Origin of the sequence: Bacteroides zoogleoformans (genome assembly GCF_002998435.1) — a bacterium.
Lineage (GTDB): Bacteria > Bacteroidota > Bacteroidia > Bacteroidales > Bacteroidaceae > Bacteroides > Bacteroides zoogleoformans.
On record NZ_CP027231.1, the window covers coordinates 2,399,804 to 3,322,549 of the forward strand.

735 protein-coding genes, 19 tRNA genes, 9 rRNA genes, 3 other RNA genes, 25 pseudogenes, 1 CRISPR repeat array and 3 riboswitches (1 of these 795 running past the window's edge) are annotated in these 922,746 nt (G+C 46.5%); of the genes and pseudogenes, 466 read left to right on the plus strand and 325 right to left on the minus strand.

Annotated features, from left to right (window positions below; genetic code table 11):
• Positions 1 to 20 precede the first annotated feature (20 nt).
• From hflX to C4H11_RS09910, 3 genes are all read left to right on the plus strand, one after another.
• Positions 21 to 1,277 (plus strand): GTPase HflX, encoded by a 1,257-nt coding sequence (gene hflX / locus C4H11_RS09900; protein ID WP_106041634.1) that lies wholly within the window; start codon positions 21 to 23, stop codon positions 1,275 to 1,277.
• A 45-nt stretch (positions 1,278 to 1,322) separates the two neighbouring features.
• The gene (locus C4H11_RS09905; protein ID WP_164996528.1) at positions 1,323 to 3,308 is read left to right on the plus strand and encodes a DUF4954 family protein; all 1,986 of its coding nucleotides are present in this window, start codon (positions 1,323 to 1,325) and stop codon (positions 3,306 to 3,308) included.
• A gap of 190 nt (positions 3,309 to 3,498) precedes the next feature.
• Positions 3,499 to 5,136, plus strand: a complete 1,638-nt coding sequence (locus C4H11_RS09910) for a fumarate hydratase (RefSeq protein WP_106041638.1) — start codon at positions 3,499 to 3,501, stop codon at positions 5,134 to 5,136.
• Positions 5,137 to 5,269: 133 nt separating this feature from the next.
• Here C4H11_RS09910 and pelA read toward each other — a convergent pair whose 3' ends face one another.
• The 5 genes from pelA to C4H11_RS09935 form a co-directional block, all read right to left on the minus strand.
• On the minus strand, positions 5,270 to 6,385 hold the full coding sequence (gene pelA / locus C4H11_RS09915; RefSeq protein WP_106041640.1) for a pectate lyase: 1,116 nt from the start codon (positions 6,383 to 6,385) through the stop codon (positions 5,270 to 5,272).
• A gap of 225 nt (positions 6,386 to 6,610) precedes the next feature.
• Entirely contained in the window at positions 6,611 to 7,543 is a 933-nt protein-coding gene (gene rsgA, locus C4H11_RS09920; protein WP_106041642.1) for a ribosome small subunit-dependent GTPase A, read from the minus strand.
• Positions 7,544 to 7,614: 71 nt separating this feature from the next.
• Positions 7,615 to 8,175 carry a ribosome recycling factor gene (gene frr / locus C4H11_RS09925; RefSeq protein ID WP_106041644.1) on the minus strand — a complete coding sequence of 187 codons (561 nt, stop codon included), beginning with the start codon at positions 8,173 to 8,175 and terminating at the stop codon, positions 7,615 to 7,617.
• A 60-nt stretch (positions 8,176 to 8,235) separates the two neighbouring features.
• Positions 8,236 to 8,946: a UMP kinase gene (gene pyrH / locus C4H11_RS09930; RefSeq protein WP_106041646.1), complete on the minus strand. Its 711-nt coding sequence runs from the start codon at positions 8,944 to 8,946 to the stop codon at positions 8,236 to 8,238.
• Positions 8,947 to 9,040: 94 nt separating this feature from the next.
• Positions 9,041 to 11,344 (minus strand): heavy metal translocating P-type ATPase, encoded by a 2,304-nt coding sequence (locus tag C4H11_RS09935; protein ID WP_106041648.1) that lies wholly within the window; start codon positions 11,342 to 11,344, stop codon positions 9,041 to 9,043.
• A 145-nt stretch (positions 11,345 to 11,489) separates the two neighbouring features.
• Between C4H11_RS09935 and C4H11_RS09940 the strand changes: the two genes are divergently transcribed.
• From C4H11_RS09940 to C4H11_RS09950, 3 genes are all read left to right on the plus strand, one after another.
• Positions 11,490 to 12,101 (plus strand): TetR/AcrR family transcriptional regulator, encoded by a 612-nt coding sequence (locus C4H11_RS09940; protein ID WP_106041650.1) that lies wholly within the window; start codon positions 11,490 to 11,492, stop codon positions 12,099 to 12,101.
• A gap of 70 nt (positions 12,102 to 12,171) precedes the next feature.
• Positions 12,172 to 13,944, plus strand: a complete 1,773-nt coding sequence (locus tag C4H11_RS09945) for an ABC transporter ATP-binding protein (protein WP_106041652.1) — start codon at positions 12,172 to 12,174, stop codon at positions 13,942 to 13,944.
• Entirely contained in the window at positions 13,937 to 15,685 is a 1,749-nt protein-coding gene (locus C4H11_RS09950; protein ID WP_106041654.1) for an ABC transporter ATP-binding protein, read from the plus strand. The genes C4H11_RS09945 and C4H11_RS09950 overlap by 8 nt, the downstream gene beginning before the upstream one ends.
• On the opposite strand, the gene C4H11_RS09955 is transcribed toward C4H11_RS09950, so the two are convergent.
• Complete coding sequence (locus C4H11_RS09955) at positions 15,674 to 17,032, minus strand: MATE family efflux transporter (protein ID WP_106041656.1); 1,359 nt, start codon at positions 17,030 to 17,032, stop codon at positions 15,674 to 15,676. The two genes, C4H11_RS09950 and C4H11_RS09955, sit on opposite strands and share 12 nt — an antisense overlap.
• Before the next feature lie 166 nt (positions 17,033 to 17,198).
• On the opposite strand from C4H11_RS09955, the gene C4H11_RS09960 reads away from it, so the two are divergent.
• The gene (locus tag C4H11_RS09960; protein ID WP_106041658.1) at positions 17,199 to 17,882 is read left to right on the plus strand and encodes a tetratricopeptide repeat protein; all 684 of its coding nucleotides are present in this window, start codon (positions 17,199 to 17,201) and stop codon (positions 17,880 to 17,882) included.
• Between the two features lie 237 nt (positions 17,883 to 18,119).
• Positions 18,120 to 18,245: a restriction endonuclease subunit S domain-containing protein gene (locus C4H11_RS14475; protein ID WP_234819816.1), complete on the plus strand. Its 126-nt coding sequence runs from the start codon at positions 18,120 to 18,122 to the stop codon at positions 18,243 to 18,245.
• Here the strand turns inward: C4H11_RS14475 and C4H11_RS09970 are convergent.
• From C4H11_RS09970 to C4H11_RS09995, 6 genes are all read right to left on the minus strand, one after another.
• The gene (locus tag C4H11_RS09970; protein ID WP_106041663.1) at positions 18,238 to 18,693 is read right to left on the minus strand and encodes a hypothetical protein; all 456 of its coding nucleotides are present in this window, start codon (positions 18,691 to 18,693) and stop codon (positions 18,238 to 18,240) included. The two genes, C4H11_RS14475 and C4H11_RS09970, sit on opposite strands and share 8 nt — an antisense overlap.
• Positions 18,690 to 19,238 (minus strand): Panacea domain-containing protein, encoded by a 549-nt coding sequence (locus tag C4H11_RS09975; protein WP_106041665.1) that lies wholly within the window; start codon positions 19,236 to 19,238, stop codon positions 18,690 to 18,692. The genes C4H11_RS09970 and C4H11_RS09975 overlap by 4 nt, the downstream gene beginning before the upstream one ends.
• A gap of 124 nt (positions 19,239 to 19,362) precedes the next feature.
• Positions 19,363 to 20,136 (minus strand): biotin--[acetyl-CoA-carboxylase] ligase, encoded by a 774-nt coding sequence (locus C4H11_RS09980; protein ID WP_106041667.1) that lies wholly within the window; start codon positions 20,134 to 20,136, stop codon positions 19,363 to 19,365.
• Positions 20,120 to 20,476, minus strand: coding sequence for an MmcQ/YjbR family DNA-binding protein (locus tag C4H11_RS09985; RefSeq protein WP_106041669.1), 357 nt, complete (start codon positions 20,474 to 20,476; stop codon positions 20,120 to 20,122). The genes C4H11_RS09980 and C4H11_RS09985 overlap by 17 nt, the downstream gene beginning before the upstream one ends.
• Before the next feature lie 39 nt (positions 20,477 to 20,515).
• Positions 20,516 to 20,884, minus strand: coding sequence for a YraN family protein (locus C4H11_RS09990; RefSeq protein ID WP_106041671.1), 369 nt, complete (start codon positions 20,882 to 20,884; stop codon positions 20,516 to 20,518).
• Positions 20,884 to 22,644, minus strand: coding sequence for a S41 family peptidase (locus C4H11_RS09995; protein WP_106041673.1), 1,761 nt, complete (start codon positions 22,642 to 22,644; stop codon positions 20,884 to 20,886). The genes C4H11_RS09990 and C4H11_RS09995 overlap by 1 nt, the downstream gene beginning before the upstream one ends.
• Positions 22,645 to 22,899: 255 nt before the next feature.
• Between C4H11_RS09995 and C4H11_RS10000 the strand changes: the two genes are divergently transcribed.
• From C4H11_RS10000 to C4H11_RS10045, 10 genes are all read left to right on the plus strand, one after another.
• Positions 22,900 to 23,133, plus strand: coding sequence for a hypothetical protein (locus tag C4H11_RS10000; RefSeq protein ID WP_106041675.1), 234 nt, complete (start codon positions 22,900 to 22,902; stop codon positions 23,131 to 23,133).
• Positions 23,134 to 23,348: 215 nt separating this feature from the next.
• The gene (locus tag C4H11_RS10005; RefSeq protein ID WP_106041677.1) at positions 23,349 to 23,765 is read left to right on the plus strand and encodes a nucleoside deaminase; all 417 of its coding nucleotides are present in this window, start codon (positions 23,349 to 23,351) and stop codon (positions 23,763 to 23,765) included.
• An 82-nt stretch (positions 23,766 to 23,847) separates the two neighbouring features.
• Positions 23,848 to 24,037, plus strand: a riboswitch (cobalamin riboswitch).
• 105 nt (positions 24,038 to 24,142) lie between these two features.
• Entirely contained in the window at positions 24,143 to 26,122 is a 1,980-nt protein-coding gene (locus tag C4H11_RS10010; protein ID WP_106041679.1) for a TonB-dependent receptor plug domain-containing protein, read from the plus strand.
• 13 nt (positions 26,123 to 26,135) lie between these two features.
• Positions 26,136 to 27,299, plus strand: coding sequence for a YncE family protein (locus C4H11_RS10015; RefSeq protein ID WP_106041681.1), 1,164 nt, complete (start codon positions 26,136 to 26,138; stop codon positions 27,297 to 27,299).
• 37 nt (positions 27,300 to 27,336) lie between these two features.
• The gene (locus tag C4H11_RS10020; protein WP_129588298.1) at positions 27,337 to 28,461 is read left to right on the plus strand and encodes a PKD-like domain-containing protein; all 1,125 of its coding nucleotides are present in this window, start codon (positions 27,337 to 27,339) and stop codon (positions 28,459 to 28,461) included.
• A gap of 41 nt (positions 28,462 to 28,502) precedes the next feature.
• Complete coding sequence (locus tag C4H11_RS10025) at positions 28,503 to 29,615, plus strand: PKD-like domain-containing protein (protein ID WP_129588299.1); 1,113 nt, start codon at positions 28,503 to 28,505, stop codon at positions 29,613 to 29,615.
• A gap of 42 nt (positions 29,616 to 29,657) precedes the next feature.
• Positions 29,658 to 30,746, plus strand: a complete 1,089-nt coding sequence (locus C4H11_RS10030; RefSeq protein ID WP_164996529.1) for a DUF4465 domain-containing protein — start codon at positions 29,658 to 29,660, stop codon at positions 30,744 to 30,746.
• 19 nt (positions 30,747 to 30,765) lie between these two features.
• Positions 30,766 to 32,049 (plus strand): cell surface protein, encoded by a 1,284-nt coding sequence (locus C4H11_RS10035; protein ID WP_106043330.1) that lies wholly within the window; start codon positions 30,766 to 30,768, stop codon positions 32,047 to 32,049.
• Positions 32,050 to 32,361: 312 nt separating this feature from the next.
• Entirely contained in the window at positions 32,362 to 33,525 is a 1,164-nt protein-coding gene (locus tag C4H11_RS10040) for an AraC family transcriptional regulator (protein WP_106041689.1), read from the plus strand.
• A 142-nt stretch (positions 33,526 to 33,667) separates the two neighbouring features.
• Positions 33,668 to 35,083, plus strand: a complete 1,416-nt coding sequence (locus C4H11_RS10045) for an MFS transporter (RefSeq protein WP_106041691.1) — start codon at positions 33,668 to 33,670, stop codon at positions 35,081 to 35,083.
• Here the strand turns inward: C4H11_RS10045 and C4H11_RS14190 are convergent.
• The 9 genes from C4H11_RS14190 to C4H11_RS10085 all read right to left on the minus strand — a co-directional run bounded on the left by C4H11_RS14190 (position 35,080) and on the right by C4H11_RS10085 (position 47,248).
• Complete coding sequence (locus tag C4H11_RS14190) at positions 35,080 to 35,256, minus strand: hypothetical protein (protein ID WP_164996530.1); 177 nt, start codon at positions 35,254 to 35,256, stop codon at positions 35,080 to 35,082. The genes C4H11_RS10045 and C4H11_RS14190 overlap by 4 nt on opposite strands.
• A 147-nt stretch (positions 35,257 to 35,403) precedes the next feature.
• A complete protein-coding gene (locus C4H11_RS10050; RefSeq protein WP_106041693.1) occupies positions 35,404 to 36,567 on the minus strand; it encodes an acyltransferase family protein in 1,164 nt (387 codons plus the stop codon).
• 27 nt (positions 36,568 to 36,594) lie between these two features.
• On the minus strand, positions 36,595 to 38,133 hold the full coding sequence (locus C4H11_RS10055) for a DUF4838 domain-containing protein (RefSeq protein WP_106043332.1): 1,539 nt from the start codon (positions 38,131 to 38,133) through the stop codon (positions 36,595 to 36,597).
• A gap of 107 nt (positions 38,134 to 38,240) precedes the next feature.
• Complete coding sequence (locus C4H11_RS10060) at positions 38,241 to 39,008, minus strand: glucosamine-6-phosphate deaminase (RefSeq protein WP_106041695.1); 768 nt, start codon at positions 39,006 to 39,008, stop codon at positions 38,241 to 38,243.
• 7 nt (positions 39,009 to 39,015) lie between these two features.
• On the minus strand, positions 39,016 to 40,197 hold the full coding sequence (gene nagA / locus C4H11_RS10065) for an N-acetylglucosamine-6-phosphate deacetylase (RefSeq protein ID WP_106043334.1): 1,182 nt from the start codon (positions 40,195 to 40,197) through the stop codon (positions 39,016 to 39,018).
• 124 nt (positions 40,198 to 40,321) lie between these two features.
• Entirely contained in the window at positions 40,322 to 40,846 is a 525-nt protein-coding gene (locus C4H11_RS10070) for a hypothetical protein (RefSeq protein ID WP_106041697.1), read from the minus strand.
• A 28-nt stretch (positions 40,847 to 40,874) separates the two neighbouring features.
• Positions 40,875 to 41,942, minus strand: a complete 1,068-nt coding sequence (locus tag C4H11_RS10075) for a glycosyl hydrolase family 18 protein (protein ID WP_106041699.1) — start codon at positions 41,940 to 41,942, stop codon at positions 40,875 to 40,877.
• A gap of 403 nt (positions 41,943 to 42,345) precedes the next feature.
• Positions 42,346 to 43,959 carry a SusD/RagB family nutrient-binding outer membrane lipoprotein gene (locus tag C4H11_RS10080; RefSeq protein ID WP_106041701.1) on the minus strand — a complete coding sequence of 538 codons (1,614 nt, stop codon included), beginning with the start codon at positions 43,957 to 43,959 and terminating at the stop codon, positions 42,346 to 42,348.
• A gap of 103 nt (positions 43,960 to 44,062) precedes the next feature.
• Positions 44,063 to 47,248 carry a SusC/RagA family TonB-linked outer membrane protein gene (locus C4H11_RS10085; protein ID WP_106041703.1) on the minus strand — a complete coding sequence of 1,062 codons (3,186 nt, stop codon included), beginning with the start codon at positions 47,246 to 47,248 and terminating at the stop codon, positions 44,063 to 44,065.
• 357 nt (positions 47,249 to 47,605) lie between these two features.
• Here C4H11_RS10085 and C4H11_RS14715 point away from each other — a divergent pair.
• Together C4H11_RS14715 and C4H11_RS10095 are read left to right on the plus strand one after the other, a co-directional pair.
• Positions 47,606 to 47,946 (plus strand): annotated as a pseudogene (locus C4H11_RS14715) (transposase); the annotation flags it as partial.
• Between the two features lie 65 nt (positions 47,947 to 48,011).
• A complete protein-coding gene (locus C4H11_RS10095) occupies positions 48,012 to 48,995 on the plus strand; it encodes an IS982 family transposase (protein ID WP_106040391.1) in 984 nt (327 codons plus the stop codon).
• Between the two features lie 93 nt (positions 48,996 to 49,088).
• Here the strand turns inward: C4H11_RS10095 and C4H11_RS10100 are convergent, their stop codons facing one another.
• The 3 genes from C4H11_RS10100 to C4H11_RS10110 are packed head-to-tail and all read right to left on the minus strand — an operon-like array spanning position 49,089 to position 50,830.
• Positions 49,089 to 49,394: a DUF4834 family protein gene (locus C4H11_RS10100; RefSeq protein ID WP_106041707.1), complete on the minus strand. Its 306-nt coding sequence runs from the start codon at positions 49,392 to 49,394 to the stop codon at positions 49,089 to 49,091.
• A 31-nt stretch (positions 49,395 to 49,425) separates the two neighbouring features.
• Positions 49,426 to 50,133 carry a CDP-diacylglycerol--serine O-phosphatidyltransferase gene (pssA, locus tag C4H11_RS10105; protein ID WP_106041709.1) on the minus strand — a complete coding sequence of 236 codons (708 nt, stop codon included), beginning with the start codon at positions 50,131 to 50,133 and terminating at the stop codon, positions 49,426 to 49,428.
• Between the two features lie 10 nt (positions 50,134 to 50,143).
• Complete coding sequence (locus C4H11_RS10110) at positions 50,144 to 50,830, minus strand: phosphatidylserine decarboxylase family protein (RefSeq protein WP_106041711.1); 687 nt, start codon at positions 50,828 to 50,830, stop codon at positions 50,144 to 50,146.
• 169 nt (positions 50,831 to 50,999) lie between these two features.
• Between C4H11_RS10110 and dnaE the strand changes: the two genes are divergently transcribed.
• From dnaE to C4H11_RS10125, 3 genes are all read left to right on the plus strand, one after another.
• On the plus strand, positions 51,000 to 54,797 hold the full coding sequence (dnaE, locus tag C4H11_RS10115) for a DNA polymerase III subunit alpha (RefSeq protein ID WP_106041713.1): 3,798 nt from the start codon (positions 51,000 to 51,002) through the stop codon (positions 54,795 to 54,797).
• 177 nt (positions 54,798 to 54,974) lie between these two features.
• On the plus strand, positions 54,975 to 55,289 hold the full coding sequence (trxA, locus tag C4H11_RS10120) for a thioredoxin (protein WP_106041715.1): 315 nt from the start codon (positions 54,975 to 54,977) through the stop codon (positions 55,287 to 55,289).
• A gap of 41 nt (positions 55,290 to 55,330) precedes the next feature.
• Positions 55,331 to 55,663 carry a hypothetical protein gene (locus C4H11_RS10125; protein ID WP_106041717.1) on the plus strand — a complete coding sequence of 111 codons (333 nt, stop codon included), beginning with the start codon at positions 55,331 to 55,333 and terminating at the stop codon, positions 55,661 to 55,663.
• A 114-nt stretch (positions 55,664 to 55,777) separates the two neighbouring features.
• On the opposite strand, the gene C4H11_RS10130 is transcribed toward C4H11_RS10125, so the two are convergent.
• From C4H11_RS10130 to C4H11_RS10145, 4 genes are read right to left on the minus strand one after another with little or no spacing between them, the layout of a single operon-like run.
• Entirely contained in the window at positions 55,778 to 55,996 is a 219-nt protein-coding gene (locus tag C4H11_RS10130; protein WP_106043336.1) for an immunity 17 family protein, read from the minus strand.
• Entirely contained in the window at positions 55,996 to 56,421 is a 426-nt protein-coding gene (gene tsaE / locus C4H11_RS10135) for a tRNA (adenosine(37)-N6)-threonylcarbamoyltransferase complex ATPase subunit type 1 TsaE (RefSeq protein ID WP_106043338.1), read from the minus strand. The genes C4H11_RS10130 and tsaE overlap by 1 nt, the downstream gene beginning before the upstream one ends.
• 9 nt (positions 56,422 to 56,430) lie before the next feature.
• Positions 56,431 to 57,294: a metal ABC transporter permease gene (locus C4H11_RS10140; RefSeq protein ID WP_106041719.1), complete on the minus strand. Its 864-nt coding sequence runs from the start codon at positions 57,292 to 57,294 to the stop codon at positions 56,431 to 56,433.
• Positions 57,295 to 57,330: 36 nt separating this feature from the next.
• On the minus strand, positions 57,331 to 57,759 hold the full coding sequence (locus C4H11_RS10145; protein WP_106041721.1) for a phospholipase: 429 nt from the start codon (positions 57,757 to 57,759) through the stop codon (positions 57,331 to 57,333).
• A 229-nt stretch (positions 57,760 to 57,988) separates the two neighbouring features.
• On the opposite strand from C4H11_RS10145, the gene rpe reads away from it, so the two are divergent.
• The 5 genes from rpe to glmM all read left to right on the plus strand — a co-directional run bounded on the left by rpe (position 57,989) and on the right by glmM (position 63,970).
• Positions 57,989 to 58,639 carry a ribulose-phosphate 3-epimerase gene (gene rpe / locus C4H11_RS10150; RefSeq protein ID WP_106041723.1) on the plus strand — a complete coding sequence of 217 codons (651 nt, stop codon included), beginning with the start codon at positions 57,989 to 57,991 and terminating at the stop codon, positions 58,637 to 58,639.
• A 16-nt stretch (positions 58,640 to 58,655) separates the two neighbouring features.
• A complete protein-coding gene (locus C4H11_RS10155; protein ID WP_234819817.1) occupies positions 58,656 to 60,734 on the plus strand; it encodes a ComEC/Rec2 family competence protein in 2,079 nt (692 codons plus the stop codon).
• Between the two features lie 76 nt (positions 60,735 to 60,810).
• Complete coding sequence (locus C4H11_RS10160; RefSeq protein ID WP_106041725.1) at positions 60,811 to 61,848, plus strand: DHH family phosphoesterase; 1,038 nt, start codon at positions 60,811 to 60,813, stop codon at positions 61,846 to 61,848.
• A 103-nt stretch (positions 61,849 to 61,951) separates the two neighbouring features.
• The gene (locus C4H11_RS10165; RefSeq protein ID WP_106041727.1) at positions 61,952 to 62,563 is read left to right on the plus strand and encodes a DUF4827 domain-containing protein; all 612 of its coding nucleotides are present in this window, start codon (positions 61,952 to 61,954) and stop codon (positions 62,561 to 62,563) included.
• A gap of 18 nt (positions 62,564 to 62,581) precedes the next feature.
• Positions 62,582 to 63,970 carry a phosphoglucosamine mutase gene (glmM, locus tag C4H11_RS10170; protein ID WP_106041729.1) on the plus strand — a complete coding sequence of 463 codons (1,389 nt, stop codon included), beginning with the start codon at positions 62,582 to 62,584 and terminating at the stop codon, positions 63,968 to 63,970.
• 15 nt (positions 63,971 to 63,985) lie between these two features.
• On the opposite strand, the gene C4H11_RS10175 is transcribed toward glmM, so the two are convergent.
• On the minus strand, positions 63,986 to 65,215 hold the full coding sequence (locus tag C4H11_RS10175) for an S-adenosylmethionine:tRNA ribosyltransferase-isomerase (protein WP_106041731.1): 1,230 nt from the start codon (positions 65,213 to 65,215) through the stop codon (positions 63,986 to 63,988).
• A 148-nt stretch (positions 65,216 to 65,363) separates the two neighbouring features.
• Here C4H11_RS10175 and C4H11_RS10180 point away from each other — a divergent pair, with 148 nt between their 5' ends.
• The gene (locus C4H11_RS10180) at positions 65,364 to 66,497 is read left to right on the plus strand and encodes a DUF2027 domain-containing protein (RefSeq protein WP_106041733.1); all 1,134 of its coding nucleotides are present in this window, start codon (positions 65,364 to 65,366) and stop codon (positions 66,495 to 66,497) included.
• Positions 66,498 to 66,532: 35 nt separating this feature from the next.
• Here the strand turns inward: C4H11_RS10180 and C4H11_RS10185 are convergent, their stop codons facing one another.
• A complete protein-coding gene (locus C4H11_RS10185; RefSeq protein WP_106041735.1) occupies positions 66,533 to 68,362 on the minus strand; it encodes a MutS family DNA mismatch repair protein in 1,830 nt (609 codons plus the stop codon).
• 291 nt (positions 68,363 to 68,653) lie between these two features.
• Between C4H11_RS10185 and C4H11_RS10190 the strand changes: the two genes are divergently transcribed.
• Positions 68,654 to 69,310 (plus strand): DUF6563 family protein, encoded by a 657-nt coding sequence (locus C4H11_RS10190; protein WP_106041737.1) that lies wholly within the window; start codon positions 68,654 to 68,656, stop codon positions 69,308 to 69,310.
• A 23-nt stretch (positions 69,311 to 69,333) separates the two neighbouring features.
• Positions 69,334 to 69,744 (plus strand): DUF6078 family protein, encoded by a 411-nt coding sequence (locus C4H11_RS10195; RefSeq protein WP_234819818.1) that lies wholly within the window; start codon positions 69,334 to 69,336, stop codon positions 69,742 to 69,744.
• Positions 69,745 to 69,760: 16 nt separating this feature from the next.
• Here the strand turns inward: C4H11_RS10195 and C4H11_RS14195 are convergent, their stop codons facing one another.
• The gene (locus tag C4H11_RS14195; protein ID WP_164996531.1) at positions 69,761 to 69,922 is read right to left on the minus strand and encodes a hypothetical protein; all 162 of its coding nucleotides are present in this window, start codon (positions 69,920 to 69,922) and stop codon (positions 69,761 to 69,763) included.
• Between the two features lie 154 nt (positions 69,923 to 70,076).
• Between C4H11_RS14195 and C4H11_RS10200 the strand changes: the two genes are divergently transcribed.
• From C4H11_RS10200 to C4H11_RS10275, 16 genes are all read left to right on the plus strand, one after another.
• Complete coding sequence (locus C4H11_RS10200; RefSeq protein WP_106041739.1) at positions 70,077 to 71,384, plus strand: C10 family peptidase; 1,308 nt, start codon at positions 70,077 to 70,079, stop codon at positions 71,382 to 71,384.
• Between the two features lie 32 nt (positions 71,385 to 71,416).
• Positions 71,417 to 72,649 (plus strand): serpin family protein, encoded by a 1,233-nt coding sequence (locus tag C4H11_RS10205; RefSeq protein WP_106041741.1) that lies wholly within the window; start codon positions 71,417 to 71,419, stop codon positions 72,647 to 72,649.
• 172 nt (positions 72,650 to 72,821) lie between these two features.
• Positions 72,822 to 74,834 (plus strand): urocanate hydratase, encoded by a 2,013-nt coding sequence (locus C4H11_RS10210; protein ID WP_106041743.1) that lies wholly within the window; start codon positions 72,822 to 72,824, stop codon positions 74,832 to 74,834.
• Between the two features lie 200 nt (positions 74,835 to 75,034).
• Complete coding sequence (gene ftcD, locus C4H11_RS10215; RefSeq protein ID WP_106041745.1) at positions 75,035 to 75,913, plus strand: glutamate formimidoyltransferase; 879 nt, start codon at positions 75,035 to 75,037, stop codon at positions 75,911 to 75,913.
• Positions 75,913 to 77,163: an imidazolonepropionase gene (gene hutI, locus C4H11_RS10220; RefSeq protein ID WP_106041749.1), complete on the plus strand. Its 1,251-nt coding sequence runs from the start codon at positions 75,913 to 75,915 to the stop codon at positions 77,161 to 77,163. Before ftcD ends, hutI begins: the two co-directional genes overlap by 1 nt.
• 33 nt (positions 77,164 to 77,196) lie before the next feature.
• Complete coding sequence (locus C4H11_RS10225) at positions 77,197 to 77,826, plus strand: cyclodeaminase/cyclohydrolase family protein (RefSeq protein ID WP_106043342.1); 630 nt, start codon at positions 77,197 to 77,199, stop codon at positions 77,824 to 77,826.
• Entirely contained in the window at positions 77,823 to 79,319 is a 1,497-nt protein-coding gene (gene hutH, locus C4H11_RS10230; protein ID WP_106041750.1) for a histidine ammonia-lyase, read from the plus strand. Before C4H11_RS10225 ends, hutH begins: the two co-directional genes overlap by 4 nt.
• Positions 79,320 to 79,488: 169 nt before the next feature.
• On the plus strand, positions 79,489 to 80,151 hold the full coding sequence (locus C4H11_RS10235) for a TetR/AcrR family transcriptional regulator (RefSeq protein ID WP_106041752.1): 663 nt from the start codon (positions 79,489 to 79,491) through the stop codon (positions 80,149 to 80,151).
• On the plus strand, positions 80,148 to 81,500 hold the full coding sequence (locus tag C4H11_RS10240) for a TolC family protein (RefSeq protein WP_106041754.1): 1,353 nt from the start codon (positions 80,148 to 80,150) through the stop codon (positions 81,498 to 81,500). The genes C4H11_RS10235 and C4H11_RS10240 overlap by 4 nt, the downstream gene beginning before the upstream one ends.
• Before the next feature lie 12 nt (positions 81,501 to 81,512).
• A complete protein-coding gene (locus C4H11_RS10245; protein ID WP_106041756.1) occupies positions 81,513 to 82,529 on the plus strand; it encodes an efflux RND transporter periplasmic adaptor subunit in 1,017 nt (338 codons plus the stop codon).
• A 31-nt stretch (positions 82,530 to 82,560) separates the two neighbouring features.
• Entirely contained in the window at positions 82,561 to 85,707 is a 3,147-nt protein-coding gene (locus tag C4H11_RS10250) for an efflux RND transporter permease subunit (RefSeq protein ID WP_106041758.1), read from the plus strand.
• Between the two features lie 28 nt (positions 85,708 to 85,735).
• The gene (locus tag C4H11_RS10255) at positions 85,736 to 86,029 is read left to right on the plus strand and encodes a PG0541 family transporter-associated protein (RefSeq protein WP_106041760.1); all 294 of its coding nucleotides are present in this window, start codon (positions 85,736 to 85,738) and stop codon (positions 86,027 to 86,029) included.
• 102 nt (positions 86,030 to 86,131) lie between these two features.
• A complete protein-coding gene (locus tag C4H11_RS10260; RefSeq protein WP_106041762.1) occupies positions 86,132 to 87,505 on the plus strand; it encodes an SGNH/GDSL hydrolase family protein in 1,374 nt (457 codons plus the stop codon).
• The gene (locus C4H11_RS10265; protein WP_106041764.1) at positions 87,441 to 88,415 is read left to right on the plus strand and encodes an SGNH/GDSL hydrolase family protein; all 975 of its coding nucleotides are present in this window, start codon (positions 87,441 to 87,443) and stop codon (positions 88,413 to 88,415) included. Before C4H11_RS10260 ends, C4H11_RS10265 begins: the two co-directional genes overlap by 65 nt.
• On the plus strand, positions 88,402 to 89,910 hold the full coding sequence (locus C4H11_RS10270) for an MBOAT family O-acyltransferase (RefSeq protein ID WP_106041766.1): 1,509 nt from the start codon (positions 88,402 to 88,404) through the stop codon (positions 89,908 to 89,910). Before C4H11_RS10265 ends, C4H11_RS10270 begins: the two co-directional genes overlap by 14 nt.
• Positions 89,911 to 90,059: 149 nt before the next feature.
• Positions 90,060 to 90,755: an SGNH/GDSL hydrolase family protein gene (locus tag C4H11_RS10275; protein ID WP_106041768.1), complete on the plus strand. Its 696-nt coding sequence runs from the start codon at positions 90,060 to 90,062 to the stop codon at positions 90,753 to 90,755.
• 294 nt (positions 90,756 to 91,049) lie between these two features.
• Here C4H11_RS10275 and C4H11_RS14200 read toward each other — a convergent pair whose 3' ends face one another.
• A complete protein-coding gene (locus C4H11_RS14200; protein ID WP_164996532.1) occupies positions 91,050 to 91,190 on the minus strand; it encodes a hypothetical protein in 141 nt (46 codons plus the stop codon).
• Between the two features lie 468 nt (positions 91,191 to 91,658).
• On the opposite strand from C4H11_RS14200, the gene C4H11_RS10285 reads away from it, so the two are divergent.
• The 10 genes from C4H11_RS10285 (at position 91,659) to der (ending at position 101,185) form a co-directional block, all read left to right on the plus strand.
• Positions 91,659 to 93,186, plus strand: a 16S ribosomal RNA gene (locus tag C4H11_RS10285).
• Between the two features lie 120 nt (positions 93,187 to 93,306).
• Positions 93,307 to 93,380, plus strand: a tRNA-Ile gene (locus C4H11_RS10290).
• A gap of 11 nt (positions 93,381 to 93,391) precedes the next feature.
• Positions 93,392 to 93,465 (plus strand) — tRNA-Ala (locus C4H11_RS10295).
• 110 nt (positions 93,466 to 93,575) lie between these two features.
• Positions 93,576 to 96,465 (plus strand): 23S ribosomal RNA (locus C4H11_RS10300).
• A gap of 93 nt (positions 96,466 to 96,558) precedes the next feature.
• A 5S ribosomal RNA gene (gene rrf / locus C4H11_RS10305) occupies positions 96,559 to 96,669 on the plus strand.
• The 16S, 23S and 5S rRNA genes sit together here with 2 tRNA genes alongside, the layout of an rRNA operon.
• Before the next feature lie 193 nt (positions 96,670 to 96,862).
• Positions 96,863 to 97,441, plus strand: a complete 579-nt coding sequence (locus C4H11_RS10310; protein ID WP_106041772.1) for a YceD family protein — start codon at positions 96,863 to 96,865, stop codon at positions 97,439 to 97,441.
• 12 nt (positions 97,442 to 97,453) lie between these two features.
• Positions 97,454 to 97,639, plus strand: coding sequence for a 50S ribosomal protein L32 (gene rpmF / locus C4H11_RS10315; RefSeq protein ID WP_002562387.1), 186 nt, complete (start codon positions 97,454 to 97,456; stop codon positions 97,637 to 97,639).
• A 208-nt stretch (positions 97,640 to 97,847) separates the two neighbouring features.
• Complete coding sequence (locus C4H11_RS10320; protein ID WP_106041774.1) at positions 97,848 to 98,849, plus strand: beta-ketoacyl-ACP synthase III; 1,002 nt, start codon at positions 97,848 to 97,850, stop codon at positions 98,847 to 98,849.
• A 96-nt stretch (positions 98,850 to 98,945) separates the two neighbouring features.
• On the plus strand, positions 98,946 to 99,827 hold the full coding sequence (gene era, locus C4H11_RS10325; protein WP_106041776.1) for a GTPase Era: 882 nt from the start codon (positions 98,946 to 98,948) through the stop codon (positions 99,825 to 99,827).
• A gap of 44 nt (positions 99,828 to 99,871) precedes the next feature.
• The gene (gene der, locus C4H11_RS10330; RefSeq protein ID WP_106041778.1) at positions 99,872 to 101,185 is read left to right on the plus strand and encodes a ribosome biogenesis GTPase Der; all 1,314 of its coding nucleotides are present in this window, start codon (positions 99,872 to 99,874) and stop codon (positions 101,183 to 101,185) included.
• Positions 101,186 to 101,329: 144 nt separating this feature from the next.
• Here the strand turns inward: der and C4H11_RS10335 are convergent, their stop codons facing one another.
• Positions 101,330 to 102,100, minus strand: coding sequence for an ABC transporter ATP-binding protein (locus tag C4H11_RS10335; protein WP_106041780.1), 771 nt, complete (start codon positions 102,098 to 102,100; stop codon positions 101,330 to 101,332).
• Positions 102,097 to 102,840 carry an MlaE family ABC transporter permease gene (locus C4H11_RS10340; protein ID WP_106041782.1) on the minus strand — a complete coding sequence of 248 codons (744 nt, stop codon included), beginning with the start codon at positions 102,838 to 102,840 and terminating at the stop codon, positions 102,097 to 102,099. The genes C4H11_RS10335 and C4H11_RS10340 overlap by 4 nt, the downstream gene beginning before the upstream one ends.
• A gap of 77 nt (positions 102,841 to 102,917) precedes the next feature.
• Between C4H11_RS10340 and lptB the strand changes: the two genes are divergently transcribed.
• Positions 102,918 to 103,712 (plus strand): LPS export ABC transporter ATP-binding protein, encoded by a 795-nt coding sequence (gene lptB, locus C4H11_RS10345; protein WP_106041784.1) that lies wholly within the window; start codon positions 102,918 to 102,920, stop codon positions 103,710 to 103,712.
• Positions 103,713 to 103,787: 75 nt separating this feature from the next.
• On the opposite strand, the gene C4H11_RS10350 is transcribed toward lptB, so the two are convergent.
• Positions 103,788 to 104,036, minus strand: coding sequence for an RNA recognition motif domain-containing protein (locus C4H11_RS10350; RefSeq protein WP_106041786.1), 249 nt, complete (start codon positions 104,034 to 104,036; stop codon positions 103,788 to 103,790).
• 343 nt (positions 104,037 to 104,379) lie between these two features.
• On the opposite strand from C4H11_RS10350, the gene tig reads away from it, so the two are divergent.
• The 50 genes from tig (at position 104,380) to C4H11_RS10610 (ending at position 149,810) form a co-directional block, all read left to right on the plus strand.
• Positions 104,380 to 105,735 (plus strand): trigger factor, encoded by a 1,356-nt coding sequence (gene tig, locus C4H11_RS10360; RefSeq protein WP_106041790.1) that lies wholly within the window; start codon positions 104,380 to 104,382, stop codon positions 105,733 to 105,735.
• A gap of 133 nt (positions 105,736 to 105,868) precedes the next feature.
• A complete protein-coding gene (gene clpP / locus C4H11_RS10365; RefSeq protein ID WP_106041792.1) occupies positions 105,869 to 106,531 on the plus strand; it encodes an ATP-dependent Clp endopeptidase proteolytic subunit ClpP in 663 nt (220 codons plus the stop codon).
• Between the two features lie 2 nt (positions 106,532 to 106,533).
• Positions 106,534 to 107,778 carry an ATP-dependent Clp protease ATP-binding subunit ClpX gene (clpX, locus tag C4H11_RS10370; protein ID WP_106041794.1) on the plus strand — a complete coding sequence of 415 codons (1,245 nt, stop codon included), beginning with the start codon at positions 106,534 to 106,536 and terminating at the stop codon, positions 107,776 to 107,778.
• 169 nt (positions 107,779 to 107,947) lie between these two features.
• A complete protein-coding gene (gene recQ / locus C4H11_RS10375; RefSeq protein ID WP_106041796.1) occupies positions 107,948 to 110,131 on the plus strand; it encodes a DNA helicase RecQ in 2,184 nt (727 codons plus the stop codon).
• 104 nt (positions 110,132 to 110,235) lie between these two features.
• A complete protein-coding gene (gene guaB, locus C4H11_RS10380) occupies positions 110,236 to 111,711 on the plus strand; it encodes an IMP dehydrogenase (protein ID WP_106041798.1) in 1,476 nt (491 codons plus the stop codon).
• 21 nt (positions 111,712 to 111,732) lie between these two features.
• Entirely contained in the window at positions 111,733 to 112,302 is a 570-nt protein-coding gene (locus C4H11_RS10385) for a sugar O-acetyltransferase (RefSeq protein WP_106041800.1), read from the plus strand.
• Positions 112,303 to 112,422: 120 nt separating this feature from the next.
• Positions 112,423 to 112,497: transfer RNA gene (locus tag C4H11_RS10390), tRNA-Val, on the plus strand.
• 28 nt (positions 112,498 to 112,525) lie between these two features.
• Positions 112,526 to 112,600 (plus strand) — tRNA-Val (locus C4H11_RS10395).
• A gap of 200 nt (positions 112,601 to 112,800) precedes the next feature.
• On the plus strand, positions 112,801 to 114,051 hold the full coding sequence (locus tag C4H11_RS10400) for a phage integrase SAM-like domain-containing protein (RefSeq protein ID WP_106041802.1): 1,251 nt from the start codon (positions 112,801 to 112,803) through the stop codon (positions 114,049 to 114,051).
• A gap of 153 nt (positions 114,052 to 114,204) precedes the next feature.
• Entirely contained in the window at positions 114,205 to 115,338 is a 1,134-nt protein-coding gene (dnaN, locus tag C4H11_RS10405; RefSeq protein ID WP_106041804.1) for a DNA polymerase III subunit beta, read from the plus strand.
• Positions 115,339 to 115,352: 14 nt separating this feature from the next.
• Positions 115,353 to 115,946, plus strand: coding sequence for a PRTRC system protein E (locus tag C4H11_RS10410; RefSeq protein ID WP_106041806.1), 594 nt, complete (start codon positions 115,353 to 115,355; stop codon positions 115,944 to 115,946).
• Positions 115,947 to 115,948: 2 nt separating this feature from the next.
• Positions 115,949 to 116,158: a PRTRC system protein C gene (locus C4H11_RS10415; protein ID WP_106041809.1), complete on the plus strand. Its 210-nt coding sequence runs from the start codon at positions 115,949 to 115,951 to the stop codon at positions 116,156 to 116,158.
• Positions 116,159 to 116,168: 10 nt separating this feature from the next.
• Positions 116,169 to 117,302, plus strand: coding sequence for a hypothetical protein (locus C4H11_RS10420; RefSeq protein ID WP_106041811.1), 1,134 nt, complete (start codon positions 116,169 to 116,171; stop codon positions 117,300 to 117,302).
• Entirely contained in the window at positions 117,286 to 117,966 is a 681-nt protein-coding gene (locus C4H11_RS10425; RefSeq protein ID WP_106041813.1) for a PRTRC system protein B, read from the plus strand. Before C4H11_RS10420 ends, C4H11_RS10425 begins: the two co-directional genes overlap by 17 nt.
• Positions 117,963 to 118,223 (plus strand): hypothetical protein, encoded by a 261-nt coding sequence (locus C4H11_RS10430; RefSeq protein ID WP_106041815.1) that lies wholly within the window; start codon positions 117,963 to 117,965, stop codon positions 118,221 to 118,223. The genes C4H11_RS10425 and C4H11_RS10430 overlap by 4 nt, the downstream gene beginning before the upstream one ends.
• Before the next feature lie 2 nt (positions 118,224 to 118,225).
• Positions 118,226 to 118,987, plus strand: coding sequence for a PRTRC system ThiF family protein (locus C4H11_RS10435; RefSeq protein WP_106041817.1), 762 nt, complete (start codon positions 118,226 to 118,228; stop codon positions 118,985 to 118,987).
• 4 nt (positions 118,988 to 118,991) lie between these two features.
• A complete protein-coding gene (locus C4H11_RS10440) occupies positions 118,992 to 119,258 on the plus strand; it encodes a hypothetical protein (protein WP_106041819.1) in 267 nt (88 codons plus the stop codon).
• A gap of 8 nt (positions 119,259 to 119,266) precedes the next feature.
• Positions 119,267 to 120,076, plus strand: a complete 810-nt coding sequence (locus tag C4H11_RS14480; protein WP_234819819.1) for a helix-turn-helix domain-containing protein — start codon at positions 119,267 to 119,269, stop codon at positions 120,074 to 120,076.
• Positions 120,054 to 120,605: a DUF6633 family protein gene (locus C4H11_RS10450; protein WP_129588300.1), complete on the plus strand. Its 552-nt coding sequence runs from the start codon at positions 120,054 to 120,056 to the stop codon at positions 120,603 to 120,605. The genes C4H11_RS14480 and C4H11_RS10450 overlap by 23 nt, the downstream gene beginning before the upstream one ends.
• Complete coding sequence (locus C4H11_RS10455; RefSeq protein ID WP_106041823.1) at positions 120,595 to 121,158, plus strand: hypothetical protein; 564 nt, start codon at positions 120,595 to 120,597, stop codon at positions 121,156 to 121,158. Before C4H11_RS10450 ends, C4H11_RS10455 begins: the two co-directional genes overlap by 11 nt.
• A 12-nt stretch (positions 121,159 to 121,170) precedes the next feature.
• Entirely contained in the window at positions 121,171 to 121,359 is a 189-nt protein-coding gene (locus C4H11_RS10460) for a hypothetical protein (RefSeq protein WP_106041825.1), read from the plus strand.
• Positions 121,356 to 121,880, plus strand: coding sequence for a ParB N-terminal domain-containing protein (locus tag C4H11_RS10465; protein WP_205729965.1), 525 nt, complete (start codon positions 121,356 to 121,358; stop codon positions 121,878 to 121,880). Before C4H11_RS10460 ends, C4H11_RS10465 begins: the two co-directional genes overlap by 4 nt.
• Entirely contained in the window at positions 121,816 to 122,766 is a 951-nt protein-coding gene (locus C4H11_RS10470; protein ID WP_205729966.1) for a hypothetical protein, read from the plus strand. Before C4H11_RS10465 ends, C4H11_RS10470 begins: the two co-directional genes overlap by 65 nt.
• Positions 122,767 to 122,910: 144 nt before the next feature.
• Positions 122,911 to 123,117 carry a hypothetical protein gene (locus C4H11_RS10475; protein WP_129588302.1) on the plus strand — a complete coding sequence of 69 codons (207 nt, stop codon included), beginning with the start codon at positions 122,911 to 122,913 and terminating at the stop codon, positions 123,115 to 123,117.
• A gap of 85 nt (positions 123,118 to 123,202) precedes the next feature.
• The gene (locus C4H11_RS10480; RefSeq protein ID WP_106041832.1) at positions 123,203 to 123,736 is read left to right on the plus strand and encodes a helix-turn-helix domain-containing protein; all 534 of its coding nucleotides are present in this window, start codon (positions 123,203 to 123,205) and stop codon (positions 123,734 to 123,736) included.
• Positions 123,737 to 123,776: 40 nt separating this feature from the next.
• Complete coding sequence (gene terL / locus C4H11_RS10485) at positions 123,777 to 125,114, plus strand: phage terminase large subunit (RefSeq protein ID WP_106041833.1); 1,338 nt, start codon at positions 123,777 to 123,779, stop codon at positions 125,112 to 125,114.
• 56 nt (positions 125,115 to 125,170) lie between these two features.
• Positions 125,171 to 126,637 (plus strand): phage portal protein, encoded by a 1,467-nt coding sequence (locus C4H11_RS10490; protein ID WP_106041835.1) that lies wholly within the window; start codon positions 125,171 to 125,173, stop codon positions 126,635 to 126,637.
• Complete coding sequence (locus C4H11_RS10495) at positions 126,637 to 128,370, plus strand: toxin glutamine deamidase domain-containing protein (RefSeq protein WP_106041837.1); 1,734 nt, start codon at positions 126,637 to 126,639, stop codon at positions 128,368 to 128,370. The genes C4H11_RS10490 and C4H11_RS10495 overlap by 1 nt, the downstream gene beginning before the upstream one ends.
• Positions 128,371 to 128,669: 299 nt before the next feature.
• Positions 128,670 to 129,350 (plus strand): hypothetical protein, encoded by a 681-nt coding sequence (locus C4H11_RS10500; RefSeq protein ID WP_106041839.1) that lies wholly within the window; start codon positions 128,670 to 128,672, stop codon positions 129,348 to 129,350.
• A gap of 25 nt (positions 129,351 to 129,375) precedes the next feature.
• Complete coding sequence (locus C4H11_RS10505; RefSeq protein ID WP_106041841.1) at positions 129,376 to 129,963, plus strand: hypothetical protein; 588 nt, start codon at positions 129,376 to 129,378, stop codon at positions 129,961 to 129,963.
• A 13-nt stretch (positions 129,964 to 129,976) separates the two neighbouring features.
• Positions 129,977 to 131,107 (plus strand): major capsid protein, encoded by a 1,131-nt coding sequence (locus C4H11_RS10510; protein WP_106041843.1) that lies wholly within the window; start codon positions 129,977 to 129,979, stop codon positions 131,105 to 131,107.
• Positions 131,107 to 131,439, plus strand: a complete 333-nt coding sequence (locus C4H11_RS10515; protein WP_106041845.1) for a hypothetical protein — start codon at positions 131,107 to 131,109, stop codon at positions 131,437 to 131,439. Before C4H11_RS10510 ends, C4H11_RS10515 begins: the two co-directional genes overlap by 1 nt.
• Positions 131,433 to 131,744 carry a hypothetical protein gene (locus tag C4H11_RS10520; RefSeq protein ID WP_106041847.1) on the plus strand — a complete coding sequence of 104 codons (312 nt, stop codon included), beginning with the start codon at positions 131,433 to 131,435 and terminating at the stop codon, positions 131,742 to 131,744. The genes C4H11_RS10515 and C4H11_RS10520 overlap by 7 nt, the downstream gene beginning before the upstream one ends.
• Positions 131,741 to 132,214, plus strand: a complete 474-nt coding sequence (locus C4H11_RS10525) for a hypothetical protein (RefSeq protein WP_106041849.1) — start codon at positions 131,741 to 131,743, stop codon at positions 132,212 to 132,214. The genes C4H11_RS10520 and C4H11_RS10525 overlap by 4 nt, the downstream gene beginning before the upstream one ends.
• Before the next feature lie 3 nt (positions 132,215 to 132,217).
• Positions 132,218 to 132,598 (plus strand): hypothetical protein, encoded by a 381-nt coding sequence (locus C4H11_RS10530; protein WP_106041851.1) that lies wholly within the window; start codon positions 132,218 to 132,220, stop codon positions 132,596 to 132,598.
• 8 nt (positions 132,599 to 132,606) lie between these two features.
• Complete coding sequence (locus tag C4H11_RS10535; RefSeq protein ID WP_106041853.1) at positions 132,607 to 133,152, plus strand: hypothetical protein; 546 nt, start codon at positions 132,607 to 132,609, stop codon at positions 133,150 to 133,152.
• A gap of 59 nt (positions 133,153 to 133,211) precedes the next feature.
• A complete protein-coding gene (locus C4H11_RS10540; protein WP_106041855.1) occupies positions 133,212 to 133,739 on the plus strand; it encodes a hypothetical protein in 528 nt (175 codons plus the stop codon).
• 59 nt (positions 133,740 to 133,798) lie between these two features.
• Positions 133,799 to 133,978 carry a hypothetical protein gene (locus C4H11_RS14205; RefSeq protein WP_205729994.1) on the plus strand — a complete coding sequence of 60 codons (180 nt, stop codon included), beginning with the start codon at positions 133,799 to 133,801 and terminating at the stop codon, positions 133,976 to 133,978.
• 130 nt (positions 133,979 to 134,108) lie between these two features.
• Positions 134,109 to 138,713, plus strand: a complete 4,605-nt coding sequence (locus C4H11_RS10550) for a phage tail tape measure protein (RefSeq protein ID WP_106041859.1) — start codon at positions 134,109 to 134,111, stop codon at positions 138,711 to 138,713.
• Positions 138,714 to 138,715: 2 nt separating this feature from the next.
• Positions 138,716 to 139,480 carry a hypothetical protein gene (locus tag C4H11_RS10555; RefSeq protein ID WP_205729967.1) on the plus strand — a complete coding sequence of 255 codons (765 nt, stop codon included), beginning with the start codon at positions 138,716 to 138,718 and terminating at the stop codon, positions 139,478 to 139,480.
• 565 nt (positions 139,481 to 140,045) lie between these two features.
• On the plus strand, positions 140,046 to 142,391 hold the full coding sequence (locus C4H11_RS10560) for a hypothetical protein (protein ID WP_129588303.1): 2,346 nt from the start codon (positions 140,046 to 140,048) through the stop codon (positions 142,389 to 142,391).
• A gap of 5 nt (positions 142,392 to 142,396) precedes the next feature.
• Entirely contained in the window at positions 142,397 to 143,584 is a 1,188-nt protein-coding gene (locus C4H11_RS10565) for a hypothetical protein (protein ID WP_106041863.1), read from the plus strand.
• A 2-nt stretch (positions 143,585 to 143,586) separates the two neighbouring features.
• On the plus strand, positions 143,587 to 143,898 hold the full coding sequence (locus C4H11_RS10570) for a hypothetical protein (protein ID WP_106041865.1): 312 nt from the start codon (positions 143,587 to 143,589) through the stop codon (positions 143,896 to 143,898).
• Positions 143,895 to 144,965, plus strand: a complete 1,071-nt coding sequence (locus C4H11_RS10575; RefSeq protein ID WP_106041867.1) for a hypothetical protein — start codon at positions 143,895 to 143,897, stop codon at positions 144,963 to 144,965. Before C4H11_RS10570 ends, C4H11_RS10575 begins: the two co-directional genes overlap by 4 nt.
• 10 nt (positions 144,966 to 144,975) lie before the next feature.
• A complete protein-coding gene (locus tag C4H11_RS10580; protein ID WP_106041869.1) occupies positions 144,976 to 146,430 on the plus strand; it encodes a hypothetical protein in 1,455 nt (484 codons plus the stop codon).
• 99 nt (positions 146,431 to 146,529) lie between these two features.
• The gene (locus C4H11_RS10585) at positions 146,530 to 147,225 is read left to right on the plus strand and encodes an Lcl domain-containing protein (protein ID WP_106041871.1); all 696 of its coding nucleotides are present in this window, start codon (positions 146,530 to 146,532) and stop codon (positions 147,223 to 147,225) included.
• 66 nt (positions 147,226 to 147,291) lie between these two features.
• Entirely contained in the window at positions 147,292 to 147,987 is a 696-nt protein-coding gene (locus C4H11_RS10590; protein ID WP_106041873.1) for a DUF1566 domain-containing protein, read from the plus strand.
• A 416-nt stretch (positions 147,988 to 148,403) separates the two neighbouring features.
• The gene (locus C4H11_RS10600; RefSeq protein WP_106041875.1) at positions 148,404 to 148,886 is read left to right on the plus strand and encodes a phage holin family protein; all 483 of its coding nucleotides are present in this window, start codon (positions 148,404 to 148,406) and stop codon (positions 148,884 to 148,886) included.
• Positions 148,873 to 149,388 carry a glycoside hydrolase family 73 protein gene (locus tag C4H11_RS10605; RefSeq protein WP_106041877.1) on the plus strand — a complete coding sequence of 172 codons (516 nt, stop codon included), beginning with the start codon at positions 148,873 to 148,875 and terminating at the stop codon, positions 149,386 to 149,388. The genes C4H11_RS10600 and C4H11_RS10605 overlap by 14 nt, the downstream gene beginning before the upstream one ends.
• The gene (locus C4H11_RS10610; protein ID WP_106041878.1) at positions 149,385 to 149,810 is read left to right on the plus strand and encodes a hypothetical protein; all 426 of its coding nucleotides are present in this window, start codon (positions 149,385 to 149,387) and stop codon (positions 149,808 to 149,810) included. Before C4H11_RS10605 ends, C4H11_RS10610 begins: the two co-directional genes overlap by 4 nt.
• Positions 149,811 to 149,935: 125 nt before the next feature.
• On the opposite strand, the gene C4H11_RS10615 is transcribed toward C4H11_RS10610, so the two are convergent.
• The 8 genes from C4H11_RS10615 to C4H11_RS10650 all read right to left on the minus strand — a co-directional run bounded on the left by C4H11_RS10615 (position 149,936) and on the right by C4H11_RS10650 (position 155,351).
• A complete protein-coding gene (locus tag C4H11_RS10615; RefSeq protein WP_394336037.1) occupies positions 149,936 to 150,475 on the minus strand; it encodes an IbrB-like domain-containing protein in 540 nt (179 codons plus the stop codon).
• Complete coding sequence (locus C4H11_RS10620; RefSeq protein ID WP_106041880.1) at positions 150,472 to 151,746, minus strand: DUF3440 domain-containing protein; 1,275 nt, start codon at positions 151,744 to 151,746, stop codon at positions 150,472 to 150,474. The genes C4H11_RS10615 and C4H11_RS10620 overlap by 4 nt, the downstream gene beginning before the upstream one ends.
• Positions 151,743 to 152,138, minus strand: coding sequence for a hypothetical protein (locus C4H11_RS10625; protein WP_129588304.1), 396 nt, complete (start codon positions 152,136 to 152,138; stop codon positions 151,743 to 151,745). The genes C4H11_RS10620 and C4H11_RS10625 overlap by 4 nt, the downstream gene beginning before the upstream one ends.
• A gap of 36 nt (positions 152,139 to 152,174) precedes the next feature.
• Complete coding sequence (locus C4H11_RS10630; RefSeq protein ID WP_164996534.1) at positions 152,175 to 153,650, minus strand: SNF2-related protein; 1,476 nt, start codon at positions 153,648 to 153,650, stop codon at positions 152,175 to 152,177.
• Between the two features lie 157 nt (positions 153,651 to 153,807).
• Positions 153,808 to 154,392, minus strand: coding sequence for a hypothetical protein (locus tag C4H11_RS10635; protein ID WP_106041886.1), 585 nt, complete (start codon positions 154,390 to 154,392; stop codon positions 153,808 to 153,810).
• Positions 154,393 to 154,401: 9 nt separating this feature from the next.
• On the minus strand, positions 154,402 to 154,641 hold the full coding sequence (locus tag C4H11_RS10640) for a hypothetical protein (protein WP_106041888.1): 240 nt from the start codon (positions 154,639 to 154,641) through the stop codon (positions 154,402 to 154,404).
• 43 nt (positions 154,642 to 154,684) lie between these two features.
• Complete coding sequence (locus C4H11_RS10645) at positions 154,685 to 155,083, minus strand: hypothetical protein (RefSeq protein ID WP_129588305.1); 399 nt, start codon at positions 155,081 to 155,083, stop codon at positions 154,685 to 154,687.
• A gap of 43 nt (positions 155,084 to 155,126) precedes the next feature.
• On the minus strand, positions 155,127 to 155,351 hold the full coding sequence (locus C4H11_RS10650) for a hypothetical protein (protein WP_106041892.1): 225 nt from the start codon (positions 155,349 to 155,351) through the stop codon (positions 155,127 to 155,129).
• Between the two features lie 215 nt (positions 155,352 to 155,566).
• On the opposite strand from C4H11_RS10650, the gene C4H11_RS10655 reads away from it, so the two are divergent.
• Together C4H11_RS10655 and C4H11_RS10660 are read left to right on the plus strand one after the other, a co-directional pair.
• A complete protein-coding gene (locus C4H11_RS10655; protein ID WP_106041894.1) occupies positions 155,567 to 155,827 on the plus strand; it encodes a helix-turn-helix domain-containing protein in 261 nt (86 codons plus the stop codon).
• Positions 155,820 to 156,233 carry a GIY-YIG nuclease family protein gene (locus tag C4H11_RS10660; protein ID WP_106041896.1) on the plus strand — a complete coding sequence of 138 codons (414 nt, stop codon included), beginning with the start codon at positions 155,820 to 155,822 and terminating at the stop codon, positions 156,231 to 156,233. Before C4H11_RS10655 ends, C4H11_RS10660 begins: the two co-directional genes overlap by 8 nt.
• A 114-nt stretch (positions 156,234 to 156,347) precedes the next feature.
• On the opposite strand, the gene C4H11_RS10665 is transcribed toward C4H11_RS10660, so the two are convergent.
• On the minus strand, positions 156,348 to 156,827 hold the full coding sequence (locus C4H11_RS10665) for a VRR-NUC domain-containing protein (RefSeq protein ID WP_234819820.1): 480 nt from the start codon (positions 156,825 to 156,827) through the stop codon (positions 156,348 to 156,350).
• Between the two features lie 172 nt (positions 156,828 to 156,999).
• On the opposite strand from C4H11_RS10665, the gene C4H11_RS10670 reads away from it, so the two are divergent.
• Positions 157,000 to 157,116 carry a hypothetical protein gene (locus tag C4H11_RS10670; protein WP_234819929.1) on the plus strand — a complete coding sequence of 39 codons (117 nt, stop codon included), beginning with the start codon at positions 157,000 to 157,002 and terminating at the stop codon, positions 157,114 to 157,116.
• Between the two features lie 88 nt (positions 157,117 to 157,204).
• Here C4H11_RS10670 and C4H11_RS10675 read toward each other — a convergent pair whose 3' ends face one another.
• From C4H11_RS10675 to C4H11_RS10745, 16 genes are all read right to left on the minus strand, one after another.
• The gene (locus C4H11_RS10675) at positions 157,205 to 157,402 is read right to left on the minus strand and encodes a hypothetical protein (protein ID WP_106041902.1); all 198 of its coding nucleotides are present in this window, start codon (positions 157,400 to 157,402) and stop codon (positions 157,205 to 157,207) included.
• Positions 157,403 to 157,412: 10 nt separating this feature from the next.
• Positions 157,413 to 157,844, minus strand: a complete 432-nt coding sequence (locus tag C4H11_RS10680; protein ID WP_106041904.1) for a hypothetical protein — start codon at positions 157,842 to 157,844, stop codon at positions 157,413 to 157,415.
• A 334-nt stretch (positions 157,845 to 158,178) separates the two neighbouring features.
• Complete coding sequence (locus C4H11_RS10685) at positions 158,179 to 158,439, minus strand: hypothetical protein (protein WP_106041906.1); 261 nt, start codon at positions 158,437 to 158,439, stop codon at positions 158,179 to 158,181.
• Positions 158,440 to 158,442: 3 nt separating this feature from the next.
• Positions 158,443 to 158,676 (minus strand): hypothetical protein, encoded by a 234-nt coding sequence (locus tag C4H11_RS10690; protein ID WP_106041908.1) that lies wholly within the window; start codon positions 158,674 to 158,676, stop codon positions 158,443 to 158,445.
• Positions 158,677 to 158,692: 16 nt separating this feature from the next.
• Positions 158,693 to 159,589 carry a phosphoadenosine phosphosulfate reductase family protein gene (locus tag C4H11_RS10695; RefSeq protein ID WP_106041910.1) on the minus strand — a complete coding sequence of 299 codons (897 nt, stop codon included), beginning with the start codon at positions 159,587 to 159,589 and terminating at the stop codon, positions 158,693 to 158,695.
• A gap of 103 nt (positions 159,590 to 159,692) precedes the next feature.
• On the minus strand, positions 159,693 to 162,293 hold the full coding sequence (locus C4H11_RS10700; protein WP_205729968.1) for a DNA methyltransferase: 2,601 nt from the start codon (positions 162,291 to 162,293) through the stop codon (positions 159,693 to 159,695).
• A 2-nt stretch (positions 162,294 to 162,295) separates the two neighbouring features.
• A complete protein-coding gene (locus C4H11_RS10705) occupies positions 162,296 to 163,960 on the minus strand; it encodes a DEAD/DEAH box helicase (protein WP_106041912.1) in 1,665 nt (554 codons plus the stop codon).
• Between the two features lie 51 nt (positions 163,961 to 164,011).
• Positions 164,012 to 164,602 carry a hypothetical protein gene (locus C4H11_RS10710; protein ID WP_106041914.1) on the minus strand — a complete coding sequence of 197 codons (591 nt, stop codon included), beginning with the start codon at positions 164,600 to 164,602 and terminating at the stop codon, positions 164,012 to 164,014.
• An 8-nt stretch (positions 164,603 to 164,610) separates the two neighbouring features.
• Positions 164,611 to 164,790, minus strand: coding sequence for a hypothetical protein (locus C4H11_RS10715; RefSeq protein ID WP_106041916.1), 180 nt, complete (start codon positions 164,788 to 164,790; stop codon positions 164,611 to 164,613).
• A gap of 1 nt (position 164,791) precedes the next feature.
• Complete coding sequence (locus tag C4H11_RS10720; protein ID WP_106041918.1) at positions 164,792 to 165,208, minus strand: hypothetical protein; 417 nt, start codon at positions 165,206 to 165,208, stop codon at positions 164,792 to 164,794.
• 21 nt (positions 165,209 to 165,229) lie between these two features.
• The gene (locus tag C4H11_RS10725) at positions 165,230 to 165,889 is read right to left on the minus strand and encodes a PD-(D/E)XK nuclease-like domain-containing protein (RefSeq protein ID WP_106041920.1); all 660 of its coding nucleotides are present in this window, start codon (positions 165,887 to 165,889) and stop codon (positions 165,230 to 165,232) included.
• Between the two features lies 1 nt (position 165,890).
• Positions 165,891 to 167,090 (minus strand): hypothetical protein, encoded by a 1,200-nt coding sequence (locus tag C4H11_RS10730; protein ID WP_106041922.1) that lies wholly within the window; start codon positions 167,088 to 167,090, stop codon positions 165,891 to 165,893.
• A gap of 21 nt (positions 167,091 to 167,111) precedes the next feature.
• Entirely contained in the window at positions 167,112 to 168,089 is a 978-nt protein-coding gene (locus tag C4H11_RS10735) for a recombinase RecT (RefSeq protein WP_106041924.1), read from the minus strand.
• Entirely contained in the window at positions 168,082 to 168,258 is a 177-nt protein-coding gene (locus C4H11_RS14210) for a hypothetical protein (protein WP_164996535.1), read from the minus strand. Before C4H11_RS14210 ends, C4H11_RS10735 begins: the two co-directional genes overlap by 8 nt.
• 1 nt (position 168,259) lies before the next feature.
• A complete protein-coding gene (locus C4H11_RS10740; RefSeq protein ID WP_106041926.1) occupies positions 168,260 to 168,553 on the minus strand; it encodes a hypothetical protein in 294 nt (97 codons plus the stop codon).
• Positions 168,554 to 168,652: 99 nt separating this feature from the next.
• The gene (locus C4H11_RS10745) at positions 168,653 to 169,099 is read right to left on the minus strand and encodes a helix-turn-helix domain-containing protein (RefSeq protein WP_234819821.1); all 447 of its coding nucleotides are present in this window, start codon (positions 169,097 to 169,099) and stop codon (positions 168,653 to 168,655) included.
• Between the two features lie 99 nt (positions 169,100 to 169,198).
• On the opposite strand from C4H11_RS10745, the gene C4H11_RS14090 reads away from it, so the two are divergent.
• From C4H11_RS14090 to tsf, 13 genes are all read left to right on the plus strand, one after another.
• Complete coding sequence (locus tag C4H11_RS14090) at positions 169,199 to 169,378, plus strand: hypothetical protein (protein WP_129588306.1); 180 nt, start codon at positions 169,199 to 169,201, stop codon at positions 169,376 to 169,378.
• A 308-nt stretch (positions 169,379 to 169,686) separates the two neighbouring features.
• The gene (locus tag C4H11_RS10755; RefSeq protein ID WP_106041932.1) at positions 169,687 to 170,682 is read left to right on the plus strand and encodes a helix-turn-helix domain-containing protein; all 996 of its coding nucleotides are present in this window, start codon (positions 169,687 to 169,689) and stop codon (positions 170,680 to 170,682) included.
• Between the two features lie 25 nt (positions 170,683 to 170,707).
• Entirely contained in the window at positions 170,708 to 171,313 is a 606-nt protein-coding gene (locus tag C4H11_RS10760; protein ID WP_129588307.1) for a hypothetical protein, read from the plus strand.
• Positions 171,314 to 171,316: 3 nt separating this feature from the next.
• On the plus strand, positions 171,317 to 171,637 hold the full coding sequence (locus tag C4H11_RS10765; RefSeq protein ID WP_106041935.1) for a membrane lipoprotein lipid attachment site-containing protein: 321 nt from the start codon (positions 171,317 to 171,319) through the stop codon (positions 171,635 to 171,637).
• A complete protein-coding gene (locus C4H11_RS14215; protein ID WP_164996536.1) occupies positions 171,634 to 171,780 on the plus strand; it encodes a hypothetical protein in 147 nt (48 codons plus the stop codon). Before C4H11_RS10765 ends, C4H11_RS14215 begins: the two co-directional genes overlap by 4 nt.
• Positions 171,781 to 172,077: 297 nt before the next feature.
• A complete protein-coding gene (purB, locus tag C4H11_RS10770) occupies positions 172,078 to 173,424 on the plus strand; it encodes an adenylosuccinate lyase (protein WP_106043348.1) in 1,347 nt (448 codons plus the stop codon).
• A 127-nt stretch (positions 173,425 to 173,551) separates the two neighbouring features.
• The gene (locus C4H11_RS10775) at positions 173,552 to 175,012 is read left to right on the plus strand and encodes a pseudouridine synthase (protein WP_106041937.1); all 1,461 of its coding nucleotides are present in this window, start codon (positions 173,552 to 173,554) and stop codon (positions 175,010 to 175,012) included.
• A gap of 27 nt (positions 175,013 to 175,039) precedes the next feature.
• A complete protein-coding gene (gene asnS / locus C4H11_RS10780; RefSeq protein WP_106041939.1) occupies positions 175,040 to 176,443 on the plus strand; it encodes an asparagine--tRNA ligase in 1,404 nt (467 codons plus the stop codon).
• A 176-nt stretch (positions 176,444 to 176,619) separates the two neighbouring features.
• Positions 176,620 to 177,108 carry a DUF4488 domain-containing protein gene (locus C4H11_RS10785; protein WP_106041941.1) on the plus strand — a complete coding sequence of 163 codons (489 nt, stop codon included), beginning with the start codon at positions 176,620 to 176,622 and terminating at the stop codon, positions 177,106 to 177,108.
• 317 nt (positions 177,109 to 177,425) lie between these two features.
• Entirely contained in the window at positions 177,426 to 177,887 is a 462-nt protein-coding gene (rplM, locus tag C4H11_RS10790; RefSeq protein WP_106041943.1) for a 50S ribosomal protein L13, read from the plus strand.
• A gap of 6 nt (positions 177,888 to 177,893) precedes the next feature.
• A complete protein-coding gene (gene rpsI, locus C4H11_RS10795) occupies positions 177,894 to 178,280 on the plus strand; it encodes a 30S ribosomal protein S9 (protein WP_106041945.1) in 387 nt (128 codons plus the stop codon).
• A gap of 172 nt (positions 178,281 to 178,452) precedes the next feature.
• Positions 178,453 to 179,289 carry a 30S ribosomal protein S2 gene (gene rpsB / locus C4H11_RS10800; protein WP_106041947.1) on the plus strand — a complete coding sequence of 279 codons (837 nt, stop codon included), beginning with the start codon at positions 178,453 to 178,455 and terminating at the stop codon, positions 179,287 to 179,289.
• A gap of 123 nt (positions 179,290 to 179,412) precedes the next feature.
• Entirely contained in the window at positions 179,413 to 180,405 is a 993-nt protein-coding gene (gene tsf / locus C4H11_RS10805) for a translation elongation factor Ts (protein WP_106041949.1), read from the plus strand.
• Between the two features lie 183 nt (positions 180,406 to 180,588).
• Here the strand turns inward: tsf and C4H11_RS10810 are convergent, their stop codons facing one another.
• Positions 180,589 to 180,936, minus strand: a complete 348-nt coding sequence (locus tag C4H11_RS10810; RefSeq protein ID WP_106043350.1) for a translation initiation factor — start codon at positions 180,934 to 180,936, stop codon at positions 180,589 to 180,591.
• Between the two features lie 287 nt (positions 180,937 to 181,223).
• Between C4H11_RS10810 and C4H11_RS10815 the strand changes: the two genes are divergently transcribed.
• The 5 genes and pseudogenes from C4H11_RS10815 to C4H11_RS14485 form a co-directional block, all read left to right on the plus strand.
• The gene (locus C4H11_RS10815) at positions 181,224 to 181,880 is read left to right on the plus strand and encodes a redox-sensing transcriptional repressor Rex (protein WP_106041951.1); all 657 of its coding nucleotides are present in this window, start codon (positions 181,224 to 181,226) and stop codon (positions 181,878 to 181,880) included.
• Positions 181,880 to 182,497 (plus strand): fumarylacetoacetate hydrolase family protein, encoded by a 618-nt coding sequence (locus C4H11_RS10820; protein WP_106041953.1) that lies wholly within the window; start codon positions 181,880 to 181,882, stop codon positions 182,495 to 182,497. Before C4H11_RS10815 ends, C4H11_RS10820 begins: the two co-directional genes overlap by 1 nt.
• A 76-nt stretch (positions 182,498 to 182,573) precedes the next feature.
• Positions 182,574 to 183,053 carry a 2-C-methyl-D-erythritol 2,4-cyclodiphosphate synthase gene (ispF, locus tag C4H11_RS10825; protein ID WP_106041955.1) on the plus strand — a complete coding sequence of 160 codons (480 nt, stop codon included), beginning with the start codon at positions 182,574 to 182,576 and terminating at the stop codon, positions 183,051 to 183,053.
• A 10-nt stretch (positions 183,054 to 183,063) separates the two neighbouring features.
• The gene (locus C4H11_RS10830) at positions 183,064 to 184,020 is read left to right on the plus strand and encodes a transporter (protein ID WP_106041957.1); all 957 of its coding nucleotides are present in this window, start codon (positions 183,064 to 183,066) and stop codon (positions 184,018 to 184,020) included.
• Between the two features lie 178 nt (positions 184,021 to 184,198).
• Positions 184,199 to 184,357, plus strand: a pseudogene (locus C4H11_RS14485) (site-specific integrase); the annotation flags it as partial.
• Here the strand turns inward: C4H11_RS14485 and C4H11_RS10840 are convergent.
• The 5 genes and pseudogenes from C4H11_RS10840 to C4H11_RS10860 all read right to left on the minus strand — a co-directional run bounded on the left by C4H11_RS10840 (position 184,341) and on the right by C4H11_RS10860 (position 188,603).
• On the minus strand, positions 184,341 to 184,961 hold the full coding sequence (locus C4H11_RS10840) for an HAD family hydrolase (RefSeq protein WP_106041959.1): 621 nt from the start codon (positions 184,959 to 184,961) through the stop codon (positions 184,341 to 184,343). The pseudogene C4H11_RS14485 and the gene C4H11_RS10840 overlap by 17 nt on opposite strands.
• Positions 184,962 to 184,972: 11 nt before the next feature.
• Positions 184,973 to 185,600 (minus strand): annotated as a pseudogene (locus C4H11_RS10845) (NUDIX hydrolase N-terminal domain-containing protein).
• Between the two features lie 38 nt (positions 185,601 to 185,638).
• The gene (locus C4H11_RS10850; RefSeq protein WP_106041961.1) at positions 185,639 to 186,229 is read right to left on the minus strand and encodes a sugar O-acetyltransferase; all 591 of its coding nucleotides are present in this window, start codon (positions 186,227 to 186,229) and stop codon (positions 185,639 to 185,641) included.
• A 177-nt stretch (positions 186,230 to 186,406) separates the two neighbouring features.
• On the minus strand, positions 186,407 to 186,970 hold the full coding sequence (locus C4H11_RS10855; RefSeq protein ID WP_106041964.1) for a Crp/Fnr family transcriptional regulator: 564 nt from the start codon (positions 186,968 to 186,970) through the stop codon (positions 186,407 to 186,409).
• A 430-nt stretch (positions 186,971 to 187,400) separates the two neighbouring features.
• A complete protein-coding gene (locus tag C4H11_RS10860; RefSeq protein WP_106043352.1) occupies positions 187,401 to 188,603 on the minus strand; it encodes an IS110 family RNA-guided transposase in 1,203 nt (400 codons plus the stop codon).
• 767 nt (positions 188,604 to 189,370) lie between these two features.
• Here C4H11_RS10860 and C4H11_RS10870 point away from each other — a divergent pair.
• Positions 189,371 to 191,146, plus strand: coding sequence for an ArnT family glycosyltransferase (locus C4H11_RS10870; RefSeq protein WP_106041966.1), 1,776 nt, complete (start codon positions 189,371 to 189,373; stop codon positions 191,144 to 191,146).
• Here the strand turns inward: C4H11_RS10870 and C4H11_RS10875 are convergent.
• The 3 genes from C4H11_RS10875 to C4H11_RS10885 are packed head-to-tail and all read right to left on the minus strand — an operon-like array spanning position 191,088 to position 193,270.
• On the minus strand, positions 191,088 to 191,522 hold the full coding sequence (locus C4H11_RS10875) for a GtrA family protein (protein ID WP_106041968.1): 435 nt from the start codon (positions 191,520 to 191,522) through the stop codon (positions 191,088 to 191,090). The genes C4H11_RS10870 and C4H11_RS10875 overlap by 59 nt on opposite strands.
• Positions 191,515 to 192,474, minus strand: coding sequence for a glycosyltransferase family 2 protein (locus C4H11_RS10880; RefSeq protein WP_106041970.1), 960 nt, complete (start codon positions 192,472 to 192,474; stop codon positions 191,515 to 191,517). The genes C4H11_RS10875 and C4H11_RS10880 overlap by 8 nt, the downstream gene beginning before the upstream one ends.
• Complete coding sequence (locus tag C4H11_RS10885) at positions 192,467 to 193,270, minus strand: polysaccharide deacetylase family protein (RefSeq protein WP_106041972.1); 804 nt, start codon at positions 193,268 to 193,270, stop codon at positions 192,467 to 192,469. Before C4H11_RS10885 ends, C4H11_RS10880 begins: the two co-directional genes overlap by 8 nt.
• A gap of 117 nt (positions 193,271 to 193,387) precedes the next feature.
• Between C4H11_RS10885 and C4H11_RS10890 the strand changes: the two genes are divergently transcribed.
• Both C4H11_RS10890 and C4H11_RS10895 read left to right on the plus strand, forming a co-directional pair.
• A complete protein-coding gene (locus C4H11_RS10890; protein WP_106041974.1) occupies positions 193,388 to 193,924 on the plus strand; it encodes an HD domain-containing protein in 537 nt (178 codons plus the stop codon).
• A gap of 80 nt (positions 193,925 to 194,004) precedes the next feature.
• Positions 194,005 to 196,713 carry a putative LPS assembly protein LptD gene (locus C4H11_RS10895; protein WP_106041976.1) on the plus strand — a complete coding sequence of 903 codons (2,709 nt, stop codon included), beginning with the start codon at positions 194,005 to 194,007 and terminating at the stop codon, positions 196,711 to 196,713.
• Between the two features lie 39 nt (positions 196,714 to 196,752).
• On the opposite strand, the gene ung is transcribed toward C4H11_RS10895, so the two are convergent.
• Both ung and asnA read right to left on the minus strand, forming a co-directional pair.
• Positions 196,753 to 197,415 carry a uracil-DNA glycosylase gene (gene ung, locus C4H11_RS10900; RefSeq protein ID WP_106041978.1) on the minus strand — a complete coding sequence of 221 codons (663 nt, stop codon included), beginning with the start codon at positions 197,413 to 197,415 and terminating at the stop codon, positions 196,753 to 196,755.
• A 158-nt stretch (positions 197,416 to 197,573) separates the two neighbouring features.
• Positions 197,574 to 198,617, minus strand: coding sequence for an aspartate--ammonia ligase (asnA, locus tag C4H11_RS10905; protein WP_106041980.1), 1,044 nt, complete (start codon positions 198,615 to 198,617; stop codon positions 197,574 to 197,576).
• A 229-nt stretch (positions 198,618 to 198,846) separates the two neighbouring features.
• Between asnA and C4H11_RS10910 the strand changes: the two genes are divergently transcribed.
• The 5 genes from C4H11_RS10910 (at position 198,847) to C4H11_RS10930 (ending at position 204,174) form a co-directional block, all read left to right on the plus strand.
• Positions 198,847 to 198,919: transfer RNA gene (locus tag C4H11_RS10910), tRNA-Arg, on the plus strand.
• Between the two features lie 275 nt (positions 198,920 to 199,194).
• Positions 199,195 to 200,313: a glycoside hydrolase family 26 protein gene (locus tag C4H11_RS10915; RefSeq protein WP_106043354.1), complete on the plus strand. Its 1,119-nt coding sequence runs from the start codon at positions 199,195 to 199,197 to the stop codon at positions 200,311 to 200,313.
• Positions 200,314 to 200,339: 26 nt separating this feature from the next.
• Positions 200,340 to 201,524, plus strand: a complete 1,185-nt coding sequence (locus tag C4H11_RS10920) for a glycoside hydrolase family 130 protein (RefSeq protein WP_106043356.1) — start codon at positions 200,340 to 200,342, stop codon at positions 201,522 to 201,524.
• A 77-nt stretch (positions 201,525 to 201,601) separates the two neighbouring features.
• Positions 201,602 to 202,975, plus strand: a complete 1,374-nt coding sequence (locus C4H11_RS10925; RefSeq protein WP_106041982.1) for an MFS transporter — start codon at positions 201,602 to 201,604, stop codon at positions 202,973 to 202,975.
• A gap of 14 nt (positions 202,976 to 202,989) precedes the next feature.
• Positions 202,990 to 204,174: an AGE family epimerase/isomerase gene (locus C4H11_RS10930; RefSeq protein WP_106041984.1), complete on the plus strand. Its 1,185-nt coding sequence runs from the start codon at positions 202,990 to 202,992 to the stop codon at positions 204,172 to 204,174.
• Between the two features lie 39 nt (positions 204,175 to 204,213).
• On the opposite strand, the gene C4H11_RS10935 is transcribed toward C4H11_RS10930, so the two are convergent.
• The 4 genes from C4H11_RS10935 to C4H11_RS10950 form a co-directional block, all read right to left on the minus strand.
• Positions 204,214 to 205,128: a LysR family transcriptional regulator gene (locus C4H11_RS10935; RefSeq protein WP_106043359.1), complete on the minus strand. Its 915-nt coding sequence runs from the start codon at positions 205,126 to 205,128 to the stop codon at positions 204,214 to 204,216.
• A 93-nt stretch (positions 205,129 to 205,221) separates the two neighbouring features.
• Positions 205,222 to 205,695, minus strand: coding sequence for a threonine/serine exporter family protein (locus C4H11_RS10940; protein WP_106041986.1), 474 nt, complete (start codon positions 205,693 to 205,695; stop codon positions 205,222 to 205,224).
• Between the two features lie 13 nt (positions 205,696 to 205,708).
• Positions 205,709 to 206,479: a threonine/serine exporter family protein gene (locus tag C4H11_RS10945; RefSeq protein WP_106041988.1), complete on the minus strand. Its 771-nt coding sequence runs from the start codon at positions 206,477 to 206,479 to the stop codon at positions 205,709 to 205,711.
• On the minus strand, positions 206,476 to 206,667 hold the full coding sequence (locus tag C4H11_RS10950) for a hypothetical protein (protein WP_129588308.1): 192 nt from the start codon (positions 206,665 to 206,667) through the stop codon (positions 206,476 to 206,478). The genes C4H11_RS10945 and C4H11_RS10950 overlap by 4 nt, the downstream gene beginning before the upstream one ends.
• A gap of 247 nt (positions 206,668 to 206,914) precedes the next feature.
• On the opposite strand from C4H11_RS10950, the gene C4H11_RS10955 reads away from it, so the two are divergent.
• The 5 genes from C4H11_RS10955 (at position 206,915) to C4H11_RS10975 (ending at position 220,701) form a co-directional block, all read left to right on the plus strand.
• Positions 206,915 to 208,003, plus strand: a complete 1,089-nt coding sequence (locus C4H11_RS10955) for an MBL fold metallo-hydrolase (RefSeq protein WP_234819822.1) — start codon at positions 206,915 to 206,917, stop codon at positions 208,001 to 208,003.
• A gap of 310 nt (positions 208,004 to 208,313) precedes the next feature.
• Entirely contained in the window at positions 208,314 to 211,361 is a 3,048-nt protein-coding gene (locus C4H11_RS10960) for a SusC/RagA family TonB-linked outer membrane protein (protein WP_106041993.1), read from the plus strand.
• A gap of 27 nt (positions 211,362 to 211,388) precedes the next feature.
• A complete protein-coding gene (locus C4H11_RS10965; RefSeq protein ID WP_106041995.1) occupies positions 211,389 to 213,008 on the plus strand; it encodes a RagB/SusD family nutrient uptake outer membrane protein in 1,620 nt (539 codons plus the stop codon).
• Between the two features lie 97 nt (positions 213,009 to 213,105).
• Positions 213,106 to 216,444 (plus strand): beta-L-arabinofuranosidase domain-containing protein, encoded by a 3,339-nt coding sequence (locus C4H11_RS10970; protein ID WP_106041997.1) that lies wholly within the window; start codon positions 213,106 to 213,108, stop codon positions 216,442 to 216,444.
• Positions 216,445 to 216,705: 261 nt separating this feature from the next.
• Positions 216,706 to 220,701 carry a hybrid sensor histidine kinase/response regulator transcription factor gene (locus tag C4H11_RS10975; RefSeq protein ID WP_106041999.1) on the plus strand — a complete coding sequence of 1,332 codons (3,996 nt, stop codon included), beginning with the start codon at positions 216,706 to 216,708 and terminating at the stop codon, positions 220,699 to 220,701.
• Positions 220,702 to 220,774: 73 nt separating this feature from the next.
• Here C4H11_RS10975 and C4H11_RS10980 read toward each other — a convergent pair.
• Positions 220,775 to 220,848 (minus strand) — tRNA-Met (locus C4H11_RS10980).
• Positions 220,849 to 221,068: 220 nt separating this feature from the next.
• Here C4H11_RS10980 and C4H11_RS10985 point away from each other — a divergent pair.
• From C4H11_RS10985 to C4H11_RS11000, 4 genes are all read left to right on the plus strand, one after another.
• A complete protein-coding gene (locus C4H11_RS10985; protein ID WP_106043364.1) occupies positions 221,069 to 221,455 on the plus strand; it encodes an START-like domain-containing protein in 387 nt (128 codons plus the stop codon).
• 76 nt (positions 221,456 to 221,531) lie between these two features.
• Positions 221,532 to 223,433 (plus strand): LptF/LptG family permease, encoded by a 1,902-nt coding sequence (locus C4H11_RS10990; protein ID WP_106042001.1) that lies wholly within the window; start codon positions 221,532 to 221,534, stop codon positions 223,431 to 223,433.
• 15 nt (positions 223,434 to 223,448) lie between these two features.
• Complete coding sequence (locus C4H11_RS10995; RefSeq protein WP_106042003.1) at positions 223,449 to 224,663, plus strand: bifunctional 3,4-dihydroxy-2-butanone-4-phosphate synthase/GTP cyclohydrolase II; 1,215 nt, start codon at positions 223,449 to 223,451, stop codon at positions 224,661 to 224,663.
• A 74-nt stretch (positions 224,664 to 224,737) separates the two neighbouring features.
• Complete coding sequence (locus tag C4H11_RS11000) at positions 224,738 to 225,931, plus strand: pyridoxal phosphate-dependent aminotransferase (RefSeq protein ID WP_106042005.1); 1,194 nt, start codon at positions 224,738 to 224,740, stop codon at positions 225,929 to 225,931.
• 69 nt (positions 225,932 to 226,000) lie between these two features.
• On the opposite strand, the gene C4H11_RS11005 is transcribed toward C4H11_RS11000, so the two are convergent.
• Together C4H11_RS11005 and C4H11_RS11010 are read right to left on the minus strand one after the other, a co-directional pair.
• Complete coding sequence (locus C4H11_RS11005) at positions 226,001 to 226,171, minus strand: DUF362 domain-containing protein (RefSeq protein ID WP_106042007.1); 171 nt, start codon at positions 226,169 to 226,171, stop codon at positions 226,001 to 226,003.
• Between the two features lie 171 nt (positions 226,172 to 226,342).
• A complete protein-coding gene (locus C4H11_RS11010) occupies positions 226,343 to 228,175 on the minus strand; it encodes a DNA polymerase III subunit gamma/tau (RefSeq protein WP_106043366.1) in 1,833 nt (610 codons plus the stop codon).
• 134 nt (positions 228,176 to 228,309) lie between these two features.
• Between C4H11_RS11010 and C4H11_RS11015 the strand changes: the two genes are divergently transcribed.
• Together C4H11_RS11015 and C4H11_RS11020 are read left to right on the plus strand one after the other, a co-directional pair.
• Positions 228,310 to 228,618: an FtsB family cell division protein gene (locus C4H11_RS11015; RefSeq protein WP_106042009.1), complete on the plus strand. Its 309-nt coding sequence runs from the start codon at positions 228,310 to 228,312 to the stop codon at positions 228,616 to 228,618.
• Positions 228,615 to 228,962 (plus strand): hypothetical protein, encoded by a 348-nt coding sequence (locus tag C4H11_RS11020; protein WP_106042011.1) that lies wholly within the window; start codon positions 228,615 to 228,617, stop codon positions 228,960 to 228,962. Before C4H11_RS11015 ends, C4H11_RS11020 begins: the two co-directional genes overlap by 4 nt.
• Before the next feature lie 373 nt (positions 228,963 to 229,335).
• Here the strand turns inward: C4H11_RS11020 and C4H11_RS11025 are convergent, their stop codons facing one another.
• The 6 genes from C4H11_RS11025 to C4H11_RS11050 all read right to left on the minus strand — a co-directional run bounded on the left by C4H11_RS11025 (position 229,336) and on the right by C4H11_RS11050 (position 241,224).
• The gene (locus C4H11_RS11025) at positions 229,336 to 231,327 is read right to left on the minus strand and encodes a glucosamine-6-phosphate deaminase (protein WP_106042014.1); all 1,992 of its coding nucleotides are present in this window, start codon (positions 231,325 to 231,327) and stop codon (positions 229,336 to 229,338) included.
• Positions 231,328 to 231,609: 282 nt separating this feature from the next.
• A complete protein-coding gene (pbpC, locus tag C4H11_RS11030) occupies positions 231,610 to 233,961 on the minus strand; it encodes a penicillin-binding protein 1C (protein WP_106042016.1) in 2,352 nt (783 codons plus the stop codon).
• A gap of 13 nt (positions 233,962 to 233,974) precedes the next feature.
• Complete coding sequence (locus tag C4H11_RS11035) at positions 233,975 to 239,545, minus strand: alpha-2-macroglobulin family protein (protein ID WP_449374859.1); 5,571 nt, start codon at positions 239,543 to 239,545, stop codon at positions 233,975 to 233,977.
• 38 nt (positions 239,546 to 239,583) lie between these two features.
• Complete coding sequence (locus C4H11_RS11040; protein ID WP_106042020.1) at positions 239,584 to 240,378, minus strand: amidohydrolase; 795 nt, start codon at positions 240,376 to 240,378, stop codon at positions 239,584 to 239,586.
• A gap of 19 nt (positions 240,379 to 240,397) precedes the next feature.
• A complete protein-coding gene (locus tag C4H11_RS11045) occupies positions 240,398 to 240,952 on the minus strand; it encodes a lysophospholipid acyltransferase family protein (protein WP_106042022.1) in 555 nt (184 codons plus the stop codon).
• A gap of 2 nt (positions 240,953 to 240,954) precedes the next feature.
• Positions 240,955 to 241,224 carry a hypothetical protein gene (locus C4H11_RS11050; protein ID WP_106042024.1) on the minus strand — a complete coding sequence of 90 codons (270 nt, stop codon included), beginning with the start codon at positions 241,222 to 241,224 and terminating at the stop codon, positions 240,955 to 240,957.
• Between the two features lie 436 nt (positions 241,225 to 241,660).
• Between C4H11_RS11050 and C4H11_RS11055 the strand changes: the two genes are divergently transcribed.
• Positions 241,661 to 243,307 carry a diphosphate--fructose-6-phosphate 1-phosphotransferase gene (locus C4H11_RS11055; RefSeq protein WP_106042026.1) on the plus strand — a complete coding sequence of 549 codons (1,647 nt, stop codon included), beginning with the start codon at positions 241,661 to 241,663 and terminating at the stop codon, positions 243,305 to 243,307.
• A gap of 146 nt (positions 243,308 to 243,453) precedes the next feature.
• On the plus strand, positions 243,454 to 244,314 hold the full coding sequence (locus C4H11_RS11060) for a glycoside hydrolase family 25 protein (protein WP_106042028.1): 861 nt from the start codon (positions 243,454 to 243,456) through the stop codon (positions 244,312 to 244,314).
• A 5-nt stretch (positions 244,315 to 244,319) separates the two neighbouring features.
• Here the strand turns inward: C4H11_RS11060 and prmA are convergent, their stop codons facing one another.
• A complete protein-coding gene (gene prmA, locus C4H11_RS11065; protein WP_106043368.1) occupies positions 244,320 to 245,165 on the minus strand; it encodes a 50S ribosomal protein L11 methyltransferase in 846 nt (281 codons plus the stop codon).
• Between the two features lie 345 nt (positions 245,166 to 245,510).
• On the opposite strand from prmA, the gene C4H11_RS11070 reads away from it, so the two are divergent.
• Together C4H11_RS11070 and C4H11_RS11075 are read left to right on the plus strand one after the other, a co-directional pair.
• On the plus strand, positions 245,511 to 246,905 hold the full coding sequence (locus tag C4H11_RS11070) for a hypothetical protein (RefSeq protein WP_106042030.1): 1,395 nt from the start codon (positions 245,511 to 245,513) through the stop codon (positions 246,903 to 246,905).
• Positions 246,906 to 246,929: 24 nt separating this feature from the next.
• Positions 246,930 to 248,510, plus strand: coding sequence for a hemin receptor (locus tag C4H11_RS11075; protein ID WP_106042032.1), 1,581 nt, complete (start codon positions 246,930 to 246,932; stop codon positions 248,508 to 248,510).
• A gap of 131 nt (positions 248,511 to 248,641) precedes the next feature.
• Here the strand turns inward: C4H11_RS11075 and C4H11_RS11080 are convergent, their stop codons facing one another.
• The 6 genes from C4H11_RS11080 to C4H11_RS11105 all read right to left on the minus strand — a co-directional run bounded on the left by C4H11_RS11080 (position 248,642) and on the right by C4H11_RS11105 (position 252,156).
• Positions 248,642 to 249,547 (minus strand): outer membrane beta-barrel protein, encoded by a 906-nt coding sequence (locus C4H11_RS11080; protein ID WP_106042034.1) that lies wholly within the window; start codon positions 249,545 to 249,547, stop codon positions 248,642 to 248,644.
• Between the two features lie 24 nt (positions 249,548 to 249,571).
• The gene (locus C4H11_RS11085; RefSeq protein ID WP_106042036.1) at positions 249,572 to 250,042 is read right to left on the minus strand and encodes a hypothetical protein; all 471 of its coding nucleotides are present in this window, start codon (positions 250,040 to 250,042) and stop codon (positions 249,572 to 249,574) included.
• A gap of 13 nt (positions 250,043 to 250,055) precedes the next feature.
• A complete protein-coding gene (locus tag C4H11_RS11090; RefSeq protein WP_106042038.1) occupies positions 250,056 to 250,508 on the minus strand; it encodes a hypothetical protein in 453 nt (150 codons plus the stop codon).
• Complete coding sequence (locus C4H11_RS11095) at positions 250,505 to 251,026, minus strand: RNA polymerase sigma factor (protein WP_106042040.1); 522 nt, start codon at positions 251,024 to 251,026, stop codon at positions 250,505 to 250,507. Before C4H11_RS11095 ends, C4H11_RS11090 begins: the two co-directional genes overlap by 4 nt.
• A gap of 112 nt (positions 251,027 to 251,138) precedes the next feature.
• Positions 251,139 to 251,696, minus strand: a complete 558-nt coding sequence (locus tag C4H11_RS11100) for an NADH peroxidase (protein WP_106042042.1) — start codon at positions 251,694 to 251,696, stop codon at positions 251,139 to 251,141.
• 25 nt (positions 251,697 to 251,721) lie between these two features.
• Positions 251,722 to 252,156 (minus strand): Fur family transcriptional regulator, encoded by a 435-nt coding sequence (locus C4H11_RS11105; protein ID WP_106042044.1) that lies wholly within the window; start codon positions 252,154 to 252,156, stop codon positions 251,722 to 251,724.
• Between the two features lie 286 nt (positions 252,157 to 252,442).
• Between C4H11_RS11105 and C4H11_RS11110 the strand changes: the two genes are divergently transcribed.
• Positions 252,443 to 254,422 (plus strand): NAD(+) synthase, encoded by a 1,980-nt coding sequence (locus tag C4H11_RS11110; RefSeq protein ID WP_106042046.1) that lies wholly within the window; start codon positions 252,443 to 252,445, stop codon positions 254,420 to 254,422.
• Here the strand turns inward: C4H11_RS11110 and C4H11_RS14490 are convergent.
• The 8 genes and pseudogenes from C4H11_RS14490 to C4H11_RS11150 form a co-directional block, all read right to left on the minus strand.
• Positions 254,352 to 255,116: pseudogene (locus tag C4H11_RS14490) on the minus strand (transporter substrate-binding domain-containing protein); the annotation flags it as partial. The gene C4H11_RS11110 and the pseudogene C4H11_RS14490 overlap by 71 nt on opposite strands.
• A gap of 12 nt (positions 255,117 to 255,128) precedes the next feature.
• Positions 255,129 to 257,258: a putative porin gene (locus tag C4H11_RS11120; RefSeq protein ID WP_106042050.1), complete on the minus strand. Its 2,130-nt coding sequence runs from the start codon at positions 257,256 to 257,258 to the stop codon at positions 255,129 to 255,131.
• A 216-nt stretch (positions 257,259 to 257,474) separates the two neighbouring features.
• Positions 257,475 to 258,020, minus strand: a complete 546-nt coding sequence (locus C4H11_RS11125) for a 2-oxoacid:acceptor oxidoreductase family protein (RefSeq protein ID WP_106042053.1) — start codon at positions 258,018 to 258,020, stop codon at positions 257,475 to 257,477.
• Between the two features lie 22 nt (positions 258,021 to 258,042).
• Complete coding sequence (locus C4H11_RS11130) at positions 258,043 to 258,804, minus strand: thiamine pyrophosphate-dependent enzyme (RefSeq protein ID WP_106042055.1); 762 nt, start codon at positions 258,802 to 258,804, stop codon at positions 258,043 to 258,045.
• A gap of 12 nt (positions 258,805 to 258,816) precedes the next feature.
• Positions 258,817 to 258,990, minus strand: coding sequence for a hypothetical protein (locus C4H11_RS11135; protein WP_004289818.1), 174 nt, complete (start codon positions 258,988 to 258,990; stop codon positions 258,817 to 258,819).
• Positions 258,987 to 260,072, minus strand: coding sequence for a 3-methyl-2-oxobutanoate dehydrogenase subunit VorB (locus C4H11_RS11140; protein WP_106042057.1), 1,086 nt, complete (start codon positions 260,070 to 260,072; stop codon positions 258,987 to 258,989). Before C4H11_RS11140 ends, C4H11_RS11135 begins: the two co-directional genes overlap by 4 nt.
• 19 nt (positions 260,073 to 260,091) lie before the next feature.
• Positions 260,092 to 260,319 (minus strand): 4Fe-4S dicluster domain-containing protein, encoded by a 228-nt coding sequence (locus C4H11_RS11145; protein ID WP_106042059.1) that lies wholly within the window; start codon positions 260,317 to 260,319, stop codon positions 260,092 to 260,094.
• 21 nt (positions 260,320 to 260,340) lie between these two features.
• Positions 260,341 to 260,616: a tetratricopeptide repeat protein gene (locus C4H11_RS11150; RefSeq protein WP_106042061.1), complete on the minus strand. Its 276-nt coding sequence runs from the start codon at positions 260,614 to 260,616 to the stop codon at positions 260,341 to 260,343.
• A gap of 68 nt (positions 260,617 to 260,684) precedes the next feature.
• Between C4H11_RS11150 and C4H11_RS11155 the strand changes: the two genes are divergently transcribed.
• From C4H11_RS11155 to C4H11_RS11190, 8 genes and pseudogenes are all read left to right on the plus strand, one after another.
• Positions 260,685 to 260,894, plus strand: coding sequence for a hypothetical protein (locus C4H11_RS11155; RefSeq protein ID WP_106042063.1), 210 nt, complete (start codon positions 260,685 to 260,687; stop codon positions 260,892 to 260,894).
• A 519-nt stretch (positions 260,895 to 261,413) separates the two neighbouring features.
• Positions 261,414 to 262,067: pseudogene (locus C4H11_RS11160) on the plus strand (DUF3575 domain-containing protein); the annotation flags it as partial.
• Positions 262,068 to 262,158: 91 nt separating this feature from the next.
• Positions 262,159 to 263,232: a DUF5119 domain-containing protein gene (locus C4H11_RS11165; RefSeq protein WP_164996537.1), complete on the plus strand. Its 1,074-nt coding sequence runs from the start codon at positions 262,159 to 262,161 to the stop codon at positions 263,230 to 263,232.
• A 142-nt stretch (positions 263,233 to 263,374) separates the two neighbouring features.
• Positions 263,375 to 264,526 (plus strand): fimbrillin family protein, encoded by a 1,152-nt coding sequence (locus tag C4H11_RS11170; RefSeq protein WP_106042067.1) that lies wholly within the window; start codon positions 263,375 to 263,377, stop codon positions 264,524 to 264,526.
• Between the two features lie 297 nt (positions 264,527 to 264,823).
• Positions 264,824 to 267,649: a fimbrillin family protein gene (locus C4H11_RS11175; RefSeq protein ID WP_106042069.1), complete on the plus strand. Its 2,826-nt coding sequence runs from the start codon at positions 264,824 to 264,826 to the stop codon at positions 267,647 to 267,649.
• A 223-nt stretch (positions 267,650 to 267,872) separates the two neighbouring features.
• Positions 267,873 to 270,665, plus strand: a complete 2,793-nt coding sequence (locus C4H11_RS11180) for a hypothetical protein (protein WP_106042071.1) — start codon at positions 267,873 to 267,875, stop codon at positions 270,663 to 270,665.
• A gap of 355 nt (positions 270,666 to 271,020) precedes the next feature.
• Positions 271,021 to 273,792 carry a fimbrillin family protein gene (locus C4H11_RS11185; RefSeq protein ID WP_106042073.1) on the plus strand — a complete coding sequence of 924 codons (2,772 nt, stop codon included), beginning with the start codon at positions 271,021 to 271,023 and terminating at the stop codon, positions 273,790 to 273,792.
• 992 nt (positions 273,793 to 274,784) lie between these two features.
• Positions 274,785 to 276,158 (plus strand): ATP-binding protein, encoded by a 1,374-nt coding sequence (locus C4H11_RS11190; protein ID WP_106042074.1) that lies wholly within the window; start codon positions 274,785 to 274,787, stop codon positions 276,156 to 276,158.
• A gap of 13 nt (positions 276,159 to 276,171) precedes the next feature.
• Here C4H11_RS11190 and C4H11_RS11195 read toward each other — a convergent pair whose 3' ends face one another.
• From C4H11_RS11195 to C4H11_RS11210, 4 genes are all read right to left on the minus strand, one after another.
• Entirely contained in the window at positions 276,172 to 277,677 is a 1,506-nt protein-coding gene (locus C4H11_RS11195) for a PepSY domain-containing protein (RefSeq protein WP_106042076.1), read from the minus strand.
• Between the two features lie 70 nt (positions 277,678 to 277,747).
• A complete protein-coding gene (locus C4H11_RS11200) occupies positions 277,748 to 278,701 on the minus strand; it encodes a sirohydrochlorin cobaltochelatase (protein WP_106042078.1) in 954 nt (317 codons plus the stop codon).
• Positions 278,702 to 278,742: 41 nt separating this feature from the next.
• On the minus strand, positions 278,743 to 280,026 hold the full coding sequence (locus C4H11_RS11205; RefSeq protein ID WP_106042080.1) for a hypothetical protein: 1,284 nt from the start codon (positions 280,024 to 280,026) through the stop codon (positions 278,743 to 278,745).
• Positions 280,027 to 280,093: 67 nt separating this feature from the next.
• The gene (locus C4H11_RS11210; RefSeq protein WP_234819931.1) at positions 280,094 to 282,454 is read right to left on the minus strand and encodes a TonB-dependent receptor; all 2,361 of its coding nucleotides are present in this window, start codon (positions 282,452 to 282,454) and stop codon (positions 280,094 to 280,096) included.
• A gap of 134 nt (positions 282,455 to 282,588) precedes the next feature.
• A riboswitch (cobalamin riboswitch) is annotated at positions 282,589 to 282,795 on the minus strand.
• A gap of 45 nt (positions 282,796 to 282,840) precedes the next feature.
• Positions 282,841 to 283,049: riboswitch (cobalamin riboswitch) on the plus strand.
• A 308-nt stretch (positions 283,050 to 283,357) separates the two neighbouring features.
• On the opposite strand from C4H11_RS11210, the gene C4H11_RS11215 reads away from it, so the two are divergent.
• The gene (locus tag C4H11_RS11215) at positions 283,358 to 285,046 is read left to right on the plus strand and encodes a putative transporter (protein ID WP_106042084.1); all 1,689 of its coding nucleotides are present in this window, start codon (positions 283,358 to 283,360) and stop codon (positions 285,044 to 285,046) included.
• A 28-nt stretch (positions 285,047 to 285,074) separates the two neighbouring features.
• Here the strand turns inward: C4H11_RS11215 and cbiB are convergent, their stop codons facing one another.
• The 8 genes from cbiB to C4H11_RS11255 all read right to left on the minus strand — a co-directional run bounded on the left by cbiB (position 285,075) and on the right by C4H11_RS11255 (position 292,718).
• Complete coding sequence (gene cbiB, locus C4H11_RS11220) at positions 285,075 to 286,037, minus strand: adenosylcobinamide-phosphate synthase CbiB (RefSeq protein WP_106042086.1); 963 nt, start codon at positions 286,035 to 286,037, stop codon at positions 285,075 to 285,077.
• A 94-nt stretch (positions 286,038 to 286,131) separates the two neighbouring features.
• Positions 286,132 to 287,193: a threonine-phosphate decarboxylase gene (locus tag C4H11_RS11225; protein WP_106042088.1), complete on the minus strand. Its 1,062-nt coding sequence runs from the start codon at positions 287,191 to 287,193 to the stop codon at positions 286,132 to 286,134.
• On the minus strand, positions 287,186 to 288,715 hold the full coding sequence (locus C4H11_RS11230) for a cobyric acid synthase (RefSeq protein WP_106042090.1): 1,530 nt from the start codon (positions 288,713 to 288,715) through the stop codon (positions 287,186 to 287,188). The genes C4H11_RS11225 and C4H11_RS11230 overlap by 8 nt, the downstream gene beginning before the upstream one ends.
• A 90-nt stretch (positions 288,716 to 288,805) precedes the next feature.
• Entirely contained in the window at positions 288,806 to 289,987 is a 1,182-nt protein-coding gene (locus C4H11_RS11235; RefSeq protein WP_106042092.1) for a class I SAM-dependent rRNA methyltransferase, read from the minus strand.
• A 48-nt stretch (positions 289,988 to 290,035) separates the two neighbouring features.
• A complete protein-coding gene (locus C4H11_RS11240; RefSeq protein ID WP_106042094.1) occupies positions 290,036 to 290,653 on the minus strand; it encodes a 3'-5' exonuclease in 618 nt (205 codons plus the stop codon).
• A gap of 13 nt (positions 290,654 to 290,666) precedes the next feature.
• Entirely contained in the window at positions 290,667 to 291,218 is a 552-nt protein-coding gene (locus tag C4H11_RS11245; RefSeq protein WP_106042096.1) for a DUF5063 domain-containing protein, read from the minus strand.
• A 194-nt stretch (positions 291,219 to 291,412) separates the two neighbouring features.
• The gene (locus C4H11_RS11250; protein ID WP_106042098.1) at positions 291,413 to 292,024 is read right to left on the minus strand and encodes a response regulator transcription factor; all 612 of its coding nucleotides are present in this window, start codon (positions 292,022 to 292,024) and stop codon (positions 291,413 to 291,415) included.
• On the minus strand, positions 292,014 to 292,718 hold the full coding sequence (locus C4H11_RS11255) for a hemerythrin domain-containing protein (RefSeq protein WP_106042100.1): 705 nt from the start codon (positions 292,716 to 292,718) through the stop codon (positions 292,014 to 292,016). Before C4H11_RS11255 ends, C4H11_RS11250 begins: the two co-directional genes overlap by 11 nt.
• A gap of 203 nt (positions 292,719 to 292,921) precedes the next feature.
• On the opposite strand from C4H11_RS11255, the gene C4H11_RS11260 reads away from it, so the two are divergent.
• Together C4H11_RS11260 and C4H11_RS11265 are read left to right on the plus strand one after the other, a co-directional pair.
• Positions 292,922 to 293,278, plus strand: a complete 357-nt coding sequence (locus C4H11_RS11260) for a BlaI/MecI/CopY family transcriptional regulator (protein ID WP_106042102.1) — start codon at positions 292,922 to 292,924, stop codon at positions 293,276 to 293,278.
• Positions 293,279 to 293,321: 43 nt separating this feature from the next.
• The gene (locus C4H11_RS11265; protein ID WP_106042105.1) at positions 293,322 to 295,190 is read left to right on the plus strand and encodes a M56 family metallopeptidase; all 1,869 of its coding nucleotides are present in this window, start codon (positions 293,322 to 293,324) and stop codon (positions 295,188 to 295,190) included.
• A gap of 217 nt (positions 295,191 to 295,407) precedes the next feature.
• Here the strand turns inward: C4H11_RS11265 and C4H11_RS11270 are convergent, their stop codons facing one another.
• Positions 295,408 to 296,574 carry an iron-containing alcohol dehydrogenase gene (locus C4H11_RS11270; protein ID WP_106042107.1) on the minus strand — a complete coding sequence of 389 codons (1,167 nt, stop codon included), beginning with the start codon at positions 296,572 to 296,574 and terminating at the stop codon, positions 295,408 to 295,410.
• 325 nt (positions 296,575 to 296,899) lie between these two features.
• On the opposite strand from C4H11_RS11270, the gene C4H11_RS11275 reads away from it, so the two are divergent.
• A complete protein-coding gene (locus tag C4H11_RS11275) occupies positions 296,900 to 298,141 on the plus strand; it encodes a carcinine hydrolase/isopenicillin-N N-acyltransferase family protein (protein ID WP_106042109.1) in 1,242 nt (413 codons plus the stop codon).
• Between the two features lie 86 nt (positions 298,142 to 298,227).
• Here the strand turns inward: C4H11_RS11275 and C4H11_RS11280 are convergent, their stop codons facing one another.
• Positions 298,228 to 300,354: a dipeptidyl-peptidase 5 gene (locus C4H11_RS11280; protein ID WP_106042111.1), complete on the minus strand. Its 2,127-nt coding sequence runs from the start codon at positions 300,352 to 300,354 to the stop codon at positions 298,228 to 298,230.
• Positions 300,355 to 300,415: 61 nt separating this feature from the next.
• Entirely contained in the window at positions 300,416 to 300,724 is a 309-nt protein-coding gene (locus C4H11_RS11285) for a hypothetical protein (protein WP_106042113.1), read from the minus strand.
• A 273-nt stretch (positions 300,725 to 300,997) separates the two neighbouring features.
• Between C4H11_RS11285 and C4H11_RS11290 the strand changes: the two genes are divergently transcribed.
• The 9 genes from C4H11_RS11290 (at position 300,998) to C4H11_RS11330 (ending at position 312,520) form a co-directional block, all read left to right on the plus strand.
• Positions 300,998 to 301,729 (plus strand): NUDIX hydrolase, encoded by a 732-nt coding sequence (locus tag C4H11_RS11290; RefSeq protein ID WP_106042115.1) that lies wholly within the window; start codon positions 300,998 to 301,000, stop codon positions 301,727 to 301,729.
• 55 nt (positions 301,730 to 301,784) lie between these two features.
• Positions 301,785 to 303,272: a xylulokinase gene (locus tag C4H11_RS11295; RefSeq protein WP_106042117.1), complete on the plus strand. Its 1,488-nt coding sequence runs from the start codon at positions 301,785 to 301,787 to the stop codon at positions 303,270 to 303,272.
• Positions 303,273 to 303,317: 45 nt separating this feature from the next.
• Positions 303,318 to 304,634 carry a xylose isomerase gene (gene xylA / locus C4H11_RS11300; protein WP_106042119.1) on the plus strand — a complete coding sequence of 439 codons (1,317 nt, stop codon included), beginning with the start codon at positions 303,318 to 303,320 and terminating at the stop codon, positions 304,632 to 304,634.
• A 230-nt stretch (positions 304,635 to 304,864) separates the two neighbouring features.
• Positions 304,865 to 306,343, plus strand: coding sequence for a D-xylose transporter XylE (gene xylE / locus C4H11_RS11305; RefSeq protein ID WP_106042121.1), 1,479 nt, complete (start codon positions 304,865 to 304,867; stop codon positions 306,341 to 306,343).
• Positions 306,344 to 306,698: 355 nt separating this feature from the next.
• Positions 306,699 to 310,184, plus strand: a complete 3,486-nt coding sequence (gene ileS, locus C4H11_RS11310) for an isoleucine--tRNA ligase (protein WP_106042123.1) — start codon at positions 306,699 to 306,701, stop codon at positions 310,182 to 310,184.
• A gap of 71 nt (positions 310,185 to 310,255) precedes the next feature.
• Positions 310,256 to 310,636: a TraR/DksA family transcriptional regulator gene (locus C4H11_RS11315; RefSeq protein ID WP_106042125.1), complete on the plus strand. Its 381-nt coding sequence runs from the start codon at positions 310,256 to 310,258 to the stop codon at positions 310,634 to 310,636.
• A gap of 2 nt (positions 310,637 to 310,638) precedes the next feature.
• The gene (locus tag C4H11_RS11320; protein WP_106042127.1) at positions 310,639 to 311,271 is read left to right on the plus strand and encodes a lipoprotein signal peptidase; all 633 of its coding nucleotides are present in this window, start codon (positions 310,639 to 310,641) and stop codon (positions 311,269 to 311,271) included.
• The gene (locus C4H11_RS11325) at positions 311,268 to 312,239 is read left to right on the plus strand and encodes a DUF4296 domain-containing protein (protein ID WP_106042129.1); all 972 of its coding nucleotides are present in this window, start codon (positions 311,268 to 311,270) and stop codon (positions 312,237 to 312,239) included. The genes C4H11_RS11320 and C4H11_RS11325 overlap by 4 nt, the downstream gene beginning before the upstream one ends.
• A gap of 32 nt (positions 312,240 to 312,271) precedes the next feature.
• A complete protein-coding gene (locus C4H11_RS11330) occupies positions 312,272 to 312,520 on the plus strand; it encodes a hypothetical protein (protein ID WP_234819823.1) in 249 nt (82 codons plus the stop codon).
• Positions 312,521 to 312,547: 27 nt separating this feature from the next.
• Here C4H11_RS11330 and C4H11_RS11335 read toward each other — a convergent pair whose 3' ends face one another.
• Positions 312,548 to 313,309, minus strand: a complete 762-nt coding sequence (locus C4H11_RS11335) for an RNA methyltransferase (protein WP_106042131.1) — start codon at positions 313,307 to 313,309, stop codon at positions 312,548 to 312,550.
• A gap of 165 nt (positions 313,310 to 313,474) precedes the next feature.
• Between C4H11_RS11335 and tamL the strand changes: the two genes are divergently transcribed.
• Positions 313,475 to 315,787, plus strand: a complete 2,313-nt coding sequence (gene tamL / locus C4H11_RS11340; protein WP_106043372.1) for a translocation and assembly module lipoprotein TamL — start codon at positions 313,475 to 313,477, stop codon at positions 315,785 to 315,787.
• Between the two features lie 75 nt (positions 315,788 to 315,862).
• Here tamL and C4H11_RS11345 read toward each other — a convergent pair.
• From C4H11_RS11345 to C4H11_RS14330, 13 genes are all read right to left on the minus strand, one after another.
• A tRNA-His gene (locus C4H11_RS11345) sits at positions 315,863 to 315,936 on the minus strand.
• A gap of 89 nt (positions 315,937 to 316,025) precedes the next feature.
• Positions 316,026 to 317,171 carry a CapA family protein gene (locus C4H11_RS11350; RefSeq protein ID WP_106042133.1) on the minus strand — a complete coding sequence of 382 codons (1,146 nt, stop codon included), beginning with the start codon at positions 317,169 to 317,171 and terminating at the stop codon, positions 316,026 to 316,028.
• A gap of 10 nt (positions 317,172 to 317,181) precedes the next feature.
• On the minus strand, positions 317,182 to 318,063 hold the full coding sequence (gene folD, locus C4H11_RS11355) for a bifunctional methylenetetrahydrofolate dehydrogenase/methenyltetrahydrofolate cyclohydrolase FolD (RefSeq protein WP_106042135.1): 882 nt from the start codon (positions 318,061 to 318,063) through the stop codon (positions 317,182 to 317,184).
• Between the two features lie 134 nt (positions 318,064 to 318,197).
• A complete protein-coding gene (ffh, locus tag C4H11_RS11360) occupies positions 318,198 to 319,520 on the minus strand; it encodes a signal recognition particle protein (protein ID WP_106042137.1) in 1,323 nt (440 codons plus the stop codon).
• Between the two features lie 52 nt (positions 319,521 to 319,572).
• Positions 319,573 to 321,618 (minus strand): transcription termination factor Rho, encoded by a 2,046-nt coding sequence (rho, locus tag C4H11_RS11365; protein ID WP_106042139.1) that lies wholly within the window; start codon positions 321,616 to 321,618, stop codon positions 319,573 to 319,575.
• A gap of 258 nt (positions 321,619 to 321,876) precedes the next feature.
• Positions 321,877 to 323,154: a tRNA lysidine(34) synthetase TilS gene (gene tilS, locus C4H11_RS11370; protein WP_106042141.1), complete on the minus strand. Its 1,278-nt coding sequence runs from the start codon at positions 323,152 to 323,154 to the stop codon at positions 321,877 to 321,879.
• Between the two features lie 340 nt (positions 323,155 to 323,494).
• Positions 323,495 to 324,148: a dethiobiotin synthase gene (bioD, locus tag C4H11_RS11375; RefSeq protein ID WP_106042143.1), complete on the minus strand. Its 654-nt coding sequence runs from the start codon at positions 324,146 to 324,148 to the stop codon at positions 323,495 to 323,497.
• A 20-nt stretch (positions 324,149 to 324,168) separates the two neighbouring features.
• On the minus strand, positions 324,169 to 324,966 hold the full coding sequence (gene bioC / locus C4H11_RS11380) for a malonyl-ACP O-methyltransferase BioC (RefSeq protein ID WP_106042145.1): 798 nt from the start codon (positions 324,964 to 324,966) through the stop codon (positions 324,169 to 324,171).
• Positions 324,951 to 325,616 (minus strand): DUF452 family protein, encoded by a 666-nt coding sequence (locus tag C4H11_RS11385; protein ID WP_106042147.1) that lies wholly within the window; start codon positions 325,614 to 325,616, stop codon positions 324,951 to 324,953. The genes bioC and C4H11_RS11385 overlap by 16 nt, the downstream gene beginning before the upstream one ends.
• A 22-nt stretch (positions 325,617 to 325,638) precedes the next feature.
• Complete coding sequence (locus C4H11_RS11390; RefSeq protein WP_106042149.1) at positions 325,639 to 326,811, minus strand: 8-amino-7-oxononanoate synthase; 1,173 nt, start codon at positions 326,809 to 326,811, stop codon at positions 325,639 to 325,641.
• Between the two features lie 31 nt (positions 326,812 to 326,842).
• Positions 326,843 to 329,077 carry an adenosylmethionine--8-amino-7-oxononanoate transaminase gene (gene bioA, locus C4H11_RS11395; RefSeq protein ID WP_106043374.1) on the minus strand — a complete coding sequence of 745 codons (2,235 nt, stop codon included), beginning with the start codon at positions 329,075 to 329,077 and terminating at the stop codon, positions 326,843 to 326,845.
• Positions 329,078 to 329,107: 30 nt separating this feature from the next.
• Positions 329,108 to 329,548, minus strand: coding sequence for a hypothetical protein (locus C4H11_RS11400; protein ID WP_106042151.1), 441 nt, complete (start codon positions 329,546 to 329,548; stop codon positions 329,108 to 329,110).
• A gap of 576 nt (positions 329,549 to 330,124) precedes the next feature.
• A complete protein-coding gene (locus C4H11_RS14330; RefSeq protein ID WP_205729969.1) occupies positions 330,125 to 330,265 on the minus strand; it encodes a hypothetical protein in 141 nt (46 codons plus the stop codon).
• A gap of 468 nt (positions 330,266 to 330,733) precedes the next feature.
• Here C4H11_RS14330 and C4H11_RS11410 point away from each other — a divergent pair.
• The 5 genes from C4H11_RS11410 to rrf (C4H11_RS11430) all read left to right on the plus strand — a co-directional run bounded on the left by C4H11_RS11410 (position 330,734) and on the right by rrf (C4H11_RS11430) (position 335,744).
• A 16S ribosomal RNA gene (locus tag C4H11_RS11410) occupies positions 330,734 to 332,261 on the plus strand.
• A 120-nt stretch (positions 332,262 to 332,381) separates the two neighbouring features.
• Positions 332,382 to 332,455: transfer RNA gene (locus C4H11_RS11415), tRNA-Ile, on the plus strand.
• 11 nt (positions 332,456 to 332,466) lie between these two features.
• Positions 332,467 to 332,540: transfer RNA gene (locus C4H11_RS11420), tRNA-Ala, on the plus strand.
• A 110-nt stretch (positions 332,541 to 332,650) separates the two neighbouring features.
• Positions 332,651 to 335,540, plus strand: a 23S ribosomal RNA gene (locus tag C4H11_RS11425).
• A gap of 93 nt (positions 335,541 to 335,633) precedes the next feature.
• A 5S ribosomal RNA gene (rrf, locus tag C4H11_RS11430) occupies positions 335,634 to 335,744 on the plus strand.
• A gap of 172 nt (positions 335,745 to 335,916) precedes the next feature.
• On the opposite strand, the gene C4H11_RS11435 is transcribed toward rrf (C4H11_RS11430), so the two are convergent.
• The 11 genes from C4H11_RS11435 to lysS form a co-directional block, all read right to left on the minus strand.
• A complete protein-coding gene (locus C4H11_RS11435) occupies positions 335,917 to 336,654 on the minus strand; it encodes an HAD-IA family hydrolase (protein WP_106042153.1) in 738 nt (245 codons plus the stop codon).
• Between the two features lie 193 nt (positions 336,655 to 336,847).
• On the minus strand, positions 336,848 to 337,015 hold the full coding sequence (locus C4H11_RS14220) for a hypothetical protein (RefSeq protein ID WP_164996195.1): 168 nt from the start codon (positions 337,013 to 337,015) through the stop codon (positions 336,848 to 336,850).
• Positions 337,016 to 337,338: 323 nt separating this feature from the next.
• Complete coding sequence (locus C4H11_RS11440; protein ID WP_106042155.1) at positions 337,339 to 338,703, minus strand: hypothetical protein; 1,365 nt, start codon at positions 338,701 to 338,703, stop codon at positions 337,339 to 337,341.
• Between the two features lie 144 nt (positions 338,704 to 338,847).
• Positions 338,848 to 339,603, minus strand: coding sequence for a PorT family protein (locus tag C4H11_RS14225; protein WP_164996538.1), 756 nt, complete (start codon positions 339,601 to 339,603; stop codon positions 338,848 to 338,850).
• A gap of 28 nt (positions 339,604 to 339,631) precedes the next feature.
• Entirely contained in the window at positions 339,632 to 340,477 is an 846-nt protein-coding gene (locus C4H11_RS11455) for a Cbp1 family collagen-binding glycoprotein adhesin (RefSeq protein ID WP_106042161.1), read from the minus strand.
• 48 nt (positions 340,478 to 340,525) lie between these two features.
• A complete protein-coding gene (locus C4H11_RS11460; RefSeq protein ID WP_106042163.1) occupies positions 340,526 to 341,050 on the minus strand; it encodes a hypothetical protein in 525 nt (174 codons plus the stop codon).
• A gap of 291 nt (positions 341,051 to 341,341) precedes the next feature.
• Positions 341,342 to 342,562: a helix-turn-helix domain-containing protein gene (locus C4H11_RS11465; RefSeq protein ID WP_164996539.1), complete on the minus strand. Its 1,221-nt coding sequence runs from the start codon at positions 342,560 to 342,562 to the stop codon at positions 341,342 to 341,344.
• 184 nt (positions 342,563 to 342,746) lie between these two features.
• Positions 342,747 to 343,955: a helix-turn-helix domain-containing protein gene (locus tag C4H11_RS11470; protein ID WP_106042167.1), complete on the minus strand. Its 1,209-nt coding sequence runs from the start codon at positions 343,953 to 343,955 to the stop codon at positions 342,747 to 342,749.
• Positions 343,956 to 344,080: 125 nt separating this feature from the next.
• A complete protein-coding gene (locus tag C4H11_RS11475) occupies positions 344,081 to 345,418 on the minus strand; it encodes a glucose-6-phosphate isomerase (protein WP_106042168.1) in 1,338 nt (445 codons plus the stop codon).
• 53 nt (positions 345,419 to 345,471) lie between these two features.
• On the minus strand, positions 345,472 to 346,467 hold the full coding sequence (locus C4H11_RS11480) for an NAD(P)H-dependent glycerol-3-phosphate dehydrogenase (RefSeq protein ID WP_106043376.1): 996 nt from the start codon (positions 346,465 to 346,467) through the stop codon (positions 345,472 to 345,474).
• Positions 346,468 to 346,552: 85 nt separating this feature from the next.
• A complete protein-coding gene (lysS, locus tag C4H11_RS11485; protein ID WP_106043378.1) occupies positions 346,553 to 348,283 on the minus strand; it encodes a lysine--tRNA ligase in 1,731 nt (576 codons plus the stop codon).
• 373 nt (positions 348,284 to 348,656) lie between these two features.
• On the opposite strand from lysS, the gene C4H11_RS11490 reads away from it, so the two are divergent.
• From C4H11_RS11490 to dnaA, 3 genes are all read left to right on the plus strand, one after another.
• Positions 348,657 to 349,907, plus strand: coding sequence for an N-acetylmuramoyl-L-alanine amidase family protein (locus tag C4H11_RS11490; RefSeq protein ID WP_106042170.1), 1,251 nt, complete (start codon positions 348,657 to 348,659; stop codon positions 349,905 to 349,907).
• Between the two features lie 12 nt (positions 349,908 to 349,919).
• Complete coding sequence (locus C4H11_RS11495) at positions 349,920 to 350,813, plus strand: MlaD family protein (protein WP_106042172.1); 894 nt, start codon at positions 349,920 to 349,922, stop codon at positions 350,811 to 350,813.
• Between the two features lie 348 nt (positions 350,814 to 351,161).
• Positions 351,162 to 352,550 carry a chromosomal replication initiator protein DnaA gene (gene dnaA, locus C4H11_RS11500; protein ID WP_106042174.1) on the plus strand — a complete coding sequence of 463 codons (1,389 nt, stop codon included), beginning with the start codon at positions 351,162 to 351,164 and terminating at the stop codon, positions 352,548 to 352,550.
• A gap of 44 nt (positions 352,551 to 352,594) precedes the next feature.
• On the opposite strand, the gene C4H11_RS11505 is transcribed toward dnaA, so the two are convergent.
• On the minus strand, positions 352,595 to 353,329 hold the full coding sequence (locus C4H11_RS11505) for an NADPH-dependent oxidoreductase (RefSeq protein ID WP_164996540.1): 735 nt from the start codon (positions 353,327 to 353,329) through the stop codon (positions 352,595 to 352,597).
• Between the two features lie 341 nt (positions 353,330 to 353,670).
• On the opposite strand from C4H11_RS11505, the gene C4H11_RS11510 reads away from it, so the two are divergent.
• From C4H11_RS11510 to C4H11_RS11540, 7 genes are all read left to right on the plus strand, one after another.
• A complete protein-coding gene (locus C4H11_RS11510; RefSeq protein WP_106042178.1) occupies positions 353,671 to 356,208 on the plus strand; it encodes an adenosylcobalamin-dependent ribonucleoside-diphosphate reductase in 2,538 nt (845 codons plus the stop codon).
• 173 nt (positions 356,209 to 356,381) lie between these two features.
• On the plus strand, positions 356,382 to 359,081 hold the full coding sequence (locus C4H11_RS11515) for a 4-alpha-glucanotransferase (RefSeq protein ID WP_106042180.1): 2,700 nt from the start codon (positions 356,382 to 356,384) through the stop codon (positions 359,079 to 359,081).
• A 61-nt stretch (positions 359,082 to 359,142) separates the two neighbouring features.
• Positions 359,143 to 359,508 carry a dihydroneopterin aldolase gene (gene folB, locus C4H11_RS11520; protein WP_106042182.1) on the plus strand — a complete coding sequence of 122 codons (366 nt, stop codon included), beginning with the start codon at positions 359,143 to 359,145 and terminating at the stop codon, positions 359,506 to 359,508.
• A 111-nt stretch (positions 359,509 to 359,619) separates the two neighbouring features.
• The gene (locus tag C4H11_RS11525; RefSeq protein WP_234819824.1) at positions 359,620 to 361,230 is read left to right on the plus strand and encodes a tetratricopeptide repeat protein; all 1,611 of its coding nucleotides are present in this window, start codon (positions 359,620 to 359,622) and stop codon (positions 361,228 to 361,230) included.
• A gap of 139 nt (positions 361,231 to 361,369) precedes the next feature.
• Entirely contained in the window at positions 361,370 to 361,744 is a 375-nt protein-coding gene (locus C4H11_RS11530) for a DUF3244 domain-containing protein (RefSeq protein ID WP_106042184.1), read from the plus strand.
• A 58-nt stretch (positions 361,745 to 361,802) separates the two neighbouring features.
• Positions 361,803 to 363,404 carry a hypothetical protein gene (locus C4H11_RS11535; RefSeq protein ID WP_234819825.1) on the plus strand — a complete coding sequence of 534 codons (1,602 nt, stop codon included), beginning with the start codon at positions 361,803 to 361,805 and terminating at the stop codon, positions 363,402 to 363,404.
• A gap of 73 nt (positions 363,405 to 363,477) precedes the next feature.
• A complete protein-coding gene (locus C4H11_RS11540; RefSeq protein ID WP_164996541.1) occupies positions 363,478 to 364,041 on the plus strand; it encodes a DUF5025 domain-containing protein in 564 nt (187 codons plus the stop codon).
• A gap of 180 nt (positions 364,042 to 364,221) precedes the next feature.
• Here the strand turns inward: C4H11_RS11540 and C4H11_RS11545 are convergent, their stop codons facing one another.
• From C4H11_RS11545 to mtaB, 3 genes are read right to left on the minus strand one after another with little or no spacing between them, the layout of a single operon-like run.
• Positions 364,222 to 365,238 (minus strand): glycosyltransferase family 2 protein, encoded by a 1,017-nt coding sequence (locus tag C4H11_RS11545; RefSeq protein ID WP_106042190.1) that lies wholly within the window; start codon positions 365,236 to 365,238, stop codon positions 364,222 to 364,224.
• A complete protein-coding gene (locus C4H11_RS11550) occupies positions 365,231 to 366,130 on the minus strand; it encodes a lysophospholipid acyltransferase family protein (protein WP_106042192.1) in 900 nt (299 codons plus the stop codon). The genes C4H11_RS11545 and C4H11_RS11550 overlap by 8 nt, the downstream gene beginning before the upstream one ends.
• On the minus strand, positions 366,127 to 367,458 hold the full coding sequence (gene mtaB, locus C4H11_RS11555; protein ID WP_106043382.1) for a tRNA (N(6)-L-threonylcarbamoyladenosine(37)-C(2))-methylthiotransferase MtaB: 1,332 nt from the start codon (positions 367,456 to 367,458) through the stop codon (positions 366,127 to 366,129). The genes C4H11_RS11550 and mtaB overlap by 4 nt, the downstream gene beginning before the upstream one ends.
• An 84-nt stretch (positions 367,459 to 367,542) precedes the next feature.
• Here mtaB and C4H11_RS11560 point away from each other — a divergent pair, with 84 nt between their 5' ends.
• Together C4H11_RS11560 and C4H11_RS11565 are read left to right on the plus strand one after the other, a co-directional pair.
• Positions 367,543 to 369,216 (plus strand): long-chain fatty acid--CoA ligase, encoded by a 1,674-nt coding sequence (locus C4H11_RS11560; RefSeq protein WP_106042194.1) that lies wholly within the window; start codon positions 367,543 to 367,545, stop codon positions 369,214 to 369,216.
• A 159-nt stretch (positions 369,217 to 369,375) separates the two neighbouring features.
• A complete protein-coding gene (locus C4H11_RS11565) occupies positions 369,376 to 369,582 on the plus strand; it encodes a hypothetical protein (protein WP_106042196.1) in 207 nt (68 codons plus the stop codon).
• A gap of 385 nt (positions 369,583 to 369,967) precedes the next feature.
• Here C4H11_RS11565 and rplI read toward each other — a convergent pair whose 3' ends face one another.
• The 3 genes from rplI to rpsF are packed head-to-tail and all read right to left on the minus strand — an operon-like array spanning position 369,968 to position 371,053.
• Positions 369,968 to 370,417 carry a 50S ribosomal protein L9 gene (gene rplI, locus C4H11_RS11570; protein WP_106042198.1) on the minus strand — a complete coding sequence of 150 codons (450 nt, stop codon included), beginning with the start codon at positions 370,415 to 370,417 and terminating at the stop codon, positions 369,968 to 369,970.
• 16 nt (positions 370,418 to 370,433) lie between these two features.
• Positions 370,434 to 370,706 carry a 30S ribosomal protein S18 gene (gene rpsR / locus C4H11_RS11575; RefSeq protein ID WP_004288442.1) on the minus strand — a complete coding sequence of 91 codons (273 nt, stop codon included), beginning with the start codon at positions 370,704 to 370,706 and terminating at the stop codon, positions 370,434 to 370,436.
• A 2-nt stretch (positions 370,707 to 370,708) separates the two neighbouring features.
• On the minus strand, positions 370,709 to 371,053 hold the full coding sequence (gene rpsF / locus C4H11_RS11580) for a 30S ribosomal protein S6 (protein WP_106042200.1): 345 nt from the start codon (positions 371,051 to 371,053) through the stop codon (positions 370,709 to 370,711).
• 143 nt (positions 371,054 to 371,196) lie between these two features.
• Here rpsF and C4H11_RS11585 point away from each other — a divergent pair, with 143 nt between their 5' ends.
• Together C4H11_RS11585 and C4H11_RS14230 are read left to right on the plus strand one after the other, a co-directional pair.
• Entirely contained in the window at positions 371,197 to 371,643 is a 447-nt protein-coding gene (locus C4H11_RS11585) for a MarR family winged helix-turn-helix transcriptional regulator (protein ID WP_106042202.1), read from the plus strand.
• Between the two features lie 199 nt (positions 371,644 to 371,842).
• Positions 371,843 to 372,019 (plus strand): hypothetical protein, encoded by a 177-nt coding sequence (locus C4H11_RS14230; protein ID WP_164996542.1) that lies wholly within the window; start codon positions 371,843 to 371,845, stop codon positions 372,017 to 372,019.
• Positions 372,020 to 372,108: 89 nt separating this feature from the next.
• Here the strand turns inward: C4H11_RS14230 and rprY are convergent, their stop codons facing one another.
• From rprY to C4H11_RS11605, 3 genes are all read right to left on the minus strand, one after another.
• Entirely contained in the window at positions 372,109 to 372,810 is a 702-nt protein-coding gene (rprY, locus tag C4H11_RS11595; protein WP_106042206.1) for a response regulator transcription factor RprY, read from the minus strand.
• A 5-nt stretch (positions 372,811 to 372,815) separates the two neighbouring features.
• Entirely contained in the window at positions 372,816 to 374,360 is a 1,545-nt protein-coding gene (locus tag C4H11_RS11600; RefSeq protein WP_106042208.1) for a sensor histidine kinase, read from the minus strand.
• A gap of 299 nt (positions 374,361 to 374,659) precedes the next feature.
• Entirely contained in the window at positions 374,660 to 376,816 is a 2,157-nt protein-coding gene (locus C4H11_RS11605; protein WP_106042210.1) for an elongation factor G, read from the minus strand.
• Between the two features lie 398 nt (positions 376,817 to 377,214).
• Here C4H11_RS11605 and C4H11_RS11610 point away from each other — a divergent pair, with 398 nt between their 5' ends.
• Positions 377,215 to 379,590, plus strand: a complete 2,376-nt coding sequence (locus tag C4H11_RS11610) for a beta-galactosidase (protein WP_106042212.1) — start codon at positions 377,215 to 377,217, stop codon at positions 379,588 to 379,590.
• A gap of 62 nt (positions 379,591 to 379,652) precedes the next feature.
• On the opposite strand, the gene uxuA is transcribed toward C4H11_RS11610, so the two are convergent.
• Complete coding sequence (gene uxuA / locus C4H11_RS11615; protein ID WP_106042214.1) at positions 379,653 to 380,831, minus strand: mannonate dehydratase; 1,179 nt, start codon at positions 380,829 to 380,831, stop codon at positions 379,653 to 379,655.
• Positions 380,832 to 381,408: 577 nt separating this feature from the next.
• The gene (locus tag C4H11_RS11620; protein ID WP_106042216.1) at positions 381,409 to 382,995 is read right to left on the minus strand and encodes a hypothetical protein; all 1,587 of its coding nucleotides are present in this window, start codon (positions 382,993 to 382,995) and stop codon (positions 381,409 to 381,411) included.
• Positions 382,996 to 383,242: 247 nt separating this feature from the next.
• Between C4H11_RS11620 and C4H11_RS11625 the strand changes: the two genes are divergently transcribed.
• The 13 genes from C4H11_RS11625 to C4H11_RS11685 all read left to right on the plus strand — a co-directional run bounded on the left by C4H11_RS11625 (position 383,243) and on the right by C4H11_RS11685 (position 397,576).
• A complete protein-coding gene (locus C4H11_RS11625; protein WP_106042218.1) occupies positions 383,243 to 384,166 on the plus strand; it encodes a tyrosine-type recombinase/integrase in 924 nt (307 codons plus the stop codon).
• A gap of 432 nt (positions 384,167 to 384,598) precedes the next feature.
• Positions 384,599 to 385,156: a DUF3575 domain-containing protein gene (locus C4H11_RS11630; protein WP_106042220.1), complete on the plus strand. Its 558-nt coding sequence runs from the start codon at positions 384,599 to 384,601 to the stop codon at positions 385,154 to 385,156.
• 107 nt (positions 385,157 to 385,263) lie between these two features.
• Complete coding sequence (locus C4H11_RS11635) at positions 385,264 to 386,343, plus strand: hypothetical protein (RefSeq protein WP_234819826.1); 1,080 nt, start codon at positions 385,264 to 385,266, stop codon at positions 386,341 to 386,343.
• Between the two features lie 100 nt (positions 386,344 to 386,443).
• Positions 386,444 to 387,418: a FimB/Mfa2 family fimbrial subunit gene (locus C4H11_RS11640; protein WP_106042224.1), complete on the plus strand. Its 975-nt coding sequence runs from the start codon at positions 386,444 to 386,446 to the stop codon at positions 387,416 to 387,418.
• A gap of 58 nt (positions 387,419 to 387,476) precedes the next feature.
• On the plus strand, positions 387,477 to 389,804 hold the full coding sequence (locus C4H11_RS11645) for a hypothetical protein (protein ID WP_129588311.1): 2,328 nt from the start codon (positions 387,477 to 387,479) through the stop codon (positions 389,802 to 389,804).
• A gap of 12 nt (positions 389,805 to 389,816) precedes the next feature.
• Entirely contained in the window at positions 389,817 to 392,162 is a 2,346-nt protein-coding gene (locus C4H11_RS11650) for a BACON domain-containing protein (protein ID WP_106042229.1), read from the plus strand.
• A 31-nt stretch (positions 392,163 to 392,193) separates the two neighbouring features.
• Positions 392,194 to 392,574: a hypothetical protein gene (locus tag C4H11_RS11655; RefSeq protein WP_106042232.1), complete on the plus strand. Its 381-nt coding sequence runs from the start codon at positions 392,194 to 392,196 to the stop codon at positions 392,572 to 392,574.
• Between the two features lie 126 nt (positions 392,575 to 392,700).
• Entirely contained in the window at positions 392,701 to 394,494 is a 1,794-nt protein-coding gene (rpsA, locus tag C4H11_RS11660) for a 30S ribosomal protein S1 (RefSeq protein ID WP_106042234.1), read from the plus strand.
• Positions 394,495 to 394,644: 150 nt separating this feature from the next.
• Positions 394,645 to 395,028 (plus strand): hypothetical protein, encoded by a 384-nt coding sequence (locus tag C4H11_RS11665; protein WP_144597856.1) that lies wholly within the window; start codon positions 394,645 to 394,647, stop codon positions 395,026 to 395,028.
• A 101-nt stretch (positions 395,029 to 395,129) separates the two neighbouring features.
• Complete coding sequence (locus tag C4H11_RS11670) at positions 395,130 to 396,044, plus strand: ribonuclease Z (protein WP_106043384.1); 915 nt, start codon at positions 395,130 to 395,132, stop codon at positions 396,042 to 396,044.
• 55 nt (positions 396,045 to 396,099) lie between these two features.
• Complete coding sequence (locus C4H11_RS11675) at positions 396,100 to 396,654, plus strand: RNA polymerase sigma factor (RefSeq protein WP_106042238.1); 555 nt, start codon at positions 396,100 to 396,102, stop codon at positions 396,652 to 396,654.
• A gap of 48 nt (positions 396,655 to 396,702) precedes the next feature.
• Positions 396,703 to 397,068 carry a hypothetical protein gene (locus C4H11_RS11680; protein ID WP_106042240.1) on the plus strand — a complete coding sequence of 122 codons (366 nt, stop codon included), beginning with the start codon at positions 396,703 to 396,705 and terminating at the stop codon, positions 397,066 to 397,068.
• Positions 397,069 to 397,096: 28 nt separating this feature from the next.
• Positions 397,097 to 397,576: a hypothetical protein gene (locus C4H11_RS11685; protein ID WP_106042242.1), complete on the plus strand. Its 480-nt coding sequence runs from the start codon at positions 397,097 to 397,099 to the stop codon at positions 397,574 to 397,576.
• Between the two features lie 16 nt (positions 397,577 to 397,592).
• Here C4H11_RS11685 and mazG read toward each other — a convergent pair whose 3' ends face one another.
• Together mazG and C4H11_RS11695 are read right to left on the minus strand one after the other, a co-directional pair.
• Positions 397,593 to 398,387 (minus strand): nucleoside triphosphate pyrophosphohydrolase, encoded by a 795-nt coding sequence (gene mazG, locus C4H11_RS11690; protein ID WP_106042244.1) that lies wholly within the window; start codon positions 398,385 to 398,387, stop codon positions 397,593 to 397,595.
• A gap of 17 nt (positions 398,388 to 398,404) precedes the next feature.
• The gene (locus C4H11_RS11695) at positions 398,405 to 399,553 is read right to left on the minus strand and encodes a DUF3810 domain-containing protein (protein WP_106042246.1); all 1,149 of its coding nucleotides are present in this window, start codon (positions 399,551 to 399,553) and stop codon (positions 398,405 to 398,407) included.
• A 103-nt stretch (positions 399,554 to 399,656) separates the two neighbouring features.
• Between C4H11_RS11695 and C4H11_RS11700 the strand changes: the two genes are divergently transcribed.
• A complete protein-coding gene (locus tag C4H11_RS11700) occupies positions 399,657 to 402,290 on the plus strand; it encodes a valine--tRNA ligase (protein WP_106042248.1) in 2,634 nt (877 codons plus the stop codon).
• A 155-nt stretch (positions 402,291 to 402,445) separates the two neighbouring features.
• On the opposite strand, the gene C4H11_RS11705 is transcribed toward C4H11_RS11700, so the two are convergent.
• The 6 genes from C4H11_RS11705 to C4H11_RS11730 form a co-directional block, all read right to left on the minus strand.
• Positions 402,446 to 402,892 carry a hypothetical protein gene (locus C4H11_RS11705; protein WP_106042250.1) on the minus strand — a complete coding sequence of 149 codons (447 nt, stop codon included), beginning with the start codon at positions 402,890 to 402,892 and terminating at the stop codon, positions 402,446 to 402,448.
• An 84-nt stretch (positions 402,893 to 402,976) separates the two neighbouring features.
• Complete coding sequence (locus tag C4H11_RS11710; RefSeq protein ID WP_106042252.1) at positions 402,977 to 404,074, minus strand: DUF6340 family protein; 1,098 nt, start codon at positions 404,072 to 404,074, stop codon at positions 402,977 to 402,979.
• Between the two features lie 185 nt (positions 404,075 to 404,259).
• Positions 404,260 to 407,595: a preprotein translocase subunit SecA gene (gene secA / locus C4H11_RS11715; protein WP_106042254.1), complete on the minus strand. Its 3,336-nt coding sequence runs from the start codon at positions 407,593 to 407,595 to the stop codon at positions 404,260 to 404,262.
• 269 nt (positions 407,596 to 407,864) lie between these two features.
• Entirely contained in the window at positions 407,865 to 409,433 is a 1,569-nt protein-coding gene (locus C4H11_RS11720; RefSeq protein ID WP_106042256.1) for an alkaline phosphatase family protein, read from the minus strand.
• Positions 409,430 to 410,653, minus strand: a complete 1,224-nt coding sequence (gene lnb, locus C4H11_RS11725; RefSeq protein ID WP_106042258.1) for a lipoprotein N-acyltransferase Lnb — start codon at positions 410,651 to 410,653, stop codon at positions 409,430 to 409,432. The genes C4H11_RS11720 and lnb overlap by 4 nt, the downstream gene beginning before the upstream one ends.
• 257 nt (positions 410,654 to 410,910) lie before the next feature.
• Positions 410,911 to 413,124, minus strand: coding sequence for a DUF5686 family protein (locus C4H11_RS11730; protein ID WP_106043386.1), 2,214 nt, complete (start codon positions 413,122 to 413,124; stop codon positions 410,911 to 410,913).
• A gap of 364 nt (positions 413,125 to 413,488) precedes the next feature.
• Here C4H11_RS11730 and C4H11_RS11735 point away from each other — a divergent pair, with 364 nt between their 5' ends.
• From C4H11_RS11735 to C4H11_RS11810, 16 genes are all read left to right on the plus strand, one after another.
• Positions 413,489 to 415,678 carry a glutamine synthetase III family protein gene (locus C4H11_RS11735; RefSeq protein ID WP_106042260.1) on the plus strand — a complete coding sequence of 730 codons (2,190 nt, stop codon included), beginning with the start codon at positions 413,489 to 413,491 and terminating at the stop codon, positions 415,676 to 415,678.
• 131 nt (positions 415,679 to 415,809) lie between these two features.
• On the plus strand, positions 415,810 to 416,511 hold the full coding sequence (locus C4H11_RS11740) for a Crp/Fnr family transcriptional regulator (protein WP_106042262.1): 702 nt from the start codon (positions 415,810 to 415,812) through the stop codon (positions 416,509 to 416,511).
• Between the two features lie 36 nt (positions 416,512 to 416,547).
• Positions 416,548 to 417,279: a type III pantothenate kinase gene (locus C4H11_RS11745; RefSeq protein ID WP_106042264.1), complete on the plus strand. Its 732-nt coding sequence runs from the start codon at positions 416,548 to 416,550 to the stop codon at positions 417,277 to 417,279.
• Positions 417,266 to 418,528 (plus strand): hypothetical protein, encoded by a 1,263-nt coding sequence (locus C4H11_RS11750; RefSeq protein ID WP_106042266.1) that lies wholly within the window; start codon positions 417,266 to 417,268, stop codon positions 418,526 to 418,528. Before C4H11_RS11745 ends, C4H11_RS11750 begins: the two co-directional genes overlap by 14 nt.
• Positions 418,529 to 418,572: 44 nt before the next feature.
• Complete coding sequence (locus C4H11_RS11755) at positions 418,573 to 419,895, plus strand: tetratricopeptide repeat protein (protein ID WP_106042268.1); 1,323 nt, start codon at positions 418,573 to 418,575, stop codon at positions 419,893 to 419,895.
• Positions 419,896 to 419,899: 4 nt separating this feature from the next.
• Positions 419,900 to 420,529 (plus strand): LPS export ABC transporter periplasmic protein LptC, encoded by a 630-nt coding sequence (lptC, locus tag C4H11_RS11760; RefSeq protein ID WP_106042270.1) that lies wholly within the window; start codon positions 419,900 to 419,902, stop codon positions 420,527 to 420,529.
• A gap of 11 nt (positions 420,530 to 420,540) precedes the next feature.
• Entirely contained in the window at positions 420,541 to 421,797 is a 1,257-nt protein-coding gene (locus C4H11_RS11765; RefSeq protein WP_106042272.1) for a hemolysin family protein, read from the plus strand.
• Between the two features lie 122 nt (positions 421,798 to 421,919).
• On the plus strand, positions 421,920 to 424,058 hold the full coding sequence (locus C4H11_RS11770) for a SurA N-terminal domain-containing protein (RefSeq protein ID WP_106042274.1): 2,139 nt from the start codon (positions 421,920 to 421,922) through the stop codon (positions 424,056 to 424,058).
• Between the two features lie 300 nt (positions 424,059 to 424,358).
• Positions 424,359 to 425,384: a 23S rRNA (adenine(2503)-C(2))-methyltransferase RlmN gene (rlmN, locus tag C4H11_RS11775; protein ID WP_106042276.1), complete on the plus strand. Its 1,026-nt coding sequence runs from the start codon at positions 424,359 to 424,361 to the stop codon at positions 425,382 to 425,384.
• Between the two features lie 86 nt (positions 425,385 to 425,470).
• Complete coding sequence (locus C4H11_RS11780; RefSeq protein ID WP_106043388.1) at positions 425,471 to 426,526, plus strand: DUF4837 family protein; 1,056 nt, start codon at positions 425,471 to 425,473, stop codon at positions 426,524 to 426,526.
• A gap of 4 nt (positions 426,527 to 426,530) precedes the next feature.
• A complete protein-coding gene (gene pdxA, locus C4H11_RS11785) occupies positions 426,531 to 427,628 on the plus strand; it encodes a 4-hydroxythreonine-4-phosphate dehydrogenase PdxA (protein WP_106042278.1) in 1,098 nt (365 codons plus the stop codon).
• 1 nt (position 427,629) lies between these two features.
• Positions 427,630 to 428,880 (plus strand): sigma-54 interaction domain-containing protein, encoded by a 1,251-nt coding sequence (locus C4H11_RS11790; RefSeq protein WP_106042280.1) that lies wholly within the window; start codon positions 427,630 to 427,632, stop codon positions 428,878 to 428,880.
• Entirely contained in the window at positions 428,867 to 429,391 is a 525-nt protein-coding gene (locus C4H11_RS11795; protein WP_106042282.1) for an LptE family protein, read from the plus strand. Before C4H11_RS11790 ends, C4H11_RS11795 begins: the two co-directional genes overlap by 14 nt.
• Positions 429,392 to 429,395: 4 nt before the next feature.
• Positions 429,396 to 430,229: a tetratricopeptide repeat protein gene (locus C4H11_RS11800; protein ID WP_106043390.1), complete on the plus strand. Its 834-nt coding sequence runs from the start codon at positions 429,396 to 429,398 to the stop codon at positions 430,227 to 430,229.
• 4 nt (positions 430,230 to 430,233) lie between these two features.
• On the plus strand, positions 430,234 to 430,593 hold the full coding sequence (gene secG, locus C4H11_RS11805; RefSeq protein ID WP_106042285.1) for a preprotein translocase subunit SecG: 360 nt from the start codon (positions 430,234 to 430,236) through the stop codon (positions 430,591 to 430,593).
• Between the two features lie 197 nt (positions 430,594 to 430,790).
• A complete protein-coding gene (locus C4H11_RS11810; protein ID WP_106042287.1) occupies positions 430,791 to 432,455 on the plus strand; it encodes an MFS transporter in 1,665 nt (554 codons plus the stop codon).
• A 162-nt stretch (positions 432,456 to 432,617) separates the two neighbouring features.
• Here C4H11_RS11810 and C4H11_RS11815 read toward each other — a convergent pair whose 3' ends face one another.
• The 5 genes from C4H11_RS11815 to C4H11_RS11835 form a co-directional block, all read right to left on the minus strand.
• On the minus strand, positions 432,618 to 433,667 hold the full coding sequence (locus C4H11_RS11815; RefSeq protein WP_106042289.1) for a DUF4831 family protein: 1,050 nt from the start codon (positions 433,665 to 433,667) through the stop codon (positions 432,618 to 432,620).
• Positions 433,668 to 433,741: 74 nt separating this feature from the next.
• Positions 433,742 to 434,866: a lactonase family protein gene (locus C4H11_RS11820; RefSeq protein WP_106042291.1), complete on the minus strand. Its 1,125-nt coding sequence runs from the start codon at positions 434,864 to 434,866 to the stop codon at positions 433,742 to 433,744.
• 315 nt (positions 434,867 to 435,181) lie between these two features.
• The gene (locus tag C4H11_RS11825; protein WP_106042293.1) at positions 435,182 to 437,539 is read right to left on the minus strand and encodes a family 20 glycosylhydrolase; all 2,358 of its coding nucleotides are present in this window, start codon (positions 437,537 to 437,539) and stop codon (positions 435,182 to 435,184) included.
• Positions 437,540 to 437,699: 160 nt separating this feature from the next.
• Positions 437,700 to 439,409, minus strand: a complete 1,710-nt coding sequence (locus tag C4H11_RS11830) for a RagB/SusD family nutrient uptake outer membrane protein (RefSeq protein WP_106042296.1) — start codon at positions 439,407 to 439,409, stop codon at positions 437,700 to 437,702.
• Between the two features lie 16 nt (positions 439,410 to 439,425).
• Complete coding sequence (locus C4H11_RS11835; RefSeq protein ID WP_106042298.1) at positions 439,426 to 442,428, minus strand: SusC/RagA family TonB-linked outer membrane protein; 3,003 nt, start codon at positions 442,426 to 442,428, stop codon at positions 439,426 to 439,428.
• Positions 442,429 to 442,787: 359 nt separating this feature from the next.
• On the opposite strand from C4H11_RS11835, the gene C4H11_RS11840 reads away from it, so the two are divergent.
• From C4H11_RS11840 to C4H11_RS11870, 7 genes are all read left to right on the plus strand, one after another.
• Positions 442,788 to 446,729 (plus strand): hybrid sensor histidine kinase/response regulator transcription factor, encoded by a 3,942-nt coding sequence (locus C4H11_RS11840; RefSeq protein ID WP_106042300.1) that lies wholly within the window; start codon positions 442,788 to 442,790, stop codon positions 446,727 to 446,729.
• Between the two features lie 551 nt (positions 446,730 to 447,280).
• Positions 447,281 to 447,760 carry a hypothetical protein gene (locus C4H11_RS11845; RefSeq protein ID WP_018910662.1) on the plus strand — a complete coding sequence of 160 codons (480 nt, stop codon included), beginning with the start codon at positions 447,281 to 447,283 and terminating at the stop codon, positions 447,758 to 447,760.
• Positions 447,747 to 448,139 carry a hypothetical protein gene (locus C4H11_RS11850; protein ID WP_018910663.1) on the plus strand — a complete coding sequence of 131 codons (393 nt, stop codon included), beginning with the start codon at positions 447,747 to 447,749 and terminating at the stop codon, positions 448,137 to 448,139. Before C4H11_RS11845 ends, C4H11_RS11850 begins: the two co-directional genes overlap by 14 nt.
• The gene (locus C4H11_RS11855) at positions 448,136 to 450,202 is read left to right on the plus strand and encodes a bifunctional DNA primase/helicase (protein ID WP_018910664.1); all 2,067 of its coding nucleotides are present in this window, start codon (positions 448,136 to 448,138) and stop codon (positions 450,200 to 450,202) included. The genes C4H11_RS11850 and C4H11_RS11855 overlap by 4 nt, the downstream gene beginning before the upstream one ends.
• Positions 450,190 to 450,498: a helix-turn-helix domain-containing protein gene (locus C4H11_RS11860; protein ID WP_004360030.1), complete on the plus strand. Its 309-nt coding sequence runs from the start codon at positions 450,190 to 450,192 to the stop codon at positions 450,496 to 450,498. Before C4H11_RS11855 ends, C4H11_RS11860 begins: the two co-directional genes overlap by 13 nt.
• A gap of 198 nt (positions 450,499 to 450,696) precedes the next feature.
• Entirely contained in the window at positions 450,697 to 451,461 is a 765-nt protein-coding gene (locus C4H11_RS11865) for a type IV toxin-antitoxin system AbiEi family antitoxin domain-containing protein (protein WP_004360031.1), read from the plus strand.
• Positions 451,454 to 452,365, plus strand: coding sequence for a nucleotidyl transferase AbiEii/AbiGii toxin family protein (locus tag C4H11_RS11870; RefSeq protein ID WP_004360032.1), 912 nt, complete (start codon positions 451,454 to 451,456; stop codon positions 452,363 to 452,365). Before C4H11_RS11865 ends, C4H11_RS11870 begins: the two co-directional genes overlap by 8 nt.
• Positions 452,366 to 452,586: 221 nt before the next feature.
• Here the strand turns inward: C4H11_RS11870 and ssrA (C4H11_RS11875) are convergent.
• The 4 genes from ssrA (C4H11_RS11875) to C4H11_RS11890 all read right to left on the minus strand — a co-directional run bounded on the left by ssrA (C4H11_RS11875) (position 452,587) and on the right by C4H11_RS11890 (position 462,902).
• Positions 452,587 to 452,985: a transfer-messenger RNA gene (gene ssrA, locus C4H11_RS11875) on the minus strand.
• Between the two features lie 85 nt (positions 452,986 to 453,070).
• Positions 453,071 to 459,229 (minus strand): DUF2958 domain-containing protein, encoded by a 6,159-nt coding sequence (locus C4H11_RS11880; RefSeq protein WP_106042302.1) that lies wholly within the window; start codon positions 459,227 to 459,229, stop codon positions 453,071 to 453,073.
• Positions 459,230 to 459,323: 94 nt separating this feature from the next.
• The gene (locus tag C4H11_RS11885) at positions 459,324 to 461,480 is read right to left on the minus strand and encodes a type IA DNA topoisomerase (protein WP_106042305.1); all 2,157 of its coding nucleotides are present in this window, start codon (positions 461,478 to 461,480) and stop codon (positions 459,324 to 459,326) included.
• A 21-nt stretch (positions 461,481 to 461,501) separates the two neighbouring features.
• On the minus strand, positions 461,502 to 462,902 hold the full coding sequence (locus C4H11_RS11890; RefSeq protein ID WP_106042308.1) for a DUF4099 domain-containing protein: 1,401 nt from the start codon (positions 462,900 to 462,902) through the stop codon (positions 461,502 to 461,504).
• Between the two features lie 457 nt (positions 462,903 to 463,359).
• Here C4H11_RS11890 and C4H11_RS11895 point away from each other — a divergent pair, with 457 nt between their 5' ends.
• The 10 genes from C4H11_RS11895 (at position 463,360) to C4H11_RS11940 (ending at position 476,930) form a co-directional block, all read left to right on the plus strand.
• Positions 463,360 to 465,657, plus strand: a complete 2,298-nt coding sequence (locus C4H11_RS11895) for a TonB-dependent receptor (protein ID WP_164996543.1) — start codon at positions 463,360 to 463,362, stop codon at positions 465,655 to 465,657.
• Positions 465,658 to 465,679: 22 nt separating this feature from the next.
• Entirely contained in the window at positions 465,680 to 466,918 is a 1,239-nt protein-coding gene (locus C4H11_RS11900) for a DUF4374 domain-containing protein (RefSeq protein ID WP_106042314.1), read from the plus strand.
• A gap of 182 nt (positions 466,919 to 467,100) precedes the next feature.
• Positions 467,101 to 467,490, plus strand: a complete 390-nt coding sequence (locus C4H11_RS11905; protein ID WP_106042318.1) for a hypothetical protein — start codon at positions 467,101 to 467,103, stop codon at positions 467,488 to 467,490.
• A 123-nt stretch (positions 467,491 to 467,613) separates the two neighbouring features.
• On the plus strand, positions 467,614 to 468,210 hold the full coding sequence (locus C4H11_RS11910; protein ID WP_029216625.1) for an outer membrane beta-barrel protein: 597 nt from the start codon (positions 467,614 to 467,616) through the stop codon (positions 468,208 to 468,210).
• 70 nt (positions 468,211 to 468,280) lie between these two features.
• The gene (locus C4H11_RS11915) at positions 468,281 to 468,895 is read left to right on the plus strand and encodes a TetR/AcrR family transcriptional regulator (protein ID WP_106042320.1); all 615 of its coding nucleotides are present in this window, start codon (positions 468,281 to 468,283) and stop codon (positions 468,893 to 468,895) included.
• A gap of 26 nt (positions 468,896 to 468,921) precedes the next feature.
• Positions 468,922 to 470,676, plus strand: coding sequence for an ABC transporter ATP-binding protein (locus C4H11_RS11920; protein WP_106042323.1), 1,755 nt, complete (start codon positions 468,922 to 468,924; stop codon positions 470,674 to 470,676).
• A 21-nt stretch (positions 470,677 to 470,697) separates the two neighbouring features.
• Positions 470,698 to 472,431 (plus strand): ABC transporter ATP-binding protein, encoded by a 1,734-nt coding sequence (locus tag C4H11_RS11925; RefSeq protein WP_106042325.1) that lies wholly within the window; start codon positions 470,698 to 470,700, stop codon positions 472,429 to 472,431.
• A gap of 6 nt (positions 472,432 to 472,437) precedes the next feature.
• The gene (locus C4H11_RS11930; protein ID WP_106042327.1) at positions 472,438 to 474,798 is read left to right on the plus strand and encodes an efflux RND transporter permease subunit; all 2,361 of its coding nucleotides are present in this window, start codon (positions 472,438 to 472,440) and stop codon (positions 474,796 to 474,798) included.
• 45 nt (positions 474,799 to 474,843) lie between these two features.
• The gene (locus C4H11_RS11935; protein ID WP_004360044.1) at positions 474,844 to 475,623 is read left to right on the plus strand and encodes an outer membrane lipoprotein-sorting protein; all 780 of its coding nucleotides are present in this window, start codon (positions 474,844 to 474,846) and stop codon (positions 475,621 to 475,623) included.
• Positions 475,624 to 475,625: 2 nt separating this feature from the next.
• Positions 475,626 to 476,930 (plus strand): DUF1302 family protein, encoded by a 1,305-nt coding sequence (locus C4H11_RS11940; RefSeq protein WP_106042330.1) that lies wholly within the window; start codon positions 475,626 to 475,628, stop codon positions 476,928 to 476,930.
• A 21-nt stretch (positions 476,931 to 476,951) separates the two neighbouring features.
• Here C4H11_RS11940 and mobC read toward each other — a convergent pair whose 3' ends face one another.
• From mobC to C4H11_RS11955, 3 genes are all read right to left on the minus strand, one after another.
• Positions 476,952 to 478,955, minus strand: coding sequence for a conjugal transfer protein MobC (gene mobC / locus C4H11_RS11945; RefSeq protein ID WP_106042333.1), 2,004 nt, complete (start codon positions 478,953 to 478,955; stop codon positions 476,952 to 476,954).
• Positions 478,956 to 479,021: 66 nt separating this feature from the next.
• Entirely contained in the window at positions 479,022 to 480,302 is a 1,281-nt protein-coding gene (mobB, locus tag C4H11_RS11950; RefSeq protein WP_106042336.1) for a conjugal transfer protein MobB, read from the minus strand.
• On the minus strand, positions 480,299 to 480,712 hold the full coding sequence (locus tag C4H11_RS11955; protein WP_106042337.1) for a plasmid mobilization protein: 414 nt from the start codon (positions 480,710 to 480,712) through the stop codon (positions 480,299 to 480,301). The genes mobB and C4H11_RS11955 overlap by 4 nt, the downstream gene beginning before the upstream one ends.
• Positions 480,713 to 481,304: 592 nt before the next feature.
• Between C4H11_RS11955 and C4H11_RS11960 the strand changes: the two genes are divergently transcribed.
• The 18 genes and pseudogenes from C4H11_RS11960 (at position 481,305) to C4H11_RS12045 (ending at position 496,102) form a co-directional block, all read left to right on the plus strand.
• Positions 481,305 to 482,108, plus strand: a complete 804-nt coding sequence (locus C4H11_RS11960; protein WP_106042338.1) for a ParA family protein — start codon at positions 481,305 to 481,307, stop codon at positions 482,106 to 482,108.
• Entirely contained in the window at positions 482,095 to 482,613 is a 519-nt protein-coding gene (locus C4H11_RS11965; protein WP_004374795.1) for a DUF3408 domain-containing protein, read from the plus strand. Before C4H11_RS11960 ends, C4H11_RS11965 begins: the two co-directional genes overlap by 14 nt.
• A complete protein-coding gene (locus C4H11_RS11970) occupies positions 482,610 to 483,386 on the plus strand; it encodes a hypothetical protein (RefSeq protein ID WP_106042341.1) in 777 nt (258 codons plus the stop codon). Before C4H11_RS11965 ends, C4H11_RS11970 begins: the two co-directional genes overlap by 4 nt.
• Positions 483,387 to 483,542: 156 nt before the next feature.
• The gene (locus tag C4H11_RS11975) at positions 483,543 to 483,848 is read left to right on the plus strand and encodes a DUF4134 domain-containing protein (protein ID WP_106042343.1); all 306 of its coding nucleotides are present in this window, start codon (positions 483,543 to 483,545) and stop codon (positions 483,846 to 483,848) included.
• A 3-nt stretch (positions 483,849 to 483,851) separates the two neighbouring features.
• Positions 483,852 to 484,187, plus strand: coding sequence for a DUF4133 domain-containing protein (locus C4H11_RS11980; RefSeq protein WP_106043392.1), 336 nt, complete (start codon positions 483,852 to 483,854; stop codon positions 484,185 to 484,187).
• Positions 484,184 to 486,697 (plus strand): TraG family conjugative transposon ATPase, encoded by a 2,514-nt coding sequence (locus C4H11_RS11985; RefSeq protein ID WP_106042346.1) that lies wholly within the window; start codon positions 484,184 to 484,186, stop codon positions 486,695 to 486,697. Before C4H11_RS11980 ends, C4H11_RS11985 begins: the two co-directional genes overlap by 4 nt.
• A 200-nt stretch (positions 486,698 to 486,897) precedes the next feature.
• A pseudogene (locus C4H11_RS11990) lies at positions 486,898 to 487,251 on the plus strand (DUF4141 domain-containing protein); the annotation flags it as partial.
• A gap of 175 nt (positions 487,252 to 487,426) precedes the next feature.
• Positions 487,427 to 488,998, plus strand: a complete 1,572-nt coding sequence (istA, locus tag C4H11_RS11995) for an IS21 family transposase (protein ID WP_106042995.1) — start codon at positions 487,427 to 487,429, stop codon at positions 488,996 to 488,998.
• Positions 488,999 to 489,008: 10 nt separating this feature from the next.
• The gene (gene istB, locus C4H11_RS12000; protein WP_106040164.1) at positions 489,009 to 489,788 is read left to right on the plus strand and encodes an IS21-like element helper ATPase IstB; all 780 of its coding nucleotides are present in this window, start codon (positions 489,009 to 489,011) and stop codon (positions 489,786 to 489,788) included.
• Positions 489,789 to 489,909: 121 nt separating this feature from the next.
• Positions 489,910 to 490,200: pseudogene (locus C4H11_RS12005) on the plus strand (DUF4141 domain-containing protein); the annotation flags it as partial.
• Between the two features lie 52 nt (positions 490,201 to 490,252).
• Positions 490,253 to 491,290, plus strand: coding sequence for a conjugative transposon protein TraJ (gene traJ / locus C4H11_RS12010; RefSeq protein ID WP_106042348.1), 1,038 nt, complete (start codon positions 490,253 to 490,255; stop codon positions 491,288 to 491,290).
• Between the two features lie 46 nt (positions 491,291 to 491,336).
• Complete coding sequence (gene traK / locus C4H11_RS12015) at positions 491,337 to 491,960, plus strand: conjugative transposon protein TraK (RefSeq protein ID WP_106042351.1); 624 nt, start codon at positions 491,337 to 491,339, stop codon at positions 491,958 to 491,960.
• Positions 491,961 to 491,964: 4 nt separating this feature from the next.
• Positions 491,965 to 492,267: a hypothetical protein gene (locus tag C4H11_RS12020; protein ID WP_004353772.1), complete on the plus strand. Its 303-nt coding sequence runs from the start codon at positions 491,965 to 491,967 to the stop codon at positions 492,265 to 492,267.
• Positions 492,260 to 493,528 carry a conjugative transposon protein TraM gene (traM, locus tag C4H11_RS12025; protein WP_106042353.1) on the plus strand — a complete coding sequence of 423 codons (1,269 nt, stop codon included), beginning with the start codon at positions 492,260 to 492,262 and terminating at the stop codon, positions 493,526 to 493,528. Before C4H11_RS12020 ends, traM begins: the two co-directional genes overlap by 8 nt.
• A gap of 47 nt (positions 493,529 to 493,575) precedes the next feature.
• Positions 493,576 to 494,526, plus strand: coding sequence for a conjugative transposon protein TraN (gene traN / locus C4H11_RS12030; RefSeq protein WP_106042355.1), 951 nt, complete (start codon positions 493,576 to 493,578; stop codon positions 494,524 to 494,526).
• Complete coding sequence (locus C4H11_RS12035) at positions 494,520 to 495,113, plus strand: conjugal transfer protein TraO (RefSeq protein WP_106042357.1); 594 nt, start codon at positions 494,520 to 494,522, stop codon at positions 495,111 to 495,113. The genes traN and C4H11_RS12035 overlap by 7 nt, the downstream gene beginning before the upstream one ends.
• A gap of 12 nt (positions 495,114 to 495,125) precedes the next feature.
• Complete coding sequence (locus C4H11_RS12040) at positions 495,126 to 495,584, plus strand: DUF3872 domain-containing protein (RefSeq protein WP_106042360.1); 459 nt, start codon at positions 495,126 to 495,128, stop codon at positions 495,582 to 495,584.
• Positions 495,585 to 495,595: 11 nt separating this feature from the next.
• Positions 495,596 to 496,102 carry a glycoside hydrolase family protein gene (locus C4H11_RS12045; RefSeq protein ID WP_018911116.1) on the plus strand — a complete coding sequence of 169 codons (507 nt, stop codon included), beginning with the start codon at positions 495,596 to 495,598 and terminating at the stop codon, positions 496,100 to 496,102.
• Between the two features lie 117 nt (positions 496,103 to 496,219).
• On the opposite strand, the gene C4H11_RS14235 is transcribed toward C4H11_RS12045, so the two are convergent.
• The gene (locus C4H11_RS14235; protein ID WP_004374631.1) at positions 496,220 to 496,363 is read right to left on the minus strand and encodes a hypothetical protein; all 144 of its coding nucleotides are present in this window, start codon (positions 496,361 to 496,363) and stop codon (positions 496,220 to 496,222) included.
• Positions 496,364 to 496,367: 4 nt separating this feature from the next.
• Positions 496,368 to 497,069 (minus strand): class I SAM-dependent methyltransferase, encoded by a 702-nt coding sequence (locus tag C4H11_RS12050; protein WP_018911115.1) that lies wholly within the window; start codon positions 497,067 to 497,069, stop codon positions 496,368 to 496,370.
• Positions 497,070 to 498,201: 1,132 nt separating this feature from the next.
• Here C4H11_RS12050 and C4H11_RS14495 point away from each other — a divergent pair.
• A pseudogene (locus C4H11_RS14495) lies at positions 498,202 to 498,559 on the plus strand (glycoside hydrolase family protein).
• A gap of 114 nt (positions 498,560 to 498,673) precedes the next feature.
• On the plus strand, positions 498,674 to 499,780 hold the full coding sequence (locus C4H11_RS12070) for a PIN domain-containing protein (protein WP_018911112.1): 1,107 nt from the start codon (positions 498,674 to 498,676) through the stop codon (positions 499,778 to 499,780).
• Between the two features lie 236 nt (positions 499,781 to 500,016).
• Here the strand turns inward: C4H11_RS12070 and C4H11_RS12075 are convergent, their stop codons facing one another.
• Positions 500,017 to 500,826 carry a class I SAM-dependent methyltransferase gene (locus C4H11_RS12075; protein WP_106042362.1) on the minus strand — a complete coding sequence of 270 codons (810 nt, stop codon included), beginning with the start codon at positions 500,824 to 500,826 and terminating at the stop codon, positions 500,017 to 500,019.
• Between the two features lie 448 nt (positions 500,827 to 501,274).
• Between C4H11_RS12075 and C4H11_RS12080 the strand changes: the two genes are divergently transcribed.
• Positions 501,275 to 502,264: a DUF6261 family protein gene (locus C4H11_RS12080; protein ID WP_106042364.1), complete on the plus strand. Its 990-nt coding sequence runs from the start codon at positions 501,275 to 501,277 to the stop codon at positions 502,262 to 502,264.
• An 89-nt stretch (positions 502,265 to 502,353) separates the two neighbouring features.
• On the plus strand, positions 502,354 to 503,148 hold the full coding sequence (locus C4H11_RS12085) for a class I SAM-dependent methyltransferase (RefSeq protein WP_106042366.1): 795 nt from the start codon (positions 502,354 to 502,356) through the stop codon (positions 503,146 to 503,148).
• A gap of 200 nt (positions 503,149 to 503,348) precedes the next feature.
• Here C4H11_RS12085 and C4H11_RS12090 read toward each other — a convergent pair whose 3' ends face one another.
• The 10 genes from C4H11_RS12090 to ssrA (C4H11_RS12135) all read right to left on the minus strand — a co-directional run bounded on the left by C4H11_RS12090 (position 503,349) and on the right by ssrA (C4H11_RS12135) (position 509,981).
• Complete coding sequence (locus tag C4H11_RS12090) at positions 503,349 to 503,567, minus strand: hypothetical protein (RefSeq protein WP_018911109.1); 219 nt, start codon at positions 503,565 to 503,567, stop codon at positions 503,349 to 503,351.
• A gap of 4 nt (positions 503,568 to 503,571) precedes the next feature.
• Positions 503,572 to 503,826 carry a hypothetical protein gene (locus C4H11_RS12095; RefSeq protein WP_106042368.1) on the minus strand — a complete coding sequence of 85 codons (255 nt, stop codon included), beginning with the start codon at positions 503,824 to 503,826 and terminating at the stop codon, positions 503,572 to 503,574.
• A 23-nt stretch (positions 503,827 to 503,849) separates the two neighbouring features.
• The gene (locus tag C4H11_RS12100; protein ID WP_018911107.1) at positions 503,850 to 505,121 is read right to left on the minus strand and encodes a PcfJ domain-containing protein; all 1,272 of its coding nucleotides are present in this window, start codon (positions 505,119 to 505,121) and stop codon (positions 503,850 to 503,852) included.
• Positions 505,122 to 505,165: 44 nt separating this feature from the next.
• Positions 505,166 to 505,696 carry an antirestriction protein ArdA gene (locus C4H11_RS12105; RefSeq protein ID WP_106042370.1) on the minus strand — a complete coding sequence of 177 codons (531 nt, stop codon included), beginning with the start codon at positions 505,694 to 505,696 and terminating at the stop codon, positions 505,166 to 505,168.
• Between the two features lie 12 nt (positions 505,697 to 505,708).
• Positions 505,709 to 506,125 (minus strand): PcfK-like family protein, encoded by a 417-nt coding sequence (locus C4H11_RS12110; protein WP_106042373.1) that lies wholly within the window; start codon positions 506,123 to 506,125, stop codon positions 505,709 to 505,711.
• 6 nt (positions 506,126 to 506,131) lie between these two features.
• On the minus strand, positions 506,132 to 506,563 hold the full coding sequence (locus C4H11_RS12115; protein WP_018911104.1) for a hypothetical protein: 432 nt from the start codon (positions 506,561 to 506,563) through the stop codon (positions 506,132 to 506,134).
• Positions 506,564 to 506,922: 359 nt separating this feature from the next.
• The gene (locus tag C4H11_RS12120; RefSeq protein WP_234819827.1) at positions 506,923 to 507,342 is read right to left on the minus strand and encodes a hypothetical protein; all 420 of its coding nucleotides are present in this window, start codon (positions 507,340 to 507,342) and stop codon (positions 506,923 to 506,925) included.
• 139 nt (positions 507,343 to 507,481) lie between these two features.
• On the minus strand, positions 507,482 to 507,949 hold the full coding sequence (locus C4H11_RS12125) for a DUF1896 domain-containing protein (protein ID WP_018911101.1): 468 nt from the start codon (positions 507,947 to 507,949) through the stop codon (positions 507,482 to 507,484).
• Positions 507,950 to 507,954: 5 nt separating this feature from the next.
• On the minus strand, positions 507,955 to 509,241 hold the full coding sequence (locus C4H11_RS12130; RefSeq protein WP_106042376.1) for a site-specific integrase: 1,287 nt from the start codon (positions 509,239 to 509,241) through the stop codon (positions 507,955 to 507,957).
• 343 nt (positions 509,242 to 509,584) lie between these two features.
• Positions 509,585 to 509,981: a transfer-messenger RNA gene (ssrA, locus tag C4H11_RS12135) on the minus strand.
• An 818-nt stretch (positions 509,982 to 510,799) separates the two neighbouring features.
• On the opposite strand from ssrA (C4H11_RS12135), the gene C4H11_RS12145 reads away from it, so the two are divergent.
• The 4 genes from C4H11_RS12145 to C4H11_RS12160 are packed head-to-tail and all read left to right on the plus strand — an operon-like array spanning position 510,800 to position 516,768.
• Positions 510,800 to 512,125 carry a TolC family protein gene (locus C4H11_RS12145; RefSeq protein WP_106042380.1) on the plus strand — a complete coding sequence of 442 codons (1,326 nt, stop codon included), beginning with the start codon at positions 510,800 to 510,802 and terminating at the stop codon, positions 512,123 to 512,125.
• 13 nt (positions 512,126 to 512,138) lie between these two features.
• Positions 512,139 to 513,221 (plus strand): efflux RND transporter periplasmic adaptor subunit, encoded by a 1,083-nt coding sequence (locus C4H11_RS12150; RefSeq protein ID WP_106042384.1) that lies wholly within the window; start codon positions 512,139 to 512,141, stop codon positions 513,219 to 513,221.
• Positions 513,222 to 513,232: 11 nt separating this feature from the next.
• On the plus strand, positions 513,233 to 516,451 hold the full coding sequence (locus tag C4H11_RS12155) for an efflux RND transporter permease subunit (protein WP_106042386.1): 3,219 nt from the start codon (positions 513,233 to 513,235) through the stop codon (positions 516,449 to 516,451).
• 2 nt (positions 516,452 to 516,453) lie between these two features.
• A complete protein-coding gene (locus tag C4H11_RS12160; RefSeq protein ID WP_106042389.1) occupies positions 516,454 to 516,768 on the plus strand; it encodes a hypothetical protein in 315 nt (104 codons plus the stop codon).
• Positions 516,769 to 516,968: 200 nt separating this feature from the next.
• On the opposite strand, the gene C4H11_RS12165 is transcribed toward C4H11_RS12160, so the two are convergent.
• Entirely contained in the window at positions 516,969 to 517,415 is a 447-nt protein-coding gene (locus tag C4H11_RS12165; protein WP_106043396.1) for a Fur family transcriptional regulator, read from the minus strand.
• A 20-nt stretch (positions 517,416 to 517,435) separates the two neighbouring features.
• Positions 517,436 to 519,376 (minus strand): heavy metal translocating P-type ATPase, encoded by a 1,941-nt coding sequence (locus C4H11_RS12170; RefSeq protein ID WP_106042391.1) that lies wholly within the window; start codon positions 519,374 to 519,376, stop codon positions 517,436 to 517,438.
• A gap of 267 nt (positions 519,377 to 519,643) precedes the next feature.
• Between C4H11_RS12170 and dinB the strand changes: the two genes are divergently transcribed.
• Positions 519,644 to 520,732 carry a DNA polymerase IV gene (dinB, locus tag C4H11_RS12175; RefSeq protein ID WP_106043398.1) on the plus strand — a complete coding sequence of 363 codons (1,089 nt, stop codon included), beginning with the start codon at positions 519,644 to 519,646 and terminating at the stop codon, positions 520,730 to 520,732.
• An 83-nt stretch (positions 520,733 to 520,815) separates the two neighbouring features.
• Here dinB and C4H11_RS14240 read toward each other — a convergent pair whose 3' ends face one another.
• Positions 520,816 to 520,956, minus strand: a complete 141-nt coding sequence (locus tag C4H11_RS14240; RefSeq protein WP_164996544.1) for a hypothetical protein — start codon at positions 520,954 to 520,956, stop codon at positions 520,816 to 520,818.
• 218 nt (positions 520,957 to 521,174) lie between these two features.
• Here C4H11_RS14240 and C4H11_RS12180 point away from each other — a divergent pair, with 218 nt between their 5' ends.
• The 4 genes from C4H11_RS12180 (at position 521,175) to C4H11_RS12195 (ending at position 527,792) form a co-directional block, all read left to right on the plus strand.
• Complete coding sequence (locus tag C4H11_RS12180) at positions 521,175 to 522,077, plus strand: LytTR family transcriptional regulator DNA-binding domain-containing protein (RefSeq protein ID WP_106043400.1); 903 nt, start codon at positions 521,175 to 521,177, stop codon at positions 522,075 to 522,077.
• 140 nt (positions 522,078 to 522,217) lie between these two features.
• Entirely contained in the window at positions 522,218 to 524,143 is a 1,926-nt protein-coding gene (locus tag C4H11_RS12185; RefSeq protein WP_106042393.1) for a TonB-dependent receptor plug domain-containing protein, read from the plus strand.
• Positions 524,144 to 524,245: 102 nt separating this feature from the next.
• On the plus strand, positions 524,246 to 524,659 hold the full coding sequence (locus C4H11_RS12190; protein ID WP_106043402.1) for a DUF2141 domain-containing protein: 414 nt from the start codon (positions 524,246 to 524,248) through the stop codon (positions 524,657 to 524,659).
• 460 nt (positions 524,660 to 525,119) lie between these two features.
• Complete coding sequence (locus C4H11_RS12195; RefSeq protein ID WP_106043404.1) at positions 525,120 to 527,792, plus strand: transglutaminase-like domain-containing protein; 2,673 nt, start codon at positions 525,120 to 525,122, stop codon at positions 527,790 to 527,792.
• Positions 527,793 to 527,942: 150 nt separating this feature from the next.
• Here C4H11_RS12195 and C4H11_RS12200 read toward each other — a convergent pair.
• Positions 527,943 to 528,019 (minus strand) — tRNA-Thr (locus C4H11_RS12200).
• Between the two features lie 501 nt (positions 528,020 to 528,520).
• On the opposite strand from C4H11_RS12200, the gene rimP reads away from it, so the two are divergent.
• The 9 genes from rimP to C4H11_RS12245 all read left to right on the plus strand — a co-directional run bounded on the left by rimP (position 528,521) and on the right by C4H11_RS12245 (position 539,657).
• Positions 528,521 to 528,988 (plus strand): ribosome assembly cofactor RimP, encoded by a 468-nt coding sequence (gene rimP / locus C4H11_RS12205; protein ID WP_106042395.1) that lies wholly within the window; start codon positions 528,521 to 528,523, stop codon positions 528,986 to 528,988.
• Positions 528,989 to 528,992: 4 nt separating this feature from the next.
• A complete protein-coding gene (gene nusA, locus C4H11_RS12210) occupies positions 528,993 to 530,252 on the plus strand; it encodes a transcription termination factor NusA (protein WP_106042397.1) in 1,260 nt (419 codons plus the stop codon).
• Between the two features lie 61 nt (positions 530,253 to 530,313).
• Positions 530,314 to 533,313, plus strand: a complete 3,000-nt coding sequence (gene infB, locus C4H11_RS12215) for a translation initiation factor IF-2 (protein WP_106042399.1) — start codon at positions 530,314 to 530,316, stop codon at positions 533,311 to 533,313.
• A gap of 387 nt (positions 533,314 to 533,700) precedes the next feature.
• Positions 533,701 to 534,231 (plus strand): CvpA family protein, encoded by a 531-nt coding sequence (locus C4H11_RS12220; RefSeq protein WP_106042401.1) that lies wholly within the window; start codon positions 533,701 to 533,703, stop codon positions 534,229 to 534,231.
• A 34-nt stretch (positions 534,232 to 534,265) separates the two neighbouring features.
• Positions 534,266 to 535,729: a Fe-S cluster assembly protein SufB gene (gene sufB, locus C4H11_RS12225; protein ID WP_106043406.1), complete on the plus strand. Its 1,464-nt coding sequence runs from the start codon at positions 534,266 to 534,268 to the stop codon at positions 535,727 to 535,729.
• Between the two features lie 63 nt (positions 535,730 to 535,792).
• Complete coding sequence (gene sufC / locus C4H11_RS12230; RefSeq protein WP_106042403.1) at positions 535,793 to 536,548, plus strand: Fe-S cluster assembly ATPase SufC; 756 nt, start codon at positions 535,793 to 535,795, stop codon at positions 536,546 to 536,548.
• Between the two features lie 36 nt (positions 536,549 to 536,584).
• Positions 536,585 to 536,953, plus strand: coding sequence for a GxxExxY protein (locus C4H11_RS12235; RefSeq protein ID WP_106042406.1), 369 nt, complete (start codon positions 536,585 to 536,587; stop codon positions 536,951 to 536,953).
• A gap of 47 nt (positions 536,954 to 537,000) precedes the next feature.
• Positions 537,001 to 538,344, plus strand: coding sequence for a Fe-S cluster assembly protein SufD (gene sufD, locus C4H11_RS12240; RefSeq protein ID WP_106042408.1), 1,344 nt, complete (start codon positions 537,001 to 537,003; stop codon positions 538,342 to 538,344).
• A gap of 98 nt (positions 538,345 to 538,442) precedes the next feature.
• Positions 538,443 to 539,657 carry a cysteine desulfurase gene (locus C4H11_RS12245; protein ID WP_106042411.1) on the plus strand — a complete coding sequence of 405 codons (1,215 nt, stop codon included), beginning with the start codon at positions 538,443 to 538,445 and terminating at the stop codon, positions 539,655 to 539,657.
• Positions 539,658 to 539,962: 305 nt separating this feature from the next.
• Here C4H11_RS12245 and C4H11_RS12250 read toward each other — a convergent pair whose 3' ends face one another.
• Positions 539,963 to 541,063 (minus strand): glycoside hydrolase family 10 protein, encoded by a 1,101-nt coding sequence (locus C4H11_RS12250; protein WP_106042413.1) that lies wholly within the window; start codon positions 541,061 to 541,063, stop codon positions 539,963 to 539,965.
• A 508-nt stretch (positions 541,064 to 541,571) separates the two neighbouring features.
• On the opposite strand from C4H11_RS12250, the gene C4H11_RS12255 reads away from it, so the two are divergent.
• Entirely contained in the window at positions 541,572 to 542,540 is a 969-nt protein-coding gene (locus tag C4H11_RS12255) for a UDP-glucuronic acid decarboxylase family protein (protein ID WP_106042416.1), read from the plus strand.
• A gap of 4 nt (positions 542,541 to 542,544) precedes the next feature.
• The gene (locus C4H11_RS12260; protein WP_106042420.1) at positions 542,545 to 543,675 is read left to right on the plus strand and encodes a hybrid sensor histidine kinase/response regulator; all 1,131 of its coding nucleotides are present in this window, start codon (positions 542,545 to 542,547) and stop codon (positions 543,673 to 543,675) included.
• A gap of 450 nt (positions 543,676 to 544,125) precedes the next feature.
• Here C4H11_RS12260 and C4H11_RS12265 read toward each other — a convergent pair.
• The 4 genes from C4H11_RS12265 to C4H11_RS12280 form a co-directional block, all read right to left on the minus strand.
• A tRNA-Arg gene (locus C4H11_RS12265) sits at positions 544,126 to 544,199 on the minus strand.
• Between the two features lie 208 nt (positions 544,200 to 544,407).
• Positions 544,408 to 545,448, minus strand: coding sequence for a recombinase RecA (gene recA / locus C4H11_RS12270; RefSeq protein ID WP_106042423.1), 1,041 nt, complete (start codon positions 545,446 to 545,448; stop codon positions 544,408 to 544,410).
• Between the two features lie 17 nt (positions 545,449 to 545,465).
• Positions 545,466 to 545,912, minus strand: coding sequence for a thioredoxin-dependent thiol peroxidase (gene bcp, locus C4H11_RS12275; RefSeq protein ID WP_106042425.1), 447 nt, complete (start codon positions 545,910 to 545,912; stop codon positions 545,466 to 545,468).
• A 12-nt stretch (positions 545,913 to 545,924) separates the two neighbouring features.
• Positions 545,925 to 547,118 (minus strand): saccharopine dehydrogenase family protein, encoded by a 1,194-nt coding sequence (locus C4H11_RS12280; protein ID WP_106042427.1) that lies wholly within the window; start codon positions 547,116 to 547,118, stop codon positions 545,925 to 545,927.
• Positions 547,119 to 547,520: 402 nt separating this feature from the next.
• Between C4H11_RS12280 and C4H11_RS12285 the strand changes: the two genes are divergently transcribed.
• A complete protein-coding gene (locus tag C4H11_RS12285; protein WP_106042429.1) occupies positions 547,521 to 548,411 on the plus strand; it encodes a YitT family protein in 891 nt (296 codons plus the stop codon).
• Here C4H11_RS12285 and C4H11_RS12290 read toward each other — a convergent pair.
• From C4H11_RS12290 to truA, 3 genes are all read right to left on the minus strand, one after another.
• Positions 548,398 to 548,952, minus strand: coding sequence for a DUF3256 family protein (locus C4H11_RS12290; RefSeq protein ID WP_234819828.1), 555 nt, complete (start codon positions 548,950 to 548,952; stop codon positions 548,398 to 548,400). The genes C4H11_RS12285 and C4H11_RS12290 overlap by 14 nt on opposite strands.
• 201 nt (positions 548,953 to 549,153) lie before the next feature.
• Positions 549,154 to 550,053, minus strand: coding sequence for a DMT family transporter (locus C4H11_RS12295; RefSeq protein ID WP_106042431.1), 900 nt, complete (start codon positions 550,051 to 550,053; stop codon positions 549,154 to 549,156).
• Between the two features lie 76 nt (positions 550,054 to 550,129).
• Positions 550,130 to 550,885 carry a tRNA pseudouridine(38-40) synthase TruA gene (gene truA, locus C4H11_RS12300; RefSeq protein WP_106043410.1) on the minus strand — a complete coding sequence of 252 codons (756 nt, stop codon included), beginning with the start codon at positions 550,883 to 550,885 and terminating at the stop codon, positions 550,130 to 550,132.
• Between the two features lie 150 nt (positions 550,886 to 551,035).
• Here truA and C4H11_RS12305 point away from each other — a divergent pair, with 150 nt between their 5' ends.
• The gene (locus tag C4H11_RS12305; protein WP_106042433.1) at positions 551,036 to 551,722 is read left to right on the plus strand and encodes a DUF5715 family protein; all 687 of its coding nucleotides are present in this window, start codon (positions 551,036 to 551,038) and stop codon (positions 551,720 to 551,722) included.
• A gap of 603 nt (positions 551,723 to 552,325) precedes the next feature.
• On the plus strand, positions 552,326 to 556,267 hold the full coding sequence (locus C4H11_RS12310) for a helix-turn-helix domain-containing protein (RefSeq protein ID WP_106043412.1): 3,942 nt from the start codon (positions 552,326 to 552,328) through the stop codon (positions 556,265 to 556,267).
• Positions 556,268 to 556,357: 90 nt separating this feature from the next.
• Here the strand turns inward: C4H11_RS12310 and C4H11_RS12315 are convergent, their stop codons facing one another.
• The 10 genes from C4H11_RS12315 to C4H11_RS12355 all read right to left on the minus strand — a co-directional run bounded on the left by C4H11_RS12315 (position 556,358) and on the right by C4H11_RS12355 (position 568,980).
• On the minus strand, positions 556,358 to 558,145 hold the full coding sequence (locus C4H11_RS12315; RefSeq protein ID WP_106042435.1) for a glycoside hydrolase family 2 protein: 1,788 nt from the start codon (positions 558,143 to 558,145) through the stop codon (positions 556,358 to 556,360).
• Positions 558,146 to 558,234: 89 nt separating this feature from the next.
• Positions 558,235 to 559,431 carry a glycoside hydrolase family 88 protein gene (locus C4H11_RS12320; protein ID WP_106042437.1) on the minus strand — a complete coding sequence of 399 codons (1,197 nt, stop codon included), beginning with the start codon at positions 559,429 to 559,431 and terminating at the stop codon, positions 558,235 to 558,237.
• A 12-nt stretch (positions 559,432 to 559,443) separates the two neighbouring features.
• Complete coding sequence (locus C4H11_RS12325) at positions 559,444 to 561,318, minus strand: heparinase II/III domain-containing protein (RefSeq protein WP_106042439.1); 1,875 nt, start codon at positions 561,316 to 561,318, stop codon at positions 559,444 to 559,446.
• 12 nt (positions 561,319 to 561,330) lie between these two features.
• On the minus strand, positions 561,331 to 562,593 hold the full coding sequence (locus C4H11_RS12330) for a DUF4957 domain-containing protein (protein ID WP_106042441.1): 1,263 nt from the start codon (positions 562,591 to 562,593) through the stop codon (positions 561,331 to 561,333).
• Between the two features lie 27 nt (positions 562,594 to 562,620).
• Positions 562,621 to 565,554 (minus strand): TonB-dependent receptor, encoded by a 2,934-nt coding sequence (locus tag C4H11_RS12335; RefSeq protein ID WP_106043414.1) that lies wholly within the window; start codon positions 565,552 to 565,554, stop codon positions 562,621 to 562,623.
• A 302-nt stretch (positions 565,555 to 565,856) separates the two neighbouring features.
• Complete coding sequence (locus C4H11_RS12340) at positions 565,857 to 567,362, minus strand: NAD(P)H-hydrate dehydratase (protein WP_106042443.1); 1,506 nt, start codon at positions 567,360 to 567,362, stop codon at positions 565,857 to 565,859.
• Between the two features lie 128 nt (positions 567,363 to 567,490).
• Complete coding sequence (locus C4H11_RS14610) at positions 567,491 to 567,616, minus strand: hypothetical protein (RefSeq protein ID WP_262494819.1); 126 nt, start codon at positions 567,614 to 567,616, stop codon at positions 567,491 to 567,493.
• 7 nt (positions 567,617 to 567,623) lie between these two features.
• Complete coding sequence (locus C4H11_RS12345; RefSeq protein ID WP_106042446.1) at positions 567,624 to 568,082, minus strand: hypothetical protein; 459 nt, start codon at positions 568,080 to 568,082, stop codon at positions 567,624 to 567,626.
• 151 nt (positions 568,083 to 568,233) lie between these two features.
• On the minus strand, positions 568,234 to 568,443 hold the full coding sequence (locus C4H11_RS12350) for a DUF4248 domain-containing protein (RefSeq protein ID WP_106042448.1): 210 nt from the start codon (positions 568,441 to 568,443) through the stop codon (positions 568,234 to 568,236).
• Positions 568,444 to 568,494: 51 nt separating this feature from the next.
• The gene (locus tag C4H11_RS12355; protein WP_106042451.1) at positions 568,495 to 568,980 is read right to left on the minus strand and encodes an HU family DNA-binding protein; all 486 of its coding nucleotides are present in this window, start codon (positions 568,978 to 568,980) and stop codon (positions 568,495 to 568,497) included.
• 266 nt (positions 568,981 to 569,246) lie between these two features.
• Between C4H11_RS12355 and C4H11_RS12360 the strand changes: the two genes are divergently transcribed.
• Positions 569,247 to 569,516, plus strand: a complete 270-nt coding sequence (locus C4H11_RS12360) for a transposase (RefSeq protein ID WP_106042453.1) — start codon at positions 569,247 to 569,249, stop codon at positions 569,514 to 569,516.
• Here C4H11_RS12360 and C4H11_RS12365 read toward each other — a convergent pair.
• The 7 genes and pseudogenes from C4H11_RS12365 to C4H11_RS12395 all read right to left on the minus strand — a co-directional run bounded on the left by C4H11_RS12365 (position 569,503) and on the right by C4H11_RS12395 (position 574,195).
• Entirely contained in the window at positions 569,503 to 569,952 is a 450-nt protein-coding gene (locus tag C4H11_RS12365) for a hypothetical protein (RefSeq protein WP_106042455.1), read from the minus strand. The genes C4H11_RS12360 and C4H11_RS12365 overlap by 14 nt on opposite strands.
• A gap of 53 nt (positions 569,953 to 570,005) precedes the next feature.
• A complete protein-coding gene (locus C4H11_RS12370) occupies positions 570,006 to 570,599 on the minus strand; it encodes a phage virion morphogenesis protein (protein ID WP_106042457.1) in 594 nt (197 codons plus the stop codon).
• 118 nt (positions 570,600 to 570,717) lie between these two features.
• Complete coding sequence (locus tag C4H11_RS12375; RefSeq protein WP_129588313.1) at positions 570,718 to 571,284, minus strand: hypothetical protein; 567 nt, start codon at positions 571,282 to 571,284, stop codon at positions 570,718 to 570,720.
• A complete protein-coding gene (locus C4H11_RS12380; RefSeq protein ID WP_164996545.1) occupies positions 571,214 to 571,798 on the minus strand; it encodes a structural protein in 585 nt (194 codons plus the stop codon). Before C4H11_RS12380 ends, C4H11_RS12375 begins: the two co-directional genes overlap by 71 nt.
• A pseudogene (locus C4H11_RS14720) lies at positions 571,785 to 572,111 on the minus strand (ISAon1 family transposase N-terminal region protein); the annotation flags it as partial. The pseudogene C4H11_RS14720 and the gene C4H11_RS12380, both read right to left, overlap by 14 nt.
• Before the next feature lie 120 nt (positions 572,112 to 572,231).
• Positions 572,232 to 573,117 (minus strand): annotated as a pseudogene (locus C4H11_RS12390) (IS982 family transposase).
• A gap of 637 nt (positions 573,118 to 573,754) precedes the next feature.
• Positions 573,755 to 574,195 carry an acyl-CoA thioesterase gene (locus tag C4H11_RS12395; protein ID WP_106042463.1) on the minus strand — a complete coding sequence of 147 codons (441 nt, stop codon included), beginning with the start codon at positions 574,193 to 574,195 and terminating at the stop codon, positions 573,755 to 573,757.
• Between the two features lie 80 nt (positions 574,196 to 574,275).
• Between C4H11_RS12395 and C4H11_RS12400 the strand changes: the two genes are divergently transcribed.
• Genes C4H11_RS12400 through fmt form a run of 3 tightly spaced genes read left to right on the plus strand, consistent with a single transcriptional unit; the run spans position 574,276 to position 577,636 of the window.
• Entirely contained in the window at positions 574,276 to 574,839 is a 564-nt protein-coding gene (locus tag C4H11_RS12400) for an L-threonylcarbamoyladenylate synthase (RefSeq protein ID WP_106043416.1), read from the plus strand.
• A gap of 12 nt (positions 574,840 to 574,851) precedes the next feature.
• Positions 574,852 to 576,642: a chloride channel protein gene (locus tag C4H11_RS12405; protein ID WP_106042465.1), complete on the plus strand. Its 1,791-nt coding sequence runs from the start codon at positions 574,852 to 574,854 to the stop codon at positions 576,640 to 576,642.
• Positions 576,643 to 576,664: 22 nt separating this feature from the next.
• Positions 576,665 to 577,636, plus strand: a complete 972-nt coding sequence (fmt, locus tag C4H11_RS12410; protein ID WP_106042468.1) for a methionyl-tRNA formyltransferase — start codon at positions 576,665 to 576,667, stop codon at positions 577,634 to 577,636.
• A 373-nt stretch (positions 577,637 to 578,009) separates the two neighbouring features.
• Here fmt and C4H11_RS12415 read toward each other — a convergent pair whose 3' ends face one another.
• Together C4H11_RS12415 and C4H11_RS12420 are read right to left on the minus strand one after the other, a co-directional pair.
• Complete coding sequence (locus tag C4H11_RS12415; RefSeq protein WP_106042470.1) at positions 578,010 to 579,257, minus strand: 3-phosphoshikimate 1-carboxyvinyltransferase; 1,248 nt, start codon at positions 579,255 to 579,257, stop codon at positions 578,010 to 578,012.
• Between the two features lie 18 nt (positions 579,258 to 579,275).
• On the minus strand, positions 579,276 to 579,662 hold the full coding sequence (locus C4H11_RS12420; RefSeq protein WP_106042472.1) for an A1S_2505 family phage non-structural protein: 387 nt from the start codon (positions 579,660 to 579,662) through the stop codon (positions 579,276 to 579,278).
• 140 nt (positions 579,663 to 579,802) lie between these two features.
• Here C4H11_RS12420 and C4H11_RS12425 point away from each other — a divergent pair, with 140 nt between their 5' ends.
• On the plus strand, positions 579,803 to 580,198 hold the full coding sequence (locus C4H11_RS12425) for a DUF2721 domain-containing protein (RefSeq protein ID WP_106043418.1): 396 nt from the start codon (positions 579,803 to 579,805) through the stop codon (positions 580,196 to 580,198).
• A 72-nt stretch (positions 580,199 to 580,270) separates the two neighbouring features.
• Here the strand turns inward: C4H11_RS12425 and C4H11_RS12430 are convergent, their stop codons facing one another.
• From C4H11_RS12430 to C4H11_RS12440, 3 genes are read right to left on the minus strand one after another with little or no spacing between them, the layout of a single operon-like run.
• Entirely contained in the window at positions 580,271 to 580,864 is a 594-nt protein-coding gene (locus C4H11_RS12430; protein WP_106042474.1) for an aminotransferase class IV family protein, read from the minus strand.
• Positions 580,848 to 581,834: an aminodeoxychorismate synthase component I gene (locus C4H11_RS12435; protein ID WP_106042476.1), complete on the minus strand. Its 987-nt coding sequence runs from the start codon at positions 581,832 to 581,834 to the stop codon at positions 580,848 to 580,850. The genes C4H11_RS12430 and C4H11_RS12435 overlap by 17 nt, the downstream gene beginning before the upstream one ends.
• Positions 581,831 to 585,103 (minus strand): S41 family peptidase, encoded by a 3,273-nt coding sequence (locus C4H11_RS12440; RefSeq protein ID WP_106042480.1) that lies wholly within the window; start codon positions 585,101 to 585,103, stop codon positions 581,831 to 581,833. The genes C4H11_RS12435 and C4H11_RS12440 overlap by 4 nt, the downstream gene beginning before the upstream one ends.
• 108 nt (positions 585,104 to 585,211) lie before the next feature.
• On the opposite strand from C4H11_RS12440, the pseudogene C4H11_RS12445 reads away from it, so the two are divergent.
• Positions 585,212 to 586,118, plus strand: a pseudogene (locus C4H11_RS12445) (IS982 family transposase).
• Between the two features lie 68 nt (positions 586,119 to 586,186).
• Complete coding sequence (locus tag C4H11_RS12450; protein ID WP_129588314.1) at positions 586,187 to 586,867, plus strand: ISAs1 family transposase; 681 nt, start codon at positions 586,187 to 586,189, stop codon at positions 586,865 to 586,867.
• On the opposite strand, the gene C4H11_RS12455 is transcribed toward C4H11_RS12450, so the two are convergent.
• Positions 586,825 to 588,045 (minus strand): ISL3 family transposase, encoded by a 1,221-nt coding sequence (locus C4H11_RS12455; RefSeq protein WP_106040698.1) that lies wholly within the window; start codon positions 588,043 to 588,045, stop codon positions 586,825 to 586,827. The genes C4H11_RS12450 and C4H11_RS12455 overlap by 43 nt on opposite strands.
• A 726-nt stretch (positions 588,046 to 588,771) precedes the next feature.
• On the opposite strand from C4H11_RS12455, the gene C4H11_RS12465 reads away from it, so the two are divergent.
• Positions 588,772 to 589,317 carry an IS110 family transposase gene (locus C4H11_RS12465; protein WP_106042483.1) on the plus strand — a complete coding sequence of 182 codons (546 nt, stop codon included), beginning with the start codon at positions 588,772 to 588,774 and terminating at the stop codon, positions 589,315 to 589,317.
• Here the strand turns inward: C4H11_RS12465 and C4H11_RS12470 are convergent.
• Positions 589,314 to 590,296, minus strand: a pseudogene (locus tag C4H11_RS12470) (IS982 family transposase). The gene C4H11_RS12465 and the pseudogene C4H11_RS12470 sit on opposite strands and share 4 nt — an antisense overlap.
• A 181-nt stretch (positions 590,297 to 590,477) precedes the next feature.
• Between C4H11_RS12470 and C4H11_RS14515 the strand changes: the two are divergent.
• A complete protein-coding gene (locus C4H11_RS14515) occupies positions 590,478 to 590,546 on the plus strand; it encodes a hypothetical protein (protein ID WP_234819932.1) in 69 nt (22 codons plus the stop codon).
• A gap of 691 nt (positions 590,547 to 591,237) precedes the next feature.
• Complete coding sequence (gene rplS, locus C4H11_RS12480; RefSeq protein WP_106042485.1) at positions 591,238 to 591,591, plus strand: 50S ribosomal protein L19; 354 nt, start codon at positions 591,238 to 591,240, stop codon at positions 591,589 to 591,591.
• A gap of 187 nt (positions 591,592 to 591,778) precedes the next feature.
• Here the strand turns inward: rplS and C4H11_RS14520 are convergent.
• A pseudogene (locus C4H11_RS14520) lies at positions 591,779 to 591,877 on the minus strand (transposase); the annotation flags it as partial.
• Positions 591,878 to 592,039: 162 nt separating this feature from the next.
• Here C4H11_RS14520 and C4H11_RS12490 point away from each other — a divergent pair.
• The 4 genes and pseudogenes from C4H11_RS12490 to tnpB (C4H11_RS12500) all read left to right on the plus strand — a co-directional run.
• Positions 592,040 to 592,531: pseudogene (locus tag C4H11_RS12490) on the plus strand (transposase); the annotation flags it as partial.
• A gap of 79 nt (positions 592,532 to 592,610) precedes the next feature.
• Entirely contained in the window at positions 592,611 to 592,754 is a 144-nt protein-coding gene (gene tnpA, locus C4H11_RS14525) for an IS66 family insertion sequence element accessory protein TnpA (protein ID WP_234819829.1), read from the plus strand.
• Complete coding sequence (locus tag C4H11_RS14530; protein WP_234819830.1) at positions 592,730 to 592,933, plus strand: hypothetical protein; 204 nt, start codon at positions 592,730 to 592,732, stop codon at positions 592,931 to 592,933. Before tnpA (C4H11_RS14525) ends, C4H11_RS14530 begins: the two co-directional genes overlap by 25 nt.
• Complete coding sequence (tnpB, locus tag C4H11_RS12500; protein ID WP_164996546.1) at positions 592,926 to 593,294, plus strand: IS66 family insertion sequence element accessory protein TnpB; 369 nt, start codon at positions 592,926 to 592,928, stop codon at positions 593,292 to 593,294. The genes C4H11_RS14530 and tnpB (C4H11_RS12500) overlap by 8 nt, the downstream gene beginning before the upstream one ends.
• Positions 593,295 to 593,373: 79 nt before the next feature.
• Here the strand turns inward: tnpB (C4H11_RS12500) and C4H11_RS12505 are convergent, their stop codons facing one another.
• Positions 593,374 to 594,543 carry an IS4 family transposase gene (locus C4H11_RS12505; RefSeq protein ID WP_106040595.1) on the minus strand — a complete coding sequence of 390 codons (1,170 nt, stop codon included), beginning with the start codon at positions 594,541 to 594,543 and terminating at the stop codon, positions 593,374 to 593,376.
• A 160-nt stretch (positions 594,544 to 594,703) separates the two neighbouring features.
• Here C4H11_RS12505 and tnpC (C4H11_RS14625) point away from each other — a divergent pair.
• Both tnpC (C4H11_RS14625) and mdh read left to right on the plus strand, forming a co-directional pair.
• Positions 594,704 to 595,831 (plus strand): annotated as a pseudogene (gene tnpC / locus C4H11_RS14625) (IS66 family transposase); the annotation flags it as partial.
• 250 nt (positions 595,832 to 596,081) lie between these two features.
• Positions 596,082 to 597,023, plus strand: a complete 942-nt coding sequence (gene mdh, locus C4H11_RS12515; protein WP_106042486.1) for a malate dehydrogenase — start codon at positions 596,082 to 596,084, stop codon at positions 597,021 to 597,023.
• A gap of 482 nt (positions 597,024 to 597,505) precedes the next feature.
• Here the strand turns inward: mdh and C4H11_RS14725 are convergent.
• The 4 genes and pseudogenes from C4H11_RS14725 to C4H11_RS14635 all read right to left on the minus strand — a co-directional run.
• Positions 597,506 to 597,789 (minus strand): annotated as a pseudogene (locus tag C4H11_RS14725) (transposase domain-containing protein); the annotation flags it as partial.
• A gap of 147 nt (positions 597,790 to 597,936) precedes the next feature.
• Positions 597,937 to 599,239 (minus strand): annotated as a pseudogene (locus tag C4H11_RS12535) (IS5 family transposase).
• Between the two features lie 189 nt (positions 599,240 to 599,428).
• On the minus strand, positions 599,429 to 600,709 hold the full coding sequence (eno, locus tag C4H11_RS12540; protein ID WP_106042492.1) for a phosphopyruvate hydratase: 1,281 nt from the start codon (positions 600,707 to 600,709) through the stop codon (positions 599,429 to 599,431).
• A 21-nt stretch (positions 600,710 to 600,730) separates the two neighbouring features.
• Positions 600,731 to 601,069 (minus strand): DUF6686 family protein, encoded by a 339-nt coding sequence (locus C4H11_RS14635; protein WP_106042494.1) that lies wholly within the window; start codon positions 601,067 to 601,069, stop codon positions 600,731 to 600,733.
• Positions 601,070 to 601,318: 249 nt separating this feature from the next.
• On the opposite strand from C4H11_RS14635, the pseudogene C4H11_RS12550 reads away from it, so the two are divergent.
• The 4 genes and pseudogenes from C4H11_RS12550 to C4H11_RS12565 form a co-directional block, all read left to right on the plus strand.
• Positions 601,319 to 602,301, plus strand: a pseudogene (locus C4H11_RS12550) (IS982 family transposase).
• A 215-nt stretch (positions 602,302 to 602,516) separates the two neighbouring features.
• Positions 602,517 to 602,963 carry an IS110 family transposase gene (locus C4H11_RS12555; protein WP_106042496.1) on the plus strand — a complete coding sequence of 149 codons (447 nt, stop codon included), beginning with the start codon at positions 602,517 to 602,519 and terminating at the stop codon, positions 602,961 to 602,963.
• Between the two features lie 43 nt (positions 602,964 to 603,006).
• Positions 603,007 to 603,911, plus strand: a pseudogene (locus C4H11_RS12560) (IS982 family transposase).
• Positions 603,912 to 603,929: 18 nt separating this feature from the next.
• Positions 603,930 to 604,154: pseudogene (locus C4H11_RS12565) on the plus strand (IS5/IS1182 family transposase); the annotation flags it as partial.
• Between the two features lie 32 nt (positions 604,155 to 604,186).
• Here the strand turns inward: C4H11_RS12565 and queF are convergent.
• Together queF and C4H11_RS12575 are read right to left on the minus strand one after the other, a co-directional pair.
• Positions 604,187 to 604,642, minus strand: a complete 456-nt coding sequence (gene queF, locus C4H11_RS12570) for a preQ(1) synthase (RefSeq protein WP_106042498.1) — start codon at positions 604,640 to 604,642, stop codon at positions 604,187 to 604,189.
• 64 nt (positions 604,643 to 604,706) lie between these two features.
• Positions 604,707 to 605,387, minus strand: coding sequence for a queuosine precursor transporter (locus C4H11_RS12575; RefSeq protein WP_106042500.1), 681 nt, complete (start codon positions 605,385 to 605,387; stop codon positions 604,707 to 604,709).
• Positions 605,388 to 605,755: 368 nt separating this feature from the next.
• On the opposite strand from C4H11_RS12575, the gene C4H11_RS12580 reads away from it, so the two are divergent.
• The 3 genes from C4H11_RS12580 to C4H11_RS12590 all read left to right on the plus strand — a co-directional run bounded on the left by C4H11_RS12580 (position 605,756) and on the right by C4H11_RS12590 (position 607,903).
• Positions 605,756 to 606,295, plus strand: coding sequence for an ISAs1 family transposase (locus C4H11_RS12580; protein ID WP_129588315.1), 540 nt, complete (start codon positions 605,756 to 605,758; stop codon positions 606,293 to 606,295).
• Between the two features lie 70 nt (positions 606,296 to 606,365).
• Positions 606,366 to 607,292 carry an IS982 family transposase gene (locus C4H11_RS12585; protein ID WP_106042502.1) on the plus strand — a complete coding sequence of 309 codons (927 nt, stop codon included), beginning with the start codon at positions 606,366 to 606,368 and terminating at the stop codon, positions 607,290 to 607,292.
• Positions 607,286 to 607,903 carry an ISAs1 family transposase gene (locus C4H11_RS12590; protein WP_234819832.1) on the plus strand — a complete coding sequence of 206 codons (618 nt, stop codon included), beginning with the start codon at positions 607,286 to 607,288 and terminating at the stop codon, positions 607,901 to 607,903. Before C4H11_RS12585 ends, C4H11_RS12590 begins: the two co-directional genes overlap by 7 nt.
• A gap of 212 nt (positions 607,904 to 608,115) precedes the next feature.
• Here C4H11_RS12590 and C4H11_RS12595 read toward each other — a convergent pair whose 3' ends face one another.
• On the minus strand, positions 608,116 to 608,985 hold the full coding sequence (locus C4H11_RS12595; RefSeq protein ID WP_106042504.1) for an NAD kinase: 870 nt from the start codon (positions 608,983 to 608,985) through the stop codon (positions 608,116 to 608,118).
• A gap of 103 nt (positions 608,986 to 609,088) precedes the next feature.
• Here C4H11_RS12595 and C4H11_RS12600 point away from each other — a divergent pair, with 103 nt between their 5' ends.
• The 13 genes and pseudogenes from C4H11_RS12600 (at position 609,089) to folE (ending at position 620,274) form a co-directional block, all read left to right on the plus strand.
• The gene (locus C4H11_RS12600; protein ID WP_106042506.1) at positions 609,089 to 609,802 is read left to right on the plus strand and encodes a pyridoxine 5'-phosphate synthase; all 714 of its coding nucleotides are present in this window, start codon (positions 609,089 to 609,091) and stop codon (positions 609,800 to 609,802) included.
• Positions 609,802 to 610,514, plus strand: a pseudogene (locus C4H11_RS12605) (MotA/TolQ/ExbB proton channel family protein). Before C4H11_RS12600 ends, C4H11_RS12605 begins: the two are co-directional and overlap by 1 nt.
• A 41-nt stretch (positions 610,515 to 610,555) precedes the next feature.
• Positions 610,556 to 610,969 (plus strand): ExbD/TolR family protein, encoded by a 414-nt coding sequence (locus tag C4H11_RS12610; protein WP_106042508.1) that lies wholly within the window; start codon positions 610,556 to 610,558, stop codon positions 610,967 to 610,969.
• Positions 610,970 to 611,001: 32 nt separating this feature from the next.
• Positions 611,002 to 611,820 (plus strand): TonB family protein, encoded by an 819-nt coding sequence (locus C4H11_RS12615; protein WP_106042510.1) that lies wholly within the window; start codon positions 611,002 to 611,004, stop codon positions 611,818 to 611,820.
• A gap of 14 nt (positions 611,821 to 611,834) precedes the next feature.
• Complete coding sequence (locus C4H11_RS12620) at positions 611,835 to 612,383, plus strand: DJ-1 family glyoxalase III (RefSeq protein ID WP_106042512.1); 549 nt, start codon at positions 611,835 to 611,837, stop codon at positions 612,381 to 612,383.
• A 3-nt stretch (positions 612,384 to 612,386) separates the two neighbouring features.
• On the plus strand, positions 612,387 to 613,061 hold the full coding sequence (locus C4H11_RS12625) for a 2-C-methyl-D-erythritol 4-phosphate cytidylyltransferase (RefSeq protein ID WP_106042514.1): 675 nt from the start codon (positions 612,387 to 612,389) through the stop codon (positions 613,059 to 613,061).
• A complete protein-coding gene (gene recG / locus C4H11_RS12630) occupies positions 613,049 to 615,145 on the plus strand; it encodes an ATP-dependent DNA helicase RecG (RefSeq protein ID WP_106042516.1) in 2,097 nt (698 codons plus the stop codon). Before C4H11_RS12625 ends, recG begins: the two co-directional genes overlap by 13 nt.
• 268 nt (positions 615,146 to 615,413) lie before the next feature.
• Positions 615,414 to 616,280, plus strand: a complete 867-nt coding sequence (locus tag C4H11_RS12635) for a M23 family metallopeptidase (protein WP_106042517.1) — start codon at positions 615,414 to 615,416, stop codon at positions 616,278 to 616,280.
• Positions 616,281 to 616,410: 130 nt separating this feature from the next.
• Positions 616,411 to 616,953 carry a DUF1599 domain-containing protein gene (locus C4H11_RS12640; protein WP_106042519.1) on the plus strand — a complete coding sequence of 181 codons (543 nt, stop codon included), beginning with the start codon at positions 616,411 to 616,413 and terminating at the stop codon, positions 616,951 to 616,953.
• The gene (locus C4H11_RS12645; protein ID WP_106043422.1) at positions 616,943 to 618,238 is read left to right on the plus strand and encodes a BT_3928 family protein; all 1,296 of its coding nucleotides are present in this window, start codon (positions 616,943 to 616,945) and stop codon (positions 618,236 to 618,238) included. Before C4H11_RS12640 ends, C4H11_RS12645 begins: the two co-directional genes overlap by 11 nt.
• A 67-nt stretch (positions 618,239 to 618,305) precedes the next feature.
• Positions 618,306 to 619,061 (plus strand): triose-phosphate isomerase, encoded by a 756-nt coding sequence (gene tpiA / locus C4H11_RS12650; RefSeq protein WP_106042521.1) that lies wholly within the window; start codon positions 618,306 to 618,308, stop codon positions 619,059 to 619,061.
• 152 nt (positions 619,062 to 619,213) lie between these two features.
• Positions 619,214 to 619,675, plus strand: a complete 462-nt coding sequence (locus C4H11_RS12655) for an SPOR domain-containing protein (protein WP_106042523.1) — start codon at positions 619,214 to 619,216, stop codon at positions 619,673 to 619,675.
• An 11-nt stretch (positions 619,676 to 619,686) separates the two neighbouring features.
• Positions 619,687 to 620,274, plus strand: a complete 588-nt coding sequence (gene folE, locus C4H11_RS12660) for a GTP cyclohydrolase I FolE (RefSeq protein ID WP_106042525.1) — start codon at positions 619,687 to 619,689, stop codon at positions 620,272 to 620,274.
• 52 nt (positions 620,275 to 620,326) lie between these two features.
• Here folE and dnaG read toward each other — a convergent pair whose 3' ends face one another.
• The 4 genes from dnaG to C4H11_RS12680 form a co-directional block, all read right to left on the minus strand.
• Positions 620,327 to 622,432 carry a DNA primase gene (gene dnaG / locus C4H11_RS12665; RefSeq protein WP_106042527.1) on the minus strand — a complete coding sequence of 702 codons (2,106 nt, stop codon included), beginning with the start codon at positions 622,430 to 622,432 and terminating at the stop codon, positions 620,327 to 620,329.
• A 188-nt stretch (positions 622,433 to 622,620) separates the two neighbouring features.
• Positions 622,621 to 624,300 carry a glycoside hydrolase family 43 protein gene (locus tag C4H11_RS12670; RefSeq protein WP_106042529.1) on the minus strand — a complete coding sequence of 560 codons (1,680 nt, stop codon included), beginning with the start codon at positions 624,298 to 624,300 and terminating at the stop codon, positions 622,621 to 622,623.
• 62 nt (positions 624,301 to 624,362) lie between these two features.
• Positions 624,363 to 625,613 (minus strand): DUF4861 domain-containing protein, encoded by a 1,251-nt coding sequence (locus C4H11_RS12675; RefSeq protein WP_106042531.1) that lies wholly within the window; start codon positions 625,611 to 625,613, stop codon positions 624,363 to 624,365.
• Positions 625,614 to 627,212, minus strand: a complete 1,599-nt coding sequence (locus tag C4H11_RS12680) for a glycoside hydrolase family 28 protein (RefSeq protein WP_106042533.1) — start codon at positions 627,210 to 627,212, stop codon at positions 625,614 to 625,616. It lies immediately after the preceding gene.
• Positions 627,213 to 627,558: 346 nt separating this feature from the next.
• On the opposite strand from C4H11_RS12680, the gene C4H11_RS12685 reads away from it, so the two are divergent.
• The gene (locus C4H11_RS12685) at positions 627,559 to 628,416 is read left to right on the plus strand and encodes an enoyl-ACP reductase FabI (protein ID WP_106043424.1); all 858 of its coding nucleotides are present in this window, start codon (positions 627,559 to 627,561) and stop codon (positions 628,414 to 628,416) included.
• A 95-nt stretch (positions 628,417 to 628,511) separates the two neighbouring features.
• On the plus strand, positions 628,512 to 629,216 hold the full coding sequence (locus C4H11_RS12690; RefSeq protein WP_106042535.1) for an SAM-dependent methyltransferase: 705 nt from the start codon (positions 628,512 to 628,514) through the stop codon (positions 629,214 to 629,216).
• Here C4H11_RS12690 and C4H11_RS12695 read toward each other — a convergent pair.
• The 3 genes from C4H11_RS12695 to C4H11_RS12705 are packed head-to-tail and all read right to left on the minus strand — an operon-like array spanning position 629,182 to position 633,460.
• Positions 629,182 to 630,300 (minus strand): hypothetical protein, encoded by a 1,119-nt coding sequence (locus C4H11_RS12695; protein ID WP_106042537.1) that lies wholly within the window; start codon positions 630,298 to 630,300, stop codon positions 629,182 to 629,184. The genes C4H11_RS12690 and C4H11_RS12695 overlap by 35 nt on opposite strands.
• A gap of 48 nt (positions 630,301 to 630,348) precedes the next feature.
• Positions 630,349 to 631,230, minus strand: coding sequence for a lipoyl synthase (gene lipA, locus C4H11_RS12700; protein WP_106042539.1), 882 nt, complete (start codon positions 631,228 to 631,230; stop codon positions 630,349 to 630,351).
• 19 nt (positions 631,231 to 631,249) lie between these two features.
• Positions 631,250 to 633,460, minus strand: coding sequence for a S9 family peptidase (locus C4H11_RS12705; protein WP_106043426.1), 2,211 nt, complete (start codon positions 633,458 to 633,460; stop codon positions 631,250 to 631,252).
• A gap of 935 nt (positions 633,461 to 634,395) precedes the next feature.
• Here C4H11_RS12705 and C4H11_RS12710 point away from each other — a divergent pair.
• The 6 genes and pseudogenes from C4H11_RS12710 to C4H11_RS12745 all read left to right on the plus strand — a co-directional run bounded on the left by C4H11_RS12710 (position 634,396) and on the right by C4H11_RS12745 (position 641,441).
• Entirely contained in the window at positions 634,396 to 634,704 is a 309-nt protein-coding gene (locus C4H11_RS12710; RefSeq protein WP_317046001.1) for a DUF6088 family protein, read from the plus strand.
• 799 nt (positions 634,705 to 635,503) lie between these two features.
• A pseudogene (locus tag C4H11_RS14555) lies at positions 635,504 to 635,705 on the plus strand (RNA-binding domain-containing protein); the annotation flags it as partial.
• A 327-nt stretch (positions 635,706 to 636,032) separates the two neighbouring features.
• The gene (locus C4H11_RS12730) at positions 636,033 to 638,342 is read left to right on the plus strand and encodes a sensor histidine kinase (protein ID WP_106042544.1); all 2,310 of its coding nucleotides are present in this window, start codon (positions 636,033 to 636,035) and stop codon (positions 638,340 to 638,342) included.
• The gene (locus C4H11_RS12735; RefSeq protein ID WP_106042546.1) at positions 638,339 to 638,956 is read left to right on the plus strand and encodes a hypothetical protein; all 618 of its coding nucleotides are present in this window, start codon (positions 638,339 to 638,341) and stop codon (positions 638,954 to 638,956) included. The genes C4H11_RS12730 and C4H11_RS12735 overlap by 4 nt, the downstream gene beginning before the upstream one ends.
• A gap of 7 nt (positions 638,957 to 638,963) precedes the next feature.
• Complete coding sequence (locus tag C4H11_RS12740; protein ID WP_106042548.1) at positions 638,964 to 639,545, plus strand: HNH endonuclease; 582 nt, start codon at positions 638,964 to 638,966, stop codon at positions 639,543 to 639,545.
• A gap of 102 nt (positions 639,546 to 639,647) precedes the next feature.
• Complete coding sequence (locus C4H11_RS12745; protein ID WP_234819834.1) at positions 639,648 to 641,441, plus strand: HsdM family class I SAM-dependent methyltransferase; 1,794 nt, start codon at positions 639,648 to 639,650, stop codon at positions 641,439 to 641,441.
• 69 nt (positions 641,442 to 641,510) lie between these two features.
• On the opposite strand, the gene C4H11_RS12750 is transcribed toward C4H11_RS12745, so the two are convergent.
• From C4H11_RS12750 to C4H11_RS12785, 8 genes are all read right to left on the minus strand, one after another.
• Positions 641,511 to 641,903, minus strand: coding sequence for a hypothetical protein (locus C4H11_RS12750; protein ID WP_125239082.1), 393 nt, complete (start codon positions 641,901 to 641,903; stop codon positions 641,511 to 641,513).
• Positions 641,904 to 641,968: 65 nt separating this feature from the next.
• Entirely contained in the window at positions 641,969 to 642,373 is a 405-nt protein-coding gene (locus tag C4H11_RS12755; protein WP_129588316.1) for a hypothetical protein, read from the minus strand.
• Positions 642,374 to 642,482: 109 nt separating this feature from the next.
• A complete protein-coding gene (istB, locus tag C4H11_RS12760) occupies positions 642,483 to 643,262 on the minus strand; it encodes an IS21-like element helper ATPase IstB (RefSeq protein WP_106040164.1) in 780 nt (259 codons plus the stop codon).
• Between the two features lie 10 nt (positions 643,263 to 643,272).
• Positions 643,273 to 644,844: an IS21 family transposase gene (istA, locus tag C4H11_RS12765; RefSeq protein WP_106042995.1), complete on the minus strand. Its 1,572-nt coding sequence runs from the start codon at positions 644,842 to 644,844 to the stop codon at positions 643,273 to 643,275.
• Between the two features lie 307 nt (positions 644,845 to 645,151).
• The gene (locus C4H11_RS14105; protein WP_129588317.1) at positions 645,152 to 645,679 is read right to left on the minus strand and encodes a hypothetical protein; all 528 of its coding nucleotides are present in this window, start codon (positions 645,677 to 645,679) and stop codon (positions 645,152 to 645,154) included.
• Between the two features lie 579 nt (positions 645,680 to 646,258).
• The gene (locus C4H11_RS12775) at positions 646,259 to 646,843 is read right to left on the minus strand and encodes a hypothetical protein (RefSeq protein ID WP_106042558.1); all 585 of its coding nucleotides are present in this window, start codon (positions 646,841 to 646,843) and stop codon (positions 646,259 to 646,261) included.
• Between the two features lie 49 nt (positions 646,844 to 646,892).
• Positions 646,893 to 647,372, minus strand: coding sequence for a hypothetical protein (locus tag C4H11_RS12780; RefSeq protein ID WP_106042560.1), 480 nt, complete (start codon positions 647,370 to 647,372; stop codon positions 646,893 to 646,895).
• Positions 647,373 to 647,384: 12 nt separating this feature from the next.
• A complete protein-coding gene (locus C4H11_RS12785; protein ID WP_106042562.1) occupies positions 647,385 to 648,413 on the minus strand; it encodes a hypothetical protein in 1,029 nt (342 codons plus the stop codon).
• 605 nt (positions 648,414 to 649,018) lie between these two features.
• Between C4H11_RS12785 and C4H11_RS12795 the strand changes: the two genes are divergently transcribed.
• The 24 genes from C4H11_RS12795 to C4H11_RS12910 all read left to right on the plus strand — a co-directional run bounded on the left by C4H11_RS12795 (position 649,019) and on the right by C4H11_RS12910 (position 680,220).
• Entirely contained in the window at positions 649,019 to 649,945 is a 927-nt protein-coding gene (locus C4H11_RS12795) for a TIGR01212 family radical SAM protein (RefSeq protein ID WP_106042566.1), read from the plus strand.
• A 61-nt stretch (positions 649,946 to 650,006) separates the two neighbouring features.
• The gene (locus C4H11_RS12800; protein WP_106042568.1) at positions 650,007 to 651,206 is read left to right on the plus strand and encodes an FprA family A-type flavoprotein; all 1,200 of its coding nucleotides are present in this window, start codon (positions 650,007 to 650,009) and stop codon (positions 651,204 to 651,206) included.
• An 80-nt stretch (positions 651,207 to 651,286) separates the two neighbouring features.
• A complete protein-coding gene (gene nagB, locus C4H11_RS12805) occupies positions 651,287 to 652,099 on the plus strand; it encodes a glucosamine-6-phosphate deaminase (protein ID WP_106042570.1) in 813 nt (270 codons plus the stop codon).
• Between the two features lie 206 nt (positions 652,100 to 652,305).
• Positions 652,306 to 653,409 (plus strand): helix-turn-helix domain-containing protein, encoded by a 1,104-nt coding sequence (locus C4H11_RS12810; RefSeq protein WP_106042572.1) that lies wholly within the window; start codon positions 652,306 to 652,308, stop codon positions 653,407 to 653,409.
• 391 nt (positions 653,410 to 653,800) lie between these two features.
• The gene (locus C4H11_RS12815) at positions 653,801 to 654,025 is read left to right on the plus strand and encodes an NVEALA domain-containing protein (protein WP_106042574.1); all 225 of its coding nucleotides are present in this window, start codon (positions 653,801 to 653,803) and stop codon (positions 654,023 to 654,025) included.
• The gene (locus C4H11_RS12820) at positions 654,015 to 655,091 is read left to right on the plus strand and encodes a BF3164 family lipoprotein (RefSeq protein WP_106042576.1); all 1,077 of its coding nucleotides are present in this window, start codon (positions 654,015 to 654,017) and stop codon (positions 655,089 to 655,091) included. The genes C4H11_RS12815 and C4H11_RS12820 overlap by 11 nt, the downstream gene beginning before the upstream one ends.
• 189 nt (positions 655,092 to 655,280) lie before the next feature.
• Positions 655,281 to 655,562 carry an NVEALA domain-containing protein gene (locus tag C4H11_RS12825; RefSeq protein WP_106042579.1) on the plus strand — a complete coding sequence of 94 codons (282 nt, stop codon included), beginning with the start codon at positions 655,281 to 655,283 and terminating at the stop codon, positions 655,560 to 655,562.
• A 129-nt stretch (positions 655,563 to 655,691) separates the two neighbouring features.
• Complete coding sequence (locus tag C4H11_RS12830) at positions 655,692 to 656,885, plus strand: 6-bladed beta-propeller (RefSeq protein WP_106042580.1); 1,194 nt, start codon at positions 655,692 to 655,694, stop codon at positions 656,883 to 656,885.
• A complete protein-coding gene (locus C4H11_RS12835) occupies positions 656,878 to 657,762 on the plus strand; it encodes a DUF1573 domain-containing protein (protein WP_106042581.1) in 885 nt (294 codons plus the stop codon). Before C4H11_RS12830 ends, C4H11_RS12835 begins: the two co-directional genes overlap by 8 nt.
• Positions 657,763 to 658,094: 332 nt before the next feature.
• Positions 658,095 to 659,180 carry an IS110 family RNA-guided transposase gene (locus C4H11_RS12840; RefSeq protein WP_106039978.1) on the plus strand — a complete coding sequence of 362 codons (1,086 nt, stop codon included), beginning with the start codon at positions 658,095 to 658,097 and terminating at the stop codon, positions 659,178 to 659,180.
• A 403-nt stretch (positions 659,181 to 659,583) separates the two neighbouring features.
• Positions 659,584 to 659,829 (plus strand): NVEALA domain-containing protein, encoded by a 246-nt coding sequence (locus tag C4H11_RS12845; protein WP_106043429.1) that lies wholly within the window; start codon positions 659,584 to 659,586, stop codon positions 659,827 to 659,829.
• Between the two features lie 131 nt (positions 659,830 to 659,960).
• Positions 659,961 to 661,007, plus strand: a complete 1,047-nt coding sequence (locus C4H11_RS12850; protein WP_106042583.1) for a BF3164 family lipoprotein — start codon at positions 659,961 to 659,963, stop codon at positions 661,005 to 661,007.
• 346 nt (positions 661,008 to 661,353) lie between these two features.
• Complete coding sequence (locus C4H11_RS12855) at positions 661,354 to 661,614, plus strand: NVEALA domain-containing protein (protein WP_106042585.1); 261 nt, start codon at positions 661,354 to 661,356, stop codon at positions 661,612 to 661,614.
• A gap of 104 nt (positions 661,615 to 661,718) precedes the next feature.
• Entirely contained in the window at positions 661,719 to 662,867 is a 1,149-nt protein-coding gene (locus C4H11_RS12860) for a 6-bladed beta-propeller (RefSeq protein ID WP_106042587.1), read from the plus strand.
• Between the two features lie 160 nt (positions 662,868 to 663,027).
• Entirely contained in the window at positions 663,028 to 663,717 is a 690-nt protein-coding gene (locus tag C4H11_RS12865) for a DUF1573 domain-containing protein (RefSeq protein ID WP_234819835.1), read from the plus strand.
• An 86-nt stretch (positions 663,718 to 663,803) separates the two neighbouring features.
• Positions 663,804 to 665,687 (plus strand): transglutaminase-like domain-containing protein, encoded by a 1,884-nt coding sequence (locus C4H11_RS12870; RefSeq protein ID WP_106042591.1) that lies wholly within the window; start codon positions 663,804 to 663,806, stop codon positions 665,685 to 665,687.
• A 60-nt stretch (positions 665,688 to 665,747) separates the two neighbouring features.
• On the plus strand, positions 665,748 to 666,635 hold the full coding sequence (gene lepB, locus C4H11_RS12875; protein ID WP_106042592.1) for a signal peptidase I: 888 nt from the start codon (positions 665,748 to 665,750) through the stop codon (positions 666,633 to 666,635).
• The gene (locus C4H11_RS12880) at positions 666,632 to 668,248 is read left to right on the plus strand and encodes an O-antigen ligase family protein (RefSeq protein ID WP_106042594.1); all 1,617 of its coding nucleotides are present in this window, start codon (positions 666,632 to 666,634) and stop codon (positions 668,246 to 668,248) included. Before lepB ends, C4H11_RS12880 begins: the two co-directional genes overlap by 4 nt.
• Positions 668,249 to 668,384: 136 nt before the next feature.
• A complete protein-coding gene (locus C4H11_RS12885) occupies positions 668,385 to 669,464 on the plus strand; it encodes an efflux RND transporter periplasmic adaptor subunit (protein ID WP_106042596.1) in 1,080 nt (359 codons plus the stop codon).
• 13 nt (positions 669,465 to 669,477) lie between these two features.
• Positions 669,478 to 672,564, plus strand: a complete 3,087-nt coding sequence (locus tag C4H11_RS12890) for an efflux RND transporter permease subunit (protein ID WP_106042599.1) — start codon at positions 669,478 to 669,480, stop codon at positions 672,562 to 672,564.
• 11 nt (positions 672,565 to 672,575) lie between these two features.
• Positions 672,576 to 674,066 carry a TolC family protein gene (locus C4H11_RS12895; protein WP_106043431.1) on the plus strand — a complete coding sequence of 497 codons (1,491 nt, stop codon included), beginning with the start codon at positions 672,576 to 672,578 and terminating at the stop codon, positions 674,064 to 674,066.
• Positions 674,067 to 674,079: 13 nt separating this feature from the next.
• Positions 674,080 to 677,271: an efflux RND transporter permease subunit gene (locus C4H11_RS12900; protein WP_106042600.1), complete on the plus strand. Its 3,192-nt coding sequence runs from the start codon at positions 674,080 to 674,082 to the stop codon at positions 677,269 to 677,271.
• A 66-nt stretch (positions 677,272 to 677,337) separates the two neighbouring features.
• Positions 677,338 to 678,246 (plus strand): Gfo/Idh/MocA family oxidoreductase, encoded by a 909-nt coding sequence (locus tag C4H11_RS12905; protein WP_170231638.1) that lies wholly within the window; start codon positions 677,338 to 677,340, stop codon positions 678,244 to 678,246.
• A 516-nt stretch (positions 678,247 to 678,762) separates the two neighbouring features.
• Entirely contained in the window at positions 678,763 to 680,220 is a 1,458-nt protein-coding gene (locus tag C4H11_RS12910) for an aminoacyl-histidine dipeptidase (protein WP_106043435.1), read from the plus strand.
• 193 nt (positions 680,221 to 680,413) lie between these two features.
• Here C4H11_RS12910 and C4H11_RS12915 read toward each other — a convergent pair whose 3' ends face one another.
• Genes C4H11_RS12915 through C4H11_RS12925 form a run of 3 tightly spaced genes read right to left on the minus strand, consistent with a single transcriptional unit; the run spans position 680,414 to position 687,053 of the window.
• Positions 680,414 to 682,393: an alpha/beta hydrolase family protein gene (locus C4H11_RS12915; RefSeq protein WP_106042602.1), complete on the minus strand. Its 1,980-nt coding sequence runs from the start codon at positions 682,391 to 682,393 to the stop codon at positions 680,414 to 680,416.
• A gap of 11 nt (positions 682,394 to 682,404) precedes the next feature.
• Entirely contained in the window at positions 682,405 to 683,913 is a 1,509-nt protein-coding gene (locus C4H11_RS12920; protein ID WP_106042604.1) for a RagB/SusD family nutrient uptake outer membrane protein, read from the minus strand.
• A 20-nt stretch (positions 683,914 to 683,933) separates the two neighbouring features.
• Entirely contained in the window at positions 683,934 to 687,053 is a 3,120-nt protein-coding gene (locus C4H11_RS12925) for a SusC/RagA family TonB-linked outer membrane protein (protein ID WP_234819836.1), read from the minus strand.
• Between the two features lie 1,712 nt (positions 687,054 to 688,765).
• Here C4H11_RS12925 and C4H11_RS12940 point away from each other — a divergent pair.
• From C4H11_RS12940 to meaB, 3 genes are all read left to right on the plus strand, one after another.
• Positions 688,766 to 694,576, plus strand: coding sequence for an alpha-2-macroglobulin family protein (locus C4H11_RS12940; RefSeq protein WP_394336040.1), 5,811 nt, complete (start codon positions 688,766 to 688,768; stop codon positions 694,574 to 694,576).
• 67 nt (positions 694,577 to 694,643) lie between these two features.
• Entirely contained in the window at positions 694,644 to 695,711 is a 1,068-nt protein-coding gene (locus C4H11_RS12945; protein WP_106042610.1) for a DUF1573 domain-containing protein, read from the plus strand.
• A gap of 34 nt (positions 695,712 to 695,745) precedes the next feature.
• Positions 695,746 to 696,849 carry a methylmalonyl Co-A mutase-associated GTPase MeaB gene (meaB, locus tag C4H11_RS12950; protein WP_106042612.1) on the plus strand — a complete coding sequence of 368 codons (1,104 nt, stop codon included), beginning with the start codon at positions 695,746 to 695,748 and terminating at the stop codon, positions 696,847 to 696,849.
• 129 nt (positions 696,850 to 696,978) lie between these two features.
• Here meaB and C4H11_RS12955 read toward each other — a convergent pair whose 3' ends face one another.
• The gene (locus tag C4H11_RS12955; RefSeq protein ID WP_164996547.1) at positions 696,979 to 698,787 is read right to left on the minus strand and encodes a DUF4091 domain-containing protein; all 1,809 of its coding nucleotides are present in this window, start codon (positions 698,785 to 698,787) and stop codon (positions 696,979 to 696,981) included.
• 76 nt (positions 698,788 to 698,863) lie between these two features.
• On the opposite strand from C4H11_RS12955, the gene C4H11_RS14265 reads away from it, so the two are divergent.
• The 4 genes and pseudogenes from C4H11_RS14265 to C4H11_RS12970 all read left to right on the plus strand — a co-directional run bounded on the left by C4H11_RS14265 (position 698,864) and on the right by C4H11_RS12970 (position 701,966).
• Complete coding sequence (locus tag C4H11_RS14265; RefSeq protein WP_164996494.1) at positions 698,864 to 699,184, plus strand: hypothetical protein; 321 nt, start codon at positions 698,864 to 698,866, stop codon at positions 699,182 to 699,184.
• Positions 699,073 to 699,860, plus strand: a pseudogene (locus C4H11_RS12960) (class I SAM-dependent methyltransferase). Before C4H11_RS14265 ends, C4H11_RS12960 begins: the two are co-directional and overlap by 112 nt.
• 227 nt (positions 699,861 to 700,087) lie before the next feature.
• Positions 700,088 to 700,915, plus strand: coding sequence for an AAA family ATPase (locus tag C4H11_RS12965; protein WP_106042617.1), 828 nt, complete (start codon positions 700,088 to 700,090; stop codon positions 700,913 to 700,915).
• A gap of 31 nt (positions 700,916 to 700,946) precedes the next feature.
• On the plus strand, positions 700,947 to 701,966 hold the full coding sequence (locus tag C4H11_RS12970; protein ID WP_106042619.1) for a DUF4435 domain-containing protein: 1,020 nt from the start codon (positions 700,947 to 700,949) through the stop codon (positions 701,964 to 701,966).
• 38 nt (positions 701,967 to 702,004) lie between these two features.
• On the opposite strand, the gene C4H11_RS12975 is transcribed toward C4H11_RS12970, so the two are convergent.
• The 4 genes from C4H11_RS12975 to C4H11_RS12990 form a co-directional block, all read right to left on the minus strand.
• A complete protein-coding gene (locus tag C4H11_RS12975) occupies positions 702,005 to 703,456 on the minus strand; it encodes a TrkH family potassium uptake protein (protein WP_106042621.1) in 1,452 nt (483 codons plus the stop codon).
• Positions 703,457 to 703,498: 42 nt separating this feature from the next.
• Positions 703,499 to 704,839: a Trk system potassium transporter TrkA gene (gene trkA / locus C4H11_RS12980; RefSeq protein WP_106042623.1), complete on the minus strand. Its 1,341-nt coding sequence runs from the start codon at positions 704,837 to 704,839 to the stop codon at positions 703,499 to 703,501.
• 4 nt (positions 704,840 to 704,843) lie between these two features.
• Complete coding sequence (gene dxs / locus C4H11_RS12985) at positions 704,844 to 706,745, minus strand: 1-deoxy-D-xylulose-5-phosphate synthase (protein WP_106042625.1); 1,902 nt, start codon at positions 706,743 to 706,745, stop codon at positions 704,844 to 704,846.
• A 179-nt stretch (positions 706,746 to 706,924) separates the two neighbouring features.
• Entirely contained in the window at positions 706,925 to 709,099 is a 2,175-nt protein-coding gene (locus C4H11_RS12990; protein WP_106042627.1) for a DUF4842 domain-containing protein, read from the minus strand.
• 360 nt (positions 709,100 to 709,459) lie between these two features.
• Between C4H11_RS12990 and C4H11_RS12995 the strand changes: the two genes are divergently transcribed.
• The 5 genes from C4H11_RS12995 (at position 709,460) to C4H11_RS14560 (ending at position 717,812) form a co-directional block, all read left to right on the plus strand.
• Positions 709,460 to 710,479 (plus strand): GSCFA domain-containing protein, encoded by a 1,020-nt coding sequence (locus C4H11_RS12995; protein WP_106043439.1) that lies wholly within the window; start codon positions 709,460 to 709,462, stop codon positions 710,477 to 710,479.
• The gene (locus C4H11_RS13000; protein ID WP_106042629.1) at positions 710,455 to 712,935 is read left to right on the plus strand and encodes a bifunctional UDP-N-acetylmuramoyl-tripeptide:D-alanyl-D-alanine ligase/alanine racemase; all 2,481 of its coding nucleotides are present in this window, start codon (positions 710,455 to 710,457) and stop codon (positions 712,933 to 712,935) included. Before C4H11_RS12995 ends, C4H11_RS13000 begins: the two co-directional genes overlap by 25 nt.
• 90 nt (positions 712,936 to 713,025) lie before the next feature.
• Positions 713,026 to 713,244: a Sec-independent protein translocase subunit TatA/TatB gene (locus C4H11_RS13005; RefSeq protein ID WP_106042631.1), complete on the plus strand. Its 219-nt coding sequence runs from the start codon at positions 713,026 to 713,028 to the stop codon at positions 713,242 to 713,244.
• A 13-nt stretch (positions 713,245 to 713,257) separates the two neighbouring features.
• The gene (gene tatC, locus C4H11_RS13010) at positions 713,258 to 714,064 is read left to right on the plus strand and encodes a twin-arginine translocase subunit TatC (RefSeq protein WP_106042633.1); all 807 of its coding nucleotides are present in this window, start codon (positions 713,258 to 713,260) and stop codon (positions 714,062 to 714,064) included.
• Entirely contained in the window at positions 714,054 to 717,812 is a 3,759-nt protein-coding gene (locus C4H11_RS14560; RefSeq protein WP_234819837.1) for a DEAD/DEAH box helicase, read from the plus strand. Before tatC ends, C4H11_RS14560 begins: the two co-directional genes overlap by 11 nt.
• Before the next feature lie 871 nt (positions 717,813 to 718,683).
• On the opposite strand, the gene trxB is transcribed toward C4H11_RS14560, so the two are convergent.
• The 14 genes from trxB to C4H11_RS13090 all read right to left on the minus strand — a co-directional run bounded on the left by trxB (position 718,684) and on the right by C4H11_RS13090 (position 735,889).
• Positions 718,684 to 719,634 carry a thioredoxin-disulfide reductase gene (gene trxB / locus C4H11_RS13025; protein ID WP_106042635.1) on the minus strand — a complete coding sequence of 317 codons (951 nt, stop codon included), beginning with the start codon at positions 719,632 to 719,634 and terminating at the stop codon, positions 718,684 to 718,686.
• 132 nt (positions 719,635 to 719,766) lie between these two features.
• A complete protein-coding gene (locus C4H11_RS13030) occupies positions 719,767 to 720,399 on the minus strand; it encodes a LolA-like putative outer membrane lipoprotein chaperone (protein ID WP_106043441.1) in 633 nt (210 codons plus the stop codon).
• Positions 720,400 to 720,460: 61 nt separating this feature from the next.
• On the minus strand, positions 720,461 to 722,938 hold the full coding sequence (locus C4H11_RS13035) for an FtsK/SpoIIIE family DNA translocase (RefSeq protein ID WP_106042637.1): 2,478 nt from the start codon (positions 722,936 to 722,938) through the stop codon (positions 720,461 to 720,463).
• Positions 722,939 to 723,350: 412 nt separating this feature from the next.
• Positions 723,351 to 725,390, minus strand: coding sequence for a cytochrome c biogenesis protein CcsA (gene ccsA, locus C4H11_RS13040; RefSeq protein WP_164996548.1), 2,040 nt, complete (start codon positions 725,388 to 725,390; stop codon positions 723,351 to 723,353).
• 17 nt (positions 725,391 to 725,407) lie between these two features.
• Complete coding sequence (locus C4H11_RS13045; protein ID WP_106042639.1) at positions 725,408 to 726,565, minus strand: Rid family hydrolase; 1,158 nt, start codon at positions 726,563 to 726,565, stop codon at positions 725,408 to 725,410.
• Between the two features lie 27 nt (positions 726,566 to 726,592).
• The gene (locus C4H11_RS13050; RefSeq protein ID WP_106043445.1) at positions 726,593 to 727,312 is read right to left on the minus strand and encodes a hypothetical protein; all 720 of its coding nucleotides are present in this window, start codon (positions 727,310 to 727,312) and stop codon (positions 726,593 to 726,595) included.
• A gap of 26 nt (positions 727,313 to 727,338) precedes the next feature.
• On the minus strand, positions 727,339 to 728,553 hold the full coding sequence (locus C4H11_RS13055) for a porin (protein ID WP_106042641.1): 1,215 nt from the start codon (positions 728,551 to 728,553) through the stop codon (positions 727,339 to 727,341).
• 29 nt (positions 728,554 to 728,582) lie between these two features.
• Positions 728,583 to 730,013: a di-heme oxidoredictase family protein gene (locus tag C4H11_RS13060; protein WP_106043447.1), complete on the minus strand. Its 1,431-nt coding sequence runs from the start codon at positions 730,011 to 730,013 to the stop codon at positions 728,583 to 728,585.
• A gap of 105 nt (positions 730,014 to 730,118) precedes the next feature.
• On the minus strand, positions 730,119 to 731,261 hold the full coding sequence (locus C4H11_RS13065; protein WP_106042643.1) for an imelysin family protein: 1,143 nt from the start codon (positions 731,259 to 731,261) through the stop codon (positions 730,119 to 730,121).
• Between the two features lie 33 nt (positions 731,262 to 731,294).
• On the minus strand, positions 731,295 to 732,677 hold the full coding sequence (locus C4H11_RS13070; protein ID WP_106042645.1) for a hypothetical protein: 1,383 nt from the start codon (positions 732,675 to 732,677) through the stop codon (positions 731,295 to 731,297).
• Positions 732,678 to 732,923: 246 nt separating this feature from the next.
• On the minus strand, positions 732,924 to 733,397 hold the full coding sequence (locus C4H11_RS13075) for a hypothetical protein (RefSeq protein WP_106042647.1): 474 nt from the start codon (positions 733,395 to 733,397) through the stop codon (positions 732,924 to 732,926).
• A 2-nt stretch (positions 733,398 to 733,399) separates the two neighbouring features.
• A complete protein-coding gene (locus tag C4H11_RS13080; protein WP_106042649.1) occupies positions 733,400 to 733,573 on the minus strand; it encodes a DNA-binding protein in 174 nt (57 codons plus the stop codon).
• Positions 733,574 to 733,616: 43 nt separating this feature from the next.
• The gene (locus tag C4H11_RS13085) at positions 733,617 to 734,909 is read right to left on the minus strand and encodes an alpha/beta hydrolase (RefSeq protein ID WP_106042651.1); all 1,293 of its coding nucleotides are present in this window, start codon (positions 734,907 to 734,909) and stop codon (positions 733,617 to 733,619) included.
• An 11-nt stretch (positions 734,910 to 734,920) separates the two neighbouring features.
• A complete protein-coding gene (locus C4H11_RS13090; RefSeq protein WP_106042653.1) occupies positions 734,921 to 735,889 on the minus strand; it encodes an SPFH domain-containing protein in 969 nt (322 codons plus the stop codon).
• A 486-nt stretch (positions 735,890 to 736,375) separates the two neighbouring features.
• Between C4H11_RS13090 and C4H11_RS13095 the strand changes: the two genes are divergently transcribed.
• The 3 genes from C4H11_RS13095 to C4H11_RS13105 all read left to right on the plus strand — a co-directional run bounded on the left by C4H11_RS13095 (position 736,376) and on the right by C4H11_RS13105 (position 739,638).
• The gene (locus C4H11_RS13095) at positions 736,376 to 737,164 is read left to right on the plus strand and encodes a Cof-type HAD-IIB family hydrolase (RefSeq protein ID WP_106042655.1); all 789 of its coding nucleotides are present in this window, start codon (positions 736,376 to 736,378) and stop codon (positions 737,162 to 737,164) included.
• A gap of 51 nt (positions 737,165 to 737,215) precedes the next feature.
• Entirely contained in the window at positions 737,216 to 738,958 is a 1,743-nt protein-coding gene (locus tag C4H11_RS13100) for an ATP-dependent DNA helicase (protein WP_106042657.1), read from the plus strand.
• Positions 738,959 to 739,026: 68 nt separating this feature from the next.
• A complete protein-coding gene (locus C4H11_RS13105; RefSeq protein ID WP_106042659.1) occupies positions 739,027 to 739,638 on the plus strand; it encodes an L-threonylcarbamoyladenylate synthase in 612 nt (203 codons plus the stop codon).
• Between the two features lie 4 nt (positions 739,639 to 739,642).
• Here C4H11_RS13105 and C4H11_RS13110 read toward each other — a convergent pair whose 3' ends face one another.
• The 3 genes from C4H11_RS13110 to rsmA all read right to left on the minus strand — a co-directional run bounded on the left by C4H11_RS13110 (position 739,643) and on the right by rsmA (position 743,764).
• Positions 739,643 to 741,496 carry a DUF349 domain-containing protein gene (locus C4H11_RS13110; RefSeq protein WP_106042661.1) on the minus strand — a complete coding sequence of 618 codons (1,854 nt, stop codon included), beginning with the start codon at positions 741,494 to 741,496 and terminating at the stop codon, positions 739,643 to 739,645.
• A 117-nt stretch (positions 741,497 to 741,613) separates the two neighbouring features.
• The gene (gene mgtE / locus C4H11_RS13115; RefSeq protein ID WP_164996549.1) at positions 741,614 to 742,960 is read right to left on the minus strand and encodes a magnesium transporter; all 1,347 of its coding nucleotides are present in this window, start codon (positions 742,958 to 742,960) and stop codon (positions 741,614 to 741,616) included.
• A 12-nt stretch (positions 742,961 to 742,972) separates the two neighbouring features.
• A complete protein-coding gene (rsmA, locus tag C4H11_RS13120; RefSeq protein WP_106042663.1) occupies positions 742,973 to 743,764 on the minus strand; it encodes a 16S rRNA (adenine(1518)-N(6)/adenine(1519)-N(6))-dimethyltransferase RsmA in 792 nt (263 codons plus the stop codon).
• Positions 743,765 to 743,925: 161 nt separating this feature from the next.
• Here rsmA and C4H11_RS13125 point away from each other — a divergent pair, with 161 nt between their 5' ends.
• Positions 743,926 to 744,924 (plus strand): lysylphosphatidylglycerol synthase transmembrane domain-containing protein, encoded by a 999-nt coding sequence (locus C4H11_RS13125; protein WP_106042665.1) that lies wholly within the window; start codon positions 743,926 to 743,928, stop codon positions 744,922 to 744,924.
• Between the two features lie 74 nt (positions 744,925 to 744,998).
• Here the strand turns inward: C4H11_RS13125 and C4H11_RS13130 are convergent, their stop codons facing one another.
• The 5 genes from C4H11_RS13130 to C4H11_RS13150 form a co-directional block, all read right to left on the minus strand.
• Complete coding sequence (locus C4H11_RS13130) at positions 744,999 to 745,772, minus strand: prephenate dehydrogenase/arogenate dehydrogenase family protein (RefSeq protein ID WP_106042667.1); 774 nt, start codon at positions 745,770 to 745,772, stop codon at positions 744,999 to 745,001.
• 52 nt (positions 745,773 to 745,824) lie between these two features.
• Positions 745,825 to 746,892 (minus strand): bifunctional 3-deoxy-7-phosphoheptulonate synthase/chorismate mutase type II, encoded by a 1,068-nt coding sequence (locus C4H11_RS13135; RefSeq protein ID WP_106042669.1) that lies wholly within the window; start codon positions 746,890 to 746,892, stop codon positions 745,825 to 745,827.
• A 155-nt stretch (positions 746,893 to 747,047) separates the two neighbouring features.
• Positions 747,048 to 748,232, minus strand: a complete 1,185-nt coding sequence (locus tag C4H11_RS13140) for a pyridoxal phosphate-dependent aminotransferase (RefSeq protein ID WP_106042671.1) — start codon at positions 748,230 to 748,232, stop codon at positions 747,048 to 747,050.
• Positions 748,207 to 749,055: a prephenate dehydratase gene (locus C4H11_RS13145; protein WP_106042673.1), complete on the minus strand. Its 849-nt coding sequence runs from the start codon at positions 749,053 to 749,055 to the stop codon at positions 748,207 to 748,209. Before C4H11_RS13145 ends, C4H11_RS13140 begins: the two co-directional genes overlap by 26 nt.
• Positions 749,056 to 749,362: 307 nt before the next feature.
• The gene (locus tag C4H11_RS13150) at positions 749,363 to 750,322 is read right to left on the minus strand and encodes a tetratricopeptide repeat protein (protein ID WP_106042675.1); all 960 of its coding nucleotides are present in this window, start codon (positions 750,320 to 750,322) and stop codon (positions 749,363 to 749,365) included.
• 259 nt (positions 750,323 to 750,581) lie between these two features.
• On the opposite strand from C4H11_RS13150, the gene C4H11_RS13155 reads away from it, so the two are divergent.
• From C4H11_RS13155 to C4H11_RS13175, 5 genes are all read left to right on the plus strand, one after another.
• Positions 750,582 to 751,304 (plus strand): FadR/GntR family transcriptional regulator, encoded by a 723-nt coding sequence (locus C4H11_RS13155; RefSeq protein ID WP_106042677.1) that lies wholly within the window; start codon positions 750,582 to 750,584, stop codon positions 751,302 to 751,304.
• Positions 751,305 to 751,338: 34 nt separating this feature from the next.
• The gene (locus C4H11_RS13160; protein ID WP_106042679.1) at positions 751,339 to 752,247 is read left to right on the plus strand and encodes a dihydrodipicolinate synthase family protein; all 909 of its coding nucleotides are present in this window, start codon (positions 751,339 to 751,341) and stop codon (positions 752,245 to 752,247) included.
• A gap of 88 nt (positions 752,248 to 752,335) precedes the next feature.
• Positions 752,336 to 755,632, plus strand: coding sequence for a SusC/RagA family TonB-linked outer membrane protein (locus tag C4H11_RS13165; RefSeq protein ID WP_106042681.1), 3,297 nt, complete (start codon positions 752,336 to 752,338; stop codon positions 755,630 to 755,632).
• Positions 755,633 to 755,645: 13 nt separating this feature from the next.
• Positions 755,646 to 757,103, plus strand: coding sequence for a RagB/SusD family nutrient uptake outer membrane protein (locus tag C4H11_RS13170; RefSeq protein WP_106042683.1), 1,458 nt, complete (start codon positions 755,646 to 755,648; stop codon positions 757,101 to 757,103).
• Between the two features lie 385 nt (positions 757,104 to 757,488).
• Complete coding sequence (locus C4H11_RS13175; RefSeq protein ID WP_164996550.1) at positions 757,489 to 759,138, plus strand: sialidase family protein; 1,650 nt, start codon at positions 757,489 to 757,491, stop codon at positions 759,136 to 759,138.
• A gap of 369 nt (positions 759,139 to 759,507) precedes the next feature.
• On the opposite strand, the gene C4H11_RS13180 is transcribed toward C4H11_RS13175, so the two are convergent.
• A complete protein-coding gene (locus C4H11_RS13180) occupies positions 759,508 to 761,511 on the minus strand; it encodes a RecQ family ATP-dependent DNA helicase (protein ID WP_106042685.1) in 2,004 nt (667 codons plus the stop codon).
• A 54-nt stretch (positions 761,512 to 761,565) separates the two neighbouring features.
• Entirely contained in the window at positions 761,566 to 763,293 is a 1,728-nt protein-coding gene (gene recJ, locus C4H11_RS13185) for a single-stranded-DNA-specific exonuclease RecJ (RefSeq protein ID WP_106042687.1), read from the minus strand.
• A 223-nt stretch (positions 763,294 to 763,516) separates the two neighbouring features.
• On the opposite strand from recJ, the gene C4H11_RS13190 reads away from it, so the two are divergent.
• Positions 763,517 to 764,281, plus strand: coding sequence for a YaaA family protein (locus C4H11_RS13190; RefSeq protein ID WP_106042689.1), 765 nt, complete (start codon positions 763,517 to 763,519; stop codon positions 764,279 to 764,281).
• A gap of 238 nt (positions 764,282 to 764,519) precedes the next feature.
• Here the strand turns inward: C4H11_RS13190 and C4H11_RS13195 are convergent.
• Positions 764,520 to 764,593: transfer RNA gene (locus tag C4H11_RS13195), tRNA-Asp, on the minus strand.
• Positions 764,594 to 765,057: 464 nt separating this feature from the next.
• Between C4H11_RS13195 and hisH the strand changes: the two genes are divergently transcribed.
• From hisH to C4H11_RS13250, 11 genes are all read left to right on the plus strand, one after another.
• Positions 765,058 to 765,648 carry an imidazole glycerol phosphate synthase subunit HisH gene (gene hisH, locus C4H11_RS13200; protein WP_106042691.1) on the plus strand — a complete coding sequence of 197 codons (591 nt, stop codon included), beginning with the start codon at positions 765,058 to 765,060 and terminating at the stop codon, positions 765,646 to 765,648.
• Positions 765,645 to 766,364, plus strand: a complete 720-nt coding sequence (gene hisA, locus C4H11_RS13205) for a 1-(5-phosphoribosyl)-5-[(5-phosphoribosylamino)methylideneamino]imidazole-4-carboxamide isomerase (protein ID WP_106042693.1) — start codon at positions 765,645 to 765,647, stop codon at positions 766,362 to 766,364. The genes hisH and hisA overlap by 4 nt, the downstream gene beginning before the upstream one ends.
• 45 nt (positions 766,365 to 766,409) lie before the next feature.
• A complete protein-coding gene (gene hisF / locus C4H11_RS13210; protein WP_106042695.1) occupies positions 766,410 to 767,168 on the plus strand; it encodes an imidazole glycerol phosphate synthase subunit HisF in 759 nt (252 codons plus the stop codon).
• Between the two features lie 31 nt (positions 767,169 to 767,199).
• Entirely contained in the window at positions 767,200 to 767,808 is a 609-nt protein-coding gene (gene hisIE / locus C4H11_RS13215; RefSeq protein WP_106042697.1) for a bifunctional phosphoribosyl-AMP cyclohydrolase/phosphoribosyl-ATP diphosphatase HisIE, read from the plus strand.
• A gap of 28 nt (positions 767,809 to 767,836) precedes the next feature.
• Positions 767,837 to 768,544, plus strand: coding sequence for a cell division ATP-binding protein FtsE (locus C4H11_RS13220; protein WP_106042699.1), 708 nt, complete (start codon positions 767,837 to 767,839; stop codon positions 768,542 to 768,544).
• A gap of 45 nt (positions 768,545 to 768,589) precedes the next feature.
• A complete protein-coding gene (locus C4H11_RS13225) occupies positions 768,590 to 769,912 on the plus strand; it encodes an aspartate kinase (RefSeq protein ID WP_106042701.1) in 1,323 nt (440 codons plus the stop codon).
• Between the two features lie 79 nt (positions 769,913 to 769,991).
• Complete coding sequence (gene lysA, locus C4H11_RS13230) at positions 769,992 to 771,152, plus strand: diaminopimelate decarboxylase (protein ID WP_106042702.1); 1,161 nt, start codon at positions 769,992 to 769,994, stop codon at positions 771,150 to 771,152.
• 113 nt (positions 771,153 to 771,265) lie between these two features.
• A complete protein-coding gene (locus C4H11_RS13235) occupies positions 771,266 to 771,748 on the plus strand; it encodes a ferritin (protein ID WP_106042704.1) in 483 nt (160 codons plus the stop codon).
• Between the two features lie 151 nt (positions 771,749 to 771,899).
• Positions 771,900 to 773,321 (plus strand): MATE family efflux transporter, encoded by a 1,422-nt coding sequence (locus tag C4H11_RS13240; protein WP_106042706.1) that lies wholly within the window; start codon positions 771,900 to 771,902, stop codon positions 773,319 to 773,321.
• Between the two features lie 102 nt (positions 773,322 to 773,423).
• Complete coding sequence (locus tag C4H11_RS13245; protein ID WP_106042708.1) at positions 773,424 to 774,290, plus strand: DUF3737 family protein; 867 nt, start codon at positions 773,424 to 773,426, stop codon at positions 774,288 to 774,290.
• A 12-nt stretch (positions 774,291 to 774,302) separates the two neighbouring features.
• Positions 774,303 to 775,469: a MalY/PatB family protein gene (locus C4H11_RS13250; protein WP_106042710.1), complete on the plus strand. Its 1,167-nt coding sequence runs from the start codon at positions 774,303 to 774,305 to the stop codon at positions 775,467 to 775,469.
• A gap of 213 nt (positions 775,470 to 775,682) precedes the next feature.
• On the opposite strand, the gene kbl is transcribed toward C4H11_RS13250, so the two are convergent.
• Positions 775,683 to 776,870 (minus strand): glycine C-acetyltransferase, encoded by a 1,188-nt coding sequence (gene kbl, locus C4H11_RS13255; RefSeq protein WP_106042712.1) that lies wholly within the window; start codon positions 776,868 to 776,870, stop codon positions 775,683 to 775,685.
• Between the two features lie 156 nt (positions 776,871 to 777,026).
• Here kbl and C4H11_RS13260 point away from each other — a divergent pair, with 156 nt between their 5' ends.
• The 5 genes from C4H11_RS13260 (at position 777,027) to C4H11_RS13280 (ending at position 782,363) form a co-directional block, all read left to right on the plus strand.
• The gene (locus C4H11_RS13260; protein WP_106042714.1) at positions 777,027 to 777,983 is read left to right on the plus strand and encodes an NAD-dependent epimerase/dehydratase family protein; all 957 of its coding nucleotides are present in this window, start codon (positions 777,027 to 777,029) and stop codon (positions 777,981 to 777,983) included.
• Between the two features lie 20 nt (positions 777,984 to 778,003).
• Complete coding sequence (locus C4H11_RS13265) at positions 778,004 to 778,852, plus strand: DUF4348 domain-containing protein (protein ID WP_106043453.1); 849 nt, start codon at positions 778,004 to 778,006, stop codon at positions 778,850 to 778,852.
• Between the two features lie 19 nt (positions 778,853 to 778,871).
• Entirely contained in the window at positions 778,872 to 779,873 is a 1,002-nt protein-coding gene (murB, locus tag C4H11_RS13270) for a UDP-N-acetylmuramate dehydrogenase (RefSeq protein WP_106042716.1), read from the plus strand.
• A gap of 16 nt (positions 779,874 to 779,889) precedes the next feature.
• Entirely contained in the window at positions 779,890 to 780,657 is a 768-nt protein-coding gene (locus tag C4H11_RS13275; RefSeq protein WP_106042718.1) for an MBL fold metallo-hydrolase, read from the plus strand.
• A 71-nt stretch (positions 780,658 to 780,728) separates the two neighbouring features.
• Positions 780,729 to 782,363 carry a DUF3352 domain-containing protein gene (locus tag C4H11_RS13280; protein WP_106042720.1) on the plus strand — a complete coding sequence of 545 codons (1,635 nt, stop codon included), beginning with the start codon at positions 780,729 to 780,731 and terminating at the stop codon, positions 782,361 to 782,363.
• A gap of 117 nt (positions 782,364 to 782,480) precedes the next feature.
• Here C4H11_RS13280 and C4H11_RS13285 read toward each other — a convergent pair whose 3' ends face one another.
• Positions 782,481 to 782,867 carry a DUF3127 domain-containing protein gene (locus C4H11_RS13285; protein WP_106042722.1) on the minus strand — a complete coding sequence of 129 codons (387 nt, stop codon included), beginning with the start codon at positions 782,865 to 782,867 and terminating at the stop codon, positions 782,481 to 782,483.
• Between the two features lie 163 nt (positions 782,868 to 783,030).
• On the opposite strand from C4H11_RS13285, the gene dnaN (C4H11_RS13290) reads away from it, so the two are divergent.
• From dnaN (C4H11_RS13290) to C4H11_RS13320, 7 genes are all read left to right on the plus strand, one after another.
• Positions 783,031 to 784,155 carry a DNA polymerase III subunit beta gene (gene dnaN / locus C4H11_RS13290; protein WP_106042724.1) on the plus strand — a complete coding sequence of 375 codons (1,125 nt, stop codon included), beginning with the start codon at positions 783,031 to 783,033 and terminating at the stop codon, positions 784,153 to 784,155.
• A gap of 109 nt (positions 784,156 to 784,264) precedes the next feature.
• On the plus strand, positions 784,265 to 785,035 hold the full coding sequence (locus C4H11_RS13295; protein ID WP_106042726.1) for a 3'-5' exonuclease: 771 nt from the start codon (positions 784,265 to 784,267) through the stop codon (positions 785,033 to 785,035).
• Between the two features lie 234 nt (positions 785,036 to 785,269).
• On the plus strand, positions 785,270 to 786,505 hold the full coding sequence (gene coaBC, locus C4H11_RS13300; protein ID WP_106043455.1) for a bifunctional phosphopantothenoylcysteine decarboxylase/phosphopantothenate--cysteine ligase CoaBC: 1,236 nt from the start codon (positions 785,270 to 785,272) through the stop codon (positions 786,503 to 786,505).
• 67 nt (positions 786,506 to 786,572) lie between these two features.
• Complete coding sequence (gene recN / locus C4H11_RS13305) at positions 786,573 to 788,231, plus strand: DNA repair protein RecN (protein ID WP_106042727.1); 1,659 nt, start codon at positions 786,573 to 786,575, stop codon at positions 788,229 to 788,231.
• 51 nt (positions 788,232 to 788,282) lie between these two features.
• Positions 788,283 to 789,020, plus strand: coding sequence for a 23S rRNA (guanosine(2251)-2'-O)-methyltransferase RlmB (gene rlmB, locus C4H11_RS13310; protein WP_106042729.1), 738 nt, complete (start codon positions 788,283 to 788,285; stop codon positions 789,018 to 789,020).
• Positions 789,021 to 789,023: 3 nt separating this feature from the next.
• Complete coding sequence (locus C4H11_RS13315; protein WP_106042730.1) at positions 789,024 to 790,727, plus strand: trypsin-like peptidase domain-containing protein; 1,704 nt, start codon at positions 789,024 to 789,026, stop codon at positions 790,725 to 790,727.
• A 115-nt stretch (positions 790,728 to 790,842) separates the two neighbouring features.
• The gene (locus tag C4H11_RS13320; RefSeq protein WP_106043458.1) at positions 790,843 to 791,217 is read left to right on the plus strand and encodes a RidA family protein; all 375 of its coding nucleotides are present in this window, start codon (positions 790,843 to 790,845) and stop codon (positions 791,215 to 791,217) included.
• Here the strand turns inward: C4H11_RS13320 and C4H11_RS13325 are convergent.
• Entirely contained in the window at positions 791,185 to 792,438 is a 1,254-nt protein-coding gene (locus C4H11_RS13325; RefSeq protein WP_106042732.1) for a bifunctional folylpolyglutamate synthase/dihydrofolate synthase, read from the minus strand. The genes C4H11_RS13320 and C4H11_RS13325 overlap by 33 nt on opposite strands.
• Positions 792,439 to 792,612: 174 nt before the next feature.
• On the opposite strand from C4H11_RS13325, the gene C4H11_RS13330 reads away from it, so the two are divergent.
• Together C4H11_RS13330 and C4H11_RS13335 are read left to right on the plus strand one after the other, a co-directional pair.
• A complete protein-coding gene (locus tag C4H11_RS13330) occupies positions 792,613 to 793,938 on the plus strand; it encodes a PhoH family protein (protein WP_106042734.1) in 1,326 nt (441 codons plus the stop codon).
• 277 nt (positions 793,939 to 794,215) lie between these two features.
• Entirely contained in the window at positions 794,216 to 796,126 is a 1,911-nt protein-coding gene (locus tag C4H11_RS13335) for a polysaccharide biosynthesis protein (protein WP_106042736.1), read from the plus strand.
• Between the two features lie 191 nt (positions 796,127 to 796,317).
• Here C4H11_RS13335 and C4H11_RS13340 read toward each other — a convergent pair whose 3' ends face one another.
• Genes C4H11_RS13340 through C4H11_RS13350 form a run of 3 tightly spaced genes read right to left on the minus strand, consistent with a single transcriptional unit; the run spans position 796,318 to position 798,449 of the window.
• Complete coding sequence (locus tag C4H11_RS13340; RefSeq protein WP_106042738.1) at positions 796,318 to 797,295, minus strand: dihydroorotate dehydrogenase-like protein; 978 nt, start codon at positions 797,293 to 797,295, stop codon at positions 796,318 to 796,320.
• A 19-nt stretch (positions 797,296 to 797,314) separates the two neighbouring features.
• Positions 797,315 to 797,983, minus strand: coding sequence for a YggS family pyridoxal phosphate-dependent enzyme (locus C4H11_RS13345; protein ID WP_106042740.1), 669 nt, complete (start codon positions 797,981 to 797,983; stop codon positions 797,315 to 797,317).
• Position 797,984: 1 nt separating this feature from the next.
• Positions 797,985 to 798,449 (minus strand): DUF4494 domain-containing protein, encoded by a 465-nt coding sequence (locus C4H11_RS13350; RefSeq protein WP_106042742.1) that lies wholly within the window; start codon positions 798,447 to 798,449, stop codon positions 797,985 to 797,987.
• 484 nt (positions 798,450 to 798,933) lie between these two features.
• Here C4H11_RS13350 and tpx point away from each other — a divergent pair, with 484 nt between their 5' ends.
• Positions 798,934 to 799,434 (plus strand): thiol peroxidase, encoded by a 501-nt coding sequence (gene tpx, locus C4H11_RS13355; RefSeq protein WP_106042744.1) that lies wholly within the window; start codon positions 798,934 to 798,936, stop codon positions 799,432 to 799,434.
• Positions 799,435 to 799,796: 362 nt separating this feature from the next.
• Here tpx and C4H11_RS13360 read toward each other — a convergent pair whose 3' ends face one another.
• The 3 genes from C4H11_RS13360 to C4H11_RS13370 are packed head-to-tail and all read right to left on the minus strand — an operon-like array spanning position 799,797 to position 803,628.
• Entirely contained in the window at positions 799,797 to 800,438 is a 642-nt protein-coding gene (locus C4H11_RS13360) for a DedA family protein (RefSeq protein ID WP_106042746.1), read from the minus strand.
• Between the two features lie 27 nt (positions 800,439 to 800,465).
• Complete coding sequence (locus C4H11_RS13365; RefSeq protein WP_106042748.1) at positions 800,466 to 801,887, minus strand: tetratricopeptide repeat protein; 1,422 nt, start codon at positions 801,885 to 801,887, stop codon at positions 800,466 to 800,468.
• A gap of 1 nt (position 801,888) precedes the next feature.
• Positions 801,889 to 803,628 (minus strand): glutamine--tRNA ligase/YqeY domain fusion protein, encoded by a 1,740-nt coding sequence (locus C4H11_RS13370; RefSeq protein WP_106042750.1) that lies wholly within the window; start codon positions 803,626 to 803,628, stop codon positions 801,889 to 801,891.
• Positions 803,629 to 804,319: 691 nt separating this feature from the next.
• Here C4H11_RS13370 and C4H11_RS13375 point away from each other — a divergent pair.
• Positions 804,320 to 804,922, plus strand: coding sequence for a riboflavin synthase (locus C4H11_RS13375; protein ID WP_106042752.1), 603 nt, complete (start codon positions 804,320 to 804,322; stop codon positions 804,920 to 804,922).
• Between the two features lie 151 nt (positions 804,923 to 805,073).
• Here C4H11_RS13375 and C4H11_RS13380 read toward each other — a convergent pair whose 3' ends face one another.
• A complete protein-coding gene (locus tag C4H11_RS13380) occupies positions 805,074 to 806,141 on the minus strand; it encodes an alpha/beta hydrolase (protein ID WP_394336041.1) in 1,068 nt (355 codons plus the stop codon).
• A gap of 198 nt (positions 806,142 to 806,339) precedes the next feature.
• On the opposite strand from C4H11_RS13380, the gene C4H11_RS13385 reads away from it, so the two are divergent.
• From C4H11_RS13385 to C4H11_RS13395, 3 genes are all read left to right on the plus strand, one after another.
• A complete protein-coding gene (locus C4H11_RS13385) occupies positions 806,340 to 807,242 on the plus strand; it encodes a helix-turn-helix domain-containing protein (protein WP_106042754.1) in 903 nt (300 codons plus the stop codon).
• Between the two features lie 245 nt (positions 807,243 to 807,487).
• Complete coding sequence (locus C4H11_RS13390) at positions 807,488 to 808,567, plus strand: DUF4468 domain-containing protein (protein ID WP_106043462.1); 1,080 nt, start codon at positions 807,488 to 807,490, stop codon at positions 808,565 to 808,567.
• A gap of 29 nt (positions 808,568 to 808,596) precedes the next feature.
• Positions 808,597 to 808,782: a hypothetical protein gene (locus C4H11_RS13395; protein WP_106042756.1), complete on the plus strand. Its 186-nt coding sequence runs from the start codon at positions 808,597 to 808,599 to the stop codon at positions 808,780 to 808,782.
• Between the two features lie 23 nt (positions 808,783 to 808,805).
• Here the strand turns inward: C4H11_RS13395 and C4H11_RS13400 are convergent, their stop codons facing one another.
• The 3 genes from C4H11_RS13400 to C4H11_RS13410 all read right to left on the minus strand — a co-directional run bounded on the left by C4H11_RS13400 (position 808,806) and on the right by C4H11_RS13410 (position 813,724).
• Positions 808,806 to 811,118, minus strand: coding sequence for a family 65 glycosyl hydrolase domain-containing protein (locus C4H11_RS13400; protein WP_106042758.1), 2,313 nt, complete (start codon positions 811,116 to 811,118; stop codon positions 808,806 to 808,808).
• Between the two features lie 204 nt (positions 811,119 to 811,322).
• Positions 811,323 to 812,696, minus strand: coding sequence for an MFS transporter (locus tag C4H11_RS13405; RefSeq protein ID WP_106042760.1), 1,374 nt, complete (start codon positions 812,694 to 812,696; stop codon positions 811,323 to 811,325).
• 20 nt (positions 812,697 to 812,716) lie between these two features.
• Entirely contained in the window at positions 812,717 to 813,724 is a 1,008-nt protein-coding gene (locus tag C4H11_RS13410; protein ID WP_106042762.1) for a LacI family DNA-binding transcriptional regulator, read from the minus strand.
• Between the two features lie 679 nt (positions 813,725 to 814,403).
• Between C4H11_RS13410 and C4H11_RS14340 the strand changes: the two are divergent.
• From C4H11_RS14340 to C4H11_RS13440, 6 genes and pseudogenes are all read left to right on the plus strand, one after another.
• A pseudogene (locus C4H11_RS14340) lies at positions 814,404 to 814,754 on the plus strand (two-component regulator propeller domain-containing protein); the annotation flags it as partial.
• Positions 814,755 to 814,806: 52 nt separating this feature from the next.
• Positions 814,807 to 815,991, plus strand: a complete 1,185-nt coding sequence (locus C4H11_RS13420) for a glycoside hydrolase family 53 protein (protein WP_106042764.1) — start codon at positions 814,807 to 814,809, stop codon at positions 815,989 to 815,991.
• 440 nt (positions 815,992 to 816,431) lie between these two features.
• On the plus strand, positions 816,432 to 819,530 hold the full coding sequence (locus C4H11_RS13425) for a SusC/RagA family TonB-linked outer membrane protein (RefSeq protein WP_106042766.1): 3,099 nt from the start codon (positions 816,432 to 816,434) through the stop codon (positions 819,528 to 819,530).
• A gap of 18 nt (positions 819,531 to 819,548) precedes the next feature.
• On the plus strand, positions 819,549 to 821,174 hold the full coding sequence (locus C4H11_RS13430) for a RagB/SusD family nutrient uptake outer membrane protein (RefSeq protein WP_106042769.1): 1,626 nt from the start codon (positions 819,549 to 819,551) through the stop codon (positions 821,172 to 821,174).
• Between the two features lie 23 nt (positions 821,175 to 821,197).
• Positions 821,198 to 822,382, plus strand: coding sequence for a SusE domain-containing protein (locus tag C4H11_RS13435; RefSeq protein ID WP_106042770.1), 1,185 nt, complete (start codon positions 821,198 to 821,200; stop codon positions 822,380 to 822,382).
• 26 nt (positions 822,383 to 822,408) lie between these two features.
• Positions 822,409 to 823,821 carry an Outer membrane protein SusF domain-containing protein gene (locus tag C4H11_RS13440; RefSeq protein WP_106042771.1) on the plus strand — a complete coding sequence of 471 codons (1,413 nt, stop codon included), beginning with the start codon at positions 822,409 to 822,411 and terminating at the stop codon, positions 823,819 to 823,821.
• Positions 823,822 to 823,932: 111 nt separating this feature from the next.
• Here C4H11_RS13440 and C4H11_RS13445 read toward each other — a convergent pair whose 3' ends face one another.
• Together C4H11_RS13445 and C4H11_RS13450 are read right to left on the minus strand one after the other, a co-directional pair.
• Positions 823,933 to 824,517 carry a Crp/Fnr family transcriptional regulator gene (locus C4H11_RS13445; RefSeq protein ID WP_106042773.1) on the minus strand — a complete coding sequence of 195 codons (585 nt, stop codon included), beginning with the start codon at positions 824,515 to 824,517 and terminating at the stop codon, positions 823,933 to 823,935.
• Between the two features lie 79 nt (positions 824,518 to 824,596).
• Positions 824,597 to 825,934 carry an MATE family efflux transporter gene (locus tag C4H11_RS13450; RefSeq protein WP_106042776.1) on the minus strand — a complete coding sequence of 446 codons (1,338 nt, stop codon included), beginning with the start codon at positions 825,932 to 825,934 and terminating at the stop codon, positions 824,597 to 824,599.
• 221 nt (positions 825,935 to 826,155) lie between these two features.
• Here C4H11_RS13450 and C4H11_RS13455 point away from each other — a divergent pair.
• From C4H11_RS13455 to C4H11_RS13465, 3 genes are all read left to right on the plus strand, one after another.
• Positions 826,156 to 826,242 (plus strand) — tRNA-Ser (locus tag C4H11_RS13455).
• A gap of 8 nt (positions 826,243 to 826,250) precedes the next feature.
• Positions 826,251 to 826,322: transfer RNA gene (locus tag C4H11_RS13460), tRNA-Glu, on the plus strand.
• A 14-nt stretch (positions 826,323 to 826,336) separates the two neighbouring features.
• Positions 826,337 to 826,409: transfer RNA gene (locus C4H11_RS13465), tRNA-Lys, on the plus strand.
• 145 nt (positions 826,410 to 826,554) lie between these two features.
• Here the strand turns inward: C4H11_RS13465 and C4H11_RS13470 are convergent.
• Together C4H11_RS13470 and rnpB are read right to left on the minus strand one after the other, a co-directional pair.
• Positions 826,555 to 827,874, minus strand: coding sequence for a YihY/virulence factor BrkB family protein (locus tag C4H11_RS13470; protein ID WP_106042778.1), 1,320 nt, complete (start codon positions 827,872 to 827,874; stop codon positions 826,555 to 826,557).
• A 24-nt stretch (positions 827,875 to 827,898) separates the two neighbouring features.
• Positions 827,899 to 828,315, minus strand: an RNA gene (gene rnpB / locus C4H11_RS13475) — RNase P RNA component class A.
• A gap of 442 nt (positions 828,316 to 828,757) precedes the next feature.
• On the opposite strand from rnpB, the gene C4H11_RS13480 reads away from it, so the two are divergent.
• From C4H11_RS13480 to C4H11_RS13520, 9 genes are all read left to right on the plus strand, one after another.
• Entirely contained in the window at positions 828,758 to 829,984 is a 1,227-nt protein-coding gene (locus C4H11_RS13480) for a C40 family peptidase (protein ID WP_106042780.1), read from the plus strand.
• A gap of 139 nt (positions 829,985 to 830,123) precedes the next feature.
• The gene (locus tag C4H11_RS13485; RefSeq protein WP_106042782.1) at positions 830,124 to 831,296 is read left to right on the plus strand and encodes a dipeptide epimerase; all 1,173 of its coding nucleotides are present in this window, start codon (positions 830,124 to 830,126) and stop codon (positions 831,294 to 831,296) included.
• Between the two features lie 9 nt (positions 831,297 to 831,305).
• Positions 831,306 to 832,640 carry a transglutaminase-like domain-containing protein gene (locus C4H11_RS13490; RefSeq protein ID WP_164996551.1) on the plus strand — a complete coding sequence of 445 codons (1,335 nt, stop codon included), beginning with the start codon at positions 831,306 to 831,308 and terminating at the stop codon, positions 832,638 to 832,640.
• A 234-nt stretch (positions 832,641 to 832,874) separates the two neighbouring features.
• Positions 832,875 to 834,443, plus strand: coding sequence for a trypsin-like peptidase domain-containing protein (locus C4H11_RS13495; RefSeq protein ID WP_106042786.1), 1,569 nt, complete (start codon positions 832,875 to 832,877; stop codon positions 834,441 to 834,443).
• Between the two features lie 229 nt (positions 834,444 to 834,672).
• The gene (locus C4H11_RS13500; protein ID WP_106042788.1) at positions 834,673 to 835,533 is read left to right on the plus strand and encodes a sigma-70 family RNA polymerase sigma factor; all 861 of its coding nucleotides are present in this window, start codon (positions 834,673 to 834,675) and stop codon (positions 835,531 to 835,533) included.
• 146 nt (positions 835,534 to 835,679) lie between these two features.
• Positions 835,680 to 836,078 (plus strand): hypothetical protein, encoded by a 399-nt coding sequence (locus C4H11_RS13505; RefSeq protein WP_106042790.1) that lies wholly within the window; start codon positions 835,680 to 835,682, stop codon positions 836,076 to 836,078.
• A gap of 30 nt (positions 836,079 to 836,108) precedes the next feature.
• Complete coding sequence (locus C4H11_RS13510) at positions 836,109 to 837,356, plus strand: clostripain-related cysteine peptidase (protein ID WP_106043464.1); 1,248 nt, start codon at positions 836,109 to 836,111, stop codon at positions 837,354 to 837,356.
• 496 nt (positions 837,357 to 837,852) lie between these two features.
• On the plus strand, positions 837,853 to 840,321 hold the full coding sequence (locus C4H11_RS13515; protein WP_106042792.1) for an FAD-dependent oxidoreductase: 2,469 nt from the start codon (positions 837,853 to 837,855) through the stop codon (positions 840,319 to 840,321).
• An 11-nt stretch (positions 840,322 to 840,332) separates the two neighbouring features.
• Positions 840,333 to 840,698, plus strand: coding sequence for a MarR family winged helix-turn-helix transcriptional regulator (locus C4H11_RS13520; protein ID WP_106042794.1), 366 nt, complete (start codon positions 840,333 to 840,335; stop codon positions 840,696 to 840,698).
• Positions 840,699 to 840,747: 49 nt separating this feature from the next.
• Here C4H11_RS13520 and rlmH read toward each other — a convergent pair whose 3' ends face one another.
• On the minus strand, positions 840,748 to 841,221 hold the full coding sequence (gene rlmH / locus C4H11_RS13525) for a 23S rRNA (pseudouridine(1915)-N(3))-methyltransferase RlmH (RefSeq protein ID WP_106042796.1): 474 nt from the start codon (positions 841,219 to 841,221) through the stop codon (positions 840,748 to 840,750).
• Between the two features lie 185 nt (positions 841,222 to 841,406).
• Here rlmH and C4H11_RS13530 point away from each other — a divergent pair, with 185 nt between their 5' ends.
• The 7 genes from C4H11_RS13530 (at position 841,407) to C4H11_RS13560 (ending at position 846,822) form a co-directional block, all read left to right on the plus strand.
• Entirely contained in the window at positions 841,407 to 841,799 is a 393-nt protein-coding gene (locus C4H11_RS13530) for a DUF4783 domain-containing protein (protein ID WP_106042798.1), read from the plus strand.
• Positions 841,792 to 842,640, plus strand: coding sequence for a carboxylating nicotinate-nucleotide diphosphorylase (gene nadC, locus C4H11_RS13535; RefSeq protein ID WP_106042800.1), 849 nt, complete (start codon positions 841,792 to 841,794; stop codon positions 842,638 to 842,640). The genes C4H11_RS13530 and nadC overlap by 8 nt, the downstream gene beginning before the upstream one ends.
• A 240-nt stretch (positions 842,641 to 842,880) precedes the next feature.
• Positions 842,881 to 843,432, plus strand: coding sequence for an RNA polymerase sigma factor (locus tag C4H11_RS13540; RefSeq protein ID WP_106042802.1), 552 nt, complete (start codon positions 842,881 to 842,883; stop codon positions 843,430 to 843,432).
• A complete protein-coding gene (locus C4H11_RS13545; RefSeq protein ID WP_106042804.1) occupies positions 843,419 to 844,510 on the plus strand; it encodes a porin family protein in 1,092 nt (363 codons plus the stop codon). The genes C4H11_RS13540 and C4H11_RS13545 overlap by 14 nt, the downstream gene beginning before the upstream one ends.
• Positions 844,511 to 844,530: 20 nt before the next feature.
• Positions 844,531 to 845,088 carry a DUF4943 family protein gene (locus C4H11_RS13550; RefSeq protein ID WP_106042806.1) on the plus strand — a complete coding sequence of 186 codons (558 nt, stop codon included), beginning with the start codon at positions 844,531 to 844,533 and terminating at the stop codon, positions 845,086 to 845,088.
• Between the two features lie 56 nt (positions 845,089 to 845,144).
• Positions 845,145 to 845,810, plus strand: a complete 666-nt coding sequence (locus tag C4H11_RS13555) for a DUF4858 domain-containing protein (RefSeq protein WP_106042808.1) — start codon at positions 845,145 to 845,147, stop codon at positions 845,808 to 845,810.
• A gap of 64 nt (positions 845,811 to 845,874) precedes the next feature.
• Complete coding sequence (locus C4H11_RS13560) at positions 845,875 to 846,822, plus strand: NAD(P)H-dependent flavin oxidoreductase (protein WP_106042810.1); 948 nt, start codon at positions 845,875 to 845,877, stop codon at positions 846,820 to 846,822.
• Between the two features lie 94 nt (positions 846,823 to 846,916).
• Here C4H11_RS13560 and ald read toward each other — a convergent pair whose 3' ends face one another.
• Positions 846,917 to 848,023: an alanine dehydrogenase gene (gene ald, locus C4H11_RS13565; RefSeq protein WP_106042812.1), complete on the minus strand. Its 1,107-nt coding sequence runs from the start codon at positions 848,021 to 848,023 to the stop codon at positions 846,917 to 846,919.
• A 202-nt stretch (positions 848,024 to 848,225) separates the two neighbouring features.
• Here ald and C4H11_RS13570 point away from each other — a divergent pair, with 202 nt between their 5' ends.
• The 3 genes from C4H11_RS13570 to C4H11_RS13580 all read left to right on the plus strand — a co-directional run bounded on the left by C4H11_RS13570 (position 848,226) and on the right by C4H11_RS13580 (position 853,412).
• The gene (locus tag C4H11_RS13570; RefSeq protein ID WP_106042814.1) at positions 848,226 to 849,896 is read left to right on the plus strand and encodes a M23 family metallopeptidase; all 1,671 of its coding nucleotides are present in this window, start codon (positions 848,226 to 848,228) and stop codon (positions 849,894 to 849,896) included.
• A gap of 50 nt (positions 849,897 to 849,946) precedes the next feature.
• Positions 849,947 to 851,584: a C69 family dipeptidase gene (locus C4H11_RS13575; RefSeq protein ID WP_106042816.1), complete on the plus strand. Its 1,638-nt coding sequence runs from the start codon at positions 849,947 to 849,949 to the stop codon at positions 851,582 to 851,584.
• 85 nt (positions 851,585 to 851,669) lie between these two features.
• Positions 851,670 to 853,412: a phospho-sugar mutase gene (locus C4H11_RS13580; protein WP_106042818.1), complete on the plus strand. Its 1,743-nt coding sequence runs from the start codon at positions 851,670 to 851,672 to the stop codon at positions 853,410 to 853,412.
• Between the two features lie 255 nt (positions 853,413 to 853,667).
• Here C4H11_RS13580 and C4H11_RS13585 read toward each other — a convergent pair whose 3' ends face one another.
• Positions 853,668 to 854,444 carry an EFR1 family ferrodoxin gene (locus C4H11_RS13585; protein WP_106042820.1) on the minus strand — a complete coding sequence of 259 codons (777 nt, stop codon included), beginning with the start codon at positions 854,442 to 854,444 and terminating at the stop codon, positions 853,668 to 853,670.
• A gap of 143 nt (positions 854,445 to 854,587) precedes the next feature.
• Between C4H11_RS13585 and C4H11_RS13590 the strand changes: the two genes are divergently transcribed.
• Complete coding sequence (locus C4H11_RS13590) at positions 854,588 to 856,255, plus strand: putative transporter (protein WP_106042822.1); 1,668 nt, start codon at positions 854,588 to 854,590, stop codon at positions 856,253 to 856,255.
• Here C4H11_RS13590 and C4H11_RS13595 read toward each other — a convergent pair.
• Genes C4H11_RS13595 through C4H11_RS13605 form a run of 3 tightly spaced genes read right to left on the minus strand, consistent with a single transcriptional unit; the run spans position 856,218 to position 860,669 of the window.
• Positions 856,218 to 857,441: an LA_2272 family surface repeat-containing protein gene (locus C4H11_RS13595; RefSeq protein WP_106042824.1), complete on the minus strand. Its 1,224-nt coding sequence runs from the start codon at positions 857,439 to 857,441 to the stop codon at positions 856,218 to 856,220. The two genes, C4H11_RS13590 and C4H11_RS13595, sit on opposite strands and share 38 nt — an antisense overlap.
• Positions 857,442 to 857,449: 8 nt before the next feature.
• On the minus strand, positions 857,450 to 859,000 hold the full coding sequence (locus C4H11_RS13600) for a sulfatase (protein WP_106042826.1): 1,551 nt from the start codon (positions 858,998 to 859,000) through the stop codon (positions 857,450 to 857,452).
• 10 nt (positions 859,001 to 859,010) lie between these two features.
• On the minus strand, positions 859,011 to 860,669 hold the full coding sequence (locus tag C4H11_RS13605) for a long-chain fatty acid--CoA ligase (RefSeq protein WP_106042828.1): 1,659 nt from the start codon (positions 860,667 to 860,669) through the stop codon (positions 859,011 to 859,013).
• A gap of 1,084 nt (positions 860,670 to 861,753) precedes the next feature.
• On the opposite strand from C4H11_RS13605, the gene cas9 reads away from it, so the two are divergent.
• From cas9 to cas2, 3 genes are read left to right on the plus strand one after another with little or no spacing between them, the layout of a single operon-like run.
• Positions 861,754 to 865,428: a type II CRISPR RNA-guided endonuclease Cas9 gene (gene cas9, locus C4H11_RS13615; RefSeq protein ID WP_106042830.1), complete on the plus strand. Its 3,675-nt coding sequence runs from the start codon at positions 861,754 to 861,756 to the stop codon at positions 865,426 to 865,428.
• A 3-nt stretch (positions 865,429 to 865,431) separates the two neighbouring features.
• Positions 865,432 to 866,319, plus strand: a complete 888-nt coding sequence (cas1, locus tag C4H11_RS13620; protein ID WP_106042832.1) for a type II CRISPR-associated endonuclease Cas1 — start codon at positions 865,432 to 865,434, stop codon at positions 866,317 to 866,319.
• Complete coding sequence (gene cas2, locus C4H11_RS13625; RefSeq protein WP_106042834.1) at positions 866,316 to 866,654, plus strand: CRISPR-associated endonuclease Cas2; 339 nt, start codon at positions 866,316 to 866,318, stop codon at positions 866,652 to 866,654. The genes cas1 and cas2 overlap by 4 nt, the downstream gene beginning before the upstream one ends.
• A 90-nt stretch (positions 866,655 to 866,744) precedes the next feature.
• Positions 866,745 to 867,762: a CRISPR direct-repeat array (repeat unit 36 nt; unit sequence GTTGTGGTTTGATGTAGAAAAATGATATAAACCAAC).
• Between the two features lie 115 nt (positions 867,763 to 867,877).
• Here the strand turns inward: cas2 and tnpC (C4H11_RS13630) are convergent.
• The 3 genes from tnpC (C4H11_RS13630) to tnpA (C4H11_RS13640) form a co-directional block, all read right to left on the minus strand.
• Positions 867,878 to 869,503 carry an IS66 family transposase gene (tnpC, locus tag C4H11_RS13630; protein ID WP_106040332.1) on the minus strand — a complete coding sequence of 542 codons (1,626 nt, stop codon included), beginning with the start codon at positions 869,501 to 869,503 and terminating at the stop codon, positions 867,878 to 867,880.
• 85 nt (positions 869,504 to 869,588) lie between these two features.
• Positions 869,589 to 869,957 carry an IS66 family insertion sequence element accessory protein TnpB gene (gene tnpB, locus C4H11_RS13635; protein WP_164996546.1) on the minus strand — a complete coding sequence of 123 codons (369 nt, stop codon included), beginning with the start codon at positions 869,955 to 869,957 and terminating at the stop codon, positions 869,589 to 869,591.
• Positions 869,950 to 870,273, minus strand: a complete 324-nt coding sequence (gene tnpA, locus C4H11_RS13640; RefSeq protein ID WP_106042836.1) for an IS66 family insertion sequence element accessory protein TnpA — start codon at positions 870,271 to 870,273, stop codon at positions 869,950 to 869,952. The genes tnpB (C4H11_RS13635) and tnpA (C4H11_RS13640) overlap by 8 nt, the downstream gene beginning before the upstream one ends.
• Positions 870,274 to 870,419: 146 nt before the next feature.
• On the opposite strand from tnpA (C4H11_RS13640), the gene C4H11_RS13645 reads away from it, so the two are divergent.
• The gene (locus tag C4H11_RS13645) at positions 870,420 to 870,701 is read left to right on the plus strand and encodes a helix-turn-helix domain-containing protein (RefSeq protein WP_106042838.1); all 282 of its coding nucleotides are present in this window, start codon (positions 870,420 to 870,422) and stop codon (positions 870,699 to 870,701) included.
• A 136-nt stretch (positions 870,702 to 870,837) separates the two neighbouring features.
• Here the strand turns inward: C4H11_RS13645 and C4H11_RS13650 are convergent, their stop codons facing one another.
• From C4H11_RS13650 to C4H11_RS13665, 4 genes are all read right to left on the minus strand, one after another.
• Positions 870,838 to 871,110 (minus strand): hypothetical protein, encoded by a 273-nt coding sequence (locus tag C4H11_RS13650; RefSeq protein ID WP_232430221.1) that lies wholly within the window; start codon positions 871,108 to 871,110, stop codon positions 870,838 to 870,840.
• A 67-nt stretch (positions 871,111 to 871,177) separates the two neighbouring features.
• Positions 871,178 to 871,687 (minus strand): hypothetical protein, encoded by a 510-nt coding sequence (locus C4H11_RS13655; RefSeq protein WP_106042840.1) that lies wholly within the window; start codon positions 871,685 to 871,687, stop codon positions 871,178 to 871,180.
• Positions 871,688 to 871,689: 2 nt separating this feature from the next.
• Positions 871,690 to 872,886 (minus strand): ImmA/IrrE family metallo-endopeptidase, encoded by a 1,197-nt coding sequence (locus C4H11_RS13660; RefSeq protein WP_016277458.1) that lies wholly within the window; start codon positions 872,884 to 872,886, stop codon positions 871,690 to 871,692.
• A gap of 123 nt (positions 872,887 to 873,009) precedes the next feature.
• Positions 873,010 to 874,227 carry a site-specific integrase gene (locus C4H11_RS13665; RefSeq protein WP_106042845.1) on the minus strand — a complete coding sequence of 406 codons (1,218 nt, stop codon included), beginning with the start codon at positions 874,225 to 874,227 and terminating at the stop codon, positions 873,010 to 873,012.
• A 476-nt stretch (positions 874,228 to 874,703) separates the two neighbouring features.
• Between C4H11_RS13665 and C4H11_RS13670 the strand changes: the two genes are divergently transcribed.
• Positions 874,704 to 875,036 (plus strand): Arm DNA-binding domain-containing protein, encoded by a 333-nt coding sequence (locus C4H11_RS13670; RefSeq protein ID WP_234819838.1) that lies wholly within the window; start codon positions 874,704 to 874,706, stop codon positions 875,034 to 875,036.
• A 61-nt stretch (positions 875,037 to 875,097) separates the two neighbouring features.
• On the opposite strand, the gene istB (C4H11_RS13675) is transcribed toward C4H11_RS13670, so the two are convergent.
• A complete protein-coding gene (istB, locus tag C4H11_RS13675; protein ID WP_106040164.1) occupies positions 875,098 to 875,877 on the minus strand; it encodes an IS21-like element helper ATPase IstB in 780 nt (259 codons plus the stop codon).
• 10 nt (positions 875,878 to 875,887) lie between these two features.
• Positions 875,888 to 877,459 carry an IS21 family transposase gene (gene istA / locus C4H11_RS13680; RefSeq protein ID WP_106042995.1) on the minus strand — a complete coding sequence of 524 codons (1,572 nt, stop codon included), beginning with the start codon at positions 877,457 to 877,459 and terminating at the stop codon, positions 875,888 to 875,890.
• A gap of 904 nt (positions 877,460 to 878,363) precedes the next feature.
• Here istA (C4H11_RS13680) and C4H11_RS13685 point away from each other — a divergent pair.
• Genes C4H11_RS13685 through C4H11_RS13695 form a run of 3 tightly spaced genes read left to right on the plus strand, consistent with a single transcriptional unit; the run spans position 878,364 to position 880,591 of the window.
• Positions 878,364 to 879,089, plus strand: coding sequence for a hypothetical protein (locus tag C4H11_RS13685; protein ID WP_106042847.1), 726 nt, complete (start codon positions 878,364 to 878,366; stop codon positions 879,087 to 879,089).
• 53 nt (positions 879,090 to 879,142) lie between these two features.
• On the plus strand, positions 879,143 to 879,631 hold the full coding sequence (locus C4H11_RS13690; protein ID WP_106042849.1) for a hypothetical protein: 489 nt from the start codon (positions 879,143 to 879,145) through the stop codon (positions 879,629 to 879,631).
• A 54-nt stretch (positions 879,632 to 879,685) separates the two neighbouring features.
• Entirely contained in the window at positions 879,686 to 880,591 is a 906-nt protein-coding gene (locus C4H11_RS13695; protein ID WP_106042851.1) for a hypothetical protein, read from the plus strand.
• Positions 880,592 to 880,646: 55 nt separating this feature from the next.
• Here C4H11_RS13695 and C4H11_RS13700 read toward each other — a convergent pair whose 3' ends face one another.
• The 7 genes from C4H11_RS13700 to C4H11_RS14345 all read right to left on the minus strand — a co-directional run bounded on the left by C4H11_RS13700 (position 880,647) and on the right by C4H11_RS14345 (position 887,204).
• On the minus strand, positions 880,647 to 881,210 hold the full coding sequence (locus C4H11_RS13700; protein ID WP_106042853.1) for a DUF6642 family protein: 564 nt from the start codon (positions 881,208 to 881,210) through the stop codon (positions 880,647 to 880,649).
• 280 nt (positions 881,211 to 881,490) lie between these two features.
• Positions 881,491 to 881,563: transfer RNA gene (locus tag C4H11_RS13705), tRNA-Phe, on the minus strand.
• A gap of 129 nt (positions 881,564 to 881,692) precedes the next feature.
• Positions 881,693 to 882,760, minus strand: coding sequence for a thiamine-phosphate kinase (gene thiL, locus C4H11_RS13710; RefSeq protein WP_106042855.1), 1,068 nt, complete (start codon positions 882,758 to 882,760; stop codon positions 881,693 to 881,695).
• A 5-nt stretch (positions 882,761 to 882,765) separates the two neighbouring features.
• On the minus strand, positions 882,766 to 883,575 hold the full coding sequence (locus C4H11_RS13715; RefSeq protein ID WP_106042857.1) for a purine-nucleoside phosphorylase: 810 nt from the start codon (positions 883,573 to 883,575) through the stop codon (positions 882,766 to 882,768).
• A complete protein-coding gene (gene lpxK, locus C4H11_RS13720) occupies positions 883,514 to 884,644 on the minus strand; it encodes a tetraacyldisaccharide 4'-kinase (RefSeq protein ID WP_106042859.1) in 1,131 nt (376 codons plus the stop codon). Before lpxK ends, C4H11_RS13715 begins: the two co-directional genes overlap by 62 nt.
• On the minus strand, positions 884,641 to 886,413 hold the full coding sequence (sppA, locus tag C4H11_RS13725; RefSeq protein ID WP_106042861.1) for a signal peptide peptidase SppA: 1,773 nt from the start codon (positions 886,411 to 886,413) through the stop codon (positions 884,641 to 884,643). Before sppA ends, lpxK begins: the two co-directional genes overlap by 4 nt.
• Before the next feature lie 650 nt (positions 886,414 to 887,063).
• Positions 887,064 to 887,204: a hypothetical protein gene (locus C4H11_RS14345; protein WP_205729969.1), complete on the minus strand. Its 141-nt coding sequence runs from the start codon at positions 887,202 to 887,204 to the stop codon at positions 887,064 to 887,066.
• Positions 887,205 to 887,672: 468 nt separating this feature from the next.
• Here C4H11_RS14345 and C4H11_RS13735 point away from each other — a divergent pair.
• The 13 genes from C4H11_RS13735 to C4H11_RS13795 all read left to right on the plus strand — a co-directional run bounded on the left by C4H11_RS13735 (position 887,673) and on the right by C4H11_RS13795 (position 902,804).
• Positions 887,673 to 889,200 (plus strand): 16S ribosomal RNA (locus C4H11_RS13735).
• Between the two features lie 120 nt (positions 889,201 to 889,320).
• Positions 889,321 to 889,394, plus strand: a tRNA-Ile gene (locus tag C4H11_RS13740).
• Between the two features lie 11 nt (positions 889,395 to 889,405).
• Positions 889,406 to 889,479, plus strand: a tRNA-Ala gene (locus tag C4H11_RS13745).
• 110 nt (positions 889,480 to 889,589) lie between these two features.
• Positions 889,590 to 892,479 (plus strand): 23S ribosomal RNA (locus C4H11_RS13750).
• A gap of 93 nt (positions 892,480 to 892,572) precedes the next feature.
• A 5S ribosomal RNA gene (gene rrf / locus C4H11_RS13755) occupies positions 892,573 to 892,683 on the plus strand.
• A 129-nt stretch (positions 892,684 to 892,812) separates the two neighbouring features.
• Positions 892,813 to 893,058, plus strand: coding sequence for a hypothetical protein (locus C4H11_RS13760; RefSeq protein WP_106043466.1), 246 nt, complete (start codon positions 892,813 to 892,815; stop codon positions 893,056 to 893,058).
• Between the two features lie 319 nt (positions 893,059 to 893,377).
• Complete coding sequence (locus C4H11_RS13765; protein ID WP_106043468.1) at positions 893,378 to 894,874, plus strand: 2-isopropylmalate synthase; 1,497 nt, start codon at positions 893,378 to 893,380, stop codon at positions 894,872 to 894,874.
• Positions 894,875 to 894,936: 62 nt separating this feature from the next.
• The gene (leuC, locus tag C4H11_RS13770) at positions 894,937 to 896,331 is read left to right on the plus strand and encodes a 3-isopropylmalate dehydratase large subunit (protein ID WP_106042864.1); all 1,395 of its coding nucleotides are present in this window, start codon (positions 894,937 to 894,939) and stop codon (positions 896,329 to 896,331) included.
• A 110-nt stretch (positions 896,332 to 896,441) separates the two neighbouring features.
• Positions 896,442 to 897,041 (plus strand): 3-isopropylmalate dehydratase small subunit, encoded by a 600-nt coding sequence (gene leuD, locus C4H11_RS13775; RefSeq protein ID WP_106043470.1) that lies wholly within the window; start codon positions 896,442 to 896,444, stop codon positions 897,039 to 897,041.
• Complete coding sequence (locus C4H11_RS13780) at positions 897,031 to 898,578, plus strand: alpha-isopropylmalate synthase regulatory domain-containing protein (protein ID WP_106042866.1); 1,548 nt, start codon at positions 897,031 to 897,033, stop codon at positions 898,576 to 898,578. The genes leuD and C4H11_RS13780 overlap by 11 nt, the downstream gene beginning before the upstream one ends.
• A 74-nt stretch (positions 898,579 to 898,652) precedes the next feature.
• Entirely contained in the window at positions 898,653 to 899,714 is a 1,062-nt protein-coding gene (gene leuB, locus C4H11_RS13785) for a 3-isopropylmalate dehydrogenase (protein ID WP_106042868.1), read from the plus strand.
• 90 nt (positions 899,715 to 899,804) lie between these two features.
• On the plus strand, positions 899,805 to 900,512 hold the full coding sequence (locus tag C4H11_RS13790) for a TIGR02757 family protein (protein WP_106042870.1): 708 nt from the start codon (positions 899,805 to 899,807) through the stop codon (positions 900,510 to 900,512).
• A gap of 432 nt (positions 900,513 to 900,944) precedes the next feature.
• A complete protein-coding gene (locus C4H11_RS13795) occupies positions 900,945 to 902,804 on the plus strand; it encodes an SLC13 family permease (protein WP_106043472.1) in 1,860 nt (619 codons plus the stop codon).
• A gap of 138 nt (positions 902,805 to 902,942) precedes the next feature.
• On the opposite strand, the gene C4H11_RS13800 is transcribed toward C4H11_RS13795, so the two are convergent.
• The 5 genes from C4H11_RS13800 to C4H11_RS13820 all read right to left on the minus strand — a co-directional run bounded on the left by C4H11_RS13800 (position 902,943) and on the right by C4H11_RS13820 (position 908,858).
• A complete protein-coding gene (locus tag C4H11_RS13800; RefSeq protein ID WP_106042872.1) occupies positions 902,943 to 904,274 on the minus strand; it encodes a TolC family protein in 1,332 nt (443 codons plus the stop codon).
• A 28-nt stretch (positions 904,275 to 904,302) separates the two neighbouring features.
• A complete protein-coding gene (locus tag C4H11_RS13805; protein ID WP_106042874.1) occupies positions 904,303 to 905,409 on the minus strand; it encodes an efflux RND transporter periplasmic adaptor subunit in 1,107 nt (368 codons plus the stop codon).
• 101 nt (positions 905,410 to 905,510) lie between these two features.
• A complete protein-coding gene (locus C4H11_RS13810) occupies positions 905,511 to 906,755 on the minus strand; it encodes an ABC transporter permease (RefSeq protein ID WP_106042876.1) in 1,245 nt (414 codons plus the stop codon).
• A 40-nt stretch (positions 906,756 to 906,795) separates the two neighbouring features.
• Positions 906,796 to 908,049 carry an ABC transporter permease gene (locus tag C4H11_RS13815; RefSeq protein WP_106042878.1) on the minus strand — a complete coding sequence of 418 codons (1,254 nt, stop codon included), beginning with the start codon at positions 908,047 to 908,049 and terminating at the stop codon, positions 906,796 to 906,798.
• 92 nt (positions 908,050 to 908,141) lie between these two features.
• Complete coding sequence (locus tag C4H11_RS13820) at positions 908,142 to 908,858, minus strand: ABC transporter ATP-binding protein (RefSeq protein WP_106042880.1); 717 nt, start codon at positions 908,856 to 908,858, stop codon at positions 908,142 to 908,144.
• Positions 908,859 to 909,037: 179 nt separating this feature from the next.
• On the opposite strand from C4H11_RS13820, the gene C4H11_RS13825 reads away from it, so the two are divergent.
• Entirely contained in the window at positions 909,038 to 910,018 is a 981-nt protein-coding gene (locus tag C4H11_RS13825; protein ID WP_106042882.1) for an ROK family protein, read from the plus strand.
• A 262-nt stretch (positions 910,019 to 910,280) separates the two neighbouring features.
• On the opposite strand, the gene C4H11_RS13830 is transcribed toward C4H11_RS13825, so the two are convergent.
• A complete protein-coding gene (locus C4H11_RS13830) occupies positions 910,281 to 911,942 on the minus strand; it encodes a putative transporter (RefSeq protein ID WP_106042884.1) in 1,662 nt (553 codons plus the stop codon).
• A gap of 141 nt (positions 911,943 to 912,083) precedes the next feature.
• Between C4H11_RS13830 and mutY the strand changes: the two genes are divergently transcribed.
• The 5 genes from mutY to C4H11_RS13855 all read left to right on the plus strand — a co-directional run bounded on the left by mutY (position 912,084) and on the right by C4H11_RS13855 (position 916,426).
• Positions 912,084 to 913,124 carry an A/G-specific adenine glycosylase gene (gene mutY, locus C4H11_RS13835; RefSeq protein ID WP_234819839.1) on the plus strand — a complete coding sequence of 347 codons (1,041 nt, stop codon included), beginning with the start codon at positions 912,084 to 912,086 and terminating at the stop codon, positions 913,122 to 913,124.
• A gap of 75 nt (positions 913,125 to 913,199) precedes the next feature.
• Positions 913,200 to 913,655, plus strand: coding sequence for a single-stranded DNA-binding protein (locus C4H11_RS13840; RefSeq protein WP_106042888.1), 456 nt, complete (start codon positions 913,200 to 913,202; stop codon positions 913,653 to 913,655).
• A gap of 25 nt (positions 913,656 to 913,680) precedes the next feature.
• Positions 913,681 to 915,030, plus strand: a complete 1,350-nt coding sequence (gldE, locus tag C4H11_RS13845) for a gliding motility-associated protein GldE (RefSeq protein WP_106042890.1) — start codon at positions 913,681 to 913,683, stop codon at positions 915,028 to 915,030.
• 42 nt (positions 915,031 to 915,072) lie between these two features.
• On the plus strand, positions 915,073 to 915,702 hold the full coding sequence (locus C4H11_RS13850; protein ID WP_106042892.1) for a 4'-phosphopantetheinyl transferase family protein: 630 nt from the start codon (positions 915,073 to 915,075) through the stop codon (positions 915,700 to 915,702).
• Positions 915,703 to 915,742: 40 nt separating this feature from the next.
• Positions 915,743 to 916,426, plus strand: coding sequence for an IS66 family transposase (locus C4H11_RS13855; protein ID WP_234819840.1), 684 nt, complete (start codon positions 915,743 to 915,745; stop codon positions 916,424 to 916,426).
• 315 nt (positions 916,427 to 916,741) lie between these two features.
• On the opposite strand, the gene C4H11_RS13860 is transcribed toward C4H11_RS13855, so the two are convergent.
• Positions 916,742 to 916,816: transfer RNA gene (locus C4H11_RS13860), tRNA-Pro, on the minus strand.
• Between the two features lie 690 nt (positions 916,817 to 917,506).
• Positions 917,507 to 918,709, minus strand: a complete 1,203-nt coding sequence (locus tag C4H11_RS13865) for an IS110 family RNA-guided transposase (protein WP_106042894.1) — start codon at positions 918,707 to 918,709, stop codon at positions 917,507 to 917,509.
• 226 nt (positions 918,710 to 918,935) lie between these two features.
• On the opposite strand from C4H11_RS13865, the pseudogene C4H11_RS13870 reads away from it, so the two are divergent.
• Positions 918,936 to 920,056: pseudogene (locus C4H11_RS13870) on the plus strand (site-specific integrase); the annotation flags it as partial.
• Positions 920,057 to 920,062: 6 nt separating this feature from the next.
• On the opposite strand, the gene C4H11_RS13875 reads toward C4H11_RS13870, so the two are convergent.
• Positions 920,063 to 921,046 carry an IS982 family transposase gene (locus C4H11_RS13875; protein ID WP_106040391.1) on the minus strand — a complete coding sequence of 328 codons (984 nt, stop codon included), beginning with the start codon at positions 921,044 to 921,046 and terminating at the stop codon, positions 920,063 to 920,065.
• A gap of 172 nt (positions 921,047 to 921,218) precedes the next feature.
• Here C4H11_RS13875 and C4H11_RS13885 point away from each other — a divergent pair, with 172 nt between their 5' ends.
• Both C4H11_RS13885 and C4H11_RS13890 read left to right on the plus strand, forming a co-directional pair.
• Positions 921,219 to 922,010 carry a helix-turn-helix domain-containing protein gene (locus C4H11_RS13885; RefSeq protein WP_106042896.1) on the plus strand — a complete coding sequence of 264 codons (792 nt, stop codon included), beginning with the start codon at positions 921,219 to 921,221 and terminating at the stop codon, positions 922,008 to 922,010.
• Between the two features lie 52 nt (positions 922,011 to 922,062).
• Positions 922,063 to 922,746: the 5' portion of a phage/plasmid replication domain-containing protein gene (locus tag C4H11_RS13890; protein ID WP_106042898.1), read on the plus strand. Its footprint extends 312 nt past the window's final position; 684 of the gene's 996 nt are visible here — the first part of the coding sequence; its start codon is at positions 922,063 to 922,065; the stop codon falls past the right edge of the window.

Sequence of the window (922,746 nt, forward strand, 5' to 3'; positions counted from 1 at the left end):
TATAATATAAGGTATAGTAAATGAAAGAATTTGTAATTTCCGAGGTGCAGGCCGAAACAGCGGTATTGGTGGGTCTTATCACAAAGACGCAAGACGAGCGCAAGACCAACGAATATCTTGACGAGCTGGCATTCTTGGCTGAGACAGCCGGGGCGGAAGTGGTGAAAAGATTTACCCAAAAGCTGGAGCAGGCTCATTCGGTGACCTATGTGGGCACGGGCAAGCTGGCCGAGATAAAAGAATATATCAAGAACGAAGAAGAGGCCGAACGTGAGGTTGGAATGGTAATCTTCGATGATGAACTTTCTGCCAAACAGATACGAAATATTGAAGCGGAACTGAAGATTAAGATATTGGATAGAACTTCCCTTATTCTCGACATTTTTGCCATGCGCGCACAGACAGCCAATGCTAAAACACAGGTGGAACTGGCGCAGTACAAATACATGCTTCCCCGCCTGCAACGCTTGTGGACACACCTGGAACGTCAGGGAGGCGGCTCTGGTGCCGGAGGCGGCAAGGGGTCTGTGGGGCTTCGCGGACCGGGTGAGACGCAGTTGGAAATGGACCGCCGCATCATCCTTAACCGTATGTCTTTGCTGAAAGAACGTTTGGCCGAGATTGACAAACAAAAATCTACGCAGCGCAAAAACCGCGGACGGCTGATTCGTGTGGCGTTGGTGGGATACACCAACGTAGGCAAGTCGACGCTGATGACGTTGCTCTCGAAAAGCGAGGTGTTTGCTGAGAATAAGCTGTTTGCCACGCTGGACACTACGGTGCGCAAGGTGATTATCGAAAACCTGCCGTTCCTGCTTTCCGATACGGTGGGTTTTATCCGCAAGTTGCCCACTGATTTGGTGGATTCCTTCAAGTCCACCCTCGACGAGGTGCGCGAAGCCGATTTGCTGCTGCATATCGTTGATATTTCCCATCCCGATTTTGAAGAACAGATAGAAGTTGTGAACAAGACATTGGCCGACATCGGTGCTGCCGGCAAGCCCATGATGCTTGTATTCAATAAAATAGACGCTTACACCTACGTGGAGAAAGCGGCTGACGACCTTACCCCCAAAACAAAAGAAAACTTAACACTCGAAGAACTGATGAAGACGTGGATGGCGAAGATGGAGGATAGTTGCCTCTTTATCTCCGCCCGTGAAAAAATCAACATGGAGGAACTGAAAAGTGTGGTTTACGGACGTGTGAAGGAACTGCATGTGCAGAAGTACCCCTACAACGATTTTCTTTATCAGTTCTACGGAGACGAAGAATAATCTCTGGAGAGTTGAAAAGAAGCTTTCCTCTTTCATTAAATCCGTATGAGTTATAGAAAATTGACCGAGGCCGAAGTGCTTCGTTTGAAAAGCCAATCGTGCCTGGCTGACGATTGGGAAAAAGTGACCGTTGCCGAAGAGTTTGTAACGGAGTTCGTGCACCATACTCGTTTCTCGGGAGAGGTGCGTTTAGGAGTGTTTCGTTCGGAATTTACTTTGCCGGGAGGAATAAAGAAGCATTCCGGCCTGCGGCATGTGACGTTGCATAACGTTACCGTGGGAGATAATTGTTGCATTGAGAATATCCAGAACTACATTGCCAATTACGAGATAGGCCACGATACTTTTATCGAGAATGTGGATATTATCCTTGTGGACGGAGTATCGAAGTTCGGCAACGGGGTGGAAGTCTCCGTCCTGAACGAGACGGGAGGGCGCGAGGTGCTTATCAGCGACAAGCTGTCGGCGCATCAGGCTTACATCATGGCCCTTTACCGCCATCGTCCGGAACTGATAGCCCGGATGAAAGAAATCACAGACTTCTATTCCAATAAGCACGCTTCTGCCGTGGGGAGCATAGGCAGCCATGTGATGATATTGAACACCGGCTCCATCAAGAATGTCCGTGTGGGCGACTATTGCCGCATTTGCGGGACGTGCCGCCTATACAACGGGAGCATCAACAGCAATGAAGTGGCGCCGGTGCACATCGGGCACGGGGTGATTTGCGACGACTTCATCATATCTTCCGGTTCGCACGTGGACGACGGGGCCATGCTGAGCCGCTGTTTCATTGGGCAGGCCTGCCGGTTGGGGCATAACTATTCGGCTTCCGACTCGTTGTTCTTCAGCAATTGTCAGGGAGAGAACGGTGAGGCATGTTCCATCTTTGCCGGGCCGTTCACGGTGACGCATCACAAATCTACTCTGCTGATAGCCGGCATGTTCTCGTTCATGAATGCCGGTTCGGGATCTAATCAAAGCAATCACATGTATAAGCTGGGGCCTATTCATCAAGGAACGTTGGAGCGTGGTGCGAAGACCACATCGGACTCGTACATCCTGTGGCCGGCAAGGGTAGGGGCATTTTCCTTAGTCATGGGACGCCACGTCAACCATTCCGATACATCGAATCTGCCTTTCTCCTATCTGATAGAACAGAACAATACGACTTATCTGGTGCCGGGTGTCAACCTGCGCAGTGTGGGCACCATCCGTGATGCCCAAAAATGGCCGAAGCGTGACGGACGCACCGACACCAACAAGCTGGACTACATTAACTACAATCTCCTCAGTCCCTACACCGTGCAGAAGATGTTCAAGGGACGGGAAACGTTGCTCAACCTGCGCCATGCCGGTGGCGAACTGTCTGATATCTACTCTTTCCATAGTGCGAAAATCCGCAATTCTGCACTGCATAAGGGACTTAAGTTTTACGAGATTGCCATTCATAAGTTCCTTGGCAATTCAGTCATCAAGCGTCTGGAAAGAATCGACTTCAGAAGCAACGAAGAGATACGTGCCCGCCTGAAGCCCGATACGCTTGTGGGCAGTGGTGAGTGGGTGGATATCTCCGGGCTGATTGCTCCGAAAAGCGAGATCGATGCTTTGATAGGCGGCATTGAGTCGGGAACGGTGAATAGGCTGAAGTATATCAACGCCGAGTTTGAAAAGATGCATACTAACTATTATACGTATGAGTGGACGTGGGCATACGAGAAGCTGGAAGAATTTTACGGCATCAGTCCGGCGAATATGACGGCGGAAGACGTTATTCGTATTGTGGAAAAGTGGAAAGAGGCTGTGGTCGGTCTGGACCGTATGGTTTACGAAGACGCCAAGAAAGAATTCTCGCTGGCTTCGATGACCGGATTTGGCGCTGACGGTTCGCGCCTTGAAAAGGAACTCGACTTTGAACAGGTGCGCGGCGACTTTGAAAGCAATCCTTTCGTTACGGCTGTGCTGAAGCATATCGAAGTGAAAACGGCGCTGGGTGATGAACTGATAGGGCGGATGAAAAAGGTGTTGTAGATGAAATCATCTTCTCTCTGCATGCAGGGCATCATTTTTACTCTGATTAAAGAAATATTTCAATAATAGTTCTTACCTTTGCTTTGTGAAAGCAGGCGACATTCGGGACGTGACACACATAAGATTGCTCCTGTTTGGTTCGCACTGCTTTTGTGCAGCGATTAACTAACTTAAAAATAAACGAGTAATTATGGCAACACCTCCGTTCAAGTATCAGCCTATGTTCGAGAAAGGGAAAGATACTACCGAGTATTATCTGCTCACGAAAGATTATGTTTCAGTAAGCGAGTTTGAAGGAAAGCCCATCCTGAAGATTGAGAAAGAAGGTCTGACGGCTATGGCAAATGCGGCTTTCCGTGATGTGTCGTTCATGTTGCGCCGTTCGCACAACGAGCAAGTGGCCAAAATATTAAGTGACCCCGAAGCGAGCGACAATGATAAATATGTGGCATTGACCTTCTTGCGCAATGCGGAAGTGGCGTCTAAAGGTGTGCTTCCTTTCTGCCAGGATACGGGTACTGCCATCATTCATGGTGAAAAAGGACAGCAGGTGTGGACGGGATATTGCGATGAGGAAGCTCTTTCTTTGGGCGTTTACAAGACCTATACGGAAGAGAACCTTCGTTATTCTCAGAATGCTCCGCTCACCATGTATGACGAAGTGAACACGAAGTGCAACCTTCCGGCGCAGATTGATATCGAAGCTACGGAAGGCATGGAGTATGAGTTCCTTTGCGTGACCAAAGGCGGTGGTTCTGCCAACAAGACTTACCTCTATCAAGAGACAAAGGCTATCTTGAATCCTTCGACGCTCGTACCCTTCCTCATCTCGAAGATAAAGACGCTGGGTACGGCGGCCTGTCCTCCTTATCACATCGCATTTGTCATCGGCGGAACTTCTGCCGAGAAGAATCTGCTGACAGTGAAATTGGCTTCTACCCGCTTCTACGACAACCTGCCTACTACGGGCAATGAGTACGGACGTGCTTTCCGCGATGTGGAGTTAGAAAAAGAAGTTTTGGCGGAGGCTCATAAGATAGGGCTTGGCGCACAGTTCGGCGGCAAATACATGGCTCACGATGTTCGCATCATCCGCCTGCCTCGTCACGGTGCTTCTTGCCCTGTGGGCTTGGGAGTTTCCTGTTCTGCCGACCGTAACATCAAGTGTAAAATCAATAAAGAAGGTATCTGGATTGAGAAGTTAGACAGCAATCCGGGGGAATTGATTCCGGCGGAACTCCGTCAGGCAGGCGAGGGTGATGTTGTGAAGATTGACCTGAACCGTCCGATGGCCGATATCCTGAAAGAATTGACCAAGTATCCGGTATCTACCCGTCTGTCGTTGAACGGAACCATCATCGTGGGTCGTGACATTGCGCACGCCAAGCTGAAAGAGCGTTTGGATAAGGGTGAAGACCTTCCGCAATACATCAAAGACCATCCCATCTACTATGCCGGCCCTGCCAAGACTCCTCAAGGCATGGCTTGCGGTTCGATGGGACCGACCACGGCCGGACGTATGGACTCTTACGTAGAGTTGTTCCAAAGTCATGGCGGCAGCATGATTATGCTTGCCAAAGGTAATCGCAGCCAGCAGGTGACGGATGCTTGCCAGAAGTATGGCGGCTTCTATCTCGGCTCTATCGGTGGCCCTGCCGCTATCTTGGCGCAGAACAACATCAAGAGCATCGAGTGTGTGGAATATCCCGAACTGGGCATGGAGGCTATCTGGAAGATTGAAGTAGAGAATTTTCCGGCATTTATTCTGGTAGATGATAAGGGAAATGACTTCTTCAAACAGTTGAAGCCTTGGAATTGCAGTAAGTAAACCTATTATGCCGGCAGGCTTTGTCCTGTGTCATTAAGGGTGTGTCATAATGCCCGGATTGAAAGATTTGCCCCTGCTACAGCTATCTGTGGCAGGGGCGTTTTCGTGAAAAGAGTTTTGGCATACTCTTTTTTTATTTCTTGTTCAGCGTCTTTTTCCACTTCTCATACTTCTTCAGCACTTTCAGACCACCGTCGTTATACCAGCTGTAGCCGTTGCGCCGTTCGTAGCCTATCTCGGAGATGTCGAAGCGTTTCACACCGTCGCGGTCGCAGAAGAAAGGACGATTATCTTCCAGCGTATAGAAGCGTGCCCAAAGCGCGGGGCAATCGGCATCATCCTGTGAACAGGGAACCATGCGATAATCTTTCTTACCTTGGCTGTTGATGAAGCTCTCTTGCTTCATGCCGACGATTTTGCTCTCTTTGAGCCAGTCTACGGCAGCTTCTACGGCGGTGATGATTTCCTTGGAGGGTTGGGGGATGGACATCAGCAGCAGGATGATATCGTCCGATTCGGCACCGCTCAGTGAAGGTAATTCATAGGCACGGGCTTTGGCCGGAGCCAGCGTATGCTCATCGTGCTGAGCACACCAAACGGTGAGTTTCCCGTTGCGGCGGACTTGTGTCTTCAGGATGCATTCCACTCCCTTGTCGAAGGCTGTGCGGGCTTGTCGGCAGAGGCTGTCCGTGGCGAAAGTATAAGGCGGTTGCTTTTCGTAGACTTGGCGCAGCAGCTTCATCACGTTTATCATTGCATTGTCGTTATAGGTGATGTGGGTATAATAACCCGTGGGGCGGGGCCAGAACTGCGGGAAACCTCCATTGGCATACTGCGACTTCAGAAGGTAGCGTATGCCCTCGATGGCCGCATCTCTGTATTTCTCTATTCGTGTGGCCAGATAAGTGCGTGAAAGATAGCGTATCTCCGTGCTGGTGGCACTGTTGTCTATCGTGCTTTCGCCCACGTTGTCTTTGGCATGGAGTACGTCCTCCAGTTCCTGCGGTGATAATTCGGCAGGCATGTAGACGTTCTTCGGCCATCCGCCGGTGATATGCTGATATAGCAATACATTGTCGGCAATGCGTATGGCCTCGGCAGTCTTGAAGAAGTCATCGTCCAGTTTCGCTGCCATTCTTACCCAACTCTTGTAAGGCTGTTTTTCTTTGTAGTTTGTCGCCGTTTCTTGCGCTTTCGCTCCGACCATGACGGCGAGAAAAGCGCAATACAGAATAATGATTCGTTTCATGATATTTCCTTTCTTGATAAAAGATTCTTAGCGTCTGTATGGAAACAGAAAAATATCCTCAAAAATAACTTTCAAAACAGTGCAGAGCAAAATTAAAAAAAGATCTTAGTCGGATACAAAAATAAAAAGAAACAAGCAACGGGAGGGAGAATAATTGGTTTTATAGGGAGAAAATTAGGTAACTCTCGACTTTCTCGGCTGAATAAGGAGTAGGTAGGCAGGTACTCAATAGGCTGCTCTGTACTTTCCCTCTTCTTTGTCTTCCAGCATGTTCAGGTAAGAGGCGTAGCGCGATTCGCTGATCAAGTGCTCTTCCACGGCCTTGCGCACGGCGCATCCCGGTTCGTGGCGATGGGTGCAGTTGCCATAGCGGCAATCGGCTGAAGCTTTGAATATCTCCGGGAAATAGTGCCCTATCTCTTCTTCTTCCATGTCGAAAGTGCCGAATCCTTTGATGCCCGGAGTGTCGATGAGGTATCCGTCGCCCGGCACTGGGAACATCTCAGAGAAAGTAGTGGTGTGCATCCCCTTGTTGTGATAGGAGGAAATCTCGCCGGTCTTGATGTCCTGGTCGGGCAGCAGAGCATTGATGAGTGTGGACTTGCCCACACCGGAGTGTCCGGAGAAGAGCGTCACCCGTCCTTTGAGCTCCTCTTTGAGGAGTTCGATGCCTGTACCCTCACGGGCCGACACCTTGAAGCAACGATAGCCGATGGTGGTGTAGAGGTGGGCAAGTGCGTCTAAATAGCGGAGCTCTTCTTCATTATAGGCATCCGTCTTGTTGAAGATGATTCGCACCGGCACGCGGTAGGCTTCGGCCGAGGCCAGAAAACGGTCGATGAAGGTGGTGGAGGTCTCCGGATAGTTCACGGTCACTATCAGCATGCACTGGTCGAGATTGGCAGCGAGGATATGCGATTGCTTGGAGAGGTTGGATGCCCGGCGGATGATGTAGTTCTTACGGTCTTCTATTTCACTGATGAAGGCTGTGCCTTCTTGATTCAGGATGATTCGTACCCGGTCGCCCACAGCCACGGGATTGGTGCTGCGTATGCCTTTCAGGCGGAAGTTGCCTTTGATTTTACACTCCACATCCTTACCGTCGTCGGTGTGTACCAAGTACCAGCTTCCGGTGTTTCTGATTACGAGTCCCTTCAAATCAGCTCAGAGTTGAAAAGTGGAAAGGGAAAAGGGAAATTGTTTTCCGTTTTTACCTTTCCACCTGTTTTTTATACTGTCATTATTTCCTTGTCTTTGGCTGCCAGCATGTCGTCCATCTGCTTGATGTACTTATCATGAATCTTTTGCAGCTTTTCTTCGCCACCTTTTTGGGCATCTTCCGCCAGACCTTCTTTCACGGACTTCTTCAGGGCGTCGATGGCATCGCGACGGGCGTTGCGCACGCTCACTTTGGCTGTTTCGCCTTCGCCTTTGCATTGCTTGGCCAGTTGTTTACGGCGTTCCTCGGTCAGTGGCGGAATGCCGATGCGGATAATCTCGCCGTTATTTTCGGGCATGATGCCGAGGCTGGAGTCGATGATGGCTTTTTCGATGGGGCGGAACATGCTCTTATCCCAAGGTTTGATGGCGATGCTTCGTGCATCGGGAGTGGTCACGGCCGCCACATTGTTGATGGGCACCATACTGCCGTAAGAATCTACACGGATGCCGTCCAGCAAACGGGTATCAGCTTTGCCTGCGCGGATGTGTACCAGTGCTTCTTCCAGATACATCACTGCCATATCCATTTTCTCTTGTGCTTCGTCTAAGATTTCTTTTACGTCTCTCATATTGTTTCTGTTTTGAGGTTGCTTTGGTTTGAAACTGTGCAAATATAATTAATTTCGGGTTTAATTATGTACCAGTGTGCCTATTTCTTCGCCTTGCATCACTTTCTTCAGGTTGCCCACAGTGTCCATGTCGAATACGATGATGGGGAGATTGTTCTCCTTGCACATGCAGGTGGCGGTGAGATCCATCACTTTGAGTCCGCGCTTCAGCACTTCATCGTAGGTAATGTCGTGGAATTTGGTGGCGGTGGGGTCTTTCTCCGGGTCAGCGGTATAGATGCCGTCCACGCGTGTTCCTTTCAGCATCACGTCGGCTTCTATCTCGATGCCTCGCAAGCTGGAGCCTGTGTCGGTGGTGAAGAACGGGTTGCCTGTTCCGGCCGACATGATGACCACTTCTCCGGCTTCCATACATTCAATGGCTTTCCATTTGTTGTAGAATTCGCCGATAGGCTCCATGCGCACGGCGGTGAGTACGCGGGCCTTCACGCCGGCGGCCACTAGTGCGGAACTTAGCGCAAGACTGTTGATGACGGTTGCCAGCATTCCCATCTGGTCTCCTTTCACACGGTCAAAGCCCTTGTTGGCGCCACTCAGCCCTCGGAAGATGTTTCCGCCGCCGATTACGATACCTGTCTGTATGCCCATCTCATGTATTTCCTTGATTTGCGCTGCATATTCGGCAAGGCGTTTCTCGTCGATGCCGTACTGCTTTTCTCCCATCAGACTTTCGCCGCTGAGTTTCAGCAAGATTCTTTTGTATGTTGCCATAATTCTTTAAGTTTGTTTTCTCTGTTTCGGCAAAGATAGTGCAAAGGGAGTGTATAAAAAACATACAGGTTCATTTTTTTATCTCCCCCTGCAATTAATTCCGGCCTGTAAGGTTGCCCTCGGACGGATGTGGAAAGCTGTTTTGCTCCTTGTTCGGCATTGGTTTGTGGCTATGCTCCGTCCGGATTTTCTTTCTTTTCAGCCGCAAGCTGTTGCTCACCACGCTGACGCTGCTGAAGGCCATGGCCGCACCGGCTATCATCGGGTTTAGCAGGAAGCCGTTGATGGGATAGAGCAGGCCTGCCGCAATGGGTACGCTTATTATATTATAGATGAATGCCCAAAACAGGTTCTGGCGGATGGTGCGCACGGTGAGCTTCGACAGTTTGAATGCTTCGGGTATCTTGGTCAGGTCGGACGAGATGATGGTCATACCGGCCACATCCATGGCGATGTCGCTTCCACCTCCCATGGCAATGCTCAAGTCGGCTTGGGCAAGGGCGGCGCTGTCGTTGATGCCGTCGCCTGCCATGGCCACTTTCCGGCCCTCTTTTTGCAGCCGGGCGATGAAGGCGGCTTTATCCTGCGGCAGCACGTCAGCCTTGTAGTGGGCTATTCCGGCTTTACGGGCTATTTCGCGGGCGGTGGCTTCGTTGTCTCCCGTCAGCATGTACACTTCGATGCCGGCGGAGCGCAGTTCGTTGACGGCCCGGACGGATGTCTCTTTTATCCGGTCGGTTATGCCGGCCACGGCCAATGCTTCTTTTTCGTCGGCCAGCCAAATGACGGTTTGACCGTCTGCCGTCAGGCGGGCAGCTTCGTCGGATAAGTTTCGACTGATGGCGATGCGGTTCTCTTCCAGCAGTTTCAGGTTGCCGGCATAGTAGGTGCGGCCTTGCACTTCTCCTCTGACGCCTTTGCCAGTGACGCTCTCAAAGTGTTCGATGGCGGTGGGAGTTGTCTCTTTGAGGTGTTGCACCACGGCTTCGGCAAGCGGATGTTCGGACAGCCTCTCCAAGCCATGTAAGATGCCTGCCGCTTCGGTTGCGTGCCCGCCTAATGTGAAGGAGCTGACCGTCGGTCGGCCTTCGGTTACGGTTCCGGTCTTGTCCAGAACGACGGTGTCTATCTGTCGGGCTGTTTCCAAGCTTTCTGCGTCTTTTATCAGTATGCCGCTTTCTGCCCCTTTGCCTATTCCTACCATGATTGCGGTAGGCGTGGCCAGTCCCAGGGCACAGGGGCAGGCAATGATGAGCACGGTGACGAGTGCCAGCAGCCCGTGCGTAAAGCCGTTCTCGATGTCGAATATCAGCCATACGCCGAATGCGAATACGGCAATGGCGATGATGGCGGGTACGAATATCCCGGCAACTTTATCTACCAATTGCTGCACCGGTGCTTTGCTTCCTTGGGCATCTTGCACCATGTGGATGATTTTGGCGAGCAAAGTATCTGTCCCCACCTTCTCGGCCCGAAACAGGAAACTGCCTGTCCGGTTGATTGTGCCGGCGAAAACCTTGGCATCCTTCTGCTTGGCCACGGCTATAGGTTCGCCGCTCAGCATGCTTTCGTCCACGTAAGAAGTTCCCTCCGTCACGATGCCGTCTACGGCAATGCGCTCACCCGGCCTCACCCGGACGATGTCGCCGGGCTGTATCTGTTCGATGGGCACCTCCTTCTGTTCGCCCGATGGAGAGACGGTGACTACCGTCTTTGGTTGCAGCCCCATCAGCTTTTTGATGGCGGACGACGTGTTCCCTTTGGCTTTCTCTTCCAGCAGCCTCCCCAGCAGGATGAAGGCTATGATGACGCTTGCCGCTTCGAAGTAAACGTGCGGATGAATGCCTCTGACCAGCCAGAAGTCGGGAAAGAGCATGTTGAAGAGGCTGAACAGATAGGCTATGCCGGTGCTGTATGCAACCAGCGTGTCCATATTGGTACCGCCATGCCTCATATGCTTCCATGCATTCACGAAGAAGCCGCTGCCCAACCAAAAGACGACGGGAGTGGAGAGTGCCCACATCACGAGGTTGGCGTATGGCATGTTCATGAAGAACATGCCTATCACCACAACGGGGAGAGACAGCACAATGGCCCATGTGGTGCGGAACTTCAGGGTGGCGTATCTTTTGTCGTGGGCTTGTTCGGCCTCTTCGAGCGTATGCTTGTCTTGAGCAATAAGCAGGTCATATCCGGCATCCTGCACGGCCTTCTGCAAGGTTTCGGGCGAACATTGCGTGCTGTCGTATTCCACGGTTGCCATTCCCGAAACGTAGTTCACGGCAGCCTTGCTGACACCGGGTTGATGATTCAGTGTCTTGTCTATCCGTGCGGCGCATGAAGCGCAACTCATGCCCTGCACGGGAAAATTCTTTTGTACAATCTTGTTTTTCTTCATAGTGCGTTTCCTTTTTGAGGTGTAACAAAGATAACGCTTTTCTGCGAATAATGTTCTCTTGTTAAAATCACAACAAGTGGGTATTGTTGAGTAATGAAAACTTTTCTTTCTTTGCAATAATAATATTCTGTTTTGCGGCGTAATCATGCAAATACCTAAGGACGATATTAGGAAAGACATTCTGCTGGCGGCGGAGAAGATGTTTCAAGAAAAAGGTTTCCTGAAAACATCCATGCGCGATATTGCCGAGGAAGCACAGGTAGGACTGAGTAATATCTATAATTATTTCAAAGGGAAAGATGAAATATTCTGTATGGTGGTTCGTCCTGTGACTCGAGCCTTGGAAAGTATGTTGCATAAACATCACGGTCGGCAGGGAATAGACATATTCGATATGAGATCCGAAGCCTATTTGTGCCATGTGGTAGGAGAATATGTGGATTTGATTCGCAGATACCGCCTTTTGTTGGTATTGCTGCTTTTCCGTTCACAAGGTTCTTCTCTTGCAAGATTCAAGGAAGAGTTTACTGATAAATCCACATCGTTGGTGAAAGATTATTTTCGGGAAATGAAACGGAAACACACAGAACTGAATATAGACATAACAGATTTTTCTATTCATCTGCATACTGTCTGGATGTTTACAATGCTTGAAGAACTGATTATGCATAAGGTTGGTTCGGAAGAAACGGAAAAGATAGTGGCGGAATATATCACATTTGAATTGACGGGTTGGAGAGAGCTTATGAGAATATAGGTTCTCTCTTTTTTTGAACATTTTGAAACGTTGTTCGCTTTTGAAGGCGTTGATTTAAAATATTATTAAAATGAGTACACTAAGAAAACTGCAACATTACATGGGTAAGCGTAAAATCCTTCTACCCCTGTCTATGCTCTTGTCTGCACTCAGTGCGTTGGCAGGACTTTTACCTTTTATTCTTGTTTGGCTTATTGTCAAGGATTTGTTGGCTGCGGGCGGTATGTTTGTCACCGGGCGTACCATTGTCTATGCTTGGTGGGTAGCCGGAGTGGCTGTTGCCGGTGTTGTTCTCTACTTTGCGGCACTGATGACTTCGCACCTTGCCGCCTTCCGTGTAGAGTCCAATCTGCGGCGCGAGGCCATGCAACGTATATCCGCCATGCCTTTGGGATTCTTCGATTGCAATACGAGCGGACGTATTCGCAAGATAATAGATGACAACGCAAGTGTCACTCATAGCTTCTTGGCGCATCAATTACCCGATTTGTCAGCCACCTTTCTGGTTCCGCCGGTAGCAACCGTACTGATTTTCCGCTTCAACTGGCAACTCGGACTGGCTTGCATCATTCCGGTTATCATCGCCTTCTCGACGATGGGATACATGATGGGAACCAAAGGACGTCGGTTCATGCAGTCCTACATGAATTCGCTTGAAGAGATGAATACCGAGGCGGTGGAGTATGTGCGTGGCATCCCGGTGGTGAAAGTTTTTCAGCAGACCATCTATTCTTTCAAGAATTTCCATCGGAGCATTGAGAATTACAATAAGATGGTCTTTGGTTATACCATGATGTGGGAGAAACCTATGTCGTTCTATACAGTTGTCATCAACGGATTCGTATTCTTTCTTGCCCCGTTGGCCGTCCTCCTCATGGGACGTTCGGGTGGCTATGCGGAAGTGCTGCTCGATTTTTTTCTGTTTGTATTGATTACCCCCGTCTTTTCCCAAAACATCATGAAAAGCATGTACCTCAATCAGGCACTGGGACAAGCAAGCGAGGCCATCGACCGGTTGGATAAGTTACTTTCTTATGAGAACTTGCCGGTTTCGGCTTCGCCCGAACAGATGAAAGGATATGATATCTGTTTCAAGGAAGTGTCGTTCTCTTATCCCGGTGTCGCACAAAAGGCTGTCGACAAAGTGAGTTTCACTATTCCTCAAGGTAAGACGGTTGCTTTGGTCGGTGCTTCGGGAGGGGGTAAGACCACTATTGCCCGTTTGGTTCCCCGTTTTTGGGATGCCGATGAGGGAGAGGTGTCAATAGGTGGTGTGAATGTCAGAGACATTGAGCCGGAAGTGCTGATGAAACATATTTCTTTCGTCTTCCAGAACACAAAACTGTTCAAGACTACACTTCTGGATAATATCAGGTATGCCAATCCGGAAGCTTCGCTTGACGAGGTACAACAAGCTGTCGATATGGCACAATGTCGTGAAATCATCGACAAGCAACCGCTCGGACTGAACACTAAAATCGGTGTGGAAGGAACCTATCTTTCAGGTGGGGAACAACAACGCATCGTCTTGGCACGAGCTATTCTCAAAAATGCTCCCATTGTTGTGCTGGATGAGGCTACTGCTTTTGCCGACCCGGAAAATGAACACCTGATACAGCAGGCTCTCAAGAAGCTGATGTGCGGCAAGACGGTGCTGATGATTGCCCATCGTCTGACGAGCATCATCAATGCCGATAATATTATTGTGATAGACAAGGGACGGATAGCCGAGCAAGGCACACATGCCGAACTGATAAGAAAACAAGGAATATACAACCGCATGTGGAATGAATACCGGCAATCGGTTTGCTGGACAATAGGAAAGGAGGCCGCTCATGCTTGATATGATTCAAAAGCGCTTTGCTCTTTCAAGGAAAGGAGCGAAGGATTTCTGTAAAGGAACATTCTTTACTGTTTTGTTGGATATTGCTTTGATGCTGCCGGCAATGTTTGTTTTCTTCTTCCTGGATGATTATTTGCGTCCGATACTTGGCACGGAAGCGTCGGCGGTGCATGGATTCCTTTATTATAGTTTGCTTGGCGTCGCATTTATGATATTGATGTACGGCTTTGCCGTTATGCAATATCGCAGCACCTATACTACGGTCTATGAGGAGAGCGCCAATCGTCGTATTTCTCTCGCCGAGAAGTTGCGCATACTGCCGCTTGCTTTCTTTGGGGAGAAAAATCTTTCCGATCTTACCGCTACCATCATGGACGATTGCACCGACTTGGAACATACTTTCTCGCATGCCGTACCTCAGTTGTTTGCTTCTGTCATCAGTATCATCCTGATTGCCGTCGGTATGGCATTCTACAATTGGCAACTGACTTTGGCATTGTTTTGGGTGGTACCGATTGCACTTGCCGTTATTTTGTTGGCAAAGAGAGAAATGCGTAAACGTAACGAAAGCAATTATCTGAATAAACGTCTTGTCAGCGAACATATACAGGAGGGATTGGACACCATTCAGGAAATCAAATCCTACAATCGGGAGGAAGATTATCTGGAAAAACTGGATGACAGAATCTCTGTTTATGAGAAAACGCTCATCCGTAACGAACTGTTGATCGGCGTTTTTGTCAATGGTGCGCAAAGCATCCTGAAGTTGGGGCCGGCCAGTGTTATCATCGTAGGAGCGCATCTTCTGAGTGTCGGTATGTTGGATCTCTTTACCTATCTCATATTCATGGTTATAGGCTCGCGCATTTATGCGCCGGTCAATGAGGTGATGAATAACTTGGCGGCTTTGTTCTATCTGGATGTCCGCATCAACCGTATGAACGAAATGGAGGCACTGCCTGTGCAGAAAGGGACAACGGATTTTCATCCCAGCAACTATGATATAGAATTCAATCAAGTGGCATTTGCCTATGAAACGGGGAAAGAGGTTTTGAAAAATGTCTCTTTTACAGCGCGTCAAGGAGAGATTACAGCTCTGGTAGGCTCTTCGGGCAGTGGGAAGAGTACAGCCGCCAAATTGGCTGCACGTTTTTGGGATATACAGTCCGGACATATCATGTTGGGCGGGCAAGATATCTCTTTGGTAGACCCGGAAGTCTTATTGAAGAACTACTCTGTTGTTTTTCAAGATGTGGTGTTGTTCAATGCTTCTGTCAAAGAAAATATCCGTATAGGGCGGCGTGACGCTACGGATGAGGAAGTGATGCGCGTTGCTCGCCTGGCATGTTGTGACGAGTTTGTCGATAGAATGCCGCAGGGATATGAAACGGTTATCGGTGAGAATGGCGAAACACTTTCCGGTGGAGAGCGTCAGCGCATCTCCATTGCTCGTGCTCTGCTGAAGGATGCTCCGATTGTATTATTGGATGAGGCCACCGCTTCGCTCGACGTAGAGAATGAAACCCGTATTCAGTCCGGAATATCCGAGTTGGTGCGCAACAAAACGGTACTTATCATAGCTCATCGTATGCGTACCATTGCCAATGCCGACAAGATTGTTGTGCTGGAAAAAGGAAAGGTTGCCGAAACAGGTACTCCCGATGATTTGCAGAAACGTGGCGGGCTGTTTGCCAAGATGCTGGGCGATGCACATATTGACAGTACCTTTTTAGGACGGTGAGGAAGCGAAGGAATCTCTGATGACCTTCCCGCTTAACCTCGTTTGTATCGCCCCTCTCATGAAAAGATAGACGAGGAAAGCCAGCCATAGCGCATGGTTTCCTAACATGGCATGGAAACCATAGTATAAAGCGAAGAAACTGATGGTGGCTGCTGTCATGGACAACAGCATGCCGCGTGTTGCCGTGGCACCGATAAAGACACCGTCCCAGATGAAGGCGGCGGTACCCGCAACGGGAATGGCAAGCGCCCAATAGAAATAGGCATCGGCAGCCGCTATCACTTCCTTGTCATCTGTCAGCAGGGCGAGAAAAGCGTTTCCGCCCAGCATATAGAACAAAGTGAAGAGTGTGGTCATCATGGCCCCCCAACCGAACAACAGTCGGATGGTGTCTGTGAGGGCTTCCCGGTTGCGGGCGCCTATATATCGGCCGCTCAATGCTTCTCCGGCATAGGCGAAGCCATCCATCACATACGAGAACAGTGTGAAGAGTTGCATCAGCAGCGTGTTTACAGCCAGAATGATTTCTCCTTGCGAAGCTCCTGCCGAAGTAAAGAACAGGGTGACCGCAACCACACAGAGTGTGCGTAGAAAGATATCACGGTTCACTTGGAAGAAACGATACATTGCTTCTTTCTCCCAAATCTTTTCTTTTTTGCCGCATTCTGTCATTCGTAATTTTCCGTTCTGCACTTTCAGGAATTTCTTCAGCCTGCCATAATGCAGCATCCACAGCATAATCCCCATCAGGAAGCCGGCATATTGGGCGATGAGTGTTCCCAAAGCCACCCCTTCTACCTTCATTCCGCATAGATAGACCAGACAAAGACTGGCGACGATATTGATTATGTTTTGTGTGATGGCAATGTACATGGGAATGCGTGAGTTCTGCATACCGATGAACCAGCCGGTAAGGCCGTATAGTCCCAGCATGGCCGGTGCGCCCCAGATGCAGATATGGAAATAAAGGGTTGCCAGTTCCTTGATTTCATTCGTAGGGTGAATCAGTAAGAAGGCGCCTTGCCTGATGGGAACTTGCAGCGCGATGAGACAGAAAGCCACTGTCAGCCCTATGCCTACGGAGCGCAGCAATAAACGTACGGTTTCCGGTAAGTCTCGTTTCCCATACGCTTGCGAGGTCAAGCCGCCCGTACCCATGCGTAAGAAGCCGAAAATCCAGTAGATGATGTTGAAAAGCATTCCGCCTACGGCAATGGCACCGATGTAGGCAGGCGAACCTAAATGTCCGACGATGCCGACATCGATTAGCCCGAGCAGAGGAACGGTGATGTTCGATACGATGGAGGGCAATGCTATTTGCAAGATTTGTCTGTTTCTGTAGTCCATTAAAATGCTTTCCTGTGAGGCGTGTACAAATGTACGCAGAAAAAGGAGATATAAAACAATAAAATTCCCCATTTTTCTATTCTCTCCTCTTGAAAAATCGTGTGATAATGCGTATTTTTGTCGTTGAAATTCAATAAGATATATCGGACTTTTAAACTGCTTAAGAATGAAAACCTTGACTTTACTATTCTCTTTGTTTATTCTTTCTTCTCCGTTGTCTCTCTCCGCGCAGTCGGCAAGTGGCTTGTTGCGGAAAGTTTCCGAAGCCCTTTCCGCCGGTAGAGACGACTATGCCGTGAGTTTATTCCGCCAAGCGGCAGATGCCGATGCGGGTCAGACAGAAATGTTCTATTGGACAGGTGTGGACAAGAACAGTGCGGTCGTTTCCCGTTTGGCCAATGAGTTGGCCACGCATTACAAAGAAGAACGTAACTACGATAAGGCCTACCTTTTCTATAAGGAATTATTGCAGCGTCATCCGGAAGATGTGTCCGCATTGGTATCTTGTGCCGAGATGGAATTGATGCGCGGCAAGGAGAAGGAGGCCTTGCGTCTCTATGAGAAAGTGTTGCTGTTGGATGGTGATAATCTGCAAGCCAATATCTATTTAGGCAATTATTATTACCTGCAAGCCGAGAAAGACAGAAAGAAACTGGACGACGATTACAGAAAGCTGTCTTCTCCTACACGGATGCAATATGCTCGTTACCGTAACGGTCTGTCCGATTTGGTCATTAATAATTATGCCAAGGCAAAGGCCTATCTGCAACGTGTACTCCAACTCTTTCCTTCCACGGAGGCCGGCAATACATTGAAGAAGATAAGAAAGATAGAGGCGGAGGCGAGATGAAGTTCCGACTCAAAATGAGAATCTTATTTTTCGCTAAGAAATTTTGCGGTCGTAAAGTGTAATTGCTATATTGTTCTGTCAGACTGCCGACGTATACATTATGGATGTCCGTATGATTGAAAAGATTGTACCTAACCATTTAAATCTCTAATAGACTGTGAGTGAAAGATATGGAGGTATCAGCAAAACAACCTTTGCAAGGCTGACTTTGAAAAAGATAATATCATACTACCTTCGTTGGATAATCAAAAGCGTATCTATGCAGTATTGAGTAGCATGACGAAGAAGATAGAGATAGAAAAAATGATGCTTGAACACTATATTGCTGAAAAACGGTATCTGCTCCGCCAAATGTTTATTTGATTCCAAAAGTTTCCAATTGTTTTCTGCTTATAGTTGGACTCTCTTTTACCGTATTGACGATAACTCCCATCAATTCAGAGTCTGAGATTTCACCACGATAAGATTCCTTAGTGAATTTTGTTTTGTTGGCTACAATTATCTTTGAACAGTTAACAAATGAATTATGTTTTAAAAACGGACATTGATCAACTGTTATAGGTAATTGATAGTCTGTAACAGTTGAAGGCAGATTGTAGTTAATATTCGAATTTATTACCAATCCGCCAATGACATTTCCATCATTGTCAAAACCAAGGACGATAAAGAATTTATTGCGTGTAGAGTCTCTGTCTTTAGGAGTTATGCCATTAACTTCATCAAGGTTAAGCAAGTATACATTACCGATTTTAACACTATCTTGGGTAAGCCTGTCGCCTATATCTCCAAGTAGGTTACCAAGTTTTATCATGATAACGCTGCTTCTATGGTTATAGTTTCCTTGATATACTCTATCATATCATCAGAAGCCATACCGTCTTTTGCCATGCCTACAACGTCCATTACTTTGCGACCTTGCTGTGCATAAGCACGTTCCCATTCTTTGCCATGTGATTTTGAACGTAAATCACCATAAGGCAGGTTCGCATTTTCAGAGATGGATCTATCTAATACTTCAATATCAGCTTTTGATAGATATGTCTCATCGAACTTACGTTTTGCTTCAAGCATATAATAGGCATCGTCTCTCCCTTTTAAAATACTATCATCCAGCATGGACTGTAATTCTTTGTCGCAGTATTGGTCTCCTTTTACACAATTGTACAGAATAGAAGGAACTGGCCCATCTGGTAAAGCGCAGAAAACATCAGACACCATAGGACATCCATACTTCGCCAAATGAACTATATTGGCAAAATATATGACCTTGAAGATGTGGTAATAATCCAACCCTTTCGTCTTGTTCAAGATATATAATACAATTTCAGTTAGTCTCTGTTTGTCGAAATGTGTCATTTCTAAATGTCCTTTCTGTTTGCAAAGATAATAAATAATCTTTTATTAAAAATATTTATGAGCTTTTTGACGTTATCTTTTCCTTCATTTTATAGATGGCTTGTCCATGCCTGCCCGGCAATGTCTATATCACATATTGCACTTCTTTAAACAGGTATTTCCGTTCCCGACCGCTTTCGTCTTCCAGGACGAGGCGCCCGTCTTGCTCCACGCGGAGCAGGCGGGCAAGGAATTTGCCATTGGCGTCTTCGTAGGGATGAAGTCCGCGACGGCGGTAGAGGGAACGGGCATAGCGGGTGGCAATCTCGGCCGGATGGGTGTCGGGATTTTCCATTCGCAGGCTGTTGTAGTAGATTTCTGTTCGTTGGAGGATATGAGCCAGGATGGCATGCCGGTCGTGCTCTTTGCCGGTGATTTGTTTCAATGATACGGGGTTGGGGGCATCGCTGCGGAAGAGCTCCTGATTGATATTGATTCCGATGCCGGCAATGGTGCGTGCGATGCCGTGCCCTGCAAGGTTGTTCTCTATCAATATGCCGCAGATTTTCCGGTCTTTCCAATAGATGTCGTTCGGCCATTTGATGGTAATCTCGTCCGTCCATCGGCTGAGCTCTTCCTTGATGGCGAGAGAAACGATTTGCGAGAGGATGAATTGCCGGCGGGCTTCCAAAAAAGTGGGATACAGTACGAAGCTGAAAAGCAGATTCTTGCCGTCTTCGGCTTCCCAGGTGTTGCCGCGCTGGCCTTTCCCGGCTGTTTGATACTCGGCGACAACGGTCGTGAATTCCGCAATCGCCTCCTGTCGCTCATTGCAGAGCGTATTGAGATATTGGTTGGTAGAGTTCGTTTCATCCAAAGCGACCAATGGGAACGGGAAGGTGTCAGGGCAGGGCCTCATATTCGGTACGCATTTTCTTGGTGAAATTCTTCAGAACTTCTTCGTAGGAGTGGTCTATCAGGTGCTTCACCAGCTTATCGTCGGCATCTCCGTCCAGAAACACCTGATTCCAATATTTCTTGTTGAAGTGCCAAGCCCCTTCAATGGCGGAATAACGCTCGCGCAGTTCGAGCGCATATTCGGGGTCGCACTTCATCGTAATTCTGTCCGGAGTGTTGAGGTTGATGCAAAGAAACATCTTCCCCATCACCCTGATGACGAGGAAGTCATCGCCGAACGGTAAATCCTCCGTTGCCGCTTTTTTTCTCAGGCAATATTCGCGCGCACTTTCTATATCCATGCTATATACATTAATGATTCTTCGTGTCTCATTCTCTTTCTATCCGAACATCGGCGGATAGAAAGCATCCTTGATGTGCTCTATCCTGAATGCTCCGGGTTGGCCAACGGCCGTAATGATGTCGAAGCGAACGGCGGCATCTATGCCGAAGTGTTTGATATAGGCGTCGGCGGCTATGACAATGCGACGCTTCTTCTGCCAGTTCACGGCATCCTGCGGCTCGATATAGTCCGTATTTCTGCGGGTCTTCACCTCTACGATGATCAGCTCATCGTCTTTGGCGGCAACAATGTCCAGTTCCAGATGATTCTTCCGCCAGTTGCGATGAAGGATGCCGTAGCCGTGTTCCTTTAGATATTCGGCTACGGCATCCTCTCCGGCTGTGCCAAGCTGATTGTGCCCGGCCATCAGTCTTCCTCGTATCTTTTCAGCATGCCGTTATAGCCCGGGCGGTATATGGCGGGAGCTTTGATTTTCTGAACTTTCAGAGTCTTGCCTGTGCCGCGTGTGGTGCTACCCGTCATCACAATCTTTCCGGTAATCAATTCGATGGCCTTGGCATACAGAGGCTCATCGTCTGTGCCGTAATCCGGATATACTTTGATTGGAACCACCTCGTCCATGTTCCAGTCAGGCTTGAAGCCATTCCCGTAGTCTCCGAATCCTTTGGCGTTGTAGCTTTGGAATGTGATGGGCACTACTTCATAGACGTGTCCTTCAACAGCAAAGTTTTCCACTTCCATACCTACATTTTTGCCTGTGGTGGTTTTGCCTATCAATATCACTTCCAAATCGATTCCTCGCAGGCTGTTGATTACCAATTCACTCGATGAAGCTGTACCTCCTCCCACGAGGCAGTATACTTTGTTCAGCCTGAGGCCGCCCTCTGTCAGCTTTTCATCCAGATTGGAATAGAGGTCGGGGTATGCGAACTTCCATTCCTCGCGTTTGTTGCCGCGTTTTTTCATTCTTTCTTCATTGTAGCGAAAGCTCGAAAAAACTTTTCTTTCAGCGGCTTCGGCGGCGATACAGCTTGCTATCAGGTTGGCGGACATGATGTCTCCACCTCCGTTGTAGCGTAAGTCCAGAATCAGATCGGTGACGTTTTGAGCCTTGAACTTCTTGAAAGCGTCGAACAGTTCTTGGTCGAAAGACGCTTCGAACTCCGAATAGACTAAATAGCCTATCTTGTGCCCGTCTATCTCTGCCACTTTGCTTGTGATTACGGGGTTCAGGTATATGGCGTCCGAAGTCAGACTGATGTTTTTGATTTCTTTCAACTTTCCTTTTATAATCTCCATTTCCGTTAAGGTGAGAGATGAAATGGCATCCGGCATCTGCAATGCGTAATATTTACCTATCCAATTGCTTTCGTTTAGCCTTTCATTGTTTACCTTGCCGATTATGGAGCCTCGCTTCAGGTCTGCGGCCGTAGCGGGTGAGTCGGGATATACACCTTGTATGACGAAGCAAACAGAGTCTTTGCCTATACCGAAAGGAGTGATGCCCGTGATGCCGAAGCTATAGCTGAGTTCTTTTTCCACCAGCTTGGCACGGGTCTTGGTGACGGGGTTTTTCTTTCGAATATAAGAGAAGAGCCTGTAGTAGGTGTTCCCATCATCTCCTTTGTATGGCTTCTTATCCAAGGTGTTGGTTTTCATGGACTTCAGAGACTCATAGAAGAAGTCTTCATAATTCTTCGTATAGTCAAGGGTCAATGTCTTGTATTCATCGTTCCACAGATAGTTTGCTTTTAGATACTCGGCCACCTTGATATTGACCTTCATGTCTTCTGTGGCGGGGGCTTCACCGATGTTTTGCTTTACATCAAAGTTTATGGTGGAATATCCGTCCACTTTGATGCTGATGGTCGAAGTACGCACCTCGGAGGTGCCGGTGGTTGTTGAAAGCTTCAACGTGCTTGGCCCTTTTTCGCCCGACGGAGTAAGTATGGTGCACCAATCAGAGTTCGTGGTAGCCGTCCATTTGGCCGCAGCATTGAATGTGACGGACAATATTTCGCCCGGAGTAATTTCTACCGCCTTTCCTTCTTGCCAGCTTTGGCCGGTTATGCCGGGCTGAATGGCGTCGTCATCATCGTGGCACGAACCAAGACCTATTGTTGTCAATGTGAACAGGATGAAAATAAAATAATGTTTCAGTTTCATTTTTCTAAGTTTTTTAATGGCTCCCAAAAATACATATTTAATCGTTAAGTAGAAATGATTCTAAGAAAAACTTATGATTTGGCGAGCGGTTGATTTCAATTTGCTGTCAAAATACCGGCCGGCAGAAACACTATAGCCTTTCTCTTGTCCCGACGCCTTATTTGTTCGATAAACATTCCTGTAGGTTGTCCGGGGCGTAAAAAACATGCCGGTTCGTTTTGTTTTTGCGGAAGTAAAAGTAATTTTGCAAAAGAAATGAGAAAGAGAGACAAAGCGTGTGTGAAAGCAACGCCCGAAGAACCGAAACGCGAGCAGCGCATGGTCTGCCTGATGAGCGAAGAAGAACAGCGGATTGTGGACCGTTATCTGGAAAAGTATAAGATAACGAACAAGTCGCGTTGGCTGCGCGAGACTATCCTCATGTTCATCCATAAAAACATGGAAGAGGATTATCCGACCTTGTTCGGCGAACATGATATGAGGAGGTGAAGGAACCTTTGCCGTATCAAAACCCTGTCGGAGCCGTACCTGCTCCGTATCTATAGGAGCGGAGGTTATGCGGAGGTTATACGGAGTTGATACGGAGTTGATACGGAGGATATACGGAGGTTATACGGAGCTGATACGGAGGATATGCGGAGCAAGAATGAATGAGGACAAACCGATAGAATAAATCAGATATTTTCGTGGACGATACATTTTATATGAAGCAGGCGCTTCTTGAAGCGCAAAAGGCCGGTGAGCGGGGAGAGGTTCCCGTGGGGGCTGTAGTGGTATGCAAGGATCGCATCGTGGCCCGTGCACATAACTTGACGGAAACATTGACCGACGTCACGGCTCATGCCGAGATGCAGGCCATCACTGCCGCTGCCGCGACTCTTGGAGGGAAATACCTGAACGAATGTACGCTTTATGTCACGGTGGAACCTTGTGTGATGTGTGCCGGCGCCATCGCTTGGGCGCAAGTGGGACGCTTGGTGTTTGGCGCCGAAGACGCGAAGCGGGGATATCTGCATTATGCGCCGCAAGCATTGCATCCCAAAACGGCAGTGCTGAAAGGAATACTTGCAGAAGAGTGTGCCGGATTGATGAAAGAGTTCTTTATTGCGAAGCGTCGCTGACTTATGATTTTTTCTTAAAAAAACTTTGCTGTTTTTAAGAAAAAATCATACCTTTATACCGCATTTGGTTCATCGCGTTTGTTGGATTTTGTCCTGCTTGGGACTTTCAATTTCACACAACCGGATGATTAAAAGGGAATCGGGCGTAAATCCCGAACTGTCCTGCAGCTGTAAGTCGCGTTTCCGGGCAAGCACAATGTCACTGAGATTCTTGGGAAGACGTTTGCCACCGGGCGACAAGTCAGAAGACCTGCCTTTGCGTTGTCATTCAAAGCACCCTCGGGATGGGCTAAGATTGAAAAATGTCAAGAAGAATATTCATACGTAGCAAGCGCCTGCTATCGGCGCTTGCATTGTGTACACTCGCAGAGTGTGCCATGGCACAGCGTGTCGGGGGGACGGACAGACCGAGCCGCCTCGACAGTATCCAACATCTATCGGAAGTAGTCATCACCGCCCGGCAGACCGGGCATGCCGTTATCCCCGTACAACAACTCTCGGGCAAGGAGCTTCAACGACTGAGCGTTCACAGCGTGGCCGACGCCATGCGTTACTTCGCAGGTGTACAAATCAAGGACTATGGCGGTATCGGCGGACTGAAAACCGTCAACGTGCGTTCTTTAGGCACCAACCATACGGGAGTTTTCTATGATGGCGTACAACTGGGCAATGCGCAGAACGGTCAGATAGATTTAGGCCGCTTTTCACTCGATAATATGGAGGCTCTGCAACTCTACAACGGGCAAAAGTCCACCATTCTGCAACCCGCCAGAGATTTCGCATCGGCATCGGCCGTCTATCTGCAGACACGCAAGCCCGAATTTGCCGGGAAAGACAAGAAAGATAACCTCAATATTGCACTCAAAGCCGGGTCGTTTGACACCTATAACCCTTCTGTCCTGTGGGAACATAAGCTTTCCGACAACCTCAGCTCCCAGCTCAGCACCGAGTATATGACTACTTCGGGACGCTACCGTTTCCGCTATGCCAAAAAGAACGGATACGATACCACCGAGGTACGCCATAACGGCGATGTGCGTGCTTTTCGTATGGAGACAGCTTTGTTCGGCCGGATTCCCCGCGGCGAGTGGCGTGCCAAGGTTTATTTCTACAACAGCGAACGCGGCTTCCCCGGTGCCGCCGTGCGCGAAGAACCCGGCAAGTTCCGCCATCAAGACCGTCAATGGGACACCTCGGTGTTCGGACAAGGTTCGCTGCGCCGCCAATTCACCGACCGTTATACACTGCTTGCAAATGTCAAAGCGGCTTACGATTACCTGCACTATCTCAGCGACCCGCGGCTGGATGTGACCACGATGTACACCGACAACCATTATCGCCAGACCGAAGCCTACTTCTCGGCCTCGCACCTCTATGATGTATGCGAATGGTGGTCGGTCTCCCTCTCCAACGACATACAGTACAACCATCTTAATGCAGACCTCGTGAACTTTGTCTATCCTACACGGTGGACGTTTCTATCCGCCCTGTCTGCAAGTCTGCATTGGGACAGGCTCTCCGCACAATTCTCGCTGCTCCATACTTATGCCGCCGACCATACCCGCAAGAGCGGCGGGGCGGCCGGCGATAAAAGCAAGCTGACTCCCACCGTGGCATTCAGCTACAAGCCATTCGTCACCTCGACCGACCAACTTGCACTTCGCGCTTTCTACAAACGCATATTCCGCATGCCCACGTTCAACGACCTCTATTATACCTTCATCGGCAACAAGGAATTGAAGCCCGAATACACCACGCAGTACGACGTCGGGCTTACATACGGCAAGTCCCGGCCCGGCCGCATCCTCAAAAGGATAGAGTTGCAAGCCGACGGCTACTACAACGAAGTGGAGGATAAAATCGTGGCTATGCCCACCAGCAACCAGTTCCGCTGGACAATGATGAACTTCGGCTTGTGCCATATTTGGGGACTTGATGCCTCGGTAAAGGCAGACTGGCGCTTGGGAAAGGCCGATGTGTCTTCTCACGTCACATACACTTACAACAAGGCGATGGACCATACGGACAAGAAAAGCCGCTTCTACGGCGGACAATTGCCCTACGTCCCGTGGCATGCCTTTTCGGCCATCATCACCGCCGCCTATCGCCAATGGACGGCCAATTACAGCTTCATCTACACCGGCGAGCGCTACGAGGCGAGCGCCAACATTCCGGAGAATTACACCAAGCCGTGGTATACCAGCGACCTGTCGCTGTCGTGCAGTTTCCCTTTCCGCAGGTGGGTGTTACGAGTTACGGCCGAAGTCAATAATATCTTCAATCAGCAATACGAAGTGGTGCAGTGCTATCCCATGCCGGGTACTAACTTCAAGATAAAACTGAACGTCATCATATAAAAAAGGAGGAAATATGGAGAAACTCTTAAGGTATTTTCTGTTTTGCTTTGCACTCAGCCTGTCAGTATCTGCCTGCCGCAGCGACGACGAGAACATCATCCCTCATCAGGAGGAGCAGGTGGAGCCCTCGCCGGAGGATCTAAGCACCGACATTAAAGGGTTCTTCCTGCTCAACGAGGGGAACATGGGATCGAACAAGTGCACCCTCGACTACTACGACGCCTTGACGGGCAAGTACATCCGCAATATTTATGCGCAAGCCAATCCGGGTGTGGTGCAAGAGTTGGGCGACGTGGGCAACGACATACAGATTTACGACGGCAAGATATGGGCGGTCATCAACTGCTCTCACTTCGTGGAGGTGATGAACCAGACCGATGCGCGGCACATCACTCAAATCTCCATTCCCAACTGCCGCTACATCACCTTTTCCGGCCGTTATGCTTATGTCAGTTCTTACGCCGGCCCCGTGCAGTTAGACCCCAATGCCCGCTTGGGATACGTGGCCAAGATAGACATCGACCGCCTGGCTGTTGTAGATACTTGCAACGTGGGGTATCAACCCGATGAACTGGTGGTTTACGACGGCCGGCTCTACGTGGCCAACTCGGGCGGTTACCGCTTCCCCAACTACGACCGCACCGTGTCTGTCATCGACTTGCAGACTTTCCGCGTCGTCAACACCATCGATGTGGCCATCAACCTTCATCGGTTAGAGGTAGACCGGCAGGGCTACATCTGGGTTTCATCGCGAGGCGACTACTATGGTGTACATTCCAAGACCTACGTCATCGACCCGCGTACCGATACCGTTTGCGATGCTCTCGACGTGGCGAACACCGAAATGACCCTGTCGGGCGACTCCCTCTATATCTACGGAACGGAATGGAGCTACGTCACCAATTCGTGGACTTTCAGCTATGCCATTATCGATACCCGAAGCCGGGATATCGTCACCCGTCGCTTTATCACGGACAATACGGAACGAAGAATCAAGATGCCCTACGGCATAGCTGTCAACCCCGATACGCACGAGTTCTATATCACCGATGCCGGCAATTACGTATCTCCGGGAGACCTTTATTGCTTTACTCCCGACGGGTGTAAGAAATGGAGTGTCCGCACGGGCGACATACCTGCACACTTCGCCTTTACAAAGAAGAAACTTCATTATTAATCACAATTATATTACTCATTTAAACATTTTAGCACGTATGAAGAAGTTAATGAATTTAGGCTGTGCAATGTGCATTATTGCTTTCGCATTCACAGCGTGTAGCAAGGATGATCCGGAGCCTTTAAGCATCGGTTTGGCGGCACAGTATGAAACGCTCAACTGCAAGGTGCTGGATATTAAGCCGACCATTGCCAACGGCACGGCCGCCAAGTACAAATGGAGCTGTGGAGACTCTATCTACAGCACGGATGACGTCTTTACCTTTATCACAGCGGAAGTGGGAAAGAAAGACTTCGTGCTCACCGTGACCGATGCCGAAGAGAAGGTTTACACCGCCAATTTCGCCATTAATGTGACGGACGGAGGATATAAGAATATACAGACCTCCGTTATAGAATATGACCCGGCACCGTATGAGTTTATCAATACTTACGTGATTAAGAACAGGAACAAAGCTGCAGTAATAAAGGAGTTGAACGATATGCTGAAAGCCGGTAAGATGTTTAAGGAGATCGATATGGAAAGGGCATCCCGCAGAGGGCTTCCGATAGGGAGCATGGGCGGTTCTGCCGTACTGGGCTTCGACCACACGATTGTCAATGTGCCTGGCGAGGACGATTTCAAGATGGAAGCATTGCCGGATACCGGTCTGTCAGGTGTGGTATATGTGGCTTACGATAAGAATAAAAATAGCCTGCCCGATGAGGATGAGTGGTATGAGCTGAAAGGCGACAACTATGGTAAAGAAAAGGTGGAAAACCCGAATGCCTTCGTCACCTATTCATCCGTGGTTTATGATCAGGACTGGAACGAGTTTGAGATCCATTATAAGGATGATTTGGAAAAACAGCCCTTAATGGTAGGGGAGGCTTGTTTTCCCGGTTACGACGATCAGGGTAATTTCATGAAAGATTCCGGATGGAGAGAACTTCCATTCACGATTAATTATAAAAGAGTTTTTGCCAATGAGGATAGAAAAGGGTATGTGTGCAATTTTAAGAACGCATTCAATATAGAAAACGCGGTGGATCAAAAGGGAAATAGCGTGAATCTGCCGGGTATCGACTTTATCAAGATTGTTGCCGGAGGCTTTGTTTTTAATGAAGGTACTCTTCCCGGTATAGCTGTTAGGGATATATATGACTGTCATTTAACCAAATGACTTTTTGTTTAACCAATGTTTTACTTTAAACTTTTTTTATCATGAGAATAAAATTGTTTGTATTGAGTGTAATGGCTTTGGCCTTTGCAGGTTGCAGCAAGGATGATCCGGAGCCTCTGACTATCGGTTTGCAGGCACAGTATGAAACGCCCAACTGCAAGGTGCTGGATATTAAGCCGACGATTGCCAACGGCACGGCCGCCAAGTACAAATGGAGCTGTGGAGACTCTATCTACAGCACGGATGAAGTCTTTACCTTTATCACAGCGGAAGTGGGAAAGAAAGACTTCGTGCTCACCGTGACCGATGCCGAAGAGAAGGTTTACACCGCCAATTTCGCCATTAATGTGACGGACGGTGGATATAAGAATATACAGACATCCGTTATAGAATACGACCCGGCACCATATAGGCATATCAATACTTATGTGATTAAGAACAGAGATAAGGCCACGGTGATGAAGGAACTGAACGATATGCTGAAAGCCGGTAAGAAGTTGGAAGAAATCAATATCCACAACGGCTACCGCAGAGGTCTTCCGATAGGCTATATGGGCGGTTCTGCCGTATTGGGGTTCGACCATACGGTTGTCAATGTACCGGGTAAAAACGATTTCAAAATAGGAGCATCACCGGATACCGATATAACAGGCGTGGTGTATGTAGCTTACGACAAAAACAAAAACGGGATGCCCGATGAAGATGAGTGGTATGAACTGAAAGGGGATAGTTATGGTCAAGAAAAATATGAGTATCCGAATTCATACACCAAATATTCTGCCCCTTATGATTTTAGTGAGTATGGATATATGAAACTCGATATTGAAGACAGTTTTGGAATAAGCGGTACTACTCGCATTTTACGAGGTTTCCCCGGATATGATGATCAGGGTAAGTATATGGAAGGTTCAGGGTGGAGAAAACCACCATTCACCCTTTATTACAAGGCAGTAGATGTCAATGATGACCATTTGGGGTATATATGTGATGCTATTAATTTCTTTAATATAGAAAACGCAATAGACAAAAATGGGAAGAGCGTGATTTTGCCGGGTATCGACTTTGTCAAAGTTGTTGCCGGAGGTTATCATATCAAAGCTTCTATTATCGGTCTAACTTTAAGGGATATTTATGATTGTCATTTAACCAAATGACTTTTTGTATAACCAATGTTTCACTTTAAACTTTTTTTAATTATGAGAACAAAATTGTTTGCATTGAGTGTAATGGTATTAGCCTTTGCAGGTTGCCAAAACACAGAGTGGGAAAACGATTCAGCAATCGTTAACCAAAGTACAAAAGAAGTAAAGGCCTTGATAAACAGGCCTGTGGTAATGGAAGCCCCTGTCAAGGGTGCCGATTCGTATGCGTGGTTCCGGAACGGAAAGTTGGTTTCTACGGATTCCGAATACACTTTCCAAGAAGAGAAGTCCGGAATGTACGATGTGGTGTTGGAAACCTCTAAGCGTGGCGTGCAGAGCAGGGTTACTTATACAGTGACCAACTCTATCAGCCTTAGTTCGGAACTGAATCAGTTCGTGCTGAATTCCGACAACGGCATTCAGCCTCCCGGGCAGACGGGCTACTATTGGAATCAGACTTATACCAATACGAAGTTCCACGAGACTCCTCATTTTACTTTCTCGCACACGGGTACTAATTCCGGTTATGGATATTGGGACGGGTTCACCGTTTCCAATGTGTACGACAGTTCTAATTTCGGCACCTATACGACGGATACCATCCATTCGGGTTCCGTCAATTGGATTGCCCATCAGTGGGGGTGCATGGACAGGGATAACAGCAATACCAACTTTATGTTGGGCTATTGGGGATATTACGGTAAGGATATTCAGAGTTTCCCTATCGACCCAGAAAACATTCCTTATCCTACCGCTTTCACTGAAACCGGCTTCTCGAATTGGATCAAGTTAGGAGACGGTAATACCAACTATACTGTGACGTCTATCAGCTACACTAATAGCCCCTGGGCTTACTACGGCTGCAAGGAGGGCGACGGATTCGCCACGCCGTTCAACAGTCCTTCCGACTATCTCCGTTTGTTGGTTTTCCCCGTTTATGCGTCGGGCAACATCGGAAGTCCTGTGGTTATTGAGCTTGCTTGGTTTACTAATGTATTTAAAGGTATAAATGAATGGACAACAGAAGAATTAGGTTTCAGTAATGTCAGATACCTGCTCTTCCAGATGCGTTCGTCCGATTCGGGGCAGTACGGCATGAATACCGCAGCGTATTTCTGTCTGAACAATATTGTGATGCAATAGAATGTTAGGCATAAAAAATATGCTGAATAGAGGTTATAAACAGACTAAGTTCCTAATGCCGCTTGTTGCGGCATTAGGCTTGTCCGTCTTTTCTTCGTGCAGCCCGGACGAGGATATGAGCCCGATTGTCATAGAGAAGTCGGAGTCGGCGAAATTCTATGCAAAGAGTGAATTCACGACAAAAGAAGCGGTGGACGGCAAACGCGTGTGGAGAGTGGAGAGCGCGCCCGAGGCGGCCAACTATATCTTGCAGGATACGACGGAAAGCACGGTGTGCTTCATCCCCATCACCGCAGGAGACTATAAGCTGTCTTTGAATGCGATGAAAGACGGACGGGAGTATAAGGAACTGTACACCGTAAGTGTGGAGGCTCCTGAAAAAGAACCGTCGCCTTACATCGCAAAGATTTTCGACATTCTCCCCGCTCCGGGGCAGTTCACCAACCAACTGCCGTTGTATCGGCCCGATGGCGAGGAATGGGCGAGATGGACCGACTACATGAAATGGACGGAGCGCAGCTTGGTGGGAAAGGCGAAGGGCGAGCTTATCAGCTTGGGCGGATTCGGCGGCTACATCATCTTCGGATTCGACCATACCATCTTGAATGTGGCCGGGTTGCGCGATTTCCGTGTGGATGGCAACGCCTTCTTCGCCGCCGCCAACCCTAACCCAAACGCACCGAAGAAAGGTGGCAGTTGCGAACCCGGCATCATCGAGGTGGCCTATGACAAGAACAAGAACGGCAAACCCGATGACGAGTGGTACGAGATTGCGGGCAGCGAATACAATAACCCCAAGGCCATCCGCAACTACGAAATCACTTATTACCGTCCCGAAACGGAAGAAAAAGACGCTGACTACGACCCTGAAAAGACGTTTATCACCATCAAGAAGTACATCCGCTGGGAAGACAATCAGGGCCATAGCGGCTATTTGGAAAAGAACACGTGGCACAACCAGTCCTACTATCCCGGCTGGGTGAAAGAGGACAAGCTGACCTTCCGCGGCACGCGCCTGCCCGATAACGCCGTGGAAGAGAGCGGCGAGGGAAAGTATTGGGTGCAGTATTGCTTCGACTATGGATATGTGGACAACCTGCCCAACGGCATGGCCGACAATGCTGTGGACATCGACTGGGCGGTGGACAAGGACGGCAAGAAGGTGCATCTGCCGGGCATCGACTTCGTGCGCGTTTATTGCGCCATGCGGCAAGAGTGCGGATGGCTGGGCGAGACTTCCACCGAGATACAGGGAGCCACCGACCTTCATCTGAGCGGCAAACGGATTGCCACCCGCCCCTGAGCAAACTGCAACTTTTGAGAGTTTGTTTGCATGTTGTTCGGTATTGTAGAAGAGACCGGGCAAGTCAACTGTTTGCCAGCTCCGAACCAGTTCGAAGTCGGCAAACAGTTTAGAAACCACCTTAAAATGTGCATGACATACAGTATATTAATGGCTCTGCATTCTTGATTTCTCTTGGGTGCGAGAGAGAAGAAAAATGAAAAATTACGCAATATTTCTTTTCCAATTTTCTCCAAAACAGACGCAACATCTGATATATTTACATTATTTTTGTCTCAAATAACGTAAGCCTTCAAAAAATATCCAATAGCTGTGATAAAAATACTTTTATTGATAGATTATTCCAGTGAGTTTAGTAGAAAATTGCTAAGAGGACTAGTGCAGTATTCACAAGACCATGGTCCGTGGATTTTTTATCGTCTTCCATCCTACTATAAAGTCCTTCATGGTAAACAAGGTGTAATAGAATGGGTAAAGGAGAAAAAACCGGACGCTATAATAGCGCAATGGGACCACGAAGGAAGTAATTTGCTAAAAGATTTGGATATTCCTATCATTCTTCAAAATTTTAAAAGTCGCAGTGACTATTTTTCAAATCTTACCGGAGATTATATCGGTACAGGTAGAATGGCAGCAAAGTTCTTTATTGAAAGAAAATTTAGAAATTTTGCATTTTATGGTAATAAGGGCGTAGTTTGGTCAAGAGAAAGAGCTGAGGGATTTACGCAAGAAGTGATAAAGGCAGGAGGTAACTATTTTTATTTTGAATCTGAGAGGTTGAATGAAAATGAGTGGAACAACAATCATATTAAGCTTGATGAGTGGTTAACCTCACTACCTAAGCCGGTTGCCCTTTTTGCTTGTGATGATAGATTTGCCCTTGAAGTTTCAGAGATTTGCAAAATAAACAATATTAATATCCCTGATGAAATTTCCCTATTGGGCGTGGATAATGATGAACTAATTTGCAACCTATCCGATCCTCCTATTTCCTCCATTATGCTGCAAGTGGAAAAAGGAGGGTATGATGCAGGGAACTTAATTCACCGACAAATTAGAGAAAAAAAGAATACTCCTTTTAATATCATCATTAATCCCGTGAAGATTATAGAAAGAAAATCCACGGATAAATACAATATTGAGAATAAGTATATTTTAGCCGTGTTACGTTATATTGAGGAAAATTATAATGCAGACCTGTCTATAGATAGTTTAATAAAAATAGTTCCACTTTCTAGAAGAAATCTCGAAGTGAAATTCAAAAATGAACTTGGTTGTTCCATTTATCAGTTTATTTTAAAATTTAGAATCGAGCATTTTGAAAAGCTCTTAATCAATACAGAACGCTCACTGTTTGACATTGCATTGGAGTGCGGGTTTACCGACAGCAAAAATATTTCACGTGTGTTTAAGAAAATGAAAGGTCTCTCACCAACAGAATACAAAAAGCGATATTTGAAAAAACAGGTGAAGTAAAAGCTTTATATATTTGCGCTTTTTGAAGACAAAATTGCGTTATTGACGCAATAAATCGTCGTTATAAAAAGTATTTTTGTATATGTAAACCTAAAAGGAGGTAGGTCTTAATCATCTGTGTTTCTCTTTAAAAATAGAAAGAATGAGCCAAATAAGCATATCACCCACTGACAAACGAACCACTATAAAGTCCATGATAATATTAGCGTTACTGTTTTTTATTTTTGGCTTGGTTTCTTGGGTCAATACTATTTTAGTACCTTATTTTCAGTTTACACTTCAACTTTCAAATCTGCAATCCTCGTTTGTCACATTTGCTTTTTACATAGCTTACTTGGTGGTGGCTATACCCTCTTCGTATGTATTGAATAAAATAGGATATAAAAAGGGGATGATGTATGGGCTATGGTGTATGTCTATTGGTGCACTTCTTTTTGTTCCGGCAGCTTATTGGCGTACGTATCAGTTGTTTCTTTTAGGACTTTTTTCATTGGGGGTGGGATTAGCTATTTTACAGTCGGCTACTAATCCATACGTAACGATTGTGGGTCCTATCGAAAGTGCTGCCAAGCGTATGAGTATTGTGGGTACAGGCAATAAATTAGCCGGAGTAATTGCTAATTTTATCTTTGCCAGTGTAGTCATTCGTGAATCGGACAAGGTATTGATGCAAGAGATAGAATCGGGTGTGTACACAGGAGCAGCACTTGATGCTACTTTAGATGATTTGATAAGAGGTGTGATAATACCTTACCTAATATTGGCTGTAGCACTTTTTGTATTTGGTATAATTATTCGTTATTCTGTGCTCCCTGAAATTGACCCTTCTGTAGTTAATAAACATTCCATAGAAGAAGAGAGTGATAAAAAATCTATTCTATTATATCCGGCTCTTATGTTGGGCATTATAGCGATGTTTTTACATATCGGCACACAAATGATTGCTCTTGCTACCTGTATTCAATATGCAGGAACGATGGGGGAAAGACTTACTGGTTTAGCTAAAAATATTCCATCTTATACTATGCTGCTAACCTTTCTTGGATACTTTATAGGTATACTGCTCATACCCAAATATTTGAAGCAACGACAAGCCTTATTGATTTGTAGTTCTATGAATTTGGTACTTTCGATACTAATTATTACCACATCAGGGACTGTGCATTTATTTGGTATGCAGACTGATATATCACTTTGGTTTTTGGTAATGATGGGGCTTCCGAACGCCTTACTGTATGCCGGAATTTGGCCACTTGCCATTAGTGGATTAGGCAAGTATACCAACTTAGGTTCAGCGTTTTTAGTGATGGCACTATGCGGCAGTGCATTTATGCCTATGATTTATCAATGGCTTGTAGAAATGAATGCGAACTATACATCTCATTTTTTAGCAATGAAAAAAGCCTATTGGATTCTTATTCCTGCATTTACTTACATTCTATGGTATGCAGCTTACGGGTTTAAAAAAAGAAGTTGGAAAAGAAGTTTGGCAGAGAATATGTTGTTATTCGCAGTAATTATGGGATTATCGCCACTAAATTATCTTAGTTATTTTTAGGAGTATTCGGTAAAAGCCTTAATTTTTATCAAACCAAGGAGTGATGTCGCAGAAGGTTGAAGCTCACTCTTTGTTTTTTCTTTCCCTGCCTTTTTTGATGCTAATTTTGTCCCATTTGGGCATAAGCATCCGGAAAATGTTAAGAAAACCTCTTTTAATAGCTCGTTTTTCATTGGGATATCCTTATATCAATATCCTTTTTAGTTATAGTGAGAAAGGATCTATTATGTTCGTTTCCGTAAATAGAACAGCTCATCACTGTGTCACTTATAAATTGACTTCTTCAGAAAGATAATCCATCATTTCACATTCTCCCCAATTTACAATTTAATATAAATCTTACGCTTATATAATCTGTAACCTAAGCTCCAAATAAGCAAAGTAAATAAGATGGCATACATCAATGAACCGCCATAATTCCCAAATACTGGTTGTAAGAGATTGGCATAAATGTATCTTACTACATTGATGCTTTTATCTCCAACATAGAATCGAATACCGCCCAAAATAGTAGCCAACGTCATGCTCATCAGGTACATCAACAACGGATTTACGCCGAATGTTTCAAAGAAGACTGTCCATTTTCTATACCCTTTAATATCAATAATCCATATTAGTAAAGCTGTCAGACTGGTTCCAAATCCGCAAGATACAATGGTAAAGGACGATGACCATACTTTCTTACATATTGGAGATGCGTAACTAATTAAAAAACCTGCGAATGTAAGTATAACACCCATGATGAATAGTCTTTGTACTTTATCACAGAGCTCTTTAGCCTCAAACATCTTTCTACCAGCAACAAAGCCTATTAACACATGCGCAACGGATGACAAAATGCTAATGATACTTTCGGGTTCTATCCCATTGTCGTTGTACATGTGATTAATGCCCATGATTTTTCGGTCTATGATGGATGTGATATTTGTTTCGTTATGCGTAAACCCATTTCCAAAAAATAAAATCAATGCGTAAGTAAGCAAAAGGGATATTATTAAATAAGGGATGTGCTTGTGTTTTACGGTTAACACAAATAGAGCTGTTATTCCGTAGTTGACAGCCAGGTATGGTATTACTCCTGAAATACGTATGTGTTCAAAGTTAGTAATTGATTGAAAAAAATGGGTTAAAAAAGATAGATTTTGATCGTATAAGCTATGCCATGTTTTAAATGACAGCGTAATCCAGTTAAGCCCAAAACCGACTAAATATAGAAGTAGTGTACGTTTGATAACTTTTTTAGCAACCTCACCACTCCATTTGAAATCATATTTCTTTAATGAAATGAAGATAGAAATCCCCATGATAAACATGAAAAAAGGAAAAACCAAATCTGTAGGTGTAAGTCCAATCCATTCGGCATGCCTTAACGGAACATAGATATAGGACCATGATCCGGGATCGTTGACCAAAATCATTCCTGCAATAGTAACACCTCTGAAGACGTCTAAGGCTAAGATACGTCGAGATGCGGGAGTGTTCATACCGATTTTAGTTTTAGTGTGTGTCACTTACTTTTGCGCAGTCATACGGTTGACTACATCATAGAGATTCATCATTTTTTTATTTCTCAACACATTCATTTCTTTCAACTCTTCATCATAAAGGTAACCTGCATTCAATTTCAAAAAGCGTTGGTTTAATTTTTCAGCATATACTATCAAGTAATACAATTCCTTTTTGATATCAGCTGCTTGACTTCTGTTAAACGATGTTGATTGAAATTTGGCTTCAACTTCTTTGAACCTGAGGTATTGCACTCTCATATCCGTCATGAGCTGTAGGTGCTGAAATTCTTTTATGTTTCGTATCGGCTTTAATGCATTGATGGTTTTACTCGCTTCAATAAATTTCGCTTTCTCAGTTGATAGTTGTTCAGATTGTATTTCTCTCACGGGAGGTTGAGACATATATAATATATCCATTATTACTTTACTTTGTGCGGCAGTAAACCCAAATCTTTCTTGTGCATATTTTATAATGAAAGCTCCGTAATCCAGTGGCTCTTGGGTTTGCAGTGAAGCAGCAAAAGCGGCTACAAGAATCCTAAATCCGGATAGCGGATATACATAACGAATGGGATACATATCTACAACTTCCCAATTCGTATCGTAAAGAAATCCATAAGTGCCGGATGTAGACCAAGAGGTATTGATTATGCCTTTATAGTTTGCTTTACGCATATACGGGATAAAGGTTTTTAAGTTTTCGAAATGTTTTTGCCACTCGGTCAAATAGATATTATCGGGGTAAGAACGCAAAGCCGGTGACCCCCAGAAAGTAAAGCCTTTATTGAGGATTGTATCTACATTACCAAATCGGTTGATATCCCAACCATAGTTCCAGTTAACAATGATTACATCTTTATTAAGCTTGGTAGCCGCCTCGGGATGGTGCAACAAAATATCTGCCCATATTATAGGTTTTTTACCCATTTCTTTTACCAATTGACACATTTCATTTACGTAGTCAACAAACAACTTTGATTTATTGCCGTCTTGTTTTACTTTAGCTGCACATTTTTTACAACTACCCAGAAGATAGGTCTCATCGCAACCGATGTGAAAATATTCAGAGGGATGTAATTCTGCTATTTCAGCAAATATCTCTTTGAAAATAACTTTACTTTTTTCTATTTCGGAAGGACATACTTGCGACACTTCTTTTGCATCTTCTCTTATTTCTTTGTAACGCTCGTGCCGGAGTATGTATTCAGAATGCCCAAAACAGTTTTGTAGAGGAATTACTTTGATACCTATACTTTCGCAATAGCTTACAAATGATTTTATCTCATCTTTGGAGTAGGCATATTTATTGCTTAATGTAGCGTGTTTAGTATAAGGATACGTACCTTCCCATTCCATGAGCAACGCATTGATGCCCATTCCGGAAAGGTCTTTGGCAAAAGTCTTGAGGGCAGGCATTGTCATTACTTCGCATCTCAAATCAATATGAAATCCTTTTATCTTAAAATCTTCTTTCAGCGCTCCATTGGAAAACTGAGCCAATAGCAAAAAAATGAAAGATAAAATGCCTAATCTTGTTTTCATTTGTATGTTTGTTATTTTAAAAATTGAGTAAAACAATACCCAATACATTGTTATTTCGGAGAAACTTTTTATGAAAAATAATCGAAAGATGTTTTAATAGTGCTCAATTAATGAATTAATTGGGCGCTTTCTTTATCGCAATAAAGCGTTGCTGATTCGTGTGTTCTAATAATAGAAGCCGGACAATCTTCTGTAATATCGCCTAACACCGCATTTTTAAGAGCATTAGCCTTGAGACTAGTAGGTACAATGCAGAACAACCTTTTTGCTGACATTAAAGCCGGAATAGTAAGTGTAATGGCATGTGTAGGCACATCATCTAAAGACTTAAAGCATCCATCGTTGACTTGCTGTATCCTACATACTTGGTCGAGGTCTACAATTTTGACCAAATATTTATCGTTAAAGAATGCAACATGCGGGTCATTAAATGCAATATGCCCATTTTCCCCTATTCCCAAAAAAGCAACATCAATAGGATGTTTTTCTAATAATGCTGTATAGTATGCACAGGCTTTATCTGCACCATGTTCCATACACTCTCTCAAATAATAGACTTTATTAAATGGTACTTTACCGAAAATAGCTTCTTTTAGAAAGTTGCCGAATTCCTGTGGCGCATCTTTGTGCAGTCCAATGTATTCATCCATGTGAAATGCATTAATGCGTGACCAATCAATTTGTTTCTCTTCTGCTAAGTATTTTAAGAAATCGTTTTGAGAGGGTGCGGCAGCAAATACAATGTTTAAAAATTGTTTGTGATTCAATTCTTTTACAATATATGCTGTCGCTTCTTTCGCAGCAGCTTTTCCCATTTGGTCACGTGTGTCATACACGTTTACTAATAAATTGTTGTATTTCTTTTGAAAAATCATTTTATAATTATTTTGTTGTAACTATTCTACCTTTTATTATTGTCATTTTCACATCCACGTCTTTGTCAAAAATTAAAATATCGGCATCATATCCTTTTTCAAGTTTTCCTTTGTAGTGCTGGATATTCATTAACTTTGCCGGTGTTACGGTCATCATGTACACACATTCTTCAATTGGTAGTTCTGCTAATTGATGTACGGTTCTTATCAACCTATCGGCAGTAGCCACGCTTCCTGCAAAAGATGATTTATCAAGAAGTTTTGCCACACCGTCTTCCACAATTATTTCTTGTCCATCGGATAAACTACCGAGAATACTTTTGCCTTCTCCCATACCTGCAGCACGCATGGCATCTGTAACCAATATGATCTTATCTGTTCCTTTAATTTTAAAAATTAGTTTTAATAAACTTTGAGGTACATGGATACCATCGGCTATAATTTCGAGGTATAAATCGTCAAGATAATATCCGCACTCTACCACACCTGCATAGCGATAAGCTTTTCTTCTTGTAATGGTACTCATACAAGAATAAAAATGTGTGATACTGGAAAAACCGCTATTACATGCTCTTACAGCTTCTTCAAATGTCGCATTAGTGTGCGCCATTGACACCTGTATGCCTCTATTATCCAACTCTTTGGCAAATACGTAAGCACCAGGGAGTTCAGGAGCCAAACTCCAACGTGCAATATCTTGCGATTTACTGAGGATTTCTAGATATTCTTTAGGCTCTGGGTTGCGTAGGTAGCGAGGGTCTTGTGCTCCGCGCTGTTCGTAAGCAAAGTAAGGACCTTCAATGTGCAATCCACCCAAGGTTGCTCCGTTAGTGATTGCTTTTTGAGCATCTTTGAATACCTCGAAAGTATCGTACAGCGATTCATTGGTGCTGGTAAGCGTGGTAGGATACATTAAAGTTGTGCCGTGCTTAGCATGCATTTCTGCGGCTTTGATGTAGGCTTGCTGGTTGCCGTCCATAAAGTCCGCATCTCCACCACCGTGAAGGTGTATGTCTATAAATCCGGGAGAAATGTAGTTACCCTCAGCATTGATCACTTCTGCTTCAGAGACTTCTATATCTCCTTTTCCTACCTCTATTATTTGTTCCTTTTCCAACAAAACATATCCTAAAAAAGATTTTTTGTCAGCGGTAATAACGACCCCGTTTTTAATTAATTTTTTACTCATCATATCTGTTGTTTTTTTACCGTTATCACTTATCACTCCTGAATTACATTATTACTTTACCATTTTGTTGTAGTAGGTTTGATTTTTGTCTCACTTAATTTATAATTGTAAATAGGCACTTTACCTATAGTCCCTTTAATATATGAGTTTTTTGTGAACGTAGCACTCTCTTTGGAGCAGATGTGTTAGCTGGAATGATATTGTATCCGCTTAAGGCGCCTTGCCTCCTTAAAGTTCTATTTTTATAACTTTTTTTTATTCCTTTATCCATCCAATGTACATATCCGTTCTCAAATACAGGAAAATCATGTGCGGCGGTTCTTATCCAAGTTTCGATGGTGAGTATATCAGTGCTGATAACCTCAAGTTCCTTATTATCCGAAATTTCAAAGTAAGCATCTGTACCGTTAAATATACTTCTAATCTCACTATTAGGCAATTTCACTTCACCTCTTCCATCACCGTAATACTTGCCTGAGAGTGGCGTAACTGATGGTGTGGGTGCGGATATCTGTGCATCAGGAATATCCTTTTTTGTGTAACCAATAAGTAATACACTATCTATAATTGGCACAAACAGCAATTTCTTGGTACGTATAGTATGTATATACCAACGAGGAGAAAGTTCCTTTGGAGTTAAAAAAAACATTTGTTTGAATGTTGCTTAATGTTAGTGTTTATTTGTTATTAAAAATAGATTTATAAAGCGATACAAAATCACCCCTATTACCGCATGTAGTTGCCTCATCCCAATTTATACTCCAAGTAGATATCTTAGTTATCTCCGGATAACCATTTCTATTTTGTAATTGATAAAAAGCCGGCGGTGCTTGTCCACTTATGAGATATTTTATTGCACGTTTTACTTGATCATTTTGGAGAAAACCATTACCTTCCTTAGAGGAGTAGTCACAAGCTTTGAGTAGAATAGAAATCTTATTTGAAGGAATTCCCTTAAATTTTCCTCCCGGTCCTATAAATCCTTTAATTAGCATTTCTGTCATTGACACTAAGAAGTCCGGTGTACCGGCTGTATATATATTACCATCTAACGCTTTTCGTGGAAGTGAATTATAGAGTTGAACATGAAGTAAATCTATATCATCCCTAAGGGCTTCGATAATAGGGAGGTAGCTCCCTTTATACCCTCCATAGTGAGTATATCCGCATAGAGTATTTTCGACCATGGGAGCCATTGAGAGCAGTAATTTCCTACCTCGCTTACTTTTGTAGTTATTCAATATATCTCTAATACCTGCTATTAAATATAAAAGAGGCTTGTCTTTTGGTTTTCTAATGCTGGTGTTTTCAGTGACTTTTAAAGATTCCCCCTTTTCAATGTCAATATCAATTCCATCAAAATTATACTCTTCTATTATAGTAGATATTGATGCCGAAAACTTATCTTTATCTTCGGGAGACATCAGACTAATAAAAGCATTGCCCCCCCCAATGCTTAAAAATATTTTCTTATTTGCGTTTTGAAGTCTTTTGATTTGTAGTTTTATAGTTTCCTCATTTTCCACAAGAGGCTTGAATGCCATAGTCATATCAGTAACAGAGGCTGGGATAGCGAAAGAAACCATGATTACGTTGTAGGCAGGGTTTATACTATCAAGAGATACATAAGGTGCTATTTTGCTATCCCAGTTTTGCCAGTATCCAATTAATACATTAGTAGGGAATTGAGCAAAAGAACTTATTGCTGGCGAAAGGAAAAAGAGATTAATGACTATTCGTTTCATATATTTATTATTCCTTATTTTGATTTACCGACTTACTCAAACATAGTTCACATAGGTTTTCTATTTTGCTGACCAGTATAATTCACCAACCTTTTGTAATATAGGAAAAATGTTTAATCTATACCATGGGGATATATACGGTTCCTCTTTATACTATTCATGAAATTATAAACATATCCTTCTTATAAAGATTCTATAGGATAATTATTTTTGTAGTTCCAGCACCTACTCGTAAAATGTAAACTCCTTTTTGAGGGGAGTGGGAGAGGTACTCCCACTGCAATTCAATTTTGCTCTTTTTTTAGAAGATTTAACCTCTTCCCCGGGAAATCAAAGCTTTTCCGAGGATTCCCCTCTCCCTTAATCGTATTGAAGGGCTTGAGATAATGTGTAGTTGTATGAACTATTCTTTATCCCACCACACTCTACTGGTCCAGGTGTCTCCTCCTTTTATTCTGGCAGCTGCTGCACGATAATTCTCCTCATTCTTACTTTGTTCATCTATGGGGTATGGCAATCTGCGTGGTGCTACGCCGTTTGAAGCATTTTTAGTTGGATATCTATTATAGAATTTTATATCGGGATAGCCACTACGCCTATAGTTTGCCCATGCTTCCAATGGGTCGATGATATGTAGTATCCAAAGTTGTGTGTTTATGCCGTTTAATTCTTGTCCAGAAGTAAGAGGATTTGAAGCAACAAAATCTGTTACTTCTTGTGTTGTAACGGGTGCCCCAAACAAATTCATTTGGTTGATAGCAGCTGCCAGTCCTTTTGCATAGTGTTCTGAAGCAGTACCAGGCACATCCCAATTCCGAAATGCTGCTTCAGCTAAAAGAAATTCAACTTCTGCATAACCCATATAAATATAAGGTGCATCAAATGCCATTAGATATTTAGAGGGCCTTAGGCGAGTATATGCAAGACTAACGGTTTGCTCTTTACCGTTTATAGGCAATTTGAGGGAGCCTGATACATTATATTTTACATTCTCGTCATGCGAGAACTTCTGAGCTTCTACGGTCATCGCTGCATATGATTTTCTTATAGCAAATACAGTATTTGTAATGTCCGTTCTATTAGGGTCGGTGTAGGCAACGTATGCATAATACCTTTTTAATAACCTTGGGTCTTGCATCTCCTCCATAACTTCTGCTATATCTGTCGTCAGCCATGATTGGCTTCCATTTGCTGAGTTAATGCCATACAAATAATTTGAAACACCATTTCCTTGTCCTGTTCCATTTCCTGCATTTTGAACGTTGTCGTACTTAATAAATGCTATGTCATCATTAGAAGTAAATACACCATCCCTTACCGCACTTTCAAATTCAGCTTTGGCCTTTTCAGGATTTACTTTTATTAATCTCATGGCTACACGCAAGCGGAGTGAGTTTGCGAATTTCTTCCATTTTTCAATATTTCCATTATAAAACAAATCACTTGATGGAACTTTTTGGGTTTCATCCAAATTATTAACAGCTTCTTTTAACTCTTTAAAGAAATCTTCGTAAATAAACTCTTGTGTATCGTACTTTGGAGTAAGGATATTATCTGTATATCCTTTTCCTGCTTCTGAATAGGGAATGTCTCCGTAAACATCGGTTAGCCGTTGGAAGTTATATACTTTAAGAACTTTTGCAATAGAGTTTACATTGACCTTTTCTGGATTATCTTTTGTGTTTTCTATTAAATCTATCACATTTTTGATTACTTCAGGATAGCTAGAAAACCACAGTCTCTCACTATATGATTGATTATACTGCCCAACTCCGCCATACTCAGTTACCGCCCAACTGCCGGTCCATTGATTCAACCATCCTCCTGGATAAATAAAATTTCTATATTGCGTGTTGGAATTTGTACCAGGCAAAAACTCTACTGAAGTAAGCATTAAATCTGCATCAAGCGTAGTTACCAAATTGGGGTCATTATTTATGTCATCCAAATTTGTGCAGGAAGTGTAGCATAAAGTAACTAATCCTGCAATTGCCAAGAATAATTTATTTGTATTCATTACATGAGAACTTTTTAATTTTTACTAAATCGCATATATAACAATCTATTCATCTTCATACTTATAAAGTATATATTGATTGCCAAAGCTGTTTTATTATTAGCTATAATTTAACATTTATCCCTACTCCAAAAGTTTTTCGAGAAGGAAGTGAACCATATTCTAAACCCTGTCCATTACCATTGTTATAGTTGGACTCTGGGTCAATATTTTTCAATTTATTATATAATATCCACAAGTTACGTCCATACAGTGAGATACTTACAGAAACAAAAGGCGTGTTCTTTAATATTGACTGTGGAAGAGAATAAGAAAGATTCATTTCTCGTAATTTGATAAAAGATGCATCCATGATAAATGGCTCCGGAGTATTTGTTGATACATTGCTCCAATAGATTTGAGGGTCAACATACACATCATTCTTTACATATTCAGGATTAGCTTCTGTTCCTATGTTTTTGACTCCTTCTCCTAAATACCCTCCCGTAGGGGTCCAATTTTCTGCGGTAGCTCCAGCAGCGATTCTCGCTTGTTCTGACGCATACCACTCTTCTCTACCTTCAAGTGTTGCCATTGATGTACCATTTTGATGTGACATCATTGAACTCATGGAAAATAATTTCGCACCCCATTTCATGTCAAATAGGGCACTTAACGAAATTCCTTTGTAAGTAAATGTTTGCCCAAATCCTATTTTGAAATCGTAAACACCATTTCCTAACACTTTTACATTAGCATCATAAAGAGGTAATCCATTTTTGTAAATTACATTTCCATTGGGGTCACGTTGAAAACCTTTCCCCACAATCACTCCATAAGGCTGCCCTTCACTGGCATAGATATAACCTCCTGCCCACCGAGCTTGAGCTAATTCATAGTTTTTTATTTGCGGATGTAATTTAACGACTTCATTTCTATTGATGGAAAAATTGAAATTAGTATTCCATGTAAAGTCTTTTGTGTTAACTATGTCACCTGTCAATGAGAACTCAAATCCTTTGTTCCTGATTTCACCCGCATTGATTAATGCATAGTTATATCCGGAGCTCACGGGTGTGGACATTCTTAATATTTGGTCGATTGTAGATTGATAATAATAGGTCATATCCAAATTTATCCTGCCATCAATAAAGCGTAGTTCAGTACCCACTTCAAATGAACGGGTCTTTGTTGGTCTTAGATTTTTATTAGGCGTTGCTGCTGATTGTATAGAGAGCATGGGCAAACCATTTATCGTGTATTGAGAAATGCCATAAAGCAAGTCGAGTTGTCCAGGGTCTGTATCTCCGCCGACTATAGCAAAAGAACCTCTAATCTTACCAAATGAAAGAATTTTCTTGTTGATATTGATTAAAGAAGTAAATATTAAGCTGGAAGAAATAGATGGATATAAGTAGGATCTATTATTGGGAGAGAGTGTAGAGGATATGTCGTTCCTCAGTGTCAAATCCAAATAAAGAAAATCTTTATAACCCAAATTCACGGCGCCATAAATAGAGTTGACTTGTTTCCTTTTTTCAATTGGAAGTACCCTTTTGATACGATAATTGGAAATGGACACTATTTTATCAACTACTTGGCCTTCACCTGAATTATACAGATAGGAATCTTTATAATATCTTAAGTTACCAGCGACAAAAGTATTTAGGGATATATTACCAAAACGCTGGTCGTATCGAATCATACCTTCTACATTTGTTTCTGATACATTTCTGTTGGTAACTCCTATTTTTCCCGTTGGAGAAGTAGGAGTGTAAATTGGCTCAAATTCTAATGCTTTAAAATTGAAAAAGTCTGTACTGGGTTTAATTTGTAATGTTATATTTTTGGTAGGCTTATAATTAAAAAGCAAATACCCCATTACCCTGTTTTTTTCTGAATTATTTTTCATTTCATTAATGACCCAATACGGATTAATTCTATATATACTTCTATTCCAATCAGTATATCGTCCGTATTCATCTTTGTAGGATTCATTTAACCACTTTTGGTCAAAGTTTGGGGCGAGACCATTTAGAGCGTTACCTATGTTGCTTGGAGCATCTGAAAGTCCGGGTCTATTATTTACTTTTTCTATAGAATAGTTTACTCTCCCTTCAATAGATATCTTGTTGCCAAGTTTAGAAGCGCCTCGAATCATAAATGTGGTTCGGCTCATATCTGAATTTGGAACAACATCTTTATGTCTTACATCCGAAACAGAAATCCTAAAATTATTACCGCCTGAACCGCCTGAAAGAGCTAAAGAATTTGAAAAGCTACCTCCCGATCTAAAAAAAGACATTATATTGTTCTCTTTATTGCCATAATCTTTTAATGTGTTATTATAAATTAAAGACTGTTGATTTTCATCCATCTTTGCTCCCCAAGCGACTTGTGAAGTTCCCTGAGCATCTAGTATATTGGCTGGAATGGAGCCATTTTTCCCTTGGCCATAAACTCTTTGGTAATCATCCAATTTAGTCAAAAGGCTTACCGAGTTATACTCTGTAGAGAAGTCAATACCAAGAGAAGATTTTCTTTTTGATGCCAGTTTTGTCGTTATCAATACCACTCCGTGTGTAGCGCGAGAACCGTATAATGCGGAAGCAGAAGGCCCTTTCAAAACAGTAACAGATTCAATATCTGAAGGAGAAATAGAGCTAAGTCCATCTCCCAAATCATATCCACCCCATTTTCCTGCACTACCTAACTGCGTGTTATCTATTTGTACACCGTCAACAACGTATAATGGAGAATTATCTCCCGATAATTCGGAGTTTCCTCTTATCAGTACACGAGTAGAACCTGATGCCCCTGCTGTGGTTTGTGATATATCAACTCCGGCAACCTTTCCTGAAAGTGCTGCTATGGGATTGCCTTCTCTTCCGGCTGTCAAATTATTCGCTCCAATCTCAGATATTGCATAACCCAATGCTTTTCTTTCTCTCTTCATGCCCAAGGCTGTAACAACGACCTCGCCCAAATTTTTCTCCATATCTTCCATCACAATATCAATGCGACTATTACCATTGACGCTTACCGTTATACTTTTCATTCCAACATATGATATGTTAAGAATAGCATCTTTACTTACCTTTAGGGTAAAATTACCATTAACGTCGGTAATTGTTCCATTGCTTGTACCGGACTCTACGACGGAAGCACCAATCAACGGTTCGCCTTCTGTCGATTTCACATTACCCAGCAGGGTAATGATATTGTTTTGCGCATTCAACAAAGCGATATTACAAAGAAATAATACACCAATGCTCAAAGACTTTAAAAACAGATTAGCTTTTTCTTTCATAAGCGTTTTTGATTAATTAAATTATAAATTTTTATTTATCAGAAACTATGTTACAAAGAAAAGAAATCAGAAACGTATTAATGTGTAAAATTTCGCAAACTTATACTCAAAAAGCGCAAATTGCATACTATAAGAAACCTGTATTGGTTTGTAATGAAATCGCTGTTAACCGACTAGAATTTTAATCAATCGGTTTCTATTCTCATTAGTGTCCCGTTAGAATCAGGACGGTTTATTAATTAAATCCAACAATTCTATAATAATAGGGGAATTAAATTGTTCTTTGACATCATTTGAATTAGCCTTGTAGGAAAATTCTTATAAAGGAGCGATAATAAGGATATAGATAAAAGTGTAATCTATGGTAAGCTCTTTGCTGACGGAGGATATTGTATCACAGAAGTTCTTCGACAGATTCTTTAAGGATGGAATACTACTTATAACACAACTTGGGGCCGATATGAAAAATAAGCTTATTCCCTTTTATGATAAGATGATGCTTAAAAAAACTTAACATAGAGACGAACAACGAAATATTGAAGAACGCTGTAAAGATTGTACACTCAAGACATAGCTTGTCAACGACTTTATCATGAATCTTGTATCGGCTTAGCTGCATACTGTTTCTTTGACAATAAAATCCTGAACTTGTTGGTGGATGTACCATCGAAGATACTATGCTGTTGATTTTATTTTAAGGATGCTTATCCTTAATTGAAACATATCTCTATAAACCCGTTGGCGGAATTAAATAGTTGGCAAAATGTATAAGAAAAAGTTGCATATATCGCAGATTTTTAGTAACTTAGAGTATTCAATATTTAAGTTATATAATCTCGTTATGTGCAACTTGTATACAAAGTTCGTCAAAATTCTGGAGATATGCAAGGAATTCTCCGAAGATTTAGTTACTGAGGCTGGAAATGTTCGTCGTCCAGGCCCTGTGCCTCGTTTCTCCGATTTGGAAGTCATCGCATTGAGCATGGCTGCCGAGGCTGAGGAGATAGACAGCGAGAACTGGCTGTTTGAAGCGAAGTTGAAGGAGTGCCGTTCTTCCATCCCCAACCTTATCTCCCGCCGTCAGTTCAACGACCGCCGCAAGTTGGTTAGTGGTCTTTGTGAGCAGATACGCAGCCGCATGGCCAATCATATAGATGGTGGCGAGGATTACTTCTGCATAGACTCAAAGCCAATAGAAGTGTGCCGTGTGGCTCGTGGTAAGAGATGTAAGATGGGACGTATTGGTGATTTCCACAAAGCCCCTGACTTCGGTTATTGTGCATCCCAAGGCAGTTACTTCTTCGGATATAAACTTCACGCACTCTGTGGCTTAAGCGGTGTCATACATTCATACGACCTGTCCAAGGCGAGTGTTCACGACATCAACTATCTGAATGACATCAAGCCGCTTTACCACGATTGTAGCATATTCGGTGACAAGGGATATATCGGAGCGGAAATCCAGCTTGACCTCTTCGAGACGGCCAACATCAGGCTTGAGTGTCCCTACAGGCTCAACCAAAAGAACTGGAAGCCGGCCTTCATTCCTTTTGCAAAGGCAAGAAAGAGGATTGAAACTCTGTTCTCACAACTTACAGACCAGTTCCTCGTCATCAGGAACTACGCAAAAGAAACATGCGGCCTTTTTGCCCGAATAGTGGGCAAAGTCAGTGCCCTGACTGCATTACAATACATCAATTACATTAACAACAAACCCATAGGTAGGATTAAGTACGCACTGATTTAATTCCGCCAACGGGTCTCTATAAATATAATGAGGTGGGTGATGCATCTATGGATAAGCCAGTGGTGCTGCTATAGTGGAATGAGTTTCCCCTCGCTATTCTTCGATTTCCTCGAAATCAACATATTCACCTTCCTCTTTAGAAAAGAGTTTTTTGCGTCCCGGGCGTAGGTTGTCTTCTTCGGCCCGGGGGCTTGTGCGGTGAGCATCGCCGGCTTGTTTGTTGTCGTAACCGGAATGACTGCCGGTGTGGAAATCTCTGTCTTGATAAGTACCGGAAGCGGAAAAAGGAGGGCGTCTGCCCAAGCCCAATATGCTTCGTATCACGCTTCCGATAATACTAAGCCCGACAAGTACGATGGCTATAACGATGATGAAGAGAAAAACTAAAAAGTGGAGCATGGATTCATTCTTTTTGCCGTACGAAAGAGGTTTATTTGCCTTTCTTTGTAACGAGTGACAGCAATATATACCAAACGATGATGGCTGCAAAGCCGCAAACTGCCAGAAAGAGGAGAAGTGGGATGCAGACAATGAGGAAGATGAAGCTGATTTTGTTGTCTTTCCATGACAAATTCTTGAACTTCAAAGAGAACATCGGGATTTCCGAAACCAGTAGCCAAGAGAATATGCCGACCAGCAACAATAAACAGATGGGATACAAGCTGTCGCTTGTCAGCCAACTATGGCCGCCTGCTGCCAGCGATGCCCAGAATAAAGCATTGGCGGGTACGGGAAGCCCGACAAAGGAGCTTGTCTGACGGGTGTCATTATTGAATTTGGCCAGTCGCAATGCCGAGAATACGGCCAGCAGGAATGCAAGGTAAGGAAAGTAGCTTGCTATGCTTGCCATTGCTTCGGGATAGTTCATTTCTTTGAATAAAGAAAACACAATCAGGGAAGGGGCAACTCCGAAACTTATGTCGTCTGCCAGAGAGTCCAAGTCTTTTCCGATGGCGGAGGGCGCATTCAGCAGGCGTGCCATCATGCCGTCGAAGAAGTCGAAGACTGCACTAAGGACTATAAAACCGAGTGCGGCTTCGTAACGGGCTTCGAATGCCATGACGCATGCAATGCACCCGGAGAATAAGTTCAGACAGGTCAGGGTGTTGGGTATATGGCGGGTGATGCGGTTTGCCATTACAGTCTTGTTATTTGAGTTTGGCTATCACGGTTTGATTGCCGGTAGTCAGTTGTCCCAGTTTTACGAATACTTCGGTTCCCAATGGCAGAAACACATCCACCCGCGAGCCGAATTTAATGAAGCCCATGTGTTCGTCGATGTAGCACTCTTCGCCCGGTTCGGCATAAGTCACGATGCGGCGCGCCATGGCTCCTGCTATTTGGCGCGCCATGATTTCCTCGCCTTCGGGAGTCTCTATCACCACAGTGGAGCGCTCGTTGTCGGTGCTGGCTTTGGGCAGCCATGCTTTCATGAACTTGCCGTTTTGGTGCCACACTTTTTTAACGGTCCCGTCTACCGGATACCAGTTGGCATGTACATTGACAAGGCTCATAAATATGGATACCATGATGCGGCGATCATGAAAATACTCGTTTTCTTCCACCTCTTCCACTACTACGATTTTACCATCGGCAGGTGCCACCACCACTTTCTCCGTTTCTTTTCCGAACAAGCGGATGGGGCAACGGAAGAAGTTTACCAATATTCCATATACGATGAGGCTGATAACCGCTGCTGCGTAAAAAGGAATCTTGCATTCCAATCCGTAATAAAGAATGGCATTGACAGCCAATATGACGGCCAGGCCACCTGCCAATGTCTGTGTCCCTTCACGGTGTATGCGTATTTTTTTAAGTCTTTTTAGTCGGCTCATGTATATCGTTTTTGCTGTTTTTATTTAATTTGCTTGCAAAAATAGGGTTATTTTGAAAATCTTACAAGGATTTAAACGGAGAAATGCAGATGTTGATAACTTTTTGGGAAATATTTTTGTCAGGTGTGGCAGAGGTTGTAATTTTAGGCTCTCAATAGAAAGGATAGATATGCAAGATTTTGTTCATTTACATGTGCACACCCAATATTCGCTGCTGGATGGTCAGGCCAGCGTCAGTCGCTTGGTAGACAAAGCCATGAAAGATGGTATGAAGGGAATTGCCGTGACCGACCATGGTAACATGTTCGGCATTAAGGAATTTACCAACTATGTCAACAAGAAGAATAGTGGTCCCAAAGGCGAAATAAAAGACCTCAAGAAGCAGATTGCCGGCATTGAGAGCGGAGACGTCGCGTGTGAAGACAAGGAAGCGGAAATAGCTCGTTGTCGGGCCGCGCTTGCCGAGGCCGAGAGCAAGCTTTTCAAGCCGATTGTAGGCTGCGAGATGTATGTGGCTCGCCGCACCATGGACCAAAAGGAAGGGAAGCAAGACCAAAGCGGTTATCACTTGGTGGTATTGGCTAAGAACGAAAAAGGTTATCATAACCTCATCAAACTCGTGTCGCATGCTTGGACGAGGGGGTATTACATGCGTCCGCGTACCGACCGCAGCGAGTTGGAAAAATATCACGAAGGACTGATTATCAGCTCTGCCTGCCTTGGCGGAGAGGTGCCTAAAAGGATAACCAATGACCAGATAGAGGAAGCCGAAGAGGCTATACGGTGGTATAAAAAGATATTCGGCGAAGACTACTATCTGGAACTCCAGCGCCATAAGGCCACTGCTCCGCGCGCCAATTATGAAGCTTATCCGTTGCAACAGAAGGTCAATGCCAAAATTCTGGAGCTTGCCAGGAAATATGATGTGAAAGTGATCTGCACCAACGACGTACACTTTGTTGACGAAGAGAATGCGGAGGCGCACGACCGCTTGATTTGCCTGAGTACGGGCAAGGATCTGGACGACCCCACTCGCATGCTTTATACCAAGCAAGAGTGGATGAAGACAAAGGCCGAGATGAATGCTCTGTTTGCCGATGTGCCTGAGGCCTTGTCCAACACGTTGGAGATTTTGGATAAGGTGGAGTATTACTCCATCGACCATGCGCCTATCATGCCCACTTTTGCCATTCCGACGGAGTTCGGGACAGAGGAAGAGTATCGGCGGAAATATACGGAGAAAGATTTATTCGATGAGTTTACCCGGGATGAAAACGGGAAGACGGTATTGAATGAGGAAAAAGCCAATGCCAAGATTAAGCAGTTGGGCGGTTACGATAAATTGTATCGCATCAAGTTGGAAGCCGACTATCTGGCGAAGTTGGCATTCGACGGTGCGAAGAATTTGTATGGTGACCCTTTGTCGGATGAGGTGAAAGAGCGTTTGGTTTTTGAGTTGCATATCATGAAGACGATGGGTTTTCCGGGATACTTCTTGATTGTCCAGGATTTTATCAATGCCGCCCGTACGCAATTGGGCGTTTCTGTGGGGCCGGGGCGCGGTTCGGCGGCCGGTTCGGCTGTGGCTTATTGTCTGGGTATTACGAAAATAGACCCCATTCAGTATGACTTGCTGTTCGAGCGTTTCCTCAATCCCGACCGTATTTCTCTACCGGATATCGATGTGGACTTCGATGATGACGGACGCGGCGAGGTGCTTCGGTGGGTGACGGAGAAATATGGGCAAGAGAAAGTGGCTCATATCATTACGTATGGCACGATGGCTACCAAAATGGCTATCAAAGATGTGGCTCGCGTACAGAAACTGCCTTTGAGCGAATCGGATAGATTGTGCAAGCTTGTGCCGGATAAAATTCCCGATAAGAAGCTTAATCTGCCGAATGCCATTGCGTATGTGCCCGAATTGCAGGCTGCCGAGGCATCGCCCGACCCGTTGGTGCGCGATACGATGAAGTATGCCAAGATGCTGGAAGGCAACGTGCGTGGCACGGGTGTACACGCTTGCGGTACCATTATTTGCCGGGATGATATCACGGATTGGGTACCTGTGAGCACGGCAGACGATAAGGAGACGGGCGAGAAGATGCTTGTTACTCAATACGAGGGTTCGGTAATCGAAGATACGGGGTTGATCAAGATGGACTTTTTGGGATTGAAAACTCTGTCCATCATTAAAGAGGCTGTCGCCAATGTGCGGTTGCACCGCGGACAGGAGATAGATATAGATAAGATTTCCATCGACGATCCTGCCACTTATAAACTCTATTGCGACGGGCGGACCGTCGGCACGTTCCAGTTTGAGTCGGCCGGTATGCAGAAGTATTTGCGCGAGCTACAGCCCGGTACGTTTGAAGACTTGATTGCCATGAATGCCCTTTATCGTCCGGGGCCTATGGATTATATTCCGGATTTCATTGACCGTAAATGGGGCCGCAAGCCCATCGAGTACGATATTCCGATTATGGAAAAGTACTTGAAGGATACGTATGGCATTACGGTTTATCAGGAGCAGGTCATGCTATTGTCTCGTTTGTTGGCCGATTTTACCCGTGGCGAATCCGATGCTTTGCGTAAGGCGATGGGTAAGAAGTTGCGCGACAAGTTGGATCATATGAAGCCTAAATTCATTTCAGGCGGACAGAAGAACGGGCACGACCCGAAAGTGCTTGAGAAAATCTGGGGGGACTGGGAGAAATTTGCTTCCTATGCTTTCAACAAGTCGCATGCCACGTGTTATTCATGGGTGGCTTATCAGACTGCTTATCTGAAAGCGAACTATCCGGCCGAGTATATGGCTGCCGTCATGAGTCGAAGCTTGTCGAACATAACCGATATCACGAAGCTGATGGATGAATGTAAAGCCATGGGCATTAATACGCTGGGGCCGGATGTCAACGAGAGTAACCTGAAGTTTACGGTGAACAACGAAGGGAATATCCGTTTCGGGCTTGGTGCCGTGAAGGGGGTAGGCGAGGCTGCGGTGCAGAGTATCATGGAAGAGCGTGAGAAAAACGGGCCTTATAAAGGAATCTTTGATTTTGTACAACGTGTCAACCTGAATGCCTGCAATAAGAAAAACATCGAATGCTTGGCACTGGCCGGAGGCTTTGACAGCTTCCCCGAGCTGAAACGCGAACAGTATTTTGCTGCAAACTCCAAGAATGAGGTGTTCATTGAAACATTGATGCGCTATGGCAACCGCTATCAGATGGATAAGGCTGCCGCGGCCAATTCGTTGTTCGGTGGCGAGAATGTGGTAGATATCGCTACTCCGGAAATCCCCTCGGCCGAGCGTTGGAGCGATCTGGAACGATTGAACAAGGAACGTGACTTGGTAGGAATCTATCTTTCCGCGCATCCGTTGGATGAATATTCGGTCGTGCTGGAACATGTTTGCAACACCCGAATGGCGGAACTGGAAGACAAGACGGCGCTTGCCGGACGTGAAATAACGATGGGAGGAATTGTCACTTCGGTTCGCCGCGGCATCAGCAAGAACGGCAATCCTTATGGCATTGCACGAATTGAGGATTATTCCGGTTCGGCCGAACTTCCATTCTTCGGTAATGACTGGGTGACCTATCAAGGGTATCTTGGTGAGCGCACATTCCTTTTCATCAAGGCTCGCTGCCAACCCAAACAATGGCGGCAGGATGAGTTGGATTTGAAAATCACTTCGATGGAACTTCTGCCGGATGTAAAGGAAAAATTGATTGAAAAGATAACCATACTCATTCCGCTTGGTATGTTGAATAAAGCTTTGATTGCGGAGCTGGGCGAACTTACCAAGGAGCGTCCGGGCAACACGGAACTTTATTTCAAGGTAGTTGACGCAGAAAGCAAGATGGGGGTGGACTTTATTTCTCGTCCTATAAAGCTTTCTGTGGGGCATGAACTGATCTCTTATTTGAAAGAAGCACCCGGCCTTGACTTCCGGATTAATTAGAAGCGGTTTGTGTAAAAGGTGAGGGTAATTGGTGCATGGGCAAAAAAAGAATGCGTTCATTTCGTTCTGCTCTCGGTTTATATTATCTTTGCTTCATCAATGGAGGAGAGGATGTGCCAACAATTGATAGTGATTTTTATAATTAATAATTAATGGTTGATTTTAATATTTAAAGAAATGGCATTAGCAATTACAGACAACAATTATCAGGAAATCCTGGCAGAAGGTAAGCCGGTAGTGATTGATTTTTGGGCACCTTGGTGTGGCCCTTGTAAAATGGTAGGTCCCATCATTGACGAATTGGCGGCTGAATATGACGGTAAAGTGCTCATCGGTAAATGCGACGTAGATGAAAGCGGAGATGTAGCTGCCAAATACAGCATACGCAATATCCCTACGGTTTTATTCTTCAAGGACGGGAAGTTGGTGGACAAGCAGGTGGGCTCTGCTCAGAAGTCGGTTTACATGGATAAGATAAATGCGTTGTTATAATCGTAAAAAATAAAAGCAATAACCCTTTAAAGTATATCAGTATGGGAATGGAAGACGATTTTTTACAGAATGATCTTGATGATGAAAAGACCATCGAATACATCAAGAACTATTTGCCGCAAGAGTTGAAGGAAAAGTTTTCCGACGACGAATTTTATTATTTTCTCGATTTAATTGACGAGTATTATTCCGAAAGCGGCATTCTTGATGCGCAGCCTGATGCGGATGGATACGTCGAGATTGATTTAGGAAAAGTCGTGGACTATATTGTCAAGGAGGCTCATAAAGACGAAGTAGGCGATTATGATCCGGAAGAGATTCTTTTCATCGTGCAGGGTGAAATGGAATATACCGAATCTTTGGGGGCAGAATGAAAGGTATTGCGGACAGAAAAAAGGAGAGGCGTCAAAGTCTCTCCTTTGTGTTGTTAGAAGTATGATATCCGGGGATTCATCAATTTAGAGTGCGCTTCTTTGGCATTGGCACGTCTATTTTGCAGATGGCGTATTCAAGAAAAAGAAGGCAGATATGCCGATAAGCATGATGCCCAATGCTCCGTAGAACCAGCGGGCTTGCCGGCGGCCTACATTTTGTACGATGAATTGGGCGTTCCGGGTTGTAAAGAACCAGTCCCAATTCAGTATGGCAGCCAGTAGGGAAATGATGCCTGCTGCTGCGAAGATTCCCTGGACAATGTATTGGCTTATCATTCCATTTCTTCCATTGTGAGCTTACGCTCACCGTTTTCCGCTTCTTCAATGGTTACTTTCACGGTATTTCCTGGAAGGAGTTCCTCTACCAATTCCGGCCATTCGATGAAGCAAAGGGCGCCACTGTAGAAATAGTCCTCATATCCCATATCGTACACCTCTTCCAATTTTTTGATGCGATAGAAATCGAAGTGATAAATCAGTTCGCCCGCAGTGTCGGAACGATATTCATTGACGATGGCAAAAGTGGGGGAGGTGATGACGTCGGAAACGCCCAACTCTTCACATACAGCTTTGATGAAGGTCGTTTTACCGGCTCCCATTTTCCCGTAGAGAGCAAAAACGGTGTTGTCGCCCATTGCGGTAATGAACCGGCGGGCAGCCTCATGAATTTGGTCTAATGACTGGATTTTGATTTCCAACATGGTTTCCTATTTTGACGATTTATTGTTTATTGATGTAAGTCGGAACGGCTTCTTATCTTTACGCTGTAAAGATAGACAAAAACTTTTTCCGGTTTTGCAAATGGCGTAAATAATGATGGAGAAGAATATGATGGATGCCCCCGAAGGTACATTCAGGTAGAATGAAATCATCAGTCCGCCCAGGCAGCTGATATAACCTATACCGATGGAAAGCCAAAGGATGCGGTGGAACCGGTGCGAAAAAAGATTGGCTGTCATCTGCGGGATGGTGAGCAGTGAGATGACGAGCACGATGCCTACCATGCGCAGGCATGCCACAATGGTGAGCGCAATGAACATCATCAGCAGGTATTCAAAGCGTTGCACCGGAATGCCTTGCGAGCGGGCGAACTCACGGTCGAAAGCCACGTATATGATAGGATGGATATAGAGTGTGAAAAAAACAGTCAGAACGGCGGCCAATCCGCCGAGCAGAGCAATGTCTTCTAATGTAATGGTGAGAATATTGCCAAAGAGATAGGCCGATAGATCGGGGGCAAATCCGGGGGAAAGAAAAGTGAATATGATGCCCAAGGCCATGCCCAGTGTCCAGAATACGGCAATGGCAGAGTCTTCCCGCATGTCCTTTCGTTTACTGAGCCACTCTACTCCGAAAGCCGATAATACGGCAAATAATGCAGCCGACAGAATGGGAGGGATGCCTATGTAAAGTCCCAGCCCTATGCCTCCGAAAGACGCATGGGTCAACCCGCCACTGATGAACACTAATCTGCGGGTGACGATATAAGTACCGACCAGTCCGCAGGCAATGCTTGCCAGCAGGCTGCCGATGAGGGCATGTTGGAAAAAGGTGTATTGCAGAAGTTCCATTGTTGCATTCTTCAAGGTTATGAGAAAGGAAGAGCCTCAAGCATGAGGGTTGATGCGACGTTCTCCGATGATGAGAAATACTTCGTCCTTTAAATTGTCGGGTAGCGCAATGCCGCGCAGTTGAAGACTACGCACCCAGCCTGCCACATCGGTGTCTTGCATGGTGTAGAACACTTCGCGGAAGTCGTCCTCTTGCCCCGGGGTGTATTTATCGGGGCTGATGCCAATATATTTGTCCAGCTCCTCATCGTCGTAATACTCTATCTTTGTGCTGACGGCAGCCAACAGGCTGTCGCGCTCGCAGATTTCATGCTGCCCGCAGCATTCCACATCTGCTTCGCGCACTTCGGGCATTGCGCTCAGTTCGCCTCTGTCTATTTTCTTTTGCAGCCTCCGGTTGCGTATCACTCCGGCCATTGCAGCGAGAAGGATGAGGGCAAACAAGCTAATAATCAGTAGCCACATGGGTTTCCTTTCTCTTAAAATCTTCTTTATAATAAGCGGACAAAGATACGTATTGTTTTGCATACGGCAAAATTCAGAGAACAGATGGGAGGCTTTACGAGCCTTTGTGTTTAAGGTGCGTTGCCATATTCCCGAATTCTAAAAGTTACGGAGACTTCGTTGTTGGCTGATTGAAATCTTTTCTCTACATTTGTACGTCAATAAAATGGTAACTTTAGATTGTAGCATTATGAAACCAATCATATCCCCTTCTATCTTGTCGGCCGACTTTGGCAATCTGGCAAGAGACATTGAAATGATAAACCGGAGTGAGGCAGATTGGGTGCACATCGATATAATGGATGGTGTGTTCGTGCCCAATATCTCTTTTGGATTTCCGGTGTTGAAGTATGTCGCGAAGCTGTCGCAAAAACCGTTGGATGTACACCTGATGATTGTGCAACCTGAAAAATTTATTCCGGAAGTAAAGGCACTGGGCGCACACGTAATGAATGTGCACTATGAGGCTTGCGCGCATCTGCATCGGGTGATACAACAAATTCGCGAAGCAGGTATGCAGCCGGCTGTGACCATTAACCCCGCTACTCCCGTATCTTTGTTGAAAGATATAATAAATGATGTGTACATGGTTCTTATAATGAGCGTCAACCCCGGCTTCGGCGGACAAAAATTTATAGAGCATTCGTTGGAAAAAGTGCGTGAACTTCGCGAATTGATAACGCTCACCGGTTCGAAAGCCTTGATAGAAGTGGATGGAGGTGTTAATCCGGACACCGGAAAGCGATTGATTGCAGCAGGAGTCGATGTCTTAGTGGCGGGTAATGCCGTCTTTTCGGCTTCCGACCCTATGGAGGCCATTCGCGCATTGAGAAATTTATGATCTACTTTTTTGATTGATGACCGACAGCTTGCTGCAACACCCTTTCCTGCGCCTTTTGATTCCATTGGCAATTGGAATTTTGTGCGGAGATATGTTTCCCCATGCATGGCCTGCATGGGGCTATTTGTTGCTTTCTCTGCTATTTGTCTTCATGGTGTGTCGATACAAGCGTTCCGATTGTTTGTATGGGGTTGCACTCTTTCTTTTTCTTGTGGGTACGGGCTGTTGTTTGATGGGTCGGCAATTGGAGAAAACGGAATTCTTTTTTCCGGAGAAGAAGGAGGCATATAAAATCCGCATTCAGGAGATGCCGGAAATAAAGGAACGTAGTGTGCTGTGCCGTACTGTTCTGCTGGAAAATATGGCCGGGGATACGGTGACGGATTGCAAGCGGGACAACCTCTTCCTGGTTTATTTTATGAAAGATTCCGCCGCGACAGCTCTGCGGCGGGGAGATGAATTGTTGATATATACCCGTCTTTCCCCTCCACTCAATAATGGTAATCCGGATGAGTTTGACTATGCCCGTTACCTGAAGCGGAAAGGATATAGCGGTACGGCTTATGTGCCTATCGGACATTGGGCGAAAACGGGGCACGATGCGTCTCGCTCTTGGCGCCAAACGGCATCGGATTACAGAGCAAAAATAGTCTCTTTATATCGGCGGTTGGGAATTGAAGGCGACGAACTGGCTGTACTGTCGGCTTTGACAGTGGGAGATAGAGAGGAGTTGAGTGACGATATTGTAGAAACCTATTCGGTGGCAGGTGCTGCCCATGTTTTGGCACTTTCCGGATTACATATCGGCTTTCTCTATGTGCTGTTCCGGCTGCTTTTAGGAGTCTTGTGGAAGCGTTGGAAATGCTTGAAGCTTTTTCTGCATCTTCTCATGGTCTTGCTTTTGGCAAGTTTCGCTTTTTTCACCGGATTGTCTTCTTCGGTAGTCAGGGCGGCCATTATGTTTTCGTTCGGGGCCTTGGCGGATTTGCGGCAGCAAAAGCCTTTGACAATGAATTCTCTGTCGACGGCTGCTTTCTTGATGTTGCTGTGTAAGCCCGCATGGCTTTTTGATGTAGGTTTCCAGTTATCCTTCTCGGCCATGGTATCCATCCTTCTCGTTCAACCTAAACTTTATGCTCTGTGGAAGGTTGAACATCGTTTTCTGCGTAATGCATGGAGGTTGTTGACCGTTTCTGTTGCCGCTCAATTAGGAACAGCTCCATTGACTCTGCTTTATTTTTCTCGTTTCTCTACTCATTTTCTGTTCACGAATCTTTGGATCATTCCTTGGGTGTCGCTCATCCTCTATTCGGCGGTACTTCTTTGGGTGCTTACCCCATTTCCTTTTGTGCAGCATCTGTTTGCAGAGGTGATAGAGGCATTGGTGCGTATGCAGAATGCCGCACTTCGGTGGATAGAGCATCTTCCTTTCGCCTCGATAGACGGCATTTGGATGGATAACCGGGATGTGCTGCTTTGCTTTTTCTTTTTAGCGGCGGTATATTACAGTAGTGCGCATCGTACAGCCCGTAACATTCGTTTTTCTTTCTTTGTTTTGCTGTTTGCTGTTTCCTATCACGCTCTTTCCGCAATGTTCAATGTTCCCCGGCAGAGCATTGCTTTCTATAATGTACGAGGATGTCCGGCTGTTCATTGCATGACAGACAGCCGTCACTCCTGGCTGGTGACCGCTGATAGCTTATCTGATGTCTCGCGTCTCTGTCGCAGTCTTTCTTCCCATTGGAACAGGCTGCACTTGGAGCCTCCTTCTCTTATTACCGGAGATTATGCGGCTTCTGAATTGCAGGTACGGAATGGGGTGGTGCTTTATGCCGGTAAACGGATTTGTTTTCTCCAAGATACCGGCTGGCAGAATAAGATATCGGCGCATCCCATTTTTGTAGATTACCTATATCTTTCACGAGGCTATAAAGGAAGAATAGAAGAATTAACCTCTTTGTTCTCTATTGGGACGGTGGTGATTGATTCCTCCCTTTCGAACTATTATAGAGACAGAATAATACACGACTGCATTCGTTTTGGAATCTCTTATCTTTCTCTTTCCGAAAAAGGTTCTTATCGTATTTTATTATAAACCACAAACTTTTCGTACTTTTGCCTTCCCAATTTATGGACAATGAATAGAAAATCGTAATATCGTAAATAAATATATGCTGACCAAAGTAATAGAACAAGCTAAGATAGACCATTTCATCAAATGGCTCGATCGTGCAGATAAGATAGTAATCGTTTCCCATGTGGGACCTGATGGAGATGCTATTGGCTCTTCCTTGGGGCTGTGGCATTTTCTTGATTCACTGGGAAAAACAGCAAATATCATAGTGCCGAATGCTTTCCCTGATTTCCTGAAATGGATGCCCGGAAGTAAAGAGGTTTTGTTTTACGACCGTTATAAAGAGTTTGCCGACAAGTTGATAGCCGAAGCGGATGTCATCTGTTGCCTTGATTTCAATGCCATTCATCGGATTGACGCAATGGGGAGCGCCATTCTTGCCGCTCAAGCAAGGAAAATATTGATAGACCATCATCCTCATCCTGAGGACTTCTGCAAGATTATCATTTCTCATCCGGAGATATCTTCGACCTCGGAACTCGTCTTTCGTCTGATTTGCCGCATGGGCTATTTCAGTGATATCTCAAAAGAAGGGGCGGAATGCATCTATACGGGGATGATGACCGATACCGGCGGATTCACCTATAACTCCAACAATCGTGAAATTTATTTCATTATCAGTGAGTTGCTATCAAAAGGCATAGACAAGGATGATATCTATCGTAAAGTCTATAATACTTATTCCGAAAGCCGTCTGCGTTTGATGGGATATGTCTTGTCGCAGATGAAAGTGTATCCCGCCCATCATGCGGCCCTTATTTCTTTGACCAAAGAGGAACAAGGGCGGTTCGATTATATCCGGGGAGATAGTGAAGGCTTTGTGAATATACCGCTAAGCATCAGAGGAGTTGTTTTTTCCTGCTTCCTGCGTGAAGATACGGAAAAGCCGATGATAAAGATTTCTTTACGTTCGGTGGGCACATTCCCATGCAATAAGCTGGCAGCCGAGTTCTTCAATGGAGGCGGACATCTGAATGCCTCCGGCGGTGAATTTTATGGGACAATGGAAGAGGCGAGAGAAGTTCTTGAACAGGCTTTGGAGAAGTACAAGCCACTGCTTTGTGCCAAAGGATAAAAAAAGTCCGGTTGTAAAGGTTAAAAGTTACGAACTTTCCACTTGTCGTTTTCTGTTTTCAAGGAAATCAGATATTTTTGTAGAAATTTACTAAATCACAGAAATGAAGAAACTTACTTTATTCTTTTTTGCCTTGTTTGCTTTGGGACTTGCTTTTCAGGCATGTGATAATACCAAAACGTACGCTGAAATGCTGGAGGATGAGAAGAATGCCATCAAAGCGTTTATCAAAGACAGTAATATTGTCGTTATTTCCCAAAGCGAGTTTTATGCGCAGGATTCGACGACGGATGTGAGCAAGAATGAATATGTGCAATTGGCCAGTGGGGTATATATGCAGATTGTGGACAAAGGTTCGGCCAATCCTGCCGATTCGATAAAACCCAATGACTTGATTTTGGTGCGCTTTGAAGAGCATGGTTTGATGGCTGTTAATGGATCGAAATCTTATCTCTCTAATTTGAGTGAACCGACGATTGTGGACGAATTCAGATATACGGTCACCTCTTCATCCATTGCCGGGCTTTTTATTCAAGGATATATGCGGGCGTCTTATGGCACGTCTGTACCTGCCGGCTGGTTGGTGGCTTTAAGCTATGTCCGCGATGGAGCTCACGTAAAATTGATTGTTCCTTCCAAAATGGGGCAAAGAAAGGCTATGCAGCAGGTTTATCCTTATTTTTATGACATACATAAATTCCAAGTTTGGAACTAATATTTTAATTATTGACCTATGACTCTAATCAAATCTATCTCAGGGATTCGTGGAACCATTGGCGGAGGTGCCGGCGAGGGGTTGAATCCGCTTGACATCGTAAAGTTCACTTCGGCCTATGCAACACTGATTCGTAAAACGTGTACTGTAAAGAACAACAAAATCGTAGTGGGACGCGATGCCCGTATTTCGGGCGAAATGGTCAAGAACGTGGTGGTAGGCACGCTGATGGGCATGGGCTGGGATGTGGTAGACATTGATTTGGCTTCCACCCCCACGACCGAACTGGCCGTTACGATGGAAGGCGCCAGCGGAGGCATCATCCTGACCGCCTCGCACAATCCCAAACAGTGGAATGCCCTGAAACTGCTGAACGAGAAAGGAGAGTTCCTGAATGCCGCTGAAGGACAGGAAGTACTCCGCATCGCTGCCGAAGAGGCATTCTGCTATGCCGAGGTGGACCGCCTCGGTTCCTATCGCAAGGACTTGACGTATAACCAAAAGCATATAGACAGCGTGCTGGCGCTCGACTTGGTGGACGTGGAGGCCATCCGGAAGGCCGACTTCCGCGTAGCCATCGACTGCGTGAACTCTGTGGGCGGCATCATCCTGCCACAGTTGCTGGAGCAGCTTGGCGTTCGGCATGTAGAGAAGCTCTACTGCGAGCCTACCGGAGACTTCCAACACAACCCCGAACCTCTGGAAAAGAACTTGGGCGACATCATGAACCTGATGAAAGGCGGCAAGGCAGACGTCGCTTTCGTTGTAGACCCCGACGTAGATCGTCTGGCCATGATTTGCGAAGACGGCAGGATGTACGGCGAAGAATACACGCTGGTCACCGTGGCCGACTATGTCTTGAAGCATACTCCCGGCAACACGGTCTCCAACTTGAGTTCGACCCGTGCTTTGCGCGACGTCACCCGCAAGTACGGACAGCAATATTACGCCTCTGCCGTGGGCGAAGTGAATGTGACCACCAAGATGAAAGAAGTAGGCGCCGTCATCGGCGGTGAAGGCAATGGCGGAGTCATCTATCCGGCCAGTCATTACGGCCGTGATGCGTTGGTGGGTATCGCTTTGTTCCTGAGTCATCTGGCGCACGAGGGCAAGAAGGTCAGCGAGTTGCGTGCCTCCTATCCCGCCTACTTCATGGCAAAGAACCGGGTAGACCTGACTCCCGATACGGATGTAGACGCCATTCTTGCCAAAGTAAAAGCACTCTATAAAAACGAAGAGATCAATGATATAGACGGTGTGAAGATTGACTTCCCCGACAAATGGGTGCACCTGCGCAAGAGCAACACGGAACCGATTATCCGTGTGTATAGCGAAGCCTCCACACCGGAAGCCGCCGAGGAAATCGGACGACAGATCATGAAGGTGATTGAGGACTTGGCGAAATAAGACGATTAAGCCGTATCAGGGTATCAATAACGACGAGTCTCCATAGCTCAGGAACCTGAAATCATGGCTGAGCGCATAGTCATAAATCCTTCGCCAGTCGCCTTGCACGAAAGCCGAGACGAGTAGCAGCAGGGTGCTTTGCGGCTGGTGGAAGTTGGTGATCATGGCTTTTACTATCTGATATTCATACCCCGGAGCAAGAATGATTTGCGTGCTGGTGTGCAAGGCATCCATGCTGTGCCGTTCGAGGTAGGAGAGCACGGCTTGCAGTGCCTCTATGGCGGGGACGGCGGAGGCTGCATCCTGCATTTCGTAGGGTTGCCATTGCCTGACGTGCAGCTCTTCTTCCGTCGCTTCGGGGTTGTTCAGCAGCGTAATCCCGATGTGGTAGAGGCTCTCCAGTGTGCGTACCGAGGTAGTGCCTACGGCAATGGCTTTTCCCCCGTGCATGATCAGTTTTTCCAATGTGCTGCGTGAAACGGAGATATACTCCGTGTGCATTTCGTGGCCTGCTATCTCCTCGCTCTTCACGGGTTTGAAAGTACCTGCTCCTACATGCAGTGTCAGCTCTTCCGTGTCTATGCCTTTGGTGCGAAGGGCCTCCAGCACATGCGGGGTGAAATGAAGTCCCGCGGTAGGGGCGGCCACGGAACCTTTTATTTTGGAATACACCGTCTGATAAGTTTCTTTGTCGCTCTCCTGCGTCTCCCGGTTCAGATAGGGTGGAATGGGCAGTTCACCGAATACCTCCAGGATGTCGGCGAATGTCACTTCCGAATTGTTCCAGCGGAAGTCCACCCAATGACTCGTGCCTCGGCATTCGCCGCGTTCGGCGGTCAGGACGATTGCCCGGCTTTTCACCGTCATTTCCCGTTTCAGTGTTCCTTCTTTCCATTTCTTCAGATTGCCCACCATGCAAAGCCAGGCAGTGTGTTCGGTCTGCTGGAAGTTGAGCGCATAATCGTTAGGCTGTACCGGTTCCAGACAAAATACTTCAATCAGGGCGCCTGTCTCTTTGCGGAAGTGCAGGCGGGCCTGAATCACTTTGGTATTGTTGAATATCATCAGGCTGCCTGTCGGAAGATAGTCGGGAAGCGAGGTGAATGTGTCTTCCGAAATCTTGCCATGATGGTAAATCAATAATTTCGACCGGTCGCGTACCGGTAGCGGAAACTTGGCGATGCGGTCGTCCGGTAACACGTAGTTAAATTCACTGATATGGATGTGTTTAGGATTCTGTTCCATGAGTATATGCTTTTTCGGAGGGCAAAGGTACGGATATTTATCGTTTTTTTCTATCTTTTTCTATTCTGTTGCCTTATCTTTGCACTGTCGGTGGCGGCTTTGGCAGCTTCTGCCGTAAATCATAATTTGAAGAACAATAAACAAGAAGATGAAAATAGGAGATAAAGTACGTTTCCTGAGCGAGGTAGGGGGCGGTGTAGTGACAGGCTTTCAAGGAAAGAACATTGTGTTGGTGGAAGATGCCGACGGTTTCGACATACCGATGCCGGTAAATGAGTGTGTAGTGATAGAGACGGACGATTATAACATTCCCACGCCGGCAGCCAAGGCGGCCGCCCAAAAGAAGAAAGCGGAAGAGCTGCCTGCTCGTCCGGCTTCGTCTGCTGTCAAAAATGCATCTTTTGGAGGGAGTGTCGTGCCCGACGAACTTTTGCACCGTATGGAGAAACCGCAGATTTCAGTCTATCGCCAACCGGAGATAAAGGGGGGCGACACGCTGAATGTCTATCTTGCCTTTGTGCCCGAAGACATCAAGGCTGTGAGCACCACCTCTTTTGAGGCCTACTTGGTGAACGACAGTAATTATTATATGTACTATACCTATCTCTTTGCCGAAGGAAAGGCTTGGACTGCCTGTTCGCACGGTCTGATAGAGCCGAATACCAAATTGCTGCTCGAAGAGTTCGAGAAATCGGCATTGAACGACCGTGAGCGTGTGGCCGTACAGTTGGTGGCTTTCAAGGACAACCGTTCGTTTGTGATGAAACCTGCGGTAGGTGTGGAGATTCGTATCGATACGGTGAAGTTCTATAAACTGCATACATTCCGCGATTCCGATTTCTTTGAAACTCCCGCATTGATTTATGATGTTGTGAAGGACGATCGTCCTGTTAAGCAGGTATATGTCTCTGCCGAAGAGCTTCAGGATGCTTTGATACAGAAGAAAGCTTCGGACGCTCCTGCCAAACCGCAGACCATCGTTAAGCACGGAGGCAAAAACGAAATCATCGAGATAGACCTGCACATCGGCGAATTGCTGGATGATACCCGTGGCATGAGCAACAGCGAGATGCTGAACTACCAGTTGGACAAATTCCGTGAAGTGATGGAACGCTACAAGAACAAGCGCGAACAACGCATCGTCTTCATTCATGGTAAGGGCGACGGCGTGCTTCGCAAGGCTGTGCTCGATGAACTGAAGCGTAAATATGCCACCTGCAAGGCGCAGGATGCCTCGTTCCAAGAGTATGGTTTCGGGGCGACGATGGTAACAATCAGATGATATTCTTCAATAGTCCGATTCTGTTCCCGGCAGATTCAGTCGGCAACGGCAATGCCCATTTTCTTCATGAGGAAGCAAGCGTTCATGTTTTGGGCTATGCCGGGACGCATACGGTATGAGAAGGTCAAACCGTCGTCTGTGATATCGGCTTCAAAGCAACAGTTGCGGATGTTGTCGGGGAAAAGCTCGATGAGAGTACCCAGCAACAGGTCGTGGGTGGCAATGATGCCATTGGCTTGCAAAGACATGAATTGCTTGATGAGGGCGAAAGAGCCTTTTTGTTTGTCCATGGAGTTAGTTCCTTTCAGAATTTCGTCGAGGATGATGAACAGTTCTTCGCCGGCGTGTAGCTTGTCGATGATAAGTTTCAACCGTTTGAGTTCGGCGAAGAAGTAAGACTCGTTGTTGTTCAGCGAGTCCGATGTGCGCAGGCCGGTGATGAGCCGTGCCGGGCGTACTTCCATTTGGCGGGCGCATACCGGAGTGCCGATGCAGGCCAGCAGGTAGTTGACGCCCACGGTGCGCAGATAAGTGCTTTTTCCTGCCATGTTGGCGCCGGTAATGATGATGAAGAACGGGCGCTTTTCCATGTCGACGTCGTTGTGTACGCAGGTGTTACGGTTCATCAACGGATGCCCCATGGAGGTGGCACGGAAGCGGAAAGAGCCGGTGCTTGTGTCCGTTCTCTCGATGATGGCGGGGTAGGTGTAATCCGGATGGTTGTAGGCAAACGTGGCCAAAGAATTGAGGGCATCCATGTGGCCGAGGGCGGTGAGCCAACGGGGCAGGTCGGAGGCATGCTGCTCTTTCCATGCTTCTATGCGCATAATCTGGCGCAATTCCCAAAAGAACAGCCCATTGAGGATGATGTACATGAATACGTTGTTGCGCTGGTCGAGTTCGTCCATCAGTTTGCTTAGCCGATGGATGGCGTGGGATGCTTTCCGCTTTTCTCCGCCGATTTCCTCTTTTATCTCTTTGAGCAGGGCAGATTGCACAGGGTGTTTCTCCATGAGGCGGAGCAGGCCGGCATACGTGGAAAGAATTTGCAGCTTCTTCCCGTAGATGGCTTGTATCTTGGTGATTCTGCCGGTGAAGCTGAAACCTGCGGCAACGAAACCAATCCAGACGATGCCATAGAAGGTTGCGGGCAGGATGCCTGCCACCACAAGACCGATGCATAGGACGTTGATGCCCGTCACCGCTATGGGCAAGGCACGCAATAACTTTTTAGTCCGAAACACGGCGGGACTTTCCGCCCAAGCCTTCAGCTCCGTTTCATCGGCGCTTTTCCCTTTGTGCAGCAGACCGAGGATGCGGAAGCGTTGTCGGAATTTCAGTTCGGGAGCAAGCTCCTTGACGGCTTCCTGCCGCTTTTCGATTTCCTGCTTATCTTCCAAATGCCGCCCCATCCAGTCGGCCAGCCGGGTTTTCCCCAAGCGGGTGCATGTGCGGTTGATGTATTGGAACAAAGAGTGCGGACCGAATACATCCAAATCGAAAGAGTAGAGATGGGCGGGGTTGATAAACTCTTCTCCGTCATCGAAAGCGGAAGTGTCGTAGTCGAGGGCTGCCAGTTCCTGTTCGTTGATTTCCACTTTCTTTTCCAGATAATCTTTCCGGTAGAACAGGCGGTTGTGGTATTTGATGAGCAACAGGAAGGGCAAGAGGATGATGAGGACGATGCCGGCCGGTATCTCCCAGCTTTCGGCCCGAAAATAAATCACTCCCGCTATTCCGCCGACGAATAACAACAGCCGCAAAGTGCCGATGCGATAAATCTGCTGCTGTACTTTGTTCAGTTCCGATTTCGAATTTTCCGCAATGCGGCGGTAGGTGGCGCTTATCTCTTCTATGTTGTTCATTTCCTTGATATTTACGTGGTGATATGATGGCGCAAAGGTAATAAATGAGGACGGTTCTCACAATAGAAGTCATCGGGAACTGCCTTATCGGTCGCTGCCATTGGTGGAGGGGACGTGTTTATTGAAGATGCGATGCTTATCGGAGGTGTCCTGAGGAGAGGATGGAGAAATAGTAGAAATTCCCGGATGTTGATAAATTTTTGTCTTTTTCGCCCAAATGTTTGTCTGCTTTCTATAAAAAGTGTATCTTTCGGTCAAGAAAACAAAGAATCAACAAGGAGGAGATAGGATATGAAAAAGCGGTGGATGTTAGGCATTTTGACATTGCTGTGGGTGTTGCCAAGTGCGGCACAGCAGGTAATGTATTCTAATTTAAAGGAATTGGTTGAAAACAGTGGCGATACGGTGACCACTTTGAGAATAGAAAAGCGGACAAAGAATCAGATTTATTTGACGGGAGGTGCCGATTATCGTATCATGGCAGACGATAATCCCGGACTTTGCAAATACCTGAAATCGCGCTGTTACGCTGTGCGGATAGATACTTCGTTGTATGTCAATTGCAGGAAGATGCGCTACAAGAACTATCGTTTCGGCAATTGGTATGCACCTGCCATATGGGTGTGTGGAAAAATCTATTTCACTGCCCAACCTTTGGGGCAAGCGGCTGCCAGTACCATGACTCCCGATGATGCCACGAAACTGGGAGGTGAAGTGGGAGATGCTATTAATGCCAGCAATTTGGTAAATGCGCGTGTATATTATGAGTTGAATCCTGAAACGGGAAAGTCGGACTTTGTGGGAAGAGAGCAGATGATGCGCCTGTTGGACGGATATCCCGAACAACAAGCCTTGCTTGAGAACGAGGTAAGCGATGCGGCAGGGGTCATCGGCAAATACCTGCACTTTCTTCGTGAGCAATCTCCCTCTCCTGACCATCAATACTAATCACTAATCACTAAACACTGAACATGATATTATTGCAAAACGTGCCTCAAGGGTACGAGTATTGCTTTGCGGGTGCTGGCAAGTGCTCCAAGGCGTCTACTTGTCTGCGCGCCATAGCGGCGCGACTGCTTTCCGAGAGTGAAGAACCCCAGCCGCAGACGGTTCATGCGGTCAACCCGCTTTATGTCGGTCGTTTGTCTGACTTTTCTGCCTGCGCCTGCTATCGTTCCAACGAACTGTTGCATTATGCCCGGGGCATGACCCGCCTTTTTGACGAAGTGCCCTTGAAGCGGGCTTCCGAGATACGCCTTCGTGTGATGGGATGTTTCTCGTGCGAGCGTTACTATTATCATAGCCGCAAGGGCGAACGGCTGATTACGCCCGAAGCAACAGCGGATAAGCCCATGTATTCAAAGCCGCCGGACTGGATATAACGACACGGTTCGACGGCTATGAATATGGCGTGGCCTGGTAATAGCCTGTTGTTTTCACATTGCCTGCACGGGGCAGGTCTGTCGCCATCGGTTTGCTGTTTTGCTGCAAGCCGATGGCGTTTTTCTTGTCTGCGGGTGGCTGAATTACTGCAACGCTGTTGCAGTGATTTTGCGGCATGGCTGCAAGGTGTCAGACAAATGCCTCCATTACCGCGTTTAATAAATATTCCGGATGAATTTTAAGTAGATCCGTAGGAAAACCTATAGAAAATTTTGGAAATATATATTTTTTTTCTTATTTTGCGACATTAATCTAAAAACTGATTAACCTTATGAAGAGAGGAAGATATTTTGTGTTGTTCCTTCTTTTAGCTTGTTCTTGCTCCAATAACGAGGGCTGGGAATGGGAAAGAGAGGCCTCTGTTGTTAATTCCGGTAGCCGGAACAGAAGTTTGGAAGAGGTGCTAAGTATAGCCCGTAATGCGAGTGCTATATTTGCCGGTAATAAAACCCGGTCGGTGGAGCGGGAGATTGATTTGGCGAATATAGAATATGTCATAGCATCGCCGGTTACAAGAGGTGCAGAGCAGAGTAGAGCGGACACTTTGCTGTATGTAGTGAATTATACCGATGGAAAAGGTTTTGCGGTAGTGTCTGGAAATAAAGATACGGAAGGTTTGTTGGCGATAACCGAGAAAGGCACATACCGTGCCGAGCAAGACATACAGGAAGAGAACGGTGGCTTTTCCCTATTCATGGAATTGGCCAAAAACTATGTAGCCTCTAAAAAAAACTCGTTAAGGTCTGGCGATGACCTGCTGCAACTTATGGAAATGAAGAGGGAGATAGATACGACTGATGTGCTCCGCATTGACCCTAAGGTGGTTGTGCAGTGGGGACAAGACGAATATGAAGGTATGTATGCGCCTAACGGAAAGTCAGGATGTACAAACACGGCAATGGGGCAAATAATGTCCTACTTTGAGCATCCTATCTCAATCAACCTTACTTATGCCGATGCTGGCATACCGGTACAAATGCTGGATTGGCAGGCAATAAAGTTGCACAAAATAGACCATTTTCATCAAAATTGCTCTGCAAGCACAGAAGCCCATCAGGCTATAGGAAGACTGATGCGACAATTGGGCGAACTGAATCAAAGTACCTATCACCCAAAAGGAAGAACAAATACTAGTCCTCTGAATGCCAGAAACACTTTCCAACATATGGGGTATTCGACTTCCGCTTTAACGAGATATACAAATGGTAATTTCAGTTCTGCTCTTGCCAATAATCGATTAATATATATGAGAGGGAATTGTGATTGTCATATTGGCGGCAATCTAGTAACCATAGGACATGCATGGGTGGTAGATGGCTGTTACGAATATAAAGTATATTACACAGAATGGGCAAGGCCCATTGGAGAAAGTGCTTGGGAGTTAATCTGGGAATCTAATACGGAACACGAATACATGCACATTAATTGGGGATTTGATGGACGGTGCAACGGATTCTTCTCTGCCGGAGTGTTCAATACCGACCAAGCTTACCAGTACGACAATACCAGCTTTTGGTTTACCAATAGTGAGGGAGTAAATTTTCAATACCAGCTATTCTACATGACAGTATCCCATTAAACGGTAGTTATAACATTTAAAAACGAAGAAACATGAAAAAGTATCTATTTCTTAATTTATGTCTGTGTCTGTGCTTGTTCGGCTGCCAAAAAGACGAGCAGCAGGATGAAGAGGGAAATGGGCGGAAGACAATTCCGCTGACAAGGACCGAAAAGGAGATATCCTCCCAACATGTGGGGTTTGCATTCGAATATTTCAAGGCGGTGAATGCTCTAAAAGGCAGCGAAGACAAAATTGTGGTTTCACCCCTAAGTGCATCGTTCGCCATGACTATGATGGCCAATGGAGCAGAGAACGAGACGCTGGAAGAGATGAAAAAAGCTCTGCGCATATCAAACTTCACACTGGAGGAGGTGAACACTTATAACAAGAAATTGATGGAACAGCTCGCCACATTGGACAAGAAAGCCACATTGCTGACGGCCAATTCGTTTTGGATGAACTCGTGGTTCGAGGCTTTGCCGCAATTCAAAAACACTCTGGAGGCCAACTACGATGCAGAGATGAAACAAGTGGATTTTGCCACTGCACTGCCGGCAATCAACCAATGGTGTGCAGAAAAGACCAACGGACATGTCAAAGAAATACTGACGGAACTGGACAAGAAGTCACGTTTCGTGTTGCTTAATGCTCTTTACTTCAAAAGTGAATGGGCTGAAAAGTTCCGCGAAGAAGACACCACCACAGAAAACTTCACCAATAGCGATGGTGAAATTACTCCTAATGTAAAGTATATGAATAACAGATGGGAAAATTGGTACTACAAGAACGACCTTTTCGCATTGGCCTCTTTGCCTTTCGGGAACGGAGCATTCAGAATGCAGTTCCTGCTTCCCAACGAAGGCAAAGAGCTTGAACAGTGCATCAATGCGCTGGATGAAAAGTTCTGGGAAGAATACCTACTTGAACGGAGTTATGCCGAATTGGTATTGAAAATACCCAAATATAAGGTGTACACACGCATGGAGCAGAAAGAAGCACTTAAAACTATGGGTGTGAAGCGTGTATTCGAAGCTAATGCCGAATTGGGAAAGTTAGCTTCCAAGAGATCACTTGATGAGGAACTGACCACATGGCAGGCCTGCTCGTTCGGGGTGGACGAGGAAGGCGCTGTGGCGGCCGCCGTGACATCATGGAACGGTATGGATATGCTCTCTTTACCCGGCCCTGTCGTTGAATTCTTCGTGACCCGTCCTTTCTTGTTCATGGTAACGGAGCAAAGCACCGGCGCTTTTCTCTTCATCGGCAAGGTGAATAAGCCGTAAGATCTTCCTCCTGTTGCTCCAATGAGGGCAAAAGGAGTAGAGTCGCTGACTAAATGATAAATAATTCCCGGTATTCTGTTGTGGATGCCGGGAATTATTTTTATCTTGCGGCGGATATAAGGAAGTATCTGTTGACAAAATGTAACAAACCATTTGATATATCTGAAATACTATGGAGATAACCTTAAGTAAAACATTGCCTCCGTATCCCTCGTTTGTGGAGGGCATCAGGCGGGCGCCCGACCGTGGTTATACCCTTACGCCCGCGCAGACGGCCACGGCATTGAAGAACGCTTTGCGTTACATCCCCAAGGAACTGCACGAAACGCTTGCCCCGGAGTTCATGGAAGAACTTCGCACCCGCGGCCGCATCTACGGCTACCGCTACCGTCCGCAGGGCGACCTGAAGGCCAAGCCCGTCGACGAATACAAAGGCAACTGCTTGGAAGGCAAGGCCTTTCAGGTGATGATTGACAACAACCTCTGCTTCGACATTGCGCTCTATCCCTACGAACTGGTGACTTACGGCGAGACGGGGCAGGTGTGCCAGAACTGGATGCAATACCGCCTCATCAAGCAATACCTCGAAGCGCTGACGCGCGAGCAGACGCTGGTCATCGAGAGCGGCCACCCGCTGGGCCTGTTCAAGTCGAAGCCCGAAGCGCCACGCGTCATCATCACCAACGCCTTGATGGTGGGACTGTATGATACCCCCAAAGACTGGCATACGGCCATGCAGATGGGCGTTGCCAACTACGGCCAGATGACGGCCGGAGGCTGGATGTACATCGGGCCGCAAGGCATCGTGCACGGCACGTTCAACACCCTGCTGAACGCCGGGCGACTGAAACTCGGCATTCCCCAGAACGGCGACCTGCGGGGACGGCTCTTTGTCTCTTCCGGCTTGGGAGGCATGAGCGGCGCACAGCCCAAAGCCGCCGAGATGGCCGGGGCGGCGGCCATCATCGCCGAGGTAGATGCGTCGCGCATCGAAACCCGCCACACGCAAGGGTGGGTGGGACACGTCACCGATTCGCTGTCCGAGGCTTTCACGCTGGCACGGCGGGCCATGGAGAGCCACCGTCCCGTTTCCGTGGCCTATCATGGAAATGTGGTCGACTTGCTGGAACATGCCGTCCGCGAGGGATTTCCGGTAGATTTGCTTTCCGACCAGACGTCCTGTCATGCGGCTTACGAGGGCGGCTATTGTCCTGCCGGGCTGACGTTTGAACAGCGCACCCGCCTGCTGCACGAGCACGCGGAGCGATTCCGCACGTTGGTCGATGCTTCTCTGCAACGCCATTTCAACGCGATAGAGGCGCTGGTGAAGCGGGGCACGTACTTCTTCGATTACGGCAACTCCTTCCTGAAAGCCGTCTATGACGCCGGTGTGCGACGGATTGCACGCGACGGCGACGACAAAAACGGCTTCATCTTCCCCAGCTACGTGGAAGACATCATGGGCCCCGAACTCTTCGATTACGGCTACGGCCCCTTCCGGTGGGTGTGCCTCAGCGGAAAGCACGAGGACTTGGTGAAGACCGACCGTGCCGCCATGGAGTGCATCGACCCCAACCGGCGTGGGCAGGATTTGGACAACTACAACTGGATTCGCGACGCCGAGAAGAACAACCTCGTGGTCGGCACGCAGGCCCGCATCCTCTATCAGGATGCCGAAGGCCGCATGAAGATTGCCTTGCGTTTCAACGAGATGGTGCGTCGCGGCGAAGTGGGCCCCATCATGCTGGGACGCGACCATCACGACGTCAGCGGCACGGATTCCCCGTTCCGCGAAACGTCCAACATAAAGGACGGCAGCAACGTCATGGCTGATATGGCCGTGCAGTGCTTTGCCGGCAACTGTGCCCGCGGCATGAGTCTCGTGGCGTTGCACAACGGTGGCGGCGTAGGCATCGGGAAGGCCATCAACGGAGGATTCGGAATGGTGTGCGACGGTTCGGAACGAGTGGACGAGATCTTGCGTTCGGCCATGCTGTGGGACGTAATGGGCGGTGTGGCACGTCGCTCGTGGGCACGCAATCCGCATGCCATGGAGACGAGCCAAGCGTTTAACCGCACGCATGCCGACGGATATCACATCACCATGCCCTACGTGGCCGACGAGGAGTGGATACAAAGTCTTGTCGCCGCCCTTCCTCCGGAAGAGAGGCGCGAAAGAAAGTAGATGGACGGAAGCGCCGAAAGCGTAGCCGCTTCCTTCATCAGGCCCACAACAGCCGCTTGTCGCTATAAGAAAAAGAAACCGACGAACCGATAAACTGATAACTGATAACCGATTAATTAACCCCGCCTTGTCTCCACCCCTCTTTCTCCTTTCTCTGTGGGGAAGAGGGGCAGGAGAGAGGCCCCTTATTCAATGACAGTATGGACAAAGTAATGGAGTGCGTCCCCAATTTCAGCGAAGGACGCGATTTGGAGAAGATAGACAAGATTGTGGCCCCTTTCCGTGCCCGTCAAGGTGTGAAACTGCTGGACTACAGCAACGATGAAGACCACAACCGGATGGTGGTCACCGTAGTGGGCGAACCCGAACCGTTGCGCGACGCCGTGTTGGAAGCCATCGGAGTGGCTGTCCGCCTCATCGACCTCAACAAGCATCAAGGTCAGCATCCCCGCATGGGAGCGGTCGACGTGGTGCCTTTCATTCCGCTCAAGAACGTGACGATGGAAGACGCCATCGCACTCTCCAAAGAGGTGGGTGAAGAAGTAGCCAAGCGTTACGACCTGCCCGTCTTCCTGTACGAGAAATCCGCTTCTGCCCCGCATCGCGAGAACCTCGCCGCCGTCCGTAAGGGAGAGTTCGAGGGCATGGAAGAAAAGATAAAACAACCCGAATGGCAGCCCGACTTCGGCCCGGCGCACCGGCATCCCACCGCGGGAGCAGTGGCCGTGGGAGCGCGTATGCCCTTGATTGCCTATAACATCAACCTCAGCACTCCCAGTCTGGAGATAGCCCACGACATCGCCAAGAAGATACGCTTCATCGGCGGCGGCCTGCGCTATTGCAAAGCGATGGGGGTGGAGCTGAAAGACCGCGGCATCACCCAAGTCTCCATCAACATGACGGATTATACCCGCACAGCCCTTTACCGCGCCTTCGAACTGGTTCGCATCGAAGCCCGCCGCTATGGTGTCAGCATCGTAGGCAGTGAAATCATCGGCCTGGTGCCTGTCGAAGCCTTGGTGGACACGGCCGCCTATTACCTGGGACTGGAGAACTTCACGATGAAGCAGGTGCTGTAATGAAAGACCTGATCATCTTTAACGCCCGCGTGGTAACTCCCGTCGGTTTCTCCGCCCGCTGCGGCGGAGAGATGGGAGAACTGCGCATCATCGACAACGCCACGGTGGAGGTGACCGACGGCATCATAACCTACGTTGGCGAGAACCGGGGCGAGGACCGTGACGGCCATTACCGTCACTACTGGCATTACAATGCCCGGGGCAGATGTCTGCTTCCCGGCTTTGTGGATTCACATACCCATTTCGTGTTCGGCGGAGAGCGTGCCGAGGAATTTTCCTGGCGCTTGAAGGGAGAGAGCTACATGGCCATCATGGAGCGTGGCGGCGGTATTGTGAGTACGGTGAAAGCCACCCGCGCCTCCAACTTTGTCCGCTTGCGCAGTAAGGCCGAGGGATTTCTGAAGCAGATGAGCGCCATGGGCGTGACCACTGTAGAAGGGAAAAGCGGTTACGGACTGGACAAGGAAACCGAACTGCTGCAACTCCGCGTGATGCGCAGCCTCCATCAGGATGAACAAAAGCGGGTGGACGTCGTTTCCACCTTCCTTGGCGCACATGCCGTTCCGCCTGAGTACAGCGGGCACACCGACGAATATGTGGATTACCTCATCCAAGAAGTGATGCCTTGTGTCGTACGGAACAATCTGGCCGAGTTTTGCGATGTCTTCTGCGAGCGAGGCGTCTTCTCCATCGAGCAGTCCCGCCGCTTGCTGCTTGCCGCCAAAGAGATGGGGCTTGCCTTGAAGCTCCATGCCGACGAAATCGTTCCTTTGGGCGGTGCCGGACTGGCTGCCGAACTTTCCGCCGTCTCTGCCGACCATCTGCTGCATGCTTCCGATGGCGATATCCGGGCCATGGCCGATAAAGGCGTGGTAGCTACCTTGCTTCCGTTGACCGCTTTCGCCTTGAAAGAGCCTTATGCCCGCGGACGGGAGATGATCGATGCCGGTTGCGCCGTGGCGCTTGCCACCGACCTGAATCCGGGCAGTTGTTTTTCCGGTTCCATCCCGCTCACTTTCGCTTTGGCCTGCATCTATATGAAGATGAGCATCGAAGAGGCCATCACTGCCCTGACTTTGAACGGGGCGGCCGCCTTGAACCGTGCAGACAGCATCGGCAGCATCGAGGTGGGCAAGAAGGGAGATTTGGTTGTACTGAACACGGACAACTATCATTTCCTACCTTATTATATAGGGATGAATTGCGTGGATACCACGATTAAAGAGGGAGTTCTCTATCCGGCTCCCTGATTGCTGTTACAAACCGATTAAATGCTGAATACCATGTTAGTAGAATTAACACTGAAAGATTTTTTGAATAAGGTGGCGGGCAGTGAACCCGTTCCTGGCGGAGGCAGCATTGCCGCACTGAACGGAGCCGTAGCTTCTGCTTTGTCCGCCATGGTTGCCAATCTTACCATCGGTAAGAAAGGATATGAACCTCACGAAGAACTGATGAGGCATATTTCCCAAGTAGCCTTGCAACGCAAGGATGCGTTTGTCGAAGACATCGACCGCGACTCGGCGGCTTACGACAGGGTGTTTGCCTGCTTCAAGATGCCGAAAGCCACGGACGAAGAGAAAGCCGCACGCAGTGCCGCCATTCAGGAAGCCACCAAGTTTGCGGCCCTTGTTCCGATGCAGGTGGCACGCGACGCTTTCGAGCTGATGTCACTCATCACGGATGTGGCCCGTCTGGGCAACCGTAACGCCGTCACCGATGCCTGTGTAGCCATGATGTCCGCCCGTTCTGCCGTACTCGGTGCGCTGATGAATGTACGCATCAACCTCGGCTCACTGAAGGACAAGGAGTTTGTAGACAAACTCCGCGACGAGGCCGATGAGCTGGAACGTCTTGCCTGTGCCAAGGAGAGAGAATTGCTGGATGAAATCAATCAAGAGCTGAAAGTATGAACAACGTCTATTATGTAGGTTCCGGTGAGCTGACTTTCGGCCTCATCGAGCGCATCATCAATGAGAACCTGAAGTTGGAATTGGCTCCCGAAGCTAAGCTGAGGATACAGAAGTGCCGCGATTATTTGGATAAGAAGATTGCGGAGTCCGAAGAACCTTTGTATGGCATCACCACGGGTTTCGGCTCTTTGTGCAGCAAGAATATCTCACCGGATGAATTAGGCGCTTTGCAGGAAAACCTGATCAAGAGCCACGCTTGCAGTGTGGGCGAGGAGATACGTCCGGTCATCATCAAGCTGATGATGTTGCTCAAAGCGCACGCACTCTCTTTGGGACATAGCGGTGTGCAAGTCATCACCGTGCAGCGCATTCTCGATTTCTTCAACAACGACGTGATGCCCATTGTCTATGACCGGGGCTCGCTGGGCGCTTCCGGCGATCTTGCTCCGCTTGCCAACCTTTTTCTTCCCCTCATCGGCGTGGGCGATGTCTATTACAAAGGCAAGAAGCGTGAGGCCATCAGCGTGCTCGATGAATTCGGTTGGGAGCCGGTGAAGCTGATGAGTAAAGAAGGACTGGCCTTGCTCAACGGGACTCAGTTCATGAGTGCCAACGGTGTCTTTGCCATCCTGCGGGCTTTCCGTCTTTCAAGGAAAGCCGATTTGATTGCGGCACTCTCGCTCGAAGCTTTTGACGGGCGCATCGACCCGTTCATGGATTGCATCCAGCAGATTCGACCTCACAAGGGGCAGATAGAAACGGGCGAGAACTTCCGTAAGCTGTTGGACGGGAGCGAACTGATAGCCCGCCACAAGCAGCATGTGCAGGACCCGTACTCTTTCCGTTGCATCCCTCAGGTGCACGGAGCCACGAAAGATGCCATCCGTTACGTGTCGTCTGTGTTGCTGACAGAGATTAATTCCGTGACGGACAATCCAACCATCTTCCCCGATGAAGACCGTATCATCTCGGGTGGAAACTTCCACGGTCAGCCGCTTGCCATCTCGTATGACTTCCTCGGAATAGCCCTCGCCGAACTGGGAAACATCTCCGAACGTCGCATTGCCCAGCTCATCATGGGGCTGCGCGGACTGCCCGAGTTCTTGGTAGCCAATCCAGGTTTGAACTCCGGCTTCATGATACCTCAATATGCCGCTGCTTCCATGGTGAGCCAGAACAAGATGTACTGCTATGCTGCCAGCAGCGACTCCATTGTCTCCAGCAACGGTCAGGAAGACCATGTCAGTATGGGGGCCAACGCCGCAACAAAGCTTTACCGCATCATGGACAATCTGGAACACGTCCTTGCCATCGAGTTGATGAATGCCGCTCAAGGCATCGACTTCCGCAGGCCGGCCAAGACTTCACCGCTGCTGGAACGCTTCTTGCACGAATATCGCAAGGAGGTGCCCTTTGTCAAAGACGATATCGTGATGTATAAGGAAATTCATAAAACGGTGGCTTTCTTGAACAGAACAAAGTTCGATTATTGATTTCTTACCAATAATCCTGCAACAACCATAATTTTTATTAATTCTTTATGACATGAAAGGAAACTAAATCGTGTGGTTTTAGTTTCCTTTCTGTTTTCTTTCTATCTTTGTCCCGTATTTATTTTGATATAGAATAGAAATTAGTTTTTAAAGGATAAACGAAGCGAAAATGAGCAAGCAAGCTAAAAATGGTGTATTGCGGGCAGAGCTGAAAGATCGTATCACCGGTGTGACCATGAATTCTTTCATGGCGCATGGCATTAAAAGTGTTACAATGGACAACATTGCTGCGTCCTTAGGTATTTCCAAGCGTACTCTCTATGAAGTGTTTCCTGATAAGGAGACACTGTTGGAAGAGTGTATCCGTAAAAGGCTGAAGGAGGACGACGAGTTTGTGAACAGTATTCTCTCCACTACCGACAATGTGATGGAAGTGATATTGCGTCTATTCCTTTGGAATATAGAGAAGTATCATGCTATGAACAAAAACTTCTTTGAGGACATTAAGAAATACCCCAAAGCTTGTCAACTGATAGAAAGTTGTCGACATGACGATTCGGAAGAGACAATCAAGTTTTTTAAAGAGGGCGTCCGCCAAGGTTTTTTTCGAAGTGATATTAATTTTTCCATTGCCGAGCTGTTGGTGCGCAATCAGCTCGATCTGCTGATGAACTCGGATATCTGCTACGAATATTCCTTTATAGCTGTTTACGAATCCATTATGTTTACTTTTTTGCGTGGCATCTCTACGGAGAAGGGCAGCAAAGTACTGGAAGATTTTATCTGTGAATATAGAAAGAACTTAATAAATAATTTAAATAGCGATTTATGAAGATGCAGAAAATGAAAGCGTTGCTGCTGATCGCAATACTCATGTGCGTAGGTGGTTATGTAAGGGCACAAGAGGCAACGGAAGTCCTGACTCTGAATCTCGACAAGGCACTGGAAATTGCGTTGAGTGATAATCCCACCATCAAAGTGGCTGAAGAAGATATAGCTTTGAAGAAAGTGGCTTATAAAGAGGCCTGGCAGAGTCTTTTGCCGGAGGCGGGGATTACGGGTACGTTGAACCATACCATCACGGCAGCCGAAATCAACTTTGGCGGTCAATCTTTTAAAATGGGACAAGATAACTCGAACACGGCGACGGGAGCATTGAGTATTAGTCTTCCTCTGTTTGTTCCCGGTGTCTATCGGGCCATGTCGTTGACAAAGGCCGACATTGCATTGGCGGTGGAGAAATCGCGGGCTTCCAAACTCGATTTGGTGAATCAGGTTACAAAAGCCTACTATCAGCTGATGCTGGCGCAAGACTCTTACAACGTGTTGCAGCAAAGTTATAAGGTAGCTGAAGAGAACTACGAGGTGGTTAATGCAAAGTTCCGGCAAGGCAGGGTTAGTGAGTTCGATAAGATCAGTGCCGAGGTGCAAATGCGCAGTGTGAAGCCCAATCTGATTTCAGCTGCTAATGCTGTTACGCTTGCCGGATTACAACTGAAAGTGCTGATGGGTGTCACGGCCGATGTAACACTCCGGATTGCCGATAGCCTGACCCGGTATGAAACAGATTTATTCGTAACTCAGTTGGAGCCGTTGGATGGCGGGTTGGAAGCCAATTCTGCCATGAAACAATTGGAACTGAACCGGAAGATGCTGGATTTGAACACTAAAGCTTTGTATACCAATTTCCTGCCTAAACTGAGTATGAGCTATTCATATCAATATCAGGCATTGAACAAAAATCATTGGAACCTCTTCGGTTACGGGCGTTGGCCGCATAGCTCTTCAATCATGTTCAATTTGAGCATGCCTCTCTATAAGGCCGGCAACTTCACAAAGCTGAAGACTAACCGTATACAGAAGAAACAATTGGAACAGAGTCGTATTGACACTGAACGAAAGCTAAGCATGCAAGTGACGAGCTATCGCAACAATATGGTTGCCAGTTCCGAACAAGTGTCCAGCAATAAGGAGAATGTGCTTCAGGCCAAAAAAACGGTCGAAATAGCCGGCAAGCGTTACGAAGTGGGTAAGGGCACCGTGCTTGAACTGAACACGTCGCAAGTGCAGCTTACGCAGGCCGAACTGACCTATAACCAATCTATTTATGACTATCTGGTGGCTAAGGCCGACCTCGATCAAGTTTTAGGAAAAGACTATATTATTAATGTACAAAAGTAAAAAAACAACGATATGAAGAAAGGTTTTCAATGGATGGCCCTGCTTGCTGTTGCATTGCTGGGGGCTTGCAGCAGTGGAAAGAATAAGGTTGCTGCGGATCAGGCGGTAGAAAAGCCGAAAGTGAAACTGGCAGCAGTGGAAGCTCGCCCTGTGGAGCAGATACAAGAATATACGGCTACGGTAGAGGCGGAGGTGAAGAATAACATTGCCCCGGCATCTCCTGTGCGCATTGACAAAATTTGGGTGGAAGTGGGAGACCGTGTGACCAAAGGTCAGAAATTAGTGAGCATGGATGCCGCCAATCTGAAGCAACTTAAGTTTCAATTGGACAATCAGGAAGTTGAGTTCAAGCGTATCGATGAACTCTATAAGATAGGCGGAGCTTCCCGTTCCGAGTGGGATGCCGCCAAGATGAATTTGGATATTCGTAAAACTTCCTACAACAATCTGTTGGAGAATACTTCGCTGGTAAGCCCGATAAATGGAGTGGTAACGGCTCGCAATTATGACAGTGGCGACATGTATGGTGGCGGTACCCCCGTACTTGTAGTGGAACAGATTACTCCGGTGAAATTGTTTGTCAACGTATCCGAGAACTACTTTACACAGGTCAAGAAAGGAGAGAAAGTGAATGTACGACTGGATGTTTACGGCGATGAGGCTTTCGAAGGTACAATCAGTCTGATTTATCCCACCATCGACTCCAAGACTCGCACGTTCCCGGTAGAGATAAAACTGGCGAATCGTGAGCAGAGGGTACGTCCCGGAATGTTTGCACGTGTCACTCTTAATTTCGGGACAAAAGACAATGTGGTGGTACCCGATTTGGCCGTGGTGAAGCAGGCCGGTACCGGCGACCGTTATATTTATGTGTATAAAGACGGAAAAGTCTTTTATAACAAGGTGGAACTTGGACGCCGCATGGGGCAGGAGTACGAACTTATTTCGGGCATACCCAACCATTCGCAGGTGGTGGTGGCCGGACAGGCAAAGCTGGCCAATGGCGTGGAAGTGCAAGTGGATAAATAAATCATCATTTTAAAAATCATCATTTAAGAACATGAGTTTATACGAAGGTGCGGTTAAAAAGCCGATTATGACCTCACTCTGCTTTTTGGCGGTAGTGATATTTGGTCTGTTCTCTTTATCCAGGCTACCTATCGATTTGTATCCGGATATTGATACGAACACGATTATGGTGATGACTGCCTATCCCGGTGCCAGTGCATCGGATATAGAGAACAATGTGACCCGTCCGTTGGAGAATGTGCTGAATTCTGTCAGCAACCTTAAGCATATAACTTCCCGTTCCTCGGAGAATATGTCTCTGATTACGTTGGAGTTTGAGTTTGGCAAAGAAGATATCGACGTGCTGACGAATGATGTGCGCGACAAGCTGGACATGGTGAGCTCTGTACTACCCGATGCTGCGGAGACCCCTATCATTTTCAAATTCAGTACGGACATGATTCCCATCGTGTTGCTGTCTGTGCAGGCTAATGAGAGCCAGTCTGCACTTTACAAGATTCTGGACGACCGCGTGGTAAATCCTTTGGCACGTATACCCGGAGTGGGTACGGTCTCTATCAGTGGTGCTCCGAAACGCGAAGTACAGGTATATTGCGACCCTTATAAGCTTGAAGCTTACAATCTAAGCATTGAAACCATCAGCTCCATTATCGGAGCGGAAAACAGAAACGTGCCCGGCGGTAATTTCGATATAGGAAACGAGACCTATTCTCTGCGTGTGGAAGGAGAGTTCTCTGATACCCGGCAGTTGGGAGATGTTGTGGTGGGAACTTACAACGGAGCAACCGTCTATCTGAAAGATGTGGCTAAGGTGGTGGATACCGTTGAGGAGCGTGCGCAAGAAACCTACAATAATGGAGTGAAAGGAGCCATGATTGTGGTGCAGAAGCAGTCGGGGGCCAATTCGGTAGATATTGCCAAGAAAGTGCAGGAGGTGCTTCCCCGCTTGCAGAAGAATATGCCGAGTGATGTAAAGTTAGGTGTTATTGTCAATACATCCGAGAACATTCTGAACACGATTGACAGTCTGACGGAAACGGTGATGTATGCCTTGCTGTTCGTGGTCTTGGTGGTATTCTTCTTTTTGGGGCGCTGGCGGGCTACACTGATTATCTGTATCACGATTCCGCTTTCGCTGATAGCATCATTCATTTATCTTGCCATTTCCGGCAATACCATCAATATTATTTCGTTGTCATCTCTGTCCATAGCCATCGGTATGGTGGTAGACGATGCCATTGTGGTACTCGAAAACGTCACTACGCACATCGAGCGTGGTTCAGATCCCAAGCAGGCGGCGGTGCATGGCACCAATGAGGTGGCCATTTCTGTGGTGGCCTCTACGTTGACCATGATTGCGGTGTTCTTCCCGCTCACCATGATTTCCGGCATGTCCGGCGTATTGTTCAAGCAGTTGGGCTGGATGATGTGTGCCATCATGTTCATCTCTACCGTTTCGGCCTTATCTCTCACTCCGATGCTTTGTTCGCAGTTGCTCCGTTTGCAACGGAAGCAGTCTAAGACATTCCAGATGTTCTTTGCACCGATAGAACGCACACTCGATGGATTGGATAATGCCTATGCCCGGATGCTGAACTGGGCTGTGCGTCATCGTGCCTTGGTGCTGGTGGGCTGTGTGGCATTCTTTGTTCTTAGTTTGTTGTGTGCCAAAGCAGTGGGCACCGAGTTCTTCCCGGCGCAAGACAATGCCCGTATTGCAGTGAAGCTCGAGTTACCTGTCGGTGCACGCAAGGAAGTGGCGCAGGAGATTGCGCAGCGGCTGGCCGAACAATGGATGACGAAATATAAAGGCGTGATGAAGGTGTGCAACTATACCGTAGGTCAAGCCGACTCTGACAATACATGGGCATCCATGCAGACCAACGGTTCGCATATTATTTCTTTCAATATCAGCTTGGTAGATCCTGCCGACCGTAATATCTCACTGGCTACGGTCTGCGATGAGATGCGCCAAGATCTGAAGAGTTATCCCGAGTTCAGCAAGGCGCAGGTTATTTTCGGAGGTAACAATACAGGTATGGCTGCGCAATCATCTGCCGATTTCGAGGTGTATGGTTACAGCATGACCGAAACGGACAGCGTGGCTGCCCATCTCAAGCGTGCGCTGCTTGAAGTGGAAGGAGTGTCCGAAGTCAACATCAGCCGGAGTGATTATCAGCCGGAATATCAAGTAGACTTCGACCGCGAGAAACTGGCCTTGCATGGTTTGAATTTGGCCACTGCCGCCACTTATCTGCGCAATCGCATCAATGGTTCCATCGCTTCGAGGTATCGTGAGGATGGCGAAGAGTACGACATCAAAGTGCGCTATGCGCCCGAATTCCGCACCAGTCTCGATGCGATAGAGAATATTCTGGTGTATAATGCCAAGGGCGAAGGCATTCGTATCAAGGATTTGGGAACGGTGGTAGAGCGTTTTGCTCCGCCTACCATCGAGCGTAAAGATCGCGAACGCATCGTGACGGTATCTGCCGTTATCTCAGGGGTACCATTGAGTGATGTGGTTGCTGCCGGTAATGCCATCATCGGCAAGATGGATATTCCTTCGGAAGTCACCATCCAGGTATCCGGTTCGTTCGAAGACCAACAAGAGTCTTTCTCTGACTTGGGTACGTTGGGAGTCCTCATCATCCTGTTGGTATTTATTGTGATGGCAGCTCAGTTTGAGTCGCTGACCTATCCGTTTATTCTGATTCTCTCCGTACCGTTTGCCATGAGTGGGGTGCTGATGGCTTTGTTCATAACCGATACCACACTGAGCGTAATGAGTTTGCTGGGAAGCATCATGCTGATCGGTATCGTGGTGAAAAACGGTATTGTGCTTATCGACTACACCATCCTTTGCCGTGAACGCGGTCAGTCGGTATTGAGAGCAGTGGTCACAGCCGGCAAGAGCCGTCTTCGTCCGGTATTGATGACTACACTGACCACAGTCCTGGGTATGATTCCGATGGCTGTCGGAACAGGTCAGGGCTCGGAGATGTGGAGTCCGATGGCTATTGCCGTGATCGGTGGCCTGACGGTTTCCACCATTCTGACATTGATTTACGTTCCTACGATGTATTGCATCTTTGGCGGTGTGGGCATCAAGCGCCAACGCAGCAAGTTGCGCAAACAGAGAGAAATGGCTGCTTACTTTGAAGCACAGAAAAAATAACTGATTCTAAACATATTATGTATAAGGTATGAAATCTGTATTGATAACCTTCGACCAAGCGTATTACGAACGCATCATCGCCACTTTAGATCGTCTGAACTGCCGTGGCTTCACCTATTGGGAGCAGGTGCGTGGCCGTGGAAGTAAGACGGGTGACCCGCATTACGGCAGCCACGCATGGCCCTCCATGTGCTCGGCCATCCTGACGATGGTAGAGGATGAGAGGGTGGAGCCGTTGCTGGAAGTGCTGCACGATATGGACAAGCAAACCGAGCAGTTGGGACTCCGGGCCTTTGTCTGGAATATAGAAAAGTCCATATAGCTGTAAAAGAGACCTGCCAAAAGTGAAACTTGCTTACGGCAGGTCTTTTACTTTTTGTGAATTTATCATTTTTCCTTACTATTCTTTATCTTTGTGCCCACGATGGAAAAAAACTCTTTGAGACATACGGGGCTGCTGGTATTCCTTGTAGTAGGAATACTGTTGTTGTTGCGTTTCCTGCCCGTTATTACGGTGGACGGTCATACGTTGCGGCATGTAGATATACTTGGCGATTTGCGTCCTTCCTCTCCTCGGGCGGAGGTGTCGGACAGTCTGCCGCCACCACCCGTAGTGAAGCCGGCCTTCGTTGATACCTGCCGCATCGGGATGACCTGCATCGAAGATTATAGCGACTCCACGTTGCGTGGCATGACGGGTTTCTATCGTGCACTCAATGAACTTCGGGAAACGCCCCGCCCGGTACGCATCGCCTACTTTGGCGATTCTTTTATCGAAGCCGATATCCTGACGGCCGATTTGCGGGAGATGCTCCAGAAAAACTATGGAGGTTGCGGGGTGGGATTTGTCACTATCACGTCCATGACCAGTGGCTTTCGTCCCACGGTGCACCATTCTTTCGGAGGATGGCAGAGCCACTCCATTATGGATTCCGCTTTCTTCGATCGTAGCCGGCAGGGCGTTTCGGGACATTACTTCGTGCCTCGCGCCGGGGCTTATGTGGAGCTGAAAGGGCAGAACCGCTATGCCTCGTTGCTCGATACCTGCCGGCGTGCCTCCATCTTCTTTTACTCCAAAGATACGCTTACCATTTCGGCCAGCATCAACCGGGGCGAAACGCTGACACGCACGTTCAATCCGGCGGAAGACTTGCAAGTCATGACAGTGGAAGGCCGCATCGGGGCTGTGCGCTGGACGGTGCACCGAGCAGACTCCACACTGTTTTATGGCCTGGCAATGGACGGGCAGGCGGGCGTTGCGGTAGATAACTTCTCTTTGCGTGGCAGTTCCGGCCTTTCATTGCGCTCGGTGCCCATACGTATGATGCGCGAGTTCAATGAACAGCGTCCTTACGACCTGATTGTCCTGCAATTCGGCTTGAATGTGGCCACTGAGCGCGGGCGGAATTATGATAAATACATTACAGGCATGCAGACCACGGTGCAGCATCTGAAAGAGGCTTTTCCGCAGGCCGGCATTCTCATCGTCAGTGTGGGCGACCGTGACTATAAGACACCGGACGGTGAGTTGCGCACCATGCCCGGCATCAAGAATTTGGTTCGTTATCAGCAGAGTCTGGCGGCGGATGAGGCTGTTGCTTTCTGGAATATGTTCGAGGCGATGGGAGGTGATGGCAGTATGGCAGGGTTAGTGCATGCCAAGCCATCTATGGCCAATTATGATTATACACACATCAACTTTCGTGGTGGCAAGCGTTTGGCCGGACTGTTATATGAGGCACTTATTTACGGAAAAGAACAATATGACAGGAGGCGTGCCTATGAATTGGAGCCGTGAGGATAAACTTCGGAATATCAACCGGTTGGCCGTTTGCAGCCTGGCGCTTCTTTGCCTGACTCTTTCTTGTCGGCTTCATGCACAAGATGGGCTTCCCTCCCGTCCGCTTCCTGATAGAGTAACAGCCGGTGCGGTTTTTGTCGACAACAAGCGGCCGGCTGATACGGTATCTATCCCGGAAGAGGTGATTCCGGAAGCGTTCCGGCAACTGAAGGAGAATGATTTGAACGATAGCCTTGGCATCCTTCATCCTTTTTGGGAGAAACTTCGTCTGACACGGCTTGGCATTTCCACGGATACGTTGCGCATCCTGCATGTGGGCGACAGCCATGTGCGCGGACATGTCTTTCCTCAAACCGCCGGCCAACTGATGCGGCAAACGTTCAGGCAGATCTCTTATGTAGATATGGGCATCAACGGCGCCACTTGTGTCACGTTTGCCCGAGCAGACCGTATTGCAGAGATTGCATCCCTGAATCCCGATTTGCTAATTCTTTCTTTCGGTACCAACGAGAGCCATAGCCGGGGATATGTCTCATTGTCTCATTACCGGCAGATGGACGACCTTGTACGTATGCTTCGCGACAGCTTGCCCGAAGTACCTATGCTGATGACCACCCCTCCGGGTTCTTACGAGAGTTTTGGCCGGCGTAGGCGGCGTACGTATAAAGTTAATCCGCGCACGGCCGTTGCCGTGCGTACCATCCGACGCTATGCCGATGAAAACGGGCTGGCCGTGTGGGATATGTACGGCATTCTGGGCGGTGTCCGCCGTGCTTGCCTCAACTGGCAGGAAGCCGGACTGATGCGTCCCGACCACGTGCACTATATGCCCGAAGGCTATCAGCTGCAAGGAAGATTGTTTTACCAAGCTCTTTTAAAAGCCTATAACGATTATGTGGAATATTGACGAATTCTTTTCCGGACTTGATATAGACTTAACCAAGCTGTGTGATCTCCTGACTTACGATTCGAAAGCACCGATGATATTCAGCAGCGGTATCTTCCTTTGGCTGTTCACCGCTTTCGTTTTGGTGTATCTGCTGTTGCAGTGCCGCACCACGGCCCGGTTGCTCTTTGTTACCGCATTCTCTTATTACTTCTATTATAAGAGTAGCGGAACTTATTTCTTCCTGCTGGGGCTTGTCACGGTGAGCGATTTCTTCATAGCCCGTCTCATGGCCCGTGAGGCGAAGCCTTGGCTGCGGAAGGCGTGGGTCACATTGAGCCTTACCATCAATCTGGGATTGCTGTGCTATTTCAAATATACTAATTTCCTCGGTGAGTTCTTTGCCTCCCTCACCGGAGGCACTTTCACTGCAATGGACATATTCCTGCCCGTGGGCATTTCGTTCTTCACCTTCCAATCGTTGAGTTATACCATTGATGTGTATCGTAGGGAAATCGCACCGCTCGCTAATCTGTTGGATTATGCTTTTTATGTGTCTTTCTTCCCGCAATTGGTAGCAGGTCCTATCGTGCGTGCGCGCGACTTCATTCCGCAAATCCGTCGCCCGTTGTTCGTTTCAAGCGAGATGTTCGGGCGTGGGGTCTTTCTTATAGCCGGCGGTCTGTTCAAGAAGGCGGTCATATCAGACTACATCAGTGTAAATTTCGTGGAACGTATCTTCGATAACCCCATTCTCTATTCGGGCGTGGAGAACCTGATGGGCATTTACGGCTATGCCTTACAGATTTATTGCGATTTTTCCGGCTATAGCGATATGGCCATCGGCATTGCCTTGTTGCTGGGCTTCCATTTCAATATAAACTTCAACTCACCTTATAAGTCTGCTTCCGTAACGGAGTTTTGGCGCAGGTGGCACATTTCGTTGTCCGGCTGGTTGCGCGATTATCTCTACATCTCTTTGGGCGGCAACCGGAAAGGGAAGATACGCCAGTACCTCAACCTTATCATCACGATGTTTCTGGGCGGACTGTGGCATGGCGCTTCTTGGAACTTTGTTCTTTGGGGCATGATGCACGGTGTTGCCTTGGCGCTTCATAAAGCTTGGATGGCACTCACCGGATGCCGGAAAGGGGAACGGAGTAGTGCTATTCGCCGTTTCTTTGGCATGCTCATCACGTTTCATTTCGTCTGCCTGTGCTGGGTCTTCTTCCGCAATGCGGAGTTCTCCACGTCGATAGACATGCTGAAACAGGTATTCACGACTTTCCGCCCTCAGCTCTTCCCGCAGTTGATAGAAGGCTATTGGGAGGTATTTGTGTTGATGGGGCTGGGATATTTCTTGCATTTCGTACCCGATAGTTGGGAGCGCGTTTGTACGAAGTCCGTCATCCGTCTCCCCTTGTTGGGGAAGGCGGTGCTGATGGTACTGGTTGTTTACCTTGTCATTCAGATGAAAAGCGCGGAGATTCAGCCGTTCATTTATTTCCAATTTTAACTTATCTGCAAATTGGTTAAAGGAAATTTATAGTGATAATTTTTATTTATCTTTCCTCTAAAGAAAAAAATGATTTCTTTATTATGCCGGTGTAAAAAGCTCATGCTTTTTATGTACTTTTGTTTTGTGAACCGTAAAAGAAATTTTGTATGAATCATAAATCTTCAGTGCTGTTTGTTGCACTCTTTCTATCTTTCGCGTCGGGGCTTTGGGCGCAAAAAAAAGTCTCCATTCTGGGCGATTCTTATTCTACATACGGAGGTTACGTCACTCCTGCCACCAATCTCTGCTGGTACAACGGAGCAGACGGCGGCAAGGAAAAGCAGAATGATGTGAAAAAGGTTGAACAAATGTGGTGGTATCATTTCATTCGTGAACATGGCTATCAGTTGGAATGCAATAACTCTTATTCCGGTTCTACCATCTGTCTCACAGGTTATAGAAAAGAAGATTATTCTGACCGTGCTTTTATCACTCGCCTTTTGAACATCGGACATCCTGATATAATCTTCGTCTTTGGTGGTACCAACGATAGTTGGGCCGGTGTGCCTATTGGTGAATATAAATATTCCGGCTGGACTAAAAGTGAACTTTATAGCTTCCGCCCGGCTTTCTGCTATCTGCTTTCTTCTTTGAAGGAGCTATATCCCGATGCTTGCATTTATAATATTACCAATTCAGATTTGTCTGATGTTATTACCTCTTCTATAGAGGATATCTGCCGTCATTATGGCGTTATGAATATCCATCTAAAGAATATTGACAAACAGTTGGGGCATCCTTCGGTTGAAGGAATGAAAAGCATCAGCGAGCAACTGAGACAAATCATTGTGGCAAAGGATTGATACCGTTGAAATCAGAAAAAGTTTCCTCCGTATCCGCTCCGTATCTCCTCCGTATCCGCTCCGCATCTCCTCCGTATCTCCTCCGTATCACCTCCGTATCACCTCCGTATCTCCTCCGTATCACCTCCGTATCATCTCCGTATCTCCTCCGTATAATCTCCGCTTATATGGATACGGAGCGGAGGTGGTGCGGACACGGCGGAGACACGCCGCCGGCACGCCTCATATGTTTTTCTCTCCTTTCCCCTCCCTTACCCCCGTGTCCTTTCCCCCTTTTTTCTTCCTTTTCCATTATTATAATGTGTCCCTTCCGCTCCCCACCTTTCCTCCCTTCCTTTTCTTCTCCCTCCTACCTTGCTGTTTTTCAGCCGTTTGATTATTTTTTTTCATTTTTCTCGGAAAAAAGTTCCCCGTATATTTTGCCGTATTTCCCATAAGCTCTACTTTTGCATCCGCTTTCGGCAACGGGGGCATGTGCGCTTTGACATGATGGTTTGCGAGATGCTGCAAGCGGCTTTCGTTTCCCTTTATTCTCCTCCCCTTTCGCAGAGAGAGCGTGTGGCGGTAAATAAAAAAGGGAAAAAAACTTCTCCGATAATTTGGAGTATATTGCTAAAAGTGCTTACCTTTGCATCCGCTTTCCCTTAGAGGTCAGCGCCGTCGATCTTTGAACAGATTTACATAAACAATACAAGTAGTACAAGATCAAGATTCGTTTTCCGTTCATTCGGAAGGCGTTCTTGGGTAAAACAGAAGAACCGTCAATGCCCCCTTGCTTATTCGCTCGGGGGATTGAACATTGAGACTTCTTTAGAATTTCGGATGTCCTGAACAGAGCAACATGCCCTCCTTTTTCCCATTTTCTTCGGGATTTGGGTTTAAGTGAGAGCACACGATACTTTTACAATGAAGAGTTTGATCCTGGCTCAGGATGAACGCTAGCTACAGGCTTAACACATGCAAGTCGAGGGGCAGCATGGACTTAGCTTGCTAAGTCCGATGGCGACCGGCGCACGGGTGAGTAACACGTATCCAACCTTCCGGTTACTCCGGTATAGCCTTTCGAAAGAAAGATTAATCCCGGATAGTATGGTGATTCCGCATGGTTTCTCCATTAAAGGATTCCGGTAACCGATGGGGATGCGTTCCATTAGGCGGTTGGCGGGGTAACGGCCCACCAAACCTACGATGGATAGGGGTTCTGAGAGGAAGGTCCCCCACATTGGAACTGAGACACGGTCCAAACTCCTACGGGAGGCAGCAGTGAGGAATATTGGTCAATGGGCGTAAGCCTGAACCAGCCAAGTAGCGTGAAGGATGACTGCCCTATGGGTTGTAAACTTCTTTTATAAGGGAATAAATTGAGGCACGCGTGCCTTTTTGCATGTACCTTATGAATAAGGATCGGCTAACTCCGTGCCAGCAGCCGCGGTAATACGGAGGATCCGAGCGTTATCCGGATTTATTGGGTTTAAAGGGAGCGTAGGCGGGCGCTTAAGTCAGCTGTGAAAGTTTGGGGCTCAACCTTAAAATTGCAGTTGATACTGGGCGTCTTGAGTGCGGCACAGGCAGGCGGAATTCGTGGTGTAGCGGTGAAATGCTTAGATATCACGAGGAACTCCGTTCGCGAAGGCGGCTTGCCGGACCGTAACTGACGCTGATGCTCGAAAGTGTGGGTATCAAACAGGATTAGATACCCTGGTAGTCCACACGGTAAACGATGAATACTCGCTGTTTGCGATATACAGTAAGCGGCCAAGCGAAAGCGTTAAGTATTCCACCTGGGGAGTACGCCGGCAACGGTGAAACTCAAAGGAATTGACGGGGGCCCGCACAAGCGGAGGAACATGTGGTTTAATTCGATGATACGCGAGGAACCTTACCCGGGCTTGAATTGCAACCGAATTACCTTGAAAGGGGTAAGCCGCAAGGCGGTTGTGAAGGTGCTGCATGGTTGTCGTCAGCTCGTGCCGTGAGGTGTCGGCTTAAGTGCCATAACGAGCGCAACCCTTATCGACAGTTACCATCGGGTCATGCCGGGGACTCTGTCGAGACTGCCGTCGTAAGATGCGAGGAAGGGGGGGATGACGTCAAATCAGCACGGCCCTTACGTCCGGGGCTACACACGTGTTACAATGGGGGGTACAGCAAGCCGCCCGGCGGCGACGCCCGGCCAATCCTAAAAACCCCTCTCAGTTCGGACTGGAGTCTGCAACCCGACTCCACGAAGCTGGATTCGCTAGTAATCGCGCATCAGCCACGGCGCGGTGAATACGTTCCCGGGCCTTGTACACACCGCCCGTCAAGCCATGAAAGCCGGGGGTACCTGAAGTGCGTAACCGTAAAGGAGCGCCCTAGGGTAAAACCGGTGATTGGGGCTAAGTCGTAACAAGGTAGCCGTACCGGAAGGTGCGGCTGGAACACCTCCTTTCTGGAGTGACTTCGTATATTTTTAGGAAGTCCGGTTCTCCTGTCTTGTACCGCCTGTTTGTTTATCCGAATACGAGAAAAGTAGAAGCCGGGCCTTTTCCACGGCCGGGGTTTGACTGACAGTCCTATAGCTCAGTTGGTTAGAGCGCTACACTGATAATGTAGAGGTCGGCAGTTCAACTCTGCCTGGGACTACCCTTTTTTGGGGGGGATTAGCTCAGCTGGCTAGAGCACCTGCTTTGCAAGCAGGGGGTCAACGGTTCGAATCCGTTATTCTCCACATATTCCCGTGTTTTCGGGTATTACGATCTTTGACATGATGCGAACAATAAAAAAGTAAAGTTAAAGCTGAAAGTATATATCGACCCACACAATGTGAGCCGGTACGATAAAAAAGCAAGTAAGGGCGCACGGCGGATGCCTTGGCTCTCGGAGGCGATGAAGGACGCGATAAGCTGCGATAAGCCGCGGGTAGGTGCAAATAACCTTTGATCCGCGGATTTCCGAATGGGACAACCCGTCACTTTGAAGGAGTGACATCTGTCACAGACAGAGGCTAACGCGGGGAACTGAAACATCTTAGTACCCGCAGGAAAAGAAAATAAACAATGATTCCCCCAGTAGTGGCGAGCGAACGGGGATGAGCCCAAACCACCGGCGTTACGGCGCCGGCGGGGTTGTAGGACCACGTTCCGGCATGTGTTACGGTGAGTGGAACCGCCTGGAAAGGCGGGTCATAGAGGGTGATAACCCCGTACACGAAACCGTATCCAGCCCAGTGGTATCCTGAGTAGCGCGGAGCACGAGAAATTCTGCGTGAATCTGCCGGGACCATCCGGTAAGGCTAAATACTCCCGAGAGACCGATAGTGAACCAGTACCGTGAGGGAAAGGTGAAAAGCACTTCGAGCAGAAGAGTGAAACAGTTCCTGAAACCGTGCGCCTACAAGCGGTCGGAGCCGCCTATTGGCGGTGACGGCGTGCCTTTTGCATAATGAACCTACGAGTTACTTTTTCCGGCGAGGTTAAGGGTCTTGAGACCTGGAGCCGAAGCGAAAGCGAGTCTTAATAGGGCGTTTTAGTCGGAAGGAGTAGACGCGAAACCAAGTGATCTACCCTTGGGCAGGTTGAAGGATGGGTAACACCATCTGGAGGACCGAACCGATAAGCGTTGAAAAGCTTCCGGATGACCTGAGGGTGGGGGTGAAAGGCTAATCAAACTTGGAGATAGCTCGTACTCCCCGAAATGCATTTAGGTGCAGCCTTGACTTATACCGGCATGAGGTAGAGCGACTGATAAGATGCGAGGGCTTCGCCGCCTATCAAGTCTTGACAAACTCCGAATGCTTGCCGGTTCTATGTCAGGAGTGAGGGCACGGGTGCTAAGGTCCGTGTCCTAAAGGAGAACAATCCGGACCAGCGGCTAAGGCCCCCAAATGAATACTAAGTTGAACTAACGAAGTCAGATTGCTAAGACAGCTAGGATGTTGGCTTGGAAGCAGCCATTCATTTAAAGAGTGCGTAACAGCTCACTAGTCGAGGAGTTTGGCGTGGATAATAATCGGGCATAAGTATTCTGCCGAAGCCCTGGGATGATATCATCATCGGTAGGGGAGCATTCCACTCTGCGTCGAAGGCGAAGCGCGAGCTTCTCTGGAGCGTGTGGAAAAGCAAATGTAGGTATAAGTAACGATAAAGGGGGTGTGAACCCCCCTCGCCGTAAGACTAAGGTTTCCTGATCAACGCTAATCGGATCAGGGTAAGTCGGGTCCTAAGGCTCAGCCGAATGGCGATGCCGATGGCAGAACCGGTTAATATTCCGGTACTACCTTCAGGAGTGACGCGGTGACGGAGCAGTGACAGTGCCGCCGGCTGACGGAATAGCCGGTTGAATGGTGTAGGTGTCGAGGAGGGCAGGCAAATCCGTCCTCCGAGCCGAACCTGATAGTATGGGGCGTCCTTTGGACAACCCAATAGCGCATGTAATCATACTCCCCAGAAAATCCGCTAAACATAATCCTGTAGGTACCCGTACCGCAAACGGACACACGTAGTCGGGTTGAATATACTAAGGCGCTTGAGTGATTCACGGTTAAGGAACTAGGCAAACTGACCCTGTAACTTCGGGATAAAGGGTCCTCCGTAAAACGGAGGCGCAGAGAATCGGTCCAGGCAACTGTTTAACAAAAACACAGGGCTGTGCTAAATTGAAAGATGAAGTATACAGCCTGACACCTGCCCGGTGCCGGAAGGTTAAGAGGAGACGTCATCGATAAGAGAAGCGTTGAATTGAAGCCCCGGTAAACGGCGGCCGTAACTATAACGGTCCTAAGGTAGCGAAATTCCTTGTCGGGTAAGTTCCGACCTGCACGAATGGTGTAATGATCTGGACGCTGTCTCAACCGTGAGCTCAGTGAAATTGTAGTATCGGTGAAGATGCCGATTACCCGCGATGGGACGAAAAGACCCCGTGAACCTTTACTATAGCTTAACATTGAATTTGGGTAATTGATGTGTAGGATAGGCCGGAGGCATTGAAGTCGGGACGCCAGTCCCGGTGGAGCCGCCGTTGAAATACGGCCCTTTGGTTATTTGAGTTCTAACCCGTTGATTTTCGGGGACATTGTTTGGTGGGTAGTTTGACTGGGGTGGTCGCCTCCAAAAGCGTAACGGAGGCTTCTAAAGGTGCCCTCACGGCGATTGGTAACCGCCGGCAGAGTGTAATGGCATAAGGGCGCTTGACTGGGAGACATACACGTCGATCAGGTAGGAAACTAGAGCATAGTGATCCGGTGTTTCTGTATGGAAAGGACATCGCTCAAAGGATAAAAGGTACTCCGGGGATAACAGGCTGATCCCTCCCAAGAGCTCATATCGACGGAGGGGTTTGGCACCTCGATGTCGGCTCGTCACATCCTGGGGCTGGAGAAGGTCCCAAGGGTTGGGCTGTTCGCCCATTAAAGTGGCACGCGAGCTGGGTTCAGAACGTCGTGAGACAGTTCGGTCTCTATCTATCGTGGGCGCATGAAATTTGCGCGGCTCTGACACTAGTACGAGAGGACCGTGTTGGACCGACCTCTGGTTTACCGGTTGTGCCGCCAGGCGCATCGCCGGGTATCTACGTCGGGATCGGATAAGTGCTGAAAGCATCTAAGTACGAAGCCGGCCGCAAGATTAGATTTCTTTTCAGGGTCGTCACAGACTATGACGTTGATAGGACGCAGGTGTACAGGCAGCGATGTCACAGCCGAGCGTTACTAATTGCCCGTCCGCTTTTTTGTCTTCCGCTTTCGTGGTTGGTATATACGTTCAGCTTGCGGTCATCCGTGTGATACGGTGACCGTGCTTTGCTTTTCGCCTCATGTCTTTCTTATTCAGGTGGCTATAGCGCCGGGGCTCCACCTCTTCCCATTCCGAACAGAGAAGTTAAGCCCGGCCGCGCCGATGGTACTGCGTAACAGTGGGAGAGTAGGTAGCCGCCACTTTCAGGAATCCCCTTCATCAGAATACAGGATGGAGGGGATTTACTGTTTATGTGGACTTGGAAAGTTCGGGAACATGAAGACCGGAGGACTGTGCCTGAGATAAAAATGACATTAAAAAGAAGATTTTATTCTAAACGCTACATAATCAGGATTATTATTTGTATCTTTGTCGCCCGAATAAATAGAAGGAGCTTTGGGAAAGTTTGATAAATACAAAATAGACCTGAAAGGTATGCGGGCGGATACTTGCAAGTATGAGTTCGTGTTGGATAACCTTTTCTTTGCCAATATCGATGGACCAGAGGTTCAGAAAGGTAAGGTGAATGTGGCGTTGCTTGTAAAGAGAACCTCTCGCGCCTTTGAATTGAACTTTCAGACGGAAGGGGTGGTTTGGGTACCATGTGACCGCTGTTTGGAAGATATGGAGCAACTCGTTAACTCTACAGATAAGTTACTCGTTAAGTTTGGCCATGAATATGCCGAAGAAGGTGATAACCTTATTGTAATACCTGAGGAGGAGGGTGAAATTAATGTGGCATGGTTCATGTACGAGTTTGTTGCTTTGGCCATCCCGATGAAGCATGTACATGCTCCCGGCAAATGCAATAAAACAATGACTAATAAGTTGAGTAAACATTTGCGTACTACTCCGGATGACGAGAGTGAGGAAGCTCTTATCCCAGAGGAGGAAACAGACCGGATGAGTGATGAGGAGGAAGCGCAGGTTGATCCGCGTTGGGAAGAATTAAAGAAAATATTAGATAACAATTAAATATTAACGAAAATGGCACATCCTAAGAGAAGACAGTCAAAAACAAGAACTGCAAAGAGAAGAACTCATGATAAAGCAGTAGCTCCTACATTGGCTATTTGCCCGAACTGTGGCGAATGGCATGTGTATCACACTGTATGTGGTGCATGCGGTTATTATAGAGGTAAGCTTGCTATTGAAAAAGAAGCTGCCGTATAATTGCGGTTTGTTTGACTAAAAATTATACTTGAATACCGAATGCCTGAAAGGATTTGTACATGAAATGAACAAATCCTTTTGGACTACCGTTATTTCTACAGTTTTAGAGTCTATGTGAGTTCAGCCTGTGGGCTTTTGAATAAAAGAGAGAAAGCCAATAAAGAAACAGGTTGATGTTGCCTGGCTCTTATAAGTAAACAAGAATTTAATGGAAAAAATAAATGCAGTAATTACAGGAGTCGGTGGCTACGTACCGGATTACGTTTTGACGAATGACGAAATCTCAAGGATGGTAGATACCAACGATGAATGGATTATGACTCGTATCGGAGTAAAGGAAAGACGTATTCTGAACGAAGAAGGATTAGGTAGCTCGTATATGGCGCGTAAGGCTGTAAAACAATTGATGCAACATACCGGTGCCAATCCTGATGATATTGATTTAGTTGTCGTTGCCACTTCCACTCCGGATTATCATTTCCCCTCTACCGCTTCCATTTTATGTGATAAACTCAGACTCAAAAATGCTTTTGCTTATGATTTGCAGGCAGCTTGTTGTGGGTTTCTCTATCTGATGGAGACGGGAGCCAATTTTATCCGTTCGGGCAGATATAAGAAGGTTATTATTGTGGGAGCTGATAAAATGTCGTCGGTAGTTGATTATACCGACCGTGCCACTTGCCCTATTTTTGGTGATGGAGCGGCGGCCTTTATGTTGGAGCCTACAACAGAAGAAGTGGGTATTATGGATGCGATTCTGAGGACAGATGGTAAGGGACTTCCATTTCTGCATATGAAAGCGGGTGGCTCTGTTTGTCCTCCCTCTTATTTTACAGTGGATAACCACATGCATTATGTCTATCAGGAAGGACGTACAGTATTCAAGTATGCTGTCTCCAACATGTCGGACGTCAGTGCAGCTGTTGCAGAAAGGAATGGTTTGACTAAGGAAACCATAAATTGGGTGATTCCGCATCAAGCTAATCTTCGTATCATCGATGCTGTGGCACATCGCTTGGAAGTTCCTCATGAGAAAGTGCTGATCAATATAGAACGGTATGGTAATACCAGCGCCGCGACGTTGCCGCTTTGTATTTGGGACTTCGAAGAGAAACTGAAAAAGGGAGATAACCTGATCTTTACAGCATTCGGCGCCGGATTTACATGGGGAGCCGTGTACGTGAAGTGGGGGTATGACAGTAAGGGATGAAGTCCCGGCGGGTACTCAATCAGAATAATATAATAAAAAAACGCATCCTATCTCGATTCGATGCGTTTTTTTGTCTCAATCTAAAAACAGACAGTCATGCATAAGGCAGGTTTTGTTAATATCGTGGGAAATCCCAATGTAGGTAAATCTACATTGATGAATGCTTTGGTTGGTGAGCGCATCTCTATCGCTACTTTCAAAGCGCAAACTACGCGTCATCGGATTATGGGTATCTATAATACGGATGACATGCAGATTGTGTTTTCGGATACGCCGGGCGTATTGAAACCAAACTATAAATTGCAGGAGTCTATGCTGAACTTCTCTACGTCGGCATTGACGGATGCGGACGTGTTGCTATATGTGACGGATGTAGTTGAGACACTTGATAAGCACAACGACTTTGTAGAGAAAGTGGCTTGTATGGAAGTGCCGGTGTTGCTATTAATCAATAAAATAGATTTGAGCAATCAGGAAAAGCTTGTGCAACTGGTGGAAGCATGGAAGGAGTTGCTGCCAAAGGCGGAGATTATTCCTCTCTCGGCAGTTACGAAATTCAATGTGGATTATGTGATGAAGCGGGTAAAGGAACTGTTGCCCGATTCGCCCCCTTATTTTGATAAGGATCAATGGACGGATAAGCCGGCAAGATTTTTCGTGACTGAAATCATTCGCGAAAAGATTTTGTTATACTATGATAAGGAAATTCCTTATTCGGTAGAAGTGGTGGTGGAACAGTTTAAGGAGGAGGCAAGGAAGATACACATCAATGCCGTAATCTATGTGGAGCGTGATTCGCAAAAAGGTATTATTATCGGCAAGCAGGGGAGGGCTCTGAAGAAGGTGGCTACCGAGGCGCGCCGTGACTTGGAGAGATTCTTTGGAAAAACGATTTTTCTGGAGACTTTTGTAAAGGTTGATAAAGATTGGAGAAGTTCGGATAAGGAACTGCGCAATTTTGGTTATCAACCGGATTAAAAATTTATGCGACTGCGACTGTCGTAAAACAAGAGTGTTGAACTATGGGAAATTTAGTTGCAATTGTAGGACGTCCCAATGTGGGAAAATCTACATTATTTAATCGTCTGACCAAAACACGTCAGGCAATTGTGAACGAGGAAGCGGGGACGACTCGTGACCGCCAATATGGAAAGACCGAGTGGGTGGGACGTGAGTTCTCGATAGTAGATACGGGTGGCTGGGTAGTGAATTCCGACGATATTTTTGAAGAGGAGATTCGCAAGCAAGTGTTGATGGCTGTGGATGAAGCAGACGTTATTCTGTTTGTGGTAGATGTGGTGAACGGAGTGACCGACCTTGACCAACAGGTGGCCGCCATACTGCGCCGTGCCAAGAAGCCTGTGTTGCTGGTAGCCAATAAAACAGACAACAACGAGTTGCAATACAATGCTCCCGAATTTTACAGCTTGGGCTTGGGTGATCCTTATTGCATTTCGGCTATAACGGGTAGCGGGACAGGCGATTTGATGGACCTCATTGTCGGCGAGTTCAAGAAAGAATCTGATGAAATATTGGACGAAGATATTCCCCGTTTTGCCGTGGTGGGACGTCCCAATGCCGGCAAATCGTCTATTGTCAACGCTTTTATCGGAGAAGAACGCAATATCGTGACGGAAATAGCGGGAACTACCCGCGACTCCATTTATACGCGTTACAATAAGTTCGGTTTCGACTTTTATCTGGTAGATACGGCAGGAATCCGCAAGAAAAGCAAGGTAAATGAGGATTTGGAGTACTACTCTGTGATACGTTCCATCCGTTCCATTGAAAATGCCGACGTTTGTATATTGATGATAGATGCTACACGTGGTATCGAGAGTCAGGACCTGAATATCTTTTCTTTGATTCAGAGAAATGCCAAAGGGCTGGTGGTTGTGGTGAATAAGTGGGATCTGGTGCAAGACAAGACCGTGAAAGTGATGAAGACTTTTGAGAATGCCATCCGCGAGCGCCTTGCCCCATTCGTTGACTTCCCCATCATATTTGCTTCGGCACTGACGAAACAACGCATTTTGAAAGTGCTGGAAGAGGCACGCAATGTGTACGAAAACCGTATGACGCGTATTCCGACCGCCCACCTGAATGAGGAGATGTTGCCACTTATCGAGGCTTATCCGCCTCCTTCCATCAAGGGGAAATACATCAAGATAAAATACGTCACGCAGTTGCCCAATACACAAGTTCCTTCGTTTGTCTATTTCGCCAATCTTCCGCAATATGTGAAGGAGCCGTACAGGCGATTCTTGGAAAACAAGATGCGTGAAAAGTGGAGCCTGACCGGGACGCCGATTAATATTTATATCAGGCAGAAATAAAGCACCGTCAAGCAAGTGCGGTGTGTAAAATGTGACACACAGCCCCAAAAAGACATGAAAAGGCTGTGTGTCACATTTTTTTGTTTACACTTTCCTCCGCCCCGACTTTCTGTTTATAAAGAACACTTAGCCTTTTGTTCTTTTCTATCTTTCGATATTTTGTCTTTCAACTTCTCTTACTTTGCGGAATAAGTCGGAAGCAAAGATGAAATTGTTCAGTCGTTTATTGCTGGAGGTGAAGATGACATCTTTGTTGCCCTCCCACTCTTTATGTCCTTCGTAGATATAAATGATTTTCTCTCCGATTCCCATTACGGAATTCATGTCGTGGGTATTGATGAGTGTGGTCATGTTATATTCCTTGGTGATATCTTGTATCAATTCATCAATCACGATGGAAGTTTTGGGATCCAGACCGGAGTTAGGCTCGTCGCAAAAGAGGTATTGAGGATTGAGGGCGATGGCGCGCGCAATGGCTACACGCTTTTGCATACCTCCACTAATCTCTCCGGGAAATTTATCTTTAGCTTCGAGCAGATTGACGCGTTCCAGGCAGAACATTGCACGGCGGGTACGGTCACGCAGTGTGTCGTTGCTGAACATGTTGAGTGGGAACATCACGTTGTCCAATACTGTTATGGAGTCGAACAGAGCAGCGCTCTGAAAAATCATTCCCATTTCCCGGCGAAGCACTTTCTTTTCTTTTTTGCCCATGGCCAAAAAGTTGCGGTTGTCGTATAGCAGCTCTCCTTTTTCCGGGGTCAGCAGACCTACGATGCACTTCATCAATACCGTCTTTCCCGAGCCGCTTTGCCCGATGATCAGGTTGGTCTTCCCATTCTCAAAAGTGGCATTGATATCTTTCAACACCTCTTTTTCTTCAAATGACTTGCATAATCCTTTAAGTTCAATCATCCCATTAAAAGTTGAGTTAATATTAAGTCGGCAAACAGGATGAGTACACTACTGCATACGACGGAGTCGGTAGAAGCCTTTCCTACTTCGATGGATCCTCCTTCGACTGTGTAGCCGAAGAAAGCCGATACACTGGCTATGATGAAAGCAAAAAACAGAGACTTGATGATGCTGCACCAGATGAACCATTCGACGAACATGTATTGCAGACCATATTCCAAGTCTACGGCCGACATGATGCCGCCAAACCAGCAGGTGCAGAAAGCACCGATGATGCCGGAGAAGATGCTGAACGTCACCATCAGCGGGATGGTTGTCACCATGGCGATGATCTTGGGCAGAATAAGGTAGTTGGCGGAGTTCACTCCCATGATTTCAAGGGCATCTATCTGTTGTGTCACTCGCATGGTGCCCAATTCCGAGGCGATGTTCGAGCCTACTTTACCGGCCAGAATCAAACACATGATGGAGGAAGAAAACTCCAGCAGCATGATTTCGCGGGTGACATACCCCACTGTCCACCGGGGCATGAAAGGACTTTCTATATTCAGTTTTATTTGTATGGTGATAACCGCACCGATAAAGAAGGATATCAGCAATACGATGCCGATGGAGTTGACACCGAGCTGTTCCAGTTCGTTGACGTATTGGCGGAAAAACATGCGCATGCGTTCGGGACGGGCAAACACGCGCCCCATCAGCATGATATATCTTCCTACAGTCTTGAGTGCTTTGAACATAACATATAAGTATTTGAATGCAAATGTACACTATTTCAGCTTATTTTTGCTACATTTGCGGCGAAAACCTTTAGAGTATGGAAGAAGAAAAAGGCATAAGGGACAATGTAGAAGAAAGAGAGGAAGAGAGGATGGTGCTACGCACGGAAAACCTGGTGAAAAAATACGGGAAGCGTACGGTAGTGAGCCATGTGTCTATTGACGTGAAGCAAGGTGAGATTGTGGGATTGTTGGGGCCGAATGGTGCCGGAAAAACTACTTCTTTCTATATGACTGTGGGGCTGATTACTCCGAACGAAGGGCGTATCTTCTTGAATGATTTGGAAATTACGAACTATCCGGTGTACAAGCGCGCGCAGACGGGTATCGGTTATCTGGCGCAGGAAGCCTCGGTTTTCCGTCAGATGAGTGTGGAGGATAATATTACGTCTGTGCTGGAGATGACGGACAGGCCTCTGGAATATCAAAAAGATAAATTGGAGAGCCTGATTGCAGAATTTCGCCTTCAGAAAGTCAGAAAAAATAAAGGAAACCAGTTGTCGGGTGGTGAACGGCGGCGTACGGAGATTGCCCGTTGTCTGGCCATCGACCCAAAGTTTATTATGCTTGACGAGCCTTTTGCCGGTGTGGATCCTATTGCGGTAGAAGACATTCAACAGATTGTTTGGAGGCTGAAAGATAAAAATATAGGAATACTGATTACAGACCATAACGTGCAGGAAACGTTGAGCATCACAGACCGCGCCTATCTGCTATTCGAAGGGAAGATTCTGTTTCAAGGTACTCCCGAAGAGTTGGCGGAGAATAAGATTGTGCGTGAGAAATATTTGAGTAACAGCTTCGTGCTCCGTCGCAAAGACTTTATGAAATGATCTCCGGGCATTGCCGGCTGCTAATAAAAAAGACCGCCTAAGCGGTCTTTTTTGTTTCTCCTAAATGCGTTATAATTAATATTTGGGAGGTCTTGCTTCTTTAACTACCATCTGACGTCCGAAGAATTCGGCTCCGTCAAGTTCGGCAATAGCTTTGGCAGCCGCGGCGCTGTCTTCCATTTCTACAAAAGCAATGCCTCTGAAGCGTCCGGTTGTACGGTCATTGATAAATTTTACAGAAGTTACTGTTCCGTAGTCTTCCATAGCTTTCTGCAGGTCACTCTCCTTAATGCGGTAGTTAAGGTTTCCAACATAAATGTTCATAATGAAAATGATAAAAATAAATTAATTGAATAAAACTCTCTTGGGCAGAAGGCTAAATAATCAAAAAGATGACAACAACAGAGAGTTTACAAAAGCGTTTAAAAAAACGGAGTAAAAACTATGCAATAGAAATCGAGAAAACTAAAATGCCTTCATTCCGCGACAAAGAAACGCATAATATTCCGATTTACAACTCTTTTTGACATTTATTTTGCTTTTTCTTTTTTCAGGATGGATGCGAAATAATTCGGCAATGTTTTTGGGTATTTGAAAGAATAACACTAATTTTGCATCTTCATTTGAGATATGGAACAAAGTATAAATCAAATAAATAATTGTCAGAATGAACGTTTCATTGCAAAACATTGACAAAGTAAGCGCACTGCTTACTGTAAAGCTTGAGAAAGCGGATTATCAGGAAAAAGTAGACAAATCATTGAAGAACTTCCGTCAGAAAGCACAAATTCCCGGCTTCCGCAAAGGAATGGTGCCCATGAGTCTGGTTAAGAAGATGTACGGCAAGTCTGTATTGGCCGAAGAAGTGAATAAAATGCTGTCGGAAACAGTATATAAGTATATACAAGACAATAAAGTTGACATATTGGGCGAACCTCTGCCTAACGAAGACAAACAAAAAGAGATTGATTTCGATACAATGGAAGAATTTGAATTCTTGTTCGATATTGCTCTGGTACCTGAGTTCAAGGCCGAAGTCAGCACTAAAGACGTAGTGGACTATTACGAGGTTGAAGTGACTGACGAAATGGTGGACAACCAAGTGAAAGCTTACACGCAACGTAATGGCAAGTATGAACAAGTGAGTGCCTATGAAGACAATGACATGCTGAAGGGCTTGCTCGCAGAGTTGGATGAGGACGGCAACACCAAGGAGGGAGGCATTCAGATAGAAGGTTCTGTGATGATACCTTCATACATGAAGAATGACGAGCAGAAAGCCATCTTTGCCGGTGCAAAGGTAAATGATGTACTTGTGTTCAATCCCCATAGGGCTTGGGATGGCAATGCTGCTGAACTTGCTTCTTTGCTGGAGGTTGAGAAAAAGGATGCATCCGAAATGAAATCGAACTTCAGTTTCCAGATTGAAGAGATCACTCGTTTCGTCCCGGGCGATCTGACACAGGAAATCTTCGACCAAGTGTTTGGTAAAGATACCGTGAAGAGCGAAGAGGAGTTTCGTGCTAAAGTAAAAGAAATGGTTGCCAATCAGTTTGCGGCCGACAGCGATTATAAATTCCTGATCGATGCACGCAAGATGCTGATGGAGAAAGTGGGCAAATTGGAATTCCCCGATGCACTGCTGAAACGCATTATGCGTCAGAACAACCCGGATAAGGATGAGAAGTTCGTAGAAGGCAACTATGACAAGAGCATCGAGGAGCTGGTTTGGCACTTGATTAAAGAACAGTTGGTAAAAGCCAATGATATCAAGGTTGAGCAAGACGATATTGCCAACATGGCAAAAGAAGCTACTCGCGCACAGTTTGCTCAATACGGCATGATGAATGTGCCCGAAGATTTGATAGAAAGCTATTCCAAAGAAATGCTGAAGAAGCAAGAGAGAGTGGAAGGTCTGGTGAACCGTGTTGTTGATACCAAACTGGCCGCCGCCTTGAAAACGCAGGTTAAATTGAATAATAAAGCCATCTCTGCGGAAGAATTCAACAAAATGTTCGAATAATATTCGATAGCCTTCACGGCTGTATTTTATAAAGAAACACAGAGTTTGACAAACTATAACTCTGTGTTTTTTTTGTCGCTGTGTTCTTTTTTGTTTCTTTGCACTTCATATCAAATTAAAAAAATAGAAAGAAATGGATGATTTTAAGAAATACGCAACCAGGCATTTGGGAATGAACAGCTTGGTGCTGGACGATGTGATAAAGTCGCAAGCGGGATATTTGAATCCTTATATTCTTGAAGAACGTCAACTCAATGTAACCCAGTTGGATGTATTCTCCCGTTTGATGATGGACCGTATTATTTTTCTCGGTACGCAAATAGACGACTATACTGCCAATACTTTGCAGGCTCAGTTGCTTTACTTGGATTCCGTGGAACCGGGTAAAGACATCTCCATTTATATAAATTCACCGGGTGGTTCGGTGTATGCCGGTTTGGGTATTTATGACACCATGCAGTTTATCAGTAGCGATGTTGCTACCATTTGCACAGGAATGGCGGCAAGCATGGCAGCTGTATTGCTGGTAGCGGGCGCAGAGAAAAAGCGCTCTGCTCTGACGCATTCGCGTGTGATGATACACCAGCCTATGGGCGGTGCGCAAGGACAAGCTTCGGATATTGAAATCACGGCGCGTGAAATTCAGAAACTGAAGAAGGAACTTTATACTATTATCGCCGACCATTCTCATACCCCTTTTGATAAGGTTTGGGCAGATTCTGATCGTGACTATTGGATGACCGCTCAGGAAGCCAAGGAATATGGTATGGTGGATGAGGTATTGATAAAGAAATAAATATGGCAGATTCAAAAAGAAATAAGAATAGATGTAGTTTTTGTGGACGTTCGGAGGATGAAGTCGGTATCCTTATTACGGGATTGAACGGTTATATTTGTGACAGTTGTGCCACTCAAGCTTATGAGATAACGCAGGAAGCCTTGGAGGGAGCTCAAAAAAAAGGAACCTCGAAGTTGAACCTGAAGGAACTTCCTAAGCCTTTGGAAATTAAGAAATTCCTCGATCAGTATGTGATAGGGCAGGATGACGCGAAACGCTTCTTGTCAGTATCTGTATACAATCATTATAAACGCTTGTTGCAGAAAATCGATGGAGATGATGTGGAAATTGAAAAGTCCAACATTATCATGGTGGGGAGCACCGGTACCGGAAAGACGTTGTTGGCACGTACGATTGCCAAGCTGCTGCATGTGCCCTTCACCATCGTAGATGCAACGGTGTTGACTGAAGCCGGTTATGTGGGTGAGGATATCGAAAGCATACTGACACGTTTGCTGCAAGTGGCGGATTATAACGTGGCAGAAGCCGAACGGGGGATTGTTTTTATCGATGAGATAGACAAGATAGCTCGCAAAGGTGATAATCCTTCCATAACCCGTGATGTGAGTGGTGAAGGAGTACAACAAGGACTGTTGAAACTGTTGGAAGGCTCTGTTGTAAACGTCCCTCCCCAAGGTGGTCGTAAACATCCTGAACAAAAGATGATTGCGGTCAACACCAAGAATATCCTGTTTATTTGTGGCGGAGCCTTTGACGGTATTGAGAAAAAAATAGCACAAAGATTGAATACCCATGTGGTGGGATATAGCGCTATACGCAATACTGCTATCATAGACAAAAGCAATATGATGCAGTACATTGCTCCGCAGGACTTGAAGGCATTTGGATTGATACCCGAGATTATCGGTCGTCTTCCGGTATTGACTTATCTTAATCCCTTGGATCGTACTGCATTGCGCGCTATCCTTACGGAGCCCAAAAATTCAATCGTCAAGCAGTATATCAAACTGTTTGAGATGGACAGCGTGAAGCTTACTTTTGAAGATGCTGTTTTTGAATATGTTGTAGATAAAGCTGTAGAATACAAATTAGGTGCCCGTGGCTTGCGCTCTATCGTGGAGACTATCATGATGGATGCTATGTTCGAGATTCCATCAGAACACCAAGAAAACTTTGTTGTGACGCTGGATTATGCCAAGCATCAGTTAGAAAAAACGAATATTGCGAAACTTCAAAGTATTTAAAATCAAGAAGGTAATGCAAAGTACGACAGGTTTTTATCTTTTGATGGAAAAATATTCGGTGGATTATGCTTGAAATTTAAGAAGTTGTTTTTAACTTTGTTAGGATTCTTTGTGTAGAAGTACACGAAGTTTTCTTAGAAGTAACTCAATAACAACAACCTAATGAATCATGGCAGGGAAGAAGACTAATTTGACAGACCAGCTGAAGAAATACTTCGGATTCGATGCGTTTAAAGGAAATCAGGAAGCGATAATGGAGAATCTATTGGCAGGCAACGATACTTTTGTGCTGATGCCTACCGGTGGAGGAAAATCCTTGTGTTACCAGTTGCCCTCTTTGTTAATGGAGGGGACGGCTATCGTGATATCTCCTTTAATAGCTCTGATGAAAAATCAGGTTGATGCGATGCGTAATTTCAGTGAAGAAGACGGAATTGCCCATTTTATCAATTCTTCCCTTAATAAAAGTGCGATAGATCAAGTCAAGGCTGACATCCTCAGCGGTAAGACAAAACTGTTGTATGTGGCTCCTGAGTCTTTGACTAAAGAAGAGAATGTGGAGTTCTTAAAGACGGTAAAGATATCGTTTTATGCCGTAGACGAGGCTCATTGCATTTCCGAGTGGGGACATGATTTTCGTCCTGAATATCGTCGCATCCGCCCTATCATCAATGAGATAGGAAAAGCCCCGCTGATTGCATTAACTGCGACGGCCACTCCTAAAGTGCAGCACGATATTCAGAAAAACCTGGGTATGGTAGAAGCGCAGGTATTCAAATCGTCGTTCAATCGTCCGAACCTCTATTATGAGGTGCGTTCTAAGACAGTAAACGTAGATAAAGATATCATCAAGTTCATTAAAAACAATCCCGAGAAATCCGGTATTATCTATTGTCTGAGCCGGAAGAAGGTGGAAGAGCTTGCTGAAATTTTACAGGCGAACGGAATCAATGCCCGTGCCTATCATGCCGGAATGGATTCTGCCACACGGACACAGAATCAAGATGACTTCTTGATGGAGAAGATTGATGTGATCGTGACTACCATTGCCTTTGGTATGGGAATCGATAAGCCTGATGTGCGTTATGTCATCCATTACGATATCCCCAAAAGTCTGGAAGGATATTATCAGGAGACGGGACGTGCCGGAAGAGATGGAGGGGAAGGGCAGTGTATTACTTTCTATACCAATAAAGATTTGCAGAAACTTGAGAAGTTTATGCAAGGGAAGCCTGTCGCAGAGCAGGAAATAGGCAAGCAGCTTCTGCTGGAAACAGCTGCGTATGCTGAATCTTCTGTATGTCGCCGGAAGTCATTGCTTCATTATTTCGGTGAAGAATATACGGAGGAAAATTGTGGTAATTGTGACAACTGTTTAAACCCGAAAAAGCAAGTGGAAGCTCAAGAATTATTATGTACTGTGATTGAAACGATTCTCTCGGTAAAAGAAAATTTTAAAGCGGACTATATTATAGATGTAATACAAGGCAGAGAAACATCGGAGGTGCAAGCTCATCGGCACGAGGAGCTTGATGTGTTCGGCTCCGGTATGGACGAAGAGGATAAAACGTGGAATGCTGTCATTCGCCAAGCTCTCATTGCCGGTTATTTGAGTAAAGAAGTAGAAAACTACGGTTTGCTGAAAGTGACAGAGGATGGTAAAAAATTCCTCAAGCATCCTAAGTCGTTCAAGATAGTAGAAGACAATGATTTTGAGGATACGGAGGAAGAGGCACCTGCACGCGGAGGAGCTACATGTGCCGTAGATCCTACGTTGTACTCCATACTGAAAGATCTGCGCAAAAAACTGTCCAAGAAGTTGGAAGTGCCGCCTTATGTCATCTTTCAAGATCCTTCTTTGGAAGCAATGGCCACTATTTATCCGGTGACGCTGGATGAACTGCAAAACATTCCCGGCGTGGGAGCCGGTAAGGCCAAACGTTACGGCGAAGAGTTTTGCAAACTGATAAAACGCCATTGCGAGGAGAACGAGATAGAACGTCCGGAAGACTTGCGCGTGCGTACCGTAGCCAATAAATCAAAAATGAAAGTGGCCATTATTCAGGCCATTGACCGCAAGGTGGCATTGGATGATATTGCCATGTCAAAAGGTATTGAGTTTGAGGAATTGTTGGATGAAATAGAGGCGATTGTTTATTCGGGAACCAAGCTGAATATCGACTATTTTCTGGAAGACATCATGGATGAAGACCACATGCTTGATATCTATGATTACTTCAAGGAGTCTACGACCGACAAGATAGACGATGCTTTGGATGAACTGGGAGATGACTTTACGGAAGAAGAAGTTCGTTTGGTGCGTATCAAATTTATCTCAGAGATGGCAAATTGATTGTTTTTGTTGGTCAGTAAGTGAAAATTTATTGGGTGCAGATATATACGGAATGGAATAAAAAACGTATATTTGCACGCAATAAATTTTAAACGCATAACCCTATGTCATTTATTGCTGATAAGATTGTTATGGATGGGTTGACGTACGATGATGTATTGTTAATTCCTGCTTATTCTGAGGTACTTCCCAAAACAGTCGAGCTCTCGACTAAGTTTTCACGCAACATTGAGTTGAAAGTTCCATTTGTGACTGCTGCCATGGACACGGTTACCGAAGCGAAGATGGCCATTGCCATTGCCCGCGAAGGTGGTATCGGAGTTATTCATAAAAATATGTCTATTGAGGAACAGGCACGTCAAGTCGCTATTGTGAAGCGTGCTGAAAATGGTATGATTTACGACCCGGTGACTATTAAGAGAGGTTCTACCGTGTCTGATGCTTTGGCTCTGATGAGTGAATACAAAATCGGTGGTATCCCGGTTGTGGATGATGAAGGCTATTTGGTGGGAATTGTAACTAACCGCGACCTCCGCTTTGAGAGGGAGCTTCACAAGCATATCGATGAGGTAATGACAAAGGAGAATATTGTTACTACCAATCAGACTACGGACTTGGAGGCTGCCGCTCAAATCTTGCAAGAGCATAAGATTGAAAAACTTCCGGTGGTTGATAAGGATAACAAGCTGGTGGGGCTGATCACCTATAAAGACATTACCAAAGCCAAAGACAAACCGATGGCTTGCAAGGATGCCAAAGGCCGTCTTAGGGTTGCAGCCGGAGTGGGTGTTACGGATGATACGTTGGAACGTATGCGGGCTCTTGTGGATGCAGGGGCGGATGCCATTGTTATCGATACGGCCCACGGGCATTCCAAGTTTGTGATTGAAAAATTGAAAGAGGCCAAAAAGCATTTCCCGAATATTGATGTCGTGGTAGGCAATATCGCTACCGGTGAGGCGGCAAAGGCATTGGCTGAGGCCGGTGCCGACGGAGTGAAAGTGGGCATTGGCCCGGGTTCTATCTGTACGACTCGCGTGGTTGCCGGTGTAGGCGTGCCGCAGTTGTCGGCTGTATATGATGTGGCAAAGGCTTTGAAAGGTACAGGTGTTCCTTTGATTGCCGATGGCGGTTTGCGCTATTCCGGTGATGTGGTGAAAGCCTTGGCTGCCGGCGGTTACAGTGTGATGATAGGTTCGCTGGTTGCCGGGACGGAGGAATCACCGGGTGAAACGATTATCTTTAATGGTCGTAAATTCAAATCCTACCGTGGCATGGGATCTTTGGAAGCGATGGAGCATGGATCTAAAGACCGTTATTTCCAAAGTAGTACAAGCGATGTGAAGAAATTGGTTCCGGAGGGCATTGCCGCTCGTGTGCCTTATAAGGGAACTCTTTATGAAGTGATTTATCAGCTGACCGGCGGTCTGCGTGCCGGTATGGGTTATTGTGGCGCTGCCAATATTGAGCGGCTGCATGATGCGAAATTTACTCGCATCACCAACGCCGGTGTGTTGGAAAGCCATCCGCATGATGTGTCTATCACTAGCGAGGCACCGAATTACAGCCGTCCTGAGTAAGATGGGGTGACGAGGGGCTTTATGAATGAAGTAGAAAAAATGCGCAGTTCCCAGTTGGCGGACATGTCTGCTCCGGAGATTCAGGCGAAGTTTGAACATGCCAAAAGATTATTGGCCAAGATGCGTATGATGAGTATTTATGATGAGGCGTATCGCGGCGCATTAGAAGAACTGGTGCCGGGCATCCCTGCTACTTCCATTATCTGCCCTCCGTTCCATTGCGATCATGGAGATGGAATCAGGCTGGGGGAGCATGTCTTTGTAAATGCCAATTGTACTTTCTTGGACGGGGGATATATCACTATAGGGACTCATACATTGGTAGGTCCTTGTGTGCAAATATATACCCCTCATCATCCAATGGATTATATAGAGCGTCGCGGGGAAAAAGAGTATGCTTATCCGGTGACAATAGGCGAAGACTGCTGGATTGGTGGTGGTGTCATTCTGTGCCCGGGCGTGACGATTGGCGATCGTTGTATTATCGGTGCCGGTAGTGTGGTGACAAAAGATATACCGTCGGACAGTGTTGCTGTTGGCAATCCTGCCAAAGTTATTCGGAAGAATGAAGTTTTAAAGAGAGACAACTAACTGCTTGGTAGACAGTAGATATAAGCAAGTATGAGAAAAAAGTTTTAAAATAGAGTGCAAAAGTTTTGGTAGTGTCAAAATAAGCTGTACCTTTGCATCGCTTTTGAAACGAAAGTGTACGGGCGTTTAGCTCAGCTGGTTCAGAGCATCTGCCTTACAAGCAGAGGGTCGGCGGTTCGAATCCGTCAACGCCCACAAAAAGACCACACTTTCGTTTTTAGAAGGGCGTTTAGCTCAGCTGGTTCAGAGCATCTGCCTTACAAGCAGAGGGTCGGCGGTTCGAATCCGTCAACGCCCACAAAACCTAAAGGGTTGAAAATCTACAGTTTATATTAGTTGCGAGCTGGTGCGATTGCGTACCGGCTCGTTCGTGTTTATAGGATAACGGCTTATTTGACCCAATTTTACATCAAATAAGAGGCTTTTTTCTTATAACTATCTTATAACTTTTGCCACTTAACGCATCGCATACATTTTTTACTATTAAATAATTAATGTATGGCAACATTTAAAGCGGTAGTCTTCACCGGAGGAAAACACCTAAAGCAAGACGGAACAACCAATATAAAGATACGTATATATCATAACGGAGTATCACAATATATTCCTACTGAATACTACGTAAAGCCTGAATTAATGGGCAATGACGGTAATATAGTATCTTCCTCAGAAGAGGGCGAGGCATTGAATTATGAGTTGACAGAACTTATACAGAAATACAGAGGTGCTTATATCAAGCTCGGAATGTCGAGAACTTCTAAGATGAGCTGTGCAGAGTTAAAAGAAGAGATTGTAAAATTGGCTAATCCAGAATCGGAAATCATTGACTTTGTGGCATTTTCAAGGGAGATAATATCAAAAACGGTTAAAAGAAAAACCGCCGTTTGGTATGAATCGTCCCTCAATGCTTTTATCCGGTTTTATGGTTCTGACAGAATAGACGTAAAAGATGTGCGTGCCAAGAAATTGGAGGACTGGATGACATATTTAGCAAACAGTAAAGTGAATGGTTCAGAAAGATTAATGGAGCCTGGCACAATCAATAACTATATGCGTGGCATCAGGGCCTTGTATAATAGGGCAAGGATGTTTTATAACAATGAAGACTTTGATATAATAAAGATACCTGGTAATCCGTTTGTAAAGATTCGTATTCCTGAATACCGGAGGAAGAGAAAGAATCTGAAGGTGGAAGATATAGTCCGTATAAGCAGATCTAACTTTGATAGAGAGCGAACGAATATAGCAAGAGATATATTTATGGTGCAATTCTATCTAATGGGAATCAACCTGAATGACTTATTCAATATAAGAAGAGAGGTATATGGACGAATTGAATACGAGCGTTCAAAGGTTAACACGGTTAAAGATACGGCTAAGGTCATGTTGTCTGTACGGATAGAGCCGGAATGCAGAGAAATATTGAGAAAATATAGCAACGGATCCTTTCTTTCTTTCATTCGTGATCGGTATACGAATTACGATAATTTTCTGAAAGCCGTGAACAAGGAGCTGAAGGTTATATCATCGGAACTTAATCTTGGCGTTCCACTATCAACGAATTGGGCACGCCATAGCTGGGCGAGCATTGCGCGAAATAAAGCGGGAATAAGCAAGGCGGATGTAGACTTCTGTCTCGGGCACGTTAGTAACGAGTATAAGATGGCAGATATATACATAGAAACCGACTACTCTATTTGCGACCGTGCGAATAGGGCTGTTTTAGATTTAATGAAAAAAATATCATGAAAAATTTGCAGATATAAAAAGTAGCTGTATATTTGCATCGTATTAGTTGCGAGCCTGATAGGGATTTTATCCTTGTCAGGCTTTTTGTGTATATGTCCGTTATCTGAAACCCTTCTGTAAATCAATGCCTTGCGCCTTAAAAAAGACGCAAGTATGAAAATTACAGTAACCAAATCGGAGCTTCAAAACAAGCTCAAACTTGTAGGGAGGTTTATCGCCCCCAATAAAGTAAACCAACAATATGATAGTTTCCTTTTTGAGCGAAGGGGGGGGATTCTTCAGGTTACCGCCGCTGACGAAGGGGGCTGGATAAAGACCATCATTGAACATACCTCCGATACAGAGGAATTTCTTTTTTCAGTAAACGCAAAAACCTTTCTTGATGGTATCAATCAAATACCGGAACAGCCATTGATTATTTCATTGACAGATAAGAATACCTATTATGACTTATTGGTAGAGTATGCAGGAGGCCGATTCTCTATGTGTGCGGGCATTCACCGCATATTTGAAACGAAGGAGGAGCGGAAACCGGGAGATATCGTAACTTCTATATCATCAATAAACCTTCTGTACGGATTGAGGCGCACATATTTCCGTGCGGCATCCGATGATCTTCGCCCGGTTATGAACGGCGTATATTTAGAACTGGCCGGCGCATCATTTACTTTCGCGGCAAGTGACGGGCATACCCTTGCTGTAATGGAATATTTTGGAGGTGGCGAACAGTCGGAAATCCGCAGTGGAGTTATCCTCGCAAAGAAACTATGTAAGGTTCTGATAGATGCTCTTCCATCGGAAGATGAGCCGGTGGAATATTTCACATCTGGAACGAATATTGTATTTAGTCATCCATTATTTACTGTATCCTATCGAATGGTTGAAGGGAAGTATCCGAATTTCCGGGCTGTCATACCCAAAAACAACTCGAATATAGCATCTGTCGATAGGAATTCGTTTATATCTCTTCTAAAGAGGGTGCTTGTTTTCAGTAACAAGAATACGAATTTAATTAAATTGTCATTTCAAGACGGCAAGTTACAAGGCAATGCCGTTGATATGGACTACTCCATGTCGGCAAGCGAGGAAATGCCTATAGAATATTCGGGTAATTATATGAGCATAGGGTTCAACGGAGTTTTTCTCCTTGACCTAATATCTAATATGCAGACAAGTGACCATATTAAGATTCTATTATCCGACCCGACAAGAGCTGCTATTATTACAGAAGACGCTCCTACGGATGCTGAGCAACTTACCTACATTATTATGCCAATGTCTATTTAAAAAAACGAATCATCATGTTTACAAAATTTGCATCAATGCTTGGGGATGGAGACTCTCTAAGCATCACCATAACAAAAAAGGGTGATAATCTAATCACAAGTATATTACCTAAGAAAGCAGACCTTTCTGATACCGGGAAAGACCATTTATCACCTCTTGTGGTATCTGGTACTCCCGAAGAGTTGGAAGATGGATTTATCGACGCTGTAATAACTCCCATACAACAAGCTACCGGCATATTGACAAATATGCGCGAGTTTGAAAAAGGGGTTGAGGATGCTGAAGCAAATAGTAAAGCCGCCAAGAAAGAAAAAGAACGTAAAGAAAAAGAAAAAAAAGAGCGTAAGGATAAGTATAAAGAATTTACCGAAAAGGCCAATGCTGCAGAGAAAGCCGGGAATATTGCCGAAGCCATCAAGGCTCTGCAAGAGGCAGACAAATATGCTTCCGGTAATCATTCTGCGATTTCCGGCCGTATCCAACGCTTGCAGTCAAGACTTAACACAGGTACTCTGTTTGGTGGGGAAGCCCTTCCACCTGAAGAAGAGGCACACTACGGCGAAGATGAATCAGATGATAACGAATATTCAGAAGAAAAGGAGGAATAACTATGGCTATTACAGTAAAAGGATTAGACCGGATTTTTAAGTATGGTGATAGAGAGTTGTCGGACCCCGACAGAAGCATGTCTCCCGATGAAGTGATGAACTTTTATGCAAACACTTATCCGGAACTTACAACAAGTAATGTTCACGGGCCCGAGATAGAGGACGATAAGGCAGTATATACATTCAAGACAACCGTAGGTACTAAAGGATGAAAAAGAAATCATGCGAGAAGTTCGAGAATATACAGGAGTTTCACAAGGCGATAGGGCGAGTACTTATTCAATCGTCAACAGGGAGAATCAGATACGGAGTAAGGGAGCGCGTGAAAAGGCGTGCCCCGGATCCGAATGCCCAGCCAATGATTTTCTGAAAGAACGGTTTATTGATATCCCTTTAGAGTTTGATTTGGACGTTGACATTGATGGGAAGATTGATAAAGAGGGAAGTATAGACAATGTATTCTCTTCCATTCGTCAATACCTAAGCTTGCTTGGAGTTGATATGAAGACTAAACCTACCGGAAAGTTTGCATACGACATCAATCTTGCATTGATTGAACTTGATGAAAATATAACAGAAAAAGGAGTATATTCTAACCTTGAACTGAATGGCGATATATTGAGCGTTCATATAGTAAGGTCTTATAAGGTTTTCGATTTATCATTCGTCTTTCTTCCTATTTCATCGGTTAAGAGAATGCCGTCGCCTTTGGCTGATGTATTTGTTGATTTCGTAGGGTTCTATGCCCGCACTCAGGGGATATGTCTTCCTATAGAGCATAATGACTTTTACGTTCATATATGCGAAGAGAATGAAGGATTCTTTGATGATTACGAAGACTCTGAATATTCAGAGTCCGCAAAGGAAGTTCGAAAAAGCTATCGAGATGGTGAATATAGCCAATGGTTTTCCCGCATAGCATCCTCTATGAAAAGTGATAAGGAAATTCTTGAATCATTGCGAGCGTTAAAGAGTTCATGTAATGGGAAGGACCTTGAGTTGATTTCCTGCATGGAGGACGGAGTTTCCATTCTATCATCCGGCTGTATTACTTCATTCAACTACAATCCGGATATGAACGATTGTGACGTGTTAAACGGATGCTATGATTACGAACCTTTCGATATTAGCCGAAACTATGCGATATGCTGGGATTTAAACGACCCTGTTACGCAAATGATCGGGGAGTATATTAATTGCCTTATTAGAGAAGTTTGCTGTTATGGGGCGACTGAAAGTGTGGTCTTGTCCCCGGCGACATCTTCCGTGTTTGTAAAGAATCCATTTCCCGAAATGTTTGAGAAGTGGTTTATGAAATTTCTAAATCTATTAGAAGAATATGGGACAGATAAATGATTCATTTACACAGCGATTGACGCCTAAAATGGCAATAATCGTGTACAATAGTAATGATAATCACTATTATCTCGAAGAAAGGGAAATACGCAAAGGTCGCATGTGTGCCGGCATTCCGCTTACGGAAAAGAAGATTGCGGATATTATGGATACACTGGCCAAGTCTGATGGCGTGGAGCTTGTTCACGGGCGTGTACCTGAATGTCTTTTATATGCCGATTCAAGAGCCGGGTATGAGAAGTACGTTTGGTACAGAAAGCCGGAAAAACATAGATTGTATTTCTCTAAAAACCTTGGCATAGAGGATGGCGAAATGTGGGTTCCCGGATTGGTGTGGATTCTTGAAAACGGTAGGCTGTCAATGTATGCCTACAAAGTAAGAAAGCCCGGCAAACTATATCGTGCTCCGTTTTTCAACGTATATCCTGACTATGTATGTCTGGGAAGCGCTAAGGCTGAGGCTCCTAAAGAAATGACTTATGAGGCTATCATTGCCTATTATGAGGAGTTGTTTTGGAACTCGGCTTTCTCTCATCTCGGAGGGGATAATCCGGTAAAAGGAAACCTTTCCGTGATAACGAAGAATTGTATTAAGACCGGATGCAGATTCCCGGAAGAAGAGCTTGTGCCGGTCAATGTTAAACTTGAAGATTTGTTGAAATGAGTCATAAATTAAAATTTAAAGAATGGGCAAAGAATACTTTTGTCCAAGTGTATAATAACTTATCCGACGTGGCAGCAACCGATAAAATGTTAGAAGTTGGTGACCGTGTTATTTATACGAATAAATATGGAGTAAAGTTTGGCCCTTTGGAAATATTGGGATTCTGTAAACCTGATGGTGAGAGGTGCATATTCTTGGATAAGAGTAGTTATTGGTTTCCTGTTAGAATCGATGAAGTTGAATTAATAAAGATATAGTAATGAAACGAGTACACTTCACCCATAAATACCTGTTATCCCCGACCCACCCTATTACGGTCAATCTGATAGGGTGCGGCGGCACCGGCTCGATGGTGCTATCATGTCTTGGGCGGATAGATTGCTCTTTGCGTGCTCTGGGACATCCGGGTTTGCATGTTACGGCATTCGACCCAGACGAAGTAAGCGGAGCCAATATCGGTAGACAGCTATTCAGTGTGTCGGATGAGGGGCTTAATAAAGCGGATGTTTTAATCACTCGCATGAATAGATTCTTTGCCACTGATTGGGAGGCTGTACCTGAACGGTTCTCCGACCTTTATTCCTATGCCAATATAACAATATCATGTGTGGACAATATAAAGTCTCGTATTGAGATTGGAGAGATATTGCGTTCGGATTCGGAAATGTATGACGATAAGGATAAACTGTATTGGCTTGACTTCGGCAACTCGACAGATAGAGGACAGGTTGTTCTTGGAACAGTACAAGAGATGAAACAGCCGAAGTCTGAGAAGTACGAAACGGTTAGCCGATTAAGATGCGTTGATGAGATGTTTGACCTCTCGCAACTGAATGATGAAGATTCGGGCCCGAGCTGCTCACTTGCTGAGGCTCTGGAAAAGCAGGATTTATTCATCAACTCAACGCTTGCGCAGCATGGTTCACATTTGCTTTGGAGACTACTTACCGGCGCATATATAGAGTATCAAGGGCTGTACTTAAACCTTGACACAATGAATGTAAAACCTATAAAAGTATAATGTTGTGAAATATGAACAATTAGTTGATAGATATTGGAGGGCTTATTCAGATGAAATGATTAAAGTGCCTGAAACCGCCTTATATTTTGCATTAGTAGAACAATGGCATCGACAAGGGGAGAATGATGTCACAAATTGTTCGTTCAGAACTATCTGCCTTATGATTCGCCTACCAATGAAGAAAATCTCCCCGGCCGTATTTGCGTTGGTAAGTAAAGGGTTAATAGAGTGTACCATCGGCAAAGACGGTATCAGTTATAAATTTACATAATCGTAAACATGAATGGATATTCTTTATTAAGCAAGCTTCATAAGGCACGAAGAAATTTCAGGCTAACCGCTACCGAACAAGCTCTATTCAGGGAATTAGTAGATGTTTGCAATAGCGATGGCTGGAGGGATTTTTTCTGCTGCCCAAACAAAGACCTATGCTGCCTTTTGAATATTGATGAAAAGACACTCATAAGAGCAAGATTAACGTTAATCAATGCAGGATTAATATACTACGAAGCAGGTAAAAGCAAGCGGCATGCAAGCAGATATTCTTTTGAAAAACCATCAAAGAAAGTAAGTAAAACTGCTGGAAATGTGCCAGCAGATGTGCCAGCAGATGTGCCAGCAGATGTGCCAGCAGATGTGCCAGCAGATGTGCCAGCAGATAATATATATAAAACTAAACTAAACAAAAAGGGAAAAAGAACTACTAACGTAGTTCCAAAAAGTTCTGCCGCGGCTAAAGCCGCTACACTCGAACAACGTACAAAAGTCTTTTACGATTCTTTGGTTCCCTTTGTTGAGGTTTACGGTAAGGAAATGATACGGGCCTTTTATAACTACTGGACCGAGCCGAATAAGTCTAAAACGAAAATGCGGTTTGAACTCGAGAAGACGTGGGATGTTTCCCGTCGCCTTGTAACGTGGTCTAACCGAGAATCTATAAAAGTGAGAAACAATGGATACCAAGATAGATACGAACAAAAGCGGATTGATTCTGAGCAAAGAAAGGCTGAATCATTGGCTAACCTCGACAACATCCGTGCAGCAGCGGAGAGACGTAGAAAGGAGCTTGAAGCAGAGGGAATTATTTAGCAGCTATCCTGACCCCGCCTTGCTGCTTGCGGATTATAACCCCTCCATACAGGCTAAGATTATCAAAACAGGATTTTCTTTCGCTGCTCTTGCAAAGAATGAAGCTATACCTACTCTTGGCCTGTTAAGCGGCACATACGGCGAGGAAACGCCCTTGGAGTGGCTGAAAATACAGATTGGAAGCCTGAATGATTACGCCGAGCAGGGTAGAGGTATAACCGAAAGCCAGCTGACGGAATTTACGTCGCTTATCCTGAATGAGTATTACTATCTCAACCTTGCAGAGGTGGCTAATTTCATTGCACGTTTCAAGCTTGGTTACTATGGTGAGTTTTACGGCGTTATTGGTCCGATGAAGATTGCCAGTGCCATCAGGGAGTATTTACGTGAGAGAAGAATCGATATTGAGCGGTACGAAAGGGAACAGGAGCGTATTCAGGACGAGAAGAACCGTGAGGAATGGGCTAAGACATCTATCACTCATGAAGAATATTTACGCAGAAAGGAATCACGCAAAAATGGCAAGTAGTGATATAAACAATTACATCTCGAAACGTTACGCCCGATGGCTTGACTATGCGGAGTTTCATTGCGCACATGCCGGCATCATGGGTGAAGCGTCTGATGTCCTAGACGAAGTTCTTTGCTCGCTGCTGGAGAAAGATTCACGTTTCCTCTCCCGGCTTCTCAATTCAAAGAAGAACGGATATACGGAACTTGACTTCTTCGTATTGAGGATGATAAAATTGAATGCTACTTCTCCCACTTCTCCATACCGAAGCAAATATAGGCCGATACCCACGGATGAGAATGCGGACTATTCGCGTCTTGATGTTGAGGATATGGAAGATGATTCGGAAGATGTGGCCGGAGAAACTTTGCGGCGCATGAGGCTCGTTCGTGAAATCTTTGAAGATCTTGACCTTTCCCCGTTCGCCCGCAGCGTATTCCAATATCGTTTTTTTGATGGCGGGGTGTTCAGTGAGTGGCCGGGCGATGAAAGTTTGAATGAGTTGTACGATACTTATAACGGCGTGCAAGAGCTCATCACAAAGAAAATAAACGGAAATATTCTATTTTAAATTAAAAACATTATGAAAGCATTGATTACAAAAAAAGTGACGGTAGTACGCAATGAGAACTTGTTAGATCCTGATACGGGATTGATTAAAGACGTATGCTGGGTGGGAATGAATAGCCGGATAACGGTGTATTATCTACTATTTATTCCAATTTATAGAAAAGAGGAAAAATTTAATGATGTGGATACTGCGGAATTATGAAAGATGAAATAAAATTTGACCCTAAAAACTTCCGTATTCATAACGACCGGAACAAGAAGGTTATCCGCAAGAGCCTTGAAGATTGCGGCGCCGGACGTTCCGTCTTGATGGATAAGGATAATTACTTGATAGCAGGCAATGGAGTATATGAACAGGCGCAAGAGCTTGGAATTCCGGTCCGAATCATTGAGACGGATGGCAAAGAGCTTGTTGTGGTAAAGCGAAAGGATTTAGCTCTTGGCGACAATCGACGTAAGTTGCTTGCGCTTGCTGATAATCACGCTTCCGATACGTCTGAGTTTGATATGGATCTTGTTATAGAGAACTTTTCTGCTGACGTTTTGGAGGATTGGGCGTTTTCGGTAGATGACATAGATGTTTCTGATGAATTACCATCAAGCACTGTTGTATCAAGGCGTCTTGCTGACTCGTTTATTATACCTCCTTTTTCAATCCTTGACACAAGGCAAGGAAGGTGGCAGGAACGGAAAAAGAGAATGGTTGTCTATTGGTATAAATAGCGAAATTGGGCGTGAAGGCGAGCTGACGTATGCCCGCTCCTCACAATCTCCGCATATATACGAGTTACGGAACAGATTACGCGAAAAGATGGGCTATGATCCTTCTTGGGATGAGATAGCGGAATATTGCCAAAAAAATAATATTCCGATGATGGGAGGGACATCTATTTTCGATCCTGTTCTTTGTGAATTGTCATACAGGTGGTTCAATATATCAGGCGGAGATATTATAGACCCGTTTGCGGGAGGTTCAGTGCGAGGGATAGTAGCAGCAAAATTAGGAATGGGATATAAAGGAATTGATTTACGATCGGAGCAGATTAAGGCTAATTATGAGAATGTAGCGCAAATACAGCCTCCTATAACAGAGAGAGAATGTCCTACTTGGATATGCGGTGATAGTATCGATATAGATATGCACTGCGCAGGAGTAGAGGCCGATATGATATTTAGTTGCCCTCCTTATGCAGACTTAGAGGTTTATTCGGATGATCCGCGCGATTTGTCCAATATGGAGTATGAGTCGTTCCTGAATGCTTATAAAGTAATAATTAGGAAGAGCTGCTCCTTGTTGAAGGAAAATCGCTTTGCAGTTTTTGTTGTTGGTGAAGTGAGAGCTAAAAGCGGGGAATATTATGATTTCGTAGGTGATACGGTGAAGGCTTTTAAAGAAGCAGGACTACACTACTACAACGAGATGATTATTGTTAATCAAATAGGGTCATTGGCAATGCGTGCAGGTAATCAGTTTAATCATTCCCGTAAAATAGGTAAATGTCATCAAAACGTATTAGTCTTTTACAAGGGTGATTTAAAGAAAATTCCAAGTATATATCCAGAACTCGACCTTGGTAATGTTGAAAAAGATTACGAAGAAAACATTTAAAGAAAAACATGTGATGATGGAACCCTGAAAGGATATGAAAAGCAATCGCGATGCTTGGCATGTCTTTCTCCGAAGTACAAGGAGATAGGGGTTTCTTGGATTTAATTATTAACTTTGCCGCATGAACTTTAAATGATTGCCGGCATGAAAACAATAACAGAGATGTATAAAGAATTGCTGAAAAAAAGACTGGAGCGAAAAAAACAAGAGTTATCCACTATTGAAGAATCAATCAACATGGGGGGGGTAGTTGCAGTTGAGAAGAAAAAGTATATTGAACTGAAAGCCGTAATTAACGAGCTTGAAAACATAATCGATATGGCGGAGACGATGTTTGAGAAAGACGAGTAGTGTATTTGTTATTGCCTATCTGTTGGGGGAGTTGCTGAAAAGCGGCTTCCCTTTTATATTTTAAAGAAAATACCTTTACAAATATATGACTGCGCCGAAAAAAGAATATGAGAAAAGGAAAGTAGGTAGAAAGAGCTCGTTTAAGGATGAGTATATAGAACAGTCTCTTAAGTTGTCATTGCTTGGAGCAACAGATAAGGAAATGGCTGATTTCTTCGGAGTTAGCGAACAGACATTGAATACTTGGAAGAAGAAGTATCCAGAGTTTCTTGAGTCCTTAAAAAGAGGCAAGGCTATGGCTGATGCTAATGTTGCATCCAGATTGTACAATCGTGCTATCGGATACAGTTGCCGTGCGACAAAGTTTGCAACAAACGAAGGGAAGATAACAGATAAGGTTGATTATGTAGAGCATTATCCTCCTGATACGACAGCTGCTATCTTTTGGCTGAAAAACAGGCAGCCGGAGAAATGGAGAGACCGTAAGGAGATAGACGCTAACGTTAATCTTAGCGATGAATTGGAAAGCATGTCGGATGAACAGTTAGAAAATATTATACGTGGCGAACAACAGGGAGATATTGATAAGAAAAGCGAAAGCGGCAACGATACTGCGTAAGCGAGAAGCCCGGAAAACATTCTGGGCTTTCTGCTTGTATATGGACCCGAAGTTTTTCGCAAAACGGTTGTTTCTTAAAAAGGTGGCCGATGCTTATCAGCGCGTACATGAAAAGTACTCCGATGGCCTTTCTTGGAGCCTTGCAGTCAGCATGCCACCTCGTGCCGGTAAGTCTTATATCTCTTCTCTATTTATCGCATGGATGCTCGGGCACTTTCCGGAGGAGAGTGTTATGCGTAACTGTCATTCAGATACTCTGTATAACAAATTATCATACGATGCCCGTAATATCATCCGTTCGCGTCGATTCTCGGAGATATTCCCGGATGCAAAGCTAAGCCAAGACAAACAGAACGTAAAGGGTTGGAACCTTACTGCGGCTCGGCAGGTGAGTTATTTCGGAGCAGGTGTCGGTGGTACTGTTATCGGATTCGGTGCGTCTATGCTTGCTATGACTGATGACTTGTATAAGTCTTTGGAGGATGCTCTTTCCGATACCAACAACGAAAAGGTATGGAGTTGGAAGCAGGGTACGCACGATTCACGTTTGGAAAAAAATTGTTGCCGTATCGATATTGGTACTCGTTGGTCCGCTTCGGATGTTCTTGGACGTATGGAAGAGGCCGGGAAATACGATGAGATTATACGTATAGCCGCCCTTGATGAAAACGATGAGTCGTTCTGTGAGGATGTGCACACGACTGAGTATTACCGCGAGTTGAGGCTTGAAACGGATGATAGTATATGGTGCGCGGAGTACATGCAGGAGCCTATTGAGGCTATCGGGTTACTGTTCCCTAAATCGGAGCTCATGTACTTTACGTTCGATGAACTTAAGGGCAAGACGCCGGACGGGAATATTGGTGCTTGTGACGTTGCCGACAAAGGAAACGATGACCTATGCGCCCCGTTCGCCGATGTGTACGGCGATCGCCTGTTCATCACAGATGTTGTATTTACAAAAGATGCAGTAGAGGTTACAGAACCACGCGTTGCGCAGGCAGTCATTGACAATAAGTGCGACCAAATGCGCATTGAAGCGAACAACGGTGGGCGTATCTTCGCTATTAATGTGCGAAAGACTGTAAAATGGCGTAACAGTAAGTGCGAGATACAGGCACGTCACACAACACAGAATAAAGAGACGCGTATACTGATGCGTGCAGGATGGATAAAGAAGCATTGTTTGTTCCTTGCTCCAACGGAATATAAGAAAGGATCTGACTATGACCGTTTCATGAAAGCTCTTACCAAGTATAAGAAGGAGGGAGGGAATGAACATGATGATGCACCTGACGGTATGACCATTCTTGCAGAGTTCGCAGAATCAATCGGAATGAAGACTAAGACTGCAAAGCGAAAGGTTGGGCGCGGATAGTAATTTGCTGCATCGTTATAAAACGCACGCTTGGGTATATTTTAAGAGAAAAGTATATGCCGAGTATTCAGGAGATTTTAGCAAAAGACGATTTTAGCGCTATCGTCAGCGACCTATGTAAAGATACGAGAGAGAATCGCTATCCTCGTGAGTATATGGAAGAGTATAACGGTGACCGAACACGCCGCCCGGATTCAGTAGGATTCAGGCAGCCGAAGACTATTGCCGTATATTCCGATACACTAACCGATAAGGAGGGTAACCCTGTCCGATTAGAGGATAAAACCATTCAAGTTGCAAAGGTTGTTACTAATATCCCAAAGCGTATTGTACGTACCGCTGTAGCGTTCATGTTCGGCGGGGAGATGACTCTGTCTGCGGAAGATCCTAACGAGGGGTTCGATGAGTTCAAGAAAGTCTTTGTTCGCAAGCTTAAGATGCAATCCGTATTTCGCAAGTTTGCCCGTAAAGTACTGTCAGAGACGAAAGCGGCTATCGTTTTCTATCCGGTAATAAAGCATGAAAGGGATATTGCAGGTAATGTCAAAAAGGTTTCGGTTCTTAAATGCAAGATACTATCTACTCCTAAAAGCTTGAATGAAACGTGTGAGTTCTATCCGCATTTCGATGAAGACGATGATATGGACGGATTCATTCATAAGTACAATGCGGATGTCGACGGTTCTAATTGCGAATGTATCACTATCTATACCGCCGAAACAATCTATACTGCCGTGAAGTATAACGGAGTATGGAATATCATTAAAAAACCTAACCTGTTTAAGAAGATTCCGGTTGTATATGCTGAAGTAGATGAACCCGAATGGGATTGTATCGCTAATCCTATGGATAAATACGAGATGCGTCTCTCTCGTGTGTCCGATACGAACGATTATTTCTCGGAACCGATACTGAAAACATATGGGCTTGCCAATCTGCCAAGCAAAGAAACGGTAGGTAAAGAATTGAATTTCTCAATGGAGATAGACCCAGATACGGGTACGGCGTATCATGGTGATGCGGATTATCTCGCATGGCAACAGTCTATAGACTCTGTTAAAGAAGAGCTTGACCGCCTAAAGAGCGAGATAGATTCCGGTTCGTCCACTCCAGACCTATCATTCAATAATCTTCAGGGTATCGGCAATCTTAGCGGTGTGGCCCGTAAGTTTATGACTATTGAGGCTACCATTAAGGCAAGCGAGAATATGGAGGTATTCGGTCCCGTCGTGCAACGTGCAGTTGCTATCATACAGGCCGGCATGATTAATATTTCGCACACTAAATATGCCTCACAGCTCGAAGATAACTATATCGATGTAGAGTTTGGTACTGTTCTTCCCGAGGACGTTGCCGAAGAGTTAAAGAATCTTGAAACAGCCTCACAGTTTAACTCAATGGAAACAATCATCAAAAACTCACCATATACGGATAACGTGCAGGAAGAGCTTGCGAGAAAGAAACAGGATGACAAAGATGAGGCATCCAACAGGGCTATGCCGGGATTTACATTTGCTGAATAATGAAGAAGATTCGTTCACTTGCTTTTCATGACCGGCAGCATATACAGCGGATATTAATGCAGCAGAATGCTGTCGGTTTGGCTTTCAATCAATTTATCGCCACTGTCTCACCTCATCTTCGTAAATGGACCGACCGTGGAGGAGATAGTGTGTGGGTGCGCAATTCCTCTGTAGAGAAAGCTATTGACAAGGCTTTATTGGTATTGCAGGCTTCCCTACAACAGAATATTACCGAATTTCAGGCTGATGCTTGGAAGGGGGCTAATATAAAGAATGATGATATGGTTTCCCGTTTCATAGACGGTATGGCTATTTCTTCGCTACGCAGGGATGGAATGTTCCGTCAAAACATGGAAGCGTTCAGAGGACTGCAAAAGGAGGTTGACGCAAACGGGTTGAATGTATCACAGAAGGTCTGGAAAATTACCGATCAGGCGAAAACCAACCTCGAGTTCTATCTTGATAGCGGTATATCCTCTGGGAGAAGCGCATCAGGGATAAGCAGTGACATTCGTCAAATCTTGGATAAACCGGATAAGAGGTTTCGCCGTGTACGTGACGAGAACGGGAAGTTGCAATTATCTAAGCCCATGGAAGAGTATCACCCTGGTGCAGGCGTATATCGTTCTTCCCGCATGAACGCTTTGCGTCTTGCCGCCACAACTACGAACGTGGCGTATAGGAAAGCAGACTATGAACGTTGGCAGAGTCTTGATTTTGTCCTTGGTATAGAGATAAGCCGTTCCCCGTCTAATCATGGTCCGTGCAAGATATGCGACGCTATGGTGGGTAAATACCCTAAGGGGTTTCAGTTCTTGGGTTTCCATCCGTTTTGTATCTGTATAGCTACTCCCATACTCCAGAAACCGGAAGATTTCGCTGACTTTTTACTTGATGATGAAATACCGAAAGAGCAACTTATTACCGATATACCTGCTGATGCCCGTAAGTTCATGCTTGATAATGAGTATATGCAGAAGTCGTATGCTTTCAGGGATAATGCGGAATGGTTCTCAGATAAACCTGTTAATAATACACAAGGCGATAAAATTATTGTAGGTAGTAATGTGCCTTCTGGGTTAAATACATTAGAGCAACAAATGTGGATTAATAATGTCCACGACACAGAAGATCGATTAAATATAACTCAAGGCAATCCGATGTCATTTGAAGAGGCTGATGGTAAGTCTCCTAATCCTAACTTTGAATCAGAATGGGGGTATAAACATAACTGTCAATCGTGTGTAGTTGCTTATGAATTACGGAGAAGAGGGTATAATGTGGAGGCTTTAATGAAGACTTTGGAAGATGATAACATCCCTCGTCAGTTGTCTTATAAAACAGAGTGGGCATGGATAGATCCTAAAACCGGACAAATGCCTAAAAAATTTAAGGCGGGAGGCGAGTATATAGACCCACTAACCAAAAAGATTAAGGTGAAAACAGAAAAAGTTATGATTAAAGAACTTATAGATAACACGAAAGTTCCGGGACGTTACCATATTGCATTTAATTGGAAAGGAAAATCAATAGAGGGTCATATAATAACGCTTGAAAGGTTGGATAATAACCAAGTAGTTTTATATGACCCACAAACGGGAGATAAAGTAAATTGGGCAGATTTAAAAAAGAGAATAAGGTTATCAGGAGGTATACGAGGATATAGGGTTGACAATATGCTGATAAACGAAAAGATTATAAATGGCGTAGTTCGGCCATCAAAGAGAAGATAGTATTTGATGTATTTCATGTAGCGTCGCTAATCTGGCAAAGTCTTGTTCGGATATTAGAATATATGTAGGATACCCGGTGCACATATTCGCAGAGGATGTGTCGTATGTAGCAAAAAAGACCATACATGAATTCCATTCCGTTTCATATAACGCTTTATCAAAGCCTATGCTCTTGACAAAAGATTCCGCTATTCTTTGTTTTTTCGAAATAATATCCGCTTTCATTCACATAGATGTCTAATAATTCAACAAATATAATAAAAAAATAATCATTCACTTATATTTTAAAGGAAAAAGTTATGAAGATTTTAGCAACAATCAAAGCCGCTCTGAAAAAGGCGGGGATACCCGAAAAATATGCGGGTAAAGTTCAAAAGTTATTCAATATTGAAAGTGAAGAAAACCTTGAGACATACATTGCGCTGTTCAAGGAGAATATTCTTCCTGATATTGAAGAGGTTGAAGGTAGTGTAAAGACTGCTGCTGAAGCTGCTGCAAAAAAAGCTATCGAAGATTACGAGAAACAGCATAATCTGAAAGATGGCAAAGCCATTAAACCGGAAAAGCCGGAAGAAACAAAGACGGATGATTTGCCGCCGGCGGTAAAAGTTCTTATTGAAGCCCAAGGCAAGCAGATTTCAGAGCTTACCGGAGTGGTGAACAAGCTTGCAAACTCTGTTACTACATCACAGAAACAGTCATCTGCTGCCGCCCTTTTCAAGGAAGCCAAGCTGCCGGAAAAGTGGCTTTCTCGTATCGATGTCAACTCTGAAAAGTCTGTAGAAGATCAAATTAAGGAATTGCAGGAAGAATGGACTGAACTCCGTCAAAGTGTTATTGATGACCAGGTGGAGACCGGCGACTACCGCCCTAATCAGTATAAACCGAAAGAAAGAACAGAGAAAGAGTGGGCCGATTTCATGAATGGGGACAAAGAAACAAGCAAGGATGCGAGCGTTGCAAGCCTCGGCTTGGATTAGTGTTTAATAAATTAATAATTGTGTCATGTTTAGAAAAAAAGAAAAAGAGTTTCAGTACCATCCCGGTATAGAGAAGATTATCGAGGATGTACAGGGTGGCGGAACCATTGCCCGAAAAGAGCTGAAGGGCGTCATCAAGGAATTGCCGCCTATCGTTGTTGTGGGGCGCGATGAAAACGGATTGTATCATGTTGTGAAAACCGCCCTTATCCAGAAAGTGAGCGGAACGACTATTGAGGTTGGCAAGAAGCATCTTTTTGTGGTCGGTGAAGCTGTTATGATTGGTGGTGATTTGAAGGGTGCATCCGATTTGATTGCGTCTATCGACAAGAGTAATCCTGAAAAGGATGTTATTACTCTTGCTGGCGCCATTGGAGAGGGCAGTGCCGGCCAAGTGCTTGTTCTTGCAAAAGACAAACAGGACGCTAATTCAGCCAAGTTCAAGTACATCCCTGAGGTTGTTACAATGAACAAGGTAGACGTTACGGTTGCCAACCAGCAATCAGGCTTGCTTGTCCGTGGAACAGTTAATGAGAGTGTAATGCCTTATCCTGTTGATGACGCTATTAAGGCACAGTTAAAGGATATTCGTTTTGTATACAAACAAGTGTAAATAGTTGTTTATTATGGAAAGAAGTTTAATTAAGCAAGTCAACCGAAAAAATATGTCGGCTCGCCTGAATTCCCGTAAGGTGAAGCCGGTGTTCTATCCGAACTTTTTCGATGTGAAACAAAAAATGTCCCTTAAATGGGAGACCTTGACGGGAGAAAAAGGTGCACCGGTTATCGCTGACGTAATCAGCTACGATGCTTCGGCACCACAGAAGACGCGAGAAGTAGTCGGCAAGATGTCCGGGGATATCCCCAAGACTGCTGTAAAGCGTGGTATGAATGAGAGTGACTGGAACGAATACCGGCAGTTGAGTCGTGATTGCAACGGCGATGCTGATTTGCAGGCTCTTCTTGACCTTTCTTTCAAAGATCAGGACTTTGTATATAATGCAGTGCGTGCTCGTTTTGAGTGGTGGTGCATGCAGTTAATGTCTAAGGGTGGATTCGCTCTGAATAAATCCAATAATAACGGTATTGTTACGGAAGAGTTTGTCGGATGCGGTATGCCGAAAGCCAATCGTAAGGTCGCGGCTAAAGATTGGGCTAACGCGTCTACTGCTGACGGGTTGCAGGACATCGAAGATGTTATTGTTGCTGCAGCAGCCGATGGAGTTTCTCTTCGCTACGTTATTATGCGTTCTGATGAGTTTTCTTTGTTGAAAAAGCAAAAATCAACAATGGAGAAGGTGAAAGGATGGATTAACCAAAAGGATAAACTTACCATCACGAAAAAGGTCATCAACGAGTATCTTGCTGCTCAAGAAAAACCTGTTACTATTGTTGTAATAGACCCTTCTGTGCGTATTGAAGACGAGTCCCACAAACGTACTACTGTGAACCCATGGGAGAGCAGAAGAGTTTGTTTCTTGGAAGATCTTAATGTTGGCGATATACAACATGGTCCTATCGCCGCAGAGAGTTCTGTCGAATACGCCAAAAAAGCTACCACCTTGAAGAAAGATTTTATCTTTATCTCCAAGTGGTCGGAGCTGGAGCCGTTCAAGGAATGGACAAAGGCAGAAGCGAATGCTATTCCCGTAATCAACGACCCTGATGCCATGTATATCCTTAAAGCGGATGCGTTGGCTTGGGAAGAGAGTGAGAATACGGAATATACGGACACTGACGACGAAAACGGTTACTAATGGATACTATTCGCGATACTATTCTTGCATTTCCCGGCCTTGAGGATACGGAGGATGCGTTTCTAAATCGAGTACTTACACTTCGGGGGCTTGACGGCACGAAGCCATACTCGAAAGAGATAGACGGCTCTGTATGCCTCGCGGCGGCTGACTTGTATAAACAGATGGCAAACCTTCCGGATTTCTCGGAAGGTGAGCTATCTAAAACATATCCGCGTAGTTATTATGTCAATACGGCGAAAAGCTTGTATATCGAGAACGGTGAACCTGAAAAGGCGTTGACGGTAGGCAAACGAATAGTCGTAAAAGGAAAGGCAGGCAACAGATGGTAAAGCGAAAAGCATACGAAGCGACCGTAACGCTGGAGATAGCCGGAGGGGTTGTTAACGGTGAATGGCAGGAAGGGCGTACAGATACATTGTCCATCAAAGGGCATTACAACTCTGCTACGGGAGCCCGGATAATCATTCGCCGTAACGCCAACGGCGACGAGAAGCAAGTTAGCGGCTATTTCTTTCCCGGCAAGAAACCAAAGTTTGAGGGTAATCCTATCAGGCTCACTGTACCGGGCCTGGAAATAGATGTCCCGATAATATGTTGGGATTCGTACCAATCACATTCCGTTATCAATGTATGAGTAAAAACGGGCTTATCCCCTTGTGGACGGATAGCGATGCAGACAGATTCTACAGCTACTTTGTCGATAGAGCAAATGATAAGATATTTCAGATGCTTTCGGCTGCCGGTGAAAAGTATATCGGAGTTGCACGTAAATCCGGTTCTTATAAAGACCATACGGGGAACCTGCGTAGCTCTGTCGGTTATATGGTCTTCAAGGATGGAGAATGTGTAGCCGAGAACTTTGAGAAAAGCTCGAATGGTACGGATAAGCAAACGGGAGTCACAAAAGCTCGCAGGCTTGCTAAAAAGATTGCTCTTGAATTGGATACGGGATGGGTGCTCGTCTTAACCGCCGGCATGGAGTACGCTGCACGGGTTGAAGCTCTCGGACGTGATGTAGCCACATCTGGGACTATTAAGGCGGAAGAGTATTTGCGAAAGACGAGCAAAAACCTATTTGACAAATTGGCAAAAAGAGGATATTAGAATATGGACGAATACGATGTAATAGATTTTGTTTACGATGCTGTAGCTGCATCTATTCCAAATGTACTTGTGGTAAAAGACAAGTCCGAATCAGGAATGAGGGTTGAGCATGTTGTAATCAACAATATAACACATGTAGAGTCTGATTTTACCGGAAAAACACCCGTAAACATAAACATCTTCGTTCCGCTTAATCCAAACGGCATGATAAAGCGTCAGCGTATGAAAGAACTACGTCGAACTGTAAGGCGGTCTATCGACGCTATAAGCAGCAACGACGGTAATTGTAGGCAAGTCGAGGTTCTCTGGGCAGAAAAGATGTCAGAATTGAAAGAGGGGTTCGACTGTGTGAATATAAGAATTAATGTATTAACTGATAAATAAATTAAATTATGGCAGCAAAAAAAAGACCTATTGCGATGGGTGTGGCAGCAATCAGACTGGCCACGTATGGAGATGGTGTTCCTGGAAATGATTTCAAGGATTTACCTTTACCGTTCAAGGGAACTGTAGCGTTTAACTTCGCAGACCCCAAAGAAGTGAAAATCGAAACGGAAGGAACAGATGAGCCGTTGTATGTGACGTTCGTTAAAGACGCAACGGACTACATTGAATTCTCGATTCCTACTCCCGACAATGAGACTATAAAAATTCTTTGTGGGGGGACTATTAACAAAGGTGGGGCAAATAAGGACATTTGGGAACAAGGAACAACCTTCCCGAGTATCGTTAAAACTTTTCAGGCGGAAACTGTACCCCACAATGGATCTAAGGTTGTCTATACTATTGTACATGGAAAGATTATGGCTAAACTTAATCAGGCGCCCGGTGCAGAACAGCCTGAATTGCTGCTTGTACGTGTTTACAAGCAGGCGGCAATCGCAGAGAATGGAGATGTAAAAACAGCCTTTACTCGTGAAGTCGTTTCTATTCCCTAAGAATAATTTGTAGTCATTGATGGGCGGGGGATATTCTTCCGCCCTAATTTTAGAACGCTATGGATATACGATTATTGCAGCAGCTTGAAGCCGAAACAATATCAGAAAAGCCTCTGAAAATCCCCTTTAGCTTCGATAATATTGAACGGTTGCCCAAGGGAAAGAGTCCCGGTGATTGTATTGTTATTCGTCCGATAACCGTGCGCACATGGTTCTGTATTCGCCCGCTATTGCTTAAAATTGACAAGGAAGATCTTAGCCGGCTTATCAATAAACCGGGAGAAGTGGGCCCGGAGGTAGCGGAGGTGATGGATAAGTATGGCGAACTAATACTTGATATTGTTTGCCTGGGAATACACAATAAACCGAGCGACCCTCCCGCATGGTTCCGTGATGTATTGACGGATAATTGTACGTGGCAGGATATTCATGTATTATTAAACGCTATTCTATTCCGTATAGGGTTCTACCCTTTTTGCAAATCTATCATAACTCTTCGGAGTGTGAGCCCAATGGACGAGGCGGAGATGATAGCCGCCCGAAAGAATTTAGAAAGCTGGCATCTCTCTCGCAAGGAAGATTCTTAGTGTTGGTCCATGAGGCATTGGGGCTAACATATAAAGAAACACTTGAGTCGAGTTTTGTTTTGATTGAGGTAATGATGCAGGAATATGCATATATCACAAAAGAACGAAACAAGGCTTGCGAGAAAGGGTCGGACGAGGATGGGGATTATGAATGGGTGGAATTACCGTCCTTTGATAATCCGAACGAGATGATTCGGTATAAGAAATACCGGGATGTAGGTGATAAAATCAGAGGATGATTATATTTTAAATTGTGCGATAAGCGCCATGAGTTTGAATTTGGTTATTTGTGGGGAGGTTGCCTGTGATAGGTAGCCTCCCTGTTTGTTTATAAATCTCTCTGCCTTATTATATTTTAATGAAAAAGGTATGGGAATAGTAAATAGGGAAGGTGCATTATACATGGCCACCGGTATAGATAATTCCGGGTTATACAAAGGAAGACAAGAGGCCTTAGGCATTATTAAGGCTATGGCTGGGGAAATTACCAGCTTTGATGTGTTTGGAGGTATCGGTATTAGTGCCGGAATTGCTTTCGCTTCTGCGGCTAAGGATGCTTATGCTTTCGAGAAGCAGTTTGAATCATCCATGAAGGAGGTGGCTACAATCTCGGGTCTTGTAAAAGATAGCATGGATGCCACCAAGCAGAAAATAATCAGTTTGACTACTGATGAACAAATACCAATTGGTGCCAATGAGATGGCAAAAGCACTGTATGGTATCGTTTCCGCCGGGCATGATGGTGAACAGGGTATGCGGGTACTTGAAGTTTCGGCTAAGGCCGCTGTCGGAGGTATCACCGAAACAGCTACTGCTGCCGATGCTATTACCACTCTACTCAATGCTTATAAAAAAGATGCTTCCGAAGCCGAGAAGGTTTCAGATATGCTCTTCACGACGGCCAAGCTTGGTAAGACAACTTTTGGCGAGATGGGGAAAAGTATTGCGCAAGCTGCTCCTGTTGCCGCCGCCTATGGCGTAGAAATGGATCAGGTGCTTGCTGCGGTGGCGACATTGACGAAACAAGGTACGCCAACAGCACAGGCGATGACACAAATACGGGCTGCAATCGTAGGCGTATCTAAATATCTGGGAGATGGCGCATACGAAGCCATGACATTTCAAGAGGCATTGGAAAAGGTTCGACAGGAGGCTGGAGGAAGCGAAGCCAAGCTGCGTTCAATGATTCCGGAAATGGAGGCAGTGAATGGTTTGCTTGGTTTAACTGGAAAAAATGCACAAGAGGCTGCCGGTCATCTTGATGAGATGAAAAGATCTGTTGGTGCCACCGAAGAAGCGTTTAAGGAAATGGCAGATGGTGCAGAAAATCAACTTAAGCTTCTTGGGAATAATATAACCGCAATGTTCCGGCCAATGGGGCAAAAGATTCTTGAAGAAGTCTCCCGGGTGTCAACTGCCATCAATAAGGCGTTCAATGGTGGGGAGGTAGAAGATTCTTTACGGAAACTTGGCGATTTGGTAGTGATTGTTACAGGGGCATTGATAAGTTATAAGGGTTCCATCGCTGCCGTATCAGCAGCTAAGAAGGTTAACCTCGCAATTACAAGAGTTCTGACATCTGAAAGATCTGCAGAACAAACACGCTTAATTGTGTCGAAGGGGTTGCATTACACGGAAGCTGGGGCTATTGCGAAAAATACCAGTGCCCGTATATTGTTAACACGTGCTTTGAAAGCGCAAACCGTCGCCTATTTGAAGAATACAGCAGCTATGCTTACAAATCCATATATCCTGGCCGCTGCGGCACTTACTACACTTGGATATGGACTTTATAAATTAGCTACAATGGAGAGTGCTGCCGAGAAATCCACTCGGAGGCATCGGGAAGAGCAAGATAAATTCCGTAAATCAATCAATGAACGTAAACATCAATCGGAGGAGTTGCTGCGTATCATCCAGGACGAGTCGGAGACCGAGGAAAAGAAAATAGATGCATACTCTAAATTGCAAATACTATCTCCAGCCTTAACGACTGCATATAGTAAAGAAGCCCTTGCTGTACTTGAACTTGCTGAAGCCAACAAAGTACTGAACGCCGAGAGGGATAAACTTACACGGCAAAATATACAAAGTAATATTAAACGTTTGCAAGATGAACTGAAAGAGTTGAATAAACAAAAGAATGATGGAAGGAATAGTGGTGCAGTATCTCAATGGATGTTAGGGTCAAAAGTAGAAACTAAACAAGGGGAATTAAATAAGTATATTAAAGACCTGAGAAAAATAAAAGAGATTGAAAAAGAGGCTCGACCTGTTGAAGTGAAACTGGTTGAGGCAAAGGCTGATTTACAACAGATTCAAGAAGAATTTGAGAGAGCAAAAAAGAAATTGCAGGAAGAGCAAGAAAAACTCAAAAACAATCCTTTTTATACCATTCCCTTTAATGTAGAAATTGACGTATCCAATGCGGAGAAGAAACTGAAAGAAACGAAAGATAAAATAGCTTCTTTGACGAGTACTGAAACCGGTAGTAGCAATAGTAAAGATATTATCAAAAACAAGGTATACTGGGAAGGGGAAAAGAAAAAAACAGAGGATAATTTAGCCAAAATGGATGTATCCAAGAAAGGCTCCAAAGATTGGAATAAGCTTGTTTCTGATATTGCGAAGTATCAAAAAGAAATAGACAAGTATGAGGTTTTAAAGTCTGTTAAGCCGGGAATAGAAACAAAGAAAGCGGAAGAAAAGTTAACTGCTACCCTCACAGAACAGATGATTGAGCGCAAGCGTCGTTTGGAAGATTTACAAACGCAGATTGATGAATCCCGTATTAAGACAATGGCTGATGGCTCTGCTAAGACTATCGAAGAAATGGAAATTAACTTTGAGAAGGAAATGCAGACCATTGATCGCCAAAAAGAAGATGCCTTACGTAAGAATATAGATAATGCACGTACTGCTTTTGAGGCTGACCCTAAAAACAAAGACAGGTTTTTTGATGGATCTGGAATTAAACTTTCAGACGATGAAATAAGGTTGTTTGACGAGAAATATAAAGCAGCTATCGCCGTATGGGAGAAAAACCTTGCGGATTATAATCAAAACAGTAAAAAGTCATGGAATGAATACTTAAAAGAGTTTGGAGATTATCAGCAGAAGAGGCAAGCTATTCTTGATTTAGCGCAAGAGGAGTCTGAAAAGGCGGGAACAGAGGGGGAACGTAAATCCATCCTAAAACGTGCGCAAAATGAAATGGATGAACTCGATAATTCTATGCGCAATAGCTCTACTCTCATGGGGCAATTATTTGCTGATGCTTCGCAAAAAAGCGTAAATGAGATTCAAAAGATTGTTGATAAGGCTGAATTATTAATGCGATACCTTGAGTCTGTAAAAGACGAGAAGGGAAATGCTGTTATTGGAGGGAAGAAGGTATCAAAGAAGGAAATTCTTGATATAGGGATTAGCGATAACACTCTTCAAAACTTATCGAAATCACCTGAAAAGGTCGAAGCATTGCGTAATGGCATCAATAAGATGAAAGATGACCTTAAGGGAAAAAGTCCTTTTAAGATGTTTGAGACACAGATTGGAGATGCTATAAAGAAAATAAAGAAGGGGGGGAAAGGAAGTCTTGCACAAGGGATATCTGAAATAGGAAGTTCTATTGCTCAATTCTCTCCTGCGGTAAGTCAGTTTGGCAAAGATTTAGGAAATATTATAGGAAACGATGATTTAGGTAACAAGATATCCGGAGTGTCTGATGCTATTGGCGGACTGGGGCAAACGGCTATGGGGGTCGGACAAATCATGTCCGGAGATATTGTCGGAGGTGCCATGGCGGCGGTTTCTGGAATTTCACAAGTCGTTGATGCCCTAGATGGATTATTTGGTGCCGACTATGCCAAATACGAAGCTATGAAAGCACAATACGAAACACTAAATGCAATCTGGGATGAATTAATAGAGAAGAAACGTAAGTACATTGAGACGTCCTATGGAATAGAAGCGGTCAAAGTGAGTGAAGAGGCCAAACTGTTACAGAAAAAAACTATTGAGAGCCAACGCATTTTAGGGCGTGAGTTACTTAATTCTGGAGCATCTGCCGGTTCACACTCAATCGGTATTCGCATTTGGAAAAAAATGAATGATGAAGCGTGGAGACAAGCAAGAAGGGCATTAGGCTCAGATTGGAAAAACAAGTATAATGACAAAAGTCGAATGGAATGGCTGTTTGACCTTTCCGCCAAACAGTTGAGTAAATTAAAGGAGGCCGGTGTTTTTTGGGCGAAATTAGACGATGATGTACGAAGGTATCTTGACAATATTATAGAGGGACAAGAAAAATTGGACGAAATCAATGAACAGATGAAAAACCAGTTAACCAATACCTCGTTTGACTCCATGTATGAAAACTTCATCGATAAGCTAATGGATATGAAAAGTAGTACAGAAGATTTTGTCGATGATATAAATAGTTCGTTTATGCGAGCTTTCCTTGCGAATGAGATAGGAGCTAAGTATCGTGAAAAATTAAAGAAGTGGTATGATGGTTTCGCCGATGATTTGAAAGATGGAAAGTTGTCTGACGAAGAAGTGCAGAGGAGAAGAGAAGAGTATAAGAAATATGTAAATGACGCTATTAGGGATAGGGATAATATTGCAAAGGTAACAGGCTATACGGGAGACTCTGATGATAAAGGGGTTACCGGAAAACTTCAGGAAGCCCTTACAGAGGGAACCGCCAACCAACTGGTTGGACTATGGAATATGTCTGCTCTTGATATTCGTTACATTAAAGAACATCTTCAATCGATTCCACCGGAACACTTCAAATGTTGTGATGACATTCGTATGGATGTTGGGCAAATCATGCTTCTTGCGGCCGAAATTAAAAATAACACCGAGCGTACAGCTGATAATACGTATGGCTTGAAAGAAGAACTTCGAGAAATAAAGAATGAGATTACAGAGGTCAAGAAAAATACTAAAGGATATACTGGGAGGGGGTAGTTATGTATAAGTTTGATGATATAGATATTACATCTTTAGGGGCGATGCCTGGCAAAGTTCCGGGCGAATGTCTTGCTATAAGTGGGGTATTTGACCTGCCAAAGCGCGTTGGGGAGACAGAATATAATTGGGGGACATCGATAGAGCCTTTTGTTGAGGAAGCAGATATTAAATTAGACGGCCGAACTATCACGCTCGTTTGCGTGGTTGGTCATGATATGGTAGAAGATTTCAAACAGCACGCTATCGCATGTAGGAAGCTGACTACGAACTTTGGGGTGTTTGACGTGATACAGCGTGATGCTATATCCGTGGAAAGGCATGCAAATATTTGCATTGTTACGGTCAAATTATGGCAGCCAGAATATATCCCTGTGGAACTAACTGTAATTCCTTCCGGCGGCGCATATATGCTTATCGGCTTGTTTAATCTTGCTGATGATTTTGGGATATATATGAAATATAAAAGTGGAGTGAGAGATACTTCTAAAAGGATAGAGGTTCAAACCACCTCCTTGTATTCCTGCTCTATGTATAGAGAACCTCAGGATCTTTCTTTCTCCTGCTTTCTGAAGGCAGGAACCATGCAAGAAGCATATAGTAAGATGATGCAGTTTCATGCCCTTTGTGTGTCTCCCGGCATCAAGATGTTTACTGATGCGGAAAATAAACAGCACAAAATATATTTTAAAGATGAAATAAAATGTAAGACGATAGCGGACGGACTGCTGTCATTTGATTTGAAAATGCGTAAACTCAATGATTGATAAGATAGATATATACGGTTTGAGGGATGGGATTATTGCAAAAGTAGCCTCTATCCCTTGTGAAAATACGTTTCATAATTCTTCTTTGATGGCTAAAGATGAGTTGTCTGTATCTGTTGTCACCGATAGTCCTCTTCCTGTAAAGGCTGGGGACTATTGCACAATGGACGGAGTTGTATATCGTATGAATCGCGATGCTGAATTTACGCAAAAAACGGAAGTACAACATGAGTACTCAATTATTTTAGAGGCACCTATTTATACTCTTTTAGATAAGGTTTTTTGCAATCGTGTTACAGGCAGTACTAAGGTGGTATTGACCGGAAAACTCCGAGACTTCTTGGAGCTTCTTATGTGGAATGTAAACAAGTCGGAAGATAATCCTCTCGGAGTTGATACAGGGTGGAAAATAGGTTTATGTCCTGACACGGAATATAGAAATATAGTACTTGACGGGATATCATGTCGGGCTTCATTGGATGAATTCCGGAAAGCTTTTGATTTAGAGTACTACGTTACAAATAAGACAATAAACTTTGTTTCTCATATTGAGAATGAAACAGGGTTGACATTCATTCAAGGTCGTGGTGGTGGCTTGTATTCCCTTGAACAAAAAAATGTTGATTCGGGAGATGTCGTTACGCGCTTATTCCCAAAAGGCGGAAAGGAGAATGTAATACCCGGAGAAGGAGACGAAGATGGACGATTGGTTTTGCCGGAGAAATATATTGAGGATTTTACCGAAACAACAAAAGTAGTAGAGCGTGTTGTTGTATTTGATGATATACATCCTACCTTTCAGGGTAAGGTGGGCGTTTTGAGCGATGCAAATAACAAGTCGTTTATTTGCGCAGAAATAGATTTTGATATCAAAGAACTTGCGGTAGGGTCTGATGCACGCGTTAACTTCCTAACAGGAGACCTGATGGGTAAGGCTTTTGAGTTTAAGTGGAACAATGAGGCTAAAAAGATAACGCTTATAGGTCAGATTGATGAGTTAGCAGTAATTGATCCCAAGACGAAATCAAAACCCGTTATTCCTGATGCAAATAAATATCTCCGCGGGGGTGAACTATTCACCCTCATCGGACTTCGCATGTCCGGTACATACAAGGCGAATGCTGTTGATAAATTGCGCCAGAAGGGGGTGGAATGGCTTGGATATAACTGCCGGAAGCGTGTTAAGTATAGCCTCGAAGTAGATTACAGAATTTTGAGAGGCAAGCGCTCTTTATCTGTAGGTGATCTTGTAACAGTCAAAGATGAAAAACGAGGCATTAACTCCACCATTCGTATAACCTCTACCGAGAAGAATTTGCTTACTGGAAAAATCTCTTGTATTGTATCGAACTATCTTGATGAGAAATGGGAGAAGAAGATAGAAGGGCAAATAGCGTCTACTCAAGCAGCTATATCCGGTGGGGTATCTTCCGGTAATGTTGATATTATAGAGGAAAACGATGCTCGAGAATGTACTGACCGAAGAGTGTTCTCTTCATTAAGGACAATCAAGGAACTCCTTAACCGCTCTCTTTCCAAGACCCACTCCGACCGTACCCCTTATTCGTTGGTGGTAGGTCAGGACTTGGAAGTGGAACATTTAATTAAGGCGCTCACAAGACTTGAAGTCGGCGAAGCCGTGGATTCTCTCCTGGCTGGCAAGGGCATAATTGCAGAGAACGGGAGGATTCAGGCAGACCGCATGGAGTTGCGGTCGTCGCTGACTGTCTTGCGCCTTATCATCAACGAGATTCAGGCGATGGCCGGAGACTACTCTTTCTCCGACTGCGGATACATCGAGCGTGTGGACAAGATAGACGGCACCACGTACAAGCTATGGATGGAGAAGCGCACGGATACCGACTGGACTAACTTGGATGAGCACGATGTGCTGTTGTCCATCGTCAACAGCCTGCTGACAGGCGGCACCGACTATTACTCCTCCTGGTTCCGCTGCGTGTCCAAGAACCGCAACGAGAACTCGCTGACTGTCGTGCTTTATCCCGACAGCGAAGTACCGGGTGGCAAGAACTATCCTCCCGTTTCGGGGTATAACGTGACACGCAAGGGCAACGCTACCATGCCCGAAGCCGGAGAGACGAACGAGCGTGCGCAGAGCTGGCTCATCTCATCAAGGGAGGGGCGTATCATGTTTTTGCAAAACGTATTCAAGCCGATACTGGAGGATTACAACTACGCAATAAGCATCGGCCGCTTCCCGTCCGTGAAGATGATACGCAAGCTGCCCATCTCCCCTACGGACGTGGGCATCATGGCAAAAACCATCGTTGCCGAGAATTTCTATCAAGCCGACTGGAACGGTGACATCATCCCCAAGAAAGTAGACCGTGGCGAATGGTCGCTTGCCGTTGCGCAAGGCGAATCGCCCTACCGCAACGTGTCGCATGAGGTGACGCTGGAGAATCAGTCGGTAGTCACCCAATTGGAGCAACATACCGTCTACCATTACGGCTGCAAATGGGGCTGTGTCATCGACAAGACTGCGGATGAGCCGAAGTGGAACGCCCCAGGATGGATATTGCTCGAAGGGGATAAGAACTACCACCTTGATTTCACCTCCACCAACGGATGGCAGTTCTTCCACCGCTCGGTCGATACCGTCGTTTCGGCGGTAGTCAGCTACGGCAACCGTGACATCACCGAGGTACTGATGGCTTCCGACGGCGTGCAGGTGGAGTGGCTGCGTGATACGGGCAACGTGCCCGCCGATAATGCTTGGCAACCTACCTACGTGGACGGAAAGAAATATGCCATCCACCTTACAAGGGCTGACATGGGCAGCGAGTGGGGCGTATCGGTGCGCAAGGTGCGTTTCGTGTGCCGGGTATTCATCCCGATAGGTGGAGGCAAATTTGAAAAGACAGAAAATTATATAGGTTTTAAAATATAAAAGCGATGATAAACAGTACACCTAAAGACATCCCCGTATATATCGACCCCTATTCGTTCATGGCCGATATACAGGTTCTCGCCGGCAACCCGGTGCAGAACTACAACAAGGACAGCAACACCTACGAGCCCGACCGTGCGTTGATACCCTGCTTGCTCATGCCCTACGTTTCTGTATCAGACCCCGAGGGCGTCATGGGCGGCATACGGGAGATAACCGGTGCGGAGTGGTACGAGGGAGCGCCAAAGGCGGACGGCAGCAACCGTATCGTAAACGGTACGGACTATCAGATATCCGCCGCCGGCAAGCCGCAATACTCCTTGACCGTCAAGAAGAACATCGACTACAATTCGCCTGTCGAGATACACTGTATCCTCTCGTTTACCGACACGAGGCGAAACAAGCAGGTGGATGTGGAGAGAAGCATCGTCCTTCGGACTACCATCTTCGACGGCAAGAACTACTCTTTGAAGACGGACAGGCCAGCAAGCTACACCGTCAACCCGCTGGCCGTAACCCCCGATGCGGGGGGCAGGTGGATAGAGGAGATTACGGCGCGGCTCTATTCGGGAGCCACCCCCGTGCCGGACGCCAACGCCGCCTATTGGTGGGAGGTACTCGACAAGGGCGCCTGGCGCGAGTTCAACGAGGCGGAGCTTGCGTTCTGCGTGGACGGCAAGACCGGCGGGATATGGGGCAAGAAGCTCACCATAGACACCCGTTTCATGCGGCATGAATCGTTCCGTTGCCGTGCGGCCTACTACAATGGAGTACGCCCCACCGCCCCGAGTGACGATTCCCTGCAGTGCGTCACCTCCATCAAGGTGGAGATGCCCAAGACGCTGGGCGTTGACATCGTCCAGACCAAGGGATTCAAGGTGTCGGCCACGCTTGCCACCCCGGTAAGCTTCACTTGCTACATACCCTACAACAAGGGATATATAGGCGTGGAGCAAGACCATCTGTTTGCCATCACATGGTTTGTCCGCTCCCTTAAACCGGGCAATTCGCCTGTCATGGCCGGCAGCGGACGCAACTGTGATTTCGTCCCTTCCTCGTTCGGCTTCGACCCCAACTATCCCATGCAGGTGTATGCGGAGGTAAAGCTGTATGCGGAGACGGCGGCGGTGATGAGCGGTGACAGCTATGTATATAGTGGTGATAACCTGATTGTACAACCTTTATACGAATAGATATGAATTACTTATTGGTCAAAGAAGAACAGTTAACAGGCAAGGATTACGACTACCGCTATGCGGAGCGAATCCCCGACGGGAGGATAATCCTGCCATTGAGTGCCTTGAAAGTGCTTTCCGGCTTTGCCCCGGAAGTCCTGTCGGACGAAGACCTGAAAGCCTTGATAAAGGAGCAGCAAGAGAGTGGCGTGTATGACACCCAAGCGGGCGGCAATCCCGAAGGACAGCCCGCATCGGATGGTGAAGAAGAGACCGGTTCCGGCACGGAGGAGGAAGTGGATAACGAAGCAGAGGAAGGAGGTGCGGTATGAACTTAGATGGTGGATTTGAATTAATAGGGTTGCTTGATGGTACGACCGTCAACGGCATATTACGGGTGGAGGGCACTCCGCTCGTCCAAAGGTACAACAAAGGCACGAATGTCTTTATACCCGACTTCGAGGCGATGGCGGAGAATGTCCGCCCTACGGTAGTATTGATATTGGTCGATACGGCATCGGGTGCGGTTCTCACTCCCCAATCGATAGAGTTCCGGTACAACGGGATGCAGCTTACGTTCGGAGCTAACGGGTTGAGCGACAATCCAGGTCTTGTGGGCTTCTTTAAGAAGATAGACGCCTACAGCGCCAACATCGGCGGCCAGACCTATAACCTGCCTGCCTTGCGTGTGATGAAGAACCTTGTGCCCATCTCCGGATATGACAATGACCGTATCACTGTATCAGGAACAATAGAAATAGGCGGTGCGTCCATCGCCTTTCAGGAGCTGTCAAAGGAGGTAGTCATCCAAGAGAGTACCGGCAACCAGTATGATGTGCTTATCAGCAACAACAAGGGGTCTCGGCTGGTGACTGCCGGTGAATCGCTTACGGAGAATGTGAGGGTATTCAAGGACGGTGTGGAGATGACGGACTACTCCGGGTTTACGTTTGAATGGTACAAGATGCTTGGTTCGGGCGATGAAGCGTGGGGTACTGGGAGAACCAAGAATGTGGCCACCGGCGATGTCAACAACGTGTTGAAGCTCCGTTGCGACGTGAAGAGGAGCGGTACGCTGCTGGCTTCCGGCTACGATGAGATAACCGACTTCTCCGACCCCTACTTGATGCGGGTGAAGATAAGCGGCATTCTCGGCAATACCGTTCGCCGTGGAGAAACGGCTGTACTTACACCTGTTGCGGTGAAGCGCAGCACGGGAGAAGAAGTACCGTCTCTCATTACCAATTGGAATTTTTCTATAAAAGACAATGCCGGTGCGCCTTTTGTCCTGACAGGAAAGAGTGCGGCGAACTTCACGGCGGATAAGGCATCAGTGACCTATGAAGACATGGTACGGGCGAAGATGGGGCTTTCGGGCGTTATTACGGGCGTTTATTAATAGACTGCGTATGTTACTTAGTGAGACCATATATTTGAAGGCGGAAGCAGAAAGGGTGTGGATTGAAGCCAATCCGGGCGCCGTGTCGGTGGATGCCAACAACATCCAATCGACCCCCCTTGTCATCCGCCTGTGGATGGGCGAAGGCAGTACCAAGGTGGCGGTACAGGCCTACCTCACCCTTAAGGTGGAGAGCGTTGCAGGTACAAACGTAACCACGCTGTACACGTACAAATCCCCGTCCAAGGTGAGTGAGTTCAGCTACACCATCCCTGCCGACAAGTATGCCACGGCCAACCGCATCAGCGTGTATGCCTATGAGGACGGTGCCCGTACAAAGGAGATAGACGCCAGGCTGGTAAACGTCATTGCGGACAACCCGATACCGTTTCCCCGCCCGGAGGCGTGGGCGCCGGGGCTTACCTACAAGAACGGCGAGATACTGATGCTCGACGGGCAGGTGTACATGTGGATGAGCCGCATACCGGGCAATACGGCGGTGAACCCGAAGATAGACGTGTCAAGCGCAAGCCCGTCGGGCAAGTGGAAGGCGTATCAGCATTGGCCGTTGCTCTCCACAAGCATCCTGATGGCGCAGTTTGGGCTTATAGGCAGTGCCGTTTTTAAGGATGAGTATATGTACTCGCAATACGGCGTTGACGCTAACGGTGGGCATACGGAGGACTACCGCAACTTCGGGACGCCTGCCTTTACCCCTAGCCTGATGATTGACCTGATGCGGGGGATACTGCGATGCGCGAATGCCAACATAAAGGGCACAATAGACGCTACCGCAGGGAAGATAGGAGGGTTCGACATCGGTGCTGGGCGCATAGGCTCGATAGCGTCCGCTACGGGCGAAGCAGGAGGATTGAGCATATATGATGATTTTATCAGAGTCGGTGGGCCTGATTGCTACGTCATGAGTGGCGACAATGTCTTTCCGGCAAGTCTCGGCGGGGCGTTCAACGCCGCCATGCGGGTTACCAACAAGATAGCAAATACGGACGCCGGCTACGGATTCGACGTGGCCAATTACGGGATTTATGCGGATGTGCGTAACGGGACGAAGAACTATGCTTTGTTCAGCCCGAATGCCCCTGTAAGGGCGACATCCGTATATGGCACTACCGCGCAACTGTTGACAATAAGCGGCAATTCTTATGAAATTGACCTCTCCAAGGGGAATGTGTACTTCATCAGATGCCCTGACAACACATATAATATCAATCTTCCGAATGAGAATTCTGTACGCCGCATGTTCGGCTACAGTTCTTTACCTTCGGATTTCGCCTTTATGTTCACGGTCGTAGCCTATCCGGGGACGCGGTGGTTTGTGCTGAATGCTATCCGCAACCAAGATAACAACAACGAGAATATAGAAATGCACGAGGGTGATACCGTCATGTTGTTGCTGACTAAGGTCGGGGGATTCCGTTACCAGATGATTAGCCATAAATCTTAGTGTCAATAAGATAATATTTTACAAAACGAGAATAAAAACAAAATGTTAAACCCGTCCCGATTTTATAGCAAAAATGACGGACGATAAAAGTAACAATGTATGATTAAGACAGTGAATCTTGACAGTGTGATAAGCCGAGAACTCCTGGAGCAGAAGTTAGCCATACCTGCCGGTATGGACTTACCAAAGGTGTCAACGGATGGTGTATTTATCATGTTCCATCGCAAAAGCGACGATTCCCAGCTAATGGTTAAACCTAACAAATGGACGAGTTATCAAAACGGCGGTGAGATAGCTGAGGGCGTGGTAGTCGTTGATGGCGGCAAAATCTTAGTGGTCGCACCTACCGAAGCGTCGCTGTACTGGAGTGGTGCATCCGTTAGTGCAGGCGGAAAAACGACAACCGACAGATTAACGGCGTTAGACGATTGGGCGGGCAAAGCAAATACAGCAGCACAGATTACACATGCCGAATGTCAGGGAGTAGGTTATGCACCGGGCTACTGTGCGCAGTACAGCCGCATAAATGCCAACGGGCAAGGACTGACCGCCGGGCATTGGTGGTTGCCATCATTAGGGGAGTTGATGATGATTTACGCCAATATGCGTAAAATCAATTATGCGTTATCTTTAATTAATGGGGCAACCCCATTAGCCGAAACGTGGTACTGGAGCAGTACAGAGCACAGTAAGATCTACGCGTGGTATCTGCACTTCAATTACGGCTACTTATTCGGCAATCTTAAGGCTACGACCCAGGGCGGAGTTAGGCCTGTGTCCACATTTATCGCATAATTACGGGGTACATATTGGCATCATATAGTCTTAATCATATACTTTGGACGATAAAAGTAACAATGTATGATTAAGACAGTGAATCTTGACAGTGTGATAAGCCGGGAGATGTTGGAGCAGAAGTTAGCCATTCCTGCCGGGATGGACTTACCAAAGGTGTCAACGGATGGGGTATTCATTATGTTCCACCGCAAAAGCGACGATTACCCGTTAATGGTTAACCCGGACAAATGGACGAGTTATCAAAACGGCGGTGAGATAGCTGAGGGCGTGGTAGTCGTTGATGGCGGCAAAATCTTAGTGGTCGCACCTACAGAAACTACGCTGCGATGGAGCAGTGCAGCCGTTAGTGCAGGCGGAAAAACGACAACCGACAGATTAACGGCGTTAGACGATTGGGCGGGTAAGGCAAGCACCGCTGCGCAAGTTACCCACGCCGAATGTAGCAGCACAAGTTACGCACCTGGATTTTGTGCGAAGTACAGCCGCGTAAACGCCAACGGCAAAGGTCTGACCGCCGGGCGTTGGTGGTTGCCATCATTAGGGGAGTTGATGATGATTTGCGCAAATATGCGTAAAATCAATTATGCGCTATCGCTTATTAACGGCGCAACGCAGTTAGCCGAAATGCAGCACTGGAGTAGCACCGAGCATAGTGAGACCTACGCGTGGTATTTGAATCCTAACTACGGTACCGTGGACGGCGATGTTAAGAGTGCGTGCCAGTACAGAGTTCGTCCCGTTTCAGCATTTTTATATTAGTAGTAGGCGGGAAACCGCCTACTAACTATAATTCTTTCCATCCAGACCAGCCGGTAGGCACTTTGTAACAAAGAGGCGCTTGCCATGCGCAAGGCTACCGGTAAAAAGCTTGGCAGGGAAGTCGGAAGCAAGAACAGTCACTACAAGCTGACAGAAAAGGAAGCTCTTATCCGGACAATGCTTGCATATAGGTATTCCAAATCGGCAATATGTCGCAAGCTGAAATGCAATCCAAAGACGTTGAATGACCACTTAAAAAGAATGGATAGAACCATTGACGTTTAGGAATATAATATTATCTTTGCGTTGTAATTATGCCCTTGACAGCCATTTTCAGGTTGTCGGGGCTTTTTTATGCCCGCCGTACAGCAAAGTATTGAAGTTTTTAATTTTAAATAATGTTAAACGATTAAATTATGAAAGGATTGAATGAGCTGTTTGTCGTGGCGTGGATGCTATTCGGCATCTACATCGAGGTGTTTATTATGATAATGGCAGACCTATGGAGCGGTGTGCGCAAGGCCAAGGCGCGGGGCGAGGTAAGGTCAAGTTTTGGATACAAGAAAACTATCGACAAGATAGCCAGATACTATAACGCACTGATTGCGCTTAGCGTTATTGACGTTATGCAGATGGGCGGAGTATGGTATCTGCATTGTTATTATGGATGGTCGGTGCCCATCTTCCCTGTAGTGACACTGTTCGGGGCGTTGGGTATCTCACTCGTGGAGCTTAAGTCTATCTATGAGAAAGCCAACGAAAAGGTGCGCAATGAATATAAAGAGGTTGCTGCACTCGCTGCCGAGATAGCCAAGAACCGCACCGAGCCCGCCGAGATAGCACAGGCGATAATCGAGTATATGAATAAGGGTAAGGAGGTACGCAATGAAGCCGAATGAATTTGTAAGGTGGATATATCCGCAAGCCAAGAAGATGGGAGAAATCGACCCCGTGTTTGTCACCGCACAGGCTGCACTGGAAAGCGGCTGGGGAAAGTCTGCAATAGGCAATAACCTCTTCGGCATCACCAAGGGCAGCACGTGGCCCGGTGCCGTACAACTGGTAACGACTACCGAGTACTTCTCACGCCCGGATGTAGCGTTCAAAGCCCCCGAAAAGGTGATTCAGGTGGTTAAACTGTCGGAGTACCGGTACAAGTACACCGTTAAGCGACTGTTCCGTGATTACGACAGCGTGGCCGATTGTCTTGCCGACCACTTCATGCTGCTTCAGCGTCCGCAGTTTGCCGACGCTTGGCCGTACCGGAAGAATCCCGAACTTTTTGTCTGCAAGTTAGTGGATAACGTAGGAGGCAAGTATGCCACTGCACCGGATTATGCGGACATCATGGGTAAGGTGTTTAATATGGTCAGACGAATCGTAAAGGAGGAAGGATTATGACGGGAAAAGAATACCAAGAAGCCAAACGCCTTTTGCATATAGGTTGCATAGCTGTTATCCTTATGATGCTTATGTTACTGTTGCATGGGTGCTCATCCGTCAGGTACGTGCCCGTAGAGACAACTAAAATAGAGTATCGTACCCGCGACAGCATCCGGTATGACAGTATATACAAGCATGACAGTATATACGTCCTTGATAAAGGAGACACCGTATATAAGTATATCAAGCTGATGGAGTATCGATACCTCTTTATCAATAAGACGGACACCGTCCTACAAACAGATAGTGTGCAAGTGCCCTACCCCGTCGAAAAGAAACTAACCAAATGGGAAAGTGTTAAGCTTGATATGGGCGGTTGGATGTTCGGGGCGTTGATTGTGCTTTTGCTGTACATCTTGTACAGGCGACATATTAAGTAGATGGTACTTTTTGTTCACAGTAAAGGCGGCCACCCGTGATGGGTAGTCGCCTTTATTGTTGATTGAGCAAAAATGTTAGAATATTATGCGCACAAAATGAAGTTATTTATGCGTAAGAGTCTGATTTATTCATTTTTAAATCCTTCTGAAAAATCTTTGTTCATGAATAATTCAGCAAGCCCCGTTATCTGCTTCAAGCGAAGCAATTCATCTGCATCCATTCCGATATTCTTCATTATCCAAGCATCCGACATGCCGGATTTGGTTAATTCCGCAACAATATTACTCATCAGCTCTACATCATGAGAGCCGCGGGCACGGTTATGACGAATGGTAGATGCCATACGATTTGATACATCTTTTTCAATAACGACTACCGGCATCATCCCGTTTTCGCGTTCGTAGATATCCCGATGCTTCAGCATGACCGTATAGCGGTGAAAGCCATCTACAATTTCGTATTTGTCTATATCCGCAAGGTAATAGCACACTATCGGCATCGTATATCCGTCCTCCTTGATCGATTGATAAAGCAGCTTCATTTCCGGAGGAGCAACACTGTTAGGATTATAACTGTTTGCCTGTATTTTTTCTACCGGTATGGCTTTTACATTATATACCGGGCTTTTATATTCTGATTTCTCTTCAAATAAATCTTTCATCATAATATATTCTTATATTTTTCCATTATTGCTTTTCGTCTTTCCATCTCATGCTTAGTCTGGGAGAATCCCATATACTTACACAAATGGTCGTTCTTCATAATGCATATACACATCCGCTTGTATGTAGGTATCTCTTTGAACTCGGCAATATCGATGTCATCTATATACTTCATCCGGACCGGTTTTTTGTCTGTCTTGTAATTAGTGCTATCCTCTACAGTTATATCAATGCCAGCATCACGTAGCTTATTGATCGTATCATCAGATAATACACCACCTCTCTCTTGCCAGAATTTCATAGAGGTTGCAAGTTTAGTTCTATATCCCTCTGCTGTTTCTGGCGGAAGTGTATCAAGCAGGAAATACATATAACTTTCCCACGTATGGCCTTTAGGAAGAGTTATCGAGTTCCATCCCATCGCAGTAGTTCCACCGTATATGCCGGTGAAGTTAACGCCATTAACCCTGCTGACGAGTTTTCCCCATGTATGTGGCTCAATGACGCGATATAGTTTTAAACTCCCTTGGGCGGCAGATAAGAAGGGACTTGCAACGCGCATCTTTTCGAGTGGAACTCCAGCTTTGTAATATAGGTCATACAGTTTATTATACGACCAGCAGAAACGTGCATTTGCCGTCCAAACATCTGTTGTGAGCCAATCGAATATCGGGTATGCGTTGTAAACATTATCAGACATTTCTTTTGTCCACTCCAAACCTTCATAATTCCGATAGTTCCTATCGCTATGGATAGCCCGCCACCGGTTTAAACTTTCTTGTGTGCGTATACCTACAAGGCAGCAGGTTCTTTTTGCTCCTGTACGCTGATGAAGCCATTGCCCGAACTTTTCTTGGAATTCATAGTCCCACATATCTTCCCGGAAGAAATCGAAATCATCCTTTGTGTAACATCCATCCGGCATACCGCTTACCCATATATCCCGCTTGGATTCCTCCCACGGCCTCCAATGGTCTTGATACATTGACGTACATGTAGGCACTTTGAAGGGAACACAAACGCGATACACGTCTAATATATCAGAGTTGGAGGCGAGGGTATCGTTAACGTATTGCGTAGTGAATTCGTATTGCGCCTCATAGTCCATGTGAAACACTCCAAGACGACGGCCAGGGTAATACTTCCGTATGTAATCAATGCAAAGGTTTAGAAGTACTCCGCTATCTTTACCACCCGAGAAAGATACATACACGTTGTCGAACTCAGAGAATACTCTGTTAAGACGTTCTATTGTTAATTCATGCACATTCATTTGTTTGTATTGAAGTATCTAACGTAGTTAACCCATTCGAATACAGGCTTAAATCCGCATTCTTTTAATGCTGATTCATCAACCCTTTGCGTAATAACCTCTATAGGACTTCCTTTGAAGTTCTTTAATGCCGCGCTAAGCATGGTTTTAAATACCTCCTTGTCACGGTTGTTTACATGATAATTATTTATCTCCACAACGCCCTTTTTAGGTAAGCAAGGCAGAAATCCGATGCATTCCCCTTTTTCTTCGACAGCAACAACCCATGTGTGTTTTGGTGATGTTTTGAAAGCTGCTCCGCGGTTTTGGCGGAGAACGGAGGGGGACATGACGAGAGGAGCGACAATAGTATATAGCCTTTCTTCTACTCCATTGAGAATTATTATTATCATGACGGCAATCATTGGTTGCCACAAATATAGCCATAATCATAAGTTTTCGATATATTTTTTCAATTTTGTTTTGTCATTGATAAGCTTTTTTATTCGATCGGCAATATTTTCCTTTCTTTCAAGACATCTCATTATTCGATGGTCTATCTTGGCGGTTGTTAATATATCCCACACATGTACTTGATTCTTTTGTCCCTTACGATCCAACCTTCCGATACTCTGCTTCCTCTGGAAGTAAGAGAAAGAATTTGAAAAAAATACGACATTATTAGAAGCATATTGTAGCCCATTTAAACCTGTTCCTCCTGACTGCATCGTTGCAATGAAATACTTCTTATCTCCTCGCACGAAAGAGTCTTTTTCGGCATCTCGGGTTTTCGGGTTTCTTCCTGAGAACTCTGCGCAATTTTCTTTGCCGAAGAAGTTGATCAGGGTGTCAACCTCAAAAATGAATTTACAAAAGAACACGGTTTTCTCTTTAAAATTAAGATCTTTCAGTACATCCGTCTTTTCGGTGTGCATCTCAATCTTTTTACCATATGGGCTTATGTAAAATCCCGAAGTAATTTGCTGCATTCTCGTAAATGTTTGGAATATATCAGTGGCTCGTACTGTATCGTTGACAATAAGTTCCAGCAACCGCTCTTTCTCATACTCATATAATGTTTCCTGTTCTAAACTCAATCCGCAATATTGAGTGTGTTCAATCTTAGCACTAAGCTTTAATACGGAGGAATCTATTTGATATGTGTAAGGTTCTATTAGTCCCAGTAAGTGGTCAAGATTCTTATAACCAATAACCTCTGTTCCGCTATACCCACCTATTACCAAATACTTTTCTTCAAACTTCAGCCAGTTAGACACATTAATTATTAAATCGGATAACATTGCATATTGCATGTATAAGTTATGTACATTCTCAGTTACCGGAGTACCTGTCATAACCACTTTATAGCTTGCTCTATCACAAATTATTTTGATACGCTTAGAGCGTTTTGCAAGCGGATTTTTTATCAAATGTGACTCATCGATGATAATCTGGGTTTCGTTGTCTACATATTTCAAGGCTTCAAATATAGCCTTCTTGCTACTTCCCATTGTCTCATGCCCAATAAGTTTCCAATCAAGTCCAGGACAAGTATTCCATAAGTCTATTTGTTCCTTAAAGTTCCCCTTTGTTGCAACAGGGAGAAACACGAGCACCTTTTTAATTTGCCCAGCATAATATCTGCTGGCGCATAGATCGATGACAATTTTCGACTTCATAGTTCCAATGTCGCCGTTTAATGCTGACACCTTCATAGAACACAGGAACCGGAGGGCATCTACCTGATGCTTCTCACTACGTTCGTCATAAAACGGAGCAATATCATCTTTTAGGCGTTCAAGCAATGGTACTTTCTTTCGCTTAAGTTCGCAATAGTTAATTATTTCATGGAATTGTTTATAAATTCCCTTTTTAATTAATTCTGCTTTTTGAACATCGTACAGGTCTCTGCTCCGATAATTCATAACTTGGACGCAAGGGGTTATACGGTCGTTTACAATCTCAAACCATGTTGAGACCTTGATGTCCTTGGTGTTTGGGTAAAAAGGAAAGTAGAGCCTTTCTACTCCACTTTTCCCTGCTTTATATAACCTCGAATAACGTATTCGAGAATTAATATATTCAAGAGCGCTGTGCATCTTCTAACTCTTTTTTGAGTTCTGCCAATACCGTGTTATGTTTATCAATATCAGCTTGAATCTCTTCGGGTTTCCTTTTTTTATTGGGGTATTTAACTTCACACCACCCAGCCTCAATAGCTGCTTTTACATCGCTCATTGTAATCGAAGGACAAGGAACCCCTTTTATAATAAAGGTTGCATTACGTACCTCTGTACGCCAATTCTTTGTAGATCCTCCTGAACCGTATTCTCCTGATATAAAAACAATATCTTCTCCTAATTTAGCGCCAGAATTACGACCATGGGCATAAGCAATGGTGCGCCCGAAAAGTTTGACGGGAGCACATGCCCCATATCCGGTAAAATCCTTCACGATCAAATCGCATTCTTCGTATGGGGATTCCCCGGTAGTTCCAAAGCAAGACAACATCAATTCACGCACGTAGTCTATGATTGTATCATCAAACCACCATGCGCCATCCTCCCATTTCCCCCTAAGATTACGGGAGCGTGTTACAAACTCTTCATTGTATGGTGTTTCAACCTTAATTTTGTCTTCTATAATAGAAAGTCTGATTTTATTCATAATTTAATATTATTTTTTATTGAACCATTTTACTTTTTTATGAGAGTACTGCAACTTACAATCCTCTTTTTCAAGAATAAATGCCGCAATCCAGTATGCAGAGGTTTTCTGCACTTCGTCGTCTCTTCCAAACACCATCGATTTGGGTATGATGGCGCTCGAACCGTCAAAGGCTGTGGCCTTATAAGCTTTCGGCGAAATGCTTTTCAAATCCGCCAATCTTACGGAGTAGGCTTTTATTTTTTTCATGTTATTTGCCCGTTATGCCGGTAGTACAGCGTTATATGTTTTTCTATTCGACAATTCTATACAAAACCACCCTGTCAACATCTGAACAAGTAAACATTTTATTGCCTAATTCTTGATGCAGATTGATGTATGTACACCTGCCTTCATTTGCTAAAATAGTCAAGCAGTTTTCTTTGTCTGATATCTGTTTATCAGACATATAGCTTTCCCAGTATTCTTGCTGGGTTTTAAATCCATCAAACCCTGTTCTTCCGGCTAAATCCCACAAGGAAACCAGTTCGCCTACGGTGAAATCATCCACAACGTCTTGGCCGGCATAGCCAAAGTATATCGTTTGTATTCTCTTCCCGATAATATCTGGGAAATCGGATATTGACAACTCTCTAAGTTCGCCATTTCTTGCGGCAAGTCTCATATCGTTCAAAAAGTTTTCTGTTTCCATAATCATATTTTTTGTGGGCGACGGTTAGTCGCCCGTTACCTTGTCACTCACCCATACACTCTTTAACGGCATACTGCTCTTTGAGTAAGCACTGAACAGAATGCCCACCTATGCTAATGAAGTAGTCGACTATCATGTGCCACCTTTTTCTGAAGCATCCGCTTCCTTTCACGTTAGCGATGAAGCTGTCAACTGTTGCGTAGCAAGTATTTGCGCCGCTGTACTTGCAAATCTCTTCACCCGTGTACTTATTGATGATTGTAATCATAATTTATAGTATTTATTATTGTTTTTCTTTTGTTTGATGCAAATATATAGATTTATCTAAACATCGACTAATAAAAGTATAGCTTTAACAAAACATTAACATTTTATGAGGATTTAGGTAAAACAATATAAATTCTAAATAATGTTTAGATATGATGTAAATTAACTACAAAATTGTTGTAACTTTGCATATAGTTATAACTAAACATACTATATATGGATATAAAAACGGTAATAAAAGCACGTGGTTATACTATTGAGCGTATAGCCAATGAATGGGAGAGTAAGAACGGGAAACCCATAACTAAGGGGGCATTGTCGCAATCCATCAATAAAAACCCAACAGTCGAAACACTCCAAAGGATAGCGAATGTTATTGGATGCAATGTTGGTGATTTTTTCGCTGATGAGTTAGAGAATACCATAATTTGCCCTAATTGCGGTACAAAACTAAAAATCACAAAAGAAGATGATTAACTACGATAAATTAGAGAAGGTCGGTGAATACCGAAATGGTGAACTTAATATTTGGTTTAAGCCTGTATATGGTAAAGATGAAGGCATTGTGTATCTCCTTCGTTTTGGGAATGACTACTATATTGGCTCTTCATCAAATTTAAAGAAAAGGATATACTCACATATACAGTCTTTGCGAAGCGGCAAACACAGTTCACCTTTAGTTCAAAGTACATTCAATAATACTACATCGTTTGAAGTATATTTATTAATGAGAACCTATAATCGGATACAGAACATGCAAATGGCGGAACAAGGCTTCATTTTATTACTTAACCCTTCACTGAATGGAACTTTACCAAAAGGTTCAAAAAATCCATTTATAGAATTTATATGGAAATCGAAAGGACAAGACTACGCCCCATAAGCCGATGCTCTCGAAGTAGAAATACCGGACTTGTTTCAGGTTCCCGACTCGATTGTTTGCCCCAACTGTGGCAAAAGGTTTAAGATGGTGGATTAAACTAAAGGAGTATATAGGCTATTCTATATACTCCTTTACTTCTCTCAACGCTTGCTCAACACTTCGCACTACAACATACTTACTACCGCATTTCTCCGCTTGAAATTGGAACTCTTTCTGTTCGTCGGATTGTTTGCCTGTCTTTGTCTTGAATTCGATGCATAGCGAAGCAAACCCTTTCTTCGGCACAAGCAGAATAATATCTGCAACTCCTGCCGTCACTCCTTGACGTTTCATATTCGCGGCCTCTATTTTATTCCGGCTGCCACCATTAGGTACCGCAAAAAGTAGTTTTCTGGGGAGTTTCGGGAATATGGTAAACACTTTATTGAAGAACTCGCTTTGCATATCGGCTTCTTCATGCTTCACAGCTTTCTTCTTCCTTGATGGGTTGCGCATTTCGGCATAACAGTTATAACACATGAATCCTGAATTAGAATTGATAACGGAAACTGTTTCACGGCCGCATACAATGCAAATCTCTTTGGAATGTCTCATTATTTAGATATTTAATTAAAAACTACATTCATACAAGACAAAATGTCATATTCAATTTATTAGTACCGTTTTTGTAATTTCAATATTGATATTCTTAGTATTAATATTAATTTTTATTGTTATGGATTTAAAGGCAGGAGATGTAGTGATCTTAAAATCAGGAGGACCCAAAATGACAATTCAAAACATCGGCGAGTACACATCTGGAGTTAAAGCTTATTGTACTTGGTTTGTATCAGGGGAATTAAAAGAGGGCTATTTTTCATTAGAATCATTAGTGAAGATTTAGTGATGTGTTTAAGGGGGGCTCTCCTTTGTGGAAGTGCCTCCTTTTCATATTATTCCAAATCTTTAACATATTCTTCCCGCATATCTCCCTATTCAAGCATAGCTTCGATGCACCGCCCCATCAGCCGGGAGTATGGTTCTTCGCTGTTTGGGTTTATCTCGAAAGGCGTTATCACTTCGTTGCCTTGAAATGTTAGGCGCTCTTTCATTTTCGAGGCGTACTCTTTCGCATCTTCCAAAGGCCTGCCAGTGATGGGCAGGCTTAGGTATAGTTTCTTTTTACTCATTTCTGTATTGTTATACTCCAATTATCTCATCATTGATGCGAAATATGCTATCACTCACAAAATCGTATATCTTATACATAAGTTCCGGTTCTTCCTTTTTCGGAGAATAAACCATCACCCTCTTACCTGCACCTTTCATCCAGCCAGCTTCTGTGTTAGCAGAGCGACCACAAGGAAGAACCATAACGCAGACATCAGCCCACTGCATACCGTTGAAATCTGAATCAAAACCTTTCTGTGCAGTTGGGTGATTAAGTGCTTCTATATATTGCTCCGTTGTCCAATTCTGCCAATCAGGATCTATATCAGACCATTGGAATCCACCATTACCATGAGGAGGATTCTTAAAATCGTAAACCTCATGTCCTAAATCACGGAGAATAGCTACAACGTCCTGTTGAAATACATTTCTCCAACTACTTGCTACATAAATCTTTGCCATAATATTCTTTTTATAATTTTACTTTTGTATTTTTGTCACAGCATTTGGACTATGGAAGGGAGCGCCTAACAAACGCTCTGTGGGTTCAAATCCCTGCCAAGTGTTAGGTGATTTTGCCGGCATAACCATTAAAAACTTAAAGAGTCATGATTACATTTATATTATCATATATAATCTTACCGATTATAATAAATGTTATATCCGACTGGATATATGACTCTATCAAAGAGAAAATGCGTTATCAAAATGCAGTGTCGCCGACACAAGAAGCTGCCTCCGGGCGGCTTCTTCCGTTTTAGTATTTTCATTTGATTCATACTTTTTCTGTTCTGAATTAAATACAATTAGTTCTATATGTGTATTCATCAATCATATCTTCACCGATAAGCTCAGGAAGCTCAAAGAATCTTGCAGCCGGGCAAACATGGGCTTCAATTTCTATACAAAGACCGTCACTCGGCATGTAGGAACAATATACGTTATCGTTCCAATTTATATGTTTTTGCGCTTCTTTAGCTACTATATCGCAAGCTGATAAGTATTCAGCGTATTTACAGTTTGCTCTTTTTATTTTCTTAAATAAGGTATTGTTCATTCTTTACAGCTCTTTTAATTCATCTTCTTTTTCCGTGATGGCCGCATCTACGGCTTCAACGAATTTTTGCCGCAGAATGTCCGGCATTACCAAACCGTCACTATCCCATCTCTTAGTGTCAGGCGAAAGAAAGCTCCACCAATGAGAGGATTCTTTTTCAGTTGCATTTTTGATGTTGTGTAACCATTCTATTTCGGCCAGTATCTGTCTGGCTCTTTCTGCTTTTTTCTTTTCCATATATTCGTTCTTTAAGTTATTCACACAATCCATGATACAAGCTCATACAACTATACCCTCCCTCCGGCTCAAACATATCGTCCATTCCGGCATCGTTACGATTAACATAGGCGAATACTTCTTGAACAGTCGGGTAAACCCTGTTCGCGCAGAAGCGTTTCGGGATATAAGTTGGCGGGAAGAAGGAACTGCCTTTCGGTGTTTCATCCCGCATGCGCTTCTCGGCGGCAATCAGTCGGTTTCTCCCGTAATCATCTTGCGAGATTAGCTTAACCTCCTGCTTTCGACACATGATACATGGGTAGCACCCTACCCGTGAAAATCCACGCTCATAAAGAGGATTAGGGCGCTGCCCGGCTGCAAGGATGTAATCTATAACCTCTTGTGCCGTCCATCGGAATATGGGGCGCAATACGCTTGCATCGTGCTTGTTGCACCAGTCTATCACATCCTTTCGGCGATAAGACTGTTTCCATTTCTGCTTACCCTTTTTGTCCGTAATCCACTCGAAGTACTCCCCAAAGTAATTACACTCATACGGCATCTCTGCTCTTGATGCGCTCTCTTTCGCCCTGATTCCTTGTATTATCAGGCAACTGTCATCAAGAGAGAGTATATAATCTATCATCGGGATAATCTTTAATTCGGACGTGCAGAATCGTCTTGTTGACGAGGGAAAACGGGAACGCTTCACCGCCATGTCAACGAAATCGGAATACCTGCCGCTTCTAAGCACCCGAAGCGGAACACCGAGATGGTTGCATACGTCATGTATATGTGTATAGGTATCCGGATGTTCCCACCCGGTATCACAGAATACGGCTTCTATCTTATCGGTTCCGTATTGCTTGGCGGCTTGGATTAGGCAGGCTTGTGAATCTTTTCCACCAGAAAAACTTACTATTATTTTCATTTTTACTTATTTATCATCCAATTCGCCACCTCATAGATTACACTACACATAATGATGTAGAACAACACGATGTAGAGGGTTGTGAGGAATAGTTTTAATGTTTTCATACGGTTTCATCTATTAGGTCGAACAAGGATGGTAGGTCTACTTTTTCATCAGCAGCCTTGCAGTATGTGGCACCGTCCAAGAAATAAGCAGGGTTGAGTTCCACAGCCAATCCCTTGCGTCCTTTCTGTATCGCACGATAGGGAACCGTCATAAGTCCTCCGAATGGGTCAAGAACAGTATCTCCGGGATTACTCATCTGCTCAATAACACGGTCGACGATATCGAATTGCAACGGGCAAAGATGCATCTCTTTCCCTTTGCTCCATTGTGAGCCATTTAGCGTCCGCATACGAGTTACATCCGTCCATACTTCATCGTTCCAGCTTTGCGGTTGCAGAAGCATGAATCCGGAAGGGAGCTTGCCTTTAAGTTCCAGCGTTTCAGCTATCTTCACGATATACTCAAAATCCCAAACCTCGTTTAATGAATACTTCTTGAATGTCTGAAAGATTTGCTTTGCATCCATCGACGCAAGCTCTTCGGGTGTTATCCCACGATTACCGGAGCTACGTGTAAATCCGGCTGCATCAAGTTGCCAGCGTGCGCGGGAATATCCGTCTTTATTATTCCACTCTTCTCTATCAGGAAGCCACTCTTTTTTGTCTTTCACTACAGGAGTGTCGGCATAAGCGTTCATTCGGTCTGTTTGAGGCTTACGGAACAACATGAGATATTCCGGCATACCTACTCCCATCTTTGTGCCATCCTTGCATTGTTCAGTCCACCCGAGACGGTAAGTTTGGTTATTCTCTCTGACTACATCGGTAACGATTGTTTTCATACCCATGTAGGCAAACCCGTGCTTAACAAAGTGATGATGAACATCCATGTGGAAAGGATAAACTGTTTGACACCCCATACCGGACAATCCCATAGGAACGATGCGGTCTTTCACATGTATAACTGCAATGCGACCCGGTTGTAATACCCGATATAAATTCGGGGTAAGGTAATCCATCTGCTTAAAGAACTCATCGTTGCTATCCGAGTGCCCGAAATCCGCGTAATTCGGCGAATACTCATACTGCGTGGCAAATGGGATAGATGTACATATAAGCCCTACCGAATTATCCGGATAGCGTGTACTATTTGCCATCTCTGGCACATTGTCGTTATTTACTATGGTAAAGTCTTTGCCTTTAATCTCTACACGCTCAACGCCCATTTTACGGGCAAGGTGTTGTGCCATTTCTGCGTGTGATAATCCGTATTTTCTTATTATCTCTGTCATTTTTTTTATCAGCTTATTGTGATTTTCCCATTTCGTTTCAAGCGATTTGCGGACGTTGCGTTCCGATTCCGTATAGATAAGGTCGATGCGTACCGTTTTAGTTTGCAGGAATCGTTGTATGCGGTGAATGGACTGTATAAAGTCGTTGAACTTATATCCTATTCCGAGATATATCGCCCAGCTGCAATATCGTTGGAAATTACAGCCTGAACCGGCGATAACCGGCTTTGCCGCAAGCTCCTGAGTGCGTCCGTATGAGAAGTCGAGTATATTCCTTTCCCGCTTCTCGTAATCTTGTGATCCGTATATTGACTTTATAGTCGGTATTGCTTTCTCTATTGCGTGCCTCTCAGCTTCTAAGTCATGCCAGATGATACGGTGTGCTTCCGGATTCTCCGCGCGCAATTCAAGCATCTTTTCGATTCTCGCTGGCAGGCTTTCCCGTTTCTCTTTTGCCGACTGTTCAAGTCCGAGAGCTTCTGACCTGAACATGATGTATTGCCCTTTTTTATCTATCTCCGTTTTCGTGTGATCGGATGGTATCTCGTGCCAGCGCAAGTCAAGTTCAGGGAGTATGTACCCTTCATCGTCCTTAGGATTACCCGTAATGTCTGACGGCTTATTAACGAACAATGCCCAAGACGAAATCCATAGCCAAAACTCCTCTTCCTTGTGTGGATGAAGTGTAAGATGGTCCGCATGTGTTGAATCTCTTTTGAAGAATCTCGTTTTTGCCTGTGAAACGTCCATCACTCCCAAGAAATCGGCATAGGCGAGAAGCTCTATGTATTCGTTCGGTGATGGAGTGGCCGTTGCCACGAATCGATACTTTACGCGCTCCACACCTTTCCGGTCTTGCATCGGTCCGGCGTCTCCTGTGAACAGCCGCATAAACTCACGGAATGTCTTTGTTCCGCCAAGCCCACGAAGTACGGATGCTTCGTCAAGGCTGGCTACCTTGAATAGGTTAGGGTCAAGCTTGCCGTCTCTTATGCTTTCATAGTTCGTTAGGTATATACCATTACCGGACATCTCCGACGGTCTGCGGATAAAATTCGGTAGTGTTTCCCATCCGAGTATATTCTTTGCGTCCTCTACGAACTCCTGCTGTACGGAAAGCGGGCAAACGATTAGTCCGCTTCCTGAACCTACGTTTGACAGTGTACATCTTACCGCTTCTAATTGTGTCACGGTCTTGTGAAGTCCGAAAGAAGCAAAACAAGCCCGCTTTCCTCCCTCTACCAACCATTTCACCATCAGCTTGTTATGTGGCTTCAATTTCGGATTAATATCCGCAATATCGATGGGGAAGCCGCTATTCTCCGATAGTCGTATTTTTGACCTTAAGAAATCTTCGTATTCCATAATCACATCTTATCATTGAAAATGTTAGCTACCATATCGACAACATTCTCTTCAATGTCATCGCTCGTTCCGGTAACTGCATTTGCTATATTCTTTTTTGTTTGAATGATTTGATACACTTTCTCGTCGATAGTGTTACGACCGAGGAAGTACCCGCAGTTTACGCTGTCTTTCTGTCCGATACGATGCGCACGGTCTTCGCATTGCTCGCAATCTGCATACGTCCATGGGAATTCTACAAAGCCAACGTTCGATGAGGCTGTGAGCGTCAAGCCAACGCCGGCCGCTTTGATGGAGCAGATGATAATATCCGTATTCGGGTCATTCTGGAAGCTATCGACGGCTCGTTGCTTCTCATCTTGTGTGTCTCTACCCGTGACTGTGACGGCTGTAGGGAAATAACTTTTCAGCTGGTCAACTACTTCATGAAGTGAACAGAAGAGAATAATCTTTTGCCCGGATTCCCGGAAGTCTTCCACGAACTCAATAACCGACCTAACTTTCCCACGAGCCGACACATTGCGTAATATTCCAATCCGTACCATCACCTCGCCTCGTAGAGCTTTAGCAATTTTCTCGTCGTCAGCATTTTTGTACTGCTGTAGGTATCGTATCAGGTCTCTTTCCGCATCTTCATACTCTTTGCGATTCGTTATTTCGCAAGTATATACCTGTCGCACCTTATCGGGTAAATCTTGAAGTACTTTTTGCTTCTCTCTCCGGAACATACAATGCTTCCAGAGGAAAAAGTTTAGTTCTTTCAGATTCGAGGCTTCGCGTTGACCTGCGCAGTATCTTTCTACGAATCGTTTGTAACCTCCGAAATCCTCCATCCTATTAAGGATTGAAATCTGCGGTACAAGGTCTTTGGGCTTATTGACCACCGGAGTACCAGTAAGCTCTATAATATATTCCTTATCTTTACAGATACCTTTGCAAAATTTAGCCTGCTGCGTTGAGGCGGACTTACATTTATGGCTTTCATCGATAATCACCGACTTAAAAAGTTCTATTGAATTACGGAACTCTACATCGCGAAGTGTCCACTTCTCCGCTTTTTTTATTCTCAGAACAAAATACTTTTTCAGCGACTCATAGTTTACTATAAAAACCTGATACAAGCCTGTTTGATAGAAGAAAGTCCATGTGTCGCGAACCTTATCGGAAAGTACCATAGCCTTTTTATCGGTAAATTTATGCCATTCTCGCTCCCAATTGATTTTCAAGGACGATGGGCAAATAACAAGGCATGGGAATGCGTCTGCAAGGTTGATTGTAGCGATTGATTGAAGTGTTTTACCGAGACCCGGCTGGTCGGCATTAATAAATCGCTTCAATTCCAACCCACGTGCGATTCCTTGAAGTTGGTAGGGGTATGGTTGTACTTTTAATCCGTGCGGAATATTGAGTGTCGGTAACTCTGGGATATCATAGGCTATGTCTTCTTCTCGATAGGATGCACTATTAGCTCCTCCCCAATTTACCTTTTCAAACTGTTGTACCTGATAAGCTAATCTTTCGAGTGCTACGCGCTGCGATGCGGGTATTGACCAAACCTTTCGGTCTGCATGATAGCGTTTCCCTTCTATTGTTTTAATGCGGTCAACAATGGAGGGTCTATATCTGAACGATACCTCGTAATAAGAGCCATTAAAAGTTATATCCATTTCCTTTTTGAGATTTGGTTATTGGGGAGCACTAAGGCTCCCCGGTTTGTATTATGCACATTCATCTACCGGAATCAGGTCTTTTTTCTTCCGGCCCCGTTTCTTGGGTTTTTCTTCTAAATTAGCCTCCGCCGGTTCGTCTGTGTCGAAGTCAAGCATTGTTTGCTTGACGCCCCATTTCTCGGAGAATAGATATTCTGATACCTCCCAATCGCAAGCCTGAATATCAAGCGCTAAATCTTCTTTATACTGATATTCGCTATCGTATAGTGGTGTCCAAATACTGAGGTCAAGCGTTCCACCGGATTGAAGGAGTTTTGTTCCGAAGATTATCACTCCATCAATCGCATCTTGGCTGTTGTGTGAATAGCCAACAATCTGGTAGTTGGGGAATGTCTCCGCAAATCCGGGGCTTTTGATGCTTTCTTCATTGATTCGCTCCGCTTCCGGCTGTTCGCATAGCGCTACAAGGTGTACCTTTAGCTTATCAAATGCTTGCCGCAAGTCGTAATGGATAATCTGGTCACAAGATTTGCTTACTCCATTCGTGTAGTTTGATTCTGTAAAACTCTCGTTGAAGTTTACATTCAAGCGGTCTTTCTTAATAATCGCTTTCTTAATGTCATTTCTAACTTTTTCCATACTCTTTTTTATTTTGGTGAATACTCTTTCAGGAAGTGGGAAGTCAGCAGCATAGCCACTGACATGCCAAATATTACGGCTGATGAAATGAGTTCTTTTGTCGTAGGATATAAGCTATCGGCAAGTGATACTGTTACCAATAATCCAAAGCCGGCAACCACGTTTAGGATTAATCTTATTTTCTTCATGTTATCTGTTGTTTTGCGGGACGAATCGTCCCAGTTTCATTTCTTCTTTTGCTTTTGAAATTACGGTAACACACCATGATAGCTGATGCGTTGCCGTCCTGTTTGCACGTTCACACCAATCAACCATATATTGTTCGTCGCGGCATAACGAGTCGACGAGAGCATTTACTGCTTTTGCTGTCGCTTTTGCGTTCTTTGCAGTTTCCCGAAGTGTTTCCATTACCTCATTATTCTTAGCCTCGTTGAGGTGATATTTTGCATCCGCGAGCAGCTTTCCTGTACGTGCCACGTATGCGGCAAGGTCGTTCCCACGTACAACAGCTTCTTCCGGGTTCTCGCTCATGGTTATATTCAGAAAACCGTCTATCTCGTTCAGTTCTGCGAGTATCTGATTTTTCGGTGTGACGTTGAGGTTCATTGCTTTTTCATTTAAAATATATTACACCATTAATTGCCACCACTTAAAAGCAAGGTCTTCGTACTTTTCACGTCCGTTTTTATAAGTGGGATGATTCCGGCCTGTGATGAAGTGTTTGAAAATCTTGCAATTCTTTTTGCTGATAGCATAGATGAAGTCTTGATTGCTACCCGCAATGTCCATATACCAAGCTCGGCTTCTGTCCCAGTCAAAGAAGTCTATCGCTTCATCAAACTCTGCCTGCGAGGATGCAAACGTAGTTTTCAAGTCTCCGCCGAAGCCTAAAGGAGGTAGCCACCAGTCCCACTTGCAGCGAGTGTCGAGATAAAATGAAAAACTTCCGTAATGAAATTCCTGCTGTTTGTTTACCATGAATTTCTGGCAATCAGAATCCTTTAACACCGTTGCGAGGAATTGATCCTTTTCAGCTTCTTTGCGAAGCGCTTTTCTCATCTCTACGCCAAGTTCAAACTCTGCTCGCGTGTACACATAATCATCCACCATCATCTTATCATAGCGTACACGGTCATTCTCCGTTATAAGCGCATCGACAAGTGTACCAAACTTGAAAGCCGCTTCCTTATCCCCGTACTGTTGACGGGGATATAGGAAGTTTTTTAGCTCTGTAAGGTCAGAGTTGCTAACCTCTTTACGCAGATAGTATGAATCAGGATTGCTCATATTACTTTGCTTTTACATCCGCTTCATAACGGATATATTGTGAGTGGATATGGGTCTGGTCTTTACTGTTCGCCTGCTTTTCGCAGTATGTTATCATCTTCTTAAAAACCTTTTCAAGGTCTTCAATAGATAGTGTTTGCCCTTCGTTGAGCCACCACATCTGAAAGACTTCAAGGAATCCTTGTGGGTGAAGTACCACTATCTTTTCTTTTACCTTCGCATTAGTGGGAGGAGCTGATACGGATGCGGCAGCCGCGTCGAACAGGCTTCCCATTGCATCTTGTTGCGTCTTCATTGCGTTGGCTTGCTTTGCGGCTTCCTCCTGCTTTCTTATTTCTTCCATTCGCCGAGCCGCTTCTTCGGCTTCACGTTGTTTGCGTTTAGCTTCCGCCTTTGCCGCTTCTTCCGCATTGCGCTGTCTTAGTTCTTCCAGTTCGGCAAGCTCCTTGCGTTTAGATGGGAGTCTATCTATCATATCTTGTCTAAGAAGTGATAATTCGGATTTCATTTTAGCGGCAAACATTTCGTATTTACCTTGAGATGCCGATTTTCTTATTTCCGTTTTTTCTTCAGTGGAAATATAGAATGTTGAGGTATCAAAAGAGAATTTATCAAAATGTGCTTTGGGGTAATCCGTTTGAAAGACTGTGATACCTATTACGTCTCTGTCGAAGTTGGCAAAGGTCAATCGTGAGAATATACTCTGTAGCTCTTCTACTTTAGATTGTAGATACCTGTTGAAGTAAGATAGAAGTGCATTTTCCACTTCCTGTCGATAGGTTGCTTTTTCGCGCTCCACGGCAGCTCTACGCTCTGCTTCCTTTCGTCTCTTCTGCTCTTCCTCGTACTTCCATTGCGCATACTGATTACGCTTTTCTACTACCTTACCGGGTATCGTGTTTGGATCTTTCGGGTCGATTGCTTTCTCTTGTGATGTAAAGAAAGAGCGGATTTTATCGAATATCTGCGTAAGCGGTGCCCGGCGGTCATTCATATTTTTAACCGTTACGCCAACTTTTTTCAGGTATTCGGATGCCTTTGCATCAAGTTCTTCATTCATGCCTTCTCCCTCGATTGTGTCGAGAATCGCTTGGCCGGCTGCATTACACTTACTCACTGAAGTGCCATTCTTTCCTACTATTTCAGGAAATGAAGAGAATAGTACTTTTACTTCATCTATTTTGATTAAATCTGTTGACATAATATTTTTATTTATAGGTTATTAGAATCCTTCTTCTTCGTCAGCCTTTGACACATTCACAGTTACAGGAGTAGGGGCTTCTAGTTGCTTATCCTCACCGAATGGCGCATTAGGGTCTTCATTCCCAGATGTCACGGACGGTTCATTGACTGTTCTTTCATCCACAACTCCATAGTCAATTACAGGTGGCTCTTCTGTCTCTGTCTCCATAACAGTATAGTTGCCTGTGCGAACTTTGGGGTATGCGTCAAAGGCATGCTTAATCATTTTGTTTTCGAGAAAGCCGGGATCTACCCCTCCTTCTTGGGAAGAATAGAGAGCGTTCGGTTTTCCTTGTACGTATTGTCCGTTCTTGTCGTAATAGGAATTATTTTTTGCCGAGAACTTCATAAGGCGTTCTATGTCACCTTGGAGTAACCATTGGTAATCTTCTGACCCGTCAACGCGTACAATGCGAATGAATGCACCGATAACTTTCGAGGATTTACGTGGTATGGCTGCTTGGTATGTGATTTGTTTAACTCCATTGTTTAGAGAGACGGAGAATATATCTCCTTCGTAAACAACGACTGGATTATCTGCATAACGTATCTGGCCTGCACGCATGCGCATGGTTAATTCTCCGTAGCCGGTTACTGATACGCTGGCGCGATTCTCATACATGTCATATCCTCTGGAATCTTTTTGCCCAGTCTTAACCTTGCGCGGAATAAGATAACAGTGGGGATGGCTGGTATTATCAAGAGACAGCCCATTTACTGCCATATCAAGAAAGCAGCCGTACAGAGACATCTTGCTACACTCTGCGAGTTTAGGATTCTCTCGTAAAACTTTTTGGAAGTTAAATACTTCCTTGTAATAAACTTGTTCTCCCATTTGGGAACCCCAGATAGCATTATACATTTGTATAAACTTCTGCTCTACGTTTTGATTTTCGACAATCTTTGTTGCCGGAAGTGCGTTCAGCTCTTCCACTTTGATTTGAATTTGATTACTCATCTTTTTTGTTCTTTTTAGGTTTATATTCCCAGCCGTTTAGCCGGTACACTTCTTTTCTTGCATCTTCTTCGTCCATGAAGTGGCATTTTTTGATTCCTCTACCGTTACCATCGTCTTGGTATACGTTATAATGTCCCATGAACCTTCTGTAATAGTATTTCCCATTCATATTACATCAGTTGTTTAATAATGTTGTCTGGGATCTTGTTGTGAATATCAAGCATCGCACTTGCAGTTTCGAGCTCCGACCGTTTCACATAGTATTTTCCTCTTTCCTTATTCCTTGCCGGATAGAACTTTATCCAGCCTTTTTCGCGCCACTCTTTGATGAGGCGTTTTCCATATATATGCTCCGCTTGCGAGGTTGTTACCACCTCTTGGAGTAGTCCAAGGCTATTCAATGTCTGAATAGTCCCAATTTTAATTCCTGCACTTACGATGCGCTCTAAGTATCTTTCCATCATATTATTTTAGGCAGTTTCGTTGATTTATATTAGTTGCGAGCTTAATCCATCACTGAAACCTAATCTGCATCTCTATGCCTTGGCGCCTATCGTTAATAATTATTGATTGAAAAGATTGTTATCGCGTGCGTAAACGAAGAACTCTTGCAGTGAGTGGGTGTCTGTCCGCTGTAAGGCGTTCCGTTTGTGCGTAAGAACTGTCTCGGGAGATATACATAGCTGGTCTGCTATATATTCCACATGCATACCTTTATAATAGAAGTGCATGACTTCTATCTCCCTGTCCGACAGTTTACTATTGAATTTGGGTCGGCAGACAATGCCTTCCAGTTTGCATTCTCCCCGAAGAGGGCATTCTACCTCTTCGAAGTGGAAGTTGCCTAACTGATCAATATCAAGCGTGCTATCGAATCTCCCGAAGTTACACTTCAGGAAACGGCAGACAATTCTATATTCAAACTCCGGAATATTAGGACGGCACTTTGCATATTCTTTGGAAAGAGACGCCAATGCGTCAGGCCAGAACTCCCACATTTTTTTAAGCATCTCTGATATGAATGCTCTGTCGTTTTTCGTAAGAATACGACTTCCGCATTCATCGGAGATCATTATTTCTCCGTTCGGAGTGCGATAAAACTCTTTATTATGAAGAGCGTCCATGGCTACATCTTTGGGAAAAGTACTGAAACGTCGGATTTGAGCAGTTTTGCTACCGCTTCTTTCTCCATAGGAGAGGGGTTAGTAATACCGAGTGCCCACCTGCGAACGCTTGATAAAGACTTGCCGGTTATGGCAGCTACTTCTTTGAATAATATTGAACGTTGATTGGCATGCCCCCTGCAGCTTATAAGGGTGGCACAATACTCTGTGAAAGGTAAATTCTCGGAATTTTGTAGAATTCCTTTGGATGAATCTGTTTTTTTAGTCATCTTTGTGTGCGATTAAGTTATCAAATAATGGTTATTTAATCAATCAAGAGGGTGGCAATACCTTGATTGCCGTCGTGGTGCCACCCTCTATCATATTTGCTGTAAAACTCCGGTTGCGAGTCTCGCTCTCGTTATTTCACAGTGCAAATATAGAAGTAAATAGAATTAAATGCAAGTATTTTGAAGTATTTTTTGTGGTAAAATATGAATATTTTTAATAGAATACAGGAATTAGCTGATATTAAAGGGGTTACAATGTATGTGATTTCACAAGATACGGGCATTTCAGAATCTGTTTTTAGTAGATTGAAGAAAAAGAGCAATGCTTCGATAGGGAAAAAGAACTTGTTGATACTTGCAAATTACTTCTGCGTAAACGAACACTGGCTTGCAACAGGAGAGGGTGAGAGGGAAGCTCCTGGTGTTACAAAAGATGTAGTGATACATGATGATGGAGTGTGGGAGAGAATCGAACACTTGTCAATGCGGTTGTTTAGCGAAGATAACACTTTGTCTTCCGTAGATTTTGAAAAGATGAGTCGAGCCGTTAATATACATCCGAAAAGATTGCGAGATATTATTGATGATAAGAAATATCCTACATATACAGAACTGAAAAGCATACTTCAGTCGAAGGATTTGAATATAAACTCCGGTTGGATCATGACTGGCGATGGCAAGGTGTTTAACGATAAGCAAGATTGTCCTATTATAATCGAGACCGAGGAAGAATACAAAAGGGCAATAGAGATGGGGCTGAGAATACTTCCTGAAGTTAGTTTTGAGTTTGCGGGAGGTTCTACTGAACTTATCAATTTAACAGAGAATACCAAAAGATTTTGGTATTTGCCGGATAGCACAGACTGCGACGGAGTAGCAACGATATCGGGCAACTCTATGGCGCCGGCCTATCCGTCGGGATGTCAGGTGGCATTGAAAAAAGTTGGTTTTAATCCGCAATTTCCGCTTGATATACCATTTGGCCAAGTTTTCGGCGTGGTAGTTGAGAACGAGGCTACCGGGTTGTATCATGGACACATCAAAATATTGCGAAAGTATCCTGAACCGGAGAAAGAAAAAGAATACTGGATCGCCCGTTCAATAGATAGAGATAATTATGATGACTTTTATATAAAGATCAGTTCTGTACGGGGATTATGGATTGTGAAGCAACATATTGTTCAAGATGTAATATTATGAGATTATGCTAACCGCTTTTATCGTTATGATTGTAGCCTCTATTGTAATAGGTGTTATTTTTGCAGTTTTGGGGGTGGAGCCTCCTCAAAAAGGTTTATCTAAACAGATGAAATCAACTCGTATACCTTATTATAATGATTCAGGTGTTGATTATAAAGTTGATAACAACAAATATGTATTGTTGTCGGCAAAAGAATTGGAAAAATATAAATATCTACTTAGCCCGGAATTATTTGCAGATATGCTTCTTGCTAAAGATGGGGAAAAAGTGCGGGTGTTAAAATCTGAAATAGATAGGATGGAAAAAGAGCTAAAGAACGATGTAAGTTTTGGTCAGTCATTTCAATCCTCATTAGATGGTAGAAACAAAGCTACCGCTTTAGAAAAGTCTGGAGACTTATACGCCGCTATATCAGCATACGAGGAATGTGTTCAGGAGGGTAAGAGCAATTCCAGCCTAACCATCTACAACTATGCACATGATGTTGACAGGCTGGCTATATTGTACAGAAAGACAAAGCAAAAGGATAAAGAAATCACACTTTTAACCGATATGATAAAACTAAATCCAAAATTCAATGGAATAGATAAATGGAAAGAACGATTAAATAGACTAATCAATAAAAAGTAAAACATGAAAAAGATTTTATTCCTTATTTTGGCGATTCTTCCGCTTGTGTTAACATCTTGCAGCAAAGATGATGACAGTTCTAATGAAACGCTTAATGGCACTACATGGATCTCTCCAGATGATGGAGATGGTGAACGTACTATCATTTTCGGTGATGGAACATTCCGTTTTACACTAATATATAAAAGTAAAACGGAAATAAACAAAAAGGGTACTTATGTATATTCCAAACCGAATGTCACACTCTCAGACGGAACGAAAGGTATAGTGGTGGGTAGCACTATGACACTTGGCGAGGATGCGATTGAATATAAGAAGCAATGACCGACAAAGACAAACTAATCGAATCTCTCCGCCGTCAACTTCAGAAAGAGATGAAGAAGGTAAGCGCATTAGAGCAAGAAAATGCTCTTTTGTGTCATGAGATTGAGCGAATGAAGGCTGCTAAAAGCGCAAGAAAATTATAACTATCTTATAACTCGACCAGCTCGCAGCTATATCTCACTGTAAGACAATGTAATATAAATCTTTGGGAAGTGCCTTACAAGCAGAGGGTCGGCGGTTCGAATCCGTCAACGCCCACAAAGCCTAAAAGGTTGAAAATCTACAGTTTATATTAGTTGCGAGCTGGTGCGATTGCGTACCGGCTCGTTCTTTTTTTGTTTATGCGGGAATGATTTCTAAATTCTTCTTTCTTTATGGCTTATTACTCAGAAAAAAGCAGTAATTTTGCATCCCGATAATTATCATCATAAATGCGACGTATGAAACTTGATTTACTTACCGCAATCTCCCCGATTGACGGTCGATACAGGGGTAAAACAGATGTTTTGGCCACTTATTTCTCTGAATTTGCTTTGATAAAATACCGTGTACAAGTTGAAGTGGAATATTTCATTGCACTGTGTGAACTCCCTTTGCCACAATTGAAAGATGTGAATAAAGGCATATTCGAGACTTTGAGAAATATTTATCGCGATTTTTCCGAAGCAGATGCCAAACGCATTAAGTCTATTGAGGAAGTGACCAATCACGATGTGAAAGCTGTGGAGTACTTCTTGAAAGAAGAGTTTGACAAGCTGGGAGGAATGGATGGCTACAAGGAGTTTATTCATTTTGGTCTCACGTCACAAGATATTAACAATACATCCATTCCTTTGTCGATAAAGGAGGCTTTGGAGCAGGCTTACTATCCTTTGATTGAAGAATTGATAGCGCAGCTTCGCACTTATGCAGAAGAGTGGGCGTCTATCCCGATGCTTGCCAAAACGCATGGTCAACCGGCTTCTCCCACTCGCTTGGGAAAGGAAGTAATGGTTTTTGTCTATCGTTTGGAACGTCAGTTGGCTATGTTGAAAGCTTGCCCGATGACGGCAAAGTTTGGCGGAGCTACAGGCAATTACAATGCTCACCATGTGGCTTATCCCGAATATGATTGGAAGGCTTTCGGCAACAAGTTTGTTTCCGAGAGTCTTGGCTTGGAGCGTGAGGAATATACCACTCAGATATCCAACTATGATAATCTGTCTTCCATTTTTGATGCTATGAAGCGCATTAATACAGTGATGATTGACATGAACCGCGACTTTTGGCAGTATATTTCCATGGAGTATTTTAAGCAGAAGATCAAAGCAGGTGAAGTGGGCTCCAGTGCAATGCCGCATAAAGTGAATCCTATTGATTTTGAAAATGCAGAAGGGAACCTGGGCATGGCCAATGCTATTTTCGAGCATTTGGCAGTGAAGTTGCCGGTGTCTCGTTTACAGCGCGATTTGACGGACTCTACCGTGCTTCGTAACGTGGGTACGCCTTTCGGACATGTGCTCATTGCTATACAAAGCTCGTTGAAAGGCTTGCGTAAGCTGTTGTTGAACGAACCGGCTATTCATCGTGATTTGGAAAGTTGCTGGAGTGTGGTGGCCGAAGCCATTCAGACAATTCTGCGTCGCGAAGCTTATCCGCATCCTTATGAAGCCTTAAAGGCTTTGACGCGTACCAATCAAGCTATTACAGAAGCTTCGATAAAGGAATTTATAGAAGGACTGAATGTTAGTGAAGAAGTAAAGAAAGAGTTGCGCGTTATCACTCCCCATACGTATACGGGAATTTAAAACAAGTAATACTGAAGAATATTCTTGCTCCTGTGTATATTGGTAAATACAATTTATTTTTGATATATATCATAGAGAGAATGAATGGCCGTGAGGCCAAGGTTTAATTTTATTCGAATAGAAAACAATGAGTACAGAAAATGAAATCTGGCGTGATGCTTCTTCCTCAGAGGAGAACTCAGGGGCCGGCCGTGATGGTAATCAATTTAACAGAGAAGGGAATTATAGTCGTCCGTCTTATAACCGTGAAGGTGGTGAGCGTCCTTATCGTCCTAAGTTTACAAGTGAGAACGGCGATCGCCCGCAACGCTCTTACGGTGGCGAGCGTTCTTTCCGTCCCCGCTTCAACCCGAATGTTGAAGGTGGTGACCGTTCTCAACGTTCTTATAACAACGACCGTCCTTATCGTCCGCGCTATAACGCTGAAGGCGGAGAGCGTATGCAGCGCTCTTATGGAAACTCCCCAGGTGATCGCCCATACCGTCCGCATTATAACAACGAGAATGGCGACCGTCCTTATCGTCCGCGCTACAACGTTGAGGGTGGTGACCGTCCGCAGCGCTCTTATAGCAACGACCGCGCTTATGGTAACGATCGTTCGTATATCGGTGAGCGTTCCTATAACAATGATCGTCCTTATCGTCCGCGCTATAACGCTGAAGGTGTAGATCGCATGCAACGTCTTTATGGCAATCCTGCGGGCGACCGTCCTTATCGTCCGCGTTTTAATTCCGGTGCCGGCAGAACGGGCGGATATGACAACAGGGATAGTTATAGCCGTCCTATCCGTCGCTCGGCCGACTATGATCCAAATGCTAAATATAGCAAGAAGAAGCAGATAGAATATAAAGAACAGTTTGTTGATCCTAACGAACCCATTCGCCTGAATAAGTTTTTGGCAAATGCCGGTGTTTGCTCGCGTCGTGAGGCTGATGAGTTTATTGCGGCCGGAGTGGTTTCGGTGAATGGGGAAATTGTGACCGAATTGGGTACCAAGATAAAACGTGGAGATGAAGTGAAGTTCCATGAACAACCTGTCAGCCTTGAACGTAAGGTATATGTTTTGCTAAATAAGCCGAAAGATACCGTGACCACTTCGGACGATCCGCAAGCGCGTCGTACGGTGATGGATTTGGTGAAAGGTGCCTGTGATGAGCGTATCTACCCGGTGGGGCGTCTTGACCGTAATACTACAGGAGTATTGCTGCTGACGAATGATGGTGATTTGGCTTCCAAATTGACGCATCCCAAGTTCTTAAAGAAGAAGATTTATCACGTACACTTGGATAAGAACTTGACTAAAGCGGATATGGATCAGATTGCAGCCGGCATTCAGTTGGATGATGGAGAAATTCATGCAGACGCCATTAGTTATACGGATGAACAAAAGAAAAATGATGTCGGAATAGAGATTCACTCCGGAAAGAACCGTGTTGTGCGTCGTATTTTCGAATCTTTGGGATATAAAGTGGTGAAACTTGATCGTGTGTTCTTTGCCGGTTTAACCAAGAAGGGGTTGCGCCGCGGTGAATGGCGTTACCTTTCAGAGCCGGAAGTGAATTTTCTGCGTATGGGTTCTTTTGAGTAATATATAATAAGGTATAAAAACTGTTTTATGGAAAAGATTAGTAGAACGAAAGTGGTTGACTTGCTGAAACGTGAGGATTTTGGCGCTATGGTCAACGTGAAAGGTTGGGTTCGCACCCGCAGAGGTAGTAAACAAGTAAACTTTATTGCACTGAATGATGGTTCTACAATAAATAATGTGCAGATTGTAGTGGATCTGGCAGGTTTTGATGAGGAGGTGCTGAAAGAAATAACGACTGGTGCTTGCTTGAGCGTGAACGGGGTGCTGACCGAATCGGTAGGCTCCGGTCAGAAAGCTGAGTTGCAAGCTCGTGAAATCAAGGTGTTGGGCGCTTGTGATAATACTTATCCGTTGCAGAAGAAGGGGCACTCCATGGAGTTCCTTCGCGAGATAGCCCACTTGCGTCCGCGTACCAATACGTTTGGCGCGGTGTTCCGTATTCGTCATAACATGGCGATTGCCATTCACCGTTTCTTCCATGAAAGAGGTTTCTTCTATTTTCATACTCCGATAATCACGGCGTCTGATTGTGAAGGAGCCGGACAGATGTTTCAGGTGACTACCAAGAATCTTTATGATTTGAAGAAAGATGAAAACGGCTCTATTATTTACGATGATGACTTTTTCGGAAAACAAGCCAGCCTGACAGTTTCCGGTCAGTTGGAAGGTGAACTTGCCGCCACTTCATTGGGGGCAATTTATACATTTGGCCCTACGTTCCGTGCCGAGAATTCCAATACACCTCGCCATTTAGCAGAATTCTGGATGATTGAACCGGAGGTTGCATTCAATGATATTGCTGATAATATGGATTTGGCTGAAGATTTCATTAAATATTGTGTGCAATGGGCTTTAGACAATTGCACCGATGATGTGAAATTTCTCAATGATATGTTTGATAAGGGCTTGATTGAACGTCTTCAAGGAGTGCTGAAAGAAAACTTTGTGCGTTTGCCTTATACGGAAGGTATTCGTATTTTGGAAGAAGCCGTAGCTAAGGGGCATAAGTTTGAGTTTCCCGTTTACTGGGGAGTTGATCTGGCTTCCGAGCATGAACGCTATTTGGTGGAAGAGCACTTTAAGCGTCCGGTCATTTTAACTGACTATCCAAAGGAAATCAAAGCATTCTATATGAAGCAGAACGAAGACGGAAAAACCGTGCGTGCGATGGATGTGCTGTTCCCGAAGATTGGCGAGATTATCGGAGGTTCCGAACGTGAATCGGATTATGCTAAGCTGATGAATCGTATCAAGGAACTGAACATTCCGATGAAAGATATGTGGTGGTATCTTGATACCCGTAAATTCGGTACTTGTCCTCATTCCGGTTTCGGTTTGGGATTTGAGCGATTACTGTTGTTCGTTACGGGTATGACGAATATTCGTGATGTGATACCTTTCCCCCGCACGCCTCGTAATGCGGAGTTTTAATTGAAGGATATCAATAAGCTTGAGGGCCTGTACAGACATGCGTTTGTGCGGGCTTTTTTGTGTACAGAATCTTGGAAGTTCGTTTGAAAATAACTCAAAGATGTTCTTATGTTTTCAAAATAAGTCATTATATTTGTGTCAAACGGAAAAGATAACGTTAACCAATATATACAAATATGAAACGTAACTATTTTTTTGCCATGCTGGCAGCGGTGCTGCTTGCGGTAGGAGCCAATGCGCAGGAAAAAGCAGAATTTAAGCCTGCAAATTTAGCGGGGATTTGGCAGTTGTGTCATTATGTCTCCGAGATTCCGGATGTTCCCGGAGTACTGAAGCCAAGCAACACCTTTAAGGTGCTGAGCGAGGATGGACATATTGTGAACTTTACGATGATTCCGGGTTCTGATGCTATTATTACGGGGTATGGAACCTATCAGCAATTAACGGATAATTCTTATAGAGAAAGTATCGAAAAGAACATTCACTTGCCTATGCTCGATCAGAAGGATAATATTCTGGAGTTTGAAATGGGGGATGAAGGAATTATGTTTCTGAAGTTTTTTATAGCTCAAGACCTGAATGGAAATGAACTGAATACGTGGTTTCATGAAACTTGGAAGCGGCTGAGTATGCCTGCGAAGTTTCCTGAAGCTATTGTGCGTTAACTGAGTAACTGCTTTGTCTTGACATTTGTCAGGTGGCTTTCGCATAGTGGCCGGTAAACTGAAGATGCTGGCTGAAAGTTGTTCTTCAAAGGCGTTTACGTCCTTGAAGAATAACTTTTTTATTGTATATCAGCTAAGTGTCTCCCTAAAAAAAGAGGAAAAGGTTTGTCAGTTCTAAGAAAATCTGTACCTTTGCAAGCCGATTATTATCTCAAAAGGATAAGCAATTAATTCATAGCAAGTTAATCACTCATTGTCCGGAGTGAATGGCTTGTGGTGAAGAATATTTTAGTAGTAACAATTAAAAACAATTAAGAGTGGATACTTTAAGTTACAAGACCATTTCTGCAAACAAGGCTACGGTGACCAAAGAATGGGTTATTGTGGATGCTACAGACCAAGTATTGGGTCGTCTGGGCGCAAAAGTTGCGAAACTGTTGAGAGGAAAGTATAAACCAAACTTTACTCCTCACGTAGATTGTGGCGATAATGTAATCATTATCAATGCCGACAAAGTAAAATTAACCGGTAACAAGTGGAATGACAAAGTCTATCTGTCATATACAGGTTATCCCGGCGGTCAGAGAGAAATCACTCCTGCTCGTTTGCAGGCTAAACCGAACGGCGATGACAGGTTGCTGAGAAAAGTAGTAAAGGGTATGTTGCCTAAAAACAAGTTGGGCGCAAAATTGCTGGGTAATATGTATGTGTATGCCGGCAGTGAGCACAAGCACGAAGCTCAGAACCCGAAAATGATTGATATTAATGTACTTAAATAAGAAATAATGGAAGTAGTAAATGCATTAGGCAGACGTAAAAGTGCAGTTGCACGTATTTTCGTAAGCGAAGGTACCGGAAAGATTACTATTAATAAGAGAGACCTCGCGGAGTACTTTCCATCAAGCATTCTTCAGTATGTTGTTAAACAGCCGTTGAACAAACTGGGTGTTGCTGAAAAGTATGATATCAAAGTGAATCTTTGCGGTGGTGGTTTCACTGGTCAGTCTCAAGCTTTGCGTTTGGCAATTGCCCGTGCGCTGGTGAAGATCAATGCCGAAGATAAGGCTGCTCTCCGTGCTGAAGGCTTCATGACTCGTGACCCGCGCACTGTTGAGCGTAAAAAACCGGGACGTCCGAAAGCACGTCGCAGATTCCAGTTCAGTAAACGTTAAGAGTTGCAGAACGGTTGGGGCGGACAAGTTGCATAATTCTCAACTTTCATCTCTCAACTCTCAACTGATAGAGCGTTTAGTATCTAAACTACCGGGACTCTTCAGATTCAGACTACCCGGCGGTTGGTTTAGAAGAAACAAAAAAGAAAGTAAACGATTAATTTAAAAGAAAATGTCTAGAACAAATTTTGATACATTATTAGAAGCCGGTTGCCACTTCGGTCACTTGAAAAGAAAGTGGAACCCTTCAATGGCTCCTTATATCTTCATGGAGCGCAATGGCATTCATATCATTGACCTTAACAAAACAGTTGCTAAGATAGACGAAGCTGCCGAAGCTTTGAAACAAATCGCTAAATCAGGAAAGAAAGTCCTGTTTGTTGCTACTAAAAAACAAGCAAAACAGGTGGTGGCTGACAAGGCTGCCTCTGTAAATATGCCTTATGTAATCGAGCGTTGGCCGGGTGGAATGTTGACTAACTTCCCGACTATCCGTAAGGCTGTCAAGAAGATGGCTACTATCGATAAACTGACTAACGATGGTACTTATGCCAATCTTTCGAAGAGAGAGATTCTTCAGATCTCTCGTCAACGTGCCAAGTTGGACAAGACGTTGGGCTCTATTGCTGACCTGACTCGCTTGCCGTCTGCATTGTTTGTTATCGACGTAATGAAGGAGAACATCGCTGTTCGCGAAGCTAACCGCTTGGGTATTCCCGTATTCGGAATCGTTGATACGAACTCCGATCCAACGAACGTTGATTTCGTCATTCCGGCAAATGATGATGCTACTAAGTCGGTAGAAGTAATTCTTGATGCTTGCTGCGCTGCTATGCAGGAAGGATTGGAGGAACGTAAGGCTGAAAAGGTAGATATGGAAGCTGCCGGTGAAGCTCCTGCCAACAAGGGGAAGAAGAAAACTGCAAAAGCAAGACTCGACAAGTCTGACGAGGAAGCAATCAATGCTGCTAAGGCTGCTGCTTTCATGAAGGAAGACGAAGAGGCTTAATCATACCGTTGAGAGTTGAGAATTGAAAGTTGAGAGTTACTTTACGGCAATTCTCGATTCTCTATTCTTGGCTCTCATTTTCTTTATAAGATATATTACTAACAATTAAAATACAAAGATATTATGGCTGTAACAATGGCTGATATAACCAAGCTCCGCAAAATGACCGGTGCTGGTATGATGGATTGTAAGAACGCATTAACAGAGGCTGAAGGCGATTTTGACAAGGCAATGGAGATTATCCGTAAGAAAGGACAGGCTGTTGCCGCTAAGCGTTCAGACCGCGAAGCTTCCGAGGGTTGTGTTTTGGCTAAGACAACCGGCGACTTCGCTGTTATTCTTGCCTTGAAGTGTGAGACAGACTTCGTGGCTCAGAATGCCGATTTCGTGAAGTTGACTCAGGATATTCTTGACTTGGCTATAGCTAACAAGTGCAAGACTTTGGACGAAGTAAAAGCGTTACCGATGGGTAATGGTACTGTACAGGATGCAGTGGTTGACCGTAGCGGCATCACTGGTGAGAAGATGGAACTTGATGGTTACATGGTGGTAGAGGGGGCGAGTACTGTTGTTTACAACCACATGAACAGAAATGGTCTTTGTACCATTGCTGCCTTCAACAAGAATGTTGACGAGCAGTTGGCCAAGCAGGTAGCCATGCAGATTGCCGCCATGAATCCGCTTGCAATTGACGAAGACGGTGTTTCTGAAGCTGTGAAGCAGCAAGAAATCGAAGTAGCTATCGAAAAGACTAAAGCAGAACAAGTGCAGAAAGCTGTAGAGGCTGCTTTGAAGAAAGCGGGCATCAACCCTGCTCATGTAGACAGCGAAGACCATATGGAAAGCAACATGGCCAAAGGCTGGATCACAGCTGCGGATGTGGCAAAGGCAAAAGAGATCATTGCTGCCGTTTCTACAGAGAAAGCTGCCAATCTGCCTGAGCAAATGATTCAGAACATTGCAAAAGGTCGCTTGGGCAAGTTCTTGAAAGAGGTATGCTTGCTGAACCAAGAAGACATCATGGATGCTAAGAAGACGGTAAGAGAAGTGCTGAAAGAAGCTGATCCTGAATTGAAGATCATTGATTTCAAACGCTTTACTTTGCGTGCTGAATAATTAAAGTGATTCCATAAACATTGGAGTGACCGTTTGGGGATTTTCTCAACGGTCACTTTTTTTATGTCTTCCGGTTGGCGTCGTAGGGAAGTTGCCGATCGGTTTTATTCTTCCAAGCTCCAGCTATGGACACAAATCGGGGAGGAGCAAGCGTATCGTTTGCGTATCAGTCAGGCTGCTCTGTTATCCTACCGGCTTGACCTGGGTATACCCCTCTTTCCGGAGGAGCTCTATTATTTTCAGTTTGAAGTCTCCTTGCACGATAATCTCACCGTCCTTCGCACTGCCGCCTACGCCGCATTTACTTTTCAGTAATTTAGCTAATTCCTTGAGGTCGTTATCGGTACCCACAAAGCCGGTGACAAGCGTAACGACTTTACCGCCACGGTTCTTGCGATCCAACTGTACGCGCAGGCGCTGCTGCGAGGGTGGGAGAGTGGTTGGCTCTTCGTCATTGGTCATCTCGTAATTATAGTCGGGGTTGGTAGAATAAACGATATTCAGCCGTTCTTTCCAGTCGTTCTGTTTCATCTCTTGTTTCTTTTTTAAGAAATCAAAAGTAATTATTTTGCGTGGAATATTGCAGCTTTTTGCCATTTTTGTCGCTTAATGGGAAATAAAAACTGCATTTCATTCTGAAAATATATATGAAAAGACTTTCCGGACTGTTACTATTCCTTCAGCCTCCTTCTGTTGCGTTCTGCTCTAAAATAATCCTTTTGTAGAAATTATGTTAAGCTTTTGTGTCTTGCTTATGACTGATTAGAAAAAAACTGTATTTTTGTCAACACCAATAATGTGAACTTAGATAAGAGAATATGGGCAATTCATTACAGCAAAAAGAGGCCATAAGGGTGCCGGAACCTACCTTGCGCCGGCTTCCGTGGTACCTTTCCAATGTAAAGTTGCTGAAACAAAAAGGAGAGCGTTTCGTATCGTCCACTCAAATTTCAAAAGAAATCAATATAGACGCTTCGCAGATAGCCAAAGACCTGTCCTATGTAAATATATCGGGACGTACACGTGTGGGCTATGAAGTAGATACGCTGATAGCCGTATTGGAGGACTTTCTTGGATTTACCCATATCCATAAAGCGTTTCTTTTCGGTGTGGGAAGCCTGGGAGCAGCTCTGTTGCGCGACTCGGGCTTGAATCACTTCGGACTGGAGATAGTTGCTGCATTCGATGTGAACCCTGAATTGGTAGGTACTACCCTGAGTGGTATTCCCATCTTCCATTCGGATGAATTCAAACAGAAGATGCTTGAATATGACATCAATATCGGTGTGCTGACGGTTCCTATTGAGATTGCTCAAAAAATAACGGATTATATGGTGGCTGGCGGCATCAGGGCTGTTTGGAATTTTACCCCTTTCCGCATCCGCGTTCCGGAAGATATCGTTGTTCAAAATACTTCCCTTTATGCCCATCTGGCACTGATGTTTAACAGACTGAACTTTAACGAAATCAAGTAATGAAAATTATTGCTGTAGGAATGAACTATGCCCTGCATAACAAAGAGTTGGGACATACGTTGGTGAATAAAGAGCCGGTGATTTTCATGAAACCGGATTCGGCTATCTTGAAAGACGGCAAGCCTTTCTTTATTCCCGACTTTTCCAATGAAGTGCATTATGAGACGGAAGTTGTGGTGCGTATCTGCCGATTGGGAAAAAATATCGCTCCCCGTTTTGCAAACCGGTATTATGATGCGGTGACGGTGGGCATTGATTTCACAGCTCGCGATTTGCAACGCAAGTTTCGTGAGGCCGGTAATCCATGGGAACTCTGCAAAGGGTTCGACAACTCTGCCGCTATCGGTACATTTATTCCTTTGGAACAAGCGGGCGGTGACGTGCAACGTTTGGATTTCCTTTTGACAATCGACGGTCAAGAGGTGCAACATGGGAATACTTCAGACATGCTGTTCAGGATAGACGATATCATTGCTTACGTCAGTCGTTTCATGACGTTGAAGATCGGTGATTTGCTGTTCACGGGAACACCGGCAGGGGTAGGCCCGGTCAGCATAGGTCAGCATTTGCAAGGATACCTGGGCGAAGAGAAAGTGCTCGATTTCCATATCCGATAAGGGTCTTCTCTCGGCTTTTATCTTGTATTCTCGTTTATTTTCCGTACTTTCGTGTGGAATTTAAAGAAGGAACAATATGAAAATACGTGTAGGCTTCGGCTTTGATGTTCACCAATTGGTGGCAGGACGTGAATTGTGGCTGGGTGGCATTCGCTTGGAACACGAAAAAGGTTTGTTGGGGCATTCGGATGCCGATGTGCTTGTCCATGCCATTTGTGACGCACTGCTGGGGGCGGCGAACATGCGCGATATCGGTTATCACTTCCCCGATACGGCTGGTGAATTCAAAGATGTAGATAGTAAGATTTTACTGAAGAAGACGGTGGAACTATTAGCAGATAAGGGCTATTCTATCAGCAATATTGACGCTACGATTTGTGCTGAACGTCCTAAATTGAAAGTTCATATTCCCGAGATGCAACGAACACTTGCTGCCGTGATGAGGATAAGTGAAGATGATATATCCATCAAAGCCACCACTACCGAAAAACTCGGCTTCACGGGTAGGGAAGAAGGTATTTCGGCTTATGTCGCCGTGCTGATAGAAAAAGTGTAAGGTAGACTGTATGTTGATTCGTTTCATAAAAAACTGGACGTTACCGCTGGCAATGCTTGCAGGGACTCTGGGATATCTTTTCTTGGCGAGGATACCGCTCGTCAAGCCGGTCAGACCCTATGTCAACAGTCTGGTAACTATACTTACTCCGACACTGATTTTCGCCCAATTGCTTCTTACTTTCTGCAAGATAGAAATTCATGAGTTGAGGCCTAAAGCATGGCATGGGTGGCTGTTGTTGTTTCAGATGTTCTCTTGCCTGCTGCTTGTAGCACTGTTGTTGTGTTTGTCGATGGGAGAAACTTATCGGGTTGTGTTTGAAGGGACGATGGTTTGCCTGATTTGCCCTACGGCAACAGCTGCCGCCGTCATCACACATAAATTGGGCGGCAGTGCGGCAAGTCTCACTACCTATACTTTGTTATCCAATCTGTTGGCTGCTATCATTGTCCCTTTGGTGTTTCCAATGGTAGAGCCTCATGTGGATGTTGGTTTTTTTGCCGCCTTTCAGAAAATTCTCAGCAGAGTATTTCCCTTGTTATTGCTCCCTTTCTTTTTAGCTTGCGCTTTGCGTATATATGCGCCGAAGATACATCGTTTGCTGTCTGGTTCTCGGGATGTGGCTTTTTATTTATGGGCAGTGGCGCTGGCTATTGTTTCAGGCCAGACAGTACGTTCTTTAGTGAACAGTGAGGCGTCCGTTTGGGTAGAGATATTGATTGCTTTTGCCGGATTGTTGGCATGTTGTGTGCAGTTTTATTTAGGGAAAAGCATTGGAGGGCATTATAGAGAACGCATCAGCGGAGGACAAGCGTTGGGACAGAAAAATACGGTATTAGCCATTTGGATGGCATATACCTATCTTAATCCGCTGTCGTCTGTAGGCCCCGGCTCTTATGTCTTATGGCAAAATATAATCAACAGCTATCAATTGTGGAAGAAGAGAAAAGATAAGATAAAATATTAAATATAAGATGTTGATATTTAATGATTTGTGCTTGTTTTGCGATATTCCCTTTATTTTCCTTGTTTTCTTGTTTAGTCTAATAAATACATTTATTTTGTTACTATTTTGTTACTCGTGTTCGTTGGAGTAACAAAACAAATAGTTATATTTGCATCGGTAACAAAATAGGAACGTAATTATGGCGAAGAAAAAACAAGAAGTTAAATTGAAAGAACCTGTAAGGATTAGATTCAAGCAGTTTGCTAATGGTAACCAGTCTATTTATTTGGACTACTATACAAGTGATGTTATTAGAAAAGAGAATTATGTTGGTTCGTCTTTTATAGAATTTTACTTATATCATTGAGTGTCTTAAAATAATAGTCTGCACGTATAGGATTAGATACATTATTGCTCCATAAAACCAATCCGGAATCAACACCGGCATTGTTAGCACATTGAATATCATAAATACTATCACCAATGTAGAGAGCGTTTTCGGGGCTTACATGGGCTTTAGCCAAATATGCAACTAAGGGTGCTGCTTGGGGCTTATGTTCATCAGTATCATCGGCACATACAATTGTGGAAAAATAGTCCGCTAACCCTAATGGCTCAAAATCAGAATAATATTCTTGATATGTTTTGGAGGTTACAATGCCTAAAATATAGCCTCTTGATAAAAGGGATTGCAAGCATTCTTTGATACCTTGAAAAGGTTGAATAGTGTACTGGAGCAATTTCATATTCCTATCCCATCGTTTCAATGCATCTTCTATGTCGGGTATTTTGAGTAATTCCAACGCATTTCTTCCGGTAATGCCTAAAGCAAATTTCAGACTTTCATATTGAGGTGCGCTTCCTGTTATTTCTGTAATTGTTTTTATTAAAGAGTTGATGACTGCATATTCCGTATCTATCAATGTACCGTCTATGTCGAATACGATATGTTTATATTTCATGTGTTGATTTATTAGTCAAATAATACTTGCCAGTTTCTATCGTAGTAAGCTGAAAAGCACATTTTAATTTGTTCTTCGTTATTTTTCTCTTTTGCAAGAATAGGTAATTCTTCCAATCCGAAATAGGCACTCTCATCCGTTTCAATATTGGGTCGGAAATATCCGCTTTCAATCTCACAAAGAACAAAAACTTTACAAACATTGTAGGCATAGGGGGGAATATTATGCAAATTTCTATCTTGCATAGCTATTATCCGGATAGCTTTTACATTTAATCCTGTTTCTTCTTTTACTTCTTTTTCCGTATTAGTCTTGATACTCTGATTTATATCGACCCAACCACCGGGCAAAGACCAAGTTCCATTTTTCTCTTTCACAAGCAGTATTTTATCATCTTTGAATATAGCAGCTCGTGTATCTAATTTAGGAGTTTGAAATCCTGTTTCATTGCAAAACAGATTCTTTACTTTTTCTATGGGTATTTCACTTTGCAGACTAAGCATTTCTGCTGCAATTTCTCTAATGCGTTCAAAGCGTTCTATATCAAATACATCTTTGGAGTATGTCAATCCCCCCTTGGGCAATGAATTGCAGTTCTTTTGCCCATTCAAGCCATTGTGGTTGTACTGTTTTATCCATATGGTAAAATATTAGTAGATTAAAGTTTTAATCTCATTCTATTTATTATCAATGTGTTTAATCACTCTACATGGATTTCCAACAGCTACGCAATTATCTGGTATGCAATGGGTGACAACGCTGCCTGCTCCGATAACGCTATTTTTTCCAATGGTTACCCCCGGAAGTATGATTGCTCCCCCACCAATCCACGCACCGTTACCAATTTTTATAGGGAGTGCATAAGTTTTGCAAATACCTATTCCTTTGCCCCAATCTTCTACGATTCTTTCATATACCTTAGTAGAATGGGTAGCTGTATATAACTGAACATTGGAAGCGATTAAAACATTATCGCCTATTTCAATAATATTGTTATCCACAAAGGTGCAGTTCATGTTGATTATGACTTGATTTCCCACAAAGATATGTTTCCCGTATTCACAATGGAAATCTATATCCAAATGGATGTTTTTACCTACTCTTCCAAACAGTTGTTGCAGGATATTTTTCTTTGATTCCATATCCGCATAATCCGTGTTATTCAATTCTTTCAGTAGCCTTTTGGCATTTAAGGTCATTGCTGCTAAAGTTTTATCACCACCATTAAAAACTTCTCCTGCTAAACATTTTTCCAATTCTGTTTTCATATCGCATATTTGAATAAAGAATACTTCTGCTAACCCAACTGTAATAACAGCGGAAGTATTCAGAATTATAAAAAAAATATTTCTTAACTACTTCATTCTTATGATTTTATTAGGGTATTTATTGCAAAGATACGTGGTTGTGGCTGCTTAAATTTTACCCTATGTGAAAAAATAAATCTAATATGAAGCCCTAATTCTACTAAGGGACTGCTGTGTTATACCCAAAAAGGTCGAAATGTGCCCTAAATTGACTCGTGAGAAAATATCTGGATATTCTTGTGCTAATTTTTCGTAACGTTCTTGGGCTGATAAAATCAGACGAGAAATATGTGTATCCTGTAATTTGAGAAAGTTCTCTTGTTGCAGTACTCTCATCCAGTTGGCAATGTCAATGTACGACTTATACAGACTATTTAATACTTCTATGGCAATGGAATAGACTAATGTTTCTTCCAAAGTCTCGACATACTCAAATCCAGCCTTGTTATGATATAAATCCCATGAACCACAAGTGACATCACCTTCCATAGAAAACCATGTTGTTATTTCTTTCCCATTGTGCAGGATATATGAACGTGTTATGCCCTTTTCAATGAAATAAATCTGTTTATCTAAATGATTGGCTTGTATAATAATAGTTTTGGCTGGAAAAGAATGTTGTTTGAAGTGGTATTTTAGTACGTCCAATGAACCTTCTGAAATTGGATAGTATGATTTTATTTTTCTTATTATATTGTCCATTATCAATATTTTACATTTTCATGCAAAAATATAAAGAACAGCGCAAATCACATATTATAACTCTGCATTTTTAGAATATATGACTACTTTTGAATTATTAGGGCAATTAAAATGCAAGGTAGAATCCTACTCTTTGCAAAAAGTTTAGTTTGTACCTTTCCTCTAAAAAGAAAAATCTCCATCTATTATATATCCATATTTAACCGATTCGTATTCCGTTGGTTATATTATAGCTTGTAAACTTTTCCCATAAGTCTCTTTAGACGACAAGTATTTTGTCGTCTGTACTAATAAAGTTTTTTACTTTCCTCTTCAGCCTGGAAGGACTACGCCGGTGTCCAATCCCTCTATGGATGCAATAATTTTGTAAACGTGCTCATGTGGCGGCACAAAGATAATTATGTTGTCAATAGAGGTCTATCGGAATGGTCTATCCGACCAATAACGATTCTAATTCCCGGATTTTATTTTGCCATTCCGCCTCCTTTTCAAGACGCTTGAGATAAACATCCATAAAATCCTCTTCTTTTGTCAGCATGTGCCATACCGCGACTAATAACTTTCGGGCGATGGCTACTTGTATCTTCATCTTGTTCTTATGCCGTTGGGTGCATTGCACGCAGCTGAAGTTTGAGGAAAAGCAGTTTCGGGTTCTTGATGCGACCCGGGATATTTCAACCAATATCTGACGCAGAAATCGGTTCCCATGCGTCGTCCTGTTACTCTTGACTTTATTGTTGCTTATATCATTGCGTGGTTTCAATCCACACCATCCAACAAGATTTGTTGCTTTTTCAAACGATTTCATGTCAGCCCCGGTCTCCGCAATTATAGCTGAAGCTGCGCGTTCTTTAACACCGGGGATGCTCTGTAGACGTTTGAATTGTTGCGGGAAATGTTCCTGACACATGGCAATGAGAGCTTGCCTGCATTCTTCGATTTGTCGCCCGATTACGTCTATAAGCTCTGCGTATTGCTTTAATAAACAGATGTCTGCCTGGTGAAAGTCACCCGTTACGGCATCCTTTATGATGTTAAGTCCGTATTTACGTAGAGTTTTTCCATGAATGAGTTTCACCAACTCCTCAGTGGCTGTTATCCCGGTTATTATCGCACGGACGCACTTCTGATAACTTTTTCCATTGACGCGGGATACATAGTTACTTAACCGGAAACCACATCGCTGTAAAGCAGCGTCCAATTTATTGGTGTTATACGTCAGGTCTTCATTCAGGTCGAAGATGCGACGGTTATACTTGCGCATATCCTGCACGGTCTTCTCCGGCACAAAACTTCCCCGAATCAGATGCTTCAACAGACACTCCGCTATCCATTGGGCATCTTTCACATCACTCTTGCGACCGGGAAGCTGCTTTATAAAATAAGGATTTACCAATTTGAGCGACATGCTATCGCACAAGGCATTCCACACCGGAACCCAATAGGTCGAGGTGCTTTCCATTGCCGCCTCTGTCACCCCATGAGGAACCATATCCGAACACATAAGTTGCAAATCCGGAGTTAATGTGCCATAAACATTTGCAAAAATAACGGTCTCTGCAGTGTCCAACACACAGAGATAAACTGTATCTTTGTGCACATCGAGGCCGGCCACGATTCTGTCTTTGTCCATATTTGAGATTTTTTTAGTTACACTCCTTAAATATAGGACATTCGTAACAATTAAACAAAGCATGAAGCTGAGTTTGTGGCCCGGCCTCGGTTTTTATTACGCCGGTATAGAAAAACTCGATTTTTCTATATAATTTTGTCTATATATCCAAAACGAACTAAACTTATTTCTATTGCCAGCAAAATATATATGCTGGCGAAAAGAAGAATACTATATTTTCTTTTCGCCAGTTTTATTTTTATGGTTAGAGGGCTTTTGTTACCTTTGCACATGAAGCCCACCGCAAAGCGATTTCTTCGTTTTTTTTGTTACTATTTTGTTACCCGCTATTAGTAATTGGTGGGCTTTTCTTTTGATAATAAGGGATGTATGATGTTATGTGTATAATATATGGCAAAATATGATTAATAGCTGGCAATTGTGGAAGAAGAGGAAGAAAGAGATAGAAGCCGAAAGATGAGAACCGACATGTCGCAAACTAATGCATTCCTACCGTCATAGCTATACCCAGGCCGTATCAAGGTCGTATCAACACCGTGTTTCCTTCGCATCTATGGGAGCGGAGTTGATACGGAGTTGATACGGAGTTGGTACGGAGGATATACGGAGTTGATGCGGAGGGTATGCGGAGGATATGCGGAACAGACGGCTTTTTGTAAACGCTTAATAAATATCTCGGATGAATTTTAGACTGTCCCAGAGTGTTTTGTGGGGATTTTTCGTACTTTTGTCTTTGAATCGGAATAAATAAACAAAAAACATCAAAAATGAAGTCATTTTCATTGCGCAATGTAGCGTTAGGGCTCTTGTTAATTAGTATTGTAACCATCATCCCGTTTTTAGGACTGTCAGAGTACCACACGAAGGGTGAACCTCGCGAGGCGATTGTTTCTCTTTCCATGCTGGAAAGCGGAAATTGGATATCACCCCGAAACAATGGTGGTGAACTGGCTTATAAACCTCCTTTCTTTCATTGGTCGGTGGCCGCCCTCTCTCTACTGAATGGAGGCGAAGTTACCGAAATGACCTCTCGTATGCCCTCTGCCATTGCACTGATAGCCATGGCCTTCTTCGGTTTTTTGTTTTTTGCCAAAAGAACAGGCATGGGAGTAGCATTATTGGCTGCTTTTATTTCTTTGACAAACTTCGAACTTCATAGGGCGGGGATGAACTGTCGGGTGGATATGGTTCTTACAGCATTGACTGTTGGGGCCTTATATGCGTTCTACCGATGGTATGAGAAAGGAATGCATGGAATTCCTTGGCTGGCTGTCTTGTTGATGAGCTTGGGCACGCTGACCAAGGGACCGGTAGGCAGCTTGATTCCCTGTTTGGTCATGGGTGTGTTCTTGTTGCTTCGTAATGTTTCTTTTTTACGTGCTTTCTTATGGATGTTGGCTTGTGGAACCTGCTCTCTCTTATTGCCTTTAGGCTGGTATGTAGCCGCTTACCAACAAGGTGGAGAAGAGTTTCTGGCATTGGTGATGGAAGAAAACTTCGGGCGCATGACTAATACGATGAGTTATGAATCGTGTGTTAATCCTTGGTACTATAATTTTATCACCCTTGTGGCGGGTTATGTGCCCTGGACACTGTTGCTCTTATTTTCACTTTTCACGTTGTCGTGGCGTAAATGCCGTGTGCCGCTGAAACCTCTTCGGTGGTGGAAGTGGACGGTGGAGAAAATACGACAGATGGAACCGGTAGATTTGTTTGCCGCCACTTCTATTATCATCATATTCCTGTTCTATTGCTTCCCTCAGAGTAAGCGCAGTGTATATCTGATGCCTATCTATCCGTTCATCGCTTATTTTATTGCCCGTTATATATTCTTGTTGGCAGAGAAGAAAAAGTGGGTGATCAAGGCTTACGGGGGAACATTGGCTGTAGTCGCCCTTTTGTTGTTCGTTTGTTTCTTGGTCATTAAGCTGGGACTGATTCCCGATACCATATTTCATGGCAGGCATGCGGACAAGAACATTCAGATGCTTCATGCTTTGCAAGCCGTTGGCGGACTGTCCTGGCTATTGATTGCCATTCCTGCATTGTTGGCTGTTGCTTGGTGGATATATTGCAGACACTCTGTAGAAAATAAAATGTTGGTTCTCTTGGTGACATTACTTATGGGCATCTATCTTTCTTTGGATGGAGCTTATCAGCCTGCCGTGCTCAATGTGAAATCCGTTAAAGGCATTGCGGCCGAAATAAATCAAGTGGCACCCAAGGAAGAGGGAGTCCTGTATGAATTTATTTCCGAAGGAGTTTTTGCGGTAGGCGATCCTCTACATTTTTTTGAAGTGAATTTCTATCTTCATAATCGCATCGGCAACTTCTATAAGGAACGCCCTGCAGATGGCTTTCTACTGATAAGGGTGGACGATGTGGAGAAATTCTTCCCGCAATTTGAAGAAGAAGGATATCGTTTTGAAAAACTATATCAGTCTTCTAAAAAAGTAGTCGGCCAGATTGCGGAGGTCTACCGGTTTACGAAGGAATCTGCTTCTTTCCCTTCTTCCGATAGGTATATACGAAATGAAGAATAAGGAAATTGATAGGTACTACGATTATCATTACCAATATGGGGGCAAGCAGTTTTCCTGCCCCTATCCAGAGAAAGAGATTCAACAGACCGATTTCTAATAAATAGTTGACGATGTGGCTGAAGCTGAAGCCGGCAGCATTGGCCGATGAAGGATGAGAGCGGAATGTAAAGAATGTGGTGAGGAAATAGTTGCATATAAAGCCCACGATATATCCTCCGGTAAAGGCGAAGTTTGGATTGACAATTTTCAAAAGCAGACAATACACCCCGTAATGGATGGCCGATGAGATTGTGCCTACAATGCCAAACCGAATAACTTGCCAGAATTTCTCTTGCCATTCTGGGTGACTGTTACGGAATGCCTTGAGCTTATTCATCCTTTTTATCTTCATGCAGCACCTCTTCAATGTTGTAGAGCGGGCGTTGTTTCACTTCTTTGTAAATTTTGCCGATATATATGCCTATGCTGCCGATGGAGATCAGTACAGCTCCTCCCACGAACCAGATGGATAGCATGAGCGAAGCCCATCCGTGTTCGGCGGTTCCGGACATCAGGGAGTAGAGTACATAGATACCTATAAGGATACTGATAAAGATGAATATCCCTCCTGAATATACAATGCAATAAATGGGTTTCACGGAGAATGAGGTAATGCCGTCTAGCGCCAGGCTCAACATCTTGCTTAAGGTATATTTGGAGACACCGGCAGTGCGTTCTTTGATTACGTCGTCTACAGTAGTCGATGGAAGTCCCAGCAAAGGAATTATGCCCCGTAAATATAAGTTCCTTTCCTGATAACCGGCCAGCAGATTGAGGGCGCGCTTGCTTAATAGACGGAAGTCGGCATGATTATAATAACTTTCCACACCCATTTTCTTTTGGAGCTTATAGAAAGCCATAGCCGAAAACCGTTTCAGCATAGGGTCGGCATTCCGTTGCACTTTTATGCCGTATACAATGTCAAAACCCTCGGCATGTAAGTCTATCATACGTTCTATGGCATTAAGGTCGTCTTGCAAATCGACGTCCATTGTAATTACTGCGTCGCTCCATGCTTTAGCAGACATCATTCCGGCCATGATGGCGTTCTGATGCCCTACATTGCGCGCAAGATTTACCCCTTTGATATAAGGGTTTGTTCTGTACAGTTCGCGGATAATTGGCCAAGTGCGGTCTTGGCTACCGTCATTTACCAAAAGAACGAAACTGTCCGGGGTTATTTTTTGTTTTGCAATCAAGTCATTCAATAAATCAGTCAGTAATCGGGCTGACTGATGAAGTACTGCCTCTTCGTTGTAACAAGGGCAGACAATGGCCAGTCTAATCATTCTTGTTTGTTTTAAGTTCTGCTATTTTGATGGCGGCAAATTCGTTATAAGTCACGAACGGATAACCTTTGCTCTTTAAGTTGCGGATAAGGAAATCGAGCCGTCTTTCCATTTCTTCACCCGAACGGTTCTTTATGATAAAGGGCATTTTAAGCTCGGGATGTTCGTTCAAGGGAAAGAATTCCCAAGGGTGGAAATAGGTGACGAAATAACCGTCGTGACGAAGTACCCTATGTGTCATCCATAAATAGAGATTCATTGGCAGATTGTGGCATGAAAGCCAAAATAATGGAAATCGCAGCAAGGGTGTCACCGAAGCAGGGATTTGCAATACGTTATTTTTCATGAAGCAGGTACGCGGTTCGGTAAGGTGCATGTAGCGTCCGGGAATGAATGCCGGGTTTAAAGATGAATTATAGATGTAACCGCTTTTCTCGATTTCTTCATCGGATACGGGAAACATACGGGGCTGCCGGTATCCGCTGACGGTGATGGAGAAAAGCTTTTCAAGAGTTGCTTTGGAAATATGTACGTCCGATTCTTGTGGACGCCAATGATCACACCCATGTGCTGCAACTTCATGCCCTTCATTGATGATGCGTTGCATCACTCGTGGGGCATTCTCTGCGAAGTTCGTGGTGCAAAAGAATGTCGCTTTTACGCCGTTATTCTGCAAAATATCAAGAATTTTGCATGTTCCGGTCACTGAAATTCTCATGGCTTCTTCCAAGGGGATATTTACTCCATGTTCGCGGGGAACGTCAAATTCTTCTGTATCAAAACTTAATAGAATCATACTTTTGTAATGTTATATGTGGCAAAGTTAGCCATTGTTGCAGAATAATTCGTATTTTTGCCGTCAAAAATAGCATGAATAAAGAACTATTTATGCAAACTATAACGCAAAAGCATTATGTCTCCTGAGTCGTTGATTGACAAATATTATCCTGAAGAGAGTCCCCTGAAGCATATATTGCTGATTCATAGCCGTGCCGTTGCCCATAAAGCATTGCAGATTGCCGAATGCCATCCGGAATTTTCTTTGGACAAGGCATTTATATACGAGGCAGCTATGCTGCATGATATCGGTATTTTCCTTACAGATGCTGCCGGCATTCATTGTTCGGGCGATAAGCCATATATTTGTCATGGTTATTTAGGTGCCGATTTGCTGCGTAGTGAAGGCTATCCCCGGCATGCGCTGGTGTGTGAAAGGCATACCGGAGCGGGACTTTCGTTGGCGGAAATCATTTCTCAAAACCTGCCGGTACCGCATCGCGAAATGGTTCCCGTCAGCTTGGAAGAGCAGGTTATCTGTTTTGCCGATAAGTTTTATTCAAAAACTCATTTGGAGAAAGAAAAGAGCATAGATAAAGCCCGGAAAAGTTTGGAACGTTACGGCGAAGAGGGGTTAAGGCGCTTTGACCATTGGTGCGAAGAGTTCTTGTAGCAATCTAAATTTCTTTAAAAAGGGAGATTATACGTATAAAATACGTACTTTTGCCATCCTAAGCGTAAAACTATTAGTTAATGACGCCATTGAAAGCAAATTCATCTATAGCATTTATATTATTGTTTATTTTGCTTCTTCTTTCTGATGGGGCTCTTTCCCAACGTCGTAGAGAGAGAGTGGCGTCTCCGGGTAAACAGCGGACAGACTCTTTGCATACCGGTGATTCTTTGCAAAGGGATACAGTGGCGGCTCCTCCTCCCAATAAGACCGAATTGGATGCTCCGGTGACTTATGAAGCCAACGATTCCATCGTTTTTACTCAAAGAGGTTTTGCTCATCTTTACGGGCAGGGCAAGGTGACTTATCCGGGGGCGGATTTGGCTGCCGATGTTATTTCCATGGACATGGATAATAGTACGGTTTTCGCACGTGGAGTGGTCGATTCTTTAGGCGCGGCAAAAGGACGTCCGGTCTTTAAAGATGGAGACACTTCTTACGAAACAGATACCATCCGCTATAATTTTAAGAGCAAGAGGGGGATTATCAGTAACGTGGTCAGCCAGCAAGGAGAAGGATACGTGACCGGTAATAATGCGAAGAAGGGGCATAATGACGAACTTTATATGAAAAACGGACGTTATACCACTTGCGACCATCATGATCACCCTCACTTTTACATGCAGATGACTTATGCTAAGGTGCGGCCTAAGAAAAACGTAGTGACAGGACCGGCTTATTTGGTTGTGGAAGATGTTCCGCTTCCTATTGCCGTGCCATTCTTCTTTTTCCCGTTCTCCAGCAGTTATCAGTCCGGCTTTCTGATGCCTACTTACATGGATGACTCCAACCGTGGTTTCGGTTTGACGGATGGAGGTTATTATTTTGCCATCAATGAACAGATGGATCTGAAAATGAGGGCAGATATTTTTACAAAAGGCTCGTGGGCATTGAATGCGGAATCAAACTACGTGAAACGTTATAGATATTCCGGGTTGTTTCAGGCAAGTTATCAGGTTACCAAGACCGGTGATAAAGGATTACGTGACTATTCGGTAGCCAAAGACTTTAAGGTGGTATGGTCTCATCGTCAAGACCCCAAAGCCAGTCCTAACTCAAATTTCTCGGCCAGTGTGAATTTTGCCACGAGCAGTTACGAGAAGACCAATATCGGTAATCTTTATAATGTGCAGGCAATGTCTCAGAATACGAAGACTTCAAGCGTCAGCTATTCGCGAAACTTTCCGGAACAGAAACTAAATATTTCTGCTTCGGGAAATATTGCCCAAAACATGAGAGATTCTTCTATTGCCGTGACTTTGCCCGATCTCAATATTTCACTCAGCACCATTTTCCCTTTCAAGCGGAAGCGTGCAGTGGGTGCTGAAAGGTGGTATGAGAAGATCTCAATACGCTATACCGGTAGAATGAAGAACAGCATTAGGACAAAGGATGACCGTTTGTTTAAATCAAATCTGGTGAGGGATTGGGAAAACGGCATGCAGCATGATATTCCCATCAGTGCAACGTTCACCTTGTTCAAATACTTCAACTTGACTCCCACGTTTAATTATACGGAACGTTGGTATACGAGAAAGGTTAAGCAGGATTGGGATGTCTCCGGCCAAAAAGTGGTGAACGATACTATATATGGTTTCCACCGTGTATATAATTATAATACCAGCTTAGGCATCAATACCAAGATTTATGGCATGTACAAACCGTTGTTCTTTCCTAAAAAAGAGATACAAATCCGTCATGTCATTACTCCTTCGGTGAGCATCAGTGCGGCGCCTGACTTCACGACATCCCGCTATGGCTATTATGACAGTTATATTCAGGAAGGAAGAAACGGAGAACGTAAAGAAGTGCGCTATTCTTATTATTCAGGACAACCATTCGGCGTGCCTAGCGGAGGAAAGCAGGGGAGTGTCAATTTCAGTATTTCCAATAATTTGGAGATGAAATTCAAAGACAAAAACGATTCTATCAGTAAAGTGAGTCTGATAGATGAATTAGGTGCCGGCATCAGTTATAACATGGCTGCGGAGACAAGACCTTGGAGCGATTTGAATGTGAACCTTCGTATGAAGTTGGGCAACTATACTTTCAGCATGGCTTCCACTTTTGCCACTTATGCCTATGAGTTTAATGAAAAAGGCGATGTGGTGGTGGGTGACCGTACGGAGTGGTCGTATGGGCGTTTCGGGCGTTGGTCCGGTTATGGCACCTCTTTTAGCTATACGCTGAATAATGAGACTTTTAAGAAGCTTTTCGGCAAAAAGGGTGAGAGTGAAAAGAAAGGAAAGTCCGAGGATAATGGAGATGAAGGGGCTGACGCTGAAGATTCCGGCATTGGCAGCATACCGAAGAAGACGAAAGAGGCAACTGCCGATGCCGATGGTTATCAGGCTTTCAAAATGCCATGGTCGATATCTTTGAGCACGGGCTTTAATATTACCGAAGATAGAGAAAGCCCTATCAATCGAAGGAATATGCGCTATCCATATAAAATCAACTTGAATGCGCTTAATATTAATGGTAATATTAAGTTGAGCAATAAGTGGGCGGTGAACTTTAACTCAGGTTATGATTTCAATGCAAAGTTGATAACAAATACGGTCTTTAATATAACGCGTGACTTGCACTGCTTTACGATGACTGCCAGCCTCGCTCCTTTTGGAATGTACAGATATTATAATTTCACCATTCGTGCTACCGCGCAGATTCTGCAAGACTTGAAATGGGAACAAAGAAGTCAGACGCAGACAAATGTTTCGTGGTATTAGGATGGATTACTCCAGCCGGGATAAAGTCCTATCACTTCGTTACCAAAATATTTCTTTTTCTCCGTGTTCTTTTAGATATTCATTTGTCTTGCTGAAGTGCTTGCTTCCAAAGAATCCGTTATAGGCAGAGAGAGGAGAAGGATGTGCGGAGGTCAATACCAAATGCTTGCTTCGGTCAATGAATGCTCCTTTACGTTGGGCATAAGCTCCCCAAAGAATGAACACAAGATGCTCTTTTTCTTCTGCAAGAACCCGTATAGCGGCATCCGTGAAAGTTTCCCAGCCGCGATTCTGATGAGAGCCGGCCTGATGGGCACGGACGGTAAGGGTGGCGTTCAGAAGCAATACGCCTTGTTCTGCCCAGCGTGTCAGGTTGCCGGTGGCGGGAGTGTCGGTGCCGATGTCATCCTTTATCTCTTTAAAAATATTGATCAAAGACGGCGGAAAGCGGACACCGTCATTTACGGAGAAGCAAAGACCGTGCGCTTGTCCCGGACCGTGGTAGGGGTCTTGACCAATGATCACCACTTTTACTTTGTCGAAAGGACATAGGTTGAATGCATTGAATATCAATTTTCCCGGCGGATATATGGTACACACTCCGTATTCGTTGCGTACGAAATCTGTCAGGTGTTTGAAGTAGTCTTTTTCGAATTCAGGTTGTAAGCGGACTTTCCAGCTATCTTCTATTTGAACATTCATAGAGATCTTTTTTAATTAATGGATTCGAACTGCTAAGGTAAGAAATAAAAAGTAAAAGGATTGTTTTAATCCGAAAAAATGAGACAGTCTTTCTTCATGCTTCCTTTCCATGGTGATCTCCGACAGTTTTTTAAGATTGTGTTTTTCTTGAATTTCGGTTAAATCAAATGTATGTTATGTTCTTTGCATTCCTGACGCATATCTTCCGGCCAGATGCTGGCTTGTATTTCTCCGATGTGGGCTTTGCGAAGGTAGAACATGCACAGTCGTGATTGGCCTATGCCGCCACCGATGGAAAGCGGGAGTGTATTTTCCATTAGACGTTTGTGAAAGTAAAGCTCCAGACGATGCTCTTCATTCGTTTCTTTGAGTTGGCGCAGCAACGTTTCTTTGTCTACGCGAATCCCCATGGACGAAAGTTCTATGCTGCGTTGTAGAATATTGTCCCATAGCAATAGGTCTCCATTCAGGCCGGGCAGGCCGTTCAAGCCGGGAGTGGTGTAGTCATCGTAGTCAGGGGCGCGTCCATCGTGTTTCTTCCCGTCACTGAGTTTACAGCCGATGCCAATAATAAATACAGCTCCAAATTTTTTGCAAATGGCATGTTCTCGATCTTTGGGCTCCAAGTGCGGATAAAGTTGTCGGAGCTCTTCCGCATGGATGAAGTGCAGTTTCTGGGGACAAGGGAGACAGGGGTTGATTTGTGGGTATGTTTCATAAACCATATATTCCGTACGCACCATGGCGGCATAGATTCGGGTTACTATTTCTTTCAGAAACTCCACATTGCGATTTTCGGCGGTGATGACTCGTTCCCAGTCCCATTGATCCACATAAAGTGAATGGAGGTTACCCAACTCTTCATCGGCGCGAATGGCGTTCATGTCTGTATAGATGCCATACCCGGGTTCGATATGGTATTCGGCAAGCGTAAGTCGCTTCCATTTGGCAAGAGAATGTACCACTTCTGCCTTGGCGTCTTTTAAATCTTTGATAGGGAAAGAAACTGCACGTTCCACACCGTTGAGGTCGTCGTTGATTCCCATACCTTTCAATACGAAGAGAGGGGCTGTTACACGACGGAGGCATAGCTCGGAAGAAAGGTTTAATTGGAAAAAATCTTTAATCTGTTTGATTCCTAATTCCGTTTGTCTCAGGTCTAATAAGGGTTTGTACCCTTTCGGTTTTATCAAATAACTCATAGATATGTTTCTTATTCTGTTAAATTGCGCATCAAATATAGGAATAATATCTATACTTGTTTGCTTTTGGGATTATAAAATAGCATAATGTTTGGGTATATGTGTGTGTTGCTCTCAAAAGAATAATGCAATAGCACGAAATATAGATGGAAAAAGACGGTGTTGGTAGAAAAACCAACGGGAATATTAGGAATATGCCGGTATTTTTTCTACTTTTGCGTCCGCATTCGGCTCCGTAGCTTAGTGAATAGAGCGTCAGATTCCGGTTCTGAAGGTCGTGCGTTTGAATCGCACCGGGGTCACACAATAAAGCCGCAACATCTTACTTGATAGATTGTTGCGGCTTTTATTATTATGAATTTGCACAATTGACGCACAACGGAGTCGTAGTGCTTGAAATTTATTTTAAGTGTGGATAAAATCCATACCGCAAATATAAACCGCATACTAATGGTTAACTGCTATCAAAATACAGCAAAGGGATAAAATTGTATCATTTTCTCATTCCATGATCTGCTATCTTTGCACCGATAATCAGATGTTGTCTTACGATAATACCAAATTGAAAAGCATGGATATGAAAAAACAGAAATGGGCAGTGATGCTTCTGGCGGCAAGTATATTCACCGCCTGCGGGTCTTCTAAAAAAGAACAGACTGTGAATGAGGAAAACACTCTTACACGTACGCCGGAGACGGAACGACTGTTGGCCGGCTTAAAAACAATCTCTTCGAAAGGCATCATGTTCGGCCATCAGGACGATACGGCCTACGGCATCGGCTGGGAGGGCGATGAAGGGCGCTCGGACGTGAAAAGCGTATGCGGCGATTATCCGGCCGTCATTGGTTTCGACCTGGGAGAGTTGGAACTTGGAAACGTAGCCAATCTGGATAAAGTCCCCTTCGAGAAAATCAAAAAGGAAATAATCAATCAATACCGGCGGGGCGGGATGGTATCGCTCAGCTGGCATGCGCGTAATCCGAAAACGGGAGGTGACTCTTGGGATGTGTCGGACACTGCGGTGGTGGCGTCCGTCTTGCCGGGCGGGGAGCATCACGCTAAGTTTGCCGCCTGGCTGGATGGAGTGGCCGGCTTCCTGAATTCACTGCGGACGGCCGAAGGAACGAAAGTGCCTGTGCTTTTCCGTCCCTGGCACGAGCATACCGGCAGCTGGTTCTGGTGGGGAGAGAAGCTGTGCACGCCCGACCAATACAAAGCCTTGTGGCACATGACGGTGGACAGCTTGCAGGCCAAAGGGGTGGACAATGTGCTTTATGCCTACTCGCCGGGCGCGGAACCTAAGGACACGGCGCAGTACTTGAAGCGCTATCCGGGTGACGGACGGATTGATGTCATCGGTTTTGACACGTACCAGTCCGGCGACCGTGAGATGTACTTGGACGGGATGGACAGAATGCTTGCCGTAACGGACAGCATTGCACGTACGCACGGCAAGGTGATGGCTGTGACCGAGACCGGCTATGAGGGCATTCCCGATGAGAAGTGGTGGACGGGCACTTTGCTCCCGGCATTGGAGAAGTATCCGGTGGCTTATGTGCTGACATGGCGCAATGCCCGCGAGAAGGTGACGCATTATTATGCTCCCTATCCGGGACAAGCATCGGCGGCGGACTTCGTGGAGTTCTGCAACAGCTCCGGAACATTATTTGCGTCAGACGTGAACCTGTATCAATAAATAAGAACAAGAAAATTTGGATGAATATGGAAACTTATAAAGAAAAGGTAGAAAGATTGTTTCAGAAACATGAGGAATTGATTACGCGGAAGAATGTGGCGGTGGAAGGCGGAAACGGTGTCTTCACAAGATATGAATATCCGGTGGTGACGGCTGCCCACACGCCTGTGTTTTGGCGCTATGATTTGGATGAGGCTTCCAATCCGTACTTGATGGAGCGTATCGGCATGAATGCCACCATGAACTCCGGAGCCATCAAGTGGAACGGAAAGTATCTGCTGGTGGTGCGTGTGGAAGGAGCCGACCGCAAGTCTTTCTTCGCCGTGGCCGAGAGTCCCAACGGCATCGACAATTTCCGCTTCTGGGACTATCCCGTCACCATGCCCGAAGACGTGGTTCCGGCAACGAATGTGTACGACATGCGCCTCACGGCTCATGAGGACGGATGGATCTATGGCGTTTTTTGTGCCGAGCGGCATGACGGCAACGCGCCTGCCGGCGATTTGTCTTCGGCCACGGCCACGGCTGCCATTGCCCGCACCAAGGACTTGAAAAACTGGGAACGTCTGCCCGACTTGAAAACCAAGAGCCAACAGCGCAACGTGGTGTTGCATCCGGAGTTCGTACAAGGCAAATATGCTCTTTATACCCGTCCGCAGGACGGATTCATCGATGCCGGAAGCGGCGGCGGCATCGGTTGGGCGCTGGTGGATGACATCACTCATGCCGAAGTAAAGGAGGAGAAGATAATTGACCAACGCTACTATCATACCATCAAGGAGGTGAAGAATGGCGAGGGGCCGCATCCCATCAAAACCCCGAAAGGCTGGCTGCATCTGGCGCATGGAGTTCGCGGCTGCGCCGCCGGACTGCGTTATGTGCTCTACATGTATATGACTTCGCTGGATGACCCCACCCGTCTGATTGCGACTCCTGCCGGCGCTCTTATGGTGCCCGAAGGCGAAGAGCGTATCGGTGACGTGAGCAATGTGCTTTTCACTAACGGATGGATTGCCGACGAAGACGGAAAGGTGTTCATCTATTATGCCTCTTCCGACACCCGGATGCACGTGGTCACATCTACCATAGACCGGCTGGTGGATTATTGCATGAACACTCCCGCCGACGGTTTGTCTTCATCGGCATCGGTAGAGACTTTAAAGAAACTTATAGATAAAAATCTTTCAAAAGGCATCAGAGGTCAGAGCTGACATCTGGCATCTGGCATCTGACATCTGACGTCTGAATTCTAATATCTAATATCTTATATCTTACGTCTAAAAAAACTATGGCAACATTAAAAGAGAAAATCGGTTATGGCTTCGGGGACATGTCTTCCTCTATGTTTTGGAAGATATTCTCTTATTATTTACCGTTTTTCTATTCGAATATCTTTGGTTTGAGTCTGGCCGATGCGGGCTTGCTCATGTTGGTGACACGTATCTGGGATGCTGTGTCCGACCCGATGATGGGGGTCATTGCCGACCGTACTCAAACGCGCCGGGGCAAGTATCGCCCTTATCTGTTGTGGATTGCGGCACCATTTGCCGTGGCGGGCATCTTGCTCTTTACAACTCCCGATCTGGGTGCGACAGGCAAGCTGATATGGGCTTATGTCACGTACATCCTGATGATGACCGTATATACCGCTATCAACGTACCCTACGGTGCCATGCTGGGGGTGATGACCGATGACTCGAACACAAAAACGGTTTTCTCTTCATATCGCATGTTCTTTGCCTATGGAGGAAGTTTCATTGCCCTGGGAGCATGGGAACCGCTCTGCAATTGGTTCAGGACGATGGGCTACAGTAATGCTGCCAGCTGGCAATATGCCATGATTTGTATCGCGACATTCTGCTTTTTGGGCTTTCTGCTCTGTTTCAGCATGACGCGCGAGCATGTCAGGAGTGTTACGTCCAAGTCGGTGGGCAAGGACATTGGCTCTCTTCTCCGCAACTCGCCTTGGTGGATATTGAACGGTGCTGCCCTGCTCTCCAACCTCTTTAACACGGTGCGCGGTGCCACTGTCGCTTATTTCTTTAAAGACTATATCAGCGCCACCGCTTCGCTTGACTTCGGTTTCTTCAATCTGATGCTTTATGCCGGGCTCTTCCTGATGGTGGGCGAGGTGTGCAACATGATTGGTGTGGCATTGACCGTACCTCTTTCGATGAGGTTCGGCAAGAAATCTACGTATATCCTCGCGCTGATTTGTCTGGTGATATTCAGCTTTCTCTTTTTCTTTATCCCCAACAATAGCATCGGATGGTGGCTGATGATGATTTTCCAGATTCTGATTTCCATCTGTACCGGAGTCATTTCTCCGCTTATCTGGAGTATGTATGCCGATGTGGCGGACTATGCCGAGCAAAAGGACGGTACGGCATCGACGGGACTGATTTTCTCGTCGGGCTCGATGGCTCAGAAGTTCGGAGGCGCATTCGCGGGCTGGGCCGTGATGGCTTTATTGGCTTTCTTCAATTATAATACGGCGGAGAATGCGGTTCAGACAGCGCAGGCGATGGATGGCTTGAGGTATCTGATGAGCTTTATTCCGGCCGCAATTGCCGCACTCTCCATATTGGTAGTGTTTGTCTATCCTTTGGATAAGAAGCGGATAGCTGCCATTAATGCCGAATTGAAAGAAAGAAGAAAATAAATCTTGTAGGAATCATGGACATAAAGAAGATAAGACAAGAGATGGAGAAGGAGTTGGTTTCAAACATCCTTCCTTTTTGGATGAGTAAGATGACAGATACGACGAATGGCGGCTTTTATGGTCGCATCACCGGAACCGACGAGCTGAAGCCCGAAGCTGAAAAAGGAGCTGTCTTGAATGCTCGTATCCTATGGACTTTCTCGGCGGCGTACCGACTGCTGGATAAGCCTGAATATTTAGAGATGGCTACGCGGGCCAAACGTACTGTCATCGACCATTTCTATGACAAGGAATATGGTGGAATCTACTGGTCGCTCGATTATAAAAACCGTCCGCTCGACACGAAGAAACAGATTTATGCTTTAGGCTTTGCCATTTATGGATTGAGCGAATATGCCCGTGCCACGGGTGATGAAGAATCGTTGGACTATGCCATCCGCCTTTTCGAGACCATTGAGAAGTACAGCTTCGACCCCTTGAAGAACGGTTATTGCGAGGCGCTGACCCGCGAATGGGGAGAGATGGCCGATATGCGTCTGAGCAACAAGGATGAGAATGAGCGTAAGACGATGAATACCCATCTGCATATTCTGGAACCTTATACAAACCTTTTCAGGGTGTGGAAAGATGCACGTCTGGAGAAACAGCTCCGCAACCTGATTGTTGTCTTTACAGATAAAATACTGAACCTCAAAACCGGTCATCTCGAATTGTTTTTCAATGACGATTGGACAAGCAGGTACCGCATCGTCTCTTACGGACACGACATCGAAGCGTCTTGGCTGATCCATGAAGCCGCCCTTGTGTTGGCTGACAAAGAGGTGCTGGCAAAAACAGAACCTTTGGTGGAGTACATTGCGGCGGCGGCGGACGAAGGCCTGATGCCTGACGGCAGTATGATTTATGAAAGCTTTCCGAATCAAAAGAAAGATGACACAGACCGCCATTGGTGGGTACAGGCAGAGAATGTAGTGGGGCATGTAAACCTGTATCAGCATTTTGATGATGAAGTGGCTATGCAAAAAGCATTCCGCTGCTGGGAGTTCATCAAGAAGAACCTGATTGATTACGAAAACGGAGAGTGGCACTGGAGTGTGCGTGCCGATGGCAGGGTGAACACCGACGATGATAAGGCCGGTTTCTGGAAATGCCCGTATCACAGCGGACGGATGTGCATGGAGATTATGGAACGTTGTTAGCGATTAGGGTTAGTGGCACTGTTTATCAGCCGCAGTCTGTTAACAACGCTCTCTTAACCAGTCGGTGATGCGTTTCTTTACCAATGCAGTTTCACACAATATGCGGATAAATTCCTTTGTCGCCGCTTTCATATAACTTCCTTTCAGCATTTGTACGGAGCCTTCCATTCTGCCGCCCTTATGATCGATTGGAATGTAAACCAAATCCTCAACATCTTCCGTCGCGGAAGAAGACAAAATGGTGAATATGCCGGTGGCTCTTACAAGGCGCAGTAAGGGTGTGACTTCATCCATTTCTATACGTACATTTAGTTCGGAACCTGCTTCCGTCATTATATTTTCCAGAACATTACGGGCCTGTAATCCTTTGGCAGGAAGAGCAATGGGATAGTTTTTTAGTTCGGCAAGTGTTACGCTGCTTTTGGTTGCCCACGGGTGATCTTGTCTTACGATGACCGATAAAGTATCCTCGAAGAGTATGTGCGACTCTATATTGGGAAAGTTCTTTTGAGGGCGAAATGAAAGAACGAAGTCAAGCTCTCTGCTCATAAGATGCTCTATCAATTCAGTCATGGGTTTGTATACAATATTGAGATAGATGCTGGGATAGAGTCTCATGAAATCTTTTAGCGTCTCGTGCATCACCATATTGAAGGAATGCGTCACTCCGATATTCAAGGTTCCGCATTTCAGATCCCGCAGATCTTCCATCCTTCGTATGCAATCATCAGCTGTATGCAGCGTTTTTTCTGCATATGGCAACAATTCTTTTCCGGCTTCGGTTAAGGAAACCTCATGTGAGTTCCTGAAAAATAGTGCGCAACCAAGTTCATCTTCCAATTGCTTGATAGTCTGTGAAAATGTGCTTTGAGTCACGCATGTTTCCTTTGCTGCTTCAGAAAAGTTCAGAAGCCTTGCAGCAGTAACGAATGATTTTAAATATCTTATTTCCATGTGGATTGTAAAGAACATGAGTAATATCTTTGTAAAGATGCTGCTAAAATCTTGATTATGATAAAAGCGGCAACAAGATTTAACAAGAAAGCATTATCGGGTTGCAGAGTAGGCATATTTTCCTAAACAGAATATAGGTACCGTCACACCAATAAACATAAGCAGTATGACCGAAAAGCAAACAAATCCGTTGTAGTTCAATTGGTACAGGTAGTGTATGAACGTGTCTTCGGATTGATGTTGTACACACAGAAGAAAAGCCTGAACTGTGCGGTAAGCATACATGCCCGGAATCATGGGGAGCAGTGCGGGGAAAGACATGCTTTCTGCCGGAGCTTTCCAATAGGAAGCAATAGGTATTGAGAGAAAGCCTATGACAAGTGCTCCGATAAAACTTGCCGATACGATTGATATGTTAAACTGGTTCATGAGGATAGTTCGCATTCCGTGTCCGGAAGCGGCGAGTATGGCACATCCTGAAAACGCCTTATAAGGAACATTGCTGATGCTCCCGAATCCGATGGCAGCTATCGCTGCAAAGAAACAATCTTCTATTATGGCTAACATAGTCTTTTTATAATTACATTATTCGTGTGCTCATCATCATCAAACCTATATATAAACCTACGGCCAAGCATACGGTGATGACGCAAGAATATATCAAACGGCTCATTGCGCAGATATAATGCCCATTGATGAGGTCGCTTACAGAGTTAAGGTATGGGATACCGGGGATAAGATATAGTACACTCGTTGCCAATGCTACGTCGGGGGTATGGCCTAACGAGAACACATATCCGGAGCATGACATGATGGCTGATATGCATCCGGCAACAATTATGGAAAGCCGCAAGTCGATTTGCCATTTGCGGCACAGCTCGCGTTTTATGTAAAATCCGCAAGCTGTGGCAATGAACACAATGAACATCGATATGGCATCCCCGCAAAACAAACGACAGAAAGATGCGTTGGCTACTGCTGTGAGGAGTGTGACAATCGTGAATGGAATTCGCGCTGTCGCTGTAATATGTTCATATCGATTCACGGCGTCTGTTAGGCTCATTTGTTGGTCAAAACAAATCCAACTCAATCTGCTCAGTTCGGAAATCGTATTGTAGTTGATACGGATATCACGTATGGTTTTGCTTCGTACCACTGAATCTCCATTAATGTCATTTTTCAATACTACTTCAACATGAAGAGGGTAGATGTTGACTTTCGATTGACAACCATAGGCTTCTGCCATGCGCAGCACGTTTTTCTCTATCCTGGCTGTTGTGGCCCCACATTCCAAAAGTGTCGTGGCATAATTGGAAAGAAATGTGCTTACATTGTTTTCAAACTCGCTCATAATTCATCTTCATCATCCCATGCGTAAATGGAATCAATGGAATTATCATTCCATACAATGAAATGATGCTTCTTGTTCAATAGGCTTAACTTATGATATACATTATGCCCGAAAGCGACTATAATCACGAAAACGGTGCTGCCCAAAATAATCCAGGCATCGACGGAGTTTTGAATAAATGTTTGCATAACTTCTGGTAAGTTTAAATTTGTCTGCAAAATTACATTTGTACTTTTGTAGACAAAAATCATGGCTAACGGTTGTTTGAATACCTGTTAGTGAGAAAACCGAATGCTATATTGCAATATCTCACCGAGTGCTTTTGGGCTGTCACCATTATGTCTTTCTTACTGAAAAATGAAGACATGGCACTCTTTTTGCTGGTGTCCGATTTGTGACGGGAATGACCGCCGCGGAATATAGACGTAAACAAAAATGAAAAAGAAAATGATTGCTATTTTGGTTTTACTCACCTTGTTCCTGATTGGCTGGGTGGGTCGTATGTTTTGGGTGGCTTCGGGCAAACAGCCGAGCGGCGAAAGGCTTGCTCGTTGCGAGCAGTCGCCTCATTGGAAAGACGGAAAGTTTCAGAACGAACACTACACACCGCAGCTTACGGGCAATGACAGTCCGGTACAGGCTCTGTGGAAGTTCTTGTTTAAAGAGATCCCCAACCTTAAACCCACCGCCGGCATTCCATTGGTAAAGGTTGACTTGAAGACAATCTCCCGTGATGAGGAGTTGTGTCTGTGGCTCGGTCATTCTACCATCTTCATACAAACGGGCAAGGTTCGTTTTTTATTCGACCCCGTATTGACTAACGAACTGCCGGTGTGGCTTTTTATGAGACCTTTCAAGGGAACGGATACTTATACGCCCGACGATATTCCCGATATTGATTGTCTTGTCATTACGCATGACCATTGGGACCATCTCGACTACAGCACCGTTGTGGCTTTGCGTTCCCGTGTGCGCGCAGTGATATGTCCCTTAGGTGTGGGGGAGCATTTTGAATATTGGGGGTACGATGCCGAGCGTATCCACGAACTTGACTGGGACGATGATTTTGCCGTCAATCCTTCCCTCACTTTGCACTGTTTGCCTTCCCGGCACTTTTCCGGGCGCTTGTTCGGAAACGGCAAGACCCTCTGGGCAAGTTATCTTATCGATGGCCCGCGTCGTATCTTCGTATCCGGAGACGGTGGTTACGACGACCGCTTTGCCCGTTATGGAAAGGCTTATCCCGACATCGACCTCGCCATTATGGAGAACGGCCAGTATGACAAAGGCTGGCGGCACATCCATGTCTTGCCTTCCGAACTTCCGCAGGCCATCAGTGACCTTGCTCCTCGGCGTGTGCTTACCTACCACAATTCCAAGTATGCTCTTGCCAATCATTCTTGGACAGAACCGCTCGACAGCATCTATGCCAATGCGGAAGGCAAATCATGGCAACTGCTTACACCCCGAATCGGCGAGGCCATACAACTTGACCGACAACAGAGTTTTGACAAATGGTGGTGAAACAGTCGGATGAAAAATCGGGATATATAAAGAAAAATAGTCTAAACCGATGACACAATCTTCCAAAACATCTTCGTGAGGGACTTTCTTCTACTATTTTAGTATTCTTATAGATAATAATTGCATCCCGTTAAAGGGGAATAGTCTTCTTTTGCAGTACATCAATAGAAAAGATGCCGGCTTTTTGTGAACCGTGAAATACGGCAAGGCGTCAGAAAATCGCAAAGAAACCGATAAGGGTATAGGAAAAGCCTTTTACAGGTTCTTGATATACTGAAATAAACTATTAACCTTTAAACGATGATGTTATATGAAGACACATGAGAAAAGAGCTTCGTTCAGCAGAGCTGTCATCTTACGAGTTGCAACCGGTTTTTTCCTTGTGACGGGTGCCGGAATCAGTCCCGTACAACTCTTTGCGGAAGTGGTAAGAACAGTGGGCATCGAGGCTGTGCGGCAGCAATCTGTTACGGTTACAGGTATTGTGAAAGACAAGAACGGCGACCCCGTCATTGGCGCCAACGTGCTTGAAAAAGGGACGATCAATGGTGTGATAACCGATATTGACGGCCGCTATACGCTGAAAGTACAAGGAGCCAATTCTGTATTATCCTTTTCTTATATCGGCTATAAAACCCAGGAAATCACTGTCGGGAATAACCGCCAACTCGATATCACGCTTCAAGATGACACGGAGTTGCTGGATGAAGTGGTGGTCATCGGCTACGGCACTCAGAAGAAGGGAGATGTGACGAGTGCCATTTCAAGCGTGAAAGCCGAGAACTTCGTAAAAGGGGCGGTGGCTGATGCCGGACAGTTGATTCAAGGCAAAGTGGCCGGACTGAACATTTCTTTACCCTCGGGAGACCCTACCGGAAATTCCCAAATAATGCTTCGCGGTATTTCATCTTTGAAGGGAGGAACTTCTCCGTTGGTACTGGTGGATGGAGTTCCCGGTAGTCTGAATACGGTAGCGCCGGAAGACATCGAATCCATAGATGTGTTGAAAGACGGCTCTGCCACTGCTATCTACGGTACTCGCGGCACAAATGGTGTAATTATCATCACAACGAAACAAAGCCGTAAAGAAATGCCTCCTACCATCGATTACAACGGATATATGTCTGTCTCAAATATTTTAAAGAGGCCGGACTTCATGAGTGCCGACGACCTTCGACGGAAATGGAGTGAAGGATATACGTTCAACGGTGCCAATCTGAAAGATTTCGGTGCCGATACCGATTGGTTGGGGGAACTGACCCGTACGGCAATATCTCATTCGCATAACTTGTCGTTGAGAGGCGGCAGCCGAAACACGAACTATACGGCATCGGCCAATTATACCAAACGCCAAGGAACTTTTATAAAAACTGACTTCGAAGCAATGAATGCCCGAATGGATATCAGTCATTCCATGTACGAGAATAAATTGACCGCCGACGTCAGTGTGTTTGTGAGCCAGCATACAATGCCGCGCAGCTGGAATACATACGCCTACAGACAGGCTTTAATCCATAATCCGACGGAGCCGATAAAAGACGAAGGAGGAAATTGGTTTGAACGTGACTTGTATTTCTACGATAACCCTGTGGCCTACATTCGTGAGACGATTGGTGAAATGAAGCGCAAAAATATCCGTTTCAATGGAGGCTTGACTTTCCGGCCGATTGAGTCCTTGATTTTGAAGGCTATGTATGCACGTCGCAGTACAACAACTACTGACGGATATTATCAGACCAAGAAGCATGTATCTACCACCAAAAGCGGACGTAACGGTTATGCCTACCGCTATGATTCTGATTTTGATAATAATTTAGTAGAGTTGACTGCCCATTTCCAGAAAGCCTTTGGAAAACACAATGTCAGTGCGTTGGTAGGTTATAATTATGAGGACAATACGAATTCCAACATGTCAATGACCAACTATGATTTCCCGACAGATGCCTATTCGTATAATAAGATGGAAGCGGGCATGGCATTGAAACGCGGTGAAGCCTCCATGACCAGTTATAAGAGTTCCGACAAGCTGATTGGTGTATTTGCACGCGTCAGCTATAATTTCAATGATCGTTATTTATTGATGGCTTCTCTTCGTCACGAGGGTTCTTCCAAGTTTGGTAAAGATCATAAATGGGGTAATTTCCCCGGCATGTCTTTAGGCTGGAGAATTGATAAGGAAAACTTCATGAAGAGCTTGAATTGGCTGGATAACTTGAAGTTTCGTGTGGGATATGGCGTGACCGGTATTAATGTGGCAGCTCCGTACACTTCGCTTTCCGGATTGAATTACGAAGGAGCTTTTTTGTACAACGGCACATGGGTAAAAGCCTTGGAGACGGTTCGAAACAACAATGCCGATTTGCGTTGGGAAAAGAAGCATGAGTTCAACATCGGTTTGGATTGGGATATCCTGAACGGACGGGTGGGAGGCTCTGTCGACTACTACATCCGTAAGACCAAAGATGCACTTTGGGATTATCCCGTTCCTGTTCCGCCTTTTATGTTTTCGTCCATGCTGGCCAATGCTTCGGAAATGGAGAACAAGGGACTGGAGATTCTGGTACGCGCCATGCCTGTACAGACTGATCGTTTTACTTGGAATACCAGCGTTTCTTATTCTACCAATACGAATAAAATCGTTGCTTTGTCAAGCGATAAATTTTCCATGACACAAGATTATTTCTATTCCGGTTATACGGGTGAACCTATCCAGACAAGCACCCACATCGTACAGGTAGGTAAGGCCATCGGTACGTTCTATGGCTTGAAATCGGTTGATATCACGGAAGATGGATTATGGTTGGTTGAAAACAAAAAAGGGGAACATGTATTGGCAACAGAGGCTGATGCTACAGACTGGCAGGTTTTGGGTAATGGCATTCCCAAACATTATCTGAATTGGAACAATACTTTCAAGTTCTTTGATTTTGATTTAAGTGTGAACATGCGTGGGGCTTTTGGTTTCCAGATATTGAATTTTCAACGTATGTATTACGAAAATGCAAAACCGGAAATTCAATATAACCGCTTGAATTCGGCTTTCGATAAGGTCTACGGGAAAACTCAACTGAAAGATGAGCAACGATATGTTAGTTATTACATCGAAGATGGAGATTACTGGAAAATAGACAATGTAACCTTAGGATATACCGTCAAACTTCTCAAACAGAAAGTCATCAAAAATCTACGTGTGTATGCATCGGTTCTGAATTTGGCTACCATTACGGGTTACAAAGGTATGGATCCTGAAGTTCCATTGAGCAGTAGCAGCTATGGGTTGCTGGATGCCGGCACGGATAATAGAGACAAGTATCCTACCAATCGTACGTATACTTTCGGCGTTAACCTCACTTTCTAAGTCTAATCATACAAAAAGAGAACTGTCATGAAACGATTAAAATATAGCGCTTATGTACTCTGCGCATTTGCGATGCTCGGTATGAGCAGTTGTTTTAACTTGGATGAGACACCTTATTCGGAAATTGTTGAAGAAGAATATGTGCCGACCGAAGCCGATGAAGTCTCATTGTTGGCTACCACCTATTCCAAACTTCGCTATGTGATGGATTGGTATGGTTTGTTCGACCTGCAAGAAGAGCCCGGTGACGTTATCGTCACCCCTACTCGCCCCAATGGATGGGACGATGGCGGCACTTACAAACAGATGCACAAGCATACATGGGATAATCAACAGGGACAGCCTCAAAGCACCTGGTCTGTTTGCTTCGAGGGTATTGCCAATGCCAATAAGATATTGAAACGTGCCGATGAAGGTTTCTTTGCGGAAAACAGCAAACCGAAAGTCGTGGCTGAAGTAAGGGCCATCCGTGCGCTTTGGTACTCGATTCTTTGTGATACCCACGGCAACGTCCCGATTCAGACGACCTTCAGTGAGGATATTCCTATGCAATCTACCCGTAAAGAGGTCTTTGATTTCATTATCAAAGAGCTGAAAGAGGTGATGCCGGAGTTGTCTGTGGCCGTAGATAAGACTACCTATGGACGACTGACTCAATGGGGAGCGAAATGCCTGATGGCCCGTATGTATTTGAATGCCGGTGTGTATACAGGTACTCCGATGTGGAGTGAATGCCTGGAACAATGTGATGAGATTATCAACAGCAATTTATTCCGGTTGGAATCGAACTATACGGATATCTTCAAGACAGACAATGCGGCCTGTGTGGAAACGATTTTTGCCATTCCATACGATGAGGTTTATAACTCGGGTAGCAACAACGGGCCGGTGTTCGGGGCGCACATGAAGTTTCTGTCTTCAAACAGCCGCAAAGTATTCGATATGCAATCCACTCCATGGGGAGGTTCGGCGGCAAATCCTCAGTTTATCAATAGCTATGACAATAGTGATATGCGGTTGAAGTATTCTTGGTTGCAAGGCGATCAATATAGTCCCGACGGCGTCTTGATTACCACATTCCCCAATAGACTGCCGAGCATTTATAAGACAGGAACAGATGACGGCTACCGTATAGGCAAGTATGAAATAAAAATAGGAGCCAAGAGCCTGCTGAGCAATGACTTTCCGTATTTCCGTTACGCGGAAGTATTGTTGATGAAAGCCGAATGCCTGCTCCGTTTAGGAAGGGATGAAGCGGAAGCCGCTAACCTTGTGTCACAAATTCGCGAACGCGCTTTCCGCGGGTCGGCTCATCCGGAAAGAGCAACGGTTGATGTAGCTTGGCTGAAGGGGGATACGCATATACGATATGGCACACTTGATGAGAATGGGAATGTGGATGCGGCAGGCAACACCGATCCTGTAGAATTAGGCGGACTTTATGATGAATGGGGTTGGGAGTTTGCGGCCGAAGCTCGCCGCCGCATCGATATGATTCGGTTTGGAACCTTCCAAAAGAAGAGTTGGTTTAATCATACTCCGGCAGAGAACGATTTGAATGGGAATTCCATCTTATTCCCTATTCATTTGGAAGATTTGAATAAGAATCTTAATCTGCAACAGAATCCGGGCTATGCAGGCAGATAAAAAAACGGAAAATGATGATTAACGGAGGTGATTTGAAAGCCCTATTTTGCTTGTTGAAGTAGGGCTTTGCACTGACTTTCAAAAAACACAGATAAGAATGAACAGATTTTTTCCTTTTATAATGGGATTATGTTTAGGAATAATCCCGGCAGATGCATCAGCCTTGAATTTAGATGAGAGTGATGTCTATAAGATGCGGCCGAATGATGCCGGGATGCGGACCATCGCCTCGGTAGAGTCGATAGTGATTCATTGTCCAGTGGGAACGGTGCCCCGACTGCCTTATCAAGTATGGGTTACCTATTCGGATGGAAAGGCCGGATTTCGCCAAACCAGATGGAACAACGTCGCACTGGCCACCGAACAGCAACAGGCCGATGTTCGCACTCATCCTGCGGGGAGCATATATATGATAAACGGTTATATCACAGGTGACAATACTACAGATAACGGATATCCCATCTCCGCAAGAATAGAAGTGATAAACCAAGGGTATAAGATTCCTCCTGCCGCCCCCATTGCAAGCACCGTTCCGTTGACCGATGTGACTATCGACGGCAATAACCGGCTGGCGTCGAACCGCGATTTAGCCATCAAAGAGATTGCTGGTTGGGATGTTACACAGCAGTTGTATAATTATCGGGATACGTACGGACTAAGCACGGAAGGGTATACTCGTTCCGATGGATGGGACTCGCCGGATATCAAGTTGAAAGGGCATGGCTCGGGGCATTATATGTCGGCACTGGCATTGGCTTATGCTGTTGTTACGGATACTGCGCAGAAGTCTGTTTTGCGGCGCAATATCACCCGAATGGTCGACGAACTCCGTGAGTGCCAGGAACGCACCTTTGTATGGAGCAAAGAATTGGGAAGGTATCTTGAAGCACGCGACTTTGCTCCCGAGGAGGTGTTAAAGGAAATGAAAGGAACATGGGAGGATTTTGATAAATACAAGACTCAATGGGCTACTTATGGCTATGGTTACCTGAATGCCATTCCAGCTCATCATCCGGCACTCATAGAGATGTATCGCGCCTACAATAACTCCGATTGGGTGTGGGCACCTTATTATTCCATTCATAAACAGTTGGCCGGGCTGATAGATATAGCCACTTACATGGATGACAAGGACGTTGCCGACAAGGCTCTTTTGATAGCCAAGGACATGGGGTTGTGGGTATGGAACAGAATGCACTACCGCACTTATGTAAAGACGGACGGTACGCAAGATGAACGCAGAATGCGGCCGGGAAACCGCTATGAAATGTGGAACATGTACATTGCCGGAGAGGTAGGCGGCATCGGCGAATCTTTGGCGCGGCTTTCCGAGATGGTTGATAATCCGGAAGAGCGTATGCGCTTGATAGAAGCTTCCAATTGTTTTGATAGCCCGGCTTTTTATGAACCTCTGTCGAGGAACATCGATGACATACGCAATAGGCATGCCAATCAGCATATTCCGATGATTATCGGTGCGTTAAGAAGCTATCTGACCAACAACAATCCTTTCTATTACAATCTGTCTGAGAATTTTTGGAGCTTGATACAGGGTCGCTACCGCTATTCTACCGGCGGCGTGGGTAACGGAGAAATGTTTCGACAACCCTATTCGCAGATATTAAGTATGGCCATGAATGGCTTTTCTGAAGGAGAAAGCCACCCGAACCCGAATATCAACGAGACTTGTTGCGCCTATAATCTGTTGAAACTGACCAAGGAGCTGAACTGTTTTAATCCTGACGATGCGCGGTATATGGATTATTACGAACGTACCCTTTATAACCAGATTGTCGGTTCGCTGCATCCCACATGTTATCAGACCACCTACCAGTATGCGGTAGGGCTGGATGCTTCCAAGCCTTGGGGCAACAAGACACCGCAGTCTACCTGCTGCGGTGGTACCGGATCAGAGAATCACCTGAAATATCAAGAGGCCACGTATTTCGTCTCGGATCATGCATTATGGGTGACTTTATACATGCCAACCACTCTTCAATGGAAAGAGAAAGGAGTGACGTTGAGACAGGAATGCCGGTGGCCGGCAGAGAGTTCCGTCATCAAGATAGTAAGTGGAAAAGCCGACTTTTCGATGAAATTGCGTGTGCCTTATTGGGCAACCGAGGGGTTCGATATTAAAGTGAACGGAGTGCCGGTGGCCGACTACTATCAACCTTGCACTTACGCGGTAATTCCTTCTCGTCATTGGGAGGAGGGAGATGTGGTGGAAATAACCATGCCGTTCACTAAACACATCGATTATGGGCCTGATAAATTGCCTGCCGAAGTAGCCGGCCGGGGAGGGGTACCATTGGAGGCTTCTTGGGTGGGGACATTGATGTATGGCCCACTTGCCATGACGGCTACTGATATAAACGACTGGGCGGGAGCCACCCTGAATATCGATTCCCGCTTGGCTACCATCGTGACTGTGGAACCCGATGGCATGAAGACTGGCACTGACGGCAATTTATATACTTTCGTTCAGGGCGGGCACGTGTTTCAGCCGGACTATTATCGTCATGACCACTCGACCCATTATTTCCGTATCAACCACGTCAACTCTCCATCTTCGGAACTCAAGATAGCCTTATCCGCCAAGTTGAGGGATGTTACGGCTTATGATAAGAAGAATTATACAAAAACTACCTTCAACCGCTTGAAGAAGGCGGTGAAAGAAGGCGAAAAGATGATGGGTGAGCCCATGGTCACGGAAACTGAAATCTCAACGGGAATGACGGTCATCGACGAGGCTGTCAAGGGATTAGTGGCTATCGGATTGGACAAAAGTAGTCTGCAGGCGGCTATCTATGCTGCCGAAAGTCGGGACTCATCTCTTTATACCACGGTAGGGTTTGAGGCTTTGCGGACAGAGCTTGGCGCGGCGCGCGAGGTAATGAATGGCGACAACAGACAGACAATGGTCGATCGCCGGACACTAGCCTTGCAAGACGCAGTTACCGCTCTGGTGGTGGCCGACAGTGTAGACAAGGGTTCGTTGAAAGAACTCCTCAATGTGGGTATGGCGCGGGTGGCCGACCAAGAACGGTGGGAAGCCCTCGCTGTAAAAGTGCCGGAGCATGCTCCTTGGGCGCACTTTGGTTTCTCTCGTCTGAAACATGTGTTGGAAGAGGCTCAATGTGTATATGAAAATAAGGATAAAAATTACTCGCGGGAAGAAGTCAATGCGGTGGTCGCAACCCTGAATATGACCATTAACGCGATGCGTCCGGGCAATCTGCCGGAGATAGAAGATTTGCGCCCGTTATCTGCTTTGTTGAGACGCACGGGCACAGTGGACGAATTCACCGATAAGGCCCTGAAGGAAGCTGTGGACTACGCCCGAATGGTTATGAAATACGTAGCCGACGGTAGCGGTACGCAAGATATGATAGAGGTTGCCATAGCCCGTTTGAAAACGGCGTCGGGACAATGAACCGCATTCCTTTTATGCGTTATGTTTGCAAATATGAAGCTGAAAAAGGCCGGCAGAAAATCTATTTATGCAAAATGGATGGAAAATAATGAAGAAAGCATTATTTTTACAAATTCGAGAGAAAAACCTCTCGAAAGACTTCTGATTGGTTGTGATGAGAAAGGCTGCCGGACACTGGATATCCGGAAAAGGGCATAAGGAAGATGTTCGGTGGTCTTATCGCATCAGCATCTCGGGAGGCAAAACCTTATATGTGAAGACATGAGAAAACTTATTCTTGTCATAATGACTTTGACCGTGGTTTGTGTATCGGTCGTAGCTTCAGCAGACTTCAGGTTCCGTCATTTTTCTGTGGAGAATGGGTTGTCGTCCAATGCGGTACGTGCCATCATACAAGATAAACACAGCTTTATGTGGTTTGGAACCGATGACGGGTTGAACCGCTATGACGGCATCAACGTAAAAGTCTATAAATCTGATCCGCAAGGGCAGAATGACTACATTTCGGCATTGTATGATGCGGGCGACAGGATTTGGGTGGGAACGGACAAAGGACTTTTGACCTATGATTACGAGACGGAGAGCCTGAGGACTTTTAATGTGGCTACCTTGCGTGGGATAATCCCCAAGACCACTGTTAGTTGCATTGCCGAGGACAAAGACGGGAACTTGTGGTTTTCTACCGTGGGGCAGGGAGTATTCAGGTATAACGCGCACAAGTCCTGTCTGGAACAATATGAGTTTCAAGAGGCGAATAATCTCGTAGCTGCCGTTATGGTAGATGCGGATAATCAGATATGGGCTGTGACAAACTGGGGCAGTGAGGGGCTAACCAAGTTGAACAAAGCGGGAAACAGGTTTGAGCCTTTTCACCTTATCTATGAGGCGAATGGACAAAATTCCAATTCATTGGCCCTTATGGAAGATTCGGAACGCGTGCTTTGGCTGGGTACTTGGGAATGCGGCCTGCAAAAGGTGGACAAGTATACAAGAAGAGTGACTACATACCTGCATCCGTCGGCTGGGCAAGGGGTGTTGCATATTCATTCCTTGATGGAATATGCTCCTCACCGGCTTTTGATAGGCTCGGACGACGGACTCCTGCTGTTCAATACGCTTACTGGAGAACATCATTTATTTACAGAAGACGAGACAGAGCCTTATGCCATTTCCAATCGTTTTGTTTATCCTATCGTGAAGGACGTCGAGGGAGGAATATGGATAGGTACTTATTATGGAGGGGTGAACTACATATCGCCCAATACGGGGCAATTTGAAAGTTTTGCCCATTCTCGTTTCTCCAATTCGGTAAGTGGAACTGTCATCAGTCGTTTTTGTGAAGACAGATACGGACGTATATGGATTGCGTCGGATGACGGGGGATTGAATTGTTATATACCGGAGGAACGAAGGTTTATTTGTTATCAGGCAGGGGGCAAGAAGAACAGCCTATCTTACCATAATGTTCATGCGCTGTGCATGGATGGTGATAATCTGTGGATTGGCACTTACACAGGAGGAGTGAATGTGCTCGATTTGCGCACGGGCGTCTTTAGGGTCTATGGCTCTTATCGAGATAACCCGTCGACGCTTGATGGAACGAGTTCTTATGCCATCTTCAGAGACTGCGAAGAGAATATTTGGGTGACATCTATGTCAGGAGTAAATTTGTATAATCGGAAGACGGACGATTTTACAAGGGTGAAAGACTTGAGCGCATTGACCATCGATATCGATCAGGATGCGGACGGGAACCTTTGGTTCTCTACGCAAGGGAAGGGGTTGTTCAAATATAATCCGGACAGACAAACTTGGAAAAATTACGTGCACGACAGCATTCCGGGTGCTTTGCCCGGCGATCAGGTGAATTGTACCTTGATTGACGGTGACGGGAATATGTGGGTCGGAACGATGAATGGTCTTTGTCAATATGATAGGAAGCATGATGCGTTTGAGGTTGTCCCTTTGGATATCCCCGGCAAGAATATTTGTGGAATAGTGGAAGAACAGCGGGTACTATGGCTGACTACTGCCAAAGGATTGGTCCGTTATGTGCCGGGAGAGGGGGCGCAGGTCTTTTCTGTCAGTGATGGGCTGCGGAGTGAACAGTTCTTGCCGAATGCTGTATTGAAAGCCTCGGATGGGAAAATCTACATTGGTTCGGTGAATGGCTTCAATGCTTTCTATCCCTATCAGATAAAGGTCAATAAGGTGCTCCTGCCGGTAGTGATAACCGGCCTGGAGGTTTCTAATAAGAGAATCGGGATAGGGAACCGATTGCTGCCGAAGGCATTGAATGCAATGACGGAGTTGGAACTTTCTTATAAAGAAAATGTTTTTAGTCTGTTATATGCCTCGTTGAGCTATTGTACACCGGAGAAGAATCAGTACGCCTATAAATTGGAGGGGTTTGACAAAGAATGGAATTATGTGGGGGCACAGAATAAGGCGACTTATACCAACCTGCCTGCGGGAGATTATGTGTTCAGAGTGAGGGCGACTAATAATGACGGAGTCTGGAGCGACAAGGAAGCCACGCTGAAAATCATCATCTGTCCGCCTTTCTATTGGAGCATGGCTGCCAAAATCTTCTATTTCGTATGTGCATGCCTCGTATTGGCTTTCTTCATACGCTTCTTGTTGAAACGAACGGAAAAGAAGCATACAGAGGAAATCAATCGGTTGAACGCGACCAAGGAGAAAGAGGTGCACGAGTCCAAAATCAAGTTCTTTACGATGATAGCCCATGAGATACGTACGCCGGTCTCGCTCATCATAGGGCCTTTGGAGAAAATCATGAAGTCCGCTGCTTCAATCCCTTCCGGGGTGCGTGATGATTTGAGCATTATAGACCGTAACAGCCAAAGGCTGCTATTCTTGGTGAATCAGTTGCTGGACTTCCGCAAAGTGGAGCAAGAGGGAATGGCCATTCGATTTGCCTGGCAAAACATGTGTCAGTTGCTGGAAGCCGTATGCGAACGGTTCGCCCCTTTTATCTCTCATCATGGCGCCCGGTTGGATGTGGAGTATCCGGACGCGGATTTTATGGCTATGGTGGATGGCGAAGCAGTTACGAAGCTTATAAGCAATCTGTTGACCAATGCCTGTAAATATACCAAGGACAGGGTGATCTTATCCTGCACGATACAGCCCGAACAGCATACATTCGTCGTCAGAGTGACGGATAACGGCGTCGGTATCGGCAAGGAAGAACAAGAGAAGATTTTCAAGCCCTTCTATCAAGCCGTGGATAATAAACCGGGCACAGGCATCGGCCTTAGCATCGTGAAGAGTATTGTAGAAGCTCATAATGGCTGTATAGAAGTCGAATCGGACGTGAATAGGGGTTCTTCCTTTATCGTGACGCTCCCTATAGAACAATGCAATACAGAAGCGGAGAACGGAGAGGCGGATATCCTTAATCCTGCTATACCTGAGGATATCCTTTCTGAAAGGTTGCCGGTGGTGATTGCTCCCAAAGACAGGCCCGTGATGCTAATTGTGGACGATAATGAAGAGATGCGTCATTTCCTCTCGAATAGTTTGGCCGGACAATATGTTGTCTTGACTGCCGAAGACGGACTGGATGCCTTGGAGAAGATGAAACAGAACGATGTGACTTTGATTGTGAGCGACTGGATGATGCCCCGCATGGATGGGATTGAACTTTGTCGGAAGATACGGGCTGACCAAACCACGAGTCATATCCCGTTTATTCTGCTGACTGCCAAGACGGATCTGGAGTCTAAGGTGGAAGGATTGGATTGCGGGGCGGACGCTTATATAGAGAAACCTTTTTCCGTGCAATATTTGGAGGCTTGCATCAAGAATCTGCTCGAATTGCGCGATTTGTTGCGTAATAAATTCTCGAAGATGCCTATGATACCCTTGAGCAGTGTGGCAAGCAATGCGACGGATAACAGATTTCTTACTCGTATCAACGAAATCATTGAGCAGAACTTTTCTAATTCGGAGTTGTCTGTCGATTTCTTGGCAGAGCAGTTATGTATAAGTCGTTCCGGGTTGTTTGCAAAAATCAAAACATTGGCAGACGTCACCCCCAATGAACTGATTCAGATTGTCAGACTCAAGAAGGCGGCCGCATTGCTTATGGAAAATCAATACCGGATTAATGAAATATGCTACATGGTAGGCTTCAACAGCCCGTCTTATTTTGCAAAATGTTTTCAGAAACAGTTCGGCATAAAGCCGGGAGAATTTGTAAGCGGAAAAGGCCGAATGCCCGGCCCGCCATGACTGCCGCTGAGAGCTGAAAATAAAAAAAGACCGCCGAGAGTGGAAGCCTCCCAACAGTCTGTCTCTTACTTTGTAGCGGGACCCGGGATTGAACCGGGGACCTCATGATTATGAATCATGCGCTCTAACCAGCTGAGCTATCCCGCCATCGTTTCTCGATTGCGGGTGCAAAGATATGTCTTTTCTTTAAAGTACCAAAACTTTTGTGGAATTTTTCTGTGTTGTGGAACACGATAAGTTCCACTAAGAAGTGCAAATAGTCTCTGTTATTATAAGATGGGTATGAATAAAATTAACGATTTATTTTTTTTGTAATTAGAAAAAAGTATTTATCTTGGTCGGCGCAATAACAAAGAAGAATAATACAATGGAAAGAAAAAAAATACATTTGGAGTTTCTCTTGAATGCGACCTCTAAAGGTATTCTTTGGACAGCGATAAGTACTCCTACCGGTTTGGAGGGCTGGTTTGCCGACAGGGTTCAATTAGAAGACAAAACTGTTACCTTTTTTTGGGGGAAGGCGGAAAAACGTGATGCAGAGGTTGTGGCTGTGCGAGTCTACTCGTTTATCCGTTTTCGCTGGTTGGACGACCAAAATGAGCGAGAATTCTTTGAGTTGAAAATGACAAATAATGAGTTGACTAATGATTTTGTTTTGGAAATAACCGACTTTGCGGCAGCAGACGAAGTGGCTGATTTGCGTGAATTATGGGAATCACAAGTAGATACCTTGCGGAGAACTTGCGGTTTTTAGTTAACTTTCGATTAAAAATTTCCCCTACTCCCTTTTTTATGCTACTTTTGTGTTCTCATTGCATGAAACAAGTAAAATGTTGCGCATAAAAAAGTTAGATATATTTGTCCTGAAGAGTTTCTGCACCCTCTTCATAGGGACTTTCTTCATCTGCCTTTTTATCTTCATGATGCAATTTCTGTGGAGGTATGTGGATGAATTGATCGGGAAAGGCTTGGAGATGACTGTCATGGCACAGTTTTTCTTTTATTCGGCACTGACCTTGGTTCCTGTGTCATTGCCGCTGGCTGTTCTGCTGGCTGCTCTTATCACTTTCGGAAATTTTGGAGAACGCTTTGAACTGCTTGCCATGAAGGCGGCCGGCATTTCGTTGTTGAAAATCATGCGGCCTTTGATTGTCTTTATCGGGTTTATTTGTTTTCAGTCTTTTTATTTCCAGAATGTGATAGGCCCTAAAGCACAGACAGACTTAGGGACTTTGCTTATTTCCATGAAACAGAAAGCACCGGAGCTTGATATTCCGGAAGGTGTATTTTATGATGAAATAGAGGGATATAACCTATATGTGAAACGGAAGAACCGTGACACGGGAATGTTGTATGATGTCCTTATATACAATTTTGAAAAGGGCTTTGAGAATGCCCAGATTATAAAAGCTGATTCGGGGCGTCTGGAAATGACCGCCGACAAGAAGCATTTGTATCTGCATTTATATAGTGGCGAACAGTTTGAAAACTTGAGGTCTCAAAGTATGGATCAAAGAAATGTGCCTTATCGACGGGAGACTTTTCGGGAGAAACATGCAATCATTGAGTTTGACTCGGATTTCAATATGGTGGACGCCGGTATCATGAGTAATTACTCCAGTAGCAAGAACATGAAGAAACTGCAGATGGGCATTGATTCAATGCGGGTTCTGAATGACAGCCTGGCCCGTGTGTATTACGAAGAGGCGATGCGGGGAACATATAGGGTTGCAGCCGCTATGAGCAAGGAAGATACGCTGAAAATAGAAAAAGCTCATTTGGGTGAATATAATGTGGACAGCATATTCAATGCGGCTACGTTGCTACAGAAGCAGAAGGTTATCTCTGCGGCTATTGGCCGGGCCGAAGGAGCCGGAAGTGATTGGAGCTTTAAAAGCAACGATATATTGGGGACGGAAAATAACCTTCGTCGGCACATGACTTCCTGGCACGAAAAACTGACTCTTTCATTGGCATGTCTCATCTTCTTTTTTATCGGCGCTCCTCTTGGGGGAATTATTCGTAAGGGTGGGTTGGGAATGCCGGTAGTCGTTTCCGTATTGATTTTCATCGTTTATTATATCATCAATAATACGGGCTATAAGATGGCCCGTGACGGTAAGTGGATTGTATGGATGGGAATGTGGACCAGTACGGCGGTATTGGCGCCGCTGGGTGTATTCCTTACTTACAAATCGAATATCGACTCTGTAGTGTTGAATGCAGATGCTTATATAAACTGGTTCAAGAAGGTGGCGGGGATTCGTAATATGCGTCATCTGTTTCGCAAGGAAGTCATCATTCATGACCCCGATTATGCACGCATTCCCGGAGACTTGCGCAAGTTGTCGGCAGATTGCCGCGAATATGCCGAAAAGAAAGCCTTGAAGAATGCGCCCAATTATTTTAAGTTGTGGATGGCTGGTAATAGGGATGAAGTAATGGAGAATATCAATGAACGGCTGGAAAGCCTGATAGATGAAATGTCGAATACAAAATCCGTCACTTTGCTGACTGCGTTGAACAATTATCCCATTATTCCGGTTCATGCACATGTTCGCCCGTTTCGTAGCTATTGGCTGAATTTGCTCTGTGGGGCGTTTTTCCCGATGGGCTTGTTTTTTTATTTCCGCATCTGGATATTTCGTATCCGCTTGAATAAGGATATGGAGCGGATTATCAAGATTAATGAGGAGATCATTGGGATAATAGAAAATAAAGAGAATAAATAAAAGAGATTATAGATTATGGAAAATGTAAAATTGGATACGATAGAAGAAGCTGTTGAAGACTTCAAGGCCGGTAATTTTGTGGTCGTGGTAGATGATGAGGACCGTGAAAATGAGGGCGATTTGATTATTGCAGCCGAAATGATAACACCGGAGAAGGTGAACTTTATGCTGAAGCATGCTCGTGGCGTACTCTGCGCCCCCATTACTGTTTCGCGTTGCAAAGAGTTGGACTTGCCACATCAGGTGTCGGATAATACTTCGGTGCTGGGTACTCCCTTTACTGTGACAATTGATAAGCTGGAAGGTTGCACCACCGGTGTCTCTGCTGCCGATCGGGCTGCAACGATTCGGGCGTTGGCCGATCCGGCTTCTACTCCGGCTACGTTTGGCCGTCCCGGACATATTAATCCGCTGTATGCTCAGGAAAAAGGAGTGCTTCGGCGTGCCGGCCACACGGAAGCTGCAATTGATTTGGCTCGTTTGGCGGGTCTCTATCCCGCGGGTGCGCTCATGGAGGTTATGAATGAAGACGGCACTATGGCACGTTTGCCCGAATTGCGTAAGATGGCAGATGAGTTTGGCTTGAAGTTGATTTCTATACGCGATTTGATTGCTTATCGTTTGAAACAGGAATCCATCATAGAGAAAGGTGTAGAGGTTGATATGCCTACGAAGCATGGGCATTTCCGTTTGATCCCTTTTCGCCAGAAATCAAACGGTTTGGAGCATGTGGCCTTGTTTAAGGGCACATGGGACTTGAATGAACCTGTTTTGGTGCGTGTGCACTCTTCTTGTATCACAGGCGATATCTTTGGCTCTAAGCGCTGCGATTGTGGCGAGCAATTGTATAAAGCAATGGAGATGATAGAGAAAGCCGGTAAGGGTGTAATTGTGTATCTGAATCAGGAAGGACGCGGTATCGGGCTGATGGAGAAAATGAAAGCCTACAAATTGCAAGAAGATGGGATGGATACTGTAGACGCCAATCTTTGTCTGGGGCATTTGGCCGATGAGCGCGACTATGGAGTGGGAGCGCAAATACTTCGTGAGATTGGTGTGCACAAGATGCGTCTGTTGACCAATAATCCGGTGAAGCGTGTTGGTTTGGAAGCCTATGGGTTGGAAATTACGGAGAATGTTCCTGTTGAATCCATTCCGAATAAGTATAATGAACGCTACTTACGTACCAAAAAAGAACGTATGGGTCATATGCTTCATTTTAATAAGTAACAATCTTTTTGCTTTATCATGTCAAATAAAAGCGCTTTTTTTGTAGGAAATAACAACCATTAAATAGAAACAAAATGAACCAATTATCAGATCGTTTAAACAGTTTGTCGCCATCCGCGACACTGGCTATGTCTCAAAAGAGCGCAGAGCTGAAGGCTCAAGGCGTAGATGTAATCAACCTGAGTGTGGGAGAACCGGATTTCAATACTCCTGACCACATCAAAGAGGCTGCGAAAAAGGCGATAGACGATAACTTCTCTCGCTATTCTCCCGTTCCGGGCTATCCGGCTTTGCGTAATGCAATTGTAGAAAAGTTGAAAAAAGAAAATGGTCTGGAATATACTGCGGCACAAATCTCGTGTGCCAATGGTGCCAAACAGTCGGTTTGCAACGCGATTCTGGTATTGGTGAATCCGGGTGATGAAGTGATTGTTCCTGCTCCTTATTGGGTGAGCTATCCCGAGATGGTGAAATTGGCCGAAGGTAAGCCGGTCATTGTGACTGCCGGTATCGTCCAGGACTTTAAAATTACGCCTGCACAGCTGGAGGCTGCCATCACTCCGAAGACAAAAGCATTGATTCTGTGTTCTCCTTCCAATCCTACAGGATCTGTCTATAGTAAGGAGGAACTGGCTGGTCTGGCTGCCGTATTGGCCAAGCATCCGCAAGTAATAGTGATTGCAGATGAGATTTACGAACATATCAACTACATCGGTAAACATCAAAGTATTGCGCAGTTCCCCGAAATGAAAGAACGTACTGTCATTGTGAATGGTGTCTCCAAGGCGTATGCCATGACGGGATGGCGTATCGGCTTTGTCGCCGGACCGGAATGGATAGTGAAAGCTTGTAACAAATTGCAAGGGCAATATACATCCGGCCCTTGCTCTGTTTCTCAGAAGGCTGCCGAGGCTGCTTATACCGGTACGCAGAAACCGGTGGAAGAAATGCGACAGGCTTTTGAACGCCGTCGTAATCTGATTGTGAAACTGGCTAAAGAAGTGCCGGGTTTCGAGGTAAATGTGCCGGAAGGGGCTTTCTATTTATTCCCTAAGTGTGATTCATTCTTTGGGAAATCAGCCGGTGAACGCAAAATAGGCAATTCGGATGATTTGGCCATGTACTTATTGGAGGTGGCCCATGTGGCTTGTGTGGGCGGTGCTTCTTTCGGCGCTCCCGAATGCATTCGTATGAGTTATGCCACCAGTGACGAGAACATAGTTGAAGCTATTCGTAGAATGAAGGCGGCATTGGCGGAATTGAAATAATGATTGCTAATAATAGAAGGCCCGGTTTCATATGGAACCGGGCCTTCTGTTCGTTTAAGGAGGTGTGTATTATTCTCCCGGATGAATTGCTTCAGACGGACAAACATCTGCGCAAGTTCCGCATTCAGTACATGCTTCAGGGTCGATGGAATACTTGTCACCTTCAGAAATTGCGCCTACCGGACACTCGTCAATACAAGTGCCGCAAGCAATACAGTCGTCATTAATTACGTAAGCCATTTTCTTTTAGATTTAAATTGTTATTAGTACTAATTAGTTTGACAAAAATAGTGGTTTTCTTCGTTGGTTGTTGCTATTGCTTATTAAAAACTTTTAATTTGTATGCTGTCTAAATAACGGACGATGACACGTGAATATGTCCCTTTCTTGATTTGCAGGATAGACGCATCTTTAGTAGAATTCCAACCCGAATTCATCTTTCAGTTGCATCAATGCTTCGTTTTTCTGTGCCATCATTTGGAATTTCTCCACTCTGCTATAAGCGCGAACCTGTTCGGTGGAGGCGCTGACGCGTACGGTCATGGTGATTTTCTTGTTTTTCAGGCGGAGGCGCATGTGCTCTTGTAGAGCGGGTATCATGCCCGTAAACTCTTTGGCAATGATATCATTATCTACCACAACCTCGAAAGAGGTAGGAGTTGATAGAGCGACGTGCATATTCTGCATGCGTTTGGCTATGGCCACTTGCTCTTGAGGCATACGTCCGGCGTATTCTTGCCAGTAGAAATTCACATCTTTTTCGTTGAAGATATAGTCTTCTTCCGTTTGTTGGGCGGGGCGTACAAGCGGTTCACTGTTCGCTTTTTCCTGCTTTCTCTCTGTAGGCGTATGCTTTATTGAAATGCCTAAATGGGCGGTTTTCATAACCGGAATCTTCTTCTCTTCTTTGCCTTGAGCCATCAGTATGGCAGTAGGGACGGAAGGAGGGATGCTATTCCCTTCCGGATCGCGGGGAGAGGTGGTCGGACGGGAATTCCCACTCTGGGCAACGGTTTGGGGATCCGGGCTCGTGGCGGTTTGCGGATGAGTAACGGTTGTGGCGGCCTGTGTCTGCTGTGTGGCGGCAGGCTGCGTGAATATGGGTTTTATAGTTCGTTTAGGGCTACGCCCATTGGAAGAATCATCTTCCTCGGCGGTAATTTGAGCCACTTGTATCAGTGTCAGTTCGACTAACAGGCGCTTGTTCTTGCTTGTGCGGTAACTTAAATCGCAGTCATTGCACATTTTCATGGCGCGGTAGAGGAAAGGAAGCGGACATTTCTGTGCTTGTGTCCGATAGCGTTCGCGGATGCCGGCGCCTACCTGAAGTAAAGGCAGTGTTGCCGCGTCTTTGCTTACCAGCAAGTCGCGCAGGTGAGAAGAAAGGCCGGTGATGAAATGGCTGCCATCGAAGCCTTTGTTGAGAATGTCGTTCAGTAATAGCAGCGCATCGCTTACTTTATTCTCAAGAAAGAAGTCTGTCAGTCGGAAGTAATATTCATAATCCAGTACGTTGAGATTTTCAATCACACTTTCATAGGTGATGTGCCCTCCGGTGAAACTGACCACTTGGTCGAAGATGGATAAGGCATCGCGCATACCTCCATCTGCCTTAAGAGCGATGACGTTCAAGGCCTCAGGCTCGGCAGTAATGCCTTCCTTTGAAGCCACATAAGCCAAATGAGCTACGGTGTCTTCCACGCCAATGCGGTTGAAATCATAGATCTGGCAGCGTGAAAGAATGGTAGGCAATATCTTGTGCTTTTCGGTGGTGGCAAGGATGAAGATGGCATGGCGCGGAGGTTCTTCCAGTGTCTTCAGGAAAGCGTTGAAGGCCGAAGCGGAAAGCATATGAACCTCGTCGATGATATATACTTTGTATTTACCGATTTGAGGCGGGATGCGTACCTGTTCTACCAATTGTCGGATGTCATCGACAGAGTTGTTGGAAGCAGCGTCCAACTCATGGATGTTATAAGAACGTTGCTCGTTGAAAGCTGTGCACGATTCGCATTGGTTGCATGCCTCTCCGTCCAGAGTAGGGGTCATGCAGTTGATGGTTTTGGCAAAGATACGGGCACAAGTGGTTTTCCCCACGCCTCGTGGGCCGCAAAAGAGGTAGGCATGTGCCAACTTTCCGGTGGCGATGGCATTCTTTAGAGTGGTGGTCAGGGAGTGTTGCCCCACCACGGACTCAAAGGTCGAAGGACGATATTTCCGAGCAGATACGATATAGTTTTCCATATTCGGGGGATATTCTTTGCTTTTTGTGCAAATGTACATAAAAAAAAGAAATCTTTTGGTTATTCCTCTTATCTTTGTGACGTGAAGTTGCATTGCAATCAATCACATAAACCGATAAATATATAGGTGCCGCGATGGATAGACTTGCTTTTTTTTCGACTTTTGTCCGCAAACATAAGTATCTGATTACGCTTGTGTTGTTTGCTTTGATTATAGGCTTCTTGGATGAAAACAGTGTTGTGCGTCGTCTGGGATATGCGCGGGAAGAAAATCGTTTGCGCGATGAAATTGAAAAATACCGCAAGGAATACGAAGAGAATACCGAGCGTCTCAATGAACTTGCGGTCGATTCCGGTGCCATTGAACGGGTGGCTCGTGAGAAATATCTGATGAAAAAGCCTGATGAAGATATTTACGTATTTGAAGAAGACATAGCAGAATGAAACAAATAATGTCCGCTATTTTTGCAGTAGGAGCCGTTATGCTTTTGGTAGGGGCTGCCATTTATATTACAGGCTGGTTCCTTTCTCCTTACATATATACTGTCGGCGCCACGATGGTTGCTTTGGCACAAATCAACTCGCCTTCCGAATGCAAGACCTCCACCGTGAAGCGTTTGAGGCGACAGCAAATTTTCGCAGCACTTCTGTTGGTGCTTACCGGGGCGTTCATGCTCTTTACGCATGGCAATGAATGGATTGTCTCCCTGTCCATCGCTGCCGTTCTCGAACTTTATACCTCCGTGCGAATCCCTCAAGAAGAAGCCAAAAAGAGGGATAGAAAATGACCGACGTTAAGTGTGTTATACTTCGGGATATCACAAGTAAAGAGTAGTAATCAATGGCATAAAAAATAGCGGTGTACTGTGCCAATCCACAATACACCGCCGATTCGTTATTATTGTTGTCCGGTAAAAAAACTGAAAGCTCTACATTCCTTTATTTATCGATGTTGCAGCCAGCCGTCTAATTTATCTATGGGCTTGGGGTTCTGTTTCAAACAATAAGCATTACAAAATGTTCTTTTTGTGATAGAAAAAGACAAATAACAACCCATAAATACGGGAAATCATAAGTTTTAGTCTATTTTATCTAATACAGATAGAGAGCAAAAAGTTTTACCGGACAGCAATAATTCGTTATATCATTTCCGACGAATTATTACAGCGGAACGTACTCTACAAACGCTTCCATGGCTTCGTAAGATGCCAGACCGAGGCTGTCGTACAAAGCGGCCGTTCCGCGGTTGCGCTCTTCGCTGCGTTGCCAGAACAGACGCTCGTCGTTGCCGAGGAATGGGGCGCTCTCCATCTGCGACTGATGCTTGAGGATGGAGTTGCGCTTGGCACGCAGTTCTTCGGGGCTGATGGGTACGGCCATCTCGATGTTCTCGATTTCCCATTCGGCCCATGCGCCGCGGTACATCCAGATGCGGCAGTCTTTCAACCATTTTGCACCCTCTTCCTTTTCCAGGTCGATGGCGGCGAATACGGCATCCGTACAAACACGGTGCGTACCGTGCGGGTCGGCCAAGTCGCCGGCTACGAAGATTTGATGAGGCTTTATTTCGCGCAGCAGGTTGCGCACAATCTCTACATCGGCCTCGCTGATGGGGTTCTTCTGAATCTTGCCGGTTTCGTAGAACGGCAGGTCGAGGAAGTGGCAGTGGTCTAACGGGATGTTGTTGTAGGTGCAGGCGGTGCGCGCTTCGCCACGACGAATCAGACCTTTGATGGTGAGGATGTCCTGCGTATCGATATCACCGTCTTTTTTCTCTTTCAGGAACTTGCGGATTTCGGCATATTTGTCGCTGATGACCTTGTCTTCGCTGTTGTTGAAAATCTGGTTGAACCCGTTGATGAAGTGCAGGAAGCGGATTACTTCTTCATCGCCCACGGCAATGTTGCCCGAAGTCTGATAGGCTACGTGTACATCGTGTTTTTGCTCCACTAAGCGACGGAAAGTGCCACCCATGGAAATGACATCATCATCGGGGTGAGGAGAGAAGATGATGACACGCTTCGGGTATGGTTTGGCACGCTCGGGACGATACGTGTCATCGGCGTTCGGCTTGCCGCCCGGCCATCCGGTGATGGTGTGCTGCAAGTCGTTGAATATCTTGATGTTTACGTTATAGGCGGAGCCGAATAATGCCAGCAACTCACTCAGGCCGTTCTCGTTATAGTCTTTGTTGGTCAGCTTCAAGATGGGTTTGCCCGTGAGTTGGCACAACCAGACAATGGCGCTGCGGATGAGCTTGTCGTTCCACTCGCAGGAAGTCACTAACCAAGGGCGATGTATGCGGGTGAGGTTGGAAGCGGCGGAAAGGTCGATGGCGATGTGCGCATTGTTATGCGTTTGCAGATAGGAGGCGGGGATGGTGTCGGTGACCGGGCCTTCCACACACTCTTTCACCATTTTGGCTTTTTCCTCACCCCATGCCATCAGATATACCTTCTTGGCTGCGAGGATGGTGGAGACGCCCATCGTGATGGAGCTTACCGGTGTGTTCTCGATACTGCCGAAGGTCTTGGACGCTTCGTTGCGTGAGTCATTGTCCAGCAAAATCAGGCGGGTGGTGGAGTTCAGGCGCGAACCCGGTTCATTGAAGCCGATGTTGCCCACACGGCCGATGCCTATGAGGGCAGCATCCAATCCGCCGAAGCTTTCGATGCGTTGTTCGTACAGGCGGCAATATTCAAAGATGGTATCTTTGGCTATCGTTCCGTCCGGACTGAAGATGTTTTGTTTGTCTATATCCACATGATCCAGCAACATCTCTTTCAAGGCATTCAGGTTGCTGTTGATGGCATCCTGGCTTAAGGGGTAGTACTCATAAAGATTGAATACGATTACGTTGCGGAAGCTCAGCCCTTCTTCTTTATGCATGCGGACGAGGGCTACATATACATTGCGCGGAGAGTTGCCGCCGGCCAATGCCAATACACAGAAACGTCCGGCTTTTTGTTTTTCGCGGATGAGTTGTGCAATGTCGAGGGCAATCTGGTTGGCGCCTTCTTCGGCAGACTCGTAAATGTCTGTAGGGATTTTTTCCAGCCGGGTCAGTACCGACCGTTCAAAAGCGTTCTCAGGTCTGTAGTACCTGGGGGAAACTCTGTTGAGCGTGATTTGAGAACTTAGATTGGTTTTCATATAATAATGTTATTAATAAATGATTAAAGTGTTTCATTATTTTTTATTCAACAAATCTGCGGAAAAGAATGTTCGTCCGTCCGGGGGGATTCATTAAATGAGCATATTGTGTTTTTTGCTCTTGTTTTGAACTACAAAAATAGGGACTTTTTGTTGAACATGCACTCCCTTTATTTAGGTATTTTCTTTAAATACTCTAAAAAAGAGGATAGTCCTTTGAGTTCGGTAGAAAAGTGATGTGTGCAAGAGGATATTTACATATCCCGTTTGTTGACCGCCGATTTAAGGGCTTGTTATGAAGAACGTGGTGGAGATGGTATTGCCTTCGCTGTCCACTGCTGTGAGGAAATGTTTGCCGGGCAGAGGTTGCAGAGATAGCTTATGGAAGTCTTGTGTCTGCGCCAGGTAGCTTTCGTCGAGATGCCAGAAAATGGTTGTATGGGGGTTGTTGTGAGCCAGTTCGACGGTTAGGAATCCTTTGCTTCCATCCATTTGTTTGGGCAAGACGATGCGGGCATTCATGGGAGGATAAATAAACTGCATGGGTTGCAAGGCGTCTTCTCCGGAGCCGGGCTCGAAAGGCGGTAGAGGGGCGTACTCCGGATGATGCTGTTTATAATACCATTCCCATACGGGCGGAAGGGTGAACCACGATTGATGCCGGATGGCTGCCGTGTGCGTGTTGTCCTCGTAAACGCGGTGCGTGCCGTCGGCCGACAGGGCGACGAGGTGGTGGTAGGGGCAGGCTTCGGTCTTCAGTCCGGCAGGCAGAATGAGCAGGGTGTCCGTTTCTTCGCAAAACCTGCCTTTCAGGTGTCCGGACCGGCGGCATATCTCCGCTTCGGTGAATACGCCGACAGGCTGCTCGAACCATCGGGAAGAAGCGGGAAGCAGGTTGAACAGGTCGAATAAAACCGGCCCTGCCGTGCGGGCACCCACAAGGCCGGGCTTTCCTTCGCCGCTTGCGTTTCCCACCCACACCCCTACGGCATAGCGCGGAGTGACCCCTACAGCCCAGGCATCACGGAAGCCATAGCTCGTACCCGTTTTCCAGGCAACGGGATGCATGGAAGGGATGGACTTCCAGTCTATTTCTTCCGGACGGTTAACTTCAACCAAGGCGTCAAACGTCTGCCATACCGCACCTGCCTGAAATGGATTGGTTTTTTGTATATCATCGCCTGTCGAAGCACGGGCAGACGCCGTATCCGCCAACAACGTGACGCATGGGGTTTGCGGAAGTCTCAGCAGGCAGCGCCCCATTCGGGCGTATGCACTTGTCACGTCCCACAGGGTTGCCTCCGCACCGCCCAAAATCAAGGACAAGCCGTAGTGAGATGCCGGGCGGTTGATGGTTCGTAAACCTATTTGTCGCAGAAAATGGTGGAATTTGGCTACTCCATACCGTTGCAACATGGTCACCGCAGGGATGTTCAGCGAGCGCGCCAGAGCCTCGGATGCAGGCACGCCGCCTTCGAATTGCTGGTTGAAGTTCTGGGGGGTGAATCCGTTGATGTTGATGGGAATGTCCGGCAGCAGCATGTGTGGCAGCAGACTGCCTTCCTGAAGCAGGACATAATAAAGAAAAGGCTTCAAGATGCTGCCGGTACTTCTTGGAGCTTGGATGACGTCCACTTGATGACCGCCTTGTTTCCGCTCGAAATGCACATTTCCGCAGTAGGCCGCCACCTGATTGGTCTGTAGGTCAATCACTAAGATGGCCAGATTTCGAATGTCGCTCCGGCTGAACTCATTGCTCCAGCGTTCGGCCAGATTTTCTATTTGTACTTGCAGGTCTTTATCGAGTGTGGTCACGGCGTATTCGCCTTTCTTCTCCTGATAAAGCTTGCTGACCAGGTGCGGAGCTGTCTGCGGGAGCGGATGGGGCTTGTCGGGCAGCGGTTCGCTGATAGCCAGTTCGTAAGTAGACTCACCGATGATTCCTTTCTCATGAAGTTGCTTCAGCAGTCTGTTCCGTTTTCTGAGCAAGGCATCGCGCCCTTTTGAAAGATGAATCATGGAAGGCGTATTGGGCAATACAGCAAGCGTGGCCGCCTCGGCCCATGAAAGTTCTTCCGCCGGATGGCCGAAGTAACGCCAAGTTGCGGCATCCAGTCCCACGACGTTTCCGCCGAAGGGGGTATGAGAGATGTACATGGACAGTATCTCCTCTTTCGAGGCGCGGAACTCAAGGCGTGTGGCCAAAACCATCTCGATGAGTTTCTCCCGGAAAGTTCGAGGCTTGTTTCTCGCCAAGCGGATGGTTTGCATGGTCAGTGTGCTGCCTCCGCTCACAATGTGCTTGTTCTGCAGGTTTTGTCGGATAGCCCTGCCGATGGATAACGGGTTGACGCCCCAATGGCGATAGAAGTGCCTGTCCTCGAACATAATGAGGCATTGCTTCATTTTATCCGGAACGGTGGTGCGCGGAGGGAAACGCCATTGTCCGTCCGATGCGATGCGTGCCCCCAGCAAGGCCCCGTTGCGGTCGGTCACAACGGTGGAATAGGGCACTCGGAACAGTCGTCCGGGCAGACAGAATATATACCCCGTCACCAGAAAGACAATAGCGACAAGCATTGCCTTTCGGGTGAGGGATAATTGTTTAAGACGGTTTATGATGCTACCTCTCATGAAAAACCGGCTATCATCGGCTGACCGTTGTTCTGCCTGCTTTTGTGCGTGCTTGGGCGGAAACATCGTACATCGCTTCGCATTGGATGGCCGGCAGAATGAAATCGCCCGCGTACGTGGCTTGCAATCTTATCGTGAACGTCTTCGACTCACCGCGTGCCAAATCGAAATAAGTCAATACGCGGTCGTCTCTGATATCCTGATAGGTGTAATTACGGGCGGCATCGGTCTCGGCGGATGAGTTTATCCGGTCGTTATAAATCTCCCATCCCGACGGCAGAATGTGCGTCAGTGCCAGATTGCTGTAATCGGATGCGACGCCGATATGACTTACTGCAATGACAGCCATGAAGTCCGTGCCTTGCCTGATGTTCTCGACAGAGAGGGGCGAACCGTTTCTGTCGGTGTATTTCACGTCAAGGTGAAGATTGTTGCTGATGGCAGGCAGGGTGTCGTTCTGTAACCGTATACGTGTGATAAGATCTGCATTTATACCGCCTTTCCCTTGGTTTTTCAGGGTGACGCTACCCGTCCGGGGGGTAATGGACAGTTCTTTATCGAATACGGCTTTGGCTGATTTCACTGCCGGTTGCTGACGACCGTTCCAACTCCAACTGAAATCCAGTGTGCCGGACAACTTTTCGGCCAGACGGCCCATAGCCATTAAGGCAAATGCCGTGGATTGAGTGTTGAATCTGCTCTCTTGCGCCAAGTTCTGTGAAACAACCCTGGCTTGTTGCAACGCGGCCTGTTCGCGATTCATCAAGAGTAAAGTCTCCAGAATCATCGCTTCATCCCTGTCGGATGAACCGTAGATAAAGTTTTGTGAGGAGTAGGGCGACACCGTTGTATTTATATTGAATACCAACTCTCCGGCAGGCTTTGGCTTTCCGGTCAGTGCATAAGCGGCTGCCAGCCTCCATTTTGCCTGCAAGGACAGTCCGGGTTGCTCCTTCATCCGGTTCATGGCCCCATATTCCGGCGCACCGGCCAAAGCCAGTGTATAAAGCCTGAATGCTTGCTGCAATCCGCTTTGCCATTGCAGCCAATCGTTGTCTTGCTGCGGCATTCGCCAGTTCTGCGCTGCCGAACGCTGGAAACGCTTCCATTTGTTCAACACGTTTTTGTTGACGGCGTATCCTTTCTCCTGAGCCAGCACAAGGAACATGCCGGCATAGGAGGTAATCCACTCGTCGGCGACGGCATGGCCGGGCCAGTAAACCATCCCCCCGTTGAGAAGCTGACGGGCGTAAAGTTGTCTGATTGCTTCTTGAACGTTTGCCTTTATTTTCTCGTTTTCTTTCTCATCTATGGCTTTGAACCGGTCGACAAACAGTAGCGGCAGTGCTTTCGATGTCAGCTGTTCCGTACAGTTATGCTGATAGTTATAAAGAAAATCGAACCGGCGGCTTATATCTACCGAAGGTATGCGCGACACTTCCAATTGCAGACGGCTGTCTGCCGCCGCTCCTTGCAGTGCATAGGGCAGGGTGGCGCTTTGTCCTGCTTCTATCCATTGGCTGTTGCGAAGCGTTACGGCCGGATTGGGGTTGCGCACTTCTATTTCTATCGTTTCTTTTGCCTGTTGTCCTCCTCCCCGGGCTGTCAGGCTGATAGTCGTTTTTCCTGTTTGGCTGCCGGTTTTCACTTTGAAGAACACCAGTTGGTCACCCGGCTGATGGAAAGTGGCCGATTGTTGCGAACTACCGACTATCTGCACCCCTCCGCCGGAAGCCTGGATGGATACCGTTGCCTCTTTTACTTCTTTTTCCATGGCAAAGACATTGACCGGAACGTCGATTTCCTCTTGGGTACTCAACACACGGGGCAGCGTGGAGAGCAACATCAACGGTGTCCGTACAAAGGAGGTCTTTTCGGCTTTACCATAAGCTCCGTCTTGTCCGGCTATAACCATGGTGCGTACAGAACCTACATACATGGGCAGTTTCAAGGCGTGTGTCTGCTGCTTGCCCTTACCTATATGGAAAGGTCCGATGAACTTCACTACCGGTTTGAACCGGTTGGCTTTGGCTTCGGCCGGTTTAAGCGTTTCGTCTCCGCCGGTGCTGAACAAAGAGGGATATCGGCCGGCAGATGCTCCCAATACGTCGTCATACATGTCCCAAGTGCGGATTCCTAAAGCTTCCCGGGCATAGAATTCATTCCAGGGGTCGGGGGTCTTGAAATTGGTCAGGTCGAGCAAGCCGTCATCCACGATGGCCAATGTATAGGTCATGGGCTTGCCGTTTTTCTCCTTGACGGTAATCCGGAAATCCGTTTCCGGACGCAGCACTTCCGGCATGTTGATTTCAGGTTGCAAGATGGTTTCCTTGTTCGTCACCGATACCGGGGCAACCCCATACATGCGTATGGGCAAATCGTTTACGGTCTGCGCGTGGGGCTGCAACAGACTGATATGCAGATAAACGTTCGGAGCCATCTCCGGAGTTATCTTGAATGAATATTTGGCATCTTTTTGGCTGCCTATCTCAACCCATTCACGTTTTAGCAGCGTACTTCCGTTTTCCAAAGATACCAATGCCCGTCCTCCTGCGGCGGCAGGGATGATTGCCGTGGCTGTTTCTCCTATCTCGTAAGTATCTTTATCCAATGAGAAGGTCAGCATTTTAAGGCCGCTCGGATCGGTTCTGCCCGAACGTCCGCGCCATTCCGGCCAGTCGATGTAGACGGTACCTCCGGTGGCGTGGCCGCTTTCTTTGTCCTTTACGTATATCAGATAGCGTCCCCAGTCAGGATAATTAACCCTGAATTTGAAATTCGTTTTTCCACCGTAGGTTTGCAGGTTTCCACCGGCCACCGGCGTGATGGAATTGCCATTGATGTATGTTCCGAAAGATTTGTCTTTGTTCTCCCACCACCAACTCCAGTCGATGCGGTAAATCTTATACTCCAGATTGGAACGGCTCGTCGGCTGCCCTTTGGCATCTACCGTCACGATGTCGAAAGTATGTTCCTTGTCTGTCTCGATGTATTTCCCTTTCGGTTGATTCAGATTGATTCCCACATAAGATGTGAATGGGGAGAACGGAATGTTCTGGGTGAAAATGCTGGCATCCCCGCCCGGCTCGAATACACGGGTGGTTAATGTTGCGTTCAGCATGCCCGGTGCGTCGGTGGCATTCGGAAGCTTCAGCATGAAAGAAGTTCTTCCTTCGCTGTTTAGCGTGCCATTGAAGGCATCGGTCTTAATGGTTGTAAACTCTGTTGCGGGATTATTGAAGATGTATTGCCCGTAGTTCTTGAATTGGGTGTTTACTTTCGATAAAGACATTTCTACTGTGGCTTTCAACTGTGAGGCGGTAGCTCCGGTCAGCCACGCGGAAGACAGTGTGGCGGGTATTTCTTTGGCCGATGCTTGTACGATGTTCTGTGGAAGCTTCAAGTTTATTTTAAGCCGGTTCGGCTTTATGGTCTCTATTCGGATGCTTTTATGAAAAGCCGTACCACCCACTTTTACATACGCGTTCCAAAGTCCGGTCGGGTCTTCTGCTTGCGTAGGGATATGGAAAACATAGAATCCGTTTTTCCCTTCGGTAGAGATGGATTTTGTATGGAATTGTCCTCTTGGATTGTATAGCTCGAGCGCAACGGGGTGTTTGTCGGGAATCCTTTTTTCCCGGTCTTCCAGAATAAAAGCGATGTGCAGGGTATCTCCCGGTCTCCATACACCTCTCTCGCCGTATACATATCCCTTCAGGCCTTTTTGTATTTCTTTTCCGCCTACATCGAATCGGCTGACCGACTGCTCTTCACCGTCGGCTATGCGGACATAAGCTTTTTGTTCCTCCCATTCGGCCACTACAATGAACGGAGCACCTTTGGGGGTGATTTCCGCAAATCCTTCGCTGTTTGTCTCACCGGTTCCGATGGGTTGTAACTGGAAATTGTAAGCCGTCAGCTTGGCTTTATTTGCCGGATGGGTATCCAGCATATTATTCGTTGTAATCCATAATTTGTTTAACGAGTTCTTCTTTACAATCATTCCCAGATTGGAAGCCAATACATTGCAGGATGCCGCTCTGTCGGAATCCATGTAGTAGGACGGGTGGCAGGGATTATTACGCTCTTGCCAGTCGTACTGTGACCAATCCATTTCTATTCCTCCATTGTAATAGAAGTAACTTTGCGGAACATCCCAATCTGCTTCTTCGGATTCAGCAATGGTGTTGTCGCTGATTTTGGTCAGCTTTTCTGAAGGGGAGTTATCAGCAAACTTCATCTTTCTGTTTTCTGCTCCTCCACAAGGATATGCCGAATATTCCTGACGGAATGAAAGGATGACACGATAGATGGCTCCCGGTTCTTGCCTGATCAATCCGGCCAGGTCTATGGAATAATCTCCCCAGCGATGTATATCTTTCGTATTGTCTTTGCTCAGCCAGAGCGTCTTACGGTATATCAATCGTCCGGAACGGCGCAGTTCGTTGGCGGATGAAAGGGTGTTTGTCTGCATAAACATCAGGATGTTTTTCTCAAAAATGCGGACAACATTCAAATCTACCGCATAGAGATTGACAGCTCTGAATGGAATGACCTGACTTTTGGAGTCCGGCAGTATGGCGGCAGAAGCAGACATCTCCACCTGCGGCTTCAGATTGAGTTCGCTGAAAGAGATGGTCTGAGAGGTGCCGAGCGGCTTCTCATTGTAGTCTTTTACTCCCTCATCTATTTTTAAGGTTACTTTTTCCAACTGATTGGATTCGAAATAGAGGTATACTCTGTTGTCTTTTACTTGGAATATGGAGTTGGGGACTTCGGGAATTTCAATCAACCCTTTCAAGTCTTGATTGTTAGAGACAGGTTCTGAAAAAACAATCTCAATGCCGTTTTCCGGTTGTTCTATACGTTCGGCCGAAAGAAAACGAAAACTGTCTTTTGCCGGAATCTGAATCTTTTTTTCCGTTTGTTGGTCTATACCGACCGGATTTCCTTCAGCTTTCAGGCTTAATTGATAGTCTTCTGCTTCTCGCGGGATACCGTTGATTTCGAACAGGTATAGGGTGGGATTGTCTGTTGCGGTAATGGTGACAGGAAGGTTTTGAGCTTTGTCTGTATCAATAGATAGAATCTTCTCCACCTCTTCTTTCTTCATGATGTCACTGAAGCGCAGCTCTCCTTTTACAGTCACCACGTCGGGTTGTGTGGCTGTAATGATGATTGGCTCCGTATGTATTGCGAAATTGCGTTCTTGTACCCGGAATGAGAATTTGAACTCTTTGAGGTGACCGTCCACATTTACAAACTCTCCTAATTGGAAAGTACCTTCATAAAGTTCGCCTGGTTTTAATGCCCTTTCTTCAGGGACGAACTCGATGGTATTGTTATTTACCCAATAGGTTTTGCCTTTCAGCGACGGAGAAAAGCTGAACGGATTTTCCTTCAGCTCATTATTCAAATCCACCATGGGTTGGTCTTGGGTCAATTCAATGCGTATATTGGAATTTTGTGAAATGATCCCTCCCGTGTATGCATTGATATAAGGGGCATACTCGGCAGACGGGACGATGTCTTTCCGGCTTGTGGTGCAAGAAGACAACACGCAGACAAAGAGCAAGAAATACATCAGTTTGTCAGTGATGTACTGTTTCATTTTAGCTTTTTTCATAGTGATATGATTTTAAATGAATCCGCATCTTTCCATGCGGGAAATTTTGTTCTGAACTCTTTCAAGTCGGAAAGGTCGAGAGCTACGGTAGCAATCCCTTCTTCATTATCGGGGATGCTCGCCAGCAACTCGCCTTTGGGTGAGAAAAGCGCACTTCCCCCGTTGTGCGGTAATCCGTGATTGTCCGCTCCTATGCGGTTTACCCCGCAGACGTAGCTCATGTTTTCTATCGCCCGGGCTTGCAGCAGCACATCCCAGGCCTTTCGCCGGGACGCAGGCCAATTGGCCACATAAATCAACAAGTCGTATTCGTTGCCTGCATTGCGGCTCCATACCGGGAAACGGAGGTCGTAGCACACCAGCAACAGGATGTTCCAGCCGCGATAGGAGATGACGGGGCGCTTGTCTCCGGCATCGAAGTGTGCCGCTTCACCTCCCATGCGGAATAGGTGGCGTTTGTCATAAAAATAGTCGTCGGCATCGGGAGTGACGAAGAAAGCGCGGTTATGATAAGAGGCGGGTCTGCCTGGCGAGGCTTCCTCGGCGGCAATGAAGCTACCTGCGATGGCGAACCCGAACTCTTTGGCCCATTGGTGTAAGGTCGTGATGGTCTCACCTGTCATCGGTTCGGCCAAACGGGCAGTATCCATACTGAATCCGGTAGAGAAAGTCTCCGGTAAAACAACAATCTCCGTCACCCCGCGAAGAGTTTCCAGCTTTTCGCGAATACGACAGAGATTTTCTTGTTTATTTTCCCAAACGATATCTGTTTGTATAATACTGATTCGCATGGTAATTTACTTTGGTTATTTAGATTGCCCCGATATCAAAATTTTCGGGATTTCTACCTTTGAATCCCTTGAAATAGAGCTTTATTTCGAGCATATCCTTCTCAATATCTCCGGTAGGCATGATGGCCTTGGTGCACGAAATGGTTCTTGAGGGATAGTCTATCCCGATAAGTAAAATAGGCACTTGTGCTTTAAGTGCTATGTAATAGAACCCTTTTTTCCAATTAGGGTTGGCCTTGCGCGTCCCCTCGGGCGTGATGGCCAGATGAAAGCGCTTGCTGGTTGCGAACTTCTCGGTCATCTGGTCCACTAAAGACGATTTGTGCCCACGGTTTACGGGAATGCCGCCGACCGCTTTGAATATCAGTCCCAGAGGAAAGAAAAACCATTCTTTCTTCATCATGAAACTGGTCTTACGACCGATGGCTCCGTAAAATAATTTACCAATAAACAAATCCCAATTGGAAGTATGAGGTGCCGCGCAGATTACGCACTTGTCATAGTCTGCCACCGTTACATTGGTTTTCCAACCCAGAAGACGGTAATATATAAAACGATAGAGGGCTTTCTTCATCCTTACTCAAGTTTGCCCATTGCATCAATAATTTCGTTTACTTTTGCGTTGAAGTCGGTATGTAGCTTTTGGTAGAAAGCTTTAGTGTTTCCCGGTTCGGTATGACTGATTCGGCTAATGAATTCGTCTTGCATATTTAAAATTTCAGCCATTAAATCATCTGTCTTTTTTTTGTCTGCGTTGCGTGTGTGCAGTGCGTATACTAAACATTCGGCAAAAAGTTCGCCTGCGATATTATTGATGCTTTTCTTTAAATTTCTTCTACTTGCCATACTACTTTAAGTTTTAAATGAATAATAATCGTTACAGACAGCCATACTTTAGCGGGAGTGTTTTACTCTTTTCTGTTGCGCATCCCGCTTCTGTTTTGCAAATATAGTGTTTATAAATTAAAAATCCTTGAATAGCGTCAATAAAAAATAATGATTTTTGCGGGGGGATTCACTTCCGGAATGTATCAACGCCGTATCTGTGCCGTGTCAACTCCGCATCTATAGAAACGGAGGTTATACGGAGGATATGCGGAGCGGATGTGAATGCGTCTTGGCACGGAAACCATGTTGTTTCTCTATTTCCGGATAAGGAGCTATAATTGTCATTTTAAGCATTAATTTTGGCTTTCTGTTTGCATATCTACTGAAAAAGAACGAAATTTGCAACGTTTTTTTAATGGGATTCTATTTACACCTTTAAATACAATAAACAAAAATGACTAAAAGTGCATTGCAAATTGCAAGGGCTGCTTACCAGCCTAAACTTCCGAAAGCGCTGAAAGGCACTGTTAAGGCTGTCGCAGGGGCGGCTACTCAGTCGGTAGCCAATCAGGAAGAAATCAAGAAACTGTTTCCCAATACGTATGGAATGCCTTTGATTAAGTTCGAGGCTGCTGATGAAGCCGCTAACTTTCCCGCAATGAATGTGGGTGTTATACTTTCCGGTGGGCAGGCTCCGGGTGGTCATAATGTAATTTCCGGTATATTCGATGGTATCAAGAAATTGAATAAAGACAGCAAATTGTATGGATTCATCCTTGGCCCCGGAGGTTTGGTAGATCACAACTACATGGAACTTACTGCCGATATTGTTGATGAATATCGCAATACGGGCGGTTTTGATATTATCGGTTCAGGCCGTACCAAACTGGAAAAAGAAGATCAATTTGAAAAAGGTTATGAAATTCTGAAAAAACTTGATATCAAAGCCTTGGTTATCATTGGTGGTGATGACTCCAATACAAACGCTTGTGTTTTGGCTGAATATTATGCCGCCAAGAAGTATGGAGTACAAGTGATTGGCTGTCCGAAGACCATTGACGGTGACTTGAAAAATGACATGATTGAAACTTCTTTTGGCTTTGACACTGCCTGCAAAACTTATTCCGAAGTTATCGGCAACATCCAGCGTGACTGCAATTCTGCTCGTAAGTACTGGCACTTCATCAAGTTGATGGGGCGTTCCGCTTCTCACATCGCTTTGGAATGTGCTTTGCAAGTGCAGCCCAATATCTGTATTATCTCTGAAGAGGTGGAGGCTAAGAATATGTCTTTGGATGACATCGTGACCGGCATTGCTCAGGTAGTTGCCAACCGCGCTGCTCAAGGAAACAATTTCGGTACGGTTCTCATCCCCGAAGGCTTGGTTGAGTTTATCCCGGCCATGAAGAACCTCATCGCGGAGCTAAACGATTTCCTTGCCGCCAATGCTGAAGAGTTTGCTCAAATTAAGAAATCTCACCAGCGCGATTATATAATCCGCAAGCTGTCTCCCGAGAATGCCGCTATTTACGCAAGCCTTCCCGAGGGTGTGGCACGTCAGTTGTCTTTAGACCGCGACCCGCACGGAAACGTACAGGTGTCGCTGATTGAAACCGAGAAGCTGCTGTCTGAAATGGTGGGTACAAAGTTGGCTCAGTGGAAAGAGGAAGGTAAGTTTGTAGGCAAGTTTGCTGCCCAGCATCACTTCTTTGGCTATGAGGGACGTTGCGCAGCTCCGTCTAACTTTGATGCCGATTACTGTTACTCGTTGGGATATGCGGCTTCTGCACTGATTGCCAACGGAAAGACCGGCTACATGTCTTCCGTACGCAATACAACTGCTCCTGCCGATGAATGGATTGCAGGTGGGGTGCCCATTACAATGATGATGAATATGGAACGTCGTCACGGCGAGATGAAACCGGTTATCCAGAAAGCTTTGGTAAAACTGGATGACGCTCCTTTCAAGGCATTTGCCGCCAAACGTGACCGTTGGGCTGCCGAAACGGACTATGTATATCCGGGTCCTATCCAGTACTTCGGACCGACAGAAGTTTGTGACCAACCGACCAAGACGTTGCAATTGGAGCAATCAAAATGATTGGTCGGTTCAATGAAGTTACAATAGAGCATAGGGGCGTGTCAAGAACGTCTTTGTGATTATTTATAGGTGCGGATTACGCGGATTTAGTTCATCAAGAACATGCTGATTCGTGGAATCCGTACCTGATTTTTATATACTCATGCATGGTAACCAAGACTACATCTGCCAAATCCCGGCATAAGACTGCCGGAGCCCGTCGTCGTCTTTCTTCGAGGGGAAAAAAGAGAATGCAGTCTCACACAATGTCCGCATGGTTGCGTAATCTTTTGGTTGTCTGTATCATTCTGGCTTTTTCTTCCGGATTCTATTTCTTTTTTATTCGTCCTTATGCCTATCGTTGGAAGCCATGTCATGGCCGGAAAGGATATGGCGTATGTATGCCTTGCGATTATGAGGTGCATGGCCTGGATATTTCTCACTATCAGGGGAAGATAGACTGGGAAGAGTTGGTTCGCAACAAAGAGGCCGAATATCCTATTCATTTTATCTTTTTAAAGGCTACCGAAGGGGGCGATCATGGTGATGATACATTTACGCAAAACTTCGGGCAAGCACGCAAACATGGCTTTATCCGTGGAGCTTATCATTATTTTATTCCTAAGACTGATGCTCGCAAGCAAGCCGATTTTTTTATCCGTACCGTACAGTTGACAAAGGGCGATCTGCCCCCGGTGCTCGATGTGGAAACTATCGATAAGAAATCTCCCGAAGAACTTAAAGGAGCTGTAAAAATCTGGTTAGACAGGGTAGAGGCTCATTATGGCGTGAAGCCTATCCTTTATACTTCCTATAAATTCAAGGAACGCTATCTCAGTGACTCCATCTTCAATACATATCCATATTGGATAGCCCATTATTATGTGGATTCTGTGCGCTATGAAGGCAAATGGCACTTCTGGCAGCATACTGACGTGGGCACCGTTCCCGGCATCAAGGAAGAAGTGGACTTGAATGTATTTAACGGAACGTTGGAGCAGTTGCAGGCACTTACATTGCAGGAGTAGGGGCTTTATGGCAACTTGAACATTATTGCCGCCCATTGATTTTTCTCACGATGGTGCATGAGGTGCAACCCGTTGCTTTCGGCTTCGGCTTGTATGGCAGGGATATCATTCACGTAGAAACCACTCATCAAGAGGCTGCCTCCTTGGTTCAGGCGGCTGACATAATGCTTCATGTCATTCAACAGAATGTTACGGTTGATATTGGCAATGATGATGTCGAACGGTCCCTTGTCTTTCAACGAAGATGCGTCTCCTTGAAATATGTCGATGTTGTCCGCGCCATTCAACTCTATATTCTCGAGAGAATTGCGCACGCACCACTCGTCTATGTCGATGGCGGTACAAGGAGTTGCACCGCGCATACGCGCCAGTATGGCAAGGATAGAAGTGCCGCATCCCATGTCGAGCAACGACTTTTCTTTCAGGTCACTGTCCAATAACTCGCCGATGATAAGGCTGGTCGTTTCGTGATGTCCTGTGCCGAAGGCCATCTGAGGATTAATGACGATGTCATATTCCGCTTGAGGTATATCTTTGTGAAAAGTACTATGAATAACACACCGATTGTCGATAACGATAGGTTGGAAGAAGTTTTTTTCCCACTCCTCATTCCAGTTTCTGTCTTCTGCTTCCGTATAGTTGTATTCTATATTCACATCGGGTAGGGGAAACTCTGCGAGCGCTTCCTCCAAAGCCGATTCATTGTAAAGGTCTTTTTGGATATAGGCATTGATGCCATCGGTCTGTTCGACAAAACTTTCGAAGCCGGCTTCGGCCAAGACTGCGGACAGGACATCGTTTACGACTTCTGTGCATGGGGTGGTTTGGAAAGTAAATTCTAAATATTTCATAGGAATATAGCTGTTTGTTAAATGTGGGGCATGATGGTAAGAAACAAACTTATTTTTGTCTATATTTGTTTCTTGTATGCAAAAGTACATAAAAAGCATGAGCTTTTTACACCGGCATAATAAAGAAATCATTTTTTTCTTTAGAGGAAAGATAGCATAAAAATTCGGTTCTGTAAGCAAGTCGCATTGATGTTTGACAGATTGTTTCCACATTCGGTGCGGCGAACAAGTGTTTAGGGAATTCCCTATGTAACTTTGGGGAAAATCTGCTGTATGAGGAAAAATCCGGCATTATCTTTGTGATGTGGAGAGATAGATAGGTGTTAAATCAAAAAATAGATAAGTATGAAAAAGATTGTTTTTTTATCGCTTTTTGCCTTGTGCCTCCCTTGGACATTGGTGGCACAAAGTGTAGATGACGACCTTTACTACGTTCCTTCCAAGAAAAAAAAGGAGGTGAGGCAAGAGAAGAAAGCAACCGAGCCGACGGAGGAGATCGTAATAAAGTCGGATGCACCGGCCACTGTATATTCATCACGGGGTAATACTACTGTTGTCGTAAAAGGACGTAAGGGTAACGTCCGTGATGTGGACGAATACAATCGTCGTTATGATTCCCGCAAGAATGACTTTGTGATGAAGAATGACACGCTGTACATTGAAGAAAAAGAACAGCCGGAACCGGATGGAGAGTGGGTTGGCGGCCGTTTCGAAGGTTCGGAAGATGATTACGAGTATGCTACCCGTATAATCCGCTTCCGCAATCCCCGTTATGCCATCAGCATCAGTAGCCCGCTGTATTGGGATGTGGTGTATGGGCTGAATTCGTGGGAGTGGAATGTATATACCGATGGTCTGTATGCTTATGCTTTCCCAACATTTACGAACCGTTTATGGTGGGATTGGCGATACAATTCTTATGGCTGGTGGGGCGGTTATCCCTACTATGGCTGGGGATGGAACGGCTGGTATGGCCCGGACTGGCACTTTGGATTCAGCTGGGGAGGCTGGTACGGAGGTAGCTGGTGGGGATATCATCATTACTATCCTCCTTATTATGGCGGCTGGTATCATGGAGGCGACTATTGGGGAGGAGGCTATGGCCGGGACAGGAGAAGTGTTTATACCAATCGCCGTTCGTCCGGTCCGTCTCATGTATATCGGAATAACGTAGGCTCAACTCGCCGCTCTTCACAATATATCAACAGTGGAGAGACAGCACGCAGAAGCTTGCAAAACGACCGGGAGAATGCCGGATACATAAGAAGAAGTGCGAGCGACGGAACCCGTCGTGTTATCGGTACGCGTTCTTCGTCCTCATCTTCTTCAGAGGTGCGTAGGGAAGCGGCCGGTCGCATGGATGCTTCTTCCACTCGTCGTTCGGTTTATACTCGTCCGAGCAGTACCCGTAGAAACTCATACGGGGACAATGTGGAAAGCACCCGTCGTACGATGGACGTAAACCGTTCAAGCGAGTTTAGTCGTTCATACTCTACCGAGTCTTCGCCTCGCAGAAGCTCAAGCTATAGCAGAGGGTCTTCCGAAACGCGCAGTTATTCTAATGACAACAATACCACAAGACGCTCTTACAATGATACGCGCTCGTACAGTAACAGTCGTTCATCTTCCGACTTTTCTTCCGGCAGCAGCTCTCGCTCCTTTTCCGGCGGCGGTTCTTCCGGTGGTGGAGGTGAAACTCGTCGTTCCAGCAGTGGTGGCGGTTCCACCAGAAGAAGATAATTGAGTATTAAACAAGAACGAATCATGGAAAAGAAAATAGGAATGATGGCCCTAACCATGCTTGCTGCTGTAAGTGTAAGGGCGCAATCGGCATACGATGCCACGAATATTGCAAGTAGCGACCTGAATGGTACCGCCCGCTTTGTAGGCATGGGCGGCGCTATGGGGGCATTGGGAGGAGATATTTCGACTATCGGTACGAATCCGGCAGGTATCGGCCTGTATCGGAGCAACGATGCCATGTTCTCTTTGAGCTTCTCAAGTGTCGGTACGGAGAGTAAAATCGGTGGACAGACGTTTAATGTGGATAAGAATCACTGGAGCTTTGATAATATGGGTTTCGTGCTTTCTACAAAGGTGGGAAATCAAACGGCATTGCGTTATGTGAATTTTGCTTTTAATTATAAGAAGCAGAAGTCATTCTTTCGCACAACCGATATGGCCGGACAATTGAAATTTTCGCAAATAGATTTGATGACAAATCAGGCAAATAGAATGTATCAGTATAACTCGGTTGATTTGTTGGAGTTGAAGGAGAAGCAAAAAAATCCATATGATGATAATAGAGTAGGCTGGTTGGGTGCTTTGGCTTTTGATGCCGATTTGATTGCAACAGACGACAACCCCAAGGCTCCTTTTTATAACTTCGGGTATGAGCCTTATGCGAAATATCGCTCTCGCGAAACGGGAGGGGTGCAACGGTATGATTTTAATCTCGCTTTGAATGTTCAGGATCGTGTCTATCTTGGTTTTACCGTTGGGGCAAACGATGTGGACTACCGTAAATCCTATTATTATTCGGAGGAAAATAAGAAAATAGGCGATACTTATACCCTTAGTAGTGAAAATGGTATTGAAGGCATCGGATGGGATGCCACATTGGGCGTCATAGTTCGTCCTTTTGCCGAATCGCCGTTGCGTTTGGGGGTGGCAATACATACTCCCACCTACTATAGCTTGACTTATAGGACAAGGGCTGCTATAGAATCGAACCTTTGGTATAAGAATGATAAAACAGGCGAACAGTTTCAGAAAAAGAAATCGTTTAGCACCTACTATGAGTTGAATGATAAAGATATGAAACGGGAGTTCGACCTGAGCACTCCGTGGAGATATAATGTCAGTTTAGGATATACGGTAGGAAGTAGTTTAGCTTTAGGTGCCGAGTATGAGTATGAAGATCTCTCTTCAATGAAGTTCTATTATCCTGAAGGCGATGAGATGGAGTTTGAAACAGAACAGGTAAAGTTGACCGATAAAGGCGTACACACTTTTCGTGTGGGGGCGGAATATAAGGTTATTCCTCAGTTTGCACTGCGCATGGGCTATACCAATTCTTCTGCTGCTTATCGGGCCGATGCGGTCAAGGTACTGTCTCCAAACTCGATTAATACGGATACTGACTTTTCCAATGCCAAGTCTTTGAGTAATTATACATTGGGTATTGGTTATAGAGGGACGTCGTTTTATGCTGATTTGACGTATAAGTATTCTACTCAGAAAGCGGACTTATATCCTTTTGCTTTCTCAGACGACAGACCGGCTGTGACTAAAGTAACCAATACACGCAGTCAGGTGTTGTTTACTTTGGGAATGCGATTCTAAAAGCTGTTTCGATTGACAAACCGGTAGTTTTAAGCAACAAACATAAACGGTGGTGCCCAGAATCAGATGATGTATATGCTGTCATTCTGATTTTGGGCACCGCCGTTTTATGTTTATACTCAGAAATTAAACTACCAATACCATGCCACTCCCAACGAGTAAGGAGACACTTCCGGGCCTTTACCTTTTTGGAATAATCCTTGAGCGGAATAGCGCAAATAGAAGCCTATATTGGCATAACCGGCTTGCGCCAACAAGCCTATGCCTACGGGGCGTACATACATTCCTTTACCCATTGTCTGTTTTTTGCCTTCGTTGATTCGTGAGAACGATTTTACATGATGGCGAATCTCTATTTCAGGTCCGGCATTGAAGAAGAGTTTGCATTGCCCTATTCTTTGTTGCCATTCCAGCAATATGGGTATGCGGAAGAAGAAGTGGCGGAGGCGGCTTTGGCTGTAATGGGTATTTTCATTGCCGGCAGTGAGTATGCTGCTACCGTCTCCTTTCAGCAAGGCGTGGTTGCCGTCCACGCTGAAAGAACGGTAACCCCAATTTACTCCGGCATTGATGCCCCAATGCGGGTTCTTCTTGAACTTATGACTGGTGGCCAATATATTGAAACCGAACTCCCACGACTTCGACAAGTCGAGCATAATCTTATCGCTTGTATCGAAAGAAAAGAAGTCGCCTGACAACCAACTATAGCCTATAAATATACCGGAGCAATGCGGGTCATAGGAGTTATATCTCTTTTTTCTGGGGATGAAAGGCAGGGCATCCAGAAACGTACGCCTGTCTGCATCCGTTTTTTCAAGATACACACCTTCAAAAATCTGCACCTCTTTTTTTTCACCCTCCTCTAATTGTTCCTCATATACTTTGATGCGCATGTCTCCTTGCCCTTTCCGGATGATGATGGAGTCGCCTTTGGTTTCTACAACAGCTTTCTGTTCGGGGTTGTTGGGCTGTTGTGCCGCCATGCGGGCTGTCGGTGCAGCAAGCAGGCAGGTCAGAATCATAATCTTGGTTTTCATATATTTAATGTGTTTTGAGAATTGTCATTGTGGTTTATAGAGCATCTCCAGCATCTCTTTTTCGCCAAGGCTGCCTTCAATGTAGATAAGCGTTCCCATGGATGCTTTGCCTATTTTAAAAATGATGTAACGGTTCAGTATTTTTCCGTTTCGTTTCACCTCTTCCAGTTGGTAATAAGCGCTACGCAGAATTCCGTTTTCCATTACCTCCTGCGCTTTTTTTACATTGTTCTGCTTGTCGCGGGCGATGGCTTGTTGTATTACCTGCTGATAGGGAGTTATGTTTTTGAACACAAGACTTTTGTAGGTTGTCATTCGGTATGACTTCAGGATACCGCCATTCAGTTCCACTCTGGTGACGTCTGTTCGCTCGCCGTACTTGTCGAACAAGCCGGCTATTTGCAGCCCTTCTTGCGCTCGGACAATGACCGGCAGGAAAGTCAGCAGTGCAAAAAGGGAAATGCTTCGTAAATAAATCGGTATATTTGTTTTCATGACACGGTATATATTAATGCTGAAACAGCAGGCTGCTTAAATCATCATCGGTGAAACCTGCATTCTGCAAGGCCTCCAAAGCTTTCACTTCTATCAGTTTCTTGTCAGTATAGCATCGACCGTCGATGATGACATAATTCTTGGCAACCGATGGAAGCGATATTGTTTTAGCTATTCCTATGAACAGAAGTAATCCGGCGGCGATGCCGGTCAGTGTGTAGAGCGTGCGATGCAGGAGACGCGATTGGGGGGCATGCGTTGCTTCAAGGCTTCTGTTTTCCTTTTCGCTTACTTCCTTTTGGTCTTTCCGGCTTTCTGCTTCTTGGGCCAGATAGGCAAATAGGGGATGATATATTTGGAGATGTTCCGGAATGTCATCCTTCTTAAAAAAACGGCGGAGTTCACGTTCCTCTTCGCAGGAAGTTGTTCCTTCAAAGTATTTGTTCAACAGTTCGTCTATGTTCATGGCTCGTTTCTCCTTTTTCTTTCTTGTATGGTTTGTAGGTAGATGTCTCTGACTTTTTTTCTTGCTCTTGACAGATTGCTCCGGATAGCTTCCGCTCCGCATCCCGTAATTGCCGCTATCTCATCCGTTTCGTACTCCTCTATATCTTTCATTCGCATGATGGTGCGTTGCAGGTTGGGTAGCGAGTCGATGATTTTATGCATCAGTTGCATTTCATCTTTAATTTCCAATAATCGTTCCGGCGTGCCTGTTGGGGCTGTTGCCTGAACCGTGTCGAGAGATAACTTATCATCATGTCTGCTTCGCCACATGTCTATGCAGATGTTGTGCGTCAATGTCATGGCAAATGCTTCGATGCTTTGGTATTTCTCCAATTCAAGCCTTTTGTTCCAAAGCTTGAGTAAGGTTTCCTGAACGGCATCTTCTGCATCTTCCGGTCCATTGGTCAGCTTCCTTGCATAGTTCAATAGCTTGGCACGGAGTGGAAGAACGGTTATTTGAAATTGTTTAAGTTCCATTTACACTGATATGACGAATGAGAAATACAAACGTGACATCAAAAAAAGAAAAAAAAGGAGCCTCTGTTTCCCAACAGGCTCCTTTTTATCGTATTATGAGAATTGTGGCGGATTATTTTTTGAAATAACGGTTGTACAATCCTTCAAAACCTTTGCCGTGACGGGCTTCGTCTTTAGCCATTTCGTGAACCGTGTCGTGGATGGCATCCAGATTCAATGCTTTGGCACGGGTGGCAATGCGCTTCTTGTCTTCGCATGCGCCGCATTCGGCATTCATTCTCTTTTCAAGGTTGGTTTTGGTGTCCCATACACAGTCGCCCAGCAATTCGGCAAACTTGGAAGCATGCTCTGCTTCTTCCCAAGCGAAACGTTTGAAGGCTTCTGCTATTTCAGGGTAACCTTCACGGTCGGCCTGGCGGCTCATGGCCAGATACATGCCTACTTCCGTGCATTCGCCCATGAAGTGGTTGTTCAGGTCTTTAATCATTTCGTCGTCGCAACCTTTGGCCACACCTATTACGTGCTCGTCGGCAAACACCAACGGGCCGTCGGCTTTTGCTTCTTCAACTTCCACGAACTTGCTGGCAGGAGCTTTACACAAAGGACATTTCTCGGGAGCTGCGTCTCCCTCATGAACGTAACCGCAGACAGTACATCTAAATTTCTTCATTTTTCTCAGATTTTAATTAGTTGAATTAGTTATTGTTTGTTGTATCCGAACACGCCTGTTCGATACAGTGTTTACAGATTCCCTTATAATAGTAGTGCATTTCTTGTATGTCGTGTCCTTCCGTATCCGTTATTTCCGGTTGCCTGCACAATGCTTTGCTTTGCAGGTCGTATATTCTTCCGCAGCGTTTGCATAAGAAGTGGGCATGCGGTGAAGTGTCGGCGTCGTAACAGGTGTTCTTGTCATCAATCGTCAGTGTTTGGGCGGCGCCCTGTTCGCTCAACAGCTTCAATGTGTTGTACACGGTTGTTTTCGACAGGGTAGGGATGCCCGGGGCCAATGCTGTGTATATTTCATCTACCGTGGGGTGTGTGTGATGCTCCATCAGATAGTTCATGACGGCTATCCGTTGCAGGGAAGGTTTTATGCTGTGTTCTCGCAGTCGTTTGATGGCATCCATCTTGTTTCGTTCTCTAAACTTGTAATAGTTACATTTTTACTTCTCTTGCAAAGGTAGGAACTTCTTTGCAGTAACCAAAATATTTCGATATTTTTTTAGCGACCGCCTTGAATCCGGCGGGGGACTTCAGAGGTTTGTTTGCAAAAGGCTCTGCCACATGATAGACTGTTTGTAGATAATGATTTTTTATCAACGGAGATTCGGAACGTGAAACTCCCGATTGTTTTGGCTTAATTGAAGAAAATAGCGTACTTTTGCGTCGGTAATCTACATAGCAAGCATCTTTATGAATTACGGATATGTAAAAGTTGCAGCGGCTGTGCCCCGCGTTAAGGTGGCGGGCTGCCGGTTCAATGTCGAACAGATAAAGAAAGAAATCATCACGGCCCACCGGAAAGGGGTGCAAATCATGGTCTTTCCGGAGCTGTGCATCACCGGATATACATGCGGCGACCTTTTCGCGCAGCAACTTCTGCTCGAAGAGGCCGAAACAGGGCTGATGCAGATTCTCAATGACACATGCCGGCTGGATATCATCGCGATATTGGGGATGCCCGTAGCGTGCAATGGCGTGTTGCTCAATGTAGCGGTTGTCATTCAGAAAGGAAAGGTGCTGGGAGTTGTCCCCAAAACGTATCTTCCCAACTACAAGGAGTTCTATGAGAAGCGTTGGTTCACTTCGGCCGCCGAAATCTCTGACAAGAGTGTACGCCTCTGCGGGCAGATGCTTCCGATGGGGCAGAATCTGTTATTTGAAACGGCGGACGTCACGTTTGGAATTGAGATTTGCGAGGACCTGTGGGCACCCATTCCGCCCGGCTCCACATTGGCTTTGCAAGGGGCGGAACTGATATTCAATCTTTCGGCCGACACTGAAGCCATCGGTAAGCATGCCTATCTGCGTTCGCTTATCAGTCAGCAGTCTGCGCGCTGCATCTCCGGCTATGTATTCAGCTCGTGCGGTTTTGGCGAGTCTACCACGGATGTGGTGTTTGCAGGCAATGGGTTGATTTATGAGAATGGTAACTTATTAGCATCGGGCAAACGCTTCTCTTTCGAGGAGCAGATGGTGGTGAGTGAGATAGACGTGGATTATCTGCGTGCCGAGCGCAGAGTCAATACCACTTTTGCTGCCTGTCGTGCCCGTTGTGTTTCGGAACCTGCCGTCCGCATCTCTGCCGAAAAAGTGAATGGCAAGGCGCTGGACCTGACGCGTACCTACAATCCGCATCCGTTTGTTCCGCAGGGCATTGCCTTAGATGAGCGTTGCGAAGAGGTTTTCTCCATTCAGGTGTCCGGGCTGGCACGGCGTCTGGTGCATACCAATGCCAAGAGTGCTGTTGTAGGAATCTCCGGAGGATTGGACTCTACATTGGCTTTGCTGGTTTGCGTAAAGACATTTGATAAATTGGGATGGCCTCGCCAAGGCATTATCGGTGTGACCATGCCGGGATTTGGGACAACTAATCGTACGTATATCAATGCTCTCAACCTGATGAAGTCCCTCGGCGTGACAATACGTGAGGTCAGCATCAAGGAAGCCTGCATCCGGCACTTCAAAGACATCGGCCATGACATTGATGTGCACGATGTGGTATATGAAAATGCCCAGGCTCGCGAACGTACCCAGATTTTGATGGACATCGCCAATCAGACTTGGGGCATGGTGATAGGTACCGGCGACCTTTCGGAACTGGCTTTGGGGTGGGCCACCTATAACGGCGACCACATGTCCATGTACGGTGTGAATGCCGGCATTCCCAAAACATTGGTGAAACATTTGGTGAAGTGGGTGGCGGAACATGACATGGACGATGCCTCACGTGTCACGCTGCTCGATATCGTAGATACTCCCATCAGTCCGGAGCTTATTCCGGCAGATGAAAACGGCAACATCAGTCAGGTGACCGAAGATTTGGTAGGCCCCTACGAACTTCATGATTTCTTCCTATACTATTTCATGCGTTGCGGTTTCCCGCCTGCCAAGATTTTCTTCTTGGCTGCGCGTACTTTCAAGGGAGTATATGATGAGGAGACCATTCGGAAATGGTTGCAGACTTTCTACCGCCGTTTTTTCAATCAGCAATTCAAGCGTTCCTGTTTGCCCGATGGGCCGAAAGTGGGAAGTGTTTCTCTTAGTCCGCGCAGCGATTGGAGGATGCCGAGCGATGCGGAGGGGGAGATATGGGGAGAGGCAACCACGCATTCAAACTATCCAGCAGCACAGGCGACTGCTTGCTTACCCCCCATGAGTAGAACTGAGTGAAGCCGATGGCCGTATTGATATCTATCTGCGGCAGGCTGTCGGCAAGGGCGCGGGCGATATTCTCATCGCATACGGCGTAGTCGATGTCGCCATGCGCCACCAATGCCATGAGTTGCTCGGGACCATACTTCTCTATCTCTTTGATGTAAATCGTATCACCTATTTCATTTCCCAGATTCCGGATGCGGAGTATCGAAGGAGAGCCTTTCACAACGTGCAATGTCTTTTCCGCCAAGTCCAGCTGGCTCTTGATGAATCTTGATGAGTCGGCAGAATTAAGCGGTTTTCGTTGTACCAGCACCTGCCTGCTCAGCAGGATGGGCGTGGTGAGCAGCAAGGAGTCTTTTAGTTCGCCGGTCACGGGGATGCTATAGGCTATTACATCATACTCTCCGTTTGCCAGTCCTTCCAACCGTTTGTCGAAGCTCATTTCCGGAGAGACGACCACCCGTAGTCCGTGGTCGCGGGCAAAAGCTGTTATCAGTTCATAATGAAAGCCGGACAGCGTATCGCCATTTACATGGAATCCTATGGAGCTGTATTCGATAGCTACATGTATGACGCCTTGGGCGGCAATCTCGGCATAGTCGCGCGGATGTTTCCGGGGCTTTTCTTTCGGTCGGGCCAGATAATGGGCCATCAGCACCGCCGTGACTCCTAAGAATGCATATTTCAGTAGTTTGCTTTTAGTCATGCCGATGGTTTGTCAGTCATAGAAATTCCATGAGATACCAATCTTGAACAGGCGCGGATTGATGGGGTAGTGGGGCACTAAGAAGTAGTTTGAGCTTCCGGTACCGGCATTGACATGATACATCATGGCGAATAGACGTGTCCGTTTCAGTTGTAGATTGGCATAGACATTCACAATGGGATAACCGCCAATCTCTACCCGGTCATCCGTCGATTGCAGGTGAAACTGCTGTATGCCGGGAGCGTAGGCAGGCGCATGATACTTGCTGAAGTATCTGACGTCGGCGCCTAATTGAAGGGTCAGTACCTTCTTTGCCAGACGGGCCAGCAGATATAGATTGTGGTATAATGAAAGCCGGGGTAAAGGAAGTACCGTTTCATTGCTTGTCTTCTGCCAGGTCACTTCATTGTCCAAATGAAATATCCCCAGCCGGAAATTCTGTTTCAGAGTGGCGCACAGCACTTGTATGTCATCTCCATGCTGTTCGGGGATGGCGTTCTGATTGAAGTAAGTATAGTTCTTGATGTTCTCCACACCGGCCCGGAGGTTGGTTCCCCAATGGGCAATGTTCAGTTCTCCCTCTATGCGCGTGCGCAATTCTTTATTCATGTCGTCATTATCCCAATTGTAATGATTGGAATGATAATGGCGCATGTAGAAAGAGGGCAGGGTATTGCTTATATAGCCTCGGGCATATAAATTCACGGAATCTTTCCACAGGCGGAAGTTCATGTCCAGATTGGCATTGATGCGGAATTGTCCGATGGCTTTTTCCAGCATACCCACTTCACCGTTTACATTGTAGTGCAGCAAGCTGCCTTCGCGTTTGGCCAGCTCGCCTCCCAAGAAGACTTCTTGCTCCGTATGGCGGATGCGGCTCATATCCGTGAGTGTATCCGTATTCATCAAATCATATCGGCTGAATTTATGGGAGATATACGCTGTAAGTCCGGCTTTGGCATATTTGTTGAAGCCCTCCAGCAAAGCTATGCCGAATGTGTTCTTTACACTGAAGGCCGTGGTGGAGTCGTTGCTGTGATTGTTATACAATTTATATTCTTTAGGGAAGAATCCGGCAGGTTCGCTGCCCGAACGGAATCGATGTCGCGACCGTTCCACCTTCACCGTATGGATGAAGCTGGTGACGGGTACAAACTCTTCCGTCACAAGTGTATCTTGCGGGGCGTTTTTTGCTGCGGGCAGGCTGTCGTTGCCGGCGTCATGGTGCATGTGGTTGGCGGCCGCTTTCGCTCCTTGCGGTTGCTTCTCTTGTATCGTCTGCGTCTTTTTGGTGAATCCAAGGCGATACCGTTGGGCAAGGTAAACGTAAAAATCCTTGTTGCGGTTCGAGGTCTGCTCTAATTTTACGGGAATGGTGGTCGATTCGTATTGTTTCTTTCCTCCTGACATGTTCTCCGGCCGCGTGATGTATTGGTCGTCTGTGATGCCGCCGTTTTCGTTCATCTTCAGCATGAAGTTGTTATAGATACCCTGTATCTGATATTTTTCGCCCATGTAGCTGCCGAATATGCCTGCGTTGAAGTGTGCGGTTGACTGGTTCTGATAGTAGCCCCGTCCGTACAAGTAGTCTATGTGGAAGCCGAAAGCCAGCCTCTTGTTGGCGTTGACGGAGAAGTAAGATTTGAAGCGCTCTTCGCCGTTCACCTTATTCCCCGCCTTGTAATAGGTCAGATTGGTATAAGGGATGTTGCTGTTCGTAAATTTCACTTGTCCCGGGTGGACAAAGAAGCCGGAGAAAGGTTCCATGAAGATGGTCGGTTCTTGAGCGTTCCGTTCAAAGAAGATACGCGAGAGGCGCGGCGACCCCAAATTCCCCAAATAGTTATAGTGTCCTGAAAAACCTTCTACCAGATTGCTGTTCTGGAAGTTAAGGCTGACCGTATCGGCAGGCATGAGGATGCGCTCGCCCAATGTCTCGCTTATTTGCCACATATAGAGTTTTGGGGGAAGGCTTTTGATTTCCGTGTCGGTGCTGTCTTCCAGATTGTTCGGCCGGGTGCTCGGATCAACCTGGTTGCCGAAGCGGTCCCGGTTATTCATCGGGTTCAGGGTGTTTTGCGCCAGGGCTCCCCATATCCCGACGATGGATAGAAAGATGTATGTCAGTGCAATTCGTCTCATAATTAGGCGCAAAGATACAATAAAATATTATTAGCTTATGGAATTCAACCTTTTTTGCTTCTTTTAAAGGGAGCCTTGGACAGAGACGGCCGACACTATGACTCAGGCACGGAATTTGCGGACAATCTACACGGTTTATGCGAATTAAGTCCGTGCAACTCCGTGAAATCCGTGCCTGAGAAAGAGAGCGGTGCGGTTATTTCGGTGCGGGAGGTTTTATTTCATCTCCTCGATCAGTTCCATTCCGCGCTTGATGGCTTCTTCGTTCATCGGAATCAGGTGGTGGTGGCGTTCGGGCAGGGTCTTCTTCAGCCCTCTGATTACGCTGTCGAGGGTCACCATCGGCTTTATTTTCAGCAATCCGCCCAGCACAATCATGTTGAATGCCTTGGCGTTGTTCATTTCGTTGGCGGCGTCCATGGCATCGATGCGATATACGCGGATGTCTTTGCGCGTGGGCGGGTGGATGATGCCGTAACCGTCGTAGATAAGTACGCCGCCCGGCTTCAGCTTGCTCTCGAACTTCTCCAACGACGGTTGGTTCAAGATGATGGCTGCATCATATTTGCTCAAAATGGGCGAGGATATCTTCTCGTCGCTCACGATGACGGTCACGTTGGCCGTACCGCCCCGTTGCTCCGGTCCGTAAGCCGGCATCCAGGTCACCTCTTTTCCTTCCATCAGTCCGGAGTATGCCAGAATCTTTCCCATGGACAATACGCCTTGTCCGCCGAAGCCTGCTATAATGATTTCTTCTTTCATTGTTCTTCTGTCTTTAGCGTGATTATTTATCTTTCAAGTCTCCCAGCGGATAGAACGGGAACATATGTTCGGCCATCCATTCGTTGGACTTTTCGGGCGACATCTTCCAGCCGGAGTTGCATGTGGATACTATCTCCACGAGGTTGGAGCCTTTGCCCGCCATCGAGTTCTCGAATGCTTTGCGGATGGCTTTCTTCGCCTTGCGGATGGCGGGGACGGACTGCACGCTTTGGCGTGTCACGTAGGCCGTGCCTTCCAGCTGTGCGGCAATGTCGGCCATCTTCAGCGGGTAGCCGTGCAGATGCACGTCGCGTCCGTAGGGACTGGTGGAGGTCTTCATGCCCACGAGGGTGGTGGGTGCCATCTGTCCTCCCGTCATGCCGTAGATGGCGTTGTTGATGAAGATGATGGTGATATTTTCTCCACGGTTCAAGGCATGTATCGTTTCGGCGGTGCCGATGCAGGCCAGGTCTCCGTCTCCCTGATAGGTGAACACAAGGCGGTCGGGCCAGAGGCGTTTGATGGCCGTGGCAAGCGCCGGCGCGCGTCCGTGCGCGGCTTCCTGCCAGTCGATGTCTATATAGTTGTAGATGAATACGGCGCATCCCACGGGCGAGATGCCTACCGCTTTATCCTCAAGTCCCATTTCTTCTATCACCTCGGCAATCAGTTTATGAACCACGCCGTGGCTGCATCCCGGGCAGTAGTGCATGGGGTTGTCGTTCATCAGGGTCGGCTTCTTGGCGACCAGATTTTCGGGCTTTATAATCTCTTCTTTTGTCATAATCACTTCTCCTTATCTGTTGGTGAACCGTATGAAAAACTCCATCAGCTTGACGAATATGGCTGCGCCGCAGACGTAGATGAACAGTTTGAAGTCATCCCTTGCCGCAAAATAGACGATGATGGCCGCCAGCGCAAGTATCATGAACAGAATATTCAGTACGTTTCTTATTTTATCCGGGTTCATTTCTTAATCAGTTTTTCTTTCAGTGCGTTTACTATCTCATCCGGGTCGGGGACGATGCCGCCCAGTCGTCCGAAGTGTTCCACGCTTATCTTACCGTTTACGGCAAGGCGGACATCTTCCACCATCTGTCCGGCATTCAGTTCCGTCACCAGCATGCCCTTCACCTTGTCGGCGTATGCGGCGATGGCTTTAGTGGGGAACGGCCACAGGGTGATGGGGCGGAGCATGCCTACCTTGATGCCCTCCGCACGTGCCAGTTCCATCGCCTTTTGTCCGATGCGTGCCATGGAGCCGAAGGCCACAATCAGGTACTCGGCATCTTCGCAGTGTATCTCCTCGAAGCGTACTTCGTTTTCCTCGATGAGCTTGTATTTGGCTTGGAAGCGGATGTTGTTCTTCTCCATCTCTTCCGGTTTCAGTTCCAGCGAAGTGATGACGTTGGGCTTGCGGTCTTTGGTCTTGCCGGTGGTGGCCCAAGGGCATTGTTCTATCACTTCGGCATCCGTGCGTCGCGGCTTTTGTGCGGGCAGAACCACCTTCTCCATCATCTGGCCGATGACGCCGTCGGCAAGGATGATGGCCGGATTGCGGTATTTGAAGGCAAGTTCAAAACCCAATTCCACGAAGTCCGCCATTTCCTGTACCGAGGCCGGGGCAAGCGCTATCAGCCGGTAGTCGCCGTGACCGCCGCCTTTCACCGTCTGGAAGTAGTCGGCCTGGCTCGGCTGGATGGTGCCCAAGCCGGGGCCGCCGCGCATCACGTTTACTATCAGGCACGGCAGTTCGGCGCCTGCCAGATAGGAGATTCCTTCCTGCTTCAGGCTCACGCCGGGGCTCGACGAGGAGGTCATCACCTTCTTTCCGCACCCGGCGCCGCCGTACACCATGTTGATGGCCGCCACCTCGCTCTCTGCCTGCAGAACCACCATGCCGGTCGTTTCCCAAGGCTTCAGTTCGGCCAGCGTTTCCAATACCTCCGACTGCGGGGTAATGGGATATCCGAAATAACCGTCCGCGCCGCAACGGATGGCCGCATGCGCGATGGCTTCGTTTCCTTTCATTAATACAATTTCTTCTGCCATATTTTGCTCGTTTACGGGTTTATGCTAATTTCACTTTATACACGGAGATACATCCGTCCGGACACACCGTGGCGCACGAAGTGCAGCCGTTGCACGTATCCTCCAATATCTGATGGGCATAGTTATACCCTTTCACATTCACCTCTTTGGTGAGGGCCAACACATTCAGCGGACAAGCTGCCACACACAGGTTGCAGCCTTTGCAACGTTCCGTGTCCACCACGATTGCTCCTTTCATCTTTGCCATAATTTACGTTTTTAAGATTGATTACTGATTGTACATATCCTTATTATAGAAGTTCAGGATGTCCATGGCCATTTGCCGGGCGTGCCGGGCGGGACTTTGGGGATTCAGGTCGATGGCCCGGCGGTAGTCGTTCAGTGCCTGTTGCCAGTTGCCCAGTTTCCGGTAGGCGTTTCCCCTCAGGTAGTAGGCCTCGTCTTTCTGGGGGAAGTCCGTTTGTAACATTTCGTCCAGCAGTCCGATAGCTTGTTCCGCATCGCCCTTGTTGATAAGTTCTTTGATGGTCTTCAGTCGTTCCATATCTACAAAATATCCGGATTATCGAACACAAAGATAGTTTTTATTTGAAGATTATGAATAACTTCACTATGAAAAAGAGAAAAAACAATGTATCGGCCGTTCTGCTCCGCATCAACTCCGTATCCGCTCCGCACCAAGTACGTATCATCTCCGTACCACCTCCGTATCAACTCCGCATAAGGGTACCTTTATGCGGAGTTGATACGGAGGTGGTACGGACTTGGTACGGTTCGGAACGCTGCGTCCGGGATTTTTCAGACGCGGATGACGCAGATTAAAAAATAAAGAAATCCGCGTCATCCGCGTCATCCGCGTCTGAAGAATGTCTTTGGCCGGCCAAGGAGACAGGTGGGGTGAGTACAGACAGCCGCTCTTTCTCAATATTCCACCTCTCCCCCTTCTTTTACGCCTTTTTGGGGATTTGTCACCTCCTTTTCGGGAATTTGTCACTATGACACCTCCTTTTTTCTTCGGTTTAATCGCAGCATTTGCCTAATTTTGGACTTCAAAACAAATTTTCCAATACTTTTTGGGGCGGGGCATAAACCGGACTTTAAAACACAGAGTAAATACAATGGAAAATTCAGAGATTTTGGTCAAAATAAATTAGTGAACCCTAAATAATGAAACGAACCTTTATCCTCCTGCTTTTCCTGCTTTCCCTCGGGCATTCCCGGGGACAGGAATCCGACACGCGCCGGGGCACGGACTCCGTGCGCGTCTATTTCCGTCAGGGCGAATCGCGCCTCGCCCCGCTCTACATCTCGCTGCCGGCTGCGGAGCCGGAGAGACTGCTTGACACGGTATATGTGTCCGTGCCGTCCGGGGATAACACTACCGTCAACAACACGTTCTACGACACGGCGCCCGCCATGCCCTCCGCCCCCCGCGAACGCAAGCCCTTCTACATGGCGCTGAAGACCAACCTGCTCTATGACGCCCTGGTCGTGCCCAACATCGGGCTGGAGGTCTATCTGGGGCGGGGCTGGTCGGTAGCCGGCAACTGGGCATATACCTGGCTGAAAAACGACAGCCGCTACCGCTTCCACCGCATCTACGGCGGCGACCTGGAGGCACGGCGCTGGCTGGGCTACGGGCGCAAGCCCCTGACGGGCCACCACGTGGGCGTTTACGCCTTGCTGCTGACCTACGACTTAGAGTGGGGCGGCAAGGGCTATCTGGGCGACCGCTGGAGCTACGGGGGCGGTATCGCCTACGGCTACTCCGCGCCGATAGGACGCAGGCTGAACCTGGACTTCACGGTGGGCATCGGCTACTTAGGCGGTGAGTATCACGAGTACATCCCCAAGGACGGCCATTACGTATGGAGGGCCACCAAGAAGCGCCGTTGGTTCGGCCCCACCAAGGCGGAGGTGTCGCTGGTGTGGCTGCTGGGGCACGGCAACCTCAACGCCGAGGGCGGGAAACAGAAAACGGTAAATGCTAAATAAGGAAAGGAGGATGATTATGGGAATGACAACAGGAGCCGGAATGACAACAAGAAGCGGAATGACGGCAAGAAGCGGAAGAGCATCCGGATTCATGGAGACGGGAAGCGCTTCACCATCGGGAACGGAAAGGACGAAAGGTAACGGCCTGAGGGCCACGAAATATACCTCCGTCGTTCGGGCCGGCGGCCTGCGGGCCATCGGGACGTCCCTCGCGGCGGCGGCCCTGACGGTCTGCACCGCGCTGGCGGCGGCTCTCATCGCCGGCACGCTTTCCTCGTGCGAGCACAAGGAACTCTATTACCCCTCCTTGCCCTCGGCCGAGGTCCGGGTGCACTTCGACTGGAGTGCGGCCCCCGACGCCCACGCTGAGGGGATGTGTGCCTGGTTCTTCCCCGAGGAGGGCGGGAAGCCCGTTCGTTGCGACTTCACCGACCCGTCGGGCGGCACGGCCAGGATACCCTGGGGGAACTACCGGGCGGTTTACATGAACAACGACACCGAGGTGGTGCAGGTGCGCGGCGAGGAGAGCCTCGCGACGCTGGAGCTCTACACACGCCAGAGCTCGCTGCTCGAGGCGGTTAACTCCCGTGGCGACATTCGCGGGGCGAACCCCGGCGACGAGCCGGTGGTGGCGGCTCCCGATGCGGTGTGGGGCGGCAGCCTGGGGAGCATACGCATAGAGCGCGGCGACGACGAGAAGGCGGTCCGCACGGTGGTGCTGCCCGTGCAGCCCCAAACCTACGTCGTGAGCTTGGAGGTGGTGAACGTAGAGAACCTGAAATACGTCTCGGCGGTAGGGGCCTCGCTCTCGGGGCTCTCGGGCTCGCTCTTGCTCGGCGCCGGCACCCTCTCGGGCGTGCGCAGCACGGTGCCTTTCGCCGCCGACTCCGACGGAGCCTCGAAGATAACGGGCAGCATGCAGATCTTCGGCCTGTCGGCGAGCGCCGACACCGGGCACACGCTCACCATCTACATCATCCTGGCCGACGGCAGCAAGCGCTATTACCGCTACGACGTGAGCGGCCAGGTGAACGACGCTCCGGACAAGCGGCACATACGCATCGCCATAGACAAGCTTTCGCTGCCCAAGCCCATCGTGAACGGCGGAGGCTTCCACCCCAAGGTGGACGACTGGGAGACGGAGGAGCAAACGCTCACGCTCTAAGCGCGGGCACACGGGCCGCATACGGGACATCCATATACAGAAGAACATGAAGCAAACATGCAATATCGTGATAAAGATTGTGACCGTTCAATCAAAAACCAATTAATCAATTAATCAATTAACCAATTAAACATTAAAAAGTATGAGAACAAAGAAACATGTATTCTATGCAGGGCTGGCGCTCATGGCGCTGGCCGCCTGCTCGCAGGACGAGACCACAAGCGTGGACCTGAGTGACGCCATCGGCTTCCGCACATCGCTGGGCAAGACTACCCGCGCGGAGACCACGCTGGCCAATATGGGCTCGTTCAACGTGACGGCGTTCCCCACATCGGGAGGAGCGAACTACTTCACCAACCTGGCGGTGAATGACGCCAGCGGCACTTGGAACACGGCTTCCATTTACTACTGGCCGGCCGGCTCGCTGGATTTCACGGCTTATGCCCCCGTGAGCATCAACACGCTGGTAAGTATCGCCCACGGTGCCGGTAACCAGAAGATAGCCGGCTTCGAGCCCGAACAGACGGTGGCCAACCAGAAGGACGTGGTGGTCGCTTTCAACGCGGGAGATAAGGCAGCCTACGGCGCTTCGGGCGTGGCCATGAACTTCAAGCACATCCTCTCGCAGATTGAGGTGAAGGCCAAATGCTCCAACGCTAATATGCGTGTCAAGGTGATGGGCGTGAAATTGGGTGCCATCAACTCCAAGGGTGACTTCGCTTTCCCGCAGGCGGAGACAAACGCCGGATACACTGTGCCCCTTGCGAACTGGACGAACCTCTCCGCGCCGAAAGACTTCCTGGCAGAGGACGCCACCTCGACGGGAGTGGAACTGACCGCCACCGCACAGAGCATCATGTTCGGAACGAACAACTTCCTGATGATTCCGCAGCAACTCACCAAGTACGTGCCGGTTTCCGCTCCTTCCGGGGCTTACATCGGCGTGCTTTGCCGCATCGACATGAACGACAGTTCGGGCAACTATACCGCCCTCTACCCGAGTGCTGTAGAGGGGCAGTACGCTTTCACTGCCGTGGGTATTGACACCGGGTGGCTGCCGGGCAAGAAGTACATCTATACGCTTGAGTTCGGCAACGGCACAGGCGGTAACGGTGGCAGCGGTGTGGTTCCTCCCAACCAGGACAACCCGAACCCGGGCGGTGGTACCACTACTCCGACAGCCCCGACGGATCCTTTCCCGAATAAGCCGGGAGACAAGGTTCTGAATGACCCCATCAAGTTTACCGTGGATGTGGAAAGCTGGAATGGTCAGAATGAGAACCTAATCATGTAATCTCCTTTCAGGGAATCCTATCAAGACACCGGGCGGAAAGGACGGAACCGGAAGCAGATTTCTTACCCAACACCTTTAAATACCGGGGTGGGTGACGCGCGGAGGGATGCGCGGAGCCCTCTATTCCTTTCCGTCCACAAAGCCTCTTCCCCGAAACCTCTCCCCCGACCCCTTCCCCATAGGGAGGGGAGAGTGGGGAGAGGCTTGAGAAGGAAGGAATAACGCAAATCACCAGATCTCATTCCCCCTTCCCCCCTCCCTATGGGGGAGGGGCCGGGGGAGAGGCTTTTACTAATTATGAAACAGAGACAATTTATCATCGGTACGGCTGCCGCGGGCGCGGCGGCGTTGTTGCTGTCCGTTGCGGCTGCCTGCACGGACGAGCGGGAGGAAAGATACTCCTCGGAAGAGAGAATCGGGTTCGCCGTAGATCTATGGGAAGAGGGAGAGACGGGACAGGCCGCACGGACAAGGGGAGCGGAGCTTGCGACGGGCGGAGCGCCCGCCGGCACGCTGCCGGCCGACACCGTGCCGGCCGTGCAGGTCATCGCCCTGAAGGGGGACGACGCCGGAGAGCAGCTGTACCTGCATGCGCTGATAACCGACGGCATCGGGCAGGAAACGGACGGACAAGGTGCCGGGGCCGTAACCGCACAAGGCGTTGACGGTATGGCGGCACAAGATGTCAACGGCATGGCGGCACCATACGCCGGCGCCGCCACCAAGGCCGCCCCGGTGGACAACGCCAGGATGTACGACGAGATGGCGGTGACGGCGTTCATCTATCCCGCCTCCGACAGCTGGCCGTCGGCCTATACGGGAGGGAGCGCCGAGTCGTACATGCGCACCGTCCGGGTGAAGAAGAGCGAGTCGTGGAGCACTTCCTATTATTGGCCGGGAGCCGCACGCAGAATCAGCTTCTTTGCCTCGGCGCCCTACGGCAGCCCGGGGCTGACGGCGTTCAACAACGGGACTTCGGGTAACCCTCCCTACCTGTCGTACACTGTGCCGGCCGATGTGGCCGACCAGAAAGACCTCTTGGTGGCTACCTCTACCGACAGGCCGGGGAACACGAACACGGACGAGAAACTGACGATGAAGCATGCGCTGACGGGGGTGCGCTTCGTCACGGGCGACAACATGCTGCCGGGCACGGTGTCGAAGATTACGCTGAAAGGCGTGTACAGTGCGGGCAGCCTGCCGATGGCTGCTTCGCCGGCATGGCGCAACCAGGGCGGGGCGAGGAACTTCGAGCTGACGCTCTCGCCCGCCGCCACGGCGCCCGACCCGCCGGCGCCCGGCACGCCCCTGACACCCGCGGCCGCCACTTTCATGATGCTGCCGCAGACCCTGCCCGCCGGGGCGCAGATAGAGGTGAAGTACACCGACGGCCTGACCAACACGCCCCGCACCCTCACGGCGGACATTGCCGGAAAGACCTGGCCCATGGGAAAGACGATTACCTACCGCATCAGCACGAGCAGCATTGGGATTACGCCTACATTGGAGGTGACACCGCCGGCTGACTATACCTACCAAGGTGGAAACGGCAGCTACACCGTGAAGAGCTATGCCTCCGTGTCGGGAGGAGGGAGCACGGCGAACGTGCCCATAGCCTGGGAAGCGGAGTTCTCCGAAGACGGGGGAAGCATATGGAACGCGAACCCGCCCGCATGGCTCACTGCCTTCACCGCAAGCGGGACAGGGAATAGCAGCACATCAGGTGATGTTTACACCGCCACCGTGGCGGCGCAGACAAGCACCTCGGCCGACCCGCACACCGAAGCACTGAAGAATGCCAAACCGGTAAATTACTACGACCTCTCCAGGCACGACTATCAGGGCAAGATCGTGCCGAGGCGGACTGCCAACTGCTACATTGTGAACGCTCCGGGCGTATACCTCCTGCCGTTGGTGTATGGCAATGCCATAAAGAATGGAACAACCAATTCGTCCGCTTACACATCTACGGAAAGCGGAAGCAATGTGCTGACACCTTTTATCAACCACCGAGGAGCAGGTATTACCTCCCCGTATATTTACAACAATGCAGGCTGCACTCCCGATAACTGCACGCTTGTCTGGCAGGACGAGCCGAACCTTGTTACGGACGTGGGGCTATCTTGGGACAAGCACAAACTCTGGTTTGCCGTGAGGCAGGCCACCATCCGGCAGGGCAACGCCGTAGTGGCGGTGCGCGACGCCTCGAACACCGTGCTTTGGAGCTGGCACATCTGGGTGACGGACTACAAGCCCGGAATAACCACACCCGACAAGGAAATCACCAACCACCAGGACAAAAAGTATAAGCTTATGGCCTTCAACCTGGGCTGGTGCGACGGAAAGACAGAAACCTACGCCGAACGCACCGTGCAGGTACGCTTCAAGCAGAAGCCTACGGCAGGATACACGCCGGCGGCGACACAGACGTTTACAGTGAAGCAGAAAGCGCATACCATTACGGAACTTGGGAACAACACTTATTACCAGTGGGGTCGTAAAGACCCGTTCGTGGGGGCATTGGAGAATCCAAACGACGTCTATCACAGCATCAATAAGACTTGGTACGATGCCGATGGGAGCGTCATGACCAACCAGACTCCTGCAACAAGCATCTTCTCATACTATAATGCCTGCATCACTTCCGGTATTCAATCTCCCCAAACATTCAATACCGGATATGAGATGGATTATAAATATTATAACCTGTGGGACGCGAATAACAGTTATCGTTTTCCCAACGATAACTCTGTAGTAAAGACCATCTACGACCCTTGCCCCGCAGGCTACAAAATGCCTCCGGGCAATGTCTACACCGGCTTCACTACAACAGGAAACAATATAAGCACTGCCAGCCAATTCAATGTGCAACAACCTTGGAATAAAGGTTGGAACTTCTATTGCAACTCAAGCAGGACCGAGACCGTGTTTTTCCCTGCGTCGGGCTTTCGGCACTACGTCGTAGTGCCCCACTTCGTGGGGAGCCTCGCCTTCTATTGGACGGCGGGGCCGGACTACACGTGCCGCGGGTGGCACCTGTACTTCGAATCGGGCAACGTGTACCCGCTGAGCGGCAGCGATCGGAGCTACGGCTACGGGGTGAGGGCGGTTCAAGAAGAATAAAGGGAGCGAAGCGACCGCGTGTAGCGTAATCGCGCCCGGTTGCTTTTAAGCAGCCTCGCGTATGGCCGGCGCAACGCCTCTATAATGACTGCGGTCGCCTCTCTATAGAGGCGTGCATATCGTCTCTATAGAGGCAACGATGACGTCTCTATAGAGGCAGTTCTTTTGTCTGAAATCTAACGTCTAACGTCTAACATCTAATAATGTCTAAAACTGAATAACAATGGGAAAGAAACATTTTATCGGTACGGCCGCCGCGGGTGTGGCGGCATTGTTGCTATCCTTCTCGGGTGCCTGCACGGACGAGCGGGATGAGACTCCCTCCACGGGGGAGAGGATAGGTTTCGCGGTCGACCTCTGGAAAGAAGGTGGTGCCGCGCAGGCCGCACTGACAAAGAGTGCGGGGGCGGAGGCGGGCAGCCTGCCTGCCGACACCCTGCCCGCCGTGCAGGTAATCCCCCTGGAGGGTGAGGCTTCCGGAGACGGTAAACCGCTGTACCTGCATGCCGTGACTACGGACGGAATAGGAGACGGCTTGGGCACGGCCGGAGAGGGCGTCGGAGGCGACGCAACCGCACAAAACGCCGGGGCACGCACGAAGGCTGTGCCCGTAGCCACTGCCACGATGTACGACGAGATGGCGGTGACGGCGTTCGTCTACCCCGCATCGGACAGCTGGCCGTCGGCCTATACGGGAAGGAGGGCCACAAGCTACATGCGCACCGTGAAGGTGAAGAAGAGCGAGGGGTGGAATACCTCTTACTATTGGCCGGGAGCCGCACGCAAAATCAGTTTCTTTGCCTCGGCGCCCTACGGCAGCCCGGGGCTGAGGGCGTTAAACGACGGGTTTTTGGGCAACCCGCCTTACCTGTTCTACATTGTGCCGTCCGATGTGGCCGACCAGAAAGACCTCTTGGTGGCCGCCTCTACCGACAGGCCGGGGAACACGAACACGGCCGAGGCTCTGGCGATGAAGCATGCGCTGACGGCCGTGCGCTTCGTCACGGGCGACAACATGCTGCCGGGCACGGTGTCGAAGATTACGCTGAAGAATGTGTACGGCACGGGCAACCTGCGGATGACTGCTTCGCCGGCATGGTACAGCCCGGGCGGGGTGAGGAACTTCGAGCTGACCCTCTCGCCCGCCGCCACGGCGCCCGACCCGCAGGATCCCGGCACGTCTCTGACGCCCGAAGCCGTCACCTTCATGATGCTGCCCCAGACCCTGCCAACAAATGCGCAGATAGAAATAGAGTACAGGGACAACCTGACGAACACCACACGCCCCCTCACGGCGAACATTGCCGGAGCGTGGGCGATGGGAAAGACGGTGACCTACCGCATCAGCACGAACAGCATTGTGGTGACGCCCACGCTGAGGGTGACTGCTCTGGCGGAGTTTACCTACGCCGGAGGAAACAAAATGTATGGGGTGGTGAGCTATGCCTCCGTGTCGGGAGGAGGGAGCACGAAGAAGGTGCCCATAGCCTGGGAAGCGGAGTTCTCCGAAGACGGGGGAAACACATGGAACGCGAACCCGCCCGCATGGCTCACTGCCTTCACCGCAAGCGGGACAGGGAATAGCAGCGCATTAGAATTAGGTGAAGTTTACACCGCCACCGTGGCGGCGCAGGTGAGCACCCCTGACACGCACACCGAGGCGTTGCGGAATGCCTCGCAGGTAAGTAACTACGACCTCTCCACGCACGACTATCAGGGCAACACCGTGCCGATGCGCACCGCCAACTGCTACATCGTGAACGCGCCGGGAACGTACCGCCTGCCCTTGGTTTACGGCAACGCCGTGGATTATGTCAAGGTGCCCGGAGGCCCGAATCCGGGATGGAACACCTCGGCTTACACCTCTACGGCAAGCGGAAGCAATGTGCTGACACCGTTTATCAACCACCTGGGAAACGGAATTACCGACCCATACATTTACAACAATGCAAGCTGCACGCCCAACAACTGCACGCTGGTTTGGCAAGACGAGCCGAACCTTGTTACGAACGTGGCCCTCTCTTCCGACAATCATTACCTTGAATTTACGGTGAATCAGGCCACCATCCGGCAGGGCAATGCCGTGGTGGCGGTGCGCGATGCCTCGAACACCGTGCTTTGGAGCTGGCACATCTGGGTGACGGACTACAAGCCCGGAACAACGGGAACAACCACGCCCGACAAGGAAGTCACCAACCACCAGGGCGTACGATATAAGCTTATGACCGTCAACCTCGGCTGGTGCGACGAAAAGGAGGAGACCTACGCCGAACGCACCGTGCAGGTACGCTTCAAACAGCGGCCCACGGCAGGATACACTTCTGCCGCCACGAAGACCATCACCGTGAAGCAGAAAGCGCATACCATTACGGAACTTGGGAACAACACTTATTACCAGTGGGGTCGTAAAGACCCGTTCGTAGGAGTGCTTGTGGGGGATATCAATAAGACTTGGTACGATGCCGAGGGGAACGTCATGACCAACCGGATTCCTGCAAAAAGCAGCTTCTCTAACGGCAATGCCTGCATCACCTCAGGCATCACCCAGCCTAATACGTTCTGTACTAATAGTCACATGGACAATAAATACGCCAACCTTTGGAGTGCGAACAACACTGTTTACACCGCCAACGACAACCCTGTTGTGAAGACCATCTACGACCCTTGCCCCGCAGGTTACAAAATGCCGCCGAGCAATGTCTACACCGGCTTCACTACAACGGGCCGATACGCGAGGAACTCTTCTCAGTTCAATGTGCAAGGCCCTTGGAACAAAGGTTGGAACTTCTATTGCAACTCAAACAAGACCGAGACCGTGTTTTTCCTTGCGTCGGGCTATCGGGACGGCAGTTCCGCAGTGCCCTGCAACGTGGGGAACCGCGCCTACTATTGGACGGCGGGGCCGATCGACACGCACAGCGGGTGTTACCTGTACTTCCACTCGGGCTACGTGGACCCGCTGGACCACTACTACTTTCGGGGCTTCGGCTTCGAGGTGAGGGCGTCGCAAGAATAAAGGGAGCGAAGCGACTGCGTGTAGCGTAATCGCGCCCGGTTGCTTTTAAGCAGCCTCGCGTATGGCCGGCGCAACCTCTCTATAGCGGTTGTGGTCGCTTCTCTATAGAGACGAAACCGGGCGGAAAGGGCGGGACCGGAACGAACTTCTATAACCCAACGCCTTTTGCAAGTGCCGGGGAGGGCCGACAGCCCTCCATCCCTTTCCGTCCACTTTATCAGGGATATTAGAGATTAGAGGGCAGGCGTGACATCTGACGCCTAAAGTCTAACATTTATCATTATCATCTATCATCTAACGTCTAATCTCTAACGTCTAACGTCTAACATCTAATAATGTCTAAAACTGAATAACAATGGGAAAGAAACATTTTATCGGTACGGCCGCCGCGGGTGTGGCGGTATTGTTGCTATCCTTCTCGGGTGCCTGCACGGACGGGCGGGATGAAGGTTTCCCTCCGGGAGAGAGAATCGGTTTCGCGGTCGACCTCTGGAAGGAAGGTGGTGCCGCGCAGGCCGCACTGACAAAGGGTGCGGGGGCGGAGGCGGGCAGCCTGCCTGCCGACACCCTGCCCGCCGTGCAGGTAATCCCCCTGGAGGGTGAGGCTTCCGGAGACGGTAAACCGCTGTACCTGCATGCCGTGACTACGGACGGAATAGGAGATGACACGGCCGGGCAGGATATCGACGCCTACGCCACCACCAAAGCTGCGCCCGTAATCACTGCCACGATGTACGACGAGATGGCGGTGACGGCGTTCGTCTACCCCGCATCGGACAGCTGGCCGTCGGCCTATACGGGAGGGAGCACCGAGTCGTACATGCGCACCGTCCGGGTGAAGAAGAGCGAGTCGTGGAGCACTTCCTATTATTGGCCGGGAGCCGCACGCAGAATCAGCTTCTTTGCCTCGGCGCCCTACGGCAGTGCGGGGCTGACGGCGTTCAACGACGGGACTTCGGGTAACCCGCCTTACCTGTCGTACACTGTGCCGGCCGATGTGGCCGACCAGAAAGACCTCTTGGTGGCTGCCTCTACCGACAGGCCGGGGAACACGAACACGGCCGAGGCTCTGACGATGAAGCATGCGCTGACGGGGGTGCGCTTCGTCACGGGCGACAACATGCTGCCGGGAACGGTGTCGAAGATTACGCTGAAGAATGTGTACGGCACGGGCAGCCTGCCGATGACTGCTTCGCCGGCATGGCACGACCAGGGCGGGGCGAGGAACTTCGAGCTGACGCTCTCGCCCGCCGCCACGGCGCCCGACCCGCCGGCGCCCGGCACGCCTCTGACGCCCACTGCCGCCACCTTCATGATGCTGTCCCAGACCCTGCCCGCCGGGGCGCAGATAGAGGTGAAGTATAAGGACAAGCTGACGGACACGCAGCGCACGCTCACGGCGAACATTGCCGGAAAGACCTGGCCCATGGGGAAGACGGTGACCTACCGCATCAGCACGAGCAGCATCGTGATTACATCCACATTGGAGGTGACACCGCCGGCTGACTACACCTACCAAGGAGGAAACGGCAGCTACACCGTGAAGAGCTACGCCTCCGTCTCCGGCGGAGGGAGCACGGCGAACGTGCCCATAGCCTGGGAAGTGGAATACTCCGAAGACGGGGTGAGCTGGAACAGCACCAAGCCCGCATGGCTCACGGCATTCACCGAAAGCGGCGCGGGCGGAACCTCGCCCTCTACATACACCGCCACCGTGGCGGCACAGGTGAACAGCGCCCCGGCCGACCCGCACAACGAGGCGTTGAAGAATGCCGCACCGGTGAACGACGGGACGAACGCCAACATATACGACCTCTCCACGCACGACTATCAGGGCAACCTCGTGCCGATGCGTACAGCCAACTGCTACATAGTGAACGCCGCCGGGAGGTATAAATTGCCGCTGGTGTACGGCAATGCCGTGGATTATGTCAAGGTGCCCGCAACGGGGAAGAATACATCGGCATATATCGCCGGGGCAAGTGGCAGCAATATATTGAGTCCCTTTATCAACCACCTGGGAGCAGGTATTACCGACCCGTATATTTACAACAATACTAATTGTACACCGGCAAGTTGCACGCTTGTCTGGCAGGACGAGCCGAACCTTGTTACGGACGTGGCCCTCTCTTCCGACAGGCATTTCCTTGAATTTACCGTGGGGCAGGCCACCATCAAGCAGGGCAACGCCGTGGTGGCGGTGCGCGACGCCTCGAACACCATACTTTGGAGCTGGCACATCTGGGTGACGGACTACAAGCCGGGAATAACGGGAACAACCACGCCCGACAAGGAAATCACCAACCACCAGGGCGTACAATATAAGATTATGGCCTTCAACCTCGGTTGGTGCGACGGAAAGGAGGAGACCTACGCCGAACGCACCGTGCAGGTGCGCTTCAGGCAGATTGGAACAACAGCCCAACAGACCATTACCGTGAAGCAGAAAGCGCATACCATTGCGGAACTTGGCAACAATACCTATTACCAATGGGGACGTAAAGACCCGTTCGTAGGGGCATTGGAGAATCCAGACGGAAGTTTGAACAGCATCAATAAGACCTGGTACGATGCATTGGGGACATCCCACACCGACGAGCGTCCTCCGACAGGCAACTTCTCATACGAAGATGCCTGCATCACCTCCGGTATCACCCGGCCTAACACGTTCTGTACGAATTATTACATGGACAATAGATATTATAACCTTTGGAGCGCGAACAACACCGTTTACACCGGCAACGACAACCCTGTTGTAAAGACCATCTACGACCCTTGCCCCGCAGGATACACAATGCCTCCGAGTAATGTCTTTACCGGTTTTACTACAACGGGACAATACACAAGCGACCCGTCACAATTCAATGTGCAGGGGCCTTGGAACAAAGGTTGGAATTTCCATTGCGGACTGAACCACACCGGTAGTACTGTCTTTTTCCCCGCTTCGGGCTATCGGAACAGCAATTCCGCAGTGCCCTACTACGTGGGGAGCCTCGCCTTCTATTGGGCGGCGGGGCCGAACTACACGGGCTACGGGAGGTGCCTGTACTTCAACCCGGGCAACGTGTACCCGCTGGACAACAGCAATCGGAGCGTCGGCTTCGGGGTGAGGGCGGCCCAAGAATAATAAAGGGAGCGAAGCGACCGCGTCGGCTTCATTTGTTTCATTTGCTTTATTTTCCTGCGGCTTGCAGCCGCAGGAGCGGATATACCGGCGAAGCCGGTCGAAAAAGGTTGAGAGTTTCACTCTATACAATGATTAAATAATATATAATGGAATATGTAAGCAATAACTTCATGAATGCGGCATCGGCGCGCCCCTGTAACGCCCCAATAGAGATGCGGGTGACGTCTCTATAGAGCTGTTGCCCCCGTCTCTATAGAGACGCTGCTGTTCTCTCTATAGAGGCGTGACCACCCTCTCTATAGAGACACAACCACCCTCTCTATAGAGAGGTGACCACCTTCTCTATAGAGAGACAGCCACCCCTCCCGCAGGGGCAATGAAACCGGCTTCCGGCATCCTTGTCCGGACGAGAAAATGTGTTATGACCGATAAAGGAGGGTGTGTCAAAACAAAAATGATCATTCCGAAAAGTTACAGATTGTAACTACCAAACTTAAAAGAGCCGTATCGAACTCTGTTTCGAGTAATGATACGGCTCTTTTTCTTGCTTTTTAGGATGCTCAAGTTTCAGATTAAAAGTTCTTCTTTGGTTTAATTTAGTTTTGACACCCCCGCTTAGTGTAATATCTTTTTATTAACTTTTTAAGTCATAGGAGAAAAAATTACCGGTGCTGCACGCTCTCTATCCGCAACTGCCGTTCCGGCACGTGACCTGCGAAGACGGGAGAACGCACCCCGTGGCGACGACCATCCCGCAGGATATTGTCCTCGAAGCGTGCCGCAGGTATCGGTTGGCGGATGCCGCGGCGAGGCTGATGAATGGGGAATAGAGACAACAAGACAGCTCGATACTATTGCAGGAAACCTCGATTATGTGTATATTTGCACGGAAGTTAACCTCGATTATGTGTAAAAAGCGGGGTATCGTTAACCTCGATTATGTGTAAAAGCAGGGTGTCGTTAACCTCGATTATGTGTAAATACCTACTTGTATGAAGAGAAAAATATATCAGAAACTGCTTGACTGGAAGCGAAACAGAAAAGGGAATGCAGCCTTGTTGATAGAAGGAGCCAGACGTATAGGGAAAAGCTATATTGTGGAAGAATTTGCGCGAAACGAGTATGACTCATACATTCTCATCGACTTCAGCAAAGTGAATCCCCAGATAATGGACTTCTTCCATTTGTACATGGACGACTTGGATACTTTGTTCATGAATTTACAAGTCTATTTCAACAAGAAACTCACTCCGCGCCAGTCTTTCGGAGAAGAGGCCCACTCGCTTATCATATTCGACGAGATACAATTCTGCCCCAAAGCACGGGCTGCCATCAAGCACTTGGTCATAGACCGGCGCTTCGATTATATAGAGACCGGGTCACTTGTTTCCATAAAAAAGAATGTGAAGGATATCATGCTTCCATCCGAAGAACATGCTGTAGAAATGTATCCGATGGATTTTGAGGAATTCTTGTGGGCTATGGGTGATGAAACGATGATGCCCTATATCAGGAATCGGTTCGAGAAACTGGAACCTATGGGTGTGTTTCATCGGAAAGCACTGGACTATTTCCGCCAGTATCTGATTGTAGGCGGCATGCCCCAAGCCGTTGCCAACTATGTAGAAGGCAGAAACTTTGCGGATGTGGACGAGGTAAAACGCGACATTCTGGCGCTTTATCGTAAAGACATCCATAAATATGCCGATAATCAGGAAACGAAAGTTGCGGCCATCTACGAGGAGATACCCGGACAATTGCAAAAACACGAAAAGAAATTCAAACTGGCAGCCTTACAGAATGAGGCTCGCATGAGGGACTATTCCGAGGCTTTTTTCTGGTTGAGTGACTCCAAAATCATCAATTGTTGCTACAATGCTACCGAACCCAGCATCGGACTGAAACTGAACGAAGAAAGAACAACCTTGAAATGCTATATGGCTGATACGGGATTACTCATCAGTCATGCTTTTGATGAACGGGATATTGTGAGCGATGAACTCTACAAAAAACTCATGTTCGGAAAATTGGAAGTAAACGAAGGTATGCTCGTAGAAAATATGGTGGCTCAGATGCTGAAAGCATCGGGGCATAAACTGTATTTCTATAGCAAAAGTTCCGCTACTGCCGCTGCTGAAGACAGGATGGAAATAGATTTCCTGATTGCAAAGCCCACAACCACGAGCCGCCACAACATATCGCCGATTGAAGTGAAATCGGGTGGCAGATACACCATCACCTCGCTGAAAAAGTGTATCGCAAAGTTCGGAAAGCACCTGTCCACCCCTTACGTGCTACATGACAAAGATGTAAAGAAAGAGGAAGGTATTGTATACCTCCCTCTTTACATGACGCCGTTGCTGTGAAGCATAAGAAACTTCAACGCCTGAGCGCACGGCATTTTCTTCGTACATAATTCACGCTCAGTGCTATGCCTGTGACGGAAACGGCGGTGCCTCCGAGCAGCAATATCCAGAGTACGGTTTTGCGCAAGGCGGCATTGGAGTTCAGTCCCGGCAGACGCATGCGGTGCAGGGCGGTGTAACACCAGTATCGCCAGCGCGAGGAGGTGTCGACGTAGCGGATATTGCCCGTTTCGGGGTGGATGTAGTAGACACTGCGGTCGGGGTCGTCTACGCTCACTTTCCATACGGGCAGTTGGGGACGCCCGCGATACATGCCGCCCATGTCGCGATAGTAGGTCTCGAACCGATTGAGCTGCGTGACGCTCATTTGCGGAGGGCGATGCCCGAATGCGCTGTCGGCGGCGTATATGCTCTCCACGCCATTCCGGATTTCTTTTTCCGTCAGCAGCAGCGGATGCGGCAGCGTGTCGGTTGCGTCGATGTATTGTTCGGTGGCTTCGTCTCTTATGATATAATAAGGATGGTGGCGGAAATTGCTCCACTCTATCTGCTTGGTTTCGGGATAGGTGGCGATGAGCGTGCGGTAATCGAGCGGACAGGCCTCGGGCTTAGGAGCAGGGGCACGAAGCGCCTGCACGGGATTGCCTTTCAGGACGGGCTTATGAATCCATTGGGGAATGTCGGCCACGGACATCATGCCGCTAAAGGTAAAGGTGAGGACGAAGACGCCGAAAAAGATGCCGCTGACGTAATGCCAGTGATACCATCTTTTGCGGTAGGGAGCAAAGCCCCGGCGACGGTTGCGGCGCGTCTTGCGCCATACGTCTGCCGTGACCCAGATGCCGGCAACGAGCATCAGGCATCCCAACCCCGACAACCAGATAATCGTCTTGCTCCATAGCTCGGCATCCTGCCTGAGCCAGGTGAAATATACCCAATGGGGGATGGCGCCCAGCCATGCCCAGAAACGTTGGCTTTTGCCGGACAGTTGCAGCACTTCACCGCTCCGGGAACTCAGGTATAGCTGCGTGCGGTCGTCGTCGGCGAAGTGTATCTTATAGATGGGCATCTCCTTTTTCAGTTCGCCGAAGGGTATCCATTGATCCAATGACCGCAGGGTGTCGATGCGGGCAATGGGGGCACCGCACCACAAGGAGGCCGTGCGGAGGATGTGCCTGCGGTCTGCTGCCGGCAATGAGTCGGAGGGGTCCGGCAGCAGGCGGTGTACTCCTTTATCGGTGCGGATGTGGAAAACGGTTTGGCCCGAAGTGCGTTCGAGCGTGAGCTTCTTTACTTTTTCTCCGCGAGGGAGGCGCGCCATGACGGAGGCAATGTCCGGCAGCGAATCGGCGGCCGCCGAAAGCTGCTCCAGTCTGAGCAGTTTTTCTTTGGCACCGACACGGGGAAAACGGTGGTACATCATCACAAAGGCGGAGACGAACCACATGAGAAACAGGATGCAGAGCAGAGTGCCCAGCAGCCTGTGAATGGTGTACATCAGTCGGGTAATGGTATTCATTGTCGTCGTATTTTGGTGTAAAAACATAAGATGATTGTCCGTGATATGGAGTGCCTGATGACGGAGGAGATTATTCCGGCTCCTTTCCGGCGGCGTAGGCCGCTTTCTTTTCCATGATGTCGGGTATGCGGTGCTTCAGCCCGAAACGGATGTGTCCGATGAACATCTCTTGTATCTCGGGTATCTGTCCTAAGCTTTCGGGATGTACACTGACGGTGAAGCCTTCTTTTTCGAGCATCTCTTTCCACCGGCCGGCAATGTCGTTTTTGGCATGGTCGCCGGCAACGAGCATGAAGGGGACAAGCGTCACGCGAGTGGCCTTTGCCGCCTTGAGTTGCGCCAGCATGGTGCTGAAAGTGGGGTATCCTTCGATGGTGGCCACATGGAAGTTGGTCAGTCCGCCGGCCTTCAGCATATAGTCTATCTGGCTGTAGATGGCGGTAGCGGGCGTATGGGTGCCGTGGCCCACGAGCACGAAGTGCCGTTTGGCGGTTTCCTTGCCGGAAACCGTCGCCTTGAGACGGCGGGCCAATATATCCGCCACCTTTCCGGCATCTTCTACGGAATAGAGCAGGGGAGTGCCCACCCGTATCTCCTTGAAGAAAGGGCGCACAGCCTCCACATCGCGGCGCAGAGATTCCATCTCCATGCCATCGATGACGTTGGTGCTTTGTATGATGATGTGCGTATAGCCTTCGCCACGCAGCGTCAGGAGTGCGTCCAGAGGTGTTTGCTTCTCGATGCCGCGTTCTTTCAGGCGGCGGATGATGATGCGCGATGTATATGCCTCGCGGAACGCCTGCCCGGGAAAAGCCGCTTGCGCTTGGGCGTTGATGGCATCGATGGTCAGTGCGCGTGTGTCGTGGTGCGTGGTACCGAAATGAACCATGAGCAGGGCGGCCTTTTCGCCGGGTTTCAGGCTTGCCGACAAGTCGCTGTGTTCGTAATGCCCTCCCTCTTGCGCCTGGCAGAGGAGGGAGAGTACACAGAGAAAGAGAAATAGAGTGACTGCACTATTTTTCATAGGATTGAGCTGTCTGTTGTTATCCGGATGGTCGGGGGGTATCAGTCGTTCTCGATGACACGTATCATGTCGAAGAAGAAGCGTCCGTCCACTTCCGCACCCTTTTCTATCGCACCGGTCTTGATGTCGTAGATATAGATGATGGAGTTGGGGGCATCTTCGGTGTGCACGCCTATATAGGCTTTGTTGTTGAAGATGACGGAACGCTGCGAGAAGCGGCCGCCGCTGTAGGCTATCTCTTTGCCGTTGTACTTCAGGCGTTCGCTCTGTCCGGTGGAGAGGTTCACAATGGCGTAGTAGTGGCTGTAAGAGTCTATTTTGGTGCCTTTGGCATCGTTGCGGGCATATATCAGTGCCTTGTTTCCTCCCAGGTATTGGACGGTGAGCAGTTTGCCTTCCGTGTTTTTATAGCCGCTGTATGCGGGGTCGATATCGCTTTCGCCTTTCTTGATGCGCAGCAAACAGCCTTCTTCTACTTTGCTACGGTTGAACGCCGCCAGATAGAGGTTGCCGTTTTCATCATACATCACGCTGTTCTGCATCAGCTCTCCGTAGGCGCTTCCCGCCATTTCGTCCGCTTTGGCGTTTGCCTTGTCGCTTTCTACAGCCATCGTTTCGGGATTGAGAACGGCGGTATGGAATTTTGTGGTGGCTTTACTGTTGGGGCCTGTGCCTCCGCTCTTACCGAAGTAGAAGTAGTAGAGCTTGCCGGCCTTTTCGTTGTAGGTGAGAATGCCCGATGTGGTGAACTTCTTGGTTTCTTGACCCTCCAGAGTGGATGCGGGCAGAGGGAGTTGCAGCGTGCCTTCGCCTGATATGCTCATGTCATCGGCGTTCAGTTTGGTCCAGATGATTTTGTCGGCTTTTCCGTTGGCGGACATGATGACGAGTGTGCGGTCGTTCAACCATGCGTGCGTGTACGAGCGTATTTTGTAGGTATTGGTCTTGAACGGGCGCTCTTGGATGGTTCTGACGGAGTTGTTCTTGATTTGATACTTCACGAACCCTTTGTCGCTGACTTGATAATAGTATTTACCTTTGGAGATGGACTCCATGGAGAAGTTGTTCAGTTCGGATCCCTCTCTTTTGATGGTGATGACGCCCTTGTCGGCCGTCAGAGAGGCGGTACTGTTGACAATAGTCCTTTTCCCGCTGCTCATGCCGCCATGTTCGTCCACCGTGACAAAGAGGTCGAAGTGATATTTCCCCTCATCGACTGCCGGTACGTCGGGAGTGGGCTCAGAGTTATCGTCAGAGCAAGCTGTGAACGAAAATGCCGTCATGGCTGCCATGAAGGCAAGAAGCGTAAATTTAATCTTTTTCATACTGTTTTACTTTTTATGGTTTTATGGATTGAAACGATTGGTTGATTCGGGATATGAGGCATCCCCATCATTCGATGAAGAGCCTGAACTTGGCCATAAAGGCCCGTCCGGGCTTTTGCAGTTTATAGTTGTCATAGACTGTCCGGTTCAGGAAATTGCTGCACTCCAGGGCGATGTTGTAGCGCCCGTGATTCCAGGAGCAGGTGATGTCGGCGTTACAGATGTGCTGGGTGGGGATACGGGCTTTGTTTTCATAGCTTCCGTAGGCTTCCCATGTAAGGAAATACCAGTGCACCCACTGATAGGAGCAGTTCAGGCGCAATTTGCCGCCGGGCAACACCGGATTGCCGAAAGTATAAGAGGCTTCGGCACCGCCGAACAGCCACGGGCGGTTGGGCACACGGTTGTTGTAGGTGGCCGAGGGCTTTCCGTCGCTTTTAAGCTTCTGTTGGTCGCGTGCGTCCTGATAGCTGATATTGGCGGCAAGCCTGAGCTTGGACTGCCAGTCATAACGCACTTCTCCTTCCAGGCCTTTGATATGTACTGCTGGCACGTTGGTGTATTGCATGGTTCCCTCTTTTTCGGCTACGGTGGTTTGGATATAATTGTCCACGTTTCGCAGAAAGGCGGCGGCTTCGTAATAAACCGTATGTCCGGCATAGGGGTGCCATGTGCCGAACAGTGAGACGTTGAGGTTGTCGCTGCTTTCCGGTTTCAGGGCCACGTTGGCATAGATGGTGGTACCGTTGCCGAGCAGTTCGCGGGCCACCGGCAACCTTACGCTGTGCTCGTAGGATGCTTTGACGGACAAAGGTTCGGCCACGGTATATCTTGCTCCGGCGCCGTAACCTGCATAGTTGCGGGTGGTGGAGCCTTGCACATTTCGGGAACCTGTGACACCGGGCCGGTCGGTCTGTCGGATGTTCGGGTGGTTGATGTAATCTTTTAGAAAGAACACGTTGTTCATCTTCCCATCAAGCAGCAATTGGTTGTAGGAAAGGGCTATGATGTGTTTGGTCACGGCGTCGTTCGAAGGCGTGAACTCTTCGTCGATCTCATCGTACCGGTCGTTTCCGATGCGGCTCAAGTGATAGTTCAGGTTGAGGTTATGGCGGTCGTTCAGCCGATAGTCGAGGTTGGTGCGCATGATGGTCAGCGGCCTTTTGTAGTGGCGCATGGAAGGTTGTCTGCCCATAATCTCGTTGCGCTGGCTCACAATGTAGCCGCCATCCCAGTAATACTTGCGGTAGGCAGTGTCGATGGTCAGGGAATGATCCCGGGTATGAGAGAAGGAGGCGCTCAACTGCATGTCTTTCAGAATGAAATGCCGTTTGCGATAGCGTGCCGCCACGTTCCATGCGTCCGACTTCCTTTCGGCCATTCCATACACCTTACTCTGTACGGAGCCTGTCTGCAATTCCTTGTCTGTCCGGGAATAAGAAGCTGAGACGAAGAGCTCGTCCGCCCATTTTTTTCCGGTTACTCCGGCCTCTATCTGCCCCCACAGCGAGAAGTAGGCATCGTGGAAGCGTTTGGGATTGCCGATGATGAAGTTATCTCCGCTTTCGTCGCGCATCTCTACGTCTTTCATCCGATAGTCGTTCTTCGAATAGTTCACACCTGCGGTAGGCCTGATGATAAGCCCTGTCTTGGGTTCTGCGATTTGCGCGTTGAGGTCGGCGCGGTGGGTGTGGAAAGAGCCGACGCTGTAAGAAGCATCCAGAAAATGTTTCTTTTCCTGCCTCGTAATGATATGAATGGCGCCTCCCAGTGCATCGGCTCCCAGAAATGCCGGAACCACGCCTTTGTATATTTCAATCCTGTCTATGATATTGACCGGCAGATTTGCCAATGAAACGCCGCTTCCTTTGGCATCCAGCGGCATTCCGTCCAGAAAATAGCGGATGGAGTTGCCGGACATCCCGTTGATGGAGAGATCGAAGTCAGAGCCGACCCCGCCTTCCTCTCTGACCTTGATGCCGGTTGTGCGGTTCACCAGATTATTAAGGTTATTCAACGAATTTACCATCGGCTTTACGTCGAGGGCACTGACGGTGAAAGCGCCTTCCTTGATTTTCTGCGTCCGGGTTTTGCCATAGACTTCTACGGCATTCAGCGCCACGGCATTTTCCTGCAATGTGAAATTAAGCTTTTTGTCCTGCCGGATGTCAAGAGACTGCTTCACGGCGTGATAGCCCAAAAAGGAGGCCACGAAGGTGTGTCTGCCCGCAGCCACTTGCAGCGAATATCTGCCGGAGTCATCGGAATACGTCCCATACGTTGTGCCCTCTACGGCAATGGCAGCCTGAGCGATGGGACTTCCGTTCCGGTCGGTGACTTTCCCGGATAGAGTGACTTTATTCTGCGCCGTAATACAGGCAGGCAGCAGCATGATGAATATCAATGACAGATAGGCGGTTATTCTCATTCCGATTCCTTTAGGCATTATAAACTTACTTTCAAAGGAGGCGAAAAAGAACAAAGAGAAAGATTCTCTCATTATAAAATGAAACAGGAAAACCTCGACTCGATGTTTTGTTGCTTTATTCTTCCCGAAAGCGCTAAAACCGTATCGTCTTGGCAGGTCTTCTGACTTATCCCTCTTTGAATGCCTTCCCGTCCTTATCGGCGGACAGTGGCTTGCAGAATACTCAAAGATGTTGAAAGGACTTACAGCAGCGGGTCTGTTCAGGATTTGCACCTGATTCCCTTTTCATCGCGTTTCTCTCCATGGAATGGAGGATGCGAACCAAAACCGGCGGCAAAGATAAGAAAAAAATAAACGTCTTTTTTTTGTATTGCTTACTATTTCCATTATCTTTGCGTTTGAATCGGTTCCGGATGAACGTTTCCGTCATTCGGATTAAAAGGGAATCGGGTGTGAATCCCGGACAGTCCCGCTGCTGTGAAGCTCTGTTGATGTCTTGAAAAGAACCTTTGCCACTGATACTTGCACCGCATGTATCGGGAAGGCTTCAAGATTAGGAGTCAGTCAGAAGACCTGCCATTCATTAAATGCTGCCTTTACTCGTGGGATTAGGAAGACAGTGCAAGGAACAATTGTCAACATTCGGATTTTGAAAGGTATGCCTGCAACCGGGGCATGTCTGCATTTTAGTGCACCGTAGAGTGCGATATACTCAAATGAAATCGAACCCGATATTGAATCAGTCTATGGCTGATGGCAGGGAAAACACGGCAATAGGCCTATATTAATAGCTGTTTCAATGTGTAAAGTGTGTATCCCCGGAGAAGTGATTTCTGTGGGGATACTTTACATTCTTTCTCAAAGCCCGATTATCGATTGTTTTAATATAATAATTTAGAAACTATGGATTTATTAAGAAACCTTTTTGAGGGTTATCCCGATCTTTGGGGAGGTGGAGTGGCTCACTCCGTTCTTATTCTGGCACTCGTCATCGCTTTCGGCATTATGTTGGGAAAGGTGAAGGTGGCGGGCATTTCGTTGGGTGTCACTTGGATATTGTTTGTGGGTATCGTTTTCGGGCACTTCAACTTGAATCTGGACGAACATCTGCTGCACTTCCTGAAGGAGTTCGGACTGATTCTCTTTGTATATTCCATCGGCCTGCAAGTAGGCCCCGGTTTTTTCTCTGCTTTCAAAAAAGGCGGGCTTACGCTGAATATGCTGGCCATGCTGGCTGTTTTCGTCAGCGTACTGATTGCCGTCCTGCTTCATATACTTACAGATATACCCATTACCACAATGGTAGGTATCTTGTCCGGGGCAGTGACGAACACTCCGGGGCTGGGTGCCGCCCAGCAAGCCAACAGTGACTTGAGCGGAGCAGACGCGCCTGAAATAGCTTTGGGCTATGCCGTGGCCTATCCGTTGGGCGTCATCGGCTGCATTCTGTCACTGCTGGCACTGAAGTTTCTGTTCCGTGTAGATGCGGGCAGGGAAGAGAAGGAAGCCGAATGCGGATTGGGGCAGCAGCAGGAGCTGACGGTCAGCCCCGTCTCTGTGGAGATACGCAATGAAGCCATAGAAGGCAAGAAGATAAAAGAGGCGAAGCCGTTGCTGAACCGCGCGTTTGTCATCTCGCGCATACGCCATTGCGGAGGCGACGGAGAAGCGGAGCTGGCAAGTGCCGACACGGTGCTGCATGTAGGAGACGAGATTCTCTTCATTGCCGACCCCAAGGACGTGGAGGCTATCATCGCCTTTCTGGGCAGAAGAATCACGGTGGAGTGGGAGAAGGTGGACAAGAAGCTGATATCCCGCCGTTTTCTTATCACCAAACCCGAGCTGAACGGTAAGTCGCTGGCGCAACTGAAGATACGCAAGAATTTCGGAGCGAGCATCACGCGCGTGAACCGTTCGGGCGTCGATTTGGTGGCGGCCCCGCACCTGCAATTGCAGATGGGTGACCGGGTGACGGTTGTGGGCAGCGAACTTGCGATGGGGCATGCCGAGAAGGTGCTGGGCAACTCGTTGAAGCGGCTGAACCATCCCAATCTCATTCCCATCTTTCTGGGCATTGCCTTGGGCTGTATATTGGGAAGCATTTCTTTCATGTTTCCCGGCATTCCGCAACCCGTGAAGCTGGGACTGGCGGGAGGACCGCTCATCGTCTCCATTCTTATCAGCCGTTTCGGGCCGCGCTACAAGCTGATAACTTATACCACGATGAGCGCCAATCTGATGATACGCGAAATCGGGATTTCTCTCTTTCTGGCTTGTGTGGGACTCGGGGCAGGAAAAGGTTTTGTAGATACCATCATTCATGAAGGCGGTTATGTGTGGATTGCTTATGGCGCCATCATCACGGTGTTGCCTTTGCTCATTGCCGGCGTGGTGGGACGTTATTTATGGAAGCTGAATTATTTCACGCTCATCGGTGTGCTTTCCGGTGCGAACACCAATCCGCCGGCATTGGCCTATTCTTCGGAACTGACCTCTTGCGACGCTCCTGCCGTAGGCTATGCCACGGTTTATCCGTTGACCATGTTTCTGCGGGTGCTCACGGCTCAGATGCTGATACTGGTGTTGGGGTGAGGATATAAATTTTATCCGGCTCTTGACTTCACAAGTATAGCAGTGTGGCGGACAGGATGACAAGCAGAATCATCAAAGACTCGGCACGACGATTGATGCGTACGGCCAATTGCATATCTTCTGTTGTCAGCGTCCGGGGATTGGTTCCGATGTAAGGTTTCCACACCTCTTCGCCGAAATAGTCGTGAGGACCTCCGAAGCGGCAGTCCAGAATACCGGCGAGGGCGGCTTCCGGATAGCCGGAGTTGGGACTGGCATGCTGCTTGCCATATCGGGCGACGAAGAGGAGCAAAGAAGGTCGTCCGGCGACAAGCACCATCAGAAAGGCGGTCAGACGGGCGGGAATGTAGTTGGCTACATCGTCCATACGGGCGGCAAAACAGCCGAAGCGGTGGTAACGTTCATTCTGATAGCCTATCATGGAGTCCAATGTATTCACCATTTTATAAGCGAGCATGCCGGGAACGCCCAGCAACAGATACCAGAACAGAGGAGCCATTACCCCGTCGCTGAGGTTTTCGGCAAGTGTTTCGAGGGCGGCTGTGCGCACTTCTTGCGCCGAGAGCCGGGAAGTGTCGCGCCCCACAATGCGTGCCACTTGTTTCCTTCCTTCCTCCGAAGAGCTGTCTATTGCTTTGAACACCATGCGAACCTCACGAATCAGGGTAGTGCCGGCCAAAGAATAGAATATCAGGAGAATCTGCAAACTCAGGAGCAAACCCGAAGAAAAAAAGGCCGCTTGTCGCAGCAGGAAGAATGTGGTCAGATAGACACCGGCCACGAGAAAGACGCTGACGAGGGCCCCTTTCAAGCGGCGATGTGAACCTTGGTTCAGGCGATGTTCGAAGAAGGATATGGCTTTGCCGAAGCCCACTACGGGATGTGGAAGCCGGAGTGGGTCGCCAAACAAGCGGTCGAGCAACCACGCCGTGAGTAATGGCAAATTCTGGTTGAAGGCAATGGCTAAAAATATAAGTGATTCTTCCATCATAGTGCGGGATAATGTTTCTATAGTTTGCGAATCTGTTGCTGTTTGTTTTTTTTAATCAGAATATATTTGGACAGGGGTGAGGTGGCTTCGGCCGTCACGTCTTCTCAAACCAAAGTCTTATGGCCTTTACCAGCAGGTCGTTCTCCTCACGTGTTTGCGTGGCTATGCGGAAGAAGCATTCGTCCAATCCCTCAAAGTTGGAAGCGTCGCGAATCAAAATGCCGTGCTCTCCGGCAAGATAATCTTTTAAAGCGCAAGCTTTACCGGAACGGAGACGTATCAGCATGAAATGGGTTTCCGTGGGCCACACTTCCAGCCCGCCGACGTCTTCGAGAGCGGCGTGCAGGCGGGCGGTTTCCTGCAAGTAGGATGTGATATCCGGAAAGTTATCTATATCGTGTTCCGACAAATACAGTCCCGCTTCGATGGCAATCCTGTTTACCGACCAAGGCATGCGGTGGGTGCGCAGACGGTGCAGCAGATTGGAGGCTCCGGTGACATAGCCCAGACGCAAGCCGGGCACGGCGTAGCGTTTGGTCATGGAATGCAGTAGCAACACATTGGGCCAGACCATCGCCTCTGCCGGGGAGAAGAGAGACTTCAGGGTGAAGTGCTCGTAGGACTGATCGATGATGAAACATACTTGGGGATTCTGCTCGACGAGTTTCACCAAACGCTCTTTTTCAACCACACTTCCTGTGGGATTATTGGGATTGCAGAGCCATAACATACGTACTTTTTCAGGCAAGCGATATCTTTCTTTTCCGGCCGGGAGTTGATAGAGCGATACCACCCGGTGGACGTGCATGCGGCAGGCATCGGCATATTCACTGAAAGTGGGCTGCAAGACGGCGGTATGTGTCCCTCTGAAGGTTTGGGCAATGAGATAGATGGCTTCAGTGGCGCCGTTTGTGACGCATACGCTATCGGCAGGAAGGTTGTGACGGGCGGCAAGACGTGCTTCGAGGGTATAAGGTTCCGGTTCGGGATAGGAAGAAAGGCAATCGGCAGGTAGCCGCGCATCGATGCCACGGATGCAATCGCACAAATGGGCTTTCAAAGCCGACAAGTCTGCTTTGCCATATATGTTCGAACTGAAATTGACCGTTATCGGGCGGCTGTATTTGTATGAATCGTCTCCGTGTCCTTCAATCATGGTTTTCTGTCAGTATTTTATAGACAAGTGGCATATTGACGTGGCGGCGCACGTGGTCGGCCAGCTTGTCGTATTGTTCTTCTTTGAACTTCGGGTAATCGAATGTCCGGGCGGTGGCGGAGAGTTTACCGGCAAAGCGGTGGAGCAGAAAGTCGATAAATTCCGGGTTGTCGAGGATGCCGTGGACGTATGTACCCATGCAGGTGTCATCGTCAAAATATCCATCGGAAGTGCCGTCTTCCAGCAGGTTCAGAGGAGAGGCCCAGGCCCCTTCGACAGGGAGGGTTTCTCCCATGTGAATCTCATATCCCGACAGAGGGAAAACGTCCTCCGTATGCCGGTTGCCACTATCCCGCCTTTGCTTTCCATTTACTTTGAACCGTATTTGTCTCGTCACTTTCTCTCCCGTCATGCGGGTACTTACAGGCAGCAGTCCCAAACCCGGCAGGCGTTCTATTTCACCTTCCACATGCTCAGGGTCGAGCACCTCTTGGCCCATCATCTGATAACCGCCGCATATTCCCATCACAGAGGCTCCTTCGCGATGGGCGCGGATGATGGCGGCAGCCACACCGTTGCGGCGCAACTCATAGAGGTCGTCGAGCGTGCTCTTGCTGCCCGGCAGAAGAATGATATCGGCCTTGGCCAATTCATCCACATTATTGGTATAGAACAAGTGGACACGTGGGTCGCGTTCGAGCACATTGAAGTCGGTAAAGTTGCTGAGGTGCCGGAGCAGGATTACGGCCACGTTCACTTTCCCTTGTTCGGCGCGTACCGACTTGGAAGCCAACGCCACACTGTCTTCTTCTTCAATATAGATATCTTTGTAGTAGGGAACCACGCCTATGACGGGAATACCGCAAAGCTCTTCCAACATCTTTATGCCCGACTCGAACAAACGAATGTCTCCGCGGAATTTATTAATCAGAATGCCTTTGACACATCGGCGTTCGTGCGGACGGAGCAGCATCAGTGAGCCATAGACAGCGGCAAAGACGCCGCCTCGGTCGATATCGCCCACAAGAATCACATCGGCCCCGGCATGTAGGGCCATGGGAAGGTTCACAAGATCCGTGTCCCGAAGATTGATTTCGGAGATACTGCCCGCACCTTCCAGCACCACGGGATTGTGGCGGGTGGCAAGACGGTCGTAGGCGGCACATACTTCAGCACGAAGTTCTTCGCGCCCTTCTTTGCGGAAATAGTCGTAAGCATTGCGATTACCTATGGGACGGCCGTTGAGTACCACTTGCGATGTATGGTCCGACTGCGGTTTCAGCAACAATGGATTCATGTCCGTGTGACAAGGTATGCCGGCGGCTTCGGCTTGTACGGCTTGTGCCCTTCCTATTTCCAATCCCTCGGGCGTTGCATAGGAATTCAGAGCCATGTTCTGTGCCTTGAACGGTGCCGGTCGATAGCCGTCTTGCTTAAAGATGCGGCAAAAGGCGGCAGCTATGATACTTTTTCCCACATCACTACCGGTTCCGGCAAACATGATCGGATGAAGTTTCTCCATTTTTCTCTGTTTAAGGAAAGCAAAATTAGATATAAATCGCAATTTATATCTAATTTTGAGTGCTAAAAGAAAGTTTTGTAATAAAATTCTTTATTCTACATAAAGCGCCAACCCTTTCAGGTATTCTCCTTCGGGATGATAAATGCTTATCGGGTGATCGGCGGGCTGTGTCAATTGATGGAGGATGCGCACACTGCGTCCCGACATGGCGGCGGCAGTAAACACGGCCGTGCGGAAGTTTTCCTTGCTGACGGCTTGCGAACAAGAAAACGTGAAAAGAATGCCGCCCGGCTTGATTTTCTCGAAGGCCTTGACGTTCAGTTTGCGGTAGCCTTGCAAGGCGTTGCGCAGGGCGTCGCGGTGTTTGGCAAAGGCCGGCGGGTCGAGGATGATGAGGTCATATTGGTCGCCCATGCGGTCCAGATACTTGAATGCATCTTCGGCATAGGCGGCATGGCGGTTATCGCCCGGGAAGTTTAGTTCAATGTTCCTGTTTGTCAAATCAATGGCTTTGGCCGAACTATCCACTGAATGCACTAACTGGGCATTACCCCGCATGGCATAGACGGAGAATCCGCCGGTGTAGCAGAACATGTTCAATACACTGCGTCCCGGAGCATAGCGTTCCAGCAGAGCACGATTCTCGCGCTGGTCGATGAAGAAACCGGTCTTCTGTCCTTTCAGCCAGTCTATATGAAACTTCAATCCATACTCCATGGCAATGTTATCGGTACTTCCGCCCTTCAGGAAACCGTTTTCGGGGTAAAGGTCGGCTTTGAAAGGGAGGGTCGTTTCCGATTTATAATAGACGTTGTCTATTTTATCGGCCATCACTTGAGCCAATGCGTCGGCAATGACCATACGGTCGAGGTGCATTCCGGCAGAATGTGCTTGCATGACCGCTGTACGGGCATATATATCGATGACAAGACCCGGAAGGTTGTCGCCTTCTCCGTGCACAAGGCGGTAGGTGTTGTTTGTGGCGCTTTCGGCGACACCGATGCTGCGTCGCATGTCATAGGCTATGCCGAGTTTGCGTTTCCAGAAGTCGATATCGATTGCTTCGTTCTGCTGAAATGTGAGAACGCGCACAGCGATGCTGCCGATTTGGAAATGTCCTTTGGCAATGAATTCCTTTCGAGAGGTGTAAATCTCCACTGTTTCTCCTTCTTCCGGCTCTCCGTCGAGATGTGCGATGGCACCGGAAAATACCCAAGGATGAAAACGCTTCAATGATTCTTCTTTACCGGGTTTGAGATATACTTTATACATAAAAGGGTGGTTGTTTTTTATACAGGTGCTTGATTGTGGAATGCTTTATTATTCTACTTCTTCTGTAGCGATCACAAAATCTCCGCTTTGCCTTAGCTCTTGCAGTTTGTTGTAGATGTTGAGGCATGCCCAGGCGTCGGTGGCGGCATATAGCTGTTGGGGTTGCGTCAAGGTTTCGGCTTCCCAATTGGATAGACGTTGGCTCTTGGAAATCTTCTCTCCGAAAAGAATAGCGTAGATCTTTTGCAGACTTTTGTCTTGAATGCCGAAGGGGCGGACAAACTCCTGTAGTTCGATGACGGAACGCGGTTCGAACGGAGCACGTTTGTGCAGCATCATGAAATCATCTTTCAGCGAAAGTCCTATTTTGGTGATGGAGGGGTTCTCCAGCAATGTGATGACGGGCAACGTCAGTCCGGTGAGGTTCAAGCGAAAGAGGAAACAATGGTCTTCCGAAGCTATTTGCAGCAGTGCGACTTTGTAGGACTGCCCTTTGTTGAATGACGGACGAGTCTCGCTATCAATGCCCAATAGCGGGCAGGTCTTCAGATAGCTTACCGCCTTTTCGGCTTCCCAAGGAGTTTGCACTACATGTATCTGTCCCGCGAAAAGAACTTTAGGCAATTCCTTCAGCAACTCTTTATTGATTGTTCTATGTATAACCATGTGCAATTTGCTTTTATTCCATCTTTTCGTCTGCCTCTTCCTCGTTTTCGTCTAATGTATATCTCACGCTATGCAGGGCTCGCAGCGTATTGACCAGCTTTTGTCCCCAATACAAACGGAAATTTTCCTGACAGATGGCGAGAGAATCATTCATGGTCTCGTTCAGTCCCAGTTGGAAAACGAAAATGAAATCCTTGATGTCTTGATAGATATCGGCCAAGTCTTCGGATATGTATCTGGCGATGGGTTGATCGCTGTACTTCATGTCAGAAACGAATACCTCCAGATAATCGTCTTTTCCGGCGAGGAGGTTGGCTATGTTCATGCGGAGTACTTCGTAAGTTTCTTCGGTGACGAATGTCTCCGGCGTTTCATCTCCTATGGGTTTGCAGTGGGGCAACAAGGAGGCTTTGAGGTAGAGCAATGGAAGAATTTTCAGGGACGTGTCGATGAAAGCGGCGGGTTTTACCCCTTCTGCCTGTTCCAGAAATTTGCAGAACTCGGCGGCTACTGTAACAAACTCTACGACATTGCGGTCGAATATCACTTGGCTTTCTTTTTTCATATGATGATGGCACTTTGAGGTGCAAAGATAACGAAACCAAAAGTAGAAGCAAATTAATCAGGTGATTATTCGTTTTTCGCTATGCGATATGTCGTTCTTCTCCGGCTTTCTGTGGGTGCGAGGTCCGGTTTGTGTGGATGTATGTCCGAAAAGTGTCGTTCAGATGATAGGCGTACAGTTGTTTTACTCCTTGGTTATAATGTATCTTTTATGTCGCTTAGTTCTACCAGCTTGTTCACGATGGCATAAATCGTAAGTCCGGCCGGAGAGTGAATCTGTAGCTTGCGCGCTATGTTCCGGCGGTGGGTAATGACGGTGTGGATGGAAAGATACAGCTTGTCGGCAATGGCTTTATTGGTCATGCCTTTCACAACGCAAGTTATGATTTCCTTTTCACGTTGGCTGAGGGTTTCTTGTTCGTTGTCTTTCTCCTCTTCTTCTGTGTGCAGCAGTCGATTGATTTTGGAGGAGATGATGTCAATATCATCGCAGATGGCAAAATTTTCGTCATATTCTTTCAGCGTGTTGTTGTCTATGACGGAACATACCATGGCGATGTATTTGACTCTGCTTTTTCCGTGTTCTGCTTTGAAAGAAGCTAAGTCAAACCAGCCGCCGAACGTGGGGTTAATGATTACGATATCGGCCGAATGCATGTGAATGTAGTTTTGCAATGATTCCGGTGAAGATATTTCGATAGGGTGCACATTCAGGTTGGAAATCCGTTTCAGTACAGCCGTAAGACCACTTCGGATGATGATTGAGGTTTCTGCGACAACAATCTTCAAAGAGGAGTTATTGTTCATTTCTCAACCCCCTTTCTATTTGTGCCACGGCAGGGACAAACATGTAATCTTCTACCTGACAGTGGGTGGCGAGGTCTTGTTCGCAGTTGAAAATATCGAACAAAGCGGCGTTCAGCAGATTGTTGTTTTCCTTTTCCGGATAGTATTTGATAATAATATTCTTCAGTTCTTTCAGTTTGGTTTCTATCTGATTGTGTTTACTGGCAAAAGTGGCAATGTTATATTCATCAGACAGCTTACCCTGCATCAACTGTTCCACGTAAGTGAATACGGCTGTGTTCTCATATTCCATATGGCGGCGTACTTCCTTGGCATATTCGTCGAAGAATTTGAGAATGAGGGAGGCTACATCGTTTGTGCCGGAGCAATCAATGGCTTCGATGAGTTTGCCGCGGATGGCCGGCAGATTGAAATCCAAAAAGTAAGTATGGGCGCGTTTCAGATAATCCATGAGGGCAGGAATGGAGAAATCATTCCCATTTCCGCTATAGGAGTATTGCTCTTCGCTGATGAAGTTGGCCACAGCGAGGAATGTCGGGCAATCAACACCTTGTGCTTTGCAGACGTCTTTGACGCTTTTATCTCCAAATCCCAATGAAAGGCCGAAACGGCTCATCACCATCAATAGGGAGTAGTTGTCGCAGATGAGATCGCTCATTTTGTCTGTTGCACGATACTTATGTTGTTCATTCATTGTGTGATATTGTTTTTATGCTCTTAAATGGAGTGCAAAGTAACAACTTTTGTTTGAAAGGAGCAATCGCCATTGTTAGGTATTTTTTCGGCATGGGCGGGCAGCTGCCGAAAAAACAAACTATATTCTTTAGTTTTATTTAACGGGACAAATTAGTTTTTGAACTAAAAATTTTAGTTCTTTGCAGAAAACATAAGAAAACGATGAAGGGATTGACTGTAAAAGAAGAGGAGATTATGGGCTTTTTTTGGGAAAAGGGGCCTTTGTTCGTAAAGGAGATACTGAGGTTCTACGAAGCGCCGAAGCCGCATTTCAATACATTATCTACTATTGTCCGAGGTCTTGAGGATAAGGGTTTTCTGAGCCACCATGCTTATGGAAACACTTATCAGTATTATGCGGTAGTGAGCGAAGATGATTTCCGTAAACGGACATTGAAAGATGTTATCCGTAAATATTTCAATAATTCCTATCTCAGTGCAGTGTCGTCGCTGGTGAAAGAGGAGGAACTTTCGCTGGAGGAGTTGAAGCAACTGATACGGGAAGTGGAGGAGAAATAATAGATCTGCTCGGGAATTTAAAACAATAAAAAAACAGAAAAGGATGGGACTCTTCTTTGTATATATACTAAAATCGTCGGTTTGCTTGGCAGTGTTCTATTTGTTTTACCGTTTGTTGATGGCTCGCGAAACATTTCATCGTTTCAATCGGTTTGCTTTGCTGGGTATCCTGCTGTTGTCTTGTCTTTTACCGTTAATCGAAGTGAACGTAAAGCAGGAGACGGAAGTAAATCAGACTATGTCGACATTGGAGCAGTTGTTGATGATGGCAGATGCGGATGGTTCGGCTGAAACAGTCGGAGCGGTTGAAGAAACAACGGTTACATGGGTGCAGATGGCTTTGCTGGTTTATCTGTCGGGAATCCTTTTCTTTGCTTTCCGTAATGCTTGTTCGTTGATGCGGTTGCTGATGTTGTTGAAATCGGGAAGCAGACAACATGTTGATTGCTATTTGCCGGGTAGGAGAGAGGATGTTGCTTTGCTTGTGCACGATAAAGAGGTGGCTCCCTTCAGTTGGATGAAGTACATCGTTATTTCCCATAAGGATTTGGAAGAGAACGGACGTGAAATCCTTATCCACGAACTGGCCCATATCCGTAACCGGCACTCTTGGGATTTGCTGGTGGCCGATGTTTGCATTTTCTTTCAGTGGTTCAATCCGGCTTCGTGGCTGATGAAACAGGAATTGCAGAATATACACGAGTATGAAGCGGATGAAACAGTCATTGAAGAGGGCGTGGATGCGAAACAATATCAACTATTATTAATAAAAAAAGCTGTCGGCACAAGGCTCTACTCTATGGCCAACAGCTTTAATCACAGTAAACTTAAAAAACGTATCACTATGATGTTAAAAGAAAAATCAAGTCCGTGGGCACGTTTGAAGTATCTTTATGTACTTCCCGTAGCGGCTGTTGCTGTTACAGCTTTTGCCCGTCCCGAAGTCTCTGAGAAAGTTGAAGAGATTTCTGCCGTCAAAGTTAATGATTTGGCTGCAATTGTAGAAATAAAAGTGGAAGAAAGTGTGGGAGACACCACGAAACCTGCCGGAGTGACGTATGTGCCTGTCGAGGTAAATGAAAAGTTGAAAGGGACTCCGGTTTTGACAGTCGTGGAACAAATGCCCGCATATCCCGGAGGTATGTCTGCTCTGATGGAGTATTTCAATAAGAACATGCGCTATCCTGCATCTGCCAAGGAGCGAGGGCTGCAAGGACGTGTCACGGTTCAGTTTGTGGTGGATAAGGACGGAAGTGTTAAGGAGCCGAAAGTCATTCGTTCGATAGATCAGGAGCTGGATGAGGAGGCGTTGCGCTTGGTAAAGAGCATGTCGAAGTGGGAGCCGGGCAGACAGAACGGGGAACCCGTTGCGGTGAAATTTGCAGTTCCGGTGCCCTTTAAGCAGGATGTTGACGTAAGAATGAGCGAGCAGCTTGTCGGTAAAATTCAAGAGGTGCGTACGTCGATGGGCGGAGGTAGAGGAATACCGTTCTATATCGTAGATGGCAAAGAAGTATCCGCTTCTGTGATGCGTGCGCTGAAACCTGAAAGCATTGCAGGCGTGTCTGTCCTGAAGGATAAGTCGGCCACGGCAATCTATGGAGAAAGAGCGAAACATGGCGTAGTTGTGATGACCTTGAAGGAGGAAGATTCTGCGATGGATATGCAGGAGAAGAAATTAGAGGGAATCGCTGTGGGTGAGAAGGATATTGATCTATCCAAAGTGGAGGTCTTTATTGATGGTGTAAAGGTAGATTTGCAAGAAAAGAAGTTGGACGAACTTGTACCGTCCGATAAGATAGAGAACATAAAGGTTGATAAAGCTCCTGATGGGAAAGGCAAGATTTATATTACAATTAAAAAAGGAGAGAAAGAGCATAAGTTCTCTGTGACTCCGGACAAAATGAAATAAGAAAAATTCCCTTTATGGAAAAGAGATTTATACCGCATTTATAGAACTGATAAGTTCATATCAACATGTGTTCAGGAAATATGTCATAAAATCAGCCAGCTAACTCACATTTGCAGGTTAGTTGGCTGATTGTTTCTTTAAGTAGGGAGATGTTTTGAATGTCCCTGCTTATCAACTGTGATGTTTTGGTGACGTTGTCGTTTTATGACGGCATGTCTTACAGACTCTTCCTGAGAATCTCGATGATTTCTTCGCGGGTCAGTTTGTGATAACCGCTGTCGAAGATGATGGTGCTGTCTGCTATTCCTTCGAGCATCTCCTCCGTTACGCCAAGTTCTTTGATACTGAGCACTACGCCTATTTCACGCATCCAGCTTTCCAAAGCAGCCAGTCCTTCTTCCGCCACCTGCCGGTCATTCTTCCCTTCAGGACGGATGTCCCAAACGGTTGTGGCAAACCGGCGGAGCTTATCAGTGGCATAAGGCAGAATATGGCGGTAGTAAGGCAACGAAACGGCGGAGAGTGTCATGCCGTGAGTGGCATCCGTATGAGCTCCGATGGCTTGACCTATCATGTGTACCATCCAGTCTTGCCGCTTGCCGCGTCCGACAAGTGTGTTGAGTGCCCATGTGGCTGTCCACATGATGTTGGAGCGTGCCTCGTAATCTTCGGGATTTTTAACCGCAATGCGGCTGGAGTGAATCAGAGAGCGCATCAGTCCTTCATTCAGATAGTCGCTGGTGCTGTCGTCGGTATTGGAGAAGTATTGTTCCATGAGGTGCGACATGGTGTCGAAGAAGCCGGCCACCATCTGATAGCGAGGCAGTGTATAAGTGTATGTGGGGTTAAGGATGGAGAAGCGGGGCATTACACGTTCATCGAATACTTTGCCGATTTTCAGATTCTCAGAGTGGTTGGTGATGACTGAACCGCCATTCATTTCCGACCCTGTGCCTACCATCGTGAGGATGCTACCCACCGGAATGATGCGGCAATCCGGGTCTTCTTGCCGTTTGTAATACTTCTCCCACGGATCGTCATTGCACCACGCCGAAACGCTGACGCCCTTGGCATAGTCGATAACCGAACCGCCACCTACGGCAAGGATGAGGTCGGCATTTGTCTTGCGTGCCAATTCTGCTCCTTCGCGTAGTTTTTCCACGGTGGGATTAGGCATGACTCCCGATAATTCCACAATTTGCTTACCGGCCTTGTTGAGTATGTCGGTCACTTGCTCATAGATACCGTTGCGTTTGATGCTTCCACCGCCATAGGTAAGCAACACTACAGGACCGTATGCTTTTAATTCTTCAGCCAAGAACTTCAGCGATTCATCGCCGAAATAAAGCTTTGTTGGATTTGAATACTTGAAATTGCCTAACATAGTTCTACTTTTTTTGAGGGGTTATACTTTTATTCTTATCGCTTACCGGCAGGTATAGTGCTAAAGATGCTATAATTTTCCTGAAAAAGGATGTCTTACAACTCTTTTTGTCATGAATGCAAATTCTCTTATAAGATAACAAATAAATCCGTAAAAAGTTTATCTGATAAGATGCAAGCGAATTTGAAATCTGTTTTCTTTTGTTATTTCTCGGGTTATCATACTTTTCCTCTAAAGAAAAAAATGATTTCTTTATTATGCCGGTGTAAAAAGCTCATGCTTTTTATGTACTTTTGTGAATCTCATTTTTTAGAAAAGAAAAGTTATGATGAAATGTATTCCCTTCATGTTGAGCTTGCTTTCGGCATTTATGCTTGCCGAACCGCTTTTGGCTTGTACTTCTGCCGTTGTCTCCGGCAAGGTTACTCCCGATGGCCGTCCGTTGTTGTGGAAACACCGCGATACGGATTTCGTGCGAAATCACGTGGCTTATGTAAAAGGTGAGAAGTATGATTTCATTGCCGATGTGAACAGCAGCAATTTTCCGGAACTGAAGGAGGCCTGGATTGGTACAAATACCGCAGGCTTTGCCCTGATGAACACCCAGTCTTACAATCTCGTTGAAGTAAAGGATGAGGAAGAGCGCGGTGTGGCCAACGGGCGTGTCATTTATCGCGCTTTGGAGGTTTGTGCCACAGTGGAAGATTTCCGGCATTTTCTTGACACCATAGCAAAGCCCAGCATGATAGAGGCGAATTTTGGCGTGATAGATGCCAAAGGTGGTGCGGCCTTGTTTGAGGTGGACTATTATAAATATACGATGTATGACGCCAATGACCCCAAAGATGCCCCTTACGGCTACATTGCGCGTACTAACTTTTCCTTTACAGGCAAAGTGAACGAGGGGGCAGGCTATGTGCGCTATATGGAGGCCGACCAAGTATTGATGAAGGCTTCGGCTACGGGAGGAATCACTCCGCAAGGCATCTTCAACGACCTTTCGCGTTCGTTTCGCAACGGTATGCTTGGTATTGACTTGAAAAGCGGTGATTTTAATTGTCCTAAAAGATCCGGTTGGTTTGTCGATCATGACTTCATTCCGCGTAGCGGTACTTCTTGTTCGGTAGTGGTGCAAGGTGTCAAGTCGGGTGAGAAGGCGGAGCTTACTACCATGTGGACACTCTTAGGCTATCCTCCTACGGGAGTTGCCATACCTCTTTGGGTGAAAGGAGCCGACAAGCAACTTCCTCCGATGGTGTGTTTGGATGGGAAACTTGCGGCAGCTCCGCTCAGTGACTGGTCTCTTCGGCTTGCGGACAACGTTTACTGCTACAATCAAGGGATGGGAACAAATCGTTATCTGAATTGGGAGAGACTATATAGTCCGACAAGAGGGGATGGTTATATGACGCAGCTTGCTCCTGTCGAAGCGGCAGTCTTCAGGCTTACCATGCCTGTGCTGAACAATTGGCGAAAGCAAGGTGGTTTGAGTATCGATGAAATGCAAACTCTGTACAGAGAATTTGAGAATTCGGTTCGGAAGGCTTATGAATCTTTACTTGAATGATTTGTCTTATACTGATATGGGTAGACACATTTACTAACTAATAAATGTGTCTACCCATATCAGTATAAGACAACGAATGGCTTTTTTTACTTGCAGTTATCTGTCTTCAGCCATTTATCCAACCACTCAAAGAAAGTGCGTTGCCAAAGTACGCCGTTCTGAGGTTTCAGTACCCAATGATTCTCGTCCGGATAGATAAGCAATTCGGCGGGTACACCGCGCATTACGGCAGCATCGAAAGCGGCCATTGCTTGATTGGCGAGAATACGGAAATCTTTTTCTCCATGGATGCAAAGAATCGGTGTATCCCATTTGTCCACAAAGAGATGCGGTGAGTTGGCAAAAGTTCGTTGTGCCGTAGCATTGTTCTTTTCCCAATAAGCGCCGCCCATGTCCCAATTGGCAAACCATTTCTCTTCCGTTTCCAAATATTGCATTTCCATATTGAATATACCATCGTGGGCAATGAATGTCTTGAAGCGCTTGTCATGGTGTCCGGCAAGCCAATACACAGAGAAACCTCCGAAGCTGGCACCTACACAACCCAAATGGTCTTTATCTACAAATGGCTCTTTGGCTATTTCATCTATCGCAGTGAAATAGTCCCTCATACATTGCCCTCCATAGTCGCCGCTGATGGCTTCGTTCCATACCACACCGAAACCCGGTAAACCTCTACGGTTAGGAGCCACAATAATATAATCGTTTGCCGCCATGATTTGAAAATTCCAACGATAACTCCAGAACTGACTGACCGGACTTTGCGGACCGCCTTCACAGAAAAGCAGAGTAGGATATTTCTTATTAGGGTCAAATTTAGGCGGATAGATGACCCACGTCAACATTTGTTTGCCATCAGTTGTTGTCATCCAGCGAGGTTCCACTTTACCCATCTCCAATTGGTCGTAGATGTGCTTGTTTTCGAAAGTCAGCTGCCGGACATCAGCAAAATCGGTTCCGTTACGATTGGCGTTCACGGCGTAGATTTCATCGGCCATGCTCATGGAATGGCGTTTGGCTATGATCTTATCACCACAGAGAGCGAGCGAAGCATAGTCATACATGCCATCGGTCAGTTGCGTCAGTTTATCATCATCGGAAAGGAGGATGTTATAGATGTGCGTTTCTCCATGCCATACACCGATGAAGAAGATGCTTTGCGAATCCTTGTTCCACAAGAATGCGTCCACATTCGATTCGAATGCCTTGCTCACAAAACGCTTCTCGCCTGTTTCGAGGTTCATGATAAAAAGGCGGTTGAGGTCGGCTTCATAGCCATCGCGTTCCATACTTTGCCAAGCAATGTATTTGCCATCCGGCGAGTATTGTGGATTGGTATCGTATCCCTTGTTATCCTCGGTGATGTTATTGGTTTTCTTTGTGGCAAGATCATAGATATAAATATCGGAGTTGGTGGAAATGGCATATGCAAGTCCTGTTTTTTTACGACAAGTATAGGCCACTTTGTCCGAGGCCGGACTCCATGCCAGCTGTTCGATGCCTCCCCAAGGCTTCATCGGACTTTCGTAGGGCTCACCTTCAAGAATATCTGTCACATTGTCTATTTCATTTCCATCGAAGTCTGCAACAAAAGGGTGTGGGGCAGTGGTTACCCATTCATCCCAGTGCTTATACATCAAGTCGTTGACGATGATACCGGTAGCCTTAGGCAGATCGGGATGCTTATCGGCTGTGCTCTTCACTGTCTTGACCTGAGCGATGAAAAGCAGTTTCTTTCCATCGGGCGAGAAAGAGAACCCTTCTATGTCACCATCATATTGAGTCAGCTGTTTACGTTCTGTTCCATCCGGGTTCATCTCCCATACTTGGCTGCTTCCGCTTTCGCTGCTTAGAAAAGCTATTTTTTTACCGTTCTTGAACCATGCGGGTTCTCCTTCTCTCCATGCGCTGTTCGTGATTTGGACGTTTTCACTGCCATCGGCATTCATTACGAAGACTTCGCTGTTGCTTTTGTTCTCTGGCACGCTGTAGTAAGATACCGTGTAGGCTATCTGTTTCTCATCGGGTGAAACGGCCACACTGCCGACTCTTCCCATTGCCCACAAAGCTTCGGGTGTCATACGTCGGTTTTCAATCTTAATGTCGGAGCGTCGGATAATGGCCGACGTGTCTTTTTCTCCGGCATCCTTTGTTCCTCCGCAAGAGGCTAATGTCATGGCTGCTGACATAAGCAAAAGATTTACTTGTTTCATACTAAGTTTTATTATCAAGGTTATTTACCGCAAATTTATATAAAATTACGGATAAATGTGCTCAAACATCTCTCAATTCTTGTTTGGCCATGCCAAGGCGAATGACGATTGGCTTCCATTGCTTTACGCCGACTTTCACTTCATTGATGAATTGCATAGTGTCTTCCTTTCCGGTCATGTGTTCTTCAGAAGCATCAAGCGGAATCTTCAGGTCCGCATGATTGGTCGTTGAATTGATGAGGAAGGCCCGGCATTCATTTAGTATATCTTTTAGTCGGTTGGTAAAAGCAAAGAATATTCTGCCACCGGACAACTTCTTCGTGGCAGAAGACTGAGGGGCGAATGGGCTTATGTGAAAGTCCGGATGCAAGAGGCTGCTGTTTTATACAATAAGTAGTATACCCGTATATCCAAAGAAACCGATGTGCGAAAAACTTAAAATCAAGGCATTTTTACCTTATTGTCTTTTGTACAATTATATCATATTGTATATGTTACGATAACAATATGAGATGTTATTGTAGTAAATATGATATGTATTATTCTGTAAAATAGTGTTTTATAACATTCTATAAAAGATTTATTTTTTATTTGTTTTTAGAAAAAAACTTGTCTATATTTGCAACGCTAAAAATAGAAAGTTATGCAGAATGCAGTACATGTCACGCCGTTGGCAAACAATCATATCTCCGTAGACTGTGTGGTAATCGGGTTCGACGGCGAACAGCTAAAAGTGTTGCTGATAAAACGTGTAGGTGAAGAGGAAGGAGAAATCTTTCACGACATGAAACTTCCGGGAAGCTTGATTTATATGGATGAGGACTTGGACGAGGCTGCCCAAAGAGTACTGAAAGAACTTACGGGATTGAAGAATGTTAATCTGATGCAGTTCAAGGCATTTGGCTCGAAGAATCGTACGAAAGACCCCAAAGACATTCATTGGCTGGAACGGGCCATGCAATTGAAGGTGGAACGTATCGTCACCATAGCATACCTGTCGCTGGTGAAGATAGACCGGGCGCTGAATCGGGATTTGGACAATTATCAGGCTGATTGGGTGGCCATGCACGACATAAAGGCATTGGCTTTCGATCACAACCTGATCATCAAGGAGGCTTTGGTCTATATCCGTCAATATGTAGAGTTCAACCCTTCTTCTTTATTCGACTTGTTGCCGCGAAAATTTACGGCGTCACAACTGCGCACTTTGTATGAGTTGGTGTATGGGAAGCAGTTCGATGTCCGAAACTTCCATAAGAAAATAGCGATGATGGAATACGTTGTCCCGCTGGAAGAGAAGCAACAGGGAGTAGCTCACCGGGCGGCACGCTACTACCGGTTCGACAAGAAAATATATAATAAAACCAGACGATAACCGATTTTAGCGGACATTTAAAGAATGATCAATCAAAAAAGTAAAAATAGAGTATATGTATTTATTAGGTTATGACATTGGCAGCTCGTCCGTAAAAGCGAGTTTGGTAAACGCGGAAAGCGGTAAATGTGTGTCGTCTGCATTCTTTCCCAAGGCAGAGGCGGAAATCATTGCCGTGAAACCGGGATGGGCAGAACAAAATCCCGAATCTTGGTGGAAAAACCTGAAGTTGGCCACGCACGCCGTATTGACAGAGTCCGGAATAAATGCCGGAGACATCAAGGCTATCGGTATCTCTTACCAAATGCACGGCCTGGTATGTGTGGATAAGAAGGGGCAAGTGCTGCGTCCCGCCATCATCTGGTGCGACTCAAGATCGGTTCCATACGGTCAAAAAGCATTTGAAACATTGGGAGAGGAAATGTGTCTTTCTCATTTGCTGAATTCTCCGGGAAACTTCACCGCATCTAAGCTGGCGTGGATGAAGGAAAACGAACCGGCCGTTTACGAAAGGATTCATAAGATCATGCTGCCGGGTGACTACATTGCAATGAAACTTACGGGTACTATCTGCACCACCGTTTCCGGTTTGTCCGAAGGAATGTTCTGGGACTTCAAGAATAGTCGGATTGCCGATTTCCTGATGAACCATTACGGTTTCGACTCTTCACTGATAGCTGATATCAGGCCCACTTTTTCCGAACAAGGGTGCGTCAATGCCGCGGCAGCCCGCGAATTAGGCTTAAAAGAGGGCACTCCCGTCACTTACCGTGCCGGAGACCAACCCAACAACGCCCTTTCACTGAATGTATTCAATCCCGGAGAGATAGCTTCCACGGCAGGTACATCCGGTGTGGTATATGGTGTGAACGGAGAAGTAAACTACGACCCCAAATCGCGTGTCAACACGTTTGCACACGTGAACCATAGTGCCGAACAAACTCGTTTGGGAGTCTTGTTATGCATCAACGGAACAGGCATCCTCAATTCGTGGGTGAAGCGCACCGTCGCTTCCGAAGGCATTTCGTATAACGACATGAATGCATTGGCCGCACAAGCCCCCATAGGTAGTGCCGGTCTGAGCATTCTACCTTTTGGCAACGGGGCGGAACGTATGCTCGAAAACAGAGAGACCGGTTGTTCTGTAGAAGGAATCAACTTCAACCTGCATGGAAAATCACACATCGTCCGTGCGGCGCAAGAGGGCATCGTGTTCTCTTTTAAATACGGCATTGATATTATGGAACAGATGGGCATCCCCGTACAGAAAATCCATGCGGGAAAAGCCAATATGTTCCTCAGCCCGCTATTCCGCGAAACACTGGCAGGCGTAACAGGTGCAGTAATCGAGCTGTACGATACCGACGGTTCCGTAGGAGCAGCCAAAGGGGCAGGCATCGGTGCCGGCATTTACAAAGACAATAATGAGGCCTTTGCCACATTAGAGAAATTAGAGATCATTGAGTCGAAGCCGGCCGACCGTGAAGCGTATGCGGAAGCATACGGACGCTGGAGGCAATGTCTGCTCAACGTTCTTTCATAAGACTGACAGAATGCAGAAAATAATAAACCCTAAAAACAAATTAAGATGACAACAAAAGAGTATTTTCCCGGAATAGGAAAAATCAAGTTCGAAGGTAAAGAGAGTATGAACCCGATGGCATTCCGTTATTACGATGCCGAGAAAGTAGTCATGGGTAAGAAGATGAAAGATTGGCTGAAGTTTGCCATGGCATGGTGGCACACTCTCTGCGCAGAAGGTGGTGACCAGTTCGGCGGCGGCACGAAGAAATTTCCTTGGAACGGCGAGGCCGACAAGGTACAAGCTGCCAAGAACAAGATGGATGCCGGTTTTGAGTTCATGCAGAAAATGGGTATCGAATATTATTGCTTCCACGACATAGACCTCTGCGACGAAGCCGATAGTATCGAGGAATACGAAGCCAATCTGAAAGCTATTGTGGCATACGCCAAACAGAAACAAGCCGAAACAGGCATCAAACTGCTGTGGGGTACTGCCAACGTATTCAGCCATGCGCGCTACATGAACGGTGCCGCAACCAATCCGGATTTCGATGTGGTGGCACGTGCTGCCGTTCAAATCAAGAATGCCATCGATGCAACTATCGAGTTGGGCGGTACGAACTATGTATTCTGGGGCGGACGTGAAGGCTATATGTCACTGCTGAATACCGACCAGAAACGTGAAAAGGAACACCTTGCACGAATGTTGACTCTGGCACGCGACTACGCCCGCAGCAAAGGCTTCACCGGTACTTTCCTGATTGAGCCTAAACCGATGGAACCCTCCAAACATCAATATGATGTGGATACCGAAACTGTTATCGGTTTCCTGAAGGATCATAACTTAGATAAGGATTTCAAAGTGAACATTGAGGTGAATCACGCCACACTGGCGGGTCATACTTTTGAGCACGAATTGGCCGTAGCCGTTGACAATGGTATGTTGGGCTCTATTGATGCCAACCGCGGTGACTACCAGAACGGATGGGATACCGACCAATTCCCCATTGACAACTTTGAGCTGATACAGGCCATGATGCAAATTATTCGTAACGATGGTTTGGGTAACGGTGGTACGAACTTCGACGCCAAGACCCGCCGTAACTCTACCGATTTGGAAGACATCTTCATCGCACACATCGCAGGTATGGATGCCATGGCGCGCGCCCTTGAAAGTGCAGCCAAGTTGTTGGAGGAATCTCCTTACAAGAAGATGTTGGCCGACCGCTATGCTTCATTTGACTCCGGCAAAGGAAAAGAGTTTGAAGAAGGCAAGCTGACATTAGAAGAAGTGGTAGCATACGCCAAAGTCAACGGCGAACCCAAACAGACCAGCGGTAAGCAAGAGTTGTATGAAGCAATCGTAAACATGTATTGCTAAACTTCATCCATATTACGAATAGCGGATTGCATGACAGCCGAAGCGATGTCAAGAAAACAAAGCTTATGTGCCCTGTAATGTAATATTCGGGTACGGACTTCACGGGTTTACGCATTTTAGCACTAAATCCGTGATTTCCCGCATAATCCGTAGGAGCTCTTGCATTGTGCTCGCGACATCCGGCTATTCGTAGTTTGGCAGTTTATAGTTAATTCTTAATTTCTTTTATAATGAACAATACAGAAAACGGTAGCAAAGTTTATCTTTTTTCCATCGTGCTTGTTGCCGTCATCGGCGGATTGCTGTTCGGATACGATACGGCAGTCATTTCGGGGGCAGAAAAAGGACTTCAGGCCTTCTTCATGGGAGCCGAATTTGAATATACCGACACGATGCACGGCATCACTTCCTCCAGTGCACTGATAGGCTGCATTCTGGGTAGCGCAATTTCAGGTTTTCTTGCTTCCAATCTTGGTCGCAAACGTTCCCTGTTCATAGCAGGTGTCCTGTTCTTATTGTCCGCGCTCGGTTCTTATTATCCGGAGTTCCTGTTCTTCGAGCGGGGAGTGCCCTCTTATCCGCTGCTGATTGCATTTAATCTTTATCGTATTTTAGGCGGTATCGGTGTCGGTCTGGCCTCTGCCATCTGTCCCATGTATATTGCGGAAATTGCCCCGAGCAATATTCGCGGAACATTGGTTTCCTGGAATCAGTTTGCCATTATCTTCGGTCAGCTGGTAGTTTATTTCGTGAATTTTTTGATTTTGGGCAACCATGCCAATCCCGTCATAGATTTAGTAAACGGCGTGAACCAAATTATGAATCCGGATGCAGCTGCATGGACCATTGATACCGGATGGCGCCTGATGTTCGTCAGCGAGGCTGTTCCCGCAGGACTTTTTGCCTTATTGGTGCTGTTTGTACCTGAAACACCCCGCTATCTTGCCCTATGCGGTAAAGACGTAAAGGCATTGCATGTGCTGAGCCGCATCAACGGGCTTGCTCAGGCCAAAATCATCTTGTCCGAAATCAAAGCAACAGCCGAAGAAAAAACCGAAAAGCTCTTCACGTACGGATGGATGGTTATTTTCATCGGCATCATGCTCAGCGTATTCCAGCAAGCCGTCGGCATCAATGCCGTGCTTTACTTCGCTCCGCGTATCTTCCATACAATGGGTATGGGCAATCCGATGGTACAGACTGTGATTATGGGCGTCATCAATATTTTGTTCACACTGCTGGCTGTCTTCACGGTAGAAAAATGGGGACGTAAGCCGTTGCTGATATCCGGTTCCATCGGTATGGCGATAGGAGCGTGCGGTGTGGCTCTTTGCAACTTTGCCACAGGAGTTCCGTCCATCTTTCCGGTTGTCAGCATCATGGTGTACAGCGCTTCATTCATGTTCAGCTGGGGGCCCATTTGCTGGGTACTGATTGCGGAAATCTTCCCGAACACCATCCGTGGTGCGGCAGTGGCCATTGCCGTGGCATTCCAATGGATTTTCAATTTCATCGTCTCATCCACATTTGTACCTATGTATAACATGCGGTTAGGAGAGATGGGCGACAAGTTCGGACACATGTTCGCCTATGCGCTCTACGGCATCATCTGTGTGGTGGCAGCCATCTTCGTCTGGAAGTTAGTGCCCGAGACAAAAGGCAAAACGCTGGAAGATATGACCCAATTGTGGAAAAACCGGAAAAAGTAACCATTCATCCGGTGTATGATATAGAAAGGTGCAGTTGACAAAGATTGACCGCACCTTTCTTTTTCCCTCTCAAACTTCTTGCTTCTCCAAGAGTCTGCCAAGTTGATACGCCGTGTCCTTTTGAAGATTCTTTTTGGAGATAACCCCGTTTTAAGAAAAAACAGTGGCTATATTTAAGAAGCGGGAAGAGGCAAAACGGGCTGAAAAGAAGCGCAAAAGAAACTGAATAAGAAAACTTTTTGAGGAAAATTTAAGCAGGCTCTAAGTTTTTTGTAACTTTGCACCTTCAAAATAAAAAGGTTTCTTTGATGTACGGAAGATTCCTCCTTAAAATCGTAAAATCAAGTAAGGAAAAATGGCTAAAAAGTTTGCCGAATATTCGCAATTCGACCTCTCTGAGGTGAACAAGGAAGTGTTGAAAAAATGGGACGAAAACGGAGTTTTCGCCAAAAGTATGACAGAACGTGAAGGTTGTCCTTCTTTCGTTTTCTACGAAGGGCCTCCCTCGGCAAACGGTATGCCGGGAATTCATCACGTAATGGCTCGCTCCATCAAAGATATATTCTGCCGCTACAAAACTATGAAAGGATTCTTGGTGAAACGCAAAGCGGGATGGGATACGCATGGCCTGCCGGTGGAATTAGGTGTGGAAAAAGCATTGGGTATCACAAAAGAAGATATAGGTAAAAGCATCTCCGTTGCCGAATACAACAAGGCTTGCCGTAAGGATGTCATGAAATTCACCAAAGAATGGGAAGATCTGACGCACAAAATGGGGTATTGGGTGGATATGAAAGACCCTTATATCACTTATGACAACCGCTACATAGAAACTCTTTGGTGGCTGCTGAAGCAACTCTATAAGAAAGGGTTGCTCTACAAAGGATATACCATACAGCCTTACTCGCCCGCTGCCGGTACGGGACTTAGTTCGCACGAGTTGAACCAACCCGGATGCTATCGTGATGTAAAAGACACCACTGTGGTAGGACAGTTCAAGATAAAGCAGCCCAAACCGGAAATGGCAGAGTGGGGAACTCCCTACTTTTTGGCATGGACCACTACTCCGTGGACATTGCCCTCTAACACGGCTCTCTGTGTAGGTTCGAAAATAGAATATGTGTCCGTACAAACATATAATGGATATACCGGTGAGAAAATAACCGTGGTATTGGCTAAACCTTTACTCTACACTCATTTCAATAAAAAAGCAGAAGATGTTGCATTAGAGGACTATAAGCCCGGAGATAAACTTATTCCTTTCAAAGTGGTAGGCGAGTATAAGGGTACGGATTTGGTAGGCATGGAATACGAACAGCTCATTCCGTGGGTAAAACCGGTAGATGTGGACAATGACGGCAACTGGAAAGTCAGTACAAACGGTTTCCGTGTCATCCCCGGTGATTATGTTACCACTGAAGATGGTACCGGCATTGTGCATATTGCGCCTACTTTCGGTGCCGATGATGCTTTCGTGGCACGTGCCGCAGGCATTCCTTCGTTGTTTATGATCAATAAAAGAGGGGAAACCCGTCCGATGGTGGATCTTACAGGTAAATTCTACTTGCTTGACGAGTTGGATGAAAGATTTATTGCCGAATGTGTCAATATCGATTTATATAAAGAATACGAAGGCCGTTGGGTGAAAAACGCATACGACCCGCAATTCACCATTGATGGTAAATATGATGAAAAAGCTGCCGGAGCTGCCGAGTCGCTCGACATCTATATCTGCATGATGATGAAGGCTGCCAACCAAGCGTTCAAGATAGAGAAGCACGTGCACAATTACCCACATTGCTGGCGCACGGACAAACCGGTATTGTATTATCCGTTGGACAGCTGGTTCATCCGAAGCACGGCCTGCAAGGAGCGTATGATGGATCTGAATAAAACCATCAACTGGAAACCGGAAAGCACCGGTACGGGACGTTTCGGCAAATGGCTGGAAAACTTGAATGACTGGAACTTGAGCCGCTCTCGCTATTGGGGCACCCCACTGCCCATCTGGCGTACAGAAGACGGTAGCGATGAGAAATGCATCGAATCAGTGGAAGAACTCTATAACGAAATAGAAAAATCTGTGGCCGCCGGCTTGATGACATCCAATCCTTATAAGGAGATGAATTTCCAACCCGGACTCTATACGGAGGAGAATTATGATAAGATAGACTTACACCGTCCCTACGTAGACGACATCGTACTTGTATCTAAAGACGGACTGCCGATGAAGCGTGAAAGTGACTTGATTGACGTATGGTTCGATTCAGGTGCCATGCCGTACGCACAGGTACATTATCCGTTCGAAAACAAGGAGTTGTTGGACAGCCGCCAAGTATATCCCGCCGACTTCATCGCTGAAGGTGTAGACCAGACTCGCGGATGGTTCTTCACGCTACACGCCATTGCCACCATGGTGTTCGACAGTGTTTCTTACAAAGCCGTTATCTCTAACGGACTGGTGTTGGACAAGAACGGAAATAAGATGTCCAAACGTTTGGGAAATGCCATCGATCCATTCTTTACCATCGAGAAGTATGGTTCTGACCCGTTGAGATGGTACATGATTACTAATTCTTCTCCATGGGACAACTTAAAGTTCGACGTAGACGGAATAGAAGAGGTTCGTCGTAAATTTTTCGGAACGCTGTATAATACTTATTCCTTCTTCGCCCTTTATGCCAACGTGGATGGTTTTGAATACAAGGAAGCCGATGTGCAAGACGAACGTCCGGAAATAGACCGATGGATTCTGTCTGTACTGAATACTTTGGTGAAAAATGTAGATACTTGCTACAATGAATACGAACCAACCAAAGCCGGGCGTTTGATTTCAGAATTTGTGAACGACAACCTGTCAAACTGGTATGTCCGTCTGAATCGCAAACGTTTCTGGGGTGGTGGCATGACACAAGATAAATTGTCGGCATTCCAGACACTCTATACGTGCTTGGAAACTGTAGCCAAGCTGATGGCTCCCATCGCTCCGTTCTATGCAGACAATCTGTATATGGATCTGATTGCAGTAACCGGACGCGACAAGGTTGTTTCAGTTCATTTGTCGAAGTTCCCTGAATGCAAGGAAGAACAGATAGACAAGGAGCTGGAAGACCGCATGCAGATGGCGCAGGATGTGACGTCCATGGTATTGGCGCTCCGTCGTAAGGTGAACATCAAAGTGCGTCAGCCGTTGCAGTGTATCATGATACCGGTGACAGACGACAAGCAACGCGCACATGTTGAGGCGGTAAAAGCGCTTATCATGAACGAAGTCAATGTAAAAGAGATAAAGTTCGTTGGCGGCACCGCCGGCATATTGGTGAAAAAAGTGAAGTGCGACTTCAAGAAACTGGGGCCTAAATTCGGGAAGCAGATGAAGGCAGTGGCTGCTGGTGTGGCGGAATTGTCGCAAGAAGCCATTGCGGAATTGGAGAACAGGGGTTCTTATACACTGATTTTGGATGGGGGAGAGGCTGTGATTGAGACCACCGATGTGGAAATATTCAGCGAAGACATTCCCGGCTGGCTGGTGGCCAATGAAGGCAAATTGACCGTAGCTTTGGAAGTGAGCGTGACCGAGGATTTGCGCCGCGAAGGTATTGCACGCGAATTGGTGAATCGCATTCAAAACTTCCGCAAATCGAGCGGCTTTGAAATAACGGACAAAATAAATATTACGTTATCAAAAAATCCTCAAACAGATAATGCGGTAAATGAATATAAAGACTATATTTGCAATCAAGTTTTAGGAACATCATTGACGCTTGCCGACGAAGTAGAAAACGGAACGGAACTTAGTTTTGACGATTTTTCATTGTATGCAAGTATCATGAAAGAATAATTGTTGAACAAGTCGGCAGTACGGTAGTTTTCTTCCCCCTGCCGACAGCTAACTACTAAAAAACACATATTATGACAGAAAAATCGAGATACTCAGATGCTGAATTAGAAGAATTTCGTACCATTATTATGGAGAAGTTGGAATTGGCGCAGCGTGATTATGATTTGTTGCGGGCCAGCTTGAACGGCCAAGATGGCAATGATACGGATGATACGTCTCCAACGTACAAAGTGCTGGAAGAGGGAGCCAATACCTTGTCCAAGGAGGAAACCACGCGCCTGGCACAACGCCAATTGAAGTTTATCCAAGGATTACAAGCTGCTTTGGTGCGCATTGAAAACAAAACGTATGGCATTTGTCGCGAGACCGGTAGATTGATTCCGGCAGAGCGTTTACGTGCCGTGCCTCATGCCACATTAAGCATCGAAGCTAAAAACAACGGTAAGAAATAAAAATGAGCAAATTTCTCACAAAAGGCCGGATAGCTCTACTTATTATTTTTTCGGTACTGATTATAGACCAAATAATCAAGGTTTGGATTAAAACCCACATGTATTGGCATGAGAGTATCCGCATCACCGATTGGTTTTATATTTACTTTACGGAAAATAGTGGGATGGCATTCGGCATGGAAATATTTGCAAAGCTGTTTTTAACGCTATTTCGCATCGCTGCTGTGGCAGTGATAGGTTGGTTTCTGCATAGGTTTGTGAAACTGGGACTGAAAACAGGCTTCATCATCTGTGTCTCTTTAGTCTTTACCGGAGCATTAGGTAATATAATCGATAGTGTGTTTTATGGGATGCTATTCAATGAGAGCACCCATTCGCAGATTGCCTCTTTCATGCCCGAGGGTGGGGGGTATGCTCCATGCCTCTACGGCAAAGTAGTAGATATGTTCTATTTCCCTATCATTGATGCCAATTGGCCGGAATGGATGCCGTTTGTCGGTGGAGAACACTTCATTTTCTTTAGCCCGATATTTAATTTTGCGGATGCGGCAATCAGCTGTGGCATCATTGCTTTGCTGCTGTTTTATGGCAAGGATTTCAACGATGCTTATCATGCTGCTATAAAGAAATCATGAAAAGAAGAAATCGAGTTCAATGGTATGGCATACTCCTTTTGACGTGCAGCCTGGCGGCTTGTCAGGTAAAAAGGCCTGACTACGTATTGCAGGACAGCCGGATGGAGGAGGTGCTTTATGACTATCACATAGCAAAAGCTATGGGTGAGGAAGTGCCATATAATGAGAATTATAAACGGGTGCTATACATTGAATCGGTTTTCAAAAAACATGGTATTACACAAGCCGACTTTGATTCTTCCATGGTTTGGTTTGCCCGCAATCCGGAAACACTGGTGAAAATATACGAAAAGGTAAATCTGCGGCTGAAAGCCGAAAGAGACGGCATCAACCACCTGATTGCCATGCGCGACAACAAGCCCAAAGAGTCTCTGCCCGGAGACAGTATCGATGTATGGGCCTGGCAGCATATCTATCAACTGACAGGGATGTCTTTGGACAACAAGATGATTTTTATTTTACCGGCAGACACTAACTTTCACGATAGAGACACATTGCGCTGGAACGTGCGTTTTCGTTTTTGTAAAGGTATGCCGGATGAAAGGCGAGACAGTGTGCATGCTCCTTTCATGGCAATGCAGATATTGTATGAACAAAATGATAGTGTGATAGGCGCCACCCAAAAAATAATGAAAGAAGGACCCTGTACAATCAGTCTGTACGCTGATAAGTTGGGCAAAATAAAAGAAGTACGCGGATTTATCTATTATCCGGTTCAAAAAAATGGGCGCTCATTATTGGCAGACCATATCTCTTTGATGCGCTATCATGCCAAGGACAGTTTGACAATTACCCCAACAGACAGCCTCCAACAAGCTTCTGACTCTACGCTAAAGGACAGTATTGAGCAACAATCTGCAGACTCGAGAACTCCGGAAAATGAAGAAGTGGATACCGATGGAAAGGAGGAACGTAGAAACATACGTCCCCGTCCTACACTAAAAGAAATTGAGAAAGCCTCCCGTTAATGGGAAATATCTCCTCCTGAATTGAAAGAAAGATGAAACGGTATGCTTCTCATTTTCTGTATTTTCCCGACCATGGCTGTTTGAACCGGCATGTTGTCGAAATGTATGAAAGTCACGTGGTGCGTATCTTTCCATTGACTGAAGAGGTGGAAAATACCGAATGGTTGCCGGGTGTCATCGTGTTGCTTTCCGGTAACGATTCCTATATGCCGGATTTCGACAAATGTGGAAATAAGCTTACAACAGTTCCTGCCGATATAAAAAAAAGCTGTTCTCACTGACTGTATTCCTTTTTTCTCCTTTTGATTTTACAACGATGCACCCCTGCGCCGAAACTCGGCGCAGACAACTGCAGTAGCAATTGCTACATTCAGCGACTCGGAAGTCTTGCGCTCTGCAGGATAACTCGGAATATACAATCTCCGATTGATAAGTTCCTTCACTTCTTTTCCTATTCCGTTACCCTCATTGCCCATCACAATCAATCCATGGGAGGAAAGCGGAAGGGTATAGATATTCTCGCCATTCAAAAAGGTACCATAAACAGGTACATCATTCAGTGATTCAATCAGCTCGGGCAGGGGAGTGTAATGCAATTTCACCCGTGCAATTCCTCCCATCGTGGCCTGCACAGTCTTGGGATTATAAGCATCTACCGTATTAGGAGAACAGAAAATATGCTCAATCCCGAACCAGTCGGCAAGGCGAATGATAGTTCCTAAGTTACCGGGATCTTGCACATCATCCAAAGCCAGACAAAGGGAATGACTCATAATGGAACTATCCCATGTGTCATCCGGCTGCCGAAACACCGCTAAAACTTGTTGAGGAGCTTTCAATAAACTGGCACGCGACAACTCTTCTTCTGAAACTTCAGTGACATCTGCCACCGAAAGAGAACTGTTATGAGAAAACCATTCGGCTGTCGCCAAAAGAAAAAGGCAAGGGAAACGTCCCAACAAATCCTCCACAAGCTTAGGCCCTTCGGCCAGAAAAACTTTATCGGCTTTCCGGTTCTTCTTCAACTCCAGGGAGCGAATATATTTTATACGATTCTTACTCAGTGCCATGAAATCAATGTTATTATCCGGACAAAAGTACTCTTTTCGGAGAATATTACAAACTGTGCAGCAAATGAAAGAGAAAGAAATGAGAGATTTTAGGCGGGCACTTGGCTTAGGTGAGAAAAAATACAAGTATATTTGCATTTGTTTATGTGCAATCAATCAACCGATATGGATAAAGGCTTCCGCTACATAATAATCGCCACAATTTTCCTCCTTTTGGCTTCTTGTTCATCTACCAAATATGTACCGGATGGTTCATTTTTATTGGATGAGGTACACATAAATACCGACAACAAAGAAGTGAAGCCTTCCAATCTTTCCATATACCTTCGGCAAACGCCGAACTCTAAATGGTTCAGCCTGATAAAAACCCAACTATATATCTACAATTGGTCGGGGCGTGACTCTACACGAAGCATAAACCGTACACTGCGAAGGTTGGGAGATGCTCCCGTCATCTATAGTGAAGAAGAGACCAACCGCACCGGGGAGGAAATCACTAAAGCCGTGCAAAACATGGGCTATATGGGGGCTACAGTCGTTCCTATACGTCAAATCAGGAAGAAAAAGATGAAGCTTACCTATCGGGTCACTACCGGAAAACCCTACATAGTACGTAGTATCAGATATGATATTCCGGATGATAAAATAAAACAGTACGTCGGGCAAGACACCACAGCGACGCTATTAGCCGAAGGCATGCGCTTTGATGTCAATGTATTGGATGCGGAACGCCAGCGCATCACAGAGAATCTGTTGCGAAACGGGTACTATAAATTCAACAAAGAGTACATCTCTTACATCGCCGATACCGTGCGAAACAGCTATTATATAGACCTGACTTTATCCTTGATACCCTATAGGCGACATGGTGGAGACAAACCACAACCTCATCGACAATACATCATCAATAAAGTCGGCTTCATTACGGATTACAATATGTTGCAATCATCCACGCTGAATAGTATCGAAATAAATGATTCATTGCATTATAGGGGGTTCCCCATTTACTATAAAGACAAGCTGTATTTACGCCCCAAAGTATTGGTCAACAACTTGTATATTACTCCCGGAGAGCTGTATAACGAGCGCGATGTGCAACATACCTACTCCAATTTCGGGCGTTTGCAAGTGTTGAAATATACAAACATCCGCTTTTTTGAAACGCTACAGAACAACCTTCCTACGCTGGACGCATACGTAATGTTGACAAAAAGTAAACATCAGGCCGTTTCGTTCGAAGTAGAAGGAACCAATTCGGCCGGCGATTTGGGTGCCGCAGCATCCGTTTCATTCCACAACCGTAATGTTTTTAAAGGCTCCGAAGCATTGATAGTCAAATTGCGTGGAGCATACGAAGCCGTATCGAGCTTGCAAAACGGTCAAAATCAAAACTATACCGAATTGGGGGCAGAAGCTACCATCAACTTTCCACGCTTCATGTTTCCATTCATTTCCAATGATTTCAAACGCAAAATCAGAGCCACTACCGAGTTCGGCTTACAATATAACTACCAGATGCGCCCTGAATTCACACGTATCATAGCATCTGCCGGTTGGAGCTACAAATGGGGAGTGCAGCAACAGCGTTCGCAACATCGCATTGATTTACTGGATATCAACTATTTGTACATGCCTTGGATAGATTCTGACTTCAGAAAGACATATCTGGAGCAAGATGAAAACTACATCCTAAGGTATAACTATGAAGACCGCTTCATTGTACGCACCGGATATAGTTATACTTACCACAGTGCCGGAAGAGGCTTGAACAATAATTCCTTGACAGGCGATTCTTATGCCATTCGCTTGAACCTTGAATCGGCAGGAAACCTGCTTTATGCCTTGGCTAAAGTAGGGGGGATGGATCAGAACGGCGAAGGAGAATATACTTTGCTGAATATTCCTTTTGCACAATATCTTAAAGGTGATTTTGATTTTGCCAAGAACTGGACGATTGATTACCGCAACTCTTTGACGTTTCATTTTGCTGCCGGCATTGCCATTCCTTACGGGAATGCCTCCATCGTTCCTTTTGAGAAGCGCTACTTCTCCGGTGGTGCAAACAGTGTGCGCGGTTGGTCGGTACGCGATTTAGGGCCGGGTACATACAGCGGCGACGGTAAGAATTTTCTGAATAAAACCGGTGATATAAAATTGGATGCAAGTATCGAATATCGCACACGCTTATTCTGGAAATTCAGAGGAGCGATCTTTGTCGATGCCGGCAATATATGGACAATACGCAATTACAAAGATCAGCCGGGAGGCAAGTTTAAAATAGATGAATTCTACAAACAGATTGCCGTGGCCTACGGTCTGGGATTACGCCTCGATTTGGATTTTTTTGTATTGCGCTTTGATGGTGGTATGAAAGCCGTGAACCCGGCATACATACATAAAAAAGAACATTATCCTATTATCCGCCCGAAACTCAGCCGTGATTTTGCCTTTCATTTTGCAGTAGGTTATCCGTTCTGAAGCAATGTTTATAAAGAGGACTTGTACATAACAAAAAAAGAGGAATATTCACATTGAACTTCCTCTTTTCTTGCGGGTGGCAGATGGGACTCGAACCCACGACATTCAGAACCACAATCTGACGCTCTAACCAACTGAACTACAGCCACCATGTTTTTTGCATTTCTCAAATGCGGTGCAAAGATAGGGATAATCTTTAATACTGCAAAGAATAAGGCATCTTTTTGCTCTTAATGTGCTATTTTTGTGCCTCGTAGATTCCCACATTGTGCTGCCGGAGGAGGGATCGGGCGTTTTTAGTGAAGATTTCCAGATGCTTACGAATTTCAGGGGATAGACTGTTAGTTGGACAATGAGCAGGATAAAGAATATAGTTTTTCTCTCGAGACACTTTGGGACGGGCGGTCCATACAAGGTTGTACCCGCAGGAAGAAACACGGCAATCGGGAAATGGAATGGGAGTGCTATCCGGGTGGATTGTGTACCTATCGCTGAAAAAAACGGGACGGATGGGCCGGGGCAGATTCCATTTCTCTAATTGCAAGGTGAAAATTAGTCCGCCGTCGGTATTTTTCGCACTCATGTTGGAAATAAAATTTCCTAAAGAATAGACTACAACATGTTGCCTGCTTCCTTTGGTGATTAGCTCCATGGGCTGGATGACATGCGGATGTGAGCCTATAATGTGTGTGACTCCTTGCTGAATTAACCAATCTGTCAGTTCGCACTGTTCGCGGTTGGGAAGGGAATGGTACTCTTCACCCCAATGCATGCAAGCGATAATGGCGTCAGGCTGACGCGCTTTGGCACTCCTGATGTCTCTCAATATGCTTTCTTTGTCAATGTAGTTTACAATATTGGGTGGGGTGGCTTTGAGGCCATTGGTTCCATAGGTGTAGTTCAGAAAAGCTATGCGAAAACCTTTCTTGTAAATAAATAGAGGATAATGCTCTTTGCGCTGAGCAATGTCCTTATACGTTCCGGTATGAAGAATATGCAACGAGTCGAGCATGAGCAGCGTACGCTCCAAGCCTTTCTTCCCTCGATCCAGGCAATGGTTATTGGCTGTCAGCAACACATCGAATCCTGCATCCTTGATAGATTGAAGAAATTCATCGGGAGCACTGAAATTCGGAAACCCCCGATACGGCTTTCCTGCTAATGTGACTTCTAAGTTACCGATGGCGAGGTCGGCTTGGGAAATTTGTTCCCGGACGAGATGGAAACAAGGAGAATAGTCGTACTTCCCTTCAGAAGTACGTGCCGCATCTATTTGTGCTTGATGCTGCATCAAATCACCAACAAATAATAGCGTAATCCTTTCTTGGGCAGAGAGGGCTACGCTATATAATAGTAAGGTTATGCAAATGATGGTAATTCTCATTCTTTTATTTTTATTGATAGATGGCTTTTTTGCCGGCTAACAACGTATTCTTCATCAGAGAAACAATGGTCATCGGTCCCACGCCACCCGGTACGGGAGTGATGTATGAGCATTTGGGAGCTACTTCATCAAACAAGACATCACCTGTCAGTTTGAAGCCCGATTTCTTCGTAGCATCGGGGACGCGGGTCGTACCTACATCAATCACAACAGCTCCCTCTTTTACCATCTCGGCATTGACAAAGTTGGGTTGACCCAAAGCAGCAATGATGATGTCTGCTTCTTGGCATTCTTTTATCAAATCTTTGCTTCGGCTATGGCAGACTGTTACAGTAGCGTCGCCGGGATAGGCTTTTTGCATCATTAAGGCCGCCATTGGTTTCCCGACAATATTACTGCGTCCCAGCACAACGCATTTCTTGCCCGAAGTTTCTATTCGGTAGCGCTTCAGCAGCTCAAGTATGCCGTTAGGAGTGGCAGAAACGTAGCAGGGCAGTCCGATGGACATACGGCCTACGTTGATAGGGTGAAAACCGTCCACATCTTTGCGATAATCGATTGTTTCAATCACTTTCTGCTCGGAGATATGTTTGGGCAATGGAAGTTGTACGATGAATCCGTCCACATCGGCATCTTCATTTAATTCGCGGACTTTGTCAAGGAGCTCTTCTTCTGTTATATTTGCTTCATAGCGGATGAGGGTGGACTTGAATCCACAAATTTCGCAAGCTTTCACTTTGGCTGCTACATAAGTCTCGCTACCTCCGTCGTGCCCCACAAGAATGGCGGCTAAATGAGGACGTTTGCCTCCGCGGGCCACTATTTCGGCTACTTCTGCTGCAATTTCCTGTTTTACCTGTTCCGAAATTGCTTTTCCATCAATCAGTGTCATTTTCAGTTTATTGTTTGAATGATTATTTTTCTGCATGATTCGCAAATGTAGAGTAAATAACCGAATAAAACAATAATCCCGCTGACTTCATTCATGATATGAAATTAGCGGGATTGTTCCTTTCGGCAGTTATTCTATCTTTTCAGTCTCGGCATCATTTTTCCCATTTTACTGCCGGTGACCATTTTCATCATTTTACGGGTCTGCTCAAACTGTTTCAACAAGCGGTTCACCTCCTGAATATTCGTGCCGCTGCCTTTGGCAATACGTTGACGGCGCGAACCGTTCAGGATGGCAGGATTACTTCGCTCTTCCGGAGTCATGGAGTATATAATGGCTTCTATACTCTTAAAGGCGTTGTCATCAATATCGATGTCTTTGATTGCTTTGCCTACGCCAGGTATCATGGAGGCCAATTCTTTCAAGTTACCCATTTTCTTGATCTGTGCAATCTGTCCTAAGAAGTCATTGAAATCAAACTGATTTTTGGCAATCTTCTTTTGCAGACGTTTGGCTTCTTCTTCATCATATTGTTCCTGTGCGCGTTCCACTAATGATACGATATCTCCCATACCGAGTATGCGGTCGGCCATACGAGAGGGGTGGAATTGGTCGATTGCATCCGTTTTCTCGCCTGTACCTACAAATTTGATAGGTTTATTGACTATCGAACGGATGGAAAGGGCGGCACCGCCGCGGGTATCACCGTCCAACTTTGTCAGCACCACACCGTCAAAGTCAAGACGCTCGTTGAATTCTTTAGCTGTGTTTACAGCATCCTGACCGGTCATCGAGTCTACCACGAATAAAATCTCATTCGGATTGATGGCTTGTTTGATGGCTGTAATTTCATTCATCATTTCTTCGTCTACAGCCAAACGACCGGCTGTATCGACAATCACCAGGTCATAACCTTTGGCTTTAGCCTCTTGAATGGCATTCTGAGCAATGGCCACCGGATTTTTACTGTCCGGTTCCGAATACATCGGGACTTCAATCTGTTCCGCCAATACACGTAGTTGTTCAATGGCCGCGGGACGATATACGTCGCAAGCTACGAGCAAAGGTTTTTTGTTCTTTTTGCTTTTCAGCATGCGCGCCAATTTGCCGGAGAAGGTTGTCTTACCTGAACCCTGCAAACCGGACATCAGAATAATGGCAGGTTTGGAGTCAAGATTGACATCAACTGTTTCGCCCCCCATGAGTCGGGTCAGCTCGTCGTGTACAATTTTCACCATCAACTGGCTGGGCTTGACAGCTGTCAACACATTCTGCCCCAGGGCTTTCTCTTTGACCGTATCTGTGAAGTTCTTGGCTACTTTATAGTTTACGTCGGCATCTAAAAGGGCTTTGCGTACATCTTTCAGAGTTTCCGCAACATTGATTTCAGTGATTTTACCTTCACCTTTCAAGATCTTGAACGATCTCTCAAGTCTCTCGCTTAAATTATCGAACATGGTATTTAATAACAATTACTAAAATTACAAATATATCTATGATGCAGCAGCATTAGCTGTTCATGCTCATCAGAAATTCGTCGTTGTCTTTCGTCTTCTCCAAACGCTCTTTCACGAAGTCCATCGCTTCCATCGGGTTCATGTCGGCGAGATATTTGCGAAGAATCCACATGCGATCCAATGTCTGTTTGTCTTGTAGCAAATCGTCACGGCGAGTGCTGGAGGCAACAATGTTGACAGCCGGGAAAATACGCTTGTTGGACAAGTTGCGGTCAAGCTGTAACTCCATATTGCCCGTACCCTTGAACTCTTCGAAGATTACTTCGTCCATTTTGGAACCGGTATCAATCAAAGCGGTGGCCAATATCGTCAGCGATCCGCCACCTTCAATATTACGTGCCGCCCCGAAGAAGCGTTTGGGCTTGTGCAGTGCGTTGGCGTCTACACCGCCCGACAGAACTTTCCCGGAGGCCGGAGACACAGTGTTGTATGCGCGAGCCAACCGGGTGATGGAGTCGAGGAAGATCACGACATCGTGTCCGCATTCTACCATGCGTTTAGCTTTTTCAAGAACGATTCCGGCTATTTTTACGTGGCGTTCTGCCGGTTCGTCGAAAGTAGAAGCGATTACTTCCGCATTGACTGTACGTGCCATGTCGGTCACTTCTTCCGGACGTTCGTCGATGAGCAGCATAATCATATAAACTTCAGGATGATTGGCTGCTATGGCATTGGCGATGTCTTTCATCAATATGGTCTTACCGGTTTTGGGTTGTGCCACAATCAGGGCACGTTGGCCTTTACCAATCGGAGCAAAAAGGTCTACTACACGAGCAGATAAGGAATCGGAATAGCCTCCTTTGCAGAGTTTGAATTTCTCGTCCGGAAAGAGGGGAGTGAGATGTTCGAACGGAACGCGGTCGCGTACGAAGGCCGGGTCGCGCCCGTTGATTTTGGCCACTTTGACCAGCGGGAAATATTTTTCGCCTTCTTTGGGAGGACGAATCGCGCCTTCCACCACATCACCGGTCTTCAGACCGAATAATTTGATTTGCGATTGTGATACGTAGATGTCGTCCGGTGAAGAAAGATAGTTATAGTCGGAAGAACGCAGAAAACCGTATCCATCCTGCATGATTTCCAATACACCGGTTCCAGTGAGAATATCATCAAATTCGTAGGCTTTTTCGCGTTCTACCACAGGCTTGTTGTCCGATGCTGCCGGATTCTCATTGGCTACATACTGTTGCTGTGGAGCACGTTGTTGCGTCGGGCGCTGTTGGTTGTAGCTTCCGGAGCGATTATTGTTGTTATTATTGTCTCTGGGGCGAAGGTGTGGGCGTTGTTGCTGTTGCTCTGTCGGCGTGGTGGCAGAAGCTACAGGCATTTCTGTTTTGGTAGCTTCGAATTTGCCGATAAGTTCGGAGGGAAGTTCTGTCTTCTCTGTCGGAAGGTTTTCAATCGGGATAAAATCGTCTTCTGCTTCAGTCAAGATAGGACTTTCATCTACTACTATTTTCTTTACCACTTTATTCGGCTCCGTTTTTACAGTCTTTGGCTCGAAGTTCAGTTCCGGTTCTGTTACTTTTACTTTTACTTTCTCTTTGGCATTGGAGGAGGCGGCAGCTTCTTCCTGTGTTTTGCGGGGGCGTCCGGGTTTACGCTTGGATGGAGATTCCGTATTTTTAGGAGAGGTGGCGACAATGGCACTGTCCGGTTTGGACGCTTCAGCGGCAGCTGTGTTGATTGGTTTGGCCGATGGGGCTGCTTCAACTGCTTTCACTTGTTCTTTGATAACCGGAGTTTCTTCGTTTCTTGCTTTGGTGAGTTCTCCGTTTTTATTGGCAGAAAATACTTTGTCTGCGCTTTCCTTCTTTACGGTTTTTACAGTCACGCGGGAGCGCTTGTCTCCTTTGCGCTCTTCTTTCAGCTTGTCGGCTGCTACCTTTTTAGTAGCACCGGCAATGGCTTGTTCGTCAAGTATCTTGTAAACAAGTTCTTCTTTTTTTAATGATTCTGTTTTTTTTAGTCCAAGTTCTTGGGCAATAGTTTGCAATTCCGACAAGTTCTTGTCGTTGAGTTGAATGATGTTATACATACAGTATATGTGTGAATGGTTTAATGTTTTATTCTTTTTTGAAAAGGGCGTATTGCTTAATTGCAGTTGTTCTATTTAGTGCAACTTCGACTACCTGTTTGTTGTATATATTATTTGTATGGGATGTTGTTGTTGATTTGGAAATCCGATTAACAGCTTTTGTCTCGGTAAGAAGTCCCGGATATTTCAACGGGGCAAAGGTAATGTTTTTTTTTGATTCTATGAATAAATCTTTTATTTTTTATGTGATGTACACGTTTATTTCGGGAATGAGGAGGTTATGACCAATACGTTTTTGGTTTTTTCATCTATCCGGAAACGGTTGTCTGTCCGTTCTCCTACCAACCAGATTATTTCTTCGCCGCAGCAAAGCAGCCATTGTTGCTCTTTGCGCACAACGGAGAATTTACGGTCGGTTAGATAGTCGCTTACTTTTTTCCATCCTTTCATACCGAAAGGAACAAATGTGTCGCCATGTTTCCAAAGGCGTAGAGACAAAGGGTGTTGGAGTTTGTCGGCATCAAAGCAACCGGTGTTCTTATCGCGTGGAATAATAAATTCAGGCGTATAAGCATACTTTTTCATTTCCAGAACAGGCCGCTTTGTTCCGTGCAGAGGTTCTATCAGTAGCAGTTCTCTATCTTTTACAATGCGCCGGTCAGCATTGGCAAACGACTTTCCCGGCTGTCCGTCCAATGTGTGGTATATGTCTTTTACTTGGGCGGCATTGAATCCTAATGGATAGAGCACTTCAAATAAGATGGTTTCCGATGCGGGTTCTTGCTTTAGGGCATTGATACGTATGCCTTCCGGTGTCATTATTCTCTGTTTGGCTGCTTCTACACTTATATTATATATGGCGGCGGCGTCATTCAGATGTTCGGCTGTTTTGAGGATGCTCTCTTTGACCGAAGGATTTATTTCCTGCATGAGCGGAAGTAAGTTCAGCCGTATTTTATTACGAGTGTACTCATCTTGCAGGTTGGTGCTGTCTGTCACATATTCCTGTCCGATGTCTGATAAGTAGTCGAGGATTTCTTTTCTGTTCAGGCAGAGTAGAGGGCGTACTATATTCCCGTTTTTAGGGCGTATGCCGCGTAGTCCGTTGATGCCGGTTCCGCGAATCAGATTAAGAAGCAGTGTCTCTACGCTGTCGTCTTGGTGGTGGGCTACGGCAACAACTGCGGCGCCGCATGTTTTCCGTATTTCTTCAAACCATTTGTACCGTAACTCCCGAGCGGTCATTTCGATGGAAAGGTGTCTTGCCTTTGCTTCTTCTATTGTATCGAAATGAGTGATATGCAACTGAATGTCAAACTCTTTACACAGCTGCCGGACAAAATTCTCGTCACGTTCAGACTCCTTGCCTCGAAGATGAAAATTGCAGTGGGCTGCATCGCACGCATATCCCATAGCTTGCAGTAGGCGCAATAATGCTACAGAGTCTGCACCACCGCTTAGCGCTACAAGAATCTTGTCGCTCGAAGCGAAGAGCTCATGGCGGTCGATATATTGTCTTACCTTTTGTATTTCCATATTCGTGTGGTTTGCAGATGTAAGGGTCGTTTTTTTTATTATTCTTTTGTTGTTCGTTGCGCAACTTGCTGTGTATATGCTAAAAACAGAACAACATCCTTCGTGAAGAACGCTCAAAATAATATCGGTTCTATCGCAAAGGTAGTGCAATTTTTTGATTCTGAGGTTGCATCGTGTTGATTTATCGACAATGAAGTGGCACTTCATCGCCCATATGGCGGCACTTCGTCGCCCATATAGTGGCACTTCGTCGCCATCGAAGTGTGGCTTTACGGTCAATGACGTATCGCATAACGCCAAGCAACTATTTATTTCTTTGCGGCATGAGTTTGAATGTCGTTTAAAGCACGTCTTTAATCTCCGGGACCGGCTCAAACCTTGTTTCGGGAAAGTGTTTGGCCAGATAATTGCGGATATACCGCATCGTGTCGTCCTGAATGGTTTTATCTTCTACGGTAGGGTAAAGATTATATAATACGGCGTGCAGAGTGATGCCTCGGTTTTTTACCGCTTCCAGACTGAGTAAAGTGTGGTTGATACTTCCGAGCTTGCCTGAAGTGACAAAAATCAGTGGGTACTTCTTTTCGGCCACATAGTCTATGGTTAGAAAATCTTCTGTCAGAGGCACCATGAGGCCGCCTGCACCTTCAACGAGGACTACGTCGTAGCGGCGGGCAAGTTCCTTAGTGGCGCGTTCTATTTTGTCGAAGTCGATGGCGCGCTTGTCTATGCGGGCAGCAAGATGGGGGGAGCAGGGGTATGAGAATATTTCGGGCATGGTGAGTCCTTCATGGTCTTCGGGCAGGTAGCCGGTGCCCATGATGCGGCGGTGCAGGTCAATATCTTCAGAATGTCCGGTATTGCCGGTTTGGATGAATTTCTGGGTAATGACGCGTCGGTCGCCTCCATTCAGTTGGCAAGCATACCAGGCGGTACAGTAACTTTTTCCGGCGTCCGTATCGATGCCGCTGATAAAATAAATCTCTGATTCCATGATTCTTTGCAATTTGGTCTTTATTCGTTCGATTGGTTTCTTTTTTGCGCTATGATGTAAATTGGATGATAGGTCAGGGTTACCTTGTCATCTGCTTCGCGGAACAGTCGGGCATATTCCTCACAGAAATTTTGCAGGCGGCTGCGTGTCCATATTTTCTTTTCCGTACCTGTCACTCCGGTCTCTTTCAAATGTCTCAGTACGTGCCGAGGGGTGTCGAAAGAGAGCGACACAACCTCTTCTTCTGCATGAATGATGTCGAAAGCCGGATGCAACAATGCTTGTAACTTCTCAATGGGCAGATAGTTCAACCCATGCCCGGTCAGTTGGCGAATCTGATGCATGTTGCTTGAGCCGAAGGTGCTGAAGGCAAGAATCCCGTTTGTTGTCAGTGTCCGGTGGCAACGGGTAAAGAATGCGGCCGGGTCGTTGAACCACTGCAGGGTGGAGCAGGAGGTTATCAGGTCCATATTCTCCGGAAAGTCTTGTTCCTCGGCATCTCCGGGCAGAAAGCCGACTCCGGGAAAACGGCAAAGTTCTTCGATGCATTCTTCCATTTCCCGGCAGAGGTCGTTCAGCAGTAGTGTCTCAGGTTTCAGCGTTTGCAGAAGGATGCGCGAATAGCTTCCTGTGCCGCATCCAAACTCAAGGATATGGCGGAAACGTGCAGAGAGTTCTTCGGGCTGACAATCTTCGGCAAGCAGAGACTCCGCAAGCATCCTCATCATCTTCAGGGCAACCTGCTGTTGCACGCGAGCCTCGCGAGCATAGGTGTTTCTTGCCCGCGCAAAACGTTCGGCTATCAGTTGTTTGTCCATAGGTCTTGCAGATAATGGCGGAACAATTCTTCTCCGTAATGCGCGTCTTCCGTCTGTCGGATGGCAGCGTCCGTTTCTTTCCATGCTTGTAGTTGATTGCCCGGCGCAATGATACGGTCATTGCTTCCTATCACGGCTTGCTGCCAACGAAAAGTGGAGGGGGGGAGCGCTTGATGCCGCTCTTCTATTTTTGCAAGTTCTTCGCGCAGTTCTTCCAGCGGGCGGCGGGGAGTTACTTGCAGAAAGTTTTTGAATGCCGTTCCATCGGCACACATTCGTCGCAGGAACTTGTGTAAGGAAGCTCCGGTCAGTCCATCCAGTGTGCCGCGAAAAATAGCGGGTGGGATGCCTCGATGTTCGTCAATAGGATAGGGGGTGCCATTGATGGCAATGCTGTTTGCTATGGGTGATGAAAGATGTGGAAGTACTTGTGAGGCAGCCCACACTCCCATAGACCAGCCGATGACGTTGATTGCTTTGTACTCGTTCAGGGCGGATGTGTCAAAATCGAGTGTACGATAGTCGTAGCAAATCATAAAGTCACTTCCGGCAGGATGACAGGTTTTGAAAGGGGTTTCGTCTGCTCCCCAGCCGGCAAAGAACAAGAGCAGGCGGCGATGGTGCTCGTGTATGATATGGATTTGTTGCATTCTATTTCCTTTTTAGTGCTTTCTAAATAGACTGAAGAGTTGCTCCGATGAGATGGGCCAACTCTCTTATTTCTTCTTCTTTAATTTCAGCAGTCAGCGAAAAACGGATGCGTGATGTTCCTGCGGGAACTGTGGGCGGGCGGACCGGCAATGCATAAAATCCGTGGCGTTGCAGTTCTTCGGCGCACCGTATGGCATCTGCGCTTGCTCCGATAATCATGGGGGCTATGTGGCTTGCGCTTGGGCATTCATATCCGTTGGCTTGCAAAGCTTCACGCAATAGTTGGCTGATGTGGGTCAGGTGTTGTCGTTCTTCTTGCATAAAGGGGAGTTTGCGTACAATGAACAATGTCCAGGCAATGTTTATCGGAGGCAGGGCGGTTGTGAAAATCAATGTACGCATTCGGTTGACGAGGTATTCGCGCGTCACCCTGCTGCAAACGAGATAGGCGCCTGCCGATGCGGCGGCTTTGCCGAAAGTGCCCACAAGAAAATCTATATCCCGGATACATCCGGACTCTTCTGCACAACCCAATCCGTATTTACCCCGCACCCCGAAAGCGTGTGCCTCGTCTACGTAGAGCAATACATTATTGCAGGCATGCTTCAACTCTACCAGTTTTTGCAGGTCGGCCATATCGCCATCCATGCTGAAGATGCTTTCTGTTACGATAATAATCTGTCGATAGGACGTGTGATGCTCTTTCAGCAGACGTTCCAGTTGCCCGGTATCGTTGTGGCGGTAGCGTATGCATCGTGCTGCCGAAAGTCTGATGCCGTCGATGATGCTGGCATGCACCAGCTTGTCGGCCAAGATGAGCGTTTGTGTATCACTCACGGCCGGAAGGATTCCGGTATTGGCATGGTACCCACTGTTGAATACTAAGGTCGCTTCCGAGCCGAATAGCTTGGCAAGTTCGGCTTCCAGCTCTTCATAGACGTTGAAGTTTCCCGTCAGCAGGCGGGAAGAAGAGGAGGTAGGCAAAAACGTTTCTGCGGTCAGCGTCCGAAGAAACTCCTCTCTTAATCCTCGGTCTGTTGCCAATCCCAGATAGTCGTTGGACGAAAGGTTCAGCATCCGCTTGTTGTCTATCACGACATATCGCCCATCATGTACCATTTGCGGCAGGCTGCGCAGGTTGCTTTGTTCTTTCAGTTCCTGCAATTGCTTCCGCATATATTCTGTTGCGTTCATACTTAGATATAATAAATCGGTTCATGGAAGGTTATCTCATCTCTCCGATGATTTTCATCAGTCCGCTTGTCAGTCTCGTCAACTGTTCGGGAGTGATGATAAACGGCGGCATCAGATAGACTAATTTTCCGAACGGGCGTACCCAGATGCCTTCTTCCACAAACCGCTTCTGCATCCATGCCATGTCCACACCGACAGTCAGTTCGATGACTCCGATAGCTCCCAGTACGCGTACATCCTGCACCGGCGGCAAATGTCGCGCAGGCTCCAACTCTTGCTTCAGCTGGCTTTCAATGCGACTTACTTTTCCTTGCCAGTTGTATTCCGGAGAAGTCAGCAGTTTCACCGATGCGCATGCCACGGCACAGGCCAACGGATTTCCCATGAACGTAGGTCCATGCATGAATACTCCCGGCGAGTGGTTTGAGAGGGTATCGGCCACTTCGTTGGTTGTCAATACGGCGGAAAGTGTCATGTATCCTCCTGTCAGTGCTTTTCCTATGCACATGATGTCCGGCTCCACGCCGGCATGCTCCCCAGCAAAAAGCTTGCCCGTTCGTCCGAACCCCGTTGCTATTTCATCGAATATCAGCAGTAGATTGTGTTTTTTGCATATCTGTGCTGCTTCGCGCAGGTATTGCGGATGGTAAAACCACATGCCTCCTGCACCTTGGACAATAGGTTCAAGAATAAGTGCAGCCAATTCTTCATGGTGTTTTTCCACTATTTCTTGCAAATGCCCGATATCCTTGGCATCCCATTCTCCATCGTAGCGTGAATGGGGCTTGGGGGAGAAATAGCGTATAGGCAATGCTGAGCCGAATAGAGAGTGCATTCCGGTCACCGGATCGCATACCGACATGGCATTCCATGTGTCTCCGTGATAACCGGAACGTATGGTCACAAAGTTACTCTTATTCTTTTTCCCCTTTCCGTGCCAATATTGTACGGCCATCTTCATGGCAACCTCTACAGCCACCGATCCGGAATCTGCATAAAAAATCTTTTGCATGGATGGGGCAACAAGCGGTAACAGCAACTTTCCCAATTCAATGGCCGGGTCGTGGGTCAGACCTCCGAACATGACATGCGACATCTTGCCGAGTTGCTCTTCGGCTGCCCGGTTCAGCATCGGGTGATTGTAACCATGAACGGCACACCACCAGGAGGACATTCCTTCTATCAGTTTTTTCCCACTTTCCAACGTAATGGTAGCACCGTCTGCCCGTTTCACTTTATATACAGGCAGGGGATTGGTGGTAGAGGTATAGGGATGCCAAAGATGCTCCCTGTCGAATTGTGAATCGCTGAAACGGTATCCCGCATCTTCAATCAAGATTTTGTCTTCCGAGATTTTTGATCCCAAAGTAGTCAGCAAATCGCCTACAATGGCAGAGTTGATTCCGATGTAAAGTGCTTTCTTCACAGCTCTCTTACTCAGCCGGGAACGGCCTCCTGCAAAACGCAGGAATGCCGTCGGATTGATGAAGCGGAACAAGGCGATGGTGGTCAGTACCTCTTCTTCGGTCAACGGAGCCTGATGCTCCAAAGGAGTTCCCGAAATAGGACTCAGCAGGTTGATAGGAATGGATTGTACTTCCAGCTCTTTCAAAGTGTAGGCAAACTCGATACGTTGTTCCATACTTTCACCCATGCCGATGATGCCGCCGCTGCAGATGTCCATTCCTACGTTGCGGGCTACGCGCAAAGTACGCAGTTTCTCTTCTTGCGTGTGTGTACTGCAAAGTTGCGGAAAATAGGAAGGGGCTGTTTCCAGATTGCAGTGATAGCGTGTAACGCCTGCATCGTGCACTACCTTCATTTCGTCTTCGTTCAACAGACCCAGTGAGGCGCACAGCTGTATGGAGGAGTTACGGCGCATGTGCTGAACAGCCTCACGCAGTTTCTCCATTTGTTTGCCCGAAGGCTTGCGTCCACTGGTCACTAATGAGAAACGCGCCACACCTTGGCTTTCATTATACTTGGCGTGGCGCAGGCACTCTTCTTTGTCCACCAAATCGTATATCTCTGCTTGAGTCTTGTAATGTGCTGACTGTGCACACCACTTGCAGTTTTCCGGACATTTCCCCGACTTGGCGTTGATGATGGAGCACATGTCGAACTCGTCCGAAGCCAAGGCTCGGGTTATTTCATGCGCAGCATCATATAAAGCTTCTTTATCGGGTTGTACTGCCAGCCATTCGGCCTCTTCTTTCTTTATCGGGTTGCCCTGCAGCACTTGTGCTTTTAATTCTTGTACAGTCATATTCTTTAAGTTGCGCCTTTGCACGGACATTTAATAAAAGCACGGTTTATCAGAATGTGATGACTTGCATAGGTCGTACTGATTCTGATAAACCGTGCCGATGGAATTGCTTATTTGAGTAGGAAAATCTACTTCCCGTTTTTTTATAAGGCTGACACCTTGTGCGCCGGAAAAAACATTTAGGACTCTTACTTGTTGTGGCATTCCGCAGAAAAGAAAAACCTCAATCTCCGATAAGGCACTGTAATCATCTTCCTTTCTTTGGGTGAATCCTTGCCATGCGCTTCCCGTACCACATTCTGTATAGGTGGCGGCTCCTGTGGCTTTCTGCTTTGCCAATGAACTGTCTGCCACGTCTTTTCGCAGGCAGCCAATGGTCACACAACGTCCTATAGAGGCAAACGTTGCATAATTCTTTCTGCTCCAGCGACGGAAGCGGATGGTGGATATAGTAGGTATTTTACTCTTCATTATCAATTGTAGAGAATACGTCCGTTCAGTATGATTGGTTCTCTTTTTTTACGGTTGCAAATGTAGACAAAATATTCAAGAGTAGGGTGGGGGTGGGCATAAAAAAAGGCTATCTATCCCAGACAGCCAGTCTTTTTGTTAACCTTAATCTAATACTATGAAAAACATGTCACAAAGGTACACCGTTTTCCCTTATTCCCAAATTTTGTGGCAATATTTGTTTGAATTATAACGCGTTTTAGTATATTTGCTGATGTTGTTAACTATTGGTTCCTCACTTGTTAAAAAGATTTCTCCGAAAAGCCAAATTGTAGTCTCCTCCGTATCATCTCCGCATCTCCTCCGCATCTCCTCCGTATCTCCTCCGTATCACCTCCGTATCACCTCCGTATCTCCTCCGTATCACCTCCGTATCATCTCCGTATCTCCTCCGTATAATCTCCGCTTATATGGATACGGAGCGGAGGTGGTGCGGACACGGCGGAGACACGCCGCCGGCACGCCTCATATGTTTTTCTCTCCTTTCCCCTCCCTTACCCCCGTGTCCTTTCCCCCTTTTTTCTTCCTTTTCCATTATTATAATGTGTCCCTTCCGCTCCCCACCTTTCCTCCCTTCCTTTTCTTCTTCCTCCTACCTTGCTGTTTTTCAGTCGTTTGATTATTTTTTTTCATTTTTCTCGGAAAAAAGTTCCCCGTATATTTTGCCGTATTTCCCATAAGCTCTACTTTTGCATCCGCTTTCGGCAACGGGGGCATGTGCGCTTTGACATGATGGTTTGCGAGATGCTGCAAGCGGCTTTCGTTTCCCTTTATTCTCCTCCCCTTTCGCAGAGAGAGCGTGTGGCGGTAAATAAAAAAGGGAAAAAAACTTCTCCGATAATTTGGAGTATATTGCTAAAAGTGCTTACCTTTGCATCCGCTTTCCCTTAGAGGTCAGCGCCGTCGATCTTTGAACAGATTTACATAAACAATACAAGTAGTACAAGATCAAGATTCGTTTTCCGTTCATTCGGAAGGCGTTCTTGGGTAAAACAGAAGAACCGTCAATGCCCCCTTGCTTATTCGCTCGGGGGATTGAACATTGAGACTTCTTTAGAATTTCGGATGTCCTGAACAGAGCAACATGCCCTCCTTTTTCCCATTTTCTTCGGGATTTGGGTTTAAGTGAGAGCACACGATACTTTTACAATGAAGAGTTTGATCCTGGCTCAGGATGAACGCTAGCTACAGGCTTAACACATGCAAGTCGAGGGGCAGCATGGACTTAGCTTGCTAAGTCCGATGGCGACCGGCGCACGGGTGAGTAACACGTATCCAACCTTCCGGTTACTCCGGTATAGCCTTTCGAAAGAAAGATTAATCCCGGATAGTATGGTGATTCCGCATGGTTTCTCCATTAAAGGATTCCGGTAACCGATGGGGATGCGTTCCATTAGGCGGTTGGCGGGGTAACGGCCCACCAAACCTACGATGGATAGGGGTTCTGAGAGGAAGGTCCCCCACATTGGAACTGAGACACGGTCCAAACTCCTACGGGAGGCAGCAGTGAGGAATATTGGTCAATGGGCGTAAGCCTGAACCAGCCAAGTAGCGTGAAGGATGACTGCCCTATGGGTTGTAAACTTCTTTTATAAGGGAATAAATTGAGGCACGCGTGCCTTTTTGCATGTACCTTATGAATAAGGATCGGCTAACTCCGTGCCAGCAGCCGCGGTAATACGGAGGATCCGAGCGTTATCCGGATTTATTGGGTTTAAAGGGAGCGTAGGCGGGCGCTTAAGTCAGCTGTGAAAGTTTGGGGCTCAACCTTAAAATTGCAGTTGATACTGGGCGTCTTGAGTGCGGCACAGGCAGGCGGAATTCGTGGTGTAGCGGTGAAATGCTTAGATATCACGAGGAACTCCGTTCGCGAAGGCGGCTTGCCGGACCGTAACTGACGCTGATGCTCGAAAGTGTGGGTATCAAACAGGATTAGATACCCTGGTAGTCCACACGGTAAACGATGAATACTCGCTGTTTGCGATATACAGTAAGCGGCCAAGCGAAAGCGTTAAGTATTCCACCTGGGGAGTACGCCGGCAACGGTGAAACTCAAAGGAATTGACGGGGGCCCGCACAAGCGGAGGAACATGTGGTTTAATTCGATGATACGCGAGGAACCTTACCCGGGCTTGAATTGCAACCGAATTACCTTGAAAGGGGTAAGCCGCAAGGCGGTTGTGAAGGTGCTGCATGGTTGTCGTCAGCTCGTGCCGTGAGGTGTCGGCTTAAGTGCCATAACGAGCGCAACCCTTATCGACAGTTACCATCGGGTCATGCCGGGGACTCTGTCGAGACTGCCGTCGTAAGATGCGAGGAAGGGGGGGATGACGTCAAATCAGCACGGCCCTTACGTCCGGGGCTACACACGTGTTACAATGGGGGGTACAGCAAGCCGCCCGGCGGCGACGCCCGGCCAATCCTAAAAACCCCTCTCAGTTCGGACTGGAGTCTGCAACCCGACTCCACGAAGCTGGATTCGCTAGTAATCGCGCATCAGCCACGGCGCGGTGAATACGTTCCCGGGCCTTGTACACACCGCCCGTCAAGCCATGAAAGCCGGGGGTACCTGAAGTGCGTAACCGTAAAGGAGCGCCCTAGGGTAAAACCGGTGATTGGGGCTAAGTCGTAACAAGGTAGCCGTACCGGAAGGTGCGGCTGGAACACCTCCTTTCTGGAGTGACTTCGTATATTTTTAGGAAGTCCGGTTCTCCTGTCTTGTACCGCCTGTTTGTTTATCCGAATACGAGAAAAGTAGAAGCCGGGCCTTTTCCACGGCCGGGGTTTGACTGACAGTCCTATAGCTCAGTTGGTTAGAGCGCTACACTGATAATGTAGAGGTCGGCAGTTCAACTCTGCCTGGGACTACCCTTTTTTGGGGGGGATTAGCTCAGCTGGCTAGAGCACCTGCTTTGCAAGCAGGGGGTCAACGGTTCGAATCCGTTATTCTCCACATATTCCCGTGTTTTCGGGTATTACGATCTTTGACATGATGCGAACAATAAAAAAGTAAAGTTAAAGCTGAAAGTATATATCGACCCACACAATGTGAGCCGGTACGATAAAAAAGCAAGTAAGGGCGCACGGCGGATGCCTTGGCTCTCGGAGGCGATGAAGGACGCGATAAGCTGCGATAAGCCGCGGGTAGGTGCAAATAACCTTTGATCCGCGGATTTCCGAATGGGACAACCCGTCACTTTGAAGGAGTGACATCTGTCACAGACAGAGGCTAACGCGGGGAACTGAAACATCTTAGTACCCGCAGGAAAAGAAAATAAACAATGATTCCCCCAGTAGTGGCGAGCGAACGGGGATGAGCCCAAACCACCGGCGTTACGGCGCCGGCGGGGTTGTAGGACCACGTTCCGGCATGTGTTACGGTGAGTGGAACCGCCTGGAAAGGCGGGTCATAGAGGGTGATAACCCCGTACACGAAACCGTATCCAGCCCAGTGGTATCCTGAGTAGCGCGGAGCACGAGAAATTCTGCGTGAATCTGCCGGGACCATCCGGTAAGGCTAAATACTCCCGAGAGACCGATAGTGAACCAGTACCGTGAGGGAAAGGTGAAAAGCACTTCGAGCAGAAGAGTGAAACAGTTCCTGAAACCGTGCGCCTACAAGCGGTCGGAGCCGCCTATTGGCGGTGACGGCGTGCCTTTTGCATAATGAACCTACGAGTTACTTTTTCCGGCGAGGTTAAGGGTCTTGAGACCTGGAGCCGAAGCGAAAGCGAGTCTTAATAGGGCGTTTTAGTCGGAAGGAGTAGACGCGAAACCAAGTGATCTACCCTTGGGCAGGTTGAAGGATGGGTAACACCATCTGGAGGACCGAACCGATAAGCGTTGAAAAGCTTCCGGATGACCTGAGGGTGGGGGTGAAAGGCTAATCAAACTTGGAGATAGCTCGTACTCCCCGAAATGCATTTAGGTGCAGCCTTGACTTATACCGGCATGAGGTAGAGCGACTGATAAGATGCGAGGGCTTCGCCGCCTATCAAGTCTTGACAAACTCCGAATGCTTGCCGGTTCTATGTCAGGAGTGAGGGCACGGGTGCTAAGGTCCGTGTCCTAAAGGAGAACAATCCGGACCAGCGGCTAAGGCCCCCAAATGAATACTAAGTTGAACTAACGAAGTCAGATTGCTAAGACAGCTAGGATGTTGGCTTGGAAGCAGCCATTCATTTAAAGAGTGCGTAACAGCTCACTAGTCGAGGAGTTTGGCGTGGATAATAATCGGGCATAAGTATTCTGCCGAAGCCCTGGGATGATATCATCATCGGTAGGGGAGCATTCCACTCTGCGTCGAAGGCGAAGCGCGAGCTTCTCTGGAGCGTGTGGAAAAGCAAATGTAGGTATAAGTAACGATAAAGGGGGTGTGAACCCCCCTCGCCGTAAGACTAAGGTTTCCTGATCAACGCTAATCGGATCAGGGTAAGTCGGGTCCTAAGGCTCAGCCGAATGGCGATGCCGATGGCAGAACCGGTTAATATTCCGGTACTACCTTCAGGAGTGACGCGGTGACGGAGCAGTGACAGTGCCGCCGGCTGACGGAATAGCCGGTTGAATGGTGTAGGTGTCGAGGAGGGCAGGCAAATCCGTCCTCCGAGCCGAACCTGATAGTATGGGGCGTCCTTTGGACAACCCAATAGCGCATGTAATCATACTCCCCAGAAAATCCGCTAAACATAATCCTGTAGGTACCCGTACCGCAAACGGACACACGTAGTCGGGTTGAATATACTAAGGCGCTTGAGTGATTCACGGTTAAGGAACTAGGCAAACTGACCCTGTAACTTCGGGATAAAGGGTCCTCCGTAAAACGGAGGCGCAGAGAATCGGTCCAGGCAACTGTTTAACAAAAACACAGGGCTGTGCTAAATTGAAAGATGAAGTATACAGCCTGACACCTGCCCGGTGCCGGAAGGTTAAGAGGAGACGTCATCGATAAGAGAAGCGTTGAATTGAAGCCCCGGTAAACGGCGGCCGTAACTATAACGGTCCTAAGGTAGCGAAATTCCTTGTCGGGTAAGTTCCGACCTGCACGAATGGTGTAATGATCTGGACGCTGTCTCAACCGTGAGCTCAGTGAAATTGTAGTATCGGTGAAGATGCCGATTACCCGCGATGGGACGAAAAGACCCCGTGAACCTTTACTATAGCTTAACATTGAATTTGGGTAATTGATGTGTAGGATAGGCCGGAGGCATTGAAGTCGGGACGCCAGTCCCGGTGGAGCCGCCGTTGAAATACGGCCCTTTGGTTATTTGAGTTCTAACCCGTTGATTTTCGGGGACATTGTTTGGTGGGTAGTTTGACTGGGGTGGTCGCCTCCAAAAGCGTAACGGAGGCTTCTAAAGGTGCCCTCACGGCGATTGGTAACCGCCGGCAGAGTGTAATGGCATAAGGGCGCTTGACTGGGAGACATACACGTCGATCAGGTAGGAAACTAGAGCATAGTGATCCGGTGTTTCTGTATGGAAAGGACATCGCTCAAAGGATAAAAGGTACTCCGGGGATAACAGGCTGATCCCTCCCAAGAGCTCATATCGACGGAGGGGTTTGGCACCTCGATGTCGGCTCGTCACATCCTGGGGCTGGAGAAGGTCCCAAGGGTTGGGCTGTTCGCCCATTAAAGTGGCACGCGAGCTGGGTTCAGAACGTCGTGAGACAGTTCGGTCTCTATCTATCGTGGGCGCATGAAATTTGCGCGGCTCTGACACTAGTACGAGAGGACCGTGTTGGACCGACCTCTGGTTTACCGGTTGTGCCGCCAGGCGCATCGCCGGGTATCTACGTCGGGATCGGATAAGTGCTGAAAGCATCTAAGTACGAAGCCGGCCGCAAGATTAGATTTCTTTTCAGGGTCGTCACAGACTATGACGTTGATAGGACGCAGGTGTACAGGCAGCGATGTCACAGCCGAGCGTTACTAATTGCCCGTCCGCTTTTTTGTCTTCCGCTTTCGTGGTTGGTATATACGTTCAGCTTGCGGTCATCCGTGTGATACGGTGACCGTGCTTTGCTTTTCGCCTCATGTCTTTCTTATTCAGGTGGCTATAGCGCCGGGGCTCCACCTCTTCCCATTCCGAACAGAGAAGTTAAGCCCGGCCGCGCCGATGGTACTGCGTAACAGTGGGAGAGTAGGTAGCCGCCACTTTCAGGAATCCCCTTCATCAGAATACAGGATGGAGGGGATTTACTGTTTATGTGGACTTGGAAAGTTCGGGAACATGAAGACCGGAGGACTGTGCCTGAGATAAAAATGACATTAAAAAGAAGATTTTATTCTAAACGCTACATAATAAGGAAGCGTTTAGTTTGCCTATGTGTTACAGCCGCATTTTTAATGCAGTGTTCAGTGCTTCCCAATTATCGCAAAGCGCCTGCATGGAGGGAAACAACAAGTTGGCTCCGGCATTCAGCAATATTTGCGGGTCTAATGGGCCGGTATTGACTGCTATGGTGAAGATGCCTGCTGCTACTCCTGCCTCTACTCCGATGGGGGCATTCTCTATAACAATGGCTTCATCGGCTTTCACGCCGGCTTTTTGCAATCCCATCAAGTAAGGTTCCGGATGAGGTTTACCATATTTTACGTCATAGGCAGTCACCATATGTTTGCGCCGGAATATGTCGGGGAAGCTGTGATTGAGCCGGTTCAGCAGGGAATGTTGTCCGGAGCCGGTGACAAGTACCGGAATAAGGCCTGCTGCTTTTACTTTTTGCAGTATTTCCCATGCGCCGGGCATAGGTAGCGGTTCGGGATGAGTGCCGAATTCGGCGCTTTTTTCCGCATAGATGCATTCTATCAGTTCGGCAGGGGCATCTGTGCCATGTTGCCGACGGTAGACGATGTTGATTGTTCCGGCACCTGTGCGTCCTTCGTGCATATAAGCTTCTTCGCGGCTCAGGTGCAGGCCGTGGCGTTCCATCACTTTATGCCAAGCATCTGTATGGTAGGGCATGGAGTTGAATAATACGCCGTCCATGTCGAAAAGAACGGCCTTGAGTTGGATATGAGGAAGTCCGGAAGTTTCCGTAAAGCGAAAAGTGGCGTTTTCAATCATTTTCTATACCTGTTGTTTAGCGGAAGCAAAGATAGGTATAAAATTCTCTTGATTGATGATGACAAATACAGAATCTGCGGATATATGCGGTCTTTATGGTTCGAGACAGCAAATTCCCACATGATTCTGTACTCTGAAAGTCGCCATGGAGGTGTTTCGCAACACCCCCTGACGAGAAAAAAGAACAACCAAACTATTCCATTGTACGGATGGGCAAGTCCGCCACTCCGTTGTATGTGGCGTGTGTGCTTGCCAATCTTATTTTCGGCCCCGGAATCAAGGAACAGTAATTCAGTACATGACGTATTCTTGCTCTTTGTTGGGGGGTGAATTCTTGTATGTAACCAATCTCATAGTCCATGATGTTTAGTGACGTAAAGACTTTATCCCTTTCGCAGTCGTATCGTTGTGCCAACTCCTCGACGGCGCACCACTGCGGAGCTTAGGTCACAGAGCACATTCCACATTACTGCTGACGCTTATTTCTAACGTCGCCCCTTCGCAACTGATGCCGGAGAAAGAGGTGTCGGACAATTCCAACAACTCTTTCTCACCTTGTTTGCAATCAAAGAGAACAAGACATGCAATGACGGCTGAAACTAAGAACAGGGGTTTCGTGATTCTGCTCCTTTAATGATTTATATTTTCTATTTGAATCATATTTTCAAATGGAACAGGCTTTTATCAGGAAAACCCTTGCCCATTTTTATAGGGATATAACACTACAGTCTCTCCATCGCTGTTGGTCAGATGAAATGCTCCTTCTTTAATAGAAAATTTAAGGACTACGGTCTCAGTTTTCCCATCTTCATCGGTGCCAGTGATACTTAGCGTATCTCCTGATAGTTTCCATTTTATCTGAATCTCTCTTTCTTTCTTAAACCCTCCTTCATAAGAATCATCAAGGATGTATTCTGTGATCGTTCCGGTATGGTTCGCTTTAAATACCAGAATGGCAACCTCGCCCTCGTCATAGCTTATCCATTTACCTATCTGTATAAGATACTGTTCCGGCCCATTGCCGGAGGAAGCTATCTCCTTGATGCGTTCTGCAAAATCTTCCAGATCTGAATCCAACAGTTCATATTTAGAGCCTAAGCGATCCTGAATGAGTTCATTGACCGATTTGTTGAGTTCCGCAACCTGTTCTTGTGTCCAGTCGCCGAGGATGTCGAGAAAGTCTTTCTCGGCATCAAGCAGATCTGAATTGTAAGTCTCTGCAAGAGTCGATTTTAGAACTGTGGTCAACAGCTTGAAGTTTGTATTACATGCTTTTGACAGTTTTGCGCCGTCAAGATTGCCGTCGGCAAAGGAAATCAGCAGTTCTCCATTGTCATTGACGAAGTTATAGGCACTTTCTCCCCATTGAATGAGGTCGTCGGATGTGGCGATGACGAGCCCTACTCCGGCCTGAATAAGCTTCGGCGCAGCCGTAATCGCCAAGTCAATGGGGCGTATGTGGCATTGGTCGCAATAGTTTTGAAAGGCTTCGCAATAGGGCTTATGTTCACTCCCATGTCCGGAAAGTCCACCGGTGTAGTATATGTCCTTGAAGATGGCCGGCGCATAGCGGTCCAGCTTTCCGGTAGAGAAATCCGCCCAAAAATCTTTGACGTTGTAATTCTTGGGCAGATGGTCAGGGTCTATGGCGCCAAACAGTTCGCGCCTCACCTTGCTGTCTTTTATATTGATGCCCGCTTTTTTGATGACTCCCAAAGCTGCGTATCTTGGCAGGGCGGTGGACGATTCCATTGCTTTGTAGAAGTCGTAGCCTGCTTTTACTTGGGCGATTGTTCCGCGCGTCTTTGTCTGACTCTTGCCAAGTGCCGTCAGTAGTTCGTATATCTTATCCGGGTCGTTGTATGAGGCATCCGGATTGGCAAGGCCAAAAATCATGCGCATGCGCAACTCCTCGTACACCGAATAGAACGACTTGCCGTTTACGGACGTATCCATAAACTCATAATCGGCTTCCGTGTCGTTTTTCTCGCAAGAGGTGAAGACACACGCCGAGCATATCAGGATGAAAAATAATAAATACCTTTTCATAAGTGTACAGATGATAATGATTCTACGTTTCTTAATATAGCTTCTTCTAAGCAACAATCTTTTCTTCGGAAAGCCGGTTGAGGGTTCATGGCTGTTTCCTGATTCTTTGCCTTGAACCCTCTCTTGCTCTATATCCGGCAGATGTCAGAAGATGATTCCGAAAGTCAAGTCGAACGAGTTCACTTTTGTATGTGCGGTGATTTCATTCAAATCCATCGAATAACTGATACCACCTATGAACTTGTCGTTGAAACGGGCGCGTAGTCCGAAATGGAGGCCGAACTGCACACGCTTCCACGGCTCCTGTCCCGCCTTTTTCATCTCTTCCTTTGAGAAAACATCTACTTTGTCAGATTTTCCTATGATATTTCCCCGCAAATAGGCTCCCACATGGGGGTCGAGATTGATACCGTCGGCAACCGGAAAAGTATAGATGACGCTGAAGGGTATCTTGACGGACAACATGCTGAACTTGTTTTTAAAGAAATATTGGGCTGTGACTCCCGGTTCGATGTAGAAGGGCGTATTGCCCATGTTGATAGCTTTGAGATAGCCGGCGGAGAGTCCGGAGAATCCGTCGCTGGCACTCATTCCTTCGGCACTGATGTTCAAACTGGCTGCGTTGTACTGCACGATGAAACTGCTGAACCCCTCGTAATCGGACGAGCTGTAACTCTTCTGCTGCTTCTGTGGCTTCTGCTGGCTTTGCTGTTGCGTCTGCTTCTGCTGCTTCTGTGGCTTCTGCTGTTTCTGCTGCTGTGTTTTCTGCTGGCTTTGCTGTTGCGTCTGCTTATCCTGCTTCTTCGCTTTCAGTTGGTCAAGTGTAATCACTTGTTGTGCCGAGACTGATGCGCAAACTGCTGTGAATGCTGCCATCATTAAGAATTTGAATCGTTTCATAGATAAAAGGATTTAAAAGTTATTGATACTAATTAGTTTGAATAATCAGGTACTTCGTGTTGCTCCAGAAGGCCTCCGGATTTAAGATGTGGATTTCCGAAGCATTCTTGCTCGTGCGCACAATTTCGTAGGAAGATGAGGGCATGGTGGAGAGAACTTTCGGCTTACCTGCCGGGATTTCCATTCCGCCAAAGGTGCATGTGTCCACTTCCGTGAAGAGCTCGTGCGGCAGGTTGTCATAATTTATTTTCGTCCCCTTTAGGATGCCGTTTTCTTTCAGAATCTTCCTCGAACCCATCACGACAAAGCCTTTGCCTATTTGGGCGCTGCTCAGCAACTTTTCCTGTTCTTGCAGCTTTTGGTTGAGCGTTTGGTTGTCTTGGCTCAGCGAGCTGACCTTTCCGCGCAGTTGGGCGATGTTTACGTTCTTTTGGTTCAAGTCATTCTTCAATTGTGTTATCATTTGGTCTTTTTCGTCAATCTGCCGGTTCAGGTAGTCCACAAGCGTTTCCAGCTTCTTCATGTCCATGCCTTTGGCTTCCAGCAGTTCGGCCATCTTCCGTATTTTCTCTCTCTGTTCCACAAGTGTATTGGCAAAGGATTCGAGGTTTTTCTTCAACTGCTCTTTATCTACCATCGTCCCCTCCGGCCCCTTGTTCGAGAAGAAGAGCCTGCCTTCTTGTTTGGCAATGGTGTCGAGCCCTTCGGAGAGGGCGGACACAAACGAGGTCATCTGTTCCATGATGCTCTGGTTTTGGGCATTCATGGCCTCCAAAGAGTCCACTTGCTTCTTCAGCTTGTCAGTTGCTCCGCCGCAAGCCGCCATACTTGTCAAGACGATGACGGCTGCGACAAAATACAATAACTTTCTCATACGATATTCTTTTGGTTGTTTGAACTTGAAATCATTACATCCTTTCCCTTACAGTGGATTGGCTGTAATCTCCATTTTAATGATACATCGTACGGTGAAGTTAGCAGTTACCGCGCCGGATTTGGTTTCGGCTCTGCCGCGTACAACAATCTTCTTGTTGTTCAGGAAGTTTCTGCCTATCCTGTCGAGCACATCTTGCTCGGCCACATTGATGGTTGTTTCCTTCTGTTTCATATCGGGCACGTCCACACCGTTTCCTTTGTACACGGTGGAACCGTCTATTTTCAGTTCCAGGTCATACACGGCATTGCTGCCGTTGTAAGCGGGCACGCTCACAACGAGGCTTGTCACTCTGATCTTCTCCAAATAGTCTATGTACTCGCTCAGTTCTTTGGCGTCACTAAGCTTTACTTCTAATTGTTCTTCGCCCGACGTGTCGTTGTTTAGCCTGACGGGAATGTCGATTTTTACTTCGGAATTGAGATTTACATCGGCCAATTCTTTCAACTTGTCGCATCCGTTGAACATGGCGAATGCCACAAGCATGCTGAATAGTTTGATTGTTGTTTTCATAACAGTTTATTAGTTTAAAGTTGTCCTATTCTGTTTTAGCTTTTCGGTTACGCTACTCAATTACTGTTATGCAAAAAAAGGTAAAATAGGCTTTGGGGGAACTAACAAATCGTACAAATCGACTAACAAAAAGTATAAATGTTCGTTTTAAGCATCTATTTTGAGACTGTTGGAGGGGGGCGAATTGTTAAAGCATGTCCATGTTAGAGTAAGTATGAGGCTGCACATTAGCAAATCCAAGCCCGTACTTTAGGGAAGGTTGGCCCACAGCTTGGGAGGTGAAATCGTCAGCTATTTATTGCCTTGCTGCTTGGCCCATTGCTTGGGGGTGAGACCCGTGTGCTTTTTAAAGATGCGATAGAAAGACACTTCGTTTGTAAATCCTGACATCTCAAAGATTTCGGGTATGGAATATACCGGGTCTTTCGAGGCGAGCAACGATTTGGCATACTCCACCCGGTAATTGTTGATGAAGTCGGAGAAAGAGGTCTTGAGTTCTTGATTGAGATAAGTGGAGATGTACGTCCGGTTGCTGCCTGCCAGTTTGGCAACATCGGTGATGAGCAACCCCTTTTGGCGGAAGAGCTGTTGACTTTTTATAATTCTGCCGATTGTTTCCCCGAGAAGAAGAAAATCCGGATTTTCTCTGTTCCGGGTGTCTTTGGCACAAGTCCGTTCATCATCATAATCGTCTTCCTCTGTTGCGGTAAGTGTAAGTTCATCCTTTTCTCCTGCCGTCTGTTCGTCCCGGCAGAAGTCTATTGCGTTGAAGTTCTGCTTGAAGCCGATGTATGCCACGGAGAAAATCATGGTGCTGAAAATCACGGAAGGGATGGTGACCATCCATGATTCCTGAATGAAAAAATCACGTCCGATGTAGTTGGCTATGGCCGACAGAAAGGTGAAGATTAGGAATACGGTCAGCAGTGAGCGTATCGGAGCCAGTGTTTTCCCCTCGGTGTTGGCATAAAAGTTATTGATCTGCTCGTTGAATGCAGCGAGCCTCTTGAAACCGTAATAGCATACCGGAATCAGTTGGACGGTAAAGACCACCTTCATGAGAATCAACCTGATGCATTGTGCTTTGGCAACACCTGAATAAATGGCGGGCGATGTAGCGTGTTCGTAGAAATAGCTTTCTACAAAAGCTATTCGTTCGTCGCCCATGGCGATGTAGAGCAGGGCGGTAGTCAGGCTGACAAGGAGGGCAGGGAGCAGTACCCGGTAGTCGCGGATGCGCAAGGACTTGGTGTCGGTCAGTTTGCGGATGTACAGATAGTATAACGGATAAACCGCCAATGTGCAGAAAGCGTAAATGCTCTCGACGATGGAGAACAATTGGACACTTTTGTTGAAATAAACCGCATGCGAGAAATAGAGCATGGTGCAGACCAGCATGAAACGGGTCAATAACCTTTTGGCGGGCTCTGCCTTGCGATATTCCTTCAGGAAGATTGCAGACCAGAAAAGACACACTCCGAAGGGGAGGGTGGAGAATATGGCGTTTATCATTGTATTGTCTTTTAACAATGCAAAGATAGGTGAAAATGTTGAGAAAAAAATGGATGTGTAAAAATAGATGTAAACGATGTTAATGAGTGGAGAGCTCTTCATTCTGCCATGACCTTAAGCCCCTATGTTTGTAATTGAAAAAAGGTAGGCCCACAGCTTGGGAAGTGAAATTTCCCCGCATCAGCTATTTATTGCCTTGTTGCTTGACCCATTGCTTGGGGGTGAGACCCGTGTGCTTTTTAAAGATGCGGTAGAAAGACACTTCGTTTGTAAATCCTGACATCTCAAAGATTTCGGGTATGGAATATACCGGGTCTTTCGAGGCGAGCAACGATTTGGCATACTCCACCCGGTAATTGTTGATGAAGTCGGAGAAAGAGGTGTTGAGTTCCTGATTGAGATAAGTGGAGATGTACGTCCGGTTGCTGCCTGCCAGTTTGGCAACATCGGTGATGAGCAACCCCTTTTGGCGGAAGAGCTGTTGACTTTCTATAATCCTGCCGATTGTCTCCCCGAGAAGAAGATATTCCGGATTGGTGGCTTTGGCAATGGAGCCGTTCCTGCCATTGTTGATGATATTTTCGGCAACAGTTGTCGCTTCGTCTTTTTCCGCCGTCGTTTGTTCGTCGTGGCAGAAATCGATGGCGGTGAACTTCTGTTTGAAGCCCACGTATGCCACGGCGAAAATCATGGTGCTGAAAATCACGGAGGGGATGATGACCATCCATGACTCCTGAATGAAGAAATCGCGTCCGATATAGTTGGCTGTGCCCGACAGAAGGGTGAAGATTATGAATATAATCAGTAGTAAGCGTATCGGATCCAGTGTCTTTTCTTCGGTGTTGGCATAAAAGTTCTTGACTCGCTTATTGAATGCCACGATTCTTTTGGAACCGAAGTAGCATACCGGAATCAGTTGGATGGCATAAACAATCTTCATGACGAGTAGTCTGGAGTATTGCGCTTGGGCGACGGCGGAATGTGTGACCTCTGATGCATCATGTTTGTAAAAACAGCTTTCTACGAAAGGAACCCGCTCATTGCCCATCATGATGTAGAGCACGGCGGCCGTCAGGCTGATAAGCAGGGCGGGGAGCAATACCCAATAATCCCGGATGCGCAGGGGTGTGGCGTCCGTAAGTTTGCGGATGTATAGATAGTATAGCGGATAGCCTGCCAGTGTGCAGAAAGTGTAGATGCTTTCGAGGAAGGAAAACAGTTGGACACTTTTGTTGAAGTAAGCTGCATGCGAGAAGTGGAGTAGGGTGCAAATCAGCATGAAGATGGTCAGTAATCTCTTGGCGGGGTCTGCCGTCCGATATTCTTTCAGGAAGATTACCGACCAGAAAAGGCTCACTTGGAAAGTGAGGGTGGAGAATATGGCATTTATCATTGTATTGATTTTTTCATAAACAAAGATAAACGTTCGTGTATTAAAAAAGAAATAAAACGTAAAAAAAGTTACATCATGGTTTTCGCCCTTGATGTAACTTTTTTGTCTAATTCCGGATTCTCGGTTTACAGTCTTGCCCGGATGGCCTTGGATTCCTCTTCGTACCCCGGTTTGTTCAGCAAGGCGAACATGTTCTTCTTGTATGCTTCCACGCCCGGCTGGTCGAACGGGTTGACTCCCAGAATGTAGCCACTGATGCCGCAAGCTTTTTCGAAGAAGTAGAGCAGGCCGCCGATGCTTTCTTCGTTCAAGGCGGGAATGACGATGCGTATGTTGGGCACGCCGCCGTCCACGTGGGCAAGCTGTGTTCCCAGTTCCGCCATTTTGTTCACCTCGTCCACACGTTTGCCGGCAAGGAAATTCAAGCCGTCAAGGTTCTGTTCGTCGGTGGGAACCTCCAGCTTGTGATTTGTTTTTTCTACGGAAATCACCGTTTCGCAGATGGTGCGTTCGCCCTCCTGAATCCATTGTCCCATGGAATGCAGGTCGGTAGAGAAGTCTACGGCAGCCGGGAAGATACCTTTGTGCTCCTTACCCTCGGATTCGCCGTAAAGCTGTTTCCACCATTCGCTTACGTAGTGCAGTTTGGGGTTGAAGTTTACGAGGATTTCAATCTTCTTGCCGTTCTTGTAAAGTTCGTTGCGGGTGGCTGCGTAGATGGCGGCGGGGTTTTGTACAAACGGAACATCCTTTCCGCACGCTTTTTCCATGGCTGCCGCGCCTGCCACCAGTTTGTCGATGTCGAAGCCTGCCACCGCGATGGGCAACAGCCCCACCGGAGTCAATACTGAGAAGCGGCCGCCTACGTTGTCAGGGATGATAAAGGACTTATAGCCTTCGTTGTCGGCCGTCACGCGGGCAGCGCCTTTCTTGGCGTCGGTGATGGCTACGATTACCTGCTTTGCCACGTCTTTGCCGCGCTGGTCTTCACATTGTTTCTTCAGCAAGCGGAAAGCTAAAGCCGTCTCGGTGGTGGTGCCCGATTTGGAGATATTGATGACACCGAACTTCTTGTCTGCCAAGTATCGGGTAAGTTCGTACAGATAATCTTCACCGATGTTGTGTCCGGCATACAGGATTACCGGAGCCGTTTTCTTGTCGCGCAGCCAAGTGAAGCTGTCCGACAAAGCCTCTATCACCGCGCGTGCGCCGAGGTAGCTTCCGCCGATGCCGGCAACGACCACCACCTCGCAGTTCTCGCGCAAGGTTTGCGCAGTGGCTTTCAGTTCGGCCAAGTGCTCTTTGCTGATGGAAGAGGGGAGATGCAGCCAGCCCAGAAAGTCGTTTCCTTTGCCCGTACCGTTCTCTAATGCCTCCTGTGCAGCTTTTGCTTGCGCTTCATAGGCGAAGACTTTTTCTTTGGAAATGAATCCGAGTGTCTTTTCAATGTTTAAATCGATCATAATATTCCAAGTTTAAAATTCTGTAATGTTTATTGTGGTTACCATTTGTTTCCTTACCGGAACGAGTCGGTGAGCAGCTTTATTTCAATCATCGGCGAGATGCGCTCGTACAAAATGTTGTACACGGCATCCACAATGGGCATGTTGACGTGATAGTGCTTGTTGATTTCCTTGATACATTTGGTGCCATAGTATCCTTCGGCAATCATTTCCATCTCTATCTGCGCGCTTTTCACCGAATACCCTTTGCCAATCATCGTGCCGAACGTGCGGTTGCGGCTGAAGTTGGAGTAGCCCGTCACTAACAGGTCGCCCAGATAGGCGGAGTCGTTCACGTTCCGGTCCAGTGGATGCACAGTTTGCAGGAATCTGTTCATCTCCTGCACGGCGTTGGACATGAGCACCGCCTGAAAGTTGTCGCCGTACTTCAGACCGCTGCATATTCCGGCGGCAATGGCATATACATTTTTCAGCACCGAACTGTATTCGATGCCGGCCACGTCGTTGCTGACGGAAGTCTTGATGAACGAGCTGGCCAGTTTGCGGGCAACGGCACAAGCCTTGTCCGTGTCGGGGCAGGCAATGGTGAGATAGGACAGGCGTTCCAAGGCTACTTCTTCGGCATGGCAAGGACCTGCCAGTACGGCGATGTTCTCGGCCGGTACGCTGTATTCTTTGCTGAAGTATTCCGATACAATCATGTTGTCATCGGGCACGATGCCTTTGATGGCAGTTATGATGAACTTATCCTTGATTTTGGTCTTCAGTTTTTTCAGGTGGGCTTTCAGATAGGGAGAAGGCGTGACGAAGATGAGCGTGTCGGAGCCTTTCACAACATCGTTGATGTTTGAGCTGAAATTGATACGCTTGATGTCGAATTTGACGCCCGTCAGGTAGGCCGGATTATGTCCCAGCCGTTTGAAGTCGACAATACGGTCGTCGCGCCGCATATACCAGTTTATCGACTCTGCTTGCGACAGAACCATTTTGGCAATGGCCGTTGCCCAACTTCCTCCTCCCATGATGGCTATCTTACCGGGTAGTTTCATGATAATTAATAATGAAAAAAGAAAAATGAAAAGTGAAAAAGGAGCTTGAAAGCCTTCCTCCTTTCTCACTTTTCATTATTATTTTTTAATCTTTAATCGAGTTTATCCATCCGGCAACATCGCCTACGGTCGGGTTTGCCAGTTCCAATTTATACTTCTTATTCATGCCGCAGATGTCCATGTGAAGCTTCTGCGGGTTTACTTCTTTCATGTCGTTTACCAAATTGTATCCGGCTTTTTGGATAACGGCTACCCACTCTTCGGGAATGCCCAAGGCCGTGAATTTGGCAGGAGCGTCTTTCGGAGCCGTCTTTTCGGGACGCATCTGCGGGAAGAAGAGTACTTCCTGAATGAATGCTTTGCCCGTCATCAGCATGGTCAGCCGGTCTATGCCGATACCGATGCCCGACGTGGGCGGCATGCCGTATTGCAGGGCCTTGAGGAAATCCTGATCGATGAACATGGCCTCGTCGTCGCCTTTTTCGCTCAGTTGCAACTGGTCTTTGAAGCGTTCTTCCTGATCGATGGGGTCGTTCAGCTCGCTGTATGCGTTGGCCAGCTCCTTGCCGTTTACCATCAGCTCGAAGCGCTCGGTCAGCCCCGGCTTGCTGCGGTGCATCTTGGTCAGTGGACTCATTTCTACGGGATAGTCGGTGATGAAAGTAGGCTGTATGAAAGTCCCTTCGCAGAATTCGCCAAAAATCTCGTCGATGAGCTTACCCTTGCCCATGGTGTCGTCGATTTCCATTTTCAGTTCCTTGCATACCGCACGTATTTCGTCTTCGCTCTTTCCTTCGAGGTCGTAGCCCGTCTTTTCCTTGATGGCATCCAGAATGGGCAGACGGCGGTAAGGGGCTTTGAAGCTGATGGTCTTGCCGTCTATCCGGGTCTCCGTACTTCCGTTCACGGCCATGCAGATACGTTCTAAAAGTTTCTCGGTGAAGCTCATCATCCAGTTGTAGTCCTTGTATTGTACGTACAGCTCCATGCAGGTGAACTCAGGGTTATGGTTTTTGTCCATACCCTCGTTGCGAAAGTTTTTCCCTATTTCGTATACGCCCTCGAATCCGCCCACAATGAGACGTTTCAAGTAAAGCTCGGTGGCGATGCGCAGATAAAGGTCGAGGTCCAACGAGTTATGGTGCGTGATGAAAGGCCGTGCGCTGGCTCCGCCGGGGATGGATTGCAGAATCGGAGTTTCCACTTCGGTATATCCGGCTTCGTCCAATGCGGCACGCATCGTCTTGATAATGGTGGCACGTTTCCTGAAAGTCTCTTTCACGCCATCGTTCACGATGAGGTCTACGTACCGTTGGCGATAGCGCAGTTCGGGGTCGTCGAAAGAGTCGTATGCCACACCGTCTTTATACTTGACTATGGGCAGCGGCCTGATGCTTTTGGAGAGTACGGTCAGCCTTTGGGCGTGGATGCTGATTTCGCCCATTTGTGTGCGGAATACAAACCCCTCGATGCCTATGAAGTCTCCCAAATCGAGTAAACGTTTGAACACAGTGTTGTACATTTCCTTGTTTTCGTCCGGACAGATGTCATCGCGGGTGATGTACACCTGAATACGTCCTTTCGAGTCCTGCAATTCTATGAAAGAAGCTTTTCCCATCACACGGCGGCTCATCATACGGCCGGCCACGGATACTTGTCGGGGAGCTGCATCGTCTTTGAATTCGTCTTTGATATCGGTGGAGAAAGCATTGGTTACATACTCTGCAGCGGGATAAGGCTCGATGCCCATCGCGCGAAGTTCATTCATGCTGTTGCGACGAATGATTTCCTGTTCACTTAGTTCTAATACGTTCATTTCGCTATAATTCACTCTATTTGGGTACAAAAATAAGAAACATTTTTCAGATATGCGAACCTTTTTCCAAATAATACTATAGGGCAGGGAGGCTGTTTGAAATATGAAAAACAGGTTCCTCCGTGAAATTCGCTCCGCATATCCTCCGCATCAGCTCCGTACCAGCTCCGTATAACCTCCGTATCATCTCCGTATCACCTCCGTATGATCTCCGTATAACCTCCGCTCCTATAGATGCGGAGCAGATACGGGCTTGGTACGGGGCAGGTATGGAGGAGAGTCCTTAATTGCTTAAAATATATACTGATAAGCAGAACTTAAGGTGAAATGATGAGTTTTCTATAAAATTCCACTACATTTGCATCGTTTTACTATGGCATCATATAGACATTACATATTATACATAGGTATATGCTTGGGACTGCTTGTCTTTCCCGGCTGTATGGATGGCGTTGCAGCCAAGGACTTTGTTGTGGTTATCGACGCCGGTCATGGTGGACACGACCCCGGAGCTGTGGGGCAAATGTCTAAAGAAAAAAACATCAATCTGAATGTGGCATTGAAGTTGGGGCGCCAAATTAAAAACAGTTGTCACGATGTAAAAGTGGTTTATACACGCGAGAAAGATGTTTTTATACCGCTTGACCGTCGTGCGGAGATAGCCAACAATGCCAAAGCCGATTTGTTCATCTCCATACACACCAATGCCTTGTCCGGCAATCGGACTGCCCAAGGAGCTTCCACTTGGACGTTGGGCTTGGCTAAATCGGATGCCAATCTGGAAGTGGCTAAACGCGAGAACTCCGTTATCTTATACGAAAACGATTACCGGACACGCTATGCGGGCTTTAATCCGAATTCGGCCGAATCGTACATCATTTTTGAGTTCATGCAAGACAAGTATATGTCGCAAAGCGTACACTTGGCGGCTCTTGTGCAAAAAGAGTTCCGTAGTACTTGTAAACGGGTGGATCGCGGAGTGCATCAAGCGGGCTTCCTTGTATTGAAAGCCAGTGCCATGCCCAGCATTCTGGTGGAGCTTGGCTTTATATCTACTCCGGAGGAAGAACGCTATCTGAACACGGACGCTGGCATTAAATCTCTTGCCAACGGCATTTTCCGTGCGTTCATTACTTACAAGCGCGAACAGGAAATACGGTCGAAGGGAAGTAGCGATACGGTTCTGCCGGAAGATGCGGAGGCGGCGGAAGCTTCTGTGCAAGATAGCACAGCCGATACTGTTCAAGCCGGACCGGAAACAGCGGTTGCGACTTCCGCCGGCGTAACCCGGCCTGCCGGCGAAGCATCGAAAATGACAGGAAAAAGCATCTCCACTCAAACAGAACAGAGTGGTATTGTATTTAAAATACAGATACTTACCTCTTCGAGGCATTTGGCCGGAAATGACAAAAGATTCAAGGGCCTGAAAGGGGTAGAGTCTTACCAAGAAGACGGAATCTATAAATATACCTATGGCGCATCGCCCGACTACAATCTGGTGCTGCGTAATAAGCGCGGCATCGCAGATAAATTCAAGGATGCATTCATCATAGCTTTCAAGGATGGAAAGAAAATGAACGTCAATGCGGCCATCAGCGAGTTCAAGAAAAGCAGAAATAAATAAAACAGATACATAATGAAGTATATTACAAGGGAAGTTAAAATAGGAATAGCCGGTATAGCCGCACTCTGCATATTGGTATATGGCATTAATTATCTGAAGGGTGTTAACATGTTCAAGCCTTCCACTTATTTCTATGTGGAGTTTCAGAATGTAAATGGGCTGACGAAATCCAGTCCGGTTTTTGCAGATGGTTTCCGGGTAGGCATTGTGCGCGATTTGTATTACGATTATACACGGCCCGGAAAAGTGGTCGCTGAAATAGATGTCAATCCGGAACTGCGCATACCCAAAGGGAGTACGGCGGAATTGGCGGCCGAGATGCTGGGCGGCGTGAAGATGACCTTGTTGCTTGCCAATAATCCGCGCGAGAAATACAATGTAGGAGATACGATTCCCGGTCTATTGAACAGCGGTGTGATGGAAAAAGTTGCTTCTATGATGCCGCAAGTGGAGAAAATATTGCCTAAACTGGATTCTATTCTTGCCTCTTTGAATGGGATATTGGCCGACCCTTCCATAACTGAAACTCTGCACAATGTGCAAAATGTAACGGCCGATATGGCTGTTACAAGCCGGCAACTAAGGGCACTTATGCACACCGACATCCCGCAGCTGACCGGTAAGCTCAATAGCATAGGAGATAACTTTGTTCTCATATCAAACAACCTGAAAGAGATTGACTATGCCGCTGCCATGCAAAAAATAGACGGCACTTTGAAAGATGTAAAAAACATTACAGATAAGATGACAAGAAAAGATAATACCGTCGGACTCTTGCTGAACGATTCTTCTTTATACAATAATCTGAATCTCACCACCGCCAATGCGGCAAGTCTTCTTGAGGACTTGAAAGCGCACCCGAAACGCTATGTCCATTTTTCTTTGTTCGGAAGAAAAAATAAGTAGATGACAGCCTTATATAGATTTTGTCTAAATAGTATCCGGGGCTCTGACTGCAAGAAAAAATGCGCTAATTTCATGTAAGAAGCTGAAAAAGCCCTTTTTACTCCTCTTCTCGGCAGGAGGTTTTTTATTTTTGGTTTTCCGTCAATTTTCTGTGTAACAAGGTGTTGCATAATTCCAATATGGGCATTTCAGAGGGTCGGTTTCCCGAAAAGATAAGTCGCTGAAAGTAAAAGGATTATTGTTCTGTCAAAAAAAACAAGAAAAAAAAGATTTGTTTTTCTCAAATAAGATTGCCAATTTTGCGATTGTAGAAGTTTTGCTTAATCAATAAATGTAGTTGTAGCCGTTATGAGTGAAATAAATCATGTCGGGCTGTGGAACCGTTGTCTTGAGGTGATAAGAGACAACGTGCCGGAGCAGGCATATAAAACATGGTTTCTTCCTATCGCCCCATTGAAATATGAGGACAAAACACTGGTGGTGCAGGTGCCCAGCCAGTTCTTTTACGAGTATCTGGAGGATAAGTATGTAGACTTATTGCGAAAGACGCTCTATAAGGTTATTGGCCAAGGGACACGGTTGATGTATAATATTATGGTTGACAAGAGTTCGCGGAAAACCGTGGATTATGAATCAACGCAGCGTACCATTATCCCTCAAAAAACGGTGGTGGATAAGGCCATTCCGCAAATTCCGGTATCCGAACTGGACCCGCACTTAAATCCGGAGTATAACTTTGAAACATTTATCGAAGGCTATAGCAACAAGTTGTCGCGCAGTGTGGCAGAAGCGGTTGCACTCAATCCGGCCAAAACAATCTTCAACCCGTTGTTCCTGTATGGGGCTTCGGGAGTGGGAAAGACCCACCTGGCTAATGCCATCGGTACCAAGATAAAAGAGCTGTATCCGGAAAAACGCGTGTTGTATGTATCCGCTCACCTCTTTCAGGTGCAATATACTGATTCTGTGCGCAACAATACGACCAACGATTTCATAAACTTCTATCAGACCATTGACGTTTTAATCATTGACGATATACAGGAATTTGCCGGTGTGACTAAAACGCAGAACACTTTCTTTCATATCTTCAATCACCTTCATCAGAATGGCAAGCAGCTCATCCTTACTTCCGACCGTGCGCCGGTGTTGTTGCAAGGCATGGAGGAACGTTTGATTACACGTTTTAAATGGGGCATGGTGGCGGAACTTGAAAAGCCCACCATAGAGCTTCGGAAGAATATTCTGAAAAACAAGATACACCGTGACGGCCTGCGGTTTCCGCAAGAGGTTATCGACTATATTGCAGAGAATGTGGGTGACAGCGTGCGCGATTTGGAAGGTATCGTCATATCTATCATGGCGCATTCCACCATCTATAACAAGGAGGTTGACCTGGAGCTGGCGCAGCGTATCGTCCGCAAGGTGGTGAACAATGAGAATAAAGCCGTGACGGTAGATGATATTATCAATGCCGTGTGCAGGCATTTCGGCGTAGACACGGCCATTATTCACACGAAATCCAGAAAACGTGAAGTGGTGCAGGCCAGGCAGGTGGCCATGTATTTAGCTAAAAGTCATACGGATTTTTCCGCTGCTAAAATCGGGTTGCTCATCGGGCATAAGGATCATGCGACCGTGTTGCATGCTTGCAAGACCATCAAGGAGCTGAAAGAGGTGGATAAAACGTTCCGGGCGGAAATAGACGACATCCGGTCGGTCTTGAAAAAGCCAAACTGAAAAAAGTGTCTTTACGAAGAAGGATAGAAAAGGAGGCAGGGTTTTTAAAAACCCTGCTTTTTCATTGTTTCCCATAGATTCTCCGACATGGCTTCATTGGCTTTCTTTGTATAACGTATGTCGGTGAAGACTTGAGCCAGCGTCTGCTTGTTATTCTCTTGTACGAACTGCCTATTCTGCGGAAGCGATTCTTTATGAGCATACAGCCGGTTGATGTCGTCGGGGGTATAATCACGATAAACTTCGTTGTGTACGAGTGCTTCCAAAGGCAGACGGTCTGTTTGTTCCGGCAGCTCCTCGGGCCATCCCACTGTTACTGTGGTGATGGGGAAGACGAGTTCGGGCAGGTGCAATGTTTCAATAATCATTTGGGGATTGTAAGTGGTGGTGCCCAGATAGCAAATGCCCAATCCTGCTTCTTCGGCGGCTACGCAAAATGTCTGTGCCACCAGTAATGCGTCGACGGCCCCTGTCACAAACCATTCGAAATTGTCATATCCCGGTTCGGCATTTCGTTGCCGGCACCATTTGCTGAAGCGATTCAAATCGATGCAGAAAGTAAGTACCACCGGTGCGGTCTGTACCATCGGTTGGTTAAAATGAGCAGGCGCCAGCTTTGCTTTGCGATCGGCATCGCGCGTCACAATCACGCTGTAAACCTGCATGTTTCCGACTGTGGAAGCCCGGAAGGATGTTTCGAGCAAATCATTTAACAAATCGGCCGGGATGTCTTTGGGTTGGTATTTCCGGATGGTTCTCCGTTGTTTCATGCTTTCCATACTTTCTTTTTTCTGCAAATATAATGTAAATAGGAAATAAAACATATCGGAGCGCCTGAAAAAATCTTTTTTCTGGGATGAAATGGAATATGTTTAAGGCTTATGCAGGCGGTATGATTTTTTCTTTTGGCAAACTTTAAACTTTTGGCATTTTGCTTAAGTTGCAGTATTTTAGATGTTTACTATCCTGTTTTGGGAAACTTTTATTTCCGATGCAAAAAGTTTTGTTTTTGTTTTGTCGGATGGAAAATCGTTTATAAATTTGCAAATACATTTGTTAACGATAAGTATAGCTTCTACAAATTTACTTATTTACAACTGAATCTTATAGAAAAAACATCGTGGAAAAGAAACTTTATTCTTATGATGAAGCCTATAAAGAATCTTTACGATACTTTCAAGGTGACGAACTCGCTGCCAGAGTTTGGGTGAACAAATATGCGGTTAAAGATTCTTACGGAAACATTTACGAGAAATCTCCGGAAGACATGCATTGGAGAATAGCGGATGAAGTGGCTCGCATAGAAGCGAAGTACCCCAATCCGTTGAGTTCGGAAGAACTTTTCAAGTTGCTCGATCACTTTAAGTATATTGTTCCTCAAGGAAGCCCGATGACAGGAATCGGCAATAATTATCAGGTTGCTTCTCTCTCCAATTGCTTTGTAATCGGTGTGGACGGTGAGGCAGATTCCTATGGAGCCATCTTCAAGATAGACGAAGAGCAAGTGCAGCTGATGAAACGCCGCGGCGGGGTGGGGCACGACTTGTCTCATATTCGTCCCAAGGGTTCTCCGGTGAAGAATTCGGCATTGACCTCTACCGGTTTGGTGCCTTTCATGGAGCGTTATTCCAACTCCACCCGCGAAGTGGCCCAAGACGGCCGGCGCGGCGCTTTGATGTTGAGCGTATCCATTAAGCACCCTGACTCGGAAGCGTTTATCGATGCCAAGATGACCGAAGGCAAGGTGACCGGCGCCAATGTGTCGGTGAAGTTGACCGACGACTTCATGCAAGCGGCCGCTGATGGTGAGCCGTATGTTCAGCAATATCCGATTGACGCTGCCGAGCCGAAAGTGAAGAAGAATGTCGATGCGTCTGCCTTGTGGAAGAAGATTGTGCATAACGCATGGAAATCGGCGGAGCCGGGCGTGCTCTTTTGGGATACTATTCTAAGGGAGTCGGTTCCCGATTGTTATGCCGATTTGGGTTATCGTACCGTTTCTACCAATCCTTGCGGTGAAATTCCGTTATGTCCGTATGATTCGTGCCGATTGCTTGCCGTCAATCTTTACTCGTATGTAGTCAACCCGTTTAAAGCGGACGCTTATTTTGACTTTGAACTCTTCAAGAAACATGTAGAGCTGGCTCAGCGCATTATGGACGACATCATCGACCTTGAGCTGGAAAAGATTGAGCGCATCATGCAAAAAATAGATGGCGACCCCGAAGGAGACGAGGTGAAGCAAACCGAGCGTACGCTTTGGCAGAAGATATACAAGAAGAGCGGGCAAGGACGTCGTACGGGCGTAGGTATCACCGCCGAGGGCGACATGCTTGCGGCCTTGGGCTTGCGTTATGGAACGGAGGAGGCTACGGAGTTCTCGGAGAAGGTGCACAAGACCGTGGCGCTTAGCGCATACCGTTCGTCTGTTCGGATGGCCAAGGAAAGAGGTGCTTTTGAGATTTATGATACGGAGCGTGAGAAAAACAACCCGTTCATCAACCGTCTGCGCGAGGCCGATCCGGAAATGTACGAGGAGATGACGAAATACGGGCGCCGCAACATAGCCTGCCTTACCATTGCGCCGACCGGAACAACCAGTCTGATGACACAGACCACTTCGGGCATCGAACCGGTGTTCTTGCCCGTGTACAAACGTCGTCGCAAGGTGAATCCTAACGACACGAATGTGCGCGTGGATTTCATCGACGAAACCGGTGACGCTTTTGAAGAATATATCGTTTTCCATCCCAAGTTCGTGACTTGGATGGAGGCGCAAGGCTACAATCCTGCCCGGCGTTATACGCAGGAGGAGGTGGATGCTTTGGTGGAGCAATCGCCTTATTACAAGGCAACTTCCAACGATGTGGACTGGCTGATGAAGGTAAAGATGCAGGGACGTATCCAGAAATGGGTGGATCACTCCATCAGTGTAACCATCAATCTGCCTCACGATGTGGATGAGGATTTGGTAAATAGATTGTATGTAGAAGCGTGGAAGTCCGGCTGCAAGGGCTGTACGGTCTATCGCGACGGTTCGCGCTCGGGTGTGCTCATTTCTACGAAAAAGGATAAGAAAGCAGAGCTGCCTCCATGCAAGCCGCCTACGGTTGTTGAGACGCGTCCCAGAATATTGGATGCGGATGTCGTGCGTTTTCAGAACAACAAAGAAAAGTGGGTGGCATTCGTAGGATTGTTGGACAACCATCCTTACGAGATATTCACCGGTGTGCTGGATGACGATGAAGGCATCATTCTGCCGAAGAATGTGGTTTCCGGGCATATCATCAAGAATGTGGATGAAAATGGAAACAAACGTTACGACTTCCAGTTTGAAAACAAACGCGGATATAAAGTTACCATCGAAGGGTTGTCCGAGAAGTTCAACAAAGAATATTGGAACTATGCCAAGCTGATTTCCGGCGTATTGCGTTATCGCATGCCCATCGAGCAGGTCATCAAGTTGGTAGGCTCGCTGCAATTGGACAGCGAAAGCATAAATACATGGAAGAATGGTGTGGAGCGTGCTTTGAAGAAATACATTCAGGACGGAACGGAGGCCAAGGGCAAGAAGTGCCCGAACTGTGGCAACGAGACACTGGTCTATCAGGAGGGATGTCTCATCTGTAAGACGTGCGGCGCTTCCCGTTGCGGGTGATAACGCTGAATACGCTGAGGCGTTTTTGTTGCCGGCCGGTCATCGGTGCCTGAACACAAACGTTTGCATAGGATTTTGAGAGTCTTAGATAGCAGTAGTTGCATGATTATGAGTAATATTCTCTATACTTGCATAATCATTGCAGCTACTGCTGTTTCTAAATCTAATATAATATGACACTATCATTTAATATTGAGTATCGTACCAGCTGGGGAGAAGAAGTCAGAGTCCTGGGCTCTATCCCTGAATTAGGTGACAATCGGTTCGATGAGGCATTCTCTCTGCATACGGTGGACGGTATCTGTTGGACGGCGGAACTCGACATCCGGGTTCCGGAAGATAAAACAATCAGGTACGGCTACCATATCTACAAGGACGGCAAACCGGTGCGTTCCGAATGGAACAGCCTGCCGCGTATCTTGCATGTGGCGGACAATCCGAAGAAAACTTACCGTATGGAAGATGGTTGGAAAAATCTGCCGGAACAACAGTATTTCTACACTTCGGCATTCACCGAATCTTTATTGGCGCACCATGACCGCAGTGCCGCTCCTCGCGCTTATAAGAAAGGCTTGTTGATAAAGGCTTATGCTCCTTGCATAGATAGCGATCACTGTCTGGCGCTTTGCGGAAACCAAAAGACATTGGGCGATTGGAATCCTGGCAAGGCGGTTCTTATGAGCGACCTTGACTTTCCCGAATGGCAAATAGAGTTGGATGCCGATAAAATCAGCTTTCCGTTGGAGTATAAGTTCGTTTTATACAATAAGAAAGAAGGCCGTGCAGTGGCTTGGGAGGAGAATCCTAACCGCTATATGGCCAATCTGCAGCTGGCAAGCAATGAGACATTGGTCGTCGGCGATCGTTACGTATATTTCAATCTTCCCGCCTGGAAAGGTTCGGGGGTGGCTGTGCCCGTTTTCTCTCTCCGTTCGGAAAAGAGCTTTGGGGTAGGTGATTTCGGCGACTTGAGGCGCATGATAGATTGGGCGGTAGCCACTCGGCAGAAAGTCGTACAGATTCTGCCCATCAACGATACCACCATGACGCATACCTGGACGGATTCTTATCCTTATAACAGCATCTCCATCTATGCTTTCCATCCCATGTACGCCGATTTGAAACAACTGGGCAGGTTGAAGGATAAAGAGCGGATGGCCGAATTCGACAAGCGTCGGAAGGAGCTGAATGCCTTGTCCACTATAGACTACGAGGCGGTAAATAAAGTGAAATGGGACTATTTCCGTCTCATATTCAAGCAGGAGGGTGAAAAAGTACTGGTTTCGGATGCCTTCCGCAACTTTTATGAAGCCAATAAGGAATGGCTGCGTCCGTATGCTGTCTTCAGCTATCTGCGCGATGCTTATAAAACTCCCAACTTCCGCGAGTGGCCTCGTTATAGCGTCTATGATGCCGCGGAAATAGAGACCTTGTGCCGGCCTGAAGCTGCCGACTATCCGCACATCGCTATCTATTACTATATCCAGTTTAATCTGCACCTGCAACTGCTTGCCGCCACCGAACATGCGCGGGCCAATGGTGTGGTGCTGAAGGGCGATATCCCCATCGGCATCAGCCGCAACAGTGTGGAGGCGTGGACGGAACCTCATTACTTCAACCTGAACGGCCAGGCCGGTGCGCCTCCCGACGACTTCTCGGTGAACGGACAGAACTGGGGATTTCCTACCTACAACTGGGATGTCATGGAGAAAGATGGCTATGCGTGGTGGATGAAACGTTTCAGTAAAATGGCGGAATACTTCGATGCTTATCGCATAGACCATATTCTTGGCTTCTTCCGCATCTGGGAGATACCGATGCATGCCGTGCACGGTCTGTTGGGGCAGTTTGTCCCTGCCTTGGGCATGACGCGCGAGGAGATAGAAAGCTATGGGTTGAGTTTCCGTGAAGACCTCTTCCTGAAGCCCTATATCCACGAGTATTTTCTTGAACAGATGTTCGGTCCCCACACCGGCTACGTGAAACAGACATTTATCGAACCTACGGATGTTTGGGAAGTTTACCGCATGCGTCCGGAGTTCGATACCCAACGTAAAGTAGAAGCTTATTTTGTCGGGAAAACGGATGCTGACAGTATTTGGATTCGTGATGGTCTATACGCCCTTATCAGTAATGTGCTGTTTGTCCCCGACCGTACAGACCCGTATAAATACCATCCCCGCATCGCCGTGCAGCACGATTACGTCTATCGGGCCCTGAACGATTGGGAGAAAGAGGCTTTCAATCGTTTGTACGACGGGTATTATTATCATCGGCACAATGAATTCTGGGGACAGCAGGCCATGAAGAAGCTGCCGCAGTTGACACAATCTACCCGCATGCTGGTGTGTGGCGAAGACCTGGGCATGATTCCCGGCTGTGTGGCGTGGGTGATGAACGAACTGCGCATTCTCTCCTTAGAGATACAGCGTATGCCGAAAGACCCGACGCAGGAGTTCGGGCATCCCGATTGGTATCCTTACCGTTCGGTCTGCACCGTCTCCACGCACGATATGTCAACTCTGCGCGGCTGGTGGGAAGAAGATTATCCGCAGACGCAACGATACTATAACTCCATGCTCGGACACTATGGCAGTGCTCCTTCCGCGGCCACGCCTGAGCTTTGCGAAGAGGTGATACGCAAGCACCTTGAGAGCAACTCCATTTTGTGCATCCTTTCTTTGCAGGACTGGATGTCGATGGACGGGAAATGGCGCAACCCCAATGTGGACGAAGAACGCATCAACGTACCTGCCAACCCGAGGCATTACTGGCGTTGGCGCATGCATCTGACGCTGGAACAGCTGATGAAAGCCGAGAGCCTGAATGAAAAGGTCAGAGGGCTGATTGGGCAGACGGGTAGATTCAAATAATAAATATTTGTCCATCCCGTGAAATATCCGTAAGTTTGCGACAAAGCAACTATCCTTAGTTATGTCCGGTTATATCTTTCTCGATAATCTTCGTTTCTTTGCCCATCACGGAGTGGGCGAACAGGAAACCATTTCGGGCAATGAGTTCACCGTGAACTTGCGGCTGAAAGTGGACTTTACGCGTGTCATGCACACGGACGATGTGGCCGATACCGTCAGCTACGCCGACGTGTACGAAGCCGTGAAAGCGGAAATGGCAATATCTTCCCGACTGTTAGAGCACGTCTGCGGACGAATTACCGACCGCCTGTTTCGCGACTTCCCGTTGATAGAAGAAATCCACTTGAAACTTGCCAAGCGCAATCCGCCCATGGGGGCGGATATTGAAGCGGCAGGTATAGAACTGACCCTTCAACGCCCTCTATAACTTTTATACCTTACATCCTATACGCATGCACAGATGATGATAAACAGAATATATCCGGCGCTGCTTTTGTGCTTGTTTGTTTGTTGCGCCTGCTCGTCCGATAGGCAACAAGTGAAAAAAATCTTCGCACAGGCCGATTCACTACTGAATACGCAACCGGACAGTGCGCTGCGACTGCTGCAAGTACTGCCTGCATCGCAAGAACTATCCCGGAGCGAGAGTGCGTGCTATGCATTGTTGTTGGCGCAGGCCACAGACAAATGCGAGAAACCGCTTTTTCCTTGTGACTCGCTGCTGGACATTGCTTTGGGCTATTATGACAACGATGAAAAGGAATGTGCACTTGCTTTGCTCTACAAAGGAAGATTGGAAGTAGAGATGGATCAAAGTGAAAGAGCCGTCGAATTCTTCCTGAAAGGGCTGAAGGTCATTGCCAAATTTCCCGAAGAAGCAGAAACCCATAGACATCTGCTTAGTTCGTTGGGCAATGAATACTATAATGCGAATCTATATGAAAGAGCCGGCAATACCTATCGGGAGCTATATAAATATTGTACGGCATACAAAGATAAAGCGATAGCGCTGAACAGCCTTGCATCTTACTATTCTGCCATAGAGAAAGACGATTCTTCACTCGTGTTTAAGCATGAAGCCTTGAAATATGCCCGAATGGCGAAAGATTCCGCCACTATTGCCATGTCGGCACACAACCTAAGCATAGATTATTATTGGAGAGATTTACCGGATACTGCGTTGCATTATGCACAGATAGCTTTACAGTGGTATTTTGGCGGTAAAATGCAGAGTCATTATTACGCTCATGTAGGAAGAATCTTTTGGAATAAAGAAAGAACGGATTCTGCCATATACTACATCAATAAGAGTTTGGAAGAAAGTACAAACATCAGAAGAAGGGCCGCTGCATTATTAGACTTATCCAACATCAAAGAAGGGCAGGGAGACTATAAGACTGCCATAGCCTATCTGCAAGAGCATGTCTCGTTGATAGACTCTTTATATGCCTCCGACCGTTCCTCTGAAATACAAAAGCTTATTCATAAATATGACATACAAACCAAGATACATGCCGAAAAAGAAAGAAGCGGGAATCTATTGAGGAATATGATCACAGGCTTTGTTCTTGTTTGCTTGCTTATCGTACTCTTTTTTCGCGCACGCATCAATAAAAGGAAAAGGATGCAGCGTGTTTATGAGGAAAGGTTGGTACAAACCCGGAAGGAACTTTCCATCCTGCAAAACTCCATTGAAGAGAGTCAGCACATCATTACGCTGTTGCAGCATGAACAAAGTGGTTTGATGCAGGAAAAGGAACAGAACCAAAAAGAGATAGAAGAGCGCGAAGCGCGCATCATAAAGCTGCAAGGCGAAAAAATAGACTTATGCAACTGGCTGTTCAAGCAAAGTGCCATATATAAGAAGATAATGAAGCTCTCTGAACAAAAAGTCTCGGATAAGAAAGAACTGAGCGTTTTATCGAGCGATGAACTGGAAAAACTGACGGAAACCATCTTCGATATTTATGCCGATTACATAGCGGAGCAAAAGAGTCTGTATGGCAAGTTGACCAAAGAAGACTTGTTGTATCTGTGCTTGGATAAAATGGGATTTTCCTCTCAAGTCATATCCCTCTGCTTTGGGAATATAGATACACATGCACTGGCTCAAAGAAAATATCGCATAAAAGAGAAAATGCAGAACTGAAAATACGATATTGTGATTGTTGAGAAAGTGAGTCTTTTGTAAATCAGTGTGTTGCGATATTTAAGTGTGATTTGATTTTGGCTGTTATCCCAATTCCTTCTTTTAATTTTGCCTCCGAAACCAATTAATAAAAACAGCAATGAAGGCAAAGACATTTATTTTTCTTTTAGCGGTACTGATTGTGGCACCGATGAATGCGGTAGTAAACCTGCAAAAACGAAAACCACGTGTTAATAAACATTTGGAGGAAGTACGTGCTGTCACTCGTTCTCCCATCAATTATATCATAGATGTAAGTGGTGATGAAACTTGTTTGCAAATCATGTTAAGGTTTCCTTTATCTGATGCAGACATCACTATTACGGATAAAGATGGGAATACTGTAGTTTACGAACCTCAAACATCCGGTTTTGGTGGGAAAGTTTTTTATATCCATACTCCCAAAGCCTATCCTTATATGATAGAGATATCTTCACCAGCAGTGGATATAGTGGGAGAAATCGTGTTGGAATAGAGTATATAATCAATCAAAAACGTTTATCTTAATTATTATTGAAGTAAAAATGAAAAAGATGATTTTTATTTTTGCAAGCATGTTCTTTATGTTTGCATGTACGCAGGAGGAAGGTCTTCGTCCTGCCGATGAGAGTGTGGCGTCTCAAACATCGGAGTTGACTACAGCCGAAGCGCAAGTCAGATTTGCCAAATTATTGTCGCAGGCGGCTTCAGGTAGTATAGAGGTGCGCCGGTTCTTGCAAAAAGAAGCAACGAAGCAGTTCGACAACGATTATGATGTGTTTTATCCGCTTGTGAAGAACAAGATTGTTGCCGATGGTAGAAGCTTCAGGGACATTCTGCTTTCTTACACCACAGACCCGAAAGAACTGGCAGAAATCGAACAATCGCAATTATTGCTGAATATCTTGATTCCGGATTTAACACTTTTCTGGGACTTCAATGCAGAGAAGTGGGATGTGAACGATGCCGAAATAGTGGTGATGTGCCGGGATGACGAGAGTGACACCATGTATGAGAATGGAGAGAACATAGGCCAAATGGAGAAAGGGGAAATTCCCGGATTTCCTTGCTTGGTGGTCAAGAATAATGAACGTATGAGGGTGAAAAGTGTAAATACCCGATCGGGAGAAGCAACCTACGAGTTTGCAAGCGATGCGTTCGATGGCAGCAAGCGGACGGAAAGGCCGGTGACACGGCATTGGGAGAGAGATGTGCCATTGGAAAAAACGGAAGATTTGTCTAAGGGAGTCAGCCCAAGCATCTTTAGAGCGGATATTGTACAAGCATGGGAAGAATTTAAAGGTATGACTCAGGCCTATCAAAGGGATTATATTTATTATGGCATTACCAAAGAAAACAAACCCGGCAATTTGAATAGAGCCATCAGAGAAGAACTGTTTCGGTTCAGGGTTCAGCCGGAGGCGTTCAGCAGAATTGCAGACCAAGAAAATAAAGACCCTAAATTAGAGACTACTTCGGAGAGAAAAAGATTTCTGACCAACCAAGAAATAATAAAGAGGGTATGGAATGACGGAAAATTTGAGCTTTACTTTAAAACGTATGTTAGCTCTGATGTAAATGGTCAGGCTATGGAGCATATACTCCCATTCTCTGTTTCTGCCAAAGATCTGTTTTCCATAGAGAAAGTGCATGTTCATCATCGGAACAGCACAGCTTTCAGGCGTTCTAAGAACACTTACTCCGTGGATTCGAAGAATTTGAGGTCTAAATGGTATTACCCTAGGGCTAGTTCTTATGGCGATAGCTATGTGTTCACGCTACCTTGGGATTTATATAGCAAGTCATTGGCAATACATATATTTGTAGAAGAACGTGATGATGACCAAATATTAAAAGAGAAAAGAGTCGTTTTGAATGAGTTTTCCAGTAAGATGGACTTCTCCTTGGATGCAGGAACAGAGATTTCCGGGGTGAAGCTTGCAGCTAAATTAGGCTATGGCATTTCAACAACAACCACTAACACTTCGGAAGCGGAAATCAGCACCACAGTGGGTTCTGATAAGTTGGGTACGCTTTCTTTCTTCTATTATGACCCTGTCATCAGGGGTGAACGTAATGGATTATACGATCTATATAGCGTATTTAACGGTACGGTAGAAGCAACTTTATTGCCAAGAGATATTTATAGATATTGATAAATGTGTATTTTTGCATATCAGTTGGAACAATAGCTATAAATTATCTTACTTACAATAAATAATAATGGATATGAAGAATATTTCAACCATTCTTGCATGCTTATTCTTTGGTATTCTCGTTTTCTCTTCGTGTCACAAGGACGAAGAAATCAACCCAAAAGATCTTGCTACATGGGGATATTTCGAAGGAACTATCAATGGGAAAGTTGTTTCCTTTGAAAATGAAGGCTGGGAAGATCGTATAAATAAGATGAATTGCAAAGAATATATTGTGGGGAGCTACCCGCGTGTAAAGGGGAGTCGTATAGGTATCTGTAAGCTGGGTGAACCGGGGAAAGAGTACGACTTGGCGGTAGCTTTCATGCTTATGAATCCGAAAGTGGGAACGCGGTATATTGCAAATCACCCACCAGTCAATTTTGAAACATATGATTATGATTGGGTGATAGCTTATAACTCCGATCAAATGTACTGTCTCACTCCTCGTCCCGACAAACCCGTGAAAGTGGATATCACGTCTGTGGAATATGATGAAGAGGGCTGGCCTCGTATCATTGAAGGCGAAATAGACGGTGTGCTCTACTTCAGGGATCAAGACTCGATTACTATCAAAGGTAAGTTCGGGGTGAAATGATAGAAGCATACAAAAGTATTGCTGTCTGCTGAAACTTACGATTAAGCATTTTTCACCATCTGCAATGCCTATGAACGGGCGTTGCGGATGGGTGCTTTTAAAACTCCTATATCAAAGGCCCAAGATTCAAAGAGGAAACCTTTGGGTGCAAAGAAATACATTTGGCTATAATTTTTTACTTTATAATTGAGAGAAGTGCTTCTTTCCGTATACATAAAACTGTGCCAAGATGCTGATTGCTTTTCGTTCGGGTATGGCCGGAAGGATGGTTTTTGCCATGTTCTCTTCGCGGGAGGCTGTGAACGACCGGCGCAGGGAGGCATAGGAGCGACGTGCGCGGATCACAGCCAATGCGTTGGGTATCTGTCCTTTCAGGAGAAAACTTAATGCCGCCGCATAATCGAGCACTGCACGTGTGCGCATCACGGAGTGCAACTCTTCGTGGGGCAGATTTTTATATAACATGATGAGATTGTTACGGAAATTGAGAAATGTTTTGTGCGGGTTCTCTTTCTTCAAAGTGGCGCCACCCACATGGAAGACCACACTCCGAGGCACGCACACCAGCTGCCTCCCCCGTGAGCGAAGGCGCCAACATAAATCTATCTCTTCCATGTGAGCAAAGAAGCGGCCATCCAAACCTCCTGCTTGCCAATAATCTACAAGCCGGATGAATAGGGCGGCACCCGTAGCCCAAAAGATGGGCAGAACCGTGTCGTATTGAGCATTGTCGGTCTCTATCACTCCCATGATGCGCCCCCGGCAGTAAGGATAGCCGTAGCGGTCGATAAATCCTCCGGCTGCACCGGCATACTCAAATTTATCTTTCTGTCGCCAACTGCGTATTTTGGGTTGGCAAGCGGCCACTTCAGGATGAACGTCCATGTATGAAACAAGCGGGAGGAGCCACTGTTCGGTGACTTCTACATCCGAATTGAGCAGAACCACGTATTCTGCCGAGACCTGCTTCAGGGCGAGATTGTATCCATCGGCAAAGCCATGATTCTCTTTCAGCAGAATCTGGCGGACGGAGGGGAATTCACGGCGAAGCATCTCTACCGAGGCATCGGTAGAACCGTTGTCGGCTACATATACGGCGGTGTCGTCCGCTTGAGAGAAGCGCAGAACGGAAGGTAGAAAAGAACGTAGCATCTCGCATCCGTTCCAGTTTAATATGACAATTGCTGTTTTATCCATGGTGTGCTGTCGTTTCATGTTTCAGTTTCCAACGTTTGTGCGACCAAAACCAATAAGCCGGTTCGCGGCGGATGGTCTGCTCCAAGCGACGGACAAAGCATTCGGTGATTTCGCCATCGGCCATTTTTTTCGGAGTCTCGGTAATCAAGTCGAAGGAAACCTTGCAGTGTCCTCGTCCGGTCTTTTGCAACTCGGCATAAAAGACCGGGAATCCCATCATTTTGGCTATTCGTTCGGCACCATCCATGAATACGGTATTCTGATGAAGAAACGTTGTCCAGTAGTTGGCTTCATTGCGGTTGGGCGACTGGTCGGTTATCAGCCCCAGTGCCATGCGCTTGTTTTCGCGGCGGAGTTTGATGATTTCTCTTACGGTGGAATGCTTGGGGATGTTGTAACCTCCGAAGCGGGAACGGATCAGTTTGAACATCTCATCCATATGTTTGTTGCGTAACGGCTTATAGATCTGTCCGGTGATATCGCCCGGTTTCATGACAGCAGCCATGCCGGTCAGCCATTCAAAATTGGCATAGTGGGGAATCATGACGACGATGCCGCCGTGTTTTTCTATCATCTCAAGAAAGAGGTCCGTCTTTTCGTAGATCATTCTTTGCCGAAGGTCATCAAAAGACATGCGGAACATCTTTACCTCCTCTAACATGTAGTCGCAGAGGTAATGGTAGAAGCAACGCTCTATTTCACGCAACTCCCGCTGTGACTTCTCCGGAAAAGAGCGGCTGAGGTTGCGGCGAACCACCTTCTTGCGATAATGCACCACGTGGCGTATCAGAAAGTACATCCCGTCGGACAGTATATAAAGCATTCGGAAAGGAAGCAGTGCCACAAGCCACATGCCGGCGTAGGTCAGCCAATAGAGCATTTTTGATCTCATATTTCTCGGTCGCTTAAAACGGTTCCTTGCAGAGCAGTGCCATCTTCATTGAAATCTCCCAAAAGCACCGGCACTATCTGATTGTCGATCGAGACATCGTATGGCATCTCTACACGGATGTAGTTGGGTGTGAAACCATGCATGGGCAATCCCGGTTTGGGGCGTTCCGGCAATACGGGCATTCTCTGTCCGATGAAGCGCGCGTAGAAAGCCCTTGTCTTCTCGTCCGACAGGGTCAGGAGACGTTGGCTTCGGGCGTGCTTTTCTTCGGGCGTCACCACGTGGTCGATATGTAAGGCCTGCGTTCCCGGTCTTTCCGAATAGCTGAACACATGTAGTTGGGTCATATCCGTTTCTTCAATGAACCGGTAGGCTTGCTCGAAAAACGCTTCGGTTTCTCCACGGGTGCCGACTATTATATCTACCCCGATGAAAGCGTCGGGCATTCTCTCTTTTATCTTCTTTATCTTCGAGGCAAACAATGCGGTGTCGTAACGGCGGCGCATCATTTTCAGCACTTCATCACAGCCCGATTGCAGGGGGATGTGGAAATGGGGCATGAACCGTTGCGAGCGTGACACGTATTCGATGATCTCATCTGTCAGAAGGTTAGGCTCGATGGAAGAAATGCGGTAACGCTCAATGCCTTCTACTGCATCCAAGGCTTTCACAAGATCAAAGAAGTTCTCTCCGGTGCTCTTACCGAAATCTCCGATGTTGACACCCGTCAGTACGATTTCCTTTCCACCTTCGGCTGCCGCTTGTCGGGCTTGCTCCACCATAGAGGCTATGGAACCGTTGCGGCTTCGCCCGCGGGCGAAAGGAATGGTGCAATAGGAACAGTAATAGTCGCATCCATCCTGCACTTTCAGAAAAAAACGGGTACGGTCGCCGCGCGAGCACGATGGGGCAAAGGAACGGATGTCCTTCAGGGCAGAAGTGTATGCCTCGCCGGTTTCGTGCTTTTGCAGGTTGCCCAAATAATGGAGCAGGTCTTTTTTTTGTTCGGCACCAAGCACAACGTCCACTCCTTCTATATCAGCCACCGTCTCCGGTTTCAGCTGGGCATAGCAGCCGGTCACTACAACAAAGGCTCCCGGATGCTGTTTCACTAATTTGTGAATGGCCTGGCGGCATTTCTTGTCTGCCACTTCCGTCACCGAACAAGTGTTTACCACACAGATATCCGCTTTCTCCCCTTTGCGTGCCGTGCGTACGCCTGCTTCTCTCAGCATCTTGCCGATGGTGGAGGTTTCCGAGAAGTTCAGTTTGCATCCCAGCGTATAGTAAACCGCTGTCTTATCTTGGAATATATTGGTATCTATCATGAACATATAACACTTTTCGAGTGCAAAGATATGTATAATTAATCTATTTTTCCTATTTTTGCGCATTCAACAAAAGAATGTGCAATGATACAGGAAAATTTTATCAAACTATATGAGCATAGTTTTCGTGAGAATTGGGATCTTCCCTGCTATACGGATTATGGAGAGGATGAAAGCTATACTTATGGCGAGGTGGCTCAAGAGATAGCCAAGTTGCATTTGCTCTTCAAGCATTGCCGTTTGCGTCGTGGCGACAAAATTGCCGTCATCGGTAAGAACAATGCCCGCTGGTGCATTGCCTATATGGCTACCATCACTTATGGAGGCATCGTGGTTCCTATCTTGCAGGATTTCAATCCTAACGACGTACACCATATCGTGAACCATTCGGAGTCGGTGTTCCTTTTCACCAGCGACAGCATTTGGGAACATCTGGAAGAAGATTCGCTCACGGGATTGCGCGGTGTGTTCTCACTGACTGATTTTCGTTGTTTGTATCAACGTGACGGGGAAACCATCCAGCGTTTCCTAAAGCATCTGAACGATGAAATGTCAGTTGCTTACCCGGCGGGTTTCCGAAAAGAAGATGTGGTATATACGGAGCTTTCAAACGACAAGGTCATGTTGCTGAACTATACTTCGGGCACCACCGGATTCAGCAAGGGAGTAATGCTCACGGGTAATAATCTGGCAGGTAATGTTACTTTCGGCATACGTACCGGATTGCTGGCAAAAGGAGATAAGGTGCTTTCTTTCCTGCCTTTGGCGCATGCTTACGGCTGCGCTTTCGATTTTCTCACCGCCACGGCTGTCGGTACTCATGTCACCCTGTTGGGAAAAGTGCCTTCTCCCAAAATCTTGATGAAGGCATTTGAGGAGGTAAAACCTAACTTGATTATCACTGTTCCTCTTGTCATCGAAAAGATCTATAAGAATGTCATTCAGCCCATCATCAGCAAAAAGTCCATGAAGTGGGCGCTCAATATTCCTTTGCTCGACGGACAGATATACGGGCAAATACGAAAAAAACTGATTGACGCGCTGGGCGGGCGGTTCAAGGAGGTGATTATAGGAGGTGCGGCCATGAATCCGGAAGTGGAGGAGTTCTTTCACCGTATCAAGTTCCCATTCACCATCGGTTATGGTATGACCGAATGCGCTCCTCTTATCAGTTATGCCCCGTGGAATGAGTTTGTACCCACTTCTTCCGGGCGAGTGCTTGATATCATGGAGGCTCGTATCCATAAAGAGAACCCGGATGATAAGCTGGGTGAAATTCAGGTGCGCGGTGAAAATGTCATGGTGGGCTATTATAAGAATCCGGAGGCCACCAAGGAGGTCTTTACTGAGGACGGATGGTTGCGTACCGGCGACTTGGGCACGTTGGACGACAACAACAATTTGTATATTCGCGGACGCAGCAAAACGATGATTCTCTCTTCCAGCGGGCAGAATATCTTTCCCGAAGAAATAGAGGCTCGTCTTAATAATCTGCCTTTTGTACTTGAAAGTCTTGTCATTGAGCGGAATAAGAAACTGGTGGCATTGGTTTATGCCGACTATGAAGCTTTGGATTCATTGGGGCTGAATCAGCCGGAGCACCTTAAGACCATCATGGACGAGAACCTTAAGAATCTGAATAACAGCGTAGCTGCTTATGAGAAAGTCAGCCAGATTCAGCTCTATCCCACGGAATTTGAGAAAACGCCTAAGAGAAGCATCAAAAGGTATTTATATAATACTATTGCAGAAGAATAACATGTTGTATAACATGTTGGTAATCTATTTTTTAGGCTTGTCTCGAAAAAATATATAAAAAAAGTTGAGGTTTCGAGAACAACGTATTCAAAAAGTACATAACTTTGCACCGTTTTAATAAAGCAAATGATTGTATTACGTTTTTAAAAAGCAAAGAAAATGAAAAAATTAGTTTTGATGGCAGCAGCTATCGTAGCAGTATCTTTCGCATCTTGTGGTAACAAAGCAGCTAACGCAGAACAAGCAGCAGCTGATTCAATCCGTATCGCTGACTCAATCGCAGCTGTAGAAGCAGCCGCAGCCGAAGCAGCCGCAGCAGCCGCTGATACTGTAGCCGTAGATAGCGCAGCAGTTGTAGCTGAATAATCAGCGCAACCTGAGAGAATTGAAAGTCTGACGTGCATACGCACACCAGACTTTTTTTGTGCCCTTTTACGTGCATCGCAGAGAAGCTGTACCCCCAAAAGTGACCTTGTTTACGTTTGCGTACAAAGAACTTCGTACACAAAAAATGACTCCATGCAAAACGTCGATTCTGTTTTCATGAAAAACTCATCGTATTTTTACTAAAATCCAAGGGAAAATTACTAAAAATCCGGCGAGTTTTTAGTAAAACGTATCATGTTGATTTTCAGATAAGGGCAAAGAAACAGTATGTTGAATATGATTACTTCTCACTCACGCCTCAAAAAAGTAAAAGTCCGGCTTCTCAATAAGAGAAGCCGGACTTTTACACACACATCATGATTATTTATGCCTCTTCAGCGACCACCTCGAAAGGAACTTCTACGGAAACTTCCTTGTGCAGTTTGACAACAGCCTTATAGTTGCCAATTTCTTTCACGGTCTCTTTGATAATGATGATCTTGCGATCAATGTTGTGACCTAATTTAGCCAGCTCTTCAGCAATCTGAATATTGCCTACAGAGCCAAAGATGGTTCCTGTGGAGCTTACCTTGGTAGCAATCTTCAAAGAAACGCCTTCCAGCTTAGCGGCCAATTCTTCGGCATCCTTTTTGATTTTCTCCAACTTGTGGGCACGTTGCTTTAACTCTTCCGCCAACATTTTCTTTGCTGCCGGGGAAGCAATGACAGCCTTGCCGGTAGGGATGAGGTAGTTACGACCATAACCGGATTTTACGGTTACGATATCGTTCTTATAACCCAAGTTTACGATGTCTTCTTTCAATATAATTTCCATACTTTCCTCCTCCTAATTATTTCATCATGTCAGTTACATAAGGCAGCAATGCCAAGTGGCGTGCCCTTTTCACAGCTTGAGCTACACGGCGCTGGAACTTCAGTGAAGTACCGGTGATGCGGCGTGGAAGAATCTTGCCTTGCTCATTCAAGAATTTCTTCAAGAATTCAGGGTCTTTATAATCAATGTACTTGATACCGCTTTTCTTGAAACGGCAATACTTCTTCTTCTTAACGTCTACTGAGGGCGGAGTTAAATATCTTATTTCTGATTGAACTTGTTGTGCCATGATTAATCCTCCTTTTTAGTTGATTTAACACTTCTTCTTTTCGCAGCATATTCAGCGGCGTATTTGTCTTGCTTGAAAGTCAAGAAACGAATCACGCGCTCGTCACGGCGGAAGTTAACTTCCAGTTTCTCAATGACAGTAGGTTCTGCCTTGAATTCAATCAGCTGATAGAAACCGGTTGACTTCTTCTGGATGGGGTATGCCAGCTTTTTCAGTCCCCAGTTTTCTTCATTTACAATCTCGGCGCCTTCGTCTGTAAGGATGCCTTTGAATTTCTCTACCGCTTCCTTCATCTGAACATCAGACAAAACGGGAGTTAAAATGAAAACGGTTTCGTATTGATTCATACTCATTTAATTAAAAAATAAATTATTTGTTTTATGCGGGTGCAAAGGTAGGTATTTTATTTTGAACTGCAAAAATAAGCGGACTTATTTTGTTTTCTCTGCTGCTTACATTATCTTTGCAAAGTTGTTTAAACAATAATTTCATGATAGAGCAATTTAACTTCGACATCCGGCTTATTTTTGCCATTCTGAACGGCAAGGTGTCGGCAGCCATCAATCGTAAGCTGTCTCGCAACTTTCGGCAGGATGGTCTGGAAATCACTCCGGAACAATGGACCGTACTTCTCTTTTTGTGGGAAAAAGACGGGGTCACTCAGCAGGAGTTGTGCAATGCGACCTTTAAGGACAAACCCAGTATGACGCGTCTCATTGACAATATGGAGCGGCAGCATCTTGTTGTGCGTATATCGGATAAAAAAGACCGGCGTACTAATCTTATTCATTTGACCAAAGATGGCAAGGAACTTGAGGAGCGTGCTCGTGTCATTGCCAATCAGACCCTTAAAGAAGCTTTGCAAGGTATTGGAGTGGAGGATCTTAGAGTGAGTCAGGAAGTGCTGAGGAAAATTTTCTTCAATACCAAAGACTGAAGTTAAATGATTGGCGGTTACCGTTAGTGTCAAGTCGGTGGTATGAAGATGGTGGTGGATGTCGTTTTTTCAGCCGTCATTTTCCTTTCTTTATTAAAATATGGTTTTTTTGCAGAAATAATTTCGCTTGTTAAAGAATTATGCTTTTCTTTGTGACAAGAATACGAAAGAATATAATAATCAATTAAAATACATACGCATGAAAGGCTTATTAAAAAATTTGGGATTGATATTGGTCTTGATAGGGGCACTGATCTTAATGGCATGTTCCTTTACGGGAAATGTAAACAACAACGCCATCTTGGGCATTTCCGTTGTTTTAGTCGTCGTTGGCTTGGTTTCCTACATTGCCATCAACAAGAGGCTGGCCGATTGACATCGAAAAAAAAGCAAGAATAAAAAAGGCGGTTGCGCATATGCGCAAACCGCCTTTTTTATTCTTGTTATCCTGGAAAGGTGATTTTATCAGCCTTCAACTTCCGGAGTGATCAGTTTATATCCTTTGCCGTGAATGTTGATGATTTCGATGGATTCGTCTTCTTTCAAATGTTTGCGCAGTTTGGTGATGTATACGTCCATGCTGCGTGCATTGAAATAGTTGTCGTCAATCCAAATCGTCTTCAGTGCAAAGTCGCGTTGCAAAATTTCATTTGCATGCGCGCAAAGCAGTCCGAGCAGTTCCGACTCTTTGGTTGTCAGTTTGGTCTGTTTTTCAGGAGTAGCCAGAATCTGTTTCTGAGTGTCAAACGTGAATTTTCCAATCTTATAGATATTGCTCTCTTTGTTCTTCTTTCCGCGAACGCGTCTCAGGATGGCTTCTATTCTGAATGTCAGTTCTTCCATGCTGAAAGGTTTGGTGATATAATCATCCGCACCAATCTTAAAGCCTTCCAGAATATCTTCCTTCAATGTCTTTGCCGTGAGGAAGATGATGGGGATTTCGGCATTGGAGGCACGGACTTCTTGTGCCAACGTGAAACCGTCTTTCTTCGGCATCATCACATCGAATACACATAAGTCGTATTTGTTCTTCAGGAAAGCTTTGTATCCTGCTTCTCCGTCCGGATATAACTCGGCGGCATAACCCTTCGCCTGTAAATATTCTCTCAAAAGCATGCCAAGATTCTCGTCATCTTCGCACAGCAAAATGTGCAGTTTTTCGTCCATATCAATTAATTTTTTAATGAAGGTAATGCTATAATAAATTTGGTTCCTACGTTCAGTTCGCTTTCTGCCCGGATGGTGCCCTTATGGTCTAAAATAATCTTCTTCACATAAGCCAATCCCAACCCGAAACCTTTCACGTCGTGCAGATTACCTGTATGCACGCGATAGAACTTCTCGAATATCTTTTTCAGATTCTCTTTTTTGATGCCGATGCCGTTGTCTTGAATGGAAATCATCAGTTTACCCGGCTCATTCCAAGTCCGCACCACTAACCGGAGATCCGCATCCGGACGTTTATACTTCACTGCATTGTCCATAAGATTGAAAATCACATTGGTGATATGCATCTCATCGGCAAAGATTACAGGATCCGTAGCATTGAGTTCCGATTCAATCTTTCCATTGTATCGCTCCACTTTCAACGTAAATGTATTGATAACACCCGTTATCAGTTCATTGGCATCCAGTTCCTTCATTTTCAAAGTAGCCTTTTGACGATCGAACATCGACATCTGAAGCACTTTTTCCACCTGAAATCTCAAACGCTTGGTTTCATCATTGATGACACCCGATATATGCTGGAACATAGTCGGAGACTTGCCCACAGCCGGATCTTTCAACATCTGCGCCGCCAACGAAATCGTCGAAATCGGCGTTTTGAACTCATGCGTCATATTGTTGATAAAATCATTCTTCATTTCCGTCAGCTTCTTTTGGCGGAACACGATATAAATCGTGAAGATAAATGTCACCAACAGAACAAAGGTAAATATCATCGACGGTATCATAAACCTGACTGAATCGAAAATATAATCCTTCTTGCCCGGAAAATGTATCTTAACGATACTCATACGAGCAGGCGGGTCATTAAGGAACAATGGCTGTGAATAAGAGCTTTCACTCCCCACATCACTATAGTCTGCACAACGATAAACCTCCCTGCCTTCCCGATTTATTACCTTGAAGTGGTAATCCAAATCACCCAGCCCATTATCTATCAGACCTGATTTAAGATACTGGTCCAGACTTTTAAAATTAACACGCTCTTCAATCGGTTTGTCACTCGCATTATATACCATTTGCAACACCACCTCATCCACCAATGCACGTTGATAAAGATAACGGTTTTTAAGCATCTCTATCTGTGAACGTGAAGTCTGAGGAATTGTTTTTGCCCCATGTTTGCGTGAAATCATTGCCCTCGGCAATTCAGACGGCTCATTACTGAAAGTTTTCAATTCTACCGAAGAACGGACACTTCCATCCGGAGCCGTCATTACAAACCTTTGGGTACGCATCACTCCACCACTGCTTTGTGACCGTTCCCACGCTTTCTTTTCCGCCTCGGAGATATCTTCCCTTAACCAACGGTCAACCTCCGCGGACTCCACACCTTTTGAAGCCGCCATCAATGCACGCTTCACTGATTCCTCAAATTGTCCGTTACGCATCTTCACCATTTCCTCGATATAGCTTATCTGCAGATACAGCAAGCTGAGGAAAGAAAGCCCCATAACGATACCTAATATCCATATAGTTGACTTTTTCATAGTCACAAAATTAACACTCCCTAATTAACATTCCTAACCAATTAACCTGATTTAACCGGACGTTCTCGTAAATTAACCGAAGACCATTTTTTAGGTTGTATTATGAGCATTATAACAAAAACAGAGGCCTTTAGTTTGCAAATTTAATAAAAAATTAATCATTCAATTCACAATTCTTCTTGTTCTTAATCTACATTAATGAAAAAACCGTCATTACTTACCATAAAGTAACAACGGCTTTAACAATTATTATATTAGCAGCCAGTAGTTACAACAGTCAAACTACCAACCACCGAAAATCATTCTTCTGTTTGCTTGGCCTCAAATTCCTTAATCAACTTATCCTGCACATCACTCGGAACAAGTTCATAGCTGGCGAACTTCATGATGAACGAAGCCCGTCCGCCGGTCAATGAACTGAGAGCGGTAGAATAAGAAGACATTTCTTTCAGGGGCACTTTGGCGCTCAGTTTCTCGTAACCGGCCTCACTGCTCATACCCATGATCATGGCACGGCGTCCTTGCAAGTCGCCCATCACGTCGCCCATCTTGTCCGACGGGACAAACACTTCCACGTCATAAATGGGTTCCAGGATTTTCGGGCCGGCATTTTTAAACGCTTCGCTGAAAGCGTTACGTCCTGCCAGCATGAAGGAGATTTCGTTCGAATCAACCGGGTGCATCTTGCCGTCATAAACGATGACGCGTACGTCGCGGGCATAAGAACCGGTCAACGGGCCTTGTTCCATGCGCGACATGATTCCTTTCAGAATGGCCGGCATGAAACGAGCATCGATAGATCCGCCCACAATGCTGTTGACAAATACCAATTTACCGCCCCATTCCAACGGCACTTCTTCTGTTCCTTTCACGTTCATCTTGAACTCCTGTCCGCCGAATTTATAGGTATCCGGCATCGGCATTCCTTCATAGTAGGGTTCTACAATAAGATGAACTTCGCCGAACTGCCCAGCACCGCCCGACTGTTTCTTATGGCGATAGTCGGCCCGTGCAGCTTTTGTAATGGTTTCACGATACGGTATTCTGGGTTCTTCGAACTTGATTTGCAGCTTTTCGTTGTTTTCCAGTCGCCACTTCAGTGTACGCAGATGGAATTCGCCTTGTCCGTGAACGATGGTCTGGCGCAATTCTTTTGACTGGTCGATAACCCAAGTGGGGTCTTCTTCGTGCATACGGTTCAAGATGGCCATCATCTTTTCCGTATCCGCTTCGTTCACCGGTTTGATGGCACGTGAATACTTGGAGTTTGGATATTTGATGAAATTGAAACGATTTTCAGAACCTTTACCGTTCAGTGTATTCCCGGTATGCACATCTTTTAATTTTACAGTACAACCTATGTCGCCTGCCACCATCTCCTCCACTTTGATGCGGTTGGCGCCGGCGCATGCATAGATTTGTGCGATGCGTTCTTTGGAACCACGGTCAGCGTTCGTCAAGTCGTCACCTTCGTGCACCTTACCGCTCATCACCTTGAAGTACTGAACATCTCCAATGTGGGGTTCAACGGCCGTCTTAAAGAAATATAAAGAGGTCGGTCCTTCCGGAACAGGTTTCACCACCTCACCGCGAGTATTGTGCACCGGTGGCATTTCGTCAACAAAAGGTACTACATTCCCCAAGAATTCCATCAAACGGCGCACGCCCATGTCTTTTCCTGCGCACACACAGAACACGGGGAACATGCCGCGTGAGGCCAAACCTTTGCGTATGCCTTCGCGCATTTCGTCTTCCGTCAAGGATTCTTGCTCAAAGAACTTCTCCATTAAGCCTTCATCGTGCTCGGCGGCAGCCTCTACCAAAGCTTTATGCATTTCAGTGGCTTTTTCCATCTCTTCTGCCGGAATGTCTTCAATGGTAGGAGCTCCTCCTTCGGGGCCCCACGAATATTTTTTCATCAAGAGCACGTCTATCAGCGAATTGAAATTAGGACCGGTGGACAAGGGGTATTGTACGGGAACGACTTTAGAACCATAGATGCTCTTTAGCTGTTCCAGCACCATGTCATAGTCGCACTTTTCGTTATCAAGCTGGTTCACCAGGAAGATGACCGGTTTTCCCAGTTTTTCCGTATAGCGGAAATGGTTTTGAGTGCCTACTTCCGGACCATATTGCCCGTTGAGCAACAAGATGGCGGTATCTGTCACATTGAGAGCTGTCATGGCTGCCCCCACAAAATCATCACTACCCGGACAGTCGATGATGTTCAGTTTCTTACCGTTCCATTCCACATGGAAAACGGTGGAAAACACAGAATAACCGTATTCCTGTTCCACCGGGAAGTAATCGCTGACCGTATTCTTGGCAGTAATTCTGCCGCGACGTTTTATAATACCACTCTCAAAGAGCAGCGCTTCCGTGAGAGTGGTTTTACCCGAGCCATCATTGCCAAGGAGGGCAATGTTCTTAATTTCATTCGTCTGATATACTTTCATGACATATTAAGATTTTAAGTGAATAACCTGACATAAGAATATGCCGTTAATTTTTTTTGTGAGGCGCAAATTAGGCATTAATTAAAGAAAAAACAACAAACCGAAGCATGTTATAAAACACACTCGGCTTTTGCACGCGCAGCCGGAAACAAGAGGCGATTCCGTAATTCCTTACGTACTTTCTCCTTATTTATATATAGGGAGTGGATATGCTGCGTCTGAAATTCGTGGCCCGTGTGCCCCATCGGAAGGTGAGGAAAACTCTGAAAAGCGGAAGAATAGAATTATACTCTATCCTTTTTGACGTATTTACCTACCTTCCGTTATTGAGTTTTCAAGTATCTTTGCCTCCAAACATAAAAAATAATTATTAATTGTCTAATACCCCGATTTCGCAAATGAAAAGAAAATTTATTCTAACTTCTGTATGGCTGCTCTGCTTGTGTTGCCTGTCTTATGCAAAAGCACAAACAGGAAGTGGCGTAGAAAAAAAACAAAGAGATTTCACCGTCGGAGCAAAGACTTTTCTCTTGGACGGAAAACCTTTTGTGGTTAAAGCGGCCGAATTGCACTACCCTCGTATTCCAAAACCGTATTGGGATCAGCGTATCAAATTGTGCAAAGCTTTGGGCATGAATACAGTCTGCCTTTATGTCTTCTGGAATTCCCACGAATCTCGTCCCGGTGAATTCGATTTTACCGGTCAAAACGATTTGGCGGAATTTTGTCGTCTGTGCCGGCAGAATGATATGTATGTCATTCTCCGTCCCGGCCCGTATGTTTGTGCCGAATGGGAAATGGGCGGATTGCCTTGGTGGTTGCTGAAAAAGAAGGATATCCGTCTGCGTGAGTCCGACCCCTACTTCATCGAACGAGTGGAGATCTTTGAAAAAGCTGTTGCCGGACAAGTAGCGGGGTTGACCATACAGAATGGCGGTCCTATCATCATGGTGCAAGTGGAAAATGAATATGGCTCTTACGGAGAGGACAAAGGCTACGTGGCACAGATACGCGATATCGTACGTGCCAATTATCCGGGCACTACTTTGTTTCAATGCGACTGGGCGTCGAACTTCACCAAGAACGGTCTGCCCGATTTGGTTTGGACGATGAACTTCGGCACCGGGGCCAATATCGATCAACAATTCGCACCGCTGCAAAAGCTCCGCCCGGACAGTCCGTTGATGTGTTCCGAGTTCTGGAGCGGCTGGTTCGATAAGTGGGGAGCGCATCATGAAACGCGTCCGGCTGCCGACATGATTAAGGGGATTGACGAGATGCTTTCCAAGAATATCTCATTCAGCCTTTATATGACACATGGAGGAACTAATTGGGGACATTGGGCGGGAGCTAATTCTCCGGGATTTGCGCCCGACGTAACTTCTTACGATTATGACGCCCCTATCAGCGAATCGGGACAAACCACTCCCAAATATTGGGAGTTGAGGAAAGTAATGGAGAAATATATGGAGGGCAAGAAGCAAGCCGACGTGCCTGCCCTCATCAAACCCATCAGCATCCCTGCTTTCCGGTTTACGGAGATGGCACCGTTGTTTCAGAATCTTCCCGCTTCCAAGAAAGACCATGACATCCGCACCATGGAAGAATACGACCAAGGCTTCGGAAGCATCCTCTATCGCACGGTTCTGCCCGAGATGAAGTCTGCTTTCAGGCTGACGGTGAATGAAGTCCATGACTATGCCCGGATCTTTCTGGATGGTAGATACATCGGGAAACTCGACCGCAGAAATGGCGAAAAGCAACTGACGCTTCCTACTTGCAGTAAAGACGCCCGGCTCGATATCTTGGTCGAGGCCATGGGGCGTATCAACTTCGGGCGTGCCATCAAAGATTTCAAAGGCATTACGGAAAGTGTGGAGCTTACCATGGATGTAGATGGGCGACCGTTCACGTGCAACCTGAAAGATTGGGAGATTTTCAATCTTGAAGATACCTATGAATTCTATAAGAACATGAAGTTTCAGCCCATCCGTTCGTTGGAAGACGAACTTGACCGGCGCATTCCCGGCTGTTATCGAGCTACTTTCAACGTAAGGAAGCCGAGTGATACTTTCTTGAATTTCGAGACTTGGGGCAAAGGGCTGGTATATGTCAACGGTCACGCTTTGGGCCGAATCTGGGAAATCGGTCCGCAGCAGACACTCTATGTGCCGGGCTGCTGGCTGAAGAAAGGAGAGAACGAAATACTGGTATTCGATGTCGTGGGGCCTCGTGAGGCGAAGTCCGAAGGTCTTAAGCAACCCCTTCTGGATCAGTTGCTCGTAAACAAGCCGCTTATCCATCGAAACGCGGGCGAAGAATTGGATTTAACGGGAGAAAAAGCTGTGCTGACTGCCGCTTTCAAACCCGGCAACGGATGGCAGGAGTTTAGATTTCAACAACCGGTCAAGGGGCGATATATCTGCCTGGAGGCCTTGAGTGCCCATGACGGAAAGGAGCTGGCATGTGTGGCCGAAATGTATCTTTTAGATGCCGGAGGAGAACGTCTTTCGCGCGAGCCGTGGATTGTGAGATACGCCGATAGCGAAGACGTTTCTCGCGTCAACTGTTCGGCAGATAAGATTTTCGATTTGCAGGAGTCCACTTATTGGAGCACGATAAAAGGTGCGGAATATCCTCATGGCATCGTGATAGACTTGGGCGATACGCATACGCTGACCGGTATTCAATATCTTCCCAGAATGGAAAGCGAGGTTCCGGGTGGCATCAAAGATTTTAGAGTGTACGTAAAAGAACAGGCGTTTACATACTGAAATCGCAGTGACAGTCAAACGAAAAGGAGCTTGTTCCGCAACGAGGACAAGCTCCTTTTCGTTTATTTTCCGTTTTTCAACTCATCATCCACCACAGCCATCATTCCTTCTACCTGCGCCAATGCCAGCATGCGGCCGTGAAACGAATAGCCGGCGTTGTATCCCTTGTCTTCATCGCCCAGCATCATGCGTCCGTGATCCACGCGCATGGGAAGTCCGGGGTTTTCTCTCTCGAAGATGCGGATGAGGTCGATGAGATGCCCTCGGCCTTCGAGGTGGGAACTCTCGATGAAGTTTCCGCCCGGCATGGCTTTCGTGCTGCGCAGGTGCACGAAATGCGTGCGTTTGGCAAACTTCTGTGCCAGTTTGCGGGTGTCGTTCTGTTCGCCTGCGCTCAGAGAGCCGGCACAGAAGGTCAGTCCGTTGTGAGGATTATCCACCGCATTCAGGAACCAGTCGATGTCTTGTTCGTCTGTCACGATGCGCGGCAAGCCCAACACCTGAAAAGGAGGATCATCGGGATGTACGCACATGTTTATGCCATACTCCTCGCACACCGGCATCACGGCCGAAAGGAAATAGCGCATGTTCTCGCGCAAGGACGTGCGGTCAATTCCCTCGTAAAGTGCCAGCAGGCGTCTGAAGATAGCCACCGGATTCTTGTCTCCCTCTTTGATGTTGCCGTTTACGAAGCCCTGCGTTTTTACAATGATGGCATCGACCAGCTCGTCCTTCTCTGTTTCTGTTATTACCTTGTCCAGCTCTTCCACTTTCCTCAACTCTTCCGCAGAGTAATCGGCTTCAGCGCCTTTCCGCTCCAATATCTTCAAGTCGAAATAGGCAAAACGGATTTTGTCGAAATAGAGAGACGAAGCGCCATCCTCCCAAGGGTACTGCAAGTCTGTACGAATCCAATCAATCACCGGCATGAAGTTGTAACAGACTGTCTTTATTCCTGCTTTTCCCAGATTGGCAAGGCTGGCTTTGTAGTTTTCTATCAAGGCATCGCGCCCGGCTCCTGCATATTTTATCGGCTCGCTGACCGGCAGGCTTTCTACCACAGACCAGTGCAGACCGAAAGACTCGATATATGTCTTCAGGTCTTCAATTGCTTCCAATGTCCAGACCTCACCATTAGGAACCTCATGTAAGGCAGTGACAATGCCTTCTACGCCTATTTGGCGCAACATGGCAAGTGTGATTTTATCTTTCTTGCCGAACCATCTCCAAGTTTTTTCCATTTTTTATAATTCTTGTCTATACGCTGCTTTAATTATTTTGCGGTCTGCAAATATCATTCAAAAGTAATAAAAAGAATCTGTATCGGTGCGGTTTTAAAGAAGAAAAATGTGATTGTGTTGCATTTTGAAGAATATTGACAAACAGTTGGGGCATCCTTCGGTTGAAGGAATGAAAAGCATCAGCGAGCAACTGAGGCAAATCATTGTGGCAAAGGATTGATACCGTTGAAATCAGGAAAAGTTTCCTCCGCATCATCTCCGCATCTCCTCCGTATCCGCTCCGTATCTCCTCCGTATCTCCTCCGTATCATCTCCGTATCATCTCCGTATCACCTCCGTATAATCTCCGCTCACATGGCTACGGAGCGGAGGTGGAGCGGACACGGCGGAGACACGCCGCTGTCACGCCTCATATGTTTTCTTTACTTTTTATGAAAAGGCGATACCGGCACTTTGTTTTTAATGCGTTTTTTTTGAGCCGGTACAATTTTGGCTAAAACATTTCGGTATTTTCGCAGGTTTTTTTGCCCCCACTCGTGACGTTGTCGGAGATCAAATTATATAAGGTACGGAGGCGTTACCCCGCGATATGCACATATTCCTTATAGGCCTGGATGTAATGGCTGTAGTTCTTCAGCAAACTTGCGGAGCTGATGTGCGTTTTGAACACGCTCAACAAAAACAAGGCATATTTCCACTTGTCGCCGCCTTTCTGCTGGTGGTAGTAGAAGAAAACGCCGTAGATGATGCTGTTATGGTTTTTCGGCATCGTCAGTTTCTGCTTATGCCCGGGGGGCTGCTTGCCTTGCAGAAAAGCCATGAAATCTTCTTCGAGCTGCTTCACGCAGAGAGGATCCATCAAGAATCTGCCATGATTGTTCTTTTGCTCGCATAGGAAATGGAGCATGCGGTGTATCTCAATCGGGTCGGGGGCGGAGGGGGGCATGTCGTCGGCGGGCACAAGGGAGAACTCTTTCTCGGGCATCAACGGACGATAGACGGCCGGATAGTGTCGCTCGTAGATGGCCAGCATGTGGATAAGGCCGCTCTTCAGCCGGCGGGGGATGCTGCCGGTGGGCCACTCTTCGGGCAGAAGAAACGTCAGGCACTTTTCGCGCAACTTTACCTTTATCCAATGCACAGCCCCGCGTGCCTCGCTGTAGCGCAAGTGGTCGGCATACTCGCCGTCGAAGAGGGCGCACGTCTGTCCGTCGCACCAGGCGGCGGAAGAGAGTGAGGCATAGGGATGGGGCGCTTTGAGTGAAAGTTCCTTATAGAGGAAAAAAAGAAAATTCTCCAATGCGCCAATGGCGGAGCACACGCAGGTGCGGTAGGGGGAGTGGACGGGCAGCTCTTGCCAAAGCCGCGGCAGCATGCGGTACAGGCGCGACGCTTCGGGGATGACAGCCCTTGCGCCGGCGGCCGAAGGCTCTTCCTGCAGGGCGATGAAGCGTTTCACCCGGTTCACGGCACGGCAGGCCTCGTAAGTGGGGGCGGTGCAGATGCAAGGGACATCGGGCGCATCCGACGAATGGGAGAGGCGGGAGGCAAAGGGCAGATGGCGATAGTCGGGATAGTCGTCCGGCCCCAGCAAATAGCCGAAGGTGCTTATCAACTCGATATAGAGCGAAATCATGGCCCGGCAGAGTGGTTGAAGCCACCATGCCGAGGGGGCGGCACGGTAGGCGTCGTCCGTCAGCTCGCAGATGGAATAAACCTCTCCGAGCACATCGCAAAGCAGCAAGGAGGCGTCGAGGTCGCATCGGAGCGCTTCTATGCGTTTTCGCAGCAGTAGCTTCAGCCAGCAGGCCTCGCCATTCAACAAGGCGGTGTAGAGCGTGAGATGAGGAGTGGCGCAGGCGTTGTCGGAGGCGGGAGGCATGGGATTTTCCACCTCGGTGGGAGGCAGGCAGCTGAGTACGGTCGTGTCGTCCGGTGCGCGAAATCCGCAGGCCGCATTGTCGTCTGCCGAGAACGCGGGCAGGTCTGCCTGCCAGCTTGCCGCCAAGTTCCTTAACAAATGTTCCACGGCATCTGCCTCGGCCGGCAAATGCTTCAATAAGCGGAGCGCTGCCTGCCATTTTTCAGGATTGCCTATGGCTTCTTTCAGGCAAAGGGGAGAGAGCGGCCCTCTGAAAATGGCAACTGTGATGGGAGTATACATCGGTTTACGACACTGAAATGTTTTAAGGTTATCGAATCATCATCGTTTTTGCTCCTCACGGGGCTGTCACTGTGGGGAAGTGTTGACGGCGACACCTCGGGCGAGGAACAAAAAAAGGCTGGCAAAAATAAGAAAATAGCGGTGGATTATAAACCGGAATATTAGTGTTAATTATTTTTAACCATAAGTCTCGTTTCCCATGACTATTTTTGATAATCCTATTATAAACATTTATTCATCAATAAAAATGAAAGAGAGAAATTTACTGAGCTTTATGGAGGATGTCGTCCGACAACTTCAGTCCGAGGGCCGCTATGGAACAGCCCATGTGTATCATTGTACGCTGCGTCGCATCCGTCAGTTCGCAGGCAGCCGGTCTTATTTCCCGTTTCGCTGCATCACCCGCACTTGGCTGAAAGCCTTTGCAGAGCATCTGTATGCGCAGGGCATGCGCTTCAACAGCGTTTCCACCTATATGCGCATGTTGCGCGCCACCTACAACCGGGCAGCCATGCAAGGGCTTATCAAGCCCGACCCACTGCTGTTTCGCGGGATGCACACGGGTGTGGAAGCGGGAAACAGCCGTGCCTTGCCGGCCGAGGCGATACGTCGCATCCTCCTGCCGGAGCATAAACTTCCCGAACGATTGGAAAAGGCCCGTTGCTGCTTTTCCATGTTGTTTCTGCTACGCGGGCTCAGCTTTGCCGACTTGGCCTACATGCGCAAAAGCGATCTGCAAGACAATCTGCTTTGTTATCATCGTCGCAAAACGGGGCGTCGCCTTTGTGTAGAGGTGGTGCCTGAAGCTTTGGCCCTCCTTGAGAGGTATACTTCGGATGCCGGCAACGTCCCGGGGCTTTTCCCCTTTGTGCGCGAACAGGGCGAAGCGGGCTACCGGCAATACCGAAACGCCCTTCGCTGTTTCAACCGCCGGCTGGGCGAACTTGCACGCTATTTGGGCTTGGACGTTAGCTTGAGTTCCTATTGCGCCCGCCACAGCTGGGCCACAATCGCCAATTTCAGCCACTACGACAAGGAGTTGATAAGCAATGCTTTGGGACATTCTTCTGTGCGCGTGACAGAGACTTATTTCAGGCAGTTTCATGATGAAGAGATTCATCGGATGAATAGGGAAATCCTTGCCGGGTTGCTTTCTTCTTCTTCTTCTTGAGTTCCCGAGTATCGGATATAAACCGACAAGTTGATAAATGACAAAAAAAATGACTGTTACTTTGTAGGTAACAGACACCTTTTTGATTTTGCAAATGTAAGTATTATTTGTATATAAACCAAATATTTTCCTTTTTTTCTGCATTTTCATAAAAAAAAAAATAAAATCTCTCTCTATATATACTCTTTTTTCTTTGAAAAGAGGGTGTAACATAGCATTCCGTACCTTCCCATTGCCAAAGAGTTTCACTCATATTTTAAAGTACGGATAGATGTTTTTTGCATTCGGTTCACGAAAAAATGTGCTTCAAAGAAATCTCACAGGCTTTTTGTGATATTGTCTGTTACCTACAAAGTAACAGACTTGTAAGGAATTAAAGCCCGATATAAGGTTTTTTCTCAATATAAAAGGATCTAACAAAAGAGAACGAATATGAATAAATGTTCTTTATTTGGCTTCTTGTTGGGGGGATTGTTCCTTTTTCCCTCATTCGCTTCCGCTCAAAGATATTCCGTGCGCGCCAATCTTTTAGGGTTTGCCACCACTAATCTCAATGTAGAGGGCGCTATGGCGGTTTCTGCGCACTGGTCGGTTCACGTTCCGCTGCAATACAATCCGTTCAACCTCGGGGGAGATGCGAAACTGAAGAATTTTACCGTTACTCCGGGTGTCCGCTACTGGCCGGGTGCACCTTTCGGACGAGGATACTTCATCGGCATGCACGGTGTGTTCTCGTCCTTTAATGCAGGCGGCCTTTTCGGTTACCACAAGCGGAGGTATGAGGGTACTGCCTGGGGGGCGGGCTTTTCTGCCGGTTATGCCCACTCCATAGGACGCAAATGGAGTATGGAGTACGAACTTGGGGCAGGCGTTGTGCGAGCCGATTGGGAACAATACTGCCGGCGACGGTGCGGCCCTAAACTGGGCGAGGGTGGAAAGCTATACGTCGTGCCTACCCGCATTTCCGTAAGCCTCGCTTACCTCTTCTGAGGCTTTCGCTTTTTGCTTTTGAAGCGTACGGGCCCGGAACGAGAATAGAAACACTGATTACAACTCTTTTTTTTATATATATTACTCACTTTTTAAACATTTTAATTATGAAGAAGATTTTTACAAGCGTATGTATGATGGCTGCCCTGACGCTTATGGCGACGGGGTGCAGCAATGAGGAAAAAGGCGCCCAGGGCGACCAGTACGTCAAGATGACCGTAAGTATTCCTCAATTGGAAATGACCCGCGCATTGGGCGCTCCGGGTGCTACGGGCAACAAAGTGACCATAGGGGGCGACCTGACGGTGCGCGCACGCAGAGGAGCGAACGGCGCCGTGCTGACCACCGTCACCATCCCCGCTTCCGAAGTGGCGGCCTTGGTGGGCGGAACACCCAAGGTGCTGAGCGTGGCACCCACTGCCAACTACATCGAAGTGGAAGGCAATGCCGACAATGCGACCGAAACGGACGACGTGAACACACGCCAAGGCATAGCCACTTCCTCTAAAGTGCGCCTGACGGGCGGGGCACACATCACGCCGGGAACTCCCAACGCCACCTGCTCGGTGACCCTGAATCCGGAAATGGCACGTGTTGAAGTGAAAGGGAAGTTCAACGGTACGTACACGCACCTGGACGACCTGAAGATTACTGCCATCTACATCAACAACACACGCGTCAAGAGAGGCGACGCCACCCCCACGCGCGTGACTTCGAACAACTGGAACACGGCATACGCCGCTTCACCCGCCACGTTCTACGGCATGTATAACAACGGCTTGGACGGCACACCGGGCTCTAACACGGCCATAGCCGATTTGGGGGCGAATGCCGACGGCTACAACTTCTTCCCGCAAAAGTTCACTCCCGCGGCACAGACCAAGGAGGAGATGCTGAAAGGCTCCATACACATGATTTTCAAGGTGAATTATACCCCCAAAGGCGGTGTGGCAGCTACGGGAAAATACCTCAACGTGGTGGCATTCAAGGAAGACGGCGGAACGAATGCTTATATCAGCGATTTCCAGGCAGGCAAGATCTACCAGTTCGACCTGTCCAAGATACAAGACATCATGGATGATCCCTTCCCGCCCGTGACTCCCGACCCCGACCCCGAAACGATTTCCGTGGAACTCTCGGTGACGGTGGGCGCATGGACTGTGGTAGCCGTGAATCCTGAAGTATAAAAATCAATGGTGTTTCTGAGGTTGTGCGTTTTTCCTTTTTTTTGGACATAACCTCAGAAACATATTTTTTATTTTCAACCGAAAAAACATACAGAACTCAATGTCAATGGTACGAAACTCTCACCGATACCCGTTTTTACGCTTGCAAGCGGTGATCTTCCTGCTGGCGCTTGCCGGCTGCATAGGTGAAGATCGCGGCGGTTGTCCGGGCATTCTCGTCATCGAGCCACACTATCTGCTGCACGACAAAGGGGCGAACGACCGCTTCGGCGAAGAAGTGCACCGACTGGAGCTGCACTTGTTCGGCGAATCGGGCACCTACCTCAGCACGATGACCGACAACGGTCCGCACTACAGCAACGGACAGCGGTTTGAAGTGGAACTTCCCGAAGGCGTATTCCATGTGTTGGCAGTGGGCGGCGCGGCCGAAGCCTACGAAACCGGAACCTATGACAGCAAAGCGCCCGAAGGCTTCAGCAGCGGGCTGCACAGGGGCGTCAGCACCTTGGACGATTTTCGCATCCGCATGCGGAAAAGCACCGGCGGCACAGAAGCCGCTCACCATGCGGACAGCCTCTTCTTCGGCCGTTTGGACGCCGGGCATGCGAGCACGGACAACTATGACCCGCAGCCCGTCTATCTGACCAAAAACACCAAGCGCATCACGCTGCGCATCCGGGGAATTGCGGCAAACGCCGATGCCCGGCTCTATGCCGACAACGAACGCATCGGCGCACGCAACGAGCGGCCTGCCGACACCCGGCCCATCTGCTACACACCCTACGAAACGTCGACGGGAGCAGACAACCTTGCCATCAGGTGTTTCCGCACGTCGCGACTCTACACCGACGGGCAGTTGACTTTGCAGTTGCTCGAGGCCGGCACCGGAAAAGCTGCACCCGGTTTCTCGTTCGACCTGACGGAACGCCTGCGTTCCGTGCCCGGTTATGCCACGCAGGAGGGACTGGACCGTACCGACCACTTTGTCATCGACCTCACGATTTCCGGAAAAGGCACGCTGATTTCGCTTCGCGTGAACGGGTGGGAGACGGTTCCCGTGGTGCCCGAAGTGTGACGCGCAACGAACCGGGCTGTAAAAAAAAGGAGAAATGAAGGCTAAAGATATACAGGATATGAAAACGAAAAAGAGAGAAGAAAACAGCAAATCACGGTTGTACCACCTGCGGTTGGCCGCGGGCATGGCGGCTTTTGCATGGCTGCTGTGGTCGTGTGCGGACGAGGAACGGACGATACTCCCCGCGCCCCCGGCGAAGACGGCGGATGTGTGCGTGACGCTGTCGGTGACGATTCCCGGCATGCGGACCCCCACCGCCACCCGGAGCACGGACGACTCGAAACCGGGCTTTCCGCTCACGGTGCTGGGCTTCAAGGTGGAGGACGGAACGGAAAAACTGACTTTCATGAAAGTTTTTGCCACGGCTGCCGAAGCGGGTGCGCCGATCGTATATCCTGAAGAAGATAAATATGCCATGACGCTGATCGGCATGCCCGAAGGCGACTACAACCGGCTGTGCATCTGCTGCGCCACCGACGCCACAGGCTTGCTGACGCCCGGCACCTCGGTGTACGACGACGTGAAAACGATGGACTTGAACGGCTGCATGAACGCCGCTGGCATATACAACCGGCCTGCGTTGCCCATGTATGGCGAGCTGAAAGCCGCCGCGGAAAACGGCATCGCATTGCGTGCGGGCATATCGCAGGTATTCAACCGGCCGGGGCAAGAGGTGAAGTTTTTGCGGGCCATGGCACGCATAGACGTGACGAAAAAGCTGGATGCTAACCGGCAGACTTTCACCTTGGAGGAGGTCTACTTCTGCCGGGGCGTGGAAAAAGGACGCATATACGGCGACAAGGATACATACACCACGACGCAGAACCTTCCCGCCGGCACGCTTGCGCCCATGGCCGACGCCGCGTACGGCACCATATCGGGCACAGGCGCCACCCAGCAACTAGATACGCCCATCTATGCCTGGGAGAACGACTTCACCGGCGATAACCGACCCCGTGTGGTGGTGAAAGGTAACTACCGGGGCGAGACGCAATACTATCCGCTGGACTTTGTGGACAACCAAGGGAGGCCCATCCCCATCCGCCGTAACCACCGGTATAAGTTCATCATCAAAGAGGTAGGCGCACGGGGCTACGACACTGCGGCCGAGGCGCTGGCCTCCGCAAAGGTCTTCACCAACCGAAAGGAGCCTCCCTCGGTGGAACTGGTGGTGGTGCCGGAGGATTATCTGAGCGTGGTTTACAATGAAGACGACTTTCTGGCTGTGTCGCAGTCCGGCTTCATCTTTTTCAAAGAAGGCCCTCATACGGAGACAAGCACCGGAAACAAACTGAAAATAAAGACGGACTTTGCAGGCGGATGGACCCTCAAGGCATACAACGTCGACGGCACCGAGATAGCGCCGAGCGGCTGGTTGGGGGCGAGCAGTGTCTCGTCCGGCGGCGTGCCGGGCGAAACGGAAATATCCATACTGAACGATGGAGCGAAAACCCGCGCAGGATATCTGAAAGTCATAGCAGGCCGGCTTGAAGCAAGAATACAGGTGCTGCAAGTAGATAAATTGCCGTTGGAATTTGCAGCGGAATACAATCTGGCAGGCGGACGGAAATATGGTTCAAGGTCGTATTACGACTCACAGACCACCGCCGCACAAACCAACGAGGAGGTAGGATGGAGCACGAGCAACGATGACCCCCTACAGAGCGGATACTACAATGGGTACGTATTGAGGGGAGAACAGGACGACACATATAACAGTGCGGCACTCAACATCTTCGATGACGAGTTCTTCACCACGGGTGCCGGGGCAGGCTATCATCTGCCGTCTCGCGAAGAATGGGGAAGCGTTTTCGTACCGTTACATCTTTTTAAAAAGCAGGGGTCTCTTCGCGAAGCGGTGACATTCGGCGGAATAAATTTTACTTGCAGTTCTCGTTACAAGCACTTTTACGGGGTGCGATTCCTGAAAGATGACCTGTCTAGTATTTGGGGAGGAGTCGATGGCACTTCGCTCGACCAGTTTCCGCAACTTATGAACAACCGGATGGCATGCGCCTATCGGTACATCCTTCAATTTCAAGGCAGCAGAAAAGTAATCGTTCAGTGCGTATACATAGGTTATCTCTCTCCCATGCCCACCCTGTTGAATATAGCCAACGAAAACTGGTGGGACTATCAGGCGCTGATTCCCGGCAATGTGGTTACACGCGAGTTTCCTCTCTGCGGGTACTTAAGTTCTGCTGCCGCAGGCGGCACCACCCGGCGTAAGGGAATCTCAGACGTGGGGGAACTCGTTAGAAACTGGTCTGCTACACCTTATGGCAATCGTTCCCTATGGAACGTATCATGCAGCCAGGGTGGTATGATTAGGGTTGGTAGTAGCTTTGATTGCTGCCATACCGTCCGTCTTTTCTCCGATAACTAAAAAAGAACATCCATGAACAGAAAATTGATATCCGCTTTTGGTTGGCAGCTGGTGCTTGCAGGCGTCGCGCCACTGATATGCTGCCTTGCTTGCCGGAACGAAACAGACGTGCCGGCCATACTTGAAGACACCTCCGCCACACTCTACCTGGCTTTCGCGGCTCCGACGGACACACACAGCCCGCATACGCGCGCCAACAGCGAAACGGACATCGCGGAAGTGGATGTGCTCTCTTTCAAGCCCGACGCCGCAGCTCCCACGGACATGCGGAAGGGTACGTTCTACTACCGTGCCAAGGGGGTATATACGCGGTTGTCCGTCGACCCCGCCACGGGCGCCGCCCAAGGCAAGGTGGTGGTGAAACTGAAGGCCGACGAGGATGCAAACCAGACCCTTGTGCTGCTGGCCAACGCCCGTGCGCAGGTGGACGAAGCGATGACTTCCGTGGAATATGGCGACCCGAAAGAGCAGGTGCTGGAGCGGCTGCTCGTACCCGTGAAAGCGGCTACCGGAGAGATGGACTTCGACCGCTTCCCCATGTGGGGCGAACTGCCCGACCAGTCCATCCGGAGAGGGTATGCGCCACCCGCATCGCCGGTATTGTTGCTGCGGAGCACGGTAAAGTTCACGCTGGCGCTTCCCGCCACTTCACCCCTTCACTTCTTTCGGTCGGCAGATGAACTGAGGCTATACAACTACCGCATCAAAGGGCGTATGGCGCCCGACAATTACGACCCCTCGGGCATGCGCGTGCTGACGCCCACCGTGCCCGCGGGCGCCGGCGCGGCACCCACGCCTCCTTCCATCCGCCCCTACAACACCTTGCTGCGGAGCGACTGGACGGGTGACAAAGGGAAGCTGGGCGAGGGAAGCGAACGGTCATTCTACACCCTCGAAGCCGACAACCGTACGGCCGTGGCCGCATCGGGCCTGGATGCCACCTGCCTGCTGGTGCAGGTGACGTTTGCCACGGTACACGAGGGAGCCGAATTGGCCACCCGCTTCGGCCGGCAGACGGGATGGTATCGCATCGACTTCCGCAACTACGACACCGGTGAATTCATCGACCTGCTGCGCAACCACCACTACCGCATCAGGGTGAAAAGCGTGAAGACACCCCCTGCCTCCACCCCCGAAGAGGCCTTCGAAGGGAGGCATACGCTGGAATGCGACCTCGTCGCTTACAACGAGGTGGAAGAAAATGTCGCGGTAAGTCCCGACTACAAGCTGGAAGTGGAGAGACGATGGGCGGAGCTGCCGGGCACAAACGGCGACACGCTGACCGTGCAGACCGAGAACACCAAAGGATGGAAAATAACGGAGAAACCCGACTGGCTCATTGCCAGCCCCGAACGTGTGACCAACGACGCCATTACGTCCCTTGTACTCCGCGCCCGAGACAACGCCTACCGCACCGGAACCTTCAGACTGAAAGCCGGACGTACGGAAATGGTATTCACTGTGGTACAACGCAAAAAAACGCCGTTGGAGTATGTGGCGGAGCTCAATCTGGCAGGCGGGCGTAAAGGTTCGTCATGTTTGTGCTACTTAGGCGGCGGCTTATGGAGTAACACGTTGCTGCAGTGGGCAGAAAACCATCGAACAGATGGTCGATCGTCTTACTACAATTGGTACACAACCACCGGCACTTCTCATGCCGAGTGTAATCCGGCCAACCTGTCGCTCTTTGCAGAGTCTATGTTGCGCAACTATCACCTGCCTACGCGCGAAGAGTGGACAGGCGTCTTGGCTCAGGGAGCCGAGTTGTCGTTCGGCACAGCCGTGGACGCAACCGTGGACGAATGCGTGAAAATAGGCGGCGAAACGCATTCGTACCGGTCGCACTACTACTCGACCGGCAGCGGAGCGATATACGCACTGCGCTTCAAAGCGGGCGTGAACCCGGTGGACGGCCATCCCCTCGCCGCGGACAACCAAATGCTCTGTGCCTACCGCTATGTGATTCTCCATCCGTTCTTCGCCGGATTTTCACACGCGCGCTTAGTAGTGTCGTCCGTCTGGCTGGGCGAAGCAAACGAGGCCGGCAATCCGATGAGCGCCATCAGCAACCCTCAATGGTGGGATGACCGCATGTTGGAAGGGAAAGTGATTACACGCATATTCCCGGTGGCGGGAGGAATCACTAATTTCTCCTACCTCGGCACATACCCGGCAGTCGGTGCTCCTAACTCATTATCTCCTGCCGATGACATAGGGTTGCTGGGGCTCTACTGGTCGGCAGGCAGTCCGGACGCAGACAACGGAATAGCGACACGGATCGGTGCGGGAGAAGCGAAAACCGGCGTTCCCGCCGCCAAATGGCAAGGACTCAACGTGCGTCCTTTCCTGAACCAATGACCTGTCATCTTCCAAACAGACAGAATGAGCCATGAACACCTTTGAACATCCGGGCGTCACCGGCTATCTCCTAAAGACAGCTCTGCTATATTCTCAAGTTCAGCTTTATCACTTGATTAAATGGCATCTGTGGAATCATAGGCATCCTGACAGGGCAGAAGAAGCGCTGGGACGCTTGGCGGAAATACTCTTAATCGAATTGCCCGACGAAAACGCCGCCTTGCAAACAAAATTCCCCTGCCCCTACGAACGGTATCTGTATCTGAACGAGAAATACCGGCATGAGGTGGATTTCGTGGAATGTATTTTCCGGAAGTTCCCCGGCCTGATGCTGATGAACGAACGGCAAATGGCGGAAGCGGCAAAGCAAGTGGAAAAAGAACTGGGTCGGGAGTTGCCGGATCTTGCTTGAACGGAGCGATTTTCTTGGAGTTAAAATTTTTGTAATTCAAGAAAATAGTTCTATCTTTGTCACCGATTTATAATGAGCCGATATAATGTCTCACTTAATTAAACGAGTTAAACAATTTATTTATTAATGGAAAATTTAAAGAATGTATCTCCCGTTGAGGATTTCAATTGGGATGCTTACGAAAATGGCGAAACAGTGGCCGGTGCAAGTCACGAAGAACTGGAAAAGGCGTATGACAACACGCTGAACAGAGTTAACGACCGCGAGGTGGTTGACGGAACCGTAATAGCAATGAACAAGCGGGAAGTAGTTGTGAACATCGGTTACAAATCAGACGGCATCATTCCGATGAGTGAGTTCCGTTATAATCCTGACCTGAAGGTGGGCGACACGGTGGAAGTGTACATCGAAAATCAGGAAGACAAAAAAGGACAGCTTGTCCTCTCTCACCGCAAGGCTCGCGCCACTCGCTCGTGGGATCGCGTGAACGCAGCTTTGGAAAGCGAAGAAATCATCAAGGGCTACATCAAGTGCCGCACCAAGGGTGGTATGATTGTGGACGTATTCGGCATCGAGGCTTTCTTGCCGGGTTCGCAAATCGACGTGAAGCCTATCCGCGACTACGATGTGTTCGTTGGCAAAACAATGGAATTCAAGGTTGTCAAGATCAATCAGGAATTTAAGAATGTGGTTGTTTCTCACAAGGCGCTTATCGAAGCCGAACTGGAACAGCAGAAGAAAGAAATCATCAGTAAACTCGAAAAAGGACAGGTGCTTGAGGGTACCGTTAAAAATATCACTTCCTATGGCGTATTCATCGACTTGGGCGGCGTAGACGGTTTGATTCACATCACCGACCTCTCTTGGGGCCGCGTGAGCGATCCGAAAGAGGTGGTGGAACTTGACCAGAAGCTCAATGTGGTTATCCTTGACTTTGACGACGAGAAGAAGCGCATCGCTCTGGGCTTGAAACAACTCACTCCGCATCCTTGGGATGCTTTGAGCACCGAATTGAAGGTGGGCGACCACGTGAAAGGCAGAGTGGTGGTGATGGCCGATTACGGTGCATTCATCGAAATAGCTCCGGGTGTGGAAGGCTTGATTCACGTATCCGAGATGTCTTGGTCGCAACACTTGCGTTCGGCACAAGACTTCATGAAGGTGGGCGACGAAGTGGAAGCCGTTGTGCTGACTCTGGACCGCGAAGAGCGTAAGATGTCTCTCGGCATCAAGCAGCTGAAGGCCGATCCTTGGGAAACCATCGAAGAGAGATATCCCGTGGGCAGCAAGCATACGGCTAAAGTGCGCAACTTCACCAACTTCGGCGTGTTTGTGGAAATCGAAGAGGGTGTTGACGGCCTGATTCACATTTCCGACTTGTCTTGGACGAAGAAGGTAAAGCATCCGTCTGAATTCACTCAGATCGGTGCCAACATCGACGTACAAGTGCTGGAAATAGACAAGGAGAACCGTCGCTTGAGCCTCGGCCACAAGCAACTGGAAGAGAATCCTTGGGATGTATTCGAAACGGTATTCACCGTAGGTTCGGTACACGAAGGCACTATCATCGAAATGCTGGATAAGGGTGCTGTGGTGGCTCTGCCTTATGGTGTAGAAGGTTTCGCCACTCCGAAACACCTTGTTAAAGAAGACGGCTCGCAGGCACAGCTCGACGAGAAGCTGGAGTTCAAGGTTATTGAGTTCAACAAAGATGCCAAGCGCATCATCCTTTCTCACAGCCGCATCTTCGAAGATGCCGCAAAGGCTGAAGAAAGAGCCGAGAAGAAGGCTGCCAAGAAAGCAAGCGGCAAGAAAGAAGAGGCCGCTCCTGTTATCCAGAATCAGGCCGCTTCGACCACTCTGGGCGACATTGACGCTCTGGCTGCCTTGAAAGAGCAATTGGAAGCCGGCAAGAAGTAATTGAACTTCCATTTAAGTACGAAAAAGAATGGCATCCTCCATTCGGAAACGTAATAAAATGTAATAGATAATTAAAGAGCCGTATCATACTCTCATTGAGCGTGGTAGGGCTCTTTTCTTTGTTTGAAGGAAAAAAGAATGACATCTTTCATGTTTTTATGTACTTGTTTGCCCTTATGGACATTGGCTTTTATACTGTGGGCGCAGCGTTTCCCGAAAAATCAAAAGGGGTGCTTCTCGTGGGTTGCCCTATTGCTGTTTCTCTTTGTTCCAGTATTTTTCTTCCCCTTGTCCGCTTATGCCGATAAAAAGGAGGCGATACGGATGGGAGGCTATACGCTTGAAGCGAGACAAGAGTTTCGTCTTCGGATTTGGATTTGTGTTTGCAGCTACATTGCCGGATTGATAATCTGCTTTCTGCTGAAATACATAGGCGTAGAACTGTATTGGAAATTGGCTGTGAGTTGTGTCAATATATTCCTGTTCCTGCTGATTCTGACATGTTGGGATTTGTTCCGTCCTCTTCGGCATTGATGCAGGTCATATGTTTGATATAAAAAAGGGAATTGCGGATTGTTTCCGTAGTTCCTTTTTTGCTTTCGTATGTGCGGTGCTTTGATTATCTTTGCCCCGTTATGGAAAAATTTGACGTACACATCCTCGGCTGTGGCTCCGCACTGCCTACCACACGCCATTTTCCTGCTTCGCAGATAGTGGACGTGCGTGATAAACTGTTTATGATAGACTGCGGGGAAGGCGCCCAATTGCAGTTTCGCAAATCCCGATTGAAGTTCTCGCGGCTGAATCATGTCTTCATCTCCCACTTGCATGGAGATCATTGTTACGGCCTGTTGGGCCTAATCTCTACGCTGAATCTTTTGGGACGTACTGCCGAGCTGCACATGCATTCTCCCAAAGGCCTGGAAGAACTCTTGACGCCGATGCTCGACTTTTTCAATCGGCAGATGTCGTACAAGGTGCTCTTTCATGTGTTCGAGACAAAGGAACCTACGCTGATTTATGAAGACCGGTCGCTGACGGTGACAACCATTCCGTTGCGTCATCGTATGCCCTGTTGCGGTTTCCTGTTTGCGGAGAAACCTCGCTCCAACCACATCATCCGTGATATGGTAGATTTCTACCAAGTGCCTGTGTACGAGCTGAACCGTATAAAGAACGGCGAAGATTATGTGACGCCGGAAGGGAAAATCATTCCCAACCACTTGCTGACCCGCCCTGCCGAACCTCCCCGCCGGTATGCTTATTGCTCGGATACGATTTATCTGCCTTCTGTCACGGGACAGATAGAAGGTGTGGACCTGCTTTTCCATGAGGCCACCTTTGCCGAAGCAGACGCGCCGCGTGCCAAAGAGACCTTTCATAGCACTGCGGCACAGGCGGCGGAGATTGCCAAAGCTGCCGGAGTGAAACGGTTGCTGATAGGCCATTTTTCTGCCCGGTACGATGACGAGATGCAGCTCTTGCAAGAGGCGTCGGCTCTGTTTCCGGAGACCGTGCTCGCTAAAGAGACGCTCTGTGTGCCGGTGTGAATTAAACTTTTAGTGTTTTTGGCAGTCTAACAATTATAAAAGCGAATGAAATCCTATGGCTTCTTCTTACAATGAACGCGAAGTGCTGTCCCTTTTGCAAGACGAAAGTACGCAAAAACAGGGATTCGAGATGATTGTGGCCCGGTACGGCGAACAGCTGTATTGGCAGATTCGCCGCATGGTTCTTTCTCATGAGGATGCCAACGATTTGCTTCAGAACACTTTCATCAAGGCATGGGTCAATATTGATTATTTCCGGGCGGAGGCCAAACTCTCCACTTGGCTTTATCGCATTGCTTTGAACGAGTGCCTTACGTTCCTGAATAAGCAACGGGCATCGTTTACCGTCTCGCTGGATGCCCCGGAGGCCGATGCGCTGCAAAAGCTGGAGGGCGACCCTTACTTCTGTGGCGACAAAGCGGAAATGGCGCTTCAGAAAGCTTTGCTTACCTTGCCGGAAAAGCAACGCATGGTGTTCAACCTGAAGTATTACGAGGAAATGAAATATGAGGAGATGTCCGAAATATTCGGCACATCGGTAGGGGCTTTGAAGGCTTCCTATCATCATGCCGTGAAGAAGATAGAGAAGTTTTTAATCGAGGAGGATTAAACCTTTGCCCTGATACAATGTCTAATGGAATAGAAAGGAGAAAACTTTATGAAAGAAGAAGGTAAAATGCTGAAAAAGACAGGGAGGGAGAATCCTTTTCGCGTTCCCGAGGGCTACTTTGAACGTCTTTCTTCGGAGGTGATGGACAGGCTGCCCGAAAAAGAAAAGCAGGCTGTGACTCAAAGAGAGCCTACAAAGTGGGAGAGGGTGAGACCGTGGCTGTATATGGCTGCCATGTTCATAGGCGCCGCATTGATCATCCGGGTGGGGTCTTCGTACCGCACATCGCCTGTGGAGCACATGGCTGCCGACGAGACGGAAAGCGAAATGGAATATATCGATATGGCTGTGGAGAACTCCATGATGGACGATTACTCTTTGTACGTCTTCCTGGCTGATTCTGACGCGGAATGAAGAAATAACTACTTAACTGATTGAATATATGAAAAGACTGATTGTTTTATTTGCAATGATATGCGGCGTGGTGTCTCTGCTGAGAGCAGGTAACGGAATTAACCAACACTTGTCGCCCGAGGAGTTCCGAGCCAAACAAAAGGCTTTTATCATTGAGAAGGCAGGGCTGACGGATGAGGAAACCGCTAAATTCTTTCCTTTGTATTTCGAATTGCAAGACCGGAAAAAACAGTTGAACGACGAAGCCTGGGCTTTGGTAAGAAAAGGTAAGGACGAGAAAACGACCGAAGGACAGTATCAGGAGATTCTGGAAGGAATATACGATGCCCGTATTGCTTCTGATCGTTTGGATAAGACCTATTTCGATAAGTTCAAGAAAATATTATCCTATAAGAAAATCTATCTGGTGCAAAGTGCCGAAGTACGTTTCCATCGGGAATTGTTGAAGGGTATGCACAAAAGAGGGGAAAGAGCTCAAGAAAGAGGGCAGAGACACAACAGACGGTAAGAGAAAAGGGGGTGTTTTATATCCCCTTTTCCAATGCTTTTGCCTCGTTCCACAGCGCATCCATCTCTTCCAACGTCATGTCGTGCAGGTTCTTTCCTTTTTGAATGGTATGCGCCTCCAGGTAGTTGAAGCGGTTGATGAATTTCTGATTGGTTCGTTCCAGCGCATTGTCCGGATTGATTTTGTATAGGCGGGCGGCATTGATGAGGCTGAACATGACGTCGCCGAATTCCGCTTCAGCTTTGTCTTTTTCCATCCGGCCCACTTCCGCTTGAAATTCCTTGATTTCCTCTTTCACTTTCTCCCAGACCTGTTCGCGCTCTTCCCAATCGAAGCCTACGTTGCGGGCTTTATCCTGAATGCGGTAGGCCTTAATCAGTGAGGGTAGCGAAGCCGGAACTCCACTCAGTACGGTTTTGTTGCCGTTCTTCTCTTTCAGCTTCAGTTGCTCCCAGTTTTCCGAGACCTGTCCGGCTGTCTCGGCTTTTACATCGCCGAAGACGTGGGGATGGCGGAAAATAAGTTTCTCGCACAGGCGGTCGCAGACGTCTTTGATATCGAAGTGTCCGGTTTCGCTGCCTATCTTTGCATAGAAAGCCACGTGCAGCAATACATCGCCTAACTCTTTGCAGATGTCGTCCTTGTCACCGCGTATCAGGGCGTCGCAAAGCTCGTAAGTCTCTTCAATGGTGTTGGGACGCAGGCTTTCATTGGTCTGTTTGCGATCCCACGGGCATTTCTCGCGGAGTTCGTCGAGTATGTCGAGGAAGCGTCCGAAAGCCTCTAATTGTTCTTTTCTTGAATGCATCATAATCTGTATGTTCTTGTTTATCGTGCAAAGGGCATCCTCTCATCCTTTTCATCTATGATTGGAAATGGCAGCGGCCTCTCTTTTTCTTCTTCGGCATTTAAGCGGTTCGTTGCCTGTATCATTCGGTCATATTCATGATAGGAGACCAGCAATCGCACAACCTCCGAGTAATTCTTGCGGCCGCTCGGGATGTTGTTGCCTTTCAGATACCAGTCATAGATTTTGTCCTGTATCTTTCCAAGGAGCGGACTGTATTTCTCCCTCCAATACTTCCGGTTGCTTTGCACTTGTTCGATGATTTCGGGGCGTATGCGGTTGAAAAGTTGTGTGTATTCTTCTTCCGGCAGCAGCAGGGCGGCGTTGCCGAGCACATGCGGGAGCACTGACAAGTAGCCGCTGAAGCGAATGCCGCGTGCCTTGGAGCGGCTACAGACCTGGTAGGCATAGAAATTGGCTTCAGCTTCGCTCGTGATGCCCAAAAGATGGGCCAGCTCGTGGGCGTATGTGGCAGGATATTGCGAGGGCAGCAAATCGCCGTTCAAGGTGAATTCGCAAAAGAAAGGTCCCATGCTTCCGGTGACCCCAACCATCGAGATGAGAGGAGTGAAAAGCATGGTTTTGACACGCGGAGAATCATGGAAAGGAGAGTGCACTCCCAAAGAATCACTGATTTGTCGGTAGGCGTTGACACATTCTCTGCGCACCAACGGCTCGTTGATAGAGGTGATATGGGCGTAAGAGCCGTTCAGCTTGTCGATATAGTCATTTGCGAATGCCTGAAAGGTTTCTGTGCTGTATTCCGGATAATGCATGTCCGTGCGTTCATATATGTCTTCTTGAAAATAGTTCAGCCCCCATGCCAGGTAAAACCATACATAGATCCACGCCAGATATTCCGCTTCGTTCAACAGAATCTGCTTCCATTTCTTTTTCTGCGCGCGGCGTGCCCTGACGGGATAGAGGAAAAGGCCGGTGATGCTCAGGAAGATAAATAAGTCGCCTATGGCGAAAGGGATAAGTCCGGAAAAAGAAGATAAACAAAAAGCGATTGCAGGATAAACAAAGCATGCATACGTTTCTCCCCAAGATGGGATAAGTTGAGTTGCCCATGTGGCAGACAGCAGCACGATTAGTATAACATGTCTGAATTTTAGCTTGCAGCTCATTTTATCTATTGTTTTATAGAGGCAAAAATATATATTTAATTTTTAATTCATTAATTTTGCGCCCGTTATTCGATATAAATTAACTGTAGATAAGACAAGAAACATGGAATTAGCAAGTAAGTACAATCCCGCTGACGTGGAGGAAAAGTGGTACAGCTACTGGTTGGACCACAAATTATTCAGTTCGAAACCCGATAGTCGTGAGCCTTACACTGTCGTCATTCCGCCTCCTAACGTCACCGGTGTGTTGCACATGGGACACATGCTTAATAATACCATACAGGATATTCTGGTACGCCGTGCCCGCATGGAAGGCAAGAATGCCTGCTGGGTGCCGGGAACCGACCATGCTTCTATCGCCACCGAGGCCAAAGTGGTGAACAAACTTGCCGAACAAGGCATCAAGAAGGCCGACCTTACTCGCGAAGAGTTTCTGAAGCATGCTTGGGAATGGACTGACGAGCATGGCGGTATCATCTTGAAGCAACTTCGCAAGCTGGGTGCTTCGTGCGACTGGGATCGCACGGCTTTCACCATGGATGAAACGCGTAGCGAGAGTGTGCTGAAAGTCTTTGTCGATTTGTATAATAAAGGTTTGATATACCGGGGTGTCCGCATGGTGAACTGGGACCCGAAAGCATTGACTGCCCTCAGCGATGAGGAAGTAATTTATAAGGAGGAACACAGCAAGCTGTACTATCTGAAATATATGGTAGAAGGCGACACCGGAGGACGCTATGCGGTAGTGGCTACCACTCGTCCCGAAACCATCATGGGAGATACTGCTATGTGCATCAATCCGAATGATCCCAAGAATACTTGGTTGAAGGGCAAGAAGGTGATTGTTCCTTTGGTAGGTCGCTCCATCCCGGTGATAGAGGATGATTACGTGGATATAGAGTTCGGTACAGGTTGTCTGAAGGTGACTCCTGCGCATGATGTGAACGACTATATGCTGGGCGAGAAATACAATTTGCCGAGTATCGATATATTCAACGATAACGGAACACTCAGCGAAGCGGCAGGCTTGTATATCGGCATGGATCGTTTCGACGTGCGCAAGCAGATAGAGCAAGATCTGGCTGCGGCCGGATTGTTGGAGAAGGTAGAGGCGTATACCAACAAGGTAGGCTGCTCCGAACGGACCGGTGTACCCATTGAACCGAAACTCTCCATGCAATGGTTTCTGAAGATGCAGCATTTTGCCGATATGGCTTTGCCACCGGTAATGAATGATGAATTGAAGTTCTATCCTGCCAAATATAAGAATACATATAAGAACTGGCTGGAAAATATCAAAGACTGGTGCATCAGCCGCCAGCTGTGGTGGGGGCATCGCATCCCGGCTTATTTCTTGCCGGAAGGCGGCTATGTGGTAGCTGCCACTGCCGAAGAGGCGTTGAAGTTGGCTAAAGAAAAGACCGGTAATTCCGGCTTGAAAATGGAAGATCTCCGTCAGGACGAAGACTGCTTGGACACTTGGTTCTCTTCATGGTTGTGGCCTATATCTTTGTTTGATGGCATCAACAACCCCGGTAACGAGGAAATCAAATATTATTATCCTACAAGCGACTTGGTGACCGGGCCGGATATTATCTTCTTTTGGGTGGCACGTATGATTATGGCCGGCTACGAATATGAAGGCAAGATGCCGTTCAAGAATGTTTACTTTACGGGCATTGTTCGTGATAAGTTGGGACGCAAGATGTCCAAATCATTGGGTAATTCTCCCGATCCGCTGGAACTGATAGACAAATATGGTGCCGACGGCGTGCGCATGGGTATGATGCTTTCGGCTCCTGCCGGCAATGACATTTTGTTTGACGATGCGCTGTGCGAACAAGGGCGTAACTTCTGTAACAAGATATGGAACGCTTTCCGTCTGCTGAAAGGCTGGGAAGTGAGTGCCGAAGTGCCTGTACCGGAATCTGCGGAATTGGCCATGCGTTGGTTTGAGGCCAAGCAGAATGCAGTAGCTGCCGAAGTGGCTGATTTGTTCGGCAAGTATCGTTTGAGTGAAGCGCTGATGGCTGTTTACAAGCTGTTCTGGGATGAATTTTCTTCCTGGTATCTGGAAATGATTAAACCGGCATACGGTCAGCCCATCAACCGGGAGGTATATGAAGCTACTATCGTTTTCTTTGATAACTTGTTGCATCTGCTCCATCCGTTCATGCCGTTCATCACGGAAGAATTGTGGCAGCATCTTTGCGATCGTAAAGACGGTGAGAGCCTGATGGTGAGCCCGCTGTCAATGTCTGCATCGGTAGATGAGAATATCGTCCGGGATTTTGAGACAGTGAAAGAGGTTATCGGTAATATCCGTTCCATCCGTTTGCAGAAGAACATTGCCCAGAAGGAAGCGCTTGAGTTGCAGGTAATCGGTGAGAATCCGGTTGCTGCATTCAACGCGGTTATCACGAAAATGTGCAATTTATCGTCAATAAATGTCGTGGAGAACAAGGTTGACGGTGCAGCTTCTTTCATGGTAGGCACTACGGAATATACTGTACCATTGGTTAATATGATTGACGTGGAAGCCGAAATAGCCCGTATGGAGGCCGAACTGAAACACAAGGAGGGCTTTCTGCAAGGCGTACTGAAGAAGTTGGGCAATGAGAAGTTCGTGAACAATGCTCCTGCCGCAGTCCTTGAGATGGAGCGCAAGAAGCAGGCAGATGCCGAAAGCATCATCAACTCCTTGAAAGAGAGCATAGCCGCCTTGCGTAAGGCATGAGCGGCAAAGGTATGAAAAGAGGGGTGTCAAGCCCCTTCTTTTTACGAAAAAAAGACCCCTGCCACAGATAGCTGTAGCAGGGGTAAATCTTTCTATTCAGGCATCCCTCTCTTTTTTATTTGTACGACAGAGGAAAGGAAGGCCTCTAATTTCTTTTATTTCTCCAATAAATTCTTCAAGAAAGCGTCCAGTTCTTCATCCAGTCCTTTCAGCAGTTCATCATTCACCAATAAGGTTTCGTCATCTATCAGCAAGAGTTCGGCAAGGGTTTCTTTCTCATCGTCTACCAGAACAAAGGAGAAAGGTTTCAGAATGGTCAGTTTGTCAAAAGCTCCCGCATTCTTCATGTTGCAGAGCAGGGTGGTGAGGATGCGTTCCGCATTCTCGTAGAAATCATCCCCTTCGTAGGTAGTCCATTCTTCGATGGTGGTGTTGATAAGCTCTTCGTCCTCATCGTCAAAGACAGACAGCTCGCCCGAGTTCTGGTTCGGTTGCAGATGGATATCCGTGATGATGGTCTGTTCACAACCGCACGTATATTTGCCGATTGCTCTTTTGATGCTATCTTCCAAGAGAGATAATGACGATTGACTGAGCTTCATAATTGTTTTTTCTTAATGGTTGTTCAAAGGTAGGTAAAAATATTTATAATGTATGATTAAAGGTGAAAAAAAACAGATATATAACTATTCTTCCTCTTTAAACCGCATCATTTGCATGTTCAGCCGGGCCATTCCTTCCTTTCGTTTCTGCAATTTGTTTACGTATGAGGTGGTGAAGAGATAATACGAAGCCATGTTGTCAGTGAGTTCGGTACTGTTCGGGGCTGTCTTTCCTTTCCCGTCGGTGAGGGCCTGTGCTTTCAATGCCCATTCCAGTGCGACGTCTATGCTGTCTTGCATCTCATATCCCAAGGCGATGTTGCAGGCGGCGTGTATTTTCTGCCTTCCCTTTTGGGTATTGTAAGTCTGCTTCCAAAGTGCGATAGCTTCTGTCCAGTTCTCTTCTTTGGCATATATTGCTCCGTCGCGCATGTTCACTGACCCGCCGCTGAAGAGATATCGTTCATCGGTTTTCCAGTAAGGGAGCAGATGTTTGGTAGGTACGGTTCCGGCAAACTCCGATGCCTGCTTCAGCATCTCCTTTTCTTTGATGAGGTGGCTGCGCACGTAAGCCTCTCCGCTTCCTACTTCCTCCCAGAAGATGCTGTCGTTGCCGTTCACGGTCACCATGGGGCCTTTGCGGTTGGGCAGATACACTTTTACCGTGGGATATACTTTCACGTCCACAGTGCCATGAAAAACTCCCCAATCGGGTATGTAACTTATCTTGCGGGTGGAACGCATCTGTACATTCTCCAAAGCAATCAGGAAATCCACATTCAGGGTTTGGATAAGATGATTTACTTCTTCGGCTGTCAATGTGCTTTCTCGCGGGCTGATGTCTTTGCTGCGCAAGGCAGAGTCGCAGATCACTACTTCTTCAAAGTAGTTCTCGGCGGCCAGACTTTTTGCCAGCGATTCGGTGGTTGTTGCAGCATCGCCGTTATAATAATCGGTCATCCGCATCAATTCGTTTTCCCCTTTCTTCTGTTCTTCTTTTGCGATAATCAGTTGGTTGTCGGGAACAAGAGGCATGTTGTTGACAACAGCCACCCGCTTCAGTGCGGCGGGAAAGCTGATTTCTGCCGGAAGCATATAGTCAATGGACAGTTGTTCCACACTTTGGCAACCGCCCAAAAGCAGTAAAGCTGTCAGTAACAGACAATAGTGATATTTTGCCATCTTCTTCGAGGTCTTGGTTTAAAAACAAAATTACGTTTTTAAGCCGATATACCAAAGATTAGAAGTTATAAAAAGGTTAGGTGAAAATAAAAAATGCAAATGCCGGTACCATACAAAAAGAGTACTATAAAAAAGCGCAGAGCAAGATTGGTCAAGCTCTGCGCTGCGCTTCACGCTGTTCGGCATCAGATGTTTCTTCCGTGACAGTTCTTATATTTCTTACCGCTGCCACAAGGACAAGGATCATTACGTCCCACCGTCTTTTCGCTACGAATGGGTTCCCGTCTGGGTTGCTCGCGCGTGTCTCGTGCTGCTGCAGCCTGCTGATGCGGGTCGTTCAGGTCAACCTTCTGTTCGCGGTATCTGCTCATGTCCTGGCGTTGCTCCGGAGCGGCTTGTCGCACCTCTACGTGGCGGGCGGGCTGTTGAGCTTCCCGGCCTTCGTCAGGTGCCTCTTGCATCGGAATCTGTCCGCGCATCAAGATAGAAATGGTCTGGTTGTTTATCTTGTCAACCATGGCATCAAATAAGTTTACGGATTCCAGCTTGTAAATCAGCAAAGGGTCTTTCTGCTCGTAGCTCGCGTTCTGTACAGAGTGTTTCAGTTCGTCCAGTTCGCGCAGGTTCTCTTTCCATGCTTCGTCAATGACGTGCAGCAGGATTGATTTCTCGAACGACTTCACTACCTCTTTGCATTCGGTCTCGTAAGCCTTCTTCAGGCTGCACGAAATGTTGTACATCCGTTTGCCGTCGGTGACGGGTATCAAGATGTTTTCGTACATGTGTCCTTGCGTCTCGTACACCTGCTTGATAACCGGATAGGCAATCTGTGCCATACGTTCGGTCTTTCGCTTGAAGAGCGTCATGGCGGCGTCGAAAGTTCTCTCCGCAAGGCTCTCTTTCTTCTCGTTGCGGAATTCCTCTTCGCTGAAAGGCACCTCCATGGCCAGTGTCTGGAGTACATCCATCTTGCAGTTTTCATAGTCGGGAGCTTCTACGGCATTGGCACAGCGATCCCATATCATATTCACAATGTCCATGCCTATACGTTCGCCCATCAAAGCATGACGGCGTTTGGTATAGACCACCGTACGCTGTTTGTTCATCACGTCATCGTATTCCAGCAGGCGTTTACGGATGCCGAAGTTGTTCTCTTCCACCTTTTTCTGCGCCCGTTCTATGGATTTTGAAATCATGCTGTGCTCAATCATCTCACCCTCCTTGAAGCCGAGCTTATCCATCACGCTGGCAATGCGGTCGGAAGAGAAGAGGCGCATCAGGTCATCTTCCAATGAAACGAAGAAGACGGAAGAACCCGGGTCGCCCTGACGCCCTGCACGACCTCGCAACTGGCGGTCTACGCGACGGCTCTCGTGGCGTTCCGTACCGATGATGGCAAGACCTCCGGCGGCTTTTACCTCGGGACTCAGTTTGATGTCGGTACCGCGGCCTGCCATATTCGTGGCGATGGTCACTGCACATTTCAAACCCGCTTTGGCTACAATGTCCGCCTCCTTTTGGTGCAGCTTGGCGTTCAGCACGCTATGCTCTATTTTACGCATGGCCAGCATCTTGCTCAGCATCTCAGAGATTTCCACAGAGGTGGTACCCACCAGCACGGGGCGTCCTGCTGCCACCATTTTCTCTATCTCCTCGATGACGGCTCTATACTTTTCGCGTTTCGTCTTATAGACGCGGTCGTTCATGTCGTTACGGGCAATGGGGCGGTTGGTGGGGATTACCACCACATCCAGCTTGTAGATGTCCCACAGCTCGCCCGCCTCTGTTTCGGCGGTACCCGTCATACCGGACAGCTTGTGATACATGCGGAAGTAATTCTGCAACGTAATCGTGGCGAAAGTCTGCGTAGCGGCTTCCACTTTCACGCCTTCCTTGGCTTCGATGGCCTGATGCAGACCGTCGGAATAGCGGCGGCCTTCCATGATACGTCCGGTCTGCTCGTCCACAATCTTCACCTGCCCGTCGATGACCACGTATTCGTCGTCTTTCTCGAACATGGTGTAGGCCTTCAACAGCTGGTTGATGGTATGCACACGTTCACTCTTGATGGCATAGTTGGTCAGCAAGGCATCCTTCTTTTCAAGGCGTTGTTCGTCTGTCAGGTCTGTTTCATTTTCCAAGGCCGAGAGTTGGGCTGTGATGTCGGGCAATACAAAGAAGGTGGGGTCTTCGGCGTTGCCGCTTATCAAGTCCACGCCTTTGTCCGTCAGGTCCACGCTGTTCAGTTTCTCATCGATGACGAAGTACAGCGGCTCTGTCACCTCGTGCATGCGCTTGTTGTTCTGCTCCATGTAGATTTCCTCGGTCTTCAGCATGCCGGCCTTGATGCCTTGTTCGCTGAGGAACTTGATGAGGGCTTTGTTCTTGGGCAGACATTTGTGGCTGCGATACAAGGCGAGGAATCCCTCTTCCTGGTCTTTCTTGTCGTCCGAGGCGATGAGCCGTTTGGCATCAGCCAGATATTGGGTAGCGATTCTCTTTTGCGCTTCCACCAGCCGTTCCACCTGCGGACGCAGCTGTTCGAAGAGCTGGTCGTCTCCTTTGGGCACGGGGCCGGAGATAATCAGCGGAGTACGGGCATCGTCTATCAATACCGAGTCCACCTCGTCCACGATGGCATAGTTGTGCCGGCGTTGCACGAGGTCTTTCGGACTGATGGCCATGTTGTCGCGCAGGTAGTCGAAGCCGAATTCATTGTTTGTTCCGAAGGTGATGTCTGCCAGATAAGCTTTGCGGCGGGCATCGGAGTTGGGCTGATGCTTGTCGATGCAGTCCACGCTCAAGCCGTGGAACATATAGAGCGGTCCCATCCACTCGGAGTCGCGTTTGGCCAGATAGTCGTTCACGGTCACTACGTGTACACCGTTACCTGTCAGGGCATTGAGGAATACCGGCAGAGTGGCCACCAGCGTTTTACCTTCACCTGTAGCCATTTCGGCGATTTTGCCTTTGTGCAATACCACACCACCGAACAACTGCACGTCATAGTGCACCATATTCCATACCGTATCGTTGCCGCCGGCTATCCAATGGTTTTGGAAGATGGCCTTGTCGCCCTCTATGCGGATGAAGTCCTTTGTGGCAGCCAGTTGGCGGTCAAATTCGGTGGCCGTCACCGCCACCTCTTCGTTTTCGGCGAAGCGTCGGGCCGTTTCCTTTACGATGGCAAAAGCGGTGGGAAGTACTTCGTCCAATGCCTTTTCGTAGGTATCCAGTATTTCCTTCTCTATTTTGTCTATTTGATTGAAGATGTCTTCGCGTTTTTCCAGTTCGGTGTCTTCCACACTTGCTTTCAATTCTTCCACTTTGGCGCGCTGTTCGGCAGCCGATTCGCGGATGTAAGCTTTCAGTTCCTCGGTCTTGGCGCGCAAGCCATCGTTGTCGAGCTTCGCTATTTCCGGATAAGCGGCTTTGATTTTCTCCACCCACGGCTGTATTTCTTTCATGTCGCGTGTGGACTTATTGCCGAAAATCGAGCTTAAAAATTCATTGAGTCCCATTATATATCTTTTTTATTATTATAGCTGAGTTAATTAGGCGTGCAAAGTTACTGATTTCTATACAGATTACCCAGCCTTGCACCGATTATTTTAATCCTCCCGAAATCATTTTAAAAGAATTTCCGTCCGTTCCGGAAATTTTATTTTCCGAATCCTCAAGTACCGATGACGCAGACGATAGGCAACGTTCTCCTTCTTGGAAATCCAAGTCATCCGCATCTGAAGAGTTCGTCATCCGTATCTGAAAAGTTCGTTTCCGAAGCCGGCTTTTAGAAGTCGAGGGGGGAGGCAGTGCTTGCATTTGGGGCACGGATGCGCATCACACCGGCCAGAGTGGGGGCAATGCGGTCGATGCTCACGGGTATGCGGACGGTTTCCGCTTTTATGCCGCTGCCCAGTAGTATGAGAGGAGTGGGGATGTGGGCTTTGCGCACCACACGATTGTCGGCGTTGTTTTCCTGCATCACCGTCCAGCCCGGCAGCACATCGATTGTCAAGTCGCCCGAGCGCTTGCGGTGAAAGCCGTTGCGGATGCGCTCTGTCTGTGGCGACCAAGGTCCCAGCAGCAGGCGGTGAGCCGAATACACCTCGTTTACTCCGCTGAACTGCACCAGAAACTCGGCAGCCTTTTCTTGAATCTCCGCCAAGCTCAGTTGCTTGCTCTCTATCAGTTTATGATTGAGGTAGATTTGCCGGTTGTAGTATGCCTCCACATACTGTCCTTCGCCGTAGGTGGCCATGAGGAACATGTTCAGCAGCGTGGCGCATCGGTTCAGGTGGAACTCTCCGCCCGGTATGCGGTAGATGCCCGGGTCGGCGGTATCGGCATCGGCATAGCCCGTTGAGGTGATGCAGAAAAGCACGTTATGCAGTCCTACTTTGCGGTCGATAAGCTCAAGCAGAGCGGCTATGCTTCTGTCCAGCCGGACGTAGGCATCCTGCATCTCCGTGGCGCACTCCTGCACGCTTTGGCGGTTGTAGTTTCCGGCGTAGTAGGTCAGCGAAAGCAGGTCGGGCACTTCATCCTGCCCCACGGTGCTTTTGTTCAGCAGTTCTTCGGCCAGCAGGTTCACTTCCTCGTTGATGAAAGGAGTGGTGAGCAACCGTCGGAACTTATTGCTCCGTTCGCTGTCCGGCTTGTATTTAAAAGGCTCGTCTCGCCATTCGGGCAAGAAAGTATAGTAAGCGAAAGGAAGTGCCGGTGTCCACACCATATCCTTGATGCGGAAGTCGGGCGATTTTCGTTCGTTGTATAGGCTCATCCACCACGGAAACTCGCTGTAGTAGGTCGTACTGCACCATTTCCCCGTGTTCTTGTTGAGCCAGAAAGCACCGTTCCCGGCATGGCCTGCTCCCAATATGGCGGCATCGCTGAAGGGTGCTATGGCATAGACCAGCCCTTTGTTCCGGGTGGCTATTTTCAGCTCGTCGGCGATGGTAGATGTCAGTAATCGGGAGGGGGAGGTGCTTTCGTCGGTATAGTTGCCCATGAAGTCGGGGTCTTCCACGCAGTTCACGGGGCGTAGCGTGTTGGCGTCCAGCCAGTTTTCGGCAATGATGCCGTTCATCGAAGGCGTTGTTCCGGTATAGATGGCGGCAATGGCCGATGCCCGGTCGGTTCCGTTGAAAGCGAATTCCGCCTGACGGAACACTTTGCCTTCGCGCAACAGGCGTTTGAATCCTTTTTCTCCATATAAGGACGAGAACGCTTCCATATAGTCCGTGCGCAGCTGGTCGATGGTGAGTGTCACCACTAATTTGGGGGAGGCAGGCAGCGGTTGGGCTTGCATACCGCCGAATGTCAGCGCAAGTATGGAGGTTATCAGTCCTTTTTTCATTTCTTTTGTTTATATGCCAAAAAGAGGTTGCTTCCCGAACGTATCAGCAAACACAGTGCCAAAGGTAATACTGTCAGCGGAATTTCTTGAGGAATTACTACCCAAAGGGCTATAAAAAGAGTTAAAACCATGAAATTACCCCCCATATAGCGGCTCATCTTCTTCTTTCTTACCCTGAGTGCCATGCATGGAAGGCAGAGCAAGTGCAACGGATGAAACACGAACAGCAGGTAGTTGGGGCTTACTGCCGGATGTTTCGAGAAGAGTGCCAGAAAAGCCAGTATGCAACCCGCCGCGCCCGCTGTGGCGAACAGTGCAATATCCATCCCCCACAACGATTTCCGTCTCCTTACTCCCCAAAGGGTGACGCCTGCCACCACCGTCAGCAGCAGCAGGGCGGACTGCATGGGGGTGATGCCGTCGGTGCGGAAGTCGGCAGGAGTTTTTCCTGTCAGCACGATTTTCTTTTCCGACGCCACCAATGGTCGTCTCCGTCCTTGCCGATCCGTGACCTGTGCTTTGCTGAAATGCTCTTGCAGACAGAAAGGGACGAACATCATTTCTCTTCTGCTGATGGGTTCATCGGCCTTGCTGCCCATGCACAAGTCCATGCCGAAGCGTGCCCACGGATGCCCTTCGCTGTATGTATGCAGCATATCGCGGAAGCTGACCCCCGTGTTGTTGTCGGTCATGTTCTCGGCATACTGCAAAGTGCCGTCTATTACATGCTCTATTTGGTCACGTGGCCGGGTGGCGCAGTTGTCGTAGAAGAAATTGTAGAGGTACATGCGGTTTTCCGGTCGGTAGTTCTCCTGAAGCCGCCTGAAGAGATGTTCTTTTTCACCGGATGTCAGGTTCAGTGTCTGTTGCCATACGTCGCGCCCCAAGGAATCGTATTCGTTGGCAAAATACCGATATTCCGTCACTCCTAATTGATAATACGTATCTCCCAAGGCAAAACGAAAGGTGAAATTGGGAGTATTGAAATCGAACACCCCGTAATTGAACACGACATCCACGCCCCGTGTGAAGTTTTCATAGCGGATGGCGGTATGGCCGAAGAGGTAATATATCTCTCCGCCTGCGGCACACGTCAGCAAGCTGATGCGGGTGGAGTCTGCGGGGACATTGCTCTCGGCCGTTGCCGCTTGCAGGGTGGCAACGGGCAGGAGAAGAGCGACGAAGACGAAGCGGAGGAGAATGGAGGAAAAATGTTTCATACCTGTTTTCGTAAAATCTCGATAATGCTGTTCTTGGGTAATGCGGGTGCAAAGATAGTTCTTTTTTCGTAGTTTCTCCGCATCAGCTCCGTATATCCTCCGCATGAGCTCCGTATATTCTCCGTATCAACTCCGTACCAACTCCGTATCAACTCCGCATATCCTCTGTTTCTATAGATGCGGAGGAAATACGACTTTGATACGGCTTTGATGCGGCTTAGTCATGGTTCGGACGATAGGAACAAGGGCTCCGGGCATCATCTGTTGAATAGTTCGAAGGTAAACTTACAGCCAATCTCCTGATATTTCCAATTGGCAAAAGAGGCAAATACGCCAAAGTCAAAAATATGGGTACCGATGCCATATCCTGCCTCCATATAAGGTTTCAAATGGGGGACAACCAGTGAATTCAGGTAGAGACGTTCGTTCAGCACATGCTGGGTATACTTCTTCAAGTGGCTGAGCAGAAGAAAGGGAGCTTCGTAAACAAAATGCCCGCGGAGATATTTGCGCGAAGAGTTATACCAACGGCCGTCCAACAGCTGGAACACTCCTCCTATGTCATCACTCCATCCCATCGGGAGATTGGAACGTCGCAGATTGACAAAATCCACAAAAAAGAGTTCTTCCTGATTGGTAAACTCACCCCAACCCAGCCGCCAATAGATGCTGCGCATCAGCCCTAAAGAAAGCTGATGCTGTAAATCTATCTCGATACGCTCATACGAGCTGCTGCCGCTCAGCAAGCCTTTAAGTCCCCGCTCCCAATCGACAGACAAAGTGGGGTATTTGGAATGGAGATTCACCTTACGCCGGCCGTCCATATAATAATATTGCCCAGGAGTCCACGACAAGCGGATGCGAGGAGCAAAGCTGTTGTAGGTATGGCGGAATTTGGTCAGGACATCCCGATTGATACTCGGCAGGGGCGCCAAACCCACCACATCGGTCTGCCCCGTGTGGGTCGTTGAAGTCCGCGGAGAGATTTTTTCAAGATTAATCATAAACTTAGAGCGGTTCACTTCCGTACGCCGATGCACGGACACACCCATCTCCAACGACAGGCCGTTCACTATCTCCCAACTGTGCCTGAGGTTGAGGTACAAGTCGTTGAAATAGTCCAAATGTATCTGCTTGAAGTCAAAAATACTGTCGGGAATGCTTTTCAACTCATCCAGCACGCCGCTACTGTATATGCGGTTGCCGTTGCCTGCTTCCAGATGAAACGCCGCTTTTTTACGAGGGCAATAGTCAAAGTCGGAGCTTATGCTCCAATAGAAAATCTTCTCCTTAAAGCTGTAACCTATCCGTGGAACAATGCGCAACAGCCTCTCTCCCTTGAACAGGCAGTTGTACTTGAACTCCTGCCGGTACGACAGTCCCTGCTTGCGGCTATAACTCATCAGAAGCGGGTTTATCAGCGGCGAGCAACGAATGCTTCCCAACTTATCGAGTTTCACTGTGTACCGGCTTATCAACGCATCGCCTATCTGCCCCCAGAGCACCACGTTCTTATTCTTGGGTCGTTTCTTCCGGGCAAGCGTGTCTCTATGCAAAAAGAAGTCGTCATACAGCGTCTTTTCGCGGGGAGTGAGCGGAATGGGGCGCAGGGCGTTGAAGTACGTCGTATCGCGTTGATAGGCATTGGTGTCGGTAGACAAGGTATAGCAGTCCGACAAGTCGTATCTGCTTTTCGAAGAAGTTCTTCGTGCATCGCCCACTGCCTTCTGAATGATATCCCTATAATTAAGAACAGCCTCATACTTGCCTTCTATCACATTGCCGAGGAGGTGAAAACTGGCATCGATGGCATATTGCAGCGGAAGAAACTCGTCCGAAGCCCCTACATCTCCCATCTTCACCAGATTATTGAACCTGACCATTTCATTACGTCCGGAGAAACGCATCTCGCGCACGCTCCACACGTTGTCGCTCACCACCAGATAGCCGCCTACCAACTGAAAGCTCTTGTATTTCGGCATAAAGCGAATTTTATATTGCAAGTCGTGCTTTTCTCCCATCACCGTATCAAGCCGGTAAGTATAATATTTCTTGGCGTTCGACGCCAAAGGCGAAAGCAACTTGTCGTGCAAGAGCGTAGAGGCATAGACATTGATGTGGAAGTATTCCGGCAGCCGTCCGTCCAATTCCCAAAAATCGGATGCCGTGCCCATGGCAGACTTTACCTTCTGGTCATAAATGTTGGGAGCGGTGAAATGCAAATCGTTGTATGTCTCCATCATATACTCCCGCACCCCGCGTTTGGGACGAAACATAGAAGGAATATAGCGAAGGAAGTGGTTCTTCTTGCAGATGTTCACCCAACCTTTTATGTAAAGGTCGGCTCTATAACTCTCTACAATCCGTTCATACAAAGGCGCAAAGAAAATTACTTTACTCATGATGGAGTCTGCCGAACGCGTTTGCTCATCCATCGGATAGGGCGCACTCTGAGCGCTGGCTTCTTGCATGGAAGCAAGCAGGCAACAACATCCAATCCATATAAGCAATAAACGTTTCAAGTGTAATGTCTCTTCATAGATTGCGGCAAATATAAAAAGAATTTACATATTAGCCGCAAGTCTTCAGAAAATTAAGTGTCTGCTTTCGAAACTGTTTTGAAGTTTTATCGGCGTTTTCCGAGGCTGTTTTCAGTCTTTTTGTCTGTTTTTCTGTTTTTAGGAGGAAAAATCACTTTTTTTCTCTATCCTATTCTTTTGATGGGGGGTGGCCCCTTAAAACATTGTTTTTTCTATAAAATACCTCTGTTTTTTAGGGGTACATTCGGGAAAAACATATACTTTTGCGCCAAAACCCGTAAAAGAAGAGATCTGTATGTCAAAAATGAGATTCTTTGCTTTGCAGGAGCTTGCCAATCGGCAGCCTCTTGAAGTATCTACCCCTTCAAACAAATTGTCCGACTACTACGGCAGTCACGTCTTCGACAACAAGAAGATGCAGGAATATCTGCCTAAAGAGGCTTATAAGGCTGTGACCGATGCCATAGAAAAAGGCACGCTCATCAACCGCGAGATGGCCGACCTGATTGCCAACGGCATGAAAAGTTGGGCCAAGTCACTCCATGTGACACACTACACGCACTGGTTTCAGCCGCTGACCGACGGAACAGCCGAAAAGCACGACGGATTCATCGAATTCGGTGAAGACGGGGAAGTCATCGAACGCTTTTCCGGCAAATTGCTCGTCCAGCAGGAGCCGGATGCCTCGTCTTTTCCCAACGGAGGCATCAGAAACACTTTCGAGGCGCGCGGATACACGGCATGGGATGTCTCTTCACCCGCTTTCGTGGTCGAATCCACGCTTTGCATCCCCACCATCTTCATCTCCTATACAGGCGAGGCGCTCGATTACAAAACTCCGCTGCTGAAGGCGCTGGCGGCCGTAGATAAAGCCGCCACGGACGTATGCCAACTATTCGACAAGAACGTGGGGCGCGTATATACCAATTTGGGATGGGAGCAGGAGTACTTTCTCGTAGACCTCGCATTATACAATGCCCGCCCCGACCTTTGCCTCACCGGACGCACCTTGATGGGACATTCTTCGGCCAAAGACCAGCAGTTGGAAGACCATTACTTCGGTTCCATCCCTCCGAGGGTGACAGCCTTCATGAAGGAACTTGAGATAGAATGTCACAAACTGGGCATTCCGGTCAAGACCCGCCATAATGAAGTGGCTCCCAACCAATTTGAATTGGCTCCCATCTTCGAGAATGCCAATCTTGCCAACGACCACAACCTGCTTGTCATGGACCTGATGAAACACATCGCGCGCAAGCATAAGTTCGCCGTATTGCTGCACGAGAAGCCCTACAGCGGCGTCAACGGCTCGGGCAAACACAACAATTGGTCTCTTTGCACCGATACGGGTGTCAATCTCTTTGCGCCGGGCAAAAATCCCAAAGGAAACATGCTGTTCCTTACTTTTTTGGTGAACGTGCTGATGATGGTTTACAAGAATCAGGACCTGCTGCGTGCCTCCATCATGACTGCCGGAAACAGCCATCGGCTGGGAGCCAATGAGGCTCCTCCCGCCATCCTTTCCATCTTCTTGGGAAAACAGCTTTCTTCCATCCTCGATGAAATAGCCCGCCAGATAAGCGACAGCAAAATGACGTCGGAAGAGAAGACCACCTTGAAGCTGGGCATCGGGCGCATCCCCGAAATCTTGCTCGATACTACCGACCGCAACCGCACTTCGCCGTTTGCCTTCACCGGCAATCGTTTTGAGTTCCGCGCTGCAGGCGCATCGGCCAATTGCGCGGCCGCCATGATTGCCATCAACGCCGCTATGGCCAAGCAGCTGAACGAATTCAAAGTGTCCATCGACAAACTGATGGAAGACGGTGTGGGTAAGGACGAAGCCATCTTCCGCATTCTGAAGGAGACCATCATAGCCTCCGAACCTATCCGTTTCGAAGGTGACGGCTACTCCGAACAGTGGAGAAAGGAAGCCGCACGCCGCGGACTGACCAACATCTGCCATGTGACCGAAGCGCTGATGCACTATATGGATGCTCAATCACGTTCCGTCCTCATCGGCGAACATATCTTTAACGAAACGGAGCTGGCTTGCCGTCTGGAGGTGGAATTGGAGAAATACACCATGAAGGTGCAGATAGAAAGCCGTGTGCTGGGCGATCTTGCCATCAATCACATTGTGCCCACGGCCGTCGCCTATCAAACCCGGCTGCTGGAAAATCTCATCGGCCTGCGCGAAATCCTCTCTCCCGAAGAGTATGATGAGCTTTGCGCCGACCGGAGAGAGCTTGTTCGTGAAATATCCCAACGTGTGGCAGCCATCAAAACGCAGGTACGCGACATGACCGAAGCCCGGAAGGTGGCCAACCGCATGGAGAGCTGCAAAGACAAGGCTTTTGCGTACGAGAAGAGTGTAAGCCCTTATTTGGAGAGCATACGCGACCACATCGACCACCTCGAAATGGAAATCGACGACGAAATATGGCCGTTGCCCAAATATAGAGAATTGCTGTTCACAAAATAAAGGCGGACGCGCCCGGAGAAGGAAGGTGCGGAGGCTTTTTGAGGCAGCCTCTGCATCTTTTTATCATACTTGCGCAATATTTAAATTTTTATTTTTACTTTTGTGCTGTATAACACAGTTTTGCAGCAGTTATGGTAAAAGTAAACTTATCCGAAATCAATGTTCCGGAGTTGATTGCCGACATGTGGCAACCTTTGAATGAAGAACAGCGGGAATTTCTCGCGAGCCATTTTACGCTCCAGAATTATAAGAAGAACGAAACCATTCATTGCGAGGGTGAGACTCCCGCTTATTTGATGTGCTTATTAAGCGGTAAAGTGAAAATCTACAAAGAGGGTGTAGGTGGAAGAAGTCAAATCATCCGCATGATTAAGCCCGTTGAATATTTCGGTTATCGTGCCTACTTTGCCAAAGAAGATTATGTGACGGCTGCCGCCGCTTTTGAGCCTTCCGTCATCTGCCTTATTCCGATGACCGCCATCACGACTCTGGTCAGCCAGAACAATGATCTTGCGGCTTTCTTCATCAAGCAACTGTCCATCGATTTGGGCATAGCCGACGAACGGACGGTGAACCTTACACAGAAGCATATTCGCGGGCGATTGGCAGAGTCGTTGTTGTTCCTCAAAGAAAGTTACGGATTGGAAGAAGACGATTCTACTTTAAGCATCTACCTCTCGCGCGAGGATTTGGCCAATCTGTCGAACATGACAACTTCCAACGCCATCCGTACCTTATCACAATTTGCTACCGAACGATTGATCACCATCGACGGGCGCAAGATTAAAATCATTGACGAAGAGCGACTTAAGAGAATAAGTAAGATAGGATAGAGAAAGAGCGGTTGTCTTGAAGAAGAGAGTGGTGCAGTGAATCTGATTATCGACATAGGAAATACGGTGGCCAAAATGGCGGCTTTCGACGGCAGAGCGCTCGTGGAAGTGCTGTATGACTCTAATCGTACATTGGAACATCTGCCCGGCTTTTGCGAGAAATATCCGTTTGAAAAGGCCATCGTGGCTACTGTCATCGATGTGGATAGGCAAGTGCGGAACCGCTTGGACGAACTGCCCTGCCCGGTGCTGTGGCTTGATGAAAAAACCTTACTTCCGGTAGAGAACCTCTACGATACGCCCCACACCTTGGGCTACGACCGCATAGCCTCTGTGGCGGGTGCCAATGAGCAATATCCCGGCCGTGACATATTGGTGGTGGATGCCGGTACCTGCATCACCTACGAGTTCATTGACGCGGCGGCACGCTATCACGGAGGGAACATCTCGCCCGGCATGCAGATGCGCTTCAAGGCGCTTCACCGGTTCACCGCCCGACTGCCCTTGGTGTCTGCCGAGGGTCCTTTGCCTTCCATGGGCAAAGATACCGATACGGCTATCCGTGCAGGAGTGCTGAAAGGCATAGAATATGAAATAGTCGGCTACATAAGAGCTATGAAGCATAAATATCCTGAACTTTTGGTTTTTTTAACGGGCGGGGATGATTTTTCTTTTGATACAAACTTAAAAAATATCATCTTTGCAGACAGATTTTTAGTGTTGAAAGGATTAAATAGAATTTTAAACTATAATAATGGCAGGCTATAAACAGACACTTTCGGTGCTTTTGCTCATGATATTACCCGGGGCGACAATCGCTCAAAACAATACGAATTCACCCTATACGAGGTATGGATACGGACAGCTGGCAGAACCGGGTTCGGGCAACAGCAAGGCTATGGGGGGCATTGCTTATGGCTTGCGTGATAATTCACAGGTGAACTTTGCCAATCCGGCATCTTATACAGCTGTGGATTCGCTGACTTTCATTTTCGATGGAGGGGTCTCTTTGCAGAACGTGAATTTCGGTAGCGGAAGCGTGAAGCGGAATGCCAAGAATTCCAGCTTCGACTATATCACGATGCAGTTTCGCGCCGGTAAGTGGGCTGCCGTAAGTTTGGGATTATTGCCCTACTCGAACGTGGGATACAATGTGGGAGAATATCGCGAGAATAAGGAGTATCCCGATAATTCCAACTCCGTGGTCTATTCGGGTGAGGGTGGTTTGCATCAGTTGTTCTTGGGAGCAGGCTTTAAAGTGCTTAAGAACTTTTCAGTGGGTGCAAATATTTCCTATTTTTGGGGAGATATAACGAGAACCTCGGAGATGTCCTTTGTATCCGCTTCGTCCGTGTTCCCCTATAAACAGCAGGTGAATGTGTCCATAAAGAGTTATAAGATTGACTTGGGGGCGCAATATACCCATCGGTTCGGAAAGAAGCATGTCGCTACCCTGGGCGTGGTCTTCTCGCCGAAACAGAATCTGAACAACGAAGCCTACAAGATGACTCAGTTGGGTAACTCCACCACCGGAGCAAGCACTACAACGAAAGATACCCTTCTCACTTGCGGCATTCCGGCAAGCTTGGGCGCGGGTGTGACGTATGTGTATGACGGACGGCTGACGCTGGGAGTGGACTTGCTGACCCAGAAGTGGAGCGACGTGACTTTTATGAACGACCGCTCGGCGCTTTGCGACCGGGCAAGATTGTCGGTCGGTGCGGAATATCTGCCCAATCCTGTGGGAAGAAGTTATCTCTCTCATGTGAAATACCGGTTGGGGGCTTACTACTCCAAGCCATACTATAAGATAGACGGTGTACGTGCCGCCGATGAATATGGCGTGACGGCGGGTTTCGGATTGCCTATACCGCGAACGCGTTCCATGCTGAGCCTTTCGGCGCAATATGCGAGAGTGAATGGCTCGCGTGCGAATTTCTTGAATGAAAACGTGCTGCGTGTTTCCGTAGGGGTCACGTTCAATGAGCGCTGGTTCTTTAAACGGAAGGTGAACTGATGAGGATGAAAGGTTTTGATTATAATAACTAAAATTTGAATACAATGAAAATGAAGACGCTTGTAGCTGCCTTGCTCCTTTCGGGTGGAGTGACCGGCGCTTTTGCACAAACTGACAATTGCAAAGCTCAGAGCAGCATCTCGCACGAGGCTGTAAGGGCGGGGAATTTTAAAGATGCCTATGTCCCCTGTATGGAGGTGCTGAAGAATTGCCCGACGTTGAGATTTTATACCTATACGGATGCCATTAAAATCTTGAGAGCTTTTCTTGGTGACATCAAAGACCGTAATTCTGCGGACTACAAGAAGTATTTCGACGAACTGATGCAGGTCTATGATCGGGAATTGCAATATTTGCCGGATCTCAACAGAAGTCTGAAGACTCCGATGAGTGCCGCCAAGGAATTGGGTAAGAAAGCGATTGATTATATTCAGTACGCCCCGAAACCCGATAACGAGCAAGCCTACAAATGGCTGAAAGAAGCCGTTCAGGGAACAGCCAATGATCCTGATGGCGCCATTCTTCACTATTTCCTGGAAACGTCCATGAACAAGGTGAAGGCCGATGACAACCATACCGACCAGTTCTTCCAAGACTACATCGATGCTTCCAAATCGGCCGACGATGCGATTGCCGCTGAAACGAACGAGCAGAAGAAGGCTGTGCTGCAGACCATCAAGGATAATCTGGTGGCCATGTTCGTGCAGAGTGGCGTTGCCGACTGCGAATCTTTGCAATCCATCTATGGCCCGAAAGTGGAGGAAAACAAGACTGACTCTGCTTTCCTGAACAAGACCATTGCCATCTTGAGGATGATGAAGTGTAATGAAAGCGAGGTTTATTTCAAGGCTTCCGACTATCTGTATCAAATTAACCCGACAGCCGACGCTGCTGTCGGCGTGGCTTATATGTATTACAAGAAAGGCGATTACAACATGGCCGTGAAGTACTTCGACGAGGCGCTGGGCATGGAAACCGATAATGGAAGAAAGGCCGAAATGGCTTATGCTACGGCCGCTGCCCTGATGCAGGCCAAGAGATTGTCTCAATCGCGACTGTATTGCCAGAAAGCAATCAGCTTCAAGGAAAACTATGGTGAACCTTATATCCTTTTGGCACAGCTTTACGCTTCCAACCCGAATTGGAATGATGAGCCGGCTTTGAATAAGTGTACTTATTTCTTGGCGATAGATAAATTGCAGCGCGCCAAGGCTGTGGATCCTTCCGTCGCCGAAAGAGCCAATGAACTGATTGCCTCTTTCTCACGTCACACACCTCAGGCCAAAGACCTCTTCATGCTGGGTTATAAGGCCGGTGACCGTATCACTATCGGTGGGTGGATAGGCGAGTCTACAACTATCAGATAAAATCATGTTGCCTGGTTTCATACACGCGATCTATTATAGATTTTTCAGCATAACCATTGTCCTTGGGGCGATGGTTATGCTTCTTTTATTTTCGGCTTGTTCCGGCAGGGAAAAGGCATTGGGAAAAGCCATTACGGAGCGCGATTCTCTGCCTGTGCTCGATACTCGCGGTGTAGCTTCGCTCATTTCCGACTCGGGCGTGACACGCTACCGCATCCATACGGAAGAGTGGCTGGTCTTCGACCGTAAAGAGCCCCCTTACTGGGCTTTTGAAAAAGGGGTGTATCTGGAGAAATTCGACTCTGTCTTTCAAGTGGAAGCCAGCATCAAAGCCGATACGGCCTACTACTATAATAAAGACGAATTATGGAAGCTGATGGGACACGTAGACATCAAGAACCTGAAAGGCGAACGCTTTTCCACTGAATTGCTGTATTGGAATCAGCGGGAACAGAAAATTTACTCCGACAGGTTCATCCGCATAGAACAACCGGACAGAATTATCACCGGACGCGGATTTGATTCGAACCAGCAGATGACCGTCTATAAGATTCATCAACCGGAAGGTGTCTTTTATATTGACGAAGAGGCACTGGCAGGAGACAGCTTGCAAACAGATAGCTTAAACAGATAAAAAATATAAAGATGGATACCTTCCTTTTTTTATTGATCACAATGGCATTCTCGGCTTTCTTTTCGGGCATGGAGATTGCCTTTGTCTCTGTGGACAAGCTTCGCTTTGAGATGGAAAAGAAATCCGGCGTCACTTCCGGCATCATCTCCTATTTTTTGCGCAATCCCAACAACTTCATTTCAACCATGTTGGTCGGCAATAATATTGCGCTTGTCATCTACGGTATCCTGATGGCGCAAATCATAGAGGTGAACTTGCTGGCAGGAGTCATCTCCAACCATTTTGTCATGGTGCTGGTGCAGACCATCCTCTCCACGCTCATTATTCTGGTGACGGGAGAATTTCTGCCCAAGACCTTGTTCAAGATTAATCCTAACCTGATGCTGCGCTTCTGCGCGGTGCCTCTTTGGGTTTGCTACGTCGTTTTGTTTCCCATCTCGAAACTGGCTTCCGGGCTGTCGTATCTGTTTCTGCGGGCGCTTGGAGTGAAGGTAAACAAAGAAGCGTCCGACAGGGCTTTCGGCAAAGTGGATCTGGACTACTTCATACAGACGAGCATAGAGAATGCCGGCAATGAAGAGGAACTGGATACGGAGGTGAAGATTTTTCAGAATGCGCTGGATTTTTCCAATATAAAGATACGCGATTGCATTGTGCCGCGTACGGAAGTGGTGGCGGTGGACCGCACGGCAGGACTGGAGGAGCTGAAGAATCTCTTTGTAGAGTCGGGCATCTCGAAGATTGTCGTTTATGACGGAAATATTGATAATGTGGTGGGGTATATCCATTCGTCGGAAATGTTTCGGAATCCGGCGGACTGGAGAGATAATGTCAAGGAAATGCCTATCGTCCCTGAAACCATGTCGGCTCATAAACTGATGAAACTGTTCATGCAGCAGAAAAGAACCATCGCCGTGGTGGTGGATGAGTTTGGCGGTACGGCAGGTATCGTCTCGCTGGAAGATCTGGTGGAAGAAATATTCGGCGACATCGAGGATGAGCATGACAACAGCTCCTATATATGCAAGCAGATTGGCGAGCATGAGTATGTGCTCTCGGCACGGTTGGAAATAGAAAAAGTGAATGAAACTTTCGGACTGGACTTGCCCGAATCGGATGATTATCTGACGGTCGGAGGATTGATTCTGAACCGTTATCAGAGTTTTCCGAAACTGCATGAGGTGATTACCGTGGATAACTATCTGTTCAAAATAATCAAAGTCACGGCCACGAAAATAGAACTGGTGAAGTTGAAAGTCGCGGAATAATTCGGCATCAGCGTATTTTTTTACGCAATAAATAGATGTGTATTAGCATTTTTTGTATCTTCGTGCGCTAAAAAGAAATTGGATAGAGAATAATAATAAACAAATAAATCATACTAACTAAAATGGCAACATTACAAAACATTCGGTCGAAAGGACCTTTATTGGTGATTGTTATTGGTTTGGCGCTGTTTGCTTTCATTGCAGGCGATGCTTGGAAAGTACTTCAGCCACACCGGTCGCAAGATGTAGGTGAGGTGAACGGGGAAACTGTTTCCGCTCAGGATTATCAGGCGTTGGTAGAAGAATACACGGAGGTGATTAAGTTCTCCAGTGGCAACAACGCATTGAACGATGAACAGACCAATCAAATCAAGGATGAGGTGTGGAGAACATACATCAACAATAAACTGATTGAGAAAGAAGCCAAAAAACTGGGACTGACGGTGACGAAAGCAGAAATTCAGGCTATCATCGATGCCGGCGTGCACCCCATGCTGCAACGTACTCCTTTCCGCAATCCGCAAACCGGGGCGTTCGATAAAGATATGCTGAAGAAGTTTTTGGTGGATTACTCTAAGATGAACAAGGCACAGATGCCTTCTCAATATGCAGAGTACTATGAGTCTATGTACAAATTCTGGTCTTTTCTTGAAAAGTCGCTCACACAGAGCCGTTTGCAGGAGAAATATCAGGCTTTGATTACGAAGTCCTTGTTCTCTAATCCGGTGGAAGCAGAGGTTGCGTTTGACGCCAGAGTGAATCAGACGGATCTGTTGTTGGCTGCCGTGCCTTATTCCTCCATCGTTGACTCGACCATTGTGGTGAATGATGCCGACCTGAAGGCTGCTTATGACAAAAAGAAAGAACAATTCAAGCAATATGCTGAAACGCGTAACATCAAGTTTATCGATGTGCAGGTCACTGCAAGCGCCGAAGACAAGGCTGCCCTCCGGAAGGAAATGGAGGAATATACGGAACAGCTTGCCGGCAATCCGGCTGATTATGCTTCCTTTATCCGCTCCACCGGTTCGGAGACTCCCTATGCCGACTTGTTCTATACTACACGTTCTTTGCCGGCCGACGTAGTTGCCCGTCTGGATTCTGTTTCAGTGGGCGGTGTATTCGGCCCGTATTATAATGTAGAAGACAATACCATCAACTCTTTCAAGAAGCTGGCTTTCGCCTCTATGCCGGACTCTATTGAGTTCCGCCAGATTCAGGTGGTTGCCGACGACGCTGCGAAGACCAAGACATTGGCTGATAGTATTTACAATGCCATCAAAGGCGGTGCCGACTTTGCGGCGGTTGCCAAAAAGTATGGTCAGACCGGCGAACCCGCGTGGATTTCTTCGACTAACTATGAAGGTGCCCAAATAGAGGGTGACAACTTGAAATATATCACAGCTGTGACGACTTTGGCACAGAACGAACTGACCAATCTGGCTTTGGGACAAGCCAATGTCATTTTGCAGGTGACTGCCAAAAAAGCGGTGAAGGATAAATATAAAGTAGCCGTTATCAAGCGTCCGGTGGACTTCAGCAAGGAAACTTATAGCAAGGCTTACAATGAGTTCAGCCAATTCATAGCAACGAACAATACGTTGGAAAAGATGGTTGCCAATGCCGAAGATGCGGGATATAAATTGCTGGATAGGACGGAGTTGTATAGCTCGGAACATGGAATTGGCGGCGTGAGAGGAACCAAAGATGCGTTGAAGTGGGCGTTTGAAGCCAAGGCCGGTGAGGTTTCCGGACTGTATGAGTGTGGCGAGAGCGACCGCATGATGGTGGTAGGTGTGGCAAGCATCGTACCGGAAGGCTATCGTCCGTTGGCTCTGGTAAAAGAGCAGCTGAGGGCTGAAATCCTCCGCGATAAGAAAGCCGAGAAAATTATGGCCGACATGAAAGCAGCCAATGCCGCTTCGTTCGACCAATATAAGAACCTGACGAACGCTGTCAGCGACTCTGTGAAGCATGTCACTTTCGGCGCTCCTGCTTATGTTGCAGCTCTTCGCAGCAGCGAACCGCTGGTGAGCGCTTATGCATCGGTAGCCGAACTGAACAAGCTGAGTGCTCCCATCAAGGGTAATGGCGGTGTTTTCGTTCTGCAAGCTTATGCAAAAGAAAAGCAGAATGACACCTTCAACAAGGAAACCGAAGAAACGGCCTTGAAGAATATACATGCACGTATGGCAAGCCAATTCATCAACGACTTGTATTTGAAGGCGGAAGTTAAGGATAAACGCTACTTGTTCTTCTAATAACAAGTAGGGGCCTTTATAAGGAAAGAGGTGTTGCAACGCGCACCTCGAACCTCTTTAGGCATGGGTTCCACGGAATGCACGGATGGGGTTATATCACGACCGTGTGGTTTCGTGAAATCCATGCTTTTTTCCGTTTGGTTCATTGATTTTATGCAACTTTTTTGTTATCTTTGCATTCTAAGAGGAATATATGTTTCTTTGCGACAGGGCGGGTGTTGGGCGGAAGAAGTGATGTTTTCTTAGATAAAGTCCGTTGTCTCTCGACAGGACGTTCTTTTTAATGAAAAAAACTATAATATGCAGAAACGACCTCTATTGGGGCTGACCCTCGCTGAATTACAAAACGTGGTGAGGAACTTGGGGATGCCGGGTTTTTCGGCCAAGCAGATAGCCTCTTGGGTGTACGACAAGAAAGTGACTTCCATTGATGAGATGAGCAATCTTTCGTTGAAGCACCGTGAGTTGCTGAAGGAGATGTATGAAGTCGGTGCCGAAGCTCCGGTAGATGCGATGCACTCGGTGGATGGTACGGTGAAATATCTCTATCGGGCAGGAGAGGGGCGTTTTGTCGAAGCGGTTTACATTCCTGAAGACAACCGTGCCACACTTTGCGTCTCTTCGCAGGTGGGATGCAAGATGAACTGTAAGTTCTGCATGACAGGCAAGCAAGGATTCACAGCCAATTTAACCTCTCATCAGATTATCAATCAAATCAGTTCCTTGCCCGAAAGAGAGAAGCTGACCAATGTGGTGATGATGGGGATGGGCGAACCGCTTGATAATTTGGACGAAGTGCTGAAAGCGCTGGAGGTCATGACCGCCTCCTACGGATATGGATGGAGTCCCAAACGCATTACCCTCTCTTCCGTAGGACTGCGGAAAGGATTGCAGCGCTTTATAGAAGAGTCCGATTGTCATTTGGCCATCAGTCTGCATTCTCCCCTGCCTCTGCAACGCAGGGATTTGATGCCTGCCGAAAGAGCTTTCTCCATCACGGAGATTGTGGATTTGCTAAGAAACCATGACTTCGGCAAGCAACGCAGGCTTTCCTTCGAGTACATCGTTTTTAAAGGAGTGAACGACTCGATTACGTACGCCAAGGAGCTGCTGAAGTTGTTGCGCGGGATGGATTGCAGGCTCAATCTGATTCGTTTCCATGCCATACCGGGTGTGGAGCTTGAAGGAGCCGATATGGAAACGATGACGGCTTTCCGCGACTATCTGACATCGCACGGACTGTTCACCACCATACGCTCTTCGCGTGGTGAAGATATTTTTGCGGCGTGCGGCATGCTTTCTACCGCCAGGCAAGAAAAAGAATAAGAACAAATTAATATAAATTATTGACTTTGACGGAAAGGATGTTGTGCATTCTTCTTAGCTTTGTGAAAATAAAATGGATAGAGATTATGAAAAAGCGCTTGTTCTATGTAAGTTTAGCTCTTATGCTGATACTTTCTGCCGGATGCGGCAAAGGTAAAAAGGGAGTGTTTACACCTACTTCCAGTGGCCGTGCGTATGAAATTCTGGTGGTGGTTAACGCCGGATTGTGGGAACGCCCTGCCGGCAGAGCCTTGTTCGATGTGCTCGATACGGATGTTCCCGGATTGCCGCAGTCGGAACGTTCATTCCGCATCATGTATACTGATCCGAGCAATTATGACGCAACATTGAAGATGATTCGCAACATCATCATTGTGGATGTGAATAAGGACTTGTACACGCAGCCCAAATTCAAATCGGCGAAGAACGTCTATGCTGCCCCGCAATCTATCCTGACCATTCAGGCGCCTGATGAACCGTCGTTCGCCCGGTTCGTGGAGGAGAACAGTCAAGTTGTCATCGACTTCTTTACCCATGCGGAAATGAACCGGCAGATTTCGGTCTTGAAGGATAAACACAGCGATTATATTGCTACAAAGGTGAAAAGCCTGTTTGATTGCGATGTGTGGGTTTCCGGCGAACTGACCTCTACCAAGCAGGGTGAGGGTTTCTTTTGGGCAGGAACGAACACTGCTACCGGTGACCGGAATTTCGTAATCTATTCTTATCCTTATACGGATAAAGCAACATTTACTAAAGAGTATTTTGTGCAAAAGCGTGATTCTGTGATGAAAATCAATATTCCGGGTGCCAAAGAAGGCATGTATATGATGACGGACTCTTTGATGACCGATGTGCACCCCATCAGCGTGCAGGGTGAATATGCGCTGGAAGCTCGTGGGTTGTGGCGTGTGAAGGGTGATTTCATGGGTGGACCTTTTGTCTCTCATGTACGCTTGGATAAGGCCAATCAGCGCATCATCGTTTCGGAGGTCTTTATCTATTCACCCGATAAGTTGAAGCGGAATCTGGTCCGCCAGATGGAAGCCTCGCTCTATACGCTGAAGTTGCCCGGCGGCAAGCAGGAGGGAATGGAGATTCAACTCAACACTGTTTCGAAAGATACAATAAGCAATAAGTGAAAAAATGGAAGATAAGAAAATAAGAGTCGGCATTACGCAAGGAGATATCAATGGAGTGGGGTATGAGGTGATTCTGAAGACTTTTGCGGAACCCGCTATGTTGGAGTTGTGCACTCCCATCGTATATGGTTCACCCAAAGTGGCTGCTTATCATCGTAAGTCATTGGATTTGCCTACCAACTTCAGTATCATCAACTCTGCACCCGAAGCTGTTCATAACCGATTGAGCATAGTGAACTGTACCGATGATGAGGTGAAGGTGGAATTTTCCAAGCCTGCCGCCGAAGCCGGTAAAGCTGCGTTTGGCGCATTGGAAAAAGCCATTGAGGAATATAAGAAGGGATGGATAGACGTACTTGTGACTGCTCCTATCAACAAGCATACCATTCAATCGGAAGAGTTTGCTTTCCCCGGACATACGGAATATATCGAGCAGAAACTGGGAAATGGTGAGAAGGCACTTATGATTCTGCTGAAAGATGATTTAAGAATGGCATTGGTCACCGGACACGTCCCGGTGAAAGAGATTGCCACCACCATCACGAAAGAGTTGATAGAGGAGAAACTGAGGATTTTCAATCAGTCCTTGAAGCGTGATTTTGCCCTCGATGCCCCCCGTATTGCCGTCCTGTCGCTCAATCCGCATGCAGGAGACAACGGTTTGCTGGGAACGGAGGAACAGGAAGTGATAGTTCCAGCCATTCGCGAGATGGCTGCCAAAGGCGTGTTTTGTTATGGGCCTTATCCGGCAGATGGATTCATGGGTTCGGATAATTATACTCATTTCGATGGCATTCTGGCAATGTATCATGATCAGGGGCTGGCTCCCTTCAAAGCGTTGGCTATGGACGAAGGGGTGAACTATACGGCGGGGTTGCCGGTGGTGCGTACTTCGCCGGCTCATGGCACGGCATATGATATTGCCGGAAAAGGGCTTGCTTCGGAAGATTCATTCCGACAAGCCATCTATGTGGCAATAGACGTATTCCGAAACCGTGAACGTGAGAATGCGATGTGTGCCAATCCGTTGCGTAAGCAATATCATGAGAAACGCGACGACAGTGACAAGCTGAAGCTTGATAGTGTAGAAGAGGATTTATAGCATGACGAAAGCAGAGATACAACAAGTGAAATTGCGTTTTGGCATCATTGGCAACAACGAAGTGCTGATGCGCGCCATTGACATTGCCATTCAAGTGGCGCCTACCGACTTGTCTGTATTGATTACCGGAGAGAGTGGGGTGGGAAAGGAAAGCTTTCCGCAGATTATCCATCAATACAGCCGGCGCAAACATGGACAATATATTGCCGTGAACTGTGGCGCCATTCCGGAAGGGACGATTGACTCCGAGCTGTTCGGACATGAGAAGGGGGCTTTTACCGGTGCCATTGGCGAGAGGAAGGGGTATTTCGGAGAAGCCAATGGCGGAACGATATTCCTTGACGAAGTAGGTGAACTGCCTTTGCCTACTCAGGCTCGATTGTTGCGCGTGCTCGAGAGCGGAGAGTTCATTAAGGTAGGATCTTCTAAAGTGGAGAAAACGGATGTGCGGATAGTCGCCGCCACCAATGTGAATCTGGCGCAAGCCATTGCCGATGGGCGTTTCCGCGAGGATTTATATTATCGTTTGAATACGGTTCCCGTTCAAGTTCCGCCGTTGCGCGAGCGTGGTGAAGATGTGGTACTGCTATTCCGCAAGTTTGCTTCGGATTTTGCGGAGAAATATCGTATGCCGCCCATTCAGTTGACGGAAGACGGCAAACAGATGTTGTTGGCATATCCGTGGCCGGGAAATGTGCGGCAGTTAAAGAACATCACCGAGCAGATCTCGATCATTGAAACCAATCGTGAAATCGATGCGTCTATCTTGAAAGGTTATCTGCCCGAACAAAACAATGTGCAACGTCTGCCTGCCTTGTTCGGGGTGAAAGAGAACAAGAGTTTCGGCAGTGAGAGGGAAATACTTTATCAGGTGCTGTTTGATATGCGTCAGGATGTGACCGAACTGAAGAAGCTGGTGCATGAGATCATGAGCGAGCGCGGGACGATGCCTAATTCTCCCGTAGCTGCTCCTGCTTACTATACATCGGGGACTCCGGCTGTGATGCCCCCGGCAACATCTGTTGTGCCCACCATAATACATCCTTCGGTGAAACCCGTATCTTCTGTAGATGACGACATTCTGGACACGGAAGAGTATGTGGAAGAGACGCTTTCGTTGGATGAAGTGGAGAAGGAAATGATACGCAAGGCGCTTGAAAGACGCCATGGGAAGCGTAAAAGTGCGGCTTTGGATTTGAATATTTCCGAGCGGACATTATACAGAAAGATAAAAGAGTATGGATTGGATTAAGAGAATGGCGTCTGCCGTATGGTTGACAAGCCTGTTGTTTCTGGTAAATTCATGTCAAATGAAGTTCGGCCTTGCGCCCATCAGCTCGATTGACTATACAAAGGTAAAAACGATTTCCATTGCCGACTTTCAGAATCGGGCGGAATATGTGTATGCGCCTTTGGCTACGGAGTTCAACCAAAGGATGAAAGACATGTTCATACAGCAGACTCGCCTGAAACTTGTCAATTCCGGCGGAGATCTTGATATAGACGGTGAAATAGTAGGCTATAACCAATATAACGAAGCGGTGGATGCCAGCGGTTACTCTTCGAAGGTGAAGGTGACGCTGACAGTCAATGTGCGTTATGTCAATAATACGAATCATGAAGAAGACTTTGAACAGAAGTTCTCGGCTTTTCAAACATACGATTCTTCGCGATTGCTCACAGAGGTGCAGGACCAGTTGATAGCTGTGATGACGAAGGATATTGTGGAACAAATCTTCAATGCGACTGTAGCTAACTGGTAGAATGGTGACTTTTACTCATTTACAGAAGTGGATTGAGCATCCGGATACATTGAACAGGGATACTTTGTACGAACTTCGCACATTGGTGGCCCGCTATCCTTATTTCCAGTCGCTCCGTTTACTGTATCTGAAAAATCTTTATCTGCTGCACGACATAAGCTTTGGGGTAGAACTGCGCAAGTCTGTATTGTATGTGGCAGACCGGCGTGTGTTGTTCTATCTCATAGAGGGTGAACGTTTCTCTTTGAAACCCGGTAAGGCGTCTTCTGCCTTCTCTGAGGAGTTGGAGAGAGAACCGAGTGTGGACCGTACTCTTTCTTTGATTGATGCCTTTCTAGCCACTATTCCCGAAGAACACTCTCAGAATACCGAGTTGGATTATACCCTGGATTATACTGCTTACTTGATGAAAGAAGACGCACCCTCCGAAAAACATTCGGAAAAGGAGACAGAGGTGCCTCTCTTGCGCGGGCATGATCTGATAGACGGGTTTATTCGTAAAAGTGAGTCGGAAAGTATGCTTTTGTCTGAGACCCAACCCTTTTCCCGGAGCGGTGAAGAGACAACGGGTGATGTGAGAGTGCCTTCCGACGGAAGTGGGGATTTTTCTGATAAAGCGGATGAGGAGGAAAAGAGTGAGGCAACTCTTGTATCGGATGAACCGGATGACAGCTGTTTTACAGAAACCTTGGCTAAAATCTATATCAAACAGAAGAGATATGACAAAGCACTCGAAATTATTAAAAAATTAAGTTTGAATTATCCAAAAAAAAATGCTTACTTTGCAGACCAAATCAGATTTTTGGAGAAATTGATTATTAACGCTAAATCGCAATAACAAAATGTACTTATTATTAATTATCTTTATGCTGATAGCATCTGTTTTGATGTGCTTCATTGTGTTGATTCAAAATTCTAAAGGAGGTGGTCTGGCGTCAGGCTTCTCATCATCCAATCAGATTATGGGTGTGCGCAAAACTACCGACTTCCTGGAAAAGGCAACTTGGACATTGGCAGGCGCAATGGTGGTTTTCAGTATTGTATCTGCATACACGATACCTTCTTCTTCCGGTAAGGGTGGCGATGTTATCATGGAACAGGCACAGCAGGAAGAAAAGACAAATCCTTATAATATGCCCGTGGGTACGGCAGCTCCTCAAGCCGAAGCTCCTGCTGCTGAAACTGATTCTGCGGCTAACTGATAATAGGGATTTTACCATTCTTTACATAAGAGGGTGTGTCCGAACGGTACACTCTCTTTTTGCGGAGCGCGGATTGCACAGGACAGCACGGATAGAAAAATAAGTTCGTGAATGCCGTGTGATTCGCGCCCTCTTTTATAAAGAGAGGCGATCAGGATTCAGCTTTTAATTATTAACTTTATAGCAATACAAGAAAAATGACTACTACAGACAAAATTCATCAGACATTGCGCGATTCGGCAGGAATGCGCTGGATGGTATTACTGTTTTTGGCTTTTGCCATGTTTTGTTCATACATCTTTATGGACATTCTATCACCTATCAAGGATTTGATGCAATCTACTCGTGGATGGGACTCTACGGCATTCGGCACGATGCAAGGCTCTGAAACGTTTCTCAATGTATTTGTCTTTTTTCTTATTTTTGCGGGTATCATCCTCGATAAAATGGGGGTACGTTTCACCGCGTTGCTTTCGGGTGTAGTGATGCTGATCGGTGCTACTATCAACTGGTATGCGGTGACCGATACTTTTCAGGGAAGCGGGTTGGAAGCCTGGTTCAATAATCACTTGAACTACATCCCCGTTTTTGACGAGTTAGGAATCTCACCCTTTTATAGAGGTATGCCTGCATCGGCTAAGTTTGCCGCGGTAGGTTTCATGATTTTCGGTTGCGGCGTGGAAATGGCCGGAATCACGGTTTCACGAGGCATCGTAAAATGGTTTAAGGGACGCGAGATGGCACTTGCCATGGGCTCGGAGATGGCACTTGCCCGTTTGGGAGTGGCCACTTGTATGATATTCTCTCCCATGTTTGCCAAATTGGGCGGGGTGATAGATGTATCGCGCTCGGTGGCATTTGGCGTTGTCTTGCTGTTTATTGCACTCATCATGTTCATTGTCTATTTCTTTATGGATAAAAAACTTGACGAGCAGACCGGCGAGGCGGAAGAAAAAGACGACCCCTTTAAGATCAGCGATCTTGGTACGATTCTTTCCAGCGGAGGTTTCTGGGTAGTGGCTCTTTTGTGTGTACTCTATTATTCTGCCATTTTCCCTTTCCAGAAATATGCAGTGAACATGTTGCAATGTAACTTGGTGTTTACAGAAGTTTCTCCTGACTCTTTCTGGGCTACCAATACTGTGACGATTATTCAGTATGGCATCATGCTGGTGGTGGCAGCGGCGGCTTTTGCAAGCAACTTCTCAAAGAAAACCGGCATGAAGTATGGCCTGTTGGTGGTGGCAGGTGTGGCATTGGTGCTATTCTGCTACATGGGTTATATGCGTCAGAGTGCTGAAACGGTGTTTGCGGTATTTCCTTTGCTGGCCGTCGGTATCACGCCGATATTGGGTAATTACGTAGATCATAAAGGTAAGGCTGCTTCTATGCTCGTGATAGGATCTGTATTGCTGATTTTATGCCATTTGACCTTTGCGTTTGTGCTTCCGTTGTTCAAAGATAGTGCAGTGGGTGGTATATTCATAGCTTATCTCACGATTCTTGTACTCGGAGCCAGTTTCTCGTTGGTACCGGCTTCTTTATGGCCCAGTGTGCCCAAACTGGTTGACGCTAAGATTATAGGAAGTGCGTATGCCCTGATTTTCTGGATTCAGAATATAGGCTTGTGGCTTTTCCCATTGCTGATAGGCAAGGTGCTTGACAAAACCAATCCGCAGTTGGTGGAAGATTTGAGGAATGGTATCATTACGCCTGAAGAAGCAGCTGTGTCGTATGATTATACGGCTCCATTGGTGATGTTGGCATGTCTGGGTGTTGCTGCCTTGGTTCTGGGTTTTGTTCTGAAAGTGGTGGATAGAAAGAAAGGCCTCGGATTGGAAGAACCTAATATTAAAGAATAAGAGCAAGTGAATATAAAAGCGCATCAAGGAAAGAGTTGTCTGTTGATGCAGTACGCTGAGAACATATAATGACCGAGTGGGAAGGTGAGTGTGACGTGCTCACCTTCCCACTCGGCTTAAAGAGGGATGGATGCGTGGCTTCTTATTAAGTCTTGAATTGACTTATTCCCTATCTACTTTTATCAGTCTTCCTGTTGCTGTGTCGAACAGTACTTTAATCGTTGATTTTTTATTGAATAATACCGGTGCAAGATATTCTACTGTGCCGAATTGGGTGACAGAGAGTGATTCGTCCAGCAGTTTCTGGTTGTTGTATATGAGGGTTAGTTGTGCTTTGCCCGGAAGATTGTAGGCTATGCCATCCACTTTCTTTTTGCTATCCTCGGTTGCGGAGATATCCGGAGTCTTGAGGTTGGTAATGGTGAGATAATACGGCTCGCCGGCTAAATCTGTGTCGGCTACTACTCCTAATTTCTTGGAAAAGCGGAAAGCAACTACGTTTTGCATTTCCTCGGGTGTCAGGCGGATGACAATTGTTTTGGACTCTTCTTTCACTTTGCCAGAGAACATCTCTGTCATGGCACGTTCCTGCTGGTTCAGGTTATCAAGCATGAGCTTGAGTTGGGCACCGTCCTTGGGCATGTTGTCTGCTTCACCACGTAGCAGGGCATTTTTGCTCTCGCGTATGCTGTAAATTTCTTTGGCAACCAATTCGGCCATTTTGGCGCTGGAATTTGACATCAGAATTTCTTCCGTCAGGAAACTACGTGGGTCAATTCTGACTTCAGGTGTCGTTACTTCAGGTGTCTTAGTGTTTTGTCGGCCGCTGAAAGGTATATTGATGGAGCGGACAATGCCCTCTTCTGTGAGTTCCATGAGGGGAGCCACGGTCTTGTCTTTCATCTTTACAAAATAGACATTATCCTTGTCCGGAAGACCGATTACACGGCTTTCTACCTTGTCCAATGTCCAATATGTTTCCTGTTCGGCGGATACGTTGTTTAGACGCAGGTAGCGGTCTGCATATTTGCAAAACTCTCCGGGAGTATAGCTGTGTTTGGTGGTTTGTAATACAATTTCTATTTCCGTTTTGGGCAACAGATAGGTCACCCCGTAATCTTTGCCACGCATTACACCGGTCGTAACTTCTGTTTGAGCCACGGAGGTAGCAGCCGATAGCAGAGCAGAAAATATCAATACATTTTTCTTCATAAATACATACGTTCGTTTAGATAACCCTTTGTTAAGGAACAAAGTTAATCAAGATATCGTTGTCTGAGCATGGTTTAGGGATTATTAACCGAATGGATGAATTGTATACACACGGGCTTATCCAATATGATATCCTGATGAGTATTGCTCAGCAACCCGGAATGTTCGTCACGTTGAAACACCTGGATGATATTGCTGTCACGGCAGGCAACGAGCAGAAATTTTCCATTAGGAGTGATGTTGAAGTTACGTGGGTGGATGCCTGTTTGCTGATACCCGACTTTGGCTAAGTTTCCATTTTGGGGATTAACGGAGAATATGGCAATGCCGTCTCCCTTCAGGCGGTTGCTGGCATAGAGATACTTGCCGTCCGGACTGAGGTGTATGTCTGCGCTTCCGCGGGCGGCCATTGTATCGGCAGTGATGGTTTGTATCTGATTAAGACGACCGTCGTCATAGCTGAAGGCAATGACCTTACCTGACAACTCGGTGATGAGATAGGCATATTTCCCGTTGGGACTGAAAGTCAGGTGGCGCGGCCCGGAGCCGGATTCAATGTCTGTTGCTTTCATTGAAGGGTGAGGAGTGGCGGCATTGGGGTGCAGGACAAAGCGAAGAATGCGATCGGCACTGAAGTCGGTGGCAAAGACATATTTTCCGTCTGGTGAGAAGACTGCACAGTGGATGTGCGGAGTGCCTTGGCGTATGGGGTCGGAACCAGTAGCCGCACCTTCAAAGAGTGTATCTACAGGTGCCGGCCTTCCATCTTTAAGTAAGGAGAATACAGACATGTTTCCACCACTATAGTTGGCCGTCAGCACCTTGCTTCCATTTGTAGCCACATAGCAGGGATCGCCTCCCAGCGTGAGTTCTGTGCTTAGCAGGTGCATACTTCCCGTTTCTTTATCGAAAGACAAGGTGTTGAGGGCGGCTGTGTTGTCGTTCATTTCGCTTACGGCATAGACCAGTTTCCCATCTTCAGATGGAGTAAGGTAGGAGGGATTATCCAATTCTACTGAATCGAGCAGAGTGGCTCTGCCTGTTTCTTGATTGAAGCGAAAGGTGTAGATGCCTTTGCTTGTGCCATTGGTATAAGTTCCCACCAGCATGGCGAGTTCATCCTGATTGTTGTTGCTTGCCTTCTTTGGTGTGCAAGCGGTGATGCTTAATCCGAGCATACAGAAAAGAAATGTTTTCATTGAGTAGCTGTTAAATAATGACGAGAAATTCCTCCATCGGACTGTGTGAGAACCGATAGAGGTGTACAATATTAGGTATTTAAAATGATAAATGCAAATGCTTGGTGTGTAAGAGTAGGCGGGGAATTGAATTTTATTTCCGACGTATGGCCCAACGCCTTACTATAACTTAGGCATGGACTACGCTCATTGCACGAATTCTCTTAATGAATGCCGCATTGATACGTGACGACCATGCCTAAGTTATAGTAAAGTGTTTTTAAAAGTGACACACTTATAAAAACACTTTTGCAGTAAGGCTCTTTCGGATGTCTTTTAGTGCCACAACATATTTCCTGTTATCGGTTTGAATTCCGTCTCATCGCTTCGGCGAAGCTTTATGCTTCCATCGTTCCAGTTGGAAGGCCATCCGCCAATAATATGTCCCAGAAATACAGCCTTCAGTTTATGAAGCCCCTTGGCTAAAGCAATAGAGGTGTCTTTACGAGAATGACGTTTAACTTCACCGCTATTGTTTATTAACAGCTTATCGTCTAACCGGACTTCTTCTAAGTCGGACGAAAGGAAATAGACCCCATCGACAGGAATTTCCAGAAAACCGGTGGTCACGGCTGCATATTGCTTGACGCTGCGCATCGACTCATCATACTTCTCCTGGGAAGTCAATTCGTTGAGTTGCTTTATTTCTTTTATAACATCGGGAGTTTTAGCGGCAACATTCAGTTCATTTACATTGAGATAGTAACCGTAAGTCATTTCTACAGTCAATCCTTGTTTTAGATTTTCGGCTCTAATGGCAGGCATCGGTGTCTGTTTCTCAATGAGGATAGTACGCACTCTACTCAACTTGCCCGAAGGCAATAAAGTGGCGATTTTCAGTGTTCCGTTTGTACTGAAGCTGATGGGGCTTTCATAACGGGCTGATCGGGCTGTTGGTTCGGTACCATCTGTGGTATAAACCATGTCATATGAGCGAGTGTTGGTGAATTCTAATGTTGTACTTTCGTCCGTGAAAGCCACGTAGTCACACGAGCCGCCGGGCTGTTCGGGCAGGGGAATGTGATAGTTGATGTCGTGTGCGTCCAAACGAACGAGGGCATTGTTCAGTCTGCGTTCAAAGTCTTTGTAGTCCTTGCATGCTTGTTGTGTCCATGCTGTTTCACTCAAAGCTATGCATCTGGGGAAAGTCTGATATTCCCGCAGGTCGTTGGTGTACAGGTATTCGCTCCATACGTTTGCTTGCGTACCAATGATGTGATGGCCTTTACCAATAGTTGTCAGCGTATCCGGCACAGGATTGTAGTTGTATACTTTTTCCAGGGAGGAATATCCGCCTATGGCTATAGGTTCAATTTTGGGGTCTCCTTGATAAAAGTCGAGATACAATCCGTTGGAGCCGGGAGACATGATGGCATCGTGTCCTTTCAGAGCAGCTTCTATTCCCCCTTTCTCGCCTCTCCATGACATGATGGTGGCACTGGGGGCGGGAGTTCCCTCCAATATCTCATCCCATCCTATGATTCTTTTTCCATATCGGGCAAGATATTTCTCTATGCGTGTCACTACGTAGGTCTGCAACAACTCTTCGGCAGTGTGATTGGCGTTTGCTTTCAGACCCTCTTCCTTGATACGTTTTTGGCACAGCGGACATGTTTTCCAACTACTTTTGGGACATTCATCACCACCGATGTGGAAGTAGTCACTCGGAAACAGTGTGACCATTTCGTCAATCACGTCCTCCAAAAAGGTGAATACACTCTCCTTGCCCGGACACATCACGATGTCTTCTACTCCCCAAATGACGCGTGGGGTGATAGGCTCTCCTTTGCAAGATAATTCCGGATAGGCTGCAATGGCGGCCAACTCATGTCCGGGAATCTCCAGCTCGGGGATGATGGTGATGAAACGTTCCTCGGCATATTGTACGATGTCTCTTACTTCGTCTTGTGTATAAAAGAAAGGACCGTATTCCGTGCCTTCTCCTTCCATACGTTTTCCACCTATTTCCGTCAGTTTGGGGTATTTTTTGATTTCAATGCGCCAAGCTTGATCTTCTGTAAGGTGCCAATGGAGGCGGTTGATTTTGAACATGGCAGATACGTCTATCAGCTTTTTCATCTCTGCTACCGTCATAAAGTGTCGGCAGGGGTCTACGTGTATGCCTCGATAACCGAAACGCGGTGCATCGGTGATAGTTACGGAGGGAGCCGTCCAAGCTATGTCCTTTACTTTTTCCTTGCTTTCTATCTCCGCAGGAAGTAGTTGCATGAAACTTTGCATGCCGTAGAACAAACCTTGTGGAGTGTGTGCGGCCACTACCACAGAATCAGGGGTAACGTCCAAGCGATAGCCTTCGTTTCCCATTGTGGTATCTGCATTGATTTTCAACATGATTCTGCCTTTATCCTCCACGGTAATTTCGTATCCGGTTGATTGCTTCATTTTATTGGCAAAATAGTGGGCTACTGCCTGGCTTTCGGGAGTGAGGGTACCCAGAGAAGTTCGGTCGGTCAGAGTGAAGAGGCCTTTCTGCTCTGTTAGAGATTGTGGCATTGGAATGATATTAATGCCTTTGTTGTAAGTTTTTAAAGTGCCCGGATTACTCTCGCACGAGATAGCGAGTATGAATAGACCTACGGTGCACAATGATATTATATTCTTTCTTAAATTCATGATAGGAGTGTTTTAGTTGTTGGTAAAATGTTGTGAGAAAAGAAAGGCCGGACAGGGGAATTCAGGGGATTCCTTATCCGGCCGGAAGGTGTTGAGTTAATAACTATTGATCAAGGAATTTCAGTAGTTCTTCTTCTTTTCTTCTTTCTCAAAATATATGTCAACGCTTCAGGTTGGGGTTCTTCTCCACTTCCGTGGGTGGATAGTTGTGATAGATGGAAGCCTCATTTCTCCAAGGGGCGCTTACAGCCATTTCCTCTTTTACAACCACATCGGCTTTCAGCTTATAAGTGAACGGTTTACCATCTGCATCCACGCTATTGGTTAGTGTGCCGGCCGGTACAAGGACGTCACTCTGTGCTCCCGAACGGTAAGCGTGGTTCTCTTGCAGTCGGTTCATGCGGAACTCATCGGCACGTCGGGTAACCATTCCCAGCACATAGCCTGCCACTTCATAACCATGCTCTTGGTATGCGGCTTCGGCCAGTTGTTTTGCATCCATTGCATCTACTGCGGCAACTGCTGCTTGGTTGCTGTATGCGCGTTGACGTACTTGTTTCAAAGCGGCTTTGGCTGCGGCCAAATCACCTCCTGAGCGTGCGGCAGACTCGGCATACCAAAGAAGTACCTCGGAATAACGAATCAAATGATGACGTTTGTTGAGACACATGCCACCCCAGACCGGCTTGGTGTAGTCAAACGGAGCTGCGACAGGTGCGCCGGAGGCATCTTTGTTCACCGAGAAAGCTACGAACATCGGACGGAAATCGGGAGCAGCGACATTCTTTCCATTGTATGCTTCACCGTCGGTGGTAGCCCACCAGTCTACCGGCACATTGTTATTCAACAGAATCTGCTTAGAGTATGTGGCGTCTTTACGAGGGCCGTCGGGATAATTTTTCCAATAGCGACGCTCGGCTAGAAAATCTCCCCAGCCACTCCATAGCTTGCCTGACTGATGACAGGAAGAGAGTTGTGAGTCTCCTTCGCTCCAACCACCGGGAATGCTGTTATAGTCGATACCGAGCAGTGTTTCGAAATGCTGATTATTTCCGTAAGAGTATATATCGGCATAGTTTGAGAGTAATCCATGCGGATATTTTCCACTGTTCACGCCATCTATTACTTCTTTAGCTTTGGTTGCTGCGGTAGCATAAAGTTCGTTCTTGTTTAGCGGATAGCCGGCCATAGCCATATATACAGCCGCCTGCGTGGCTTTCACCGTCTGGGCTGAAACATAGATGTTCTGTCCGTTGATGGAACGGTTGGCAACCGTATATTTTGCGGGCAGATTGCATTTTTCGGCTGTGGCGAGGTCCTCTAATATCAGTGCGTACACATTCTCCACAGTGGTGAGGGGGGTGGTATTGTTGTCTGGTGTGTTGTGCAGGTTGATGGGAAGTGCTCCGAATACACGTACTAAGCTAAAATAAGAGAAAGCACGCCAATAATGGGCTTGACCCAATGCGATGTTTATTTCCTCTTGGCTCGTTTTGGCGCTGCTTGCATTGTCCACAATAAGATTGGCAGCCTGAATAATGGTATATAGGCGATTCCAACAATCTCTTAATCCTTTTACATCAGAGGGGTCTTCGAATGCGTCTGCCGAGAGATAGGCTGCTTTGTTAGAACCCGTAGTAGACGTCACATCGTCGCCCTGACACTGTACGATCATCGGATTGGAGTTACATTGAAACGCTTGTACCTTGGCATACAAAGCGTAGACGCTCATGTCCAGTTCGGCTTGGTTGGAGAAGAAATTCTCGGGGGTGAGCTTCCCTTGTGGGTTCTCGGTCAGGAAGTCGCTGCAAGAAGTTGTCACCAGTATGGATGCTGCAAGAATGCATCCTGATAATATTCTTTTTTTCATAATGTTCTGTTGTAATTTAGAAGTTCATACGTACACCAAATGTAAATGTTCTCGGAGTGGGGTATGTACCGGTGTCGATGCCGTTGGAACGGTCGCCCTCGCCACTTGAGAAAGAGAAACCTGCCGGATTTGAACCCTTATAGCCTGATAAGGTGAAGAGGTTCTGCACGCTGAAACTGAGACGTAAGTCGGCAAACTTTGTGATGTTTTTGGACAAGTCGTAAGATAGTGTCACATTTTCGCAGCGGAAGTAGTCGGCATTTTCAACCCATTTGGTAGAGTTACCCAGATACTGGTTATTGGATACAGACGGATCGGGCATGGTTTTGCCAATCTGTTCGATGTAACCGGCATCGGTGAACATGCGTGAATTACCAATCATGGAGTTCATGGCAAAACGCAGCGCATTCAAACGTTGTACTCCGAATGAGGAGTTGAAGAAAGCATTCAGTGACCAATTCTTGTAGCGAACAGAATTGTTCCATCCCAAAGTGAAGTCGGGTGTGGCTTTACCAAGTACGGTTCGGTCGTTTGCAGATGGGGTGCGAGTAACGCTTCCATCGGCAGTGTAATATGTGTCATATCCTTCTTTGTCGATACCTGCCCAACGGTAGCCGTAGAGTGTACCGATGGCTTCACCCTCTTTGATGATGCTACTTTCGGTTACGATGGACTGGAAAGAGGCTCCATAGATAATGGGCTGTTGAGCCGTCAGTTTTTCAACCTTGTTTTTAAGATAGGTACCGTTGAGGGTGGTAGACCAACTCCAGTTCTTATTTTGAACGATATTGGCAGTGATTGAAACATCAAATCCTTTGTTGGAAACCTCTCCGGCGTTAATCAGATAGCTTGTTCCACCCAGGTAACCTGCTAAGTTGGTGTATAGCAGTGCATCGGATGTCTTTTTACTGAAGAAGTCAAAGCTTAAGTCGATACGGTTATTAAACAGACCTAAATCGATACCGAAGTCGAATTGCTTGGTCTTTTCCCATTTGATGTCGGGAGTAGCTAAAGAGTTAGACCAATAGCCGGTCACCGCATTGGATGTACCGAAGTAGGTAGAAGTGCTACTCAGCAGTGCCAATGTGGAATAGGGATTGATGTCCTGATTACCGATGATACCATAGCTGGCACGTAGTTTCAGATTGCTCACTGTGTTGCGGTATTTCTCCATGAAAGCTTCATTTGATACTGTCCATGCCACTGCTAATGAAGGGAAATATCCCCATTTGTGGTTCGTGAAACGGCTGGAACCATCGGCACGGAATGTACCGGTCAGCATATAGCGGTTGTCATAGTTGTAGATGACACGGCCCACACCCGAGAGTAATGCCCAGTCCGAATAAGAATTGGAAGCATCACGGGTTTTTGCATTTCGCACGTCCCACCAGCCTACACCTTCTGCTTGTAGATTACTGCCACTGATACCCATGGCACGTGTATTGCTTTTGGTAGCTTCCCATACACCTGTTACGGTGAGGAAATGTTTATCGTTCCAATCGTGTATCCAAGTAAGGTTGTTTGATGATTGGAGCAACATGCGCTGACTGTTGTTGTTACTCATACTATTGCTTTTGCCGGTTGTGATGAGCGGTGAAAAACCATAGTTGGTACTGTTGTAGTAGTCCACGCCGTTACTGGTGGTGAAAGTCAGCCCCTTGAGCAAGTTGAAACGGAAATCCACATGGCCGCTGAATACATCACGACGACGTTCGCTTTTGTTTCCGGCAATGATACCACGTGCATTCTCCTGAATGGTGCCATAAGGATCCCATGCATAGTTTCCGTTTTCGTTGAACATATTCATTGTAGGAGATGAGTTGAAAGCAATCCACAGAGGATTGTAGCCTCCCATGGCTAATTCACCTATACCTTTCCCAATGGCATGAGAAGCATTGATGTCTACTGTGATGTCGAGCCATTTGGCCATGGAAGCCTTGAAATTTGCCTTGGCTGAATAGCGCTCGTAGTTACTTTTATCAATAGTGCCATCCTGATTCATGTAGTTGGCAGAGAAGTAGCTCTGCACGCTCTCCGAGCCTTTTGAGAGCACGAGTTTGTAGTTATGGGTGATGCCTGTGCGGAAAATTTCGTCTTTCCAGTTGATACCGGGATTTTTCCCGCTTAAGTAGTCGGTCAGGTCGCTTTCGCTGATACCGGCATATTTGACTAAGGCCTGCGCATAGCTTTTGGTGTCCATCAAGTCGGGAAGGTTTGTCGCATTGGAAATACCTACAGAAGCATCGAAAGTGATGACGCTCTCACCCTTTACGCCACTTTTGGTAGTGATGATAACTACACCGTTGGCGCCACGCGAGCCGTAGATGGCGGTAGAGGATGCGTCTTTTAATATCTGCATGCTCTGAATGTCTTCAGGATTTATTCCTTCGAGACCGGATTCTCTTACCATGCCGTCTACCACATAGAGGGGGTCGTTACTCTTATTGATGGAATTAGATCCGCGTACGCGTATCTTGGCCGAGCCACCGGGAATACCGTCGCTCACCACGTTTACACCGGCCACGCGTCCTTGAAGAGCGTCACTCACTTGCGTGATGGGCTGATCTTTGAACGCTTTGTTGTCCATTACGGCTACCGAACCGGCCAAGTCGGCTTTACGCACTACACCGTAACCGATAACCACTACTTCGTCCAATGTTTCGCTGTCTTCCTGAAGTTTGGCGTTTACTATTCGTTGCCCGTTTACTGCTACTTCCAGCGTTTTATAACCGATATAAGAGAAAACCAAAGTGGCATTTGCCGGTACATTGAGTGTAAATTTGCCGTCCACGTCAGTGATAGTACCATTGCCGGTACTGCTTTTCTGTACCACATTCACACCGATTAGCGGCTCACCGCTTGTATCTGTCACCACACCGGTGACTTGTGTGGCTTGTTGCATGATGGAATACTCTGTCGGGACAGAGGACGGAGCGGCAAACGCGTTTCCTCCGAGCATCAGCACTCCCATGGCAAACGGAATTGTCCGAAGCAATCTTCTTCTTTCTTCTTTTTTCATAATGAGAAAATTAAAGTTAAACAAATGATATGATGTTGATATTTTGTCTGTCGAAACATAAAAACATCTGTCGGTTCTGCATTACTTCCGGTTATGCGGATTTTTTTGAAGAACGCCACAAATCTATGGAAAGTAGGTAGGATATAAGGTTCGATTTTGTCTATTTTATTTTCAAAAATGGCTAAAACTACATTTTTAAAGGCTTTAAAAGGCTGTTTTGAAGAGAGGTTTAAATGTTTTTGAAAACTGATTATACGGTTCTATAATCTCTGTCCGCATAAAAATAGGCAGAGACACCATGTAGTAATTCTGAATGAAACACTATCTTTGCATTGTTGAAACGAAACTTTAATCTATATATGATAAAAACATTGGGAGCCTCTTCACGTTTGACGGCCTTTTTGTTTTTCTGTTTTCTTTGTTCTTTACTCTTTGGTACAGAACACTACTTCTATAAACAGATAACGTTGGATGCCGGTTTGCCTACCACTCTTACCTGTATATTTGCCGATACACGAGGCTTTATCTGGACCGGGACTACAGCGGGATTAGGGCGTTTCGACGGACATGACCAAAAACGGTATCTGAACCGGAGGAACGATGCCACTTCACTACCCGGTAACCATATTTACCAGATACTCGAAGACCGGCATCATAACCTATGGATATTGACGGACAAGGGAGTGGCTCTTTATAATTATCGCTACAATCATTTTACCACGTTGAAGGATGAGGAGGAAAAGCCTTGCGTGGCCTACTCTGTATGTCTGTGGAAAGACCAATTGCTGTTTGGCGGTAAGAATAAAGTCTATACTTATGATGAGAAAACACACCGGTTGAAGAAACGCTATGAACTGAATGTGGAGCATGATTTTGATATTTCACGGATTGCGGCAATTGCTTCCGGCACTTTACTTTGCTGTAGCCGTTGGCATGGTATTTGCACCATAAACATGCAGAATGGAGCAATTTTAAATTCTCCTTTTGGTCAAGAAAAGGAAATTACGGATATGCTTATCGACTCTGAACAGCGTATTTGGATAGCCCCCTATAATCAAGGATTGCGTTGCTTCTCGGCTGATGGCAAGGAAATTGCTTCCTATACCACTCGTAATTCATCCATTAAAAGTGATATCGTAATCTGTATCATTGAGCGGAAAGGACAAATATGGATAGGTACCGACGGAGGTGGCATCAATATATTGAATCCGGATAATAACCATTTTACTTATTTGGAGCATAGTATCGGTGACAAGCTTTACTCACTGCCTACGAATTCTATCAACTTTCTGCATTGTGACCACTACCACAACATTTGGGTAGGCGGGGTCTATAACGGATTGATCAGCATCCGTCCGGTTTCCATGAAAACCTATACGGATGTACAGCAAGGTAATCGGTTAGGCTTAAGCCATAGTATTGTGCTTAGTCTTCATAAGGAAAACGCCGACCGCATATGGATAGGTACGGATGGAGGCGGTATGAATAGTTTTAATCCGCATACGGGCACGTTTACCTACTATCCCACTACCGGAAAAGACAAGATTACGTCCATTTGTGAGTTTGAACCCGGCAAGCTGTTGCTTTCTATCTTTGCCGAAGGATTGTTTGTATTCGATATGCGTACAGGCAGTAAAACTCCGTTTCGTGTCATCGACGAAAAGACAACCATGACTCTGTCAAAACACGGCTATTCGGTTTATCTGTATCGCAACACCCCTCAGACTGTACTGATATTGAGTGATCATGTGTACATCTACGACCTTAAAAAGAAAATCTTTGCCATTGCTGAGGAAGAAAAGGAACAGCTTATCAATTGGGGAACCTTACAATCTGTTACGGATAATGGCAGAGAGACCTTCTTGTTCGACAATAAACGTATATATGCGTTGAATCATAAAACTCAATCGCTGAAAGTCCTGTTTGTTTGTAACAGCGAGATGCAAATCAATTCAGTAGACCGTGATTCTCAAGGATACTTCTGGATTGGCAGCAACTTGGGGTTAAGCTGCTACATGCCTGATTCCGGAAAATTGGAAACATCGCAGACCAGTCTTTTCGTTGCAGTGTCTATGGTGATGTGCGGGCCCAAAGGGGAGGTATGGATAGGTGCGGAGAACAGGCTTTTTGCTTACTTGCAGGCCGAGAACAGGTTCATCCTTTTTGGAGAATCGGATGGCGTCATTCCTAATGAGTACGTGCCTCGTCCTAAAATTATTATGGATAACAACGACATCTATATAGGAGGTGTAAAGGGGCTGCTCCACATCAGCAAAGAGTGGACTCCGGAAGTGACCGGTCTGCCTGAACTGCAACTGACTGATATCCTTCTTAACGGGCAATCTACCAACAGCCGGTTAGAGAAGATGCAAGAGGTGCTTACGGTACCTTTCAACAGCAACATTGCCATACAGATTATGAGCCGGGAGGAAGATATCTTCCGGCAGAAGTTATATCGCTTTCGTATAGAGGGATTGGATAATAACTACATGGAATCATACAATACCGAATTGGTGATGCGTGCGCTTCATCCCGGAAATTATAGAATCATGGCATCGTGTACAACCAAAGACGGAAACTGGATGCCCGACCGACAGATCTTGGAAGTGACTGTGCTGCCGCCGTGGTATCGGACATGGTGGGCGATGGGAGGAGGGATTCTCTTGGTTATGCTCTTCGTCATGGCGTCAATCAGAAGAGTGCTCAAGAATAAAGAACGTAAGTTGAAGTGGTCGATGAAGGAACACGAACAGCAAATGTATGAAGAAAAGGTGCGTTTCCTTATTAACATCAGTCATGAACTGCGCACACCGTTGACACTGATATATGCTCCGTTGAGACGCATGTTGAAGTCTCTGTCGGCCGAAGATGAACAATATTTGCCTTTACGTGCCATATACCGGCAATCACAACGCATGAAGGCCTTGATAAATATGGTGCTTGACTTGCGTAAGATGGAGGTTGGAGAAAGCAAACTGCATGTGCAGCCTTGTCTTCTGAATAAATGGATAGAGCAAGTGTCGCAAGATTTTGCCTACGAGGGTGAAGCGGAGCAGGTACATTTTGTATACAACCTCGACCCGAAAGTAGAGACAGTGTATTTCGATAAGGACAAATGTGAAATTGTTTTGAGCAATTTGCTTGTAAATGCTTTGAAGCATAGTCCACAGAACTCCACCATAACCGTTGCTTCCCAACTTCTGGCAGAAAGTAATGATGTACAAGTTTCCGTTTCCGACCAAGGTTGTGGCTTGCAGCAGGTGGACATGGAGAGGCTTTTCACTCGTTTCTATCAAGGCAGTAACGAACAATCTGGAACAGGTATCGGTCTTTCTTACTCCAAAATATTGGTAGAGCAACACGGAGGATCATTAGGAGTACGTAGTAACTACGGTGAAGGCGCCACCTTTTACTTCCGCTTGCCGATGAGGTTGGATGCGGAGGAAATAGTATGTCAACCGGGTACTTATTTAAATGAACTGATGGATGAGGAGGAAAGCGTCTTGTCTTTCAAAACGGAAGAATTTGAACTTTCGGCATACAGCGTTTTGGTGGTGGATGACCATCCGGACATGACGGCTTTTTTGAAGAAATCACTGAAAGAGTATTTCAAACAGGTCATTACGGCCGCTGATGGTGTAGAGGCCTTGCAATTAATAAAGACATATGTGCCTGACATCATTGTGAGCGATGTGATGATGCCACGCATGAATGGCTATCAACTTTGTATGGAAATAAAGAGGAATGTGGATATCAGTCATATTCCGGTCATATTGCTTACTGCCCGTCACGATGAGCAAAGCCAGAAAGACGGCTATAAGAATGGGGCTGATGCCTACTTGATGAAGCCTTTCGAGGTAGATACGCTGATAGAATTGATACACAATCGTCTGAAAGCCCGTGATGCCATTCGCAAACGCTATATGAACATAGGCTCTTTGCCTGTGCCCGAGGAGACTACATTCAGTCAGGCCGACGAGAAATTCTTGTTCCGGTTGAATAGTTTCGTCGAAGAAAACCTGGGCAATTCCGGATTGGATATTTCTTTTATCTGCAAAGAGATGGGAATGAGTAGAGCTTCTCTCTACAATAAACTGAAAGTTTTGACAGACATGAGTGCCAATGAGTATATTAATAAATTCCGAATGGAAAGGGCTATACAGCTAATTCACTCTACTGACATGACTTTTGCCGACATTGCCGAGAAAGTGGGTTTCACCACTTCTTCTTATTTCAGTACCGCTTTCAAACAATATACGGGGGAGACGCCGACACAATATAAGAAGAAGATTAGGCGGTGAAAGTGGCGTGTGTATAATACAAACACGGATTTTTCGGGAGGACACGAATGCTATCTTATCTCCGTGAATCCGTAAAATCCGTGCCTGGAAGCAGAACTTAAAGGGTTCTTTAACGAAACTTTATTGCAAAGTGTGGAGCTGAGGGTAAATGAACTTACCTATATCAGTCCTTGATATTCAGAAATTTAGCCGAACCTCAATTTTTACTGTAGCCAATCTGTAGCCATTTCAGATATTTTTGAGAGAACGCACAGAAGTTGCATAGACTTCTTGTTTTCGGGTTCAAAGTTACAAAAAGATGATACATCTTCCAAATATTTGACTAAAAATGTTTTAGAAAGCTTGTGGCTACAATTTTTCAGTGCACGGTGCAAGACCTATCTATATATAGGCTTGCACCGTGCACTGAAGAGCCTTGCCACTTGTGATATACTGCTGATAATCAATATATAAAATGGTATTATATTACCAGACAATGGTATTTTGATATTCCGTTAGAAGCTCATTTCATTAGGAACTTTGCAGCCATAATCATTATAGTCCAATGTATTATGGCAAACAAAAACAGCAACTCAGAACAAAAGGGACACCTGTACATCGGTTGTCCTACGCTTGAAACTTTAGCTCTTTCATGCGTCAATGCAAAAGATGCTGCTCATACAAGTAGCATCGAGTATTCAAATTTCCTAAAGGCTTGCAAAATGGAAAAGGACATCAGAATCAGCACATATCGGAAATGTGCAGCAGGTTTAGGAAAAGAAGTTCTAATCATACATCTGCCTTTGGGAACCATAGAGTCGATGACCAAACCCAAAGCCCATGTGAAGAATCTTTATGAAACAATTGAACTGGATGAACTGATCAAGGTTTTAATGAAGGTTATGCCAAGTGATGGAATGAAGATAGTGAACTTCATGGAAGAGTTCAAAGGGCATCTAACAAGACACGACAAGGAGAACCTGATGAAACCCTTTCTGTCAGCTATTGTAGAACTTTGCCAAAACTTACTTAATGATGATGGAAAACCATGAAACACGCTCCCTAATGAATGAGCTTCAAACTCTTCGCGAAGAGTTCAGGCAGATAGCCTGCTTTATCAGAGAGCTAAAGCGTGACTACTCTGTATTAGAAGAGAAAATAGAGTTAAGTACGGCAGATGTCTTGCATCTGCTTGGTATATCTAAGGCATCCCTTGCCAGATGGCGGGAAGCGAACTCTATTCCTTACCGCTATGTATCAAGTAATCATGTGGTCTATCCATTCAAAGGACTCTACCTTTCTGTAAAGACAGGTAGGGCTACATTCAAGGGCTTTCGCCGCTTGGAGGCTTTGCAGCGTCTGAACGCCTACAAGGATGGTGTCCTTAAAGGCTACATGGGGGATTCTCAAACCTTATTTGAAGAACTATGAACATCAAAGAAGAAATACTAAGCCGGACGAACAAAGGACTGGAGGTGTTCTGCTTCTACATGCCCATCAACTTTGTACCCAAGCGCAACTTCCGTAATCCATTGTATGACGATAGGCGTGCATCATGCAATATCTACCTCGATAATAAGTCTGGCTGCTACCGCATGAAGGACTTTGGCAATGACGCCTACTCAGGTGATTGTTTCTGGTTTGCTGCAACTATGCTCGGTTTGGACGTGAGAAAAGATTTTATGAATGTTCTTGAAACAATCATCAGAGATTTACAACTCAATATTCGTCTTGAAGAAAGAAAAGAATACGGTAATAAGCGACCTGTCTTAATAAAACCTTCAAAGCAGCCTATATTACCTCCACCCGACCTTAATACTTCCATGACAAGCGAGAAGTGGTTTACATATATCGAACAGCCCTTTGGAGAAGAGGAACGAAATTATTGGCGACGATACGGCATTGATACCAGGACTTTGCTACGCTTCCATGTTAAATCATTAGCACGCTATGAATCCGTTTCAAGTCAGGGCAAGCCATTCTCACTTGTTTCTACGCGAGAAGAGCCTATGTTTGCTTATTGCCTTGGCAGGTTTGTGAAAGTTTATCGTCCCAATAGTAAATTGCGCTTCCTCTATGGAGGCAAGGAGGTGGATGACTATGTGTTTGGTTTTGAGCAGTTGCCCTGCAAAGGCGATATGATATTCATTACGGGGGGAGAGAAGGATGTGCTTTCACTCTCGGCTCATGGATTCAATGCCATCTGTTTCAACAGCGAGACAGCACAGATACCAGAGAATATCATTGAGGGACTATTGCTCCGTTTTCGACATCTAATCATATTGTATGATACGGATGAAACAGGACTAAGAGAAACTAAACGACAAGTCGAAGCTCTATCCAAGTTTAAGGTGCTTCACTTAACATTGCCCTTACAAGGCACAAAAACAGAAAAGGATATTTCCGATTACTTTGCCTTAGGCAATGGTTCGGAAGGTTTAAAGGCACTGCTTTCTGATATGTTTACCCAAATGTATGCACAGACGATGATGATATTGCAATCTTGTGAAATAGACTATGACAATCCTCCCGATGCCTCGAAGTCGGTGGTAGCAGTAAACGGCGTACCCCTCGGTACACAGGATAATCTGTTCTGCATCACTGGCGGAGAAGGAACAGGCAAAAGCAACTACATTGCTGCCATTCTTGCCGGTACTCTTGGTGCAGAACGCTTACAACCAGAACAAACTTTGGGATTGGAGGTAACCGCCAACCCCAAAAGATTAGCTGTACTCCATTACGATACAGAGCAATCAGAAGCACAGTTGCATAAGAATTTGGGGAAGACACTTCGTCGGGCAGGAGTCACGTCTGTACCAGAGTTCTACCATTCTCTTTATTTGGCTTCACTTTCTCGTAAAGATAGATTGAAAATTATTCGTGAGAGTATGGACTTGTTTCACCATAAGCACGGAGGAATACATCTTGTGGTAATTGACGGCATTGCAGACTTGATACGATCTGCCAATGACGAAACGGAGAGTATAGCCATTGTGGATGAACTCTATCGTTTGGCAGGAATCTATAATACTTGCATCATCTGTGTGCTCCATTTTGTCCCTAACGGTATTAAGTTGCGTGGACATATTGGTTCCGAATTACAGCGCAAGGCGGCAGGTATTCTCTCCATAGAGAAAGACGATAACCCTGAATATTCGGTTGTAAAAGCTCTGAAGGTGCGTGACGGCAGTCCACTCGATGTGCCGATGATGCTTTTCGGCTGGGACAAAGATGCGGATATGCACGTCTATCGTGGAGAGAAGTCGAAAGAGGATAAAGAAAAGCGTAAGACGGATGAACTTTTGGCTGTTGTAAAATCAGCTTTCCATACCAAGCTAAGACTCTCATATCAAGAACTATGTGACGTATTGATGCGTGAAATGGAAATCAAAGACCGAACGGCAAAGAAGTACATTGCCTATATGAAAGAGCAGTGTATATTGTCGCAGGACGCAAGTGGTAACTATCAAAAGGGTGAGCTATGCCATACTTAGAACAGACAACAGAGAACGATTGGTGCAAGCGATTGTTTGACAGCTTGAGAACTATCGAGAGCAAACTCGACCAACTGCTTGTGATGAAAGAGCAATCTGTTGACACAACTATTCATCCGCCTCTTAAACCAGAGTATCTTGACATAATCGACGTGTCGAAGATTCTCAAAGTAGAGCAGAAAACCATTTACAATTGGGTATGGGCAGGAAAGATCCCATATCTCAAAGCGAATGGTAGACTGCTGTTTCTTCGTGACGAGATAGACGATATGCTTCATAAACGAGAATGTTGGTGATCAACAAGCAATTTGTTTATTGCCGAATTCTAACTTATGGCACATCTTAAAATAGACATGAATATGAAGAAGATAGTTAAATTTTAGGACGGTAAATCAACTATTAGTTTATTTGTGGGAATTATTTTCAACCAATAAGCTATTATTTGAAATGATTTGCTTATCTTTGCGGTTGAAATAAATACAAGCAAGTAAACTATGAGTGTATCTACAGGTAACAAAATCAACCAAATGCTCCAATTAGGACAAAAAAACGGATTGTTGTTTGCTCAATGGCTAACAGGACGAGGATATTCCAGTCAGCTATTGAAAAGATACCGCATATCGGGATGGTTAACACCTCTATGTAGAGGTGTAATGTACCGTACTGGGGATAACCTATCTGCCTATGGTGCATTGCAGTCGTTTAATGAACAGTTAGGAAAAAAGTTCCGTATAGCTGCTCATTCTGCATTAGAGTTATGGGGCTTCAATCATTATGTGCCAATGGGTAAGCCATTGCTAGTGATAACTGCTACCAATGAGAGAATGCCTCAATGGATGAAGCTTAACGTATTCGACCGTGATTTTCATTTTTTCAAAACAGACGCATTTATGCAAGCACAAATAACGACTTTGTCTTATTTAGATTGGAATTTACTCGCGTCTACTCCAGAACAGGCTTTTATGGAATGCTTGTTACTATCGCCGCGGCAATACAACTACATGGACTTGTACTATATAATGGAACAGCTAACAACATTGCGTTCAGAGGTTGTCCAATCGTTATTGGAAACAACCAAGAACTATAAGATGAAGCGCCTATTCTTATATATGGCAGAAAAAGCAAACCATTATTGGTTTGAAGAATTAGACTTATCTAGGATAGATTTGGGAACTACAAAATTGCAGTTGGTAAAGTCGGGGGTATATCTCAGTAAGTATAAAATGACAATCCCCAAAGAATTGAACGACTATGAATAATCATCAGTATAAAAGTCAAGTGGCACTATTGGTACGCATCATGCCCTTGGTTTATAGAATCAAAGATTTTGCCGTACATGGTGGTACGGCTATCAACTTGTTTCATCAGAACATGCCACGGTATTCTGTGGATATAGATCTTACCTATATTCCCTTGGAGGCACGTTCAACGAGCTTGGAACATATCAATCTGAATCTTCAAGACTTGAAAACGAGCATCGAACGAGCCGTACCGGGAATACATGTGGTACATAAAACTGATGTATGGAAACTGCAATGCACATACAATGGCACTACGGTGAAAATCGAAGTGAATGGCACCAAACGTGGCATACTTGGAGAAGCGGAAGTAATGAACCTCTGCCCAAAGGCGAAAGATGAGTTTCAAGCTAACTGTAAGGCACGCATCGTACCTTATCCACAACTATATGGAGGTAAGATAGCGGCTGCTCTCAGTCGCCAACACCCACGTGATTTGTTTGATTGCAAGTACATGAAAGACGAAACATTGGATGAAGTAAAAGACGGTTTGTTTCTGTGCTTACTGGGAAGCGACAAACCCATCATAGAATCACTTTGTCCTAATGACATTAATCAGGAGGAGGCTCTTGAACATCAGTTCAAAGGAATGACCGATATTCCTTTCACTTACAAGGATTATGAGTCCTCGCGTAACGACATTATCAGAAAGGTAAATGCCTGCCTTACCGATGAGGACAAAGACTTCATCATTTCTTTTGAAGAAGGCTCCCCGCAATGGGAACTATGTTGTGCTGGTGATTTGAGCAAATACCCATCCGTACAGTGGAAACTGCTCAATATCGAGAAACTAAAAAAGCAAAATCAAAAGAAGTTTCAAGAAGGAATTGATAAACTCAAAACTTTTTTTGAAAAAATGATGTAGGTATAATCCGAATATAAACACTACCTTTGCAACGTAAATAGTGCCGATAAGGACTTTTGTCGCTTTATTAGCACTCTAAAAAGGGGAAATGGGGCTGTGTACTTTGTCGATACAGTCCCTTTTCGGTGTATTAAAACTTCAAAATCTTATGGATCTCTGAATAGAGCATAATAAGAAAGAAGACTATCAGCTGCTTAAAAACAATTAATAGTCCTCTCTTTTAGTGGACTTGCGGAGAGTCGAACTCCGGTCCGCACAAGGAAACCATATGCTTTCTACATGCTTATTTCAGCCTTCTGTTTTCGAGTGTTGGCAAGACCTGAACCACCAACCAACACCTTATCCTCTAAATTTCATCTATGCATCGAGGCATACACAAACTATTTCCGATTTACCTGCACCGCTTGACCCTTAGATTCGGAACAACATCCTTGGAGCAGTGTCTCGTCGCATCACCTGGTGACGCAATAAAGCCAGTAATCTACTATGCTTCGATTAGGCAGCGAGAGCGTAATTGTTTTCGCCAATTAATTTTTTGACCACTCAGATTTAGGAGGTAGCCGTCGAGCCTCCGCATGCTTACATACCATCTCATCTTGCCGTCAAATCCATACAAGCCCTCGGTATGTTCTGCAAAGTTACATATTATTTCTGAATTTGCTGAATGAGATTCGATAATTTTGTTGCAAATTTATTCTTTTAGATTCAAAATCTTACTTTATGACGTACTATTGTCTCTTTTGCACTGTGTTCTGAAACTGTATCAGGAGGATTTTGCAAGTCTGATTTTGGGGAGAGTTCTTCATCTCCTTCTTTGTCCGCAGTAATCGTCAAAGTGATTTTTCTGTCCAACTCTGCCGACTGCCCTTTGAGCGAGCGAAGCTCGTCCTCTTTCTTCCACGTCCCATTAGCAATAGCAGTATAGATTTCCTGATTGGCTGCAACTTTCTCTTTCTCCTTTTCATGCGATTCAATTACTTTCGGGATGCGCCCAAGCGCACCTAAGAAGTTCTCACACGCAAGTTTCGGGTCCGTAGCCAACTTACCATTATTATAGGTATAGTAGATACTCTCCTGCCCTTTAACAAAGAAACGATTTACGGAGCAGTCAAACAAATCCTTTGAGGTACTTTCCGTCTTCACCATGATGGAGAAGCCATAAATCTCACCGATTTTATTATACTCACCTTTGGTGCGTGCCTTGTCGTTAATCTCCTGCAGGCGTGCGGCAATGACCTTGGTGTCCGTACTGCCCTCCACACCTTTTATGACAAGTTTATTGATAGGATTGCCGTCCTTATCACGCTCGACACGCTTCTCAAAGCATGCCAAGTCCGCCTTGGCTTCCTTAATCTTGTCCGAATGAAAAGATACGGAACTGTCAATCTCCGCCAATTTCCCCGTCGCTGCATCACGCTCACGGAGAAAGTTCTTACGCTCGGATTCCAGCGTGGCAATCTTCTTGTCGAGTTTGGCTTTCTCTAACAAGTCTGTATTACCAGATAGCACGGCAACATACTCTGAAAAGTTCATACCGCTATCCTCATCCATCGAACCCTCGTCAATGGTACGACTACCGAGCGTATTGGTCTTCAATTGATTGATAAACAATTGCTTGTTGTGTAGCAGATTGAATTTATAACTGTCCAACGACCGCTCCACGGCATAGATAATCACATCGACCTTGTTGTCAGCAAATTCTTTGGCAACCATATTGCCTTTACGGATTGCCCGACCATTGCGCTGTTCTAAATCTGAGGGTCGCCAGGGTGTGTCAAGTTGATGCACCGCCACCGCACGCTGCTGGGCATTAACTCCCGTTCCAAGCATGGATGTAGAACCGAAGATAATGCGGATGTCTCCACGATTCATCGCATCTACCATCGCTTTTTTGGCTTTCTCGTTCTTGCACTCCTGAATGAAGCGTATCTCGTAGGACGGGATATGATAATCTTCTACCAATTTACGCTTCACCTCCGAATAGATATTGAAGTCTCCACCGGATTTATACGTGCCCAAGTCAGAGAACACAAACTGCGTACCCTTCTGTGCATCATACTTCTGATAGTAGTCATTAAGTAGCTTTGCACAATGGCTTGCCTTGTTGTCAATATGATCCGAGTACCCGTTTTCGTCTATCATGCGTAGATCCAAGCTCATCTTGCGGGCGTAGTCTGTAGCAATGAGCATTTTCGCTTTTTCCTCACTCTCACTAAGCGGTGCGCGTCCTAAGATTGTGGCATCCCCTTTCTTGGCAAATTCCATCAACTTACCGATAAACTCTTCCTGTTCAGGTGTCGGCGGAATGTTATGCAGTATCTCGTTCTTCTCAGGTCTGTCAATACCAATATCCTTAGCAGTTCTGAAATCGCATATCTCCGCATAGAACGAAGCCAGCTCAGGCACTTTGATGAATGTTCTGAAGCGTTCCTTCTGAATAATCTCATTCGTAATGGAAAACTCATAGTCGGTGGACTTCTTGGCAAAGACCGCAGCCCATGCGTCAAAACTGTTGATGCCCTGCTTTTCCAAGGCTTGCGGGCGCAAGTATTTGAACAAAAGATAAAGTTCAGTCAGACTATTGGAAATAGTAGTTCCCGAAAGGAATGTTGCTCCCAAGTCCTTGCCCGACCGCTCCTGTATGGTGCGAATGGCAAAGAGCATATTAAGCGCACGCTGTGAGCCGTCAGGATTGCCCAAGCCTGATACCCTATCGTGGCGAGTGTTGAACATTAGGTTCTTGAATTGATGACTTTCATCTACAAATAGGTGGTCAATGCCCATCATCTTGAAATCTACGGCATCGTCCTTGCGCTCGGCTATGCTGTCTTGAATGCCTTGTAACTTGGCTTCCAAGGTCTGCTTTCGTTTCTCCAATCCTTTGAGCATGGCACGGGATATGTCCGCTCCCTGCATACGGAGCACTTCAAGGTTTTCTTCTACCGAGTCTTTCTCTTTCTGTAAGATTGCCTCCTGTATCTCCAAGGCTTGCGGAATCATACCGAACTGCTCATGCGTTAAGATAATACAGTCCCAATCGTTGTTCTTGATGTCATTAAAGATACGCTGGCGGTTCTGCTTGTTAAAGTCGTTCTTGCCCGGATAGAGAATCTTGGCATTGGGATAAGCCTTGCGAAAAGTATCAGCAATATCGAATACATTTGCCTTCAGTCCGATAATCATCGGCTTGTTGGCTAATCCCAACCGCTTCATCTCGTAGGCAGCCGTACACATGATAAGCGTCTTGCCCGCACCCACCTCGTGGTCGCAGATACCACCTCCATTGGTCTTCAGCATCCATACGGCATCTTTCTGACTCTTATAAAGGTCTGGTATGCCCAATCTTTTAAGGTCAAGGTCGGGAAACGACTGGTGCGTACCGTCAAAATTGGGACGCACAAAGCAGTTGAAAAGACGATTGTAACGGTCAGAGAGCTGCTCTTTGAACGTGTCGGGTGTCTGTCCGAGCCAATCTACAAAGCCTTGTCTGATCTCCTCAATCTTGGCGTTCGCCATCTGTATGGCGTGCCCGTCCCGTACTTTAATGGTCTTGGTTTCTCCTGTGATCTTATCCGTCACCTCCTTACTCTTGTTGATGTCGGGAATGGTATTGTGAAGTGCGTGCTTCATCAGGTTGATGCCGTCATAACGGCGGAACTCCCCCGGTACGGCATACTTATGCCAGATATTGGCATTCTTTCGGTCGCAGACAATGCTGTACTCGTCCATGTTGGAATGGTAGGATACGCTAATATCCGTCCCGAAAAACTCCGAGGCAAACCTACCATAGACTTTAGCAGGTATCCAGCGTTCACCGAGATTGAAGTCAAGGTCCGCAAAAGGAATGGGTGTTGGCGTGGCTGCGCGTAGGGCAGCAAGGCTCTGCTTTGCCTCTTCGTGGTCGGGATGGTCCAAGAGCCACGACTCGATACGCTCCGCCTTTTCTATTACATTGCCCGAAATGAACTTGTCGGCTACCTCATAGCTGTCCTCTTCGGGATTGTAGAAGATGCGTCCTTCCAAGGCGGAAAGCATATCGCTCTCTTCCATATCGGGAAGCAGGGAACTCATATAGTCAAGTTCCACCGTGCCGTATTTGTTGAGTGATGCGCCCAATGCCTCCATCGGGTCTGCGGCAATGGAAAGCTCGGAGGTGGAAAAAGCCGTCGGATGGTCGAAGATGTCCGCCTTGACGTACCTGCCGTTTTCGGAGCGTTCCAAGAACAGCATTTCCACGCCTGTGGCGTCCATCTTGATGACATCGGTATTTGTCTTTTGATTGAAATTCCCCCAACGACCTACATAGCCATCATAAAGCCGATTGAGTTTCTCACGCTCTTCCTTGTCCTCCGCTTGGTTGTTCGCCTCATAATCATAGAGTCTGTGATAACTCTCCCTAATCTCAATGTATGCTTTCAGCCGTGAGAGCTGGGCAAAGGGCAAGTCCATCGGATTGAAAGTGGGATGTCGTTTCAAGTCAGAGAGAAAGCCGACCTGTCCTTTTTGCATGACAATAGAGCCGTCCCTCAGATGAGAGTCGGGCGATGAGAGAAAGGGACGCGGTGAAGCGTCAAACTCTTTCTTAACCTCTGCTATGGGCTGTGGCTTGCGAGGTTCGGCTTCCTCCATAAAGTCAAAGAGCGAGGGTTCTCTGACGGGAGCTGATGTCGTTTTCTTGCTTCTGCGAGGACTGCTTGGCGTGCTTCTTGCCGGCTTAGACTGTCGGCTTGCAGAAAGTGGTTGGTTATCGCTGACCTTCTTTTGTTGAGCAGCCTCCTTGATTTCATTATTTACACGGGCTACGTCTTGTGTCCAAAGACTATACTCCTCCGGGGCAAACAAGAGTTGATCCGTTGTTTCTGTCTCGATGGTGCTATCCATAATCGGATGATGGTCTTCATCAAAGAATACCGTCTGACCGTTCATCTCTCTTGGGGCTTCCACGTCCGTGCGAATTTCACGGATTTCCTGTTCGTATTGTCTTTGAAGGGTAATTACGGGGACACCTTCGGGAGCAGGTTCGGTTTCTGGCTCTATTGTTGGAAGTACCTGTGTTGCTTGTGCTTCTTCTTTTGTCTCTGATTCGTCTCTTGCTTCATCTCCCACTATCTTATTACCTTCTCCGACCTTCTCTTGGGGCTGAGTTTCTTCTTGTACTAGCCTCAGAACTTCCTGACTTCTTTCTTCCTTGCCTTGCTCAATGATGGGTTCTTTGGTGTATTGTCCTCTGACAATCTCTTCCAGCTCCGCAATCTCGTGCAATTTTGTGGGCTTGAAGTATAAGTCCCGCTCAATTCCCAAGCCTCTGACCTTTACTTCCTCCATTTCATCAAGCGACATTGTACCCAATTCCCAGCCGTAGCCCATCGTAACAGCACCGAAGCCGATGCGCTCCTTGGGGTCGTACTCCAATAGATAAGCCGTGTAAGCCCCCATTGGGAAAAAGTAGCGAGCGTAGGCTATTCTATCGCCAATGAGTTCTTTTTCTGTCCTATAGAGTTTGGGAAGCTGTTTTTTGATGCTATCAGGCATCAGATTATAGGCATTATCTTCTTCCTTATCCTTAGTTTCCTGTTTCTGAGGTGTTTCTTCATTTTTTATGCTTTCTTGCACTTTCTGCACCATCTTGTCCACATGTACCTGCCATTCCTCCTCAGTCATGGGTATGCCTGTTTCATAGAGTTTACGATCAAAACGCTGCTCCACTTCCAAAGAGAGTTGAGTACGCAGGCTGTCAGCCATATCCTCGATACCGCCGTCAAACGTATATTCCCAGGCAGGCTTGCCGTAAGGGTCCGTACCCATCGTGCGGTCTGTGGCGATGGTTCGGTGGGCTATGTCCTTCCATTCACCGTCAAAGAGCGAATTGTGCTTGAATACGACAGAAGAGCCTTCGGCTATGGGAGCCGATACGGACGCAACAAATTGCTGTTCGATGCCCTCGCTGATAGTCTTGCCCGACTGCTTTTGCAGGACAATGAGGTCGCTACCCACATCCGTACCCGCATTCTCGGAGAACATACCCGAAGGCAGGCGGATGGCGGAGATAAGCCGGCTATTCTGCATGAGGTAACGGCGGATGGCTTCATTTTTAGGGCTGTCCAATACGCCCTGCGAGGTAATGAAAGCAAGAAGTCCGCCCTCTTTGATAGTGTCCAGCCCTTTCACAAAGAAATAATTGTGGATGGTTCGGGTGGATTCCCGTTTAAGGATATTCTCTCCCTTGCTATAACTACGGTCATAGACCATAAAGTCGCCAAAGGGGATGTTGCTGGTAATAAGGTCGTACTTGTCCTTCTCTTCCAATTCACCAATGGCTTCAAAGGGTTCTTGCCGAACAAAGATATTGTCCTTGCCGTAAGGATGAAGGGCTTGTGTGATGCGTGCCGTCAGCATGTCTTTTTCCATAGCATCGACCATACCAGCACTTTTGGCAAAGGTTTCGGTAAAGGCTCCCATACCTGCGGAAGGGTCCAAGCATTGTCTTACTTGCACGTCGGTGGCACTTAGGGCATCGGCAATGGCGGAGACGATACGGGTGTCGGTATAGAAGGAAGTCAGTACGCTTGCCTTGATGCTCTCCCAATAGCGTTTGGCTGTGTTGGTATCGACGGCATCACGGTAAATCATCTGTTTGAGCCTTTGGGTAGGCGCGAACAGATTTTGCTCCGATGCACTCCAATAGCGGAGGTCATCGGGATTATCACAACGGTTCAAGACGCATTTCAGACCACCGAAACCTTGATAACCTCTGAGCAGGACTTTCTCGGCTTCGGTGGCTTCACGGCGTTCTTTCTCCAAGCGCAGCACGACACGAATGGCTTCCGTGTTGCCCGCCAAGACTGCTTTCTTATTGTATGCCATAGTTGTTCTGTTTTAATATGGAGAGGAAAAATTAGTCGGAAGATAATTTTTTCTACCTCCCAACTAATTTATTTTAGCTCCGAGTCTGTGATAACTATCTCCCTCGTGCTTTTCCTTTCTTACCCTCAAACTCAAAGGAGGTGGTGTGGTCTTCGCCCAGAACAAGGCGTGCGTTGAACTTCTTGCCTGCCTTGCTCGTCAAGCCTTTAAGGATGGGTGTTCGCCCGGTGGTTATCAAATCACGGATATTATCTTCGGAAAGGAACGTGCCGCAGATTTCACGGAAGATGCGGAAGTCGCAGCCCTCATGCCTGCATTTGGCAATCTTGGCATAGATGCCCACACTTTCGTTGCCACATTTAGGACAGCGGTAGGTTGGATAGGATTTCTGCACCGGTGGAGCAAGGGCAAGGAGTTCCTCGCAAATTGTCTCCACGTAGGAGTTGATGCCTTGCGCGAATTTCTCGGGCGGCATCTGTCCTGCTTCGATGGCGGCAAGGGTCAGTTCCCACGAGCCTGTCATCTCTGCATTGGCAATTCGTTTGTCCTTGACAATCTCATAGACAGCCAAGCCTTTCTCTGTCGGGACTACCGTTTTCTTTTCTCTTCGGATATAGTCTCGCAGGATAAGTGTTTCGATGATATTGGCTTGGGTGGCAGGTGTACCGATACCACATTCTGCCATTGCTTTTTTGCTTTCTGCATCTGAAACCTCTTTCCCTGCGTTCTGCGTTCCGCGAAATCCGGCTGCACTCGGCATATCCGAACAAGTTCGTTTCTGCTCTCGTTGGCACGGATTTTCCATAGCAGAAAGCAAAGTCGCTTCTGTATAGAGCGGTTTGGGCTTGGTCTTGTGCTCGGTAATCTCTGAGTCAGATAACGGTAACACCTCATTTTCTGTCAGATTGGGCAATACGGACAAGGTCTGTTCTTCATCCTCCTTGCCTTTTTCATCGTTCGTTCCGGTACCTTGCTGCACGGCTTTCCAGCCCAAAGAAATGTTTCGGAACGCCTTCCAAATGAAGGTGTTTGTACCGTCGGTCAGTTCCACCTGCATACGCTCCTCCTCTGAGTCGGGAGAGAAGGCTTCGATGAAACGATGGACTACCATTTGGTAGATGGTTGTTTCATCTGCCGATAGTCCCGATGGAGTTTCACCCGTAGGGATGATGGCGTGGTGGTCGGTTACCTTGTCGTTGTCCACAGAGTGGCGGTTAAGTGGGAAAGATAATCCTTGTCCTATCTTGCCGAGCAAGGCGGGTACTTCCTCGAAAACATCTTCGCTGATGTATCGGCTGCCTGTGCGGGGATAGGTCGTGATTTTCTTCTCATAGAGGCTTTGTGCTATTGAGAGGGTCTTGTCTGCTGAAAAGCCGTGCTTTTTGTTGGCTTCTTTTTGTAAGGTGGTAAGGTCGAACAAGAGAGGTGGCGACGTATGCGTTACCTTTCTTGTGACCGATGTTACCTGAAGCCTGCTCTGTTCGCGAAGCATGGCGAGAGCGGACTGTGCATCGGCTTCACTCTCGAATGCACTACTGCTCACGGCTTTCAGAGATATGCCCTCTTTCTCCACAGCTACGGAGAGTTTCCAATAGGGGACGGAAGAAAAATCACGATTTTCTATATACCGACGGCAGACCATAGCGAGTGTCGGGGTCTGTACCCGTCCCAAAGAGTAACCGCCGTTGCGAGCGATGGACAGGGCACGGCTGGCATTGATGCCCACAAGCCAGTCGGCTTCGCTTCTTGCCTTGGCGGAGTGATAGAGATTGTCATACGCAGTTCCTGCCTTGAGATGGGCAAGCCCTTCACGGATGGCTTTATCCGTGAGGGAGGAAATCCAAAGTCTGTCAAAAGGCTTATGGCAGTTCAAGTGGTGATAGATGTATCGGAAGATGAGTTCACCTTCACGTCCTGCATCGGTGGCTACGATGATGCGGTCGGCTCTGTCGAAGCACTCACGGATAGCTTTGAGTTGTTTGAGCGCTGCGGGGTCTGACGTGTACTCCTTATCCTTGCGCACTTGACGCACGATAAGCCTGAAAGGATTGGGACGAATGGGCAGGTCTTCGGCTTTATAGGCTGCAAAGCCGTAGGCTTCGGGCATGGCAAGGGTGATGAGGTGTCCCATCGCCCATGTTACCACATAACCGTTACCTTCTAAATATCCGTCTTGTCTGGTATTAGCCCCTACGATACGGGCTATATCTCTGGCTACCGAGGGTTTCTCGGCAATAATACAAGTAATCATAGTTGGGTTTGGTTTTAAGGGTTACATCTTGCGTCCGCGACGCTGTTGTTTCTTCTCCTCCAGCTTCTGCTTTTGGACGGCAGTGGGCTGTGTCTGCCCAGACTTTAACGGCTCGTTCACGTTCTTGGTAGCTTCGTTGGTCTTGCCTTGGTTGTTCACGGCAACCTGTGTCTTGTGTTCTTCGGCTACGGCTACCACCTTTTCCTTGCTGGTCTCCTGCTTCTTGTCTGGATTCCACTTGTAGAAACGCGGGCGGTTCTGTTCCTTGTCCATCTTGACGTAAGCATTGAAGGGTTGCCCTTCCTTGTCCACCATGTTCTTCAAGTAGAGCGTGCGACCGCTGTCCAATGCCTCACGCTGCTTGTCGGAGAGTTCCAACCCGCAGAGTTTGCGTGGTGCGCCTTGTTGTCGGGTGTGCTGCTGTCGTTCTTTCAAGCCTTGCTTGTTCTCGAAGATAAACTCGATGCCTTTCTTCTCGGCATTGACCTGCAAAGTAGCATTGAAGGACTTACCACTCTTGGCGGTCATTCCTTCCACTTTCACGGCTTTGCCCTCTACAAGGTCTTTATACTGTGCATCAGAAAGTGTAACGCCCTTGATTTCCTTTGGGATGTTCACACGGTCGGCACGAAGGGCGATGAGTTCGTTGGTCTGCGGATCGATGGATACGTAGGCTGCGAACGGCTCGCCATTCTTGGGCGTAATCTCGATGGTCTTGCCAAGGTTGCCTGTTGCAAGGAGCTGTTCTTTCTCCTCTGGAGAGAACTTGTGTCCCATATAGGGAAAGTCGAGCTGTGGCTCCTTGCGGAGCGGGTGGATAGCCAATCCGATGTTACCCTCACCATCGGTACGGAATGCTAGACGTGCATCAGTATAGATGGTAGTATCACCGATAGGCACGGCAATCGTGATAAGATTGCTCTTTTGCCAGTTGAGCATCTTTGCTAACTCTCCGCTCTGCTCCAATCGCTCACGGGTAAGTCCAAGGTTGTCGAGCTGCTCCCAGTCAATCTTTGACTCGTCAATGGCAGTGGCATTCTTCTGCTTGGGTAGGAAGTCCTCAAAGCGCACCTGACTGTCTGCCAACTGCTGTTTGTTCTCAGGCTTCTCACGGTTCTGTAACATTGTTTGGAGCGATGCCACACCTTGCTCCACGTTGTTAGCCACTACTTTGTAAAGTCCAAAACGGGACGGTTCGTTAAACTGTTTGAGGAAATTAGTCATGAAGTTCTTCAGCAAGCCGTCCTTGTTGTTGAATTTCAAAAAGGCTGCCTGATGCACGTCCTTGGCTTCGGTTGTTTGGAGCTTTCCTTTGTCGTCAATACCTGAAACCACGGAGAGTTTTCCCATTTCGTTAGCATTCTTCACTTCCGTGCGGTCTTCCAATACCAGCACATAGTTGTCATTGTTGTTTGATTCCATAAATCATTGTTTTTAAGATGAATAAATCATTATCGAACAGCAAAATTAAAGCAATAATATTATAGATTTTGAATTAAAGAAAAGGAGGGAACTCGTGAGAAAAGAAAGGAAATCTCCCATTATTGAATAATGCGTTTTATAAGAAATCACTATTTTTGGGTATTGTGGAGAAATGTCATTATTTCTAACTTTGCAACATCTAAAAAAAGTTTATGACAAAGGATAAATATCATATACAAAGAGTTTCTGAATTGAAACAGCATAGAAGCGCATCATTCATCATAGAATGGTGCGCTTTTTTTTGTGAACAAAACTAACTATTGTTCATTTTTGAGAAAAAGAATAGAACAAGTACTTTTTGCAAAAGAATAATGGACTTTAAATAGTAATCATGAGTAATAAAAATATTTTTCACAACTTCCTATTGGTGCTAATTTTCTCATTCACATGGCAGAATATGTTAGCTCAAAAAATCGTTTATGGGCAAATTACGGATGAGCAAACTCACCTGCCGTTAGATGGAGCTTCTATTATTTTAGAAAACTCTAATATCGGCACAATTTCAAATCATGCAGGTGTGTTTAGAATGGAACTTCCTTCAAAAAGCAGCAAGCGGATCATAGTTCAATATGTAGGATATAAAAGCCGTAACATACTACTCAATAAAAAATCATACATCAATGACAGCATTTGCTGTAATGTGGAATTGCAGCCATTAAACAATATCTTATCTGATGTCGTAGTGTTGGGAAAAAGCAAGGCGCAAAAGCATCGTGAAGTTCCATCTGCAGTCACCATTATAGACAGTCAGTCTCTTAAATACAAGACTGCAACCTTAAACGAAATTCTTGACAATGCTGCAGGTATCAAAGTGGCTCAACAAGGCGGACTGGGTAATGCTTCACGTATCATCGTACAAGGGATGGACGGTAAGCGTGTCGGTATCTTTATCAATGGTATGCCTATGGGAAATTCCGATGAATTTCAACTCAGCAGCATACCTCTTGATATGGTAGATGAAGTGGAGATATACAAAGGCATCATCCCGGCATGGCTGGGAGGTGACGGATTAGGCGGTGCCGTGAACATCCGACTGAAAGACTTCAACAAAAATCATTTGGAAACGGCATTTGAGGTAGCATCATACAATACATATATCGGCAGTCTGCAACTGAAGCAATATATTGGCAAGACCTCGACAGCTTTCCATGCCGGTGCCACGATGAACTATGCTAAAAACAATTATAGTTTTTCTTCTCCTTTTGAATTGGGACGTATCATCCACCGTGACCATGATGCGTACACACATGGAGGTTTCAACGTGGGTGTGAGCAGCCAACAATTATGGTTCGACCGATTTGACATCACATTGAGTGCCGACTACTATCGCAAAGAGATACAAGGGGGATTGATGAACGTGCAAAATAATATTCAGCATGCCTTTACGCGGACACGTTCTGCCAATGCGGCACTGAGTCTTGAGAAAAGTTTCTTAAACGGTAAACTCACCGCACAACTACATTCCATTGTTGGTCTTAGTCTCGTCAATCAAGTAGATACTTCACATTATTGTTACGATTTCATAGGTAACAGATTCCCAAGCGGTTCAGGACGCGGAGAGATTGGCTCTGTTCCAAACGATTCACATGACAGGCATACTACCATTCGTGAATTACTCAACCTGACTTATAAGATTGATGGCAATCAACTTATCACATGGAACACCAATTACCGATATGGTCGGAAGATGCCAAAAGATGAACTTGCCGACCAATACTCGCGTCTGCCTACAAGCGGATACCCAAGTACGGTACACGCCATAGTATCCGGATTGTCTCATAAATTGAATCTAAACAGTGGTAAATTTACCAACGAAATAGGAGTAAAACTTTTTAATCACCACTCGGAAGTCCTTCCGTTTGCCGAAGCAATTATGTTGCAAGACAAACTTAGAACATCGACCAACCACAGTACGATGATTGGCTGGAGCGAGGCAATGGCATTTCATCTACTTCCGGATAATGCCTTGACACTGAAAGCCTCCGTACAATCAACCGTCAGAATGCCCATAGCCGATGAGCTGTTTGGTGACGGAGTGTTGCTCCTCCCGTCTGAGAAGCTTCGTCCTGAGCGTAGCTTTAACGTCAATGCAGGTGCGATATGGCTGAGCAATGCCAGATATTATCCGCAGGTGCGAATCGGGGTAAATGCATTCTACATGAGTGCAAAAGACATGATTAAACTGATGTATAGCTCCATGAACATGGCTTATGACAATATCGGCAAGGTTCGGGTGATGGGGCTGGACATGGAACTTGACAGCAAATTGAACCATTGGCTGGATATTCAGGGGAATATCACGTGGCAAGATGCTCGCGACATGAGAAAGGAAGCCGTAGGCGGCGGAGAGAATTTTCACTATCGCTATCGAATCCCCAATATGCCTTATCTGTTTGGCAACGTCGGATTACGCCTGCACAAAGATGGTTTGCTGGGCAAGACTTCTTCTTCAGCCTTTTCTTCTACGTTCGGATTTACCAAAGAATTCAGCTACAACTGGGAAGCAAGCAATAACAATACAATGCTTATACCGGCAAGATACAGTTGGGACGTTGCCGTTCACCATTCTTTCAACAAACATTGCCAGCTTAGCTTTGAGATACGGAACCTACTCAACCGTGAAAACTGGGCAGAATTTCGCTATCCGATGGAAAGGCGCACATTTCACTTGAAGATAAAATATATTATTAACTAAATATAAACATAAAGTAAAAAACATGAAAGCAAAAAAAATCTTTTGGGTATTGCCTTGTCTTACCCTGCTGTTTGCAGCAACAGTGTCATCTTGTTCAGAAAACAATGACGACCATCCACAGTCTGAAAAGAAGCATCATTTCCTAATGTCTGCACAATCAGACAACAGTTTCTTCATCACCAGTTTCGAGAATTTCAACGAAGGTACGTCCGTGTCATACGACAAAGCTATAACGCTTCCTTCAGGACATCTCTTCATGGAAAAACGAGGAAAGTATGTTTATCTTCAGTCCGGTTCTATGTATGGTTATGGTGGTGAGCAAACTCTCCACAAATACGAAGTGAATGCAAATGGACAACTGTCTTCTCATCCTGTGGGTTCACTTTCCTTCCCGGGTTCACCCAATGTGGTAGAAATCATATTTGCGAACGACACCAAAGCTTACGCCGTCACATGCGCAAGCCGCGGACAACTTATCGTGTTCAATCCGAGCACAATGAGCGTAACGAAGGAAATAGACCTGTCTCCCTATGCAGAGGGTGATAAAGATCCGGACGGAGGCAATGGCATTGTGCGTGACGGCAAGCTGTTCCTGCCTCTCAACCAAGCAAAGTCTATGAAGGAAATCCTTGCAACGCCTGCTCAAGTAGCTGTCATTGACGTGGCTACCGATAAGGTGGAAAAGGTTATAAAGGATGATCGTGCAACGAGTCTCGGTATGGTCGGACATACATCGCCTGTTATGGATGAAGCCGGTAACATCTATTTCCACACGGGACCTCGTGCGGCAATGATGTGTCAGTTTATGCCCGGCAAGGGGTACAAAGACGGACTGCTGCGCATCAAGAAGGGAGAAACGGATTTTGACAAGGACTTCTATATGAGCCTGCAAACAACCGAAGGCGCGGAAGTTGGCTCCTACGGTATGTACATGACCTATGGCGGCAATGGAAAAATCTACACGTTCCTCTATAAACCTTCACTCGTAAAGGATCCCAACGATCAGACTTATATCGTCAACAAATGTTATGTCCCTTACGAGATTGACGTAAACAAGAAAACAGGTCGTATACTTCCTCTTCCAGCGTCATGCGGCTGGGCTGCCAATGCCATCATCAAGGTGGAAAGCTCCATTTATTTCGGTGAACATACCGACAACGGCATAGGATTCTATCGTTACGATATGGCAACAGGGAAGGGTTCCACGCAACCAAGCGTGAAGACGCCAAGTGGTGCCTATAAAGTGATTTCACTCGACTAAACGAGTTGAGCGTGTATCAAAAAAGTTGGCACATTCTCTTAAATGAAAGAATAAGCGCTGTCCCACACCGGGACAATGCTTCTCGAAAAGAAAAAGCGCTGTCCCGCTTTGAACAGCACTTCATTAGGAAACCTGCCGGATTCGTCCGGTAATTAAACATTCAAAATTAAAAACATATAAGGATGAAAAAGAATCTTAAAATTTCAATTCTATGGGTTGCCATAGTCGCAGGCATGTCCGCGCATTCTCTGACTGACATGATACCTCTTTTCTGGAATGCCAACATTGCCGTTTATAACGATGGTGTAGCACCGATGTCAATGCTCGTATTGATGGCCGTTGTTTCACTCACGATACCAATGACAGGATTGCTCCTTTCGCTCTATGCCCGCAAGCGCTGGCATAAGACGGTACATCTCTGTCTCGCCGCCTTCACAGCCCTGTTCTGTACGGTACATAGCACGGAACTGATATTCAGCTTTGAGCTTCCGCAGCTCTTTATCCATCCTATGCTGGTCATAGTGAGCATTGCGCTCGCTTATGAAGCGTGGAAATGGAATAATAAAGAATAAATCATTCCGAACGTTCATTCTACAAATAAAAAACGCATTATATCAAAATGATAAGTGCGTTTTTTAACCTGTCAGATTGAATGGCGTTCACTTTTCTTATAGCTATCAATAAACTTTTTGATAATGAAAAAACAGCTATTTATATTTATCCTATCACTCGTTCCACTCATCGGCCGGACGCAAGAGCAACACACTTCGGCTTTTCAAGAAGACGATCATGAAGAGGGATTGTTCATAGGCGGTGCCGTTACTTATTGGAACAACACGAAAACCAAAGCCACCACTTTGCAGTTCTGCCCCGAGATAGGCTGGCACTTCAATGAAACGTGGGCCGCGGGCATCATGTTGGGTTATGCCTTCAACTCCGAGCGTGGCGATAATGAGCGCGAAAAGACACACACCCTTAAAATTTCGCCTTTCGCACGCTACTATTATCTTCACAAAGGCCCGTTCAACCTCTACTTAGACGGTGGCATCGGCTACAACTACATCTCTCCAACCGATCCGAACAAAACAGATAAGCACCACGGCTTCGAGATAGGACTGCGTCCGGGCGCATGCGTGGACCTGACAAAAGGACTGTGCCTCTGTATGCGCATGGGGTTTGCGGGCTATCGGAAAAACTATTTCACAGGTGAGGAGCGGGAAATCGGCAATGACGGCTTTGGGATCCACTTTGCTCCGGAGGAAGTGATGATCGGTCTGGAACTGGAGTTCTGAAGATACCGTATTCTCACCGATTACCCATGCGATATGAATGAATTATATTCTCTTTCCTTAAAATTTGATTATGCAGACATTGAAGACAGACATAAAGCAACGCATATTGCAAGTTGCCCATAGAGAGTTTATCAAAAATGGTGTGCAGCGTACGTGCATTAGAAACGTGGCGCGTAAGGCTGGCGTGACTGTGGGAAACCTGTATCATTATTTTGACAGTAAGGATACACTGTTTTGTGCGGTATTGCAACCATTGCTGACCGCGCTTGACCGCTATATCCTCTCGCATAATGATGAGGAATTTCTCTCGCTCGACGTGTTCGATTTGCGGCAACAGCAAATCAATCACATCATGGCGATGCTCACTCTTGTCAAGCAGTTCCGCCCCGAACTGCGGCTGTTACTCTTCAATGCCGAGGGAACTTCGTTGGAGGGATATAAGAACAAAATCATTGACCACCAGATGAAGGTCGGTATGGAATACCTCAGGCTGATGAAGGAACGATACCCACACATCAACACCAACATCTCTCCATTTCTGATTCATCTCACCAGTTCGGCTTGGACGACTCTCTTTTGCGAATTGGTGGAACACGAGGAATATAGTGAGGAGGAAGTCAAACAAGCACTCATGCAGTACTTCGCCTTTGGAACGGCAGGCTGGAAAGAGCTGATGAAACCATAGGATAACATTCAAAATACAATAACGATATGTTCAAAACACTCAAACGATTAGGAGCTTACATGGGAGGGCGCAAGTGGTTGCTGCCCTGTTCCGTCGGGCTGTCGGCAATCAACGGACTGCTCTCGCTCGTCCCGTTCGTTCTTTTGTGGCTCGTGGTGCGTGCGCTGCTCACCGCAGAGGGCAGCCTTGCCGACGCGCCCGTATGGGACTATGCCCTTGCCGCCTTCATCGTGTCGGTGGCAAACGTGCTGCTCTACTTTGCCGCGCTCATGTTCTCACATCTCGCCGCGTTCCGTGTAGAGACCAACATGCGCCGCAGGGCAATGCAACGGCTCATGCGCGTACCGCTGGGATTTTTCGATACGCAGAACACAGGACGTATGCGTAAAATCATTGACGAGGACTCAGCGCAGACCCACACCTTCGTGGCGCACATCCTGCCCGATGTGGCGGGGAGCATCGTTGCCCCCGTTGGCGTCATCGTGCTGCTGCTGACGGTCGATTGGCAATTGGGCTTGGCAGCCATGCTGCCAATCATCTGTGCCTTCGGCATCATGGGCTATATGATGAATCCGAGGAACAACAACTTCCAAAAGCAATATCTCGATGCACAGGAGAAGATGAGCAGTGAGGCTGTGGAGTATGTACGTGGCATCCCGGTGGTGAAGGTTTTCCAGCAGACCGTCTTCTCGTTCAAGCGGTTCCACGACAGCATCATCCGCTATCGTGACCTTGTCATTCTGTACACGCTGTTGTGGCGTTCGCCGATGTCGGCATATACCGTCGCCATCAATGCCTTTGCCTTCTTCCTCGTGCCGGTAGGCATCATCCTGATCGGGCACGGGGGAAGTGTGGCGGTGGTCATTGCCGACCTCTTTCTCTTTGTTGTCATTACACCGGTCATCGCAACCAATGTGATGAAGATGATGTATCTCAGTCAGAATCTTTTCTTGGCAAACGAGGCTGTCGATAGATTGGAGAAACTGACCGATGCCTCCCCGCTACCCGAAAGCGACAATATCCGGAAGCTACAAGCCTGCGACATACGCTTTGAAAATGTCTCGTTCAGATATGAAGGCACAGAAAAGGATGCCCTCTGCCACGTCAATCTCACCATTCCCGAAGGCCGGACAGTGGCGCTTGTGGGAGCTTCCGGCAGTGGAAAGACAACGATGGCACGGCTCATTCCCCGTTTCTGGGACGTGCGTGAGGGCAGCGTGAGCATCGGCGGAGTGGATGTCCGACAGATGGACAAGTCGGAGCTGATGCGCAGCGTGTCTTTCGTATTCCAGAACACCCGCCTGTTCAAAACTTCACTAATAGAGAACCTGCGTTACGGCAATCCCGAAGCAACGGCAGAACAGATAGACCGGGCGATAGACCTCTCGCAAAGCCGTGAAATCATCGACCGTCTGCCCCGAGGTTTGGAAACCGTCATCGGAGCGGAGGGCACGTATCTTTCCGGTGGCGAACAGCAGCGCATTGTCCTCGCGCGTGCCATTCTGAAAGACGCGCCCATCGTGGTGCTCGATGAGGCTACCGCCTTTGCCGACCCGGAGAACGAGCATCTCATCCGAAAGGCACTGGCACACCTCACCAACGGGAAGACCGTCCTCATGATTGCCCACCGCCTGACCACCGTGCAGGATGCCGACAGCATCGTGGTGGTGGACAATGGACAGATTGCCGAACAGGGTACGCACAAGGAACTGATGGCTAAGCGGGGACACTATTATAATATGTGGAACGAATACCAGAAAGCAGTGGCATGGAAACTATAAACATTCTAAGGAGATACCCATATGATTAAATATTTTCAAAACCGTTTCGCCCTTTCGGAAAAAGGGGCAAAAGACTTGCGGAGGGGGATAGCTTTCTCAACGCTGCTCAACCTTGCGCTGATGTTGCCGCCATCCTATCTGTTCCTGTTCCTCATGGAATACTTGGAAGCCGATTCCCGCATCGGTCAGCACACCTTGTGGTTTTACGTGTTGTTGGCAGTTGTGCTGATGTGCGTGATGTTCTTCATCAGCCGATGGCAGTATGACAGCACCTATACCACCATTTACAACGAGAGCGCGCAGCGTCGCATCGGTCTTGCGGAGAAACTGCGCCGCCTGCCGTTAGCATTTTTCGGAGAGCGGAACCTGTCAGACCTGACTTCTACCATTATGGAAGACTGCACCTCGTTGGAGCAAATCTTCTCGCATGCTGTTCCCCAATTGTTCGCGTCGGTGCTGAGCATGCTTATCATTGCCGTAAGCCTGTTCTTCTATGACTGGCGACTGGCTGCCGCCCTTTTCTGGGTGGTGCCGCTGGCGTTGGCAACTCTGCTCTTAGCAAGACGTATGATGGACAGATCTTTCAAGCAGAATTACCGCGTCAAGCGCAGCGTAACCGAACAGGTGCAGGAGGGGCTGGAGTGTATTCAAGAAATCAAGTCGTACAATGGCGAAGCGGAATATAATCGCAGCTTTGACAACCGTTTGAAAGCCTATGAGAAGGAATTGGTCAATGGTGAGTTGGTGGCAGGTTCGTTTGTCAATCTCTCTGCCATGCTTCTGAAATTAGGTATGCCCACCGTCATTGTCGCAGGCGCATGGATGCTACAGCATGGGGACGTGTCTATTTTCGTCTATCTGGCATTTCTCCTTATTTCAGCCATGGTTTATAATCCCATTCAGGATGTGTGCAACAATCTTGCCATCCTCGCTTTCCTCGACGTGCGCATCAATCGCATGAAAGAAATGGAGGCTATGCCGGAACAGAAAGGAAACAAGGATGTGGCGATGGACAATTACGACATCGAGTTCCGCAATGTGAGCTTTGCCTACGAGACCGAAAAACAGGTATTGCACAATGTTTCCTTTACAGCAAAGCAGGGAGAAGTGACGGCACTCGTCGGTCCGTCGGGAGGCGGAAAGAGCACCACCGCCAAACTCGCCGCACGCTTCTGGGACATTGACGGCGGAAAGATTCTATTAGGCGGAAACGACATCGCCCACATCGACCCGGAGACACTGCTCCGCAACTATGCCGTGGTGTTTCAGGACGTGCTGCTCTTCAACGCCTCTGTCGCCGACAACATCCGCATCGGCAAGCGTGACGCCACCGATGAGGAAGTGCGGCGTGTGGCACGGCTGGCACAATGTGATGATTTCATCAGCCGTATGCCGAATGGATACAACACCATTATCGGCGAGAACGGCGAAACCCTTTCTGGCGGTGAGCGGCAGCGTATCTCCATTGCCCGTGCGCTTCTGAAAGACGCTCCCGTCATTCTCTTGGACGAAGCTACCGCCAGCCTTGATGCCGAGAACGAGACGAAGATTCAGGCAGGAATCTCCGAACTGATACAGGGTAAGACCGTCATCATCATCGCCCACCGCATGCGCACCGTGCGCAATGCCGACCACATCGTGGTGCTCGGTGGCGGAACGGTCATCGAGCAAGGTGCGCCTGAAGACCTCATGGCTAAAGGTGGAGAATTTGCACGAATGGTAAAACTGCAACAGGAAAACAATAATGAAAAGTAAATAGCAATGAAAATCGAAAACATCAACAGAAAATTCAGGCAGTTGGCGGTGTGGATATTACGCCATCGACTGTTGGTAATGGGGCTGTTTGCCCTGCTTATCGCTTTCTCGTTCGTGGGTACAAAGCGCATCGTCATGAAAACATCGTTCGACGACTATTTCGTGAGCGATGACCCGATGCTGCTCAAGACAAACGAGTTCAAGTCCATCTTCGGCAACGACTACTACGTGGCGGTATTAGTGAAGAACAAGGACGTCTTCTCCAAGCGCAGCCTGACACTTATCCGTGAGTTGAGCGAGGAGCTGAAGGACAGCCTGTCGTATGCCGATAAGGTGACTTCGCTCACCGACCTTGAGTTCACCGTCGGCACCGAGGAGGGAATGACCATCGAGCAGATTGTGCCCGACGATATTCCCTCGGACGCAGCCTCACTGAAAGAAATCAGACGCAAGGCATACAGCAAGCCCTATCTCTCAAAGAAACTCGTGTCGAAGGACGGCACGATGACATGGATCATGGTGAAGCTGCGTCCCTTCCCGGAGGACAGCGTGTGGAAGAAGACGAGCGATATTGCCCCGGATATGCTCACGGGCAAGGAAGCCGGGCACATCATCGGCAAGGCGAAATACGCAGAACTGTCGCCTGCTGCTGCGGGAATGCCCTATCTGAGCTACGAAAAAGTGGTTTATCTGAAACATGAAATGGGGCGGCTGTTCCTCATTGCTTTCCTTGTTTCCATTGTGGTGATGATTGTCGTAACCCGTTCATTGCGGGGAGTCATCGCCCCGTTGCTCACGTCGGTGTTTGGTCTTCTGATAAGTTTTGGTGTGATAGGCTGGACCGGACTGTATATAGATATGACTACCGCCATGATAGCGGTCATACTGGCCTTTGCCTGTTCCATTGCCTACAACATCCATCTGTACAACTTCTTCAAGACGCGGTTTGTGGAAACAGGCAGGCGCAAGGCTTCCATCACCGATGCCGTAGGCGAAACCGGATGGGGTGTTTTGTTGTCAGGATTGACAACCATAGCGGCTATGATGACTTTCCTATCCATGAAGATAGTCCCCATGCAGGCTATCGGCGTGAACACCTCGCTGTGCCTGCTTTCGGTATTGATTACCTGTCTGATTGTTACCCCTGTAATACTCTCATTCGGAAAAGACCGCAAGCCAAGCATAGACGTTTCCAAGAGTCTCGAAGGATACGTCGGCGGACGGTTTGAGCAGTTTGGTAGTTTCATCCTGCGTCGCCACCGCCCGATATTCATTGTCTCGGTAGCCATCACGCTTTTTTGCGGCATCGGCATGTTCTCCATTGAGCCGGCATTCGACATTGAGAAGACTATGGGACGGAAGGTGGAATATGTAAAGAAATTCCTCGACCTCTGCGACACGGAATTAGGAAGCATGTACTCCTACGACCTGATGATTACACTGCCGCATGCCGACGACGCGAAGAAGCCCGAGAACTTGAAAAAACTCGACCAACTGGCAACCACCACGGAAAGCTACCCGCTCACCAAGCGGCACAATTCCGTCACGGACATTGTGAAAGACATGAACTGCACGCTCAACGGCAACAATCTGAAAGAATATCGCATTCCCGACAATGCCGACATGGTGGCTCAGCTCCTGCTGCTCTATGAGAATGCCGGAGGTACGGAGTCGGAATACTGGATGGACTATGACTATCAGCGGCTGCGCCTGCAAATCGAGTTGAAGAGCTACAACTCCAACGAGGCGGAAAAAGAAATGGATCTGCTCCAAACCGAAGCACGCAAGCTCTTCCCCGGCGCACATGTATCGGTAGTGGGCAATCTACCGCAGTTTACGGTGATGCAGCAGTATGTGGAGCGTGGACAGATGTGGTCGATGCTGCTCTCGGTGCTGGTCATTGGCGTGATACTCATACTCCTGTTCAGAAGTTGGAAAGTGGGACTGGTGGGAATGATACCCAACATCGCCCCCGCCATTATCGTGGGGGGAATGATGGGCTGGCTGGGCTATCCGCTCGACATAATGACGGCCTCGCTCATTCCTATGGTTTTGGGTATCGCCGTCGATGACACCATCCACTTCATCAACCATTGCCATGTGGCGCATAATCGTTATAATGACTATAACATGGCTATCCGCAAGACTTTCCGCACGGAGGGACTGGCCATCGTGATGTCAACGGTCATCATCTCGGCTACATTTGCCGGCTTCATGTCGTCGGATGCCACGCAGACGAAAAACTGGGGCTTGCTGGCTGTAGCAGGTATGGTGTCGGCATTGTTGGCAGACTTGTTCCTCACGCCGATACTTTTCAAATATTTGCGAGTGTTCGGAAAGGAAAAAGGTTCAAAAACAAATAGTTAAACAAACAAGTAAGGTTAAAATATTCAATCATAAAATATAAAGAAAATGAAAACAAGACATTTTATTTTATCCCTTATTGCCTTGATGACAATGAGTGTTGCACAAGCAGCTGGTCTCACCGGAAGAGACATTATGCAAAAGGTAAAGAACCGTGCCGATGGCGATACACGCTATGCCACCGTGGAAATGACACTTATTCAAAAAAGTGGGCATAAGCGTGTGCGAAAAATTGAATCGTGGGCAATGGACGAAGGTAAGGACACAAAGAAAATCATGTTCTTCACCTATCCCGGCGACGTGAAGGGCACGGGATTTCTCACTTGGGACTATGACAATCCCGGCAAGACAGACGACAAATGGCTCTATCTCCCTGCCATGAAAAAGACAAGGCGCATTAGTGGAAAGTCATCGAAGACCGATTACTTCATGGGCAGCGATTTTACATACGACGACATGAGTACACGCAGCGTGGACGAGGAAACACACACGCTGCTGCGTGAGGAAGTGGTAAGCGGACACAAATGCTGGGTGGTGCAGTCCGTGCCTAAGGACAAGGGAGAAATATACTCAAAGCGCATCACATGGATCAGGCAGGACTGTCTGATGGCAATCAAGGCGGATTACTACGATAAGCTCAATAAACTGCATCGCAGCCTTACCATCTCAAATATTGACAAGGTACAGGGATTCTGGACGATGCACCTCATGCAGATGGAGAATGTACAGACGGGGCATAAGACCATCATCAAGATGGACAATCAGAGGTTCAACGTCAAGATTGCGCCCAATCTCTTCACTGTCTCCAAACTGGAAAAAGGACTCTGATCATGAAAATACTGCGATTATGGACGCTGTTGCTTGTGCCGATGTTCTCGGCACAGGCATTTGCCCAGATTGATACGCTGACGGTGGAGAATGACTCTGCCGATGCGGAATATATGCAAGAGGAAGAAACGGATGACAACGCCTTGCGTGTTCAGGTAAGAGGCTTCCTCGACACATACCATGCCGTCAGGACAGGAGGCAGGAACGAGTGGATGGCTTCGAGAACCCGTGCGCGCGGAGAGGTGAAACTTGAAAAAGGAGCAGCTTCCCTTTTTGTTTCCATGAACGCCACCTACAACGGCATACTGAAAGACCGCACGGGACTGGAACTGCGTGAGGCATATCTTGCATACACCAAAGGAAACCTTGACCTTCGGGTGGGGCGGCAGATTGTGGTATGGGGAGTGGCAGACGCATTGCGCGTTACGGACTGCGTGTCGCCGTTCGACTATACCGAGTTCCTTGCGCAGGACTACGATGACATCCGTATGCCCGTCAATGCCCTGCGTGCAAGATACACGTGGCATTCGGTAACATTCGAGGCGATATGTAATCCCGTGGCGGATTTCTTCATCCTTCCCACCGACCGACGCAATCCGTGGGCACTGACTCTGCCGTTAGCCCCTCTTCCCTATACCATAGATTTGGAAAGTGGAAAACCGGAGAAAAGACTTAGGAATATGGAGTACGGCGGGCGGATAACGACCAATCTCAGCGGGATAGATTTCTCCCTGAGCGCCCTGCGGACATGGAACAAGACGCCCGCTCTTTCCCTTGCTGTGTCCAACGATGGAAAGTCGCTTTTAGCCAAAGGGGAATACCGCCGGATGACGATGCTCGGAGCCGACTGCTCTCTGCCTGTCGGACAGTTTGTCCTTCGCAGCGAGGCTGCTTGCTATTTCGATGAGGCGCAAAGCAGAGGTGTAGGAAAAGATGTGGTATGCCGAAATACGTACAATATCCTTGCCGGTGTGGACTGGTATCCGGGCAACGATTGGAACTTCAGCGCGCAATACTGCCATAAATATACGGCAGGGAACCTTGACGGTCTTTCCGTTTATCGCAATGCCGGACTTGCCACGGCAAGAATATCGAAAGAACTACTGCGGAATATGCTGAAACTTTCAACATTCGCCTATATAGATGTAGCCAATGGCGGCGTTTTCAACCGTTTCTCTGCATCCTACGCCTTGAACGACCAAATCGAACTCACTGCCGGATACGATTTCTTCCATGCCGACAAAGGCAAGTTTCAGATGTATGACCGAAACTCTGAAATATGGGCAAAGATGAAATATAGTTTTTGAATGACATAAAGACATTGCGTCTCATTCTTTTATAAGATGACAAAGAGAAGGATCTTCTTTTATCCTTTTTATTTCTTTTTCAATCAAAACAATTATTTCCCGCTTAACACATTTATAGTTGGCTTCGATAGTCTCTTTGAGATTATCGGAGCCATCTTCGTTTTGAAACGCATTGATTTCAGGAATGGACTGGTATTGCTTCATTTCGGCAGAGACTTTAGCACTATCCACCACTATTTCAGCATGGAAAATCTTTTGGTCAATGCGCTCGTCAAAGTTGTCGGATACTGCTCCTACAAACATGCCTTGTGTGAGATTGCTGATTTTCGATGCAGGGATAAGACTATCCATCTGCGTAGAGATAGATGTGGACTTATCGTTGCGATTGATGGTCATAGACTGCCGTTGTTGAAGCACCTTGCCGAAGCGTTCGGAGAGAGTCTTGGCGGTTTCACCTACAACTTGACCACTAAACACATTGCCCACTGTGTTCTGTATCACCTTGCTCTCCTTATCCCCATAATCACGGGTAAGCTGTGAGAAGTCTTGAAAGCCCAGACACACGGCAACCTTGTTACTACGGGCTGTAGCAATGAGGTTGTCAAGCCCACGGAAATAGATGGTCGGCAACTCGTCGATAATCACCGAGGATTTAAGTTGTTTCTTCTTGTTGATGAGTTTCACAATACGGCTGTTATACAGTCCCAATGCCGCCGAATAGATGTTCTGTCTATCAGGATTATTGCCTACGACAAGCACTTTCGGCTCATTAGGATTGTTGATATCGAGCGAGAAATCATCGCCCGTCATTACCCAATAGAGAGCAGGGCTTATCATACGAGACAGTGGTATTTTGGCACTGGCTATCTGTCCCTGCAACTGGTCTTGCGCTCCGCCCTCCCAAGCATCCATAAAGGGAGAAAGGTAGTTGGCAAGCTCATCGTAGGAAGTAAGTGTCGGAAATATCTGTGCGTAGGGACGGTTCAGGAATTCGATGGCATGAGGAAAGGTGCAATACTTACCGTTCTCATATATCTTCAGAAACCAGATAATGGCGGCAAGCAAGATAATCGGTGATTCGACGAAAAAATCTCCCTGCTTCTGTATCCACGAGCGGTTGAGGTTGAGCATGATGGTGTAGGCGCTCTCGTAAGCATCCGATATATCTGTCATAAAGGCAGGATTGATGGGATTACAGCGATGGCTCCTGCGTGGGTCGTCGAAGTTTATCACATAGAATTGTGGTTTGACTTTATAAGCATCTAAATGATGAAGCAGGTGATTGTAGGCAATCTCCGACAAATCAGGGAATTTATAGTCGTAGATATACATGGCAAAGCCTTTCTCAATCTGCTGTTTGATGTAGTTATTCACAATGGCGTATGACTTACCCGAACCCGGTGTGCCGAGTACCATTGAGGCCCGAAACGGATTGACCACGTTAATCCAGCCTTTGTTCCACCTTTTCTTATAATAGAAGCGTGTAGGAAGATTGACCGAGTATTCATTTTCCATCAGCCTTGTTTCCTGCATAAAGCTCTCGTTCTCCGTGTTGAATACGTCGTCCATGAGGTTGTTTTTGAGCAGTCGGCTCATCCACACACCACCCATTAGCAGGCAGATATAACCCACGGACAGTGTGAAGATGTAAAGCGTAGCCGCCCCGATTTTACCAATGGGCAATGCCAACAGCCACCAGTTGAGAAAGAAAAATACAAAGCCTGAGAAAAGTGCCGTCCAAATCTTTGGCCATGTGATTTTCTCCTCCTTCACGCCTTTTGTGCCCAAGCAGGATAAGGCGAGAAACACAACACAGAAGAGTTTCGTCCATAGGATAGATGAAAATAATCCCGTGGTGCGTTGAAAGTTCATCAGTATCTTATTGATGATGCCGAGTGTGAAATGCCACTCGTGAAATGCCTCGTAGCAAAACCAATAACAGTTAATCAGGAGGAATATCACAGATATACCTCGCATAAAGTCCATGACCTTACCTAATGCCCTTAAATCATCTTCTTGTGCCATAATAATATTATTTTGTAGCCTCCCCCAACCCCTCCGAAGGGAGGGGAGATAGAAATGCTCGTTTATTTAATGTTTTCTTCGTCTAAGTTTTACCTTACTTTGTCTGCGGAGTTTACGCTGCCATGCCGCTTCCTTCCAATCATCGTTGCCCGTAGTTCTGAATGATTCACCCACCATATCCTCGATAAGTTCATCGACAAGGTTGTCGCTTTCTTCTGTATTTTGTTGCAAAGTTTGAACGGTTGCCGATTGTTCCAAGCGGACAGACGGACTGCCATACAACGTTTCGTCCAAGAATGGGTTGTACGTTGAATTGGAGAAATACGCATTGAATATGTTGGCAGCATACCCCTTGCCCAATCGTGAGCCGTTGAGCGCAATGCCCACTTCATCATCAATGAAAGTAATGCCATAGATGCGTCCGCTTTCGTTCTTTCGGATTACCACACGCAAGCCTTGTTCCTCCAACCTTTGTCGCAGTTCTTCCTCCGTCCGGGGAGAAGTACGCATAGTCTGTAATACCTTGTCCCTTATAGCCGGCACCAACGGCTTGACGGCTAGCTTCGATTTCTGCATCCTGTTCTGCACAGCAGTATAGCCCACACCACGACCGATGTCCGATGCGTTGATGGGTGTACTTATTTTGCCTCCCTTATCATCGGTCGGAACATAGACCAGCCCATCATATTTCTTCCCACGAAACTCCGTCTTCACTTCTTCCACGGCAAGGTTATATTTACTCAGGATGGCATTCAGTTCGCCCAGGGAACAGAAACAATAATGCTTCAGCACCATGCGGACAACATTTGCCACCTGTTCCTTGATCTTCCCTTTGTTGGTGTCTATCTTGAGCGTTTCTTTCATCGCCTTGTCAGTAACCTTTGAACTTGGAATGAGATTATACTTTCTCTCCAAAGCATCTGTAATCTGTTTACTCCTTCGTTTCTCGAAGCGGTCGTTGAGCTTTCGCCCCTCACTGTCCACCCGAAGCGACACGATGTGTATATGCTCACGGGCAATGTCGTTATGCTTGAACACGATATAGGGCTGGTTGCCATAACCAAGTGCCTCCATATACTCTCTTGCAATCTGCATGAGTGTTTCATCGGAGAGCTTCTCGTCCGGGTGCGGATTGAGGGAACAATGGAACACCGTTTTCTTTGTCCGGCATTTCTTTGGTATCAGAGCCTCCATGTCGACAAGCACGTCTTCCATCGTATAACGTCCCTCCTTGTTCTGATACAACTCTGCTGCATGGAGAATGCTCGCTTCCCCTTTTTCTACCTTTTTGAAGTTATAACCGAGTGCCCCTCCAAGGTTCTCCGTACTTGAAATCTTCGCTATCATTTCTTGCGGTAATCTATGGTAAGACTGATAGCCTGCTCCTGCAAGGCAATGATTTGAGCCGACAGTTTCGCCAATTTTTCAAGCAGGATTTGTGCGGTCTTGACCGAATGATAACTGTTGATAGCACGTACAGTCTGATTATACAGCACACCAATCTTATGGATTTGTGCCGTCAATTCAGAGAGTTTCCGGTAGTATTCTACAGCGGATTTATCCACCGTGATGACCTTAAAACTCTCTCCAAGAATACGCCCACGCACAAAATCCGACTTCGTTTCTGCTCCTGAACGCTGAAACAAATCAATCGCTTTTTGCTGGTCTTTGAGATTGGGAAGACGTACATGCCAGTTATCCCAGCGTGGCTTTTCCACCCTTTTTCGTTCTGAACGATGTTCTGTGTCTTTATTCATATTCATTTGGTCTTCTAATTACGACTTTGGAGTGATTATCTCCCTCGCACCGAGGCAAGGGTCTTTGTGGTACAAACTGCGGTTTGTGTTACAAAGACACACCTTGCCAATATCAAGAAATGATACGATTGAAGTATCCACCCTCGTGGGGTGTCTGCTTCGGGATATTACCTCCATGTATTATTCTTGCCTGCAAAGTTACGACGAGTTTTCAAATAACTCATTATCAGCGATATTCACTCTTTTTCCTCGCATTTCCCTGCACTTCATCGGTGTCATATAATCAGCCAAAATATCATTTATTTTGCAGTCAGAACGAGCGAACAATGGCATGATGATACAAGCAAAAGATATATCATATTACCGTTGGCTTGCACCAAAGATGACAAGAAGGAACAATACATATTCATAACAATTTGTTGTCATGACAAACTATTGTCAGTACAACAGATAGCAAGAACTATAAATCGTCCTTTCAGACTATCGCACGAACCATGCATAGCCAGAACAAACTGTCTGCTGATACTTCTCAAAAATGAGAGCACATCCAAACATCAAATAGACAAGTAATATGAACTAAGAAATTATCATTATGGAGAACAAACAACAACGCCCCATCTTTCTGGGGTTCTCCTCGCAAAAGGGAGGAGTCGGAAAAAGCACGCTTGCCGAAATCGTAAGCAGCATATTGTACTACGAACAGGGTATCAGCCTCTTCGTGGTGGACTGCGACCTGTCTCAGGATTCCTTTTACAAGCTGAGGGAACGTGAGAAGAGTGTCATTCAGGGAAGCGAGGAGCTTTCCAAGTCTATGCAGGCATTCTTTCACCACCTCGGCAAAAAGGCATACAGAATTTACAAGTCCAGCCCCAAGGAAGCCGTCAAGACAGCACAAAGTAAGATTGACGCTATCAGCAATGAGAAGTACCAGTTGGTTGTGTTCGACTTTCCCGGTCATGCAGGAACAACGGAGCTGATGGAACTGTCCCTTCAGATGGACTATATCCTATCTCCACTTGAAGCCGACATACAGTCACTCGTCTCTTGTATGGCATACGCCAAGACCATCACGGATATTGGTGTTTCTATGTCCGACTCACGGATAAAGGACATTATCCTGTTCTGGAACAAGGTGGACAGAAGGGTAAGGAACGTCATCATCGACGAATACACAAAACTTATCCAAGAACACGAACTCACACTCCTGCCCGGCTATGTATATGCCACACACCGTTTCTCCCACGAACTTTCCACATACGGGCTACGAGGCGTGTTCCGTTCCACCTATCAGCCTCCTGCAAGGGGATTACGAACGGGCACGGGGCTGGATGAACTCGTCTCCGAGATAATTCAACGTCTCAAACTAAAAACAAAAACAGAACATGGCAACGATTGAGGAAAGAAAGCAGCAACTGGAAAAGAAGCTGAAGAAAATGGCAGAGGACAATGTAGTGGTGAAACCTGTCACGGTCCCCAACCCCTTCGATCCATCCGAGGACACCGAGCCTTCCCTCGCAACATCACGAGAGGAAGACAAAGGTTCGGAAGAAATGAAGACGGCAAAAGAAGAACGAACAGACGAAACAGGAGGAGAGGAAATCGGGAACACGGAACCGAAAAGAGAAAGAAAACCGAGAATAGAAAAACCTGGCAGGTCGTCCCTTTCCATAGAGGAATACCGTTCCCTATACTTTCATCCCGTACGTTCGCAAATGCGGACGGCTTTCTCCATCAATTTGGAGACATTACAGAACCTGCGCAATGTGCTACAAGACTTAGGAGAAAGGGTATCTATTGCTTCCTATATTGATAATATCCTCCGGGAGCATCTGCGGGAACATCAGGAACTTCTCAATAATGCAGCAGCAAAGCAAAGACGTAAGACAACAATAACACTATGATGGAAACAATACTTTTCAGTTTTATACTGGTACTCATCATCATTTGGATGATGCTTGGTATCCTGTATTTCTATATGCGGTATGTATCTCCGTATGACTTCATTATCAAGAAAAACGGAAAGAGCGATGAAGGTAGCAAGAAGAAAGAAGCAACGAAGAAAAAAGACGGACAGAAAGGAAAAGGAACAATAGAGCAAGCCGAGTTTGTACTGATTGGAAAAAGCCGTTCCACTTCCCCGATTATCCCACAAATTCCCTCTGTTTCATCATCTGAAAATTCGGAGCAGAATAATAATAATTTTGCACCGCAGAACTCCGAAAAGGAGAAAGAAATGAAAGAAGACAACGAAATGGACGTTGATTTCGAGATGGAGAGAGTGGACGAAGATGGGATTGTCCGTGAGGAATTAAACCTATCCATCGAGTCCACATCGGGCGAAGCCGAAATTTCGGAGCAGTCCGTCCTCGCACGTGACTTAGTCCGCCTGCAAAAGTGGGCAAAGAACAGTGAGGAGGCTGATGAGGAAGAAGTCAAAGAGACCGTTCTGCAGCTTCAAGACTCAGACCTGTTGGATAAGTACAAAGAAAACATCGCCAAGATGCTGGGTGAACAAGCCTTGCTATTGGAGAAAATCCGTAAGGCGGAAGAAAAGGAAGAACAGAGTGCTCAACCAGCAATGCCTTCATCACAAAACCCAACACCTCCTGTTTCTGGCATATCTGACACAGCGGTGGGCGATGCTGACGACAAACCGCTGTCCTATTATCTGTAAAAATGGTTTCTTGATTTTCATATTTTGGAGGAATGCAGGGGTGGCTCAAAAGTAAAACAATCAACCAATATCAGTCATACGATAAAACCGAGCCACCCCTTACCATCTCTACCCAAAAGAAAACAATTCATTTAACAACTTAAAATAAAAAGAACAATGAACAACAAAAAGAAAATCACAATGATGCTGCTCCTGACGGCACTGACCACCGCAGGAGCGTATGCACAGGGAAACGGTATGGCAGGTATCAATGAAGCCACAAAAATGGTAACGTCCTACTTCGACCCGGGCACGAAACTCATCTATGCCATCGGTGCCGTGGTGGGTCTTATAGGAGGAATAAAAGTTTACAATAAATTCTCAAGTGGCGACCCCGACACGAGCAAGACCGCTGCCTCTTGGTTCGGTGCATGTATCTTCCTGATTGTGGCTGCCACCATCTTACGTTCCTTCTTCCTGTAAATGATGGCACAGTGGGAAATCAATAAAGGTGTAGGCCGGACGGTGGAGTTCAAGGGCTTGAAGGCGCAGTACCTCTTCCTCTTTGCAGGAGGCCTGCTGGCAGTCTTCATTCTCGTGGTTATTCTCTATCTCTGCGGCATCAGTCAGATAGCCTGTCTTGTCATAGGTGTAGTGGGTGCCACCATAGTGGTGTGGCAAACGTTCACCATGAACAGAAAGTACGGGCAGTACGGACTGATGAAGAAAGGAGCAGTGCGTATGCACCCACGCTACCTTGTGAACCGCCGTACGGTCTGCCACCTTATCCGTAACCTTCAACCAAAGAAAGCGAAGAAATGAGAAATAAAAGCAAGATAACCACCTTGGAATCTAAGTTCCCACTGCTCTCCATAGAGCAGGGCTGTCTGGTGAGCAAAGATGCTGACATCACGGTGGCTTTCCGTGTGGAGCTGCCCGAACTCTTTACCGTCACCTCTACAGAATACGAAGCAATGCACTCTGCCTGGCATAAGGCAATCAAGGTGCTACCCAATTACAGCATCGTACACAAGCAGGACTGGTTCATCAAGGAGGACTATCAAGGAAAGCTCTCCGATGGCGGACTGAGCTTCCTTGCCCGTTCCTCTGAACGGCATTTCAACGAACGTCCGTATCTCCACCATTCAGTCTATCTCTTCCTTACCAAGACCAACAAGCAGCGCATGGCACAGCAGAGCAATTTCTCTTCACTCTGCCGTGGACACCTGTTACCCAAGGAAATCACCAACAAGGAGGAGGTGATGAAGTTTATGGAAGCCGTGGACCAGTTCGAGCGTATCATCAACGATACCGAGCAGATAAGGATTGTCCGCATGACTGAAGAAGAGTTGGTTGGCACAAATGAAAAGGGCGGTCTCTTGGACCGTTATTTCTCCCTCTCGGAAGAAGGACACGCTTCTTTGGAGGACATCCGTCTGGGCGCAGACCTTGTGCGCGTGGGCGACAATATGCTTTGTCTACACACTCTCTCCGACACGGATGACCTGCCTACAATGGTCAGCACGGACAGCCGATATGAGCGGCTATCCACCGACAGGAGCGACTGCCGTCTTTCCTTTGCCTCTCCCGTGGGTCTGATGTTGCCCTGCAACCATATCTATAACCAGTATCTCTTCATCGAGGACAGCGATGCCAACTTGGAACGCTTTGAGAAGCAGGCAAGGAATATGCACTCGCTGGCACGCTACAGCCGTAGCAACCAAATCAACGAGGAGTGGAAACAGGAGTATCTCAATATCGCCCACTCACAGGGACTGACCTCCATCCGTGCCCACTTCAACGTGCTGGCATGGAGCGATGACAAGGAAGAACTCCGCAACATCAAGAATGACGTGGGCTCTGCACTTGCTCTTATGGAATGCCACCCTCGCCACAATACCATTGATGCGGCAACGCTCTACTGGGCGGGCATACCCGGCAATGCCGCAGACTTTCCTGCAGAAGAGTCGTTCTATACTTTCATCGAGCCTGCCCTCTGCTTCTTTACGGCAGAGACGAACTATAAGAATTCACTCTCTCCCTTCGGTATCAAAATGGCAGACCGCCTTTCGGGTAAGCCCATTCATTTAGATATATCTGACTTACCCATGAAGCGTGGCGTGATTACCAACCGCAACAAGTTTATCTTGGGACCTTCGGGCAGTGGTAAGTCTTTTTTCACCAACCACATGGTACGTCAGTATTACGAGCAGGGGACGCACGTCCTCTTGGTCGATACGGGTAACTCATATCAAGGCTTGTGTGAACTTATCCACCGCAAGACCAAGGGTGAGGACGGCGTATATTTCACCTATACCAATGAAAGTCCGATATCTTTCAACCCTTTCTATACGGATGATTACTTCTTCGATGTAGAGAAAAGGGAGAGTATTTGCACGTTATTACTTACACTTTGGAAAAGTGCAGATGAGCATATCACTAAGACCGAAGCTGGCGAACTTGGTTCAGCCGTAAACTCCTATATCGAGCTTATATGTGCTGACCACAGCGTTACGCCCTGTTTCAATACCTTCTATGAGTATCTGCGGGACGTGTACCGCAAGGATATGGAAAAGCGTGACATCAAGGTAACGCTCTCGGACTTCAATATCAACAACCTCCTGACGACACTCAAGCAATACTACAAAGGCGGTCGCTATGATTTCCTGCTGAACTCGGACAAGAACATCGACCTACTCTCTAAACGCTTTATCGTCTTTGAAATTGACCAAGTGAAGGACAATAAAGACCTCTTTCCAGTGGTAACGATTATCATTATGGAAGCCTTCATCAACAAGATGCGCCGATTAAAGGGTATCCGCAAGATGATACTCATTGAGGAAGCGTGGAAGGCGATTGCTTCGGCAAACATGGCAGACTACATCAAGTATTTGTATAAGACGGTGAGAAAGTATTTCGGAGAAGCCATTGTCGTAACGCAGGAGGTGGACGACATCATCCAGTCGCCCATAGTCAAGGAAAGTATTATTAATAACTCCGACTGCAAGATACTGCTCGACCAGCGCAAGTATATGACCAAGTTCGACGGCATACAGGCGATGCTCGGTCTTTCGGAAAAGGAAAAGAGCCAGATACTCTCCATTAACCAGAATAACGACCCGAACCGACTCTACAAGGAAGTGTGGATAGGGCTGGGCGGTATGCAGAGTGCAGTCTATGCCACGGAAGTGAGCATGGAGGAATACCTCACCTACACCACGGAGGAAACCGAGAAGGTGGAGGTAATGAACAGGGCGGCACAGCTTGGTGGGGATATCGAAACGGCTATCCGGCAGCTTGCACAAGAGAAACGGGTTGCACGAAATCGTTAATCGGACAAGACATGTAAAAAATGTATTGGTTTAGCCAAACGTGGATAAACAATTGGACAAACGTGTCCAATCAATTAGACAGTCGTGTCCAAATACTTGGACTAATTTGTCCAACTTATCCCTATAACAGCAAGTTGAATAGACATCCCTTAGTGGACATTCAGACAAACATAGTATTCACATCATAAACAAAAAGAACAATGAAAACAAGAATTTTAATGCTGCTGATGGGCACCGTCCTTTTATTCAGCGGAAAAGCCCACGCACAGTGGGTAGTAACCGATCCCGGTAACTTCGCGGGCAACATCGTCAATTCGGTCAAGGAGATTGCCACCGCCTCCAAGACGGTGAAGAACACCTTGGACGGATTCAAGGAGGTGGAAAAACTCTACAACGACACCAAGAAGTATTACGATGCGCTTAAGAAGGTGAACAACCTCATCGGCGATGCCTACAAAGTCAAGGAGTGCATCCTGATGGTGGGCGATATCTCGGAGATTTACGTCACCTCGTATAAGAAGATGCTCTCGGACAAGAACTTCCGCCCTGGAAAAGCCACTCTACTTTGACCCTTTTGGCCAAACAGGATTGCCCACCTTGGCCATAATATGATTGCCCCTTTTGGCCAAAATAACATTAACCACTTAGTACAAGTGTCGTTAGAGTTTTTTTTGTGTAGATTTGAGAACCCGAGTCCTGGTGTAAGGGGTAATAATAAAATCTATGCAAATGAATAAAAGAATCAAGAACATTTTAAGATGTTATGCGGCAGGGATGGGTATCAAGGAAACGGCATCCACGTTCCATACTTCCCGTAACACTGTCCGCAAGTATGTCCGTCTGTTCCTTTCAAGTGGGAAAAGCATCGATCATCTTCTCTCCCTTTCCGAGGAGCAGTTGCATGAGATGTTTGGCGGTACGGAATCCCGACGTCGGGAGCCTTCTTCCAAAAGGATTGAATTAGAGGCTTTGCTTCCCGGATATGTATCCCGCCTGACACGCAAAGGGATGAGTGTCAGAAAACTGTTTAAGGAGTATCATGCTGAATATCCTGACGGTCTTCAGCTGTCTTCCTTCAAGCGGGCAGTCCGCCAGTACAAGTTCCACATCAAGGTCGTCGGCCATGTCGAGCACTATGCCGCCGACCAGATGTATGTTGATTTTGCCGGTGACAGGCTTGAAGTTGTCGATGAGATGACAGGCGAGACGAAGAAGGCCGAGGTCTTTGTCGCTGTCCTGCCGTTCAGTCATTATACCTACTGTGAGGCCGTATGGTCACAACGCAAGGAAGACCTGATAAGGGGATGTGAGAACGCCATGCAATATTTTGAGGGTGTCCCGGCGGCCATCGTTCCCGACAATCTGAAAGCAGCTGTCACACGGAGCGACCGTAACGAGCCGGTCATCAATGATGATTTCGCCGCCTTTGCCGAGCATTACGGTTGTGCAGTCTATCCTGCCCGTGTACGCCACCCCAAGGACAAGGCCCTGGTTGAGAATACCGTGAAACTTCTCTACCGTTCCGTTTACCTTGACATAGAGGGGATGACATTCTCCAGCCTGGACGGTCTCAATACCGCCATCCGTATTTCCCTGCTTGATTTCAACGAAAAGGTGATGGCCGGTCGGGAGGCGTCACGTAAGGAGATGTTCCTGCGTGGAGAGAAAGACTATCTCCGTCCGCTTCCTAAGAAACGCTACGTGATGAAAGAGAGAAAACTCATGACCGTGGGCAAGAACTCCTACGTCTCGTTGTTCAGGCACCATTACAGTGTCCCGAAGGAATATGCAGGAAGGCGTGTGACGATTCTCTATGATGCCGATACGGTGGAAATATACTGTAGCATGAACCTTGTCGCCATCCACGACCGCTGTGACATACCCTACACCTATTCATGGAAAAAGGAGCACAACCTGCCGGGGCACTATGGTCCTTATGACAAGGATCTTGAGGAACTCTTCCGACGTGCCTCGGAAATAGACAATATCGTATTGAATTATCTCCGGGAAGTGGAGCGTGTCATGCAATATCCTCCAAAAGCGTTCAGATCCTGTCGGGGCATACTGACGCTGGAGAAAAAATACGGCCGTGACCGTTTGGTCGCTGCCTGCGCCTGCGCAGAACAGAAGCTACAATACGGGTATCAGGCCTTACGCGAGGTGCTTGAACTGGGAGAAGACGCGGATTTCCTTCCTGATGAGGACGGGAGGATACAGCCTGACATGACATCCCCGACACCACTGACCCACAAGAATATACGTGGACGTGACTATTACAGAAAAGACAAACAGGAACAATAAAGCTAAAATTATGGAAATAAATAATAAGACAGCTCCCGTAACGGGACAACAAGACCAGAACACCATATCACTGGATTTGATGAGCCGCATGAAATTACACGGTATGGCGGAGGCTTTCAGGGAAAGCCTTGCCGGCACCACTCCACAGTCCATGACCGCGGACACCTTCCTTTCCATGCTCCTTGCACGCGAATGGGATTACCGTGCCCAGGCTGCCATAGTGCGGCTTACTAAGAATGCGGCGTTCCGATACAAGGCTTATCTCGAACAGATTGACTATGCCACAAACCGGGGCCTTGAGCGCAATCAGATGGAACGCCTCGCCACCCTTGACTTTGTACATAAGGGGCAGAACCTCTTCATTACCGGCTCTTCAGGTACAGGGAAAAGCTATCTGGCATGTGCCCTTGGCCACGAGGCATGCAAAAGGGGATTCCGTACTTTCTATGCCAATGCACCCAAACTGCTTGGTGCACTGAAGGTTGCCAAAGTCAAAGGTACACTTGAAACTGAGCTCAAGAAGATTGAGCGTTGCCAGTTACTCATCCTTGACGACCTGTTTCTTGTACCTCTTGATGCCAAGGAACGTCCCATCCTGCTCGAAATTATTGAGGACAGGCATGAAAGGAAATCCACTATCATAACCTCGCAGTACCCATCGTCCAACTGGTATGACATGGTTGGTGATCCGACAATAGCCGACGCCATCCTTGACCGAATCATTCATACGGCCCATACCATTGAGTTGTACGGTGAAAGTATGCGCAAGTTAAGGTCTAAGAAAAACTAGAGAATCAAAAGGATAAAATAAAATTGACCCCTATCACCAGGACTTTAAAGGGGCAATCATATTATGGCCAAGGTGGGCAATCCTGTTTGGCCAAAAGGGTCAAAGTAGAGTGGCTTTTCCACGCCCTTCGGAACTCGCTGCGATGGCTTCGGGCTATGCCAAGCTCTTGGAGCAGAGTGGGGAGAGTCTCAAGGAACTAAAGTCCATCGTCAAGTCGGGTGTCCTCTCGATGAACGACCACGAGCGCATGCAGGCCATCGACCGTATTTATACCACACTGAGGGAAAACCGCTCGCTCGTGTCGTACTACACAAGAAAGAACATTTCCGTGAGCTACGTGCGTGCAAGAGAAAAGAACAACCTTGCCTCCGTCAAAGCACTCTACGGCAATACGGCAAGCAGGTATTGGTAAATCCACAGACAAAAAAAGAACTTGAAAGAACTTTCATAAAACACTTTTGCTTATGGATTTTGCCAGTTTACATGAGCTACTACGCTCCACCTATGACGAGATGATGCCGCTCTGTGCCCAGATGACGGGCATTGCCAAGGGTATTGCGGGCTTGGGTGCGCTCTTTTATATTGCTCTTCGGGTATGGGCTTCCATTGCCCGTGCCGAGGCGATAGACGTTTTTCCGCTTCTCCGCCCCTTCGTGTTGGGCTTTTGTATCATGTTCTTTCCGACAGTCGTACTCGGTTCAATGAATGCCGTTCTCTCGCCCGTAGTGCAGGGAACGGAGATGATGGTACACCAACAGGAGGGAAACCTTGCAGAGCTTACTGCCAAGCGAGACAAGTTGCAAGAGGAAGCCTACCTTAGAAATCCTGAGACAGCCTACCTTGTTTCCAACGAGAAGTTCGATGAGAAGATAGAGGAAATGGGCATCATCGGACCTGAAGATGCTGTGACGATAGCGGGTATGTATGCCGAGCGTGCTGCCTATCAGACCAAGCAATGGATTATGAAGATGGTACACGACCTTTTAGAACTTCTGTTCCATGCTGCAGGACTTATCATCGACACACTACGCACCTTCATACTCATCGTTCTTGCCATTCTCGGTCCGATAGTCTTCGGCATTGCCGTATGGGACGGGTTGTCGGGTTCGCTCACAGCATGGTTCTCACGCTATATCTCTGTCTACCTGTGGCTGCCTGTCAGCTCTATCCTTACGGCACTGCTTACTAAAATACAGGTGCTGATGATACAGAAGGATATCGAAGCGCTCAGTGACCCTAACTACCTGCCTGATTCGGGGACGTGGTATTACATTGTCTTCTTCCTTATCGGTATTGTAGGTTACTTCTGCGTTCCCACCGTTGCAGGCTGGATTATCGAAGCAGGAGGCGGTATCGGCTCTTATGGTCGCAATGTCAATCAAGCTGCACAGCGCGGTGCACAAAGTGCCTACACGGGCGGACGATATGCCGCAGCAGGTGCCGGGTCGGTCATCGGAAATGTCGGTGGACGTATCAAGGGTGCACTGCTCAAAGGAAAATAGAAATCGAGCAACTATGCTTAATTAATCAACAGATATAAAAGAAAAAATGGAATTCAAATCACTTGGTAATATCGAGACTTCATTCAGACAGATACGGCTCTATGCCTTTGTCTTTGCCATCGTCTGCGTGGCAGTAAGCGGTTATGCCGTCTATGCTTCGTACAGCTTCGCTAAGGAGCAGCGAGAGAAAATCTATGTACTTGACCAGGGAAAGTCACTCATGCTTGCCCTCAGTCAGGATGCAAGTCGTAATCGTCCCGTAGAGGCAAGGGAGCATGTACGTCGCTTCCATGAGCTGTTCTTCACCATTGCGCCTGACAAGGATGCCATTGAGAAGAATATGGAACGTGCCTTCGTACTGTGTGACAAGTCGGCTTTCAACTATTACAAGGACTTGGCAGAGAAGGGCTATTATAACCGTGCCATATCGGGCAATGTCAATCAGCGCATAGAGGTGGACTCTATCCACTGCAACTTCAATACTTACCCTTATACGGTAACGACTTATGCACGGGAGTTTATCGTCCGCCAGAGCAACGTTACAGAGCGCAGTCTTGTTACGACCTGCACGCTGCAGAACTCAGTCCGTTCGGACAATAACCCGCAAGGTTTTCTTATGGAGAACTTCCTTGTGAAGGAAAACAGGGATATACAGACTTATAAACGATAAGGCTATGGCAAGGAAAAGAAACTTTTTACTCTCCCGTCACTATCTGCGCTTTCACCTATGGCTTCGCCATCGGTGTGAAAGACTCACGATAAGGCAGAGAAAGGAAATCGTCTATGGGCTGAGTTTCATCTATCTGCTCTGCTCGCTTTGGATGATAGCGCAGTTCTTCCTTCCTCCAAAGAAGGAGAAACTACCCATCCCCACGGGAAAGCTGACGGACAGTCCGATACGGACGGATAGCACTTTACAAGAGTTACACGGCAATTTTTACCTACAACATCATCAAACAATCAAGGAAAATGGATAATAAACAGAAAGAACAAATCAAGAAAGGCTTGGTCTTCGGAGGACTGGGACTGCTGTTTGCCCTCTCAATGTGGTTTATCTTCGCACCGTCGGGCAAGGATAAGACTGCTGCGGAGCAGGGACTCAATGACAGCATCCCGCAGGCAACGACAGAAAAGCTCACCGAAAACAAGCTCAAAGCCTACGAATTAGGCGACAAGGCACACGAGGAGGAACAGACCCGCGAGGAGATGGGCAGGCTATCGGACTATTTCGCACAGAACACTGCTCCATCAGAGGCAGAACGTGCAGAGACAGCAGCTTCTACGGCAAAGATAGAAAGCTCCATGCATCGCTATGAGGAGAATAATCGGCTCTTAAACTCCTTTTACGCTCCCGACCCACACGAGCAGGAGCGTGAAGCCTTGCGCTCGGAGATAGATAACCTTAAAAAAGAACTCTCTGTCAAAGACAGCAGGGAGGACAATGAAGAGAAAAGACAGCTTGCCTTGATGGAAAAGAGCTATCAGATGGCAGCGAGGTATCTTCCCAAGGCATCAACTCCACCTACCTTCAATAGTGGTCTGACGGCTGGAAAGGAGAAGACGGAAGACACTGAAGGTGGCTCTGAAGCCGCTAAGGGCAAGACCATGCAGAATGAAAAGCCTGTAATGGAGGTGCTGCCGGAGCGTAGGCAGTTAGTATCTTCACTTAATCAGCCTATGAGCGATGTGTACTTTATGGAGGAATACGGCAAGAAGGCTCGTAATATGGGCTTTCATTCGCTTGCAAGCACGGCTGTACCTACAATGCGCAACACACTGAAAGTAGTAGTGGACAGGACCACTGTTCTTAAGGAGGGCGACAATGTGGTCCTCCGTCTGCTGGAAACTGCTAAGGTACAGGGACTGCACATTCCACGACAGAGCCGACTGATAGCCGTCGCTAAGATTGAGGGTAACCGTATGCACCTGCTTGTCAAAAGCATTGAGGTGGACGGACATATCATAGCCGTCAAACTCTCGGCATACGACACAGATGGGCAGGAGGGTGTTTATATACCTGGTTCGGAGGACATCAATGCGCTTAAGGAAGTCGGGGCAAACATTGGCGGTTCTATGGGAACATCCTTTACCTTCGCTTCCTCTGCCAAAGACCAGATTATCTCCGAGGCTGCCCGTGGGGTGATGCAGGGTGCAAGTCAACTGCTTCAGAAGAAACTGCGCACCGTCAAGGTAACGCTCAAGGGTGGCTACCGCCTTTTCTTGGTTCAGTCCAAATAAAACAATCGAAAATGATAAGTAAAAATAACATCAAATAAAAAGGAACAATGAAGAAAATTATTTTATCAATGGCTATGCTTACCTTGGTGGGAGCAACAGCCACAGCACAGGAAAACAATGATGGTCTGACACCGAGCCGTCCGCTTACTTCGGGAGAGCTCTTTCAAGGTATGAGCCGTTCCATTCCTAACGGGCGTGTCGTCCTGCCATACGGCTTGGACGTAACCTTTGACAAGACCGTGCATCTTATCTTCCCTTCTGCCATCCGCTATGTAGACTTAGGTTCGCAGAATATCATCGCAGGAAAGGCGGAGGATGCTGAGAACGTACTACGTGTAAAGGCTTCAGTGAAGGACTTTGAGACGGAGACCAATATGAGTGTCATCTGCGAGGACGGCTCATTTTACGCTTTTAATGTAAAGTATGCCGATGAGCCGGAGAAGTTAAGCATCGAGATGAAGGACTTTCTGTCACCAACGGACGGACGACTGCCAAGCAATCGCTCTGATATTTACTTTAAGGAACTCGGTAACGAGTCGCCCGTATTAGTAAAACTGATGATGCAGACCATCTATCAGAACGACAGGCGCAGCATCAAGCACATCGGTGCTCAGCAGTTCGGCATGAAGTTCCTGCTTCGTGGCTTGTATGCCCATAATGGCTTGCTGTATTTCCACACTTGTATGGAAAACGGCACGAATATGCCGTACTCTGTGGATTTTATCACATTTAAGGTGGTTGATAAGAAGATGGCAAAGCGTACCGCCATACAGGAACAAGTATTGCAGCCGCTTCGTGCCTATCATCAGGTAATGCAGGTGCGTGGCATGGGCAGTGAACACGCTGTGTTTGCGCTTGAGCAGTTTTCTCTTGCTGAAGACAAGCAGCTTGAAGTGACGCTTTATGAGAGAAATGGCGGTCGCACGCTGACCTTCCATGTAACGGCAGAAGACCTACAACTGGCAAAGAGGATTGATAACCTCAAACTGAAATGGTAGACATTATGAAGAAGAAAATCATTTTATCGGTTTGTGCAGCGGTGGCAATGGCTTTTAGCTTGCCATCGCAGGCACAGCGACTTATCCCCAAGCAAAGGGGCGTAGAGGTCGCAGGGAGTGTTCCGCTTATCAAGGGTGAAAAGTTCCTTGCAGCTGGCAATTTTGGCATGGGAGCATCACTCACCCGATATCTGGGGTGTGAGAACTATACCTTTGTTATGGCAGAGTATGAACAACAGAATATGCCGTACAGGGATTATGCAGTGAAACTCAAAGATGCGCTCTTACAGGTGGGCTATATGTACCCTGTTCTCTCCGACAGAGGTAAGAACGTGTTTCTCTATGGTGGCATATCCGCCTTGGGTGGCTATGAGCAGCTGAACGAGGACAAGAAGCTGCTGCCCGATGGGGCAACACTGCTCGACCGCTCCCGCTTTGTCTATGGCGGTGCCGTGCATGGCTCGGTGGAAGTGTTTCTAACAGATGGAGTCCTTTTTCTTGTAAAGGCGCAGGGACGGTTCCTCTTTGGAACGGACGTGCATCGTTTCCGTCCGGCTGTTTCAGCGGGACTAAGGTTTAACTTTTAAGTAGAAGAAAAAATGAAGAAGATATTGAATACGATTTGGGTAATGGGTGTGCTGACCCTTGCCGTGTTTTGCCTATCTGCTTGTGATAGGGATTTGGATGTGGAGCAGTCTTATCCGTTTACGGTGGAGACAATGCCGGTTCAGAAGGATATCATAAGGGGGCAGACGGCTGAGATACGCTGCACGCTGAAGCGGGGCGGTGAGTTTGCTGACACTCGCTATACGATACGTTATTTCCAGTCTGATGGCAAGGGCTTGCTAAGAAATGATAATGGTACTATCTTCAAGCCGAACGACCGCTATCCGCTGACGAAAGATGTGTTCCGCTTATATTACACTTCTCTGTCAGCCGATCGCCAGACGATTGATATATACGTGGAGGATAGTTTCGGTAAAGTTCAGCAGCTGACCTTTAGTTTCAACAACGAGCGGGAAGAGGGCAAGGAAAAGCCCGCACCTTCTCGCCACTAAGGACATAATTGATGCGAACGATAAATTCTTTCATTTTACTTTGTGTATTCTGCCTGTTCTGTCAGCCGACCCTTGCCCAGCGCAGGGTGCGGCTGGCCGACTTGCCACCTTTTGAGCGTGCAGTGGTCTGTATCAAGTATTTTGAGGGTCTGCACGGCAGGAAGGATTATCCTTATGTCGGGTATGGTCATCAGCTATTGCCGGGTGAGCACTTCACGGCAGCAATGACGGAATGGCAGGCGGACTCTCTCCTGCGTGCTGACCTTTGGAAATGCTTTGAACATTTCAAGGGCTATGGTAAGGATGCACTACTGCTTACCTTGCTTGCCTACAATGTGGGCGTAGGTCGTTTGCTCGGTTACGGCAACCATCCCAAAAGCCGGCTAATACGAAAGATAGAGTCGGGCGACAGGAATTTCTACCGTGAATTTGTCTCTTTCTGCCGACACAAAGGCAAAGTCCTGCGTGGACTTGTCAAACGGCGTAAAGTGGAGTTTGCACTGTTTTATATACCCTGATTATCAAATACACCTCTTGCGACATTTTAATGCTCGCAAGGGGCGTTTTCTTGTTGTTTTTCTTCCTTCTTCACAATGAAGATTGAAACGACTGTAATAGGTGGAGGGATGAAACAACTAACACCAATGGAACAATGATTGTTTAGTCTTTTCTTTCCTTTCCTTTTTCTCTTTCATCCACCCTTCCTTATGCAATAGAATCCCATTAACACCTTGTACAAGGGTGATGTTTTCTTCGTCGATGATAGTAGTTACGCTCATAATCTTATGTTTTGGGGTTATTGTTCTTTTTCGATGATGCTTTTTGCGGCTTCACGCAGCGAAACAAGCAGACGGATTCCATTTTCTCTGTCTGTACGTCATCGCCATACATACTCCTAAGCCGGCTATCAGCTTCAGCAAAAGTGTCGTATGGAGGATGGAAGAATCCCTTTCTTTCCAAGACTTTCTTAACAAGGAAGTCTCCTAATCGGCGTTCGTCCCTGACATAAAAGCAGCCACAAAAACAACCTCCGGGTTTCAACACGCGGAAGATTTCGGCAAAGGCTTTGTCTTTGTCAGGGAAAGCCTGAAAACCGTTCATGGACAGCACATAATCGAAGCTCTCGTCTGTATAAGGCAGCTCTCCGACATCGCCTTGTACCAAAGACAGGTTGTCTATATCCTCAGTCTCCTTCCGCAGAGTCGCAATGGCTATCATTTCCTCAGAATAGTCCAAGCCTACTATCTCGGCTGCCTTCATTCGGCGATACTTTCCGGCGGTGAAAATGGCAGTACCGACGGGTACGTCAAGCAGTCGTCCGTGGAAATCGTCCGGTATGAAATCAAGCACCTTCCGAGCCAAGAGATTACCATCTTCTTTCCATACCAGTCGCATATACATCCTCGACCACCACTTTCGTCCGGTCAGCACGTCGTCGTAATGCTCCATCATTCTCTTGTAGGAATTGCTCTGCTTGTGTCCCATTGTTTTTCTTTTTAATAGATGTTATCTTCTTATTTTGCAAAAGATAGGCTGCGCTCGGCAAATTGAAAGCGAGCTTTCTTTGCGCTCACTGGCACTACTTTTGCAAAAGTATGACATTCGCTTTGTCCCTGCAATCGCCAAAAATAGTGATTTTTGTTTTCAAGAAAAATGAGAAAGATGCTTTGCTGTCATATAAAGTCAGGCATGGTGTGTATATTGAATAATGGAAAGAATCCTAAAAATCTGCTACTATACAAGATAGAAGCAAAGTAACAAATTCTTTACAAGAATCTTGCAGCATCTTTTCAAATACAAGGGGTAAAATAATGCGAAGATTGGTAAAGCAAAGGCAAGTGGAGTTTACCTTGCTTTGATTAGCCCCCAATCGGTCATTAGGCTATTTTTCCACGTCATTTCGTCGTTTTCTAATGACTGCCATTAGAAAACACATTGCATAAACAATTTGTTTTCAATGATTTACAAACACGACCACGACTTCAAATTTTCTAATGACCGATTTGGGTTAAATGGTATTCTGATAGGTGTTTGTAAAAATGTGCTTTCAAGTAGTAAAATAAACGATAGATATTTTGCCTTCTCTCTAAAATGTTGTATCTTTGCATCGAATTTTAGGTCGAGCCACTTTGAGCCAGTACTAAGATGTTTTTCTAATATTAACTTTTGTGTTTTTCGAGAGCCTCTGAGCCATGAAGATACAAGCAAAAATTTATGCTTATGTATAAATTACGTTTGTCAATTTCGTGGCAGGGTATATTTATCTGCTATGATAAAGAAGAAAAGGGCTCGAAGCCGGGTAAGAAAATGTCAGTCTACCAGCAGACGTGTATGAAACTGAAATGGTATAAATTTATCTTTTCCGTTATCAAGTATGTGTTGAGAGGCTTGTTCGTTCTGCACTTGTTCCTTTGAGCCGAAACAATTAAGGGAGCCGACCGCATCACTGCGACCGGCTCCTAAAAAATTAGAGAGTTATAAAATTCTTTCGGTTATGGATTGGGGTTAGTTCCGCCTCCAGAAGTACCAGAATCTTCTGCATCGAGCTTGCCTTTCCATTCTTCCCACTCGATGTCCACGTCCGACAAACCGCGCACGGCACGGGCACCGGTTTGTAATTGAACGGGCGGTGGTCTGCATCAAATATTTTGAGGGAAGCACGGCAAGAAGGATCACCCTTACGTCGGGTATGGTCATCAGCTTTTGTCTGGTGAATGCTTCTCTCCTAATATGTCGGAACGGCAAGCAGACTCACTGCTTCGTGCTGACCTTTTGAAATACTTTGAGTATTTCAAAAATATGACAAAGATACCCTATTACTTGCCGCCTTATCCTACAACGTTGGAGCGGGCAGGATGCTGGAATATAGCAAACATCCTAAGAGTAGATTGCTACGGAAAATAGACTCGGGCAACAGAAGTTTCTACCGTGAATTTATCTTTTTCTGTCAATATAAAGGCAAGGTGTTACGATAATTGGTAAGGCGACGATATGTTGAACTTCATCTTTTGTATATTAGATAATTAGGAATTAAACATAAAATGCTATTAGTTCCCCTAAAAGTAGTAACTTTGTAGAAAATATAGTTTATGAAAGTAGTATTAGATACAAATATTATTTTTAGCGATTTTCATTTAAATGGAGCTAAAATTAAAGATTTATGCGAATCAGCAAAATCTATAGGGGCTACAATTTACATTCCTGCAGTAGTTATAGATGAGTCTATAAATAAATATTGCGAAAAAATACAAGATTGTAAAACGAAAATAGATAAAGTTTTTTCCGACTTTGAAAGATTGACTGACAAAAAAGTGAATTTGTCTCAAAAATCAATTGATGTTATCACAAAAGAAAAAGAAGAATATGCCATTTTTTTTAATGCTCAAATTAGGCGTCTAAATATAAATATTATACCATATCCTTCTACTTCTCACAAAGATTTAGTAAGTCGCGACCTTGCTCGTAAAAGGCCTTTTCAAGAAAGTGGGAAAGGGTATCGAGATGCTCTTATATGGGAGAGTCTCCTTACAATATGCACTAAACCTAATGATCTGTTCGATATGCCACAAGTGGTGTTTATAAACAAGAATCATAAGGACTTTTGCTTAGAAGGTGATCTACATCCTGATTTGCGAGAAGATTTGTCTAAATTAAATATAAATGAAGATCATGTTGAAGTTGTAGAGGATATTGATGTGTTCATTAAGAAGTTTGCTAAGCCCAAACAAAAAATCCTTCAAAAAATCAAAGATGCTTTTCAATCCCATGGTAGCTATGCAGATATTAATATTATTCATGAAACTGAACAGCGTTTAGATAAATTTTTATTATATCGACAATTTGATTACGAGAATAGTCCGTTTAGGCAGGAATTTGAAAATCCCTCTGTGGTAGAAATAGGAAAGCCTGAAATTAAATTAGATGAAGTACGACAAATATCAGAAAATGAAGTTGTAATTGAGTATACTGTCAATGTAGAATGTACTTTTGATGTCTTTTTATTTAAGGCAGATGCAATGTGCATGGATGAAGAAGAATTACCTCAGGTTTGGGACAATGATTGGAATAAGCATTATATGGCGGCATCTGACACAGCTACAATAAATCTGAAAATTTTCTTAATTGTAGATAATTCATTTACAAAAGTGTTGTCAGATGATATTGAAATAATAGATAATGCCGACTATCAAAATTAAAGGACTTTAAAAGATATTTCCTGCGACTTTCTTTTGCTTCTTTTCTTTGGTCGCCTGCTTGTTCAAAGAAAAAGAAAAGAAGCCACGCAATTTTTGAGGTTGCGTGGCTCATTTGTATTAGGGCTTTTCGGTTATTCCAAGTATAGCCTTAGATTTTTCCTGTGCTCAATATAAAGAAACGATAGTTTTCTTATTCCCTACCAACTTATTAGATGAGAAATGACCTCTGCTCCTGTCTAAATACAGAACTTTGCTACACGCTGGTTACCGCGACGGTAAAAGGAAGGTACCTTATAGAGCATCCGGAAGAGGAAGGGGTAACGTCCTTGATCATAATCGCTCATATAATACTCCTTTGATAGATGCAAATGCGGGTGCCATTGTTCCATATCCGCAGTATTCAATATCGACCATCTGAACTCTGCTTTATGCTCGGTCTTACTTACGGCATCGTGTTGTTTCGCGTGTTTTACGAGCATATACGCCAGAATTTCCAAAAGGATGGTGGTGTTATTGAGTTGCGAACACACCATATTAAAGAAAGTTTTTACCTGCTCTTCATCGAAATACATCAGCACACCTTCAAGTATGATGAGCACAGGAGCATTGTGCTTCTTTACCGTTTTAATCCATTCTTCATCAAAAAGCGATAGGGACAGGTAGGTGTTCTTTTCGGTTTCGGGCAGGAGTTGACGGCGGATGGCAATGACTTCGGGCAGGTCAAGATCGTACCAATGACCGACATTCGGCTTGCCTAAGCGCTGATAACGGGCATCAATACCAGCCCCCAACTGTATCACTACGGCATCCGGGTGCTGGGCCAAGAATTCTTTTGTCTCGTCATCTATCAGCTTCGCACGTACACACACGCCCACCTGAGACATCTTTGCACCCTTAAATTTGGTAAAATCATAGTCCACTTGCCCTATCATCTCGGCAGCAAAGGGGTCGGATAGGATTGGTCTCGGATGGTTATACTCCGTTGCTTTAGCCCATAAAGGTATCAGCATCGTTTCGGGAATACTTGTAAGTTGCTTTGTTTCCATTTTATCTTTATTTTCAAATGACAATTTATTCGTCCAATTATGCTACAAAGATATAAAGATCATAAAGCCAATACAATACTTATTTATAGGTATTCTATTGTTTTTGCGGAGTGGGACTTTGCCTCCCTGAATTCCATTTAGCAAGTGGTGCGGAGTGGGATTTTGACCTCAAAATTCCATTTCGCAAGTGGTGCGGAGTGGGATTTTGACCTCAATATTGCATTTAGCAGGTGGTGCGGAGTGGGATTTCGACCTCAATATTGTATTTCGCAAGTAGTGCGGAATGGGATTTCGACCTCATTATTCCATTTTGCAGGTGGTGCGGAATGGGATTTCGACCTCAAAAATCCATTTTGCGAGTAAAAATGAAGCGAAAACGCTTGGATTCTTGCAATCTTTTACTAAAATTTGAGCAACAATTTTTATCAACCCCTAAACCAAGATCAAGATGGAGAAGGTTCGCATTATCAATCTACAGAAGTTGAATAACGCTGAATATGCCTATTTCGCTCAGCAAGTGAGTAACCTCATTCACGAGGGCACTGTCGAGAAACTGCACGTGGGTGCCGCCACACTTACTGCTTTCGATGCCGATCTGAAATTGCTGACCGACATCGTGGCGCAGAGCCGCATTTCGGACGAGACAGCCGAGATTGCGGTGATAGACAAGCAGACCGACGACCTGATAACCTACATCTTCTCGGCCATCCGCAGCGCGAGGCAGAGCCCCGTTGCCGCGCAGAAGGCTGCTGCCACCACGCTCTATAATGCCACTAAGACATACGCCGGCATCCAGCGAATGGCGCAGCGGCAGGAGGTGCAACAGGCACGCGGTCTGCTCACCGACCTTGCCAAGCCCGACCTCAAGGCGCACGTTCAGACGCTTGCCCTCCAGCCCGCAGTTGACCAGCTCTCCGCCACCATCACGCGCTACGCCTCGCTGCTAGAAAGCCGCGCCGTATCGCAGCTTGCTGCCAACCTTGGTGCCGCCAAGCCTGTACGTGAAAAAATGAACGCCGAGTACGACGAGATGACCACCGTGGCCTTTGCTTTCAGCATCGCCGCACCGGCAGCCGAACTCGCCACGTTTATCACGAAGCTCAACAAGCTCATCGACGACACCAACACCGCCTACAATCAGAGCCGTGCGCAGATGCAGACCTCTAAGGGTACGGCATCGGGCGGAAAGAAGCCCGAGGAGGTGAAGCGCGTGGAGTCGCTTATCGCCGCCTATGAGCAGGATGCCCACTTCACGCCGGGCGTGATGAAGTTCACAGGCCTTGCTGCGGGCACCGGCTCGGAACGCGCCTATAAGATGGTGACCGACGACGTGGACAATCCCTTCTGGGTGTGCATCGTGGACGGCAAACTCGTGGACGTGGAGTTTAAGATTCAGCCCGGAGAGCCGGGTGGGCTGCCTATCGAGAAGCTGAAGTAATTGAGTACAGGAAGTTAGGTGTAAGCAAATTGAGACAAAGCGGAGCAATCGCAGGGCGTGCGGTTGCTCCATTAGAAAAAGAAAACATAATGAAAGCGGACTATAATTTCATAGAAAGCAATAAAAGTAGTTGGAATCAAAGGACCCAAGAACACTATGATTCCGATTTTTATGATGTCAAGGGCTTTGTGGAGGGAAAGTCGTCACTAAATCCTATCGAGTTGGGGCTGCTTGGTAATATCAGGGGGAAGAAGATTTTGCACTTGCAATGCCACTTCGGATTGGATTCGATTTCTCTGTCGCGCATGGGTGGTGAAGTGACGGGTATTGATTTATCTGATGAAGCGATAAGAAAGGCACGCCAACTTGCCAAAGACTCCGGGACAGACACAAGGTTTGTCTGTTGCAATATCTTTGATTTACCGGACTATTTAGACGAAACTTTTGATATTGTTTTCACAAGTTATGGCGTTATCAATTGGTTTCCCAATCTTGATGAATGGGGAAGAATCGTAAGTCGTTATCTCAAGCCTGACGGGAAATTTGTAATGGTGGAATTTCATCCTGTCTTGTGGATGTTTGATACAAAGTTTGAGAGAGTAGAATCTGCTTATTCAAGGGAAGAGCCTTATATAAGTACGTCGCAAACATATACAAACGCTTCAGAGGCTGGTAAGGAATATGTGGAGGTAACTTGGAATCATGGGTTGTCTAAGGTACTTCAAGGATTATTGCATGCTAATCTGCGAATAGTTGATTTTCAAGAGTACGATTACTCGCCCTTTAACTTGTTTGGAAATATGGAGGAAGATAGGGGGATGTATCATCTGAAAGACAGAAAAGGAATGATACCTATACTTTTTTCAGTCGTTGCAGAGCGGTGATTTTGAAGTATTATGAAAAAGATTTTTCATAATGGTTAAGGCAAGCCATTGAGTCCTGACCAATTGAATTTCAAGCAAGAGTTGAGTTGCAGAGAGTATTATGCATCGCGACTTTCTTTTGCTTCTTTTCTTTGGTCGCCTGCTCGTTCAAAGAAAAAGAAAAGAAGCCACGCAATTTTGAGGTTGCGTGGCTCATTGTGTTAGGGCTTTTCGGTTGTTTCAATTATCCGTTCTTCGGGGTGGGTATCAAAAGCCCAATTGATTTGTTCATCGGGCAGGGTGCTGTGTACTCCTCTGCCCATCACCATTCCACAATCTTCAAGGATTTTGCGCTCGGCTTCCTCTCGGTCTGTGGCTGCAACCTCAAACACTCCTTCAAAAACGTATTGGGTGCGTACTCTGTAAACTTTCCTTTCCATATCTTCAAAATTCAGCAATGAGTAATCTGTGTTCCATCGGCTCGCCATTCGATAACCTGCGGTGAGTGAGCCAAAAATGGTGCGCTCCGTAACCATAGACAAAAAACTTGTCAAGTTCCGTTTCTTGGGAGATTTGGAGGAGTGCGGTCTGCAACTCCTCCTTGTTCTCGGCTATGCTTATGCCATTGATAACTCTCACGATGATGTTGGGAATTTCGTCTGCCCAACTGCGAATAATGCCTTCTATCTGTACTTTCATATTGCTTTGTTTTATGGATTGTGTTATGCGGTTGCTCTCTGCGCTATCATTCTCATATTCTTCTGCATCAAGGCGAGTATCTGCTCGTGGTACTCGGTGTTCTTGTTGCACACGCCACGACTTTGCACCACTTTCATCGTTTCCAATGATACCTCGATGGTCTCGATGCGCTCTCCGTCCTTTGTGGCAGAGAAGATAAGCGACTGCGGTTTGCTGTAATAGTGTGCGTCATATACGCAATGGTGCATTGCCGTGCCTTCCTCTAAATGCTCCTGCACACTCTCCAAAACGTGGATGCGGATAATGCCGTCAGTAAACTCTATGCCAAAGAATTTTGCTTTGAGTTGCTTGTATGCTTGTTCGGCTTCCATCGCTTCCTTGCGCTTCTTGATAATATTCTCACGTTCTTTCATTGCTCTGCGCTTGGCTTGGTAATGGTCGTGCGCTGCTCTTAGGTCGTTGGGGCAAACATACTTTGGACTACGTGTGTCCTTGTCGAGTGTCGCAAGTGTATCAATCATATCACACCACAAATTGCCGTCCTCTACTTGGTAGCCGTTGCGCAAACAAATGCGGATAGATGCCCAATACTTGTCAATCTTGGCATATCTGTCCCTAATAAAGTGGCGAAGTAGGGAGAATTGTCCAGACTTCAATAAGGTTTCCGCCTTGTTATCCGTAAGAATGGAATGGAACAACTCAAAGGGGGTAAGGTCGTGGAACGCTCCCTTAAATCCGTTGCGCTTGATGTCCTTCATCACTCCATAACGTGGGTAAATGCCGTGTGGAAGTATGTCGTACAAAGGCTTGTCGGGGCGGATTTCCAAATCACTGCCAAACTGCCACGTATCATACCAACAACTCATCGGGCGAAGTCGTGCCAACACTGCGCTTTTGCCGTCGGGAGCAATCCAACGCTCAACCACCTCCGAACAAAATCGTCTTATCGGTTGTCCTTGCTTGCGGTACACCTCCATATAGAAGTAACGTATCACTTGGTAGCCTTTGAAGGTGGTGAGTACGCAATAGTATGCAATATCCTTAAATACCCTCTGCCGTTCTGTATGTATGGTGAGTTTCGTTCCGCAATGGGGGCAAATGGTGGTCTTGCCTTTATGCCGTGTGTCCGTCCATTGGTGTCCACACTCCAAACAAGTGTGTTCGCCTTTCGTGTTGCGCTTGGCAATATGCTCAAAAAGATGCGTGTATGCCCATTGCTCTTGCTTATCGGTAATGGTGGGGAGTTGGGTTGCCAACTCCGCCACTTGCTTCTGAAATTTATTTCTTGGTTTCATCTTTTTTTCTCCTATCGTTAGTGTGAGTACATTTGGCTTACCCTTTACTCGTCACGGAATACATATCCACTCTCAAACCAATACCCCTCGTCAAAGAGTTCGTCCGCATACTTGTCATAATCAAAGTATCGCTCTGCAAATTCGGATAGTTCGTGCTCCATACTTACCTTTTCTCTTGCAAACTCCTCTTTGCTCACATATCTGCCTACAAAAGCGGAATTGAATTGCCTCATTAGGTAATAGACGGATTCGGTTAAATCCTTGCCGGTATTCTCTACCCATATCCAAAAGGCACTCACATTCATACCGTCCAAATTCTCCAACTCGTCCCTCAGTTCAAAGAAGTTGCTATCCAAATGCCCCTCGTCAATAAATGCTTCGGGAATGTTCTCCCAATCTTGGAACATCAATTCGGGTTCTTCCTCGTCTTGGTGGAGTTCGTGGCATACTTCCATAAACTCGTCTTGGTCGTAACAATCAGAAAGGTCTATCCACTTACCTCTTAGTGAGCCTTCGTTATACTTGGCATATGTGCCTACATAGATGCGTGCTTCGCTTAAATCGTATCGTTCCATAGTCTTTGTTTTTTAGAAGTCAAACAATGAAGGTTGTGCAACCTCTGCCGTTTCTTTCTTTTGTGGTCTTGCGTTACGGCTCTGTATCTTGGCGAGTTCCTCACGTTGGTACTGCTTGATGGCTTCTTGCCTTGCTTCGGCTTTCTCCTCCTCTGTGAGTTCTACAAGATGATTTACTGCCACTCTGCACGTGGTTGCTTTCCCCACTTCGATTTCGTCCTCGTCATAGTAGTGGACTGCCATTGAATAGATTTCATCGTCCTCAAAGCCATTGCACCCACTCGCCTGTACTTGGTTCAAGATGTAAATTACACACTCCTCGATGCTCTTGTTAGGCTTCATCAAGTTGGGAGCAAACAAAGGGTCTGTCGCTGCACGCTGATTGAGATACTCGGCTATTGCTCTCGTAAAATGTTCTGTTCCTTTCATAGTCGTTTAATGTTTGGGAATTTCTACTATTTGGTTTATCTGTCCGCAAAGGAAACTTTTTAGGCTGGTGCGGTCGGGTGCATAATACTCTGACCAATGTCCGTATTGATTGACCAAATACTTCTTCAATACGTCCATAAAGTCAAACCGATAACCCATTAGGGGAACGGCTGTACGGAAGTGGGTGTTGGTGTTCACCGCTTCGGCAAGCCAATTCTTTTCTTCACGGCTCATTCGCTCCCCACGATTGAGTTTCAAACGGAGAAGATACACCTTACTGCCACTCAATTTGTCCAATGTCTCAACGTCCCACTGCACAAACTTAGTCGCCACCAAACGCTCACTTTCATCAACCACCGAACTTATGCGGTAATGAGAGGAGGAGCTATATCCTTTTTTCTTCATCGAAGATGTGATATTTACTTTCTGCTGTTCCATAATGACATTTTTTTATGCGTCCAAAGATCGGAGTATGCTGATTCCTTTTTGTAGCAATAAGAAGGTAGGGGGCGCAGCCGGCACAAGGTTTTGCAGGAAAATACTACCCGAAATGAAATGTAGGTGTGGAGATTTTCCGTGCAAACCAAAGGCACTGACCTTGTGCAAGCCGTAGCCCCTTACTACCTTTGCGAATAAAAAGAAATCAGCACCGACTTATGGCACATCAAAGTGGAATAGATGGACGTGAGAAGCGAAAGTGCAACGCCTTGTATGGAAAACGAAAAATGGTGGTTACCTCAAATCGAGATAACCACCCATAAAGAAGAATGAATCGAAGAATATCTTTCCTTGTGCGCTCAGAGCACACAGAGCAGGATTGCCACGATGACGGCAAGCCAGAACAGCCAACGCAGGATTGTAAAGGTTACTTGCAGTATCACTCTGACAATGAAGCGTAGTATCAGGAAACCGAGAATAACCGAAACGGCGGTTACGACTTGCGGCGTAACTATCTTCGAGATGAGGTAAACTGCACCGATAACGATGGAAAGCAGAACGACGAGTTCGATGAAGCGTGTCCAACCGAAGCGGCGGACTTGCTTGGGAGAAGTCGGCAGCTGCCTGTTCTTATCGGTTTTGTTCGATGCGTCTGCCTTGATGAAGGCAGGTGTGTGAACGATTTCGTCAAGCCGTGAGGACAAAGGAAGCTCGCTTCTTTTGTCTCGGCGAGAAATCGAGCTTTTAAGAACGTCTTGATTCATGATGATTGTATTCATAATCGGGGCTTTTAATAGTTCAAGAGCGATAACAAGATGCTCTAACGACCCAAAGACAAGTGTTTGCAAAACTCTTGACGTGTGGAGTGGAGCGTTTATCTTGGCTCTTGACACTACAAAAGTCCCCGATGGTGATGTGTCAAGTCATGTTCTCACCGCCTATCGTTGGCAGACCATTGACCTCGATGAGCAGCACGATGGTACCGGTCAGTTCGGTGTACAGTTTGTCGTATTCTGTACCTGCCGCAAAGTCGTCCGTGAGTTCGTACTTGGTAAATACCGCTTGAATAGCCTTGTTGTTCAGCAAAATTAGTGCTAACCTTTCGGGAAGCGGGCTTGGCAGCTCCTTTTCATACTCCTGCTCCAGCACGGAGACAAGGGTGTCATACTTTGAGAAGTGCAAGTCGTGGTACAGCACTTCGCTTGCCATCACCTCTGCTTCGGGGTAGGAGAAACCTTGCGCCACGGCATCGCAGTAAGCCGTCAATGCCTCGTCTGCGCGAGCAGTTACAAACGCATTGTCATTCACTCTCTCTGGAAAATGCTCTCCGAGATACGCCTCCAGCTTCAGACGGAAGTAAGAAAGCTCTTTCTTTGTTGTTGCCATAAGTCTTAATGATTTGTTATTATAATAGGTGTATCACTCTTTTTGGTATAACGTCGCTTGGTCGCCTTTGCAGGCGGAGCACTTGCGAAGTCGAACTTATCCAATTTCTTGGATACGGCAAGCATATCATTCTCAATCTTCTTGTTCGTTATGCGGGCATAAAGCTGAGTTGTAGTTATGCTTGTGTGTCCTAACATCTTGGACACTGATTCTACTGGAACACCCTTGGTGAGCATCATCGTGGCAAAGGTGTGCCGGGCCATGTGAAAGGTCAGGTTCTTGTTGATACCGCAAACATCGGCTATCTCTTTCAAATAAGAGTTCATACGCTGGTTGCTGAGAATGGGTATCAATCTACCATTCTTTGCTTTGCCCTCATACTTCTTGATAATCATCTTAGGAATATCGAGAAGAAGGATATGGCTTAACGTATCAGTTTTCTGACGTGCCGTTACGATCCACTGCTTGCCGTCCATCGTTATGATATTGTCAGGAGTAAGGTTGGCTACATCAACGTAAGCAAGTCCTGTAAAGCAAGAGAATAAGAAGATGTCGCGAACATTTACCAATCGCTGCGTTGCAAATTCCTTGTGCATGATGGTATCCACTTCTTCGTCTGTCAAAAAGCCACGATCAACTCTTTTGGTCTTGAAGTGGATATTGAGGAATGGGTCGTGATTAAACACTCCAGCCTTTCGACCAAATATGATAACCGTCTTGAAAGTCTTTAAGGTCTTGATGGCCGTGTTAAAGCTCTGTCCAACCACCGTCTTGAGATAGACATCGAAATCGTGAATGACAATCGGGGTTAGTTCAATAATATTGAGGTCTGTGCGTGAATACTTCTCTTGAATGAACTTGGCGAAGTGACGCTTGCAGATGTCAAACTTGCGATAATTGGCTTTGGTAACTCCACAGCCAATCTGTGCATACATATCATTATTATATTTGGTAAACAATGAAAGAACGGTCTCCATATCCTCACGTTTACCAAGATATTCCGATTTGATGCGTTCAAGGCTGAGTTCTTCTGAGAACTCCAATCGTTGGAATATCATCTGAAGGTCTGTGCTGATGCTCGTCAGTTGTGCGTTGGTAGCCAAAGCCTCCTTGGTTCGTCCCCGTACTTTACCCAGTGTGCTATCCCACATTTCGGGATCAACACTAACGCCTGTTGTGCCGAGTGCCATTCTTTCTCCATTAAGATGGATACGCATCATAACCGATGCTTTTCCTTCTTTGTTCAAATAATTGCTTCGCAGATAGAAGCTTGTTCTGAAAATACTCTTCATACTTACAAGTTTTTAGTGCAGAAGTAAATCGTGCTTTCGACCCGTTTAAGGGTGAGTTACGCGTTATTTTTACAGCTGCAAAGTTCGACATAATTCTTTGAATAACAATGAAGTATGCGGTATCTGTGTGTACTCTGTACGGTATCAGTGGCTACAATTTTACAAAGTCGATTTTTTCTGTAGCCATATTGTAGCCAGTTGGGAGTATTTTGAGCGTTTCGGCGGTATCTGTATGTACTCCCAAGCAGGGAAGTATATAAACGAATAATCGCCGTAACTCGTTGAAGTTACGGCGATTATCTGATTTAATCATTTTTTGTTTTTCTCTTGTTCAGAGTACGTAAAGTGGAGCTGGAGGGAATCGAACCCTCGTCCAAACGAGGAAATCATAAGCTTTCTACATGCTTATCTTTGCTTGGATTTTCGTGCTGCAACAGAACCAAAGCCATCAATCGCAACCTTATCCCCTAAAGTTTCATCCGTGCCACGAGGCTGGCACGAACTATCCCCGATGTGACTGCACCACTGAACCGGAATGCTTCGGAGCAACGGCTTCCGAGTGATGTCTCGTCCCGGCACCTTGTGCCGGGATTAAGCTAATCTACTATACTTCGATTAAGCAGCAAGAGCGTAATTAGTTTCGCCAGATAAAATTTTGAAGACTGAGATTTAAGTGCAAATCGACGACGCACTGCATGCTTACTTACCATTTCTGCCCGCTGTCAAATCCAGTCAACCCCTTAACCTTGTTGTTTGCAGCAGTTCCGCTTTCTGCGGTGCAAAGATACAAAAATTTTATTTAAGCAGAGACTTATTTCGGAATAAAACTTCTGAGCGTGGATTGCATAAGTTCCGCTTTGGCTTCGGGAAATATTTTTCTTTTGAAAAAACTTATCAATTTGTTGTTTAGGAAGTGAAAGAAAAAGGTGAGAACTGTTCCGTACTGAGGGTACATCAGTCGTATACTGATGTGGCTTCAGTCGTATACTGATCTACCCCCTCTTCAAAAGGTGTCCTGACGGGGAATCTGCTTTCGGAGTTTATTTTCGGAAGTAAAGTTGTTTGGTAAATAGTTGTTACATATTCAGCGTCCTTATCGTTTCAGCTTCTTTTCGGACTTTCTCTCTCTTTTTACTCGTCATATGGCTTATTGTGCTTCTACTATAAACCGAAAAGCATTTTTAAAAAGACTGCCCGAGAGCATACTGGGCTAATTTAAACTGGCTTCTGATTCCCCGTTGCGATTCGTTTTCTATAAAAATATATTCCATGGGAAAACATTTTGGCCTCTTGTTTGTTTTCCTAAGGAAAATAGTTTTCACAGGAATAAATCAGATTAATTGGACTGAAATGAAAAAAAGTATGTTGAAAAAGTACCGACCTACCCTGCTTGGTGTTTTGCTCGGAGTATTGGCAGGCTATCTCTATTGGAGATTTATAGGTTGCTCCACCGGAAGTTGTCCGATAACATCATCTCCTATATATAGCAGTATATGGGGAGGATTGTTGGGAGGACTATCGTTTAATGCATTTCAAAAGGAACCAAAAGACAGTAAATATGAATCGCAGAAATAGGTTACCGGCAGTGGGCGTATGTCTTTTGCTCGCTTCTCTGCCGCTAAAAGCCCAGCATGACGCTTACCTGTCGGTTGACGATGCTTTGGAGATGGCGGTACGGAACAATAAAAATATCCGGATGGCGGAGTTGGAACATAAAATGGCCAATGCCGATTTTCATCAGACCGATGCCGTTTTCCTGCCTCAACTGTCGGTGGGATACCAAGCGATGGTGACAAATAACCCGTTGAATGCTTTTGGCTTTTTGCTTCAGCAAGAAAGGGTGACGGCACAGGATTTCGATCCGGCAAAGTTGAATCATCCGGGCATTACGCGAAATTATGGTGCAAGCGTCGATGTGCAAATGCCTTTATTCAATCCGGATATGATATATGCCCGTCAGGGAGCGAAAATTCAGAAGGATGTATATAAGCATAAAGCGCAATATACCGTAGATTATGTGAAATTCGAAGTGCAGAAAGCATATACCCGGTTGCAATTTGCTTATCAAGCATATGGGGTGTTGAAAGCGACTTTATCGGACGTGGAGCGGATTTCCCGGTCTGTGCAGAACTTCCATGAGCAAGGGTTGGTTCAGAAGTCTGATGTGCTGAATGCCCAAGTACAGGTGAACACCGTAGAAAGCGCACTTGCCAAAGCTGAAAGCAGTATATCCAATGCCTCTGACGGATTGAAGTTATTGCTCGGCATGCAACAAACGGAGAGTCCCCATGCTTTTCTGACGGATTCGCTGGTATTGAAGGATGAAAGCGGAATTATTGCTTCGTTCTCACCGATGAGGTCGGATGTGCTTGCCATGCAGAGGGCTGTAGATGCCTCCGATGCCATGGTGAAATCATCCGCTATGAAATTTGTTCCTACGATTAATGCTTTCGGTAGTTATCAGTTTAACGATACTAAGTTCTTAGGATTTGATAGAAATTCCTATTTGGCGGGTGTCAGTCTGAGCTGGACCGTCTTTTCGGGAAACAGAAATGCGAGCAAGTTGCGTTCTGATATATTCCGGCGGGATAAGCTGAAACTGGAACTGGAGGAATACAAGGATAAAAGCCGTATGGAAGTGAATAAGACTGCGCGCGATTTGCAAGACTTGAAGCAGGAAATCAGGAAACATCAGGTCAGTGTGGAACAGGCAGACGAGGCTTTGCGTATAATGAATAATCGTTATAAAGAAGGTCTGGTAAGCACAACTGACTTGCTTGCTTCTCAGGCGCAACTTTCGCGGCAGAAGCTTTCGTTGGCTCAGGCTGTGATGGCCTATAACATCGCTCATTATTATCAAGAGTTACTGACAACCGTTCAATAAGATAGAAATAACCATGACAACATTTATAAAAATAGTTTTTTCAGAGATTGTGCTTATTACGGCATTATCCGCCTGTTCATCGACAACCGATAAAAAAACGGAAGAAACGGCTGTTGCCGTAGAAACCTATTTACCCACAGCGTCGCAAGAAGACGGCTTCTTTGTGAGCGGAATGGTCTCGGCCAAGCAAACGGCCATGATAAGTACCCGGGTAATGGGGTTTATTGATAAAGTATATGTGAAGCAAGGAGATGCGGTAAGACAAGGGCAGTTGCTGCTTGTGGTCAATGGCGACGACCTGAAAGCAAAGAAAGCGCAGGCTGAGGCTATGATGGCCGAGGCGGAGGCTGCCGCAAAAAACGCGAATCGGGATTATGAACGCTACAAAGCACTGTATGACCGTAAGAGTGTTTCGCAGAAGGAGCTTGAAAACATGGAGCTGAACCGAACCTCTGTCAATGCCAAACTGCAAATGGCGCGTCAGGCGCGCAACGAAGTAAATGCCATGCTGGCCTATACCGATATACGTGCGCCTTTTTCAGGTATAATCACACAACGAATGATTGACGAGGGGAGCACCGCCGCTCCGGGTATGCCCCTGCTGAGCATCGAACAATCGGGCGAACCGGAGATTAAGGCCTCAGTGCCCGAAAACTATGTAGCTTATATAAAAGTGGGCAGCTCCGTTAAAGTGGATATTAAATCGCTTGGCAAACGGCTGGATGGGAAAATTAGCGAAATCAGTCCATCCTCTGCGCTCAGCGGCGGACAGTATGCCATAAAGGTAGCTATTGCTCCCGAAGAGAAAGAAAATCTCCGTTCAGGCATGTATGCCGGTATCTATATCCCCGGAGAGACGGGCGGAAGAGGCATGAAAAGCGTTTGGATAGACGCGGCTTCCATTGTCAGGCGCGACCAGCTGACCGGCGTTTATGTGGCAACCTCGGATAGCTATGCCCTGCTTCGCTGGGTGAGGCTCGGCAAAGAGATTGACGGACAAGTGGAAGCGCTTTCCGGACTGAAGGCGGAAGACAGAATTATCCGTCGTGCCGAAGGCAAGTTATATAATGGAAAGAAAATCAGTGTACAAAAATAAAACGAACAATTATGGAACAAGGAATATCAGGAAGAATAGCAAAGGTTTTTATCAGATCCAAGCTGAGTCTCCTGCTGATGATTGCTTTTGTGCTGCTCGGGCTATTCAGCATCTACTCCATTCCGCGCGAAGAAGAGCCTCAGATTGAGGTGCCTATGGCCGATATCATGATAGGTTACCCGGGAGCAACTCCCGCTGAGGTGGAAACTGCCGTGGCGCAACCTGTCGAGAAAATCGTTTCCAACATAAAAGGAGTGGAAGATGTCTATTCTGCTTCGATGGACGGTATGGCCATGCTTACGGTGCAATTCTATGTGGGTGAGGATGTAGAACGCTCGTTGGTGAAACTATACAATGAACTGATGAAGAATCTTGACCGGATGCCGCAAGGTGTCACCATGCCTCTGGTCAAGTCGCGTTCGATAGACGACGTTCCGGTTTTGTCGTTCACGATGTGGAGCGACAAGATGGGCAGTTATCAAATCAGGCAGATTGCCGAGGTTGTGTCCAATGAAATAAAGAAAATACCGGATGTGGCGCAGGTGAACATACTGGGTGGTCAGAACCGCCGCGTGAACGTGTGGCTTGATAAGGATAAGATGGCGGAAAGCAGAGTGGACTTCAGTATGATTTCCCGTTCTCTGGAAGTCGATAACGCCCGGATGCAAAGCGGGAATATCGTGACGGGCGATATGGTTTATTCTGTGCAGACCGGTAACTTCTTCGCCAATGTGGAAGAAGTAAAGAATGCCATTGTGGGGATGAAGGATGGCCAACCCGTCTATCTCCATCAGATTGCCACGGTGAATGACGGCCCTGCACTGCCCGATACCTACGTCTCCTTCGGCTACGGTGCTGCCGATCCGAAAGAACAGAGTGAACACCCCGACGAGTATGCCGCCGTAACCGTTTCCATCGCTAAGAAGAAGGGCGCGGATGCAATGAAACTGGCAGACGTCATTATAAATAAAGTGGAGCATCTGAAGAAAGACCTTATTACGGACGATTTGAATGTAGAGGTAACCCGCAACTACGGCCTTACTGCCTCGCACAAGGTTTCCGAATTGCTTTGGCACCTCACGATTGCCATTGTTATCGTTACGCTGTTCGTGATGGCGGCCATGGGATGGAGGGGTGGCTTGGTTGTATTCCTGTCCGTGCCCATCACATTTGCTCTGACACTGTTTGCATACTATTTTCTGGGCTATACGCTGAATAGAATAACGCTGTTCGCTCTCGTTTTTGTGACAGGTATTGTGACGGACGACTCGATTATCATAGCCGAAAACATGTATCGTCACTTTAAAATGAGGAAACTGCCGCCGATGCAGGCTGCTCTCTATGCCATTAACGAGGTGGGCAATCCTACGATACTGGCCACGCTGACCGTTATTGCCGCAGTACTGCCCATGGCGTTCGTGTCGGGGATGATGGGGCCTTATATGAGTCCGATGCCGATAGGCTCGTCTATCGCCATGATTTTTTCACTGCTGTTGGCACTTACGCTCACGCCTTATTTCGGTTTCCTTTTTCTCAGATATAAGGCGAAAAACAAAAAGGGTGCAGAAGAAAACAGTGCTGTTGAAGATGAGGGCGCAGAGGTGCGGCAGACACGTATCTATCAGATTTATTCGGCCATTACCACTCCCTTCCTTGAAAGCCGGAAGAAACGCTGGACTTTCATGATTGGTTTGACGGTAGTGTTATTGGGTTCGCTTGTTTTGTTTTATACCAAATCGGTTCCCGTCAAGATGCTGCCTTTCGATAACAAAAGCGAGTTTCAAGTAGTGGTTGATATGCCCGAGGGGACAACGCTGGAGCGCACTGCCGCTGTGGCACAGGAACTGGGTGCTTACATCAGTCGGCACAAGTTAGTGACCGACTATCAGATTTATGCCGGTACGTCGGCTCCCATCAGCTTCAATGGATTGGTTCGCCACTACGATATGCGTAGTGGAGACAATGTGGCTGACATTCAGGTGAATCTGGTTGATAAAGCAGAACGTAGCGAACAAAGCCATGATATAGCCAAGTCGATGCGTGCCGGTCTGCAAGAGATTGGTAAAAGGCATGGGGCCAACGTGAAGGTGGTTGAAGTCCCCCCGGGACCTCCGGTCATGTCCACCATTGTGGCCGAGATATACGGAGATGACTATGCAAAGCAGATTGAGATTGCCGAGAAGGTAAAAGCGCTTCTTACGCATACCGACAATGTGGTGGATGTGGATTGGTGCGTGGAGAGCAAGCGGACCGAATATCAGTTTGAGGTAGATAAGGACAAAGCCATGAAGCTGGGCATTCCCTCCGGACAAGTGGTACAGAACATGCGTGCGGCATTGTCGGGCATGCCTGTGGGAGTACTTCATCAGCCCTCTGCGGTCAATCAGGTGGGTATTGTGCTTCAGCTTCCGGAAAAACAACGGACGAATATCAACGAGGTGATGAGCATCAATGTGGTCAATCCGCATGGAATGCCCGCGCCGATAGGACATTTGGTGACCGTGACCGAAGGTGAAAAGCCCCAAAGCATCTACCGCAAAAACCAGAAGCGGGTGGTGTATGTGCTTGCCGAGGTGGCGGGAGAGTTGGAAAGTCCCGTATATGCCATGATGGACGTATCGCGGAAGTTGGCCGGGATTGAACTGCCGGCAGGATATACGCTTCAGGAGGAGTATAGCAGACAACCCGAGTCGGAAGACAACTTCTCGCTCAAGTGGGATGGCGAATGGAAAATAACCTACGAGGTATTTCGCGATTTAGGTCTGGCTTTTCTTTTTGTCCTTGTCATTATCTATATACTCATCGTAGGGTGGTTTCAAAACTTCATTACTCCGTTGGTACAGTTGGCGGCCATCCCCCTTTCACTGATAGGCATCGTATTGGGACACTGGATGATGGGAGCTTATTTCAGCGCGCCGTCCATGATTGGGTTTATTGCCTTGGCCGGCATCATGGTGCGCAACTCTGTGTTGCTGATAGACTTCATCGACATCCGGCTCAAAATCGGGGTGCCATTGAAACAGGCCGTCATCGAGGCCGGGGCTGTGCGTACCACTCCGATAATTCTTACGGCCGGAGGTGTGGTGCTGGGAGCTATCGTAATGTTGTTCGACCCTATTTTTCAGGGGCTTGCCATCTCTCTCATGGGCGGAACCATTACTTCGACGATGCTCACGCTGGTAGTGGTGCCTTTGCTATATTTTAAGATGTTGAAAAATAAAGTGAAATAAATATGAAATTGATTGTAGTATTAAGTATAACCGAATATCGGGAACAAGTGACAAAGCTTCTTCACGAGGCCGGAGTGACTCGTTTCAGCCTGATGGACATTACCGGATATAAACGGAAAAAAGAGCGTGTGGCGTTGAATTGGTTCGGAACGGAGGCCGAAGCGAAAGTCAATTCCATTCTGATGTTCAGCTTTGCCTCCGAAGAGGTTGCCCGGAATGTAATCCGCGTAGTCGATACTTGTAATGGAGAAGCCCGGAACCCTTTTCCGGTTCATGCTTTTATGCTTGATGTCGAACAATATTCTAAATTCTTCTGACGATGGACGAGACTTGAACTTGATGAATTTCACCTGTGCAAAACGACCTTTAAGGCGTTTCTGAAAGGAATAACCGGTAGTACTCGGTCTCGCATATACGAGACCGAGTACGTCGCATATACGAGACAGGTCACGTCGCATATACGAGGAAGACGTCCTCTGAAATACGGGTATTTAAGGGGGGGACTATCTTATGCTGTCTATCGTCGAGGATGAGCGCCTTTGTCTTCTGTTGCGGCACATTCGGGGCAAAGCCCTTTCAACACATAGTTGATGCTGTTTAATGTAAAACCTTCCGGCAGCTTCACTATCGGAGTGGGAATGTTGGTGAAGCAGAACGTTTTGTTGCACTTCTCGCAATGGAAATGTGTGTGCAGGTCGTTCACTTCGCAGGAACAGCTACTGCTGCATACTGCATATTTGAATGAGCCCGTTCCGTCGTCAATGCTATGTATCAGGTGGTGGGAGAGAAACAACATGATAGTACGGAAGATGGTGGATTTGTCAACAGTATCCAGCATGTTTTCCAAGTCGAGCAATGATACGGAGCGGTCTGCCTGCAACATGGCTTGCAGCACTAAAAGCCTTATGGCGGTAGGCGATATCTCTCTTTTTGCTAAAAGGTCCAAGCATCTTTCTTCTTCTATCATCATTCTTGCAACTCCTCCTATTTTATCAGTTTCTGTATGCGTGTGGCATTGATTATTGCAATGAGGGCAACCCCTACATCGGCAAAGACGGCTTCCCAAAGGGTGGCCAGGCCGCCGGCGCCGAGGATTAGCACAAGCAGTTTCACGCCGAATGTCAGGGATATGTTTTGCCGTATGATGCGGCGTGTCTGCCTGCCGGCATGAATGGCGGTAGCTACTTTGGACGGTTGGTCTGTCTGAATCACCACGTCGGCGGTTTCGATGGCGGCATCACTGCCCAATCCGCCCATGGCAATGCCCACATGGCTGAGGGCAAGCGCGGGAGTGTCATTGATGCCATCGCCCACAAAAGCAATCCGGTTTCTTACATCCTGGCGCAACTTCTCGATGTGCTTCACTTTTCCGTCGGGCAGCAAGTTGCCGTATGCTTGTGTCACTCCCAACTTTCGGGCAAAGTCAGAGACAATGCCTTGCTTATCTCCCGACAGTATCTGAATATTATTGATACGCAAAGCCTTTAGCTCTTCAATGGCTTCGAGGGCATCTTCTTTCAGCGTATCCGACAATAGCAGATGCCCGGCGTAGGTTGTTCCGACGGCACAAACCACAACCGTATCGGCAATGGACGAAAGCTCATCGGGATATTTCACCTGAAATTTGTCCAGCAGCCGGGTATTGCCCACTAAAATACGGTTATTGTCCATAAAGGTCTGCAGACCATGCCCGGCGATTTCCGTAATGTCCGACACGGCCATCGGCTCTATCCCTCTCTGTCCGGCGTAATTTGCAATCGCTTTGGCTACGGGATGTGTGCTGTTGCGCTCTACCGAGGCAATCAGTCGTATCAGCTCTTCTTCCGGCACGTCCGGCTGCGTTTCGCAGGATTGTACCTCGAAAACTCCTTTGGTCAGTGTGCCCGTCTTGTCGAATACCACGGTGTTGATTCGGGTGACGGCATCTAAATAATTCCCTCCCTTGAACAACACTCCCCGGCGGGATGCAGCCCCGATACCGCCGAAATATCCCAGTGGAATGCTTACCACCAATGCGCACGGGCAGGAGATGACCAGAAATACCAATGCCCGGTACAGCCAGTCGTTGAAGTTGAAAGGATATTCATGGATTATCAAGGAATAGATGAAAGGAAGCAGAACAATCAGCACGGCCAATCCGGTGACGATAGGGGTATAGATACGTGCAAATCTGCGGATGAAGAGTTCGGCCGGCGCTTTTCGTTCGGAAGCGTCTTGTACTAATTCCAGAATACGTGACAATGCACTCTTCTCGAAAGTTTTTGTCACCCGCATCCTTACTACTCTGTCGGTCGAAATCATCCCGGCAAGCACTTCTTCGCCTCGCCGTATGTTGCGAGGGGCGCTTTCTCCCGTCAGTGCAGATGTGTTGAAGGCCGCCGCTTCACCCAGCATCACACCGTCCAAAGGAACTCGTTCGCCCGCTCTCACTTCGATGACCTCGCCTGCCTTTACCCTTTGTGGGGCCTCTACCACCGCTTTGCCATCTTTTATTACCGTTGCCGTTTCCGGACGCACGTCCAGCAGAGCACTGATATTACGCTTTGCTTTATCCACCGCTTTCTCCTGAAAGAGTTCTCCCAAAGAATAGAACAACATTACGGCCACGCCCTCCGGATACTCTCCTATGTAGAAAGCTCCTATGGTGGCAATGGACATGAGGGTAAATTCGCTGAAGACATCCTTTCGTACGGCATTCTCCCATGCCTCTTTCAGAACGGGCAATCCTACCGGCAGATAGGCCGACAAATACCAGCAGAATGCCGCGTGTTTTTCTTGAAAGAAAGCAACGTCTGTTGCATTCAACATTATGCCTCCGAAAAGCAGCAGGGCGGAGAGGATGATTCTCCAATAATCCTTCAGCAAACTGCTCTTTTTCTCTTTTTCTGCTGCATGCTCGTGTGTACAACAACAATTGCAACCCATATCGTTTCCTCCATTTTTTTCTTTTTCTGATGCAAAGATAACGGAAAAAGAATGCAACTAAGTTGCAAAATTCCATATTCCGCCACCTCTGTGACATCGCATTGTGCCGTATCCGTTTTTTTTCTTCGTGCCCGGACCGTGTCTGCTCCGCATGCCATAGGTGCGGAATGGATATGGGCAGGATGGGGTGTGCATGTGGATATTGTTCTGCCGGAGAATCTCATATAAGGAAAAATGCAGTATCTTTGTGTCGAGAGTTAAGGGATGATGAACGAACGTAAGATTATTCACATTGATATGGATGCGTTTTATGCTTCTGTGGAGCAGCGTGACCATCCTGAATTGCGGGGAAAGCCCATTGCCGTGGGGCGTGTGGAGGAACGCGGGGTAGTGGCTGCGGCCAGCTATGAGGCACGCCGATTCGGAGTACGTTCCGCCATGTCTTCTCTGAAGGCGAAAAGGTTGTGCCCTCAGCTTATCTTTGTTCCGGGCAGGATGGAAGTCTATAAGTCCGTCTCCCGCCGGATACATGAGGTTTTCCATGAATATACGGATATCATCGAGCCGATTTCGCTGGATGAGGCTTTTCTGGATGTGACGGAAAACAAACCCGGCATTCTCTTGGCTGTAGATATTGCCGAGGAAATCAAGAAGAAAATCAAGGAACGCACCGGTCTTGTGGCCTCCGCCGGTGTGTCTTACAATAAGTTTCTTGCCAAGATTGCTTCCGATTATAGGAAGCCGGACGGACTTTGTACCATACATCCTTCTCAGGCGTTGGAATTTGTGGCGCGATTGCCCATCGAACGTTTCTGGGGGGTAGGGCCGGTGACGGCTAAAAAGATGCATCTTCTGGGCATTCATAATGGCGAACAGTTGCGTTGCCGTTCTTTGGAAATGTTGACCCGTGAGTTCGGCAAAGCGGGGGCTGCCTATTACGATTTTGCCCGTGGGATAGACCTGCGCCCGGTGGAGGCGGTGCGCATCCGTAAATCCATAGGATGCGAACATACATTGGAGAAAGATATCAACACACGTTCTTCGGTCATCATCGAATTGTATCATGTGGCGGTAGAGCTGGTGGAGCGGTTGGAACACAAGCATTTTCGAGGAAATACATTGACCTTGAAGATTAAATTCCATGATTTCAGTCAGATAACCCGTAGTATCACCCGGCCTAAGGAACTGGTTTCTCTGGATGTGATTCTTCCTTTGGCAAAACAACTGTTGAAAGAAGTGGAGTATGAGTATCACCCCATCCGACTGATAGGTTTATCCGTATCCAATCCTCATGAAGAGAGGCAGGCGGGAATCGGTGTCTGGGAACAATTGAGTTTTGAATTCACTGACCGGTGAACAATATGAAGTGATATAAAGAAGAAGGGCGGAGGACCATTTCGGTCTTCCGCCCTTCCTTCATTTTATTTTAAAGGTGTTTTTTACATGGTAAAGTGAGACTGCTTTGTAAGCAGCTTTTGAAGTTTGCCATTCAGTGTCTGGCACATAGTACCGTTGCCCATTGCTTGATAGCGTTTGATTTGGTACTGTAACATCATGATTTCATTTGCATTCTTTTTCATAATTGTCTTCTTTTTGTGCTTTCCGCGTTTCGGAAAGCGGGTTTTACTTTTTTCTTTCGCACTGCAAAGATACGACTTTATTTCGATAAAACATGTTTTATAACATAAAAAATAGATTTTTCCCCTTTATTGTCTTTAGAATGGCGTAGATTGCAATCTGTATATAACAAAAATATTGCATATCTTTGCGTCTGTATAATTGTGTACCTATCATGTTTATGAGCAAATTGGCAGAACTCCTGAGAAGCCCCTATCCGATATTCTATCAACGCTGGAAGGCGGTGGTGCTGCCTTCGGCTGTTATTTTTCTGATATTGTATTTGTTGCAACCGTTTGGAATCTCGGAAATGCAGTATAGTAAATTTCCCGTACTGCTGGGCTATGGGGTGGTCACTTTGCTTGCATCGTCTTCGGTGGTTTATCTGTTTCCTTTACTGTTTCCTGCCTATTATAGAGAAGAGAGATGGACGTTAGGAAAAAACTTGCTGAATATTTTAACCACCTGTTTTATGGTTATCATTGGCATTTGGTTATACACTTCTTTTCTGTTTGGAGTTGCTTTGAATATCAGCTTGTTTTTGCTTTGTTCAATGTGGGTGTTGCTGCTATCTCCGTTCCCTGTAGTGTTTTTTCTGATGTGGAATCGAAACCTGCAACTGACCCGTAACTTGAGGGAAGCTACGGAAATAAATCTTCATCTTTCAAAAGAAATGTCTTTGGAAGACATGGAGAACAGACTGGTAGAAAAGTTTTCTTCAGGGAGAATATTGACTTTCACCGGAGGGAGCAAGGAGGTCTTTGATGTTGTAGCGGAAGATTTTCTTTATGCGGAGGCAGAGGGGAATTATATCAAAGTGGCTTATCGTCCGGACAGAGAAAAACCGGTTGTCAAAAAGCTGTTGCGTTCCACCGTGAAGCAGGCGGAGGAAGCTGTCGCGGTTTGCCCTTTCATTATCCGCAGCCATAGGGCATTTCTTGTAAATGTAAGGAGGGTGGTGAAAGTAGTCGGAAACTCACAGGGATATAAATTGAGCCTCGAAGGGTGCGAAGAGGAAATACCCGTTTCGCGCGCTTATGCCAAAAAGGTGAGAACATTGATTGAAAACCGGATAAAAAGGTAGTCATTCGTCACGGAAATATACTGTTCATCACAAAGAAGTTGTTGGTCGTCACATATCCGGGCTGTCTGTCCCGGATATTTTTTTGTCTTGTATCCTTCCTTTATGTTTGCGGCAGAAAACCGGATAAATGGGGTAAAATCATGAGAAGTGAAACATTCTTTTTAGTTTTGAGCGAATTGCTCCTGATGCATCCTTTATTTGCGCAGAAGTATGTGACTGATACGGTGCGTCTGAATTTTCATATAGACAGTATCGCTTTGGAAGAGGTGGTGGTGAAAGGCAGGAAAACTCCGGTTGCCAACAGCCGTTGGAGCGATATCCAGCCTGTGGAGCTGGTCACTGTGGGTGGCGCGAACGGAGATTTATACAAAGCCTTGCAAACGCTGCCGGGCACTCAAGTGCAGGGCGAAACCGGGGAATTGTTGGTGCGTGGGGGCAGTAGTCGGGAAACACAGACCTTTATCGATGGAATGCATGTGCTGAATCCTTATACATCGAATGGCATCAATAGTCCTGCCCGCAGCCGTTACTCCACGTTCATGTTCAGTGGGGTGAACCTTGCTTCGGGAGGCGCATCGCAAGAATATGGAGAAGCGCTTTCGGCTGTGCTGCCACTTGAGACGAAAGATTACAGCAAGATCGATAAGCTGGGCGTGAACGCTTCCGTGATCGGCATAGGCGGAGGGGGTACAAAGACTTTCGGAGGCGGGTCTCTGTCAGTCGATTTGAACTATCAGAACTTGGGTCTGTATGATGAATTCTATTCCGGTAGGAAAGACTTCGAGAAACCATACCGCATGTTTTCCGCCGCCACCCAACTCCGTTATGCTCCTCGTGAGGCGGAGCTGCTGAAAGTGTACGCACAATATGACCGGACGGATTTATCTGTTCATGAGGGAGATGCCCGCCGTTTGTTTGCGCTGTGTGAGGACAATGTTTATGTCAATGCTACGTATCGCAAGCATGCTTCCGGTGGGTGGAGCGGGTTTGCAGGGGTGGCTTACGCTCATTATTACCGGGAAATCGGCGGTGCGGTCGCTTCGGGGGATCATTGGTCGGAACGGCAGCAGGAACTGCATCTGAAAGCTAAGGCGTCCAAGAGGCTATCGGCTGTGTTACGGTTGGATATGGGCGTGGAAAGTTATATGCGGGGTTATGCGGATAGGTATCTGTTGGGAGAGGTAGCGGAGGCTAACAGGTTGTACCCGGCTATTTTTGCCGGATTCTTTTCTACGAATGGTTATCTGGGGGACCGGTGGAAAGCGGAACTCTCTTTCCGCATGGAATATCTGTCGTTGAACCGGAAGATAAACTTTTCGCCCCGTTTGGCTGTAAACTACTTCGTAGGTAATGTGGTATTGTCCGGGACCATCGGGCGTTATACGCAATTACCCGAGAATAGTTATCTGATACGCCGAAAGGATTTGTTGTCCGAAGTGTGTATGCAGTATAATCTGGGTGCGCAGTATGAGGATGGAGGACGTTTCTGCAAAGCTGAACTTTATTATAAGGATTACGATCGGCTGGCGTTGGACGAAACCGGTGCCGGTGCAAGGGGTGGGCATCCTGTCTCCGATGGTTACGGATACAGCAAAGGTCTCGACTTGTTCTTTCGCGACGGGGCTTCATTCAAGAATTTGGAATACCGCTTATCTTATACTTATAATATAGTCAAGCGTAAGTATCAGGCTTATCGGGAACTGACCACTCCTCAGTATACCACCCGGCATAATGCCTCATTGGTCGTGAAGTATGCTGTACCCCGCTTGCATTCCATCATAGGACTTACCGAGCGTTTCAGCAGTGGGCGGCCTTATCATAATCCTGCATTGCCGGGGTTGATGAATGATGAAGTGAGACCCTACAATAGTCTGGATGTGGGTGTGACTTTTCTGGCAAATAAAAAAGTCATTATACACGCTTCCGTCACCAATATTCTGTGCAGGAAGAATGAATTCGGCAAGGTGGATGGTAAAGCGATTTTGGCATCGGCAGACCATTTCTTCTATGTGGGCGTATATGTCACTTTGGGGAAGAAAGCGGCGTATGATGTGTCTAATTTTTAAGAGAATGGAAATATCCCGTTGCATGCAATGGAGTGACTTGCAGATATAGTATAAGACGATTCCAAATAGATATCAAGTATTAACGTTAAAAGAATGAAGAAAATGAAAGCAATGATTGTTTTTTTAGTGTGTCTGTTTCAAGGCACGACGACACTGTTGTTTGCTCAGAACCTGACTATTGAGGTTCGTGGCATTGAAAAGGCGGAGGGGCATCTCTATGTAGCCATCTACAATTCGGAGGAGGCGTTTATGAAAAAGCCGATAGCGACGTTCAGGATAGACGTGAAAGATAAAATCGTTTCCATCCCCTGTCAAGGGTTACCGGTCGGGACGTATGCCGTTTCTCTCTTTCAGGATGAAAACGGAAACGGAAGGTTAGATACCGGAGCTTATGGCATTCCTACGGAGAAATATGGTTTCAGCAATGATGCCGAGGGTGTTATGGGACCTCCGTCATACGACAAATGCCGTTTCACCTTTTCGGCAGATACGACTTTGATGATACATTTGAAATAGAAGCATGTTTCCATGATTCAGTCGTAGAGATATTGGTAATGTAATATTCGTTTACTTTTTCAAATATCCTTTCCGGCTATGAAAATGAAGGGCCGCCTACCCCTTGTCAGAATAGCTTCTGACGGGGGTAGACCTAAGTATACGACTTAGATACCATAAGTATAGGATTGAGGTACTCTAAGTATATTACTTAGGTTGTCTTCATATAAGACCCTGTTTGGCTTTTCTTTTTTTATTGGCTTTTCAAGGTCTGTTTATGCTCTCTTTTTGGTGTGATTTTTCAATGTGGGATGAAGCTCGGATTTCTTGGGAAAATCTGCTTTTGTGACTTCCTCCTCTGCTGTTCATTCTTCTATTTAAGGGCTTTTTAATTCGCATTGAAGAAAATAAGCGGGCTTTAATTTTTATTTTATTCCTGATTTATACTATTTTTGTGACCCAACCTTAATAATAGATTATGATGAAGCGAATTACACGATTTTCTTTCCTTTTAGTATTGATGTGCTTGCTGGCCGCTTGCGGCGAACGTTCTTTCATCACCGATGCTGCTTATCGTCGGCGTGTGGAACAAGATTTCAGCCGGAAAAAGGCAATGTTGCCGCATGGTGATTTGTTTACTGTGTTCAACATGGATTTAACGCTCTATGAGCGTGAAGCCTTGGAGTTTCTTTATGCTTATATGCCTTTGGCTGATATAGCCGACTATCCCGGTGAGTTCCATCTGATGAATATACGTGCCTCTCGGAAGGCAGCAGAGGAAATGCCTTGGGGAAAGACCATCCCTGAAGAAATTTTCCGCCATTTTGTGCTTCCGGTGCGGGTGAACAATGAGCAATTGGACAGTGCACGGGTGGTGTTTTATGAAGAATTGAAAAATCGAGTGAAATCTCTTTCTCTTTATGACGCCATTCTGGAAGTGAATCACTGGTGCCACGAAAAAGCTGTCTATACCCCTTCGGATGCCCGCACCAGTTCGCCTTTGGCCACGGTGCGAACTGCCTACGGGCGTTGCGGCGAAGAATCTACTTTGCTGGTGGCCGCCCTGCGCTCGGTGGGCATTCCCGCCCGTCAGGTCTATACTCCCCGTTGGGCGCATACGGACGACAACCATGCTTGGGTAGAAGCGTGGGCCGACGGACGATGGTACTTCCTCGGCGCTTGCGAACCGGAACCGGTGCTGAATCTTGGTTGGTTCAACGCTCCCGCCAGTCGTGGCATGTTGATGCACACCAAGGTGTTCGGACGCTACGAGGGAGCAGAAGAGGTGATGTCCGTCACACCAAACTATACCGAAATCAATGTAGTGGAGAATTATGCATCGACGGCTAAGGCTACCGTTATGGTGGAGGACGAACAGGGCAATCCGGTGGCCGACGCATGTGTGGAGTTCAAACTTTATAATTATGCAGAGTTTTACACCGTGGCCCGCAAGCAGACTGATGAGAAAGGAAAGGCCTTTCTGACGGCAGGTAAAGGCGATATGCTGGTGTGGGTGTCCAAAGATGGGAAGTTCGGTTATGCCAAACTCTCTTTCGGCAAGGATGATGAACTGCGGGTGAAGCTGGACAAGGCTGCCGGCGAAGCCCATACGGTGGATTTTGATATCGTTCCGCCTCCCGAAAGTGCCGACTTGCCTAAGGTGACTCCCGAACAACGGGCTGAGAACGACCGCCGCATGGCTCGTGAAGACTCCATCCGAAATGCGTATGTCTCTACGTTTATGACCGATGAAGCGGCACGTGAGTTTGCCAAACGCTATAAGTTGGATGCAGAACTTGCTTCCCGCTTGTTGGTTGCTTCCCGGGGCAATCATCGGGTCATATTCGATTTCATGGCCCGGCTGCGTTCCGAAAAGTCAAAGCATGGCGGTTTCGACCTCCTGCAGCAAATTTCGGCCAAAGACTTGCGAGATGTTCGTAAGGAGGTGCTCATAGACCACATGTTGTCCCCCATGTGCAAGGATAACAGCCTTTTCAGCAAGTACGTACGCAATCCGCGCGTGAGCAATGAGATACTTACGCCATATAAAATTTTCTTCAAGAATGCCGTGTCGAAAGCCGATGCCGAGGCTTATGAGGCTGATCCGATGAAACTGGTGGCATGGGTGGCCGAGCATATACGGATAGAGAAAGAGTGTAATCTGGGAGGAGCGCCCATCACTCCTGAAGGTGTGTGGAAGGCACGAGTGGCCGATGCTCACAGCCGCGATATATTCTTCGTTTCGATGGCACGCAGCATGGCGATACCGGCCCGCATCGATGAAGTGACCGGAAAAGTGCAGCTGATGACGGCAAACGGGGCTGTGGATGTGAACTTCGACCAAGTGCAACCTGAAAGCCATATGCAGCAAAAAGGCCGCCTTGTGGCCGGCTATCGTTCTATCGCCTCATTGGACAATCCGAAATATTACTCCCATTTCACACTCTCCAAGCTGACTTCGCAAGGGCGTCTGCAATTACTCTCTTATGAAGAGGGTGATGCGGATATGGGAGGCGGCACTACATGGGCCGGCCTTTTGAAAGACGGTACGGCATTGGATGCCGGAAACTATGTGTTGGTGACTGGCACGCGCCTTGCCAGCGGGGCTGTACTTTCCCGGACTGTTTTCTTCAGTATCGTTCCGGGACAGACAACAAAGATTGAATTAGTGATGCGCGAGCGTAAGGATGAGGTGCAGGTCATCGGGAACTTCAATTCCGAATCGCTCTTTACTCCTCGCTCCGGCGATGGCGGAACAGATAAAAAAAGCCTGTTGCAGGTTTGCGGAAGAGGCTATTTCGTCGTAGGTGTCTTGGGCGTCAATCAAGAACCCACCAACCATGCGTTACGCGACATTGCCGCGTTCAAGAATGAGTTGGAGAAATGGGGGCGTCCGATGGTGCTTCTCTTCCCCGATGAGGTCAAGGCAGGCAAGTTTGCTCCCGCTTCTTTCCCCGGTCTGCCCGCCACCATCCGCTATGGTATCGACACCGATGGCATCGCCGCACAGATTGCGAATAACATGAAGCTGAAACACAAGGAGACGTTGCCGATATTCATCATTGCCGATACGTTCAATCGTGTGGTCTTTGTTTCGCAAGGATATACCATAGGATTAGGGGAACAACTGATGAAGACTGTTGAAAATCTATGAAAAGTCTTAGGTAAATTCCCTCAAAAAGAAGAATGGGGAATGCGCTTCTAATAGCGAAACCGTGTGAAAAATAAGTGATTCTATAACGTAGTGTAGATTGTTGAAATATGAACCAATAAAAAAAGGAGACATTAAGTCTCCTTTTTTTATTGGAGCCTCTTGTCGGATTCGAACCAACGACCCCGAGATTACAAATCACGTGCTCTGGCCAACTGAGCTAAAGAGGCGGGGTGGGTAAGCTTACTATATCGCGCCGCTACAACCAACTACCTTTGCTGCGATCAAGCCCTGGAGGATTCGAAGGGAGCTGGCCGTATAGGACTTACCCGTTTTTGCGGTTGCAAAGGTACGCTTTTTTTTGAGATCTCCAATAGGTCTGCGTTGTTTTTTGCTTTTATTTTTCCGGAAAGCGCTTTCCCTACAGCTTACATCGCATCGGGTGTGTATTTGCTCCTTATCTGCCTCTTGTCATCTTCGTGTATCCTCCGTATCTATGTATGCGGAGGTTATACGGAGATGATACGGAGATGATACGGAGTTGATACGGAGGATATACGGAGGATATACGGAGGTGATACGGAGGATATGCGGATCTTTTTTGTTAAATCATTCTTTTTCTCTCTAATATTTTGTAGTCGAAGAGATTATTTGTATCTTTGCAAACGGAAACGGATGAAAGGTGGGGAGGGGCAATCAAGCTCCTCTTTTTCGTTCTTATAGGTTAATTTATGATAGAAAAGAAAACGATTTGTCAGATTGTAAACGAGTGGTTGGAAGGAAAAGAGTATTTTCTGGTGGAAGCAACCATCGGCCCGGATGGCAAAATTTTGGTGGAAATAGACCACAAGGAGGGCGTGTGGATTGAGGACTGTGTGGAGTTGAGTCGCTACATTGAATCCCGATTGAACCGTGAGGAAGAAGACTATGAGCTGGAAGTAGGGTCGGCAGGCATCGGGCAGCCCTTCAAGGTGCTGCAGCAATACATCAACCACGTGGGCAGCGAGGTGGAGGTGCTGACAAAAGACGGACGGAAACTCAGCGGAGTGCTGAAAGAGGCGGACCAACGGCACTTTGTCGTCACCATCCGCAAGAAGGTGAAAGAAGAAGGAGCCAAACGCCCTAAGATGGTGGACGAGGATCTGAACTTTACGTACGAGGAAATAAAATATACTAAATACTTAATCAGTTTTAAATAAGACTATGGCCAAAAAAGGAGAAACTGTCAGTTTGATAGATACATTTTCGGAATTTAAGGAATTGAAGAACATTGACCGCACCACGATGGTGAGTGTGCTTGAAGAGTCGTTCCGCAGTGTGATTGCGAAGATGTTTGGCACCGATGAAAATTATGACGTGATCGTGAATCCGGATAAGGGGGATTTCGAGATATGGCGTAATCGTGAAGTTGTTGCAGACGGTGATGTAGAAGATCCGAACTTGCAAATATCTTTGAGCGAGGCACAGAAAATAGATGCTTCCTATGAGGTGGGCGAAGAAGTGACGGATGAGGTGATTTTTGCCAATTTTGGTCGTCGGGCCATCTTGAACTTGCGTCAGACGTTGGCATCCAAGATTTTGGAATTGGAGAAAGACAGCCTCTATAATAAGTATATTGATAAGGTGGGCACCATTGTCAATGCGGAGGTCTACCAGATTTGGAAGAAAGAAATGCTGCTGCTGGATGACGAAGGCAATGAGTTGTTGCTGCCTAAAACCGAACAGATTCCCAGCGACTTCTACCGCAAAGGCGAGACAGCCCGTGCCGTGGTGGCACGCGTGGACAATAAGAACAACAATCCGAAGATTATTCTAAGTCGTACGTCACCCGTATTTCTGGAACGTCTGTTCGAGATGGAAGTACCCGAAATCAATGACGGACTGATTACCATCAAGAAGATTGCCCGCATTCCCGGCGAACGTGCCAAGATTGCCGTTGAAAGCTACGACGACCGCATCGACCCGGTAGGCGCTTGCGTGGGTGTGAAGGGCAGCCGCATTCATGGCATTGTCCGCGAACTTCGCAACGAGAATATAGACGTAATCAACTATACGTCGAATATCCAGTTGTTCATACAGCGTGCCCTGAGTCCAGCCAAGATATCTTCCATTCGCTTGAACGAAGAAGAACATAAAGCGGAAGTGTTTCTGAAGCCGGAAGAGGTGTCGCTGGCTATCGGTAAGGGCGGTTTGAATATCAAACTGGCCAGCATGTTGACCGAGTACACCATCGATGTGTTCCGCGAGTTGGACGAAACGATAGAGGATGAGGACATTTATCTGGATGAGTTCCGTGATGAGATAGACGGCTGGGTGATTGACGCCATCAAGGCTATCGGCATTGACACGGCAAAGGCTGTCTTGAACGCCCCCCGCGAGATGTTGATTGAAAAGACTGATCTTGAAGAGGAAACGGTGGACGAGGTATTGCGCATTTTGAAACAGGAGTTCGAGGAAGGTTGAGTATAACGATTAGTGATGAGCGAAAACTTCTTCTTTCTCCATTATTCATGAAAAATTAAGTATGACGATAAGGTTAAACAAAGTAACAAGAGATTTGAATGTAGGAATTACGACAGCCGTCGAGTTTCTGCAGAAGAAGGGATTTACCGTTGAGGCAAATCCCAATACGAAAATTACCGATGAGCAGTTTGAACTGCTCAAGAAGGAGTTCAGTACGGATAAGGACCTTAAAATAAAATCGGAACGTTTCAGTCAGGAGCGTCAAAGCAAGGATCGCAACAAGGGATCCGTATCTATTGATGGCTATGAGGAAAATACGCAGGAGAAAGCCAAACCGGAGGAGATAAAAACCGTTGTTCCCGAAGATGCGCGCCCGAAGTTTAAGCCTGTCGGCAAGATAGATCTGGACAAACCGGGCCAGTGGCTTGCTACTGCTTCGGAAAAGGAGGAAGCCGAAAAGGTGATAGAGGAGAAGAAGGCGGAAGAGCCTGTATCGGTAGTTGTGGAAGCTCCCCAGACTGTTTCGGAAGAACATAAGGAAACGAAGCCTGAGCCGGAACTTGTATCTCAGCCCGAAGCAAATACTGAACCCGAAGTACAAACGGCAACGGTTGTAGAGAAAGAGCCGCTGATTGCTACACGGGTGGAAACCGAATCTGAAGAGGAAGAAAGAGTAGAAACTCTTTCGGTGGTGGGCACTGAACAGCCGGAAGAAAAAGAAGAACCGGAAGAAGAGGAAATCTTTAAGATACACCAGCCCGAATTTGTTTCGAAGATAAATGTAATCGGACAAATAGACTTGGCCGCTCTGAACCAGTCTACACGCCCCAAGAAGAAGTCGAAAGAAGAGAAGCGCAAAGAACGGGAGGAAAAGGAAAAGATTCGCCAGGACCAGAAGAAACTGATGAAAGAAGCCATCATCAAGGAAATTCGCCGCGAGGACAGCAAACTCAATGATTCGGGCACCGACTCGAACGGGAAGAAAAAGCGTGTCCGCATCAATAAAGAGAAGGTGGACATCAGCAATGCCTCCAATTTTCAGCGTGGCGGTAACGACCGCTCCAAGAATGCCGGTGGCGCTTCCGGTGGAGGCCAACAGGCCGGAGGTGGCCGCGGGCGGAATAAAGACCGCTTCAAGAAGCCCCTTGCAAAACAAGAAGTGAGCGAGGAAGACGTAGCCAAGCAAGTAAAGGAAACCTTGGCTCGCCTTACCTCCAAAGGCAAGAACAAGGGCGCCAAGTATCGCAAGGAAAAGCGCGACATGCTGTCCAACCGCATGCAAGAGCTCGAGGATATGGAGATGGCGGAAAGCAAGGTGCTGAAACTTACCGAATTCGTGACGGCCAACGAGCTGGCCAACATGATGGACATTTCCGTCACCCAAGTCATTGCCACTTGCATGAGCATCGGCATGATGGTGTCCATCAACCAGCGTCTGGATGCCGAGACCATCAATCTGGTGGCCGATGAATTCGGCTTTAAGACCGAATATGTCAGTGCCGAAGTTGCCCAGGCCATTGTGGAAGAAGAGGACGAGGAACAGGACTTGAAGCCTCGCGCTCCGATTGTCACCGTGATGGGACACGTAGACCACGGCAAGACTTCGCTGCTCGACTACATACGTAAGGCCAATGTCATTGCCGGTGAGGCGGGCGGCATTACCCAGCACATCGGCGCTTATCACGTTTCACTGGAAGACGGGCGTAAGATTACCTTCCTCGACACACCGGGACACGAAGCGTTTACCGCCATGCGTGCCCGCGGGGCCAAGGTGACGGATATCGCCATCATCATTGTGGCCGCGGATGACAACGTGATGCCTCAGACGAAGGAAGCCATCAACCACGCCACGGCCGCCGGTGTCCCCATCGTGTTTGCCATCAACAAGATTGATAAGCCCACGGCCAATCCCGACAAGATTAAGGAGGAGCTGGCGGGCATGAACTTCCTGGTGGAAGAGTGGGGCGGTAAATACCAGTCGCAGGACATCTCCGCCAAGAAAGGGCTGGGCGTGGCCGAGCTGATGGAAAAAGTATTGCTGGAGGCCGAACTGCTCGAACTCAAGGCCAACCCCGATCGCCGCGCCACCGGCTCCATCATCGAATCTTCGTTGGACAAGGGGCGCGGTTATGTGGCCACGGTATTGGTCTCTAACGGCACGCTGAAGATGGGCGATATTGTGTTGGCCGGCACCAGCTACGGCAAGGTGAAGGCCATGTTCAACGAGCGCAACCAGCGCATCAAGCAGGCAGGCCCCTCAGAACCGGCCTTGATATTGGGACTGAACGGGGCGCCCGCCGCCGGCGATACGTTCCACGTGATAGAAACCGAACAAGAAGCCCGCGAGATTGCCAACAAACGCGAACAGCTGCAACGCGAACAAGGCTTGCGCACGCAGAAGATGCTGACGCTCGACGAAGTGGGGCGCCGCCTGGCATTGGGCGACTTCCACGAACTGAACGTCATTGTCAAAGGCGATGTGGACGGTTCGGTAGAAGCGTTGAGCGACTCGTTGATAAAACTCTCCACCGAGCAGGTACAGGTCAACGTCATCCATAAGGGAGTGGGACAGATTTCCGAGTCGGACGTATCGTTGGCCGCCGCTTCGGATGCCATCATCGTAGGCTTCCAGGTGCGTCCCTCGGGTGCAGCCGCCAAACTGGCCGAACAGGAAGGGGTGGACATCCGCAAGTACTCCGTCATCTACGACGCCATCGAGGAAGTGAAGTCCGCCATGGAGGGCATGCTGGCGCCTACCTTGAAAGAGCAGGTCACGGCCACCATCGAAGTCCGCGAAGTGTTCAACATCACAAAGGTGGGCCTCGTGGCCGGCGCCATGGTGAAGAGCGGAAAGGTGAAACGCACGGACAAGGCCCGGCTGATTCGCGACGGCATCGTCATCTTCACCGGTTCCATCAACGCGTTGAAGCGTTTCAAGGACGACGTGAAGGAAGTGGGCACAAACTTTGAATGCGGCATCAGCCTGACCGGTTGCAACGACATCAAGGTGGACGACGTCATCGAGTCTTACGAAGAAGTGGAAGTGAAACAGACGCTATAATTACTGAAGAGAACGATGTGCCAACTGCTCTGCGGAATGTTTGCGCGGCCGGTTGGCACATTTTTTTGTATGTCGCCAAGTCTCTCTGTAAAGACCGTGTACAAGCCTCTACAGAGGCACCGCCCGCCTCTCTATAGAGACGTCGTCAATCTCTCTATAGAGACGTTACCCATCTCTCTATAGAGACGTTACCCATCTCTCTATAGAGACGTTAAGCATCTCTCTATAGAGACGTCATCAGTCTCTCTATAGAGACATTTCCGGCCCCTCCATAGAGGCGCCACAGGCCCCTCTGCGGTGCCGGCATACATCGCTCGTTCATACCTTTATTATAATATAGTATAGGGTTGAATAAACGGTATAGGATTGAATAAACAGTATATAAAGATGGCAATGATAGACATTCTGATAATCGCGGCCTTCGGAGCCGGTGCCGTCATCGGCTTCATGAAAGGATTTATCAAGCAGTTGGCCTCTATCTTGGGGTTGATTGTGGGCTTGTTGGCCGCAAAGGCTTTGTACGCCACGCTGGCCGAGAAACTCTGCCCCGCGGTGACAGACTCCATGACATGGGCGCAGATACTGGCTTTCGTCCTCATCTGGATAGCGGTGCCGCTGGCTTTTACATTGGCGGCTTCCGTACTGACCAAGGCGCTGGAAGCCATGTCGCTGGGTTGGCTGAACCGCTTGCTGGGAGGCGGATTGGGAGCACTCAAATACCTGCTGCTCGTCAGCCTGCTGATAGGAATGATAGAGTTTGTCGATGAAGAAGACCGGTTGATAAGTAAAACAAAAAAGCGGGAATCGGTGTTATATTATCCGATGAAGTCATTCGCCGGCATCTTCTTTCCCGCGGCGAAGCGTACGGCCGAACAATATATATTGAACAATCATGCAACAGAAGAAATCCTACCCTAAGCATAACAACCTGCCGCCCGCGCACGACGCCGGGATGGACGGCGAGACGAAGCCTTCCTCCAACGAGTACGTCCGGAAGATTGCGGAAGAAAAATACAAGTACGGCTTCACCACCGACGTGCACACGGACATTATCGAGTGCGGACTGAACGAAGAGGTGGTGCGGCTCATCTCCCGAAAGAAGCGTGAACCGGAGTGGCTGCTGAAGTTCCGCCTGGAAGCCTATCGGCACTGGCTGACGTTGGAAATGCCCGCGTGGGCCCATCTGCGCATTCCCCAGATAGACTACCAGTCCATCTCTTACTATGCCGACCCCACGAAGAAGAAGGAAGGGCCGAAAAGCATGGACGAGGTGGACCCGGAGTTGGTGAAAACCTTCAATAAACTGGGCATTCCTCTGGAAGAGCAGATGGCGTTGAGCGGCATGGCGGTGGACGCCGTGATGGACTCGGTGTCCGTAAAGACCACCTTCAAGGAGACTTTGATGGAGAAAGGCATCATCTTCTGCTCTTTCAGCGAGGCCGTGCGCGAGCATCCCGACTTGGTGCAGAAGTATCTGGGCTCTGTAGTGCCCTATCGCGACAACTTCTTTGCCGCACTCAACTCTGCCGTGTTCTCCGACGGCTCTTTCGTCTACATCCCCAAGGGAGTGCGCTGCCCGATGGAACTGTCTACCTACTTCCGCATCAACGCCCGCAATACGGGCCAGTTTGAAAGGACGCTGATTGTGGCCGACGACGACTCGTATGTGTCGTACCTCGAAGGCTGCACGGCCCCGATGCGCGACGAAAACCAGCTGCATGCCGCCATTGTGGAGATTGTGGTGCACCACCGTGCGGAGGTGAAGTACAGCACGGTGCAAAACTGGTATCCGGGTGACGCCGAGGGCAAAGGCGGCGTTTACAACTTCGTGACCAAGCGCGGCCATTGCAAGGGAGTGGACAGCAAACTGTCGTGGACACAGGTGGAAACGGGCTCTGCCATTACTTGGAAATACCCCTCGTGCATCCTCTCGGGCGATAACTCCACCGCGGAGTTCTACAGCGTGGCGGTGACCAACAACTATCAGCAGGCCGACACGGGAACCAAGATGATTCATCTGGGCAAGAACACCCGCAGCACCATCGTCAGCAAAGGCATCTCTGCCGGGAAGAGCGAGAACTCTTACCGCGGACTGGTGCGTGTGGCCGCCAAGGCGGACAATGCCCGCAACTATAGCCAGTGCGACTCTTTGCTGCTGGGCGACAAATGCGGAGCGCATACTTTCCCCTACATGGACATCCACAACGAAACGGCCATTGTGGAGCATGAAGCCACGACCAGCAAAATCAGCGAAGACCAGATATTCTACTGCAATCAGCGAGGCATTTCTACCGAAGATGCCGTGGGGCTGATTGTAAACGGCTATGCCAAGGAGGTGCTGAACAAACTTCCGATGGAGTTCGCCGTAGAGGCGCAGAAGCTGCTGACCATTTCGTTGGAGGGAAGCGTGGGATGATTTATGGAATGTCAGACGAAAGACAGTAAACGAATAAACAGTCAATAAACAGTGAATATAGAAATGTTAGAGATAAAAGACCTGTATGCCGGCATCCATGGCAAAGAGATATTGAAAGGCATCGACCTGACCATACGCAAAGGTGAAGTACATGCGCTCATGGGGCAGAACGGCGCCGGTAAAAGTACATTGAGCAACGTGCTGGTAGGACATCCGGCCTATGAGGTGACGCGTGGCTCGATTACCTTCAACGGGAAGGACCTGCTAGCCATGAATGCCGAAGACCGTGCGCATGAGGGCATTTTCCTTTCCTTCCAGTCACCGGTAGAGATACCGGGCGTTTCGATGGTGAACTTCATGCGTGCTGCCGTGAACGAGCAGCGCAAGTATCGTCATCTGCCGGCGTTGTCGGCCGGTGAGTTTCTGAAGTTGATGCGCGAGAAGCGTGCCATCGTGGAGTTGGATAATAAGCTTGCCAACCGCAGCGTGAACGAAGGCTTTAGCGGAGGCGAGAAGAAGCGTAACGAGATCTTCCAGATGGCCATGCTGGAACCCACTTTCGCCATTCTGGACGAGACGGACTCCGGTCTGGACGTGGATGCCCTGCGCATCGTGGCGGACGGCTTTAACAAGCTGAAGACGGCGGAGACCGGTGCGATTGTCATTACTCACTATCAACGCTTATTGGACTATATCAAACCCGATAAGGTACACGTTTTGCTTGGCGGCCGCATCGTCAAGAGCGGTGGCCCCGACTTGGCCAAGGAGATTGAACAGCGGGGCTTCGACTGGATAAAAAAGGAAGCGGGAGATTTTTAGAGAATTAGGCGCGGATGACGCGGAATGACGCGGATTATGTTATATGAAGATTTGACACATGATATATTGCAGGCATTTTACGAGGTGCATAAGGTCTTGGGATTTGGCTTTTTAGAACAGGTCTATCAGAATGCGCTTTATAAAGAACTCTCTCGTAGGGGGATGTGTGTGGAATGCCAAAAAGAAATCAAAGTATATTATAAAGGTGAATGTGTAGGAAGATATATAGCCGATATGGTTGTGAATAACACTGTAATACTTGAGTTGAAAGCTGTTCAGACGTTGCGACCGGAACATGAATGGCAACTGATAAACTATCTGAAAGCCACCACACTTGAAGTTGGTTTATTGTTGAATTTCGGGCATAGTGCAGAGTTCAAACGCAAAGTTTTCACAAACAAATAAATAAATCTGCGAAATCCGCGTAATCCGCGCCTAAATAAAGATAAGTTATGAAACCAGAACAGCAATATATAGACCTTTTCTCCCAAACGGAGGCAATGATATGCCACCACAGTGCCGAGGTGATGAATGCGCCCCGTGCGGCGGCTTTTGCCCATTTCGAGCGGCTGGGCTTTCCCACCCGTGAACAGGAGGAATACAAATATACGGATGTCAGCAAGTTCTTTGAACCGGACTACGGACTGAACCTGAACCGGCTGGACATCCCCGTGAACCCTTACGAAGTGTTCAAATGCGACGTGCCCAACATGAGCACGGCCCTGTACTTCGTGGTGAACGATTCTTTCTACGGCAAGAGCTTGCCCAAGTCCCTACTGCCCGAAGGCGTTCTCTTCGGCAGCCTGAAAGAAATGGCTGAAAAGCATCCCGAACTGGTCAGGGCGCATTACGGTAAGCTGGCCGATACGTCTGCCGACGGTGTGACGGCCTTCAACACGGCTTTTGCGCAAGACGGGGTACTGCTCTATGTGCCTAAAGGCGTGGTGGTGGAGAAGCCCATCCAGCTGGTCAACATTCTCCGTGGAGAGGTCAGCAGCCTGCTGAACCGGCGCATGCTGATTATCTTGGAAGAGGGTGCGCAAGCCCGGCTACTGGTGTGCGACCATGCCATGGACAATGTGAACTTCCTGGCCACGCAAGTGGTGGAAACCTTTGTCGGCGAGAATGCCTCTTTCGACTTTTACGAGCTGGAAGAAACACATACCGGCACAGTCCGCATCAGCAATATGTATGTGGAACAGAAAGCCCACAGCAACGTCTTACTCAACGGAATGACCCTGCACAACGGAACTACCCGCAACACCACGCAGGTGACGCTGGCAGGCGAAGGTGCCGACCTGAACCTTTGCGGGATGGTCATCGCCGACAAGAACCAACATGTGGACAACCGTACCCGCATAGACCATGCCGTACCTCGCTGTACGAGCAACGAACTCTATAAGTATGTGCTCGACGAACAGGCTGTGGGAGTGTTTGCAGGCTTGGTGCTGGTGCGTCCGGATGCGCAGCACACCAACTCGAAGCAGACCAACCGGAACCTTTGCGCCACTCGTGAGGCGCACATGTACACCCAACCGCAGCTGGAAATCTATGCGGACGACGTGACGTGCAGCCATGGCGCCACGGTGGGACAGCTCGATGACGCCGCCTTGTTCTACATGCGCCAGCGAGGCATTCCCCTGCGCGAGGCCCGCCTGCTGCTGATGTTCGCTTTCGTCAACGAGGTCATCGATACCATCCGTCTGGATGCTTTGAAAGACCGCCTGCATCTGCTGGTGGAGAAGCGTTTCCGTGGCGAACTGAACAAGTGCCGGGGATGCGCGATTTGTAACTAAGAAATTCGGAAGGCGCGGATGAGGCGGATTTCACGGAGTTTATTCATCACAACCGTGTGCAGCCCGTTCCTCCGTGCCTTGATTCAATCAGAAAGTCTATGTATGATGTTCAGAAGATAAGGGCCGACTTCCCGATACTCTCTCGTGAAGTCTACGACCATCCGCTGGTCTACCTTGACAACGGAGCCACCACGCAGAAGCCCCGTATGGTGGTGGATGCCATTGCCGACGAGTATTACTCCGTCAACGCCAACGTGCACCGAGGCGTTCACTTCCTTTCGCAGCAGGCCACGGAGCTGCACGAGGCGTCGCGCCGGACGGTGCGTGCATTCATCAATGCCCGCAGCGCCAACGAGATTGTCTTTACGCGCGGCACCACGGAGAGCGTCAACCTGCTTGCCTCTTGTTTCGGCGAGGCGTTCATGCGCGAGGGCGATGAGGTGATTGTCTCCGTGATGGAGCACCACAGCAACATCGTCCCCTGGCAACTGCTGGCTGCCAGGCGGGGAATCGTCCTCAAGGTTGTTCCCATGAACGACAAAGGCGAACTGCTGCAGGACGAGTACAGGCGTTTGTTCTCCGAACGCACCAAGATAGTCAGCCTGGCACATGTATCGAATGTGTTGGGCACGGTCAATCCCGTCAAAGAGATGATTGCCTTTGCCCACCGGCAGGGCGTGCCTGTGCTGATAGACGGCGCACAGTCCGTCCCCCACATGCCCGTGGATGTGCAAGAGCTGGATGCCGACTTCTTTGTCTTCTCCGGACATAAGGTCTACGGCCCCACCGGCGTAGGCGTGCTTTACGGCAAAGAGGAGTGGCTGGACAGGCTGCCTCCCTATCAGGGCGGCGGCGAAATGATACAGAGCGTCTCGTTCGAGAAGACCACGTTCAACGAACTGCCTTTCAAGTTCGAGGCCGGTACGCCGGACTACATCGGAACCACGGGACTGGCCCGTGCGCTGGATTATGTCTCGCTCATCGGCATGGACCGGATTGCCGCCTACGAGCACCGGCTTACCTGCTACGGCCTGCAACGGCTGAAAGAAATTCCCGGCATGCGCCTCTTCGGAGAAGCGGAACAGAGGGGCAGTGTCATCTCGTTCTTGGTGGGCGACATCCATCCTTTCGACATGGGCACGCTGCTCGACCGCCTCGGCATTGCCGTGCGCACCGGCCACCACTGTGCCCAGCCACTGATGCAACGCCTCGGCATCGAAGGCACCGTGCGTGCCTCGTTCGGACTGTACAACACCCGCGAAGAAATCGATGCGCTGGTAGCCGGCATCGAGCGTGTCAGCCGGATGTTTTGAATCTTCTTGCCTCGAGCTGACGACTTCTCATCCTCCGATTTTTCAGACGCAGATGACGCGGATGACGCAGATTTTTTATTTTTATCTGCGTCATCCGCGTCATCCGCGTCTAAAGAATTAAAGGCACATGTCCCATTCTTTTTCCCCATTTGTCAGAGGCTTGTGTCTTTCGTGTAGAACACAAGCCTCTTACATGAAGAAGGCCAGTGTCTTTCGTGTAAAACACAAGTGTCTGACAAATGCCCTATAATCAGTTGATAATTAGGACTTCGGACTGTGAGTGAGAAGATGCTTTCCGGCGGTTGTCAATACGTCTTCCGGATGGCCTTTGCCAAAGCGTCCCAATGCTCGTCCGTCATGCTCTGCGGGGTGAACAGGCACACACCGGTGGCTCCGGCCCTCATCGAACCTGCCACAGCCTCTTCTATCTCCGAGGGCAGCAAACCCCAATGTTCCGGGTCGGCCAGATTGGCCTTGTTCCGCCAGTCGCGGCAGATGAAGAGTCCGCTGTAGACGGGTGTTTGCTTGGAGGCCACGCTTTTCACTTCTTCGGCCGTCACCTTGCCCACCCACGCTGCGGGTTCCAGATAGAAGTCATTGTAGTTCATCGGGAAGTAAGCGTCCACGTTCCATTTATCCCATTCCTGGCGCACCATCCACACGGCATAACTCTTCGGGCCGGGGAAGACGTCCGCGCTCACCTTCTTGCCTTTGGCGTGGATGGCGTCCACCAGCTCGTTCACCAGTCCGGTGATGGCGTCGCAGCGGAATTGCGCCCACTCCTGGCACGTCGAAGGGTCTTCCACCTGCCGTATGTTGATGCCGCTTGCCCGTTTGAAGGCGGCCACGCAACTGTCGCAGTAGCAGTAGTCGGCGTTCGGATATTCTTCGTCCATCGTCAGGCCGTACTTTTTCCACAGTCCGCGCGCCAGGATGACGTCCGCGTAGCGGATATAGTCCAGTTGGATGTAGTCCACTTCGTCGATGGAAGCGATGCGTTCGAACTGCTCCTTGAGGAAACGTCGCGCTTGCGGCTTCAGCGGGTCCAGCGTCTTGTAGTAAGGCACATACGCCGGCTTGTCGTAGGCCGACTCACCCAAGCGGTTCACTGTATAGAAAGTTGAATCGAGGGCCGGTTGCAGCATGGTGGGAATCCATGCGTGATACTCCAGCCCCAACTCCTTGGCTATGCGAGCGGCGGTGGCCACCTTGGCCGAGTCGAAGTGAGCGTTGAAGCATACGCCCGTCGTGCCGTGCGCTTTCCAACGCTCGAAGTCGCTTCGCAGACTGGTTTCCGTAGTGTGCTCGTCCCACGACTGCCATACGTACAGAGGGACTTTCACCGAGTCTTTCTCCCCGCATCCCGCAAGAAGAAAGAGCGTGAATAGGATAAATAGGTTTTTCATGATAGTTGTTTTTATAGTTAGTTTAATTAATCTTGATAAAGGTCTTGTCCATCAGTTTGTCTATAGGCATTAAAACCTCTTTATGTGTAGAGGTGCACTTTGTTATGATGAAAGTTTTACTTATTTAGGCGCATAAAGCTAATCTTTTTTGTGACAACAGCAAAATCCAGACAGGAAAAATTGTGTTTCAATGTCATAACCGATGATGGATGGCGTTTGTTGTATCTCAAAATGCTTACAGTTTAAAATCTAAAAGCAAAAAGTGAGGTCTTCTATGTGAAGTTTATAGCTTTCGAAAGCCTATTTTAGGCTCATTTATGCCATTCAACTTTTAGATTGATAGTGCTCTGACTTTTTCAAGTGAATTCATAATATTATTGTGCTAATTATAGATTTGCGAAGCTATATGAAATATTTCATTCCAAACTTGCACAATTTGCCTAAATCTGCTACATTTGTCATCAATAAAAATAAATATAGATATTCAAAGCATTATAAAATAAATGGCATGAAGAAGATTCTTGTTAGCGGGGGTGCCGGATTTATAGGCTCTCACCTTTGTACGCGTCTGATAAATGACGGGCATCAGGTGCAATGTCTGGATAATCTTTTCACCGGTTCAAAAAAGAATATTGCCCACTTAATGGGAAATCCTCGCTTTGAATTTGTGTTGCATGATGTGGAAAATCCATATGAAACAGAGGTGGACGAAATCTATAATCTGGCTTGTCCTGCTTCTCCTATCCATTATCAATATGATGCGATCAAGACGATTAAGACCTCGGTGATGGGAGCCATAAACATGTTGGGGTTGGCCAAAAGAACCAAAGCAAAGATTTTGCAGGCATCTACCAGCGAAGTATATGGTGACCCGGTAATCCATCCCCAAGTGGAAAGCTATTGGGGGAATGTAAATCCCATAGGTATCCGTTCTTGTTATGATGAAGGCAAGCGATGTGCCGAAACCTTGTTTATGGATTATCATCGGCAAAATGGAATACGAATTAAGATTATACGCATCTTCAATACGTATGGGCCGAGGATGCTTTCGAATGATGGACGGGTAGTGTCTAATTTTGTGGTTCAAGCCTTGCAAAATCATGATATTACTATATATGGATCAGGCAACCAGACCCGTAGCTTTCAGTATATAGACGATTTGATAGAGGGGATGGTGCGTATGATGAATACGGAGGATGATTTCATTGGTCCGGTGAACTTAGGAAATCCCAATGAATTCTCTATTCTGGAATTGGCGGAAAAAATCATTAAACTGTCCGGCTCTAAATCAAAGTTGATATTTGAACCTTTACCGCATGATGACCCTAAACAGCGTCAGCCGGATATCACCTTGGCTAAAGAAAAGTTAAACTGGAAGCCTACCATCGAATTGGATGAAGGATTGCAGTATATGGTAGAATATTTTAAAGAAATCATACCTGGTAAACAGTATTTGTATAACGGGCAAACTATGTAGAAAGATGAATATGGAAATTAATCCTTCTGAGTACAAGATTCTAATCGTTGACGATGTGATGTCAAACGTGTTATTGTTGAGGGTGCTCTTGACAAACGAGAAATTTACAATTGCTACGGCCAATAACGGACGACAAGCATTGGAACAGGTAAAAAAAGAAAACCCGGACTTGATATTACTGGACGTGATGATGCCGGACTTGAGCGGCTTTGAAGTAGCCCAGCAGTTGAAAGCAAATCCCGATACGGCTGAAATCCCAATAATCTTTCTGACCGCATTGAATGGTACGGCAGATATTGTGAAAGGATTTCAGGTGGGAGGAAGTGATTTTATTTCTAAACCTTTCAATAAGGAGGAACTGATTATTCGTGTCACACATCAAATATCATTGGTGGCAGCAAAACGACTTATCCTGAGCAAGACTGAAGAATTACAACGTACTATTGCCGGACGAGATAAGCTGTATTCGGTCATTGCTCATGATTTGAGGTCTCCGATGGGCTCCATCAAAATGGTGCTGAACATGTTGATACTGAATTTGCCGGCAGAGAAGATTGGCGACGAAATGTACGAATTATTGATTATGGCCAATCAAACCACAGAAGATGTATTCTCACTGTTGGATAATCTGTTGAAGTGGACTAAGAGTCAGATAGGCAAGTTAAATGTGGTTTATCAAGATGTGAATCTTGTGGAAGTGACAGATAGCGTGATTGACATCTTCAATATGGTGGCTAAACTGAAGAAGATAACAATCAAAGAAACAAAACCGGACAAGATAATGGTGAATGCCGACATTGATATGCTGAAGACAGTGGTTCGCAATTTATTAAGTAATGCCATCAAATTTAGCAAAGAGAATTCAGAAGTCTTGGTGAAAGTCAAGGAGGAGGGGGATATGGCAGTTATCTCTGTTCAAGACTATGGCTGTGGAATCAGTGAAGAAGGACAGAAGAAATTGTTGCATACCGATACTCATTTCAGTACATTTGGCACGAACAATGAAGAGGGGTCCGGCTTAGGACTTTTGCTATGCAAGGATTTTGTTATGAAGAATGGTGGAAAACTCTGGTTCACTTCTAAAGAAAAAGAAGGCTCAACATTTTGCTTCTCCATTCCGCTGAAGAAAGGCTGACAGGGGAAAATAAGGGCTCGGTTCGAAAACCCTGTTGCTCTGACTGGCTTGATTGTATAATTGGTTACTCTTGCCCCATGAAACACAGTGGGAAGTCTTAAAAACAGCGTTTCCGGAAGGAACATTACTAATTTGAGCTTTGTAGATTACTATAAAACTGATGCAACTTTAGAGTATTGGCTTGATGAATCTGATTATCTGTCTCGTGAGGATTATAAGAGATGCTGTGTCCGGTCCTTATGGTTTTACCGAATCTAAAACGATTTAGGATTTCTCTCATCCGTGCCCGTCGTGTTTATTTTCATGTGAGATGACGTAAATGGATAGATCGTTCTACCAGCGAAATAGTATAGAATTTTTCTTTTTTAATCAACATCCAAAAGTTTCAAAAAGAAAGAAGGAAGCTTAAAACCTATAATTATCCGTGTTTTAATAGCTTCCTTTTTTTCGTGATTCCGAAGCGATTCGAACGCTTGACCCACGCCTTAGAAGGGCGTTGCTCTATCCAGCTGAGCTACGGAACCAGCCTTGTTTGCAGTGCAAAAGTACATTTTTTTGATATTACTGCAAAATTTTGCGGTAAAAAATGTGCTATAAAAACCGCTATATGCCTAGCGACATGTACGGTGGTAATCTCAAGGTCGTGATTACGGTGGTTCGGGAGGACGGACAATAAATGCAAAAAGTAGGAAGCAAATGCTTTTTATGATTAGCATTTACTTCCTCCCCGATTTATTTTTCCTTTTTGAGTTCTGCAAAGATAAGTCCTTCTAACTCTTCGGCTAATTCGGGATTGTCGAGAATGACTTGTTTCGCAGCATCACGACCTTGAGCAATTTTGGTATTATTGTAGCTGAACCAGGAACCGCTTTTCTTGATAATCTCCATCTCTACACCCAAGTCTATAATTTCGCCGGCACGTGAAATTCCTTCACCGAACATGATGTCGAACTCTGCGCGACGGAAGGGGGGGGCAACTTTATTCTTCACCACCTTGACCTTGGTTTGCTTGCCCAGAATCTCCTCACCATTCTTGATGGCCTGCCCCGGGCGGATATCGAGACGCACGGAAGCGTAGAACTTCAAGGCGTTACCACCGGTCGTAGTTTCGGGGTTACCGAACATTACACCTATCTTTTCACGTAGCTGGTTGATGAAGATGCAAGTTGTACGCGTTTTGCTGACAGCCGACGTAAGTTTACGTAGGGCCTGCGACATGAGACGTGCTTGGAGGCCTACCTTGTTTTCACCCATATCGCCTTCTATTTCAGCTTTAGGGGTTAGTGCAGCAACAGAGTCTATCACAATGATGTCAATGGCAGAGGAGTGGATGAGCTGGTCGGCAATGTCCAGAGCCTGCTCGCCATTGTCGGGCTGTGAAATGAGCAGATTATCTACGTCCACGCCTAATTTGGCGGCATAGAAGCGGTCGAATGCATGTTCGGCGTCAATGAAAGCGGCTATGCCTCCCATTTTCTGCGCTTCAGCGATGGCATGAATGGCCAAAGTGGTTTTACCTGATGACTCCGGACCGTATATCTCGATGATGCGTCCGCGTGGATAACCGCCTACGCCAAGTGCCACGTTCAGTCCGATGGAGCCGGTAGGAATTACTTCTATTGGCTCAATATTTTCACTGCCCATCTTCATGATGGAGCCTTTGCCAAAGCTCTTTTCTATTTTGTCTATGGCTGCCTGCAAAGCTTTCAACTTACCGGCAGGTGTTTCAGCGCCATTTTCTGTTTCAAAAAACAATTCGTCTTTTTTTGCCATAAATATATTACTATGTTTTAAAGAATTTGGGCGGAATGATCCTTGGTCTTCACCTCTTTGGTGGTGATGATACGTTCTACAACGCCTTCTTCGTTAATGATAAAGGTAGTGCGGAAAGTTCCCATGTATTTGCGACCGTACATGCTCTTCTCTCCCCATACGCCGAATTGCTCCACCAATTTCTTGTCAGTGTCTGCGATCAGACTAAAGGGGAGATTGTTCTTTTCGATAAATTTTTGATGCGATATTTGACTATCTACACTGACGCCGATGACCTCGTAACCGGCTTTATGTAAGTCTGTATAATTGTCACGCAGGTTGCAGGCCTGTGCGGTACACCCTGACGTCATGTCTTTGGGATAGAAATAAAGTACAATTTTTTTTCCTTTGTAATTGCTCAGGCGTATTTCTTCGCCTTTCTCATTGATACCCAGTATGTCGGGGGCTTTGTCTCCTACGTTCATGGCCTTTCGTTATTAAACTTCCAAATCTCCGTCGAAAATCTCATGCCAGGGCAATCCCTGCTTGTTGAGTTGTTCCATGAAAGGATCCGGGTCGAACTCTTCCACGTTCCATACTCCCGGTCTTTTCCAAAGGCCTTTGAGGAACATCATTGCGCCAATCATGGCAGGTACGCCGGTGGTATAGCTTACACCCTGCATGCCGGTCTCTTTATAGGCTTCCTGATGGCTGCAGTTGTTGTATACATAATAGGTGTGCTCCTTACCGTCTTTCAGTCCGCGGATGCGGCAACCGATGGAGGTCTCGCCTTCATAGTTCTCGCCCAAGTCCTGCGGATTGGGAAGTACGGCTTTGAGGAACTGCAACGGAACAATCTTGGTGCCGTTGTATTCCACCTCGTCGATACGTGCCATGCCGATGTTCTGAATTACACGCAGGTGCGTCAGATACTCCTGGCCGAATGTCATCCAGAAGCGCGCACGCTTGATGGTGGAGAAATTCTTGACCAGCGACTCCAGCTCTTCGTGATAAAGCAGATAAGAGTCGCGCGGACCTATATTGGGATAAGTGAGGTCTTTATGAATTTCAAGCGGACGGGTAGTCACCCATTGGCCGTTTTCATAATAACGTCCGTTTTGAGTGATTTCGCGGATGTTGATTTCCGGATTGAAGTTGGTGGCAAATGCTTTGTGATGGTTGCCTGCATTGCAATCCACGATATCCAGATACTCGATCCGGTCGAAGTGATGCTTGGCTGCGTAAGCCGTATAAATGCCGCTCACGCCCGGGTCGAAACCACAACCGAGAATAGCGGTAAGCCCGGCTTCTTCGAAACGTTTCTTATAGGCCCATTGCCAGCTATATTCAAAGTGGGCCACATCTTTCGGCTCGTAATTGGCCGTGTCCAGATAGTTGACGCCACTCTTCAGGCATGCTTCCATGATGGTAAGATCCTGGTAGGGGAGAGCCACGTTTATGACAATTTCGGGTTTGAAACGATTGAAAAGCGCTACAAGTTCATCCACACAGTCTGCATCTACTTGAGCGGTCTGGATGGCAGGGGTTCCGATGGCTTTGACAACGGTGTCACATTTGGACTTGGTTCGGCTGGCTATCATGACTTCTGTAAAAACATCAGGATTTTGAGCCACTTTGTGTGCAACAACGGTACCTACACCGCCCGCACCGATAATAAGAACTTTACCCATTCTTTACTACTTATTATACTATGATCTTGTTTGTGAAAATAATAGAGAGCAAATATAAGGGTTAATTCTCATAAAATCATTATGAAGCGGTTTTAATTTTACCTGATATTGGAACTTACCCGCAATTTTGACCTCTGTCATTTACATTCCGCCATCAAAAAATTAATATACACGATAAAAAGAAACACCGAAGCGGTGCTTCCGCATCGCTGTGGGCAAATGTACCTGTTTTTGCACAAAAAATAGGCCTCTAACCCTATTATAAAGAGTTTTTAAATGAAAGAGCCGTGTTGTTTTATCAAATTTTATTTTGTTTTCCGACATAAATGAATATTTTTGCAAGACTTTTAGAGAACGGGCCAATCAAAATAGACAAACAAGTTAGATAGCCACCATTAGAACATGAAAAGAATTGCAAGCATCTCCCCCCGACAGAACACCATGCGTGAGCTGAAGGATTATCTGATGATTACCTTGGGCATGATTATGTACGACATAGGATGGACAGTATTCTTGCTTCCCAATGACATTACCACAGGTGGCGTACCCGGCATTGCATCCATCATCTATTTTGCAACCGGATTACCTGTACAGTACAGCTATTTCAGCATCAACTTCATCTTACTTCTACTCGCCATCTACATCATGGGATGGAAGTTCAGCATCAAAACCATATTCGCCGTCTTCACACTGACTTTCTTCCTCACCATCATTCAGAAACTGGCAGAAGGCACCAACCTCCTCCACAACCAACCTTTCATGGCATGTGTCATTGGAGCATCCTTCTGCGGAGGAGGCGTGGGCATCGCTTTCTCCTACAATGGCAGCACAGGCGGCACGGATATCATCGCCGCCATCATTAACAAATATCGGGACATAACTTTGGGAAAGGTTATATTGATATGCGACCTCATCATCATCTCTTCCAGTTACTTTGTGTTGCGTGACTGGGAAAAGGTCGTATATGGATATGTAACCTTGTACATATGCAGCTTTGTAGTGGATCAGGTGGTGAACAGCGCCCGCCAATCGGTGCAGTTCTTCATCATCAGCGACAAATATGAAGAGATAGCCAAAAACATCAGCATACATCCACACCGGGGAGCAACAGTCATCAATGCTTCAGGCTTCTATACCGGACGCGAAGTGAAAATGCTCTTCATTCTTGCCAAGAAACGGGAATCCCCCGTTATTTTCCGGTTGATAAAAGACATAGATCCCAATGCATTCGTCTCACAGAGTGCAGTCATCGGGGTATATGGAAAAGGGTTCGACACGATCAAGGTAAAATGAAATGTCCTTTTTCCCAGCGATAAACAATGGAGCGGCGAATAAATGCGGTCAGTTTTTCTGCCGCTTCTTTATCCATATAATCTGTTGTGGCAAGCGTAAACGTCAGTGCAGGTTCCTCAGCGGCAAGTTCGGCTTTCACCAACAGCATATCAGCTTGACGTAAGGCTGCCTGCCGGTATACATCGGACGTATCAGGATTCATAGTCAGAAAATCGTTCATAGCGGGCCATTGGGACAGGAAAGATGAAGACGGCAGTTCTTGCCAATCGGCAGCATAGAACTTTACACGACTGTCGCAAGCCGGAGCGCAGGCCGTAGAGACCACACAAATAACCTTTGTACTATCGTTCATCGGCAAAAGTTTCATTTCCCAAAAACTTTGCGAGGACATCCTTACTTTTATATAATCAGGAGAAAGTGCAGTCATTTCCGATTTACCTCCGAAGCGATTGGTTACCTCAGCTTTCATCTTGCTCTCCAGAAAGTCTATAAAATCAGCACGATTCACAGCAGAAAGCGACGGGCATAATGAATCAGGCATGTTTTTAAAAAACATTTTAGCTTCCTGAGCCAGCAAACAAGCGGTTCCAAGGAAAAGCAGACATATCAAAATGCTTAATCGTTTCTTCATCATATTTTCTTCTTAAATATTTCATTGCGCCATCCGATTGCAAGCTACTCTACCCGCTCCAAACAGCTTTTCACAGAAGTGCCCATATACACTTCAGCCATCAGTCTTTACTCATTTACTGCCCAAATATAGGAAGAACATTCCAATCAACACCAAAACAAGGTCTACAGCCTTGCTTTTTAAATTCTTTTCACGGAAGAAAAGCGCGCCGAAAAGGAAAGAGACGACTACACTTCCGCGGCGAACCATGGAAACAATGGAAATCATGGAGTCATCGTAACTCAAGGCATAGAAATAAACAAAATCGGCCGCACAAAGAAAAAGAGAGATGCCAATGATTGTCCACTCCCAACGGAACGGAGTGCTCTCTTTGCGCCGGGGATACCACAACAGCAGGATGACGGGACACATGATAAAGACCTGATAGACATTGTACCAAGACTGAACCAACATCGGGTTGAGGTGCTTCATCAGGTATTTGTCGTACAATCCGCTGACGGCACCCGTCACAGCGGCAAGCACGATAAAGAGAATCCACTTGTTGTGCCTGAAGTCGATGCCTTCTTTCTTGCCCGAACGGCTCAGCATGAAGAAGGAAAGCACCGCAAGCATCACCCCGATCCATTGATAAAGATTCAGCCGCTCGCCAAACACCAGCATGGCTCCCACAAGCACCATCACCGGGCGGGTGGCATTTATAGGCCCCACGATGGTCAGCGGCAGATGCTTCATTCCGAAATAGCCGAACACCCACGACGAAAGCACAATGAACGATTTTATCACAATGAACTTATGCGCCTCCCATCCCGCCACGGGAACATCGAACATGCTGCCTCGCAAGGCAGAAGGAGCAAAGGCCGAAATCAAGATGAAAGGAAGAAAGACAAAACTTGAGAAAAGCGTATTCAGAAACAGTACCGGCAACACGGCATTGTCGCGAAGCGACTGCTTCTTGAAGGCATCATAAAATCCCAGCAAAGCCGCCGAGAGAAAGGCAAGCAATAACCACATCGGTTTGTTTACAATTTAATGATTTACAATTTCAATTCGACCATACAAAGCCGTAGAAGTCCATACCCACTAACCACTAATCACTAAGAAAAATTTCCTCCGGATAGGCTACATCCACCAGAAACAGCGCATTGCCGGGAGCAGAAGCGCCGGCCCGGCAACGGTCGCGCTGCTCGATGACTTGCCTGAAACCCTCGACGGAGAGTTTGCCCCGCCCCACTTCAAGCAGCGTCCCCACAATGGCACGCACCATGTTACGCAAGAAACGATCGGCTTTAATGGTAAACATCCACGTCACTTCATCTTGCCGCGTCCACCCGGCATGCATGATACGGCAGTTGTTGGTCTTTACATCGGTATGCAGCTTACTGAAGCTGGTAAAATCGGTATAGTCAAACAAAGTCCGGGCCGCTTCATTCATCCGTTCAAAATCGGGAGTTTGAAACAGGCGGCAACGATATTGGCGATTGAAAGGTGTCTTGGCCGTAGTGACATAATAGCGGTATGTGCGTGCCGTCGCGTCAAAACGGGCATGTGCATCCGGCTTTACGGCACGCAGACGGCAGACAGAGATATCGGGAGGAAGAAGCCGATTCAGTTTGTCAGCTATTACAAGGGTGTCCAAAAGCGTATCGCTGTCAAAGTGAGCCACCATAAGAGAAGCATGTACCCCGGCATCAGTGCGTCCCGCACCCACCACCTCCACTTCACGGCGCAACAAGGTGGAAAGCGCTTTCGTCAGGCACGCCTGCACACTAACTCCGTTAGGCTGAATTTGCCAACCGTGATAGGCCGTTCCATCATAAGCCAGATATATGAAATATCGTCGCACGTTCTCTGCTTTTTTCTGAATCATCGGCTGCAAAGGTACGAAAAGAGACGAAAAAAGCCACAAACTGTCTCCGCAGTTTCAACTGTTTGCCTTATCTTTGTCCGGATTTTCATCGCAACCTCATTGGTTTGCATCAAAAAAAAACAGAAAATGAAGACACTGCATAAAAAACATTTTATACCGGTTTTGCTACTTGCCGCACTGGCTGCCACATGCACCCTTGCCGGCTGCAAAAAGAAAGACATGTCGCTCAAGCTGAACCAGCCTCGCAACATCCGGGGCGTCATCAGCTACAAACGTTCTTTCGGCGATTTGAACGAGAAGCATCTCAATGTGGCCCAAGCACTCGGCATACCGCCGGTCTCTTCGCGCGGAGAAGCAGAAAAGATGAAAGAGAAGCTGCGGCTCATCACGACGAATGACCTGTATGCCGTGGATTCGCTGACGCACTCCCTTCCTTATCTCGTCCCGGCAGCGGCAAGCCTGCTGGACACTATCGGCAGCAACTTCCTCGACTCTCTGGCCGCCAAAGGGTTAAACCCCAATAAGGTGGTAGTGACATCCGTGCTTCGCACCAAAGAGGACGTCAAACGCTTGCGCCGCCGCAATGTCAATGCCTCCGAAAACTCCGCCCACTTCTATGGCACCACGTTCGATGTCAGTTGGAAGCGTTTCCAAAAAGTGGAAGATAAAGACGGACGTCCCTTGCAAGACGTCAGCTCGGACACATTGAAGCTGGTACTGTCCGAAGTGCTAAGGGACCTGAAAAAGGCGGAGAAGTGTTATGTCAAATATGAGTTAAAGCAAGGGTGTTTTCACATCACGGCCCGAAAATAAGCATGGCTACTTAGCAAGCCACATGATTCCACGTTTTCAGCCTGCCCTATACTTCTCCTTTGCAAATTCTATACACGCCATTACCTCGCTTACAAAAGCTTTGTCCTACCTAAAATAAGACTATCCTCGTTTTATGCAAGAAAGGTATCATCGACATGGGGATGTTGAGCATTACCACATGGGGATGTCGGTAGCGTCAACATGTGGGTGTCATACATTTCAACACCCGGATGTCATTCATATCATTACTATAAAAAAATAGATTATTTAATAGAGATGGACAGGAAAGATTCAGGAAGAATAAAATAGAACTCTTATTGATGCCCGCTAACCCTTTACAAGCTCCATGCTTCCGGCAGTCACCTCATCTACAAAAGTTTTGTTTTTCTCAAATAAGCCTGTCCTCTTTATAATAGATACCACAGCCTGAATTTATTTTAAACTCCAAATGTTTTTTGCTTTTTAAGACTCTAAATAGCAGGTTAACAATATAAATTAGTAGATTTGTTTCTTATAAGAAATAACATCTTAATAGAAAACAAAAGAAATACAGGTGTGATAAGGAAGCCCGTCTTAGTATGTAAAATTTTAGCTGAACACACTATGAAAAATGTCAATAAAAATATCCTCGTGCTATTGTGTATTTTGCTGTCTTGTTCATTTTATGGAATGGCACAAAACATCAAATCTTTTGATTTTAAAGGAAATCTTTTCTATAATACAATTACTTCTATTGAACAAGACACATTAGGGTTTATGTGGTTAGGATTGGATAACGGTGTCTTTCTTTTTGATGGTTATTCTCTTCAGCCATTAACCCATTCAATGATAAGCGATCATTATGTTAATTTCTTAAGCCACAGAAAGACGACATTGTATATAGGAACTAATGAAGGACTTTATGCCTACGACTATATAAATAACCAATGTGAACTTTGTTCGCCGTTATTGGAGTCCCAGAATATCATAGCTTATCAGTATAACGGCGATTATCAAATCGTTGCTACAGACAGAGAAATCTTCCTCTTCAATTATAACTGGAAATTCATCCGCAAAATAACCATATATAAAGAATCACTGAATAATCATATTACTTCTATGGTGACTTATGGAAATCAAAAAATCTTATTAGGCACAGAATCCGGACTGGTAATCATTCATATTGGTAATGACGGCAAAACGAAAATCGACACTTTATATAGTGGAGATAAAATTGTTCAATTATTTATTGACAGCCGTAAGAAACTATGGATATGCCGTGGTGAAGAAATATTATATAGCAACATAGATGCTTTGGATTCTGTGGGAGTATCAGGATTTAATCATATCGCCTATAATCACGAAGTTATCTCCTTCTTTGAATACGCGAACCAAGTGTGGGTAGGAACCAGAGGATATGGTATTTCCATATACGAATATGACCATAGCGGAAAGGTAACCTTAAAAAATAAATTATTAATAGATAAATCAGGAGATAACGAGCTGAAAAACACTATCAATAAAATCTATAAAGACAAGAAATCCAGAATCTGGATATGTACATTAGAGGGGGTATACTTATACAATGATGAATCCTCTAATTTTCATGTCATCAAGTATAGCAAAGACAGAAAGGATGTTCCCTCCAGCAATATTATTTCTTCCATATACTGTGATGCCAATTACTTATGGTTAGCCACATCCAATGGAATTAATAAAATTAAATGGAACAATAAGAATGACTACACTATTACGCAATATGTTGACCGAAGAAATACAAATGATATAATTGCAGGTAATAAAATCCAGTGCATCACCAAAATAAAAGAGCAAAAATTTCTGATTAGCACGAAAAACGCCATCAAATTTTTTGATTCGGAAAGATGCCTTTTTTACGACGACCAATCACTGAATGCTGCTTTAGAACAATATGGAATGCGATATGTACGTTCCATATTCAAGGACTATTACAATAATATCTGGCTTGCATTCTCCGAAGGCGGAGTTGGCTGCATTAATGCTTCAACCGGCAAATTCACCAGATTAGGCTATCCTGAGAAGGTGAAAGGCAAGCACAGAGCCATTTGCAGGGATAGCAATGGAAACATTTGGCTTTCATCAGACAATGATGGATTATATCGCCTGCAAGTAGATGATGATTTGAAAGTTGTAAGTACAAAGCTATATCATAGAAATATGTTTGGTGGTTCGTGGCTAACGGCTATATACATAGACCATCAAAAAAGAATATGGGCCGGAACAGCAAACGGATTATATAGATACAACATCGAGCAAGATAAGTTTACAAGATTAGAATTCCCATATTCAAGAAAGAGTTCCTATATTGGAGCCATTATACAAGATAACATGGAAAACATATGGGCGGTTAGTTTACATGGTATTTATAAGATCAATATAGAAGATTTGATTGTCTATTATGAATTGAATGTAAATCAAAATATCATAAAGACTTGGTATATTTTAGGAACATGCGTCAACCGCAATGGAGAAATATTTATAGGAGGAGTAAATGGACTCAACTTTTTTAATCCTACTCAATTGACACCAGACACCTATCCGCATAATGTCTATATATCCAGTATAAAGATTCTGAATAAAGATAACTTTTCCGATGAAAAGCAAAACCCCTTACACGAGATTAATAATTCCGGTAAGTTGGCATTATCGTATAAAGACACTCAATTTTCCATGTCTTTCAGTTCTCTCTATTATAAAGATCCGACAAAGATAGAGTATGCCTATATGTTAGAGGGCTTCGATAAAGATTGGATTATTACAGATGCATCAAGAAATAGTGCTTCTTATTCTAATTTAACTCCCGGCACATACATTTTTAAAGTAAAATCAACTAATGCTTCAGGAATTTGGATGGACAATATACGGACTGTTGAAATCGTTGTGGGAAAGGCTCCATGGAGAACCTGGTGGGCCTACTCCATATATGTTACCGTAGTTGTAGGCATCTTACTATTAGTTGTCCGAAACTTTAATTTAGGTTCAAGATTGAAGCATAAGGATGCTTTATCTAAGTGGAAATTGGATTATTACACCCGTTTGTCATATGGCTTTAAAGTACCATTAACCCTGATTTATGCACCTTTACAATATTTACTGAAAAACTATGACCAGTTGACATTTTCAGATATTAAGCACATGCTACATATAATGTCAGGCAATGTATTCAAATTATCGGAACAAGTATCGAAGTTGATGGAGTTCAAAAAAGTATCTTTGGGAGAATATGACGTACAGCTATCAGAAGTGGATGCTATTCCTGTTATCCAAGGAATTTATGATTTATTTATAGATGAATTTGCCACTAAACATATAACTCACTCAATAGAAGGGAACGTGACTTCTGTTACAACTATCATAGACATAACCAAGATAGAAGTAGCTCTCTATAATATCATGGAAGATGCTATCTCTTATATAACAGATGACGGTAGAATTGAAGTGAAATATATGCTTGACTCACATGATTACAAACTGAACGTAAGTATCATTGCATCGCGAAATGGAGAAGGCGAATCTAATATAAAAGAGTTAAACACTCGTTTTCTAATTGCATATGATTATCTGAAAGTGCATCATAGTGAATTATCCATACGCAATATTGAAGGCAGCCAGATGAGAGAATATACTTTCGGCTTACTATTAGGAGGCTCACATTATAGTGCAAGAGAAATGAAAACATTGGATAGAGCGCAATCTGTATCGCTGCTATTACCTGTAACTATTCAAAAAGACAGGACTGTAGATGAATTGAGTCTTGATTCGGATAAAAATCTGCCAATGATTTACCTGTACGAGGGAGACAAAGATATAGACCTTTTCATAAAGTCTGTTTTCCAAGATAAATTTAACGTATCGCTAAAGACAGCTTCCACCGACATAAAGCACATGCTCGACAGAGTCCCCTCTTTAGTTATTTTTGATGTTGTGAAAGAGGACGACTATAAATTTGAGTTATGCCGCAAAATGAAAGAATACCAGATACTATCAGCAATACCCGTCATTTTCATTTCATCGATCCTTTCTGAAATAACAGAACAGAAAGCATATGAAGCGGGGGCTGATATGTTTATTGTAAAACCCTTCAATGTAGCCAGTCTGGATGTAAGAATAAAACAGTTACTTGATGTACGTACGGCAATCAAAGAGAACATTCGAAAAGAGCTGATTATAGACCCTAAAGAAGTACTTATTACATCAGATGATGACAAATTCGTTGCCAATATCATCAACGTTATAGAAGACAACATGGCAGATGTTGAGTTTAACATTGATAAATTGGCCGGTTTGCTAAATATAAGTCGTTCTACCTTATATAGAAGAGCTATAGAAATTACAAATTTGTCGCCAAGTGATTTGATCAGGAAAAGACGCATGCGACGAGCGGCAGAGTTGTTGAAACAGACTTCTTATCCCGTCTCAGAAATATGTTACATGGTTGGATATTCAGATCAACGCTATTTCGGACAGAGCTTTAAGAAAGAGTTTGGTTTAACTCCGAAACAATATTCTCTGCAAAAAAAGATATAGGAATAGAATTGCTTTTGGGCAAAGTTTACAGATACACTAATTGCCTCAGCAAGGTAAGCATATGGATATTCATTATGAAACATCTAGGGATTAATGTTTTCTAAAAAAATCATTTATTATATACCAGGCTTTTTTACGATATCCTTGATCTGAGATTAACCCTTTCCGGTTCCAACCATTTTGATTGAGCGGATGAAAACGATAAGGAGAACGAAAATCAAATAAAATCCAAGGGGCTATACCTGCCAAGTTAGGAATAGAAACAAACATTTCTAAATTATCCTTATAAAGCTGTTCCTGATATTCTTCACTCCATGAACTCGCTACCGTAGCATCTCCATGCCGGCCATATAATGCCTCTCCACCAAATTCGGAAATAAAAAGCGGTTTATCGGGACAGATATTCCAGCTAATTTCAGACGGTTTTAGTGGCCAAGGATGATACCATCCCATGTATTTATTGATAGATATAACATCCAAATATTCCGTAAGTGTATCCTCCAACTCAAATGTGCTGGTATCATTATTCCACTTCACCTTATCAAAAGCAGCAGTAAGAAGCCTGGTGGTATCCATCTTTTGACAATTATTTATAATTTCTCTCAGAAAACTGTCGCGCGGTTTGGATGGGCTTGTTTCATTAGCAATCCCCCAAAAAGTTAAAGCACATCTGTTCCTATCTCTCATTACCATTTCAGAATGCATGGCCAATGCCTTCCGCAAAGTTGCTTTACTATTGAAATCTATATTTTGCCAAAGTGGTATTTCTTCCCAAAGCATGAAACCCATTTTTTCGGCCAGTCTTACGATATACTCATTTTGAGGATAATGTGCCAGCCGTATCAGATTAGCTCCCAATGTCTTCGCTTCGGACAGCAGAGCTACCGCATCTTGTTGAGAGAAAGCCCTGCCTTGCCTTTGGGCTATTTCTTCATGAAAGTTGATACCTTTCATAAAGACAGGATTACCGTTCAGGTAAATATGTTTCCCTTTGACATAAAGATTCCTAAATCCAATCTCCTCCTCAATAGTATCGTTACGGGTAGCCAACTGGACCAAATACAAATGAGGTGTTTGCGGTGACCAGCGCTGCAACCGTTTAACTTTCATGGAGGTTTGAGCCATACCTGTACTATCTGTACTCAACTGCCAGAATACATTCAAAGCGGGAATAGCAATTCGGATATTTTCATTTACACGCTTTTCAGAAAGCTGTACTTTGACATGAATCAAATCCGGTTTATATTTGTCTAATTGTATAAAATAATGGTCAATATAAACTTGAGGAGTTTTCACAATCATAACATCTCGAGTAATGCCACCATAGTTCCACCAGTCATAGAGCAAAGCCGGTATTGCATCTTTATTTCTACTGTTATCAACCTCCAATACAAGAAAATTATTCCCAGAAACAATATGGTCTGTTATATTTATCTGAAAAGGAGTGAATCCTCCTTCATGTGCACCTATTTTTGTGCCATTCAGATATACAGTACTTCGGTAATTTACTGCTCCGAAATATAGAAATATATTTTCGTCAGAACTCCTTTGTACGCTGAAATACTTTGCATACCACACAGTTCCTTCATAGTATTTTAATTCCGGACATTGAGAATTCCAGTCACCCGGCACATTAAGGCGCAGTCCTCCCTCAAAAGCGTATTCTTTGAAATCGAATTTACTTTTTAGAGGTTTATCTTTATAGATGGAATCTTTATGCCCATGCAGATAAGGGTCTATGATCACATCCCACTTCCCGTTCAATAGGGAATATTTCCGACCATATACGTTTGTCATAGCAAGTTGGGCACGTATAATCTGTACCTGATTGCAGCAAATCCATAACAGTAAAAATAAATAAGTCAGCCTCTTTTTCATGGTAGTTGTCAAGTATTGTTTATGGATAAATACAGGTTAGATTGTCCCAATTGTCCTAACCCACATCTTTGTACAATTGACCGAAATATCTATTGCAACAGTTTCTTATATCTGAGTAATGCTTCCACATAATAATAATCAGCATATGTAAGTGGAACATCAACTTCACTGTTTCGAGGTTTATTCCCCACTGAATGTTTAAGAATAAACCCACCATTCGTTCGAGGGGCTGCCAGATACTCATCTGACGAGAGTGTTCTTAACTGTTGACCGGCTACAGATTGAAATTCCTTAGAAAGTTTATCATCATTGACACATTGGCTCAACTCTAACAGAGCAGATGCTATGATAGATCCAGCAGAAGCATCCCTCGGCTCGTCCGGAATATTCGGCGCATCAAAATCCCAATAAGGAATCTTATCTTCCGGAAGATTTGGGTGATGCAGGATAAACTTTGCAATGTTAATGGCTTGCTGGAGATATTTTCCATTCTGGGTTTCTCTATACATCATTGTATAGCCATACAATCCCCATGCTTGTCCACGTGCCCATGCTGAAGTACTTGAATATCCCTGATGAGTATCCATTTTGAGCGTTTTGTTATCTATGGTATCATAATCTACGACATGACATGAGCTATAATCCGGACGAAAATGATTTGCCATAGTTACTGTGGCATGGCTATTTGCAATTTTATCAAACAATGAGTCCTGCGACAATTTATATGCATTTTCCAATAGCTCCAAATTCATCAGATTGTCAATAATCACAGGATACATCCATTTAGGCTTATTATCCCACGAACGAATAACTCCTAAATTTTCGTTATAGCGTGTAGCTAACGACCGGGCACTTTGTAACAAGACTTTTTTATAGTTTTTATTCCCTGTTATTCTGTAACCATTTCCAAAACTACAGTTCATCATAAAACCTAAATCATGCGTATCTAAAGCATATTGTTCTTTCTCAATACGCATCGTATAGTTTTCTGCATATTTCTTCAGCGTTTTATTCCCAGTAGCTTCATAAAGCATCCATAAAGTCCCTGGAAAGAAACCACTACACCACCAATGTGTATCCGATGTAACAAGAGTCCCATCTTTCTCTGTGGTCTTTGGAAGCCTGTCAGGTTGGTCCATTAGACTTGCAGCCATAAATTCGGACTGCTCAATGCTACGTTCTAATCCTTTTTCTATTATAGCACTCATCATATCATTATTATTATTACTGCATGATGGTAAGAGGAGTACCATTGCTAATTCTGCCAAAATCAATGTCTTTTTCATTCTGTTTTATTTTTAGTTATTTTTCCAATCAGTTAACGGCATTATTCCTTTGCGGGAATCAAAATTTCCTTCCGGTATGAGTTTAACCTGTAACACTTCTGTCGCATCGGGATGCAACTCTGCTTCAAATCCGACGAATGTTACCCCCGGATTTTTTGCATCCCAACTATTGGGTGATGTCGCATTCCAAATCTTCATTCTGATCTTTGCCGAAGACTCCACTTCCAATAATAGTTTTTCTCCATTCTGAAAGAGTTGTATAGTATGTTCACCTATAATATCAGGTTGAGCCTCTGTCACCATATTCCAGCGAATGACTGTGGGTTGTCCCAATGTTTTTATTTCATCTCTAACAACTGCGTAGTGCGAATCAACGATGGCTACTCCTCTTTTTACTTCTTTTGCTTGACCTTCATATATCTGCGTAAGATCTGCAATAGCATACATGAAATCTTCATTGTCCTGGAAGTCTGTAATCGTTGCATAACCATTCACATTTTGATATTTGTTGTCAAAAGAGAGTGTATTATGGGCCAGATTATTGTATCTAAAGACTTTCCACCGATCAGACTCCTGACTCTTATTCCATAAATCAAGGCCTTTTGATTCTAATGAGTTGTAATCCTGAGGGCCTAAATCCATGCCCCAACGAGTGTTCTTACTAATAAAGATAAAAGAACCGGCATCCAAATGTGTGTGTCCAGATTGTGCTGTCCCTCCTTTGAACGCAATGGATAATCCATGTTGATAATCCCACGTAGTCCGCATAAGGGCAACAGGAGTAGTTGTTTTGCTTGATACCCATATTCTTTGAGTGGGTCTAGGCAGAATATCCATAGGAGTAGAAGCACCCCATATCAGACCCAATATGGCATATCGATAAGACATAAGCCTCTTTCTGGAAGACAGACTAAACTGATATTTCTCACTCCAAAGAATATCTTTATCAGAAGTCCTATTAGCAAACCAGAACATAGCAGGACTTACGCGACCAGATGATGAACAATCTCCATAGTTGAAGGATTTACCATCAGAAAGCAACATGTTCTGGATAAATTTACCGGTATTTAAGAAACCCGGTTCTTGAGAAAGATTATAATCAGTTCCCATAACCTTTTCCAAGGCATCAATTAAAAGGAGGTTGTAAGTCGTCCCATACCCCCAGTAGGAATAGCCCTCGGCATACGCACCATCAGGAGCATAGACGGACATAGGTAGTTTAACAGATTGAACAGCCCGGTTGATTAACTTATCAGCGAAGGTTGGAATTTTATCATAAATAGCCAAAGCTCCAAGTGTTATTCCACCATTACATACCTGATTCCAATTATTGTTCCGATAGAGCCAGCTATTATAGCGGCTATCCAACGATGGATTCAACCCTTTCATTTCTATAGCTTTCTCTATTTTAATTTTAGTCCGATCACTGATAAAATTGTAAAGCCAGTCATATCCGATAGCCATAGCCGCAGTCATTTCGGCTACATCCAGAAAGTGAGACGGATTCCAATCAACAAAGCCTGCGGCATTATCTAATTCACTTTCCGCCTGTCGGGCATATTTCGCTTCACCGCTCATTCTGTAAGCATATCCTAAAATCAATGTTCTACGCAGAATTTCACGAGACACTTCAAGCAATCTTCTGCCCTGAACAGTTCTTTGACAATTGGGCTTACCCAGAAGATTATCAGCCTCTTCCATCATGAAAGCATGATATTCTTTCCACATTCCATCTGTTTGCACGGCAGAACGAATGACAGCCTCATCTTCTGTTGTCATTATTAAATAGGGATGTTTCCTTGCTTTAACTTTCTTGCTATCCCCTTCTTGAGCCGATATACAAGCAGAGTAGAACATTGCTAAAAATATAAATAGCATATTCTTCATTTTCTTCTCACTTTAAAATAATGCTCCAATAGGTCCTTGAGTCGTGGAAGCTGTTGCCGATTTAGAAGAGGCCGAATAATGAAATGTGAATGTTTTTCCTGATTCAATACCTTCTACTCCGTCTTCATCTACATAAAATGGAAGATCTGCCCATTTGACCATATTACTTCCCATATTCTCAAAGAATTTATCAATATATTCCATTGGCAAAGCTGGTGGATAATCAAAAACCAGCACTTCCGAGAAATTGTCCTTAAAAGTCAGTTTACCTTGCTCTATCAGCTGATAGCCATCATCGGATAAGGCAGTACGCTTCTGATTCCGTGGGTATTTTGCAAACAACCCTTCCATTTCTTCAGAGAAAAAGAGGTTGTTGTTACAAATACTCATATCTATATCTTTAGCACGTTCATCTTTCTTTGGTATTGAAATTTGCCAAAACACATTACTCTTGTTACTCGATTTCCACCCTACATTAGCAAAAATATTATTCTCAATTTCAACCTTGATGGCATAGTTTATTTGTATATGATGCCCGACATTATAGAAGGTAGTATGTTTAATTCCAAAATAGTTTGTGACTACATTATCAAATCGTACGATATGGGCAGTGTTATTATAAAGATAACAGTTATTGATTACAATGCTATCCTGCTCGTTTCCACGTGAATCAATTAATCTGCCGTTGGCCGGATCACTTGTGAGAGCTAAATTACGAACGGTAGAGTTATTCAGATAAATTTTATTATTGACATTGTCAGTACGAATGCAGAAATTTCTGCAATAATCAATAAAACAATTATCAAATTTCAATCTCACGTTTGATGCGTCAATACGAAACAGACGCTGCATGAGATTACCTGTTGCCGCATCCTTACCTATAATATAAATATTCTCAAAAGTGGCACTACCTGCCAAACGGATCATATCAGCATTTAGGGCTCCTTGTGCATCACAAATGGGCTGTATGACTGGCATTTTACCTGAACCTTTTTCCGCCTTAATCACAACATTATGTTTGAATACGTTCTTGCCTTCCATATAGTAAACTCCATCACGACGCAATATATATGTCGCATCTCCATTTTCATTAATAGCTTTTGTCAAAGCGTTGACCGACGTAATACCGTCGTCTGGTTCTACAATAATCATACTCCCCGGATTATCTGGAGAGATATCCAAATCATTGATATCGAGTATATCTTCATTCTCGCAGCCAATACACAAGAGTGGTAATGTAAGAAGCAATCTTATAGTTATAGAATATAGTTTCATGACTTTAGTATTTTAGTGGAACATTTTTTATTTAAAGATATCATATTTGAATCCGATATACGCTGCCGAACCATAGTATTCAACTCTGGACGGATAGTTCGTTATATCACGACGTTTACGATCGGAAGATTGCGTAAAATTAGACAAAGTTGCATACAGAGAGAATTGTCTGGTCAAACTATATTTCAACTGCATATCCCATTTTACGAATGGACGTGTAGATTCCACATCAGCTGCATCTTGGCGATGCTGTTCTGCAATCAACACTCCGTCTTGATAGTTGCAAGATATTCTGCCTGAAAATTTCTTGTAATCATATCCCAAGGAAATGTTGAATAGTAGGGAAGGCTGCTTTAACAATCGGTCTGTATATATAATGTCAGAGTTGGTTGGAAGGAATGGCTTTTCAGTACCTCCGGGAGTAAAATCCGGATTTTTAATTCTTGACTTCAATGTTTCAAAATAATTCATTTTAGAATCCATAAGAGTAAGATTAGCCCCCAATACGACACCTCTCATAAAATTCTTCATTTTACGGAATTGCAGTTGCAAATCAAATTCCAGTCCCTTCAAGGTTGCATTATATGAACTATTTAAAGGATAGGTAATGCTACCACCTGTCAAGCTCATTGGCAATTCAAAATTAGCAGGATCTGTTACTGTACCATTCAACATATAGGCAGAGCGAGTATAAGTAAAGTTTTTAATGTCTTTGTAAAACCCGCTGATAGTAAACAATCCATAATCCGGCTGATAGAACGTCAATATAACATCATAATTTCGAGATAAAGCAGGTTTCAATTTAGTACGACTCCAGACTACTTCATTCACGTTGGGTTTTATGATTGTTCTCGGAGCAAGCAGATTATAATCCGGTCTTGACAGAGTTTCGGTATATGCCAACCTAATATCCATCCAATTTGTTGGCTTCACACGCAAATGGATTTGTGGCAGCCAATATTTATATCTGTCGGAATCATTACTTTTTTCATATTCAAAATCATGTTCCTTATCTTCATTGTCAGGAACATTAGAACCACTGTATGCATTATAATTTAAGTAAGAAAAATCGTAGCGTACGCCTGGTATAAATGTAACATACTTTCCAAAGTTTATTTCACCCATAATATATCCTGCCCAAAGGCTCTCCTTCCCATCATAATCCTTCAGTATTTTTGTAGTAAGGATATTCCCATATATATCTCGGTTTATATTATAAAAATTTCTCATGGCATGATGATCCAGTGCGAAGTCGATATATAAGTCTTTGTACTTATTGTTTAGAAAATCATGAGGTTTATAACCAGAGTCTAAGAAATCCGTGATACCTATATAAGAGCTTTTAAAAGATGATGGGGTTAATCCGGGCATATTCTCGAACACCGGGCCAGCTCCTTCAGACAAATCCATACGTCTATACCTACGCTCTGTTTCAAGGCTTCTCTCTTTTTGGCGGAGCTTTCCACCAATTTTAATGTAGCCATTGACCTTTTCGCCAAAACTAAAAGGCTTCTTCAAATCCAACCATGCACTGTATTCTGTTTCTTCGGCAAATTCTGTATTAAAGACTGCTTCATACAGGTAATATTGCGTTAGGTCATCTTCTTTAACGAATTTAGAATTAGCTATCAAATAAGGGGGCTGATAAGACAATGCATCTATATCAGCTGTAAAAGGGGCATTCAACCGAAATTGCATTTGGTGGTCGTATGGAGTTCTTGTACGCGAACTACTACGCCCTACTCCGAGATTCAAGATAGCTCCTAAAACATTGAAATCGCCTTGCAACATATTCGTAATATTAGTATTATGCGAATTACGGTCAGTTTGTTGAAATCTCAGCCGGGTTCCTTCTAAATCATAACGTTTTTGACGAATATCACGATCTCTGTTCATTCTACTAAAGAGATTGGACATTTTGAGTTTAGAACCTTTTCCCAAGTCGAAATCCATATTCAGATTTACATTAAAACGTTGACGCTTTTCCAAATTTGATTCCAGACTAACCCCTGTGCTCCATGGTTTTGTGTAATCAAACCCAGGAGTAGGCGTATTACCATTTACCTTATAAGCTGCATTAAATGTATCATTGCTCCGGTCTGTCTGATCAGCGCTTGCAGTAAATATGACACCTAATCTTTCACTAAAGAATCGATTGCTTGCCATGATACCACCTTTATATCGCCCCATTCCATTTATTTGTGAATGGTAACCTGTTTCTCCGGTTACATTAAATTTAAAGTTTCTCGGAGCATCTTTCATTATTAGGTTTACTGTTCCTCCTAATCCATCGGCATCCTTATCGGCCGTACTGGCTTTCAGTACTTCAGCCCCGGCAATCATGTCCGGCGAAATCATATTCAAGTCAGTACTCCGATCGGTACTACTCGTTGATGGCGCATTCATACCGTTAATAGCTACCGAGTTATACTTAGGATCCAAACCACGTATGATGATTTTTTGACCTTCTCCTCCATCACGTTGAATCATTAAACCAGGAAGGCGCCCAATAGCATCAGCAACATTTACATCCGGAAGTTCACGCAACTTTTCTTCAGATACAGCATTCATAATACCTGTTGCATTTAATTGACTTTTAATTGCCGCAGTCTGTCCCTTGGCTTGAGCACTGATCACTACTTCTTTCAACATATGATTATCCGGATGCATAACGAGATTCAGTGTTTTCACTTCATTAGATTTTAAATCTATATCAAATTCGCGCACTTGATATCCCATGAAAGAAAATTGGATTGTCTGTTTACCTTTAGGCATGAATAAGGTATATTGCCCATTGGCATCTGTTATTGTTCCTTTATTCGAGCCTTTTAACATGACGGTCGCACCTATTAAAAAGTCTTTAGTCTCACTATCTGTAACGACACCCGTAATTGTAGCATTCTGAGCCACTAAGCCTGCTCCTATACATAGGAATAATAAAAAAAGCAATCTTGTCTTCATAAGCGTATAAAATTTAATGGTCATAGTGCAAATTTAAAGGTTAATTAGTTGGGAAATGTCGAGAATAAAAGCAATATATATCTATTACCGTCCTTTTTAAGGGCGAAAGCACCTAAAAACAGGTCAAAAAATGTAGAATATCGGGTCAAGAGTTATCTTAAAGCTTTCAAAATAACTTTCCCTATTATGCTTCACCCATCCTAAGACCTAAATAAATCTTAGGATGCGTGAAGCATAATAGGGAAAGAGGGGCATTAATAATATCTTCCTGTTTTTACTTAAAAACGGTAAATCTCAATCTTTTACAAAGAGCTCCATGCTTCCGGCAGGCAGGCAACCACATTGCCCGCTGTCATACCCATGACTCCATGCTTTCTGCAAGCCACGTCCCCGGCCAGTCCGTGCACATACGCACCTAAGCGTGCGGCCGTTTCGGTTTCATATCCCTGTGCCAGCAAAGCCAGCAGCACTCCCGCCAGCACATCTCCGCAACCTCCCGTGGCCATTCCCGGATTTCCCGTGATATTGAAGCAACACTTGCCCGAAGGGGTGATGACGGCAGAGTAAGCGCCCTTCAGAATGATATGCACCCCGGCAGTTTCGGCCAGTTCGCGTGCTTTCATCAACCGCTCGTAAGAGTTCTGACACTTCCCCACCAGACGTTCCAACTCTTTGGGATGCGGCGTAAGGATACTGCCCTCCGGCAGTCGCGCTATGCAACTGCGATTCCTGCCCAAAAGATTCAAAGCGTCGGCATCCACCACCATAGGAGCCCGGCAAGATTCAATCAGCTCAAGCAAAGCCTTTTCAGTCTCTGCCGACTGCCCCAATCCCGGCCCTACGCCCACAGCCTGATAGTCGTCCGTATCAGTGGGCGAGGCAAAACATGTATCGCTCACGTCCAGTTCGGTCATAGCCTCGGGCACGGCAGTCTGCACAATGAGCTGATTGCAAAATGGCACATGCAACGTCAGCAATCCTACACCCGAGCGCAGACAAGCCTGTGCCGCCAGCACCGAAGCGCCTGCCATCCCCTGCGAACCGGCAATCAGCAAGGCATGCCCGAAGTTTCCTTTATGAGCAAAACGGCTACGGAGCTTCAGGCATCCGGACATCGCTTCGCTTTCTGACAGATAATAGTCCGTCTCCATCTCCTCCATGCCTTCTTTGTCAAGTCCTATGTCCAGGAGTTGCCATTCGCCAACAAAAGGCTCGTTCTCTGCAAAAAGGAAAGCCAGTTTCGGCAATTGCAGGCTCAAAGTCAGATTGGCACGGATGATATTAGATGGCACATTGTAGCCGTTGTCTTCTCCCATCAGCCCCGATGGAATGTCAATGGCCACCACCGTGGCGGGTGAAGCGTTGACGTACTTCACCACTGCGGCAAACCCACCGCTTAGCGGTTTGTTCAGTCCGCTGCCAAACAAGCCGTCTATAACCACATGCCCGGCAGTCAGCACCGGTGGGAGAAACTCGCTGGTGATTTCATGAAAAACGACTTCCGACATTCCTTTCAATCTATTCCGGTTCGTCTCACAGCCTTGAGAAAGCGAACCTTTCGTGTTGAACAGATAAACCTCCGGCCTAAATCCTTTTTCAGCCAAAAGCCGGGACACAGCCAGTGCATCGCCTCCGTTATTGCCGGGACCGGCAAAGACAATAAATGGCGTGTCGGCATCCCAACGCTCTGCAATGGCTTCGGCCAATGCCTGCGAAGCCCGCTCCATCAAGTCGATGGAAGGAATCTGCTCATGTTCTATGGTATATGCATCCAACTGCTTGATGCTTGCGGCAGGAAAAATTTTCATGATACATTGTCGTATATTGATTGCAAAGCAAAGGTAAGGCGAATAGTTAGAAAAAACAAAAGAAAGGATAATGAATGAAAGATAGTACCAACGGAAATCTTTGAAAAAGCGCTAAAAGCTAAAAAGGCCTATTCACCCTGTTTTTTACCAAAAGAATCGTTACGAGCACATTTTTCAATATATTCTTTAGCCATCGCTTTCATTCGCAACGTTCTTGTTCCTGCTTTCTTTCCCTGAAAATTCAATAAAGTCATCGCTTCCCTACATGTTATAAGCCGCCTGCTGATAACATTGTTCCGCTTCAGCGACAGTCCCTTTCCGCTCAAAGCAATCGCCCATATCGCAATACAACTTACAAGAGGGTATTAGCTCTGCCGTTGCCCGTAATATCTCTCCTGCCTTGTTGTCCGGAAGGTTCCGGGCGGCATATCGGGCATAAGCGTTCATAAAAAGCGGATTAAAGCGGAATCGGCAATAATGATTATTCAAAAGATTGCGTGCACTTTGATGAAACTCTGTCTCGCGTTCATAACGCAGATTTCGCATGGCGACCATACACTCTCCATACGCCCTGAACGACCATAGAGATATCCCACCAACCACGAAAAGTACAGTAAGAAAAAGCCCCACTCTAACAACTTTCTCTATATATATTCTACCGTCCTCCTCTGCTCTCATCATCCCCCACAAAGCGACACACAGCAACATCAACGGAAACATGGCAGACGGATATGAGAACAGAGCAAGAACTCCTAAAGATAGGATAGCCGACTTGCATATAAAAACGAAAAGCCGCCTGCGGAGTCTGCTCCGCAGGCGGCTTTCGCCTTTTCCGTTCCGTTTGCGGTGTGTTTCCCCCGCGCGGCAGCGGTCATTCTCCCGGTTCGCCCAGCAGGCGGACGATGGCCTCGTGCTGCAACGGTGTCAGCGCCCGTTGTCGCGGGCGGAAGTGCAGCTCCTCGAGCCGCCTTTTCAGTTCCGTGTTCAGCTCTATCCACCGGCGCAGCTGCGTGCCCGTGCTGCGGGGCGTGCTCCGGGGGAAGTAGGCTTGCGCCAAGTCGCTCATGTAGATTGCTTTCATTTCGGTTGAAATCTTTTCTGATACTAACCACTTATCATTAATCGCTAACCGCTACCCCAACGGGTTCTCCCCCTGGCCTCCCGGGGTGCCTCCTCCCTGTTCGGGAGTGCCTCCGCCCGGTTTCTCCTCTTTCTTCTTTTTCTTCTCCTGCTCGAACGGGAGCCACTCGATGCCGTCGGCCACGATGGCGCGGGTCACCTGTCTGGCTCCCCGCGGACGGGTGAACTCGGGCACGAAGCGCACGCGCACGCCCCTGATGAGTTTGGCGCCCACCTCTTCGGGCTTCTCGGTGGTCAGGCTGCGGGCGGTGTAGCGGAACGTGCCCAGGCCCTCGAGCTGCACGCTGCGTCCTTGCGCCATGTAGTCGGCCATCACCCCTGCCAGGTCCATGAGCACGGCGTAGACGTCGGAACGGGTTACGGTGCATTGCTTCGACAGGCGCTCGGCGATGACCTTCGTGCCCACGGGTGCGCCTTTCACCACGGCCTGGGCGTAATACTTCTTCGCTTTTTTCAGGTAAGTTTTCTTGTAGAACATAATACTGTGTTTTGTTTAGATTCATGTCCCCCGAAACGGTTGTGCACGGAGTGGCGGTTCGAGGGGCACAGACCGCCGCTCCGAGGGGCACGGGGTGGCGGTCTGTCGTCGCCGCCTTTCCGCCGTGCGCCTTGCAAAGGTGCCCAAAACACGCCCCGCCGTGTGGGCAAGCGTGTTTTAGCGTGCCGATTTTTGAATTATTGTGCGTTTATCGCTACCTTTGCGTTGACAGACAAGGGTTTTCAGGTCAAATTAAAACAAGGCGCATGGCACGTGGAAGGAACAAGTCGCTCATTTCCCTTCGGGACGAGAAGCTGCTCCGTCGGTATTACTACTGGACGGAGGTGCAGCGCCTGCGCTTCGACGACGCCCTGAAGATACTCTCGCGCGACGAGTTCTTCCTCTCCGAGGATCGCATCATGGCCATTATCCGCGCCAACTGCCACAAGCTGGACGACATCGACGTGCGCCCCGTGCCCAAGGTGCGCAAGCCGCGCCTCTCGGCCTCGCAGCTCTCGCTTTTTACCGGCGACTGACCACGCCGGGCGTGTCGGCCACCGTCAGCTCATACTCCGTTTCGTACACCTTTATGCCTCCCGGCAGGCTGTAGTCGCGGCTCTTGCGGCGCACCAGCGCTCCGCACCCGAACAGCGGCTTCCTGCCCTGCAGCAGCCGGTGCAGCCGTGTGCGCATCTGCTGGCGGCGTGCGGTCTCCTCCTCGGTGCCGCTGCCGTGGTGCGTGTCGTGGTAGCAGTCTACGGCCAGCCGGGTGATGACGGTGGCCGTCCCGCGCTGCGCCCCTCCTGCCAGCTCCGTCCATGCCACCTCGGGCACGGCCAGCAGCACGCAGGGAAACGTCACCGGGTAGTGGTCTTCCTGCGTCTCCAGTTGCCCGTAGTCCTCGTCCGTCAGTCTCAGTTCGGGCATGCCCTCGGCAATGACCCGCTGTAAAACGTTGAATAACTTTTCCATATCCTTTTTTTCTAATGTCTGATGTATAATCGCTAATCACTTATCACTTATCACTAACCGCTAATCACCCTCCTCGTCTCCTCTACGATTTTCTCCGCAATCCGTTCGCCAAGTTCCCTGCTTTGTCCGATGAACCGCCGTTGCGGGATGCGGGCCCGGATGTCGAGTTTCGCCTTGCGTGTCAGCGCCAGCTTCTTCCACCGCATGGCTTCGGCGGGCACGTCGGCCTCTTTCTTTCCCCCTCCGCCGGCCTCGAAGAACTTGGCCCAGGCGAAGCGTCGCATGCGGGGTGTCACGGTGGGATGCGTCTCGATGGTTCCTCCCTCGTTGTGTATACGGGAGTAGGGCAGGTCGCTGACGATGGTGACGCGTGCCCGTCCCGGCACATCGCGCACGCTGCGCATCAGGTGTGTGCGGCCGCTCAGCAAGGGGCCGTAGCGCGAGGCGGCCGATTTTCCTCCGGACTGCTGCCTGCGGGTAGCCGGCCAGGGCGTGAGTCCACCGTCCACGAATCCCCCCTTGCGGAAGTTGTCCTGAAAATGCCGCTTGGCGATTGCCCCCACCTTGACGGGCAGGATGTCGTTGTAGAGCCGTTCCAGCTCCTTCTCCTTCCGCATGGCGTATTGATGGAATTCTTCGATGGTCATAAAAATAAATGGTGCAAATGGTTGTTTATTAAATAAATGGTTGTATCTTTGCATTCACAGAAAGGGAATTGATTAGCGTATAAGTCTAGATGGGATTCGCCCATTATCGCATCGTTTGTCAATTCTCTTTTTTGTGTTTCAAGGCGTACGGCTTTTCGAAACCTTTCTTATAGACTTCACAGTTTAACTCCCATAGTGTGCCGCCAATGCGTACATCGTAGTAGTTATACCCTACCACACCCCTGTCTCGTTTCTTGTTCAAGTTCTTCTTTATCGTCTCAGGGTCTCCTTTTTTACCTTCACCAAGAGCTGCACTGTGTGTATATACACGTTTTGCCATATTACTAATGAGCTCGGATATAAGCATCTTGTCTTCAGGCGTTTTAAAATGGTCTACTACATCTTTCAAAGAACCCCGGCTCACGTTGAGCCGATGAGTATTCGGGTCTGCCGTAGCCTTCAATGAATACCCTTTTTCGGGCACGTTCTCGCTTATCCATTCATACGCCTTTTTAGTGGCTGTTTTCAGAGCATCTTTCTTTGTCTCGCAGGTTATTGCCTTCTCTCCCTTTACCCTTTCTGCCATAAACTTCTCCACCGCCTTCCTCGCCCCCTTATAGGCATGCGCCACGTATGGGTGCGTGTCGCTGAATAACTTCGCGTCCGTGCCCGGGTTGTTGTCCAATCCCGGCGCGGGCCTGTTCTGCGGGGTGGTTTTCGGAATTTCGTACCCCGGCGTAGGGGGGATCGTCCGTGGCCTCGAGCGAGCAGTGGCAGTTCCAGCGGTCGCCCGGGCGGTGCGCATTCCAGAAGGGATGCTCCACGGGCAGAGTTAATTCAATGCTCCAGAACTGCTTGTGCACGATGTCGGGCGTGGCACTGGTGGTTGGCAGCCACCGCAGGTTGGGCAGGATGTGGGCCTGTTCCATGTACCTGCGCCAGTCCGCCGCCTGATGGGCGCGGATGACGGCGGTGTCGTATTCGGTGCGCAGCCACCGCTCCACCTGGTGGTCGAGCATGGGGCGCACGTCCCCGGCGAAGCGCTCGAACGGCTTCAGTTGCCCGTCCTCATCCGTCAGTTGCGCGGCGATGTCGTTCTGCAGGCGGTGCATCTTGAAGGCGGAGAACACGGCGGCATTGTGGCGCAGCTCGTGGTAGAAGCCCTCGTTCGCGGCCCCCGGCGCAGGGGAACTCTCCATACGTTTCTTTTAAAAAAGCCGCGAACTCCTTGGAGTAGCACGTTCCCTCTGCAACAAGACTTAAAGGACGGCAGAAACTCACGCCGTCCTTGCGATTAAGCCATCGGCGACGACGTATGTGAAGCAAAAGCTTATGGTCACGGATAGGGAAATCTGTTATCGTGGTAGGATCAAGGAATCCCTTACTCTCGATATCAGTGTCGCACCTATAAGAAGCAGGATAAATCTCATCCAGACTTATCTCTATCAAAGTAGTACTCTGATGGACCTTGACTACCTCAAAATAATCAAGGATTTGGGAGGGAAGCATCAGTCTGGCAAGTTCTCTTTACGCGAGTTCGGGATAAGGATTTATAATAATTTTCCTCTCTCATCGAGCCATACCGGTTTGGGCGACCGTATTATGGTCGCCTAAACCGGTCGCGCACTAATATTACTTCCAAAGGACAAGTTTCCCATCCGTTGGTGCAATATCAAAGTTAAAGTTGACTTCCGGCTTTACAGCAAAGAAACAATATGCTCCAATCGCGGACAACAAGTTGATCAAGAAATTATGCACGCTGCGGTGGCGAGTATGTACGAGTTGTGCCACATTTTTCAACATATCATTGAGGGATTCGATAATGCTTCGTTTACGCAGCATCAGTTTGTCATAAAGGGGTATGAGCCGTTGTTTCATGTTTGAGCGAAGACCTGTAACAATATGTATTCCGTCATTAAACAGCTTTCCGAAAAGAGTCTGCGAGATATACCCCTTGTCAGCGTATGGTTTGCCGAGCACCTTGTCCGTCCGCGAGCCGATTACGTTTTCGTTACGGTCGTCCGCATTGGCTTTGGTCAAGACAAAGTTGATGATCTCACCTTTCTCGTTACACAACAAATGAAGTTTAAAGCCGATATGCCATCCCATGGTACTTTTCCCTTTTTCTGCAATGCCCTTGAACACTTTCATGGAATACTCTCTCTTGTTGTGGATCACAGGAATGCAGGTACTGTCAATGAAGCTGATGCCTGAGCATTCTCCGAAACAGGACAATTTAAGGAACATGCTCATAGCGACAAAACATCTTGGCATAATCTCGACAAAACGGTTGTATGAGAAAGTCTTTGGAAAGAGATGTTTCCAATGCCGGCATACACATCCGAGATAGTAATGCTTAAAGTTACGGAATGAATTGAAGTGAAAACAAAATCAGTATGGTGATGACCTCAGCATCCGACATCATGCGCTTTCGTTTGCGTTTGGGGGCGTCGGGAGTGGATGGAAGTGCATTTTTAGCCATCTCTGCTTCAAATTCTTTGCAAAAATCATCTGCAATACATGCAATACAGAAAATTTCAGAAACTTTACTTTCGGTAATCATGATAGGGTATTTGTTGTTTTTCACCTCTAAAATACTAATTATCATAGATATTACCAAAAAAATCGGCAGCCTTATCAAACTGCCGATTTTTTTTTTTGCAAAGGCATGGCTTATCCCGAACTCGCGTTATAAGGTAAAACAGCTTTCTTTTGAGAGAAATACTACATGATTCTTGCGGCTTTGAAGTCCGCTTAAAATAGTTTGTAACTCTCATTACATGGTTTGACTGATAAAGGAACTTGCGGCTCGCTTCGTTGATGTCCGCTGTGGAAAGTTTGTTTTACCATAGGATTTTGGCTCAGGTTTTCTTAGCCATATCAGACAGTATCAGTAATACAAAAAGAGAGGCGTGTAACTGCCTACCCAAGTAGCATTACTGCGTACCGTCAGGATGCTTATCGCTGGTAGGTTGCTCCTCAGCAGAGCCTACTTCCTCTTAACATCCTGATACAAAGATATAATACAAAAGTTAATTATTAATGAATTATCCAACTTTGTTTGGATTTTAAATGGAAAGCATCATGAGGAGGTTTTGTTATATAGAAGATAATACTTATCGGGAGTTGACTTCACAGATTTCCGCGATGTGGGGTTATCCTAATCTCTTCTTTCTCAAATCCTTTCCTTCGAATCTGCATATCGCCTCAATCCATTCATCTGCCAATGGTTTGGAGGCATGTTCAGTAATGTCAAAAGCCACCATGACAGAAGTACATACACATTTTACTTCGGCAGTTGCCGTATCGATGACCCGTTGTACAAGATGGAAACTTTTGGTGCCGATTTCCGTAACCGCAGTTTGCACGGCAATGCGATCGGAAGCATATATCTGTGAAAGGAAATCGACTTCGATGTGCACAACGACAATTCCGTCTTTCTCCCAATCCACCTCCGGGCATACGGAGGCAAAATATTCAGTCTTTCCTAAGTCGTAGAAAGAGAAATAAACAGTGTTGTTTACGTGTCCGAACTTATCGACATCATTGAAGCGCAGTTGTATGGGCAGGGTGTGGTTAAATTCTATTTCTTCCATTGTTTTCTCTTAAACTTTGTTTATTATCACAGCAAAAATACTACTTTTGCGTGTCAATCTGCGAGTTTATGCATCAAGAAATGATAGAAGACATAAAAAAAGCCTGCCGGGTGATGAACGAAGGCGGGGTGATTTTGTATCCCACCGATACCATTTGGGGGATAGGGTGCGACGCTACCAATGAGGAAGCGGTGCGCCGTGTATATGAAATCAAGCAACGCTCTGACAGCAAGGCGATGCTGGTATTGGTCGATTCTTCGGTGAAGGTGGACTTTTATGTGCAGGATGTGCCGGAGATTGCTTGGGACTTGATTGAAATGGCCGACAAACCTCTGACCGTTATCTATTCGGGGGCACGTAATTTAGCTCCGAATCTGTTGGCGGAAGATGGCAGTGTAGGCATACGGGTGACAAACGAGGAGTTTTCGAAGAGACTTTGTCAACAATTCCGTAAGGCGATTGTATCTACCTCTGCCAATATCAGCGGTCAGCCCTCGCCGGGCAATTTCAGCGAAATCAGTGAAGAGATAAAATCGGCAGTCGATTATATCGTGGAATGCCGCAGGGAAGAGACAGGGCGTCCGAAACCTTCCGGTATCATCAAGCTGGAGAAAGGCGGAGTCATTAAAATTATTCGCGAATAAAAAAGGGGCGTGATGGCGGGAGAAAAGAGAAGTCTGTTGCAGCGTTTCATTATATGGCGCGAAAAGAAGATAAAAGAGAAACAGTTTATCCTGATACTGAGTTTTCTGGTCGGTATCTGTACGGCACTTGCTGCATTGATACTGAAGATGCTGATACACTGGATACAGGATTTCCTGACAGACAACTTCAACGTAACGGAGGCCAATTATCTTTATCTGGTTTATCCGGTGGTGGGCATTTTCCTTGCAGGTTTGTTTGTGCGTCGTGTCGTGAAGGATGATATCAGCCACGGGGTCACTAAGATTCTGTATGCCATTTCGCGTCGGCAGGGGCGCATCAAACCGCATAATACGTGGTCGTCCATCATTGCCAGTTCCATAACCATCGGTTTCGGCGGTTCGGTAGGAGCGGAGGCGCCGATTGTGCTGACGGGGTCGGCCATCGGTTCAAATCTGGGCAGCATGTTCAAGATGGAGCATCGCACGCTGATGCTTTTGGTGGGTTGTGGCGCTGCCGGTGCCGTTGCCGGCATTTTCAAGGCGCCTATTGCCGGATTGGTGTTTACGTTGGAGGTTTTGATGATAGACCTGACGATGTCTTCTTTGCTTCCGTTGCTGATTTCCGCAGTGACGGCGGCCACTGTTTCTTATATCATGACGGGCACGGACGCTATGTTTAAATTCCATCTGGACCAGCCTTTCGAGCTGGAACGTATTCCGTACGTCATCATGTTGGGCATTTTCTGCGGATTGGTGTCGCTTTATTTCACCCGTGCCATGAGTTCCGTAGAAGGAATATTCGGCAAGTTGAAGACGCCCTACAGTAAACTGGCAGTGGGGGGGGCGATGCTGAGTGTGCTCATATTCCTTTTTCCGCCCCTCTATGGCGAAGGTTACGACACGATAGAGTTGCTGCTGAACGGTACCGACAATGCCCAGTGGGATACGGTGATGAACAACTCCTTTTTCTATGGCAGCGGAAGCTTGTTGTTGCTCTATCTGATGCTGATTATCCTGTTCAAGGTATTCGCTTCGAGTGCAACGAACGGTGGCGGTGGCTGCGGCGGTATCTTCGCACCTTCGCTCTATTTGGGATGTATCGCCGGTTTTGTATTTTCGCATTTCAGCAATGAGTTTGAGATAACCGCTTTTCTGCCCGAAAAGAATTTTGCCTTGATGGGCATGGCGGGGGTGATGAGTGGTGTGATGCATGCTCCACTGACGGGTGTCTTCCTGATTGCCGAGCTCACGGGAGGTTATGACCTCTTTCTGCCTTTGCTGATTGTTTCGGTCAGCTCCTACCTCACTATTATCATGTTCGAGCCTCACAGCCTGTACTCCATGCGCTTGGCCAAAAAAGGCGAGTTGCTGACACACCACAAGGACAAGGCGGTACTAACGTTGATGAAGATGGAGAATGTGGTGGAGAAGGATTTTGTACCCGTACGTCCCGATATGGATTTGGGTGAGATGGTGAAGGCCATTTCTGCTTCTCACCGCAATATCTTTCCGGTGGTCGATAAAGAAGGCGTGTTGTTGGGCATTGTTTCGCTGGATGCCATTCGCAACATCATGTTCCGTCAGGAGCTTTACCATCGTTTTACGGTAGGCAGGTTCATGACCTCCACGCCTGCCCGCCTCTATGATACGGACAGCATGGAGCAGGTGATGCGTACGTTCGATGATACCGGGGCATGGAACTTGCCGGTAGTGGATGCGGGCGGCAAATATCTGGGCTTTGTGTCCAAGTCGAAGATATTCAATTCGTATCGTGAGGTGTTGGTGCATTTCTCGGAAGATTAAAGACTTATAGGCTTTGAATGAAATGATGAAGAAAGAAGACTTACGAATAGTTTATATGGGTACTCCCGATTTTGCAGTGGAGGCTCTTCGCTGTTTGGTGAAAGGCGGCTACAATGTAGTGGGTGTCGTTACGATGCCGGACAAGCCGGCCGGGCGCGGACATAAGATTCAATATTCGCCTGTGAAGCAGTATGCGCTGGAACATGGGCTTCCGCTTCTTCAGCCGGAGAAGTTGAAGGATGAGGGCTTTGTAGAGGCGTTGCGCAGTTGGAAAGCCGATTTGCAAATCGTTGTGGCTTTCCGCATGTTGCCCGAAGTGGTGTGGAACATGCCCCGGCTCGGAACTTTCAACCTGCATGCTTCCTTGCTGCCGCAGTATCGGGGTGCGGCTCCCATCAATTGGGCGGTCATCAATGGAGATACGGAGACGGGCATCACCACTTTCTTCCTGAAACACGAAATAGATACGGGCGAGGTTATACAGCAAGTGCGCGTACCCATTGCCGATACGGATGATGTGGGCATTATCCATGATAAGCTGATGCTGCTGGGAGGACGTTTGGTGACAGAAACGGTGGATGCCATTCTTGACGGCACGGTGAGAACTATTCCGCAGGAGGAGATGGCGGTTGTCGGTGAACTGCGTCCGGCACCGAAGATTTTCAAAGAGACTTGCCGGATTGACTGGAACCGGCCTGTGAAACGTATCTATGATTTCGTGCGCGGCCTTTCTCCCTATCCGGCGGCATGGACGGAGTTGCACCGGCCCGATGGGGAGGCAGTTGCAGTAAAGGTATTTGAAACGGAAAAGCTTGAAACCCGCCATACGCTCTCTCCCGGCACGTTGCTGACGGATGGCAAGACTTATATCCGGGTTGCCGCCACAGACGGCTTTATCGGCATTCGCTCTCTTCAGCTTCCGGGCAAGAAACGTTTGGACACTGATGAACTGTTGCGCGGCTTTCGGCTGACGGAAGGGTGCAGGATGCAATAGATGCACATTTGTAAGCCCACACTTTAGCATTTGCAAGCCCACACCTTAGCAGTCGCAAGCCCACACTTCAGCAGGCATAAGCTTGCACTTTAAGGGAGGTAAGCCCACACTTTAAGGATGATAAGCCCGCACATAAGAAAAGACCGGATGTGAGGGTAGAATGAAGCGCTCGTCGGCATGCCGGGTCTACCCCCGTTTTACACTCCTACAAGCGGAGGCTTGCGGTTGTACAAGTGAGAGGCGTTACTTGTACAAGTGTAAGATGCTGATTATCAATGGTCCGGAAAGAAGTGTTTCTTCTTATTTCCTCATCTTGTATCCGTGATGTTTTCTCCTCAAATCCTCTTCTTGAACAACTGTTATTGCTTCTTTTTTATTGCGTAATCTTGAATCCGGCTTTTTGCAAATCATTCCAGTAAGCCGGATATGACTTGGATACCACTTGCGGCTCGTCAATCTCTATCCGGGGCATAGTGAGGCAGGCGGGAGCAAATGCCATTGCCATCCGGTGGTCTTCATAGGTGGCTATGACAGGATTTTCTTCGGCCGGACAGCGTTCACCGTTCCACGACAAGATGCTGTCTTGCTCAGAATGCACCGCATAACCCAGCTTGCGCAGTTCGACGATAAGCGCATTGATGCGGTCTGTCTCCTTGATTTTAAGACTTTGCAGTCCGGTGAAGCGGAAAGGTATGTTCATCAGGCAGCAGGTGACGACGAAAGTCTGTGCCAAATCCGGGATGTCTATCAGGTTTTCTTCGAGACGGGCTACTGAAGGTTCGGTCTTGGTCAGCCTTACCCCTCGTTCTGTATATTCCGTTCGGACGCCGAGGCGGGCAAAGAGCTCTGCACCGCGACTGTCTCCCTGATAGCTGTGTGGAAGAAGTCCCGGCAGTTCCACTTCGGGATTCGTTGCTCCTCCATTCTTTGTGCTTGGAGAGAGGGCCATTATCTGATACCAATAGGAAGCGGCACTCCAATCGCTTTCCACAGTGAACGGCACGTCACGATAGTCGCCGGGATGAACGGTGATGCTGCTTTCGCTCGTCCAATCGGCCTGTGCACCGAAGTCGCGCATCAGTTGCAACGTCAGGTTGATGTAGGGGCGGGAGATGATGTCGCCTGTCAAATGCAGGCGTAATCCTTTGGGAAGTACGGCGCCTATCATCAGCAGGGCGGAGATGTATTGGGAACTGACATTACCGGCAAGAGAGAGTTCTTCGCCTTTCAATTCCGTTCCCGTGATGCGCAGTGGCGGAAAGCCGTCGTTGCCGACATATTCTATTTGTGCGCCGAGTTGGCGTAAGGCATCCACCAATAGGCGGATGGGGCGTTGCTGCATGCGCGGTGTGCCTGTGATGATGCGGCTTCCCGGCGTCACGCTGAGATAAGCGGTGAGAAAGCGCATGGCAGTTCCGGCAGCAAGTATGTCGATGTGTTCGGGGGCATCTTCCAAAGCACGTACCATTACTTGCGTATCGTCGCAATCGCTCAGATTGCAGGGTGTGATGTTGCCATGGGCAAGAGCGTGCAGAATGAGTGCCCGATTACTGATACTTTTGGATGCCGGCAGTTGTATGTCGGCATGCAATGCGGCGGGGGCGGAAACGATATATTGCATGGTTGTATTTAGTTGAGTTTATAGCAGAACCTCCCAAAACCGTCGGGGCAGGCAGATGTTGGTAATCTCTATGGCCTCTTTAAACAGTGGGGCAATCTCGGCCGGTGTGAATCCGGCAATGCCGCAGCCTATTTCCGTGACGAGGAAAGTCTTTTCGGGATGCATTTCGGCAAACTTGATGAATTCGTCCACATAGGGTTTGATGTCTTCCGGGCCGCCGTGCATGGTAGGGATGCCGTAAGTCTGTCCCTGCAACCCGCTGCCTTGTCCCCAAACGGCGCCCCATTTGCGCCATGCAAGCAGTGCGGCACCTCCGCCGTGCTCCCCGGCAAGGTTACTGCCGAAGACAAAGATTTCTCCGGGTTTTAATTCGGTGATTCGGTCGGATGTTGTTCTTGCTTCCATATTGCTTTCGTTTTTTGGATTGGCCGGCACAAAGATAAGCAGAAATCTGCCAATCTCTATTTTCTTTTGTATTTTTGCAGTGTCAAAAAGAGGTGCAACCGCGTTTGACGCTTGTAGATTGTTTTTGGAATGAAATGCTTATGGAAATAGATTTAACCACTCCCGCATTGTTGTTTTCGGCCATATCTTTGATTATGCTGGCATATACCAACCGTTTTCTTTCATACGCCCAATTGGTGCGTACTTTGAAGGAACAGTATATGGAAAACCGTTCGTCAGTGAAGGCCGCTCAGATTGCCAATTTGCGGAAACGCCTTTATCTGACACGCGCCATGCAGGTGACGGGCATCGGCAGCCTGTTGCTGTGCGTGGTGAGCATGTTCTTTATTTATATTCAGTTGCATCTTGTTTCCGTCTATATCTTCGGCTTGGCGTTGTTGTTGCTGATAATCTCTCTCACCATTTCCATCTACGAGATTTATATCTCCGTCAAAGCATTGGAATTACATCTCAACGACATGTATAAGAGGGATTGACACATTCCGTAATAGACGACAGTTTTGCCTATAAACACGCTAACACGTTCCATCAGTATGAACGAGTGAACCTCAGGTGATAATGTTCTGCACCGGAAGTTCCGATTCTCCCCATTCTATCATTGCATTGAAAAGCCGGATGGTGGAGAAGGCCGGGAGGTCTTCGCATCTAAGCTCCTTTTCTGCAAGAATACCTTTGTTCAACAGTGAAGCCCGTTTTGTGCCTTTCAATAGCGGTTGCCGGGGCGTGTACCAATGAGTACCGTCGAAAAGAGCGATGTTGGCAATGGATGTGTCTGTCAGTAGTCCGCGCTTCACTATCAGGATGTCGTCGCATGTTCCCCGCTCGGAAAAAAGATGATTCAATGTCTCGCGTCGGGCACTTTTGTAGGTATAGTCCACCGTGTCGCAATGAATCAATGCCAGAGATTGTATGCGGCGCAGCAGATAGGGGGTATAGTCTGTCTCCTCGATTCCGTTTTCGCCGTACACCACACGTGCCTTGACAATTCCGGATACTGCGGGAGGTTGTAAATAATCTGCCAATTGTATAGGCCGGCTTGCCGGCCAGAAGTGTATGCGGGTGGCATTCAATCTCCGGTCGTGGTAGGAGAGGTTGCAGGCCTCTCCGTTGCAGATGCGTATGGTTTCAATAAATCGGCACATATATTTTCTGTTTCACTTCGTTGTATTCGCTTTCCCATCGGCTTTTGGCGGTGATGCCTCCTCCTGCTTTAAAATAGAGTTGCTCTTCGTTTTCCTGTTCGATGAAGCGTATCATGACAGCGCTGTCCAGTTTCCCGTCTGCATAATATCCCATGATGCCTGTATAGAAATTCCGCTCGAAGTCTTCCGCCTCCGCAATGATTTGCATGGTTTTGGGCTTGGGAGCACCGGTGATGGAACCGGCCGGCAACAGGCGGAAAAGGATATCTCCGATGTGTTCCTTGTAGTCGGAAGGCAATGTTCCGCAGATTTCGGAACTGGTTTGCAGAATAGGCCCTTTATTGGTTTGCAGGCGGTCGATGTAGCGGTAAGAGGTCACTCTGACGTGGTCTGAAACCATACTCAGGTCGTTGCGTATCAGGTCTACGATGGTGGCGTGTTCGGCAGCCTCCTTGACATCCTGCATCAGCGTCTGCTCGGCGTCCGGCAGCGTGGCGTCTATCGTTCCTTTCATCGGGAAAGATTTGATTTCTCCGGCTTCGATACGGATAAATATTTCAGGGGAGAAACAGACGAACTTGTCCTTCAGCCACAGCTTGTATAATGCCCTTGAATGCAGGAAAATCTCTTTCAGTGTCAGGTTGGTGTTTATGGGAATTCTGCATGTCAGGTTTGTCAGGTAACTGTTGCCTGCCAGCAGATTCTGTTTCACAATGTCGAAAGCATGCCTGTATTCGGCAGGAGAGGGAGGAATATATTGCCAGTCTACTGTTCCGTCATATCGGGGAATATCTGCGGCGATATTTCCTTTTCCCCTGAAGAGGTAAAGACAAGAGGAGGCGTCTATCTTGTCCGCCTCCTCGATGTACGAGTGTTCCTGCTTGTAGTCTATGATAAAGAGGAAGGGCGTTCCGGCCTTTGCCAGCACGTTCATCTTCTCTATGGCTTCTTTTCTACCGTATGACTTCATTGCTTGTTGTCAATCTCTTTCAGCAACTCTTCCACTGCTGTTTTCAGTTGCGTGTCTTCTCCTCTCACGATTGTTTCGGGTGAGTTGGCCACTTTGATATCCGGTTCCAGTTGCAGGTTTTCCAGATACCTGCCGTCCGGCAGACGGTAGCCAACAATGGGAATGCCGAAAACCAACGACGGGTCTTGCAGTGTTTCCCACGATACGCTGGTCATGGTGCCCGGCACCGGCATGCCTACCAGTTTGCCTAACTTCTGATGACTGTAAACCCACGGTGTGCCGTGTGCATTGGAGTAATTGGCTTCGCATGTCAGCATAATGGATGGCTTGTTCCAGCGACGGCTGGGCATGTCGCAGGCCTCACGGCCGCGAACCACTTGAGTGAAATATTGTTTACCGCTGAACAGTATCTCTATGTCTTCGTGCAGACGTCCGCCACCGTTGAAGCGTGTGTCTACGACAATACCTTCACGGTTGTTATATTTCCCCAAGATGTCAGAATAAATAGAACGGAAGCTGCCGTCGCCCATCGACTCGATATGTACGTAGCCCAAACGTCCGCCTGACCATCTGTCCACATCTGCCGCACGCTGTTTCACCCAACGGGCATAAAGCAGATCGCCGGCTGCTCCGTTGCTGATGGGTATTACCACTTCGTCCCAGCGTTCTCCGTTCTGCGAGTTGTACAATGATACGAGCGTCTTTTTCTTGGTCTTGTTGTTGAGCAGTGTGTAATAATCCATTTCAGGGGTTATCTCCACGCCGTCTATTTTTTCGATGACCGTGCCGGCTTTCACTTTGGTATTTGCCGTGTCGAACGGTCCTTTTTCCATCACTTCGGCGATGCGCATGCCTTGTTCCCGATAACTCCAGTCGAAGAGCAAGCCCAAGCTGGCGGTCGGCTCGGTTTGTCCTTTAGGGCGGAAGCGTCCTCCGGTGTGCGATACGTTTAATTCGCCCAGCCATTCGCTCAGCAATTCGGCAAAGTCGTAGTTGTTATTTATATGGGGTAGGAACTTGCGATAGGTTGCTGTCATGGCATCCCAATCCACTCCGTGCATGTTTGTGTTGTAGAAACGCTTTTGCTGCTGCTTGTATACATGGTCGAACATGTATTCTCGTTCGGCAGCCAAGTCCATCTTCACATTAGCTTGATAGGTGATTGTTTTCAATGCGTCCGAAGATACATCCATCTTTTGCATGCCTTTGCTACCCAGCAGGAAAAGGGTCTTCCCCTCTTTATCCAGTTCCATAGAGGCCCATCCGGCATCCATCTTATGGAGCAGTTTGGTCTCTTTCTTACGCAGGTCCATTTTCCAAAGGTCGTATCCTTTCTCAAAAGACGACAGATAATAAAGAGTTTCGCCGTCTTGCGAGATGATGGCGCTGCCCATGTTCGAAGAATTGGGAGTGAGACGTATGATACGGTCTTCGATGTTCGTCAGCTCTACGACAATGTCTTTTACCTTTTCTTTTTTCTCCTCTTTGTCATCTGTGGTTTTGCCGTCTTTCTTTTGGTCTTTTGCCTTACTTGCTTCCTTTTCTTTTTTCTCTTTCTTTTGTTCTTTCTCCAACTCTTTGCGGAGTTCGTAGTCTTCTTTGCTCAAGCAATATTTGTCGTAGGCATCCTTGTTAAGGAATACGAGCATGGCATCATCTTGCGCCCCCCACGAGGCATGGGCGCGCATACCGTAACGCTCGGTGGTGAAGAGAATGGCATTGCCTTCGAGTACAAAGCGAGGTGAGCCGCTTGTATAGCCACTATTGGTCAGGTTGATGATATTGCTTCCTCCCTGTGCACTGACAAGGCCGATGTCTGAGTACGGGTCGTGTTTGTTTCCGATAAATTCAAGCGTGAACCATTTGCCGTCGGGCGACCAACAGTAATCGAAACCACCTCCGGTGTTGTACCACGTAGAACCATCGGTGATTTGGCGTACTCTCTTAGTCTCCAGATTGATTACCATCAAACGGTTGCGGTCTTCAATGAAAGCCAGTTCCTTGCCATCGGACGAGAATTGAGGATAGGCACGCTCTATGGTGGAGGAGGGGAGTAATGCCTCTTCTTTAATTAAGGTTGCATTAGGGAAATTGGGATCTTCTTTGCGTGTAATCTTGGCAAGGTAGAGCTGCCAGTTGCCGTCACGCTCGCTGGCATAGGCCAGTGTGCGGTTATCCGGTGCAAAGGTCAGTCCGGCTTCGCGTGCCGGGGTATGGGTAATCTGTTTCGTCGTGGCATATTCGGTAGCTGTTACGAACACTTCTCCACGTACGATGAAGGCTACTTGCTTTCCGTCGGGCGAGACAATGGCGGAAGTAGCTCCGTCGGAGAACTTCAGGTTGTCCAACTGTGGTTGGTCATCGCGCACAATCTCTATGTCGACTTTCTGCGGAGCGGATTCGTTTCGCTGGGTATAGATTTCACCATCGTAGCCATAACATAAAGTGCCGTCGTTGCTCATGGACAGGAAACGTACGGGATGGGTCTTGAAAGAGGTTACCTCTTTGACCGATTGCGGTTGTGCGAGCGGAAATGAATAGACATTGAAAGAACCGCCGTTGCGCTCGCTCAGGAAGTAGACGTTTTGTCCGTCGGGCGACAATACCGGATTACGGTCTTCTCCTTCCCGTCGGGTGAGGTTGGTGTGCTTTCCCGTTTGGGTGTCATACATCCAAATGTCGCGAGTGATAGAGGAAGTATGATGTTTTCTCCATTCGTTTTCAGAACCTTTTTTATCTTGGTAGAAGAGTTGTTTGCCGGACTTGTCGAAGCAGACAGCTTCGGCAGGAGTGCCCAGCACCTGTTCGGTACGTCCTCCTGCCACCGGCACTTTATAAAGTTCCGTCATGGTGGAAGAAGGGAAAAGGGCACTGCTTGCAGGGTCTTGGATGGATGCGGAAAACAAAATGTACCGGCCGTCGGGAGTGAAAGCTGAAGGCAGTTCACCGGCAGAATTTGTAGTCAGTCGTCGGGCAGCTCCTCCATTGGCCGGCATCACAAAAACGTCGAAATTACCGTACCGGTCGCAGGCAAAAGCTATCTGCTTTCCGTCGGGCGACCAAACAGGGTTGCATTCGTACGTCTCTCGTGTGGTGAGTTGTGTGGCGGTTCCACCTTTGGCAGACACCTTGTAAATGTCTCCTTTATAGCAGAATACGATTTCTGTCCCATCCGGAGAGATTTGAGCGTCGCGCATCCAAAGAGGAGTGACGGCATGGCCGGCTATCGCCGTAAAACCCAATGCAATGGTTGCAAGAATTTTCTTCATAATTAACGTGAGTTCGACGAATTATAAGTGTCTATAAATTTGGTGATTAGCGAAATTTGTTGTAACTTTATAGTAGTGAAATACAAAGAATTACAACTAAAAATCGCTATGATCACCGAGAGCAAAATTACAGAAATATTTTGTATGGCAAACGACTTCTGCAAGTTTTTTGATACAATGATGGCAAAATACACGCTAAAACCGCTCAAGAAGAGAAAATATCATCGTGACAGCACGATGTCAAAGGCGGAAATCATGCTTATCATGAGTCTCTTCCACGACTCCGGCTACCGCTGTCTGAAACATTTCTATCTTGAAAAGGTGTGCAGGCATCTGCGCCATCTGTTTCCCGAAGTTGTATCGTACAACCGTTTCGTGGAATTGGAAAGAGAAGTTGCCATTCCTCTTGCACTGTTCATCAAGAAAGTACTGCGTGGGGAAATGTACTGGTATCAGCTTCGTTGATAGCACTCCCCTGCGTGTCTGCAGGAATCAGCGTATCCATATCCATAAGGTGTTCAAAGGTATAGCGCAAAGGGGAAAATGCTCCATGGGCTGGTTCTTCGGATTTAAATTGCATCTGATTTGCAATGAGAAGGGAGAGCTGCTCAACTTCATGATAACACCCGGTGACATTGATGACCGCAAGCCTTTGGAATACAAGGACTTTGTGAAATTCATATACGGCAAGTTGGTTGGGGATAAGGGATATATAAGCAAGAGGCTCTTCCAAAGGCTGTTCGTGGACGGAATACAGCTTATTACCAAGTTGAAAAGCAACATGAAGGGTGCGCTGATGAGCGTTTCCGACAAACTGCTGCTCAGGAAGAGGGCTATCATTGAGACTGTGAACGATGAACTCAAGAACATTGCGCAAGTGGAACACTCCGGACATAGATGCTTTGAGAATTTCATCGTCAATTTATTGGGGGCTATTGCCGCATACTGCTTGTTTCCAAAGAAGCCGTGCATCAATGTAAAAAGAACATTTGATACGCAGCTTGCGTTATTATGAATTCGTTGAACTCACGTTATTTAATAATAGCAAAAAAGAAACACTTTGGCTGTCCGAGTGGCAGCACCATGAAACATCTGAGGGAGTTCGTAACTTCAGTACCTGAATACCGTAGAACCGGGAAAGGCAATTTCAAGCATAAACTTGAAGACATACTTATGCTTGTCATATTGGGCAGTCTCAGCAAGTGTATCCCCAGAGCCGAGATAATCGGGTTTGGCAAACGATATTTGAAACGCTTTCACTCAATGGGTATCCTGGTGGGCGGCTTGCCGTCAGAGGCCACGCTATGTCGTGTGTTCAAAAGCATAGATGATGAAGCGATGGCTTGTCGTATGTCCGCGTTCGTCGATTCCTTCCGCAAGGAACTCCCCAACAAGGAGGCTGAGATTATTTGTGTGGACGGTAAAGCCATGAGAGGCACCGTGCATGAAAACGGACGTAATCCGGATATAGTATCAGCCTATTCACTCAATTCCGGGATTACTCTCGCTACGGATGCATGCGAGAAGAAGAGCAACGAGATTAAATCGGTTCCCAGATTACTGGATAAAATAGAGATCTCCGGCTGCATCGTCACCGCTGATGCAATGTCTTTCCAGAAATCAATCATAGACAAGATCAGGGAAAAGGGAGGAGACTTTGTCATCGAGCTTAAAGCAAACCAAAAATCCCTGCGTTACGTACTTGAGGATAAAATCAAGGCTCATCCGACATTTCGAGTGATACGGCAGTCGTGTAGTGCATAAAGCCTAAGCTCAAAGTATCGTTCATCCCTGAATCCGTACGCATTCCTTTTCATTACTTTTATCTTATTGTTGATGCCCTCCACTTTGCCGGTAGAGATATGGCAGTCGTACCATGCGAGTATTCCCGTTCGATGCGCCATAATGGTTGCAGCCATTTTCATCAGCTGTGGCACTTTGCTCTCTTTAGCCTGGTTTACCCAATCCAGCATTACTTTCTCCGCCTCTTCCTTGTTGATCTGTGTCCAAAATTCCCGGAGCTGCTCCTTGAGGTAATATGCCTGCGAGAGAGGCTTGTTCATGTCCAGAGCATTGTCAAGCCTCGTTTTATATTCCTTGTCAAAGATGTCCTCACCATTGCTTAACAGGAGGTATCTCGTGCCTTTGAGGACCTTCCGCTTATTGATATCCTTTTCCATGTTGTACTGTACTCTGCGTATGTCATCCAGCTTTTCGTTCATGAGCTTGACCACGTGGAAATGGTCAAAAACATGAAGCGCATTGGGACAATGTTCATATACGGACGAAATGAATGCCGCAGAAAGGTCTGTGGTAACATACTTGATGTCAATGCCTTTTCGCTTTACCCTTTTCCAAAAGCCGTTCAAGGCATCAGCTCCTTTGCCTTCGCCAACATATATGATACGTCCGCTCCTCAGGTCGACAACTATTGTCTTGTATATGTGCCCTCTTCTTACGGCGAACTCGTCTATGCCGATACAATCCACACCCTCCAACGAAGGAGGGGTGTAATGGTATTCCAAATACCGGCTATGTATGTCTTTGATGGTGTCCCATGTTACTCCCAACAGGTTGGCCGCATCTTTCAAAGTCATTGCCTTTAACAATCCGACCACGTACCTTGCGAAACGGTGGGTGTAGCTGCAATTGCCTGTGGCGAAGGGGATATTCTCTTGGCGGTCGTAATCACAATCCTTGTTCTTACACTTGTAGCGTTGTACTTTCATGCGGACTATCACCTTTTTGCCGCCAACAGGAAGACCGATAAAGTCACGCATACGGTAACCATTCTTCACCAAATGGCGGCATCCGCACTTGGGACACTCATTTTGACGTTCTTTTGCTTCAACATGCAGAATAATTGTATTACCTTTGTATTCCTCACGGGTGCATTTGTGATTGTATAGCCCCCACGCATGATATAGAAAACTGCTGTTCATAAATGTACATTTGTTTGTGGTTATTCAAATATACAATTTGTTCAGCGGTTTTCTTCTTTAACATACCATCACTCGAAATGTCGGAAGAGCCAAAATCAAGACAGCCACACCGTCAGATGTTTACACGGAAGGCCCCAGTCTTGAGCATGGCAGGATTGAATCGAGAATCTGTCGCATATACCGTGGGGAAGGACTTATCGCAGACCGGGAGAAATGGAACGGAAGGCTGACTGTCATAGAGATGCTTAACAAGTGCGGAAAAGAAATCCGGCGGTCACTGTGCGTCCGAACAGAGACTTTACATCTCAAGCCTTGACGGTACAGCCAAACAATTAGGCCTGATAACCAGGCAACTCTGGTCGATTGAGAGTATGCACTGGGACTTGGACTACAACCTACGGCAGGACAGCATAAAGCGTAAAACCGGAAGAGCGGCCAGAACCCTTGATACAATCCAGAGAATGGTGTTGGCAATATTGGCTATCTGGAAAAACAAAAGGAAGAAAGTCGCTGACAAAATCAAAGGAACGGCTGAAATCGTCAGAGAATTATCGCTAAACTTAACCAAAGTGCTACATCTTTTAGCTCAAAAATGAAATAAATTTAGTTTTGAAATATACATAACAGATTGATTATCAATAATCATATTTGCACCCACATCATACAGATATGGGTAAGGGGGATTATGCACATAAATCAAAGTTTAAATGAAAAAGCCGTGTAGATGTGGTTTATTATGACAGGAAAAGGCGGAAAATATGTGAAGAGATACACCGTCAGTTCTCTAATGATCAATCCGGTTTCAAATTGATGCGTAAGTGGTTTAAAGAGTGCGGAATGAAGAGCGCGGAATTGGTCATAGGACTTGAGAATACAGGGATTTACAGTCTTGATCTGTGTCTTAGCCTGGAATCTGCAGGTATTGACTATTGCCGTTTCAACCCTCTTCATTTGAAACGCTCTTTTGGTCTGACACGTGGCAAGAATGACAAGGTGGATGCCTGGCGTATCGCTTATTATTGCTACCTTCACCGGGAAGAATTGGCGTATTGCAAAATGTCGGCCGGTACAATCATGCGGTTACAGGAACTCTCATCCGAAAGGAGAAGGCATGTCAAACATATGGCTGAGTACAAAGCTTATCTGACAGACCGAAAAGCAAGGGTGGGAGACAACACCCAAAAACGTACCGCCAAGGTTTTGGAATATGAACAAGTGCTTGTGGAGGAAATAGAAAAAGAAATGGAGAATATTACTCGTTGGTTGAATTAAATTAAAGCGTATTTAACTTGTCCGATAGGCTTATGATTTATAAGATTGAAATACTGCAACATGGTGAAAGCAGCGACTTTGGCAGCCATTCTGGTAAAAAAGCCTTGTGGTTGCTTGGCATAAGTTGCGTATCATCATCAGATGGTCATTGAGTTGGGAGAATACCGTCTCAATTCTCTTCCTGTACCTTTTGTAAGGCCACAGCGGAGGTCTCCAGTTCTTCTGGTTCAGCCTGTAAGGGACCTCAAGGGTGATGTTTGCCGATGTAAACAAGTCCTGATGCATGGGAGCGCTCAAATACCCCTTGTCCCCAAGTATCATACAGTCATGGTATTCCCACTGAATGTCTTTCAGGTAGTGGATGTCATGCACGTTTGCTGCGGTCATGTCATAGGAATGTATGCCCCCCGTTGTGCCGCAAAGAGCATGGAGTTTGTAGCCGTAGTAGTGCATTCCTTGCGAGGCGCAATAGCCCCAGGATGGCGCATGGTCTATATCCGTCTTGCCCATGGCACATCTTTTGGCACGTGCGTTCTGGCACACCTTGACAGGCTTGGAATCAATGCAGAACACAAACTCTCCGCCGTCAAGGGCCTTGGCTATGGCCTTTCGAATGTTCTCGCCAAGCAGGCGGGTCAATTTCCTGCGCTGATTGAACTGCCGGCGGGTAATAAGGTTGGGAATGGCGTCAGGACACTCAATGCTCAGACGGGTAAAGAGATAGTTCTCGCTGTCGATACAGAATGCCTCAGCAGTGATGGAAAGTGCCACAACCTCCAGGTCGGAGAAAGTGGGAACAACACCACGGCGAGGAACATTTCCTCTCTTGTTTACTTGATTTCCTGCATATTGCTTGCAGATTTCAAGAACTTTTCGGAACTTTGCAATGAAGTTGTGCATGGCTATGATATTGTAACATAATGGATTTAACACTACTAAGTTACTAAAAAATCAACGACATGTGCAACTTTTTCATCATCAAAATCTTATAAAATCAATTCATCCAACAGGTAGAATATTATAAAAAACGAGCCTGACTTGAAGAGAAACTATGATTTATTACTTTCCGTCAAAGGTGTCGGAACGGTAAATGCCATTGCAATGATTAACATACCAATAACTTCGAATCCTTTGAAAACGCCAGGAAATATGCCTGCTACGTGGGTGTTGCGCCATTTGGAAGCACATCGGGGACTTCGACAAAGGCAAGCCACATGTCTGTTCCATAGGGGCCAGAATATTAAAATCTGACCTTTCAATGGCGGCCAGAAGTGCCAGAATACACGACCCGCAAATGAAGGAGTACTTTGAAAGAAAAAACGGCACAAAGGAAAGAATTTGGCGTTGTGATGAATGCGTATAAATTGATACAGAGAATGTTTGCAGTCGTAAAAAGAGGGACACCTTTTGTACGACTGCAAACATATAAAAGTAACACAAGTATAAACTAATATCACAATTATTAACGAATAAGGAGAATATACTTGCTGAGGTCTTAGAATTCAGGTTAATAGATGGAGATTTTTCTTTTTAGAGGAAAGATACACGATTTTTGTGCTGAAGTTAATTGATGATATTTCATGACAATACAAAGTTGATTAATCTCGGGGAGATTTCGGTCTCCCTTTTCTCTTTTTTGTATTGCTACTGAAATCTTTTGTCACGTCGGGGCTTTCAGCCCCTTGCCGACAGCGCTCCCCGAGTGTTTTTCATAGTCATCTTATAATAACAGAGAATATTTGCACTTCTTAGTGAAACTTATCTGTGGCTGCAATCAAAAAAAATGCAGATTAATCTTTGTATATCTGACAAATAATTCATTTCTTTGCACCGCTTTCGCGCAATCGCTGTCAGGAGAAAGCTGAGAGAAGCCTGGTATGTTGCGTTGTAACGATCAAACAATTTAATAGTAAAAAAACAATGGATTTAATTAAAATTGCAGAAGAAGCATTTGCTACCGGAAAACAACACCCGAGCTTCAAAGCTGGTGACACAGTGACAGTAGCATATCGTATCGTCGAAGGTAACAAAGAACGTGTACAGTTGTACCGCGGTGTTGTTATCAAGATTTCCGGACACGGAGACAAGAAACGTTTCACTGTACGCAAAATGTCTGGAACAGTTGGTGTAGAGCGTATTTTCCCAATCGAATCACCGGCTATTGACCGCATTGAAGTGAACAAGGTGGGTAAGATTCGTCGTGCCAAACTATACTATCTCCGCACTCGTACCGGTAAGAAAGCAAGAATTAAAGAAAAAAGAGTTAACGGATAACTCCGGGAAACTCGGCACTGTCCACAATTTTGTGTAAATGGAAACAGGATTCAGTTGTAAGTTTCTTCTTATATCTGGATTCTGTTTTCAAACATAAGCATAAATTGGTTCATAATCAAGCTCAGTTATGAGTAGGATGTGTCCATTTTTTCAATCTCCATCAGTGAGGGATACACGGTCTTTTTTAGGCATCATCTGAAGGGAATAAAAGCTTTGATTTTGTGTACTTTCTGATTTTTCCGTTCAGGTTTTCAATGAGATTTGTGGTATAGATTATTTTCCAGATTGTCACGCTCTGCGGCAGCAACCTCCTTATTAGCTGCATTATAGATATTCTTCATATCCGCCGTAAATTCTTTTCATTCTGTAAACGTATAAAATAAAGAATACGAAACTCTCTTTAAATCCCGTATTTTTTATTTAATAGCTTTGTAAAATGAAGAAGATTATGAAAGAGAAGAATCATGTAGTGCCTGAGAGGTATTAAGTAAGGAGTTCCTTAGTCAGTTCAAGACAGAATCTGATGTCAGCAAATTTCTGAAGCAGTTACACGCGCAGGTATTGGAGAAAATGCTTGAAGGTGAGATGGATGCGCATCTGGGTTATGAGAAGAATTCGTTTTCCGGTCGTAACAGCGGTAATTCCCGTAACGGCAGCTACCCCAAGAAAATCCAAACCGAACACGGTGAAGCGGTCATACCTATTCCCCGTGACCGTAACGGTCAATTCGAGCCCATAGTTGTTCCCAAACATGAGAGCCGTGGGCTTTCTATAGAAAAACTTGTTATCTCCTTATATGCCAAAGGAATGAGCGTGTCCGACATTGAAGAGGAAATGCGTGAAATCTATGAAATAGAACTTCCACATCAGCCATTTCCATCATTACGAACAAAGTCAACCAGGGGCTGCTCAGGAATGGCAGAACTGCCCTTTGGGAAGCTTTCGAATAAATACACATTGCACCCCTTAGGGTTTGATTGTAGTTTTGTACTCGCGAAAACAATCAAACCCTAATTGTTATGAACAGATCTAAATTTGAAGAATTGGAATTGCAGGTTCAACAAAGCGACCTGCCATTGAAGTTGTACCTGCAACAGGCAGGTGTAAGTTATTCAACCTATCATTACTGGCGTAAAAAATGTGCCGCAGAAAAGACAGTCTGAAACAGGAGTTGGCTCCCATCAGTTTCAAGCGCCCCACTGCAGAACTGACCTTGGGTGAACAGGTGCCGCATGGTGTAGCCCTGCTTTTCCCCAACGGTCTCCGTGCCCACTTCGGGAGCGGATCCGAGAAGCTGTTGATGGAACTGCTAACCCATAGTCTCGAAGATACCCATGTTTAGCCTGAACGATACGATGCGCTACTTTCTGTGTCCCGGCAGGACAGATATGCGCAAGGGCATCAGTTCGCTGTGCGGACTGGTGCATGAGAAGATGAAGAGCGAAGTGAGGAACGGTGACGTGTTCATCTTTGTCGGGTCCAGCCTCAATCTCATGAAACTGCTTCATGCGGAAGACGGCGGCATGGTGATGTACGTCAAACGGCTGGAGGCAGGTCGCTTCAAACTGCCGGAATACGATCCCGAATCAAACAGCTATCCCATGGAATGGCGTGACCTGGTAATGATGGTTGAAGGCATTCAGGAGAATCCGCAGCAGAGGCTCCGGCGGCTTAGGGCCGAGCGTAAAGAGTACCATGTATAACCTGTTTTTCTGAAACAAAAGTAGTGTTCCTATTGTGCAATCCGCTAATATTTAGTATCTTTACATCACTGCTGGGCACTTAATCCCAGCTGATTTTCAATTGTTTATAATTTAGTTCTTTGACATTTTTGTAATCGCAATCGGCAAGTATCTCTCTTACAGACGTTTTATCCAGTAGAGAAAAGCTCAAAATTTGTAGAATTTCGTAGATTGGACGGTTAACTTTCAATCTGTAAGCGATAATGGCAACCAGACAGTATGTTATGATGGCACAGTACACTTGTATCTTGACTGCATTCATCGTGGTGCCCCAAAAAGATTTTACTTTCAGGTGTTGCTTTATCCATTTGAAAAATAGTTCCACCTGCCAACGGTTCTTGTATAGCAAAGCAATTTCCTCTGCTGATAGTTCCATGTTGTTGGTGATGAACACAAATTCTCTGTCCAGTTCTTCATCGTAGTATTTAACCCGCCGGAGTTTGTCCGGATATGCTTTGAGCGATTTATACGTTTCAAGCATTCCAATCTGATCACATTTTATTCCGGTTGTTTTATCGACTTCACGGGAATACATTCTACGGAATCTCATATTATCTTTTGCACGTGTAACGAAGTAAGCACCACTGGTGTGAAGCTTATGCAAACGGGTGAAGTCAACATATCCTTTATCCATGATATAGAAACTTCCCTTTTCATAACTCAACTCATCCAGCATGTTTACGTCATGTACTTTAGCATTGGTTACCAGTACGATTGTCGGTATGGAAGTCTTTACATCATACAAGGTATGAAGTTTGATGCCTCCTTTGTGTTTCTTAAATTCCGCCCACCAAAAAACATTCAGACAAAGGTCTATGGTGGAGGAATCAAAGGCATAAACATTACCGTCAACTTTCACCTCGAAGTCATTTTTGTTGTAGCTATTACGGGCTTCCGCAATCAGGGTATAAGCAAATTCTTCGTAGATACGATAATCTCTATTCCGGTTTGCTTTCCCCAGATTGGTACGGCTAACTGTTGCACCGAATCCCAAGTGAAAATACTTGTTCTTGTGTGCCTCAAGGCTGAGCATAAGATCACGCATACTGTCTCGGGCGGTCAGTTGTCCGAAGATCATGCACAGCATCTGATTCCAACAGGTGAATGTTCTGATTTTCTTATTCCCGGAATACTTCTCTACCAAACGGTCAAAGACACGACGGGGAAGAAAATCTGTAAGTTGAGCGAAGATATATTTGCCTTGATTCATTGTTTTGAGCTTTTGGGCAAAGCTAAAACAACTTTTCAATTCAAATCGTCACGCTACAAAAAGATACATAACTATGCGATTATCAAAGATTTCAAAGAACGATGTTTAATTTAAAGTGCCCACTAGTGGTTTAATACCTGCAGTTTAGCAAATGCTTACGGTTATAGAACATGTACGGGCTTGTAACGTGGGGTATGTTTACAAGGTGGCAAGGGTAAAGCTTGCAGACGGTACTTTCGTGAACACGATGGAATATCCGCTGAAAAACCTTGGAGGAATCTTCTCCCCTGAACAGCTTGCCCGTCTGCTCTCTGCCTGAAATATGACTTCAGCATGCCTGAGAACAGACAGATAAGACTGCTTGCAAGAGAGGGCATCCACATAAGCAATACTACGCTGAACAGCTATATACATAATGGAATCGCCAAACTAAGGGAGTTCATAGAAGATGTCTTCAAGGAGTTTGTGCAGCAGGCAAAATATCTTATGATTGATGAGACTACCGAACTTGTAGGAGTGGAAACCAAAGAAGACAAGGCTTACAGGAGAAAGTACTTATGGGCTTTCTTTGCCAAGCATATTAAGATGGTCTATTATCACTATAATAACGGCAGCAGGTCATCCGATGCGGCAAAGTCATTCCTGGAATATTTTATGGGAACCATATCCACTGACGGATATACGGTTTACAGGATGTATGATGGTGAAGACTCAAAGGTGCTTCATATAGGATGCTGGACGCACTGTAAAGGTTGTGGGTTGATGCCTTGTCTTCAGACAGAACAGCGATGGACATAATAGATCCTATCGGTGATATGTTCAGAAATGAAAACCTGTTCCGTATGATGAAACTAAGCGGTGATCAGATTAAGGAAAGAAGACGGAAGCTTACAGGACCGCTCCTTGAACGTATCCATCATAAGGTGGTCATGATGATGCAGGATGCGAATATTATGGCTAACGAACTGATGAGAAAGGCTGTTAATTTTATACGTTAAACCAGTGCAAATCTCTGAGAAATATCCTTAAGGATGGTACAGCGAAAATCTCGAACAATCTCTGTGAGCAAAGGATGAAACCTGTAAAGTCGCTGCTCAAGAACTATATGAATATAGGCAGTGAGGATGCGGTAGAAAACTCGGCATTCATCTTCTCACTGATAGAAAGCTGCAAACTTAATGACATAGACCCTCAGGGTTACCTGAAACACCTGTTTGAATGTATTCTTCATAGTAAGGACTGCGACAAGAAGGCTCTTCTACCATGTTTTTATAAACTGGAATGTTAAAACTAAAATATTTTCTTGCGGACATTTTTATTTTATCGGCTGAAAAACAGCAGATAAAATCGTCGTGGCGGAAAATAGAATGGTTACGGAATTTGCTGCTTATGACGCTTAATACGTGTGTGAACGGTTGTGTATAAGATTACTTTTAACTAAAATTATTGCGGAAATATTTCTTTAATCAGGAATGCCGTTGTATTTTTGTGGTATCTTTAAAATTAAAGCATTCTTATAAACAAAAACTTTAGAAATTATGTCAAAAGTAACCGTAGTGGGTGCAGGTAACGTAGGTGCTACATGCGCTAATGTGTTGGCCTTTAATGAAGTGGCTGACGAAGTGGTAATGCTGGACGTGAAAGAAGGCGTTTCAGAAGGTAAGGCAATGGATATGATGCAGACTGCTCAGCTGCTGGGATTTGACATCACTGTTGTAGGCTGTACCAACGATTATGAGAAGACAGCCGATTCCGATGTAGTGGTTATTACTTCCGGTATTCCTCGCAAACCGGGTATGACTCGTGAAGAGTTGATTGGAGTAAATGCAGGCATTGTCAAATCGGTTGCACAAAGCATCCTGAAATATTCTCCAAACGCAATATTTGTGGTTATTTCCAACCCGATGGATACGATGACTTATTTGTCGTTGAAATCTTTGGGCTTGCCCAAGAACCGTATTATCGGTATGGGAGGTGCTTTGGACAGCTCTCGTTTTAAATATTTCTTGTCTCAGGCTTTGGGCTGCAATGCCAACGAGGTAGAAGGCATGGTTATCGGTGGTCATGGTGACACGACCATGATTCCGTTGGCTCGTCTGGCCACTTATAAAGGCCAGCCTGTAAGTGCTTTGCTGAGCGAAGAAAAACTGGACGAAGTGGTTGCCGCCACTATGGTGGGCGGTGCAACACTGACCAAGTTGCTGGGCACTTCCGCATGGTATGCTCCGGGAGCTGCGGGTGCCTACATGGTTGAATCTATCATTCACAACCAGAAGAAGATGATTCCTTGCTCTGTATATCTGGAAGGAGAATACGGCGAATCGGACATCTGCATCGGTGTTCCTGTTATCTTGGGCAAGAATGGTATCGAAAAGATTGTTGAATTGGAACTGACTGCCGACGAGAAAGCAAAGTTCGCTGCCAGTGCAGCCGCTGTCCACAAAACAAATGGGGCATTGAAAGAAGTAGGTGCTCTTTGATTGAGAAGTGTTTGATGAATTATGAGCTACGGGAAGCGCTTGTTGAGAACCGCTTCCCGTTTGTCGTTTTTCCTTTATGTTTGCGGGGCAATCCGGAAAGCCGGTGGGTAAATGTTTCCTTATTTGCCATGCAAAGAGATTTGTTCATTCAGGCTTATGCCGGTGTAAGCCCGCAACCGGGCAAGTCGAAGCTCGCGTTTTAAGTGTCGTAAGCTTATATTTTAGAAAAGATAGACCCGCATTGAAGGAAAGTAAAAACCGGAAAGGATGTACTCGTTAATAAGGATGGCTGAAAGCTTTCTTCTCTTCAATAAAACAGATGCTGATTATGAGCGTTTTACATTTGTATAAGCGTCGGCCCTCACTTGTACAAGCGTAAGCTCTCACTTGTACAAGTAACCATTCTATTTTCCGCCACGACGATTTTATCTGCTGTTTTTCAGCCGATAAAATAAAAATGTCCGCAAGAAAATATTTTAGTTTTAACATTCCAGTTTATAAAAACATGGTAGAAGAGCCTTCTTGTCGCAGTCCTTACTATGAAGAATACATTCAAACAGGTGTTTCAGGTAACCCTGAGGGTCTATGTCATTAAGTTTGCAGCTTTCTATCAGTGAGAAGATGAATGCCGAGTTTTCTACCGCATCCTCCTGCCTATATTCATATAGTTCTTGAGCAGCGACTTTACAGGTTTCATCCTTTGCTCACAGAGATTGTTCGAGATTTCCGCTGTACCACCCTTAAGGATATTTCTCAGAGATTTCCACACTGGTTTAACGAACGTATAAAAATTAGTCGTCCCTTAAATACTTCATACTATCCTGATTTATAGTTTGTTATAATGTAATTATTTGCTTATATCTGCAAGATTTCGTACCTTTACATATAAATCTTGCAGATATTTAGTCGTCCCTTAAAAACTATATTTCAGCGTGAAGTTCGCTTTTACAAACTTCACGCTGATTTTTTTATAAGCCACAAAAGAACTCTCATCGCTCTTTTGACGTTATATGCCGCCGCAGCTAATAAGACATTGATAGCATCTCCTTTCACACCTTTATAAAAGTTGCGAGATAATCTGTAGTCTTCTTTAAGATGTCCTATCGTTGGCTTTATACCCGCTCGTTTACAAAATAGTTTGTGTTTCTTTCTCTTTTGGTAGTAGGTGTCTTTAGGAACGTCTGAGATGAGTATCTTTGTATCCCCAATCTGTTTCACACCTCTATACCCTCTATCTGCTGCTAGTTTATTAATATGTTTCCCGGTCATCCTTTGGGTTTGTTCCAACGTCTTTTGTATGGTATGCCCATCGTATTCATTCCTAAAAGAGCATGCAGCAAGAATAAGCCCTGACCATGAGCAAAGAATGGATACCTTATTACCAAACTCGTATTTCTTATGTTCCTTGCCTTTATTGATACAAACCACGTCCGGTTCATGCAGAGAATATACTTTATTTTTTGACTTACGGTTCTGAGAAAGAACCCTGTATATAACTCAAATATCTTCTCATAGCCATTCCTTCCCCCTAGATTACGCTCGAGTTCTCTAACCAATCGACCTGCTATGGTTTTTAGTTGCCTGTCTGCCTTAAGGGCTTTCTTACGATTCTTGGGATGGTTACCAAAGCGCCGGGCACGGTAAATCCCTTTCAAGGTGCGTGTATAACTCTGCCATAGAGGAAGAGACTGATCATGAACTATCTTCAAAACGTTTCTGATTATCTTTATGCAACTTCGCATCTGTAGGATAAGTAAGTTATATTCTTCTCCTGTACAGTAGAATCTATGAAAGCCGTATCAAAATGGTCTTCATCATCCTTATCCGTATTGACACGGATGCTCTCTGCCAATGTTATTTCCATACCTTTCTCACCCATACGTTTTCTGAAGTGAACCAAGTCAGATGCATCACAGGGTTCTTGGGGAGTAAATTCAAGTTGTCCGCAAAAGTATTGGCAGTAAGCATTCTCACTCCATTGTAAAACCACAGTTTCATCAGACACATTGCGCAAATGTTTTAAGATTAAAAGAACACACATCAAGCGAATAGGATGAGCCGGGCGACCCGTTCGTACTACAATACAAAGGCGACAAAGCATCATCAAAACTCTGCCAATTAATCTTATGGCTAAGTTGGAAAAGAGGATATTGATGATTAAACATATCCTCCAAAGAAGAGAATAAAGAGAGCTGTTTAGATGTACGTTTTAACATAAATATCTGCAAGATTTATACTGTAAAGGTACGAAATATTGCAGATATAAGCAAATAATTTGCATTATAACAAACTATAAATCATGAGAGTATGAAGTATTTAAGGAACGACTATAATTATAAGCAATAAAAATAGCGCCTTTTCTCAAAGACGCTATTTCCTCTTTATGACTTATTCACTACAAAGAGTTATTTAATTCTTTTGTAGCCATAAACAGCAAGATTGCCCAGTTCTTCTTCGATGCGCAGCAATTGATTGTACTTTGCCATGCGATCCGAACGGCTCAATGAGCCCGTTTTGATTTGTCCACTGTTGGTGGCAACGGCAATGTCGGCAATCGTAGCATCTTCCGTTTCGCCGGAACGGTGCGAAGTTACAGTGGTGTAACCATGACGATGTGCCATTTCAATGGCATCCAGCGTTTCGCTGAGCGACCCGATTTGATTGACTTTGATGAGGATGGAGTTGGCGCATCCCGTGGCAATGCCTTTTTCAAGGAACTCCACGTTTGTCACAAACAAGTCGTCGCCAACCAGTTGGCAACGGTTTCCAATGCGATCGGTCAGTTTCTTCCAACCTTCCCAATCGTTTTCGCTCATGCCGTCTTCAATGGAATCAATCGGGTATTTATTAATCAAATTTTCCAAGTAAGCCACTTGTTCGTCGGCAGTACGTTTCTTTCCATTTTCACCCTCAAAGATGGTGTAATCGTAAATTCCGTTTTTAAAGAACTCGGATGAAGCACAGTCCATACCGATTTTTACGTCTTTGCCCGGTTCGTAACCCGCAACTTTGATGGCACTCATGATGGAATCCAATGCATCCTCCGTACCTGCCAATGCCGGGGCAAAACCTCCTTCATCGCCCACAGCGGTGCTGAGACCACGGCCGTGAAGCACCTTCTTTAAGGCATGAAAGACCTCTGCTCCCATGCGCAGACCTTCACGGAAGGAAGTGGCACCTACAGGACGAATCATGAACTCCTGAAAAGCGATAGGCGCATCGCTGTGAGAGCCTCCGTTGATAATGTTCATCATCGGTACAGGCATTACATAAGTATTTACACCACCGATATACCTGTATAAGGGGATATCAAGATAAGTTGCCGCCGCTTTGGCCACAGCCAACGAAACCCCCAGAATGGCATTGGCACCCAATTTAGATTTGGTAGGTGTGCCGTCCAACTCCAACATTTTGTGATCGATGGCTCTTTGTTCCAGTGCCGACCAGCCTGCCAGAGCGGGAGCAATTATCTTGTTGACATTCTCTACAGCCTTCAATGTTCCTTTACCACCATAGCGTTTTTTGTCACCATCGCGCAATTCCAAGGCCTCGTGCTCACCGGTGGAAGCACCGGAAGGTACAGCTGCCCGTCCCATGACTCCGCATTCCAAAATTACGTCCACTTCTACCGTGGGATTACCGCGTGAATCAAGAATTTCACGGGCTACAATCTTTTCAATTTTCATTCTTACTTAATATTAATTTAGTTAGTTTAAAGAGTAATGTTCCAAATGTATGGATAAGTTTGTTTCATTTTCTGTGGTGGAAAAGTCCACCAGCCTTTTCAGTTCAATTAGCTCTTCAAGATGAAGAGCGCAATAGAAACCTTGTATCGGCATTCGCAGAAATATTTTGCGGACGTTCCTCATATTCCGATTCAAGTCTTGGTAATATTCACCGTCAATAGAAGATATGTACCGGTAAAAATGCCGGAACTCATCGTCGGTGAATCTGAAAAATAAATTCCCGAACTCCAGATGATAAGCATTGCACTTGGCGCAAAAAGACACGAAACCGTTAGCGGTCCGTTTCAATAAACTGTCCATAGTTTCTGTTTAAATTGTCGCAAAAGTAGTGCTATTTGCAATATTTGTCAATACCTATAAATTGCGGTATTGGAGTGGAAGAAACAAGAATTAGGTAATGAAAGGTCGGAAAACAGACTTCTGTAGTTACCTATAATAGAAAAATCGTCCTCTTTTACTCCTAAACTTCCGCTTCGCAAAGTTAGTATTTTCCGCTTAAAAACGTTATAAAGAACAACCTGTTGGATGAATTGATTTTATAAGATTTTGATGATGAAAAAGTTGCACATGTCGTTGATTTTTTAGTAACTTAGTAGTGTTAAATCCATTATGTTACAATATCATAGCCATGCACAACTTCATTGCAAAGTTCCGAAAAGTTCTTGAAATCTGCAAGCAATATGCAGGAAATCAAGTAAACAAGAGAGGAAATGTTCCTCGCCGTGGTGTTGTTCCCACTTTCTCCGACCTGGAGGTTGTGGCACTTTCCATCACTGCTGAGGCATTCTGTATCGACAGCGAGAACTATCTCTTTACCCGTCTGAGCATTGAGTGTCCTGACGCCATTCCCAACCTTATTACCCGCCGGCAGTTCAATCAGCGCAGGAAATTGACCCGCCTGCTTGGCGAGAACATTCGAAAGGCCATAGCCAAGGCCCTTGACGGCGGAGAGTTTGTGTTCTGCATTGATTCCAAGCCTGTCAAGGTGTGCCAGAACGCACGTGCCAAAAGATGTGCCATGGGCAAGACGGATATAGACCATGCGCCATCCTGGGGCTATTGCGCCTCGCAAGGAATGCACTACTACGGCTACAAACTCCATGCTCTTTGCGGCACAACGGGGGGCATACATTCCTATGACATGACCGCAGCAAACGTGCATGACATCCACTACCTGAAAGACATTCAGTGGGAATACCATGACTGTATGATACTTGGGGACAAGGGGTATTTGAGCGCTCCCATGCATCAGGACTTGTTTACATCGGCAAACATCACCCTTGAGGTCCCTTACAGGCTGAACCAGAAGAACTGGAGACCTCCGCTGTGGCCTTACAAAAGGTACAGGAAGAGAATTGAGACGGTATTCTCCCAACTCAATGACCATCTGATGATGATACGCAACTTATGCCAAGCAACCACAAGGCTTTTTTACCAGAATGGCTGCCAAAGTCGCTGCTTTCACCATGTTGCAGTATTTCAATCTTATAAATCATAAGCCTATCGGACAAGTTAAATACGCTTTAATTTAATTCAACCAACGAGTAAAGAAAAATAATTAATAACTTGAGGGCATCATCAAGCAAGTAAACCATTAGTTATCATGGACAGCAACTCCATTGCAAAGTACGGTTCCATAGGTAAGTAGAGAAATAATTGGTACCCTTGAGTCCACATAGACGATTATCTCAGTTCAATACTTTCGGGGTTGATGATGTTTTGTTAACTCCTCAAAGTTATATCATGTATGGCAAAGAAAGCGAAAAAGAAGAAAACAGGCAAAGGATTAAAGTTGAAAGTTGTTAACCCCAACGCCTGTGGGATTGATGTTTCATCCACAGAAATGCAAGTCTGTGTTCCCGAAGATCGTGATGGGGACAATAATCGTTGTTTCGGCACATTCATAGAAGATTTATATCTGATTGCCGACTGGTTAAAATCCTGTGGGATAGACACGGTGGCTATGGAATCCACAGGTGTTTACCGGGTTCAACTGTACATGATCTTGGAGGATTCCGGCTTTGACGTTTTGTTGGTTAATGCCAAAGCCATAAAAACATCGGTGAGAAGAAAATGGATGAGGTGGATGCCGAGTGGATCATGCTCCGACATAGTTACGGTTTACTTAAAGTTAACGTGGGTTCGACGAATTATAAGTGTCTACAAATTTGGTGCTTATCGAAATTTGTTGTAACTTTATAGTAGTGAAATACAAAGAATTACAAATAAAAATCGCTATGATCACCGAGAGCAAAATTACAGAAATATTTTGTATGGCAGACGACTTCTGCAAGTTTTTGATACAATGATGGCAAAATACACGCTAAAACCGCTCAAGAAGAGAAAATATCATCGTGACAGCACGATGTCAAAGTCGGAAATCATGCTTATCATGATTCTCTTCCACGACTCCGGCTACCGCTGTCTGAAACATTTCTATCTTGAAAAGGTGTGCAGGCATCTGCGCCATCTGTTTCCCGAAGTTGTATCGTACAACCGTTTCGTGGAATTGGAAAGAGAAGTTGCCATTCCTCTTGCACTGTTCATCAAGAAAGTACTTCTTGGGAAATGTACTGGTATCAGCTTCGTCGATAGCACTCCCCTGCGTGTCTGCAGGAATCAGCGTATCCATATCCATAAGGTGTTCAAAGGTATAGCGCAAAGGGGAAAATGCTCCATGGGCTGGTTCTTCGGATTTAAATTGCATTTGATTTGCAATGAGAAGGGAGAACTGCTCAACTTCATGATAACACCCGGTGACATTGATGCCCGCAAGCCTTTGGAATACAAGGACTTTGCGAAATTCATATACGGCAAGTTGGTTGGGGATAAGGGATATATAAGCAAGAGTCTCTTCCAACGGCTGTTCGTGGACGGAATACAGCTTATTACCAAGTTGAAAAGCAACATGAAGGGTGCGCTGATGAGCGTTTCCGACAAACTGCTGCTCAGGAAGAGGGCTATCATAGAAACGGTTAACGATGAACTCAAGAACATTGCGCAAGTGGAACACTCCAGACATAGATGCTTTGAGAATTTCATCGTCAATTTATTGGGGGCTATTGCCGCATACTGCTTGTTTCCAAAGAAGCCGTGCATCAATGTAAAAAGAACATTTGATACGCAGCTTGCTTTATTATGAATTCGTCGAACTCACGTTAAATTATTTTGCAGGCGTGCGGGAACAGAACCTCCAATTGGACATTTAAAATCGGATTATCGTTTGGGACGTAACTTCTATAAGGGGTTACGCGGTGATGCGATTAATGTAATGCCGGATGCTGCTGCTTATAATTTCCAAAGAGCCATGAAGGTTCTTTGGGGGCTATATGAAAAATCTGCGAAGCAGTTTTTTCTACACAACTCCGCATATGAATATGGGTAAAATGATTTTAAGGGTTGACTATATAGCAAACATCACTCCTGATTCATCAGACGATGAGCCGCCATCTGTTCGTACTTCGTGGCCAGACGGCCGTAATTGGCATACGGATAGATCGAAATGCCGCCACGAGGTGTAAAGATACCCGTTACCTCAATATATTTGGGATTCATCAGCCTGCTCAAATCTTTCATAATAATGTTTACGCAATCTTCATGAAAAGCTCCATGATTGCGGAAACTGAAAAGATACAGCTTCAGGCTTTTGCTCTCTACCATCTTCACATCGGGAATGTAAGAGATGCGGATTTCTGCAAAGTCCGGCTGGCCGGTGATAGGGCATAGACTGGTGAACTCCGGACAATTGAAACGCACCCAATAATCATTTTCTGGATGTTTATTGTCAAATGTTTCCAGCACTTCGGGAGTATAATCTTGCTTATATTCGGCTTTTCTTCCCAATAAAGAGAGTTGTTCTTTCAATTCACTCATAACGCTTTCTGTTATCTTTATCCATCGGTGGTTTATGAATCCATTGCTTACCGATGATTCATAATTAGATATCACTGATTTTCCAAACCTTGTAGGAGATGCCTTTGTCGTAGACGTCGCTGCCGTCTATCCGTTTGATGGCATTCACCATACGGATGGTCACCGGAAGTACCAGTGCTTCGTACATGGACTTCAGTACAATCTGCACGCACATCATCAGCAGCAGTTCGTTCCATGCGATGATTCCGCCAAAAGCTACCGAAAAAAAAATGAACGAGTCACTCGTCTCGCCTATCACCGTCGACCAGATGGCACGTGCAGAAAAGTTGTGCCCATTACTCGCCAACTTCATACGGCTCATGACATAGGCATTCAGAAAAGAGCCCACTAAGAAAGCCGACAGACTGGCGACGACAATGCGAGGAACCATGCCGAAAACAAAATTAAAATGCGCTTCGCCCTCCCAAAAAGGAGCAGCAGGCAAAGCGACTGCAACCAATCCAAGCACCACCACAAAGAAGTTCATGGCAAATCCACTCCAAATAATAAGGCGCGTTTTACGAAACCCCCAAACCTCGGCGATGCAGTCGTTGATGATATAAGAAATCGGAAATACTAAGAGCCCGGCTGTCACGGTGATACCGAAAACCTGAATGACTTTAGTCTCAAGAAGATTGGCTGCAATCAGACATACATTGAACAGAATGCCCAGCAACATAAAAGGCATAGATACTTTTTGTTTCATAATTCCTGTTTTTTACGTGGTGTTCTAGAATACACGACCGTTATTTGCGGCATCATATTTTAAAAAAATGTGTGCAAAGATACAATGTTTCTTTTAAACAGGCAAATCTCCAATGCGGAAATTTCCCTATATTACCACGGCTTTTTCATTTAAAAACACATAACGATGCTGAAGCACCGTCTTCGGTGTTTCTTTTTAATCATATAAAAGATTTTTTAATAGGCGGATTTCAAGAGCGACGTGATGTCTATTTTGTCTTCCGCCTTGATTTTTGCATAGCAAAAATAGTCATTATTTATCTGATATACAAGTATTTGTATTTAATAATAGTAAAAAAGAAACATTTTGGCTGTCCGAGTGGCAGCACCATGAAACATCTGAGGGAGTTCGTAACTTCAGTACCTGAATACCGTAGAACCGGGAAAGGCAATTTCAAGCATAAACTTGAAGACATACTTATGCTTGTCATATTGGGCAGTCTCAGCAAGTGTATCCCCAGAGCCGAGATAATCGGGTTTGGCAAACGATATTTGAAACGCTTTCACTCAATGGGTATCCTGGTGGGCGGCTTGCCGTCAGAGGCCACGCTATGTCGTGTGTTCAAAAGCATAGATGATGAAGCGATGGCTTGTCGTATGTCCGCGTTCGTCGATTCCTTCCGCAAGGAACTCCCCAACAAGGAGGCTGAGATTATTTGTGTGGACGGTAAAGCCATGAGAGGCACCGTGCATGAAAACGGACGTAATCCGGATATAGTATCAGCCTATTCACTCAATTCCGGGATTACTCTCGCTACGGATGCATGCGAGAAGAAGAGCAACGAGATTAAATCGGTTCCCAGATTACTGGATAAAATAGAGATCTCCGGCTGCATCGTCACCGCTGATGCAATGTCTTTCCAGAAATAAAAGTTGGTAATCTCGCTAATATTTCGTACCTTTATAGTTAAAAATCAATGAGTTAAAAAATAATTAAGCGATGATTACCAACGACAAAGTTACTGAAATTTTCTGTATAATCGACGAGTTTGACAAGAATTTGAGTGCTGAACTTGCGAAAAACCTGCGTCTGCCGTCCCATAACAGTGACGGCAAACGCTACCGGAACCGCAAGGGCAGGCTCTCCGAAAGTGAGATTATGACCATTCTGGTATGCTATCATTTCGGCACATATCGCAATTTCAAGGAGTATTATTTGAATTGGGTCAAAGGGGTGATGCGGCAGGATTTTCCCGATGGGGTTTCCTATAACCGCTTCGTTGAGCTCATGCCAAGAGTGTTCTTTAAGATGATGCTGTTCATGAAGCTCTATGCTTTTGGCAAGTGTACGGGAATCACCTACGTTGACAGCACCATGATACCCGTATGCCACAATGTACGACGATATTACAACAAGGTCTTTGCCGGCCTTGCCAAGAACGGAAAGGGTACCATGTGCTGGTGCCATGGATTCAAGCTGCATCTGCTCTGCAATGATTCCGGAGAAGTGATAACGTTCTGTCTTACAGGAGCAAACGTGGATGACAGGGATAGCAGGGTATGGACGGTGTTTGCAAAAGTGTTATATGGAAAGGTATTTGCAGACAGGGGATACATCAAGCAGGAACTCTTCGAGAGCCTGTTCGATCAAGGCATCCAACTCGTTCATGGGCTCAAGGCTAAGATGAAGAACAAACTGATGCCTATGTGGGACAAGATCATGCTAAGGAAAAGGTACATCATCGAGTGCATTAACGAATTGCTCAAGAACAAAGCCAACCTCGTGCACTCGAGACACCGATCGATACACAACTTTATCATGAACTTGTGTTCTGCCCTTACGGCATACTGCTTCTTTGAGAACAAGCCGGAGGCACTGCCGGTGTATGTGGAAAAATCAAGGCAGCTGGAACTATTTGCATGCTAAACTTATCCCGAACTGGCGTAATCATAGACAAGATCAGGGAAAAGGGAGGAGACTTTGTCATCGAGCTTAAAGCAAACCAAAAATCCCTGCGTTACGTACTTGAGGATAAAATCAAGACAGCCACACCGTCAGATGTTTACACGGAAGGCCCCAGTCTTGAGCATGGCAGGATTGAATCGAGAATCTGTCGCATATACCGTGGGGAAGGACTTATCGCAGACCGGGAGAAATGGAACGGAAGGCTGACTGTCATAGAGATGCTTACAAGTGCGGAAAAGAAATCCGGCGGTCACTGTGCGTCCGAACAGAGACTTTACATCTCAAGCCTTGACGGTACAGCCAAACAATTAGGCCTGATAACCAGGCAACACTGGTCGATTGAGAGTATGCACTGGGACTTGGACTACAACCTACGGCAGGACAGCATAAAGCGTAAAACCGGAAGAGCGGCCAGAACCCTTGATACAATCCAGAGAATGGTGTTGGCAATATTGGCTATCTGGAAAAACAAAAGGAAGAAAGTCGCTGACAAAATCAAAGGAACGGCTGAAATCGTCAGAGAATTATCGCTAAACTTAACCAAAGTGCTACATCTTTTAGCTCAAAAATGAAATAAATTTAGTTTTGAAATATACATAACAGATTGATTATCAATAATCATATTTGCACCCACATCATACAGATATGGGTAAGGGGGATTATGCACATAAATCAAAGTTTAAATGAAAAAGCCGTGCTATATTACTTCGAAGCGTGCGAGGTAGTGGTGCAACTCTGAACGGCATTGCCGCTAACCTTTTTTCCGGAAAAAAAACGAGCCGGACTATCTGACGTCCGCTCCCCACATCATCTTGTTGCGCAACGTGTCAAAAAAGAGGTGATTGAACCGTTTGACAACCTTGATACTGTAGTCTGCCCTTGAAATATGCAGGCGGGTAGTCTCCTTACAAGATTCACTGCGTCCATCGATAGCGACCAAAAAATTGTGGCTGCGGCTTTCTACATCGAGTGTAACCTCCCAATCGTCGCAGATGACGATGGGGCGAACATTGAGACTGTGAGGGGCGACAGGTGTAATGGCGATGGTTTTGCTGTGAGGAACGATAAGCGGCCCCCCTACGCTAAGCGAATAAGCCGTAGAACCGGTAGGGGTGGCAATTATCAATCCGTCGGCCTGATAGGTGGTAAGCGGTGTGCCGTTGATAGCAGTATGGATGGTGATCATAGAAGAACTGTCCCGTTTCAATACAGCTATCTCATTGAGACCATAAGGTGACTTCATCAAATGTTCGTCGTTGCATTTTAGTTGCAGGACGCTCCGTTCTTCCACTTTGTAGTGATTATTGTGGATTTCGTCGAAAGTGATTTTCATTTCTTCTGGTGAGATGTCTGCCAGAAAGCCCAGACGGCCAGTGTTGATGCCAAGGATGGGAATATTTTTTCCCCTCACACGGCTTGCGGCTCTCAGAAAAGTGCCGTCACCGCCGAGGCTTATGACCATGTCAGCGAAAAAGTCGTCACCGTCAAACAAATCTGCCGCCGGAATGTTTAGTTTTAAGTCGGCGGTCAGAAAATGATGAAACTCACGGCAAATGCAAAGTTGTGCATTGTGCTGTTTGAGCAACCGAAAGAGGTTTTCCGCATGAGAAGATTTTTTGGCCTGATAGGTATTTCCAAATATGGCAAACTTCATAACAAATACTGTTGGATTAGGGTGCAAATATGCTATTTTTTCTTGGAATGCAGCAGATGTATCACGATTATTTGTACTTTTGCCCCAAACAATGATACGGATTATGACAAGATTGAGTGTGAATATAAACAAAATAGCAACGCTGCGAAATGCCCGCGGAGGAAATGTTCCGGATGTGGTAGGAGTGGCGTTGGATTGTGAAAAATTTGGCGCTGACGGCATTACCGTGCATCCTCGCCCCGATGAGAGACATATACGTCGGAAGGATGTATATGATTTGCGACCGTTGTTGCATACGGAATTTAACATTGAAGGGTATCCCGCTCCCGAATTTATAGACTTGGTTTTGAAGGTGAAACCGCATCAGGTCACTTTAGTGCCCGACAGTCCTGAACAAATAACGTCGAATGCCGGTTGGGATACTAAAAGCAATTTCGAATTCTTAAACGAAGTGTTGGATAAATTCAACAATGCCGGCATTCGTACTTCCGTATTTGTTTCTACCGAAGCCGAAATGATAGAATATGCAGCCAAAGCGGGTGCCGACCGTGTGGAGCTTTATACAGAACCTTATGCAAAGGCATACGCCCAAAACCGTGAAGCGGCAGTGACTCCTTTTGTTGAGGCTGCTAAGGTAGTTCGTAGTTTAGGATTGGGCTTGAATGCAGGGCATGATTTGAGTCTAATTAATTTGAATTATTTTTATCAAAACATTCCGTGGCTGGACGAAGTCTCTATCGGTCATGCACTGATTAGCGATGCGCTTTATTTGGGACTTGAACGTACTATTCAGGAATATAAAAACTGTCTTCACTGATGAATATAATGTTGTTATTGGTTCAAGCAGCTTCGGTACTGACTGATTCTGCTGTAGGTGCCCCGGTATTGACACAAGTAAATGCTTCCGATGAAATGAACTTATGGAGCATGGCTGTCAAAGGGGGGGGATCATGATTGTGTTAGGTTTGATGTCTTTGCTTTGTTTTTATATCTTGTTCGAGCGTAATTATGTTATCCGGAAGGCAGGGAGAGAAGAACCTTTATTTATGGATAAGATAAAGGATTATATTCTGGGAGGAGAACTGAAAGCGGCCATTGCCTATTGCCGTAGTGTGAATACGCCTGCTGCCCGTATGATTGAGAAAGGAATTAGTCGCTTGGGACGTCCGGTGAACGATGTGCAGGCTGCTATTGAGAATGTAGGGAACATAGAAGTGGCCAAATTGGAGAAAGGAATGACCATCATGGCAACCATCTCCGGAGGTGCCCCCATGATAGGCTTTCTTGGCACGGTGACTGGTATGGTTAAGGCCTTCTGGCAGATGGCGAACGCCGGAAACAACATTGATATCACAATGCTTTCGGGTGGTATCTATGAAGCGATGATTACCACAGTAGGCGGTTTGATTGTCGGCATCATAGCCATGTTTTCCTACAACTATTTGGTGACGCTGGTGGATGGCGTGGTCAATAAGATGGAGGCCAAGACAATGGCGTTCATGGATTTGCTGAACGAACCTGCGCATTGATGATTCGTAATAGAAGAATTAATGATTAGCAATTCAATAAGATGTTAAAACGTAGAGCTAAAATATCACCCGCTTTCAGCATGGCATCCATGACGGACTTGATTTTCCTGCTGTTGATTTTCTTTATGATAACATCGACCATGGTGTTTCCCAATGCCATCAAAGTGTTGTTGCCACAAGGAAAGCAACAGACATCCGCCCGGCCTCTGACAAGAGTCATCATCGATGCCGATTTGAACTATTATGCGGCTTTTGGTAATGACAAAGAGCGACAGTTGAGATTGGGAGAATTGCCTCCTTTCCTTCAGTCGTGTGCCGAGAAAGAGCCTGAAATGTATATTGCTTTGTATGCCGATGAAACAGTGCCTTATAGAGAAGTAGTGAAAGTGCTGAATATTGCAAACGAGAATAAATTCAAAATAGTGTTGGCTACCCGTCCACCGGAAGGAAAATAGTTTTTAATTGCTTATTCAAACGCAGATACCGTATGCTGAATCAGAAGGAAAAAGGAAAATATATTGGTGCGGCAGGTGCACTTTTGGTGCATGCTGCCATCATTGCCCTTTTGATATTGGTGGGATTTGCGTTGCCTGAACCGATGGAGGAGGGAGGAGTACCTGTTATGATAGGAGAGGTGCCCGATGCGCTTGGAGCTGCCGACCCTTCTTTGGTGGAAGTAAATGTTATGCCCGAGGAGTCTGCCCGGGAAATGCGAGAGGTGCAGGAACAAGAACTTATTACGCAAGAGGTGGAAGAAACTGTGGCGTTGAAGCTTAAAACGGGGGTGAAGGAGCCTAAAGAAGTAAAGAAACCTGAAAAAACAGAGATCGAAAAAAAGGCAGAAGCTCGCCGATTGGCAGAGACCAAAGCTGAGCGGGAACGCAAGGAGGCGGAAGAAACTGCACGTAGTCGGGTTGCGGGAGCTTTTGGAAAGGGTTCACAAATGGGTAGCAAGGGTCCTACAAATGGAGAAGGCTTTCAAGGGGCTCCTGAAGGAAATGCTCCTGCCGGTACAACTTCCGGCAGAGGAGGTTACGGGACATTCAGTCTCAATGGACGTTCCATTGGCGAGGGAGGATTGCCTCGCCCTGCATACAACGTGCAAGACGAGGGAAAGGTCGTTGTTACAATTACAGTGAACCCTGCCGGATATGTAATAGCGACAAGTATCAACCGCCAGACCAATACCGTGAATCCCGCATTACGGAAGGCGGCGGAAGATGCGGCTAAAAAAGCTCGCTTCAATACGGTGAGTGGGCTGAACAATCAAATGGGGACAATAACGTATTATTTTAACTTGAAATAAGTGAGGAAAGAATTATGGGTACAGTGTATGTTTTTTTTGCCGACGGATTTGAAGAGATAGAAGCTTTCACTTCTGTAGATGTGATGAGACGTGCCGGAATGAATGTGGAAATGGTCACCGTAACCCCGGACGAAATAGTGATGGGGGCACATGATATTCCCGTTCTGTGCGACAAAAACGTGGTAAATTGCGACTTCTTTGATGCGGAGCTTTTGTTGCTTCCCGGTGGTATGCCGGGGGCTGCGACTTTAGAGAAATGCGATGAACTACGCAAACTTATCATGCGCTTTTTTGAGGAGAATAAACCGATGGCAGCTATCTGTGCCGCTCCTATGGTGCTGGGCAAATTGGGCCTGTTGAAGGGTAAAAAGGCAACTTGCTATCCCGGATTTGAACAGTATCTTGAGGGGGCTGAATGTACAGGGGCTCCGGTGGAGAGAGATGGTAATATCATCACGGGAAGAGGACCGGGATCGGCCATGGAGTTTGCATTGACTATAGTGGAATTGCTTCAAGGCAAGGAAAAGGTAGAGGAATTGAAGGAAGCAATGTGTGTTCAGTGATTTATGAATCGGTATGTTCTGATAGTAGCGGGTGGCAAAGGCTTGCGCATGGGGGGCGAACTTCCCAAACAGTTTCTTTCGATAGGAGGTAAGCCTGTTCTGATGCGTACGTTGGAAGTCTTTTATGGCTGTGATCCGGAAATACAGATAATATTGGTTCTTCCCCGCAACCAGCAGGAGTATTGGGAACGGTTGTGTCGCGAATTCCATTTCTCATTGCGATATGCCATGGCAGATGGGGGAGAAACTCGTTTCCATTCCGTGAAAAACGGTTTGGCTTTGGTGGAAACACCTGCCTTGGTAGGGGTACATGATGGAGTGCGTCCGTTTGTTTCGCCTGAGGTTATTGCTCGCTGCTATGAATTGGCGGCAGAAAAAAAAGCGGTGGTCCCTGTTGTAAGGGTGGTAGAAACTCTACGTCGTTTATCTAGAGATGATAGCGTGACGGTCAAACGAGACGATTATAGACTTGTGCAGACACCTCAAGTCTTTGATGCGAAATTGCTGAAAAAAGCATATGAGCAAACATATACTCCCCATTTTACAGATGATGCGTCTGTTGTAGAAGCACTGGGGGAATCTGTCTTTTTGACCGCGGGCAACAGAGAAAATATTAAAATAACCACTCCTTTTGATTTAAAAATAGCAGTAGCTCTTATGCAATCATGTTCGATTTAGTCACGCATGACATAAAATATTTGTCGGGTGTAGGTCCGCAGCGTGCCGCGGTGCTTAATAAAGAGTTGGGCATCTATTCTTTGCATGATCTTTTATATTATTTCCCTTATAAATATGTAGACCGAAGTCGCGTTTATTCTATTTGCGAGATTGACGGGGCCATGCCTTATATTCAGCTGAAAGGAAAAATCCTTAGCTTCGAAACAGCCGGTGAAGGTCGTCAACGAAGGCTGATTGCTCATTTTTCGGATAATACGGGAGTGGTGGATTTGATTTGGTTTCAAGGCATTAAATTTCTGATAGGTAAATATAGGGTAAATCAGGAGTATGTTGTATTCGGTAAGCCGACCGTTTTTAATGGTAGAATAAATATTGTGCATCCGGACGTAGACCTTGTGTCGGAATTGAAGTCATCTTCCATGGGATTACAACCTTATTATAACACCACGGAAAAGATGAAACGGAGTTTCCTTAATTCACATGCCATTGAAAAAATGATGAATGCAGTGGTGAAGCTGTTGCACGAGCCATTGCCGGAGACACTTTCACCCTCCATCCTTGCCAGACATCACTTGATGCCATTGAGGGATGCGCTGATCAATATTCATTTCCCCTCTAACCCGGAGTTGCTGCGTAAGGCGCAGTATCGTTTGAAATTTGAAGAATTGTTTTATGTACAGTTGAATATTCTGCGGTATGCTAAAGACCGTCAACGAAAATATCGTGGCTATATTTTTGAAAGAGTAGGAGAGATTTTTAATACTTTTTATTCTCGGAATTTGCCATTCGAGCTGACCAATGCCCAAAAAAGAGTTCTCAAGGAAATCCGTAAAGATGTAGGTGCAGGCAGACAGATGAACAGACTCTTGCAGGGGGATGTGGGGAGCGGAAAGACATTGGTCGCACTGATGAGTATGCTTATCGCACTTGATAACAGTTATCAGGCGTGTATGATGGCTCCTACCGAAATTCTGGCAAATCAGCATTACGAAACTATCCGTCAACTACTATATGGGATGGATATTCGTGTGGAGCTGCTGACCGGTTCTGTCAAAGGAAAACGGCGTGAAAGAATTCTTTCTGGATTGTTGACTCGCGACATACATATATTAATAGGTACGCATGCGGTCATTGAAAACACTGTGAATTTTGCTTCGCTCGGGTTGGTGGTGATTGACGAGCAGCATCGTTTTGGCGTTGCCCAACGTGCACGCTTGTGGACTAAAAATGCACAACCTCCTCATGTGTTGGTTATGACTGCAACCCCCATTCCTCGTACATTGGCCATGACATTGTATGGCGATTTGGATGTATCTGTCATAGACGAACTGCCTCCCGGTCGCAAGTCCATTGTGACCCTGCATCAGTTTGAAAATCGCATAACGAGCTTATATCAGTTTATGCACAAGCAGATAGCCGAAGGAAGGCAAATCTATATTGTTTTTCCTCTGATAGAAGAAAGTGAAAAATTTGATTTGAAGAATCTCGAAGAGGGGTATTTGCATATTCGAGAAGAATTTCCGGAGTGTAAAGTCTGCAAGGTGCATGGAAAGATGAAAGCATCCGAGAAGAATGCGCAGATGCAACTGTTTGTTTCCGGCGGAGCGCAGATAATGGTAGCTACTACCGTGATAGAAGTAGGGGTGGATGTGCCGAATGCTACGGTGATGATAATTGAAAATGCCGAACGCTTCGGATTGTCTCAGCTTCATCAGCTTAGAGGGCGTGTAGGACGTGGAGCCAACCAATCTTATTGTATTTTAGTGTCCGGATATAAATTGGCTGAAGACACGCGGAAACGTTTGGAGATTATGGTGCGCACTAACGATGGGTTTGAGATAGCGGAGGCTGACTTAAAGCTGCGTGGTCCGGGTGATCTGGAGGGAACACAGCAAAGTGGTGTTGCCTTCGATCTGAAAATAGCCGATATAGCTCGTGATGGACAACTGCTTCAATATGTTCGTGAGGTGGCCCTAACAGTGGTGGATGCCGATCCCAATGGGGTATTGCCGGAGAATGAAATATTGTGGAGACAGTTGAAAGCTTTGCGAAAGACGAATGTCAATTGGGCAGGCATCAGCTGATAAACGATTAAATATTCATTTTGTTTACATTCTTATGCTGTAAAACATGTTTGTTCTTAACCTCCCTATTTATAAAGGTTTAAGAAAGTTTTTCCTTTCCCTATTCAATCCTTTTCTGAAAAAATGCTTAATGTGCCATCTGTTTTTTCATGGAAAAATCTTACCTTTGGAAGAATTTTTTAATCAATCTGGATACTTGCGTAAGGTTATTGGCCTTTAATTAACCGAAAAATACGTATAGTGAACATGAAAAAGAATAACGGAACGAATGGATTTTAATTGGATTAAAACTACATTATTAGCAGCGACAGCAATGGTCAGTCTGAATTCTTTCTCCCAAGATCTCATTGCACGTCAAGCTCCCATTGATAGAAAGTTAAAAAGCGTAGATTCATTGTCTTTGCAAAAACAAATACGTGCAGAGCAAACTTTATATCCCGGTTTAGACTTATATTCAGATTGGAATAACGAACGTGTGCAGGCCTATGGTGATGTCATCGTGCCGGAAAGTTATACGTTCGACTTGACAGGTTTCTGTATGCCTACTACTAATACCCGTATAACGGATGTTTTCGGCTATCGTCCCAGAAGACGTAGAATGCACTATGGCTTGGATATCAAGGTTTACGTGGGCGATACCATTCGGGCTGCTTTTGACGGAAAAGTACGTATTGTCAAGAATCAAGGGCGTCGTGGCTATGGAAAATATGTTGTCCTTCGCCATGATAATGGTTTGGAAACCGTATATGGCCATTTGTCTAAACAAATGGTTGATGAAAACCAGTTGGTAAAAGCCGGTGAACCGATTGCCTTGGGTGGTAATACGGGGCGTTCTACCGGTTCACATCTCCACTTTGAAACTCGTTTTTTGGGAATACCTATTGACCCGGCATTATTGTTCGATTTTGAGAAACAAGACATTGTTGCTGATTCTTACACATTTCACAAGACAAAAGGAACTCCGAGCACAGCACGCCAAATTGCCGGTGAAGGTATGTTCTATAAAGTGAAGAAAGGCGATACACTGGGACGAATTGCATCTCGTCAGGGTGTAACCATAGACAAGTTGTGTAAACTGAATCGAATTACGCGTAGGACTGTTTTGCGTCCGGGACAAGTATTACGTTGTTCATAAAAGCGTAAACAATCCCTATAGGGTGGACAATATTGAATCATCTTTGTATTCTCTTTTTAAACGCGGGTAGTACGAACTTTGTAGTTCCTTTAATTATTCCTACCTTTGCCGCAAAATACGAAGATAAAAAATGGAAGAAACCAAGCAACAATTTGAACATGTCATAGCGATGTGCCGTGACTTGTTTTCTAAGAAACTTCATGATTATGGTACGGCATGGCGTATCCTTCGCCCCACTTCTGTGACAGATCAAATATTCATTAAAGCCAATCGTATTAGAAGCATTGAAACAAAAGGCATCACTCTGATTGACGAAGACATTCGGGCGGGATTCATTGCTATCATTAACTATGGAATAATCGGATTGATACAACTTGAATTAGGTTATGCTGAGAAGCCCGATATAAGCAATGAAGAAGCTTTGGCATTATATGATAAACATGCCGGGAATTCACTGGACTTGATGCTTGCTAAAAATCATGATTATGATGAGGCGTGGCGTAGTATGCTTATTAGTTCGTACACCGATTTGATTTTAATGAAGCTCAGTCGGACAAAACAGATTGAAAGTCTTTCCGGACAAACATTGGTTTCAGAAGGAGTTGATGCCAACTATATGGATATGATTAATTATTCTGTTTTCGGCTTAATCAAGATTGAACTTGGAGATTGACAAAATACATATTGTCGAGAAAGTATGGGTGAACTTCTGCTGTCTTCTACTTGGAGTCTTGTTCGTGTTCTCCGGTTTTGTGAAGGCTGTCGATCCGTTAGGGCTCTACTATAAAATTGGGGATTATTCGATTGCTTTTAGGATGACCTCCTTTTTGGAGGGCAAATTGTCCTTTCTGATGAGCGTGGCATTACCCGCACTGGAGTTTAGTATCGGTGTTTTCCTGCTTTTGGGAATACGGCGTAAGGTGGCGGCTTTATTGGTGCTGCTTTTCATGATTGTTATGACTCCTTTGACATTCTATTTGGCTTTGGCTAATCCAATCTCTGATTGTGGATGTTTTGGTGACGCTTGGGTTTTAACCAACTGGCAAACTTTTGGAAAAAATGCTGTGCTGTTGATAGTGGCAATCTCTGTCTTCAAGTGGCAAAGGTTGCAAGTACGCTTCATCACTCCCAACGTAGAGTGGATGATTTCCATGTACACAGTCTTGTTTGTTTTTGCTTTGTCTTTCTATTGTTTACAGAATCTGCCAATCTTAGATTTTCGTCCTTATAAGATTGGAAAGAATATAAGGGTTGGCATGGAAATTCCGGAAGGAGTTAAACCAAGTGTTTTTGAGAGTCGCTTTGTTTTAGAGAAGAATGGTGAACGCAGAGAGTTTACATTAGAGGATTATCCGGATAGTACATGGACTTTTATAGAGTCGCGCACTATACTGAAAGAAAAAGGATATGAGCCTTCCATCCATGATTTTTCGATGATGAGTCTGGATACATGGGAAGATATAACAGATAGCGTGTTGGCTGATAAAGGATATACGTTCTTGCTGGTTGCGCACCGTATAGAGGAAGCCGACGATAGTAATATCGATCTCATCAATGAAATATATGATTATTGTGTGGATCATGGTTATGGTTTCTATGCCTTGACTTCATCTCCGATAGATGAGATAGCTTTGTGGCGTGATAAGACGGGAGCGGAGTATCCTTTTTGTCAGATGGATGACATTATGTTGAAAACCATTATCCGCTCTAATCCGGGCTTATTGCTGATAAAAGATGGAACGGTGTTGAATAAGTGGTCTGATGTGAATCTGCCGGATGAGTATGTACTGACTGACCGTTTGGAGAAACTGCCTTTAGGACAGCAGAAGCAGGTAAGTGATGTGCGGACCATAGGCTATGTGCTATTGTACTTCATCATTCCGTTGTTGATGGTGATTGGACTTGATGTTTTCGTTGTGAAGCGGCGCGAAAGAAGCAGAATGAAAAAGGAAATATAATACAACCGTTCATGACCCTTTAAATCATAAAGACTAAATACATTAACCCTTTTAATAAATAAATAAAATGAGAAAAAACATTGTTGCAGGAAACTGGAAAATGAACAAGACCCTTCAGGAGGGTGTTGCTCTTGCAAAAGAACTGAATGAAGCATTGGCTAATGAAAAGCCCAACTGTGATGTAGTTATCTGTACTCCGTTTATTCACCTGGCATCTGTTACTCCTTTGGTGGATGTTGCTAAAATCGGTGTAGGCGCAGAAAATTGTGCAGACAAAGCATCGGGTGCATATACCGGTGAGGTTTCTGCTTCTATGGTTGCTTCTACGGGAGCAAAATATGTGATTCTGGGGCACTCTGAACGTCGTGCATATTATGGTGAAACTGTTGCTATCCTCGAAGAAAAAGTTAAGTTGGCTTTGACTAACGGTCTTACTCCGATATTCTGTATTGGCGAAGTGCTGGAAGAACGCGAAGCTGACAAGCAGAATGAAGTTGTGGCTTCTCAGCTGGCTTCTGTATTCTCTTTGTCTGCTGAAGATTTCTCTAAAATTATTTTAGCTTACGAACCGGTTTGGGCTATCGGTACAGGTAAGACTGCCACTCCGGACCAAGCGCAGGAAATCCATGCTTTCATCCGTTCGACAGTAGCTGCGAAATATGGCAAGGAAGTGGCAGATAATTGCTCTATTCTTTATGGCGGTAGCTGCAAGCCTTCTAATGCGAAGGAGTTGTTTGCTAATCCGGATGTAGACGGTGGCCTGATTGGCGGTGCTGCCTTGAGTGTCGCTGACTTCAAGGGCATTATTGATGCTTTTAAGTAAATAGCCCTTGCATACTTTTGCATTATGATATAATGTCAGGTGTAGATTTCACGGATGAGTAGATTTTGATCTATATTCGTGAAATCTGCCTGATTCGTACTAACAATAGGGCGTTGGCTGTGTTATTTATAATCATCATTAAATTAATTGTCATGAAGAAGTTTGTCTTGCTTTTTATTGTCAGTTTTGCCTTTGCTGTCTTTTCTCTGGCACAGAATAATATTGTGAAAAGCTTGGAGCGCAGTGTGCCGGGGCAAGGCAAGGTGACTATTCACCAAGATAGCCGTATCGCGGCTTTGATAGGTGTGGAATCTGTTTCTACTGCCGGTGTGGATGGGCAGAAAGTGATTAAGAGTTCGGGCTATCGCATACAAGTTTATGCCGGTAATAATACCCGTCAGGCCAAGAACGAGGCTTATGCAGTAGCTGCCCGCATTAAAGAATATTTTCCGGATCTTATGGTCTATACTTCTTTCAATCCTCCTCGTTGGCTGTGTCGTGCAGGAGATTACCGCAGTATTGAAGAAGCAGATGCTATGATGCGGCGGTTGCGTGCTACCGGTGTGTTTAAAGAAGTATCGATTGTGAAAGAGCAGATAAACATTCCTTTGTAAATTAAAGAATCATGTTAGAAAAAGAAGAAATCGCATCTCCTTCATTGAACCAACTGAAGGAACATTATCATCGTATTCTCACCCTGTTAGGCGAAGATGCCGAGCGTGAAGGCCTGCTGAAAACTCCGGAACGAGTGGCAAAAGCCATGTTGTCATTGACAAAAGGATATCATATGGATCCGCATGAGGTGCTTCGTTCGGCCAAGTTTCAGGAAGAGTATAGCCAGATGGTTATTGTGAAAGACATTGATTTCTTTTCGCTCTGCGAGCACCACATGCTTCCGTTTTACGGCAAGGCACATGTGGCGTACATTCCTAACGGTTACATTACGGGGCTGAGTAAAATAGCCCGTGTGGTAGATATATTCTCTCATCGTTTGCAGGTCCAGGAACGTATGACGTTGCAAATCAAGGAATGCATTCAGGCGACTTTGAATCCATTAGGAGTAATGGTGGTGGTAGAAGCTAAACATATGTGTATGCAGATGCGTGGTGTTGAGAAACAGAACTCCATTACCACCACTTCTGATTTTACGGGAGCTTTCAACCAGGCCAAAACTCGTGAGGAGTTTATGAATTTAATTCGGAATAATTCGTGAAGAACCTCCTTTTATCTCTTGGCTCCAAGGATTAAGAGATTTCTTTTTAGGGTTAGAAACTTATCACGACTCTGTCTCCCAGGCGTTTTGCCATGATACTTTTCACTTCGCGCAATTCATTGTAGCGTTTCATGGTGCTGTCGCAGCGTGCTTCATCTTTGATGACGGTGGGATCTTGTAAGACAAACATGATGTGTTTCAGTTCTTCGCTGACAATGGCATATTTGAAGTTTATCATCAACGTAGGAACCAGTTCGTAGAGACGCTCTTCGTCCGTCACAATCTTCTGGCTTTTTGAGTGATATTTGCTTAGCTGATAGCGGTTGTTGATAAGCTCTACACACAGTCTGCTGATGATAGGATCGGGGTGTGACATGAAGTACCGCTTGGCGATGAAGCCTTCCTTATGAATGTGAGCTGCCGCTTCTGATAGTATTTGTCGGTGAAGTGGATTATGAAAGGCAAGATCGTCTTCTTTCAGGTCGTTGACAATATATTCGGTTACGGTAATGGGAGTCTCCTGCCCCTCTTCGTTGCTGACGTTGCACATCACTTTTTCTCCGTAACGCACTACCATTTGGAGGATCAACCGTTCGTATTTATAAAATTCCTGTCCTTCTTTTCCTTCTTGTGGGATGAAAGAAACATATGCCTCTTCTTGCTGCGAAGCGGGGGGAACTTCACTGGGAAGACCGACCGGTGGAAAAACTTCTGAAGAGTAACCAACAACAGCTTGTCCTGTATCTGATTCGGAAGCCGATACATCCGCATTGCCGGCATTGTCACCTGCTTCTGCATTGCTTTTCGCGGCATTGGCTGCCCGCCGTTCGCGTTCGGCACGTTCCGCTTGCTTCTCTCGGCGCTTGGCTACTTCAGAAACCAACAGCTTGTCTTCCACGCGTAGCAGTTGGGCACACTCCTTGATGTACACGTCGCGTACAATGGCCTCTGGAATGATGGAGATGCTTTGTACAAGATTCCCTATGAGTTCGGCACGCTTGATGGGGTCTGTCCCTGCGCTTCCCAGCAGCAGATTGGTCTTGAAGTGTATAAAGTCTGTTTCGTTCTGCTGTATGAAAGTTTGAAATTCCGTTGCGTTGTGCTTGCGGGCAAACGAGTCGGGGTCTTCATCGTCGGGCAACAGGCAGACTTTGATATTCATGCCTTCTTCAAGCAACATGTCTATTCCTCGCAGAGAGGCGTGTATGCCGGCTTCGTCACCATCATAAAGGATGGTCATGTTGTTGGTGAAGCGATGAATCATGCGGATTTGTCCGGAAGTAAGTGCGGTTCCCGAAGAAGCCACCACATTTTCTACTCCCGCCTGATGCATGGAGATGACATCCGTGTAGCCTTCAACCAGAAAACAACGGTCTTGCTTTACAATGGCTTGCTTGGCGAAGTAAATGCCATAAAGTTCATTGCTTTTGTGATAGATTTCCGATTCGGGAGAATTGACATACTTCACTTTTACACCTTTTGTGGCACCGGCCAGTACACGACCGCCGAAGGCCACTACTTTGCCCGAAAGTGTGTGTATAGGAAATATGACTCGTCCCCAGAAACGGTCGCGCAGACGATGGTCGTCCGTCTCGTAGCAAAGGCCGGTCTTGGTGAGAAATTCTTTTTTGTAGCCTTTCTTTAGCGCCTCTTGTGCAAGGGCATCGTGGCTTTCGGTGGAGTAGCCCAACTGAAATTTTTCGATGATGTCATCGCGGAAGCCGCGATTGCGGAAATAGGCCATGCCGATGCTCCGCCCGTCCGCATGGTTCTTTAATATATTCTGAAAGTAGTCGCGGGCGAAGTTGTTGACGATAAACAAACTTTCGCGCTCGCTTTGTGCTTGCTTCTCCTCGTTGGTGAGTTCCCGCTCTTTAATTTCAATGCCATATTTCTTGGCAAGATACCTCAATGCTTCCGGATAGGACAGCTGTTCGTGCTCCATAATGAAATGCACGGCATTGCCACCCTTGCCGCAACTGAAGCACTTGCACAATCCTTTGGAAGGAGACACACTGAAAGAGGGTGTCTTCTCGTTATGGAAAGGACACAAACCAACATAGTTCACACCCCGCTTGCGCAGGGTGACGAAGTCCGATACGACGTCTACAATCTGAGCCGCATCCAAAATCCTGTCTATAGTGGCTTGATCTATCATGTTGCAAAAGTAGGAATTTTACCTGCCATATACACAAATCAGGAGATTTTTTTTACATCCGTATAATATTCCTTTCCCGCTGCATAAGGCGGTTGCACCAGGTGCCGCGGTTCGCCTTTCTTTGCCGTAAAGTCGGAAGTTAACCTTTCAAACTGACGCGTATATGCATGCAGGACAAGCAATGGCCGTCACGGGGTGATTCTGAACCAGTCTACATCCATCCAACCTCCGTCGTTGGCGATGATGGCAGGACGCGTACAAAACATGCCTACTTTGGCTCCAATCCATTTTCCTTCTTTGGCTTGAAAAGGCTTCCCCAGTGTGTGATATCGTTTACCGTCTAAACTGTAGCTGAAGTTGCACATTACCTGCAAGTCGTGTCCGCCCTCGCTCTCGGCTATTTTCTTTCCGTCGCAGCTGAATGTGACACGCAAGTAAACAGTATCTTCTTTCTTCAGCTTTGTGGTTCCGTTCACTTCTTCGGGATTGTCTTTATCCGCCTTGAAACAGGAGACTTGCGAGAGCACCGTGCCGTGGACGGCATTCTCCAGTATCATCCCGGCGTAATTCAAACCCATGACAATTAGCCCGCAACGCTCACCGGTGTATTTCTCCGAAGGCTTGAAAAAAAGTTTCATGGTGGCGGTGAAATTGTCCGAGGGCGTCTTCTGCAATAGCAGGTTAGCGACGTCCCACAGATTCCTGTACTCGTTGACCACCGGGTACGAATACAGGCGTACAAAGCCTTTTTCGCCGGCGTAGTAAGCCCACTTCTCGTTGATGTTGGCATGCCATTGCCATTGCGGAGAGAGGGTATAACCGTCGAACTCGTCGCTCTCTTGTGGATTGCAGATGGGATAACTTTTACCTACGTCAGGCTTACGGTAGGTCAGGACAGGTTCTCCACACCCGTCACCGTCTTTGTCGATGCCGATGATAGGCCAACCGTCTGTCCACTTCATGGGTTGCAGATGTACCGTCCGTCCATAGGCCCCCACGTCCTGGAAGTGCAGGAACCAGTCTTCCCCGGTGGGAGTGTCTACCCAAGCCCCTTGGTGGGGGCCGTTCACGGAGGTGTTTCCTTGAGCCAGCACCTTGCGCCATTCGTATGGCCCATAGATGTTCTTGGAACGCTGCACCACTTGCCATCCCGTAGAAACGCCGCCTGCCGGATGGAAGATGTAGTAGTACCCGCCTCGTTTGTAAAGTTTAGGCCCTTCGCACGTCTGATGTTCCTCATGACCGTCGAACACGATGCGCGACTGTGTGATGGCTTCCGTGACGTCGGCGTTCAGTTCGCAGATGGCGATGACGCTTTTCAGTTGTGCGCGGCTTCCTGCATAGGCGTGTACCATATATACTTTCCCGTCTTCGTCCCAGAAAGGGCAGGTATCTATGATTCCTTTTCCCCGCTTCACGATTGCGGGAACTGTCCATGGGCCTTTCGGTTTTTTGGCCTTTACCATGAAAGCTCCTTGGTCAGGGTCGCCCCAAAAGATGTAATACTCGCCGTTGTGATGGCGGATGGTCGGTGCCCATACTCGGTTACCATGTTGCGGACGTTCGGTTGCTTCAATCGGAGGGAGCGCATAAGGTACGGCAGCGCCGATAATCTTCCAATTCACCAAATCTTTGGAGTGCAGTATCTGCAATCCCGGCAGGCAGTTGAAGCTGGAAGAGGTCATGTAGAAGTCGTCTCCCACACGGCATACATCCGGATCGGAATAATCTGCATACAATACGGGGTTCTTATATTTACCGTTTCCTAAGTCAGGACACCACACTTGGGAGACATAATTCGCTCGTTGTGCCTTCAGCGGCAAAACAAGCGAGAGGGCAAGGGCTAAAAAGAGGTTATTTGTTTTCATGGATTTTTAATTGATTGAAGTTTTATTTATTTGATGAAAGCAGAGTCTTCTGATTTTTCTTTCTACTCTTGTAAAGAAAGCAGGGTGAGGGAAGAGATGCTTATGGGATGTTCCAGTTCCTCCTTCCACTCTCGCATATAGGCGAACCATGCTTCCGGAGTAGCGTACCCGAAGGACTCCTTGTGGGAAGTAAACATGGTGTAATGGTGGAAGCGGTTGCTGCCGGGGGCTGAAAGCGTATAGAGAAAATTGTCCTTGTCAGTCACTTCCTCGCGGATGTATTTTTGTGGAACGTAGGTGGCAATGCCTATCGTCTCTTTGGCGTATTTCGCCGTGTCGGTCACGGGCCAGTATCTTCCCCAACTTCCAATCAGCCCCTTATGGTCGGAATAAGAGAGGGTTTCGCCGCCCATGATGTTCTGAACGCCGGTACAGAAAGTCTCTTCTTCCAGAGGTTGGTCGAAGAAAGTCTCCACGAGCAAGTCCCGGTGTCCTGCATAGAGAATGTAGCGGTTGGTCATTGTCAGCTCTTTGCCTTGATATTGCCAGTCTTTCACCTCCACGTCGGTAATGGTGCGTACCGGACCGTATGCAAGGATACGTTCCGTGCGGAAGGTTACCGGCTCGATGTGGGTGGCCTTAGTGCCGTCCCAACCTTTCAGCGTGCCGATGCCGCAACTGTTTCCTACCATCAGCACATCGTTGCCGAAACCGTGCGCAAGCTGCTCGTCGGTAGGGTAAAACCGGCTCTCTTCGAGTTCCAATCCTTTCTTGAATTTACCGTACGGGTCTACTGTCTGTTTCGGGTTGAAGTAGATACGATAGGCTGCCAATTCGGACTCGAACATCGGCCCGTGCCCATACAGCATGTTATAGAAGTCAGTCGTTCCGGGTGCTGTGACTGATTGTACCGGTGCATGTTTCTGCTTCCCTGCATCGCGCACCAGCATGGTGGCAAATACGCGTGCAGGATAAACCTTGGCGGTTTTATCGGCCGAGAATGTCACGGAAAGTACTTTCCTGCCATTGGCGGGCATGTCGATGACGAAGACCAGCTCGTCGGCTTTCGAGTCACCGTTCAGGTCGTCCAATTGCGACGGTATTTCCACATCTCCATCTTTTACTACGGCCGACTGTATACGAAACCTGCTTTTCAGTTCGGACAGTTTGATGACTATGGGAACATCCGTTTGGGCTTTGTCCCAAGAATTGACCACTTCTATGGAGTATGCGGCGGTTTGCGGGGCAGTCTGTGCATACATATAGCTGCTGCACAACAGCCAGACAAAGATGATGAGTGAAGCAGTTTTCATTTAAAAGCTCAATCTGATTCCTTTGGCATCGATATTCTTGTAGCTCTTACCATTCACTTTCAAGGCTTTTGCGCTTTTCACCTCCAGCGTTTCCCCGTTTGTCTCGATGCGGATATTCTCGAAGATTATTCCTTCTGCCTGACTGACAACTACTCCTTCCTTAGCTTCGCTGATAGTGACGTTCTTCACAGTGACATTCTTGATAGGCATTTCCGGCAGTCCGTTGAAGAACATGGCACGCCCCGCCCCTTTGCAGATGATATTGGAAATATGAATGTCACGGAAAGCGGGTGTCTCCACCGTCACGGGCGGAACGCTTGCCCGCATGCGTCCGGCCAGCTCCTCCTCCGTTTCCTCGCCGGCACCTTTGCCGCCATAGAACAAGTCGAACAGCAACGGTTCGTGAGGAATATCAATCATGTGAATGTTATTGATATAGATGCCTTCCACCACACCGCCCCGGCCACGGGTACTCTTGAATCGAAGCCCTACATCCGTTCCGAGGAAAGTACAATCGGACACATAGATATTCTTCACCCCGCCGGACATCTCGCTGCCCACCACGAAACCGCCATGCCCGTGCAGCACTGTGTTGTTTTTTACGATTACGTTTTGGCAAGGCTCTCCGCGTTTGCGTCCGTCCTCATCTTTTCCCGATTTAATGCAAATGGCATCGTCGCCGGCATCAAAAATATTGTTGATGATAAGGGCGTTTTTACACGATTCCAGGTCCAGCGCATCACCGTTTTGCGAGTACCACGGATTGAACACCTTCACTTTATTGATGGTGATGTGTTCGCACGACAGCGGGTGCAGGCACCAGCTGGGAGAGTTCTTGAATGTTACTCCTTCTAACAGCACCTTTCTGCTCTTGACGATATTCAGTAGCACCGGACGCAGCCACGGGCGTATCTCGTTCCATTCCTCATCGGTTTCGATGCCTTCGGGATTGTTGAAGTCCTTGCAAGCCAATGCGCCTTTCAATGAGCCGGCAGTGGGATACCATATCGATTTGTCTACCACGCCGCCCGATTTTACCAGCGCATTCCATTGGGAAACCGTGAGCTTGCTTTGCTTCACAGGGCGCCAACTGTCGCCCGAACCGTCGAATACACCATGACCGGTGATAGCTATGTTTTCAGCATTCCATGCCGAGATGGGCGATTGGCAACGGCGTGTTTCCAGCCCTTCGAAAGAGGTCTTTATGATGGGATAAGCATCGAAGTCGTCTGTAAATACCACCAATGCATTCTTTTCCGTGTAAAGGTTTACATTACTCAACAGTTCGATAGGACCGGTCAGCCACAGCCCTTCGGGAATGATAACCCTTCCTCCTCCGTGCATGTTTACCTCTTTTATGGCATCGTTGATTGCTTTCGTGTTGAGGGTAATGCCATCGCTTTTTGCGCCGAATTGCAGGATATTTACCGAATAATCCGGAAATACGGGTTGTTCCACTTTAGGCATATCGAATGGCAGATTCTCATAGATAGCTTCGTCTATATGATTTCCGCATTGTGCCGATGCGATGTTCTGTGCAGGCTGCAACGGGAGCGATAAGGCAGTAATCACTAACCATTTTTTGATAAGTGTGTTCATTCGCGATACTATATTATTAAATTATAAAATTACCGAGATTGCGGGAGGCGTAACCGAAGAGAGGTTTTATCATTTCTCCGCAAGCGGCCCTCACGGGTGGCCTGCGGAAGAAATAATAAGTTGATTCATGTTAACCTAATTCTAACCTTAAATAAATATTATGAAAAAACCTCTTTAATTACCGGTTGCAAATGTATCGGGCTTCGGCGGAAACGATGTGCACTATTTGTTGGTTTTGGTGTATTTTTTGTCGTTTACCTCTTTCTTTTGCACACTTTTGAGGTTTTTATGCAGAAATATGCGGAAACTTCCTATCTTTGCAACCGAATTTTTAGTAAATATAGGTATGAGTTATAATTTATTGAAGGGAAAAAGAGGCATTATTTTCGGTGCTCTGAACGAGCAGTCCATTGCCTGGAAAGTAGCAGAAAAAGCAGTAGAAGAAGGTGCAACCATCACCTTGTCAAATACCCCCGTTGCCGTGCGCATGGGCGAAGTATCCGCACTGGCCGAGAAACTGAATTGCGAGGTCATTGCTGCGGATGCAACGAGTGTAGAAGATTTGGAGAATGTATTCAAACGCTCCATGGAAGTGCTGGGCGGACAAATCGACTTTGTGTTGCATTCCATCGGCATGTCGCCCAATGTGCGCAAGAAACGCACTTATGACGATTTGGATTATGATATGCTGGACAAGACGCTGGATATCTCTGCCATCTCTTTCCATAAGATGATACAGGCAGCCAAGAAGCTGAACGCCATTGCCGAGTACGGCTCTATCCTTGCACTGAGCTACGTGGCTGCACAACGTACATTCTACGGTTACAACGACATGGCAGATGCCAAAGCGTTGTTGGAGTCCATTGCCCGCAGTTTCGGCTACATCTACGGACGCGAGCACCATGTGCGTGTCAATACCATTTCACAGTCGCCTACCATGACAACGGCCGGTGCCGGCGTAAAAGGTATGGACAAACTGTTCGACTTTGCCAACCGTATGTCTCCGCTCGGCAATGCTTCTGCCGATGAATGTGCCGACTATTGCATCGTCATGTTCTCCGACCTTACCCGTAAGGTGACCATGCAGAACCTGTTCCACGACGGCGGTTTCTCCAGTGTAGGCATGAGCCTTCGCGCCATGGCCACTTATGAGAAAGGTCTGGATGAGTATAAGGACGAAAACGGAAACATCATTTACGGATGATTTTTTTATTAGACGTTAGAAGATAGACGTTAGACTTTGGATATTTCTATTCTCTATTTTCTAACGTCTAAATCTATTCTCTAATTTCTACCCAAATGGAACCCGCACTTTATCTTTTGCCCGTCACCCTGGGCGATACGTCCATAGACACGGTATTGCCGTCTTATAATAGAGAGGTGATATCGGGAATCCGTCATTTTATAGTGGAGGATGTGCGTTCTGCGCGCCGCTTTCTGAAAAAAGCGGATAAGGAAACGGATATTGATGCGTTGACGTTCTATACGCTGAACAAGCACACATCTCCCGAAGAGATATCCGGTTATCTGAAACCGTTGATAGAAGGGCAGCCGATGGGAGTAATTTCTGAAGCCGGTTGTCCGGCTGTGGCCGATCCCGGTGCCGATGTAGTAGCCATTGCCCAACGCAAAAACCTGAGAGTGGTTCCGTTGGTAGGGCCTTCTTCCATTATCCTGTCTGTCATGGCTTCCGGATTCAACGGACAAAGTTTTGCCTTTCACGGCTATCTTCCCATAGAGCCGGCGGAGCGCGCCAAAAAAATAAAGATGTTGGAACAGAGAATATACAATGAACATCAGACACAACTCTTCATCGAAACGCCCTACCGTAACAACAAGATGATAGAGGACATCCTTCATAATTGCCGCCCGCAAACCAAGCTCTGTATTGCGGCAAACATTACTTGCGAGGGGGAATATATCAAAACCAAAACCGTGAAGGAATGGCAGGGCCGCACTCCCGACCTGTCTAAGATTCCTTGTATTTTTCTCTTGTATAGATAATATCTTTCAGGTTTTCGTATTCATGTTCCAAGCAACTGCCGAAGAAGTTCTGTCCCATATTATCTTCCATTTGCCGGAGTGTCCATAATTTCCCGCCTTTGAAGTTGTCATTGCATAGGATGGAATCGTCTTTCAAATCGAGTGTAAAGAGATAGACCAGCCGGTTGGTCGTTTCGTTTTCAAAGTGATATACGAAGTTGAAACGCAATTCTTCCGCGGGGGCAGAGGGTAATGTTTCCTTCAGTATCCTCTTTGCCCCTTCCTCCAAGGTTTCTTTGTAAATCAGATAACCTTCCAGCAATAAATCTGTTTTACCTCTTTCGAAAGCGCAGCATTGATGGCGAGGCAGGAGAAACAGCATGCCGTTTGACATGACGGCAATCCGGACGACCGGGTTGATATAATTGTTTTTCCGGCTTACGGCATCCGAAGCCAATGCTTTCCCGATGACATCTCCCCGCATGTTGACTATCGGTAGAAAGACCTCATTCCTCATAAGTGAGTTAAAATAGAGAATGCCGAACTGGTTGAACAGGATACCCAGAATAAATACGAGAAGCGGAGCCACGTTGAACAGCAAATGCCGGGTGGCATTTCCCAAAGGACGACTTACCAGCATGGCGCACAGAATAATCAGGAAATGCAGAAGAGCGATGAGGAGAATGACCCGTGCAGACACGACGGTAGCCTCCGCTCCCTGCATAAAAACCGGTTTGCAGCACTTCTGTGCTTGCTCCGTTTGATGCCGCAGAAAGCGTTTCCGGTTGAAGTATATGATGAGCGGCGGTATGACGACGCAAATCTCCAATGTGAGGGGGAACATGGAGCGGGGGCAATAATGGGGGATGAGCAGTGTGGCTATTGCCAATAATAGGAGCATTGCGGTGCTGCTGTACAGTATGATTTGCGGAATCTTATAGTCTTTTTTCCGCAAGGCAAGCATGCTGAGAACGACACCTATCCCCGCACCTATATAGATGGCATCCTCTTGTGTCATAATTTCGCATAACACAAAGGTTATTATGACAGGTATGAATCCCAGCGACAGGTTGAATTTGTATGATAGAATTTTTTGACTCCTCATTCGTTGTATGATTTCTTTCTCTTCTTTACATCATAACAACCGAGCGTATCAAATGTTTCTTCCTTCATTCTTTTTTTGTGCGGGGCAGATGTGCTTCTCCGCATGATAGGAAGAACGCACTAAAGGCGCGCTTTCCACCTGACGGAATCCTTTCTTCAGTCCGATTTCTTTGTAAAGGGCAAATTGTTCGGGCGTGATATATGCCGCTACCGGATAATGCTTGTGCGTGGGTTGCAGGTATTGCCCTATGGTCAGTATGTGGCAACCCGCTCCTATCAGGTCGTCCATCAGTTCCTCCACCTCTTCCGGGGTCTCGCCCAAACCTACCATGATGCCCGATTTGGTTGTGGTGCCGCTTCCGGCTATTTGCCGCAGCACTTCAAGACTGGTTTCGTATTTGGCTGCGCTGCGCACCAACGGACTGATGCGGCGCACGGTTTCCATGTTGTGCGAAATGATTTCCGGACGTTCGTTGATGACTTGCTCAACAAGTTCCTTTCGTCCCTGAAAGTCCGGAATCAATACTTCCACGGTTGTCTTGGGGTTGAGGCGTTTGATTTCCCTGATGGTGCGTGCCCAATGCGATGCCCCCAGATCGGGGAGGTCGTCACGGTCTACGGAAGTGACTACCGCATGCGCGAGTTTCATCAAGGCAATGGATTCTGCCACATGCGTAGGCTCTTCGGCATCCGGCGGCAGGGGCTTTCCGGTTTGTGTGTTGCAGAACTTGCAACTGCGCGTGCATATATTCCCTCCGATCATGAAGGTGGCAGTGCCTTTTCCCCAGCATTCGCCCATGTTGGGGCAACGGCCGCTGCTGCAAATCGTATGCAGGCAGTGCGATTCGACGATGCGTTTGGTCTCGGCATATCGCTCGTTGGCGGCGATGCTTATTTTGAGCCATTCAGGCTTGCGTACTCTTTCCGGCATATCCTTATTCGTATCGGTATCAGAGGTTGTTTTTGAAAAAGTCGGTCAGCCGCGTGTACAGGTGAAGCCGTGTGTTTCCTCCGTAAATGCCGTGATTGCGGTTGGTGTAGATCTGCATGTCGAATTGCTTGCCCAGTTGCACCAACTCTTCGGCATATTCCGCACAGTTCTGGAAGTGCACGTTGTCGTCGGCCATGCCATGCACCAGTAACAGCCGGCCGTGCAGCTTGTCGGCGCGGGTAAAGGCCGAACCGGCTTTGTAGCCTTCGGCGTTCTCTTTCGGAGTGCGCATGAAACGTTCGCCGTAGATGGTGTCGTAATAGTTCCAGTCGGTCACGGCGGCCACGGCTGCTCCGGCTTTGAACACCGGCGTTCCTTCGCTCATGCTCATAATGGTCATGTATCCTCCATAACTCCATCCCCAAATGCCGATGCGGTTTTTGTCCACATAGGGTTGGCTGCCCATGTAGAGGGCCGTTTCCACTTGGTCTTTGGCTTCCTTGACTCCCAAGTTCAAGTAGGTGCACTTGGTGAAGTCGGCACCCCGTCCGCCGGTGCCCCGTCCGTCTACACACACCACGATATAGCCTTGCGATGCCATGTAGGTTTCCCAACTGACGCTGAACCTGTCTGTTACTTGTTGCGAACCGGGACCGCTATACTGGTACATCAGTACCGGATATTTCTTCCCGGCAGAGAAGCCGGTCGGTTTCATCATCCAGCCGTTCAGTGCGGTGCCGTCGGTGGTCCGGAAGGTAAAGAACTCTTTCCGTGGCATGTCATAATTGGCAATCTCCTGTTTCAAGGCGGCGTTGTCCATGAGGGTGGCGAGTGTCTTGCCCGTGTTGTCGTTCAGGGTGATGACGGTAGGTGTGTCCAGTGCGGAGTAACGGTTCATGTAGTACTTCATGTTGGCGCTGAACTGAGCGCTGTTTGTTCCGCTTTGTGTCGATAACTTTATTTTTTTCCCTTTCCGGTCTGTTTTATAGATTGCAGTGCGCATCGGGCTTTCTTCGTTGCTGCTGAAGTAGAAGCTGCCCTCTTCGGCATCGTAGCCCAGAAACTTGCGTACCTCATACTCTCCGGAGGTTACTTGCTTCAGCAGGTTGCCGCCTATGCTGTACCAGTATAGGTGCTTGTAGCCGCTTTTTTCGCTTACGAAGCTGAAGTTCTCCGGATAGAAAACGATGTTGTCGAATACGTCTTCGCTGATGTACGTATCGCTTTCGTCTCGCAGGGCTAATTTGGCTACGGTGCTGCGCGGGTTGGCAAAGTACATGTCGAACCGGTTCTGATGGCGGTTCAGGGTCATGATGGCAAGTTTGTCAGGATCTTTCGTGAAGCGTATGCGCGGAATATATCCGTCGGCCTCTACGGGTACGTTTATTTTGCGGGTCACCTTCGATTTGATGTCGAAGGTATGTACCGATACTTTGGAGTTGGCCTCACCTGTTTTGGGATATTTATACGCATATTCTCCCGGATACTTTGCGAACGGGGCGAGGCGGGGCCACTGTCCGGCAAAGAGCTGCATGGAGTAGGAGGGCACTTCCCTCTCGTCCCAGCGGATAAAGGCCAGCATCTGATTGTCGGCGCTGAACTCCAAGGCACGGTCGAAGGCGAACTCCTCTTCATACACCCAGTCGGGAATGCCGTTCAGAACTTCGTTCTGCTTGCCGTCCTCCGTCACTTGGCTTTCGCTGTTGCCGTAAAGCAGTTTCACGAGGAAGATGTTGTTGTTGCGCACAAAAGCCACTTGGTTACCGTCCGGCGAGAACACCGGCACTTGTTGCGGGCCTCCGTCCGAAAGCCTTTCCACTACGTTGTTTATCCGTCCGTCGAGGTTGCGCTTCAGGCTGTAGATGTAGTGCACTGCCGTATAGGAATGGCGGTAGATGGGGGTTTTTTCCGTAGCGATAAGCAGTTTGCTGCCGTCGGGAGCAAAGCTGTAGCTGTCGAAGCTTTTGAAAGGGCATTCGCGTGCGGTGGCGGCGTCGAACAACACTTCCACCTGCTTTCCCGTTTTGAAAGAGTATTTTATGATTTGCGTTCTGTCGGCATTCATCTGCGAGTAATGTTCGCCGTCGCCCGGAATGGGGATGACGCCTGAAATGTTCTTGGGCGTGAATTTGCCCGATACGATTTCTTTCAGGTCAAGCGCTTTGCCGTTTTGGGCAAGGCTTGCCAATGTGCAGAGGCAGAAAAGGAGGAGACAGCAGATTTTTTTCATATCCATCAATATAACGTAAATTCGGTATAATAAAATTATTTTTCTGAATATTAGCGACATAGCGATACCATTCGCAGGCTTATGGCATTGAACCATGCCATTTAAGCGATTACCGCAATGTTTTCAGCGGCTAAAGTTACGAAGATTTATTGTATGGCGAATGGTTTTCGGAAAGTTTCTCCACACTTCACCGTCCGTAAGCTCGCATGTCATTGCCCGTAACCTCACACTTTACCGTCCGTAAGCCCACACCTTAGCCTCGCTCCGCCCTCATGTTACGGTGCATAAAGTGTGGGCGCAGGCCTGCCTTCACCTCCTCCACCTCCAACTTTTTTGGGATGCACTTCACAATGAGGGATATGGGGGAGGTCTTTTCTATTCTTTTCTTCTCTTTTCTCGCGCGCGCGAGGGAAAAAGAACTGCTAAATTGTTGATATATTGAGTGTTATGGTCTTTTGGGGTAGCTCATCGACTGCTTGCCAACTCCGAGTCGGCTCGGAGTTGGCAAGCAGTCGGCAGGCAGTCGCTCGTCGGTTCGTGCCGAGTTGTCGCACAAGGTCCGTACTATTTCGCTCCCCATAAAAACCGATTATGTGAAAGATACGCCATGCATTTCCAATCCCGAAGTCTTTCAAGAAAAGAAAAACATTTACCTCTTAGAGAGTTTTTCTCCTTGCTCCGGCTCGCTATATAGATGCCCTCATCCGGAACTATAGATGCAGCCTGCCGGAAATATAGATGTAGCACGGTAGATATATATACCAAACCCCGCCTACAGATATCTCTCGCAAGGAATGCTTCTTGATAATCACTCGGTATTAATTCAACCAACAGGTAGAGTAAATAAATTCCATGTGGAATTATGGGATGACACAAAAAAACATTAACTTTGTGGCAAAATTACAATTATGGGTGCAAACAGTTCTTACAAGGCGATGTACGATATTGTGGAACATGCAAAGGAGGGGACAATATTTATCCCTGACGACTTCACGACGTGCGGCACTCCCGATGCAGTACGGTCGGGATTAAGCCGTTTGTGCCGCAATGGAAAGTTGTGTCGCTTTGCAAAAGGTATTTACTATATACCTACATATGACAAGTGGGATGGTACGCAACGAGAGCCATCCTTAGATGCCATTGCCTTAAAAATAGCGCAACGGGACAATGCGCGTGTCATTCCGACAGGAGCTTATGCGCTTAACAAATTAGGATTATCCACACAAAGCGATGGTAAGGAGTAGCCGAATGAGGAGTTTTCCCACACATGTCCCTGCCAGCCAAAACCAGACGCTTCCGCCCCAAAGGAGAGAGCCTGCGAGTGCAAGTGCCACCCAAATTGATATTTTGTATCTCAGTTTCATCTTGTCTGATTTTTTTGATTTTATGCGGATTCCAGAGGTGAGGGAGTTAAGTTTCCATTTTTCATTTTCTCTGTCCTCGTGTTTCCGACATTTTTTTTTGCGTCTTTCCGTCGGGTCGGTCATTTTCGTTTCAGAGGCGTAAAAAGGTAGGGCTTAGGACGAACAAGGTTTACGGCGAGAATACTACTTGCAATGAAATGGAAGTGTGGAGGTTGTCGCCGTAACGGCTTGCCACCTCGACCTTTTTTGTCCGTGAAAGCTCGGAACTACCTTTGCCGCTGACAACGAACAACCGATCCCGATGCGAATACATAGGGTGGAATGTGGAGAGGAACACCGCAGAGGACAGAGCGAAAAAATGAAAGGCAGTCTTCACAAGTAAGACTGCTACAACAACGAGTAATAAGACGAAAAAATAGACTCAGCTATCTGAATAGAGAGCCGTCAGAAAAAAAACGGAGAAAGTTTCGTCTTTCTCCGTAGATAATATTACCTTTGCAATAGGTTATTCGAGTTATGCAAAGCGTTGTATATCATTGCAGAAGATAGGTCGCTAAATCATTACCTACTGCATTTCATAACTCATTCGACTGTTGATAGCCAATTACTTAGACCTAAATGATAGATTTTCGGTAAAAATGAGTACCTTTGCAAAGTAATAAACGAGAATTTATATAAGATGGAATTAAAGGCTCTGATAGCAGAATGTACCGCATACGACTTCAAGTTAATGTTGAAGAGAAAAGCCTAATAATTGGCTTAAAAGTGTGAGTGCTTTCGCCAATGGTTTGGGTGGCTCACTACTCTTAGGCATTGACAATGACGGTATTGTTAAGGGACTTGATGATATATGCTATAAGAAAAAGGCCATAGATTATAAGGACTATTTTAGGCTCAAGTTCAAATCTACTGTCTCGCAATTCCAGGGCATCATCTTTGCTTCCTCCGGCACTACGAATGTCGGAGACCAAAGTCGCTAATTGTCAGCAGAAAAATCATAAATATCATCAAGGAGTCTCCGACAATAACAGACCGTTAGGTGTCGGATGTGTTGTCGGTGAGGAAGGATAAAGAGAGAGAGTTTATACTTAGAAAGCTAAGAAGGTGTAATAAATGCGAATAAAAGCAACAGGCTAAAGAAAAAGGTTGTTATTTCAAAGTAAGGCAAAATATGTTGATTTTGAAAATTAGAAGATTAGAAAAAGAATATGGAAGTACCGTTTAGTATATCTGCGAGGACTGCCAAGCTCATTGGCATGGAGAATTTCGCTAATGCGGAAGGTGCCATCGTGGAGCTTGTTAAAAACGCCTATGATGCTGATGCTGATGTGTGCGTTGTTGTCGCTGATATACGTGATTCGCAAAAAGACTCTAGGTTGTTTATTATAGACAACGGGGTGGGCATGACTCAGGAAACAATTCTGCGCCACTGGATGACTATTGGCACTGACGACAAATTAGTTAATGCAAAGACCAGCGGAAAGCGTAGGGTAAAGAGCGGCGCCAAGGGAATTGGGCGGTTTGCATTGAATCGACTTGGTACAAAGGCTGAAATGGTTACTTTTACGGGGGAATCAAACTCTCAGGGTTATAGATGGTCAGTAGATTGGTCGAAGTTCGACAAGGCAAGTATACTGTCTGACATAACTGCAACGGTAAGTGAATGTAGTCATGGTGAGGCTGAATCAATCTTTGAGGCATATGGCTTAACTAAATTACCTGTCGCAGAAAAGCTATGCTTTAACGAGTTTCACGGGACAGTGCTTTGTATTTCGGATCTTAGAGACAAATGGACTGAAGATGATTTGAACAGTCTGTTAGGGAATCTGGAGATGCTTGTCCCGGAACACCTGAAATCATTGTTCACACTGTATTTGTATAATCTGCGAGATTTAACATGGAGTGGTGAAATTTTCCCAGCAGAATACTCAGATTATGATTATAAGATTGATGCAGCTTTTGATGGAAAAAGACTTATCAATGTCATTATTGAGAGAAATGAACTAAATGTTTCTTTGTTAGAGACAAGGTATGCGAGTGTGTTCAGTCGAAAAACTATGCAGGTCAATCCATACCGGATGGAGGACTTTAGATCCAAGACGATAAAGAAGTCGATTGAGGTAAACGAAGCGGTGTCATCAAACCTTCTTTCAAGTGTTGGCCCTTTTACTTTCACGTTTTTTTTCATAAAGAATGCCATTTCGGATGACAGGGAAAGAGATGGTGCTAAGAAGTATCCTTATAACCAAATAGACAGTGCAGCACGAAAGAGTTGGCTTGATAAGTTTGGCGGAGTTCGTATTTTCAGGGATGAATTCAGGGTAAGGCCTTACGGTGAGAATGGTAACGATTGGCTGGACCTGGGACGCAGACAGGCACAAAGCCCTGGAGGTGCCGGACAGAAAATAGGAGGTTACAGAATACGTCCTAATCAGATATCGGGAGTGGTTAATATTTCAAGATTGACCAATACGGCTTTCGAAGATAAGTCAAGTCGAGAAGGAATTCAGGAGAATGATGAGTTTCAGCTTTTTAAAAACCTGCTGATACAAATTATAGCAGTGTTCGAAGAGGATCGTAACTACATTATGTTCAATCTGTCTGACCAGTTCAGAAAGGAGCATCCAAACACAATGAAGGCCAAAGACATTGCAAAGGAAGCGATGTCGCTTAGTAGAGAAGGACGGTCGGAAGAGGCCTTGAAATTGAGAACTCTGGCAGAGAGTTATCAGTCACTGGAAGAAGAACTTGATGCCAAGGAAGCGGAACTGTCCATGATTCGCGGTTTGGCAAGCATGGGGATTTCTGTTGCCACATATACGCATGAATTGAGGAGTGTGATGTTGCGCCTGCTCTCAAGGAATTCACTGCTTAGGACCATTCTTACGAGATATCTTCCTGTAGAACAATTTGATGGTATGAGGTTTAATAACCCATACAAAGAACTGGACACAATGAAAGGTGAAGATGAAAAGCTTTATAACTGGCTATTGTATTCGCTTCATTCCATCCAGCGAAGTAAACGGGACTGGAAAGAAATCAACCTTGCCGCTTATTTCGAGGATTTCGTCAGGGCGTGGGAGCCGAGTCTGTCTAAGAAGAACATCAAGATGATACCGAACATATCTGGAATGGAAGGTGCATGCCTTGATGCATATGAAATGGATCTTGACAGTGTGTATAACAATTTCGTGTCAAACTCCATCAACGCATTCTTGAGGTCGCCAGAGTTAAACAAGATTATCAACTTGAATGTTGTCAGTGATCATGGCTATGCCGTTATTGATTTTCTGGACAATGGTAGTGGGTTAGCATCGGAATACAAGAATAATCCCGATGTGATTTTCAATGCCTTTGAGACCTCTATTGTGGATAATAAGAACAACAAGATAGGGACAGGTATGGGACTGTTCATAGCAAAAGGAGTTGTGGAAAAATTTAATGATTCCACGATAGCTGTACTCCCTGTTGAGAAAGGATTTGGAATAAGAACTATTTTTAAATTGAAAAAGAAATGATAAAAGTAGCTTATATTGACGAGGAGGCTGGATGGCAGTCAACAGCTCATGCCGCTCTTTCGGATAAATATGATATTTACATTCCCGAAGTGCTCCCTCAAAATGTTACGGACATTTGGGGAGAGGTCTGCAACAGTCAGGTGGCCGTGATAGATTACCGTCTCAATGAAAGTGGCCTGGTGGCTTACACAGGAGATGATGTGGTTAGGGAAATCCATAAGCACAATAGACATTTCCCCGTGATTATCATCACATCTTACGAGGACAATGCCATTCAAGAGTGTACAGAAGTTCAGACAATCAGAGGGAAGGAAATGTTCAATAGTGCTGAGGAATTGAAGAAACTCTGTCACATGATAGATTCGGCAGCGGTTATTTACGAAAAAAAGAAGGCCGAGAGTGAAGACGTCATTTGTGTCTTACAGGAAAAGATAGCCACCGGAGAAAAACTTTCAGATAAAGAAGAAGCAGACAGGTATGATGCAGAAATGTATCTCTCTGAACTGGATTTGGACTCTTCGGCAAGGGGAATCCTGATTAATACAAGAACCCTGAAAGGCATTGACGAGATGTTGTCGTTGGCAAGAAACATTGTTGAAAAGCATAAAAAGTAGTTGAGTGATGGGAGACTTTCGTAAGATTACACCCACCCGTAGAGACAATGCGCCGGATGGGAAGAAATATCAGGATTATAAGCCTCTTTTGCGTGAGGATTTTCACCAGAGGTGCGGATATTGTGGAGATCATGATTATTTTAGGGAAACGTTCTATGAGATAGACCACTTTGTACCTAAAACATTGGCATCAGAAAGAGAGCATGATTATTCCAACCTTGTCTATTCTTGTCGTACGTGCAATAACTCCAAGCGGACTAAATGGCCGACAGGCGATGTGACCAAGCCAAATGATGGCAAAGAGGGATGGATTGATCCTTGCGAAGCAGACTATGCTGTACAATTTGACCGTCTTTCGGACGGCTCTATCAAGAGCAAAACAGAGTTGGGTGCCTGGATGTGGAAAGCTTTGACATTAGGTAATCCGATTCATCGACTGAAATGGTCGCTGGAGATGTTACGTAAAGAATTTGCAAGAACTGAATCACTGGATATATCGGACGTTGAAGAATTGAAGAGAATAAGAACTCTAAATGACTGTTACAGGCGTTTTGAGGAGCAACTTCGGGGCATACCTAACTTCGGCTAATTCTTAATATGCGAGTCCTTATTTATTCGGATTAAAATGCGTTGTTCTCAGTCCCATACTTTGACGTATCTTAGACATCATGTCCCGGCAGACGAATTGACAGTGAATCGTTTGTTTGTGTCGGCATACCTGGAAGTGAGGGGAGTCGCACAACCCCGTGCAGGCTTTCTTTCCCGCTTTGTCATTAAAAATAGTGATAATGAGAATTCAATTCATCAAGAAGTTTGCAGACGTGTCATTTCGGATTTTGGGAAAGATATAACGTTGGAAACAATGGTGCAATTGTTTGAGTTTGTGGTGTCGCCAGCAGACCGAATCGTAACGGGAGCCATATATACTCCCATACGAATCAGGAAGGCGATTATTGCAAATTGTTTGAACAATATGACTATTGAAGAACTGCAGAAGATTCATGCAGCAGATATTTCTTGTGGTTGTGGAGGTTTTCTGATGGATATGGCTCTATTAATCCATCAAAAGACAGGGAAGCCATACTCAGAAATCTACCGGGAAAACATTTATGGAATAGATATACAGCCATACGCGATTGAAAGGACTAAAATTCTATTGAGCCTGTTGGCTTTAATAGGGGGAGAAGATGAAGATTTCGAGTTTAACTTGATATGTAGGGACAGTCTGGATGTCAGGGAGGATGGTTGGGACGGAAGGTACAGAAATTTTGATGTAATTATAGGAAATCCGCCATACGTATGTTCTCGGAACCTGACCGATGAAACGCTTGAAAAACTGAAACGATATGAAGTATGTAGAACAGGACATCCCGATTTGTATATCCCCTTCTTTCAGATTGCTCTTGAAATGCTCTCTGATAACGGACGGATGGGCTACATTACAATGAATACTTTTCTACGTTCAGTCAATGGAAGAGCGTTGCGATTCTATCTCTCTAATCAAGGTTATTCTATATCCATTATTGATTTTAGGGGATATCAGGTTTTTGAGTCGAGAAACACCTATACTTGCCTTTTTTTCTTGAACAAAGCTGATAGAACGAGAACAATACGATATGCGGTAGATGAGAATAGTGAATTACCAGGAGCTGTGAATTACAATATTATACCACTCAATGTGCTGGACAATAATAAAGGATGGACACTGAATGATTTTGTGACAACAACAGCGATAGAGGCAACGGGCATACAGATAAAAGATTACTGCCCATCGCGTCATGGGATAGCAACGCTTAGTAATGAAACGTATATTTTCAGACCCGAAAAAGAGGATGATAGATACTATTTTCATGATGGTTTTCGTATTGAGAGAGAAATATGTCGTGATGTTGTAAATCCGAATAAGCTCAATACGGTAGATGACATTGACGCACTTGTGGAGAAGGTGATTTTTCCATATTATATTGAAGATGGCCGCGCTATTGTGTATGAGCCAGATGAAATGAAACGTCGATTTCCGAGAGCATTCGCTTATCTTAAGGCAAAAAAAAAGGTCTTGTTTGGTCGAGATAAGGGAGATATCAGCAAATATCCTCAATGGTATGCCTTTGGTAGAACGCAGTCGCTGGTGATGCCAAGGTATAAGTTGTTTTTTCCCAAGTTTGCTAACATGGCTTTGAAGTGTGTTATATGTGATGCCCCAGATTTAATGTTGTACAACGGGCTAGCGTTTGTCAGTGATGATGAACGGAAGCTCAGAATCCTGAAGTCTGTTATAGAAAGTGAGATATTCTGGAGTTATATCAAAAAAAATGGGAAACCCTACGCATCAGGTTATTATTCTTTAAGTGGTGTTGATATCAAGCATTTTGGAATACCAGAGTTTACCAGTGTAGAAGAAGATGAGTTGCTTGAAATAGATGATAAGAATGAGAAAGAGCACTGGTTAAAAGAAAAATATAGATTATCACTCACTCGTGTTTGATAAAGTTAAAAACGTTAAATATTCTCTTTGAAGAATCCTCAAGAATCCACGTCGGCACTTTTCTACCGTTTAAAGTGCAAGTCTTTGATATAAAACGACTTGCAAATAATTTTGTAATAAAAATTCTACTTCATCATCTAAAGCCAATGCCAATAATTTATTTGTAATGAATATGAAATTCGTGTCAGAAGATAAATCGTATAAACTCAAAAAGGGAAAGAATAGGTTACCCCGAATTTTCAGATTAGTTATTTTTCTCTTATAAATTTCATCCATTAATATTTCTTGTATGCGTTCTTTCGTATGAGTCCATGATAATTCAATAATGAAATAATCATTTACATCTATTTCATTATTCAGAATATAATCATCAGTCCAAGAAGTTATGACAGAGATGTCTATAATGTTGTACTTAAGGGCGATATTAAACAAAACTATATTTTGATTGATTATTTTTTTCATAGTTACTTCTTTTACCATTTGTTTCCTCCTAATTTTCTTGTCTCTTTTGTATAATTATTTTGTCTTTATTCCATGTCGAGCCTTCCTGTGTTTCCATTCTGAATAATTCCATTATCGAATAAGGTTTCATATCCTTCCCCTTTATTTCCTAACAAATTACAGCCTTCTAATAAAGTATTATTGGAAAAATAAACGGTATCTCCAAATTGACAATCGAAGAAATTCAGAAAGCCGTGGAATATATTTTCTTTCATTATGAACGGCTTTTTGTTATGTCCTCCGGCTTCGAAAGTCGCTTCTTGCAGAATAGTATTATTGGTAAATTCCAGTCCATTTATAAACCAACAATAGGAGAGTTGTACCTCTTTAATGATGCAATCACGAATAACTACTTCTGAATGAAAGAGAAAAGCCGGTAGGTCAAGCCTATCAATAATAGATTGTTTAATGGACAAGCCTGGAAAAGCCACTCTACTTTGACCCTTTTGGGCAAACAGGATTGCCCATCTTGGCCATAATATGATTGCCCCTTTAAAGTCCTGGTGATAGGGGTCAATTTTATTTTATCCTTTTGATTCTCTAGTTTTTCTTAGACCTTAACTTGCGCATACTTTCACCGTACAACTCAATGGTATGGGCCGTATGAATGATTCGGTCAAGGATGGCGTCGGCTATTGTCGGATCACCAACCATGTCATACCAGTTGGACGATGGGTACTGCGAGGTTATGATAGTGGATTTCCTTTCATGCCTGTCCTCAATAATTTCGAGCAGGATGGGACGTTCCTTGGCATCAAGAGGTACAAGAAACAGGTCGTCAAGGATGAGTAACTGGCAACGCTCAATCTTCTTGAGCTCAGTTTCAAGTGTACCTTTGACTTTGGCAACCTTCAGTGCACCAAGCAGTTTGGGTGCATTGGCATAGAAAGTACGGAATCCCCTTTTGCATGCCTCGTGGCCAAGGGCACATGCCAGATAGCTTTTCCCTGTACCTGAAGAGCCGGTAATGAAGAGGTTCTGCCCCTTATGTACAAAGTCAAGGGTGGCGAGGCGTTCCATCTGATTGCGCTCAAGGCCCCGGTTTGTGGCATAGTCAATCTGTTCGAGATAAGCCTTGTATCGGAACGCCGCATTCTTAGTAAGCCGCACTATGGCAGCCTGGGCACGGTAATCCCATTCGCGTGCAAGGAGCATGGAAAGGAAGGTGTCCGCGGTCATGGACTGTGGAGTGGTGCCGGCAAGGCTTTCCCTGAAAGCCTCCGCCATACCGTGTAATTTCATGCGGCTCATCAAATCCAGTGATATGGTGTTCTGGTCTTGTTGTCCCGTTACGGGAGCTGTCTTATTATTTATTTCCATAATTTTAGCTTTATTGTTCCTGTTTGTCTTTTCTGTAATAGTCACGTCCACGTATATTCTTGTGGGTCAGTGGTGTCGGGGATGTCATGTCAGGCTGTATCCTCCCGTCCTCATCAGGAAGGAAATCCGCGTCTTCTCCCAGTTCAAGCACCTCGCGTAAGGCCTGATACCCGTATTGTAGCTTCTGTTCTGCGCAGGCGCAGGCAGCGACCAAACGGTCACGGCCGTATTTTTTCTCCAGCGTCAGTATGCCCCGACAGGATCTGAACGCTTTTGGAGGATATTGCATGACACGCTCCACTTCCCGGAGATAATTCAATACGATATTGTCTATTTCCGAGGCACGTCGGAAGAGTTCCTCAAGATCCTTGTCATAAGGACCATAGTGCCCCGGCAGGTTGTGCTCCTTTTTCCATGAATAGGTGTAGGGTATGTCACAGCGGTCGTGGATGGCGACAAGGTTCATGCTACAGTATATTTCCACCGTATCGGCATCATAGAGAATCGTCACACGCCTTCCTGCATATTCCTTCGGGACACTGTAATGGTGCCTGAACAATGAGACGTAGGAGTTCTTGCCCACGGTCATGAGTTTTCTCTCTTTCATCACGTAGCGTTTCTTAGGAAGCGGACGGAGATAGTCTTTCTCTCCACGCAGGAACATCTCCTTACGTGACGCCTCCCGACCGGCCATCACCTTTTCGTTGAAATCAAGCAGGGAAATACGGATGGCGGTATTGAGACCGTCCAGGCTGGAGAATGTCATCCCCTCTATGTCAAGGTAAACGGAACGGTAGAGAAGTTTCACGGTATTCTCAACCAGGGCCTTGTCCTTGGGGTGGCGTACACGGGCAGGATAGACCGCACAACCGTAATGCTCGGCAAAGGCGGCGAAATCATCATTGATGACCGGCTCGTTACGGTCGCTCCGTGTGACAGCTGCTTTCAGATTGTCGGGAACGATGGCCGCCGGGACACCCTCAAAATATTGCATGGCGTTCTCACATCCCCTTATCAGGTCTTCCTTGCGTTGTGACCATACGGCCTCACAGTAGGTATAATGACTGAACGGCAGGACAGCGACAAAGACCTCGGCCTTCTTCGTCTCGCCTGTCATCTCATCGACAACTTCAAGCCTGTCACCGGCAAAATCAACATACATCTGGTCGGCGGCATAGTGCTCGACATGGCCGACGACCTTGATGTGGAACTTGTACTGGCGGACTGCCCGCTTGAAGGAAGACAGCTGAAGACCGTCAGGATATTCAGCATGATACTCCTTAAACAGTTTTCTGACACTCATCCCTTTGCGTGTCAGGCGGGATACATATCCGGGAAGCAAAGCCTCTAATTCAATCCTTTTGGAAGAAGGCTCCCGACGTCGGGATTCCGTACCGCCAAACATCTCATGCAACTGCTCCTCGGAAAGGGAGAGAAGATGATCGATGCTTTTCCCACTTGAAAGGAACAGACGGACATACTTGCGGACAGTGTTACGGGAAGTATGGAACGTGGATGCCGTTTCCTTGATACCCATCCCTGCCGCATAACATCTTAAAATGTTCTTGATTCTTTTATTCATTTGCATAGATTTTATTATTACCCCTTACACCAGGACTCGGGTTCTCAAATCTACACAAAAAAAACTCTAACGACACTTGTACTAAGTGGTTAATGTTATTTTGGCCAAAAGGGGCAATCATATTATGGCCAAGGTGGGCAATCCTGTTTGGCCAAAAGGGTCAAAGTAGAGTGGCTTTTCCACAAGCCTGAATACAACTCAAAATTCAGCGTATTAATAATTACATCAGGTTCTCTTTTAAGATAATCCAAATCTACTGCTTCTATCCGTTTACCCTCTATTCTTAGCATCCTTCTACGATTCTGAATTATTTTCTTTTAAACAGCGATGCAAAGAAAGAAAATACGCCTTTTCGCTTTTTCTTTGGCTGGGCCTGACTCCTTACAGAGCTGAACCTATTTTTCGTCTCGTCAAATCCGAAAATAACATCGGCTTCTTTTTCTATTTTAGGAATAGCAACGAATTGCAGCTCTTTGTAATTTTCGATATTCTCGATTGGAACCCAGCCTTCTTGCTCGTAATCCCAATAAGTGACGTCGTCCAGCGTTTCCTCTTCGATATCCAGATTTGCCGATACGTCATACTGCCCGTCGGTACTTTTCATCAGGATATACGCTTCGACGAGTTCGTATGTCACGTTGTCGTAATTCAATACCGGTTTTTGCCATGTTTCGTCTATTTCCTCGTTCTCTTCTTCATCCAAGGCAAATATCCAGATTGGATTTTTCTGCATGTCTTGCAGGGTCACATCTTCCATGGGTTTGGGTTTCCCATAAGTCATTTCAATGGAATAAACATTGTCATAGCTTATTCCTTTCAAACCAAATGCTTTCATCTTTTGTTGCGTTTTTAGTCCTATAATAATGAGAGAATCCTTACATCCTTTAGTTCCAAAAAGATATTCCGACCGATTGATAAAATCATCAGATTCGGTAGAAAAACTTGAGAGCTTGTATGCGGGAGTTGCTCCGATAATTTCATCGTAACTGCCGCAACATTCTCTTTTATTCAGAAATTGAGTCTTACGGTGGATGTAATCCAATTTATAAATGTCATGCGGCATAAAAAAGTAGTATCCGATAGAGTCTGTAAGTGCTATAAAAGTAATATTGGGGTACTTGTTTTCATTGCAAAATTCTTTGAACTTCTCCGTAACAATACAATATCCATCGTATGTGCACAATATATCGGCTCTTTTCTTTTCGACCTTGTAATGAACATCCGGTATTTTTTCTAATGTGTTATGACAAATCGGGCATGTGCCCGGTCTGTTTTCATTATCATACATGTATTCTATATCCGGCATAGATATAATTTTAGCTACCACGGTCTCCATTGTTTCATCATTTTATTGTTTCTGTAAAAATCTAATTTCTGCGGGTTGGATACAATAATACAAATATTCTTTTGAATGCTAACAGCATCGCGATGAATTTGTTTGAAGGAGTTGTAGAATATCTTTTACTTTTGCTTTTATTTCAGCTTCTGTAGTGTAAACTTTTGGAGCTATCTTATGATCTTCACTGAACTCTGAATATCGTCCGGCTATTATACTTAATTCATCAAACCATATTCTTTTGTTTTGATCCGTTTCATCTCTATAGATGCCCATATCATACCATTCGTAGAATTTGTTACAAAAGTTTATAGTACTGATTTTATCACAAAAGTATTGTTCTAAAAGATTAGGTATGAACATTTTCTTTGAGATTTGTATGGCTTTACTTTTCAATCTCTCTTTTAGTATCGTAACTTCATTGTAGCTGAGTTTTATTTCTGCAAATGAAACTAAGCTATTAGCTGTTTCGGCTAATTGATTGAATAGCGACAACTCCGTCTCGTTTAAGTTTCCTGAGGTATTCCAATAATCGCTATAATAAATATAAGCAACATAATATTCGTCTGAAAAATCATTTTCATTTATTTCTCCCGCAATGAGTTTATGAATAAGTTCATAAATATCATCTTTGCAATAGCTACTCTCTTCCATTTTGTTCATTCCGGTTTGTGCTTATTATCATACATAATGCCCACATGCTTGAGTCAATTCAAAACTTGATGGACAGTTTTTCTGATAAAAGTAAAAGTAAATTTTCTAAAGCCTCTTCGAAACTCATGACCCCATCAAGATATTCATCTCTACACTCGTCGACATAGTAGATTAATTCTATTTCTTTTTCTGAAAATTCTACTTCATTATCTAAAGCCAATGCCAATAATTTATTTATAATGAATATGAAGTTCGTGTCAGAAGATAAATCGTATAAACTCAAAAGTGGAAAGAATAAGTTACCCCGAATTTTCAGATTAGTTATTTCTCTCTTATAAATTTCATCCATTAAAATCTCTTGGATACGTTCTTTCGTATGAGCCCAAGATATTTCAATAATGAAATAATGGTTTACATCTATTTCATTATTCAGAATATAATCATCAGCCCAAGAAGTTATGGTGGAGATATCTATAATGTTATACTTAAGGGCGATATTAAACAAAACTATATTATTCCGAATCGAACTTTCCTGCATTTTTATTCTGAATTATTTTCTTTTAAACAGCGATGCAAAGAAAGAAAACACGCCTTTTCGCTTTTTCTTTGGCTGTGCCTGACTTCTTATAGAGCTGAACCTATTTTTCGTATCGTCAAATCCGAAAATGACGCCGGCTTCTTTTTCTATTTTAGGAATAGCAACGAATTGCAGCTCTTTGTAATTCTCGATATTCTCGATTGGAACCCAGTCTTCTTGCTCGAAATCCCAATAAGTGACGTCGTCCAGCGTTTCTTCTTCGATATCCAGATCTGCCGATACGTCATACTGCCCGTCGGTACTTTTCATCAGAATATACGCTTCGACGAGTTCGTATGTCACGTTGTCGTAATTCAATACCGGTTTTTGCCAAGTTTCGTCTATTTTCTCATTCTCTTCTTCGTCCAAGGCAAATACCCAGATTGGATTTTCCTGCATATCTTGCAGGGTCACATCTTCCATGGGTTTGGGTTTCCCATAAGTCATTTCAATGGAATAAACGTTTTTATAGTCTATTCCTTTCAAACCAAATGCTTTCATCTTTTGTTGCGTTTTTAGTCCTATAATAATGAGAGGATCCTTACATCCTTTAGTTCCAAAAAGATATTCCGACCGATTGATAAAATCATCAGATTCGGTAGAAAAGCTTGAAAGTTTGTATGCGGGAGTTGCTCCGATGATTTCGTCGTAACTGCCACAACATTCTCTTTTATTTAAAAATTGAGTTTTACGGTGGATGTAATCCAATTTATAAATGTCATGCGGCATAAAAAAGTAGTATCCGATAGAGTCTGTAAGTGCTATAAAAGTAATATTGGGGTACTTGTTTTCATTGCAAAATTCTTTGAACTTCTCTGTAACAATACAATATCCGTCGTATGTGCACAATATATCGGCTCTTTTTTTTTCGACCTTGTAATGAACATCCGGTATTTTTTCTAATGTGTTATGACAGATCGGGCATGTACCCGGTCTGTTTTCATTATCATACATGTATTCTATTTCCGGCATAAATATAATTTTAGCTACCACGGTCTCCATCGCTTCATCATTTTATTGTTTCTGTAAAAATCTAAATTTCTGCGGGTTGGATACAAAAATACATATATTCTTTTGAATGCTAACAGCATAGCAGTAAATTTGTTTGTGGTATAACCTTCAGCTGATTATCATCGAAGGTTTGCAGAAGCTAAAGTAACAGAGATTTTTTGGTTGATTGTCTTTTTCATATTTTGCTTTTAGTGATTATATAGTGTTTCTGCCCAATATAAGATTTTAATTTGAATATTTCAATTTGTTCTTGATTTATTGTTATTGCAGGAGTTAAAAACGGCTCTTCCATTAAAGAAGAAGATTCGTCCGGTATTTGGGGTAACAACTTGATATGAGTTACCCCTTTTCGGGAAAAGTCATCGAATAGAAGTTGTTTCTGTCTTTCACAGAGGGTATGCGCTTTTATCATTTTCTTGTTTTCTTCTTGTCTATAGCGAGCGTCTCCAAAAGAACATGATAAGAACATGATAAGAACATGGTAGGAACTTGGTTGGTGTGAAGGTAAGATGGCTGCTTCTTTTATGTGCTTCCAATCGTGTCAAACCGTTGAAAAGCTGAAATAAATTCAAAACAGATTCTTATCTTTGCGCATTATGGATAGAATGAATCTTTATAATGAATTTCCCTTGTTCCTGAAACGTTATTTCCCTTACAAGGTACAGAAAATATCGCTGAATGCCGGCTTCACATGCCCTAACAGAGACGGCAGCAAGGGCTATGGCGGCTGCACGTATTGCAATAACCAGACTTTCAACCCCGATTATTGTCATACGGAGAAATCCGTCACGCAGCAGTTGGAAGAAGGAAAGCTGTTCTTTGCCCACAAGTATCCGGAAATGAAATATCTGGCCTATTTTCAGGCTTATACCAATACGTATGGAGAACTGGAGAGCCTGAAACGTAAGTACGAGGAAGCCTTGTCGGTGGACGGAGTGGTAGGGTTGGTCATCGGCACACGCCCCGATTGCATGCCCGACAACCTGCTGCGCTATCTGGAAGAGATGAACCGGCATACTTTCCTCTTGGTGGAGTATGGCATAGAAAGCACCTGCAACGAAACCCTCGGGCGCATCCGTCGCGGGCATACCTTCGAGGCTGCCGCAGATGCGGTGGAGCGAACCGCCTCGTGCGGCATCCTTACCGGCGGGCACGTCATCCTCGGACTGCCGGGAGAGACGCCGGCCGACATTGTGGCGCAGGCCGGCACACTGTCGCGCCTGCCCCTCACCACGCTGAAAATGCACCAGTTGCAACTGATACGCGGCACCCGCATGGCATTGGAATATGAGCGCCACCCCGAAGATTTCCATCTGTTCGATGTGGAAGAATACATCGCCCTTGTCATCGACTATATCGAACATTTGCGTCCCGACTTGGTGCTGGAACGTTTCGTATCGCAGTCGCCCAAGGAACTGCTCATCGCTTCCGATTGGGGATTGAAAAATTATGAATTCAACCACCGGCTGCAAAAAAGAATGAAAGAACTTGGAGCATATCAAGGCAAGAAGTATGAAATGTGAGAAAAAAGAACTACTTTTGTGGCATGTTTAAACGTGGAATCAATCTAAATAAATAAAAACAATGAACCCGAAAGCTGTGATAAAAGGAAAAATCCACTACGTGGGAGTAAACGACCGCAATAAACATTTATTTGAAGGCATGTGGCCGTTGCCGTATGGCGTTTCGTACAATTCTTACCTGATAGACGATGAAACGGTGGCATTGGTCGATACGGTGGACATCTGCTATTTCGAAGTCTATCTTCGTAAGATAAAAAGCATCATCGGCGAACGCCCCATACAGTATCTCATCATCAATCACATGGAACCCGACCATTCCGGTTCCATCCGCCTGATAAAGCAACATTATCCCGACATTGTCATCGTGGGCAACAAGCAGACTTTCGGCATGATCGAGGGATTTTACGGTGTGACGGGCGAGCAGTATTTGGTGAACGATGGCGATTATCTGGCTTTGGGACACCATAAGCTCCGTTTCTATATGACGCCGATGGTGCACTGGCCCGAAACGATGATGACCTTCGACGAAACGGAAGGCGTGCTGTTTTCCGGCGACGGATTCGGTTGTTTCGGCACGGTGGACGGCGGCTTCCTCGACACCCGCATCAATACCGACCGCTGTTGGGACGAGATGGTGCGCTACTATTCCAACATTGTGGGCAAATACGGCTCTCCGGTGCAGAAAGCCTTGGCAAAACTGAGCAGCCTGCCCATCTCCACCATCTGTTCCACCCACGGGCCGGTGTGGACGGAAAACATCGGCAAAGTAGTGGGCATTTACGACAAGCTGAGCCGTTATGATGCCGACGAAGGTGTGGTCATTGCATACGGCTCCATGTACGGCAATACGGAACAGATGGCCGAAGCCATTGCTGCCGAGCTTTCCGCGCAGGGCATCCGTAACATCGTGATGCACCATGTGAGCAAGAGCGATCCGTCATACATCCTTGCCGATGTCTTCAAGTATCGGGGGCTCATCGTCGGCAGTCCTACTTATAGCAATCAGGTTTATCCGGAGATAGAATCCCTGCTCTCCAAAATTCTTGTACGCGAGGTAAAGGGGCGTTATTTAGGCTACTTCGGCTCATTCTGTTGGGCGGGTGCTGCGGTGAAGCGTATGGCCGAGTTTGCCGAGAAGAGCAAGTTCGAGCTGGTGGGCGACCCTGTGGAGATGAAGCAATCCATGAAAGACATCACTTACGAGCAATGCGAGCATCTGGCGCGCGCCATGGCCCAACGTCTTAAAAAAGACCGGAAATAAAGCCGGAAAGTTCCGATAAGCACGTGAAAAAATAAATTCAAACCGACTTCTAAATTGATTAACCTAATAAAACAATCGCAATGAGACTAATTATTCAACCGGATTATCAATCCGTGTCAAAGTGGGCGGCACATTATGTGGCTGCAAAAATCAAGGCCGCCGCCCCCACACCCGAGAAACCTTTCGTGTTGGGATGCCCCACCGGCTCTTCTCCTTTGGGCATGTACAAAGAACTGATCGACCTGAACAAAAAAGGCATCGTTTCTTTCCGCAACGTAGTCACCTTCAATATGGACGAATACGTGGGGCTGCCTAAGGAACACCCCGAAAGCTACTACTCTTTTATGTGGAACAATTTCTTCAGCCACATCGACATCCTGCTCGAAAACACCAACATCCTGAACGGCAATGCGGCCGATTTGGACGAGGAGTGTGCCCGTTATGAAGAAAAAATCAAGTCATACGGCGGCATCGACCTCTTTATGGGAGGCATCGGACCCGACGGACACATCGCTTTCAACGAGCCGGGCTCTTCCCTGTCGTCGCGCACCCGCCGGAAGACGCTGACTACCGATACCATCATCGCCAACTCGCGTTTCTTCGACAACGACGTGAACAAAGTGCCCAAGACAGCGCTTACCGTAGGTGTGGGCACAGTGCTCAGCGCCAAGGAGGTGATGATTATCGTCAACGGTCACGGCAAGGCACGTGCCCTCTATCATGCCGTAGAAGGCCCCGTTATGCAGATGTGGACCATCAGTGCCCTCCAGATGCACGAAAAGGGTATCATCGTTTGCGACGATGCGGCTACCGACGAACTGAAGGTGGGCACTTACCGCTACTTCAAGGATATCGAGGCAGACCATCTGGAACCGGAAAGTTTGTTGAAATAAGTCGGCTCTTCCTGTCGCTTTATTATATGGCGCAATTCGTTCGATGCAGAACGGGTTGCGCTTTTTTTGTTTGCGTGGAAATATCGCGAAGATTATATGGGGGGATAGTTGCTGTGAGAAAAATGCTGGTCATCAATAATTTTATATTTATTTTTTTTTAGAAGAAAAATCAATTAACTTTGGAACGAATAAACTTTAAATCAAATATGGATCAAAAGAAAATAGATGTGCAATTCTTGCTGATATACATCGCTGTGGGCATCGTTGTTGCCACAGTCACAGCTTGGGCTTTGTATCAAAACCGCACAGAATATTGGAGGGCGCAGGCATGTAATACTTTTCAGAAGGCTTTGATTCAGGAATTACAGAAGAGGGATACGATGGATGTATTCTTTTTATTATCGGGAACTTCTGAACTCAGTTCAAAGTTTGACAAGGATAAGAAAGAATCGGTGAAGCGAAAGATTATAAGCGAGTTCGGAGAGAAAGAATTTATCATTCCATATGAAAAGTATAAGAATAATATAGAAAGCACTCTTGGTACACATGGTATGTATTCTTATGTATTGGCAATGGATCCTTTGAAGGCTGATTCTCTTAATGTGCTTTGGGAGAAACTGATGGCTGGAGAAGGATTTTTCGGAAGTACAATAGTTCGCACCTCCGTATCCGATTGGCAGGAACATGAGACCTACGCTTACTCGGCCGATTCTCTCTCCGTGCAGCGGTCGGACAGCATTGTATCCTATTATTTAGGAGGCAGATCCGAAATAGGGGTAACAGGGTATATTTATTATCCTTGGTGGAAAACTTTTTCCTTGAAAGACGTCTTTTTATTGAGTCTCCTTATAATAGGTTGTTGCTTGCTGTTTTTTATACAGGAATACTTTATCAGGCTTTATCATCGCCTTTTTGTAAAACAGGTGTCTACGGTTATACTGAAAGAAATACCGGTAATTGCAGCAGATAAGGCCGAGTCGCATACCTATAAAATGGGCGAAGATTTGCATTTTGATGCAGATCTTGGAATGCTGAAGCGGACGAACAATCCGGATGAGTTTTTGAAACTGACGCCGCAGGGAGCTAAATTATTGCAAGGTTTCTTGGATGCGGAGAAATATACACTATCCGTCGATGAGATTCTCGACCTGCTGTGGAATGGGGATAAAAGTGCACAAGAGGGGAGGGTGCACACCGCCATCAAAAGATTGCGTGAGAATCTACTCTCTTTTTCCGGCTGGACAATAGTGAACATCACTTCGGCTTATCAACTGAGGCCGCCTGCCTCATCGAGGGAAAGTTCTTTATAATGCACCGGGTTTCGTCAGGTGTGTCGAACTCTTTGTCAAAGTCCTTTTAAATGTCTGTCCACAACGTGCGAATGTCTGTTTGCACATTGCGGACGTTTGTTCGTAGTGCGCGGATTTCTGTTCGCACGTTGCGAGCAGAGTTCTCTTCAAGAAGAGAACAACTGTACTCTATGCTATGTGCAAGTTTTCTCTATGTTTTTTGCAAGTTCTATGTAGATACGAAGTCCCCCAAAAAACACTCATAACATTCTCAACTATGCTTTTACATCACCTGACAATGTCTTACATTGAAGAAAAGGAAGGCTTGTCAGACTTTGTCAGGTGGAAAATTTGCTGATTCTTTTTCTTTTTCAGATTTTTGTTCTCATCATTTAATGTAAAATCTGAAATTATGAAAAAGAAATTTTTGTTCATGGGCTTGTTCTTAGCCGTAATGGGGGCAACCGCTTTCTGTTTTAATTCAAAAAGTGAAGGATTTGAAGGTTTAATGTTAGAAAACATAGAAGCTTTAGCTGCCGGTGAAGGGTCATCACTTGTTCATTGTATCGGAACAGGTTCTGTGGATTGCCCTAAGTTTCAGGTTAAAGTGTACTATGTAATAGCCTATGGCAATTAAACTTTCAGTAGGTATTTTTCTTTTGTCTTTTTTATTGGCGGCATGCACAACTGCTCCACCCGGCAAAGGAGTTCCTTATGACGCTTTCCCCGAAACGCGGAGTCTCATGGGGCGGGTGTTGCCGTTGGATACGGCTGTCTTCCGCTATCCTTTCCGCATCAGGGTGCAGGGCGACAAAGCCGTGGTATTGGATTTGCATGGCACCGATCACCTCTTTCATGTTTTCAGCTATCCGCAGGGGCATTACCTCTCTTCTTTCGGTAAGCGAGGAGAGGCTCCGCATGAAATGATTTCTGCCGAAAACGTCCGTTGGAAAGAAGATGCTTTGTGGGTGCTCGACGCCGATAAGTCGGAAATCACCCGGTTGGGTCTGTCCGGCGATTCATTGCTTCGCAGGGAAACGGTATCCTTGGATAAAAACATACTTCGGGCGTTGGATTTTGCCGTGATAGACGATACCGCATTTCTCATCCCCGACTATTCGGGTGATGCCCGCTTCTGCCAAGTAAGTCTGCAAGGCCGTCTGCTGGGGAAGTTCGGAAGCATTCCGTCCGCCGACGAGGAAGCCCTGCGCAATGCCCGTCCTGCATTGGCGCAGGCTTGGCGCAGCTTCATCGACTACAATCCGCGCAACGGGGTGTTGGCTGCCGTCACACAGCTGGGCGAGGTCGTCGAGGTTTATAATCTGAGGGATAGTACGCACGTGGTGCGCATCGGCCCACACGGTGAGCCGGAGTTCCTTGTCTCAGAAGGCTATGGTTTGCCCATGGGTATCATGGGCTTTAGCGATGTGCAGGTCACTGACAGTGCCATCTATGCCGTTTTCCATGGTCGCCCCTTCAAAGAGATTGCGGCGAGTGTGCGTAAAGGAACAAAACTTCCTGACGGCGGGCAGTATATCTATGTATTCAGCTTAGATGGCGAACCTTTGTGTAAGTATGTATTAGACCATGCCGTCTATGGCATATCGGTGGATGAAGAGAAAGGCATCATCATCGCTACGGATGTCAATCGGGATGACCCGATCATAGAGTATAGAATAAAAGATTTGTGTGAATATAAATAAAAGGAATGGGTGACAAAGCGTTGTTTGAGGAACATTCGGTTTCCCCCATTCCATTAACCCGCTAAAGAAAGGAGGTCGTGGCAAAGGTAGCAGATAAATCGTGAATACGCAATACGCATGCGTTTTCCGTTGAAAGGATAGATACGGAAAGAAATGAAAACTGATTATTAAACTCAAAAAAAATTAAACATGAGTAAGAAAATTTTTGCAATTTTGATAGTTGCCGTAGTTGCAGTATTTGCAGGCTACAATGTTTATCAGTCACAAAAAGGAGAAATGATGTCTGATTTGATGTTGGCTAATGTGGAAGCGTTGGCAAGATATGAGTTACCTGAAGTTGTAGTGGAATGTGACGTTTCTCCAGGAAGATGCTGGATGAAAGGGGATTTGTGTATGCAAGGAGAATATACTGGATATCGATGTGTTCGTACTGAACATACGTGGCTTTATTGTACCTCTCCTTGTATGTAGTATTTAAATTGTAATTTTAGCCAACTAAAAAGGAGAAATTTCTACAGTTGTGTTGAGTGAAAAATAACTTGAACTTAGTGTGATTGTGAAAAGAAACTTTTTAGTTGGTTTTTTAATATGAAATGATAAATGAAACATTTTTATTTATTTATATTTCCATTTTTACTTTTCTCTTGTATGTCCAAAGAGAAAAAAATAGAAGATATTGATGTGATTTCTTGGGAGAGTGCATTGAAGAACGATACTTCTTTTTTAGAAAGTATAGATATTATTCCTTTGGAAACAGATAGTGATATTCTTGTGAAAACGCCCTCTTTATTTCAGTATATAAAAGCGATAGATGCTTTTTTGCTAATGGATAGCAGATCTGCTCTTTATTTGTTTGATAGGAATGGAAGACATTGTAGCAACTCGGTTTCTTGTATTGGTGAGGGCCCCAAAGAATATGTGATGGCCGTGGATGCTGAATATAATCCATATACCAACTTCATAGAGCTATATAATGCTCATACAAGCTCGATTCATTGTTATGACTTACAATTTCATTGGAAGCAGACTATAAAATTAAAACAAGAAGTAGGGTTTGCGGCTCAAACAATGAGTGTATTAAGAGAAAATGTATATGCATTAGATCCTGTTCGTCTAAATGAGGAGGATTTGTACATGAAGGTTTACGATTTCAGTAATAATGAGGCTGTAATTACAAATGTTCCATATCATAAATCTGGATATATTGCGGAAACTAATATGATGCGGAAAAGCCTTCAGGTAATAGACTCAAATATCTATTATACACCTGATTATATGGATTACCATTTTTATCAATATAACGTGGAAGAGGGAAGGTTCTTTCCTATTTACAGATTAGATTTTGGGAAAGAGAGTGTTTCTAAAAAGAAATTAGATGAATTATATGGAAAAAGTAAGCCAGCCAAAGGAAAAGAGGTGTTAAAAAGCGTATCTATCATGCAAGAGAAAAACGACTATTTGTTGTCTTCTCACTATCCTTTGCCCATAATTCGATTAATAAATGATTCTTATGTATATGTACATTTTATTTGTAATAGAACTCCTCACAATTTAATATATAATCGGAAAACCAAAAAGATATTCGGCTTGACTCCAAATTCTCCGTTAATTATGTATAGATGCTTTAATCTTGTAGATAATGTGCTTTATTCCATTCTATATCCGTATGAGTTGGATCGATATATCAATGAGACTACTAAAAAATATTTGTCTGAAGACGCATTAAAAAGATTAGAAAACATACGAGAGGAAGATAATCCTGTGGTTATAAAATATATACTGAAAAATGAATAGATTTTGGATCTTATTTTTTTTCTCAATTTTATTTTTGTCTTCTTGTACAGGTTCAAGAGATAAAAAGATTGAAGATTTAGTGAAGGATTGGAATGGAAAAGATTTTTTATTTCCAGACAATTGGATGCAATATGTTATTGCGGATTCCATTGAAGAATATGATTTTAATCATGGCCAATATACTGTAATCTCTTATGTTGATTCAAGTGGGTGCATTGATTGTAGGCTGAATTTACCAAAATGGACGGAATTTGCAAACATGCTTGATTCTGTGTCGGGGTATACAATTCCTATATTGTTTATTTTCAACCCTAAAGATAAGGGATATTTGATTAAATTACTTAAACGGGTGCATTTTTCTTATCCTGTTTGTATTGATGAAGAGGACGACTTTAATAAATTGAATCATTTTCCTGATGATATGAATTTCCAGACTTTTTTAATAGATAAAACTCATAAAGTAATAGCTATTGGAAATCCAATTCTTAATCAGGGAGTCAGGGATTTATATGTCAATATCATTCAGAATAAAGGTTTTATTGATAATAATAGTATGAGGAATATGAAAATAGAAACGCAAATAATTGTTGATAAATCAATGATGACTTTTAATACATTTGATTGGCATAAAGAACAAAAAACATTTTTTACTCTGAAAAATATCGGAAACAAACCTTTGTTCATTCAGGATGTTACCACTTCCTGTGGTTGTACCACTGTAACCTATTCCAAAGAGCCGGTGCAGCCGGATAAAGAGATTGTATTGGAGGTGAGCTACAAGGCTGAGCATCCCGAACACTTCAACAAGACCATCACGGTGTATTGCAATGCCGAAACCTCGCCGTTGGTTTTGCAGATTAACGGGGATGCTAAATGAAAAAATAATACAAGATTTGTGTGAATATAAATAAAAGGAATGGGTGACAAAGCGTTGTTTGAGGAACATTCGGTTTCACCCATTCCATAACCCGCTAAAGAAAGGAGGTCACGGCAAAGGTAGCAGATAAATCGTGAATACGCAATATGCTTGCGTTTTCCGTTGAAAGGATAGATACGGAAAGAAATGAAAAACAGATTATTAAACTCATAAAAGTTCCTATGTTTAAAATCGGAAGTGACGGATAACATAATATAGCCCTAAAAAAGCTATACCATTATAGTTAACTTTGTAAGTGATAACAACAATATTAACTCATAACGATATAGCTTATGAAACGTGTACAAAGTAACACATTAGATTTCAGTGGTCAAAATATTTATGTAGGAATTGATGTCCACCTGAAGAGTTGGTCGGTTGCAATTTTATCAGAGCATAGTGTTCTGAATCGATTCAGCCAAATTCCGGAACCGGAAGCATTGCACAAGTATCTTGTCAGCAATTATCCGGGCGCCAATTACTTCTCTGTGTATGAAGCCGGATTCTGCGGCTTTTGGATACACGAGAAACTGATGGATTTAGGAATAACCAACATCGTGGTCAATCCAGCCGACGTTCCGACCATGAGTAAGGAAAAACTTCGTAAGACGGATGCCGTGGATTGTAACAAGCTGGCTCGTGAATTACGTTCCGGTTCGCTGGTAGGAATATACGTTCCCAAGGCGGATGTCCTGGAAATGCGCTCTTTGATAAGGATGAGAAACCTGATTGTAAAAGACAGCACCCGTGCGAAGAACCGCATCAAGTCATTGCTTCGTTTTCATGGAGTGGATATACCCGAAGAGTTTACCCGATGCTCGATAGGATGTTGGTCAAAACGTTTCCTGACTTGGCTTCATTCTCTCGAACTCTCAACAGAGTATGGCAAGAAGACTTTGGAACTGCACTTGGAGCAGTTCGTGCGTTTGCGTAAGATGCTTCTTCAGGAAACACGTGCCATCCGTGAGATATCACGTAACGCACCTTTTGAGAGGCCGATACGTCTTCTGACTTCTGTTCCCGGAATAGGCGTTACTACAGCTGCTACCCTGATGGTTGAACTTGACGGTATAGTCCGTTTCAGGAATGAGGACCATCTGGCTTCCTTCATCGGTCTGGTACCCATGTGCCATTCGAGTGGTGAGAGTAACGGCACAGGAGATATAACGGTACGTCGCCATTTCATGCTCCGCTGCCTGTTGGTGGAAGCTGCATGGATTGCAATCCGTAAGGATCCTGCAATGACTGTAGCCTATACGGAATACCGTAAACGTATGAATCCCCAGAAGTCAATCATAAAGATTGCCAGACGGCTTGTAAACAGAATATATTATGTACTCAAACATGAAAAGGAATATATACCGTGTGTTGTCAAATGATACAGAATCCTATAAGGTAAAACAACTTTCTTTTGAGGAAAATACTATCATTACTTTGCGGCTTTGAAGTCCGCTTAAAAAAGTTTGTAATCCTCATTAATGGTTTGACTGATAAAGGAACTTGCAGCCCCTTGTGTGGTGTCTGCTGTGGAAAGTTTGTTTTACCATAGGATTATGGTTAGGTTTTCTTAGCCATATCAGACGATATCAGTAATACAAAAAGAGAGGCGTGTAACCGCCTCCCAAAGTAGCATTACTGCGTACCGTTAGGATGCTTATTGCTGGTAGGTTGCTCCTCAGCAGAGCCTACTTCCTCTTAACATCCTGACAAAAAGATATGAAACTAAAGTTAATTATTAATGAATTATCCAACTTTGTTTGGATTTTAAATGGAAAGAGAATAATGAAAAAGAAAACTTTTGCAATCTTGATAGTTGCAGTAGTTGCAACATTTGCAGGCTACAATGCTTATCAGTCGCAGAGAGCGGAAACGATGTCTGACTTATTGCTGGCTAATGTGGAAGCACTGGCCTCAAGAGAAGGTGGAACCCATTCATGTGAAGAAGTATGTCACTATTGCTCTGGCTGGAGGTGTACAAGAATTTATGGAGGAGTTACCTCCGTTTGTGAGCCATATAGAAAGAATTAAAATAGAACGAATGATGAGGGTGTGTCATAATGCCAAAATATAAGAATTTACCCCTGCTACAGCTATCTGTGGCAGGGGGAGTTTTTTCAAAAAGGGCATTTTGACACACCCTCATCTAAAAAAGCAAAAGAATGAAAAAGCAAGTCGTATTTTTGTTATTGGGTGCTTGTATGCTATTTTCTTGTTCGCAGAAAGATAGATATATGGATGCCCGTATTTTTGGTTTTAATGATTTTGAGGCTGAAATAGAATTGAAAGGAAATTTGTTGGAATTTGATGACTTGGTCATGAATCCGAGCGAATTGCAAGTTTATGACTCCATATTGGTTACATTGGAATATGGAGGAGAGAAGTTATGCAATGTGTATAATCTGAATACAAGAAAGAAAATAGGCGAACGTCTGGTAAGGGGACAAGGCCCGGATGAAATGTTGATGCCCTCGTTTATTGACAATGATGGAACATGTGTGCAGATAGTCGATATGGCAACCTCTGTAGTTTATAAATACGACTTGAGGGATTTTATTGAAAATGCAGAACCCCGTCCGACAACCAAGACAAAGTTGGAGGAGAATGTGAACTCCAGCATGCAAATACTTGGCGATAAACTGGTAGGCTATCCGTATTTTAAAGAGCATCAATTGTATGTTTTTGATGGGACGGGAAAAAAAGTTAATGAATTTGCCGGTTTCCCCGTTTCGACCATAGATTATTCTGACATGGAAAGGACGGATGCCTATTATATGGGATTTGCTTCCAATGGAACGGATAGGTTGGCCATTTGTTATTATATGACGGACTTGATTGATATATACAATGCTGCCGGAGTGTTGCAAAAGAGAATACATGGTCCGGAGCATTTCTTCTCTTATTTTAAAGAGGTGCATGATGCAAATGGAATTACTTCCCGGCAAGTGAAGGGAAAGAACCGGGATGCCTATTTTGCACCGGAAAGTGCAGGTGATAAATTATTTGTATTGTATAATGGAGGGTATGTAGATGAAAAGGATCATAGCTCGTTCTGCAAGAGATTGTTTTCTTTCTCGTGGGATGGTGTTCCGCAGACAATTTATATTCTGGATGCCCCTATATTTACTTTCTGTGTGGATAAAAAACGAAATAAAATTTATGGTGTGAGCAATCGGCCTGACAATCATATTGTGGAATATACTTATTGAAATGTCATTTTGATATCACCCGACAAAGTCTGACAATGAAGAAAAAAGAGTGTTTGTCAGACTTTGTCAGGCAGGAAATTTGCCGTTTCTGTATCTTTTTTAGATTTTTGCTTCCATCATTTGATAAATAATACAAGATTTGTGTGAATATAAATAAAAGGAATGGGTGACAAAGCGTTGTTTGAGGAACATTCGGTTTCACCCATTCCATAACCCGCTAAAGAAAGGAGGTCACGGCAAAGGTAGCAGATAAATCGTGAATACGCAATATGCTTGCGTTTTCCGTTGAAAGGATAGATACGGAAAGAAATGAAAAACAGATTATTAAACTCATAAAAAAAGAAACATGAGTAAGAAAATTTTTGCAATTTTGATAGTTGCCGTAGTTGCAGTATTTGCAGGCTACAATGCCTATCAGTCGCAGAGAGCAGAAACGGTGTCTGACTTATTGCTGGCTAATGTGGAAGCACTGGCACGAGACGAAGCTAATAGTAATGGTAATAGCGGCCCAAGTGAATTGTATGATTGTCCTTTCTGGTTTACTGGTGACGGGATACATTGTAAATGCGAAAATACCGCTCCGTGTACAGCTGTCTTATGTAAATAATGAGATGGTAATATGATTTCTTAAGTTTCGTGGTTCTATGTTTGAATTTTTCAGATAAATAAAATCACGAAACTTAATTTGTATAATTAAAAAAAGGAAGAGAAATGTTTCGTAGCTTATGTTTAACGCTTGTTCTATCTATTATTCTTGTTGCTTGCAAAAATAAAGAAAAGGTGAATTTTGTTATTTCTGATGGGATGAAAGAAGTTTGTTCTGTTAATACTTTCTCTAAAACTCTTGATATGGGTGAATATGTAGATTCACTTTCATTTATATCTTTGGAGGACTCGAAAGAGGAAGCATTGCTGAAAGATATAAATAAATGTATAATAAAAAATGGGCGCATCTATGTGTTGGATTTTTTTGGTACAGAATCTGTAAAAGTTTTCGATTTGTCAGGAAGGTTTTTATTTATGGTTGGGAGTAAAGGAGGAGGACCTGGAGAGTTTTTCAGAACCTTTGATTTTGACGTAAATGATCATGGTATTTTTCTTTTGGACATTCGTAATAAAAAGATTATTGAATATAACTTAGATGGTTCTTTTCGAGAAGAATATAGTTATATTGGTAAATTTTCCGGGATAAACTGTTTTGTTGTAACTAATGAATCAACTTTTTTATTAGGAATGGATGGGAGTATCTATACTGAAGCAAAAGTCTTATTAGTTGATAAACAATATAATATAATTCACAAGATATTACCATTCCAAGAAACGGATACCAAGGGGCAGCTTAAAATTGGAAGTTTTAGAAGATGTGGAAATAATATAGTGTATCATTATCCAATATCTGACGAAATTTTTTTATTTGAACAGTCTGGTAAATTGGCAAATAGATATATACTCTCTCTGAATGACACGCCGATTCCTGATGATATTAGAATGGATTATAGGAATGTTGTTTCGGAAAGAAAATTTGGTGGATTTAATTATTTCCATGAGACCCCTTTCTTTAATGGTAGAATGTTTTTAGCAACGATGTTTTATGGCTCTAATAAAGCTTTGTTTTGTCTTGATATAAAAACAGGTAAGTATATGATTAAAAGCTATGAGGGAGTTTTGAATTTTTTTAGTAAGTTGACAATTAGAGACTTTAATTTCCCTGTTTTTATGGATGAAAATCAAATTGTTTGTGTATTGAACCTAATGATTTATGATAACGTGCAAGAAAAAGATGTTATACCTTCCTCTTTCTTAAAAAAAATGAATGAAGGTGGTACAGTATTACTTGTTTATCATTTGAAGAAAAAATAAGATGTGTTGTAGGTGTATATTATTTATATTGAGTTGCATCTTCTTTATGTCTTGCAGAAACAATCCCTTTTCAAAAGAAAAAGAAAGAATATCAGACATAGTGAGTAAAATGCAAGGAAAGTCTATTTCTTTTCCATTGGAGATGTTGAACAATGTTATAATGGATTCTTTATTATCTAAAGAGTTTAAATTGGTTGCCTATATAGATTCTGCAAAATGTATGGAATGTAACTTGGCTTTGGACGAGTGGTCGGTAAAGATTAGAGAAATGAGAAAAGTGAATGAGGAGGTTTCTTTTTTATTCATTATTAATAGTAATAATTATTCAGTAATAAAAAGCTTGTTGAATAAACATCGATTTGATTATCCGGTGTTTATAGATACTACAAATTCTTTTTATAATTTGAATAGTTTGAATAAAGACTCAAAGTTTCAGTTTTTTCTTTTAGATAGAGATAATAAGATAATACTTGTTGGGAATCCGATAAGAAATAATAGTATTTGGATGCTTTATAAGAAAGAATTGGGAAGAGCCAATAATACTCAGCCTGAAATGTCTTTAAGTTCTACTATGCTTGATTTGGGAGAATTTTCTTACAAAGTTCCTCAATTTCGTAGTTTTTTCCTACGAAATATAGGGAAAAAAACACTTGTTATAGATAGTACTTTGACTTCTTGTGATTGCACTACAGTTTCTTATGATGAAGAGACTGTACAACCTGGGCAGAAGTTAGAACTTAAGGTTTGCTATAAAGCTGAACAACGTGGCTATTTTGAAAGAATGATAACAGTATATTGTAATGTAAAAGAATCTCCGATAATATTATACGTTAGCGGGAATGCAAAATAGGAAAAAGCACTTATCTGAAGACGTATTAAAAAGATTGGAAAACATAAGAGAGAAAGATACTCCTTTGGTTATAAGAATAAGTTAACATGAAGCAAGTTTATATATCCATGCTGATATGGTTGGGGTGCTGTTTGGCTGCTTGCACAACAAGAGAGGAGCGCAGAGTGGAAGAAACATTGGTATTTGCCGGTGAGAATAGAGCAGAGCTGGAACAAGTCTTGGAATACTATAAACATGATGAACTGAAATTACGTGCCGCTCGCTTTCTTATTGCCAATATGAAAGAAAAGTTTGCTTACGTGCTGTCGGAAGCAGATAGTGTGAGGCAGGCTCTGAGGGACACATGGGCTGATAAGAAAGAGGTTGTACAGAAGTGGAAACGGATTTCGCGCGAAACACTGCCAAAGAGATATGACGCACAGATAATGACTGCCGATTATCTGATAGAGAATATTGATATTGCTTTTGAAACATGGCAAGAAGTTCCTTGGGGAAAATATTATTCTTTCGAAGATTTCTGTAAATATATACTTCCTTATCGTATTGCAGACGAACCGTTGGAACGGTGGAGGAAAGTGTACAAAGCTCGTTTTTTGCCACTGCTTGATTCAATCTACACAGGAACAGATGTGGTAGAGGCGGCGGCGAAGATAATGGAACATCCGATAGTTCGTACCGGATACAAATACTCTGCGGATTTCAATCTTCCTCATCATGGTGCGCTTTTCTTGTTGGAATGCAGGGTAGGTACATGTCATGAGTATTGTGACTTTGTGCTTTATTTATTGCGTGCACTGGGTATTCCTTCGGCTATAGATCAGTACAAATACTCGCCGGAGGTGAGGCATTCGCATGTATGGAATATGCTGAAAGATACTACAGGAGCGACAATTCCGATAGAATATAACAAAGCCGAGGTGAAACGTGATTGGAAAAACTGGAGGCGTAAGGGGAAAGTGTATCGCTCTTTTTTTGATCAGGCGGAAATACCTGCTTATGACGGTGACTTTTATTTATGCGATGTGACAGAGGAGTATTTCGGCAATAACAGTGTTAGTTTTCCGGTGCAGCGGAAAGGTGATGGATTTCTCGCCATGTATGCTTTTGAAGGCTGGATGCCGATAGCCCGCTACGCTGCTAAGGGGAAGTATGGGATTGTGCAGAACATAGAACCTGATGTTATCTATATGCCGGTGGGAAGAAACGGAGAGAGGTGGATTGAGAATGGTTATTGCTTTATGCCGGACGGAAAAGAAGTAAGGGTATTTGAACCTGACACTGTTTGTCGGCTGAAAGTCAGGCTTAACCGTAAATATCCGATAACGGTGCATCAGAAAAATCACCTTTATGGAATGAATGGCATGCGTTTGGAAGGATGCAATCGAAAAGATTTTGTAAATGCGGAGATATTGGCGGTGTTGAATGACAGTACGCTGGATTTGACACGATACATAAAGATGCATTCGGCGTCTGCATACAGGTATATCAGGATTTGTTCACCTTTGAAGAGACGTTTGGAAATTGCCGAAATGGAATTTTATACCGATACCCTCGGAATGGAAAAGGTGGATTTCAGAGTGGTGGAGGAAGCTGTTCCGGAAGCGAAAGGAACGCAGTTTGGAATAGAAAAAGCATGGGATAATGATAGGCTTTCTTTTTATCAATCGTATAAAAGCGAGGTGGAGTTGTTGTTTGATTTGGGGGCTTCTGTTAGGTTGGGAGGGATGAAGTTCACGCCACGCAATGATGATAATTTTGTGACAAAGGGTGAAGTGTATGAGTTGTTATACCAAAATGGAACAGAGGGATGGGTTTCTTTGGGACGGAAAATGGCTGATGATGACTTTGTGGAGTTTGACGGAGTGCCGGGGAATGCGGTATTGAGGTTACACAATTGTACGAAAGGAATAGAAGAGCAAATATTTTTGTGGGAAGGAGGAAAACAATATTTTCTGGGACATTTAAGATAAATAATACGGATTGAAAAGAAAAGCTGGCCGATAATATTGTGTACCAAAAAGAGAAGTACGATGAAGGAGCGAAAGCGATTATTTAAGAGACTGGACAGAATGGTAAACGTGTTGTTTTACTTGTGTATGCTTGCTGTGATACTGGTTGTGTTGCAGGTGTTTGTTGTTACCTCTTTCAAGATTCCTTCGGACTCCATGCAGCCTTCGTTGTGGCCGGGAGACTGCATTCTGGTGGATAAATGTTCGGGTGGCGCACGTTTGTTCAATATCTTTGATGCCGTGGACGGAAAGGAGGTGGAGATACACCGTGTGCCGGGATGGCGGAAGTTTAGACGGAACGATGTGCTGGTGTTTAACTTTCCTTATCGGCCGCAACGATGGGACAGCATTTCATTTGATGTGATGAGATATTACGTGAAGCGTTGTGTGGCCGTGCCGGGCGATACGCTGGAGATAAAGGGAGGGTATTACAAGATTTTCGGGCACGATGAGGCGGTGGGTTACCTGCCTGCCCAAAGAGAAATTGCACAATTGCCGGACAGTGGCGCAACGGGTGTGGAAATGAACACTTTTCCGTGGAACAAAAAAAAGGGGTGGACGGTGAAGGAGTTTGGGCCGTTGCCCGTTCCTGCCAAAGGGCAGGTGGTGAAGATGGATAGCTTGTCGTGGTTGCTGTACAGGCAATTGGTGGGGTGGGAGCAGAAAAGCCGGTTGCGGATAGATGAAGTCGGAAATGTGTCGTTGAACGACAGTGTGATACATGAATATCGCTTTTGTGAGAACTATTATTTCGTAGCGGGTGATAAGGCCGAGAATTCACAGGATTCCCGCTACTGGGGATTGTTGCCCGAACCTTTCATCGTGGGGCGCGCATGGATGGTGTGGAAATCGGTGGATGTGGATAGGGGTAAAGTGAGATGGCACAGGATATTTAAAGGAATAGAATGATGGCGGTGAGGAATATATTGACAGGAGTATCGGAAGGCATGGCTTGCGTGGTCTTATTGTCTTTGGTATGCGCCACTTCTTCCGGATTGCCCAATGCGGAAACCATAGGGCAGTGGGTTTGGTTTGACAAGGCAGCTTTAACGGCTGCATTTTGCTTTTTGGTGTCGTGGGCGTTTCGGACAAAGAGAGAGGGGTGTGATTTAGAAAACTGCATTTCTTGGGCATTGATTTTTGGGGGTGGAGTGGAGGCCGCATGGGGTGTGTGCCAGCTCTACGGTTTTGTTGTTTCCCGTCATTCTTTGTTTGCCTTGACCGGCTCTTTTTTCAATCCGGGTCCTTATTCGGGCTATCTGGCCATGGTGCTTCCGCTATGCCTGCATCAATGGATGGCAGGCTGTAAGAAAGAAAAAAAAACTGCGGGATGTGTGGTTTCGGGTGGTGTGGGGCTGCTGATCGTTTGTGCGCTTCCGGCAGGCATGAGCCGCTCTGCCTGGCTGGCGGCAGGAGTTTCTTGCTTGTGGGTGTATGGCTTGCATAAAGATTGGAAAGATAGGCTATGCGCTTATTGGCGATGGCACAAAGGGCAGATGGCAATGACGGCGACCGGTGGATTGTGTGTCTTGGCATTGGCCGGTGGCTTGTTGTTCGCTTTGAAGCCCGACTCGGCACGCGGACGGCTGTTTATGTGGAGGATGACTTGCATGGCCATTGCAGAGAAGCCGTTGACGGGACATGGCGTGGGACTTTTTGCTGCGGCATACGGTAATGCGCAGGAAGCGTATTTTGCAGCGGGTGATTATGAAGAGTGGGAGGAACGTGTGGCGGGAAGTCCCGAATATGCTTTCAATGAATATCTGCAAATGGCAGTGGAGTTGGGTATTCCATTGGCTTTGTGCCTACTGGGCATTGTCGTGCTCTGTCTTTGCGTGGGGATGCGGAAGGGGCGTTATGGCATCTGCGGAGCTATTCTCTCTTTGATGGTCTTTTCCTTTTCTTCTTATCCGCTACAACTGCCGGTGTTCATTGTGACATCGGTGGCATTGCTTGCGGCTTGTGTTTCGGACAGTAATCGTTGGCAATGGCTGATATTGGCAATAGTGGTGGCGGGAGTTGCCGGTTTTCGTCTGAAGAACGATTTACGAGTGGAGCAGGCTTGCCGCGAATGGATGAATGCAAAGGTGTTGTATAATGCTGGTGCCAGCCAAGTGGTGGAGAAAGATTATGAACGCCTATATCCTTTGCTGAAAGAGCGTGCTGCATTTTTATTTGAATATGGACATGTGTTGCATAAGGCACAAAAGTTTGAAGCCTCCAACCTCATTCTGAAAGAGGCTTTACAGCGGAGCAATGACCCTATGATACTGAATATTATAGGTAAGAACTACCAGCAAACAGGCGGCTATCGGACTGCGGAAAAATGGTTCATCCGTTCTATACATTACCTGCCGGGACGTATTTACCCTTACTATTTGTTGGCTAAGCTTTATGCTGAGCCGGATTTCAGGCAGCCGGAAAAGTTTAAAAAGATGAAACAGATTGTGTTGACGAAGGAACCGAAAGTGCATTCCACCGCCATACGCCAAATGAAAGAGGAAATGAGAAAAAAGGAATAAACGGGCTATGGAGGAATAAAAAGAGGGAAAGGTTGAAAAGGAGCCGGATAAAGAAACTTTTTGAAGGAAATTAAACAGGCTCTCAATTTAATTAGTAATTTAGTGACATTATTTACTTGAATAATAGAGTGTGAACATGAAAGCACAGAGTCATAGATACCTGCTCTGCATGGCGGTCGGCCTGCTAACGGCCTGCTCCGGAGGTAAGAAAGAAGATGCCGCCGAAGCGGGGGTGGCGACCGTATTGCCGGATAATAAGAACGAAGTGACCGTACAAATCTTGAAACGGGAGGTCTTTGACCATGAATTGGTGAGCAACGGAAAGGTGAGTGCCGAAGCGATGGCCGATTTGAGGTTTGAAACGGCGGGAGTGGTGGCGCATATCTACGTGAAGAACGGCGACCGTGTGGTGAAAGGCCAAAAGTTGGCAGAACTGGATAAGTTTCGTTTGAAGAATAAGAAAGCACAAGCTGCGGAGACTTTGGAAAAAGCGAAGCTTGAGTTGCAGGATGTGCTGATCGGGCAGGGATATCCGGTGGACAGCAAGGAGAATATACCCGCCGACATCATGAAGTTGGCCCGTGTGAAGAGTGGTTATGATCAGGCTCTCTCTCAATATGAACTTGCGGAATACGAAGAGGAACATGCTACGCTGACTGCCCCTTTCGATGGAGTAGTGGCGAATCTTTTTTCCAAGCTTTTCAATGAAACCGATGCATCGAAAGCTTTTTGCTCCATTATCGGCACTCAGGGAATGGAAGTGGATTTTACGGTTTTGGAGAGCGAACTACCGTTGATAAAGAGTGGTGACAGGGTGATTGTAACTCCTTATTCGGAACCCGGTGTCGTGCAAGAGGGTCGAATCGCGCAGATCAATCCTTTGGTAGACGAGAAGGGGATGGTAAAGGTGAAAGCGGCGGTAAGCGATAAAGGAAAATTGTTCAGTGGCATGAATGTCAGGGTACATGTGCACCGCTCGTTGGGCAAGCAGCTTGTGATACCCAAAAGTGCCGTGGTGTTGCGTTCGGGCAAACAGGTGGTGTTCACCTTGAAAGATGGGAGGGCACAATGGAACTATGTGCAGACCGGATTGGAAAACACAAAAAGCTATACGGTGACGGCGGATGCCTTGCAGGAAGGCGATACGGTGATTGTGACGGGAAATGTGAATCTGGCGCATGAAGCACCGGTTTCAGTCGTAGGAATGGGAAACTGAAAACGGGAGATTGATGGTTAAATTTTTGATACAACGGCCTATTGCCGTGCTGATGGCATTCACGGCATGCTTCATCGTCGGGATGGTGACTTATTTCACTTTGCCGGTATCTTTGTTGCCCGATATTGCCATCCCGGAGATCACCGTACAGGTGTCGGCGCAAAACACTTCGGCGCGTGAACTGGAAAATACCGTGGTGAAACCTTTGCGTCAGCAGCTCATTCAGGTGGCTAAGCTGAAAGATATGAACAGCGAGACGCGCGATGGGGCGGGGATCATTCGCCTGAACTTTGATTATGGAACCAATACCGACCTTGCTTTCATCGAGGTGAACGAAAAGATTGATGCCGCCATGAACTATCTGCCCAAGGATACCGACCGTCCGAAAGTGATAAAGGCGAGTGTTACGGATATTCCGGTGTTCTACCTTAATCTGACGCTGAAGAATGACAGTGTATACGGCAAGACGGATGAACGTGCTTTCCTTGATTTGTGCGAGTTTGCCGAGAATGTGATAAAACGCCGTATCGAGCAGCTGACCGAGGTGGCGATGGTGGATGTAACCGGTCTGCAGCAACGTCGGTTGCAGATTACACCTGACCCTGATAAACTGGCCGTACTGGGACTTTCCATAGAAGAACTGGAGAAGACATTGGCTCAGAACAATGTGGAGCCGGGAAGTATGACCGTGCGCGACGGTTATTATGAGTATAACATTAAATTTTCCACCTTGTTGCGGACGGAAGAGGATGTAAGAAACATTCTGCTGCGCAAGGAGGGACGCATTATCCGTCTGGGGGATTTTTGCCGTGTGGACATTGTGCCTGTCGAGGAAACGGGAGTTTCGATGAGCAATGGCAAACGTGCCGTTACTTTGGCCGTCATCAAGCAGGCGGACGAGAACATGGATGATATGAAGCTTGCCATAGACCGCACAATGGAATATTTCAAGGCGGTATATCCGGAGATTGAATTCAGTGTCAGCCGCGATCAGACGGAATTGCTGGATTATACCATCTCCAACCTGCAACAGAATCTTTCGTTGGGTTTCCTGTTTATCTGCATCGTGGCTGTGCTCTTTCTGGGGGATGTGAAGTCTCCCTTCATCATCGGATTGAGCATGGTGGTATCTATTGTGATCTGTTTCTTGTTCTTCTATCTGTTCAAGATGTCGCTCAATATCATCTCCCTCTCCGGACTGATTCTGGCGTTGGGCATGATGATTGACAGCAGCATTATCGTGACGGAGAATATTTCGCAATATCGCGAGCGGGGATATTCGCTGAAGCGGGCTTGTGTAGCGGGCACGAGCGAGGTGATTACGCCGATGCTGAGTTCGTCGCTGACTACCGTTGCCGTGTTTCTGCCATTGATATTTATGAGCGGCATTGCCGGGGCACTTTTTTATGACCAAGCGTTTGCCGTCACTGTGGGGCTGTCGGTTTCTTACTTCACGGGTATCATGCTGCTGCCGGTGCTTTACATGCTGGTCTATCGTGTGGGGATACGCGGCAGGGCGTGGTTGCCCCGCGTCCGCATCAAGAATCCGTTGAAAGAACATACACTCGACCGTTTTTATGATGCAGGCATCGATTGGGTCTTTTCTCATAAGGCGGTGTGCATCGCTTTTTGTGTGATATCCGTTCCTCTTTGTGTCTTCTGGTTTTATTTCATTGACAAAGAACGAATGCCCGAGATAGACCAAAACGAATTGATAGCCCGTGTGGAGTGGAATGAAAATATACATGTGGACGAAAACAGGCATCGGGTAGATGCGCTATTCAAGTTGTTAGCGGACGAAACAGTGGAACAGACGGCGGCTGTCGGTCAACAAGATTATCTGTTGGATCGCGAGCAGGCTCTCTCGTTGTCGGAAGCGGAATTGTATTTCAAGACTGCCGGGCCGGAAAAGATTGCTCCTTTGCAGAAGAGAGTTTTCGGGTGGGTGAAGCGGGAATATCCGTTGGCCATAGTATCTTTTTCACCACCTGAAACCGTATTCGAGAAGCTTTTCGTGACCGGAGAGGCTGATGTGGTGGCGGAACTTTATCCCCGTAGCAAGGAGAAGATGCCGGTGGCGGATGAATTGCGCGGACTGGAACAGCGATTTGCCGAAGTGACAGGGATGGCGTCTACAGGCATTGCTTTTGAGAATCAATTGAACATCAGCATACAGCAAGAAAAACTCTTGCTGTATAATGTTTCGTATGATGAACTTTATCGTGAATTGAAGACTGCATTCAAGGAAAATAGTGTGGCGGTGTTACATTCTTTCAGGCAATATTTGTCCATCGGTATTGTAGGGGAGGAACAGACTGTAAATGATGTGTTGCGCCGGACATTGATACAGACCCGTCCGGATGCTAAGGGGGAGAAAGAGTATGTCCCGCTGCGTGAGTTGATACAGATGACGCCGGCGGAGGACTTGAAGACGATAACATCGGGGCGCAACGGCGAATACATTCCGTTCCGTTTCTATGAAGTGGCCGATGCCACACCATTGATGGAGAGTGTGAAGCAGGAGGCAGATGCTACGGGAGATTGGGATACGGCTTTTTCAGGAAGCTTCTTCTCAAACCGGAAGATGCTGAATGAATTGGTCGTGATTCTTTTCATTTCTATTTTGTTGATGTACTTTATTCTTGCCGCCCAGTTCGAGAGCTTTGTACAACCGCTTATCGTTTTGCTCGAAATACCGGTGGATGTGGCTTTCGCATTGTTGCTGTTGTGGGCGTGCGGACATACGCTGAACCTGATGTCTGCCATCGGACTGATTGTGACGTGCGGTATCATCATCAACGACTCCATCCTGAAGATAGATGCCGTCAATGAATTGAGAAAGACGGGAATGCCTTTGCTGGAGGCCATTCACGAAGCCGGCCGAAGGAGGCTTCGCCCTATTATCATGACCTCGCTGACCACCATATTTGCCATGGTGCCGTTACTGTTTTCATTCGATATGGGTTCGGAGTTGCAGAAACCGCTTTCCATAGCGATGATTGGAACCATGTTGATCGGAACGCTGGTGAGTTTATTCATTATCCCGTTGATATATTGGTTTATTCAAAGAGAGAAGAGTATTTTAGACAAGAAGATTTGATAATTATCGAGATGAAAAAAAAGATTCTTACTTTGCTGTTTGCAATAGGAGCATTGGCAGTGGCTGCTCAGGAGCGGATAACGCTTGATTTGCAGCAGGCCATTGCACTGGCAAACGACAGTTCGCTGGAGGCTTTTCGTACTAAAAACATGTATCTGGCCGGTTATTGGGAATATCGCACATACAAGGCAAATCGGCTTCCAAGTCTGACATTGAACATGACACCGGCGCAATACAACCGTGACATTACCAAGCGATACGATTCGGAGCAAAACCTTGATATCTACCGCAGTCAGCAATCTTTCCAAGCTTACGGCAATCTTGCCATCAGACAGAATTTAGACTTGACGGGAGGTACTTTCTATTTAGATACGGAGTTAGGTTATATGCGTAGCTTCGGCAGCAATAAGTATACTCAGTTTACCAGTGTGCCGATACGTTTAGGCTATTCTCAAAGTTTGGTAGGCTATAATCCTTTTCGCTGGGAGCGCAAAATAGAACCTTTGAAGTATGAAAAGGTAAAGAAGGAGTATCTCTATAATACCGAACAGGTGTCCGAGCAAGTCACCACTCACTTCTTTGCCCTTGCCATGGCACAGGCTGAATATGACTTGGCGAAAGAGAACGCCGTGTCTACCGATACTCTTTATCGCATCGGAATGCAACGCCTGAAGATTGCCGCCATCAGCCGTGCAGATTTGTTGACGCTGAAACTCGATGTGGTGAATGCACGCAATACGTTGCAGAACGCTGCCAGTGCATTGAAACGTGCCATGTTCTCTTTAGCTTCTTTTCTGAATATGGAAAAAAACACGAATATCAGAGTGATGCTTCCAAGTCGTCCGCAAACATTAACCATATCGGTGGATGAAGCTTTGCAGGCTGCTCAGGTCAATAATCCTAAATTCTTGGAACTTCGCCAGAGCATATTGGAAGCCGAACAGAGCGTGGATAAGGAAAAAAAAGAATCTCGGTTCAATGCCGGTATCAATGCCAGTGTCGGTTTTAACCAAGTGGCTGAGAAAATAGGGGAAGCATACAAGCGTCCCATGCAGCAGGAAATGGTGTCGGTCAGTGTGTCCATTCCATTGGTGGATTGGGGAGTGAGGAAAGGGAAATACAACATGGCGAAGAACAACCTGAATGTGGTAAAAACTTCCGCCCGGCAAAGTGAAGTCAGCATTGAAGAGGAGGTGATTATGACAGTGAGCGATTTCAATATACAGCAGGAATTGGTGGCAAGTGCCGAAGAGGCGCTCGACCTTGCCATTCTTGCATACAATGAGACCCGTCAGCGTTTTATCATAGGCAAGGCGGACATCAACAGTCTGACCCTTTCGCTGAACCGCCAGCAGGAGGCACAGCGAAACTATATCTCTGCCTTACAGAATTACTGGCTGAATTATTATAAAATACGTAAGTTGACTTTGCACGATTTTGCATCGGGTTTTTCACTTTCCGAAAAATTCGATTATCGCCAATCGTCAGCCACTGACCGTTAATCATTCATTGCTCATGAAATCCGCATCTTCTTTCACCGTTATCGTTGCCTTTGTCTGCCTTGCTTTGGTGGGTATGGCATTGGTGCCGTTGCTTCCCGTCAAGCTGAATCCGTCCCGCAGTCTGCCTGGGTTTACCGTGGGGTTCGGCATGCCGGGCGCTTCGTCGAGGGTGGTGGAGATGGAGGTTACCGGTAAGCTGGAATCCATGCTGGCACGTATTCGGGGGGTGAAGAACCTGAATTCTGTTTCGGGTAATGGTTTCGGTAGGATTACCGTGGAACTAGACAAGCATGCCGATGTAGATGTAGTGCGCTTTGAAGCTTCCACCGTCATCCGGCAAACATGGCCGCAATTGCCTTCCGGGACTAGCTATCCGGTTATCCGGATGAAAGTTCCTGACGAAAACGCTTCGCGTCCGTTCATGTCTTATACTCTGAATGCCCCTTCCGCTCCGATTTTGATACAGCAGTACGCTGAAGAGCATATCAAACCGCGGCTGGCGCGTCTTTCGGGTATTTATAAGGTGGAAATCAGCGGTGCCACTTCCATGGAGTGGAGGTTGGAGTACGATAGCGAACAATTGCGTATATTGGGAGTGACGTTGTCGGATATAAGGGAGGCTGTGCGGCGCCATTACCGGAAAGAGTTTCTGGGTACGCATAATGTAGATACCGGTAAAGACGGCGAGCAATGGATACGGTTGGTGCTTGTGCCTGAGGGAGATACTACGGACTTTGACCCTACTGTCATTGCCGTGACTGCTGCCGATGGGAAGTTGTTTCACTTGGACGAATTGGTCTCGGTTGTGCGTATGGAGGAAGAACCGCAGAGTTATTACCGCATCAATGGTTTGAACTCTATCTATCTTTCCATCACGGCAGAAGAGACTGCCAATCAGTTGCAGTTGAGCCGTGCGGTTATGAATGAGATGGAAGATATTTGTCGGGCGCTTCCTGCCGGTTATGAAGTGCATGCCAATTATGACGCCACCGAGTACATACGTGAGGAATTGGATAAAATTTACTTCCGTACCGGGTTGACGGTTCTGATTCTGCTTGTTTTTGTATGGCTCATTACACGCAGGTTGAAATATCTTTTTCTGATTGTGACCGCTCTGGTTGTGAACATAGCGGTAGCACTTATATTCTATTATTTTTTCGGGTTGGAGATGCAACTTTATTCGCTGGCGGGTATTACTGTTTCGCTTAATCTGGTGATAGACAGTACGATTGTGATGGCAGAACACATACTGCATAGGCGTAATCTGAAAGCTTTTATGTCGGTGCTGGCTGCCGCGCTCACCACGATGGGGGCATTGGTCATTATTTTCTTTCTTGATGAAAAGATACGGCTTAATTTGCAGGATTTTGCCGCAGTGGTGATCATCAATCTGGCTGTATCTCTGATGGTAGCGTTGTTTTTCGTTCCGGCAATGATTGAAAAAATAGGGTTGAGAAGTGGAAAAAAGAAAGTGAAAAGTAGAAAGTTGAGAATGAGAAAAAAAGTTTTTCGTTTTTCCTTTTCCTCTTTTCGCTTTTCAGTGTACTTTGCCCGTTGCTATGCTGTCTTGATTCGTTTTCTCTGTCGTTGGCGTTGGGCGGTATGCACGTTTTTAATTCTTGGTTTTGGCTTGCCGGTCTTTTTGCTACCCGAGAAACTGGAAGGAGAGGGGAAATGGAAAGAGACATATAATAAAACGTTCGGCTCTACTATATACAAAGAGTCGGTGAAACCTGTTGTCGACAAGGTCTTGGGCGGCAGTTTGCGCCTATTTGTGCAAAAAGTGTATGAGGGTAGTTATTTCACTCGTAACGAAGAAACCGTTCTGCATGCCAACGCTAATTTACCTAATGGAAGTACACTGGAACAGATGAATACATTGATGAAACGAATGGAAACCTATCTTAGCGGCTTTAAGGAAATCAAGCAATTCCACACGTCCATATATAGTCCCCGGCGTGCCGGTATACAGGTTTACTTCAAAAAAGAGTTCCAGAATACGGGATTTCCTTATACGTTGAAAGCAAATATGATAAGCAAGGCGTTGCAGCTTGGAGGTGGCAGTTGGGGTATTTATGGGTTGCAGGATCAGGGCTTCAGCAACGATGTGCGTGAAAGCGCAGGTTCTTATCGCATCAAAATGTACGGTTATAATTACGATGAACTTTATCATTGGGCTGAGGAACTGAAAGCTAAACTGTTGACACACCGTCGCATCAAAGAGGTGCTCATCAGTTCGGAATTTTCATGGTGGAAAGACGATTATCAGGAGTTTTATTTCAAACTGAATAAAGAACGTATGGCACAAGAGGGTATCGATGCACAAACCCTTTTTGCTGCTGTACGTCCCATCTTCGGCAAGAATATGGAGATTGGTTCGGTGATAACGGAGCAAGGGGCGGAGAAAATAAAGCTTTCTTCCCGTCAATCGGGAGAATATGATATCTGGGCGATGCGGTTTTTTCCTAATGGTGTAGGGGGCGGCAAGTATTACAAACTTTCCGAATTGGCCACGGTGGAGAAAGGGCAGATGCCGCAGGAGATTGCCAAGGAGAACCAGCAATATCGCCTTTGCCTGCAATATGAATACATTGGCTCGGGAGAGATGGGTAACAAGGTGCAAAAGCGTGATTTGGAGGAATTCAACAAACTCCTTCCGATGGGCTATACGGCGGAGTCGGACAACAATCGATGGATGTGGGATCGGAAAGACAACAAGCAATACCTGCTTTTGTTGGTAGTGATAGCAATCATATTTTTGACAACGAGTGTCTTGTTCAATTCGCTGAAGCAGCCGCTTGCCATTATTTTCGTGATTCCCGTTTCTTATATAGGAGTGTTCCTTACGTTTTATTGGTTTCGGTTGAATTTCGATCAGGGAGGTTTTGCCTCTTTCGTTTTGTTATGCGGCATCACGGTAAATGCCAGCATCTATATATTAAATGAATACAACAGCATCCGCCGTCGTTTTCCACGTCTTTCTTCCCTTCGTGCCTATACCAAGGCATGGAATGTGAAAGCCATCCCCATTTTCCTCACGGTAGTCTCCACCATTCTGGGCTTCATTCCTTTTATGATAGGCACCGATAAAGAAGCGTTTTGGTTTCCGTTGGCGGCAGGCACTATCGGGGGGCTGGTAATGTCCGTTATCGGCATCTTCTTGTTTTTACCGGTTTTTGTGTTGAAGAAGAAAGATTTCCATTAACTTTGCACGTCTTATGGAAGTGGAGGCGTATGTGATTTTTTCGCTTTCGTGAAACCCGATAAAAATATGATGATTTCTCCTCCGGCTTTGGGCTTGCGGTGCGAACCGATAGACGTGGTGCGCATCGGTTTGATTGGTTTGGGACAACGCGGTCTGCAAACCTTGCGTCGTTATACTTTTGTGGAAGAGTGCTTTGAACTGGTGCGTACTGCCGAAGCAACCCGCCGGCATTGTTTCATGACGGAAAACTGTTGTTACGACTGGTTTTCGCTTGCCGCATTGGAGCTTCGCGATGCCGGATTTTTCGGCACGATTACGCATTGCGAGGGAGCTTATATCCACGATTGGAGGAATCGTTTCTCGGCAGGAAGTCACGGTGCGCAGACCTGGTACAAAACGAGCTGTTGGCATGGAGGCAACCCATATCCCACGCATGGCATAGGGCCGATAGCACAGTTGTTGGGTATTCACCGCAGTGACAGGTTCAGCCATTTGGTCTCGGTCACGGGACAAGCTGCGGGTGCGGAAAGCCTCTTGGGGCATGGCAACACGACGCTGCTCACCACCGAGCGTGGAGTGACTGTACTCTTGCAGTTCGATGGCACTACCCCTCGTCCCTATTCACGTATTCAGGCTGTATGCGGTACGGAAGGCTTTGCCCGAAAATATCCCCTTGCGCAGGTGCAGCACGAGAGCGATTTGTTCGAGGGGGAAGTCGCGGAGGCTTTCTTGCGCAAATACATGCGCGGCCCTGCTGCCGACTTATGGCGCGAGGGGAGTGAGCGCGGTGTGCCCAACGAGATGAACTATGCCATGGATTGCCGGTTGATATACTGCTTGCGACATGGGTTGCCCCTCGACATCGATGTTTATGATGCAGCAGAATGGTCGTGTCTGGCTGAACTGACGCAAATATCAGCCCGGCGTGGTGGAGAGCGCGTCGATATTCCCGACTTCCTGAATCTTCACTTTTGAATCTACGCAAGCTGACGGAAGGTGAGGTCGCTTGCTTCAGTAGTATATTCGCTACTTGGCAGCTTATCCGCATTGTGATATTATTCAGGAATTACCCGATTGTAATATATGAATTACCAAGTTCGGTATAGGCGTTCCTTTTGCCAAAGATGAGGGGCTGCATCCCATCGGACGGATATTTCCTGAATGTACCGGTTTACGGCGATTAGGCAGAAGAGAGCCTTTTGCGCCGGCGCCCCCTGTTTGACGGCTACAATCCTTTGTCGTGACAAAGGCAAGTGTCTGACAAGGTAGGGGTAAACCTGTGATAGTCAATGTGATTTGGCTTTGAAAACACAAGCCTCCGGGTGAGGTTATCTACCTGCTTCTTATCCCGAACTCAGGTATGAAGTGGCTTTCAAAATGATATATGTCAGGTGCCTGATCGCAATATTTTGTCGATGCAAAATGAGTAATAGAACATTTGCGAAACAGAAATATTACCGTTATATTTGCGAAAACCAACTTTATATGATTATGAGTACAATCTTACAGCTTGCTCCACAGAATGTGTGGAAGCATTTTTATTCATTGACACGTATTCCACGTCCGTCAGGACACATGGAAAAGATTACCGAGTTTCTGATCGACTTCGGCAAAGGGCTGGGTCTGGAATCGTTTGTCGACGGGGTGGGCAACGTCATTATCCGCAAGCCCGCCACTCCGGGCATGGAGAATCGCAAGGGCGTCATCCTTCAGGCGCACATGGACATGGTGCCGCAAAAGAATAACGATACCGTCCACGACTTTACGAAAGACCCCATCGAAACCTATATAGACGGCGATTGGGTGAAAGCCAGAGGTACCACGCTGGGAGCCGACAATGGGCTGGGAGTGGCTGCCGCCATGGCCGTGCTCGAAGCCAAGGATCTGAATCATGGACCGCTGGAGGTGCTGATTACGAAAGACGAAGAGACCGGTATGTACGGCGCCTTCGGCCTGAAACCCGATACGTTGAAGGGCGATATCCTACTGAATCTCGACTCGGAAGACGAAGGCGAATTGTATATAGGTTGCGCCGGAGGCATCGACATCACCGCTTCGTTGGAATATAAGGAGGAGGCTGCGCCCAAGGGATTTGTTGCCCGCAAGATAACGCTGAAGGGTTTGCGCGGCGGACACTCCGGGTTGGAAATCAATGAAGGACGTGCCAATGCCAACAAACTGATGGCCCGCATTGTACACGATCTGCTCATTGAATTCGACTCCCGCCTTGCAAGTTTTGAAGGTGGCAATATGCGCAATGCCATTCCTCGTGAAGCACATGCCGTACTGACGTTCAACCCGGAAGATATTGATGGGCTGGAAGAGTATATCAAAGAGTACGAAGAGCAACTCAATGCAGAATACGCCCCGATGGAAAGCGGTGTCACGCTGAAACTGGAAGAGACGGACATGCCTGCCACAGTGGTTCCCGAAGAGATTCAGGACAATCTGGTCAACGTGCTGATGGCTTGCCAGAACGGAGTGATGCGTATGATTCCTACGGTGCCCGACACAGTGGAGACATCCTCCAACTTGGCCATCGTCATCATTGGCGGAGGGAAAGCTGAAGTACGCATCCTGGCCCGCAGTTCGTGCGACACGATGAAAGATTTCTTGGCCGACAGCCTGACCGCATGTTTCTCCATGGCAGGCATGAAGGTGGAGCTGAGCGGCGCATATTCCGGCTGGCAGCCTGATGTGGATTCTCCTATCCTGCACGCCATGAAGCAGTCCTACAAGCAGCAATTCGGAGTGGAACCTGCCGTGAAGGTGATTCATGCCGGGCTGGAATGCGGCATCATCGGTGCTAATTGTCCCGGACTGGATATGATTTCCTTTGGTCCCACTTTGCGCTCGCCTCACTCTCCCGATGAGCGTGCCTACATTCCCACGGTCGCAAAATTCTATGACTTCTTAGTGGCTACCTTAGCACAGACACCGGAAAAGTAAAACCAAGGTTAATCAAGCAGGAGAAAAGAGAATGTGTCAAAATTTAGACAACATTCCTCAAAGTTATAGATAGTGACAAGCGCATAAAAGTCCTATCAAGCTTCTGCGCTGTCTGCGATAACGGGTAAAGTTGACTAGTCCTAAATAGTTGTAACGGTTATTTAGGACTAGTCAGTCGGTGCTACACCGAGTGTCAATTCTTATGAAGCACTTGCCTCTCTATAAAATCAAACACCTCACCATAGAACACCTTATTGTTTTCAGTTCCCTTAAAGCCATGTCCCGATCCTTCCATCTTGACAAACTTATAAGGTTTTCCCAATGCTTCGAGTTTATCGGCCATGTCGGCAGAACCGGCTATATCCACACGGTTATCGCTTGTGCCGTGAATCAGCAGCAACGGGCCTGTAATCTTGTCGGCATCGTTGATGGGCGAGCGCTCTACCATGCGGACAGAGTCGGTAGGATTCTTCACGTCGCCGGCTTCTAACGTAATCCAGTCGGGTATATTAGAGTGATACTGCTGCCAAATAATGTCGCAGAAACCGGCAGCTTCGATACCGAAGCCGAAGGGGAAACTTGCCTGCTGACCATTCACCTCGCCGGGGAAAGTAATCAGACGCATAGTTTCGTAGCCGCCGTGGCTCATACCGAACACGCCTACACGTTCGGCAGGGATATTCAGTTTTCCGGCCACATACTTCGACACGTAGATCATATCAATGGTTTCGTTGCCGCCCAAATCTTTATCGTTCAACGATGCGAAATCGCGCCCGAAACCTGCGCTTCCACGAGGAGCTGCGCTCAACACGTAAATGCCGGCTTGGGTGTAGATCTGATAATCGGGCGAGTAGCTGTTCATGCCACCATAGAAAGCCTCGACCATGAGCAGGCTTCTATCGGTGGGCAACGGATTATCAGGTGTAAAGAGATAAACATGAATCAGACGTTGCTTGCCTGTGGCGGGATCGATGTCGAACGTAGGTATTTCTAAACGCTCTACCGAAGAATGAACCAACTTTTGCTGCAAATCGGCAGGAGTGTCCATGATGGGCTCTAAACTGATAGATGATGTGGTGCACACCGCTTTAAGCACCTTGAACAAGGTTGTGGTGCCGCCTGCGGTAAGAATGGCCGTATTATCTTTAACGGCACCCAATGACAGAGCCAGCTCCGAAGAAATTTGCGCCACCACTTGGTGGGTACTCGGGTCAATCATTATCAGCTTCGACTCGATAGGATTGCTCTGCATGGCCAACACATATTTCTTTCCATCCAACGTGATGAAATCGGCTTTGTCGATATTCATGGTATAGTTGGTTATCTGCTCCGTCTTTCCTGTCGACAGCTTGAAACTATACAAGTTCTGGTAGCCGTCTTGATCGCTAAGAAACAGAGCCTCGTCGTTGCTATACCAATCGGAGAATACCATTACGCCGCTTAAGCTTGCCGGCTTTACAGGGTCGGTAAGCACGGTGGTCTTTCCGGTAGCAAAGTCAAGATAGAGCACATTGGTATAGGTACGATCGTAATTCTTTACGGCAAGCAACATCAGTCCCTTACCTTCGGGCTGCCAGCTTACATCACCCCACGTATAACGGTAGGGATCAGCATCTTCGCATATCAAAGAATCTTTTAATGTCTGCAAGTTGAGGACATGCAATTCGTCACGACGTGTGGTCTCGCCCTGCTCCATGCGGCCCACATAGGCCACTTTGGTACCTTCGGGATTGAAACTCCACGCGTAAATATAAGGCACATCAGTCAGTTTGCTTACTTCGTTCGAGCCGGCTTTGGTACGATAAAGATTGATGATCTCATCGTTCTTCTCATCTCCTATCCAATAGAAATAACTATCGGCCGCATTATAAGTAGGGCTCCAGCAATTGCGTTTGGTAAAGTCCAAATCGGTCACATCGTGCGCATTACGAATATCAGCTCCCGGCTCAATATTTATCCATTGAAGTTTTTGCTTATTTCCTGTTTGAAAGAAAATAAGCTTATCGCCTTCTTTGTTCACGTTGAAGTAGGTGTACGGAAACTCTTCGAAGTAAGGGGCAATGTTTATGCTGCGTCCCTCAAACTGAAAAGTAAGGCCATTGTCGACCGGCTGTTTATCGGCGCAGCCGGCAATACCCAACCCCATTATAAGTAATGATAATAATTTTTTCATGACTTTATGCTTTAAAAGTTCTTGCCTCTCCAATATTCGTTTTGGTCGGCATCGGTCGCATTATCATTATAATCCAACTCGGTCGCAGGAATCGGGAACATCATGCGCGGACTGTTGGCAGGCAACGATTTAACCTCGCTCCACTGTTCTTCGCCCACACGCTCAAGCGGCTTTTGCAAACGCTTCAAATCGGGAAGCGCAAAACCCTCGCCATATAATTCACGGCGACGCTCAAACCATACCTCATCTACGGAAAGAGTGGTAGATAACGTTCCGTCTCGCTTACTTTGCAACATGTTGAGCACAGCCAAACCACGTGCGTCGTTCTTGCGAGCCAAACACTCGGCTTCAATCAGGTAAGCCTCAGCCATACGGGCCATTGGATAGTCGGCTACGCCCAACGAACCGTTGGATGCATACTTGGAAACGAACAGACCGTCTTTCTTATCAATATAGAATGGAAACAAAGCACGGCAGTCGCCCTTACCGAACATATTGGCAAAAGAGAAAGCCACACGCACGGTGCTATAACCGAATTGTACATCAACGCCATTCGCTTTCAAATCGTTGTAGGTGGTCTGGCTTCCATACTCGGGAGTGCCAAAAGTAGCCGTTTTATTCTTGAACGTGGCGCTGTGATAGAATGAAGGAATAGATGCGTAGATGTTGCAAGTTTCAGGAGTGAAGTTGAAGCCCCAAAGCCATTCGCTGTTGGCTGTGTGGAAGCCCGACTGATATTCTTCCTTACTCATCAAGTCCTTACCGTCAAACTTACTTAAACCTTCCACATATTTCTGAGCGTTGTCATAATCACCCATATCCATGTAAGTACGAGCCAACAATAAAGCAGCAGCTTTTTTATTGATATAATAGTTGCTTTCGTTTGTGCAATGCTCATACGCATAAGTGAAGTCGCTGATGATTTGTTTCATAGACGTGCCTAAATCTGAACGAGGCACATCGTTGCCATCGGCAGTTCCCGGAGTGACGCGCAAGAACAAACCTTGTCCGTTTGCTCCCTGACCGGTGTAAGAGCCACAATACAAATTGAACAGATTCAAGAAATTCCAACCACGCACACCGTGTGCTTGTGCCAAGATGTCTTCACAACCTGCGGGCAGTTTGGCGGCATTAGCGATAATCTCATTACATTGGTCGATGGCTTGATAGGCTCTTCGCCACATATATTCCGAATAGGCACTCCACCAGCCGTCTACCACGCGCGGATACTGTACATAATTGTAGGCAAACATAAGCCAGTTGTAAGTAGAGAAACCAAAAGTACCATCGCTCATTTTTAAGTCATTACCCATCACGTCAAGCGAAATCTGACCGATGGTGTGGTACCAAAAGTGACCGGTATAATCATAGGCGCCCATCAACACTGTATTTACAGTTTCCTTACTCTCGAGCACTGTTTCATCGGTAAACGAAGTAGCCGGATCTTGATACAACCTGTCGTCCGAACAGGCTGTGGCCACAGAAGTCAGCAATGCTAATACTAAATATTTTGCTTTCATTGTTTCGTCTTTTTTATTGATTAGAATGTAATGTTAGCTCCTATGCTAAGTGTTTTAGGATTAGGAATAGACGGATAAAGAGCGTATCCCTGCACTCCGAAAATGTCTATATCACTGTATCCCTTATAATTGCTGTCGGCAAACCAAGCGCCCAAGTTATCTACCGAAGTCCAAACTTTGGCATTGGAAACAACTTTTGAAAAAACGCCCAGATTCTTCGGTAAGGTGTAAGACAACGTGATATTCTTTACACGAATGTTGGTAGCATCGTACAAATAACGGCTTGACAAGCTGCTTGAGCCGGTACTGTTATTGACAGCGAAACGTGGGACATTTGTATGTTCACCGGCTGTCTTCCATGCGTTTAAAGCGTCTTGGTGAATATTCTGAACCGCCGATCCATCGTGCATCATGTTAGCATACAGACCATCGTAAATCTTACCGCCGATAACATAAGTCAGCTGGATAGACAAATCGAAGTTCTTATAGCCGAACGTATTGGTCAGACCGCCGTACACATCAGGCGTAGAACGTCCTTGTCTTTCTTTGGTGGCATTGCTATACACATTGGTGGTGGTGCGATTGCCGTTAGCATCGATAGTATACCATAGAGCATTACCGTTCTGAGGATCTACACCGGCCCAAGTAGGCATGTAAAATTCGTACTGGCTGCCGCCTATCGACCATATCTTTTGATATTCGGTCATCGTCACGTCGTTATCACCGTGCAGATCTTTGATCTCATCTTTGATTATTGAAGCATTCAGGTTGGCGCTCCAACGAACGGGGCTTTTCAATATATCTGCGCCCAACGAAAGCTCGAAACCCGAGTTGGCTGTCTTGGCCGCATTCATGGTGATCGAAGTGAAACCATTGGTATAGGCCAACGGATAGTCGTAGAGCAAACCATCGGAAGTTTTATAGAAATAATCGAGCGAGCCGTACACACGATTCCAGAAACCGAAGTCGATACCCACATTAAACATGCCTTGCTTTTCCCAGCTTAGCAGCGCATTCACCAATTGCGTATGTCCCACACCAACAGAGTTTCCATACTTATAATCGGAACTTGCCTCCCAAAGTCCTAATGCAGCATAGCGGGCTAAGCCATTTTTATTACCTGATGTACCGTAGCTCAAACGGAACTTCAGGTTATCTATCCACGCTTTGTCTTTCAAAAAGTTTTCCTGATTCATTCTCCAGCTTGCGCCCAAGCTCCAGAACGTACCCCACTTGGTATCGGAACCAAATACGGACGAACCGTCAGAGCGAAAGCTGGCAGACAAATTATATCTGTCGGCAAAAGCATATTCCACACGGCCGAAGTAAGAAATCAATGTTTCTTTGGTAGTGTTAGAACTGGGTGAGAATGAACCGCCGGCAGCAGCCAACTCTTGCATGGAGCCAAGCAAATCGCGACCGCCCGCGTATAATGTTTCAAACGTGCTCTGCCAATACTCCATGCCGGCAAGTACATTCATGCTGTGCAAATTGTTGAATGTGTTGCTGTAAGTCAGCGTGTTGGTAGAAGTATAGTTCAAATCTACATGGTGATATTTATCCAAACGACCGTTGTATGCCGGACCGTTACCATGTTCCTTATTCCAATAACGATGCTCGTCGGTCGATACGTAGTCGGGCGAAAAAGTGGTCTTGAAATTCAATCCCTTGTAGAGCGTAAAGTCGGCGTAAGCCGAAACGAGCACGCGGTAGAATTTACTGCGGTGAATATCCATGTGTGGAATACTCAGGGGGTTAAAATCGCGTGACACGGGATTGGAATAATTAAATTGCAACTCCTTCGTGTTTGGATCCAACACCGGATTACCATCAGTGTCGACAATGTAAACAGGTACCGCATTGGGGAACCTCAACGAGTTGTACAGAGGGCTGGCACCGGCCGAACCGGCTACGGTAGTATTCTGGATAGAGTGAGAGAAAGTTGCGTTCAAACCTGCTTTCAACCAATCGGTAGCCTGCGAATTGATGTTGGCCTTACCTGTATAACGTTTGTAATCGCTGGCAGGAGCAATACCATCCTGATTGGTATAACCCACAGAGAAAAAGTAATCGGTCTTATCGTTCGAACCACTTACGTTTACCGTATAATCTTGAGTGGCGGCAGTTTTAAACACTTCATCCTGCCAATCGGTATCTACCACAATCTTTGCACCGCTTACCAATTTACCATTGGCATCGAGCGGATTGGCCGTGTTGTAAGGATTGTGTGTCAAAGTTCCCTGAACACGGGCATTCGATTCTTCTACGTTGTTCCCTTCGCTGTGATAGCTGTCAAACAACATTTTGTAATATTCGGCCGAGCTCGCCATTTTATAAGCCTTGCCCAGCGATGCCCACGAGTATTGCGTGTTCAATGTAACTTTAGCCTTGCCCTGCTTACCGCTCTTGGTGGTGATAAGCACCACGCCGTTGGCAGCACGCGAGCCATAAAGCGCTGCAGCTGCCGCATCTTTCAGCACAGTCACATTCTCAATGTCATTAGGGTTGAGGGTTGCCAAGATGTTGGTACCCGAATCGTTGTTGTAAGCAATCTCGCTTAAAGAGTTTTTATCGTAAGAAGCCACTGCCACACCGTCAATCACATACAACGGTTCGTTCGAAGCCTTCAGAGAACCCGAACCGCGTACACGGAAAGAGGTACCCGAACCCGGCTGACCCGAAGCCGAAACTACTTGCACGCCTGCTATCTGTCCGGCAAGCGACTTATCGAACGAAGCGGCCGGAGTTTTCAGCTGATCTTCACCCACTACTGAAGCCGAACCTGTAAAAGCCGAACGCTTGGTGGTACCATAGGCCACAACCAACACTTCGTCCAACGCTTTCGTATCGGGATCGAGCACAATATCCATAGAGCCAGACCGTATTGGCACTTCTTTTGTGATCATACCCACAAACGAAACGAGCAACGTTTTTGCCGAGGAAGGAACATTGTTGATTCTGAAACGACCATCTACATCCGTAATAGTACCAACCGTAGTTCCTTTAACGAGAACAGAAGCACCCACTACAGGCTGATTCTCCTCAGAAGAAGTCACGACACCTCTCAAAGTGGTTTGTGACCACGCTATCCCTATGCTCATAGCAAGCAATGATAGCATCAGATACAATTTCTTAATCATTTTTTTTACAATTAAATTAAATACTAATTTGTTCATTCACTATACACGTCAAACGTCTTTTACACATTTATATGCAAGAAAACACACTTTCAATATCAGGCTAAAATTCTATATAAATCTATAAATATGCAAGTGCGTTTTTTTTGATTTAATTTAAGAGATATTATAAAAATAAGTAGATGATAATCAGATTAATATGATGATAGTTCTATGATGTTTCTTACCATTGCAGTATAAAACGGCGTAATGATGAAGAAAACGAGAATATATAGGAAGCGTCATCTGTGAGAAAGAACATCAAAATCATCCTCTTACCGATGAACAGAAGCAGAGCAACCGTCAGAAGCCCAAGACCGGATGCCGGGTGGAGCACATCTTCCGTCAATAAATCAAGTTAAATGAGTGGATAAACGAACACTGTCGCGAGCCGCGGAGCCTCTTTGAAAGGCTGAGTCTAACTGAACTGATTCAGAAAGAACGGTTTTCACTCACAAAAATTAATTTTTAGAACTCACCTTATGCCCGGTTTTGAATACAACAAGAAAAAGTTGTTTGGTTGGCATAACATTGAGCAAAACATCCTGCAAATGCATCTAAAGTTTTTGTGTTTTCAATTTCTCCATATTAGAATAAGAATGTGTCATTGCACCATTCGAATGACGATTTATAAGCATGTATACACAAAAAAAGACGTAAGGTGCAGTACTTGCTGCTCATCCTACGCACTAAGGCTCTAGTGTTGCCCTACTTAATGTCAGATGAACAACGCCGAAAACCCCTGCGCCGAATATGTATATGATTAAGCTTATTTGCAGCAGAACCAAAAGCACACACTTACGGTTAGCGTACAATACGAGTCATCACAAAACATACCCAAGGGATGTTTCTTTGTTGCTTTGTCGACATTAGTTTTCGAATTTACCAGATTTTAGTACGTCAAATCAAAGCGTTCAGTAAACGCCTTTTTAATATGTATATCTCAATCACGTACACAATCATGAATGACTGTATTCGACATAGAGACATTTACAAAGTTATATTTTTCTTTTAAAAAATCAAAAGAAATAGCATATAAAATAGCATTTTTCTTTGAAATTATTTTTCCAAAGGGGGACTTTTTACTCGTCATGCAATTCGCTGTACTTCTTTTTGAAATAAGGCAATTCCATTCAAAACATAAAAGGGAAGCTGTGTGCCCGTAAGGGGTATATAGGACAGATATGAAAGATGCATCACGAACTTCCAGTCTCGAAACCTTTCAGGAAAAGAAAAACATTTTCTTCTTAGAGAGCTTTCCTTCTCGCTCCGGCTCGTTGTATAGATGCCTGCAGCTGGAACTATAGAGGCAGTACACTCGGCATATATGTAGCATGGTGGAGACATATCCCCACCAAAAACCGCCTACAGGTGTTTTTCGCGAGGGATACTTCTTGATGCATACTCAGTATTAATTCTCAAGAAGGTAACATTGTGACTGGACAGAGCACAGAAAAACCGAATACCATAAATGTGACATTTAAGGCTCAAAACATAACATTTGGTACATACAATGCAGTGCCTTTTGAACTTTTTCATTATTGCTCTGTCAGCTTCTTTGAGAGGAATTGCAACACTCTCTGACTCGGAATAAGATTTTTTATCTGTGAAAGCACATTTGTTTGCTTTTTATTCGTTTCCTTTGTCAATTAATAAAGATTGATAAACGAATGAGTATGGGAAAGAGACTGAAAGAATGTAGCATCTTATTATTGCTGCTCACGTTGGGATTGTCTACATTGCATGCGCAGACTTATGATGAACTATGGAAAAGCGTGAAACAGGCACAGGAGAAGAGCCTGCCGAAAACTGTGATAAAGTTGACCGACCGCATCTATCGGAAAGGCTTGCAGGAACAAAACGCTCCCCAGATGCTGAAGGCGTATGTCTGTAGGGAAAAGTATCAAGAGGAACTGACTCCGGACAGCTTGTATGCCAACCTGAAGCATATGGAGCAGTGGGTGCGGACGGAAAAGAACCCGGTGAACAAGTCCATACTGCATTCGTTACTTGCGTATGAGTACGCCGGCCTGATGAGGAACAACCGATATGCTTTGCGAAACAGGACGTTGCTGGAGGAGGCGGTTCCCGACGATGTGCGTGAGTGGAGCACGACTCAGTTTTTGAATAAAATAGATGAACATGCCATCGCCTCTTTGCAAGATCCTATCCGTTTGCTGGAAGTCTCGGCAGATGCATATACACCCTTTATTATACAAGAAGACGGCAGTCGCTTCTATCGGCACGACCTCTATCATTTGCTTTCGAACCGTGCCGTATCGGTCTATGAGGACTGGAGTGGTTTCGATGTGGACAGCTTGATGCAGGCACGCATCCATGCCGTGTATGGAGATATGATAAACACCTACCGTCATCGGGCAGGTATGGAAGATGCCGTGCTGCTTTGCTCGTTGGATTATTGGGAGCAGCAGGTATCCGGCGCCCTGTCTCGCCAAGAGATGGACGGCTCGCAACCGCAGGAAGAGCGGGTAAAAAGACATATTCAAGCATTGGATGAATTGATTCGAGAGTTTGGTTATCGCGAAGTCTGTGCAGAGGCTTATATAAAAAAAGCGGCTTATCTGCGCATCGGCGAAAACGGACGCAGCGTGGCGGAGGCTCTGAAGGTCTGCGATGAGGGACTGAAACGTTATCCGTCCTACAAGCGCATCAACGAGTTGAAGAATATTCGGGAAGGTATATTGCAGCCGGCATTGGGCGTAGCTCTTCCGGAAAGCGTTTATCCCGGTGAAACAGTGAAGGCGAATGTCAACTACCGCAATCTGAAAGGGTTTACCTTGAATGTGTATGCTACTGCTTTTCCGGAAGTGCCTCGAATGGAGTACGACATGAAAATAAACACCTATATCAAGCAGGCGCGCAAACATTCTTCTACCCATTTTGATTTGCAGCCGTTACCCAAGACGAATAAACTGCCCGAAGATGTGCCTTATCTGGCTTCGGATACGCTGTTCTCCGTTACGATGCCGCAAGAAACCGGAGTGTATATTGTTCAGTTGGTGCCCGATGCCGATAATATAGAGGCGGAAGAGTGGTTCATGGTGGCTACCCGTTTCAAAGTACTGACACTTTCATTGGGAGACGGTCGTACGGAAATCGCCACACTGGATGCTTCTACCGGGCACCCGATTGGCGGAACGAAAGTAAGCTTCTATGATTCGCACTACGAGGAAGGTCGCAAGCTGCTGAAAGAGCTGGTGACCGGTGCCGACGGAAAAGGTATACTTTCTTGGCAAGAGGCGATAGGAAGCTATGTGGCGCGCAAGGGAAACGACAGGGCGATGAGACCGCAGACCATCTACCTGTATCGGCCAAGCAGGGGACTATCCAATGAGAAAAAGGAGCGAATAACTTTACTCACCGACCGTTCTATTTATCGTCCCGGGCAAAGCGTTTACGTCAAAGGGGTGGTCTATGAACAAGATGATGACAGCCTTTGTGCCCGAGTATTGGAGGGTAGAGAGTATGAATTGGTGTTGCTTGATGTGAACCGGAAAGAGCTTGCTTCCCGAAAGCTGCGTACAAATGATTTCGGCTCTTTCACCACGGAGTTCGTGCTTCCCGCAGCTTGTCTGAATGGCCTGTTCAGTGTACAAGTCCGCTCTCTCCATTCTTCGGTCTCTTTCAGGGTGGAAGAGTATAAACGGCCCACGTTAGAGATTACCGTTAATCCGGTGGCCGAAGCCTACCGGTATGGAAAAACGGTACGGCTGACGGGAAACGTGAAGGCGTTTAACGGCATGACAGTGCAGAATGTGCCGTTGGCTTATAGGGTGACTCGTAACTTATGGGGGCCGAGACGTCCGGAGGAAAAGCTGTTGGCAGACACCATCATGCTGAGTGCCGATGGTGATTTTTCCATACCTCTGGTCTTGGAAGCTCCTTCCGGTCGTCGTGACCTGTATGGTAATCATTCCAATTACCATGTAGAAGTGACCGTGACGGACGAAGCCGGTGAAACGCAGACCGCCGGATATCATTTCGAGGTAGCTTCTGAAGCCTATCTGTTTCATGTCAGTCTGCCTGAATATATATGTAAGGAAGACAGCCTGCATTTCACGTTTAGTGTGAATAACCACAACAATGTGCCTTTGGATGTGAAAGGAACTTATCGTCTTTATTCCCTCAATCCGGTAAATGGAAAGCTCACGGCCGAACGTCCTGTGATGGAAGGTGGGTTTATGGCCAACCGACTTCAGGATTTTTCGCGGTGGAGCAGCCTTCCTTCGGGTCATTATAGTTTGGAACTTTCTGTCTGCGACAGTTTGGATGGCGGAGAACATTGCGAAGAATCTTCTAAATACCGTGTCGCGTTGTTTTCAAAAAGAGATACACGTCCGATTGAGGCGACCCCGCTTTTCTATCATAAGGAAAATCCGGAGTTCGATGCGCAACATCCGGCAGCCTTTCTTCTGGGAACCTCATGCCGGGATGCCTATGTGCTGATGGATGTATTCTGTGAGGACAAGCGTATCGATAGCAAGGTCTTGCAACTGAACGATACCATTGTACGTATGGAATATCCCTATGAAGCACGCTATGGCGAGGGCGTCACTTTGCTGTTCAATCTTGTAAAGAACGGTGAGATGTATAGTCGGCAGATTTATTTGAGTAAACGTCAACCCGCACAAAAGCTCGATATGAAGTGGGAAGTCTTTCGTGACCGTTTGCGTCCCGGTCAAGAGGAGGAGTGGAAGTTGGTTGTAAAGACCCCTCAAGGCATGCCCGCTGTTGCCGAGATGTTGGCAATGATGTATGACGCCTCGTTGGATAAAATTTATAAGCGCAACCAATTGTTAGAGGTCTATTATTCGAGTAAACTTCGTATGGCTCATCGCAGAACGAGTAATCATGAAACCCTCCGTTTATCTATTCATTTTCCGATGAAAAGCCTCTCTGTTCCGGTATGGATGTTCGACCGTTTCTTTATTCCTGATGTAGGGATGAGATATGGATATCTCAGAAGTGGGCCTGCCGGTAGCGTACAGATGAAGACAATGAGCAGTAGGGCTTTGTTCCAAGAAGAGGTTTCCGAACCTGTAAGTTTGGTGTATGCCGAAATGGGAAATCAGAATATGGAGGATGTTTCCTCCGAAGAAGAGAAGGCTGAGGAGAATGAAGGACAAACTCTGCAACCTGTTGCCGACCTTCGCACCAACTTTGCCGAAACAGCCTTCTTCTATCCCCAACTGCGCACCAACGAACAAGGCGAAATAGCTTTCTCTTTCACCATGCCGCAGAGTCTTACGCGCTGGAACTTCCGTGGTTACTCTCATACCAAAGACATGATGACCGGGATGATGGAGGCTGCGGCCGTCACAGCCAAAGAGTTTATGCTGACGCCGAATATGCCCCGCTTTGTTCGTGTGGGCGATAAGACAAAGATTGCCGCTTCCATTGCCAATCTCACAGGACAGAAGGTGCAGGGAACGGCTACGCTGACTCTTTTTGAACCGATGACCGAGAAAATCATCGCTGTGCAGCGTCGTGATTTTGCCGTAGAGGCAGGAAGAACCGTTGCAGTGGATTATCTTGTTGAGGCTACTGAACGCTATGACCTGCTCGGAGTACGCCTCGTTGCCGATGGAGGTTCTTTCAGCGACGGTGAGCAACATCTGTTGCCGGTATTGACTAATAAGGTATATCTCACGGAAACGCTTGCTCTGCCCGTTCGGGGTGAAGAGACCCGTACTTTTTCGTTGGACAGCCTTTTTAACCGTAACAATCCTACCGCCGTCAATCGCCGTCTGACGATAGAGTTTACAGGCAATCCGGCATGGTATGCCGTGCAGGCTTTGCCGGTATTGAGTGCGCCTACCCATGACAATGCCATTTCTTGGGCCACAGCCTATTATGCCAACAGTCTGGCCGGGTTCATAGCCAACAGTCAGCCTCGTATCAAAGCGGTGTTCGAGAAATGGAGGTTGGCAGGCGAAACCAAAGAGACTTTCTTGAGCAAGCTGGAGAAAAATCAGGATGTGAAAAACATCTTGCTCAGCGAATCTCCGTGGTTGACGGAAGCTGCTACCGAAAGTGAACGGCAGGCACGCATCGCTACCCTGTTCGATATAAATCAGCTGAACAACCGCAACTCTTCGGCATTTGTCAAGTTGAAAGAGTTACAAAGACAAGACGGTGGCTGGAGTTGGTGTAAGGGGATGGAAACCAGCAGATACGTGACCACCTATATCACCGGATTGCTTGTTCGTCTTCCTTTACTGACGAAGAACAGTTTGCCCTCCGAGGTTATCGCCATGAAGAAGCAAGCGTTCATCTATCTGCATAAGCAGGCCTTGGAAGAATATCGTGATATTCGCAGGTCAGAGAAAAAGGGGGCGAAAATTACCGTCAACTCGGAAGCTGCAATGAATTACCTGTATCTGATAGCTCTCAGCGGCGAGAAAGTTCCTGCGGAAAATCAGACGGCCTATCGTTACTTCCTTTCCAAGGTGGGGGCCAATCTTGCCAACGGAACAATGGTATGCAAGGCGCAGTCCGCCATTATCCTGAATGCGGCAGGGCGCACGACCGAAGCGGGAGAATTCATCGCGTCGTTGAAAGAGCATCTGGTGCAGACCGACGAGAAAGGGGCGCACTTCGCATTCTATGAGCACACTTACGGTTGGGGCATGCTGCCTGTCTCTGCCCATGTGGACGCGATGGAAGCATTGGATAGGATAGGAGGAAACGGCGCTTTGGTGGAAGAAATGAAGTTATGGTTGTTGAAGCAGAAGCAGACCACTGCGTGGAACTCGCCGGTAGCTACCGCCGATGCTGTCTATGCTTTGCTTTGTCGGGGGCACAATTTGCTGGAGAACCGTGGCGATGTGCGCATCACTTTGGGCGATGAAGTGCTCGAAACATGGTCGCCCGCAAAGACCACAGTTCCCGATTTAGGTTATGTCAAACAGACATATACGCAGGGAAGTCCGGCCTTGAAGGCGAAGGCCGTTACCGTGGAAAAACGGGATGCGGGGATTGCTTGGGGAGCTGCTTATGCCCAATATCTTTCGCCCATGTCCGATGTGAAACAGCATGGGGGCGAGTTGAGCGTAGAGAAAAAACTGTATGTAGAGCGTGTGGCTGCTGATGGTACCAAATCTCTGCAACCGGTGACAAAGACCACTCATCTTTCAGTAGGCGATAAAATAGTGTCGCGTTTGATTATTCGTCTGGACCGTGCTATGGACTTCGTTCATTTGAAAGATAGCCGTGGTGCCTGCTTCGAGCCGATAGGAGCACTTTCAGGCTATCGTTGGGGAAATGGCTTCGGATACTATGTAGAAGTAGAAGATGCCGCAACCAATTTCTTCTTCGACCGATTGGGCAAAGGAGTATATGTGTTGGAGCATAGTTACCGAATCGCCCGTGGTGGAACGTACGAGACTGGATTGGCCACTATGCAGTGCCTTTATGCACCGGAATATGCTTCGCATTCAACGGGTGGAATAATAGGGGTAGAGTAGGAATGAAAGTTTGTCATTCTCATTGAAAACACTTATTTTTGTTGCTAATAATGAAGAAACAATATCAATGAAACGTATCTTAACCGCCTTATATATGATTGTTGTCGTGGCATCGACGGCCGTGGCTCAACCCCGTTTCACCTCTAATACCGAGATGTATAGCTTCGGTCAGATAGAGTGGAAACATCCTGTGACGGTACAATATACGATAACCAATACAGGGGATGTCCCGCTGGTGCTTACAGAGGTAGAGCCTGATTGTGCCTGTTCTGTGGCGCAGTGGACACAGGCACCCATTGCTCCCGGAGAAAAAGGGACGGTCAACGTTACTTTCGATGCCAAGGCTTTGGGGCATTTTCAGAAGTCGGTGGCAATCTATAGCAACGCACAGCCCAATGTAGCTTATCTGCATTTCAGCGGTGAGGTGGTGCGGGAAGTCAAGGATTTCACCAAGAGCCATCCGTACCTCATCGGCCAGATACGCATTGACAGGAATATGCTCGACTTTCCCGACATTCAATATGGCGAGCATCCGGTGCTCCATATCGGTGTGGTCAATCTTTCCGACCGGCCCTATGAACCGGTGTTGATGCACCTGCCTACTTATTTACAGATGAAGGCAGAGCCCGGCGTGCTGCAAAAGGGAGAAAAAGGCACCATCACCCTTACATTGAACTCGGAGAGGCTGACTGACTTCGGATTGACTCAGACCTCTGTTTATCTTTCCCGTTTCTCGGGCGACAAAGTGGGTGATGAGAATGAGATTCCTGTTTCAGTCATTATTCTACCGGATTTCTCGGGAATGACGGAGACTGAAAAAACAAATGCCCCGGCTATGCGACTTTCTACGAAAAATATAGACCTGAGTACGGCATTAGCAAGGAAGTCGAAAGCATGGCAAGACATCACCATTACCAATGCCGGGCATTCTCCTTTGCAAATCAACAAGCTTCAGGTGTTTCATCCTGCGGTAGGGGCCGGTTTGAAGAAAAGCGTACTGCAACCGGGCGAGACTACCCGTCTGCGGGTAACGGTAGAGAAGAAAAATATCGGGAAAAAAAGGCGTCACTTGCGCTTGCTGATGATAACAAACGATCCGGTACAGCCCAAAGTGGAAATCAATATTGAGAGGTAGCGGGCAATCATTCACATTAATACATTGTAGTTATATGGAGCATCCTGAAAATAATGAAGCATACAAAGGCTTGGTGGTCAATGCAGGCATTGAGCAACCGTCGTCTGTCAATCCTTATTTGAAGAACCGTCCGAAACGAAAAAGACGGAAACTGTCCGTGGCGGATTTTGTGGAAGGCATTGTGAAAGGTGATGTTACGATACTCAGCCAGGCGGTGACACTGGTAGAGAGCGTGAAGCCGGAGCATCAGGCTGTGGCGCAGGAAGTGATAGAAAAGTGTTTGCCTTATGCGGGCAACTCCATCCGTATAGGTATCAGTGGCGTGCCGGGGGCAGGTAAAAGTACGTCTATTGATGTATTTGGGGGGCATGTATTGGAAAAGTATGGCGGAAAGCTGGCTGTGTTGGCCATCGACCCCAGCAGCGAACGGAGCAAAGGGAGTATTCTTGGCGACAAGACACGCATGGAGCAACTCTCTGTTCATCCGGATTCCTTTATCCGTCCCAGCCCGTCGGCAGGTTCGTTGGGCGGCGTAGCGCGCAAGACGCGTGAGACGATTGTACTTTGCGAAGCGGCCGGTTTCGATAAGATTTTTGTAGAGACGGTGGGGGTGGGGCAAAGCGAGACGGCTGTACACTCCATGGTCGATTTCTTCCTGCTCATTCAGTTGGCCGGTACGGGTGATGAATTGCAGGGCATCAAGCGCGGCATCATGGAAATGGCCGACGGCATTGTCATCAATAAGGCCGATGGAGATAATCTGGAACGGGCCAAACTGGCTGCCACACAATTTCGCAATGCATTGCATCTCTTTCCTGCCCCGGAGAGTGGCTGGAAGCCTCAAGTACTGACTTATTCAGGCTTTTATAACCTCGGTGTGAAGGAAGTGTGGAACATGGTTTACAAGTACATTGACTTTGTGAAAGACAATGGCTATTTTGAGTATCGCCGCAATGAGCAGAGCAAGTATTGGATGTACGAGACCATCAACGAACAGTTGCGCGACAGCTTCTACCACAATCAGCAGATTCAAACGATGCTGGAAGAGAAAGAAAGGCAGGTGTTGCAAGGAAACCTGACTTCGTTTGTGGCAGCCAAGAATCTGCTGGATACATATTTTGCCGGCTTGAAGAGTTGAAAGACGCAGAAAAGTCAGTGCACGTTTCTCTGTCGTGACATTCATTGATGCACATGAAACAGGAAGCGCGGATTATGCGACTTTGTTTGATTCGCATAATCCGCGCCTTTTTGTATATACGCGGGTATATTATTCGTTAATTATCGCCTTGGCCTGCTTTATTACTGCGGAGGCCGGCGTTGTGCGGAGTGTGCTCTCATCGAAAAGCTTCAACGCTTTTTCTATTCTTTTCAATCCGGCACGATTGTTCGTGCGAGTATATTCCTCTTTCAGAATTCTGATTTTCTCAAAAGCCTGAATACCTGCTATCAGATGTTCAAAGCGAAGCGAGCTTCGTGCTCCCGGATAGATCAGGTAGGTATCACCTGCCGCCCAAGCGGAAAAACGACTGTCTAACAGCGGTTCTATGACCCAGCTGTTATAAGCCCATCGCAGATATCCGTCCAGTCCTTCTTTGGCCGCGTACCAGCCGAGCCATTCACTTTCTGCCGGCGGGCTGAATGTGAAAGTGTTGGGGTAAGGCTCTTCGCAACAAGTGTAGAAAGTGGTGACTTTGCCTTCGGCTTTTCGTCGCACTTTCATTTCTTCCGGATATTTCATGCGCAGAGCCACGCAATAATCATGCAAGTCGTCCGACAGTGTTTCGTGCAGTGCACCGGCCAAAGAGACTTTAAAGTCAGGATCTGCCTTGCGGATTACTTTCAGCGTCTCTTTCATTACCTCCATCGGGCGTTCATCCATGGATATGTGGGTGATTGAAAACCAACCTTTTTCCTTTAGGTGGGCAGAGAATGACTTTAGCATTGCCAACCACATCTCTTCATATGCGGGCTCACCCGGTTTGGTCTGTATCTCCCGCAAACTGTTGGTGGCTTGGTCGAAGTATTGGAAAGACAGTCGCCAAGGTACCATGGAGTAGCAGTTTATTTCTTTCGTGATGCCCAGCCCCATCATGAATTCCACCCAACGGTCGAACACGGTATAGTCGAAACTCCATGTCCCGTCGGCTTTCTTTATCCATGTCACCATTGTCTCAAAGTAATCGTAGGTCTGCCCGTTCCACGGCTTGTGCATAATTGACGTGGTAATCACTTTGCCACCGGCGTCTCTGTAAAGTTCCATGTAGGGGCGCATGTATTCCAGATGCTCGTGGCTCCAGAAGGGGACTTGGTGATAACGGGCAATGGCGAATGGGTTTTGCCAAAGATCCAGATGGAATTTCCAGTCGGAGGGTTGCGGTAATACGCGCTCCTTTACGTTGATTCTCAAATTCAGTGTACCGATTTCCCCGTTGGCTTCTTTTACGGTTACGGTTCCGTGGTATATGCCGGGAGTGGCATCTTGAGGAACTCGGATGGACAGCCAGCCGCCTTGGGTGGTATATGGGTTGATGTCGAGCTCATGGGGCAGGTGGTCTATCGGGTCGGCCACCAATGTGGAGTCGAAAGCCGCGGCATCCGGACGGACGCCACAGCCGCCGTTGCCGTCTTTGTTCAACTCGTCCGTCATGACATAACGTACAAATCCGGATAAGATGCATTCATGTTTTATAAAATCTTTCTTGTTGCTATGGACTAAATCTCCCATGGAAATGGAAAGCCCGGCTAACGGACGGTCTGCCCAGACAACCCATTGAGCGGAGATGCGTTCACCTCTCCATGCCGTAAGTTCCAATCCTTTCTGAAGTCCGGTGATGGGTGCCGGCACTTCTTTCTTATAACGGACATGCGTATCTCCCCAACTAAGGTTTATCCCTTTTACTTTATGCCACACGGCCCGATCGGTCGGGGTGGGGTCGGGCAATTCTTTGTAAGATGATAAGGGGAAAGGAGCTTGCCCGGTAGGCTGTCCCGAAAGGGTGACACCTGATTTGTTTTGGGCAAATCCACTCGTAAAGAATACGATCTCACATAGCAATGCTAATAATATTTTTCTCATACTAAGCATAATTGTGGTGTTGTTTTACATTTTTCATGTTCTCTTCTATTTAAGAATACAAAAGAACGACTATTTTTTGAAAGCAGGAAATATTTTGTATGCAGAACAATATCTTCTAAAGAAATCTCAAAATAATAGAGAGATGGAATTGGAACAGTTAAAACCGCAACAGGCAGTTGCTTTGCATATTCCTTTTTCCGAAGAGACGGATTTTTTTATTCTGGCTACACTTTATTCAAGTTTTTTTACTATCTTTGCTCTTGAACTCATAATATACAAAGCACGATGCAGTCAAGACAACTTAACAGAAGACAGTATTTCTATGAACTTGCAACTACAAGCGAGAAGTATTTCATTCCTTACATCCAACGGTACAAGCAGGTGGAAAAAGGAATGAAAGTGTTGGAAATAGGTTGTGGAGACGGTGGAAACCTCCTACCTTTCTCATGCATGGGTTGCGATGTCGTGGGCGTGGACATGGCAGAGGGACGGATAAAGGGCGCAAGAAAGTTCTTCCAAGAGAATGGAGCAAAAGGGCGTTTCATTGCTTCCGATGTATTCCTGTTGGAGAAACTCAAGCATCAATTCGACTTGATTGTCTGCCATGATGTGATAGAACATATTGACGATAAGGAGGGATTTATGTATAAATGTAAACAATTGTTAAAAATAGGGGGGGGGTGATTTTTATGTCCTTTCCTGCTTGGCAGATGCCATTCGGTGGACATCAGCAGATATGCAGAAGCCGCTTCCTATCGCATCTGCCTTTCTTCCACCTGCTTCCAACCGCATTGTATGAGCGGATATTAAGGGCTTGGAAAGAGGATGAAGGGTGTGTCAGGGAATTGCTGAATATCAAGCGAACCAAATGTCCGATAGAATTATTTGAAAGCACGATGAGAAAAGAAGGTTTTGAAGCCATTGACAGAACATTCTATTTCATCAATCCTCATTATGAGGTGAAATACCACTTGCGTCCCCGAAAATTATGTGCCGTGATTGGAGCAATTCCATATATCCGCAATTTCTTTACAACGTCGTGTTTCTATTTTTTAAGGTCGGCAGGAGAGTAGTCTTTCTTATGTCCAATGCCAACTTCTTTTTTCTTGATTTGGAAGAAACAATGACAAACCTTTCTATTTCAATAATCCGCATATTACTGCCTCATGGCAGGTGGCCGATTTTCTGTGGTTTACATCGTATAGCCTTAATAATCAAGCCCAATTGCGTAAAACTGCCGATTTCATGCAAATATTACAGCAATTTTCTGTATGTTTGCCTTTGACTAAAACGAGAAATCATGGAGGTACAAGCCAATTACATTAAGCGCATCGAGATACACGGATTGTGGCATCGGTATGATATTGCGTGGGAACTGCGTCCCGATGTCAATATTCTGTCAGGTATCAACGGGGTGGGGAAGACAACCATCCTGAACCGTGCGGTCAATTATCTGGAGCAGACGTCGGGGGCTGTGAAAAGTGACGAGAAAAACGGTGTGAGAGTGTTTTTCGATAATCCGGAAGCTACGTTTATCCCCTACGATGTAATTCGCAGTTACGACCGGCCGCTTGTGATGGGCGACTTCACTGCCCGTATGGCCGATGCCAATGTCAGGTCGGAATTGGATTGGCAGCTTTATCTGCTTCAGCGTCGCTATCTGGACTATCAGGTGAATATAGGCAATAAAATGATAGAATTGCTCAGTGGTGATGAGAAACAGCGCGGCATGGCTTCTTTGCTTTCTCTGCCCAAACGTAAGTTTCAGGATATGATTGATGGCCTCTTCAGCTATACCCACAAGAAGATAGATCGCAAGAGCAACGACATCGTGTTCTATCAGGATGATGAACGCCTTTTGCCCTACAAACTTTCTTCCGGCGAGAAGCAGATGCTTGTCATCTTGCTGACCGTCTTGGTGAGCGACGGCAATCATTGCGTTCTTTTCATGGATGAGCCGGAAGCCTCCCTGCACATAGAATGGCAGCAAAAGCTCATCGGCATGATACGCGGCTTGAACCCCAATATCCAAGTTATTCTCTCCACCCATTCTCCTGCCGTCATCATGGAAGGATGGCTGGATGCGGTGACGGAGGTTGAGGATATTTCAACAGCGGTCAATGCTTAACCGCTTAACTGACTCCTAATCTTTTTTTCACATGGCCACTTCTTTACGACATAATCTGACTTCCGCTTATTTGGATGCCGCTCACAAGTTTGCACCCAAGGGCGCGCGCAGGCGCATCGTGGCGTATGTGGAGAGCTATGATGACATCGCCTTTTGGCGAACGCTGCTATCCGAGTTTGAAAACGAGGAATGCTATTTTCAAGTAATGCTTCCTTCTGCCACCTCTCTGACCAAAGGGAAGAAGATGGTGCTGATGAATGCTTTGAACACGGCAGAGCTGGGGCGTAGCCTGATAGCTTGTGTAGATAGCGATTACGATTTTCTGTTGCAAGGTGCCACCCGGGTGTCTCATAATATTAATAAGAATCCCTACATTTTTCAGACCTATGGCTATGCCATCGAGAACTTCCACTGCTTTGCAGACAGTCTTCATGAGGTTTGCGTGCAAGCAACGCTGAACGACCGCCATGTCTTGGACTTCCCCGCTTTCCTGAAACGCTATTCGCAGATAGCCTATCCGTTGTTTTTATGGAACATCTGGTTCTATCGCAAGCACGACCTGCACACCTTTCCTATGTACGAATTCAATGCATGCGTACGTTTGCAGGAGATAAACCTGCGTCATCCTTATCGCAGTTTGGACGAGATGAGGCAGAGAGTGTCGGCCAAGCTTGCCGAGCTGCAATCCCGTTTTCCGCAACACATCGAACCGGTGGAACAACTAAGCAAGGAATTGGAGCGTCTGGGCTTGACGCCCGACAACACCTATCTCTATATTCAGGGGCATCATATCATGGATTCCGTGGTACTGAAAATCCTCGTTCCGGTATGTACGATGTTGCGCCGCGAGCGTGAGCAGGAGATTAAGCGGCTGGCCGAACACAACGAGCAGTTCCGCAACGAGTTGACGGGATATGAGAACTGTCTGGTCAATGTAGCCGTGATGCTGAAGAAAAACTACGCTTACAAAAATTTATATCTCTACCGGTGGTTGAAAGAGGATATCAGGGAGTTTATAGAACACGCCTCCGATGCCGGCAGACGGAGATAGAAGGCTTCTTATGATGAAAATCCGTAAGTTCGGATAAGTCAGCCGCGTTTCCAGAAGTCGGGAGTGAAGAGCAGCAATACGGTGAATAGCTCCAGGCGCCCAAGCAGCATAAGCAGGGCCGATAACCACTTGGCGGCATCGGGCAACGCGTTCCACGAAAAGGCCGGTCCGAAAGCTCCCAGTCCGGGACCCGTATTGCCGATGCTCGATATAGCCACGCCTATCGATTCGGTCAGCGGTATGTCCATGCCCATCAATATCAGTATGCTGGCAAAGGTTATCAGAAAGATCAGAAAGGTGAAAGCAAGTACGGTAGATTGCAGTGTAGGGGCAACCACTTGCTTGTTTACCCTTATCGGCAACACGGCGTTGGGGTGCAGCAACCGCTTGAATTCATTCTTCATCACACGGCTCAGAATGACCATGCGGATGCACTTCATGCCTCCCGAGGTGCTGCCTGCACATGCGCCTATCAGCATCAACAAGGGCATCACTCCCCATGCCAATGCAGGCCATGTCATGTAGTCGTTGGTAGAAAAACCGGTGGAGGTCTGGATGGATATCACTTGGAAAAGCGAGGTGCGGAAAGTCGTTTCTGCATCCAAAGGCGTTTTCAGGTATAGAATCGCGGCGACAGACAGCGTGAAGCCTGCGATGCACCAGAAGTAGAACCGCAGTTCGGCGTCGTAGAGCATTTTCTTGAAATGTCCGGTGATAAACAGTAGTATCAGTGTGAAGTTGATGCCGGAAATAAACATGAATAGCGACAACACATATTCTATATAGGGCGAATTGTAGTAGGCTATACTTGCCGTCCGCGTGGAGAAGCCCCCCGTACCGGTGGCGGCAAAAGCATGGCAGATGCTGTCGAACCAACTCATGCCTCCCACGGCAAGCAGGAGCGTGGCAATCAGGGTCAGGCCCGTATAGAGGCTCCATATCCAGCGTGCGGTGATGCCGATGCGGGGGTGCACCTTGTCGTGGGTGGGGCCGCTGGCTTCGGCAGCGAATACTTGTACGCCGTTGATGCCGAAGATGGGCAATACGGCGATGGTGAACAAGATGATGCCCAGTCCGCCTATCCACTGCGTCATGCTGCGCCAGAACAGCAGTCCGTGGGGCAATGCTTCCACCTTATCCAGAATGGTGGCTCCCGTGCTGCTTACGCCGGACATGGTTTCGAAGAATGCATTCGTGATGTCGGGTATGTATCCGCTCAGATAGAAGGGCAACATGCCGAAGATGGAAAAAATGACCCAAGCCAATGATACAATCAGGTATCCGTCACGGCGTGTCAGTTGACGTTCGGCATTTCTCCCTGCAAGTACCAGTATGATACCTGCACCGGTGGTGATGCAGGCCGTATAGAGGAATGCCCGCAAATCATTTTCGCCGTAAAACAACGATACGCCTGCGCACAGCAACATCATGGCGGTCTCTATCAGTAGCAGATCGCCCAGCACTTTGCATATCATCTTCTTGTGTACCATAACGTTTTTATAGGCGGCATGCCCTTATCGCGGCATGCTTCTTTAGCTGAAGTATTTTTCAATTTTCTTAATCATCATGCTCAGGCAGAATACCACTACATGGTCGCCCGGTTTTATCTCTGTGTTACCCGTCACGACCACACCCTCGCCGTTTCTGATTAGTCCGCCTATGGTGGTTCCTTTCGGCAAGCCGAGGTCTTTCACCGGATGCTTGGTTATTTTTGAACCTTCTTTCACCGTGAACTCCGCCACGTCAGCATTGGCGAAAGTAAGACTTTTTACGTTGCTCACGTCTGCATCCAGCATCATCTGATAGATGTGGCTGGCGGCAATCATTTTCTTGTTGATGACGGTGCCGATGTCCAGACTCTCCGCCATGCCGATGTAGTCGATGTTCTCTACCTCCGCTACGGTCTTGCTCACACCCATGCGTTTAGCTGCAAGGCAGGCAAGGATGTTGGTCTCGGAGTTCCCCGTCAGGGCCACAAAAGCCTCTGTGCTGGCCAAGCCTTCTTCGAGGAGTAAATCCATGTCGCGCCCGTCTCCGTTGATAATCATGGTCTTGTCGTCCAGCAATTCCGTCAGGCGGTTGCAGCGGGACAGGTCGTTTTCCACAATCTTCACCTGCATGTAGTCGGGCACATACTGTGCGGTGCGCACGGCGATTCGGCTGCCTCCCATGACCATCACGTTGCGCACGTCGGCATAATCTTCCTTGCCGGTTATTTTGCGGATGTAAGGAATGTATTTCCGGGTGGTGGTGAAGTAAACGATGTCATACAGCTTGATGGTGTCGTTGCCTCGCGGGATGAGGGTCTCGTTGCCGCGTTTAATGGCTACTATGTGATAGGGTAGTCCCGAGTCTCCCAATTCGTAAAGAGGGATGTCCAGTATCTCAGCTTTTTCGCGCATCTTGGCGCCGATAAGAATGAGGGCTCCTCCGCAAAACTCCCACCATTGGCGTATCCAGCTCATGCGGATGGATGATACGATTTCCTTGGCGGCAAGCATTTCGGGATAAATCAGCGAATCTACTCCGAGCTTCTTGAAGAACTCCTTGTTTTTGGGCAACAGATATTCGTAGTTGTCAATACGCGCCACGGTCTTTTTGGCACCCAGATTGGTTGCCAGCATGCAGGCCGTCATGTTCCGGCTCTCATCCGGAGTGACGGCAATGAACAAGTCGGCCTCACCCGTGCCTACTTCTTTTAATCCTTTTATGGAAGTAGGCGATGTGGCGACGGTCATCAAGTCAAAGTTGGAATTGAGTGTACTCAACCTCTCTTCGTTGTCGTCCATCAGGATGATGTCCTGCTTTTCGCGTGACAGCAGTTTGGCCAAGTGTGTGCCCACTGCGCCTGCACCTGCAATGATTATCTTCACAATTCTATCTCTTAATTAATTCTTTATAGATATCTTCCTCGTCCATTTTGCACAGATGATACAGTTCTTGCACCGTGCCGTGCTCTATGAACGTGTCGGGCACGCCGATTCGTTCTACCTGCGGGGTGTAGCCATGGTCGGCCATGAACTCCAGTACCGCACTGCCCATGCCGCCCGTTCGTATGCCGTCTTCCACGGTGATGATGCGCCGGAATTTGCTTCCCGCCTCGTGCAGTAAGTCTTCGTCTATAGGTTTGAGAAAACGCAGGTCATAGTGTGCAATGGAGAGGTCGGTCTCTCTCTCGGCACGTCCGATTGCACGTGCGGCGACATTGCCTATCGGCCCCAGGCTGATGACGGCAAGCTCTTTTCCTTCCTTCAGCTTGCGCCCTTTGCCTACGGGGATTTCTTCCAGCGGACAGCGCCAGTGGGGCAATACGCCGCGCCCGCGTGGATAGCGGATGACGAACGGCCCCTTGTCCGGCAGTTGCGCCGTGTACATCAATCGTCGCAACTCGTGCTCGTCCATGGGCGAAGAGATGGTCAGGTTGGGGATGGGGCGGAAATAGGCGAGGTCGAAAACCCCGTGGTGTGTAGGTCCGTCTTCGCCTACCAGTCCGGCACGGTCAAGGCAGAGAACTACGGGGAGTCTCGGTAGGGCAATGTCATGAATTACGTTGTCGTAAGCCCGTTGCATGAAAGAGGAGTAGATGTTGCAAAAAGGTTGCAATCCCTCTTTGGCCATTCCGCCGGAGAAAGTGGCGGCATGCCCTTCGGCGATACCCACATCGAAAGCACGATGGGGCATGGCTTCCATCAGCTTGTTCATGGAGCAACCCGTGGGCATGGCGGGAGTGACGCCCACAATCTTCGGGTTTTGTCCGGCCAGTTCTACCAACGTTTCGCCGAACACGTCTTGAAAGCGTGGGGGAAGGTTGGCGTTATCCGTGGTGATACGTTTGCCTGTCTGCGGGTCGAACTTGCCGGGGGCATGCCAAATGCCCGGATTCTTTTCGGCAGGCTCGAATCCTTTTCCTTTCACGGTGTGCAGGTGCAGTATCTTAGGCCCTTTCATCCTTCTGATGTCACGTAGGATGCGCGCGATATTTTTCACGTCGTGCCCGTTCACGGGGCCGAAGTAGCGGATATTCATTCCTTCGAAAATGTTCTGCTGTTGGGCGGCCATGGACTTCAGGCTGTTGGCAAAGCGGATGAGTGCTTTACGGCGCTCATCGTTCAGGATGCCCATCTTGAACAGCAGCCTGGAGGTCTTGAAGCGCAACTGGTTGTATCGGTTGCTGGTTGTCAGGTTGAATAGGTATTGTTTCATCCCTCCCACGCTGTGGTCGATGGCCATATCATTGTCGTTGAGGATGATGAGCAGATTGTTCGGAGTAGCCGACACATTGTTCAGACCTTCAAATGCCAGCCCGCCGCTCATGCTTCCGTCGCCGATGACTGCCACCACATGGCGGTCTTTCTCTCCTTTTTTTTCGGCTGCCACTGCCATGCCGAGGGCCGCCGAGATGGAGTTCGAGGCATGTCCGCAGGTGAAGGTGTCATATTCGCTTTCTTCCGGTGAAGGGAAGGGGCGAATGCCTTTGAACTTCCGGTTGGTGGAGAAAACGTCGCGGCGGCCGGTCAGTATTTTGTGTCCGTAGGCCTGATGCCCCACGTCCCACACGATGCGGTCGTAGGGAGTATTGTAAACGTAGTGCAAGGCAACCGTGAGTTCCACTGTGCCCAAAGAGGCGGCGAAATGTCCCGGATTGCATGAAACTTCCTTGATGATGTCTTGCCGCAACTCATTGCAGACTTCGGGTAGCTGATTGACGCTGAGACGGCGCAAGTCTTCGGGAGAGTCAATGGCGTTGAGCAAGTTGTATGTTGTCTGTTCCTTTTCCATCACTGTTTTGAAAGATTACACTATGCAAAAATAGTAAAAGAAAACAGATGTAGCGGGGTTTTTATGGGAAAAAATCAATCCCCTTGTTCCGGCTCTCCGCTGTTGTAGTTCGGAAGACGGAACAAGGGGATGGTTGCACCCTCGGCTTATGAATTATAAGTGAAGTCGTTAGGGACTGATCAATATACTTTTCCCGCTATCGGATCATTATACCATGTAGGTTCTGCGGTGGCATTCTGGGCCCATGCTCCAAAGCCGGCATACGCTTCTGTGATGACAACCCGTTCTTTCGGCCACTTCCAGTTGCTGCTTGCTATGCAGATGCCGTAAGGCGCATCTCCGGGCTTGAAGTTGGCTGTGAAGCCGGGTATGTGTCGCTCGATGTTTCCTTCAGTGATGTAGAAGTCGCCATGCTCTTTCAATGTGAAATTGCTTTCCACTTCAATCGTTTCCGTCTTCTCGCTTCCGGTTGTCGTAGAGGTATTTACTAACGTACCTGCCGCTACTCCCATAGCTTCGTGCACATCGGCAAAGATAACCTTTTTCTGTCCGTTGTGGTTGAGACCTACTGACAGCTTCTTGGTTGCTCCGGCAGCTTTCAAGGTTACGTCTATCACTCGTTTCCCGTTCTTGTCGTAGGGCACAGATACGTAAAGCACTACGTCGTTGAAGTCATAATCACCCACCTCTTTCATCATATCCTCGAACGCATAAGCGTAGGTTGCCGGAGTGTCATTACCACCGCCGCCATTGTCGGGCTTGTTGTTGTAGCCGGGGTTACAGCCGGAAGACGGAATGCTGATATTGGCATTGTCGGCGCCGGTCAGTTGAGCGTCTCCTTCCATAATAATATAAGGTACACTGCCGGAAAGGCCATTCTCGAAATGGTTGTTGCAAGCCACGTATAGTTTGCCATGATAGCCGATGGTATTCCCTTGTCCGGGTTTGTTTTGGACAGCTTTTCCAATTTTCAATACGGCGAAATCTTGGGCAGTAGCGTAGAATCCACCTAAATTGTAATTGTATGTGGCAGTACCTTTCACATAGAAGAAAGACTTACCTCCCATCACTACACTTGCATTGTCCATATACAAGCTGCCACATTCCGTATAAGCGCCTCCGTCCATATTGAAAGCATTGTTGGTCGTAGTAGATGAAGTACTTATTCTGAATTCTTCTTCAACGTACAATTTGCAAGCGTTCAGCAGGTTGGAACTTGATGCGTTGATCTCCATCGTCTTGGTCTTGAAGTTACCCTGATTCTCCCATTTTTGATTAGTGCTACTTAAATGAGACTTTCCTGATATTGTGACCGTGCTGCTATTGTAGAAAGAACTGGAACCCTGTGTCTCGAACGAAAGAGCAGTCATGGCTCCTTCGTTTACAAGGAGGGAGTTTGTATTGGCTACAGTTACGGCATTTGTGACAGTAAGTGTACCCTTGTTGTAAACGTAGCCGCTTCCTGCTACATCCAATTTTTCGGTTTCTATCGTACCGGCATTATAGATTTTCGAATTAGACGCTTGTAATTGTCCATTTTTAAGGATGAATTTAGCACCTTCTCCAACGCTGATTACAGAACCGGATTGTCCTAATGAATATCCGGAAGAAGTCAAAGTCAATGTAGCTCCGGGAAGTACAAAAAGTTTGGAATTCTGTCCGATATATAGAGAACTTAATGTTACGTTTTCTGTGACGTACATGTTAACATCCTTACCCCAATCGTTGATGGAGCTTACGGATGCCTTGATCTCATAATTCCCACTTGTTCCGATTTGTCCGGTTGTCTGTTGTAAACTCAATTGTTTTACAGCTTCTTTTGTCGGAAATTGAGAAGCATCCGGTGCCGTGAAGTTGACAACTTTAGCCGCGGCTCTTGTTCTAACCGCACCGACGATATTGTTCTTTCCCCCGAAAGAAGCCGTCATTTTGTTGTTTTCAATCCAAACGACCTTAACCGAGCTATACCCCTTGCTGTCTACCTTCATCACATAGACATACGGCAATGCGGCCGGAATATCGAACTCGAAGCTTGCTGTATTTTCATTTTTCACCGTGGTTGTGGCAAGCAGTGCGGCTTTACTGTTTTTGTTGTATGGATTGGCCGTATATACTTTAATGGTGTAAACTTCACCGGCTGTTTCGTTTACTGATACGCTCGCTTTGCAAACCGAACTTGTTTCCCAAGTCTGGTTGGGGTCAATGTCCTTTACGGGAAAAGCTTTCTTTGCCTGTTCCTTAATGGCATCAGGATTGTAAACATCGTTTGATGACTCACATCCTGCAAATGTGAAAATTCCTCCGATGGCTAATATCGGCAGAATGTGGGAAATTTTCATCTTTTTACTTCTCATAATGTTTCTATTGTATAAAATAATGTTGCGTTAAATAACTTTTCCGCTCTTTATGGGCGATCTTTTCGCTGCAAATATACGAAATATATCCGTTATGTGAATCAAATAATCAACTTTATTTTTCACATCATCAACATTCTCCGTATTTCCTCCGTATTTCCTCCGCATCAGCTCCGCATATCCTCCGTATCAGCTCCGTATCAACTCCGTATAACCTCCGCATCTATAGATACGGACTTGGCAAGGACTTGACACGGGGCAGACACGAATCGGGTGACCGTTCGAGGATATTTCACCGTATTAATTTTTTTGTGGAAGAATGGTTCGGTAGGATGAATCTTTTTTTCTAATTTTGTGTGCATGGAAGCGAAAAGTAAACTTGAAACGGCTAATTTTTATACAGCAACCGACATTCCCGATAATCTGCCTCGCCTGACACAGGCCGACCGTTTGGTGTTGCTCGGCTCTTGTTTTGCCACCAACATGGGGACGAGGCTTCAGGATGCCAAATTCCATTGCGAGGTCAATCCTTATGGCGTACTTTATAATCCGCTTTCAATCTCTGCCGCTTTGCGTGAGATGCTAAGCGAGAAAGAATATGTGGAAGAAGACTTGTTTCAAAGTCGTGGACTTTGGCATAGCGCCATGCATCACGGCATGTTCTCGGCGGAAAAAGCGGAAGATGTGCTGGAGGCCATTAACCGACGCTTGAGGAGTGCACGCAGGATGTTGAAGAACGGACTGGACTGCCTGCTCATTACTTTCGGTACCGCCCGGGTGTACGAAGAGAAGAAGACAGGCCGGGTGGTGGGCAATTGTCACAAACTGCCCGAAAGGGAGTTCATCCGCAGGAAACTCTCTGTGGATGAAATTGTGGCGGATTATACCTCCTTATTGTCCGGGATGTGGATGAGCAGCCCGGGCATGAAAGTAGTGTTTACCGTCAGCCCCATACGCCATGTGCGCGATGGTATGCATGCCAACCGCCTAAGTAAGGCGACGTTGCTGTTGGCTGTCGATGCTTTGCAAAATGCTTTTCCGGAGAAGGTCTGTTACTTTCCGGCTTATGAGTTGCTGCTCGACGAATTGCGCGACTATCGTTTCTATGCCGAAGACATGGTACATCCGTCCGAAGTGGCTGTGCGTTATATTTGGGAACGTTTCTCGCGGGCCTGTTTCACCGCAGAAGCATTGCAAATAATGGAAGAATGTGAGAATATACGTAAGTCGTTGTCCCATAAGCCATTCTACCCATCATCCGATGAGTATAAGCGTTTTTTAGGACAAATCGTGTTAAAAATAGACCAACTTAACGGAAAATATCCGTACTTAGATTTTCAAAAAGAGAGGGAGATATGTCATACTCGATTGAAAGCATAACCGAAAGCATCGGTGCGCGGCGTGTGGGGAATGCGCCGGCCGCCATAGACTGGCTGCTTACCGACAGCCGTTCCTTGAATTTCCCCGAAGAAACACTATTCTTTGCGCTGACTACGAAACGGAACGACGGCGCCCGTTATGTCGCGGACTTGTATGCCCGTGGGGTGCGTAATTTCGTCATCGGAGAAAGCAGCTTTGAACAAATAGGAGAAGACCGGCCGGCAGATGCCAACTTCTTGGTGGTCTCCAACCCATTGAAAGCATTGCAAAAGCTGGCGGAACGACACCGGAGCCGCTTCCGCATTCCCGTCGTCGGCATCACCGGAAGTAACGGCAAGACCATTGTAAAAGAATGGCTGCATCAGTTGCTCAGTCCCGAACGCGCCATTGTGCGCTCGCCCCGCAGCTACAATTCCCAGATAGGGGTACCCTTGTCCGTATGGCAGATGAACGAGCAGTCGGAGCTTGCCATCTTCGAGGCCGGCATATCCGAACCGGGAGAAATGCGCACGTTGCAAAACATCATCAGACCCACCATCGGCATCCTGACCAATATAGGAGGCGCTCATCAAGAGAACTTTTTCTCTTTGCAGGAGAAGTGTATGGAGAAACTACAGCTTTTCAAAGATTGCGATGTGGTGATTTATAATGGGGATGACGAGTTCATCAGCAACTGTGTGGCCAGGTCCATGCTGTCTGCGCGTGAGATTGCATGGAGCCGGAAAGACATGGAGCGCCCCCTCTATATAAGCATGGTGGAAAAGCGGGAAAACTGCACCGTCATCTCTTACCGCTATCTGGACATGGACAATACGTTTACATTGCCGTTTATCGATGATGCCGCCATTGAGAATTCGCTGAACTGCCTGGCGGCCTGTCTTTATCTGATGCTTCCCGCCGAACTGATAACGGAGCGTATGGCGAAATTGGAGCCCGTGGCCATGCGTCTGGAGGTGAAGGAGGGGAAGAACAACTGCCTGCTGATTAACGATAGCTACAATTCAGACCTCGGCTCGCTGGACATTGCCCTCGATTTCCTTTACCGCCGCTCGCTTTCCAAAGGCTTGAAACGAACGTTGATTCTTTCTGATATCCTGGAGACCGGGCAGAACGCCTCCACCCTTTACCGGCAGGTGGCGCAGCTGGTCGGCAGCCGGGGCATCGAACGCATCATCGGCGTGGGCAGCGAGATATCTTCGTGTGCCGCTCGTTTTAGCATGGAGAAAGCCTTTTATCCCGACACGGCCACGCTGATGAGTGTGATTGCGCAGGGCGAACTGCCTCTTGAGAATGAGATAATCTTGATAAAGGGCGCGCGCAAGTTCGGCTTTGACGCCTTGACGGAAATGCTCGAGAAGAAAGTGCACGAGACGATACTGGAGGTCAATCTTGGTGCCATGATAGCCAATCTGAACCATTACCGCGGCAAGCTGAAGCCCGAAACCAAAATGGTGTGTATGGTGAAAGCTTCGGCCTATGGCGCCGGGTCTTACGAAATAGCCAAGACGTTGCAAGAGCATCGTGTGGATTACCTTGCCGTGGCGGTGGCCGATGAAGGTTCGGAACTGCGTAAGGCAGGCATCACGGCCAACATCATCATCATGAATCCGGAAATGACCGCTTTCAAGACCATGTTCGACCATAAGCTGGAGCCCGAGGTGTATAGCTTCCATCTGCTGGACGCATTGATAAAGGAGGCGGAGAAAGAAGGCATAACCCATTTCCCGGTTCACATCAAGCTGGACACGGGGATGCACCGGTTGGGCTTCGCTCCGTCGGATATCCCCCGGCTGATTGAAAGACTGAAAGGGCAGAACGCCGTCATTGCCCGTTCCGTTTTCTCCCATCTTGTAGGGAGCGACTCGCCGCAGTTCGACGCCTTCACGCGCCGGCAGATCGAGACCTTCGAGTCGGCTTCGGCCTGCCTGCAGGAAGCCTTCCCGCATAAGATACTCCGGCACATCTGCAATTCGGCCGGCATCGAACGCTTCCCCGGAGCGCAGTTCGACATGGTGCGTCTGGGCATCGGCCTCTATGGCATCAGCCCCATCGATAACTCCATCCTGAACAATGTCAGCACGCTCAAGACTACCATCCTGCAGATACGCGAGGTGGCCCGGGAAGACACCGTGGGCTATAGCCGGAAAGGGCGCCTGACGCGTCCGTCGCGCATCGCTGCCATCCCCATCGGTTACGCCGACGGCCTGAACCGCCATTTGGGCAACGGCAATGCCTATTGCCTGGTGAACGGCAAGCGGGCGGCGTATGTGGGCAATATCTGCATGGATGTCTGCATGATTGACGTGACCGACATCGACTGTAAGGAGGGCGACAGCGTGGAAGTCTTCGGCGACCGCCTGCCGATAACGGTCCTCTCGGACGTGCTCGGCACCATTCCTTATGAAGTGCTGACCGGTGTTTCCACACGGGTGAAGAGAGTCTATTACCAAGATTAAGAAACCGTTTCGAAGGAACATCGGGAGGACGTTTGTTGCCGAAAACCATATTAAATTTTATCTTTGCATCAAATTAAAATCAATACAGTTATGACGAACTTTCTTTTATTGGGCCTTCTGCCCAGCGGCTCCGAGTGGATTATCATCGCGTTGGTCATTCTGCTGCTCTTTGGCGGCAAAAAGATTCCGGAACTGATGCGCGGCCTGGGCAAAGGAGTGAAAAGCTTCAAGGACGGTGTGAACGAGGCGAAAGAGGAAATCAATAAGGCCAAGGAAGATTTGGACAAACCGGCGGAGGAGAAAAAGTAATCTGTACATCTACATGGCGGAAAAAGAACTGACGTTTTGGGATCATCTGGACGAGCTGCGCCGTGTGCTGTTCCGTGTGCTCGGCGTATGGTTCGTATTGGCGGTGGTTTACTTCATTTTCATGCCCTATCTGTTCGATAAGGTGATACTGGCCCCTTGCCACAGCGATTTTGTCTTCTACGACTTGTTGCGCCGTATAGGGGGAGCGTTGAACTTGCGGGATGAATTCTTCACGCAGGAGTTTCACGTGAAGCTCATCAACATCAATCTTGCCGCACCGTTCTTTGTGCACATGTCTACCGCCTTCTGGATGTCGGTGGTGACGGCCGCTCCTTATCTTTTCTATGAAATATGGCGCTTTGTCAGCCCCGCCCTTTATCCCAACGAGCGCAGGGGGGTGAAAAAGGCGTTGTTCATCGGCACGGTGATGTTCTTTGTCGGTGTGCTGCTGGGCTATTTCATGGTCTATCCGCTGACTTTGCGTTTCCTCTCCACCTATCAGTTGAGCGCGGCCATCGAGAATCAGATATCCTTAAATTCGTATATCGATAACTTCATGATGCTGGTGCTTTGCATGGGGCTGGCGTTTGAATTGCCGTTGCTGACGTGGCTGCTTTCTCTGCTGGGGTTGGTGCACAAGACGTTTTTGCGGAAATACCGCCGGCATGCCGTTGTCATCATTGTGATTGCGGCGGCCGTCATCACTCCCACGGGCGATCCCTTCACCTTGTCCGTGGTGGCCATCCCGCTCTACCTGCTCTATGAACTGAGTATCCTGATGATAAAAGACAAAAAAGAACCTTGCGCTCATGAAGAATGAGGTAAGAGAGCATTATGAACTGCTGCTGGCCGTGTGTAGGGAAGAAACGCTTCCTCTGCATCTCTGCTATCGGCGCATGCGGGAGTTGCTGGAGCATTTGTGTCGCACGCAGATGGAAGATGGCAGCCTCCAGATGACCGACCTTTCGGCCCGCATCAACTTCGTGGCATCGAAAGCGGGGCTTACCGTCGCGGAGCAGAACCGCCTCCATACGTTCCGGTTGACTTCGAATGCGGTGATGAATCGCCGGCTTGTCCCTCAACGGGAATCATTGCTGCGCGATGCCAAAACATTGGCTTTCTTCATCAAACGGCTGACGGGCGAAGACATCCCCGCCGGACTGTATCGTCTGTTGCCTCGGGCAGATGCGACCTATCGTGTGGAGCCCCCGGCCAAGCAACGGGTGAAGCGTATGCGCGTCTGTTTTCAGTATTCGGACGAGGCTTATCTGTATGTATTGCCGGCAGACAGTGTGACGGATGAGCCGCTGCGCGTTCGCCGCAACCTGCCCGGAATCAACGAAGAGTTTGCCGAAACCTGCCGGCTTTTGTGGAGGCATGCGCAGCTCAACCTGCTGGATGTGGCAGTGGACGAGAACGGCATACTGACCCCTTCGTTTATCATATTGGAGCCCGATTATCTGATAGACATCAGTTCCCTGGCCGAATGCTTCAGGGAGTATGGCCATCATCCCGCCAACTATCTGCTGGCGCGCCTGCAATCGCCGGATAACGCCCGTCCGCTCCTGCTGGGTAACATTGCCAACCTTTTTCTGGACGAATGGATTCATGCCAAAGAGACGCCCGACTATCAGGCATGTATGAAGAAAGCCTTCCGCACCTATCCCATCGAACTGGCTGCCTGTGCCGACTTGAACGACAAGGAAAAAGAAGCCGAATTCTTTGCCGACTGCAAGCGGCATTTTGAGAATATCCGCCGAACCGTGACGGAAACCTTCCGCGCGCCGGGCTATGAGTTGGACCGGACGGATGCGGTGCTGGAACCTTCGTATATCTGCGAGGCGCTGGGCTTGCAGGGACGGCTGGACTACATGCAGCGCGACATGTCGTCTTTTATAGAAATGAAATCGGGCAAGGCGGACGAATATGCCATCCGCGGCAAGATAGAACCCAAAGAGAACAACAGAGTGCAGATGTTGCTTTATCAAGCCGTGCTGGAATATGCCATGGGGATGAATCACAGGCAGGTGAAAGCCTATCTGTTCTATACCCGCTATCCGTTGCTCTATCCGGCACGCCCGTCGTGGGCCATGCTGCGGCGCGTGATGGATGTGCGCAACCGGATTGTGGCCGCCGAATACGCCATTCAGTTGCATAACAGCCCGCACTACACGGCCGAACGCTTGAAGGATATCAATCCCGACACCTTGAACGAGCGCCGTCTGGACAATGCGCTCTGGAAACGTTTCCTCTCTCCCTCCATCGATGCCGTGGCACGGCAAATCCGTTCGCTTTCCCCTTTGGAACAAAGCTATTTCTATGCCCTCTATAATTTCATCACCAAAGAACTCTATACGTCCAAGTCGGGCGATATCGACTATGAAGGACGTACGGGCGCTGCCTCGCTTTGGCTTTCCACGCTGGCAGAGAAAAGCGAAGCCGGAGAGATTCTGTTTGATTTGCTGATTCGGGAAAACCATGCGGCAGCTCCTCACAAGCCTTATTTGTCACTGTCACTGCCGTCCGTCACTCCCGCATATTCTCCGGCGGCAAGTCCCGGCGTTGGCGGAGATGACGGCCTCATGCCGGCCGTCGCTCCCGCGTCTTCTCCGGCGGCAAGGCTTGGCGTTGGCAGAGATGACAGCCTCATGCCGTCCGTCACTCCCGAGCCTTCTTCGGCGGCAAGTCCCGGCGTTGGCGGAGATGACGGCCCCATGCTGGCCGTCACTCCCGCGTCTTCTCCGGCGGCAAGTCCCGGCGTTGGCGGAAATGACGGCCCCATGCCGGCCGTCACTCCCGAGCCTTCTCCGGAGGCGACGAGCGGGACAGAGCGGGACGGATTTTCTGTACTGTCGGCACCGGTGCTTCCCAATTTCAGGCAAGGCGACGCGGTGGTGCTTTACGAACGGAATGCGGATACCGACAACGTGGCCAATAAGATGGTGTTTAAAGGTAATATAGAGTATATTGCCGATGATGAAGTGCGCATCCGTCTTCGGGTCACCCAGCAGAATGCGGGCGTGCTGCCTGCCGACAGCCGCTACGCCATCGAGCACGACCACATGGACACCTCGTCGCGGAGCATGTATCTGGGACTTTCCTCCTTCCTTTCCGCGACGCGGAGAAGGCGCGACCTGCTGCTGGGGCAGCGTACGCCGGAATTCGACTCCTCTTTTAGCGCGGAAATTGCGGCGGCGCCGGATGATTTTTCACGGATTATATTGAAAGCCCGTGCCGCCCGCGATTATTTTCTGCTGGTGGGACCTCCGGGCACCGGGAAAACCTCTCGTGCGCTGCGTGGCATGGTAGAGGCCTTTTACAAAGAGGGCAAGCAGATTTTGTTGCTTTCGTACACCAACCGTGCCGTCGATGAAATAAGCAAGGCCTTGTCTGCCATCGTGCCGGCGATAGACTTTATCCGCATCGGCAGCGAATTCTCTTGCGCCGAGGCGTTCCGCCCCCATCTGATGGAGAATGTGCTCGAAACCTGCGTCACCCGTCGGCAAGTGCGGGAACGCATTGCCGGCTGTCACGTCTTTGTGGGCACGGTTGCCACACTCTCTGTCAAGACCGACCTTTTTCGGTTGAAAACGTTCGATGTGGCCATCGTGGACGAGGCGACCCAAATCTTGGAACCGCAACTTCTGGGACTGTTGTGTGCCCGTACTCCTGCCGGCGAGGATGCCATAGGCAAGTTCATCATGATAGGCGACCATAAACAGCTGCCGGCCGTGGTGTTGCAGCCGTCCGTGCAGTCGGAAGTGCGCGATGAGGCCTTACGGGCCATCGGCTTGTACAACCTGAAAGATTCTCTTTTCGAACGCCTTTATCGCAACCTGCTCCAATCTTCCGATGCCGCCCCGCTTTCTCCGGGAGTCGGTTCCCCGTCTCTTGCCCGTTCTTCGGGCGGTGCTCCTCATTTCGACATGTTGTGCCGTCAGGGGCGCATGAACGTGGAGGTGGCGGCCTTTCCCAACCGCGCCTTCTACGGCGGTTTGTTGCAACCCGTCGGTTTGCCCCATCAGCAAGGCAAGCTTGCTCTTTCGCCCGAACTGTGCGGCAACGAGTTTGCCCCGTTGCTCACCCGCCGTGTGGCCTTCTTGCCTTCCGAGGCGGAGTCGTCGGGGCAGTCTGCCAAAGTCAATCATTCGGAGGCGCGGATTGTGGCCCGTCTGGCGGCAGCCGTCCATCGTCAATATGCCTCCTCCTCGGGCTTCGACGCCTCCGCCACTCTGGGCGTCATCACCCCTTATCGCAGTCAGATAGCCCTGATAAAGAAAGAACTGGCCGCCATGGGCATCCCTTCTCTGAATGACATCCTTGTAGATACGGTAGAACGCTTTCAGGGCAGCGAACGGGATGTGATTATCTACTCTTTCTGCGTGAATCGCGCTTACCAGCTGAGATTTCTGGCCAATATGACGGAAGAGAACGGCGTCCCGATTGACCGGAAACTGAATGTGGCCCTTACCCGTGCCCGCAAGCAGATGTTCATCACGGGTGTGGTGCCGCTGCTGAAGCTGAACCCCGTCTATGCCAAGCTGCTGGAGGCAGTGGGGTATGAATAAGTCCGGGAGGATAGGGGAGGGGCTTTGCCCCATGCCTGTGTAAAGTCTGCGTCGCTTGGGAGAAAACCTGGCGACTCCCGTGCAAAAAACCGGTGTCTCCCGTGCAAAAACTTGGTGCCTCTCGGGCATAAACTTGGTGACTTCCGTACAAAAACTTGGTGACTTCCGTGCAAAAACTTGGTGACACCCGTGCAAAAGCTTGGCGACTCCCGTGCAAAAACTTGGTGCCTCTCGTGCAAAAACTTGGTGCCTCTCGTGCAAAAACTTGGTGACTTCCGTGCAAAAACTTGGCGACTCCCGTGCAAAAACTATCGGCAGATTAGGGGAAGACCTTTGTTTGCACACTGCGTTTATATATCCGCACACTGCGTTTGTATATCCGCGCATTGCGTTTATGCGTTCGCGCACTGCGTTTAGAGATTTCTCCCCGGCGACGACAAACTTTTCACCAAGGCGAAGATAAACTTTTCTCCCGTTAGACGATAAACTTTTCACCGGGGCGACGACAAGAATTGAGGCCGTAGAACGGAACTTTTAATATATATTATGCTTATTTGTTTTCTTTATAGAGCTTCCCGGCAGTATCGTATGCGGTGAAACGCTATCTTTGCGACACGTTTTTTCATAGAGATTTAGATTTAAGGTTAGAAAAATTGTGGAAGTCGTGAGACTTCCCTTTTTTTTATCTGACGGTAAAGCCCCCTGTAAAACAATCGTAATGCTTACAGGGGGCTTTACTGTCGGAAGCTGCTTGGGTGTTGTTTCAGCTTCCTCCCGGGAGTGTTTTTTTCGAGAAGTTGGTCTGCCTTTCAAAGGTGGCGTGGCGGGCTGTGTGACGAAGGGAACCGGACAAATGTACGGAAACCTGTAATCAGAGAAGCCCGCGGGCCGAAAGGTATCTTTCCGCTTCGATTGCGGCCTGACAGCCGGTGCCGGCGGCCGTAATGGCCTGACGATAATGGGGGTCGGCCACGTCTCCGGCGGCAAATACTCCCGGCACTTTGGTGCGTGGGGTTCCCGCCTCGGTGACGATATAGCCTACTTCATCCGTCTCCAAATAGGGCTTGAATATATCCGAGTTTGGTTTATGTCCTATGGCAAGGAAGAAACCGTCGATGGGCACATCGTAGCGTTTCTCGTCCGGCCGGCCCATGCGCTGCACCAAGTGCACGCCTTCCACACCGTTTTCGCCATACAGTCCCACTGCGTTATGCTCGAACAGCACTTCTATTTTTTCATGTTGCATCACGCGCTCTTGCATAATCTTGGAGGCGCGAAGGTAGGGCTTGCGTACTATCAGGTAGACTTTGGAGGCCAGCCCGGCAAGGTATACCGCTTCTTCGCAGGCGGTATCTCCGCCTCCCACAACGGCCACGGTCTTCTTGCGATAAAAGAAACCGTCGCAAGTGGCGCATGCGCTGACTCCCATGCCGGCGTATTTCTTTTCGTCTTCCAATCCCAGATACTTTGCCGCGGCGCCGGTAGAAATAATCAGTGTCTCTGTTTCTATGGTCTTTTCTTCGTCTATCGTAATCTTATAAGGGGCTTTGCTCAGGTCGGCGGCGGTAGCTACGCCATACCGCAAATCTGCGCCGAAACGTTCGGCCTGCTTCCGCAAATCTTCCATCAGTTCAGGGCCTCCTATCCCTTGCGGATAGCCCGGGAAGTTTTCCACCTCGGTGGTTGTGGTCAACTGGCCGCCGGGTTGCAATCCGGCGTAGAGCACGGGCGAAAGGTTGGCTCGGCCTGCGTATATAGCGGCCGTATAGCCGGCAGGTCCGGAACCGATAATCAAACATTTTACTTTTTCTGTTTCCATGATTATTGTCTTTTTTTGTTATGTATTCTTTTTAACGTCCGCGAAACGGCAGCCGTGAGCTTTCTCATCGCAAGTCAATCAGTTCACCAGCTGAAGGAATGGAACGAAAGTCTCTCCGGGCAGCCGTGAGCTTTCTCATCGCAAGTCAATCAGTTCGGCTGTCGGATATGCCTTTTTGTCAAAAACGAAAAGGCTGTCGGGATATGTCTGTCCGGTCTGATAAGAATGGATGATGATGACTGTCGCGTCTCCTTGTCGCTGCGCCATGCTGATGTGTGTGGGCCGATATGTGTCTTTCGTCACATAGAGGATGATGCACTGCGGGTTCTTCTTCCGTTCCGTGGCGGTCAGCACTATTTTATAAAGCGATTTGAGCCGGGGGGTGTCCGTATCACCCATTTTCAATCTATATCCTTGTTCGTAAAGCGATAAGAGGGCGTATGGATTGATGCTTTGCAATTCTTCGGGTGTGGGTTCGGACACATTTACTTCATCTGAAGCGGAAAGGTAGCTCCATTGCGTATGCCCGTCGAACCAGGTCTTTGCTCCATCTGCCTCTAAGAGGAATTTGTCTCCCTTCAGACGAATGGTGCCGGCAGAGGAGCCTTCGGGGGCCCTCACCGTAAAAGAGATTTTAACTCCTCCTGATTTTCTGAATGTCTCGGCGACACGGTCGAGCACTTCTTTGGCATCCGGCTGCTGCGCCACGATGGGCAAAGCGACGGCGGACATCCATATACAGAACAAAAGGCGATTGATTTTCAACATTTCCATTCATTTTTGCCGAACAAGGATGTATTCCCTATCCGCGTTCTAATTAAAACACGATTTATTGCAAATTGTTCAGGCGCATTTCCAAGTCATTCTCGTCTATACAGAGTACGTCGCGAGGTTTGCTGCCTTGTGCCGCCCCTACTATTCCGGCTTTCTCCAGCTGGTCCATGATGCGTCCGGCACGGTTATAGCCGATGGAGAATTTCCGCTGGATAAGCGAGGTGGAGCCTTGTTGATGGATGACCACCAGACGGGCAGCGTCTTCGAACAAGGGGTCCAGGCGCCCCATATCGACATCTCCCAAGTCGCCGCCGGCATTCTCGTCAACGTATTCCGGCAGGTAGAAGGCGGTGGGGTATCCTTGCTGACGGGCAATGAAATTGGTTATTTCCGCCACTTCGGGGGTATCGATGAAAGCGCACTGCACACGCACCGGATTGGCACCTTGCAGGAACAGCATATCGCCTCGTCCTATCAGCTGATTGGCTCCCGGACGGTCGAGGATGGTGCGCGAATCGACCATTGCCGACACACGGAACGCTATACGGGCCGGGAAGTTGGCTTTGATCGTACCCGTAATGATGTTGGTGGTAGGCCTTTGCGTAGCGATTATCATGTGGATACCCACGGCACGCGCCAACTGGGCGATACGGGCAATGGGCAGTTCCACATCCTTGCCGGCCGTCATGATCAGGTCGCCAAACTCGTCGATGACCACCACGATGTAGGGCATGAACTTATGCCCCTTCTCGGGATTCAGGCGACGGTTGATGAACTTCTCATTATACTCTTTGATGTTACGCACATGGGCGGCTTTCAGCAAATCGTAACGGGTGTCCATTTCCACACAAATGGAGTTCAGGGTTTGCACCACTTTCGTCACATCCGTGATGATGGCATCTTCTCCATCCGGCAATTTGGCAAGGAAATGATGCTCGATGACGGAATAAATGCTGAACTCCACTTTTTTGGGGTCTACCAACACAAACTTCAGTTGCGCCGGATGCTTCTTGTATAACAAGGAGGTGATGATGGCATTCAGCCCCACAGACTTACCCTGACCGGTGGCGCCTGCCACAAGCACGTGAGGCATCTTGCACAAATCTACCATAAAGACCTCGTTCGTAATGGTCTTGCCAAGTGCAATGGGCAAGTCATAGGTAGCCTCCTGAAATTTCTTACTGCCTATGATGCTTTGACCGGAAACGATTTTCGGGTTGGAGTTAGGTACTTCGATACCGATGGTTCCCTTGCCCGGTATAGGGGCTATGATGCGGATGCCCAATGCGGAGAGGCTGAGGGCGATATCGTCTTCCAGTCCTCGGATTTTGGCAATACGCACGCCTTGTTCGGGGGTGATTTCATAAAGCGTCACGGTAGGCCCCACCGTAGCCTTGATGGTGCTGATTTCTATGCCGAAGCTGCGCAAGGTGTTGATAATCTTATCCTTGTTGGCGTTCTGTTCTACCATATCGATTGTGGGCCCGTTGTCGTCATAATGTTTCATGAGGTCTATCGTCGGGTAATGGTAGTTCTCCAAATCCAGGCAAGGGTTGTAGGGCTCTGTCTCTTTCCCTACATATTCTTCCTCTTCCGTTGTTCCCACTTGGAATGCCGGTTCTTTTTCTTCCGGATGTTCCCGCAGAGAAAGTTCCGGCTCAGGAGTCTCGATAGTCATAGGGATATCTGCGTCTTTTGTCGGAAAAGTTTTGTCTTTCGCGTCAGTGCCTCCTAAGTCAAGGGTAATTTCATCCTGGGGGTCATCCTCCTCTTCGGGCTGAATCGTCTTTTCCTCTCTTACGGTCGCGGCTTCCGCAACGGACTTTTCTTCTTCCACTCCCCAAGACGTCTTAAATTCTTCCGGAGTTTCGCCCGGCAGACTTTCCGCCTTCTGCTTGCGCTTCAAGAAGCTAAGAGAAAGCAGTTTGCGCAACCAAATAATGGTTTTGGCACTCAGATAGATAAGAAAACAGATGGCTGTCACCAATAATAGCATCCATACACCCGGCACTCCCACTTGCGATGTCAGCCAATTACTTACATTGTATCCATGCATTCCGCCCAGATAGAGGAAAGAGTCCTTGTATTGGTCCACAAAAACGAAACCGAAAAAGACGGAGAACCAAATCAGCAGGAGCGAACAGCCGATAAACCACTTCCACAGGCGTACCGCACGTACTTTCATCAGCTTCAGTCCGGTTACCGCCAGAAAGACAAGGATGAAGAAAGAAGAAATGCCGAAACAATCGTTGATGAGATAGCTTGCCAACTGTGCTCCGCGAGAACCCGCATAGTTCTTCACCCCATTATGGGTAGAGGCCAGCTCCTGTGCATTGCCTCCGTCGAGGATGCTTTGGTCGGCTGCTCCCGTAAAGAAGAACGACGAGAAAGCAAGCAATAAATAAACAGAGAAGATGACAAGCATCAAGCCTATTACGAAATGCATTGTCTCATTTTTTAATATGGCCGCCACTTTTCTGAAAAACGAAGGCGACAGCTCTGTATCTTTGACCGTTGAATTTTTTCTTGCCATGTTTCTTATATTAAATGTTTATCACATCAGAATAGATTGCAAATGTAGTAAAAACTATTTTCCAATCTGCTGTTTCATTCTTTAATTCTTCCTTATCCGCCACTGATTCATGGCAGGAAACGATGGAGAAACTACATCGGCTCTCCCATATAAAGAGTGCTGGCACGGCATTGGGAAAACGGTCATTTCTCGTGTCGCAGGGAAGATGCCATAATAAAATCCCCGCTTCGCGATATCACATCGGGAAGCGGGGATCCTTTTATTCTCATAAAAGTGGTTACGTAATTATGACTAACTAATTCATTCAAATCTGATGTTGCAAAGATACGGCGCCGGCAGATAGTGTGCAATCCCTTAAATTAGGTATAATGGAAGAATGCAGTCATTATAATTAGGTAAGAACGCTTGAAAATCAGGAATTGGCATAGCTGTGCATGCCGCCTAAGACGTAATTCACTCCGAAATAGGTCATCAGAACCGTGAGGAAAAAAGCAATCATGCAGGCATGAAAGAAGAGGGGCCGTCTAAAGAGGCGCAGGCTGCGCGCATGGAAAGCGGCTCCATAGACCATGAATGTAATCAGTGCCCAAACCTCTTTCGGATCCCATGCCCAATAGCGTCCCCACGATACGTTTGCCCAAACGGCGCCGAGAAAGATGCCGGCGCCGAGAAAGAAAACAGCCGGGTAGAGCAACAGGCGACTGAGCAGCATCAGCCTCACGGCAGCACTGCGGAGACAGAATGCCAGCACTCCGTTCAACATCATAAAAGCAAACAGGGCATAGGACATCATTATCGACGACACGTGCATGCTGAGCCAAGGCGAAACAAGCACGGGCATCAGCGGAGTTATCTGCGGATTCATCTGCCCTAAGTGCGAAACAAGCAGGGCAAAGCCCGACAGCAGAAAGCCGAAAGGCAATGTGAACGGAAAACGCCGGCGAAACAGACAAGCCAGAAACAACGTACACAGGGCCATGAACTGCATGGTCTCGTAGCCGTTGCTCAAGGGTATGCGCCCGCCGATATACCACCGCAAGCCATATCCGAAGAGCTGAAAGAGAAAGGCTCCATAAAGGGCCGTGGAGAGAAAGAGATGTATAGGATGCGAAAGGGGGGCTTGCCCGCCGGCCGGAGAACGACGCAGACCGCAATAGAGCAGATAGAAGAACGCCAGCAGCCCGACCGCCAGATTAAACATGAAAAGCAGTTTGCTGAAAGGGATACGGTTGTAGAGCAACTCGGCGCGTATGCGAGTATCTGAAATCGGCTGCACACTCCCGTCTCCGGGCAGGGGACGAATCAGCGTGCCGTTCTGGAGCATCAGTATCACCCCCACCTTTTCATCCGCTTCTATCACCGCTTTTTCCAAAGATGTCATCGACCGGCGATAGTCCCGTTTTTCTTCCTGTAACTCTTGCAGGCGATAGTTCTGTCCGTCGAACAAATCGACAAGGCGTGCATAGGGCGACGTGAGGTGAAGCAAGCGGCGGAGCTCGGCATTCTTGATATAAATCATCGGTTCGTTTTTCCAGACTTCCGGACGCAGAAGCCATCCGCCGATTACCTGCTCGGGCGTCAAGCCGCCGTAAGTGGATTTGCCGGTGAGCTTCAGCAGGAAATCGCGCGCCAGCGTATTGAAAGGTACCACGCGATCGTGATAAATCACTTGCCGGGAGGCAAGGCTGTCGGCCCGGGTGCGCGACAATGCCGGAAGACTCCTTTTCTGTGCCTGCACCGCTCCTGCCAAACAGAATGACAGACAGACGAACAGCCCTCCTTTCTTCAACAGCGGATGCCGGAGCAGCCGGCGAAACTCGCTCTTGCGACTGAAAAGCAGCCAAAGCATGGAGACTCCCAGTAATATATATCCTGAATAGGTCAGGCTTATCCCCCATGGGTCATAGTTCACCGCCAACCAGCTGCCCTGCATGTCTTCGTCGAACGAAGACTGGTAGAAGCGAAAGCCGGCACGAGAAAAGATGCGGTTCATGGAGACCGGCGGGGCGTCGTGGATGTAACTGATGTAGTCGGCCGGAGCATCTGTGCCGGGATAATATTCAATCCGGAAGCTGTCTAAACGCAAGGTGAACGGCAACTCGACCGGCAGCCCGCTGTCCTGTTCCACATAGCTGTTTGCCTCATTGCCCACTGTGAGATGCATGTAGCCTTTCTTTGCGGAAAGAAATGTAGTCATGGCTCCCGCCAGAATCACGATGAAAGAGGCGTGCAGCAGCAATACGGGAAGACGCAACCACAACCGCTGCCGGAAAAACGTGACAACCGCCCCTGCGGCAAGTGCCCCCCAGAGAGAACAAAACCCGCCGGTATGATATATGTATTTTCCCACAAAATCAGTCCCGTGGCTTTGCTCCACAAAAGTGGTCACACCAAGCACGACCACTATGCAGGCGTATAGAGTTGCGAGAATCTTCTTCAACTTATTGTTCATTGGCTGCACGTTACCGTTCAATAAGGAGCAAACTCCTTATTCTCGAGAGCTTTGACGCCCATACATTCCATTTCTATCAACCAGCCCGGCCGGCAGACCGGAGCATGTACGAATACCATCGGAACAGTGGGAAAGCGATTGTCATACATCTGTTTGACCACCGTATAGTCGGCTATATCGCGCAAGTACACGATTATCTGCCCCAAATCGTCGAAAGTGCAGTCGGCTTCCTTCAGCAGCGTCTCCACATTCTCCCACATACGCTCGGTCTGCTTGCGTATGTTGCCGGGGTGCACCACCTCTCCTTTATTATTGATGCTTGCAGTGCCGGAGATAAACACATGGCGGCGGTCGCCATAATCCACATACGTGCCGCGCTCGAAGCTGACACCATACTCGTATGTGGGGTTCAGATGCGTGGGTGCGTACAAGAAGCGAATCTGTCCCGGCTTCAGGCCGTCTACGGCGTATGTGTCCATCTGCACGGTCACTTTGGGGTCGGCATGACGGCCACCGATGCCCGTACTGGCGATGTAGTGTGTCTTTTCCGTCAGATTCTGTGTGACGAATACCTCGTTGCGCGCCTTCACCACACCGGCATAGTTGACATCCACGTTCTGCACAAAGAACCATGTACGTATGCAGTTGTCGGCCAGCTTGCAGCCTTGATCCATGAGTTGCATCACATATTCGTTCAGCAATAAGCGGGTCTGATACTCCGAGTTGGCGGCACGGTTGAAAGCACTTCCCCCCCAAAGATGCCGATAGGCTCCATGCCTTGCCTCGAATAATCCGTTGTGAAGCACCTGTGTGCGGACATCGGTCAGCAGATAAGCCCAAAGAGCAATCTTCGTACCATCCAGCGGCGGTTGTTCCACAACGGACAGTGCACAGTCCGAGCTTTCTGCCGTGAGTGCCAGCAACACGTCCGCCTGATTGGCGGCGTCGCTCAGGAAGTATCGCTTAAAGACGGCGACTGCACCGTGCAACTTGTCCTCGCGCAGCCGATGATAAGCGTCGGTCACGGCTTTCAGCTGTTCCTCGTAGGTGTCGTCCCGGCGGGTGGCATGAATCATCACGTGATATTCCGATACTCCGCCCTCCATCTCATACCTGAAGATTTCGGTCAAGGAATTCTCTGATTGACAGATCTGTCGTTTCTCGCTATTGTTCATAATCGATTGAAAATTAATAACCTTAAACTACTCCTTGGCGCCATTGTTTATCCACACATCAATCAGGGTCAGCTTCTCCGGCTCTCCCGACAATATGTCCAGATGACCGTGAGCATCATGTCCTTCTTCGTTCAGCACCATGTGCAGGAAACTCTCTTCGGCCCTTCCGGGTTTCACGCGCAATATGCCACCATCTATGGCAGAAGGCACATTCACCAATCCTGCATAACTTTTTCCCTCCGTCAGAAACAATCCTCGGGCGGCAGAAGTGCTGACACCGTGACATGCGATGCACCGGGCGTTGAACACTTTCTGTACGGCTGCATACATGCCCACGTTCATTGTTCCCACATCCATCCGAATCGTATCGGAGACTGTTTTTATCGCATCCCCGGTCAAAGCGTAGAAGTCGACCACACTCTGCCGCAAACGGTTGGTGACGCAGAGTTTCAAAGAGATCACATTCTCGGGGACGCCGGAGAGCACCAGCTGCACAGCCTTTCCGTCCGAACTTGCAGAAAGAGACTTGGACACAACGGAATAGCTGTCGCCTTCCTCGAAACCGGCCAGCACGACATCATATCCCGATGCCCAACTGTTGATGCCGCTGATTGTTCCTGTCAGTTTCACCACACGTCCTTTCGGTGTCACCACCACTTCTTTCTCATGGATGCGGCCTTCGTCGCATGAAGAAAGAAGCACGGCGGAGATCCAATAAGCAGCAAAGAAAATAAAATTCTTCTTCATAAGCATCATCTTTTCCACTGATATTTTCAGAAAGTGTACTGAAGCATGACGGTTGCACAGTGCGTAGCCAGTCCGAGGTTGTCGTTGTCACGGTCGAGCTGCGTGTCGTGCCCCCAACGGGCCACATACTGATACATGGCCTGCAACTTCAGGTTGCATCCTTTGAAGAAGTAGTTCATTCCTACGGCTGGCATATTGAGGAACCCGTCATCATCCGTTCCGTTACGGTTGAAGACATCATAGCGCAGAGCAAGCTGCGTACGGGGAGCGACAAAATAACCGCCTTGCACATACCCGCCCAGATAGTTGTATTTCCGGTGTATCTTCTGGCGTTTTGTAAAACCTACATTCATGTAATACGCCTCGGCAGCCAGATAAAGCTTGTTCTTCAGCATGGCAAACTCCAGACCTACCCGTGTGTCGTTCGTACTCTCGTTTTCACTCTCCACATTGATAGAGCCGGACACGCCGAACAGAATCTTATCTTCGTGCAGGCGGTTGGGATTGCCTTGTGTGGAAGGCATCACACCTTTGGGCATATACGTCAGACGTCCGGCATAGAGCAGAGACGGGATGTGCCAGTCGTCACTGAAAGTCTTTGTAGAGGTATTTACGGAAGCTCCCGTTCCATTGAACAGGCCCGCTTCATAGCCGAACTTGTCGGCAAGCAGTCCATGAATTTCCACACCCAAGTCAAAGCCTGTACCTATGTTCGGGGTGACGGCATTCAAAGAGTGAGGCAGGATGACGGGCGATGTCAACGAAAGAGGCAGGCGCGGAAGAAGCGTTTCGCCCAGCGTCGTCAGGTAGGCATGCGAAAAGGGGGTCTTGAATTTTCCCACCCGGACAGCCAATTGCTTATTCATCTGCACGTCGAACCATGCCTGTTGAAGCAAAGCGCCGCCACCGGCAGCCGCGTTGATGGAAAGATTGAAAGCCACCTTTCCGAAAGCCTTGCCCGTGAATCCCAGCACGGCATAAGGAATGGAGAAGCCTGAGTTGGCCACGTTATCCTGGTTGTATGCCTTGTCCAACCCTTCATCGTCATACCAGTTGAAATTGGCGGAAGTCTGTACTAACAAGTAAGGTTTGAAAACGAAATCTCCCTTCTTGGTTTCGATGGTAAATCCTTCACGTCCCGCCAACGATACTACACCGTTATCTGTATCTTCTTCGTGTTGCGCCATGACACTCAATGGCATCATCATCGTCAGTACAACTCCTATTATCAAATTCTTCATTGTTACTCTTCTGTTTGTATAAATTGTTATTAAAGTGATTTCAAGAAAGCAATCAGTGCGTCGCGGTCTTTCTTACTCATGTTCTTGAATAAATTTTTGGAGGCCTCGCCTTCGCCCCCGTGCCACATGATGGCTTCCACAAAATTGCGGGCGCGGCCGTCGTGCAGGAAGTAGGTGTGCCCGTTTACCCTTTCCTGAAGGCCGATGCCCCACAGCGGAGTGGTTCGCCATTCGTTTCCACGGGCCAAGCCGCTCACATAGTTATCGTTCAGTCCCACGCCCATAATCTCCGAGCCCATGTCGTGGAGCAGGTAGTCGGAATAAGGGTGGATGGTCTGGCTGCCTAACCACGGCAGTTGCGTTCCGTTCAGCAAAGTAGTGCCGCGCGGTTTGGTGTGCAGCGTGGTCACATGGCACAAGTGGCATTTTGCCTTATAGAAGTTCTGCTCGCCCTTGATGACTTCCGGGTCGTTCACATTGCGGCGGGCAGGTACACTGAGGCTTTGCAGATACATGTCCACATTTTCCATGTCTTCCGTCGATACGTCCAGACGGTCATACGCCAACCCCATCATGCTGCCTTGATTCACCTGAGCCTGCCCTTCGCATATTTCTTCGGGATAACGGCTGTTGGTCACGCCCATATCGCTGGAGAAACCAAGTTCTACCGTGAGGTCGGCATGCTGCGCCTTGTTGCCCGACAGACCCAAGCTCCTGACTCCCCTTTCCATGATGTAGTTGCAGCGTCCGCTGATGCCGTATTCCGGGTAGTTGCTCTTGGCGGCAAGCGCCTCTATTTCCTTGGGGTCGAGCGCCATCATTTGTCCCATGCCTACATGACGAAGAGGGATGCGCACCGTGCAGAAGAGGTCTTCAGGTCGGATGCTGTCGGCATACCACTCGGTAATCTTGTAGGTGGGTTTACAGAGTTCATATTCTTCGCCGTCGGGGAATCTGAACTTCTCATACGTATATTCCACTTTCAGCTTGCCTTCAGCCTTTACGCCGTAAATGGCCTGGTCGTGGAGTACCCGTCCGTAGTCTTGGAAGAAAGCGCCGTTCTTGCGCGTGATGTAAACCAGCATGGAAGAGAAACCGGTACTGCCCGAGCCTCCCTCCGTCCATAACGTGGGTTTGGTGCGGCCGGCATTGCGATGGCAACTGCCGCAGGAGTAGCCCGCATAGACCGGGCCCAAACCTCCCCCCATGCCATTGTCGCTTGTGCGGACATCGTCATACAGTCTGTCTCCCATGTTGAAGCGGTGGTCATAGATACCCGTTATCCAGTCGGAAGGTGTATCAAAAGCAATGGAGGAGCTCAGGAAATTGGTTGCAGTCCCGGCAGACAAGGCAAATCCCGAGGGAACTTCTATGTCCTGCGCCTCGATGCCGTCGTCGTCACAGGCACTGAAAGCCAACAAACCCGAAAGGAGAAATGAATATTTGAAGATTTTAATCATCATACATTAGTCACTTTATGAAAACAAAAGATACAAACACAGCAAAAGTAAAGGAAGGATTATCTAAATCCGACCCTTACTTTCATTTTTTTCAAGAGAAGGCAGTTACTTGATTACTCGAGCCTTCCCATCTTTGAATATGAGGAACTCCAATGTATGGAAGCCACGCAAAGACTGAGTCTTTGCTATCTTTTTATCATCTTCGTCGTATTCGCCGGTCCAGTCGAGGTCACCGAAGCTGGCTTTTTCCAATACCTGAACGATACCTGCCTGATCCAATGGCCAGCTGTCCATATTAGGGTCGAGTCCTCTGTCGGCTACGGGGCCGAACAAGAATGCTTCACTGGTTTCCCACGGTTCACGAGCCACCAACCATTGTGCGGCGCACGCATTCATAGCGGCTTGTGACGGTGCCTTTTGGAAAGCCACCACAGCTTCGTAAAGCTTCGTGTTCTCTCTCTTTAAGTCGGCATAAGTAGGCAACACCACCACATCTACGTAATCTGTGACGACAGGCTTCAAGACCTCTTCGGACAATTTTGCGGCGGCAGGTTTCAATTTGTTCTTCAAAATCTCCGCCAATGCCTGACAAGCTTTCGACGCTTCCCGTGCCTCAGCACTTGCGATGTTATTGCGGAAAGGAGCAGGAATAGCCCAAATCTTATCGGCTGCATTCGTTATGGCATTCTTCACTTCGGTGTCCAAAGCCGGATTGACTGCGGCAATGGCCTTGGAAAGAGACTTCTCGCTGATGCTTCCATTGCGAGTGCCATAATAGGCATTGCGGATAGAATAAATATTATTGCGGTAGTCTTCGCGAGAGTGCCAGCTATACCAAGATTCCACGGCATACAATGCCTTCTCGGTCTTTCCATCGACGTATAAATCATACGGGTCGCCGATTTTGGCGCCTCCTACTTCATTGGCAATATCCCAACATCCGTCGATAAGGTTCTCTACCGATTTCCCGAAAGTATTTCCTTCTGCAACGGGATTCTTAAACAACTCGGCATAAGGTTTCCCTCCTTTATAAGATTTACTCCAGTCATCGTACAAGTCGTTTGCATCTTGCTGCAAGCGCAGAGCTACCTGCACCATATACTTGCCCCAGTTTTCGGCATTCGCACTTGAATAGTCGATATTCGCAATCTTCGTGTATTCGCTTTCATTGTCGTCACTGCCACAAGACACGGTTGTGAAGGACAGTCCCAAAGCGAGGGACGTTACAAGCCAAACATTCTTTTTCATTTTTCTGAACAGTATTTATAATTATGGATTCTTTCATTTCTTGATGAACCAGCCTACATAGGCCACGCCGATGGAGAACTCATTCTCTCCTGTATACTTTCCTTTCTTAAAGACCTTGTCCGTACCTATCCGGCGGGCTGCATAGTCCGCTTTCACCACCAGATTGGGCAGGGCAAACCAATTAAGGCCTACCGACCACTTGCTCACTTGGCAACGTTTGTCCACCGTATAAGACCCTTCGCCCTTCTCCTGCGGATTGAAGTATTCATAACGGGCATACGGATAAATAACCGGGCAATGCTTGCTCGAAAGGAGGGCACTCAGGTTGACGCCCGCCTCTACGCCATAACAGATTGCCTCTTTGGCAAGGTTCCTCATGGCTCCGTGATAATAGCCCGAAGCATTGGGCAGCGAAACATTGCCGATGGCGTTGGAGTTCTCCACCGTGCCGGAAATCAGATTGGCGCGAGCCGTGACGTACTTATTCTTATACTGTGCGTCCACCGAATAGATGGTGACGGCAGAACGCCCTACGCTGGAGTATTTGTAACGCTTGTCGGCGTTGGCCGTCACGTCGTTGCAATAGTAGAAAGAGGCGCCGACGCGCAGACCGCGGATTCCTCTGTAGTCCAGCCGCGCCACGTAGGCGGGCGACGTAAAGTTGTCGACCTCGAAAAGTCCTTGTTTCCCTCCTTTCACCCAATAGTCGCGGCCGAAGCCGTCGGCATTCAAGCCGGTAACCACCATCGCTTGATAATCGAACGTGGCATAGCCGCGTCCCACCGTACCGAAAGCCGCCAAGCCGGTTTCGTGCCAGGTAGAAGGGATGATGGTGGTTTCTCCTTCGGGACGATAGGTGCCGAAGAAATTGATTGGTTCGTGATGCGCATTCGTCAGCCCTACGGGGACAATCATGTGGCCGGCACGCAGGTTGAACGAACGGTGTATCAGTCGGGTGACATGGAACTGCTCGAGAGCCACTTCTCCACCCTTTTCCATCTCCGTCTCATATTCTCCGTTCTCGGCATTCTCCAGTTCCATCTCGGTGCCTACGCCTCCGGCCTCGAACTCTATCTCGGCTCCCAGTATCCACTTCGGGCTGAACTTATAGTCCAAAGCAAGCACAAATCGGGGGATGGCAATCGTGTTTCTGTTTTCTTTGGAGTTGCCGGCCGGCCCGCCGAAACGGTTGATGCCGTAGTCCTTGAAGCTCGCCACCATCTCGCCGTATCCGCCGAAACGGAACGAACGATAGTCTTCGTCTTCCGCGGCCAACTCTTTTTTCTGCTCCTTGGGGGTCGGTGTTTCCGTGTTTACTTCCGTGGGAACCTCTTTCTTCTCATCCGGCTCACCTGCCTGTAAGGCATTGACAGATAATGAGAAACACAAGGCAAATAATCCTACTCTTTTTTTCATTTTTAACCTTAATTTGTGGGGGCAAGGGTAGGAGGTGTCGAAAAGAGAGACAATACCTAAAAACTGTAAAAAGAGTATAAAGATTAGTCATTAGTAGGTAACAACAAAGCACCGACAGGCAAGGGCCGTTTTGAGGTTGAAATTCAATGGTTGTTGAACACTTGTACCTGATAAAACGATGTTCCGGCAATTGACGGGAAAGACGCTTCTTCCTCCGTCAATTTTTGGATGAATCAGTTCGTCTGTTCATCGGTGTCTGTATGCCAAAGCGTAATACGCTATGAATGTCAAAGCTATCACCACACCCAAGACGGGCATTGCCGCTCCCATGATACGGGCGTCCTTGGCCAACCATAGGCAGACCGTTAACAGTGCATTCAGCTGGATGTTCAATACACGCACAAGGCGTACGGCCAGCATACATTGCATACCCACATTCTCGTCGGTCAGTCTGACAGGGAAGCTGTAGAAGCGCATGGGCAGATAGGCTGACACACCCAACAACAAGGCGGTAAGAAGCGAAGAGCCTGCCATGGCCCACACATAGGAAGGCTCCACTCCGGCAGGCTGCGGGCCGAAGTGAAAATAAAAGGCCGACGCCCAAGCGGTGAGCAGCAATAAGATGACCACACCTTCCAACACATGGTCGAGCCGCGAAGGCAGGAAACGCAAATCGGGATAATCCGCTCCCGAATAAACCCCAAATTTTATAAGCTTCATGATTAACACTTCTTTTTCTTCATCCGCCCGCTTTTACGTAATGCTTCAGCGATAATCCACTGAAGCTGTCCGTTCGTGCTGCGGAACTCATCGGCCGCCCATTTTTCAATGGCTTCCATTGTCCCGGCATCCACACGCAGGATAAAGCTTTTGGTTGAAGTCTCTTTTTTAGCCACTTTTTAACGATTTACGGTTGTCTATCTGTACACCTTGCCATAGTCAGAAATTGCCGCGCTCTCCACGCACAAAGGAGGCAATGTCATCCATTACATACGCCGCGACGGGCGAAGCCCGGTTATATTCGAAAGGGGTGGCCTTGCCACTACCCTCCTGCATCAGGTGATTCAGCCTCGGATAGGATTTGAAGAAGGCATTCTTGCGATGTAGCAAGCCGGAACGCCATAGGGCGAAGTCTTCCATCGTCACCTGATAGTCGCGTTCGCCTTGCAGGACAAGTATCGGCAACGTCAGTCCGGCAGCCGTCTCCACTGGCCGGTAAGTCTCGGCAAAGTCCCAATAAGAGCGGGGTTGGGCAGCCATCAGTTTATCCGCCTGCTCTTGGACGTCGACCTTGGTGCCGGTCAATGACGCAATATAGGCCAGTTGTTCTTTCAGAGATACATCAAGCGGGCGGGCCGGGCCGGAGAGGATGACGATGCCCGCCGGTATGTCGGACTTTTGCGCAATGCGTGGAGCCAGCATTCCGCCCAGGCTATGGCCTGATACAAAAATGCTGTCAGTCGCAATTTCCGGCAAACCCTCTGCCCGACGCAAAGCGGACAAAGCGTCGTCTACCGTTTCCGTGTCATAATCAAGTGCTCGTCCGGCAGGCACACTGTTTGCACCGTATACTTTCGTCCGCTTGTCATAGCGGATGACCGCGATACCTCGCTCCGCCAGCCCCCGGGCAAGATCTCGAAACGGTTTGTTGGGTCCTATCGTCTCGTCGCGGTCGTTGGGGCCGGAACCATGTATCAGAACGACACAAGGCACCTTGCGCTGTTTCGAGGCAAACACCGGCAACGTCAATGTCCCGGGAAGTTCAAAGCCATCGGCGCCTACGGTAATCTCCCTCTCAGTCATCTTCGCCGCATCATATGACACCGGTTTGGCGGAAGAAAGCGCAGGCACCGGAGCCAGCCGAATGGTATTCATTCCCCCGTTCGCGTCAAAAGCCAATATAAACCGAAGGCTGTAGCGCTCGAACATCAAATCGCGATAATAGACAGCCGCTCCTTGTATGGCATCTGTCTGCCAATCTCCTTTCGATTGCAACGGGCCGAAAGTTTTCTCTGTCTGTCTGAAAGTATCATTGAAATCGGCGGGTGAGAGTTTAGCCTGCAACTCTTTGTTCAAGGCCGCATGAACGCTGTCGCCCTGTCCCGCCGCAAAAAGTTCGTAGATGCGTTGCGCACGTACTATGTGGCTGTTTTGCGCATGAACGACACATACATAACCCGACAGAAAGCCGATCCCAATCAGCACCCATCTTAAAAAACCGAAAGCACTCATTTCCTGAAATATTAATGGTTCAACGTTCCTGTGTTCACTACCGGTTGCGCCGCCTCATCCGCACAAAGCACCACCAACAAATTGCTGACCATGGCCGCTTTCTTCTCTTCGTCCAGGTCCACAACTCCTTCATCAGACAATTTATGAAGCGCCATTTTCACCATGGAAACCGCTCCTTCCACAATCTTCTCGCGGGCGGTAATGATGGCCGATGCCTGCTGGCGCCGCAACATCACTGCGGCAATCTCGGGCGCATAAGCCAAGTAGTTGATGCGTGCTTCCACTACCTCCATGCCTGCCATGGCCAGACGTTCGTTCAGCTTCTGCTCCAACTGCTCGTTGATTTCCTCGCCGCCCGAACGAAGCGTCAACTCCTCCTTATCAGTCTCGTTGTCGTCGTAAGCATACTGTCCGGCCACCTGACGCAAGGCTGCATCGCTTTGTATCTTGACGAAGTTCTCGAACGCATTCATCCGTCCGGCCACCGCATATCCGCCGCTTGCCTGCCTGTTGTTTCCCACGCCTGCGGCAGATGCCGCCATAGTCTGCGCGTCAATCTCGAACATCGCCTTATAGGTATCCTTCAATTTCCACACCAGCACCAGGCCTATCAGAATGGGATTGCCTATCTTGTCGTTTACCTTAATAGGTTCCACGTCCAGATTGCGTGCGCGAAGCGAGAGTTTCTTCTTGTCCAAGAAAGGATTGACCCAAAAGAACCCGGTTTCCTTGAACGTCCCTTTGTACTTTCCGAAGAACACCATGGCCCGCGCTTCGTTCGGTTCCAGCTGCATGTATCCCGCAATCAAAATAAACCAGGCCACCGACAGGATTATTGCCACGATCACAAGCGCCGCACTATGGTTTACACCGATGATAAAAGCGGATAAGATTATTGCGCTAAGCACGATTAAATGTAAGAATAAGGCAACAAAACCATTCACTCTTAAACCTTTGAAATCCAACTCTTTCGTTTCCATACCTAATAGATTTAATTAATATCATTATGATATCACAAATATATCTATTATTTTTCATAAAAAGCAAAAAGGAAAGGATGAAAGAACGGCTGTTAAAACAAATTAACAATCGAATAAGGGGCGGCTGAATTTCATCCGGGATATTTATTAAGCATGGATTTAAAACCGATTGCACCCCGGCAATTATCTTTGCCACATTCTGTCATTTCCCTGTCAAGGACGTGTCAACGTCGTGTCTGCTCCGTATCTATAGAAGTGGAGGTTATGCGGAGGTTATACGGAGTTGATACGGAGTTGATACGGAGGATATACGGAGCTGATACGGAGCTGATGCGGAGGATATGCGGAGAAGTTATGTTGACGGGCCGTTGATACGGAGATGATACGTAATGGTTGGGCTTCAAAGCTTTATTTATTTACTTGCAAAAGTGCGGAAGTTCTTTTCTTTTTGAGTATTTTTGCGCAAAATACAAAAGAAATAGCCCTATGACAAAAGCCCTGTTTTTAGATATTGACGGCACATTGGTCAGCTTTAAGACGCACGAAATCCCTCTTTCTGCCATCGAAGCATTGACCACCGCAAAAGCCAAAGGCATGCGCATCTTCATCGCCACAGGACGTCCGCGCATCGTCATCAACAATCTTTCGGCCTTGCAAGAGCGAAATCTGATAGACGGCTATATCACCATGAACGGAGCCTATTGCTTCGCTGAAGATAGCGTCATCTACAAAAGTCCCATCCCTACAGCGGAAGTGGATGTACTGACTGCCTTCTGCCATAACCGGAACATTCCCTGCATCCTTGTTGAAGAGAATGACATCTATGTGAACCAACCGAACGGAATAGTAGAAGAGATTTTCCATGAACAGCTTAAAATAGCCCCCATCGGAGCAAGACCCTATAGCGGCAATCATTCGGGGCAGGAGATTTATCAGCTGACCCCATTCATCAATACCGATGAGGAGCGGATTTTACTGCCTGCCCTTCCAAACTGTGAAATGGGACGCTGGCATCCCGCTTTCGTTGACGCGACGGCTAAGGGAAACACCAAACAGAACGGTATTGACTTGATTATCCGTCATTTCGATATCCAAAGAGAGGAAACCATGGCCTTCGGCGATGGAGGAAACGATATCGGCATGTTACGCCATGCCGGCGTAGGCATAGCCATGGGAAACGCCCAAGAAGATGTGAAAGCTGCCGCCGATTACGTAACCTCCGGGGTGGATGACAATGGAATAGCCAATGCCTTGAAATGGTTCAAGATAATCTGATGTCAAACTACGAGAACTGAACGCGAATCACTAATCAATTTCTGCCGAACATTGAACTTTACTCCCGATAGCCGGAATAAAGAGTTCCAAGATGCCTTGCAACTCATACAATATACCCGCCAGTCCGTCTTCTTGACAGGTAAGGCGGGCACGGGCAAATCCACTTTCCTGAGATACATCTGCGGCATTACGAAGAAAAAACATGTGGTACTGGCTCCCACAGGTATTGCCGCCATCAATGCGGGAGGCAGCACGCTGCACAGCTTCTTCAAATTGCCTTTTTATCCGTTGTTGCCCGATAATGCCAACTTCAGCCTGCAACAAAGGCGCATCCACGAGTTCTTTAAATACACCAAGGCCCATCGCAAGTTGATCGAAGAACTGGAGCTTATCATCATCGACGAGATTTCCATGGTACGTGCAGACATCATCGATGCGGTGGACCGTATTCTGCGTGTTTACTCCCGAAACCTGCGCGAGCCTTTCGGCGGCAAACAGGTTCTATTGGTGGGCGACGTCTTTCAACTGGAACCGGTTGTGAAAGGAGACGAGCGGGAGATTCTGAACCGTTTCTATCCCAGCCCTTACTTCTTTTCGGCAAAAGTGTTCAGTCAGATAGACCTTGTATCCATCGAACTGCAAAAAGTATATCGACAAACCGACACTGCATTCATCAACGTTTTAGATCATATTCGCAACGACACAGTCAATTCTTCCGACCTGCAACTGCTAAATACGCGCTATGGCGCAGAAGTAAAGCAATCGGAGGCGGATATGTGCATCACCCTCGCCACCCGCCGTGACAATGTGGACTATATCAATGATAAGAAGTTGGCGGAACTTCCCGGTGAACCGGTCAGTTTCTTTGGTGAAATCAGGGGTGACTTTCCGGAAAGCAGCCTCCCCACTTCTCAAGAACTCACTCTGAAACCCGGTGCACAAATCATCTTCATCAAGAACGATTTCGACCGCCGCTGGGTGAACGGCACCATCGGTGTCATCAGCGGCTTCGACCCCATTGAGGAAACAATCTACATTATTACCGATGACGGTAAGGAAGTCGACGTGAAACGTGAATCGTGGCGAAACATCCGCTACAAATACAACGAAGAGAAGAAACAGATTGAGGAAGAGGAACTGGGCACTTTCACTCAATATCCTATACGTCTGGCGTGGGCCGTCACCGTGCATAAAAGTCAGGGATTGACCTTCAGTCGTGTGGTCATCGACTTTACCGGCGGAGTGTTTGCCGGCGGACAGACCTATGTGGCCCTCAGCCGCTGCACCTCGCTCGAGGGCATAGAGTTGAAGAAACCCATCAGCCGTGCCGATGTATTCGTGCGTCCTGAGATTGTCAGCTTTGCGACGCGTTTCAACAATCAGGCAGCCATTGACCGTGCCTTAAAGCAAGCGCAGGCGGACATGCAGTATGTCGCTGCCACTAAGGCTTTTGACAGAGGAGATTTCGACACCTTCCTGAACGAGTTCTTTAAGGCCATTCACTCGCGCTACGACATAGAGAAACCGAATATCCGGCGCTTCATCCGCCGGAAGCTTCACATCATCAACACGCTGCGGGAAGAGAATCAGGCTTTGAGACAGGCTGCTCTGGAGAAAGAGAAAACGTTGGTGAAATATGCCCGGGAATACATCCAAATGGGCGATGAATGCTTAAAGCTGGACATGAAAGAAGCTGCCATGAAGAACTACAACAAGGCGGTCAGTCTATGCCCCAAGTTCAAGGAGGCCTGGAAGAAGATAAAGAAGCTGGAAAAGGAAATGCTTAAAAGGTAAAATCTTTGGTTATAAACCGTTTATTCTCTATTTTTGTGTTAGTTTTTTTAACCATACTCCCTACAGCCATGCTTCTGAAACTATATGAAAAGAACAACAATGCTGCCGACCTTCAGCAGGTTATCGATATTTTAAATGACGGCGGCATCATTATCTATCCTACCGACACGATGTATGCCATGGGGTGTCACGGATTGAAAGAACGTGCCATCGAGCGCATCTGCCGTCTCAAAGATATAGATCCGAAGAAAAACGACCTCTCCATCATTTGTTACGACTTGAGTAAAGTAAGCGAGTATGCCAAAGTGGATAATGCCACTTTCAAGCTGATGAAGCGTAATCTTCCCGGCCCTTTCACCTTTATTCTGCCGGGTACCACCCGGCTTCCCAAGATATTCCGTAATCGCAAAGAAGTGGGTATACGCATGCCCGGCAACGTCATCATTCAGGAAATAGCCCGCTTGCTAAATGCTCCTATCATGACCGCCACCTTACCCCGCGACGAGCACGAAGACATAGAATATTGCACCGACCCCGAGCTGATAGAAGAAAAATACGGAGCCACCGTCGATTTAATAATCGACGGTGGCATCGGCAGCACCGACCTTTCTACGGTGGTGGATTGCACTAATGGAGAAATAGAAATCGTACGGCAGGGGGCAGGATGGCTGGATGAATGAATCATCACTCCCTGCCTTCAATGTTCTCGTCAATCACCTTGATTTTCTCTTTGACGAGTTCGATATCCGCTTTCAGTTTTTCCACCTTGCGGTTGATTTCGGTCAATAGACTGTTTCCTTTCTTGGAAGAAGCCGTGAGGAATCCAAGGTTGTTTTCGTAGGTCAGCAGTTCGTTCTTCATGTTTTCAAAAGTGCGTGCCAACTTCTCGCGCTCGCGATAAAGAGTTTGCGGACTGTTTTCCTGGATGGAGACAATTGTTGATTTGAAGTTGCTTATTTTTTTGTTCGACGCACTGATATTGAATTGACTGAACAGCTCATCTATCCGGTTGTGATATTGCTTATAGATTTTGTCCTTTTCTTTGAAAGGCACATGCCCGATACTGTTCCACTCCTTCATCAGATTACGTACCAATTGTGAGGCTTCTTCTGTGTCCATCTCATCGCAGATAGCGTCCAGCTGTTCGATGACGGCTTTTTTCTTTTCCAGATTGTCGTGCTCCGCGGTGCGTTGCGAAGAAGCTGCTTTGTTCTTTTGCTCGAAGAAGTAATCGCAAGCAGAGATAAAGCGTTTCCACACAGCATCCGAATATTTCTTGGTCACCGGTCCGATGGTTTTCCATTCCTTTTGAAGTTTGGTCAGCTCGTCGGCAGTTTGTTTCCAGTCCGTGCTCTCTTTCAGCGCCTCCGCCTTTTCACACAACGCCCGTTTCTTTTCTAAGTTTTCGTACATACTCTCCTTCAATGTCTTGACAAATTCACCTTTCTTGCGGAAGAATTCATCACACGCTTTGCGGAAACGTTCGAAAATCTTCACGTTCATCTTTTGGGGAGCAAAACCGATATTTTTCCATTTATTTTGAAGAGCAATGATTTCTTGTGTCATCTTCTCCCAAGAAGCAAAGTTTGTCAGTTCATTGTAATCAATGGCTTCGATGATTTCACAAATCACGGTTTTCTGGTCCAGATTATTCTGTTCCACTTCTTTCAATGCTTCGAAATGTTGTTGGTGACGACGGTTTACGGCGGTAGAGGCAGCCTTGAAACGTGCCCATATTTCATCGCGCAATTCTTTGGCTACCGGCCCTGTATCTCGAAACTCCTGATGTAACTTTTGCAACTGATGGAAAGCAGAAACCACATCGGGCTCATTTGCCAACTTCTCGGCAGCATCACACAAATGCATCTTGATTTCCAGGTTTTTCTTGAAGTCATACTCACGAAACTCATTGTTCAGTTTCAAAAGGTCGTAGAACTTCTCTACATACAACTGATAGTTTTTCCAAAGTTCGTTGATTTTGCCTTGCGGCAGCAGGGTAACTTCATTCCATTGTTGTTGCAGCTTCTTAAATTCCGCATAGTTTTTGTTCGGGTCATCGGAAGATTCCACCAGCTCCTTCAGTTCCTCGATGATGGAAAGCTTGATTTGCAGATTCATTTCCTTCTGCTTTTCCTGTTCGGCCACAAGTGCACTTCTTTTTTCTTTGATGACGGACATGATGTGTTTAAATTCCTCTTCCAGGCAGTCTGCCTGCGGAACAAAATCTTCTGCCGCTCCCCCGTTTTCAACAAATAACTTTCGCGCCGCTTCTTGTTCGGCATTGTGTAATCTGTAGAAAATCTGCTTCAAGGTATCTATCTCCGGTTTCGCCACATTCTCCACATCGGCGACCATTTCCTTCAGCTTGACCAGAATTTCTTCCTTTGTGAGTTTCCGGTCAACTTCTACAGGCTTTTTTGAAACAACTTCTTCAGCGGGAGTTTCCGTGATTTTATTTTCAGAAACCTCTGCTGCTTTTTTTCCTTCTTCTAACTCTACTGTTTTTTCAGGCAGGTTAGTGTCATGCGCGTCCATCATTGTATCTATTTTTTAGTAACGGGAGAAAACCCGTTGGGGTTACATCAGGCTACAAATTAATGAAATAAAAAGATTACTTCATATATTTTTCCTTGTTTTTTTCTGTTTTTCTTTCGTTTATGACAACAGTACGGTAATACCCATATAAAGCATCATGCCTATAATGTCATTGGTAATTGAAATAAAGGGGCCGGTAGCGATAGCCGGATCAACCTTCAGCTTCTCCAGCGTCATGGGCACCAGCGTACCGAATATAGAGGCAAACATGACGACAGCAAAGAGACTGATGGAAACGGAGTAAGTGACTGTGGCCGTGGCTCCGAAGCGAACAAAATTATAAATATATACCAACAAAGAAATGATGGTGGCGTTGATTGCTGCCACAACAGCTTCCTTGGCAACCTGTTTGAAAGTATCTTTGGCATCCAAAGAACTGTTGGCCAGTCCTTGTACAATGATGGCCGAAGACTGGGTTCCCACGTTGCCTCCCGTACCGCCAATCAGTGGAATGTAGAGAGCCATTTCGGGATGAGCGGCAAAAGTAGTATCAAAATTACCCAATATCATAGAGTTGCCTATGCCGCCCAACATACCGATAATCAACCACGGCAAGCGGGCGGTGGTCTGACGCATTACGTTGTCGTCCGTCTCTACATCCTGTGACAAACCCGATGCCAATTGGTAGTCGCGTTCCGACTGCTCGCGCACCTCGTCCATGACGTCGTCCACAGTAATCTGCCCCACCAGGCGCCCGATACTGTCCACTACGGGAACTGCCACCAAGTCGTACTTTTCGATGACCTGCACCACTTCGTCGATGGAGGTATCTACATGTACCGATATCGGTTCTTTCTTCATCACATGCTTCACCTTTGAGACAGACGGCGAGGTAATCATTTTCTTCAGTGGAAAGACCCCCTGCAAGCGGTCTTCATCATCGATGACATACACATAATAGATTTCATCCAGCTTTTCGGCTTGCAGACGCATCTCTTTCAGACACTCCGGCATACTCCAGTTCTCGTTGACGGTCACCATCTCGGTACCCATCAATCCACCGGCCGTGTCTTCATCATACTTCAGCAAATCCACGATGTCTCCGGCCTGCTCTATGTCCTCGATGTGCGAAAGGATTTCTTCTTGTTTGTCTTCATCGAGTTCACGTATCAGATCCACGGCATCGTCCGTATCCATATAGTCCACAAAACGCTTGGCAATGGTTTCGGAGGGTAGAATTTCAAGAAATTCTTTCCGGACGTCCTCATCCATTTCCACCAGTACGTCGGCCGCTGTTTCATTGTCCAGAAGACGATAGACGAAGCGAGCTTCTTCCGGATCAAGATCATTGCACAGTTCCGCAATATCCGCCGGATGAAGGGCCATCAAAAGCTCCTTGACTGTCTCTGCATCCTTTTCTTCAATCAGTCCTTTGACTCTATCTATGTATTCTTCAGTTATTTCCATTATCCCTAACCGTTAATCACGTTTTTTCAGAGCTGTCGCCACTTTGTTTGTCAAATCAATAAATTCTTGCACGGAAAGTTGCTCCGGTCGTTTATTGAACAATGGGTCTTCCGTCAGCGGGCAATCTTTCCCAAGTATCGGCTTGATGGAATTCCGCAAAGTCTTGCGGCGTTGGTTAAAAGTTGTCTTCACTATCTGCTTGAACAGCTTCTCGTCGCATCCCAACGCTTGCGTCCCGTTGCGCGTCATGCGGATAACGGCGCTCTTCACTTTGGGTGGAGGATTGAACACGTGTTCATCTACGGTGAAGAGGTATTCTACTTTGTACCATGCCTGTATCAGCACGCTCAGGATGCCGTATGCTTTCTTGCCCGGGGCGGAAGCAATGCGTTCGGCCACCTCTTTTTGTATCATGCCCGTACAGCAGGGAATCAAGTCTTTATACTCCAGCATCTTGAAAAATATCTGACTGGAAATGTTGTAGGGATAGTTTCCTGTCAGCACAAAAGGCCTGCCGCCGAACAAGTGTCGCAGGTTCATCTTGAGAAAATCGTCCTCGATGATATTGTCTTCCAATTGCGGATAGGCTTCCCTCAGGTAGGCCACCGACTCATAGTCCAGCTCCACCACTTTGACATCGCGCCCCTTGGGCAGAAGGAAACAGGTCAACACTCCCATACCCGGCCCTACTTCGAGAATGGGAATTTCGGGGCAAGCATCCACCGTATCGGCAATGTCCTGCGCCACTTTCCGGTCGTTCAGGAAGTGCTGGCCAAGAAACTTTTTAGGTTTAACTAATCTCATGTATCAACTAAATCATTACTTTTGCTCCGCAAACGTAAGCTGTCTCACCTGCAATCCCTACGGATTTGTTCTGCAATGAGCCGCAGCCTGCTTTGCGGAACAAAGGTAATTCTTTTCAATGAAGAATAAAGAATGATAAATGAAGAATTTGGATATATCGGATGAAGAAACTCATGAAAAAGACACTGAAAGTTGTACTGCCCATTCTTTTGGGAGGGTTCATCCTTTATTGGGTATATCGTGATTTTGACTTTGGAAAGGCAAAAGCGGTGCTTCTACACACCACAAACTGGTGGTGGATGCTTTTTTCTCTCTTCTTCGGCATCATGAGCCATGTGTTCCGCGGCTGGCGCTGGAAGCAGACGCTGGAACCTTTGAATGCCCGTCCCAAGACCGGCGATTGTGTGGATGCCATTTTTGTGTCGTATGCAGCCAATCTGATACTGCCTCGTCTGGGCGAAGTGTCACGTTGCGGCGTATTGGCCAAATATGACAATGTCTCTTTTGCCAAATCGCTGGGAACGGTAGTTACCGAACGTTTGGTCGATACCCTTTGCATCCTGCTGATTACAGGCATCGCCTTTCTGTTGCAAATGCCGGTCTTTTTCCGTTTCTTCGAAGAAACGGGTACAAAAATCCCTTCACTGCTGCATCTGGTCACTTCTCCCTGGTTTTATGTCGCACTTTTCTGCATCATCGGGGTGGCAACACTCTTTCATTTCCTTCTGCGGACACTTTCCTTTTTTGAAAAGGTGAAAGGGGTTGTACTGAACGTATGGGAAGGGGTGATGTCGCTCCGAAAAGTGAGAAACATCCCCTTATTCATTCTCTACACGCTACTCATCTGGATGTGCTATTTCTACCATTTCTATATCACTTTCCATTGTTTCACCTTCACCGCTCATCTTGGCTATTCGGCCGGTTTGGTGATGTTTGCAGGCGGCACGTTTGCCGTCATTGTACCCACGCCAAACGGTGCAGGCCCATGGCACTTTGCCATCATCACCATGATGATGCTTTACGGGATAAACGTCACCGATGCCGGGGTTTTTGCACTGATAGTGCACGGCATACAGACATTGCTGGTCATCGTATTGGGAATTTGGGGATGGATGCACCTGTCATTCACTAACCGGAAATCTCTTCCACCCCATATTTAACCAACGGTTTAGCTCTACGGTCATGTTTCGGAATCTTGATTCCTTTAGCATTTATATCCTTATGCCCAACTGCTCTATTTGATGTTCGCCCTGATTTTCGTCAGATACTTCTTCATGTCCTCGGCGTCTTTGTTGGAGATGATGGTGAGCAGATTCTTCAGTTCCAGACGGATGTTCTCTACTTGCGAAGGAGTGCGCGGGTTGAAGAGAATCTCCTGCAGCAGGTAGTCGTCCTCGTTCAGCAGACCTTTGGCGATGGCCATGTGTTTCTTGAAGGTGGTGCCCGGCGCTTCTTGATGCTTCATCACCGCTGCAAACACAAACGTGGAGACGAAAGGAATGGACAGCGAGTATGCCACCGTTTCGTCATGCTCTTCAAACGTGTACTCAAAAATGTTCAGCTTCATCGTCTGATAGAGGTCTTTGAAGAAAATCTTGCCCAGATGGTCGCCTTCGCTGATGATGATGGCATTTTCCGTATTCAGGTTGTTGAGGCTGGCAAACGTCGGACCGAACATGGGGTGCGTGGAGACGTAGCGGAAACCGCTTTCCTCGTAAAACTTCTTCAGGCCGGTCTTTACCGAGGCTATGTCGCTTAAGATGCAATCTTTGGGCAGCAGGGGCAGCACTTGCCGAAAGGCGTCCAACGTATATTTCACCGTGGCGGCATTGATGACCAGTTCCGGCTCGAAGTCTTTTATCTCCTCCGGTGCGGTGAAGCGATAGGTGTTGTAGACAAAGCGCAGCTGGTGCGGATTGACGTCGTACACGGCCGTCTCGTGCTGAAAGCTCAGGATGTCTGTAAAGAAAGAGCCCATTTTCCCGGCTCCAAGTATTAGTATTCGCATAATTTTTTTCTATGGGGTAAATGGCGTTTGGCCTTGCGGCGTCACCCGGTCTTTATTTGTTGATGATTTCCATTTGTTGCCTCACGCTTTCTTCGTGTATGGCCTCGAACACGGTCTTTATAAATTTAGTGTCCATGCCGCAGAGTGCGCCTTGCGAACCACGCTTTTCCAGAATCTCGTTGTAGCGTCCGGTCTGCAAGATGGTCATGTCGTGCTCTTTCTTGTAAGTACCTATTTCGCGGGCGATGCGCATGCGTTTGGCCAGCTCTTGTATCAGGTTGTTGTCGCATTCGTCAATCTGCTTGCGCAGTTCGTTGAGGTTTTCCGTGTTTTGCGTTTCTTTGCGGATGACGAGCAAGTTAAGGATATAGTCCAACACATCCGGCGTTACCTGCTGGGCGGCATCGCTCCATGCACCGTCGGGATTACAATGTGTCTCCACAATCAGCCCGTTGAAGCCCAAGTCCATGGCTTGTTGGCAAAGAGGAGCTATCAGTTCGCGTTTGCCTCCGATATGACTGGGGTCGCAGATGATAGGCAGGTTGGGGATGCGGCGGCGTAACTCGATGGGGATGTGCCATTGCGGCAGATTGCGGTATATCTTCTTGTCGTAGCTGCTGAATCCGCGATGAATGGCGGCCAGGCGCTTCAAACCGGAATTGTTGATACGCTCCATGGCTCCAATCCATAATTCGAGGTCGGGGTTGACGGGGTTTTTCACCAGTACGGGGATGTCCACGCCTTTCAGCGCATCTGCTATTTCCTGCACGGCGAAGGGGTTGGCAGTGGTGCGCGCCCCCAGCCAAAGGATGTCTATGCCCGCTTTCAGGCATTCGTACACATGCTTGGCGGTAGCCACTTCGGTAGCCACGTACATGCCCGTCTCTTTCTTTACTTCCTTCAGCCAAGGCAGGCCATCTACACCGATGCCTTCGAAACCGCCCGGTTTGGTGCGCGGTTTCCATATCCCGGCACGGAAAATCTTGATACCTTTGTCGGCCAGTTGCTTGGCGGTGTTCATCACTTGTTCTTCAGTCTCGGCACTGCACGGTCCGGCAATCATCAGCGGACGTTTGTCTTCTACGCCGGGCAGTTTGATGGGTTCTAATTCGAGTTCCATATTTCTTCTGTGTGTTTAGTTATTTTACTTCTTGATAAAAGCCTTGATGCCCTCTGAAACGCCCTGTTGAAGGGCCTTCCCGCTTTTTACTAAATCTTCGGTGGATTTTTACTAAAAATCGGGTGAGTTTTTAGTAAGGCTCTTTTTTGTAAAAGTTATTCTTTTATTTTTCTGATCCTTTCCAACGCCTCGGCCAGTTTATCCTCTTTGCAGCAAAGTGAAATGCGGATGAACCTTTTTCCGTTGCTTCCGAAGATAAAACCGGGCGTGATGAATACCCGGGCTTCATGAAGCACGCGTTCCGTCAGCTCTTCCACATCGGTGCAACTTTCCGGAATCTTCCCCCAAAGGAACATTCCCGTCTGGTTTTCGTTATAGGTGCATCCCAGGGCGTTCATGATTTCTCCTGCCAGCCGGCGGCGATTGCGATAGTTGGCGTTGTTGCCGTCATACCATTCTTTTTCCGCTTCCAGCGCAACGGCCGCAGCCAGTTGCATGGCGCGGAACATGCCGCTGTCTATGTTGCTCTTTACTTTCAGTATCCATTGCACGAAGTCGGCGTTCGAGGCCAGCATGCCGATGCGCCAGCCCGGCATGTTATGGCTCTTGCTCATGGAGTTGAACTCGATGCAGCAATCTTTGGCTCCCGGCACGCTGAGTATGCTGACGGGATGTTCGTTCAAGATGAAGCTGTAGGGGTTGTCGTTTACGATGACGATGTCCTTGCGGCGGGCAAAGTCAACCAGTTTTTCATAAAGTTCCGGAGTGGCGTTGGCTCCTGTCGGCATGTTGGGATAGTTGGTCCACATCAGTTTCACGCGGCTCATGTCCATCTTTTCCAGCTCGTCGAAGTCGGGCATCCAGCCGTTTTCTTCTTTCAGGTTGTAGTTCACCACTTCGGCGCCGAGTATCTTGCTGAGCGAGGTATAAGTAGGATAGCCGGGATTGGGCACCAACACCTGTTCGCCGGGATTGACAAAAGCCAGCGTGACGTGCAGGATGCCTTCTTTGGAGCCGATGAGCGGCTGTATCTCGGTGTCAGGATTCAGTTCCACGCCGTACCACTTCTTATACCAGCCGGCAAATGCGCGGCGCAGCTCCGGAATGCCTGCGTAGGGCATGTAGCCGTGCCCGTCCGGGTTCCGGGCGGCTTCGCAAAGGGTCTGCACGGTTTGCTCCGAAGGCGGCATGTCGGGACTGCCTATGCCCAGACTGATGACGTCTTTGCCTTGGGCATTCATCTGCGCCACTTCTTTCAGTTTCTTCGAGAAGTAGTACTCGCTTACGCTTGCCAGGCGTTGTGCCGGCTTTATTTTAGAGGCTTGATTTTCCATCTTCATATTCTCCTAATATTTTGAGTTCTTTGGTCAGGGGGGTAATCGCCGCAATGGACTGTTTGTATCTGAGCAGGTTGTCGAACACGACGTCTACATAGAATTGATATTCCCATTCCCGCCCGATGATGGGCAGAGACTGTATCTTGGTCAGATTGATGTTGTAGAAAGAAAGGATGGACAATACCTGCGAGAGGCTCCCTTCGGTGTGCGGCAAAGTGAATACCATGCTCGCTTTGTTGACTTCCTTCTTGCGGTGGCGGTTCTGTTCGTCGGCCTGCCAAGTATCTGCCACCACTAAGAAGCGGGTAAAGTTGTGCTTGTTCGTCTCGATGCCTTCTTGCAGAATTTTCATTCCGTAGCGTTCGGCGGCTACTTTGGAGCAGATGGCGGCATGGCCTTTCAGGTTCTTTTCCTTGATGATTTCAGCGCTCAGCGCGGTGTCTTCGGCCTCCACCACTTTGATGTCGGGATGTCCGTTCAGAAATTCGCGGCACTGCATCAAGGCAATGGGGTGGGAGTTGACTTCCGTAATGTCCTTCCAGTCTTCTTCGGGCAGGCATACGAAGCTGTGCGAAATGCGCAGCTTGTGTTCTCCCACGATTTGCGTGCCGCTTTGGCGCAACAGTTCGTTGTTGTGCAGCAAACTTCCTGCGATGGTATTTTCTATGGCCAGCATGCCGATGACGTTGCTGTCTTGCTTGACGGAGGCAAAAACATCCTCGAAGCTGGCACAGCAGATTAACTCTATTTCTTCTCCTTCGAAGTACTTGTGAGCGGCAATGTCGTGAAAAGAGCCTGAAGCTCCTTGAATGGCGACTTTTTTCATTGTATCATCAGAGTTTTTGGTATAAAAAATCCCGCTTCCATACGGATGGAGCGGGATTCAGTATTTTACTTATTCTTTCTGTTCAGTTCTTAAGCGTCACTGTCACTTGACACATACAAACTCCCGCTCTACTTTCCGGTTAAAGTAAAAGTAAAAAAAGAAGTAATATGCGTAAGCGAAAGCTTTCATCATTTGTAAACTTTATCGGTGAATGATGTCGCAAAAGTAATGCTTTTCTTTTAGATGCAAACAAAAAAGATGTTTTTTTATTTCAGAACAATATATTTTGGGTGTTAGAACCGTTTTCCTATAACCCCAAAATGTCCGTCTGTCTGCCGGCTGGTTGTCCGTCATATTGTCCGGTGATGCTCTTTGCCTCTTTGGGGTTCAGTTCCATTCCTCTCTTCATATCTTCCGTAGCGCCTTCCTTGTCTCCGTTCAGAAGTTTGGCACGTCCTCGTTCGTGATAGGCTGTTGAGAAATCCGGATTTAACTCAATGGCTTCGGTGAAGAGTTCGATGGCCTCTGTCAGTTGTTTGCGGTTGATATAAAGCTGACCTAAATATAGGAATGCTTGTTCGTTGAATGGATTCAGCTCAGTCACGAGGCGATAATCTTCTTCTGCCGCCTCTTCGTCTTGGGTAGCTTCTTTGATTTTCCCGCGTAGCAGCAGAGCGGCTTCGTCTTCGGAATCTTGTGCCAAAATGGCTTCAATATCTTCCATTGCTTCTTTGTATTGCCGCATCCTGACTAATGCTTCGGCACGCAGCAGGCGTGCTTCCATGAAGTCCTCTTTCAACATGATGGCTTTGGTGAGGTGGGCTATACACATTATTCCGTTTCCTTGGCTATCGTCGGCTTTGCCGAGCAGGTAATGGGCCATGGCATTGCCTTCTTCTATTTCGATGGCTTTTTTTGCCGCCTCAGCCATGGCAGTATAGTCTTCGGTCATATAGCACACATTGGCCAGACTGAGGTAAGTGGCGGTGTGTTCGGGTTCTATTTTAACCATCTGTTCCAGCAGTTTGCGTGCGTCGTCAAGTGCGGAAGTCTGAATATATACTTGTGCCAAATAGCCCATTGTCTCGAAGTCCTCGTGGATGGCAAGGGCTTCCGTGAAGCATCTCACGGCATAGTCTGCACGCCCCATGCGTTGTGCCCGCATGCCATCGTATTTGAATATTTCAAAGTTCTTTCGGTCGTTTTTTTCTTTCTCATCTGCCGGGCTTTCAGTTTTGCCGGAGAAAAAAGATTTAAAGAATCTCATAAATATCTATGTTTATTAAGTGGTAGTATAATTTAATAGACAAAAATAGTGATTTATTTTTTATTTGCTAAATTTTATTCATCATAGGGAAGCCTATCTATAAAAAACTTCAGAATGAATATTTAAAAAATGTTATAGCCGATAAAATAAGGTTTGTTTTGTTGTTCCAAAGCTTGCATATAAAACTTAAAACTGTTTTATTTGTCTGACAAATCAGATTTTATATAAAGAGAGATGACTTCATTTAATTTGCGGCGTTATGGAATATTTGAAAATTAATAATCAGGCTACCACTTTGGTGGATCAGGTAGAAGATAAATTAGTTACCTATTTTCGCGAACGAGATTTGCGCATAGGCGATGCCATTCCTAATGAGTTGGAATTGGCTGCTGCCCTTGGGGTAGCTCGCAGCGTCCTTAGAGAGGCGTTAAGTCGCCTGAAAATGATGGGTATGATAGAGACTCGTACCCGTAAGGGGATGATTCTGAGAGAACCGTCTATTCTTGGAGGAATGAAGCGGGTAGTCGACCCGCGGATCATGTCTGAAAATTCACTGTTTGACATTCTTGGCTTTAGAATAGCCTTAGAAATAGGGATATGTAGCGATTTGTTTCGTCATATCACTCCCAAAGATGTAGAGGAGCTGGAAGAGATAGTAAGGTTAGGCATTGCTTTTGACAATAACGAGTATGCCCCAATCAGTGAATTTACTTTTCACTCAAAGCTATATGAGATAACCGGAAACCGGATAATTTGTGAGTATCAGGAAATAATCCATCCTGTGATGGTTTTTGTAAAAGATAAGTTTAAGGAATTTCTTGAACCTATCAATATAAGAATCAGACAAGAGGGAGGTTTGGTGACTCACACCGATTTGCTTGAATATATAAAAGCAAAGGATGAAGATGGATATCGGGCTGCTTTGGAGCGTCATTTTGTCGTCTATAAGATATTTATGGAAGAACGGACGAAGAAAGGATAGTTACTTTTTTAATGATTATATAGATGTAAGAACAATGAAAAATTATCAACGTTTGCATGGGTTGGTGGCAGCCTCTTTTACTCCGATGGATGAAACAGGTGCGATTAACCTTTCGGTAATTGACAAGTATGCTGACTTAATGGCAAATTCCGGGATGGAGGGTGTTTTTGTCTGCGGCACAACAGGCGAATCTCTTTCGATGACAGTTGAAGAACGTAAACAAACGATGGCGCAGTGGGTTCAGTCTTCCGGAGGACGTTTTAAGGTCATTGCTCATGTAGGAAGCAACTCGCAGGTCGAAGCGATTGACCTTGCCCGTTATGCCCAAGAAGTCGGCGTAGATGCTATTGGGGCTATGGCTCCCTGTTTTTTCAAGCCGGAGAATGTAAAAAACTTGGTGGATTTCTTTACACCCATAGCTCATGCGGCTGCGGATCTACCTTTCTACTATTATAACATGCCGTCGATGACAGGTGTGAATTTGTCGGTTGCCGAGTTCTTGACCGAGGGAAAGAAAGTGATGCCCAACTTGGTAGGAACCAAGTTTACGCACAACAATTTAATGGAGATGGGAGAATGCCTGGCGCTAAACGGCGGCGAATTTGAAGTGCTCCATGGTTATGATGAAATTCTAATCGCGGGCCTGGCTTTTGGCGCTGAAGCCGGCGTAGGCAGTACTTACAATTATCTTCCGGCTGTTTATCACGCCATCTTTGAGGCTATGAAGAAAGGCGACTTGCAGAAGGCCCGTGAGTTGCAACAGAAATCAATAGAAGTGGTAGAGATTATCATCAAATACGGTGGTGGCGTGCGCGGAGGAAAGGCTATCATGAACTTGATAGGCATTGATTGTGGTAATTGCAGACTGCCCATCGCTCCGTTTACGGAACAAGAATATAAAGCCTTGAAAGAAGATTTGAAGAAAATAGGATTCCTTAAATAATTAAAAAAAGGGAAGGGATGACAAACTTTGACCGGCGATGACACCCCTTTCCCCATACCTTAAATATTAAATTAAAAGTTTTACAAAGATGAGAAATTTTGTTGGATTAAAGTTTCTATTCGCTGTATTTTTGATGTTTACCGGACTTTTAGGTCCAGTGTATGCACAGCAGCAAGGAGAATTGGAAATCAGAGGTATCGTGAAAGACGAGATGGGAGAACCCGTCATCGGTGCTTCCATTGCAGTGAAAAACACAGTGATTGGCACCACATCCGATGTAGAGGGTAAGTTTGCCCTGAAGGTTCCTAAAAAATCTGTACTACAGATTTCGTTCATTGGCATGAAGACGCAGGAAATCAGAATGACCAACAACACATTCTATGATGTGGTCTTGCAAGGTGAGTCTGTTGCCCTGGATGAAGTAGTTGCTATTGGCTATGGCACGCAGTCGAAAGCAACCGTAACTTCGGGTGTCGTCTCTGTCAAGAGAGGAGAATTGCTCTCTTCTGTTTCAGCCTCTCCTTTGAATAATTTGCAAGGAAAGGTGGCAGGTTTGGATATTCGGCAGACCACCGGTCAGCCGGGCGCACAACCGGTTGTCCTTATTCGCGGAGGTTCCACCAATCCGTCCGGCGATACTCCTTTGTTTGTGATAGATGGAGTTCTTCGCGAAAATATGAGCGGGATAAATCAAGAGGATATCGAATCGATGGAGGTGTTGAAAGATGCGGCTTCGGCAGCCATATATGGTGCAAAAGCTGCGAATGGCATCATCTTGATTACCACGAAGCAAGGAGAATCTAAGGGGGGAAAGGCTACTATTTCTGCTTCTTACCGTTTAGGCATAGAGCAAATCCGCCAGAACTATCCGTTCACCAATGCACGCGATTATTTGTATTATTCACGCCTGGCTGGTGCGCGCGGCATCAACGATTCCAATGTGACCGGTCGGTTGGAGGGAGGCGCTTACCCTTATTCAACGGGTAATATCAATTATAAAAACGGAACTTTGGTCGGCTATGGATATGCTCGCTTTACACCAGAGTATGTAGACGATCTGGTTAGAAATATGGGACAAGGATATGTGGATGATTTGTTGAACAAACAAGGTTATGAGACCATGAAAGACCCGTATTCCGGTAAAGACATCTTGTTTAAGGATAATAAGTATCAGAAAGATATTCTGTTTCAGACCGGCATTACCCATAATTTTGACGTCAGCGCTTCCGGTGGAACGGACAAAGCAAGCTATTACATCAGTTTAGGTTATATCAATGCAGAGGGTATGGTGCTCGGTACAGGCTATGACCGTTTCAGCTTCACTGCAAACGGAAACTATAGCCTTCGTAAAAACTTGAAAGTGACTGCCGGCATCAAACATTCTACCATTTCAAATAAGCAAACAGACCCTACTCACTCCGGAACAAGTACTCTTGACCGTTCTGCCCGTTATCCTACTACTTTCCGTCTTTATTATGACGATGGAACTCCGGGTATCGGCGAATCGGGAAGATCACCGCGAAGTCGTTTGCACGAGCTGTATTATCAGGATATAACTGATATGGACTATCGCAATACCCTACAGTTGGGATTGGACTGGGAAATTAGTAAAGGGCTTCACTTCAAGCCGTCTGCGTCCTACTATATGCAAGAAAACATTTACCGCTTCTTTGAAAAGTGGAACCAGTTTAATAAAAGCCGCAAGACGTGGGAAACGCACGACCAGCGCAAACAAGTGATGGCGGATGCTGTGCTTACGTACGATAAGGTAATCAAAAAGGATCATACATTGAATGCGATGATTGGTATGAACTATACGGAGAACAATAATTACTTCCTGAGAGGTTCGGGCTCCGGAGCTTCTACCGATCATATACCTACCCTCCAGCCGACACAGACGAGCGAACAACGTACTACGTCTTCGCTGGAGAAAAACACTTTGATGGGTTTCTTTGCCCGCTTTAACTATGATTACAAACGCCGTTATCTGCTGACTGTCTCTGCACGCTACGACGGTGCCTCGCAATTTGCCGACGACCATAAATACGCATTCTTCCCGGCTGTTTCGGGTGGTTGGAATATGCATTACGAGGATTGGTTCCCTAAAACCGTCATAAACAGGATGAAGCTAAGGGCAAGTTGGGGACAAACCGGCAATAACAATCTGACTTATTCCAATACACAAGGTGAATATGCCTCGTATCTGTATGGAGGCAAGTCCGGCATCTTGAATTCCGTATTGGCAAATCCGGGCTTGGTTTGGGAAACTACTTCCAATGTCGACCTGGGCTTCGATGCAGGCTTTTTCGATAATCGTTTCGAGTTATCCTTGACGGGCTATAACAAGCTGACTACCGATCGTTTGTATGATAAGTCGCTTCCTGAAGAGACTGGATTCAGCACCATAAAGGCCAACTTGGGTACGGTGCAGAATAAGGGTGTGGAAATTACTGTGACGGCTCGCCCGCTGTCGCCGACTTCCCGCATAGGTTGGGACATCACAGGAACTTTCAGTATGAACCGGACTTACATGAAGAAACTGCCGAACAACGGTCGAGACAAAAACCGCGTGGAAGGCGGCACAGTCTGGGACAGCAGTACCGGCCGATACATTGAAGCCGGCGGATTGGCAGAAGGTGAACGCATCGGCGCTCGCTGGGGATATAAGTTCCTGGGAGTGTACGATACGGACGAAGCGGCAGCCAATGCACCGACAGATACAAAGGTGTCCGGTTACAAACAAGGAAAGAAGAAAGTGGCCGGAGACGCTATCTGGGCAGATTTGGATGGAAACGGAGTCATCGATGACAAGGATATCACCTTCATCGGTTGGGCGGCTCCAGATAAAAAGGGAGCTTTGATAAACAACCTTACTTATAAGAATTTCTCTTTGCGTTTTGTCGTAGACTTCGCTTTGGGACATTCCATTGCCAATATCTGGAGAGTCCGTGCCAATGCGAATGCGCGTAATGCCATCATTACGACCGAAGACGTGAAGAACGGAAATATCTGGTGGAAGCCGGGCGATGCGGCTACATGCAAATATCCCCGTTACGACAATGCTTCCGATTGGGATAACGGCTATCGCAACCACATGCGTACCATTGCCTACTTGGGCATGAACAGCAACGGCAATGCGGATAATACCGCCTATTATTCGAAAGGCGACTATCTCTGTTTCCGTGAGGTCTCTTTGGGATATGAATTGCCGCGCACCCTTTGTGCCAAGTTGGGACTGAGAGGCGTCACGCTCAATGCCGGTGTGAACAATATAGGCTACATTACCTCGTACGACGGACTTAGTCCCGAGCAATACGATGGCCAGGAAACGGGTGAATACTTCATCCCGATTCAGATAAATGTCGGTGCAAGATTAACTTTTTAATACAGATGGAACAATGAGAAAGATACATATAATCATGGGAATAGCGCTCTGTACCCTGTTGTACAGTTGCGATGCGTTGGATGTGAAACCGGTTTCTATCATTACTACCGAATCGTTCTGGAAAAACTCCGGTGACGCGGAGGCTTATCTTACGGGTATTTACAACGCGTACAGGAAATTGAACAATACCTCCTATTACGGCGAGGACCGAGGCGATGCTTTCAAGGCCGGAGAGATTGGCCCCGTTACAGTGGCTTGGTCGCAGAACTTGCTCGAGAGCAATGCCCCTTCGTTCATGGGTGCTTATAACATCATTCATCACACCAATCTGCTCTTTAGCAGGATAGAGGGACTGAAGTTTACGAACGAAGCGTCTAAGAACCGCATCAAGGCGCAAAGCTATTTTCTGCAGGCTGCCACTTACTTCCATCTGCTCAGGAATTGGGGCGATGTGCCGCTGATCACCGAACCGGTATTGTCCGATAAAGTGGAGTTAAAGGCGCGTTCGCCCAAGAACGCCGTGATGGCATTCATTCTGGACGATATCGAAAAGGCCATCACCTTATTCCCCGAAGACGGATATGTGGATAAGAACTATGCATCCCGCCCGGCCGCCTACGCTTTGAAGGCAGATGCCCTGATGTGGAAAGCGAAAGTCTTGGGCGGAGGAAAAGCCGACTTGGAGGCTGCCATTGCGGCCATCGACCGGGTGGCAAGCAGCGGTGTGGAGCTGCTTCCGGACTATGCCTCGGTGTTCGACAATGCGAACAAGAAGAATAAAGAGATTATCTTCTCCTTGTATTTCGAACGCTATGAAGTGGGCAACCTTTCCATTGCTACCAATACGACGTCCAGAACAGACAACCTCTCGATGGCCGCGAATTTGGAGAATGCCGCAACCTCCCCCAACAATAGCCGCCATGTGTATGCCCCGAGCGATAAGGTCCGGGCGATATATCTTAAGAATCCCGCCGACAAGCGCTATCCGGTGGCCATGATTGATATGGTGGACAAAGACGGTAAGCTGATACTGACACAAACCAATAAGTTCCGCGGGCATGCGTATACTGACGACCGCTTTTTCGACGACGACCTGATTGTCTACCGTTGGGCTGATTTGCTGCTGTTGCGTGCCGAGGCCAATGCCGCCTTGGGCAATGTAGACGCCGCACTGAAAGACCTGAACGAAGTGCGCGGGCGTGCCGGACTGGCCGACTACGACGGCGCAAAGAATAAGGTTGCCGTGGAAAAGGAACTTTGCGACGAGCGTCTGCGCGAATTGTTCATCGAGCAGAAAAGGTGGTACGACCTGCTGCGCTTCCACTTCGGCGGCACCATCGATATTTATAATGAGGTCCCCAACCTTCAGGGCAAAGCGAATTACCCTCTTTACCTGCCTATCAATTACAACAACATGGTTTTGAACGAGAAGCTGGTTCAGACAGAAGGATACGAAAGTGCCGTCCGATGACGAGGAGGGGTGTTCGGTATCGTCTCTCTGTGATGCACCCGAAAACCTCACCGCGGTGGCGTCGATGACGTCATTGCGGTGAGACTTCCGGTGTCACTATAGCGAGATAGGAAGCCTCCCTGTGGTGGCTTGTATAATGGACTAAATACATACGTATCGATACTTGTAGATAAATATTTCTCGACTTGTAACTTCGACTAAAGCCGTACTGTAACTTCGACTAAAGCCGTACTGTAACTTCGGCCGAAGGCTGCAAGTAGATAAATATTTCTCACCTTGTAGATAATTCACCATTATAGAAGTCTCTAATGGTTTGCGCTTCTCTTCTTCAGCGATATCCTTCTATCGGATTCAGGTTATACTAACTCTCTAATTTTTTATTGATATGCGTTCTATTTTGATCTTGTTTTTAGTCTCTTGCTTTTTGCCCGGTGCCTCGTTGCGTGCGGGGCAGGTGGATGTCGTCGTCAGCCAGTCGGTCTTGCCTGTGTTGACGAAGCGAGAGGTCAATCCTGTCTTGCGGTTGGAGCTGATTAAAAAATGTGCGGAAGAGTGCGCGCTGAAAGAAATCGGTCTATCCTTCAAAGGAACAACCTTGTTGAATGACATCGAACATGTCTGTCTGTATCGGACAAATGGAAATGTGCTGTCTACGGACTGGCAGCGGTGCGCCGGTCCCGTCTTGCCCGCCATGAAGCTGTCGCTCGGTGCTTCGCTGCGTTTGACTGCCGACACCACCGTGCTTTGGGTGACCGTCAGGCTGAAAGACAAGGTCGATTTAAGCCATCGCATAAAGGCCGATTGCAGGTGGGTGACAACTACGTGCGGACGCGCCTCTGTGACACATGCCCGTCCGATAGTGGGACTGCGTGTCGGAGTGGCCGTGCGCCGGAGGGGAGAGGACGGGGTGCATACTTCGCGCATCCCCGGCCTTGTCACTTCACGCAGAGGGACGCTGCTGGGCGTGTTCGATGCACGCTACGACAGCTCGCGCGACTTGCAGGGAAACATCGATATCGCGTTAAGTCGCAGCCTCGACGGTGGCGCCACATGGCTTCCCATGCAGGTGGTGCTCGACCGGAAGCAATGGGGAAACTTGCCCGAGAAATACAACGGGGTAAGCGACGCTTGCATCTTGGTGGATGAGAAGCGGGGCACTCTTTATGTGGCGGGGCTTTGGATGCACGGTGTGCTGGACGCCAAGTCGGGCAAGTGGGTGGAAGGACTGACGCAGGACAGCGCCCGATGGATACACCAATGGGTAGCCAAAGGTTCTCAGCCGGGATTGGGAGTGAAAGAAACCTGCCAGTTCTTGATCACCGAAAGTACGGACGACGGACGCACTTGGAGCACTCCGGTCAACATCACGGCGCAAACCAAGCGTCCGGAGTGGTGGTTGTTTGCACCTGCACCGGGGCATGGCATCACGTTGAAGGACGGCACGTTGGTCTTTCCCACGCAGGGGCGTGACAAAGACGGCGTGCCTTTCTCCAACATCACGTACAGCAAAGACGGCGGAAAAACATGGGTAGCCAGTAACCCCGCCTACCACAACACGACGGAATGTATGGCCGTCCAACTTCAGGATGGCAGCATCATGCTCAATATGCGCGACAATCGCAATCGTGGCCATAAAGATGTCAACGGGCGGCGCATTTGCGTCACTTCTGATTTGGGAAAGACGTGGACGGAACATCCCACCTCGCGTAAAGCCTTGATAGAGCCGACTTGCATGGCAAGCATTCATCGGCATACGTATAGGCAAAACGGTGTAGAGAAATCTATTTTGTTGTTTTGTAATCCCGAGTCGTACGACAGTCGTGGCCATATGACATTGAAAGTCAGTTATGACGATGGCCGAAGCTGGCCCGCCCGGAAGAAAATCCTGCTCGATGAAGACGAGGGTTTCGGTTACTCCTGCATCACTTCGGTGGACGAGTCTACCATTGGCGTCTTATATGAAAGTAGTCAGGCGCAACTTGTTTTCCAGCAAATTGCATTGGATGAACTGATAAGGAAAGATAATGATTATTGATGTCGGCTAAACCTTTAGCGCGGCAAAAACAACTTTTGAATGACTGGAAAAGAAGATTCAAATCATCTGTATTTTGCTATTATGTTCTGGAGACTATGATGAAAGGTAAAATCAAGTCGGAATGAAGCTTTATTTCTTTCATAAGAACGGCGAGTCAGTAAAGTTTGTATTATATGGACTTAATGAGGGGATACTTTTTAAAATGAAGATTCATAATGCTTATTTATCGGTAATGCAGATACCTGTTTTGTCTCTTTTCAACTTTTAGCGTACAGTGATGAAATCAAATAGATATTGCGGATTGGAATCTGCCGTTGATTTTGGATATTTGATAGCTATATTCTGGTAGATTTGTGGCTTGATTGCATCTTATTTCTTAACTTCCAGCATCCCGTTGACGACAATTATCTGTCCCTCATCCAGTAGTTCGTGCAAGGCATTGCAGAGTTGCTCCTTGTCTGCTGATAGTTGGCCGAACAAGGTGGCGGGTGTCATGGCTTGTTCGGAAAGTGCTTGAAGTATATTCTCGACGAGGCTTTTTGTAGGAATATCCTTGGTTGCTTTTCTTTTCAGGCTGATGCAGGTGTCGCATTGTCCGCAGTCATGTTCGTTTTTCTCGCCGAAATAGCGCAACAACAAGCGGCTGCGGCATGCCGTATCGTTGCCGATGTAATCGAGCATGGCGGCAATGCGCTTTTCGTAACGTTCTTTTCGTTCCTCGTACACCGAGGGCGGAATTTGCAGATGATGTTTTTCAACCCGTTTGCGCGCGTATATTATATATGGTGTCTTTTTTTGAGGAATATAGCTGATGATATGCAGCTTGGCAAGACGAATAAGCAGTTCGTACACTTGCTGCCGTGCCAACCCGCTGCGTGTGGCAAGCGAATCTTCATTAATGAAAGCATAATCGGTGAACACGCCGGTGTAGGAGCGCAAAATGGTTTGTATGAGCTTGTCCGTGTCATCGTCCATTTCTTTCAATTTGTAGAGTTCGTCTCTTCGGATGGTGAACAGCAGTCTGGAAGCGTTGTCTTGTTCATCTGTGTATTCCAAGTATCCGGCCAATGTCAATAGTTTCAAGGCACTGTCTACGGGAACGGGAAAGTATTTGAATTTCCTACAAAAGTCTTCTATGTTGAATTCGCGTACGCAGCCTTGTCCGTCTCCCATTGCCATCTGATAATAGTATTGGAGATGCTCATATACATCCTTGATGTATTCTTTCTCCGGAAAGGTGTCGGGAATGCGCTTATGGAGAGTAGAACTGTCCGATTTAGCGTATAGGATGACGGCATAGGCTTTTTCTCCGTCCCTTCCTGCCCGACCGGCCTCCTGAAAATAGGCTTCTATGGAGTCGGGCAAATCCATATGGAGCACAATACGTACATCCGGTTTGTCGATACCCATGCCAAAAGCATTGGTGGCAACCATGACGCGACTTTCGCCTGTTTGCCAGCGTTGTTGGCGGATGTCCTTGGTTGCATCGTCCAGTCCGGCATGATAGAAGTCGGCAGTGATGTTTTCGTTATGCAGCAGTTCGGTGATTTCTTTGGTACGGCGGCGATTTCGTACATAGATGATGGCACTGCCGGATGTGCGACGCAGTATATGCAACAACTCTCCCGTTTTATTTTCCGTTTTTCGGACGATATAGGCGAGATTCTTGCGCTCGAAGCTCATGCGGAATACGTTTTCTTTACGGAAGTTCAGGCGTTTCTGGATATCCTTGACCACCTCCGGGGTAGCGGTGGCTGTCAGTGCAAGTACCGGTATGCCGGGCAGTAGCTGTCGTATTTCGGCTATTTTCAGATAGGCGGGACGAAAGTCGTATCCCCATTGTGAGATGCAGTGGCTCTCGTCCACCGTAATCATGCAGATTTTCATCTTCTGTACCTTGGTACGGAAGATTTCGGTGTCCAGTCGTTCGGGTGATATATAGAGAAATTTGAAATTGCCGAAAATGCAGTTCTCCAGTGTGGCGATGATTTCCTGCCGGCTCATGCCCGAATAGATGGCAAGTGCCTTGATTCCTCGTTTTTTCAGGTTTTGCACCTGATCTTTCATCAAGGCAATCAAGGGGGTGATGACTAAGCACAGTCCTTCTTGGGCGAGGGCCGGAACTTGAAATGTGATGGATTTGCCTCCGCCCGTAGGCATCAGTCCCAAAGTGTCTTTGCCGGTAAGAATGCTGCTGATGATGTCTTTCTGAATGCCACGGAAAGAGGTATAGCCCCAATATTGGTGGAGGAGAAGCTCCGGTTCAGCGGCTTCTCCTCTCTGTCGCTCTACACTGTAGGGAGAGTGACAGGGGGATACTTCTTTTTGTTCTTTTTCCCATAGGGGATGGGAAGAAAAGTTACTTTTATTCATTGCAATCGGTCTATCTACTCCTTTCCTTAAGGAAAGGGGCTGTAGGAGGAAAGATTATAGGGTAGAGACTTCCGGCCTTATATCCTCAATCTGCAACTGTATTTCTCCTCGTTTATGCGTATTCTCTTCAATGGTATAGCAGATGTCGAACGAGCGTTTGGTTTTGATGAAACGTACGTGCGAGCTTTGTCCGAAAGCAATGCCGTTCATGACGTTGTTCGATTTGTTGTCTACCAGTTCCAGTCTGATGTGCTCCTGTTCGCGTCCCACTACTTTACTGGTTCCGTAGTCATAGACATTGTGCGTGCAAAATACGGGTTTGGCGTTGTCCGGTCCGAAAGGATTGAACTTCTTCAAATCGTTGCAGAATTTTGGAGTGATGTCTTTGAAGTCGATTTCTGCATCGATGTCGATGACAGCACATGTCTGTTCAGGTAGAATGTTCTGCGACACGAACTCTTCGAAGCGTTCCATAAAGACGGGTACGTTTTCCACTTTCATGGAGAGACCGGCCGCATAGGTATGACCTCCGAAATTCTCCAGCAGGTCGCGACAATACTCAATGGCTTTGTAGACATCGAATCCCGATACGGAACGGGCAGAGCCGGTTGCCATGTCGTCCGTACGTGTCAATACCACTGCCGGACGATAATATATTTCCGTCAGGCGAGAAGCCACAATGCCTATGACACCCTTGTGCCAGTCTTCATTATACAACACGATGGAGCGGCGGTCGGCCAGACCCTCCAGGCCTTCTACGATCCGATTGGCCTCTTCGGTCATGGTTTTGTCAAGATCCTTGCGGGTTTCGTTGTACTGATTGATTTGACCGGCTTTCTCTAAAGCGGCAGAGAAGTCTTTTTCAGTGAGCAGGTCGACGGCTTCTTTCCCGTTCTGAATACGGCCGGAGGCATTGATGCGGGGACCTATCTTGAATACGATGTCGCCTACGGTAATGTCTTTATCCGTGAGCCCGCAAACGTCGATGATTGCTTTCAGTCCTACGCTGGGATTGCTGTTTAATTGTTTCAGGCCATGGTAGGCCAGAATGCGGTTTTCGCCCATGATGGGCACGATGTCCGATGCAATGCTGACGGCGCAAAGATCAAGCAGAGGAATCAGGTGGTGGAACTCGATGCCGTTGCTGATGGCGAATGCCTGCATGAACTTAAACCCTACACCGCATCCCGAAAGATGTTCGTAGGGATAGGTGTTGTCTTCCCGCTTGGCATTCAGGATGGCTACGGCGGGAGGCAACACTTCGTCGGGCACGTGGTGGTCGCAGATGATGAAATCGATGCCTTTCTTCTTGGCGTATGTGATTTCCTCAATGGCTTTGATGCCGCAATCCAACACGATAATCAATCCTACACCGCTTTCTGCGGCATAGTCCACACCTTTGAAAGAAACCCCGTATCCTTCGTTGTAGCGGTCGGGGATGTAATAGTCGATGTTAGAATAGAACTGTTGAATAAACTTGTAGACCAGTGCCACGGCTGTGGTGCCGTCTACGTCATAATCTCCATAAATCAGAATGCGTTCTTTTTTCCCCATTGCCTTGTTCAGGCGCTCCACGGCCACGTCCATGTCTTTCATCAAGAACGGGTCGTATAGGTCGGGTAGTTGCGGACGGAAAAACTTTCGGGCATCCGGTGCCGTCATTATTCCCCGCTCCACCAACAATCGTCCAAGTATCGGGCTAATCCCCAACTCTTGGGCCAACTGCCGGCTTACTTCTGCCTGTTCGGGTGTAATGGGTTGATAATTCCATTTGTGAGTCATTTTATATATTATTTTTTCTTTTTCTTTCTCTGATACACAGCCTTTTCTGCGTATATGGGTATCCCTTGCTTTTTCTGTTTTGAATAGGCATATTGTACTCCTGCAAGCTGTAAAGGTATGAAAAACTCTTGAAACTAAGACTGATTCTAAAGAAAATATTGAGGACTTATGTATTCTTTCTTGAAAAGGTCTTATTTTTGTCGCGAAATTAATAAGTCTTTTTATGCTTAGTTTTATATCTTGTGCAAAGACCATGACGTCGGACAGCTCTGTTGTAGTGCCTCGAGTCACTGTTCCCCGGTTTGAGGCGGAGGCCTTGTTGAATGCGTTGGAGCTGTCGCAATATTCCGTATCGGAGTTGGCAAGACTTTTGCGGGTGAATGGCAAGATTGCGGCAGAGAACAACCTGCGCTTCCACGATTTCTGTTCGGAGGACAACCGCCCTGTTCCCGCTATCTGCGCTTATACAGGGGCCGTGTTCAAACATATCTTGCCGGAAGAATTTACGGCGGACGATTTTGGTTATGCCCAAGACCATTTGCTTATCACTTCTTTTCTTTACGGATTGCTTCGACCGTTGGACGGTATCAGGCTTTATCGTCTGGAAGGCGATGTACGTCTGCCGGGAAAAGGAGGAATTTCAATGTTTGATTATTGGAAACCTTTGCTGACGGATTATTTCATTGCAGCAATCAAACGTCAAGGTGGAGTGCTTGTTTATCTGGCAAGCAATGAAATGAAAGATTTGTTCGACTGGAAGCGGGTGGAGCAGGAAGTGCGTGTGGTCACTCTCGATTTTCAGGTGATAAAAGGCGGCGAGCTGAAAACGATAGTAATTTATGTCAAGATGTGTCGTGGAGAGATGGTACGTCATATCATCAAGAACCGCATCAATCGTCCGGAAGAACTGAAAACTTTTACATGGGAAGGCTTTGCTTTGGACGAGGATCGGAGCACGGAGAATCATTTGCAGTTCGTTTTGAGGTGAGTTACCGCTTCGGTGTCAAGGCCTGCCTTGGAGCTTTTTCCTTTTGTTTTTGCAGACGCTTGTTTTGCGACAGTAAACAGTAAAGTATCGATTGCAGGGAGGTATCTTGTCGGAAAAAAAATGATGGTTGGGACTTTATTCCCCACCTGTTTGTGTATGATAGATCTTGGGGCTGTGATTGGACATAAAAAAAGAAGTTTCTAATTGTTTTGCAATTAAAAACTTCTGGTGTAATCTGCGGTGCGTACGGGACTCGAACCCGTGACCCCATGCGTGACAGGCATGTATTCTAACCAACTGAACTAACGCACCGTTATTTGGCTTTTTGCGGTCTCTCTTGATTGCGGTTGCAAAGGTAGACATTTCTTTGAAACCTGCAATACTGTACTTGATTTTTTTTGTAGGCTTTTTATCTTGCTTACTTTATATCGTTCATATTGAGAATATTGTATGGAGAGTTTTTTGTGAATAAACAGGCGCTTTGATTTAGATTTATCTCTTGTTTATGTACTGATTTAAATCTCTTTTTAGAAGGAAAGGAAAGTTTTTGTTTGTTATTTTAAACTTTTTGCTTTGAAAATTCCCTATCTGGCAATAAATCGTTATTTTTGTAAGTTCAAAACAGAAACATTGTTATTGCGCCATTCGTCTCTTCCGACATTTGTGGAAGCAAAGTCTTGTCCTGTTGCTTGTAGACGTGGAGTGAAGATATAGGGGTTTCCCGAACGGAAGGTGTTGGCATATAAAAATGAAGCGGTAATATTTAATTGATAGAGATGGAGGTTGCAGTTATTAAATACAATGCCGGCAATATATGTTCGGTGGATTACGCCTTGAAACGTTTGGGAGTGGAGGCTGTGATTACAGCAGACGAGTCTACGTTACGGGCTGCCGATAGGGTTATTTTTCCCGGAGTGGGCGAGGCGGAAACAACTATGAACTTTTTGCGTGCCGGCGGAATGGATAAGTTGATAAAAGATTTGAAACAGCCGGTGTTGGGTATTTGTCTGGGTATGCAACTGATGTGCCGTCATTCGGAAGAAGGGGATGTGGAGGGGCTTGGCATTTTTGATGCCGGCGTGAAGCGTTTTGTCTCCTTGAAACCTGCGGAAAAGGTTCCTCACATGGGATGGAACACTATTAAGCAAACCGAGAGTGCTCTTTTCAAAGGGTTTACGAAAGGGGAGTATGTGTACTTTGTGCATAGTTATTACGTTCCGTTGAACAATAGTACGGCAGCTGTGACAGATTATATCCTTCCATTCAGTGCAGCCTTGCATAAAGACAATTTTTATGCTACTCAGTTTCATCCGGAGAAGAGTGGAAGTGTGGGTGAACGTATATTACAGAATTTTTTGACATTATGATAGAACTGATTCCCGCTATTGATATCATTGACGGAAAGTGTGTCCGCCTTTCTCAAGGTGATTATGAAAGTAAGAAAGTGTACAATGAAAATCCCGTGGAGGTAGCCAAGGCATTGGAAGCTCACGGCATCCGTCGGCTTCATGTAGTGGACTTGGACGGAGCTGTTTCACACCACGTGGTGAACTATCGGACATTAGGGCAAATTGCCGTGAACACTTCTTTGATTATAGATTTCGGTGGAGGAATAAAGAGCGACGAGGATTTGAAGATAGCTTTTGAGAACGGTGCAACGATGGTGACCGGTGGCAGTGTAGCTGTCAAAGATCCTGAGTTATTTTGCGGTTGGCTTCAGGTGCATGGTCCGGAAAAGATTATCCTTGGCGCGGATGTGAAAGATCGGAAAATAGCCGTTAACGGCTGGAAAGACGAAAGTGCTTGTGAGTTGTTTCCGTTTTTGAAAGAATATGTGGAAAAAGGCATTCGTAAGGTGATTTGTACGGATATTAGTTGCGACGGAATGTTACAAGGTCCGTCCACGACTTTGTACCGAGAAATATTGAAACAGCATGCAGGTTTGTTTTTGATAGCCAGTGGAGGTGTGAGTTGCGCCAACGATATTCTGGAACTGGAAGCGGCCGGTGTGCATGCTGTTATTTTTGGTAAAGCTTTGTACGAAGGACGCATCAAATTGAAAGAATTGGAAAACTTTTTATAAGGAAACTTACGGTTCAAATAGAAATTATTAATTGAGGGGGGAGTTGTGTTAGCAAAAAGAATTATTCCTTGTCTTGATATAAAAGACGGGCAGACAGTGAAAGGAACCAATTTTATGAATCTGCGTCATGCGGGCGACCCTGTTGAATTGGCGCGTGCTTATAGTGAACAAGGGGCGGATGAGTTGGTCTTTTTAGATATTACAGCTAGTTTCGAGGGGCGGAAGACCTTTACGGAATTAGTGAAACGCATAGCTGCAAATATCAGCATCCCTTTTACCGTAGGTGGAGGAATTAATGAATTGGGCGATGTGGACAGATTGCTGAATGCCGGTGCGGATAAAATCTCCATCAATTCTTCTGCTATCCGCCGTCCGGAATTGATAGACGAAATAGCTAAACACTTCGGTTCGCAAGTGTGTGTGTTGGCTGTAGATGCCAAACAAACGGAAAAAGATTGGTGGTGCTATTTGAATGGTGGACGTGTGCAAACGGATAAAGAGTTGTATGCATGGACCGCTGAAGCACAGGAACGGGGCGCAGGCGAAATACTGTTTACAAGCATGAATCATGATGGTGTAAAGAACGGATATGCCAATGAAGCTCTTTCTGCTTTGTCCGGACAACTTTCTATTCCGGTCATAGCTTCGGGTGGAGCCGGTTGCAAAGAGCATTTTTGCGATGTCTTTCTGCAAGGAAAGGCAGATGCGGCCTTGGCGGCCAGTGTTTTTCACTTCGGAGAAATCAAAATTCCCGAATTAAAATCGTACCTTTGCGTCCACGGAATTTCTATGCGTTTGGTGTGACAAGGTTAGTTTCTAATAATTGATAACTGAAATGTTGGATTTTGACAAAATGAACGGACTTGTTCCGGCAGTGATACAAGATGTAGATACCGCAAAGGTCTTGATGCTGGGCTTTATGAACAAAGAAGCTTATGACAAGACAAAGGAAAGCGGGAGGGTGACTTTCTTCAGTCGTACCAAGAATCGTTTGTGGACAAAGGGTGAGGAAAGTGGAAATTTTCTGCATGTGGTTTCCCTCAAGGAAGACTGTGATCATGATACGTTACTCATTAAAGTGCATCCCGAAGGTCCTGTTTGCCATACCGGTACCGATACTTGCTGGGGAGAGAAGAATGAACAACCCGTTATGTTTTTGAAACAACTTCAAGATTTTATCAACAAACGCTATGAAGAAATGCCTCAAGGGTCGTATACTACCAGCTTGTTTCAATCCGGAGTTAACAAAATGGCTCAAAAAGTAGGTGAGGAAGCGGTAGAAACTGTTATTGAGGCTTGTAACGGAACGGATGAGCGCTTGATTTATGAAGGAGCAGATCTGTTGTATCACCTGATTGTCCTGCTCACTTCCAAAGGATATGGCATCGAAGATTTAGCCCGAGAACTGGAAGAACGTCATAGCGCCACTTGGAAAAAACATTAAAGTAATAATATAAAGGATTAAAGCGGTGATGAGCAGTGAAGTACTGATTCGATATAAAGACGTTGAGATACATCAACAAGAGTTATGCGTGCTCAACAAAGTTAATCTGGAACTTTACAAAGGGGACTTTGTCTATTTGATTGGTAGGGTTGGCTCAGGTAAAACGAGTTTGCTCAAGACTTTTTATGGTGAATTGGATATCGCATCGGGCGAAGCTCAAGTTTTAGGGTATGATATGCTTCACATCAAACGGAAGCATATTCCGCACCTGCGCCGTAAATTAGGCATTGTCTTTCAAGACTTTCAGTTACTGACCGACCGTACAGTATATGATAATCTCGCCTTTGTTCTTCGTGCCACCGGCTGGAAAAACAAAGGCGAGATGAAAGACCGTATTGAGGAAGTATTGGAACTCGTTGGTATGAGTAATAAAGGCTATAAGTTACCTAACGAATTGTCCGGAGGCGAACAGCAACGCATCGTGATTGCGCGTGCCGTACTTAATTCTCCGGAAATAATCTTGGCGGATGAACCAACCGGAAATCTGGATGTAGAAACCGGACACGCCATAACGGAGTTGTTGCACGGTATCAGTCAGGCCGGTTCTTTAGTCGTGATGACGACACATAACCTGCAATTGCTGTGCGATTTCCCCGGTAAAGTTTATCGCTGCGTAGACCATTTGATGAAAGATGTCACAATGGAATATGCTGATCTTGCATCGGTGGCGGAATAATAGTGAATAGATTTTTATATACATAATTTTAATACAAGAACGAAAATGAAAGTTTTAAAGTTTGGAGGTACTTCAGTAGGCTCGGCTGCTCGCATGAAGGAAGTTGCCAAATTAATTACCGATGGTGAACGTAAGATTGTGGTTCTATCTGCCATGTCGGGTACCACAAACACATTGGTTGAGATATCGGACTATCTGTACAAGAAGAATCCGGAGGGTGCCAACGAAATTATCAATAAACTGGAGAGCAAATATCGCCAGCATATTGAGGAACTTTTTGTCACCCCCGAGTATAAACAGAAAGGACGCGAACTTATCAAGTCTCATTTTGATTATATTCGTTCTTATACCAAAGACCTTTTTACATTGTTTGAAGAAAAAGTAGTGCTGGCGCAGGGGGAGTTGATTTCTACTGCCATGATGAACTATTATTTGCAGGAATGCGGAACGCAGTCGGTTTTGCTTCCGGCCTTAGAATATATGCGTACGGATAAAAATGCAGAGCCCGATCCCGTTTATATCAAAGAAAAGTTGCATATTCAACTGGAATTGCATCCGGATGCTGATATTTACATTACGCAGGGATATATCTGTCGTAATGCCTATGGTGAGATAGATAATCTGCAACGTGGAGGGAGTGACTATACGGCATCGCTGATTGGAGCAGCTGTCAATGCTACTGAAATTCAGATATGGACGGATATCGATGGCATGCATAACAATGATCCCCGTATCGTTGACAAGACGACTCCCGTGCGTCATCTTCATTTTGAGGAGGCAGCTGAATTGGCTTATTTCGGTGCCAAGATTCTGCATCCCACCTGCATTCAGCCGGCCAAATATGCCAATATACCCGTACGTCTTCTCAATACGATGGCTCCCACTGCCCCGGGTACATTGATTTCAAATGATACGGAGAAGGGTAAAATCAAAGCTGTGGCTGCCAAAGACAATATTACGGCTATCAAGATTAAATCCAGTCGCATGTTGCTTGCACACGGTTTTTTGCGTAAGGTATTTGAAATCTTTGAAAGTTACCAGACTTCTATCGATATGATTTGTACTTCGGAGGTTGGTGTATCGGTGTCTATTGATAACGTTAAACATCTTAACGAGATTTTGGACGACTTGAAAAAATATGGTACGGTGACTGTGGATGAGGGCATGTGCATTATCTGTGTCGTAGGCGATTTAGAATGGGAGAATGTGGGATTTGAAGCTAAAGCATTGGATGCAATGCGCGAGATTCCCGTCCGAATGATTTCTTTCGGCGGCAGCAATTACAACATCTCATTCCTTATCCGGGAGGAGGATAAGAGAGCGGCCCTACAATCGCTTAGTAATGCTCTGTTCGGCGAAGTACAGTAACAGGAAAAAATATAAAACCGAAGCGCTTTTACCTTTTTGATAAAAGCGCTTTTTTAAAACCGGATAAGAGAATAAACAGATGAAAGGTATATTTCCCATCCATAAATTTCAAGACTTGCGTACGCCTTTCTATTATTATGATACGAAAGTGTTGCGCGATACGCTTGCCTGCATCCGTGCGGAGGTGACACAGTATGGCAACTATTCGGTGCATTATGCTGTGAAGGCGAATGTGAATCCCAAAGTGCTTGCTATCATTCGTGAGAATGGGCTTGGGGCCGATTGCGTGAGCGGCGGTGAAATTCATGCAGCTATCAAAGCGGGTTTCCCAGGAGATAAAATAGTCTTTGCGGGTGTTGGAAAAGCCGATTGGGAGATTAATCTGGGATTAGAGCACGACATTTTTTGTTTCAACGTAGAGTCTGTTCCTGAGTTGAAGATTATCAATGAACTGGCGGCGGCTAAAGGAAAAGTGGCCAATGTGGCGTTTCGCATCAACCCCAATGTCGGTGCTCATACCCATGCAAATATCACTACCGGATTGGCTGAAAATAAGTTTGGCATCAGTATGCAGGATATCGATTATGTAATTGATATTGCGCAGGTAATGAAGAATGTATGCTTCATCGGATTACATTTTCATATTGGCTCTCAGATACTGGATATGGGTGATTTTGTGGCTTTATGCAATCGTGTCAATGAATTGCAGGATAAGTTGGAGGCACGTCGTATCCGTATCGGTCATATCAATGTAGGAGGAGGGCTTGGAATTGATTACGGTCACCCCAATCGCCAGCCCGTACCCGATTTCCAAAACTATTTCGGATTATATGATAACCATTTGAAATTACGACCTCATCAGACACTTCATTTCGAGTTGGGACGTTCCGTGGTAGGACAGTGCGGATCATTGATTTCACGTGTGCTCTATGTGAAGCAAGGCACCAATAAGCAATTTGCCATTTTAGATGCCGGCATGACGGATTTGATTCGCCCTGCACTCTATCAGGCTTATCATAAGATAGAAAATATAACGTCGGACGACCGGATGCAGACTTATGATGTGGTAGGTCCGATATGCGAATCGTCCGATGTATTCGGCAAGGCTGTTGATTTGAACGGTGTGCGTCGTGGCGACTTTATTGCCCTTCGTTCGGCTGGTGCTTACGGTGAAATTATGGCTTCGAGTTATAATTGTCGGGAGTTGCCGAAAGGATATACTTCAGATGAACTGGTGTAAATGTCTTTTCCGGCAAAACCGATGTTACCTGCAAGTTAAAAAAGATATAAAGTGAACAATCTAAATGGAAACTTGTTACTTTTGTAGTTGTTTCAACTTTATTAGTTACGATTATGATTACAGAAAAATTACAAAAAGCAATTAATGGGCAGATTACAGCTGAGTTGTGGTCGTCCAACCTCTATTTGGCAATGTCTTTCTTTATGGAGAAAGAAGGATATTGCGGCATGGCTTCTTGGTTGAGAAAACAATCTTCTGAGGAAAAAGCGCATGCTTGTGAAATGGCTTCTTACATCATCAAACGTGGTGGTGCCGCCAAGCTGGACAAGGTGGATGTTGTTCCTGATGATTTCGGTACTCCGTTAGAAGTATTCGAACAAGTTTATCAACATGAATGCCGTATATCTAAGATGATTGAAGAATTGGTGGATGTAGCTGCTGCTGAAAAAGATAAAGCGACACAAGACTTCTTATGGGGATTTATTCGTGAGCAAGTAGAGGAAGAGGCTACCGCTGCATCCATTGTGGATATGATTAAAAAAGCCGGTGATGCCGGAATCTTCTTTGTGGATGCCAAACTCGGCGAACGTAAATAAATTGAGGCTTGAACAATTTTTATAGTTAATGATAAAGTCATATCATCTTTCTGATAGGAGAGTGTGATATGGCTTTTTTGTTTCTTTTACCTGTATTTTATGTGCACCGATTCAAGTACTATCCTATTAATTCATTCAAAGGACGGGACGAATGACAACGCGGACTGAGAAAACGAATCGTTTGCTTGCATTGATTCGCGAAGGGAAACCGATGACATTGGGACAACAGTTGCGTCTGACCGTGCAGCTCAGTATTCCGGCTGTCATTGCGCAACTATCTTCCATCGTCATGCAGTATATCGATGCGGCGATGGTGGGAAGCCTCGGTGCCGAGGCATCGGCCTCCATCGGTTTGGTATCGACAACCACGTGGCTTTTCTGGGGGCTATGTGCAGCTGTCACTACGGGATTCTCCGTACAAGTAGCTCATAAAATCGGTGCGGGCGACATGCAGGGCGCACGAGCGGTGTTGCGGCAATCGCTGATTGCCACACTTGGCTTCGGTCTATTGTTGGCGGTGCTTGGAGTGGCGATTAGTGACGCATTGCCGGGCTGGTTGGGAGGCGATGTTTCCATTCGGCACAACGCATCGCTCTATTTTCTTATATTCTCACTTTTTCTGCCTGCCTTGCAGATGAATTTCTTGGCCGGAGGTATGCTGCGATGCAGCGGTAATATGCACGTGCCGAGCATGCTTGGGGTAACGATGTGTATATTAGACGTTCTCTTTAATTTCTTTCTGATTTTTCCTTCGCGCGAGTGGAGTCTGGCAAGTCACTCTTTCACGATGCCGGGTGCAGGATTGGGTGTGGTTGGTGCGGCGTTGGGTACAGTTCTTGCCGAAGCTGTTGTTGCCGGAATATTGCTATGGTATCTCTGGAATCGCTCCGGAGAATTGAAATTGGGTGGAGAACAAGGTGGTTTCCGGCCGAAAAGGGAAACTCTGAAAAAAGCGCTTCACATCAGTCTTCCCATGGGGTTAGAACACTTTGTTATTTGCGCCGCACAAATCATGACGACGGTCATCGTGGCACCGTTGGGGGTATTTGCCATTGCAGCTAATTCGTTTGCCATCACGGCCGAGAGCCTTTGCTATATGCCCGGCTACGGCATTGCCGATGCAGCCACGACACTGGTCGGTCAAAGTCTGGGTGCGAAACGCCGCCGGCTGACGCGCAGCTTCGCTCGTATTACCGTATTTATGGGCATGGCAATCATGGGGGTGATGGGCGTGGCGATGTATATCTTCGCTCCGCAAATCATCGGATTGATGACGCCTGTCGAGGACATTCGCGAGCTGGCTGTCATGGCTTTGCGCATCGAAGCGTTTGCCGAACCCATGTTTGCGGCCTCGATTGTCGGTTACGGTGTCTTCGTGGGAGCGGCGGACACGCTTATCCCCTGCCTTATGAACTTTCTCAGCATCTGGATGGTTCGCTTGTCTTTGGCAGCTTTGCTTGCTCCGACGCTGGGGCTTAAGGGCGTATGGATTGCCATGTGTGTCGAATTATGTTTTCGGGGCATGATTTTCCTTATTCACCTGAAGCGGGAACGATGGATGAAGAAAATATAGCCGGAAGAGAGACGATTAAAATGAATAAAAGAAAAGTCCGGCGGTGATAATCCGACCGTGACTTTTGGAACATGTAATTATTAACAACCAAAAATATCTCAAATGAAACTTATTAAAGATACTGAGTTCGGAGGTGAACGTCCGCTGTTTGCATCGCATGACCTTCGTTTGGAAAACGTAGTTATCCGCGCCGGCGAATCGGCTATCAAAGAGTGCAGCAATATCGAAGCTGTGGAATGCCGTTTCGAGGGGAACTATCCTTTCTGGCACGTTCACGGTTTTAAGATCGCCCGTTGCTATTTCGATGTCGGAGGACGTTCGGCGCTGTGGTATAGCGACCATCTGGAGATGACCGACACGGTGATAGATGCTCCGAAGATGTTCCGCGAGATGACCGAAATTGCCATCGAGAATGTGGTGATGAACGATGCCGACGAGGTGTTCTGGCGATGTAATGACATACGCGTCAAGAACCTTGAAATGCATGACGGCACTTACCCGTTCATGTTCAGCAGCAACATCTATGTGGACGGCCTGGAGAGCGACAGCAAGTACGTCTTCCAGTATGTGAAGAACGTAGAAATCCACAATGCCAAGATTACGACAAAGGATGCTTTCTGGGAAGTAGAGAACGTAACAATTTACGATTCGGAGCTCAACGGCGAGTACCTTGGCTGGCATTCCAAGAACCTGCGTTTGGTGAACTGCCACATCACCGGCGAGCAGCCGCTTTGTTATGCGCATGACCTTGTGCTGGAGAACTGTACTTTCGGTCCTGATTGTGACCGCGCTTTTGAATACAGCACGTTGCAGGCCGATATTCGCGGAGCCATCACCGACATCAAGAATCCGACATCGGGACGTATCGTGGCCGATGAGTTCGGCTCGGTGACAATTGACGAGAATATCAAAGCTCCGGCAGATTGTGAAATCCGTCTCAGAGATGAGCGTACTTGCTTAAGCTACTAAAAACAGAAGTGCATGAAATACGATTTCGATAAACAAATTTCCCGGCGCGGGACCAACTCCTATAAGTGGGACAGCGCTAAGACTGAAGATGTACTGCCCATGTGGGTGGCCGATATGGATTTCCATACAGCTCCCGCCATCGTCGAAGCCCTGCATCGCCGTGTGGAGCATGGCATCTTCGGGTATACACGTGTGTCCGACAGTTACTACGATGCCGTTACGGGTTGGTTTGCCCGGCGCCACGGTTTTCAAATAGACCGCGAGTGGATTATATATACATCGGGCGTGGTGCCCGCCCTTTCGGCCATCATCAAAGCCTTGACCAATCCGGGTGACAAGGTGTTGATACAGACACCGGTTTACAACTGTTTCTTCTCTTCGATTCGCAACAACGGCTGTGAGACGATTTCTTCGCCATTGTTTCGTACAGACAATACCTATAGCATCGATTACGATGATTTGGAACGAAAGGCGGCAGATTCCAAAGTAAAAGTAATGCTCCTTTGCAATCCGCATAATCCCGCAGGACGGGTCTGGAGGCGAGAAGAACTGATTCGTGTCGGCGAAATCTGCATCCGCCACGGCGTCACGGTGGTTGCCGACGAGATTCATTGCGAGCAGGTTTATCCGGGACATACTTACACGCCGTTTGCTTCCATCTCAGAGGAATTCCTGCAACATTCCGTAACTTGTATATCGGCCAGCAAAGCATTCAATATTGCCGGGCTGCAGATTGCCAATATTGTCTGCTCCGATGACAAACTCAGGGCGAAAATAAATAGGGCAATCAACGACAACGAGGTGTGTGACGTCAATCCATTCGGCGTTATCGCTACCGAAGCTGCCTACAACGAGGGCGAAGAATGGCTCGCACAGCTCGTAGAATACTTGTATGCGAACTACCGCTATATGCAGGAATTCTGTCGCGAGCATCTGCCCGGACTTCCAATAACCACGTTAGAGGGTACTTATCTTGTGTGGATGGACTGCGGCGTACTCGGTATCCCGTCAGAAGAGCTTGAACGGGAACTGATAGACAAGGCCGGGCTGTGGCTTAACGCCGGCACAATGTACGGTGCGGAAGGCGAGGGCTTTATGCGTTGGAACATAGCTTGTCCACGTACCGTCCTGAAAGAAGGCTTGAAACGCTTTGCCTCTCTGATAAATGCCGGAGTTTAGAGGATAAGATAAGTTCTGAGTGTTTGTGAGGTGGTACAAAAAGTTTCACCCCTCTTCATCTGTATGAAACATATCTTTCCAATACAATTGAAACCACTTCCCAATACGAGTGTTCCTGCTTCAGTTGTATTGGGAAGCGGCTTCACTCGTATAAGGAAGTGAATGGCTGTTGCCGTTTGTCTATTCTATGTCTGAGCAGAGGTATGAGAAGATTTATTTCAATACTCCCAGCTCCTTGCCCACCTTAATGAATGCGGCGATACATTTATCAAGATGGTCTTTCTCGTGCCCGGCTGAAATCTGTACGCGGATGCGTGCTTGCTCTTTGGGTACAACGGGATAGTAAAAGCCGGTTACGTAAATGCCTTCTTCCTGCATGCGTGCCGCATAAACCTGTGACAGCTTGGCATCGTATAGCATCACGGCGCAAATGGCGCTTTGCGTAGGTTTGATGTCGAACCCGGCAGCAGTCATCTTATCGCGGAAATAGTTTACGTTCTTCACCAGCTTGTCATGCAGGGCGTTGCTCTCTTTCAGCATCTTGAATACTTCAAGGCTGGCGCCGATGATGCCCGGTGCCAACGAATTGGAAAACAGATACGGACGGCTGCGCTGGCGCAATAAGTCGATGATTTCTTTGCGCCCGGTGGTGAAACCGCCCAAAGCGCCGCCAAAAGCTTTACCCAACGTCCCGGTATAAATGTCTACGCGCCCGTACGTATCGTATTGTTCGCTTACACCGTGTCCCGTAGGTCCTACTACCCCGGCAGAATGCGACTCGTCTACCATGACCAGCGCATCGTATTTTTCGGCAAGGCCGCATATCTTGTCTATGGGCGCCACGTTTCCGTCCATGGAGAATACACCATCGGTGACGATGATGCGGAAGCGTTGAGCTTGGGCTTCTTGCAGGCATTTCTCAAGTTCCGTCATGTCGGCGTTGGCATAGCGGTAGCGTTTCGCTTTGCAAAGGCGTACGCCATCAATGATAGAGGCGTGGTTCAGCGAATCGGAGATGATGGCATCTTCTTCACTGAAAAGGGGTTCGAACACACCGCCATTGGCATCGAAGCAGGCGGCATATAGAATGGTATCCTCCGTCCGGAAGTAATCGGAGATGGCAGCTTCCAATTCCTTGTGAATGTCTTGTGTCCCGCAAATGAAGCGTACGGACGACATGCCGTATCCGCGTTGCTCCATCATTCTTCGGGAAGCGGCAATCAGACGCGGATGGTTGGATAACCCCAGATAATTGTTGGCGCAGAAGTTCAGAACCTCTTTGCCTTTCACTGTGATGGCTGCTTGTTGTGCACTCTCAATCAGTCGCTCCTCTTTATAGAGACCGGCCTCTCTGATTTCAGCAATTGTTTTGCCGAGATAATCTTTCATTTTACCATACATGGCATTTTGTTTTTTTAGGGTAATACGTCAATGTTACATTTCTCGCAAAGGACATCATTTTTCTTGGAATAAACAATAGCATAATGATAGAAAAATGAAAAAAAAGTATGTATATTTGCGGCTCTATAATTAACTAATACCTTATTTATAAGTCGTATGAAAAATATTTTGGTAATTGGAGCAACCGGGCAAATTGGCTCGGAACTTACATTGGAGTTGCGCAAACGTTATGGCGACGACCATGTTGTGGCCGGATATATTCCGAGTGCCATGCCCAAGGGGGAATTAAAGGCATCCGGCCCTTCGGCCATTGCAGATGTGACAGACCGTCAGTCCATCGAAGTGGTGGCACGTCAGTTCAAGATAGATACGATATACAACCTGGCGGCCTTGCTTTCGGTTGTGGCGGAAAGTCGTCCGGCCATGGCTTGGAAGATTGGCATAGACGGTTTGTGGAATGTGCTTGAAGTGGCGCGCGAATATAATTGTGCGGTCTTTACTCCGAGTTCTATAGGGTCGTTCGGCGAAGCCACGCCTCACGTACAGACGCCGCAAGATACCATTCAGCGCCCCCGTACGATGTATGGCGTAACCAAAGTGACGACGGAGCTGCTGAGCGATTATTATTATACGAAATACGGAGTAGATACCCGTTCGGTACGTTTCCCTGGAATCATCTCCAATGTAACTCCTCCGGGTGGAGGTACCACGGACTATGCTGTAGATATTTTCTACTCGGCCGTGAAGGACGAAAAGTTTGTCTGTCCCGTGAAGCAGGGCACCTATATGGATATGATGTACATGCCCGATGCTTTGAATGCAGCCATATCGCTGATGGAGGCGGCTCCGGCAAGGTTGAAGCATCGCAATGCATTCAATATCGCTTCCATGAGTTTTGACCCGGAAGAAATCTATAATGCCATTAAGAAGCATATGCCCGATTTCGAAATGACATACGATATAGACCCTCTGAAACAAGCTATTGCTGACAGCTGGCCCGACTCCTTGGATGATTCTTGCGCCCGTGAAGAATGGGACTGGATGCCGCAATACGATTTGGAATCCATGACCGTGGACATGCTGGAGAAACTGAAAGCAAAATTAAATAAGTGACCATAGACGGTCTGCGGAAAATGAGAAAAATAGTATCGGGATTTTTCTTATTTGCTTTTTTAATTTCATGTGGAAATAAAAAAGCGAAGATAGATCCCTTTGTTACACTGACGGGCATGATGGATTCTGTCGCCCACAAGGCCGACACACTGCAAGAAGCGGAAGTGAAGGATATACCGAAACCGATGGAAGCAGACGAACTGTTTGATGATTTTATCTTCAATTATGCCTCAGACGATGCATTGCAAAGGCAAAGGACGGTGTTTCCTTTGCCTTATTACAATCGGAATACTCCGACAAAAATAGAGGAGCGCTTCTGGAAGCATGATTATCTCTTCACGAAACAAAGCTATTACACATTGCTTTTTGATGAAGAAGATGATTTGGAACTTGTAGGAGATACTGCCTTGAAATCGGTGCAAGTGGAATGGATTTATCTGAAAACCCACATGGTGAAGAGATACTATTTTGAACGAAAGAAAGGAATGTGGATGCTCGAAGCCATTAACCTGCGTGAGATAGAAGAGGGGGAAAATGAAAATTTTGTGGATTTTTATACTCGTTTTGTGACGGACAGTGTATATCAAAGCAAGCACATCAGCCATCCGCTGCAATTTGTCACTATCGATCCGGATGATGAATTTTCCATTTTGGAAACCACCTTGGATATGAACCAATGGTATGCGTTTCGCCCGACAATGCCTGCCGATAGATTGTCCAATATCAACTATGGACAGAAAAACGAAGATTTGTCCAATACTAAAATATTGAAAGTAAATGGCATAGGTAACGGATATTCCAATATTTTCTATTTCCGAAAACAAGATGGGGAGTGGAAGTTATACAAATACGAAGATACGAGTATTTAGATGGTTTGAAAGAGACGGGATGGAGCTTTGTTTGTGTAAAATACCTAACACTTTCGGTATTGAGGTAACTGCTGACAGATTCTTGGAATATGATTCGGAAGAAGAACTCAAGGAATTGATTGCGGCGGGACGCATAGCCGTGCCTTATTTGCATGTCGGTAGTGGTAGTAATCTGCTTTTTATCACGGACTACAAAGGCACGGTGCTGCATTCGCGTATTCATTCTATAGAAATGACGGCAGAAGATAAGGAGAATGTGTGGGTACGTGTTGGTGCCGGTGTGGTATGGGATGATTTTGTGGCTTATTGTGTAGACCGGCGTTGGTATGGCGCGGAGAATCTTTCGCTGATACCCGGTGAAGTGGGAGCAAGCGCTGTGCAGAATATAGGTGCTTATGGAGTGGAGGTTAAAGACCTGATAACTTCGGTGGAGACCATAAATCTTGAAGGAGAAAAGCGTATATACTGTGTAGATGAGTGTGGATATGCCTATCGGAAAAGCGTCTTTAAGCAGCCGGAGACGAAGAGCTTGTTTGTGACTTATGTTAATTTCCGGTTGAGTAAGAAAGAACACTATACTTTAGATTACGGCACAATCCGACAAGAATTGGCAAGATATCCACAGGCAGACTTGCATACATTGCGTCGCGTGATTATTGAAATTCGCCAAAGTAAGTTGCCCGACCCTGAGAAATTGGGAAATGCAGGAAGCTTTTTCATGAACCCTGTCGTGCCGCGCATGCAGTTTGAAGCATTGCAGCGCATGTTTCCTACAATGCCGTACTATGACGTCGATGCCCGGCATGTGAAGATTCCGGCAGGCTGGATGATAGAACAATGCGGCTGGAAAGGGAAAGCCTTGGGGCCAGCGGCCGTGCACGAAAAACAAGCATTGGTCTTGGTGAATCTGGGTGGTGCAAAGGGAGCGGATATTGTAGCTCTTTCGGACGCAGTGAGAGCCTCTGTGCGCAAAAAATTCGGTATGGATATTTATCCGGAAGTAAATTTTATAGGTAACTGATGGTTGGTTGTAGGCTATGGGAAGAATCAGAATATTAGGAAGCGGCACATCGACTGGGGTGCCGGAGATAGGTTGTACTTGTCCGGTTTGTACTTCTGCTGATGCACGGGATAGTCGCTTGCGTACGTCCTCATTGGTACATACGGAAGATGCAGTGATACTGATAGATTGCGGTCCGGATTTCAGGCAGCAGATGTTGAAGGTGTCTTCTTTTGAGAAAATAGATGGAGTGTTGATTACTCATGAGCATTATGACCATGTGGGCGGATTGGACGATTTGCGTCCGTTTTGCCGTTTTGCCGATATCCCTATTTTTTCGGATGTCAATACTGCCGCTCATTTGCGGGCACGTATGCCCTACTGTTTTGTTGACAAAGTCTATCCGGGTGTTCCTCGTATCAATTTGGAGGAGGTGGAAGTCGGTCGGCCTTTTTATATCAACCGGACAGAGGTGCTACCTTTGCAGGTAATGCACGGTAAACTGCCCATTCTGGGGTATCGCATCGGTGAGAATCTGGGTTATATTACAGATATGCTCACAATGCCGGATGAGTCTTTTGAGCGACTGAAAGGCGTTGAGGTGCTTATTATGAATGCCTTGCAGTCGAAATCTCATCCCACGCATCAGACCATATCGGAAGCTTTGGTGGCTGCCGAACGCATTGGTGCGAAAGAAACTTATTTTATTCATATGAGTCACCGTGTCGGACTTCATGCCGATATTGAAAACACGTTGCCGCCTCATGTGCATTTTGCTTATGATGGTCTTGAAATAACTTATTAAACTTTTTGAAACTTTTGTTTTGTTTTATTTGCAGATTTTGTTATTTTTGCAAAAATCAAATAAAACAAGGCATGAAACTCCGACTTCTTATACAGATAGCCGTTATCGTATCCGTAGTGCTACTATGTACGGGTTTTGCCGTGTATTCATTCTTGCGTTTGCATTCGGTAGAGAATCAGCGTGATTTTGACCTCTACTCATTGGTGCCTCAAGATGCAATTGCCATTTTGGAAACCAATCATATGGCTGATTTGATGGAGGATATCAATAGGCTGGATTGCAGTAAAGATAATCATTTTCTATATGTTTCCGATCTTTTCTCCTATCTGAAAGAAAATCTGCATACTTTACTGCAAGATACTCCTCACGGATTGAGTATGCAGATGAATAAAATGTTGATTAGCTTTCACGAACCGGATACGCCGGAAAATCAGGTGCTATATTGCACACTTGATGCGGACGACTACAAACTGGTAGAGGTTTTTGTACAGAAGTATTGTTCCGGTAGTTTTCCCCGAAAAACGTTTGACTATAAAGGCGAGGAAATCCGCATTTATCCCATGGCGGATGGTCGTTTTCTTGCGATGTATGTTACTGCTGATTTTTTTGTTGTCAGCTTTCAGAAACGGTTGGTGGAACAGGTGATTGATGCTTATCGCAGTAAGAAGTCTTTAACGAGTCTGGCAGCTTTTCATACCATCCGTACCAATAGGCACAATGATGTTGCTGCTATGGTGTATGTGCGTATGAAGGCTGTGGAAATGGGGAAAAAAACGGATGACATTCATTCGTACATGCGTTTGGGAAGTTGGGTGGAATTTGAAGTGAAACTCAATGAAAACGCTATCTATTGTTCCGGCATGAGCCATGGGGTAGATTCCACTCATACTTTTATGAATGTTTTGCGTGCTCAGGAGCCTATAGAGGGCTTTTCCGGTGCTAATCTGCCGATTACCACTTTCTTATATCATCGTTGGGCTATTTCCAATAAGAGTTCTTTCTTTAACTTTGTCACCGGTCAAGCGTATGCTAAAGTGGCTTATTCCGATGAAGTGAAACAACGGGATGAGGAGTGGACTGTTTTTTTGAATGACTTTGCGGCAGAAAGTTTCTTCTCTTGCCTTTTCCGCTTGAAAGATACGATGAATGTTGCTCCTTGTGCCGTGGCTTGTATTCCCGTTAAGGATGAACAGTTGGCAGAACGTCGTTTGCAATCTTTGCTTTATACCACTCCGCAGGATAAAGAGTCCTCCTCGGCATTCAAGTCATTTGACTATACGTTATATCCTAAGGCTATAAAATATAAAAAGTATGCCTTGCCGCGGAATTCTTTGTTGGCGCAAATGACGGGAATTGCCAAGTCGGATTCTCATACATATGCTTGTTTTTATCGGAGCTGCTTGTTGCTGGCTCCGGATGTGCTTAGCCTTTCTGCTTATATAGATGGGATAGAAAATGGCGAAGTGTTGGATGGGACATCGGTCTATGAAGAAAGTATAGGCAGTCTGTCGCCGGTTTATAATTTTGTGATGATGGCGGACATGGAGAAAATTTTGCAACAGCCGGAAGTTTATGTACGCCTGATGCCGAATTTCTTCTTTCGGCAAGCAGATTTCTTCCGACATTTTATGCTTGTCGTGCAGTTCACTTGTGTGGATAAGGTTGTTTATCCCAACATTGTACTGCTCTATAAAGGAGGGCGATAGATTTTTGCTTTTGACCTTTTCAAATGTTGATGACGCAGATTTTCTTCATTAAAAATCTGCGTCATTGTCTTAGAAAAACCTCTTTTGAAAAACATAGGAAAGAGATTTGGAAACCGTTTAAAAAGGTAAATCTTCTTTGGCGCCTCCTGCCAGAAATTCAGGTGCTTCGGTAGGTGCCGGTGCTGCGACAGGCGGTGGAGGTAGGGGAGCGTTTGGCTCGGGTGTAGCGTTGTTTATGCGTTCCACTTTCCATGCCCGGATGCTGTTGAACCAGCGATCTTGCCATTGGCGTGCGTCTATGTCGAAAGATACGGTCAGCTCTTCTCCCATTTGTATATTGAACTGCTCAATCTTTTCGGCGCCAAAAACCTCAAAACACAATTTGCGTGGATATTGGCTGTGGTCTTCAACCACATATTCCTGTACTTTCCATTCATTGCCGGTTGATTTGGCAACTCCAACTTTGGGCTGGAGTATAGCGATGACTTTTCCTGTAAATTCCATTGTTTTCTTGTTTAATGATGCGGCGAAGTTACAATTTTTTAGGAATACTAAAAGAATAATCAGCTGTTTTTTCTTGCTAATTTTTTGTCGTAGGGAATTCTTTTTTTAACTTTGTCCGTCAGTTATATAGATAGCAAAATAAAAACTTAAATATACGGAATATATGAAATTTATCGTTTCAAGTACTGCGCTTTCCAGTCATTTACAGGCTGTCAGCCGTGTGATTAATTCAAAGAATGCACTGCCCATTTTGGATTGTTTCCTCTTTGAACTGCAAGACGGAACTTTGTCTGTGACAGTTTCTGATAGTGAAACAACAATGGTTACTACAGTCGAGGTGAACGAAAGTGATATGGATGGGCGTTTTGCCGTTGCGGCAAAAACATTGTTGGATGCTTTGAAGGAAATCCCTGAGCAACCATTGACTTTTGAGGTCAATATGGCCTCTCTTGAAATTACGGTACAGTATCAGAACGGTAAATATAGTTTGATGGGACAGAATGCCGATGAGTTTCCACAATCGGCCATGTTGGGCGACAATGCCGTGCATGTAGAGGTGGATGCACAAGTATTGTTGAACAGTATTAATCGGGCTGTATTTGCTACAGCGGATGATGAACTTCGTCCGGTGATGAACGGTATCTATTTTGATATTACGACGGAGAATATCACGATAGTGGCATCGGATGGTCATAAACTGGTACGCTGCAAGACATTGGCCGCCAAAGGCAACGAACGTGCAGCCTTTATCCTTCCTAAGAAGCCGGCTTCACTGATGAAAAATCTGCTGCCGAGGGAACAGGGCATGGTTACTATTGAATTCGACGAACGTAATGCCGTATTTACTTTGGAAAACTACCGTATGGTGTGCCGGTTGATTGAAGGACGTTATCCCAACTACAATTCTGTAATTCCGCAAAGCAATCCCTATAAAGTGACGGTAGATCGCCAGCAGTTGATTGGAGCATTACGTCGTGTTTCCATTTTCTCATCGCAGGCAAGCAGTCTTATCAAGCTACGCATGCAGCAGAATTTAATCGTAATATCAGCTCAGGATATAGATTTCTCTACCTCAGCAGAAGAAACATTGACTTGTCAGTATGTGGGCAATCCGATGAACATAGGCTTTAAATCAACTTTCTTGATTGATATTTTGAGCAATATCTCTGCGGAAGAAGTTATTATTGAATTGGCCGACCCGTCGCGTGCGGGTGTCATCATTCCGGTAGAACAAGAAGAGAATGAAGATTTACTGATGCTGTTGATGCCGATGATGTTGAATGATTAAAAGAATAAATGTGATTTATTTTATCGTAAGAGGACACGAGAGTACAGGACTTGTTGAGAGACTGTGCCCTTGTGTCCTTTGTGGTGAAAGATAGTAAATATAGAAAACAATGAAATTAAATCTGAAAAACCCGATTGTTTTTTTCGATTTGGAAACCACAGGTACAAACATTAACTCAGATCGGATTGTCGAAATTTGTTATCTTAAAGTTTATCCTAATGGAAATGAAGCGTCCAAAACCATGCGCATCAATCCCGGAATGCATATTCCGGAAGAGGCTTCTGCCATTCATGGAATTTACGATCGGGATGTGGCCGATTGTCCTTCTTTTAAAGCAGTGGCACGTAGCATAGCCAATGATATAGAAGGATGTGATTTGGCGGGTTTCAACTCCAATCGTTTTGATATCCCGGTCTTGGCGGAGGAATTCCTTCGGGCCGGTGTGGATATTGATATGAGCCGTCGTAAGTTTGTGGATGTACAAGTTATTTTCCATAAGATGGAACAGCGTACACTGTCTGCTGCCTATCAATTCTATTGTGGCAAAAAATTGGAAGATGCACACACGGCAGAGGCAGATACTCGTGCTACTTACGAGGTGCTGATGTCGCAACTGGATCGTTATCCGGAACTGCAAAACGATATTGCTTTTCTTTCCGATTACTCCAATTTCAATAAAAATGTGGATTTTGCAGGCCGTATGGTCTATGATGATAAAGGGGTGGAAGTGTTCAACTTCGGTAAATATAAAGGAATGGCGGTATCCGACGTTTTGAAGCGTGATCCCGGTTATTATAGCTGGATACAGAACAGTGACTTTACTTTGAATACCAAAGCGATGTTGACCAAAATTCGTTTGCGAGAATTGACTCAGAAATAAGAAACCGTTTTGATTTTATTTCAGCTTCCTTCTGAGTTGTTTTCTGTTGTTATGAGGAGCACATAATGGGCTATGTGAAGAAGGAAAACGGACAAAAAGACCGGAAATAAACCCGGAAGATACTGATAAAACTTAAAAAAAGAAAATCAAAACAGTTTCTAAGAACCTGAAAATTTTAAGGGAAACAAGGATAAAAATCAAAGCGGGCTTTTATGGCTCGAAATATTCTGCATGATGGCAAATACATTGAAAGGAAAAAAAATTGTTTTGGGCATTACCGGAAGCATTGCAGCTTATAAATCCTGTTTGCTTATTCGTGATTTGATTAAGCGCGGTGCAGAAGTACAAGTCGTTATTACACCGGCGGGCAAGGAGTTTATCACTCCCATCACTTTATCTGCCTTGACAGGAAAGCCGGTTATCAGTGAGTTTTTTGCTCAGCGTGATGGTACATGGAACAGTCACGTGGATTTAGGGCTGTGGGCAGATGCTCTTCTGATTGCCCCGACAACAGCTTCCACAATTGGCAAGATGGCCAATGGGGTGGCAGATAATATGCTGATTACTACGTATCTTTCCGCAAAAGCTCCTGTGTTTGTTGCACCTGCCATGGATTTGGATATGTTTGCTCATCCTTCTACCCAAAAGAATCTGGATATCCTTCGTTCGTATGGTAATCATATTATAGAGCCGGGCATAGGAGAACTTGCCAGCCATTTGGTGGGTAAAGGACGTATGGAGGAACCGGAAAATATTGTCCGGGATTTGGAAATGTATTTTGCAGCTAAAGAGGGTGAGCTGATTGGAAAGACGATAATGATAACGGCGGGTCCTACTTATGAAAAGATAGATCCCGTGCGTTTTATCGGCAACTATTCATCCGGCAAGATGGGCTTTGCGCTTGCCGATGAATGTGTAAGTCGTGGAGCCAAAGTTATATTGATTGCCGGGCCGGTTCAACAAAAAACGTACTTCCCTATGAATCAATATATCCAGGTGGAATCCGCTGTAAACATGTACGATGCAGCCGGTGCTTGTTGGGATTCTGCGGATGCAGCTATCTTGACTGCTGCGGTGGCCGATTATACTCCCGAACACGTGGCTGACGAGAAAATAAAGCGAGAAAAAACGGGTGAAATGGCATTGGCTTTAAAACCTACGCAGGACATTGCTGCTTTCTTGGGTAAACAGAAGAGGAAGAAGGGCAGTAACCGAAGACAAGTTTTAGTGGGGTTTGCTCTTGAAACGAATAATGAGCAGCTGAATGCAGAAGAAAAACTCAAGCGGAAGAATCTGGATTTTATTGTCTTGAATTCGTTGAACGACAAAGGAGCGGGCTTTCGCCACGATACCAATAAGATTTCGATTATCGATAATAAAGGAAAGACCGATTATCCATTGAAGTCCAAGGCCGAAGTCGCTGTAGATATCGTGGATCATTTGGTTAAAGTGCTGAAACAAACAGAGTGAATAAAGTGGGATAACAATCTCCTTGTTCGTTGTCGGTTGTTTAATTAAAGGTCTAATTATCAAGAAAATGTTGCATTCGCTCTATATACAGAATTATGCACTTATCGAGCAGCTCGATATAAATATCGATGGAGGTTTTTCCGTGATAACGGGTGAAACGGGTGCGGGTAAGTCTATTATTTTAGGTGCCATCGGGTTGTTATTGGGACAACGTGCCGATGTGAAATCCATTCGTACGGGAGCTTCTAAATGTGTGATTGAAGCTCGTTTTGATATATCTGCCTATGGTATGCAACCTTTCTTTGAAGAGAATGAGTTGGAGTATGAGACAGAGTGTATTCTTCGGCGTGAAGTATCTGCTTCGGGCAAGAGCCGGGGGTTTATCAATGATACACCGGCCTCCTTGGTCCAGATGAAGGAATTGGGAGAACAACTGATTGATGTACATTCTCAGCATCAGAACCTTTTGTTGAACAAAGAAGGATTTCAGCTCAATGTTCTTGATATTCTGTCTCACAATGATGATATACTGCGTGCTTATCAAGGCTTTTATCAAGAGTGGAAGCAGGTGCAGCAGGATTTGGCCGAGCTTGTTGCACAAGCGCAGCGTGATAAGGCTGATGAAAATTACATCCGTTTCCAGCTGGAGCAGCTGGAAGAGGCGCGATTGGTAGCGGGTGAGCAGGAAGAACTGGAGCAGGAAGCTGAAACTCTGAACCATGCAGAAGACATTAAAGCTGGGTTATATCGAGTGGGGCAGATGTTACATTCGGATGAAGGTGGTTTACTTTCTGGGCTGAAAGAGTGCTTGAATACGATGCATGTCTTACGGAGTGTCTATTCGGCTGCCGGTGAACTTGCCGAACGTCTGGATAGTACTTACATTGAACTGAAAGATATTTCGCAGGAAGTTGCCGGAAAGGAAGAACAAATCGAATTTAATCCCACACGTCTGGATGAGGTGAACGAGCGTTTGAATTTGATTTATACACTCCAACAAAAGCATCAAGTATCTACTGTCGATGAACTTTTGCGGTTGACAGATGAATATGCGGCCAAGCTTTCAGCCATAACTTCTTCCGATGAACAGATAGAAGAATTGAAAGAACACTGTGAAGCTTTATATCATAAAGTGCAAAAACAGGCAGGTCTTCTTACGGAGACCCGTATGACTGCTGCCCGTGAGGTTGAGGAACAGATGGCCGCACGTTTGATTCCGTTGGGAATGCCCAATGTCCGTTTTCGGGTGGAGATGGGAGTGCGTAAGGAGCCGGGAACGCATGGGGCGGATACTGTGAATTTCTTGTTTTCGGCTAATAAGAATGGAACTTTGCAAAGTATCTCTTCTGTAGCTTCCGGGGGTGAAATTGCGCGTGTCATGTTATCAATCAAAGCAATGATTGCAGGTGCAGTCAAATTACCTACCATTGTGTTTGATGAAATAGACACTGGAGTTTCCGGTGAGATAGCCGACCGTATGGCGGATATCATGCAAGAGATGGGTGAACAGAACCGCCAGGTTATCAGTATTACTCATTTGCCGCAGATTGCTGCCCGGGGAAGTGCTCACTACAAAGTCTATAAGCAAGACAATGAAACGGAAACGAATAGTCATATTCGCCGTCTGACCGATGAAGAAAGAATAGAGGAGCTGGCTCACATGTTGAGTGGGGCAACTTTGACGGAAGCTGCTCTGAATAATGCTAAGGCGTTGCTGAACAAGTGAATGATATGCGATAAAATTAAATAGATTCTTAATAAATAGTTGAATGAATAGATGGTTGAGCAAAGTGAAATGATTTTTGGAATCCGTGCCGTGATAGAAGCCATTCAGGCAGGAAAAGAGATTGATAAGATATTGGTGAAAAAAGATATTCAGAGCGATTTGTCAAAAGAGTTGTTCGCTGTTTTGAAGGGTACATTGATACTGGTACAGCGTGTTCCAGTTGAGCGGATTAATCGCATAACCCGTAAAAATCATCAGGGAGTGGTTGCTTTTATTTCATCAGTGACGTATCAGAAAACGGAACATCTGGTGCCGTTTCTTTTCGAACAAGGCAAGAATCCGCTGTTTGTAATGCTTGATGGAATTACGGATGTCCGTAACTTCGGAGCTATAGCCCGTACGTGCGAGTGCGCGGCAGTGGATGCGGTGATTATTCCTGCGAAGAATAGTGTGTCGGTCAATGCAGATGCCATGAAGACTTCCGCAGGAGCATTGCACACGTTGCCTGTTTGCCGTGAGCAGAGTTTGAAAGAAACACTTCAGTTTCTCAAAGAGAGTGGCTTCCGGATTGTGGCAGCCACCGAGAAGGGAGATTATGAATACACCAAAGCGGATTATACGGGCCCGATGTGCATCATTATGGGATCTGAAGACCGAGGGGTTTCTTATGATAACCTGGCATTGTGTGACGAATGGGTGAAAATACCTATGTTGGGAACTATCGAATCTTTGAATGTCTCTGTTGCTGCCGGTATTTTGATTTATGAAGCTGTAAAACAAAGGAACTAAGATATGAAAAAGAATTTGCTGTTGATGTGCACCCTATGTGTGTTGGCCCAATGGAGTCTGGCGCAAGCTCCGAAGTGGATAGATAAAGCCAAGCGGGCTGTCTTTTCTGTGGTTACTTATGATAGAAATGATAAAATACTGAATACCGGCAACGGCTTTTTTGTCGCAGAAGAGGGAGTTGCCTTGTCTGATTATACCTTGTTTAAAGGAGCCGAACGTGCAGTTGTAATGACCTCTGACGGGATACAGATGCCTGTTGAGGCTATTATGGGAGCTAATGATATGTATGATGTGGTGAGGTTTCGGGTCGCTACTTCCGGAAAGAAAGTTTCTGCCTTGACTTTGGCTTCTGTTGCTTCGGCGGTGGGAACCGATGTATTTCTGTTGCCATATTCCACTCAAAAGAATCGTTCTTATACTGCCGGGAAGATAAAAGAGGTGACTCCGATAGCTGATAAGTATTCTTATTATACGCTTGATATGCATTTGAAGGACAAGATGGTGAGTTGTCCGGTGATGACGGCGGACGGACAAGTGTTCGGATTGGTTCAGCAATCTGTTGGACAAGATACTGCTGGTATTTGTTATGCCATTGATGCCCAATTTGCGATGGCGCAGAATATTTCGCCGTTTTCTTATGGAGATATGGCTTTGAAGAATATCGGAATCAAGAAAGCACTACCTGATACGGAAGAGCAAGCCTTAGTTTTTCTTTATATGGCTTCTTCACAGCTTTCTCCGGAAAAGTATATGGAGACTCTGGATAATTTTATCGCACAATATCCTAATAGTGCAGATGGTTATCTTCGCCGTGCTTCCCAGCAAATTCTCATGTCAAATGACGATGCTTCCATGGATAAAGTGTCCGGTGATATGGATAAGGCATTGAAGGTTGCCGTGAAGAAAGACGATGTTTTCTTTAACCGTGCTAAAATAATATATAGTTATGTATTGGGAAAACCGGAAAAGGTATATAAATCCTGGTCATATGATACTGCTTTGGAAGAGATAAAGAAAGCGATGGAAATAGAGAACTTGCCTGTTTATCAGCAATTGGAGGGAGACATTTTATTTGCCAAACAGGATTATCCGGCGGCATTTGTCTGCTACGATAAAGTGAACCATAGTAACATGGCATCGCCGGCCACCTTCTTTAGTGCGGCAAAGGCCAAGGAGCTGATGCAGGCACCTGCCGGAGAAGTACTGGCTCTGATGGATAGTTGTGTTATGCGTCTCTCGCAGCCCTATACGGAAGAAGCGGCGCCTTATCTGTTAGAACGTGCACAAACTCGTATGAATGCCGGCCAGGCACGTAATGCTGTATCGGATTATGATGCCTATTATAAAGCCGTAAACGGCAATGTCAATGATGTGTTCTACTATTATCGCGAACAGGCTGCCTTAAAAGCCAAGCAATATCAGCGTGCACTGGATGATATGACAAAGGCCATTGATTTGAACCCGAATGAATTGACTTATCGTGCAGAGTTGGCGGTAGTAAATATTCGTGTCGGACGTTATGAAGAAGCATTGAACGTATTGAAAGCTGCTTTGGTCAAAGATTCCAAATATGCAGAAGCATATCGTCTGATGGGGATTGCACAAATTCAGTTAAAGAAGAATAAGGAGGCTTGTGATAACTTTAGCAAAGCAAAGGAACTGGGAGACACTAATGTAGACGCTTTGATAGAGAAGCACTGCAAATAAAAATAAATGGATTCGGAATACTGCGTATGTTCTGAACCTCTTTTAAAGTGTGAGTAAGATAAACACAAAGCGTTTGTGTACTATTATTATTAACTATATAAAACCATTGGAAATGATGAAAAAAACAATTTGCAGCCCCAAAGCGCCGGGTGCTATAGGTTCATATAGTCAGGCTGTTGAGGCTAACGGGATGGTGTTTGTTTCCGGTCAATTACCCATTGATGCAGCTACCGGAGTAATGGCGGAAGGGGCAGAAGCACAAGCCCGCCAATCCTTGGAGAACATGAAGCATATTCTGGAAGAGGCAGGTTTGGATATGAGCAACATTGTAAAAACCACAGTCTTTCTGGCAGACATGTCTTTATTTGCCGATATGAATAAGGTTTATGCCACTTATTTTGACGGAGCTTTTCCCGCACGCTCAGCCGTTGCTGTTAAGGCATTGCCCAAGGACGCTTTAGTGGAGATTGAGTGCATCGCGGTTCGCTAATAAGTCGGCCACAATAAAACTGCTGCCTCCTACGAAGATAAAGTCTTCCGGGAGGCTTTTTTCTTGTGCAGCTCGTACGGCCGAAGGTACATCTGGATAGCAGTTGCCTTTGAGCCCGGCACTTTCCGCAAGTTTTTGTAAATCATTTGCCGGTAAGGCACGTTTTACGCTGGCTTGGGTAAAATAGTAAATTGCATCTTCGGGCAGCAATGCCAGCACGCCTTGTATATCTTTATCATTCACCATGCCGATGATAATATGCAGATTGTGAAAAGCCTGTTGTTTAAGTTGCTCTACTATATAGGTGATTCCACCCACATTGTGTCCTGTATCGCAAATTAGGGTAGGGTAGTCTTGCAACTTTTGCCAACGTCCCATCAAGCCGGTCAGCTCAGTTACATGGGCAAAACCTCTGCGCACAGATTGTTCATCCAGTCGATAACCGGCTTCTTTCAGGAGTGGAAGGGCTGTGAGAATAGTACGGGAGTTTTTTTTCTGATAGAGTCCCTTTAGTTCATATTCTATACTGGGATAATCCTCACGTCCATTTTCTTCTGCAAAATAGATGGGAGCATTTACTTCTCCGGCTCTCTTTTGAAATACGGATTTAGTTTCCGGGGTTGTTTCGCCGATCACTACGGGGATGCCGCTTTTAATGATTCCTGCCTTTTCTCTTGCAATTTGGGGCAATGTATTCCCTAAGAATTGGGTGTGGTCAAGACTGATATTAGTGATGATACATAAATCCGGATGGATTATGTTGGTGCAGTCCAAGCGTCCTCCCAGTCCCACTTCTATCACAGCTACATCTATTTTCTTATCGGCAAAGTACCGGAAAGCCATAGCGGTGGTTAATTCAAAAAAGGACGGATGCAGCGGTTCAAAAAAACAACGCTCCTCTTCCACAAAACGGATGACATACTCTTCCGGTATGGGTTGCCCATTGACGCGGATACGTTCGCGAAAATCTACCAAATGGGGCGAGGTATATAGCCCCACGCTATAGCCCGCTTCTTCCAGTATGGCTGCAATGGTATGCGAGCAAGAGCCTTTACCGTTGGTACCTGCCACATGAATGGTGCGAAACTTGCGATGTGGGTGGCCGAAGTGCTCATCCAGTGCCAAAGTGTTTTCCAATCCTTCTTTATAGGCCGAACCTCCTACTTGTTGAAACATGGGAGCGCTGTTATATAAATAGGTTAAAGTGTCCTGATAATCCATCTTTTGTAATATTTAACGAGAAAGAAATCTTTTTCTCTGTATTAAATTGTTATCTTTAAGGACAACAAAGATAACGTAAACCGTAGGTTATACAAAAGAAGCACGCTTGTTTTTTATTGCCTGAATATGGTTTTGCTTTATCCTGAAAACATTAATAATTAAAATCTAATGAGTATGGGAACCAAGAAAAATTTTGTGATTGATACGAATGTTATTCTTCACGATTATAATTGTCTGAAAAATTTCCAAGAAAACGACATTTATCTCCCCATCGTGGTCCTTGAAGAGTTGGATAAATTCAAGAAAGGCAATGAGCAGATCAATTTCAATGCCCGTGAATTTGTCCGCGAACTCGATTTGATAACCGATGACAATCTTTTCACTCGCGGTGCTCCGTTGGGCGAAGGCTTGGGGCGGCTGTTTGTTGTGACGGGTACGATAAATTCTTCCCGAGTGCATGATTCCTTTCCCGAGCGCATTCCCGACCATCAGATTCTGTCAGTGACAGACTGGCTGAACGAGAAATATCCGAAGATGAAATCCATTTTGGTCACGAAAGATGTGAATTTACGGATGAAAGCCCGTTCTATCGGCCTGCTGTGTGAAGATTATATCAACGATAAAGTGGTGAATCTTGATATCTTTGAAAAATCGAATGAAGTATTTGAGGGAGTTGATCCCACTTTGATAGATCGTATTTATTCTTCGAAGGAAGGGTTGGACGTCAGTGAATTCAACTTTAAGGATATTGTTCATCCCAATGATTGCTTTGTCTTGAAAAGTGACCGAAGCAGCGTGCTTGCCCGTTATAATCCTTTTACTCACTCTGTTTGCCGGGTAAACAAAACCAGAAACTATGGTATTGAGCCCCGTAACGCCGAACAGAGCTTTGCCTTTGAAGTGCTGAACGACCCGGATGTAAAGCTTATAGCCCTGACCGGTAAGGCTGGAACCGGCAAAACATTATTGGCACTGGCTGCTGCTTTGGGAAAACTGACAGATTATAAGCAAATCCTTTTGGCTCGTCCCATTGTGGCATTGTCTAATAAAGATCTTGGATATCTTCCCGGAGATGCCAATGAGAAAGTTGCTCCTTATATGCAGCCCCTGTTTGATAATCTGAATGTGATAAAGCATCAATTTGCGGCTAACTCCAGCGAAGTGAAACGCCTGGAAGACATGCAAAAAAGCGAACAATTGATAATTGAAGCTTTGGCTTTTATTCGCGGACGCAGTTTGAGCGAGACTTATTGCATCATTGATGAGGCTCAAAATTTGACGCCGCATGAAATTAAAACGATAATTACCCGTGCCGGTGAAGGTACAAAGATGGTGTTCACGGGTGATATTCAGCAGATAGACCAGCCCTATCTGGACAGTCAATCTAATGGACTTGTGTATATGATAGACCGCATGAAAGATCAAAACCTTTTTGCTCATGTCAATCTGGTAAAAGGAGAACGCAGCCCGTTGAGTGAATTGGCAAGTAATCTGATGTGATGTCATTCTGTAAGAAAGCTTCTACCCCTCCCGTCTTCTGGTCGTAAAAGACAAGGAGACGGGTTTGTTTTGTAATTCATTATATCCCTGCTTTTTCTCTCTAATCCGTTGCATCATTCTTTTAGGGAGAAGCCTTTCTTCGTGTTTTATCTGACGATATCCTCCTTTGCGCATGTGAAATAAATCAAACTTTTATAATATTTTTTATCATTTATTTGTCTTTCTTGGAGGAAATAGCGTATATTTGCGAATCCTAAAACAAAAACTATTAAATGAAATGAAGGCGAAACTAATTCAACGGTACCTCTCCACAAAGGTATTACCGATATGGACTATTCTTTTGATTGATGTATGCATCATCATTGTCTCAAGTATTTTAGCTTATGTTCTAAGGTATGATTTCAAAAGTGTTTTCATGGAAACTTCAACCATTGACAAAGCAATTTTCGGAACAGTAATCATTAATCTTATATTCTTCCGCGTATTCCGTACTTACTCCAATGTGTTGCGTTTCTCTTCCTTCGTTGATATAATGCGCATCTTTGTATCCTTGACAGTTTCCTATGCCATCTTGATGGGGATAAACGTGTTGGGAGATGCTTTTTTGAATATCAAGTTGGCTCCTTTCAGTGTGCTGTTCATGTCCTACATCATCAGTTTTGCAATGATGGCTTCTTCACGTGTGATAGTCAAGACCATTTTTGAAGTATTGAATTTTGACGGCAGACACAGTGCCAATGTGTTTATCTACGGCGCAAAAGAGGCGGGTGTCAACATAGCCAAGTCGTTGCGTGTAAATCTTCGTAACCATTATCGTCTGCGTGGATTCATAGCCGATGAGCCTGAACTTATAAATAAGGTAATGATGGGAGTTAAGGTATATCCTAACGACGATACATTGATTGACAACTTGCTCGACCGCAACGTACAGGTGGTTATCATTTCTCCGGCAAAAATGGAGGAACTGCAAAAGTCGGATATAGCCGACCGCATACTTGCACACAAGATTAAACTTATGACCGCTCCTCCTTTAAGTGATTGGAGTGGGAAGGGCTTGAACCGTACTCAATTGAAGGAGATACAAATTGAAGATTTGCTGCAACGCAACCCCATCGAGATAGATATTCATAAGGTGGCATCACAGCTTGAGGGTAAGCGCGTATTGATTACAGGCGCGGCCGGTTCCATCGGTAGTGAGATTATGCGTCAGGTGGCCTCTTTCAATCCTTATAAATTGATTCTCGTGGATCAGGCGGAGACTCCGTTGCACAATATTCGTCTGGAACTGCAAGACCGTTGGCGCAATATTGATGCCGAAACAATTATAGCGGACATATCTAATGCGACCCGGATGGAAGCTATCTTTAAGGAGTACAGGCCCCAATACATTTTCCATGCTGCTGCCTACAAGCATGTGCCTATGATGGAGGATAATGTTTCCGAATCCATCCAAATAAACGTATATGGTACTCGTACATTGGCCGATCTTGCCGTAAAATATGGGACTGAGAAATTCGTCATGATATCTACGGATAAAGCAGTGAATCCTACAAATGTGATGGGATGTTCCAAGCGTATTTGTGAAATTTACGTGCAATCTTTGGCTAAAAAACTTCAGAAGGAAGGGAAGGAGAAAGCCACACAGTTTATTACAACGCGTTTCGGTAACGTGTTGGGGTCTAATGGCTCTGTTATCCCACGTTTTCGCGACCAAATTCAGCGTGGTGGCCCGGTGACGGTTACGCATCCTGAGATTATACGTTACTTCATGACTATTCCCGAAGCTTGTCGTTTGGTGCTTGAAGCGGGAAGTATGGGTAGCGGCGGTGAAATTTATATCTTCGACATGGGCAAGCCGGTGAAGATTGTCGATCTTGCCAAGCGTATGATTAGCCTTTCAGGCCGTACAGATGTGAAGATAGAGTTCACCGGTCTTCGTCATGGCGAGAAACTCTATGAGGAACTGCTCAATGTGAAGGAGCTGACAAAACCCACTTATCATGAGAAGATTATGATTGCCAACGTGCGCGAGTATGATTATGAGGAGGTGAAAGTACGTATTCAAGAGCTGATTGACATGAGCTATACTTACGACCAGATGAAGATTGTATCGGCTATGAAGAATATCGTTCCTGAATTTGTGAGCAAGAACTCCTGCTTCGAGGCATTGGATAAGAAATCTTGTTGAGCTCACGCCGTTGTTTGCTTGTAGGAAGCCGCAAAAAAATAAGTGAGGTTGTATCAAAAGAACGAGAGCGTTTTGATACAACCTCACTCTTGTTTGAACCGAAATGTAACATTTATAATAACGTCAGTTCAATGACCATGTCATCATTATTATAACAAATGTTCCACTCTTTTTAGAATCTGTTTCTGGTATTATTGATGGGATGAGAAATATTTCAGGAACTGGGTTCTTTCAAAGATATTAACTCCTTTTTCATCTTTGATGTTCAGCATACCTTTAATTTGATTGATGTGGTTCATTCCCTTGCGTTGCATCCAAGAATCAAGGAAGTGAGTGTATTCTGCAATGGTCGAGATAGATTTCTGATAGAGTACGCTGCAAACCTCCACTGCCGATGCGCCCGCCAGAATCGCTTTTACTACTCCTTCGGGAGAGTGAATGCCGCCTGACACTGCATAATCCAACTTATCCACCATTGCCGAAGCAATGCCAACCCAGCGCAGGGAGTTGGACAAATCAGCCTCATTGCTGAACACATTGCCGGGCACTTGAGCGAGTTTCTCAATGTTGATGTCCGGCTGGTAGAAGCGATTGAACATTACCACTGCCGCGGCACCGTTGGCATATAGCTGGTTGATGAGAGCTATCGGGTTGGTGAGGTTATCACCCAATTTCATGATAACAGGAATCTTTACCGTTTTCTTGATGTGGCTTAAAATGTCTATATGACGTTGTTCGAAAGAACCGTACGAGTATTGAACCTCGGTTTGTAGGGCAAGAATATTGATTTCCAGTGCATCTGCGCCGGCTTCTTCTATTTTAGAGGCAAAATCCACCCAGTCGGCATTCTGATAACAGTTGATGCTGGCTATGATAGGAATGTTGCAAACTTTCTTGCTCTCTTTTATCAGGTTCAGATATTCTCCCAATTTATGTTCACGAATATACCCCACGAGGTAGTCGCTTCCTTCGGGATACATATTAGGATCGCCTTGCCAGTCGGCTTCCATCATGATTTGTTCTTCAAAAAGAGATTTAAGTACAATGGCACCTGCGCCTGCTTCAAAAAGTTTCTGGTTCTTTGCGGCACTGTCTGTTAATCCGGAACTACTCACAATGATGGGTTTTTTAAGCTTTAACCCTGCAAAAGTTGTTTCTAATGTTGCCATGATATAATATTTTTAGTTATCAATAATTTCTTTCTCCAAAAATCTTGCTTCCTATACGTATCAGTGTACTTCCGGCTGCAATGGCTTCACGATAGTCGTGAGACATTCCCATGGACAGTTCCTTGAAAGCTTCCGACTCTGAAAACCACTCGTCTTTTACTTCTCGGAAGAATTTACTTAAGGAACAAAACTCCATTTTGATTTGTTCGGCATTATCCGTGTTCGTGGCCATACCCATCAAGCCGCATATCCTGATATTATGAAACTGCTTCCATTCCCCTGAAGCCAACATCCCTCGGCATTCGTCAAAGCTGAATCCGAATTTAGTATCTTCGCGTGCGATATGCAATTGGAGTAAGCAATTCACGGTTCTACCGGCTTTTTCTGCTTGTTTGTTCACCTCAGCCAGCAGTTTGTAGGAGTCGATTCCGTGAATCAATGTCACATAAGGAATAATGTATTTTATTTTATTCGTCTGCAGATGTCCTATAAAGTGCCACTCAATATCTTTGGGAAGACTTTCATATTTGGCTGTCATTTCCTGTACCTTGTTTTCTCCGAACACGCGTTGCCCGGCACGATAGGCTTCTTCTATCGCTTCGTTGGGGTGAAACTTGGAAACGGCTACCAATCGTACTCCTTCAGGCAGTTCGTTCTGTACTTGTTTTAAACTTTCTGCGATACTCATATCAGATTTCCGGTTTGTCGTTGGCTTCTGCGCTATACGGATATACATCCATGATGGCGGTTTCGGCTACAGAGGCAATTTGATAATCGGCCATTGTGCCTTTCATGCCCTCATCCAGCTTCTTCACGGCATCACGCAAGTCGGCAGCTTGTACCAATACTTGAGTTGACGTTTTCTTTTCCGCGCCGCTTTTTTCATCCAATGTGATGAAAACCAATTTGCACTTGAACCAACGGTCGGAAGCCTCTTCCTCGCAGGGGAATAGTTCGCTGTAGTTGGCGCGCTTGATGTCCGACACGGTGAATTCTCCTGAAATGAAAGGTGTCATCTCTTCGATGATACGTGCTTCTGCTTCCGTGAAGCTGAGGGCGTCTACGAGATATGGCTCGGTTACTTTCTTATTCATGCCGTTTTCCATCGTTTTTTCGTAGCGTATTTTACACTCAAACCATGTATGCATTGCCATAAAATTCTTGTTTTTAGTTTAGTGGTTTATGAATTCTTTATATCCTGTGCCTATATCGGGCAAAGGTCGTACAAAGATAGAGAAAAACTGATAGAATCTATTCAAAGCAGGAATTTTCCTTGATGCAAAAAAGCGATAGGTATATAAATAAAAAAAAGGAGTACCGCTGTACTCCAACCTTTGTTAACCTTAAATCTAATACTATGAAAAACACAGTGCAAATATACGGTCTTTTTCGATATCTGCAAGATGGAAAAGCTATAAAATCGATTTTTATAACACTTATTATAACTTGGGGTTTGTATTACATTTTTTTTAAGATTTTCTTTCGGGCTTGAAAGAAGAAATTAACTGTTGATTGGGAAGGAGAATGCCTCTTGATGAAAAAATAGGATAAATAGGCTTGAGGTTGAAAATAACGGTAGTTCCCTGTGAACTTTTTGATGTCACCTTTTGTTCTATTACCATATAAATTGATATGACTATGGCTACAACAACATTTAAAGGACAGCCGGTAAAGATTCTCGGCGAGTTTATACAGGTAGGCACGGCAGCCCCTGATTTCGAATTGGTAAAAACTGATTTATCTTCTTTTTCTTTGAAAGAGCTGAACGGAAAGAATGTAGTGTTGAATATCTTCCCGAGTTTGGATACGAGCGTATGTGCCACTTCGGTGCGCAAGTTCAATCAATTGGCAGCTGATTTGGCTGATACTGTTGTATTGGCAATATCCAAGGATCTGCCTTTTGCTCATACCCGGTTCTGCTCTACAGAAGGTATAGAGAATGTGATTCCTTTATCGGATTTCCGTTTCTCTGATTTTGACGAGAACTACGGAGTGCGCATGGCGGATGGTCCTCTTGCGGGATTATTGGCACGTGCGGTGGTCATCATTGGCAAGAACGGTAAGGTAGTCTATACGGAGTTGGTTCCCGAAATCACTCAAGAACCTGATTATGATAAGGCCATTGCTGCTTTGAAGTAATATTTTGAATTTAGAAATGTATTAAAAACAAAACGGTGAGCAGGTTTTTCCTGTTCACCGTTTTTTCTATCCGTCCAAGACTTAGGTGTGTCTACTATATCAGCATGACTTAGGAGGAAGTGACTACTGAAGCAGTACAATATTCTAAAGAACAGTCTGCTGATATCGTTTATAAACAGAAAAAGCGTATAGCTAAATCAGGAAGAGACAGTAATTCAGCGTTTCACACTTGTGCAAGTGAGGGCTTACACTTGTACAAGTATCACCTCACACTTATGCAAGTGTAAAACGCTGAAATTCGTAGGGTTATAAAACGAGCGTTTTCCCGTGGAGATTCCGGGCCATTTCGGTCGATGCCATCTTTATTTTTTCTTCATTCCTTTGTAAATAAGAAAGCCTACAACCAATATGGCAATGGCCATGATAGCGTAACCTATCTCATGGCTGTATTTCGTTGCCATTACATAAACATCATTTGTCGTCTTTATTTCCGTAAAGCGATAGATTAGATAACCTATCAAGGCGAGAACGGCATTCCATATTCCCGCTCCCAGCGTAGTGTAAAGAAGGAAAGAACTTAACTTCATGCCGGCCAGCCCTGCGGGAATGCTGATGAGTTGGCGTACTGCCGGAATGAGGCGGCCGAAGAAAGTGGAAGCAGCACCATGTTTCTTGAAGTATTCCTCTGCATGGCGTACCTTATCTTCATCAATGAGGCACATATGCCCGAAACGGCTGTTGGCAAATCGATACACGATAGGACGTCCCAGCCAACGTGCCAGATAGTAGTTGATCAATGCGCCTATGTCGGCTCCAACTGTAGCAAAAACAACCACAAGTACAATGTTCATACTTTCGTCTGCCATGGATTTCCATGCGGCGGGCGGGACAATGACTTCCGACGGGAATGGGATAAAAGAGCTTTCAATAGCCATGAAGAGGGTGACTACCCAATAGCTCAAATTCTCCAATACCCATTTGATGAGTTCTGCTGATAATTCCATTTTTTTTGTTTTGCGGGTTATTGAATGTTATTGCAATCCGTCAAATATGTCTTTGATTATTTGAGTCAATTCATCTTGTCCGTCATCTTGCAGCAATTGCTTTAGCTGTTCCACTTTCTCCCAGTCAAGAGGATGTTTGCACAAGCTATTGTACTTCATAAAGTTCTCCTTGTCCTTCAGCACCACATACAGTCCGGCCAGTTTTTCGTTGATATCCTCAAAATCGGGATTCATTTGTTTGACTTGTTCAAAAGCCAGCTTGGCATAGTTAAATTGATTTACTTCCATGCTGTGCTGACCAATCTCGTACCATGTCTCTGCATATGGAGCATACTTTATGGCTTCGTCCCATTTTTTCGCTCCTTTTTTATATTTTCCTTCCTCCATATAGATACGGCCTTCTATCAAGTATGTATTAATATCTGCCGGATTCAGTTCATAGGCTGTCTTGCAATATCGATGGGCTTTTGTCGTTTTCCCCATTTTATGCAAGCACAATGCCGCATGAGCATAGAGCGAAGAACTTGTTGTGGGATTGCTGCCGTAATCGGTGTTTTCCTGAATGGCTTTTTCCAACAAAACATATCCCTCTTCCCATTTCCCTTTGGCTAAGTTGCTCATGCCGATGAAGTAGTTGATGAAGTAGGAAGAGAGTCCTCCGAATTTCTCTGCCTGCAGAAAATTTTCCATAGCCTTTTCTTCATTTCCCAATTGAAAGAAAGCGTGTCCTCTTATCGTATAGGCATCGGCGCATTCCTCGTCAGAGACAAGGGCGTAGTCACACGCTTCAATTGCTTTGTCAAGCATCTGTTGTTCGAAATAGCAACGGGCCAGCCCCATCCAGTAAGGTGCCGAATAAGGATTTATATCTATCAGCTGATTGAAGCAAACACCGGCCTTTTCAAATTCTCCCATGCCGAAGTAATAGTCGCCCGTGGTTGCAAGATATATTTCTTTGTCGGCATGCAGCTTGCGTGCGCGTTCCAGCCATGGCAATGCCTTTTCGGGAAATCCCATGTCAATGTATGCATAACACACGTCGATAATGTTGCCTATATCGTCTTGGTCTTCCATCTGGTTGAGGAGTACTTCGGCTTCCTCTACTTTTCCTTCTTTCAACAAGAGATTGGTTTTCAGAATTATTACTTCGGAAGAAACCTCGATAATGCTTTCGCATGTGTCTTGCGCTTCCCTTGTCCTTTGGGTATCCAGAAATAAATAGGAAAGTTCCACCAGCAAGGACGTGTCGCCGGGGTGTATCATAAGGCCGTACTCAACAAGTTCAATTGCCGTTGTGTATCTATGGCGTGCGGCATACCAGTTGGCAAGATCCACAAGATCCTCTACATCCAGATACCGAGGTTTGTTGTTCGCTTTCAACGACTCGTATTCTGAAGCAAATTTTCGCAGTTCTTTTTCTCTGTCAGATATCCGATTTTTCTTATTCATTTTATTTGTTGATTTTCCCCCATGTATCTTTCAGACCTACAGTACGGTTAAATATCATTTTCTCTCCGGTGGATTCTTTGTCCACGTTGAAATAGCCGATACGTTGGAATTGCAGATAAGAGAGTGGGGGCATGTCGGCAGCGTATTTCTCGATGTAGCAGCATGGCAGTGTGTGCAGAGAGTCCGGATTGATGATTTCCTTCATGGCTGTCAGTGCATCACAATTCTTTTCCTCGCGGATGGCGGCAAGTTCATCTCTCGGATTTTCTACTTTCCAGAGGCGGTCGTAAAGACGTACTTCTGCCTGGAGGCAATGGTCGCGGCTTAGCCAATGAATGGTACCTTTTACCTTGCGGTTGGCTCCGGGCAAGCCGCTTTTACTCTCCGGGTCGTATTCGCAATATATTTCTACGATTTCGCCGGCATCATTCTTCTTGCAACCGGTGCATTTCACGATATAGGCGTTCTTCAAGCGTACTTCTTGCCCCGGTGTCATGCGGAAATATTTCTTCGGAGCATCTTCCATGAAATCATCGCGTTCTATCCAGAGCTCGCGACTGAATTCTATAAAGTGGCTTCCTTCTTCAGAATGTTCGGGGTTGTCGATGGCCTCCATCTCCTCAACTTGTCCTTCCGGGTAATTGGTGATGATGAGCTTCACGGGGTTCAATACGGCCGATATACGGATGGCACGGTCGTTCAAGTCTTCGCGTACGGCACTTTCCAGAAGGGCAAACTCATTCAGCGCATCATACGTTGTATAGCCGATTTTATCAATGAATTTGTGTATGGACTCCGGCGAATAACCGCGGCGGCGGAAACCGCAGATGGTCGGCATCCTGGGGTCGTCCCAACCATTGACAAGGCCCTCTTTGACCAACGTCAGCAGATTGCGCTTGCTCATCAGCGTATAGCTCAGGTTCAGCTTATTGAATTCATATTGGCGGGGGCGGTTGTCGTTCAGATCCTTCCCTTCTTTCACCCAATCTACAAAGAGGTCGTAAAGCGGGCGGTGGGGCACGAACTCCAAAGTACACAGCGAGTGCGTCACCCCTTCGAAGAAGTCACTTTGTCCGTGTGCGAAGTCATACATCGGATAGGCCTTCCATGTGGTTCCGGTACGGTGATGCGGATGCTTCACCACGCGGTAGATGATAGGGTCGCGGAAGTGCATGTTGGAACTTGCCATATCTATCTTGGCTCGAAGCACCATGGCTCCTTCTTCAATCTCTCCGTTATTCATTTTCCGGAACAATGTAAGAGATTCTTCAACGGGGCGGTTACGATACGGGCTTTCCGTGCCGGGTTGTGTAGGAGTGCCTTTTTGCGCAGCTATCTGTTCGGAAGTTTGCTCATCGATATACGCTTTGCCCTCTTTGATGAGATGAACGGCAAAGTCCCAAAGCTGCTGAAAATAGTCGGAAGCATAGTATTCATTTCCCCACTGATAACCTAACCATCGGATGTCCTCCTTTATGGATTCTACGTATTCCACATCTTCTTTGGTAGGGTTGGTGTCGTCGAAGCGCAGGTTGCAAATGCCGCCATGGGCCGCAGCGATGCCAAAATCAAGGCAGATGGCCTTGGCATGTCCGATATGAAGATAACCGTTCGGTTCCGGCGGAAAACGTGTTTGCACTTTATTCCCGTTTTTACCTTCTCTTAAATCGTTCTCTACTATTTGTTCTATGAAATTCAGGCTCTTTTTTTCGTTTGTTTCTTCACTTCTTGCTTCTGCCATACTACTTACTGTTTTCGTTGGTGCAAATTTAGATATAAATCACGATTTATATGCCAGTGTGATAAGAAAAAATCAAGACCACCCCTATCTTTGTGGCGTGGGAGGTCTCGGTGAGCAAGCCTCAGGATAAATGTTTCACGAGTTCTTAGTCTCAAAATATAATAGCCTATGCGGTAAAGATGTATTTGTTATCCTAATATATGGGGTTAGTTGGCGTAATATAATGCAATTTTTCATTGTAAAAATGCGTGAATGCGCAGTTTTAGTACCGTAAAACGGTGTCTCATATGGAAATTCCTTGGTCACCATGGATTAGGACACAACACGTTCTTTACCTGATAGACATCAGACATTTTTTAGTATAATTTCAGGATTCTGTCAAAAATAGTCTTATATTTGCCCTTGAAGACGCTTGCAAATGTAGAAAAGTGCTTTGAAATGATAATTATGCTAAACTGTTTTCCGAAAAGATGTTATAAGACATGTTTTTTAATTTGGTTGGTATCACGAAAAGCGTCTATATTTGCACCGTTATCCTGAAAACAATCTTTTTACCTTAAAAAAAACTAATACCTATTGAAAACTGAAAAAAGGAGGCTTTGTGAAAAGCTTCCTTTTTTTATGCCTCATATAAAGCTCTTTTTTTATCTTTGCAGGCACTATAGCAATAACCTAAAAGTATAATAAGACAATGTTTTCCGGAATTGTAGAAGAATGTGCCGTGTTGGTGGCCGTGGTTAAAGAACGGGAGAATGTGCATTTCACGTTTAAGTGTTCGTTTGTAAACGAACTGAAAATAGATCAGAGTGTTTCTCATAACGGTGTTTGCCTTACTGTGGTCAGTTTGACAGATGATACATATACCGTGACGGCGATGAAAGAAACGCTGGAGCGTTCCAATCTTGGTCTGCTGGAGGTAGGCGACGAAGTGAATGTGGAGCGTAGCATGATGATGAACGGGCGTTTGGACGGACATATCGTTCAGGGACATGTCGATCAGACTGCTACATGCATCGATATAAAGGATGCGGAGGGAAGTTATTATTTCACCTTCAAGTATGCTTTTGACAAAGAGATGGCAAAACGGGGATACATCACGGTGGATAAAGGCTCGGTAACGGTCAACGGAGTCAGCCTGACCGTATGCAACCCCACCGAAGATACTTTCCAAGTGGCCATTATTCCTTATACTTTTGAAAACACCAATTTCCATGCTTTCCGGATTGGCAGTGTGGTGAATATTGAGTTTGATATTATCGGTAAGTATATCAGCCGCATTAACAAGCTGATATAGTTGCCTGTATCAACAAGTACACCCAACACCATTCCGGCCGAAACTCCCACAAACACTTTAGCCATGCCTTGGGTGAATCTTTCTTATCGACAGATGTCACTGCGACGGTGAAAGCCATCGACATATATATCTTCGTATAAGCCCCTCGTTGTTACTTCAAATAGTTCTGATAGAACGCCTTGATTTGGTCAAATGGGATATAATTATTATCACCGCCATCGTACAAATCGGTATGCGTTGCATCAGGAACTATTATCAGCTGTTTATTGTCGCCCTTGAGTTTCTTGAATGTATCCTCGCCCATATAACGAGAGTGAGCCTTTTCGCCATGAACGATGAGTACGGCATTACGCAGATCTTCAGGATGTGCGAGGATAGTATTGTTCATCCACCCTGTCATGGCTTGCAGCTTCCAGCCATTCTTTGAGTTCACGGAACGCTCGTTATAGCCGCGTTTAGTGGTGTAGTAGGCGGAATATTGCTGAATGAATGCCGGTTCCTTTCCCGTGAGCTTGTCGAATGGAACGTTGGTGGCGGCACGCTGCTGTGCGCCTGTGGCATACTCTTCGGTGCGTAGCTGTGCTATCTGTGCCTTGCTCTGATAGCGTTCGTCGGCAGTGCCGCTGTCGTTATAACCCCATGCGCCTATGCGTGGCATGTCGTACATGGTACTGGCTACGGTGGCTTTGATGCGTGGGTCGTTAGCTGCTGCATTCAGTGCAATGCCTCCCCAACCGCAGATACCAAGAATACCGATGTGATTGGCATCGACGTTTGGCAGGTTGCTCAAGTAGTCTACAGCAGCCTGAAAGTCTTCCGTATTGATGTCGAGTGAGAACATATCGCGCGGTTGTCCACCACTTTCGCCCGTAAACGACGGGTCGAATGCTATTGTAAGAAAGCCCATCTCGGCGAGTCTCTGTGCGTAAATACCGCTCGATTGCTCTTTTACTGCGCCGAATGGTCCACTTACGGCAATGGCCGACAGCTTACCCGCAACTTCCTTGGGTGTGTACATGTCGGCAGCGAGCTCGATGCCGAAGTGATTATGGAAGGTTACTTTCTTATGTTCTACTTTGTCACTCTTAAGGAACGTTTTGTCCCATTGCTGTGTCAGCAGCAGCTTGGCAGGCTCTTGCATTGCTGTCTGCTTGTCGTTTATCTGCGCATTGCTCATCATTGTCATACTCAATAATGTTGTTAAAATTAAATTCTTCATATTCCTGATATTTTTAAATGTTCTACTTTGAAGTCAGAAGATGCTGTAATCTTTGTTTCCGAATGCAAAATTAGTTGTTTTGGCACTGGTAACAGATAGATATATTAACGATAAAATTACCGATTTTATCGTTTTTGTGTTTTTCTTGGTAATTACAAGTAAAATGGATATTTTTGTTCACAAAATGTATCACCGCGTATGAAAGAAATTCTGCATATCAACACGGCCAACGATTACGCCAATGACATTGGAGCACCCGTTTATCATCCTCATGTGTCAGTGATTCATTATGACGAGATGGGGAGAATACGCCATACCCTCAACCGATTCGATGTGTATGCCATTTTTGTGCAGAAGAACTTTCCGGACCAACTTACTTATGGTGTTGGCAACTATGCTGCTGACGAGGATGCATTGTTGGCTTATGCTCCCGGACAGATAGGAGGAAAGGCCGACGATGGCACAGTGGAACAGTATAATGGTTGGGTACTGATGTTCGACCCGGAATTTGTCTATGGCACAGAATTTGAACGCAACTTGAACAATTATCACTATTTTTCGTATAATACAAACGAGGCACTAAAACTCACTGCCGACGAGATGGCGATAATAAACCATATCATGTCAGCTATTCGCAGAGAGTTGAAGGCCAATCAGCCGCATGCCGACCGGATTGTGCAAGATTATATTCTGCTGTTAGCCGATTTTTGTAATCGATTCTATGACCGGCAATTCCTGAAAGCGACAGAAAACAAGAGTGACATTCTCGCCCGTTTTCAGCAAGTACTACTGAAGTATTACGAAAATGGGAGACAATATAAAAGTGGGATTCCCAGTGTGAAATACTGTGCAAGTGAACTCTTCATGTCGCCCGGCTATTTTGGAGATGTTATCCGTAAAGCACTGGGTCAAAGTCCCTTGCAATATATCCGCGGATTCGTCGTCGACCGCTCCAAAATGCTCATAGCATCCGGCAAGACAATTGCGGAAGTAGCCTATAGCACAGGCTTCGACTATCCCCAACATTTCACCTGTGTGTTCAAGAAGGAGACGGGCATGCTGCCTTCCAAATATTTGGAATCTATTAAGATTGTCAAATGAAAAGCTTGTAAATATCCATATCGTTGTGCCCCTCATGTTATTCTTTTTTTCAAAATAGCACCGGAAGTAAATATATCCATAGTTCCCGGCAGGCAACCATATGGGAAAAGATTATATGCATGGGCCAAAACAGTTCGTGGAACAAATAAAAAGCATTATATTTGCCCCCATGCTTTTTCCTTTCCATCTCTCATTCGGAAGAAAGTTTTTGAGATTGACTGTTAAATTAAAGACATATGTTTATTATGAAAAAATTGACACATTTTCTTTTCTTGTTGTTTTGCTTTTGTCTATCTGCTCCGTTGTATGCACAGGACAGAGATGACAGCAGATATTTAGCCGGTGCCGTTCCCGAAGTGAATGGTAAAGTGGTATTTTCAAAAGAGTTCAGCATTCCCGGTATGTCACAAGACGAAATCTATGAACGAATATCCCAATGGATGGACAAACGACTGAAAAAAAACGGGAACAACAGCCGTATCGTTTTTACCGATAAAGCCAAAGGACAGATTGTGGGTACCGGCGAAGAATGGATTATATTCAGTTCGAGCGCTTTGTCTCTTGATCGCACCAAAGTGTCCTATCAGCTGACGGTGAACTGCCTACCGGAAAAGAGCATGCTCGAAATAGAGAAAATCCGATTCAGTTATCGGGAAGGGAAAGAAAAATATACTGCGGAAGAATGGATTACTGACAAATATGCCCTGAACAAAGCCAAAACAAAATTGATACGCGGTCTTGCCAAGTGGCGTAGAAAAACCGTAGACTTTGCAGACAGCTTCACTCAAGAAATAACCGAATCGCTCAGCGCTTCTACAGCACAAAATTTGACTGAGGGGCAAAAAGAAGAACAAAAAGCTATTACCGGCTCAGGCCCGATAGTGATTACTCCTAAAAAGCAAGTGATAGTAGATACTCCTCAAACAACCGGAGTGGCTGTTACAGAGCAGACACAGACAACGGTTGCGGTTGCAGGATACAGACAAGTATCCCCTCAAGATTTATCTTCTAATGCCATTCAAACAGGAAATGGAAGACTGGTTATCGTGATAGGAGATGATCCATTCAATATGACAATGATGACTGCTAACTCCGGCGGCTCATTGGGTAAAGTCAACGGAAAGTCGGTTGTCTTTAGCATTCTGTCGCCCGACCAGCCATACGAACAAATGGAAAAAGCGGAAAATTACATCATTCGCTTCTACCCGACAGGACAAACAGAACCTGCGCTGATACTGGAATGCAAGAAACTTCCCTCACCTGCCGCGATGGAAGGTATGCCACGTACCTATGTGGGAGAAATCATTAAAGCAATGGCTAAATAACAATTTCTAAACCTATAAAAACAAAAATCGTGAGCATAGAAGAGGCAATGATGGGTGGTATTGTCTTTAAAGGCAAAAAAGAAAAAGCCAAAGGAGAGAATAAAGTAAAGACCAAGGCTAAGAAGAAGACCTACATCACGGGGCAGCATGGTTCCGCATCGGCTAAAATGAAAGCGGAGATTCGCCGTAAACGTGCTAACAGGCATAAGAAATAGATAAACGGTCGCATGCCTTTGTCTTATTGCATGAGCGGCAGTTGCAGTTCTTGGTCTTTCTTCAGTGTGTACACGTCCTGATAAACCTGTACTTTCAGCGCTTCGCCGGCCTTGAGCAAGATGCGTATCTCCTTGCCTATGTGCAGACGCAACGTGCATCCCCGGTAATTGATTTTGAAAGAATAACTGTTCCACTTCTGAGGCACGACGGGAGAGAATTTCAACATCTCGCCTTGTACCTGCATGCCTGCAAAGCCCCGTACGATGACGAGCCATGCGCCCGGCATGCTGGTGATATGCAGGCCTTGGCAGGCTTCGTTATTATAGTCGTCCAAGTCGAGTCGCGTGGCATGCACGAAGAGGCGGTAGGCCTTTTCCACTTCGCCGATGCGGGCGGCGAGGATGGCGTGGATGTGCGGTGAGAGGGATGATTCGTGCACCGTCATCGGCTCGTAGAACTCGAAGTTGCGGCGGACGGTATCCGTATCGAAATTGAAGTAATAGAGATAAAGCCCCAGCAACACGTCGCTTTGCTTGATGTAGCACGAACGCAGGATGCGGTCCCACGACCAGTGCTGGTTGATGGGGCGCTCTTCGGCGGGGATGTTGTCGGCGCTTTCCAGTACCTTGTCCATATAACCGTCGTTCTGGACGAAGATGTTCCGTTCCTTATCTTCAGGCAGATACATCTGCTCGATGATTTCCTCCCAACGCTTGCTCTCTTCGGGCTGATTGAACCGGGTGGTGCGGCAGATGTGGGCATACCGCTCGGGATATTTCCGCTCGATGACTTCCAGAAAACGGAGGGTCATCCTGAGGCATTGTATGCAGGAGTAGTTGGTGTACCAGTTGTTGTCCACGTTGTTCTCGTATTCGTCCGGTCCGGTGACACCGAGGATGACGTATTTCTGCTTCGGTTGCGAGAAAGACACCCGTTGGCTCCAGAAGCGGCTGACGGCAATCATCACTTCCAGGCCATATTGGGCGATGTAGTCCGTCGAGCCGGTCAGTATGGCGTGCTGGACAATGGCGTAAACGATGATGTTGTTGCGGTGTATCTCCTCGAAAGTTATTTCCCATTCGCTGTGGCACTCTTCGCCGTTGTTGGTCATTTGCGGATATAGTGCGGCTCCATCCTTGAAGCCCAGTTTACGGGCATTGTCTATGGCTTTGGTCAGGTGGTTGTAGCGGTAAATCAGCAAGTTCTTCGTAATCTCCTTGGGGGTGGAGAGCAGGAAGAAAGGCACGCAGCACAACTCGGTGTTCCAATAAGTGTTTCCGCCGTACTTTTCGCCCGTGAAGCCTTTGGGGCCGATGTTCAGGCGCGGGTCGTCTCCGCGGTAAGTCTGGTGAAGCTGGAAGATGTTGTAGCGGATGCCTTGCTGCACCTCCGGGTCGCCTTCGATGGAGACGTCCGTTTCGTCCCAGATGCTCTGCCAGGCTTGCTTGTGCTCGTCCAGCAGGGCGTCCCAGCCTATCTGCTTGGCTTTGCGCGCTTGGTCCACGGAGGCGTCTACCAGTTCGCTCCGTTCATTGTAGAGCGAGGAGGTGATGGCGGTGTATTTGATGAGCGTTACGCGGTCGCCGGGTTTTACGTCGGCGCCTACGCTGAATCCTGCCTGTTTCTCTTTCTCTATGCGTATGGGGATGGCTCCGGCCTCTTTGCCGTTCTTGAAGAACCGGTAGGTCATGGCATAGCACACCTGCGCGTCTTCCCGCCGGGTCTGTGTCCAGAGGTAGGCGCAATCGCCGGCAGAGCCGGAACGCAGGATGTTCCATATTTTGATGTTCGGGTGGTCAGGGTCGTCCACGGCGCCCGCGTCGAGTATGGGCACGAGCGATACTCTTCCGGTGTAGTTGACGGACGAAACGCTGTATTTGATGAGGCTGAGGTCGGGACGGGCCATGTCGGCGATGTGCTCCACATGGATGCGGAGTTTGTTTCCTTGCGGGGAGGTGACCTCCATGTCGCGGTAGGAGATGCCCTCTTTCATGTCGAGGCGGCGGATGAAGCTGTCCACATCCCATACCGCTACGTCTAATTCTTCGTCAATGAGGCGCAGGCCCATACGGCTCCAGTCCGCCGCTTTGGGGATTCGGGTGTAATAGTGGGGGAATCCGTTCTTCCACCACTCCACACGGGTTTTATCCAGAAAGGTGATGCCTGCCACGAACGAAGCCCGGTAGCTGTCGCTGCCATAAGACTCTTCAAAATATCCCCGTTGACCGAAACGCCCGTTTCCAAGACTGAATATACTTTCGGACATTCGTTGACGGTCGGGGTGGAACCCATCTTCGATGATGTTCCATTCATCGGTTTTGAGATATTTCTTCATCGTTGTGTGTTTTCAGAGGTTATCGCCGTAAAGATAAGCAATATGCGGGAATAAAGGAGAATATCAGAGGACAAAATTTGAGGTAGGAATGAAAGACACCGGAGGAAGACGCCGTCTCTCGCTGCCGGGCGCTTTCCTCGGTGTCGGGCGGGGGAACCGGTGTCGGACTGCCTCCCCGCTCGGACATGTTTCTGAAGCCGGTTATCAGCCGGCTTTTTCTGTATTTGTTTCTTTAATCAGGTACACACAGCCGGCTCCTATCATCAGCATCACGCCTGCCATCACGAGCATGTTGATTTCGGGAGGCAGCGCCCCTTCGGGGGTGAACAGGGCAAGAATGCTTCCACCCAAGGCGGCCGCTACAATCTGCGGGATGCAGATGGTGCCGTTGAACAGCCCCAGGTAAGTGCCCATGTGTCCGCCGCTCAATGCGTTGGTCAGGATGGTGAACGGCAATGCCAGCATGGCGGCCCATGCGCAGCCGATGAGCAAGAAAGAAACGAATAGCAGATAGGGGTGATGCATGAAATAGGTAGAGATGAAGCCGATGCCTCCCAATACCAGACTGAGGGAGTAGATGAAGCGGCGGTCCTTGAACAGCGGGATGCAGATGGCCCAGAGCACGGAGCCGATGGCCTGCACGGCAAAGAGCACGCCCACCCAGTTGGCGGCCTCTTGATATTGCAGGCTCTTGGTGTCGAGCACTATCTTGCTCACACCATTCGTCAGATGTTCTACGGTCGGCGCATCGAACGCATTGGCCGCCACGCTTCCGTTGGTATAAGTCCACATGAACATGAACGCGAACCAGCAGAAGAACTGAACCAGCCCCACTGTCCAGAACGTTTTCGGAGCTTTGGCAAGGAGTTTCAGCATGTTGGTCTTCTCATGCTCCTCCTTTTCGCTGATGCCGTGATATTCGGCATACTCGGCGGGCGGCATCTCCTTTACCTTGACCGTGGTGTAGATGACACAGAATATCAGGATGGCTGCCCCGATGTAGAAAGAGTAAATCACGGAGTCGGGCACCACCCCTTCGGGTGCCGTGTTGCTGATGCCTATCCATGCGAAGATGAACGGGAACAGGAAACCTACCAGACTGCCGGCGTTGCACAGGAAGCTCTGGATGGAGTAGGCCAGTCCCTTCTGCTTTTCGTTCACCATGTCGCCCACCATCATCTTGAAGGGTTGCATGGCCATGTTGATGGAAGTGTCGAGAAACATCAGCGACACCAGCCCGAATGTCATGGCCGTACTTGCCACCATGCCGAAACTGCCGGCATTGGGCAGCAGGCACATCACCAATACCGCCACTAACGAACCGATGAAGAGGTAGGGGATGCGCCGGCCGAAACGTGTCCACGTCTTGTCGCTGGCCGCTCCTACGATGGGTTGCACGATGATGCCTGCCAGCGGAGGCAGTATCCAGAAATAGCTCAGGTTATGCGGATCGGCTCCCAATGTGGAGAAGATACGGCTGATGTTTGCACTTTGCAAGGCATACGCAATCTGTACGCCAAAGAAACCGAAGCTGATGTTCCACAGCTTCCAGAAACCTAAATCGGGTTTTACTTTCATGGTATATATGCTATTGGTTTTTATTTCGTTGTTCCTCTCACCACCAGATTGGTACGCACTATTCTGTTGCTGTTTTTCTCCGTTTTCCCTTCCAGCTTCTCTATCAGTATGCCGAAAGCGCTTTTTCCCACCTCTTCGCCACGCTGTTCTATTGTGGTCAGTTTCGGGTCGGTGCTTTGCGCGATGGCTCCGTCGGTGAATCCGCAGATGGAAACTTCATCAGGGACTTTCAGCCCCACCAGTTTGCATGCATACAGTATGCCCGATGCCGTTTCGTCGTTGATGGCGAAGAATCCGTCGGGACGATTGGGGCTTTCCAGTAAATCCGGAGTGATGGCGATGGCGCGTTCGCGCGTGTCGCATGGCAGAATCATGCTGTCGTCCACCGGAATCTTATATTTCTTCATGGCATCCAGATAGCCGTTGCGTCGGTTCTTGGTGATTTCCAAATGGGGAGAAGCGGCATAGAAAAAAATGCGCTTGCATCCGGTCTGTATCATGTATTCCACCGCGGCAAACGAGCCGGCATAGTCGTCCACCACCACCCGCTCGGTTTTCAGTTCCGTGCAGATTCGGTCGTAGAAGACGATGGGAATGTCATGATTCAGCAACTCCTGATAATGATCGTAAAGGGCGGTGCCCTTGGCAAGCGAAGCGATGACCCCGCAGACGCGGGCAGACAGAAAAGCGTGCGTTATCTTTACTTCCTGCTCATACGATTCGCTGCTTTGTGCCACGATGATGTTATATCCCGCTGCCGTGGCCGCTTTCTCTATTCCGCTCAACACGCAGGAGAAAAAGTGGTGTACCAATTGCGGGACAATCACTCCGATCGTATTGCTGCGGCTGGAGCGCAGGTTTACGGCGAGTTCGTTCGGCTTGTAGTTGTGCTCGCGGGCATAGGCATGAATAAGGTCACGAGTCTCCCGGCTGATGTCCGGATTGTCTTTCAGTGCCCTCGACACGGTGGAAGGAGAGACGTTCAACGCCCGGGCAATGTCCTTGATGGTAATCTGCGGTTTATTCATGAGTAAGATTTTTGAGCAAAGGTAATAAAATAGAGGATGTTGCAAGCAGACGGACTTCGTCTTTTTTGCGCCACCCGGTCACAAAAATAACGGAATGGGGCAAGCTACGGCTTCTCATTGAAGTATATCGGGCCGGAAGTTTGTGCAAACGATTGCATCGTGTTGCTCCGGTTGGATTTTATGTAATTTCCCTCGCTATATTGGCCGATGCGTCGTTATCCGAAAGATATCGGCGCATAAAATGATACTTACTTATGTATATATACGAGCATAAAAATTGGATAATTTTCCGTTGGGATAGTGAGAAAATCGTCTTATCATTCCGTAGTTCCTCCGTATTACCTCCGTATTATCTCCGTATTATCTCCGTATCACCTCCGTATCATCTCCGTATCATCTCCGTATCACCTCCGTATCACCTCCGCTCATATAGGTACGGAGCGGACACGGAGCGGACACGGCGTTGATACGGTTTGGGTATGGCTCCGAGGGTAAGTATGCATCAGGCTTGTGGTATATCGCTTCCCCTCTTTTACTTGTATAAGTATAAGGCCGTAAAGATAGAGGTGGTCTTGATTTTTTTCTCGTTGCACCGGCATATAAACCACAATTTATACTAAATTTGCAACCAACCTATAGCAAAAATCTAAGAATGCATAGATATTTCCTTTACCTCTGTATGACACTGCTGTCGTTTGTCATGCCCTGTCGTATATGTGGACAGAAGTCAGATTATGGGCTGTTTCGTAATATCTATTTGGGAGCAGAGACTTCTGTAATAGGATGTTTTCTGCAAGATACACAGGGGCTTATGTGGATAGGGACGGAAAAAGGGCTGTACAGTTACGACGGATATTCGGCCCGTCCGCATTTCACCCCGGGTGAGCAGAGTAACACGCATATCTATTGTGGTGTGGTGGTGGATAGCACTTATCGCTACAATGCGAACTGGGCATACAGCATCTTTGAGGATAATGAAGAACGCTTGTGGATAGCAACTTGCCTGGGTGGTATCTTCGTTGTGGACAAACTGTCTTCTCCTACTTTTGTCACCCGAACAATAAATAAAAACTTAGTTTACCATGGATTACTTTAAAACATTCTTTTCTTTTCTTTTTGCCGCTTATTCGTTGACGGCATGCGGCAACAGTAATGACACTTTTGTTCCCACTCCCGAACCGAAGCCCGAGACTCCCGGGAAGATAACTTCTGATTTTGCCAAAGGGGCAGACATCGGGTGGGTCACCGAATACGAATCCAAAGGATATGGTTTCTATAATGCCAAAGGCGAGAAACGCGAATGCACGGCTCTGATGAGGGAGCTTGGACTTGATGCCATCCGCATCCGCGTGTGGGTAGACCCGAGTGCCCACGGCAATTGGTGCAATGTGGACGATGTGGTGGTGAAAGCTAAAAGGGCCAAAGCTTTGGGCATGGATGTGATGATAGACTTCCACTACAGTGATTGGTGGGCCGACCCTGCCCAGCAGAACAAACCGGCCTCGTGGGTAGGCAAGAATTTGGCGGATTTGAAGAAAGCCATCGGCGACCATACGGCAGACGTGCTTCGGGCGTTGAAGGAGGCAGGCGTCACTCCCAAATGGGTACAGGTGGGCAATGAAATCCGTCCCGGCATGCTGTGGGATAAAGACAAGGCGTTGAGCGGCGCTTCTTATGATGTGGAAGAACGCCACCTGAAGGATGCGCCCGCCAATGCTTCTTCTAAAGTGGTGTATCCCGTGAATTGGGCCAATCTGGGGGCTTTCATTACCACCGGATATGATGCCGTGAAGTCGGTTTTCGCCGATGCCATTGTCATTGTTCATCTGGACAACGGATGGGACAGCGGTCTGTTCAACTGGTTCTTCGACGAGCTGAAAAAGAACGGGGGCAAGTGGGATATGATAGGCATGTCGCTCTATCCTTATTGGACGCGCGTGGAGAAACCTGCCTATAAGGCCGATGATGTTATTACAGACTGCATCAAGAACATCAACGCCTTGAGCGCGAAATATAATTGCGATGTCATGATGGTGGAGACCGGTATGGAGTGTGCCGATGAACGGGGTAGATTGGCAAGTCCTTCTGTCTTGGCCGAGGGTAAAAGGCAGTTGGCCCGTATCTTGAAAGAGTGCAAGGAGAATACCAACGGTCGCTGTAAAGGTGTGTTCTATTGGGAACCGGAGTGCAAGCCGAGCCAATATAGATTGGGCGCTTTCACCGAAGACGGACGCCCTACCGTGATTATGGAGGCTTTCGGCGAATAATCCGTAGTTCCTCCGCATATATCCTCCGTATCTGCTCCGTTCCTATAAGGTGCGGGACAGATACGGAGTTGATACGGTTTTGGTATGGCCCTGACGGTAAGGATGCCTTAGTTTGTGGCATATCGTCTCTTCTCTTTTGCTTGTATCTCTCCTCTTTTATTTGTATATTTGTATAAGCTTATGCCCGTAGGGACATAGGTCAAGGAGAGATATATAGGAAAATCTGATACCTGATGACTTTGTAGTTACGCAATCGTTTGCATCTTTCGAACAGCATATTTATCACACTTCTTTTTCCCTATTATGCGAATAAGGGATATTTTTGTCTCATCATGCTATGGGTACTTTGAAAAACGACCTTCGCGGATGCCATGAACTCGATTTTGTTTTTTGAGAAATATACAGGTAATTTATATTGTTAACTTTTATTTATTAAGTGCATGAAGCAAGTTAATCTTAGAATCTGTCGAACGATTCTTCCCCTATTTTTAGGGCTATTCTTGTCTATTGGCGTTTATGCGCAGAACATCACCGTGAAAGGGCATGTGAAAGATGCCGCGGGTATGGAGGTGATTGGCGCAAATGTCGTGGAAAAAGGTAATACCTCGAATGGTACAATCACCGACCTTGATGGTAATTTCACGTTGAACGTGCGTAAGGGAGCTACGTTGGTAGTATCTTTTATCGGCTATAAATCGCAGGAAGTGGCTGCCGCTCCTTCTGTGGTGGTGACTTTGCAGGATGACGCGGAGTTGCTGAACGAAGTGGTGGTTATTGGCTACGGTCGTGCCAAAAAGAACGACTTGACCGGTTCGGTGACAGCTATTAAACCCGATGAGATGAACAAGGGTCTTCAAGTAAGCGCACAAGACATGATTACGGGAAAAATTGCCGGCGTCAACGTGCAAAGCAATGGTGGTGAACCGGGCGGTGGCGCATCGATTCGTATTCGTGGCGGGTCATCATTGAATGCCAGCAACGATCCGTTGATTGTCATCGATGGGCTGGCCATGGATAATTACGGAATGCAGGGGATGTCCAACCCCTTGAACCTTGTGAATCCTAATGATATTGAAAGTTTCACTGTGCTGAAAGACGCTTCGGCCACCGCCATTTATGGTAGCCGTGCCTCCAATGGTGTGATTATTATCACAACCAAGAAAGGACGCAAAAACATGAAACCGGCCGTCGCATATAACGGAAGTGTTTCGATGAGTGTTGTAGCTAATAAGCTGGATGTCTTGAAAGCAGGCGAGTTCATGGATTTCATTAAAAGAAAGAGTGGCCTGGATGGTGCCGATTGGGAAAACAGCGAGTATTATAAAATGATGGGTTACTGGAGCGCTTATAATGCCGACGGCACGCCTGCCGCAGGAGCACAGAAGCTTTTTGCCGACACCGATTGGCAAGATGAGATCTATCGCACGGCGATTTCTACCGACCATAATCTTACCCTGACGGGCGCTTATAAGAACCTGCCTTATCGTGTTTCTTTAGGCTATACCAATCAGCAGGGTATTCTCCGCACTTCCGACTTTGAACGTTTCACGGCCAGCGTAAGCTTGAATCCAACTTTCTTTCAAGAACATCTGACAGTGAACTTCAACGCTAAGGGCATGTACTCCAAAACAACTTATGCCAACACCGGAGCCATCGGCGCTGCCAGCGAAATGGATCCCACCAAACCCGTATATATCAATAGCGAGTTTTTCAATAAGAATTTTGGTGGATATTTCCAATACAGCTCGCCTGTGGACCGCGGCGATGATGAATGGAAATACTCCATCCACTCTTTGGCCGCCAGAAACCCGATGTCTTTGCTGAACACGGTTTCTGATAAGGGCAAGGGGAAAGAATTGACCGGAAACTTAGAACTCGATTATAAGATTCACGGCCTTGAAGACCTCCATCTGCACATGAATGCCGGTATGGACTTGAAGAGTGGTAAAAGCGATAAATTCTACAGCCGCTATAACTATGACAACTATTATTACGGGAATCAGGGGTGGAATACGCAAGACACCTACAACCTGTCGCTGAACATGTATGCTCAATACATCAAAGATTTTGGTAAAAATCATCATTTCGATGCAATGGGCGGCTATGAGTGGCAACACTTCCACAAGAAAACGGACTACTATTATTATGGAACTTATCCTAACACGAACAAAGAACATCCGGGCGAGATTAAAGATCCGTCAGAAAATACGTTGTATAAGACAGAGAATTATCTGGTATCTTTCTTCGGCCGTTTGAATTATTCTTTGTTGGACCGTTATTTGTTGACTGTGACATTGCGTAACGATGGTTCTTCACGTTTCCATAAGGATGGCCGTTGGGGACTTTTCCCGTCAGTGGCTGCCGCATGGAAAATCAAAGAAGAGTCTTTCCTGCGTGATTCTAAAACAATATCCGACTTGAAACTTCGCCTCGGTTGGGGTAAAACCGGCCAGCAGGAAGGTATTGGCGACTATACTTATTTCGCTTCGTACACAACAAACGGACTGGGCGCATACTATCCCATTTTGGGCAAGGGTGTGACATATCGTCCCGATGCTTACAATGCTGCACTGACGTGGGAGAAGACTACGACTTACAATGCCGGTATCGACTTGAATCTTCTCAACGACCGCTTCACGGCCAGCGTTGATTATTACTATCGTAAGACCACCGACCTCATCAACACCGTGGCTGTAGCTGCCGGCTCGAACTTCAAGAATAAGGTGACGAGCAATATCGGAGAGTTGCATAATCAGGGAGTGGAATTCTCGTTCACATATCGTCCTGTCCAGACTAAAGACTGGCGTTGGGAACTTGGTTACAACATCACTTATAACAATAACGAAATAGACAAGTTGCTGGCCGGTAATGATTCCAATTACAAAATCCTGCATGGCGGACTTGCAGTGGGCGACTCCGGTTCGGATGGTATCAAGGCTTGGGCCGTGGGCAGACCGGTATCTGCTTTCTATACTTATCAGCAGGTGTATGACAAGAACGGGCAACCTATCGAAGGACTGTTTGTGGATAGAAACGGTGATGGAACCATCAACTCGGCCGACCGTTACTTCTACAAGAAAGCCGATGCCGATGTGATGATGGGTATGACCTCCAAACTGCTTTACAAAAATTGGGACTTCAGCTTCTCACTTCGCGCAAGCCTCGGCAATTATGCCTATAACGGAGTGGAAGCCGGTCGGTCGAATATCTCCGTGGAACGTTTGTTCAATGGTAATACATGGCACAACGTCACTGACATGACCATACCGAAGAATTGGAACTATATCTCTACCGAGAGTGCTTTGTCGGATTATTTCATTCAGAACGCTTCGTTCTTGAAGTGCGACAACATCACTTTGGGATACAGCTTTGACAAACTGTTCGGGATGAAAATCAGCGGACGTACTTATCTTACCGCTCAAAACGTATTTACCATTTCCAAGTATAAAGGGATTGATCCGGAAATCAATGGAGGTTATGATGGCAACATTTATCCTCGTCCGTTCACCGGAGTATTTGGGGTAAGTCTTAATTTCTAAAACATAATATAGAAGAACATGAAAACAAGAATATTGAAATCAATGATACCTGCCGCCGCGCTTGCGCTGGCATTGAACTTCTCCTCTTGTGTGGGCGATCTGGATGTTACGCCGATCAATCCGCAGCAGACGATGGAGTTTGACAATGATGCGGTTTTCAACAAAATTTATGCAAGCTTCAGCCTGACAGGGCAGTCGGGTCCTAACGGCAACGGTGATATAGATGATGTGGATGAAGGACGTTCGGGTATGTTTCGTTCGCAGTGGTATCTCAATGAGTTTACGGCCGATGAGGCTCACTGGGTATGGGCAACCGATGCCGGAATTCCGGAACTGCTCCATAATTCTTGGGGAGAAAGCTGTGTGTTCTCGGCTGCTCTTTACTATCGTCTTTATTTTACGATAACGCTTTGCAACTTCTATTTGAGTCAGGATGGCAATGCGGCCGACCAAGAGTTGCGCAATGCCGAGGTACGTTTCATCCGCGCCTATAATTATGCACTTGTAATGGACTTGTATGGAAATGCCGCTTTTACCGAAAAAGTATCTGCCGAAAAAGCTGCGGGCTACACAAGAGGACAATTTTTTGAATATGTAGAGAAAGAATTGAAAGAATGCGCGGATTTGATGGCGGAACCGGGAAAAAACACTTATGGGCGGGCCGACCGCGTGGCTGCATGGAACCTTTTGGCGCGTATTTATCTGAATGCGGAAGTGTATACAGGAACATCTCGCTGGGATGATGCCATGACTTATGCAGAAAAAGTCATCAATAATGGTTATTACAAACTGAACAAAACAGGCGCAACGAATTCGGTGACCGGTGAAAAGTATACCGCTTATCAGATGTTGTTTCTGGCAGATAACAATCGCAATGGCGCACAATACGAGAACCTTTTGGTGGGGCTGACCGACGGAGAGGCTACCAAGAGCTATGAAGGTACCAACTTCCTTATTCAAGCTTCTTACTCAAATAAGGTGTCAACAGATGTCTATGCTCCCTCGGGTGCCAATAACAGTTGGGGTAAATGTATTCGTTTGCGTAAGCAGTTGATTGATAAATTCTTTGCCAATAAACCCGCTGATGCGGCTACCTTGCAGGAGATGACTGCCGCGGCCGGTGATGACAGAGCCTTGTTCTTTAACAAAGGAATGGATATATCTGTTACTGATGAAGGTACGGATGAAAACTTGGGATATAGCAGTGTGAAATTCCGCAATGTTAACTCCGATGGAAGCAGTAATGCCGTTATCGAATTTGTAAATACCGACCTACCTGTGATGCGTATTGCCGAGGCATACCTGACGTATGCGGAAGCTGCAATTCGTAAGAATGGCGCCACGAGCAACAGTGCGGCTAAAGCAAAGTTGGATGAATTGCGTGCACGTGCAAACGCTGTCGCAAAGGGCACCTATACTTTGGATGATGTATGTGACGAGTGGAGCCGTGAGTTCTGGCTCGAAGGACGCCGTCGCATTGATCTTATCCGCTTCGGGAAGTTTGCCGGCCAGTCTGCCTATAAATGGGAATGGATGGGCGGTGTGTACGAGGGAAACCAATTCCCTTCGCACATGAATGTGTTCCCCTTGCCGGTGAATGAAATCTCGAACAACACGAATCTGAAACAGAATCCTAATTATTAACTTTTAAAGGAAAACACAGAATCATGAAAAAATATATTATAACATCTTTGTTGGCCGGTGTAGCTCTGATGGGGCTTACATCGTGCGAGGATGATAGGGATTCCAATCCTACGCTTGTAGTGCCCGATACCTTCGTGTTGAACACTCCGGCATTGGCAGGAAATGTCTATGACTTGGGTGGCGGAGCGAGCATCGAACTTACTTGCAAGCAGCCTGAATTCGGATATACGGCGGCTGTGAGCTATTATACCCAGCTTTCGTTGAACGGTGAGTGGAAAAATGAGGTGGATGAAAAAGGAGAGGTAGTGGGCTTGCCGAAATTCGTGCAGTTGGAAAGTTATAGCACAAAGGCTAAATTCAATGTCAATGCCAAAGACTTCAACAAGGCTCTCATGAAGATGGGGGGATATACGGAAGAAAGTCAAATACCCGAGGAGTTGAATGTGTATGTACGTCTCAACGGGGTGTTGAGTTCAGGACAGAATACTTATTCCAATCATATCACGCTGAAGGTGAAACCATTCTTCCAGGCATTGGTCGCTGCCGATCCTGAATTGTGGTATCTCATTGGCTCTTGTGTAGGTGACGGTTCTTGGGGATCGGAAATCGGTGTTGCCGTTTATCCGATGTCGCCGGTGGAAGGCGCCAAGTTTGATGAAGTGACAGGAAAAGGACCTCTGACTTATACCGGCTATTTTACTCCCGATCTCGGATTCAAGATTGTCCGTGTACCGGGCGAGTGGGCCGACCAATGGGGTGGGACGGACAATGATATCAATCAGCCCCGCAGGAAGGATGACAGCGGTGAAGGTGCCGATTTTAAAGTTCCTTCGGCAGGTTACTATAGAATAAACCTCGACACTTATGCCAATACGTTGACTTTTACGGCTCTTGATAAGAATCCGGCCGAATATTCGCAGATGATGATTGCCGGAGAATTTACCAATTGGGGCGATGGCGCCGTGAAGATGAATCCGGTGGATACGTATGCAGGTGCTCGTCCTCACGTGTGGGTGTATGATTTGAGCCTTGATGCGAATTCTGTGATGAAATTCCTTGTGGACAGCAGCTGGAATCCTAATTGGGGTGGCGATAAGTTCCCGTTTGGCTGGGGTGTTGGCGGCGGTGCCAATATTCCTGTGGCAGCCGGAAACTACCGAATCATCTTTAATGATATTACCGGTTATTATCATTTCTATAAAAAATAATGTAGAACGATTAAAACTTGATTGATATGAAAAAATCATTACTATATGGCATGATGCTTACAACTGTCTGCTTCGGCAGTTGTAAGGGGGATTACGACGATTGGGCGGCTCCTCAGGGATATGATGCCGAAGAGCCCAAGAACATTAGTTTGGCGGTTACTCCTACGGCCGCTGTCAATATGGAAGCGGTTACCGCTGAAACCGTTCAACTGTTCACTTCCTCCGTCAATGCTCCCGAAGGGGCGAAGGTCACGGCTTGCGAGGCAATCTTAAGCAAAGTAGATGAGAATGGGGTTGCGCAAGGAAAGACAACTTTGGTGGCAGATGCTTCGGGCAATGTGTCTGTACGCGAATTGGTAAGCGCGGTGGAAGGTTATTATGGGAAGAATCCGATTGAGCGGAAACTGGCTTTGGTTGTTTCCGCTGTCATTGACCTGAACGGACAGGCTTTCCATGTGAACTCTGATAAGGTAGAAACGAAAGTGACGCTTGTGAAACCGGATATCTCGGAAGCCTATTATCTTGTCGGTGATATGGTCGGATGGACTGAAGCGTTGAAGATGAAGTTTTCTCATAGTGACGTGAACGTTTATGATGACCCGGTGTTTACCATTTCTTTTACTACTACAGCGGATAATCAGTATTGGAAGATTATTCCGCAGAAGAATATTGATGGCGGTAATTTTTTTGCCAATCCGGGTGTAGTAGGTGTAAAAACGGATGGAGATGACGCCTTGAGCGGACAACTTGTAAATGAAGGTGCAGGTGCGGGAAAGATTGCAAAAGCCGGCAAGTACACCATGAGCATTAATATGTTGGACTATACTTATGAGATAAAACCTGCACCAACCGAGCTTTATATGACGGGCAGCGCCTTTGACGGTTGGAAAAAATGGCATCAATTGACGCCCGTGCATAGCCATGAGGGCAACTATTGGACCATTATTTATTGCGATGCCGGTGATGAGTTTAAGTTTTCCGCCGCCGCCGAATGGAACGGAACAGACTTTGGCGCTTCGGCTCCTATGAATGACAAGGCCGGTGCCGGATTGTCAGATCAGGGCGGTAATGTAAAGGTGACCAACGCAGGATGGTATTTGATTCATGTGCTCAATGGCGAAAGCAGGGCCATCAATGTGTATAAGCCCAATGTTTACCTTATCGGTGAAACGGCCGGTGAGTGGAATGTAGCGGATAGTCATAAGTTTGAAATACCTACTACGATTGACGGAGTGTTTGTTTCGCCCGCATTCGCTAAAGACGCGGAGCTCCGCATGTGTGTTAGTATCGGTGGTTTTGACTGGTGGCAAACAGAGTTTATCATCTTCAATGGTAAGATTGAGTACCGAGGTAGTGGGCCTGACCAGACAAGAGTTTCTGTTACTGCCGGTAAGAAGGCTTATCTGAACTTTTCTGCAGGTGTTGGAGAAATAAAATAGTTTTATTTGAAAGAATGGATAGCGAGTGGTCTCTGAATGGGGTTCACTCGCTATTGTTATATTGAAAAGGATGAAAAAGACGATGAAGGCAAGAAGACTGCTTTCCGGCGTTTATAATGCACCCGAACGAACCCGGCTCAACGTTTCAGGGGTCATTAGCAGGTAAGACGCTATATGTGACAGGGGCGCCCGCTTAACAACCTCAGGCTGATTGGCCACGAGCCGGTTATAGCGCTCGCGTGCTGTTTCAAACCGCCATGAGTCGGCTTTTACTTGCGAAGTAATCAGTGAGTTCTCCAAAATCTTTCGATAGAACATATTTACCTCCCACGACATCTCGGTGAGCATTGATAGTTTGTTGTATGGAAGCAAGTACACGATACTCGGTTCCAAGGCTTCAATCATAAGGTGGGTAGGCTCTTGTTTCAAGGTGCTCTCTATGCAAATAATGATACAGCCTTCGTAAGAAAAGTGCTCGGTGAGATCTTTTCCGTTCTTGTAATAGAATTGGCGTAACATCCCTTTCCCTACAATGACAATGTTGTGGCTGATTTGGCCTTGTCTGAGAAGAATTTCTCCTTTTTCAACCTCTTTGCGGATAAGAATTTCTTCTATTAATTTCCGGCCTTCAAGAGTCATGCCCGGGTATTGGGAGCTGATAGTATTATTTACCGTTTCTTTCAATAATGCATCCATAAACCCTGAATTTGTTCGTTCGGGCACAAAGATAGAACTTTTGGTTTTAAACAGGCGCTAAAGATTGAAAAAACAGTTATTATACGAAGTTTTTGCTAAGCCACTTCATACTATACCAGCGGCGTACAAAGATAAACCCGCGAATGTTCTCATCGAGCAGAAAGGCTATCCACATGCCATAGATGCCCCAGCCGAGGAAGATGCCGAAGAAATAGCCTACGCCGACAGCAACACTCCATTGCATCACTAACCCCACATAGAAGGGGTAATTGACGTCGCCTGCCGCACGGAGGGCATTTGTGGCAAAGATATTGATGGGGCGCCCTATTTCAAGAACGATGTCTATAAAGAGGATGATTGCTCCCATGCGAATGATTTCGGGATTGGAGGTGAGCCAACCGAAGATGGAATGTCCGAAAAGGGCAAGGATGCCGGATAAGAGAACCGTAATCATAACGGATTTCTTCATGACATATTTCCCCATGAGAAAAGCGGCGCGAGGCTTTCTCTCGCCTATAAGGTGTCCGATGCAGATGGCTCCTCCTTGTGCCATGGAGATGCTGAACAGATAGGCAAACATGATGATATTGACACAATAGGTGCGGGTAGCCAATGCTTCCACCCCTAATATGTTGATAAAATAAGTAATGACCACTTGCGACGAACTATATGAAAGTTGTTCGCCGGCAGAGGGAAGTCCCACCTTTAGCAGGTTTTTCAGTTCAGTCCACGGGAAGGGACGGAAGTAGGCCATGGGGAAACGAGGGATGTGCTTGCGAAACAGAATGACAAACAAGATGATCATGGAGACTCCTCGGCTGAAGGCTGTAGAGATGGCTGCTCCCTCTACACCCAATTCAGGAAAGCCGAAGCATCCGAAGATAAGGGAATAGTTGCCTACAATGTTGAGGATATTGACAATCACGGTTACCATCATCGGATAAACGGCTTTGTTGGCACTGCGCAGTGAGGCGGAGAGAGTGAGGGATAGTGCTTGAAAGAAAGCAAAAGCGCCTACGATGCGCATATAGTCCATTCCATCCTCCATCAATGTAGAAGTAAGTCCCATCAGTTGAAGAATGGGACGAGCACAGAAGTATAAAATCAGGCTGACGGTGATGCCGACCACAAAGTTCATCAGGATGGAGACGCCGACCACTTGTACCACATTTTTGTGTAGTTTCGCACCGAGGTATTGGGAACATAGTACGGAGGTCCCGAGATTGATAACCTCGAAAACCAGAAAAGTAAGCATAATGATTTGGTTGACAACCCCCACTGCCGCCACGCTGTTGTCCGAGTAGCGGCTCAGCATAAAGGTGTCTACGGCACCAAGCATCATGATGAGAAGTGTCTCTATAAAAATGGGAGCTGCCAGTTTGGCAAGTCTTTTCTTTAAATTTTCCTGTTGTATCATTATCGGTGTACGTATGTCTCTGAAAAAATCGTGCAAAGATAAGGAAACCAAGAATAGGAAAAATTGACATGTGTCATTTTCTGCTGTTTTATGATTTTGAGATTTAACATGTTACCTCTTGCCGAGAGAAAACAAAGAAAAAATATGTAGGAAAGATTTGCAAACTCCAAAAGTTTACTCTACATTTGCACCGCATTTCGCAAGAATGCTGTTTACGAAAAGGAAGTTTGGGTGAGTGGCTGAAACCACCAGTTTGCTAAACTGACGTACGGGTAACCGTACCGGGGGTTCGAATCCCCCAGCTTCCGCGCAAAAAGGTGGGTTCATCTAACGGTTAGGATACATGCCTCTCACGCATGACATACGAGTTCGATTCTCGTACCCACTACATTCGGGAAGAATGCACTCTTAGCTCAGTTGGTAGAGCAACTGACTCTTAATCAGTGGGTCCAGGGTTCGAATCCCTGAGGGTGTACAAGTTAAGAAAAAAGGATGAGTTGAAAATATTCATCCTTTTGTTTTGTTCGCCCGACGTGGATACGTATTCTAAATCTTCCAAGCTCCTTCTCCTTGATTTATGCGTTTCGCGACGGTAGTTCTATTCTCCTCTTTGGGAGGGATTAGAGATCTTTCAGTAAGAGGTTTCCGGACTTGTTATAATATTCTTCGCGTGCAGTCAATAAAACCTTCCATTGTTTGTTGAACTCATTGTCTTTATCAATCTTGAAGTCTTCCGAGCCGTGAGTATCCAGCTTGTCGAGCAGAAGAGCTACAGTGAGTTGATTTATGTCTATAGAGGGCTGATAGGCAATGTCTTCGCTTTTCTCGTCTGTCATCACTTCGTGCAGGAGGTTGATTTCCTGTAGCTCGTAGAGGGTTTTATAGGTCAGCCGGATGGGGATTTGGCATTTCTCGGATATTTCGTCGGCAGTATAGGGTGCTTCGTTTTGTTCAAAGCGTCTGGCAATGAGGGACATTATCAAAATGGAGATAAAGTCGCGGTAGCGTCGGCTGATGTTGCGTGTGTCCTTGTCGAAACTGAAGTTTCTGATATTCTGTCCGGCATAGGTCAGCTCGGCACCGAAGAGACAGATGGTCCAAGAGATTTGAAGCCATAGTAAAAACATCGGGAGTGCGGCAAAACTACCGTAAATGGCATTGTAGCGTGACACCCACAGCTGGCTGCTGATATAGAGAAACTGGAAGGCCTGATGTGCCGTACCTGCCAGTATGCCGGATAGGAGGGCATGCTTCAACTTAACCTTTGTATTGGGCATGAAGATGTATAGCGCCGTAAACATAAACCATGTCAGGACAAAGGGGATGAGCCGTATCATGAACTTAGCGACAGGTGCGAGTAATGTAAAGTCTTCGATGTTTTTCACCATCGTACTCATGAAGATGGAGAGACCGCCGGAAAGAACGATCAGGATAGGCATCAAAAGCAGCATGGAGAAGTAATCGGTGATTTTGCGATACATGCTGCGGGCTTTTTTCACCTGCCAGATGCGGTTGAAGGTTATCTCCATGTTGTTGATAAGGTTGAGAACGGTCCACAGTAACATCACCAGACCTACTCCGATGAATACTCCGTTTTTGGTCTGCGACAGATAGGAGTCAACAAACTGCAATATGATTTCCGTTGTCTCCGTCTGACCGCCGAAACCGCTGACTATCTGGCTTTCCATGAGGTTATCGAATCCGAATCCGCGTGCAATGGCAAAGAGGATGGCAAGAATCGGCACGATGGCAAGCAGTGTACTGTATGTCAAGGCCGAGGCTTTGTTTGCTATCCGGTCGTTGGTGAATCGGTTGACGCAGAGGTAGATTGTCTTGATGATATTATACAGGGAGAATGTTGTCCGTGTGACCTCATTTTCCGTAATACGCCAAATGTCGTAGGTCAGGAACTTCAAGAGTATGGCAATGCGCTTATTCATAACTTGGCATTTTTTTAGAAAGAAAAAAGCAGTAGGTCTGTAAGCCGGGTTCTGTTCTTCTGCCGAAGAGAAAGTCCTGTGTCAGGATTATTCATCCCTGACCCTTTGTTTCTCGCCATTTAGAAGTGCCTGCCATTTATCTGAGCCGCATGTCGCCATACGGCTTTAGCGGTCTACCCTCCGACATGGGGCGAGCAACCCTCATAACGCCGGTATACATGACCTTACAACTCCCAAGACGCACAGCCCTTGTGTCGCCACAAGGCCGGTAAGCTCTTACCTCACCTTCTCACCCTTGCCGCAGCCAAAGACTGCGGCGGTTATTTTCTTCTGCGTTACTCTACCCTCGCGGACAGCTTTCTGTTAGGAAGTGGGATGCTCTGTGTTGCCCGGACTTTCCTCGTGCACGCACATGGTGCAGGCGGCAGACCGACCAACTGCTTTATAGCCGACAAAGATACAACAATTTAGCGATTAATCGCAAATAAGCGGATTTTAGAATCTGCGTAGAGTCTGTTTTAGACTTCTTTTTATGATTTATTCTTACAGCCTATTAGATGAAGAAAGAAAAAATAACAAGAAACGATTTCTATGGCCTTGTAAACCTGTCTTGTAGAAATTTACTAAAAATCGAAGCAATTTTTACTGGGTTTTCGAGGAATTTTTAGTAAAAATCCGTCCGGTTTTTAGTAAAAAACAGAACCGGATTTTAGTAAAACAAAATCGAGAAACCAGATTTCTTTACATGTGAGAAGACATGGGATGGATTTGGATGCAGATGCCATCGGTAGTTTTTATTATTAAAAATACTGAAAAGATGTATTTCTTTCGGAATTAATTTGTAACTTTGCTATCGTTAGTAATACTCAAAAAACAGTGGCTGATGAAGAAGTTTTCCTTTATCCTTTTTATTTCTCTATTAATCCCGCTTTTTGCTGTCGCTTCGGAAATGGGAGATCGTACTATTCCTGCTGAAGTGGCACAATTATCTGACAGCTTGAAACGGAAATTTGCACCGGACAAGCGTGTGGCTTTGTTCGATGTGGATTATTCTTTTTCGGGGAAAAACGTGATGTTGCGTGGCGTCACCACTTCGGCTGAAGCAAAGGCGGCACTGCTGGCAGGTTTGGCAAAAAGAGGATACAAAGTGATGGATTGCTTGCGGGTGCTTCCGGATGAGCAGGAACTTAAGGGCAAAACCTATGGCATTGTCAATGTATCGGTGTGCAATCTTCGTGTTGATGCCGATTTCTCTTCGGAGATGATGACACAGGGATTGATGGGCATGCCGGTCAGGATACTGCAACGTGAAGGTTGGTATCGCGTTCAGACACCGGATGACTACATCGCATGGGTGCATCGTGTAGGCGTTTATCCCGTTACAAAAGATGAACTGGCTGCATGGAACGCGGCGGAGAAGATTGTGGTGACCTCGCATTACGGTTTCGTCTATTCAGAACCCGACGCGGCTTCGCAGACCATTTCTGACGTTGTCGCCGGAAACCGTTTGAAGTGGGTAGGCGCCAAAGGAGCTTTTTATAAGGTCGCTTATCCGGATGGTCGAGAGGGGTACATCTCCAAATCGCTCGCTATGCCTGAGAAGAAATGGCGCGTTTCTCTCAAGCAAGATGCGGCAAGCATCATCGCCACGGCCAGCTCCATGATGGGAATACCTTATCTTTGGGCCGGAACGTCATCGAAAGGAGTGGATTGCAGCGGCTTTGTCCGTACCATTCTGTTTATGCACGACATCATTATTCCGCGCGATGCTTCTCAACAGGCATACGTCGGCGAGCATATCGACATTGCTTCCGATTTCGGCAACTTGCAGCCGGGCGACTTGATATTCTTCGGACGCAAAGCAACGCCTGAACGTAAAGAGAGGGTAGTGCACGTCGGAATGTACATCGGCAACCGGCGCTTCATTCATTCGCAAGGAGATGTGCGTATCAGCAGTTTCAATCCCGCAGACGAATATTTTGATGAGTATAATCTGGGACGCTTGTTGTTTGCCTCGCGTATATTGCCTTATATAAATAAGGAGAAGTCGCTAAATACGACGGAGAGGAATGGGTATTATCAGTCTCCTCCCTTACCTCCTCTCCCATAGAGAGGGGGAGTAGATACTCTTACTGATTAGTGTGTAACTATAAATTGAAGCTAAGATAACTTTGCATATAAACTACTAAAAGTAACTTCAAACCTCCCCTCCCTATGGGGAGGGGTCGGGGGAGAGGCTTTTCCTAATTATGTCAACCAGAAGAGATTTCCTAAAAACCGCCGCCTTTGCCGCACTTGGTTCGGGTTTGGCTGTCAATAATGTGTTTGCCGGAGGCAGTGAGTCGCTTTCGTTGTTCAATGTGAACAGCAAAGTGGGTACCACTCCTAAAATGAAACTGCGTTTCTTTCCTTATGAACTGCGGCTGCGGCACGTCTTCACTGTGGCCACTTATTCGCGTACCACCACCCCTGACATTCAAGTGGAGATAGAATATGATGGTATTGTGGGGTATGGCGAGGCCTCTATGCCTCCTTACCTGCAACATGAGTTGGGCACAATGGATAGTGTGATGGCTTTTTTGAAGAAAGTACAGGATGTCATCGGACAGTTTACAGACCCTTTCCGGCTGGAAGATATATTGACCTGTATCGATACGCTATCGCCCGGTGACTCTGCCGCCAAGGCGGCAGTGGACATTGCTTTGCACGACCTTGTAGGTAAGCTGTTGCAAGCCCCTTGGTATAAAATTTGGGGATTAGACAAGGAAAAAGCTCCTTCTACTACCTTTACCATAGGAATAGATACGGCAGATGTGGTGCGTGCAAAAACCAAAGAGTGTGCCGAGCAATTTAATATTCTTAAAGTGAAGTTGGGGAGAGAGAATGATAAAGAAATGATTGAAACCATTCGTTCGGTCACAAATCTTCCGATTGCCATCGATGCCAACCAAGGCTGGAAAGACAAAGCATATGCCCTCGACATGATACATTGGCTGAAGGAAAAAGGCATTGTGATGATAGAGCAACCGATGCCCAAGGAGCAGTTGGATGACATTGCTTGGGTGACCGGGCAAAGCCCCTTGCCGGTGTTTGCCGATGAATCAGTACAGCGTTTAAAGGATGTAGTCCGCTTGAAAGGTGTCTTTACAGGCATCAATATCAAACTGATGAAATGTACCGGAATGCGCGAGGCCTGGAAGATGCTGACTTTAGCACGTGCATTGGACATGAAGGTTATGGTGGGGTGTATGACGGAAACGTCGTGCGCCGTCTCAGCCGCCGCCCAAATTTCTCCGGCAGTAGATTTTGCCGATTTGGATGGCAACCTGCTGATAGCTAATGACCGCTTCAAGGGAATGGAAGTGGTGAAAGGTAAAATTACATTGCCCCATTTGCCGGGTATCGGGGTGATGAAACTATAACTAATGATTATGAAGAAGTTGCTATATGTTATATTTCTGTTCTTGCTGATGTCTGCTTGCAATACAAAGCAGCAGAGTAAGATTTATAATTGGGAAGAGGACTTGCATCAACGTCTGCTTGTGGATTTCTGTATGACAGAAGCTCAAGTGAAAGACTATATCCGCAAATATATTCCCGATGTGACCGACGAGCAAATGCGCCGATGGGAAACTTCCAATGCTTTGGAGTGCATGATGCTGGATGGAGAGAAACGGTATTTTCGTAATGCTGGGCCTAATCTTTTTCGAATAGATTCTGTTTGTGGCAACATCAAAGCGAGCAAAGAAGGAAAAATGGCGAGTGGCAGCGAAAAAGTGAATCAAGAGAATCTGCCCGAAATCATCTCTGTCGTGAAGAAAGAGGCGAAAACGGTTGTTGTGCCCAAACGCATGCGTGTCACCTATACGCTGACGGTTGATACCAATGCCGTACCTGCCGGAAAAATTGTCCGTTGCTGGTTGCCTTATCCTCGCACGGATCAGGTGCGCCAGCAAGATGTCAGGCTTATTTCTGCCAGTGAGCCGGAGTATATTCTGTCTCCGCAAGATTGTCGTCATAGTACGCTGTATATGGAGCAACGTGCCGTCGAAGGCGAGCCTACCGTCTTTTCCGAGACATTTGAATTTACTGCGTACGGTGAGTGGCACAATCTGAAACCGGAAGATGTGTTGCCTTATGATACGAGCACTGCCCTCTATAAGGAATATACGGCCGAACGCGAGAAGCATATCCTCTTTTTGCCTCGTATGCGCGAACTTGCTGCCAGATTGACAGCCGGAGAAACCAATCCTTATCTGAAAGCAAAGCGTATCTTCCGTTGGGTGAACGACCATTTTCCGTGGGCATCGGCACGAGAATATTCTACGATTGAAAATATCCCGGAATATGTATTGGAACATCGTCATGGTGATTGCGGGCAGGTCAGCTTGCTGTTCATCACGCTTTGTCGCATCAGTGGCATCCCTGCGCATTTCCAAAGCGGTTTTATGATGCATCCGCATGCTTGGAATCTACACGATTGGGCGGAAGTCTATTTTGAGGGTGTAGGTTGGGTTCCGGTAGACCAGTCGTTCGGCATTCCTGTTTTTGCCCGCAATGTGGAGGAGGAGTATTTCTTTCTGGGCGGCATTGACTCTTGGCGTATGATTGTGAATACGGATTATGGTATGCCTTTGATACCCGCAAAGAAGTATCCCCGCAGTGAGACCGTTGATTTTCAACGTGGTGAAGTGGAATGGGAGGGCGGTAATCTCTACTTCCCTCAGTGGAATTATCACATGGATATCGATTATCTGAATTATTGAGATAAAATGTGCTGTTCTTTGCACTATCTGTCAGTCTTTTGACAGACGGCAATCGTGCATAAATGCTAATTTGTCAGTCTTCGCCGTTAATCGCTGTTAACCTCTAAATACCCTCTGTTAAAAGAGAACAAAAAAGAGTGACAAGGGGAATAAGAGAACATTTTTTGTCGTTATTTTAACGTCACAATGTTAAACGAAACTTGAATATTAACAGTTTAAAGAATAGAAATTAGTATGAAACAGACAACAAAAAACATCCTTGGAGTTGCGGCTATTGTGCTCCTTAGTTCAGGAGTGGCCGGCATTACTACTTATAGAATGTTGAAGAGCGAGGCGTCGGTTGCCTCAGGTTCGTTCGACGAAATGTTTGAGCAGAATCCCGATGTTCGGTTAGCTTCTTATAGCGCAGCCGCTTTGCAACCGGTCGATTTGACTCAAGCCGCAGAAACTTCCATTCATGGTGTGGTTCATATCCGTTCTACCCAGTCTTCCAAAGTTCGGGAAGTGGAGGTACGCGATCCTTTCTCTGACTTCTTCGGCGATTTCTTTGGCAATCGGGGCGGGACGCAGAAACGTCAGGTGCAGACTCCGGAACGTACCGGTTTCGGTTCGGGAGTTATCATCTCTAAAGACGGCTATATAGTAACAAATAACCATGTGATAGCCGGTGCGGATGAAATCAGCGTGACGCTGAACGATAACCGCCAGTTCAAGGGACGCATTATCGGCACAGATGAAGAAACGGATTTGGCTTTGATTAAAATTGAAGGAGATGAATTTCCTACTGTGCCCGTAGGCGATTCGGATGCGTTGAAAGTGGGAGAGTGGGTACTTGCCGTAGGCAATCCTTTCAATCTGACTTCTACGGTAACGGCCGGTATTGTCAGCGCGAAAGCGCGCTCGTTGGGCATGGGACAGGTGACGGGTAAACAAAGCATAGAGTCCTACATCCAGACGGATGCTGCCATCAATCAGGGTAACAGTGGCGGTGCATTGGTAAATGCGCGTGGTGAACTTGTTGGCATCAATGCGGCCTTGTTTTCGCCGACGGGTTCGAATACCGGTTATGGTTTTGCCATTCCTACCAGCATTATGAAGAAAGTGGTGGCCGACCTAAAGCAGTTTGGTACGGTTCAACGTGTGAAGCTGGGTGTCAGCATCACAAGTCTTACGGAGGAACCCGGCGATACGCAGGTGGCCGACGAGACTGGCAAGAAATTCAGCGACGTGAAGAAAGAAGCGCGTGAGAAGTTTGGAGTGGTAGATGGCCTTTGGGTACGTGAGATTGTGGAAGGAAGTTCTGCTTCCGATTCTGAGATGAAAGTAGATGATGTGATTGTCGGTATGGAGGGCAAGGCTATTCATAAATTTGCCGACCTGCAGGAATTGCTGGCTAAGCATCGCCCGGGCGACAAGGTGCAGGTGAAAGTGATGCGCAATAAGAAAGAGAAGACCATTCCTGTGACATTGAAAAATGAACAAGGCACTACGAAAGTAGTTAAAGACGCGGGAATGGAAATTCTGGGCGCAGCCTTTAAACCGATATCCGATGCCTTGAAGAAACAGCTGAATTTGGCTTACGGCTTGGAAGTAACGGGCGTTACTAATGGCAAGATGGCCGATGCAGGCATTCGCAAAGGTTTTATCATCCTCAAGGCAAACGGTCAGTCGGTAAAGACGGTGGACGATTTGGAAAAGGCGATGAAGGAAGCAAGGAAGTCACCCGAACAAGGGTTGTTCATCACCGGTATGTTCCCATCAGGAAAGCGCGCCATGTATGCCGTAGATTTGACACAAGAATAAAAAAATATAAGGTAAAGATTGTCAGGATACAGAGACAAAGTTAGAGCGAGAAACGTCTAAAGAGGCTCTAATATTAGCGAATAAAATCCCAAAGAAGGTGTCGGCAAGATATTTGTCGGCATCTTTTTGGTTATAATGGTTGAGATATAAATTTGGTGAAAAAGTGGAGATGAAATTCTTGTAACAAAAGATTTTATCATAACTTTGCAACCCAAATCCGTTTTAGATAATGAGACAACTTAAGATTACCAAAAGTATCACTAACAGAGAGAGTGCTTCTCTTGACAAGTATTTGCAGGAAATCGGTCGCGAAGACCTCATTACTGTTGAAGAGGAAGTGGAACTCGCTCAGCGCATCCGCAAGGGTGACCGTGTTGCATTGGAGAAACTGACACGTGCCAATCTGCGTTTCGTTGTATCTGTAGCCAAGCAGTACCAGAACCAGGGTTTGAGTTTGCCCGACTTGATTAATGAGGGTAATTTAGGACTGATCAAGGCTGCCGAAAAGTTCGATGAAACACGTGGATTTAAGTTCATCAGTTATGCAGTGTGGTGGATACGCCAGTCTATTCTACAAGCTTTGGCAGAGCAGTCGCGCATTGTGCGTCTTCCGTTGAATCAGGTAGGTTCGCTGAATAAAATCAGTAAGGCCTTTTCTAAATTTGAACAGGAAAACGAGCGCCGTCCGTCTCCCGAAGAGCTTGCCGAAGAACTGGAAATCCCTGTTGACAAAATCTCTGATACGTTGAAGGTGTCAGGACGCCACATATCGGTGGACGCACCTTTCGTAGAAGGAGAAGACAACAGTTTGCTCGATGTGTTGGTCAACGATGATTCTCCTATGGCCGACCGCTCTTTGGTGAACGAGTCTCTTGCGAGGGAAATTGATAGAGCTCTTTCTACGTTAACCGAACGCGAAAAAGAAATCATACAGATGTTTTTCGGTATCGGACAACAGGAAATGACATTAGAAGAAATCGGCGACAAATTCGGCTTGACCCGTGAGCGTGTACGCCAGATTAAAGAAAAAGCAATCAGAAGATTAAGACAAAGTAATCGTAGCAAATTGCTCAAATCTTATTTGGGATAAATAAGAAATATTGATTTCCGACTTATAGAAAGAATTAAAAACCGTGTGCTTTTCGGAGCATGCGGTTTTTTTCTTATCTTTGCCGCGATTGCTTGTTGATTTTTGTCAATAGCTTTCCGGTTTATTACTAAACTTTTAATTAATTCATGAAATACGTTCGCATACTTTGTGCCGTGGCTTTGGTTTTTGCATTGTGCCCGGCTTTTACAATGAAGAATAAAGAGAAGGCGGTATATGCCTTTGGAGTGGCTGCCTCTTTCAATGATTCAATTGTGTATTATACGGAAATCCAGTTGTTGGATAGTGTGGAATTAGACAAGAATGGTTTCTTGCCCAAGAGGGAGTTATACACATATCAGTTGAAGAATTATTTGGAAGCTGATTTTAAAAAGCCTGACTACACCTGTATGATTTATTTTTCCGAGAACAAAAAGAAGCTGGAAAAAGAAGCTGCCAAAGTGAAAGGGAAGTATAAAAAGAGTACAGGGTTGCTGCTTCAAGGGATAGAGCCTTCTGCTTTTAAGTTCAAGAAGCCTCAGGAATAATCCTTGTGTTTAAAACTCAAACGAATGATTATGAAATTTGATTTTCATCTTTTAATGGGAATATTCTTTTCCATCTTGTTGACCGGATGTGAAAAGAAGGAGTGTCCTGCTCCTCCGGCCGAGGGAAGCCGTACGGTGCTGGTCTATATCGTGGCAGATAAGAATGGTTTGGATGAAAATTACAATAACCAAGATTTTGCGACTAAGGATGTGGAGGAAATGATGGCAGGAATGAAATCTGTCGATTCCTCGCTTCATAACTTGTTGGTTTATTTGGATAATAACGATAAGCCCGTCTTGTTTCGCATACACAAAGACGGCAGTGGGAAAGTGACAAAGGAGATACTTAAAGAATATGATGAACAGGTGTCTACGGAAACACAGGTTATGAAAGAAGTGTTGAGCCGTGCTTTCCAAGAATATCCGGCTGATAGCTACGGGCTGGTGTACTGGTCGCATTGCGACGGATGGATTCCATATCCTTTGGAAATTCCCAGAACCCGTTGGATAGGGCAGGATAGGGGGAATGGTGATGACAGAATGAATATCTCCGGTTTGGTGGAAGTGCTGCAATTGGCTCCACACCTGGAGTTTATCATGTTCGACGCTTGTTTTATGATGTCTGTTGAGGTGGCTTACGAGGTACGCAAATATACTGATTATTATATGGGGTCGCCAACAGAAAATCCGGGGCCGGGTGCTCCTTATGACAGGATTGTGCCATTGATGTTTAAATCGAATGCTGCTGTCGGCATGGCTGAGGAGTATTTTAAGGCCTATAATGAGATTTATACAGGTGGTATCGGTATATCAAACGATAATTGGACGGGGGGGACTTCCATTACTGTTTTAAAAACGGCAGAGTTGGAGAAACTGGCGGCGGCTACAAAGCAGGTTTTGCAGAGCGGTATGGGTGTTTCGGAGCTTCGTTCCAAAGTGTTTGATTACGATAAACGTACTTCCATAAGTAGTTATGTCGGTTATTTCGATATGGTGGAAATGATGGAATATCTGACAGATGATGCCGGCTATCAGGCGTGGAAGCAGGCTTTTGCATCTGCCCTCGGTTATTGGAATACAACCGAAAAGAACTTCTCTATGTTCGTTGGACGAAAGTTCGATTCTATTGAAGGAATGTTCCCAATGCAACCCCGCGCTAATGGAGTGACGCACTACATTCCTTCCGAGTCTACCGCTTATGAAGTGAGGGCTGCCAATATAGCCTATCGCTCCACTGCGTGGTACGAAGCAGCCGGACTCTCCCTTCTTGGTTGGTAGCATGGCCTGCCGATTCTTTTCCGAGTGAGGGTAGTCTAATCTTTGTTCTTTTATAAAGAAATTCCCTGCTGATAATGAATGATTTACGCTTGTACAAGTGAGAGCCTACACTTGTACAAGCGTAACCTTATACTTGTACAAGCGTTGGCCTTCACTTGTACAAGTGCAAGCTCTCGCTTGTATCATCCTGCATTCTCCTGATATTTGGGCTGACGGTTGTGTATCCGATTTCTGCCTGAAATTGCTCCGACTACTGCTATTTCTTTTTCGGTTGCTTTTATTGGTCTCTCCCGGTTTTCGGTTGCTGAAGATGTACCGAAAGTGGGTTGCCGGATAAAAAGAGCAATGCTTCTTCTTATGAATAACGCCTCTTCTTCGTGTAGTCTTTTTTATTAATAACAAGCCTGTTAACATTATTTTCTATTGGAAATTATTTAATAAGAGGAATTATTCTTTCCTTTGCACAGTCAAACTTTAAAAGTGAAAAGAGAAGAGTATGAAATATGTAATTGTTGGCGGTGTAGCGGGTGGAGCCACAGCTGCCGCCCGATTGAGAAGAGTGGACGAAACGGCTGATATCCTCTTATTGGAGAAAGGACCTCACATCTCGTATGCCAATTGCGGTTTACCTTATTATATAGGTGGTGTTATTGCTGAACGTGATAAGTTATTGGTACAGACACCCGAAGCATTCGGGAAACGTTTTCGCATCGACGTGCGCGTAAAGAATGAAGTGCTTGCAATCAATGCAAAGGCCAAAACCCTTACGATACGCAATGCCGACGGAAAAGAATATGAAGAAGCGTATGACAAACTGCTTTTGTCTCCGGGAGCGAATCCGGTGAAGCCTCCTTTGGAGGGCATTGATTCTGAAGGCATCTTCACACTGCGCAATGTGGAGGATACAGACCAGATCAAGGCGTATGTCACAGGTAAGCAAGTGAAGCGTGCGGTTGTTGTAGGTGCCGGTTTTATCGGTTTGGAGATGGCGGAGAATCTGCATCATGCAGGTATAGCGGTCTCTGTGGTGGAGATGGGCAATCAGGTGATGGCTCCCATCGATTTTTCTATGGCGGCGTATATCCACCAACATTTGATACAGAAAGGCGTTTCTCTGTATCTCGAAGAGGGAGTTACGCATTTTCAACGTACGGAGCAGGGCATTATCGTATATCTGAAAAGTGGGAAAACGATTGCGGCCGATATGGTACTTCTTTCCATCGGAGTGCGCCCTGCCACGGCATTGGCACAACAAGCCGGATTGAAATTGGGCGAAACCGGAGGTATCTGGGTAGATGAACATCTGGAGACTTCGGAGAAAGATATTTATGCGGTGGGCGATGCCATCGAATATCCGCATCCTCTGACAGGAAAGCCATGGCTCAATTATCTTGCCAATCCGGCCAATCGTCAGGGGCGTATCGTGGCGGATAATATGGCGTTGGGCAATACTGTTTCATACGAAGGAGCAATCGGCACCTCTATTGCCAAAGTGTTCGATATGACCGTCGCTTCTACCGGACTTGCCGCCAAACGTTTGAAACAATGGGGAATGGAGTATCAAAGCTCGGTGACGCATTCTTCCTCTCATGCCGGTTATTATCCGAATGCGTTGCCTATAACGTTGAAACTGACTTTTCATCCCCGTACCGGAAAACTTTATGGTGCGCAATGTGTGGGCTATGAAGGGGTGGACAAGCGCATTGACCAAATTGCCGGTCTCATCAAACGGGACGGTACGGTATACGACCTCATGGAGACGGAACATGCCTATGCTCCTCCTTTCTCTTCGGCCAAAGACCCCATTGCCATTGCCGGATATGTGGCGTCCAACATTGTAGGCGGCGCCATGCCGGCCATCTCTTGGCGCGAACTGCTTGAAAAGAAAGAACAGGTAGTGCTGGTCGATACACGTACTGCCGAAGAATTCTCTTTCGGCACTATTCCGGGCGCCCTCAATATTCCTTTGGATGAAATGCGCGAGCGTCTTGCCGAGATTCCGGCAGACAAGCCCGTTGTGCTTTTCTGCGCTGTGGGATTGCGCGGCTACTTGGCACAACGCATTCTGATGGGGCGTGGCTATCGGAACGTGCGTAACCTGATAGGCGGTTATAAGACCTTTTCCACGGCGGTAGCTCCGCTTCCTGCACCTACGGCTTTGTCATCGGCTACTGTTTCTTCGTCGTTCGATGTGGTTTCGGCAGAGGCTTCTTCCGTTTCGGATACAGAGAAGAAAGTTCTGAAAGTCAATGCCTGTGGTCTGCAATGTCCCGGTCCCATCATACAAGTAAAGAAAGCGATAGACAGCATTGAAATTGGCGAGCGTGTGGAGATTGTGGCGACCGATGCCGGCTTTGCCCGCGATGCTTCGGCCTGGTGTGAGACTACGGGCAACAAGTTAATCGAGAACCGTGAGGAGAAAGGACGTTATACGGTGGTTATCGAGAAAGGCGATTCCGCTTGTGCATGTTCTTCCGGCGGATATGCAGGTGGGGGCAGAGGAAAGACGCTGATTCTGTTTAGCGATGATTTGGATAAGGCGCTGGCTACTTTTGTTTTGGCAAACGGAGCGGCGACAACGGGGCAAAAAGTTTCTATCTTCTTCACGTTTTGGGGGTTGAATGTCTTGAAGAAAATGCGGAAACCTCACGTGCAAAAAGATTTCTTTGGCAAGATGTTCGGCATGATGCTTCCGTCCAGCTCCTTGAAACTGAAGCTGTCTCAAATGAACATGTTTGGTATGGGAAGCCGTATGATGCGATTCCTGATGAAACGCAAGGGAGTGGATTCTTTGGAGGCTTTGCGTAGTCAGGCGCTGATGCAAGGGGTAGAGTTCATTGCTTGTCAGATGTCTATGGATATGATGGGGATTCAGCGTGAAGAATTGCTGGAAGAAGTCACCGTAGGTGGGGTAGCCACTTATATGGAGCGTGCGGATAAGGCCAATGTGAATCTGTTTATTTAAGAAGAGCTACAATGAACGATGAAATATTATGTAAAATTCGCGATGTTTATAGAGCCATTGGCGAGTTTGAGGTGGAATTTATGCAGAAATACGATTTATCTTTAAATGAAGGTATGTTGCTGTGTACTTTGTTGGAGGTTCCTAAGCTTACTTCGGGAGAGATAGCGGAGGCATTGGGTTTATCGGCTTCCAATACTTCGAAAGTGCTTCGTGTCCTTGAGAAGAAAAAACTGATAACTCGTCTTGTAGGTAAGGAAGACAAGCGGCAGATGCGTTTCTTTTTGACAATAGAAGGACAAAATAGGATTGCTGAGATTAAGAATGCCACCTTTTGCATGCCTGACTTGTTGCAACAAGTGATTAGTCTTGTAAAATAAGTCAACCGAAGTCTAAATCTATGTACGGATGTATGAGGCAAGCACGGTATTATTCGTGATGATACGGTCCTCCGTTCAGTATGGTCATTGCCCGATAAAGTTGTTCTACAAAGATGAGGCGAACCATTTGATGTGAAAAAGTCATGCGTGACAAAGACATCTTTTCATGCGCTGTTTCATATACTTTTGGAGAGAAGCCATAAGGCCCCCCGATGACAAAGACCAGCCGTTTGTTTACGGTATTCATCTTGTGCTCCATATAGTCTGCAAACTCTATGGAGCGCATCTCTTTTCCTCCTTCGTCCAGCAATACGATTACATCACCTGGCTGGAGAGCCTTCAGGATCAATTCTCCTTCTTTCTCTTTTTGTATTTCAAAAGATAGTTTTTTGGTGTTTTTCAGTTCGGGAAGCACTTCTATTTCGAATGAAAGATAACGCTTGATGCGCAGTATATAGTCGTTGATGGCTGTTATAAAATATTGTTCTACGGTTCGCCCTACGACGAGCAGAGTCGTTTTCATATCGGTTCTGTTTTTTAATTAGTGCACAAATTTAGTGCTTTTTTATTGTATTTTGAGACAAATTCCTACCTTTGCCTATCATAAGGTTTGTTTTATTTTTCCTTTTGAAGTTTTTGCCGGCAATAAAGAAGGCTCAAAAAAGAGAATACAGGAGAAATATAAACGGCCTCTAAATACTTGTGAAAATGAAAAAATGGGTAATCTTTTTGTTGACCGGTCTCTTCATTTGGATGTCTTCGCTTATGGCACAAGATGTTCCGGAGAAAGTGATTGGAGCTTTCAAGGAAGGGAGTGCTCAGGAACTTAACAAGTATCTGGGCGATAAAGTCGATTTGAACATTCTGAATAAACAGAATTGTGTGGACAAGCAGGGAGCGAAGGAAACAATGGCCGCTTTCTTTTCCGATCATAAAGTTTGTGGCTTCACAGTGAATCATTACGGGAAGCGCGAAGACTCGGGATTTATCATTGGTACATTGGCGACAGCCGATGGAAACTTTCGGGTACATTGTTTCTTTAGAAAAGAGCAGAATAGCTATGTAATACATCAAATAAGGATAGATAACGCAAATGAATAAGGAAGAAGATTTGATTGACAGGCTGATAGACTTGTCTTTTGCTGAGGATATAGGTGATGGAGACCATACAACTCTTTCATGTATTCCTGCCACTGCAATGGGAAAATCGAAACTTTTGATTAAGGAAGCCGGTATCCTTGCCGGTATCGGGATAGCCCAAGAAGTGTTCCGTCGTTTTGACCCTACCATGAAGGTGGAGATATTCATCAATGATGGTGCCGAGGTGAAGCCGGGGGATGTGGCCATGATTGTGGAAGGAAAAATACAGTCGTTGTTGCAGACGGAGCGCTTGATGCTGAACATCATGCAGCGCATGAGTGGTATCGCTACCATGACCCATAAATATGCCGAGAAGCTGAAAGGAACTCATACCCGTGTGCTTGATACTCGTAAGACTACCCCGGGAATGCGTATCCTTGAAAAGATGGCAGTAAAGATCGGTGGTGGTGTAAATCATCGCATCGGCTTGTTTGATATGATTCTGTTGAAGGACAACCATGTGGATTTTGTCGGAGGCATCGACAAAGCTATTACTCGTGCCAAGGAATATTGCAAGGAGAAAGGCAAGAATCTGAAGATTGAGATAGAAGTACGTAACTTCGATGAACTGCAACAAGTACTTGATTTGGGAGGCGTAGACCGTATCATGTTCGATAATTTCACACCCGAAATGACGAAGAAGGCTGTAGAGATAGTGGCAGGCCGTTATGAAACGGAATCTTCCGGCGGCATCACATTTGATACGTTGCGTGACTATGCCGAGTGTGGTGTGGATTTTATCTCTGTGGGAGCGCTGACACACTCTGTTAAGGGGTTGGATATGAGTTTTAAAGCTTGTTGATGAAAGTGATAAAAGCTTTATTGTAGAAAGAAGGCTCTCATAAGGATTGCAATATGATGGCAAACTTATGAGGGCTTTTCGTCTCAATGATTTGTAAACCGCTTTTAACTTCTTTTCGGGATGATGCCAGCAAAAAAAGCTTCCTGTAACTTCTTTTCACATATAATTTTGCAGCATTCTCGGAAATGCTGCGTCTAATTAACAAACGACGCAAAGGAACGTCTGTAAAAAGCACTGACATTGGAAAACGAAATAGAACTGATAGAGGGCTGCCGGGCTGGAAAAGATTCTGCCCGAAAGGAACTCTACACACTCTATTCCAAACAGATGCTGGCGGTGTGTTATCGCTATACGGGCGATGTTGATGCGGCCCATGACGTATTGCACGATGGTTTCGTCAAGATTTTCACTCACTTTACTTTTCGTGGAGAATGTGCCTTGAGTACATGGGTGACAAAAGTGATGGTGACACAATCCATTGACTACCTACGGAGGATGCAACGTTTCAGCCGGTTGGTAATGAGTGAAGAAAATCTTCTTGATGTGCCGGACGATGCGGGCTTTACCGAAGTCGGCAATCATCTTTCGGAAGAGGAGCTGATGTCGTTCGTGGCGGAACTCCCTGATGGATGTCGTACAGTGTTCAATTTGTATGTTTTTGAGGAGAAATCGCATAAAGAAATAGCGAAACTACTCCACATCAAAGAGCATTCGTCCACTTCGCAGTTGTATCGTGCCAAATGTTTGTTAATAAAACGAATTAAAGAATATGCAGACAATGAGAGAAAATGATGAATTGACCGGTTTGTTTCGTAATCGTCTTTCCGGCGCAGAAATGCCTGTGCGGGAGGGGTTTTGGGACGAGTTGGAGGGCGAGCTGTCTTCGGCTTCTTCTAAGGGACGACTCTTTCTTTCTCCAAAATTCTATCGCATTGCGGCTGCCGCATCGATAGTTTTTGTGTTGGGAGTAGCCTCTGCCGCTTTTTGGTATTTCTCTCCTAAGGAAGAGATAAAGCAAGCCTTTACGCAAGTTGCTGCCATGACACCGGAGGCTAATTTGGCCGGAGATGTGGTACAGGAGAGTTTCCCTTCTATTCATCGGGTGGGGCCGGTAGCACAGACACCGGATGTGAAGCAAACTTCAGGTAGTGGCATGCCGATGCGATTGGCGGTGCAATCGGATGATGAATCTGTTTCCGTTCATGTATCCATTAGAATCACCCAACGGATTTATGGAAATGTCGGGCAATCGGATGAAGCTTTCTATGGTGACGGGAATCCTCTGCAGGTTGGTACGTATCATGCGAATACTACTCATGTGGATGTAGGTTCGGATATGAATCACAACGAGACTGTTGCAGAAAAGACGGAATCGGTTCCGGCTGAAACAAGGAAAAAGCATGACCGGGCGGTGAAAGTAGCTGCAGGCACTTCCCTGCCCAAAGGGAACTTTCACATGCCAATAACTACAGGTATCAGCTTGGAAACTGCTCTAAGTAAATATCTCTCTTTGGAAGTTGGGCTTCAATATAATCGTTTGGATGGAGAGCGTATATTGCATACTTTGGGAATGCCGGTTAAGCTGAACATGAGGTTGGCAAATACTCCTAAAATCGACTTATATGCTATGGTAGGTGGAGCTGCCGAGAAATGCATTGCCGGTGCGCCGGATAATGGGTTTGACGCCGAGCCGGTGCAGTTGTCGGTTGCTGCCGGAATAGGGATACGTTATAAAATGAGTGAGCGCTTTGCCTTGTTTGCCGAACCGTCCGTTTCCCATCATTTTGACACTGATTCACCAATCAGGACTTTGCGTACGGAACGACCCACAAACCTGAATCTGTTGTGTGGCGTGCGTATGACTTATTAATCTTAAATACAAAGTCAAGTATGAAAGAACTATACTGCAAATTATTGATATTCGGGCGTGATGTATTGCTCATGCTCTTTACTCTTTCTGTATTCTCTCTTTACTCTTGCAGTGAAGAAACGTTGGATTATAACCATCCGAATGTAGATTTGTTTGTCAAGCAATTGAAAACAGGCAAATATTCCACGCAAAGTCCGGATGGGTTGAGCAGTATGCCGAAGTTTACTTCCCAAGATATAGAAGGTTTGTTGAAATATGTTGAAGACCTGACTGTGATTCCTTCTTTCCCGTTGGCTCCGGTGTCCTATTCGGCAGGCGGCAAGCTTCGTTTGGGGGAGTGTATTTTGTGGACGGTAGAAACCATTCGTCTTGGACATAATGCTTCGATGGGCTGCAAGATGGTGCATACGGATGCCGAGAATTATGAAGGCATTTATTTCTTGTCTGACGATGAAGTGCTGGATGCGGCCGTCCGTTATCGTCGTTGGTGGGAAACGCGTAAATATCCGCGTACCATGTGGACCGTTGATCCATGTTATGATGAGCCGCTTTGCGGAAGCGGATACATGTGGTGGTGATTTTCAAGACTCAATAGGTATTGATTATATAGTCAGGTATTAGTAAATCAGGTTAGGTGAAAAGATTTTTATTCTGTGGGGGGCTGCTCATTGTAGTGGCCTTCCCATTCTATGCCCAAAACTGGACACCTCAAGATTCGTTGCGCTTACAGCAACTTTTGCAGGAAAAGAAGGAGATTAAGCTGAACTTGGAGGTATTGAAGGAACTGGATATCACTGTCCCGTCGGGGAATCCGAAACTCGAGAATCATAAATCGTGGATGGATTTCGATACTTCCATACCTGTAATACCGCAGGCGTCAGAGCAAACTGTAAAACTGACACTTCGTCCTTATACGGCCAATACCCGATATAATTGGGATCCTATCTATCAGAAGAAAATCAAGATAGGTAAAAACACGTGGCGGGGTGATGAATTCTATGCTCTCAAAATTCTCCGCACTCCCACTAATTGGGCAAAGTCTCCTTTGGATGCCGGCCCTCGTGAAACCGTGGAACAGATTGAAGCGAGCGGTTTGCGCTATCGAGTGACGGAGCGAGTCAACAATATGGCTGTTGGTGGATGGCAAGGTGTGTCAAGCAAGCCGTCCGGCATAGATCTGATGACTCCTTTCACCCAAGAGTTTTGGAATTTGAAAGGGCGTAAAAGGCGTGCACGTACGTTGGAGGTGTTGAAGAGCTTATCTCTTCCAGTCTTTCTTCCTCGTAAGAAAGAAGAATAGGTTGTTTACTGAACTTTCAGCTTATCTCTCTTGTTTTTTTCTATAGAAACTTTTCAAAATAGATATGAACAGAGTGACCTCTCTTTTCGGAATACAATATCCGATAATCCAAGGCGGTATGGTGTGGTGCAGTGGCTGGAGATTGGCTGCTGCCGTAAGTAATTCGGGCGGTTTAGGGTTGCTGGGTGCAGGTTCTATGCATCCTGAGACTTTGAAGGAACATATCAGGAAATGTCGTGCGGCAACTTCCTGTTCATTCGGGGTGAACATCCCTTTGATGTATCCTCAAATGGAAGAAATTATGCAGATTGTAGCAGATGAAGGAGTGAAGTTCGTATTTACTTCGGCAGGAAGTCCTAAAAAATGGACGGATTGGCTCCATCAACGTGGCATTATGGTGGCGCATGTGGTCTCTTCTTCCCGTTTTGCCATGAAAGCAGAAGAGGCGGGAGTTGATGCGATTGTAGCCGAAGGCTTTGAGGCCGGTGGCCATAATGGGAAGGAAGAAACCACCACCATGTGCCTTATCCCTGCTGTGCGTGCAGTTACCACATTGCCATTGATTGCAGCCGGAGGCATTGCTACGGGTGAGGCAATGCTTGCCGCTCGTGTTTTGGGAGCAGAAGGAGTGCAGATAGGGACTCGTTTTGCTTTGACGGCAGAAAGTTCGGCTAATGAGGCGTTCAAGAATTACTGTTTGAGCTTGGAAGAAGGCGATACTCGTTTGCTTTTAAAGAAATTGGCTCCGGTACGCTTGGTGCGTAACAATTTTCGTAGTGCCGTAGAAGCCGCCGAAGCGGCAGGTGCCACAGAAGAAGAGTTGCGTATGCTGTTAGGGCGTGGTCGTGCTAAACGGGGCATCTTTGACGGTGACCTTGAAGAGGGTGAATTGGAGATTGGGCAGGCTTCTGCGTTGCTTCAAGGCAAAAGGGTGCAATCTGTTGCGATGGTGATGCAAGAGCTGGTAGAAGAAAGCAAGCGGGCATGGGAAAAAATGCAGGCAGTACTTTAAAAGAAGGCTAAATTTATAGGGAACTACACGAATTCAACCATGAAAGATGTGCTGAACTGTGTAGTTCCATTTGATTTCTGCCTGAATCAGTCCTTTATATTGACTGTGGCTCATATCTCAGCCCGAATACATCTGCCACTGCTTTATAGGTGATTTTTCCTTCCATTATATTCAGCCCTAATGCCAATGCTGGGTCATCCTTGCAGGCTTGTCGCCATCCTTTGCATGCCAATTCCACAGTATAGGGCAAAGTAGCATTGGTCAGTGCCATGGTAGATGTAAAAGGTACGGCTCCGGGAATATTGGCCACCGCATAGTGTACAATGCCGTCCACAACATATGTCGGATTGCTGTGCGTAGTGGGATGGGACGTCTCGAAGCAACCACCCTGATCTATGGCCACATCCACTAGAACAGTACCCGGCTTCATCATTTTCAACATTTCTTTGGTAATGAGATGCGGGGTTTTGTCGCCGGGGATGAGAACCGAACCGATGACAAGGTCGATATTGGGTAGTTCCATCTTGATGTTATGTGTAGAAGAATAGAGCGTTTTTACGTTCTTGGGCATAACTTCGCCGAGATAACGCAGACGCGAGAGGTTGATGTCGGCAATTAAGACTTCAGCGCCCATGCCGGCTGCCATTTGTGCCGCATTGGTTCCTACAATGCCGCCGCCAAGAATCAGCACGCGTGCAGGACGTACTCCCGTCACGCCCCCCATTAATTTCCCTTTTCCGCCTTGTGGCTTTTCGAGGAAGCGAGCTCCTACCTGGGTTGCCATGCGCCCTGCCACTTCACTCATGGGAGTGAGCAACGGTAATGAATGATCTTCTTTCTCCACGGTTTCGTAAGCGATGCAGACGGCACCGCTTTCAATCATGGCTTCGGTCAATAATTTATCGGCAGCAAAGTGGAAGTAAGTGAACACTACTTGTCCTTTTTTAATCAGTTTGTACTCCGGTGCAATAGGTTCTTTTACTTTGACAATCATATCAGCTATGGCATACGTTTCCTCCATAGAAGGCAACGTCCTTGCACCTACAGCGATGTAATCATCGTCAGAGAAGCCGCTGTTTGCGCCTGCAGAGGCTTGCACATACACTGTATGACCACGTTTCACCAACTCAGCTACTCCGGCAGGGGTCATTCCCACGCGGTTTTCATTGTTTTTGATTTCTTTAGGTACTCCGATAATCATAACCTTAGGATTTGAGGGTTAAACATGGTGCAAGATAGTGATTTCCCGCTTTCGGTGTCATTGTTGTACTTATGTTTTTTAGCAGAAACTTCACAAGTTACTGCCATTCGATATGACTATTTAATCTATTATTTTCTGTAGGCTCTGTAGGCAGAGAGAATATTCTTTTTATCTTTGTGGCATTAAGTGATAATATTAAGATATGAGATACTTTATATTTTTCTCTTTCCTTTTTTTTATGTTTGGTTTGCAGAGCGGATATGCTCAGGAAACACTTGTTGCCGGCAAGGTTGCTTTTATTCCACCGTTTGATTTTCCCATTACTCTGTCCGGTAATTTCGGTGAGATACGTGCCAATCACTTTCACGGCGGACTGGATTTCAAGACCGAGGGTGCTGTAGGCAAGCCGGTGCGGGCTTTGGCGGACGGATATATTTCGAGAATTCGTGTCAATCATGGTTCGGGTTATGTGCTCGATGTGGCCTATGATAATGGATATTCTGCCATAAATCGCCATCTTAGCGCTTTTGTGGGTGAGGTGGCCCGTTGGGTGGAAGAACTGCAATATGAGAAAGAAAGTTGGGAAGTAGAGATTACTCCCGAACCGGCCGAATATCCGGTGAAGGCAGGTCAGATTATTGCCTTGAGCGGTAATACCGGATATTCTTTCGGCCCTCATCTCCATTTGGATATGTTCGAAACCAATACAAAAGAATACGTAGATCCGCTTCCTTTCTTCATGGATAAGGTGAAAGATTGCACACCGCCTCGTGCCGAAGGCGTCATGCTGTTTCCCCGGCCGGGAAAGGGAGTGGTGGAAGGCAAACAGGCCTTTCAGGCCTTTCCGGCACGCCCGTTGAAGCCAATCACAGCTTGGGGAGTGATAGGAGCAGGCATCAGTGCTTACGATTACATGGATGGAGTGCATAATAAGTATGGCGTAAAGAATGTTATTTTGGAGGTGGATGGCAAGGAGATTTTCCGTAGCGTGGTAGACCGTTTTGTATACGAAGAGAATCTGTACATCAATTCGTGGACGCATGGGCGATACATGAAGTCGTTCATCGATCCGGGCAACCGATTGCGTATGTTGCATGCTTCCAATGGTGATAATGGGTTGGTAAATATCAATGAAGAACGTCCCTATCTGTTTGTCTATACATTGAGCGATGCGTTAGGCAATACCTCTAAGGTTCGTTTCGTCGTACAGGGCAAGAAGATGGAGATTGTACCGGTGAAGCACCGTGAGAAATATACGTTCAGGTGGAATAAGGTGAACTATTTGCAGGAGCCCGGTCTTGAACTTGTCGTGCCCAAAGGCATGCTTTATGATGATGTGTATTTGAATTATGCCGTACGGACCGATAGCGGTGGTGTGGCTTTTACTTATCAACTGCACGATACTCCTGTTCCCATGCACGGGACTTGCGAACTGCATATCGGGTTGCGCCGCCGTCCGGTGGAAGATATGACCAAGTATTACGTGGCAGGTGTTACCGCCCGTGGTGGCAAATATAGCATTGGCGGAAAATATGAAGACGGATTCATGAAAGTGCGTATCCGCGATTTGGGGACGTACACCGTAGCGGTAGATACCGTTCCGCCCGAAATCATTCCCCTCAATAAGACCCAATGGGGACGGATGGGGCGTATCACTTTTAAGGCCAAAGACAAGGAAACGGGCATCAGGGCCTATCGAGCTACGATTGACGGGAAATATGCTTTGTTCGGCAAACAGAACTCCATCAATGGTCACCTGATTTGTGAACTCGACCCCAAGCATGTGAAGAAAGGCGGCGAGCATATGGTTGAGATGACGGTGACCGACGGTTGCGGCAACCAAACTACCGAACGGTTTTATTTTGTGTGGTGATGAACTGAATAGAGAATCAATATTATATCGTAACAATAATAATTGTAAGTATGAAAAGACTGACTTTCTTCGTTTTGCTTTTGCTGGCAGCTGTGGCGAATGCGCCGGCTTGTACCAATCTCATTGTAGGTAAGAATGCGTCTGCAGACGGCTCTACCATTGTTTCCTATTCTGCCGACTCGTATGGCTTGTTCGGCGAGTTGTATCATTATCCTGCCGGAGTACATAGGAAAGGTACTCTGATTGATATTCATGAGTGGGACACCGGTAAGTATCTTGGGCGGATAGAACAGGCGCGCCAGACGTACAACGTCATCGGCAACATGAATGAGTTTCAGCTTACCATCGGCGAAACAACTTTCGGTGGACGTCCCGAACTGGTCGACACTACCGGCATTATCGATTACGGCAGTTTGATTTATCTGGGATTGCAACGTTCGCGTACTGCTCGCGAAGCCATCAAGGTGATGACCGGACTGGTTCAGGAGTATGGCTATTATAGCGGCGGCGAGTCTTTTACCATTGCCGATCCCAATGAAATATGGATTATGGAAATGATTGGCAAAGGCTCTGGTGTGCGTGGCGCAGTGTGGATAGCTGTCCGTGTGCCCGACGACTGTATCTCTGCTCATGCCAACCAAAGCCGCATCCATCAGTTTAATATGAACGACAAAGAGAATTGCATGTACTCTCCCGATGTCATTTCCTTTGCTCGCGAGAAAGGCTATTTCGATGGTGTAAACAAGGATTTCAGTTTTGCCAATGCTTATGCTCCGCTCGATTTCAGCGCCCGTCGCTATTGCGAAGCCCGTGTTTGGAGTTACTTCAATATGTTTACCAACCGCGGCAATGAATTTCTGCCTTATATATTAGGTGAGAACAATACTCCGATGCCCTTATTCCTGAAGCCGAATCGTAAGATCTCTGTTCAGGATGTCAAAAATGCCATGCGCGACCATTACGAAGGAACTCCTCTCGACATCAGCAAGGATTTCGGTGCCGGTCCGTATCACATGCCCTACCGTCTGTCTCCTCTCTCTTTCAAGGTAGGCGACCGGGAATATTTCAACGAACGTCCCATTTCCACTCAGCAGAGCGGGTTTGTGTTTGTGGCTCAAATGCGCTCCGAGTTGCCCGATGCCATCGGTGGCGTACTGTGGTTTGCTACAGACGATGCCAATATGACCGTGTTTACTCCTGTGTATTGTTGCACGGATAAAGTTCCTACGTGCTATACCCGCGTGGACGGTGCCGATTACATCACTTTCTCATGGAATTCGGCTTTCTGGATTTTCAACTGGGTGGCCAATATGGTTTATCCCCGATATGATTTGATGATTGATGACGTGCGTGCTGCTCAAACGGAATTGGAAACTGCCTTCAACAATGCGCAAGAGGGGGTTGAGGCTGCTGCTGCCCGACTGTTGGAGAAAGATTCTGCAAAGGCGAAAGCTTTCCTTACAAACTATACGAATATGACTGCCGAAAGCACGTTCGTCACTTGGAAGCGATTGGGCGAATTTCTTCTTGTAAAGTATAATGACGGTGTGGTGAAACGTATGAAAGACGGAAAGTTTGAGCGCAACTCCATTGGACAGCCGGCAGGTGTCATTCGTCCGGGATACCCTAAAGCATTCCTTGAGGAGTATGTAAAGCAAACGGGTGACCGATATAAAAAGCCCGAATAAATTAGGATTTCAAAACTTAATCTTTTACATTTGTATCTCAACAAAGCAGACACTTTATAATCAAAATATTTTAAAATACTCTCTTATGGAAAATCAAGAATTGATTAAACAGGTCACGGAGAAAGCCGAGAAATGGCTTACTCCGGCTTATGACGCCGAGACGCAGGCGGAAGTGAAACGCATGTTGCAGAGTCCCGATAAGACCGAACTGATAGATAGCTTCTATAAAGATTTGGAATTTGGCACGGGAGGTCTGCGCGGCATTATGGGGGCAGGAAGCAACCGTATGAATATCTATACCGTAGGTGCCGCTACCCAGGGATTATCCAATTATCTGAATAAGTGTTTTGCCGGCAAGGGGCAAATCTCTGTAGTGGTAGGGCACGATTGCCGCAATAACAGTGATAAGTTTGCCAAAATCACTGCCGATATCTTTTCGGCGAATGGCATCAAGGTGTATCTTTTTGAAGATTTGCGTCCTACTCCTGAAGTGTCATTTGCCATTCGTCATTTCGGTTGCCAAAGCGGTATCAATATCACAGCAAGCCATAATCCGAGAGAGTACAACGGCTATAAGGCTTATTGGGATGATGGTGCGCAAGTACTTGCGCCGCACGATACGGCTATTATCGACGAAGTGAATAAGGTAACGGTGGATGACATCAAATTCAATGGAAATAAAGATCTGATTCAGATTATCGGTAAGGAGGTGGATGAAGTTTACCTGAAACAAGTGCATACCATTTCCATCGATCCGGAGGTCATCAAGCGGCAGAAGAATCTCAGCATTGTATATACTCCGCTTCACGGCGCCGGCAGAGTGCTGATTCCCGATTCACTGAAGGTGTGGGGCTTTGAAAATGTGAATTGCGTGCCCGAGCAGATGGTGAAGGATGGCAATTTCCCGACGGTTGTTTCGCCCAATCCGGAGAATGCGGAAGCTTTGACTTTAGCTATTGCGCTGGCGAAAAAGATAGATGCCGACATCGTAATGGCAAGCGACCCGGATGCCGACCGTGTAGGCATGGCTTGCAAGGATAGCAAGGGCGAATGGGTACTTATCAACGGCAACCAGACTTGCCTGATTTTCTTATACTATATCATCAAGAATCGCATTGCAATGGGCAAGATGAAACCCAATGATTTCATTGTAAAAACCATTGTTACTACCGAACTCATCAAGGCTGTGGCCGACAAGAACAAGATTGAAATGCGCGACTGCTATACCGGCTTCAAGTGGATAGCCCGTGAGATTCGCCTGAGCGAAGGCAAGCAGCAATACATTGGTGGCGGTGAAGAAAGCTACGGCTTCCTTGCCGAAGACTTTGTTCGTGATAAAGACGCTGTTTCGGCATGTTCACTGCTGGCCGAGATTTGTGCTTGGGCAAAAGATCAGGGCAAGACGTTGTATGATGTGCTGATGGATATTTATGTGGAATACGGTTTCTCCAAAGAGACTACCGTCAACGTAGTGAAGCCGGGAAAGAGCGGTGCGGAAGAAATAAAAGCCATGATGGACAATTTCCGTGCTGATTCGCCGAAAGAAATCGGTGGCTCGGCTGTGTGCTTGGTGAAGGATTACAAAACCCTGAAGGCTACGGATGCCCGGGGAAATGTAACAGTTTTGGATATGCCGGAGCCTTCGAATGTGCTTCAATTCTTCACGGAAGACGGAACGAAGATTTCTGTTCGCCCGTCGGGTACAGAACCCAAAATAAAGTTCTATATCGAAGTGAAGGGTGAAATGGGATGTCCTAAATGTTATGCCGGTGCCAATGCCGACGCCGAGAAGAAAGTGGAAGCTGTGCGTCAATCGCTCGGCATCTGAAAGAAAATCAAAACAGATTCTGATTGCTGTCCGCTAGCTCCGGCGGACAGTAATCATTGTTTATACTCTTTTGAAGCATGTTTGCAATGCTTCAACTCCCCCCCTCCAATATTCTACCTGCATCTCATCTTACTCATCCGTAGCAGCGTGTTATCTATATAACACGGCAAAGTCTGTACTGCGATACCGGCTATAGGTTCATCTTTTCCAAGCCTTATGCAATAAGGAACAAACAAATGGTTCTTTTTCTTTTTCTCAGACTGTCGTTTTGGGGTTGAGATACTGTCCGTGGCCGGCACTGGCACCATAATTGATGGCATTCTTCGGGCAACGGTGCAGGCAACCGAGACAGATGGCACATTTCTCTTTTGTCCACACCGGATGTCGGTCGGTGGGGCTTTGCGCATTGGCATTCGGAACCATCGTGATAGCTTGAACCGGGCACTTCTTTTCACATAGGGCGCAACCGATACACTTATTCTCGTCCACGCGGAAGCGTTTGGTCTGCTGTTCATACGAGAGCAGGACACTCATTATCCGTCGCATAATGTATGGCAGGCGAATGCAAGTGTGATTACCTGTCACACGATTTCTCACTTGCCCGATTACCCGGTCAATCCTGGTTTCAGCCATCTCAATGATTCGAGCGATATATTTCTTATGATTGGCACTGAAGATAGGAGTGAAGTTTTCCGGCATATGGATGCTGAACGATGCATTCAGCGTGATACCACGGCCGGCAAACAGACGGCGTGCATCTTCACCGCTTGCGCCGGGCAGTAAACCGAAAGTGGACACATAAAATATGTAGTTGTTTTTTGCCGTCGTGAATTGCGTTTTCATCAGAAACTCACGTGCCGGCAACGACACCCCCAACCAATTGGTGGGTGCCACTAAACCAATGACCTCATTATCCCGAAACTTGATGGTAGCAGGGGACCTTTCAATAGAACAGACCTCTTCGCCGAGAGCCTTGCCAATGCGCTCGGCAACATACTTGCTATTGCCTGTGGCAGAAAAATAATAAATCATATGTATCGTTTAATCATAATACGTTCGGCAATAATTGCGACTGCAAAGATGGTTCTTTTTCTTCATTTCATGAATAGGTTGGGCCTGTTTATATCGGATTTTACATTATCTTTGTGCCCTGAATCTGTAATTTTGGGTGTATAGTGGATTGGCTATATGATTTATTTGTCGAACATTCCGCTTTGCAGGCGGTTGTTATCCTCTCATTGGTCTCTGCCATCGGTCTGGGACTCGGAAAATTGCGTATTTGCGGTGTCTCTCTGGGAGTAACTTTTGTTTTCTTTGCCGGCATCATGGCCGGACACCTCGGTTTGTCCATTGATTCACAGATGCTGAATTATGCGGAAAGTTTCGGATTGGTAATATTCGTGTATGCTTTGGGCCTGCAGGTAGGCCCCGGCTTTTTCAGCTCTTTCCGGAAGGGCGGAGTGCAACTGAATATGTTGGCTGCGGGAGTGATACTCATCGGTACCTTGATGGCCGTACTGGGCAGCTATGCCTTGAAAATATCCTTGCCGGACATGGTAGGAATTCTCTGCGGTGCCGTAACCAATACTCCCGCGCTGGGAGCGGCACAACAAACCTTGAAACAGATGGGGCTGGAATCCAATACGCCGGCTTTGGGATGTGCGGTGGCATACCCGTTGGGAGTGGTCGGGGTGATTTTGGCGATACTGGCCATCCGTAAGGCGTTGGTGCGTAAAGAAGATTTGGAGCTGAAGGAAAAGGAAGACGCGAACAAGCCTTACATCGTAGCCTTTCAGGTGCATAATCCGGCTGTTTTCAATAAGAGCATCAGAGAGATAGGAGGGCTGAACAGCTATCCGAAGTTTGTAATCTCCCGTTTGTGGAGGGACGGAAATGTCAGCATTCCCACTTCCGAGAAGGTGATAAAGGAGGGTGACCGGCTTTTGGTGATAACCTCGGAAAAAGATACACCGTCACTGACCGTACTCTTCGGTGAGCAGGAACATACCGATTGGAACAAAGAAGATATAGACTGGAACGCCATAGACAGCCAGTTGATTTCACAACGCATCGTAGTGACTCGTCCCGAACTGAACGGGAAGAAACTTGGCTCGCTCCATTTGCGCAATCATTATGGCATCAATATCAGCAGAGTATATCGCAGCGGTGTGCAGTTGCTGGCCACGGCGGAACTGACATTACAGTTGGGCGACCGTCTTACGGTGGTGGGAGAAGCGGCTGCCATACATAATGTGGAGAAGGTATTGGGCAATGCTGTCAAGAGCCTGAAAGAGCCTAATCTGGTTGCCGTGTTTATAGGTATTATCATAGGTCTGGCATTGGGTGCGATTCCCATTTCCATACCGGGCATCAGTGCACCGGTTCGTTTAGGGTTGGCAGGTGGCCCCATTATCGTGGGTATCCTTATCGGCACGTTCGGCCCCAGAATGCATATGGTGACCTACACCACCCGCAGTGCCAATCTGATGCTTCGTGCGCTGGGTCTGTCTCTTTATCTGGCCTGTCTGGGGCTGGATGCCGGTGCCCATTTCTTCGATACCGTGTTCCGTCCGGAAGGTTTGCTCTGGGTTTTGGCAGGATTTATACTCACGGTTGTTCCCGTGCTTATCATGGGCATTGTTTCCTTTAAGTGGATGAAAGTAGATTACGGCACTACGGCAGGCATGCTGTGCGGAAGCATGGCCAATCCGATGGCTTTGAACTATGCCAATGATACGATTCCCGGCGACAATCCTTCCGTGGCTTATGCCACCGTTTATCCGCTGTGCATGTTCCTGCGGGTCATCATTGCACAAGTGTTGCTGATGTTCCTGCTTGGTTGAGCTTGAAGAGTACTACTCCGGCTTCAATAATCACCCCCTTGTCGTAACACTTGTTTCGGGTGTAGTGGCGACTGCTGCCGTAGCCTCCCGTAAGAAATACGCCGAGACCGTCGTGCAGGCGGTACTCCAGATTGACACGGGCTTGCAGGGCATAGAGGCGTGCAGGTGTCTCTTCACTTTTGTTCTTGAACGTTTCGATGTGTTGGTAGCCGAGGTCTCCGCTGACGAATAACTGCTTGTGGAGCGGAAGCTCAAGTCCGGCCCGATAGAAAAGAGCTGCTGAGAACTTGTTGCCGAAGTCAAGATAGTGAGTGCCACCCCCCAGAACGGTATAAAACAGCTTGTTCTTGAATCGGGCTCCTGCATTCAGTTTGGCGGCGTTTCCCGCAAAAAGCATCAACTGCACTTGGGTCTGCGGATTGGCATTGACCAGTCCTAATTGGAATCCGTCCAAGCTCTTCTTGTAATAGTTGAACAGGCCGATTTGGACACCTTTGGCCTCTATGGCCATGTTGGCGGCGCCTACTTGCACTCCTTTGGCCGTGCCGCCAACCACATTGCCGATGCCGGAAAACTGAATGCCGGTCATGTTCCCGGCAATGATGTTGGCCAGGGCGGAAAACTGCGCTCCATGCAGATGTTCGCCGACAATGCTCAACAAACCCGCACCCGCAAAGCCTTTCAGACTTCCCCCTGAGACATTGGCCAGTCCGGCAAGTTGCATACCGGCGGCATCATCACCGTTTATATTCAACAGACCGCCTGCGCTGATGCCGCGGCTGCGGTTTCCATTGATCATTGCCAATCCGGAGAGAGTGAATCCCTTTGCATTGTTTCCGGTGATACCTACCAGTCCCGAGACGGATACTCCGCTGAGGCTGTTGTTGATATTGGTGATACCTGCCACCTGAATGCCTTTCATCTTCTTCTCCACCATGGCGCCGAGTATATTCACCCCCAAACCGTTCAAGCGATTCATGGAAGAGAATACGCCAAGATTGAGCCAAGTGCTTCCCACTGTGTCGGTGCGTTGGGTGGATACATCTTTCCATAGGGAGATGTTGATGCCTCTCGAAACCTGATAATATCCCGTTCGCGGAGCATTCTGTTTGCCGGAATGGCTTTGAGCAAGAATTGTTGCAATGGCCGGCAATGCCAGCAAGATGAGTGAAAGAATCCGTTTCATTTTTATCCTTATAATTCGTCCGGCCAAGGAGCAGGTTGTCCGGTGGCACGAAGTAGGGGGCGCTGCGCATCTACCGACCGGAGGTATTTACTTAGTTTTCTTGACAACTTCTTGACGAGTGCAGGCTTCTCTCCGGCCCTGTCATGCTTCTCACTGATGTCAGCAGGAATATTGAAGAGTTCGCATTTTCCGCTACCGAAGTAATACACCAGTTTCCAGTCGCCCGAGCGGATGGAACAGGTGGCCCCGATGCCCGGCCCCGATGGTCCCCAGCTATTCGGATAGTGCCAATAGATATCACGTTTCTTCATTTTACCTTTTCCGGTGAGCAGAGGCATGAAACTGATGCCGTCGCGTTGTTGCACCGTTTTATACTTATCTACGCCCGCCATTTCAAGGATGGTAGGGAAAAAGTCTTCTATCATCAGATAATGGTCGGATTTTGTTTTGGGTGCTATTACTCCCGGCCAGCGCACAATCATGGGTTCGCGTACACCGCCCTCATAAGCGGAACCTTTTCCGCTGTTAAGCGGATAGTTCTGAATGTGCAGTTGGCCGGCACGGGTATGGGCGGCCAGACCGCCGTTGTCGGACATGAAGATGAGTACTGTATCATCTGTCAAGTTGTTTTTGTCCAGATAGTCCATAATATCCCCCAAACTTTTGTCCATACCTTCTATGAGAGTGGCATACGCTGCTTCTACCGGAGGAAGCCCCTTATCTATATACTTCCGGTAGAAACGCATATCAGGTTGTATGGGAGTGTGGATGGCATAGTGTGCCATGTATAGAAAGAAAGGCTTATCCATCTGCTGTGCATTGTCCAATGCTTTCAAAGCCTCTATGGTGAGTGCCTCACTTAGGAAAATGTCTGTTCCGTGATATTGCTCCAGGCCGGGAACGGCGGCGGGAGGACTTATGCCGTCAACCTTATTGCCGAAATTCGCTTTGCCATAGTAGCTGGCGGGCGAACCGGCGGCATGTCCGGCAATATTTACCTCAAAACCCATTTTAAGAGGGTCGGCCCCGGGGGTGTCTTCGGCGCCGAAATGGGCTTTCCCGCAGTGAATGGTGTGATAACCGTTGTTTTTGAGCAGTTCGGCCAAAGAAGTGACCTGCGTGGTACGTTCCACTTCCGGTTCCTGACAAATGCCGTTTACGTTCCATGCCGGATATGCCATGATTGAGTCCGGCTGCTCATGGGTGGTGTTTTTGTGTAACGTCCAACTGGTGACGCGGTGTCGTGCCGCGTTCATTCCGGTAAATAGACTGACCCTTGTGGGGGAGCTGATGCTGCAAGCATAGGCTTGTGTGAACATTTTGCCTTGTTCGGCCATTCGTTCCATGTTGGGCGTATGGTATGTGTCGTTGTATCGGGTACGCCGGTTCCAAAAAGGCAAGGAGGTGTCCTGCCATCCCATATCATCGACAAGAAACAAGATGATATTGGGTTGTCTTTTCGGAGTAGATGCAACGTTGCCGGTGGCTTTCTCATGAACTTCTGCCTTCATCCCGCATATCGGCAGTATGGCGGCAGATAACAGTAATTCTTTTTTCATTTATATTTCTTTATCCTTTGGCTTCTTGATACAAGAAACGTTTGATTGATTTCTTAGGTGTTTTCTCAAACTCTTCGGGATAAATCTTCATCTTGGAGATTTGGCTGTATGCCGGTAATTCCGCATTCAAGGTCGTGCGGTTTTCTTCCATGATGCGTTCCAAATCATCATTGTTGAGGCCGTGGGCAAAGGCGTCGTCAAAATCGGGATAAACCAGGCCTACAAGCTTCTCGTTCTGTTGCACGATGATGCTTTCGGCCACATACGGCAGGTTGTTCAGTTTGTCTTCTATCTCTTCGGGATAGATGTTTTGGCCGCTCGGTCCGAGAAGCATATTCTTGCTGCGCCCCTTGATGGTTACGTTGCCCATGGCGTCCATCAGGGCAAGGTCGCCGGTATGCAGCCAGTCGTCTTTGTCGAGCACCTCTTCGGTGGCCTCCGGATTTTTATAGTAGCCCAGCATGACGTTGGGGCCACGGCAAACAATTTCTCCCGGAATGTTTTCCGGGTCGGGCGAGAGGATTTTCACTTCCATGCGCGGTGCGGCCTTGCCGCAAGAACCGGGTTTGAAGCGAGCCCAGTCTTCGTAGCAGATGATGGGAGCACATTCCGTCATGCCATAACCCACTGTGTAGGGGAAATCTATCATCCTCAACAAATGTTCTACCTCCTGATTGAAGGCGGCACCGCCTATGATGACTTCGACAAAGTTCCCGCCGAAGGCCTGCATCATTTGTTCGCGCACTGTTGCTTTTATCTTGTCGTTGATGATGGGGACTTTCAGCAACAGCTTCATGGCAGGTGTTTCCAATTTGGGTAGCACATTCTTCTTGATGATTTTCTCGATAATCAGCGGAACGGCCACAATCAGATTTGGCTTTACTTCTGCAAATGCCTGGAAAATGATTTTCGGACTGGGCATGCGGGTCAGGAAGAAGATGTGGCATCCTGCGGCAAACTCGTAGAGGAACTCGAATGCCAATCCGTACATGTGGGCCATGGGCAGCATGGATACCAGTTTGTCTCCGGCCTTCAGCGACAGCACTTCGAAAGCAAAGGCGGTGTTCGACCAAAGGCTGCGGTAGGGCAGCATCACTCCCTTTGAGTAACTGGTGGTGCCGGATGTGTAGTTTATCACCGCCAATTCTTCGGGTTGGTCTTTATGGTAGTCGATGTGTTCTTTACGGAAATTCTTGGGATACTTCTTCCCGAACATTTCATTCAGATGTTCGCGGGCATAATTCAATTTCTCGCTGCGCGAGACGAGGATAGAGAAATCTGTCATCATCATGATGCCCTCCAGCAGGGGCATGGCGCTTTCGTTCAGATTCTCCCATACCTGATCGCCGACAAACAGGAGCTTGGCTTCGGAGTGGTTCACGATGTTGTGCACATTGTCAGCCTTGAACTCATGGAGGATGGGGACGATGACGGCTCCGTAAGTCAGTGTGGCGAGGAACGTTACGCCCCAATGTGAACTGTTACGACCGCAGACCGCAATTTTATCACCTTTCTTTATGCCGCTTGCCTCAAAGATGATATGCAGCTTTTCTATTTTGCGGGCCACGTCTTTATACTGCAATGTGGCTCCTTTATAGTCGGTCAGAGCATCCAGATCCCAATTTTCTTTTATACTATTCTCTATATAGGCAATAAAACTTTGTTCCATGATATAATCTGCACATTTGATTGAAAATTGCGCAAATATAAGGGTTTATATACAGAATGCAAACTTTTGAAGGAAAAAACGTTTTGTATAAGAGAGTACAGGCGAAGGTAACATTTACCTTTTAGAAAGCTATCCCCCCTTGTTCCGGCTTGTTATGATGTCCCCGGCTGGAAATATAGATGTAGCACGCTCAGCATATACTTGCTGAGGTCTTAGAATTCAGGTAATTTACATTCTCACAGGCCGGTTGTCTTCTATTCGAACTTGCGCATTTTTTGCATAGGTTGCTTTTCTTCGAGTTCACCGCTCTTATAGATGTTCCAGATATGACGGTTAATAACGGTTCTATCTGTTTGAAAGAGTTCACTCATCTGTGCTTGGCTGAGCCACACGGTTTCTCCCTTTAACTTGACATCAAGTTAGATTCTACCATCCTTGCTCTGGTAGATTACGATTCTGTTGTTCAGGTTTATTTACTCCATGCACTTTTTTAGGCTCTTGTTCGCAAAGGTAAAAAATGTATATGAAAATATTGCCTTATTTTATTGTTCGTTATATATTTCTTAAAGCTGCAAAGGTTGCGGTTTATTTTATCCACGGTGTGAGTAGGTAAAACTTACAAATGAGGGAAATGTCAAATTCTAAAACGAAATCATGCGAAACTCTAAAATACCTTTTTTTTATCGTATTCACAACAAGGAAGAGATGGTAACTTTCTTAGTAGGCTATCGTTAAACTTCCTAAACGCCACATGCCGTTTCTATGATGATTCCCCTCTACATACCAATATCTTTTGGAAAGGTATTTACTATGTGAGATAAAAGTATATAACTAATTGATAAGCAATGAAAGTAAAATGTGGCAATGTGGATATATATATTAGGTATTAATAGTTGCAGGACTACCCCCAATTGTTTAGTATATAATAAAATAGCCCCCTCCTAAGAGGGGGCATAGGACTTATATCCTTCGGCATATAGCCTTATTGTGATAAGATGTAGAAATCTTATGTTACAAAGATATGATATTTTTTTGAACTTCCAAAGAAAATGTTTAAGTTTACACAAATTTTAATCATTTACGCATGAAGCAACGGGTTTTGGGTTTGGATACCGGCACCAACAGCCTCGGATGGGCCGTGGTGGATAGAGATGAGAACAACTATGAGCTGATACGTCGAGGTGATCTTATTTTCACCGAGGGAGTGAAGATTGAGAAAGGCAACGAGTCGTCGAAAGCGGCCGAGTGCACGGCTTTTCGGGCGCAGCGCAGATTTTATTTCAGACGTAGATTACGCAAAATTGAAGTGTTGAAAGTGTTGGTAGTCAACAACCTTTGCCCTTTTGTTTCTGACGAGGAACTGCACCTATGGCACACCAAAAAACAGTATCCCAAGCGCGACGAACTGATGTTGTGGCAGCGGACGAACGATAACGAACAGAAAAATCCCTACTATTACCGTCACATCTGTTTGCACCGAACTTTAGATTTGGAGAATATTGAAGACCGGTACATGCTCGGACGTGCACTGTATCACCTCACTCAACGGCGCGGTTTTTTAAGTAACCGATTGGATACAAGTAGCGACAGCAATGAGGATGGCACCGTAAAATCGGGCATCGGGGATCTAAACAAAGAGATGGAGGCTGCCGGGTGTGAGTTTTTGGGCGATTATTTTTATCGGCTTTATCATGAAGAAGGTAACCGAGTGAAGATTCGAAACCATTATACTGACCGAGAAGCACACTATTTGAGGGAGTTTAACGCCATTTGCGAGAAGCAGCATTTGAAGTCCGAAGTGGTGGAGGCGCTGCGTAGAGCGATATTCTTTCAGCGACCGTTGAAATCGCAGCGTAAGGGCGTGGGCAAATGTACGTTTGAGCCAAAAAAGCCTCGCTGTGCCATGTCTCATCCTGATTATGAGGAGTTTCGCCGTTTGAGTTTTGTCAACAACATACAAATCAAAACGCCATATGACTTGGAGCGCCGTCCATTGAACAAGGAAGAACGTGCGCGTATACTGCCACTATTTTACCGTAAGGGTAAGTCAAACTTCGATTTCGAAGACATTGCAAAGGCTCTTTCGGGAAAGAATAATTATTGTTATGAGAAAGAGGACCTGCCCAAGGAGTTCAAGTTTAATTATCGCATGGCGCAAGGCGTATCAAAATGTAAGGTTACAGCGCAACTGCGCGATATATTCGGTGATGATTGGAAGCAAGGTATTGCGGAAATATACTTGCTCACGCGCAAGAAAGAAGGTGTCAAGACCTTGGATGAAATGGCGGATGACGTGTGGAATGTGCTCTATTCTTTCTCATCGAAAGACAAACTCAAAGAATTTGCCATGCAGAAGTTGCAACTTGACGAGGCCACAGCCGAGAAGTTTTCCAAGATTGAGATGCCACACGATTTCGCCGCCTTAAGCCTGAAAGCCATACGCAACATTCTGCCGTTTTTACGTCAAGGCATGATTTACTCGCATGCAGTGCTGTTGGCTAACATTCCTGCTATCGTGTCAAAAGAGGTGTGGGCAGACGAAGAGAAGCAGAGGTTTATCATTGACAACCTCTATGACCTCATCATAAATTACAATCCAAAGGATCGTGAAGTGACAGGAACTATCGAGTGGTGTATCAAAGATTTCCTGAAGAATAATTTCGACTTGGCACCGGGTATTGCTGACAAGTTATACCATCCATCTATGATTGAAACCTATGAGGATGCTAAGCGCAATAGATTCGGTGTGTTGCAGTTGGGATCGCCTATGACAAATGCCGTACGTAATCCCATGGCCATGCGCTCACTACACATGGTGAGAAAGGTGGTTAATCAGTTGTTGCGTGACAAAACCATTGACGAGCATACCGAGGTTCACGTGGAATATGCCCGTGAACTGAATGATGCCAACAGACGCAAGGCCATTGCAGACTACCAAAAAGACCAAGAGAAGAAGCGGGTCAAATATCGCGCCGATCTTATAGGACTATATAAGGAGGAAACAGGGAAGGATATTACGCCAACTGATGATGAAGTGTTAAAGTTTCAACTATGGGAAGAACAAGACTGCCATTGCCTCTATACGGGTCAGCAGATTGGGATTGCAGACTTTATGGGTTCCAATCCTCAGTTTGATATTGAGCACACCATTCCGCGCAGTGTTGGCGGAGATAGTACGCAAATGAATCTTACGCTGTGTGAGAATCGGTTTAACAGGGATGTGAAACGTGCACAAATTCCCACGCAATTGGCCAATCATGAAGACATTATGGTGCGCATTGCACCGTGGAAAGAACATATAGACGACCTCTCGAAGCAGATTGATCGCATGCGTACCAATGCCGGAATACCCAAGGATGTGAAAGATAGAATCATTCAAAAGCGGCATCGCTTACAGTTGGAGCGCAACTATTGGTATGGTAAGTACGAACGGTTTACGATGACCGAAGTGCCCGAAGGTTTCAGTCGTAGACAGGGCATGGGCATTGGGTTGGTATCCAAATATGCCGGACTGTTCCTCAAATCGCTCTTTCATGACCCACAAGACCGCAACAAATCGCATGTGTATGTGGTGAAAGGAACAACCACAGCAGAGTTCCGAAAGATGTGGGGATTGCAAAACGAATATGATAAGAAGTCGCGTGTGAACCATTCCCATCATTGCATTGACGCTATAACAATTGCTTGTATAGGCAAGGGCGAGTACAATGAAATGGCGCATTATTATCATGACGAGGAGGCTTCTAAGCGCGGTGCAGGGCAGAAACCGCAGTTCAAGAAGCCATGGCCTACATTTACCGAGGATGTACTGGCTATTGAGCAAGAGTTGCTTGTGGTACATTCAACGCCAGATAATATGGCTAAGCATGCCAAAAAGTATGTGAGAACAGCCAAAGGCAAACACTTGGCAAAGGGAGATTGCGCTCGCGGTGTGCTACATCAGGACACTTACTATGGTGCTATTGAGCGTAATGGTGAGGTGAAATATGTTGTACGCAGGCTTTTATCTTCTTTTGAAAAGATAGAAGATTTGGATAAAATTGTGGATGAAACAGTAAAACAGACCATAAAAGAGGCTGTTGCTGGTAAGGAATTTAAGAAGGCTATCAACGAGCCTATCTATATGAACAAAGAGAAGGAAGTGCGCATAAAAAAAGTAAGATGTTTTGCTCCAAACGTCACACGCCCTATGGATATTCGCAATCACCGAGACATGTCTCGCAAAGACTACAAGCAAAAATTTCATGTAATGAACGATTCTAATTACATGATGGCTATTTACGAAGGGATTGTAAAAAACAAGGTTAAACGCGAATTTGCAATTATAAAGAATATGGATGCCGCACAATTCTTCAAATCGAGCCAAGACAGAATAAAATATTCTACAATAGTTCCTGAAAAAAGTGTAAAGTCGGGACTTCCATTAAAGGAGTTACTAAAAATAGGAATGCAGGTGTTGTTGTATGAGAATACACCTGAAGAGATTAATTTCAATAATCTTAATGACTTGAAGAAACGTTTGTATAAAGTTGTAGGATTAAGCAGCATGCTAGTATCATCCAGTGAATTTGGTGTTTTAAAACTTCGTCATCATGAAGAAGCTCGTCCGACAAAAGACATAAAGTTCAAGAATGGTAAATACATGAATGATGAGCAATATCGTTCGGGAATTACCCTCTTGCATACACAGTTCTTTGCACTTGTTGAAGGTGTGGATTTCGATATGAATATTTTAGGAGAAATAAAACTAAAATCTTAGCCTATGCTGAAACGCAGTTTAGTGTTTAATTCACCTGCCATGCTATCCTTAAAGAACTCGCAGTTAGTGATTGCGTTAAAGGAGATCCCCGACGAAAAGTGTACGATTCCTATCGAAGATATAGGGTTTATAATGATTGACAATCCCATGGTGTCGGTTACCATGCCCTTACTAAACGCTCTGGCAGACAACAATGTGGCCGTGGTTTTCTGCAATGAGAAGGGCATGCCGAACGCAATGCTACTCAATCTGAACTCCAACACCACGCAGGGTGAGACTTTGCGCTTGCAAACTGAAGCAGGCGAGGTTCTCAAAAAGAATTTGTGGAAACAAGTGATAACTGCCAAAATCAGGAATCAATCAGCTTTATTAAATAAAAAGGGGAAGCAAGGTGACATCTTGAAGCCTTATTATATGAATGTAAAAAGTGGTGACAGCAATAATCGCGAGGGGGCGGCTGCCCATATTTATTGGGTCGCACTATTCGGTAAGGAATTCGTGCGCAATCGCGATTTACCAGGTATTAATGCTTTGCTTAATTATGGTTACACGGTGTTGCGCGCTGCTGTAGCCCGTGCTTTAATGGCGTCGGGATTGTTTCCTGCACTTGGTATTTTCCACCGCAACCGCAGCAATGCCTTTCCTTTGGCAGATGACATAATGGAACCATATCGTATTTATGTAGACGAAGTGGTTTGCGAGTTGTGCGAAGAGGGAAAAATAGAGCTCAACAAAGAAACCAAAGCACGCCTTATCAATGTGTTAGTATGCGATACATCGTTTCCAAAAGTCACACGCCCGTTAAGCATAGGCCTCTCAATAACCATGGCCTCACTCGTAAAATGTTATGCAAAAGAAAATACTCACCTGAATTTCCCCTGTTTTGAATGACTGAATTACGTCTTAATGCCTATCATATCATGTGGTTGTTCGTCATGTTCGATTTGCCTACGGTCACCAAAAAAGACCGTAAAGAGTTCGCTCGATTCCGCAAAGATTTAGAGAAAGATGGATTTTCAATGTATCAGTTTAGTGTTTATATTCGCTATTGTGCTTCCTTGGAAAGTGCTAACGTACATATCAAACGTGTAAAAAAAATCACTCCAGCCAAAGGTAAAGTCAGTATATTAACTATTACAGATAAACAATATGGGGCTATAATAAATATTTGGGGAGAAATTAATAAGAAATTAATACAGACCCCTTTGCAGTTAGAATTTTTTTAGTATATTTACCATTGAATGCATCTAACACGCCACTTCATGTGATTAGAAAACCTCTCAAAATATTTATAATGAGGATAATAGACGATATATGTTGTGGTTTGATGTAGAAAAATGATATAAACCAACGGGTCTCCTTCAGCACACGTCCCTTCAGAGTTGTGGTTTGATGTAGAAAAATGATATAAACCAACAGTTATGGAAACTTTATATACGTGCCGGTCGTTGTGGTTTGATGTAGAAAAATGATATAAACCAACACAACAATAAAAAGACATTAAAAAAGAAAGTTGTGGTTTGATGTAGAAAAATGATATAAACCAACTTTGGGCAAAATTTGCCTACACTGCTTCCGTTGTGGTTTGATGTAGAAAAATGATATAAACCAACGAATCTTTGTTTAAAATGCTAATAAATATAGTTGTGGTTTGATGTAGAAAAATGATATAAACCAACTCTAATCAGGAAAACAATAATCCTCCTAAGTTGTGGTTTGATGTAGAAAAATGATATAAACCAACAAAAGACCTTTTTAAAGGTCTTTCTGAAAAGTTGTGGTTTGATGTAGAAAAATGATATAAACCAACTGCGTGTGGCCCATTATTCCAATGACGGTCGTTGTGGTTTGATGTAGAAAAATGATATAAACCAACGATGGTAAAGAATTATCTCATACTGAGTGGTTGTGGTTTGATGTAGAAAAATGATATAAACCAACAGACTGCATCAAGATATACGAGAAGCTCAAGTTGTGGTTTGATGTAGAAAAATGATATAAACCAACGTTCGGATGCTTCTCCTGCCGGGAGGTAGTTGTGGTTTGATGTAGAAAAATGATATAAACCAACATGCGGATAATATCCACGGTAAAGCTTTCAGTTGTGGTTTGATGTAGAAAAATGATATAAACCAACTAAAACATTAACGGTCGGTCAGGGATATTAGTTGTGGTTTGATGTAGAAAAATGATATAAACCAACAAGACCTTTTTAAAAATTTAAATGAAAAAGTTGTGGTTTGATGTAGAAAAATGATATAAACCAACTCAGAGTGGTACATCATTAACCACGAAAGAGTTGTGGTTTGATGTAGAAAAATGATATAAACGTAAGCATTCGAAGCACTACAGGTTTTGAACCTTTCTATACAACAATAGCGACTGTCACTATAAACCAAATAGTTGCAGTCGCTATTGTTTTGTTGAACCTATATTTTGCAGCTGGGGGTCAGTTACTGGATTCTGTTGCCTGTTTGGTCAACACACTCTCCGGATGTTGCAACTTCCATTGATGCGGAAGCAGCTTTATGAGTTCCTCATGTGTGGCCTTCTTATGATAGGGCATTCGGGCAATGATGTCATTCAGATAATCCCTCGGATTCACATCGTGTGCTTTGCAAGTAGCCAGCAGGGAACAGATTACAGACATATTGACGGCCGCCTCGTGGTTGCCGCAGAAGAGGTAATTCTTTCGTCCCAGTGTGATGGGGCGGATGACATTTTCCGCCAGGTTGTTGTCCCATAGCAGACGTCCGTCTTCCAGGCACCGCATCATATTGTTCCATCGGGTATAGGTATATGTGATGGCTTTGCCGGCCTGTGACCTGGGGCTGTACTTGATACCTTCCGCTTCCATCCATGCCTTCATGGCTTCCAGGATGGGACGGGCCAGTTCCTGACGCTTGTTCTTGCGTTCTTCATACGACAAGCCTGCGTCATTGCAGCCATGCTCTATCTGATAGACTTTCTGTATCTGCGTAAGCCCATATTCGGCCATTTCCCTATTTTCATCAAGCGCCTGTTCAAAATGCCGGCGGATATGTACCAGACAGTTGACCAGGTGCACACCGGGGTTGGTCTTGAAGGCTGTTTCATAACCCGCAAAACCGTCGCATTGGAGGTAACCCTTGAAGTGGTGCTGATTAGCCAGGGATTCGATGACCGCTCCGGCCCGCGATCCCCCGTCGTAATGGAAGATGACCAGTTTTTCTAGGACCGACCTGACCATCCAGAGGTATTCCTTGTCGGCCCTGTGCTTTTCCTTGTTGATGACCGGAACGGTGGTTTCATCCGCCTGCACATAGTCACAGGAAAAGACTTCCTGCTTTAGCGCTTCGTACAGCGGTTTCAGCAGTTCTACCGTTTTCTTGAACCATCCGTCCAGCGTGCTTTCCGTCAGTCCTTTCATGCCAAGGTGGCGATACTGCTGTATCTGACGGTAGAACGGAACGTGATACTCGTATTTCTGGAGGAGGATTTCGGCAAGCAGGCTGGTGTCGGCGATGCACTTGTCAACGGGCATCAGCGGCATGGGAGCCATCTCCACACCTTTCTGTCCCCCGGGTGGAAGACGCGTGTTGTCCTTGAGCGCATATTTGGGACGGATGATTTCCTTTACATAGAGCATTCCCGGTTTGTGTTTGACAACACGGGTTACCTCTTCGCCTATTCTGCGGTACAGGGAAAGGTCCACGCCATCCGGCTCAATCACTTCGGTTTCGAGTACAGGCAGATCTTCCATCATTTTTCGGTTCTGCCGCTTCTGTCTCTTCTCCTCGGCGGACTCCTTTTCCATCTTCTCCACCGCTTCGTCACGCTTTTCTTCGGCCTTTCGCTGCAGGCCGGCAAATTCATCCGCAAAGAGATCCGGCATGTTGGGGTCGTAGACAGGAAGCTTTTCTGCTTTACGGCCAAAGAGCTGGCGGTTCAGCCATGCGACCTGAGCCGTCAACTCTTTGATACGTTCCTGCAGCTTTTCATTCTGCTCTGCCTGTTTTTTGTTGATGGCAGACAATGAAGCAACAGAGGTATTCAGCCCTTCTATCGTCTTGAGTAATGTATCTTTTTCATCCATTGTCTGTCTCTTTTTATAGATGTAAAGATACTAAATATTAGCGGATTGCACAATAGGAACACTACTTTTGTTTCAGAAAAACAGGTTATACATGGTACTCTTTACGCTCGGCCCTAAGTCGCCGGAGCCTCTGCTGCGGATTCTCCTGAATGCCTTCAACCATCATTACCAGGTCACGCCATTCCATGGGATAGCTGTTTGATTCGGGATCGTATTCCGGCAGTTTGAAGCGACCTGCCTCCAGCCGTTTGACGTACATCACCATGCCGCCGTCTTCCGCATGAAGCAGTTTCATGAGATTGAGGCTGGACCCGACAAAGATGAACACGTCACCGTTCCTCACTTCGCTCTTCATCTTCTCATGCACCAGTCCGCACAGCGAACTGATGCCCTTGCGCATATCTGTCCTGCCGGGACACAGAAAGTAGCGCATCGTATCGTTCAGGCTAAACATGGGTATCTTCGAGACTATGGGTTAGCAGTTCCATCAACAGCTTCTCGGATCCGCTCCCGAAGTGGGCACGGAGACCGTTGGGGAAAAGCAGGGCTACACCATGCGGCACCTGTTCACCCAAGGTCAGTTCTGCAGTGGGGCGCTTGAAACTGATGGGAGCCAACTCCTGTTTCAGACTGTCTGTTTCTGCGGCACATTTTTTACGCCAGTAATGATAGGTTGAATAACTTACACCTGCCTGTTGCAGGTACAACTTCAATGGCAGGGCGCTTTGTTGAACCTGCAATTCCAATTCTTCAAATTTGGATCTGTTCATAACAATTAGGGTTTGATTGTTTTCGCGAGTACAAAACTACAATCAAACCCTAAGGGGGGTAATGTGTATTTATTCGAAAGCTTACGCTTCGGACGTGGAAACATTTTTGCTCAACCAAGTAAGGGACAATTCTAAAAAGTAGGCGTATGGATTTGATAACGAAAGATTCCGAAATCACGCTGGTGCTGTTTTCTTCCCTTGATAGGGTACTGGAAAACGTGGAGTACGTGGTAATGAACTATCGCCCGGTATTGAACGGTGAACACTACCTGACGGGCGATGAGGTGTGCAGGCGGCTTTGCATCAGCAAACGGACGTTGCAGGATTACAGGGACACGGGGCTGCTGGGGTACGTGCAGCTTCCGGGAAAAATCATCTACCGGGAAAGTGAGATTTTAGACCTGCTAGAAAGGCATTACAGAAAATGAAATCTTGAAAACATGAAATCTTGTTTTATTGATGTCTTGCTTTCTTGAAATATAGCTATCTTGTTTTCTATATTGTTTGATTGATTGAAAGCCAGCAATCATGTTTTCTTGAAAACTGTGTTGCTGGCTTTTCTATTTACTTACTTCTTATTTTCAATCTTTTAAAAATAATAATCAAGGCTCCTATTACCATTAGTAAAACTCCAGGAGAAGCATTTATTAATTTTGATGTAAAATCTGTTCCTTCAATAATCCAATTGATGTTCCCAGTAAACCCTAAAATGGTAAGTATAATACCTCCAATAATGCAGAAGATGCCACTGCATAAACTTAAAATCATTATTATATATTCGTATTTTATAGCTGTAAGCCCAAAGGCTGTATTAGCTATTTTAGGGTCAATATCCACAGTGCAACTGTGTAAACAAAGAAAGGTTAAAATAGAGATTATGAGTATATATATAGCTCTATTCATTTTATTTTGACTGTGGAGCACCATATCCTTTAGAAATATTCAAATCCCTAATTTGAGTATATAAATCAAACATTGTTCCTTTGTTTGAAATCCATTCAGTGATAATGTTAACAAGCTCATTTATATCTGAAATATAGGACATTCTTCCGTCTGCTCCTCTTATACCTTGTGCATCTTTTCTGTGTCCACGAGTTAAAAATGTGTTCTTTTCTTCATAAATCAAATCTCTCGCATCTTTATATGTATCGCCTTTTGGAAGATATTTTCTTAATAAACGATTGACAACATTATAATATAAATTATATTTAGCTTCAGGGTCATCGATTTGTTCTAAAACCATATCTGCCAACTCATTTTTGAGTTCGATTTGACCGTTTACATCAAAATCAAATGTTTCTTCTTTGATTTCATCAGCTTTCATTAAAATTGCTACACGCTCTAAATCTTGTTCTTGTTTCCTTTGGAGTTCTTCTAATTCCTCCTGAGATTTTTTTTTCTTTTTTTCTTCCATAATTAATTGTATAAAAATTCTTTGATTTGTTGTACTGATTCCATTAACGTTTCTTTTTCAAATGGGTGAGTATTTATAAGCTCTAAGGCTTCATTCATTTTAGGTATATATTTATTATAAAAAGCCCATTCGTTGGTTTTATAACAATACATTGCATATATAATAGAGGTATGTACTCCCCATTCTTTAGCTAGTTTTTCAATATTATAATGTGATGTAATATACCCTGATGCAAATTTTAATCGGGATTCATTTAATAAATATTCACAAGCAAAATTATCTGCTTGTTCTTCATTCATTAAAAATATGTCTCCCTCATTATTGCTAATATGATACGTCTGTTTTTTGATTTCATCAAAATCAAAAAGTACATGATGTAGTTCATGTAAAAGAGTAAACCATAATGTAGGATAATTATTTTGTAAATTAGAAAGTACAATACATGGTTTATCATTTATTATCATGGTAGCTCCTCTAACTTGTATTTTTTCTAAGCTTGGTTGATATATAACTGTGACCCCAATACGAAATAGTGCTTTCAGCACTCTAATTAGACCATTTTTTATATCTCTTGTGTATGGTCTGATTTTGGGTATTAGTTCAACTAGTTCTTTTCTTATGTATGGATTGGGATTTGCAATAGATTTAAATTGGATAAACGCAGATTGTATCCAAAAATTACGCATTAAATCATTCGAGTTTCTTTTAGAGCGACTAAAAACGGGAAGCAAAGAATTTTCTGAGTAACTGTAAATATTATCAATGTCAAAAAAACGTTTGATTTTATCACTCATATCTTTAGATGAAGCATTGGAATTAAAAAACTTCATCTTAACAAGGATAGATACATCAAAATTTTCAACGATATATCCTGCTTCTCTTGCTCGTTGGATTTCTCCTATTTGTTTAGGAGCTAATTCTGGTACGTAAACTTTTATTAGGTCATTAACAGACAGACCTAAAAAATGAGCCAATTTTACTACATTTATGAAATTGATTTGTTTAGCAGTTCCATTTAATATAGGATTTATAGTTTTAGAATCCATTCCTAAAATTTTCTGAATCTGCCTATCTGATAAGTTTAGTGAATTTTTCTTTTCTTTATACAAATCCTTTAAGGATGCAACCTGACCTATATCGATTGAAGATTGAACAGCTGCATCAATTACTTTACTAAGTTCTATGTCTATATTGTCCATATTTGCAGAAAATTTTCTGCAAATATAAAGAAATAGGTCAATACTCCCTAAAATTATGAGGAAAATTTTCCTTATAATTTTAGGGAGTATTAGTTCTATAAGTATGTATTAAGTAATCTTTTGTTATACAGATAGTTGTTTTTCAACGGCTTGCATATCCCTTAGTATCGTTTGGTCTAATTCTTTCGCATAATGCTGCGTCATTCGGGTGGATGAATGCCCCAGCATTTTAGTCACGTTCGGCAATGACACGTTGTTAGCCAGCGCGATAACCGAAGCGAAACTGTGCCGGGCTGTGTGCGTGGTCAGGTTCTTTTTAATACCGCACAGGTCGGCAATCTCTTTCAGGTAGCTGTTCATCTTCTGATTGCAGGGAACGGGCAACAAAGTTCCTTTATCTATGCAGTAGGGGTTATCCTTATACTTTTCAAGTATCTGTTTGGGAATGCTCAAAAGCGGGATGTTGCAGATATTGTTTGTTTTTTCACGGGGTTTCACTATCCACAGGTTGCCGTTGCTGTCCTCTGAAACGTGTTCGGGGCGCAAGTTATACACGTCTATGAATGCCAGCCCGGTATATACGCAGAAGATAAAAACATCCCGTACCAGTTCCAGCCGTTCAATCCTGAACTCTTTCTGCCATATCCGGTTTATCTCGGCTTGGCTTAGGAACTGTTTGTTTACCTCCACCTCGTGAAACTTGATTCCGGCAAACGGGTTCTTTGTCAGCCACTCGTTGGCAATGGCAAGGTTTATCACTTTCTTAAAACATTTCATGTATCGGATAACGGTATTCTGTGCGCAATGCTTCTCCGTCTTTAGGTATAAATCGAATTTGCGTACCAGTTCCCCGTTTACCTCACGCAGCAACATATCATCTACCTTGTAGTCCCGTTTAACCAGTTCCATGAGGTATTTAAGGCAATTGTCGTAACGTCTTACGGTGATGTCGGCATAGTCTGTCCCGATTAGCTTCCGGCAGTTGTTATTATGTTCCTTGAATACATTATACAATGTCTTGAAAGTCTCGTCCTTTCCCTGATAGCGGTTCACTATGGCACGTGCGGAGATAATCTTTCCCTCCAGTTCCAAGTCTTGGTAAATCTGATAGAATTTCACACGCAGGGCGTCAATGTAATGGTTAAGTTCGACTGAATTTCGGTCTTTGCCTATCGATTTCTCTTTTTCCTGCGACCAAAATGGGACTTTTACGCTCCGCTTTAGTTGAAGTTCCACGTATAGGCGGTCATAAGTGACACGCACACGCACGGGTGCTTCTCCGTTTTTTAACAGTTTGCTACGCTTGATGAAGAACAACACGCTGAATCTTTTTCTTTCCATACGGCTCAATTTTTAATGATACAAAGTTAGGAAATCGAACCGAGAACCTTGTTATGAAAAACAGTGCAACGTGCTGTAAAAGAATGAAGTAAATACCTTGCAGTGGAACATTCCGGGCTTTTAAAAACAGTCCCTTGAATAAGGACGTATAGTTTGCTTCAATCCCCCTAATTTTGCCTATTCTTGGAAAAGAAAAACCCCTGAACTTCTTTGAAATTCAGGAATTTACATCGTTTTGCCTTCTTTAAAAGTGGTGCCACCAGTTCTAATACAGGTTGCTTCCATTTTCCAGCATTTTTTAACTAAAATAAATTGGTTGCTGATTTTCAGTTTCTTGTGCGACTACTTGTGATTTGGAACTTTCATTCTTATTTCCATTATTCACAGAAAACGGGGCGCAAATGTTTTACCAATGTTTTACCCCGTGGCTTGCAAGCAAAAAAACGAATGTTGAACCGAATTAAATTAAAGTAGAAATGACAGTAGCAAAATTTAAAGTAGTAATCAGACGGGAGAAATTATCGAAATCCACAAATGAAGCTCCAGTATGTTTGCGCATCACCAAAGACAGAAAAGTAACGTACAAGACACTATTGCATCTCGACCCCAAATATTGGAACGATAAAGAGCAATGTGTGAAAAAGCAACATCCCAATGCAGAAGGGTTAAATGCCGTTATCTCTCAAAGAAGAGGCGAATTGGAAAAAGAGACTTGTTTCCTGTCTTTAAAAGATGACTCCGTAAGCATATGGAAAAGCCACTCTACTTTGACCCTTTTGGGCAAACAGGATTGCCCACCTTGGCCATAATATGATTGCCCCTTTAAAGTCCTGGTGATAGGGGTCAATTTTATTTTATCCTTTTGATTCTCTAGTTTTTCTTAGACCTTAACTTGCGCATACTTTCACCGTACAACTCAATGGTATGGGCCGTATGAATGATTCGGTCAAGGATGGCGTCGGCTATTGTCGGATCACCAACCATGTCATACCAGTTGGACGATGGGTACTGCGAGGTTATGATAGTGGATTTCCTTTCATGCCTGTCCTCAATAATTTCGAGCAGGATGGGACGTTCCTTGGCATCAAGAGGTACAAGAAACAGGTCGTCAAGGATGAGTAACTGGCAACGCTCAATCTTCTTGAGCTCAGTTTCAAGTGTACCTTTGACTTTGGCAACCTTCAGTGCACCAAGCAGTTTGGGTGCATTGGCATAGAAAGTACGGAATCCCCTTTTGCATGCCTCGTGGCCAAGGGCACATGCCAGATAGCTTTTCCCTGTACCTGAAGAGCCGGTAATGAAGAGGTTCTGCCCCTTATGTACAAAGTCAAGGGTGGCGAGGCGTTCCATCTGATTGCGCTCAAGGCCCCGGTTTGTGGCATAGTCAATCTGTTCGAGATAAGCCTTGTATCGGAACGCCGCATTCTTAGTAAGCCGCACTATGGCAGCCTGGGCACGGTAATCCCATTCGCGTGCAAGGAGCATGGAAAGGAAGGTGTCCGCGGTCATGGACTGTGGAGTGGTGCCGGCAAGGCTTTCCCTGAAAGCCTCCGCCATACCGTGTAATTTCATGCGGCTCATCAAATCCAGTGATATGGTGTTCTGGTCTTGTTGTCCCGTTACGGGAGCTGTCTTATTATTTATTTCCATAATTTTAGCTTTATTGTTCCTGTTTGTCTTTTCTGTAATAGTCACGTCCACGTATATTCTTGTGGGTCAGTGGTGTCGGGGATGTCATGTCAGGCTGTATCCTCCCGTCCTCATCAGGAAGGAAATCCGCGTCTTCTCCCAGTTCAAGCACCTCGCGTAAGGCCTGATACCCGTATTGTAGCTTCTGTTCTGCGCAGGCGCAGGCAGCGACCAAACGGTCACGGCCGTATTTTTTCTCCAGCGTCAGTATGCCCCGACAGGATCTGAACGCTTTTGGAGGATATTGCATGACACGCTCCACTTCCCGGAGATAATTCAATACGATATTGTCTATTTCCGAGGCACGTCGGAAGAGTTCCTCAAGATCCTTGTCATAAGGACCATAGTGCCCCGGCAGGTTGTGCTCCTTTTTCCATGAATAGGTGTAGGGTATGTCACAGCGGTCGTGGATGGCGACAAGGTTCATGCTACAGTATATTTCCACCGTATCGGCATCATAGAGAATCGTCACACGCCTTCCTGCATATTCCTTCGGGACACTGTAATGGTGCCTGAACAACGAGACGTAGGAGTTCTTGCCCACGGTCATGAGTTTTCTCTCTTTCATCACGTAGCGTTTCTTAGGAAGCGGACGGAGATAGTCTTTCTCTCCACGCAGGAACATCTCCTTACGTGACGCCTCCCGACCGGCCATCACCTTTTCGTTGAAATCAAGCAGGGAAATACGGATGGCGGTATTGAGACCGTCCAGGCTGGAGAATGTCATCCCCTCTATGTCAAGGTAAACGGAACGGTAGAGAAGTTTCACGGTATTCTCAACCAGGGCCTTGTCCTTGGGGTGGCGTACACGGGCAGGATAGACCGCACAACCGTAATGCTCGGCAAAGGCGGCGAAATCATCATTGATGACCGGCTCGTTACGGTCGCTCCGTGTGACAGCTGCTTTCAGATTGTCGGGAACGATGGCCGCCGGGACACCCTCAAAATATTGCATGGCGTTCTCACATCCCCTTATCAGGTCTTCCTTGCGTTGTGACCATACGGCCTCACAGTAGGTATAATGACTGAACGGCAGGACAGCGACAAAGACCTCGGCCTTCTTCGTCTCGCCTGTCATCTCATCGACAACTTCAAGCCTGTCACCGGCAAAATCAACATACATCTGGTCGGCGGCATAGTGCTCGACATGGCCGACGACCTTGATGTGGAACTTGTACTGGCGGACTGCCCGCTTGAAGGAAGACAGCTGAAGACCGTCAGGATATTCAGCATGATACTCCTTAAACAGTTTTCTGACACTCATCCCTTTGCGTGTCAGGCGGGATACATATCCGGGAAGCAAAGCCTCTAATTCAATCCTTTTGGAAGAAGGCTCCCGACGTCGGGATTCCGTACCGCCAAACATCTCATGCAACTGCTCCTCGGAAAGGGAGAGAAGATGATCGATGCTTTTCCCACTTGAAAGGAACAGACGGACATACTTGCGGACAGTGTTACGGGAAGTATGGAACGTGGATGCCGTTTCCTTGATACCCATCCCTGCCGCATAACATCTTAAAATGTTCTTGATTCTTTTATTCATTTGCATAGATTTTATTATTACCCCTTACACCAGGACTCGGGTTCTCAAATCTACACAAAAAAAACTCTAACGACACTTGTACTAAGTGGTTAATGTTATTTTGGCCAAAAGGGGCAATCATATTATGGCCAAGGTGGGCAATCCTGTTTGGCCAAAAGGGTCAAAGTAGAGTGGCTTTTCCAGTTGCTCTTATCAGAAAGATAGAGTGAACGAACTTATAAGAAAGTGTTTGGTGAAATTGTAATTGTAAATGGAATAACTATAAATGAGAGGTTGTGTTATTGCATCCTCTCATTTTTTGTATAAAACCCTACTCAACCTCAAAAAGCTATTTTTGAAACACCAAATTTTCGGGGACTTATAGGGTCAAATTTTATTGAGTAGAAAAATATGCTTAAAGCCCTTTTGCCATAAGGGGAACGCTGCATTTCTGCCATAACAGCTTACCCATAGCAAGCAGGAGAAAATGGGGTAAAAATGCGGTTGTATAAAAAACATATTTAACCTTACAGATGGCTAAGTGGCATAAGCAAGAAAGGATGAGACGGCAAGAAAGCAAGCCCCCCATTAAATGAAAAATAGAAATTTAGCGATTTGTGGTAGTTCGTTTAAATGCAGAAATGAGCTATAAGGTGAGATATTTTTTATCATTATCCCGATAACTGATTTATCTTTTTTTGTACCTTTGCAGAAACAAAATCAGATAATTAAGAAACAGACAGTAATAAATAACATACATATTGATTAAAAGCATTAGCTTTTATTCTTGCTTCTAAAAATCGCCAAAATTGAAGCTGTCAAGAGTAAAGTGTTAATGCCCATGCTTATGCGTGGGCTTTACTCGTTTGGCAGCAAGGTGTTTGGCGATACCATAGAAGCAAATGTAGTTTAGCTCACGTTTTTTATGGAAATAAGAGTGCCAAATACCGAGGAAACCATTCGTATAGAACGTACAGGACAATTCCAATTCAAGCAGGTTGTTACAGACTTGCTGATAAATGTTATTTGTGATAGTATAGTAGCGGCAAAGAGTTATATTGAAAAAACTAAATATACCACATTCTCTTTTGGAGAATTGCAAATGCACTCTATAATAATACCAGCATTGGCAAAAAACACAGACTGCTTTATCCTTGAATACCCTATTGAGCGAAAGGTCGGAAGGGAAAATCATTTTGGGCGTGTTGATTATTATTGCCGATGTAATGTGGACAAACGAAATGAATATCATTTATTTATAGAATTGAAAAGCAATAAACAGTCTTTGCCGTTTGATAAATATAGGGAAGATAGTATTCGTTTTTGGGAAACTGCATACAGGCAAATTTGTGGAATAGGTCAAGAAATTAGGGTAAATAGAGCTTTTTATACTAAACCAATAATTCGTGTTTGTATAGAAACAATCGCTCTATATGCCCATGAAACCAAAAACATAACTACATCAGACATTGACGTAGCTATAAAAGTAGCGCAGAATGATTTTTGCCGTAAGAAAATAAATCCTAATCTAATTGCTTTATGGAAATGTAGCGATAAACTTATGGAGATAGCTAAAGATGAATGGAACGAAGAACGTAAAATGTATGGTATAATCTTTATATGCCATATAATGGAACCTATTTCTTTCTAACAATAGCAATGGATAAACATAGCATAATGTATTACTTGATTTAAATTCTAAAAATGAAACCGTACAATCTTTTTTTAACCGTATTTGTTGGCTTGGTCTTTTTGATAGGTTGCTCGAAAGACGATGTTGAAAAAGAAACAACACCACCCGTGAAATTGGAGTTTCCCAAAAATCTTATAGGTCTTTGGAAAAGTGATGCACAAATAAAAAGTGAAAGTCCTCGAAGTTCCGACATAGAAGTTCTTCCATTTAGTGGCTATAGAAATTATACCCAAATACTATTTCGTACAAATACAGCAATGATAAATGAGTGGCAGGAATATTATCAAGAAGATAAAATGATTTCGGAAACTTATCTATCGCAGAAATGTGAATTGATAGAAGTTAATATGCCTTATTATACCTTACTTATAACAGAGGGTAAAAATATGGGCGAACGAATGGTGTTTAAATATATTCCGGATAAAAAGACAATAGAGTGGGTGGTATATGTTTCTTTAGGGTTTATCCAAAATCCCAAGAATCTCAAAAAGACTGATTGATATTTTGTAATTAGCTGTATTTTTGTAGTTATCCAAATATAGATAACCATAGCAATGATAGACCGAATAACAATCTATATAAACGATGTGGAGTTTGATGATGTAAAAGACCGTCTTGGCTTATCTCCATCAGGAGTAGCCAAAGATGAAAGTTTGATATATTCTTCGTCCGTAAAAAATTTGAAGTTTGAATACAAAGTGAGAAGATTAAACATTACGGGGTCTTTACACAAATATGCAAAAGGAGATAATTATTCCCTATTTACTTATGATGAAGCAAGAGGCGTGTTGCATGAATTGTCTGAGATTGTGGGTATTCCATTAAATCGTTTTGTCGTTTTTAGTATAGAATTGGGAGTAAATATTCAAATGGATAGAGACGTGGAACGCTATCTCAAAATCCTGCACTCTTATAAGCTGCATCCTTTTGTTTTAATGTCGCCATTAAAAGGAACGAGTAAATTTAGAGGAAATAAATGTACGTTTTCTAAATACGTGATAAAATTCTATGATAAGACGTTTGAAACAATAAGAAGGAATTGCATACCTAAAGAAGAACGATATAGAATCCCTGCCAATTTGCTGCGCTACGAAATTCAACTATCACGTAAGCAACTGAAAAGTTTAGGCTTTACAAATGTAACTGGGAAGAATTTGTTAAGCCCTTTGCATTATACACGCTTTAAACGTTTGATGAAACGGGTATTTGATAACATCGTTTTTGATGACGCGATAGATTATACAGGCTGTTTGGAAGATGATATAAAAAAGCATATATTTGTCATGTCTGACAAATACGGTTATTATCTCCAATGTCTAAAAGATTATTTCGGAGAGACAGAATACCGCAAGGAAAGGCGCAGGACAAATGAATTGCTTAAAAGAATGTCCTCACTTCCGAAAGGTGAACTGGAAACCGAACTAAAATCCAAATTTGAAACAACCATTTCTAAAGTATAGCGAAAACGTAAATTTTCCATGCTCCAATATGTAGGAGTAAATAGTAAGTATAATATTAGAATATAGTAAATCTAAGAATATCTACTAATGTAGAATACTTACTAATGATGTTCTTTTTAATGGTAGTATAAGTGCGATATGTATTCAGTACATTAAAGTATAGCAATTCAAAAGCACTGCTTTCTATATACGGTACATCCTTTTTATATCCCGAAACAAAGGAGCATCCAGTATGGTTAATAAAGTCGGTGATATTACTTTCCGTTGTGTTGAGTGTCGAACAACTTCCGAAGTGTACGATTTTGCCGTTTAATTTGCCCTCCAACACATCGGCAATCTCTTTTAGTGTAATAAACTCTTTGCCGAAATAAATGCGGTTCTTGCGTCCGTGATACGCTATATATAAAACGGTGTAGTTTGAGTACCGTTTTTGCGTGAACGCCTGCAAGCCTTTTATGAAGTCCTCTTTGGTGGAACACTTGCGGTAAATGTATTTGATTTTGGAGAAAGTAAACAACAAATCCAATATGGGTTTTATGCTTTGGTTGCTGTGAGGATGTTTGTTCCAGTTACCCTCTAAACAGTAAATGTACCGTTGTTTGGTTTCCGCACGTGCCATATACCTACATCAAAAAACAATCGGTTAAACAACATCGTTTCTTGAAATGCCAGTGCAAACCGCCTAAACCGTTTGATTTTCCGCTAATATCCGTTTTCATGCTTGTTTTTCTTTGAATAGTGGTGCAAAGTTACGAAAAAGTCCGTATCTTTACAATATAAGTAATTTATAAACAGATATTTAATAGTGATTGCAATGAATGTTTTACCATTGTTTTACCCCAGAAAAACAAAAAACGCTGTAACTTGTTCAGTTACAACGTTTCGTGAGGTTTTCAAAGTGGTGCCACCAGGAATCGAACCGGGGACACAAGGATTTTCAGTCCTTTGCTCTACCAACTGAGCTATGGCACCATGTTTTTCTTTTTTGCGGTTGCAAAGGTAGTGAAATTTTTGAACTGTGCAAGGGGTTTGGAAATAAAAACACTGATATTTGAATCGGCTTAATTAAATATCAGTGTTTATTGCATTTTTATTTCATTCTCACTCTGCTTTATCCGCTCCTTCAGCAATAGCAGTCTCTTTCTTTAAAGGATTCCAGCCTTGAGCTTTTAAATGAAACTCCTGTCCATCACGAGTTATGAGAGCACTTCCTAATTCTTGTTTGGTAATGTGCCCGATAAGCTTTACACCTTCTATCTCGGAAACTTTTTCGTGTTCGGCAATAGGAACAGTGAATAATAATTCGTAGTCTTCACCCCCGTTGAGGGCACAAGTGGTCAGGTTCATATTGAACTCCTCTGCCATGACAGCTGTCTGATAGTCAATAGGGATGTGCTCTTCATAAATGCGGCAGCCCACTTTACTCTGAGTGCAGATATGCAGCAATTCAGACGACAAACCATCAGAGATATCCATCATTGCCGTGGGCTGTATCCCTTCTTCCGCCAGCTTTCGTATGATGTCGCAACGAGCTTCCGGTTTCAGTTGCCGTTGCAAAAGATATTCTTTACCGGAAAAGTCTGGTTGCAAGTCTTTGTCTCCCCCCTTGAGTACGGCTTTCTCACGTTCAAGCAGTTGCAGTCCCATGTAAGCGGCTCCCAAGTCGCCGGTGACACAAATCAAGTCGGTTTCACGGGCTCCATTGCGATAAACAATTTTGCCTTTTTCTCCTTCGCCGATGCAGGTGATGCTGATCGTCAATCCGGTGTAGGATGTAGAAGTATCACCGCCGACAATATCTACATCATATTCCTCGCAAGCCAGACGGATGCCGGCATAGAGCTCCTCCATATCTTCTATGCTGAACCGTTTGGAAATGCCCAGCGAAACGGTAATTTGCTTGGGAGTTCCGTTCATGGCATAGATATCGGAAAAGTTGACTACGGCAGACTTATACCCTAAATGTTTGAGCGGGACATAAATCAAATCGAAGTGTACGCCTTCCAATAACAGGTCGGTAGTTACGAGAACTTCTTTATCTGCCGGGTAGGAGAGGACGGCTGCGTCATCGCCGATGCCATACAAGCTTGATTTGTTTTTTAGTTCGATGCCCTCGGTGAGGTGGCGGATGAGGCCAAACTCACCGAGGGTAGCAATTTCTGTTCTCATTATTTTCAGGCTCTGTTGATAAGTTCTCGCATAATTTCTGTCATCCTGGGTTGTGCTTCGTCGGCAGCTTTCTGCACTTCCTCATGAGAAACTTCTACAATCTTGCCTTCTATGCCAAGGTCGGTGATGACAGATATACCGAATACTTTGATGCCGCAATGGTTTGCTACGATTACTTCCGGTACGGTGGACATGCCGACAGCATCAGCACCCAGAATGTGGAACATCTTATACTCCGCGGGAGTTTCAAAAGTGGGACCTTGAGTGCCGAGGTAAACGCCATGCTGAACTTTTATGCCTTTTTCGGCTGCGATGGCATCGGCTTTACGAATCAGTTCCTTGTTGTACGCTTCGCTCATGTCTGGGAATCGAGGCCCATAGGGAATGTTCTTGCCGCGCAACGGATGTTCGGGGAAATGATTGATATGGTCGGTGATAATCATCAGGTCACCGATTCCAAAATCGGGATTGGTGCCTCCACTGGCATTGGAGACGAACAAGGTCTTGATGCCCAGTTCGCGCATCACACGGATGGGAAATGTCACTTCTTTCATGGAATAGCCTTCGTAGAAGTGAAAACGTCCTTGCATGGCCATGATATCCTTATTGCCCAGCTTACCGAAGATTAGTTTCCCGCTGTGTCCTTCTACGGTGGAGACAGGGAAGTTAGGGATTTCTTCGTATTTTATTTCATACTTCTCGGTGATTTCGTCGGCGAGGCTGCCAAGTCCCGTGCCGAGGATGATTGCGGTCTCAGGATGAGTGTGCATCTTTCCTTTCAGAAAGTTTGCTGTTTCTTGAATACGTTCTAACATAGCTGATAACGTTTTGGTTAAATATATATTGTTGATTTTGTAAAAAATCGATTTCTATCGGCAGCACGTAGATGTATGGTTTCAGTGTTTCATCAAGTGCCGGATGTGACTTCAGCCTTGCGGCATCTTTCTCGGTGGTGATGATTAGTCGTTTCCCTTCTTTCAGAGAGAGAAAATCATTTTTTATTTGGTGCAAGTCTTTGTTGGTAAAGTTGTGATGGTCACTGAATGTCTGCAGTTTGATGTGCGGGGTGTAAGTGCTCACTTCTTTTTGCAGAGAAGCAGGGGAGGCGATTCCTGTAACCAAAAGCACTTCTTTATCTTTCGTGAAGGAGGAAAAGTTTTGTTTTCCATTTGTCTTTTCCGGAAATAGAGGAGTCAACACTCCATAGCGGAGTCTGGAAAAAAACAATTGTTGGTAGGGATATAGATGCAACCGTTTGCTGATGATGTTAAAATCAATTGGTTTAAGGTCGTCCGGACATTTAGTGACCACGACAATTTGCGCTCTGTTCTTGCTGCTTATAGGTTCGCGAAGCATTCCGGCGGGGAGCAGAGCGTCATCACACAATAAACGGTGGTAGTCTGTCAGCAGAATGTTCAGTCCGGCCTTTACATAGCGATGTTGAAAGGCGTCGTCTAAGAGGATGCTCCCTACAGCAGGATCCTTCAGCTTGAGAAGTTGCTCGATGCCGTGGCGGCGGTCTTCATCCACCGCTACCCTTATGCCGGGGAATTTACTTTTTATTTGATACGGTTCGTCACCTATCTGTTGCGCACTGCTTTGTCCATCTGCCAGCCTGTAGCCACGAGTCTTGCGCTTATAGCCACGGCTCAGCGTAGCAACGTTGACACCTGTTTCTTGTAGCAACTTTATCAGATATTCCGTGTGGGGCGTTTTGCCTGTTCCTCCTGCAGCGAGGTTGCCTATGCATATCACGGGAACGTCAAAACTCTTTGACCGGAGCCATCCCAGGTCAAAGAGTTTGTTTCGCAGATATACTCCCATACCGTAGAGCCATGCGAGAGGATATAGCCAGTGGCGTATCTTGATAAAGTTATCGGTCATTGAATATTCAGTTCAAAAGGAATGCGAGCTTGTATGCGGTCATATTTGTCAAAGTGCTCCAATACGTTGAATTGTTGATATATATTTCCTATCGTTCCTTTCAGCATGCGGGCTTTGATGTAGTTGCCGGGGTTTGTATTCATCAGCGTTTCAAGGAAGCTTTCTTTCTTTGGATAACTTACCACGGTATAGGCTTCTACGCCGGCTTTGGCAATGGCTATTTCTAAGGCTTTATCCAGACCGCCCAGTTCATCGACCAATCCCAATTCTTTGGCTTTGCTGCCTGTCCAGACACGACCTTGAGCTATTTTATCCAAATCTTCTTTGTTGATGCCGCGGCCGTCGGCGCAGCGGGTCAGGAACAGGTCGTAACCTTGGTTTACATGCATCTGCATCAACCTCTTTTCGCCGTCGCTCATCGGGCGGGTGAGTGTACCGAAATCTGCATATTGATTGGTCTTTACTACATCGATGCTTACGCCTATTTTATCAACCAATCCTTTGGTATTAGGGAACATCCCGAAGATACCGATGGAACCGGTTAGTGTAGTAGGCTCGGCAACAATTGTGTCTGCGTTGCAGGAAATGTAGTAACCTCCTGATGCGGCATATTCACCCATGGAAACGATGACCGGCTTCTCTTTCTTCAATTCGCTTATCGCATACCATATTTGTTCTGAACCGAAAGCACTTCCTCCCGGGGAGTTGACACGCAATACAACAGCTTTCACGTCTTCATCATCTTTTAACTTACGCAAGTCCTTGATTACCTTTTTAGAGTTGATTCCTTCACCATCTGCGGCGGCCGTTGATGAAACGCCGTCAATCTCTCCATATGCATAATATACGGCAATGATATTGCCGCTTTTGTCTTTGGGGACGTTTTTCTTTATGTTAATCATATCTTTTAGTCCCAACACTGGCATACTGTCGTCTTTGTCAATGCCTGCCAATGTTTTCAGATAATTGCGTACATCATTTTTATATATCAGTGTATCTGCCAATCCGCATTTTACACTTTCTTCGGCAGGATAAAACATAAGCATGCGGTCGGCAATAGCGTTCAACGAGTCTACTGATATTTTACGCGATTCGGCAACATCACTTGTCACCTTTCCCCAGATGGAAGCCAGATAAGCCTCAATCTGTTCACGGTTGGCAGGGCTCATTTCTGTAGAGATGAAAGGTTCCACGGCCGATTTATAAGTGCCGACTTTGAAGATCTGCATTTCCACTCCGATTTTCGCTAACAGGTCTTTGAAGAACATCGGTGTAGATGCTAAACCTTTCCATTCAATCATGCCTTGCGGATTCATAAGGACTTTGTCTGCTACACTTGCAAGGTAATACAGCTCTTGTGAGTAATCGTCGCCATATGCCACGATGAATTTTCCCGATTCTTTGAACTCTTTCAGAGCATTGCGTATTTCTTCGTGTGAGGCAAATCCGGCGCTTAATGAAGTGGCTTCGATGTATATCCCTTTAATATCATCATTCTCTTTTGCTTTCTTGATAGAAGCAAGGATGTCGTCCAATCCATAAGTCTTGTAATCATTTTGTATAAGAAAGTCAAACGGGTTGTCTTGGCTGCGTTCGGATAGCGTACCATTCAGTTCTAACATCATGACGGAATTTTTGCGCACTTGTGTTTCCGAATCCGAAGATGATACTATACTGAAAAACACCAGAATACTGATGAAAAACAATACAACACTTGATAAAATGATACCGGTAATACTGGCAAGTGTGAATTTTAAAAAATCTTTCATTGTACTTAATCGTTTTAGTATGCTAACTTTTAAAAGCTAACAAAGATAAATAATTAGGTTGATATTTACTCTATCTGTCGCAAGTTTTTTGGTTTTGTCACAATAAAAAAGTTCTTGGAATAAAATTTATCAATTGAACTTTTGCTCACGCCAGCAGGGCGATAGGATGCTGCATTCGTTTCTATAACTATCGCCGACTTCACATGGATATCGGTCATGACGCCCCTGCGCTCACCCACGACGAGCAGAGGCAGGAAAAGGGTGCGGGGAAATAAAGTTTACCCGAAAAAGAACAAGGAAAATGAAAAAAAACTATATCTTTGTCAAACGTCTGTCTTGTTCAGTATCTCTTTTTCGTTTGTGTCCATCGTCTCAGTATCAATACGCCGAAAGTATCCGATTCAGTTGGTGGGCAGAAAAAGTGTCCGGTGAAATCCGGGAAGCCAAATTGTAGTCTCCTCCGCATCCGCTCCGTATCCGCTCCGTATCACCTCCGTATTACCTCCGTATAATCTCCGCTTATATGGATACGGAGCGGAGGTGGCGCGGACACGGCGGAGACACGCCGCCGGCACGCCTCATATGTTTTTCTCTCCTTTCCCCTCCCTTACCCCCGTGTCCTTTCCCCCTTTTTTCTTCCTTTTCCATTATTATAATGTGTCCCTTCCGCTCCCCACCTTTCCTCCCTTCCTTTTCTTCTTCCTCCTACCTTGCTGTTTTTCAGTCGTTTGATTATTTTTTTTCATTTTTCTCGGAAAAAAGTTCCCCGTATATTTTGCCGTATTTCCCATAAGCTCTACTTTTGCATCCGCTTTCGGCAACGGGGGCATGTGCGCTTTGACATGATGGTTTGCGAGATGCTGCAAGCGGCTTTCGTTTCCCTTTATTCTCCTCCCCTTTCGCAGAGAGAGCGTGTGGCGGTAAATAAAAAAGGGAAAAAAACTTCTCCGATAATTTGGAGTATATTGCTAAAAGTGCTTACCTTTGCATCCGCTTTCCCTTAGAGGTCAGCGCCGTCGATCTTTGAACAGATTTACATAAACAATACAAGTAGTACAAGATCAAGATTCGTTTTCCGTTCATTCGGAAGGCGTTCTTGGGTAAAACAGAAGAACCGTCAATGCCCCCTTGCTTATTCGCTCGGGGGATTGAACATTGAGACTTCTTTAGAATTTCGGATGTCCTGAACAGAGCAACATGCCCTCCTTTTTCCCATTTTCTTCGGGATTTGGGTTTAAGTGAGAGCACACGATACTTTTACAATGAAGAGTTTGATCCTGGCTCAGGATGAACGCTAGCTACAGGCTTAACACATGCAAGTCGAGGGGCAGCATGGACTTAGCTTGCTAAGTCCGATGGCGACCGGCGCACGGGTGAGTAACACGTATCCAACCTTCCGGTTACTCCGGTATAGCCTTTCGAAAGAAAGATTAATCCCGGATAGTATGGTGATTCCGCATGGTTTCTCCATTAAAGGATTCCGGTAACCGATGGGGATGCGTTCCATTAGGCGGTTGGCGGGGTAACGGCCCACCAAACCTACGATGGATAGGGGTTCTGAGAGGAAGGTCCCCCACATTGGAACTGAGACACGGTCCAAACTCCTACGGGAGGCAGCAGTGAGGAATATTGGTCAATGGGCGTAAGCCTGAACCAGCCAAGTAGCGTGAAGGATGACTGCCCTATGGGTTGTAAACTTCTTTTATAAGGGAATAAATTGAGGCACGCGTGCCTTTTTGCATGTACCTTATGAATAAGGATCGGCTAACTCCGTGCCAGCAGCCGCGGTAATACGGAGGATCCGAGCGTTATCCGGATTTATTGGGTTTAAAGGGAGCGTAGGCGGGCGCTTAAGTCAGCTGTGAAAGTTTGGGGCTCAACCTTAAAATTGCAGTTGATACTGGGCGTCTTGAGTGCGGCACAGGCAGGCGGAATTCGTGGTGTAGCGGTGAAATGCTTAGATATCACGAGGAACTCCGTTCGCGAAGGCGGCTTGCCGGACCGTAACTGACGCTGATGCTCGAAAGTGTGGGTATCAAACAGGATTAGATACCCTGGTAGTCCACACGGTAAACGATGAATACTCGCTGTTTGCGATATACAGTAAGCGGCCAAGCGAAAGCGTTAAGTATTCCACCTGGGGAGTACGCCGGCAACGGTGAAACTCAAAGGAATTGACGGGGGCCCGCACAAGCGGAGGAACATGTGGTTTAATTCGATGATACGCGAGGAACCTTACCCGGGCTTGAATTGCAACCGAATTACCTTGAAAGGGGTAAGCCGCAAGGCGGTTGTGAAGGTGCTGCATGGTTGTCGTCAGCTCGTGCCGTGAGGTGTCGGCTTAAGTGCCATAACGAGCGCAACCCTTATCGACAGTTACCATCGGGTCATGCCGGGGACTCTGTCGAGACTGCCGTCGTAAGATGCGAGGAAGGGGGGGATGACGTCAAATCAGCACGGCCCTTACGTCCGGGGCTACACACGTGTTACAATGGGGGGTACAGCAAGCCGCCCGGCGGCGACGCCCGGCCAATCCTAAAAACCCCTCTCAGTTCGGACTGGAGTCTGCAACCCGACTCCACGAAGCTGGATTCGCTAGTAATCGCGCATCAGCCACGGCGCGGTGAATACGTTCCCGGGCCTTGTACACACCGCCCGTCAAGCCATGAAAGCCGGGGGTACCTGAAGTGCGTAACCGTAAAGGAGCGCCCTAGGGTAAAACCGGTGATTGGGGCTAAGTCGTAACAAGGTAGCCGTACCGGAAGGTGCGGCTGGAACACCTCCTTTCTGGAGTGACTTCGTATATTTTTAGGAAGTCCGGTTCTCCTGTCTTGTACCGCCTGTTTGTTTATCCGAATACGAGAAAAGTAGAAGCCGGGCCTTTTCCACGGCCGGGGTTTGACTGACAGTCCTATAGCTCAGTTGGTTAGAGCGCTACACTGATAATGTAGAGGTCGGCAGTTCAACTCTGCCTGGGACTACCCTTTTTTGGGGGGGATTAGCTCAGCTGGCTAGAGCACCTGCTTTGCAAGCAGGGGGTCAACGGTTCGAATCCGTTATTCTCCACATATTCCCGTGTTTTCGGGTATTACGATCTTTGACATGATGCGAACAATAAAAAAGTAAAGTTAAAGCTGAAAGTATATATCGACCCACACAATGTGAGCCGGTACGATAAAAAAGCAAGTAAGGGCGCACGGCGGATGCCTTGGCTCTCGGAGGCGATGAAGGACGCGATAAGCTGCGATAAGCCGCGGGTAGGTGCAAATAACCTTTGATCCGCGGATTTCCGAATGGGACAACCCGTCACTTTGAAGGAGTGACATCTGTCACAGACAGAGGCTAACGCGGGGAACTGAAACATCTTAGTACCCGCAGGAAAAGAAAATAAACAATGATTCCCCCAGTAGTGGCGAGCGAACGGGGATGAGCCCAAACCACCGGCGTTACGGCGCCGGCGGGGTTGTAGGACCACGTTCCGGCATGTGTTACGGTGAGTGGAACCGCCTGGAAAGGCGGGTCATAGAGGGTGATAACCCCGTACACGAAACCGTATCCAGCCCAGTGGTATCCTGAGTAGCGCGGAGCACGAGAAATTCTGCGTGAATCTGCCGGGACCATCCGGTAAGGCTAAATACTCCCGAGAGACCGATAGTGAACCAGTACCGTGAGGGAAAGGTGAAAAGCACTTCGAGCAGAAGAGTGAAACAGTTCCTGAAACCGTGCGCCTACAAGCGGTCGGAGCCGCCTATTGGCGGTGACGGCGTGCCTTTTGCATAATGAACCTACGAGTTACTTTTTCCGGCGAGGTTAAGGGTCTTGAGACCTGGAGCCGAAGCGAAAGCGAGTCTTAATAGGGCGTTTTAGTCGGAAGGAGTAGACGCGAAACCAAGTGATCTACCCTTGGGCAGGTTGAAGGATGGGTAACACCATCTGGAGGACCGAACCGATAAGCGTTGAAAAGCTTCCGGATGACCTGAGGGTGGGGGTGAAAGGCTAATCAAACTTGGAGATAGCTCGTACTCCCCGAAATGCATTTAGGTGCAGCCTTGACTTATACCGGCATGAGGTAGAGCGACTGATAAGATGCGAGGGCTTCGCCGCCTATCAAGTCTTGACAAACTCCGAATGCTTGCCGGTTCTATGTCAGGAGTGAGGGCACGGGTGCTAAGGTCCGTGTCCTAAAGGAGAACAATCCGGACCAGCGGCTAAGGCCCCCAAATGAATACTAAGTTGAACTAACGAAGTCAGATTGCTAAGACAGCTAGGATGTTGGCTTGGAAGCAGCCATTCATTTAAAGAGTGCGTAACAGCTCACTAGTCGAGGAGTTTGGCGTGGATAATAATCGGGCATAAGTATTCTGCCGAAGCCCTGGGATGATATCATCATCGGTAGGGGAGCATTCCACTCTGCGTCGAAGGCGAAGCGCGAGCTTCTCTGGAGCGTGTGGAAAAGCAAATGTAGGTATAAGTAACGATAAAGGGGGTGTGAACCCCCCTCGCCGTAAGACTAAGGTTTCCTGATCAACGCTAATCGGATCAGGGTAAGTCGGGTCCTAAGGCTCAGCCGAATGGCGATGCCGATGGCAGAACCGGTTAATATTCCGGTACTACCTTCAGGAGTGACGCGGTGACGGAGCAGTGACAGTGCCGCCGGCTGACGGAATAGCCGGTTGAATGGTGTAGGTGTCGAGGAGGGCAGGCAAATCCGTCCTCCGAGCCGAACCTGATAGTATGGGGCGTCCTTTGGACAACCCAATAGCGCATGTAATCATACTCCCCAGAAAATCCGCTAAACATAATCCTGTAGGTACCCGTACCGCAAACGGACACACGTAGTCGGGTTGAATATACTAAGGCGCTTGAGTGATTCACGGTTAAGGAACTAGGCAAACTGACCCTGTAACTTCGGGATAAAGGGTCCTCCGTAAAACGGAGGCGCAGAGAATCGGTCCAGGCAACTGTTTAACAAAAACACAGGGCTGTGCTAAATTGAAAGATGAAGTATACAGCCTGACACCTGCCCGGTGCCGGAAGGTTAAGAGGAGACGTCATCGATAAGAGAAGCGTTGAATTGAAGCCCCGGTAAACGGCGGCCGTAACTATAACGGTCCTAAGGTAGCGAAATTCCTTGTCGGGTAAGTTCCGACCTGCACGAATGGTGTAATGATCTGGACGCTGTCTCAACCGTGAGCTCAGTGAAATTGTAGTATCGGTGAAGATGCCGATTACCCGCGATGGGACGAAAAGACCCCGTGAACCTTTACTATAGCTTAACATTGAATTTGGGTAATTGATGTGTAGGATAGGCCGGAGGCATTGAAGTCGGGACGCCAGTCCCGGTGGAGCCGCCGTTGAAATACGGCCCTTTGGTTATTTGAGTTCTAACCCGTTGATTTTCGGGGACATTGTTTGGTGGGTAGTTTGACTGGGGTGGTCGCCTCCAAAAGCGTAACGGAGGCTTCTAAAGGTGCCCTCACGGCGATTGGTAACCGCCGGCAGAGTGTAATGGCATAAGGGCGCTTGACTGGGAGACGTACATGTCGATCAGGTAGGAAACTAGAGCATAGTGATCCGGTGTTTCTGTATGGAAAGGACATCGCTCAAAGGATAAAAGGTACTCCGGGGATAACAGGCTGATCCCTCCCAAGAGCTCATATCGACGGAGGGGTTTGGCACCTCGATGTCGGCTCGTCACATCCTGGGGCTGGAGAAGGTCCCAAGGGTTGGGCTGTTCGCCCATTAAAGTGGCACGCGAGCTGGGTTCAGAACGTCGTGAGACAGTTCGGTCTCTATCTATCGTGGGCGCATGAAATTTGCGCGGCTCTGACACTAGTACGAGAGGACCGTGTTGGACCGACCTCTGGTTTACCGGTTGTGCCGCCAGGCGCATCGCCGGGTATCTACGTCGGGATCGGATAAGTGCTGAAAGCATCTAAGTACGAAGCCGGCCGCAAGATTAGATTTCTTTTTAGGGTCGTCACAGACTATGACGTTGATAGGACGCAGGTGTACAGGCAGCGATGTCACAGCCGAGCGTTACTAATTGCCCGTCCGCTTTTTTGTCTTCCGCTTTCGTGGTTGGTATATACGTTCAGCTTGCGGTCCTCCGTGTGATACGGTGACCGTGCTTTGCTTTTCGCCTCATGTCTTTCTTATTCAGGTGGCTATAGCGCCGGGGCTCCACCTCTTCCCATTCCGAACAGAGAAGTTAAGCCCGGCCGCGCCGATGGTACTGCGTAACAGTGGGAGAGTAGGTAGCCGCCACTTTCAGGAATCCCCTTCATCAGAATACAGGATGGAGGGGATTTACTGTTTATGCGGACTTGGAAAGTTCGGTTTTTTTATTTATATTTGCCGCTGAACATTTTTATTATTAATTTAAAGCAGTTTGAAAGAATGAAATCTAAAATTTTATTGGCCGCTATGGCAGTGGCATTTTCCTTTGTTGTAACGTCTTGTGGAAATAAAAAGGCTGATTCTAATGCCTCTGATACGGACTCTTGCTGTGCGGCAAAAACAGAACAAGTATGTGATTCTACCAAGGCTTGTTGTAAGGCTGGAGACGATAGTGAGAAATGCGAAAAGGCTTGTGATAAGGCCTGTGACAAGAAAGAATGCGATAAGGCTTGTGATAAGAAGTAAAGTGATATATTAAATCAATTATCATTTTATGAGTTATAAAATGATATATTTGAGGAAAAAACAAAGTGATTTGTTTGTGAACATCGAAAAAAACATATACCTTTGTGGCATTAAGATAAAAAGAACGTAATGAATCAGAACTTTACATATATTCTACTGTGCGGTATTATTATTCTGCTAACGATGTTTAGGGGAAGTGGGTGCTGTGTATGAATATAATATAGAAGATTCAACGAAATAAGAAAGCCTTTCTCACTTCCATGTGTGAAAGGCTTTCTTATTTCGTTGGTCCGGACTATGAATCAAATGCAATAAAATGATGAGTGACAAATTGTTTTTTTTCGACACAACGCTTCGCGACGGTGAGCAGGTTCCCGGTTGTCAATTGAACACAGTGGAAAAAATTCAAGTGGCAAAGCAATTAGAGTTATTGGGGGTGGATGTGATTGAAGCCGGATTTCCCATTTCGAGTCCGGGGGACTTTAATTCGGTGATTGAAATATCAAAGGCTGTGACATGGCCTATTATCTGTGCCTTGACACGTGCCGTTCAGAGCGATATTGACGTTGCGGCCGAAGCTTTGCGGTTTGCTAAGCATAAACGTATTCATACGGGTATCGGCACATCAGATTCGCATATTAAGTATAAATTCAATTCTAATCGCGAGGAAATAATAGAACGGGCGGTAGCTGCCGTGAAGTATGCTCGCAAGTACGTGGATGATGTGGAGTTTTATGCCGAAGATGCCGGCCGCACGGACAACGAGTATCTGGCACGTGTGGTAGAAGCAGTGATCAAGGCCGGGGCTACGGTAGTGAACATTCCTGATACAACGGGCTATTGTCTGCCTACCGAGTATGGCGCAAAGATTAAATATCTGATGGAGCATGTTGACGGCATACATAATGCCATACTCTCCACCCATTGTCACAATGACTTGGGCATGGCTACAGCAAATACAATGGCCGGAGTGTTGAATGGTGCCCGTCAGGTGGAGGTTACCGTTAACGGTATAGGAGAACGTGCGGGAAATACTTCTCTTGAAGAGATAGCGATGATAATCAAGTGCCATAATGATATTGATGTCGAAACCAATATCAATACTCAGAAAATTTATCCGACCAGTAGAATGGTGTCGAGCTTGATGAATATGCCTGTACAACCTAATAAAGCAATTGTGGGGCGCAATGCTTTTGCCCATTCCTCGGGCATTCATCAGGACGGGGTGTTGAAAAATGTGCAGACTTATGAAATTATGAATCCTCACGATGTAGGAATTGATGACAACTCTATCGTACTGACTGCGCGTAGCGGGCGTGCGGCGTTGAAGAACCGCTTGTCTGTGTTGGGAGTAAATCCGACGCAGGACAAATTGGATGAAATATACGAGGAGTTTTTGAAGCTTGCAGATAAAAAGAAAGATATCAATGACGATGATATTCTGGTATTGGCGGGGGCTGATCGTTCGCAGAACCATCGTGTGAAGTTGGAATATTTGCAAGTGACGAGTGGGGTGGGTGTGCGTTCGGTTGCCAGCTTAGGATTGAACATATCCGGTGAGAAGTTTGAAGCGGCTGCCGGTGGGAATGGCCCGGTAGATGCAGCCATCAAGGCTCTGAAGAAAATAATCAATCGGCACATGACTTTGAAAGAGTTTACGATTCAGGCCATCAGTAAAGGGAGTGACGATATGGGTAAGGTGCACATGCAGGTGGAATATGATAACCATGTTTATTACGGATTCGGTGCCAATACTGATATTATTGCAGCTTCTGTTGAAGCCTATATTGATTGTATTAATAAATTTAAAGTATAAAATCTTTTAAGAGCAGAGCCAAGCTTAAATTAAGTGGTAAATAGCTAAATAGCAGATGACAGATGAATACATTATTTGATAAAATTTGGGATGCGCACGTAGTGCAGAAAGTGGAAGAGGGCCCCACACAACTTTATATAGACAGACTTTATTGTCACGAAGTCACCAGTCCACAGGCTTTTGCCGGGTTGCGCGAACGCGGAATTAAATGTTTCCGTCCGGAAAAGATTTTCTGTATGCCCGACCATAATACGCCGACGCACGATCAAGATAAGCCCATTGAAGACTCTGTGTCAAGAACTCAAGTAGAGACATTGGGTAAGAATGCAAGAGATTTTGGGTTGACCCATTGGGGTATGATGGACAAGAAAAATGGTATTATCCACGTGGTGGGGCCGGAGCGAGGGTTGACTTTGCCGGGGATGACCATTGTCTGTGGCGATTCGCATACTTCGACCCATGGTGCAATGGGGGCGGTGGCATTCGGCATCGGGACAAGTGAGGTGGAAATGGTGATGGCGTCGCAATGCATTCTTCAAACACGTCCAAAGACAATGCGTATCACGATTGACGGTAAGCTTGGAAAAGGAGTGACAGCAAAAGATATGGCTTTGTATATGATGTCGAAAATGACAACCAGCGGTGCTACAGGATATTTTGTGGAGTATGCCGGAGAGGCTGTGCGTAGCCTGTCCATGGAGGGTAGGCTGACATTGTGCAACTTGAGTATAGAAATGGGGGCGCGTGGCGGTATGATTGCTCCGGATGAAACTACTTTTCAGTATATCGCGGGAAGAGAATATGCGCCAAAAGGTGAAGCATGGGATAAAGCGCTGGATTACTGGAAAACATTGAAGAGTGATGAAGGCGCCGTATTTGATAAACAAGTGAATTTTGCCGCCGAGGATATTGAGCCGATGATTACTTATGGTACTAATCCCGGTATGGGTATGGGGATTGCAGACTCTATTCCTACCGTCGAAGACACGGATGAGGCGGCGCGAACTTCTTTTCAGAGGGCGTTGGATTATATGGGTTTCCAGCCGGGTGAGTCTTTATTGGGCAAGAAGATTGATTATGTGTTCTTGGGAGCGTGTACCAACGGTCGCATTGAAGATTTCCGTGCGTTTGCCTCTATTGTGAAAGGGCGTAAAAAGGCAGACAGTGTAGTGGCATGGTTGGTACCCGGTTCTTGGATGGTAGATGCACAGATTCGTGAAGAAGGATTAGACACAATTCTGAAAGACGCCGGATTTGCTATCCGACAACCCGGATGTTCTGCATGCTTGGCTATGAACGACGATAAAGTACCTGCTGGAAAATATGCCGTATCGACCAGTAATCGCAATTTTGAAGGACGCCAAGGACCGGGGGCCAGAACCTTGCTTGCCAGTCCCATGGTGGCCGCTGCTGCTGCGGTGACAGGGGCTATTACCGACCCGAGGGAACTCATCTGATGGGTGAACAAACTGCTGTTGAAGCCGGACTGTAGATGCGGAAAAGACAGGAAAGTGGAATGGCTGAAACAAATAATACGAATATTGCACTAAAAATCACAGATAAGAAGATGAAACAGAAATTCGATATCATTACCAGTACTTGCGTACCCCTTCCATTAGAGAATGTAGATACAGATCAGATTATCCCGGCACGTTTCCTGAAAGCTACTACCCGTGAGGAGAAATTCTTTGGAGAGAACCTGTTTCGCGATTGGCGTTACCATCCGGATGGCTCTCTGAACAAAGATTTTATTTTGAACAATCCGGCTTACAGCGGGCAGATTCTGGTGGCAGGGAAAAACTTCGGTTCCGGTTCCAGTCGTGAACATGCGGCATGGGCCATTGCCGGTTATGGTTTTCGTGTTGTGGTGTCCAGCTTCTTTGCGGATATTCATAAGAACAACGAATTGAATAATTTCGTGCTTCCGGTGGTGGTGAGCGAATCGTTCTTGAAAGAACTGTTCGATTCCATATTCGCCAATCCTAAAGTGGAGGTCGAAGTGAACCTGCCCGAACAAACCATCACCAATAAGGGCACGGGCAAGAGCGAACATTTTGAAATTAACGCCTATAAGAAACATTGCCTGATGCAAGGATTGGACGACATTGATTTTTTGGTTAAGCATAAAGATAAGATAGAAGCTTGGGAGAATAAAAATGAAGCATAATTATCCGAAAGTAGAAATTATGGACACTACACTCCGTGACGGTGAACAAACCAGCGGAGTTTCTTTTGTGCCTCATGAAAAGCTGATGGTTGCCCGTTTATTGCTGGAGGAGTTGAAGGTGGACAGGGTGGAGGTTGCTTCGGCAAGAGTGTCCGATGGGGAGTTTCAGGCGGTGAAGATGATTTGTGACTGGGCTGCCTGCCACAATTTATTGCCGAGAGTAGAGGTTCTCGGTTTTGTGGATGGACACACTTCGGTGGACTGGATACATGCTGCCGGTTGCCGTGTCATTAATCTGTTGTGCAAAGGCTCGTTGAAACATTGTACTTGTCAATTGAAGAAAAGTCCGGAAGAGCATATTGAGGACATTCTGGCCGTGGTGAAGTATGCCGGCGAACGGAACATGAAAGTCAATGTCTATCTGGAGGATTGGAGCAATGGCATGAAAGAATCTCCGGAATATGTTTTTCTGCTGATGGAAGCATTGATTCAAACCCGTATACAACGCTACATGCTGCCCGATACGTTGGGTATACTGAACCCCCTGCAAGTCATTGAGTTTATGCGAAAGATGGTGAAGCGTTATCCACATGCTCATTTTGACTTTCATGCCCACAACGACTATGATCTTGCCGTGAGCAATGTGTTAGCTGCCGTATTGAGTGGTTGCAAGGGACTGCACACCACCATTAATGGGCTGGGCGAACGTGCCGGAAATGCGCCGCTGGCCAGTGTGCAGGCCATTCTGAAGGACCATTTCAGTGCGGTGACCAACATTGACGAGAGTCGGCTGAATGATGTGAGCCGGGTGGTGGAGTCTTATTCGGGCATTGCTATCCCTGCCAATAAACCTATTGTCGGTGAAAATGTATTTACGCAGGTGGCGGGGGTACATGCTGATGGTGATAACAAAAGCAATCTTTACTTCAATGCTCTGCTGCCCGAACGCTTCGGACGCAAGCGTGAATATGCTTTGGGCAAGAACAGCGGCAAGGCTAATATCCGGAAGAATCTGGAAGACTTGGGTTTGCAATTGGATGAAGAAGCAATGCGTAAGGTCACAGAGCGTATCATTGAGCTGGGCGACAAGAAAGAGTTGGTGACACAGGAAGACTTGCCTTACATTGTTTCGGATGTCTTGAAGCATGGAGTGGTGGAAGAGCGTGTCAGCCTGAAGAGTTATATCGTGAATCTGGCTTATGGATTGAAACCGATGGCTACGCTGAAGATAGAAATCAATGGTAAGGAATACGAGGAGAGCTCCAGCGGAGACGGACAATACGACGCTTTTGTGCGTGCCCTGCGCAAGATATATAAGCTGACGCTGGGGCGTAAATTCCCGATGTTGACAAACTATGCGGTGACCATTCCTCCCGGCGGACGTACCGATGCCTTTGTGCAGACTGTCATCACATGGAGCTTTGAAGATAAAATGTTTCGCACGCGCGGCCTTGATGCCGACCAGACGGAAGCCGCCATCAAAGCAACGGTGAAGATGCTTAATATCATAGAGGGCGAGTATGAAAAGATGGGGTAGGAGCCGGCTGCTGTGTTCACCCCGGAAGCAAGATTTATTATAAGGAATAGAAAACGATTTAGACAGAAGAAATTATGGATTTTAAAATTGCCGTATTGGCCGGTGATGGTATCGGCCCTGAGATTTCTGCCGTAGGTGTGGATGTAATGACTGCCGTGTGCGAGAAGTTCGGACACAAAGTGACTTATGAATATGCTATTTGCGGTGCCGATGCCATAGACAAAGTGGGTGATCCTTTTCCCGAAGCCACCTATGAGGTTTGCAAGCATGCGGATGCTGTACTCTTCTCGGCTGTGGGCGACCCTAAGTTCGACAATGACCCTACGGCAAAAGTGCGTCCCGAACAGGGGTTGCTGGCCATGCGCAAGAGATTGGGATTGTTCGCTAATCTTCGTCCGGTGCAGACTTTCAAGTGCCTGCTTCATAAATCCCCGCTTCGTGCGGAATTGGTAGCCGGGGCGGATTTTCTGTGTATCCGCGAGCTGACAGGCGGCATGTATTTCGGTCAGAAGTATCAGGACAACGACAAGGCGTATGACACGAACATGTACACCCGTCCTGAAATTGAGCGTATTTTGAAGGTAGGGTTTGAGTATGCCATGAAGCGCCGCAAGCACCTTACCGTGGTAGACAAGGCCAACGTGCTGGCTTCTTCCCGGTTGTGGCGACAGATTGCTCAGGAAATGGCTCCCCTTTATCCGGAAGTGACCACCGACTATATGTATGTGGACAATGCCGCCATGCGCATGATTCAGGAACCTAAGTTTTTTGACGTGATGGTAACGGAGAACACTTTTGGCGATATCCTGACGGACGAAGGTTCTTGTATCAGCGGTTCCATGGGGTTGCTCCCTTCCGCCTCTACCGGTGAAAGCACACCGGTGTTCGAACCGATTCATGGTTCTTGGCCGCAAGCCAAAGGGCTGAACATCGCCAATCCGTTGGCGCAGATTCTTTCGGTAGCCATGTTGTTCGAGTACTTTGACCTGAAAGCAGAAGGTGCATTGATTCGTAAGGTTGTCGATGCTTCTCTTGAGGCCACTGTCCGCACTCCGGAGATTCAGGTGGAGGGTGGTGCGAAATATGGCACGAAGGAAGTAGGGGCATGGATTGTCAATGCCATCAATGCTTTCTGATAAAAAAAGTTTTTTCTTTTCGGTTTATCCGATGTTGCCCTAATTGCAATATCTTTGCAATCCGGATGAAGAAGATAATTGTCTTGAACGATGATTGAAGATACTAAAAGACAACTTTTGGGGTGGGCGGAAACGTATCATTGTGCCGGTTTTATCCCGCACGACCCCGTACAGTTTCCACACCGCTACTTGCAGAAGCAGGATATTGAAATCAGTGGTCTGCTGACGGCCATCATGAGTTTCGGAAACCGCAGGCAAATATTGAAGAAAGCCGATGAGATTCATGGGCTGATGGGAGCATCTCCTTACGAGTACGTGTTGGCCCGTCAGTGGGAAGTCGATTTTCTTGCTTCAGATCGGAGGAGTTTTTATCGCATGCTTTCTTACTCGGATTTTCATGCTTATTTCAGGAGGCTGCACAAGGCGTATTCTGCTTTTGAGAGTTTGGAAGATGCGTTGCACGTGTATTCGGGCATTCCGATGGAGAGGTTGTGTGCTTTTCTGGATGTCTCCGCCAAGAGTCCGCAGAAGAAGCTGAACATGTTTTTACGCTGGATGATACGGAAAAATTCCGAAGTGGATTTCGGCATCTGGAAGAGTTTTGATTGCAAGGATTTAATTGTTCCTTTGGATACGCATGTTTGTCGGGTGGCTTGTGCCTTGGGGCTGACCGAGACCGAGACTTTCTCTTTGAAAAATGCCCGTCGCATTACGGCGGCTTTGGCGGAAGTTTTCCCCGGTGACCCTTGCCTCGGCGATTTTGCATTGTTTGGCTATGGAGTAAATCACCCAAAATGACCCTGTCTTGCGAACAAACAGACGCGGGGTTGCAATTCCGGCAAGACGGGACAACAGAATCAGGGTAACTCACTTAGGAGTGTCTATTCTATCAGTAGAACTTCAAAAAAGTGACTATCGGTTCGAGACACGATGCCAAAGAAGTGACTACCAAGATTGTCTATTAACAGAAAAAGCATCTGTCTAAATCAGGGAATATGCTGATAATTACTCCTTTACACTTGTACAAGTGTAAGGCCACGCTTGTGCAAGTGTAAAACGTTGAATTCCTTTGCGTTATAAATGAAGTTCAATGTGCAAAACTCATAAATGTGTAGAGCGGATGGCACATGTTTTGAGGAATAATTGCTCAAATGTGATTTATTCTGTTTAAATTTGCAGTACTCTAAAAAATAGATTTTCCATATCTTTATACCATAAGAGCTTTTGTTTATGCTGATAACTCTGATTATTCTTATTCTTTCGGCTGCTTTCTTTGTGGCTGGTAAAGTCCGTTCGGATATTGTGGCACTTTGTGCGTTGCTGGGACTGTTGATCTTTCAAATCCTTACGCCCGAAGAGGCATTGTCGGGGTTCTCAAACTCGGTGGTTATCATGATGGTGGGCTTGTTTGTTGTGGGGGGAGCCATCTTTCAGACCGGGTTGGCAAAGATGATCAGCTCGCATATACTGAAGCTGGCAGGCAAGAGTGAGTTAAGATTATTTCTGCTGGTTATGCTGGTTACTTCGGGCATCGGGGCTTTTGTCAGCAATACAGGTACTGTGGCTCTGATGCTTCCCATAGTGGTCAGTCTGGCTGTGAGTGCGGAGATGAACCCCGGCAGATTGCTGATGCCTTTGGCCTTTGCAAGTAGCATGGGAGGTATGATGACGCTTATCGGTACTCCCCCGAACCTGGTTATTCAGAATACATTGACCGGAGCCGGATACGAGCCCTTGTCTTTCTTTTCCTTTCTGCCGGTGGGCATTGTATGTGTGGTGGTGGGTACGTTGGTATTGTTGCCTCTCACCAAATGGTTTCTTTCCAAGAAAGGGAAGAAGAGTGACGGCTCGTTGGCTGGCAAATCGCTCAACCAGCTGGTAAAGGAGTACGGATTGTCCAGCAATCTGTTCAGGTTGCGGGTCAACAGCGGATCCCGCTTGATAGGCAAAACGATTATTGAGCTGGATGTGCGTCGCAAGTTTGATTTGAACATCATCGAAGTGCGCAGTGCCGATTCTTCTCAACACCGTTTTCTGAAGACTGTGACCCAGAAACTGGCTTCTCCTGATACATCCTTGAGCTCGGGCGACGTGCTTTACGTCACGGGCGACATTTCCAACGTGAATCGTTTTTCCGAGGAGTTTCTGCTTGAGATGCTCGACGGGCATACTACGGAAGAGGCGGCCAAAGTCGATAAGTCACTTGATTTCTACGACATAGGCATTGCTGAAATAGTCTTGATGCCTTCGTCCAATATTGTGAACCAGACTGTGAAGGATGCGGGATTTCGTGATAAGTTCAATGTGAACGTGTTGGGGATACGGCGTAAGCAAGAATATATCCTGCACGATTTGGGGGTGGAACGTATGCATAGTGGTGACGTGCTGTTGGTGCAGGGCGCATGGCAAGATATTGCCCGTTTAAGCAAGGAAGACTCCGAATGGGTGGTGTTGGGTCAGCCTTTGGCTGAGGCCGCTAAAGTGACTTTAGACTATAAGGCACCGGTAGCGGCCGCTATCATGTTGCTGATGGTTGTAATGATGGTATTCGACTTCATTCCCGTAGCTCCGGTGACTGCCGTGATGATAGCCGGGTTGTTGATGGTACTGACAGGCTGTTTCCGTAATGTGGAGGCTGCCTATAAGACCATAAACTGGGAAACGATTGTGCTTTTCGCTGCCATGCTTCCCATGTCGCTTGCCCTTGAAAAGACGGGTGCTTCGGCATATATATCCAATACGCTGGTGAGTGGATTGGGAAGCTATGGCCCCATTGTGCTGTTGGCAGGCATTTATTTCACTACCTCTTTGATGACCATGTTTATCAGCAATACGGTGACAGCTGTGCTCATGGCGCCTATTGCCCTTCACAGTGCCATTCAGATTGGCGTGAGTCCCGTTCCTTTCCTGTTTGCGGTGACGGTTGCTGCGAGCATGTGTTTTGCTTCTCCATTCTCCACTCCGCCCAATGCTTTGGTCATGCCGGCAGGCCAATACACTTTTATGGACTATATAAAAGTGGGGCTCCCATTGCAGATTATTATGGGGGTGGTGATGGTATTGGTATTACCGCTACTGTTCCCATTCTAAATGCATTCCTATCACCCCAATAGGGAAAAAACGGAAGCTGTTTGGGATTATTGAATAATCTGATTATCATTTAAAATAATGCTATTCGCTTCACTTTTCAGTGATGGTTTTGATGGATTCCATGCGTCGTATTCCTTCTCATTCGATAGCTTTCCCTTTGTAGAAATCCAATATTTTGGTACGGAACAGATAGTCATATTTGGCTTGCAGTTCGTCTGATTGTACTTTCATCAGATTTTGTTTGGCTTCATTGTATTCCACGGCATTGGCTTTCCCGTTTTCATACTTCTCGCTCATCAGCTTGAACGATTCTTCGCCGGCAATGGTAGCTGCATGGCTGCTGCCATACTTGCTTTCTGCCGCTGTCGCATTATACCACGCTTGCTGAATCTCTTTGTAAAGCACTTTTTTGGCATTGTCCAGTTGCAAAGCATAGTTTTCGTGTTCCAAACGTGCTGTGCGCACACGGTTGCGGGTAGCCAGACGATTGAAGATAGGGATGTTGAAGCTGAGCCCCACATATTTGTTGAAGTTGTCGTTCATCTGCTGTTTGAATGTACGGTCTATGGTAGAGTAATAGTTCGTACCGAGGCTGCCGTTCAGACTCAGTTGCGGGTAGTAATTGCTTTGGGCTATGCGTATGCTGTGCTTACTGCCTTCCAGACGGAACTGTGCGGCTTGAATGGAAGCTTTGCTCGCCATGGCTGTCTGAAATATTTCGTCAGGCGGAGTGAGCGGTATCAAATCCGGATTCACGGTTGGAGACTCCAGTCTGAAACCTTCCGGAGTTTCCAGCTCGATAAGTTGGCTTAGGTCGAGCAGTGCCAATTTAGAGCTATTGTCGGTCTGCACCACATTCATCTCATCTTGTGCCACACGTGCCTTGGCTTCGGCCAGTTCGGCAGGAGAGGCTTTGCCCAGTTCTGCCAGCCGACCGATGCGGGCATACTGTTCTTTGCTTAGTTGGGCCTGCCCCAAAGCAATCTGATGCAACTCCTCGTTGAACAACACTTGCAGATAGGCCGAGGCTATGTTGATTGCGATATCTTCTTTGGCCTTGTCCAAATCGGCCATAGCGGCTTTGAGGTTCAGTTTCGCCAGTGCATACCTGTTGGGAATTTCCAAGCCGGTGAAGATGGGAATATTGGTGCTGACAGAGAAGTTGGTACCGTGGCTGCTGGTATTTACGTACACGGTGGAATAATTTCCGGTGTCTTCGTTCTTGATGGCCGTTTGTGTGCGTCCCCAGTTCCAGCTTTGGCCGGCATTGGCATTCAGGTTCGGCAGTCGTGCCCATTTGGCCGTATTTACTTCGACGGCACTTTGTTTGGCGGCATTGGCCGTTTGGCGGATGCCGATGTTATGTTCGATGGCATAGTCTATGCATTGGCGCAAAGTCCACCGTTCTTGCGCTTGCATGGCGACACAACTCAATATCACGAAGGATAAGAATATCTTTTTACGTTTCATATTATATCTGTTGTTAGGCTGTTACGTTTTATTTTTCCTTTTTCTCTGCTCCGCGAATTTTGTCCTTGGCGGTGATTCCACTCTTGATGGCGATTTTGATGCCGTCGCTCATACCCACTTTGATGGGGCGACGTTCAAACTTTTGTGCCGGTATGCTATCCGTCATTACATATACAAACGTACTGTCGCCGCTGAATTCCACTGTGCTTTCTGGCAGGGTCAGTACCTTCTGCGCACGTTCCAACACGATTTCGGCATTAGCCGAATACCCCGAGCGTATCTGCACGCTGTCCGGAGCCGAGATGGCAGCTTTGATTTCAAACTGATTGGCGCCGTTCTGTTCCACGCCTTTCGGGGATATATATTCCAATATAGCACCGAATGAGAGGTTCTGCAAAGCGCCGATGGTAAGTTTCACCGGCATGCCTTCGTGCACACGTCCCACTTCCGTCTCGTCAATGTTGCCGCGGAAAATCAAGTCGTTCATGTTGGCTACGGTAGCTATCGTGGTTCCGTCGTTGAAGGTGTTGCTCATAATAACCGAGTTTCCTACTTTGATGGGTACATCCAAAATCAGTCCGTCAATCGTGGAGCGGATGAGCGTGCTGCTGAAAGAGGCGCTGTTCTTGGTGATGCCTTCCTTCACGATTTCCAGGTTGTCTTTGGCTGTTTGCAACTCCTCGCGTGCCTGCTTTACGGCCATTTCACCTTTTTCGTATTCTTCGGAACTGATAAGTTTGTCCTTGTATAACTTCTGTGTACGGGCAAAATCCGTTTCGGCTTGTGCCGCATTGATTTCTGCCAGCCGCACGCGGCTTTCGGCGGAGTTCAATGTTCCCAATTCCGGAATCACTTTCACTTTGGCTATGACCTCGTTCTTTTTGACGGTCTGCCCGGCCTCCTTATATACCTCCGAAACGATACCGGAGATCTGTGGTTTGATTAGAACCTCGTCTCTCGGTTCTACCTTGCCGGTAGCCACGGTGGTTTTTTCAAGGTCTGTCACTTCCGGAATTACGGTTTCGTAAACCATAACCTTAGGACGGGACTTTTGGTATAGGAATACAAATGTCCAGATAAACAAGGCAGCTACTACTACCAACAATGCGATTTTCAGATACTTTTTAGTTTTCATCTTATTCTTATGTTATTGTTTTATTCTACGATATTGTGATTCTACTGCATCGGGAGTCTTGTTTTTTGTTATATGAGAACCAATCACTCCGTGTAAGGCATTTACTCGTCCCTTATTGCTTCGATGGGCTTGATATTCATGGCTCGATAGGCCGGTGCTATTCCGGCGGTAATTCCTAATACCATTACCATGATGGCAGCACCTATCGCCAATCCGAAACTTACTTGGAAATCGGCCGGCAAATCAGAGGATTCCATGCCCATATTCATCATTTGCAATATAAATACGGAGAACGAGATGCCTGCCATACCGGCAATCAGTGTCAGCACCATGCTTTCGGTCAGAATCTGCTCCATGATGGTACGCGGTGTGGCTCCAATGGCGCGGCGGATACCTATCTCCGTGGTGCGTTCCTTTACGGTCACCATCATGATGTTCGACACGCCGATGACTCCGCTTATCAGCGTGCCCAAACCAATCATCCATATCAGCAGGTTGATGCTCTTGAATAGTGAATCGACCATTGAGAACAGAGCTTCGGCATTTAGAAACTGCATGCACTGTGTGTCGTCCGGATGCAGCAGATGGTATTGCTTGACGATACTTTCTATGTGCGGTTGAACTTCCGTCACTTTATATCCCGGTTTCATGGTGAGGCACATCAGCCCGATGTCACTTCCGATGTTGTAGGCTGCGGCAAAGGTACTGAAAGGAATGGCGATGCTCTCGTCCGCACTGCCGCTTATATGTATGTTGCCGCTTGTATCGTCTGCCATGCCAATCACTTGATAGTAGATTCCGTCTGCTTTTATCAGTTTTCCGCAAGGGTCGATGTCTTTTCCGAATAATTCTTCGCTGACTTTTTTTCCGATGAAGCACACTTTACGTTTCTCCAGAATGTCAATATCGTTGATGAATCGTCCGTATTTTGCCTTTTGCTTCTCTATAAAGTCGTATTCGGGATAAAGCCCTTTGATAACCACACTTTCACTCTTCTTGTCTTGATAGACGGCAGTCGCATCCCATCGGTTCTGTAAGCAGGTTACGATGTCGATACCTTCTATCTGACGCACTCGCTGTATGTCTGTCTGTTCCAGATTCCACCAGCGACCTTTGCGGAATCCTTTGTAGGCTTCTCCGGAGCGTTGCGGCCAGACGAAAGCCGAGTTTTGTGCGAATCCCTCGAAGTTGCTGCTCATCAATGCTTTGAATCCGTTTCCTCCACCCATCAGGGTCACCAGCATGAAAATGCCCCAGAATACGCCGAAAGCAGTCAGTAAACTGCGCGTTTTATTACGCGTGATGGTAAGCAGGATTTCGTTGAATGTATCTAAGTCGAATTTCATAATTTTCCGTATAGTCTATATTTTTTTAGGATGCGGCTTTTTAATCGGCTCTCAGTGCCTCTATCGGGCGGGTCTTTACAGCCTTTAGCGCAGGAAACAGGCCCGCCAGAGTGCCTGCCACAATCAAGGTCATTGTAGCGCGGATAGCAATCCCTAAGTCCACGGTAGGGTTCAGGAACATGGTTTGCTGTTCTATTCCTATATCCATCACGGCTTTTCCTGCCGTCATATTCATATATTCCGTCACTCCTACTCCCGCCACCATTCCTATGTAGCCGAAAAAAGCCGTAATGCCCACACTCTCCACGATGACCAGCTTCAGGATAGACCAAGGACGTGCTCCCAAGGCTTTGCGTATGCCGAACTCTCTTGTCCGTTCCTTTACGGTAATCAGCATGATGTTCGATACGCCGACAATGCCGCTCAACAATGTGAAGAGCCCGATAATCCAGATGGCTGTCCGCATGTAGTCGGCCCCCTTGTTCATCTGCGTCATTTGGGTGAAGCGGTTCCATATCCAGATGGCGCCGTCATCGGTCTTGTCGAAACGCTGGTGAGCGCCGATGGCAGCCCGGTAGTCCGCTTCGAAAGCCTTGTTTTCTTCTTTCGTATTCAGGTCTTTAATACTCATCAGGATATTGTTCAACTTGTCTCCCTTGTTATATACTATCTGCAAGGTACTGAAGGGAACGAATACGTCTTGTCCGCTACTGTTTCCCTTATCCTTATAGACGCCTACCACTTGAAACATCACACCTCCTATATTCAGCATTTTTCCAAGCGGCTTTGCTCCATGTTTGAAAAGAGTTTTCACCGAACGTTGGTTGAGGATGGCTACTTTTCTTTTCTCTTTGATATCCAGTTGATTGATAAACCGCCCTTCGACTACGGTAGGGCGTTCTATCTCCAGGTAGTTGGGATGTACGCCCATCAATCGCTCGTTGACGTACTCGTTGCCATAGCTGATGTTCATGCCACTTTGGTATATCACAGCCCCTGCATTTTCCACGTTCTTCCGCATGTTTCGGGTGATGGCGAGGTCAGCGTTGTTAAGTTGGACTCTTCTTCCCTGACTCAATCCGTCATAGGGTTTGCTGGTCCATCCGGCCCCCACTTTTATCGAATTCATGGCCAATGAAGCCATTTGTTCGTTTTGTGCATTCATCACCCCGTTGCCTGTTCCCAACAGCAGAATAAGAATAAAGATGCCCCATGCCACAGCAAAGCCTGTGAGGGCGGTACGCAGTTTGTTGCGCTTAATGGTTCCGTATATTTCCTGCCAAAGGTCTATCATCTGTTCAATTTATTAGTTCCTTATTTGCAATTTTCTATTTACCTGACAATGCTGCAAACCGCCAGATTGTGGTTGTGTCTTCTGCCTTTCGGTTATTTCATAAATCCGTCTTTTCCGAAGGGCGAGGCGTTATGGTTCAGATTTTCCTCGATGTTTCCTATGACTCCGTCCTTGATATGAATGATTTTGTCTGTCTGATTGGATACGCCGCTTTCGTGAGTCACCACGACGATGGTCATGCCGGCTTTATGCAGGTCTTTCAGAATCTGCATCACTTCAACGGACGTCTTGCTGTCCAGTGCACCGGTAGGTTCATCGGCCAAGATTATCTGCGGTTGGGTGATGAGGGCACGGGCAATGGCCACACGTTGCTTCTGTCCGCCGGACATCTCGTTCGGCATGTGGTGCGCCCACTCTTTCAGTCCCAGACGATCCAGATACTCCATGGCCAGCGCATTGCGTTTGCGGCGGCTCACCCCTTGGTAGAAGAGGGGAAGCGCCACGTTCTCCATGGCATTCTTAAAGGAGATCAGGTTGAATGATTGGAAAATGAAGCCAATCATGCGGTTGCGATATTCGGCGGCTTTCGTCTCACTGAGTTTTTTGATGAGCGTACCATTCAGATAATATTCTCCGGTGTCATAATTGTCGAGAATACCCAATATGTTCAGCAAAGTGGACTTTCCCGAACCGGATGCTCCCATGATGGAAACAAACTCTCCTTTTTCGATGTTAAGATCAATGCCTTTGAGCACATGCAGAGGTGCTCCGTTGTTGTAGGTCTTGTTGATTTCTTTTAGCTGTATCACGACTTCACTGTTTATTGCTTGTTTTGTTTACGCTGTTTTTCATAATTAGACGCAAAGATAGTGTCAAAAGTTGCACTATAAACACACTTTTTTTAGGAAAGATTTTGAAGTGTCATTTTTCTTTGTGTAATTTGTAACCATAAATACATTAACTAACCCTTTAAACAATAAGAAATATCATGAATTCAAACATGGAGAAACCCTATGTAGTGGGTATTGACATTGGCGGTACAAATACGGTCTTTGGCATTGTGGATGCACGTGGGACAATTGTCACAAGTGGTTCTATTAAGACCGCCTCTTTTGAGAAGGTTGACGACTATGTAGATGAAGTATGCAAGAATCTGCTCCCTCTGATTATAGCCAATGGAGGGGTGGAGAAGATAAAGGGAATCGGCATCGGTGCTCCTAATGGCAATTACTACAGTGGTACCATCGAGTTTGCCCCTAATCTTCCCTGGAAGGGTGTAATTCCTTTGGCTGCTATGTTTGAAGAGCGCTTGGGCATCCCCACCGCATTGACCAACGATGCCAATGCGGCCGGTGTAGGCGAAATGACTTACGGTGCGGCACGTGGCATGAAAGATTTCATTATGATTACGCTGGGTACAGGCGTGGGCAGCGGTATTGTCATCAATGGACAGATGGTTTACGGGCACGATGGCTTTGCCGGAGAATTAGGCCATACCATTATCCGTCGCGAAAACGGGCGTCTTTGCGGATGCGGACGGCATGGCTGTCTTGAAACTTATTGCTCGGCCACAGGTGTGGCTCGCTCGGCACGCGAGTTTTTGGCTGCGCGCACGGAACCCAGTTTGTTGCGTTCTATTCCGGCCGAGAACATCACTTCCAAAGATGTGTATGATGCGGCTGTCAAGGGTGATAAGTTGGCTCAGGACATTTTCGAGTTTACCGGTACTATTTTGGGTGAGGCTTTAGCAGATTTCATAGCTTTCTCTAGTCCGGAAGCCATCGTGCTGTTCGGCGGTTTGGCAAAAGCGGGTGATTATATTTTCAAGCCCATCCAGAAGGCTATTGATGCCAATGTGCTGAATATCTACAAAGGCAAAACGAAGTTGCTGGCTTCCGAGTTGAAAGACTCTGACGCAGCAGTGCTGGGTGCCAGTGCATTAGGTTGGGAACTGCGAGAAATCAAATAGTATTCCTCTAAAATTGTAAATTAGCGAAGCGTTGATTGTTAACAATCAACGCTTCGCTAATTTTTCTAAGCACAGAAAGGAGTACATAACTTGTGGATTTACGCTCGCACGGTGCGGATAGACTTCTGCTTAGACAGAGATAACTCCTCGAAAACTTATACCACAGAAACAGTGTCTGCCGGTACGGTCTCACAATTTCGATATCGTAATTTTTAGAACTTACCTTGACTTACCTTGCTCTGTTCTTATATAGAAAGCGAGGCTACATCATTGCCAGCAGAATCATCTGCCCTGCCAAGATGCGCAGGAACATGGTCAACGGATAAACCGTTGAATAGCCTACTGCCGGTGCGTCATTGCCTGCTGTCTGATTAGAATAGGCCAATGCGGGAGGGTCGGTGTTGCTACCTGCAATCAGTCCCATCAGAGTGAAGTAATTCACTTTGAAATAAAGATGGGCTACGATGCCGACAATGAGCAGTGGAATGACGGTTATCAGGAATCCGTATCCTACGTATGACAATCCGTTACCTTCTACCACCGTCTGGACGAAATGCTCTCCGGCCTCTATGCCTACGCTGGCAAGGAAAAGCACGATACCTATTTCACGTAGCATCAAGTTGGCACTCATGGTGGTATAAGTGACGAGGTGTATCTTGTGCCCGAAGCGGCCGATAAGGATGGCTACCACAAGCGGACCGCCCGCTAAACCGAGCTTTACAGGTGTAGGCATGCCGGGGAAAGCTATAGGAAGGCTGCCCAGCAGGATTCCAAGGAAGATACCTACGAAGATGGTCACGATGTTCGGAGTGTCCAGACGCTTCAATTGGTTGCCTAATACGCCGGCCACACGTTCTACGGCATCTTGCTGTCCCACTACCATGACGCGGTCGCCCACTTGAAGCACCAGATCAGGGTCGGCGAACAAATCCATGCCCGAACGGTTGATGCGAGTCACATTTACTCCATACATATTGCGGAAGTGAAGGCTTCCCAGTTTTTTGCCGTTGATTTCGGATTTGGTGACCAAAATGCGCCGTGAAACCATCGGGGTATCTTGTCTTTCCCAGTCCACCTCTATTTCCTTGCCGATAAAAGCAATCACTGCCTCGGCATCTTCTTCGGAGCAGACAATGAAAAGCTGGTCGCCTATATGAAACTCCGTGTCTTGATTGGGGATGCTGACATGTCCTTCGTGGCGAATGCGGGAACAGACGAAGGGGCGTCCCAGAAAGTCTTTGATTTGAATCAGCTTCTTGCCGTCGATGGACTCGTTGCGCACTTCCAGATGGAGCATGTGGGGCTGATGCTTGGAGTCGGCCTCCTGTGTATGCAGTTCTTCCTCTTCCTTTTTGAGATTGACACGGCAGATGTAGCGCACGGCAATGATGGAACCTATGATGCCTACCACACCGAGCGGATAGGCACAGGCATAGCCCAGGGCAATCGGGTCTCCCGTATAGTGGAGCTGGCTTAGAGCTTCATTGGCGGCACCCAAACCGGGAGTGTTTGTAACAGCTCCGTAGAGGATACCCACAATCATAGGCAGTTCTATGTTGCCGTCAATGAAATAAATGCTCATGGCCACTGCAATGTTCAGTGCCACAATGCACACGGCAAGCATGTTCAGCGTCATGCCCCCTTTCTTGAAGGAAGAGAAAAAGGCCGGCCCTACTTGCAAACCGATGCAGAATACAAATAGAATCAAACCGAACTCGCGGATGAAGTGCAGAATGTGCGTCTCTCCCGTGAAGCCGAAATGACCCATCAGAATGCCGGTAAAGAGAACGAACGTTACCCCCAATGATACGCCGAAAATTTTGATTTTACCTAATAATACGCCCACAGAAATGACGAATGCATATAAGCAGACGATGTGTGCTACGGATGAAGGATCCCATAGCAAAGTCTCTAACCAATTCATAGTTACCTTGAAATAATAATGATTTTAAATTTTGCGCAAAAGTAGTCAATAAAGAAGAGGTGGCAAAGGCTTTGTTGCTATTTTTGTCTTTTTGTCATGTGGATAAGTTTTGTTGGGTTGAAAATGAAGTATTTTTGCAGCATGATTTTCTTTAGTGAGATAATATTGAATTGGTACGCAGAGAATAAGCGCCCTCTTCCATGGAGGAGTACGGCAGACCCTTATGTGATATGGATTTCTGAGATTATACTACAACAGACAAGGGTGGCGCAAGGGTATGATTATTTTCTTCGTTTTGTGAAGCGTTTTCCCAATGTAGTGGCATTAGCTTCGGCTTCGGAGGATGAGGTAATGAAGTATTGGCAGGGCTTGGGCTATTATTCCCGTGCAAGAAACTTGCATGTAGCGGCTCAAACTATGGGTGGAGTATTTCCAAGAACATACGAAGAAGTGCTCTCCTTGAAAGGGGTGGGTGAGTATACGGCAGCTGCAATTTGTTCATTTGCTTATGGAATGCCCTATGCGGTAGTTGACGGTAATGTGTATCGGGTACTTGCCCGTTATTGGGGTATAGATACGCCTATTGATTCTACTGAAGGGAAGAAACTTTTTAAGAACTTGGCAGAAGAATTATTGGATAAAACGAGACCGGCTGATTACAATCAAGCTATTATGGACTTTGGAGCATTGCAGTGTGTACCGCAATTTCCTGATTGCAGGGCATGTCCGTTGGCTGTCGGCTGTCGGGCATTGGCAAAAGGACAAGTGATGCGGCTGCCGGTGAAACAGCATAAGACGAAGACCATTGACCGTTACTTTAATTATATATATGTACGCATGGGAGAATTCACATTGATACGTAAGCGTACGGAAAATGATATCTGGAAAAACTTATTTGAGTTACCGTTGGTTGAGGCAGATAAAGATTTGCCGGAGGAGGAGTTACTGGCATGCCCACAATTCCAGGCTTTTTTTGTAGAAGGGGAGACCCCTGTGATTCGTCCGGTTTTGCGTAATGTAAAGCATATACTATCACATCGGGTGATTTATACGAATTTCTATGAAGTGATTTTACCTGTTACCTCGCATTCTTTTCCCGATTACCGGCGGATTAAAATAGAAGAGTTGGGTGATTATGCAGTGCCGCGATTGATTCATGCCTTTCTGGAGAAATATGTATAAAAGTTAGTCTTATTCTTGCATGATGTGAATATTCTCGTTAATTTTGGCAGCAAATAATTAAAAATAGAGAGGCTTATGTCAGTAAATAAAGTGATATTAATAGGAAATGTAGGCAAAGCTCCGGAAGTCAGATACCTTGATAGCGGTATTGCCGTGGCTACTTTGCCTTTGGCTACCTCAGACCGGGCTTATACTTTGGCTAATGGGACACAGGTTCCGGAACGCACAGAGTGGCATAATCTTGTATTCTGGCGCGGACTGGCAGAAACCGTAGAAAAATATGTGCATAAAGGCGATAAACTTTATGTGGAGGGGAAAATACGTACTCGGTCATACGATGATCAGGCGGGTGTAAAGCGCTATGTGACAGAAATCTTTGTTGATAACATGGAAATGCTGACAGCAAAAGCATCGGGTGCGGGTGTTGCTTCTTATGTTCCTCAAGGTGGAGGACCTGCTGAACCGCAACAACCGATGCAGCCACAAGTTGTCCCGACACAAGATAATTCGGCAGGCGACCTGCCCTTCTAAATTTGTTTAACGAAAACCTGAATCTTTGGACCCAGATGCTTATTTTAGCCAGTTGGCAGATGTATTTAATGGCATATCAGTGCAAGCTCCTTCTGTTTCGGCCATTATAGCCATAGTGTTGGCTGGTTTGCTTTTGCTTGTTTCCGGTTTTGCATCAGCTTCCGAAATTGCTTTCTTCTCACTTTCTCCATCAGATTTAAATGCTATAGCCGAGAAAAAACATCCTTCGGATGATAAAATCAGTAATCTGTTGGAGAATAGTGAGCGTTTGTTGGCTACGATTTTAATTACGAACAACTTTGTGAATGTAACTATAATCATGCTCTGCAATTTCTTTTTTATGAATGTATTTCTATTCCATTCTCCTGTTGCGGAGTTCGTAATCCTGACGGTTGTTCTTTCATTTTTACTATTGCTTTTTGGCGAAATAATGCCTAAAATATATTCGGCACAGAAGACATTGGCTTTTTGTCGTATTGCTGCTCCCGGCATCATGCTGTGTCGTTCTTTCTTTTACCCCTTGGCGTCTATGCTGGTGCATTCCACCTCTTTTTTAAACAAACATGTTGTTCGTAGAAATCATAACATATCGGTCGATGAACTTTCTCAAGCTTTGGAATTGACGGATAAGACTGAATTATCAGAAGAGAACAATATATTGGAAGGTATTATTCGTTTCGGTGGGGAAACCGCTAAGGAGGTTATGACATCTCGTTTGGATGTGGTCGATTTGGATATTCGTACCCCTTTCAAAGAAGTGTTGAGGTGTATTGTGGAAAATGCCTACTCCCGTATTCCTGTTTATGCGAATACTCGTGATAATATCAAAGGTATTTTATATATAAAGGATTTGCTTCCGCATTTGAATAAAGGTGATAATTTTCGTTGGCAGTCGCTCATTCGTCCGGCATATTTTGTTCCTGAAACCAAGATGATTGATGACTTGTTGCGCGATTTTCAGGCTAATAAGATACATATAGCCATTGTTGTTGATGAGTTTGGCGGAACGTCGGGCATTGTGACCATGGAAGATATCATAGAAGAAATAGTAGGTGAAATACACGATGAATACGATGACGAAGAGCGTACATTCGCTATTCTGAATGATCATACATGGGTGTTTGAAGCCAAAACACAATTGACGGATTTTTACAAAATAACCAAGCTGAACGAAGATACTTTCGACGAGGTGGCGGGAGATGCAGATACGCTTGCCGGACTTTTGCTTGAACTGAAAGGTGAATTTCCGGCACTGCATGAAAAAGTCGCTTACGACCGCTATGAGTTCGAAGTGTTGGAGATGAACAACCGTCGTATCTTGAAGGTGAAGTTTACGATAATCCCCTCTATAGCGATGCCGGCAGAAAAATCCTGATTAGTAATCATTCGTTTCTTTATTTTTAATATCTGATATCAAGTGCCTCTTTTTTTGAAAGATAGAACCTCGTCCTGTCAATGGGGAGTTTGGAAAACAGATGAAACTCCGGAAGATTTATTGACCATGTTACCTCAGGAAAAAAAGTACCGGGAGGTTGTGCAAAGCTTTAGGTCGGAACATCGTCGTGTGGAGTGGATGGCTGTGCGCGTATTGTTGTATACGTTATTGGGTGAAGAAAAAGAAATAGCTTACTATTCCGGTGGAAAACCTTATTTGGCAGACGCTTCTGCCTCGCTCAGTATTTCTCACACCAAAGGCTATGTCGCAGTGGCTCTGGGGCCATGGGGGAAAGACGTTGGAGTGGATGTGGAGCAATATGCAGAAAGAGTCAGGAAAGTGGCTCATAGATATATGCGCGAGGATGAAGAAACGAGTGTTTTTCAAGGAACCGACACTTGGTCATTGCTGCTTCATTGGTCGGCAAAAGAGACAATATTTAAATGTCTGAATACTTCGGAGGTGGATTTTCGCAATCACCTGCGTATAATGCCTTTCACTATTGCTAAAGAGGGTACATTCTCCGCCGAAGAATATCGTACGCTGGAGAAACGTTGCTTTACCATTCGTTATTTTATATTCGCAGACTTTGTGCTAACATTAAGTTTGTAGGTAACTACTCAGCAATAATATGCTGATTTCTTTTTAGGCCATGTTTAGGTGTTACAACAATAAGAGGCTGGACTGGGCATGGATAGCCCAGACGCTATATGTCATCTTATGCTTTCGTGCCACAGGGCGTGGCGCCAAGGTCCTTGAGGAACGGTTCGGAGACTCGTTGGGCAACATGGTGGCTGTGACAGACCGTCATAGTGCCTATTTCGCGATAGACTTCCTTGACCATCAGGTATGCCTGGCACATCTGTTCAGAGAGCTGGAGTATCTCTCGCAGCTTGACAAGGAACAGCAATGGCCTGTGCAAATGCGAGACCTGCTTCGCCAAGCCATACATGAACGCGATGAAAAGCCCGGGGAAATAATCTGCAAAGAAACCTGGCTTGAAAGACTTGACAAGCTGTTGCAGAAAAATCTCACTCACCTTAAAAGTGACTTTGAGAGGTTCCGCAAAGGACTTGTAAAGGTTAGGGATTACATCTTCAATTTCTTGGAGAACCTGGTGATACCATCCGACAACAACGGCAGCGAACGGGGAATAAGGAAACAGAAAGTCAAGCAGAAAATATCCGGGACTTTCAGAGCGGACATGGGAGCTGACGCATTCTTTGCCATTCCATTGCAGACACTGCGTGGAAGAACAAGCAATCACAACTTGGAGCCATTGAGACCATCCTGTCATTATAGGATGGGAACAACGCCTTGTCTTATTGCCGAGTAGTTACCACTGATACAAATATATAATAAATTTCATTAATCGAATAATTAGGTAAACATCTGATTTATAACCCTATGGACTTGGCGACTATATACTGCCTTACAGCAAAGTCCCCTATAAACAATTATAATGCTTATAGGGGACTTATCTTTTAATATGCTCTACTACTTAACAAGGATTCACACTGTAAGGCAATATATAGTTACCCTTGGTTTAATTGCTGGTTTAATTTCGACCATTAAACTAAGGTAAACAGGGTATTACCATTAAAAGCAAAAAGCATCGATAATCTTTCGATTATCAATGCTTTATTGGTAGTCGGGGTGACTGGATTCGAACCAGCGACCACACGCCCCCCAGACGCGTACTCTAACCGGGCTGAGCTACACCCCGAATTGCGGATGCAAAAGTAATGCTTTATTTTTAATCTGCAAATAAATCGCTGTAAAAATATATGTTAGTATCTATTACAAGTATTGTATCTTGCTTATTATTAGTGTTATATATTTATACTATCAAGTTCTATTTAGATAAAATTCTAAATAGTGATGAGGTAACTTCGGTGGCTGTTTTGCATTCTATACAGTGCAAAATAGATGCAAAAAGCCTCGACTTATAGCAATAAAGAGCGTCTAATCATCCCGAAACCTTAATCGAACCTTAATCGAAAAACAGGACGAACATTTGGGATGCAAACAAGTTGTAGGGTTAATGTAGGTTAAAGTCTGTCCCAATTTCGCAATGTTTTAGGGAGCCTTCCTTGTTGAGCCATTGCAATGATGTAGTTTTAATCATCGGAATTATCTACCTTTCCTCTAAAAAGAAAAATCTCCATCTATTATATATCCATATTTAACCGATTCGTATTCCTTTGGTTATATTATAGCTTGTAAACTTTTCCCATAAGTCTCTTTAGACGACAAGTATTTTGTCGTCTGTACTAATAAAGTTTTTTACTTTCCTCTTCAGCCTGGAAGGACTACGCCGGTGTCCAATCCCTCTATGGATGCAATAATTTTGTAAACGTGCTCATGTGGCGGCACAAAGATAATTATGTTGTCAATAGAGGTCTATCGGAATGGTCTATCCGACCAATAACGATTCTAATTCCCGGATTTTATTTTGCCATTCCGCCTCCTTTTCAAGACGCTTGAGATAAACATCCATAAAATCCTCTTCTTTTGTCAGCATGTGCCATACCGCGACTAATAACTTTCGGGCGATGGCTACTTGTATCTTCATCTTGTTCTTATGCCGTTGGGTGCATTGCACGTAGCTGAAGTTTGAGAAAAAGCAGTTTCGGGTTCTTGATGCGCCCCAGGATATTTCAACCAATATCTGACGCAGGAATCGGTTCCCATGCGTCGTCCTATTGCTCTTGACTTTATTGTTGCTTATATCATTGCGTGGTTTCAATCCACACCATCCAACAAGATTTGTTGCTTTTTCAAACGGTTTCATGTCAGCCCCGGTCTCCGCAATTATAGCTGAAGCTGCGCGTTCTTTAACACCGGGGATGCTCTGTAGACGTTTGAATTGTTTCGGGAAATGTTCCTGACACATGGCAATGAGAGCTTGCCTGCATTCTTCGATTTGTCGCCCGATTACGTCTATAAGCTCTGCGTATTGCTTTAATAAACAGATGTCTGCCTGGTGAAAGTCACCCGTTACGGCATCCTTTATGATGTTAAGTTCGTATTTACGTAGAGTTTTTCCATGAATGAGTTTCACCAACTCCTCAGGGGCTGTTATCCCGGTTATTATCGCACGGACGCACTTCTGATAACTTTTTCCATTGACGCGGGATACATAGTTACTTAACCGGAAACCACATCGCTGTAAAGCAGCGTCCAATTTATTGGTGTTATACGTCAGGTCTTCATTCAGGTCGAAGATGCGACGGTTATACTTGCGCATATCCTGCACGGTCTTCTCCGGCACAAAACTTCCCCGAATCAGATGCTTCAACAGACACTCCGCTATCCATTGGGCATCTTTCACATCACTCTTGCGACCGGGAAGCTGCTTTATAAAATAAGGATTTACCAATTTGAGCGACATGCTATCGCACAAGGCATTCCACACCGGAACCCAATAGGTCGAGGTGCTTTCCATTGCCGCCTCTGTCACCCCATGAGAAACCATATCCGAACACATAAGTTGCAAATCCGGAGTTAATGTGCCATAAACATTTGCAAAAATAACGGTCTCTGCAGTGTCCAACACACAGAGATAAACTGTATCTTTGTGCACATCGAGGCCGGCCACGATTCTGTCTTTGTCCATATTTGAGATTTTTTAGTTACACTCCTTAAATATAGGACATTCGTAACAATTAAACAAAGCATGAAGCTGAGTTTGTGGCCCGGCCTCGGTTTTTATTACGCCGGTATAGAAAAACTCGATTTTTCTATATAATTTTGCATTGAGCGAGAGTGAAGCTCTATACTTTAGTCTTATGTAAAGTATAAAATAATTTCGTCGGCCATATAACTAAAAAAAGAACGAAATCATGGCAAGGACAAAAATTGTGCTTTTCAAAAGCAATATTAGAAGAGACGGAAGCGCTGCCCCGTCTGTTTAAGGGTAGCAAAAGAGGACAAAACAAAGTACATCGACTTGCAACTGTCGGCAACGAAAGGGCAATGGGACGAACAGACATCCCGATTTAAAAAAGACAAGCGTGTCAATCCTAACTACGAAAATTACAATGCGTTGCTGAACCGTTATGAAGTCCGAAAAGATGAAATCCTGCAAAAGTTCATGGAGGAACGGGTAAACTGGACGCTTAACCAGTTCGAGGAAGAGTTTCTTGGTATGTCAAAGCAGGGTAAAGTTTATGACTACTTCATGCAACAGGTGGAAAACCTAAAAGCCACAAGGCATATCGGTAATGCAAAGGTCTATGAACGTACCTTGCACATGCTGGTAAAGTACGATGACAAGATTGAGGAACGGCTGTTTTCGGAGTTGGATGTAAGGTACATCAATCGGTTTAATCTTGAGATGGAAAAAGACGGCTGTTGCGGAAACACCCGTAAATACTACCTCAAAACATTGAGGGCGGTTATAAACAAGGCGATAAAAGAGCGTGAAGCCTCATCAAACACCTATCCTTTCGGTAAGGGTGGCTTTGAAATCGGTAAGCTGGCAGAAGAAACAGCCAAACGCTACCTTTCACCACATGATTTGGAGCTGATAAAAAACTCGCCTCAACAAAATCCTGTGTTGGAGTTGTCCCGTAGGGTGTTCCTGTTTTCCTATTTATGTTTCGGTATGAGTTTTATAGATGAAGCCATGCTGACTAAAAACAATATTGACACGTTTGGGACAGAGGAGCATATCGTTTATAAAAGGCAAAAGACACAGAACGCTAAAAATGCAAAGCCTATAACAATACCCGTAACCCCTGCCATAAGAGAACAGTTGGAGTGGTTTAAGGCAAATACTACTTTGACAGGCAACTATTTGCTTCCAATAATAACAAGGGATTATGAGGGGGAACAACTGTATGACCATATCCGTAGTCGTTACAAACGTATAAATGACGGTTTAAAGCAATTAGGCAAGTTGCTTCGTATCCGTATGAGCCTGACCACCTATGTCAGCCGTCATACAATGGCCAACCCGTTGGCGGAATTAAATCAGTGCGTACTTAATCCTACCTATGGGTTTGTTGTTAATGTAATTGATGTATTGTAATGCAGTCAGGGCACTGACTTTGCCCACTATTCGGGCAAAAAGGCCGCATGTTTCTTTTGCGTAGTTCCTGATGACGAGGAACTGGTCTGTAAGTTGTGAGAACAGAGTTTCAATCCTCTTTCTTGCCTTTGCAAAAGGAATGAAGGCCGGCTTCCAGTTCTTTTGGTTGAGCCTGTAGGGACACTCAAGCCTGATGTTGGCCGTCTCGAAGAGGTCAAGCTGGATTTCCGCTCCGATATATCCCTTGTCACCGAATATGCTACAATCGTGGTAAAGCGGCTTGATGTCATTCAGATAGTTGATGTCGTGAACACTCGCCTTGGACAGGTCGTATGAATGTATGACACCGCTTAAGCCACAGAGTGCGTGAAGTTTATATCCGAAGAAGTAACTGCCTTGGGATGCACAATAACCGAAGTCAGGGGCTTTGTGGAAATCACCAATACGTCCCATCTTACATCTCTTACCACGAGCCACACGGCACACTTCTATTGGCTTTGAGTCTATGCAGAAGTAATCCTCGCCACCATCTATATGATTGGCCATGCGGCTGCGTATCTGCTCACAAAGACCACTAACCAACTTGCGGCGGTCGTTGAACTGACGGCGGGAGATAAGGTTGGGGATGGAAGAACGGCACTCCTTCAACTTCGCTTCAAACAGCCAGTTCTCGCTGTCTATCTCCTCAGCCTCGGCAGCCATGCTCAATGCGATGACTTCCAAATCGGAGAAACGAGGCACAGGGCCTGGACGACGAACATTTCCAGCTTCAGTAACTAAATCTTCGGAGAATTCCTTGCATATCTCCAGAATTTTGACGAACTTTGTATACAAGTTGCACATAACGAGATTATATAACTTAAATATTGAATACTCTAAGTTACTAAAAATCTGCGATATATGCAACTTTTTCTTATACATTTTGCCAACTATTTAATTCCGCCAACGGGTTGGCCATGACCTTACAAGGCAATGAAGTTCCCCGTGAAATTATCAGCCAAGCGTTGGGGCATCGTAATCTTACAACGACAAACGTATATCTTGACAGTTTTTCAACAAGCGTATTAGACAGAATAGCTAAAATCCTTTAATTATGAGTATGGCAATAAATATGCCTTTGGGCGGCTTGATAGACAAGTCGCTCAAAGGGGAAGCCCGTTTTGCGCATGAGGAATGGTTGCGCACCTATGTAAAAAGACTGACGAATGGTAATAAGACAAAGCTAAAACAGGCTTTAAATGAGGTGGATGAGGCTATAAACCAATGGCGGGACGGCTTCTTCATATCCACTTATGATGAAAAGTTATCAGCCGTCCGACAAGGCAAACTAAACATGGACAGCCAAGAGTTGGAAGATGTCTATAACGAGGAAACCTATTTGCAAAAAGAGGGCAAAACAGGTTTGGTTGCAGATTTCCTGTATAATTCCATAGCTCAATACGGCTTTATTAATGAACACCACCGTGATGCAATAGAGAGCGCATGGCTGTTTCACGACATGGAGTTTTTGCAACAGCAATGGGAGTATTACGCTTTGGCTCAAATAAGGTCGTTACGGGCAGTCATTGTTTCCATGCTGGGGACAGTACCAACGACATCCGAAACCGAACAACAGAACTCCAAAAGAGAGCCAAAACGGATAGAGGATTATCCCGAAGTGTTTGACATTACGCTTTGTTGTGAACTTACGAACTATGCAAAGGACACTATTTACAAGTGGACCCGTACCCGTGAAATACCTTGTCATCGTTCCGGGACAAACGGGCGCAAACTCGTGTTCAAGCGTGACGAAATCGTAGCGTGGATGACTGCCCGAAAGCAGGAAACCAAGGAGGAATTTATAAAACGAATGGAAAGCCAGTTGGCTGCACGGCTCCGTAAATAGTTAATATGCTTTATTATGTATAACTTTCTATATACATTCCAATCTCACAGCCATGTATGACAAAATCAAATTAATGCTATATGACCTGCCAACGGGGTACGACTGGCAAACAGTCCTGCAACGCATAGTTGTGCAGTCCTACTTTGCTGATGGTACAGGAGGTAGTGGGTTATGGCTTGGACGTAGGGTCATAGCCACTGAAACGTATGTGTCATTCGAGGGCAGTCTTCCTAAATGTCTATGGGGACATAACCTAAATACCTTATCATTAAAGGAAGTAGAGGGACTTATTATGAGGTTAAGTAAGGATTTGGGTGTACCCATGTATAAGGCAGTGGTGGAGTCTGCGGAGTTTGCACATAACATTAGCATGGCAGAGCCTCCTATTATGTATATGCAGAAGTTGGATGCTATGAAAGCATTTAGACCTAATGGTTGGAGTGGTACTAAGTATATGGATAATGGGGAAGTGCGTTGCAAGTTTTATGACAAGATGCAAGAAGCGAAGAAGAAACGTGAACTGCCTAAATATGGAAGAGAGAACTTGCCAAAGAACTTATTGAGGTACGAGGTGACATTTAGCACCAAAGGACTGAGTAGATTGTTTGGCAGGGATATAGTGGCAGAGGAACTTTGGAGTAAACAGGTATTTTGGACACTGGTTGCAGAGTGGTTTGGATATTATGAGGATATGGTGAAACTACCTAATGACTGTTGGGATGTGGATTACCGTATT

Coding starts and splice junctions, on each gene's coding strand:
- hflX (WP_106041634.1), top strand. CDS start 21: ATGAAAGAATTTGTAATTTCCGAGGTGCAGGCCGAAACAGCGGTATTG.
- C4H11_RS09905 (WP_164996528.1), top strand. CDS start 1,323: ATGAGTTATAGAAAATTGACCGAGGCCGAAGTGCTTCGTTTGAAAAGC.
- C4H11_RS09910 (WP_106041638.1), top strand. CDS start 3,499: ATGGCAACACCTCCGTTCAAGTATCAGCCTATGTTCGAGAAAGGGAAA.
- pelA (WP_106041640.1), bottom strand. CDS start 6,385: ATGAAACGAATCATTATTCTGTATTGCGCTTTTCTCGCCGTCATGGTC.
- frr (WP_106041644.1), bottom strand. CDS start 8,175: ATGAGAGACGTAAAAGAAATCTTAGACGAAGCACAAGAGAAAATGGAT.
- pyrH (WP_106041646.1), bottom strand. CDS start 8,946: ATGGCAACATACAAAAGAATCTTGCTGAAACTCAGCGGCGAAAGTCTG.
- C4H11_RS09935 (WP_106041648.1), bottom strand. CDS start 11,344: ATGAAGAAAAACAAGATTGTACAAAAGAATTTTCCCGTGCAGGGCATG.
- C4H11_RS09940 (WP_106041650.1), top strand. CDS start 11,490: ATGCAAATACCTAAGGACGATATTAGGAAAGACATTCTGCTGGCGGCG.
- C4H11_RS09945 (WP_106041652.1), top strand. CDS start 12,172: ATGAGTACACTAAGAAAACTGCAACATTACATGGGTAAGCGTAAAATC.
- C4H11_RS09950 (WP_106041654.1), top strand. CDS start 13,937: ATGCTTGATATGATTCAAAAGCGCTTTGCTCTTTCAAGGAAAGGAGCG.
- C4H11_RS09955 (WP_106041656.1), bottom strand. CDS start 17,032: ATGGACTACAGAAACAGACAAATCTTGCAAATAGCATTGCCCTCCATC.
- C4H11_RS09960 (WP_106041658.1), top strand. CDS start 17,199: ATGAAAACCTTGACTTTACTATTCTCTTTGTTTATTCTTTCTTCTCCG.
- C4H11_RS09970 (WP_106041663.1), bottom strand. CDS start 18,693: ATGATAAAACTTGGTAACCTACTTGGAGATATAGGCGACAGGCTTACC.
- C4H11_RS09975 (WP_106041665.1), bottom strand. CDS start 19,238: ATGACACATTTCGACAAACAGAGACTAACTGAAATTGTATTATATATC.
- C4H11_RS09980 (WP_106041667.1), bottom strand. CDS start 20,136: ATGAGGCCCTGCCCTGACACCTTCCCGTTCCCATTGGTCGCTTTGGAT.
- C4H11_RS09985 (WP_106041669.1), bottom strand. CDS start 20,476: ATGGATATAGAAAGTGCGCGCGAATATTGCCTGAGAAAAAAAGCGGCA.
- C4H11_RS09990 (WP_106041671.1), bottom strand. CDS start 20,884: ATGGCCGGGCACAATCAGCTTGGCACAGCCGGAGAGGATGCCGTAGCC.
- C4H11_RS09995 (WP_106041673.1), bottom strand. CDS start 22,644: ATGAAACTGAAACATTATTTTATTTTCATCCTGTTCACATTGACAACA.
- C4H11_RS10000 (WP_106041675.1), top strand. CDS start 22,900: ATGAGAAAGAGAGACAAAGCGTGTGTGAAAGCAACGCCCGAAGAACCG.
- C4H11_RS10005 (WP_106041677.1), top strand. CDS start 23,349: ATGAAGCAGGCGCTTCTTGAAGCGCAAAAGGCCGGTGAGCGGGGAGAG.
- C4H11_RS10010 (WP_106041679.1), top strand. CDS start 24,143: ATGGCACAGCGTGTCGGGGGGACGGACAGACCGAGCCGCCTCGACAGT.
- C4H11_RS10015 (WP_106041681.1), top strand. CDS start 26,136: ATGGAGAAACTCTTAAGGTATTTTCTGTTTTGCTTTGCACTCAGCCTG.
- C4H11_RS10020 (WP_129588298.1), top strand. CDS start 27,337: ATGAAGAAGTTAATGAATTTAGGCTGTGCAATGTGCATTATTGCTTTC.
- C4H11_RS10025 (WP_129588299.1), top strand. CDS start 28,503: ATGAGAATAAAATTGTTTGTATTGAGTGTAATGGCTTTGGCCTTTGCA.
- C4H11_RS10030 (WP_164996529.1), top strand. CDS start 29,658: ATGAGAACAAAATTGTTTGCATTGAGTGTAATGGTATTAGCCTTTGCA.
- C4H11_RS10035 (WP_106043330.1), top strand. CDS start 30,766: ATGCTGAATAGAGGTTATAAACAGACTAAGTTCCTAATGCCGCTTGTT.
- C4H11_RS10045 (WP_106041691.1), top strand. CDS start 33,668: ATGAGCCAAATAAGCATATCACCCACTGACAAACGAACCACTATAAAG.
- C4H11_RS14190 (WP_164996530.1), bottom strand. CDS start 35,256: ATGAAAAACGAGCTATTAAAAGAGGTTTTCTTAACATTTTCCGGATGC.
- C4H11_RS10050 (WP_106041693.1), bottom strand. CDS start 36,567: ATGAACACTCCCGCATCTCGACGTATCTTAGCCTTAGACGTCTTCAGA.
- C4H11_RS10055 (WP_106043332.1), bottom strand. CDS start 38,133: ATGAAAACAAGATTAGGCATTTTATCTTTCATTTTTTTGCTATTGGCT.
- C4H11_RS10060 (WP_106041695.1), bottom strand. CDS start 39,008: ATGATTTTTCAAAAGAAATACAACAATTTATTAGTAAACGTGTATGAC.
- nagA (WP_106043334.1), bottom strand. CDS start 40,197: ATGAGTAAAAAATTAATTAAAAACGGGGTCGTTATTACCGCTGACAAA.
- C4H11_RS10070 (WP_106041697.1), bottom strand. CDS start 40,846: ATGTTTTTTTTAACTCCAAAGGAACTTTCTCCTCGTTGGTATATACAT.
- C4H11_RS10075 (WP_106041699.1), bottom strand. CDS start 41,942: ATGAAACGAATAGTCATTAATCTCTTTTTCCTTTCGCCAGCAATAAGT.
- C4H11_RS10080 (WP_106041701.1), bottom strand. CDS start 43,959: ATGAATACAAATAAATTATTCTTGGCAATTGCAGGATTAGTTACTTTA.
- C4H11_RS10085 (WP_106041703.1), bottom strand. CDS start 47,248: ATGAAAGAAAAAGCTAATCTGTTTTTAAAGTCTTTGAGCATTGGTGTA.
- C4H11_RS10095 (WP_106040391.1), top strand. CDS start 48,012: ATGTATAAGAAAAAGTTGCATATATCGCAGATTTTTAGTAACTTAGAG.
- C4H11_RS10100 (WP_106041707.1), bottom strand. CDS start 49,394: ATGCTCCACTTTTTAGTTTTTCTCTTCATCATCGTTATAGCCATCGTA.
- pssA (WP_106041709.1), bottom strand. CDS start 50,133: ATGGCAAACCGCATCACCCGCCATATACCCAACACCCTGACCTGTCTG.
- C4H11_RS10110 (WP_106041711.1), bottom strand. CDS start 50,830: ATGAGCCGACTAAAAAGACTTAAAAAAATACGCATACACCGTGAAGGG.
- dnaE (WP_106041713.1), top strand. CDS start 51,000: ATGCAAGATTTTGTTCATTTACATGTGCACACCCAATATTCGCTGCTG.
- trxA (WP_106041715.1), top strand. CDS start 54,975: ATGGCATTAGCAATTACAGACAACAATTATCAGGAAATCCTGGCAGAA.
- C4H11_RS10125 (WP_106041717.1), top strand. CDS start 55,331: ATGGGAATGGAAGACGATTTTTTACAGAATGATCTTGATGATGAAAAG.
- C4H11_RS10140 (WP_106041719.1), bottom strand. CDS start 57,294: ATGGAACTTCTGCAATACACCTTTTTCCAACATGCCCTCATCGGCAGC.
- C4H11_RS10145 (WP_106041721.1), bottom strand. CDS start 57,759: ATGTGGCTACTGATTATTAGCTTGTTTGCCCTCATCCTTCTCGCTGCA.
- rpe (WP_106041723.1), top strand. CDS start 57,989: ATGAAACCAATCATATCCCCTTCTATCTTGTCGGCCGACTTTGGCAAT.
- C4H11_RS10155 (WP_234819817.1), top strand. CDS start 58,656: ATGACCGACAGCTTGCTGCAACACCCTTTCCTGCGCCTTTTGATTCCA.
- C4H11_RS10160 (WP_106041725.1), top strand. CDS start 60,811: ATGCTGACCAAAGTAATAGAACAAGCTAAGATAGACCATTTCATCAAA.
- C4H11_RS10165 (WP_106041727.1), top strand. CDS start 61,952: ATGAAGAAACTTACTTTATTCTTTTTTGCCTTGTTTGCTTTGGGACTT.
- glmM (WP_106041729.1), top strand. CDS start 62,582: ATGACTCTAATCAAATCTATCTCAGGGATTCGTGGAACCATTGGCGGA.
- C4H11_RS10175 (WP_106041731.1), bottom strand. CDS start 65,215: ATGGAACAGAATCCTAAACACATCCATATCAGTGAATTTAACTACGTG.
- C4H11_RS10180 (WP_106041733.1), top strand. CDS start 65,364: ATGAAAATAGGAGATAAAGTACGTTTCCTGAGCGAGGTAGGGGGCGGT.
- C4H11_RS10185 (WP_106041735.1), bottom strand. CDS start 68,362: ATGAACAACATAGAAGAGATAAGCGCCACCTACCGCCGCATTGCGGAA.
- C4H11_RS10190 (WP_106041737.1), top strand. CDS start 68,654: ATGAAAAAGCGGTGGATGTTAGGCATTTTGACATTGCTGTGGGTGTTG.
- C4H11_RS10195 (WP_234819818.1), top strand. CDS start 69,334: ATGATATTATTGCAAAACGTGCCTCAAGGGTACGAGTATTGCTTTGCG.
- C4H11_RS14195 (WP_164996531.1), bottom strand. CDS start 69,922: ATGCCGCAAAATCACTGCAACAGCGTTGCAGTAATTCAGCCACCCGCA.
- C4H11_RS10200 (WP_106041739.1), top strand. CDS start 70,077: ATGAAGAGAGGAAGATATTTTGTGTTGTTCCTTCTTTTAGCTTGTTCT.
- C4H11_RS10205 (WP_106041741.1), top strand. CDS start 71,417: ATGAAAAAGTATCTATTTCTTAATTTATGTCTGTGTCTGTGCTTGTTC.
- C4H11_RS10210 (WP_106041743.1), top strand. CDS start 72,822: ATGGAGATAACCTTAAGTAAAACATTGCCTCCGTATCCCTCGTTTGTG.
- ftcD (WP_106041745.1), top strand. CDS start 75,035: ATGGACAAAGTAATGGAGTGCGTCCCCAATTTCAGCGAAGGACGCGAT.
- hutI (WP_106041749.1), top strand. CDS start 75,913: ATGAAAGACCTGATCATCTTTAACGCCCGCGTGGTAACTCCCGTCGGT.
- C4H11_RS10225 (WP_106043342.1), top strand. CDS start 77,197: ATGTTAGTAGAATTAACACTGAAAGATTTTTTGAATAAGGTGGCGGGC.
- hutH (WP_106041750.1), top strand. CDS start 77,823: ATGAACAACGTCTATTATGTAGGTTCCGGTGAGCTGACTTTCGGCCTC.
- C4H11_RS10235 (WP_106041752.1), top strand. CDS start 79,489: ATGAGCAAGCAAGCTAAAAATGGTGTATTGCGGGCAGAGCTGAAAGAT.
- C4H11_RS10240 (WP_106041754.1), top strand. CDS start 80,148: ATGAAGATGCAGAAAATGAAAGCGTTGCTGCTGATCGCAATACTCATG.
- C4H11_RS10245 (WP_106041756.1), top strand. CDS start 81,513: ATGAAGAAAGGTTTTCAATGGATGGCCCTGCTTGCTGTTGCATTGCTG.
- C4H11_RS10250 (WP_106041758.1), top strand. CDS start 82,561: ATGAGTTTATACGAAGGTGCGGTTAAAAAGCCGATTATGACCTCACTC.
- C4H11_RS10255 (WP_106041760.1), top strand. CDS start 85,736: ATGAAATCTGTATTGATAACCTTCGACCAAGCGTATTACGAACGCATC.
- C4H11_RS10260 (WP_106041762.1), top strand. CDS start 86,132: ATGGAAAAAAACTCTTTGAGACATACGGGGCTGCTGGTATTCCTTGTA.
- C4H11_RS10265 (WP_106041764.1), top strand. CDS start 87,441: ATGAGGCACTTATTTACGGAAAAGAACAATATGACAGGAGGCGTGCCT.
- C4H11_RS10270 (WP_106041766.1), top strand. CDS start 88,402: ATGTGGAATATTGACGAATTCTTTTCCGGACTTGATATAGACTTAACC.
- C4H11_RS10275 (WP_106041768.1), top strand. CDS start 90,060: ATGAATCATAAATCTTCAGTGCTGTTTGTTGCACTCTTTCTATCTTTC.
- C4H11_RS14200 (WP_164996532.1), bottom strand. CDS start 91,190: ATGGGAAATACGGCAAAATATACGGGGAACTTTTTTCCGAGAAAAATG.
- rpmF (WP_002562387.1), top strand. CDS start 97,454: ATGGCACATCCTAAGAGAAGACAGTCAAAAACAAGAACTGCAAAGAGA.
- C4H11_RS10320 (WP_106041774.1), top strand. CDS start 97,848: ATGGAAAAAATAAATGCAGTAATTACAGGAGTCGGTGGCTACGTACCG.
- era (WP_106041776.1), top strand. CDS start 98,946: ATGCATAAGGCAGGTTTTGTTAATATCGTGGGAAATCCCAATGTAGGT.
- der (WP_106041778.1), top strand. CDS start 99,872: ATGGGAAATTTAGTTGCAATTGTAGGACGTCCCAATGTGGGAAAATCT.
- C4H11_RS10335 (WP_106041780.1), bottom strand. CDS start 102,100: ATGATTGAACTTAAAGGATTATGCAAGTCATTTGAAGAAAAAGAGGTG.
- C4H11_RS10340 (WP_106041782.1), bottom strand. CDS start 102,840: ATGTTCAAAGCACTCAAGACTGTAGGAAGATATATCATGCTGATGGGG.
- lptB (WP_106041784.1), top strand. CDS start 102,918: ATGGAAGAAGAAAAAGGCATAAGGGACAATGTAGAAGAAAGAGAGGAA.
- C4H11_RS10350 (WP_106041786.1), bottom strand. CDS start 104,036: ATGAACATTTATGTTGGAAACCTTAACTACCGCATTAAGGAGAGTGAC.
- tig (WP_106041790.1), top strand. CDS start 104,380: ATGAACGTTTCATTGCAAAACATTGACAAAGTAAGCGCACTGCTTACT.
- clpP (WP_106041792.1), top strand. CDS start 105,869: ATGGATGATTTTAAGAAATACGCAACCAGGCATTTGGGAATGAACAGC.
- clpX (WP_106041794.1), top strand. CDS start 106,534: ATGGCAGATTCAAAAAGAAATAAGAATAGATGTAGTTTTTGTGGACGT.
- recQ (WP_106041796.1), top strand. CDS start 107,948: ATGGCAGGGAAGAAGACTAATTTGACAGACCAGCTGAAGAAATACTTC.
- guaB (WP_106041798.1), top strand. CDS start 110,236: ATGTCATTTATTGCTGATAAGATTGTTATGGATGGGTTGACGTACGAT.
- C4H11_RS10385 (WP_106041800.1), top strand. CDS start 111,733: ATGAATGAAGTAGAAAAAATGCGCAGTTCCCAGTTGGCGGACATGTCT.
- C4H11_RS10400 (WP_106041802.1), top strand. CDS start 112,801: ATGGCAACATTTAAAGCGGTAGTCTTCACCGGAGGAAAACACCTAAAG.
- dnaN (WP_106041804.1), top strand. CDS start 114,205: ATGAAAATTACAGTAACCAAATCGGAGCTTCAAAACAAGCTCAAACTT.
- C4H11_RS10410 (WP_106041806.1), top strand. CDS start 115,353: ATGTTTACAAAATTTGCATCAATGCTTGGGGATGGAGACTCTCTAAGC.
- C4H11_RS10415 (WP_106041809.1), top strand. CDS start 115,949: ATGGCTATTACAGTAAAAGGATTAGACCGGATTTTTAAGTATGGTGAT.
- C4H11_RS10420 (WP_106041811.1), top strand. CDS start 116,169: ATGCGAGAAGTTCGAGAATATACAGGAGTTTCACAAGGCGATAGGGCG.
- C4H11_RS10425 (WP_106041813.1), top strand. CDS start 117,286: ATGGGACAGATAAATGATTCATTTACACAGCGATTGACGCCTAAAATG.
- C4H11_RS10430 (WP_106041815.1), top strand. CDS start 117,963: ATGAGTCATAAATTAAAATTTAAAGAATGGGCAAAGAATACTTTTGTC.
- C4H11_RS10435 (WP_106041817.1), top strand. CDS start 118,226: ATGAAACGAGTACACTTCACCCATAAATACCTGTTATCCCCGACCCAC.
- C4H11_RS14480 (WP_234819819.1), top strand. CDS start 119,267: ATGAATGGATATTCTTTATTAAGCAAGCTTCATAAGGCACGAAGAAAT.
- C4H11_RS10455 (WP_106041823.1), top strand. CDS start 120,595: ATGGCAAGTAGTGATATAAACAATTACATCTCGAAACGTTACGCCCGA.
- C4H11_RS10460 (WP_106041825.1), top strand. CDS start 121,171: ATGAAAGCATTGATTACAAAAAAAGTGACGGTAGTACGCAATGAGAAC.
- C4H11_RS10465 (WP_205729965.1), top strand. CDS start 121,356: ATGAAAGATGAAATAAAATTTGACCCTAAAAACTTCCGTATTCATAAC.
- C4H11_RS10475 (WP_129588302.1), top strand. CDS start 122,911: ATGAAAACAATAACAGAGATGTATAAAGAATTGCTGAAAAAAAGACTG.
- C4H11_RS10480 (WP_106041832.1), top strand. CDS start 123,203: ATGACTGCGCCGAAAAAAGAATATGAGAAAAGGAAAGTAGGTAGAAAG.
- terL (WP_106041833.1), top strand. CDS start 123,777: ATGGACCCGAAGTTTTTCGCAAAACGGTTGTTTCTTAAAAAGGTGGCC.
- C4H11_RS10490 (WP_106041835.1), top strand. CDS start 125,171: ATGCCGAGTATTCAGGAGATTTTAGCAAAAGACGATTTTAGCGCTATC.
- C4H11_RS10495 (WP_106041837.1), top strand. CDS start 126,637: ATGAAGAAGATTCGTTCACTTGCTTTTCATGACCGGCAGCATATACAG.
- C4H11_RS10500 (WP_106041839.1), top strand. CDS start 128,670: ATGAAGATTTTAGCAACAATCAAAGCCGCTCTGAAAAAGGCGGGGATA.
- C4H11_RS10505 (WP_106041841.1), top strand. CDS start 129,376: ATGTTTAGAAAAAAAGAAAAAGAGTTTCAGTACCATCCCGGTATAGAG.
- C4H11_RS10510 (WP_106041843.1), top strand. CDS start 129,977: ATGGAAAGAAGTTTAATTAAGCAAGTCAACCGAAAAAATATGTCGGCT.
- C4H11_RS10515 (WP_106041845.1), top strand. CDS start 131,107: ATGGATACTATTCGCGATACTATTCTTGCATTTCCCGGCCTTGAGGAT.
- C4H11_RS10520 (WP_106041847.1), top strand. CDS start 131,433: ATGGTAAAGCGAAAAGCATACGAAGCGACCGTAACGCTGGAGATAGCC.
- C4H11_RS10525 (WP_106041849.1), top strand. CDS start 131,741: ATGAGTAAAAACGGGCTTATCCCCTTGTGGACGGATAGCGATGCAGAC.
- C4H11_RS10530 (WP_106041851.1), top strand. CDS start 132,218: ATGGACGAATACGATGTAATAGATTTTGTTTACGATGCTGTAGCTGCA.
- C4H11_RS10535 (WP_106041853.1), top strand. CDS start 132,607: ATGGCAGCAAAAAAAAGACCTATTGCGATGGGTGTGGCAGCAATCAGA.
- C4H11_RS10540 (WP_106041855.1), top strand. CDS start 133,212: ATGGATATACGATTATTGCAGCAGCTTGAAGCCGAAACAATATCAGAA.
- C4H11_RS10550 (WP_106041859.1), top strand. CDS start 134,109: ATGGGAATAGTAAATAGGGAAGGTGCATTATACATGGCCACCGGTATA.
- C4H11_RS10555 (WP_205729967.1), top strand. CDS start 138,716: ATGTATAAGTTTGATGATATAGATATTACATCTTTAGGGGCGATGCCT.
- C4H11_RS10565 (WP_106041863.1), top strand. CDS start 142,397: ATGATAAACAGTACACCTAAAGACATCCCCGTATATATCGACCCCTAT.
- C4H11_RS10570 (WP_106041865.1), top strand. CDS start 143,587: ATGAATTACTTATTGGTCAAAGAAGAACAGTTAACAGGCAAGGATTAC.
- C4H11_RS10575 (WP_106041867.1), top strand. CDS start 143,895: ATGAACTTAGATGGTGGATTTGAATTAATAGGGTTGCTTGATGGTACG.
- C4H11_RS10580 (WP_106041869.1), top strand. CDS start 144,976: ATGTTACTTAGTGAGACCATATATTTGAAGGCGGAAGCAGAAAGGGTG.
- C4H11_RS10585 (WP_106041871.1), top strand. CDS start 146,530: ATGATTAAGACAGTGAATCTTGACAGTGTGATAAGCCGAGAACTCCTG.
- C4H11_RS10590 (WP_106041873.1), top strand. CDS start 147,292: ATGATTAAGACAGTGAATCTTGACAGTGTGATAAGCCGGGAGATGTTG.
- C4H11_RS10600 (WP_106041875.1), top strand. CDS start 148,404: ATGAAAGGATTGAATGAGCTGTTTGTCGTGGCGTGGATGCTATTCGGC.
- C4H11_RS10605 (WP_106041877.1), top strand. CDS start 148,873: ATGAAGCCGAATGAATTTGTAAGGTGGATATATCCGCAAGCCAAGAAG.
- C4H11_RS10610 (WP_106041878.1), top strand. CDS start 149,385: ATGACGGGAAAAGAATACCAAGAAGCCAAACGCCTTTTGCATATAGGT.
- C4H11_RS10615 (WP_394336037.1), bottom strand. CDS start 150,475: ATGATGAAAGATTTATTTGAAGAGAAATCAGAATATAAAAGCCCGGTA.
- C4H11_RS10620 (WP_106041880.1), bottom strand. CDS start 151,746: ATGAATGTGCATGAATTAACAATAGAACGTCTTAACAGAGTATTCTCT.
- C4H11_RS10625 (WP_129588304.1), bottom strand. CDS start 152,138: ATGATAATAATAATTCTCAATGGAGTAGAAGAAAGGCTATATACTATT.
- C4H11_RS10630 (WP_164996534.1), bottom strand. CDS start 153,650: ATGAATTATCGGAGCAGAGACCTGTACGATGTTCAAAAAGCAGAATTA.
- C4H11_RS10635 (WP_106041886.1), bottom strand. CDS start 154,392: ATGAATAAAATCAGACTTTCTATTATAGAAGACAAAATTAAGGTTGAA.
- C4H11_RS10640 (WP_106041888.1), bottom strand. CDS start 154,641: ATGAAAAAAATAAAAGCCTACTCCGTAAGATTGGCGGATTTGAAAAGC.
- C4H11_RS10645 (WP_129588305.1), bottom strand. CDS start 155,083: ATGGAAACAGAAAACTTTTTGAACGATATGAGACTTGCCGCAAGAAAT.
- C4H11_RS10650 (WP_106041892.1), bottom strand. CDS start 155,351: ATGATTACAATCATCAATAAGTACACGGGTGAAGAGATTTGCAAGTAC.
- C4H11_RS10655 (WP_106041894.1), top strand. CDS start 155,567: ATGGATATAAAAACGGTAATAAAAGCACGTGGTTATACTATTGAGCGT.
- C4H11_RS10660 (WP_106041896.1), top strand. CDS start 155,820: ATGATTAACTACGATAAATTAGAGAAGGTCGGTGAATACCGAAATGGT.
- C4H11_RS10665 (WP_234819820.1), bottom strand. CDS start 156,827: ATGAGACATTCCAAAGAGATTTGCATTGTATGCGGCCGTGAAACAGTT.
- C4H11_RS10670 (WP_234819929.1), top strand. CDS start 157,000: ATGACAATTCAAAACATCGGCGAGTACACATCTGGAGTTAAAGCTTAT.
- C4H11_RS10675 (WP_106041902.1), bottom strand. CDS start 157,402: ATGAGTAAAAAGAAACTATACCTAAGCCTGCCCATCACTGGCAGGCCT.
- C4H11_RS10680 (WP_106041904.1), bottom strand. CDS start 157,844: ATGGCAAAGATTTATGTAGCAAGTAGTTGGAGAAATGTATTTCAACAG.
- C4H11_RS10685 (WP_106041906.1), bottom strand. CDS start 158,439: ATGAACAATACCTTATTTAAGAAAATAAAAAGAGCAAACTGTAAATAC.
- C4H11_RS10690 (WP_106041908.1), bottom strand. CDS start 158,676: ATGGAAAAGAAAAAAGCAGAAAGAGCCAGACAGATACTGGCCGAAATA.
- C4H11_RS10695 (WP_106041910.1), bottom strand. CDS start 159,589: ATGAAAATAATAGTAAGTTTTTCTGGTGGAAAAGATTCACAAGCCTGC.
- C4H11_RS10700 (WP_205729968.1), bottom strand. CDS start 162,293: ATGGAATACGAAGATTTCTTAAGGTCAAAAATACGACTATCGGAGAAT.
- C4H11_RS10705 (WP_106041912.1), bottom strand. CDS start 163,960: ATGGATATAACTTTTAATGGCTCTTATTACGAGGTATCGTTCAGATAT.
- C4H11_RS10710 (WP_106041914.1), bottom strand. CDS start 164,602: ATGGAAAAAGTTAGAAATGACATTAAGAAAGCGATTATTAAGAAAGAC.
- C4H11_RS10715 (WP_106041916.1), bottom strand. CDS start 164,790: ATGAAGAAAATAAGATTAATCCTAAACGTGGTTGCCGGCTTTGGATTA.
- C4H11_RS10720 (WP_106041918.1), bottom strand. CDS start 165,208: ATGAACCTCAACGTCACACCGAAAAATCAGATACTCGCAGAACTGAAC.
- C4H11_RS10725 (WP_106041920.1), bottom strand. CDS start 165,889: ATGAGCAATCCTGATTCATACTATCTGCGTAAAGAGGTTAGCAACTCT.
- C4H11_RS10730 (WP_106041922.1), bottom strand. CDS start 167,090: ATGTCAACAGATTTAATCAAAATAGATGAAGTAAAAGTACTATTCTCT.
- C4H11_RS10735 (WP_106041924.1), bottom strand. CDS start 168,089: ATGAGTAATCAAATTCAAATCAAAGTGGAAGAGCTGAACGCACTTCCG.
- C4H11_RS14210 (WP_164996535.1), bottom strand. CDS start 168,258: ATGAATGGGAAATACTATTACAGAAGGTTCATGGGACATTATAACGTA.
- C4H11_RS10740 (WP_106041926.1), bottom strand. CDS start 168,553: ATGATGGAAAGATACTTAGAGCGCATCGTAAGTGCAGGAATTAAAATT.
- C4H11_RS10745 (WP_234819821.1), bottom strand. CDS start 169,099: ATGCTTAAAAAAATGTGGGAGTTCTGGCCTGACGCATTGGCGTCTCTT.
- C4H11_RS14090 (WP_129588306.1), top strand. CDS start 169,199: ATGAAGAGCGTCCATGGCTACATCTTTGGGAAAAGTACTGAAACGTCG.
- C4H11_RS10755 (WP_106041932.1), top strand. CDS start 169,687: ATGAATATTTTTAATAGAATACAGGAATTAGCTGATATTAAAGGGGTT.
- C4H11_RS10760 (WP_129588307.1), top strand. CDS start 170,708: ATGATTGTAGCCTCTATTGTAATAGGTGTTATTTTTGCAGTTTTGGGG.
- C4H11_RS10765 (WP_106041935.1), top strand. CDS start 171,317: ATGAAAAAGATTTTATTCCTTATTTTGGCGATTCTTCCGCTTGTGTTA.
- C4H11_RS14215 (WP_164996536.1), top strand. CDS start 171,634: ATGACCGACAAAGACAAACTAATCGAATCTCTCCGCCGTCAACTTCAG.
- purB (WP_106043348.1), top strand. CDS start 172,078: ATGAAACTTGATTTACTTACCGCAATCTCCCCGATTGACGGTCGATAC.
- C4H11_RS10775 (WP_106041937.1), top strand. CDS start 173,552: ATGAGTACAGAAAATGAAATCTGGCGTGATGCTTCTTCCTCAGAGGAG.
- asnS (WP_106041939.1), top strand. CDS start 175,040: ATGGAAAAGATTAGTAGAACGAAAGTGGTTGACTTGCTGAAACGTGAG.
- C4H11_RS10785 (WP_106041941.1), top strand. CDS start 176,620: ATGAAACGTAACTATTTTTTTGCCATGCTGGCAGCGGTGCTGCTTGCG.
- rpsI (WP_106041945.1), top strand. CDS start 177,894: ATGGAAGTAGTAAATGCATTAGGCAGACGTAAAAGTGCAGTTGCACGT.
- rpsB (WP_106041947.1), top strand. CDS start 178,453: ATGTCTAGAACAAATTTTGATACATTATTAGAAGCCGGTTGCCACTTC.
- tsf (WP_106041949.1), top strand. CDS start 179,413: ATGGCTGTAACAATGGCTGATATAACCAAGCTCCGCAAAATGACCGGT.
- C4H11_RS10810 (WP_106043350.1), bottom strand. CDS start 180,936: ATGAAACAGAACGACTGGAAAGAACGGCTGAATATCGTTTATTCTACC.
- C4H11_RS10815 (WP_106041951.1), top strand. CDS start 181,224: ATGGGCAATTCATTACAGCAAAAAGAGGCCATAAGGGTGCCGGAACCT.
- C4H11_RS10820 (WP_106041953.1), top strand. CDS start 181,880: ATGAAAATTATTGCTGTAGGAATGAACTATGCCCTGCATAACAAAGAG.
- ispF (WP_106041955.1), top strand. CDS start 182,574: ATGAAAATACGTGTAGGCTTCGGCTTTGATGTTCACCAATTGGTGGCA.
- C4H11_RS10830 (WP_106041957.1), top strand. CDS start 183,064: ATGTTGATTCGTTTCATAAAAAACTGGACGTTACCGCTGGCAATGCTT.
- C4H11_RS10840 (WP_106041959.1), bottom strand. CDS start 184,961: ATGAAATATAAACATATCGTATTCGACATAGACGGTACATTGATAGAT.
- C4H11_RS10850 (WP_106041961.1), bottom strand. CDS start 186,229: ATGAAAACAGAATTGGAAAAATGTTTAGCAGGAGAAGTTTTTAATGGT.
- C4H11_RS10855 (WP_106041964.1), bottom strand. CDS start 186,970: ATGGACAATATAATAAGAAAAATAAAATCATACTATCCAATTTCAGAA.
- C4H11_RS10860 (WP_106043352.1), bottom strand. CDS start 188,603: ATGGACAAAGACAGAATCGTGGCCGGCCTCGATGTGCACAAAGATACA.
- C4H11_RS10870 (WP_106041966.1), top strand. CDS start 189,371: ATGAAGTCATTTTCATTGCGCAATGTAGCGTTAGGGCTCTTGTTAATT.
- C4H11_RS10875 (WP_106041968.1), bottom strand. CDS start 191,522: ATGAATAAGCTCAAGGCATTCCGTAACAGTCACCCAGAATGGCAAGAG.
- C4H11_RS10880 (WP_106041970.1), bottom strand. CDS start 192,474: ATGATTAGACTGGCCATTGTCTGCCCTTGTTACAACGAAGAGGCAGTA.
- C4H11_RS10885 (WP_106041972.1), bottom strand. CDS start 193,270: ATGATTCTATTAAGTTTTGATACAGAAGAATTTGACGTTCCCCGCGAA.
- C4H11_RS10890 (WP_106041974.1), top strand. CDS start 193,388: ATGTCTCCTGAGTCGTTGATTGACAAATATTATCCTGAAGAGAGTCCC.
- C4H11_RS10895 (WP_106041976.1), top strand. CDS start 194,005: ATGACGCCATTGAAAGCAAATTCATCTATAGCATTTATATTATTGTTT.
- ung (WP_106041978.1), bottom strand. CDS start 197,415: ATGAATGTTCAAATAGAAGATAGCTGGAAAGTCCGCTTACAACCTGAA.
- asnA (WP_106041980.1), bottom strand. CDS start 198,617: ATGAGTTATTTGATAAAACCGAAAGGGTACAAACCCTTATTAGACCTG.
- C4H11_RS10915 (WP_106043354.1), top strand. CDS start 199,195: ATGAAAAAACAGAAATGGGCAGTGATGCTTCTGGCGGCAAGTATATTC.
- C4H11_RS10920 (WP_106043356.1), top strand. CDS start 200,340: ATGGAAACTTATAAAGAAAAGGTAGAAAGATTGTTTCAGAAACATGAG.
- C4H11_RS10925 (WP_106041982.1), top strand. CDS start 201,602: ATGGCAACATTAAAAGAGAAAATCGGTTATGGCTTCGGGGACATGTCT.
- C4H11_RS10930 (WP_106041984.1), top strand. CDS start 202,990: ATGGACATAAAGAAGATAAGACAAGAGATGGAGAAGGAGTTGGTTTCA.
- C4H11_RS10935 (WP_106043359.1), bottom strand. CDS start 205,128: ATGGAAATAAGATATTTAAAATCATTCGTTACTGCTGCAAGGCTTCTG.
- C4H11_RS10940 (WP_106041986.1), bottom strand. CDS start 205,695: ATGTTAGCCATAATAGAAGATTGTTTCTTTGCAGCGATAGCTGCCATC.
- C4H11_RS10945 (WP_106041988.1), bottom strand. CDS start 206,479: ATGAGCGAGTTTGAAAACAATGTAAGCACATTTCTTTCCAATTATGCC.
- C4H11_RS10950 (WP_129588308.1), bottom strand. CDS start 206,667: ATGCAAACATTTATTCAAAACTCCGTCGATGCCTGGATTATTTTGGGC.
- C4H11_RS10955 (WP_234819822.1), top strand. CDS start 206,915: ATGAAAAAGAAAATGATTGCTATTTTGGTTTTACTCACCTTGTTCCTG.
- C4H11_RS10960 (WP_106041993.1), top strand. CDS start 208,314: ATGAAGACACATGAGAAAAGAGCTTCGTTCAGCAGAGCTGTCATCTTA.
- C4H11_RS10965 (WP_106041995.1), top strand. CDS start 211,389: ATGAAACGATTAAAATATAGCGCTTATGTACTCTGCGCATTTGCGATG.
- C4H11_RS10970 (WP_106041997.1), top strand. CDS start 213,106: ATGAACAGATTTTTTCCTTTTATAATGGGATTATGTTTAGGAATAATC.
- C4H11_RS10975 (WP_106041999.1), top strand. CDS start 216,706: ATGAGAAAACTTATTCTTGTCATAATGACTTTGACCGTGGTTTGTGTA.
- C4H11_RS10985 (WP_106043364.1), top strand. CDS start 221,069: ATGGAAAGAAAAAAAATACATTTGGAGTTTCTCTTGAATGCGACCTCT.
- C4H11_RS10990 (WP_106042001.1), top strand. CDS start 221,532: ATGTTGCGCATAAAAAAGTTAGATATATTTGTCCTGAAGAGTTTCTGC.
- C4H11_RS10995 (WP_106042003.1), top strand. CDS start 223,449: ATGGAAAATGTAAAATTGGATACGATAGAAGAAGCTGTTGAAGACTTC.
- C4H11_RS11000 (WP_106042005.1), top strand. CDS start 224,738: ATGAACCAATTATCAGATCGTTTAAACAGTTTGTCGCCATCCGCGACA.
- C4H11_RS11005 (WP_106042007.1), bottom strand. CDS start 226,171: ATGGCTTACGTAATTAATGACGACTGTATTGCTTGCGGCACTTGTATT.
- C4H11_RS11010 (WP_106043366.1), bottom strand. CDS start 228,175: ATGGAAAACTATATCGTATCTGCTCGGAAATATCGTCCTTCGACCTTT.
- C4H11_RS11015 (WP_106042009.1), top strand. CDS start 228,310: ATGGATAGACTTGCTTTTTTTTCGACTTTTGTCCGCAAACATAAGTAT.
- C4H11_RS11020 (WP_106042011.1), top strand. CDS start 228,615: ATGAAACAAATAATGTCCGCTATTTTTGCAGTAGGAGCCGTTATGCTT.
- C4H11_RS11025 (WP_106042014.1), bottom strand. CDS start 231,327: ATGAAAACCAATCTAAGTTCTCAAATCACGCTCAACAGAGTTTCCCCC.
- pbpC (WP_106042016.1), bottom strand. CDS start 233,961: ATGAGAGGTAGCATCATAAACCGTCTTAAACAATTATCCCTCACCCGA.
- C4H11_RS11035 (WP_449374859.1), bottom strand. CDS start 239,545: ATGTATTTCTTGCTCTTTGTCTGCGTGTTGTCTTCTTGCACCACAAGC.
- C4H11_RS11040 (WP_106042020.1), bottom strand. CDS start 240,378: ATGCGAATCAGTATTATACAAACAGATATCGTTTGGGAAAATAAACAA.
- C4H11_RS11045 (WP_106042022.1), bottom strand. CDS start 240,952: ATGAAGAAAGCCCTCTATCGTTTTATATATTACCGTCTTCTGGGTTGG.
- C4H11_RS11050 (WP_106042024.1), bottom strand. CDS start 241,224: ATGGCAAGTAGAAGAAATTTAAAGAAAAGCATCAATAATATCGCAGGC.
- C4H11_RS11055 (WP_106042026.1), top strand. CDS start 241,661: ATGACTAAAAGTGCATTGCAAATTGCAAGGGCTGCTTACCAGCCTAAA.
- C4H11_RS11060 (WP_106042028.1), top strand. CDS start 243,454: ATGGTAACCAAGACTACATCTGCCAAATCCCGGCATAAGACTGCCGGA.
- prmA (WP_106043368.1), bottom strand. CDS start 245,165: ATGAAATATTTAGAATTTACTTTCCAAACCACCCCATGCACAGAAGTC.
- C4H11_RS11070 (WP_106042030.1), top strand. CDS start 245,511: ATGAAAAAGATTGTTTTTTTATCGCTTTTTGCCTTGTGCCTCCCTTGG.
- C4H11_RS11075 (WP_106042032.1), top strand. CDS start 246,930: ATGGAAAAGAAAATAGGAATGATGGCCCTAACCATGCTTGCTGCTGTA.
- C4H11_RS11080 (WP_106042034.1), bottom strand. CDS start 249,547: ATGAAAACCAAGATTATGATTCTGACCTGCCTGCTTGCTGCACCGACA.
- C4H11_RS11085 (WP_106042036.1), bottom strand. CDS start 250,042: ATGAAAACAAATATACCGATTTATTTACGAAGCATTTCCCTTTTTGCA.
- C4H11_RS11090 (WP_106042038.1), bottom strand. CDS start 250,508: ATGAACATAGACGAACTGTTGAACAAATACTTTGAAGGAACAACTTCC.
- C4H11_RS11095 (WP_106042040.1), bottom strand. CDS start 251,026: ATGGAACTTAAACAATTTCAAATAACCGTTCTTCCACTCCGTGCCAAG.
- C4H11_RS11100 (WP_106042042.1), bottom strand. CDS start 251,696: ATGAAGAAATTTAGATGTACTGTCTGCGGTTACGTTCATGAGGGAGAC.
- C4H11_RS11105 (WP_106042044.1), bottom strand. CDS start 252,156: ATGGATGCCATCAAACGACTGCGAGAACACAGCATAAAACCTTCCCTG.
- C4H11_RS11110 (WP_106042046.1), top strand. CDS start 252,443: ATGAATTACGGATATGTAAAAGTTGCAGCGGCTGTGCCCCGCGTTAAG.
- C4H11_RS11120 (WP_106042050.1), bottom strand. CDS start 257,258: ATGAGACGAATTGCACTGACATACATCTTTCTATCCATCGTCGGGATA.
- C4H11_RS11125 (WP_106042053.1), bottom strand. CDS start 258,020: ATGAAAGAAGAAATCATTATAGCAGGCTTCGGCGGACAAGGCGTATTG.
- C4H11_RS11130 (WP_106042055.1), bottom strand. CDS start 258,804: ATGACAAAAGAAGAGATTATAAAGCCCGAAAATCTGGTCGCCAAGAAG.
- C4H11_RS11135 (WP_004289818.1), bottom strand. CDS start 258,990: ATGAACCCGGATAAAATAAGAAACGTACTGAATATTCTGTTCATGATA.
- C4H11_RS11140 (WP_106042057.1), bottom strand. CDS start 260,072: ATGGCAGAAGAAATTGTATTAATGAAAGGAAACGAAGCCATCGCGCAT.
- C4H11_RS11145 (WP_106042059.1), bottom strand. CDS start 260,319: ATGGCAAAGATGAAAGGAGCAATCGTGGTGGACACGGAACGTTGCAAA.
- C4H11_RS11150 (WP_106042061.1), bottom strand. CDS start 260,616: ATGGAACGACTGAAGACCATCAAAGAACTTATCAACAAGGGCGATGCG.
- C4H11_RS11155 (WP_106042063.1), top strand. CDS start 260,685: ATGAAAAAGAGAAAAAACAATGTATCGGCCGTTCTGCTCCGCATCAAC.
- C4H11_RS11165 (WP_164996537.1), top strand. CDS start 262,159: ATGGAGACGGGAAGCGCTTCACCATCGGGAACGGAAAGGACGAAAGGT.
- C4H11_RS11170 (WP_106042067.1), top strand. CDS start 263,375: ATGAGAACAAAGAAACATGTATTCTATGCAGGGCTGGCGCTCATGGCG.
- C4H11_RS11175 (WP_106042069.1), top strand. CDS start 264,824: ATGAAACAGAGACAATTTATCATCGGTACGGCTGCCGCGGGCGCGGCG.
- C4H11_RS11180 (WP_106042071.1), top strand. CDS start 267,873: ATGGGAAAGAAACATTTTATCGGTACGGCCGCCGCGGGTGTGGCGGCA.
- C4H11_RS11185 (WP_106042073.1), top strand. CDS start 271,021: ATGGGAAAGAAACATTTTATCGGTACGGCCGCCGCGGGTGTGGCGGTA.
- C4H11_RS11190 (WP_106042074.1), top strand. CDS start 274,785: ATGAAGAGAAAAATATATCAGAAACTGCTTGACTGGAAGCGAAACAGA.
- C4H11_RS11195 (WP_106042076.1), bottom strand. CDS start 277,677: ATGAATACCATTACCCGACTGATGTACACCATTCACAGGCTGCTGGGC.
- C4H11_RS11200 (WP_106042078.1), bottom strand. CDS start 278,701: ATGAAAAATAGTGCAGTCACTCTATTTCTCTTTCTCTGTGTACTCTCC.
- C4H11_RS11205 (WP_106042080.1), bottom strand. CDS start 280,026: ATGAAAAAGATTAAATTTACGCTTCTTGCCTTCATGGCAGCCATGACG.
- C4H11_RS11210 (WP_234819931.1), bottom strand. CDS start 282,454: ATGAGAATAACCGCCTATCTGTCATTGATATTCATCATGCTGCTGCCT.
- C4H11_RS11215 (WP_106042084.1), top strand. CDS start 283,358: ATGGATTTATTAAGAAACCTTTTTGAGGGTTATCCCGATCTTTGGGGA.
- cbiB (WP_106042086.1), bottom strand. CDS start 286,037: ATGATGGAAGAATCACTTATATTTTTAGCCATTGCCTTCAACCAGAAT.
- C4H11_RS11225 (WP_106042088.1), bottom strand. CDS start 287,193: ATGATTGAAGGACACGGAGACGATTCATACAAATACAGCCGCCCGATA.
- C4H11_RS11230 (WP_106042090.1), bottom strand. CDS start 288,715: ATGGAGAAACTTCATCCGATCATGTTTGCCGGAACCGGTAGTGATGTG.
- C4H11_RS11235 (WP_106042092.1), bottom strand. CDS start 289,987: ATGTATAAAGTATATCTCAAACCCGGTAAAGAAGAATCATTGAAGCGT.
- C4H11_RS11240 (WP_106042094.1), bottom strand. CDS start 290,653: ATGGTTATACATAGAACAATCAATAAAGAGTTGCTGAAGGAATTGCCT.
- C4H11_RS11245 (WP_106042096.1), bottom strand. CDS start 291,218: ATGAAAAAAGAAAGCCAAGTGATATTCGACCGCAATGTCGTAGAGTTT.
- C4H11_RS11250 (WP_106042098.1), bottom strand. CDS start 292,024: ATGAACAATAACTCCTCTTTGAAGATTGTTGTCGCAGAAACCTCAATC.
- C4H11_RS11255 (WP_106042100.1), bottom strand. CDS start 292,718: ATGAATGAACAACATAAGTATCGTGCAACAGACAAAATGAGCGATCTC.
- C4H11_RS11260 (WP_106042102.1), top strand. CDS start 292,922: ATGAAGGGATTGACTGTAAAAGAAGAGGAGATTATGGGCTTTTTTTGG.
- C4H11_RS11265 (WP_106042105.1), top strand. CDS start 293,322: ATGGGACTCTTCTTTGTATATATACTAAAATCGTCGGTTTGCTTGGCA.
- C4H11_RS11270 (WP_106042107.1), bottom strand. CDS start 296,574: ATGTTAGGCAATTTCAAGTATTCAAATCCAACAAAGCTTTATTTCGGC.
- C4H11_RS11275 (WP_106042109.1), top strand. CDS start 296,900: ATGATGAAATGTATTCCCTTCATGTTGAGCTTGCTTTCGGCATTTATG.
- C4H11_RS11280 (WP_106042111.1), bottom strand. CDS start 300,354: ATGAAACAAGTAAATCTTTTGCTTATGTCAGCAGCCATGACATTAGCC.
- C4H11_RS11290 (WP_106042115.1), top strand. CDS start 300,998: ATGCAGAATGCAGTACATGTCACGCCGTTGGCAAACAATCATATCTCC.
- C4H11_RS11295 (WP_106042117.1), top strand. CDS start 301,785: ATGTATTTATTAGGTTATGACATTGGCAGCTCGTCCGTAAAAGCGAGT.
- xylA (WP_106042119.1), top strand. CDS start 303,318: ATGACAACAAAAGAGTATTTTCCCGGAATAGGAAAAATCAAGTTCGAA.
- xylE (WP_106042121.1), top strand. CDS start 304,865: ATGAACAATACAGAAAACGGTAGCAAAGTTTATCTTTTTTCCATCGTG.
- ileS (WP_106042123.1), top strand. CDS start 306,699: ATGGCTAAAAAGTTTGCCGAATATTCGCAATTCGACCTCTCTGAGGTG.
- C4H11_RS11315 (WP_106042125.1), top strand. CDS start 310,256: ATGACAGAAAAATCGAGATACTCAGATGCTGAATTAGAAGAATTTCGT.
- C4H11_RS11320 (WP_106042127.1), top strand. CDS start 310,639: ATGAGCAAATTTCTCACAAAAGGCCGGATAGCTCTACTTATTATTTTT.
- C4H11_RS11325 (WP_106042129.1), top strand. CDS start 311,268: ATGAAAAGAAGAAATCGAGTTCAATGGTATGGCATACTCCTTTTGACG.
- C4H11_RS11330 (WP_234819823.1), top strand. CDS start 312,272: ATGAAACGGTATGCTTCTCATTTTCTGTATTTTCCCGACCATGGCTGT.
- C4H11_RS11335 (WP_106042131.1), bottom strand. CDS start 313,309: ATGGCACTGAGTAAGAATCGTATAAAATATATTCGCTCCCTGGAGTTG.
- tamL (WP_106043372.1), top strand. CDS start 313,475: ATGGATAAAGGCTTCCGCTACATAATAATCGCCACAATTTTCCTCCTT.
- C4H11_RS11350 (WP_106042133.1), bottom strand. CDS start 317,171: ATGAGAATTACCATCATTTGCATAACCTTACTATTATATAGCGTAGCC.
- folD (WP_106042135.1), bottom strand. CDS start 318,063: ATGACACTGATTGATGGAAAAGCAATTTCGGAACAGGTAAAACAGGAA.
- ffh (WP_106042137.1), bottom strand. CDS start 319,520: ATGTTCGATAATTTAAGCGAGAGACTTGAGAGATCGTTCAAGATCTTG.
- rho (WP_106042139.1), bottom strand. CDS start 321,618: ATGTATAACATCATTCAACTCAACGACAAGAACTTGTCGGAATTGCAA.
- tilS (WP_106042141.1), bottom strand. CDS start 323,154: ATGGAAATACAAAAGGTAAGACAATATATCGACCGCCATGAGCTCTTC.
- bioD (WP_106042143.1), bottom strand. CDS start 324,148: ATGGAATCAGAGATTTATTTTATCAGCGGCATCGATACGGACGCCGGA.
- bioC (WP_106042145.1), bottom strand. CDS start 324,966: ATGGACAAACAACTGATAGCCGAACGTTTTGCGCGGGCAAGAAACACC.
- C4H11_RS11385 (WP_106042147.1), bottom strand. CDS start 325,616: ATGCAACAAATCCATATCATACACGAGCACCATCGCCGCCTGCTCTTG.
- C4H11_RS11390 (WP_106042149.1), bottom strand. CDS start 326,811: ATGAACGCAACAGAATATATGCGGAAGCAATTGCAGGAACTGAAAGAA.
- bioA (WP_106043374.1), bottom strand. CDS start 329,077: ATGACTGTACAAGAATTAAAAGCACAAGTGCTGCAGGGCAACCCGATA.
- C4H11_RS11400 (WP_106042151.1), bottom strand. CDS start 329,548: ATGAAGAGTAAAATACCTACTATATCCACCATCCGCTTCCGTCGCTGG.
- C4H11_RS14330 (WP_205729969.1), bottom strand. CDS start 330,265: ATGGGAAATACGGCAAAATATACGGGGAACTTTTTTCCGAGAAAAATG.
- C4H11_RS11435 (WP_106042153.1), bottom strand. CDS start 336,654: ATGATTGAAAACGCCACTTTTCGCTTTACGGAAACTTCCGGACTTCCT.
- C4H11_RS14220 (WP_164996195.1), bottom strand. CDS start 337,015: ATGGACTATGAGATTGGTTACATACAAGAATTCACCCCCCAACAAAGA.
- C4H11_RS11440 (WP_106042155.1), bottom strand. CDS start 338,703: ATGAAAAGGTATTTATTATTTTTCATCCTGATATGCTCGGCGTGTGTC.
- C4H11_RS14225 (WP_164996538.1), bottom strand. CDS start 339,603: ATGAAACGATTCAAATTCTTAATGATGGCAGCATTCACAGCAGTTTGC.
- C4H11_RS11455 (WP_106042161.1), bottom strand. CDS start 340,477: ATGAGAAAGTTATTGTATTTTGTCGCAGCCGTCATCGTCTTGACAAGT.
- C4H11_RS11460 (WP_106042163.1), bottom strand. CDS start 341,050: ATGAAAACAACAATCAAACTATTCAGCATGCTTGTGGCATTCGCCATG.
- C4H11_RS11465 (WP_164996539.1), bottom strand. CDS start 342,562: ATGATAAACGCCATATTCTCCACCCTCCCCTTCGGAGTGTGTCTTTTC.
- C4H11_RS11470 (WP_106042167.1), bottom strand. CDS start 343,955: ATGATAAATGCCATATTCTCCACCCTCACTTTCCAAGTGAGCCTTTTC.
- C4H11_RS11475 (WP_106042168.1), bottom strand. CDS start 345,418: ATGATCGATTTAAACATTGAAAAGACACTCGGATTCATTTCCAAAGAA.
- C4H11_RS11480 (WP_106043376.1), bottom strand. CDS start 346,467: ATGAAACTACCCGGTAAGATAGCCATCATGGGAGGAGGAAGTTGGGCA.
- lysS (WP_106043378.1), bottom strand. CDS start 348,283: ATGAACGTATTAGAACTAAGTGAACAGGAAATCATTCGTCGCAACAGC.
- C4H11_RS11490 (WP_106042170.1), top strand. CDS start 348,657: ATGGCATCATATAGACATTACATATTATACATAGGTATATGCTTGGGA.
- C4H11_RS11495 (WP_106042172.1), top strand. CDS start 349,920: ATGAAGTATATTACAAGGGAAGTTAAAATAGGAATAGCCGGTATAGCC.
- dnaA (WP_106042174.1), top strand. CDS start 351,162: ATGAGTGAAATAAATCATGTCGGGCTGTGGAACCGTTGTCTTGAGGTG.
- C4H11_RS11505 (WP_164996540.1), bottom strand. CDS start 353,329: ATGGAAAGCATGAAACAACGGAGAACCATCCGGAAATACCAACCCAAA.
- C4H11_RS11515 (WP_106042180.1), top strand. CDS start 356,382: ATGACACTATCATTTAATATTGAGTATCGTACCAGCTGGGGAGAAGAA.
- folB (WP_106042182.1), top strand. CDS start 359,143: ATGTCCGGTTATATCTTTCTCGATAATCTTCGTTTCTTTGCCCATCAC.
- C4H11_RS11530 (WP_106042184.1), top strand. CDS start 361,370: ATGAAGGCAAAGACATTTATTTTTCTTTTAGCGGTACTGATTGTGGCA.
- C4H11_RS11535 (WP_234819825.1), top strand. CDS start 361,803: ATGATTTTTATTTTTGCAAGCATGTTCTTTATGTTTGCATGTACGCAG.
- C4H11_RS11540 (WP_164996541.1), top strand. CDS start 363,478: ATGAAGAATATTTCAACCATTCTTGCATGCTTATTCTTTGGTATTCTC.
- C4H11_RS11545 (WP_106042190.1), bottom strand. CDS start 365,238: ATGGATAAAACAGCAATTGTCATATTAAACTGGAACGGATGCGAGATG.
- C4H11_RS11550 (WP_106042192.1), bottom strand. CDS start 366,130: ATGAGATCAAAAATGCTCTATTGGCTGACCTACGCCGGCATGTGGCTT.
- mtaB (WP_106043382.1), bottom strand. CDS start 367,458: ATGATAGATACCAATATATTCCAAGATAAGACAGCGGTTTACTATACG.
- C4H11_RS11560 (WP_106042194.1), top strand. CDS start 367,543: ATGATACAGGAAAATTTTATCAAACTATATGAGCATAGTTTTCGTGAG.
- C4H11_RS11565 (WP_106042196.1), top strand. CDS start 369,376: ATGAAAAAATTAGTTTTGATGGCAGCAGCTATCGTAGCAGTATCTTTC.
- rplI (WP_106042198.1), bottom strand. CDS start 370,417: ATGGAAATTATATTGAAAGAAGACATCGTAAACTTGGGTTATAAGAAC.
- rpsR (WP_004288442.1), bottom strand. CDS start 370,706: ATGGCACAACAAGTTCAATCAGAAATAAGATATTTAACTCCGCCCTCA.
- rpsF (WP_106042200.1), bottom strand. CDS start 371,053: ATGAATCAATACGAAACCGTTTTCATTTTAACTCCCGTTTTGTCTGAT.
- C4H11_RS11585 (WP_106042202.1), top strand. CDS start 371,197: ATGATAGAGCAATTTAACTTCGACATCCGGCTTATTTTTGCCATTCTG.
- C4H11_RS14230 (WP_164996542.1), top strand. CDS start 371,843: ATGAAAGGCTTATTAAAAAATTTGGGATTGATATTGGTCTTGATAGGG.
- rprY (WP_106042206.1), bottom strand. CDS start 372,810: ATGGACGAAAAACTGCACATTTTGCTGTGCGAAGATGACGAGAATCTT.
- C4H11_RS11600 (WP_106042208.1), bottom strand. CDS start 374,360: ATGAAAAAGTCAACTATATGGATATTAGGTATCGTTATGGGGCTTTCT.
- C4H11_RS11605 (WP_106042210.1), bottom strand. CDS start 376,816: ATGAAAGTATATCAGACGAATGAAATTAAGAACATTGCCCTCCTTGGC.
- C4H11_RS11610 (WP_106042212.1), top strand. CDS start 377,215: ATGAAAAGAAAATTTATTCTAACTTCTGTATGGCTGCTCTGCTTGTGT.
- uxuA (WP_106042214.1), bottom strand. CDS start 380,831: ATGGAAAAAACTTGGAGATGGTTCGGCAAGAAAGATAAAATCACACTT.
- C4H11_RS11620 (WP_106042216.1), bottom strand. CDS start 382,995: ATGTATACTCCCATCACAGTTGCCATTTTCAGAGGGCCGCTCTCTCCC.
- C4H11_RS11625 (WP_106042218.1), top strand. CDS start 383,243: ATGAAAGAGAGAAATTTACTGAGCTTTATGGAGGATGTCGTCCGACAA.
- C4H11_RS11630 (WP_106042220.1), top strand. CDS start 384,599: ATGAATAAATGTTCTTTATTTGGCTTCTTGTTGGGGGGATTGTTCCTT.
- C4H11_RS11635 (WP_234819826.1), top strand. CDS start 385,264: ATGAAGAAGATTTTTACAAGCGTATGTATGATGGCTGCCCTGACGCTT.
- C4H11_RS11640 (WP_106042224.1), top strand. CDS start 386,444: ATGTCAATGGTACGAAACTCTCACCGATACCCGTTTTTACGCTTGCAA.
- C4H11_RS11645 (WP_129588311.1), top strand. CDS start 387,477: ATGAAAACGAAAAAGAGAGAAGAAAACAGCAAATCACGGTTGTACCAC.
- C4H11_RS11650 (WP_106042229.1), top strand. CDS start 389,817: ATGAACAGAAAATTGATATCCGCTTTTGGTTGGCAGCTGGTGCTTGCA.
- C4H11_RS11655 (WP_106042232.1), top strand. CDS start 392,194: ATGAACACCTTTGAACATCCGGGCGTCACCGGCTATCTCCTAAAGACA.
- rpsA (WP_106042234.1), top strand. CDS start 392,701: ATGGAAAATTTAAAGAATGTATCTCCCGTTGAGGATTTCAATTGGGAT.
- C4H11_RS11665 (WP_144597856.1), top strand. CDS start 394,645: ATGTTTTTATGTACTTGTTTGCCCTTATGGACATTGGCTTTTATACTG.
- C4H11_RS11670 (WP_106043384.1), top strand. CDS start 395,130: ATGGAAAAATTTGACGTACACATCCTCGGCTGTGGCTCCGCACTGCCT.
- C4H11_RS11675 (WP_106042238.1), top strand. CDS start 396,100: ATGGCTTCTTCTTACAATGAACGCGAAGTGCTGTCCCTTTTGCAAGAC.
- C4H11_RS11680 (WP_106042240.1), top strand. CDS start 396,703: ATGAAAGAAGAAGGTAAAATGCTGAAAAAGACAGGGAGGGAGAATCCT.
- C4H11_RS11685 (WP_106042242.1), top strand. CDS start 397,097: ATGAAAAGACTGATTGTTTTATTTGCAATGATATGCGGCGTGGTGTCT.
- mazG (WP_106042244.1), bottom strand. CDS start 398,387: ATGATGCATTCAAGAAAAGAACAATTAGAGGCTTTCGGACGCTTCCTC.
- C4H11_RS11695 (WP_106042246.1), bottom strand. CDS start 399,553: ATGAGCTGCAAGCTAAAATTCAGACATGTTATACTAATCGTGCTGCTG.
- C4H11_RS11700 (WP_106042248.1), top strand. CDS start 399,657: ATGGAATTAGCAAGTAAGTACAATCCCGCTGACGTGGAGGAAAAGTGG.
- C4H11_RS11705 (WP_106042250.1), bottom strand. CDS start 402,892: ATGAAGCTCAGTCAATCGTCATTATCTCTCTTGGAAGATAGCATCAAA.
- C4H11_RS11710 (WP_106042252.1), bottom strand. CDS start 404,074: ATGGCAAAATATCACTATTGTCTGTTACTGACAGCTTTACTGCTTTTG.
- secA (WP_106042254.1), bottom strand. CDS start 407,595: ATGGGACTCAATGAATTTTTAAGCTCGATTTTCGGCAATAAGTCCACA.
- C4H11_RS11720 (WP_106042256.1), bottom strand. CDS start 409,433: ATGAAAAAAGGACTGATAACCTCCATACTTGCGCTGACATTCGGCGGT.
- lnb (WP_106042258.1), bottom strand. CDS start 410,653: ATGAAACATTTTTCCTCCATTCTCCTCCGCTTCGTCTTCGTCGCTCTT.
- C4H11_RS11730 (WP_106043386.1), bottom strand. CDS start 413,124: ATGCAAGAAGCCAGCGCTCAGAGTGCGCCCTATCCGATGGATGAGCAA.
- C4H11_RS11735 (WP_106042260.1), top strand. CDS start 413,489: ATGTCAAAAATGAGATTCTTTGCTTTGCAGGAGCTTGCCAATCGGCAG.
- C4H11_RS11740 (WP_106042262.1), top strand. CDS start 415,810: ATGGTAAAAGTAAACTTATCCGAAATCAATGTTCCGGAGTTGATTGCC.
- C4H11_RS11750 (WP_106042266.1), top strand. CDS start 417,266: ATGGCAGGCTATAAACAGACACTTTCGGTGCTTTTGCTCATGATATTA.
- C4H11_RS11755 (WP_106042268.1), top strand. CDS start 418,573: ATGAAAATGAAGACGCTTGTAGCTGCCTTGCTCCTTTCGGGTGGAGTG.
- lptC (WP_106042270.1), top strand. CDS start 419,900: ATGTTGCCTGGTTTCATACACGCGATCTATTATAGATTTTTCAGCATA.
- C4H11_RS11765 (WP_106042272.1), top strand. CDS start 420,541: ATGGATACCTTCCTTTTTTTATTGATCACAATGGCATTCTCGGCTTTC.
- C4H11_RS11770 (WP_106042274.1), top strand. CDS start 421,920: ATGGCAACATTACAAAACATTCGGTCGAAAGGACCTTTATTGGTGATT.
- rlmN (WP_106042276.1), top strand. CDS start 424,359: ATGCAGAAACGACCTCTATTGGGGCTGACCCTCGCTGAATTACAAAAC.
- C4H11_RS11780 (WP_106043388.1), top strand. CDS start 425,471: ATGAAAAAGCGCTTGTTCTATGTAAGTTTAGCTCTTATGCTGATACTT.
- pdxA (WP_106042278.1), top strand. CDS start 426,531: ATGGAAGATAAGAAAATAAGAGTCGGCATTACGCAAGGAGATATCAAT.
- C4H11_RS11790 (WP_106042280.1), top strand. CDS start 427,630: ATGACGAAAGCAGAGATACAACAAGTGAAATTGCGTTTTGGCATCATT.
- C4H11_RS11795 (WP_106042282.1), top strand. CDS start 428,867: ATGGATTGGATTAAGAGAATGGCGTCTGCCGTATGGTTGACAAGCCTG.
- secG (WP_106042285.1), top strand. CDS start 430,234: ATGTACTTATTATTAATTATCTTTATGCTGATAGCATCTGTTTTGATG.
- C4H11_RS11810 (WP_106042287.1), top strand. CDS start 430,791: ATGACTACTACAGACAAAATTCATCAGACATTGCGCGATTCGGCAGGA.
- C4H11_RS11815 (WP_106042289.1), bottom strand. CDS start 433,667: ATGAAGAAAAATGTATTGATATTTTCTGCTCTGCTATCGGCTGCTACC.
- C4H11_RS11820 (WP_106042291.1), bottom strand. CDS start 434,866: ATGAAAACATTTCTTTTCTGTATGCTCGGATTAAGCATCACCGCTTGC.
- C4H11_RS11825 (WP_106042293.1), bottom strand. CDS start 437,539: ATGAATTTAAGAAAGAATATAATATCATTGTGCACCGTAGGTCTATTC.
- C4H11_RS11830 (WP_106042296.1), bottom strand. CDS start 439,409: ATGAAAAAAAGAATATTATCAGGATGCATTCTTGCAGCATCCATACTG.
- C4H11_RS11835 (WP_106042298.1), bottom strand. CDS start 442,428: ATGAAAAAAGAAGAAAGAAGAAGATTGCTTCGGACAATTCCGTTTGCC.
- C4H11_RS11840 (WP_106042300.1), top strand. CDS start 442,788: ATGATAAAAACATTGGGAGCCTCTTCACGTTTGACGGCCTTTTTGTTT.
- C4H11_RS11845 (WP_018910662.1), top strand. CDS start 447,281: ATGGCAAACAAAAACAGCAACTCAGAACAAAAGGGACACCTGTACATC.
- C4H11_RS11850 (WP_018910663.1), top strand. CDS start 447,747: ATGGAAAACCATGAAACACGCTCCCTAATGAATGAGCTTCAAACTCTT.
- C4H11_RS11855 (WP_018910664.1), top strand. CDS start 448,136: ATGAACATCAAAGAAGAAATACTAAGCCGGACGAACAAAGGACTGGAG.
- C4H11_RS11860 (WP_004360030.1), top strand. CDS start 450,190: ATGCCATACTTAGAACAGACAACAGAGAACGATTGGTGCAAGCGATTG.
- C4H11_RS11865 (WP_004360031.1), top strand. CDS start 450,697: ATGAGTGTATCTACAGGTAACAAAATCAACCAAATGCTCCAATTAGGA.
- C4H11_RS11870 (WP_004360032.1), top strand. CDS start 451,454: ATGAATAATCATCAGTATAAAAGTCAAGTGGCACTATTGGTACGCATC.
- C4H11_RS11880 (WP_106042302.1), bottom strand. CDS start 459,229: ATGGCATACAATAAGAAAGCAGTCTTGGCGGGCAACACGGAAGCCATT.
- C4H11_RS11885 (WP_106042305.1), bottom strand. CDS start 461,480: ATGATTACTTGTATTATTGCCGAGAAACCCTCGGTAGCCAGAGATATA.
- C4H11_RS11890 (WP_106042308.1), bottom strand. CDS start 462,902: ATGGAATCAAACAACAATGACAACTATGTGCTGGTATTGGAAGACCGC.
- C4H11_RS11895 (WP_164996543.1), top strand. CDS start 463,360: ATGTTAGCTCAAAAAATCGTTTATGGGCAAATTACGGATGAGCAAACT.
- C4H11_RS11900 (WP_106042314.1), top strand. CDS start 465,680: ATGAAAGCAAAAAAAATCTTTTGGGTATTGCCTTGTCTTACCCTGCTG.
- C4H11_RS11905 (WP_106042318.1), top strand. CDS start 467,101: ATGAAAAAGAATCTTAAAATTTCAATTCTATGGGTTGCCATAGTCGCA.
- C4H11_RS11910 (WP_029216625.1), top strand. CDS start 467,614: ATGAAAAAACAGCTATTTATATTTATCCTATCACTCGTTCCACTCATC.
- C4H11_RS11915 (WP_106042320.1), top strand. CDS start 468,281: ATGCAGACATTGAAGACAGACATAAAGCAACGCATATTGCAAGTTGCC.
- C4H11_RS11920 (WP_106042323.1), top strand. CDS start 468,922: ATGTTCAAAACACTCAAACGATTAGGAGCTTACATGGGAGGGCGCAAG.
- C4H11_RS11925 (WP_106042325.1), top strand. CDS start 470,698: ATGATTAAATATTTTCAAAACCGTTTCGCCCTTTCGGAAAAAGGGGCA.
- C4H11_RS11930 (WP_106042327.1), top strand. CDS start 472,438: ATGAAAATCGAAAACATCAACAGAAAATTCAGGCAGTTGGCGGTGTGG.
- C4H11_RS11935 (WP_004360044.1), top strand. CDS start 474,844: ATGAAAACAAGACATTTTATTTTATCCCTTATTGCCTTGATGACAATG.
- C4H11_RS11940 (WP_106042330.1), top strand. CDS start 475,626: ATGAAAATACTGCGATTATGGACGCTGTTGCTTGTGCCGATGTTCTCG.
- mobC (WP_106042333.1), bottom strand. CDS start 478,955: ATGGCACAAGAAGATGATTTAAGGGCATTAGGTAAGGTCATGGACTTT.
- mobB (WP_106042336.1), bottom strand. CDS start 480,302: ATGATAGCGAAGATTTCAAGTACGGAGAACCTTGGAGGGGCACTCGGT.
- C4H11_RS11955 (WP_106042337.1), bottom strand. CDS start 480,712: ATGAATAAAGACACAGAACATCGTTCAGAACGAAAAAGGGTGGAAAAG.
- C4H11_RS11960 (WP_106042338.1), top strand. CDS start 481,305: ATGGAGAACAAACAACAACGCCCCATCTTTCTGGGGTTCTCCTCGCAA.
- C4H11_RS11965 (WP_004374795.1), top strand. CDS start 482,095: ATGGCAACGATTGAGGAAAGAAAGCAGCAACTGGAAAAGAAGCTGAAG.
- C4H11_RS11970 (WP_106042341.1), top strand. CDS start 482,610: ATGATGGAAACAATACTTTTCAGTTTTATACTGGTACTCATCATCATT.
- C4H11_RS11975 (WP_106042343.1), top strand. CDS start 483,543: ATGAACAACAAAAAGAAAATCACAATGATGCTGCTCCTGACGGCACTG.
- C4H11_RS11980 (WP_106043392.1), top strand. CDS start 483,852: ATGGCACAGTGGGAAATCAATAAAGGTGTAGGCCGGACGGTGGAGTTC.
- C4H11_RS11985 (WP_106042346.1), top strand. CDS start 484,184: ATGAGAAATAAAAGCAAGATAACCACCTTGGAATCTAAGTTCCCACTG.
- istA (WP_106042995.1), top strand. CDS start 487,427: ATGAATAAAAGAATCAAGAACATTTTAAGATGTTATGCGGCAGGGATG.
- istB (WP_106040164.1), top strand. CDS start 489,009: ATGGAAATAAATAATAAGACAGCTCCCGTAACGGGACAACAAGACCAG.
- traJ (WP_106042348.1), top strand. CDS start 490,253: ATGGATTTTGCCAGTTTACATGAGCTACTACGCTCCACCTATGACGAG.
- traK (WP_106042351.1), top strand. CDS start 491,337: ATGGAATTCAAATCACTTGGTAATATCGAGACTTCATTCAGACAGATA.
- C4H11_RS12020 (WP_004353772.1), top strand. CDS start 491,965: ATGGCAAGGAAAAGAAACTTTTTACTCTCCCGTCACTATCTGCGCTTT.
- traM (WP_106042353.1), top strand. CDS start 492,260: ATGGATAATAAACAGAAAGAACAAATCAAGAAAGGCTTGGTCTTCGGA.
- traN (WP_106042355.1), top strand. CDS start 493,576: ATGAAGAAAATTATTTTATCAATGGCTATGCTTACCTTGGTGGGAGCA.
- C4H11_RS12035 (WP_106042357.1), top strand. CDS start 494,520: ATGGTAGACATTATGAAGAAGAAAATCATTTTATCGGTTTGTGCAGCG.
- C4H11_RS12040 (WP_106042360.1), top strand. CDS start 495,126: ATGAAGAAGATATTGAATACGATTTGGGTAATGGGTGTGCTGACCCTT.
- C4H11_RS12045 (WP_018911116.1), top strand. CDS start 495,596: ATGCGAACGATAAATTCTTTCATTTTACTTTGTGTATTCTGCCTGTTC.
- C4H11_RS14235 (WP_004374631.1), bottom strand. CDS start 496,363: ATGAGCGTAACTACTATCATCGACGAAGAAAACATCACCCTTGTACAA.
- C4H11_RS12050 (WP_018911115.1), bottom strand. CDS start 497,069: ATGGGACACAAGCAGAGCAATTCCTACAAGAGAATGATGGAGCATTAC.
- C4H11_RS12070 (WP_018911112.1), top strand. CDS start 498,674: ATGAAAGTAGTATTAGATACAAATATTATTTTTAGCGATTTTCATTTA.
- C4H11_RS12075 (WP_106042362.1), bottom strand. CDS start 500,826: ATGGAAACAAAGCAACTTACAAGTATTCCCGAAACGATGCTGATACCT.
- C4H11_RS12080 (WP_106042364.1), top strand. CDS start 501,275: ATGGAGAAGGTTCGCATTATCAATCTACAGAAGTTGAATAACGCTGAA.
- C4H11_RS12085 (WP_106042366.1), top strand. CDS start 502,354: ATGAAAGCGGACTATAATTTCATAGAAAGCAATAAAAGTAGTTGGAAT.
- C4H11_RS12090 (WP_018911109.1), bottom strand. CDS start 503,567: ATGGAAAGGAAAGTTTACAGAGTACGCACCCAATACGTTTTTGAAGGA.
- C4H11_RS12095 (WP_106042368.1), bottom strand. CDS start 503,826: ATGAAAGTACAGATAGAAGGCATTATTCGCAGTTGGGCAGACGAAATT.
- C4H11_RS12100 (WP_018911107.1), bottom strand. CDS start 505,121: ATGAAACCAAGAAATAAATTTCAGAAGCAAGTGGCGGAGTTGGCAACC.
- C4H11_RS12105 (WP_106042370.1), bottom strand. CDS start 505,696: ATGGAACGATACGATTTAAGCGAAGCACGCATCTATGTAGGCACATAT.
- C4H11_RS12110 (WP_106042373.1), bottom strand. CDS start 506,125: ATGAAAGGAACAGAACATTTTACGAGAGCAATAGCCGAGTATCTCAAT.
- C4H11_RS12115 (WP_018911104.1), bottom strand. CDS start 506,563: ATGGAACAGCAGAAAGTAAATATCACATCTTCGATGAAGAAAAAAGGA.
- C4H11_RS12120 (WP_234819827.1), bottom strand. CDS start 507,342: ATGAATACAATCATCATGAATCAAGACGTTCTTAAAAGCTCGATTTCT.
- C4H11_RS12125 (WP_018911101.1), bottom strand. CDS start 507,949: ATGGCAACAACAAAGAAAGAGCTTTCTTACTTCCGTCTGAAGCTGGAG.
- C4H11_RS12130 (WP_106042376.1), bottom strand. CDS start 509,241: ATGAAGAGTATTTTCAGAACAAGCTTCTATCTGCGAAGCAATTATTTG.
- C4H11_RS12145 (WP_106042380.1), top strand. CDS start 510,800: ATGAATCGCAGAAATAGGTTACCGGCAGTGGGCGTATGTCTTTTGCTC.
- C4H11_RS12150 (WP_106042384.1), top strand. CDS start 512,139: ATGACAACATTTATAAAAATAGTTTTTTCAGAGATTGTGCTTATTACG.
- C4H11_RS12155 (WP_106042386.1), top strand. CDS start 513,233: ATGGAACAAGGAATATCAGGAAGAATAGCAAAGGTTTTTATCAGATCC.
- C4H11_RS12160 (WP_106042389.1), top strand. CDS start 516,454: ATGAAATTGATTGTAGTATTAAGTATAACCGAATATCGGGAACAAGTG.
- C4H11_RS12170 (WP_106042391.1), bottom strand. CDS start 519,376: ATGGGTTGCAATTGTTGTTGTACACACGAGCATGCAGCAGAAAAAGAG.
- dinB (WP_106043398.1), top strand. CDS start 519,644: ATGAACGAACGTAAGATTATTCACATTGATATGGATGCGTTTTATGCT.
- C4H11_RS14240 (WP_164996544.1), bottom strand. CDS start 520,956: ATGAAAAAGAATGCAAATGAAATCATGATGTTACAGTACCAAATCAAA.
- C4H11_RS12180 (WP_106043400.1), top strand. CDS start 521,175: ATGAGCAAATTGGCAGAACTCCTGAGAAGCCCCTATCCGATATTCTAT.
- C4H11_RS12185 (WP_106042393.1), top strand. CDS start 522,218: ATGAGAAGTGAAACATTCTTTTTAGTTTTGAGCGAATTGCTCCTGATG.
- C4H11_RS12190 (WP_106043402.1), top strand. CDS start 524,246: ATGAAAGCAATGATTGTTTTTTTAGTGTGTCTGTTTCAAGGCACGACG.
- C4H11_RS12195 (WP_106043404.1), top strand. CDS start 525,120: ATGAAGCGAATTACACGATTTTCTTTCCTTTTAGTATTGATGTGCTTG.
- rimP (WP_106042395.1), top strand. CDS start 528,521: ATGATAGAAAAGAAAACGATTTGTCAGATTGTAAACGAGTGGTTGGAA.
- nusA (WP_106042397.1), top strand. CDS start 528,993: ATGGCCAAAAAAGGAGAAACTGTCAGTTTGATAGATACATTTTCGGAA.
- infB (WP_106042399.1), top strand. CDS start 530,314: ATGACGATAAGGTTAAACAAAGTAACAAGAGATTTGAATGTAGGAATT.
- C4H11_RS12220 (WP_106042401.1), top strand. CDS start 533,701: ATGGCAATGATAGACATTCTGATAATCGCGGCCTTCGGAGCCGGTGCC.
- sufB (WP_106043406.1), top strand. CDS start 534,266: ATGGACGGCGAGACGAAGCCTTCCTCCAACGAGTACGTCCGGAAGATT.
- sufC (WP_106042403.1), top strand. CDS start 535,793: ATGTTAGAGATAAAAGACCTGTATGCCGGCATCCATGGCAAAGAGATA.
- C4H11_RS12235 (WP_106042406.1), top strand. CDS start 536,585: ATGTTATATGAAGATTTGACACATGATATATTGCAGGCATTTTACGAG.
- sufD (WP_106042408.1), top strand. CDS start 537,001: ATGAAACCAGAACAGCAATATATAGACCTTTTCTCCCAAACGGAGGCA.
- C4H11_RS12245 (WP_106042411.1), top strand. CDS start 538,443: ATGTATGATGTTCAGAAGATAAGGGCCGACTTCCCGATACTCTCTCGT.
- C4H11_RS12250 (WP_106042413.1), bottom strand. CDS start 541,063: ATGAAAAACCTATTTATCCTATTCACGCTCTTTCTTCTTGCGGGATGC.
- C4H11_RS12255 (WP_106042416.1), top strand. CDS start 541,572: ATGAAGAAGATTCTTGTTAGCGGGGGTGCCGGATTTATAGGCTCTCAC.
- C4H11_RS12260 (WP_106042420.1), top strand. CDS start 542,545: ATGAATATGGAAATTAATCCTTCTGAGTACAAGATTCTAATCGTTGAC.
- recA (WP_106042423.1), bottom strand. CDS start 545,448: ATGGCAAAAAAAGACGAATTGTTTTTTGAAACAGAAAATGGCGCTGAA.
- bcp (WP_106042425.1), bottom strand. CDS start 545,912: ATGAACGTAGGAGACAAAGCCCCCGACATACTGGGTATCAATGAGAAA.
- C4H11_RS12280 (WP_106042427.1), bottom strand. CDS start 547,118: ATGGGTAAAGTTCTTATTATCGGTGCGGGCGGTGTAGGTACCGTTGTT.
- C4H11_RS12285 (WP_106042429.1), top strand. CDS start 547,521: ATGAAAAGAATTGCAAGCATCTCCCCCCGACAGAACACCATGCGTGAG.
- C4H11_RS12290 (WP_234819828.1), bottom strand. CDS start 548,952: ATGCCTGATTCATTATGCCCGTCGCTTTCTGCTGTGAATCGTGCTGAT.
- C4H11_RS12295 (WP_106042431.1), bottom strand. CDS start 550,053: ATGTGGTTATTGCTTGCCTTTCTCTCGGCGGCTTTGCTGGGATTTTAT.
- C4H11_RS12305 (WP_106042433.1), top strand. CDS start 551,036: ATGAAGACACTGCATAAAAAACATTTTATACCGGTTTTGCTACTTGCC.
- C4H11_RS12310 (WP_106043412.1), top strand. CDS start 552,326: ATGAAAAATGTCAATAAAAATATCCTCGTGCTATTGTGTATTTTGCTG.
- C4H11_RS12315 (WP_106042435.1), bottom strand. CDS start 558,145: ATGAAAAAGAGGCTGACTTATTTATTTTTACTGTTATGGATTTGCTGC.
- C4H11_RS12320 (WP_106042437.1), bottom strand. CDS start 559,431: ATGAAAAAGACATTGATTTTGGCAGAATTAGCAATGGTACTCCTCTTA.
- C4H11_RS12325 (WP_106042439.1), bottom strand. CDS start 561,318: ATGAAGAATATGCTATTTATATTTTTAGCAATGTTCTACTCTGCTTGT.
- C4H11_RS12330 (WP_106042441.1), bottom strand. CDS start 562,593: ATGAAACTATATTCTATAACTATAAGATTGCTTCTTACATTACCACTC.
- C4H11_RS12335 (WP_106043414.1), bottom strand. CDS start 565,554: ATGAAGACAAGATTGCTTTTTTTATTATTCCTATGTATAGGAGCAGGC.
- C4H11_RS12340 (WP_106042443.1), bottom strand. CDS start 567,362: ATGAAAATTTTTCCTGCCGCAAGCATCAAGCAGTTGGATGCATATACC.
- C4H11_RS14610 (WP_262494819.1), bottom strand. CDS start 567,616: ATGACTTTATTGAATTTTCAGGGAAAGAAAGCAGGAACAAGAACGTTG.
- C4H11_RS12345 (WP_106042446.1), bottom strand. CDS start 568,082: ATGTTTCCGTTGATGTTGCTGTGTGTCGCTTTGTGGGGGATGATGAGA.
- C4H11_RS12350 (WP_106042448.1), bottom strand. CDS start 568,443: ATGAAAGCAATCTACATGAGCGACTTGGCGCAAGCCTACTTCCCCCGG.
- C4H11_RS12355 (WP_106042451.1), bottom strand. CDS start 568,980: ATGTTCTACAAGAAAACTTACCTGAAAAAAGCGAAGAAGTATTACGCC.
- C4H11_RS12360 (WP_106042453.1), top strand. CDS start 569,247: ATGGCACGTGGAAGGAACAAGTCGCTCATTTCCCTTCGGGACGAGAAG.
- C4H11_RS12365 (WP_106042455.1), bottom strand. CDS start 569,952: ATGGAAAAGTTATTCAACGTTTTACAGCGGGTCATTGCCGAGGGCATG.
- C4H11_RS12370 (WP_106042457.1), bottom strand. CDS start 570,599: ATGACCATCGAAGAATTCCATCAATACGCCATGCGGAAGGAGAAGGAG.
- C4H11_RS12380 (WP_164996545.1), bottom strand. CDS start 571,798: ATGGAGAGTTCCCCTGCGCCGGGGGCCGCGAACGAGGGCTTCTACCAC.
- C4H11_RS12395 (WP_106042463.1), bottom strand. CDS start 574,195: ATGGAAGAAATAGAATTTAACCACACCCTGCCCATACAACTGCGCTTC.
- C4H11_RS12400 (WP_106043416.1), top strand. CDS start 574,276: ATGATAGAAGACATAAAAAAAGCCTGCCGGGTGATGAACGAAGGCGGG.
- C4H11_RS12405 (WP_106042465.1), top strand. CDS start 574,852: ATGGCGGGAGAAAAGAGAAGTCTGTTGCAGCGTTTCATTATATGGCGC.
- fmt (WP_106042468.1), top strand. CDS start 576,665: ATGATGAAGAAAGAAGACTTACGAATAGTTTATATGGGTACTCCCGAT.
- C4H11_RS12415 (WP_106042470.1), bottom strand. CDS start 579,257: ATGCAATATATCGTTTCCGCCCCCGCCGCATTGCATGCCGACATACAA.
- C4H11_RS12420 (WP_106042472.1), bottom strand. CDS start 579,662: ATGGAAGCAAGAACAACATCCGACCGAATCACCGAATTAAAACCCGGA.
- C4H11_RS12425 (WP_106043418.1), top strand. CDS start 579,803: ATGGAAATAGATTTAACCACTCCCGCATTGTTGTTTTCGGCCATATCT.
- C4H11_RS12430 (WP_106042474.1), bottom strand. CDS start 580,864: ATGTGCCGATTTATTGAAACCATACGCATCTGCAACGGAGAGGCCTGC.
- C4H11_RS12435 (WP_106042476.1), bottom strand. CDS start 581,834: ATGAAGTCATACGGTAGAAAAGAAGCCATAGAGAAGATGAACGTGCTG.
- C4H11_RS12440 (WP_106042480.1), bottom strand. CDS start 585,103: ATGAAGAAAATTCTTGCAACCATTGCATTGGGTTTTACGGCGATAGCC.
- C4H11_RS12450 (WP_129588314.1), top strand. CDS start 586,187: ATGAAACATCTGAGGGAGTTCGTAACTTCAGTACCTGAATACCGTAGA.
- C4H11_RS12455 (WP_106040698.1), bottom strand. CDS start 588,045: ATGAACAGCAGTTTTCTATATCATGCGTGGGGGCTATACAATCACAAA.
- rplS (WP_106042485.1), top strand. CDS start 591,238: ATGGATTTAATTAAAATTGCAGAAGAAGCATTTGCTACCGGAAAACAA.
- tnpA (WP_234819829.1), top strand. CDS start 592,611: ATGAACAGATCTAAATTTGAAGAATTGGAATTGCAGGTTCAACAAAGC.
- C4H11_RS14530 (WP_234819830.1), top strand. CDS start 592,730: ATGTGCCGCAGAAAAGACAGTCTGAAACAGGAGTTGGCTCCCATCAGT.
- tnpB (WP_164996546.1), top strand. CDS start 592,926: ATGTTTAGCCTGAACGATACGATGCGCTACTTTCTGTGTCCCGGCAGG.
- C4H11_RS12505 (WP_106040595.1), bottom strand. CDS start 594,543: ATGAATCAAGGCAAATATATCTTCGCTCAACTTACAGATTTTCTTCCC.
- mdh (WP_106042486.1), top strand. CDS start 596,082: ATGTCAAAAGTAACCGTAGTGGGTGCAGGTAACGTAGGTGCTACATGC.
- eno (WP_106042492.1), bottom strand. CDS start 600,709: ATGAAAATTGAAAAGATTGTAGCCCGTGAAATTCTTGATTCACGCGGT.
- C4H11_RS14635 (WP_106042494.1), bottom strand. CDS start 601,069: ATGGACAGTTTATTGAAACGGACCGCTAACGGTTTCGTGTCTTTTTGC.
- C4H11_RS12555 (WP_106042496.1), top strand. CDS start 602,517: ATGGCAAAGAAAGCGAAAAAGAAGAAAACAGGCAAAGGATTAAAGTTG.
- queF (WP_106042498.1), bottom strand. CDS start 604,642: ATGAGTGAATTGAAAGAACAACTCTCTTTATTGGGAAGAAAAGCCGAA.
- C4H11_RS12575 (WP_106042500.1), bottom strand. CDS start 605,387: ATGAAACAAAAAGTATCTATGCCTTTTATGTTGCTGGGCATTCTGTTC.
- C4H11_RS12580 (WP_129588315.1), top strand. CDS start 605,756: ATGAAACATCTGAGGGAGTTCGTAACTTCAGTACCTGAATACCGTAGA.
- C4H11_RS12585 (WP_106042502.1), top strand. CDS start 606,366: ATGATTACCAACGACAAAGTTACTGAAATTTTCTGTATAATCGACGAG.
- C4H11_RS12590 (WP_234819832.1), top strand. CDS start 607,286: ATGCTAAACTTATCCCGAACTGGCGTAATCATAGACAAGATCAGGGAA.
- C4H11_RS12595 (WP_106042504.1), bottom strand. CDS start 608,985: ATGAAGTTTGCCATATTTGGAAATACCTATCAGGCCAAAAAATCTTCT.
- C4H11_RS12600 (WP_106042506.1), top strand. CDS start 609,089: ATGACAAGATTGAGTGTGAATATAAACAAAATAGCAACGCTGCGAAAT.
- C4H11_RS12610 (WP_106042508.1), top strand. CDS start 610,556: ATGTTAAAACGTAGAGCTAAAATATCACCCGCTTTCAGCATGGCATCC.
- C4H11_RS12615 (WP_106042510.1), top strand. CDS start 611,002: ATGCTGAATCAGAAGGAAAAAGGAAAATATATTGGTGCGGCAGGTGCA.
- C4H11_RS12620 (WP_106042512.1), top strand. CDS start 611,835: ATGGGTACAGTGTATGTTTTTTTTGCCGACGGATTTGAAGAGATAGAA.
- C4H11_RS12625 (WP_106042514.1), top strand. CDS start 612,387: ATGAATCGGTATGTTCTGATAGTAGCGGGTGGCAAAGGCTTGCGCATG.
- recG (WP_106042516.1), top strand. CDS start 613,049: ATGTTCGATTTAGTCACGCATGACATAAAATATTTGTCGGGTGTAGGT.
- C4H11_RS12635 (WP_106042517.1), top strand. CDS start 615,414: ATGGATTTTAATTGGATTAAAACTACATTATTAGCAGCGACAGCAATG.
- C4H11_RS12640 (WP_106042519.1), top strand. CDS start 616,411: ATGGAAGAAACCAAGCAACAATTTGAACATGTCATAGCGATGTGCCGT.
- tpiA (WP_106042521.1), top strand. CDS start 618,306: ATGAGAAAAAACATTGTTGCAGGAAACTGGAAAATGAACAAGACCCTT.
- C4H11_RS12655 (WP_106042523.1), top strand. CDS start 619,214: ATGAAGAAGTTTGTCTTGCTTTTTATTGTCAGTTTTGCCTTTGCTGTC.
- folE (WP_106042525.1), top strand. CDS start 619,687: ATGTTAGAAAAAGAAGAAATCGCATCTCCTTCATTGAACCAACTGAAG.
- dnaG (WP_106042527.1), bottom strand. CDS start 622,432: ATGATAGATCAAGCCACTATAGACAGGATTTTGGATGCGGCTCAGATT.
- C4H11_RS12670 (WP_106042529.1), bottom strand. CDS start 624,300: ATGAAAACAAATAACCTCTTTTTAGCCCTTGCCCTCTCGCTTGTTTTG.
- C4H11_RS12675 (WP_106042531.1), bottom strand. CDS start 625,613: ATGAAAACTGCTTCACTCATCATCTTTGTCTGGCTGTTGTGCAGCAGC.
- C4H11_RS12680 (WP_106042533.1), bottom strand. CDS start 627,212: ATGAACACACTTATCAAAAAATGGTTAGTGATTACTGCCTTATCGCTC.
- C4H11_RS12685 (WP_106043424.1), top strand. CDS start 627,559: ATGAGTTATAATTTATTGAAGGGAAAAAGAGGCATTATTTTCGGTGCT.
- C4H11_RS12690 (WP_106042535.1), top strand. CDS start 628,512: ATGGAACCCGCACTTTATCTTTTGCCCGTCACCCTGGGCGATACGTCC.
- C4H11_RS12695 (WP_106042537.1), bottom strand. CDS start 630,300: ATGAGGAGTCAAAAAATTCTATCATACAAATTCAACCTGTCGCTGGGA.
- lipA (WP_106042539.1), bottom strand. CDS start 631,230: ATGCCGGAAAGAGTACGCAAGCCTGAATGGCTCAAAATAAGCATCGCC.
- C4H11_RS12705 (WP_106043426.1), bottom strand. CDS start 633,460: ATGAAAAAAATCTGCTGTCTCCTCCTTTTCTGCCTCTGCACATTGGCA.
- C4H11_RS12710 (WP_317046001.1), top strand. CDS start 634,396: ATGTACGATATTGTGGAACATGCAAAGGAGGGGACAATATTTATCCCT.
- C4H11_RS12730 (WP_106042544.1), top strand. CDS start 636,033: ATGGAAGTACCGTTTAGTATATCTGCGAGGACTGCCAAGCTCATTGGC.
- C4H11_RS12735 (WP_106042546.1), top strand. CDS start 638,339: ATGATAAAAGTAGCTTATATTGACGAGGAGGCTGGATGGCAGTCAACA.
- C4H11_RS12740 (WP_106042548.1), top strand. CDS start 638,964: ATGGGAGACTTTCGTAAGATTACACCCACCCGTAGAGACAATGCGCCG.
- C4H11_RS12750 (WP_125239082.1), bottom strand. CDS start 641,903: ATGAAAAAAATAATCAATCAAAATATAGTTTTGTTTAATATCGCCCTT.
- istB (WP_106040164.1), bottom strand. CDS start 643,262: ATGGAAATAAATAATAAGACAGCTCCCGTAACGGGACAACAAGACCAG.
- istA (WP_106042995.1), bottom strand. CDS start 644,844: ATGAATAAAAGAATCAAGAACATTTTAAGATGTTATGCGGCAGGGATG.
- C4H11_RS14105 (WP_129588317.1), bottom strand. CDS start 645,679: ATGAAAGCATTTGGTTTGAAAGGAATAAGCTATGACAATGTTTATTCC.
- C4H11_RS12775 (WP_106042558.1), bottom strand. CDS start 646,843: ATGAACAAAATGGAAGAGAGTAGCTATTGCAAAGATGATATTTATGAA.
- C4H11_RS12780 (WP_106042560.1), bottom strand. CDS start 647,372: ATGCAGGAAAGTTCGATTCGGAATAATATAGTTTTGTTTAATATCGCC.
- C4H11_RS12785 (WP_106042562.1), bottom strand. CDS start 648,413: ATGGAGACCGTGGTAGCTAAAATTATATTTATGCCGGAAATAGAATAC.
- C4H11_RS12795 (WP_106042566.1), top strand. CDS start 649,019: ATGGATAGAATGAATCTTTATAATGAATTTCCCTTGTTCCTGAAACGT.
- C4H11_RS12800 (WP_106042568.1), top strand. CDS start 650,007: ATGAACCCGAAAGCTGTGATAAAAGGAAAAATCCACTACGTGGGAGTA.
- nagB (WP_106042570.1), top strand. CDS start 651,287: ATGAGACTAATTATTCAACCGGATTATCAATCCGTGTCAAAGTGGGCG.
- C4H11_RS12810 (WP_106042572.1), top strand. CDS start 652,306: ATGGATCAAAAGAAAATAGATGTGCAATTCTTGCTGATATACATCGCT.
- C4H11_RS12815 (WP_106042574.1), top strand. CDS start 653,801: ATGAAAAAGAAATTTTTGTTCATGGGCTTGTTCTTAGCCGTAATGGGG.
- C4H11_RS12820 (WP_106042576.1), top strand. CDS start 654,015: ATGGCAATTAAACTTTCAGTAGGTATTTTTCTTTTGTCTTTTTTATTG.
- C4H11_RS12825 (WP_106042579.1), top strand. CDS start 655,281: ATGAGTAAGAAAATTTTTGCAATTTTGATAGTTGCCGTAGTTGCAGTA.
- C4H11_RS12830 (WP_106042580.1), top strand. CDS start 655,692: ATGAAACATTTTTATTTATTTATATTTCCATTTTTACTTTTCTCTTGT.
- C4H11_RS12835 (WP_106042581.1), top strand. CDS start 656,878: ATGAATAGATTTTGGATCTTATTTTTTTTCTCAATTTTATTTTTGTCT.
- C4H11_RS12840 (WP_106039978.1), top strand. CDS start 658,095: ATGAAACGTGTACAAAGTAACACATTAGATTTCAGTGGTCAAAATATT.
- C4H11_RS12845 (WP_106043429.1), top strand. CDS start 659,584: ATGAAAAAGAAAACTTTTGCAATCTTGATAGTTGCAGTAGTTGCAACA.
- C4H11_RS12850 (WP_106042583.1), top strand. CDS start 659,961: ATGAAAAAGCAAGTCGTATTTTTGTTATTGGGTGCTTGTATGCTATTT.
- C4H11_RS12855 (WP_106042585.1), top strand. CDS start 661,354: ATGAGTAAGAAAATTTTTGCAATTTTGATAGTTGCCGTAGTTGCAGTA.
- C4H11_RS12860 (WP_106042587.1), top strand. CDS start 661,719: ATGTTTCGTAGCTTATGTTTAACGCTTGTTCTATCTATTATTCTTGTT.
- C4H11_RS12865 (WP_234819835.1), top strand. CDS start 663,028: ATGGATTCTTTATTATCTAAAGAGTTTAAATTGGTTGCCTATATAGAT.
- C4H11_RS12870 (WP_106042591.1), top strand. CDS start 663,804: ATGAAGCAAGTTTATATATCCATGCTGATATGGTTGGGGTGCTGTTTG.
- lepB (WP_106042592.1), top strand. CDS start 665,748: ATGAAGGAGCGAAAGCGATTATTTAAGAGACTGGACAGAATGGTAAAC.
- C4H11_RS12880 (WP_106042594.1), top strand. CDS start 666,632: ATGATGGCGGTGAGGAATATATTGACAGGAGTATCGGAAGGCATGGCT.
- C4H11_RS12885 (WP_106042596.1), top strand. CDS start 668,385: ATGAAAGCACAGAGTCATAGATACCTGCTCTGCATGGCGGTCGGCCTG.
- C4H11_RS12890 (WP_106042599.1), top strand. CDS start 669,478: ATGGTTAAATTTTTGATACAACGGCCTATTGCCGTGCTGATGGCATTC.
- C4H11_RS12895 (WP_106043431.1), top strand. CDS start 672,576: ATGAAAAAAAAGATTCTTACTTTGCTGTTTGCAATAGGAGCATTGGCA.
- C4H11_RS12900 (WP_106042600.1), top strand. CDS start 674,080: ATGAAATCCGCATCTTCTTTCACCGTTATCGTTGCCTTTGTCTGCCTT.
- C4H11_RS12905 (WP_170231638.1), top strand. CDS start 677,338: ATGATGATTTCTCCTCCGGCTTTGGGCTTGCGGTGCGAACCGATAGAC.
- C4H11_RS12910 (WP_106043435.1), top strand. CDS start 678,763: ATGAGTACAATCTTACAGCTTGCTCCACAGAATGTGTGGAAGCATTTT.
- C4H11_RS12915 (WP_106042602.1), bottom strand. CDS start 682,393: ATGAAAAAATTATTATCATTACTTATAATGGGGTTGGGTATTGCCGGC.
- C4H11_RS12920 (WP_106042604.1), bottom strand. CDS start 683,913: ATGAAAGCAAAATATTTAGTATTAGCATTGCTGACTTCTGTGGCCACA.
- C4H11_RS12925 (WP_234819836.1), bottom strand. CDS start 687,053: ATGATTAAGAAATTGTATCTGATGCTATCATTGCTTGCTATGAGCATA.
- C4H11_RS12940 (WP_394336040.1), top strand. CDS start 688,766: ATGGGAAAGAGACTGAAAGAATGTAGCATCTTATTATTGCTGCTCACG.
- C4H11_RS12945 (WP_106042610.1), top strand. CDS start 694,644: ATGAAACGTATCTTAACCGCCTTATATATGATTGTTGTCGTGGCATCG.
- meaB (WP_106042612.1), top strand. CDS start 695,746: ATGGAGCATCCTGAAAATAATGAAGCATACAAAGGCTTGGTGGTCAAT.
- C4H11_RS12955 (WP_164996547.1), bottom strand. CDS start 698,787: ATGAGAAAAATATTATTAGCATTGCTATGTGAGATCGTATTCTTTACG.
- C4H11_RS12965 (WP_106042617.1), top strand. CDS start 700,088: ATGGAGGTACAAGCCAATTACATTAAGCGCATCGAGATACACGGATTG.
- C4H11_RS12970 (WP_106042619.1), top strand. CDS start 700,947: ATGGCCACTTCTTTACGACATAATCTGACTTCCGCTTATTTGGATGCC.
- C4H11_RS12975 (WP_106042621.1), bottom strand. CDS start 703,456: ATGGTACACAAGAAGATGATATGCAAAGTGCTGGGCGATCTGCTACTG.
- dxs (WP_106042625.1), bottom strand. CDS start 706,745: ATGGAAAAGGAACAGACAACATACAACTTGCTCAACGCCATTGACTCT.
- C4H11_RS12990 (WP_106042627.1), bottom strand. CDS start 709,099: ATGAGAAGTAAAAAGATGAAAATTTCCCACATTCTGCCGATATTAGCC.
- C4H11_RS12995 (WP_106043439.1), top strand. CDS start 709,460: ATGGAAGCGAAAAGTAAACTTGAAACGGCTAATTTTTATACAGCAACC.
- C4H11_RS13000 (WP_106042629.1), top strand. CDS start 710,455: ATGTCATACTCGATTGAAAGCATAACCGAAAGCATCGGTGCGCGGCGT.
- C4H11_RS13005 (WP_106042631.1), top strand. CDS start 713,026: ATGACGAACTTTCTTTTATTGGGCCTTCTGCCCAGCGGCTCCGAGTGG.
- tatC (WP_106042633.1), top strand. CDS start 713,258: ATGGCGGAAAAAGAACTGACGTTTTGGGATCATCTGGACGAGCTGCGC.
- C4H11_RS14560 (WP_234819837.1), top strand. CDS start 714,054: ATGAAGAATGAGGTAAGAGAGCATTATGAACTGCTGCTGGCCGTGTGT.
- C4H11_RS13030 (WP_106043441.1), bottom strand. CDS start 720,399: ATGTTGAAAATCAATCGCCTTTTGTTCTGTATATGGATGTCCGCCGTC.
- C4H11_RS13035 (WP_106042637.1), bottom strand. CDS start 722,938: ATGGCAAGAAAAAATTCAACGGTCAAAGATACAGAGCTGTCGCCTTCG.
- ccsA (WP_164996548.1), bottom strand. CDS start 725,390: ATGAACAATAAGTTGAAGAAGATTCTCGCAACTCTATACGCCTGCATA.
- C4H11_RS13045 (WP_106042639.1), bottom strand. CDS start 726,565: ATGAACAATAGCGAGAAACGACAGATCTGTCAATCAGAGAATTCCTTG.
- C4H11_RS13050 (WP_106043445.1), bottom strand. CDS start 727,312: ATGAAGAAGAATTTTATTTTCTTTGCTGCTTATTGGATCTCCGCCGTG.
- C4H11_RS13055 (WP_106042641.1), bottom strand. CDS start 728,553: ATGAAGAATTTGATAATAGGAGTTGTACTGACGATGATGATGCCATTG.
- C4H11_RS13060 (WP_106043447.1), bottom strand. CDS start 730,013: ATGATTAAAATCTTCAAATATTCATTTCTCCTTTCGGGTTTGTTGGCT.
- C4H11_RS13065 (WP_106042643.1), bottom strand. CDS start 731,261: ATGAAAAAGAATGTTTGGCTTGTAACGTCCCTCGCTTTGGGACTGTCC.
- C4H11_RS13070 (WP_106042645.1), bottom strand. CDS start 732,677: ATGAAAAAAAGAGTAGGATTATTTGCCTTGTGTTTCTCATTATCTGTC.
- C4H11_RS13075 (WP_106042647.1), bottom strand. CDS start 733,397: ATGAAGCTTATAAAATTTGGGGTTTATTCGGGAGCGGATTATCCCGAT.
- C4H11_RS13085 (WP_106042651.1), bottom strand. CDS start 734,909: ATGAGTGCTTTCGGTTTTTTAAGATGGGTGCTGATTGGGATCGGCTTT.
- C4H11_RS13090 (WP_106042653.1), bottom strand. CDS start 735,889: ATGGAAACGAAAGAGTTGGATTTCAAAGGTTTAAGAGTGAATGGTTTT.
- C4H11_RS13095 (WP_106042655.1), top strand. CDS start 736,376: ATGACAAAAGCCCTGTTTTTAGATATTGACGGCACATTGGTCAGCTTT.
- C4H11_RS13105 (WP_106042659.1), top strand. CDS start 739,027: ATGCTTCTGAAACTATATGAAAAGAACAACAATGCTGCCGACCTTCAG.
- C4H11_RS13110 (WP_106042661.1), bottom strand. CDS start 741,496: ATGATGGACGCGCATGACACTAACCTGCCTGAAAAAACAGTAGAGTTA.
- mgtE (WP_164996549.1), bottom strand. CDS start 742,960: ATGGAAATAACTGAAGAATACATAGATAGAGTCAAAGGACTGATTGAA.
- rsmA (WP_106042663.1), bottom strand. CDS start 743,764: ATGAGATTAGTTAAACCTAAAAAGTTTCTTGGCCAGCACTTCCTGAAC.
- C4H11_RS13125 (WP_106042665.1), top strand. CDS start 743,926: ATGAAGAAACTCATGAAAAAGACACTGAAAGTTGTACTGCCCATTCTT.
- C4H11_RS13130 (WP_106042667.1), bottom strand. CDS start 745,772: ATGCGAATACTAATACTTGGAGCCGGGAAAATGGGCTCTTTCTTTACA.
- C4H11_RS13135 (WP_106042669.1), bottom strand. CDS start 746,892: ATGGAACTCGAATTAGAACCCATCAAACTGCCCGGCGTAGAAGACAAA.
- C4H11_RS13140 (WP_106042671.1), bottom strand. CDS start 748,232: ATGAAGATGGAAAATCAAGCCTCTAAAATAAAGCCGGCACAACGCCTG.
- C4H11_RS13145 (WP_106042673.1), bottom strand. CDS start 749,055: ATGAAAAAAGTCGCCATTCAAGGAGCTTCAGGCTCTTTTCACGACATT.
- C4H11_RS13150 (WP_106042675.1), bottom strand. CDS start 750,322: ATGAGATTCTTTAAATCTTTTTTCTCCGGCAAAACTGAAAGCCCGGCA.
- C4H11_RS13155 (WP_106042677.1), top strand. CDS start 750,582: ATGGAATATTTGAAAATTAATAATCAGGCTACCACTTTGGTGGATCAG.
- C4H11_RS13160 (WP_106042679.1), top strand. CDS start 751,339: ATGAAAAATTATCAACGTTTGCATGGGTTGGTGGCAGCCTCTTTTACT.
- C4H11_RS13165 (WP_106042681.1), top strand. CDS start 752,336: ATGAGAAATTTTGTTGGATTAAAGTTTCTATTCGCTGTATTTTTGATG.
- C4H11_RS13170 (WP_106042683.1), top strand. CDS start 755,646: ATGAGAAAGATACATATAATCATGGGAATAGCGCTCTGTACCCTGTTG.
- C4H11_RS13175 (WP_164996550.1), top strand. CDS start 757,489: ATGCGTTCTATTTTGATCTTGTTTTTAGTCTCTTGCTTTTTGCCCGGT.
- C4H11_RS13180 (WP_106042685.1), bottom strand. CDS start 761,511: ATGAATAAAAGTAACTTTTCTTCCCATCCCCTATGGGAAAAAGAACAA.
- recJ (WP_106042687.1), bottom strand. CDS start 763,293: ATGACTCACAAATGGAATTATCAACCCATTACACCCGAACAGGCAGAA.
- C4H11_RS13190 (WP_106042689.1), top strand. CDS start 763,517: ATGCTTAGTTTTATATCTTGTGCAAAGACCATGACGTCGGACAGCTCT.
- hisH (WP_106042691.1), top strand. CDS start 765,058: ATGGAGGTTGCAGTTATTAAATACAATGCCGGCAATATATGTTCGGTG.
- hisA (WP_106042693.1), top strand. CDS start 765,645: ATGATAGAACTGATTCCCGCTATTGATATCATTGACGGAAAGTGTGTC.
- hisIE (WP_106042697.1), top strand. CDS start 767,200: ATGTTGGATTTTGACAAAATGAACGGACTTGTTCCGGCAGTGATACAA.
- C4H11_RS13220 (WP_106042699.1), top strand. CDS start 767,837: ATGAGCAGTGAAGTACTGATTCGATATAAAGACGTTGAGATACATCAA.
- C4H11_RS13225 (WP_106042701.1), top strand. CDS start 768,590: ATGAAAGTTTTAAAGTTTGGAGGTACTTCAGTAGGCTCGGCTGCTCGC.
- lysA (WP_106042702.1), top strand. CDS start 769,992: ATGAAAGGTATATTTCCCATCCATAAATTTCAAGACTTGCGTACGCCT.
- C4H11_RS13235 (WP_106042704.1), top strand. CDS start 771,266: ATGATTACAGAAAAATTACAAAAAGCAATTAATGGGCAGATTACAGCT.
- C4H11_RS13240 (WP_106042706.1), top strand. CDS start 771,900: ATGACAACGCGGACTGAGAAAACGAATCGTTTGCTTGCATTGATTCGC.
- C4H11_RS13245 (WP_106042708.1), top strand. CDS start 773,424: ATGAAACTTATTAAAGATACTGAGTTCGGAGGTGAACGTCCGCTGTTT.
- C4H11_RS13250 (WP_106042710.1), top strand. CDS start 774,303: ATGAAATACGATTTCGATAAACAAATTTCCCGGCGCGGGACCAACTCC.
- kbl (WP_106042712.1), bottom strand. CDS start 776,870: ATGTATGGTAAAATGAAAGATTATCTCGGCAAAACAATTGCTGAAATC.
- C4H11_RS13260 (WP_106042714.1), top strand. CDS start 777,027: ATGAAAAATATTTTGGTAATTGGAGCAACCGGGCAAATTGGCTCGGAA.
- C4H11_RS13265 (WP_106043453.1), top strand. CDS start 778,004: ATGAGAAAAATAGTATCGGGATTTTTCTTATTTGCTTTTTTAATTTCA.
- murB (WP_106042716.1), top strand. CDS start 778,872: ATGGAGCTTTGTTTGTGTAAAATACCTAACACTTTCGGTATTGAGGTA.
- C4H11_RS13275 (WP_106042718.1), top strand. CDS start 779,890: ATGGGAAGAATCAGAATATTAGGAAGCGGCACATCGACTGGGGTGCCG.
- C4H11_RS13280 (WP_106042720.1), top strand. CDS start 780,729: ATGAAACTCCGACTTCTTATACAGATAGCCGTTATCGTATCCGTAGTG.
- C4H11_RS13285 (WP_106042722.1), bottom strand. CDS start 782,867: ATGGAATTTACAGGAAAAGTCATCGCTATACTCCAGCCCAAAGTTGGA.
- dnaN (WP_106042724.1), top strand. CDS start 783,031: ATGAAATTTATCGTTTCAAGTACTGCGCTTTCCAGTCATTTACAGGCT.
- C4H11_RS13295 (WP_106042726.1), top strand. CDS start 784,265: ATGAAATTAAATCTGAAAAACCCGATTGTTTTTTTCGATTTGGAAACC.
- coaBC (WP_106043455.1), top strand. CDS start 785,270: ATGGCAAATACATTGAAAGGAAAAAAAATTGTTTTGGGCATTACCGGA.
- recN (WP_106042727.1), top strand. CDS start 786,573: ATGTTGCATTCGCTCTATATACAGAATTATGCACTTATCGAGCAGCTC.
- rlmB (WP_106042729.1), top strand. CDS start 788,283: ATGGTTGAGCAAAGTGAAATGATTTTTGGAATCCGTGCCGTGATAGAA.
- C4H11_RS13315 (WP_106042730.1), top strand. CDS start 789,024: ATGAAAAAGAATTTGCTGTTGATGTGCACCCTATGTGTGTTGGCCCAA.
- C4H11_RS13320 (WP_106043458.1), top strand. CDS start 790,843: ATGAAAAAAACAATTTGCAGCCCCAAAGCGCCGGGTGCTATAGGTTCA.
- C4H11_RS13325 (WP_106042732.1), bottom strand. CDS start 792,438: ATGGATTATCAGGACACTTTAACCTATTTATATAACAGCGCTCCCATG.
- C4H11_RS13330 (WP_106042734.1), top strand. CDS start 792,613: ATGGGAACCAAGAAAAATTTTGTGATTGATACGAATGTTATTCTTCAC.
- C4H11_RS13335 (WP_106042736.1), top strand. CDS start 794,216: ATGAAGGCGAAACTAATTCAACGGTACCTCTCCACAAAGGTATTACCG.
- C4H11_RS13340 (WP_106042738.1), bottom strand. CDS start 797,295: ATGGCAACATTAGAAACAACTTTTGCAGGGTTAAAGCTTAAAAAACCC.
- C4H11_RS13345 (WP_106042740.1), bottom strand. CDS start 797,983: ATGAGTATCGCAGAAAGTTTAAAACAAGTACAGAACGAACTGCCTGAA.
- C4H11_RS13350 (WP_106042742.1), bottom strand. CDS start 798,449: ATGGCAATGCATACATGGTTTGAGTGTAAAATACGCTACGAAAAAACG.
- tpx (WP_106042744.1), top strand. CDS start 798,934: ATGGCTACAACAACATTTAAAGGACAGCCGGTAAAGATTCTCGGCGAG.
- C4H11_RS13360 (WP_106042746.1), bottom strand. CDS start 800,438: ATGGAATTATCAGCAGAACTCATCAAATGGGTATTGGAGAATTTGAGC.
- C4H11_RS13365 (WP_106042748.1), bottom strand. CDS start 801,887: ATGAATAAGAAAAATCGGATATCTGACAGAGAAAAAGAACTGCGAAAA.
- C4H11_RS13370 (WP_106042750.1), bottom strand. CDS start 803,628: ATGGCAGAAGCAAGAAGTGAAGAAACAAACGAAAAAAAGAGCCTGAAT.
- C4H11_RS13375 (WP_106042752.1), top strand. CDS start 804,320: ATGTTTTCCGGAATTGTAGAAGAATGTGCCGTGTTGGTGGCCGTGGTT.
- C4H11_RS13380 (WP_394336041.1), bottom strand. CDS start 806,141: ATGAAGAATTTAATTTTAACAACATTATTGAGTATGACAATGATGAGC.
- C4H11_RS13385 (WP_106042754.1), top strand. CDS start 806,340: ATGAAAGAAATTCTGCATATCAACACGGCCAACGATTACGCCAATGAC.
- C4H11_RS13390 (WP_106043462.1), top strand. CDS start 807,488: ATGAAAAAATTGACACATTTTCTTTTCTTGTTGTTTTGCTTTTGTCTA.
- C4H11_RS13400 (WP_106042758.1), bottom strand. CDS start 811,118: ATGAAGAAATATCTCAAAACCGATGAATGGAACATCATCGAAGATGGG.
- C4H11_RS13405 (WP_106042760.1), bottom strand. CDS start 812,696: ATGAAAGTAAAACCCGATTTAGGTTTCTGGAAGCTGTGGAACATCAGC.
- C4H11_RS13410 (WP_106042762.1), bottom strand. CDS start 813,724: ATGAATAAACCGCAGATTACCATCAAGGACATTGCCCGGGCGTTGAAC.
- C4H11_RS13420 (WP_106042764.1), top strand. CDS start 814,807: ATGGATTACTTTAAAACATTCTTTTCTTTTCTTTTTGCCGCTTATTCG.
- C4H11_RS13425 (WP_106042766.1), top strand. CDS start 816,432: ATGAAGCAAGTTAATCTTAGAATCTGTCGAACGATTCTTCCCCTATTT.
- C4H11_RS13430 (WP_106042769.1), top strand. CDS start 819,549: ATGAAAACAAGAATATTGAAATCAATGATACCTGCCGCCGCGCTTGCG.
- C4H11_RS13435 (WP_106042770.1), top strand. CDS start 821,198: ATGAAAAAATATATTATAACATCTTTGTTGGCCGGTGTAGCTCTGATG.
- C4H11_RS13440 (WP_106042771.1), top strand. CDS start 822,409: ATGAAAAAATCATTACTATATGGCATGATGCTTACAACTGTCTGCTTC.
- C4H11_RS13445 (WP_106042773.1), bottom strand. CDS start 824,517: ATGGATGCATTATTGAAAGAAACGGTAAATAATACTATCAGCTCCCAA.
- C4H11_RS13450 (WP_106042776.1), bottom strand. CDS start 825,934: ATGATACAACAGGAAAATTTAAAGAAAAGACTTGCCAAACTGGCAGCT.
- C4H11_RS13470 (WP_106042778.1), bottom strand. CDS start 827,874: ATGAATAAGCGCATTGCCATACTCTTGAAGTTCCTGACCTACGACATT.
- C4H11_RS13480 (WP_106042780.1), top strand. CDS start 828,758: ATGAAGAAGTTTTCCTTTATCCTTTTTATTTCTCTATTAATCCCGCTT.
- C4H11_RS13485 (WP_106042782.1), top strand. CDS start 830,124: ATGTCAACCAGAAGAGATTTCCTAAAAACCGCCGCCTTTGCCGCACTT.
- C4H11_RS13490 (WP_164996551.1), top strand. CDS start 831,306: ATGAAGAAGTTGCTATATGTTATATTTCTGTTCTTGCTGATGTCTGCT.
- C4H11_RS13495 (WP_106042786.1), top strand. CDS start 832,875: ATGAAACAGACAACAAAAAACATCCTTGGAGTTGCGGCTATTGTGCTC.
- C4H11_RS13500 (WP_106042788.1), top strand. CDS start 834,673: ATGAGACAACTTAAGATTACCAAAAGTATCACTAACAGAGAGAGTGCT.
- C4H11_RS13505 (WP_106042790.1), top strand. CDS start 835,680: ATGAAATACGTTCGCATACTTTGTGCCGTGGCTTTGGTTTTTGCATTG.
- C4H11_RS13510 (WP_106043464.1), top strand. CDS start 836,109: ATGAAATTTGATTTTCATCTTTTAATGGGAATATTCTTTTCCATCTTG.
- C4H11_RS13515 (WP_106042792.1), top strand. CDS start 837,853: ATGAAATATGTAATTGTTGGCGGTGTAGCGGGTGGAGCCACAGCTGCC.
- C4H11_RS13520 (WP_106042794.1), top strand. CDS start 840,333: ATGAACGATGAAATATTATGTAAAATTCGCGATGTTTATAGAGCCATT.
- rlmH (WP_106042796.1), bottom strand. CDS start 841,221: ATGAAAACGACTCTGCTCGTCGTAGGGCGAACCGTAGAACAATATTTT.
- C4H11_RS13530 (WP_106042798.1), top strand. CDS start 841,407: ATGAAAAAATGGGTAATCTTTTTGTTGACCGGTCTCTTCATTTGGATG.
- nadC (WP_106042800.1), top strand. CDS start 841,792: ATGAATAAGGAAGAAGATTTGATTGACAGGCTGATAGACTTGTCTTTT.
- C4H11_RS13545 (WP_106042804.1), top strand. CDS start 843,419: ATGAGAGAAAATGATGAATTGACCGGTTTGTTTCGTAATCGTCTTTCC.
- C4H11_RS13550 (WP_106042806.1), top strand. CDS start 844,531: ATGAAAGAACTATACTGCAAATTATTGATATTCGGGCGTGATGTATTG.
- C4H11_RS13560 (WP_106042810.1), top strand. CDS start 845,875: ATGAACAGAGTGACCTCTCTTTTCGGAATACAATATCCGATAATCCAA.
- ald (WP_106042812.1), bottom strand. CDS start 848,023: ATGATTATCGGAGTACCTAAAGAAATCAAAAACAATGAAAACCGCGTG.
- C4H11_RS13570 (WP_106042814.1), top strand. CDS start 848,226: ATGAGATACTTTATATTTTTCTCTTTCCTTTTTTTTATGTTTGGTTTG.
- C4H11_RS13575 (WP_106042816.1), top strand. CDS start 849,947: ATGAAAAGACTGACTTTCTTCGTTTTGCTTTTGCTGGCAGCTGTGGCG.
- C4H11_RS13580 (WP_106042818.1), top strand. CDS start 851,670: ATGGAAAATCAAGAATTGATTAAACAGGTCACGGAGAAAGCCGAGAAA.
- C4H11_RS13585 (WP_106042820.1), bottom strand. CDS start 854,444: ATGATTTATTATTTTTCTGCCACAGGCAATAGCAAGTATGTTGCCGAG.
- C4H11_RS13595 (WP_106042824.1), bottom strand. CDS start 857,441: ATGAAACGGATTCTTTCACTCATCTTGCTGGCATTGCCGGCCATTGCA.
- C4H11_RS13600 (WP_106042826.1), bottom strand. CDS start 859,000: ATGAAAAAAGAATTACTGTTATCTGCCGCCATACTGCCGATATGCGGG.
- C4H11_RS13605 (WP_106042828.1), bottom strand. CDS start 860,669: ATGGAACAAAGTTTTATTGCCTATATAGAGAATAGTATAAAAGAAAAT.
- cas9 (WP_106042830.1), top strand. CDS start 861,754: ATGAAGCAACGGGTTTTGGGTTTGGATACCGGCACCAACAGCCTCGGA.
- cas1 (WP_106042832.1), top strand. CDS start 865,432: ATGCTGAAACGCAGTTTAGTGTTTAATTCACCTGCCATGCTATCCTTA.
- cas2 (WP_106042834.1), top strand. CDS start 866,316: ATGACTGAATTACGTCTTAATGCCTATCATATCATGTGGTTGTTCGTC.
- tnpC (WP_106040332.1), bottom strand. CDS start 869,503: ATGGATGAAAAAGATACATTACTCAAGACGATAGAAGGGCTGAATACC.
- tnpB (WP_164996546.1), bottom strand. CDS start 869,957: ATGTTTAGCCTGAACGATACGATGCGCTACTTTCTGTGTCCCGGCAGG.
- tnpA (WP_106042836.1), bottom strand. CDS start 870,273: ATGAACAGATCCAAATTTGAAGAATTGGAATTGCAGGTTCAACAAAGC.
- C4H11_RS13645 (WP_106042838.1), top strand. CDS start 870,420: ATGGATTTGATAACGAAAGATTCCGAAATCACGCTGGTGCTGTTTTCT.
- C4H11_RS13655 (WP_106042840.1), bottom strand. CDS start 871,687: ATGGAAGAAAAAAAGAAAAAAAAATCTCAGGAGGAATTAGAAGAACTC.
- C4H11_RS13660 (WP_016277458.1), bottom strand. CDS start 872,886: ATGGACAATATAGACATAGAACTTAGTAAAGTAATTGATGCAGCTGTT.
- C4H11_RS13665 (WP_106042845.1), bottom strand. CDS start 874,227: ATGGAAAGAAAAAGATTCAGCGTGTTGTTCTTCATCAAGCGTAGCAAA.
- C4H11_RS13670 (WP_234819838.1), top strand. CDS start 874,704: ATGACAGTAGCAAAATTTAAAGTAGTAATCAGACGGGAGAAATTATCG.
- istB (WP_106040164.1), bottom strand. CDS start 875,877: ATGGAAATAAATAATAAGACAGCTCCCGTAACGGGACAACAAGACCAG.
- istA (WP_106042995.1), bottom strand. CDS start 877,459: ATGAATAAAAGAATCAAGAACATTTTAAGATGTTATGCGGCAGGGATG.
- C4H11_RS13685 (WP_106042847.1), top strand. CDS start 878,364: ATGGAAATAAGAGTGCCAAATACCGAGGAAACCATTCGTATAGAACGT.
- C4H11_RS13690 (WP_106042849.1), top strand. CDS start 879,143: ATGAAACCGTACAATCTTTTTTTAACCGTATTTGTTGGCTTGGTCTTT.
- C4H11_RS13695 (WP_106042851.1), top strand. CDS start 879,686: ATGATAGACCGAATAACAATCTATATAAACGATGTGGAGTTTGATGAT.
- C4H11_RS13700 (WP_106042853.1), bottom strand. CDS start 881,210: ATGGCACGTGCGGAAACCAAACAACGGTACATTTACTGTTTAGAGGGT.
- thiL (WP_106042855.1), bottom strand. CDS start 882,760: ATGAGAACAGAAATTGCTACCCTCGGTGAGTTTGGCCTCATCCGCCAC.
- C4H11_RS13715 (WP_106042857.1), bottom strand. CDS start 883,575: ATGTTAGAACGTATTCAAGAAACAGCAAACTTTCTGAAAGGAAAGATG.
- lpxK (WP_106042859.1), bottom strand. CDS start 884,644: ATGACCGATAACTTTATCAAGATACGCCACTGGCTATATCCTCTCGCA.
- sppA (WP_106042861.1), bottom strand. CDS start 886,413: ATGAAAGATTTTTTAAAATTCACACTTGCCAGTATTACCGGTATCATT.
- C4H11_RS14345 (WP_205729969.1), bottom strand. CDS start 887,204: ATGGGAAATACGGCAAAATATACGGGGAACTTTTTTCCGAGAAAAATG.
- C4H11_RS13760 (WP_106043466.1), top strand. CDS start 892,813: ATGAAATCTAAAATTTTATTGGCCGCTATGGCAGTGGCATTTTCCTTT.
- C4H11_RS13765 (WP_106043468.1), top strand. CDS start 893,378: ATGAGTGACAAATTGTTTTTTTTCGACACAACGCTTCGCGACGGTGAG.
- leuC (WP_106042864.1), top strand. CDS start 894,937: ATGAATACATTATTTGATAAAATTTGGGATGCGCACGTAGTGCAGAAA.
- leuD (WP_106043470.1), top strand. CDS start 896,442: ATGAAACAGAAATTCGATATCATTACCAGTACTTGCGTACCCCTTCCA.
- C4H11_RS13780 (WP_106042866.1), top strand. CDS start 897,031: ATGAAGCATAATTATCCGAAAGTAGAAATTATGGACACTACACTCCGT.
- leuB (WP_106042868.1), top strand. CDS start 898,653: ATGGATTTTAAAATTGCCGTATTGGCCGGTGATGGTATCGGCCCTGAG.
- C4H11_RS13790 (WP_106042870.1), top strand. CDS start 899,805: ATGATTGAAGATACTAAAAGACAACTTTTGGGGTGGGCGGAAACGTAT.
- C4H11_RS13795 (WP_106043472.1), top strand. CDS start 900,945: ATGCTGATAACTCTGATTATTCTTATTCTTTCGGCTGCTTTCTTTGTG.
- C4H11_RS13800 (WP_106042872.1), bottom strand. CDS start 904,274: ATGAAACGTAAAAAGATATTCTTATCCTTCGTGATATTGAGTTGTGTC.
- C4H11_RS13805 (WP_106042874.1), bottom strand. CDS start 905,409: ATGAAAACTAAAAAGTATCTGAAAATCGCATTGTTGGTAGTAGTAGCT.
- C4H11_RS13810 (WP_106042876.1), bottom strand. CDS start 906,755: ATGAAATTCGACTTAGATACATTCAACGAAATCCTGCTTACCATCACG.
- C4H11_RS13815 (WP_106042878.1), bottom strand. CDS start 908,049: ATGATAGACCTTTGGCAGGAAATATACGGAACCATTAAGCGCAACAAA.
- C4H11_RS13825 (WP_106042882.1), top strand. CDS start 909,038: ATGAATTCAAACATGGAGAAACCCTATGTAGTGGGTATTGACATTGGC.
- C4H11_RS13830 (WP_106042884.1), bottom strand. CDS start 911,942: ATGAATTGGTTAGAGACTTTGCTATGGGATCCTTCATCCGTAGCACAC.
- mutY (WP_234819839.1), top strand. CDS start 912,084: ATGATTTTCTTTAGTGAGATAATATTGAATTGGTACGCAGAGAATAAG.
- C4H11_RS13840 (WP_106042888.1), top strand. CDS start 913,200: ATGTCAGTAAATAAAGTGATATTAATAGGAAATGTAGGCAAAGCTCCG.
- C4H11_RS13855 (WP_234819840.1), top strand. CDS start 915,743: ATGTTTAGGTGTTACAACAATAAGAGGCTGGACTGGGCATGGATAGCC.
- C4H11_RS13865 (WP_106042894.1), bottom strand. CDS start 918,709: ATGGACAAAGACAGAATCGTGGCCGGCCTCGATGTGCACAAAGATACA.
- C4H11_RS13875 (WP_106040391.1), bottom strand. CDS start 921,046: ATGTATAAGAAAAAGTTGCATATATCGCAGATTTTTAGTAACTTAGAG.
- C4H11_RS13885 (WP_106042896.1), top strand. CDS start 921,219: ATGAGTATGGCAATAAATATGCCTTTGGGCGGCTTGATAGACAAGTCG.